This is a genomic window from Thauera sp. K11 (genome assembly GCF_002354895.1).
Lineage (GTDB): Bacteria > Pseudomonadota > Gammaproteobacteria > Burkholderiales > Rhodocyclaceae > Thauera > Thauera sinica.
The window spans coordinates 55,704-978,449 of record NZ_CP023439.1 but is presented as its reverse complement, the minus strand read 5'-3'; the positions used below and the strand labels follow the sequence as shown (position 1 = coordinate 978,449).

762 protein-coding genes, 17 tRNA genes, 3 rRNA genes, 3 other RNA genes, 16 pseudogenes and 2 riboswitches (2 of these 803 running past the window's edge) are annotated in these 922,746 nt (G+C 67.8%); of the genes and pseudogenes, 297 read left to right on the top strand and 504 right to left on the bottom strand.

The window, feature by feature from the left end; translation table 11 throughout:
- The 10 genes and pseudogenes from CCZ27_RS04245 to CCZ27_RS04195 all read right to left on the bottom strand — a co-directional run.
- On the bottom strand, positions 1-11,198 hold the 5' portion of the coding sequence (locus CCZ27_RS04245) for a non-ribosomal peptide synthetase (protein ID WP_096445872.1). It extends 2,929 nt beyond the left edge of the window; only the first 11,198 of its 14,127 coding nucleotides appear in the window; the start codon lies at positions 11,196-11,198; its stop codon lies off the left edge, out of view.
- Entirely contained in the window at positions 11,195-13,825 is a 2,631-nt protein-coding gene (locus CCZ27_RS24525; RefSeq protein ID WP_157748438.1) for a non-ribosomal peptide synthetase, read from the bottom strand. The genes CCZ27_RS04245 and CCZ27_RS24525 overlap by 4 nt, the downstream gene beginning before the upstream one ends.
- Positions 13,729-27,678: a non-ribosomal peptide synthetase gene (locus tag CCZ27_RS04235; RefSeq protein ID WP_096445868.1), complete on the bottom strand. Its 13,950-nt coding sequence runs from the start codon at positions 27,676-27,678 to the stop codon at positions 13,729-13,731. The genes CCZ27_RS24525 and CCZ27_RS04235 overlap by 97 nt, the downstream gene beginning before the upstream one ends.
- A 47-nt stretch (positions 27,679-27,725) precedes the next feature.
- Positions 27,726-50,783, bottom strand: a complete 23,058-nt coding sequence (locus CCZ27_RS04230) for a non-ribosomal peptide synthetase (RefSeq protein WP_096445866.1) — start codon at positions 50,781-50,783, stop codon at positions 27,726-27,728.
- Complete coding sequence (locus CCZ27_RS24610) at positions 50,780-51,760, bottom strand: non-ribosomal peptide synthetase (RefSeq protein ID WP_332460893.1); 981 nt, start codon at positions 51,758-51,760, stop codon at positions 50,780-50,782. The genes CCZ27_RS04230 and CCZ27_RS24610 overlap by 4 nt, the downstream gene beginning before the upstream one ends.
- 35 nt (positions 51,761-51,795) lie before the next feature.
- A pseudogene (locus tag CCZ27_RS04220) lies at positions 51,796-70,515 on the bottom strand (amino acid adenylation domain-containing protein); the annotation flags it as partial.
- Positions 70,516-70,527: 12 nt separating this feature from the next.
- Complete coding sequence (locus CCZ27_RS04215) at positions 70,528-71,937, bottom strand: MFS transporter (protein ID WP_157748436.1); 1,410 nt, start codon at positions 71,935-71,937, stop codon at positions 70,528-70,530.
- Between the two features lie 19 nt (positions 71,938-71,956).
- The gene (locus tag CCZ27_RS04210) at positions 71,957-73,516 is read right to left on the bottom strand and encodes a thioesterase domain-containing protein (protein WP_096445858.1); all 1,560 of its coding nucleotides are present in this window, start codon (positions 73,514-73,516) and stop codon (positions 71,957-71,959) included.
- Complete coding sequence (locus CCZ27_RS04205; RefSeq protein WP_096445856.1) at positions 73,513-74,853, bottom strand: diaminobutyrate--2-oxoglutarate transaminase family protein; 1,341 nt, start codon at positions 74,851-74,853, stop codon at positions 73,513-73,515. Before CCZ27_RS04205 ends, CCZ27_RS04210 begins: the two co-directional genes overlap by 4 nt.
- Positions 74,854-75,407: 554 nt before the next feature.
- Positions 75,408-75,665, bottom strand: a complete 258-nt coding sequence (locus CCZ27_RS04195) for an MbtH family protein (RefSeq protein ID WP_096445852.1) — start codon at positions 75,663-75,665, stop codon at positions 75,408-75,410.
- 699 nt (positions 75,666-76,364) lie between these two features.
- On the opposite strand from CCZ27_RS04195, the gene CCZ27_RS04190 reads away from it, so the two are divergent.
- Together CCZ27_RS04190 and CCZ27_RS04185 are read left to right on the top strand one after the other, a co-directional pair.
- Positions 76,365-76,889, top strand: a complete 525-nt coding sequence (locus tag CCZ27_RS04190) for a sigma-70 family RNA polymerase sigma factor (RefSeq protein ID WP_096445850.1) — start codon at positions 76,365-76,367, stop codon at positions 76,887-76,889.
- Positions 76,890-77,277: 388 nt separating this feature from the next.
- Entirely contained in the window at positions 77,278-77,523 is a 246-nt protein-coding gene (locus CCZ27_RS04185; RefSeq protein WP_096445848.1) for a FecR/PupR family sigma factor regulator, read from the top strand.
- A 214-nt stretch (positions 77,524-77,737) separates the two neighbouring features.
- Here the strand turns inward: CCZ27_RS04185 and CCZ27_RS04180 are convergent, their stop codons facing one another.
- The 14 genes from CCZ27_RS04180 to CCZ27_RS04115 all read right to left on the bottom strand — a co-directional run bounded on the left by CCZ27_RS04180 (position 77,738) and on the right by CCZ27_RS04115 (position 88,075).
- Positions 77,738-78,526, bottom strand: coding sequence for a 4'-phosphopantetheinyl transferase family protein (locus CCZ27_RS04180; RefSeq protein WP_157748435.1), 789 nt, complete (start codon positions 78,524-78,526; stop codon positions 77,738-77,740).
- 468 nt (positions 78,527-78,994) lie between these two features.
- Positions 78,995-79,071, bottom strand: a tRNA-Asp gene (locus CCZ27_RS04175).
- Positions 79,072-79,133: 62 nt separating this feature from the next.
- Positions 79,134-79,209, bottom strand: a tRNA-Glu gene (locus CCZ27_RS04170).
- 35 nt (positions 79,210-79,244) lie between these two features.
- Positions 79,245-79,320: transfer RNA gene (locus tag CCZ27_RS04165), tRNA-Ala, on the bottom strand.
- 88 nt (positions 79,321-79,408) lie between these two features.
- Positions 79,409-79,485: transfer RNA gene (locus CCZ27_RS04160), tRNA-Asp, on the bottom strand.
- A 62-nt stretch (positions 79,486-79,547) separates the two neighbouring features.
- Positions 79,548-79,623, bottom strand: a tRNA-Glu gene (locus CCZ27_RS04155).
- Positions 79,624-79,658: 35 nt separating this feature from the next.
- Positions 79,659-79,734 (bottom strand) — tRNA-Ala (locus CCZ27_RS04150).
- A 71-nt stretch (positions 79,735-79,805) separates the two neighbouring features.
- Positions 79,806-81,227 (bottom strand): FAD-binding oxidoreductase, encoded by a 1,422-nt coding sequence (locus tag CCZ27_RS04145; RefSeq protein ID WP_096445844.1) that lies wholly within the window; start codon positions 81,225-81,227, stop codon positions 79,806-79,808.
- Between the two features lie 46 nt (positions 81,228-81,273).
- Positions 81,274-82,239: a patatin-like phospholipase RssA gene (gene rssA / locus CCZ27_RS04140; RefSeq protein ID WP_096445842.1), complete on the bottom strand. Its 966-nt coding sequence runs from the start codon at positions 82,237-82,239 to the stop codon at positions 81,274-81,276.
- A gap of 48 nt (positions 82,240-82,287) precedes the next feature.
- On the bottom strand, positions 82,288-83,604 hold the full coding sequence (rimO, locus tag CCZ27_RS04135; RefSeq protein WP_096445839.1) for a 30S ribosomal protein S12 methylthiotransferase RimO: 1,317 nt from the start codon (positions 83,602-83,604) through the stop codon (positions 82,288-82,290).
- A gap of 164 nt (positions 83,605-83,768) precedes the next feature.
- Positions 83,769-84,374 carry a polyhydroxyalkanoate synthesis repressor PhaR gene (gene phaR, locus CCZ27_RS04130; RefSeq protein WP_096445836.1) on the bottom strand — a complete coding sequence of 202 codons (606 nt, stop codon included), beginning with the start codon at positions 84,372-84,374 and terminating at the stop codon, positions 83,769-83,771.
- A gap of 123 nt (positions 84,375-84,497) precedes the next feature.
- Positions 84,498-85,238, bottom strand: a complete 741-nt coding sequence (locus CCZ27_RS04125; protein WP_096445833.1) for a beta-ketoacyl-ACP reductase — start codon at positions 85,236-85,238, stop codon at positions 84,498-84,500.
- Between the two features lie 230 nt (positions 85,239-85,468).
- Entirely contained in the window at positions 85,469-86,209 is a 741-nt protein-coding gene (gene phbB / locus CCZ27_RS04120) for an acetoacetyl-CoA reductase (RefSeq protein ID WP_096445830.1), read from the bottom strand.
- A gap of 117 nt (positions 86,210-86,326) precedes the next feature.
- Positions 86,327-88,075: a PHA/PHB synthase family protein gene (locus CCZ27_RS04115; protein WP_232516559.1), complete on the bottom strand. Its 1,749-nt coding sequence runs from the start codon at positions 88,073-88,075 to the stop codon at positions 86,327-86,329.
- 108 nt (positions 88,076-88,183) lie between these two features.
- Between CCZ27_RS04115 and CCZ27_RS04110 the strand changes: the two genes are divergently transcribed.
- A complete protein-coding gene (locus tag CCZ27_RS04110) occupies positions 88,184-88,399 on the top strand; it encodes a hypothetical protein (protein WP_096445827.1) in 216 nt (71 codons plus the stop codon).
- Positions 88,400-88,429: 30 nt separating this feature from the next.
- On the opposite strand, the gene pgeF is transcribed toward CCZ27_RS04110, so the two are convergent.
- Both pgeF and rluD read right to left on the bottom strand, forming a co-directional pair.
- Positions 88,430-89,170 (bottom strand): peptidoglycan editing factor PgeF, encoded by a 741-nt coding sequence (gene pgeF, locus CCZ27_RS04105; RefSeq protein ID WP_385960951.1) that lies wholly within the window; start codon positions 89,168-89,170, stop codon positions 88,430-88,432.
- Positions 89,164-90,135 (bottom strand): 23S rRNA pseudouridine(1911/1915/1917) synthase RluD, encoded by a 972-nt coding sequence (gene rluD / locus CCZ27_RS04100; protein ID WP_385960953.1) that lies wholly within the window; start codon positions 90,133-90,135, stop codon positions 89,164-89,166. The genes pgeF and rluD overlap by 7 nt, the downstream gene beginning before the upstream one ends.
- A gap of 13 nt (positions 90,136-90,148) precedes the next feature.
- On the opposite strand from rluD, the gene CCZ27_RS04095 reads away from it, so the two are divergent.
- The 3 genes from CCZ27_RS04095 to CCZ27_RS23915 all read left to right on the top strand — a co-directional run bounded on the left by CCZ27_RS04095 (position 90,149) and on the right by CCZ27_RS23915 (position 92,584).
- Positions 90,149-90,958 (top strand): outer membrane protein assembly factor BamD, encoded by an 810-nt coding sequence (locus CCZ27_RS04095; protein WP_096445820.1) that lies wholly within the window; start codon positions 90,149-90,151, stop codon positions 90,956-90,958.
- Between the two features lie 16 nt (positions 90,959-90,974).
- A complete protein-coding gene (locus tag CCZ27_RS04090) occupies positions 90,975-91,688 on the top strand; it encodes a fumarylacetoacetate hydrolase family protein (RefSeq protein ID WP_096445818.1) in 714 nt (237 codons plus the stop codon).
- Between the two features lie 206 nt (positions 91,689-91,894).
- On the top strand, positions 91,895-92,584 hold the full coding sequence (locus CCZ27_RS23915) for a hypothetical protein (protein WP_198363384.1): 690 nt from the start codon (positions 91,895-91,897) through the stop codon (positions 92,582-92,584).
- Here the strand turns inward: CCZ27_RS23915 and aroQ are convergent.
- The 6 genes from aroQ to CCZ27_RS04050 form a co-directional block, all read right to left on the bottom strand.
- Positions 92,542-92,979 (bottom strand): type II 3-dehydroquinate dehydratase, encoded by a 438-nt coding sequence (gene aroQ, locus CCZ27_RS04075; RefSeq protein WP_096452147.1) that lies wholly within the window; start codon positions 92,977-92,979, stop codon positions 92,542-92,544. The genes CCZ27_RS23915 and aroQ overlap by 43 nt on opposite strands.
- A gap of 129 nt (positions 92,980-93,108) precedes the next feature.
- Positions 93,109-94,113 (bottom strand): AEC family transporter, encoded by a 1,005-nt coding sequence (locus CCZ27_RS04070; protein ID WP_232516557.1) that lies wholly within the window; start codon positions 94,111-94,113, stop codon positions 93,109-93,111.
- Positions 94,114-94,202: 89 nt separating this feature from the next.
- A complete protein-coding gene (locus CCZ27_RS04065; protein WP_096445814.1) occupies positions 94,203-94,976 on the bottom strand; it encodes an alpha/beta fold hydrolase in 774 nt (257 codons plus the stop codon).
- Between the two features lie 106 nt (positions 94,977-95,082).
- On the bottom strand, positions 95,083-96,123 hold the full coding sequence (locus tag CCZ27_RS04060; RefSeq protein WP_096445812.1) for a type II asparaginase: 1,041 nt from the start codon (positions 96,121-96,123) through the stop codon (positions 95,083-95,085).
- Between the two features lie 170 nt (positions 96,124-96,293).
- Positions 96,294-96,387: transfer RNA gene (locus CCZ27_RS04055), tRNA-Ser, on the bottom strand.
- A gap of 73 nt (positions 96,388-96,460) precedes the next feature.
- On the bottom strand, positions 96,461-97,687 hold the full coding sequence (locus tag CCZ27_RS04050) for an aspartate kinase (protein WP_096445809.1): 1,227 nt from the start codon (positions 97,685-97,687) through the stop codon (positions 96,461-96,463).
- A 337-nt stretch (positions 97,688-98,024) separates the two neighbouring features.
- Between CCZ27_RS04050 and CCZ27_RS04045 the strand changes: the two genes are divergently transcribed.
- Complete coding sequence (locus CCZ27_RS04045; RefSeq protein ID WP_096445806.1) at positions 98,025-98,318, top strand: helix-turn-helix domain-containing protein; 294 nt, start codon at positions 98,025-98,027, stop codon at positions 98,316-98,318.
- A 21-nt stretch (positions 98,319-98,339) separates the two neighbouring features.
- On the opposite strand, the gene CCZ27_RS04040 is transcribed toward CCZ27_RS04045, so the two are convergent.
- On the bottom strand, positions 98,340-99,221 hold the full coding sequence (locus tag CCZ27_RS04040; RefSeq protein ID WP_096445803.1) for a radical SAM protein: 882 nt from the start codon (positions 99,219-99,221) through the stop codon (positions 98,340-98,342).
- Between the two features lie 86 nt (positions 99,222-99,307).
- Between CCZ27_RS04040 and queD the strand changes: the two genes are divergently transcribed.
- Positions 99,308-99,751: a 6-carboxytetrahydropterin synthase QueD gene (gene queD / locus CCZ27_RS04035; RefSeq protein WP_096445800.1), complete on the top strand. Its 444-nt coding sequence runs from the start codon at positions 99,308-99,310 to the stop codon at positions 99,749-99,751.
- A gap of 68 nt (positions 99,752-99,819) precedes the next feature.
- On the opposite strand, the gene CCZ27_RS04030 is transcribed toward queD, so the two are convergent.
- The 7 genes from CCZ27_RS04030 to CCZ27_RS04000 form a co-directional block, all read right to left on the bottom strand.
- Positions 99,820-100,989 (bottom strand): DesA family fatty acid desaturase, encoded by a 1,170-nt coding sequence (locus CCZ27_RS04030; protein ID WP_096445797.1) that lies wholly within the window; start codon positions 100,987-100,989, stop codon positions 99,820-99,822.
- A gap of 84 nt (positions 100,990-101,073) precedes the next feature.
- Entirely contained in the window at positions 101,074-102,456 is a 1,383-nt protein-coding gene (locus CCZ27_RS04025; protein ID WP_232516556.1) for a mechanosensitive ion channel family protein, read from the bottom strand.
- A 2-nt stretch (positions 102,457-102,458) separates the two neighbouring features.
- Positions 102,459-103,025 (bottom strand): phospholipase D family nuclease, encoded by a 567-nt coding sequence (locus CCZ27_RS04020; protein WP_096445793.1) that lies wholly within the window; start codon positions 103,023-103,025, stop codon positions 102,459-102,461.
- Positions 103,018-104,361, bottom strand: a complete 1,344-nt coding sequence (locus CCZ27_RS04015) for an RsmB/NOP family class I SAM-dependent RNA methyltransferase (RefSeq protein ID WP_096445790.1) — start codon at positions 104,359-104,361, stop codon at positions 103,018-103,020. Before CCZ27_RS04015 ends, CCZ27_RS04020 begins: the two co-directional genes overlap by 8 nt.
- A 9-nt stretch (positions 104,362-104,370) precedes the next feature.
- The gene (locus CCZ27_RS04010) at positions 104,371-105,558 is read right to left on the bottom strand and encodes a DUF3108 domain-containing protein (protein ID WP_096445787.1); all 1,188 of its coding nucleotides are present in this window, start codon (positions 105,556-105,558) and stop codon (positions 104,371-104,373) included.
- 13 nt (positions 105,559-105,571) lie between these two features.
- Positions 105,572-106,216, bottom strand: coding sequence for a phosphoribosylglycinamide formyltransferase (gene purN / locus CCZ27_RS04005; RefSeq protein WP_096445784.1), 645 nt, complete (start codon positions 106,214-106,216; stop codon positions 105,572-105,574).
- A gap of 34 nt (positions 106,217-106,250) precedes the next feature.
- On the bottom strand, positions 106,251-107,000 hold the full coding sequence (locus CCZ27_RS04000; RefSeq protein WP_198363257.1) for a hypothetical protein: 750 nt from the start codon (positions 106,998-107,000) through the stop codon (positions 106,251-106,253).
- Positions 107,001-107,110: 110 nt separating this feature from the next.
- Here CCZ27_RS04000 and mutL point away from each other — a divergent pair, with 110 nt between their 5' ends.
- A complete protein-coding gene (mutL, locus tag CCZ27_RS03995; protein WP_096445781.1) occupies positions 107,111-108,973 on the top strand; it encodes a DNA mismatch repair endonuclease MutL in 1,863 nt (620 codons plus the stop codon).
- Between the two features lie 80 nt (positions 108,974-109,053).
- Here mutL and CCZ27_RS03990 read toward each other — a convergent pair whose 3' ends face one another.
- A complete protein-coding gene (locus tag CCZ27_RS03990; protein WP_198363256.1) occupies positions 109,054-109,698 on the bottom strand; it encodes a DUF4124 domain-containing protein in 645 nt (214 codons plus the stop codon).
- A 263-nt stretch (positions 109,699-109,961) separates the two neighbouring features.
- On the opposite strand from CCZ27_RS03990, the gene CCZ27_RS03985 reads away from it, so the two are divergent.
- Positions 109,962-111,611 (top strand): isovaleryl-CoA dehydrogenase, encoded by a 1,650-nt coding sequence (locus CCZ27_RS03985; protein WP_096445775.1) that lies wholly within the window; start codon positions 109,962-109,964, stop codon positions 111,609-111,611.
- Positions 111,612-111,744: 133 nt separating this feature from the next.
- Here CCZ27_RS03985 and CCZ27_RS03980 read toward each other — a convergent pair whose 3' ends face one another.
- Positions 111,745-112,662 carry a DNA ligase gene (locus tag CCZ27_RS03980; protein ID WP_096445773.1) on the bottom strand — a complete coding sequence of 306 codons (918 nt, stop codon included), beginning with the start codon at positions 112,660-112,662 and terminating at the stop codon, positions 111,745-111,747.
- A 129-nt stretch (positions 112,663-112,791) separates the two neighbouring features.
- Between CCZ27_RS03980 and miaA the strand changes: the two genes are divergently transcribed.
- The 3 genes from miaA (at position 112,792) to CCZ27_RS03965 (ending at position 114,697) form a co-directional block, all read left to right on the top strand.
- Entirely contained in the window at positions 112,792-113,784 is a 993-nt protein-coding gene (gene miaA, locus CCZ27_RS03975; protein ID WP_096452139.1) for a tRNA (adenosine(37)-N6)-dimethylallyltransferase MiaA, read from the top strand.
- A 40-nt stretch (positions 113,785-113,824) separates the two neighbouring features.
- Positions 113,825-114,370, top strand: a complete 546-nt coding sequence (locus CCZ27_RS03970) for a DUF1415 domain-containing protein (RefSeq protein ID WP_096445770.1) — start codon at positions 113,825-113,827, stop codon at positions 114,368-114,370.
- 102 nt (positions 114,371-114,472) lie between these two features.
- On the top strand, positions 114,473-114,697 hold the full coding sequence (locus CCZ27_RS03965) for an HP1242/YdcH family protein (protein WP_096445767.1): 225 nt from the start codon (positions 114,473-114,475) through the stop codon (positions 114,695-114,697).
- Between the two features lie 102 nt (positions 114,698-114,799).
- On the opposite strand, the gene CCZ27_RS03960 is transcribed toward CCZ27_RS03965, so the two are convergent.
- The 6 genes from CCZ27_RS03960 to CCZ27_RS03935 all read right to left on the bottom strand — a co-directional run bounded on the left by CCZ27_RS03960 (position 114,800) and on the right by CCZ27_RS03935 (position 121,353).
- Positions 114,800-117,871 carry an efflux RND transporter permease subunit gene (locus tag CCZ27_RS03960; protein ID WP_096445764.1) on the bottom strand — a complete coding sequence of 1,024 codons (3,072 nt, stop codon included), beginning with the start codon at positions 117,869-117,871 and terminating at the stop codon, positions 114,800-114,802.
- A 12-nt stretch (positions 117,872-117,883) separates the two neighbouring features.
- On the bottom strand, positions 117,884-119,062 hold the full coding sequence (locus CCZ27_RS03955) for an efflux RND transporter periplasmic adaptor subunit (RefSeq protein WP_096445761.1): 1,179 nt from the start codon (positions 119,060-119,062) through the stop codon (positions 117,884-117,886).
- 159 nt (positions 119,063-119,221) lie between these two features.
- Positions 119,222-119,683, bottom strand: a complete 462-nt coding sequence (locus tag CCZ27_RS03950) for a DUF1810 domain-containing protein (protein ID WP_096445758.1) — start codon at positions 119,681-119,683, stop codon at positions 119,222-119,224.
- 165 nt (positions 119,684-119,848) lie between these two features.
- Positions 119,849-120,190 carry a zinc ribbon domain-containing protein YjdM gene (locus tag CCZ27_RS03945; RefSeq protein ID WP_096445755.1) on the bottom strand — a complete coding sequence of 114 codons (342 nt, stop codon included), beginning with the start codon at positions 120,188-120,190 and terminating at the stop codon, positions 119,849-119,851.
- Positions 120,191-120,362: 172 nt separating this feature from the next.
- Positions 120,363-120,839, bottom strand: a complete 477-nt coding sequence (locus CCZ27_RS03940) for a hypothetical protein (protein ID WP_096445753.1) — start codon at positions 120,837-120,839, stop codon at positions 120,363-120,365.
- A gap of 67 nt (positions 120,840-120,906) precedes the next feature.
- A complete protein-coding gene (locus CCZ27_RS03935) occupies positions 120,907-121,353 on the bottom strand; it encodes an SRPBCC family protein (RefSeq protein ID WP_096445750.1) in 447 nt (148 codons plus the stop codon).
- Between the two features lie 169 nt (positions 121,354-121,522).
- Between CCZ27_RS03935 and CCZ27_RS03930 the strand changes: the two genes are divergently transcribed.
- The gene (locus CCZ27_RS03930) at positions 121,523-122,224 is read left to right on the top strand and encodes an aspartate/glutamate racemase family protein (RefSeq protein ID WP_096445747.1); all 702 of its coding nucleotides are present in this window, start codon (positions 121,523-121,525) and stop codon (positions 122,222-122,224) included.
- A 28-nt stretch (positions 122,225-122,252) separates the two neighbouring features.
- Here CCZ27_RS03930 and CCZ27_RS03925 read toward each other — a convergent pair whose 3' ends face one another.
- The 4 genes from CCZ27_RS03925 to purM form a co-directional block, all read right to left on the bottom strand.
- Positions 122,253-122,624, bottom strand: coding sequence for a DUF2784 domain-containing protein (locus CCZ27_RS03925; RefSeq protein ID WP_096445744.1), 372 nt, complete (start codon positions 122,622-122,624; stop codon positions 122,253-122,255).
- Between the two features lie 48 nt (positions 122,625-122,672).
- The gene (locus CCZ27_RS23910; RefSeq protein WP_198363255.1) at positions 122,673-122,834 is read right to left on the bottom strand and encodes a hypothetical protein; all 162 of its coding nucleotides are present in this window, start codon (positions 122,832-122,834) and stop codon (positions 122,673-122,675) included.
- A 169-nt stretch (positions 122,835-123,003) separates the two neighbouring features.
- On the bottom strand, positions 123,004-123,303 hold the full coding sequence (locus CCZ27_RS03915; RefSeq protein ID WP_198363254.1) for a nucleotidyltransferase domain-containing protein: 300 nt from the start codon (positions 123,301-123,303) through the stop codon (positions 123,004-123,006).
- 8 nt (positions 123,304-123,311) lie between these two features.
- Positions 123,312-124,370: a phosphoribosylformylglycinamidine cyclo-ligase gene (gene purM / locus CCZ27_RS03910; RefSeq protein WP_096445741.1), complete on the bottom strand. Its 1,059-nt coding sequence runs from the start codon at positions 124,368-124,370 to the stop codon at positions 123,312-123,314.
- Between the two features lie 137 nt (positions 124,371-124,507).
- Between purM and CCZ27_RS03905 the strand changes: the two genes are divergently transcribed.
- From CCZ27_RS03905 to CCZ27_RS03860, 10 genes are all read left to right on the top strand, one after another.
- Entirely contained in the window at positions 124,508-125,608 is a 1,101-nt protein-coding gene (locus tag CCZ27_RS03905; RefSeq protein ID WP_096445738.1) for an AI-2E family transporter, read from the top strand.
- Positions 125,605-126,297, top strand: a complete 693-nt coding sequence (hda, locus tag CCZ27_RS03900) for a DnaA regulatory inactivator Hda (protein WP_096445735.1) — start codon at positions 125,605-125,607, stop codon at positions 126,295-126,297. Before CCZ27_RS03905 ends, hda begins: the two co-directional genes overlap by 4 nt.
- A gap of 46 nt (positions 126,298-126,343) precedes the next feature.
- Positions 126,344-127,009 (top strand): histidinol-phosphatase, encoded by a 666-nt coding sequence (locus tag CCZ27_RS03895; RefSeq protein ID WP_096445732.1) that lies wholly within the window; start codon positions 126,344-126,346, stop codon positions 127,007-127,009.
- Positions 127,010-127,294: 285 nt separating this feature from the next.
- Positions 127,295-128,662, top strand: a complete 1,368-nt coding sequence (pcnB, locus tag CCZ27_RS03890; RefSeq protein WP_096445730.1) for a polynucleotide adenylyltransferase PcnB — start codon at positions 127,295-127,297, stop codon at positions 128,660-128,662.
- A gap of 10 nt (positions 128,663-128,672) precedes the next feature.
- Positions 128,673-129,167: a 2-amino-4-hydroxy-6-hydroxymethyldihydropteridine diphosphokinase gene (folK, locus tag CCZ27_RS03885; protein WP_096445727.1), complete on the top strand. Its 495-nt coding sequence runs from the start codon at positions 128,673-128,675 to the stop codon at positions 129,165-129,167.
- Positions 129,168-129,210: 43 nt separating this feature from the next.
- A complete protein-coding gene (locus tag CCZ27_RS03880; RefSeq protein WP_096445724.1) occupies positions 129,211-129,591 on the top strand; it encodes a DMT family protein in 381 nt (126 codons plus the stop codon).
- Positions 129,592-129,607: 16 nt separating this feature from the next.
- Positions 129,608-130,249 carry a deoxynucleoside kinase gene (locus CCZ27_RS03875; protein ID WP_096445721.1) on the top strand — a complete coding sequence of 214 codons (642 nt, stop codon included), beginning with the start codon at positions 129,608-129,610 and terminating at the stop codon, positions 130,247-130,249.
- A 93-nt stretch (positions 130,250-130,342) separates the two neighbouring features.
- A complete protein-coding gene (panB, locus tag CCZ27_RS03870; protein WP_096445718.1) occupies positions 130,343-131,158 on the top strand; it encodes a 3-methyl-2-oxobutanoate hydroxymethyltransferase in 816 nt (271 codons plus the stop codon).
- 51 nt (positions 131,159-131,209) lie between these two features.
- Positions 131,210-132,037: a pantoate--beta-alanine ligase gene (gene panC, locus CCZ27_RS03865; RefSeq protein WP_096445716.1), complete on the top strand. Its 828-nt coding sequence runs from the start codon at positions 131,210-131,212 to the stop codon at positions 132,035-132,037.
- Between the two features lie 130 nt (positions 132,038-132,167).
- Complete coding sequence (locus tag CCZ27_RS03860; RefSeq protein ID WP_096452135.1) at positions 132,168-132,614, top strand: CBS domain-containing protein; 447 nt, start codon at positions 132,168-132,170, stop codon at positions 132,612-132,614.
- Between the two features lie 227 nt (positions 132,615-132,841).
- Here the strand turns inward: CCZ27_RS03860 and CCZ27_RS03855 are convergent, their stop codons facing one another.
- Complete coding sequence (locus tag CCZ27_RS03855) at positions 132,842-133,147, bottom strand: hypothetical protein (protein ID WP_157748434.1); 306 nt, start codon at positions 133,145-133,147, stop codon at positions 132,842-132,844.
- A gap of 172 nt (positions 133,148-133,319) precedes the next feature.
- Positions 133,320-133,967 (bottom strand): outer membrane beta-barrel protein, encoded by a 648-nt coding sequence (locus tag CCZ27_RS03850; protein ID WP_157748433.1) that lies wholly within the window; start codon positions 133,965-133,967, stop codon positions 133,320-133,322.
- A gap of 81 nt (positions 133,968-134,048) precedes the next feature.
- On the opposite strand from CCZ27_RS03850, the gene CCZ27_RS03845 reads away from it, so the two are divergent.
- Positions 134,049-134,351 carry a helix-turn-helix domain-containing protein gene (locus CCZ27_RS03845; protein WP_096445707.1) on the top strand — a complete coding sequence of 101 codons (303 nt, stop codon included), beginning with the start codon at positions 134,049-134,051 and terminating at the stop codon, positions 134,349-134,351.
- A 71-nt stretch (positions 134,352-134,422) separates the two neighbouring features.
- Here the strand turns inward: CCZ27_RS03845 and pepN are convergent, their stop codons facing one another.
- The 4 genes from pepN to CCZ27_RS03825 form a co-directional block, all read right to left on the bottom strand.
- Positions 134,423-137,098, bottom strand: a complete 2,676-nt coding sequence (pepN, locus tag CCZ27_RS03840) for an aminopeptidase N (protein WP_096445704.1) — start codon at positions 137,096-137,098, stop codon at positions 134,423-134,425.
- On the bottom strand, positions 137,095-137,322 hold the full coding sequence (locus CCZ27_RS23905; protein ID WP_096445701.1) for a hypothetical protein: 228 nt from the start codon (positions 137,320-137,322) through the stop codon (positions 137,095-137,097). Before CCZ27_RS23905 ends, pepN begins: the two co-directional genes overlap by 4 nt.
- 30 nt (positions 137,323-137,352) lie before the next feature.
- On the bottom strand, positions 137,353-140,094 hold the full coding sequence (locus CCZ27_RS03830; protein WP_096445698.1) for a cation-transporting P-type ATPase: 2,742 nt from the start codon (positions 140,092-140,094) through the stop codon (positions 137,353-137,355).
- Positions 140,095-140,247: 153 nt separating this feature from the next.
- Positions 140,248-140,748 carry an RDD family protein gene (locus tag CCZ27_RS03825; protein ID WP_096445695.1) on the bottom strand — a complete coding sequence of 167 codons (501 nt, stop codon included), beginning with the start codon at positions 140,746-140,748 and terminating at the stop codon, positions 140,248-140,250.
- A gap of 163 nt (positions 140,749-140,911) precedes the next feature.
- On the opposite strand from CCZ27_RS03825, the gene CCZ27_RS03820 reads away from it, so the two are divergent.
- From CCZ27_RS03820 to CCZ27_RS03800, 5 genes are all read left to right on the top strand, one after another.
- Positions 140,912-142,624 (top strand): acetolactate synthase 3 catalytic subunit, encoded by a 1,713-nt coding sequence (locus CCZ27_RS03820; RefSeq protein ID WP_096445693.1) that lies wholly within the window; start codon positions 140,912-140,914, stop codon positions 142,622-142,624.
- A 47-nt stretch (positions 142,625-142,671) separates the two neighbouring features.
- Complete coding sequence (gene ilvN / locus CCZ27_RS03815) at positions 142,672-143,163, top strand: acetolactate synthase small subunit (RefSeq protein ID WP_096445690.1); 492 nt, start codon at positions 142,672-142,674, stop codon at positions 143,161-143,163.
- 77 nt (positions 143,164-143,240) lie between these two features.
- Positions 143,241-144,257, top strand: a complete 1,017-nt coding sequence (ilvC, locus tag CCZ27_RS03810) for a ketol-acid reductoisomerase (protein WP_096445688.1) — start codon at positions 143,241-143,243, stop codon at positions 144,255-144,257.
- 155 nt (positions 144,258-144,412) lie between these two features.
- Entirely contained in the window at positions 144,413-145,219 is an 807-nt protein-coding gene (gene pssA / locus CCZ27_RS03805) for a CDP-diacylglycerol--serine O-phosphatidyltransferase (protein ID WP_096445685.1), read from the top strand.
- 32 nt (positions 145,220-145,251) lie between these two features.
- The gene (locus tag CCZ27_RS03800) at positions 145,252-146,790 is read left to right on the top strand and encodes a 2-isopropylmalate synthase (RefSeq protein ID WP_096445682.1); all 1,539 of its coding nucleotides are present in this window, start codon (positions 145,252-145,254) and stop codon (positions 146,788-146,790) included.
- Positions 146,791-146,892: 102 nt separating this feature from the next.
- Here CCZ27_RS03800 and CCZ27_RS03795 read toward each other — a convergent pair whose 3' ends face one another.
- A complete protein-coding gene (locus CCZ27_RS03795) occupies positions 146,893-147,249 on the bottom strand; it encodes a DUF2069 domain-containing protein (RefSeq protein WP_096445679.1) in 357 nt (118 codons plus the stop codon).
- Positions 147,246-147,845, bottom strand: a complete 600-nt coding sequence (gene wrbA / locus CCZ27_RS03790) for an NAD(P)H:quinone oxidoreductase (protein ID WP_096445677.1) — start codon at positions 147,843-147,845, stop codon at positions 147,246-147,248. Before wrbA ends, CCZ27_RS03795 begins: the two co-directional genes overlap by 4 nt.
- A 109-nt stretch (positions 147,846-147,954) precedes the next feature.
- Between wrbA and CCZ27_RS03785 the strand changes: the two genes are divergently transcribed.
- Positions 147,955-149,190, top strand: a complete 1,236-nt coding sequence (locus CCZ27_RS03785) for a YihY family inner membrane protein (RefSeq protein WP_096445674.1) — start codon at positions 147,955-147,957, stop codon at positions 149,188-149,190.
- On the opposite strand, the gene CCZ27_RS03780 is transcribed toward CCZ27_RS03785, so the two are convergent.
- Positions 149,178-150,719, bottom strand: coding sequence for a cyclic-di-GMP receptor FimW-related protein (locus CCZ27_RS03780; RefSeq protein WP_096445672.1), 1,542 nt, complete (start codon positions 150,717-150,719; stop codon positions 149,178-149,180). The two genes, CCZ27_RS03785 and CCZ27_RS03780, sit on opposite strands and share 13 nt — an antisense overlap.
- A 204-nt stretch (positions 150,720-150,923) precedes the next feature.
- Between CCZ27_RS03780 and rpsP the strand changes: the two genes are divergently transcribed.
- The 4 genes from rpsP (at position 150,924) to rplS (ending at position 153,085) form a co-directional block, all read left to right on the top strand.
- On the top strand, positions 150,924-151,172 hold the full coding sequence (rpsP, locus tag CCZ27_RS03775) for a 30S ribosomal protein S16 (protein WP_096445669.1): 249 nt from the start codon (positions 150,924-150,926) through the stop codon (positions 151,170-151,172).
- A 35-nt stretch (positions 151,173-151,207) separates the two neighbouring features.
- Positions 151,208-151,726: a ribosome maturation factor RimM gene (gene rimM, locus CCZ27_RS03770; RefSeq protein WP_096445666.1), complete on the top strand. Its 519-nt coding sequence runs from the start codon at positions 151,208-151,210 to the stop codon at positions 151,724-151,726.
- A gap of 86 nt (positions 151,727-151,812) precedes the next feature.
- A complete protein-coding gene (trmD, locus tag CCZ27_RS03765) occupies positions 151,813-152,589 on the top strand; it encodes a tRNA (guanosine(37)-N1)-methyltransferase TrmD (RefSeq protein WP_096445663.1) in 777 nt (258 codons plus the stop codon).
- A 94-nt stretch (positions 152,590-152,683) separates the two neighbouring features.
- Positions 152,684-153,085: a 50S ribosomal protein L19 gene (gene rplS, locus CCZ27_RS03760; protein WP_096445660.1), complete on the top strand. Its 402-nt coding sequence runs from the start codon at positions 152,684-152,686 to the stop codon at positions 153,083-153,085.
- Between the two features lie 111 nt (positions 153,086-153,196).
- On the opposite strand, the gene lptG is transcribed toward rplS, so the two are convergent.
- Both lptG and lptF read right to left on the bottom strand, forming a co-directional pair.
- The gene (gene lptG, locus CCZ27_RS03755) at positions 153,197-154,273 is read right to left on the bottom strand and encodes an LPS export ABC transporter permease LptG (RefSeq protein WP_096445658.1); all 1,077 of its coding nucleotides are present in this window, start codon (positions 154,271-154,273) and stop codon (positions 153,197-153,199) included.
- On the bottom strand, positions 154,270-155,349 hold the full coding sequence (lptF, locus tag CCZ27_RS03750; RefSeq protein ID WP_096445655.1) for an LPS export ABC transporter permease LptF: 1,080 nt from the start codon (positions 155,347-155,349) through the stop codon (positions 154,270-154,272). Before lptF ends, lptG begins: the two co-directional genes overlap by 4 nt.
- A 162-nt stretch (positions 155,350-155,511) precedes the next feature.
- On the opposite strand from lptF, the gene CCZ27_RS03745 reads away from it, so the two are divergent.
- From CCZ27_RS03745 to CCZ27_RS03730, 4 genes and pseudogenes are all read left to right on the top strand, one after another.
- Positions 155,512-157,011, top strand: a complete 1,500-nt coding sequence (locus tag CCZ27_RS03745) for a leucyl aminopeptidase (RefSeq protein WP_096445652.1) — start codon at positions 155,512-155,514, stop codon at positions 157,009-157,011.
- Between the two features lie 5 nt (positions 157,012-157,016).
- On the top strand, positions 157,017-157,457 hold the full coding sequence (locus tag CCZ27_RS03740) for a DNA polymerase III subunit chi (RefSeq protein WP_096445649.1): 441 nt from the start codon (positions 157,017-157,019) through the stop codon (positions 157,455-157,457).
- 487 nt (positions 157,458-157,944) lie between these two features.
- Complete coding sequence (locus CCZ27_RS24190; RefSeq protein ID WP_232516554.1) at positions 157,945-158,292, top strand: hypothetical protein; 348 nt, start codon at positions 157,945-157,947, stop codon at positions 158,290-158,292.
- 91 nt (positions 158,293-158,383) lie between these two features.
- A pseudogene (locus tag CCZ27_RS03730) lies at positions 158,384-161,376 on the top strand (valine--tRNA ligase).
- A gap of 266 nt (positions 161,377-161,642) precedes the next feature.
- Here the strand turns inward: CCZ27_RS03730 and CCZ27_RS03725 are convergent.
- Both CCZ27_RS03725 and CCZ27_RS03720 read right to left on the bottom strand, forming a co-directional pair.
- Positions 161,643-161,873, bottom strand: coding sequence for a sulfurtransferase TusA family protein (locus CCZ27_RS03725; protein WP_096445647.1), 231 nt, complete (start codon positions 161,871-161,873; stop codon positions 161,643-161,645).
- A gap of 110 nt (positions 161,874-161,983) precedes the next feature.
- Positions 161,984-163,432, bottom strand: coding sequence for a M48 family metalloprotease (locus CCZ27_RS03720; RefSeq protein ID WP_096445644.1), 1,449 nt, complete (start codon positions 163,430-163,432; stop codon positions 161,984-161,986).
- Between the two features lie 113 nt (positions 163,433-163,545).
- Here CCZ27_RS03720 and moaC point away from each other — a divergent pair, with 113 nt between their 5' ends.
- Complete coding sequence (gene moaC, locus CCZ27_RS03715; protein WP_096445640.1) at positions 163,546-164,058, top strand: cyclic pyranopterin monophosphate synthase MoaC; 513 nt, start codon at positions 163,546-163,548, stop codon at positions 164,056-164,058.
- A 69-nt stretch (positions 164,059-164,127) separates the two neighbouring features.
- Here moaC and CCZ27_RS03710 read toward each other — a convergent pair whose 3' ends face one another.
- The 11 genes from CCZ27_RS03710 to CCZ27_RS03655 all read right to left on the bottom strand — a co-directional run bounded on the left by CCZ27_RS03710 (position 164,128) and on the right by CCZ27_RS03655 (position 176,937).
- A complete protein-coding gene (locus CCZ27_RS03710) occupies positions 164,128-164,862 on the bottom strand; it encodes a class II aldolase/adducin family protein (RefSeq protein WP_198363253.1) in 735 nt (244 codons plus the stop codon).
- Positions 164,863-165,086: 224 nt separating this feature from the next.
- Positions 165,087-166,244 carry an LLM class flavin-dependent oxidoreductase gene (locus CCZ27_RS03700; RefSeq protein WP_096445635.1) on the bottom strand — a complete coding sequence of 386 codons (1,158 nt, stop codon included), beginning with the start codon at positions 166,242-166,244 and terminating at the stop codon, positions 165,087-165,089.
- 29 nt (positions 166,245-166,273) lie between these two features.
- The gene (locus CCZ27_RS03695; RefSeq protein WP_096445632.1) at positions 166,274-167,350 is read right to left on the bottom strand and encodes an LLM class flavin-dependent oxidoreductase; all 1,077 of its coding nucleotides are present in this window, start codon (positions 167,348-167,350) and stop codon (positions 166,274-166,276) included.
- 348 nt (positions 167,351-167,698) lie between these two features.
- Positions 167,699-169,543 (bottom strand): ABC transporter ATP-binding protein, encoded by a 1,845-nt coding sequence (locus CCZ27_RS03690; protein WP_096445629.1) that lies wholly within the window; start codon positions 169,541-169,543, stop codon positions 167,699-167,701.
- Entirely contained in the window at positions 169,536-171,329 is a 1,794-nt protein-coding gene (locus CCZ27_RS03685) for an ABC transporter ATP-binding protein (protein ID WP_096445627.1), read from the bottom strand. Before CCZ27_RS03685 ends, CCZ27_RS03690 begins: the two co-directional genes overlap by 8 nt.
- Positions 171,330-171,722: 393 nt before the next feature.
- Positions 171,723-172,754, bottom strand: a complete 1,032-nt coding sequence (locus CCZ27_RS03680) for an ABC transporter substrate-binding protein (protein WP_096445623.1) — start codon at positions 172,752-172,754, stop codon at positions 171,723-171,725.
- Between the two features lie 58 nt (positions 172,755-172,812).
- A complete protein-coding gene (locus CCZ27_RS03675; protein WP_232516553.1) occupies positions 172,813-173,643 on the bottom strand; it encodes an ABC transporter ATP-binding protein in 831 nt (276 codons plus the stop codon).
- 42 nt (positions 173,644-173,685) lie between these two features.
- Positions 173,686-174,465, bottom strand: coding sequence for an ABC transporter permease (locus tag CCZ27_RS03670; protein WP_096445620.1), 780 nt, complete (start codon positions 174,463-174,465; stop codon positions 173,686-173,688).
- A gap of 10 nt (positions 174,466-174,475) precedes the next feature.
- Positions 174,476-175,252, bottom strand: a complete 777-nt coding sequence (locus CCZ27_RS03665; protein WP_096452129.1) for an ABC transporter permease — start codon at positions 175,250-175,252, stop codon at positions 174,476-174,478.
- A 7-nt stretch (positions 175,253-175,259) separates the two neighbouring features.
- Positions 175,260-176,354: an ABC transporter substrate-binding protein gene (locus CCZ27_RS03660; protein WP_096445618.1), complete on the bottom strand. Its 1,095-nt coding sequence runs from the start codon at positions 176,352-176,354 to the stop codon at positions 175,260-175,262.
- A gap of 22 nt (positions 176,355-176,376) precedes the next feature.
- On the bottom strand, positions 176,377-176,937 hold the full coding sequence (locus tag CCZ27_RS03655) for an NAD(P)H-dependent oxidoreductase (protein WP_096445615.1): 561 nt from the start codon (positions 176,935-176,937) through the stop codon (positions 176,377-176,379).
- Between CCZ27_RS03655 and CCZ27_RS23265 the strand changes: the two genes are divergently transcribed.
- The 3 genes from CCZ27_RS23265 to CCZ27_RS03645 all read left to right on the top strand — a co-directional run bounded on the left by CCZ27_RS23265 (position 176,936) and on the right by CCZ27_RS03645 (position 179,931).
- Positions 176,936-177,187: a hypothetical protein gene (locus CCZ27_RS23265; RefSeq protein WP_157748432.1), complete on the top strand. Its 252-nt coding sequence runs from the start codon at positions 176,936-176,938 to the stop codon at positions 177,185-177,187. The genes CCZ27_RS03655 and CCZ27_RS23265 overlap by 2 nt on opposite strands.
- Before the next feature lie 369 nt (positions 177,188-177,556).
- Positions 177,557-178,663 carry a sigma-54 interaction domain-containing protein gene (locus CCZ27_RS24520; protein WP_096445611.1) on the top strand — a complete coding sequence of 369 codons (1,107 nt, stop codon included), beginning with the start codon at positions 177,557-177,559 and terminating at the stop codon, positions 178,661-178,663.
- A gap of 221 nt (positions 178,664-178,884) precedes the next feature.
- Positions 178,885-179,931: an ABC transporter substrate-binding protein gene (locus tag CCZ27_RS03645; RefSeq protein ID WP_096445608.1), complete on the top strand. Its 1,047-nt coding sequence runs from the start codon at positions 178,885-178,887 to the stop codon at positions 179,929-179,931.
- A 119-nt stretch (positions 179,932-180,050) separates the two neighbouring features.
- On the opposite strand, the gene CCZ27_RS03640 is transcribed toward CCZ27_RS03645, so the two are convergent.
- The 3 genes from CCZ27_RS03640 to CCZ27_RS03630 form a co-directional block, all read right to left on the bottom strand.
- The gene (locus CCZ27_RS03640) at positions 180,051-181,871 is read right to left on the bottom strand and encodes an ABC transporter ATP-binding protein (protein WP_096445606.1); all 1,821 of its coding nucleotides are present in this window, start codon (positions 181,869-181,871) and stop codon (positions 180,051-180,053) included.
- Entirely contained in the window at positions 181,868-183,772 is a 1,905-nt protein-coding gene (locus tag CCZ27_RS03635; RefSeq protein ID WP_096445603.1) for an ABC transporter ATP-binding protein, read from the bottom strand. The genes CCZ27_RS03640 and CCZ27_RS03635 overlap by 4 nt, the downstream gene beginning before the upstream one ends.
- Before the next feature lie 286 nt (positions 183,773-184,058).
- A complete protein-coding gene (locus tag CCZ27_RS03630; protein WP_157748430.1) occupies positions 184,059-186,437 on the bottom strand; it encodes a TonB-dependent receptor in 2,379 nt (792 codons plus the stop codon).
- Between the two features lie 539 nt (positions 186,438-186,976).
- Between CCZ27_RS03630 and CCZ27_RS03625 the strand changes: the two genes are divergently transcribed.
- Complete coding sequence (locus tag CCZ27_RS03625) at positions 186,977-187,579, top strand: nitroreductase family protein (protein ID WP_096452127.1); 603 nt, start codon at positions 186,977-186,979, stop codon at positions 187,577-187,579.
- 49 nt (positions 187,580-187,628) lie between these two features.
- On the opposite strand, the gene CCZ27_RS03620 is transcribed toward CCZ27_RS03625, so the two are convergent.
- The 9 genes from CCZ27_RS03620 to CCZ27_RS03580 all read right to left on the bottom strand — a co-directional run bounded on the left by CCZ27_RS03620 (position 187,629) and on the right by CCZ27_RS03580 (position 203,996).
- Complete coding sequence (locus CCZ27_RS03620) at positions 187,629-189,062, bottom strand: efflux transporter outer membrane subunit (RefSeq protein ID WP_096445598.1); 1,434 nt, start codon at positions 189,060-189,062, stop codon at positions 187,629-187,631.
- On the bottom strand, positions 189,059-192,148 hold the full coding sequence (locus CCZ27_RS03615; protein WP_096452125.1) for an efflux RND transporter permease subunit: 3,090 nt from the start codon (positions 192,146-192,148) through the stop codon (positions 189,059-189,061). Before CCZ27_RS03615 ends, CCZ27_RS03620 begins: the two co-directional genes overlap by 4 nt.
- Positions 192,145-195,252: a multidrug efflux RND transporter permease subunit gene (locus CCZ27_RS03610; RefSeq protein ID WP_096445596.1), complete on the bottom strand. Its 3,108-nt coding sequence runs from the start codon at positions 195,250-195,252 to the stop codon at positions 192,145-192,147. The genes CCZ27_RS03615 and CCZ27_RS03610 overlap by 4 nt, the downstream gene beginning before the upstream one ends.
- A gap of 9 nt (positions 195,253-195,261) precedes the next feature.
- Entirely contained in the window at positions 195,262-196,542 is a 1,281-nt protein-coding gene (locus tag CCZ27_RS03605; RefSeq protein WP_157748429.1) for an MdtA/MuxA family multidrug efflux RND transporter periplasmic adaptor subunit, read from the bottom strand.
- Between the two features lie 61 nt (positions 196,543-196,603).
- Positions 196,604-198,370 carry an ABC transporter ATP-binding protein gene (locus CCZ27_RS03600; RefSeq protein ID WP_096445591.1) on the bottom strand — a complete coding sequence of 589 codons (1,767 nt, stop codon included), beginning with the start codon at positions 198,368-198,370 and terminating at the stop codon, positions 196,604-196,606.
- A 52-nt stretch (positions 198,371-198,422) separates the two neighbouring features.
- The gene (locus CCZ27_RS03595) at positions 198,423-200,252 is read right to left on the bottom strand and encodes an extracellular solute-binding protein (RefSeq protein ID WP_096445589.1); all 1,830 of its coding nucleotides are present in this window, start codon (positions 200,250-200,252) and stop codon (positions 198,423-198,425) included.
- Positions 200,253-200,255: 3 nt separating this feature from the next.
- The gene (locus CCZ27_RS03590; RefSeq protein ID WP_096445586.1) at positions 200,256-201,836 is read right to left on the bottom strand and encodes an ABC transporter ATP-binding protein; all 1,581 of its coding nucleotides are present in this window, start codon (positions 201,834-201,836) and stop codon (positions 200,256-200,258) included.
- A complete protein-coding gene (locus tag CCZ27_RS03585; protein WP_096445583.1) occupies positions 201,836-202,975 on the bottom strand; it encodes an ABC transporter permease in 1,140 nt (379 codons plus the stop codon). The genes CCZ27_RS03590 and CCZ27_RS03585 overlap by 1 nt, the downstream gene beginning before the upstream one ends.
- A gap of 1 nt (position 202,976) precedes the next feature.
- Complete coding sequence (locus CCZ27_RS03580) at positions 202,977-203,996, bottom strand: ABC transporter permease subunit (RefSeq protein WP_198363252.1); 1,020 nt, start codon at positions 203,994-203,996, stop codon at positions 202,977-202,979.
- A gap of 630 nt (positions 203,997-204,626) precedes the next feature.
- Between CCZ27_RS03580 and CCZ27_RS03575 the strand changes: the two genes are divergently transcribed.
- The 8 genes from CCZ27_RS03575 (at position 204,627) to CCZ27_RS03540 (ending at position 213,030) form a co-directional block, all read left to right on the top strand.
- Entirely contained in the window at positions 204,627-205,691 is a 1,065-nt protein-coding gene (locus tag CCZ27_RS03575) for an ABC transporter substrate-binding protein (RefSeq protein ID WP_096445578.1), read from the top strand.
- 42 nt (positions 205,692-205,733) lie between these two features.
- Complete coding sequence (locus tag CCZ27_RS03570) at positions 205,734-206,402, top strand: class II aldolase/adducin family protein (protein ID WP_096445576.1); 669 nt, start codon at positions 205,734-205,736, stop codon at positions 206,400-206,402.
- A gap of 48 nt (positions 206,403-206,450) precedes the next feature.
- Positions 206,451-207,848, top strand: a complete 1,398-nt coding sequence (locus tag CCZ27_RS03565) for an LLM class flavin-dependent oxidoreductase (protein WP_096445574.1) — start codon at positions 206,451-206,453, stop codon at positions 207,846-207,848.
- Positions 207,849-208,185: 337 nt separating this feature from the next.
- Positions 208,186-208,845, top strand: a complete 660-nt coding sequence (locus CCZ27_RS03560; RefSeq protein ID WP_096445571.1) for an energy transducer TonB — start codon at positions 208,186-208,188, stop codon at positions 208,843-208,845.
- A gap of 23 nt (positions 208,846-208,868) precedes the next feature.
- Positions 208,869-209,678 (top strand): MotA/TolQ/ExbB proton channel family protein, encoded by an 810-nt coding sequence (locus CCZ27_RS03555; protein ID WP_096445569.1) that lies wholly within the window; start codon positions 208,869-208,871, stop codon positions 209,676-209,678.
- A gap of 3 nt (positions 209,679-209,681) precedes the next feature.
- Complete coding sequence (locus CCZ27_RS03550) at positions 209,682-210,104, top strand: ExbD/TolR family protein (RefSeq protein WP_096445567.1); 423 nt, start codon at positions 209,682-209,684, stop codon at positions 210,102-210,104.
- 15 nt (positions 210,105-210,119) lie between these two features.
- Positions 210,120-210,548 (top strand): ExbD/TolR family protein, encoded by a 429-nt coding sequence (locus CCZ27_RS03545; protein WP_096445564.1) that lies wholly within the window; start codon positions 210,120-210,122, stop codon positions 210,546-210,548.
- Between the two features lie 304 nt (positions 210,549-210,852).
- A complete protein-coding gene (locus CCZ27_RS03540) occupies positions 210,853-213,030 on the top strand; it encodes a TonB-dependent receptor family protein (RefSeq protein WP_232516552.1) in 2,178 nt (725 codons plus the stop codon).
- A 39-nt stretch (positions 213,031-213,069) separates the two neighbouring features.
- Here CCZ27_RS03540 and CCZ27_RS03535 read toward each other — a convergent pair whose 3' ends face one another.
- From CCZ27_RS03535 to CCZ27_RS03520, 4 genes are all read right to left on the bottom strand, one after another.
- Positions 213,070-213,519: a hemerythrin domain-containing protein gene (locus CCZ27_RS03535; RefSeq protein ID WP_096445561.1), complete on the bottom strand. Its 450-nt coding sequence runs from the start codon at positions 213,517-213,519 to the stop codon at positions 213,070-213,072.
- A gap of 224 nt (positions 213,520-213,743) precedes the next feature.
- On the bottom strand, positions 213,744-214,073 hold the full coding sequence (locus CCZ27_RS24175; RefSeq protein ID WP_232516551.1) for a hypothetical protein: 330 nt from the start codon (positions 214,071-214,073) through the stop codon (positions 213,744-213,746).
- Between the two features lies 1 nt (position 214,074).
- Positions 214,075-214,470 (bottom strand): ferredoxin FdxA, encoded by a 396-nt coding sequence (fdxA, locus tag CCZ27_RS03525; RefSeq protein ID WP_096445556.1) that lies wholly within the window; start codon positions 214,468-214,470, stop codon positions 214,075-214,077.
- Complete coding sequence (locus CCZ27_RS03520) at positions 214,467-214,820, bottom strand: hemerythrin domain-containing protein (protein ID WP_096445553.1); 354 nt, start codon at positions 214,818-214,820, stop codon at positions 214,467-214,469. Before CCZ27_RS03520 ends, fdxA begins: the two co-directional genes overlap by 4 nt.
- 118 nt (positions 214,821-214,938) lie before the next feature.
- Between CCZ27_RS03520 and CCZ27_RS03515 the strand changes: the two genes are divergently transcribed.
- From CCZ27_RS03515 to CCZ27_RS03505, 3 genes are all read left to right on the top strand, one after another.
- A complete protein-coding gene (locus CCZ27_RS03515; RefSeq protein WP_096445551.1) occupies positions 214,939-215,388 on the top strand; it encodes an Rrf2 family transcriptional regulator in 450 nt (149 codons plus the stop codon).
- A 437-nt stretch (positions 215,389-215,825) separates the two neighbouring features.
- Positions 215,826-216,959: a carboxynorspermidine decarboxylase gene (locus tag CCZ27_RS03510; protein ID WP_232516550.1), complete on the top strand. Its 1,134-nt coding sequence runs from the start codon at positions 215,826-215,828 to the stop codon at positions 216,957-216,959.
- 36 nt (positions 216,960-216,995) lie between these two features.
- A complete protein-coding gene (locus CCZ27_RS03505) occupies positions 216,996-218,255 on the top strand; it encodes a saccharopine dehydrogenase family protein (RefSeq protein WP_096445548.1) in 1,260 nt (419 codons plus the stop codon).
- Here the strand turns inward: CCZ27_RS03505 and CCZ27_RS03500 are convergent.
- The 3 genes from CCZ27_RS03500 to CCZ27_RS03490 are packed head-to-tail and all read right to left on the bottom strand — an operon-like array spanning position 218,252 to position 220,859.
- Complete coding sequence (locus tag CCZ27_RS03500; RefSeq protein ID WP_096445546.1) at positions 218,252-218,422, bottom strand: DUF2474 domain-containing protein; 171 nt, start codon at positions 218,420-218,422, stop codon at positions 218,252-218,254. The genes CCZ27_RS03505 and CCZ27_RS03500 overlap by 4 nt on opposite strands.
- Complete coding sequence (gene cydB / locus CCZ27_RS03495) at positions 218,422-219,429, bottom strand: cytochrome d ubiquinol oxidase subunit II (RefSeq protein ID WP_096445543.1); 1,008 nt, start codon at positions 219,427-219,429, stop codon at positions 218,422-218,424. The genes CCZ27_RS03500 and cydB overlap by 1 nt, the downstream gene beginning before the upstream one ends.
- Before the next feature lie 5 nt (positions 219,430-219,434).
- On the bottom strand, positions 219,435-220,859 hold the full coding sequence (locus CCZ27_RS03490) for a cytochrome ubiquinol oxidase subunit I (RefSeq protein ID WP_096445541.1): 1,425 nt from the start codon (positions 220,857-220,859) through the stop codon (positions 219,435-219,437).
- 282 nt (positions 220,860-221,141) lie between these two features.
- Between CCZ27_RS03490 and CCZ27_RS03485 the strand changes: the two genes are divergently transcribed.
- Complete coding sequence (locus tag CCZ27_RS03485; protein ID WP_232516549.1) at positions 221,142-221,753, top strand: cytochrome c oxidase subunit 3 family protein; 612 nt, start codon at positions 221,142-221,144, stop codon at positions 221,751-221,753.
- Between the two features lie 2 nt (positions 221,754-221,755).
- A complete protein-coding gene (locus CCZ27_RS03480) occupies positions 221,756-222,064 on the top strand; it encodes a hypothetical protein (protein WP_096445536.1) in 309 nt (102 codons plus the stop codon).
- Here CCZ27_RS03480 and CCZ27_RS03475 read toward each other — a convergent pair.
- The 4 genes from CCZ27_RS03475 to CCZ27_RS03460 all read right to left on the bottom strand — a co-directional run bounded on the left by CCZ27_RS03475 (position 222,059) and on the right by CCZ27_RS03460 (position 226,265).
- Positions 222,059-223,471 (bottom strand): aminotransferase-like domain-containing protein, encoded by a 1,413-nt coding sequence (locus tag CCZ27_RS03475; RefSeq protein WP_096445533.1) that lies wholly within the window; start codon positions 223,469-223,471, stop codon positions 222,059-222,061. The genes CCZ27_RS03480 and CCZ27_RS03475 overlap by 6 nt on opposite strands.
- 246 nt (positions 223,472-223,717) lie before the next feature.
- Positions 223,718-223,794, bottom strand: a tRNA-Pro gene (locus tag CCZ27_RS03470).
- A gap of 36 nt (positions 223,795-223,830) precedes the next feature.
- On the bottom strand, positions 223,831-224,799 hold the full coding sequence (ispB, locus tag CCZ27_RS03465; RefSeq protein ID WP_096445530.1) for an octaprenyl diphosphate synthase: 969 nt from the start codon (positions 224,797-224,799) through the stop codon (positions 223,831-223,833).
- A 185-nt stretch (positions 224,800-224,984) separates the two neighbouring features.
- Positions 224,985-226,265 carry an extracellular solute-binding protein gene (locus CCZ27_RS03460; protein WP_096445527.1) on the bottom strand — a complete coding sequence of 427 codons (1,281 nt, stop codon included), beginning with the start codon at positions 226,263-226,265 and terminating at the stop codon, positions 224,985-224,987.
- 177 nt (positions 226,266-226,442) lie between these two features.
- Here CCZ27_RS03460 and CCZ27_RS03455 point away from each other — a divergent pair, with 177 nt between their 5' ends.
- Positions 226,443-226,778 carry a hypothetical protein gene (locus CCZ27_RS03455; protein ID WP_096445523.1) on the top strand — a complete coding sequence of 112 codons (336 nt, stop codon included), beginning with the start codon at positions 226,443-226,445 and terminating at the stop codon, positions 226,776-226,778.
- A 22-nt stretch (positions 226,779-226,800) separates the two neighbouring features.
- Here CCZ27_RS03455 and CCZ27_RS03450 read toward each other — a convergent pair whose 3' ends face one another.
- Positions 226,801-227,838: an aldo/keto reductase gene (locus CCZ27_RS03450; protein WP_096452119.1), complete on the bottom strand. Its 1,038-nt coding sequence runs from the start codon at positions 227,836-227,838 to the stop codon at positions 226,801-226,803.
- A 189-nt stretch (positions 227,839-228,027) separates the two neighbouring features.
- On the opposite strand from CCZ27_RS03450, the gene rlmM reads away from it, so the two are divergent.
- The 3 genes from rlmM to CCZ27_RS24170 all read left to right on the top strand — a co-directional run bounded on the left by rlmM (position 228,028) and on the right by CCZ27_RS24170 (position 232,936).
- Positions 228,028-229,122, top strand: a complete 1,095-nt coding sequence (rlmM, locus tag CCZ27_RS03445) for a 23S rRNA (cytidine(2498)-2'-O)-methyltransferase RlmM (RefSeq protein ID WP_096445521.1) — start codon at positions 228,028-228,030, stop codon at positions 229,120-229,122.
- 128 nt (positions 229,123-229,250) lie between these two features.
- The gene (locus tag CCZ27_RS03440; RefSeq protein WP_096445519.1) at positions 229,251-230,705 is read left to right on the top strand and encodes a DEAD/DEAH box helicase; all 1,455 of its coding nucleotides are present in this window, start codon (positions 229,251-229,253) and stop codon (positions 230,703-230,705) included.
- 107 nt (positions 230,706-230,812) lie between these two features.
- A complete protein-coding gene (locus CCZ27_RS24170) occupies positions 230,813-232,936 on the top strand; it encodes a putative bifunctional diguanylate cyclase/phosphodiesterase (RefSeq protein WP_232516548.1) in 2,124 nt (707 codons plus the stop codon).
- Between the two features lie 35 nt (positions 232,937-232,971).
- Here the strand turns inward: CCZ27_RS24170 and CCZ27_RS03425 are convergent, their stop codons facing one another.
- From CCZ27_RS03425 to CCZ27_RS03385, 9 genes are all read right to left on the bottom strand, one after another.
- Positions 232,972-233,439 carry a hypothetical protein gene (locus tag CCZ27_RS03425; RefSeq protein ID WP_232516547.1) on the bottom strand — a complete coding sequence of 156 codons (468 nt, stop codon included), beginning with the start codon at positions 233,437-233,439 and terminating at the stop codon, positions 232,972-232,974.
- Positions 233,439-234,818: an NAD(P)(+) transhydrogenase (Re/Si-specific) subunit beta gene (locus CCZ27_RS03420; RefSeq protein WP_096445516.1), complete on the bottom strand. Its 1,380-nt coding sequence runs from the start codon at positions 234,816-234,818 to the stop codon at positions 233,439-233,441. The genes CCZ27_RS03425 and CCZ27_RS03420 overlap by 1 nt, the downstream gene beginning before the upstream one ends.
- A complete protein-coding gene (locus CCZ27_RS03415; RefSeq protein WP_096445513.1) occupies positions 234,819-235,121 on the bottom strand; it encodes an NAD(P) transhydrogenase subunit alpha part 2 in 303 nt (100 codons plus the stop codon).
- A gap of 12 nt (positions 235,122-235,133) precedes the next feature.
- Complete coding sequence (locus CCZ27_RS03410) at positions 235,134-236,258, bottom strand: NAD(P) transhydrogenase subunit alpha (RefSeq protein ID WP_096445511.1); 1,125 nt, start codon at positions 236,256-236,258, stop codon at positions 235,134-235,136.
- Positions 236,259-236,476: 218 nt separating this feature from the next.
- Positions 236,477-237,241, bottom strand: a complete 765-nt coding sequence (locus CCZ27_RS03405) for a PP2C family protein-serine/threonine phosphatase (protein WP_096445507.1) — start codon at positions 237,239-237,241, stop codon at positions 236,477-236,479.
- Positions 237,242-237,391: 150 nt separating this feature from the next.
- Entirely contained in the window at positions 237,392-238,633 is a 1,242-nt protein-coding gene (gene glcF / locus CCZ27_RS03400) for a glycolate oxidase subunit GlcF (protein WP_096445504.1), read from the bottom strand.
- A gap of 2 nt (positions 238,634-238,635) precedes the next feature.
- Entirely contained in the window at positions 238,636-239,706 is a 1,071-nt protein-coding gene (glcE, locus tag CCZ27_RS03395) for a glycolate oxidase subunit GlcE (RefSeq protein WP_096445502.1), read from the bottom strand.
- Positions 239,703-239,897: a hypothetical protein gene (locus CCZ27_RS03390; protein ID WP_096445499.1), complete on the bottom strand. Its 195-nt coding sequence runs from the start codon at positions 239,895-239,897 to the stop codon at positions 239,703-239,705. The genes glcE and CCZ27_RS03390 overlap by 4 nt, the downstream gene beginning before the upstream one ends.
- 24 nt (positions 239,898-239,921) lie before the next feature.
- Positions 239,922-241,430 (bottom strand): FAD-linked oxidase C-terminal domain-containing protein, encoded by a 1,509-nt coding sequence (locus CCZ27_RS03385; RefSeq protein ID WP_096452113.1) that lies wholly within the window; start codon positions 241,428-241,430, stop codon positions 239,922-239,924.
- Between the two features lie 91 nt (positions 241,431-241,521).
- Between CCZ27_RS03385 and rplU the strand changes: the two genes are divergently transcribed.
- The 7 genes from rplU (at position 241,522) to CCZ27_RS03350 (ending at position 248,744) form a co-directional block, all read left to right on the top strand.
- Positions 241,522-241,833: a 50S ribosomal protein L21 gene (gene rplU / locus CCZ27_RS03380; protein WP_096445497.1), complete on the top strand. Its 312-nt coding sequence runs from the start codon at positions 241,522-241,524 to the stop codon at positions 241,831-241,833.
- A gap of 20 nt (positions 241,834-241,853) precedes the next feature.
- On the top strand, positions 241,854-242,117 hold the full coding sequence (gene rpmA, locus CCZ27_RS03375; RefSeq protein WP_096445495.1) for a 50S ribosomal protein L27: 264 nt from the start codon (positions 241,854-241,856) through the stop codon (positions 242,115-242,117).
- Positions 242,118-242,187: 70 nt separating this feature from the next.
- Positions 242,188-243,372, top strand: coding sequence for an Obg family GTPase CgtA (gene cgtA / locus CCZ27_RS03370; protein WP_096445492.1), 1,185 nt, complete (start codon positions 242,188-242,190; stop codon positions 243,370-243,372).
- A gap of 38 nt (positions 243,373-243,410) precedes the next feature.
- On the top strand, positions 243,411-244,526 hold the full coding sequence (gene proB / locus CCZ27_RS03365) for a glutamate 5-kinase (protein ID WP_096445489.1): 1,116 nt from the start codon (positions 243,411-243,413) through the stop codon (positions 244,524-244,526).
- Between the two features lie 114 nt (positions 244,527-244,640).
- A complete protein-coding gene (locus CCZ27_RS03360) occupies positions 244,641-245,714 on the top strand; it encodes an adenine nucleotide alpha hydrolase family protein (RefSeq protein WP_096445487.1) in 1,074 nt (357 codons plus the stop codon).
- A 1-nt stretch (position 245,715) separates the two neighbouring features.
- Positions 245,716-247,578, top strand: coding sequence for an AMP-dependent synthetase/ligase (locus CCZ27_RS03355; RefSeq protein ID WP_232516546.1), 1,863 nt, complete (start codon positions 245,716-245,718; stop codon positions 247,576-247,578).
- Positions 247,575-248,744 carry an SDR family oxidoreductase gene (locus CCZ27_RS03350; protein WP_096445481.1) on the top strand — a complete coding sequence of 390 codons (1,170 nt, stop codon included), beginning with the start codon at positions 247,575-247,577 and terminating at the stop codon, positions 248,742-248,744. The genes CCZ27_RS03355 and CCZ27_RS03350 overlap by 4 nt, the downstream gene beginning before the upstream one ends.
- A 90-nt stretch (positions 248,745-248,834) precedes the next feature.
- Here CCZ27_RS03350 and pepA read toward each other — a convergent pair whose 3' ends face one another.
- The 3 genes from pepA to CCZ27_RS03335 form a co-directional block, all read right to left on the bottom strand.
- A complete protein-coding gene (pepA, locus tag CCZ27_RS03345) occupies positions 248,835-249,662 on the bottom strand; it encodes a flocculation-associated PEP-CTERM protein PepA (RefSeq protein WP_096445479.1) in 828 nt (275 codons plus the stop codon).
- A 507-nt stretch (positions 249,663-250,169) separates the two neighbouring features.
- On the bottom strand, positions 250,170-251,252 hold the full coding sequence (locus CCZ27_RS03340) for a nitroreductase family protein (RefSeq protein WP_096445477.1): 1,083 nt from the start codon (positions 251,250-251,252) through the stop codon (positions 250,170-250,172).
- Positions 251,245-252,132, bottom strand: a complete 888-nt coding sequence (locus tag CCZ27_RS03335; protein WP_096445474.1) for a ThiF family adenylyltransferase — start codon at positions 252,130-252,132, stop codon at positions 251,245-251,247. The genes CCZ27_RS03340 and CCZ27_RS03335 overlap by 8 nt, the downstream gene beginning before the upstream one ends.
- A gap of 82 nt (positions 252,133-252,214) precedes the next feature.
- Here CCZ27_RS03335 and CCZ27_RS03330 point away from each other — a divergent pair, with 82 nt between their 5' ends.
- Genes CCZ27_RS03330 through CCZ27_RS03320 form a run of 3 tightly spaced genes read left to right on the top strand, consistent with a single transcriptional unit; the run spans position 252,215 to position 255,467 of the window.
- Positions 252,215-253,444 carry an ABC transporter permease gene (locus CCZ27_RS03330; RefSeq protein ID WP_096445471.1) on the top strand — a complete coding sequence of 410 codons (1,230 nt, stop codon included), beginning with the start codon at positions 252,215-252,217 and terminating at the stop codon, positions 253,442-253,444.
- A 4-nt stretch (positions 253,445-253,448) separates the two neighbouring features.
- Positions 253,449-254,660, top strand: a complete 1,212-nt coding sequence (locus tag CCZ27_RS03325; protein ID WP_096445468.1) for an ABC transporter permease — start codon at positions 253,449-253,451, stop codon at positions 254,658-254,660.
- A 21-nt stretch (positions 254,661-254,681) separates the two neighbouring features.
- Positions 254,682-255,467, top strand: a complete 786-nt coding sequence (locus CCZ27_RS03320; protein ID WP_096445466.1) for a PEP-CTERM/exosortase system-associated acyltransferase — start codon at positions 254,682-254,684, stop codon at positions 255,465-255,467.
- 114 nt (positions 255,468-255,581) lie between these two features.
- On the opposite strand, the gene CCZ27_RS03315 is transcribed toward CCZ27_RS03320, so the two are convergent.
- Genes CCZ27_RS03315 through CCZ27_RS03305 form a run of 3 tightly spaced genes read right to left on the bottom strand, consistent with a single transcriptional unit; the run spans position 255,582 to position 259,771 of the window.
- The gene (locus tag CCZ27_RS03315) at positions 255,582-257,504 is read right to left on the bottom strand and encodes a propionate--CoA ligase (RefSeq protein ID WP_385960836.1); all 1,923 of its coding nucleotides are present in this window, start codon (positions 257,502-257,504) and stop codon (positions 255,582-255,584) included.
- Between the two features lie 50 nt (positions 257,505-257,554).
- Positions 257,555-258,742 carry a GGDEF domain-containing response regulator gene (locus CCZ27_RS03310; protein WP_198363251.1) on the bottom strand — a complete coding sequence of 396 codons (1,188 nt, stop codon included), beginning with the start codon at positions 258,740-258,742 and terminating at the stop codon, positions 257,555-257,557.
- A 33-nt stretch (positions 258,743-258,775) separates the two neighbouring features.
- Entirely contained in the window at positions 258,776-259,771 is a 996-nt protein-coding gene (locus CCZ27_RS03305) for an oxidoreductase (RefSeq protein WP_096445460.1), read from the bottom strand.
- A 152-nt stretch (positions 259,772-259,923) separates the two neighbouring features.
- On the opposite strand from CCZ27_RS03305, the gene CCZ27_RS03300 reads away from it, so the two are divergent.
- From CCZ27_RS03300 to CCZ27_RS03290, 3 genes are all read left to right on the top strand, one after another.
- Complete coding sequence (locus CCZ27_RS03300) at positions 259,924-260,787, top strand: HDOD domain-containing protein (protein ID WP_096445457.1); 864 nt, start codon at positions 259,924-259,926, stop codon at positions 260,785-260,787.
- Between the two features lie 249 nt (positions 260,788-261,036).
- Positions 261,037-261,612: a LemA family protein gene (locus CCZ27_RS03295; protein ID WP_096445455.1), complete on the top strand. Its 576-nt coding sequence runs from the start codon at positions 261,037-261,039 to the stop codon at positions 261,610-261,612.
- Between the two features lie 34 nt (positions 261,613-261,646).
- Entirely contained in the window at positions 261,647-262,549 is a 903-nt protein-coding gene (locus tag CCZ27_RS03290; RefSeq protein WP_096445453.1) for a hypothetical protein, read from the top strand.
- An 18-nt stretch (positions 262,550-262,567) separates the two neighbouring features.
- On the opposite strand, the gene CCZ27_RS03285 is transcribed toward CCZ27_RS03290, so the two are convergent.
- Positions 262,568-264,487, bottom strand: a complete 1,920-nt coding sequence (locus tag CCZ27_RS03285; protein ID WP_096445451.1) for an ATP-binding cassette domain-containing protein — start codon at positions 264,485-264,487, stop codon at positions 262,568-262,570.
- 144 nt (positions 264,488-264,631) lie between these two features.
- On the opposite strand from CCZ27_RS03285, the gene CCZ27_RS03280 reads away from it, so the two are divergent.
- A complete protein-coding gene (locus CCZ27_RS03280; RefSeq protein ID WP_096445448.1) occupies positions 264,632-266,734 on the top strand; it encodes a site-specific recombinase in 2,103 nt (700 codons plus the stop codon).
- 138 nt (positions 266,735-266,872) lie between these two features.
- Here the strand turns inward: CCZ27_RS03280 and CCZ27_RS23255 are convergent, their stop codons facing one another.
- The 3 genes from CCZ27_RS23255 to CCZ27_RS03270 form a co-directional block, all read right to left on the bottom strand.
- Positions 266,873-267,871, bottom strand: coding sequence for an alginate O-acetyltransferase AlgX-related protein (locus tag CCZ27_RS23255; RefSeq protein WP_157748428.1), 999 nt, complete (start codon positions 267,869-267,871; stop codon positions 266,873-266,875).
- A 22-nt stretch (positions 267,872-267,893) separates the two neighbouring features.
- A complete protein-coding gene (locus tag CCZ27_RS03275; RefSeq protein WP_096445446.1) occupies positions 267,894-269,390 on the bottom strand; it encodes an MBOAT family O-acyltransferase in 1,497 nt (498 codons plus the stop codon).
- 488 nt (positions 269,391-269,878) lie between these two features.
- A complete protein-coding gene (locus tag CCZ27_RS03270) occupies positions 269,879-270,169 on the bottom strand; it encodes a hypothetical protein (protein ID WP_096445444.1) in 291 nt (96 codons plus the stop codon).
- A 330-nt stretch (positions 270,170-270,499) separates the two neighbouring features.
- Here CCZ27_RS03270 and CCZ27_RS03260 point away from each other — a divergent pair, with 330 nt between their 5' ends.
- From CCZ27_RS03260 to CCZ27_RS03250, 3 genes are all read left to right on the top strand, one after another.
- Entirely contained in the window at positions 270,500-271,000 is a 501-nt protein-coding gene (locus CCZ27_RS03260) for a transporter-like protein (protein ID WP_332460892.1), read from the top strand.
- A gap of 15 nt (positions 271,001-271,015) precedes the next feature.
- A tRNA-Arg gene (locus CCZ27_RS03255) sits at positions 271,016-271,090 on the top strand.
- A 190-nt stretch (positions 271,091-271,280) separates the two neighbouring features.
- Complete coding sequence (locus CCZ27_RS03250) at positions 271,281-272,525, top strand: tyrosine-type recombinase/integrase (RefSeq protein WP_096445438.1); 1,245 nt, start codon at positions 271,281-271,283, stop codon at positions 272,523-272,525.
- 429 nt (positions 272,526-272,954) lie between these two features.
- On the opposite strand, the gene CCZ27_RS03245 is transcribed toward CCZ27_RS03250, so the two are convergent.
- Together CCZ27_RS03245 and CCZ27_RS03240 are read right to left on the bottom strand one after the other, a co-directional pair.
- Positions 272,955-273,230 carry a helix-turn-helix domain-containing protein gene (locus CCZ27_RS03245; protein WP_232516544.1) on the bottom strand — a complete coding sequence of 92 codons (276 nt, stop codon included), beginning with the start codon at positions 273,228-273,230 and terminating at the stop codon, positions 272,955-272,957.
- A 7-nt stretch (positions 273,231-273,237) separates the two neighbouring features.
- Positions 273,238-273,552, bottom strand: coding sequence for a transcriptional regulator (locus CCZ27_RS03240; protein ID WP_096445434.1), 315 nt, complete (start codon positions 273,550-273,552; stop codon positions 273,238-273,240).
- A gap of 305 nt (positions 273,553-273,857) precedes the next feature.
- On the opposite strand from CCZ27_RS03240, the gene CCZ27_RS03235 reads away from it, so the two are divergent.
- The 3 genes from CCZ27_RS03235 (at position 273,858) to CCZ27_RS03225 (ending at position 275,907) form a co-directional block, all read left to right on the top strand.
- Entirely contained in the window at positions 273,858-274,193 is a 336-nt protein-coding gene (locus CCZ27_RS03235) for a hypothetical protein (RefSeq protein ID WP_096445432.1), read from the top strand.
- Between the two features lie 118 nt (positions 274,194-274,311).
- Positions 274,312-275,667: an IS5 family transposase gene (locus tag CCZ27_RS03230; protein ID WP_096445430.1), complete on the top strand. Its 1,356-nt coding sequence runs from the start codon at positions 274,312-274,314 to the stop codon at positions 275,665-275,667.
- Between the two features lie 21 nt (positions 275,668-275,688).
- Positions 275,689-275,907: a hypothetical protein gene (locus tag CCZ27_RS03225; protein WP_096445428.1), complete on the top strand. Its 219-nt coding sequence runs from the start codon at positions 275,689-275,691 to the stop codon at positions 275,905-275,907.
- Between the two features lie 175 nt (positions 275,908-276,082).
- On the opposite strand, the gene CCZ27_RS03220 is transcribed toward CCZ27_RS03225, so the two are convergent.
- The 12 genes from CCZ27_RS03220 to CCZ27_RS03165 all read right to left on the bottom strand — a co-directional run bounded on the left by CCZ27_RS03220 (position 276,083) and on the right by CCZ27_RS03165 (position 292,449).
- Positions 276,083-277,033 carry an AraC family transcriptional regulator gene (locus tag CCZ27_RS03220; RefSeq protein ID WP_198363249.1) on the bottom strand — a complete coding sequence of 317 codons (951 nt, stop codon included), beginning with the start codon at positions 277,031-277,033 and terminating at the stop codon, positions 276,083-276,085.
- Between the two features lie 306 nt (positions 277,034-277,339).
- Complete coding sequence (locus CCZ27_RS03215; protein WP_096445424.1) at positions 277,340-278,533, bottom strand: ABC transporter substrate-binding protein; 1,194 nt, start codon at positions 278,531-278,533, stop codon at positions 277,340-277,342.
- A gap of 44 nt (positions 278,534-278,577) precedes the next feature.
- Positions 278,578-279,360, bottom strand: coding sequence for a 1,6-dihydroxycyclohexa-2,4-diene-1-carboxylate dehydrogenase (locus tag CCZ27_RS03210; protein ID WP_096445422.1), 783 nt, complete (start codon positions 279,358-279,360; stop codon positions 278,578-278,580).
- Positions 279,361-279,401: 41 nt separating this feature from the next.
- On the bottom strand, positions 279,402-279,884 hold the full coding sequence (locus CCZ27_RS03205; protein WP_232516543.1) for an aromatic-ring-hydroxylating dioxygenase subunit beta: 483 nt from the start codon (positions 279,882-279,884) through the stop codon (positions 279,402-279,404).
- A gap of 2 nt (positions 279,885-279,886) precedes the next feature.
- Positions 279,887-281,242: an SRPBCC family protein gene (locus CCZ27_RS03200; protein ID WP_096452111.1), complete on the bottom strand. Its 1,356-nt coding sequence runs from the start codon at positions 281,240-281,242 to the stop codon at positions 279,887-279,889.
- A gap of 401 nt (positions 281,243-281,643) precedes the next feature.
- A complete protein-coding gene (locus CCZ27_RS03195; RefSeq protein ID WP_096445418.1) occupies positions 281,644-282,438 on the bottom strand; it encodes a S1 family peptidase in 795 nt (264 codons plus the stop codon).
- On the bottom strand, positions 282,435-283,379 hold the full coding sequence (locus CCZ27_RS03190; protein WP_096452109.1) for a transglycosylase SLT domain-containing protein: 945 nt from the start codon (positions 283,377-283,379) through the stop codon (positions 282,435-282,437). The genes CCZ27_RS03195 and CCZ27_RS03190 overlap by 4 nt, the downstream gene beginning before the upstream one ends.
- Before the next feature lie 46 nt (positions 283,380-283,425).
- Positions 283,426-284,706 (bottom strand): nucleotide sugar dehydrogenase, encoded by a 1,281-nt coding sequence (locus CCZ27_RS03185; protein ID WP_096445416.1) that lies wholly within the window; start codon positions 284,704-284,706, stop codon positions 283,426-283,428.
- Between the two features lie 23 nt (positions 284,707-284,729).
- Positions 284,730-287,531 carry an XrtA/PEP-CTERM system TPR-repeat protein PrsT gene (gene prsT / locus CCZ27_RS03180; protein ID WP_096445414.1) on the bottom strand — a complete coding sequence of 934 codons (2,802 nt, stop codon included), beginning with the start codon at positions 287,529-287,531 and terminating at the stop codon, positions 284,730-284,732.
- 2 nt (positions 287,532-287,533) lie between these two features.
- The gene (gene prsR / locus CCZ27_RS03175; protein WP_096445412.1) at positions 287,534-288,892 is read right to left on the bottom strand and encodes a PEP-CTERM-box response regulator transcription factor; all 1,359 of its coding nucleotides are present in this window, start codon (positions 288,890-288,892) and stop codon (positions 287,534-287,536) included.
- Positions 288,885-290,978: an XrtA/PEP-CTERM system histidine kinase PrsK gene (prsK, locus tag CCZ27_RS03170; protein ID WP_096445410.1), complete on the bottom strand. Its 2,094-nt coding sequence runs from the start codon at positions 290,976-290,978 to the stop codon at positions 288,885-288,887. The genes prsR and prsK overlap by 8 nt, the downstream gene beginning before the upstream one ends.
- Positions 290,979-291,066: 88 nt before the next feature.
- Positions 291,067-292,449: a TIGR03013 family XrtA/PEP-CTERM system glycosyltransferase gene (locus CCZ27_RS03165; protein WP_096452107.1), complete on the bottom strand. Its 1,383-nt coding sequence runs from the start codon at positions 292,447-292,449 to the stop codon at positions 291,067-291,069.
- Positions 292,450-292,817: 368 nt separating this feature from the next.
- On the opposite strand from CCZ27_RS03165, the gene CCZ27_RS03160 reads away from it, so the two are divergent.
- Complete coding sequence (locus CCZ27_RS03160; protein ID WP_096445408.1) at positions 292,818-293,267, top strand: MaoC family dehydratase; 450 nt, start codon at positions 292,818-292,820, stop codon at positions 293,265-293,267.
- Between the two features lie 182 nt (positions 293,268-293,449).
- Here CCZ27_RS03160 and rrf read toward each other — a convergent pair.
- The 5 genes from rrf to CCZ27_RS03135 all read right to left on the bottom strand — a co-directional run bounded on the left by rrf (position 293,450) and on the right by CCZ27_RS03135 (position 298,608).
- Positions 293,450-293,563, bottom strand: a 5S ribosomal RNA gene (rrf, locus tag CCZ27_RS03155).
- Positions 293,564-293,682: 119 nt separating this feature from the next.
- Positions 293,683-296,567, bottom strand: a 23S ribosomal RNA gene (locus tag CCZ27_RS03150).
- A gap of 254 nt (positions 296,568-296,821) precedes the next feature.
- A tRNA-Ala gene (locus CCZ27_RS03145) sits at positions 296,822-296,897 on the bottom strand.
- Between the two features lie 21 nt (positions 296,898-296,918).
- Positions 296,919-296,995, bottom strand: a tRNA-Ile gene (locus CCZ27_RS03140).
- 77 nt (positions 296,996-297,072) lie between these two features.
- Positions 297,073-298,608: ribosomal RNA gene (locus tag CCZ27_RS03135) — 16S ribosomal RNA — on the bottom strand.
- The 16S, 23S and 5S rRNA genes sit together here with 2 tRNA genes alongside, the layout of an rRNA operon.
- A 401-nt stretch (positions 298,609-299,009) precedes the next feature.
- Here CCZ27_RS03135 and CCZ27_RS03130 point away from each other — a divergent pair.
- Positions 299,010-299,804, top strand: a complete 795-nt coding sequence (locus CCZ27_RS03130; RefSeq protein ID WP_096445406.1) for a thymidylate synthase — start codon at positions 299,010-299,012, stop codon at positions 299,802-299,804.
- The gene (locus CCZ27_RS03125) at positions 299,801-300,307 is read left to right on the top strand and encodes a dihydrofolate reductase (protein ID WP_096445404.1); all 507 of its coding nucleotides are present in this window, start codon (positions 299,801-299,803) and stop codon (positions 300,305-300,307) included. The genes CCZ27_RS03130 and CCZ27_RS03125 overlap by 4 nt, the downstream gene beginning before the upstream one ends.
- A 101-nt stretch (positions 300,308-300,408) precedes the next feature.
- Here CCZ27_RS03125 and CCZ27_RS03120 read toward each other — a convergent pair whose 3' ends face one another.
- The 3 genes from CCZ27_RS03120 to apbC form a co-directional block, all read right to left on the bottom strand.
- Complete coding sequence (locus CCZ27_RS03120) at positions 300,409-302,655, bottom strand: arginine/lysine/ornithine decarboxylase (RefSeq protein WP_096445402.1); 2,247 nt, start codon at positions 302,653-302,655, stop codon at positions 300,409-300,411.
- A 142-nt stretch (positions 302,656-302,797) separates the two neighbouring features.
- The gene (gene dcd, locus CCZ27_RS03115; RefSeq protein WP_096445400.1) at positions 302,798-303,364 is read right to left on the bottom strand and encodes a dCTP deaminase; all 567 of its coding nucleotides are present in this window, start codon (positions 303,362-303,364) and stop codon (positions 302,798-302,800) included.
- A gap of 120 nt (positions 303,365-303,484) precedes the next feature.
- Entirely contained in the window at positions 303,485-304,576 is a 1,092-nt protein-coding gene (gene apbC / locus CCZ27_RS03110) for an iron-sulfur cluster carrier protein ApbC (protein ID WP_096445398.1), read from the bottom strand.
- A gap of 197 nt (positions 304,577-304,773) precedes the next feature.
- On the opposite strand from apbC, the gene CCZ27_RS03100 reads away from it, so the two are divergent.
- The 4 genes from CCZ27_RS03100 (at position 304,774) to CCZ27_RS03085 (ending at position 309,737) form a co-directional block, all read left to right on the top strand.
- On the top strand, positions 304,774-305,346 hold the full coding sequence (locus tag CCZ27_RS03100; RefSeq protein ID WP_096445394.1) for an OmpA family protein: 573 nt from the start codon (positions 304,774-304,776) through the stop codon (positions 305,344-305,346).
- Positions 305,347-305,436: 90 nt separating this feature from the next.
- Entirely contained in the window at positions 305,437-307,602 is a 2,166-nt protein-coding gene (metG, locus tag CCZ27_RS03095) for a methionine--tRNA ligase (RefSeq protein ID WP_096445392.1), read from the top strand.
- A 151-nt stretch (positions 307,603-307,753) separates the two neighbouring features.
- Positions 307,754-309,445 (top strand): SulP family inorganic anion transporter, encoded by a 1,692-nt coding sequence (locus CCZ27_RS03090; RefSeq protein WP_096445390.1) that lies wholly within the window; start codon positions 307,754-307,756, stop codon positions 309,443-309,445.
- The gene (locus CCZ27_RS03085) at positions 309,438-309,737 is read left to right on the top strand and encodes an acylphosphatase (RefSeq protein WP_096445388.1); all 300 of its coding nucleotides are present in this window, start codon (positions 309,438-309,440) and stop codon (positions 309,735-309,737) included. Before CCZ27_RS03090 ends, CCZ27_RS03085 begins: the two co-directional genes overlap by 8 nt.
- 115 nt (positions 309,738-309,852) lie before the next feature.
- Here the strand turns inward: CCZ27_RS03085 and dnaE are convergent, their stop codons facing one another.
- The 4 genes from dnaE to CCZ27_RS03065 form a co-directional block, all read right to left on the bottom strand.
- Positions 309,853-313,368 carry a DNA polymerase III subunit alpha gene (dnaE, locus tag CCZ27_RS03080; protein WP_096445386.1) on the bottom strand — a complete coding sequence of 1,172 codons (3,516 nt, stop codon included), beginning with the start codon at positions 313,366-313,368 and terminating at the stop codon, positions 309,853-309,855.
- Positions 313,369-313,453: 85 nt separating this feature from the next.
- Positions 313,454-314,428 carry a quinone oxidoreductase family protein gene (locus tag CCZ27_RS03075; RefSeq protein ID WP_096445384.1) on the bottom strand — a complete coding sequence of 325 codons (975 nt, stop codon included), beginning with the start codon at positions 314,426-314,428 and terminating at the stop codon, positions 313,454-313,456.
- 42 nt (positions 314,429-314,470) lie between these two features.
- Positions 314,471-315,652 carry a phospholipase A gene (locus CCZ27_RS03070; RefSeq protein WP_096445382.1) on the bottom strand — a complete coding sequence of 394 codons (1,182 nt, stop codon included), beginning with the start codon at positions 315,650-315,652 and terminating at the stop codon, positions 314,471-314,473.
- A 102-nt stretch (positions 315,653-315,754) separates the two neighbouring features.
- On the bottom strand, positions 315,755-318,052 hold the full coding sequence (locus CCZ27_RS03065) for an NADP-dependent malic enzyme (RefSeq protein ID WP_096445380.1): 2,298 nt from the start codon (positions 318,050-318,052) through the stop codon (positions 315,755-315,757).
- Positions 318,053-318,373: 321 nt separating this feature from the next.
- Here CCZ27_RS03065 and CCZ27_RS03060 point away from each other — a divergent pair, with 321 nt between their 5' ends.
- On the top strand, positions 318,374-319,153 hold the full coding sequence (locus CCZ27_RS03060) for a ParA family protein (RefSeq protein ID WP_096445377.1): 780 nt from the start codon (positions 318,374-318,376) through the stop codon (positions 319,151-319,153).
- A 611-nt stretch (positions 319,154-319,764) separates the two neighbouring features.
- Here CCZ27_RS03060 and CCZ27_RS03055 read toward each other — a convergent pair.
- Positions 319,765-321,978: a UvrD-helicase domain-containing protein gene (locus tag CCZ27_RS03055; protein ID WP_096445375.1), complete on the bottom strand. Its 2,214-nt coding sequence runs from the start codon at positions 321,976-321,978 to the stop codon at positions 319,765-319,767.
- A gap of 330 nt (positions 321,979-322,308) precedes the next feature.
- Here CCZ27_RS03055 and CCZ27_RS03050 point away from each other — a divergent pair, with 330 nt between their 5' ends.
- The 9 genes from CCZ27_RS03050 (at position 322,309) to CCZ27_RS03010 (ending at position 330,926) form a co-directional block, all read left to right on the top strand.
- Positions 322,309-322,635 (top strand): hypothetical protein, encoded by a 327-nt coding sequence (locus CCZ27_RS03050; RefSeq protein WP_096445373.1) that lies wholly within the window; start codon positions 322,309-322,311, stop codon positions 322,633-322,635.
- Positions 322,636-322,876: 241 nt separating this feature from the next.
- Complete coding sequence (gene leuS, locus CCZ27_RS03045; RefSeq protein ID WP_096445371.1) at positions 322,877-325,510, top strand: leucine--tRNA ligase; 2,634 nt, start codon at positions 322,877-322,879, stop codon at positions 325,508-325,510.
- Between the two features lie 10 nt (positions 325,511-325,520).
- Positions 325,521-326,039, top strand: a complete 519-nt coding sequence (locus CCZ27_RS03040; protein ID WP_096445369.1) for an LPS-assembly lipoprotein LptE — start codon at positions 325,521-325,523, stop codon at positions 326,037-326,039.
- Positions 326,040-326,067: 28 nt separating this feature from the next.
- On the top strand, positions 326,068-327,075 hold the full coding sequence (gene holA, locus CCZ27_RS03035) for a DNA polymerase III subunit delta (RefSeq protein WP_096445367.1): 1,008 nt from the start codon (positions 326,068-326,070) through the stop codon (positions 327,073-327,075).
- Between the two features lie 60 nt (positions 327,076-327,135).
- A complete protein-coding gene (locus tag CCZ27_RS03030; protein WP_096445365.1) occupies positions 327,136-328,413 on the top strand; it encodes a glutamate-5-semialdehyde dehydrogenase in 1,278 nt (425 codons plus the stop codon).
- Positions 328,377-328,895: a methylated-DNA--[protein]-cysteine S-methyltransferase gene (locus CCZ27_RS03025; RefSeq protein ID WP_096445363.1), complete on the top strand. Its 519-nt coding sequence runs from the start codon at positions 328,377-328,379 to the stop codon at positions 328,893-328,895. The genes CCZ27_RS03030 and CCZ27_RS03025 overlap by 37 nt, the downstream gene beginning before the upstream one ends.
- Complete coding sequence (gene xerD / locus CCZ27_RS03020; RefSeq protein WP_096445361.1) at positions 328,892-329,890, top strand: site-specific tyrosine recombinase XerD; 999 nt, start codon at positions 328,892-328,894, stop codon at positions 329,888-329,890. The genes CCZ27_RS03025 and xerD overlap by 4 nt, the downstream gene beginning before the upstream one ends.
- A gap of 31 nt (positions 329,891-329,921) precedes the next feature.
- Positions 329,922-330,410 (top strand): Cys-tRNA(Pro) deacylase, encoded by a 489-nt coding sequence (ybaK, locus tag CCZ27_RS03015; RefSeq protein WP_096452105.1) that lies wholly within the window; start codon positions 329,922-329,924, stop codon positions 330,408-330,410.
- Between the two features lie 147 nt (positions 330,411-330,557).
- Positions 330,558-330,926 (top strand): H-NS histone family protein, encoded by a 369-nt coding sequence (locus tag CCZ27_RS03010; protein WP_096445359.1) that lies wholly within the window; start codon positions 330,558-330,560, stop codon positions 330,924-330,926.
- Positions 330,927-331,065: 139 nt separating this feature from the next.
- Here the strand turns inward: CCZ27_RS03010 and CCZ27_RS03005 are convergent, their stop codons facing one another.
- The gene (locus tag CCZ27_RS03005; RefSeq protein ID WP_096445357.1) at positions 331,066-331,464 is read right to left on the bottom strand and encodes a dihydroneopterin aldolase; all 399 of its coding nucleotides are present in this window, start codon (positions 331,462-331,464) and stop codon (positions 331,066-331,068) included.
- A gap of 122 nt (positions 331,465-331,586) precedes the next feature.
- On the opposite strand from CCZ27_RS03005, the gene plsY reads away from it, so the two are divergent.
- Positions 331,587-332,183 (top strand): glycerol-3-phosphate 1-O-acyltransferase PlsY, encoded by a 597-nt coding sequence (gene plsY, locus CCZ27_RS03000; RefSeq protein WP_096445355.1) that lies wholly within the window; start codon positions 331,587-331,589, stop codon positions 332,181-332,183.
- A 51-nt stretch (positions 332,184-332,234) separates the two neighbouring features.
- On the opposite strand, the gene tsaD is transcribed toward plsY, so the two are convergent.
- Positions 332,235-333,278: a tRNA (adenosine(37)-N6)-threonylcarbamoyltransferase complex transferase subunit TsaD gene (tsaD, locus tag CCZ27_RS02995; RefSeq protein WP_096452103.1), complete on the bottom strand. Its 1,044-nt coding sequence runs from the start codon at positions 333,276-333,278 to the stop codon at positions 332,235-332,237.
- Positions 333,279-333,415: 137 nt separating this feature from the next.
- On the opposite strand from tsaD, the gene rpsU reads away from it, so the two are divergent.
- The 4 genes from rpsU (at position 333,416) to CCZ27_RS02975 (ending at position 337,750) form a co-directional block, all read left to right on the top strand.
- The gene (rpsU, locus tag CCZ27_RS02990) at positions 333,416-333,628 is read left to right on the top strand and encodes a 30S ribosomal protein S21 (protein ID WP_004260978.1); all 213 of its coding nucleotides are present in this window, start codon (positions 333,416-333,418) and stop codon (positions 333,626-333,628) included.
- Between the two features lie 148 nt (positions 333,629-333,776).
- Positions 333,777-335,594, top strand: a complete 1,818-nt coding sequence (gene dnaG / locus CCZ27_RS02985) for a DNA primase (protein WP_096445353.1) — start codon at positions 333,777-333,779, stop codon at positions 335,592-335,594.
- A 58-nt stretch (positions 335,595-335,652) separates the two neighbouring features.
- Positions 335,653-337,635, top strand: coding sequence for an RNA polymerase sigma factor RpoD (gene rpoD, locus CCZ27_RS02980; protein ID WP_096445351.1), 1,983 nt, complete (start codon positions 335,653-335,655; stop codon positions 337,633-337,635).
- 38 nt (positions 337,636-337,673) lie between these two features.
- A tRNA-Ile gene (locus tag CCZ27_RS02975) sits at positions 337,674-337,750 on the top strand.
- A gap of 420 nt (positions 337,751-338,170) precedes the next feature.
- On the opposite strand, the gene CCZ27_RS02965 is transcribed toward CCZ27_RS02975, so the two are convergent.
- The 7 genes from CCZ27_RS02965 to ffh all read right to left on the bottom strand — a co-directional run bounded on the left by CCZ27_RS02965 (position 338,171) and on the right by ffh (position 344,429).
- Positions 338,171-338,614, bottom strand: coding sequence for a DUF3617 domain-containing protein (locus CCZ27_RS02965; protein ID WP_157748427.1), 444 nt, complete (start codon positions 338,612-338,614; stop codon positions 338,171-338,173).
- On the bottom strand, positions 338,604-339,824 hold the full coding sequence (locus CCZ27_RS24160) for a CAP domain-containing protein (protein WP_269769092.1): 1,221 nt from the start codon (positions 339,822-339,824) through the stop codon (positions 338,604-338,606). Before CCZ27_RS24160 ends, CCZ27_RS02965 begins: the two co-directional genes overlap by 11 nt.
- Before the next feature lie 377 nt (positions 339,825-340,201).
- Positions 340,202-340,618: a VOC family protein gene (locus CCZ27_RS02955; RefSeq protein WP_096445345.1), complete on the bottom strand. Its 417-nt coding sequence runs from the start codon at positions 340,616-340,618 to the stop codon at positions 340,202-340,204.
- Between the two features lie 146 nt (positions 340,619-340,764).
- Positions 340,765-341,541, bottom strand: a complete 777-nt coding sequence (locus CCZ27_RS02950) for a M48 family metallopeptidase (protein WP_096445343.1) — start codon at positions 341,539-341,541, stop codon at positions 340,765-340,767.
- Positions 341,523-342,272 (bottom strand): competence/damage-inducible protein A, encoded by a 750-nt coding sequence (locus CCZ27_RS02945; RefSeq protein WP_096445340.1) that lies wholly within the window; start codon positions 342,270-342,272, stop codon positions 341,523-341,525. The genes CCZ27_RS02950 and CCZ27_RS02945 overlap by 19 nt, the downstream gene beginning before the upstream one ends.
- Positions 342,269-343,045, bottom strand: coding sequence for an EI24 domain-containing protein (locus tag CCZ27_RS02940; protein WP_096445338.1), 777 nt, complete (start codon positions 343,043-343,045; stop codon positions 342,269-342,271). Before CCZ27_RS02940 ends, CCZ27_RS02945 begins: the two co-directional genes overlap by 4 nt.
- A 13-nt stretch (positions 343,046-343,058) precedes the next feature.
- Positions 343,059-344,429, bottom strand: a complete 1,371-nt coding sequence (gene ffh, locus CCZ27_RS02935) for a signal recognition particle protein (protein WP_096445336.1) — start codon at positions 344,427-344,429, stop codon at positions 343,059-343,061.
- A gap of 50 nt (positions 344,430-344,479) precedes the next feature.
- Here ffh and CCZ27_RS02930 point away from each other — a divergent pair, with 50 nt between their 5' ends.
- Together CCZ27_RS02930 and CCZ27_RS02925 are read left to right on the top strand one after the other, a co-directional pair.
- Positions 344,480-345,307, top strand: coding sequence for a cytochrome C assembly family protein (locus CCZ27_RS02930; protein WP_096445334.1), 828 nt, complete (start codon positions 344,480-344,482; stop codon positions 345,305-345,307).
- 87 nt (positions 345,308-345,394) lie between these two features.
- Positions 345,395-346,699, top strand: a pseudogene (locus tag CCZ27_RS02925) (ATPase, T2SS/T4P/T4SS family); the annotation flags it as partial.
- A gap of 215 nt (positions 346,700-346,914) precedes the next feature.
- On the opposite strand, the gene CCZ27_RS02920 reads toward CCZ27_RS02925, so the two are convergent.
- Positions 346,915-348,000, bottom strand: coding sequence for an IS5 family transposase (locus CCZ27_RS02920; protein ID WP_096445332.1), 1,086 nt, complete (start codon positions 347,998-348,000; stop codon positions 346,915-346,917).
- Between the two features lie 88 nt (positions 348,001-348,088).
- Here CCZ27_RS02920 and CCZ27_RS02915 point away from each other — a divergent pair.
- The 10 genes and pseudogenes from CCZ27_RS02915 to CCZ27_RS02870 all read left to right on the top strand — a co-directional run.
- Positions 348,089-348,499 (top strand): annotated as a pseudogene (locus CCZ27_RS02915) (GspE/PulE family protein); the annotation flags it as partial.
- 22 nt (positions 348,500-348,521) lie between these two features.
- Complete coding sequence (locus tag CCZ27_RS02910; RefSeq protein ID WP_096445330.1) at positions 348,522-349,751, top strand: type II secretion system F family protein; 1,230 nt, start codon at positions 348,522-348,524, stop codon at positions 349,749-349,751.
- A gap of 73 nt (positions 349,752-349,824) precedes the next feature.
- Positions 349,825-350,679: a prepilin peptidase gene (locus CCZ27_RS02905; protein ID WP_096445328.1), complete on the top strand. Its 855-nt coding sequence runs from the start codon at positions 349,825-349,827 to the stop codon at positions 350,677-350,679.
- A 495-nt stretch (positions 350,680-351,174) separates the two neighbouring features.
- Entirely contained in the window at positions 351,175-351,444 is a 270-nt protein-coding gene (locus tag CCZ27_RS02900) for an FmdB family zinc ribbon protein (protein ID WP_096445326.1), read from the top strand.
- A gap of 22 nt (positions 351,445-351,466) precedes the next feature.
- Positions 351,467-352,090: a DUF502 domain-containing protein gene (locus tag CCZ27_RS02895; protein WP_096445324.1), complete on the top strand. Its 624-nt coding sequence runs from the start codon at positions 351,467-351,469 to the stop codon at positions 352,088-352,090.
- Between the two features lie 67 nt (positions 352,091-352,157).
- The gene (gene aspS / locus CCZ27_RS02890) at positions 352,158-353,969 is read left to right on the top strand and encodes an aspartate--tRNA ligase (protein ID WP_096445322.1); all 1,812 of its coding nucleotides are present in this window, start codon (positions 352,158-352,160) and stop codon (positions 353,967-353,969) included.
- 146 nt (positions 353,970-354,115) lie between these two features.
- Positions 354,116-355,762, top strand: coding sequence for a response regulator (locus CCZ27_RS02885; RefSeq protein ID WP_096445320.1), 1,647 nt, complete (start codon positions 354,116-354,118; stop codon positions 355,760-355,762).
- Between the two features lie 12 nt (positions 355,763-355,774).
- On the top strand, positions 355,775-356,170 hold the full coding sequence (locus tag CCZ27_RS02880) for a guanyl-specific ribonuclease (protein WP_096445318.1): 396 nt from the start codon (positions 355,775-355,777) through the stop codon (positions 356,168-356,170).
- Positions 356,167-356,514, top strand: coding sequence for a barstar family protein (locus CCZ27_RS02875; protein ID WP_096445316.1), 348 nt, complete (start codon positions 356,167-356,169; stop codon positions 356,512-356,514). The genes CCZ27_RS02880 and CCZ27_RS02875 overlap by 4 nt, the downstream gene beginning before the upstream one ends.
- A 233-nt stretch (positions 356,515-356,747) precedes the next feature.
- Positions 356,748-357,173: an Hsp20/alpha crystallin family protein gene (locus CCZ27_RS02870; protein WP_096445314.1), complete on the top strand. Its 426-nt coding sequence runs from the start codon at positions 356,748-356,750 to the stop codon at positions 357,171-357,173.
- Positions 357,174-357,233: 60 nt separating this feature from the next.
- On the opposite strand, the gene rsmA is transcribed toward CCZ27_RS02870, so the two are convergent.
- The 4 genes and pseudogenes from rsmA to CCZ27_RS02850 all read right to left on the bottom strand — a co-directional run bounded on the left by rsmA (position 357,234) and on the right by CCZ27_RS02850 (position 362,943).
- Positions 357,234-358,082, bottom strand: a complete 849-nt coding sequence (rsmA, locus tag CCZ27_RS02865) for a 16S rRNA (adenine(1518)-N(6)/adenine(1519)-N(6))-dimethyltransferase RsmA (RefSeq protein WP_096445312.1) — start codon at positions 358,080-358,082, stop codon at positions 357,234-357,236.
- 8 nt (positions 358,083-358,090) lie between these two features.
- A complete protein-coding gene (gene pdxA, locus CCZ27_RS02860) occupies positions 358,091-359,083 on the bottom strand; it encodes a 4-hydroxythreonine-4-phosphate dehydrogenase PdxA (protein WP_096445310.1) in 993 nt (330 codons plus the stop codon).
- 11 nt (positions 359,084-359,094) lie between these two features.
- Positions 359,095-360,410 (bottom strand): annotated as a pseudogene (locus tag CCZ27_RS02855) (peptidylprolyl isomerase).
- Between the two features lie 43 nt (positions 360,411-360,453).
- Positions 360,454-362,943, bottom strand: coding sequence for an LPS-assembly protein LptD (locus CCZ27_RS02850; protein ID WP_198363334.1), 2,490 nt, complete (start codon positions 362,941-362,943; stop codon positions 360,454-360,456).
- A gap of 151 nt (positions 362,944-363,094) precedes the next feature.
- Between CCZ27_RS02850 and CCZ27_RS02845 the strand changes: the two genes are divergently transcribed.
- Genes CCZ27_RS02845 through CCZ27_RS02830 form a run of 4 tightly spaced genes read left to right on the top strand, consistent with a single transcriptional unit; the run spans position 363,095 to position 367,384 of the window.
- Positions 363,095-364,132 carry an aminoglycoside phosphotransferase family protein gene (locus tag CCZ27_RS02845; RefSeq protein ID WP_096445308.1) on the top strand — a complete coding sequence of 346 codons (1,038 nt, stop codon included), beginning with the start codon at positions 363,095-363,097 and terminating at the stop codon, positions 364,130-364,132.
- An 11-nt stretch (positions 364,133-364,143) separates the two neighbouring features.
- On the top strand, positions 364,144-364,845 hold the full coding sequence (murU, locus tag CCZ27_RS02840) for an N-acetylmuramate alpha-1-phosphate uridylyltransferase MurU (protein ID WP_096452099.1): 702 nt from the start codon (positions 364,144-364,146) through the stop codon (positions 364,843-364,845).
- A 12-nt stretch (positions 364,846-364,857) separates the two neighbouring features.
- Positions 364,858-366,204: a Xaa-Pro aminopeptidase gene (gene pepP, locus CCZ27_RS02835; protein WP_096445306.1), complete on the top strand. Its 1,347-nt coding sequence runs from the start codon at positions 364,858-364,860 to the stop codon at positions 366,202-366,204.
- Positions 366,188-367,384, top strand: coding sequence for an FAD-dependent monooxygenase (locus CCZ27_RS02830; RefSeq protein ID WP_096445303.1), 1,197 nt, complete (start codon positions 366,188-366,190; stop codon positions 367,382-367,384). Before pepP ends, CCZ27_RS02830 begins: the two co-directional genes overlap by 17 nt.
- Positions 367,385-367,590: 206 nt before the next feature.
- Here CCZ27_RS02830 and CCZ27_RS02825 read toward each other — a convergent pair whose 3' ends face one another.
- The 3 genes from CCZ27_RS02825 to CCZ27_RS02815 are packed head-to-tail and all read right to left on the bottom strand — an operon-like array spanning position 367,591 to position 370,090.
- Positions 367,591-368,382: a MetQ/NlpA family ABC transporter substrate-binding protein gene (locus tag CCZ27_RS02825; RefSeq protein WP_096445301.1), complete on the bottom strand. Its 792-nt coding sequence runs from the start codon at positions 368,380-368,382 to the stop codon at positions 367,591-367,593.
- A gap of 20 nt (positions 368,383-368,402) precedes the next feature.
- Complete coding sequence (locus CCZ27_RS02820) at positions 368,403-369,062, bottom strand: methionine ABC transporter permease (protein ID WP_096445299.1); 660 nt, start codon at positions 369,060-369,062, stop codon at positions 368,403-368,405.
- Positions 369,062-370,090, bottom strand: a complete 1,029-nt coding sequence (locus CCZ27_RS02815; RefSeq protein ID WP_096445297.1) for a methionine ABC transporter ATP-binding protein — start codon at positions 370,088-370,090, stop codon at positions 369,062-369,064. The genes CCZ27_RS02820 and CCZ27_RS02815 overlap by 1 nt, the downstream gene beginning before the upstream one ends.
- Before the next feature lie 210 nt (positions 370,091-370,300).
- Here CCZ27_RS02815 and CCZ27_RS02810 point away from each other — a divergent pair, with 210 nt between their 5' ends.
- The 6 genes from CCZ27_RS02810 to hemF all read left to right on the top strand — a co-directional run bounded on the left by CCZ27_RS02810 (position 370,301) and on the right by hemF (position 376,807).
- The gene (locus CCZ27_RS02810) at positions 370,301-371,446 is read left to right on the top strand and encodes a trans-sulfuration enzyme family protein (protein ID WP_096445295.1); all 1,146 of its coding nucleotides are present in this window, start codon (positions 370,301-370,303) and stop codon (positions 371,444-371,446) included.
- A 104-nt stretch (positions 371,447-371,550) separates the two neighbouring features.
- Positions 371,551-372,573, top strand: coding sequence for a tRNA dihydrouridine synthase DusB (gene dusB / locus CCZ27_RS02805; protein ID WP_096445293.1), 1,023 nt, complete (start codon positions 371,551-371,553; stop codon positions 372,571-372,573).
- Complete coding sequence (locus tag CCZ27_RS02800) at positions 372,570-372,806, top strand: helix-turn-helix domain-containing protein (protein WP_096445291.1); 237 nt, start codon at positions 372,570-372,572, stop codon at positions 372,804-372,806. The genes dusB and CCZ27_RS02800 overlap by 4 nt, the downstream gene beginning before the upstream one ends.
- Positions 372,807-372,895: 89 nt before the next feature.
- A complete protein-coding gene (purH, locus tag CCZ27_RS02795; protein ID WP_096445289.1) occupies positions 372,896-374,491 on the top strand; it encodes a bifunctional phosphoribosylaminoimidazolecarboxamide formyltransferase/IMP cyclohydrolase in 1,596 nt (531 codons plus the stop codon).
- A gap of 23 nt (positions 374,492-374,514) precedes the next feature.
- Positions 374,515-375,792: a phosphoribosylamine--glycine ligase gene (purD, locus tag CCZ27_RS02790; RefSeq protein WP_096445287.1), complete on the top strand. Its 1,278-nt coding sequence runs from the start codon at positions 374,515-374,517 to the stop codon at positions 375,790-375,792.
- 100 nt (positions 375,793-375,892) lie between these two features.
- Positions 375,893-376,807, top strand: a complete 915-nt coding sequence (hemF, locus tag CCZ27_RS02785; protein ID WP_096445285.1) for an oxygen-dependent coproporphyrinogen oxidase — start codon at positions 375,893-375,895, stop codon at positions 376,805-376,807.
- A gap of 85 nt (positions 376,808-376,892) precedes the next feature.
- Here hemF and CCZ27_RS02780 read toward each other — a convergent pair whose 3' ends face one another.
- Genes CCZ27_RS02780 through hemC form a run of 4 tightly spaced genes read right to left on the bottom strand, consistent with a single transcriptional unit; the run spans position 376,893 to position 381,107 of the window.
- Complete coding sequence (locus CCZ27_RS02780) at positions 376,893-378,101, bottom strand: heme biosynthesis HemY N-terminal domain-containing protein (protein WP_096445283.1); 1,209 nt, start codon at positions 378,099-378,101, stop codon at positions 376,893-376,895.
- A 9-nt stretch (positions 378,102-378,110) separates the two neighbouring features.
- Positions 378,111-379,340: a uroporphyrinogen-III C-methyltransferase gene (locus CCZ27_RS02775; protein ID WP_096445281.1), complete on the bottom strand. Its 1,230-nt coding sequence runs from the start codon at positions 379,338-379,340 to the stop codon at positions 378,111-378,113.
- Between the two features lie 9 nt (positions 379,341-379,349).
- The gene (locus CCZ27_RS02770) at positions 379,350-380,156 is read right to left on the bottom strand and encodes a uroporphyrinogen-III synthase (protein WP_096452097.1); all 807 of its coding nucleotides are present in this window, start codon (positions 380,154-380,156) and stop codon (positions 379,350-379,352) included.
- Positions 380,157-380,174: 18 nt separating this feature from the next.
- Positions 380,175-381,107 (bottom strand): hydroxymethylbilane synthase, encoded by a 933-nt coding sequence (gene hemC / locus CCZ27_RS02765; protein WP_096445279.1) that lies wholly within the window; start codon positions 381,105-381,107, stop codon positions 380,175-380,177.
- Positions 381,108-381,318: 211 nt separating this feature from the next.
- Here hemC and ppc point away from each other — a divergent pair, with 211 nt between their 5' ends.
- Positions 381,319-384,075 carry a phosphoenolpyruvate carboxylase gene (ppc, locus tag CCZ27_RS02760; RefSeq protein WP_096445277.1) on the top strand — a complete coding sequence of 919 codons (2,757 nt, stop codon included), beginning with the start codon at positions 381,319-381,321 and terminating at the stop codon, positions 384,073-384,075.
- Positions 384,076-384,141: 66 nt separating this feature from the next.
- Here the strand turns inward: ppc and CCZ27_RS02755 are convergent, their stop codons facing one another.
- A complete protein-coding gene (locus CCZ27_RS02755) occupies positions 384,142-384,894 on the bottom strand; it encodes a LytR/AlgR family response regulator transcription factor (RefSeq protein WP_096445275.1) in 753 nt (250 codons plus the stop codon).
- Entirely contained in the window at positions 384,891-385,961 is a 1,071-nt protein-coding gene (locus CCZ27_RS02750; protein ID WP_096445273.1) for a sensor histidine kinase, read from the bottom strand. The genes CCZ27_RS02755 and CCZ27_RS02750 overlap by 4 nt, the downstream gene beginning before the upstream one ends.
- An 89-nt stretch (positions 385,962-386,050) precedes the next feature.
- Here CCZ27_RS02750 and argH point away from each other — a divergent pair, with 89 nt between their 5' ends.
- From argH to CCZ27_RS02720, 6 genes are all read left to right on the top strand, one after another.
- A complete protein-coding gene (gene argH / locus CCZ27_RS02745) occupies positions 386,051-387,472 on the top strand; it encodes an argininosuccinate lyase (RefSeq protein ID WP_096445271.1) in 1,422 nt (473 codons plus the stop codon).
- Positions 387,473-387,477: 5 nt separating this feature from the next.
- Complete coding sequence (locus tag CCZ27_RS02740) at positions 387,478-388,767, top strand: protein kinase domain-containing protein (protein ID WP_096445268.1); 1,290 nt, start codon at positions 387,478-387,480, stop codon at positions 388,765-388,767.
- 379 nt (positions 388,768-389,146) lie between these two features.
- Positions 389,147-389,851 carry a hypothetical protein gene (locus CCZ27_RS02735; protein ID WP_157748426.1) on the top strand — a complete coding sequence of 235 codons (705 nt, stop codon included), beginning with the start codon at positions 389,147-389,149 and terminating at the stop codon, positions 389,849-389,851.
- Entirely contained in the window at positions 389,848-390,150 is a 303-nt protein-coding gene (locus CCZ27_RS02730; RefSeq protein ID WP_198363248.1) for a hypothetical protein, read from the top strand. Before CCZ27_RS02735 ends, CCZ27_RS02730 begins: the two co-directional genes overlap by 4 nt.
- A 35-nt stretch (positions 390,151-390,185) precedes the next feature.
- Complete coding sequence (locus CCZ27_RS02725) at positions 390,186-391,046, top strand: HprK-related kinase A (RefSeq protein ID WP_096445262.1); 861 nt, start codon at positions 390,186-390,188, stop codon at positions 391,044-391,046.
- Positions 391,047-391,048: 2 nt separating this feature from the next.
- A complete protein-coding gene (locus CCZ27_RS02720; RefSeq protein WP_096445260.1) occupies positions 391,049-392,143 on the top strand; it encodes a nucleotidyltransferase domain-containing protein in 1,095 nt (364 codons plus the stop codon).
- Between the two features lie 34 nt (positions 392,144-392,177).
- Here CCZ27_RS02720 and grxD read toward each other — a convergent pair whose 3' ends face one another.
- The 4 genes from grxD to hemA form a co-directional block, all read right to left on the bottom strand.
- Positions 392,178-392,498: a Grx4 family monothiol glutaredoxin gene (grxD, locus tag CCZ27_RS02715; RefSeq protein WP_096445258.1), complete on the bottom strand. Its 321-nt coding sequence runs from the start codon at positions 392,496-392,498 to the stop codon at positions 392,178-392,180.
- 106 nt (positions 392,499-392,604) lie between these two features.
- Complete coding sequence (prmC, locus tag CCZ27_RS02710; protein ID WP_096445256.1) at positions 392,605-393,480, bottom strand: peptide chain release factor N(5)-glutamine methyltransferase; 876 nt, start codon at positions 393,478-393,480, stop codon at positions 392,605-392,607.
- On the bottom strand, positions 393,477-394,556 hold the full coding sequence (gene prfA / locus CCZ27_RS02705; protein ID WP_096452095.1) for a peptide chain release factor 1: 1,080 nt from the start codon (positions 394,554-394,556) through the stop codon (positions 393,477-393,479). The genes prmC and prfA overlap by 4 nt, the downstream gene beginning before the upstream one ends.
- Positions 394,557-394,635: 79 nt before the next feature.
- Entirely contained in the window at positions 394,636-395,889 is a 1,254-nt protein-coding gene (gene hemA / locus CCZ27_RS02700) for a glutamyl-tRNA reductase (protein ID WP_096445254.1), read from the bottom strand.
- 609 nt (positions 395,890-396,498) lie between these two features.
- Here hemA and CCZ27_RS02695 point away from each other — a divergent pair.
- Together CCZ27_RS02695 and CCZ27_RS02690 are read left to right on the top strand one after the other, a co-directional pair.
- The gene (locus tag CCZ27_RS02695; RefSeq protein ID WP_096452093.1) at positions 396,499-397,869 is read left to right on the top strand and encodes a tyrosine-type recombinase/integrase; all 1,371 of its coding nucleotides are present in this window, start codon (positions 396,499-396,501) and stop codon (positions 397,867-397,869) included.
- 35 nt (positions 397,870-397,904) lie between these two features.
- Entirely contained in the window at positions 397,905-398,429 is a 525-nt protein-coding gene (locus CCZ27_RS02690) for a helix-turn-helix domain-containing protein (protein ID WP_232516541.1), read from the top strand.
- A 116-nt stretch (positions 398,430-398,545) separates the two neighbouring features.
- On the opposite strand, the gene CCZ27_RS23250 is transcribed toward CCZ27_RS02690, so the two are convergent.
- The gene (locus tag CCZ27_RS23250; RefSeq protein ID WP_157748425.1) at positions 398,546-399,214 is read right to left on the bottom strand and encodes a caspase family protein; all 669 of its coding nucleotides are present in this window, start codon (positions 399,212-399,214) and stop codon (positions 398,546-398,548) included.
- Between the two features lie 96 nt (positions 399,215-399,310).
- Positions 399,311-401,161 (bottom strand): caspase family protein, encoded by a 1,851-nt coding sequence (locus CCZ27_RS02685; protein ID WP_096445252.1) that lies wholly within the window; start codon positions 401,159-401,161, stop codon positions 399,311-399,313.
- A gap of 317 nt (positions 401,162-401,478) precedes the next feature.
- On the opposite strand from CCZ27_RS02685, the gene CCZ27_RS02680 reads away from it, so the two are divergent.
- From CCZ27_RS02680 to CCZ27_RS02665, 4 genes are all read left to right on the top strand, one after another.
- A complete protein-coding gene (locus CCZ27_RS02680) occupies positions 401,479-402,141 on the top strand; it encodes a zinc metalloprotease (protein ID WP_157748424.1) in 663 nt (220 codons plus the stop codon).
- 118 nt (positions 402,142-402,259) lie between these two features.
- The gene (locus CCZ27_RS02675; protein ID WP_157748423.1) at positions 402,260-402,970 is read left to right on the top strand and encodes a hypothetical protein; all 711 of its coding nucleotides are present in this window, start codon (positions 402,260-402,262) and stop codon (positions 402,968-402,970) included.
- A 24-nt stretch (positions 402,971-402,994) separates the two neighbouring features.
- Positions 402,995-403,957, top strand: a complete 963-nt coding sequence (locus tag CCZ27_RS02670) for a hypothetical protein (protein ID WP_096445246.1) — start codon at positions 402,995-402,997, stop codon at positions 403,955-403,957.
- Between the two features lie 9 nt (positions 403,958-403,966).
- Positions 403,967-405,442: a CHAT domain-containing protein gene (locus CCZ27_RS02665; protein ID WP_096445244.1), complete on the top strand. Its 1,476-nt coding sequence runs from the start codon at positions 403,967-403,969 to the stop codon at positions 405,440-405,442.
- A gap of 99 nt (positions 405,443-405,541) precedes the next feature.
- On the opposite strand, the gene CCZ27_RS24515 is transcribed toward CCZ27_RS02665, so the two are convergent.
- The gene (locus CCZ27_RS24515; protein ID WP_269769091.1) at positions 405,542-405,673 is read right to left on the bottom strand and encodes a hypothetical protein; all 132 of its coding nucleotides are present in this window, start codon (positions 405,671-405,673) and stop codon (positions 405,542-405,544) included.
- 423 nt (positions 405,674-406,096) lie between these two features.
- On the opposite strand from CCZ27_RS24515, the gene CCZ27_RS02660 reads away from it, so the two are divergent.
- The 8 genes from CCZ27_RS02660 (at position 406,097) to CCZ27_RS02620 (ending at position 415,871) form a co-directional block, all read left to right on the top strand.
- Positions 406,097-407,017, top strand: a complete 921-nt coding sequence (locus tag CCZ27_RS02660; RefSeq protein WP_157748422.1) for a hypothetical protein — start codon at positions 406,097-406,099, stop codon at positions 407,015-407,017.
- Positions 407,018-407,583: 566 nt separating this feature from the next.
- Entirely contained in the window at positions 407,584-409,062 is a 1,479-nt protein-coding gene (locus CCZ27_RS02655; RefSeq protein ID WP_157748421.1) for a serine hydrolase domain-containing protein, read from the top strand.
- Between the two features lie 97 nt (positions 409,063-409,159).
- On the top strand, positions 409,160-410,116 hold the full coding sequence (locus CCZ27_RS02650; protein ID WP_443081555.1) for a tyrosine-type recombinase/integrase: 957 nt from the start codon (positions 409,160-409,162) through the stop codon (positions 410,114-410,116).
- A gap of 452 nt (positions 410,117-410,568) precedes the next feature.
- Positions 410,569-411,039 carry a hypothetical protein gene (locus tag CCZ27_RS02640; RefSeq protein WP_198363247.1) on the top strand — a complete coding sequence of 157 codons (471 nt, stop codon included), beginning with the start codon at positions 410,569-410,571 and terminating at the stop codon, positions 411,037-411,039.
- A 133-nt stretch (positions 411,040-411,172) separates the two neighbouring features.
- Complete coding sequence (locus CCZ27_RS02635; protein WP_385961128.1) at positions 411,173-412,771, top strand: recombinase family protein; 1,599 nt, start codon at positions 411,173-411,175, stop codon at positions 412,769-412,771.
- Complete coding sequence (locus CCZ27_RS02630) at positions 412,735-413,634, top strand: plasmid partitioning protein RepB C-terminal domain-containing protein (protein ID WP_096445235.1); 900 nt, start codon at positions 412,735-412,737, stop codon at positions 413,632-413,634. Before CCZ27_RS02635 ends, CCZ27_RS02630 begins: the two co-directional genes overlap by 37 nt.
- On the top strand, positions 413,631-414,512 hold the full coding sequence (locus CCZ27_RS02625) for a plasmid partitioning protein RepB C-terminal domain-containing protein (protein ID WP_096445234.1): 882 nt from the start codon (positions 413,631-413,633) through the stop codon (positions 414,510-414,512). Before CCZ27_RS02630 ends, CCZ27_RS02625 begins: the two co-directional genes overlap by 4 nt.
- Positions 414,513-415,871 carry a YfjI family protein gene (locus CCZ27_RS02620; RefSeq protein ID WP_198363245.1) on the top strand — a complete coding sequence of 453 codons (1,359 nt, stop codon included), beginning with the start codon at positions 414,513-414,515 and terminating at the stop codon, positions 415,869-415,871.
- A 336-nt stretch (positions 415,872-416,207) separates the two neighbouring features.
- Here the strand turns inward: CCZ27_RS02620 and CCZ27_RS24155 are convergent.
- The 8 genes and pseudogenes from CCZ27_RS24155 to CCZ27_RS23245 all read right to left on the bottom strand — a co-directional run.
- A pseudogene (locus CCZ27_RS24155) lies at positions 416,208-416,369 on the bottom strand (transposase); the annotation flags it as partial.
- Positions 416,293-416,502 (bottom strand): RHS repeat domain-containing protein, encoded by a 210-nt coding sequence (locus tag CCZ27_RS24695; protein WP_157748420.1) that lies wholly within the window; start codon positions 416,500-416,502, stop codon positions 416,293-416,295. The gene CCZ27_RS24695 and the pseudogene CCZ27_RS24155, both read right to left, overlap by 77 nt.
- A gap of 421 nt (positions 416,503-416,923) precedes the next feature.
- A complete protein-coding gene (locus tag CCZ27_RS02605) occupies positions 416,924-421,564 on the bottom strand; it encodes an RHS repeat-associated core domain-containing protein (protein WP_198363244.1) in 4,641 nt (1,546 codons plus the stop codon).
- A gap of 24 nt (positions 421,565-421,588) precedes the next feature.
- Positions 421,589-422,953: a hypothetical protein gene (locus CCZ27_RS02600; RefSeq protein WP_096445231.1), complete on the bottom strand. Its 1,365-nt coding sequence runs from the start codon at positions 422,951-422,953 to the stop codon at positions 421,589-421,591.
- A 146-nt stretch (positions 422,954-423,099) separates the two neighbouring features.
- Positions 423,100-424,674, bottom strand: a complete 1,575-nt coding sequence (locus CCZ27_RS02595; RefSeq protein ID WP_157748419.1) for a transglutaminase-like domain-containing protein — start codon at positions 424,672-424,674, stop codon at positions 423,100-423,102.
- A 26-nt stretch (positions 424,675-424,700) separates the two neighbouring features.
- On the bottom strand, positions 424,701-425,510 hold the full coding sequence (locus tag CCZ27_RS02590) for a hypothetical protein (protein WP_096445229.1): 810 nt from the start codon (positions 425,508-425,510) through the stop codon (positions 424,701-424,703).
- Positions 425,507-426,778 (bottom strand): MYXO-CTERM sorting domain-containing protein, encoded by a 1,272-nt coding sequence (locus CCZ27_RS02585; protein WP_096445228.1) that lies wholly within the window; start codon positions 426,776-426,778, stop codon positions 425,507-425,509. Before CCZ27_RS02585 ends, CCZ27_RS02590 begins: the two co-directional genes overlap by 4 nt.
- A gap of 604 nt (positions 426,779-427,382) precedes the next feature.
- Positions 427,383-427,604: a hypothetical protein gene (locus CCZ27_RS23245; RefSeq protein WP_157748418.1), complete on the bottom strand. Its 222-nt coding sequence runs from the start codon at positions 427,602-427,604 to the stop codon at positions 427,383-427,385.
- A gap of 107 nt (positions 427,605-427,711) precedes the next feature.
- On the opposite strand from CCZ27_RS23245, the gene CCZ27_RS02575 reads away from it, so the two are divergent.
- The 3 genes from CCZ27_RS02575 to CCZ27_RS02565 all read left to right on the top strand — a co-directional run bounded on the left by CCZ27_RS02575 (position 427,712) and on the right by CCZ27_RS02565 (position 430,640).
- Positions 427,712-428,668: a DUF932 domain-containing protein gene (locus tag CCZ27_RS02575; protein WP_096445226.1), complete on the top strand. Its 957-nt coding sequence runs from the start codon at positions 427,712-427,714 to the stop codon at positions 428,666-428,668.
- A gap of 74 nt (positions 428,669-428,742) precedes the next feature.
- On the top strand, positions 428,743-429,726 hold the full coding sequence (locus CCZ27_RS02570; RefSeq protein ID WP_096445225.1) for a YqaJ viral recombinase family nuclease: 984 nt from the start codon (positions 428,743-428,745) through the stop codon (positions 429,724-429,726).
- Complete coding sequence (locus tag CCZ27_RS02565; RefSeq protein ID WP_096445224.1) at positions 429,723-430,640, top strand: recombination directionality factor; 918 nt, start codon at positions 429,723-429,725, stop codon at positions 430,638-430,640. The genes CCZ27_RS02570 and CCZ27_RS02565 overlap by 4 nt, the downstream gene beginning before the upstream one ends.
- A 157-nt stretch (positions 430,641-430,797) precedes the next feature.
- Here the strand turns inward: CCZ27_RS02565 and CCZ27_RS02560 are convergent, their stop codons facing one another.
- A complete protein-coding gene (locus tag CCZ27_RS02560) occupies positions 430,798-431,202 on the bottom strand; it encodes a transcriptional regulator (protein WP_096445223.1) in 405 nt (134 codons plus the stop codon).
- A 110-nt stretch (positions 431,203-431,312) separates the two neighbouring features.
- On the opposite strand from CCZ27_RS02560, the gene CCZ27_RS02555 reads away from it, so the two are divergent.
- The 6 genes and pseudogenes from CCZ27_RS02555 to CCZ27_RS02530 all read left to right on the top strand — a co-directional run bounded on the left by CCZ27_RS02555 (position 431,313) and on the right by CCZ27_RS02530 (position 438,275).
- Positions 431,313-432,050 (top strand): DUF4339 domain-containing protein, encoded by a 738-nt coding sequence (locus CCZ27_RS02555; RefSeq protein ID WP_096445222.1) that lies wholly within the window; start codon positions 431,313-431,315, stop codon positions 432,048-432,050.
- Between the two features lie 89 nt (positions 432,051-432,139).
- Positions 432,140-433,126 (top strand): hypothetical protein, encoded by a 987-nt coding sequence (locus tag CCZ27_RS02550; protein WP_157748417.1) that lies wholly within the window; start codon positions 432,140-432,142, stop codon positions 433,124-433,126.
- A 199-nt stretch (positions 433,127-433,325) separates the two neighbouring features.
- Positions 433,326-433,853 (top strand): annotated as a pseudogene (locus CCZ27_RS02545) (transposase); the annotation flags it as partial.
- 214 nt (positions 433,854-434,067) lie between these two features.
- A complete protein-coding gene (locus CCZ27_RS02540) occupies positions 434,068-434,829 on the top strand; it encodes a hypothetical protein (protein WP_096445220.1) in 762 nt (253 codons plus the stop codon).
- Position 434,830: 1 nt separating this feature from the next.
- Entirely contained in the window at positions 434,831-436,570 is a 1,740-nt protein-coding gene (locus CCZ27_RS02535) for a hypothetical protein (protein ID WP_096445219.1), read from the top strand.
- Complete coding sequence (locus CCZ27_RS02530; RefSeq protein ID WP_096445218.1) at positions 436,542-438,275, top strand: LeoA/HP0731 family dynamin-like GTPase; 1,734 nt, start codon at positions 436,542-436,544, stop codon at positions 438,273-438,275. Before CCZ27_RS02535 ends, CCZ27_RS02530 begins: the two co-directional genes overlap by 29 nt.
- A gap of 66 nt (positions 438,276-438,341) precedes the next feature.
- On the opposite strand, the pseudogene CCZ27_RS24140 reads toward CCZ27_RS02530, so the two are convergent.
- The 7 genes and pseudogenes from CCZ27_RS24140 to CCZ27_RS23235 form a co-directional block, all read right to left on the bottom strand.
- Positions 438,342-439,069: pseudogene (locus CCZ27_RS24140) on the bottom strand (IS630 family transposase).
- Positions 439,070-439,164: 95 nt separating this feature from the next.
- Positions 439,165-439,392 carry a helix-turn-helix domain-containing protein gene (locus tag CCZ27_RS24135; RefSeq protein WP_232516539.1) on the bottom strand — a complete coding sequence of 76 codons (228 nt, stop codon included), beginning with the start codon at positions 439,390-439,392 and terminating at the stop codon, positions 439,165-439,167.
- Positions 439,393-440,111: 719 nt separating this feature from the next.
- Positions 440,112-440,723, bottom strand: a complete 612-nt coding sequence (locus tag CCZ27_RS02520) for an inovirus-type Gp2 protein (RefSeq protein WP_232516538.1) — start codon at positions 440,721-440,723, stop codon at positions 440,112-440,114.
- Between the two features lie 328 nt (positions 440,724-441,051).
- On the bottom strand, positions 441,052-442,491 hold the full coding sequence (locus tag CCZ27_RS02515; RefSeq protein ID WP_096445217.1) for a YfjI family protein: 1,440 nt from the start codon (positions 442,489-442,491) through the stop codon (positions 441,052-441,054).
- Positions 442,488-442,799, bottom strand: a complete 312-nt coding sequence (locus tag CCZ27_RS23240) for a hypothetical protein (protein ID WP_157748416.1) — start codon at positions 442,797-442,799, stop codon at positions 442,488-442,490. Before CCZ27_RS23240 ends, CCZ27_RS02515 begins: the two co-directional genes overlap by 4 nt.
- Positions 442,796-443,056 carry a hypothetical protein gene (locus CCZ27_RS02510; RefSeq protein ID WP_096445216.1) on the bottom strand — a complete coding sequence of 87 codons (261 nt, stop codon included), beginning with the start codon at positions 443,054-443,056 and terminating at the stop codon, positions 442,796-442,798. The genes CCZ27_RS23240 and CCZ27_RS02510 overlap by 4 nt, the downstream gene beginning before the upstream one ends.
- A gap of 154 nt (positions 443,057-443,210) precedes the next feature.
- Positions 443,211-444,176: a hypothetical protein gene (locus CCZ27_RS23235; RefSeq protein WP_157748415.1), complete on the bottom strand. Its 966-nt coding sequence runs from the start codon at positions 444,174-444,176 to the stop codon at positions 443,211-443,213.
- A gap of 195 nt (positions 444,177-444,371) precedes the next feature.
- On the opposite strand from CCZ27_RS23235, the pseudogene CCZ27_RS02505 reads away from it, so the two are divergent.
- Positions 444,372-445,303: pseudogene (locus CCZ27_RS02505) on the top strand (IS110 family transposase).
- A 176-nt stretch (positions 445,304-445,479) separates the two neighbouring features.
- Here the strand turns inward: CCZ27_RS02505 and CCZ27_RS02500 are convergent.
- The 8 genes from CCZ27_RS02500 to CCZ27_RS02465 all read right to left on the bottom strand — a co-directional run bounded on the left by CCZ27_RS02500 (position 445,480) and on the right by CCZ27_RS02465 (position 453,031).
- A tRNA-Phe gene (locus tag CCZ27_RS02500) sits at positions 445,480-445,555 on the bottom strand.
- A gap of 200 nt (positions 445,556-445,755) precedes the next feature.
- Complete coding sequence (locus CCZ27_RS02495) at positions 445,756-447,474, bottom strand: cation acetate symporter (RefSeq protein ID WP_096445215.1); 1,719 nt, start codon at positions 447,472-447,474, stop codon at positions 445,756-445,758.
- A complete protein-coding gene (locus tag CCZ27_RS02490; protein WP_096445214.1) occupies positions 447,471-447,779 on the bottom strand; it encodes a DUF485 domain-containing protein in 309 nt (102 codons plus the stop codon). The genes CCZ27_RS02495 and CCZ27_RS02490 overlap by 4 nt, the downstream gene beginning before the upstream one ends.
- A gap of 165 nt (positions 447,780-447,944) precedes the next feature.
- Positions 447,945-449,429: a sensor histidine kinase gene (locus CCZ27_RS02485; protein WP_096445213.1), complete on the bottom strand. Its 1,485-nt coding sequence runs from the start codon at positions 449,427-449,429 to the stop codon at positions 447,945-447,947.
- A complete protein-coding gene (locus tag CCZ27_RS02480) occupies positions 449,404-450,090 on the bottom strand; it encodes a response regulator transcription factor (protein ID WP_096445212.1) in 687 nt (228 codons plus the stop codon). Before CCZ27_RS02480 ends, CCZ27_RS02485 begins: the two co-directional genes overlap by 26 nt.
- Positions 450,091-450,390: 300 nt before the next feature.
- On the bottom strand, positions 450,391-452,034 hold the full coding sequence (gene groL / locus CCZ27_RS02475) for a chaperonin GroEL (protein WP_096445211.1): 1,644 nt from the start codon (positions 452,032-452,034) through the stop codon (positions 450,391-450,393).
- Between the two features lie 54 nt (positions 452,035-452,088).
- A complete protein-coding gene (gene groES / locus CCZ27_RS02470; RefSeq protein ID WP_004262792.1) occupies positions 452,089-452,379 on the bottom strand; it encodes a co-chaperone GroES in 291 nt (96 codons plus the stop codon).
- Positions 452,380-452,527: 148 nt separating this feature from the next.
- Positions 452,528-453,031 (bottom strand): hypothetical protein, encoded by a 504-nt coding sequence (locus CCZ27_RS02465; protein WP_096445210.1) that lies wholly within the window; start codon positions 453,029-453,031, stop codon positions 452,528-452,530.
- Between the two features lie 108 nt (positions 453,032-453,139).
- Here CCZ27_RS02465 and CCZ27_RS02460 point away from each other — a divergent pair, with 108 nt between their 5' ends.
- Positions 453,140-453,679: a CYTH domain-containing protein gene (locus CCZ27_RS02460; protein ID WP_096445209.1), complete on the top strand. Its 540-nt coding sequence runs from the start codon at positions 453,140-453,142 to the stop codon at positions 453,677-453,679.
- On the opposite strand, the gene CCZ27_RS02455 is transcribed toward CCZ27_RS02460, so the two are convergent.
- Positions 453,656-454,231 (bottom strand): hypothetical protein, encoded by a 576-nt coding sequence (locus CCZ27_RS02455; protein WP_157748414.1) that lies wholly within the window; start codon positions 454,229-454,231, stop codon positions 453,656-453,658. The two genes, CCZ27_RS02460 and CCZ27_RS02455, sit on opposite strands and share 24 nt — an antisense overlap.
- Before the next feature lie 298 nt (positions 454,232-454,529).
- Between CCZ27_RS02455 and CCZ27_RS02450 the strand changes: the two genes are divergently transcribed.
- A complete protein-coding gene (locus tag CCZ27_RS02450; RefSeq protein ID WP_096445207.1) occupies positions 454,530-456,983 on the top strand; it encodes a Lon protease family protein in 2,454 nt (817 codons plus the stop codon).
- A 50-nt stretch (positions 456,984-457,033) separates the two neighbouring features.
- On the opposite strand, the gene CCZ27_RS02445 is transcribed toward CCZ27_RS02450, so the two are convergent.
- From CCZ27_RS02445 to CCZ27_RS02435, 3 genes are all read right to left on the bottom strand, one after another.
- Entirely contained in the window at positions 457,034-457,339 is a 306-nt protein-coding gene (locus CCZ27_RS02445) for a DnaJ family domain-containing protein (protein WP_096445206.1), read from the bottom strand.
- Positions 457,340-457,384: 45 nt separating this feature from the next.
- Complete coding sequence (locus CCZ27_RS02440; protein WP_096445205.1) at positions 457,385-458,233, bottom strand: aldo/keto reductase; 849 nt, start codon at positions 458,231-458,233, stop codon at positions 457,385-457,387.
- A gap of 220 nt (positions 458,234-458,453) precedes the next feature.
- A complete protein-coding gene (locus CCZ27_RS02435; protein ID WP_096445204.1) occupies positions 458,454-459,014 on the bottom strand; it encodes a phosphoribosyltransferase family protein in 561 nt (186 codons plus the stop codon).
- 190 nt (positions 459,015-459,204) lie between these two features.
- Here CCZ27_RS02435 and CCZ27_RS02430 point away from each other — a divergent pair, with 190 nt between their 5' ends.
- Positions 459,205-459,837 carry an isochorismatase family protein gene (locus CCZ27_RS02430; protein ID WP_096445203.1) on the top strand — a complete coding sequence of 211 codons (633 nt, stop codon included), beginning with the start codon at positions 459,205-459,207 and terminating at the stop codon, positions 459,835-459,837.
- Between the two features lie 300 nt (positions 459,838-460,137).
- Positions 460,138-461,484, top strand: a complete 1,347-nt coding sequence (locus tag CCZ27_RS02425; RefSeq protein WP_096445202.1) for a nicotinate phosphoribosyltransferase — start codon at positions 460,138-460,140, stop codon at positions 461,482-461,484.
- Between the two features lie 41 nt (positions 461,485-461,525).
- Here CCZ27_RS02425 and CCZ27_RS02420 read toward each other — a convergent pair whose 3' ends face one another.
- Positions 461,526-463,214 carry an autotransporter assembly complex protein TamA gene (locus CCZ27_RS02420; RefSeq protein ID WP_096452083.1) on the bottom strand — a complete coding sequence of 563 codons (1,689 nt, stop codon included), beginning with the start codon at positions 463,212-463,214 and terminating at the stop codon, positions 461,526-461,528.
- Between the two features lie 102 nt (positions 463,215-463,316).
- Entirely contained in the window at positions 463,317-464,318 is a 1,002-nt protein-coding gene (locus CCZ27_RS02415) for a class 1 fructose-bisphosphatase (RefSeq protein ID WP_096445201.1), read from the bottom strand.
- 206 nt (positions 464,319-464,524) lie between these two features.
- On the opposite strand from CCZ27_RS02415, the gene CCZ27_RS02410 reads away from it, so the two are divergent.
- Positions 464,525-465,784, top strand: coding sequence for a D-amino acid dehydrogenase (locus CCZ27_RS02410; protein ID WP_096445200.1), 1,260 nt, complete (start codon positions 464,525-464,527; stop codon positions 465,782-465,784).
- A gap of 62 nt (positions 465,785-465,846) precedes the next feature.
- Here CCZ27_RS02410 and CCZ27_RS02405 read toward each other — a convergent pair whose 3' ends face one another.
- The 9 genes from CCZ27_RS02405 to dnaX all read right to left on the bottom strand — a co-directional run bounded on the left by CCZ27_RS02405 (position 465,847) and on the right by dnaX (position 473,395).
- Positions 465,847-466,353, bottom strand: a complete 507-nt coding sequence (locus tag CCZ27_RS02405) for a hemerythrin domain-containing protein (protein ID WP_096445199.1) — start codon at positions 466,351-466,353, stop codon at positions 465,847-465,849.
- A 13-nt stretch (positions 466,354-466,366) separates the two neighbouring features.
- Positions 466,367-466,813: a ClpXP protease specificity-enhancing factor gene (locus CCZ27_RS02400; RefSeq protein ID WP_096445198.1), complete on the bottom strand. Its 447-nt coding sequence runs from the start codon at positions 466,811-466,813 to the stop codon at positions 466,367-466,369.
- Positions 466,814-466,867: 54 nt separating this feature from the next.
- Positions 466,868-467,464, bottom strand: a complete 597-nt coding sequence (locus CCZ27_RS02395) for a glutathione S-transferase N-terminal domain-containing protein (RefSeq protein ID WP_096445197.1) — start codon at positions 467,462-467,464, stop codon at positions 466,868-466,870.
- A gap of 126 nt (positions 467,465-467,590) precedes the next feature.
- A complete protein-coding gene (locus CCZ27_RS02390) occupies positions 467,591-468,346 on the bottom strand; it encodes a cytochrome c1 (RefSeq protein ID WP_096445196.1) in 756 nt (251 codons plus the stop codon).
- A complete protein-coding gene (locus CCZ27_RS02385; protein WP_096445195.1) occupies positions 468,343-469,611 on the bottom strand; it encodes a cytochrome b in 1,269 nt (422 codons plus the stop codon). The genes CCZ27_RS02390 and CCZ27_RS02385 overlap by 4 nt, the downstream gene beginning before the upstream one ends.
- A gap of 3 nt (positions 469,612-469,614) precedes the next feature.
- On the bottom strand, positions 469,615-470,208 hold the full coding sequence (gene petA, locus CCZ27_RS02380; RefSeq protein WP_096445194.1) for a ubiquinol-cytochrome c reductase iron-sulfur subunit: 594 nt from the start codon (positions 470,206-470,208) through the stop codon (positions 469,615-469,617).
- A gap of 181 nt (positions 470,209-470,389) precedes the next feature.
- Positions 470,390-470,983 carry a recombination mediator RecR gene (recR, locus tag CCZ27_RS02375; RefSeq protein WP_096445193.1) on the bottom strand — a complete coding sequence of 198 codons (594 nt, stop codon included), beginning with the start codon at positions 470,981-470,983 and terminating at the stop codon, positions 470,390-470,392.
- A 13-nt stretch (positions 470,984-470,996) separates the two neighbouring features.
- Positions 470,997-471,320, bottom strand: coding sequence for a YbaB/EbfC family nucleoid-associated protein (locus CCZ27_RS02370; RefSeq protein ID WP_096445192.1), 324 nt, complete (start codon positions 471,318-471,320; stop codon positions 470,997-470,999).
- A gap of 53 nt (positions 471,321-471,373) precedes the next feature.
- Positions 471,374-473,395: a DNA polymerase III subunit gamma/tau gene (dnaX, locus tag CCZ27_RS02365; protein ID WP_096445191.1), complete on the bottom strand. Its 2,022-nt coding sequence runs from the start codon at positions 473,393-473,395 to the stop codon at positions 471,374-471,376.
- Between the two features lie 292 nt (positions 473,396-473,687).
- Between dnaX and katE2 the strand changes: the two genes are divergently transcribed.
- The 3 genes from katE2 (at position 473,688) to CCZ27_RS02350 (ending at position 477,520) form a co-directional block, all read left to right on the top strand.
- The gene (katE2, locus tag CCZ27_RS02360) at positions 473,688-475,124 is read left to right on the top strand and encodes a catalase KatE2 (RefSeq protein ID WP_096445190.1); all 1,437 of its coding nucleotides are present in this window, start codon (positions 473,688-473,690) and stop codon (positions 475,122-475,124) included.
- A gap of 180 nt (positions 475,125-475,304) precedes the next feature.
- Positions 475,305-476,504 (top strand): cyclopropane fatty acyl phospholipid synthase, encoded by a 1,200-nt coding sequence (gene cfa / locus CCZ27_RS02355; protein WP_096445189.1) that lies wholly within the window; start codon positions 475,305-475,307, stop codon positions 476,502-476,504.
- Between the two features lie 113 nt (positions 476,505-476,617).
- Complete coding sequence (locus CCZ27_RS02350; RefSeq protein ID WP_096445188.1) at positions 476,618-477,520, top strand: ZIP family metal transporter; 903 nt, start codon at positions 476,618-476,620, stop codon at positions 477,518-477,520.
- 75 nt (positions 477,521-477,595) lie between these two features.
- Here the strand turns inward: CCZ27_RS02350 and ffs are convergent.
- Positions 477,596-477,694, bottom strand: an RNA gene (ffs, locus tag CCZ27_RS02345) — signal recognition particle sRNA small type.
- Positions 477,695-477,956: 262 nt separating this feature from the next.
- On the opposite strand from ffs, the gene CCZ27_RS02340 reads away from it, so the two are divergent.
- The gene (locus CCZ27_RS02340; protein WP_096445187.1) at positions 477,957-478,784 is read left to right on the top strand and encodes a nitroreductase family protein; all 828 of its coding nucleotides are present in this window, start codon (positions 477,957-477,959) and stop codon (positions 478,782-478,784) included.
- Between the two features lie 351 nt (positions 478,785-479,135).
- On the opposite strand, the gene CCZ27_RS02335 is transcribed toward CCZ27_RS02340, so the two are convergent.
- The 10 genes from CCZ27_RS02335 to rnr all read right to left on the bottom strand — a co-directional run bounded on the left by CCZ27_RS02335 (position 479,136) and on the right by rnr (position 494,211).
- Positions 479,136-481,877 (bottom strand): nitrate reductase, encoded by a 2,742-nt coding sequence (locus tag CCZ27_RS02335; protein WP_096445186.1) that lies wholly within the window; start codon positions 481,875-481,877, stop codon positions 479,136-479,138.
- A gap of 12 nt (positions 481,878-481,889) precedes the next feature.
- Positions 481,890-483,629, bottom strand: a complete 1,740-nt coding sequence (locus CCZ27_RS02330) for a bifunctional protein-serine/threonine kinase/phosphatase (protein ID WP_096445185.1) — start codon at positions 483,627-483,629, stop codon at positions 481,890-481,892.
- 11 nt (positions 483,630-483,640) lie between these two features.
- Positions 483,641-484,855, bottom strand: a complete 1,215-nt coding sequence (locus CCZ27_RS02325; protein WP_096452081.1) for a nitrate/nitrite transporter — start codon at positions 484,853-484,855, stop codon at positions 483,641-483,643.
- A 241-nt stretch (positions 484,856-485,096) separates the two neighbouring features.
- A complete protein-coding gene (nirD, locus tag CCZ27_RS02320) occupies positions 485,097-485,408 on the bottom strand; it encodes a nitrite reductase small subunit NirD (protein WP_096445184.1) in 312 nt (103 codons plus the stop codon).
- A 35-nt stretch (positions 485,409-485,443) separates the two neighbouring features.
- Positions 485,444-487,903 carry a nitrite reductase large subunit NirB gene (nirB, locus tag CCZ27_RS02315; protein ID WP_096445183.1) on the bottom strand — a complete coding sequence of 820 codons (2,460 nt, stop codon included), beginning with the start codon at positions 487,901-487,903 and terminating at the stop codon, positions 485,444-485,446.
- A 14-nt stretch (positions 487,904-487,917) separates the two neighbouring features.
- On the bottom strand, positions 487,918-488,073 hold the full coding sequence (locus CCZ27_RS23230; protein WP_157748413.1) for a hypothetical protein: 156 nt from the start codon (positions 488,071-488,073) through the stop codon (positions 487,918-487,920).
- 221 nt (positions 488,074-488,294) lie between these two features.
- Positions 488,295-489,086, bottom strand: a complete 792-nt coding sequence (locus tag CCZ27_RS02310; RefSeq protein WP_096445182.1) for an ABC transporter ATP-binding protein — start codon at positions 489,084-489,086, stop codon at positions 488,295-488,297.
- Between the two features lie 387 nt (positions 489,087-489,473).
- Positions 489,474-490,760: a nitrate regulatory protein gene (locus tag CCZ27_RS02305; protein ID WP_096445181.1), complete on the bottom strand. Its 1,287-nt coding sequence runs from the start codon at positions 490,758-490,760 to the stop codon at positions 489,474-489,476.
- Positions 490,761-490,937: 177 nt separating this feature from the next.
- Positions 490,938-491,711: a 23S rRNA (guanosine(2251)-2'-O)-methyltransferase RlmB gene (gene rlmB / locus CCZ27_RS02300; protein WP_096445180.1), complete on the bottom strand. Its 774-nt coding sequence runs from the start codon at positions 491,709-491,711 to the stop codon at positions 490,938-490,940.
- On the bottom strand, positions 491,704-494,211 hold the full coding sequence (rnr, locus tag CCZ27_RS02295; RefSeq protein WP_096445179.1) for a ribonuclease R: 2,508 nt from the start codon (positions 494,209-494,211) through the stop codon (positions 491,704-491,706). Before rnr ends, rlmB begins: the two co-directional genes overlap by 8 nt.
- A 38-nt stretch (positions 494,212-494,249) precedes the next feature.
- Between rnr and CCZ27_RS02290 the strand changes: the two genes are divergently transcribed.
- A tRNA-Leu gene (locus tag CCZ27_RS02290) sits at positions 494,250-494,334 on the top strand.
- Positions 494,335-494,570: 236 nt separating this feature from the next.
- A tRNA-Leu gene (locus tag CCZ27_RS02285) sits at positions 494,571-494,655 on the top strand.
- A gap of 170 nt (positions 494,656-494,825) precedes the next feature.
- Here CCZ27_RS02285 and CCZ27_RS02280 read toward each other — a convergent pair.
- The 21 genes from CCZ27_RS02280 to CCZ27_RS02185 form a co-directional block, all read right to left on the bottom strand.
- Positions 494,826-496,136 (bottom strand): adenylosuccinate synthase, encoded by a 1,311-nt coding sequence (locus tag CCZ27_RS02280; RefSeq protein WP_096445178.1) that lies wholly within the window; start codon positions 496,134-496,136, stop codon positions 494,826-494,828.
- A gap of 4 nt (positions 496,137-496,140) precedes the next feature.
- Complete coding sequence (locus CCZ27_RS02275) at positions 496,141-497,295, bottom strand: ATP phosphoribosyltransferase regulatory subunit (protein WP_096445177.1); 1,155 nt, start codon at positions 497,293-497,295, stop codon at positions 496,141-496,143.
- A gap of 8 nt (positions 497,296-497,303) precedes the next feature.
- Positions 497,304-497,489 (bottom strand): DUF2065 domain-containing protein, encoded by a 186-nt coding sequence (locus CCZ27_RS02270; RefSeq protein WP_096445176.1) that lies wholly within the window; start codon positions 497,487-497,489, stop codon positions 497,304-497,306.
- 20 nt (positions 497,490-497,509) lie between these two features.
- On the bottom strand, positions 497,510-498,391 hold the full coding sequence (gene hflC / locus CCZ27_RS02265; RefSeq protein ID WP_096445175.1) for a protease modulator HflC: 882 nt from the start codon (positions 498,389-498,391) through the stop codon (positions 497,510-497,512).
- Positions 498,391-499,659: an FtsH protease activity modulator HflK gene (hflK, locus tag CCZ27_RS02260; RefSeq protein WP_096445174.1), complete on the bottom strand. Its 1,269-nt coding sequence runs from the start codon at positions 499,657-499,659 to the stop codon at positions 498,391-498,393. The genes hflC and hflK overlap by 1 nt, the downstream gene beginning before the upstream one ends.
- A 14-nt stretch (positions 499,660-499,673) precedes the next feature.
- Positions 499,674-500,822 carry a ribosome rescue GTPase HflX gene (gene hflX / locus CCZ27_RS02255; RefSeq protein WP_096445173.1) on the bottom strand — a complete coding sequence of 383 codons (1,149 nt, stop codon included), beginning with the start codon at positions 500,820-500,822 and terminating at the stop codon, positions 499,674-499,676.
- 48 nt (positions 500,823-500,870) lie between these two features.
- Positions 500,871-501,113 carry an RNA chaperone Hfq gene (hfq, locus tag CCZ27_RS02250; protein WP_096445172.1) on the bottom strand — a complete coding sequence of 81 codons (243 nt, stop codon included), beginning with the start codon at positions 501,111-501,113 and terminating at the stop codon, positions 500,871-500,873.
- A 114-nt stretch (positions 501,114-501,227) separates the two neighbouring features.
- A complete protein-coding gene (gene der / locus CCZ27_RS02245; RefSeq protein ID WP_096445171.1) occupies positions 501,228-502,556 on the bottom strand; it encodes a ribosome biogenesis GTPase Der in 1,329 nt (442 codons plus the stop codon).
- Positions 502,557-502,571: 15 nt separating this feature from the next.
- Positions 502,572-503,717, bottom strand: a complete 1,146-nt coding sequence (gene bamB / locus CCZ27_RS02240) for an outer membrane protein assembly factor BamB (RefSeq protein WP_096445170.1) — start codon at positions 503,715-503,717, stop codon at positions 502,572-502,574.
- Between the two features lie 3 nt (positions 503,718-503,720).
- The gene (locus CCZ27_RS02235) at positions 503,721-504,365 is read right to left on the bottom strand and encodes a YfgM family protein (protein ID WP_096452079.1); all 645 of its coding nucleotides are present in this window, start codon (positions 504,363-504,365) and stop codon (positions 503,721-503,723) included.
- Positions 504,352-505,677, bottom strand: coding sequence for a histidine--tRNA ligase (hisS, locus tag CCZ27_RS02230; RefSeq protein ID WP_096445169.1), 1,326 nt, complete (start codon positions 505,675-505,677; stop codon positions 504,352-504,354). The genes CCZ27_RS02235 and hisS overlap by 14 nt, the downstream gene beginning before the upstream one ends.
- A 44-nt stretch (positions 505,678-505,721) precedes the next feature.
- Positions 505,722-506,969, bottom strand: a complete 1,248-nt coding sequence (gene ispG / locus CCZ27_RS02225; protein ID WP_096452077.1) for a flavodoxin-dependent (E)-4-hydroxy-3-methylbut-2-enyl-diphosphate synthase — start codon at positions 506,967-506,969, stop codon at positions 505,722-505,724.
- An 11-nt stretch (positions 506,970-506,980) separates the two neighbouring features.
- Positions 506,981-507,862, bottom strand: coding sequence for a helix-turn-helix domain-containing protein (locus tag CCZ27_RS02220; RefSeq protein ID WP_198363331.1), 882 nt, complete (start codon positions 507,860-507,862; stop codon positions 506,981-506,983).
- A 5-nt stretch (positions 507,863-507,867) separates the two neighbouring features.
- Positions 507,868-508,179: a tetratricopeptide repeat protein gene (locus tag CCZ27_RS24130; protein WP_232516536.1), complete on the bottom strand. Its 312-nt coding sequence runs from the start codon at positions 508,177-508,179 to the stop codon at positions 507,868-507,870.
- Positions 508,170-508,673, bottom strand: coding sequence for a tetratricopeptide repeat protein (locus CCZ27_RS24125; protein WP_232516535.1), 504 nt, complete (start codon positions 508,671-508,673; stop codon positions 508,170-508,172). Before CCZ27_RS24125 ends, CCZ27_RS24130 begins: the two co-directional genes overlap by 10 nt.
- Positions 508,670-509,827: a dual-specificity RNA methyltransferase RlmN gene (gene rlmN, locus CCZ27_RS02210; RefSeq protein WP_096445167.1), complete on the bottom strand. Its 1,158-nt coding sequence runs from the start codon at positions 509,825-509,827 to the stop codon at positions 508,670-508,672. The genes CCZ27_RS24125 and rlmN overlap by 4 nt, the downstream gene beginning before the upstream one ends.
- A gap of 114 nt (positions 509,828-509,941) precedes the next feature.
- Entirely contained in the window at positions 509,942-510,367 is a 426-nt protein-coding gene (gene ndk, locus CCZ27_RS02205) for a nucleoside-diphosphate kinase (RefSeq protein ID WP_096445166.1), read from the bottom strand.
- A gap of 108 nt (positions 510,368-510,475) precedes the next feature.
- On the bottom strand, positions 510,476-511,129 hold the full coding sequence (locus CCZ27_RS02200) for a DedA family protein (protein ID WP_096445165.1): 654 nt from the start codon (positions 511,127-511,129) through the stop codon (positions 510,476-510,478).
- Positions 511,130-511,296: 167 nt separating this feature from the next.
- Entirely contained in the window at positions 511,297-512,580 is a 1,284-nt protein-coding gene (locus tag CCZ27_RS02195; protein WP_096445164.1) for a TRAP transporter large permease, read from the bottom strand.
- Complete coding sequence (locus CCZ27_RS02190) at positions 512,577-513,281, bottom strand: TRAP transporter small permease (protein ID WP_096445163.1); 705 nt, start codon at positions 513,279-513,281, stop codon at positions 512,577-512,579. Before CCZ27_RS02190 ends, CCZ27_RS02195 begins: the two co-directional genes overlap by 4 nt.
- Before the next feature lie 76 nt (positions 513,282-513,357).
- The gene (locus tag CCZ27_RS02185; protein WP_096445162.1) at positions 513,358-514,362 is read right to left on the bottom strand and encodes a TRAP transporter substrate-binding protein; all 1,005 of its coding nucleotides are present in this window, start codon (positions 514,360-514,362) and stop codon (positions 513,358-513,360) included.
- Between the two features lie 210 nt (positions 514,363-514,572).
- On the opposite strand from CCZ27_RS02185, the gene CCZ27_RS02180 reads away from it, so the two are divergent.
- Together CCZ27_RS02180 and CCZ27_RS02175 are read left to right on the top strand one after the other, a co-directional pair.
- On the top strand, positions 514,573-516,546 hold the full coding sequence (locus tag CCZ27_RS02180; RefSeq protein WP_096445161.1) for a sensor histidine kinase: 1,974 nt from the start codon (positions 514,573-514,575) through the stop codon (positions 516,544-516,546).
- Complete coding sequence (locus CCZ27_RS02175; RefSeq protein WP_096445160.1) at positions 516,543-517,145, top strand: response regulator transcription factor; 603 nt, start codon at positions 516,543-516,545, stop codon at positions 517,143-517,145. Before CCZ27_RS02180 ends, CCZ27_RS02175 begins: the two co-directional genes overlap by 4 nt.
- A gap of 55 nt (positions 517,146-517,200) precedes the next feature.
- Here the strand turns inward: CCZ27_RS02175 and tilS are convergent, their stop codons facing one another.
- Positions 517,201-518,514, bottom strand: a complete 1,314-nt coding sequence (gene tilS / locus CCZ27_RS02170) for a tRNA lysidine(34) synthetase TilS (RefSeq protein WP_232516534.1) — start codon at positions 518,512-518,514, stop codon at positions 517,201-517,203.
- A gap of 1 nt (position 518,515) precedes the next feature.
- Positions 518,516-519,481, bottom strand: coding sequence for an acetyl-CoA carboxylase carboxyltransferase subunit alpha (locus CCZ27_RS02165; RefSeq protein ID WP_096445158.1), 966 nt, complete (start codon positions 519,479-519,481; stop codon positions 518,516-518,518).
- A 192-nt stretch (positions 519,482-519,673) separates the two neighbouring features.
- On the opposite strand from CCZ27_RS02165, the gene CCZ27_RS02160 reads away from it, so the two are divergent.
- The 7 genes from CCZ27_RS02160 (at position 519,674) to mnhG (ending at position 527,498) form a co-directional block, all read left to right on the top strand.
- The gene (locus tag CCZ27_RS02160; protein ID WP_096445157.1) at positions 519,674-520,981 is read left to right on the top strand and encodes a hemolysin family protein; all 1,308 of its coding nucleotides are present in this window, start codon (positions 519,674-519,676) and stop codon (positions 520,979-520,981) included.
- Between the two features lie 423 nt (positions 520,982-521,404).
- Positions 521,405-524,320 (top strand): monovalent cation/H+ antiporter subunit A, encoded by a 2,916-nt coding sequence (locus tag CCZ27_RS02155; RefSeq protein ID WP_096445156.1) that lies wholly within the window; start codon positions 521,405-521,407, stop codon positions 524,318-524,320.
- On the top strand, positions 524,320-524,670 hold the full coding sequence (locus tag CCZ27_RS02150) for a Na+/H+ antiporter subunit C (protein ID WP_096445155.1): 351 nt from the start codon (positions 524,320-524,322) through the stop codon (positions 524,668-524,670). The genes CCZ27_RS02155 and CCZ27_RS02150 overlap by 1 nt, the downstream gene beginning before the upstream one ends.
- Positions 524,667-526,280, top strand: coding sequence for a monovalent cation/H+ antiporter subunit D (locus CCZ27_RS02145; protein ID WP_096445154.1), 1,614 nt, complete (start codon positions 524,667-524,669; stop codon positions 526,278-526,280). Before CCZ27_RS02150 ends, CCZ27_RS02145 begins: the two co-directional genes overlap by 4 nt.
- Positions 526,277-526,771 carry a Na+/H+ antiporter subunit E gene (locus CCZ27_RS02140; protein WP_096445153.1) on the top strand — a complete coding sequence of 165 codons (495 nt, stop codon included), beginning with the start codon at positions 526,277-526,279 and terminating at the stop codon, positions 526,769-526,771. Before CCZ27_RS02145 ends, CCZ27_RS02140 begins: the two co-directional genes overlap by 4 nt.
- A complete protein-coding gene (locus tag CCZ27_RS02135) occupies positions 526,768-527,052 on the top strand; it encodes a K+/H+ antiporter subunit F (protein ID WP_096445152.1) in 285 nt (94 codons plus the stop codon). Before CCZ27_RS02140 ends, CCZ27_RS02135 begins: the two co-directional genes overlap by 4 nt.
- On the top strand, positions 527,052-527,498 hold the full coding sequence (mnhG, locus tag CCZ27_RS02130) for a monovalent cation/H(+) antiporter subunit G (RefSeq protein WP_096445151.1): 447 nt from the start codon (positions 527,052-527,054) through the stop codon (positions 527,496-527,498). The genes CCZ27_RS02135 and mnhG overlap by 1 nt, the downstream gene beginning before the upstream one ends.
- 64 nt (positions 527,499-527,562) lie before the next feature.
- On the opposite strand, the gene CCZ27_RS02125 is transcribed toward mnhG, so the two are convergent.
- Complete coding sequence (locus CCZ27_RS02125) at positions 527,563-528,228, bottom strand: Bax inhibitor-1/YccA family protein (protein ID WP_096445150.1); 666 nt, start codon at positions 528,226-528,228, stop codon at positions 527,563-527,565.
- 90 nt (positions 528,229-528,318) lie between these two features.
- On the bottom strand, positions 528,319-528,666 hold the full coding sequence (locus tag CCZ27_RS02120; protein ID WP_096445149.1) for an HPF/RaiA family ribosome-associated protein: 348 nt from the start codon (positions 528,664-528,666) through the stop codon (positions 528,319-528,321).
- Positions 528,667-528,822: 156 nt separating this feature from the next.
- Between CCZ27_RS02120 and nhaR the strand changes: the two genes are divergently transcribed.
- Complete coding sequence (nhaR, locus tag CCZ27_RS02115; RefSeq protein ID WP_096445148.1) at positions 528,823-529,734, top strand: transcriptional activator NhaR; 912 nt, start codon at positions 528,823-528,825, stop codon at positions 529,732-529,734.
- Positions 529,735-529,849: 115 nt separating this feature from the next.
- Here nhaR and CCZ27_RS02110 read toward each other — a convergent pair.
- Positions 529,850-529,934: transfer RNA gene (locus tag CCZ27_RS02110), tRNA-Leu, on the bottom strand.
- 88 nt (positions 529,935-530,022) lie between these two features.
- Between CCZ27_RS02110 and queA the strand changes: the two genes are divergently transcribed.
- From queA to secF, 5 genes are all read left to right on the top strand, one after another.
- Positions 530,023-531,060, top strand: coding sequence for a tRNA preQ1(34) S-adenosylmethionine ribosyltransferase-isomerase QueA (gene queA, locus CCZ27_RS02105; protein ID WP_096452075.1), 1,038 nt, complete (start codon positions 530,023-530,025; stop codon positions 531,058-531,060).
- On the top strand, positions 531,050-532,159 hold the full coding sequence (tgt, locus tag CCZ27_RS02100) for a tRNA guanosine(34) transglycosylase Tgt (RefSeq protein WP_096445147.1): 1,110 nt from the start codon (positions 531,050-531,052) through the stop codon (positions 532,157-532,159). The genes queA and tgt overlap by 11 nt, the downstream gene beginning before the upstream one ends.
- A 69-nt stretch (positions 532,160-532,228) precedes the next feature.
- Complete coding sequence (yajC, locus tag CCZ27_RS02095; RefSeq protein WP_096445146.1) at positions 532,229-532,555, top strand: preprotein translocase subunit YajC; 327 nt, start codon at positions 532,229-532,231, stop codon at positions 532,553-532,555.
- 100 nt (positions 532,556-532,655) lie between these two features.
- Complete coding sequence (secD, locus tag CCZ27_RS02090; protein ID WP_096445145.1) at positions 532,656-534,545, top strand: protein translocase subunit SecD; 1,890 nt, start codon at positions 532,656-532,658, stop codon at positions 534,543-534,545.
- 24 nt (positions 534,546-534,569) lie between these two features.
- A complete protein-coding gene (gene secF, locus CCZ27_RS02085) occupies positions 534,570-535,502 on the top strand; it encodes a protein translocase subunit SecF (RefSeq protein WP_096445144.1) in 933 nt (310 codons plus the stop codon).
- 112 nt (positions 535,503-535,614) lie between these two features.
- Here secF and CCZ27_RS02080 read toward each other — a convergent pair whose 3' ends face one another.
- Both CCZ27_RS02080 and purB read right to left on the bottom strand, forming a co-directional pair.
- Entirely contained in the window at positions 535,615-535,932 is a 318-nt protein-coding gene (locus CCZ27_RS02080; RefSeq protein ID WP_096445143.1) for a DUF2322 family protein, read from the bottom strand.
- An 84-nt stretch (positions 535,933-536,016) separates the two neighbouring features.
- On the bottom strand, positions 536,017-537,393 hold the full coding sequence (purB, locus tag CCZ27_RS02075) for an adenylosuccinate lyase (RefSeq protein ID WP_096445142.1): 1,377 nt from the start codon (positions 537,391-537,393) through the stop codon (positions 536,017-536,019).
- 68 nt (positions 537,394-537,461) lie between these two features.
- Between purB and apaG the strand changes: the two genes are divergently transcribed.
- Positions 537,462-537,845 (top strand): Co2+/Mg2+ efflux facilitator ApaG/CorD, encoded by a 384-nt coding sequence (gene apaG, locus CCZ27_RS02070; protein WP_096445141.1) that lies wholly within the window; start codon positions 537,462-537,464, stop codon positions 537,843-537,845.
- A 145-nt stretch (positions 537,846-537,990) separates the two neighbouring features.
- Here the strand turns inward: apaG and argJ are convergent, their stop codons facing one another.
- Positions 537,991-539,229 (bottom strand): bifunctional glutamate N-acetyltransferase/amino-acid acetyltransferase ArgJ, encoded by a 1,239-nt coding sequence (gene argJ / locus CCZ27_RS02065; RefSeq protein WP_096452073.1) that lies wholly within the window; start codon positions 539,227-539,229, stop codon positions 537,991-537,993.
- Positions 539,230-539,642: 413 nt separating this feature from the next.
- Between argJ and CCZ27_RS02060 the strand changes: the two genes are divergently transcribed.
- The 5 genes from CCZ27_RS02060 to CCZ27_RS02040 all read left to right on the top strand — a co-directional run bounded on the left by CCZ27_RS02060 (position 539,643) and on the right by CCZ27_RS02040 (position 545,859).
- Positions 539,643-541,523 carry a hypothetical protein gene (locus CCZ27_RS02060; protein WP_096445140.1) on the top strand — a complete coding sequence of 627 codons (1,881 nt, stop codon included), beginning with the start codon at positions 539,643-539,645 and terminating at the stop codon, positions 541,521-541,523.
- 362 nt (positions 541,524-541,885) lie between these two features.
- A complete protein-coding gene (locus CCZ27_RS02055) occupies positions 541,886-543,763 on the top strand; it encodes a hypothetical protein (RefSeq protein ID WP_096445139.1) in 1,878 nt (625 codons plus the stop codon).
- Between the two features lie 76 nt (positions 543,764-543,839).
- The gene (locus tag CCZ27_RS02050; protein ID WP_232516533.1) at positions 543,840-544,205 is read left to right on the top strand and encodes a hypothetical protein; all 366 of its coding nucleotides are present in this window, start codon (positions 543,840-543,842) and stop codon (positions 544,203-544,205) included.
- Between the two features lie 13 nt (positions 544,206-544,218).
- Positions 544,219-544,923, top strand: coding sequence for a C39 family peptidase (locus tag CCZ27_RS02045; protein WP_096445137.1), 705 nt, complete (start codon positions 544,219-544,221; stop codon positions 544,921-544,923).
- Between the two features lie 12 nt (positions 544,924-544,935).
- Positions 544,936-545,859 carry a hypothetical protein gene (locus CCZ27_RS02040; RefSeq protein ID WP_096445136.1) on the top strand — a complete coding sequence of 308 codons (924 nt, stop codon included), beginning with the start codon at positions 544,936-544,938 and terminating at the stop codon, positions 545,857-545,859.
- 112 nt (positions 545,860-545,971) lie between these two features.
- On the opposite strand, the gene CCZ27_RS02035 is transcribed toward CCZ27_RS02040, so the two are convergent.
- The 3 genes from CCZ27_RS02035 to secA all read right to left on the bottom strand — a co-directional run bounded on the left by CCZ27_RS02035 (position 545,972) and on the right by secA (position 551,870).
- On the bottom strand, positions 545,972-547,264 hold the full coding sequence (locus CCZ27_RS02035; RefSeq protein ID WP_096445135.1) for an acetate kinase: 1,293 nt from the start codon (positions 547,262-547,264) through the stop codon (positions 545,972-545,974).
- A 38-nt stretch (positions 547,265-547,302) separates the two neighbouring features.
- A complete protein-coding gene (locus tag CCZ27_RS02030) occupies positions 547,303-548,634 on the bottom strand; it encodes a sigma-54 dependent transcriptional regulator (RefSeq protein WP_096445134.1) in 1,332 nt (443 codons plus the stop codon).
- Positions 548,635-549,131: 497 nt separating this feature from the next.
- Positions 549,132-551,870 (bottom strand): preprotein translocase subunit SecA, encoded by a 2,739-nt coding sequence (gene secA, locus CCZ27_RS02025; RefSeq protein ID WP_096445133.1) that lies wholly within the window; start codon positions 551,868-551,870, stop codon positions 549,132-549,134.
- A gap of 101 nt (positions 551,871-551,971) precedes the next feature.
- Between secA and CCZ27_RS02020 the strand changes: the two genes are divergently transcribed.
- Complete coding sequence (locus CCZ27_RS02020; protein ID WP_096445132.1) at positions 551,972-552,403, top strand: DciA family protein; 432 nt, start codon at positions 551,972-551,974, stop codon at positions 552,401-552,403.
- A 107-nt stretch (positions 552,404-552,510) separates the two neighbouring features.
- On the opposite strand, the gene CCZ27_RS02015 is transcribed toward CCZ27_RS02020, so the two are convergent.
- From CCZ27_RS02015 to rsmI, 21 genes are all read right to left on the bottom strand, one after another.
- Positions 552,511-552,699 (bottom strand): hypothetical protein, encoded by a 189-nt coding sequence (locus CCZ27_RS02015; protein WP_096445131.1) that lies wholly within the window; start codon positions 552,697-552,699, stop codon positions 552,511-552,513.
- A gap of 66 nt (positions 552,700-552,765) precedes the next feature.
- Positions 552,766-553,689 carry a UDP-3-O-acyl-N-acetylglucosamine deacetylase gene (lpxC, locus tag CCZ27_RS02010; RefSeq protein ID WP_096445130.1) on the bottom strand — a complete coding sequence of 308 codons (924 nt, stop codon included), beginning with the start codon at positions 553,687-553,689 and terminating at the stop codon, positions 552,766-552,768.
- Positions 553,690-553,886: 197 nt separating this feature from the next.
- A complete protein-coding gene (ftsZ, locus tag CCZ27_RS02005) occupies positions 553,887-555,029 on the bottom strand; it encodes a cell division protein FtsZ (protein ID WP_096445129.1) in 1,143 nt (380 codons plus the stop codon).
- Positions 555,030-555,170: 141 nt separating this feature from the next.
- Positions 555,171-556,400, bottom strand: a complete 1,230-nt coding sequence (ftsA, locus tag CCZ27_RS02000) for a cell division protein FtsA (RefSeq protein WP_096445128.1) — start codon at positions 556,398-556,400, stop codon at positions 555,171-555,173.
- Positions 556,397-557,116, bottom strand: a complete 720-nt coding sequence (locus tag CCZ27_RS01995) for a cell division protein FtsQ/DivIB (protein WP_096445127.1) — start codon at positions 557,114-557,116, stop codon at positions 556,397-556,399. Before CCZ27_RS01995 ends, ftsA begins: the two co-directional genes overlap by 4 nt.
- Positions 557,117-557,242: 126 nt before the next feature.
- Positions 557,243-558,154 (bottom strand): D-alanine--D-alanine ligase, encoded by a 912-nt coding sequence (locus CCZ27_RS01990; protein WP_096445126.1) that lies wholly within the window; start codon positions 558,152-558,154, stop codon positions 557,243-557,245.
- Entirely contained in the window at positions 558,151-559,566 is a 1,416-nt protein-coding gene (gene murC, locus CCZ27_RS01985; RefSeq protein WP_096445125.1) for a UDP-N-acetylmuramate--L-alanine ligase, read from the bottom strand. Before murC ends, CCZ27_RS01990 begins: the two co-directional genes overlap by 4 nt.
- Entirely contained in the window at positions 559,563-560,633 is a 1,071-nt protein-coding gene (murG, locus tag CCZ27_RS01980; RefSeq protein WP_096445124.1) for an undecaprenyldiphospho-muramoylpentapeptide beta-N-acetylglucosaminyltransferase, read from the bottom strand. The genes murC and murG overlap by 4 nt, the downstream gene beginning before the upstream one ends.
- Positions 560,630-561,889, bottom strand: a complete 1,260-nt coding sequence (gene ftsW / locus CCZ27_RS01975; protein WP_096445123.1) for a putative lipid II flippase FtsW — start codon at positions 561,887-561,889, stop codon at positions 560,630-560,632. Before ftsW ends, murG begins: the two co-directional genes overlap by 4 nt.
- Positions 561,886-563,286: a UDP-N-acetylmuramoyl-L-alanine--D-glutamate ligase gene (gene murD, locus CCZ27_RS01970; protein ID WP_096452071.1), complete on the bottom strand. Its 1,401-nt coding sequence runs from the start codon at positions 563,284-563,286 to the stop codon at positions 561,886-561,888. Before murD ends, ftsW begins: the two co-directional genes overlap by 4 nt.
- A 56-nt stretch (positions 563,287-563,342) precedes the next feature.
- Positions 563,343-564,431, bottom strand: a complete 1,089-nt coding sequence (gene mraY, locus CCZ27_RS01965) for a phospho-N-acetylmuramoyl-pentapeptide-transferase (protein WP_096445122.1) — start codon at positions 564,429-564,431, stop codon at positions 563,343-563,345.
- A gap of 1 nt (position 564,432) precedes the next feature.
- Complete coding sequence (locus tag CCZ27_RS01960) at positions 564,433-565,857, bottom strand: UDP-N-acetylmuramoyl-tripeptide--D-alanyl-D-alanine ligase (RefSeq protein WP_096445121.1); 1,425 nt, start codon at positions 565,855-565,857, stop codon at positions 564,433-564,435.
- Positions 565,854-567,356, bottom strand: coding sequence for a UDP-N-acetylmuramoyl-L-alanyl-D-glutamate--2,6-diaminopimelate ligase (locus CCZ27_RS01955; RefSeq protein ID WP_096445120.1), 1,503 nt, complete (start codon positions 567,354-567,356; stop codon positions 565,854-565,856). The genes CCZ27_RS01960 and CCZ27_RS01955 overlap by 4 nt, the downstream gene beginning before the upstream one ends.
- The gene (locus CCZ27_RS01950) at positions 567,353-569,113 is read right to left on the bottom strand and encodes a peptidoglycan D,D-transpeptidase FtsI family protein (RefSeq protein ID WP_096445119.1); all 1,761 of its coding nucleotides are present in this window, start codon (positions 569,111-569,113) and stop codon (positions 567,353-567,355) included. The genes CCZ27_RS01955 and CCZ27_RS01950 overlap by 4 nt, the downstream gene beginning before the upstream one ends.
- Complete coding sequence (gene ftsL, locus CCZ27_RS01945; RefSeq protein WP_096445118.1) at positions 569,110-569,376, bottom strand: cell division protein FtsL; 267 nt, start codon at positions 569,374-569,376, stop codon at positions 569,110-569,112. Before ftsL ends, CCZ27_RS01950 begins: the two co-directional genes overlap by 4 nt.
- Complete coding sequence (rsmH, locus tag CCZ27_RS01940) at positions 569,373-570,311, bottom strand: 16S rRNA (cytosine(1402)-N(4))-methyltransferase RsmH (RefSeq protein WP_096445117.1); 939 nt, start codon at positions 570,309-570,311, stop codon at positions 569,373-569,375. The genes ftsL and rsmH overlap by 4 nt, the downstream gene beginning before the upstream one ends.
- Positions 570,308-570,751, bottom strand: a complete 444-nt coding sequence (gene mraZ / locus CCZ27_RS01935; RefSeq protein ID WP_096445116.1) for a division/cell wall cluster transcriptional repressor MraZ — start codon at positions 570,749-570,751, stop codon at positions 570,308-570,310. The genes rsmH and mraZ overlap by 4 nt, the downstream gene beginning before the upstream one ends.
- 431 nt (positions 570,752-571,182) lie before the next feature.
- Positions 571,183-571,726, bottom strand: an RNA gene (gene rnpB / locus CCZ27_RS01930) — RNase P RNA component class A.
- A gap of 66 nt (positions 571,727-571,792) precedes the next feature.
- A complete protein-coding gene (locus tag CCZ27_RS01925; protein ID WP_096445115.1) occupies positions 571,793-572,230 on the bottom strand; it encodes a hypothetical protein in 438 nt (145 codons plus the stop codon).
- A gap of 34 nt (positions 572,231-572,264) precedes the next feature.
- Positions 572,265-573,299 (bottom strand): dihydroorotase, encoded by a 1,035-nt coding sequence (gene pyrC / locus CCZ27_RS01920; protein WP_096445114.1) that lies wholly within the window; start codon positions 573,297-573,299, stop codon positions 572,265-572,267.
- A 79-nt stretch (positions 573,300-573,378) separates the two neighbouring features.
- Positions 573,379-574,272 (bottom strand): 16S rRNA (cytidine(1402)-2'-O)-methyltransferase, encoded by an 894-nt coding sequence (gene rsmI / locus CCZ27_RS01915; RefSeq protein ID WP_096445113.1) that lies wholly within the window; start codon positions 574,270-574,272, stop codon positions 573,379-573,381.
- A 45-nt stretch (positions 574,273-574,317) separates the two neighbouring features.
- Between rsmI and CCZ27_RS01910 the strand changes: the two genes are divergently transcribed.
- The 3 genes from CCZ27_RS01910 to CCZ27_RS01900 are packed head-to-tail and all read left to right on the top strand — an operon-like array spanning position 574,318 to position 576,056.
- Positions 574,318-574,773: a YraN family protein gene (locus tag CCZ27_RS01910; protein WP_096445112.1), complete on the top strand. Its 456-nt coding sequence runs from the start codon at positions 574,318-574,320 to the stop codon at positions 574,771-574,773.
- Between the two features lie 45 nt (positions 574,774-574,818).
- Complete coding sequence (locus CCZ27_RS01905; protein WP_096445111.1) at positions 574,819-575,412, top strand: phosphoheptose isomerase; 594 nt, start codon at positions 574,819-574,821, stop codon at positions 575,410-575,412.
- Positions 575,409-576,056 (top strand): BON domain-containing protein, encoded by a 648-nt coding sequence (locus CCZ27_RS01900; protein ID WP_096445110.1) that lies wholly within the window; start codon positions 575,409-575,411, stop codon positions 576,054-576,056. Before CCZ27_RS01905 ends, CCZ27_RS01900 begins: the two co-directional genes overlap by 4 nt.
- A gap of 118 nt (positions 576,057-576,174) precedes the next feature.
- On the opposite strand, the gene mpl is transcribed toward CCZ27_RS01900, so the two are convergent.
- Positions 576,175-577,527 (bottom strand): UDP-N-acetylmuramate:L-alanyl-gamma-D-glutamyl-meso-diaminopimelate ligase, encoded by a 1,353-nt coding sequence (gene mpl / locus CCZ27_RS01895; RefSeq protein ID WP_096452069.1) that lies wholly within the window; start codon positions 577,525-577,527, stop codon positions 576,175-576,177.
- 144 nt (positions 577,528-577,671) lie between these two features.
- Between mpl and CCZ27_RS01890 the strand changes: the two genes are divergently transcribed.
- The 6 genes from CCZ27_RS01890 (at position 577,672) to CCZ27_RS01865 (ending at position 583,112) form a co-directional block, all read left to right on the top strand.
- Positions 577,672-578,292 (top strand): hypothetical protein, encoded by a 621-nt coding sequence (locus CCZ27_RS01890; RefSeq protein ID WP_096445109.1) that lies wholly within the window; start codon positions 577,672-577,674, stop codon positions 578,290-578,292.
- On the top strand, positions 578,289-578,834 hold the full coding sequence (locus tag CCZ27_RS01885) for a TlpA family protein disulfide reductase (protein WP_096445108.1): 546 nt from the start codon (positions 578,289-578,291) through the stop codon (positions 578,832-578,834). The genes CCZ27_RS01890 and CCZ27_RS01885 overlap by 4 nt, the downstream gene beginning before the upstream one ends.
- 330 nt (positions 578,835-579,164) lie before the next feature.
- On the top strand, positions 579,165-579,623 hold the full coding sequence (accB, locus tag CCZ27_RS01880; protein ID WP_096445107.1) for an acetyl-CoA carboxylase biotin carboxyl carrier protein: 459 nt from the start codon (positions 579,165-579,167) through the stop codon (positions 579,621-579,623).
- 7 nt (positions 579,624-579,630) lie between these two features.
- On the top strand, positions 579,631-580,989 hold the full coding sequence (accC, locus tag CCZ27_RS01875; RefSeq protein WP_096445106.1) for an acetyl-CoA carboxylase biotin carboxylase subunit: 1,359 nt from the start codon (positions 579,631-579,633) through the stop codon (positions 580,987-580,989).
- Between the two features lie 10 nt (positions 580,990-580,999).
- Complete coding sequence (prmA, locus tag CCZ27_RS01870) at positions 581,000-581,893, top strand: 50S ribosomal protein L11 methyltransferase (protein WP_096445105.1); 894 nt, start codon at positions 581,000-581,002, stop codon at positions 581,891-581,893.
- A 10-nt stretch (positions 581,894-581,903) separates the two neighbouring features.
- The gene (locus tag CCZ27_RS01865; protein ID WP_096445104.1) at positions 581,904-583,112 is read left to right on the top strand and encodes a DUF3426 domain-containing protein; all 1,209 of its coding nucleotides are present in this window, start codon (positions 581,904-581,906) and stop codon (positions 583,110-583,112) included.
- A gap of 59 nt (positions 583,113-583,171) precedes the next feature.
- Here CCZ27_RS01865 and CCZ27_RS01860 read toward each other — a convergent pair whose 3' ends face one another.
- The 3 genes from CCZ27_RS01860 to CCZ27_RS01850 all read right to left on the bottom strand — a co-directional run bounded on the left by CCZ27_RS01860 (position 583,172) and on the right by CCZ27_RS01850 (position 585,075).
- Entirely contained in the window at positions 583,172-583,630 is a 459-nt protein-coding gene (locus CCZ27_RS01860) for an outer membrane lipoprotein (protein ID WP_385962006.1), read from the bottom strand.
- Between the two features lie 8 nt (positions 583,631-583,638).
- Positions 583,639-584,574 (bottom strand): carbohydrate kinase family protein, encoded by a 936-nt coding sequence (locus tag CCZ27_RS01855; protein WP_096452067.1) that lies wholly within the window; start codon positions 584,572-584,574, stop codon positions 583,639-583,641.
- Between the two features lie 84 nt (positions 584,575-584,658).
- On the bottom strand, positions 584,659-585,075 hold the full coding sequence (locus tag CCZ27_RS01850) for an HIT family protein (RefSeq protein WP_096445102.1): 417 nt from the start codon (positions 585,073-585,075) through the stop codon (positions 584,659-584,661).
- Between the two features lie 119 nt (positions 585,076-585,194).
- Here CCZ27_RS01850 and CCZ27_RS01845 point away from each other — a divergent pair, with 119 nt between their 5' ends.
- The 3 genes from CCZ27_RS01845 to CCZ27_RS01835 are packed head-to-tail and all read left to right on the top strand — an operon-like array spanning position 585,195 to position 587,399.
- Positions 585,195-585,962: a GNAT family N-acetyltransferase gene (locus CCZ27_RS01845; RefSeq protein WP_096445101.1), complete on the top strand. Its 768-nt coding sequence runs from the start codon at positions 585,195-585,197 to the stop codon at positions 585,960-585,962.
- Positions 585,963-585,967: 5 nt separating this feature from the next.
- Positions 585,968-586,834, top strand: coding sequence for a lysophospholipid acyltransferase family protein (locus CCZ27_RS01840; protein WP_096445100.1), 867 nt, complete (start codon positions 585,968-585,970; stop codon positions 586,832-586,834).
- Positions 586,797-587,399: a Uma2 family endonuclease gene (locus CCZ27_RS01835; protein ID WP_096445099.1), complete on the top strand. Its 603-nt coding sequence runs from the start codon at positions 586,797-586,799 to the stop codon at positions 587,397-587,399. The genes CCZ27_RS01840 and CCZ27_RS01835 overlap by 38 nt, the downstream gene beginning before the upstream one ends.
- Here the strand turns inward: CCZ27_RS01835 and CCZ27_RS01830 are convergent.
- Complete coding sequence (locus CCZ27_RS01830) at positions 587,384-588,181, bottom strand: symmetrical bis(5'-nucleosyl)-tetraphosphatase (protein ID WP_096445098.1); 798 nt, start codon at positions 588,179-588,181, stop codon at positions 587,384-587,386. The genes CCZ27_RS01835 and CCZ27_RS01830 overlap by 16 nt on opposite strands.
- Before the next feature lie 213 nt (positions 588,182-588,394).
- Between CCZ27_RS01830 and CCZ27_RS01825 the strand changes: the two genes are divergently transcribed.
- Positions 588,395-588,814 carry a CBS domain-containing protein gene (locus CCZ27_RS01825; RefSeq protein WP_096445097.1) on the top strand — a complete coding sequence of 140 codons (420 nt, stop codon included), beginning with the start codon at positions 588,395-588,397 and terminating at the stop codon, positions 588,812-588,814.
- 138 nt (positions 588,815-588,952) lie between these two features.
- On the opposite strand, the gene CCZ27_RS01820 is transcribed toward CCZ27_RS01825, so the two are convergent.
- The 9 genes and pseudogenes from CCZ27_RS01820 to CCZ27_RS01785 all read right to left on the bottom strand — a co-directional run bounded on the left by CCZ27_RS01820 (position 588,953) and on the right by CCZ27_RS01785 (position 594,363).
- Complete coding sequence (locus CCZ27_RS01820; RefSeq protein ID WP_096445096.1) at positions 588,953-589,279, bottom strand: nucleotidyltransferase family protein; 327 nt, start codon at positions 589,277-589,279, stop codon at positions 588,953-588,955.
- A pseudogene (locus tag CCZ27_RS24690) lies at positions 589,276-589,799 on the bottom strand (nucleotidyltransferase substrate binding protein). The gene CCZ27_RS01820 and the pseudogene CCZ27_RS24690 overlap by 4 nt, the downstream one beginning before the upstream one ends.
- 154 nt (positions 589,800-589,953) lie before the next feature.
- Entirely contained in the window at positions 589,954-590,907 is a 954-nt protein-coding gene (locus CCZ27_RS01810) for an ABC transporter ATP-binding protein (RefSeq protein ID WP_096445095.1), read from the bottom strand.
- Positions 590,904-591,758 (bottom strand): hypothetical protein, encoded by an 855-nt coding sequence (locus CCZ27_RS01805; protein WP_198363239.1) that lies wholly within the window; start codon positions 591,756-591,758, stop codon positions 590,904-590,906. Before CCZ27_RS01805 ends, CCZ27_RS01810 begins: the two co-directional genes overlap by 4 nt.
- Positions 591,755-592,633 (bottom strand): hypothetical protein, encoded by an 879-nt coding sequence (locus tag CCZ27_RS01800; protein WP_232516531.1) that lies wholly within the window; start codon positions 592,631-592,633, stop codon positions 591,755-591,757. The genes CCZ27_RS01805 and CCZ27_RS01800 overlap by 4 nt, the downstream gene beginning before the upstream one ends.
- A 204-nt stretch (positions 592,634-592,837) precedes the next feature.
- Positions 592,838-593,275 carry a hypothetical protein gene (locus tag CCZ27_RS23225; RefSeq protein WP_157748412.1) on the bottom strand — a complete coding sequence of 146 codons (438 nt, stop codon included), beginning with the start codon at positions 593,273-593,275 and terminating at the stop codon, positions 592,838-592,840.
- Between the two features lie 11 nt (positions 593,276-593,286).
- Complete coding sequence (locus tag CCZ27_RS24605; protein WP_332460891.1) at positions 593,287-593,469, bottom strand: type IV pilin protein; 183 nt, start codon at positions 593,467-593,469, stop codon at positions 593,287-593,289.
- Between the two features lie 277 nt (positions 593,470-593,746).
- On the bottom strand, positions 593,747-594,133 hold the full coding sequence (locus CCZ27_RS01790) for a type II toxin-antitoxin system VapC family toxin (RefSeq protein ID WP_096445094.1): 387 nt from the start codon (positions 594,131-594,133) through the stop codon (positions 593,747-593,749).
- Entirely contained in the window at positions 594,133-594,363 is a 231-nt protein-coding gene (locus CCZ27_RS01785) for a type II toxin-antitoxin system Phd/YefM family antitoxin (RefSeq protein WP_096445093.1), read from the bottom strand. The genes CCZ27_RS01790 and CCZ27_RS01785 overlap by 1 nt, the downstream gene beginning before the upstream one ends.
- A 188-nt stretch (positions 594,364-594,551) precedes the next feature.
- Here CCZ27_RS01785 and CCZ27_RS01780 point away from each other — a divergent pair, with 188 nt between their 5' ends.
- On the top strand, positions 594,552-595,823 hold the full coding sequence (locus CCZ27_RS01780; protein WP_232516530.1) for an MFS transporter: 1,272 nt from the start codon (positions 594,552-594,554) through the stop codon (positions 595,821-595,823).
- Between the two features lie 108 nt (positions 595,824-595,931).
- On the opposite strand, the gene CCZ27_RS01775 is transcribed toward CCZ27_RS01780, so the two are convergent.
- The gene (locus tag CCZ27_RS01775) at positions 595,932-596,939 is read right to left on the bottom strand and encodes an NAD-dependent epimerase (RefSeq protein WP_096445091.1); all 1,008 of its coding nucleotides are present in this window, start codon (positions 596,937-596,939) and stop codon (positions 595,932-595,934) included.
- 143 nt (positions 596,940-597,082) lie between these two features.
- Between CCZ27_RS01775 and waaA the strand changes: the two genes are divergently transcribed.
- Positions 597,083-598,348, top strand: a complete 1,266-nt coding sequence (gene waaA, locus CCZ27_RS01770; RefSeq protein ID WP_096445090.1) for a lipid IV(A) 3-deoxy-D-manno-octulosonic acid transferase — start codon at positions 597,083-597,085, stop codon at positions 598,346-598,348.
- A 171-nt stretch (positions 598,349-598,519) separates the two neighbouring features.
- Here the strand turns inward: waaA and CCZ27_RS01765 are convergent, their stop codons facing one another.
- The 6 genes from CCZ27_RS01765 to CCZ27_RS01740 all read right to left on the bottom strand — a co-directional run bounded on the left by CCZ27_RS01765 (position 598,520) and on the right by CCZ27_RS01740 (position 606,981).
- Positions 598,520-599,821, bottom strand: coding sequence for a TolC family outer membrane protein (locus CCZ27_RS01765; protein WP_096445089.1), 1,302 nt, complete (start codon positions 599,819-599,821; stop codon positions 598,520-598,522).
- 32 nt (positions 599,822-599,853) lie between these two features.
- The gene (locus tag CCZ27_RS01760; protein WP_096445088.1) at positions 599,854-600,177 is read right to left on the bottom strand and encodes a rhodanese-like domain-containing protein; all 324 of its coding nucleotides are present in this window, start codon (positions 600,175-600,177) and stop codon (positions 599,854-599,856) included.
- A gap of 6 nt (positions 600,178-600,183) precedes the next feature.
- A complete protein-coding gene (locus CCZ27_RS01755) occupies positions 600,184-600,837 on the bottom strand; it encodes a protein-L-isoaspartate O-methyltransferase family protein (protein ID WP_096445087.1) in 654 nt (217 codons plus the stop codon).
- A gap of 67 nt (positions 600,838-600,904) precedes the next feature.
- The gene (locus CCZ27_RS01750; RefSeq protein WP_096445086.1) at positions 600,905-604,117 is read right to left on the bottom strand and encodes an efflux RND transporter permease subunit; all 3,213 of its coding nucleotides are present in this window, start codon (positions 604,115-604,117) and stop codon (positions 600,905-600,907) included.
- A complete protein-coding gene (locus tag CCZ27_RS01745) occupies positions 604,114-605,211 on the bottom strand; it encodes an efflux RND transporter periplasmic adaptor subunit (RefSeq protein WP_232516529.1) in 1,098 nt (365 codons plus the stop codon). The genes CCZ27_RS01750 and CCZ27_RS01745 overlap by 4 nt, the downstream gene beginning before the upstream one ends.
- Positions 605,212-605,328: 117 nt before the next feature.
- A complete protein-coding gene (locus tag CCZ27_RS01740) occupies positions 605,329-606,981 on the bottom strand; it encodes a surface-adhesin E family protein (RefSeq protein WP_096445085.1) in 1,653 nt (550 codons plus the stop codon).
- Positions 606,982-607,109: 128 nt separating this feature from the next.
- Positions 607,110-607,207, top strand: a riboswitch (TPP riboswitch).
- On the opposite strand from CCZ27_RS01740, the gene thiD reads away from it, so the two are divergent.
- The 4 genes from thiD to CCZ27_RS01720 all read left to right on the top strand — a co-directional run bounded on the left by thiD (position 607,200) and on the right by CCZ27_RS01720 (position 610,821).
- Positions 607,200-608,111 carry a bifunctional hydroxymethylpyrimidine kinase/phosphomethylpyrimidine kinase gene (gene thiD, locus CCZ27_RS01735; protein ID WP_096445084.1) on the top strand — a complete coding sequence of 304 codons (912 nt, stop codon included), beginning with the start codon at positions 607,200-607,202 and terminating at the stop codon, positions 608,109-608,111. (Overlaps the previous riboswitch by 8 nt.)
- Positions 608,112-608,192: 81 nt before the next feature.
- Positions 608,193-610,109 (top strand): phosphomethylpyrimidine synthase ThiC, encoded by a 1,917-nt coding sequence (gene thiC, locus CCZ27_RS01730; protein ID WP_096445083.1) that lies wholly within the window; start codon positions 608,193-608,195, stop codon positions 610,107-610,109.
- A 9-nt stretch (positions 610,110-610,118) separates the two neighbouring features.
- Positions 610,119-610,445 carry a nucleotidyltransferase domain-containing protein gene (locus CCZ27_RS01725; protein WP_096445082.1) on the top strand — a complete coding sequence of 109 codons (327 nt, stop codon included), beginning with the start codon at positions 610,119-610,121 and terminating at the stop codon, positions 610,443-610,445.
- 4 nt (positions 610,446-610,449) lie between these two features.
- Positions 610,450-610,821: a HEPN domain-containing protein gene (locus CCZ27_RS01720; protein ID WP_198363238.1), complete on the top strand. Its 372-nt coding sequence runs from the start codon at positions 610,450-610,452 to the stop codon at positions 610,819-610,821.
- Positions 610,822-610,899: 78 nt separating this feature from the next.
- On the opposite strand, the gene CCZ27_RS01715 is transcribed toward CCZ27_RS01720, so the two are convergent.
- The 5 genes from CCZ27_RS01715 to CCZ27_RS01695 form a co-directional block, all read right to left on the bottom strand.
- Entirely contained in the window at positions 610,900-612,894 is a 1,995-nt protein-coding gene (locus CCZ27_RS01715; protein ID WP_096445080.1) for a sigma-54-dependent Fis family transcriptional regulator, read from the bottom strand.
- A 691-nt stretch (positions 612,895-613,585) separates the two neighbouring features.
- Positions 613,586-615,562, bottom strand: coding sequence for an AMP-binding protein (locus CCZ27_RS01710; RefSeq protein WP_232516527.1), 1,977 nt, complete (start codon positions 615,560-615,562; stop codon positions 613,586-613,588).
- Positions 615,563-615,662: 100 nt separating this feature from the next.
- Entirely contained in the window at positions 615,663-616,169 is a 507-nt protein-coding gene (locus CCZ27_RS01705; protein ID WP_096445078.1) for an acetone carboxylase subunit gamma, read from the bottom strand.
- Between the two features lie 77 nt (positions 616,170-616,246).
- Positions 616,247-618,574 carry a hydantoinase B/oxoprolinase family protein gene (locus CCZ27_RS01700; protein WP_096445077.1) on the bottom strand — a complete coding sequence of 776 codons (2,328 nt, stop codon included), beginning with the start codon at positions 618,572-618,574 and terminating at the stop codon, positions 616,247-616,249.
- Between the two features lie 262 nt (positions 618,575-618,836).
- Complete coding sequence (locus tag CCZ27_RS01695; RefSeq protein ID WP_096445076.1) at positions 618,837-620,987, bottom strand: hydantoinase/oxoprolinase family protein; 2,151 nt, start codon at positions 620,985-620,987, stop codon at positions 618,837-618,839.
- A 326-nt stretch (positions 620,988-621,313) separates the two neighbouring features.
- On the opposite strand from CCZ27_RS01695, the gene CCZ27_RS01690 reads away from it, so the two are divergent.
- Positions 621,314-624,640: a DEAD/DEAH box helicase gene (locus tag CCZ27_RS01690; protein ID WP_332460890.1), complete on the top strand. Its 3,327-nt coding sequence runs from the start codon at positions 621,314-621,316 to the stop codon at positions 624,638-624,640.
- A gap of 103 nt (positions 624,641-624,743) precedes the next feature.
- Here the strand turns inward: CCZ27_RS01690 and CCZ27_RS01685 are convergent, their stop codons facing one another.
- Positions 624,744-625,415, bottom strand: a complete 672-nt coding sequence (locus CCZ27_RS01685) for a YiaD family glycine zipper/OmpA-like lipoprotein (RefSeq protein ID WP_096445074.1) — start codon at positions 625,413-625,415, stop codon at positions 624,744-624,746.
- Between the two features lie 281 nt (positions 625,416-625,696).
- On the opposite strand from CCZ27_RS01685, the gene CCZ27_RS01680 reads away from it, so the two are divergent.
- The 6 genes from CCZ27_RS01680 to CCZ27_RS01650 all read left to right on the top strand — a co-directional run bounded on the left by CCZ27_RS01680 (position 625,697) and on the right by CCZ27_RS01650 (position 632,408).
- Positions 625,697-627,430, top strand: coding sequence for a glutamine--tRNA ligase/YqeY domain fusion protein (locus CCZ27_RS01680; RefSeq protein WP_096445073.1), 1,734 nt, complete (start codon positions 625,697-625,699; stop codon positions 627,428-627,430).
- A gap of 22 nt (positions 627,431-627,452) precedes the next feature.
- Positions 627,453-628,598 carry an efflux RND transporter periplasmic adaptor subunit gene (locus CCZ27_RS01675; protein ID WP_096445072.1) on the top strand — a complete coding sequence of 382 codons (1,146 nt, stop codon included), beginning with the start codon at positions 627,453-627,455 and terminating at the stop codon, positions 628,596-628,598.
- A 16-nt stretch (positions 628,599-628,614) separates the two neighbouring features.
- On the top strand, positions 628,615-629,319 hold the full coding sequence (locus tag CCZ27_RS01670; RefSeq protein WP_096445071.1) for an ABC transporter ATP-binding protein: 705 nt from the start codon (positions 628,615-628,617) through the stop codon (positions 629,317-629,319).
- Between the two features lie 7 nt (positions 629,320-629,326).
- Positions 629,327-630,535 carry an ABC transporter permease gene (locus CCZ27_RS01665; RefSeq protein WP_096445070.1) on the top strand — a complete coding sequence of 403 codons (1,209 nt, stop codon included), beginning with the start codon at positions 629,327-629,329 and terminating at the stop codon, positions 630,533-630,535.
- Between the two features lie 6 nt (positions 630,536-630,541).
- Entirely contained in the window at positions 630,542-631,741 is a 1,200-nt protein-coding gene (locus CCZ27_RS01660) for an ABC transporter permease (RefSeq protein WP_096445069.1), read from the top strand.
- 418 nt (positions 631,742-632,159) lie between these two features.
- Entirely contained in the window at positions 632,160-632,408 is a 249-nt protein-coding gene (locus tag CCZ27_RS01650) for a hypothetical protein (protein ID WP_096445067.1), read from the top strand.
- A gap of 78 nt (positions 632,409-632,486) precedes the next feature.
- Here CCZ27_RS01650 and CCZ27_RS01645 read toward each other — a convergent pair whose 3' ends face one another.
- From CCZ27_RS01645 to mbhE, 7 genes and pseudogenes are all read right to left on the bottom strand, one after another.
- Positions 632,487-633,362 (bottom strand): pseudouridine synthase, encoded by an 876-nt coding sequence (locus CCZ27_RS01645; protein WP_232516526.1) that lies wholly within the window; start codon positions 633,360-633,362, stop codon positions 632,487-632,489.
- A 46-nt stretch (positions 633,363-633,408) separates the two neighbouring features.
- Complete coding sequence (locus tag CCZ27_RS01640) at positions 633,409-634,227, bottom strand: hypothetical protein (protein ID WP_096445065.1); 819 nt, start codon at positions 634,225-634,227, stop codon at positions 633,409-633,411.
- 41 nt (positions 634,228-634,268) lie between these two features.
- Positions 634,269-635,765, bottom strand: a complete 1,497-nt coding sequence (locus tag CCZ27_RS01635) for a TolB-like translocation protein (protein WP_157748411.1) — start codon at positions 635,763-635,765, stop codon at positions 634,269-634,271.
- Between the two features lie 101 nt (positions 635,766-635,866).
- A pseudogene (locus CCZ27_RS24115) lies at positions 635,867-636,139 on the bottom strand (IS5/IS1182 family transposase); the annotation flags it as partial.
- A gap of 107 nt (positions 636,140-636,246) precedes the next feature.
- Positions 636,247-637,806 (bottom strand): monovalent cation/H+ antiporter subunit D, encoded by a 1,560-nt coding sequence (locus CCZ27_RS01625; RefSeq protein ID WP_096445063.1) that lies wholly within the window; start codon positions 637,804-637,806, stop codon positions 636,247-636,249.
- Positions 637,803-638,162, bottom strand: a complete 360-nt coding sequence (locus tag CCZ27_RS01620) for a Na+/H+ antiporter subunit C (RefSeq protein WP_096445062.1) — start codon at positions 638,160-638,162, stop codon at positions 637,803-637,805. Before CCZ27_RS01620 ends, CCZ27_RS01625 begins: the two co-directional genes overlap by 4 nt.
- A gap of 190 nt (positions 638,163-638,352) precedes the next feature.
- The gene (gene mbhE, locus CCZ27_RS01615) at positions 638,353-641,148 is read right to left on the bottom strand and encodes a hydrogen gas-evolving membrane-bound hydrogenase subunit E (protein WP_096445061.1); all 2,796 of its coding nucleotides are present in this window, start codon (positions 641,146-641,148) and stop codon (positions 638,353-638,355) included.
- Between the two features lie 111 nt (positions 641,149-641,259).
- Between mbhE and CCZ27_RS01610 the strand changes: the two genes are divergently transcribed.
- Positions 641,260-642,060, top strand: coding sequence for an IclR family transcriptional regulator (locus CCZ27_RS01610; protein ID WP_096445060.1), 801 nt, complete (start codon positions 641,260-641,262; stop codon positions 642,058-642,060).
- Between the two features lie 15 nt (positions 642,061-642,075).
- Here the strand turns inward: CCZ27_RS01610 and CCZ27_RS01605 are convergent, their stop codons facing one another.
- The 3 genes from CCZ27_RS01605 to CCZ27_RS01595 form a co-directional block, all read right to left on the bottom strand.
- Positions 642,076-643,263, bottom strand: coding sequence for a serine hydrolase (locus CCZ27_RS01605; RefSeq protein WP_096445059.1), 1,188 nt, complete (start codon positions 643,261-643,263; stop codon positions 642,076-642,078).
- Between the two features lie 165 nt (positions 643,264-643,428).
- On the bottom strand, positions 643,429-644,562 hold the full coding sequence (locus CCZ27_RS01600; RefSeq protein ID WP_096445058.1) for a patatin-like phospholipase family protein: 1,134 nt from the start codon (positions 644,560-644,562) through the stop codon (positions 643,429-643,431).
- A 74-nt stretch (positions 644,563-644,636) separates the two neighbouring features.
- On the bottom strand, positions 644,637-646,910 hold the full coding sequence (locus CCZ27_RS01595; RefSeq protein WP_096445057.1) for an NADP-dependent malic enzyme: 2,274 nt from the start codon (positions 646,908-646,910) through the stop codon (positions 644,637-644,639).
- A gap of 402 nt (positions 646,911-647,312) precedes the next feature.
- On the opposite strand from CCZ27_RS01595, the gene CCZ27_RS01590 reads away from it, so the two are divergent.
- Entirely contained in the window at positions 647,313-649,160 is a 1,848-nt protein-coding gene (locus CCZ27_RS01590) for a phosphoenolpyruvate carboxykinase (GTP) (RefSeq protein ID WP_096445056.1), read from the top strand.
- A gap of 119 nt (positions 649,161-649,279) precedes the next feature.
- Entirely contained in the window at positions 649,280-649,795 is a 516-nt protein-coding gene (locus CCZ27_RS01585) for a DUF3016 domain-containing protein (protein ID WP_232516525.1), read from the top strand.
- Positions 649,796-649,966: 171 nt separating this feature from the next.
- On the opposite strand, the gene CCZ27_RS01580 is transcribed toward CCZ27_RS01585, so the two are convergent.
- The 5 genes from CCZ27_RS01580 to CCZ27_RS01560 are packed head-to-tail and all read right to left on the bottom strand — an operon-like array spanning position 649,967 to position 653,699.
- Positions 649,967-650,545 carry a DUF3299 domain-containing protein gene (locus tag CCZ27_RS01580; RefSeq protein WP_096445055.1) on the bottom strand — a complete coding sequence of 193 codons (579 nt, stop codon included), beginning with the start codon at positions 650,543-650,545 and terminating at the stop codon, positions 649,967-649,969.
- A 9-nt stretch (positions 650,546-650,554) separates the two neighbouring features.
- Positions 650,555-651,838, bottom strand: a complete 1,284-nt coding sequence (locus tag CCZ27_RS01575; RefSeq protein ID WP_096445054.1) for an ABC transporter permease — start codon at positions 651,836-651,838, stop codon at positions 650,555-650,557.
- Positions 651,835-652,503, bottom strand: a complete 669-nt coding sequence (locus tag CCZ27_RS01570; RefSeq protein WP_096445053.1) for an ATP-binding cassette domain-containing protein — start codon at positions 652,501-652,503, stop codon at positions 651,835-651,837. Before CCZ27_RS01570 ends, CCZ27_RS01575 begins: the two co-directional genes overlap by 4 nt.
- Position 652,504: 1 nt before the next feature.
- Positions 652,505-653,002, bottom strand: a complete 498-nt coding sequence (locus CCZ27_RS01565) for a DUF2796 domain-containing protein (RefSeq protein WP_198363237.1) — start codon at positions 653,000-653,002, stop codon at positions 652,505-652,507.
- Positions 653,003-653,021: 19 nt separating this feature from the next.
- Positions 653,022-653,699 (bottom strand): DUF1826 domain-containing protein, encoded by a 678-nt coding sequence (locus CCZ27_RS01560; RefSeq protein ID WP_096445051.1) that lies wholly within the window; start codon positions 653,697-653,699, stop codon positions 653,022-653,024.
- 99 nt (positions 653,700-653,798) lie between these two features.
- On the opposite strand from CCZ27_RS01560, the gene CCZ27_RS01555 reads away from it, so the two are divergent.
- Together CCZ27_RS01555 and CCZ27_RS01550 are read left to right on the top strand one after the other, a co-directional pair.
- Positions 653,799-654,284 carry a Fur family transcriptional regulator gene (locus CCZ27_RS01555; protein WP_096452055.1) on the top strand — a complete coding sequence of 162 codons (486 nt, stop codon included), beginning with the start codon at positions 653,799-653,801 and terminating at the stop codon, positions 654,282-654,284.
- 74 nt (positions 654,285-654,358) lie between these two features.
- Positions 654,359-655,531: a pyridoxal phosphate-dependent aminotransferase gene (locus CCZ27_RS01550; protein WP_096445050.1), complete on the top strand. Its 1,173-nt coding sequence runs from the start codon at positions 654,359-654,361 to the stop codon at positions 655,529-655,531.
- Positions 655,532-655,574: 43 nt separating this feature from the next.
- Here the strand turns inward: CCZ27_RS01550 and CCZ27_RS01545 are convergent, their stop codons facing one another.
- From CCZ27_RS01545 to CCZ27_RS01530, 4 genes are all read right to left on the bottom strand, one after another.
- Positions 655,575-656,333 (bottom strand): lytic transglycosylase domain-containing protein, encoded by a 759-nt coding sequence (locus CCZ27_RS01545; RefSeq protein WP_096445049.1) that lies wholly within the window; start codon positions 656,331-656,333, stop codon positions 655,575-655,577.
- Between the two features lie 333 nt (positions 656,334-656,666).
- The gene (gene ampD / locus CCZ27_RS01540; protein WP_096445048.1) at positions 656,667-657,221 is read right to left on the bottom strand and encodes a 1,6-anhydro-N-acetylmuramyl-L-alanine amidase AmpD; all 555 of its coding nucleotides are present in this window, start codon (positions 657,219-657,221) and stop codon (positions 656,667-656,669) included.
- A 67-nt stretch (positions 657,222-657,288) separates the two neighbouring features.
- Positions 657,289-658,107 (bottom strand): shikimate dehydrogenase, encoded by an 819-nt coding sequence (gene aroE / locus CCZ27_RS01535; RefSeq protein WP_096445047.1) that lies wholly within the window; start codon positions 658,105-658,107, stop codon positions 657,289-657,291.
- 172 nt (positions 658,108-658,279) lie between these two features.
- On the bottom strand, positions 658,280-659,374 hold the full coding sequence (locus CCZ27_RS01530; protein ID WP_096445046.1) for a porin: 1,095 nt from the start codon (positions 659,372-659,374) through the stop codon (positions 658,280-658,282).
- Between the two features lie 319 nt (positions 659,375-659,693).
- Between CCZ27_RS01530 and rpoH the strand changes: the two genes are divergently transcribed.
- Positions 659,694-660,545: an RNA polymerase sigma factor RpoH gene (gene rpoH, locus CCZ27_RS01525; RefSeq protein ID WP_096445045.1), complete on the top strand. Its 852-nt coding sequence runs from the start codon at positions 659,694-659,696 to the stop codon at positions 660,543-660,545.
- Between the two features lie 106 nt (positions 660,546-660,651).
- Here rpoH and CCZ27_RS01520 read toward each other — a convergent pair whose 3' ends face one another.
- From CCZ27_RS01520 to CCZ27_RS01500, 5 genes are all read right to left on the bottom strand, one after another.
- Complete coding sequence (locus CCZ27_RS01520) at positions 660,652-661,263, bottom strand: SCO family protein (RefSeq protein WP_096445044.1); 612 nt, start codon at positions 661,261-661,263, stop codon at positions 660,652-660,654.
- Between the two features lie 111 nt (positions 661,264-661,374).
- Positions 661,375-662,274, bottom strand: a complete 900-nt coding sequence (gene cyoE, locus CCZ27_RS01515; RefSeq protein WP_096445043.1) for a heme o synthase — start codon at positions 662,272-662,274, stop codon at positions 661,375-661,377.
- A gap of 13 nt (positions 662,275-662,287) precedes the next feature.
- Positions 662,288-663,331, bottom strand: coding sequence for a COX15/CtaA family protein (locus CCZ27_RS01510; RefSeq protein ID WP_198363236.1), 1,044 nt, complete (start codon positions 663,329-663,331; stop codon positions 662,288-662,290).
- A 7-nt stretch (positions 663,332-663,338) separates the two neighbouring features.
- Complete coding sequence (locus CCZ27_RS01505; protein ID WP_232516524.1) at positions 663,339-663,986, bottom strand: redox-active disulfide-containing membrane protein; 648 nt, start codon at positions 663,984-663,986, stop codon at positions 663,339-663,341.
- Complete coding sequence (locus CCZ27_RS01500; protein WP_232516523.1) at positions 663,976-664,803, bottom strand: SURF1 family protein; 828 nt, start codon at positions 664,801-664,803, stop codon at positions 663,976-663,978. The genes CCZ27_RS01505 and CCZ27_RS01500 overlap by 11 nt, the downstream gene beginning before the upstream one ends.
- Before the next feature lie 69 nt (positions 664,804-664,872).
- Here CCZ27_RS01500 and CCZ27_RS01495 point away from each other — a divergent pair, with 69 nt between their 5' ends.
- Positions 664,873-665,067: a twin transmembrane helix small protein gene (locus CCZ27_RS01495; protein WP_096445042.1), complete on the top strand. Its 195-nt coding sequence runs from the start codon at positions 664,873-664,875 to the stop codon at positions 665,065-665,067.
- Between the two features lie 6 nt (positions 665,068-665,073).
- On the opposite strand, the gene CCZ27_RS01490 is transcribed toward CCZ27_RS01495, so the two are convergent.
- The 6 genes from CCZ27_RS01490 to coxB form a co-directional block, all read right to left on the bottom strand.
- On the bottom strand, positions 665,074-665,940 hold the full coding sequence (locus CCZ27_RS01490) for a cytochrome c oxidase subunit 3 (RefSeq protein ID WP_096445041.1): 867 nt from the start codon (positions 665,938-665,940) through the stop codon (positions 665,074-665,076).
- 31 nt (positions 665,941-665,971) lie between these two features.
- Entirely contained in the window at positions 665,972-666,184 is a 213-nt protein-coding gene (locus CCZ27_RS01485; RefSeq protein ID WP_443081532.1) for a DUF2970 domain-containing protein, read from the bottom strand.
- A complete protein-coding gene (locus CCZ27_RS01480) occupies positions 666,181-666,768 on the bottom strand; it encodes a cytochrome c oxidase assembly protein (protein WP_096445040.1) in 588 nt (195 codons plus the stop codon). The genes CCZ27_RS01485 and CCZ27_RS01480 overlap by 4 nt, the downstream gene beginning before the upstream one ends.
- Positions 666,765-666,896 carry a cytochrome oxidase small assembly protein gene (locus tag CCZ27_RS24110; protein WP_232516522.1) on the bottom strand — a complete coding sequence of 44 codons (132 nt, stop codon included), beginning with the start codon at positions 666,894-666,896 and terminating at the stop codon, positions 666,765-666,767. Before CCZ27_RS24110 ends, CCZ27_RS01480 begins: the two co-directional genes overlap by 4 nt.
- 175 nt (positions 666,897-667,071) lie before the next feature.
- Entirely contained in the window at positions 667,072-668,646 is a 1,575-nt protein-coding gene (ctaD, locus tag CCZ27_RS01475; protein WP_096445039.1) for a cytochrome c oxidase subunit I, read from the bottom strand.
- Positions 668,647-668,699: 53 nt separating this feature from the next.
- On the bottom strand, positions 668,700-669,566 hold the full coding sequence (gene coxB / locus CCZ27_RS01470) for a cytochrome c oxidase subunit II (RefSeq protein WP_096445038.1): 867 nt from the start codon (positions 669,564-669,566) through the stop codon (positions 668,700-668,702).
- Between the two features lie 279 nt (positions 669,567-669,845).
- Between coxB and rfaE2 the strand changes: the two genes are divergently transcribed.
- Complete coding sequence (gene rfaE2, locus CCZ27_RS01465) at positions 669,846-670,334, top strand: D-glycero-beta-D-manno-heptose 1-phosphate adenylyltransferase (protein WP_096445037.1); 489 nt, start codon at positions 669,846-669,848, stop codon at positions 670,332-670,334.
- A 20-nt stretch (positions 670,335-670,354) separates the two neighbouring features.
- On the opposite strand, the gene CCZ27_RS01460 is transcribed toward rfaE2, so the two are convergent.
- On the bottom strand, positions 670,355-673,603 hold the full coding sequence (locus tag CCZ27_RS01460) for a hypothetical protein (RefSeq protein WP_096445036.1): 3,249 nt from the start codon (positions 673,601-673,603) through the stop codon (positions 670,355-670,357).
- Positions 673,604-673,651: 48 nt separating this feature from the next.
- Positions 673,652-675,115 carry a hypothetical protein gene (locus CCZ27_RS01455; protein WP_157748410.1) on the bottom strand — a complete coding sequence of 488 codons (1,464 nt, stop codon included), beginning with the start codon at positions 675,113-675,115 and terminating at the stop codon, positions 673,652-673,654.
- 159 nt (positions 675,116-675,274) lie between these two features.
- On the opposite strand from CCZ27_RS01455, the gene CCZ27_RS01450 reads away from it, so the two are divergent.
- Positions 675,275-676,405, top strand: coding sequence for a helix-turn-helix transcriptional regulator (locus CCZ27_RS01450; RefSeq protein WP_096445034.1), 1,131 nt, complete (start codon positions 675,275-675,277; stop codon positions 676,403-676,405).
- A gap of 74 nt (positions 676,406-676,479) precedes the next feature.
- On the top strand, positions 676,480-678,309 hold the full coding sequence (recQ, locus tag CCZ27_RS01445) for a DNA helicase RecQ (RefSeq protein WP_096445033.1): 1,830 nt from the start codon (positions 676,480-676,482) through the stop codon (positions 678,307-678,309).
- A 30-nt stretch (positions 678,310-678,339) separates the two neighbouring features.
- Here the strand turns inward: recQ and CCZ27_RS01440 are convergent, their stop codons facing one another.
- From CCZ27_RS01440 to CCZ27_RS01385, 12 genes are all read right to left on the bottom strand, one after another.
- On the bottom strand, positions 678,340-679,827 hold the full coding sequence (locus CCZ27_RS01440; protein WP_096445032.1) for an aldehyde dehydrogenase family protein: 1,488 nt from the start codon (positions 679,825-679,827) through the stop codon (positions 678,340-678,342).
- A 50-nt stretch (positions 679,828-679,877) separates the two neighbouring features.
- Positions 679,878-680,276, bottom strand: coding sequence for an SRPBCC family protein (locus CCZ27_RS01435; RefSeq protein WP_157748409.1), 399 nt, complete (start codon positions 680,274-680,276; stop codon positions 679,878-679,880).
- A gap of 26 nt (positions 680,277-680,302) precedes the next feature.
- Positions 680,303-681,595: a flavin-dependent oxidoreductase gene (locus CCZ27_RS01430; protein ID WP_096445030.1), complete on the bottom strand. Its 1,293-nt coding sequence runs from the start codon at positions 681,593-681,595 to the stop codon at positions 680,303-680,305.
- 63 nt (positions 681,596-681,658) lie between these two features.
- Entirely contained in the window at positions 681,659-682,717 is a 1,059-nt protein-coding gene (locus tag CCZ27_RS01425) for an acyl-CoA dehydrogenase family protein (RefSeq protein WP_157748408.1), read from the bottom strand.
- Entirely contained in the window at positions 682,627-683,415 is a 789-nt protein-coding gene (locus CCZ27_RS01420; protein WP_096445028.1) for an acyl-CoA dehydrogenase family protein, read from the bottom strand. The genes CCZ27_RS01425 and CCZ27_RS01420 overlap by 91 nt, the downstream gene beginning before the upstream one ends.
- Before the next feature lie 34 nt (positions 683,416-683,449).
- On the bottom strand, positions 683,450-685,063 hold the full coding sequence (locus tag CCZ27_RS01415) for a class I adenylate-forming enzyme family protein (RefSeq protein ID WP_096445027.1): 1,614 nt from the start codon (positions 685,061-685,063) through the stop codon (positions 683,450-683,452).
- Entirely contained in the window at positions 685,060-686,049 is a 990-nt protein-coding gene (locus CCZ27_RS01410; protein ID WP_096445026.1) for an alpha/beta fold hydrolase, read from the bottom strand. Before CCZ27_RS01410 ends, CCZ27_RS01415 begins: the two co-directional genes overlap by 4 nt.
- A complete protein-coding gene (locus CCZ27_RS01405; RefSeq protein ID WP_332460889.1) occupies positions 686,031-687,308 on the bottom strand; it encodes an ABC transporter substrate-binding protein in 1,278 nt (425 codons plus the stop codon). Before CCZ27_RS01405 ends, CCZ27_RS01410 begins: the two co-directional genes overlap by 19 nt.
- A gap of 221 nt (positions 687,309-687,529) precedes the next feature.
- Positions 687,530-688,486 carry a transcriptional regulator FeaR gene (gene feaR, locus CCZ27_RS01400; RefSeq protein ID WP_157748407.1) on the bottom strand — a complete coding sequence of 319 codons (957 nt, stop codon included), beginning with the start codon at positions 688,484-688,486 and terminating at the stop codon, positions 687,530-687,532.
- 298 nt (positions 688,487-688,784) lie between these two features.
- Positions 688,785-689,756 carry a FecR domain-containing protein gene (locus CCZ27_RS01395; protein ID WP_096445023.1) on the bottom strand — a complete coding sequence of 324 codons (972 nt, stop codon included), beginning with the start codon at positions 689,754-689,756 and terminating at the stop codon, positions 688,785-688,787.
- Positions 689,753-691,531, bottom strand: a complete 1,779-nt coding sequence (locus tag CCZ27_RS01390; RefSeq protein ID WP_198363235.1) for a CHASE2 domain-containing protein — start codon at positions 691,529-691,531, stop codon at positions 689,753-689,755. The genes CCZ27_RS01395 and CCZ27_RS01390 overlap by 4 nt, the downstream gene beginning before the upstream one ends.
- Before the next feature lie 204 nt (positions 691,532-691,735).
- Positions 691,736-692,722, bottom strand: a complete 987-nt coding sequence (locus tag CCZ27_RS01385; protein ID WP_096445021.1) for a transporter — start codon at positions 692,720-692,722, stop codon at positions 691,736-691,738.
- Positions 692,723-692,875: 153 nt separating this feature from the next.
- Here CCZ27_RS01385 and CCZ27_RS01380 point away from each other — a divergent pair, with 153 nt between their 5' ends.
- On the top strand, positions 692,876-693,358 hold the full coding sequence (locus CCZ27_RS01380; RefSeq protein WP_096445020.1) for a YbaK/EbsC family protein: 483 nt from the start codon (positions 692,876-692,878) through the stop codon (positions 693,356-693,358).
- A gap of 211 nt (positions 693,359-693,569) precedes the next feature.
- Positions 693,570-694,313, top strand: coding sequence for a hypothetical protein (locus tag CCZ27_RS23220; protein WP_157748405.1), 744 nt, complete (start codon positions 693,570-693,572; stop codon positions 694,311-694,313).
- 116 nt (positions 694,314-694,429) lie between these two features.
- On the opposite strand, the gene CCZ27_RS01375 is transcribed toward CCZ27_RS23220, so the two are convergent.
- From CCZ27_RS01375 to CCZ27_RS01365, 3 genes are all read right to left on the bottom strand, one after another.
- Positions 694,430-695,538, bottom strand: a protein-coding gene (locus CCZ27_RS01375; protein WP_096445019.1) for an IS3 family transposase whose coding sequence is annotated in 2 segments (ribosomal slippage) — positions 694,430-695,280 and positions 695,280-695,538 — 1,110 coding nt in all. Because the reading frame shifts where the segments join, the coding sequence is not laid out codon by codon here.
- A gap of 489 nt (positions 695,539-696,027) precedes the next feature.
- Positions 696,028-697,077 (bottom strand): Glu/Leu/Phe/Val dehydrogenase dimerization domain-containing protein, encoded by a 1,050-nt coding sequence (locus CCZ27_RS01370; protein ID WP_096445018.1) that lies wholly within the window; start codon positions 697,075-697,077, stop codon positions 696,028-696,030.
- A 144-nt stretch (positions 697,078-697,221) separates the two neighbouring features.
- Positions 697,222-700,809, bottom strand: a complete 3,588-nt coding sequence (locus CCZ27_RS01365; RefSeq protein ID WP_096445017.1) for an indolepyruvate ferredoxin oxidoreductase family protein — start codon at positions 700,807-700,809, stop codon at positions 697,222-697,224.
- 331 nt (positions 700,810-701,140) lie between these two features.
- Here CCZ27_RS01365 and ssrA point away from each other — a divergent pair.
- From ssrA to CCZ27_RS01335, 6 genes are all read left to right on the top strand, one after another.
- Positions 701,141-701,478: a transfer-messenger RNA gene (gene ssrA, locus CCZ27_RS01360) on the top strand.
- 389 nt (positions 701,479-701,867) lie between these two features.
- Complete coding sequence (locus CCZ27_RS01355) at positions 701,868-703,004, top strand: branched-chain amino acid ABC transporter substrate-binding protein (RefSeq protein WP_096445016.1); 1,137 nt, start codon at positions 701,868-701,870, stop codon at positions 703,002-703,004.
- 137 nt (positions 703,005-703,141) lie between these two features.
- Positions 703,142-704,074: a branched-chain amino acid ABC transporter permease gene (locus CCZ27_RS01350; protein ID WP_096445015.1), complete on the top strand. Its 933-nt coding sequence runs from the start codon at positions 703,142-703,144 to the stop codon at positions 704,072-704,074.
- A 19-nt stretch (positions 704,075-704,093) separates the two neighbouring features.
- Positions 704,094-705,182 carry an ABC transporter permease subunit gene (locus CCZ27_RS01345; protein WP_096445014.1) on the top strand — a complete coding sequence of 363 codons (1,089 nt, stop codon included), beginning with the start codon at positions 704,094-704,096 and terminating at the stop codon, positions 705,180-705,182.
- Positions 705,179-705,949 (top strand): ABC transporter ATP-binding protein, encoded by a 771-nt coding sequence (locus CCZ27_RS01340; protein ID WP_096445013.1) that lies wholly within the window; start codon positions 705,179-705,181, stop codon positions 705,947-705,949. The genes CCZ27_RS01345 and CCZ27_RS01340 overlap by 4 nt, the downstream gene beginning before the upstream one ends.
- On the top strand, positions 705,939-706,682 hold the full coding sequence (locus tag CCZ27_RS01335; protein WP_096445012.1) for an ABC transporter ATP-binding protein: 744 nt from the start codon (positions 705,939-705,941) through the stop codon (positions 706,680-706,682). Before CCZ27_RS01340 ends, CCZ27_RS01335 begins: the two co-directional genes overlap by 11 nt.
- Positions 706,683-706,715: 33 nt before the next feature.
- Here CCZ27_RS01335 and CCZ27_RS01330 read toward each other — a convergent pair whose 3' ends face one another.
- From CCZ27_RS01330 to CCZ27_RS01295, 9 genes are all read right to left on the bottom strand, one after another.
- Positions 706,716-707,231: an Lrp/AsnC family transcriptional regulator gene (locus CCZ27_RS01330; protein WP_232516521.1), complete on the bottom strand. Its 516-nt coding sequence runs from the start codon at positions 707,229-707,231 to the stop codon at positions 706,716-706,718.
- A gap of 62 nt (positions 707,232-707,293) precedes the next feature.
- Complete coding sequence (locus CCZ27_RS01325) at positions 707,294-707,638, bottom strand: FKBP-type peptidyl-prolyl cis-trans isomerase (protein ID WP_096445011.1); 345 nt, start codon at positions 707,636-707,638, stop codon at positions 707,294-707,296.
- Positions 707,639-707,690: 52 nt separating this feature from the next.
- Complete coding sequence (msrA, locus tag CCZ27_RS01320; RefSeq protein WP_096445010.1) at positions 707,691-708,281, bottom strand: peptide-methionine (S)-S-oxide reductase MsrA; 591 nt, start codon at positions 708,279-708,281, stop codon at positions 707,691-707,693.
- 420 nt (positions 708,282-708,701) lie between these two features.
- On the bottom strand, positions 708,702-708,851 hold the full coding sequence (locus CCZ27_RS24685) for a DUF6402 family protein (RefSeq protein WP_385962193.1): 150 nt from the start codon (positions 708,849-708,851) through the stop codon (positions 708,702-708,704).
- Between the two features lie 106 nt (positions 708,852-708,957).
- A complete protein-coding gene (locus CCZ27_RS01315; protein ID WP_096445009.1) occupies positions 708,958-713,118 on the bottom strand; it encodes a translocation/assembly module TamB domain-containing protein in 4,161 nt (1,386 codons plus the stop codon).
- Positions 713,119-713,121: 3 nt separating this feature from the next.
- Positions 713,122-713,919: an indole-3-glycerol phosphate synthase TrpC gene (gene trpC / locus CCZ27_RS01310; RefSeq protein WP_096445008.1), complete on the bottom strand. Its 798-nt coding sequence runs from the start codon at positions 713,917-713,919 to the stop codon at positions 713,122-713,124.
- A gap of 79 nt (positions 713,920-713,998) precedes the next feature.
- A complete protein-coding gene (trpD, locus tag CCZ27_RS01305) occupies positions 713,999-715,039 on the bottom strand; it encodes an anthranilate phosphoribosyltransferase (RefSeq protein WP_096445007.1) in 1,041 nt (346 codons plus the stop codon).
- A gap of 33 nt (positions 715,040-715,072) precedes the next feature.
- Positions 715,073-715,648: an aminodeoxychorismate/anthranilate synthase component II gene (locus CCZ27_RS01300; RefSeq protein ID WP_096445006.1), complete on the bottom strand. Its 576-nt coding sequence runs from the start codon at positions 715,646-715,648 to the stop codon at positions 715,073-715,075.
- 610 nt (positions 715,649-716,258) lie between these two features.
- Positions 716,259-716,909 carry a LysR family substrate-binding domain-containing protein gene (locus CCZ27_RS01295; protein WP_096452045.1) on the bottom strand — a complete coding sequence of 217 codons (651 nt, stop codon included), beginning with the start codon at positions 716,907-716,909 and terminating at the stop codon, positions 716,259-716,261.
- A 95-nt stretch (positions 716,910-717,004) separates the two neighbouring features.
- On the opposite strand from CCZ27_RS01295, the gene CCZ27_RS01290 reads away from it, so the two are divergent.
- Entirely contained in the window at positions 717,005-717,298 is a 294-nt protein-coding gene (locus CCZ27_RS01290; protein ID WP_096445005.1) for a helix-turn-helix domain-containing protein, read from the top strand.
- A gap of 25 nt (positions 717,299-717,323) precedes the next feature.
- On the opposite strand, the gene CCZ27_RS01285 is transcribed toward CCZ27_RS01290, so the two are convergent.
- The 25 genes and pseudogenes from CCZ27_RS01285 to CCZ27_RS01170 all read right to left on the bottom strand — a co-directional run bounded on the left by CCZ27_RS01285 (position 717,324) and on the right by CCZ27_RS01170 (position 741,034).
- Positions 717,324-718,214: a LysR family transcriptional regulator gene (locus CCZ27_RS01285; protein WP_096445004.1), complete on the bottom strand. Its 891-nt coding sequence runs from the start codon at positions 718,212-718,214 to the stop codon at positions 717,324-717,326.
- A gap of 263 nt (positions 718,215-718,477) precedes the next feature.
- Complete coding sequence (locus CCZ27_RS01280; protein ID WP_096445003.1) at positions 718,478-719,515, bottom strand: universal stress protein; 1,038 nt, start codon at positions 719,513-719,515, stop codon at positions 718,478-718,480.
- A 92-nt stretch (positions 719,516-719,607) separates the two neighbouring features.
- Entirely contained in the window at positions 719,608-720,264 is a 657-nt protein-coding gene (locus CCZ27_RS01275) for a TetR/AcrR family transcriptional regulator (protein ID WP_096445002.1), read from the bottom strand.
- Between the two features lie 4 nt (positions 720,265-720,268).
- The gene (locus CCZ27_RS01270; RefSeq protein WP_096445001.1) at positions 720,269-721,651 is read right to left on the bottom strand and encodes an NAD(P)(+) transhydrogenase (Re/Si-specific) subunit beta; all 1,383 of its coding nucleotides are present in this window, start codon (positions 721,649-721,651) and stop codon (positions 720,269-720,271) included.
- Positions 721,648-721,947, bottom strand: a complete 300-nt coding sequence (locus CCZ27_RS01265; protein ID WP_096445000.1) for an NAD(P) transhydrogenase subunit alpha part 2 — start codon at positions 721,945-721,947, stop codon at positions 721,648-721,650. Before CCZ27_RS01265 ends, CCZ27_RS01270 begins: the two co-directional genes overlap by 4 nt.
- A 2-nt stretch (positions 721,948-721,949) precedes the next feature.
- Entirely contained in the window at positions 721,950-723,080 is a 1,131-nt protein-coding gene (locus CCZ27_RS01260; RefSeq protein WP_096444999.1) for an NAD(P) transhydrogenase subunit alpha, read from the bottom strand.
- A gap of 145 nt (positions 723,081-723,225) precedes the next feature.
- Entirely contained in the window at positions 723,226-724,158 is a 933-nt protein-coding gene (locus tag CCZ27_RS01255; RefSeq protein ID WP_096444998.1) for an electron transfer flavoprotein subunit alpha/FixB family protein, read from the bottom strand.
- Positions 724,158-724,907 (bottom strand): electron transfer flavoprotein subunit beta/FixA family protein, encoded by a 750-nt coding sequence (locus CCZ27_RS01250; RefSeq protein WP_096444997.1) that lies wholly within the window; start codon positions 724,905-724,907, stop codon positions 724,158-724,160. Before CCZ27_RS01250 ends, CCZ27_RS01255 begins: the two co-directional genes overlap by 1 nt.
- A gap of 63 nt (positions 724,908-724,970) precedes the next feature.
- A complete protein-coding gene (locus tag CCZ27_RS01245) occupies positions 724,971-725,768 on the bottom strand; it encodes an enoyl-CoA hydratase/isomerase family protein (RefSeq protein WP_096444996.1) in 798 nt (265 codons plus the stop codon).
- Between the two features lie 33 nt (positions 725,769-725,801).
- Entirely contained in the window at positions 725,802-727,013 is a 1,212-nt protein-coding gene (locus CCZ27_RS01240) for a CaiB/BaiF CoA transferase family protein (protein WP_096444995.1), read from the bottom strand.
- A gap of 23 nt (positions 727,014-727,036) precedes the next feature.
- Positions 727,037-727,900, bottom strand: coding sequence for an enoyl-CoA hydratase/isomerase family protein (locus CCZ27_RS01235; RefSeq protein ID WP_096444994.1), 864 nt, complete (start codon positions 727,898-727,900; stop codon positions 727,037-727,039).
- A complete protein-coding gene (locus CCZ27_RS01230; protein ID WP_096444993.1) occupies positions 727,897-728,352 on the bottom strand; it encodes a MaoC family dehydratase in 456 nt (151 codons plus the stop codon). The genes CCZ27_RS01235 and CCZ27_RS01230 overlap by 4 nt, the downstream gene beginning before the upstream one ends.
- A gap of 3 nt (positions 728,353-728,355) precedes the next feature.
- Entirely contained in the window at positions 728,356-729,270 is a 915-nt protein-coding gene (locus CCZ27_RS01225) for an SDR family NAD(P)-dependent oxidoreductase (protein WP_096444992.1), read from the bottom strand.
- 50 nt (positions 729,271-729,320) lie between these two features.
- Positions 729,321-730,874, bottom strand: a complete 1,554-nt coding sequence (locus CCZ27_RS01220; protein ID WP_096452043.1) for a class I adenylate-forming enzyme family protein — start codon at positions 730,872-730,874, stop codon at positions 729,321-729,323.
- Between the two features lie 119 nt (positions 730,875-730,993).
- Positions 730,994-731,893, bottom strand: coding sequence for an MDR family oxidoreductase (locus CCZ27_RS01215; protein ID WP_232516520.1), 900 nt, complete (start codon positions 731,891-731,893; stop codon positions 730,994-730,996).
- A gap of 35 nt (positions 731,894-731,928) precedes the next feature.
- Positions 731,929-733,080 (bottom strand): thiolase family protein, encoded by a 1,152-nt coding sequence (locus tag CCZ27_RS01210; protein ID WP_096444991.1) that lies wholly within the window; start codon positions 733,078-733,080, stop codon positions 731,929-731,931.
- 12 nt (positions 733,081-733,092) lie between these two features.
- On the bottom strand, positions 733,093-733,482 hold the full coding sequence (locus tag CCZ27_RS01205; RefSeq protein ID WP_096444990.1) for a Zn-ribbon domain-containing OB-fold protein: 390 nt from the start codon (positions 733,480-733,482) through the stop codon (positions 733,093-733,095).
- Positions 733,483-733,508: 26 nt separating this feature from the next.
- Entirely contained in the window at positions 733,509-734,666 is a 1,158-nt protein-coding gene (locus CCZ27_RS01200; RefSeq protein ID WP_096444989.1) for a serine hydrolase domain-containing protein, read from the bottom strand.
- A 162-nt stretch (positions 734,667-734,828) separates the two neighbouring features.
- Complete coding sequence (locus CCZ27_RS01195; RefSeq protein WP_096444988.1) at positions 734,829-736,058, bottom strand: CaiB/BaiF CoA transferase family protein; 1,230 nt, start codon at positions 736,056-736,058, stop codon at positions 734,829-734,831.
- A 385-nt stretch (positions 736,059-736,443) separates the two neighbouring features.
- Positions 736,444-737,148 (bottom strand): methyl-accepting chemotaxis protein, encoded by a 705-nt coding sequence (locus tag CCZ27_RS01190; RefSeq protein WP_443081562.1) that lies wholly within the window; start codon positions 737,146-737,148, stop codon positions 736,444-736,446.
- Between the two features lie 198 nt (positions 737,149-737,346).
- A pseudogene (locus CCZ27_RS24680) lies at positions 737,347-737,433 on the bottom strand (hypothetical protein); the annotation flags it as partial.
- Between the two features lie 316 nt (positions 737,434-737,749).
- A pseudogene (locus CCZ27_RS24675) lies at positions 737,750-738,202 on the bottom strand (Tar ligand binding domain-containing protein); the annotation flags it as partial.
- A 449-nt stretch (positions 738,203-738,651) separates the two neighbouring features.
- Positions 738,652-739,017 (bottom strand): class I adenylate-forming enzyme family protein, encoded by a 366-nt coding sequence (locus CCZ27_RS01180; protein ID WP_232516517.1) that lies wholly within the window; start codon positions 739,015-739,017, stop codon positions 738,652-738,654.
- Positions 738,993-740,444 (bottom strand): ATP-binding protein, encoded by a 1,452-nt coding sequence (locus tag CCZ27_RS01175; RefSeq protein WP_096444985.1) that lies wholly within the window; start codon positions 740,442-740,444, stop codon positions 738,993-738,995. Before CCZ27_RS01175 ends, CCZ27_RS01180 begins: the two co-directional genes overlap by 25 nt.
- Positions 740,445-740,644: 200 nt before the next feature.
- Positions 740,645-741,034 carry an ATPase gene (locus CCZ27_RS01170; RefSeq protein WP_096444984.1) on the bottom strand — a complete coding sequence of 130 codons (390 nt, stop codon included), beginning with the start codon at positions 741,032-741,034 and terminating at the stop codon, positions 740,645-740,647.
- A 557-nt stretch (positions 741,035-741,591) separates the two neighbouring features.
- On the opposite strand from CCZ27_RS01170, the gene CCZ27_RS01165 reads away from it, so the two are divergent.
- Positions 741,592-742,236 (top strand): glutathione S-transferase family protein, encoded by a 645-nt coding sequence (locus CCZ27_RS01165; protein WP_096444983.1) that lies wholly within the window; start codon positions 741,592-741,594, stop codon positions 742,234-742,236.
- A gap of 236 nt (positions 742,237-742,472) precedes the next feature.
- On the opposite strand, the gene CCZ27_RS01160 is transcribed toward CCZ27_RS01165, so the two are convergent.
- Complete coding sequence (locus CCZ27_RS01160) at positions 742,473-742,892, bottom strand: H-NS histone family protein (protein WP_096444982.1); 420 nt, start codon at positions 742,890-742,892, stop codon at positions 742,473-742,475.
- 680 nt (positions 742,893-743,572) lie between these two features.
- Here CCZ27_RS01160 and CCZ27_RS01155 point away from each other — a divergent pair.
- The 9 genes and pseudogenes from CCZ27_RS01155 (at position 743,573) to CCZ27_RS01115 (ending at position 753,948) form a co-directional block, all read left to right on the top strand.
- Positions 743,573-746,062, top strand: coding sequence for a P-loop NTPase family protein (locus CCZ27_RS01155; protein WP_157748402.1), 2,490 nt, complete (start codon positions 743,573-743,575; stop codon positions 746,060-746,062).
- A gap of 184 nt (positions 746,063-746,246) precedes the next feature.
- Positions 746,247-747,269 (top strand): hypothetical protein, encoded by a 1,023-nt coding sequence (locus CCZ27_RS01150; protein ID WP_157748401.1) that lies wholly within the window; start codon positions 746,247-746,249, stop codon positions 747,267-747,269.
- Between the two features lie 707 nt (positions 747,270-747,976).
- Positions 747,977-748,378: pseudogene (gene pilL2 / locus CCZ27_RS01145) on the top strand (PFGI-1 class ICE element type IV pilus protein PilL2); the annotation flags it as partial.
- 163 nt (positions 748,379-748,541) lie between these two features.
- A complete protein-coding gene (locus CCZ27_RS01140) occupies positions 748,542-749,192 on the top strand; it encodes a hypothetical protein (protein ID WP_096444979.1) in 651 nt (216 codons plus the stop codon).
- Positions 749,193-749,201: 9 nt separating this feature from the next.
- On the top strand, positions 749,202-749,930 hold the full coding sequence (locus CCZ27_RS01135) for a TIGR03759 family integrating conjugative element protein (protein WP_096444978.1): 729 nt from the start codon (positions 749,202-749,204) through the stop codon (positions 749,928-749,930).
- The gene (locus CCZ27_RS01130) at positions 749,912-750,490 is read left to right on the top strand and encodes a transglycosylase SLT domain-containing protein (protein WP_096444977.1); all 579 of its coding nucleotides are present in this window, start codon (positions 749,912-749,914) and stop codon (positions 750,488-750,490) included. The genes CCZ27_RS01135 and CCZ27_RS01130 overlap by 19 nt, the downstream gene beginning before the upstream one ends.
- Positions 750,487-751,023, top strand: coding sequence for an integrating conjugative element protein (locus tag CCZ27_RS01125; protein ID WP_096444976.1), 537 nt, complete (start codon positions 750,487-750,489; stop codon positions 751,021-751,023). Before CCZ27_RS01130 ends, CCZ27_RS01125 begins: the two co-directional genes overlap by 4 nt.
- Positions 751,024-751,033: 10 nt before the next feature.
- On the top strand, positions 751,034-753,202 hold the full coding sequence (gene traD, locus CCZ27_RS01120; protein WP_096444975.1) for a type IV conjugative transfer system coupling protein TraD: 2,169 nt from the start codon (positions 751,034-751,036) through the stop codon (positions 753,200-753,202).
- Positions 753,199-753,948 (top strand): TIGR03747 family integrating conjugative element membrane protein, encoded by a 750-nt coding sequence (locus CCZ27_RS01115; RefSeq protein WP_096444974.1) that lies wholly within the window; start codon positions 753,199-753,201, stop codon positions 753,946-753,948. Before traD ends, CCZ27_RS01115 begins: the two co-directional genes overlap by 4 nt.
- Positions 753,949-754,003: 55 nt before the next feature.
- Here CCZ27_RS01115 and CCZ27_RS23890 read toward each other — a convergent pair whose 3' ends face one another.
- Complete coding sequence (locus CCZ27_RS23890; protein WP_198363234.1) at positions 754,004-755,617, bottom strand: alpha/beta fold hydrolase; 1,614 nt, start codon at positions 755,615-755,617, stop codon at positions 754,004-754,006.
- A gap of 89 nt (positions 755,618-755,706) precedes the next feature.
- On the opposite strand from CCZ27_RS23890, the gene CCZ27_RS01100 reads away from it, so the two are divergent.
- The 10 genes from CCZ27_RS01100 to CCZ27_RS01055 all read left to right on the top strand — a co-directional run bounded on the left by CCZ27_RS01100 (position 755,707) and on the right by CCZ27_RS01055 (position 763,995).
- Positions 755,707-756,102: a MerR family transcriptional regulator gene (locus tag CCZ27_RS01100; protein WP_096444973.1), complete on the top strand. Its 396-nt coding sequence runs from the start codon at positions 755,707-755,709 to the stop codon at positions 756,100-756,102.
- 275 nt (positions 756,103-756,377) lie between these two features.
- Entirely contained in the window at positions 756,378-756,743 is a 366-nt protein-coding gene (locus tag CCZ27_RS01095) for an integrative conjugative element protein, RAQPRD family (protein ID WP_443081530.1), read from the top strand.
- Positions 756,740-756,973 carry a TIGR03758 family integrating conjugative element protein gene (locus CCZ27_RS01090; protein WP_096444972.1) on the top strand — a complete coding sequence of 78 codons (234 nt, stop codon included), beginning with the start codon at positions 756,740-756,742 and terminating at the stop codon, positions 756,971-756,973. Before CCZ27_RS01095 ends, CCZ27_RS01090 begins: the two co-directional genes overlap by 4 nt.
- A gap of 11 nt (positions 756,974-756,984) precedes the next feature.
- Positions 756,985-757,350 (top strand): TIGR03745 family integrating conjugative element membrane protein, encoded by a 366-nt coding sequence (locus tag CCZ27_RS01085; protein WP_096444971.1) that lies wholly within the window; start codon positions 756,985-756,987, stop codon positions 757,348-757,350.
- Positions 757,351-757,363: 13 nt separating this feature from the next.
- The gene (locus tag CCZ27_RS01080; protein ID WP_096444970.1) at positions 757,364-757,762 is read left to right on the top strand and encodes a TIGR03750 family conjugal transfer protein; all 399 of its coding nucleotides are present in this window, start codon (positions 757,364-757,366) and stop codon (positions 757,760-757,762) included.
- Positions 757,759-758,421: a PFL_4703 family integrating conjugative element protein gene (locus tag CCZ27_RS01075; RefSeq protein WP_096452035.1), complete on the top strand. Its 663-nt coding sequence runs from the start codon at positions 757,759-757,761 to the stop codon at positions 758,419-758,421. The genes CCZ27_RS01080 and CCZ27_RS01075 overlap by 4 nt, the downstream gene beginning before the upstream one ends.
- On the top strand, positions 758,418-759,302 hold the full coding sequence (locus CCZ27_RS01070) for a TIGR03749 family integrating conjugative element protein (protein ID WP_096444969.1): 885 nt from the start codon (positions 758,418-758,420) through the stop codon (positions 759,300-759,302). Before CCZ27_RS01075 ends, CCZ27_RS01070 begins: the two co-directional genes overlap by 4 nt.
- Positions 759,292-760,695 (top strand): TIGR03752 family integrating conjugative element protein, encoded by a 1,404-nt coding sequence (locus CCZ27_RS01065; protein ID WP_096452037.1) that lies wholly within the window; start codon positions 759,292-759,294, stop codon positions 760,693-760,695. The genes CCZ27_RS01070 and CCZ27_RS01065 overlap by 11 nt, the downstream gene beginning before the upstream one ends.
- Positions 760,676-761,110, top strand: coding sequence for a TIGR03751 family conjugal transfer lipoprotein (locus tag CCZ27_RS01060; RefSeq protein WP_096444968.1), 435 nt, complete (start codon positions 760,676-760,678; stop codon positions 761,108-761,110). The genes CCZ27_RS01065 and CCZ27_RS01060 overlap by 20 nt, the downstream gene beginning before the upstream one ends.
- On the top strand, positions 761,110-763,995 hold the full coding sequence (locus CCZ27_RS01055; RefSeq protein ID WP_096444967.1) for a conjugative transfer ATPase: 2,886 nt from the start codon (positions 761,110-761,112) through the stop codon (positions 763,993-763,995). Before CCZ27_RS01060 ends, CCZ27_RS01055 begins: the two co-directional genes overlap by 1 nt.
- On the opposite strand, the gene CCZ27_RS01050 is transcribed toward CCZ27_RS01055, so the two are convergent.
- The gene (locus tag CCZ27_RS01050) at positions 763,979-764,998 is read right to left on the bottom strand and encodes a nucleotidyl transferase AbiEii/AbiGii toxin family protein (protein WP_096444966.1); all 1,020 of its coding nucleotides are present in this window, start codon (positions 764,996-764,998) and stop codon (positions 763,979-763,981) included. The two genes, CCZ27_RS01055 and CCZ27_RS01050, sit on opposite strands and share 17 nt — an antisense overlap.
- Positions 764,991-765,602, bottom strand: coding sequence for a DUF6088 family protein (locus CCZ27_RS01045; RefSeq protein ID WP_096452033.1), 612 nt, complete (start codon positions 765,600-765,602; stop codon positions 764,991-764,993). Before CCZ27_RS01045 ends, CCZ27_RS01050 begins: the two co-directional genes overlap by 8 nt.
- 177 nt (positions 765,603-765,779) lie before the next feature.
- Between CCZ27_RS01045 and CCZ27_RS23210 the strand changes: the two genes are divergently transcribed.
- The 6 genes from CCZ27_RS23210 to CCZ27_RS01020 all read left to right on the top strand — a co-directional run bounded on the left by CCZ27_RS23210 (position 765,780) and on the right by CCZ27_RS01020 (position 770,510).
- On the top strand, positions 765,780-765,998 hold the full coding sequence (locus tag CCZ27_RS23210; RefSeq protein WP_157748400.1) for a hypothetical protein: 219 nt from the start codon (positions 765,780-765,782) through the stop codon (positions 765,996-765,998).
- A 393-nt stretch (positions 765,999-766,391) separates the two neighbouring features.
- The gene (gene radC, locus CCZ27_RS01040) at positions 766,392-766,892 is read left to right on the top strand and encodes a RadC family protein (protein WP_096444965.1); all 501 of its coding nucleotides are present in this window, start codon (positions 766,392-766,394) and stop codon (positions 766,890-766,892) included.
- Positions 766,893-767,001: 109 nt separating this feature from the next.
- Positions 767,002-767,577 carry a hypothetical protein gene (locus CCZ27_RS01035; protein WP_096452031.1) on the top strand — a complete coding sequence of 192 codons (576 nt, stop codon included), beginning with the start codon at positions 767,002-767,004 and terminating at the stop codon, positions 767,575-767,577.
- 164 nt (positions 767,578-767,741) lie between these two features.
- Complete coding sequence (locus tag CCZ27_RS01030) at positions 767,742-768,173, top strand: TIGR03757 family integrating conjugative element protein (protein WP_096444964.1); 432 nt, start codon at positions 767,742-767,744, stop codon at positions 768,171-768,173.
- Positions 768,170-769,105, top strand: coding sequence for a TIGR03756 family integrating conjugative element protein (locus CCZ27_RS01025; RefSeq protein WP_096444963.1), 936 nt, complete (start codon positions 768,170-768,172; stop codon positions 769,103-769,105). Before CCZ27_RS01030 ends, CCZ27_RS01025 begins: the two co-directional genes overlap by 4 nt.
- A gap of 7 nt (positions 769,106-769,112) precedes the next feature.
- A complete protein-coding gene (locus CCZ27_RS01020; RefSeq protein ID WP_096444962.1) occupies positions 769,113-770,510 on the top strand; it encodes an integrating conjugative element protein in 1,398 nt (465 codons plus the stop codon).
- Positions 770,511-770,570: 60 nt separating this feature from the next.
- On the opposite strand, the gene CCZ27_RS01015 is transcribed toward CCZ27_RS01020, so the two are convergent.
- Complete coding sequence (locus tag CCZ27_RS01015) at positions 770,571-771,281, bottom strand: RES family NAD+ phosphorylase (protein ID WP_096444961.1); 711 nt, start codon at positions 771,279-771,281, stop codon at positions 770,571-770,573.
- Entirely contained in the window at positions 771,274-771,945 is a 672-nt protein-coding gene (locus CCZ27_RS01010; RefSeq protein ID WP_096444960.1) for a hypothetical protein, read from the bottom strand. The genes CCZ27_RS01015 and CCZ27_RS01010 overlap by 8 nt, the downstream gene beginning before the upstream one ends.
- 239 nt (positions 771,946-772,184) lie before the next feature.
- Between CCZ27_RS01010 and CCZ27_RS01005 the strand changes: the two genes are divergently transcribed.
- Together CCZ27_RS01005 and CCZ27_RS01000 are read left to right on the top strand one after the other, a co-directional pair.
- The gene (locus tag CCZ27_RS01005) at positions 772,185-772,526 is read left to right on the top strand and encodes a hypothetical protein (RefSeq protein ID WP_096444959.1); all 342 of its coding nucleotides are present in this window, start codon (positions 772,185-772,187) and stop codon (positions 772,524-772,526) included.
- A 3-nt stretch (positions 772,527-772,529) separates the two neighbouring features.
- Positions 772,530-774,089 (top strand): conjugal transfer protein TraG N-terminal domain-containing protein, encoded by a 1,560-nt coding sequence (locus tag CCZ27_RS01000; protein WP_157748399.1) that lies wholly within the window; start codon positions 772,530-772,532, stop codon positions 774,087-774,089.
- On the opposite strand, the gene CCZ27_RS00995 is transcribed toward CCZ27_RS01000, so the two are convergent.
- From CCZ27_RS00995 to CCZ27_RS00985, 3 genes are all read right to left on the bottom strand, one after another.
- Positions 774,083-774,457, bottom strand: a complete 375-nt coding sequence (locus CCZ27_RS00995; RefSeq protein WP_096444958.1) for a DUF3742 family protein — start codon at positions 774,455-774,457, stop codon at positions 774,083-774,085. The two genes, CCZ27_RS01000 and CCZ27_RS00995, sit on opposite strands and share 7 nt — an antisense overlap.
- 66 nt (positions 774,458-774,523) lie before the next feature.
- The gene (locus CCZ27_RS00990; protein ID WP_443081529.1) at positions 774,524-774,943 is read right to left on the bottom strand and encodes a type II toxin-antitoxin system YhaV family toxin; all 420 of its coding nucleotides are present in this window, start codon (positions 774,941-774,943) and stop codon (positions 774,524-774,526) included.
- Positions 774,943-775,263, bottom strand: coding sequence for a type II toxin-antitoxin system PrlF family antitoxin (locus CCZ27_RS00985; RefSeq protein ID WP_096444957.1), 321 nt, complete (start codon positions 775,261-775,263; stop codon positions 774,943-774,945). Before CCZ27_RS00985 ends, CCZ27_RS00990 begins: the two co-directional genes overlap by 1 nt.
- A gap of 316 nt (positions 775,264-775,579) precedes the next feature.
- On the opposite strand from CCZ27_RS00985, the gene mobH reads away from it, so the two are divergent.
- Positions 775,580-777,376 carry a MobH family relaxase gene (gene mobH, locus CCZ27_RS00980; RefSeq protein ID WP_096444956.1) on the top strand — a complete coding sequence of 599 codons (1,797 nt, stop codon included), beginning with the start codon at positions 775,580-775,582 and terminating at the stop codon, positions 777,374-777,376.
- A 476-nt stretch (positions 777,377-777,852) separates the two neighbouring features.
- Positions 777,853-779,571: an AIPR family protein gene (locus CCZ27_RS00975; protein WP_157748398.1), complete on the top strand. Its 1,719-nt coding sequence runs from the start codon at positions 777,853-777,855 to the stop codon at positions 779,569-779,571.
- A 719-nt stretch (positions 779,572-780,290) separates the two neighbouring features.
- Here CCZ27_RS00975 and CCZ27_RS00970 read toward each other — a convergent pair.
- The 15 genes from CCZ27_RS00970 to CCZ27_RS00900 form a co-directional block, all read right to left on the bottom strand.
- Entirely contained in the window at positions 780,291-781,256 is a 966-nt protein-coding gene (locus tag CCZ27_RS00970) for an MBL fold metallo-hydrolase (protein WP_157748397.1), read from the bottom strand.
- Between the two features lie 183 nt (positions 781,257-781,439).
- Entirely contained in the window at positions 781,440-782,867 is a 1,428-nt protein-coding gene (locus tag CCZ27_RS00965) for an alkaline phosphatase D family protein (protein WP_157748396.1), read from the bottom strand.
- A 373-nt stretch (positions 782,868-783,240) separates the two neighbouring features.
- Positions 783,241-784,512 (bottom strand): tyrosine-type recombinase/integrase, encoded by a 1,272-nt coding sequence (locus CCZ27_RS00960; RefSeq protein WP_096444952.1) that lies wholly within the window; start codon positions 784,510-784,512, stop codon positions 783,241-783,243.
- 451 nt (positions 784,513-784,963) lie between these two features.
- A complete protein-coding gene (locus tag CCZ27_RS00955; RefSeq protein WP_096444951.1) occupies positions 784,964-786,733 on the bottom strand; it encodes a DUF6880 family protein in 1,770 nt (589 codons plus the stop codon).
- 2 nt (positions 786,734-786,735) lie between these two features.
- Complete coding sequence (locus tag CCZ27_RS00950) at positions 786,736-788,355, bottom strand: RNA/DNA-binding domain-containing protein (protein ID WP_096444950.1); 1,620 nt, start codon at positions 788,353-788,355, stop codon at positions 786,736-786,738.
- Between the two features lie 68 nt (positions 788,356-788,423).
- On the bottom strand, positions 788,424-789,254 hold the full coding sequence (locus tag CCZ27_RS00945) for a restriction endonuclease (RefSeq protein WP_232516516.1): 831 nt from the start codon (positions 789,252-789,254) through the stop codon (positions 788,424-788,426).
- Positions 789,255-789,520: 266 nt separating this feature from the next.
- On the bottom strand, positions 789,521-790,996 hold the full coding sequence (gene trpE / locus CCZ27_RS00940; RefSeq protein WP_096444948.1) for an anthranilate synthase component I: 1,476 nt from the start codon (positions 790,994-790,996) through the stop codon (positions 789,521-789,523).
- Between the two features lie 288 nt (positions 790,997-791,284).
- The gene (locus CCZ27_RS00935) at positions 791,285-791,965 is read right to left on the bottom strand and encodes a phosphoglycolate phosphatase (RefSeq protein WP_096444947.1); all 681 of its coding nucleotides are present in this window, start codon (positions 791,963-791,965) and stop codon (positions 791,285-791,287) included.
- Entirely contained in the window at positions 791,962-792,657 is a 696-nt protein-coding gene (rpe, locus tag CCZ27_RS00930) for a ribulose-phosphate 3-epimerase (RefSeq protein WP_096444946.1), read from the bottom strand. Before rpe ends, CCZ27_RS00935 begins: the two co-directional genes overlap by 4 nt.
- Positions 792,658-792,709: 52 nt before the next feature.
- Complete coding sequence (locus CCZ27_RS00925) at positions 792,710-795,067, bottom strand: GspE/PulE family protein (protein ID WP_096444945.1); 2,358 nt, start codon at positions 795,065-795,067, stop codon at positions 792,710-792,712.
- A gap of 91 nt (positions 795,068-795,158) precedes the next feature.
- Positions 795,159-795,926: a 3',5'-cyclic-nucleotide phosphodiesterase gene (locus CCZ27_RS00920; RefSeq protein WP_096444944.1), complete on the bottom strand. Its 768-nt coding sequence runs from the start codon at positions 795,924-795,926 to the stop codon at positions 795,159-795,161.
- Between the two features lie 126 nt (positions 795,927-796,052).
- Positions 796,053-796,799, bottom strand: a complete 747-nt coding sequence (locus tag CCZ27_RS00915) for an FHA domain-containing protein (protein WP_096444943.1) — start codon at positions 796,797-796,799, stop codon at positions 796,053-796,055.
- Positions 796,800-796,967: 168 nt separating this feature from the next.
- Positions 796,968-797,861, bottom strand: a complete 894-nt coding sequence (gene sucD / locus CCZ27_RS00910; RefSeq protein WP_096444942.1) for a succinate--CoA ligase subunit alpha — start codon at positions 797,859-797,861, stop codon at positions 796,968-796,970.
- A 12-nt stretch (positions 797,862-797,873) separates the two neighbouring features.
- Positions 797,874-799,034, bottom strand: coding sequence for an ADP-forming succinate--CoA ligase subunit beta (gene sucC, locus CCZ27_RS00905; RefSeq protein WP_096444941.1), 1,161 nt, complete (start codon positions 799,032-799,034; stop codon positions 797,874-797,876).
- Between the two features lie 241 nt (positions 799,035-799,275).
- Positions 799,276-799,830 (bottom strand): DUF2889 domain-containing protein, encoded by a 555-nt coding sequence (locus CCZ27_RS00900; protein ID WP_096452029.1) that lies wholly within the window; start codon positions 799,828-799,830, stop codon positions 799,276-799,278.
- A gap of 209 nt (positions 799,831-800,039) precedes the next feature.
- Here CCZ27_RS00900 and CCZ27_RS00895 point away from each other — a divergent pair, with 209 nt between their 5' ends.
- Positions 800,040-801,953, top strand: coding sequence for a type IV pilus assembly protein FimV (locus tag CCZ27_RS00895; RefSeq protein WP_157748395.1), 1,914 nt, complete (start codon positions 800,040-800,042; stop codon positions 801,951-801,953).
- Here CCZ27_RS00895 and CCZ27_RS00890 read toward each other — a convergent pair.
- Positions 801,940-802,695, bottom strand: a complete 756-nt coding sequence (locus CCZ27_RS00890) for a Nif3-like dinuclear metal center hexameric protein (RefSeq protein ID WP_096444939.1) — start codon at positions 802,693-802,695, stop codon at positions 801,940-801,942. The genes CCZ27_RS00895 and CCZ27_RS00890 overlap by 14 nt on opposite strands.
- Before the next feature lie 73 nt (positions 802,696-802,768).
- Here CCZ27_RS00890 and CCZ27_RS00885 point away from each other — a divergent pair, with 73 nt between their 5' ends.
- Complete coding sequence (locus tag CCZ27_RS00885) at positions 802,769-803,932, top strand: Do family serine endopeptidase (protein ID WP_096444938.1); 1,164 nt, start codon at positions 802,769-802,771, stop codon at positions 803,930-803,932.
- 84 nt (positions 803,933-804,016) lie between these two features.
- Here CCZ27_RS00885 and tatC read toward each other — a convergent pair whose 3' ends face one another.
- The 10 genes from tatC to hisB all read right to left on the bottom strand — a co-directional run bounded on the left by tatC (position 804,017) and on the right by hisB (position 809,519).
- Positions 804,017-804,799 (bottom strand): twin-arginine translocase subunit TatC, encoded by a 783-nt coding sequence (tatC, locus tag CCZ27_RS00880; RefSeq protein WP_096444937.1) that lies wholly within the window; start codon positions 804,797-804,799, stop codon positions 804,017-804,019.
- Positions 804,796-805,239: a Sec-independent protein translocase protein TatB gene (tatB, locus tag CCZ27_RS00875; RefSeq protein ID WP_096452027.1), complete on the bottom strand. Its 444-nt coding sequence runs from the start codon at positions 805,237-805,239 to the stop codon at positions 804,796-804,798. The genes tatC and tatB overlap by 4 nt, the downstream gene beginning before the upstream one ends.
- 91 nt (positions 805,240-805,330) lie before the next feature.
- Positions 805,331-805,561 (bottom strand): Sec-independent protein translocase subunit TatA, encoded by a 231-nt coding sequence (tatA, locus tag CCZ27_RS00870; RefSeq protein WP_096444936.1) that lies wholly within the window; start codon positions 805,559-805,561, stop codon positions 805,331-805,333.
- A gap of 12 nt (positions 805,562-805,573) precedes the next feature.
- The gene (locus tag CCZ27_RS00865) at positions 805,574-805,921 is read right to left on the bottom strand and encodes a histidine triad nucleotide-binding protein (RefSeq protein WP_096444935.1); all 348 of its coding nucleotides are present in this window, start codon (positions 805,919-805,921) and stop codon (positions 805,574-805,576) included.
- An 11-nt stretch (positions 805,922-805,932) separates the two neighbouring features.
- Entirely contained in the window at positions 805,933-806,256 is a 324-nt protein-coding gene (locus CCZ27_RS00860; protein WP_096444934.1) for a phosphoribosyl-ATP diphosphatase, read from the bottom strand.
- Positions 806,253-806,648: a phosphoribosyl-AMP cyclohydrolase gene (gene hisI, locus CCZ27_RS00855; RefSeq protein WP_096444933.1), complete on the bottom strand. Its 396-nt coding sequence runs from the start codon at positions 806,646-806,648 to the stop codon at positions 806,253-806,255. Before hisI ends, CCZ27_RS00860 begins: the two co-directional genes overlap by 4 nt.
- Entirely contained in the window at positions 806,645-807,403 is a 759-nt protein-coding gene (gene hisF / locus CCZ27_RS00850) for an imidazole glycerol phosphate synthase subunit HisF (protein WP_096444932.1), read from the bottom strand. Before hisF ends, hisI begins: the two co-directional genes overlap by 4 nt.
- Positions 807,404-807,425: 22 nt before the next feature.
- Entirely contained in the window at positions 807,426-808,175 is a 750-nt protein-coding gene (gene hisA, locus CCZ27_RS00845) for a 1-(5-phosphoribosyl)-5-[(5-phosphoribosylamino)methylideneamino]imidazole-4-carboxamide isomerase (protein ID WP_096444931.1), read from the bottom strand.
- Between the two features lie 48 nt (positions 808,176-808,223).
- Complete coding sequence (hisH, locus tag CCZ27_RS00840; RefSeq protein WP_096444930.1) at positions 808,224-808,862, bottom strand: imidazole glycerol phosphate synthase subunit HisH; 639 nt, start codon at positions 808,860-808,862, stop codon at positions 808,224-808,226.
- A gap of 69 nt (positions 808,863-808,931) precedes the next feature.
- Positions 808,932-809,519: an imidazoleglycerol-phosphate dehydratase HisB gene (hisB, locus tag CCZ27_RS00835; protein ID WP_096444929.1), complete on the bottom strand. Its 588-nt coding sequence runs from the start codon at positions 809,517-809,519 to the stop codon at positions 808,932-808,934.
- 155 nt (positions 809,520-809,674) lie between these two features.
- Here hisB and hisC point away from each other — a divergent pair, with 155 nt between their 5' ends.
- Complete coding sequence (hisC, locus tag CCZ27_RS00830) at positions 809,675-810,748, top strand: histidinol-phosphate transaminase (RefSeq protein WP_096444928.1); 1,074 nt, start codon at positions 809,675-809,677, stop codon at positions 810,746-810,748.
- 578 nt (positions 810,749-811,326) lie between these two features.
- On the opposite strand, the gene hisD is transcribed toward hisC, so the two are convergent.
- Positions 811,327-812,634, bottom strand: a complete 1,308-nt coding sequence (hisD, locus tag CCZ27_RS00825) for a histidinol dehydrogenase (RefSeq protein WP_096444927.1) — start codon at positions 812,632-812,634, stop codon at positions 811,327-811,329.
- Between the two features lie 10 nt (positions 812,635-812,644).
- Positions 812,645-813,289 (bottom strand): ATP phosphoribosyltransferase, encoded by a 645-nt coding sequence (hisG, locus tag CCZ27_RS00820; RefSeq protein WP_096452025.1) that lies wholly within the window; start codon positions 813,287-813,289, stop codon positions 812,645-812,647.
- 142 nt (positions 813,290-813,431) lie between these two features.
- Here hisG and rnk point away from each other — a divergent pair, with 142 nt between their 5' ends.
- On the top strand, positions 813,432-813,839 hold the full coding sequence (gene rnk / locus CCZ27_RS00815) for a nucleoside diphosphate kinase regulator (protein ID WP_096444926.1): 408 nt from the start codon (positions 813,432-813,434) through the stop codon (positions 813,837-813,839).
- Between the two features lie 96 nt (positions 813,840-813,935).
- Here the strand turns inward: rnk and murA are convergent, their stop codons facing one another.
- The 10 genes from murA to CCZ27_RS00765 form a co-directional block, all read right to left on the bottom strand.
- Positions 813,936-815,186 carry a UDP-N-acetylglucosamine 1-carboxyvinyltransferase gene (murA, locus tag CCZ27_RS00810; RefSeq protein WP_096444925.1) on the bottom strand — a complete coding sequence of 417 codons (1,251 nt, stop codon included), beginning with the start codon at positions 815,184-815,186 and terminating at the stop codon, positions 813,936-813,938.
- A gap of 7 nt (positions 815,187-815,193) precedes the next feature.
- Positions 815,194-815,451, bottom strand: coding sequence for a BolA family protein (locus CCZ27_RS00805; protein ID WP_096444924.1), 258 nt, complete (start codon positions 815,449-815,451; stop codon positions 815,194-815,196).
- A 10-nt stretch (positions 815,452-815,461) separates the two neighbouring features.
- Entirely contained in the window at positions 815,462-816,235 is a 774-nt protein-coding gene (locus CCZ27_RS00800) for an ABC transporter permease (RefSeq protein WP_198363328.1), read from the bottom strand.
- Positions 816,236-816,275: 40 nt separating this feature from the next.
- On the bottom strand, positions 816,276-817,175 hold the full coding sequence (locus CCZ27_RS00795; RefSeq protein WP_096444922.1) for an ABC transporter ATP-binding protein: 900 nt from the start codon (positions 817,173-817,175) through the stop codon (positions 816,276-816,278).
- A complete protein-coding gene (locus tag CCZ27_RS00790) occupies positions 817,172-817,468 on the bottom strand; it encodes an STAS domain-containing protein (protein ID WP_096444921.1) in 297 nt (98 codons plus the stop codon). Before CCZ27_RS00790 ends, CCZ27_RS00795 begins: the two co-directional genes overlap by 4 nt.
- Positions 817,465-818,091, bottom strand: a complete 627-nt coding sequence (locus tag CCZ27_RS00785; RefSeq protein ID WP_096444920.1) for an MlaC/ttg2D family ABC transporter substrate-binding protein — start codon at positions 818,089-818,091, stop codon at positions 817,465-817,467. The genes CCZ27_RS00790 and CCZ27_RS00785 overlap by 4 nt, the downstream gene beginning before the upstream one ends.
- A 13-nt stretch (positions 818,092-818,104) precedes the next feature.
- Positions 818,105-818,896 (bottom strand): MlaA family lipoprotein, encoded by a 792-nt coding sequence (locus tag CCZ27_RS00780; RefSeq protein WP_232516693.1) that lies wholly within the window; start codon positions 818,894-818,896, stop codon positions 818,105-818,107.
- A gap of 107 nt (positions 818,897-819,003) precedes the next feature.
- Complete coding sequence (gene mlaD / locus CCZ27_RS00775) at positions 819,004-819,474, bottom strand: outer membrane lipid asymmetry maintenance protein MlaD (RefSeq protein ID WP_198363327.1); 471 nt, start codon at positions 819,472-819,474, stop codon at positions 819,004-819,006.
- Entirely contained in the window at positions 819,474-820,265 is a 792-nt protein-coding gene (gene mlaE / locus CCZ27_RS00770) for a lipid asymmetry maintenance ABC transporter permease subunit MlaE (RefSeq protein ID WP_096444918.1), read from the bottom strand. Before mlaE ends, mlaD begins: the two co-directional genes overlap by 1 nt.
- On the bottom strand, positions 820,262-821,083 hold the full coding sequence (locus tag CCZ27_RS00765) for an ABC transporter ATP-binding protein (protein WP_232516515.1): 822 nt from the start codon (positions 821,081-821,083) through the stop codon (positions 820,262-820,264). Before CCZ27_RS00765 ends, mlaE begins: the two co-directional genes overlap by 4 nt.
- A gap of 198 nt (positions 821,084-821,281) precedes the next feature.
- Between CCZ27_RS00765 and CCZ27_RS00760 the strand changes: the two genes are divergently transcribed.
- From CCZ27_RS00760 to CCZ27_RS00720, 9 genes are all read left to right on the top strand, one after another.
- Entirely contained in the window at positions 821,282-822,946 is a 1,665-nt protein-coding gene (locus tag CCZ27_RS00760) for a secretin GspD/PilQ domain-containing protein (RefSeq protein ID WP_232516514.1), read from the top strand.
- Positions 822,947-822,967: 21 nt separating this feature from the next.
- Positions 822,968-824,779, top strand: a complete 1,812-nt coding sequence (locus CCZ27_RS00755; protein ID WP_096444916.1) for a GspE/PulE family protein — start codon at positions 822,968-822,970, stop codon at positions 824,777-824,779.
- Positions 824,780-824,797: 18 nt separating this feature from the next.
- The gene (locus tag CCZ27_RS00750; protein ID WP_232516513.1) at positions 824,798-825,991 is read left to right on the top strand and encodes a type II secretion system F family protein; all 1,194 of its coding nucleotides are present in this window, start codon (positions 824,798-824,800) and stop codon (positions 825,989-825,991) included.
- 6 nt (positions 825,992-825,997) lie between these two features.
- The gene (locus CCZ27_RS00745; RefSeq protein WP_157748394.1) at positions 825,998-827,437 is read left to right on the top strand and encodes a hypothetical protein; all 1,440 of its coding nucleotides are present in this window, start codon (positions 825,998-826,000) and stop codon (positions 827,435-827,437) included.
- Positions 827,434-828,123, top strand: coding sequence for a hypothetical protein (locus CCZ27_RS00740; RefSeq protein ID WP_096444914.1), 690 nt, complete (start codon positions 827,434-827,436; stop codon positions 828,121-828,123). Before CCZ27_RS00745 ends, CCZ27_RS00740 begins: the two co-directional genes overlap by 4 nt.
- Positions 828,124-828,342: 219 nt before the next feature.
- On the top strand, positions 828,343-828,783 hold the full coding sequence (locus CCZ27_RS00735; protein ID WP_096444913.1) for a hypothetical protein: 441 nt from the start codon (positions 828,343-828,345) through the stop codon (positions 828,781-828,783).
- Complete coding sequence (locus CCZ27_RS00730; RefSeq protein ID WP_232516512.1) at positions 828,780-830,030, top strand: hypothetical protein; 1,251 nt, start codon at positions 828,780-828,782, stop codon at positions 830,028-830,030. Before CCZ27_RS00735 ends, CCZ27_RS00730 begins: the two co-directional genes overlap by 4 nt.
- A gap of 29 nt (positions 830,031-830,059) precedes the next feature.
- Entirely contained in the window at positions 830,060-830,725 is a 666-nt protein-coding gene (locus CCZ27_RS00725) for a type II secretion system protein (protein WP_096444912.1), read from the top strand.
- A 51-nt stretch (positions 830,726-830,776) separates the two neighbouring features.
- Positions 830,777-831,427 carry a prepilin-type N-terminal cleavage/methylation domain-containing protein gene (locus CCZ27_RS00720; protein WP_096444911.1) on the top strand — a complete coding sequence of 217 codons (651 nt, stop codon included), beginning with the start codon at positions 830,777-830,779 and terminating at the stop codon, positions 831,425-831,427.
- Positions 831,428-831,438: 11 nt separating this feature from the next.
- Here the strand turns inward: CCZ27_RS00720 and CCZ27_RS00715 are convergent, their stop codons facing one another.
- The gene (locus CCZ27_RS00715) at positions 831,439-833,409 is read right to left on the bottom strand and encodes a monovalent cation:proton antiporter family protein (protein WP_096444910.1); all 1,971 of its coding nucleotides are present in this window, start codon (positions 833,407-833,409) and stop codon (positions 831,439-831,441) included.
- Positions 833,410-833,546: 137 nt separating this feature from the next.
- On the opposite strand from CCZ27_RS00715, the gene CCZ27_RS00710 reads away from it, so the two are divergent.
- The 5 genes from CCZ27_RS00710 (at position 833,547) to CCZ27_RS00690 (ending at position 837,414) form a co-directional block, all read left to right on the top strand.
- A complete protein-coding gene (locus CCZ27_RS00710; protein ID WP_096444909.1) occupies positions 833,547-834,536 on the top strand; it encodes a KpsF/GutQ family sugar-phosphate isomerase in 990 nt (329 codons plus the stop codon).
- 64 nt (positions 834,537-834,600) lie between these two features.
- The gene (gene lptC / locus CCZ27_RS00705) at positions 834,601-835,179 is read left to right on the top strand and encodes an LPS export ABC transporter periplasmic protein LptC (protein ID WP_096444908.1); all 579 of its coding nucleotides are present in this window, start codon (positions 834,601-834,603) and stop codon (positions 835,177-835,179) included.
- The gene (gene lptA, locus CCZ27_RS00700; RefSeq protein ID WP_096444907.1) at positions 835,176-835,733 is read left to right on the top strand and encodes a lipopolysaccharide transport periplasmic protein LptA; all 558 of its coding nucleotides are present in this window, start codon (positions 835,176-835,178) and stop codon (positions 835,731-835,733) included. Before lptC ends, lptA begins: the two co-directional genes overlap by 4 nt.
- Before the next feature lie 44 nt (positions 835,734-835,777).
- A complete protein-coding gene (locus CCZ27_RS00695) occupies positions 835,778-836,554 on the top strand; it encodes an enoyl-CoA hydratase (RefSeq protein WP_096444906.1) in 777 nt (258 codons plus the stop codon).
- Positions 836,555-836,850: 296 nt separating this feature from the next.
- Positions 836,851-837,414 (top strand): phasin family protein, encoded by a 564-nt coding sequence (locus tag CCZ27_RS00690; RefSeq protein ID WP_096444905.1) that lies wholly within the window; start codon positions 836,851-836,853, stop codon positions 837,412-837,414.
- Between the two features lie 105 nt (positions 837,415-837,519).
- Here the strand turns inward: CCZ27_RS00690 and CCZ27_RS00685 are convergent, their stop codons facing one another.
- The 18 genes and pseudogenes from CCZ27_RS00685 to CCZ27_RS24100 all read right to left on the bottom strand — a co-directional run bounded on the left by CCZ27_RS00685 (position 837,520) and on the right by CCZ27_RS24100 (position 854,784).
- Entirely contained in the window at positions 837,520-838,290 is a 771-nt protein-coding gene (locus CCZ27_RS00685) for a lysophospholipid acyltransferase family protein (protein WP_096452015.1), read from the bottom strand.
- A gap of 50 nt (positions 838,291-838,340) precedes the next feature.
- Entirely contained in the window at positions 838,341-838,883 is a 543-nt protein-coding gene (gene gmhB / locus CCZ27_RS00680; protein WP_096444904.1) for a D-glycero-beta-D-manno-heptose 1,7-bisphosphate 7-phosphatase, read from the bottom strand.
- 31 nt (positions 838,884-838,914) lie between these two features.
- Positions 838,915-841,019: pseudogene (glyS, locus tag CCZ27_RS00675) on the bottom strand (glycine--tRNA ligase subunit beta).
- Positions 841,019-841,960 carry a glycine--tRNA ligase subunit alpha gene (glyQ, locus tag CCZ27_RS00670; protein ID WP_232516511.1) on the bottom strand — a complete coding sequence of 314 codons (942 nt, stop codon included), beginning with the start codon at positions 841,958-841,960 and terminating at the stop codon, positions 841,019-841,021. The pseudogene glyS and the gene glyQ overlap by 1 nt, the downstream one beginning before the upstream one ends.
- Before the next feature lie 76 nt (positions 841,961-842,036).
- On the bottom strand, positions 842,037-842,636 hold the full coding sequence (gene sufT, locus CCZ27_RS00665) for a putative Fe-S cluster assembly protein SufT (RefSeq protein WP_232516510.1): 600 nt from the start codon (positions 842,634-842,636) through the stop codon (positions 842,037-842,039).
- Positions 842,637-842,654: 18 nt separating this feature from the next.
- Positions 842,655-843,116 (bottom strand): Fe-S cluster assembly sulfur transfer protein SufU, encoded by a 462-nt coding sequence (gene sufU / locus CCZ27_RS00660; protein ID WP_096444903.1) that lies wholly within the window; start codon positions 843,114-843,116, stop codon positions 842,655-842,657.
- The gene (locus CCZ27_RS00655) at positions 843,113-844,381 is read right to left on the bottom strand and encodes an aminotransferase class V-fold PLP-dependent enzyme (RefSeq protein ID WP_096444902.1); all 1,269 of its coding nucleotides are present in this window, start codon (positions 844,379-844,381) and stop codon (positions 843,113-843,115) included. Before CCZ27_RS00655 ends, sufU begins: the two co-directional genes overlap by 4 nt.
- A complete protein-coding gene (sufD, locus tag CCZ27_RS00650) occupies positions 844,378-845,736 on the bottom strand; it encodes a Fe-S cluster assembly protein SufD (RefSeq protein WP_096444901.1) in 1,359 nt (452 codons plus the stop codon). Before sufD ends, CCZ27_RS00655 begins: the two co-directional genes overlap by 4 nt.
- Positions 845,733-846,509 (bottom strand): Fe-S cluster assembly ATPase SufC, encoded by a 777-nt coding sequence (sufC, locus tag CCZ27_RS00645; protein ID WP_096444900.1) that lies wholly within the window; start codon positions 846,507-846,509, stop codon positions 845,733-845,735. The genes sufD and sufC overlap by 4 nt, the downstream gene beginning before the upstream one ends.
- A 34-nt stretch (positions 846,510-846,543) precedes the next feature.
- Complete coding sequence (gene sufB, locus CCZ27_RS00640) at positions 846,544-847,992, bottom strand: Fe-S cluster assembly protein SufB (RefSeq protein ID WP_096452009.1); 1,449 nt, start codon at positions 847,990-847,992, stop codon at positions 846,544-846,546.
- A 15-nt stretch (positions 847,993-848,007) separates the two neighbouring features.
- A complete protein-coding gene (locus tag CCZ27_RS00635) occupies positions 848,008-848,481 on the bottom strand; it encodes an SUF system Fe-S cluster assembly regulator (protein ID WP_096444899.1) in 474 nt (157 codons plus the stop codon).
- Positions 848,482-848,483: 2 nt separating this feature from the next.
- Entirely contained in the window at positions 848,484-848,723 is a 240-nt protein-coding gene (locus tag CCZ27_RS00630; protein WP_096444898.1) for a hypothetical protein, read from the bottom strand.
- Between the two features lie 72 nt (positions 848,724-848,795).
- On the bottom strand, positions 848,796-850,289 hold the full coding sequence (gene lnt, locus CCZ27_RS00625) for an apolipoprotein N-acyltransferase (protein WP_096444897.1): 1,494 nt from the start codon (positions 850,287-850,289) through the stop codon (positions 848,796-848,798).
- Positions 850,290-850,291: 2 nt separating this feature from the next.
- On the bottom strand, positions 850,292-851,137 hold the full coding sequence (locus CCZ27_RS00620; protein ID WP_096452007.1) for a CorC family transporter: 846 nt from the start codon (positions 851,135-851,137) through the stop codon (positions 850,292-850,294).
- Between the two features lie 44 nt (positions 851,138-851,181).
- Complete coding sequence (gene ybeY, locus CCZ27_RS00615; RefSeq protein ID WP_096444896.1) at positions 851,182-851,976, bottom strand: rRNA maturation RNase YbeY; 795 nt, start codon at positions 851,974-851,976, stop codon at positions 851,182-851,184.
- A complete protein-coding gene (locus CCZ27_RS00610) occupies positions 851,969-852,970 on the bottom strand; it encodes a PhoH family protein (RefSeq protein ID WP_096444895.1) in 1,002 nt (333 codons plus the stop codon). Before CCZ27_RS00610 ends, ybeY begins: the two co-directional genes overlap by 8 nt.
- Positions 852,970-854,319 (bottom strand): tRNA (N6-isopentenyl adenosine(37)-C2)-methylthiotransferase MiaB, encoded by a 1,350-nt coding sequence (miaB, locus tag CCZ27_RS00605; RefSeq protein WP_096444894.1) that lies wholly within the window; start codon positions 854,317-854,319, stop codon positions 852,970-852,972. The genes CCZ27_RS00610 and miaB overlap by 1 nt, the downstream gene beginning before the upstream one ends.
- 21 nt (positions 854,320-854,340) lie before the next feature.
- On the bottom strand, positions 854,341-854,784 hold the full coding sequence (locus CCZ27_RS24100; RefSeq protein ID WP_232516509.1) for a hypothetical protein: 444 nt from the start codon (positions 854,782-854,784) through the stop codon (positions 854,341-854,343).
- Positions 854,785-854,881: 97 nt separating this feature from the next.
- Here CCZ27_RS24100 and CCZ27_RS00595 point away from each other — a divergent pair.
- Positions 854,882-854,958 (top strand) — tRNA-Met (locus tag CCZ27_RS00595).
- Between the two features lie 153 nt (positions 854,959-855,111).
- On the opposite strand, the gene CCZ27_RS00590 is transcribed toward CCZ27_RS00595, so the two are convergent.
- From CCZ27_RS00590 to crcB, 4 genes are all read right to left on the bottom strand, one after another.
- On the bottom strand, positions 855,112-855,624 hold the full coding sequence (locus CCZ27_RS00590) for a hypothetical protein (RefSeq protein WP_096444892.1): 513 nt from the start codon (positions 855,622-855,624) through the stop codon (positions 855,112-855,114).
- A 6-nt stretch (positions 855,625-855,630) separates the two neighbouring features.
- Entirely contained in the window at positions 855,631-856,536 is a 906-nt protein-coding gene (locus tag CCZ27_RS00585) for a hypothetical protein (RefSeq protein WP_157748393.1), read from the bottom strand.
- 232 nt (positions 856,537-856,768) lie between these two features.
- Positions 856,769-857,101 carry a DUF190 domain-containing protein gene (locus CCZ27_RS00580; protein ID WP_096444890.1) on the bottom strand — a complete coding sequence of 111 codons (333 nt, stop codon included), beginning with the start codon at positions 857,099-857,101 and terminating at the stop codon, positions 856,769-856,771.
- 13 nt (positions 857,102-857,114) lie between these two features.
- On the bottom strand, positions 857,115-857,498 hold the full coding sequence (crcB, locus tag CCZ27_RS00575; RefSeq protein WP_096444889.1) for a fluoride efflux transporter CrcB: 384 nt from the start codon (positions 857,496-857,498) through the stop codon (positions 857,115-857,117).
- Positions 857,499-857,568: 70 nt separating this feature from the next.
- Positions 857,569-857,636: riboswitch (Fluoride riboswitch) on the bottom strand.
- Positions 857,637-858,031: 395 nt separating this feature from the next.
- Between crcB and CCZ27_RS00570 the strand changes: the two genes are divergently transcribed.
- On the top strand, positions 858,032-860,233 hold the full coding sequence (locus CCZ27_RS00570) for a putative bifunctional diguanylate cyclase/phosphodiesterase (protein ID WP_096444888.1): 2,202 nt from the start codon (positions 858,032-858,034) through the stop codon (positions 860,231-860,233).
- A 181-nt stretch (positions 860,234-860,414) separates the two neighbouring features.
- On the opposite strand, the gene CCZ27_RS00565 is transcribed toward CCZ27_RS00570, so the two are convergent.
- Positions 860,415-861,248 (bottom strand): aldo/keto reductase, encoded by an 834-nt coding sequence (locus tag CCZ27_RS00565; protein ID WP_096452005.1) that lies wholly within the window; start codon positions 861,246-861,248, stop codon positions 860,415-860,417.
- A gap of 298 nt (positions 861,249-861,546) precedes the next feature.
- On the opposite strand from CCZ27_RS00565, the gene CCZ27_RS00560 reads away from it, so the two are divergent.
- Entirely contained in the window at positions 861,547-862,560 is a 1,014-nt protein-coding gene (locus CCZ27_RS00560; protein ID WP_096444887.1) for a nucleoid-associated protein, read from the top strand.
- Positions 862,561-862,656: 96 nt separating this feature from the next.
- Here the strand turns inward: CCZ27_RS00560 and ribBA are convergent, their stop codons facing one another.
- The 10 genes from ribBA to CCZ27_RS00515 all read right to left on the bottom strand — a co-directional run bounded on the left by ribBA (position 862,657) and on the right by CCZ27_RS00515 (position 874,568).
- A complete protein-coding gene (gene ribBA, locus CCZ27_RS00555; RefSeq protein WP_096452003.1) occupies positions 862,657-863,790 on the bottom strand; it encodes a bifunctional 3,4-dihydroxy-2-butanone-4-phosphate synthase/GTP cyclohydrolase II in 1,134 nt (377 codons plus the stop codon).
- Complete coding sequence (locus CCZ27_RS00550; RefSeq protein ID WP_096444886.1) at positions 863,778-866,249, bottom strand: efflux RND transporter permease subunit; 2,472 nt, start codon at positions 866,247-866,249, stop codon at positions 863,778-863,780. Before CCZ27_RS00550 ends, ribBA begins: the two co-directional genes overlap by 13 nt.
- Entirely contained in the window at positions 866,246-867,391 is a 1,146-nt protein-coding gene (locus tag CCZ27_RS00545; protein WP_232516508.1) for a WD40/YVTN/BNR-like repeat-containing protein, read from the bottom strand. Before CCZ27_RS00545 ends, CCZ27_RS00550 begins: the two co-directional genes overlap by 4 nt.
- Entirely contained in the window at positions 867,388-868,725 is a 1,338-nt protein-coding gene (locus CCZ27_RS00540) for a DUF1329 domain-containing protein (protein WP_096444885.1), read from the bottom strand. The genes CCZ27_RS00545 and CCZ27_RS00540 overlap by 4 nt, the downstream gene beginning before the upstream one ends.
- A gap of 17 nt (positions 868,726-868,742) precedes the next feature.
- Positions 868,743-869,999 carry a DUF1302 domain-containing protein gene (locus CCZ27_RS00535; RefSeq protein ID WP_269769090.1) on the bottom strand — a complete coding sequence of 419 codons (1,257 nt, stop codon included), beginning with the start codon at positions 869,997-869,999 and terminating at the stop codon, positions 868,743-868,745.
- Complete coding sequence (locus CCZ27_RS24510) at positions 869,903-870,439, bottom strand: DUF1302 domain-containing protein (protein WP_269769089.1); 537 nt, start codon at positions 870,437-870,439, stop codon at positions 869,903-869,905. The genes CCZ27_RS00535 and CCZ27_RS24510 overlap by 97 nt, the downstream gene beginning before the upstream one ends.
- Positions 870,440-870,536: 97 nt before the next feature.
- Positions 870,537-871,394 (bottom strand): 2-hydroxy-6-oxo-6-phenylhexa-2,4-dienoate hydrolase, encoded by an 858-nt coding sequence (bphD, locus tag CCZ27_RS00530; RefSeq protein WP_096444884.1) that lies wholly within the window; start codon positions 871,392-871,394, stop codon positions 870,537-870,539.
- 65 nt (positions 871,395-871,459) lie between these two features.
- Positions 871,460-872,929, bottom strand: coding sequence for a 4-hydroxyphenylacetate 3-hydroxylase N-terminal domain-containing protein (locus tag CCZ27_RS00525; RefSeq protein WP_096444883.1), 1,470 nt, complete (start codon positions 872,927-872,929; stop codon positions 871,460-871,462).
- A 78-nt stretch (positions 872,930-873,007) separates the two neighbouring features.
- Positions 873,008-873,568: a flavin reductase family protein gene (locus CCZ27_RS00520; RefSeq protein ID WP_096444882.1), complete on the bottom strand. Its 561-nt coding sequence runs from the start codon at positions 873,566-873,568 to the stop codon at positions 873,008-873,010.
- 103 nt (positions 873,569-873,671) lie between these two features.
- A complete protein-coding gene (locus CCZ27_RS00515; RefSeq protein WP_096444881.1) occupies positions 873,672-874,568 on the bottom strand; it encodes a VOC family protein in 897 nt (298 codons plus the stop codon).
- Positions 874,569-874,914: 346 nt separating this feature from the next.
- On the opposite strand from CCZ27_RS00515, the gene CCZ27_RS00510 reads away from it, so the two are divergent.
- Both CCZ27_RS00510 and CCZ27_RS23205 read left to right on the top strand, forming a co-directional pair.
- A complete protein-coding gene (locus CCZ27_RS00510) occupies positions 874,915-876,723 on the top strand; it encodes a sigma-54-dependent Fis family transcriptional regulator (RefSeq protein WP_096444880.1) in 1,809 nt (602 codons plus the stop codon).
- Between the two features lie 28 nt (positions 876,724-876,751).
- A complete protein-coding gene (locus CCZ27_RS23205; protein ID WP_157748392.1) occupies positions 876,752-876,907 on the top strand; it encodes a hypothetical protein in 156 nt (51 codons plus the stop codon).
- Positions 876,908-877,141: 234 nt separating this feature from the next.
- On the opposite strand, the gene CCZ27_RS00505 is transcribed toward CCZ27_RS23205, so the two are convergent.
- The 7 genes from CCZ27_RS00505 to CCZ27_RS00475 form a co-directional block, all read right to left on the bottom strand.
- Complete coding sequence (locus tag CCZ27_RS00505) at positions 877,142-878,191, bottom strand: NAD(P)H-dependent flavin oxidoreductase (protein ID WP_096444879.1); 1,050 nt, start codon at positions 878,189-878,191, stop codon at positions 877,142-877,144.
- Positions 878,192-878,237: 46 nt separating this feature from the next.
- Positions 878,238-878,663: a VOC family protein gene (locus CCZ27_RS00500; RefSeq protein ID WP_096444878.1), complete on the bottom strand. Its 426-nt coding sequence runs from the start codon at positions 878,661-878,663 to the stop codon at positions 878,238-878,240.
- Positions 878,664-878,951: 288 nt separating this feature from the next.
- Positions 878,952-879,503, bottom strand: a complete 552-nt coding sequence (locus CCZ27_RS00495) for a YgjP-like metallopeptidase domain-containing protein (RefSeq protein ID WP_096444877.1) — start codon at positions 879,501-879,503, stop codon at positions 878,952-878,954.
- Between the two features lie 101 nt (positions 879,504-879,604).
- Complete coding sequence (locus tag CCZ27_RS00490) at positions 879,605-880,447, bottom strand: fumarylacetoacetate hydrolase family protein (protein ID WP_096444876.1); 843 nt, start codon at positions 880,445-880,447, stop codon at positions 879,605-879,607.
- 27 nt (positions 880,448-880,474) lie between these two features.
- On the bottom strand, positions 880,475-881,218 hold the full coding sequence (locus CCZ27_RS00485) for an aspartate/glutamate racemase family protein (protein ID WP_096451999.1): 744 nt from the start codon (positions 881,216-881,218) through the stop codon (positions 880,475-880,477).
- A 20-nt stretch (positions 881,219-881,238) separates the two neighbouring features.
- The gene (locus CCZ27_RS00480) at positions 881,239-881,967 is read right to left on the bottom strand and encodes a maleate cis-trans isomerase family protein (protein ID WP_096444875.1); all 729 of its coding nucleotides are present in this window, start codon (positions 881,965-881,967) and stop codon (positions 881,239-881,241) included.
- A gap of 82 nt (positions 881,968-882,049) precedes the next feature.
- Positions 882,050-883,360: an MFS transporter gene (locus tag CCZ27_RS00475; RefSeq protein WP_096444874.1), complete on the bottom strand. Its 1,311-nt coding sequence runs from the start codon at positions 883,358-883,360 to the stop codon at positions 882,050-882,052.
- Positions 883,361-883,668: 308 nt separating this feature from the next.
- Between CCZ27_RS00475 and CCZ27_RS00470 the strand changes: the two genes are divergently transcribed.
- The gene (locus CCZ27_RS00470; RefSeq protein ID WP_096444873.1) at positions 883,669-884,439 is read left to right on the top strand and encodes a GntR family transcriptional regulator; all 771 of its coding nucleotides are present in this window, start codon (positions 883,669-883,671) and stop codon (positions 884,437-884,439) included.
- A gap of 12 nt (positions 884,440-884,451) precedes the next feature.
- Here CCZ27_RS00470 and CCZ27_RS00465 read toward each other — a convergent pair whose 3' ends face one another.
- Positions 884,452-885,192 (bottom strand): GntR family transcriptional regulator, encoded by a 741-nt coding sequence (locus CCZ27_RS00465; protein ID WP_096444872.1) that lies wholly within the window; start codon positions 885,190-885,192, stop codon positions 884,452-884,454.
- A 322-nt stretch (positions 885,193-885,514) separates the two neighbouring features.
- On the opposite strand from CCZ27_RS00465, the gene hydA reads away from it, so the two are divergent.
- The 3 genes from hydA to CCZ27_RS00450 all read left to right on the top strand — a co-directional run bounded on the left by hydA (position 885,515) and on the right by CCZ27_RS00450 (position 888,877).
- The gene (gene hydA / locus CCZ27_RS00460) at positions 885,515-886,957 is read left to right on the top strand and encodes a dihydropyrimidinase (protein WP_096444871.1); all 1,443 of its coding nucleotides are present in this window, start codon (positions 885,515-885,517) and stop codon (positions 886,955-886,957) included.
- A 149-nt stretch (positions 886,958-887,106) separates the two neighbouring features.
- Entirely contained in the window at positions 887,107-887,643 is a 537-nt protein-coding gene (def, locus tag CCZ27_RS00455; protein WP_096444870.1) for a peptide deformylase, read from the top strand.
- A gap of 34 nt (positions 887,644-887,677) precedes the next feature.
- Positions 887,678-888,877 carry a CaiB/BaiF CoA transferase family protein gene (locus CCZ27_RS00450; protein ID WP_096444869.1) on the top strand — a complete coding sequence of 400 codons (1,200 nt, stop codon included), beginning with the start codon at positions 887,678-887,680 and terminating at the stop codon, positions 888,875-888,877.
- A gap of 34 nt (positions 888,878-888,911) precedes the next feature.
- On the opposite strand, the gene CCZ27_RS00445 is transcribed toward CCZ27_RS00450, so the two are convergent.
- The 19 genes and pseudogenes from CCZ27_RS00445 to CCZ27_RS24505 form a co-directional block, all read right to left on the bottom strand.
- Positions 888,912-889,829, bottom strand: a complete 918-nt coding sequence (locus tag CCZ27_RS00445) for a toll/interleukin-1 receptor domain-containing protein (protein WP_096444868.1) — start codon at positions 889,827-889,829, stop codon at positions 888,912-888,914.
- Position 889,830: 1 nt separating this feature from the next.
- Entirely contained in the window at positions 889,831-890,826 is a 996-nt protein-coding gene (locus CCZ27_RS23885) for a hypothetical protein (RefSeq protein ID WP_198363233.1), read from the bottom strand.
- A gap of 252 nt (positions 890,827-891,078) precedes the next feature.
- Positions 891,079-891,884 (bottom strand): annotated as a pseudogene (locus CCZ27_RS00435) (IS5 family transposase).
- 134 nt (positions 891,885-892,018) lie between these two features.
- Positions 892,019-892,735, bottom strand: a complete 717-nt coding sequence (locus CCZ27_RS23200; RefSeq protein WP_157748391.1) for a hypothetical protein — start codon at positions 892,733-892,735, stop codon at positions 892,019-892,021.
- Positions 892,732-893,361 (bottom strand): hypothetical protein, encoded by a 630-nt coding sequence (locus tag CCZ27_RS00430; RefSeq protein WP_096444867.1) that lies wholly within the window; start codon positions 893,359-893,361, stop codon positions 892,732-892,734. The genes CCZ27_RS23200 and CCZ27_RS00430 overlap by 4 nt, the downstream gene beginning before the upstream one ends.
- A complete protein-coding gene (locus tag CCZ27_RS23195) occupies positions 893,358-893,630 on the bottom strand; it encodes a hypothetical protein (protein WP_157748390.1) in 273 nt (90 codons plus the stop codon). The genes CCZ27_RS00430 and CCZ27_RS23195 overlap by 4 nt, the downstream gene beginning before the upstream one ends.
- Before the next feature lie 732 nt (positions 893,631-894,362).
- Complete coding sequence (locus CCZ27_RS00420; RefSeq protein ID WP_096444866.1) at positions 894,363-895,052, bottom strand: histidine phosphatase family protein; 690 nt, start codon at positions 895,050-895,052, stop codon at positions 894,363-894,365.
- Between the two features lie 161 nt (positions 895,053-895,213).
- Positions 895,214-896,716, bottom strand: a complete 1,503-nt coding sequence (locus tag CCZ27_RS00415) for an aldehyde dehydrogenase family protein (RefSeq protein WP_096444865.1) — start codon at positions 896,714-896,716, stop codon at positions 895,214-895,216.
- A 37-nt stretch (positions 896,717-896,753) separates the two neighbouring features.
- On the bottom strand, positions 896,754-897,227 hold the full coding sequence (locus tag CCZ27_RS00410; protein WP_096444864.1) for a tellurite resistance TerB family protein: 474 nt from the start codon (positions 897,225-897,227) through the stop codon (positions 896,754-896,756).
- Between the two features lie 11 nt (positions 897,228-897,238).
- The gene (locus tag CCZ27_RS00405) at positions 897,239-898,186 is read right to left on the bottom strand and encodes a WD40/YVTN/BNR-like repeat-containing protein (protein ID WP_096444863.1); all 948 of its coding nucleotides are present in this window, start codon (positions 898,184-898,186) and stop codon (positions 897,239-897,241) included.
- Between the two features lie 14 nt (positions 898,187-898,200).
- A complete protein-coding gene (locus CCZ27_RS00400) occupies positions 898,201-900,564 on the bottom strand; it encodes an efflux RND transporter permease subunit (RefSeq protein ID WP_096444862.1) in 2,364 nt (787 codons plus the stop codon).
- A 52-nt stretch (positions 900,565-900,616) separates the two neighbouring features.
- Positions 900,617-902,413, bottom strand: a complete 1,797-nt coding sequence (locus tag CCZ27_RS00395; RefSeq protein ID WP_096444861.1) for a DUF1302 domain-containing protein — start codon at positions 902,411-902,413, stop codon at positions 900,617-900,619.
- Between the two features lie 32 nt (positions 902,414-902,445).
- Positions 902,446-903,825: a DUF1329 domain-containing protein gene (locus tag CCZ27_RS00390; protein WP_096444860.1), complete on the bottom strand. Its 1,380-nt coding sequence runs from the start codon at positions 903,823-903,825 to the stop codon at positions 902,446-902,448.
- A gap of 76 nt (positions 903,826-903,901) precedes the next feature.
- Positions 903,902-904,381: a c-type cytochrome gene (locus CCZ27_RS00385; RefSeq protein WP_096444859.1), complete on the bottom strand. Its 480-nt coding sequence runs from the start codon at positions 904,379-904,381 to the stop codon at positions 903,902-903,904.
- Positions 904,382-904,391: 10 nt separating this feature from the next.
- Positions 904,392-904,925, bottom strand: coding sequence for a methylamine dehydrogenase light chain (locus tag CCZ27_RS00380; protein WP_096444858.1), 534 nt, complete (start codon positions 904,923-904,925; stop codon positions 904,392-904,394).
- A gap of 22 nt (positions 904,926-904,947) precedes the next feature.
- A complete protein-coding gene (mauD, locus tag CCZ27_RS00375) occupies positions 904,948-905,550 on the bottom strand; it encodes a methylamine dehydrogenase accessory protein MauD (RefSeq protein WP_096444857.1) in 603 nt (200 codons plus the stop codon).
- A complete protein-coding gene (locus CCZ27_RS00370; RefSeq protein WP_096444856.1) occupies positions 905,547-906,098 on the bottom strand; it encodes a MauE/DoxX family redox-associated membrane protein in 552 nt (183 codons plus the stop codon). The genes mauD and CCZ27_RS00370 overlap by 4 nt, the downstream gene beginning before the upstream one ends.
- A complete protein-coding gene (locus tag CCZ27_RS23880) occupies positions 906,098-906,802 on the bottom strand; it encodes an amine dehydrogenase large subunit (protein ID WP_198363232.1) in 705 nt (234 codons plus the stop codon). Before CCZ27_RS23880 ends, CCZ27_RS00370 begins: the two co-directional genes overlap by 1 nt.
- Entirely contained in the window at positions 906,772-907,251 is a 480-nt protein-coding gene (locus tag CCZ27_RS24505; RefSeq protein WP_198363231.1) for an amine dehydrogenase large subunit, read from the bottom strand. The genes CCZ27_RS23880 and CCZ27_RS24505 overlap by 31 nt, the downstream gene beginning before the upstream one ends.
- A gap of 621 nt (positions 907,252-907,872) precedes the next feature.
- On the opposite strand from CCZ27_RS24505, the gene CCZ27_RS00360 reads away from it, so the two are divergent.
- The gene (locus CCZ27_RS00360; protein ID WP_096444855.1) at positions 907,873-908,862 is read left to right on the top strand and encodes a helix-turn-helix domain-containing protein; all 990 of its coding nucleotides are present in this window, start codon (positions 907,873-907,875) and stop codon (positions 908,860-908,862) included.
- Between the two features lie 369 nt (positions 908,863-909,231).
- Here the strand turns inward: CCZ27_RS00360 and CCZ27_RS00355 are convergent, their stop codons facing one another.
- The 8 genes from CCZ27_RS00355 to ftsY all read right to left on the bottom strand — a co-directional run bounded on the left by CCZ27_RS00355 (position 909,232) and on the right by ftsY (position 917,024).
- Positions 909,232-911,130: an ABC transporter ATP-binding protein gene (locus CCZ27_RS00355; protein WP_232516507.1), complete on the bottom strand. Its 1,899-nt coding sequence runs from the start codon at positions 911,128-911,130 to the stop codon at positions 909,232-909,234.
- A gap of 16 nt (positions 911,131-911,146) precedes the next feature.
- On the bottom strand, positions 911,147-911,662 hold the full coding sequence (locus CCZ27_RS00350; RefSeq protein WP_157748389.1) for a GGDEF domain-containing protein: 516 nt from the start codon (positions 911,660-911,662) through the stop codon (positions 911,147-911,149).
- Positions 911,659-911,820 (bottom strand): PAS domain S-box protein, encoded by a 162-nt coding sequence (locus CCZ27_RS23190; RefSeq protein ID WP_157748388.1) that lies wholly within the window; start codon positions 911,818-911,820, stop codon positions 911,659-911,661. The genes CCZ27_RS00350 and CCZ27_RS23190 overlap by 4 nt, the downstream gene beginning before the upstream one ends.
- Positions 911,821-911,870: 50 nt before the next feature.
- Positions 911,871-913,439, bottom strand: a complete 1,569-nt coding sequence (gene ahpF / locus CCZ27_RS00345; RefSeq protein ID WP_096444852.1) for an alkyl hydroperoxide reductase subunit F — start codon at positions 913,437-913,439, stop codon at positions 911,871-911,873.
- 133 nt (positions 913,440-913,572) lie between these two features.
- Positions 913,573-914,136: an alkyl hydroperoxide reductase subunit C gene (gene ahpC / locus CCZ27_RS00340; RefSeq protein WP_096444851.1), complete on the bottom strand. Its 564-nt coding sequence runs from the start codon at positions 914,134-914,136 to the stop codon at positions 913,573-913,575.
- 184 nt (positions 914,137-914,320) lie between these two features.
- Positions 914,321-915,217, bottom strand: coding sequence for a permease-like cell division protein FtsX (gene ftsX, locus CCZ27_RS00335; protein ID WP_096444850.1), 897 nt, complete (start codon positions 915,215-915,217; stop codon positions 914,321-914,323).
- The gene (locus CCZ27_RS00330) at positions 915,214-915,894 is read right to left on the bottom strand and encodes a cell division ATP-binding protein FtsE (RefSeq protein WP_096444849.1); all 681 of its coding nucleotides are present in this window, start codon (positions 915,892-915,894) and stop codon (positions 915,214-915,216) included. The genes ftsX and CCZ27_RS00330 overlap by 4 nt, the downstream gene beginning before the upstream one ends.
- Positions 915,891-917,024: a signal recognition particle-docking protein FtsY gene (ftsY, locus tag CCZ27_RS00325; RefSeq protein ID WP_096444848.1), complete on the bottom strand. Its 1,134-nt coding sequence runs from the start codon at positions 917,022-917,024 to the stop codon at positions 915,891-915,893. Before ftsY ends, CCZ27_RS00330 begins: the two co-directional genes overlap by 4 nt.
- Before the next feature lie 148 nt (positions 917,025-917,172).
- On the opposite strand from ftsY, the gene CCZ27_RS00320 reads away from it, so the two are divergent.
- From CCZ27_RS00320 to CCZ27_RS00300, 5 genes are read left to right on the top strand one after another with little or no spacing between them, the layout of a single operon-like run.
- Positions 917,173-918,564, top strand: coding sequence for a M16 family metallopeptidase (locus CCZ27_RS00320; protein WP_232516506.1), 1,392 nt, complete (start codon positions 917,173-917,175; stop codon positions 918,562-918,564).
- 42 nt (positions 918,565-918,606) lie between these two features.
- Complete coding sequence (locus CCZ27_RS00315; protein ID WP_096444847.1) at positions 918,607-920,013, top strand: M16 family metallopeptidase; 1,407 nt, start codon at positions 918,607-918,609, stop codon at positions 920,011-920,013.
- Positions 920,010-920,549 (top strand): 16S rRNA (guanine(966)-N(2))-methyltransferase RsmD, encoded by a 540-nt coding sequence (gene rsmD, locus CCZ27_RS00310; protein WP_096444846.1) that lies wholly within the window; start codon positions 920,010-920,012, stop codon positions 920,547-920,549. The genes CCZ27_RS00315 and rsmD overlap by 4 nt, the downstream gene beginning before the upstream one ends.
- Positions 920,546-921,037, top strand: coding sequence for a pantetheine-phosphate adenylyltransferase (coaD, locus tag CCZ27_RS00305; protein WP_096444845.1), 492 nt, complete (start codon positions 920,546-920,548; stop codon positions 921,035-921,037). The genes rsmD and coaD overlap by 4 nt, the downstream gene beginning before the upstream one ends.
- A 32-nt stretch (positions 921,038-921,069) precedes the next feature.
- Complete coding sequence (locus tag CCZ27_RS00300) at positions 921,070-921,321, top strand: YfhL family 4Fe-4S dicluster ferredoxin (protein ID WP_096444844.1); 252 nt, start codon at positions 921,070-921,072, stop codon at positions 921,319-921,321.
- A gap of 157 nt (positions 921,322-921,478) precedes the next feature.
- On the opposite strand, the gene CCZ27_RS00295 is transcribed toward CCZ27_RS00300, so the two are convergent.
- Positions 921,479-922,746, bottom strand: partial view of a dynamin family protein gene (locus CCZ27_RS00295; protein ID WP_385961475.1) — the 3' portion only. It continues 709 nt past the right edge of the window; only the last 1,268 of its 1,977 coding nucleotides appear in the window; the start codon falls outside the window, past its right edge — the gene reads right to left on this strand; its stop codon occupies positions 921,479-921,481.

The following is a 922,746-nucleotide window of genomic DNA, read 5'->3' as shown; positions in this document are numbered from 1 at the left end:
TCCCGCCCGGCGGGCGCGCTTCCTTCCTGCCCGGCGGCATCGTCGCCGCCCGTTGCCGCCTCGATCGGCGTATGCCGGAAGTTGAGCAGCGAGGTAAACAGCGGCATCTGGGCATCGACCCCGCTGCAGCGCTGCGCCAGTGCGAGCGGCGCATGTTCGTGGCGCAGCAGTTGCGCGAGCAGGCCATGCGTCTGCCTGAGGCAGTGCTCGACCCCCTGCGTCGTGACGCGGATGCGCACCGGCAGCGTATTGATGAACATGCCCAGCATGCGTTCGGCGTGGGCGCCCGCCTGCAGGCGTCCGAACAGCACCGTGCCGAACACCACGTCCCTGCGCCCGGTGGTCCGCGCCAGCACCAGCGCCCACGCCAGGTGCATCAGGCTCGCGAGGCTGACGCCCAGTGCGCGCGTACGCCGGCGCAAGCTGTCCGCGAGCGCGTCGTCGAGCACCAGGCGGGCCTCGGCGATGTCGCCCTGCCCTTGAACGTCCATCAGCCCGAACGGCGCCGTCGGCTCGTCGACGTCGCCCAGCATGCCGCGGAAGAAGGCTTCGTGCTCCTCCCTGCTCACCCCCAGCCGCGCCTGTGCCACGAAGTTGCGGAACGGCACCGGCTCCGGCAGCGCCGCCTCCTGGCCCGCCTCGATGGCTTGCGCCTCGTCCAGCAGCAGGTCGACCGTGGTGTGATCGATGATCAGGTGGTGCGCCAGCACGTGGAGCAGGAAACGGCCCGCGGCCGCGTCCTCGACGACGTGGCAGCGCAGCAGCGGCGCCTCGGCGAGGTCGATGCATGCATGCTGCGGATCGAAGCGCGCCTCCAGTTGCTGCTCGAGATCCCCGTCGGCCGGATCGAGCGCGATCCACTCGACCGGAAGCCGCGCGTCGCGCAGCACCACCTGCAGCGGCTGGGCAAGCCCCTCCCAGTAGATGCCCGTGCGCAGGATGTCGTGGCGGTCGATGACGCGCTGCAGCGCCTCCAGCACCGAATCCAGCCGTTCCCGCGTGGCAAAGCTGTACAGGCTGCGCAGCAGGTACGGATCGCCCTCCTCGGCCAGCAGGTGGTGGAACAGGATGCCTTCCTGCAGCGGCGCCAGCGGATAGATGTCCTGGATGTTCCCCACCCCGCCCGGCACCTGCGCCGCCAGGGCATCGAGTTCTTCCTGCGTCGGCTCGGCCAGCGTCACCATCTCCGGCGTGATGCGCACCGCGCTGCCGTCGGCCGGAATCAGGTTCGGCGGCACCGCCACCTCCCGGCTCACGGAACCGACGGCCTGCGCGAGATCGGCCAGCGTCGGTGCCGCGAACAGGGCGCGCACGTCGGCATGCAGGCCCTCCATGCGCATCCGCTCGATCAGGCTCACGGCCATCAGGGAATGGCCGCCCAGCTCGAAGTAGTTGTCGTTGCGGCCCACGCGCTCGAGGCCGAGCTGCTCCGCCCACAGGCGCGCCAGCACCTCCTCGATCGGCCCTTGCGGGGCGGCGTAGCCCCGGTGCAGGACGGCACCGCCCTCGGGCGCCGGCAATGCCGCGCGGTCGAGCTTGCCGTTGGGCGTCACCGGCATGGACTCGAGCCGCACGAAGGCCGCCGGCACCATGTACTGCGGCAGGCTTTCCGAGGCATGCCCACGCAGGGCTTCGATGTCCGCCTCGCCCACGTAGTAGGCCACCAGGCGCTTGTCGCCGGCCTGGTCCTCGCGTGCCAGCACGACCACGTCCTGCACGCCCGGGCAGCCGGCGAGGCTGGCCTCGACCTCGCCCAGTTCGATGCGCAGGCCGCGGATCTTGACCTGGAAGTCGTTGCGGCCCAGGTACTCGATCACGCCCTCGGCGGTCCAGCGCGCCAGGTCGCCGGTCTTGTACATGCGGGCCGCGGGATCGGGGTCGTACGGATCGCTAACGAAGCGCTCGGCCGTCAGTTCCTCGCGGTTCAGGTAGCCGCGCCCGACCTGGACGCCGGCGATGAAGAGTTCGCCGGCCACGCCCACCGGCGCCGGACGCAGGCTTTCGTCGAGGATGTAGATGCGCGTGTTCGCAACCGGGCGCCCGATGGGAATGCCCTGCCCCTCCGCGCCGGGTTCGCAGGCCCAATAGGTGACGTCCACGGCCGCCTCGGTGGGGCCGTAGAGGTTGTGCAGTTCGACCCCCGGCAGGCGCTCGTGGAAGCGCCGCACGAGGCTCGCGGGCAGGGCCTCGCCGCTGCACATGACGCGGCGCACGACGGCCGCGCACTCGCCCACGCCTTCGCTCTCGAGGAACAGTTGCAGCATCGAGGGAACGAAATGCAGGGTGGTGACGCCCGAGGCGCAGATCTCGCGGCGCAGGTAGGCCGGGTCGCGGTGGCCGTCCGGCCGCGCGACGACGATGGAGGCGCCGGTCATCAGCGGCCAGAAGAACTCCCAGACCGAGACGTCGAAGCTGAAGGGCGTCTTCTGCAGGACGGCGTCATCGGCCGTCAGGCCATACTCTTCCTGCATCCAGACGAGGCGGTTGACGATGCCCCGATGCTCGTTCATCGCCCCCTTGGGCTGCCCGGTGGAGCCCGAGGTGTAGATCACGTAGGCGAGATGGCGCGCATCCAGGCCGATCTCCTGCGGCGACAGGTTGTCCGCAGGTGCCGCGGCCCAGGCCGCGGCGTCCGCCCCCGGATCGATCACGATGCGGCCGGCCAGCCCGGCGCCGTCGAGGGCCTCGCGGCCCACCGCATCGGCCAGCACGACGGCCGGCGCCGAATCGCCCAGCATGTAGGCCAGCCGCTCGCCCGGATAGCCCGGGTCCAGCGGCACGTACGCCCCGCCCGCCTTGAGCACCGCCACCAGCGCCACCACCAGCTCCACGCTGCGCCCCAGGCACACCGCCACCCGCGCATCCGGCCCCACCCCCAGCGTGCGCAGGTGGTGTGCCAGGCGGTTCGCGCGGGCGTTCAGTTCGGCATACGTCAGCGACGCCCCGTCCTGCCTCACCGCGACCGCCTGCGGCGTGCGATCGGCCTGCGCCTCGATCAGTTCGTGCAGGCAGCGGCCCGCCGGATAGTCCCGCGCCGTCGCGTTCCAGCCCTCCAGCACCTGCGTCCGCTCGGACGCCGGCAGCACGTCCAGTGCCCGCAGCGCCTGCTGCGGATCCCGCTCCAGCGCCGCCGCCACGACCTCCAGCGCGCGCTGCATGAAGCCGCACACCCGCGCGGCCAGCGGCGCCTCCATCACCTGCGCGCCGAGCACGAAGTCTTCGCCCAGGTCATCGACCGTCAGCGTCAGCGCATAGGTCGTGCGTTCGCTCGCTCCCAGCGATTCGACATCGTTCCCGCCCTCGGCCGGCACGCCGTCCGCCGCCGCGTCGCCCACCGCCACCGCGCTGTGCCGGTAGTTGAGCAGCGAGGTGAACAGCGGCGCCGGCGTCTGCACCGCGCTGCAGCGCTGCGCCAGCGCCAGCGGCGCATGCTCGTGCCGCAGCAGTTGCGCCAGCCGTTCGTGCGTCTGCCGCAACGCCGCTTCCACGCCCGCCTCGCCCACGCCCAGGCGCACCGGCAGCGTGTTGATGAACATCCCCATCACCCGGTCCGCGCCTTCGCCGCCCTGCATGCGACCGAACAGCACCGTCCCGAACACCACGTCCTCGCGCCCCGTCGTGCGCGCCAGCACCAGCGACCACGCCAGGTGCATCAGGCTCGCCGCGCTCACCCCCAGCCGGCGCGCCTGCGCCCGTACCGCCTGCGCCAGCGTGCGCGGCAGCAGCACATGGTGTTCGTCCAGCCCGCCCAGGGCTTCCGTCAGCCCGAACGGCGCCGTCGGTTCGTCGATGTCGCCCAGCATCTGGGTGAAGAAGGCTTCGTGCTCTTCCTGGCTCACGCCCAGTCGCGCCTGTGCCACGAAGTGCCGGAACGGCACCGGCGCCGGCAGTTCCGCTTCGCGGCCCTGTTCGATCAGTTCGGCCTCTTCGACCAGCAGTTCCAGCGTCGTGTGGTCGATCGCCAGGTGGTGCGCCAGGATGTGCAGCAGCCAGCGTCCGTTCCGCGCGTCCTCCACCAGGTGCGCGCGCAGCAGCGGCGCGTGGCCCAGGTCCAGCCGCGTGTGCTGCGGGTCGAAGCGCGCTTCCAGCGCCGCGGCCAGGTCTGCCGTGCCGAAGTCGCTCGCGTCCAGTTCGACCAGCTCGAGCCGCGCTTCGCGCTGCACCACCTGCACCGGCTGCGACAGCCCTTCCCAGTACACCGCCGTGCGCAGGATGTCGTGCCGTCCGATCACCTGCTGCACCGTGTCCACGAAGCGCGACACCGCTTCGCGCTGCCTGAAGCCGTACACGCTGGGCAGCAGGTACGGGTCGCCGTCCTCGGCCATCAGGTGGTGGAACAGGATGCCTTCCTGCAGCGGCGCCAGCGGGTAGATGTCCTGGACGTTCCGCACGCCGCCGGGCACCTGCGCCACCAGCCGGTCCAGTTCGTCCTGCGTCAGCGCCGCCAGCGTCACCATCTCCGGCGTGATGCGTCCGGCGCTGCCGTCGGCCGGGATGCCGTTCGGCGGCACCTCGATCCGCGCCGGCCCCGCGCCCACGCTCGCGGCCAGTTCGGCCAGGCTCGTGCTGGTGAAGAGCGCGCGTACGTCGGCCTGCAGCCCGGCCTGGCGCATGCGCTCGATCAGGCTCACCGCCAGCAGCGAATGCCCGCCCAGTTCGAAGAAGTTGTCATGGCGGCCGACCTGCGCCACCCCCAGCAGTTCGCTCCACAGCCGCGCCAGGGTCTGTTCGACCTCGCCCTGCGGCGCTTCATAGCCGCGGCGCACGAAGGCGTCGCCTTCGGGGGCCGGCAGCGCCGCCCGGTCCAGTTTGCCGTTGGGGGTCAGCGGCAGGCGTGCCAGCCGCACGAAGGCCGACGGCACCATGTACGACGGCAGCCCGTCGCCCGCGTGCGTGCGCAGCGCGTCGGCCGCGGCTTCGCCCACGTAGTACGCCACCAGGTGCTGGGTGTCGTCGGCGCCGTCCGCACGGGCGATCACCACCACGTCGCTGACGTCCGCGGCCTGCGCCAGGTGCGCTTCGATCTCGCCCAGTTCGATGCGGAAGCCCCGCACCTTCACCTGGAAGTCGTTGCGGCCCAGGTACTCGATCGTCCCGTCCGACAGCCACCGGCCCAGGTCGCCCGTCTTGTACATGCGCGGGGCCGGGTTCCCGGCCGTGGCCGTGGCGAACGGGTCCGCGACGAAGCGCTCGGCCGTCAGCTCGGGCTGGTTCAGGTAGCCGCGCGCCACGCCGTCGCCGCCGATGTACAGCTCCCCCGCCACCCCGATCGGTACCGGCTGACCGTGGCCGTCCAGGATGTAGATCCGCGTGTTGCCGATCGGACGGCCGATGTGCAGCACGCCGTCCGCGCTCAGCGTCCCCGAGCTGGCCACCACCGTGTTCTCGGTCGGGCCGTAGTTGTTCACCAGCGCCTGCCCCGACGGCAGGCCCGACGGCCAGCGACGCAGCCGGTCGCCGCCGATCAGCAGGCTGCGCACCCCGCCGTTGGCCTGGCCGTGCGCGAGCGCGTGCTCGGCCAGCGGCGTCACCAGGAAGCTCACGTCCAGCGCCTGCGACTGCCACCATGCCAGCAGCGCCTGCGGGTCTCCTTCGCTCGCCGCCGGCGCCAGCAGCAGCGTGCCGCCCGCGGCCAGCACCGGCCAGGTCTCCCACGCGCAGGCGTCGAACGCCACCCCCGCCGTGCAACTGCTGCGGCTGCCCGCCTCCAGTCCGAAGCGCTCGATGTGCCAGCCGATCAGGTTGTTCAGGCTGCGCTGTTCGATCATCACCCCCTTGGGGCGGCCCGTCGAACCCGAGGTGTAGATCACGTAGGCCAGGTGATGCGGCCTCAGCCCGGCGACCGTCACCGCGCCCTCGGGCAGGCCGCGCCAGGCGCCGTCCTGGCGCAGGTCCAGCACCGGCAGCGCCGGTTCGTGGCGTGCCGCGGCGATCGCGATCAGCGTCTGCAGCTCCGCCTCCAGCCCCCCGTCGGTCAGGATCACGCCCGGTTCGCAGTCCTCGAGCATGTAGGCCAGCCGCTCGCCCGGGTAGGCCGGGTCCAGCGGTACGTAGGCGCCGCCGGCCTTGAGCACGGCCAGTTCCGCCACCACCAGTTCCACGCTGCGCCCCAGGCATACCGCCACCCGCACGTCCGGCCCCACGCCCAGCGTGCGCAGGTGGTGCGCCAGGCGGTTCGCGCGGGCGTCCAGTTCGGCGTACGTCAGCGACGTTTCGTCCTGCTGCAGCGCGACCGCCTGCGGCGTGCGCGCGGCCTGCGCTTCGATGAGCCGTGCCGTGCCCTGTTCCAGCGCGTACGGCCGGTGCGTGGCGTTCCAGCCGTCCACCACCTGCGCGCGCTCGGCCTCGGGCAGGATCGCCAGCCGGCTCACCGCCACCTCCGGCTGCGACAGCATCGCTTCGAGCAGCACCTGCCAGCCGCCCACCATCCGTTCCATCGTCGCCCGCGACCACAGCGCCGTCGCGTAGTTCAGACCCCCGCCCACGCCCCCTTCCAGCGGCATCAGGTTCAGCGTCAGGTCGAACTGCGCCGTCGCCTGCGGGCTCGCCAGCGGGCGCAGCGTCAGCCCCGGCAGGCTCAGTTCCCCTTCCGGCGTGTTCTGCCACGCCAGCACCGCCTGGAACAGCGGCGTGGTCGACAGGCTGCGCGGCGGCTGCACCAGGTCCACCACCTGTTCGAACGGCAGCGCCTGGTGCGCCTGCGCCCCCAGCACCTGCGCCTTCACCCGCGCCAGCAGGTCGCGCGTGTCCGGTCCTTCGCCCGCTCCTTCGTCCTGTCCTTCGCCCGCGCCCGCCGCGCGCAGGTCCACCGGCAGCGCCAGCGTGTTCACGAAGAACCCGATCAGCCCTTCCACTTCCTGGCGCGTGCGGCCGGCCACCGGCGTGCCGATCACCACTTCGTCCTGTCCCGCCAGCCGGCCCAGCAGCACGCCCCAGCTGGCCAGCAGCACCATGTACAGCGTCACCCCTTCGCGCTGCGCCAGCGCCTGCAGCCGCTGCGTCAGCGCCTCCGGCAGCCACACCGGCACCGTGTCGCCCCGGTAGTCCTGCTGCGCCGGACGCGCGTGGTCCAGCGGCAGGCTCAGCAGCCGCGGACGCTCTGAGAGCGTCGCCTGCCAGTACGCCTGCTGCGCCGCCAGCGCGCCCCCGCTCAGCCACTGCCGCTGCCACGCCGCGTAGTCCGCGTACTGCACCGCCAGCGCCGGCAGCGGGTCGTCTTCGCCCGCCACGCAGGCGCCGTACTGCGTGCTCAACTCATCGAGCAGCACCCCGATCGACCAGCCGTCCGAGATGATGTGGTGCATGCACAGCGACAGCACGTGATGCCCTTCGCCCAGGCGCATCAGCCGCGCCCGCAGCAGCGGGCCGCGTTCCAGGTCGAACGGCGCCGACGCTTCCGACCCCAGGCTCGCCTGCAGCGCCGCGTCCTGCGCTTCGCCCGCCAGCCCCGACAGGTCTTCCGTGTGCCATGCCAGCGCACTGTCGGGTCCGTCGATCACCTGCACCGGCTGGCCCTGTCCGTCCACCCCGAAGCGCGTGCGCAGCGCTTCGTGGCGCGCCCGCACCCGCCACAGCGCCTGCGCGAGCGCCGCGGCGTCCAGTTCGCCTTCGAGCGCGACCGCGCCGGCGATGTGGTACGCCTCGCTCGCCCCGCCCAGGCGGCCCAGGAACCACAGCCGCTGCTGCGCCAGCGACAGCGGCAGCGGCGCGGCGCGGTCGGCCCGGCCGATCGCCTCGAGCACCGCACCGGCTTCGCCCGCCGCGCGCCGCGCCTCGATCCGCGCCGCCAGTTCGGACAGGCTCGCCGTGTCGAACAGTTCGGACAGGCTCAGTTCGAGTGCGACTTCGCTGCGCAGCCGCGACACCAGTTGCACCGCCAGCAGCGAATGCCCGCCCAGTTCGAAGAAGTTGTCGTGGCGGCCGACTTGCGCCACCCCGAGCAACTCGCTCCACAGCCGCGCCAGGGTCTGTTCGACCTCGCCTTGCGGCGCTTCATAGCCGCGGCGCACGAAGGCGTCGCCTTCGGGGGCCGGCAGCGCCGCCCGGTCGAGCTTGCCGTTGGGCGTCAGCGGCAGGCGCGCCAGGCGCACGAAGGCCGACGGCACCATGTACGACGGCAGCCCGTCGCCCGCGTGCGCGCGCAGCGCCTCGGCCGCGGCCTCGCCCACGTAGTACGCCACCAGGTACTTGGTGTCGGTGTCGCCATCCGCCCGCGCGATCACCACCACGTCGCTCACGTCCGCGGCCTGCGCCAGATGCGCTTCGATCTCGCCCAGTTCGATGCGGAAGCCCCGCACCTTCACCTGGAAGTCGTTGCGGCCCAGGTATTCGATCGTTCCGTCCGCCAGCCACCGGCCCAGGTCGCCCGTCTTGTACATGCGCGCCGGGGCCTCGCCCTCGGCCACGGTGGCGAACGGGTCCGCGACGAAGCGCTCGGCCGTCAGCTCGGGCTGGTTCAGGTAGCCGCGTGCCACGCCGTCGCCGCCGATGTACAGCTCCCCCGCCACCCCGATCGGTACCGGCTGCCCGTGGCCGTCCAGGATGTAGATCCGCGTGTTGCCGATCGGGCGGCCCAGCGGCACGCTGGCCGCCTCTTCCGCCAGCGATTCGATCTCGTGCGTGATCGCGAACGTCGTGCTCTCGGTCGGGCCGTAGCCGTTGAGCAGGTGCTGCGGGCGGTGCTCGCGCAGCACCTTGCGCACCACCCGCGGGTCCAGCGCGTCACCGCCGATGATCAGGTAGCGCAGACCCGGCAGCACCGGGCCCAGCACCCGCTCGTACTGGTTGAACAGGCCCACCGTCAGCCACAGCACGCTCACCGCGCGATCGCCCAGCGCCCCCGCCAGACGCTGCGGATCGAGCAGCGTGTCCTGGTCGATCACCACTACCGCGCCGCCGTTGAGCAGCGCCGCCCACACTTCCAGCGTGCTCGCGTCGAACGCCGGGTTCGCCGCCAGCGCCACCCGGTCGCCCGCGCCGAACGCCGCGTAGCCGTTGTTGCGCACCAGCCGCACGATCCCGCGGTGCAGGATCTCCACCCCTTTCGGGCGGCCCGTCGAGCCCGAGGTGTACATGACGTAGGCCAGCGCGTCGCCGCCCGTGCGCACCTCCGGCGTGCCGGACGGCTGCGACGACAGCGCCTCGCCGTCCGCGTCGAGCCGCTGCAGGCCGGACAGTTCCGCGGCCGCCGCTTCGCCGGCGCGCCCGATCAGCAGGCGCACCCCCGCGTCCTGCGCCATCAGCGCCTGGCGCTCGCCCGGCAGCACCGTGTCCAGCGGCAGGTACGCCCCGCCCGCCTTGAGCACCGCCAGTTCCGCCACCACCAGTTCGGCCGAGCGCGGCAGGCTCAGCGCCACCGCCTCGCCTGCCTGCAGCCCTGCATCGAGCAGCGCGTGTGCCAGGCGGTTCGACCACGCGTCCAGTTCCGCGTAGCTCAGCGTCCGTTCGCCGTCGAGCACCGCCGGCGCGGACGGCGTGGACTGCGCCATCTGTGCGAACAGTTCGCCCACCCCGCTCTCCCGCGGGTAGGCGTAGGACGTCGCGTTCCAGCCCTGCACCACCTGCGCACGCTCGGAGGCCGGCAGTACGCCCACGCCGCTCAGCGGCGCCTGCGGATGCGACGACAGCGCCTCCACCAGGCCCGACAGCGCGCTCTGCATGAAGCTGCACACCCGCGCGGCCTCCAGCGGGCGGCTCACCTGCGCCGTCAGCAGGAAGCCTTCGCCCAGGTCGTCCACCGAGAACGTCAGCGGGTAGTTCGTGCGTTCGTGGCCGGAAAGCACTTCGAAGTCGCCGTCCCGGTCCTGCGCGGCATCGGCCGCCGCCGGCCCGGTGTCCGGCAGATCCGCCGCCGCACCGCCGGCATGGCGGAAATTCAGCAGCGTCGAGAACAAGGGAGCCGGCGGCTGCACGCCGCTGCAGCGCTGCGCCAGCGACAGCGGCGCGTGCTCGTGCCGCAGCAGGCGCGCGAGCAAGGCGTGCACGTCCTTGAGCCGTGTTTCCACGCTCTCCTGATCGACGCTGAGGCGGATCGGCAGCGTGTTGATGAACATGCCCAGGACCCGGTCCGCGCTTTCGCCGCCCTGCATGCGGCCGAACAGCACCGTCCCGAAGACGACATCCTGCCTGCCGGTGAGGCGCGCGAGCACCACGGCCCACGCCAGATGCATCATGCTCGCCGCGCTGACACCCAGCGTACGGGCGATCCGGCGGATCGCACGGGCGACATCCTCCGGCACGGCTTCGCTTGCCTCGTGGATATCCCCGCCGTTGCCCTGGATGTCGAGGATGTCGAAGGGCGCCGTCGGCTCGGTGATGTCCTCCAGCATCTGCCGGAAGAAGGTCTCATGCTCTTCCTGGCTCACGCCCAGGCGCGCCTGCGCCACGAAGTTGCGGAACGGCACCGGCACGGGCAGCTCGGATTCGCGGCCCTGTTCGATCAGTTCGGCCTCTTCGACCAGCAGTTCCAGCGTCGTGTGGTCGATCGCCAGGTGATGCGCCAGGATGTGCAGCAGCCACCGGCCATTGGCGGCATCCTCGGCGACGTGGCATGCCAGCATCGGAGCCTGCGTCAGGTCCAGGCGTGCATGGCGCGGGTCGAAGCGCGCCTCGATCTGCTGCACGGCGTCGCCGTCCGCGGGATCGATCTGCAGATGCTCGACCGGCAGCGCGGCCTTGCGCCGCACGACCTGCACCGGCTCGGGGAGCCCTTCCCACGCGAGGCCGGTGCGCAGGATGTCGTGGCGATCCACGACCCTCTGCAGGGCGGCCAGGAACCGCTCCAGGCGTTCGCGGCGCGGGAATGCGAGCAGGCTGGGGAGCAGGTAGGGGTCGCCCTCCTCGGTCACGAGGTGGTGGAACAGGATGCCTTCCTGCAAGGGCGCCAGCGGGTAGATGTCCTGCACGTTGCCCGCACCGCCGGGCACCGTGGCCACGACGCGGTCGATCTCGTCCTGCGTGAGGCTTACCAGGGTCAGCATTTCCGGCGTGATGCGGAACGGGCGCCTGCCGGCGGCGGCGCCGGTCTCCCGGGGAGCCTCCTTCAGGAACGCCAGCAGGTCGCCCTTGTGCGTCCTGAGCCGGGCCGCCAGCTCGGCGTCCATCGCGCCGCGCGGCGCGCGGATGACAAGCTCGTCGTTCTCCAGCAGGACCTGGATGTTCTTTTCATCCAGATCACGAAACAGGGTTTCCAGGGTCACAGCCTAAACTCCTCGAATTCGCCATCGGATACCGCCTCTTCGGGCAGCTCCGGAATCAGGTTCGCGGGCACCTCCACCTCGCTGCTCTCGAAGCTCACCGCCGCAGCCAGTTCGGCCAGCGTCGGCGCCGTGAACAGGATGCGTATGTCGGCAAACATCGACTGGCTCCGCATGCGTTCGACCAACCGCACCACCAGCAGCGAATGGCCGCCCAGATCAAAGAAGTTGTCGTGTCGGCCGACGCGCTCGAGCTTGAGCAGTTCGGCCCAGATCGCAGCCAGCTTTTCCTCGGTCTCGCCCTCGGGCGCCTCGTACGCGCGCTGGACGAAGGCACCGCCTTCGGGGGCCGGCAGCGCGCGGCGGTCCAGCTTGCCGTTCGGCGTGAGCGGGAAGCCGTCGAGCCGCACGTAGGCCACCGGCACCATGTACGGCGGCAGGTTCGCCGACGCGAGCGTCCGCAGTTCCTCCGCCGCGGCCGTGCCGATGTAATACGCCACGAGCCGCTTTTCGCCCGGCTGGTCCTCGCGCGCCAGCACGACCACTTCCTGCACCTCGGGGCAGTGCGCGAGCTTGGCCTCGATTTCGCCCAGCTCGATGCGGAACCCCCGGATCTTCACCTGGAAGTCGTTGCGACCCAGGTACTCGACTGTTCCATCCGGCAGCCAGCGCCCGAGGTCGCCGGATCTGTAGAGGCGTTCGCCATCCGCATAGGGGTTGGCGATGAAGCGTTCGCTCGTCAGTTCCGGGCGGTTCAGGTAGCCGCGCGCCACGCCCGCGCCGCCCACGTAGAGTTCGCCGATCGTGCCGACCGGCGCCGGCCGGCACTGCCCGTCCAGCACGTAGAGCCGCAGGTCGGGAATGGGCTCGCCGATGGGGCTGGGCCCCGGGCGGGCGGTATCGGCGGCCGCCAGCGGGCGGTACGTGACGTGGACCGTGGTCTCCGTGATGCCGTACATGTTGATCAGTACGGTGTCGTGGCCATTGCGCTCGTACCAGGGTTTCAGCGTGCGCAATTCCAGCGCCTCGCCGCCGAACACGACGTAGCGCAGGCTGTGGCGTCCCGCCTCCCCTTCATCCATCGCCTGCCCCTGCGCCGCGGAGAGCTGCAGGAAAGCGCTGGGAGTCTGGTTCAGCACGGTGACGCGCTGCTCGCACAGCAGCGCATGGAAGTCCCGCGGCGAGCGCGCGGTCTCGAGCGGCACGATCACGAGGCTGCCGCCGTGGAGCAGCGGCCCCCAGATCTCCCACACCGAGAAGTCGAACGAGAAGGAGTGGAACAGCGTCCATACGTCGGTCTCGTCGAAACGGAACCAATGCGCGGTCGCGTCGAACAGGCGCACCACGTTGCGGTGCTCCACCATCACCCCCTTCGGACGGCCCGTCGAGCCCGAGGTGTAGATCACGTAGGCCAGGTGCGCGGGCGCGGCGGCGCCGGGTCCCGCGGCGGGCAAGTTCCCGTCCGGCGCATCCGCCCATGCGGCTGCATCGGCCCCCAGGTCGACCACGCGGGCCGGCTGCGCGGCAAGGAAGTCCTCGCCCAGCGCCGCGCGGCCGACGGCATCGGCCAGGATCGCCACCGGCCGGCTGTCCTCGACCGTGAAATGCAGGCGCTCCGATGCGTAGGCCGGGTCGAGCGGCACGTACGCGCCGCCGGCCTTCAGCACGGCGAGCAGCGCGACGATCATGTCGAATCCGCGTTCCACGCAGATCGCCACCGGCGTATCCGGCCCCACGCCCAGCCCGCGCAGGTGGCGGGCCAGGCGGTTGGCCTGGCGGTTGAGCGCGTCGTAGCTCAGGCTGCCCTCGCCCAGGCGCACGGCCGTCGCCTGCGGATCGCGCTGCACGCAGGCTTCGAAGAGCGTATGCAGGCACTCGCCCACCGGCGCGGCGGGCGGCAGGGCGCCCTGTTGCGGAAGCACCCGCTCGCGCTCCGCAGCCGGCAGCACGTCCAGATCCGACAGGGCTTGCAGCGGCGCCGGCGCGGTCTGCTCCAGCGCTGCCAGCAAGGCGGTGACCGCCGTCTGCATGAAGTCGCACACGCGCTGCGGATCGACCGGGGCGCTCACCTGCGCGGTGAACACGAACTCGTCCCCGAGATCGTCGATCGAGAAGGTGAGCGGATAGTTCGTGCGATCCTCGCTGACGCGCAGTTCGATGCCGTCGTCCTCGCCGGCCTCCTCGTCCGCCGCCGCCGACGGCATGGCCTTGGCATGGCGATAGTTGAGCAGCGAGGTGAACAGCGGCACTTGCGCATCGACCGCGCTGCAGCGCTGCGCCAGCGCCAGCGGCGCATGCTCGTGCGCGATCAGTTCCCCGAGCAGTGCCTGGACCTGGCGCAGCGCGCCCGGAACGTCGCGCCGATCGATGCTGACGCGGAAAGGCAGGGTGTTGATGAAGAGACCCATGATCCGCCCGGCCTGCTCGCCCGCATGCATGCGGCCCAGCAGCACCGTCCCGAACACCACGTCCGCGCGGCCCGTCGTGCGCGCCAGCACCAGCGACCACGCCAGGTGCATCAGGCTCGCCGCGCTCACCCCCAGCCGGCGCGCCTGCGCCCGTATCGCCAGCGCCAGCGCCGGGTCCAGCCGCAGCCGCGCTTCCTCGATCCCGCTGCCGTCGCCCTGCACATCCAGCAGCCCGAACGGCGCCGTCGGTTCGTCGATGTCCCCAGCATGTCGCGGAAGAAGGCTTCGTGCTCGGCCTCGCTCACCCCCAGCCGCGCCTGCGCCACGAAGTTGCGGAACGGCACCGCCGCCGGCAGCGCCGATGCCCGGCCCGCCTCGATCAGCGCCGCCTCTTCGACCAGCAGGTCCTGCGTCGTGTGGTCCAGCACCAGGTGGTGCGACAGGATGCGCAACAGCCACCGCCCGTTCCGCACGTCCTCGGCCACCCAGGCGCGGATCAGCGGCGCCTGCGTCAGGTCGAAGCGCGTGTTGCGCGGGTCCAGCCGCGCTTCGAGCTGCGCCGCCGCCTCGCCCTGCGACGGGTCCAGCGCGATCTCCTCGATCACGAGCCGCGCCTGCCGGCTGACCACCTGCAGCGGTTCGGGTACGCCCTGCCACACGAGGCTCGTGCGCAGGATGTCGTGACGGTCGATCACGCGCTGGATCGCCGCCAGCAGGCTGTCCAGCCGCGCCCGGCTCGGGCTGCTGATCAGGCTCGCCTCGACGTAGGCGTCGTGCTCCGGGTCCACCAGATGGTGGAACAGCATGCCTTCCTGCAGCGGCGCCAGCGGGTAGATGTCCTGGATGTTCGGCGTGCCGCCCGCCACCTGCGCCACCAGCGCGTCGATCTCGTCCTGCGTCAGCGCCGCCAGCGTCACCATCTCCGGCGTGATGCGTTCGGCACTGCCGTCGGACGGGATGCCGTTCGGCGGCACCCGCACTTCACTGCCTTCCCGCCCCAGTTGCTGCGCCAGTTCGGCCAGGCTCGGCGCCGCGAACAGCGTGCGCACGTCCGCGTACAGCCCTTCGCGGCGCAGCCGCTCGATCAGGCTCACCGTCAGCAGCGAGTGACCGCCCAGTTCGAAGAAGTTGTCGTGGCGCCCGACCTGCTCCACCTTGAGCAGGTCGCTCCACAGCCGCGCCAGCGTCTGTTCCACCTCGCCTTGCGGCGCCTCGAACGCGCGGCTCGCCCCGCCGCCTTCGGGCGCCGGCAGCGCCGCCCGGTCCAGCTTGCCGTTCGGGGTCAGCGGGAAGCGCGCCAGCCGCACGAACGCCGACGGCACCATGTACGACGGCAGCGCGGCCACCGCGTGCGCGCGCAGCGCTTCCACCGGCGCCTCGCCCACGTGGTACGCCACCAGCCGCTTCTGGCCCGGCCCGTCCTCGCGCGCCAGCACCGCCACTTCCTGTACGCCAGCCACCGCCGCCAGGCTGCCTTCCACTTCCCCCAGTTCGATCCGGAAGCCCCGCACCTTCACCTGGAAGTCGTTGCGCCCGATGAATTCGACTTCGCCGTCCGGACGCCAGCGCGCCAGGTCCCCCGTCCGGTACATCCGCGGCGCCGGCTCCAGCGCCGTGGCCGCCGCGAACGGGTCCGCCACGAAGCGTTCCCGCGTCTGTTCTTCCAGGTTCAGGTAGCCGCGCGCCACCCCTACCCCGCCGATGTACAGTTCCCCCGCCACCCCCACCGGCACCGGCTGCCCCTGCCCGTCCAGCAGGTACAGCCGCATGTTGGCGAACGGACGGCCGATGCTCACCCGGCTCACCCCCGGCACGTGGCGCACGTAGGCCGCGCTGCACGAGATCGTGATCTCGGTCGGGCCGTAGGTGTTGATCAGCCGCGTCGGCGCCGCCCGACCGCCCTGCAGCGCCTCCCACTGCGCCAGCGCGTGCGCCGACAGCGCATCGCCCGTGACGTTGATCAGCCGCACGCCTTCCAGCCAGGCCAGACCCTGTTCCGGCGACACCTGCCATTCGCCCACCAGCGTGTGCCAGTGCGCCGCCGTCAGGTGCACCACGTCCGGACGCACCCGCTCCGGCGCCCCGGCCTCGCCCACGCCGAACAGGTCGTTGCCCGGCACCAGTGTCGCCCCGCCCAGCAGCGCCGGCAGCGTCTCTTCCAGCGAGAGGTCGAAGTTCAGCGAGTTCTGCTGCAGCACCCGCTCGCCCGCCTGCAGACCAAACCAGCCGATCGCCTCCAGCGTGTAGTTCACCAGCCCGCGGTGTTCGATCATCACCCCCTTGGGGCGGCCCGTCGAACCCGAGGTGTAGATCACGTAGGCCAGGTGCCGCGCGTCCAGTCCGAGATCATCCGGCACGCGGTTCGTCTCCGGCGCCCCGGCCCACGCTCCGGCGTCGGCCGCCAGGTCCAGCAGCGCCGGCACGCGCTGCCCGGCCGCGGCCAGCGCCGCCAGTTGCGCTTCGATCACCGGGCGCGCCGCGCCCTGGCTGAGCACCACCGCCGGTTCGCTGTCGGCCAGCATGTAGGCCAGCCGATCGCCCGGGTAGGCCGGGTCCAGCGGCACGTACGCGCCGCCCGCCTTGAGCACCGCCAGCAGGCCCGTCACCATGTGGAACCCGCGCTCCACGCACAGCGCCACCCGCACTTCCGGGCCCACCCCCAGGCTCGCCAGGTGGTGCGCCAGGCGGTTCGCCCGTGCATTCAGTTCGCCGTAGCCCAGCGATTCGCCCCCGAACCGTACCGCCGGCGCCTGCGGCGTGCGCGCCGCCTGCGATTCGAACAGTTCATGCACGCAGCGCGCCAGCGGGTACGGCTTCGCCGTCGCGTTCCACCCCGACACCACCTGCTCGCGCTCCGCGGCCGGCAGCACGTCCAGGGCGTTCAGCGAGGTCCCGCCTCCGCTCGACAGCGCCGACGACAGCGCATGCAGCGCTTGTGCCATGAAGGCGCACACCCGTTCCGCCTCCACCGTCCGGCTCACCTGCGCCGTCAGCAGGAAGTCCTCGCCAAGATCGTCTACGTCCAGGCACAGGGGGTAGTTGGTCTTTTCGCGCATCCCGGATTGCTCCACGGCCTGCAGAAAAGCCTGTGCAGCCTCCACGCCCGGTTCGATCGGGCTGTGCCGGTAGTTGAGCAGCGAGGTGAACAGCGGCGCCGGCGCGTCGACCGCGCTGCAGCGCTGCGCCAGCGTCAGCGGCGCATGCTCGTGGCGCAGCAGCCGTGCGAGCAGGGTGTGCGCATCCTTGAGGCGTGTCCCGGCACTTCCTTCATCCACACTGAGGCGCACCGGCAGCGTGTTGATGAACATCCCCATCATGCGGTCGCTCTGTCCGCCGCCCTGCATGCGCCCGAACAGAACGGTGCCGAATACGACATCCTTCCGCCCGGTTGCGCGCGCCAGCACCAGCGCCCACGCCAGGTGCATCAGGCTGGCTGCACTCACCCCCAGGGCGCGAGCCTGGGCCCGCAGCGCGCATGCGAGATCGTGAGGCAGCAGGGCGCGCGCCGTGCCGAGGCCCCGCCCGTCGCCCTGCACGTCCGTCAGCCCGAACGGCGCCGTCGGTTCGTCGATGTCACCCAGCATGTCGTGGAAGAAGGCTTCGTGCTCTGCCTGGCTCACCCCCAGCCGCGCCTGCGCCACGAAGTGCCGGAACGGCACCGGCGCCGGCAGTTCCGCTTCGCGGCCCTGTTCGATCAGCTCGGCTTCCTCGACCAGCAGGTCCAGCGTCGTGTGGTCGATCGCCAGGTGGTGCGCCAGGATGTGCAGCAGCCAGCGCCCGTTCCGCGCGTCCTCCACCAGGTGCGCGCGCAGCAGCGGCGCGCGGCCCAGGTCCAGCCGCGTGTGCTGCGGGTCGAAGCGCGCTTCCAGCGCCGCGGCCAGGTCTTCCGTGTCGAAGTCGGCCACGTCCAGTTCGACCAGCTCGAGCCGCGCTTCGCGCTGCACCACCTGCACCGGCTGCGACAGCCCTTCCCAGTACACCGCCGTGCGCAGGATGTCGTGCCGCCCGATCACCTGCTGCACCGTGTCCACGAAGCGCGACACCGCTTCGCGCTGCCTGAAGCCGTACACGCTGGGCAGCAGGTACGGGTCGCCGTCCTCGGCCATCAGGTGGTGGAACAGGATGCCTTCCTGCAGCGGCGCCAGCGGGTAGATGTCCTGGACGTTCCGCACGCCCCCGGGCACCTGCGCCACCAGCCGGTCCAGTTCGTCCTGCGTCAGCGCCGCCAGCGTCACCATCTCCGGCGTGATGCGCTCCGCACTGCCGTCGGCCGGGATGCCGTTCGGCGGCACTTCGATCCGCGCCGGTCCCGCGCCCACGCTCGCGGCCAGTTCGGCCAGGCTCGTGCTGGTGAAGAGCGCGCGTACGTCGGCCTGCAATCCGGCCTGGCGCATGCGCTCGATCAGGCTCACCGCCAGCAGCGAATGCCCGCCCAGTTCGAAGAAGTTGTCGTGGCGGCCGACCTGCGCCACCCCGAGCAGTTCGCTCCACAGCCGTGCCAGCGTCTGTTCGACCTCGCCTTGCGGCGCTTCATAGCCGCGGCGCACGAAGGCGTCGCCTTCGGGGGCCGGCAGCGCCGCCCGGTCGAGCTTGCCGTTGGGCGTCAGCGGCAGGCGCGCCAGGCGCACGAAGGCCGACGGCACCATGTACGACGGCAGCCCGTCGCCCGCGTGCGCGCGCAGCGCGTCGGCCGCGGCGTCACCCACGTAGTACGCCACCAGGTGCTGGGTGTCGTCGGCGCCGTCCGCACGGGCGATCACCACCACGTCGCTCACGCCTTCGCATTGCGCCAGGTGTGCCTCGATCTCGCCCAGTTCGATGCGGAAACCCCGCACCTTCACCTGGAAGTCGTTGCGGCCCAGGTACTCGATCGTCCCGTCCGCCAGCCACCGGCCCAGGTCGCCCGTCTTGTACATGCGCGGGGCCGGGTTCCCGGCCGTGGCCGTGGCGAACGGGTCCGCCACGAAGCGCTCGGCCGTCAGCTCCGGCTGGTTCAGGTAGCCGCGCGCCACGCCGTCGCCGCCGATGTACAGCTCCCCCGCCACCCCGATCGGTACCGGCTGGCCGTGGCCGTCCAGGATGTAGATCCGCGTGTTGCCGATCGGGCGGCCGATGTGCAGCACGCCGTCCGCGCTCAGTGTCCCCGAGCTGGCCACCACCGTGTTCTCGGTCGGGCCGTAGTTGTTCACCAGCGCCTGCCCCGACGGCAGGCCCGACGGCCAGCGCCGCAGCCGGTCGCCGCCGATCAGCAGGCTGCGCACCCCGCCGTTGGCCTGGCCGTGCGCGAGCGCGTGCTCGGCCAGCGGCGTCACCAGGAAGCTCACGTCCAGCGCCTGCGACTGCCACCATGCCAGCAGCGCCTGCGGGTCCCCTTCGCTCGCCGCCGGCGCCAGCAGCAGCGTGCCGCCCGCGGCCAGCACCGGCCAGGTCTCCCACGCGCAGGCGTCGAACGCCACCCCCGCCGTGCAACTGCTGCGGCTGCCCGCCTCCAGTCCGAAGCGCTCGATGTGCCAGCCGATCAGGTTGTTCAGGCTGCGCTGTTCGATCATCACCCCCTTGGGGCGGCCCGTCGAACCCGAGGTGTAGATCACGTAGGCCAGATGATGCGGCCTCAGCCCGGCGACCGTCACCGCGCCCTCGGGCAGGTCGCGCCAGGCGCCGTCCTGGCGCAGGTCCAGCACCGGCAGCGCCGGTTCGTGGCGTGCCGCGGCGATCGCGATCAGGGTCTGCAGCTCCGCCTCCAGCCCCCCGTCGGTCAGGATCACGCCCGGTTCGCAGTCTTCGAGCATGTAGGCCAGCCGCTCGCCCGGGTAGGCCGGGTCCAGCGGTACGTAGGCGCCGCCGGCCTTGAGCACGGCCAGTTCCGCCACCACCAGTTCCACGCTGCGGCCCAGGCATACCGCCACCCGCACGTCCGGCCCCACGCCCAGCGTGCGCAGGTGGTGCGCCAGGCGGTTCGCGCGGGCGTCCAGTTCGGCGTACGTCAGCGACGTTTCGTCCTGCTGCAGCGCGACCGCCTGCGGCGTGCGCGCGGCCTGCGCCTCGATGAGTCGTGCCGTGCCCTGTTCCAGGGCGTACGGCCGGTGCGTGGCGTTCCAGCCGTCCACCACCTGCGCGCGCTCGGCCTCGGGCAGGATCGCCAGCCGGCTCACCGCCACGTCCGGCTGCGACAGCATCGCTTCGAGCAGCACCTGCCAGCCGCCCATCATCCGTTCCATCGTCGCCCGCGACCACAGCGCCGTCGCGTAGTTCAGACCCCCGCCCACGCCCCCTTCCAGCGGCATCAGGTTCAGCGTCAGGTCGAACTGCGCCGTCGCCTGCGGGCTCGACAGCGGGCGCAGCGTCAAGCCCGGCAGGCTCAGTTCTCCTTCCGGCGTGTTCTGCCACGCCAGCACCGCCTGGAACAGCGGCGTGGTCGACAGGCTGCGCGGCGGCTGCACCAGGTCCACCACCTGCTCGAACGGCAGCGCCTGGTGCGCCTGCGCTCCCAGCACCTGCGCCTTCACCCGCGCCAGCAGGTCGCGCGTGTCCGGTCCTTCGCCCGCTCCTTCGTCCTGTCCTTCATCCGCGCCCGCCGCGCGCAGGTCCACCGGCAGCGCCAGCGTGTTCACGAAGAACCCGATCAGCCCTTCCACTTCCTGGCGCGTGCGGCCGGCCACCGGCGTGCCGATCACCACTTCGTCCTGTCCCGCCAGCCGGCCCAGCAGCACGCCCCAGCTGGCCAGCAGCACCATGTACAGCGTCACCCCTTCGCGCTGCGCCAGCGCCTGCAGCCGCTGCGTCAGCGCCTCCGGCAGCCACACCGGCACCGTGTCGCCCCGGTAGTCCTGCTGCGCCGGGCGCGCGTGGTCCAGCGGCAGGCTCAGCAGCCGCGGACGCGCCGCCAGCGTCGCCTGCCAGTACGCCTGCTGCGCCGCCAGCGCGCCCCCGCTCAGCCACTGCCGCTGCCACGCCGCGTAGTCCGCGTACTGCACCGCCAGCGCCGGCAGCGGGTCGTCTTCGCCCGCCACGCAGGCGCCGTACTGCGTGCTCAACTCGTCGAGCAGCACCCCGATCGACCAGCCGTCCGAGATGATGTGGTGCATGCACAGCGACAGCACGTGGTGCCCTTCTCCCAGGCGCATCAGCCGCGCCCGCAGCAGCGGGCCGCGTTCCAGGTCGAACGGCGCCGACGCTTCCGACCCCAGGCTCGCCTGCAGCGCCGCGTCCTGCGCTTCGCCCGCCAGCGCCGACAGGTCTTCCGTGTGCCACGCCAGCGCACTGTCGGGGCCGTCGATCACCTGCACCGGCTGGCCCTGTCCGTCCACTCCGAAGCGCGTGCGCAGCGCTTCGTGGCGCGCCTGCACCCGCCACAGCGCCTGCGCGAGCGCCGCGGCGTCCAGTTCGCCTTCGAGCGCGACCGCGCCGGCGATGTGGTACGCCTCGCTCGCCCCGCCCAGGCGGCCCAGGAACCACAGCCGCTGCTGCGCCAGCGACAGCGGCAGCGGCGCGGCGCGGTCGGCCCGCCCGATCGCCTCGAGCACCGCCCCGGCTTCGCCCGCCGCGCGCCGCGCCTCGATCCGCGCCGCCAGTTCGGACAGGCTCGCCGTGTCGAACAGTTCGGACAGGCTCAGCTCCAGTGCGACTTCGCTGCGCAGCCGCGACACCAGTTGCACCGCCAGCAGCGAATGCCCGCCCAGTTCGAAGAAGTTGTCGTGGCGGCCGACCTGCGCCACGCCGAGCAGTTCGCTCCACAGCCGCGCCAGGGTCTGTTCGACCTCGCCCTGCGGTGCTTCATAGCCGCGGCGCACGAAGGCGTCGCCTTCGGGGGCCGGCAGTGCGGCCCGGTCGAGCTTGCCGTTGGGCGTCAGCGGCAGGCGCGCCAGGCGCACGAAGGCCGACGGCACCATGTACGACGGCAGCCCGTCGCCCGCGTGCGTGCGCAGCGCCTCGGCCGCGGCCTCGCCCACGTAGTACGCCACCAAATGCTTGGCTTCGCCGTCGCCCGATTCGCGCGCGATCACCACCACGTCGCTCACGTCCGCGGCCTGCGCCAGGTGCGCTTCGATCTCGCCCAGTTCGATCCGGAAGCCCCGCACCTTCACCTGGAAGTCGTTGCGGCCCAGGTATTCGATCGTCCCGTCCGACAGCCACCGGCCCAGGTCGCCCGTCCGGTACATGCGCGCCGGGGCGTCGCCCTCGGCCACGGTGACAAACGGGTCCGCCATGAAGCGCTCGGCCGTCAGCTCCGGCTGGTTCAGGTAGCCGCGCGCCACGCCGTCGCCGCCGATGTACAGCTCCCCCGCCACCCCGATCGGCACCGGCTGGCCGTGGCCGTCCAGGATGTAGATCCGCGTGTTGCCGATCGGGCGGCCGATGTGGGAGACGAATCCCGTCTCCCGCGACATGGACACCCAGGTGGAATAGGTCGTGGTCTCGGTCGGGCCATACAGGTTGCACACGCGGTGCACCCCGGTGCGCTCGAAGATGCGCTCGACCAGCACGCGTTTGAGTGCTTCGCCGGCAAGGTTGACCACGCTCACCCGCGCAGGCACCGCACCATCGCCGACGAGTGCGGACATCGCGGAGGGCACGGTGTTGATCAGCGTGACGTCGCGCGGGCCATCGAGCAGCGCAAGCGCATTGTCCACCAGGTCGATGCTGCAACCTGTCGCCAGCGGGACGAAGCACTCGAACACCGCGAGGTCGAAGTTGATCGATGTCGCGAACAGGGTGCGCTGCAGGTCTTCGGCGCGAAATGCGTGCTGCGCCCAGGTGACGAAGTTCACCGCGTTGCGGTGCTCGATGGCCACCCCCTTCGGCCGGCCGGTCGAACCCGAGGTGTAGATCACATAGGACAGATGCGTGCTGGCGAGATCCGGTACCACGGGATTCGTCGCGGGGCAGGCCCCGCTCTCCAGCCACTTCGCCGAATCCTGCTCGACGTCCAGCAGATGCAGGGCAGCCGCCGCTTCCGGCGCATGGCATGCGAGCATCTCGCGCCCGACGGCGTCGACCAGCACCGCCGTGGGGGCGCTGTGATCGAGCATGTAGGCGAGCCGCTCGCCCGGGTAGGCCGGGTCCAGCGGCACGTAGGCGCCGCCGGCCTTGAGCACCGCCAGCATGCCGACCACCATGTCGGCCGTGCGCGAAAGACTCAGTGCGACGCGGCTGTCCGGCTTCACGCCGAGACTCAGCAGATGGTGTGCAAGCTGGTTGGCGCGCGCATTCAGTTCGGCATAGGTGAGACTGGATGAACCATGGCGCAACGCGCAGGCGTCCGGCGTGCGCCCGGCCTGGGCCTCGAAGAGCTGGTGCAGGCACAGCGTGCGCGGATAGGGCAGGACGGTATCGTTCCAGGCTTCCAGCACCTGGTGGCGCTCCGCCTCGGGGAGCACGCCGAGCGTGCCGATCGGCCGCTGCGGTGCATGCGCCAGCGCGTCGGCCACGCCTTCGATGGCGCGCCGCATGAACTCGCAGATACGTTGCGGCGCAAGCGGCGAAACGGACTGTACGGAGAGCAGGAAACCCTCGCCCAGATCATCCACGGAGATGATGAGCGGATAGTTGGTACGGTCGTGCGCATGCAGCAGCTCGGCATCGTTCGCCGACTCCTCGCCGCCCTGCTCGAGATGCACTTCCGCGCTGTGCCGGTAGTTGAGCAGCGACGTAAACAGCGGCGCCGGTGCTTCGACCGCGCTGCAGCGCTGCGCCAGCGACAGCGGGGCGTGTTCGTGACGCAGCAGTTGCGCCAGCCGCGCGTGCGTCTGCCGCAGCGCCGCTTCCACGCCTACTTCGCCCACGCCCAGGCGCACCGGCAGGGTGTTGATGAACATCCCCATCACCCGGTCCGCGCCTTCGCCGCCCTGCATGCGCCCGAACAGCACCGTCCCGAACACCACGTCCTCGCGCCCCGTCGTGCGCGCCAGCACCAGCGACCACGCCAGGTGCATCAGGCTCGCCGCGCTCACCCCCAGCCGGCGCGCCTGCGCGCGGACCGTCTGTGCCAGCGCCGGGTCCAGCCGCAGCCGTGCTTCTTCGATCCCGCTGCCGTCGCCCTGCACGTCCAGCAGCCCGAACGGCGCCGTCGGCTCGTCGATGTCGCCCAGCATGTCGTGGAAGAAGGCTTCGTGCTCTGCCTGGCTCACGCCCAGCCGCGCCTGCGCCACGAAGTGCCGGAACGGCACCGGTGCCGGCAGTTCCGCTTCGCGGCCCTGTTCGATCAGTTCGGCCTCTTCGACCAGCAGTTCCAGCGTCGTGTGGTCGATCGCCAGGTGGTGCGCCAGGATGTGCAGCAGCCAGCGTCCGTTCCGCGCGTCCTCCACCAGGTGCGCGCGCAGCAGCGGCGCGCGGCCCAGGTCCAGCCGCGTGTGCTGCGGGTCGAAGCGCGCTTCCAGCGCCGCGGCCAGGTCTGCCGTGCCGAATTCTTCCGCGTCCAGTTCGACCAGCTCGAGCCGCGCTTCGCGTTGCACCACCTGCACCGGCTGCGACAGCCCTTCCCAGTACACCGCCGTGCGCAGGATGTCGTGCCGCCCGATCACCTGCTGCACCGTGTCCACGAAGCGCGACACCGCTTCGCGCTGCTTGAAGCCGTACACGCTGGGCAGCAGGTACGGGTCGCCGTCCTCGGCCATCAGGTGGTGGAACAGGATGCCTTCCTGCAGCGGCGCCAGCGGGTAGATGTCCTGGACGTTCCGCACGCCCCCGGGCACCTGCGCCACCAGCCGGTCCAGTTCGTCCTGCGTCAGCGCCGCCAGCGTCACCATCTCCGGCGTGATGCGTTCGGCACTGCCGTCGGACGGGATGCCGTTCGGCGGTACCTCGATCCGCGCCGGCCCCGCGCCCACGCTCGCGGCCAGTTCGGCCAGGCTCGTGCTGGTGAAGAGCGCGCGCACGTCGGCCTGCAGCCCGGCCTGGCGCATGCGCTCGATCAGGCTCACCGCCAGCAGCGAATGCCCGCCCAGTTCGAAGAAGTTGTCATGACGGCCGACCTGCGCCACGCCGAGCAGTTCGCTCCACAGCCGCGCCAGCGTCTGTTCGACGTCGCCCTGCGGCGCTTCATAGCCGCGGCGCACGAAGGCGTCGCCTTCGGGGGCCGGCAGCGCGGCCCGGTCCAGCTTGCCGTTGGGCGTCAGCGGCAGGCGTGCCAGCCGCACGAAGGCCGACGGCACCATGTACGACGGCAGCCCGTCGCCTGCGTGCGCGCGCAGTGCTTCGGCTGCGGCCTCGCCCACGTAGTACGCCACCAGGTACTTGGTGTCGGTGTCGCCGTCCGCCCGCGCGATCACCACCACGTCGCTGACGTCCGCGGCCTGCGCCAGGTGGGCTTCGATCTCGCCCAGTTCGATGCGGAAGCCCCGCACCTTCACCTGGAAGTCGTTGCGGCCCAGGTATTCGATCGTTCCGTCCGCCAGCCACCGGCCCAGGTCCCCCGTCCGGTACATGCGCGCCGGGGCGTCGCCTTCGGCCACGGTGGCGAACGGGTCCGCCACGAAGCGCTCGGCCGTCAGCTCCGGCTGGTTCAGGTAGCCGCGTGCCACGCCGTCGCCGCCGATGTACAGCTCGCCCGCCACCCCGATCGGTACCGGCTGGCCGTGGCCGTCCAGGATGTAGATCCGCGTGTTGCCGATCGGGCGGCCCAGCGGCACGCTGGCCGCCTCTTCCGCCAGCGATTCGATCTCGTGCGTGATCGCGAACGTCGTGCTCTCGGTCGGGCCGTAGCCGTTGAGCAGGTGCTGCGGACGGTGCTCGCGCAGCACCTTGCGCACCACCCGCGGGTCCAGCGCGTCACCGCCGATGATCAGGTAGCGCAGACCCGGCAGCACCGGGCCCAGCACCCGCTCGTACTGGTTGAACAGGCCCACCGTCAGCCACAGCACGCTCACCGCGCGATCACCCAGCGCCCCCGCCAGACGCTGCGGATCGAGCAGCGTGTCCTGGTCGATCACCACCACCGCGCCGCCGTTGAGCAGCGCCGCCCACACTTCCAGCGTGCTCGCGTCGAACGCCGGGTTCGCCGCCAGCGCCACCCGGTCGCCCGCGCCGAACGCCGCGTAGCCGTTGTTGCGCACCAGCCGCACGATCCCCCGGTGCAGGATCTCCACCCCTTTCGGGCGGCCCGTCGAGCCCGAGGTGTACATGACGTAGGCCAGCGCGTCGCCGCCCGTGCGCACCTCCGGCGTGCCGGACGGTTGCGACGACAGCGCCTCGCCGTCCGCGTCGAGCCGCTGCAGGCCGGACAGTTCCGCGGCCGCCGCTTCGCCGGCGCGCCCGATCAGCAGGCGCACCCCCGCGTCCTGCGCCATCAGCGCCTGGCGCTCGCCCGGCAGCACCGTGTCCAGCGGCAGGTACGCTCCGCCCGCCTTGAGCACCGCCAGTTCCGCCGCCACCAGTTCGGCCGAGCGCGGCAGGCTCAGCGCCACCGCCTCGCCTGCCTGCAGCCCTGCATCGAGCAGCGCGTGTGCCAGGCGGTTCGACCACGCGTCCAGTTCCGCGTAGCTCAGCGTCCGCTCGCCGTCGAGCACCGCCGGCGCGGACGGCGTGGCCTGCACCATCTGTGCGAACAGCTCGCCCACCCCGCTCTCCCGCGGGTAGGCGTAGGACGTCGCGTTCCAGCCGTCCACCACCTGCGCGCGCTCGGCTTCGGGCAGGATCGCCAGCCGGCTCACCGCCACCTCCGGCTGCGACAGCATCGCTTCGAGCAGGCCCAGCAGATAGGTGGCGTAGCGTTCGATGCTCTCCCTGTCGAACAGGTCGGTGCGGTAGGTCAGGGCGCCGCCCAGCCGGTCGCCGCCGTCGGTGAGGTTGAGCATCAGATCGAAATGCGCCGTGGTCTGCCGCTGCTCGATCGCGGAAAGACGCAGTCCGGGCAGATCCTCGTTGCCGCCGTCCGGCGTGTTGTTGAACGCCAGCATGACCTGGAAGATCGGGTTGTAGGCCAGACTGCGCTCGGGTTTGACGGCCTCGACGATCTGCTCGAACTGCAGTTCCTGATGCGCGAAAGCCTGCGTCACCGAAGCCCGCACCTGTTCCATCAGGCCGATGGCCGTCGCCTCGGGATCGATCCGGATGCGAAGCACGAGCGTGTTGGCGAAGAAGCCGATCAGGGGCTCGAGTTCGGCGCGTTCCCGTCCGGCGACAGGCGTTCCGATCACGAGATCCTGCTGGCCGCTCAAGCGCGACAGCAGGGCGGCCCAGGCCGTCAGCAGCACCATGAACAGCGTGCCTTTGCCGCGTTGCGCGAAGACGCGCAGGCCCTGGGCCGTCTGCTCGGGGATCTCGAAGCGCAGCACGTCGCCATCGAAGGTCTGATCGTCCCTGCGCTGGCGATCGAAGGGCAGATCGAGCACGGCCGGCGCGCCTTCCAGGTAGCCGCGCCAGAAGCCGATCTGCTCGTCGAGGGCAGCCCCCGCCAGGCGCGTCCGCTGCCAGGCCGCGAAATCCGCGTACTGGACGGGAAGCGGCGGGAGCGGGTCGTCCCGGCCGGTCGCGAAGGCGGTGTATAGCTCCCTCATTTCCGAGGCGAACACCCCGATCGACCAGCCATCGGAAACGATGTGGTGCAGCGTGATCAGCAGCACGTGCTCGTCGTCGCCCAGGCGCAGCAGGCGGCCGCGGCACAGCGGTCCCGTCGCCAGATCGAAGGGGTCGCCGACTTCCCTGGCGGCGATCTCGTCCACGCGCGCCTGCCGGGCCGCCTCGGGCAGCGCGCCGAGATCCTCCTCGCTCAGGGCGAAGGTGGAGCCGGCCGGCGCAATCACGGCACGCGCTTCGCCGTCCTCCATGGCGAAGGTGGTGCGCAAGCTTTCGTGGCGGCCCACGATCGCATCCAGCGCGGCGATCAGTGCATCGCGCTGCAGGCGGCCTTCGAGGCGGAATGCCGTGGCAAGGTGATAAGCCTTGCTCCCCTCCGGATCCAGACGGTCGATGAACCACAGGCGCGCCTGCGCCAGGGACACCGGTATCGCCTGTGTGCGATCCGCATGCGGAATGACTGAAACGGCGGGCGATGCGGCCACCGCTCCCTTTTGCTTCAGTCGACGCAGCAGGAGTTCGAGTTGTCTGGCGTCGAGATTGCTGTTCGCAGGCTTGGTCATGAAAGACACATATTCAATGTTGGTTGATGACTGGGACGGTACGGCGCTCAGTCTTCGTTCTCGCTGGCGAGCAATGCCGCGATCTCTTCGGCCGACAATCCTTCCAGCTCGGCCATTGCCTGCGCCACGTCGTTCGGGTCGTAGTGGGATACCGTGGCGAGCAGCACGCTCTTGGCCAGCGCCTCGACGGTCGGCTCGGCGAGCACCTGGCTGAGGCTCAACTCGACGGAGAAGTCCTGCCTCAAGCGGACGAGCAGTTGCACCGCCAGCAGCGAGTGGCCGCCCAGTTCGAAGAAGTTGTCGTGGCGGCCGACCTGCTCCACCCCCAGCAACTCGCTCCACAGCCGCGCCAGCGTCTGTTCCACGTCGCCCTGCGGCGCCTCGAAGCTGCGCCGCACGAAGGCGTCGCCTTCGGGGGCCGGCAGCGCCGCCCGGTCCAGCTTGCCGTTCGGCGTCAGCGGCAGGCGGTCCAGCCGCACGAAGGCCGACGGCACCATGTACGACGGCAGCCCGTCGCCCGCGTGCGTGCGCAGCGCGTCGGCCGCGGCGTCACCCACGTAGTACGCCACCAGATGCTTGGCTTCGCCGTCACCCGATTCGCGCGCGATCACCACCACGTCGCTCACGCCTTCGCATTGCGCCAGGTGGGCTTCGATCTCGCCCAGTTCGATGCGGAAGCCCCGCACCTTCACCTGGAAGTCGTTGCGGCCCAGGTATTCGATCGTTCCGTCCGACAGCCACCGGCCCAGGTCGCCCGTCTTGTACATGCGCGCCGGGGCCTCGCCCTCGGCCACGGTGACGAACGGGTCCGCCATGAAGCGCTCGGCCGTCAGCTCCGGCTGGTTCAGGTAGCCCGCGCCCACGCACCGGCCCCCGATCCAGATCTCGCCCACCACCCCGATCGGCACCGGCGCCCGATGCTCGTCCAGCACGTACAGCCGCGTGTTGCGGACCGGACGGCCCAGCGGCACCCCCTGCGCGTACCCGCCCAGCTCCGCCTCCAGCCCGTGCCACACCACCACGTCGCTGCACTCGGTCGGGCCGTAGCTGTTGATGAACCGCGGCCGCGGCGATGGAATCTGCTGCAGCCTGCCCGCCTGGACCGCCTCCCCGCCCAGCACCACCGTCCCCAGCCGCTGCAGCCCCCCCGCACCCGCCTCGATCAGCGCATGGAACGCGCTCGGCGCCAGGTTGAGCCACGTGATGCCTTCGGCCTCGATCTGCGCGAGGATGCGCTGCGGATCGAACGGTTCCGCCCCCAGGTGCAGGCAGCCACCCACCACCAGCGGACCGAAGATGTTCTTCTGCGTCAGGTCGAAGCTGTGCGAACTCAGCAGCAGGACACGGTCCTCACCGCTCAGGCCCGCGTCCTCGACGTACCACCCCAGCAGGTTCTGCAGCCCCCGCCGCCAGACCTGCGCCGCCTTCGGACGGCCCGTCGAGCCCGAGGTGTAGATCACGTAGGCCAGGTGCGCCTCGTTGCCCGCGAACGGCTCGGGGTTGGCCGTGCTGGCATCCGCCCAGGCGGACGGCTGCGCCATGTCCAGCAGCACCGCACCGGGCCGCTCCGCGCCGATGCGCCCGGCCAGTTCGGCCGCGCTGATCACCACCGCCGGTTCGCAGTCCTCGAGCATGTAGGCCAGCCGCTCGCCCGGATAGCCCGGGTCCAGCGGCACGTACGCCCCGCCCGCCTTGAGCACCGCCACCAGCGCCACCACCAGCTCCACGCTGCGCCCCAGGCACACCGCCACCCGCGCATCCGGCCCCACCCCCAGCGTGCGCAGGTGGTGCGCCAGGCGGTTCGCGCGGGCGTTCAGTTCGGCGTACGTCAGCAACGCCCCGTCCTGCCTCACCGCGACCGCCTGCGGCGTGCGATCGACCTGCGCCTCGATCAGTTCGTGCAGGCAGCGGCCCGGCGGATAGTCCCGCGCCGTCGCGTTCCAGCCCTCCAGCACCTGCGTCCGCTCGGACGCCGGCAGCACGTCCAGCGCACGCAGCGCCTGCTGCGGGTCGCGCTCCAGCGCCGCCGCCACGACCTCCAGCGCGCGCTGCATGAAGCCGCACACCCGCGCGGCCAGCGGCGCCTCCATCACCTGCGCGCCGAGCACGAAGTCTTCGCCCAGGTCATCGACCGTCAGCGTCAGCGCATAGGTCGTGCGCTCGCTCGCTCCCAGCGATTCGACGTCGTTCCCGCCCTCGGCCGGCACGCCGTCCGCCGCCGCGTCGCCCACCGCCACCGCGCTGTGCCGGTAGTTGAGCAGCGAGGTGAACAGCGGCGCCGGCGTCTGCACCGCGCTGCAGCGCTGCGCCAGCGCCAGCGGCGCATGCTCGTGCCGCAGCAGTTGCGCCAGCCGTTCGTGCGTCTGCCGCAGCGCCGCTTCCACGCCCGCGTCGCCTATACCGAGGCGCACCGGCAGCGTGTTGATGAACATCCCCATCACCCGGTCCGCGCCTTCGCCGCCCTGCATGCGCCCGAACAGCACCGTCCCGAACACCACGTCCTCGCGACCCGTCGTGCGCGCCAGCACCAGCGACCACGCCAGGTGCATCAGGCTCGCCGCGCTCACCCCCAGCCGGCGCGCCTGCGCCCGCACCGACTGCGCCAGCGTGCGCGGCAGCAGCACATGGTGTTCGTCCAGCCCGCCCAGGGCTTCCGTCAGCCCGAACGGCGCCGTCGGTTCGTCGATGTCGCCCAGCATCTGGGTGAAGAAGGCTTCGTGCTCTTCCTGGCTCACCCCCAGCCGCGCCTGCGCCACGAAGTGGCGGAACGGCACTGGTGCCGGCAGTTCCGCTTCGCGGCCCTGTTCGATCAGCTCGGCTTCCTCGACCAGCAGCTCCAGCGTCGTGTGGTCGATCGCCAGGTGGTGCGCCAGGATGTGCAGCAGCCAGCGCCCGTTCCGCGCGTCCTCCACCAGGTGCGCGCGCAGCAGCGGCGCGCGGCCCAGGTCCAGCCGCGTGTGCTGCGGGTCGAAGCGCGCTTCCAGCGCCGCGGCCAGGTCTGCCGTGCCGAAGTCGCCCGCGTCCAGTTCGACCAGCTCGAGCCGCGCTTCGCGTTGCACCACCTGCACCGGCTGCGACAGCCCTTCCCAGTACACCGCCGTGCGCAGGATGTCGTGCCGCCCGATCACCTGCTGCACCGTGTCCACGAAGCGCGACACCGCTTCGCGCTGCTTGAAGCCATACACGCTGGGCAGCAGGTACGGGTCGCCGTCCTCGGCCATCAGGTGGTGGAACAGGATGCCTTCCTGCAGCGGCGCCAGCGGGTAGATGTCCTGGACGTTCCGCACGCCCCCGGGCACCTGCGCCACCAGCCGGTCCAGTTCGTCCTGCGTCAGCGCCGCCAGCGTCACCATCTCCGGCGTGATGCGTTCGGCGCTGCCGTCGGCCGGGATGCCGTTCGGCGGCACCTCGATCCGCGCCGGCCCCGCGCCCACGCTCGCGGCCAGTTCGGCCAGGCTCGTGCTGGTGAAGAGCGCGCGTACGTCGGCCTGCAGCCCGGCCTGGCGCATGCGCTCGATCAGGCTCACCGCCAGCAGCGAATGCCCGCCCAGTTCGAAGAAGTTGTCATGGCGGCCGACCTGCGCCACCCCCAGCAGTTCGCTCCACAGCCGCGCCAGGGTCTGTTCGACCTCGCCCTGCGGCGCTTCATAGCCGCGGCGCACGAAGGCGTCGCCTTCGGGGGCCGGCAGCGCCGCCCGGTCCAGTTTGCCGTTGGGGGTCAGCGGCAGGCGCGCCAGCCGCACGAAGGCCGACGGCACCATGTACGACGGCAGCCCGTCGCCCGCGTGCGCGCGCAGCGCCTCGGCTGCGGCCTCGCCCACGTAGTACGCCACCAGGTGCTGGGTGTCGTCGGCGCCGTCCGCACGGGCGATCACCACCACGTCGCTGACGTCCGCGGCCTGCGCCAGGTGCGCCTCGATCTCGCCCAGCTCGATGCGGAAGCCCCGCACCTTCACCTGGAAGTCGTTGCGGCCCAGGTATTCGATCGTCCCGTCCGACAGCCACCGGCCCAGGTCGCCCGTCTTGTACATGCGCGGGGCCGGGTTCCCGGCCGTGGCCGTGGCGAACGGGTCCGCGACGAAGCGCTCGGCCGTCAGCTCCGGCTGGTTCAGGTAGCCGCGTGCCACGCCGTCGCCGCCGATGTACAGCTCGCCCGCCACCCCGATCGGTACCGGCTGGCCGTGGCCGTCCAGGATGTAGATCCGCGTGTTGCCGATCGGGCGGCCGATGTGCAGCACGCCGTCCGCGCTCAGTGTCCCCGAGCTGGCCACCACCGTGTTCTCGGTCGGGCCGTAGTTGTTCACCAGCGCCTGCCCCGACGGCAGGCCCGACGGCCAGCGCCGCAGCCGGTCGCCGCCGATCAGCAGGCTGCGCACCCCGCCGTTGGACTGGCCGTGCGCGAGCGCGTGCTCGGCCAGCGGCGTCACCAGGAAGCTCACGTCCAGCGCCTGCGACTGCCACCATGCCAGCAGCGCCTGCGGGTCCCCTTCGCTCGCCGCCGGCGCCAGCAGCAGCGTGCCGCCCGCGGCCAGCACCGGCCAGGTCTCCCACGCGCAGGCGTCGAACGCCACCCCCGCCGTGCAGCTGCTGCGGCTGCCCGCCTCCAGTCCGAAGCGCTCGATGTGCCAGCCGATCAGGTTGTTCAGGCTGCGCTGTTCGATCATCACCCCCTTGGGGCGGCCCGTCGAACCCGAGGTGTAGATCACGTAGGCCAGGTGATGCGGCCTCAGCCCGGCGACCGTCACCGCGCCCTCGGGCAGGGCGCGCCAGGCGCCGTCCTGGCGCAGGTCCAGCACCGGCAGCGCCGGTTCGTGGCGTGCCGCGGCGATCGCGATCAGCGTCTGCAGCTCCGCCTCCAGCCCCCCGTCGGTCAGGATCACGCCCGGTTCGCAGTCTTCGAGCATGTAGGCCAGCCGCTCGCCCGGGTAGGCCGGGTCCAGCGGTACGTAGGCGCCGCCGGCCTTGAGCACCGCCAGTTCCGCCACCACCAGTTCCACGCTGCGCCCCAGGCATACCGCCACCCGCACGTCCGGTCCCACGCCCAGCGTGCGCAGGTGGTGTGCCAGGCGGTTCGCGCGGGCGTCCAGTTCGGCGTACGTCAGCGACGTTTCGTCCTGCTGCAGCGCGACCGCCTGCGGCGTGCGCGCGGCCTGCGCTTCGATGAGTCGTGCCGTGCCCTGTTCCAGGGCGTACGGCCGGTGCGTGGCGTTCCAGCCGTCCACCACCTGCGCGCGCTCGGCCTCGGGCAGGATCGCCAGCCGGCTCACCGCCACCTCCGGCTGCGACAGCATCGCTTCGAGCAGCACCTGCCAGCCGCCCACCATCCGTTCCATCGTCGCCCGCGACCACAGCGCCGTCGCGTAGTTCAGACCCCCGCCCACGCCCCCTTCCAGCGGCATCAGGTTCAGCGTCAGGTCGAACTGCGCCGTCGCCTGCGGGCTTGCCAGCGGGCGCAGCGTCAGACCCGGCAGGCTCAGTTCTCCTTCCGGCGTGTTCTGCCACGCCAGCACCGCCTGGAACAGCGGCGTGGTCGACAGGCTGCGCGGCGGCTGCACCAGGTCCACCACCTGTTCGAACGGCAGCGCCTGGTGCGCCTGCGCCCCCAGCACCTGCGCCTTCACCCGCGCCAGCAGGTCGCGCGTGTCCGGTCCTTCGCCCGCTCCTTCGTCCTGTCCTTCGCCCGCGCCCGCCGCGCGCAGGTCCACCGGCAGCGCCAGCGTGTTCACGAAGAACCCGATCAGCCCTTCCACTTCCTGGCGCGTGCGACCGGCCACCGGCGTGCCGATCACCACTTCGTCCTGCCCCGCCAGCCGGCCCAGCAGCACGCCCCAGCTGGCCAGCAGCACCATGTACAGCGTCACCCCTTCGCGCTGCGCCAGCGCCTGCAGCCGCTGCGTCAGCGCCTCCGGCAGCCACACCGGCACCGTGTCGCCCCGGTAGTCCTGCTGCGCCGGACGCGCGTGGTCCAGCGGCAGGCTCAGCAGCCGCGGACGCGCCGCCAGCGTCGCCTGCCAGTACGCCTGCTGCGCCGCCAGCGCGCCCCCGCTCAGCCACTGCCGCTGCCACGCCGCGTAGTCCGCGTACTGCACCGCCAGCGCCGGCAGCGGGTCGTCTTCGCCCGCCACGCAGGCGCCGTACTGCGTGCTCAACTCGTCGAGCAGCACCCCGATCGACCAGCCGTCCGAGATGATGTGGTGCATGCACAGCGACAGCACGTGATGCCCTTCGCCCAGGCGCATCAGCCGCGCCCGCAGCAGCGGGCCGCGTTCCAGGTCGAACGGCGCCGACGCTTCCGACCCCAGGCTCGCCTGCAGCGCCGCGTCCTGCGCTTCGCCCGCCAGCCCCGACAGGTCTTCCGTGTGCCATGCCAGCGCACTGTCGGGCCCGTCGATCACCTGTACCGGCTGGCCCTGTCCGTCCACCCCGAAGCGCGTGCGCAGCGCTTCGTGGCGCGCCTGCACCCGCCACAGCGCCTGCGCGAGCGCCGCGGCGTCCAGTTCGCCTTCGAGCGCGACCGCGCCGGCGATGTGGTACGCCTCGCTCGCCCCGCCCAGGCGGCCCAGGAACCACAGCCGCTGCTGCGCCAGCGACAGCGGCAGCGGCGCGGCGCGGTCGGCCCGCCCGATCGCCTCGAGCACCGCCCCGGCTTCGCCCGCCGCGCGCCGCGCCTCGATCCGCGCCGCCAGTTCGGACAGGCTCGCCGTGTCGAACAGTTCGGACAGGCTCAGCTCCAGTGCGACTTCGCTGCGCAGCCGCGACACCAGTTGCACCGCCAGCAGCGAATGCCCGCCCAGTTCGAAGAAGTTGTCGTGGCGGCCGACCTGCGCCACCCCGAGCAGTTCGCTCCACAGCCGCGCCAGCGTCTGTTCGACCTCGCCCTGCGGCGCTTCATAGCCGCGGCGCACGAAGGCGTCGCCTTCGGGGGCCGGCAGCGCCGCCCGGTCCAGCTTGCCATTCGGGGTCAGCGGCAGGCGCGCCAGGCGCACGAAGGCCGACGGCACCATGTACGACGGCAGCCCGTCGCCCGCGTGCGTGCGCAGCGCGTCGGCCGCGGCTTCGCCCACGTAGTACGCCACCAGGTGCTGGGTGTCGGTGTCGCCATCCGCACGGGCGATCACCACCACGTCGCTGACGTCCGCGGCCTGCGCCAGGTGCGCTTCGATCTCGCCCAGTTCGATGCGGAAGCCCCGCACCTTCACCTGGAAGTCGTTGCGGCCCAGGTACTCGATCGTCCCGTCCGCCAGCCACCGGCCCAGGTCGCCCGTCCGGTACATGCGCGGGGCCGGGTTCCCGGCCGTGGCCGCGGCGAACGGGTCCGCCACGAAGCGCTCGGCCGTCAGCTCGGGCTGGTTCAGGTAGCCGCGCGCCACGCCGTCGCCGCCGATGTACAGCTCCCCCGCCACCCCGATCGGTACCGGCTGGCCGTGGCCGTCCAGGATGTAGATCCGCGTGTTGCCGATCGGGCGGCCGATGTGCAGCACGCCGTCCGCGCTCAGCGTCCCCGAGCTGGCCACCACCGTGTTCTCGGTCGGGCCGTAGTTGTTCACCAGCGCCTGCCCCGACGGCAGGCCCGACGGCCAGCGCCGCAGCCGGTCGCCGCCGATCAGCAGGCTGCGCACCCCGTCGTTGGCCTGGCCGTGCGCGAGCGCGTGCTCGGCCAGCGGCGTCACCAGGAAGCTCACGTCCAGCGCCTGCGACTGCCACCATGCCAGCAGCGCCTGCGGGTCCCCTTCGCTCGCCGCCGGCGCCAGCAGCAGCGTGCCGCCCGCGGCCAGCACCGGCCAGGTCTCCCACGCGCAGGCGTCGAACGCCACCCCCGCCGTGCAACTGCTGCGGCTGCCCGCCTCCAGTCCGAAGCGCTCGATGTGCCAGCCGATCAGGTTGTTCAGGCTGCGCTGTTCGATCATCACCCCCTTGGGGCGGCCCGTCGAACCCGAGGTGTAGATCACGTAGGCCAGGTGATGCGGCCTCAGCCCGGCGACCGTCACCGCGTCCTCGGGCAGGGCGCGCCAGGCGCCGTCCTGGCGCAGGTCCAGCACCGGCAGCGCCGGTTCGTGGCGTGCCGCGGCGATCGCGATCAGCGTCTGCAGCTCCGCCTCCAGCCCCCCGTCGGTCAGGATCACCCCCGGTTCGCAGTCTTCGAGCATGTAGGCCAGCCGCTCGCCCGGGTAGGCCGGGTCCAGCGGTACGTAGGCGCCGCCGGCCTTGAGCACGGCCAGTTCCGCCACCACCAGTTCCACGCTGCGCCCCAGGCATACCGCCACCCGCACGTCCGGCCCCACGCCCAGCGTGCGCAGGTGGTGCGCCAGGCGGTTCGCGCGGGCGTCCAGTTCGGCGTACGTCAGCGACGTTTCGTCCTGCTGCAGCGCGACCGCCTGCGGCGTGCGCGCGGCCTGCGCTTCGATGAGTCGTGCCGTGCCCTGTTCCAGGGCGTACGGCCGGTGCGTGGCGTTCCAGCCGTCCACCACCTGCGCGCGCTCGGCCTCGGGCAGGATGCCCAGGCTGTTCAGCGCCCGCTGCGGATCGCGCGCCAGCGCGTCGGCCAGGCCCGCCAGCGCGCGCTGCATGAAGTGGCAGACACGCAGCGGGTCCAGCCCGGCGACGGCCTGGGCGGAGAGCAGGAAGTCCTGGCCCAGGTCGTCGACCGACAGGGTCAGCGGGTAGTTGGTGCGGTCATGCCCGCCCAGTTCCACGATCTCGTCGTCGCGCTCGGCCGTGCCGTCGAGCACGGCCTGCATGCCCGGGCTGTAGCGGTAGTTGAGCAGTGACGTAAACAGCGGCGCCGGCGCTTCGACCGCGCTGCAGCGCTGCGCCAGCGACAGCGGGGCGTGTTCGTGACGCAGCAACTGCGCCAGCCGCGCATGCGTCTGCCGCAGCGCCGCTTCCACGCCCGATCCGTCCACGGAAAAGCGTACCGGCAGGGTGTTGATGAACATCCCCATCACCCGGTCCGCGCCTTCGCCGCCCTGCATGCGACCGAACAGCACCGTCCCGAACACCACGTCCGCGCGCCCCGTCGTGCGCGCCAGCACCAGCGACCACGCCAGGTGCATCAGGCTCGCCGCGCTCACCCCCAGCCGGCGCGCCTGCGCGCGGACCGTCTGTGCCAGCGCCGGGTCCAGCCGCAGCCGTGCTTCCTCGATCCCGCTGCCGTCGCCCTGCACGTCCAGCAGCCCGAACGGCGCCGTCGGCTCGTCGATGTCGCCCAGCATCTGGGTGAAGAAGGCTTCGTGTTCTGCCTGGCTCACCCCCAGCCGCGCCTGCGCCACGAAGTGCCGGAACGGCACCGGCGCCGGCAGTTCCGACTCCCGGCCCTGTTCGATCAGTTCGGCCTCTTCGACCAGCAGGTCCAGCGTCGTGTGGTCGATCGCCAGGTGGTGCGCCAGGATGTGCAGCAGCCAGCGACCGTTCCGCGCGTCCTCCACCAGGTGTGCGCGCAGCAGCGGCGCGCGGCCCAGGTCCAGCCGCGTGTGCTGCGGGTCGAAGCGCGCTTCCAGCGCCGCGGCCAGCTCTGCCGTGCCGAATTCTTCCGCGTCCAGCTCGACCAGCTCGAGCCGCGCTTCGCGCTGCACCACCTGCACCGGCTGCGACAGCCCTTCCCAGTACACCGCCGTGCGCAGGATGTCGTGCCGCCCGATCACCTGCTGCACCGTGTCCACGAAGCGCGACACCGCTTCGCGCTGCCGGAAGCCGTACACGCTGGGCAGCAGGTACGGGTCGCCGTCCTCGGCCATCAGGTGGTGGAACAGGATGCCTTCCTGCAGCGGCGCCAGCGGGTAGATGTCCTGGACGTTCCGCACGCCCCCGGGCACCTGCGCCACCAGCCGGTCCAGTTCGTCCTGCGTCAGCGCCGCCAGCGTCACCATCTCCGGCGTGATGCGCTCGGCGCTGCCGTCGGCCGGGATGCCGTTCGGCGGTACCTCGATCCGCGCCGGCCCCGCGCCCACGCTCGCGGCCAGTTCGGCCAGGCTCGTGCTGGTGAAGAGCGCGCGCACGTCGGCCTGCAGCCCGGCCTGGCGCATGCGCTCGATCAGGCTCACCGCCAGCAGCGAGTGCCCGCCCAGTTCGAAGAAGTTGTCGTGGCGTCCGACTGGCTCCACGCCGAGCAACTCGCTCCACAGCCGCGCCAGGGTCTGTTCGACGTCGCCTTGCGGCGCTTCATAGCCGCGGCGCACGAAGGCGTCGCCTTCGGGGGCCGGCAGCGCGGCCCGGTCCAGCTTGCCGTTCGGCGTCAGCGGCAGGCGTGCCAGCCGCACGAAGGCCGACGGCACCATGTACGACGGCAGCCCGTCGCCTGCGTGCGCGCGCAGTGCTTCGGCTGCGGCCTCGCCCACGTAGTACGCCACCAGGTACTTGGTGTCGGTGTCGCCGTCCGCCCGCGCGATCACCACCACGTCGCTGACGTCCGCGGCCTGCGCCAGGTGGGCTTCGATCTCGCCCAGTTCGATGCGGAAGCCCCGCACCTTCACCTGGAAGTCGTTGCGGCCCAGGTATTCGATCGTTCCGTCCGCCAGCCACCGGCCCAGGTCCCCCGTCCGGTACATGCGCGCCGGGGCGTCGCCTTCGGCCACGGTGGCGAACGGGTCCGCCACGAAGCGCTCGGCCGTCAGCTCCGGCTGGTTCAGGTAGCCGCGTGCCACGCCGTCGCCGCCGATGTACAGCTCGCCCGCCACCCCGATCGGTACCGGCTGGCCGTGGCCGTCCAGGATGTAGATCCGCGTGTTGCCGATCGGACGGCCCAGCGGCACGCTGGCCGCCTCTTCCGCCAGCGATTCGATCTCGTGCGTGATCGCGAACGTCGTGCTCTCGGTCGGGCCGTAGCCGTTGAGCAGGTGCTGCGGACGGTGCTCGCGCAGCACCTTGCGCACCACCCGCGGGTCCAGCGCGTCACCGCCGATGATCAGGTAGCGCAGCCCCGGCAGCACCGGGCCCAGCACCCGCTCGTACTGGTTGAACAGGCCCACCGTCAGCCACAGCACGCTCACCGCGCGATCGCCCAGCGCCCCCGCCAGACGCTGCGGATCGAGCAGCGTGTCCTGGTCGATCACCACCACCGCACCACCGTTGAGCAGCGCCGCCCACACTTCCAGCGTGCTCGCGTCGAACGCCGGGTTCGCCGCCAGCGCCACCCGGTCATCCGCGCCGAACGCCGCGTAGCCGTTGTTGCGCACCAGCCGCACGATCCCCCGGTGCAGGATCTCCACCCCTTTCGGGCGGCCCGTCGAGCCCGAGGTGTACATGACGTAGGCCAGCGCGTCGCCGCCCGTGCGTACGTCCGGCGTGCCGGACGGCTGCGACGACAGCGCCTCGCCGTCCGCGTCGAGCCGCTGCAGGCCGGACAGTTCCGCGGCCGCCGCTTCGCCGGCGCGCCCGATCAGCAGGCGCACCCCCGCGTCCTGCGCCATCAGCGCCTGGCGCTCGCCCGGCAGCACCGTGTCCAGCGGCAGGTACGCTCCGCCCGCCTTGAGCACCGCCAGTTCCGCCGCCACCAGTTCGGCCGAGCGCGGCAGGCTCAGCGCCACCGCCTCGCCCGCCTGCAGCCCAGCATCGAGCAGCGCGTGTGCCAGGCGGTTCGACCACGCGTCCAGTTCCGCGTAGCTCAGCGTCCGCTCGCCGTCGAGCACCGCCGGCGCGGACGGCGTGGCCTGCACCATCTGTGCGAACAGCTCGCCCACCCCGCTCTCCCGCGGGTAGGCGTAGGACGTCGCGTTCCAGCCGTCCACCACCTGCGCGCGCTCGGCTTCGGGCAGGATCGCCAGCCGGCTCACCGCCACCTCCGGCTGCGACAGCATCGCTTCGAGCAGCACCTGCCAGCCGCCCATCATCCGTTCCATCGTCGCCCGCGACCACAGCGCCGTCGCGTAGTTCAGACCCCCGCCCACGCCCCCTTCCAGCGGCATCAGGTTCAGCGTCAGGTCGAACTGCGCCGTCGCCTGCGGGCTCGCCAGCGGGCGCAGCGTCAGCCCCGGCAGGCTCAGTTCTCCTTCCGGCGTGTTCTGCCACGCCAGCACCGCCTGGAACAGCGGCGTGGTCGACAGGCTGCGCGGCGGCTGCACCAGGTCCACCACCTGTTCGAACGGCAGCGCCTGGTGCGCCTGCGCCCCCAGCACCTGCGCCTTCACCCGCGCCAGCAGGTCGCGCGTGTCCGGTCCTTCGCCCTGTCCTTCATCCGCGCCCGCCGCGCGCAGGTCCACCGGCAGCGCCAGCGTGTTCACGAAGAACCCGATCAGCCCTTCCACTTCCTGGCGCGTGCGGCCGGCCACCGGCGTGCCGATCACCACTTCGTCCTGTCCCGCCAGCCGGCCCAGCAGCACGCCCCAGCTGGCCAGCAGCACCATGTACAGCGTCACCCCTTCGCGCTGCGCCAGTGCCTGCAGCCGCTGCGTCAGCGCCTCCGGCAGCCACACCGGCACCGTGTCGCCCCGGTAGTCCTGCTGCGCCGGGCGCGCGTGGTCCAGCGGCAGGCTCAGCAGCCGCGGACGCTCTGAGAGCGTCGCCTGCCAGTACGCCTGCTGCGCCGCCAGCGCGCCCCCGCTCAGCCACTGCCGCTGCCACGCCGCGTAGTCCGCGTACTGCACCGCCAGCGCCGGCAGCGGGTCGTCTTCGCCCGCCACGCAGGCGCCGTACTGCGTGCTCAACTCGTCGAGCAGCACCCCGATCGACCAGCCGTCCGAGATGATGTGGTGCATGCACAGCGACAGCACGTGATGCCCTTCTCCCAAACGCATCAGCCGCGCCCGCAGCAGCGGGCCGCGTTCCAGGTCGAACGGCGCCGACGCTTCCGACCCCAGGCTCGCCTGCAGCGCCGCGTCCTGCGCTTCGCCCGCCAGCCCCGACAGGTCTTCCGTGTGCCACGCCAGCGCACTGTCGGGCCCGTCGATCACCTGCACCGGCTGGCCCTGTCCGTCCACCCCGAAGCGCGTGCGCAGCGCTTCGTGGCGCGCCTGCACCCGCCACAGCGCCTGCGCGAGCGCCGCGGCGTCCAGTTCGCCTTCGAGCGCGACCGCGCCGGCGATGTGGTACGCCTCGCTCGCCCCGCCCAGGCGGCCCAGGAACCACAGCCGCTGCTGCGCCAGCGACAGCGGCAGCGGCGCGGCGCGGTCGGCCCGCCCGATCGCCTCGAGCACCGCACCGGCTTCGCCCGCCGCGCGCCGCGCCTCGATCCGCGCCGCCAGTTCGGACAGGCTCGCCGTGTCGAACAGTTCGGACAGGCTCAGTTCGAGTGCGACTTCGCTGCGCAGCCGCGATACCAGTTGCACCGCCAGCAGCGAATGCCCGCCCAGTTCGAAGAAGTTGTCGTGGCGGCCGACTTGCGCCACGCCCAGCAGTTCGCTCCACAGCCGCGCCAGCGTCTGTTCGACCTCGCCTTGCGGCGCTTCATAGCCGCGGCGCACGAAGGCGTCGCCTTCGGGGGCCGGCAGTGCGGCCCGGTCCAGCTTGCCGTTGGGGGTCAGCGGCAGGCGCGCCAGGCGCACGAAGGCCGACGGCACCATGTACGACGGCAGCCCGTCGCCTGCGTGCGCGCGCAGTGCTTCGGCCGCGGCCTCGCCCACGTAGTACGCCACCAGGTGCTTGGCTTCGCCTTCGCCCGATTCGCGCGCGATCACCACCACGTCGCTCACGTCCGCGGCCTGCGCCAGGTGCGCTTCGATCTCGCCCAACTCGATGCGGAAGCCCCGCACCTTCACCTGGAAGTCGTTGCGGCCCAGGTATTCGATCGTTCCGTCCGCCAGCCAGCGGCCCAGGTCGCCCGTCCGGTACATGCGCGCCGGGGCCTCGCCCTCGGCCACGGTGACGAACGGGTCCGCCATGAAGCGCTCGTCCGTCAGCTCCGGCTGGTTCAGGTAGCCCGCGCCCACGCACCGGCCCCCGATCCAGATCTCGCCCACCACCCCGATCGGCACCGGCGCCCGATGCTCGTCCAGCACATACAGCCGCGTGTTGCGGACCGGACGGCCCAGCGGCACCCCCTGCGCGTACCCGCCCAGCTCCGCCTCCAGCCCGTGCCACACCACCACGTCGCTGCACTCGGTCGGGCCATAGCTGTTGATGAACCGCGGCCGCGGCGATGGAATCTGCTGCAGCCTGCCCGCCTGGACCGCCTCCCCGCCCAGCACCACCGTCCCCAGCCGCTGCAGCACCCCCGCACCCGCCTCGATCAGCGCATGGAACGCGCTCGGCGCCAGGTTGAGCCACGTGATGCCTTCGGCCTCGATCTGCGCGAGGATGCGCTGCGGATCGAACGGTTCCGCCCCCAGGTGCAGGCAGCCCCCCACCACCAGCGGACCGAAGATGTTCTTCTGCGTCAGGTCGAAGCTGTGCGAACTCAGCAGCAGGACACGGTCCTCACCGCTCAGGCCCGCGTCCTCGACGTACCACCCCAGCAGGTTCTGCAGCCCCCGCCGCCAGACCTGCGCCGCCTTCGGACGGCCCGTCGAGCCCGAGGTGTAGATCACGTAGGCCAGGTGCGCCTCGTTGCCCGCGAACGGCTCGGGGTTGGCCGCACTGGCATCCGCCCAGGCGGACGGCTGCGCCATGTCCAGCAGCACCGCTCCGGGCCGCTCCGCGCCGATGCGCCCGGCCAGTTCGGCCGCGCTGATCACCACCGCCGGTTCGCAGTCCTCGAGCATGTAGGCCAGCCGCTCGCCCGGATAGCCCGGGTCCAGCGGCACGTACGCCCCGCCTGCCTTGAGCACCGCCACCAGCGCCACCACCAGTTCCACGCTGCGCCCCAGGCACACCGCCACCCGCGCATCCGGCCCCACCCCCAGCGTGCGCAGGTGGTGCGCCAGGCGGTTCGCGCGGGCGTTCAGTTCGGCGTACGTCAGCAACGCCCCGTCCTGCCGCACCGCGACCGCCTGCGGCGTGCGATCGGCCTGCGCCTCGATCAGTTCGTGCAGGCAGCGGCCCGGCGGATAGTCCCGCGCCGTCGCGTTCCAGCCGTCCACCACCTGCGCGCGCTCGGCCTCGGGCAGGATCGCCAGCCGGCTCACCGCCACCTCCGGCTGCGACAGCATCGCTTCGAGCAGCACCTGCCAGCCGCCCACCATCCGTTCCATCGTCGCCCGCGACCACAGCGCCGTCGCGTAGTTCAGACCCCCGCCCACGCCCCCTTCCAGCGGCATCAGGTTCAGCGTCAGGTCGAACTGCGCCGTCGCCTGCGGGCTTGCCAGCGGGCGCAGCGTCAGACCCGGCAGGCTCAGTTCTCCTTCCGGCGTGTTCTGCCACGCCAGCACCGCCTGGAACAGCGGCGTGGTCGACAGGCTGCGCGGCGGCTGCACCAGGTCCACCACCTGCTCGAACGGCAGCGCCTGGTGCGCCTGCGCTCCCAGCACCTGCGCCTTCACCCGCGCCAGCAGGTCGCGCGTGTCCGGTCCTTCGTCCGCTCCTTCGTCCTGTCCTTCGCCCGCGCCCGCCGCGCGCAGGTCCACCGGCAGCGCCAGCGTGTTCACGAAGAACCCGATCAGCCCTTCCACTTCCTGGCGCGTGCGGCCGGCCACCGGCGTGCCGATCACCACTTCGTCCTGTCCCGCCAGCCGGCCCAGCAGCACGCCCCAGCTGGCCAGCAGCACCATGTACAGCGTCACCCCTTCGCGCTGCGCCAGCGCCTGCAGCCGCTGCGTCAGCGCCTCCGGCAGCCACACCGGCACCGTGTCGCCCCGGTAGTCCTGCTGCGCCGGGCGCGCGTGGTCCAGCGGCAGGCTCAGCAGCCGCGGACGCGCCGCCAGCGTCGCCTGCCAGTACGCCTGCTGCGCCGCCAGCGCACCCCCGCTCAGCCACTGCCGCTGCCACGCCGCGTAGTCCGCGTACTGCACCGCCAGCGCCGGCAGCGGGTCGTCTTCGCCCGCCACGCAGGCGCCGTACTGCGTGCTCAACTCGTCGAGCAGCACCCCGATCGACCAGCCGTCCGAGATGATGTGGTGCATGCACAGCGACAGCACGTGATGCCCTTCGCCCAGGCGCATCAGCCGCGCCCGCAGCAGCGGGCCGCGTTCCAGGTCGAACGGCGCCGACGCTTCCGACCCCAGGCTCGCCTGCAGCGCCGCGTCCTGCGCTTCGCCCGCCAGCCCCGACAGGTCTTCCGTGTGCCATGCCAGCGCACTGTCGGGGCCGTCGATCACCTGTACCGGCTGGCCCTGTCCGTCCACCCCGAAGCGCGTGCGCAGCGCTTCGTGGCGCGCCTGCACCCGCCACAGCGCCTGCGCGAGCGCCGCGGCGTCCAGTTCGCCTTCGAGCGCGACCGCGCCGGCGATGTGGTACGCCTCGCTCGCCCCGCCCAGGCGGCCCAGGAACCACAGCCGCTGCTGCGCCAGCGACAGCGGCAGCGGCGCGGCGCGGTCGGCCCGGCCGATCGCCTCGAGCACCGCACCGGCTTCGCCCGCCGCGCGCCGCGCCTCGATCCGCGCCGCCAGTTCGGACAGGCTCGCCGTGTCGAACAGTTCGGACAGGCTCAGTTCGAGTGCGACTTCGCTGCGCAGCCGCGATACCAGTTGCACCGCCAGCAGCGAATGCCCGCCCAGTTCGAAGAAGTTGTCGTGGCGGCCGACCTGCGCCACGCCGAGCAACTCGCTCCACAGCCGCGCCAGCGTCTGTTCGACGTCGCCCTGCGGTGCTTCATAGCCGCGGCGCACGAAGGCGTCGCCTTCGGGGGCCGGCAGTGCGGCCCGGTCGAGCTTGCCGTTGGGGGTCAGCGGCAGGCGCGCCAGGCGCACGAAGGCCGACGGCACCATGTACGACGGCAGCCCGTCGCCCGCGTGCGTGCGCAGCGCCTCGGCCGCGGCCTCGCCCACGTAGTACGCCACCAAATGCTGGGTGTCGGTGTCGCCATCCGCACGGGCGATCACCACCACGTCGCTGACGTCCGCGGCCTGCGCCAGGTGCGCCTCGATCTCGCCCAGTTCGATGCGGAAGCCCCGCACCTTCACCTGGAAGTCGTTGCGGCCCAGGTATTCGATCGTTCCGTCCGACAGCCACCGGCCCAGGTCGCCCGTCTTGTACATGCGCGCCGGGGCGTCGCCCTCGGCTACGGTGACGAACGGGTCCGCGACGAAGCGCTCGGCCGTCAGCTCCGGCTGGTTCAGGTAGCCGCGCGCCACGCCGTCGCCGCCGATGTACAGCTCCCCCGCCACCCCGATCGGTACCGGCTGACCGTGGCCGTCCAGGATGTAGATCCGCGTGTTGCCGATCGGACGGCCGATGTGCAGCACGCCGTCCGCGCTCAGTGTCCCCGAGCTGGCCACCACCGTGTTCTCGGTCGGGCCGTAGTTGTTCACCAGCGCCTGCCCCGACGGCAGGCCCGACGGCCAGCGCCGCAGCCGGTCGCCGCCGATCAGCAGGCTGCGCACCCCGCCGTTGGCCTGGCCGTGCGCGAGCGCGTGCTCGGCCAGCGGCGTCACCAGGAAGCTCACGTCCAGCGCCTGCGACTGCCACCATGCCAGCAGCGCCTGCGGGTCCCCTTCGCTCGCCGCCGGCGCCAGCAGCAGCGTGCCGCCCGCGGCCAGCACCGGCCAGGTCTCCCACGCGCAGGCGTCGAACGCCACCCCCGCCGTGCAACTGCTGCGGCTGCCCGCCTCCAGTCCGAAGCGCTCGATGTGCCAGCCGATCAGGTTGTTCAGGCTGCGCTGTTCGATCATCACCCCCTTGGGGCGGCCCGTCGAACCCGAGGTGTAGATCACGTAGGCCAGGTGATGCGGCCTCAGCCCGGCGACCGTCACCGCGTCCTCGGGCAGGGCGCGCCAGGCGCCGTCCTGGCGCAGGTCCAGCACCGGCAGCGCCGGTTCGTGGCGTGCCGCGGCGATCGCGATCAGCGTCTGCAGCTCCGCCTCCAGCCCCCCGTCGGTCAGGATCACCCCCGGTTCGCAGTCTTCGAGCATGTAGGCCAGCCGCTCGCCCGGGTAGGCCGGGTCCAGCGGTACGTAGGCGCCGCCGGCCTTGAGCACGGCCAGTTCCGCCACCACCAGTTCCACGCTGCGCCCCAGGCATACCGCCACCCGCACGTCCGGCCCCACGCCCAGCGTGCGCAGGTGGTGCGCCAGGCGGTTCGCGCGGGCGTCCAGTTCGGCGTACGTCAGCGACGTTTCGTCCTGCTGCAGCGCGACCGCCTGCGGCGTGCGCGCGGCCTGCGCTTCGATGAGTCGTGCCGTGCCCTGTTCCAGGGCGTACGGCCGGTGCGTGGCGTTCCAGCCGTCCACCACCTGCGCGCGCTCGGCCTCGGGCAGGATGCCCAGGCTGTTCAGCGCCCGCTGCGGATCGCGCGCCAGCGCGTCGGCCAGGCCCGCCAGCGCGCGCTGCATGAAGTGGCAGACACGCAGCGGGTCCAGCCCGGCGACGGCCTGGGCGGAGAGCAGGAAGTCCTGGCCCAGGTCGTCGACCGACAGGGTCAGCGGGTAGTTGGTGCGGTCATGCCCGCCCAGTTCCACGATCTCGTCGTCGCGCTCGGCCGTGCCGTCGAGCACGGCCTGCATGCCCGGGCTGTAGCGGTAGTTGAGCAGCGACGTAAACAGCGGCGCCGGCGCGTCGACCGCGCTGCAGCGCTGCGCCAGCGACAGCGGGGCGTGTTCGTGACGCAGCAACTGCGCCAGCCGCGCGTGCGTCTGCCGCAGCGCCGCTTCCACGCCTACTTCGCCCACGCCCAGGCGCACCGGCAGCGTGTTGATGAACATCCCCATCACCCGGTCCGCGCCTTCGCCGCCCTGCATGCGCCCGAACAGCACCGTCCCGAACACCACGTCCTCGCGACCCGTCGTGCGCGCCAGCACCAGCGACCACGCCAGGTGCATCAGGCTCGCCGCGCTCACCCCCAGCCGGCGCGCCTGGGCACGGACCGTCTGCGCCAGCGCCGGGTCCAGCCGCAGCCGTGCTTCCTCGATCCCGCTGCCGTCGCCCTGCACGTCCAGCAGCCCGAACGGCGCCGTCGGTTCGTCGATGTCACCCAGCATGTCGTGGAAGAAGGCTTCGTGCTCTTCCTGGCTCACCCCCAGCCGCGCCTGCGCCACGAAGTGGCGGAACGGGACCGGCGCGGGCAGTTCCGCTTCGCGGCCCTGTTCGATCAGCTCGGCTTCCTCGACCAGCAGGTCCAGCGTCGTGTGGTCGATCGCCAGGTGGTGCGCCAGGATGTGCAGCAGCCAGCGACCGTTCCGCGCGTCCTCCACCAGGTGCGCGCGCAGCAGCGGCGCGTGGCCCAGGTCCAGCCGCGTGTGCTGCGGGTCGAAGCGCGCTTCCAGCGCCGCGGCCAGGTCTTCCGTGCCGAAGTCGCCCGCGTCCAGTTCGACCAGCTCGAGCCGCGCTTCGCGTTGCACCACCTGCACCGGCTGCGACAGCCCTTCCCAGTACACCGCCGTGCGCAGGATGTCGTGCCGCCCGATCACCTGCTGCACCGTGTCCACGAAGCGCGACACCGCTTCGCGCTGCTTGAAGCCATACACGCTGGGCAGCAGGTACGGGTCGCCGTCCTCGGCCATCAGGTGGTGGAACAGGATGCCTTCCTGCAGCGGCGCCAGCGGGTAGATGTCCTGGATGTTCCGCACCCCGCCGGGCACCTGCGCCACCAGCCGGTCCAGTTCGTCCTGCGTCAGCGTGGCCAGCGTCACCATCTCCGGCGTGATGCGTTCGGCGCTGCCGTCGGCCGGGATGCCGTTCGGCGGCACTTCGATCCGTGCCGGCCCCGCGCCCACGCTCGCGGCCAGTTCGGCCAGGCTCGTGCTGGTGAAGAGCGCGCGCACGTCGGCCTGCAGCCCGGCCTGGCGCATGCGCTCGATCAGGCTCACCGCCAGCAGCGAATGCCCGCCCAGTTCGAAGAAGTTGTCGTGGCGGCCGACCTGCGCCACCCCCAGCAGTTCGCTCCACAGCCGCGCCAGCGTCTGTTCGACGTCGCCTTGCGGTGCTTCATAGCCGCGGCGCACGAAGGCGTCGCCTTCGGGGGCCGGCAGTGCCGCCCGGTCGAGCTTGCCGTTGGGGGTCAGCGGCAGGCGCGCCAGGCGCACGAAGGCCGACGGCACCATGTACGACGGCAGCCCGTCGCCCGCGTGCGCGCGCAGCGCCTCGGCCGCGGCCTCGCCCACGTAGTACGCCACCAGGTACTTGGTGTCGGTGTCGCCGTCCGCCCGCGCGATCACCACCACGTCGCTCACGTCCGCGGCCTGCGCCAGGTGCGCCTCGATCTCGCCCAGTTCGATGCGGAAGCCCCGCACCTTCACCTGGAAGTCGTTGCGGCCCAGGTATTCGATCGTCCCGTCCGACAGCCACCGGCCCAGGTCGCCCGTCCGGTACATGCGCGCCGGGGCGTCGCCTTCGGCCACGGTGGCGAACGGGTCCGCGACGAAGCGCTCGGCCGTCAGCTCCGGCTGGTTCAGGTAGCCGCGTGCCACGCCATCGCCGCCGATGTACAGCTCGCCTGCCACCCCGATCGGCACCGGCTGGCCGTGGCCGTCCAGGATGTAGATCCGCGTGTTGCCGATCGGGCGGCCCAGCGGCACGCTGGCCGCCTCTTCCGCCAGCGATTCGATCTCGTGCGTGATCGCGAACGTCGTGCTCTCGGTCGGGCCGTAGCCGTTGAGCAGGTGCTGCGGACGGTGCTCGCGCAGCACCTTGCGCACCACCCGCGGGTCCAGCGCGTCACCGCCGATGATCAGGTAGCGCAGCCCCGGCAGCACCGGGCCCAGCACCCGCTCGTACTGGTTGAACAGGCCCACCGTCAGCCACAGCACGCTCACCGCGCGATCGCCCAGCGCCCCCGCCAGACGCTGCGGATCGAGCAGCGTGTCCTGGTCGATCACCACTACCGCGCCGCCGTTGAGCAGCGCCGCCCACACTTCCAGCGTGCTCGCGTCGAACGCCGGGTTCGCCGCCAGCGCCACCCGGTCATCCGCGCCGAACGCCGCGTAGCCGTTGTTGCGCACCAGCCGCACGATCCCCCGGTGCAGGATCTCCACCCCTTTCGGACGGCCCGTCGAGCCCGAGGTGTACATGACGTAGGCCAGCGCGTCGCCGCCCGTGCGCACGTCCGGCGTGCCGGACGGCTGCGACGACAGCGCTTCGCCGTCCGCGTCGAGCCGCTGCAGGCCGGACAGTTCCGCAGCCACCGCTTCGCCGGCGCGCCCGATCAGCAGGCGCACCCCCGCGTCCTGCGCCATCAGCGCCTGGCGCTCGCCCGGCAGCACCGTGTCCAGCGGCAGGTACGCTCCGCCCGCCTTGAGCACCGCCAGTTCCGCCACCACCAGTTCGGCCGAGCGCGGCAGGCTCAGCGCCACCGCCTCGCCCGCCTGCAGCCCTGCATCGAGCAGCGCGTGCGCCAGGCGGTTCGACCACGCGTCCAGTTCCGCGTAGTTCAGCGTCCGTTCGCCGTCGAGCACCGCCAGGGCGGACGGCGTGGCCTGCGCCATCTGTGCGAACAGTTCGCCCACCCCGCTCTCCCGCGGGTAGGCGTAGGACGTCGCGTTCCAGCCCTGCACCACCTGCCAGCGCTCGGAGGCCGGCAGCACGCCCACGCCGCTCAGCGGCGCCTGCGGATGCGACGACAGCGCCTCCACCAGGCCCGACAGCGCGCTCTGCATGAAGCCGCACACCCGCGCGGCCTCCAGCGGGCGGCTCACCTGCGCCGTCAGCAGGAAGCCTTCGCCCAGGTCGTCCACCGAGAACGTCAGCGGGTAGTTCGTGCGTTCGTGGCCGGCCACTGCCACCAGGTCGGCAAACGCGCGCTCCACGCCGTCGCCGCCCGCCTCGTCCGCTTCGGGGCTGTAGCGGTAGTTGAGCAGCGCGGTGAACAGCGGCGCCGGCGCTTCGACCGCGCTGCAGCGCTGTGCCAGCGACAGCGGGGCGTGTTCGTGACGCAGCAACTGCGCCAGGCGCGCATGCGTCTGCCGCAGCGCCGCTTCCACGCCCGATCCGTCCACGGAAAAGCGCACCGGCAGGGTGTTGATGAACATCCCCATCACCCGGTCCGCGCCTTCGCCGCCCTGCATGCGCCCGAACAGCACCGTCCCGAACACCACGTCCTCGCGACCCGTCGTGCGTGCCAGCACCAGCGACCACGCCAGGTGCATCAGGCTCGCCGCGCTCACCCCCAGCCGGCGGCAGTGGTGACGGATGGCGGCGGCCAGTTCGGGAGCAACCCGGTGTTCCGCCTCTTCGATTTCGCTGCCGTCGCCCTGCACGTCCAAGAGCCCGAACGGCGCCGTCGGTTCGTCGATGTCACCCAGCATCTGGGTGAAGAAGGCTTCGTGCTCGGCCTCGCTCACCCCCAGCCGCGCCTGCGCCACGAAGTTGCGGAACGGCACCGCCGCCGGCAGCTCCGATGCCCGGCCCGCCTCGATCAGCGCCGCCTCTTCGACCAGCAGGTCCTGCGTCGTGTGGTCCAGCACCAGGTGGTGCGACAGGATGCGCAGCAGCCACCGCCCGTTCCGGGCGTCCTCGGCCACCCAGGCGCGGATCAGCGGCGCCTGCGTCAGGTCGAAGCGCGTGTTGCGCGGGTCCAGCCGCGCTTCGAGCTGCGCCGCCGCCTCGCCCTGCGACGGGTCCAGCGCGATCTCCTCGATCGCGAGCCGCGCCTGCCGGCTGACCACCTGCAGCGGTTCGGGCACGCCCTGCCACACGAGGCTCGTGCGCAGGATGTCGTGACGGTCGATCACGCGCTGGATCGCCGCCAGCAGGCTGTCCAGGCGCTCGCGCGAGGGAGCCGCGATCAGGCCGGCCTCGACGTAGGCGTCGTGCTCCGGGTCCACCAGGTGGTGGAACAGCATGCCTTCCTGCAGCGGCGCCAGCGGGTAGATGTCCTGGATGTTCGGCGTGCCGCCCGCCACCTGTGCGACCAGGGCGTCGATCTCGTCCTGCGTCAGCGCCGCCAGCGTCACCATCTCCGGCGTGATGCGTTCGGCACTGCCGTCGGACGGGATGCCGTTCGGCGGCACGGCGACGCGTCCGCCCAGGCCGGTCGTCTGCCCGCCTTGCTGCAGGAACGCGATCAGTTCGGCCTTCTTCTGGCGCAGCAGATCGACGAGGCCCGCATCGGCCAGCGCTTTCTTGTCTCCGCGTACAGCGAGTTGATCTCCATTCAGCGCGAGAGAGATACCTTTGGCCTCGAGGAGGGACAGGAGGTCGACGACAGTCACAGCAATATCTCCTCGATTTCCGTCGTGGCCGCGGCAAAGTCGGCCAGAATCGGGCTCGAAAACAGTGTTCCGACATCCACGTGCAGCCCGGCTGCACGCATGCGTTCGATCAGGGTGATGGCCAGCAGCGAGTGCCCGCCCAATTCGAAGAAGTTGTCGTGGCGGCCGACCTGCTCCACCCCCAGCAACTCGCTCCACAGCCGCGCCAGCGTCTGTTCCACCTCGCCCTGCGGTGCTTCATAGCCGCGGCGCACGAAGGCGTCGCCTTCGGGGGCCGGCAGTGCGGCCCGGTCGAGCTTGCCGTTGGGGGTCAGCGGCAGGCGTTCCAGCCGCACGAAGGCCGACGGCACCATGTACGACGGCAGCCCGTCGCCCGCGTGCGCGCGCAGCGCGTCGGCCGCGGCTTCGCCCACGTAGTACGCCACCAGGTGCTTGGCTTCGCCGTCGCCCGATTCGCGCGCGATCACCACCACGTCGCTCACGCCTTCGCATTGCGCCAGGTGCGCCTCGATCTCGCCCAGTTCGATCCGGAAGCCCCGCACCTTCACCTGGAAGTCGTTGCGGCCCAGGTACTCGATCGTTCCGTCCGACAGCCAGCGGCCCAGGTCGCCCGTCCGGTACATGCGCGCCGGGGCCTCGCCCTCGGCCACGGTGGCGAACGGGTCCGCCATGAAGCGCTCGTCCGTCAGCTCCGGCTGGTTCAGGTAGCCCGCGCCCACGCACCGGCCCCCGATCCAGATCTCGCCCACCACCCCGATCGGCACCGGCGCCCGATGCTCGTCCAGCACATACAGCCGCGTGTTGCGGACCGGACGGCCCAGCGGCACCCCCTGCGCGTACCCGCCCAGCTCCGCCTCCAGCCCGTGCCACACCACCACGTCGCTGCACTCGGTCGGGCCGTAGCTGTTGATGAACCGCGGCCGCGGCGATGGAATCTGCTGCAGCCTGCCCGCCTGGACCGCCTCCCCGCCCAGCACCACCGTCCCCAGCCGCTGCAGCCCCCCGCACCCGCCTCGATCAGCGCATGGAACGCGCTCGGCGCCAGGTTGAGCCACGTGATGCCTTCGGCCTCGATCTGCGCGAGGATGCGCTGCGGATCGAACGGCTCCGCCCCCAGGTGCAGGCAGCCGCCCACCACCAGCGGACCGAAGATGTTCTTCTGCGTCAGGTCGAAGCTGTGCGAACTCAGCAGCAGGACACGGTCCTCACCGCTCAGGCCCGCGTCCTCGACGTACCACCCCAGCAGGTTCTGCAGCCCCCGCCGCCAGACCTGCGCCGCCTTCGGACGGCCCGTCGAGCCCGAGGTGTAGATCACGTAGGCCAGGTGCGCCTCGTTGCCCGCGAACGGCTCGGGGTTGGCCGCACTGGCACCCGCCCAGGCGGACGGCTGCGCCATGTCCAGCAGCACCGCTCCGGGCCGCTCGGCGCCGATGCGCCCGGCCAGTTCGGCCGCGCTGATCACCACCGCCGGTTCGCAGTCCTCGAGCATGTAGGCCAGCCGCTCGCCCGGATAGCCCGGGTCCAGCGGCACGTACGCCCCGCCCGCCTTGAGCACCGCCACCAGCGCCACCACCAGCTCCACGCTGCGCCCCAGGCACACCGCCACCCGCGCATCCGGCCCCACCCCCAGCGTGCGCAGGTGGTGCGCCAGGCGGTTCGCGCGGGCGTTCAGTTCGGCATACGTCAGCGACGCCCCGTCCTGCCTCACCGCGACCGCCTGCGGCGTGCGATTGGCCTGCGCCTCGATCAGTTCGTGCAGGCAGCGGCCCGCCGGATAGTCCCGCGCCGTCGCGTTCCAGCCCTCCAGCACCTGCGTCCGCTCGCCCGCCGGCAGCACGTCCAGCGCACGCAGCGCCTGCTGCGGATCCCGCTCCAGCGCCGCCGCCACGACCTCCAGCGCGCGCTGCATGAAGCCGCACACCCGCGCGGCCCCGATCGGGCGGCTCACCTGCATCGTCAGCAGGAAGCCTTCGCCCAGGTCGTCCACCGCGAGCGTCAGCGGATAGTTCGTGCGCTCCTGGCCGGCCACTGCCACCAGGTCGGCAAACGGACGCTCGGCGCCGTCGCCGCCCGCCTCGTCCGCTTCGGGGCTGTAGCGGTAGTTGAGCAGCGACGTAAACAGCGGCGCCGGTGCCTGCACCGCGCTGCAGCGCTGCGCCAGCGCCAGCGGCGCATGCTCGTGCCGCAGCAGCCGCGCGAGCAGGCCATGTACCGCCTTCAGACGGGTCTCGACGCTCTCCCCATCCACGCTCAGGCGCACCGGCAGGGTGTTGATGAACATCCCCATCACCCGGTCCGCGCCTTCGCCGCCCTGCATGCGACCGAACAGCACCGTCCCGAACACCACGTCCTCGCGACCCGTCGTGCGTGCCAGCACCAGCGACCACGCCAGGTGCATCAGGCTCGCCGCGCTCACCCCCAGCCGGCGGCAGTGGTGACGGATGGCGGCGGCCAGCTCGGGAGCAACCCGGTGTTCCGCCTCTTCGATTTCGCTGCCGTCACCCTGCACGTCCAAGAGCCCGAACGGCGCCGTCGGTTCGTCGATGTCCCCCAGCATGTCGCGGAAGAAGGCTTCGTGCTCGGCCTCGCTCACCCCCAGCCGCGCCTGCGCCACGAAGTTGCGGAACGGCACCGCCGCCGGCAGCTCCGATGCCCGGCCCGCCTCGATCAGCGCCGCCTCTTCGACCAGCAGGTCCTGCGTCGTGTGGTCCAGCACCAGGTGGTGCGACAGGATGCGCAGCAGCCACCGCCCGTTCCGCACGTCCTCGGCCACCCAGGCGCGGATCAGCGGCGCCTGCGTCAGGTCGAAGCGCGTGTTGCGCGGGTCCAGCCGCGCTTCGAGCTGCGCCGCCGCCTCGCCCTGCGACGGGTCCAGCGCGATCTCCTCGATCACGAGCCGCGCCTGCCGGCTGACCACCTGCAGCGGTTCGGGTACGCCCTGCCACACGAGGCTCGTGCGCAGGATGTCGTGACGGTCGATCACGCGCTGGATCGCCGCCAGCAGGCTGTCCAGCCGCGCCCGGCTCGGGCTGCTGATCAGGCTCGCCTCGACATAGGCGTCGTGCTCCGGGTCCACCAGGTGGTGGAACAGCATGCCTTCCTGCAGCGGCGCCAGCGGGTAGATGTCCTGGATGTTCGGCGTGCCGCCCGCCACCTGCGCCACCAGCGCGTCGATCTCGTCCTGCGTCAGCGCCGCCAGCGTCACCATCTCCGGCGTGATGCGTTCGGCACTGCCGTCGGACGGGATGCCGTTCGGCGGCACCCGCACTTCACTGCCTTCCCGCCCCAGTTGCTGCGCCAGTTCGGCCAGGCTCGGCGCCGCGAACAGCGTGCGCACGTCCGCGTACAGCCCTTCGCGGCGCAGCCGCTCGATCAGGCTCACCGTCAGCAGCGAGTGACCGCCCAGTTCGAAGAAGTTGTCGTGGCGCCCGACGGGCTCCACCTTGAGCAGGTCGCTCCACAGCCGCGCCAGCGTCTGTTCCACTTCGCCCTGCGGCGCCTCGAACGCGCGGCTCGCCCCGCCGCCTTCGGGCGCCGGCAGCGCCGCCCGGTCCAGCTTGCCGTTGGGCGTCAGCGGGAAGCGCGCCAGCCGCACGAACGCCGACGGCACCATGTACGACGGCAGCGCGGCCACCGCGTGCGCACGCAGCGCTTCCACCGGCGCCTCGCCCACGTGGTACGCCACCAGCCGCTTCTGGCCCGGCCCGTCCTCGCGCGCCAGCACCGCCACTTCCTGCACACCGGCCACCGCCGCCAGGCTGCCTTCCACTTCCCCCAGTTCGATCCGGAAGCCCCGCACCTTCACCTGGAAGTCGTTGCGCCCGATGAATTCGACTTCGCCGTCCGGACGCCAGCGCGCCAGATCCCCCGTCCGGTACATCCGCGGCGCCGGCTCCAGCGCCGTGGCCGCCGCGAACGGGTCCGCCACGAAGCGTTCCCGCGTCTGTTCTTCCAGGTTCAGGTAGCCGCGCGCCACCCCCACCCCGCCGATGTACAGTTCCCCCGCCACCCCCACCGGCACCGGCTGCCCCTGCCCGTCCAGCAGGTACAGCCGCATGTTGGCGAACGGACGGCCGATGCTCACCCGGCTCACCCCCGGCACGTGGCGCACGTAGGCCGCGCTGCACGAGATCGTGATCTCGGTCGGGCCGTAGGTGTTGATCAGCCGCGTCGGCGCCGCCCGACCGCCCTGCAGCGCCTCCCACTGCGCCAGCGCGTGCGCCGACAGCGCATCGCCCGTGACGTTGATCAGCCGCACGCCTTCCAGCCAGGCCAGACCCTGTTCCGGCGACACCTGCCATTCGCCCACCAGCGTGTGCCAGTGCGCCGCCGTCAGGTGCACCACGTCCGGGCGCACCCGCTCCGGCGCCCCGGCCTCGCCCACGCCGAACAGGTCGTTGCCCGGCACCAGCGTCGCCCCGCCCAGCAGCGCCGGCAGCGTCTCTTCCAGCGAGAGGTCGAAGTTCAGCGAGTTCTGCTGCAGCACCCGCTCGCCCGCCTGCAGACCAAACCAGCCGATCGCCTCCAGCGTGTAGTTCACCAGCCCGCGGTGTTCGATCATCACCCCCTTGGGGCGGCCGGTCGAACCCGAGGTGTAGATCACGTAGGCCAGGTGCCGCGCGTCCAGTCCGAGATCACCCGGGACGCGGTTCGTCTCCGGCGCCCCGGCCCACGCCCCGGCGTCGGCCGCCAGGTCCAGCAGCGCCGGCACGCGCTGCCCGGCCGCGGCCAGCGCCGCCAGTTGCGCTTCGATCACCGGGCGCGCCGCGCCCTGGCTGAGCACCACCGCCGGTTCGCTGTCGGCCAGCATGTACGCCAGCCGATCGCCCGGGTAGGCCGGGTCCAGCGGCACGTACGCCCCGCCCGCCTTGAGCACCGCCAGCAGGCCCGTCACCATGTGGAACCCGCGCTCCACGCACAGCGCCACCCGCACTTCCGGGCCCACCCCCAGGCTCGCCAGGTGGTGCGCCAGGCGGTTCGCCCGCGCGTTCAGTTCGCCGTAGCCCAGCGATTCGCCCCCGAACCGTACCGCCGGCGCCTGCGGCGTGCGCGCCGCCTGCGATTCGAACAGCTCATGCACGCAGCGCGCCAGCGGGTAGGGCTTCGCCGTCGCGTTCCACCCCGACACCACCTGCTCGCGCTCCGCCGACGGCAGCACGTCCAGGGCGTTCAGCGAGGTCCCCCCTCCGCTCGACAGCGCCGACGACAGCGCATGCAGCGCCTCCGCCATGAAGGCGCACACCCGTTCCGCCTCCACCGTCCGGCTCACCTGCGCCGTCAGCAGGAAGTCCTCGCCCAGATCGTCTACGTCCAGCGTCACCGGATAGTTGGTGCGCTCATAGACACCCAGCGCCTCGATGTCGTCGAAGGAACCTTGCCCGACGCCTTCCAGCCCGCTCTCCTGCTGCGGGCTGTAGCGGTAGTTGAGCAATGAAGTGAACAGCGGGGCCGGCGAGGCCACGCCGCTATAACGTTGCGCAACTGCGAGCGGTGCGTGCTCGTGGCGCAGCAGGCGCGCGAGCATGGTGTGCACATGCTTCGCCCCGCTCCTGGCGGTCTGCCCGCCGATGGTGACGCGAAGCGGCAGCGTATTGATGAAGATGCCGATGCTGCGGTCGGCCTGATGGCCGCCCTGCATGCGGCCGAACAGCACCGTCCCGAACACCACGTCCTCGCGACCCGTCGCGCGTGCGACGACCAGCGCCCACGCCAGGTGCATCAGGCTCGCCGTACTGACACCGAGCTGCCTGGCCTGCTGCCGCAGCGATCCGGACAGTTCCCTGGGCAGCAGGTGCTTCGCTTCGCCGATGTCGTGGCCGTCGCCCTGTACGTCCAGCAGCCCGAACGGCGCCGTCGGTTCGTCGATGTCGCCCAGCATGTCGCGGAAGAAGGTTTCGTGTTCTTCCTGGGAGACACCGTACAGGGCCTGCGCCACAAACTCGCGGAAAGCCGCCGGCGGCTGCAGTTCGTCCGCCCTGCCCTGTTCGATCAGCCGCGTCTCTTCGATGATCAGATCGGACGCCGTGTGGTCGATGGTGAGGTGATGAGCCAGCAGGTGCAGCAGCCAGCGGCCGTTGGCGGCATCCTCGGCGACATGCACTCGCAGCATCGGTGCCTTGTCCACGGCGATCCGTGTCCTGCGCGGATCGAAATACGCCTCGAGCTGTTGCAGGACGTTCCCGCCCGCGGGATCGAAATGCAGCTCTTCGACCATCAAGGGCGCATCCCTCAACACCACCTGCATGGGTTTTGCCAACCCTTCCCAGATGACGGCCGTGCGCAGGATGTCGTGCCGATCGATGACTTGTTGCGCACGCGCGAGGAAGGCATCCAGCATTTCGCGGCTCGAGAATCCGAACACGCTGGGCAGCAGGTACGGGTCGCCGTCCTCGGCCATCAGGTGGTGGAACAGGATGCCTTCCTGCAGCGGCGCCAGCGGGTAGATGTCCTGGACGTTCCGCACCCCGCCGGGCACCTGCGCCACCAGCCGGTCCAGTTCGTCCTGCGTCAGCGCCGCCAGCGTCACCATCTCCGGCGTGATGCGTTCGGCGCTGCCGTCGGCCGGGATGCCGTTCGGCGGTACCTCGATCCGCGCCGGCCCCGCGCCCACGCTCGCGGCCAGTTCGGCCAGGCTCGTGCTGGTGAAGAGCGCGCGCACGTCGGCCTGCAGCCCGGCCTGGCGCATGCGCTCGATCAGGCTCACCGCCAGCAGCGAATGCCCGCCCAGTTCGAAGAAGTTGTCGTGGCGGCCGACCTGCGCCACGCCGAGCAGTTCGCTCCACAGCCGCGCCAGGGTCTGTTCGACGTCGCCCTGCGGTGCTTCATAGCCGCGGCGCACGAAGGCGTCGCCTTCGGGGGCCGGCAGCGCCGCCCGGTCCAGTTTGCCGTTGGGGGTCAGCGGCAGGCGTGCCAGCCGCACGAAGGCCGACGGCACCATGTACGACGGCAGCCCGTCGCCCGCGTGCGCGCGCAGCGCCTCGGCCGCGGCCTCGCCCACGTAGTACGCCACCAGGTACTTGGTGTCGGTGTCGCCGTCCGCCCGCGCGATCACCACCACGTCGCTCACGTCCGCGGCCTGCGCCAGGTGCGCCTCGATCTCGCCCAGTTCGATGCGGAAGCCCCGCACCTTCACCTGGAAGTCGTTGCGGCCCAGGTATTCGATCGTTCCGTCCGCCAGCCAGCGGCCCAGGTCGCCCGTCTTGTACATGCGCGGGGCCGGGTTCTGCGGCGTGGCCGTGGCGAACGGGTCCGCGACGAAGCGCTCGGCCGTCAGCTCCGGCTGGTTCAGGTAGCCGCGCGCCACGCCGTCGCCGCCGATGTACAGCTCCCCCGCCACCCCGATCGGTACCGGCTGGCCGTGGCCGTCCAGGATGTAGATCCGCGTGTTGCCGATCGGGCGGCCCAGCGGCACGCTGGCCGCCTCTTCCGCCAGCGATTCGATCTCGTGCGTGATCGCGAACGTCGTGCTCTCGGTCGGGCCGTAGCCGTTGAGCAGGTGCTGCGGACGGTGCTCGCGCAGCACCTTGCGCACCACCCGCGGGTCCAGCGCGTCACCGCCGATGATCAGGTAGCGCAGCCCCGGCAGCACCGGGCCCAGCACCCGCTCGTACTGGTTGAACAGGCCCACCGTCAGCCACAGCACGCTCACCGCGCGATCGCCCAGCGCCCCCGCCAGACGCTGCGGATCGAGCAGCGTGTCCTGGTCGATCACCACCACCGCACCACCGTTGAGCAGCGCCGCCCACACTTCCAGCGTGCTCGCGTCGAACGCCGGGTTCGCCGCCAGCGCCACCCGGTCGCCCGCGCCGAACGCCGCGTAGCCGTTGTTGCGCACCAGCCGCACGATCCCCCGGTGCAGGATCTCCACCCCTTTCGGGCGGCCCGTCGAGCCCGAGGTGTACATGACGTAGGCCAGCGCGTCGCCGCCCGTGCGCACCTCCGGCGTGCCGGACGGTTGCGACGACAGCGCCTCGCCGTCCGCGTCGAGCCGCTGCAGGCCGGACAGTTCCGCGGCCACCGCTTCGCCGGCGCGCCCGATCAGCAGGCGCACCCCCGCGTCCTGCGCCATCAGCGCCTGGCGCTCGCCCGGCAGCACCGTGTCCAGCGGCAGGTACGCTCCGCCCGCCTTGAGCACCGCCAGTTCCGCCGCCACCAGTTCGGCCGAGCGCGGCAGGCTCAGCGCCACCGCCTCGCCCGCCTGCAGCCCCGCCGCCAGCAGCGCGTGCGCCAGGCGGTTCGACCACGCGTCCAGTTCCGCGTAGCTCAGCGTCCGTTCGCCGTCGAGCACCGCCAGGGCGGACGGCGTGGCCTGCGCCATCTGTGCGAACAGTTCGCCCACCCCGCTCTCCCGCGGGTAGGCGTAGGACGTCGCGTTCCAGCCCTGCACCACCTGCGCACGCTCGGAGGCCGGCAGTACGCCCACGCCGCTCAGCGGCGCCTGCGGATGCGACGACAGCGCCTCCACCAGGCCCGACAGCGCGCTCTGCATGAAGCTGCACACCCGAGCGGCCTCCAGCGGGCGGCTCACCTGCGCCGTCAGCAGGAAGCCTTCGCCCAGGTCGTCCACCGAGAACGTCAGCGGGTAGTTCGTGCGTTCGTGGCCGGCCACTTCCATCAAGTCGGCAAACGCGCGCTCCACGCCGTCGCCGCCCGCCTCGTCCGCTTCGGGGCTGTAGCGGTAGTTGAGCAGCGAGGTAAACAGCGGCGCCGGCGCTTCGACCGCGCTGCAGCGCTGCGCCAGCGACAGCGGCGCATGTTCGTGACGCAGCAGTTGCGCCAGCCGCGCGTGCGTCTGCCGCAGCGCCGCTTCCACGCCCACGTCGCCCACCCCCAGGCGCACCGGCAGGGTGTTGATGAACATCCCCATCACCCGGTCCGCGCCTTCGCCGCCTTGCATGCGCCCGAACAGCACCGTCCCGAACACCACGTCCTCGCGCCCCGTCGTGCGCGCCAGCACCAGCGACCACGCCAGGTGCATCAGGCTCGCCGCGCTCACCCCCAGCCGGCGCGCCTGCGCGCGGACCGTCTGTGCCAGCGCCGGGTCCAGCCGCAGCCGTGCTTCCTCGATCCCGCTGCCGTCGCCCTGCACGTCCAGCAGCCCGAACGGCGCCGTCGGTTCGTCGATGTCGCCCAGCATCTGGGTGAAGAAGGCTTCGTGTTCTGCCTGGCTCACCCCCAGCCGCGCCTGCGCCACGAAGTGGCGGAACGGCACCGGCGCGGGCAGTTCCGACTCCCGGCCCTGTTCGATCAGTTCGGCCTCTTCGACCAGCAGTTCCAGCGTCGTGTGGTCGATCGCCAGGTGGTGCGCCAGGATGTGCAGCAGCCAGCGCCCGTTCCGCGCGTCCTCCACCAGGTGCGCGCGCAGCAGCGGCGCGCGGCCCAGGTCCAGCCGCGTGTGCTGCGGGTCGAAACGCGCTTCCAGCGCCGCGGCCAGGTCTTCCGTGCCGAAGTCGCCCGCGTCCAGTTCGACCAGCTCGAGCCGCGCTTCGCGCTGCACCACCTGCACCGGCTGCGACAGCCCTTCCCAGTACACCGCCGTGCGCAGGATGTCGTGCCGCCCGATCACCTGCTGCACCGTGTCCACGAAGCGCGACACCGCTTCGCGCTGCTGGAAGCCGTACACGCTGGGCAGCAGGTACGGGTCGCCGTCCTCGGCCATCAGGTGGTGGAACAGGATGCCTTCCTGCAGCGGCGCCAGCGGGTAGATGTCCTGGACGTTCCGCACCCCGCCGGGCACCTGCGCCACCAGCCGGTCCAGTTCGTCCTGCGTCAGCGCCGCCAGCGTCACCATCTCCGGCGTGATGCGCTCCGCACTGCCGTCGGCCGGGATGCCGTTCGGCGGTACCTCGATCCGCGCCGGCCCCGCGCCCACGCTCGCGGCCAGTTCGGCCAGGCTCGTGCTGGTGAAGAGCACGCGTACGTCGGCCTGCAGCCCGGCCTGGCGCATGCGCTCGATCAGGCTCACCGCCAGCAGCGAATGCCCGCCCAGTTCGAAGAAGTTGTCGTGGCGGCCGACCTGCGCCACGCCGAGCAGTTCGCTCCACAGCCGTGCCAGCGTCTGTTCGACCTCGCCTTGCGGCGCTTCATAGCCGCGGCGTACGAAGGCATCGCCTTCGGGGGCCGGCAGCGCCGCCCGGTCCAGTTTGCCGTTGGGCGTCAGCGGCAGGCGTGCCAGCCGCACGAAGGCCGACGGCACCATGTACGACGGCAGCCCGTCGCCTGCGTGCGCGCGCAGTGCTTCGGCTGCGGCCTCGCCCACGTAGTACGCCACCAGGTACTTGGTGTCGGTGTCGCCGTCCGCCCGCGCGATCACCACCACGTCGCTGACGTCCGCGGCCTGCGCCAGGTGCGCCTCGATCTCGCCCAGCTCGATGCGGAAGCCCCGCACCTTCACCTGGAAGTCGTTGCGGCCCAGGTATTCGATCGTTCCGTCCGACAGCCACCGGCCCAGGTCGCCCGTCCGGTACATGCGCGCCGGGGCGTCGCCTTCAGCCACGGTGGCGAACGGGTCCGCCACGAAGCGCTCGGCCGTCAGCTCCGGCTGGTTCAGGTAGCCGCGCGCCACGCCGTCGCCGCCGATGTACAGCTCCCCCGCCACCCCGATCGGTACCGGCTGGCCGTGGCCGTCCAGGATGTAGATCCGCGTGTTGCCGATCGGACGGCCCAGCGGCACGCTGGCCGCCTCTTCCGCCAGCGATTCGATCTCGTGCGTGATCGCGAACGTCGTGCTCTCGGTCGGGCCGTAGCCGTTGAGCAGGTGCTGCGGACGGTGCTCGCGCAGCACCTTGCGCACCACCCGCGGGTCCAGCGCGTCACCGCCGATGATCAGGTAGCGCAGCCCCGGCAGCACCGGGCCCAGCACCCGCTCGTACTGGTTGAACAGGCCCACCGTCAGCCACAGCACGCTCACCGCGCGATCACCCAGCGCCCCCGCCAGACGCTGCGGATCGAGCAGCGTGTCCTGGTCGATCACCACCACCGCGCCGCCGTTGAGCAGCGCCGCCCACACTTCCAGCGTGCTCGCGTCGAACGCCGGGTTCGCCGCCAGCGCCACCCGGTCAGCCGCACCGAACGCCGCGTAGCCATTGTTGCGCACCAGCCGCACGATCCCCCGGTGCAGGATCTCCACCCCTTTCGGGCGGCCCGTCGAGCCCGAGGTGTACATGACGTAGGCCAGCGCGTCGCCGCCCGTGCGCACGTCCGGCGTGCCGGACGGCTGCGACGACAGCGCCTCGCCGTCCGCGTCGAGCCGCTGCAGGCCGGCCAGTTCCGCGGCCGCCGCTTCGCCGGCGCGCCCGATCAGCAGGCGCACCCCCGCGTCCTGCGCCATCAGCGCCTGGCGCTCGCCCGGCAGCACCGTGTCCAGCGGCAGGTACGCTCCGCCCGCCTTGAGCACCGCCAGTTCCGCCGCCACCAGTTCGGCCGAGCGCGGCAGGCTCAGCGCCACCGCCTCGCCCGCCTGCAGCCCTGCATCGAGCAGCGCGTGCGCCAGGCGGTTCGACCACGCGTCCAGTTCCGCGTAGCTCAGCGTCCGTTCGCCGTCGAGCACCGCCGGCGCGGACGGCGTGGACTGCGCCATCTGTGCGAACAGTTCGCCCACCCCGCTCTCCCGCGGGTAGGCGTAGGACGTCGCGTTCCAGCCCTGCACCACCTGCCAGCGCTCGGAGGCCGGCAGCACGCCCACGCCGCTCAGCGGCGCCTGCGGATGCGACGACAGCGCCTCCACCAGGCCCGACAGCGCGCTCTGCATGAAGCTGCACACCCGCGCGGCCTCCAGCGGGCGGCTCACCTGCGCCGTCAGCAGGAAGCCTTCGCCCAGGTCGTCCACCGAGAACGTCAGCGGGTAGTTCGTGCGTTCGTGGCCGGCCACTGCCACCAGGTCGGCAAACGCGCGCTCCACGCCGTCGCCGCCCGCCTCGTCCGCTTCGGGGCTGTAGCGGTAGTTGAGCAGCGCGGTGAACAGCGGCGCCGGCGCTTCGACCGCGCTGCAGCGCTGTGCCAGCGACAGCGGCGCGTGTTCGTGACGCAGCAACTGCGCCAGGCGCGCATGCGTCTGCCGCAGCGCCGCTTCCACGCCCGATCCGTCCACGGAAAAGCGTACCGGCAGGGTGTTGATGAACATCCCCATCACCCGGTCCGCGCCTTCGCCGCCCTGCATGCGACCGAACAGCACCGTCCCGAACACCACGTCCTCGCGCCCCGTCGTGCGCGCCAGCACCAGCGACCACGCCAGGTGCATCAGGCTCGCCGCGCTCACCCCCAGCCGGCGGCAGTGGTGACGGATGGCGGCGGCCAGTTCGGGAGCGACCCGGTGTTCCGCCTCTTCGATTTCGCTGCCGTCGCCCTGCACGTCCAAGAGCCCGAACGGCGCCGTCGGTTCGTCGATGTCCCCCAGCATGTCGCGGAAGAAGGCTTCGTGCTCGGCCTCGCTCACCCCCAGCCGCGCCTGCGCCACGAAGTTGCGGAACGGCACCGCCGCCGGCAGCTCCGATGCCCGGCCCGCCTCGATCAGCGCCGCCTCTTCGACCAGCAGGTCCTGCGTCGTGTGGTCCAGCACCAGGTGGTGCGACAGGATGCGCAGCAGCCACCGCCCGTTCCGGGCGTCCTCGGCCACCCAGGCGCGGATCAGCGGCGCCTGCGTCAGGTCGAAGCGCGTGTTGCGCGGGTCCAGCCGCGCTTCGAGCTGCGCCGCCGCCTCGCCCTGCGACGGGTCCAGCGCGATCTCCTCGATCACGAGCCGCGCCTGCCGGCTGACCACCTGCAGCGGTTCGGGCACGCCCTGCCACACGAGGCTCGTGCGCAGGATGTCGTGACGGTCGATCACCCGCTGGATCGCCGCCAGCAGGCTCTCCAGCCGCGCCCGGCTCGGGCTGCTGATCAGGCTCGCTTCGACGTAGGCGTCGTGCTCCGGGTCCACCAGATGGTGGAACAGCATGCCTTCCTGCAGCGGCGCCAGCGGGTAGATGTCCTGGATGTTCGGCGTGCCGCCCGCCACCTGCGCCACCAGCGCGTCGATCTCGTCCTGCGTCAGCGCCGCCAGCGTCACCATCTCCGGCGTGATGCGCTCCGCGCTGCCGTCGGACGGGATGCCGTTCGGCGGCACCCGCACTTCACTGCCTTCCCGCCCCAGTTGCTGCGCCAGTTCGGCCAGGCTCGGCGCCGCGAACAGCGTGCGCACGTCCGCGTACAGCCCTTCGCGGCGCAGCCGCTCGATCAGGCTCACCGTCAGCAGCGAGTGACCGCCCAGTTCGAAGAAGTTGTCGTGGCGCCCGACGGGCTCCACCTTGAGCAGGTCGCTCCACAGCCGCGCCAGCGTCTGTTCCACCTCGCCTTGCGGCGCCTCGAACGCGCGGCTCGCCCCGCCGCCTTCGGGCGCCGGCAGCGCCGCCCGGTCCAGCTTGCCGTTGGGCGTCAGCGGGAAGCGCGCCAGCCGCACGAACGCCGACGGCACCATGTACGACGGCAGCGCGGCCACCGCGTGCGCGCGCAGCGCTTCCACCGGCGCCTCGCCCACGTGGTACGCCACCAGCCGCTTCTGGCCCGGCCCGTCCTCGCGCGCCAGCACCGCCACTTCCTGCACACCGGCCACCGCCGCCAGGCTGCCTTCCACTTCCCCCAGTTCGATCCGGAAGCCCCGCACCTTCACCTGGAAGTCGTTGCGCCCGATGAATTCGACTTCGCCGTCCGGACGCCAGCGCGCCAGATCCCCCGTCCGGTACATCCGCGGCGCCGGCTCCAGCGCCGTGGCCGCCGCGAACGGGTCCGCCACGAAGCGTTCCCGCGTCTGTTCTTCCAGGTTCAGGTAGCCGCGCGCCACCCCCACCCCGCCGATGTACAGTTCCCCCGCCACCCCCACCGGCACCGGCTGCCCCTGCCCGTCCAGCAGGTACAGCCGCATGTTGGCGAACGGACGGCCGATGCTCACCCGGCTCACCCCCGGCACGTGGCGCACGTAGGCCGCGCTGCACGAGATCGTGATCTCGGTCGGGCCGTAGGTGTTGATCAGCCGCGTCGGCGCCGCCCGACCGCCCTGCAGCGCCTCCCACTGCGCCAGCGCGTGCGCCGACAGCGCATCGCCCGTGACGTTGATCAGCCGCACGCCTTCCAGCCAGGCCAGACCCTGTTCCGGCGACACCTGCCATTCGCCCACCAGCGTGTGCCAGTGCGCCGCCGTCAGGTGCACCACGTCCGGGCGCACCCGCTCCGGCGCCCCGGCCTCGCCCACGCCGAACAGGTCGTTGCCCGGCACCAGCGTCGCCCCGCCCAGCAGCGCCGGCAGCGTCTCTTCCAGCGAGAGGTCGAAGTTCAGCGAGTTCTGCTGCAGCACCCGCTCGCCCGCCTGCAGGCCGAACCAACCGATCGCCTCCAGCGTGTAGTTCACCAGCCCGCGGTGTTCGATCATCACCCCCTTGGGGCGACCCGTCGAACCCGAGGTGTAGATCACGTAGGCCAGGTGCCGCGCGTCCAGTCCGAGATCACCCGGGACGCGGTTCGTCTCCGGCGCCCCGGCCCACGCCCCGGCGTCGGCCGCCAGGTCCAGCAGCGCCGGCACGCGCTGCCCGGCCGCGGCCAGCGCCGCCAGTTGCGCTTCGATCACCGGGCGCGCCGCGCCCTGGCTGAGCACCACCGCCGGTTCGCTGTCGGCCAGCATGTAGGCCAACCGATCGCCCGGGTAGGCCGGGTCCAGCGGCACGTACGCGCCGCCCGCCTTGAGCACCGCCAGCAGGCCCGTCACCATGTGGAACCCGCGCTCCACGCACAGCGCCACCCGCACTTCCGGGCCCACCCCCAGGCTCGCCAGGTGGTGCGCCAGGCGGTTCGCCCGCGCATTCAGTTCGCCGTAGCCCAGCGATTCGCCCCCGAACCGTACCGCCGGCGCCTGCGGCGTGCGCGCCGCCTGCGATTCGAACAGCTCATGCACGCAGCGCGCCAGCGGGTAGGGCTTCGCCGTCGCGTTCCACCCCGACACCACCTGCTCGCGCTCCGCCGACGGCAGCACGTCCAGGGCGTTCAGCGAGGTCCCCCCTCCGCTCGACAGCGCCGACGACAGCGCATGCAGCGCCTCCGCCATGAAGGCGCCGAGACGCTGCGGATCGATCCTGCTCACGACCTGGAAGGTGAAGACGAAGTCGTCGCCGAGATCGTCTACGTCCACGCACACGGGCAGGTTGGTCCGCTCGCGGCTGCTCAGCAGCGAGATGCCCTCGCTGCCGCGGAACAAGCCTTCGGCGCCGGCGAGCGACTGCTCACTGTGGCGGTAGTTGAGGATGGTGGTGAACAGCGGCGCGGGCGCCTGCACCGCGCTGCAGCGCTGCGCCAGCGCCAGCGGCGCATGTTCGTGGCGCAGCAGTTGCGCGAGCAGGGCGTGCGTGTCCCTCAGGCTGACCATCGCCGCCAGTTCGCCGATGCGCAGCCTCACGGGCAGCGTGTTCATGAACATGCCGAGCGCGCGGTCGGCGCTCTCGCCGCCTTGCATGCGGCCGAGGAACACCGAGCCGAAAACCACGTCCTTCCGTCCGGTCAGCCGCGCCAGCACCAGCGCCCACGCCAGATGCATCACGGCGGCCGGACTCACGCCCTGTTTCCGCGTCTGGATGCGGAGTGCGGCGGACAGTGCCGAATCGAGCGTCCAGCGATGCTCGACGATCGAACTCGCATCGACCTGCACGTCGACGATGTCGAACGGTGCCGTCGGTTCGTCGATGTCACCCAGCATGTCGCGGAAGAAGGTTTCGTGCTCTTCCTCGCTCACCCCCAGCCGTGCCTGCGCCACGAAGTTGCGGAACGGTACCGGTGCCGGCAGTTCCGACTCCTCCCCGCGTTCGATCGCGAATGCTTCCTCGACCAGCATTTCGAGGGTCGGGTGATCGATCGCCAGATGGTGGCTCAGCAGGCGCAGCAGGCAGCGCTGGTTGGCCGGATCGTCGGCGATGACGCAACGCAGCATCGGCGGCTGCGTGATGTCCATCAGGAAGTGCTGCGGGTCGAAGCGCGTTTCGAGCTGCTCGGCGACGGTGTCGCCCGAGGCGGGGTCCGGTTCGAAGATGTCGATCGGGAGAAGCGCCCGCCGCAGGACGACCTGCATCGGTTGCGCCAGTCCCTTCCAGATGAACCCGGTGCGCAGGATGTCGTGACGGTCGATCACCCGCTGGATCGCCGCCAGCAGGCTATCCAGGCGCTCGCGCGAGGAGGCCGCGATCAGGCCGGCCTCGACGTAGGCGTCGTGTTCCGGATCCACCAGGTGGTGGAACAGCATGCCTTCCTGCAGCGGCGCCAGCGGGTAGATGTCCTGGATGTTCGGCGTGCCGCCCGCCACCTGCGCCACCAGCGCGTCGATCTCGTCCTGCGTCAGCGCCGCCAGCGTCACCATCTCCGGCGTGATGCGCTCCGCGCTGCCGTCGGACGGGATGCCGTTCGGCGGCACCCGCACTTCACTGCCTTCCCGCCCCAGTTGCTGCGCCAGCTCGGCCAGGCTCGGCGCCGCGAACAGCGTGCGCACGTCCGCGTACAGCCCTTCGCGGCGCAGCCGCTCGATCAGGCTCACCGTCAGCAGCGAGTGACCGCCCAGTTCGAAGAAGTTGTCGTGGCGCCCGACGGGCTCCACCTTGAGCAGGTCGCTCCACAGCCGCGCCAGCGTCTGTTCCACCTCGCCCTGCGGCGCCTCGAACGCGCGGCTCGCCCCGCCGCCTTCGGGCGCCGGCAGCGCCGCCCGGTCCAGCTTGCCGTTCGGGGTCAGCGGGAAGCGCGCCAGCCGCACGAACGCCGACGGCACCATGTACGACGGCAGCGCGGCCACCGCGTGCGCGCGCAGCGCTTCCACCGGCGCCTCGCCCACGTGGTACGCCACCAGCCGCTTCTGGCCCGGCCCGTCCTCGCGCGCCAGCACCGCCACTTCCTGCACGCCGGCCACCGCCGCCAGGCTGCCTTCCACTTCCCCCAGTTCGATCCGGAAGCCCCGCACCTTCACCTGGAAGTCGTTGCGCCCGATGAATTCGACTTCGCCGTCCGGACGCCAGCGCGCCAGATCCCCCGTCCGGTACATCCGCGGCGCCGGCTCCAGCGCCGTGGCCGCCGCGAACGGGTCCGCCACGAAGCGTTCCCGCGTCTGTTCTTCCAGGTTCAGGTAGCCGCGCGCCACCCCTACCCCGCCGATGTACAGTTCCCCCGCCACCCCCACCGGCACCGGCTGCCCCTGCCCGTCCAGCAGGTACAGCCGCATGTTGGCGAACGGACGGCCGATGCTCACCCGGCTCGTCCCCGGCACGTGGCGCACGTAGGCCGCGCTGCACGAGATCGTGATCTCGGTCGGGCCGTAGGTGTTGATCAGCCGCGTCGGCGCCGCCCGACCGCCCTGCAGCGCCTCCCACTGCGCCAGCGCGTGCGCCGACAGCGCATCGCCCGTGACGTTGATCAGCCGCACGCCTTCCAGCCAGGCCAGACCCTGTTCCGGCGACACCTGCCATTCGCCCACCAGCGTGTGCCAGTGCGCCGCCGTCAGGTGCACCACGTCCGGACGCACCCGCTCCGGCGCCCCGGCCTCGCCCACGCCGAACAGGTCGTTGCCCGGCACCAGCGTCGCCCCGCCCAGCAGCGCCGGCAGCGTCTCTTCCAGCGAGAGGTCGAAGTTCAGCGAGTTCTGCTGCAGCACCCGCTCGCCCGCCTGCAGGCCGAACCAGCCGATCGCTTCCAGCGTGTAGTTCACCAGCCCGCGGTGTTCGATCATCACCCCCTTGGGGCGACCCGTCGAACCCGAGGTGTAGATCACGTAGGCCAGGTGCCGCGCGTCCAGTCCGAGATCACCCGGGACGCGGTTCGTCTCCGGCGCCCCGGCCCACGCTCCGGCGTCGGCCGCCAGGTCCAGCAGCGCCGGCACGCGCTGCCCGGCCGCGGCCAGCGCCGCCAGTTGCGCTTCGATCACCGGGCGCGCCGCGCCCTGGCTGAGCACCACCGCCGGTTCGCTGTCGGCCAGCATGTACGCCAGCCGATCGCCCGGGTAGGCCGGGTCCAGCGGCACGTACGCGCCGCCCGCCTTGAGCACCGCCAGCAGGCCCGTCACCATGTGGAACCCGCGCTCCACGCACAGCGCCACCCGCACTTCCGGACCCACCCCCAGGCGCGCCAGGTGGTGCGCCAGGCGGTTCGCCCGCGCGTTCAGTTCGCCGTAGCCCAGCGATTCGCCCCCGAACCGTACCGCCGGCGCCTGCGGCGTGCGCGCCGCCTGCGATTCGAACAGCTCATGCACGCAGCGCGCCAGCGGGTAGGGCTTCGCCGTCGCGTTCCACCCCGACACCACCTGCTCGCGCTCCGCGGCCGGCAGCATCACGAGCTGCGATACCGGACGCGTGTCGTCATCCACCATGGAGCGGAGCAGTTCCTGCCAGTAGAGGAGGAACCGCTCGACCGTGGCGCGCTCGAACTTGCCCTTGTCGAAATCGAGCGGCGCGCACAGGCGCCCGCGGAATTCGGCCAGCTCGAAGACGAGGTCCATCCCCACGCCGCCGTTGTTCTGGATGTGGCCGTAGGCATGCAGATGAATGCCGCCCCAGGGAACCGCGCCCGTTTCCTCGCGGTGAGCCATCAAGCCCATCATGTCGGAGGCCGCACGCGCCTTCTGGAAGGTGAACAGGACCTTGAAGTACGGCTGCCCGACATCCGAGCGCGCCGGGTTCAGCGCGGTGACCAGGTCGGAAATCGGGTAATTCTGGTTCTTCAGGCCGCGCCACGCCGTCGAACCCACCTGCTTGAGCAGTTCGGCCACGCTGATCTGCGGATCGACGTCGGCAGCGAGGACGACCGGGTTCGTGAAGTTGCCGATCGTGCCCCCCCAAGCCTTGTTACGCCCCGGCATCGGTGATCCGACCGCGATCCGGCGCTCGCCGCTGAGGCGGCTGAGCAGGATGCAGTAGGACGCCAGCAAGGTCGAAAACATGTTGACGCCGTGCTTTTCCGACAGCTCGCCGATGCGTCCGGTCAGTTCCTCCGAAACGAAGAGGTTGACCGTTTCGCGCCCGTGCCGCTCATCGCTGCCGTCCGGGCGGTGATCCGCCTGGAGGTCGAACAGCGGGCCGGAGTCCGCCAGTTCGCCGCGCCAGTATTCGAGCTGGCGCGCACCTGCGTTGCCGGACAGCCACTCGCGCTGCTCGGTGACGAAGCGCGAGAAGTGCGGCGGTTCGACGAACTCCGGGGCCTCGTCCCCGGCCGCTTCGGCACGGAGCAACTGGTCCAGTTCGTCCAGCAGTTGCCACAGCGACCATCCGTCGCAGACCATGTGGTCGAACACCAGCACGATGACGCATTCGTCCTGCGGTGCCCGGTAGAGGCAGGCGCGCAGCAGCGGCGGCGCGCCCAGCTCGAACGGGCGCACGCGGTCGGCCTCGACGCGGGCCACGACGGCCGGGTCGTCGAGATCGTCCACCTCGAACACTTCGAGCGCCACCAGGGCGCCGTCGTCCACCCGCTGCATCGGTACGCCATCGCGCAGCGCGAGCGTTGCCCGCAGCATGGGATGACGGGCCACGATCACGTCCAGCGCCCATTGCAGCGTCCCGGCATCGATCGCCGGACGCGCCCGCGCCGCGAACGCGATGTTGAAGTAACCGCGCTGCTCGGGCTCCATCTCGTACAGAAACCACAGCGAGCGCTGGATCGCCGAGAGGGGAAACCAGCCTGAATCCGGCGTATCGGAACGGCTCGATGGGTCTTGTCCGGGAGAGGCGAGCGAAGCGACGGTCACAGCAAACTCCAGTCAGGGGCGCGAGGAAGCCTGCGCCGGTACCAGCGCGGGACTTGCGGATTCAGGGATGTCAGATGCCTCGTCGGCGTTCTGGTCGCCGTCCGGCTTGGCCTGATCGGGCACCAGTTCGTCCAGCCGGGTGAGCCGCGGGTGCAGCAGGGCCACCATCGAGACGACGGCGAAGATCGCCCCGGCCAGGACGAACAGGAGAGCCACTCCCCGCCCCTTGCCGACGCCGAGCCATTCGCCGACGGAATCGGCCAGCGCGCCGCCGGGCATCATCAGCGGCTCGAAGAACTGCTCGACGAGGGTGCTTCCGGTCAGCATGACGATGCACATGATGACCAGGTTGGCCGCGCCGACCGCGGCGAACACGCTGCCCTGCCTATCCTTGGGCACCTTGCGCATCCAGAGCGCGTTGGAGCAGCCTTCCGACACGCCACCGAAGGCGAACGCCCCGAATGCGCAGATGCACCACAGGGCCGGCTCGCGGACGATCCCTGCCAGCATCACGAAGAAGGCCAGCGCCACGTCGGCGATCAGCACCCAGCGCATGAGGCCGGCTTTCGGGTTCGTGGCCGCGAGCGTGAAGGCGCCGATCACGCCGCCGACGGCGCCCAGCGTCATGACGATGCCGAGCGTCTCGCTGCCGTGTCCGGTCAGGATGAGCGGCGTGAGCATCGTCGATGCGAGCACCAGCAGCGCTTCCTGGATCAGGATGTAGACTGCGAGGCCGATCATCAGGGAATGCTGCCGGAAGTACTGCGCCACGCTGGCGAAGCTCTCGTGGATGCCTTCGAACAGCCTGACGGGCTTGTCGTTCTGCACGCCCCGGATCGCATGCCTCGCGCTCGTGAGCGCCGCGAACACCGCGAGTGCCCCCGCCACGGACAGGAACAGTTCGATGATCATGATGCCCACCATGCCCCACGAGGCCAGCAGGAACCCGGCCACGAGCGGGGCTCCGATCTGGAGCACGCCCTGGGTGCCGCTGATCAGTCCGTTGGCCTGGGTCAGCCGGTCGTGCGGCACGATCTGCGCCACGGCCGCATGGTACGAGGGGTTTCGAATGGCACCGATGACGCCGCCGACCGCGCCGACGATGTAGAGGTGCTCGACCTCCAGCATCTGGTTGAACACCAGCAGCGCAACGATGACGACCATCAGCACCGCGAGGAAGTCGCAGCTTGCGATGACCCAGCGGCGGTCGAACCGATCCGCCATCATCCCGGCGAATGGAATGCTCAGCAGGGCGGGCACGGCCGAGGACAGGATCGCCCAGGAGAACTGCTGGACCGAACCGCTTTTCTCGAACACCCATACGCCGAGCGCGAAGCCCATCAGCGCGGAACCGATGTCGAAGGCGGTCTCGCTCAGCCACAGCAGGATGAAGGACTTGCCCAAAAGTTTCTTACTGGTCATTGAAGACATCCTCGTGGGGTTACGCCCGGATCAGGCAAGACGCCTCGTCCCGGGACGGGGCGGTCGTGGTGGTCTTCAGCCAGCGCACGGTCTCGCCGATGTGCGGCATCCGGAGCAAGGTGATGTGGTTTCCCGATTCGCGCCGCAGCTTCAGCCGGGGCGCCAGGCGGCGCCAGGCTTCGGCGGTCTCGTACTGCCGCATGGCCGCGGCTTCCACCGTCTCGCCGGTGCCGCGCACCAGCACGAGCCTCGTCTCGCCGTCGAATCGTCCGGAGGGCCGGTAACGGGTGCGCACGGCCGCCTCGAAGCAGCGCACGCTGCCGAGCAACTGGCCGGGGCTGGAGGCGCGCGGCAGGAGCCCGACGCCGACCAGCCGCCGGTGCAGCAGGCTCAGTTGCTCATCGCAGCACAGCCCCTCGAAGGCGTCGATGCTCAGATCCAGCGGGCGGTGCGCCGCCTGCTCGTAGAGCCCGACCAGCAGCATCAGCGCTTCCGGCCGGGTGTATTCGTGACCGGCGCGCTTGCTCGATCCAGGTGCCTCGCTGTCCAGCAGCGTCAGCGATCCCACCGTGCGTCCCGCCGCCTGCAGGCGTACCGCGGTCTCGAAGGCGAGCCAGCCGCCGAACGAATGCCCCACCACATGGACGACGCCGCGGGGCTGGCACTCCTGGATCGAGGCCACGAACCGGTTTGCCGCCGATTCCACGCTTCCCGCCGGCAACTGGGTGCCGCACATGCCGCGCGGCTGCAGCCCATAGACGGGATGCCTGCTTCCGATGACCGTGGAGAACGGGATGAAATCGATCACGCTCGCCCCGGCACCCGGCAGGCAGAAATAGGCTTCCGCGCCCGGAACACCCGACTGGATCGTCATGAGCGGCGCATGCTTGCCGGCCGTCACGGGGACATCCAGCGCACCTTCCACGGCCCTTGCGAGCTGTTCCGCGAGGGTGTCCGCATCGCCGGCCGCCACGGGCCACGAACGAAGCCGTTGGCGGGCGAATCCCTGCGTCCTCGTCGCCGGGCTCGACAGATGCCGCCCGGGCTGCCCGAACCAGTGCAGATCGAAGTGGTGGCCGAGGTGTTCTTCGTTGTGCGCGACCTCGGCGAGTTCCTCCAGCCAGCGATCCTCGGGGGCGAACGCCGAGGCGGCGTCGACGCAGGTGGCGTCGATCACGCCTACGAAGCTGAGCGGAATGTCCTCCATCAGGCACTGGATCGCCAGCGCATGCGCCATTCGCGCCGCCGGCTCCAGGGCGAGGACGCCGAGCGCGCCCTGCACGGGATATTCGGACCGGACCAGATCCAGCACGCGGGCTGCGGCGCCATGCAGGGTCCGCACGCCGTCGTTCGCGGCCTCGGCCAGCATGGGGCGCACCACGGGTACATCGCCGCAAAGCCGCTCGCGCAGGATCGGGGCGATCGACGCCCATGCGGTATCGCTCCCCAGCACCAGCAGGGGCAGGCGCCCCGGCTTGCCGGGCCGCACCTCGTGCATGCGCGGAGCGGACGAAAGGCGCTTGGCGCCGGCCACTGCGGCCCCGGCGCGCACCGAGGCGGCGATGCTCGCTTCGCTCATGCCGGGCTCCCTACGCGCTCCGACGCGGCGAATGCTTCCGCGACGGCGTCCTCGAACCTCTCGAGTACCTCGGCAACGTCGTTCGCGGTCACGATCAACGGCGGCAGCATGCGCAGCACGGCGCCATGGCGGCCGCCGGTCTCGAGCAGCAGCCCCCTTTCGAAGGCTGCGAGCTTGATGTCGCGCGCCATGTTTCCGTCCTGCGGCCCGGCGATCAGCTCGTCGCTCGGCTTGATCACCTCGACGCCGATCATGAGGCCGCGTCCGCGCACGTCACCGAGCACCGGAAAGCGGGCCGCGATGCTGCGCAGGCCGTTCATCAGGAGCGCGCCCATCTGCGCCGCGTTTTCCTGCAGGCGGTCGCGCACGATGATCTCCATCGCCTTGCGGCCCGACACCATGGCGATCTGATTGCCGCGGAAGGTCCCCGCATGCGTCCCGCGGGGCCAGACGTCGAGGTCGCGGCCGTAGACCACGGCCGCCAGCGGGAAGCCGCCACCCAGAGCCTTCGAAAGCACCAGTACGTCCGGCACGATGCCGGCACGCTCGAACGCGAACATCGTGCCGGTACGCCCGAAGCCGCTCTGCACCTCGTCGATGATCAGCCGCACGTCGTGTTCCTGCGTGATCGCACGCAGCGCGCGCAGCCATGCATCGGACACCGGGATGCACCCGCCCTCGCCCTGCACGACCTCGACGATGACCGCGGCCGGCTTCGTGATCCCGCTCTCCGGATCGCTGAGCATGGTTTCGAGGTAGTTGAGGGAAAGCTCTTCCGTCTGGCTGCCGTCGGTGCCGAAGGGGCAGCGATAGGTATAGGGGAAGGGCGCGAAATGAATGCCGATGGAGGCGTTGGGGCCGGCGTGGATCTTCGGCCCGAGGTTGCCCATCGCCGCCAGGGCGCCGCTCGTCATGCCGTGATAGGCGCCGTGGAAGGCGATGATCGGATGCCGCTGAGTGGCGTGACGGACCAGCTTCATCGCGGCCTCGACGGCGTCGGAACCGCTCGGGCCGCAGAACTGGATCTTTGCCTTGGAGGCGAAGTTCGGCGGCAGCAGGGAGAACAGCTTCTCGACGAACTCGTACTTCGCCGGCGTCGTCAGATCCAGCGCCTGGTGTACGTGCCCGGAATGCATGAACTCGATGATCGCGTCCCGTACCTCGGGATGGTTGTGTCCGAGCGGCAGGGCCCCGGCGCAAGCGAGACAATCGATGATCTCGCGCCCGGCGCTGTCTCGCAGGCGCATGCCGTGACCGTACTCGAATACCTGTTCGAACGTCGCTGCGTACGTACGGGCATTCGATTCCAGCGACCTCAGTGCTTCATAGCGGTGCATTTCTATCTCCTAAGAAGGACGTACGTGCCGCAAGCGGACCGCCGGTTCAGCGGCGCAGCCTCGGGCAGGTGCAATACAGGGTCATCGGCAGCCCCATGGACGTTGCCGAATCCATGGGACATGAAGGGGTCTGCGGCAGGCCGGCACGACGGACGACTTCCTCGAACGCCTTGGCGCCCTGCCGCCCGACCACGCCGCCCGCATCAACGGGCGGCAGTGAGCCGCGCGCGAATCGTCCCGCCGCCTCATATGAACTCCGGTCGATGGCGATTCCGGCCGGCCGGAGACCGGCCGTCGCCTGTGCGATCTGCTTGCCGTTCCGGCCGCGCGGGCGGGCATGCGCCTGCACGGCCCGGCCGAACCTCCCGCCGCCGTGCAGACTTGATGAAGGAAGCGCCCTGCCCGTCATTTGCGGCCTGCGCGCGACGTCGGCAGAACCGCATCCGGCCGGCCCTGCGCGTGGACGGCAAGGAGGCGGACGGATCGACGCGATGCGGTTTCACCCGCTGCCACGGACAGAAGGCGGGACGGTTCGGGGAATGCAGCCATGTGTCTCAAGCCTCGGCGGAGACGGGTAGCGCGCCGATGCCGCCGGCCTGCTCGTCCGCAGCCCCCCGCAGCGGACGCGGACGCATGTCGGTCCACGCCTTCACGACGTAATCCAGGACGGCCTTCTTGTCGCCCTTGACGTCTTCGACCGCCGTCCAGCCGCCGGGAAGCTGTTTCCAATGCGGCCAGATCGAGTACTGGCCGTCCTGGTTGACCAGAACGACGAAGGTCTCCTCGTCATCGTCGAAGCAGCTCGCGCTCATACGGCTTTTCCCTGGCTTGAACACAAAAAGAGAGCAGCCGCATCAAGCCAAACAACCTCGATGAGACTGCCCACGCCAGCTAGGACGTTTTTGGCTGCGATCTGTTTAGTCCACCGCCGCGCCGACCACCGCCTCGCACAGCGGAACGCGGCGGCTGACGGGAGGCACCGGCGCCAGCCACATGGCTCCGCCGCCGCCCTTTCCACTTTGCGTAACGGATTCCAGGTTGCGCCGGCCAGGTCCGGCCGATGTCGCGCCGGTGGGCGCGGAGCGGCGGATAGTGCGCACCGGACTCCCGTGCCGCGTCGTCATACGTCGTTCGGATGAGGCGGGAGCGAGAAGCTTCGCGGTCGACCGCCGGCATCAATCATTCTGTCATGTAGCGCGGGTATCTTTGTGCGTCGCAGCAAGTCCATTGCAACTGCACGCCAGATCCTCCGTCGGCCGCGCCTGTCGGGCGAAATCTTCCCGCAACTCATGCGTCGTCGATTTTTCCCGCCTGTCCTGCGCCGAGGGGTGGCCCCCGATCGGCAGGTGGGGTCGGAGTGCAGTGGATTTGCATAAGAATTTCATGAATCACTGCTCTTGCGCATGGCGCGAATGCGAACCTCCACGAGGGATGGTGCTGTTATGGCGAGTCTTCATGTGGCTGCAAGTGAGAGAGGCGGCGCTGTAGCCCCAACGTGGGAAGGGACTAAAATGCCTTATCCGCTAAATCATTCTCATTCGCTCGGCGAGATGTTCATCGCCCGCCGGGCCGATCTCCGGGCCGTTGCGGCCGGAATCGTTGGCCATTCCGAACTGGTCGACGACGTGCTGCAGGACGCCTATCTCAAGCTGGCCTATGGCGTCTGCGTCCGCGATGTGGAAAAGCCCTACAACTATTGTTGCCAGGTCGTGCGCAACATGGCCTTCGACTACTGCCGGCGCCGTGTCACCGAGTCTGCATGTATCGTGCAGAGCGAGGACGGCGAGCTTCCCGAAGTCGAGGGGGGACACGTACCGGAAGCGGGACTCGACGAAAGGCGCATCCTTTCGTGGATCGAGGCTGCGCTCGAGCAGTTGCCCGAACGGACGAGGCTGGTGTTCGAACTGTATCGGCTGCAAGGCAGGACCCAGCGCGAGATCGCCGGGATCATCGGCGTATCGGCCTCTCTGGTGAACATCCTGATCAAGGATGCCGTGGGTGCGCTGTCCAGGTGCCGCAAGGACTACGACGGCTGACGCCGTCGGTTCGGGCTTGGGCTCCCCCGACGGCATGATCCCTCGACATCACAACGCACCGAATGCTCGCGCGCCCCAGGCCGGCGCGAGCATGAGCGCAGCCGGAACCAGGAGGCCCCGCCACCCTTGAGCCCTGCGGCTCAAGCTTACGACTACCCGCAATTTCGGCATGAGCTGCAGCGAGGAAGGCTCGACACGCTGCAACGGTGTCAAAATGGGAGCGCCGCACTGATCTGCCGCCCCATGCCGTCTACGCTGGAGCGACCTCGGTCGATTCGTGAACTATGCCTGCGCGTGCCGGATAATGTCTTGATACGATCCAGCCATGAGTATCGATATGATAATATGCTACCTTCGGTTGTGATCGTAAGAAGTTGGACGGTGGTAGATGAGCAATAATTCACAATCCGATGATCCTTGCTGGGAAGCTGCTTGGCGCTGGGTTCAGCGGCAACATGAAGCGGGCGTTTCCGATGAGGCATTCAATGCCGAATTGATCCAATGGCTGCAAGCCGACCCCGCCAATCGCCGGGCTTATGAGGAAGCCTCGCGCATCTGGACCCTTTCCGGGCTGGTGCCTCCGGCGAATGATCTCCCCGACAGTACCGACCCCACTCGCTCCACCGATGATTAGGAATCATTTCGCCGGCTGAATACCGGGCGGCGTACCTGATCTATCTAATACCTCGAATCCATCGCAACCCGGGGCAACGTTCCCGATCCTTCCTTGGACCGGCGGTCGGAGACATCGAAGATATGCTCCCGCTTGAACCGGACCGCTTCCCCGTGATCGAATTGCGCTCGATCGCTTGACACCGCGGCTGGCACGTCCGCAGATCGCGCGCTTTCTATCCGCGTTCAATGCCCTCACGACGGCAGAAAGCCTCCGCATCGTCCTTGCTGCGCCAGGCGACCGCCGCGGCGTACCCGTCCGGAGCATCCAGCATTCGGGCTTGAACGCCGGCGCAGGCGTCGGTGCGGCTGTTCACGCCGATCTCGAATCCCGGCCGCAGTTCGATCGACACCGACTGGAGGTGATCAGGGATGCCCACGCCGACGGCCTTGAGCACCGCCTCCTTGGCGACCCAGATCGGATAGAGCACGTCGAGCGGGTTCGGGGCATCGCGCAAGCACCTCCTTTCCGCTTCGGTGCAACCCATTTCCGCGATGGGAAACGGGTCGAGTGCCGGATCGCGATGCTCGATATCGACCCCCAGGCAGGCCAGCCGGGCCGGATTGCCGATCGCGATCAGCGAGAATCCGCCGGAATGAGAAACGTTGAAGAGAGGCGCCGCGCAGAACGCACGCCCTGCGATGCCCACGACCCCCGGCTTGTTGTGCGGCCCGGGCGCAATGTCGATCGCCTGGGGAGCACAATCCAGCCACCTGGCCAGCAACACGCGCGTCGCCGCACGCGTGGCGGCAGACCGGACTCGATCGGCACGCTGCCGGTAGCGCCCCGCCATTTGCCGTTCGAGTTCGGTGAGCATGGAAAGGGCGTCGCCTGGCTCTTCATCCAGGCGCAGTTCCAGCCTGTGGATCTCGATCACCCCGGTCAACCGCTCAGGTAGCGGCACGAGACGCAGAGATCCTCCATCCCGCCATTCCCCCGAAAGCCGGCCGATGATTGCAGTCACGACGGTCTCCCCGTTGCGCCGTGCAAGAAAGCGCCGTCCATCCGGCTACCTGAGACCTTTTCCCGGTGCGGCCGGATCGAGTATCGACCTGTGTGGTGGCACGACGCAGCTCATCGCCATTCGGTATCTCCTCGGCTGGAAAGGAAGGGGCGCGCGTCCGGAATGTCGGGCAACCGCAAATGCCCCTCCTGCCCAACATGACGTGAACAGGAGCGTTTTGTTCAGGCAATGTAGACAGGACCGGACGATCGCCGCGACGCCAAAGACCTCGACGCTTCGGGCGTGGCACAGATCAGGCGCCAGATATCGACGCCTGCCGAAGCAGCCCGATGCCTGTTGGAGCCCCAGGAACGGGCATCGCCTTCACGACCCGGAAAAACAGAAAGGGCTTCAGAGTTCACGTTCCATTACGTGCGCTCTGAAGCCCATTTCTTCAACCTGTCGAGATTCCCGACAGACTTTCATGATTGGCGGAGTGGACGGGACTCGAACCCGCGACCCCCGGCGTGACAGGCCGGTATTCTAACCGACTGAACTACCACTCCGCACTGACCTGCACCGACATCGTCGGCTTCGTCGCGCAGCCACGGGCTGCGCGACATCCGACTGGCGTCCCCACGGGGATTCGAACCCCGGTTATCGCCGTGAAAGGGCGGTGTCCTAGGCCTCTAGACGATGGGGACTTCATACCGCACTGCTTGCTTTTGCCGCTTTCGGTTGGTGGAGGTAAGCGGGATCGAACCGCTGACCTCTTGCATGCCATGCAAGCGCTCTCCCAGCTGAGCTATACCCCCACAACGAGCCGGCGATTATAGCTTCTGTTCAAGCCTGCCGCAATGCCCGGTTTCGACCGGATTGCAGGAATCTGCTCCTGCGAAAAACTGGCGGAGTGGACGGGACTCGAACCCGCGACCCCCGGCGTGACAGGCCGGTATTCTAACCGACTGAACTACCACTCCGCACTGACCTGCACCGACATCGTCGGCTTCGTCGCGCAGCCATGGGCTACGCGACATCTGACTGGCGTCCCCACGGGGATTCGAACCCCGGTTATCGCCGTGAAAGGGCGGTGTCCTAGGCCTCTAGACGATGGGGACTGCATACCGCACTGCTTGCTTTTGCCGCTTTCGGTTGGTGGAGGTAAGCGGGATCGAACCGCTGACCTCTTGCATGCCATGCAAGCGCTCTCCCAGCTGAGCTATACCCCCGACATCGAAAGAGCGCGCATTATAGGGCCGGTATTGGGCTCTGTAAACCATTTCCTGCAGCTTCATCGACATCAATCCTTGTCGAAGCCGATGACCTTTCCCGGGTTCATCAGTCCGCGGGGATCGAAGGCACGCTTGACGGCCATCATCATGTCGAGTTCCACCGCCGACTTGTAGCGCCGGATCTCGTCCCGCTTGAGCTGCCCCAGGCCGTGCTCGGCGGAGATCGAGCCGCCCAGCCGGACGACCAGGTCATGCACGATCGCGTTCACCCGCGGGGTGGATGCGATGAACTCGGGATTGTCCTGTGCCGCGGATTTGGACAGGTTGTAGTGCAGGTTGCCATCGCCGATGTGTCCGAACGCGACGATGCGGACATCCGGCCATACCGCCCTCAGCGCGGCATCGGCCTGCTCGAGAAACGCCGGAATGCGGCTGACCGGCACGGAGATGTCGTGCTTGATGCTGATGCCCTCGATGCGCTGGGCCTCGGAGATGTTGTCGCGCAGCGACCACAGCGCCCGGGCCTGCGCCAGCGTGCCGGCCACGACGACGTCGCGGGCCACTCCGGCGGCCACGGCATCCGCGAGCGCGCCGTCGAAGGCGTCTTCCAGCGCGCCGCCGCGCAGCCTGTCTGCCGCTTCGATCAGGACCGCCCAAGGTCCGGAATCCGGCAGCGGCGGCCGCGCACCGGGAATATGGCGCAAGACGAGTTCGAGCGCCTCGCGGCCGATGATCTCGAAGGCGGTGATGCGGTCGCCGCAGTCCTCGCGCAGGCGGCCCAGCAGCGCCACCGCCGCCGCCGCGTCGGGCACCGCAGCCCAGGCGATGCGCGACTGGTCGGGCGCCGGAAACAGTTTCAGCACCGCGGCCGTGATGATGCCCAGCGTACCTTCGGCGCCGATGAACAGATGCTTGAGATCGTAGCCGGTGTTGTCCTTGCGCAGCGCGCGCAGACCGTCCCAGACCCGCCCGTCCGGCAGGACCACTTCCAGCCCCAGCGCCAGATCCCGCGCATTGCCGTAGCGCAGCACCTGCACGCCGCCGGCATTAGTCGACAGGTTGCCGCCGATCTGGCAGCTCCCCTCGGACGCCAGCGAGAGCGGAAAGAATCTGCCGACCGCTGACGCGGCCGCCTGCACCTCTGCCAGCGTGCAGCCCGCCTCGACGCACAGCGCGGCGTTGTCGGCATCGACCGATCTGATCCGGTTCATGCGCGACAGGCTGACGACCACCGAACGTCCGTCCGCCAGCGGTGTCGCGCCGCCGCACAGGCCGGTATTGCCGCCCTGCGGCACGATGGGTACGCCCTCTTCGGCGCAGATGCGCACCACCGCGGCCACCTCGTCGGTGCTGGCGGGCCTGACGACCGCGAGCGCGGCGCCGCGGTAGCGCCCGCGCCAGTCCTGGAGGTGGGGCGCCATGTCGGCGGGCGCGGTGACGACGGCTGCGCGGCCGACGGCGCCGACGAGGCGCTGCAGGAATGCGTTCATCGGATCTTCTCCGGACACGGCCGGCCCGGCGCACGGCCAGGGGATGTCATGCAGTACGGCCGTCCAGTTGGTCCAGCAGGTAGCGCAAGGCCGGCCGCGCCCGGGCCACGGCGGCCTCGCCTTCGGCGATGGCCTCGCTCGCGCGGTGGTAATCCATCAGCCCCAATTGACCGACGCGCGGCGAGATCAGCACGTCGGCCGGCTCGCCGGCGAGCCGGCTGCGTGCGATGCGCACCTGCATGATGTTGATGCTCGCGCTGATCACGGTCACGAGCGAAGGCAGATTCGCCGAAGCGTCCGGCATCGGGATCGTACCGTTGCCCGCGGCGAAACCGAAGCGGGCGAGCAGGCGATCGCTCCATCCGGCCTCGGTCTCTTCCGCGGGAACGGGCTTGCCCGCGGTGCGCCGCAACGCCCGGCCGGCGGTATCGGAGCCCAGATCCACCGCGATCACCACGTCCGCCCCCATGGCGCGGCACAGGGACACCGGCACCGGATTGACCAGCCCGCCGTCGACCAGGAGGCGCCCCTGGTGCATCACCGGGGTGAACAACCCCGGCAAGGCGATGGAGGCCCTCACGGCCGCCGACACGCTGCCCTCGTGCAGCCAGACCTCGCGGCCGGAATCCAGTTCGGTGGCCACGCAGGCGAAGCGCCGGTCGAGCGTGGAGAAGTCCCTGTCGACGAAGTTCTTCTCGAAGAACTGGATCAGGCGTTCGCCCTTGATCAGCCCGCCGCGCAGCGAGACGTCGAGCAGCGAGACGACGTCCTGCCACTTCAGGGACTCCGCCCACTGCGTCAGCTTGGCCAGATCGCCCACGGCCGCGGCCGCACCGACGAAGGAGCCGATGGAGCAGCCACCGATGATCTGCGGCACCACGCCTTCGGCCTCCAGGGCGCGGAGGACGCCGAGATGAGCCCATCCGCGTGCCGCGCCGCTGCCGAGAGCGAGCCCCACGCCGGGCGCGCCCGGGACCTTCGGAGTCCGGTCGAGCGGTGGAAACTCGGTCACGGGCGGCTCCGCCCGATGCCTGCGCGCGGCCGCGGGATGGCGGGGGTTTCAGCCCACGCGTTCGGCGTAGAGGTCGTGCACATCGCAGTCGGTAATGCGCACCTGAACGAAATCACCGGGCTGCAGGCCCTCCCCGTCCGGGATGATGACGAGGCCGTCGATCTCCGGCGCCTCGCCGCCGGAACGGGCGAGCGCTCCCTCTTCGTCCACCTCGTCCACCAGCACGGTCATCTCGCGCCCGATCTTCGCCTCCAGGCGCTGGGTGGAGATGTCCTCCTGGAAGTCCATCAGCCTCGCCCGACGCTCCTCGCGCACCTCGTCCGGCACCGGGTCCGCCAGTTCGTTCGCCGCCGCGCCCTCGACCGGCGAATAGGCGAACGCCCCCACGCGGTCGAGCTGGGCCTCCTCGAGGAAGCACAGCAGTTGCTCGAAATCCTCTTCCGTCTCGCCGGGGAAGCCGGTGATGAAGGTCGAGCGTATGGTCAGGTCCGGACAGATGCTGCGCCACTTGCGCACGCGCTCGAGAACGTTCTCGGCATTCGCCGGCCGCTTCATCGCCTTCAGGATCTTCGGGCTCGCATGCTGGAACGGCACGTCGAGGTAGGGCAGGATCTTGCCCTCGGCCATCAGCGGGATCAGATCGTCCACGCTCGGGTAGGGATACACATAGTGCAGCCGGATCCAGATGCCGAGTTCGCCCAGCGCCCGGGCCAGTTCGAGTAGCCGGGTCTTCATCGGCCGGCCGCCCCAGAAGCCGGTCCGGTACTTCACGTCCACGCCATAGGCGGACGTGTCCTGCGAGATGACGAGGATCTCCTTCACGCCCGCGTCGGCGAGCGCCTCGGCCTCGCGCATGACCTCGTGGACCGGCCGGCTGACCAGATCGCCGCGCATCGACGGGATGATGCAGAAAGTGCAGCGGTGGTTGCAGCCTTCGGAAATCTTCAGGTAGGCGTAGTGCTGGGGCGTCAGGCGGATGCCCTGCGGCGGCACGAGATCGGTGAAGGGGTCGTGCGGCTTGGGCAGATGCTTGTGCACCGCATGCATCACCTCATCGGTCGCGTGCGGGCCGGTGACCGCCAGCACCTGCGGATGTGCGGCGAGCACCACGTCGTCCTTCGCACCCAGGCAGCCGGTGACGATCACCCTGCCGTTCTCGGCGAGCGCCTCGCCGATCGCATCGAGCGACTCCTCGACGGCGGCATCGATGAAGCCGCAGGTGTTGACGACCACCAGATCGGCATCGTCATAGCTGCCGGAGATCAAATAGCCCTCGGCCCGCAGGCGGGTGAGGACGTGTTCCGAGTCGACCGTCGCCTTGGGGCAGCCGAGCGAGACCATCCCTATACGGGGCTGCCTGTTCATCCGGCGGCCCCCGTCGGGAACGTACAGGGCACCCCTTTCGGACAGCCGGGAGACACGCGGCCCACGCGCGGCAGGCCGGTCGATTTCTGGATGGTCATGCTTGCATGGGCCTGTCGTGATCGGCGGCCCGGGAAGCTTCCCTCCCCTGCGCCGGTGCCCTCACCTCATTTTTCGGCGCTGGCCTTGCCGCCTGCCGTCACCGAGTCGGAGGACTTGCCTTCCGCATCGGCCGGCGCGCCGTAGGACGGGAACTGGAAGCCGGAGAACATGTTGCGCGTCTGGCTCTCGAGCTGTTCCTGCATCTGCTGGAACATCTTCTTCGACTGCTCGACGTACGCACCCATCATGCTCTGCAGCGCCGGACCCTGGAAATTCAGGAACTGCGCCCACAGATCCTGCCCGATCGGGCTGTTGTCGCCGTAGATCGCGCGCGCCTGATCCTGCAGCTTGGCCTGCATGTCGGTGAACGCCTTGATGTTGCTCTCGAGGTACTTGCCCATCATCCCCTGCATGGCGTTGCCATAGAAACGGATCATGTGGGCCAGCAGGTCGCTGGTGAACATCGGGGCTCCGCCCGCCTCTTCCTCGAGGATGATCTGCAGCAGGATGCTGCGCGTCAGATCCTCGCCGGTCTTCGCATCCACGACCTGGAATTCGTCGTGGTTGAGCACCAGCTCCTTGACGTCGGTGAGCGTGATATAGGAACTCGTCCGCGTATCGTAGAGGCGGCGATTGGGATATTTCTTGATCAGGCGCGGCTGTTCGGCCATTTCTCCATCTCCTCGGCGGCGGTCGGTTCCGCTCTTGAATTTCGGTTTCATTATACCGCGCTGCGAAAACGAAACCCCGCCTTGCGACGGGGTCCGTGATCCAGCGCATGACGCACTGCTACATCAGCACATGTGCAGGCCACCGTTGATGTTGATGGTGGCACCGGTGATGTAGGCCGCCTTGTCGGAAGCGAGGTACGCGCACAGGTCGCCGATCTCGTCCGGACGGCCCAGGCGCTTCATCGGCACCGAGTCGACGATGCCCTGGCGGATGTCTTCGCGGATCGCCATGACCATGTCGGTACCGATGTAGCCCGGCGCGATCGCGTTCACCGTCACGCCCTTGGTGGCGAGTTCCGCCGCCAGCGCCTTGGTGAAGCCGAGCACGCCCGCCTTCGCGGTCGAGTAGTTGGTCTGGCCGGCCTGGCCCTTGACGCCATTGACCGACGAAATGTTGATGATGCGCCCCCAGCCGCGTTCGGCCATCTTCGCCGACACGTGGTGGGTGACGTTGAAAAGGCTGTTGAGATTGGTGTTGATCACCGCATCCCACTGCCCCTTCTCCATCTTGGGGAAGAATTTGTCGCGCGTGATGCCGGCATTGTTCACCAGCACGTCGATCTGACCGACTTCAGCTTCGATCTTGGCGACCATCGCCGCACACGATTCGTAGTTGGAGACGTCACCTTCGGCGGCAACGAAATTGAACCCGAGGTCGCGCTGGGCAGCCAGCCAGCCTTCCTTCTGCTCGAAACCCGGCAGGCAGTTGGCAACCACCGTGAAGCCGTCCTTTGCCAGCGACTGGCAAATTGCCGTGCCGAGGCCACCCATGGCGCCGGTGACGAGAGCAATCTTCTGCGACATTGTCTGATCCTTCTGGAACGGTTGTTAGCGCCGAAAAAACGCCCCGAAACACCCATACCCAAGGGGCCATTTCCGACCTTTTTGCGGCAGCGCGTCAGCTTCGCCGCCGCGGCATTATAAACGTTCCAGGCCGATGATGTTGCGTCGCAAAACAAAAGGCGGCGACTCCTGCAAAAACGGCGCGCCCCGCAGTGCGGGAGCGCGCCGTCCGCGTCCGGGCCGCCTGCGGATCAGAACATGTGCTGGCCGCCGTTGATCGAGATGTTGGCGCCGGTCACGAAGGCCGCCTCTTCCGACGACAGGTAGGCGACGAGGCCGGCGATCTCCTCCGGCTTGCCCAGGCGCGCGACGGGGATCTGCGGCAGGATCTTGGAGTCGAGGATCTCCTGCGGGATCGCCATGACCATCTTGGTACCGATGTAGCCCGGGGAGATCGTGTTGACCGTCACGCCGTTGCGCGCGACTTCCAGCGCCAGGGCCTTGGTGAAGCCGTGCATGCCCGCCTTCGCCGCGGAGTAGTTCGTCTGTCCGAAAGCGCCCTTCTGGCCGTTGACCGAGGACACGTTGATCACGCGGCCCCACTTGCGCTCGATCATGCCGTCGACGACCTGCTTGCACATGTTGAACGTGGAGTCGAGGTTGGTGCCGATCACGATGTCCCAGTCGGCCTTGGTCATGCGCTTGAAGGTCATGTCGCGCGTGATGCCGGCGTTGTTCACCAGCACGTCGACCGGGCCGACGTCCTTGGCCACCTGCTCGACGCACGCCTTGCACGAATCGAAGTCGGCCACGTCGCAGGCATAGGCTTTGAAACCGTAGCCCATGTTGTTCATGGTCTGCAGCCATTCCGCCGCCTTGGTGTTGCTCGGCGAATACGTGGTGACGACCTTGTAGCCAAGCGCGGCAAGCTTGATGCAGATTGCCTCTCCCAGACCACCCATACCACCGGTTACCAGTGCAACTCTGGACATTTTCTGCTCCTCTCCCCTAATGGGTTCTCACGGCGGGAATGATGCCTGCGGCAGCGCCCGCCATTTTCGCTGCCGCCGTCGATGACCGAAGACCCGAGCGCCTGGGGGCTGGAACGCTCAGGCCCGTTCCTTGACGTAGCGGCCCGGTGCCGGCTCGATCGGCTCGTACTTCGTGCTGCCGAGCCGGCCGCGCGCCGCGACGGCCTTGCCGCCGAACTTGCGAAGCCATTCGATCCAGTGCAGCCACCAACTGCCCTTCTGCTCGACCGCCGCCTCCAGCCATTCGTCCGGATCGGTCGGCCTCGCGTCGGAAACCCAGTAGCTGCGGCGATTCTTCGATGCCGGGTTGATGGCTCCGGCGATATGGCCGCTGGCGCCCAGCACGAAGGTCGCCTCGCCGCCCAGGAGATTGCAGGCCAGGTAGGCGCTGCCCCACGGGACGATGTGGTCTTCCCGCGCCGCCATCAGGTAGGCCGGCATGTCCACCTTGGAGAGGTCGATCTTCTGCCCCAGCATCTTGAGCTTGCCCGGCACCCGCAGGTTGTTCTCGAGATACATGTTGCGCAGATACCAGGTCAGGAAGGGGCCCGGAAGGTTGGTCGAATCCGCGTTCCAGTACAGCAGGTCGAAGGCCGCCGGCTTCTTGCCCTTCAGGTAGTTGCCCACCACGTACTGCCAGACGAGATCGTTCGCACGCAGGAAGGAAAAGACGTTGGCCAGTTCCTGCCCCTTCAGCACCCCGCCCTTGCCGATCGCCGCTTCCCTCGCGGTCACGCTCGCCTCGTCGACGAGGCAGCCCAGTTCACCGGCGTCGGCGAAATCGAGCAGCGTGGTCATCAGCGTCAGGCTGGAAACCGGCTCGACACCGCGCGCGCGCTCGACCGCCAGCGCAGACGTCAGCAGGGTGCCGCCCACGCAGAATCCGAGCACGTTGGGCTTCTTCACCCGGGTGATGGAGCGCACCACGTCGAGCGCGGCGAGTGGCCCCTTGTCCAGGTAGTCGTCCCAGGTAAGGTGGCCGCCCTCGTCCGTGCGCGGATTCCGCCACGAGACCAGGAAGACGGTGAACCCCTGCTCGACGATGAAGCGGATGAGGGAGTTCTCCGGCTGGAGATCCATGATGTAGAACTTGTTGATGCACGGCGGCACGATCAGCAGCGGCACCTGCGCAACCTTGTCGGTCAGCGGCGCGTACTGGATCAGTTGCATCACCTCGTTCTCATACACGACGGCACCCGGCGTCAGCGCCAGGTTGCGTCCGACTTCGAAGGCCGCATCGTCGGTCATCGAGATGCGGCCCTTCTCGAGGTCGGCCAGCAGGTTCTGCACGCCCTGGGTGATGCTCTCGCCCTTGGTCTCGATGGCGGCCTTGATGAACTCGGGGTTGGTGGCGGCGAAATTGCTCGGCGACATCGCATCGATGTACTGCCGGGTGAGGAACTGGATGCGCGACTTGGCGCGGCCGTCGGCCATCGGCAGTGCGTCGGCGACCTGCTTCAGAAAGCCCGAATTGAGCAGGTACGCCTGGCGGACATAGTCGAAGATCGGGCTTTCCTGCCATTCGGGCGACGCGAAGCGCCGGTCGCCCGGTTCGGGCTGCGCCACCGGTTCGGTCGGCTCGCCGGGCTTGCGCGCGAGCATCGACGACCACAAGGCCGTGTGCTGTTCGGCGAAGGTCTTCTGCATGTCGGCGAAGACTCCGGCCTCGGGCATCGGCACGCGCGGCGCGGCCACGCCGGTGGAATCCTGCATCGCGGCATGGTTGCGCGCGAGCATGTCGAAGAAATTCTGTGCCATGGCCTGGCCGGCCTGGAACATCGTCTGCAAGGCTTCCGTCGATTTGTTGTTGTCGTTCGAGGCGGACATTTCGTCTCCTGTGGCTGTTCGCCGGGGGCCTTCGATCGGGACCCCACGAGCTGGCACGATTATGCACCTGCCAACCGTCTCCGGAACACGGCGGCTACAATCCGGGCCATGTATCTGATCGCGATCGCCTGGCTGTACGTCGCCCTGCTCGCCGCCGTGGCGGAGGACACCGTAGTGGCCGGCGTGCTGACATTCGTCTTTTACGGCGCCGCCCCGCTCGCACTGGTGCTGTGGCTGCTCGGTTCGCCGGCGCGGCGGCAGCGCCGACGGGAGCGCGAGGAAGCTGGCCTGAAAGATAGAGCCGATTCCGGCGACAGGCAATAGCGCCGCGCGGGCAGCCCCGCCGGCGGGCGGTCAGCGGCCCAGCCAGACCATCGAGGCAAAGCGGCCGGTGACCCCGTCGCGGCGGTAGGAATAGAAGCGTGCCGCATCCGTATGCGTGCAGAGCCCGCCGCCATGGACGCGCAGCACGCCGATCCGCGCCAGCCGCCGGCGCGCCAGGGCGAACAGGTCGGCCATCCATTTGTCCCGACCGCGGCCAGGCGCGAACGCCGCCGCGGCGGCGGGGTCGTCCGCGAGAAACGCGGCCCTGACTTCGCCGCCGACCTCGAATGCGTGCGGACCGATGGCCGGCCCGAGCCAGGCCAGCACCGAGGCGGGCGGCACGCCCATGCGCGCCACCGTGGCCTCCAGCACGCCCGCCGCAAGGCCGCGCCAGCCCGCGTGCGCCGCCGCGACCACCGTACCCGCCTCGTCACAGAACAGGACGGGAAGGCAGTCGGCGGTCAGTACCGCGCACACCCGCTCCGCATGCCGCGCCACCGCCGCATCGGCCGTCGGCACGCCGCTGGCCGTATCCGCCTCGGCGACGGCGATGCCGTGCACCTGGTCCAGCCACACGGGTTCCGACGGCAGGACGGCCCGCAGCCTGGCCCGGTTTCCGGCGACCTCCGCCTCGCCGTCGCCGACGTGCGCTCCCAGATTCAGGCTGTCGTAGGGTGGCGGACTCATGCCTCCGGCGCGGGTCGTCACGCAGGCATGGACCTTGGCCGGCGCCGGCCAGTCGGGGCGGATCAGCGGCAAGGGATTCACCACGACGAACTCCCAAGCGCATGCAGCAGCGCCGCGAAGTCCGCCGCCATCGGCACCATCCATTCCATCGCCGTGCCGGCGGCGGGATGGATCAGGCCGAGGCGGAAAGCGTGCAGCGCCTGGCGCGGAAAGGCATCGAGACGGGCATCGCCGCAGCGGCGCATGCCATACACCGGGTCGCCGACGAGAGGATGGCCGAGATGGGCCATGTGCACGCGGATCTGATGCGTGCGCCCGGTCTCGAGCTGGCATTCGACGAGCGTGCAGCGGTCCAGGCGCTCGCATACCGCATAGCGGGTCACCGCCGGGCGGCCGCCCGGCACCACCGCCATGCGCGTGCGATGCTGCGGATGGCGGCCGATCGGCGCGCTCACCACGCCGGCCTGCCCGACCAGACCCTGCACCAGCGCGTGGTAATGGCGCTTGACGGTGCGCGCCTGCAACTGGCGCACGAGGTCGGTCTGCGCCTCCAGCGTCTTCGCCACCACCAGCAGGCCGCTGGTCTCCTTGTCCAGCCGATGCACGATGCCGGCGCGCGGCACGCCGGCCAGTGCCGGCGCATGGTGCAGCAGCGCGTTGAGCAGCGTGCCCGTCCAGTTGCCGCTGCCCGGATGCACCACCAGCCCGGCGGGTTTGTCGATCACGAGCAGCGTATCGTCCTCGAACACCACCTGGAGCGGGATGTCCTCCGGCAGTTCGGCGCTCGCCTCGGGCGGCGGGGCGGCCTCCACTTCCAGGCACTCGCCCCCCCAGACCTTGCGCTTGGCTTCGGGCGCGGCGCCATCCACGCGCACGCGCCCCTCCTTCAGCCAGGACTGCAGCCGGCTGCGCGAGTGCTCGGGGAAGAGCCGCGCCAGCGCCTGGTCCACGCGAAGGCCGGCGCAATCGGCCGGAACGGTCAGCAGGACGGACGACGGCTCGAAAGGGTCGTCGTCTTCGGCTGGGCTATAATCGCGCGGTTCATTCACGCGAGCGTTATCGATGGCTAGGTTCACCTTGGGAAGTTTAGCGGGAAATGTCGTACTGATCGGCGCCCTGCTGCTCGGCGGCTGCGGCATCCTGCCTGAAGAGATCGACGAAACTGCGGGCTGGAACGCGCAGAAGCTCTACTCCGAGGCCAAGGCATCGATGGGCGAAGGCGGCTACGACCGCGCGGTGAAGCTGTTCGAGAAGCTCGAGGCCCGCTACCCCTACGGCCGCTACGCCCAGCAGGCGCAGCTCGAATCGGCCTACGCCTACTACAAGCAGAACGAACCCGCCCTGGCGCTGGCCGCGGCCGACCGCTTCATCAAGCTGCACCCGAATCACCCCAACGTCGACTACGTCTATTACCTGAAGGGCCTGGTCAACTTCAACGAAGACCTCGGCCTCTTCGCCGGCCTGTCCAACCAGGACCTTTCCGAGCGCGACCCGAAGGGCGCACGGGAGGCTTTCGAGAGCTTCCGCGAACTGGTCACGCGCTTCCCGGAGAGCCGCTATGCCGACGATTCGAAAAAGCGCATGCAGTACCTGGTCAACTCGCTCGCCTCGCACGAAGTGCACGTGGCCCGCTACTACTACCGCCGCGGCGCCTATGTGGCTGCCATCAACCGCGCCAAGACCGCGCTGACGAGCTTTCCGCAGGCGCCGGCCAACGAGGAAGGACTGTTCCTGCTGGTCAAGAGCTACGACGCACTCGGCATGAACGACCTGCGCGACGACGCCGACCGCGTGATGCGCAAGAACTTCCCCGACAGCGTCTACTTTGCCGGCGGCCCTGCGGATACCCGTCCGTGGTGGCAGCTCTGGTAAGCCCGGAGACGGCTCCATGACCCATCCGACCTACCTGTGGCCCCCACCCTCTGTCGCGTCGCTGCCCGTCGTCGGCAGCTCGGCGCGCTACCCAGTAAACCGCATCTTCTGCGTCGGCCGCAACTACCAGGCACATGCCATCGAGATGGGCATGAAGGGCGTGGACAAGGAGGCCTCCCGCCCCTTCTACTTCACCAAGACGCCGGCGGCGCTGGTCGACAGCGGCGCGACCATCCCCTATCCGCCCGGCACGGCCGACTTCCATCATGAGATGGAACTGGTCGTCGCGCTCGGCGCGCCAGGTTTCCGCGTCGCGGAGGCCGATGCGCACCGGCTGATCCACGGCTATGCCGCGGGCCTCGACATGACGCGCCGCGACCTGCAGGCGATCGCGCGCGAAGCCGGCCGCCCCTGGGACCTCGCCAAGGACTTCGAGAACGCCGCGGTGTGCAGCGCCATCCTGCCCGCCGGCGATCTGGGCGTGCTCGACAGCGGCGCCATCACGCTCGCCGTCAATGGCGTGACCCGCCAGTCGGGCGACGTATCACAACTGATCTGGAACATCGGCGAGATCATCGCCGACCTGTCGCAGTTCTATCACCTGCAGGCTGGCGACCTGATCTACACCGGCACGCCTGAAGGCGTCGGCGCGGTCGGCCCGGGCGACCGCATCACCGGCCACATCGACCGCGTCGGCGACGTCGAGCTGACGATAGGCCCCGCCGAATAATCCGGACGCCACCGCGCGCCGGCGCTTTCCCATCGGCCCCGTCTCGTCTCCAAGGCGGGGCCGTTCCATTCGTCCGCGGCGCCTAGCAAATTCTTAGGATTCGTTGAGGCGAGATTTAGCCTCGGCCCTCCGCCCGTCCGGCCACACTGGCCTTCGCTCGCCGCGGCTCCCGCCCGGCGCGAAGCCAGGACGACAGGAGAGACGCCATGATGATCAGGAACACGCTCGCACACATCGCAACCGCCCTGCTGGCGGCCATGCCCGGCACCGCCGCCGCGGAGGCCGGCCCCGCGGCGGCGCAGACGGCGGCCGATGCCGGCACGATCGAACGCGGCCGCTACATGGTGCGGATCGCCGGCTGCAACGACTGCCACACGCCGACCTATGCGCAGACCGGCGGCCGCGTCGCCGCAGACCGGCGCGGCCTCACCATCCTGCTGTCGGCCGCCGCCTCGGCCGGGCTGATCGACGACGTGCGCCGCAACGGCGCGATCGCCGTCGTGTTCAGCCTGCCCACGGATCACCACACGCTGCAGTTCAAGGGCAGCGATGCCCGCGTCGTGCCGCTCGAACCCAGCGACGAGGCGCTGGCGGCGCGCTACGTCGGTGCCTTCGCGAGCGGACTGGAGCCGCTGGGCTACCCGGGGCGGATCATCCGGCGCCTCCTGGCCTGCCGCGTGCGCAACACGCCGCTCGCCGAAGGCATCATCGCCGGCACCGCGGCCGCAACCGCCCTGCACCCGGTCGAGCACGCCTTCGGCAGCCTGAAGGCCCCGGTGCGCCGCCTCGCCGGACCGGACGCCCCGCCGCCGGCGAGCTACCCGCTGGAGCAGGCTTTCGTGCCGGATGCCGTTCAGCGCAGTTTCGCGGCGATGAACTGCAGCGCGAGGCTGTAGCCCATCGTGCCGAAGCCGGCCATCACCGCCTCGGCGACGTCCGACAGGTAGGAGTGGTGGCGAAAGGCTTCGCGCTTATGCACGTTGGAGATGTGCACCTCGACGAAGGGGATCGCCACGCCGCCGAAGGCGTCGCGGATCGCCACGCTGGTATGGGTGTAGGCACCCGGGTTGATGAGCACGAACTTCACGCCCTCGAGCCGGGCCTGGTGGATGCGATCGACGATCGCCCCTTCGTGGTTGCTCTGGAAGCACTCCAGCTCCAGCCCCAGCTCCCGCGCCTGCGCGCGCAGGCCGTCTTCGACGTCGGCCAGCGTGGTCGAGCCGTAGATGTGCGGCTCGCGCGTGCCGAGCAGATTGAGGTTGGGGCCGTTGATGACGAGGACTTTGCTCATGTGCGACATGACTCCTGACGGGACGAAGGGCCGCGCCGGCGGCGGCCCGGCGGCGACACTTTAATGCACGCCGCCCGCCGGGCGCGCCTTCCGCTCGAACGCCACGCGCCGGATGCATGGCCTTCCGCCCTAGGCATGCATGCCGACGAGGCCGTGGGTCTTCATCACCCAGACCACCGCGCTGATGGTGAGGAAGGAAGCCACCGTGGTCGCCACCAGCGCCGCGGCCGCGATTCCCTGCTGGCCGTATTTCTGCGCCACGATCGGATAGATGCTCGCCATCGGCATGCACGCATTCAGGACCAGCGCCGCCTTGAGGGCGGGATCGAGCCCCGGCAGCGCGAGCAGCAGCAGGAACACCACGAGCGCATGCCCGCCCAGCTTGCCCGCCATGATCACGCCGATGCTGCCCGCCATGCCGCGCACGCTGAGGCTCGCCAGGGTGCCGCCGATGTAGAACAGCGCCACCGGCGCCGAGGCCGTCGCCAGCATGTCGACCGCCCGCGCCAGCGGCAGCGGAATCCGTACGGCGAGCGCCGCGCAGGCGACGCCGGCGACGATGGCCACGATCATCGGGTTGCGCACCAGATTGCCGATCACGTTGCGCAGCACCTGGCCCAGCCGCCCGCGCCCGCTGCCGCCGATCTCGGCCACCGTGAGCAGCAGCGGCAGCATGATCATGCTCTCCACCACCAGGTAGATCGCCAGGTTGGCGCTGGCCGCCGCGCCGAACAGCGGCTGCGCGATCGGCAGGCCGACGAAGGCGCTGTTCGACACCGCCATGCCCATCGCCAGCATGGCCCCCTCCTGCAGGCCGCGCCGCTTGACGAACACCGTCAGGCCGATGCCCAGCCCCGCCATCAGCAGGGAGGCGAGCGTATACGCGAACAGCGCATCGGGGTCGATCAGCGCGCCCAGCGGGCGTGGCGACAGCGCCTTGAACAGCAGTGCGGGCAGGGCGAAGCTGATGACGAACACGCCCAGCGCGCGCAGTTCGGCGGTGGCCAGCAGGCGCAGCCTCACCGCGCCGAAGCCGAGCGCGATGAGGATGTAGATCGGCCCGGTGATGGCCAGGATTTCGAACAGGCTCGCGAGCACGCCCGCCTCCATCGTGAAGGCCGCACCGGCCGGCACGGCGGAACTTCAGACGACAACGACTTGCCGAGGTGGCGCCCCGACCCGGAAACAATGGGAAAACCCGCGGAAGGCACCCGCCCGCGGCGTCAACCGCCCGCGACACGCTCCACGAAGCCGGCCACCGCGTCGATCACCGCCTGCTCCTGATCCTTGTGCGGCGAGTGCCGGCAGTCGGCCAGCTTCACCAGATCCACGTCGCGGGCCTGCGCGGCGATGCGATCGAGCTGTTCCATGGTGCCGTACTCGTCGTCCTCGCCCTGGATGGCCATGATCGGGCAGGCGATGCGCGGCAGGTATTCCTCGATGTTCCAGTCGCGGAAGGCGGGGCTGAGCCAGACGTCGTTCCACGCCCAGAAGACCGCGTCGACCTGCGCATGGTATTTGCCCAGCCGCTCCCGCAGGTCGGTGTCGAGATAGGCTTGCCGCGCCAGCCGGATGCCGTGGAGGGAGATGTCCTCCACCATGACGTGCGGCGCCATGATGGCGATGCCGGCAAGCGGCGTGCCGGTACCGCCGGCGCAGATCAGCGCGATCGAGCCGCCGTCCGAGTGCCCCAGGAGGATGGGACGCTCGATGCCCAGCTTCGCGAGCAGGGCCGGCAGCACGTCCAGCCCCTGTTCGTGCAGGTAGCGCGCGGTGCGGGGCCGCGGCTCGGGGCCCGAACGGCCGTAGCCGGCGCGTGAATACACGACCGCCTCGCAACCCGTCGCATCGGCGACCTTCTGCGGAAAGTCGCGCCACATCGAGATCGAACCGAGCCCTTCATGCAGGAACACGATGGGCGGCGCACCCTCCCGTGCATGCGCGGAACGCAGGCGCACGTATTCGAGTTCGACACCATTGATGCTGACGGTCTTCATCCGGCCTCCCCTGGCTGTTGGCGATGGGGCGCCATTATCGCCCACATGCCGCCGGCACGCTCCGCGGCGGCGCCGGACGCGTGCGCCGTGCGCCCGGCGGATGGGATCAGTAGCGGCGGAAACATTCGCGGATCGCATCCGTGTCCCGCGTGACGCACAAGGCCAGCATCAGCAGGAGCCTCGCCTTCTGCGGGTTGAGGGAGTTCGCGGCGATGGTGCCGAGCACCGCATCGTCGGCGGAATCGGTCACCACCCCCTGCCCCACCCGGCTCGCGCGCACGAAGGCCACGCCGTGGCGCTTCGCCTCCTCCGCCCCCTGCCGCGCCGACGGCGACAGGCTGCCGTTGCCGGTGGCCGCCAGCACGATGCCCCGCGCTCCGGCCGCGATCGCCGCGCGATACAGGTGCGTGCCCGCGCCCAGGTGGTCGAAGATGATGTCGACCTGCGGCAGTTCGCCGATGTCCGCCAGCGAGAACTCGCTGTGTACCGTGTGCCGCCGCGTCGGCGCATTGAAGAAATGCACCACGCCCCCCGCGATCTCGCCCAGGCTGCCCTGCTCCACGGAGAAGAAGGCGTCGGTGGCGGTGGTATGCATCTTGGTCACGTGGCGCGCCGCGCCGATGCGGTCGTTGAGCATCACCAGCACACCCTTGCCGGCCGCTTCCGCACAGGTCGCGAGGCGGAACGCATTGAGCAGGTTCAGCGGGCCGTCGGCGCTGAGCGCGCTCGCCGGACGCATCGCGCCGACGATCACCACCGGCTTGGCGCTGTCCAGCACCAGGTTGAGGAAATAGGCGGTCTCTTCCAGCGTATCGGTGCCGTGGGTGAGCACCACGCCATCGATCCCATCGTCGTCGAGCAGCGCCTGGACGCGGCGCGCGATCGCGAGCAGCCCGGCGTCGTCGATCTCGTGGCTCTCGACGTTCATCAACTGTTCGCAATGCACCTCGGCCAGTTCGCGGACCTGCGGCACCGCCGCCAGGATGGCGTCGACGCCCTCGGTGACCCGGTAGTCGTGCAGTTGGACCGCATCCCGCGCGGACGCGGCGATGGTGCCGCCGGTGCCAAGCAGCGCGATGCGGGGAAGCGCCGCGGGCAGCGGCGACGGGAAAGCGCCGCCCGCGGGCGGCAGCGAGTCCGGATGCATCGTGTCGTCTCCTCGAACGCTCGTACCGTCGCCGCCCTGGAAAGCCCTGCTCCGCCGGCTTGCGGCGTGGCGCTGGACCTTTCGCCGGACGGAGGTTCGGCGATCGGCGGCAGCCGGAGGCGCAAAAAGAAAACGCCCGGGCCGATCGACGGCCCGGGCGTATGTTCCGTTGGCGGAGACGGAGGGATTCGAACCCTCGATGCGAGTTTTAGCCCGCATGCTCCCTTAGCAGGGGAGTGCCTTCGACCTCTCGGCCACGTCTCCTCAAAGAAGGCGCGATGATAGCGAGTCGCCGCGCCCCGGTCAAACGCTAAGGCCGCGATCCGCGGCCGCCCGGTCAGGCGGCCAGATCCAGGCCGAAAGCCTTGTGCAGCACGCGTACCGCCAGTTCCAGGTATTTCTCGTCGATGACGACGGAAATCTTGATCTCGGAGGTGGAGATCATCTGGATGTTGATGCCTTCCTCGGCCAGCGTGCGGAACATCCTGGAGGCCACCCCCGGGTGCGAGCGCATGCCGACGCCCACCACCGAGACCTTGCAGTTGGTCTTGTCGGCCTCGACCGCGCGGGCGCCGATGTGGGTCTTCACGCCTTCGAGAACCTTCACGGCCCTCTCGAGATCGGCGCGGCCGACGGTGAACGAGAAGTCCGTCGTGCCGTCGTGGCCGACGTTCTGGATGATCATGTCCACGTCGATGTTGGCATCGGCGACCGGCCCGAGGATCTGGTAGGCGATGCCGGGCTTGTCGGGCACGCCGAGCACGGTGAGCTTGGCTTCGTCGCGGTTGAAGGCGATGCCGGAGATGACGGGCTGTTCCATGTTGTTGTCTTCCTCAACGGTGATGAGCGTGCCCTCGCCTCCCTCTTCGAAACTGGAGAGGACGCGCAGCTTGACCTTGTACTTGCCGGCGAATTCCACCGAGCGGATCTGCAGGACCTTCGAGCCGAGGCTGGCCATTTCCAGCATCTCCTCGAAGGTGATCGTGTCGAGCTTGCGGGCTTCGGCGACGATGCGCGGGTCGGTGGTATAGACGCCATCGACGTCGGTATAGATCTGGCACTCGTCGGCACCGAGCGCGGCGGCCAGCGCCACGCCGGTGGTGTCCGAGCCGCCGCGGCCGAGCGTGGTGATGCTGCCGTGCTCGTCCACGCCCTGGAAGCCGGCGACGACGACGACCTTGCCCTCGTCGAGATCCCGGCGTATCGGCGCTTCGTCGATGTTCAGGATGCGCGCCTTGGTGTGCATCGAGTCGGTCAGGATCTTGACCTGCGCGCCGGTGTAGCTCTTTGCATGCACGCCGATGTCCTCGAGGGCCATGCACAGCAGGCCGATCGTGACCTGCTCGCCCGTGGAGATGACGACGTCCAGCTCGCGCGGATTCGGATTCGCGGCCACGTCCTTCGTCAGCGCGATCAGGCGATTGGTCTCGCCACTCATCGCGGACACGACCACCACCACCTGATGCCCCTCGGCACGGAACTTCGCGACCTTGCGCGCGACGTTCTTGATGCGGTCGGGGCTGCCTACCGAGGTACCGCCGTACTTCTGAACTATCAGTGCCATCGCTGTATCCAAGTGCTTGTGGATAAAGCCTCGGATTCTAGCGAAAGGCGGAGTTTTTTGCAGGAATCCGGAAACTGAGGACGCCCGCCAGGCCCCGTGCGGCGGATGCGGTACGGAACCGTGCCGCCCGCACCCGACGATGGTCATATTTCACACCGGAACGCGAATATTGCCTGCGATTAACCCGCAACGCGGGCTAATGCACATTGAATTTATGCGAAAGGGTGATCTATACTTAGGCTGCAATACAACTTTAGTAGTATTAATCCCATTGACAGCGCTTACCGCCGGAGCATGCAAGAGCCGGCTGCGCAGGTCACATCGATAGGACGAAATCATGAAAGGCACCGACAAGATCGACGTTCGCGAAATCCGCCGCAAGCTCGGCCTGAACCAATCGCAGTTCTGGTCGAAGATCGGCGTGACGCAAAGCGGCGGCTCCCGCTACGAAAGCGGCCGCAATATCCCGCGCCCCGTGCAGGCCCTGCTGCGACTGGTGCATATCGAGCAGATCGACATCGACAAGGTCAAGAAGGACGACGTGGATGTCGCGGAATACCTGAAGGCGACCAATCCGGATCTGTACAAGTCGCTCAAAAAGGAAGCCCGCGCGAAGCGCAGGGAACGCTGACCCTCGCGCTTCGTCGAGCCATCAAGGGCTGACGCGGACCGTCAGCCCTTCTTTTTTGATGCGCTCGCCGATGGCTTCGAGATCTTCGGGCGCAAGCGGCGACAGCCGCACCGCCTCGGGCTGCATCGACGGCCGCGCGATGCCGTAGAGCAGCACGCCGCGCAGCCGGTGGATGCCGGCCTGCCGCAGCACCTCGAGATAAGCCTCCACGTCGTCGTCCGACGGCGCCGCGCCGTCCCAGCGGAACATGCAGGTCTGCACCCAGGTGGCGCACAGTCCGGCGCAGCGCGCGAGATGGCGCGCCAGCACATCCGGCGCGAGGTGGACGCCGTTGATCCGCTCGATCGCCGCCGTCGTGCCGGCGTCCACCTTGAACCAGACCTCGCCGCCCGCCTCGCCCAGCCGGCTCACGCCCTGCTGCACGCGGGCCTGCGCCATCAGGCTGCCGTTGGTGATCAGGCGCACGGGCACCGGCTCCGCGTCCGTCCGTGCGCCGAGGCCAAATTCGTCACGCAGCGCGAGCACGCGTTCCACCACCTGCGGAAACGCCTCCGCGCTCGTCGGCTCGCCGTTGCCGGAAAACGCGATGTCGCAGATCACGCGTGCGCCTTCGGGCGCAAGGCGCCGCAGCCCGTCGCCATGTACGAGATCGTGCAGGAAGCCGCGCAGTTCGGCTTCGAGCACTTCCAGATCGATGACGGGCGCCTTGCCGCGCACGAGGCCGGGCACCTGGCAGTAGGCGCAATGCCAGTTGCAGGCATTGTTCGGGTTGAGGTTGATGCCGACCGACACGCCGCCGGCACGCCGCGACAGCACCGGATAGACGTAGGTCAGGCCGGCGAGATCGCGGTCGTGATCGCGCACCGAAAGCGGCCGGGCAGCGCGGGAGGAGTCGGAAATCATCGTTTGCTCAATCACTTGCAGATGCGCCCCGGCGGTCCGGGGCGGCGGAAATGGTATAATCCGCGCCCCTTCAGCAGAGGTTCGCCATGCGCATCACCCGCCGTCTCGAATTCGATGCCGGACACCGGATCCCGGATCACGCCAGCCAGTGCCGCCATCTGCACGGCCACCGCTATGCGATCGAGGTCACGCTGTCGGGCGAGATCATCAAGGCCGACGGGCTGCCGGTCAATGGCATGGTGATGGACTTCGCCGACGTCAAGCGGATCGCGAACGAACTGGTGGTCAGCCAGTGGGACCACGCCTTCCTGGTCTATCGCGGCGACACCCTGGTCGCCGACTTCCTCGCCAGCGTGCCGGGCCACAAGACGGTGGTGCTCGACGTCGTGCCCACCGCCGAGAACCTCGCCGCCGAAGCCTTCCGCATCCTCGACCCGGCCTACCGCGACACCTACGGCAACCATCTGCGCCTGGAACGGGTGCGGCTGTACGAAACGCCCAACTGCTGGGCCGACGCGGTCCGCGGCTGAACCGCGGCGGCCGCGCGAAGCGGCACCGCCGCTGCAATCCGAGGGTCCGGCAGGCCCCGACCCACCGATCACGCCGCGTAGCGACGCAGCCGCAGCGAAAACTCCTGCAACTGCTGGATGCCGCTCTGCTCCGCCCGCGCCACCCAGTCGTGCAACTGCGCCAGCAGTTGCTCGCGGGTCGCGTTGGAGCGCGCCCACAGCGCAGTCAGTTCCTCGCGCATCGTGACCACGGTGGTCAGCGCCTGGCTGTGCGCGACCACGTCGCGCAACTGTTCCTTCTCGCCGTCCTTGAGGTGGCGCTCCTCGCCCGACAGCACCCAGCGCTTGAGCGCGGTGACGTCGAAGCGGCCGGCGTGGCTCGCCTTCAGGCGCTCGACCTCGTCGGCGCAGACGCGCCGCAGCGAGGCCATGTAGCGCGTCATGACGTCGTAGCGGTGCGTCACGATGGCCTGCAGCGTTTCGAAATCGGGCGTCAGCTTGAGTTCGCCGAAGCGGGGCGTCGGGATGATCTTCTTGGCCCTGGCCAGGCGCAGCATCTCGAGCAGGCGGATGTACATCCAGCCGATGTCGAACTCGTACCACTTCGCCGACAGCTTGGCCGAGGTGGCGAAGCTGTGGTGGTTGTTGTGCAGTTCCTCGCCGCCGATCAGCACGCCCCACGGCACCAGGTTGCGCGAGGCGTCGGCGCAGTCGAAGTTGCGGTAGCCCCAGAAATGGCCCACGCCGTTGATCACGCCGGCCGCCCAGAACGGAATCCACGCCATCTGCACCGCCCAGATCGTCAGGCCGACGGGGCCGAAGGCGACGAGGTCGATGATCATCATGATCGACACACCGGCCACCGAGTGGCGGTAGACCTTGCGTTCCAGCCAGTCGTCCGGAGTGCCGTGGCCATAGCGCTGCAGCGTCTCGGCGTTCTTCGCTTCGGCGCGGTAGAGTTCGGCGCCCTGCCACAGGACCTTGCGCAGGCCGCGCGTCTGCGGGCTGTGCGGATCGTCCTCGGTTTCGCACTTGGCGTGGTGCTTGCGATGGATGGCCGCCCATTCCCTGGTGACCATGCCGGTGGTGAGCCACAGCCAGAAGCGGAAGAAATGGCTGGCAACGGGATGCAGCTCGAGCGCACGGTGCGCCTGGTGGCGGTGCAGGAAGATGGTGACCGAGGCGATGGTGACGTGAGTCAGCGCCAGGGCCGCCAGGACGTAGCCCCACCAGGGGAGATCGAACAACCCGCTGTACATTCTTGAAAATATCCTTTCGATTGAAAAACTTGCCGCTTCGATTCTACTCGAAAGCGGCCACGGGACCGGCGCGCCGCATCCCGCTCAACTCGCCGGCCCGGCGGCGATCGCGGCCGGCGGCCCGTCCTCCGCCGTGCCGGCGCTCACCGCGACCGCCCCGAGCACGCGCACTTCGCGCTGCGGGAAAGGGATGCTGATCCCCTCGCGCTTGAAGCGCCGCCACACTTCCATGTTGATCGCCGACGTGATGCCCAGCGTGCCTTCCTCGGGATCGGCGATCCAGCACAGCAGCTTGAGGTTGATGCCGCTCTCGCCAAAGTCGGAGAGAAAACCCTTCGGCGCCGGCTGGTCGAGCACCCGCGAATGTGCTCCGGTCACTTCGACCATGATCTCCAGCGCCCGTTCGATGTCCACTTCGTAGCCCACCTGGATCGAGATCGGCAGCATGACCTTGGTGTCGTTCAAGGTCTCGTTGCGCACCACCGAACCGACCAGCGTTTCGTTCGGGATGATGGACTCGATGCCGTTCGCCGCCTTCACCACCGTGTAGCGGGTGGTGATCTCGCTCACGACGCCGCGCTCGCTGCCGACGGTGATCAGGTTGCCGATGCGGATCGAGCGGTCGAGCAGGATGATGAAGCCCGACACGTAGTTGGCGGCGATCTTCTGCAGGCCGAAACCGAGGCCCACGCCGAGCGCGCCGCCGAACACCGACAGCGTGGTCAGATCGATGCCCACCATCGGCAGCGCGATCAGCACCGCGACGACGATCAGCATGGCCCGTGTGATGCGCGTCAGCACGGTGCGCATGTTGAGGTCCATGCCGGCCGCGGCGACGATGCGCCGCTCCAGCAGGCCCGCCACCCACAGCGCGACGAGCACCGTCAGCAGGACCATCGCCATGCCCTGCAGGACGAGCCACAGCGACAGCTTCTGGCTGCCGATCGAGAAGGACACCGCGTCCAGCGCGTCGATCACCTCCGGCAGCCAGCCCACGATGTGCAGCGCGACCACCGACCAGACCAGGCCGGCGAAGGTCTTCTCGAAGCCGCCCAGCCAGCTCGACGCGCCCCCCGCCGCCTGCCGCACCGTATAGACGACGAAGCGGATCACCGCCATCGAGCCCAGCAGGGGCATCGCCAGATCGAGCAGATGCACGTTGTGATAGCGCGCCAGCACGGGGCGCACGATCACCACGAAGATGAGCGCCGACAGCGGGAACACCACCCGGCGCAGCCCGCTGCGGCCGAAGCGCCGTGCGGCGCTCACGTCCTCCCCGGCCCCCGCCGCGGTATGCTCGCGCACCATGCGCAGGACGAACCAGGCGCCCAGCAGGCACAGGAGCAGCGCGCCCACCTGCCACAGCACGAAGGGGTCGTGCAGGTCTTTCCAGATGTTCTTCAGTAGTGCGGCGAATTCGGCCACCATGGCATCGTCGGCCGGCGGAGTCGTTGCGGGTTCTGCCATCGTCATGGGCTCCAGGGTAGTCGGGTGATCGGGGTGGCCTCGGCGCGATGCCGCCGCCAGTTGTCGCGATAGGCGTCGGCCAGCGTGCAATGCCCGCGCAGCACGAGCAGGTTCTCGGCATTGCGGTTCTGCGCCGACCAGGTGAAGTTGTACGAACCGGTGACCACGGCGCAGCCCGGTCCGTCGGCATCGACGATCAGCAGCTTGTTGTGCGCCGCGTTGTATCCGGTTTCCAGCGCCACCGGAATGCCGGCCTCCAGCAGGCGCGGCAGCGCGTTTCCCGTGCCGCGGCGGTTCATCTGGGCGTCGGCCAGCACTTCGACCCGCACGCCGCGCCGGCTCGCCGCAACCAGCGCATCGGCGATCCTGCGGCTGGTGAACGCATAGGCTTGCACCAGCAGCGTACGCCGGGCCCCGCCGATGACGCCGATCAGCACCCCTTCGGCATCGTCGCGCGGCGAGAACGCCACTTCGACCTCGCCGCGCGCGGCGAAGCGCTGGCTGGCCGCGGCGGACCCGGCGACGGCGAACGCCAGCAGGCATGCTGCCAGCCGGCGCCGCTCAGGCATCGGCGCGCTCCAGCACCGCGGCGAAGAAGCCGTCGGTGTCGTGCATGGCCGGCGACAACCGCAGGCGCTCGCCGGTCGCCAGCGCCACGCCCTGCTTTTCCAGCACCGCCTGGGCGGACGACTGGTGGAATTCCGGGTGGGCGGCGAGGAAGGCGTCGACCACGCCATCGTTCTCCTCCGCCAGCAGGCTGCAGGTGGCATACACCAGGCGGCCGCCTGGCCGCACCAGCCGCGCCGCGGCCGCGAGTATGGCGCCCTGCTTCGCCACCATCTCGTCCACGGCGGCCGCGCTCTGGCGCCACTTCAGGTCGGGATTGCGGCGCAGCGTACCGAGCCCGCTGCAGGGGGCATCGACCAGCACGCGGTCGGCCTTGCCGGCCAGGCGTTTCGCCTTGGCATCGTTCTCGTGCGCGATCAGCACCGGATGCACGTTGCTCAGCCCGGCGCGCGCCATGCGCGGCTTGAGTTTCGCCAGGCGCTTGTCCGACACGTCGAAGGCATAGAGCCGGCCGGTGGAGCGCATCATCGCGCCCAGTTGCAGGGTCTTGCCGCCGGCGCCGGCGCAGAAGTCGACGACCAGTTCGCCGCGCTTGGGCTGCACCAGCAGGCCGAGCAACTGGCTGCCCTCGTCCTGCACTTCGAAGCTGCCGTCGAGGAACAGCGGGTGCTTCTGCAGCGCCGGCTTGCCGGCGAGGCGGATCGCCTGCGGCGACAGCGCGCCCGACCTGGCGGCGATGCCGTCCTCGTCCAGGCGGGCGAGCACCGCGTCGCGGTCGGCCTTCAGCAGATTCACCCGCAGGTCCAGCGGCGCCGGCCGGTTCAGGCTGCGGGCCAGCGCCAGCAGCGCGGCCTCGTCGTGGGTCGCCAGCAGGCGCGCGGCCAGCCAGTCCGGCAGGTCAGCGCGCTCGGCCAGCGTGCCTTCGCCCGGTTCCGCGGCCTTGATGCCGGCCAGCCAGTCGCGTTCGGTGGCCGATGCCAAGCCTTCGAAGGCCCGCATCGGCCAGCCCTCGCCGCGCGCGAACCAAGCGAGCAGCAGTTCGCGCGGCGTGGCGCGGTCGCCCGCCAGGCGGCGCAGCCAGCGCAGCCGGCGCAGCACGCCGTACACCGCCTCGGCGATGAAGGCGCGGTCGCGATGGCCGAGTTCGCGGTTGTCGCGGAAATGGCGCGACAGCACGGCGTCGGCCGGATGCTCGAAGCCCAGCACGGCACCCAGCGCCTGCGTCGCCTGGATGAAGAGCACGCGCGACACCGCGCCCTCGGCCCTGCCGGCGCCACCCGCCTTGTCCGCGGCAGCCGGCCTCGTCGCCGTACGCGCGCCCTTGTCGTGTTTTTCCATGTCGTCCCGTCAGTTGCGGTAGATGTCTTCCTGCAGGCCGGGGGCGGGCCTGGGCTCTTCCTTGAGTTCGATCATTTCCGGCTCGCCCGCGGCCGCCACGCTGGCCGCGGCGGCCGCGGCTTCCTCGCCCGGCGGCGCCAGCCGCAACTGGATCGCCTGCTGGTCCAGGGATTCGCCGTCGCCATCGACCAGGCGGATGCGTACCGGCAACATGCCGTAGTTCTTCGCCAGCCAGATGTCTATCGTCAGGCTGCCGTCGCTCGCCTGCGCCCTCAGGTGCAGGGTGTCGAGCCGGCCGATCGGCAGCCTGGCGTTTTCGCTGCCCACCGCCTCGAGCAGCGCGGGCTTGGCGCCCTTGTTGCTCACCACCGTGATCGTCTTCGGCAGCCCGGCCGCGCCGACGATGCCGATCTGGTGCCACAGGCTCAGCACGTCCTGGTCGCCGGGCCGGATGTCGGCCGAGCGCCGCTCGCGGCCGTCGCGGCGGATGCTGACGCGCCCGCCCGCCCAGTCGAATTCCGCACTCTCCGGCCGCTTGCCGCCCTGCTCCACGGTGAAGCGCAGCGGCTTGAGCCCCTGCGGCCCGAGTTCGCCCTCGCTGCGCTGCACGTAATGCAGGCTGCGCATCAGCCCGACCAGCCCGGTGGTCTGCAACAGGGTTTCCATGCGGTAGCTGTGCTCGTCGTGCGACCACTGGTGCCGGGCCTGCCCGACTTCGAATCCCTTGTCGCCCATGAACACGCGGAACACGATGCTGCCGCGGTCGGGCCAGCCTTCGGCATCCACGGCATCGGCGCGAACGCCCTCGTCGGCGGCCGCCATCTCCGCCGGGACGTCCGCCGCTTCCTCCGGCACGGGCGCGGAAGGCTCGGCAGCGCCGGATGGCGCATCGGGCATCGCGTCGCTCTGCGTGGCGGTCGGAGCCGCCAGGGCGACCGGGGCCGGCGCAGGCGGCGCCTTGGGCTTCGCCGGCGGCCGCGGCTTGGGCACGGGCCTGGCTTGCGGCGCCGCGGCAGCGGGGGCGGGCGGTACCGGCGCCGGCACGGCGACGGGCGGCGGCTCGATCAGCCGCGCCTGCATGACCGGCGGCAGTTCGGGCTCGACGCGCGGCGCGAACGCCAGGTCGCCGCCCGCCAGCAGCGCGCCGTGCAGCAGGACCGAGATCCCCAGAGCGGCGATGGCCGTGCGTCGCATCATCGGGCTGCGTCGCTCAGCATTCGAGCGCGGGCACCGTCCAGCCCGCGACGACCGGCAGTTCGCCGCGCAGCCGCACCCGCCCGTCGGCCCCCAGGCCCAGCCTGCCCTCGGCGAACCAGCGCACCGCCTGCGGGTAGATGCGGTGCTCCTGCGCGAGCACGCGCGCGGCCAGGGCCGCCTCGTCGTCGTCCGGCAGCACCGGCACCGCCGCCTGCACGACGATGGGGCCGCAATCGAGCGTCGGCGTCACGAAGTGCACCGTCGCGCCATGCACCCGCACGCCGGCCTCCAGCGCCCGCCGGTGCGTGTGCAGACCGGGGAAGGCCGGCAGCAGCGAGGGATGGATGTTCATCAGCCGGCCGGCGTAGCGGCGGACGAAGTCGTCGGTGAGCACGCGCATGAAGCCGGCGAGCACGACCAGGTCGGGCCGGTAGCCGTCTATGGTCTCGGCCAGCGCGGCATCGAACGCGGTGCGATCGGCGAACCCCTTGTGATCGACCACCGCGCAGGCGATGCCGTGCGCGGCGGCGAAGTCCAGCCCGGCCGCATCCGGCCGGTTGCTGACGACCGCGGCGATGCGCACGCCGGGAACGGCCGCGCGGACGATGGCCTGCATGTTGCTGCCACGGCCGGAGATCAGGATGACGATGGACTTCATTGGAAAACTGGCACGATGATGATTGCCGGCGGGCTCAATGCACCGGCAGGAATACGGCGGTCGCCAGGTTCTGGACCACGCGGGTGACCGTGCGTTCCGTCTGTTCCTCGACGACGTCGGCGAGCGTGTCGAGCGAGCCGATGATGCGGCCGAACTCGCGCTCGAAGCTCAGGTTGGCGGCGGAACCGGCTGCATCTCCCGTCTGGTTGGACAGCAGCAGCGCTCCGCCCCGCTCGTCGCGGGCGGCGGAGAGCTTCCACGCCGCGATCTCGATGTTGCGGGCCGCATTGTAGAGGTGCTGGGCCGCAAGAGCATCCAGGATGAAGAATTCTTCCCTGTCGCCGAAGGCCGTCTGCACCATGCTGCCCAGGCCGACGACGAAAGCCTGGACGCGGTCGCCGCGGAATTCCGGATGCAGCGCCACGCGCAGCGCCTCGAGGTCGCGGCGGTTGCCCAGCGCCTCGAAACGCCAGTGGTGCTGCTCGTCGAAGATGCGCGCCACCGCGGCCTCCAGGCTGTCCGCCCCCGACTTGCGCCACTCGCGCGGATTGCGCTTGTACAGCCTCACCGCGAGCCGGCGCAGGCTGGCGAAGATCTGCTGCTGATGCGCTTCCGCCACGCGATTGAGGTCGGTCTTGAGCAGATGCTGCGGCGCGTAGCTGGACAGCTTGCCGGCCTTCGGCGCCGAACCCGGCGACGAACAGCCCGTCAGCACGCCGGCCAGCACCCACACCGCGATCCGGCAGCCGGCCGGAACAGACCCCCTGCCTGCTGGACGGAACATCGGCTGGCACCCTCTGCGTGGTTTTGCCGGCATGATACCGGAGCCGCGGCGGCGGGTCTGCGCATCGCATACCCGTATAATTCCCGGCTTGCCCCACGGACGCCGCGCCGATGACCGTCATCCACCGCCTGTCAGACCTGCTGATCAACCAGATCGCCGCCGGCGAGGTCGTCGAGCGGCCCGCCTCGGTGCTCAAGGAGGTCCTGGAAAACGCGGTCGATGCCGGCGCTCGTGCGATCGAAGTCCAGCTCGAACAGGGCGGCGTGCGGCGCATCCGCGTCACCGACGACGGCTGCGGCATCGGCCGCGACGATCTCGCGCTCGCGCTCGAACGCCACGCCACCAGCAAGATCGCCAGCCTGGACGACCTCGAGCACGTGGGCACGATGGGCTTCCGCGGCGAGGCGCTGGCGGCGATCGCCGCGGTGGCGCGCACCACGATCACCAGCCGTGCCGACGGCGAGGCGCACGCATGGCGCATCGACGGCAGCGATCGCGCGCTGGCGCCGGCTGCGCTCGGCCAGGGCACCGTGGTCGACGTCGCCGATCTCTATTACAACACCCCGGCGCGGCGCAAGTTCCTGAAGTCCGAGGGCACCGAATACGCGCACTGCGACGAGATGTTCCGCCGCGTCGCACTGGCGCGGCCCGACATCGGCATGCAGTTGTCGCACAACGGCCGGGTGGCGCACCGCCTGCCGCCGGCAGCGCCGTTCGCGCGCATCGGCGCGCTGATGGGCGACGACTTCCTGCAGCACGCGCGCGAAGTGGCCGCCGACGCCGGCATCCTGCGCCTGGCCGGCTTCGCGTCGCTGCCCGCGTACTCGCGCGCCGGCCGCGACGCGCAGTATTTCTTCGTCAATGGCCGTTTCGTGCGCGACAAGCTGCTCGCCCACGCGGTGCGCGAAGCCTACGCCGACATCCTGCACGGCAGCCGCCATCCGGCCTACGTGCTGTTCCTCGAACTCGATCCGGCCGGTGTCGATGTGAACGTGCATCCGGCCAAGATCGAGGTGCGCTTTCGCGAATCGCGCGCGGTGCATCAGTTCGTGTTCCACGCGCTGAGGCGGGTGCTGGCCGAATCGGGCGCCGGCATGGCCGGCGAAGCCACGATGGCCGCGACCGGGCAGCCCGATGCAGCCGCAGCCGGCGACGCGACGCCCGCCCCTTCCGGCGCGCTGCCGGCGGCCCGCTTCAGCACCACGGAAGCGCCCCGCGGCGGCGGTCCGCGCGGCTGGCCGCAGGCCGCACCGCAGCAGGGCCGGCTGGCCATGGAATCGGCGAGCCGCTCGTATTTCGATTTCGCCGCCGGAGCACGCGGCGCGGCTTCCCCCGCCACGGCGGGCGCCGCCGCGCCGTTCGCACCGCAGCCGCTGCCGGCCGGCGACACCGCGCCGCCGCTGGGCTACGCGCTGGCGCAACTGCATGGCATCTACATCCTGGCGCAGAACGCCGCCGGGCTGATCCTGGTGGACATGCACGCCGCGCACGAACGCATCCTGTACGAAAAGCTGAAGACCGTGCTCGACGGCCGGCCGTCGGTGCAGCGGCTACTGATCCCGGCGGTGATCTCCGTCGGCGCGAAGGACATGGCCGCCGCCGAAGAGTGTGCGGACGTGCTCGCCAGCATGGGCTTCGACGTGTCGGCGGCGGGCCCGCAGGAACTGGCGGTGCGCAGCGTGCCGGCCCTGCTCGCCGGCGCGCCGGTGGCCGAACTGGTGCGCAAGCTGCTGGAGGAATTGCGCGAGTTTCCCGCGTCGGAAGTCGTCACCGCCCGGCGCAACGAACTGCTGGCGGCCATGGCCTGCCACGGCGCGGTGCGTGCCAACCGGCAATTGACGCTGCCCGAGATGAACGCGCTGCTGCGCGACATGGAAGCCACCGAGCGTGCGGACCAGTGCAACCACGGCCGGCCGACCTGGACCCAACTGACGATGGCCGACCTCGACCGCTTCTTCATGCGCGGCCAGTAGGCGCCCGCGCGGCCCCTCCCGACACCTCTTCCGCCACGCAGCGCCGCGAGGCATCCCGCGACGGCGCCCTCTGAGCGCGCCTATTCCTGCTGCCCGCGCCGGGGCCGCGAAGGCGGCTGCGGCGACCGCTCCGGGTTGATCGGCAGCACCGGCTTCGGCATGCCGTCTGGGGCCGGCACCCCCTGGCGGGGCGGCCGCGGCGGCGGCGCTTCGCCGTCCGGACGGTGTGGCCGGCCGCCGCGCGGGGGCACCGGAGGAAGGTAGGGCCGCGGCGGCACGACGATGTAGCGCGAGCCGAGGGGGCGGCCTTCCTCGTCGCACGGCTCGCGCAGGCGTTCCTCGCAGTCGGCGCGCGCCTTTTCGCGCGCGCGCCGCGCCTCATCTTCCGTTTCGCGCGCTTCCTCCGCGCGCTCCTCGGCCTCGCGCCGCAATCGCCTCTCGTTTTCCAGCTCCGTCTCCAGGCGCTCGATGCGGCGCGTCGTGCCGGCAGCATCGGGCGGCGGGGCCGCGGGCGCGGGCACCACCGTCAGGCCGCCGCCGTCGATCAGTTCCGCCTTCGTGCCGGGCGGCGGCAGATTGCCGTAGTTGACGCGGCCGTTGCGGTCGACCCAGCGGTAGATCGCATCGGCGGCGCGGGATTCGGCCGCCGCGGCCAGCGCGACCAGCGCGGCCGCCATCGCGGGAAGCACCCTGCCCAGCCCCCGCATCCCTTTCCTGCAACGCATGTCCCGCTCCGCACGAGTCCTTGGTCGAGCCGATGATACTGCCGCGCGCCGCGCGTACGGCGGCCGCGGTTTTTCCCCAGCGGCCGTGAACGAACACCCGGACAAGCTGTGCACAACTGCGGCAAGCCCCTGGGCGCAAAGGCGATTCCGGCGGTGCCTCGGAAATGGGCGGCGTGCTCGATCGGCCGTCGCCGCAGCGCGCATAATTCGCGGATTCCGGCGTTGCACGCCGCCGGCGCATCCGGCGATCAGGAGAGGGCGACATGACGACGACCGACCCCATGAATGCGGTCCTCAACCAGGCGCCGCCGCTCGAGAACTTCAACCGCTACCTCGGCAACCGCCCGCTGCGCGACGCCGTTCTCCGCGAAGGCGCCGGCTGGGCGCACGATGAACTCGCCGAACGCGGCGCCGAACTCGGCAGCGCCGAATGGGTCCGGCGCGGCGAACTCGCCAATGCCAGCCCCCCGCGCCTGCGCGGCCACGACCGCGACGGCCGGCCGGCGGACCGCTTCGAGTTCCACCCCGCATGGCACGAATGCCTCGGCTGGCTGAAGCAGCACGGCCTTGCCGGCGCGGCCTGGACACAGCCGCGGCCGGGCGCCCAGGTCCGGCGCGCGGCGCTGTTCCAGTTGTTCGCCGAGGTGGAAAGCGGCAGCCTGTGCCCGGCCACCATGACCCATGCCGCGGTGCCGGTGCTGGCGCGCGACTTCGGCCTCATCGAGCCCTGGGTCCGCCTGGCGCAGAGCACCCGCCACGACCCCCGCTTTCTGCCGGCGGCGAGCAAGCGCGGCGTGCTGATCGGCATGGGCGTCACCGAGCGCCAGGGCGGCTCCGACGTGCGGGCCAACATATCGCGCGCCGAACCGGCCGGCGATGGCTGGTACAGGCTGACCGGGCACAAGTGGTTCATGTCGGCGACGATGAGCGACGCCTTTCTCGTCACCGCGCAATCCGCCGGGGGCCTGGGCTGCTTCCTGCTGCCGCGCTTCGGGCCCGACGGCGGCCTCAATGCGCTGCACGTCCGCCGCGCCAAGGACAAGCTCGGCGACCGCTCCAACGCCACCGCCGAGGTCGTGTTCGACGGCGCGCTCGCCCGCCTGGTGGGCGAGGAAGGACGCGGCATCGCCACCGTGATGGAGGTAGCCGGCCTGACCCGGCTCGACTGCGCGAACGGCTCCGCCGGGCTGATGCGCGCGGCGCTGTCGCACGCCCTGCACCATGCGCGCCATCGCTCGGCCTTCGGCAAGCCGCTGGTCGCGCAGCCGCTGATGCGCAACGTGCTCGCCGACATGGCGGTGGAACTCGAAGGACATGTCGCCTTCTGCATGGCGGTGGCCGGCTGCATCGACCGGCGCGAGACCAGCGCCGAGGCCGGCACCCTGGCGCGGCTGCTGGTGCCGGCACTGAAGTACTGGGTGTGCGGGCGGACGCCGGCGCTGGTGGCGGAGGCGATGGAGGTGCTGGGCGGCAACGGCTACGTCGAGGACGGCCCCATGCCCCGCCTGTTCCGGCAGTCGCCGCTCAACTCGATCTGGGAAGGCGCCGGCAACATGATGTGCCTGGACGTGCTGCGCGCCTTGCAGCGCGAGCCCGCCTGCCGCGACCTGCTGCTCGACGTGCTGGGCCGCGTGCGCGGCATCCATGCCGGCTACGACCGCCATCTCGATGCGCTGGCCGGCGCGCTGGCGCCGCAGGCCGCCCAGGAAGGCGACGCACGCCGCCTCGCCGGCCGCATCGCCCTGGCCATGGAGGCCGCCCTGCTGCTGGCGGCCGGCAGCCCGGCCGGCGACGCACTGTGCTCGAGCCGGCTGGCGGGCGACGGCTGGCAGGGCTTCGGCACCCTCGCCCGCAACACCGATTTCGCCGCCATCCTCGCCCGCGCCGATCCGGAACGCTCCGATGGGGACTGATCTTTTTTCCCCAGCCGACGTGAACAGCCGCCGGGATAAGCTGTGGAAAAGTGCGGCAAGTCGATGAGCCGGAAGGGCAGCAGGGCGTCGCCTCAATTTTGTGCAATGCGCAACCCCGCGCTGCCGGCGCCCGTCACGGCACCGTGCGCTCGCGCAGGAAGCGGGGAAAGCGCGGCAGCCCCTGCCCGGTGAGTTCGCGGTAGCGGTAGGTGACCTCGGCGCCGATGCGCGGTGGATTGCGCCGGTCGGCGTCGGTGAGGCCCGAACCGATGCGAAAGCGCCGCCCGTCCGCACGCTCCACTTCCAGCGCGCCGACCATGCCGGCGAGCCGCCCCTTGCCCGGAACATGCGCGACGACGCGGGCCTCCGCATCGAGCCAGGGCGTGAGCTTGCGCAGCGCCTCGCCGCGCCCCGGCGCCCACGGCGCATCGGCGCGGTGCAGCATCAGGCCCTCGCCGCCGCCGGCGACGACCATCTCCAGGCGCTGCGCGAGTTCTACCCGGTCGCGGACGCGGAACTGGCGCACCGCCTGCAGCCAGGGCGCGCGGGACTGCGCGCCGGCCACGAGCGCGCCGATGCGCTGCACGCGCTCGGTGAAGGTACCCGGATCGCCGGGCAGGTCGAACACCATGTAGCGCACGCTGCGCCATTGCGCATCGACCGGGGACTCGCGGCGCACGATGCCCGACAGCGCCTCGAAGCGCCCGCGCCCCAGCCACAATTCGCCGTCGAGCGGCCGCGGCGGCAGGGCCGCGACGAACCAGTCCGGCGCCGGGATCGCGAGCCCGCTGCGAAAGCGCAGCCGCCTGCCGTCCCAGTGCGCGCGCACGCCGTCGAGCTTTTCGCTCACCCAGTAGTCCGCCGGGTCGAGCGCATCGTGCCAGCGCTGCGCGAGCATCAGCGCAGGCGGATCTTCCGCGGCAGGGGCGACGGGGACGGCATCGGCGGCCACGGCGGGCACTCCCGCGCCGGGCAGCAGGCCGAGCAGCAGCGCCACGGCAAACGCACACGGACGCAGACGGAGGCGAAGAAGGGATTCGGACTGGGACATCACCGATGGGCTCCGGAGGGAAAGAAAGAATGCAGAATAAATGCATTCATCATCATCCGGAAGTCCTGCCCGCGACCCGGGCCGCCCGCCGCCTTTGCCCCGCATGCCGCGCCGGCGGATAATGCCGCCCTGCCCGCCGCCTGCCCGCAAGACCGTGCCTTCCACCGCCGCCGATACCCGCCTGCCCCCGCCCTGCTGCTGCTCGGCCCCACCGCCAGCGGCAAGACCGCCTGTGCGCTGGCGCTGGCGCAGGAGCTGCCGCTGGAGATCGTCAGCGTCGATTCGGCGCTGGTGTATCGCGACATGGACATCGGCACCGCGAAGCCGACCGCCGGCGAGTTGGCGAGCTGTCCGCACCACCTCATCGACATCGTGTCGCCGGAGCACGCCTATTCCGCCGCCCGCTTTCGCGCCGACGCCATCCGGCTGATGGCCGGGATCACCGCGCGCGGCCGCATCCCGCTGCTGGCCGGCGGCACCATGCTGTACTTCAAGGCGCTGCGCGACGGCCTGTCCGATCTGCCGCCGGCCGATGCCGGGCTTCGCCGCACCATCGACGAGGACGCCGCGGCGCGCGGCTGGCCCGCACTGCACGCCGAACTGGCCGCCCTCGACCCCGCCGCCGCCGCCCGCCTGGAGCCGACGGACGCACAGCGTATCCAGCGCGCGCTCGAGATCGTGCGCGTGACCGGCCGGCCGCTGGCCGACGGCTACGCGCAGAAGGAAGACGATGCGCTGCCCTGCCGCCTGCTGCCGATCGCGCTGGCGCCGTCGGATCGCGGCGTGCTGCACGAGCGCATCGCGCGGCGCTTCGACGCGATGCTCGCCGCGGGCCTGATCGACGAACTGCGCCGGCTGCGGGCCGCCTACCGCCTGGCTCCGGGCCTGCCGTCGATGCGCTGCGTCGGCTACCGGCAAGCCTGGGAATTCCTGGACGGCGATATCGACCACGACACGCTGCGCTTCAAGGGCATCGCCGCCACGCGCCAGCTCGCCAAGCGCCAACTGACCTGGCAGCGCCAGTTCCGCGAAACCTGGCCGGATCTGGTCGAACTCGACTGCCTGCGCGCCGACCTGCCGGCGGCGGTGCGCGACTCGGCGCTGCGGCTGCTCGCGGCCTGACACGACACCTTTCCGACATCACGCCCGAGGAAACCACTCCATGGACGAACAGATCATCGACGACGTGCGCACCTGGCTGGACGAAGTCGTCATCGGCCTCGACCTGTGCCCCTTCGCCGCCCGGCCGCGCGCCGAAAACCGCGTGCGCATCGCAGTGAGCCATGCCAGGAGCGAGGAAGCGCTGCTCGACGACCTGCAGCGCGAACTCGAACGCCTCGCCGACACGCCGGCGGACGAACTCGAGACCACCCTGCTGGCCATCCCCGACATGCTGGAGGACTTCGCCGACTACAACGACTTCCTCGACGCGGTGGACATCTGGCTCGAACAGTTCGGCTGGGAAGGCGAACTGCAGGTGGCGAGCTTCCATCCGCACTACCAGTTCGCCGACACCGGACCCGACGACGCCGGCAACCTCACCAACCGCTCGCCGTGGCCGCTGCTGCACATCATCCGCGAGGAAAGCCTGGAGAAGGCGATCGAGCACTTTCCCGACGTCGACGGCATCCCGGAGCGCAACATCAGGCGCATGGAAGCGCTGAACGCCGACGAACGGCGCCGCCTGTTCCCCTACCTGTTCGGCTGAAAGCGGGCAGTCCGCGGCTGGCATGCGCGCACGGCGAGGAGTAGAGTCGGGGCAAAGGCTCCGGTTCCGGTTTGTCCATGACCCTGCCGCAGGAGTGTGCCTATGTTCCCTGAGTACCGCGACCTGATCACCCAGCTCAAGACCAGCGACCGCCATTTCGTGCAGTTGTTCGACAAGCACAACGATCTCGACCAGCGCATCAAGAACGTCGAGTCGCACATCGAGCATGCGACGCACGAGGAAGTCGAGATCATGAAGAAGGAAAAGCTGCTGCTGAAGGACCAGATCTACTCGATCCTGAGGAAATCGGACACGGCGGCGCAGTAAGGTCGAAAGCGACACGGCCGCACGGTCGGAACGAGGCCCCGCAGGCGGAACACTCCGGCCTGCGGGGCCTCGTTTCTCGTATGCCGGTGCCTGCCGCCGCGGTCAGGCCGAAGCCTGCGCGGGCGCCGCGGAAACCGCCTCGCGTTCGCGCCGCGCCAGCAGCGTATAGACCGTCGGCACCACGAACAGCGTGAAGAAGGTGCCCAGCAGCAGTCCGCCGACGATGACCCAGCCGATCTGCTGCCGGCTCTCGGCCCCCGCGCCGGTGGCCAGCGCGAGCGGGATCGCGCCCAGCACCATCGCGCCGGTAGTCATCAGGATGGGGCGCAGGCGCAGCACCGCGGCCTCCACCACCGATTCGCGCAGCGCGCCGCCGGCATCCCGCAGCTGGTTGGCGAATTCCACGATCAGGATGCCGTGCTTGGTGATCAGGCCCACCAGCGTCACCAGGCCGATCTGGCTATACACGTTGAGCGTGCCGCCGGCCAGCAGCAGCGCGAGCAGCGCGCCGGTGATCGACAGCGGCACCGTCAGCATGATGATGAACGGGTCGCGGAAGCTCTCGAACTGCGCCGCCAGCACCAGGTAGATGAAGGCCAGCGCCAGCACGAAGGCCAGCGCCAGGCTCGACGAACTGGTCTTGAACTCGCGCGACTGGCCGTCGTAGTCGGTGCCGTAGCCCGCCGGCAGGATGCGCGCCGAAGTGTCTTCCATCCACTTCAGCGCCTCGCCCATGGCGTAGCCCGGTGCCAGGTTGGCCGAGATCGTCACCGCGCGGCGCTGGCCGAAATGGTTCAGTTCGCGCGGGGCGACCGACTCGTGCACCTTCACCAGGCTGGCGAGCGGCACCATCTGGCCGCTCTTGGAGCGGACGAAGATGTCGCGGATGTCGCGCGGGCCGGCGCGGCTGTCGGCCGCCACCTGCACGATCACGTCGTACTGCTCGGCATCCTGCTTGTAGCGCGTCACCTGGCGGCCGCCGAGCATGGTCTCGAGCGTGCGCCCGATCACATCCACCGGCACGCCGAGGTCGGCCGCGCGGTCGCGGTCCACATCCACCGCCAGTTCGGGCAGCGTCAGCTTGAGATCGGTGTCGGGCGACAGGAAGCCGGGATTGCGCCGCATCTCGTCGAGCATCAGCTCGGTGTAGCGCTCGAGTTCGTCGTACGACTCCGAGGTGGTGACGACGAAGCCCACCGGCCGCGAGCGCGGGCTCTGGCCGAAGGATGCCGGCTGCACGGGATAGGCGTTCACCCCCGGGATCGCGCGCAGCTTGGGCTGCAGCTCGGCGGCGATCTCGCCGGCCTTGCGGTGGCGCGCCTTCCAGTCGGTGAAGCCGACGAACGAGACCCCCTGCGAGACCGTCGGATTGCCGGCGATCACCAGGTAGCGGTCGACCTCGGGCAGCGCGGCATAGATCTCCTCGATCTCCTTCGCGTAGCGCCCGAGGTAGTCGATCGTCGCCCCCTCCGGCCCGCTGAAGATGCCGATGACCCGGCCGCGGTCTTCCAGCGGCGCCAGTTCGGACTTGAGCTGGCCGAGCAGGATCACCGAACTGCCGGCCACCACGGCAAAAGCCAGCATCACCAGCCAGCGTGCGTTGAGCGAGCGCAGCAGCACACGGCGGTAACCCTCGGTCATCCACGTCAGGAAGCGCTCGATGCCGTTGTAGATGGGGCCGTGCCTGGGCTCGTGGCGCAGCAGCTTGGAGCACATCATCGGCGACAGCGTCAGCGCGACGAAGCCCGACACGATCACCGCCCCGGCCAGCGTCAGCGCGAACTCGGTGAACAGCTTGCCGGTGCGCCCGGTCATGAAGGCCACCGGCGCATACACCGCGGCCAGCGTGATCGTCATCGCCATCACCGCGAAGCCGATCTCCTTCGCCCCCTTGAACGCGGCCGCCAGCGGCGCCATGCCTTCCTCGACGTGGCGGTAGATGTTCTCCAGCACCACGATCGCGTCATCCACGACGAGGCCGATCGCCAGCACCAGCGCGAGCAGCGTCAGCGTGTTGATGGAAAAGCCGAACACCAGCATCAGCGTGAACGCGCCCACCAGCGACACCGGGATGGTCACCAGCGGCACCAGCATCGCGCGCCAGTTGCGCAGGAAGAACAGGCACACCACCGCGACGAGGATCACCGCTTCCCAGATCGTCGAGAACACCGCCGCGATCGAGCGGTCGATGAACACCGTGGTGTCGTTGGCGATCGCCATCGTCATGCCGTCGGGCAGTTCGGACTGCAGCCGCGGCATCATCTCGTCGAGCGCGCGCTTGACGTCGAGCGGGTTGGCGGTGGATTGCTTGATGAGGCCGATCGACACCGCCGGCCTGCCCATGAAGCGCGCCGCAGTGCGTTCGCTCTGCGCCGCCACCTCGACGCGGCCGATGTCGCGGATGCGCACCGGATAGCCGTCGGGCGTGGCCGGCTGGCGCACCACCACCGCCTCGAAGGCCGCCGGCTGGGCCAGGTCGGTGCGCGCCACCACCGCGAACTCGCGCTTCTCGCTCTCGATGCGGCCGGCGGGCAGTTCCACGTTCTGGCGCCGGATCGCATCCTCCACGTCCTGCGCGGTGAGGCCGAAGGCGGCGAGGCGGTCGCGGTCGAGCCAGATGCGCATCGAATAGCGCCGCTCGCCGTACAGCCGGGCGTCGGCGGCGCCCGGCAGCGTCTGCATGCGCGGCTTGACGATGCGGTTGGCGAAATCGCTGATCTCCAGCGGCGTATGGCGGTCGGACGAGAACGCCACCCAGATGATGGGGTTGGCGTCGGCCTCGACCTTGGCGATCACCGGCTCGTCGATGTCGTCGGGCAGGCGCCGGCGCACCCGCGACACGCGGTCGCGCACGTCGGCCGCCGCGCTGTCGGCGCTGCGCTCGATGCGAAAGCGCACGGTGATCTGGCTGCGCTCCTGCCGGCTGATCGACGACAGCACGTCCACGCCCTCGATGCCGGCAAGCGAATCCTCCAGCGGCTTGGTCACCTGCGATTCGACGATCTCGGCGCTGGCGCCGGTATAGGTCGTGTCCACCGTCACCACCGGCTCGTCGATGTTCGGATACTCGCGCACCGCCAGGCGCGAGAACGACATCAGGCCGACCAGCAGCACCAGCAGCGACAGCACGGTGGCGAACACCGGGCGCTTGATGCAGATTTCCGACAGCACCATGGCCGCACTCCTTCAGCGCGCAGACGTCGCGATCGCCGCCGCGGCAGGCGCGGCGCCGGCGACGGCCGCACCATCCGCCCCCTTCCCCGCCCCCCTCTGCGCCACCTCGACCGGCGCGCCGTCGCGCAGCTTGAGCTGGCCGGCCGTCACCACCAGGGCGCCCGGCGACAGGCCATCGACGATCTCGACCATCGCATCGCGCCGCACGCCGGTCTTCACCTCGGCCCGCTGCGCCTTGCCGTCGACCACCCGGTACACGAACTGCACGTTGCCCGGCGCCGGCACCAGGGCCTCTTCCGGCACCACCATCACGCTCGTCCGCTGCGCGAGGATCAGCCGCACGCGCACGAACACGCCCGGGCGCAACCGGCCCTTGGGATTGTCCAGGTGCGCGCGCAGGGCGATCGCGCGGCCCTGCGCATCCACCAGCGGGTTGATCGCATCGACGGTGGCGGCAAAGGTTTCTCCCGGCAGCACGTCGCTGGCCACCTCCAGCGTCTGGCCCGGGCGGATGCGCTCCAGGTAAAGCTCGGGCAGGCGGAAATCGACCTTCAGCGTCGCGATGTCTTCGATGTTCACCAGCGCGTCGCCATCCTTCACGAAGTCGCCCGGACTCACGTCGCGGATGCCGACCACGCCCGCGAACGGCGCGCGGATCTGGGTGCGCTCGAGGCGCGCCTGCGCCAGCGCGGAAGTCGCGCGTGCGACCTCGAGCTGCGAGCGCGCGGTATCGAGGCTGCTCTGGCTGACGAACTTGCGCGCGAACAGATCCTCGGCGCGGCGGCTGTTGGCCTCCGCCAGCTTCAGGTTGGCCTGCGCCTGCTGCAGCTCTGCGCGCTGCACCGCGGCATCGAGTTCCACCAGGACGTCGCCCTTCCTCACCGCGGCGCCCTCGCGAAAGCGGATCGCCGAGATGCGCCCCGCCACTTCCGGGCGCAGCACGACGGATTCGTTCGACACCAGCGAACCCACCGCGGTGACGTCGTCCGCCAGCGGCCGCAGCTCGACCGCGCGCACCTCGACCAGCACCGGCCCGCCCTGCACCGCCTGCCCTGCCGCCGGCGAGCCGCCGCCGGCTGCGTTCGGCGGCGGCTCGCCGGCGGGCGGCCGGTTCGCATACCAGGCATAGGCGCCCAGACCGGCCAGGCCGATCAGGCTGACGACGATGACGAAACGGCGACTCGAGAACATGAAAAGCTCAGTGGCTGCGGCGGGGTGGATGGGGATCGGGACCGTGCGGGGCTGCCCTGCGGCCGCCCGCGCGAAAAATGCTGCAGTGTAAGGACAAAGGCGCCCGCTGTCCGGTTCCGGCGCGCCGACGACCGGATCGGACGGCGTCCGGCCCGCGCCTCAACCGCCCGCCAGGCCGATGAGGCGCAGCGTCCTGTCGTCCCGGCCGCCGCCGTAGTAGCGCGCCAGCACCGCGGCGAAGACGGGGTCGGCATCGGGCAGCGCGGCGAACAGCGTCATCGACGACTTCAGCTTGAGCACGTCGGGGTAGCCGAGGATCTCTTCCGCCGAACGCCCCTGCACCTGCAGCAGGGCCTGCGCGCAGGCCACCAGGCGGGGACCCAGCAGCGGATGCCGCAGATACGCCTGCGCTTCGGCAAGGCTGCGGATCGCGTAGCGCATCGTCGTCGGGCTGATGCCCAGCCCCGCGACCTGCGGAAACACGAACCACATCCAGTGCGAGCGCTTGCGGCCGGCCTTCAGCTCGGCCAGAGCCTGTTCATGGACGCCCTGCTGCGCGTCGACGAAGCGGCGCAGCTCGAACCGGTCCTCGTCAGCGCCGGAGTCCGATGGATGCGTCATCGCCTTTCTCCCGCCCCTTGCGCCGGTTGCCCGGCGCCACCGCAGTCCGCCCGGCGTCGCGCAAGGAGAGCAGCGCACCGCGAACGCCTTTGCACCGCCCTCCCGCAGCACCCGGCCGGCCGAAGCGACATCCCGCGCCGGTCGGCGCGCCGGTGCCTGGGGACGTCAGTTCTTCTTCACGAACTCCGATTTCAGCTTCATCGCGCCGATGCCGTCGATCTTGCAGTCGATGTCGTGATCGCCATCGACCAGGCGGATGTTCTTCACCTTGGTGCCGACCTTCACCACCAGCGACGAACCCTTGACCTTCAGGTCCTTGATCACGGTGACGGTGTCGCCGTCCTGCAGCACGTTGCCGTTGGCGTCGCGGAACACCTTCGCCGCTTCGCCGGAATCCTCCGCCGCGGCGCGGGGCCACTCGTGCGCGCACTCGGGACAGACGTAGGACTCGCCGTCCTCGTAGGTGTATTCGGAATTGCATTGCGGACACTTGGGCAGACTGCTCATCGGACTTCCTTGTCGTTTTCGGAGTGGGATCGCGCACCGCCGGCGCGCTGCGCGCCCGCCGCGGTCGGCGGCGGGCAAAGATACAACGCCGGCGGCCGTTCTCCCAATCGCGCGCCTCGGGACATGGCGCGCCCCGGACCAGGCGCGGGAACCGCGGCCGCAGGCGCGCGCCTCATTCCCCGCTTCGCGCCACCGCCCACAGCGCCAGCGCGCCGAAGCCGATCAACAGCACCCATTTCGCCGCCGAACAGCCGGCCGACGCCAGATACACGTCCGGCACGCCGAAGCGCGGCATCCCGGTCAGCCACCAGTGGAACGCATTCTCCGCCGCATCGAAGAGCGCCGCCAGCGGCAGGCAGTATTGCGCGAACGCCCTGGCCGGCGCCGGCAACGGCGCGAACAGCCGCGTCCGCGTCGCCAGCAGCCAGCCGAAGGCACCGTACGCCAGCAGCAGGGCGCAATCGACCGGGAGATGCCAGCGGTACCGCGCCAGGCACGCCGACGGCCAGACGTGGATGATTTCGCCGAAGCGCCGGGGCGTCCAGGCGAACTGCAGCGCCAGCACACCGGGTTCGAGCGGCGCGAGAAGCCAGGCCGTGGCAGCGAACAGGGCCAGCGCGAGCAGGCCGCAGATCCACACCGCCCGCATGCGCGCGTCCGGCCGGAAGCGTCGGCGAGAAGGGACGACGGTGGCGACGGGACGATCCCTCGTGCCGCTACTCGCGGATCTCGGCCTCGACGAGCTTGGCGAGCAGCACGAGCGACTCCTGCCAGCCGAGATAGCACCCTTCCACCGGAATGACCTCGGGAATGCCCTCCTGGACCACGCCCAGCTCCGTGCCGCAGGACACCGCCCTCAGCGACACCGTGGTCCTCATCGTGCCGGGAAGGTTCGGATCGTCGAACGTGTCCGTGTAGCAGATCCGCTCGTCCGGGACGAGTTCGAGATACTCGCCGCCGAACGCATGGCTCTGCCCGGTGGTGAAATTGGTGAAAGACATCCTGAACGTGCCGCCGACCCGTACGTCCATGTGCTGGACGTTGCAGGTGAAGCCGTTCGGCGGCAGCCACTTGGCCGTCGCCTCCGCATTCAGGAAGGCGCGATAGACCCGTTCCGCAGGCGCCCGCAGAACACGATGAAGACGGACGGTACCTGTTGCCATGGTGCATCTCCTCCTTTTGCCCGCAGGGCTCGCGACCGGCGCGATCGTCCGGTCCGGCCCTCCATGTCCGCAATGTAGCCGGCAGTGGCCGCGGGCGCCAATCGCGGCATGTCACACATGGAGCGCATAATGCCCGCCGCGCCATTCTCCCGCGGGAGCATCGACAGACGTGAAGACCATCGGCCTCATCGGCGGCATGAGCTGGGAATCCACCGTGCCTTACTATCGCCAGATCAACGAGGCGGTCAAGGCGCGGCTCGGCGGCCTGCATTCGGCCCGTCTCGTGCTCTATAGCGTGGATTTCGCCGAGATCGAGCGCCTGCAGCATGCCGGCGACTGGGACGCGGCCGGTGCGCTGCTCGCCGGCGCCGCGCAGTCGCTGCAGCGCGCCGGAGCCGACTTCCTCGTGCTGTGCACCAACACCATGCACAAGGTGGCGCCCCACATCGAAGCCGCGACCGCGATCCCCCTGCTCCACATCGCCGATCCGACGGCCGCCGCCATCCGCGCCGCGGGCTTCGATCGCGTCGGCCTGCTCGGCACCCGCTTCACGATGGAACAGGATTTCTACCGCGGCCGGCTCGCCGGGCGGCACGGCATCGACGTGCTGATCCCGGACGCCGCCGACCGCGACCTCGTGCATCGCGTGATCTACGAGGAACTCTGCCTCGGCGTGCTGAACGAGGCTTCGCGCGAAGCCTACCGCGGCGTGATGGCCCGGCTGACCGAGCGCGGCGCGCAGGCCATCATCCTCGGCTGCACCGAGATCTCGCTGCTGGTCGGGCAGCAGGACGCGGGCGTGCCGCTGTTCGACACCACCGCACTGCACGCCGGCGCGGCGGCGGAAGCGGCGCTGGATTCCGCCGGGTAAGGAAGCGCGCCGCGGACCCGGACGATCACTACGGCCGCCTGCCCGCGGCACGGCGCAGCACCAGCGCATACACCGCCAGGTTGACGCCCACGACCACGGCGGCGAGCACGAACTGGATCTCGTGCGTCAGCCCCGCCGGATAGATCAGCGCCAGCAGGTAGTGCTCGACGAATCCGCCCTCGTAGCCGGCCTGCCCCGCCGCCGCGCGCAGGCGGTTCTCCAGCGGCGTGAGCGGGCAGATGCCGCCGCTGAGTTCGATGTAGATGCCCCATGCCGCCGCGGGCAGATGCACGAGCGGCGCCCGACGCCAGCGCAGCGCGAGCAGCCCGCCCAGCAGCACGAAGAGAATGAAGGCGAGATGCAGCAGCAGGACGGCATCGGCGGCGAGTCGGCAGGACAGGATGCGCCTCCCGGACGAATGGCGGCCAAGGGCGGTAGCGCCGGCGCCTCAGCGGGCATCCTCGCCGAGGCGGGCTTCCACCTCGGTCACGAGACGTTGCGCCGTAGTGACGAGTTGAGGCACGAAATCATGGCCGGCCTCGAGAGCATCCCTCAGCACGGCCGGCTCCTCGATGTATTCATGCACCATTTGGTTGCGCAGTTGCCGCATCGACAGCCACGCATCGGCCGATGGCAGCCAGCCCAGCCTCTCCGCACGGTCGAGATTGTCGATAACAGACGCCGGTCGGTCGTCTCGAGGTGGAAGATCTCCTTGCCCACCACCCGGAGCAGAAAGCGCAGCCGTTCGACCGCGGCGTCTCGCGGCGACAATGATTCGGTCAAAGCAGCACTCCTTCCTGCATGGCGATCCGATGGATCGGCTGCTCGGCCAGGTTCGGCGCGCGCAGCACCACATCCACCTTGCGGCCGGCAAACACGCGCATCGCCCGGGCCGCGATCATCGCGCCGAGCACCGCCGGCCGTTCCACCGGCAGCGGCACATCGACCAGCAAGTCGACGTCTCCACCCCGGGCTTCGTCGTCGAGGCGCGACCCGAACAGGCGCACGCTGCTGCCCGCCGGCGCAAGTTCCGCGACGAGCGCGCGGATCGCTGCGGCCTGCTCCGGGGCGATCCGCATCGCAAGCCTCAGCCGACGGTGGTCTGCGCCTCGCCGTCCTGGCGGGCGTCGATGCGGCCGATGCGATGGACCGTTTCGCCCGCGGCGGCGAGCCTGGCGGCGGCGGCTTCGGCATCCCCGGCCGACACCACCACGGCCATGCCGATGCCGCAGTTGAACACGCGGTACATCTCCTGCATATCGACGTTGCCTTCCCGCTGCAGCCACTGGAACAGCGGCGGCAGCGTCCAGGCGCCGGCGTCGATGCGGGCGGTGAGTTCGTCGCGCAGGATGCGCGGCACGTTTTCGGTGATGCCGCCGCCGGTGATGTGGGCCATGCCCTTCACCACGCCCGGCATCGCCTGCATCAGCCCGAGCATGGACTTGACGTAGATGCGGGTGGGCTCCATGACCACGTCGCGCAGCCTGCGGCCGTGGAAGTCGGCGTCGAGGTCGGGTCGGGCGACGTCGATGATCTTGCGGATCAGCGAGTAGCCGTTGGAATGCGCGCCGCTGGAGGCCAGGCCCAGCACCACGTCGCCCGGCACGATGCGGCTGCCGTCGATGATGTCGGCCTTTTCCACCGCGCCGACGGCGAAGCCGGCGAGGTCGTATTCGCCCGCCGGGTACATGCCGGGCATCTCGGCGGTCTCGCCGCCGATCAGCGCGCAGCCGGCCAGTTCGCAGCCCTGCGCGATGCCCTTGACCACGTCGGCGGCGGTATCGACGTCGAGCTTGCCGCAGGCGAAGTAGTCGAGGAAGAACAGCGGCTCGGCGCCCTGCACCAGGATGTCGTTGACGCTCATCGCGACGAGGTCCTGGCCGACGGTGTCGTGCGTGTCCAACTGGAAGGCGAGCTTGAGCTTGGTGCCGACGCCGTCGGTGCCCGACACCAGCACCGGCTCCCTGTACTTCTTCGACAGCGCGAACAGCGCGCCGAAGCCGCCGATGCCGCCCAGCACCTCGGGGCGCATGGTGCGCCTGGCGAACGGCTTGATGCGGTCGACCAGGGCATCGCCGGCGTCGATGTCCACACCGGCGTCACGGTACGACAGGGAGGCTTTGTTGGAAGGGGTGGATGCGCTCAAGATCGTTCCTCTGGGCTTGCGGGATGCGGGCGGGCCTCCAGGCGGCAGCGCGAGCTTGAGGCCGCAACGCCAAGTGGCTACATTTACGGGTCTTGCGGGCAGTCTGCGCCCGCACCAAGCCCGCGATTTTACTAGAAATGACCTCCCCCCGCGCCGACCGTCTGCAAACCTTCGCCTGGGCCGGCGCCGGCCTGGCGCTGGTCGCGCTGCTGTGGACGCTCGGTCCCATCCTCGCCCCTTTCGTGATCGCCTCGGTGTTCGCCTACATCTGCGACCCGGCGGTGAACTGGATGGTGGCGCGCCGCGTGCCGCGCGCCCTGGCGGTGCTGCTGGTCATCGTCGGGCTGGGCCTGCTGCTGGTGTCGCTGGCCCTGATCCTGGTGCCGATGGTGTATCGCGAGGGCGTGATGCTGGTGCGCCGCCTGCCCGACCTGGTCGAGATGTTCAACGCGCAGGTGTCGCCGCTGCTGCAGGCGCGGCTGGGCATCGACCTGCAGCTCGATGCCGCGCAGTTCCGCCAGTTGATCGCCGACAACTGGACCAATGCGCAGGACCTCGTGCCCATCGTGCTGGGCCACCTGAAGACCGGCGGCCTGGCCCTGATCGGCCTGGCCGCCAACCTGTTCCTGATCCCGCTGGTGATGTTCTACCTGCTGCAGGAATGGCCGCGCATCCTCGCCGAGCTGCAGCGCATCGTGCCGCGGCCGTGGCTGGATGGAACGATGCGCGTCATCAACGACATCGACCGCGTGATGTCGGAATTCCTGCGCGGGCAGTTGTCGGTGATGCTGCTGCTGGCGGTCTTCTACAGCGTCGGCCTGTGGATTGCCGGGCTCAACTTCGCTCTGCCGGTGGGCGTGCTGACCGGCCTCCTGGTGTTCATCCCCTATGTGGGCTTCGGCGGCGGGCTGATCCTCGCCATCCTCGCCGCGCTGCTGCAGGGCGGCGGCTGGCCGCCGCTCATCGGCGTCGCAGTCGTCTACAGCCTGGGCCAGTTGGTGGAGAGCTTCATGCTGACGCCCTACCTGGTGGGCGAGCGCATCGGCCTGCATCCGCTGGCGGTGATCTTCGCGCTGATGGCCTTCGGCCAGTTGTTCGGCTTCGTCGGCGTGCTGGTGGCGCTGCCGGTGAGCGCGGCGCTGCTGGTGGGCCTGCGCGAGGTGCGCGACGCCTGGTTCGCCAGCCCGGTCTACCGGGGCGAGAAACCGGTGATCGCGCATCCGTCGGACGAGGCATGAAGCAGCTCGTCCTCGACATCCGCCCCGACGCGCCGCCGACGCTGGACAACTTCGTGGCCGGCGCCAATGCGGAGCTGGTGGCCGCGCTCGCACTGCTGGCCGACCGCGCCACCGCGGCGCAACTGCCCGCCCGCCATCTCTACCTGTGGGGCGCGCCCGGCAGCGGCCGCAGCCACCTGCTGCGCGCCACCGTGGCGATGGCGCGCGACGGCGGCCGGCCGACGCAGGTGCTGTCCGCGGCCGACATCGACGACGCCCTGCCCGAGACCATGGATGCGCTGGTGGCGATCGACGACATCGACCGGCTCGGCACCGACGCCCAGGTCGCCCTCTTCAACGCCTTCAACCGCGCACGCGGCAACGGCCAGTCGCTGCTGCTTTCCGGCCCCTGCCCGCCGCTCGGCCTGACGGTGCGCGAGGATCTGCGCACCCGCATCGGCCAGAGCCTGATCTACGAGGTGCAGCCGCTGGACGATGGCTCGCGCGCCGCCATCCTCGCCGCGCTGGCCGAGCGCCGCGGCCTGCGGCTGGCCGACGAGGTGGTCGATTTCCTGCTGCGCCACGGCCGCCGCGACCTCTCCAGCCTGCTCGCGACGCTCGACGCGCTCGACGCCGCGTCGCTGGAACGCAAGCGCCCCGTCACCCTGCCGCTGCTGCGCGAGATGATGCAGCAGGGCCTGGCCATCTGAGCGCCCGCCCCATCGTTTCGATAGACCTTGCACGGAAACCCTCGACGTGAATCTCGTACTGTTCGACCTCGACAACACCCTGCTCGCCGGCGACTCCGACTTCGAGTGGGCGCAATTCCTGATCCGCAAGGGCGTACTCGACCGCGAACTGCAGGAAGCGAAGAACGTGCGGTTCTACGAACAGTACAAGGCCGGCACGCTCGACATCTTCGAATTCCTGGATTTCCAGCTCGCCCCGCTGGCACGCCACCCGCGCGCGCAGCTCGACGCCTGGCACCGCGAGTTCGTGCAGACCGCGATCCGCCCGATGATCACCGCCAAGGCGCGCACGCTGGTGCGCCAGCACCTGGACGGCGGCGCCCTGGTCGCGGTGGTGACCGCCACCAACAGCTTCGTGACCGGCCCCATCGTGCTGGGCGAACTCGGCATCCCGCACCTGGTGGCGACCATCCCCGCGCAGGAAGGCGGCGCCTTCACCGGCAAGCCGCGCGGCATGCCGGCCTTCAGGGCCGGCAAGATCGAGCGCGTGGACAACTGGCTGGAATCACTCGGCCTGCACTGGGGCAGCTTCGCGCGCACGTGGTTCTACTCCGATTCGCACAACGACCTGCCGCTGATGTCGCGCGTGTCCGACCCGGTCGCGGTCGACCCCGACGACACGCTGCGCACGCACGCCGAGCAAGCCGGCTGGCCGGTGATCTCGCTGCGCTGACAGAAGCAGTCGCAGGTTTTCCGGCCGCCGGAATCGCGCGACACGGCAGGTCTGGTGGCGGGGGATGCGTGGAGCGGGCGAGGACTGTCCGAGCCCCGAGCGCAGCGAGGGCGAGTTCCGCAGCCCGCGGAACGCATCCCCCGCCACCAGGCCGGATTCCACACACGCATGCGATCGACGCACGCAACGCATGCAATCGCCGTTGGCCGCGCCGACGCGGCAGCCCCGTGTCCGGCGGGCGATCGGTTATCATTCCCGGCTTACGCCAGAACGTCTTCTCTTCCGATGATCCGCAAGCTGCTGCGCAAGGTGTTCAACCGCCGTGCGCAACCCGTCCGCCACGAACCCGCCCTCATTCCCGTCGAACGCCATCACATCCGCCGCGAGCAACTGTCGCCCGCCGCGCGCAAGGTGTGTACGGCACTGCAGGAGAAAGGCCACAAGGCGTACGTCGTCGGCGGCGCGGTGCGCGACCTGCTGATCGGCCATCCGCCCAAGGACTACGACGTCGCCACCAGCGCCACGCCCGAAGAGGTGCGCGCGCTGTTCCGCCGCTCGCGCATCATCGGCCGCCGCTTCAAGATCGTGCATGTGCTGAGCGGACCGGAAACCATCGAGGTCTCCACCTTCCGCGCCAGCCAGGATGCCAACAACGCCGACACCGACGAACACGGCCGCGTGCTGCGCGACAACGTCTATGGCAGCCAGGAAGAAGACGCCACGCGGCGCGACTTCACCGTCAATGCGCTGTACTACGATCCGACCACCGAGACCATCGTCGACTACCACCACGGCGTCGCCGACGTCCGGCAGAAGACGCTGCGCATGATCGGCGACCCGCGCACGCGCTACCGCGAAGACCCGGTGCGCATGCTGCGCGCCGTCCGCCTGGCGGCCAAGCTCGGGCTGGAAATCGATCCGGCGGCGCGCCACCCCATCCGCGACATGGGCGTGCTGCTGGAAAACGTGCCGGCCGCGCGCCTGTTCGACGAAATGCTGAAGCTGCTGTTCTCGGGCTATTCGCTCAAATGCCTGCAGCAGTTGCGCGAAGAGGGCCTGCACCGCGGCCTGCTGCCGCTGCTCGACGTGATCCTCGAACAGCCGCTGGGCAAGCGCTTCGTCACGCTGGCACTGGAGAACACCGACGAGCGCGTGCGCCAGGACAAGCCGGTCTCGCCCGGCTTCCTGTTCGCCACGCTGCTGTGGCACGAAGTGCTGGCCGCCTGGGAAAGGAAGACGGCCGCCGGCGGGCACAGCCAGCCGGCGCTGTTCGAGGCGATGGACGAGGTGCTCGACATGCAGGCGGGCAAGCTCGCCATCACGCGGCGCATCGCCGGCGACATCAAGGACATCTGGGCGCTGCAGCCGCGCTTCGACAGGCGCACCGGCAGGATGCCCTACCGCCTCATCGAGCAGCCGCGCTTTCGCGCCGGGTGGGACTTCCTGCGCCTGCGCGCGCAGGCGGGCGAGATTCCGATGGAGATCCCCGACTGGTGGGACCGCTTCGCCCATGCCGGCCACGACGAACGCGACGAGCTGATCCGCCAGGCGCCGGCCGAAGCCGCACCGGCGAGGAAACGCCGGCGCAGGAAGCGCAAGCCGGCCGACGCCGGCATCGCACAGGGCGGCGAGGCCGGGGCCGAAGCAGCGTAAGGGCAGTCCGGTGAGCACGCAGGCGCGGGTCCGCGCCTACATCGCCTTCGGCGCCAACCTCGGCGACCCCGCCGCGGCGTTCCGCCTCGCCGTCGAGCGCCTCGCCGCGCTGCCCCGGACACGGATCGCCGCGCAGTCTTCGCTGTACCGCAGCGCACCGGTCGGCGTGGCGGGCGACCACCCGGACTACATCAACGCGGTGATCGCCCTGGACACCGGCCTGACGCCGCAGGCGCTGCTCGCGGCCCTGCTCGCCATCGAGCACGAAGGCGGCCGCACGCGCCCCGCCCGCCTCGCGCCGCGCACGATGGATCTCGACCTGCTGCTGCACGGCGACGCGGTCATCGACGAACCCGGGCTGGTGGTGCCGCATCCGCGCATGCACGAGCGCGCCTTCGTACTGCAGCCGCTCGCGGAGATCGCCGCCGATACGGTCATCCCCGGCCACGGCGCGGTGCTCGCGCTGCTCGCCGGCGTCGGCGACCAGAACGTCGTCCGGCTCTGAACACTTTCCGCAGACACCCGGCAATCCCTCCCCGAAGGACACCATGCCCGCCTGGCCGCAATCCGCCACCCCGCTGCTCGCCGCCCCCGCCTGGCTGCAGACCGCGCTGCTGCTGACCGCCTCGAACGTGTTCATGACCTTCGCCTGGTACGGCCACCTGAAGAACATGCAGGGCAGGGCCTGGTACGTCGCCGCCCTGGCGAGCTGGTCGATCGCCCTGTTCGAATACCTGCTGCAGGTGCCCGCCAACCGCATCGGCGCCACCGCGCTGAACCTCGGGCAACTGAAGATCATGCAGGAAGTCATCACCTTGCTGGTCTTCGTGCCCTTCGCCGTGCTGTACATGAAGCAGCCGCTCAAGCTTGACTATCTCTGGGCCGGCTTGTGTATGCTTGGCGCGGTCTATTTCATGTTCCGCAACTGAGGCAAGGGCGCCCGCAATGCTCGACAAAGCGCGGTACATCGTCGTCGAAGGCCCGATCGGAGCCGGCAAGACATCGCTCGCCAAGCGCCTCGCCGAACGCCTGTCCGCGGAAAGCCTGTTCGAGCAGGCCGAAAGCAACCCCTTCCTCGCCCGCTTCTACCAGAACCCCGAGCGCTGGGCGATGGCCACCGAGCTGTCGTTCTTCTTCCAGCGCATCGACCAGGTCGTCGCCCAGCTCGGCGAACTCACCGGCGAGCGGCGCGTGGTGTCGGACTTCATCCTGGAAAAGGACACGCTCTTCGCCGGCCTCAATCTCAGCGACGACGAGTTCGCGCTCTACCAGCGCATCTTCGACAGCCTGCGTCCGGCCGCGCCGCCCAGTCCCGACCTCGTGATCTACCTGCAGGCCAAACCCGACACGCTGATGGAGCGCATCCGGCGCCGCGGCAACGACGCCGAACGGCGCATCACCGAAACCTACCTCGAGCGCGTCGCCGAGCGCTACGCCCGCTTCTTCTACCAGTACGACGCCGCGCCGCTGTTCGTCGTCGATGCCGGGGTGCTCAATCCGGTCGACAAGGACGAAGACTTCGAACTGCTCGTCGAACGCCTGCGCGACATGCGCGGCTACCGCGAATTCTTCGGCTACGCCGGCTGATCCCCGGACCCGGGGCGGGCACCGGCGCGCCGGAACCCCTTGTGCAATGCAGTTCTTTGGTGAAAACTCCGGCCTCCCTATCAGGAGGACTCCATGAGCTACCTGCAGGATCAGAAACCGGTCACGCTTTTCGAGCTGGGCAAGATGCGCGCCGAAGGCCGCAAGATCGCCATGCTCACCGCCTATGACCGCAGTTTCGCCGCGCTGTGCGGACGGGCCGGCGTCGACGCGGTACTGGTCGGCGACTCGCTGGGCAACGTCTTGCAGGGGCAGAAATCCACCCTGCCCGTGACCCTGGAGCACATGGCCTACCACACAGAGTGCGTCGCCCGCGCCGACGGCCGCGCCTTCGTGATCACCGACATGCCCTTCGGCAGCTACCACGAGAACCGCGAGCAGGCCATGCGCAGCGCCGCGCGCCTGATGGCCGCGGGCGCCCAGATGGTGAAGCTGGAAGGCGGCGAATTCATGGCCGACACCATCCGCTTCCTGGTCGAGCGCGGCGTGCCGGTATGCGCCCACATCGGCCTGACGCCGCAGTCGGTGCACCAGCTGGGCGGCTACCGGGTGCAGGGTCGCGGTGAGGAAGGCGCCGCCCGCCTGCGGGCCGACGCGCTCGCGCTGGAACAGGCCGGCGCCGCGCTGATGGTCATGGAAATGGTTCCGGCCACGGTGGCGAAGGACGTCACCGCCAGCCTGGCGTCGATGGCCACGATAGGCATCGGCGCGGGCCCCGATTGCGACGGCCAGGTGCTGGTCCTGCACGACATGCTGGGCGTGTTCCCCGGCAGGACGGCGCGCTTCGTGCGCAACTTCATGGACGGCGCCGCCGGCGTCGAGGACGCGGTGTCGCGCTACGTCGCCGCGGTGAAGGACGGCAGCTTCCCCGCCGCCGAACACTGCTACTGAGCGGACGGCGCTCCCGCCACCCCGCTTTCGCCCGCCACGACCCGACCGACCATGCAGATCCACTCCACCATCGAAAGCCTGCGTGCCGCCCGTGCCGGCGCCGGCAAGGTCGCTTTCGTCCCCACCATGGGCAACCTGCACGAGGGCCATATCGCCCTGATGCGGCAGGCCCGCCAGCATGCCGGCACCGTGGTGGCGAGCATCTTCGTGAATCGCCTGCAGTTCGGCGCCGGCGAAGACTTCGACCACTATCCGCGCACGCTGCAGGCCGACTGCGAGAAGCTAGAGGCCGCGGGCGTGGCGCATCTCTTCGCGCCCGACGAGACGGTGATGTACCCGCAGCCGCAGCGCTACCTGGTGGAGCCGGCGCCGGCCCACGTCTCCATCCTCGAAGGCGAGTTCCGCCCCGGCCATTTCGGCGGCATGGCGACGGTGGTGCTGAAGCTGCTGAACATCGTGCAGCCCGACGTGGCGCTGTTCGGCAGGAAGGACTACCAGCAACTGATGATCATCGCCAACATGGCGCGCGAGTTCGCGCTGCCGGTCGAGATCGTCGCCGGCGACACGGTGCGCGCCGAGGACGGGCTGGCGCTGTCGTCGCGCAACGGCTACCTGAGCGCCGCGGAACGCGCCGAGGCGCCGCGCCTGTACCGGACGCTGGCGCGCGTGCGCGACGCGGTGCGCGCGGGCGACCACGACCTCTCGAAGCTCGAAACCGAGGCGATGGCCGAACTCGCCGCGCACGGCTGGGCGCCGGATTACGTCGCGGTGCGCCGCCGCGCCGACCTGCAGCCCGCGCTTCACCCGCACGACCCGCTGGTGGTGCTGGCCGCCGCGAAACTGGGCAGGACGCGGCTCATCGACAACCTCGAGATCTGAGCCCGGACGCATGCGTTCGCCGCGCTCCGCCCCTGCCGGCGTGGCATCGCGAGGCGTTCCAATCTATGCTGTAGGTACGTGCACAACGATGCGCGGCGCCAGCGACAACAAAGCGGAGGAAGTGGAAACAATGACGACCACGGTCAAACAGATTCTCGATCAGAAGGGCAACAAGACCATCTCGGTGCGTCCCGAGGACACGGTGTTCGCCGCGCTGTCTCTGATGGCGGAGTTCGACATCGGCTCGGTCATCGTGACCGAAAACGACCATCTGCTCGGCATCTTCACCGAGCGCGACTATGCCCGGAAGGTGGTCCTGAAGGGGCTGGTCTCCAAGGACGTGCGGATCGGGGAACTGATGACGCCGAACCCGTGCACCGTATCGCCCTCGAGCACGGTCGACGAAGTGATGCGCACGATGACCGAAAACCGCTTCCGCCACCTGCCGGTGGTGGACCACGGTCGCATCGTCGGCATCGTCACCATCGGCGACATGGTGAAGTCCATCGTGAGCCAGCAGGAAGCAACGATCCGCCAGCTCTCGAGCTACATTTCCGGGGATCTGGCGACGAACTGAACGCCGCGGGCCGCGTGGCCCGGAAGACGTGCCGGGATGCCGGCAATGCCGCTCAGCCAGGCTCTTCGCCGAGGGAACCGACGGCATGCGTTCTGGCAGAGGTAAGACGAAACGGGGGCGTTGCGCCCCCGTCTTTTTTCCATATCGGCAGAAGCCGTCTGCGCACGGGGTTGTCGAGTATCGACGCCGGGCTCGGCAACCCGAGCTCCGCCCCCGAGGCTACTTTTCTATGCCTGGCGATTCCAACGGGCGAAGAAACGCCCCAGCTCTTCATGATCCCGGACGAGCCTTTCGCAAATCTCGGGGTTCTCGTCGAGGAAGCGGTAGAGCGGGTATTCGTCCGGCTCGATCTCGAGCCCCTCTTTCCTCACGTCCACGACGGCATTGCGAAAGAACGGCGGCGGCCCGATCAGGATCACGTCGGGGTATGCCAGCGCGATCAGGGTGTTACCGATCCTCGTATTGGTGTCCTCGCGGAAGGCGGGATCGATGTGGGCGGCAAAAAAGGCGAGATAGCGGTCCATGATGTCCATGCCGAGAATGAAAACGTATTCGCACTCCGACATGGGCAAGACGGCATTTCATTGCATTCACCTCGAGTAATGTGCCCCCGCAAGGGGGGGACAGCCTGAATCCGCCAGCGCGTCGACCGATCCCGATCCGGGAAGACGGCAACGGCCGTCCCGACGGCCTTCTCCGTGCTGGTCAGAAGTCGTACTGAAGGCCGACCGACGCCATGCGCGCATTGGTGTCGGTGGCATTGTCGTTGGTCTTGGTGATCTTCGGATACCAGTTGATGTCGGCGACCAAGCTGAGCCTGTCGATCAGCTTGTACATGCCGCCAATGCCAAAGGTGGCATGAGTCTGCTTGTCCCTGCCCGTGTAGGCGCTGTCGGGATGAACGGACTGGCGATCCAGCGAGGTGCGGACGAAGATGGCTCCGATCCGGCCGGTGAGCGTGAAATTCTCACCGACGGGATAGAAACCGCGCACCGCCGTCACCAAGCCCCTGTTCTTCACGTACAGGACGCTGGTTTCGCCGGTGGTGCGGCGGGTCAGGTCGTAGTGCGGTTTGCCGAAATCCACATAGGACAGTTCCGCGCCGACGTGGCGGTTGAAACGATAACCCCCGCCGATTTCAAGACCGGGCTTGTTCACGGACTCGCCGGTGATGTAGGTGGCATGGACAGTATTGGAGGTGTCCAGCGTGGTGTGGGCCTGGCCGATGGCACCGCGGAGGTAGAAACCGCTGTCCTGGGCATGGGCGGCGCCGGCGGCAAGGATCAGGGCGGCAACAATGGATTGGATGGCTTTCATTCCGGATTTTCTTTGATTGAAGATTGTCGGGCTCATGCGGCGCATGCTCCCACGGCCTGCCTCATATGTGAAGCAAAATCCGTAGATGCAAAGTTATCACAAAGATAGCTTCGTGGCATGTCTGCCAAGCCCAAGCCCCCTACGGAGTTGCCTGCCCCTGACGATCTCCGTGGGGTGCTGGCCTTCAACGTGCGGCTGCTGAGAGTCCGGAAGGGCTGGTCGCAAGAGGCCCTGGCGCTGGAGTGCGGGCTGGACAGGACCTACGTGTCCGCCGTGGAGCGGTCGCGATGGAACGTCTCGTTGTCGAACATCGAGGCCATCGCCCGGGCTCTTGAAGTGCAGGCATGGACGCTGCTCAGGCCACCGGCAGCCGATGCGCTCCTTCCGGGCGAGGAAAATGAAAATGCCGTTCAGCGCTAGCTGAACGGCATTGTCGGAATCCCGGCGTTTTTCTTTTGCACAGCCCACGCGCCGGCGCGGACGCGGAGAGGTCAGGCGAGGGCCTTGCCCACGATCTCCTGCACGTCGGACGACAGGCCGGGCGCCGCGAGCACGCGTTCGAGCTGCGGGCGGATGCTGGACTGCAGGGCCGGCGCGTAGCGGCACCAGTTTTCCAGCGCGCGCGCCATGCGCGCCGCAACCTGCGGGTTCTTCGCATCGAGCGCGACGACCTGCTCCGCCCAGAACGCATGGCCGCTGCCGTCGGCGGCATGGAACTCGGCGGCGTTGGCGCGGAAGAAGGTGCCGAGCAGCGCATACACCTTGTTCGGATTCGACAGGCTGAAAGCGGCGTCCGCCATCAGCGCCCGCACCCGCTCCAGCGTCGGTGCCACCGCATCGTCCCAGCGCCAGGCGCCGGCCTGCAGCGCGAACCACTTGTCGAGCACCAGCGCATCGTCGCGATAGCGTTCATGGAAGGCGGCCAACGCCGCCTCGCGCGCCGGGCTGGTGCTCTGCACCAGGGCGGCGAGCGCGCCGAAGCGCTCGGTCATGTCGGTCGCCGACTCGAAGCGCGTGCTCGCCGCGGCCAGCCCGCGCGCATCGCCGGCGGCGGCGAGGTAGCGCAGGGCGAGGTTGCCGAGCGCACGCCGGCCGGCATCGCCGGGGTGATAGCGGTAGGCGCCGTCCACCCGCATCGCGTCGATCAGGGCCAGCCAGTCGTCGGCCAGTGCGCCGCCGAGCGTGCGCATCGTCGCGATCAGCGCGGCACGCAACGCGGCCGGGTCGGCCGGCGACATGCGCTCCAGCAGGTACGCCTCGGCGGGCAGCGCGGCCGCCTGGGCGCGGAACGCCGGATCGAGCGCGGCATCGTTCAGCAGCGCGCGGAAGGCGGCGACGAAAGCCTGCGGCACCGCGCTCGCCTGTCCGCCCGCGAGCGCGAGGATCACGCGCTCGGCATAGCGCTGCGCCGCGTCCCAGCGGTTGAACGGATCGGCGTCGTGCGCCATGCGGAAGGCGAGGCGCTCGTCGGTCTCGTCCAGTTCGAGGACGACCGGCGCCGAGAAGCCGCGCAGCAGCGAAGGCACGGGCTCGGCATCCAGGCCGACGAAGCGGAAGGTCTGTCCGGCCGCGGTCAGCGCCAGTACCCGCGTGGTGGCGCCGGGTTGGGATTCGCCTTCCAGCCTCAGCGGACGGTCGCGGCCGTCCGGCCCGATGAGGCCGACGGCCACCGGGATGACCAGCGGCTGCTTTTCCGGCTGCCCCGGCGTGGGCGGCGTGTGCTGCGCCAGCGTGAGCGCATAGGTGCCGGAAGCGGCATCCCACGCGCCGCTCGCCTTCACCCGCGGCGTGCCGGCCTGTTCGTACCAGCGCATGAACTGGTCGAGATCCACGCCGTTGGCCTCCGCCATCGCCTCGACGAAGTCGTCGCAGGTCACTGCTTGGCCGTCGTGGTAGCTGAAATACAGGTCCATGCCGTTGCGGAAACCCTCCGTCCCCAGCAGCGTGTGCAGCATGCGGATGACCTCGGCGCCCTTCTCGTACACCGTGGCGGTGTAGAAGTTGTTGATCTCCCGGTAGCTGTCCGGGCGGATGGGGTGCGCCATCGGCCCGGCGTCCTCGGCGAACTGCGCGGCGCGCAGCACGCGCACGTCGTCGATGCGCTTGACTGCCCGCGCCGAGACCGCGCCTTCGGGGCCGGCGGCGCGCGCCAGCATGTCGGCGGAAAACTGCTGGTCGCGGAAGACGGTGAGCCCTTCCTTCAGCGTGAGCTGGAACCAGTCGCGGCAGGTGACGCGGTTGCCGGTCCAGTTGTGGAAGTATTCGTGCGCGACCACGCTCTCGATGTTCTCGTAGTCGACGTCGGTGGCGGTGTCGGGCTTGGCGAGGACGAACTTGGTGTTGAAGATGTTGAGGCCCTTGTTCTCCATCGCTCCCATGTTGAAGTCGCCCACCGCGACGATCATGAAGCGGTCGAGGTCCAGTTCGAGGCCGAAGGTCTCCTCGTCCCAGCGCATCGAGTGGATCAGCGATTCCATCGCATGCTCGCTGCGGTCGAGGTTGCCTTCTTCCACCCAGACCTGCAGCAGCACCTCGCGGCCGGACGCGGTGGCCACCGTCCGTTCCAGCGCCACGAGCTTCGCCGCGACCAGCGCGAACAGGTAGGAGGGCTTGGGAAACGGATCTTCCCAGCGCGCGTAGTGCCGCCCGCCGGGCAGGTCGCCCTCTTCGAGCAGGTTGCCGTTCGACAGCAGCACCGGGCAGGCGGCACGGTCGGCCTCGAGCGTGACGGTGTAGCGCGCCATCACGTCCGGGCGGTCGGGGAAGTAGGTGATGCGGCGAAAGCCTTCGGCCTCGCATTGGGTGAAGAAGCCGCCGTTCGACAGGTAGAGGCCCGACAGCGTGGTGTTGGCGCGCGGATCGATGCGGGTGGTGACTTCCACCACCGCACGCTCGCCGCCGGCGTCGATCTCGAGCACGCCATCGGCCTCGCGCACCGTGCCGGCCGCCGGCCCGGCACCTTCCACGAGCAGCGAAAGCCGCTCCAGCGCCTCGCCCCACAGGCGGATCGGCCCTTCTTCCGCAGCGGGATTGCGCACGCAGACCATGCGGCTCTTCACCAGCGTGGCGTCGGGGTCGAGGCTGAAATGCAGGTCGATGCGCTCGACGGTCCAGGCCAGCGGCTGGTAGTCGGCGCGACGTATGGTCGGGGCGTGTTCGGTCTTCATTCTTTTCTCCATCGTCCGCCGTCGCGGGCGGGCAAGGGGCGAGTGTACGCCGCGGCGCCCGCTTCGCACAGCGCGGCCGGCGGCGGAACGGGCGAAGGGCGCGCGGCGCCGATGCGCGGCTCGGCCGGCCGCACGGTCGGCCACCAGCACGTCGCCGGCATGGCGGCATGGCGGGCGACGGCGGACAGATCGGTTGCCGCGGGAATGGTGCGCAGCCGGGTCATGGGCCCTCTGTCATCGGCCTGCCGGCGGGATCAGTGCGCGCGCGCCTCGCCCTGCGGGAAGATGCGCCGCAGGACCGCCTTTTCGATCTCGACGGCGAAGAGCAGCAGGATGCCGAAGGCGAGGATGCGCAGCCATTCGTCGGCACCCAGCGGCAGCGTGCCGAACAGCCGCTGCATGGCCGGAAGATAGGTGAACAGCGCCTGGCACACGGCCAGCAGCAGGATCGCCAGCAGCACGTAGCGGTTGCCGAGGAAGCCGTCGCGGCTGAGCACCGAGCCGAACAGGTTGCGCACGTTGAAGAGGTAGAAGACCTCGCCGATGAGCAACGCATTCACCGCCGCCGTGCGCGCGGCCTCGAGCGTCGCGCCGCGCGCGGACTCCCACAGGAACATGCCCATGCCGCCGGCGACCAGCAGGAAGCCGACGAACACGATGCGCCAGGCGAGCAGGCCGTTGAGCAACGGCTCGGCGGGGTCGCGCGGCGGGCGCGCCATGATGTCGGCCTCCGGCCGCTCGAAGGCGAGCGCCAGCGCCAGCGTCACCGCGGTCACCATGTTCACCCACAGGATCTGCGCCGGCGTGATCGGCATCGTCAGGCCGAACAGCACCGCGCAGAACACCATCGCCGCCTGGCCGATGTTGGTCGGCAGGATGTAGGCGATGGCCTTGCGCAGGTTGTCATAGACCGTGCGCCCCTCTTCGACGGCGGCGGCCACCGAGGCGAAGTTGTCGTCGGCCAGCACCATCTCGGCCGCTTCCTTCGCCGCCTCGGTGCCCTTCTGGCCCATCGCCACGCCGACGTCCGCCCGCTTGAGCGCCGGCGCGTCGTTGACGCCGTCGCCGGTCATCGCCACCACCTCGCCGCGCGCCTGGAGCGCCTCGACCAGGCGCAGTTTGTGCTCGGGGCTGGCCCTGGCGAAGATGTCGGTCTCCGCCACCGCTTCGGCCAGCCGCGCGTCTTCCATGCGCTCGATCTCGGCGCCCGTCAGCACCTTGACCTCGCGCGAGAGCCCCAGTTGCTCGCCGATCGCGCGCGCCGTGGCGGCATGGTCGCCGGTGATCATCTTCACCTGGATGCCCGCGGCCATGCAGTTGGCCACCGCCTTCACCGCCTCGGCGCGGGGCGGGTCGGTGATCCCCAGCACCGCGAGCAGCGTGAAGCCGCCCTCTTCCACCGCAGCAAAGCTCAGCGCGCGTCGCTGGCCCGCCTCGCGGCGCTCAGCGACCGCCAGCAGGCGCATGCCCTCGCCGGCAGCCTGCTCCGCGGCCCGCTGCCAGGACTCCGGCTCCAGCGGCGCCGGCGCGCCGTCCAGCCTGCGGCTGGCGGAACACAGCGACAGCACACGCTCGGGCGCGCCCTTCAGCATCACGCACGCATCGCCCGCCTCGTCGTGGTGCAGGGTGGCCATGAAGCGGTGTCCGGATTCGAACGGGATCACGTCGTCGCGCGGCAGGGCCTCGCGCAGCAGGCGCGGATCGGCGCCCGCCTTCAGCGCCAGGGCGGTCAGCGCGCCCTCGGTGGGATCGCCGACGATGCGCCATTCCTTGCCCTGCAGGCTCAGTTCGGCGTCGTTGCACAGCAGGCAGGCGCGGCCGATGTCGGCCAGCAGCGGCGCCTCGGCCGCGCTGATCGCATGCGAGCCGCACTCGAAACCGCCGTGCGGCGCATAGCCGGCGCCGGAGACGCGCAGTTGCGCGTCGGCGCAGATCACGCGCTGCACGGCCATCTCGTTGCGCGTCAGGGTGCCGGTCTTGTCCGAGCAGATCACGGTGACCGACCCCAGCGCCTCGACCGCCGGCAGCCGGCGGATGATCGCGTGCCGGCGCGCCATGCGCTGCACGCCGATGGCGAGCGTGATCGTCATGATCGCGGGCAGCCCCTCGGGAATCGCCGCCACCGCCAGCCCGACCGCGGCGAGGAACATGTCGCCGTGCGTGTAGCCCCTGAACTGCGTGCCGAAGACGAACGCGGCCGCGGCGATGCCCAGGATGACCCAGGTGAGGAGCCGGCTGAATCCGGCCACCTGGCGCAGCAGCGGCGTACTCATGCCTTCCACCGTCCCCAGCAGCGTGCTGATGCGGCCGATCTCGGTGGCCGAGCCCGTCGCCACCACGACCCCCATCCCCTGGCCGTAGCTGACCAGCGTGCCCGAATAGGCCATCGACGTGCGATCGCCCAGCGCCGCGTCGGCCGCCACCGGCGAGAGCGACTTGTCCGCGCCGAGCGATTCGCCGGTGAGCGCGGACTCGTCGATGCGCAGGCTGCGGACGTCGAGCAGCCGCAGGTCGGCCGGCACCCGGTCGCCGGAGGCGAGGAACACGATGTCGCCCGGCACCAGCGCATCGGCGGCGATCTCCTGGCGGCGGCCGTCGCGCAGCACGTGGGCATGCGGCGACAGCATGTCGCGGATCGCGTCGAGGGCGCGCTCGGCCTTGCCTTCCTGCAGGAAGCCGATGATCGCGTTGATCACGACCACGCCGAAGATCACCGCGGAGTCGACCGCATGGCCGAGCACGGAGGTGACCACGCCGGCGGCCAGCAGGACGTAGATCAGCACGTTGTGGAACTGCAGCAGGAAGCGTATCAGCGGACCGTTGCGCGGCGGCGGCGGCAGCGCGTTGGCGCCGCACAGGTCGAGGCGGCGCGCGGCCTCGACCGAGGCGATCCCGGCTTCATGCGAGGTCTGCAGGGCGAGCAGGACGGCGTCGGCGGGCTGCGCGTGGCAACCGGCCGGCGCGGCGAAAGGCGGGGGTGAAGCGTGTTCCGTCATTGGCGGTCTCGGTCATGGATCGCCCGCGGTCTGCGCGGGCGCCGGGCGGCGGCGCCCGGCAGGCGGCGCATCGCCGCGGTTTCCGACCGCTATCGTGAAGGCATCGTCATCAATGCTAACCGCGATCCGGCGCGAAAGTTCCCGCGCCGGGCGTCAGCCCTGCGGACGTCCCGGAAGCAGAACGACGTAGGTGCGCGCCAGGCGATCGTGCAGGAACTGGCGGTCGCGGTCGAGGATCGCCCACAGCAGGCCGATGCCGAAGAACAGCACCGACGGCCATGCCAGCACATAGCGCAGCCAGCTCTGCGCCGCGCCCGGGGCGCGGCCGTCGGCCGCGTTCACCACCTTGAGGCGCCAGGTCTGCATCGCCAGCGTCTGGCCGTGCCGCGTCCAGTACCACACGAAATAGCAGCCGAGCACGACGAAGATGTGCAGCCACGCGACCCAGCCCGACGGCGCGATGCCGGCGGCCATGCCGAGCAGCAGATAGGGCACGAGAAAGGTCAGCGCCAGCACGCCGAGCAGCAGCAGCGATTCGTACAGCATGCTCGCCAGCCTGCGGCGCAGGCCGGCGAGTTCCACCGCGGTCCGTGCGGCGGCGGCCGGCTCGGCCGGCGTCTGCCGGGATGCGGCTCGGGAAAGTTTGCTCTTCATGCCAGTGGGAGAACGGGGGCGCCCGCTCGTGCAGAAATTGACCGCCAAATCCTGTACATGCGCGGCGGCTGGGCGCGCCGGAGCATGGCTCGCGGCGTTGACCAAAATCGTGGGGGCCGGTAACGTTCGGCGTTTCTCTGAACGTTTGTAGAGCGAGTTTGCGATGGTGCTGACCGGGGCAGAAATTGTAATCAGGTGCCTGCAGGAAGAAAAGGTCGAGTATGTCTTCGGCTATCCCGGCGGTGCGGTGCTGTACCTGTATGACGCCCTGTTCCAGCAGGAAGAAGTACGCCACGTCCTGGTGCGCCACGAGCAGGCCGCGGTGCACGCCGCGGACGGCTTCGCCCGCAGCACCGAGAAGGTCGGCGTGGCGCTGGTCACCTCCGGCCCGGGCGCGACCAATGCCGTCACCGGCATCGCCACCGCCTACTGCGACTCCATCCCGATCGTCATCATCTCCGGCCAGGTACCCACCGCCGCCATCGGCCAGGACGCGTTCCAGGAGGTCGACACGGTGGGCATCACCCGCCCCTGTGTGAAGCACAACTTCCTCGTGCGCGACGTGCGCGACATCGCCATCACGCTCAAGAAGGCTTTCTACCTGGCGCGGACCGGCCGCCCCGGCCCGGTGCTGGTCGACATTCCGAAGGACATCACCATCGCCAGGTGCGAGTACGAGTATCCGAGGGAGATCTCGATGCGCTCGTACAACCCGGTGGTGCGCGGACACCAGGGCCAGATCAAGAAGGCGGTGCAACTGCTGCTCGAAGCCCGGCGGCCGATGATCTACACCGGCGGCGGCGTAGTGCTGGCGGACGCGGCCGAACAGCTCACCCGCCTCACCCGCCTGCTGGGCTACCCGGTCACCAACACGCTGATGGGCCTGGGCGGCTACCCGGCGAGCGACCGCCAGTTCCTGGGCATGCCCGGCATGCACGGCACCTACGAGGCCAACATGTCGATGCACTACTGCGACGTGCTGCTGGCGGTGGGCGCCCGCTTCGACGACCGCGTGATCGGCAATCCGGCGCACTTCGCCGAGGAACCGCGCAAGATCATCCACGTCGACATCGACCCGTCGTCGATCTCCAAGCGGGTGAAGGTGGACGTGCCCATCGTCGGCGACGTGCGCGAAGTGCTCGACGAGATGATCCGCCAGCTCGAGGCCGGCGCCGCGCGGCCCAATGCCGACCACCTCTCCGCCTGGTGGAAGCAGATCGAGGAATGGCGCAGCCGCGACTGCATGGCCTACAAGAACTCGGACGAGATCATCAAGCCGCAGTTCGTCGTGCAGAAGCTGTGGGAAGTGACCGGTGGCGAGGCCATCGTCACCTCCGACGTCGGCCAGCACCAGATGTGGGCGGCGCAGTACTACCGCTTCGACCGGCCGCGCCGCTGGCTCAATTCCGGCGGGCTGGGCACGATGGGCGTCGGCCTGCCCTACGCGATGGGCGCGCAGCTCGCGCATCCCGACGCCCGGGTGGCCTGCATCACCGGCGAGGCGTCGATCCAGATGAACATCCAGGAGCTGTCTACCTGCAAGCAGTTCCGCCTGCCGATCAAGATCTGCAACCTCAACAACCGCTACCTCGGCATGGTGCGCCAGTGGCAGCAGATCTTCCACGGCGCACGCTATTCCGAGTCGTACATGGATTCCCTGCCCGACTTCGCCAGGCTGGCGGCGGCCTACGGGCACGTCGGCATCCGCGTCGACCGCCCGTCCGACGTCGAGGACGCGCTGCGCGAGGCGTTCGTCAAACACAGGAACGATCTCGTGTTCCTCGACTTCCAGGTGGACCAGACCGAGAACGTCTACCCGATGGTGCAGGGCGGCAAGGGTCTCACCGAGATGATCCTGTCCGCCGAGGACCTGTAACCGACCGCCTGCCGCGCACACTCCCTGCATTCCGGATCGAATCAAACATGCGTCACGTCATCTCCCTCCTGATCGAAAACGAATCCGGCGCCCTGTCGCGCGTCTCCGGGCTGTTCTCGGCACGCGGCTACAACATCGAATCGCTGACCGTCGCGCCGACGGAGGATGCCTCGATGTCGCGCATGACCATCGTCACCACCGGCTCGGACGAGATCATCGAGCAGATCACCAAGCAGTTGAACAAGCTCGTCGAGGTCGTCAAGGTGGTCGACATATCTGAAGCCGCGCACATCGAGCGCGAGCTGATGCTCATCAAGGTCCGCGCCACCGGCAAGGACCGCGAGGAGATCAAGCGCACTGCGGACATCTTCCGCGCGCGCATCATCGACGTCACCGACGCGTCCTACGTCGTCGAGCTGACGGGCAACCAGTCCAAGCTCGACGCCTTCATCGGCGCCATCGACCCGGCGCTGATCCTCGAGACGGTGCGCTCGGGCGTCTGCGGCGTCGGCCGCGGCGACCGGGTCCTGAAACTCTAATCCGCCGTTTGCGGCCGCAGCCGGGGACCCCTGGCCGCCCGCTGCCCCTACCATCATGCAAGCTTGAAAGGAAAACCATGAAAGTTTATTACGACAAGGACGCCGACCTTTCCCTCATCAAGGGCAAGAAGGTCACCATCGTCGGCTACGGCTCCCAGGGCCACGCCCACTCGCAGAACCTGCGCGATTCCGGCGTCAACGTCACCGTCGGCCTGCGCAAGGGCGGCGGCTCGTGGGCGAAGGCCGAGCAGGCCGGCCTCGCCGTCAAGGAGATCGGCGAGGCGGTGAAGGACGCCGACGTCGTCATGATCCTGCTGCCGGACGAGACCGCACCCCAGGTCTACCGCGAGGACGTCGAGCCGAGCATCAAGAAGGGCGCGGTGCTCGCCTTCGCCCACGGCTTCAACGTGCACTACAACCAGATCGTGCCGCGCGACGACCTCGACGTGATCATGGTCGCCCCCAAGGGCCCGGGCCACACCGTGCGCTCCGAATACCTGCGCGGCGGCGGCGTGCCGACGCTGATCGCGGTGTACCAGGACCGCTCCGGCAAGGCCAGGGACATCGCCCTGTCCTACTCGGCGGCCAACGGCGGCACCAAGGGCGGCGTGATCGAGACCAACTTCCGCGAAGAGACCGAGACCGACCTCTTCGGCGAGCAGGCCGTGCTGTGCGGCGGCGCCGTCGAGCTGGTCAAGATGGGCTTCGAGACCCTGACCGAAGCCGGCTACGCTCCCGAGATGGCCTACTTCGAGTGCCTGCACGAACTCAAGCTGATCGTCGACCTGATGTACGAAGGCGGCATCGCCAACATGAACTACTCCATCTCCAACAACGCGGAGTATGGCGAGTACGTGACCGGCCCCGAAGTCATCAACGAGCATTCGCGCGCCGCCATGCGCAATGCGCTGAAGCGCATCCAGACCGGCGAATATGCCAAGCAGTTCATCCTCGAGGGCCGCACCAACTACCCGAGCATGACCGCCTACCGCCGCCTGAACGCCGACCACCAGATCGAGAAAGTCGGCGCCACGCTGCGCGACATGATGCCGTGGATCAAGGACAAGGCCCTGGTCGACAAGTCGAAGAACTGAGTTCTCCCGGCACGGTACCGAGGCCGGCCCCGTTCGCGGGGCCGGCCTTTTTCCGTTCCGGCCCCGTCCGCATCCAGCACCGGCGCGGCCCCCCCGATCGCCGCGGGCCATGCATGCGCTAGAATCGGTGTCCCGAACCCATCGGTCCCGACACTGTGGCGTATCCAGACCGCACCCCCCTGATTCCCCTCGACAAGCGCAGGCGCGGCATCTACATCCTGCCCAACCTGTTCACCACCGCTGCACTGTTCGCCGGTTTCTTCGCCATCGTGCAGGCGATGAACCTGCGCTTCGAGATGGCTGCCGTGGCGATCTTCGTGGCCATGGTGCTCGACGGCCTCGACGGCCGCATCGCACGTCTCACCCGTACGCAAAGCGAATTCGGCGCGCAGTACGACTCGCTGTCCGACATGGTGTCGTTCGGCGTCGCCCCGGCGCTGGTGGTCTACGAATGGGCGCTGAAGGACATGGGCAAGATCGGCTGGATCGCCGCCTTCATCTACTGCGCCGGCGCCGCGCTGCGCCTCGCGCGCTTCAACACCAACATCGAGATCATCGACAAGCGCTTCTTCCAGGGCCTGCCCAGCCCGGCGGCGGCGGCGCTGGTGGCGGGGCTCGTGTGGGTCGTCATCGACAACGGCGTCGCCGGCGACGACGTGCGCTGGTATGCCTGCGCGCTGACGGTGTTCGCGGGCCTGTCGATGATCAGCAACGTGATGTTCTGGAGCGGCAAGAACATCAACCTGCGCAAGAGCGTGCCCTTCATCGTCGTCATCGCGCTGGTGATGGCCTTCGCGCTGGTGTCGAGCTATCCGCCGGGCGTGCTGTTCGCGCTCTTCCTCGCCTATGCCGCCTCGGGCTACGTGCTGTGGATCTGGAATCTCAGGAAGAAGCCGGCGGCGAACGGGTCCGCGCCGGCGAATCCGCCCCCAGGCCCGGCCGACGAGCATCCTGGCGCGTAACCCTTCTCTGCATCCGACTCCGGGAGCCGCACATGAAAAAAGAACAGTTGATCATCTTCGACACGACCCTGCGCGACGGCGAGCAAAGCCCCGGTGCGTCGATGTCGCGCGACGACAAGCTGCGCATCGCCCGCCAGCTCGAACGCATGCGGGTCGACGTCATCGAGGCCGGCTTCGCCGCGGCCTCCAACGGCGACTTCGACGCGGTGCGCTCGATCGCCGAGACGATCAAGGAATCCACCGTCTGTTCGCTGGCGCGCGCCAACGAGAACGACATCCGCCGCGCGGGAGAGGCCGTGCGCCCGGCCGCGCGCGGGCGCATCCACACCTTCATCGCCACCAGCCCGATCCACATGGAGAAGAAGCTGCGCATGACGCCCGACGAGGTCGTCGCGCAGGCGGTGAAGGCGGTCGGCTGGGCGCGGGAATACACCGACGACGTCGAGTTCTCGGCCGAGGACGCGGGCCGCTCCGGGATCGACTTCCTGTGCCGCATCTTCGAGGAAGTCATCCGCGCCGGCGCGAAGACCATCAACGTGCCCGACACGGTCGGCTACAACGTCCCGGAACAATACGCCGCCACGCTGCGCACGCTGATCGAACGCGTGCCCAACTCCGACCGGGTGATCTGGTCGGTGCATTGCCACAACGACCTCGGCCTGGCCGTGTCGAACTCGCTCGCGGCGGTGATGGCCGGCGCGCGCCAGGTCGAATGCACCATCAACGGCCTGGGCGAGCGTGCCGGCAACGCCTCGCTCGAAGAGATCGTCATGGCGGTGCGCACGCGCGCCGACGTGTTCCCGGTCGAGACGCGCATCGACGCCACGCAGATCGTGCCCGCCTCCAAGCTGGTGTCCCAGGTCACCGGCTACCCGGTGCAGCCGAACAAGGCCATCGTGGGCGCCAACGCCTTCGCGCATGAATCGGGCATCCACCAGGATGGCGTGCTCAAGCACCGCGAGACCTACGAGATCATGCGCGCCGAGGACGTCGGCTGGGGCGCCAACAAGCTCGTGCTGGGCAAGCATTCCGGCCGCAACGCCTTCCGCTCGCGCCTGCAGGATCTGGGCATCGCGATCGGCTCCGAAGAGCAGTTGAACCACGCCTTCGCCCGCTTCAAGGAACTCGCGGACAAGAAGCACGAGATCTTCGACGAAGACCTCCACGCCCTGATGCGGGACGAATCCGTGACGCCGGAGGCCGAGCATTTCCGCCTGATCGCCAGCCGCTTCCACTCGGAAACCGGCGAGAAGCCGCAGGCCGAGATCACGCTGACGATGGACGGCAGCGAGAAGAGCACCTGTGCCGAAGGCTCGGGGCCGGTCGACGCCGCCTTCAAGGCGATCGAATCCATCGTCGACAGCGGTTGCCAGTTGCTGCTCTATTCGGTGAACGCGATCACCACCGGTACGGATGCGCAGGGCGAGGTCACCGTGCGCCTGGCGCGCGACGGCCGGGTGATGGACGGCCAGGGTGCGGACACCGACATCATCGTCGCCTCCGCCAAGGCTTACCTGAACGCGCTGAACAAGCTGCACGGCAGCGCGCGCAAGCTCAATCCGCAGGTCTAGAATCGGCGCGCCGCGCAGGAAGGGAAAAGCCGGCCGGGGCCGCTGCCGTCGCGCAGCGGCCCCGGCCGCAGTTGCGGCATCCTCCTCGCGACGGTTCCGCGCTCAGCCCTGTTGCCGCTGCCGCGACGGCGCGGTCGCGCGCGCGTACAGGATGACCGACACGCACAGCACGACGGCGAGCACCGCCTCGGCGATCGCCAGCGGGCCGGTCAGCCCGGCATCGCCGGCGCGCAGCACACCTTCGACGAGGTAGAGCAGCGACAGCATCGACATCCACTGGTAGGTGTAGCGCTTGCCGCGCAGGATGCCGAACACCCCCGGCAGCAGCGGCACCGCCTTCAGCATCATCCACGAGCCGCCCGGCCGCAGCGGCGCCAGCCACGCCTCCCACAGCACGCACAGGACGATCAGCGCGAGCAGGCTGGCGCTCGCGAGCAGGGACAGGGCGCGGGCGTTCATCGCGCCTCCGCCAGCCTGAGGGCCGCCTCGGCCAGGCGGCGGCCCTGCGCCCGCGCCAGCGCGGTCTCGTCCGCACTCAGCACGGGCATGCCATCGGCGCCCGCCACGTGGCTCGCGCCATAGGGCGTGCCGCCGCCGCGCGTGGCATTCAGGGCCGGCTCGGTATAGGGGATGCCCATCAGCAGCATGCCGTGGTGCAGCAGCGGCACCATCATCGACAACAGCGTGGTCTCCTGTCCGCCATGCTGCGAGGCCGTCGAGGTGAACACGCAGGCGGGCTTGCCGACCAGCGTGCCATTCACCCAGTCGCCGGCCAGGCCGTCGAGAAAGTACTTCATCGGTGCGGCCATGTTGCCGAAGCGCGTGGGGCTGCCCAGCGCCAGCCCCGCGCACTGCCGCAGGTCGGACGCCTCGACGTAGGGCGGGCCATCGGCCGGGATGCCGTCCTCCACCGCTTCGCACACCGTCGATACGCGGGGCACGGTCCGCACCCGCGCAGCGGCACCGGGAACCTGATGGATGCCGAGCGCGATCTGCTCCGCCAGCGCGCGCACGGACCCGCGGTGGCTGTAATACAGCACGAGGATTTCCTGCATGGGGATGGAAATGGAATCCGAAGGAAGATGGGGATCGACCCGCGAGCCGATAGAATGCGCGGCATTATACCCGCGCGCCCGCGCCCTTCCGGATGCCCGCACCGCTCCCATGAATTCCGCCGCCATGCGCGACTTCCTGCGCCTGTTCGCCGAACGCTTCACGGCCACGCGCTGCCCGCAGGTGGCGGGCAGCCTCGCCTTCACCACGCTGCTGTCCCTCGTGCCGCTGGTGGCGGTGACGCTGGGCGTATTCGGCAATCTGCCGGGCATGGACCAGCTCGGCACCTCACTGAAGACCTTCCTGCTGCAGAACCTGCTGCCCGAGCGCGCCGGCCGCATCATCACCACCTACGCCCTGCAGTTCTCGCAGAAGGCCGGACAGCTCACGCTCATCGGCACCGCCATGCTCGCCGTCACCGCGCTGCTGTTGCTGGGCACCATAGAAAAGGTCTTCAACCTCATCTGGGGGGTGCGCCGGCCCCGCCCGATGCTGATGCGGCTGACGGTGTCCTGGTTCGTGCTCACCCTGGGCCCGGTCGTGTTCGGCGCCAGCGTGATCGCCACCGGCTACTTGGTCACCACCTCGATGGAATGGGCCGACCACCTGCCGTGGATCGGCGAGATCGCCGCGAGGGTGCTGCCCCCGCTGCTGCTGGGCGCGCTGTTCAGCTTCCTCTACTACGCGGTGCCCAACCACCCGGTGCGCCCGCTGCATGCCGCCGCCGGCGGCCTTGCCGCGGCGCTGGTGTTCTTCCTGATGCAGCGCGCCTTCGGCATGTTCATCGCCAACTTTCCCACCTACACGCTGATCTACGGTACCTTCGCCGCGCTGCCGATCTTCCTCGTCTGGCTGTACCTGTCGTGGACCGTCATCCTGCTCGGCGCCCTGGTCGCGGCGACGCTGCCCGCCTTCCTCGAGCGCCAGCGCATCACCCGCCCCTTTCCCGGCGACCGCGCATGGGCGGCAATCGGCATGCTCGCCACCCTGGGCCACGCCCAGCAGTCCGGACGGCCGGCCCCGTTCGCGCTGCTGCGCGGCAGCGCCGGCCTTGCCGAACATGCCGCCGAATCGCTGCTCGACGGGCTGTGTGAAGCCGGCTGGGCGACGCGCACCGAAGCGGGCGACTGGGTGCTCACCCGCGCCGCGCGCAGCATCCGCATCCGCGCGGTGATAGAGCGCTTCGCCCTGGACCCGCGCGCCTGGCTGGCCGCAGCCGGCGAAGGCGCATCGGCCACCGTCGCCCATCGGCTGCAGGAAGGGCTCGCCGCGTCGGACATGACGCTGGACGAACTGCTGCGGGCGACGCCCGACGGCCCCGCCAGCCCCGCCGCTCAGAGCGCGTAGGGATCGGTCTCGTACTGGAACATCTCGACGTTCGCCGTCTGCATGTCGAGCCCCAGCGCCCGCCCCTGAGCCACGTAGAGCGGCGGCCCCTCGCGCACGAAGACGAAGCGCCGCGAGGTATAGGTGCCGGCCGGCGCCAGGATGACGGCGTTGCGGCGCACCGGCGGCATGGCGGGCAGCATCAGGCCGGGCGACGTGGTCCGGACCTCGCTGCCGCGAAACCCGAGCTGGATCGACGCAAAGCTCTGCGACATCGTCTGCAGGCCGAGTTCGATCTGGTCCGGATCGTCGCTGCGCACCCAGCGCACGATGCACACCGTCCACGGCTCGGCGACATCGCGCCGCAGCGCGACCACCATGCCGGCGGCGACCGTGCCCTGGACGCCGGACACGCTCATGATCGCGTACCCGCCCGGACTCTCGTTCAACACCATCCACTCGGCGATGCGCGCCGCCCCGATCGCGCCCCGCCCCAGTTCCCACACCGCGCGCAGCCCGACGCAGACCTGCACCGCGTACCGGTGGCGCCGCCTCGGCTGTTCCCGCAGCGGCGGCATCGCCCAGCGATCGCGCAACCGGCGCAGCAGCGACAGGATCTCCGCCGGCGCCAGCCCGAGCGGCAGGCCGGCCACGTCGGGCGCGAGCGGTTCGCCATCGATCTCCAGGCTGTTCACTTCGGCTTCGATCATGCGGGTCTCGAGCCACTCGATGTGCTCGCGCGTGCGCGGCGCCAGCGACGCCGGGCTGAAGTAGCACAAGGCGGCGCCGGCCGGCGGCGGGCGCCGGCCGGCGCCGGCCGGCGGCGGGCGCCGGCAGACCGCGACGGGCGGCGCATCGCCGGCCAGGTCGATCCAGTACCCGGCGGCCGACGGCTCGACGGGCTCGTGCGACAGTTGCGCCTGCATCGCGATGGAATCGAGATAGTCGAACATCCAGGATGATTCGCGCGGGGTCAGGCTCTCCGGCTGCGCCACCGCGGCCGCCAGCATGCGGCGATACAGGAACAGGCGCCGCACCGCGGCTTCGTCGACGTCGTGCCCGGCCTCCCTCGCCATGCCGCCGAGGGCGTGCGCGCTACGCCACAGCCCTTCCGGCGCCGAGGCTCCCGACATCGACACGATGATGTGGGCCTCGCTGATCAGCGCAAACGCCTGCTCGCCGCCGCGCTCGGCTTCCTCCCTGCCGAAGCGCAGCCACCGCGTTTCGCGCCGCGCCTCCAGGCGCTCGATGGCGGTTGCGATGTCCCGCAGCAATTCGACCAGCGCATCGGCCGCCACGTGCAGCTCGCGCGACAAGGGCAGCGCGGCATCGAGCAGGCGCGGGCGCAGTCGCCCGCACGCATCCAGCGCCCGCGCACCGAACTGCTGCAGCATCTCCAAGCCGCCCTGCACCCTGTCGGGGTCGCCGGAAATGGCTGCAAGGTGCGCCCGCAAGGCGCCGAGTTCGGCCACGAGGTCGGCGTCGGGCTCGGCTGCGAGCCATTGCAGGATGGCATCGGCCGGATCGGAGGTGCGCTCGGTTTCAGCCATGGGTACTGACGGGTCGGGTAAAGGCGGGGCGGGCATCGAAAGGAAGCCATTGTATTCAAGTTTGGCTTCCGGACATGCACCCGGGCGCCCCGGCAGACTCGCCCCGGTCCGCCCATGCGACTGACGGCAAAGAAAATTCTTGCCGAACAGGGTGCTTTGCCGTAAGATTTTGCGCTTTTCGCATCTACCGATCAGGGAAATCAGATGGTCGTCATTCGCCTTGCCCGTGGTGGCGCCAAGAAGCGCCCGTTCTTCAACATCGTAGCGGCCGATTCCCGCAATCGCCGCGACGGCCGCTTCATCGAGCGCGTGGGTTACTACAATCCGGTGGCTTCCGGCGCCGAGAAGAACCTCGTCGTGAACGCCGAGCGCCTGGCCTACTGGGAACAAAACGGCGCCCAGCTTTCGCCGACGGTCGCCCGCCTGGTCAAGCAGGCCGCCAAGGCCGCCTGAATCCGGGCCGGCGGCTCCGTCCGGGGCTCGCAAGCATGATCGTACTGGGGCGCATCGTCGCCCCTTTCGGCGTTCAGGGCTGGGTCAAGGTCCATCCCTTCGGCGACGATCCGGCGGCCTGGAAGACGATGCCGCACTGGTGGCTGGCCGAGCATGACGACGCCCCCGCGGCGCAGTGGAAGCCGCTCACGCTGAGCGGCTTCCGGCTGCACGGCAAGGGCGTGGTCGCCGCCTTTCGCGAAGTGCCCGACCGCAATGCCGCCGAGGCGCTGGACGGCTGCTACGTCGGCGCGCCGCGCGAAGCGTTGCCCAGGCCCGCCGAAGGCGAATACTACTGGGGCGACCTGGTCGGCCTGGCGGTGGAGAACGAAGCCGGCGAGGCGCTCGGCACCGTGTCCTCGCTGATCTCGACCGGCGCCCACGACGTGCTGCAGGTGCGCGACGGTGCAGGCGAGGATGCGGCGGAACGCCTGATTCCCTTCGTCGCGGCCTACGTGCTGGACGTGGACCTCGGCACCGGACGCATCCGGGTGGCGTGGGAAAAGGACTGGTGACGGCGGGACTGGTGACGGCTGAAGAGGCAACGGCGGGTACCGTCTCGCCGGAGAATGGACGGACGGCACGAGAACTGGCCGGCGGCATGCGCCGCTACGACGTCGTGACCCTGTTTCCGGAGATGTTCGCGGCGCTCACCGGCAGCGGCATCACGCGGCGGGCGAAGGATCGCGGCCTGTACGACATCGCGTTCCACAATCCGCGCGATTTCGCCACCGACGTGCATCGCACGGTGGACGACAGGCCCTACGGTGGCGGCCCCGGCATGGTGATGCTGGCCGAGCCGCTGCAGAAGTCGATCCGCCGGGCGCAGGAGGCGCAGGCCGCGGCCCTGGGCGAGAGCGGCAAGCTGATCTACCTGTCGCCGCAGGGGCGCAGGCTGGATCAGGCGATGGTGATGGAGCTTGCGCACCGGCCCGCACTGATCCTGCTGTGCGGCCGCTATGAAGGGGTCGATCAGCGCCTGATCGACCGCGAGGTGGATGAGGAAGTCTCGCTCGGCGACTTCGTGCTGTCGGGCGGCGAACTGCCGGCGATGGTGATGCTCGATGCGATCGTGCGCCAGTTGCCCGGCGCACTGAACACCGCCGACTCGGCGCAGGAGGATTCCTTCGCCGACGGCCTGCTGGACTGTCCGCACTACACGCGGCCGGAGATGTACGAGAACGAACGGGTGCCCGACGTGCTGCTGTCGGGCAACCACGCGGCGATCCGCCGCTGGCGGCTCAAGCAGGCACTGGGCCGCACATGGCAGCGCCGTCCCGACCTGCTGGCCGGACGACAGTTGAGCAAGACAGAATTGAACCTGCTTGAGGAATTCAGGCGGGAGCAAGCCGGAGCTGGGGGCGGCGGCATCGCCTGAAGGCTCGACGACAAACGGCACGCACCAGGTGGCGACCTGCTCTGCGGCCAGGCCGAGGCGACAGACCGAGGCCGACGACATTGGAGTGAATGCAATGAACCTGATCCAGCAACTCGAACAGGAAGAGATGGCCCGCATCCTGCAGGGCCGGACCATTCCCGAATTCGCACCCGGCGACACCGTGGTCGTCCAGGTGAAGGTGAAGGAAGGCACGCGCGAACGTCTGCAGGCGTACGAAGGCGTGGTGATCGCGAAGCGCAACCGGGGCCTGAACTCGTCCTTCATCGTCCGCAAGATCTCTTCGGGCGAAGGCGTGGAGCGGACGTTCCAGACCTACTCGCCGCTGCTCGCCTCGATCGACGTGAAGCGCCGCGGTGACGTGCGTCGCGCCAAGCTGTACTACCTGCGCCAGCGCTCGGGCAAGTCGGCACGCATCAAGGAAAAGCTGGACTACAAGGCCGCCGCTGCGAAGAAGGCGGCGCAGCAGCAGGGCTGATCGCAGCACCGCTGCCGGCAGCAACGGGAAGACGGGCCTCCGGGCCCGTTTTCTTTTTGGCGCGCCGGGCGGACGGCCTTCGCCGCCCTGCGGCGGCCGGCCGTGCCCGGCTCAGCGGCGATCCACCATGTGCAGCATCAGCGCCGCGGCACTCAGGAAGAGCAGGCTGGGCGTGACCGCGGCCAGCGCGGGATTCCAGGCGTTGATCACGCCCAGGTTCGAGAACAGGCCGTTCAGCAGGTGGAAGGTCACCCCCAGCATCACGCCGAGGAAGACCTTCATGCTGACGTTGCTCATGCGGTCGTGGGTCAGGGCGAAGGGGAGCGCCAGCGCCATCATGACCAGCACGGCGAGCGGATACACCACCTTCTTCCACAGCGCGATCTCGTAGCGGTCCGCGTTCTGCTGGTTCTCCTTCAGGTGCTGGGTGTAGGCCCACAGGTTGCCCACCGACATGCGCTCGGGCACCACCATCAGCACGCTGAGCACCTCGGGCGTCAGTTCGGAGTGCCAGATGAACTCGGGCACCCGCTCGACCTCGGTACGGCCGTCCAGGAACCGGGTGCGCACCACGTCCAGCAGGCGCCAGCGGCCGTCGCCGTCATAGACGCCCCGCTTCGCCTCGGCCAGCGAACTCAGCTTGTAGGCTTCGTCGAAGGTGTAGACGCGCGCCCGCTCCATGCTGCGGTCGGGCAGCAGCGTGCGCACGTTGATCACCATCGGGCCGTCCTTGACCCACAGGCCGGTGCGCAGTTGCTGCGACACGGCCGAATTGGTCGCCGTCAGCCGCCACTGCTGGGCGGCGCTCTCCGCCGGCGGCGCGAGATATTCGCCGAAGACGAAGGTCAGCACCACGAACAGGCTGCCGATCAGGCCGAGCATGCGCAGCATGGCCGCGGTCGACAGGCCCGACGCCCGCATCACGGTGATCTCGGACTGGCGGGCGAGCGCGGTCAGCGCGTACAGCGTGCCGATCAGTACCGCCACCGGCATCAGTTCATACACGCGGCCGGGCACCAGCATCGCCACGTAGGCCAGGGCGTGATGCACCTGGTAGCCGCCCTTGCCGACGTCCTCGAGTTCGTTGATGAAATCGAAGAAGGCGAACAGGCCGAGGAAGGCCACCAGCACGATCGCGGTGGCACCGTAGATCTCGCGCGCGAGATGGCCGAACAAGACCCTGTTCATGCGCGCGCGCGCCAGAAGGGAGAGACTGCCAGCCGGCGGTAGAACATCAGCGCCAGCAGCACCAGCACGACCAGGTGCGGCAGCAGCAGGCCGAGCGCGACCCCGAGCCGCCCCTGCGCGACCCAGGACTGGCACACGGAGATCGCATTGCTGTAGATCAGGTAGGTCAGCAGCGCGAACAGCATGTTGTTGGCGCGGCCGGCGCGCGGATTGACGAAGGACAGCGGGATCGCCATCAGGGCGAGCAGCACCGCCGCCAGCGGCATGCCGATGCGCCCGACGAGTTCGCCCAGGCTGCGCGCATCGCCCTCGCGCAGCAGTTCGACCGTCGGCATCGTGCGCGTGCGCGCCGGCCTCGCCGCGACCTGCGCCTGCTCGATCTGCACCTCGTAGCGCTCGAACTCCATCACGCGGTATTCCGGCGTGCCCGGCTCGCCGTCGTAGCGGCGCCCCTTCTCCAGCACCACGAAGCGGCGGCCGTCGGCGTCGGCGTGCAGATAGCCCTGCGACGAGGCGATCACGCTCAGCCGCCCGCCGCTCTCGTCGCTGACGAACACGTTGCGCACGCGCCCGTCCTCACCGGCGCCGGTCTCGACGAAGAACACCCGCCGCGCGCCGGCGGATTCGCGGAACACGCCCGGCGCCACGCGCTGCGTGTCGTCGCGGCTCTCCAGCCGCTCCTTGTAGTCGGCGCTCTTGTGCTGCGCCCACGGCGCCAGGAACAGCGTGCCCCCCGCGATCACCGCCACCAGCGGCAGGGCGAAGCGCAGCACCGGGCCGATCCAGGCGGTGAGCGGCACGCCGGAGGCGAACCACACCACCATCTCGGAATCCCGGTAGCTGCGCGACAGCGACACCAGCACCGCGATGAACAGGGTCAGCGTCAGCACGGTCGGCACCTCGGACAGCGCGCCGAAGCCGATCAGCGCCAGCACCGCGTCGGACGGCACGCGCCCGCCCGCGGCCTGGCCGAGCAGCCGGATCAGCACCGTGGTGATCAGGATGGCGAACAGCGCGACGAAGACCGCCGCCGCGATCTGGATGAATTCCCGTTGGAGGGCGCGGCGGAAGATCATCGCGCGGGAACTGCGGGAACTGGCAGCAACGTTGAAGAAGGCACGGTGGAGGGCGTGGCGGAAGGGAGGATGACCAGGGGCCGGGCTTTTTGACGGTTCCGTCGCGAACGCGCCATAATCGGCCGAAGCCCGAAACACGCGCCATTGCAAGGAAAAAAGCGGATGGAATTTACCATAAAGACAGCAGCCCCGGAGAAGTTCCGGGCCGGCATCCTGGTCGCCGGCGCCTTCGCCGACGGCACCCTCCCCGCCGCCACCGCGGCGCTCGACAAGGCCGCGGACGGCCGCATCGCCGCCCTGCTCAAGCGCGGCGACCTCGAAGAAAAGGCCGGCTCGACGCTGCTGCTGCCGGAACTGCCCGGCGTCGCCGCCGAGCGCGTGCTGCTCGTCGGCCTCGGCAAGCACGACGATTTCGGCGACAAAGCCTATCGCGACGCGCTCGCCGCCGCGGCCAAGGCGCTGTCCGGCGGCGCGGCCAGGGATGCCGGCGTGCTCCTCGCCGATGTCGACGTGCTCGCACGCGCGCCCGAATGGCGCCTTCAGCAGGCCGCGCGCATCCTCGCCGACGGCGCCTACCGCTTCGATGCGCTCAAGTCGGGCAAGGAGGCGAAGAAGGAACGCGGCGCGAAGAAGTTCACGCTGGTGATCGCCGGCAAGGTCAGCGCAACGCTGGAAACCGCGATGACGCGCGGCCAGGCCGTCGCCGAGGGCATGGCGCTGGCGAAGGATCTGGGCAACCTGCCGGGCAACGTGTGCACCCCGACCCATCTGGCGGAAACGGCCAGGGCGCTGGGCAAGCAGTTCAAGTTCGACGTCGACGTGCTCGACCGCGAAGACATCGAGAAGCTCGGCATGGGCTCCTTCCTGTCGGTGGCGCGCGGCACGCACGAGCCGCCCAAGTTCATCGTCATGCACTACAAGGGCGGCAAGGGCAAGACCAAGCCCGTCGTGCTGGTCGGCAAGGGCATCACCTTCGACACCGGCGGCATCTCGCTCAAGCCCGGCGCCGAGATGGACGAGATGAAGTTCGACATGTGCGGCGCGGCCAGCGTGCTGGGCACGTTCAAGGCCATCGCGCGCATGGGGCTGCCGATCAACGTCGTCGGCCTGATCGCCGCCACCGAGAACATGCCGGGCGGCCGCGCGACCAAGCCGGGCGACGTCGTCACGTCGATGTCGGGCCAGACGATCGAGGTGCTCAACACCGACGCCGAAGGCCGCCTGATCCTGTGCGACGCGCTGACCTACGCCGAGCGCTTCAAGCCGGCCTGCGTGGTGGACATCGCCACGCTGACCGGCGCCTGCGTGGTCGCGCTGGGCAAGATCCCCAGCGGCCTGCTCGCCAACGACGACGAACTCGCCGCCGAGCTGCTCGGGCGCGGCACCGACTCGGGCGACCGCGCGTGGCAGTTGCCGCTGTGGGACGAATACCAGGATCTGCTGAAGAGCAACTTCGCCGACATGGGCAACATCGGCGGCCGCTACGCCGGCACCATCACCGCCGCCTGCTTCCTCGCACGCTTCACCAAGGCGTACAAGTGGGCGCACCTCGACATCGCCGGCACCGCCTGGGTGTCCGGCGACGCCAAGGGAGCCACCGGCCGGCCGGTGCCGCTGCTGTCCGAATTCCTGATCGGTCGCGCCGACGCCAAGGGAAGCTGAAGGCGGTGGCACCGCGGGTGCAGTTCTACCACAACACGCCCGACCGGCTGGCGCTGGCGCGCGAGCTGATCGCGCGCGCGCATGCCGGCGGCCGCAAGGCCGTCGTACGCCTGCCCGATGCCGTCGGCGCGCGCCAGCTCGACCAGTTGCTGTGGACGCAGGAACCGCTCGCCTTCATCCCGCACGTGGGCATCGACTCCGCGCTGGCCGCCGAAACCCCGATCATCCTCGCCACCGCCGGCAGCACTGCCCGCTGGCCGCACGAGGACATGCTGTTCAATCTCGCCACCGACGTGCCGCAAGGCGTGGATGCCTTTCGCCTCGTCGTCGAGATCGTCGGCAGGAACGAAGCGGAGAAGCTGCCGGCGCGCGCGCGGTGGACCGCCTACAAGCAGATGGGGCTCGCCCTGAAGGCATTCGACGCCGAACGCAGGGAGGCGATTTGAAGGACTGGCCCACCCTGCCGGAAGACGACGACCTCGAACGCGCGGACGCCCTGCTCGACCAGGCCGACGCGCTGCTCCGCCGTCACCGCGCGCCGGCATTCCCCCGCCGGCGCAGCCCGCTCCTGCGTCCGCCGCGCCCGGGCCCGAAATCCACCCGCAGCCGCCGGCTCTCGAGGACGACGACGATCTGCCCATCCTGACCGACATCGTCGAGGACTTCGAGCTTGCCGGCCTCGGCGCGTCCGCGGCCAGCGAACCCGCCGAGGCTCCGCCCCCCGCCGCGGCGCCGACCGACCCGGCAAGCATCGCGGGCACGTCGGCGAACTACGCCGCCGCCGCGCCGGAGGACGAATTCGCACCGCCCCCTGCCATCGCGGAGCCGAGCGCCGCGGAAACCGCTGCGGCGGCAGCGGAGCCGGCCGAAGCGCTCCCCGCCGGCAATGCGCCTCCCGCCGCGCCGCCCCCGGCCGGACCGGCGATACCCGCCATGGCTGCGTTCCAGCCGGCCACGGCGTCGATTTCCGCCCCCGCGGACACGGCGCCCCCGCCGACGGCCCTGCCGCCATCGCCAGCCGCGCGGTGGACGGCGGCGGACGAGGACGCGCTGCTGGTTTCGGCGCGCGCGGCCCTGATCGAGGAACTGGTCGAACTCGACACCGAGATCGCCCGCGCCGTCGAAGCCTGGCTGGCCGACGAACTGCCGCAGATCGTCGCGCGCGAGATGGACAGCCTGGCCGAACGGATCCGCGTCGAGACGCTCGCCCAGTTGCGCGCGACCCTGCTGCCCGCCCTGTCCGGGCGCATCGCCCACCGCATCGACAAGCTCGTCGACTGAAGCCACCCCGGACACCGCCCGCGGCGTCCCCCGGGGAGAGCACGGGCCATCCGCTATAATCCGCGTTTTGCCTTCACGCGCTTACGACACCATGGAACTGGCCAAGAGCTTCGAGCCCGCCGACATCGAACGTCGCTGGTACCCGGAATGGGAATCCCGCGGCTATTTCGACGCCGGCCTCGACAAGTCGAACCCCGACGCTTTCTGCATCCTGCTGCCACCGCCCAACGTCACCGGCACGCTGCACATGGGGCACGGCTTCAACCAGACCATCATGGACGCGCTGACGCGCTACCACCGCATGCGCGGCGACAACACGCTGTGGCAGCCGGGCACCGACCATGCCGGCATCGCCACCCAGATCGTCGTCGAACGCCAGTTGGACGCCCAGGGCATCAGCCGCCACGACCTCGGCCGCGAGAAATTCCTCGAGAAGGTGTGGGAGTGGAAGGAATACTCGGGCGGCACCATCACCCGCCAGATGCGCCGGCTCGGCACCAGCCCGGACTGGAAGCGCGAGCGCTTCACCATGGACGAGGGGCTGTCGAAGACCGTCACCGAGACCTTCGTCCGCCTGTATGACGAAGGCCTGATCTACCGCGGCAAGCGCCTGGTGAACTGGGACCCGAAGCTCGGCACCGCGGTGTCCGACCTGGAAGTGGTGTCCGAGGAAGAGGACGGCAAGCTCTACCACATCCTCTACCCCTTCACCGACGGCCCCATCGACGGCCTGCCCGGCCTCACCGTGGCCACCACCCGCCCGAGACCCTGCTCGGCGACGTCGCCGTGATGGTGCATCCCGAGGACGAGCGCTACGCCCACCTGATCGGCAAGACCGTCGCGCTTCCGCTCACCGGACGCCACATCCCCGTCATCGCCGACGACTACGTCGACCGCGAGTTCGGCACCGGCTGCGTGAAGGTCACGCCCGCGCACGACTTCAACGACTACGCCGTCGGCCAGCGCCACAAGCTCGACATGATCGTCGTGCTCACGCTCGGCGGCAGCGTGCCGGCCGTGGCCGAACGCTACACCACCGACGGCATCGCGCTCGAAGGCGTGGCCATGCCCGCCGGCATCGCCGGGCTCGACCGCGTGCCGGCGCGCGAGAAGATCGTCGAAGAACTGGAGGCGCTGGGCCTGATGCTCGAGGCCAAGGCGCACAAGATGCAGGTGCCGCGCGGCGACCGCACCGGCGTGGTGATCGAGCCCATGCTCACCGACCAGTGGTTCGTCGCCATGAGCAGACCGGGGGCCGATGGCAAGAGCATCACCGCGAAAGCGCTGGAGGTCGTGGCCTCGGGCGAGATCCGCTTCTACCCCGAGAACTGGGTCAACACCTACAACCAGTGGCTCAACAACATCCAGGACTGGTGCATCTCGCGCCAGTTGTGGTGGGGCCACCGCATCCCCGCCTGGTACGACGAGGAAGGCCGCATCTACGTCGCCCAGAGCGAGGAAGCGGCCATCGCCCGCTGGAAGGCCGACCTCGAAGCCGAGATCGCCGGCCTGCAGGCCGAAGTCCAGGCGCGCCAGTCGCAGGGCCAGACCGCCGAGCAGTACCCCGAACTCGCCGAACGCCTGTCGGTGCTGCACGCCCGCTACGAGGAAGGCAGGCTGCGCCAGGAAGAGGACGTGCTCGACACCTGGTATTCGTCCGCGCTGTGGCCCTTCTCCACGCTGGACTGGACGCCCGAGTGGCCGGCGCAGAGCAACCCCGCGCTCGACCTCTACCTGCCCTCCACCGTGCTCGTCACCGGCTTCGACATCATCTTCTTCTGGGTCGCGCGCATGGTGATGATGACCAAGCACATCACCGGCAGGATTCCCTTCAGGCACGTCTATGTGCACGGCCTCATCCGCGACGCGGAAGGCCAGAAGATGAGCAAGTCCAAGGGCAACGTGCTCGACCCCATCGACCTCATCGACGGCATCGGCATCGAAGACCTGGTCAAGAAGCGCACCTTCGGCCTGATGAACCCCAAGCAGGCGCAGAGCATCGAGAAGAAGACGCGCAAGGAATTCCCCGAAGGCATCCCCGCCTTCGGCACCGACGCGCTGCGCTTCACCTTCGCCAGCCTCGCCAGCCCGGGCCGCGACATCAAGTTCGACCTTGCCCGCTGCGAGGGCTACCGCAACTTCTGCAACAAGCTGTGGAACGCCACCCGCTTCGTGCTGATGAACACCGAAGGCCAGGACTGCGGCCTCGGCGAACACGGCGCCGAAGCATGCGCGCCCGGCGGCGAACTCGACTTCTCCTTCGCCGACCGCTGGATCGTCTCGCGCCTGCAGCGCACCGAGGCCGAGGCGGCCGAGCAGTTCGAAGCCTACCGCTTCGACCTCGTCGCCCGCGCGGTGTACGAATTCGTGTGGGACGAATACTGCGACTGGTACCTCGAACTCGCCAAGGTCCAGATCCAGACCGGCACGCCCGGCCAGCAGCGCGCCACGCGCCGCACCCTGCTGCGCGTGCTGGAAACCGTGCTGCGCCTGGCCCACCCGCTGATCCCCTTCATCACCGAAGAACTGTGGCAGACGGTGGCGCCGCTCGCCGCACGCAAGGACACCGGCAGCCTGATGCTGGCCCGCTACCCGAAGGCCGACCCGGGCCGCATCGACGAGGCCGCCGAGGCCAAGGTCGCCGAACTGAAGGCGATGATCTACGCCTGCCGCAACCTGCGCGGCGAGATGAACATCTCCCCCGCCCAGCGCCTGCCGCTGGTCGCCGCCGGCGACGCCGCGACGCTGCAAGCCTGCGCGCCCTACCTCGCCGGGCTGGCCAAGCTGTCGGAGGTGCAGATCGTGGCCGAGATCGGCGCCGGCGAACTCGCACCGGTCGCGGTCGCCGGCGAAACCCGCCTGATGCTGAAGGTGGAAATCGACGTCGCCGCCGAGCGCGAACGCCTGCAGAAGGAGATCACCCGCCTCGAAGGCGAAATCACCAAGGCCGAAGGCAAGCTCGGCAACGCCAGCTTCGTCGACCGCGCCCCGGCCACCGTCGTGCAGCAAGAACGCGACCGGCTGGCGGGCTTCAAAGCCACGCTGGAAAAGCTCAAGCCGCAACTGGCCAGGCTGGGCGGCTGATCTCCGCAAACCGGCCTGCCCCGTTCCGGCAGTGCAGGTGGCACAGGCGTCAGCAGGCGCCGGTGGGGCCATTCGTGGCGCAGGCGAGGACTGTCCGAGCCCGCAGGGCGAGTTCCGCAGCCTGCAGAACGAATGGCCGCGCCGGCGCCTGCGATTGAACGCGATACCCTCGAACGCGCCCCATCCTGCCCGGAAAACAAGACAAGAACGGGCTGCCCCGCGATCCGGGGCAGCCCGTTTCATTTCCGCCGCGTAAGGCGCGGACCCTACTTCCGCTTCAGGAAGAACTCGAAGGCCCTGTCCACCGTCTCGCCCTGCTGCAGCAACTCGTTGCCGGTCTGGCGCGCGAACGCCTGGAAATCCTTCACCGAACCGGGGTCGGTCGCCAGCACCCGCAGCACGTCGCCCGTCTTCATCTCGCTCAGCGCCTTCTTGGCGCGCAGGATGGGCAGCGGGCAGTTCAGGCCGCGCGCATCCACTTCCTTGTCGAAATTCATCTATCGTCCCTCGTTCTCATCGCGCGGCACCACGCACGCCGGCGGTGGATTCTAGAGGATGCCCCCGGCAGCCGGTAGCGCACCCCTGCACGCGAAAGGCGTGCCGGCGCTCAGGACGGCTCGACTCCGCGTTCCTTGTCCAGCTTTTCCTCGCGATGGCGCTGCTTGAGTTCACGCAGCCGCGCATCGACGGCCGACAAGTCGTAGAAATCGCCATCGCCTTCCCTGCGTGCGATCTCGAGCTGCTCGATCGCCGCCGGCAAGCTGCCCTGCAGCACATAGACCTCGGCCTGCGCGCGATGCTGCGCCGTCCGCTTGCCCAGCGCCTGGTTGGCACGGGACAGCAACTGCCACAGGCGCACGTCGTCGCCGCGCGAATTCAGCATCTGGCGCAAGCTGCCCGCCGCCGCGGCCGGCATGCCGGACAGGATCTGCGCATCGGCCAGCGCATAGGTGACGCTGCGGCTGGCCGGGAAGCGCTTCTGCGCCGTACCCAGCAACCGCACCGCGCCGTCGCCGTCCTTGCGCGCGAGCAGGATCTCCGCCCCGAGCAACTCGAGGGCAGCCGAAGGCGCGGCATTGGCGCGCGTCTTGTCCAGCATCGCCTGCGCCTCGTCCAGCCGTCCGGCGCGCATCAGCGCCCGCGCAAGCCCGTAGCGCAGGGTCGCATCGGTCGGCTGCTGCGCGACGCGGCTTTCGAGATCCTTGACCGCATCGGCGGGCAGGCCGGCCTGGGCGCGCAGCTTGGCCTGCGCGTAGCCGAAGTCCGGCGAATCCAGCACCTGCCGGTAGCGCATAGAAGACACGCGGTTCTCCATGTCGGCGATGCGCTCGAAAGTCAGCGGGTGCGTGCGCAGGTAGGCGGGAGCGTTGTTCTCGTACAGGCGGGTGCCGCGCTGCAGGCGTTCGAAGAAACCCGGCATGCCGCGCACGTCGAAGCCGGCGGCCTCCAGGGTCTGCAGGCCGACGCGGTCGGCCTCGCGCTCGTAGTCGCGGGTGTAGCCGAGCTGCGCCTGCAGCGCGCCGGCGCTGCCGGCCGCGATCGCCGCCTCGCCGACCTGCGAGTTGCTGCGCGCCGCGAGCACGGCGATCAGCAGCGAGGCCAGCATCGCGATGCCCGCCTGGCTCTGCTTGCCGATGATCTGGGCGATGTGCCGCTGGGTGACGTGGGCGATTTCGTGGCCCAGCACCGAGGCGAGTTCGGATTCGCTCTGCGCGGCCAGGATCAGGCCGGTATGCACGCCGATGTAGCCGCCGGGCAGCGCGAAGGCGTTGAGCGTCGGGTCCTTCACGACGAAAAAGTCGAAGTCGTGCGAAGGCTGGTCGCTCGCGGCGACCAGCCGCCGGCCGAGCCGGCCCACGTATTCCTCGATCTCGGGATCGTCCAGGTAGGCCGCGTCGTGCCAGCGGATCTGGCGGATGATCTGCTCGCCGATGCGGCGCTCGGCCGCGGTGGAAAGCTCGGACGTGCCGACGTCGCCGAGATCGGGAAGATCCGCGGCGCGGACGGGAAAGGCCAGCGCGAGGCTGAGCATCAGGGCAAGCGGTCGACGCATCATCGGCTGCTATGATACCCGCCCGCAGCGGGCGTTCCCCGGGGGCGGTGTATCTTCCTGTAGCGCCGGGCGGCGCCTTCCGCCCGCGCCTTCGCCACGACCGACGCGACGCCGCCATGAGCCAGACCACGCCGACCACCCTCACCCACTTCGACGCCGCAGGCCAGGCCCACATGGTCGATGTCGGCGGCAAGGCCGAGACGCGGCGCGTCGCCGTGGCCACCGGCCGCATCCTGATGCAGCCGGGCACCTTCGACATGATCCGCACCGGCGGCGCGAAGAAGGGCGACGTCATCGGCATCGCCCGCATCGCCGCCATCCAGGGCTCCAAGCGCACGAGCGAACTGATCCCGCTCTGCCACCCCGTCGCGCTGACCCGCGTCGCCGCCGAGTTCGAACTGGACGCCGCCGCCTACGCGGTGCGCTGCACCGTCACCGCCGAAACGGTGGGCCGCACCGGCGTCGAGATGGAAGCCCTCACCGCCGTCGGCGTCGCGCTGCTCACCATCTACGACATGTGCAAGGCGGTCGATCGCGGCATGCGCATCGAGGGCGTGCAACTGCTCGAGAAGCAGGGCGGCAAGTCCGGGCACTGGGTAGCGGGCGCGGACGGCAGGCCGGCCGCCTGACGGCGCGGGCCGGAAAGCCCGCCGCCCCGCCCGGCCCGCCGGCGGCGCCGGAGCGCCGCGGCATCGCGGTCAAAGATCGGTCGGCGGCACCAGGCCGAGTTCCCGCCCCTTGTCGAACAGTCCGGTCATCTTCCAGTTCTGGCGCAGCACGCCGGCGCCGTAGTAGCGCGGCCCGCCCACCGCCTCGGCCAGCAACTGCAGTTGCGCCGCCTCTTCCAGCAGGATGATGGTGTCGGTCAGTTCGCGGATGCCACCCTTGCCCCACACCGTTCCGCCGCCGTTGGCCTCGACGATGGCCACGTTGTTCGGGTCCTCGCCGATCTTCTCGATGATGAAATCCACCTCCGGCTGGCGCCGGTCGATATAGACCGGGATCTCGCGCAGCAGGTGATGGCGCTGGAAGGCGACGTAGGTGATCGGCAGGGTGCGGTGCGTCTGCGCCCAGGCGGCGACATGGGTGGTATGGACGTGCGAGATGACGTTCACGTCCGGATGTGCCGCGAACAGCTTGGCGTAGCGGTTGCCGCCGCCGGCCTCGCCCGAGATGCTGCGGCCGTCGAGCCCGATCACTGCCGGCTCGATCGCCTCGCCGCGATGCCACGGCCCCGGATCGTTCGCCACCACCAGCTTGTCGTCGCCCGGCACGCGAACGACGAAACCCACCGTGCCGAAGGCGGTGGTCGTGCGCGTTTCGCGCAGTACGCGGAAAGCCTTCTCGGCGTCCCGTCCGACCTGTGCGACGAAGGTGCCGAGGTCGGGAGAAAGTTGCTTGTCGGTATGGCCCATGTTCGTTCCTTTGTTCATTGCCGGAAATGTCCGGCGCGTTCAGGCACCCCGTGCCCGCGCCGCCGGCGGGCCGTCTTTGCGGACCGGGGTGCCGGTCTCGTGGTCGTCGTGGTGGCGCGAAGGCGCCCGCGGCGCCTCCTGCGCGGTCGAAATGCGGATGCCGCGCGCGGGGAATTCCCCGGCGACCGGACAGCGGGTGAGCCGGATCTCCCGGAGCGGATGCCGGCCCATGCCCGCGCCCCTCAGCCGACCGCCCGCAGCGCCGGCGCGCCCGCCCTGCCGCGGACCAGCGGCAGCACTTCCTCGCCGACCCGGTAGGCTTCTTCCAGGTGCGGCGTGCCCGCCAGGATGAAGGCGTCGGCGCCGAGCCGGACCAGTTCGTCCAGCCGCTCGGCGACCTGCTCGTAGCTGCCGACGATGCCCTGGGTCTGGCCGCCGCGCAGCAGGTTGAAGCCGGACCACACGTTGGGCTCGATGATCAGGTCCTTGTAGCTGTTGATCGTGGTCGGCCGCAGCGCCTGCTGGCGGCGTGCCCCGACCGATTCGCTGCCCTCGTTGCGGCGCGCGTGGGCGGCGAGCACCGCCGGATCGATGTTCTCGAAGCCGCGCTCCACCTCGTTCCACGCTTCCTTCTCGGTCGGCCTGGCGACGATGTCCACCCGGATCGCGCACTTGATCTTGCGGCCGAGCGCGTCGGTGCGCTCCTTGACGCGGGCGAACTTGTCGCGCAACTGGGCGAAGGGTTCGAGCCAGGTCAGATAGTAGTCGGCGTGCTTGGACGCGGACGCGAGCGCCGCATCCGACGAGCCGGAGAAGTAGATCTCCGGGAATTCCTCGCGCGACAGCGGATCGGCCAGGCCGGCGTCCTCCACCTGGTAGAAGCGGCCGTGGTAGGAGAACGGGCCGCCGCGCCAGACGCCGCGCAGGATGTCGAGGAATTCGGTCGTGCGGCCGTAGCGGTCGTCGTGGCCCACCGGATCGCCCCACCACAACTGCTGCGGACCGCCGCCGCCGGTGATGATGTTGTAGAGCGCGCGGCCGCCGGTCGCCCGCTGCAGGCTGGCGGTGGCGCGCGCGGCCACCACCGGGTTCAGGAAACCCGGCTGGAACGGGATCATGAAGCGGAAGGTCCTGGTCTCGCGCGCCAGGACGGACGAGATGACCCAGGGCTCGTCGGTCATCGGGAAGGACGGGATGAGGCCGCCCTGGAAGCCGGCGATCTCGGCCGCACGGGCGATCTCGGCGAGGTAGTCGGCGTAGGTGAAGCCGTCGTCGCCGGAAAGGCCGGCCTGCCGGCGGCTGTCGTCGCCCGGGAACCAGTCGCCGCGGAAGGGCTTGCGGCTGCGGTGCGAACTCGGTTCGCCGTGAGTGGGAATGCGCCAGAAGATGTCGATGGTCATGCTGCTGCTCCGGAAAGGATGCGGCGCGATCAGGCCGCCAGGCGATTGGAAGAAGCCGTCAGGGCGCGGACCTGCGGCAGGAGGTATTCGCCGGCGCGGTAGGCTTCCTCGAAGTGCGGGGAAGCCGCCAGCACGAAGCTGCCGATGCCGGCCTCGGCGTATTCCGCCAGGCGCCGGGCGACCTGGGCGTAGTCGCCGACCAGGGCGGCGGCCGCGCCGGTGCGCTCGGTGGCAAAGCCCTCCCAGAAGTTCGGCGCGACGAGCGGATCGCGGAAGCGGGCGGGCAGGCGGGACTGTTCCCATTCCCGCTGGGCGTCGAAGAAGGCTTCCTTCTCGGTCTCGCGCGCCAGCACGTCGATGCGCAGGCCGAAGGACAGTTCGCGCCCCGCGGCACGCGCGGCTTCGCGCAGGGCGCCGATCTCGGCCGCGAGTTCCTCGAGCGGACGGGCATCGAACACATGCACGTCGGCGTGCTTCGCCGCAGCCTCGTAGGCTTCCGGATGGTTGCCCGACAGATAGACCTGCGGCACCGGCCGGTTGGCCAGCGGCCCCTGGAAACCGCCGTCCAGCACCTCGAAGAAGCGGCCCTTGAAGCTGTACGGATGCTGGGTCAGCACGCCGCGGGCGACGGTGATGAACTCTTCGATGCGCGGATAGACGTCGGCATCGGCGACGAAATCGCCGTAGCGCCTGCGCTCGCGCTCGCCGCCGCCGGCATGGAGCTGCCAGGCGAAGCGGCCGCCGGTGAAGCGCTGGTAGCTCACCGCGTTCTTGGCGGCATACACCGCCGAACCGCGCGAGGCGGCGAATTCGGTCAACAGCTTCAGGCGGCGGGTGCTGCGGGCGACGTAGCCGGCGACGATCCACGATTCGTCGCCGACCGGATCGTCGGGGATCTGGATGCCGTCGAAACCGGCCAGTTCGGCCGCGCGCGCCACCTGGTGGAGATAGTCGAAGTAGTTGAAGCGGTCGCCGCGCGGATCGCTGACCCCCGCCGTGAACGGCGACCGCGCGCCGGCGCTGCGCTCGCCGCGGCGCGTCCTTGCCGCGTTGCCGAACCGGCTGTCACCGCTCACCGGCAGGCGCCAGATAAACTCGATTGCCATGGATCGAACTCCTGTATGAATGGATGGGCCCGCAGTGCGGTCGTTGTCGTCGTGGTGCAGCCTCGGCCGTCGGGGCGGCGCCGGCCCCGCCGGGGCCGGTTGCCGTCCCGATTCACAGGGCATGTTCCGTGCCACCACGGCCGGGAGCCGGAAGGGTCACGAAAACGCTTATGAATCAATCGACTGGGAAAACAGCCCCGCCGCACCGGGCCGGCCGTCGCCGCCCCGGCTGGGGAAGGTTCAACAGGTCGCGGCCGACCTGTTGAGATATCAGCATGTGGCCGCGGGCCGGGATGTGCAGAGGTACGCGGGCCGGCACTGCACCGGGCAGGCCCGCCCGGCGATGCGTCAGGCCGGCACGGCGCCGGTGGAGGCTTCCTCGTAGGCGCGGTAGAGCGCCGCATAGGCGCCGCCGGCCTCGATCAGCCCGCGGTGGTGGCCGAGTTCCACCAGTTGGCCGTGGCGGATCACCGCGATCCGGTCGGCATCGCGGATGGTCGCCAGGCGGTGGGCGATGATGATGGCGGTCCGCCCCTCGCACAGCCGCCGCAGCGCGCGCTGGATGCGGCGCTCGGTATGGATGTCCACCGCCGAGGTGGCCTCGTCCAGCACCAGCACCGCCGGGTTGCCGAGATAGGCCCGCACCAGGCACACCAGTTGGCGCTGCCCCTGGCTCAGGTGGCTGCCCAGCGGCCCGACCTGGGTGTGGTAGCCGAGCGGCAGACCTTCCAGCACCTCGTCGGCGCCGAGTTCGCGCGCCGCGGCGACGAGCGCCTCGTCGGTGGCATCGGGCGCCGCCAGCCGCAGGTTCTCGAGGACGGAGCCGGAGAACAGCACGTTGTCCTGCAGCACGACGCCGATGTGGCGGCGCAGGTTGTCCTGGGCGATCGCGCGCACGTCGTGCCCGTCCAGGCTGACGTACCCGTCGCTGGCCTCGTAGAAGCGGGTCAGCAGTTGCACCAGCGTGCTCTTGCCGTGCCCGGTGGGGCCGACGATGGCCAGCACCTGCCCGGCGGGCACGTGCAGGCTGAGGCCGCGGATCACCGGTTGCAGCCCGTGCGGGTCGTAGGCGAAGCGGACGTTGCTGAACGCCACGTCGCCGCGCACCGCCTCCAGGCGGACCGCGGATTCGGCATCGCGGATCTCCGGTTCGGTATCGAGCAGCAGGAAGATGCGCTGGGCCGACGCCGCGCCGGTGGTGTAGCGCTCGAAGAGGTCGCTCAGCTCCTGCAGCGGACCGAGGAAGAGGAAGACGTAGAACAGGCTCTGCGCCAGTTGCCCGAAGCTGATCTCGCCCAGCGCGATGCCGCGCCCGCCCGAGATCAGCAGCACTGCCATGCCGGCCGTGCCGAGGACGGCGGTGAAGGGCAGGAACCAGGACGAGGTGATGTTGCCGCGGATCAGCGAGTGGTTGAAGTCGAACAGCAGCTCGCGGTAGCGCTGCCGGTTGGCCTCTTCCTGCACCGTCTGCTTGATGACCCGCACCCCGGCCACCGTTTCGACCAGGTGGGCGGTGAAGCGCGCCCGCGCCTCGGCCACCCGTGCCCAGTTGTGCTGGGAAATGCGCTTGAACAGCCAGGTCGCGGCGCCGAGGATGGGGACGATGGCGACCAGGCTGAGGAAGAGCGACGGCGAGATCCCCCACAGCAGCACGCCGGCCACCACGCAGCGCAGCAGCGCCGACAGCAGTTCGGGCGGCCCCTGGATGATGAGCGGCTCCAGCATGTCCACGTCGCGGTCGGCGCGGGAGATGATGCGGCCCGCCTTGGTCTGGTCGAAGTAGCGCACGCTGAGCGACTGCAGGTGGCTGAAGACCCGCATGCGCAGCGTGTTGAGGATGGTGATCGCCGCCGAGCCGGCGAGGTACTGCGACAGCCCGGACAGCAGGAAGCGCGCCGCCCAGGTGGCGATCAGCCCGCTCACCATCAGCAGCACGATGGCCTGGTCGACGACCCACCCCTGCCCTTCGCGCACCAGCCCGTGGTCGATCACCTGGGCGATGAACCACGGCCGCAGGAAGATCGCTGCCACCAGCAGGCATTCCAGCGCGATCACCAGCCCGATGCGCCCGCGCACCGGCTGCAGCAGCGGCAGCAGCCGCCCGAACATGCTGCGGTCGAGCGCCTTCTTCGCCAGCGCCTGCTCGAGTTCGATGTCGGAAAGCGGCCGCTGGCCGCGCGAGACGTCAGCCATGGTCCACCCCCAGCAGGTCGCGATAGGCCGGCAGCGCGGCCGCCAGTTCCTCGTGGCTGCCATCGGCGGCGATGCGTCCGCCGGCCAGCATCAGCACGCGGTCGGCCAGCAGCACGGTCGACAGCTTGGAGGCGATCAGCAGCACCGTCGGCCGCGCTTCGCCGCGCGCCTCGCCCAGCCTGCGCACATTGCCCAGCACCGTGCGCTCGGTCACCGCGTCGAGCGCGCTGGTGGCATCGTCCAGCACCAGCAGCCCCGGCCGGGCGAGCAGCGCCCGCGCCAGGCACAGGCGCTGGCGCTGGCCGCCCGACAGGGTGATGCCGCGGTCGCCGAGGCGGGCATCGAAACCTTCGCGCAGGCCGTCGACGACCTCCTCGGCGCAGGCCAGCCGCAGCGCGGCACGCAGTTCGTCCTCGCTCGCGTCCGGCGCCGCCTGGCGCAGGTTGGCGGCGACCGAATCGGAAAAGAGGAAGGATTCCTGCGGCACGACGTGCACCTGCCGCCGCAGCGCGCCCAGGTCGAGTTCGCGCACGTCGCGCCAGCCCCGGGCGTCCGTGCCGATCTCCACCGCGCCGCGGTCGGCGTCGAACAGGCGCGGCAGCAGGCCGGCCAGCGTGCTCTTGCCGGAGCCGGTGGCCCCGACCAATGCCACTACTTCTCCCGGACGGATCTGCAGCGAGCAGTCCTGGAGGATGCTGTTGCTGCCGCCCGGCGCCGCCACCTGCACGTCGCGCAGGCGCACGCCCAGCGCGCCCGCCGGCGGATGCGCGCCGCCACCGGCGATGCGCGGCCGCTCGTCCAGCAGTTCCCAGATGCGCTGGGCCGACGAGCGCGCGTCGGCGAACACCTGCATCACCCGGCCGATGCCCTCGACGCGGAACACCAGCGTGTTGGCGAGCAGCAGCGCCGCCACCAGTTCGCCGAGGTTGAGCCGCCCGGCCGCCACCAGTTGTGCGCCGAAGCCGAGGATCCAGACGTGGCCGAGCGCGATCACCATCTGGGGGATCGGGATGCTGCGGCAGGAATAGGCCAGCGCCGCCTTCGCCTGCCCGGCGAAATGCAGCACGTGCGTGTTGAAGCGTTCGATGCGCCGCGGTTCCAGCGCGAACGCCTTGATCACCCGCACGCCGTTCACCCCCTCCGAGAGGTCCTGGTTCACCGCGTCGTAGGCCGCGCCGGTGGCGCGGTCCAGGGCCACCAGGCGGTCGGTCTGGCGCACGAAGATCGCCAGGCCGGTGAGGGTGAGCAGCAGCGGCACCAGCCCCAGCCAGGGGTCGTACCACACCAGCAGCCCGACCGCGGCGATCACCACCAGCCCGGTTTCGAACACCTGGCGCCAGAAGTTGATGAGGGCGTCGCGCACCTTGTCGGCGTCGCGCGTGGTGCGGGTCACCAGTTCGCCGACGCCGTGTTGCCAGTGATAGGCCAGGTCCAGCCGCTGGACCTGGACGAGGATGCGCTCGCGCAGGTTGAAGAGCAGCGACTGCCCGATGATCAGTGCCGACACGCCCGCGAGGTACTGCACCACGCCGCGCCCCAGCGCCACGGCGACGAGGACCAGCAGCCAGTGCCACGCCACGCCGAAATCCAGCCCGCCATCGGGCAGGCGGACCACCGCCGCCCCGCGCTCGACGTCGTGCACCGCGCGGCCGATCAGCCACTGCTGGTACACCAGGCTGAGGTTGAGGATGACGAAAAGGAGCGAGGTCAGCAGGAAGCGCCAGGGCGTGGCGCGGTAGAGCGCGAGGCAGCGCAGCAGCGGAAAGGCGGAATTCCGGGCACTCATCGCCGGCCCCCGGACAGACCACGCGAACGGACATCAAGCTTCATCGGAGCTGTTTCCACACGTAGAAGGAAAGGAATCGGGCGGACCGCATGCGGAACATCCGCCGCCGCGCGACGCCCGCCTGCACGGCGCAGGCGCGGACACGAAGCGGCATGCACGGCCATCCGTCGCCCGGATGGGCGGGAGCGGGCCCGCACCGGCTGCGGCGCGTGCGCCGCACGCGGTCCGGCATGCGGGCCATCCCGGGCTCACTCGACAGCAGCAAGCGTGCCAGCCCGCGCGAGGGCCAAACCCCAATGCCGTCGGCCGGATACCGCGGCAACGGCGGCCGCGCTTGCTGACTATCCAGCAAGCGGGGAAACAGCTACTGATTAATCAACACGACCGCCCGCATCAAGCCTCGCAGGGCAGGACGAAGGTCCGGCACTGCTCCAGCGGCTGCGGGTCGATCCAGCCCCAGATGTCGAAGTCGCTCTTCAGGAAGCCCCATTCCAGCAGGAACTTCTTGTAGGCTTCGAGGCCGGCGATCGCGGCATCGTCCAGGTTGGTGTTGAGGCGGCGGAACACGTCGCAGCCGTAAGCCTGCCGCACCCAGAAGTCGTTGCTGCGCGTTTCGCGGGCGACGTAGGCCACCGCCTCGGCAGGATGCGCCCTGGCCCAGGCGCCGACCGCCACCACGCGTGCCAGGAAGCGCGCCGCGATGTCCGGGCGCTGGTCCAGCAGCGCCTGGTCCACCGTCAGCGGCCGCGGCGCGGCGTTGTTGCTCCGGACCAGCGGATCGGGATGGTCGCGCAGGTCGGCGATCACCCGCAGCCTGAGCTGGCGCGCAAGCTGCAGGCCGGCCGCCCCCTTCAGGTAGATCGCGTCCACCTCGCGCCGGATCAGGGCGTGGATCGAAGTGGCGAAACACTCGGCGGGCGCCTCCGGCCGCAGCGGCAGGGCCGCGCCGCCGCCCGGCGGCTCGGGCTGGACCTCCGGCAGGTCGATGAACTCCACGTCCTTGTACGTCAGCCCGCCCAGCTCCAGCGCGACGATGAAGGTGCGCAGGGCGCCGGCACGGGCCGAATCGATCATCTTGCCGCGGCTGGGCAGCGCCAGCCGCCGTCCGTTGAGTTCGCGCGGGTGGCGGATGCCGGAATCCGGCAGCGTCGCGACGAGTTGCGATTCGTCGATCCAGTTCAGCCCGATCACCCGCGTCCGGCTGCCCTGCGACCGCGCCCAGATCGCCGGCGCGTTGCCGCCCTGCCGGAAGGAATTGGGCACGTGGTGGTCGTAGTAGGAATCCCATTGCGATGGGTCGGCCCCATCTTCGAGGGCACGCACCGACAGCCCGTCGGCCTCGAATTCGTCGCGGATCCAGCCGAGCTGCACGGCAAGGCCGAGCGGCGTCGGTACATGGACCCGTCCGTACCAGATTGTCTCCATCGTTCTCACTCCGCGCGCACGGCCCTGGCAGGCCATGCCGGTCCAATACGTGGGTTCGTCAGTCGCGGCCGTCCGGGCCGGAAGGCGCGACGGTCAGTTCGTCCAGGATTTCGTCCTTCAAGGCATGCAGGACCCGGGACGCGCGGTCGCGCGGATGGGGCAGCGGCACCTGCACGCGGCGGCGGATGCGCCCCGGGCGGGCATCCATCACGATGACCTCGTCGCCGAGGTAGAGCGCTTCTTCCACGTCGTGCGTGACCATGATCATCGTACTCCGGTGCTGCATCCAGATCCGTTGCAGCTCCCGCTGCAGGCGCACCCGCGTCAGCGCGTCCAGCGCGCCGAGCGGCTCGTCGAGGAGCAGGATCTTGGGCTCGTTCACCAGTGCGCGGGCGATCGCGGCGCGCTGCGCCATGCCGCCGGAGAGCTGGTGCGGATACACCCGCGCGAAGCCGGTCAGGTTCACCAGCGCGATGTGCTCGGCCACGCGGCGCGCCTTCTCGTCCGGCGGCAGGTCGAGCGCGGCCAGCGCCAGCCCGATGTTCTCCTCCACCGTCAGCCACGGAAACAGGCGGTGGTCCTGGAAGACGATGCCGCGATCGAGCGAGGTCGAGGTGATCCGCCGGCCGTCGAGCACGATGTCGCCGGCGTAGCCGTCGTCCAGGCCCACGACCAGCCTGAGCAGGGTGGACTTCCCGCAGCCGCTCGGCCCGACGATGCTGACGAAGCGCCCCGGGGCGATATCGATGTCGATGCCGTCGAGCACCTTCACCGCCTGCCCGCCGATGCGGTAGCTCTTCGACAATCCGCGGATCTGCAGCGCCCCCGCGGGGACGGCATCCGCCATCGCGTCGAACATCCCGGCAGCGATCCCGGCCCTGGCATTCATTCCGATCCTTCCTCCCTCTCCGATTCAAACGATGCCGGCCGCTCAGCGCACGCTGCGCCAGCGCAGCAGGTAGCGGCCCAGCAGGGCGAAGCCCAGGTGCATCCCGTAGCCCACCACGCCGATGCCGGCCACGCAGATCACCACCACGTCCATGCGCGAGGCGGCCTGCGCGGTCTGCATCAGTCCGCCCAGCCCCGGGCCGGTGGCGAACAGCAGCTCGCTGCCGACCGTCGCGATCCAACTGAACGCCAGCCCGTGCATCACGCCGGTCAGCACCGACGGCAGCGCCCCCGGCAGCAGCACGTAGCGCAGGCGCTGCAGGCGGCCGAAACGCAGCACCGCGCCGACTTCGAGATAGCGCTGCTCGATGCTGCGCACGCCCTCGTAGGTGTTGAGCACCAGCGGATGGAAGGCGGCCAGGCAGACGATGAGCAGGCGCGGGAAGTCGCCGTTGCCGAACCACAGCCCGATCAGCGGCAGCCATCCCAGGATCGGCACCTGGCGCAGCGCATGGAACAGCGGCCCGATCAGGGCATCGGCCAGGCGCGAGGCGCCCATCAGGCCGCCGACGGCGATCCCGGCGAGGCCGCCGAGCAGCAGGCCGCTCGCCGCCGTCTGCAGCGTGGCGAGCAGGTTGAGCAGCAGAGTGCCGCTGGCCAGCAGTTCGAGCAGGCTGCCGAAGATCTCCCGCACCGGCACGAAGGCATAGGACTGCACCTTGCCCTGGCGCGACACCAGTTCCCACAACGCGATGCAGGCCAGCGGCAGGATCGCGCCCTGCAGGAAGCGCGAGCGCAAGAGCGGCTCCAGCCATGCCTTCATCCCGGCCTCCTCAACACCGGCGCCAGCGCACCAGCCGCGCCTCGAGCACCCTGAAACCGCGATCCAGCGCAAAGCCGATCACCCCGGTGAGCATGACGCCGACCATCACCACGTCGATCCGGAACATCTGCCTGCCCATCTCCATCATCTGGCCGATGCCGCTGTCGGCGGCCAGCAGTTCCGCCACCACCAGCACCATCCACGACCGCCCGAGCCCGAGCCGCAGGCCGGTGAGCACCGGCGGGACGGTCGCCGGCAGCACGATGCGGCGCAGCATCGCCGGCAAGGGCAGGCGATACACCTTCGCCACCTCGAGATGGCTGCGCGGAATGCCCCGCACCGCATCGTAGGCCGCCAGCGCGACGGGAAAGAACGCCGCCTTGGCGACGATGACGATCTTGAAGGTCTCCTCGATGCCGAACGCCAGGATCAGCATCGGGATGAACGCCACCGACGGCACCTGCCGCAGCACGTTGAAGAGCGGCGAGCAGATATTCTCCGCCGTCCGCGACAGGCCCATCAGCACGCCGAAGGCCAGCCCCAGCGCGGAACCCGCCAGGAAGCCGGCCAGCAGGCGATGGAGGCTGGCCTGCAGATGGGACTGCAGCTCGCCGTCGTCGACCAGTCCCATGAAGGCATCGGCCACGGTGCCCGGCGACACCAGCAACTGCTCCGGGAACAGCCCCGCGCGGCAGGCCCATTCCCAGGACAGCAGCAACAGCAGCGGCGAAACGCAGGTCAGTGCGCGTTCGCGCCAGCCGCGGAGGCGGGAATCGACGAAGCTCACGGCCACCTCAGCGGCCGGCCCGCGGGGCGGCCGGCGGCGCGCCCCAGTAGGACTCGAGCTGCAATTCCTTCAGCGCGGCGCGGACGAAGCGCGCATCGAACAGGCGGTCGGTGTCGGGCGCCTTGCGGATCAGCCGGGCGTCGAGCGCATAGCCGGCGACGTGGCGGTAATGGTCGGCCAGCGCGGCGTCGAAGGCCGGCTCCCAGCGCGCCTTCCAGCCCACGGAGTCGTCGGCGTACTCCTGGCGCAGCGTGCTTTCCGGATGCCCCGAGGCTGCCGACAGCCGGATGAACTCGGCGGCGTTCTCGTCGCGCGAGATCCAGTGCGCGGCCCGCACATAGGCATTCGCCACGACCTGCGCGATCTCCGGATGGCGTTCGACGAAATCCTTCGCCCCCCAGAGTTCAGCCCGCATCTTCCAGCCCTGGTCCGGCAGCTTGGTGGACCAGATGATCCTGCCCAGGCCGCGGTCCGCGAGCAGGAAGGCGTCCGACAGGGCCACGAAGGCATCGACGTTCCCCGCCGCCAGCGCGGCTGCGCCCGCCTGCGGATTGAGGTTGGCGATCTTGAAGTCGGACAGCTTGAGCCCGTTGGCCTCGAGCAGCCGGGTGAAGCTGAACTCCCACGGCCGCCCGCGGTGCAGCGCGATGCGCTTGCCCTTGAGGTCGCGGATGGAAGTCGCGGCCGAGCCCTCCGGCACCACCAGGTAGACGTTGTTGCCCTTGCCGCCGGGCACGATCAGGCGCGTCTCCACGCCGTTGCTGTTGAGGATGACGGAAGGCAGGTCGCCGTAGGCCGCGAAGTCGATGCTGCGGTTGGCGAACGCCTCGTTGACGCTGGCCCCCACCGACTGCACCGGCACCGGCACCCATTCGAGACGGATGCCGAGCTTCTGCAGGTCCTTTTCCAGCCAGCCGCGGCCGGCGATGACCGCCGCCGCGCCGTTGTACGCGGTCCTGCCCTCGTTCGGATAGGCCACGGTCGCGATCCTGACCACCTCCACCCGCTCGCCGGCGGCCTGCGCCGCCTTCAGCGGCAGCCACAGGGCCAGCACCGCGCCCGCCCAGGCCACGGCACGCCGCGGCAGCATACGATTCATCATCGGCAGACGGCTCCCCGCATCCTCAGCGCGCCGCCCCGAGGGCGCCCGCCAGTTGCAGCGCCTGCGCGGCGGCCAGCCCGATCGCCTCGGCCGCCTGGCCGCTCTCGAGCACGTAGCCGCTGCCGTCGGCGAGCTTGGAGAAGTCCGCATCCTTCAGGTAGATCCCTTCCGGCACCACGTGCAGGCCGAAGAAGGCCGCCAGCGGACGCAGTTCGTGTTCCACCGCCAGGGCGTGGCGCTCGCTGCCGCCGGTCGCGGCCAGCACCGCCACCTTGCCCTTGAGTTCCTTCGGATCGACCAGGTCGAGGAAGTGCTTCAGCAGGCCGGTGTAGGAAGCCTTGTAGACCGGGGTGGCGATGACGATCACGTCCGCCGCGAACAGGGTGCGATAGGCCGCCGCGACCGGCTCGGGCAACTTCCTGGGATCGAGCGCATGGCCGAGGTCGCCGGCGAGATCGGCGATGTTGATCAGGTGCGTGGCGCCGGCGCCCTGTCTGCGCGCCGCATCCAGGACGGCTTCGACCAGGGTCGTGGTGCGCGAGGGATGCGTCAGGCTGCCGGAAAGGCCAACGACAGTGCTCATGATGACTCCTGAAGTGGATGTGAATCGGAAAGGGACGGAAATCCGTCCGGGAGCGCATGTTGCCGATGCGACGCCATCGACGCCGATTGCGGCCGTGAATCGCGCCTGCCGTCATTTCGGCCCGCAATCCGTACGGCATCGGATCGGAATCATTGAGCACGACTCGTGCCATGGGGCCGCCATATTCAAAACAGGCACTTGCGGCACATCGCATCCGCCGCTGCTGTTTATTGAACAGATCGCCTGTTGATATACGAGCAGTTCAATTCTGCGCAAGACGTAATTGCAGCAAGAGAATCGGCACGCCCGGCGCCAAAGGCACGTCCGGCGCGGCAAGGGAATTGCGTCTTTCCGATTCCGGCGAATTCCCGCAATTGAAAGGGCACGGGAAACGGGCCGGAAACGGATAGGCCGGATACCCCGGCAATTCGGAAAATGCATTGCATCCACGCGGCCGGATCGAATTGCAGTGCTCCCGAATTCATATCCTTAGATCAACTTCTGCATGCAGCGGCCGGAATCGCCGACGTATAGTCGACCCACACTCGACCCTGGCGCCTTGCCCCAAAAGGGCGGTTTCACCGGGTCGGCGCATACAGCCAGCCCGGATGCCCTGCTCATGAGCCCACTACGCCACCCATCCCTGGTACTCACTTCCGCTCCCGACTCCACGGTTGCCGAGCAGGACGACGTCCTCACCTTTCGCGCCCCGGAATCCCTGGCACTGTCCATCCGGGCGAAGGCGCTGGTCTTCGAGGACCCCAAGTCGCGCATCCTGCTCGCACGCCTGGAGAAGCTCGCGCCCACCTCGGCCAGCATCCTGGTGAGGGGCGCCACCGGCACCGGCAAGGAACTGATCGCCCGCTTCATCCACAGCCGCAGTCCGCGCGCCGCCAGGCCCTTCCTGGCGGTGAATTGCGGCGCCTTCTCCGAGCACCTGATCGAAAGCGAGCTGTTCGGCCACGAACGCGGCGCCTTCACCGGCGCGGCCACCGCCAAGGCGGGCTGGTTCGAGGCGGCCAACGGCGGCACCCTCTTCCTCGACGAAATCGGCGACCTGCCGCTGGCGCAGCAGGTCAAGCTGCTGCGGGTGCTGCAGGAACGCGAAGTGGTGCGCCTGGGCGCGCGGCGCCCCATCCCGATCGACGTCCGCCTGGTCGCCGCGACCAACGTGGATCTGGAAGAAGCGGTCGCCGCCGGACGCTTCCGCGAAGACCTGTATTACCGCCTGAAGGTCGCCATGCTCTTCCTGCCGCCGCTGCGCGAGCGGCCGGCGGACATCCCCCGCCTGCTCGAACACTTCGTCGGCTACTACGCCCAGCGCCTCGGCGCGGGCCCTGCCGCCATCTCGCCGGCCGCGCGCGAACTGCTGATGCGCTACCCCTGGCCGGGCAACATCCGCGAACTGGAAAACGCGGTGCACCACGCGATGGTGGTCTGCCACGGCAACGTGCTGCAGCCGGACGATTTCGCCCTGTCGCCGCTGCAGCCGCCCAACCTGCCGAGCGACGGTGCGGGCAAGACCAGCCTGGAACTGGCCCTGCGCGACATCTTCGCCGGCAACCATCCTGAACACCTCAGCGCCGACGACTACATCGAAGAGACGATCATGCGGACCGCGTTCGCATGGTGCGACAGCAACCAGTCGGCCACCGCCCGGCTGCTGGGCATCACCCGCAACGTGGTGCGGACCCGCCTGCAGCGCTTCAGCCTCATCGACGACTGAGCGCGGCGATCGCGGCGGAATCAGCAACACGCTGCTGCAATGACAACAGGCCGTCCGGATCATGAAAACATCTTCAATGGAATCAATGCGATAGACCCTGGAACGGTTCCTGCTGGGAGATGACGGGGCGCGGGCACGGCATGCGGAAGGGTTCCGCAGCCGCCGGCGAGCCGGCCCCAACGGCGCATTCCCCGCGCCTTTTCCCGACAGGAGACCTTTCGATGAGCAAACCTTTGGACACCCTGTGGTACACCCGCTGCCCCGTTCCCACCGGCCTGGGCATCGCGGTGCAGAAGGGGTGGCTGGAAGAGAGTTTCACCTCGCAATGCACCCGCATCCAGTCGCTGCGCGAATCCAACGACCGCGCGGTGCGCGAGTCGCACTTCGACCACACCCTGACCAATTCGGTACGGCACGGCGGCAACATCCCGGCGATCTGGGCCCGCGCCTCCGGCCGGGAGACCCGCGTCATCGGCCTGTCGTGGGCCGACGAGACGCAGTTGATCCTGGCCCTGCCCGGCTCCGGCATCGAGACCGTCAAGGACCTCAAGGGCCGCAGGTTCGGCCTGCCGCGCTGGGACAACGTGCAGATCGACTTCAGCCGTGCCCAGGCCCTGCGCGGCCTCGAGAACGCACTCAAGCTCGAGGGCCTGCAGGTGTCGGACGTCGAACTGGTGGACTACGCCATCGGCGGCGGCCATAGCGACGCGCCGGCGCGCAGCGCAGGCGGCAGCTACGTGTTCGGCGGCCGCGGCGGCGGACGCAACGCCGAACTGGTCGGCCTGCTGCGGGGCGAGGTGGATGCGATCTTCCTCAAGGGCGCGAGCGCGGCCCACGCGGCAAACCAGTTCGGCCTGGCCAGGGTGATCGACGTCGGCGCCCATCCCGAGCCGCTGATCCGCGCCAACAACGGCACGCCGCGCACGCTGACGGTGGACCTCAACCTGCTGGAAAACCACTTCGACTCCGCGACGCGCATCGTCGAGCAGGTGCTGCGCGCCGAAGCCTGGGCGCATTCCCATCCGGAAGACACCCGCCGCTTCCTCGCCCGCGAGACCAACAGCAGCGAGTACTGGGTGTCGGTGGCCTACGGCGAGAACGCCCACGAGCGCCTGCGCACCGACCTGGCCGAAGGCTCGATCGCCGCCCTGCAGGACTTCACCGATTTCCTGCACCGCTGGGCCTTCATCCCCGCCACCTTCGACGTGCGGGAATGGATCGACGTCCGCCCCTACGAGAACGCGCTGCGCAGCCAGGCCGCCGCTTGAGTGCTCCCGCCCGCCCGGAGCGGGCGCGCGGCACCTTCTCCCCGGGGAGGGTGTCGCGCAGCGGCGGGAGGGTGGTCCGGTGCATGCCGCGGCATGCACCGGCCAGGCCATGCGCGCCCTCAGGCCGTGCCGGCCACGTCGTCGAAGGAGCCCTGCCCGCTGGCGTGCAGCCGATGGTAGAGGCCGCGGCGGGCGAGCAGCCGGGCATGGCTGCCCTGCTCCACGATGCGTCCCCGGTCGAGCACGACGATCAGGTCGGCGTCCCGTATGGTCGCCAGCCGGTGCGCGATCACCAGGCAGGTCCGCCCCGCGAGCAGCACCTTGAGCGCGCGCTGTATCGCCTGCTCGGTGAAGCTGTCGATGTTGGCGGTGGCTTCGTCGAGGATGAGGATGCGCGGCTGCGCCAGCAGCGCGCGGGCAAAGCTGATCAACTGGCGCTGCCCGACCGACAGGTTGCGCCCGCGCTGGCCCAGCATCGTGTCGTAGCCCTCGGGCAGGCCGAGGATGAAGTCGTGGGCGTGCACCGCCTTCGCCGCGGCGATCACCTCCTCCCGGCCGGCGTGGGGCACGGCATAGCGGATGTTGTCGAGGATGGAGCCGGAGAACAGGAAAGGCTCCTGCAGCACCATCGCGACGTTCGCGCCCAGCGTGTCCTGCGCCAGGTCGCGCACGTCGTGGCCGCCGACCCGCACGCTGCCGGACCACACGTCGTAGAAGCGGCGCACCAGCGCGGTGATGCTCGTCTTGCCCGAGCCGGTCGGGCCCACCAGCGCCACCGTGGTGTAGGGCGCCACCTCCAGGCAGAGATCGTGCAGCACCGGCAGGCCGGGCCGGTAGCCGAAATCGACGTGGTCGAAGACGATGGACGGCGGCTCGTCGCGCAGGCGGATCGCATCGGGCCGGTCGGAGATCGTCACCGGCAGGTCGAGCACCTCGAAGATGCGCTGCGCCGCGATCGCCGCGCGCTGCATGGTGGTGTATTGCATCGACAGGGTGCGGATCGGATCGAAGAAGCGCTGGGTATAGAAGATGTACGCCACCAGCACCCCCACGCCCAGGCCGCCCGCCACGACCTGGCTGCCGCCCGCCAGCACGACGATCGCCAGCGCCACCCCGGTCAGCAGGTCCACCACCGGCACCATGGCCTGCGACGCCCGCGCCGAGCCCACCTGCGCCTCGAGGTTGTCCCGCGCCCGCTCGGCGTAGCGCTCGAAGTTGTGCGCCTCGCGGCGACTCTCCTGCACCGTGCGGATGCCGCCGATGTTCTCCGCCAGCGCCGCATTCACGCTCGACGACGCCTCCCGCGCGCGCCGGAAGCGGCGCTCCGCCCACGGCATCCAGATCACCCGCAGCACGATCAGCGCCGGGATCACCGCCAGGGTCATCAGGCCCAGCCTGAGGTCGATGGACAGCAGCACGACGACGATGCCCGCCAGCAGCACCAGGTCGCCGAGCGCCGACACCGAGCTTTCGAGGAATTCCTGCAGGGTGCCGACGTCGCTCTGCAGCCGCGCCATCAGGCGGCCGACCTGGGTCTGGTCGAGCAGCGCCAGCGACACGTCCTGCAGATGGGCGTACATCGCTCGGCGCAGGTCGAAGATCACCCGCTGGGCAAGGCGCGAAGCCAGCCATTCGTGCAGGAACTGTAGCACCGCGTAGAGCGCCGCCAGCACGCCGAAGACCACCATCACCGCGCCGAAGTCGTGGGCCGAGCGGCCGAGCGCGCCGTCGACCGCATGCCGCACGGTGTAGGGCACCGCGACCTGCACCGCGGTGAACAGCAGCACCGAGGCCAGGGTCGCCGCGAGCATCGCCGCGTGGGGCCGCACGAAGCGCCACAGGCGGTGGGCGATGCGGCTGTCGAAGCGCTCGAAGATCTCCTCGCCGTGCTCGGCCGCGCCGGCGATGCGCGCCGGCGCCACGTCGTGCCGCGGCCTCATGGCGCCACCTCCTCGGGCTGCGGCCGGGCATGGCCGGCCGCGCCGCCGCCGTCGCGTTCGCCTTCGCACTGCAGGCGCCACAGCGCCGCGTAGCGCCCGCCCCGCGCCAGCAGGGCCGCATGGCTGCCTTCCTCGACGATGCGCCCGGCGTCGAGCACGATGATGCGGTCGGCATCGCGCAGCGCGCCCAGCCGATGGGCGACGATCAGCGTCGTGATGCCGCGCAGCGCTCCGCGCAGGGCCTCGTGCACCTGGCGCTCGGTACTGGCGTCGATCGCCGCGGTGGCGTCGTCGAGCACGATCAGCGCCGGCCGGGGGATCAGGCCGCGCGCGATCGACAGGCGCTGCCGCTGCCCGCCCGACAGCGACACCCCGCGTTCGCCTACGCGGGTGGCATAGCCCTCCGGCAGGCCGGCGACGTGGGCGTGGATCTGCGCCACCCCGGCAGCCGCATGCACCGCATCGTCGGCCACGCCGGGCTCGGCATAGGCGACGTTGTCGCGCACCGACGCGTCGAACAGGAAGCTCTCCTGCTGCACCAGCCGCACCGCGCGGCGCAGCGAGGCCAGGGTGACGGTCCGCAGGTCCTGCCCGTCCAGCGTGATGCGGCCTGCGTCGGGATCGTAGAAGCGCGCCACCAGGTTCACCAGGGTGGACTTGCCGCTGCCCGGCGGCCCGACGATGCCGAGCCGTTCGCCGGCGCGAACCTCGAAGCTGACGTCCGACAGCGCCTTGCGCCCGCCCGGCCGGTAGGCGAAATCGACGCGCTCGAAGCGCAGCACGCCCGCCCCGGGCTGCAGGTCGCGCGCCTCCGGCGCATCGGCGACGTCGTCGCGGGCATCGAGCACCTCGAACAGCCGTCCGCCGGCCGAGGTCGCACGCGCGCTGGCGTTGACGATCATCCCGACCTGGCGCACCGGCTGCTGCAGCACCGCCATGAACACCAGCAGTTCGGTCAGCATGCCCACCGTCAGCGTGCCGCCGGCGATGCGCCAGCCGCCGACGCCCAGCACCAGCCCCATCGCGACGTGGTAGGCCAGGGTCATCAGGCTCATCGATCGCATGCGCACCGTGAAGCGATGGTCGGACACGCGCAGCGCCGCATCGGCCACGCGGTCGAAGCGCGCGAGTTCGTGTTTTCGCGCCGCGAAGGCACGCACCACCCGCATGCCCTGCAGGTTCTCTTCCATGCTCAGGGTGAGGTCGGACATCAACTGCTGCAGGCGCGTCCAGGTCTGGCGCAGGACGTAGCCCATGCGCGCCGCGCGCACCACGACGAAGGGCACGAAGCTCAGCGACAGCGCCCCCAGCAGCAGGTCGGCCTGCAGCACCCGCCAGGCGCCGACCGACAGCAGCAGGGCGAGCGCGAGCACCCGCAGCACGGCCGATTCGATGAAGCCGCGCACGCCTTCGAGATCCAGCATGCCGCGCGCGATCAGGTCGCCGGAGTGATTGCGGTCATGGAAGCGGAAGCCGAGCTGCTGCAGCTTGTCGAAGAAGGCCAGGCGCAGGTCGTAGCCGACGCGCTGGGCGATGGATTCGCCCAGGTAGCCCTGCAGGCCGGTGAATATCCCGCGCAGCGTGCAGGTGCCGACGATCAGCAGCGCCGCCGACAGCAGCGCCGACTGCACCTCGTCGCCGCCGGGATCGGCGGCCAGCAGGCGGAAGACCTCGTCCACCGCCTGGCCGAGCAGGCGCGGCGTGATGAGGCTGAACACCGCCGCGCCGAGCGCGGCGCCGGCGGCGAGCGCGCAGCGCCAGCGGTACTTGAGCGCGAGCCGGACGAGGCGCGGCAGCACCCGCGGCATCGCACGCAGGTCGACCGCGGCGCTCGCCTGCGCGACGGGGTCGTCCGACGGCGCGGCCTGCGAGGCAGGGGGTACGGAAGAACGCTTGCTCATTGAAGAGAAGATGGCTGCACGGGGATTCGGTTCCTGTCCGGCATCGCGGAGCGCGACCGGCGGGCTATAGCAAATCCCGCGCCCGCCCCGCGTCTGTCCGTATCCCCTTGTTTTTTCGTGGCCCCGTGCGGCGGGCTGCTGAATCATGCACACATCGCCTGTTGCCGAAACAACAGGACGCGGCCGCCGCCTTGCGGTGCGGGCACGCAGCCCAAGGCGTCCGGACGCGAAATCGGGGCGTGCGGACAACGCGGCCGCACGCCCCGGCGAGAACGTCAGGCCCCGGTCAGAACTTCACCGTCGCCTGCAACCCCCAGGTCCGCGGCGCATCGAAGCTCGCCGGGTAGGAACGGGTGTTCGGGTTGTAGATCTGGCGCAGGAAGGCGTGGTCGACGTCGGTCACGTTGTTCACGAAGGCGGTGAGCTGCCATGCCCGGTTCGGCGCCTGCCAGGTCGCGCGGACGTTGCCCTTCCAGTAGCCCGGCAGTTCCTGCACCGGATCGTCCTGCACCGTGGCGTTGAAGTAGATCTTGCTGCGGTAGGTCCAGTCGGTGCCGAGGATCAGCCTGCCGCTGGCGAAGCGGAAGGTGTAGTCGGTGTCCAGGCGGAAGCTGGTGCGCGGCGTGCGGTAGAACTCGTTGCCGCTGGCGTCGAAGGGGCCGCCGCTGCCGATGTTGTACGTGAAGTTCTTGTACTCCGAGCGCAGCAGGCCGAGGCTGGCGGCGACGTGCCAGTCGCGCGTCGCCTGGGCATCGACGGAAAGCTCGAAGCCGGTCACCGTACCGTCGGACGAGCCGGCCGCGCTGGTCGTGTAGGTATTGGTGCTGGTGTTCAGGTACGCACGCTGGATGTTGAGCTGCAGGTCCTTGATGTCGTAGTGGTATAGCGCACCATTGGCGACGAGGCGCCCGTCCAGCCAGCTCGTCTTGAGGCCCAGTTCATAGTCGATGAGCCGTTCCGGGCTGGTCTCGATGATCTGGCCGTTGCTGATCGACTGGTTGAAGCCGCCCGAGCGGAAGCCGGTGGCGATCCGCGCGTAGCCCAGGACGTTGTCGGAGAAGCGGTACTGCGGCGTGACGTCCCAGGTGAACCTGTGGTTCTCCTGCTTGGCGGAAAGGCTGAGCGGCGCCACGCCGGCGACCCCGGAGCCGGTCACGCCGCCCGGCAGGAACCAGCCGTTCTGGTTGACGAAGTTGACGATGTTGGCATTGCCGGCGGTGTCGGTCGCCGTCAGCGAGGTCAGCGTGATCTCCTTGGTTTCCCGGGTGTATCGCGCGCCGACGCCGAGCGACACCTTGTCGGTGAACTTGTAGTTCACGTTGCCGAACAGCGCGGCGCTGGTCGAGAACTGGTCCAGCGAGGATTCGGAATACTGCTCGCGGGTGGTGCCGGACTGGAAGCGCGCGGAACGGCTGCCGGTATCGATCTGCAGGCGGTAGTAGTAGGCGCCCACCAGCCAGCTCAGGTCCCGGTCCTTCGGCGACGTCAGGCGCAGTTCCTGGGTGAATTGCCGCGACGAGCCGTCGCCCCTGGAACTGGTCCGGTTCAGCGTGGTGTCCAGCGGTACGCCGACGAGGCTCAGCGACTTGTCGTCGCTCAGGTTGAGCGCGGTGATCGAGGTCAGGGTGTAGTCGCCGAGCTGCCAGTTGATCCTCGCGCTCAGGCTGTCGCGCTTGCTGCGGTTGTAGTCCTCGCCGCCGAAGAAGTCGCTCTTGGGGCCGGGGTCGTCGCCATAGGGCGGGACGTAGGAACCGCCGCCCTGGGTCAGCGCGCCGCCCGGGGCGGTCAGCGTCACGTCGCTGCCGGGATTGGGCAGGCCGCCGACCGCGTAGCTGGGCACGTTGTTGGTCTCGACGTTGCGCGTGGTCCACGAGAACAGCGCATCGACGTTGTCGTTGAAGCGCGCGAGCACCTGGAAGCGCCCATTCACGTCGTCGAGCCGCGGGCCCTTCTCGTCGAGCAGGATGTTCTTCGCCCAGCCGTCGCGCTTTTCGACATACACCGACGCCCGCCCGGCCAGCACGTCCTCCCGGATCGCGCCGCCGAAGGCCGCCTCGGCGATCCGGCTGCCGTAGCTGCCGACGCCGAGCTTGGCATAGCCGTCGGTCCTGAAGCCCGGCTGCTTGGAAATGAAGTGGATCGCGCCGCCGGTATTGTTCTTGCCCCACAGCGTGCCTTGCGGCCCCTGGAGCACCTCGACGCGGTCCAGGTCGAACAGGGGAAAACTCTGCAGGCTCTGGTAGCCGACCACCACTTCGTCGACATAGATCGCGAGCGGACCTTCGTGGTTGGAATTGGGGTCGTTGGTGCCGATGCCGCGGAGGAACCACCGCGGCTTGCCGGTACGGCTGGTCGCCCCCTGCGCCGACAGGCCCGGCGCCAGGCGCTCGACGTCGGTCGAGGCGCTGATCTGCTTGTCGCGGATCGCGTCGCCGCCGACCACGTTGATCGGGATGGGCACGTCCTGGAGCAGCTCCTCGCGCTTCTGCGCGGTGACCTTCACCACGCTCAGCCCCACCTCCTCGTAATCGGACCCCGCGCCGGCTGCCGCAGCGGCACCGGGCGCGGCATCCTGGGCGACGGCGTGAGCGGCGGCCGAGCACAGCGCCAAAGCGGAAAATACGCGCTTCAGCTCCCCGGCCAGCGCTTTCTCCTTGAATTTCATACGGGACTCTCCTTTGCTTGTCATGAATCGGGATCTGGAATCGCGACGCTGCTGTCGGATAACCAGCAGGCACCGCGGAATTCGATGAAAAACGAGCCGGAAACAAGAATTCACCAATTCCGATTCAGCAAGCTCCATACCAACCCGATACGATCCTCCCCATTTTCTTTGCCGATTCCCGATTCGCGGGGAATTGCCACCCCGCTCCGCCGTTTTTTCCGGAATTGCCGATAAGCTTATCGGCGACATGAAAAAGCCGCGGATGCCACTGCTGTTTTCAATACATCGGATCGTGGATATTTCAACAACCGCGAGAAACGGCCGCCATCGCCGGCATGCTGTGGATTTCCGGACAGGCATGGCTCCAAATCACCAGCCTGCGCAATATCGCCCGCTTACGGCCGCGCCGGATCGGCGGGCAATCGCCCGCAGGCGCGGACGATACCGGCTGGCATGGGGCCTGCTACTTCCATCCGGCCGGGGAATCGCCGCAATCGCGCGGTTGCCCGCGCAATCGTCGAACAGCCATGGAACCCCTCATGACAAACAAGCACGAGCGACTTTCCTCCTTCGGAATCGATCCGATATTCACCGCGCGCTGGTCGCCGCGCGCCTTTACCGGCGAAACGATCGGGGAATCCGAATTGCTGGGATTGTTCGAAGCTGCGCGCTGGGCGCCGTCGAGCAATAATTCCCAACCCTGGCGATATGTCTATGCGCGCAGGGACTCGGCCGCCTGGCCGGGCTTTCTCGACCTGCTCGCGGAAAGAAACCGGCTGTGGGCGCAACAGGCCGCGGCACTGGTGGTGCTGGTCACGAAGACCACCCACCGGCGCCAGGCCAGGGACGACCCCAAGCCGCTGCGCACCCATGCGCTGGATGCCGGCGCCTCATGGGCCAGCCTCGCCTTCCAGGCGGTGCATGCCGGCTGGCGGACGCGCGCGATCGGCGGCTTCGACCGCGACCGGGCGCGCGAGGTGCTGGGCGTGCCGGCCGGTTTCGAGGTCCAGATCGCGATCGCCATCGGCCGCCAGGCCGAGGCCGCCACCCTGCCGGACGATTTCCGCGAACAGGAGCGCCCCAACCAGCGCCTGCCGCTGGAGCGCATCGTCGCCGAGGGCCGCTTCAGCTTCACCGAGTGAGCCGCGCGGGCCCGCCCGCCGGCGCAGGGCGGACCCGCGCTTCACGCCCTCATTCGCCGTCGGCGAGGCGGAGAGCGTCGTCGCCCGGCCAGCCACCGCCCAGCGCGCGGACGAGGTCCACGCTGGCGGCCAGCCTGCGGCCGAAGACGTCGAGCGCCTGGCGCTCGTTGCCGAGCGTGGTCGCCTGCACGGTGACCACGCTCAGGTAGTCCACCATTCCCGCCTTGTAGCGGTTGAGCGTCTGCTGCTCCGATTCGCGCGCGCTTCTCACCGCCGCGGCGACCGCCTCCGCTTCTTCCTCGAGCCCGCCGAGCGCGGCCAGCGCGTCCTCCACCTCCCGGAACGCGTCCAGCACCGCCTGCCGGTATCCGGCGGCGCTGGCGTCGTAGCGGGCCTGCGCTGCCGCCTCCAGCGCGCGCCGCTCGCCGCCGTCGAACAGGGTGAGGGCCAGCGCGGCACCGAGCGACCACACCCGCGCCGGCGTGTCGAGCAGCGCGCCATAGTGCGCCGCGGACTGGCCGCGCGAAGCGCTCAATGTGAGGCTGGGAAACCACGCCGCCCGCGCCACGCCGATCTCCGCGTTGGCCGCCGCCACCCGGCGCTCGGCCGCGGCCACGTCGGGGCGCCGCTCCAGCAGTTCCGAAGGCAGCCCGGCAGGCACCGGTGGCGGGCTGAAATCCGCCGGCCTCAACGGGTCGGGCGGCAGCGCGAAGTCCGCCGGCGGCCTCCCCAGCAGGGTCGCCAGCAGGTGCTCCAGTTGCGCCCGCGCCACGCGGTTGTCGGCCGCGAGCGCGCGCGTCGAATGCAACTGGGTCTGCGCCTGCGCCACGTCGGCCGGGGTGGCGATCCCCACCGCGAGGCGGTTGCGCGTCAGTTCGACGGCCCGGCCGTACGCGGCGACCGTGGCGTCGAGCAGTTCCTGCCGCGCATCCTGCACGCGCAGCAGGAAGTAGGCCTGCGCCAGGCTGGCCTGCACCGACAGGCGGACGGCGGCGAGATCGGCCGCCGCCGCGCGGCCGCCCTCCTCGCCCGCTTCGGCCTGCCGCCGCAGGCGGCCCCACAGGTCGGCCTCCCACGCCGCCTCCAGCCCCAGCCGGCGGCTGCGGCTCGTGCCGTCGGCGGCATTGCGGCCCAGGCTGTCGGACCAGCCCGCCGACAGCGACGGCCACAAGGCGGCGCGCGCCGCGCCCGCCTGCCCCAGCGCCTCGCGGTAGCGCGCGCCCGCCAGCGCGATGGCGGGCTGGTCGTCGCCGAGCCGCGCGATCAGCGCATCGAGCGCCGGGTCGCGGTAGCGCGCCCACCAGCCGTCGCGCGGCAGCGCGTCGGCCGGTGCCGCCGCCTTCCAGCCCGCCGGGCCGCTTTCCTTGAACGCCGCCGGCACGTCGACCGCCGGCCGGCGGTAGTCCGGGCCGCTGCTGCACCCCTGCAGCAGGATGGCCAGTGCCAGGATCAGGCGGGGTGCGTGCGTACGCCCAGTGCTCATGGCTGCCTCATGCTCGTCTGCCCGCGGCCGCGGCGCCAGCGGGCGACCGCCTGGTGCCGCAGGCGGTCGAGGTGGAGATACACCACCGGTGTCGTGTAGAGGGTCAGCAACTGGCTGAATACCAGGCCGCCGACGATGGAGATGCCCAGCGGCCGGCGCAGCTCGGCGCCGTCGCCCGCGCCCAGGGCCAGCGGCAGCGCCCCGAGGATGGCGGCGATGCTGGTCATGACGATGGGCCGGAAGCGCTGCCGGCAGGACTGCAGGATGGCCTGCTCCGGCGACAGGCCGAGCAGGCGTTCCCGCTGCAGCGCGGTATCGACCATCATGATCGCGTTCTTCATCACCAGCCCCACCAGCAGCGTCACGCCGATGAAGGCGATCAGGGTGAACGGGCTGCCGCAGGCCAGGAGCGCGAGCAGCGCGCCCACGCCGGCCGACGGCAGGGTGGACAGGATCACCAGCGGCAGCGCGGTGCTTTCGTACAGCATGCCGAGCACGATGTAGACCGCGAGGATGGCGGCGAGGATGAGCCAGGGCTGGCTCTCCATCGATTCCTGGAAGATCCTGGCGGTGCCGGCGAAGCGGCCGGACACGCCGTCCGGCGGCTGCAGCCGCTCGAAGGCCGCCTCGATCGCCGCCGTGGCGCGGTCGAGCGAGACACCGGGCGCGAGGTTGAAGGACACGGTGGCGGCGGCGAAGGTGCCCTGATGGTTGACCGCGAGCGGCGTGCGGTCCGCCTCCCAGCGCGCGATCGCCGACAGCGGCACCCGCGCCGGGCCGCTGCCGGCGAGGTGGATGTTCTCCAGCGCCTGCGGACCGGCGGCATGCATCGGCGCCACCGACAGCACCAGGTAGTACTGGTTGAGCGGCTCGAACAGGGTGGCGACCAGCCGCTGCCCGAAGGCGTCGTTCAGCGCGGAGTCGATCTGGCGCGCGGTGATGCCCAGCCGCGCCGCCGCCTCGCGGTCCACCTCCAGCCGGGTCAGCAGGCCGCCGTCCTGGAAGTCGCTGTTGACGTCGGTCAGTTCCGGCAGTTGCGCCAGCGCGTTGCGCAGGTGCGGGGCGAGCTGGCGCAGCGGGGCGAGTTCGTCGGCGAGCAGGGTGAACTGGTATTGCGCCCCGCCCTGGCGGGCGCCGATGTTGAGTTCCTGCTGCGCGTTGAGGAACAGGGTGGCGCCGGCCACCTGCGCCAGCTTCGGCCGCAGCCGGGCGACGACCTCGGCCGCGGTGGCGCTGCGCCCGGGCAGCGGCTTGAGGCGGGCGAACATCGACCCCGCATTGACCTGCCCGCCGCCCGAGCCGCCGGTGTATTCGTAGGAGGTCTCGACGTCGGGGTCGGCGGCGACGATGGCCATCAGTTCGCCGACCTTCTGCCGCATGTGCTGGAAGGAGACGCTCTGGTCGGCGCGGAAGAAGCCGTTCAGCCGGCCGGTGTCCTGCTCCGGGAAGAAGCCCTTGGGCACCGCGGCGTACAGGTAGACGTTGAAGGCGATCACGCCCGCCAGCAGCGCGAGCACGGCATGGCGGTGGCGCAGCGCGAAGGCCAGGCTGCGGGCGTAGGCGGCTTCCGGCGCCGCCAGCCAGTCCCGCCTCGCGCGGCGCGGGCCCGACGGCCGCAGCCAGCGCGAGCACAGCATCGGCGTCGCGACCAGCGACACGACGGTGGAGATGCCCACCGCCGCCACCAGGGTGATGGCGAATTCGCGGAACATCCGCCCGATCAGCCCGCCCATCAGCAGCAGCGGAATGAACACCGCCACCAGCGCCAGGCACATCGCCACCAGGGTGAAGCCGACTTCGCCGATGCCGCGCAGGGCCGCCTGCAGCGGCGCCAGCCCGGCCTCGATGTGGCGCCCGACGTATTCGACGACGACGATGGCATCGTCCACGACGAAGCAGGTCGCCACGATCAGGGCCATCAGCGACAGGTTGTTGAGGCTGTAGCCGAGCAGGTGGATCACCGCCAGCGTGCCCAGCAGGGTGACCGGGATCACGATGCAGGGGATCACCGTCGCCCGGCCGCTGCCGAGGAAGACGTAGGTGACCAGCACCACCAGCGCCACCGCGATCGCCAGGGTTTCGCCGATCTCGCGCAGCGACTTGCGTATCGTCGTGCTGCGGTCGATCACCACCTCCACGTCGATGCCGCTGGGGATGATCTCGCGCAGGCCGGGCAGCAGGGCCTTCACCGCGTCCACGGTATCGACGACGTTGGCGCCGGGCTGCTGGTTGACCGCGAGGATCACCGCCGGCCTGCCGCCCGAGGTGCCGCCGATGCGCAGGTCCTGCACCGAATCGCTGACGGTGGCGACGTCGGCCAGGCGCAGCACGCCGCCGGGGCCGGCGGCGATGACGAGATCGCGGAAATCGCGCGCCTGGCGGCCCGGCGCGTTCACCTCGATCTGCCAGCGCCGTCCGCCGTCTTCCAGCAGCCCGCGCGGCAGGTGGCTGTTGGCCGCGGCGATGGCCGTCCGCACCTGTTCCAGGCCGATGCCGTGGTGCCGCAGGGCGAGCGGATCGACTTCGATCCGGACCGCCCGCAACGCGCTGCCGTTCACGTTGACCTGGCCCACGCCGCGCACCTGGGCGATCTTCTGGCCGATCAGCGAGAAGGCCACGTCGTAGAGCTGGTCCTGGGTGTGGGTGCCGGAGGTGAGCGCGATCGCCAGCACCGGTGGGCCGACGGAGTTCGCCTTGCGGTAGGTGGGGTTGCCCGGCAGGCTGGACGGCAGCAGGGCGCGCGCCGCGTTGATCGCCGCCTGCACGTCGCGCGCCGCGCCGTCGATGTCGCGGCCGAGTTCGAACTGCAGGTTGATGCGGGTGCTGCCCTGGGTGCTGGTGGACGTCATCTCGGTGATGCCGGCGATCTGGCCGAAGGCGCGCTCCAGCGGCATCGCCACGGTGGCCGCCATCACCTCGGGGTTCGCACCCGGCAGCGAGGCGCTGACGCCGATGGTGGGCAGGTCCACCTGCGGCAGCGAGGCCACCGGCAGGCGCACCAGCGCGAGCACGCCGGCGAGCGCGACCGCCAGCAGCAGCAGCGAGGTCGCGACCGGACGGTGGATGAAGACCGGCAGGCCGCTCATCGGGACGCCGCGCCGGCGGTGGCGGCCGCCCCGCGCGCGCTGCGCACGAGGCGGGCGAGCCGGTCGAACCACAGGTAGATGACCGGGGTGGTGAACAGCGTCAGTACCTGGCTCAGCATCAGGCCGCCTATCATCGCGATCCCCAGCGGCTGCCGCAGCTCGGAGCCGGGTCCGCTGCCGAGCACCAGCGGCACCGCGCCGAACAGCGCCGCCAGCGTGGTCATCAGGATGGGCCGGAAGCGCAGCAGGCAAGCCTGGTGGATGGCCTCGCGCGGGCTGCAGCCGCGTTCGCGCTCCGCCTCGAGCGCGAAGTCGATGATCATGATGCCGTTCTTCTGCACGATCCCGATCAGCAGCACGATGCCGATGATGGCGATCACGTTCAGTTCGCCGCCGCACAGCAGCAGCGCCAGCAGCGCGCCGACCCCGGCCGAGGGCAGGGTGGACAGGATGGTCAGCGGGTGGATGTAGCTCTCGTAGAGCACGCCCAGCACGATGTACATGCACAGCACCGCCGCCAGCACCAGGACGAGTTCGTCGGCGAGCGCGCTGTTGAAGGCCATGGCCGCGCCCTGGAAGCGGGCATGGACGGCGGACGGCAGCGCGAGCGCGGCCAGTTCGGCCTCGATGGCGGCCACCGCCTGGCCGAGCGCCACGCCCTCGGCCGGATCGAAGCCCACGGTCGCGGCCGGGAACTGCTTCTCGCGGCCGATCAGGAGCGGCGCCGGCTGTTCCACCACGCGCGCCACGCTGTCCAGCGGCACCAGCCGGCCGGACGCCGCCGCCACGTAGAGCCGGCCGAGCGCAGCCGGGCCGGCGCCGCCGTCGTCGGGCGCCGCCTCCAGCACCACGCGGTACTGGTTGGTCTGGGTGAAGATGGTGGATACGAAGCGCTGGCCGTAGGCGCTGTAGAGCACGTCGTCGATCGCCGCCATGGTGATGCCGCGCCGCGCCGCGCTGTCGCGGTCCACCTCGATGCGGGCGACGAGGCCGCCGTCCTGCAGGCTGGACCGGACCGCGGCCAGTTGCGGCAGGCCGCGCAGGCGCTCGGCGATGCGCGGCACCCAGTCCGCCAGCAGCCCGGCGTCCGGGCTTTCCACCAGCAACTGGTAGCGGCTCCGGCTGATGCGGTCGTCCACCGTCAGGTCCTGCACCGGCTGCAGCGACAGCGCGATGCCATCGACCTGCGCCACCGCATCCTGCAGGCGGCGGGCGATGGCCGCCGCATCCTCGCCGCGCACCGCGTGGGGCTTGAGCGCGATCAGCATGCGCCCGCTGTTGAGCGTGGTGTTGATCCCGTCCACGCCGACGATGGACGACAGGCCCTCGACCGCCGGATCCTCGAGGATGACGCGCGCCAGCGCCTGCTGCCGCGCGGACATCGCGGCGAAGGAGATCGACTGCGGCGCTTCGCTGATGCCCTGGATGACGCCGGTGTCCTGCACCGGGAAGAAGCCCTTCGGCACCCACCAGGCGAGCAGCACGGTCAGCAGCAGCGTGCCGGCGGCGACGGCCAGCGCGGCGGGCTGGCGCGCCAGCACCCGGTCCAGCGCGCGGCCGTAGGCGGCCACCACGCGCTCGAAGAAGGCCGCCGAGGCGCGCTCGAAGCCGCCCGGCTGCGCCGGCGCCGGCCTGAGCAGGCGCGCGCACAGCATCGGCGTGAGCGTCAGCGACACCACCGCCGAGATCAGCACCGCCACCGCCAGCGTCACCGCGAACTCGCGGAACAGCCGCCCGACGAGATCGCCCATGAAGAGCAGCGGGATGAGCACGGCGATCAGCGAGAAGGTCAGCGACACGATGGTGAAGCCGATCTGCCGGGCGCCGTCCAGCGCGGCATCCAGCGCGTTCTTGCCCTCCTCCATGTGGCGCGCGATGTTCTCGATCATGACGATCGCGTCGTCCACCACGAAGCCGGTCGCGATGGTGAGCGCCATCAGCGTCAGGTTGTTGATGCTGAAGCCGAGCAGGTACATCGCGCCGAAGGTGCCGACCAGCGACAGCGGCACCGCCAGCGCCGGGATCAGCGTGCCGGCCAGCGTGCGCAGGAAGAGGAAGATCACCATCACCACCAGCGCGACCGCCAGCACCAGTTCGGCCTGCACGTCGCGCACCGAGCTGCGGATGGTGGTACTGCGGTCGGTGAGCACGCGCAGCTCGACCTCGGCCGGCAGCACCTGCGACAGGCCGGGCAGCAGGGCATGGACGCGGTCGACCAGTTCGATGACGTTGGCGCCGGGCTGGCGCTGGATGTTCACCAGGATCGCCTGCCGGGTGTCGACCCAGGCGGCGAGGCGGGCGTCCTCGGTGCCCTCGACCACCTCGGCGACGTCGCCCAGGCGCACCGGATTGCCGTTGCGCACGGCGATGATCGCGCGCCGGTATTCGCCGGCATCGCGCAACTGGCTGTTCGCGTCCAGCGCCGAGGACTGCAGCCGCCCGTCGAGAAAGCCCTTGGCCTGGTTGGAGTTGGCGCTGCCGATGGCGCCGCGGACCTGGTCGAAGCCCAGGCCGTAGGCGGCCAGCGCGCCCGGCATCGCGCGGATGCGCACCGCCGGACGCTGGCCGCCGGCGAGGCTGACGAGGCCGACCCCGGACACCTGCGCGATGCGCTGCGCGAGCTGGGTCTCGGCGATGTCGCGCACCCTGGACAGCGGCAGCGTGGGCGAACTCACCGCCAGCGTCAGCACCGGCGCCTCGGCCGGATTGACCTTGCTGTACACCGGCGGCGACGGCAGTTCGGCCGGCAGGAAGTTGGCCGCCGCGTTGATCGCCGCCTGCACCGACTGCACCGCGACGTCGAGGCTGACGTCGAGGGCGAACTGCAGGGTGATGACCGAGGACCCGGCCGAACTGGTCGAGGACATCTGGCTCAGCCCGGCGATGCTGCCGAACTGCCGTTCCAGCGGCGCCGTCACCACGTTGGCCATCATCTCGGGGCTCGCGCCCGGGTAGTGCGTCACCACCTGGATGGTCGGGTAATCCACCTGCGGCAGCGCGGCCTGCGGCAGCAGCCGGTAGGCCAGCGCCCCGGCGAGCAGGATGGCGACCATCAGCAGCGTGGTCGCGATCGGGCGCAGGACGAAGATGCGGGAGAGATCCATCGCCGCGCGTCAGGAGCGGCCGGGGGCCGGGCCGCGGCCGTTGCCGCCGGGACCGTCGCCATTGCCGGGCTTCGCGGCCTCCGCCAGTGCCACCCGCGCGCCGGCGCGCAGGCGGTCGACGCCGCTCACCACCACCAGTTCGCCCGGTTCGAGGCCCTGCTCCACCACCACGTCCTCGCCGTCCACCGGCCCGAGCGAGACCGGCCGCACCGCCACCGTGCGATCCTCGCCCACCACGTAGACGAAGGCGCCGCGGTTGCCGCGCTGCACCGCGGCGCCCGGCACCACCACCGCCGCATCGCGCGTCTCGACCAGCAGATGGACGTTGACGAACTGGTTGGGGAAGAGCCCGCCGTCGGGGTTGGCGAACACCGCCTTGAGCCTGACGGTGCCGGTGGCCTGGTCGATCTGGTTGTCGATGCTGCGCAGTTCGCCGCGGCCCAGCAGCCTGCGGCCGCCGCGGTCCCAGGCTTCCACCGGCAGCGGCCGCCCGGCCCTGCGGCCGACCTCGAAGCGCTGCGCGACCTGCGGCAGCAGGTTTTCCGGCAGCGCGAACACCACCGAGATCGGGTCACGCTCGGTGATCACCGCCAGGCCGCCGCTGTCCGACGGCGAGATGTTGTTGCCGGCGTCGACCTGCCGCAGGCCGATGCGGCCGCTGATCGGCGCGGTGATGCGGGTGAATTCGAGCTGCAGCCTCGCCTGGTCGACCAGGCCCTGGTCGGCGCGCACCGTGCCCTCGTACTGGCGCACCAGCGACGCCTGCGCATCGACCAGTTGCCGAGCGATAGACTGCTGATCGAGCAGGGTGCGGTAGCGTTCGAGGTCCAGCCGGGCGTTGTCGAGCAGCGCGCGGTTGCGCTGCGCCTGCCCTTCGACCTGGGCGAGCTGGGCGCGGTAGGGGCGCGGATCGATCTCCGCCAGCAAGGCGCCGGCGCGCACGTCCTGCCCTTCGTCGAACAGCACCCTCACCAGTTGGCCGTCGACGCGCGCCCGCACCGTCACCTGCCCGAGCGGCGCCACCGAGCCCGGCCCGGTCTGCACCACGCGCACCGACGCCTTGCGCACCGGCAGCGCCGCCACCGGCACCTCCCGCCCGGCGCCGCTCTGCCCGCCCGCGCCCGGGGGCGCATCCCGCCCGCCCACACCGTTCTGCCCGGCGCGGGCGGCCTCCGGCGCCGGGGCGGCCTGGGCCGGCGAGCCGCGCCCCTGCCACAGCCACCAGGCGCCGGCGGCGGCCAGCACGGCGAGCGGCCAAAGGATGAAGTGCTTTCGCTTGCGGATGGACATCGCGTTTCCTGCGTTCAAGACTGGATTCGGCCCGCCGCGGACGGGCGGCGGGCGCGCCGGATCAGATCGCCATCTCCGCCAGCCGCCCTTCGCTCTGCAGCCGGCACAGGCGCTTGTAGAGCCCGCCGGGGATGGCGGACAGCTCGGCATGGCGGCCATGCTCGACGACGCGGCCGTTCTGGATCACCAGGATCTGGTCGGCGCCCATCACCGTGCTCAGGCGGTGGGCGATGATCACCGAGCTGCGGCCGCGCAGCAGGCGCTCCAGGCCCTGCTGCACGACGTGCTCGGATTCGGAGTCGAGCGCGCTGGTCGCCTCGTCGAGGATGATGAGCTGCGGGTCCTTGAGGATGGCGCGGGCGATCGCCACCCGCTGCTTCTCGCCGCCCGAGAGCTTGATGCCGCGCTCGCCGACCAGGGTGTCGTAGGCATCGGACATGCGCTGGATGAAGGCGTCGGCATGGGCCGCGGCCGCGGCCGCCCTCACCTCCCCGGGTTCGGCGCCCGGCCGGGCGAAGGCGATGTTCTCGCCGATGCTGTCGTTGAACAGCGCCACGTCCTGCAGCACGACGCCCATGCGCGCGCGCACCGAGCGCTGGCGGTAGTCGCGCAGGTCGCGGCCGTTGATCAGGATGCGGCCCTCCGTGGGGTCGTAGAAGCGCATCAGCAGCTTGACGATGGTGGTCTTGCCGCTGCCGCTCGGCCCCACCAGCGCCACCGACTGGCCGGCGCGCAGCACGAAGGAGACGTCGTGCAGCGTCGGCGTGCTCTTGCCCGGATAGGTGAAGCCCACGTGCTCGAAGGCGATGGTTTCCAGGTCGCCCAGATCCACCGCATCCGGCGCGTCGGCCAGTTCGGCCTCGACGTCGAGCAGTTCGACCAGGCGCTCGGCCGAGCTTTCGATGTCACCGGCCTGGTTCACCAGCCGCGAGATGGGCTGGATGGTATTGACGAGGTTCTGCGTCAGGGTCAGCACCAGCAGGATGTCGCCGGTGGTGAAGTGCCCCTGCAGCGCGCCGTAGGCGGTCCAGGCGACCGCGGCGAACACGGCGAAGGTGTTCGCGACGTTGAGCGCCAGCCCGGAGCGCCATTCCAGCACGTGCAGCCGGCCGCGGGTGACGCGCCATTCGGCCTGGGTGTCGTCGTAGCGCTGCTTGACCGCCGGCTCGCCGCCGAAGCTGCGCACCGTGGCGATGTTGCCGATCATCTCCGCGAGCAGGCCGGTCATCCTTCCCGCCTGGGCCTGCCAGCCGCGCCGGTAGGGCCTGGTCCAGTGCACCGTGCGGTACGAGATGTAGAAGTTGAAGGCCAGCACGCCCAGCATCAGCAGGCCGACCACCGGCGCCTTGACCAGCAGCACGATGACGATGAAGCCCATCTGCAGGATGTTGCCCAGCGTGCCCTCGGTGAGCGAGGACAGCCACATGGTGATGGTGGTGATGGTGCCGAAGCGGTCCATGATCTCGCCGGCGCGGGTCTTCTCGAAATAGTCGATGGACAGCCGGGTCATGTTGTCGAACACGCGCTGGCGGAAGGTGCTGACGGTGTCGAGCCACAGGTCGTCGGCCTGCCTGTTCTGCACCGCGCTGAACACCACCACGCCGACGCGCAGCACGAAGAAGACGATGAGCAGCACGACCATGCTGCCGGTCGCCTCCTCCACCGTGATCCGGCCCGACAGCATGCGGGCGACCACGTCGACGATGATCTTGTAGAGATAGGGCGTGCCCGCCGCGATGAGGCCCATGACGGTGCCGACGAGGAGGACGCCGAGGACCCGGCTGCGGTACTCCGGGACGAACTGAATGACGCGCCAGATGTTTTTCATGGATGCTGGATTCGGTTGGGGGAAGGCGGAAACGGCACGGCGGCGGGACGCATCAGCGCCTTTCCCACCAGGTCGCCTGTATCCACTCGTAGGGCCCGTAGTAGTCGGGCAGGCGCTCGGGGCGCGCCAGGCGCCGGTGATGGACGACGTGGTGGCGGGCGATGTGGCGGAAGGGGATCACGTAGTGCCCGTGCATCAGCACGCGGTCGAGCGCGCGCGCCGCCGTCTCCAGTTCTTCCTGCGAACCGGCGTCGATCACCTTGCGGACCAGGGCGTCGACCGCCGGCGACTTCAGGCCGACGATGTTCTCCGAGCCCGGCTTGTCCGCGCCGGCGCTGCCCAGGTTGCGCAGCAGTTCCGCCCCCGGCATGCGCCCTTCGCGAAAGCTGATGGTGGCGAAGTCGAAGTCGAAGCGGTTCATCCGCTTGCGCTGCGTCGCGGCGTCGTTGATGACGCGCTTGAGCTGCACGCCGAGCTGGGAGAAGTTGCGGTATAGCGGGTCCATGTACGGGCTCTGCGAACGCGATGCCGGCACTTCCATGACGAAGGGCTCGCCCCCGGCGTTGCGCAGCACGCCGTCGCGGTACGTCCAGCCCGCCGCCTCCATCAGTTCGAGCGCCTTGCCGAGGTTTTCGCGGTAGCTGGACGGCGCGCGCGTGGTGGGCTGCGCCACCGGCGGGCCGAACACCGCCGGATCGAGCTGGCCGCGCCAGGGTTCGAGCAGTTCGAGTTCCGCCGCCGAAGGCAGGCCGGTGGCCTTGAGCGCGCTGTTCGGGAAATAGCTGTCGGTGCGCTCCCAGTCGTCGTGGAAGATGCGCTGGTTGACCCACTCGAAGTCGAACACCAGGTTCAGCGCCTGGCGCACCCGCAGGTCCTGGAACTGCTCGCGCCGCAGGTTGAAGGCGTAGCCGTTCATCGCCGGCGGGTTCTTGTGCGCGAAGTCCGACTTCAGCAGTTCGCCGCTGTCGAAGCGCTTGCCGATGAAGTGGCAGCACCACACCCGCGACTGCGGCATCACCAGGATGTCGAACTCGCCGCTGCGCAGGCCGGCGATCAGCGTTTCCTGGTCCTTGTAGAGCTTGTAGACGATGCGGTCGAAGTTGAACATGCCGCGCCGGCTGGGGACGTCGGCCGCCCAGTAGTCGGGGTTGCGGCGATAGACCACGCCCTGGCTGCCGTCGAGCCGTTCGATCACGTAGGGGCCGCTCGAGATCGGGGCATCCAGCTTCAGGGCGTCGAAGGCGGTGCGCGTGCCGTCCGGCTGCACGCCCCACTTCGGCGAGAACACGGGCAGGCTGCCGGCGACGAAGGCGAGGTCGCGGCCCGCGCGGCGGTAGTCGAAGCGCACCGTGCCGGCATCGACCACCACCACCTTCTCGATCTCGGCAAAGTAGTTGCGGAACTTGGGACTGGCCTTCTTGCTCGTGAGCGTGTCGAAGGAATGCTTGACGTCGTCGGCGGTGACCGGATCGCCGTTGGAGAAGCGGGCGCGGCGGTTCAGGCGGAAGGTCACCGAACGGAAGTCGGCCGCGACCTCGATGTCCTCGGCCAGCAGGCCGTACTGGGTGTTGCTTTCGTCCAGGCTATAGACCGCCAGCGTCTCGAACACCAGTTCCAGCAGGCCGGGGGCCGGCACCCCCTTCAGCGAGAAGGGGTTGAGCTTGTCGAAATTGCTGTTGAGCGCGATGTTGCCCTGGACCAGCGAACCGCCCTTGGGCGCCTGCGGATCGACGTAGTCGAAGTGGGTGAAACCGGCGGGATAGCGCGGCGCGCCGAAATAGGCGACGCCGTGCGCCGGCTGCGCGAGGCCCGCATGCAGGCAGAGGGCGAGGAAGGCGAAGGTCTGCAGGCGCCGGAATGGAAGAAGGCGGGAAAGACGCATGGATCAGAGCGAAGCCTGTATGAACTGACGGGTGTATTCGTGCACCGGGGCTTCGAGCACCGCTTCGGCGCGCCCGGCCTCGACGATCTCGCCGTCCTTGAGCACGACGATGTGGTGGGAAAGCGCGTTGATCACCGACAGGTCGTGGCTGATCAGCACGTAGCTCAGGCCGTACTTGTGCTGCAGGCCGGAGAGCAGTTGCAGCACCTGGCGCTGGATCGACACGTCCAGCGCCGAGGTCGGCTCGTCGAGCACCAGGATGCGGGGTTCGAGCACCAGCGCCCGGGCGATGGCGATGCGCTGGCGCTGGCCGCCGGAGAACTCGTGCGGATAGGCCGACAGCGCGCTCGCCGCCAGGCCGACCTCGGCCAGCACGGCGACGATGCGGGCGTGGCGCTGGTCGGGGCCCAGTTCCGGCCGGTGCAGCGCGAGGCCCTCGCCGACGATCTGCTCCACCGTCTGGCGCGGCGACAGCGAACCGAAGGGGTCCTGGAACACCACCTGCAGGCGGGCGCGCAGGGCGCGCTTCTCGCGCGCGCTCATCTCCCGGGTGTCGCGCCCTTCGATCTCGATCGCCCCCGCCGCCGGCCGGATCAGGCCGAGCAGGGCCTGGGCCAGGGTGGACTTGCCGGACCCGGATTCGCCCACCACGCCCAGCGTCTCGCCGGCGCGCAGGTTCAGCGCGATGCCGGACAGCGCGGTGAACACGTCGCTGCGGAACCAGCCGCGCAGGCCGGGCACCTTCTTCGGGTATTCCACCCGCAATCCCTGCGCCTTGAGCACGATGGGCGCATCGCCGCGCAGCGCCGGGACCTCGCGCACCGGCAGGCTGTCGAGCAACTTCACCGTGTAGGGGTGCTGCGGGCGGGCGAACAGGGTGGCGGTGTCGGCCACTTCCACCAGCTTGCCCGCCTCCATCACCGCCACCCGCTCGGCGAAGCGCCGCACCAGGTGGAGGTCGTGGGTGATGAGCAGCACCGCCATGCCGAAGTCGCGCTGCAGTTCGAGCAGCAGCTTGACGATGCGCATGCGCACGGTGACGTCGAGCGCGGTGGTCGGCTCGTCGGCGATCAGCAGCTTGGGGCTGCAGGCGAGCGCCATGGCGATCATCGCGCGCTGGCGCTGGCCGCCGGAGAGCTGGTGCGGATAGCTGTCGATGCGCCGTTCGGGCTCGCGCACGCCGGTCCGCGCCAGCAGGCCGATCGCCCGCTGGCGCGCCTCGCGCGCGCCCAGTCCCTCGTGCAGCACCAGCGTCTCCACGATCTGGTTGCCGATGGTGTAGAGCGGGTTGAGCGCGGTCATCGGCTCCTGGAAGATCATCGCGATGTCGCCGCCGCGGATCGCGCGCAGCCGCGCGTCGTCCAGGGTCAGCAGGTCCTCGCCGTTGAAGCGGATGCGGCCCTCCACGCGGGCGTCGTGCAGCAGGCGCAGGATGGACAGCGCGGTCACCGTCTTGCCGGAGCCGGATTCGCCGACCAGCGCCAGGCGCTCGCCCGGCCGCACGTCGAGGTTGAGCCCGCTCACCGCCTCCCGGCCGTCGAAGCGGATCGAGACGTCCTGCAGTTCGAGCAAGGGGCCGGCCATCACAGCCCTCCCGCGGCGAGCTGGCGGTCGCTGATGCGGTTGTCCAGCGAATTGCGCAGCGCATCGCCCATGAAGGTCAGCAGCAGGATGGTCGTGCTCAGGGTGGCGAAGGCCGCCGCGGTGATCCACCAGGCGTCGAGGTTGGCCTTGCCCTGCGACAGGAGCTGGCCGAGGCTGGGCGCCGGCGCGGTGACGCCAAGGCCGAGGAAGTCCAGGCTGGCGAGCGCCATGATGGCCGCGCTCATGCGGAAGGGCAGGAAGGTGATGACCGGCGTCAGGCTGTTCGGCAGCACGTGGCGGTGGATGATCTGCCAGTTCGACAGGCCCATCGCGCGCGCCGCCTTGACGTACTCCTGCTGGCGGTTGCGCAGGAATTCGGCGCGCACGTAGTCCGACAGCAGCGTCCAGCCGAAGAGCGTCAGCAGCGCGAAGAGCAGCAGGAAGCTGTGCTCGAAGATCGAGGCGAAGATGATCAGCAGGTAAAGCTCGGGCATCGACACCAGCACCTCGATCAAGCGCTGGGTGAAGAGGTCCACCTTGCCGGCGTAGAAGCCCTGCAGCGCCCCGACCAGGATGCCGATCAGGGTGCATGCGGCCGTCAGCGCGATGGCGAAGGTCACCGAACTGCGGAATCCGTACAGCACCCGCGACACGATGTCGTAGCCGGCGATGTCCGTTCCCAGCCAGTTCTCGGCCGACGGCGGCGCCGGGAAGTACGGCTCCTCGGCGTAGTAGTTGAGCGTGTCGTAGTAGTAGCGGTTGAGCGGATAGATCGCGAAGTTGCCCGGCCGCTCGAACTTCTCGCGCACGACCGGATCGAGGTAGTCGGCCTCGATCGGCAGGCTGCCGCCGAAGGTGGTCTCCGGATAGTCGTTGAACAGCGGGAAGTACCACTGCTGCTCGTAGCGGACCACCAGCGGCCTGTCGTTGGCGATGAACTCGCCGAACAGGCTGCCCACGTACAGGGCCAGGAAGAGCACCAGGCTGGCGTAGCCCAGGCGGTGCGACCGGAAGCGCAGCCAGATGCGCCGGCCGGGCGACAGGGATGCCCCGCGCCGCCCGGCGGCGGCGCCGGTCCTGGCACCGGGGGCGAGGGCCGCCAGATCGGCCGGCGACAGTTCTGCGACGTTTGCGCTCATTTCAATGCTCCTGGGCAGTGAATTTGATGCGGGGATCGACCAGCACGTAGCCGAGGTCGCCGATCAGCTTGGTCAGCAGGCCGATCAGGGTGAAGAGGTACAGGGTGCCGAGCACCACCGGGTAGTCGCGGGTATTGATCGACTCGAAGGACAGCAGGCCCAGCCCGTCGAGCGAGAACAGGGATTCGATCAGGATGCTGCCGGTGAAGAAGGCCGCGATGAAGGCCGCCGGGAAACCCGTCACCAGCGGGATCACCGCGTTGCGCAGCACGTGCTTCCACAGCACCTGGCGCTCCGACAGGCCCTTGGCGCGGGCGGTCAGCACGTACTGCCGGCGGATTTCCTCGAGGAAGCTGTTCTTGGTGAGCATGGTCTTGATCGCGAAGCTGCTCACCACCATGGCGACGACCGGCAGCGTCACGTGCCAGAGATAGTCGAGCACGCGGTCGAGCGGGCCGAGCCGGGCCCAGTCGTCGGACACCAGGCCGCGCAGCGGGAACAGGTCCCAGAACGAACCGCCGCCGAAGAGCACGATGAGCACCACGCCCAGCACGAAGCTCGGGATGGCATAGCCGATCAGCACGACGAGGCTGGTGATCAGGTCGAAGCGCGAGCCGGCGCGCACCGCCTTGGTGATACCGAGCGGCACCGACACGAGATAGGTCAGCAGGAAGGTCCAGAAGCCGAGCGAGATCGACACCGGCAGCTTGGAGAGGATCAGTTCCCACACGCCCTGCTGGCGGAAATAGCTGTAGCCGAGGTCGAAGCGGACCATCCGGCTCACGGTGTCGACATAGCGCTCGAACAGCGGCTTGTCGAAACCGTAGGACGCGGTCAATTGCCGGACCTGTTCGTCATCGACGCCCTTTCGTCCGACGTAATTGAAACTGCCGCTGGTGGTATCGGCATTGACGCGGCCGTCGTTGTCGAGCGCCATCACGATCTGCTCGACCGGTCCGCCGGGCACGAACTGGGTGACGACGAAGGTCAGCGTGATGACGCCGAACAGCGTCGGAACCATCAATAGCAATCTCTGGAATATATAGGCCCACATGGCTTTGCCGATTCACCGTTGAATGCCGCGGAATCGGCGTACCGAAAGGCACGCGGATTCGTCCCGCGGACGACACGGCATCAACAGCACGATTCGTACCAGAGAACATTGCGGCAATCCGCCAATCGTCCGGCGCGCCCGCATCGGATCGCGGAATGCCTTGCGGCGCCCGGGCTTGGCGCCATCCATGGATCCGCGCCGGCGGATGCGGCGGCGCCTTCGATAATGCTTTCGTCATCATTCGGACCGCCGTCGCCCGATTGCCGTTGATGAAAATCCAGCAATACGGCCTGCGGGCCTGTTGATTACGCCGCGACCGCGGCAAGGCGGCCGCCGGCGCGCGCCAGATAGTCCCCGGATGCGCCGCGCGGCGATGCCGATATCGCCCATTTCCGCATCCCGCACCACGCAAGGCAATTGGCCGGATTTCCCGTCCGGATCGGCCGGCGCGGCGAACGCAATCCGGTGCGCCGATTCCGGCAGTGGCACGAAGTCTGCTGACAGGAGGACCAGGGATGGATCGATCGGGCCATCCCGCTGCAATTCCTACACCGCCCGATCAAATCAACGATGAATCAATTTCGGGGACGAACGAAAATGACGGATATCATTTCCAGTGCCGGCGATTCCGCAGTCGATATCTGGTACACCCGCTGCGGAGCGGCGACGGCCTCGGCCCTCGCCATCCGCCAGCAATGGCTCCAGGCCGAATTCGCCCAGGGCGGCACCGTGCTGCATTCGCTCAAGGATTCGGACAACATCGACATCCGCAATGCGCACTACAACCACAAGCTGACCGGCCTGTTCCGCGAAGGCGGCAACATCCCGCCGATCTGGGCCCGCTCGCACGGCGCCGACACCGCGGTGATCGGCATCACCTGGCTGGACGAATACCAGGGCATCCTGACGCGGGCCGACGGCGGCATCCGCGAGATCGCCGACCTGCGCGGCAAGCGCCTGGCCCTGCCGGTGCACGACAACCTGATCGACTTCCAGCGCGGCGCGGCGCTGCACGGCTTCGTCACCGCCTTCGGCCTCGCCCGGCTGGACCCCGCCGAAGCGGTCTTCGTCGACGTGTCGGCCGGTGCCGCCGGCGGCCTGCGCACGCCGGGCGGCCTCGGCGCCGAAGCCGAAGCGCTGCTCGAAGGCAAGGTCGACGCGATCTTCCTGCGCTTCGCCCGCGGGCTGCGGATCGCGCGCGATCCGCGCTTCCATGAAGTGATCAACATCAACCGCCACAGCGACCCGCTGGTGCGGGTGAACAACGGCACGCCGCGCCCGGTGACGGTGGACCGCCCCTTCCTCGAACGCCATCCCGACCTCGTCGCGCGCTACCTCGCAGTGCTGATCCGCACCGCCAACTGGGCGGCCGAGCACCACCGGGAAGTCGTCGACCTGCTGGCGGCCGACAGCGCCGGCGCGACCGCCGCCGACGTGGTGGCCTCGCACGGCGCCAACGTGCATCGCACCTTCACGCCCAGCCTGAGCGCCGACTACGTCAAGGGCCTCGAAGTGCAGAAGAACTTCCTGCGCGACTGGAACTTCCTGAAGTCGGATTTCGACATCGGCGACTGGATCGTCCCCGGCCCGCTGGCCGAGGCGCAGGCCCTCGTCGACCGCGAACCCGGACTGCCGCACGCGGCCACGGCGCTTGCCGCCTGAGCGGTCCGCACCACACACCCTTTTCATCGAGAGGAAACCCAGATGTCCACGACCCCTTCCGCCAACGAGATCGCCCTCTACATCGACCAGGCCAGATCCGACGCCATCCACGCCTACAACTTCCTCAAGGAAACCGGCACGCTGTCGGCGAGCTGGACCTTCAACATCTCCCACCGCGTCCCCGACACCGACGTGCTGCTGTCGGTGCGCTTTCCGCAGCCCTGGGAGCGCGACCGCACGCCGACCATCAGCCTGGCGAGCTATTCGGAGCGCAAGGAACTGGTGCTGCACGAGCCGCGCCTGGAAGCTGACACCTACGTCCACATCCACACCCCCTACCTGGCGGCCTGGTCGCTGGCGCACCAGGACTTCCCGATCCGCTACGTCGCCGCGCAGCGCCACCTGCTGAGCCGCGTCATCCCCAACCACCTGGATCGCACCCGCAGCGTCATCGACGTCATCCGCGAGCGCCTCGACCGCCATCCGGAATGGGCGCCGCCGACCGGCATCCTGGAATCCAACGGCGGCGCCAACATCTGGGGCAAGGGCATCATCAAGACCGCCCAGCTCATCCTGTTCATCGAGGAAGCCGCCCGCTTCCAGTCGCTGGCCGAGCAGGTCGGCGGCGCCAAGGACTACCGGCCCGGCACGCTGGACCAGCAATGGAAGCGCACCGGCCTCCTGGAGAAGGCCAAAGCCTTCGTCGCCTGAACACGGAATCGGGCGGGCCCACCGGGTGGGTCCGCCCAGGAGAACGACATGAGTCAGAAACCGCGCCAACTGGTGCTCAACGCCTTCTTCCAGCGCTTCGGCCACCACGTCGCCGCGTGGCGCCACCCGAGTTCCACCGACAACGGCCGTCCCAGCCTGGACTGGTACGTCAACGCGATCAAGCTCGCCGAGGCGGCCAAGTTCGACGGCTTCTTCCTGGCCGACTTCATCGGCCGCTCCGGCGCCGTGACGCCCGACACCGGACGCAACGCGCTCAACTACCAGTTCGAGCCGCTCACGCTGCTGTCGGCGCTGGCCACCGCCACCCGGCACATCGGCCTGGTGGCGACCATCAATACCAACTTCGACACGCCCTACCAGGTCGCCCGCAAGCTGACCTCGCTGGATCACATCAGCGGCGGCCGCGCCGCGTGGAACGTGGTGTCGTCCTTCGGCGAGCACACCGCCGCCAACTTCGGCATCAAGGAGCCGCGCGAACATGCCGAGCGCTATGCGCGCGCGACCGAGTTCGTCGAACTGGCCAAGCGGCTGTGGGATTCCTACGACGACGACACCTTCGACAACCCGAACCGCCGGACCGGCCAGTTCTACGAGCCGAAGTCCGCCCATCCGCTCCGCGTCGAGGGCAAGTACTTCAGCTCGGAAGGTCTGCTCGACTTCCCGCGCCCGATCCAGGGCCACCCGGTGATCGTCACCGCCGGCAACTCCGACACCGGCCGCGACTTCGCCGCGCGCTTCGGCGAAGTGACCTATGCCTCGGCCACCTCGCTCGACGTCGCCAAGGCGTACTACGCCGACGTGAAGAGCCGCCTGGCGAAGTTCGGCCGCGCGGAAGACCAGCTCAAGATCACCCCGGGCCTGTCGGTGGTGGTGGCCGAATCCGACCAGGAAGCCCAGGACCTCTTCGGCGAGGTGCAGGCGCTGGTGGATTTCAACAACCTCAGCTTCGGCGGCTTCGACCTGTCCGGCTATCCGCTCGACGGCCCGCTGCCCGACCTGCCCTACCAGGAAGGCGAGAACGGCAGGGGCCGCTTCCGCCAGCAACTGGAACTCGCCCGGCGCGAGAACCTCACCATCCGCGAACTGGTACTGCGCTTCCGCGTCGCCCGCGGCCACGTCCAGGCCATCGGCTCGGTGAAGACGGTGGCGGACCTGATCGAGCAATGGTTCGTGGAACGCGGCGCCGACGGCTTCAACGTGGTCCCGCCCTACCTGCCCCGCGGCTTCGAGGACTTCACCCGGCTGGTGGTGCCCGAACTGCAGCGGCGCGGCATCTTCCGCAAGGAATACGAGGGCAGGACCTATCGCGAGAACCTCGGCCTGGACCGCCCGGCCGATCTCGCGCACCGCGCCGCCAACGAGCCCTTCCCGCAGGCCGCGCAGGGCAAGCCGCTGGCGGAGGACCTGCAACTGGCAAGCAGTTGAATGCAAAGGCTTTGCCTGCCGGCCGCTCCGGAATCGAATCCGCCTGTTCCGGGCAGCCGGAATTCCGGGCTGCGAATTAGCTTTCCGCAATTCCGCATAAGCAGGAAATCCTGAGCAGGGAATCTCGAATCGATATCTCGAATTCGTTTTTCCCTGCCCTGGACGGAGAAACTAACATGCAATTCGCGGCTATCCCGGCGAACGGTCCGATTCGATTCGCCGACCGGTCGCCAGGATGGAATCCGAATTGGCCCCGATTGCATTCGATTCCGGAAACGCCGGCACCACGAGAGATGGGATCTTCATCGGCCCGATCATCCAGCAAGACAGGTAAATAATGAGTTACGCCCTCCAGCAGCGCGATCCGCGCCGGCACCTGCCCGGTATCGCCTTCGTCGTCCTGTTCCACGTCCTGCTCGCCTACGCGCTCGCCAACGGCCTGGCCCGCGAGGTGGTCAAGGTCTTCAAGGAGCCGCTGGACGTGCGCCTGATCGAGGAGGTCAAGCCGGTCCCTCCGCCGCCGCCTCCACCGCCCGAGCCGGTGAAGAAGATCGTCGCCCGGCCGCGGCCGGCGCCGCCCCCGCCGGCCTACGTGCCGCCGCCCGAGGTGAAGGTCCAGGCCCCGGCCGAACCCGCCCCCACCATCTCCGTCGTCCAGGCCGAACCGCCCCCGCCCGCGCCGCCGGCTCCCCCGCCCGAACCGGCGGCACCGCCCGAACCGGTCGCCGCCCCCATCGGCGTCACCTGCCCCAACCACGTCAGCATCCGCAGCTCGGTGCCCTATCCGCCCCAGGCCCTGCGCCTGGGCAAGGACGGCCAGGTGGTGGTCGAGTTCGTCGTCGGCGCCGAAGGCGGCATCGGCAGCGTGCGGATCGTGAAATCCACCGACGCCGTCTTCAACAAGGTCGCCACCGACGCCGTCGCCCGCCTGAAGTGCGTGGGCCAGGGACGTCCGGTGCGCGTCACCGTCCCCTTCCAGTTCGCGCTGGACAACTGAACCCTTCCTCCGGAGAGCACATCATGAACATCACCATCCCGTCGCGGCTGCGCCGCCTCGCCCTCGCCGCGCTGGCGGCCCTGGCCGCGCTACCGTCCGCCTTCGCCCAGGCCAGTTCCCAGGCCGACGGCGAAACCGTCACCAACCCCTACGGCCTCGACGCCCTGTGGGCGCAGGGCGACTTCGTCGCCAAGGGCACCCTGGTCATCCTCGTCATCATGTCCGCCGCCAGTTGGTACGTCATCGTCACCAAGCTCTACGAGCAGCACAAGCTGCGCCGCCACGCCACGGAAGCCAAGCAGAACTTCTGGACCGCCGGCGGCGTGCAGCAGGCCACCGACACCCTGAACCCGCGCGGCGCCTTCCACTTCATCGCCCAGTCCGGCCTGGAGGCCAGGGAGCACCACACCGGCCTGCTCGAACACATCGACCTCAACACCTGGGTCGGCCAGTCCATCCAGCGCGCCATCGAGAACGTGCAGACCCGCCTGCAGGACGGGCTGGCGCTGCTGGCCACGGTCGGCTCCACCGCCCCCTTCATCGGCCTCTTCGGCACCGTGTGGGGCATCTACCATGCCCTCACCGCCATCGGCATCGCCGGCCAGGCTTCCATCGACAAGGTCGCCGGCCCGGTGGGCGAGGCGCTCATCATGACCGCCATCGGCCTGGCCGTCGCCGTCCCCGCGGTGCTCGGCTACAACTGGCTGGTCCGCCGCAACAAGGCCGCGCTCGACGAAGTGCGCGCCTTCGGCGTCGATCTGCACGCGGTGCTGCTCGGCGGCGGCAACGCCCGCACCGCTGCGGCCAAGCTCGTTTCCGTGGCGCGGAGCTGATCCATGGGCATCAACGTCGGACAGGCCGAGGAGGACGAAGGCGTCATCTCGGCCATCAACACCACGCCGCTGGTCGATGTGATGCTGGTGCTGCTCATCATCTTCCTCATCACCATCCCCGTGGCCACCCACACGGTGCCGGTGGCCCTGCCCAAGGAGATCAACCAGCCGCGCCAGACCAAGCCGGAGAACATCAACCTCGCCGTCACCCGCGACGGCAAGGTGTTCTGGAACCAGGAGGCCCTCGCGCAGGACGCGCTGGTCGAGCGCCTGAAGACCGTCGCCGTCGCCCAGCCCCAGCCCGAGGTGCAGATCCGCGGCGACGGCGGCGCGCCCTACGAGCATGTCGGCCGCGTGGTGCTCGCCTGCCAGCGCGCCGGCATCCAGAAGATCGGCTTCATCACCGAACCGCCGCCGCGCGGCTGAACCCAGGAGAGCCCCATGGCCATGAACGTCGGCAGCCCGTCCGCCTCGGGCGATCCCGAGGTGATGATCGACATCAACACCACCCCGCTCATCGACGTGATGCTGGTGCTGCTCATCATGCTCATCGTCACCATCCCCATCCAGTTGCACTCGGTCGAACTCAACCTGCCGCAGGGCAATCCCCCGCCGCCGCTGGTCGAACCCGAGGTGGTCCGCATCCACATCGAGGCCGACGGCACCATCCTGTGGAACGGCGAGACCGTCGCCGGCCTCGCCGCGCTCGAACCGCGCCTGGCCGCGGCCGCCGCGCAGGCCGTGCAGCCCGAGTTGCACGTGCGGCCCGACCGCGCCGTGCAGTACGACACCGTCGCCGCCGTCATGGCCGCGATACAGCGCAACCAGCTCACCAAGATCGGACTCGTCGGCGCCGAACAGTTCCTGTAGCCGGAAGGGAAAACGCCCGGACTCCGTCTTCCGCAAGAAGGCGGAGTCCGTCGGCGGGCGCGGCATCGGCGGAAACCGCCCGGGCCTGCGCCGGCGCGGCAACGTGTCCGCCCGCAGGACGCGACGGCGCGCGCCCCGCGAGAAAGACTTCCTCCGCCCACGACGTGCATCCAGCCCCGGACGGTCGGCTCCCCTCTCCATCCCGCGAAGCCGCGCGGAAGCATGCGCTTCCCGCCGGCCTGCTAGGATGCGGAAAAACACTCGATGTCCCTCAGAGACGAACGAGACCGAGGAGGAGATTCCGATGCACAAGCCCACCTGCGCGCAGGCCCGCCGCCGCGCGCCCGTCCTGCGCCCCGTCGCGCATGCGATGCTCGCCGCCACCGCCGTGCTTTCCAGCCCGCCCGCCGCCGCCCAGGCCGGCCGGGACGCGGCCGCTGCGGCGCCGCCGGTTTCGCAGGTGATGTCGCCGGTGGTGATCACCGGCAGCCGGGTCGAGGCATCGGCCTTCGACGTGCCGTATTCGGTCGAAGGCGTGGACGTGGGCAGCGCGAGCAGCGGGAACCTGCGGGTGAATGCCTCCGAGGTGCTGTCCGGCGTTCCGGGCGTGGTCGTGCAGAACCGCCAGAACTACGCGCAGGATCTGCAGATCTCGGTGCGCGGCTTCGGCTCCCGGGCCGCCTTCGGCGTGCGCGGCGTCAAGCTCATCGCCGACGGCATCCCGGCCACCAACCCCGACGGCCAGGGCCAGGCCGCCACCTTCAACCTCGACACCGCCGAGCGCATCGAAGTGCTGCGCGGCCCGTTCGCGACCATCTACGGCAACCATGCCGGCGGCGTCATCCAGCTCTTCTCGCGCGACGGCAAGGGCGAGCCGCGCCTGCGCGCCGGCCTGCTCGGCGGCCGCCACGGCACGCTGAAGGCCGACGTCGGCGCCGAGGGCGAGGCCGGCGGCATCGGCTACGTGCTCGACGCCTCGCACTTCGAGACCGACGGCGAGCGCGACTACAGCGCCGCCAGGCGCGACCAGGCTTTCGCCAAGATCACGCTGGCGCCGGATGCCGACAGCAAGCTCACGCTGCTGGCGAGCGGCCTGCGCCAGCCCTTCACCGACGATCCGCTGGGCATCGGCTGGCAGACCTACCGGCGCGACGCCACGGCGGTCGATCCGGTAGCGCTGCAGTTTCGCACGCGCAAGCGCATCGACCACCTGCAGGGCGGCGCCACCTACGAACGCCGCTTCGGCGGCGACCGGCTGCAACTGACCGCCTATGCCGGGCAGCGCAGCGTCACCCAGTACCAGTCGATCGCGCGGAACGCCCAGTCGTCGCCGAACCATCCCGGCGGCGTGGTGGATTTCGACCGCGACTTCTACGGCCTGGGCACACGCTGGATCGCCGAACGCGACTTCGGCAGCGGCCACCTGACGGTGACCGCCGGCCTGGACTACGACCGCTCGGAGGACGACCGCCAGGGCTACGAGAACTTCGTCGGCAGCCGGCTGGGCGTGAAGGGCGCGCTGCGGCGGAACGAGACCGACACCGTGACCAGCACCGACCCCTACGTGCAGGCCGTCTGGCGCCAGGGCGACTGGGACTGGACCGCCGGCGTGCGCCGCAGCGAGGTGAAGTTCGAGGTGGACGACCGCTACGTCGCCGGCAGCAACGGCGACGACAGCGGCGCGGTCACCTTCCGCAAGACCACGCCGGCGGTGGGCGTGCTGTGGCGCGCGACGCCGCTGCTGAACCTGTATGCGAGCTTCGGCACCGGCTTCGAGACGCCGACGCTCAACGAACTGTCGTACCCGGCGAACCGCGGCGGCTTCAACTTCGGCCTCAGGCCCTCGCAGAGCCGGCAGGCGGAGATCGGCGTGAAAGCCTACGTCGGCGAGGCGACGCGGGTGAACGCGGCGCTGTTCCAGATCCGCACCGACGACGAGATCGTCGTCGCGGGCAGCGAAGGCGGACGCACCTACTACGCCAACGCCGGCAAGACCCTGCGCCAGGGACTGGAGATCGCGGCCGAGAGCGATCTCACCCGCACGCTGACGGCCCGCGGCGCGGTGACGGCGATGCGCGCGGTCTATGACGAAGCCTTCGCGACGAACCCGGGCACCGGGGCGGTCGCCATCCCCAGGGGGCGCCGCATCCCGGGGGTGCCGGCCATCACCGCCTACGCAGAACTCGGTTGGAAGCCGGTCGACGGCATCGACGCCGCGGTCGAGGGCATCCACCGCGGCCGCGCGTTCGTGAACGACCTCAACGACGAACACGCCGCCCCGTCCTACACGCTGATCAACCTGCGGCTCGGCGCGGAACAGCGCTCCGGCCCGTGGACCGTCACCGAACTGCTGCGCCTGGACAACGTCTTCGACCGCAAGCACATCGGCTCGGTGATCGTCGGCGACCGCAACGGCCGCTTCTACGAACCCGGCCCCGGCCGCAACCTGTTCGGCGGCGTGCGCGTCACCTATCGCTATTGAGGCAGACGCCCCGCCCGGGCGCGGGCGGGTTGCGGCGGCTCAACCCTCGGAGGGTTGCGGCTTCTTGCGGCGCAGCACGAGCGGCGAACCGTCGTGCGCGCGCTTCACCATCCAGGTCGCCAGCGCCGAATCCAGGTAGTCGGCGTGGCCGGGGAACCAGTCCATCAGCGCATGGGCCAGGTCGCGGGCGACCTCGAAGTTGCCCGCGGCCACCAGTTCCCTCACCTCGAGACAGGACGCCATCACCTTGTCGTGCTCTTCGACGTGGCAGTCGCGCGCGGGGAATCCGTCGGCGCTCATCCATTCCTTTTCCTGGTCGAAGTGGCGCGTGGCGTGATCGATGAAAGCGTCCAGCGCCGCAAGCATCTCCGCGTCGCTCGCGGTCAGCAGGGCATCGACGCAGTCGACGAACTCCTTGTGCGTGTCGTCCATGGCCGCATAGCCGAGCAGGTAGCGGTCGTCCCATTCGAATTCGGGCGTCTGAGTCATGGCTTCGTCCTTTCGTTTCAAGCCCCCGGCGCGACACCCGGGGAGGCGGCGGGCACACACCGCACCCGCCGCAGGCCAGGATTGTGCCGCAGGACGGGACCACGACGCAGCGAAATCTCGAAAAAAGCCGCCTCTGTCGATGGCCCGCGTGCCGCGTGCCGGGGCGCTCCGGCACCGGGGCCTCGTGACGCCGCCGGCGCGGGGCAAGCATGCTTTCCCCGCGCTCAGCCCGCGACGTGGTTTCCGAGCGCGTGATGGGCGGCGAGGCGCACGACGTAGCCGAGCTTGAACACGCCCGCCGCCACCGGCAGGAGCAGGTGCGCGGCCACCTGGGCGGGCAGGCTGAAGTGCGGCGCATAGGGGTAGGCGACCAGCACCGTGGCGAGCATGCCGAGGGCGGCGGCGGCCATCATGCCGCATCCCAGGCGGAGCGTCCGGCGCGGCGTGCGGCTTTCCGCGCCGGGCCGGGCGGCGGCGTCGGGACCGGCGCGGGGGGCGGGGATGGGGTCGGGGGTGGGGTCGGGGGTGGGGTCGGGGGTGGGGTCGGGATGCATTTCACGGCTCCTCTCTGTCCGTTGCCAAGGTCGGGGTGGTCCGTTCGCCTGGCCGGGCTGCGCCGTCCGGCGGGCGGGTGTCGAGCCAGCCGCGCTTTCCGTCCGCCTGCGCCCATGCGTCGGCGTCCGGCAGCGGCGCATGGCTTTCGACGATGCGCGGCCACGCCTTCGCAAGTTCGGCATTGAGGTCCAGGTATTCGCGCTGGGCTTCGGTCAGGTCGTCTTCATGGACGATCGCATCCACCGGGCACTCCGGCACGCACAGGGTGCAGTCGATGCATTCCTCCGGGTCGATGACCAGGAAGTTCCTGCCCTCGCGGAAGGCATCGACCGGGCAGGCGTCCACGCAGTCGGTGAATTTGCAGCGTATGCACGCTTCGGTGACGACGTGGGTCATGGCGCGGCCTCGAGCAGGGTTTCGACGACGGGGAACAGTTCGCTCTCCTCGAACCGCACATGGTCGATCAGCGCCCGCCCCGCTTCACCCTCCCGGTCGCCCCGCATGGCCGCCGCGAACAGCGCGTCCAGCGCGGCGTGCTCCGCGCGCAGGCGCGCGGCCAGCGCATCGCGGCCGTGGGCGTGGAGCAAGGGCAGGAAGCGGCGCTCTTCCTCCGCGAAGTGGTCCGCGAGCGCACCCGCCTGATCGCGCAACGCAGCGCCCGCGCCGCCGGCCATCAGCCTGCGCCCCAGGCTCAGGGCGGTGTGATGTTCCTTCGAGAGGGCTACGAGGCGGTGGTCGCGTTTCATGGCAGGCATCCTGGTCGGGTCCACAAGATTCATATTAAGTGAATCTTTAAAAGAGTCAACTCGAATGCATCTTTATTGCTACCATGGGCCGGACCGCCCCTCCTCCCGAGGACCGACGATGAACATCACCCAGCACACGGACTACGCCCTGCGCCTGCTCATGTACCTGGGCGCCTGCCCGGAGCGGCGCGTCACCATCAAGGAAGTGGCCGAACGCTTCGGCATCTCCCGCAGCCACCTGATGAAGATCGTCACCCAGCTCGTGACCGACGGCTTCGTGGACGGTGCGCGCGGCAAGGGCGGCGGGCTGCGGCTCGCCCGCCCCGCGGAACGGATCGTGCTCGGCGACGTCGTGCGCCGGATGGAGCCGGGCTTCGAGCTGGTGGAATGCTTCGGCGCCCACTCCCGCTGCATCCTGAACAGCGGCTGCCGCCTGAAGAGCGCCCTGCAGGACGCCCTGCAAGCCTTCCTCGCCTCGCTCGATACCGTCACGCTCGCCGATCTGAGTACGCCCCACCCCCAGTTGCGCAGGACGCTGGGGCTCGTCGAGCTGGTCCCGTCGCACTGAACGCGCCGGCCGGGGCCGGTTCCGGAAGGAGCCGCCATCCGGCCGTCCCGCAGGCGGCGGACCGGCCGGCTTGAACCCGCGGGGGCCTTGACTTAGAATTCCCGCCAGCCCGGCCATCCGCCGGACCACCATCTGCTGGTTGGAGGGGACGCCATGTCATCAGACGCCCTGTTCCAATTGGGGATCGTCTCAGTTCGTCTGAACACCTCCCTAACGGAAAAACGATCGGGACAGCGATTGGAACTGCTGTCGGAACATCGATCGCGCCGCGCGCGAATCGCTTGCACTCGCGCACCGTTTGACTCCAGGCCGCACCGCAGGCCATGCCCTGCATCGCATCACGGCCGGAAACACTCCCTGAACCGGGCCTGCTGACAGGCCGGCATCCCTGCTGACGCGCCCGCTGCGTGGACTTCCCCGCGGCGGCCCGATCCTTTTTGCACCCGCTGCCGGGCATCGGCCATTTCGACATCGTGATCCAGACACCCTACTACCTCATCGACAAGTCCCGCCTGCAGGAAAACCTGCGGCGCATCGACCTCGTCCGGCGGCAGTCCGGAGCCAGGATCCTGCTGGCCCTCAAGTGCTTCGCGACATGGTCGGTATTCGACCTGATGCGCGAATACATGGACGGCACCACGTCCTCGTCGCTGTACGAGGTCCGCCTGGGGTGCGAGAAATTCGGCGGCGAGACTCATGCCTACAGCGTGGCCTATGCCGACCACGAGATCGACGAGGTGGTCTCCCACGCGGACAAGATCATCTTCAACAGCCTCGGCCAGTTCGAGCGCCACGCCGGCCGCGCGGCGGGCAAGCCCGTGGGACTGCGCCTGAATCCGGGCGTCAGCAGTTCGAACTACGACCTGGCCGATCCCGCCCGCCCCTTCAGCCGCCTGGGCGAGGCCGACCCCGCGCGCGTGGCGCCGATCATCGGGCGCCTGAACGGCTTCATGATCCACAACAACTGCGAGAACCGCGATTTCGCCCGTTTCGACGCCATGCTCGGCGAAATCGAAGCGCGCTTCGGCCCGCTGCTCTCCCGGGTCGAATGGGTCAGCCTGGGCGGCGGCATCCACTTCACCGCCGACGACTATCCGCTGGACGCGTTCTGCGCGCGCCTGCGCGACTTCGCCGCGCGCCACGGCCTGCAGGTCTACCTGGAACCGGGCGAGGCCGCCGTCACCGACTGCGCGAGCCTGGAAGTCACCGTCCTGGACACCCCGTTCAACGGCAAGCGCCTGGCCGTGGTGGACGCCTCGATCGAGGCGCACATGCTGGACCTCCTGATCTACCGGCTGCACGCGCGCGTCGAGCCCGGCTCCGGCCCGCACCGCTACCTGGTCTGCGGCAAGTCCTGCCTGGCCGGCGACGTCTTCGGCGAATTCGATTTCCCGCAGGCGCTGGAGGTGGGGCAGAGGCTGTCGATCCGCGACGCCGCCGGCTACACCATGGTCAAGAAGAACTGGTTCAACGGCCTGAACATGCCCGCCATCGTCGTGCGCGAGCACGACGGCGAGGAACGCGTGGTACGCCGGTTCGGCTACCGCGACTACGTAGACAGTCTGTCCTGAGCGCAAGCCGGGCATTCCATCGACGGGAGCAGCCAGATGAAATCCAACGTCCTCATCATCGGCGCCGGCGGCGTGGCGCACGTGGTCGCGCACAAGTGCGCGCAGAACAACGCCCTGCTGGGCGACATCCACATCGCGTCGCGCACGCCCGGCAAGTGCCAGGCGATCATCGAATCGGTGCACACCAGGGGCAGCCTGCAGCGCCCGGGCGTGCTGCGCGCCCACGCCCTGGACGCCATGGACGTGGCCGCCACCGAGGCGCTCATCCGCGCCACCGAGGCGCGCATCGTGATCAACGTGGGCTCGGCCTTCCTCAACATGTCGGTGCTGCAAGCCTGCCTGCGCACCGGCGCGGCCTACGTCGACACCGCCATCCACGAGGAGCCGGACAGGATCTGCGAGACCCCGCCCTGGTACGCCAACCATGAATGGAAGCGGCGCGAAGCCTGCGCGGCCGCGGGCGTGACGGCCATCCTCGGCGCGGGCTTCGATCCCGGCGTGGTCAACGCCTATGCCCGCCTCGCCTGCGACGACTATTTCGACCGCGTGGATTCCATCGACATCGTCGACATCAACGCCGGCCGCCACGACCGCTACTTCGCCACCAACTTCGACCCCGAGGTGAACTTCCGCGAGTTCACCGGCACGGTCTGGTCCTGGCAGGGGCGGCAGTGGACCGCCTCCCGGATGTTCGAGTACCGCAAGGAATGGGACCTGCCGGTCGTCGGCCGGCAGACCGCCTACCTCACCGGCCACGACGAACTGCACTCGCTGTCGCAGCACCTGGACGTGCCCGACATCCGCTTCTGGATGGGCTTCAGCGAGCACTACATCAACGTCTTCACCGTGCTCAGGAACCTCGGCATGCTGTCGGAGCAGCCGGTGCGCACCGCCGAAGGGCAGGAAGTCGTACCCCTGAAGGTGCTCAAGGCGGTATTGCCCGACCCCGCCTCGCTCGCCCCCGCCTACACCGGCAAGACCTGCATCGGCAACGTGGTGCGCGGCGAAAGGGACGGCAAGGAACGCAGGATCTTCATCTACAACATCTGCGATCATGAAAAGAGCTACCGGGAAATCGGCAGCCAGGCGATCTCCTACACGGCGGGCGTACCCGCCGCCGCCGCGGCGCTGCTGATCGCCCGGGGCATCTGGGACGTGCGGCGCATGGTCAACGTCGAGCAACTGCCGCCGCGCCCCTTCCTCGCGCTGATGGCCGGCATGGGCCTGAAGACCTGGGTGCGCGAGAACGGCCGCGACGTCCCGCTCGCCGCGCAGGCGGCGCCGGCGGATGCCTAGGGCGGCCGGGTCAGCGCCAGGCCGGCGAGCCCCATCAGCAGGCGGATCAGCCAGGCGACGGCGCCGAGGGCGAGCACGCTGGCGGCCCAGATCGCGAGCAGCCAGCCGAGCCGGCGCAGGCACGACGGCGGGGCCGCCGGGCGCGGCTCGCGCGCTGCGCCGCCCATCAGTGATAGCCCTCGCCGGGCTCGACCTTGCCCCGGAAGACGTAGTAGCCCCAGGCGGTGTACATCAGGATCAGCGGGATGATCAGCAGCGCGCCGACGAGGGCGAAGCCCATGCTCTGCGGCGGCGCCGCCGCCTCCCGGATCGAGATCGCCGGCGGAATGATGTTGGGCCAGATGCTGATGCCCAGCCCGCTGTAGCCGAGGAAGATGAGGAACAGCGTCAGCACGAAGGGCGCCGCGTGCGGTTCGCCGTCGAGCTGCCTCAGCAACTGCCGGACCGTCGCCAGCACCAGCAGCGGCACCGGCGCGAACCACGGCAGGTTGGACCAGTTGAACCAGCGTGCGGCGATCGCCTCCTGGGCGAGCGGCGTCCACAGGCTGATGACGCCGATGACCGCCGCCAGCGTCCAGGTGAGCGGGCGGGCGAGCGCGATCATGCGCGCCTGCAGTTCGCCGCCGGTCTTCATGATCAGCCAGGTGCAGCCGAGCAGCGCATAGGTTGCCACCAGCCCCAGGCCGGTGAACAGCGAGAACGGCGTCAGCCAGTCGAAGGCGCCGCCGGCATAGGCGCGGTCGACGACGCGGATGCCCTGGATGAAGCCGCCCAGGATGACGCCCTGGAAGAAGGTCGCCACCAGCGAGCCGCCGATGAATGCCTTGTCCCACCACGGGCGGTGCGCCTCGTCGGCCTTGAAGCGGAACTCGAAGGCGACGCCGCGGAAGATCAGGCCGAGCAGCATCAGCACCAGCGGCAGGTAGAACGCGGTCAGGATCACCGAATAGGCGAGCGGGAAGGCCGCCAGCAGGCCGGCGCCGCCCAGCACCAGCCAGGTCTCGTTGCCGTCCCACACCGGGGCGACCGTGTTCATCATGACGTCGCGGTCGGTCTTGTCGGGCAGGAAGGGGTAGAGCAGGCCGATGCCGAGGTCGAATCCGTCCATGACGACGTACATCATGACCCCGAACAGGATGATCACGGCCCAGATCAGCGGCAGGTCGATACCCATGACGTTCAGCTCCGTGTGGCAGTGAAGACGGTTTCGTCGTCGGCGGCCGACAGCGGCCGCGCCGGCGTGCGCGGCTGGCCGGGGCCGCCGGGCAGCGGATGCTCGCCTTCGTGCGGCACCGGCCCGTGGCCGATCAGGCGCAGCAGATAGCCGACGCCGGCACCGAAGATCGCGACATAGACGATGACGAAGAGGGCGAGGCTGACCGCGAGTTGCCCGGCCCCGACCGGCGACACCGCGTCGGCGGTGCGCTGCAGGCCGTACACGACCCACGGCTGGCGGCCGACCTCGGTGGTGAACCAGCCCGCGAGCAGCGCGACCAGGCCGCTCGGCCCCATCCACAGCGCAAGGCGCAGCAGCGGCCGCGAGCGGTACAGCGCCCCGCCCCGGCGCGCCCACCAGGCCCACAGGGCGAGCAGGATCATCAGCATGCCCAGCCCGACCATGACGCGGAAGGTCCAGAACACGATCGTGGCATTGGGCCGGTCCTCCGGCGGGTACGCCTTGAGGCCGGGAAACTGGCCGTCCCAGGAATGGGTCAGGATCAGGCTGCCCAGGCGCGGGACCTCGACCGCGAAGCGGGTCTCCTCGCGCGCCATGTCGGGCCAGCCGAACAGGATCAGTGGCACGCCGGCGCCCGGTTCGTTCTCCCAGTGGCCTTCCATCGCGGCGATCTTCGCCGGCTGATGCTCCAGCGTGTTGAGGCCGTGGAAATCGCCGACCACCGCCTGGATCGGCGCCGCCGCCAGCAGCATCCACATCGCCATCGACAGCATCGTGCGGATCGCCGCGTTGTCGCGGCCGCGCAGCAGATGCCAGGCCGCCGCCGCGGCCACCAGCAGCGCGGTCGAGATGAAGGCGGCCAGCACCATGTGGACGAGGCGGTAGGGGAAGGAGGGGTTGAAGATCACCGCCAGCCAATCCACCGGCACCACCCGCCCGTCGATGATCTCGAAGCCGGCCGGCGTCTGCATCCAGCTGTTGGAAGCGAGGATCCAGGTCGCCGACACCAGGGTGCCGAGCGCCACCATCACGGTGGCGAAGAAATGCAGGCCGGGGCCGACCCGCTTCCAGCCGAACAGCATCACGCCGAGAAAACCCGCCTCGAGGAAGAAGGCGGTCAGCACCTCGTAGGCCAGCAGCGGCCCGGTGATGCCGCCGGCGAAGTCGGAGAAGAAGCTCCAGTTGGTGCCGAACTGGTAGGCCATCACCAGCCCCGACACCACCCCCATGCCGAAGTTGACCGCGAAGATCTTCGACCAGAAGTGATAGAGGTCGAGGAAGACCTCGCGCCCGGTGCGCAGCCAGCACGCTTCGAGCACGGCGAGATAGCCCGCCAGGCCGATCGTGATCGCCGGGAACACGATGTGGAAGGAAATCGTGAATGCGAACTGGATCCGCGCCAGCAGCAGTGCGTCGAGGTTCTCCATGTCAGGCTTCTCCGGTGATCAAGACAGCATTGGAATCGCAGCTCCGGCCGGCTTGCCGCACCTTGCCGACGGCCTGCTTCATGCGTGTGCTCCGGGTCTGACGATGGCCGCCAGTACATCATCGGACAGCCGACAGGAGCAGATTCAGATCGTACGATTTGCGACAGGCACAGATCGAATGCGGACAGGGCGGGCTGTGCCTGATCACTATCGCACCTTCTGTTCCTGTCCGGTTGCAGCGAAGTGCGCACAATCGCACCATGGAACCAGGAGGTGAGGATCGTGACCGCCAACACAATGAGCCTGCCCGCTCCGCCTGCGCCGCCCTCCCCCGCGGCCACCGGCAGGGTGCCCGGCAACAAAGGCATCTGGGTGGGCATCTGCTGCGAGTTCGTCGAATTCATCGTGCTGTTCATCGTGTACTTCGTCGCCCGCGCGCACTTTCCGGAGGCGTTCCACGCCGGGGCAGAACGGCTGTCGCAGACGGCCGGCGTGGTGATCACCCTGCTGATGGTGAGCAGCAGCTTCTTCATCGCCTGTTCGGTGACCCGCCTGCGCAGCGGGCAGCGGCGCAGTTCGCTGCTGTGGCTGGTCGCGGGCCTGATCACCGCGCTGGGCTACCCGGTGGCGAAGTACGCCGAAGTCCAGTGGAACCTGGCCCATGGCATCGGCGGCGACTCCGGAATCTTCTTCACCGTTTATTACTACCTGACCATCAACCACATGGTGCATGCCTTCTGGGGCATCCTCGGCATCCTGTGGGTGCTGATGCGCCATTCGCTGGGGATCTACACCGCGGAGGAACACAGCGGCCTGGAAGCGCTGGCCAGCTACTGGCACGCCACCGACATCATCTGGCTGGTGATCTTCTCGTTCTTCTACGTTCTGGCCTGATCATGAACACCAACGAACGCAAGCCCGGCACCTCGCTCGTCCCGCTGGCATCGACCTGGCTCGTGCTGGTGGGCCTGACGCTCCTGAGCGTCCAGCTCGGGGACAGCCTGGGCAGGCAACAGGCCGTACAGTTGATCGTTGCCGCGATCGTCTGGGTGAAAGGCAGCCTGATCGCCCGTCATTTCATCGAGGCGGATCTGGCCCATCCCTTCATCCGCAACGTGCTGCGCTTCTTCGTCGCCTTCGCGCCGATCGCGATCGTGCTGACCGCCTTCTTCGGCGACGAGTTCGCCCGCTGGGCGAGCCTATAGCTGCCGCCGGATCAGCCCGCCGAGCGTGATCAGCGCTTCCCGCTGCCGGGGCGTGGCGGGATGGCCGAAATTCAGCCGCAGGCAGTTGGCGAATTCCCGCTTGGCCGAGAAGATCGGCCCCGGCGCGATGCTGATGCCGCTCGACAGCGCTTCCTCGTGCAGGCGCAGCGTGTCGACCTGCTGCGGCAGTTCCAGCCACAGGAAGTAGCCCCCATCGGGCCGGGCCAGCCGGGTGCCGGCCGGGAAGTGCTCCTCGATGCCGGCCACGAACTGCGCTTCCTGCACCGCGAGTTGCCGGCGCAACTGGCGCAGATGGTTGTCGAATCCGCCCTGCTTCAGATAGTCGGCCAGCGCGATCTGGATCGGAACCGCCGTGGCCAGGCTGGTGGCGAACTTCTGCCGCTGCACCGCCTTGGCGTAGCGCCCGGCCGCGACCCAGCCCACCCGGTAGCCCGGGGCGAGGCTCTTCGCGAACGACGACACGTGCAGCACCAGGCCATCCGTATCCATCGCCTTGCTGCACAGCGGTGCCTCGCGTCCAAAGTACAGCTCGGCGTATACGTCGTCCTCGATCAACGGGACCCGATGCTTGTTCAGCAGCGCCACCAGGGCGCGCTTGTTCCCGTCCGAAACCCGGCTGCCCGTGGGGTTGGAGAAGTTCAGCATGAACAGGCAAGCTTTGATCGGATGGCGGCGCAATGCATCGGCCAGCGCGCCGATGCTGACACCTTCGCGCGGATGGCTCGGAATCTCGATGACCTTGAGCCCGAGGCGCTCGCTGGCCTGCAGCCCCGCATAGAAGGTCGGGGATTCGATGGCGATCAGGTCGCCGGGATTCGTCAGCGCCTGCAGGCAGAGATTGAGCCCTTCCATCGCCCCCGAGGTGACGACGATCTCCTGCGGCGCAACCGACGCTCCGTGCGCCAGATAGCGCAGCGCAAGCTGCCGCCGCAGTTCCTCGTTGCCGGGCGGAAGGTCGGTCACGGTCGCGAGCGGGTCCAGTTTGCGTGCCGCGCCGGCGAGAAAGCGCCCGAGTTTGTCCAGGGGATAGAGCCTCGGGTCCGGAAAGCTCGAGCCGAACGGGACGATCGCCGGATCGCGCACGCTGTCGAGGATCTGGAAGATGAAATCGCTGACCGCGAGCGCCGTCGCCGCGCCGGCCGGATGGATCATGTTCGGCTCGGGCAGCTTGCGGCCGAGCCGCGCACGCACGAAATAGCCGGACTTCGGCCGCGCCTCGACCAGGCCGCGGCTCTCCAGCAGGTGATAAGCCTGGGTCACCGTGATCGGGCTGATCGTATGGGTCCTGCATGCCTGCCTGACGGAAAGCAGCCTGTCGCCGGGGCGCAGCACGCCGTCGGAGATCAGCTTTGCGGTGCGGTCGGCGAAATCGTGGTAGAGGCTCATGGGCGAATCCTACCAGCCGCTGGCGATCGTACCCGTCGACCGTCATCGCCGTGCCGTCATCTCGCAAAATGCTCGTAGCCGAAGGTCTGACGCCGCCGCGTCATGATGTCGGCAATGACGCGGGGCGGATCGTTGCGGACGATCCCGGGACACCGCGGAGCAAGAATCGCTTTGAGCCGGCATGGATGCCGCTTCAAAGCAAAACGCCCAAGCGATTGATTCACTTGGGCGTCTTTCGGGATTTCGTGGTCGGGGAAAGAGGATTCGAACCTCCGGCCCCTGCGTCCCGAACGCAGTGCTCTACCAGGCTGAGCTATTCCCCGACTTGCTTTGCTTGTTCTTTTCGAGCCGAAATCGATTCAGTGATTTCTCTCAACTGCAAAGTCTGACAATTGTAGCAGCGCTTCCTTGAATATGGAAGGGGGCAAGGCGGAAAGCGCCTCGATCGCCAGATCGGCCTCGGCGCGGGCCTGGCGCCGTGCTTCGTCGAGCGCACCGGTGGCTCCGATCGCGGCCAGCACTTCGGCGAAATCGTCGCGGCCGCCGGTCTCGATCGCATTGCGCACGACGGCGGCCTGCCCGTCGGTCCCGTGCAGCATGACGTGGATCAGCGGCAGCGTCGGCTTGCCCTCCGCGAGGTCGTCGCCCAGGTGCTTGCCGGTCTCGGCCTCGTCGGCGGAGTAGTCGAGCACGTCGTCGATGATCTGGAAGGCCGTGCCCAGGTGCATGCCGAAGGCGGCCAGGCGCGATTCCTGCGCTTCGTCGGCGCCGCCCAGGATGCCGCCCAGGCGGGAGGCGGCCTCGAACAGCTTGGCCGTCTTGTAGCGGATCACGCGCAGGTAGTCGTCGACGCCGACGTCGGCGTTGTGACAGTTCAGCAGTTGCAGCACCTCCCCCTCGGCAATGACGTTGGTGGCATCGGCGAGCACGCGCATGACGTGCATGCTGTCCACGCCGACCATCATCTGGAACGCGCGCGTATAGATGAAATCGCCCACCAGCACCGACGCGGCGTTGCCGAACATCGCGTTCGCGGTCTTGTTGCCGCGGCGCAGGTCCGACTCATCGACCACGTCGTCGTGCAGCAGGGTTGCGGTGTGGATGAACTCCACCACTGCGGCCAGTTCGTGGTGTTGCGTGCCCCGATACCCCATTGCGCCGGCGGTGAGCAGCACCAGGGCCGGGCGCAGACGCTTGCCGCCGCTGTGGATGATGTAATCCGCCACCTGACGGATCAGGACGACGTCGGAATAGAGGTGCTGGCGGATGACCGCATCCACCGCCTGCATGTCGGCGGCGATCGGCGCGAATAGCTGCTTGACGGACAAGGCGGGAACGCTCGCGAAAAAACGGGATGGTAGGTGGGGGCCGCAAGCGGCGTCAACCTGACCGCCGGCCGATGCCTCCCGGGGCCGGACCGCCGCAACCAGGCATGGCGGAAGGCAGCGGCAAGCCACTCATCCGGCTGCCGCCAAGCCCCCCGGCGCGGACCCGGCGGGCAGCCGGAAGCGCTTCAACGGCCCGAGGAGATGCGTGCGACGGCGTTGTCGAGGGCTTCCTTCGCGGCCTTGCGGTCGGCCCACACGCCGGCGAGTTCCTCGTCGATGATGCGGCGCACCTTCTCGCGCTCGACCACCGGCTGGGCCGACGAATCGGCCGTCGCCGGCTTGTTGGAGAGCTGCGCCACGGCGACCTTGATGTTCTCGAGATCGTGGCCGAGCAGTTCGCTCTGCGAGGCCAGCAGGCCGGCACGGTTGAGCGGGAGGTAGCCGGTCTGCCGCTGCCACGCGACCTGGTTCTCGGCCTGCAGCCAGAAGCTGACGAAGCGCGCCATCGCCTTGTATTCGGCCGGCTTCTTGCCGGCGGACGCCCATAGCGCCGGGCCGTCGGCGATGGTGTTCTGCGGCGCGCCGGGGAAGTCGTCGTAGTAAGGCAGGCGGGCCACCGCCACATCGACCTTGCCCTTGCTGCGGAAATCGACCCAACTGGCCGACGGCGCGGCGATCACCGCGCACTCGCCCGCAGCGAAGCGCTCCTCGGCCTCGACCTTGCCGCCGAACACGTGCAGGTAGCGGGCGCGCTGCCAGCTCGCCATCATCGCCACGTGCTTGACCTGGAACATGCCGTTGAACGACGGCGCCATGGTCTTGCCGCGCATCGTCGCCACCGGCTCGTTGTGCCAGGCGCTGAGGTTCTCGACCATCACGCGGCTCGGCTCGGCCACGGTGTAGGGGCACTGCTGCCCGGCATCGGCCATCTTGCCCAGGGTGTTCTGCAGATCGAACCAGGTGGCGACCTCGGGCTTGTCGGGGTTCACGCCGGCGCGGCGCAGCGCGTCGCGGTTCAGGAACAGCACCGGCGTGGACAGGCCGACCGGCAGCGCCAGCAGTTGCCCCTTCGCGTCGACCGGCGTGCGCGTCATCATCGCGGGCGGCCGCAGGGTCTGCAGGGGCACGCCGGCTTCCTTCATCAGCGCATGCAGGGGCTTGTAGCGCGGCTTGCCGGCGAGGAAGCCTTCTTCGTCCTCGCCTTCCAGAATCATCAGGTGCGGCGCGCTGGCTGCGTGCCAGTCGTTCTGCGACAGGACGATCTGCGCATCCTTGCTCTGCGCATTGAAGCGGTCGACCAGATCCTTCAGCGCTTCGGCCTTGCCGTCGGGCAACTGGTGGAAGAGTTCGATCTGCTGGACAGCCGCGGTTTTGGCATCCGCGGCCGCCCAGGCGGGCTGGAGGGCGGCGCCCAGACCGAAGCCGGCAAGCAGCACGGCGATGCGCGTGAAAGTCTTCTGATTCATGGATTCTACGGAGCGATGGAGAGCGGGTCGGAACGACTAAGGAATTATAGTTCGGCGCGCCGGCTTTCGGCGCCGGGCACGATGTAACGGCGCCCGGCGGCGCCCGCACGCCGGATTCAAGAACGCGGCGCGGATGACGATACTCTCAAGGCAAACCGACCGGAACGACCCGCCGCCATGCGCCCTGCCCTCCCGACCCTGCTCCTGCTTGCCCTGCTTCCGCTCGCCGCGGGCTGCGACCAGCTCAGCGACGCGCTCGACCTGCCCAATCCGAGAAAGGCGGAAGCCGAAGGCCGGGCCGTCGGCAGCGCCTGCCGCCACGCCGGACGCTCGCTGGAAGACTGCTACGCGCTGAACCCGGGAGCCGAGAAGGCGGCGGTGTTCGCCGGCTGGCGCGAGATGAACGACTACATGATGGAGCACAAGCTCGAGGTCGTCCCCTCGCAGATCCCGCCCGCGTCCGGACGGCAGGCCGCCGTGCCGGAGGCGCCCGGGCCCGCCGCCGGCCACTAGGCAGCGGTGGCCGCGCGCCCCCTCAGGGCGCCGGGTTGGTGTAGCGCAGGTGCAGGGCGTCGATCGCCTCCAGCACCGGCTCGTCGAGCGATACGTTCCACGACGCCAGGTTGTGCTCGAGCTGCTCCATCGTCGTGGCGCCGACGATGGTGCTGCCGACGAACCAGCGGGAATGGACGAAGGCCAGCGCCAGTTGCGCCGGCGTCAGGCCATGCGCGCGTGCCAGCTCGGCATAGCCCTGCACGGCGGGCATCAGGTTCGGCTTGGCGTAGCGCTGGCCGAAGTTCGGGAACAGGGTGATGCGTCCCTCCGCCGCGGGGTCCGCCAGATACTTGCCCGACAGATGGCCGAAGGCCAGCGGGGAGTACGCGAGCAGGCTGATGCGCTCGCGGTAGGCGATCTCGGCCAGGCCGGATTCGTAGCCGCGATTGACCAGGCTGTAGGCATTCTGGATCGACACCACCCGCGGCAGGCCCAGCTCCCGCGACAACCGCACGAATTCCATGACGCCCCACGGATGCTCGTTGGACAGGCCGACGTGGCGGATCTTGCCCTCCTCCACCAGTTCGGCGAGCGCCTCGAGCTGGGCGCGGACCGGCGTGCATTCGCGCTCCTTCTCCGGTTCGAACCGCCACTGGCCGAACATCGGCTGGTTGCGCTCGGGCCAGTGCAACTGGTAGAGGTCGATGTAGTCGGTCCGCAGGCGCTGCAGGCTGCCTTCGACGGCGGCCCGGATGTTGGCCCGGTCGAGGGCGGGCGGGCCGCCGCGTATCCACGGCAGGGACCGCGCAGGCCCGGCGACCTTGGTCGCGATCACCAGCCTGTCGCGCGCCTGGCGGGCGAGCCAGTTGCCGACGAAGCGCTCGGTGGCGCCCGCGGTCTCGGCACGCGTCGGCACCGGGTAGATCTCGGCGACGTCGATGAAGTTGACGCCCCGCTCGACGGCGTAGTCGAGCTGGGCGTGCGCCTCGGCCTCGGTGTTCTGCTGGCCGAAGGTCATCGTGCCGAGGCAGATCGCCGACACCCTGGGCCCGTTCTCGCCCAGCACCCGGTAGGTCATTTCACGTTCGATCATGTGTTCCTGCGCTCCTGTCGTGGATGCGAATATGCTCCGGCAGGCGGATGTGCGGGCTCGCCCGCGCCGCCCCGGCGACTTATCGCTTATCATATCGCGCTCTCGCGCCATGATACTTCAGCGCGCCGGGGCGCCCGACGGGGCGCCGTCATCCGCCCATCTTCCCTGCCCCCGATGTCCAACCCCATCCCTGGCTACAGCCTTCTCGTTTCCGGCCTGATCGGATATTGCCGCGCCGGCTTCGAAAAGGAACTCGCCGCCGAAATCGACGACATCGCCGCCGAAGCCGGTCTCATCGGCTACGTCCGCGCGCAGCCCGACACCGGTTACGCCGTCTATGAAACCTTCGAGCCCGTCGCGCTGTCCTCGCTCGCCGGGGCCGCGGACTGGCGCCGCCCGGTGTTCGCGCGCCAATTGCTGCCATGGTTCGCACGCGTGGAGGGCCTGCCCGAGCGGGACCGCGCGACGCCGATCGTGGCCGCGGTCAAGGCGTCCGGCCAGCGCTTTTCCGGTGTCGTGGCCGAGACACCCGACACCGACGTCGCCAAGCAGCAGTCGGGCTTTTGCCGCCGTTTCGCCGAGCCGCTGTCGCGCGAACTCGAGAAAGCCGGCGCACTGCGCACCAGCCGCACCGGCCTGCCGATACTGCACGTGTTGTTCACCGATGCCGCCACCGCCTGGCTCGCGGCCGGGATGCCGGGCCAGGCGGCGCCGTGGCCGATGGGCGTGCCGCGCCTGCGCATGCCGTCGAATGCGCCCAGCCGCTCGACGCTGAAGCTGGCCGAAGCCTTCACCACGCTGCTCTCCGACGAGGAACGCGATACCCTGGTGCGCGCCGGCCAGCGCGCGGTCGACCTCGGCGCGGCACCGGGCGGCTGGACCTGGCAGCTCGTGCATCGCGGCCTGCGCGTCACCGCGATCGACAACGGTCCGCTGCGCGACAGCGTGATGGCCACCGAGATGGTCGAGCACATCCGCGCCGACGGCTTCACCTGGCGTCCGCCGCGGCCGGTGGACTGGATGGTGTGCGACATGGTCGAGCAGCCCAGCCGCATCGCCTCGCTGATGGCCGAATGGATCGCCACCAGCAAGTGCCGGCACACGATCTTCAACCTGAAGCTGCCGATGAAGCGGCGCCTGGACGCCGTGGAGCAGTGCCGCACGCTGATCCGCAAGCGGCTCGCCAGCGTCGGCCCCTACGAATTGCGCATCAAGCATCTGTACCACGACCGCGAAGAAGTCACCGCCTACCTCACGCTGAAGAAATAGCGGCACCCGCTGCCCCGGGCCGGTGGAAACGCCGGAACCCCCTGTCAGAAAACGCTTTTCCGCTGCGTGTATAATTGCGCCTTTCCAATCCGGGCGGCCGCCGAAGGCTGCCGACAAGAAAGGCACCCATGAGCTTCGCCGAACTCGGACTCATCCCCGAGCTGCTGAAGGCCGTCGCCGACGCCGGCTACACCGAACCCACCCCGATCCAGCGGCAGGCCATCCCCACCGTGATCGCCGGCAAGGACGTCATGGGCGGCGCCCAGACCGGCACCGGCAAGACGGCCGGCTTCACGCTGCCCCTGCTGCACCGCATCTCCCGCCACGCCAACACCAGCACCTCGCCCGCACGCCACCAGACGCGCGCGCTGATCCTCGCGCCGACGCGCGAACTGGCGATGCAGGTGTACGAGTCGGTCTGCACCTACGGCAAGTACCTGCCGCTGCGCGCCACCTGCATCTACGGCGGCGTGGACATGAACGCGCAGATCCAGGAACTGCGCCGCGGCATCGAGATCGTCATCGCCACGCCGGGCCGCCTGCTCGACCACGTGCAGCAGAAGACGATCAACCTGAGCCAGGTCGAGGTGCTCGTGCTCGACGAGGCCGACCGCATGCTCGACATGGGCTTCATCCCGGACATCAAGCGCATCCTCGCCCTGCTGCCGGCGGCGCGCCAGAGCCTGCTGTTCTCGGCCACCTTCTCGGACGAGATCAAGAAGCTCGCCGACCAGATGCTGAAGGACCCGCAACTGATCGAGGTCGCGCGGCGCAACATGGTGTCGGAAACGATCACCCACGTGGTGCATCCGGTCTCCTCGGGCATGAAGCGCAACCTGCTCGCCCACCTGCTGCGGCACCAGCCCGACACGCAGGCGCTGGTCTTCGTCGACACCAAGCTCGTGTGCGGCCGGCTGGCCCACTACCTCGAGCGCAGCGGCATCTCGGCCGACGCCATCCACGGCGACAAGGGCCAGCAGCAGCGCACCGAGACGCTGGAGGCATTCAAGAGCGGCAAGCTGCGCGTGCTGGTCGCCACCGACGTCGCCGCGCGCGGCATCGACATCGACGAACTGCCCTACGTGATCAACTTCGAGCTGCCGCACACCGCCGAAGACTACGTGCACCGCATCGGCCGCACCGGCCGCGCCGGCCACAAGGGCAACGCGGTATCGCTGGTGTGCGCCGAGGAAAAGCACTGGCTGGCCGAGATCCAGAAGCTGATCAAGCTCGAGATCCCGCAGGAGATCGTGCCCGGCTTCGATCCAGAGCCGGAGTTCTTCGAAGCCGGTACGCGCAGCAGCCGCCACCGCAAGCCCGCCGCCCCGGAAACGGGCCGCGAGCGTGAAGCCGCCGCCGGTCCTGCGCCGCGCCAGCGCACAGCCAAGCGCCCGTCCAAGCCGATGATCGCGGCCGACGGTTTCGACTTCAGCAAACCCTACGAACCGGCCGCGGCGCCCACCGCCGGCACGGCGCCGGCCGACGCGCAGCCCGCCGGCCATGCGGATGCCTCCGTCCCGCCCCACCTGCGCCGCCCCCAGCGCCCGATCGCCTTCCTGCTCGGCGGACTCGGCCGGAAATGAGACCGCGGAATTAGGGGCGTCAAACCGGGTTATTCAAGGCTAGCAGCAACGCGGGCTCGCGTATCCTGACATCCGGATCCTCGCCGGATGTCCCTCCAGCCTTTTCGATGCCGCAGCCCGTGAACCCCGCCGGACGCCCCCAGGGCAAAGACGACCCTGCCGACCCCTTCGTGCCCGACCTGTCGGAGGGCGCGGAAACGGGCGTCTACCTGGCCCTGCTGGAACTGCTCGACGAAGGGCTCATCATCACCGGCGACGAGGTGATCCTCGATGCCAACGGCGCCGCCTGCCGGCTGCTCGAACGCGACTACCGCCATCTCGCCGGCCGGCCGCTCGCCGGCCTCTTTCCTTCCGAGCGCGCCTTCCTCGATGCACGCGCACGCCTGTTCATCCGCGGCGAGAGCCGCGGCAGCCTCTGCATGGCCCTGCCCGGCGGAGGCACGCGGGATTTCCGCTTCATCGCCGCGGCGCGGCTGCGCCCCGGCATCCACGCACTGATACTGGCTCCCGCGGCCGAATCCGGGCGGCCCCGGCAGCACGACGCCATCTGGCCCAAACTCGCCGCCGCGCTGGTGCAGCCGCTCATCGTCGTGGACGACGAAGGCAGGATCAACGCCGCCAACGGCGCCACGCTGAGTGCGCTCGGCATCGGGCGCGAGGCCCTCGTCGGGCAACCGCTCCGCGAGCGGCTCGACATCCGCTGGCCCGAGGCGGACGCACCGTCGTTCGCGCACGTGCGCCTGGGCGGCGCAGGCACCGATCTCCCGGCCCGCGTCCTGGCCGGGCCGCGCCCGGGCTGGCACCTGCTGCTGCTGCCGAACGCCGCGGCGCCCGACGACGCGGCGCCGGGCGACCGTTCCGCCGCGCTGGCGGCCATGGCACTGCCCGCCGACGCACAGTTGATCCGGAACAGCGAGCCGTGCGCCGACTCGCGCGCAATGTACCTCACCAGCCACGACCTCCTGACCGGCCTGCCCAACCGCGGGCTGTTCGAGGCGCGCTTCGCCGATGCCGCCGCGCGGGCCCGCCAGCGCCGTTGCAGCATCGCGGTGATGCGCGTCGACCTCGACGGCTTCAAGGCGGTGAACCGCGAGCTGGGCGACCACGTCGGCGACCTCGTGCTGCGGCAGGCGGCACAACGCCTGGCGGCGGCCGTCGGCGAAGGCGGGCTCGCCGCGCGCGAGCGCAGCGACAGCTTCCTCGTCCTGCTGCCCGACATCGATCTGGCCGGCGAGGCCGAACGCTGCGCCGAAGACCTGCGGCGCTCCCTCACCGAGCCGATCACGGCGTCCGACCATGCCATCCTGCTCACCGCCAGCATCGGCATCGCCCTGTTCCCGCAGGACGGCCAGACCCTCGAGGCCATCCTCGGCTGTGCCCGCGCGGCGCTCGATCGTGCGCGGCGGCTCGGCCGCAACCGTATCCGCATGTACCACCCCGAAGCCGACCGCGCCGACGTGGAACGCCACCACTTCGCCGCCGGCCTGCGCCACGCCATCGAACGCCAGCAGCTCGAGCTTCACTTCCAGCCGCTGGTCGATGCGCGCAGCGGCCAGCTCCGTGCCGGCGAGGCCCTGCTTCGATGGAACCATCCGCAGCTCGGGCAGATCCCCTACCGGCGCTTCATCGGCTCGGTGCGCGACGGCAGCCTGATCGCACGCCTCGGCGACTGGGTCCTGAAGGCGGCCTGCCACCATGCGCGCACGTGGCCGGAATCGCGCGGGCGGACGATGACGGTGACGGTGAATGTCGCCATCGAGCATGTCCTGCAGGGCGATCTCCTCGGCAGCGTGTCGGCGGCGCTTGCCGCCAGCGGCCTGGCGCCGGCCTGTCTGGAACTCGACCTGGACGAGCAGGTGCTGGAAGAGGAGTCGCCGCAACTGGCGCAGACGCTGCAGGCGCTGGCGGCGCGCGGCGTGCGGCTCGCGATCGACGACTTCGGCCGCGGCCTGTGTTCCATTCCGCGACTCAAGCGCCATCCCCTGCAGGCGCTCAAGCTTCATCCGGAACTCGTGCGGGGCGTCGGCCGGCAGGAGCAGGACGAGGCCGTCGTCGAGGCCATCGCCAGCATGGCGGCGCCGCTGGGACTGTCGGTCCTCGCCCGCGGGGTGGAGAACGACGCGCAACAAGCCTTCCTGCGCGCCCTCGACTGCCACCTGCAGCAAGGCCCCCTGTTCGGGCCGCCGATGACCGCGGCCGGATTCGGCGCCTTCCTGGCATCCCGCGGCTGATCCGGCTGCGGCAGATGCCGGCAACGGCCGGCCGGTCAGTACTCCAGCAGCGTCCGGCAGCTTTCCTCGCGCCCGGTGATGGCGCTGAAGCGCGCGAGGCGCTCGCGCACGAATCCGTCCTCGACGCGCGCATCGGCGCAGTAATCGCGCAGGCGCATGGCGTGGGCGGCGTTCTGCATGTCGGCGGTGGTCTTGCCGATCGCCGGGAAGCGGTAGCCGCCGGTGTCGCGCCATTCCGGCCGTGCGGGCGGCTTCGCCGCGGCGGCGGGTTTGCCGTCCTCGGGGGCGGCAGCGGAAGCCGCGGCCGCGGGAGGCACGCCGCCCGCTGGCTGCTGTGCATTCTGGGCCCGGGCCGCGGAGAGGCACATCAGGCAGGCGCACATCCCGCACAGCAGGAAACGAAACGGGCCGCGGGCCGGGCGAAGAGATCCGCCCGGCCCGCGGCCCAAAGACGACGCGACGCTGACGCAACCCGCCGGCAGGATCTGCGGCGGGCGGCGCATCACACCTCCAGCGCCTTGACGTGGGCGATGACCTCGCCGATCGCCTGCTGCGCGCTGCCGTAGAGCATGCGGCAGTTGTCCTTGTAGAACAGCGCGTTCTCGATGCCGGAATAACCGGCGCCCTTGCCGCGCTTGACCACGATGACGTTCTGCGCCATGTCCACGTTCAGGATCGGCATGCCGTAGATGGGGCTGGACTTGTCGGTGCGCGCGACCGGGTTCACCACGTCGTTCGCGCCGATCACCAGTGCCACGTCCGCCTGGGCGAAGTCGGCGTTGATCTCCTCGAGGTCGAAGATCTTGTCGTAGGGCACGCCCGCCTCGGCCAGCAGCACGTTCATGTGGCCCGGCATGCGGCCCGCGACCGGATGGATGGCGAACACCACCTCCACGCCGCCTTCCTCGAGCAATTGCGCCATCTCCCACACCTTGTGCTGCGCGCCCGCCACCGCCATGCCGTAGCCCGGCACGATGATGACCTTGGAGGCGTAGCGCATCACCGAGGCGGCATCGAGCGCCGAGAACTCCTTCATCGTGCCCTCGATCTCCTCGCCGCCACCGCCCGCCGCCGCGCCGGTGATCGGGGTGAAGATGACGTTGGTGATGGGGCGGTTCATCGCCTTCGCCATCAACTGGGTGAGCAGCGTGCCCGAGGCGCCGACCACGATGCCCGCCACGATCAGCGCCGGGTTGCCCAGCACGAAGCCCTCGAAGCCCACCGCCAGGCCGGTGAAGGCGTTCAGCAGCGAGATCACCACCGGCATGTCGGCGCCGCCGATCGGGCTGGTGAGGACGACGCCGAGCGCCAGCGAGACGATGAAGAACAGCACCACCAGGACGGACGCCGGCGAGTCGGACGCGATGATGCCCAGGCCCAGCAGCACCGCCAGCGCCGCCAGGCCGATGTTGACCTGGTTCTGCGCCGGCAGGCGGAAGGCGTTCTTCATGATGCCCTGCAGCTTGGCGAAGGCGATGCACGAACCGGAGAACGCCACCGAGCCGATCAGCGCGCCCAGTACCGCCAGCGTCGCCGCCACCGTGCCGTGCACCTCGCCGCGCGCGAACTCCAGCGCCGCGATCGCCGCCGCCGCACCGCCGCCCATGCCGTTGTAGATGGCGACCATCTGCGGCATGTCGGTCATCTTGACCGACTTGCCCGACCACCACGCGACCGCGCCGCCGGTGACGATCGCGACGATCATCAGGCCGTAGTTCTGCATGCCCGGGGTCTGCAGCGTCACCAGCGTGGCCGCGACCATCGCCCAGCCCGCCCAGATGATGCCCTTCCTCGCCGTCACCGGCGAACTCATCGCCTTGAGGCCGAGGATGAACACCACGGCAACGACGAAATAGGACGCTTGAATGAACCAGTTCAGCATTTAGGCGCCCCCTTCCTTCTTGTTGCCACCCTTGAACATCGCCAGCATGCGCTCGGTGACGACATAGCCGCCGGCCGCGTTGGCCGCGCCCAGGAACACCGCGACGAAACCGATCGCCAGTTGCACCGGGTCCTCCGGATCGGCATGGCCGAGCACGACCATGGCCCCCACCAGCACCACGCCATGCACGAAGTTCGAGCCCGACATCAGCGGCGTGTGCAGGATCACCGGCACGCGCGAGATGACCTCGTAGCCGGTGAATGCGGCCAGCATGAAGATGTAGATTGCAGCAAAGCCTTCCATGACGGCTTCTCCTTACAGACCCAGCGCCTGCTTCACCCCGGCGTGGCGCACTTCGCCCGCGTGGGTGAGGCAGGTTCCGGCCACCACTTCGTCTTCCCAGTCGAGCGCCAGCGCACCGTCCTGGATGAAGGGCGAAATGAAGTTGAACAGGTTCTTGGCGTACATCTCGGAGGCATGCACCGGCATGCGGCTCGGGATGTTGGTGGGGCCGATCACGAGCACGTCGTCGATCCACACCTTTTCGCCCGCCACCGTACCCTCGACGTTGCCGCCGCTCTCGGCCGCCATGTCTACGACGACCGCGCCCGGCTTCATCCTGGCGATCATGTCGGCAGTGATGATGCGCGGCGCCTTCTTGCCCGGAATCGCCGCGGTGGTGATGAGCGCATCGCACTGCGCGACGGCCTTCGCCAGGCGCTCGGCCTGCTTCGCCTTTTCCTCGTCGGTGAGTTCGCGCGCATAGCCGCCCGCGCCGGCGGCGGTCACCCCGGTGTCGACGAACTTGGCGCCGAGCGATTCGATCTGCTCCTTCGTTTCCGGGCGCACGTCGTAGGCTTCGACCATGGCGCCGATGCGGCGCGCGGTGGCGATGGCCTGCAGGCCGGCCACGCCGGCGCCGATGACCAGCACCTTGGCCGGGCGGATGGTGCCCGCGGCATAGGTCAGCATCGGGAAGAACTTGGGCGAATGGTCGGCGGCGATCAGCGCGCACTCGTAGCCCGCCACCGCACCCTGCGAGGACAGCGCATCCATGCTCTGCGCCCGCGAGATGCGCGGCAGCAGTTCGAGGGCGAAGGCGGTGATCTGCCTTTCCTGCAGCGACTGCGCGCGCGCCGCGCTGCTCCACGGCTGCAGCAGGCCGATCAGCACGCTGCCCGGTTTCAGCGCCGCAACCGCATCGTCCGCCGGCGGCTGGACGCAGAACACCACGTCGGCCTGGGCGCACACCTCGGCCGCGGTGTCGGCGAGGCTGACGTCGGCGAAGTCGCCATCCCGGAAATGCGCGGGCCCGCCCGCTCCCTTCTGCAACACCATCCGGGCACCCAGACCCAGATATCTCTTGACCACATCCGGTACGACGGACAGGCGCCGTTCGCCCGGAGCAGTCTCCGCTAGCACTCCGATGACCAGAGGCATGGGGGCACTCCTCCCTGTTGATTCAAAACAGAAATCCGATGAGACAAGAAAAGCGCCGCTCCCACGATCTTATTTTTTCTCCTGCCACGCACCCGATGGGTGCATGGCCGGCGCTCCGGGCATCTTACCGGCTATCCGTCGAGGCGCAATAAGGCATTTCCTTTATGGTGCATCGCAGCACCGCATGGCAGGTAGATCGCGGCGAGCGGCTCCGCTGGTCAGCGGAACAGGCGTTTCGGCGCAGGAACCAGCTTGACGATGGCGAGCGAGATGTTGTCGCCGCCGCCGGCGGCGCGCTCCCGCGCCCGCCCGATGAGGGTCTCGGCCGCAGCCCGCGCCGAGTGCTCGTGCACCGTCTGCGCCAGTTCGTCGTCGCTGAAATAGGCCCACAGGCCGTCGGAGCACAGCAGGAAACTGTTCCCCTCGGCCAGTTGGCGCGCATGCCCGTATTCGATGCGCGGCTCGCGGTCGCTGCCGAGGCAGGACAGCAGCACGTTGCGCTGCGGATGGCTGCGGGCCTGGTGCTCGTCGAGCCGTCCCTGGCGCTGCAGTTCGCCGACGAGCGAATGGTCTTCGGTGCGGGCGACGATCTCCGGGCCGCGGAAATGGTAGAGACGCGAATCGCCGCAGTGCGCCCAGGTCACCATGTCGCCTTGCAGCAGCAGCACGACGGCCGTGCTGTGGGGGTCCTGTTCGCTGGTGAAGCGCGTCAGGCGGATCACCGTGTGGGCATCGGCCAGCACGCTGCCAAGCAGTTGCTCGGCCGTCTCGTGGCGCGGAGCGAAGACGTCCAGATCCTGCCGCCCCTTGATGACGACCTGCTCGGCCGCCATCGCGCCGCCCGAATGCCCGCCCATGCCGTCCGCAAGAATCGCGAGCAGGATCTCGGGACGCGTCGGGTGAGTGAACAGCCCGACCCGGTCCTGTTGCTCGGCGCGGTCGCCGATGTGTTGGGCGACGCAGGTTTCGACGGTAAAGGACATGGGTGCTGATACGAAAGGGAGGTCGACGGCGGGCGGGGCGGAATGCCGGGAAACGGTCTCCGCGCCGCGGACGCTATCATCAATTTTCAACCGAATGCCCGGGACCTGCGTGTGACGGACGGCACGGACGCCCGCGCAACGCTCCACGGACTACGCGGCGCCGCTCAGGCGCGCGTCCAGCATCTCGATCCAGTGCCGCACCGGTGTCGCGGTGCCCGCCTGCAGATGGGCGATGCAGCCGATGTTGGCCGACGCGATCGCCGGTGCCCCGCCCTCCAGCAGGGCCTCGAGCTTGTTCTCGCGCAGGCGCGCGGACAACTCGGGCTGCAGCAGGGAATAGGTGCCGGCGGAACCGCAGCACAGGTGGGCATCGCGCACCGGAGTGAGCCGATAGCCCGCCGCTTCGAGCAGCGCCTCGACCGTGCCGCGGATGCGCAGCCCGTGCTGCAGCGAACACGGCGCATGCCAGGCCAGCGGGATGGCCTCGCCCGCGAACGCGCCCAGCCGCGACTTCAGCGCCGCGGCCTCGCCGGCGACGATCTCGCCGATGTCGCGTGCAAGCGCCGCCACCCGCAGCGCCTTGTCGGCGTAGGCCCGGTCGTGCCGCAGCAGGTGGCCGTAGTCCTTCACCTGGACGCCGCAGCCCGAGGCGGTCGTCACGATCGCCTCGACCTCGCCGCGCTCGACCTCCGGCCACCACGCGTCGATGTTGCGCCGCGCGTCGTCGCGCGCGGCCTCGGGGTCATCGAGATGCAGGCGTACCGCGCCGCAGCAGCCCGCGCCGGCCGCCTCGGTCATCGAAATGCCCAGCGCGTCGAGCACGCGTGCCGCCGCGGCATTGATGGCAGGCGCCATCGCCGGCTGCACGCAGCCGGCCAGCGCCAGCACGCGCCGTGCATGGCGCGGCGGCGGCCAGGTGCCGGATGCGCGCGCTTCGGGCACCTTGTCGCGCAGCGCCTGCGGCAGCACGCCGCGCACCGCCTGCCCCAGCTTCATCGCCGCGCCGAAGAGGCCGGGGCGCGGCACGAACTCGCGCAGCGCCCAGCGCACCGCACGATCGGCACCCCGCCGCGGCACGCGCTGCTCGACCACGTGGCGGCCGATGTCCGCGAGGCGGCCGTATTGCACGCCCGACGGGCAGGTGGTTTCGCAGGACCGGCAGGTCAGGCAGCGGTCGAGGTGCCCCCGCGTCTTCTCGGTGACCGGTTGCCCTTCCAGCACCTGCTTGATCAGGTAGATGCGCCCGCGCGGCCCGTCAAGCTCGTCGCCGAGCAATTGATAGGTCGGACAGGTGGCGGTGCAGAAACCGCAATGCACGCACTTGCGCAGGATCTCGTCGGCCTCGCGGCCCTCGGGGGTGTCGCGGATGAAATCGGCGAGCCGGGTCTGCATGCTCAGAGTTCCTCGTAGAGCCGGCCGGGATTGAAGATGCGCGCCGGATCGAACGCCTCCTTGAGGCGCTGGTGAATGATCATCAGCGGCCCCGCCGGCGGCGTGAACACCGCGCCATCGCGGTGGCCGCGCCGGAACTGCGTCGCGTGCCCGCCGAGCGCCCCGGCGCGCGCGCGGATGTCGGCCGCCGGCGCATCGGTCGCCAGCCAGCGCTGCGCCCCGCCCCACTCGATCAACTGATGGCCGGGCAGGCGCAGCAGCGCCGCCGAACTCGGCAGCGACAGGCGCCACAAGGGCAGGTCGGCATGGACGGCGAACCAGCCTGCGTCCTGCTCGCGCAGCCCTTCCCAGAAGGACCGCGCCGCGTCGCCGGCCACCGCCTCGCCACCCAGGCGCGCGGCCGCAGCCTGCACTGCCGCCGCCGCGCCGGACAGCCTCAGCATCAACTGCCCGTCGGCCCACGCGCAGGCCGAGATCGGCAGCGGCTGCCCGCCCCAGTCGTTGAGGCGCGCGACCGCGTCGGCCTCGCCCATCGCAAAGGACAGCGTCGCTTCGGCCACCGGCCGCGGCAGCACCTTCAGCGACACCTCCAGGATCACACCCAGCGTACCCATGCTGCCGGCGATCAGCCGCGACACGTCATAGCCCGCCACGTTCTTCATGACCCGGCCGCCGAAGGACATCACCTGGCCGCGGCCATCGAGCAGCCTGACGCCCAGCATGAAATCGCGCACCGCCCCGGCGCTGGCGCGGCGCGGCCCGGACAGGCCCGCGGCCACGCAGCCGGCCACCGTGGCCGCGGCGCCGAAGTGCGGCGGCTCGAAGGCGAAAAACTGGCTCTCGCCGGCCAGCAGCGCCTCCAGCTCGGCCAGCCGCGTGCCGCCCCGCACCGTCACCACCAGTTCGGTGGGCTCGTAGGCGATCACGCCGGTGTTGGCCGCCAGGTCGAAGGGCTCTCCCGCCGGCGTCCTGCCGAGGAAGTCCTTGGTGCCGCCGCCGCGCAGGCACAGCGGCATGCCCCTCGCGGCAGCCTCCCGCACCCGCGCGGCCCACTCCGAATAAAGTTCGTTCATCCCTTGCTCACCTCGTCCCCGGCGGCGCCCTTGCGCCCCTCATCTGCGCGCGGCCTCTTGCCGCGGCGGCGGTCCTGCCGGCCGCCGATCGCGCGCAGCGCCAGCCAGGAGCCGACGAGCGACAGCACCGGTACCGCCACCAGCAGGAACTGTACCCAGCCCTTGTCGCTCACGGCCAGCCCTTCCGCCATGCCGGCATCGTGCGTTCGCCCGCTTCAGAACCGCGGCAGGTCGGGGTGGGACGGCTGCCCGGCATGCACCACCATGCGTCCGTATTCGGCGCAGCGATGCAGCGTCGGGATCGCCTTGCCCGGGTTCAGCAGCCCGGCGGGGTCGAAGGCTTCCTTCACGCGGAAGAACTGCGTACGCTCGGCCGCGCCGAACTGGGAGCACATCTGGTCGATCTTCTCGATGCCCACGCCATGCTCGCCGGTGATGGTGCCTCCGAGCGCCACCGACAGCTCGAGGATCTCGGCGCCGAAGGCTTCCGCGCGTTCGAGTTCCCCCGGCAGGTTGGCATCGAACAGGATGAGCGGATGCAGGTTGCCGTCGCCGGCGTGGAACACGTTGATGCAGCGCAGCCCGTGGCGCGTCTCCATGTCCTGGATCGCCGCCAGCATCTCGCCCAGGCGCTTGCGCGGAATCGTGCCGTCCATGCAGTAGTAGTCGGGCGACAGGCGCCCCGCCGCGGGGAAGGCCGCCTTGCGGCCGGCCCAGAACTTCAGCCGCTCGGCCTCGTCGCGCGACACGCGGATCCCGGTGGCGCCGCTGCCGGCCAGCACGGCGCGCACGCGGCCGATCTCCTCCTCCACCTCTTCCGGCGTGCCGTCGGATTCGCACAGCAGGATGGCCTTCGCATCCAGCGGGTAGCCGGCATGCACGAACTCCTCCACCGCCGCGGTGGCCGGCTGGTCCATCATCTCCAGCCCGGCCGGGATGATGCCGGCGCCGATGATGCGCGCCACCGCCTCTCCGGCGCGCACCACGTCGTCGAAGGCCGCCAGCACGCACTGGGCGAACTGCGGCCTGGGAGTGAGCTTCACCGTGGCTTCGGTGATCACCGCCAGCATGCCCTCCGAGCCGGTGACCAGCGCCAGCAGGTCGTAGCCGGGCGCATCGAGCGCATGGCTGCCGAACTCGACGATGTCGCCCTCGATCGTCACGCCGCGCACGCGCAGCAGGTTATGCACCGTCAGCCCGTACTTGAGGCAATGCACGCCGCCGGAATTCTCGGCGACGTTGCCGCCTATGGTGCAGGCGATCTGCGACGAAGGATCGGGCGCGTAGTAGAGCCCGTGGGGCGCCGCCGCCTCGGAGATCGCGAGGTTGCGCACCCCCGGCTGCACCACCGCCGTGCGCGCATGCGGGTCGAGATGGAGGATGCGGTTGAAGCGCGCCAGCGACAGCAGCACGCCTTGCGCATGCGGCAGCGCGCCGCCCGACAGGCCGGTGCCCGCGCCGCGCGCCACCACCGGCACGCCGAGTTCGAAGCAGGTCTGCAGCACCGCCACCACCTGCTCCTCGGTGGTCGGCAGCGCCACCGCCAGCGGCAGCGCGCGGTAGGCCGACAGGCCGTCGCACTCGTAGGGGCGCAGATCCTCGGCCTCGTACATCAGCGCGCCGACGGGCAGCACCCGCGCCAGCGCCTCGACCACCCGCACCTTGTCGAGCGCGCCGAAATCGCGCTCGGCGCGGCCCGGCACGTCTTCTTCGACAACCGGCATCATGCGCTGAACCTCCTGATCAAATTGACTTTTCCCGCGTCGCCCAGTATAGTGCGCGATTCTTTGCAAACCCATCAACTGGAGCAACACCATGTACGCGGTGATAAAAACCGGTGGCAAGCAGTATCGCGTTGCCGCCGGCGAAAAGATCAAGGTAGAACAGATACCGGCCGACGTGGGTTCCGAAATCACCATCGACCAGGTCTTCATGGTCGGCGAAGGCGAGTCCGTGAAGATCGGCACGCCGGTGGTGACAGGAGCTTCCGTCAAGGCGACCGTGGTCTCGCACGGCCGTCACGACAAGGTCAAGATTTTTAAGATGCGCCGCCGCAAGCACTACCAGAAGCACCAGGGGCATCGTCAGAACTACACCGAGCTTCGCATCGAAGCGATCTCGGCCTGAGCGTCAGGAGGTAATCCGACATGGCACACAAGAAAGCTGGCGGCAGTTCCCGTAACGGCCGCGACTCGGAATCGAAACGCCTCGGCGTGAAGCGCTACGGCGGCCAGTTCGTCGTTGCCGGCAACATCCTCGTTCGCCAGCGCGGCACCGAATACCACCCGGGCGACAACGTCGGCATCGGCAAGGACCACACCCTGTTCGCGCTGAAGGACGGCGTGGTGCAGTTTTCGGTCAAGGGCGCGTCCCGCCGCCGTACCGTGACGATCGTGCCCGAAGCGGCCTGATCGCTCACCCGCGGTCCGAAAAGCCCTATCGTCTCGGTAGGGCTTTTTTCTTTTTCGAGGTTGTTCCGGAATGAAGTTTTTCGACGAAGCCCGCATCGACGTCATCGCCGGCGACGGCGGCAATGGCGTGGCCACCTTCCGCCGCGAGAAGTTCATTCCGAAGGGCGGCCCCAGCGGCGGCGACGGCGGCCGTGGCGGCAGCGTCTATGGCATGGCCGACCGCAACCTCAACACGCTGATCGACTACCGCTACACCCGCACCTTCCGTGCCCAGCGCGGCGAGAACGGCGGCAGCAAGGAATGCTACGGCCGCGGCGGCGAGGACATCGTGCTGCGCTTTCCGGTCGGCACGGTGATCACCGATCACGAGACCGGCGCACTGATCGCCGACCTCGACGAGGACGGCAAGAAGGTCCTGATCGCCCGCGGCGGCCGCGGCGGGCTCGGCAACATCCACTTCAAGTCGAGCACCAACCGCGCACCGCGGCAAAAGACCATGGGCCAGGAAGGCGAACGCTTCACGCTGCACCTGGAACTCAAGGTGCTTGCCGACGTCGGCCTGCTCGGCATGCCCAACGCCGGCAAGTCCACCTTCATCCGCTCGGTGTCGGCGGCCAAGCCCAAGGTGGCCGACTACCCCTTCACCACGCTGGCGCCCAACCTCGGCGTGGTACGCACCGCCGAGAACCGCAGCTTCGTGATCGCCGACATTCCGGGGCTGATCGAAGGCGCGGCCGAGGGCGCCGGCCTGGGCCACCAGTTCCTGCGCCATCTGCAGCGCACCCACGTGCTGCTGCACCTGGTCGACCTGGCGCCGTTCGACCCGGAAGCCGACCCCGTGCGTGACGCCAAGGCGATCGTCGAGGAACTGCGCAAGTACGACGAGGCGCTCTACGGCAAGCCGCGCTGGCTGGCGCTCAACAAGCTCGACCTGATTCCCGAGGAAGAGCGCGCGGCGCGCATCGCAGCCTTCCTCGATGCCTACGGCCCGGTGGAACGCCATTTCGAGATCTCCGCGCTGAAGGGCGAAGGCACCAGGGAACTGATCTTCGCCATCCAGGACTTCCTCGACGCCGAGCGCGCCCGCATCGAGGCCGAACGCGCCGGGCGCCAGGCGGCCGAAGCGGCCCGTCTCGCCGCCGCCGAGGCCGCCCGCGCCGCCGCCGACCGCGCCTACGAGGAGGAATCCCTCGCCGCGGACGCCGACGACCTGCCCGAAGACGAAGCCGGCGAGGACAGCCAGCCCGAGCGCTGACCCGCTCCGCCCCTCCACCAGCCGCCGCACGCCCCGCCATGAGAGAGAAGATCCGCACCGCCCGCCGCCTCATCGTCAAGGTGGGCAGCGCCCTCGTCACCAACAACGGCGCCGGCCTCGATCACGCCGCGCTGGACGGCTGGGGGCGCCAGATCGCGCAGTTGCGGGCCGGTGGCCGCGAGGTCGCGCTGGTGTCGTCCGGCGCCGTCGCCGCCGGCATGCAGCGGCTCGGCTGGACGAAGCGGCCGAGGGAAATGCACAAGCTGCAGGCCGCCGCCGCGGTGGGCCAGATGGGCCTGGTCGAAGCCTACGAGAAGGCGTTCTCCCGCCACGGCCTGCAGACCGCCCAGATCCTCCTGACGCACGAGGACCTCGCCGACCGCACGCGCTACCTCAACGCCCGCAGCACGCTCACCACCCTGCTCGAACTGGGCGTCGTGCCGATCATCAACGAGAACGACACCGTGGTCACCGACGAGATCAAGTTCGGCGACAACGACACGCTGGGCGCGCTGGTCGCCAACCTGATCGAGGCCGACGCGCTGATCATCCTCACCGACCAGCAGGGCCTCTACACCGCCGACCCGCGCACCGACCCCGCGGCGACGCTGATCGCCGAGGGCCGCGCCGAGGATCGGCAGTACGAGGCGATGGCCGGCGGCGCCGGCAGCGGCATCAGCAAGGGCGGCATGATCACCAAGATCCGCGCCGCCCAGCGCGCCGCCCGCAGCGGCGCCCACACCTGCATCGCCGGCGGCCGCATCCCCGATCCGCTGCTGCGCCTGGCCGCCGGCGAGCCGGTGGGCACCCTGCTCTACGCCTCGAGCACGCCGCTGCAGGCGCGCAAGCAGTGGCTCGCCGACCATCTGCAACTGGCCGGCGACCTGATCATCGACGACGGCGCCGTCGCCGCGCTGCAGAACGGCCGCAGCCTGCTGCCGGTCGGCGTGATCGAAGTGCGCGGCGACTTCGAGCGCGGCGCGGCAGTGGCCTGCCGCACCGCGGCCGGAGAAGAAGTCGCGCGCGGCCTGGCCAACTACAGCGCCACCGAATGCCGCCGCATCGCGCGGCGCCCCACCGCCGAGATCGAAAGCCTGCTCGGCTACATCGACGAGCCGGAACTGATCCATCGGGACAACATGATGGTGAGGTAGGCGCAGCGGCCGGAGCGCCGCGCCACGCCGTGCGGCGCAGGCTAGTCCGCTCGCATTTTTCCGGGGATGCCATCACAATCCGACATCGATCGTTACAAACCAGTGCCCAGCCCCATGAAAAAATGCAAGCGGTGCCTGCTGCCGGAGACAGTACCGGGCGCCAACCTCGATTCCGCGGAAGTCTGCGCGTTCTGCCGCGACAACAAACCGCACATTCCCACGGCGACCGCAGCCCAGCGCGCCGATCTCGAAGCGGCCCTGCACGCAGCCCGCAACACCGCCGATGCCCCCTACGACTGCATCGTGCCGCTGAGCGGCGGCAAGGACAGCCTCTACCTGCTGCACCGGCTGAAGGTCGACTACCGCCTGCGGGTACTCGCCTTCACCTGCGACATCGACCTGCCGCCGGTGGCCTGGAACAACATCCGCCGCGCCCTGCGCAAGCTGGACATCGACCACGTCGTATGGCGCCCGGCGCACGGCTTCCTGACGCGGCTCTTCCGCTACCTGCTGTGCAACCAGGAAGCGCGGGGAGCGGTCTATACGGTGTCCTACGTGTATGCCCCCCTCTTCGAAGGCGCCGCGCTCCGGCTGGCGATCGAAAAGAACGTGCCGCTCGTGCTCGCGGGCTACTCGCCGGGGCAGCCCGAGCCCGAACGCATGCTGTACGAATTCGCCCCGGCCCTGGTCCGCGGCGAGGACTGGACCCCTCCCCACCTGGCCGATTGCGGCGAGTTCTCGGCCGCCGACCTGGCGCACTTCTACAACCCGCACCTCCTGCCGGCCGGCACCCGCTTCCCGCGCTACCTCGCGCCCTACCACGTGTGGGACTACGACCAGGCCCAGGTCATCCGCCGCGTGACCGAACTGGGGCTCGTGCAGCGCAGCCACCACGCCAACCCCATCGTCAGCAACTACCCGATCAACTGGCTGATGATGTACTCGGACCTGCGCCACTTCGGCTACAACCCCTACACGCCCGAGTTCTCCGCGCTGATCCGCGAAGGCAAGGCCCGCCTGGGCTACTGGAAGGTGATGACGCCGCTGGTGAACTTCATGATCCGCCACAAGCTGGGCATGGGACGCGAGGTCGCGCGCAGCATGGCGTGGCTGGGGCTGGGCGAGGACGACCTGCGCATCAACCTCCCCAAGGGCGCCTACGATCCGCCACTGCTGCGCCGGAGCTGAAGTGAAACAGCCCCTACGCTCACTTCGTCCGCTACCCCCCGACGGGGCGCTCAGTGGCTTCGGGCGGCCGGGCGCCACCGCAATGGAGGCGGCACCCTGCACCGTTCCCGGACGGCTGCGCGACCGGGCGCTGCGGACGGGCGACACCGTCGCCTTCCTGCATCGCGCCGGCGAAGACGGATGGCAGTCCATCACCTGGCACGATCTGCTCGCGCAGGTCCGGCGGCTCGCAAGCCACTTTGCGCGTCTGGGCATCCGGCGCGGCGACCGGATCGTCATCATGCTGCCCACCGGCCCCGACTGGGAGCTGTGCCAGCAGGCGGCGCTCACCATCGGCGCAGTGGTGGTGGGCCTCGACAGCCACGATGCGCCGCAGAATCTCCAGCGCGCGCTCGCCTTGACCCAGCCTCGCCTGATCGTCACCTCCGACGAGGAACCGCTGGACCTGATTCGCGGCATCTGGCGCCTGCCCGAGATCGCCGTCGTCGCCACCGCCGGCGCGGCGCGCTCCGCCGCCGTCCATGCGCTCGACGGCCTGCTCGCCGCCGATCCCGGCAGCGGCGTCCCCGCCATCCCCGAACCGGGACCGGACGATCCCGCCACCATCGTCTTCACGTCGGGCAGCACCGGCCACCCCAAGGGCATCGCCTACTCGCATCGCCAGCTCTGTCTTGCGGTCGACGGCCTGATGGAACGCTTCCCATCGGTGCGCCAGGACGCACGCATGATCTGCTGGCTGCCGCTGTCGACCCTGTTCCAGCGCGTCATCAATCTGCTGGCGATCAGTTGCGGCGCAACCAGCTACTTCCTCGACGTCCCGGACGTGATGCGCTTCGCGCCCGAAATCCGGCCCACGCTCTTCGTCGGCGTGCCGCGCTTCTTCGAGAAACTGCACGGTGGCATCCAGGCAGGGCTCGAGAACCGTTCCACCGCGGAACGCACGATCGTGCACGCCGCCTGGGCAATCGGAAGCAGGCGGGCGGCAGCGCTGCGCGCGGGCAAACGGCCGCCGCTGTGGTGCCGGCTCCTCTTCCCCGCCGCCGATCGCGTCCTGGCTCGCGTCCGCGCACTGATGGGGCCGGACCTGCAGTTCATGGCGAGCGGTTCCGCGCCCATGCCGCGCTGGCTCCTCGAACGGCTGCACGGCCTTGGCTGGACCGTGCTCGAAGCCTACGGCACCAGCGAAAACGTGATGCCGATCGCGTTCAACACGCTGCGGCAGTTCCGCTTCGGCAGCGTCGGCAAGCCCTTGCCCGGCAACGAGCTGCGCTTTGCCGACGACGGCGAACTGCTGGTGCGCGGCCCCGGCGTCTTCGGCGGCTACTACGGCGAATCCGCCTCATCCGACACGATCGACGCCGAGGGTTTCCTGCACACGGGCGACTATGCGCACCTCGACCACGACGGTTTCCTGTGGCTGGACGGGCGCAAGAGCGAGGTCTTCAAGACCTCGACCGGGCGCCGCGTCCCGCCGGCGCCGATCGAGGCGGCACTGAAAACGCTGGACTACGTCGACCATGCCGTCGTCGTCGGCCGCGACCGCCCCTACCCCATCGCACTGCTGACGATCGCCCCGCAGCATCCGTTCGCAGCGAAGCTGTCGGACCCGGCCACCCACACCGCCGTCGCCGCCGACGCGCTCGATGCCTGCCGGGCCTTCCCCGAATTCCAGCGTCCGGGCGCGATCATCGTCTCGCCGCGCGCGCTCAGCGTATCGGGCGGCGAACTCACCCTCAACCAGAAGATCCGCCGCATTCCGATCGAGCAGCGCTTTCGCGCGCAGATCGACGAAGCCTACCGCCGCAGCACGCAGGCCCATCGCGGCCAGCCCTGCCCAACGCTCCCCGTCATCGAGGCTCCATGAGGCACTACTTTCTTACCGGCGCCTCCGGCGCCGTCGGCAGCGCCATCGTTCCACTGCTGCTGAGCGACCCCGATACCCGGGTGCGCATCCTGCTGCGGGCCGATTCCGATGAACACCTCGCCGCGAGGCTGGACGAACTGTGCCGGTTCTGGGAACTGGCGCCGGGCAGCGAACGGCGTTCCCGCATCCAGCCCCTGCGCGGCGATGCCTCGCTGCCGCGTTTCGGCCTGGCCGACGCCGACCATGCCGCCATCGCCGCGGACACCACGCACATCATCCATTGCGCCGCCAGCGTGCGCATGAACGACCCTCTCGACAAGGCACGCCGCTCCGCGGTCGGCTCGGCCGAGGCCATCCTCGCGCTGGCGCGCGAACTCGCGCGGCGCGGATCGCTGCAGAAGCTCGACTTCGTCAGCACCGTCGGCATCGCCGGCAAGCGCCCCGGGATTCTTCCCGAAACCTGGATCGACGAGCCCCGCGCCTTCCACAACACCTACGAGCAGACCAAGGCCGAGGCCGAAACGCTGGTGCGCGAGGCGATCGAACGCGAACGCCTGCCGATCACGGTGCATCGGCCGAGCATGGTGATCGGCGACTCGCGCGACGGCCGCATCATCCACTTCCAGATCTTCTACTACATATGCGAGATCCTGTCGGGACGCAGAACGCTGGGCCTGTACCCCTGCTTCGGCGACACCAGGCTCGACATCATCCCGGTGGACTGGGTCGCCGAAGCCATCGCCACCGCCAGCCGCAACCCGGACACCGCAGGCCGCATCTTTCATCTTTGCTCCGGTCCGGAGCGTTCGCCCGTGCTGCACGAGCTGAAAACCTACGTGCGCGATGCATTCCGCAGCCGGGGCCGGCGGATACCGGCCTCCATCACCGTCCCTCGCACCTGGTTCGCCGCGCTGCCGCGCATCGCCGCACCGTTCGTCCCCGAACGGCAACGCCGCAAACTGTCGGTGCTGCCCATCTACATGGACTACCTGGCCGACCGGCAGGGTTTCGACAATGCCGCCTACCTCGGCTGGCTGGAGGCACGGGGCCGGCACTTGCCGGGCGCGGAGGCCATCCTGCCGCCGGCGCTGGGGTACTACTTGCAGCAGCAGGCGGGAAGCCAGCCCGGAACGGACACCCGCTCCGATTCGGCTCCAGGGCGATGACCGCCCCTCCACCGGGGGCGGCTTTCCCGGGCATCGAAAAGCAAAAAGCCCGCGATTGCGGGCTTCTTGCTTTCAACGGTTGCCTTGACTTCAGGCAGCGGTACGGCGGCGGCGGATGCCGAACGCACCCATGAGGCCCGCACCGATCAGAGCCAGCGAACCCGGCTCCGGCACGCTCCAACGGTACTGGCCGTTGTTCGAGACATAGAAGTCTCCCGGAGGCGTGTTCGTGTTCGCGGGAGCGCCGAACGCATCATTGAAGAGCTCGCCCGCGATCTCGCTGCGGACGTTGGCCGTCGGATTGCCGGTGTAGGAGGCGTTGGTCGTCACGAAGCCGAAGAGCAGCTCGTCAGCAACCTTCGTCGAAAGATCGATACCGTTCTCGTCGAAGAAGTAACCGGCCAGGAGATCCGTCGCGAGGAACTTGAGGGTCAATTGACCATTCGGGATACCCGTGGCATTGACCTCGCCGAACCCGAGCACGAGCTTGAAGCTCCCGATCAGCGTACCGTTGTCGGCACCGAACGTTCCGTTCGTGCCACCGAAATCGAAGGCGGTGTCGGAGTACATGGAGAACGTCGACGTGGTGTCGAAGTTGATCGCCCCGCCCAGGGTGCCGGTGCCGGTGCCGGTAAAGATGGCGGTGATCTCGGCCGAGCTCGGCGCCGCGCTGGTGCCGTCCAGGCCGGCGACACGGAAGGCGCCGGCATCCTTGAACGTGAAGTTCGGGTACGGCGTGCCCGAGGTTTCGATGTAGCTCGCGCCGATCAGATCCATGAATTCGCTGACGACGACAGCGGCGCCCGCGCCAGCCGCGCCATCGGCGTCAAGCTTCCAATTCTGGAGGAACACTTCTGCGTTCGCAGCGGCCGAAGTCAGCACCATCGACGCCACGGCCAAGGCTTTAGTAAGTTTCATTTCAATCTCCTAGTCAATGCCAACAAGAACTTGATTGCTCCACAGGCGACTTTCGCTCAACGGACAGCTCTAGCACCTTCCCGCTCAACACTCGCCAAAAGTGTTGCGACATGCCACTAGCGGATCGAGCAATTTGCCTTAACCACCTTTCCAGCCGCCGCAGCATCCTAAGAGCAAAATCGATGCCAGGGCCTCGAAGAGAATCCTATCCCTTTGTTTATTTTAAGATTTCAAAGAAGGAACGCATGCATATCGGAAGCTCTCGGATGTCGACTGTAAAGAAAACCGACACGTTGCACACAGCGCCGGCGCGGCGCAGTACCGCTTGCTGCCGCCCATGCCGCAAGCCCGGGCATGGCGGTCCGTTGGCAATGGATTTCCGACACGCCGTCGCGTCGGCGATGGCGCACGGGCCATCGCCGGCCGGTACGGCTGCGTATCGGGAAATGGGCGCCGGCACCGCGTGCCGCGCAGAGCGCTTCGTCGTGGCCAGGAGGCCACGTCCGATCAGGACGGGGGGACTTCCATGAGTTTGTCGACGCTATGCCTCAGCGAGCGCGACGCAGGCTGCTTCGATTGCCCGACGCGGCAGAAGAACGTGAAACTCGTCTCCGGCTCCGCGCCGACCAGCCGCTCCATGTACGACGTGACCGCCGCCGCTTCGATGTCGATGGCCCGGAGCGCGGAGATGCTGCGCCCGGCACGCACGTACCATCGAAATATCAGCGGCGTCATCTCCGGCTGCAAGTGCAAACCGTGCGCCGTGGCGGTCAGCCAAAGCCGCTGCAGCGCCACGCCCGCATCGACGAAGTCGCCCATCTCCGCCAGGGGGCGCTCCGAGCGGACCAGTACGTGCGCGGCGCAAGAGACGGCGGGAATCACGTCCAGTTGAATCCGGGGTGCGACGGTACCGCCAAGGTATCTGTTGAAGAACGCGACCCGCTCCCAACTGTGCATCACCCAGCGCATCAGCCTTGCGGTCAGCGAATCCACCCCCACGGCCTGCTCCGGAATACGGTCGACGCTGTAACGCGCGCCCCACTCGATCACCTCCTTGTGCACCTCATAAGCCTCGGGGCAGGTCAGCCGGATGTGGGCGCTGTCCCAGAGCAGCCTGGCAATGCGCAACCGTGCGCCAAGAGGCTCGAAGAACTGCACGCTGAACCCGGCCCCGGGCGCATCGGCGATCGCCGCGCGTTGCGCCGCGGAGAGAGGCGTCGTACGCATCGGCCGCCGCTGCACGGTGCGGGTCTCGATGAACGGGAGCAGCGGGTCCGCTTCCGCTCCGGAGGCGGGCTCCAGTTTCACGTCGTAGATCGGCGCGGTGTCCGGCAGCCCGACCCGAATCGACCATGTCGCCTTCAGGCCGTGCCCGCTGGCGGCGATCCGGAGCGTTTCCAGCAGCGCGCCATGTGCGATGTGGCTGGCGTGCCCATCGAAGTCGTATACGCACCAATCCCGCGTATCGTGGCCGTGAACCGCGATGTGGTCGTCGGCCACGATCTCGAAGCGATAGGGCTGAGTGTTGTCCCCGCTGGGAGCCCAGCGGGCGAGGTCGAGAATCTTCAGCAGAACGTCCCTGCTAGCCATGTGCGCCTCCGGCCTGCTTCATGCGCCGCAACTGTCCTCTGGCAATCCACAGGCCGATGCGCTGCAACGGATTCCGGTTGCCGCCGGGACGCCATGTACGTACCAGGCGGTTGCGGTATGCGTCGAATTGATAACCCCTGGGCGCACTGATCACGCCACCGCGACCGAGCAGGATCTTGAGAACGTCGGTGGCGGTCACGCCGGCGCACAACTGGCAGGCGGCGACCGTGGAGGGTCCGCGATGCTCCTCCAGATTCACGCGCGACGGGTCGGCGAGGTACTGGCGCTGGAGCATCCCCGGCGACAGCCCGAGCAGGAAGCGGATTCCCATTTCCTCTTCGTCGCAGCCCTCGAGGCAAAAGTACTCCTCGAACGACATGCCGCCGGGAAGGAACACGAGCACGGCAGTCCCCATGCCAAGAGGCGCGGCGGTGATCGCAGGGATGCCGAGGCGGTGGCAAGCCGCGAAAGTGGCGCGGCGCACGTCGAAGGCGAAGAAGTCGAGGGCGTCGACGTAAAGGTCCACATCGCGCAGGAAATCATCGAGGTTGTCGTGCGACACGCCTGCCGGAAAACGACGGATGTCGAGTTCCGGATTGATCTGGAGCGCCATGTCCGCCAGAACGTCGACCTTCGGTTCGCCGATGGAAGATAAGGTCGCGCCGGCCTGCCGGTTGAAGTTGACGATATCGAACCGGTCGAAATCCGAGATGTTGAAGGCGCCGATGCCCAGGCGCGCGAGAGTCAGCAGGTGCCCTCCACCGACACCGCCCATCCCCGCGATTGCAATTCTCTTGCGGCGCAGGATTGCTTGCTCCGCGGCGGTAACCCATCCGATATTGCGCGAAAACGCGCCATCGTAGTCGAACTTTGCGCTCATACGCTGTATCTCTATGGTCCGAGCCTCACGCGAGGCTATCATGCGGTAGATTTTACAGAAGCGATACCTCGACTCGCGATCCATGCTCGACAACATCCTGCAAACCGTGATGCTTGCTGCCCGGAATCTTGCCCGGCAGCGCAGGCGTGGCCTGCTCGCGTTGCTCACCGTCTGCGGCGGCGTGGTTGCCTACCTGCTCGCGGGAGGTTTCATCGAGTGGATATTCCATGACATGCGGGAATCGACCATCCACTCGCAACTCGGCCACATCCAGATCACGCGCCCCGGCTACTTCAGCAACGGGGTGAGCGATCCGTATCGCTATCTCCTGCCGGGGGCGACGGACGAGGTCGCCCGTCTCGGTGGAGACAAAGTGCGGACGATCTCGCCGCGGCTTGCCTTCAACGGCCTGATCAGCAGGGAGGATGCGACCGTCTCGTTCGTCGGCGAGGGGATAGACCCTGCGCTGGAAAGGCCGATTTCGCGTGCGATCACGATCGTATCGGGCCGGGACCTTGCCGACGGCGATGCGAACGAGGTGCTGCTGGGGGAAGGTCTGGCCGCCAATCTGGGCGCGGCCGCGGGGGATTCCGTCGTCTTGCTGGCGACGACGGCGGAGGGGGGCATCAATGCAGTCGAACTCAAGGTGGCCGGCCTCTTCGCAACGATCACGAAGTCCTACGACGACAGCGTGCTGCGCGCACCGATCGGCGTCGCACGCCGGCTCATGCGTGTCGAGGGCGCCACCACCTGGGTCGTCCTGCTCGGCGACACGGCCGAGACTGCGGCGGCCACGGCGTCATTGCGGCGCAGCATGCCTGCCGCGAGCTTCGAGATCACGCCGTGGAACGAGCTCGCCGATTTCTACAACAAGACCGTCGAACTGTTTTCCCGCCAGGTAGGCGTGGTCCGGGCGCTGATCGCGCTGATCGTCGTGCTGAGCATTTCCAACACCCTGTCGATGGCAGTCATCGAGCGCACGAGCGAAATCGGCACATCGATGGCCCTCGGCGTGCGGCGCCGGGGCATTCTCGGATTGTTTCTTTGTGAAGGCGCCCTGCTCGGCATCGCCGGCGGCCTGCTCGGCGTTGCGCTGGGTCTCGTCCTGGCGGAGGCGATCTCGCTCGTCGGCATTCCGATGCCCCCTCCTCCCGGGATGGCGCGCGGCTATCTCGGCCAGATCGCAGTAACGCCCGCCCTCGCGCTCGACGCCTTGCTCCTCGCGTTCGTCACGACCCTGGTCGCCAGCCTCTTTCCGGCCTGGAAGGCATCGAGGATGCAGATCGTGGACGCGCTACGCCACCAGGGGTAATGCGATGCTCCTCAAACTTTCCTTGCGCAACGTCCTGCGCCAGAAAATCCGGTCGGGGATGACGCTCGCGGCCATCGTTTTCGGCGTGTGCGGCCTGATCCTCTCCGGCGGCTTCGTCGAGGACATCTTCGTCCAGTTGGGCGAAGCGATCGTCCATTCCCAAACCGGCCACATCCAGGTCTTCCGCAAGGATTTTCTCGAGAAGGGCACCCGTCAGCCGGAACACTATCTCATTGACAAACCAGAAGAACTCGCGCGCCGCATCTCGGAGCAACCGACTGTCGCCGAAGTTTCGGCCCGCCTGAACTTCGCCGGCCTGCTGAACAACGGCCGCCGTGATCTCGCCATCATCGGCGAGGGCGTGGAGCCGGCCAAGGAAGCGCGGCTCGGAACCTATCTGAAACTGATCAAGGGCCGCCAGCTCGCCGACGAAGACGCCTTCGGCATGCTCTTGGGAGAAGGGGTCGCCCACTCGCTCGGTCTGAAACCGGGAGACTCCGCCACCCTGGTCATGAACACCGCGGATGGCGCGCTCAACACGCTCGACTTCGAGATCGTCGGCGTATTTCAGAGCTTCTCCAAGGATTTCGACGCACGAGCCGTCCGCATCCCGCTGGCGGCCGCACGCGAACTGATGGCGAGCCCGGGGGCCAACCTCCTGGTGGTCAGTCTGTCGAGGACCGAGGACACGGATGCCGCAAAGCACGCAATCGAGACCCTTCTGCCCGCCGGTCTCGAGTCGCGCAACTGGCGCCAGCTATCGGACTTCTACGACAAGGCGGTACAGCTTTACGACCGGCAGTTCGGCGTGCTGAAACTCATCATACTCATGATGGTTCTGTTGTCCGTTGCCAACACTGTTAACATGAGTACATCCGAACGCATGGCGGAGTTCGGGACTATGCTGGCATTAGGCAACACGCCAGGCGACGTGTTTCGCCTGATCATCATCGAGAACGTGATTCTCGGCCTGATCGGCGCGGCCCTTGGCGCCGCAGCAGGAATCGTGCTTGCGCTGGTGATTTCGGCGTTCGGCATCCCGATGCCGCCGCCGCCGAACGCAAACATCGGCTACACGGCAATGATCCGGCTCGACATGGCCATGGTCGCTACAGCTTTCCTGATAGGTCTCGTGGCGACTGCGCTCGCCGCGATCCTTCCGGCCCGTCGCGTGTCCCGAACCCACGTGGTTGAAGCACTCAGGCAACGGGTCTGAAACTCTACGAGGTTCAAGTTCATGCAGCTCTTCGACCGTTTCAACCTCGGCCACGGCTTCAGCAAGTACTTCCGCATCGATGCCGCACTCGACGATGCCCTGAAGGACGAAGTCTATCGAGTACGTCATACCGTCTACTGCGAGGATCTCCATTTCGAGCCGGAGCGGCCCGACCAGCGCGAGATCGACGCCTATGATGCGCACAGTGTCCACTGCCTGCTGAGGACGGTCTCCGAGCCGTACCACCCGGTGGGGTGTGCACGCATCGTGCTGGCGAACCCGGCGGACCCGGAGGCGCCCTTGCCGTTCGAGCAGACGTGTGCCGCCGCGCTCGACCGCTCGATCATCGATCCGGCCGCGTTGCCGCGCGATCGCATCGCCGAGATCTCGCGGCTTGCGGTACATCGCCAGTTCCGGCGGCGGAAGGGGGAGGAGCGCTCCCGCGTTCCGGTCCGGGACGAGGACTTCTCGACCGGCGACCAGCCCCGCTTTCCGTTCATCCCGACGAGTCTGCTGCTCGGGTCGGTGGCGCTGGCCGAACGCAGCGGGATCGAGAACGTGTTCGTCCTGACGGAGCCGCGGCTTGCCGCGCATTTCGCCAAGCTGGGCGTGGAGGTCAGGCAGATCGGCAGCCCGATCGAACATCGCGGGCAGCGGATTCCCTCGGTGATGCAGATCGAAGAGATCATCCGCAACATGCGCAGCATCCTGCATCCGCTCTGGCATCTCGTGCGGGAACGGATCGGCAGCGAGTTCGACGAGATGGAAAGGCGCAAACAGGCTTCGGCCCAGGAACCGGCAGCCTGAGGCTTGTGGCCCGCCCTCGCCCGGCGTGACCGGCGGGCGCCGGATATGAAAGAGCGGCGTTGCCGCGATCCCGTCGGGTGATCGCGGCAACGCCGCTTCTGCAGGGTTCCCCGGTCAGCCCTTCAGCGCCGCCCTGATCTGCTCCAGCGTGCCCGGATCGTCGATCGTCGTCAGGTCGCCCGGATCGCGCCCTTCGGCCAGCGCCTGGATGGAGCGCCGCAGCATCTTGCCCGAACGCGTCTTCGGCAGGCCGCCGATGAAGTGGACGCGGGCCGGACGCGCGATGGCGCCGAGGCTCTCATCCACCTTCTTCATCACCTCCTTCTCCAGCGCGGCACGCTTCTCGGCCGTGTCGACGGTGGCGGCATCCTTCACCACCGCAAAGGCCATCGGCATCTGGCCCTTCAGTTCGTCATGCACGCCGACCACGGCGACTTCGGCGATCGCCGGATGGGTCTGCACCGCCTCTTCGATCTCGCGCGTGCCGAGGCGGTGGCCGGCGACGTTGATGACGTCGTCCATGCGGCCGAGGATGGTGTGGTAGCCCTTTTCGTCCTTGATGCCCCAGTCGGACGAGGAATACACCACCGGGTCGGTGAACAGGTTGAAGTAGGTGCTGACGAAACGCTCGTCCTGGCCCCAGACGGTGGACAGGCAGCCGGGCGGCAGCGGCGGCACGATACCGACGATGCCCTTCTCGTTGGCGCCGCACTCGGTGCCGTCCTCGCGGAAGATGCGCAGGTCGTAGCCGAAGACCGGGAAGGCGGGCGAGCCGAGCTTGATCGGGCTGTCCTCGACGCCGCGGCAGATGGCGAGCATCGGCCAGCCGGTCTCGGTCTGCCAGTAGTTGTCGATGACGGGGATGCCCAGCTCTTCCATGATCCACTGGTGAGAGGTCTCGTCCAGCGGCTCGCCGGCCAGGAACAGGTGCCTGAGCGAGGACAGGTCGTACTTCTTCAGGTAGGCCGGGTCCTGCTTCTTCAGCACGCGCACCGCGGTCGGCGCGGAGAACATCACGCTGACCTTGTGCTTCTCGACGATCTGCCACCAGATGCCGGCGTCCGGGCGCAGCGGGGTGCCTTCGTACATGACGGTGGCCATGCCGGCGATCAGCGGGCCGTAGATGATGTAGCTGTGGCCGACCACCCAGCCGATGTCCGAGGTCGAGAACATCGTCTCGCCCGCGTTGCCGGTGAAGATGTGCTTCATCGACGCGGCCAGCGCCACGGTGTAGCCGCCGGTGTCGCGCTGCACGCCCTTGGGCTTGCCGGTGGTGCCGGAGGTATAGAGGATGTAGCTCGGCTCGGACGATTCCATCCACTCGACCGGCACCTGGGCGTCCATATGCCTGGCGCGCAGTTCGGCGTAGTCGAAATCGCGCCCCTCGACCCTGGGAAAGCCCTTGTCCAGGCTGCGATCGACGATCAGCACCTTGGCGGGCGGGAATTCGGCCAGCTTGCAGGCTTCGTCGACCAGGTGCTTGTAGGGCACCGGCCTGCCGTTGCGCATGCCGGCGTCGGAACTGACCATCAGCACCGGCCTGGCATCGTCGATACGGGTGGCAAGCGAGTTGGCGGCGAAACCGCCGAACACCACCGAATGGATCGCGCCGATGCGTGCGCAGGCGAGCATCGCGAAGGCGGCCTCGGCGATCATCGGCATGTAGATCAGCACGCGGTCGCCGCGCCTGACGCCGAGTTCGCGGTACACCGCCGCCATGCGCTCGACTTCGCGCTGCAGTTCGGCGAACGAATAGACCTTTTCCTCGTTCGTCTCGGTGGAGATGTATACCAGCGCGCGGTCGTCCGGCCGCTCGGCGGCATGACGGTCCACCGCGTTGTAGCACAGGTTGGTTTCGCCGCCCTTGAACCACTTGACGAAGGGCGGCTGCGAGAAATCACAGATCTGCCCGGGCGGCTTGTTCCAATGCACGAGCTGCGCCTGTTCGGCCCAGAATTCATCGCGCTTCTCGATGGAACGGCGGTGGAACTCGTTGTACGTCGTCATTTGCATCCTCTCCCTCTTCGATTCCCTCAAAGCAATGACTGGCGGCCCGCAGGCGCAGCGCGCGCTGCCGCCCCGAGGATCTAGATGTGCGTCTGCGCCACGTCCAGATCGTCACCACGGCTTCCCGTCTTGTTCTGCATCTGCTTGAGCTGTGCGATCGGGAAGCCGCAATGAAGCCGCGATTCTAGCAATTCCAGCAGGGGCAGCAGCGTCGACACGAGTTCGGGGAGCTGGGCCGCCACTTCCTCCGGCTGGCCGAGGCGCAGATGGCGCAGCGCGGCATCGACGCTCAGCATGGGTGCCGCCTCGCGCTCCAGCGCGGCCTGACTCACCTCGCCCTTGCTGGCGATGACGCGGTTGCCGCCCGCGGCGACGCCCGCCTGGGCCCGGCGCGTCGCCATCTCCAGCAGATCGCCGACCGAACTCAGGCCGTCGGCGGCGGCGCTGGCCACGCCGATCGATACGCTGACGCGGATGCGCTCCTCGCGGTAGGTCATCACGAGGTTCTCGAGCCGCTGCTTCAGCCGCAGCGCGAACGCGCACCCGGCCACCAGGTCGGTGCCGGGTGCCAGCAGCGCGAACTGGCTGGCCGACCGCTGGGTCAGCGTGTCCTCGGCGCGGATGCGGCTGCCCAGCATCTTCGACAGCTTGCGCCCGATGAGCTGCACCACGTGGTCGCCGTAGCGCACCAGGAGCGGTGCGAGGTCGTCGAGTTCCATGACCAGCGCGACGATGTCCGACTGCGTGCGGCGCGCCCGCGCCAGTTCCTGCTTGGCGCGATGCTGCAGGTAGGCTTCGGTGGCGAGCCCGGTCGACGGTTCCATCGGGCTCTGGCGGGCAAGCGCGGCGCGGCTTTCCTCGAGTTCGTTCTGCGTATGCGCCAGTCTCGCCATGGAATGCAGCGTGGCGAGCAGTTCGGCGCCGCCGCTGCCCTTGGTGATGAATCCGTTGGCGCCGAGCCCGAGTGCGCGCCCGCGCGCCTTCTCGTCCTCGTCGCCGGAGAGGATGACCACCGGCAGCGTGCGCACCCGGCCGACGCGGGAGCCGCGGATGCGTTCGAGCAGGCCATAGCCGTCGAGCCGCGGCATGCCGATGTCGGTCAGCACCATGCTGATCGCGGGATCGACCAGCAGGGCCTCCCACGCCGCCTCGCCGTCGCCTTCCTCGCGCACATCGAAATGGCCGCGGATGTGCTTGACGATGGTCGCCCGCACCATACGGGAGTCGTCGACGACCAGCACCTTGGGCAGTTTCCGTTCATCCGTCATGAGCAGCCCCGCGCCCGCCGCCGTGCGCCCGGTTCAACCGCCGATGCGCACGACGGTCCGCCCCTTGACCCTGCCGGCGATGAAGTCGTCGAACGCGCCGGGTAGCGCATCGAAGCCGATGGTGCGCGTCACTGCGGCCAGATGCCCGGGCTTGAGGTCCGTCGCCAGGCGGTCCCACACGCGCTGGCGCGTCGGGAAGCCCATGTAGCCGGAATCGATGCCCAGCAGGCTCACCCCGCGCAGGATGAAGGGGAACACGGTGGTGTCGAGGTTGAAGCTCGCCGCATTGCCGATGCTCGCCACCGTGCCGGCCTGCTTCATCGTCGCCAGCACCCAGTGCAGGATCTGCCCGCCGACGTTGTCGACCGCGCCGGCCCACTGCGCCGCCTCCAGCGGACGCACCTTGTCGAAGTCGATCGACGAGCGCAGCTTGATCTCGGCCGCGCCCAGCATCTTCAGATAGTCGCCTTCCGCTTCCTTGCCGGTGAGCGCCACCACGTGATAACCCAGTTGGGCCAGCATTTCGATCGCCAGCCCGCCCACGCCGCCGGTGGCGCCGGTGACGACGACCGGACCGCCGGCCGGGTCGAGGCCGTTGTCTTCCATGCGCACGATGCCCAGCGCCGCGGTAAAGCCGGCGGTGCCCAGCGCCATCGCCTCGAACAGGTCGAGGCCCGCCGGCAGCGGCACCACCCAGCCGGCGGGCACGCGCGCGTACTCCGCATAACCGCCGTGGTGCGCCACGCCGATGTCGAAGCTGGTGGCGATGACCTTGTCGCCCGGCTTGAAGCGCGCATCCGCGCTGTCGACCACTTCGCCCGACAGGTCGATGCCGCCGACGCAGGGGAAGCGGCGGATGATCTTGCCGGCGCCGGTGGCGGCCAGGGCATCCTTGTAGTTGATGCTGGAATAGCTCACCCGGATCAGCACTTCTCCGGCATCGAGCTGATCCTGCTGCATCGTCGTCAGGCGGCTGACGACCTTCCTGTTTTCATCCTGATCGATCACGAAAGCCCTGAATGCGGTCATGCTGCGTGTCTCCCGATGGAAAGGTCGCTCCTGCAAGTGACCGGATTATAGCCACAAGGGTGTGAAATCCTTCACGAGGCGGCGGCGTCCGCTTCAGTTCCCGGGCATGGAACCGATAACGTGCACACGAACGTATCCCGCCCCTTCCCGACATGGCCCTGCTCTCCACGCCGCTGCGCTCGGTCGACGACTACGTCCGCCACTTCTCCGGCCAGGACCTTCCGGTGCTGCGCAGGACGCGCCGCGAACTCGAAGCCCTGCGCGCTTCGGCCGACACCGTGAACGGCAAGCGGATCGCCGCCGCGGTCCTGGGCGACCCGCTGATGACGATGCGCCTGCTCACGCACCTCGAGCAGCACCGCGGCAAGTCGCAGAACCACGACATCACGACGATCGACCGCGCCATCATGATGATGGGCGTGATGCCCTTCTTCGACACCTTCGCCGACCTGCACACGGTGGAAGACGTGCTGCAGTCCCATCCCAAGGCCCTGATCGGCGTCCTGAAGGTGATCGCCAATGCCCGGCGCGCCGCCGACTACGCACGCGACTGGGCAGTGGTGCGCCACGACATCGACCCCAACGAGATCACCGTGGCCGCGCTGCTGCGCGAGGCGACCGAGATCGTCTGCTGGGTGTTTGCGCCCGAACTCACGCTGCGCGTATACGAGATGCAGCACGCCGACCGCACGCTACGCAGCGCCGTCGCCCAGCAGGCGGTGTTCGGAACGACGGCCGACGAGATCCAGCTCGGCCTGATCCGCGCCTGGCGCCTGCCGGAACTGCTCGTCCATCTGCTGGACGAGACGGAGAACGGAAACCCCCGCGTACGCACGGTGAAGCTCGCTGCCGATTTCGCCCGCCACCTGGCGCACGGCTGGGACGATGCCGCGCTGCCGGAAGACATCGCCGAACTCGAAGACCTGCTGCGCCTGCCGCGCGAACCCCTGCTGCAGCGCCTCGGCATACCGGGCGAACAGCGCGGCCGTTTCCTGCAGGCGCCGGCCGCCGACTGATTCAGCCGCAGGACAGCAGGTTGCCCAGGTTCAGCAGCAGCGCCGGATGCTGATAGGCGGCGAAGATCGCACCGAGCCCGCCGAGCATGGCGGCAAGCAGCAGGGAAAGAATCAGGATTCGCTTGATCGTCGTTCTCCGCGATGCGGGGGTGGCTTCCGTCGGGCGCCGTAGCGTGCGCTACGGTCTGCCCGGCGGCGCTGGCATAGGATGCCGGCAGCGCAGATCTTCACATGCAAGGGGTTGGATTCATGAGCATTTCGGGCGCCATTCTGTCGGGCATCGCGGTCCTCGCGCTGCTCTATGCCATTGTGGCCTACAACGGCTTCGTCCGCCTGAAGCACGACGTCGCCCGCGCCTGGGCCAACATCGACGTGCTGCTCAAGCAGCGCCACGACGAACTGCCCAAGCTGGTGGAAGTATGCCGCCAGTACAAGCAGTTCGAAGAAAACACGCTGGCGCGCGTCACCGAGGCGCGGGCGCGGGTGGCCGCCGCGCGCGAGCAGCACGACGTGCCGGCACTGGGCGCGGCCGAGGGCTTGCTGCGCGCCGGCCTGGGCCGGATCTTCGCGGTGGCCGAAGCCTATCCGGAACTCAAGGCGAATGAGCACTTCATGCAGTTGCAGTCGCGCATCACCGCGCTCGAGAACGGCATCGCGGACCGGCGCGAACTCTACAACGCGGCGGTCAATGTGAATAACGTGCGTATCGAGCAGTTCCCCGACCTGATCGTCGCGCGTCTGTTCCAGTTCGGCAGCCAGCCGCTGCTCGAGTTCGCCGCCGCCGAAAAGGCCGATGTCGACCTGAAGACGCTGTTCGGCAACTGATCGCTCCGCCCCAGGCCGCCGCACGTCTTCCGCGATGCTCGTCCGCCTGCGCCGCGACGGCCTCAACGCCGCCCTGCCGCTGGCGCAGCTCGGGCTCGCCGCCTTCGCGCTGCACACCGGCGCCGGATGGCCGGCGCTGTTCGCCCTCGTGCTGTTGCTCGCCTCGGGCCTGTACGGCTGGATGCGCTCGCTGCAGCACGCCCGCCTGATCCTGGACACGCCGACCGCGCGCATCGCATCCGCAGCCCAAGGCTATGCCGAGTTGCGCGGCCGCGGCCAGCCGCTGCAGGGCACGCCGCTGCTATCGCCGCTCGACGGCCTGCCGGTGCTGTGGTACCGGCTGCTGACCGAGCGTCGCGACCGCGACGGCAATTGGCGCCACGAACGGTTGCAGCAGAGCGACGCGTCCTTCCTCGTCGTTGATGGCAGCGGCGAGTGCGCGGTGGATCCGGAAGGCGCCGAGATGCTGGTGCAGCGGCGCGACGTCACGGTGCGGGGCGATCTGCGGCACACGCAATGGTCGCTGCTGCGCCACGATCCCGTGTATGTGCTGGGCGAATTCCGCACGCTGGGCAGCGTCGAACCCGAGTTCGATGCGGCGGCGCAAGTGCGCGAGCTGCTGGCCGAATGGAAGAAGGACCGCCCCGCCCTGCTGGCGCGCTTCGACCTCGATGGCGACGGCCAGATCGACCTGCGCGAATGGGAACTCGCCCGTGCGCAGGCGCGGCGCGAGGTTCGGCAGCAACGCGACGCCGTGCTGACGGCCGCCGAGGCACACGTGATGCGCCGTCCCGCCGACGGGCGGCTGTACCTGATCTCGGATCTCGATCCGGCCCGCATCGCACGCCGCTACCGGCGCTGGTCGGCCTTTCACGTGGCGGTCGTCCTCGGCGCCGCGGCGGCCCTCGCGTGGCTTGGGCGGATGAACGGCGGATGAGCGACGAGGTGCGCCGGCTCAGCCGGCGGCGCGGCTCTCCAGTTCCTCCCAGCGCAGCATCGCCGCCTCGATCTCGCCGTCCAGCGCCGCCAGGCGCGCCTTGATCTGCGCGACCTCCTGCGGTGCCTCCTGGTACAGCGCCGGGTCGGCCATGCGCGCATGCAGCGCGGCCTGCTCCGCTTCGAGCGCGGCGATGCGGTCGGGCAGGGACTCCAGCTCGCGCTTTTCGTTGAACGACATCTTCGCCGGGCGGGCGGGCGGCGGCGTCCCCGCCACCGGCCTGGCCACCGCCTGGGCGGCACGCTTCGCTTCCTCGCGCCGGGATTCCTGCGCCGCGGCACGCGCGGCCTGCGTCCGCTGCCAGTCGCCGTAGCCGCCGGCGTACTCGCCCCAGCGCCCGTCGCCCTCGGCGGCGATCACCTGGGTGACGACGTTGTCGAGGAAGGCGCGGTCGTGGCTGACGAGGAACAGCGTGCCGTCATAGGCGGCCAGCAATTCCTCGAGCAGGTCCAGCGTCTCGATGTCGAGATCGTTGGTCGGTTCGTCCAGCACCAGCAGGTTCGCCGGCCGCGCGAACAGGCGCGCCAGCAGCAGGCGGTTGCGCTCGCCGCCGGACAGCGACTTCACCGGCGAACGCGCGCGCTGCGGCGCGAACAGGAAGTCGCCGAGATAGCCGATGACGTGCTTCTTCTCGCCGGCGATCTCGATGAAGTCCGACCCCGGGCTGATCACCTCGGTGAGCGGCAGCTCGGGGTCGAGCTGCGCCCGCAACTGGTCGAAATAGGCCACCATCTGGCGCGTACCGCGGCGCACCGTGCCTTCGTCCGGCGCGATCTCGCCCAGGATGAGCTTGAGCAGCGTGGTCTTGCCGGCGCCGTTGGGCCCGATGAAGCCGATGCGGTCGCCGCGCATGATGCGGGTGGAAAAGTCCCGTACCACGGTGCGATCGCCATAGCGCTTGGTGACATGGCCCAGTTCGGCCACCATCTGGCCGCTCTGCTCGCCGCGATCCACCGCCAGGTTGACGTTGCCCAGCCGATCGCGGCGCGCGGCGCGCGCAACGCGCAGCGCCTCCAGCCTGCGCACGCGCCCCTCGTTGCGGGTGCGGCGGGCCTCCACGCCCTTGCGGATCCACACTTCCTCCTGCGCGAGGAACTTGTCGAAGCGCGCGGCGGCCTTCGCCTCCGCCTCCAGTTCCTCCGCCTTGCGGCGCTGGTAGTCGGCGAACCGCCCCGGATAAGCGGCGAGCTTGCCGCGGTCCAGTTCGATGATGCGGGTGGCGATGTTGTCGAGGAACACCCGGTCGTGGGTGATGACGACCACCGCGCCGCGGAAATCGCGGATCAGTTCCTCCAGCCACAGGATGCCGTCGAGGTCGAGGTGGTTGGTGGGCTCGTCGAGCAGGAGCAGGTCAGGTTCGGCCACCAGCGCGCGGGCCAGCGCCACGCGCTTGACGCCGCCGCCCGACAGGCTGGAAACCTTCGCTTCCGCGGGCAGTCCGAGGCGGGCCAGCATGTGTTCCACGCGCTGGTTCAGGCGCCAGCCTTCGGCGGCCTCGACGGCATGCTGCAGGGCGGCAAGCCGTGCCAGCGCCTCCGGCGTGGCATGCTCGGCCACTGCCGCCATGGCGGCGTGGTACTCGACCAGCAGGCGCGCAGCGTCGCCCAGGCCATCGGCGACGGTGGCGAAAACGTCGCGCTCCAGGTCGAAATCCGCCTCCTGCGGCACGTAGGCGGTCACCAGGCCATCCTGGCGCCACACGGTACCGTCGTCGAGCGCCGCCTGCCCCGCCACCGCGCGCAGCAGGCTGGACTTGCCAGAACCGTTGCGCCCGATCAGCGCGACCCGCTCGCCGGGGTCCAACTGGAAGCTGACATGGTCGAGCAGATCGACGTGGCCGAAGGCGAGGCAGGCATTTTCTACCGAGAGCAGGGGCATGACGGAAACGGCGGCGGGGCCGGAGCGGAAAACGGATCGAAGCCGGGATTCTAGCCTCCGCACCGTCGCCGGGCCGGCTTCACGCATAATGATGCACCGCAACAATCGTTGCCGCACGAGCGGCAGCCCCTGGAGCCACGGCGAATGGAAGAAACACTCGAGCTTTTTGCCCTGCCCGATCAAGACCATGCCGCCCTGTGGGCGAAGCTGGTCGGCCACCTGCGGCCGCCGCGCGCCGCCCAGCCGCAGCAGGCGGAGGAATCCCTGCGCGTGCTGACGCACACGCTGGCACGCCGCACGGACCTGCGCGACGCCCTGCGCACCTCCTTCCTGAACCTCTTCGGCGAGCGCAAGCAGGTCTCGCTCTACGTATCGTCGGGCCTGCTGCCCTCCACCGGCTTCTTCTCGGAAACCTCGCGCCGGATCTCGGGACGCCTGCTGCCCGAAGCGATCGACACCGCCTACATGAAGGACGTGCTGTCGGTGGTGTTCCATCGCCACGACGACGACGTGTGGGTGAACGCCGTCGCCGACGAACAATGGCTGGACTTCCTGACCACCCTGCTCGACGAGGCCGAGCCCCATGCCGAAAACGACGCTGGCGATCTGCCCCCGGCCGTCGTCGAGATCCTCGAGGCGCTGCGTGTCCTCTCCTACCACGTCTCGGCGATCGGCCTGGACCCGGAACTGGTCCGCATCGATCCCGACCTGGAAGAATACGAGTCGCCCTTCCTCGCGCAGAATGCCGAACTGCTGGCCTACATCGAGCGCTACATCGGTTGGTGGAGCGCGCCCGGCCTCCTGAGCAGCGACGAGAAGCATCTGGTCGTGATGCTCGGCCAGTGCGACGAAGTGCTGCAGCGCGTGCGCAAGCGCGCCACCCGCATCGGCACCAGCCTGACGCTGACCTTCAAGCTGGAACGGCTGCGCCAGCACCTGGAACGCATCGCCGAACTGCTCGCGGTGCTCGACGGGCTGCGCGAGCGGCGTGTGGTGCACGACGTCGCACCGCGCCTGATCCGACTGTTCAAGACGCTGGTACGCGCCGAGTGCCGCAAGAATCACCTGTTCGACTACTGGGGCAAGAACGTCGAACTGCTGTCGCTGCGCATGACCGAAAGCGCCAGCCGCACCGGCGAACACTACATCACCAGCACCCGCGGCGAGTACTTCCGCATGCTGCGCTCGGCGGCGCTGGGCGGCTTCGTCATCGCGCTGATGTCGGCGCTCAAGATCGTGCTCGGCGGCCAGGGCCTGGCGCCGCTCAACGAGGCGCTCGCCTTCTGCCTGAACTACGGGCTCGGCTTTGCGCTGATCCACATCATCGGCGGCACCGTGGCAACCAAGCAGCCGGCGATGACCGCCAACGCCATCGCCGCCTCCATCGGCGAGGGCAGCGGCAAGACACGCGACCTCGAAGCCCTCGCCGACCTGATCGCACGCACCATACGCAGCCAGCTCGCCGCCATCCTGGGCAACGTCGGCATCGCCATCCCGGTGGCGATCGCGGTCGGGCTGGCGATCCACGCCCTCACCGGATCGCACTTCGTGAGCCCGGAAAAAGCCCACAAGCTGCTCGGCGAGATCGACCCGGCCAGCGGCGCGCCGTTCTTCGCCGCGATCGCGGGCGTCTGCCTCTTCCTGTCGGGCCTCATCGCCGGCTACTACGACAATCTGTCGGCCTACAACCGCATCCCGCAGCGGCTGCTGCAACTGCGCGGGCCGCGGCGCCTGCTGGGCGAAGCGCGCATGCAGCGGGTGGCCGCCTATGTCGAGGACAATCTGGGCGCACTGGCGGGCAACTTCTTCTTCGGCTTCCTGCTCGGCGGCGCGACCGCGCTCGGCGTGCTCTTCGGCCTGCCGCTGGACATCCGGCACATCGCGTTCTCCTCCGCCTACGTGGGCTATTCGGTCACCGCACTGGACTTCACCCTGCCCTGGCAGGCGGTGACGTTCGCGTTGGCCGGCGTGCTGCTGATCGGCCTGGTGAACCTGACGGTGAGCTTCTCGCTGACGCTGACCGTCGCCATGCGCGCACGCCGCATCAGCTTCGCCCAGGGACGCACCCTCGGCCACCTGCTGCTGCGACGCTTCCTGAAGCGCCCGCAGGATTTCCTCCTGCCGCCGCTGCGCGGAACCGCCCCGGAAGCCAGACCCGCGACGAGCGAGAGCAGCACCTCGCCCAGCCCACCCCCTCCCGCCCCCAATGCCTCCCAACCGCTTGGACCGGACGCGCCGAACGGCTAGTAATGTACCGCTTCGCATCGCCATAGTTCACGGCGAAGAATGATAGATTAAGATTTTGATTTATAAAGAAAATATAATCTTCTTCTATAGTAAATTTTAAGCAGCACCGACGACTACCGCGACACCGTACAGCAGGCTCTACAGCGCCGGTCGCAGCGCTTCTACCATCCGGCTCGTGTGCTCCACCGCATACTCACAATTCAGGTGGAAGTTTGTGTCGTAGAAAGCGTTTCTAGGGAAATAAAAGTCTCTGGCCTTCCCCGCAATTTCGATACCTGCCTCGCGCATAAGGCTCAATATGCCATCCAATGATGCCGAATAGTTTGCATCTAGTGATGCAGGATCTTCGATGGTGGGAGCGGGCATGAGTATCAGTCGTACCCCACGCTCTTTCAAAGTCTTATTTGTTCGAACAAGCAAATCCTTTTCACGGAGGTTCACCCTAGAAACAGTAATACTTCCGCCAACAGTTCGTGCGTTGCCACAAGCACCGCGCATGTCGCCGAATCGATTCAGATTCCTGAAATCGTACTGCATCGGATTTGGCGCCGCGTCCTGGGCGCCCTCCAGATCCGAGATCACCTTATCGTCATTCATCAATTTCCGCGCAGGGAATTGTCTATAAATGGCGTCACGGTCTTCCTTGGCAATAATATTTCGGAAAAATGCAGTCGGCTTGATCGCAGCGATATACCTTGTTTTTTGTGCCAGGCTTGATCCGTCAAAATACCCGTGATCCCATGCTACGATCTGGTCGACCATCCAATCCTCAGGCACTTTGTAGTCTCGCCAATAGTAGTACCAAGCCAGTGGCATCACTACGACATCTCCAGGTTTGGCATTCTTCTCAGCGAATGTTGTCAGCCAATCCAATGGCAAGCCACCATGCAACGACATATTCACGACTGGGCGCCCGAGTTCTTTCTCGGCAACTGAGCTGTCCATACCAAACAGGCTGCTAGAATCTCCAATTATCAGCACACGCCCACGAGTGGCGGCGCGCTCAGCAAGATACTCCTTCCATGTAATCCAGTAGGACACATCATAGGATGCCGGAATCGGCGCTCCAAATTGATACCTGAAGAGGGCATAATATAGGCCGCTCACCGCCACCATGGCTACAGCCGAAGCCGCCAAGAAAACTCTGCTGTATCGCATATCAGAATTGAAAATAGAGGAACGGGCTGTTTACGTTTGTTCCGAAGGTCGTCGCTAAGCTTGCTGCAAATAGAAAGACGCAGACTACTGCGCCAGATATGCACAACATTGCGCCGAGGTGTCTACCTCCAGCCCCCTCCAATTTTATCCGGTTCTCCACTAGATCCGCCAGTTCATAGGCGTTGGGGCACAGCCAGACGATCATTGCGGAGAGCATCAGGTAGGCTATGAACACAAGTGCACTCTGCTCATTGAGCACGTCAGGCCACTCTGCTGGCGTCGCAATACCAGCCATCGCCGCGACGATACTGTTGGCCGCGGCAAGATTCGGAGCCCTGAAATACACCCAGGCGATCACCACCATGAAGAAGGTCAGCAGCACGCCAAGTGGCGCAGTCAACCAGCCCGGCGCGCAACCGGCGATGCCGAGCTTGCGGCTCACCCACTGGAACGCATGGTTCGCACAGAGGAACGCCCCATGCAGGCCGCCCCATACGATGAACGTCCAGTTGGCGCCGTGCCACAGGCCGCCAAGCACCATCGTTGCCATCAGGTTGAAATAGCGCCAGATCTGACCGTGCTTGTTGCCACCGAGAGGAATGTAAAGATAGTCGCGCAGGAACTGTGACAGAGTCATATGCCAGCGGCGCCAGAAATCAATGATGTTGACGCTCTTGTATGGCGAATTGAAGTTGATCGGCAACTGCACGCCGAACAGCATCGACAAACCGACCGCCATGTCGGAGTAACCGGAGAAGTCGAAATAGATCTGGAAGGTGTACGCGAGCGCACCGACCCAGCCGCCTACAAACCCAACCGCATTGCCGGACGCAGCGGCAGTAAATATCGGATCGGCGTAGACACTGATCGGATCGGCAATGAGCAGCTTCTTGCTGATGCCGATGGTAAACAGCACTAGCCCGATGGCGAGATTGCGCGAGCGCACGCGGTAGACAGCCGGGTTGCGTAGCTGCGGCATCATCTGCCCATGATGCAGCACCGGGCCGGCGATCAGATGCGGGAACCACGTCACGAAGAGCAGGTAATGCACGAAGTTGTACTCGCGCGCCTTGCCCTTCCAGGCATCCACTAGAAAGGCGATCTGCGTGAAGGTGAAGAACGAGATCCCGATCGGCAGCACCACGTTCAACACCGGAGGATGGCCACCTAGCGGCGCCACGATCTCGGCCAGGAAGAAGTTCGCGTATTTGTAATAGGCCAGCAGCGCGAGGTTTGCGACGATGCTGCCGACAAGGAAGCGCTTTGCCCAGGGTGAGCGGTCCCGCAACCGCGCTATCACGTAGCCAGCCGTGTAGTTGAGAACGATCGAGCCCAGCAGCAGTGGGACGTACTGGACATCCCACCAGCCATAAAAGAAGACCGAGGCGCCGGCAAGCCATGCGGCGGCTGTGCCCCGGTGGATTCGCGCCAGTACGAAGAAACCGACGAAGACGACTGGTAGAAACGCAAAAATGAACGCGAATGAAGTGAACAGCACTTCAGCCCCTCTTTTTGGTATTTTTGATTGGGGCGGATTGTAAGCGATTCCTGAACTCAGGGGCTTGATCAGTCCGGAATAGTGGCGTTTGCCCCATGGTCTGGGTTGCGTGTGCCCATGCTACCCGCTTCCCTCGGAAGTATGCGCAGTCATCATCCCTGACGGCGCAAAACTCGGGACAGAGCATTTCCCCGTCCCGCCACGTCGGCACCGCAAAGCCGGACTGCCAGTTGGCATTGCGCCTGGACCGGAGCCCTTGACCACGTTGTTATACGCTGCGTGCATCCCGTTGGCGACGGCGTGAATGATTGCCGTGTCGGCGTTCATGTCGATGCGGTAGGAGTCATGCCACCCGGGAAGATGGCCGGCCAGCGCGAAGCCCTTGATTCACACATACTCTAGAACCTGCACGGCAAGACGTGCATCGAATCGCACATCATGATTTCTGGCCGTGCGCAGCAGCTTCAGCCCCTTCGCGCCCCTCTCGCTCAACCGCTCCTGCACCGCTTCAAGTTCATCCTTGACACTGTCCGTCTTCTGCTAGCAATGCGTGCCCCTTGCTGATCCTGGCTCGTCGCATCCACGCCCAGCGCCTCCCACGCCGCAAACTCCTCGGGCATCATGCCGGCCTGCTCGAGCGACGTGAACAACGACATCACGCTGCGCCACTGCTCGACAGGCTGGATCTGCTCGCCAGACGCCAGCATCCGGTCGAACACGCCACGTACGTCGTCGTTCAGTTCGACGTTGAGCGCTTTCAGTTCCTTGTAGATGTGCACGCTGGAATGGGCCCTGCACCTCGATGCTCGGCGCCCTACCCTCGAACAGGTACGACTCGAAGCCACGGACGAACTGTTCGTGATAGCTGCGCTTTTCCTCGAAGTCGAGATTGTTCCACTCGTCAAGATCGCGCAGGTCGAACCACTTCATCAGCGCGTTGGCATCCTCCCGCACAGCCTGTGGCGCATTCTCCCGGCTCGTCATGTCAGTCAGCACTTCGAGGAGTAGGTGGCCGCGCTCGTGCAGGAACGTACCTAAATCTGAGTTCTTCAGCAGCGCGATGATGTTCGTCTCCGGGTTGAAGGCGCCGCGCGCTGGACTCGGAGCCCTTGTCGAAGACGCCAGTCTGCGGCTCAGGCTTTGCGGATTTCAACCGGTCTACCTCTGGCAATTCGGCCGCCTTCTCGGCGACACGACTGCGCTCGGCATGCTTCTTCGGCCTGCCGCTGGACATCCGGCACATCGCGTTCTCCTCCGCCTACGTGGGCTATTCGGTCGCCGCACTGGACTTCACCCTGCCCTGGCAGACGGTGACGTTCGCGCTGGCCGGCGTGCTGCTGATCGGCCTAGTGAACCTGACGGTGAGCTTCTCGCTGACGCTGACCGTCGCCACGCGCGCACGCTGCATCAGCTTCGCCCAGGGACGCACCCTCGGCCACCTGCTGCCGCGACGCTTCCTGAAGCGCCCGCAGGATTTCCTCCTGCCGCCGCTGCGCGGAACCGCCCCGGAAGCCAGACCCGCGACGAGCGAGAGCAGCACCTCGCCCAGCCCACCCCCTCCCGCCCCCAATGCCTCCCAACCGCTTGGACCGGACGCGCCGAACGGCTAGAATGTGCGGCTTCGCCTCGCCATAGTTCAATGGATAGAACGGGCGCCTCCTAAGCGCCAGATCTGGGTTCGATTCCCGGTGGCGGGACCAGAACAAAGCACCGAGCAGCATCAGGACGACGCAGAAACCCGCGCAGCTACTGGCTCCGCGGGTTTTTTATTGCACCCGGTTGCACCATACGGCACCATACCAATACCCCATTTCTGGGGGTATCTCTGAGGGTAGATTGCTGAACATCGGCATACCCCCAGAAAAAATACCCCCACCGGACGTATTTGGCATGCCACTGACCGACACCGCGATCCGCCAGGCAAAGCCGGCCGACAAGCCGTTCAAGCTCACCGACGGTGGTGGGCTCTTCCTGCAAATCCAGCCCACCGGCGGCAAGCTGTGGCGCATGAAGTACCGCTTCGACGGCAAGGAAAAGCTGCTCGCGCTGGGCGCATACCCTGCGGTCGGGCTGGCGGCAGCACGCAAGGCGCATGCGGCAGCGCGCGAACAGCTCGCGGCCGGCATCGACCCCGGCGCGGCGAAGCAGGAAGCCAAGCGCGCCGCCAAGGTCGCCAGCGACAACACCTTCGAGGCGGTCGCCCGTGCGTGGTGGGCGATCTGGCGCAAGGACAAGGTCGAGGGCACCGCGCGCAACGCCATTCGCACACTGGAGCTTCACGTCTTCCCGCACATCGGCAAGAAGCCGATCGCCGGCATCAAGCCGGCCGACATCCTGCACCTGCTACGCCGGATCGAGGCGATCGGCACGACCGAGACCCTGAAGCGCGTGCGCGCCCGGATCGGCGAAATCTACATCCACGCCATCGCCACCGGCGTGGCCGAGAGCAACCCGGCCGAAGGCCTGCACAAGGCGCTGACCACGCACCAGGAGAAGCGCCGCCCTGCCCTGCGCGCCACCGACCTGCATGAGTTCTTCGTCCGCCTGGACGCGGTGCGCATCAGCACCATGGTCAAGGCCGCCATCCGCCTGCAGGTGCTCACCTTCGTCCGCCCGGGAGAACTGCGCTGCCCGCTGTGGGATGAATTCGACCTCGATGGCGCCACGTGGGTGATTCCCGCCGAGCGCGACCGTAGCCGGGGGCTCACCGGGATGAAGATGAAGGAAGAGCACATCGTTCCGCTGTCCCGCCAGGCCGTCGAGATCCTGCGCGAGCTGAAGGCGACCAGCGGCGGGCATGATCTGCTCTTCCCGAACCGCAACGGCCAGGGCCGACCCATCTCCGACGGCACGGTGAACCAGGCGCTGCGGGCGATGGGCTACGAGGCCGGGCAAGTCACTGGCGCCGGGTTCCGGGCGACTGCGACCGGAGCGCTACTCGAACTCGGCTACCGGCCCGACGTGATCGACAAGCAGCTCGCCCACCGCGAGCGCAATCAGGTCTTCGCCGCCTATTCCCACCACGCGCAGTTCATGGCCGAGCGCCGGGCGATGATGCAGGGGTGGGCGGATTACCTGGACGAGATGCGGAAGGGGGCGAGGATCATCCCGTTCCCGGAAGCAACGAGGGGATAACTCCACATGAGCTTCCCAGATTGAGCGCCGGCTGCTTTGGTGAGTCTGTAAATTGAACTGTGTAACTGCCCTTTGAGACGATACGGCGGTGACAGTGAGGAGCAGTCCGGGGCCTTCGACTTTCTGATGCCTTCTCAGGCCCGCTCACGCATTGTCGGAGGCGGGCCAGCATTCACATCGCCCTACAGGGGGGGGGACGTGAACGGAAAAACCCGCTCAGTGGCGGGCTTCAGAATCTCGGGGCGCAACTCGCCCCACGGGTGGAATGGTGACATCCTCGGCGAACTTCAACGCTGAGTGCGAACCAGACCAAAGTCGGATTTTCCGACATTGAGACCCAGAGCCTTGGCGAGCGCCGCCATGTAGCTTTGCGTACCAGGCACTGCCATGGTACCAGCAGGATGCCGCGCCGCTCCCGCAGGCGCGTTTCTACTCCACTGCCGCCAACACCGCCGCCGGGTTGCTCGCGGCGATGCGCAGCAGGGTCTTTGCGGCCCCTGAAGGTTCGCGCCGCCCCTGCTCCCAGTCCTGCAGGGTGCGGACAGAAACGCCGAGCAGGCGGGCAAATTCCGCCTGCGACAAGCCCACCTTCTGCCGCGCTTCGACGGCCGGCGACAAGGCCACACGGGTTTCACGCGCTGCCTGGCCGGCTTTCATCTGGCGAACCGAGGCCAGGAGCTTCTCGCCCAGTTCGGTGCCCGTCATGGAACGTTCATTCATCGTCAATCGCCTCCTTGATCGCTTTGAGCAAGTGCCCCGGGATGTTGCCGCGCACCGCCTTGGCGTAGATCACAAGCAGCCAGATCGTGCCGTTCTCCAGCCGATTGTAGTAGATCACCCGCGCACCGTCGCGCTTTCCCATGCCAGACCGTGACCAACGCACCTTGCGGCATCCCCCGGAGCCGGGAATCACGTCACCGGCCAGCGGGTTGCCGGCAATCCACGTGACGAACTCCAGACGTTCGGCCTCCGACCAGATCGATTTCGCATCGGCGGTGAAGATTTCTGTTTCGGCAACGGTGAACATGTGCCGATTATACGGCAACGCCGTATAGAATCAAACCGCTTGACAGCCCCACCAGCGCCCACCTACTCTGCAAACGTCCCGCAAACAACGGGGCACCGGTTTGGCGACCGGGTGAGATAAGGCGGACAACCGCCGCAGTGCGTTTTTTTTACGTCCGTTGCATGGTGCTGCCCTTATGGGCGGGCCGTGTTGGGAGACCGCAAGGTCTGCCGGTCCTTATCCCGGTTCGCCAACCCGACACGGTTCCGCCCACCTGTTTGGCGACGGGAAAGCGGAGAACTCGACCGCAGATAAGGAGTACCACCATGGCACACCCCGCCCTCGGCGCGCCCGCGCCCACCCCCTGCAACAATCTTCGCCGCCTACAGGCCGCCATCACCGACATGGACGGCTTCGCTCAAGGCGGCCTCTCGGAAATCTCGGCCATCGCCAAGCTCGCCTTGGCGGCAATGGAAACCCCGGACGGCTACCGCCACCCCGAAATGATCGCCCAGGCGCTGTCCGCCATCTGGGGAAAGGCTGAGAGCATCGAGAATTGCATCAACACCACCGCCGAGAAAGTCGGCTGCAACTACCGCGATCCCGACGCAGAACGCCGCTATGCTGCGTACAGGACCGCCTTCGAGGAGGTGCAGTCATGAGTCGGCCCTGAATAATTAATAACCGTTTGATTTATCGTCACAAAAGACGTGCCGTGGTCAGCTGGAATTGCAGAAAACGGTTAATATTCATTTGTTTCCTTGCAAATTTTGATCGCCGATGGGACCGAAGCCGAAGGGGCCGCAAACGGGAGAGTTGTTCCGCCAGCCGCTGGCGGAACTGATCAACGGGAGGCATCCGCTTGTGAAGCTGGCGGAGTTGATCGACTGGAGCGTTTTCGAGCGGGAATGGGCGCCGCTCTTTCCGTCAGGGCGGGGCCGGCCGGCGACACCGCCCCGTCTCGTGGCCGGGTTGCTCTATCTGCAGCACACCTTTGCCTGTTCCGATGAGGCGCTGATTTGGACTTGGGTGGAGAACCCGTACTGGCAGCACTTCTGCGGCGAGACCTACTTTCAGCACGAGCCCCCCATCGATCCCTCCTCCCTGTCACGCTGGCGCAAGCGCATCGGCGAAGCAGGCGTGGAGTGGCTGCTGACGGCGACCATCGAGGCCGCCCGGAAAGCGCAGGTGATCAAGGCGGCGAGCCTGGAGAAAGTGATTGTCGACACGACGGTCATGGAGAAGGCCATTGCCTATCCGACCGACAGCCGGTTGCTGGAGCGTGGCCGCCAACATCTGGTGAAGTTGGCTGGCCGGCTCGGGATCAAGCTGCGGCAGAACTACAACCGGCAAGCGCCCCGCTTGGCAGGACAGGTCGGCCGCTATGCCCATGCCAAGCAATACAAGCGGATGCGGGCGACGCTGAAGAAATTGCGTACCCTAGTGGGCCGGGTCTGGCGCGATATCGACCGACAGCGAACCGGCGTTGCCCCTGAGCAAGCAGCCAAGGTGGAATCGATTCTGGCCCGTGTCCGGCGTCTGCTTGATCAGAAGCCGAAGGACAAGAACAAGCTCTACAGCCTGCATGCCCCAGAAGTCGAGTGCATCGCCAAGGGCAAGGCCCGGCAGCCCTACGAGTTCGGGGTGAAGGTCACGGTTGCCACGACGCACCGGGAAGGACTGGTCGTCGGCATGCGCAGCCTGCCGGGCAATCCCTTTGACGGGCACACCTTGGCCGAAGCCCTTGAGCAGGTCGAAATCCTCACCGAGAAAAAACCGAAAGCGGTCTTTGTCGACAAGGGCTACCAGGGCGCCCAGGTGCCGGGGAGGGAGGTTTGGCGCAGCGGCATGCGACGCGGTGTCACCTGTCGGCTCAAACGGGATATCCGACGGCGAAGTGCCATCGAGCCGATGATCGGCCACATGAAGAATGAAGGATTGCTGCGACGGAACTGGCTGCGCGGCAGCCTGGGCGACGCGCTGCATGCCGTCCTCTGCGGCGCCGGCCATAACCTGCGGATGATTCTCCGGAAGCTGTGGCTTCTTCGCGCCCGGATTCTAGCCCTTCTCGAAGCGCTATCTGTCTTCCCCGCGGCTTCGAGAAACTCACCGGCGCTGACCGGAATCGCCGCGTAATGGATTATTCAGGACCGACTCATGAGCACGCACACCCTCACCCTCGATGTGGACACCATCAGCGCCAAGCTGGCTGCCGCCGCGGGCATCATCGACCTGATCGTCACCCTGGCCTGGACCGGCGATATGGAGTCGCTGTGTGAGCACTCCCTGTCCGAATCCATCAGCACCGCCATGGACATGATCGGCGAAGCGCGTCAGCTTCTCGCCGGCACTTCTCGAGAGGTACGGCTTCGTTGAAGGCGAGGACTGGGTTCTTCAGAAAATTATGGACAACCCTGCCGGCGGACCAGAACAAAGCAACAGGCAGCACCGGCAAGCACCTCGAACCCGCGCAGCTAATGGCTTCGCGGGTTTCTTTCTGCCTATCGGCACGATATGCAACCCGGCCCGTGCAGCACGAGGCCCAAAACCGTCAATTCCTGAGGGTTTCAGAAGGGAATTCGCCGAACAGCTTCCTGTAATCCGCGGCGAATCGGCCCAGGTGAGTGAATCCGTAGTCCATCGCGATATGCGTCACCATCTTCTTCGAACGGTTGCTGCTTTTCAGGACGTCGTATATCGCTTCGAGCCGTTTCCGCTTGATATAGGTGGCAGGCGACACGCCCCGATGCCGACTGAACACATTCTGTAAGGTGCGGGATGTGATATTGCAGTGGTCGGCGAGTTCGGCAACCGTGATCGGCCTGTGGATGTTCTCGGAAATGTAATCATCCACATGGCCGATCAGCCCTTCGTCTTCTCTGGTGGAATCCAGGCGATCGACATTGTGCGGAAACCATTCGAGCAGCTTGTAGCCAAGAAACTGCTTCAGCGGCTCGATTGATCGGTTCCCGCACACGCGCGCCTTTTCGGCCTCAAGGCATACCAATTCCAGCATATGCCGGAATGCGACGTCCTCGCCCAGTTTGCGCACCACCTTGTCGAAGTGGACGCCGCCCGATGGCAGGTATCCACAGCCCTCCCTGCAAGTCCGATCGAAGACACCCGACGGTATTTTCACGATCAGCTTCATGCAATCGGAGGAATAGAAGAACTTGACTTCCTCGTCGGGCGGAATCAGCGTGGCTGCGCCGACGTCCAGGCTGATTTCGTCGCGGCGATACCTGACGACGCACTCGCCGTTGATGACGAGTTGCAGATGGTAATTCCGGACAAGTTTCGGCGTGCTGACCGCAGCCGAGGAACCATAGCCGATGACCATCAGGCCGAGATCATCGAGCCTGGCATGGCGCAGCGAGGCGCACTCGATCCGCTTTTCCGTTTTCAGCGTGTGCAGGCCGATATGTCTATTTACATAGGCCGATACCTGATAGGGGTCCGCTATCGGAAATACCGTGCTTTTCTTGAGAAGACTGTCCAGCATTCCTCTCTCCCCCTCCATCCTCTTAATGGTCGCTATCGTTCAAGTATTGCGAGACACCTTTCGGCCATCGAGGCACTGCGTCCCATTCGATCCGCCGACGCTCCAAGCCTGATCACCAGCCGATTCTTCACTAGCGATATTGCCCGGTCAAGCCTGTCGCGACGTGTTCCCCGGGATCTCCGCCTCCAGCGCGAACAGGGTGACAAGCCCTTCTGTCACCCTGTCGCCCTCAAGAGCCGGGGCATGAAATCCGCTTGCATGTCTTGGCTGCGGAACGCGGCCCTCCACCCGGAATACGCGGTGGAATCAAACCATCCTGCAGCCGAGCGCCGGATCGGCGAGCGCCTTGTGGGCAATGCCGACCACCTTGTTCTCGTTGCCGACCACTCTGCGCAGATAGATGTCCTGAATGGGGTTGTGGGCCTTCGACATCGTCCATACCCCGCGCGGGCTGTCGATGACGGCGCTTTCCATCGCCGCGATGATGCCTTTCCTGTCGTCGACATCGCCTTTGACCGCTTCGATGCCGGCCGCGAAAAGCTGGGCCGTATCGTAGCCCTGGACAGCGAACACGTCGGCATTGCTCCCGAACGCCTTCGCGTAGGCCAGACGAAACTCGTCATTCTTCTTCATGTCTAGTGAATCGCCGTAGTGTGCCGTGGTTTCGATGCCTTCAGCGGCATTGCCCACGGCATCCAGGATGCCTTCGGTGAGAAAGGAACTGTACAGGGGGATCTTGTTTTTCAGCCCGGCCGCCGCGTAATCCTTGATGAACTTGGCCCCGGCAGCGCCGGCGAAGAAGCAGACGACGGCATCCGGCCTGATCGATGCGATTTCGGTCAGTAAGGGCTGGAACTCGACTTGCGGAAAGGGCAGGTGCAATTCCCGGAGTATTCTCCCGCCCGCCTTGACGAACCCTTCCTTGAAACCTTCGCCGGCCTCCTCGCCGGCACCGTATTTCCAGGTAATCCATACCGCGGTCTTCTGCCCCTTGCCGTAGACGTGCTTTCCAAGCGGATAAATCGCCTGCCAGTTGGTGAACGACGTGCGAAAGACATTGGGTGCGCACAAGGCGCCCGTTGCCGCGCCCGCTCCTGCATTGGGAATGATGTGCAGAGTCCCCGTTTCCCGCGACTGCTTGAGCATGGCCATCGCGACTCCGGTGTGGACGGTGCCGACCAGCAGATCCACTTTGTCGCGCTTGATAAGGCGGCTCGTGTTCTCGGGCGCCTTCGCCGGGTCGGATTCGTCGTCGACCTTGACGATCTCCACTTCGCGCCCCGCGAGCCTTCCTCCGCGTTCGAGCAGAAAGAGGCGGAACCCGTTCTCGATCGCATTGCCCAATTGAGCGTAGGTTCCCGAATAGGGCAGCATCAGCCCCACCTTCAGCTTGCCGCTCTGTGCCCGGGCAGACCTCGGCAGCACGCCGCCAATTGCCGCGGCACCGCCGAGGGCCGTGGCGCTCAAGATGAAATTGCGACGATTGATTCTCGAATCCATGGGAATGTCTCCTTCCGATATTATTTTCACTGCGCGGCTTCGTATTACCCCAGGTCGCCTCCCCCAACCGGAAGGGTCACGCCGGTGATATAGCCCGATTCATCGGATGCGAGGAACAGAATGGCATTGACCTGGTCATCGACGTCGCCAAAACGTTTCATGGCGGTCGAACCGACGGACTGCTCCACCATTTCCCGATACCAGGTTTCCTCCTGCGGGGACATTGGAGCGGGATTGCGCGGGATGCGGCGCGCCTCGGCGCGGGTGCCGCCGGGAGCGACGGCATTCACCCTGACTCCTCGTTCGCCGTTCTCGAAGGCCAGACAGGCCGTGATCGCATTGATGCCGCCTTTGGCCGCTGAGTAAGGAACCCGATGGATTCCACGGGTAGCGATCGACGATACATTCACGATCACGCCGCCACCCTGCGCGAGCATGACGGGTAAGGCCGCCCGGCAACACCACAGGGTCGGAAACAGGGAACGGCTGATTTCGGCCGATATCTCGTTCTCCCGATAGTGTTCGAAGGGCTTGACCCATATCGTTCCGCCGACATTGTTCACAAGGATGTCCAGCCTGCCGTGCATCGAAACGGCCTCGGCCATCACGCGTTCGCATTCCCCGAATTTCTCGAGGTCGCCGATGACCGTCGCCAGCCGGGTATCGGCCGGCCCGTTTTGCCCGCGCAATTCATGCACGAATTCGGATCGGTCCACCGCCACGACCTTCGCTCCCTCCCGCGCCATTGCCAGCGCTACCGCCCTACCGATACCCTGCGCCGCACCGGTAACGACGGCGACCTTTCCATCGAATCGTCCTCTATCCACGAAGAAACTCCGCCAGTCAGCCCTGCCAATCCACCGATTGCCTAGATGTGATAGATGTCGAGCACTTGGTGGATACAGTCGTTCTTGAGCACGACTTTTTTCTCCTTGACCAGGGGAACGCCGTGATCGACGACGATCCGGTAGGTGCTCGTGCCGAAGAATTGCGAGACGGTCTTGAAACGGTAGCTCATCGTCAGCCAGTTGAACCGCACCGCGCACGCCTCACCCCCAACCTCGATGAGTTGAATATTGCTGATGTTGTGAGCGGTTCTCGGCGGGGGCGTGCTTGCCGTGGAGCGTTCGGTGCGAATGCGGAATACCCGGTCTTCGAGGCCATCGCGGCGGGCGTAGTACATCAGCGAGATTTCTTTCTGCGGGTCCCGCGTCAATTCGCCATCGACGTCCCAGGCCGGCACCCAGAAGGTCACATCCTTCGCGTACATGTCCAGCCAGGCATCCCAGTCGTGCTCGTCGAGGCAGTTCGCCTCGCGGATGAGAAAATCCCTGACGTAGTCGTAATTCATGATCATTCGGCCTGCTCCTTTGCTTCGCGCTCGACGGCCTGCGTCATCGCCTCGAGCCAGTACCGGTGCTGCGCGACGAAAAGCCCTTCATCCTCGACGCGCACCCCGGACATCAAGGGCTTCATGCCGATGGAAGCCGCGTTCTCGTCGCCCCCCACGATCCAGTGCGTCGCGCCCCGGGACAGGTCGTTCCATTCCAAGTTGCGGCCCATGAAGCCTTCCTGGCAGGCGCGAAATTCTTCGAGATCATCGGGCGTGGCCATTCCGCTCGCATTGAAGAAATCTTCGTACTGGCGGATCCGGTGCGCCCTTGCATCCGGGCTCTCACCCTTGGGCGCAATGCAGAAGATCGTCACCTCGGTCTTGTTCACGCCGAGCGGGCGGAAGACGCGAATCTGCGAACTGAACTGATCCATCAGGAACACGTTCGGATACAGGCACAGATTGCGCAGGTAATTGACGGCCCAGGAGGCGCGCGCCTCACCGACGCGCTCCGCCAGTTCCTGCCTGCGCTCGGCAATCGGTCTGTCCTGACCGTTGGGCCAGCGCGACCACACCATGATGTGCCCGTTCTCGAAGGCGAAGAATCCACCGGGCTGCTTGCTGAACGTGCTGGCGTCCATCGCCTTGACGTCGTCGATGCTCTGGCCGGTCTTGCGCCGGTTGATCGTAACGACGTAGTTCCAGTGCGTGGACGTCAGGTGGTAGCCATCGGCGCCGTTCTCCGCCTGCAGTTTCCAGTTCCCATCGAAGACATAGGTCGACGCCCCCCGCAGCACCTCCAAGCCCTCGGGCGCCTGGTCGACCAGCATGTCGATCATGTGCCGCGCCTCGCCCAGATGCTCGGCCAGCGGTTTGACGTCGGCGCACAGACTCGCGAAAAGAAAGCCGCGGTACGACTCGAAACGGGGCAGTCTCTTGAGATCGTGGGAGCCGGCCCGGTTGAAACCGTCGGGATAGCCCGCCCCTTCCGCATCCTTGACCTTGATGAGCCTGCCCGCCGAATCGAAGGACCAGCCGTGGAACGGACAGGTATGGACGGCCTTGTTGCCTTTCGCGACGCGGCAGATCGTCGCGCCCCGATGGCTGCATGCATTCGTGAATGCCACCAGCTCCCCCGATCTGCTTCTGCTGATCACGATCGGCTGGCGGCCGACGTAGGTCGTGTAGAAGTCGTTGGGATTGGGGATCTGGCTTTCATGCGCGACGTAGACCCATCCTCCTTCGAACAGATGCTTCATCTCGAACTCGAAAAGATCCTCGTCGGTGAAAGCACTGCGTCGCACCCGATACAGCCCCTTTTCCGGGTCCTCCTGTACGGCGCCGGAAAGCTTTTCCCTGATCAAACCGATATCCATCTCCATCCTCCAGTATCCATCCGGCAAACCGGCTTCCATCGCCGGCCGATGTGCGTCTCCTCAAAGCACGGATCGATTCTGTGGTGGCAGGAAATGCGCGGCTAGCCGATAAAGGAAAACCGACATCCGTTTTGCGAACGGCCGTTTTTCACGATCCGGGCGAGAGCGCGGGAAAATGCCGCGGTGGGAAGACGCGCCTGCGCACCCACCCGCAGGACGAGCGCTCCTTGGCACGGCGCAGGAAAGACGCGGAGCGGCCAAGAGGCGCAAACTTAAAAAAAAGGTCCGTACGAGGCAGGGGCGTACGAAAGGATGCGGCGTCGTGCGGTACTACGATCGCGCACCCGTCCGGATACCACGATCGACGGATTCAGCCCGGCATCCGGACTTCATCCTTCACGTCACTGCACGTTGGCAAGCAGCTTGCGCAGGTGCTCGATCGGAATCGCGTAGCTGATGCCCGACGGGTCCGTCAGCACGCTCTCCTTGGTCGACTTCACGAACACCATGTTCATGACGCCGATCACGTCGCCGGTCTCGGGATCGAACAGCGGGCTGCCGCTGTTGCCGGGATAGGCGGTGGCGTCGAGCTGATAGACGCGGAAGACCTCGCTCGACAGGCGCCTCACGAGTACCGGATTCAGATCCCGCGAGTTGGCCTGGGGAATGCCGATCGGCGTGATGGCGGCGATGATGCCGCGATGGGTCACCGGCGTCATGCCCAGCACGTTGCCGATGGGAAAGCCAGTGAATGCGACGGCCTGCCCTTCCTGCACGCGTTCGGTCGCCGCCAGCGGCAACGGCGGCAGCGGCGGGCCGCCCTGCAGGCGCAGCAGCGCCAGATCGTGCCCGCGGTCGCTCGCCACGCGCACCACCTGGCGCGCCATGCCGGTCTGTTCGTCGCCGGGCGACATCACGACCAGCACTTCCATCTGCTCGTTCGCGGTGGTCTCGGGCACGACGTGCGCGTTGGTCGCGACCAGCCGGCCGTCCCCCACCGCGAAGCCGGTGCCGAGAAACCGGAAGGCGGGGCTGCGCGTCCGCTGGTAGGTCCCCACCGCGACGATGGACGGCTTGATCTGCGGCAGCAGGCGCACCAGATCGGCCGCCGCGCGCTGCGGCATCCACGCCGCCAGGGCCACGGCGGCGCCGGCCAGCAGGACGCGCCGGCGCGGCCATGCGGGCGTCGCCGTCATGATTCGCCGCCCGCCCGCCCGATCGCCCGCAGGCCCGAAACCGCGGTACTCGGCGCCACCACGCGCTCGTCGTAGGGGTGATGGCGGTTCCGGACGAACGCAAGGATGCGCTCGACGTATCCCTGCGTTTCGCGATAGGGTGGCACGCCCCGATAGCGGTCGACGGCCCCTTCTCCTGCGTTGTAGCCCGCCGCCGCGAGGGCGATGTCGCCGCGGAAATAGGCGAGCAGCCAGCGCAGGTAGGCGAGCCCGCCGCGGATGTTCTGCTCGGGATCGTAGGGGTTCTTGACGTTGAAGCGCTCCGCCGTCTCGGGGATCAACTGCATCACGCCCATCGCGCTCTTGGGTGATACGGCGCCCGGGTTGAGGTTGGACTCGGTGATCCCGATCGCCAGCGCGAACTGCGGCTGTATGCCGTACTGCGGCGCCAGCTTCAGCAGCAGTTGCGCGACTTCCCTGCGCGCGGGCGCCAGCGCGGCGAGCACGGTTTCGGCCGGCCAATGCTCGAGGACGGTCTCGGGCGGGGTGTGCATGCACTCGGGCACGGCACCGGTGTACTCGCCGGTGAAGCGCAGCATCCGCTGGGCGTGCTCGTTTCCGAGTTGCGCCGCCATTGCGAAGAGCGTTCCGGCATAGGCGTCGTTGCGCTCGACGCCCCGGCCGTTGGCATACATCCAGCCCAGGGCGTACATGCCTTCCGGGTCGCCGAGGCGGGCGGATTCGCAGTACAGCCGCGCCGCGTGCCCCTGGTCGCGCGGCACGCCCTCGCCGTGTTCGTAGCCCAGCGCCTCCTGGGCCAGGTAGCGGGCATGCTGCGCGAAGGCCGTCTTGACGGCCTCCTCTTCCTGCCCGCCCAGCGCCGCCGACGACAGCATGGCGAGACCCAGGCCCGCCGCAAGGCGGCGGACCCGCTTCGTTGCACGCTCGTTCGCTCGTCTCATGGCCATATGCTCCGCAGCAGACTGCGCCCGTCCGGCTCGATCCCGCCTACAGGCGCCAGACCCTGGCCCCTGCGGCTTTCAGCGCCGCCTTATCGTAGGCCGACTTCACGTCCGAAAACACGCCGCCCGGGGCCAGCTTTTCCAGCAGCGCTGCAACCGGCTCCCGCAGGTATTCCGCATGCGACACCGCCGCCACGATGGCGTCCGCAACCGGCAGTTCGTCCCACGGGGTGAGGCCGACACCGTATTCGTGCTCGGCCTCGGCGGACGAGGCCACCGGATCGTGCACATGCACGTGGCAGCCGTAGCTCTGCAGTTCGCGGATGACGTCGATGACCTTGCTGTTGCGCAGGTCGGGGCAGTTCTCCTTGAAGGTCAGCCCGAGCACGACGACCTTGGCGCCCTTGATGCTGCAGCCGTTGCCGATCATCTGCTTGACGGTCTGCTCGGCGACGTACTTGCCCATGCTGTCGTTGATGCGGCGCCCGGCGAGGATGACCTGCGGGTGGTAGCCCAGCATGTCGGCCTTGTGGGTGAGGTAGTACGGATCGACGCCGATGCAGTGGCCGCCGACGAGGCCTGGACGGAAGGGCAGGAAGTTCCACTTCGTGCCGGCCGCCTCGAGCACCTCCAGCGTGTCGATGCCGATTTTCTGGAACAGCACGGCGAGTTCGTTCATCAGAGCGATGTTGAGGTCGCGCTGGGTGTTCTCGATGACCTTCGCCGCTTCGGCCACCTTGATCGAACTGGCCGGATACACGCCGGCGGTGATGACGTCGCCGTAGATGCGCTTCACCGTCTCGAGCGTCCCGGGCGTGTCGCCGGACACCACCTTGACGATGCGGGTGACGGTGCGTTCCTTGTCGCCCGGGTTGATGCGTTCGGGCGAGTAGCCGACGAAGAAATCCTGCTTCCACTTCATGCCGGATTCGCGCTCGAGGATGGGAATGCAGATTTCCTCGGTCGCGCCGGGATACACGGTGGATTCGTACACGACGATGGCGCCGCGCTTCAAATGGCGGCCGGCGGTGGTCGAGGACTTCACCAGCGGCGTGAAATCGGGCTGGTGGGCGTCGTCGACCGGCGTCGGCACGGCGACGACCACGAAGTCCGCCTCGCGCAGCACGGACGGATCGGTATGGCAGGTGAGATGGACGGCCGCGCGCAGATCTTCCGGGGACACCTCGCCGGTGGGATCGTTGAACTCGCGATAGGCTTGGACCTTCTCCGCGGAGAGGTCGAAGCCGACGGTACGGTACTTCTTGCCGAACTCGACGGCGAGCGGCAGGCCGACGTAGCCCAGGCCGATGACGGCGATGGTGGTCATTGGGGCGTTTCCTTGACGGTGTTTCAGAGAGTCTTCAGCAATGCCGTCGCCTCGGAGTGGATCTGCGTCCCTTCCTTCAGCTTGGGCATCACGGCGTCGAGTTCCTTGCGCGCATCCGCAGCGCGGCCGAGTTTTGCATAAGCCTTGGCCAGGTTCAGGCGCAGCGACAGGGTATCGGGCGCGAGCGAGACGGCGCGCGTGAGATTGGCGAGCCCCTTTTCCGCCTGGCCTTCGTCGATCTGTATCACGCCGACCGTATCCAGCACCGCGGCGTTGTCCGGCGCCAGCTTGAGCGCATGCTCGCCGTATTCCAGCGCCTTGGGGTCCTTGATCTGGCTCGCGGTCCACGCGAGGTTGTTGAGCACCAGCGCATTGTCGGGAGCCAGTTCATTCAGCGTGCGGTAGAGCTGGACAGCGTCGGCGTAGCGCTTGTCGCCCAACGCCCGCTCGGCGAGGTAGCTGCGCACCGCCGTGTCCTTGGGCTGGTCGCGCAGCCAGTCGGCCGCCAGCCTGTCGGCCTCGCCCTTGCGCTCGGCGCGAAGCAGCGCGGCATGCAGCTTGGCGAAGTTCTGCGCATCGCGGCCCTTGTCGAACGCGCGGCGGTAGCTCGACACCGCGTCCCCCCATCTGCCGCCGGTGGCCTGGATGTCGCCTTCGAGCGCATGGCCGGCTGCCTCATCGGCACGCTGCTTCTGTACCGTGCGCGCGATCTGCAGCGCACCGTCGCGGTCGCCGCGCTCGACCAGGATGCCGGCCAGCCGCGCCTGCGCTTCCACCGCATCGCCCCTGATGACGAGCGCCTTGCGCAGCGACTGTTCGGCTGCGGTCAGGTCCTTGTTCGCACGATGGATGTCCGCAAGCTGCACGAGCGCACCGGTGGCCCGCGGCTGCAGCGTCAGCGCCTTGTTGAGCGACGAGATGGCCTGCTGCGTTTCACCCGCGGCAAGCTGGGCGCGCGCAGCCGTCTCCAGGGCGCGGAGATCGTTCGGATAGGCCGCCACCGCCTGCTGCGCGATGGAAAGCGCCGTCTTCGCATCCCGGTTGCGCAGGTAATGCTGGGCGAGTGCCAGCTTGGGGACGAGCGCCGAGGGCGACGCCTTCTCCGCGCGCTCCAGCGTGGCCAGCACGGCTGCCGGTTCGGCGCGGGTGGCGACTTGCACGTCGGCATAGGCGAGCTGCGCTTCGACGTTCTTCTGGTCGCGATCCGCGATGGCCTTGAGCCGGGCCACGCCGTCGTCAGCCTTGTTGTCGGCGATGTCCATGCGTGCGAGGTTCACCGCGGCGGAGAGGTAGTCGGGCTTCAGCGCCAGCGCCTTCTCGAAGGCAGCCCGCGCGGCGGCGGAGTCGCGCTTCGCCATCATCAGGCCACCCCGCAGGTTATGCACCAGCGGGTCGTCGGGCTGCTTGCGCTCGAGCTGCTCCTGAGCCTTCAGCGCCTTGTCGATTTCTCCCCGGCGCATGTGGCCGGCGACCAGGGCGAGGTCGGCACGGATGTCGCCCTCGTCCATCTGTGCGGCCGTCTCGAGTTCGCTGAACGCGCCCTGGGCATCGCCGCCCGCCATCTTGGCCACGCCGAGCTGCATGCGCGCCCGCGGATCTTCGGGGGCGGCCTTGGACGCACGCTCGAAATAGGACTCGGCCTTGCCGAAATCGTCGTTGGCCAGATAGACCTGCCCGGCGAGGCTCAGCACGCGGGCGTCGAGCGACGGCTGGTCCAGCAGCGGCTGCAGCACTTCCAGTGCCCTGGGCGCCTCGCCGAGGGCCAGGTGCGAGGTGGCGAGCATCGTCCGGGCCAGAGGCTGGCCCGGAACGCGCGACAGAACCTTGGTGAGGTGCGTCTGCGCCTGGGCATTTTCGTTCAGCCGCACCATTGCCGTGCCGGCGAGCAGATGCGCCGGGAGGAATTCCGGCGCGGACTTCAGCGCCGCCAGGGCACCGTCCCGCGCTTCGGCGAAGCGGTTGTTGCGGAAATCGATGAAAGCCTGCAGGTAGAGCGTGGTCGGCTCCTTGGGGGCGACCTTCTTCATCGCCTCGAGACGGGCCACCGCCTCTTCCTGGCGATCCTGCTGCAGCAGCAGCGAGACCAGTGCGTAGTGGCTGCCGACGTTGGACGGATTGAGCCGCACGACCTCTTCGAGCGCCTTGATGGCGTCGTCGGGGCGCCTTTGCGCCAGCGCCGCCTCGGCCAGCACGCTTTGAGCTTCCGCCAGTTCGGCGTACTGGGCGACGATGGCACGCAGGTCGCCCTCGGCCCCGGCCGGGTCCCCGCCGTAGAGCCGGGCGCGCGCCAGGCCGACGCGGGCGAGCACATCGTCGGCGCTGGCAAGCGACTTCTCGTAGCTGCTGCGCGCCTTGGGCAGATCGCCCTTGGCGAAATAGGCATCGCCGACGGCCGTCAGCACGGCGGCCTGCGCCTTCGGATCGTCCAGCGCGGCGTCGGCGAAGTCCTTGGTCACGCGGTCGAATTCCCCCGAGCGCACCAGCGAGCGCACCAGGAGCGGAAGGACTTCGCCCTTCGCGTATCCCAGGTCGAGCGCGCGCTGGAATTCCTTCACCGCACCCGGCACGTTGCCCTGCTCGAGGTTCACCCTGCCAAGCAGGAAACGCGCATCGACCAGGTTGGCGTTTTCCTGCAGTGCGTTCTTGAGCTGGATGCTCGCCGCGTCCAGGTCCTTCTTTTCGAGGTAGCTTTTTGCCGATGCCACCATCGCCTCGGGGCTATCGGTGCAGGCGGCAAGAAGCAGCGCGGACAGCACCGCGGCGGCCACGCCGCGGGTCCTGCCCGACCATGGCCTGCCCTGGGGATTCTTGTGCGGCTTGCTCACTGTCAGTTCTCCTTCTTCAAACCGAAACGATTGATCAGGTCATACAGCGACGGGCGGCTGATGCCGAGGATTTCGGCGGCCCGGGCGACGTTGCCGTTGGTACGCGCCATCACGCGCAGGACGGCGCGGCGTTCGGCCTCGTCGCGCACCTGCCTCAGATTGAGCATCTCGACCTCGTCCTCGACCGGGTTCAGGCCGAGATCGTCCGCGGTGATCCGGTTGCCATCGGCCATGATCACCGCGCGCTTCAGGCAGTTTTCCAGCTCGCGCACGTTTCCCGGCCACGCATGCGCCTCGATCGCGGAGACCGCATCGTCGCTGAGGGCAAGCCCCGCGCGGCCGTTCTCGCGGCTGAAGCGTTGCACGAAGGCGTGCGCCAGCAGCACGGCATCGCCCTGGCGCTGGCGCAGCGGCGGGATGTCGACGACGATCTCGGCAAGACGATAGTAGAGGTCCTCTCTGAACAGCCCTTCGCTGATCTGCGTCTTGAGATCGCGGTGGGTCGCGCAGACGATGCGCACATCGACCGGGATCTCTTCCCGGCCGCCGATGCGCTCGATGACCCTTTCCTGCAGGAACCGCAGCAGCTTGGCCTGCAGCGGCATCGGCAGATCGCCGATCTCGTCGAGGAACAGGGTGCCGCGGTTCGCGGTTTCGATCTTGCCCAGCGTCTGCTTGACGGCCCCGGTGAAGGCGCCCTTTTCGTAGCCGAACAGCTCGCTTTCCAGCAGCGCGTCGGGTATGGCCGCGCAGTTGATCGCGATGAAGCGCTCGGTCGCGCGCGGCGACAGCGCATGCAGCCCGCGCGCGAGAACCTCCTTGCCGGTCCCGCTTTCGCCCAGCAGGGCGACCGTCACCGAGGCGGACGCCAGCTTCTCGATGGTGCGGCAGATCTTGAGCATGCCCGGATCGCGCGTCAGCAATCCGGCGAGCGGGCTGGTCTGCATCGCGGCCAGCCGTACATTCTCCGCCTGCAGGTCGTACATGCGGAATGCACGCTCGATGGTGAGGGCCAGCATGTCCGGCTCGAAGGGCTTGGCGAAGAAATCGTACGCCCCCATGCCCACCGCCTTGACCGCATTCTCCCTGTCGTGCTGGCCGGTCAGCACGATCACCTTGGTATCCGGCGCAAGCGCGAGGACTTCGCCCAGCAGCCGGAAACCCTCGGTGATGTCGTCGGGCGCCGGCGGCAAACCGAGATCCATCGTGACCACGGCCGGCTCGTACCGCCGCAACTGGGTGATCGCGCTTTCGCGATCGCCCGCCACCACGGTCTCGAAACCGTCGAAAGCCCACCGCATCTGCTTCTGCAGCGCGGGGTCGTCTTCCACGATCAACAGCGTACGTTGCTTGTCAGCCATTCACGGGTTCCATTTCCGGCACCTGCCTGGCGTTTCCGCGGTTACCGCGGGGCAGATCGACCGTCACCAGTGTTCCCCGCCCCACCTCACTGTCGAAACGCAGCGCACCGCCGATTTCATTTACATACTGACGGGTCTCGAACACGCCGATGCCCATGCCGCTCGTCTTGGTCGTCTGGAAGGGGCGCGAGAGCCGTTCGCGCAGAAAGTCCGGCGCCATGCCGCAGCCGGTATCCTCGACGGTCAGCCTGACGCGGCCTGAATCGCCATCGGCAACCCGGATGGTCACGATACCATCGTCGTCCGTCGCATCCAGTGCATTTTGCACGACATGACCGATGATTCTCTCGAGCCGCTCGGGGTGCGCAAGCACTTCGACGGGCTGTTCGATCTCGTCGAGCAGCGTGATCTCGGGCCGCTGTCCCCGCTTGGAACGGCATACGCCGCGGGCGATCTCGACGAGGTCCACGAGCCGCGGCGGATCGATGGAGCGCTTTTCCTGCAACTGGCTCATCAGGCCGCGCATGCGGGCCTCGGCGTGGGCCACGGTCTCCAGCATGTCCTGCTGGAATTCCGGATTGTGCTTGTGGCGCTCGGCATTCTTCAGCATCAGCGACAACTGGGCGACGAGATTCTTCAGGTCATGGACGACGAACGCCGACATGCGGTTGAACGAGTCGAACTTGCGCGCCTCGAGCAACGCCTCCGCCGCCTGCATGCGCTCCAGGTAACCGGCCGCCTGCCGCTGGGCCGTCTTGAGGAGGTCGAGCACCTCCCAGTCGATCTCGAACGGAACCCTGGGCGCATTGAGCACGACGAAACCGATCAGGGCTCCGCTGCCCTTGAGCGGAACCACCAGCCACGCTCCCTGCAGCACCGACAGCCATTCGGGCAGGCGGAGGGTGCCGTACTGCGCGGGACTCAGGCGATATTCCTCGAGGTTGATGATCCACTCCTGCTCGTCGAGGAATCGACACAGAGGCGAGTCGGCCGGTTCGCTCACGTCGCTGGAGGGCTGGTTGAGGCGCGCATGCATCGAGAACCGCCCATCGGCGTTGCGCAGCCAGACACTGCCGGCCGGACTTTCCACCAGGTCGGCAAGGGCCTTGATCACCGACTGCCCGAGGTCCAAGCCGCCGCCGGCCGAAGCCAGCGCCTGCGTGAAGCGCAGCCATTCGTTGCGATAGTCGTAGCGGTAGGGAAACAGGTGCTTGTTGATGAAGACCCGCAGGCGCGCACGCTGCGAACCCGAGAACAGCAGCATGCCCAGCAGCACCAGCCCGGCGAACAGCAGCGTCAGTTGCAGCGCCCGCCCCCAGTCGCCGCCGAAGTAGCGGACGTAATACCCCACCGCAGAGATCACCAGGAGGTAGAGGCCGGAGACGGCAAGCGCCGTGGAATGGAAGACCATTTCCCGCGACATCGACATGCGCAGGGTCCACGAAGGATTGCGCGCGCCCGACATCGCAATCAACGGGAGCAACAGCGCATTCGCGACGCCGCGCATCGCCCACACGTCCTCGTCCACCTGCCCGAAGAGGGAACCGTCGGCGAAGAGGTAGAGGTCGAAGATGTAGCCGGCACCCAGCGCGATGCATAGCGGCTTGATCGCCCATCGCGAAGCGGCCGGCACGCCCCGATAGAGCTGCTCGACGAGCATCAACCCGAACACCGCTTGCGCCAGCCACGCGCCGAAAACCGGGCGTAGAGGTATCAGGTCGGACATCGGACTACCCGCGCCGACCGCCTCCAAGCCAAGGCTGACGAGCTGCGCGGCCACGATGAGCGCGGCCACCATCGCGGGCCATCGCGCCGGCCGGTCGGAAATCGTGCGCAGCAGTATGATCAGGAACGCATACCAGGCCCCCGTCCGCACCGCGTCGAGCAACGCGGACAGGCCGATGAGCATGGGGTCCGCCGTCCTGGCATACGCCGCGGCAGTCAGCGCCCACAGGCAGGAAGTGGCTATCGCGCCCAGCAGCGCGGCACCCGCCGCCCCACCACGCCAGGCAAGAAAGGCATAGACACCAAAAATCAGATACGCGACGGCCGCAAGACCGTAGCCCCAGTACGCCACTTCGAGCAAATCGCGCCCCTTGCGCTGAACGCCGCGCGGCTTCGTCCGGTGCCGGTCGGCCCGGGCGGCTCAGCCGCCCACTCCGTTGCGCCTCACCTCAGTGGGCCCCTTCCCCGGTCAGCACCACGCGAACCGTCTCGAACAGGACGAGCACGTCGAGCACCAACGTGTGATTCTTCACGTAGTACAAATCGTACTGGAGCTTCTGAACGGCATCGTCGACCGAAGAGCCGTACTGATACCTGACCTGAGCCCAGCCGGTCACGCCCGGTTTGACACAATGGCGCACCGCGTAGAACGGAACCTCCCGCGCCAGTTGATCGACGAAATACGGCCGCTCCGGCCTCGGCCCGACGAGGCTCATCTCCCCCGCGATGACGTTGAACAGTTGCGGCAGTTCGTCGATCCTGAGCTTGCGGATGATCCGCCCGACCCTCGTCACCCGATCGTCATTGGACGTCGCCCAGCGCGGCTTGCCATCCTTCTCGGCATCGCGCCGCATGCTGCGGAACTTGATCACCTTGAATACCCTGCCACCGCGGCCGACCCGCTCCTGCCGGTAGAAAACCGGCGCCCCATCCTCGATCAGGATGAACAGCGCGGTAAGGAGCATGACCGGGAGGGCGACGGTGAGCAGCAGGACTGCGGCACCCAGATCGAAGCAACGCTTCACCACCGTCCTCGCCCAGCCCTGCCGAAAGCCATCGCCATAGATGAGCCAGCTCGCACGCAGGGAATCGACGCGGACCTGCCCCTGCACCCGCTCGAAAAACGACGACAGGTCCAGCACGCGGACGCCCGCCAGCTTGCAGTCGAGCAGTTCCCGCAGGGGCAAGGCCCCGCCACGCCGCTCCCGCACCGCGACGACGATCTCGTTGACACGATGCTTGCGGACCAGTTGGACCAGATTGCCCGCCGGCAGGATGTCGCGCGCTTCGATCTGGATCTCTTCGTCCCTGTCGGACGGATAGAAACCGATCACATCCACGCTGCGCTGCAGGGGTTGAGTCAGATCGCGATAGACCGCCAGGGCGTCATGTCCCGTGCCGATGATCAGGACGCGAGGCGCAAACAGCACTGCGGCCTGCCGCTGGTTGACGACCCCCCGCCCGAGAAGGATCAACCCCAGCCCCAGGACCACCAGCCATTGCGTCGCCTCGTTCGTCTGTCCGCCCCAGGGCAGGACGCCGAACGCCAGATAAGCCACCGGTACGCTCACGACGACGGACAGGGCGACGCTGACGATGGCTTGGCGGTTCGAGCGGCGACGGACGGGCCGATACAGGCCCATCGCAGAATTCAGCCCCACCATCGCGACGGCGAAAGCCGAAGCCGAAGGCATGATGGCCGCCCAGAAGCCGGCCTCGGGCTGTGAATGAGACCAGATCGTCCCGACGACGAGCGCGAAGAGAAGCGCCGCATCAAACAATGCCTGCTGCAGCGTATGCAATGGGAAATAGTGGCTGAACACTTTCAGCATGATGGTCCTCAGCATTCCTGCGCCACTCGGAACCGGCGCGACTCGCGGCAAGGCAGCACGATGCCCGAACTGCTGTTACCTTAGCCGATGGAAAGCCGACAGGCCGTTAAACCGGTCACGCCTTCCCCCAATACGCGACCTCCAATAGGCGCAAGTATTTGTTTTTATGATGCTTTTTTGAAAACACACATGCGCGCGGCAAAATAGTAGCACATGCCTGACCGCCGTCACCGTCGTGCGCTAAACTTCGTTCTCCCCGACACCGGCGCCCTGCCGTCCAGGAAGGAGAGTCCGGCTTCGCAGCGCCGCGGACACGCGCCGTGCCTGTCGGGGTGTCCGTTCGAACCTTTGCCAATCAGGAAGCTACCATGACTCAATCCACGCGGGATTTCTCCGAACTGTACGGCTACCGCTTCGAGGATCTGCAGCTCGACATGAGCGCATCGCTGTCCAAGACAGTCAGTGAGGCCGACATCCTGATGTTCGCCGGTGTCTCCGGTGACAACAATCCGGTCCATCTGGACGCCGAATTCGCTGCCAGCACCATGTTCGGCGGTCGCATTGCGCATGGGATGCTGTCGGCGGCGCTGATTTCTGCGGTGTTCGGGACGCGCTTGCCGGGCCCGGGCTGCATCTACCTGAGCCAGACGCTGAAGTTCAAGGCGCCGGTGAAACTGGGCGACACGGTGGTGGCGCGTGTCCGGGTGAAGGAACTGAAGCCGGAGAAGCGTCGGGCGTTGTTCTCGACGGTGTGCACAGTGGGCGAGTCGGTGGTACTGGAGGGGGAGGCGGAGATTCTGGTGCCGTCGCGGGACTGAAGCGGGACTGAAGAAGCCGGTGCGCGGGCGCGCCTGGCCGCTGGTGCCTGGCGTGCTGCGCCGGGCGTTCCGGTCAGTCAGTCTTTCGCTGCTACGCGAGTGGGGGGCGCTTGCGTGGCGTAGACACGCCAACGCCCGATCCTCTGCGTAGAGGTATCGGGCGTTGTCGTTGGTGTAGGGTAGTCTGACGATGACCTACTTTCACGAGGGCGGACCTCACTATCATCGGCGCGGTCTTGTTTCACGGTCCTGTTCGGGATGGGCAGGGGTGGTTCCAAGACGCTATGGTCGTCAGACTGTGACTGTTGCTTTGCGCGGTGTGGCGCGAAGCCAAAGTGTCGAAGAAGCGTTGTGTGATTGGTGTGACACGTGTGGGTGTGACACGTGTGCGAGTATCGCGGTTGTCCAAGGTTATAGGATCAAGCCGCACGGGCAATTAGTATCGGTTAGCTTAACGTGTTGCCACGCTTCCACACCCGACCTATCAACGTGGTGGTCTTCCACGACCCTTCAGGGGGCTCTGGGCCCCGGGGAAGTCTCATCTTGAGGCGAGTTTCCCGCTTAGATGCTTTCAGCGGTTATCTCTTCCGCACATAGCTACCCGGCGATGCGACTGGCGTCACAACCGGTACACCAGGGGTGCGTCCACTCCGGTCCTCTCGTACTAGGAGCAGGCCCTCTCAAACTTCCAGCGCCCACGGCAGATAGGGACCAAACTGTCTCACGACGTTTTAAACCCAGCTCACGTACCACTTTAAATGGCGAACAGCCATACCCTTGGGACCGGCTACAGCCCCAGGATGTGATGAGCCGACATCGAGGTGCCAAACTCCGCCGTCGATGTGAACTCTTGGGCGGAATCAGCCTGTTATCCCCAGAGTACCTTTTATCCGTTGAGCGATGGCCCTTCCATACAGAACCACCGGATCACTATGACCTGCTTTCGCACCTGCTCGACGTGTGGGTCTCGCAGTCAAGCCACCTTTTGCCATTGCACTATCAGTACGATGTCCGACCGTACCTAGGTGACCTTCGTACTCCTCCGTTACCTTTTGGGAGGAGACCGCCCCAGTCAAACTGCCCACCATGCACGGTCCCCGACCCGGATTCACGGGTCTGGGTTAGAACCTCGACGACACCAGGGTGGTATTTCAAGGATGGCTCCACCGGAACTAGCGTTCCGGCTTCCTAGCCTCCCACCTATCCTACACAAGTCCCGTCAAAGTCCAATGCAAAGCTACAGTAAAGGTTCATGGGGTCTTTCCGTCTAGCCGCGGGGAGATTGCATCTTCACAAACATTTCAACTTCGCTGAGTCTCAGGAGGAGACAGTGTGGCCATCGTTACGCCATTCGTGCAGGTCGGAACTTACCCGACAAGGAATTTCGCTACCTTAGGACCGTTATAGTTACGGCCGCCGTTTACCGGGGCTTCGATCAAGAGCTTGCACCCCATCACTTAACCTTCCGGCACCGGGCAGGCGTCACACCCTATACGTCCACTTTCGTGTTTGCAGAGTGCTGTGTTTTTAATAAACAGTCGCAGCCACCGATTCTCTGCGGCCCCTTCGCCCTTCGGCTGTTCGCCTACAAGCTAACGGGGCATACCTTCTCCCGAAGTTACGGTATCAATTTGCCGAGTTCCTTCTCCTGAGTTCTCTCAAGCGCCTTGGTATGCTCTACCAGCCCACCTGTGTCGGTTTGCGGTACGGTCACTCTATGACTGAAGCTTAGAGGCTTTTCCTGGAAGCGGGGTATCCGTTGCTTCGGATCCGAGGATCCTCGTCATCATGCCTTGGCTCAGCCGCGCGGATTTGCCTACGCGGCACGCCTACACACTTAAACCGGGACGTCCAACACCCGGCCAACCTAACCTTCTCCGTCCCCCCATCGCATCATAGAGCGGTACAGGAATATTGACCTGTTTCCCATCGACTACGCATTTCTGCCTCGCCTTAGGGGCCGACTCACCCTGCGCCGATGAACGTTGCGCAGGAAACCTTGGGCTTACGGCGAGGGTGCTTTTCACACCCTTTATCGCTACTCATGTCAGCATTCGCACTTCCGATACCTCCAGCATCCCTTACGAGACACCTTCGCAGGCTTACGGAACGCTCCCCTACCACGTGTCAAAGACACATCCGCAGCTTCGGTTCATGGCTTGAGCCCCGTTACATCTTCCGCGCAGGACGACTCGACTAGTGAGCTATTACGCTTTCTTTAAAGGGTGGCTGCTTCTAAGCCAACCTCCTAGCTGTCTGGGCCTTCCCACCTCGTTTGCCACTTAGCCATGCATTTGGGACCTTAGCTGGCGGTCTGGGTTGTTTCCCTCTTGACACCGGACGTTAGCACCCGATGTCTGTCTGCCGTATATCACTTTGCGGTATTCGGAGTTTGCTATCGCGGGGTAGATCGCAATGACCCCCCCAACGATTACAGTGCTCTACCCCCGCAAGTGTCCGTACGACGCACTACCTAAATAGTTTTCGGGGAGAACCAGCTATTTCCGGATTTGTTTAGCCTTTCACCCCTATCCACAGCTCATCCCCTAACTTTTCAACGTTAGTGGGTTCGGACCTCCAGTACCTGTTACGGCACCTTCATCCTGGCCATGGATAGATCATCCGGTTTCGGGTCTACGCCCTGCAACTACGACGCCCTTATCAGACTCGCTTTCGCTACGCCTCCCCTACTCGGTTAAGCTCGCTACAGAACGTAAGTCGCTGACCCATTATACAAAAGGTACGCAGTCACCCCTTTCGAGGCTCCCACTGTTTGTATGCATGCGGTTTCAGGATCTATTTCACTCCCCTCCCGGGGTTCTTTTCGCCTTTCCCTCACGGTACTGGTTCACTATCGGTCGATCACGAGTATTTAGCCTTGGAGGATGGTCCCCCCATCTTCAGACAGGATTACACGTGTCCCGCCCTACTTGTCGCACGCTCAGACCCGCCACCGGCTTTTCGCATACGGGACTCTCACCCTGTATCGTCGGACTTTCCAGACCGTTTTGCTAAGCTGATGGTTTTGTCGTGCAGGCTCTTCCGTGTTCGCTCGCCACTACTTACGGAATCTCGGTTGATTTCTGTTCCTGCGGCTACTTAGATGTTTCAGTTCGCCGCGTTCGCCTCCTCAGACCTATGGATTCGGTCTGGGATACCCCTTGCGGGGTGGGTTTCCCCATTCGGACATCTCCGGATCAAAGCTCTATTGCCAGCTCCCCGAAGCTTTTCGCAGGCTTACACGTCCTTCATCGCCTGTGATCGCCAAGGCATCCACCACATGCACTTCGTCGCTTGATCCTATAACCTTGGCTCCTCCTCGCGCTCACGCGCTCGAAGAGCCGGCCATAGGCGAACTCGCTTGTGCGGTCCGGGCTGTGCTGACCACGCAGCCCGAACCGATGCAATCACACAACTTGCAGCGCGCACCGGCTCGATGCGCACTGCACTTCTTCCACTTTGTTAAAGAACGAACCTTCCGGCCGATATCGCTATCGTCCAAGAAGCCAGACATGACGACGGCACCCATCGCCAGGTCTGGCTTCTCGAAGCGCTGGTGGAGCTGGTCGGGATCGAACCGACGACCTACGGCTTGCAAAGCCGCCGCTCTCCCAGCTGAGCTACAGCCCCTCCCGACAGACCGCTTGAGTTTGGTGGGTCTGGTTGGATTCGAACCAACGACCCCCGCCTTATCAAGACGGTGCTCTAACCGACTGAGCTACAGACCCTCAAACGCCTTCGAGGCTCTTGGTCTGAACAACCGATAAGCTGTGGATGCCACGGCCGGTCGTGGCGTCTTCTCTTGAAAGGAGGTGATCCAGCCGCACCTTCCGATACGGCTACCTTGTTACGACTTCACCCCAGTCATGAATCTCACCGTGGTAAGCGCCCTCCCGAAGGTTAAGCTACCTACTTCTGGTGAAACCCACTCCCATGGTGTGACGGGCGGTGTGTACAAGACCCGGGAACGTATTCACCGCAGCATGCTGATCTGCGATTACTAGCGATTCCGACTTCACGCAGTCGAGTTGCAGACTACGATCCGGACTACGATCGGCTTTAAGGGATTGGCTCCACCTCGCGGCTTGGCAACCCTCTGTACCGACCATTGTATGACGTGTGAAGCCCTACCCATAAGGGCCATGAGGACTTGACGTCATCCCCACCTTCCTCCGGTTTGTCACCGGCAGTCTCACTAGAGTGCCCAACCAAATGATGGCAACTAGTGACAAGGGTTGCGCTCGTTGCGGGACTTAACCCAACATCTCACGACACGAGCTGACGACAGCCATGCAGCACCTGTGTCCAGGCTCCCGAAGGCACCCTCGGCTCTCACCAAGGTTCCTGGCATGTCAAGGGTAGGTAAGGTTTTTCGCGTTGCATCGAATTAATCCACATCATCCACCGCTTGTGCGGGTCCCCGTCAATTCCTTTGAGTTTTAACCTTGCGGCCGTACTCCCCAGGCGGTCGACTTCACGCGTTAGCTGCGTTACTCAGCGCATTGCTGCACCGAACAACTAGTCGACATCGTTTAGGGCGTGGACTACCAGGGTATCTAATCCTGTTTGCTCCCCACGCTTTCGTGCATGAGCGTCAGTACAGGCCCAGGGGGCTGCCTTCGCCATCGGTGTTCCTCCACATCTCTACGCATTTCACTGCTACACGTGGAATTCCACCCCCCTCTGCCGTACTCCAGCTTGGCAGTCACAAGCGCAGTTCCCAGGTTAAGCCCGGGGATTTCACACCTGTCTTACCAAACCGCCTGCGCACGCTTTACGCCCAGTAATTCCGATTAACGCTCGCACCCTACGTATTACCGCGGCTGCTGGCACGTAGTTAGCCGGTGCTTCTTAGTCCGGTACCGTCATCCGAACGCTATGTTAGAGCGTCCGATTTCTTCCCGGCCGAAAGAGCTTTACAACCCGAAGGCCTTCTTCACTCACGCGGCATGGCTGGATCAGGGTTGCCCCCATTGTCCAAAATTCCCCACTGCTGCCTCCCGTAGGAGTCTGGGCCGTGTCTCAGTCCCAGTGTGGCGGATCATCCTCTCAGACCCGCTACGGATCGTCGCCTTGGTGAGCCTTTACCTCACCAACAAGCTAATCCGACATCGGCCGCTCCAATCGCGCGAGGTCCGAAGATCCCCCGCTTTCCCCCTCAGGGCGTATGCGGTATTAGCGTACCTTTCGATACGTTATCCCCCACGAATGGGCACGTTCCGATGCATTACTCACCCGTTCGCCACTCGCCGGCGGGCCGAAGCCCCCGCTGCCGTTCGACTTGCATGTGTAAAGCATGCCGCCAGCGTTCAATCTGAGCCAGGATCAAACTCTTAAGTTCAATCCTACAAGGTACTCAAAATCATTACTGACTGTAATGCGAGTACCCAATCATTGCGAAACCAGGCAGCTCTCGCTGCCCGCCACAACGACCTGGCACCCACACTTATCGGTTGTTCGACTTTTTAAAGAACCGCTGCATCGCTGCAGCAGAGAAACGAAATTATGGCTAACTCCACACAACCCGTCAACCCCCAGCGCGACGGACGTTTCCGAGAAAACCGAAACCACCACGCCGCGCTTCCCGCTTCCCCCGCCCGCCTCAACGCGCCAACGCTCACGCAGGGAACCGCGCCGACGAAAGAGAGCCGCGCAGTATAAGCGCCCGGAAACGACTGTCAATGCCCCGCGCACCGGGGCAAGCCCGGGATGTAGAATCAGGCATTTCCCCGGATCGACGCCATGAAACAATATCTGGACCTGATGCGTCACGTGCTCGAGCATGGAGACCGGAAGACGGATCGCACCGGTACGGGCACGCTGTCCGTCTTCGGTTGGCAGATGCGATTCCGGCTCGAGGAAGGTTTTCCGCTGTTGACGACCAAGAAGCTGCACACCCGGTCGATCATCCATGAACTGCTGTGGTTTCTTCAGGGCGACACGAACATTCGCTATCTGAAGGAGAACAAGGTCTCCATCTGGGACGAGTGGGCGGACGAGAACGGCGACCTGGGTCCGGTGTATGGCAAGCAGTGGCGCCGCTGGGAAGGTGCGAACGGCGTCATGGTCGACCAGATCGCGAAACTGCTCGACGGACTGCGCAGGAACCCGGATTCGCGCCGGCACATCGTGTCCGCCTGGAACCCGGCTGAAGTCGACCACATGGCGCTTCCGCCCTGCCACGCGCTGTTCCAGTTCCATGTCGCCAATGGCCGGCTCTCCTGCCAGCTTTATCAGCGCAGCGCGGACATCTTCCTGGGCGTACCGTTCAACATCGCCTCTTATGCACTGCTCACGCTGATGATCGCCCAGGCTTGCGACTTCAGCCCCGGCGACTTCATCTGGACGGGCGGCGATTGCCACCTCTACCTGAACCATCTGGAGCAGGCACGCGAGCAGTTGCTGCGCGCTCCCAGGCCCTTGCCGAAAATGCATTTGAATCCCGAGGTCAAGGATCTGTTCGCCTTCCGCTTCGAGGATTTCACCCTCGAAGGCTACGACCCGCATCCGCACATCAAGGCGCCGGTGGCGGTATGAGCACGCGCCCCGACGTCGTCATCATCGCAGCCGTCGCGCGCAACGGCGTGATCGGCCGCGACAATGGACTCCCCTGGCGGCTGAAGGCGGACTTGCGGCGTTTCCGCGCGGTCACGCTGGGCCACCCCCTGCTGATGGGGCGCAGGACCTGGGAATCGCTGGGACGACCGCTGCCCGGTCGGCGCAACATGGTCGTCAGCCGTGATCCCGGCTTCCGTGCCGAGGGCGCGGAGGTCTTCGCGAGCGTTGACGCGGCGCTGGCTGCGGCAGGCGGCAACGAGAAAGTGTTCGTCATCGGCGGTGCCGAGATCTATCGGCAACTGATGCCCCGCGCCGACAGGCTGATGCTCACCGAAGTGTGGGCCGACGTCGATGGCGACGCGCATTTCCCACCCATCGACAGCATGCAGTTCATCGAGGAACGCCGCGAGCCGCACGAGGCCGACGCGGACAACGAGCACGATTTCGATTTCGTCCAGTACCGCAGGCGGCGGACCGAATAACGAGCCGAGTAACGGGCATCAAAGGGAAAGGGCCGCGCAATGCGGCCCTTTCCGATTCTCCCCGAGCTGCTTGCCGCCAGCGGGCGGCACGACGGTCCGGATCAGTCGTCGGCGACGCAATCGACGTGATAGCGACCGTCCTCGCTCTTCACCAGCCCATGGATGTCGGTCTCGAACCCCGGGAAGCGGGCGTTGAAATCGCGCGCGAAACACAGGTAGCGCACGATGGTGGCGTTGAAGCGTTCGCCCGGGATCAGCAGCGGGATGCCCGGCGGATAGGGCGTCACCAGCATGGCGGTGACACGCCCTTCCAGTTCGTCGATGCCGACGCGTTCGATCTCGCGGTGCGCCATCTTCGCGAAGGCGTCGGCCGGCTTCATGGCGGGCACCATGTCGGACAGGTACATCTCGGTGGTCAGGCGTGCGATGTCGTGCGCCTTGTAGAAGCTGTGGATCTGGTCGCACAGATCCTTCAGCCCGACCTTCTCGTAGCGTGGCTGCTTGGCGATGAATTCGGGCATCACCCGCCACAGCGGCTGGTTGCGGTCGTAGTCGTCCTTGAACTGCTGCAGTTCGGTCACCATCGTGTTCCACCGGCCCTTGGTGATGCCGATCGTGAACATGATGAAGAAGGAGTACAGGCCGGTCTTCTCGACGATGACGCCATGTTCGGCCAGGTAGCGGGTGACGATCGCGGCGGGAATCCCGTTGTGCTCGGCGAAATCGCCGTCCATGTTGAGGCCCGGCGTGATGATCGTGGCCTTGATCGGATCGAGGATGTTGAAGCCGTCGGCCAGGTTGCCGAATCCATGCCAGCGCTCGCCGGCCTTCAGAATCCAGTCCTCGCGCCCGCCGAGACCTTCCTCGGCGAGGTACTCCGGCCCCCAGACCTGGAACCACCAGTCCGCCTCGCCGAAATCGGCATCGACCTTGCGCATCGCGCGGCGGAACTCGACCGCCTCGGTGAGGGATTCATTCACCAGCGCGGTGCCTCCCGGCGCCTCCATCATCGCCGCGGCGACATCGCACGAGGCGATGATCGCGTACTGCGGCGAGGTCGAGGTATGCATCAGGTACGCCTCGTTGAAGATGTCGCGGTCCAGCTTGCGGGTCTGCGAATCCTGCACGAGGATCTGCGATGCCTGCGACAGGCCGGCCAGGAGCTTGTGCGTCGACTGGGTGGAAAAGACCATCGATTCGCGGCAACGCGGGCGGTCCTCGCCGATGGCGTGGTAGTCGCCATAGAAGTCGTGGAAGGCCGCATGCGGCAGCCACGCCTCGTCGAAATGCAGCGTGTCGATTTTTCCGTCGAGCATCTCCTTGATCGTCTCGACGTTGTACACCACGCCGTCGTAGGTCGACTGGGTGATCGTCAGGATGCGCGGCTTCTTGTTCTTCGCCTCGCGCGCGAAGGGATTCGCCTCGATCTTCTTGCGGATGTTCTCCATCGAGAACTCTTCCAGCGGGATCGGGCCGATGATGCCGTAGTGGTTGCGCGTCGGCGTCAGGAACACCGGGATCGCGCCGGTCATGATGATCGAATGGAGGATGGACTTGTGGCAGTTGCGGTCGACGACGACGATGTCGCCGGGCGCCACCGTCGTGTGCCACACCATCTTGTTCGACGTCGATGTGCCGTTGGTGACGAAATACAGATGGTCGCAGTTGAAGATGCGCGCCGCGTTGCGCTCGGAGGCGGCCACCGGCCCGGTGTGGTCGAGCAGTTGGCCGAGTTCCTCGACCGCGTTGCAGACGTCGGCGCGCAGCATGTTCTCGCCGAAGAACTGATGGAACATCTGCCCGACCGGGCTCTTCAGGAAGGCGACGCCGCCCGAGTGCCCCGGGCAGTGCCATGAATACGAACCGTCGGCCGCGTAATGCGTGAGGGCGCGGAAGAACGGCGGCGGCAGCGAGTCGAGGTAGTTCCTCGCCTCGCGCACGACGTAGCGTGCGATGAACTCCGGCGTATCCTCGAACATGTGGATGAAGCCGTGCATCTCGCGCAGCACGTCGTTCGGAATGTGGCGGGTGGTGCGCGTCTCGCCGTGCAGGAAGATCGGGATGTCGGCGTTGCGGAAGCGGATTTCCTGCACGAAGGCGCGCAGGTCGGCGATCGCCTTGTCGGCCGCCTCGGGCGAGGAGAACTCCTCGTCGTCGATCGACAGGATGAAGGCCGACCCACGGCTCTGCTGCTGCGCAAAGGAGGTCAGGTCGCCGTAGCTCGTCACGCCGAGGACCTCGATGCCCTCGTCCTCGATCGCCTTCGCGAGCGCGCGGATCCCCAGGCCGGATGCATTCTCCGAGCGAAAGTCCTCGTCGATGATGATGATGGGGAAATGGAATCGCATCCTGATGTTCTCCAGCGCCGCGCCAGGGTGGGACAAAGCGGGAATTCTACTCCACCGATTTTGCCCGGACGTTACCGGCTTCGATTCGAAAAAAGCGGGGGCCGCGCGCGGCCCCCGGGATTCGGCAGGACTTCGGGCGCGCTCAGATCTTCGGCAGCGTGACGCCGGTCTGGCCGAGATACTTGCCGCCGCGGTCGCGGTAGGACGTCTCGCAGATCTCGTCCGATTCGAAGAACAGCATCTGCGCCACGCCCTCGTTGGCATAGATCTTGGCCGGCAGCGGCGTGGTGTTCGAAAACTCCAGCGTCACATGCCCTTCCCACTCGGGCTCGAGCGGCGTCACGTTGACGATGATGCCGCAGCGCGCGTAGGTGCTCTTGCCCAGGCACACGGTGAGCACGCTGCGCGGAATGCGGAAGTATTCGACCGTGCGCGCGAGCGCGAAGGAGTTCGGCGGGATGATGCACACGTCGCCGGTGAAGTCGACGAAGTTGCGCGCATCGAAGTCCTTGGGGTCGACGATGGTCGAGTTGATGTTGGTGAAGATCTTGAATTCGTTGGCGACCCGGACGTCGTAGCCGTAGCTCGACGTGCCGTAGGACACGATGCGGCCGCCGTCGTTGCTGCGCACGAGTTCCGGCGCGAAAGGTTCGATCATGCCTTTCTGCTCCGCCATGCGGCGGATCCACTTGTCGGACTTGATGGACATCTGCGCGGGCTTCCTGTGCGGCCGGGCGGCCGAAGACGAAAAACGCGGTAGTTTAGGGCAAGCGCCGCCGTGCGGGAAGGCCGCAACCGGGCGCCGCGGCCGGTGCTACGGCCGCTGCGCTCAGGTGTTCTGGATCACGATGTTCGGGAACTTGTGCGTCATGTCCTTCGCCTTCTCGGCGATGCGCACCGCCACCTTGCGTGCGATCTGCTTGTACACCGCCGCGATGCGGCCATCCGGGTCCGACGCCACGGTGGGCGCGCCGCCATCGGCCTGTTCGCGGATCTGGATGTCGAGCGGCAGCGCGCCGAGGAAGGGGATCTTGTAGTCGGCGCACATCTTCTCGCCGCCGCCGTGGCCGAAGATGTGCTCCTCGTGCCCGCACTTCGAACAGATGTGGATGCTCATGTTCTCGACCACGCCGAGAATGGGCACGCCCACCTTCTCGAACATCTTGAGCCCCTTGCGCGCATCAAGCAGGGCGATGTCCTGCGGCGTGGTGACGATCACCGCGCCCGTCACCGGCACGGCCTGCGACAGCGTCAACTGGATGTCGCCGGTGCCCGGCGGCATGTCGATGACGAGGTAGTCCAGATCCTTCCAGGCGGTGTCCTTCAGCAACTGGTTCAGCGCCTGGGTGGCCATCGGGCCGCGCCAGACCATCGGCGTGTCCTGGTCGATGAGGAAACCGATGGACATGGCCTGCAGGCCGTGGGCTTCCAGCGGTTCCATCGTCTTGCCGTCGTGGGACTCCGGCCGCCGGTCGCCGATGCCGAGCATCTGCGGCTGCGACGGGCCATAGATGTCGGCATCCAGGATGCCGACGCGCGCGCCTTCGGCCGCCAGGGCGAGCGCCAGGTTGACCGCCGTGGTGCTCTTGCCGACGCCGCCCTTGCCGGACGCCACCGCGACGATGTTGCGCACGCCCGGCAGCAGCTTCACGCCATGCTGCACCGCATGCGCCACGACCTTGCTCGTCACCGAAATGTCGACCTTGCCGATGCCGGGCAGCTTCGCCAGCGCCTCGGCCAGCATGGCGCGCACCGGTTCGTGCTGGCTGCGGGCCGGGTAGCCGAGTTCGACATCGAAACGCACGTCGGCGCCGCTCACGACGAGGTTGCGGATGCAGCGCGACGACACGAAGTCTTTGCCGGTATTGGGGTCGACGACCGACTTGAGCGCCTCGGTTACGGATTCCAGGTTAAGACTCATCGCGTTTTCCTTGATAATCGGACCATCCGCGCATCGGCGGCGAACTGCACGATCATACCGAAGGCACGGACTTCGCTCATCCGCGCCGACATCATGGTTTCCCGCGCCAGCATCCGTGCGCGGCGCCCCGTGCAAACGCCCGCACCGCGCGTTGCGCCGCACATGCCGTGCCGGCAGTACATCCCGTTCCCGCCATCATGAAGATCCAGACCTCACTGCTCCCCGTCCTTCTCGCCGCCCTGCTCGCCGCCTGCGCCACCCCGCCGCGGCCAGGCGCCGGCACCGCCCCCATCCACGACGGCAACTCGGCGCGCATGCCCGCCCCAGACCCGGCACCCGACTGGACGTCGCTGCGCGCGAAGCTGGCCGGCGCGCTGCGCAGCGTGCCCGGCATCGAGATCGGCGACGCGAGCGCCGACGGCCTGAGGCTGCAGATCCCGGTCTCCGACGGTTTCGCCTCCGGCAGGACCGAGCTGCGCCCGCCGCTGATGCGCGCGCTCGACGCGCTCGCCCCCGCGCTCGCCGCCGAGCCCGACGTGGCGATACAGGTCGTCGGCCACACCGACAGCCAGGGCAGCGAGATGTACAACCTGCAGCTTTCGATCGCGCGCGCCGAAGCCGTCGCCGAATACCTGCGCAGCCGCGGCATCGGCCTCGCGCGGCTGAGCGCGGACGGACGCGGCGAGGCCGACCCGCTGACCAGCAACGCGCAGGAGTCGGGCCGCGCGCGGAACCGCCGCGTCGAGATCATCCTACGGCCGATGCCCTGAACGCCCGCCTGCCGCGCCGCGCACGACTTCCAGCGCGGCACCGCGCCGCGCTTTGATAAACTGTGCGTTTTAGATTCGCGCGCAGCCAACATGTCCCGCAAGATCCTCGTCACGAACGCACTCCCCTACGCCAACGGCGACATCCACCTTGGCCACCTCGTCGGCTACATCCAGGCCGACATCTGGGTGCGTTACCAGCGCATGCGGGGCCACGCGGTGCATTACGTCTGCGCGGACGACACCCACGGCACGCCCGTCATGCTGCGCGCCGAGAAAGAGGGCCTGACGCCCGAGCAACTGATCGACCGCGTGCATGGCGAGCATCTGCGCGACTTCACCGCCTTCGGCGTCGCCTTCGACAACTACCACTCGACCCACAGCCCGGAAAACCGCGCCTACGCCGAGGACATCTACGACAGGCTGAAGGCCGCCGGCTTCATCGACACACGCGCGATCGAGCAGTACTACGACCCGGTCAAGGAGATGTTCCTGCCCGACCGCTTCATCAAGGGCGAATGCCCGAAATGCGGCACGGCCGACCAGTACGGCGACAACTGCGAAGCCTGCGGCGCCGCCTACGCGCCCACCGATCTGAAGAACCCGTATTCCGCGGTCTCCGGCGCCAAACCGGTGCTGAAGACTTCCGAGCACTATTTCTTCCGGCTGTCGGACGAGCGCGCGGTGGAATTCCTGCGCGCCTGGACGCGCGGCACCAACGCCGCCGGCGAGCGCCGCCTGCAGACGGAGGCCGCCAACAAGATGAAGGAATGGCTGGGCGAGGAAGGCGAGAACAAGCTGTCCGACTGGGACATCTCCCGCGATGCGCCCTACTTCGGCTTCGAGATCCCCGGCGCGCCGGGCAAGTACTTCTACGTGTGGCTGGACGCACCGATCGGCTATCTCGCGAGCTTCCGCAACCTCGCCGCCAGGCGCGCCGCCGCGGACGAGGCGATCGCGGTCGAGGACTACACCGACGCCGCCCGCGCCGAGGCCGCCGGCACCGAGATGGTGCACTTCATCGGCAAGGACATCCTGTACTTCCACGCCCTGTTCTGGCCGGCGATGCTGAAGTTCGCCGGCTACGCCACGCCGAGCCGGCTGTGCGTGAATGGCTTCCTGACCGTGGACGGCGCCAAGATGAGCAAGAGCCGCGGCACCTTCATCACCGCGCACTCCTACATCGGCCAGCAGCTCAACCCCGAGTGGCTGCGCTACTACTTCGCCGGCAAGTCGAACGGCACGATGGAAGACGTCGACCTCAACCTCGACGACATGATCGCCAAGGTCAATTCCGATCTCGTCGGCAAGTTCGTGAACATCGCCAGCCGCTGCGCCGGCTTCGTCGGCAAGCGCTTCGACGGCCGGCTGGGCGGGACGGATGCCGCGGCCTGTGCCGAATTCGCCGCCGCCTGGGCCGACGGCCGCATCGCCGCCGCTTACGACGAGCGCGACTACAGCCGCGCGCTGCGCGAGATCATGCGCCTGGCCGACGTCGCCAACCAGTACGTCAACGACCACAAGCCGTGGGAGCTGGCCAGGCAGGAAGGCCAGGACGCCCTCCTGCACACGGTGTGCAGCACCGCGCTGACGATGTTCCGCGACCTCGCCCGCTACCTGAAGCCGGTACTGCCCGCGCTGGCCGGACAGGTCGAGTCCTTCCTGGCGATCCCCGCCATGGACTGGCAGGGCGGCTGGGCGCCGCTGGCCGCCGGCCACGCCATCCGCTCCTACAGCCACCTGATGACCCGCGTCGAGCGCAAGCAGATCGATGCCCTGCTCGAGGCCAACCGCGAATCGCTCGCTCCCGCCGCGCCGGCGAAGGACGCGAAGGCGGCCAGTTCCCAGCAGCGCCACGCCGAGAAGCAGCAGCACGCCGCGCAGGCGGCCGAGACGGCCCTGCCGCAGATCGGCATCGACGACTTCGCCAAGGTCGACCTTCGCATCGCCCGGATCGCCGGTGCCGAGCACGTCGAGGGCGCCGACAAGCTGATCCGCCTGCAGCTCGACATCGGCGAAACCGACGAGGCCGGCAACCCGAGGCCGCGCCAGGTGTTCGCCGGCATCAAGTCGGCCTACGACCCCGCCGCGCTGGTCGGCCGGCTGACGGTGATGGTCGCCAACCTCGCGCCGCGCAAGATGAAGTTCGGCATGAGCGAAGGCATGGTGCTCGCCGCCTCCGACGCCGAAGGCAAGGACGGTGGTCTTTACATCCTGTCGCCGGATGCCGGCGCGACACCGGGCATGCGCGTCAAGTGACGGACTGATCGGATGCCGCTGACGCCCTCCAAACGCTGGATTGTCCTGCAGCACGCGGGACGAGGGCGCCTGTCTCCGTAGCGCCGCCCGCCGGGGCGGCGCCGCATGAGCTTAAAAAACCAGACCGGTTCGAGTTCGCAGCGGAGTCCGCATGAAAATCCAGTTCCGTCCCAAGCTTTTCGACACCCTTGCGGGCTACGGCCACGGGGCGTTCATCAACGACCTTTCCGCCGGCATCACCGTCGGCGTGCTCGCCCTGCCGCTGGCCATGGCCTTCGCCATCGCCAGCGGCATGTCGCCCACCGCCGGCATCTGGACGGCCATCGTCGCCGGCCTCCTGATCTCCCTCCTCGGCGGCTCGCGCGTGCAGATCGGCGGCCCGACCGGCGCCTTCATCCCCATCATCTACGCCATCGTCGCCGACCACGGCGTGCAGAACCTGCTCATCGCCACGACGATGTCGGGCATCCTGCTGTTCGCGATGGGCGCGCTGCGGCTGGGCAACATGATCCGCTTCATCCCGCTGTCGGTGGTGATCGGCTTCACCAACGGCATCGCGGTGGTCATCTTCATCTCGCAGATCAAGGACTTCCTCGGGCTGAAGATCGACAACCTGCCCGGAGAGTTCTTCGCCAAGATGGCGACGCTGTGGGCGGCGCTGCCGACGATCGACCTGCCGACCGTGAGCGTGGCGATCGTCTCGCTGGGCGTGCTGCTCGGGTGGAACCGGCTGGCGGCGAGAATCGCCTGGATGCGCCGCCTGCCCGGCCCGCTGGCGGTGCTGATCATCATGACCGCGGTGAATGCCCTGGTCGCCCTCCCGGTCGACACGATCGGCAGCCGCTTCGGCGGCATCCCGCGCGAGATGCCGTCCATCGCACTGCCCGCCCTGAGCCTGGGCACCCTCGGCAAGCTGATCGTGCCGGCGATCACCATCGCCCTGCTGGGCGCGATCGAGTCGCTGCTGTCGGCACGCGTGGCCGACAGCCAGATCGACGACCGCCACGACCCCAACCAGGAACTGATGGCGCAGGGCGTCGCCAACGTCGTCGCGCCGCTGTTCGGCGGCTTCGCCGCCACCGGCGCGATCGCCCGCACCGCCACCAACATCCGCACTGGCGGACGCACCCCGGTCGCCGGCGTGATCCATGCGGCGGTGCTGCTGGCCATCGTGCTGGCGCTGGCGCCGCTGGCCAGCCACATCCCGCTCGCCACGCTGTCGGCCATCGTCGTCCTGGTGTCGATCAACATGGGCGAATGGCATGCGTTCGCACCGCAGGAACTGGCGCGCTACTCGCTCAACTACCGCACCATCCTGCTGGGCACCTTCTTCGTCACGGTGGTCTTCGACCTGACGCTGGCGGTGGAACTGGGCATGGTGCTGGCGAGCCTGTTCTTCATCTACCGCATGTCGGACCTGACCCGCATCGAGCGCATCCCGCTGGAAGACCACTACGGCGTCGAAGCCCTCTCCCGCGCGGACGGCACCCCGCGCATCCTGGCCTACGACATGTTCGGCAGCCTGTTCTTCGGCGCGGCCAACAAGCTCGAGAACCTGCTGCTGATGGAGCACGGCCATCCGGACGTGGTGATCCTGGAGATGGACAAGGTCATCAACATCGACACCACCGGGCTGGACATCCTGCAGACACTGCACCGCAACCTGCAAAAGCGCGGCGCCCACCTCGTCCTGTGCGGACTCAACCCGCAGCCGGATTCGATCGTCGCGCGCTCGGGCTTCGTCGACAAGCTCGGCGCCGGCAACGTCACCTCCAACCTCACCGATGCCCTGCTGCGGGCGCAGTGGCTCAGCGGCAAGGACCCGGAGGTCTCGTATGCCTGACGGAGATCCGTCCGCCTTCGCCGCCCGCCGCCTCGCCATCCACGGGCGCGTGCAGGGCGTGGGGTATCGCGCCGGCGCCCGGGCGGAGGCGATCCGGCTGGACCTGCGCGGCTGGGTGCGCAACCGGTTGGACGGCAGCGTGGAGGCGCTGGTGATCGGCGCGCCGGGCGCCATCGAGGCGTTCGTCGCGTGGGCGCACGAAGGTCCGCCCAGGGCGCAGGTCACGCGCATCGACGTCACACCGGCCGACGCGGAACCCGCCGCGGGTTTCGAGCAACGGCCGACTGCCTGATACCAGGCGGCTCCGCCTGCGCCATGGCCGCGCCGGGCGAGGTCCGGCGACACCGCAGGCCGGCCGGATGCCCGGCGCACGCGCGGCGGGACGCCCGGACCGGCTCTGCTCCGTATCAGGGATAGACCACTTCCACCGACTCCGGCGGCAGCCACTCGCGCAGGCTCTCGAGCAGTGCATCGTCCGGCCGCACGCGCCAGCCGTCGCCAAAGGGCAGTTCCGCCTCGGCCGCGGCGTTGCGGTAGCTGACGCGGATCGGGCAGCCGCCCTCGCGGAAGGGTTCGAGCAGCGTCTGCAGGCGGTTCGCGGCCGCCGCCGCACCGCCGCTGGCACCCACCTCGCCGTTGATGCGCAGTTGCAGCGCACGCGCGAAGCGGCAGCGCGCCTCGCCCAGCGTCAGCAGGCGGTCGGCAATGATGCGCAGCCCGCCGGAAAACTCGTCGTTGCTGACCTTGCCCTCGACCACCAGCACCTCGTCGGTGACGATCTTGCCGCGGCTGGCGTCCAGCACTTCGGAATACACCGCGACCTCGCGCGGCTGCGTGCCGTCGTCCAGCAGCACGAAGGCCATCTTGCCGCGGTTGCCCATCTTGGTCCGCGTCTCCATCACCACGCCGGCCAGCATCGAGATGTCGCGCGAGGGCTCGAGCTGGGCCAGCGTGCGGCGCACGAAGCGGCGCACCTCGGGCTTGAAGGCGTTGAACGGATGGCCGGACAGGAAGAAGCCGATCGCGAGCTTTTCCTCCTTCAGCCTTTCGCGCTCGGACCACGGGCGGATGCGAGCGAATTCGGGCGCGGCGCCCGCGGCCTCGGGCAGCATGTCGAAGAGGCCGCCCTGCATCGCATTGGCCGCAGCCTGCTCGGCCGCCTCCATCGCCAGCGCGACGGTGGCCATCAACTGCGCGCGGTCCAGGCCCTCGTGGCCTTCCAGCGTGTCCATCGCGCCGGCGCGGATCAGCGCCTCGACGACGCGGCGATTGACCATGCGCCGGTCCACCCGCTCGCAGAAATCGAAAAGGTCGCGGAACGCGCCGCCCTCCTTCCCGCCCTTCGCGCGCGCAGCCAGGATCGCGCGCACCGCCGGCTCGCCGACGCCCTTCACCGCGCCGAGGCCGTAGCGGATCGTCCTGCGGTCCACCGGCACGAAACGGTAGTCGGAGGTATTGACGTCCGGCGGCAGCACCACGATGCCGTTGGCGACCGTATCCTCGTAGAAGATCTTGACCGTGTCGGTGTTGTCCAGGTCGGACGACATCGTCGCCGCCATGAAGGCCGCGCAGTGATGCGCCTTCAGCCACGCGGTGTGATAGGTCACCACCGCGTAGGCCGCGGTGTGCGACTTGTTGAAGCCGTACTCCGCGAACTTGGTCATCAGGTCGAAGAGCTGCTCGGCGAGCGCCGGGTCGTAGCCCTTCTGCTTGGCGCCGTCGGCGATGGTGGCGCGGTGCTTGGCCATCTCCTCCGGCTTCTTCTTGCCCATCGCGCGACGCAGCATGTCGGCGCCGCCCAGGGTGTAGCCGCCGATGATCTGGCTGATCTGCATCACCTGTTCCTGGTACACGATGACGCCGTAGGTCGGCTCCAGGCAGGCTTTGAGGTCGGGATGGAAGTAGTCGATCTCCTGCTGGCCCTTCTTGCGCAGGATGAAGTCGTCCACCATGCCCGAGCCGAGCGGGCCCGGGCGATAGAGCGCAAGCACCGCGATGATGTCCTCGAAGCGGTCGGGCGCGAGCTTCTTCAGGAGCTTCTTCATCCCCTCCGATTCCACCTGGAAAATCGCCGTGGTGTTGGCGTCCTTCAGGATCTGGTAGGCGGCGGGGTCTTCGAAGCCCAGGCTCATCAGGTCGGGCCGGCTGCCCTCGAGGTGCTCGACGTATTCCAGCGCCAGTTCGATGATGGTGAGGTTGCGCAGGCCGAGGAAGTCGAACTTGACCAGGCCGACCGCTTCCACGTCGTCCTTGTCGAACTGCGACACCGGCGTGGCGTCGTCGCCGTCGGCGATGTACAGCGGGCAGAAATCGGTGAGCCTGCCCGGTGCGATCAGCACGCCGCCGGCGTGCATGCCGACGTTGCGCGACAGGCCCTCCAGCGGCTGGGCCAGGCCCCACAGCTCCTGCACCGACTCGCCGTCGTTGCCGTCGGCCATCATCTCGCCGATCTGCGGCTCCATCTCGTAGGCTTTGGCCAGGGCGACCGGCTTGGCGGTCTCGATCGGGATCAGCTTGGACAGGCGGTCGCACAGGCCGTAGGGCAGGTCGAGCACGCGGCCGACGTCGCGCACCACCGCCTTCGAGGCCATGGTGCCGAAGGTGGCGATCTGGCTCACCGCGTCCTTGCCGTAGCGCTCGCGCACGTACTCGATGACGCGGTAGCGGTTGTCCTGGCAGAAGTCGATGTCGAAGTCGGGCATCGACACCCGCTCCGGATTCAGGAAGCGCTCGAACAGCAGCGCATAGGCGAGCGGATCGAGGTCGGTGATCTTCAGCGCATAGGCCACCAGCGAGCCCGCGCCCGAGCCGCGGCCCGGCCCCACCGGCACGCCGTTGTTCTTCGCCCACTGGATGAAGTCGGCCACGATCAGGAAGTAGCCGGGAAAACCCATCTGGATGATGGTGTCGGTCTCGAACTTCAGCCGCTCCTCGTAGCGCGGCCGCTGCTTCCCGCGCTCGTCGGGATGCGGGTAGAGCTGCGCGAGGCGTTCTTCCAGGCCCTTCTTCGCTTCCTGCACCAGGAAGTCGTCCAGGCCCATGCCGTCCGGCGTGGGGAACAGCGGCAGGAAGTTCTTGCCCAGTTGCACGGTGAGCGAGCAGCGGCACGCGATCTCGACGGCATTCTCGAGCGCCTCGGGGACGTCGGCGAACAGCTCGCACATCTCGTCCTGGCTCTTGAGGTACTGCTCCTCGGTGAAGTCGCGCGGCCGGCGCTTGTCGGCCAGCACGTAGCCCTGCGCGATGCACACCCGCGCCTCGTGCGCCTTGAAGTCCTCGCGCTTGAGGAACTGCACCGGATGGGTGGCCACCACCGGCAGCCCCAGCCGGCCGGCGATGTCCAGCGCGTGGCGGATGTAGCTCTCGGTGCCGGGATGGCCGGCGCGCTGGATCTCGACGTAGAACGCGTCGGGGAAGAGCCGCGCCCAGTCGGCCGCGAGCCGGGACGCCAGCTCCGCGTTGCCCGCGGCGATCGCCATGCCGATGTCGCCGTGCATCGCCCCCGACAGGCACAGCAGCTCGCTCGCCGCGCCGTTCTCGAACCACTCGCGCCGCATCTCGGCGCGGCCGTGGTACTTGTTCTCCAGGTAGGCGCGCGTCAGCAGCTCGCACAACTGGCCGTAGCCCGCGCGGTTCTTGCAGATCAGCAGCACGCGCCAGGGCTTGTCGCGCTCGGCCTCGTTCTGGACCCATGCGTCCACGCCGACGACGGGCTTCACGCCGGTGCCGCGCGCGCCCTTGTAGAACTTGACCATGCCGAACAGGTTGGCCAGATCGGAGAGGCCGAGCGCCGGCATGCCGTCGGCCGCGGCGGCGGCGATGGCCTGGTCGATCTGGACGATGCCGTCGGTGATCGAGTATTCGGAATGGAGACGGAGATGGACGAAGCGCGGTTCGGCCGGGGAGCGGGCTGCAGGATTCATGGCGCCGATTTTACCCGAGCCTGCGCGCTCGCCCGCCCCGCATCTTCATCCCGCCGCCCCGCTGCAGGCGCCCGCCCGGGCCGGATCAGGGCAGCAGCACGGTGGAGCCCGTCGTGCGGCGCGCCTCGAGATCGACGTGCGCCTGCGCGGCGTCCCTCAGCGCGTAGCGCTGGCCGATCTCGATCTTCACCTCGTCCGAGGCGACGACCTCGAACAGTTCGGCCGCCATGGACAGGAGATCCTCGCGCTTCGCCGCGTAGGTGAACAGCGTCGGCCGCGTCAGGAACAGCGAGCCCATGCGCGCCAGCACGCCGATGTCCACCGGCGGCACCGGTCCCGAGGCGTTGCCGAAGCTCACCATCAGGCCGAGCGGCCGCAGGCAGGCGAGCGAGTCCATGAAGGTGTCCTTGCCGATGGAGTCGTACACCACCGGCACCCCCTCACCGCCGGTGATCGCACGCACCCGCTCGGCGAAGTTCTCCTGCGTGTAGATGATCGTGTGGTCGCAGCCGTGGGCGCGCGCGATGTCGGCCTTGTGCTCCGAGCTGACGGTGCCGATCACCGTGGCGCCCAGCGCCTTCGCCCACTGGCAGGCGATGGTCCCCACGCCGCCGGCGGCGGCATGGATCAGGATCGTGTCGCCCGGCTGCACGCGGTAGGTGCGGCGCAGCAGGTATTGCGCGGTGAGGCCCTGCATCAGCATCGCCGCGCCATGCTCGAAGGAGATGCCGGACGGCAGCGGCACCAGATGGCTGGCGGCGATGTTGCGCACTTCCGCGTAGGCACCCAGCGGCCCGCTCGCGTAGGCGACGCGGTCGCCCGGCGCCACCTCGGTCACGCCCTCGCCGACCGCCTCCACCACGCCGGCCGCCTCCTGGCCCAGGCCGGAAGGCAGCGGCACCGGATACAGCCCGCCGCGGTGATAGGTGTCGATGTAGTTGAGGCCGACCGCGTGATGGCGCACGCGTGCTTCGCCTGCGGCCGGCGGCGGGACGTCGACGCTTTCCCACTGCAGCACGTCGGGGCCGCCGGTGCGATGGAAACGAATGGCATGGGGCATGGTTTCTCCTTGTCGGCGAGAGCCGCATCGAGCGATGGAACGCTACCTGACGAGCGAAACCCCGAACCGCAGTTGCGAGGAACGCTGCGCCTTGTAGTCGATCAGGGTTTCGCCGTAACCGTTGAAGTATTGCAGATGGAGGAAGGCGCCGACACCCGAGAACACGCTCTGGCGCAGCGGATAGGACAGATCGAGCTGGGTGCTGTTCTTGTCCTCGGTGCCGCGGCGCAGCAGCGCGCTGAACATCACGCCGTCGTCGCGTCCCAGGCGCAGGCCGAGTTCGCCATAGCCGCGATAGCTGGCGATGTCCGGGTTGTCGTCCTTGTCCAGGTAGGTCCACACCTTGGGCGCGATGCCGACGTAGGTCCGGCCGTCGCCGAAATCGAAGTAGTGCCGGGCTTCGGCGCGCAGGAAAAGCGTGTCGATGCTGCGCGAATCGACACCGCCCTTGCCGTTCGACTCGTGCTCGTAGCCGCCGGACAGGGCCACCCAGCCGCCGTCCTCGGGGTCGGACAGCATCCAGCGGTAGAACAGCGAGGGGCGGAAGCTGGTGTCGCGGAAAGGCTTGGAATCCGAGGCGAGATCCCACAGCGAGGTCTGGGTGAAGCCGAGATACAGGCCGCGCACCACCGGAAAGCTCTCCGCGACCACCCCCTGGTCGTCGAAGAGACGGTAGCGGAAGCTGAACTGGAAGCGCGCCGAGCGCGGATCGTGGCCGCCGACCAGGAAGTACATCGGCTCGTGGAAGCCCAGCGCGCTGGGCTGTGCGGCCTCGGCCGACGGTGCCTGGCGGACGGGCGGCGCCATGGGATCGAGCGTTCCTGCCTGCGCGTTCGCCACCGGCGTGCGGCTCGCCGCGCCGGCATCGACCAGCATGCGCGCCGACGGCGCATCGGTCAGCGTGAGCGTGGCGACGCCGATCACCTCCCGCGGCCACTGGCCGGCGTAGCGACGCTGCCCGGATTCGGCCGGCGCGGCCGCGACGAGTTCCAGCGCGATGCGCGGCCCGCCGTCGGGCAGCTCGATCTGCGCCGGCAGACGTTCCGGCAACGGGGCCCCGCCCGGCAGGCCGACGACGATCACCGAGAACGCCTCTCCCGGCGCCACGCGCGGATCGGGAGAAGCGAGAAGCCAGCCGGCGGCCAGGGCCGGCAGCGGCAGCGTCAGCACGGCCGCCGCCAGTATCGACCGCACCGTACCGCACATGCCAGCGATTCGGATCATGCGCCGTCCTCCAGAAAAAACAGCCGCTATCGTAGCGGCTGTTCGGAGGGCAAGAAGTGAAAATTCCTCTCGCCGCGGGGTCCTGCGGCCCCGCGGCAGCTTTCAGCGCGCGGCCGGCCCGCGCCCCTCGCTGGCGTCGACCACCGCCAGCGCGGTGATATTGACCAGCCGGCGCACCGTCGCCGACGGGGTCAGGATGTGCACCGGCTGTGCGGCACCGAGCAGGATGGGGCCGATCGTGACGCCGTCGCCGTTGGCCACCTTCATCAGGTTGAAGGAGATGTTGGCCGCATCCAGGTTGGGCATCACCAGCAGGTTGGCTTCGCCGCTGAGCGTCGTTTCCGGATTGACGACCGAACGGATGTCCGGCGACAGCGCCGCGTCGCCATGCATCTCGCCATCGGACACCAGGTCCGGCGCAGTGCGGCGCAGGATGCCGCTCGCCTCGCGCATCTTGCGCGCCGAGGCCGCTCCCGAACTGCCGAAGTTCGAATGCGACAGCAAGGCGACGCGCGGCTCGATGCCGAAGCGGCGCAGTTCCTCGGCCGCCATGCGGGCGATCTCGGCGATGTCCTCGGCGCTCGGGTTCTCGTTCACGTAGGTGTCGGTGACGACCAGCATGCGCTTGGTCAGCAGCAGCATGTTCATCGCCGCGAACAGCTTGGCGCCCGGCTTCAGGCCGATGACGTTGCGCACCTGGCGGAGGTGGTATTCGTAGGTGCCGAAGGTGCCGCACACCAGTGCATCGGCATCGCCGCGGCGCAGCAGCATGGCACCGATCAGCGTGGTGTCGCGGCGCATCTTGGTCTTGGCCAGTTCGGGCGTGACGCCGTCGCGGCACATCATGTGGTGATACTCGCCCCACAGCTCGCGGTAGCGCGGATCGGACTCGGGATTGACGATGTCGAAGTCGCGCTCGGGCACCAGCGTGAGGCCGATCTTCTTGATGCGCATCTCGATGACGCTCGGCCGCCCGATCAGGATGGGGCGCGCCAGCCCTTCGTCGATCACCACGCGCGTGGCATGCAGCACGCGCTCGTCCTCGCCCTCGGCATAGATCACGCGCTTCTGCCCTTCGGGCACGCGCTTGGCGGCGGCGAACACCGGCTTCATGACGATGCCGGACTGGTAGACGAAGTTCGTCAGGCTGCCGACATAGGCGTCGAAGTCCTGGATCGGCTCGGTCGCCACGCCGGAATCCATCGCCGCCTTGGCCACCGCGGGGGCGATCTTGACGATCAGGCGCGGATCGAAGGGCTTGGGGATGATGTATTCGGGGCCGAAGCTGAGGTCCGCGCCGCCGTAGGCCGACGCCACGATGTCGCTCTGCTCGGCCTGCGCCAGCCCGGCGATCGCCTTCACGCAGGCGAGCTTCATCTCCTCGTTGATCGTCGTCGCGCCGACGTCGAGCGCGCCGCGGAAGATGAAGGGGAAGCACAGCACGTTGTTGACCTGGTTCGGGAAATCCGAGCGGCCGGTGGCGATGATGCAGTCCGGCCGCACCGCCTTCGCGTCGGCCGGCAGGATCTCCGGATTCGGGTTGGCCAGCGCGAAGATCAGCGGCTTGTCGGCCATCCCCGCCACCATCTCGGGCTTGAGCACGCCGGCGGTGGACAGCCCGAGGAAGACATCCGCCCCCACGATGACGTCGGCCAGCGTGCGCCCCTCGGTGCGCTGCGCGTAGCGCGCCTTGGTCGGCTCCATGTTCTCGTCGCGGCCTTCGTAGATCACGCCCTTGGAGTCGCAGACGAAGACGTTCTCGCGCCTGAGGCCGACGCTCACCATCATGTCGAGGCAGGCGATCGCCGCGGCGCCCGCGCCCGAACACACCAGCTTGACCTTGCCGATGTCCTTGCCGACGACCTTCAGGCCGTTGATGAGGCCGGCGGCGGAAATGATCGCGGTGCCGTGCTGGTCGTCATGGAAGACCGGGATCTTCATGCGTTCGCGCAGCTTCTTCTCGATGTAGAAGCACTCGGGCGCCTTGATGTCCTCGAGGTTGATGCCGCCGAGCGTGGGCTCGAGCGAGGCGATGATCTCGATCAGCTTGTCGGGGTCGTTCTCGGCGATCTCGATGTCGAACACATCGATGTTGGCGAACTTCTTGAACAGGCAGCCCTTGCCCTCCATCACCGGCTTGGCCGCCAGCGGGCCGATGTTGCCCAGGCCGAGCACCGCGGTGCCGTTGGTGACCACCGCGACGAGGTTGCCGCGGCTGGTGAACTCGCGCGCCTGCGTGGGCTCCTCGACGATCGCGTCGCAGGCGGCCGCCACACCGGGCGAATAGGCCAGCGCCAGGTCGTGCTGGTTGATCAGGCTCTTGGTCGGGACGACCGAAATCTTGCCGCGGGTGGGCGCGCGATGGTAATCCAGCGCTGCAGCAATGAAATCTTGATCCATGTGTTCTCCCCTCTCGGAACAGTGAGGTCCATTGATGGTTGTTGTCTGGCCTGGATACAGCAGGCGCGCTGGGGCGCGGCGACTGCTACGCCACGAGGAGCGGGTCGTCGCGGCGCTCTGCGGGCGGCTCGACGGACGGACTCCACTGCGGACGCTCGATCCGCGCAAGTGACGTTGCGGAAGTTTAGCGCAGCGCCCGAGCATTTGTCAGAGCGCACCGCTGATGCGCAAGAGCAGTCCCGCCTGCTTGCAAAGCCGGGAAAACCCCGATCGGGCCGGGATTTTGGCAGAATGCGGACGATGACGAAGGGAGGAAGGCGAATGCGGCGCGTGGTGTTCAACCAGAAGGGTGGAGTCGGCAAATCCACGATCACCTGCAACCTCGCGGCGATCAGCGCCCACCAGGGCAAGCGCACGCTGGTGGTGGACCTCGATCCGCAGGGCAATTCCACCCAGTATCTGCTCGGCGCAGGCAGCGACACGCTCGATGCGACGCTGGCCGACTTCTTCGACCAGACGCTGAACTTCCGCCTGAACCCGCGCGCCACCGGGGACTTCATCGTCGCCACGCCTTTCGAGGGGCTGTACGTGATGCCCTCGCATCCGCAGCTCGAGGAACTGCAGGGCAAGCTGGAGTCGCGCTACAAGATCTACAAGCTGCGCGATGCGCTGCGCGAGATCGGCGACGACTACGACTGCATCTTCATCGACACCCCGCCTGCGCTGAACTTCTACACCCGCTCGGCCCTCATCGCCGCCGACGCCTGCCTGATTCCCTTCGACTGCGACGAATTCTCGCGCCGCGCACTGTATTCGCTGCTCGAGAACGTGCAGGAGATCAAGGCCGACCACAACCGCGACCTGCAAGTGGAAGGCATCGTGGTGAACCAGTTCCAGCCGCGCGCCAGCCTGCCGGCGAAGGTCGTCCAGGAACTGATCGCCGAGGGCCTGCCGGTGCTGCAGCCCTATCTGTCGGCCTCGGTCAAGGTCAAGGAATCGCACGAGCAGGCCAAGCCGATGATCCACCTCGATCCCCGGCACAAGCTGTCGCAGGAATTCGTCGCGCTGCACGATACGCTGCAGCGCAGGTACGGGGCTTGAGCGGGACCTGCTCTTCGGGAGCGCTTCGGCGTTTGGGATGGATCGAGGGTTGAGGGAGCGAGTTGCGGGTCCGGGGAATCCCGGGCACGGGGTATTCGTTCCGGGGCTGCGGAACTCGCTCGCTGCGCTCGCTCGGACAGTCCTCGCCCCTCCACGACTACCCCGCACCCGGGATTTCGCGCCTGCGTGGGCCTCGTGGGGCGGCGGGTGGATGTCTTATGCGCGGCAGTTCGTGCGTCGTCGGGCCTGATTGACGGCGGCCCTGTCAGGAAACTGACGCCGCCATCGCGGGCAGCATCGCCTGACCGTCGGGGCTGCCATCGAATAGACGAACGTCACGAGCATCCCGGCATCGCAATCGCACCGCTGCGGCAGCACGGCAGCGACGTTCCAGTCACCTTCGACGACCTGCCCGACTACCGCATCGACGCCCCTCGATCAAACGGCGGCCCAGACCGCAACCACGCAGGCGCGGTGGATGCCGGGCATTCGTGGAGGGGGCGAGGACTGTCCGAGCCCGAAGGGCGAGTTCCGCAGCCCCCGGAACGAATGCCCGGCAGCCGCCGCGCCGGCCCCGCCGCTCAGCCCCAGGCGTCGAGCCGCAACCCGGATCACACTGGCTCAAGCTTGGCCACCGCCAGCAGCAGCCACTTGACGCCCGCCGGCCCGAAATTGATCTGCACCTTGGCATCCGTCCCGCTGCCCTCGGCCGCGACGATCACCCCCTGGCCGAACTTGGGGTGATTCACCGACTGGCCGATGCGCAGGCCGTTGGGCAGTTGCGCGAAGGTCGGCCGGGGCGTGCGCTGCACAGGCTTCGCCGACGACGGCTTGAAGTAGCCGCCGCCCATGCCGCCCAGGGCTCCCCCTGCGGCCGAACGCGGATTGGGCGGCGTGAGCCACTTCGTCAACGCCTCGGGGATCTCCTCGAGGAAACGCGAACGCAGGTTGTAGCGCGTCTGGCCATGCAGCATGCGGCTCTGCGCGAAGGACAGATAGAGCCGTTCGCGCGCCCGCGTCACCGCCACGTACATCAGCCGGCGCTCCTCCTCCAGGCCGTCGGTCTCGAGGATGCTGTTCTCGTGCGGGAACAATCCCTCCTCGAGCCCGGACAGGAACACCACGTTGAATTCCAGCCCCTTGGCGGAATGCACCGTCATCAACTGGACCGCGTCGGCGCCCTGGTCCGCCTGATGTTCGCCCGCCTCCAGCGAGGCATGCGCAAGGAAATCGGCCAGCAGCGCATGCGGCTGCGCCAGCGCGTCTTCGTCGACCTGGGCCTCGGCGACGAAGTTGGCGGCCGCATTGAGCAGTTCGTCGAGGTTCTCGAGCCGCTCGCGCCCCTCCTTTTCCGCCTTGTAATGCGCGCGCAGGCCACTGACGTCCAGCATGTGGTCGACCAGTTCGGGCAGCGGCAGCTTCGCCGTGTCGCGCCGCATGTCCTCCACCAGCCTCACGAACTGCCCCAGGGACGTGCCGGCCTTGCCGGTGAGATGCGGCACGGCGGAATACAGGCTGCCGTTCCAGGTGCGCGCCGCGTCGGCCAGCACCTCCAGCGAACGCGCGCCGATGCCGCGGGTGGGGAAATTCACCACGCGCGCGAAAGCCGTGTCGTCGTCCGGGTTGGCGATCAGGCGCAGATAGGCGAGCGCATGCTTGATCTCCTGCCGCTCGAAGAAGCGCAGCCCGCCATAGACCCGGTACGGAATGCCGGCGGAGAACAACTGGTGCTCGAGCACACGCGACTGCGCATTCGAGCGGTACAGCAACGCGATCTCGGCGCGCAGGCCGCCGTCCCGCACCAGCGACTGCACCTCTTCGACGATCCAGCGCGCCTCGTCGGCGTCCGAGAACGCCTCGAACACCCGGATGGGCTCGCCGGCGCCCTGGTCGGTCCACAAGTTCTTGCCCAGCCGGTTGGTGTTGTGGCGGATGATGGCGTTGGCGGCATCCAGGATGTTGCTGCGCGAGCGGTAGTTCTGCTCCAGCCGGATCACGTTCTGCACATGGAACTCGCGCTCGAAGTCGCGCATGTTGCCGACCTCGGCGCCGCGGAAGCGGTAGATGCTCTGGTCGTCGTCGCCGACACAGAACATCGCCGCGCCGCCCTCCCGCCCCTCGTCGGCGAACATGCGCAGCCAGCGGTACTGCAGCCGGTTGGTGTCTTGGAACTCGTCGACCAGGATGTGGCGGAAACGGCGCTGGTAATGCCGGCGCACCGGTTCGTTGCGCTCGAGCAGTTCGTAGCTGCGCAGCAGCAGCTCGGCAAAATCGACCACGCCCTCGCGCTGGCACTGGGCCTCGTATTCCTGGTAGAGCTGCACGCGCTGGCGGGTGTAGTCGTCCCAGGCTTCGACCGCGTGCGGCCGGTTGCCGGCTTCCTTCTGGCCGTTGATGAAGTGCTGCAGGTCGCGCGGAGGAAACTTCTCGTCATCGACGTTCAGCGTCTTCAACAGGCGCTTGATCGCGGCGAGTTGATCCCCGGAGTCCAGGATCTGGAACAGTTGCGGCAGGCCGGCATCGCGGTGATGCGTTCGCAGCAGCCGGTTGGCGAGGCCGTGGAAGGTTCCGATCCACATGCCGCGCGTGCTGACGGGCAGCATCGCCGACAGGCGCGCCAGCATTTCCCGCGCCGCCTTGTTGGTGAAGGTCACCGCCAGTATTCCGGAGGGGTCGACCTGGCCGGACTGGATCAGCCAGGCGATGCGGGTGGTCAGCACCCGCGTCTTGCCCGAGCCGGCACCGGCAAGGATCAGCGCGTGCTGCGGCGGCAGCGTGACGGCTTGGTGTTGTTGATCGTTCAGGTTGGCAAGCAGGTTCGACATCGTCCTTCCTCGTTTGCCCGCATTGTAAACCGGTCGCGCCGCCCGCCCGGGCCTGCGCAGATGGTAGAAATGTTGTACCAATGCTGCATTGCGGAAAACCATTATTGAATTTCTGCATTGCCTCGGCTAGTCTGCATCTTGTGCATCGCAACATTTTGAGCAAATCGAGGATGAACCAAGTCACGGCGGTGCGGACAAAATCTGCGTAAGATCAACGACGTGGACGTGTAGCGGCGGCATTTCAGGATTCGCTGCCCTGCACACGAGGCAAGGCCCAAAAGGCATTGCCGGCACCGAGGATCGTGACACTCACCCCGAGGAAATCCGAACATGAATACGCCGAAACTGCTTCCCTGGTACGCCCGCAAGGCGGGGGTTTCGATCGAACGCGCCGAGTCTCTCTGGCGCAAGGCCGTACGCGAGGCAACCGCGGAAACCGGCTGGGTAGGCACCGCCGAATACTGGGGCGCCACCATGAGCCACTTCCAGCGCCTGCTCGAAGAAGAGAAGGCCACGCTGTGCACGCCGTGCGTCACGCCTCTGGTGCAAAGCCAGCGCCGCATGCTGCGGCTGCCGCTGATCGCAATGGAGGACTTCGTCACCGCGACCCACACGTACTGGCAGCGCTCGGGTGGCTTTCCGCGCAAGGTGGCCTGAGGCCGCGACACGGACGATTGCCGACCGCGCAGAACTGACATGAACTTCACGCCCCGCCTCGCGGCGCGGGCATAACCGGCTCCCTCCCTCTCCTTAACGGAGATTCGGCATCCCTCCTCACGGCGGGGTGCCTTTTTTTTGCCCGGCACAGCCGTCGCCGACGCCGAGGCGCCGAACGCCCGTCCCCTGCTTCACGATATACTCTCGCGTTTTCAACGCTTTGAAGCAGCGCACCCCGCCCATGCAGGACAAATATCAGCCCACGGCCGTCGAGACGGCCGCCCAACAGCACTGGGACACCACCTCCGCCTTCCGCGTCACCGAGGATGCCGGCAAGCCCAAGTACTACTGCCTGTCGATGTTCCCCTACCCGTCGGGCAAGCTGCACATGGGCCATGTGCGCAACTACACCATCGGCGACGTGCTGGCGCGCTATCACCGCATGAAGGGCTGCAACGTGCTGCAGCCCATGGGCTGGGACGCCTTCGGCATGCCGGCGGAGAACGCCGCGATCCAGAACAACGTGCCGCCGGCGAAGTGGACCTACGCCAACATCGACTACATGAAGGGCCAGTTGAAGCGCCTGGGCTTCGCCATCGACTGGTCGCGCGAACTGGCCACCTGCGCGCCGGAATACTACCGCTGGGAACAATGGCTGTTCACCCGCCTGTTCGAGAAGGGGCTGATCTACAAGAGGCTCGGCACGGTGAACTGGGACCCGGTGGACGAGACCGTGCTCGCCAACGAGCAGGTCATCGACGGCCGCGGCTGGCGTTCGGGGGCGCTCGTCGAGAAGCGCGAGATCCCGATGTACTACATGAAGATCACCGCCTACGCCGACGAGCTGCTCGCCGCGCTCGATGATCTGCCCGGCTGGCCCGAGCAGGTGAAGCTGATGCAGAAGAACTGGATCGGCCGCTCCGAGGGGGTGGAGGTGCACTTCCCCTACGACCTGTCGACCGTCGGCCGCTCTGGCGTGCTGAAAGTCTTCACCACCCGCGCGGACACGCTGATGGGCGCCACCTACGTCGCGGTCGCCGCCGAACACCCGCTCGCCACCCAGGCCGCGGCAGGCAATGCCGCGCTCGCTGCCTTCGTCGACGAATGCAAGCACGGCGGCGTCGCCGAGGCCGACCTCGCGACGATGGAAAAGAAGGGCATGCCGACCGGCCTGCGCGTGGTGCACCCGCTGACCGGCGAATACCTCGACGTGTGGGTCGCCAACTACGTGCTGATGGGCTACGGCGAAGGCGCGGTGATGGCGGTGCCGGCGCACGACGAGCGCGACTTCGCCTTCGCCACCAGGTATTCGCTGCCGATCAGGATGGTGGTGCGCTCGACCCGCGACGCGTACGAAGACACCGTCGCACCGTGGATCGACGCCTACGCCGAACACGGCCGCCTGGTGAACTCCGGCCGCTACGACGGCCTGCACTTCCAGGATGCGGTCGATGCCATCGCCGCCGACCTCGAGGCCAAGGGCCTGGGCGCCAAGCGCGTGCAGTACCGCCTGCGCGACTGGGGCATCTCGCGCCAGCGCTACTGGGGCTGCCCGATCCCGATGATCCACTGCGCCGACTGCGGCGACGTACCGGTGCCCGACGAGCAGTTGCCGGTGGTGCTGCCCGAAAACGTCGAGATCACCGGCCGCGGCTCGCCGCTGGCCAGGATGCCCGGGTTCTACGAGTGCGACTGCCCCAGGTGCGGCAAGCCGGCCCGCCGCGAGACCGATACGATAGACACCTTCGTCGAATCGTCGTGGTACTTCCTGCGCTACGCCTGCGCCGACAGCGACACGGCGATGGTGGATGCGCGCGTCGGCTACTGGGCGCCGGTCGACCAGTACATCGGCGGCATCGAGCACGCCATCCTGCACCTGCTGTATTCGCGCTTCTTCACCCGCGCGATGCGCGACTGCGGCCTGGTGGACGTGTCCGAGCCCTTCACCAACCTGCTGACCCAGGGCATGGTGGTGGCCGAGACCTATTACCGCGAGGGCGAAGGCGGCAAGAAGCAGTGGATCAATCCCGCGGACGTCGGCATCGAGCGCGACGAGCGCGGCCGCATCGTCGCCGCGAGGCTCACGTCCGACGGGCAGCCGGTGGTGATCGGCGGCACCGAGAAGATGTCGAAGTCGAAGAACAACGGCGTCGATCCGCAGTCGCTGGTGGACCAGTACGGCGCCGACACGGCGCGGCTCTTCATCATCTTCGCCGCGCCGCCCGACCAGCAGCTCGAATGGTCCGACTCCGGCGTCGAGGGCGCCTCGCGCTTCCTGCGCCGGGTCTGGAACTACGGCCACACCTTCGTCACCGAGACGCGCCCGGCGCTGCCCGCCACGCGCCGGCTTGCCGCCGGCGGCATCCCGGCCGCGCTCGCCGACGTCCGGCGCGAAATCCACACCCACCTCAAGCAGGCGAGCTACGACTTCGGCAAGCACCAGTTCAACACCGTGGTGTCGGCCGCGATGAAAGTGCTCAACGCGCTGGAAAAGGCGCACAAGGAACTCGCCGCCGCCGAACCGGCGGCGCACGCCGAGGTGGCGGAGGAAGGCTTCTCCATCCTGCTGCGCCTCTTGTCGCCGATCACGCCGCACATCTGCCATGCGTTGTGGATCGATTGCGGCTTCGGCACCGACATCCTCGCCGCACGCTGGCCGGAGCCGCTCGAGGCGGCGCTGAAGCAGGACGAGATCGAACTGGTGGTACAGGTCAACGGCAAGCTGCGCGGCAGCATCAACGTGGCCGCCGACGCATCCAGGGGCCAGATCGAGGCGCTCGCCCTCGCCTCCGAGGCGGCGCAGAAGTTCATGGAAGGCAAGCCGCCCAGGAAAGTGGTGGTGGTGCCCGGCCGCCTCGTCAACATCGTCGTCTGAGGAAGCGACCATGCCCGCTGCTCCCGTCCTGCCCCGCCGCCGCCTGCTGCTCGCCTGCGCGGGGCTCCTCGGCCTGGCCCTCGGCGGCTGCGGCTTTCACCTGCGCGGTCCGCAGCGCATGGACTTCGCCACGATCCACGTCGGCGTGAGCGCCCAGACGGACTTCGGCGCCACGCTGCGCCGCCAGATCGCGACGACCGAGAGCACCACCGTGACCGAGGACCCCGCCCAGGCCGAAGCCCGCCTGCAGATCCTCGCCAACGACCGCGAACGCGAGATCCTCAGCCTGACCGGGCGCGGCAAGGTAGGCGAATACCAGCTCATCCAGCGCCTGCGCTTCCAGTTGCTGGACAAGGCCGGCGCCGCCATCATCCCGCCCACCGAGCTGACGGCGCGGCGCGAATACACCTTCGACGACGCGCAGATCCTCGGCAAGGCGCAGGAAGAGGCACTGCTGTACCGCGACATGCAGGACGATCTGGTGCAGCAGTTGATGCGCCGCCTCTCCGCGGCCAGGCGCAAGCCCTGAACGGCGCCCGGGTGCCCGCCACCGTGCCATGATCCTGCGCCCCGACCAGCTCGCCACCCTGCTCGCGAAGCCGCTCGCCCCGCTGTGGGTGCTGCACGGCAACGAGCCGCTGCTGGTGCTGGAGGCGGCCGACGCCATCCGCGCGGCCGCACGCGGGCAGGGTTACGAGGAGCGCGAAACCCTGGTCGTCGGGCAGGGCTTCAAGTGGGACGCCCTGACGCTGGCGGCGGGCAACCTGTCGCTGTTCGGCGGCGCCAAGCTGATCGATCTGCGCATCCCCGGCGGCAAGCCGGGGCGGGACGGCGGCGAGGCGCTGCAGCGCTACGCCGCCGCGCTGCCGGCGCAGACGCTGACCCTGGTGACGCTGCCCGAACTCGACTGGCAGGCGCGCAAGACGGGCTGGTTCAAGGCCCTGACCGAGGCCGGCAACGCGTTCGAACTCAACGCCCCCGAGCGCGAACGGCTGCCCGACTGGATCGCGCGCCGCCTCGCCGCGCAGGAGCAGACGGCGGCGCCCGAAGCGCTGGTCTTCATCGCCGACCACGTCGAAGGCAACCTGCTGGCGGCGCACCAGGAAATCCTCAAGCTCGGGCTGCTCCATCCCAAGGGCGCGCTGAGCCTGGAGCAGGTACAGGACGCGGTGCTCAACGTCGCACGCTACGACATCGACAAGCTCCGCCAGGCAGTGCTCGAGGGCGACCCCGCGCGCTGCGCACGCCTGCTCGACGGCCTGCGCGGCGAAGGTGCCGCCCCGCCGCTGGTGTTGTGGGCCCTGGCGAGCGAGGTGCGCAGCCTGGCGATGCTGCGCGCCGGCCAGGACGAGGGGCAGCCGCTCCCCGCGCTGCTGAAGGCGGAACGGGTGTTCGACGATCGCCGCCGGCAGGCGCTCAGCCGCGCGGTGCCGCGCCTCGGCTCGCCGGCGCTGCGGGCGGCGCTGCTGCACGCAGCGCGCATCGACCGCATGATCAAGGGCCTGGCCCAGGGCGACGTGTGGGACGAATTCCTGCAACTCAGCCTGCGGCTCGCCCGCCGATAGGCGCCGGCGCGCGCGTTCGGTGCTTTAATTCAGTATCAGCCCACGCTTTCCGACATTCGAATGGACATTCAGAACTACATGCAGACGCTGGGCCGCCAGGCCCGCGCCGCCTCGCGCGCGCTCGCCGCGGCCTCGACCGCGGCCAAGAACGACGCCCTCTTCGCCATGGCCGCCGAGATCCGCGCGCGGCGCGACGCCCTGCTCGCCGCCAATGCGCGCGACGTGGAGGAAGCGCGCGCCGCCGGCCTCGAACCCGCCCTGCTCGACCGCCTCATGCTGACCGGGAAGGGCATCGAGTCGATGGCGGCCGGCCTGGAGCAAGTTGCCGCACTGCCCGATCCGGTGGGCGAGATCACCGACGTCAAGCGCCGGCCATCGGGCATCCAGGTGGGCAAGATGCGGGTGCCGCTGGGCGTCATCGGCATCATCTACGAGGCACGCCCCAACGTCACCGCCGATGCCGCCGCGCTGTGCCTGAAATCCGGCAATGCGGCGATCCTGCGCGGCGGCCGGGAAGCGATCAACGCCAACCGCGCGATCGCCGCCTGCGTACGGGCGGGGCTGGCCGCCGCCGGGCTTCCCGAACACGCGGTACAGGTGGTGGAAACGACCGACCGCGAGGCCGTCGGCGCCCTCATCACCATGCCGGAGTTCGTGGACATCATCGTGCCGCGCGGCGGCAAGGGCCTGATCGAGCGCATCTCGAGGGACGCGAAGGTGCCGGTGATCAAGCACCTCGACGGCAACTGCCACGTCTATATCGACGACGAGGCCGATCCCGGCAAGATCGTGCCCATCGTCGAGAACGCCAAGACGCAGCGCTACGGTACCTGCAACACCGCCGAATCGCTGCTGGTGGCACGCGACATCGCCGATCTCTACCTGCCCGAGATCGCACGCATGCTCGCCGCCAAGGGCGTGGAGATGCGCTGCTGCGCCGAATCGCTGGCGCTGCTGCGCGAGGCGGCCATCGACGGCGCCACGCTCGTCGCCGCCACCGAGGCCGACTGGCGCGAGGAATACCTCGCGCCCATCATCGCGGTGAAGATCGTCGCCGACGCCGACGAGGCGATCGCCCACATCAACGCCTACAGTTCCGGCCACACCGAGGCCATCGTGACCGAGAACTACACGAAGGCGATGCGCTTCCTGCGCGAAGTCGACTCGGCCTCGGTGATGGTCAATGCGTCGACGCGCTTTGCCGATGGCTTCGAATATGGCCTCGGAGCCGAGATCGGCATCTCCACCGACAAGATCCACGCCCGCGGCCCCGTCGGCCTCGAGGGCCTGACCAGCCAGAAATGGATCGTCTTCGGCAATGGCGAGGTGCGCAAATAGACAAGGACAGCCTGAACGCCTCGTGCGGCACGGTGCTCGCACTGCCTTTCGGGCCCTTCGGCATCCGCATCGCGGACGGACTCGTCGAGGAACTCTGCTTCCTGCCCCCCGGCACGCCGCTGCGCGCGCCCGGGGACGAACTGGCCGAACGCGCCGCCGCGGCGATCCTCGCCTGGCTGGACGATCCCCGCGGCATGCCCGACCTGCCGTTCGCCCGGCGCGGCACGCCGTTCCGGCAGCGCGTCTGGCATGCGATCTCCGGCATTCCGCCCGGTGAGACGCGCAGTTACGGTGCGCTGGCCCAGGCCGTGGGCAGCGTGCCGCGCGCGGTGGGCCAAGCCTGCGGCGCCAATCCGTTTCCGCTCTTCGTACCGTGCCATCGCGTCACCGCCGCGGCGGACATCGGCGGATTTGCCAATGCCCGCGGCGGCTGGCTGATCGACGCCAAGCGCTGGCTGCTCGCCCACGAGGCCGGCAGATGAGCGTCTCCACCCGCCCGCCCGAAGGGGACGCGCTCCCGACCCCGGGGAGCGTGTCGCGCAGCGGCGGGAAAGCCAGTCCGGTGAGTGCGCTGCCCGCGGCCCCGGCCGAGGCGCTCGCCGAACTCGACGCCTTCATCGACGTCCTCTGGCTGGAGGACGGGCTCGCCCGCAACACGCTCGCGGGCTATCGCAGCGATCTCGCGCTGTTCTCGGCCTGGCTCGCGCAGCGCGGCGTCGCCCTGCCACGCGCGTGTGCGGCGGACCTCGCCGCCTATCTCGCCGAATTCAGCCTGCGTGCCAAACCCGCCAGCCAGCGCCGCCTGCTGGCCGCCTGGCGGCGATACTACCGGCACCTGGCCAACCGCGGCGCCATCGCGGAAGACCCGACGCTGCTGCTCGATCCACCGATGCCGACGCAGCGCTTTCCGCGCACCCTGAGCGAATCCCAGGTCGAAGCGCTCCTTGCAGCGCCCGATCCCGGGACCACTTTCGGCCTGCGCGACCGCTGCATGTTCGAGGTCCTGTATGCCACGGGATTGCGCGTATCGGAACTCGTCGGCCTGCGCCTGTTCGAAGTCAGCCTCAACGACGGCTTCGTCCGCGTCATGGGCAAGGGCAGCAAGGAGCGGCTCGTACCGCTGGGCCAGGTTGCCGCGGACTGGATCACGCGCTACGCCGGCGAGGCGCGCCCCCCGCTTCTGGCCGGAAAGAACAGCGATGCGCTGTTCGTCACGCGCCTGGGCGCATCCATGACAAGACAGATGTTCTGGCGCATCATCAAACAGCATGCCCTTGCGGCCGGCATTGCGGCGGACCGGATATCGCCGCATACGCTGCGCCATGCATTCGCGACCCATCTGCTCAATCACGGCGCCGATCTGCGCGTCGTGCAACTGCTGCTGGGTCACGCCGATATCTCGACGACCCAGGTCTATACGCACGTCGCCAGGGAAAGACTTAAACAACTGCATGCCGCGCATCACCCGCGCGCCTGAATCGACCCTACCCGCCCGCGGAATCGTGATCATGTCCAGGACCGAACTCCACGCACCGGAAACGCCGGCGACCCGGTTTCTCCGCCAGCACGGCATCGCCTATTCGAACCACCCCTATGTCTACGAAGAGCACGGCGGCACCGCCGTATCGGCGCGGGAATTGAACGTCAGCGAGCACGCGGTGATCAAGACCCTGATCATGGAGGACGAAAGCGCAGCGCCGCTGATCGTCCTCATGCATGGCGACCGCAAGGTTTCCACCAAGGAACTTGCGCGCCAGACTGGCCGCAAGCGCATCGAACCCTGCCGCCCCGAGGTTGCCAACCGTCATACCGGTTTTCTCGTCGGCGGCACGTCGCCATTCGGCACTCGAAAGAAGATGCCGGTATTCCTGGAGCGGACGATCCTGGAAATCCCGCTCATCTACATCAATGGCGGGCGCCGCGGCTATCTCGTGGGGATCCATCCACACGACATCCTGCGGGTATTGCAGCCCACCCTCGTCGACGCCGCCCTTTGATTTCTTCTCCCAATGGCTTGAAAACGATTTTAAACGGCCGAAATTGATGGCAGAATTGCGGCACGCAATTTCGTTTTCGTCTCGCCATTGTCGGCGAGGTCAATGTCCAGCCTGAACAGCAAAGCCAGGCAAGAATAGGGAAAAATCATGGACCTTTCATCCTTGTCGCTGACCGAACTGCGTCGTCTGCAGAGCCGCGTCGAAAGCGAACTCCGCCGCCGCACCGATACCACGCGGCGCAATCTGCTCAAGAAGATGCAGAAGATGGCAGCCGACGAAGGGCTGTCGCTCGACGATCTGCTCGAGACGCCGCCGCAACCGGTGGCGGCCAAGCCCGCCGCGCAGAAGCGCACCCGCCGCGCCGCGGCAGCGCCGGAAAAGAAGGCGGCACCCGTCATCAAGTACCGCCACCCGGAAGATTCGTCCAAGGGCTGGAGCGGTCGCGGGCGCAAACCGCAGTGGGCGATGGATTGGGTCGCCCAGGGCAAATCACTGGAAGAGCTTGCCGTTTCCTGATCGCCCTCTTCGCCGGACGCGGACCCGCCGGCGAAACTTCAATACGCTCTCGATATGCACGGATGATTGCCTCGCGGCAATCATCCGTTGCCGCCATTCAGCCGGTTCTTTCGGTGCGAGTTGCCAAACGGCGATCGGATCACGGGCAGGACCGGGGCACCTGAGCGCCCCCGGCAGCCGCCGAATCTGCATCCCGGCCGCGTTCGATGAATACGCCGACGCGGCGCACGCCTTTCGTCACGCCGATCTTCGCCAGCCTCACCTTCACCCACGGCGCGCGAAAGTCGTTCAATAGCAGATCGACGACGAACTCGCCCAGGGTTTCGATCAGGTTGAAATGCCGCTGCGCCAGTTCCAGCCGGATACGGTCGATTACCTCGGCATAGTCGATGGTGTCCGCGATATCGTCGCGTATCGCCGCCGCATCGGGTACGCCGAAGGTCAGATTGAGTTCGACGGTCTGCGGGGCGGCCTTCTCCCTGGCGTAGATGCCGATCCATGCCTGCACCCGCAATTCCTCGATGAAGATGAAATCCATGCTGGTTCCCGATTAGAATCGGCGCCATCTTATCGCGGAAGCGCCCGCGTCCCGAAACCGTTCCGGCCAGAGCCGGACCACGCCCGCCCGCCATCCCCCGCCAATCGGCGGCTGGAGAAACGATGTCCGTTTTGATTCTGCTCGTTGCCGCCTATCTGCTCGGCTCCATTCCCTTTGCCATCGTCAGCAGCAGGCTGTTCGGCCTCGAGGATCCGCGCCGCTACGGTTCGGGCAACCCCGGCGCGACGAACGTGCTGCGCAGCGGGAACAAGGCCGCAGCGGCACTCACGCTGATCGGCGACTGCCTCAAGGGCTGGCTGGCGGTGTGGGCGGCGGCGCGCCTGGGCTTCGGAGCATTCGAGGCGGCGCTGGCCGGCATCGCGGCCTTCCTCGGCCACGTCTTCACCATCTTCCTGCGTTTCAATGGCGGCAAGGGCGTTGCCACCGCGCTGGGCGTGCTCGCCGGCATCGACTGGCGCATCGCCCTCGCGAGCCTGGTCGTCTGGCTGCTGGTCGCCTTCGGCACCCGCTACTCGTCGGCGGGAGCGCTGGCGGCCGCAGTCGCGGCGCCGGTCGCGGGCGCCGTACTCCTCGGCCTCGGCCCTGTCGCCGGGGCCCTCGCGGCGATGTCGGCGGTCCTGATCTGGCGCCACTCCGCCAACATCAAGCGCCTGCTCGCCGGCACCGAGGGACGCATCGGCGGCAAGAAGAAGGTCTGAGGCGGAAAGACGTCACGCACCGCGGCCCGCCCATGATCCGATCGCGCAGGTTCAGGCCCGCGCCGCGCGCGGCGGACACAGCTCGGTGAGCGGCCAGCGCGGATGGATGCGCACGGCAGGCGGCGTTCCGCGCACTTCACCTGCGGCCAGCCGGAGCGCTCCGGCAAATGCGATCATCGCGCCGTTGTCGGTGCACAGCTCGGGCTCCGGGTAATACACCCGCCCACCGCGCCCGCCGACGGCCGCATCCAGCACTTCGCGCAGGCGACGGTTGGCGCCGACGCCACCGGCCACGACCAGCGTCTTCAGGCCGGCCTTCTTCAACGCGCCCAGCGCCTTTGCGCACAGGACGTCCACCACCGCTTCCTGGAACGCCGCGGCCAGATCGGCCGTCCATGCCGGCTGCCAGTCGGCGCCCGAAACGACGTTGAGCACCGCAGTCTTGAGTCCGCTGAAGCTGAAGTCGAGGTCGCCCGAATGCAGCATCGGCCGCGGCAGCCTGAACCGGCTTGCATCCCCCTGTTCGGCCAGGCGCGCGAGTTGCGGCCCGCCCGGATAGCCGAGCCCGAGCAGCTTGGCGGTCTTGTCGAAGGCTTCTCCCGCCGCGTCGTCCACCGATTCGCCCAGCAGCGCGTAGTCCCCCACGCCGCGCACCCGCATCAACTGCGTATGGCCGCCCGACACCAGCAAGGCGACGAAGGGAAAAACCGGAGGATCGGCCGCCAGCAAGGGCGACAGCAGATGCCCTTCGAGATGATGGACCGGGAGCACCGGCACGCCGCGCGCAAGGCCCAGCGATTCGGCCACGCTCGCGCCGACCAGCAGGGCGCCCGCGAGCCCCGGACCGGCGGTGTAGGCGATGGCGTCGATGTCGGTCATGCGCAGCGCGGTCGTCCGCAGCAGCCGCTCCAACAGCAGCGGAAGGCGGCGGATGTGGTCGCGCGAAGCGAGTTCGGGCACGACGCCGCCGTAGGCCGCATGGAGATCCACCTGCGAATGCAGGCAATGGCCCAAGAGCCGCCCCGCGCCCTCGCCCGTCTCGTAGATCGCCACCCCGGTCTCGTCGCACGAGGTCTCGATGCCCAGCACTTTCATCACGTCCATCCAGTTGATTCGATGCGGCATTCTAACCATCTGCCAGGCTATTTCGAACCCGGGCGGTGTTGCAAAGGGGAAGGTTGTCGTTTATAGTTCTGCGCTTTCCGCCCACACGACACCCAAGGAAGTACGCAATGCCCGGTATTCGCGTAAAAGAGAACGAGCCGTTTGAAGTTGCGATCCGCCGCTTCAAGCGCACGATCGAGAAGACCGGTGTGCTGACCGAACTGCGTTCGCGCGAGTTCTACGAGAAGCCCACCGCCGAGCGCAAGCGCAAGCTGGCCGCCGCAGTGAAGCGCAACCACAAGCGCCTGCGCAGCCAGATGCTGCCGCCGAAGCTGTACTGATCGCATCGCAGCCGGCGCGGTTCGACGCTCGTTCCGCTGAACTCCCGGATGCCCGCTCGCCGGGCGGACGCCTCGAGGCTTCCGCCCGGCGAGCCGTTTTCGCTTTCCAGCCCCTCGCGCAGTCTGCTGCCATGACGGCCCGCGCCGGATGATTCCCCAGTCCTTCGTCCAGGAACTGCTGTCGCGCGTCGACATCGTCGACGTCATCGAGCGCTACCTTCCGCTCAAGAAGAGCGGCGCGAACTATTTCGCCTGCTGCCCGTTCCACGGCGAAAAATCCGCGTCGTTCTCCGTCAGCCCGACCAAGCAGTTCTATCACTGCTTCGGCTGCGGCGTGCATGGCAGTGCGATCGGTTTTCTGATGGAGTACAGCGGCCTCGGCTTCGTCGAAGCGGTGAAGGAACTCGCCGCCCAGGTCGGCCTGCAGGTCCCGGACGACGGCCACCACACGGCGATCCCCGCCAACGACAGCGAGCCCCTCCGCGAGGCGATGGCGACCGCCGCCCGCTTCTATCGAGAGCAGCTCAAGCATGCACCCAACGCGATCGACTACCTGAAGCGGCGCGGCCTGTCCGGCGAGATCGCCGCCCGCTTCGGGCTCGGCTATGCGCGCGACGAATGGCAGGGCCTGCAGCGCGCGTTTCCCGATTACCAGGCGAAGACCCTCGCCGACGCCGGCCTCGTCATCGACAACGACCAGGGCCGCCGCTACGACCGCTTCCGCGATCGCATCATGTTCCCGATCCACGACCGCCGCGGACGCATCATCGCCTTCGGCGGACGCATCCTGGATCAGGGCGAGCCAAAGTACCTGAATTCCCCGGAAACCCCGCTGTTCGAGAAAGGGCGCGAACTCTACGGACTGTTTCTCGCGCAGAAGGCGATCCGCGAAGCCGGCTTCGCGGTCGTGGTCGAGGGCTATATGGACGTCGTCGCGCTGGCGCAGTACGGCATCGAAAACGCCGTCGCGACGCTCGGCACGGCGACGACGCCGCAGCACGTCCAGTCGCTGCTGCGCCAGACCGATCGCATCGTCTTCTGCTTCGACGGCGACGCCGCCGGCCGCCGCGCGGCGTGGCGGGCGCTGGAAAACTCGCTCGAGACGCTGCGCGACGATGCCACGCTCGCCTTCCTGTTCCTGTCCGCCGAGCACGACCCCGATTCCTTCGTGCGCGCCGAGGGCGCCGAAGCCTTCCGCAAGGCCGCGGCCGGCGCGACGCCGCTCGCCCGCTTCCTGCTGCAGGAGCTTTCCGCGCGCAACGACCTGGACACCGCCGAGGGGCGCGCCGCGCTGGTGCACGAAGCCCGTCCGCTGGTCACCAGGGTAGCGGCGCCGCTGCTGCGCCTGCAACTGCTCAAGTCGGTCGCCGAAGCCGGCGAGCTGACGCAGGCCGAGGTGGAGGACGCCTACGGACTCCGCTCGGCCGCCCGCGCCGCAGGCCGACCGGGCGCCGCCGCACCGCCGGCCGCAGGATTCCGGCGCACCGCCGCGACAACGCCCCCCATGCAGCGCGGCCCGATGCGGCGCAAGCCGCCGTCGGCCATCGGCGCCCTGCTGCGCCTGGTGATGCAGCACCCCGCCTGGGCTGCCCGCCTGCCGGTGGACCTCGTGCCGGCGGACAGTGCCGAGGGGCGGGCGCTGATCGCCATCATCGACATGCTCAGCCTGGGCGAACCCATCCCCGCCGGCGGGCTGGGCGCCCTGATCGAACGCTTTCGCGACACCCCGCATGCCGACACGCTGTCGCGCGTCGCCGGCGATCTGGTCGACGAAGAGTTCGACGATGCCGTGATCGAGACGCTGTTCGATGACGCACTGCGCAAACTGCACACGGATGCGATCGCCGCCGAGATCGCCGATTTGATGCGGCGCGACCGCGAAACCGGACTGAACGCGGCCGACCGGCATCGCCTCGCAGAACTTCTTCACGAGAAACGGAACCCTGGCAGCGCAGCAAAGCTCTGATTTCTGTGATATAGTTTAACGTTCCCTTATTCACTTCCGCCCTGACTTGAGGAGTGCCATGGCACGCGAAAAAGCCAAAGATTCGCGCAAGGACAGCCCGAAAGGACGAGTCTCAAAGGCCAAGGACAAGACCGCCCAGGTCGTCGAAAGCCCCGAAGTTGCACCGCTCGACGCCGAGGTACGACGCACCCGACTGAAGACCCTGATCACGCTCGGCAAGGAGCGCGGCTACCTCACGTACGCCGAGATCAGCGACCACCTGCCCGACGACGTGGCCGACGCCGAGCAGATCGAAGGCATCATCGCCACCTTCAACAACATGGGCATCCAGGTCTACGACGAGGCTCCGGCCGCCGAAGATCTGCTGATGTCCGACAGCGTCGCCACCACGGTCGACGAAGACGTCGCCGAGGAAGAAGCCGAACAGGCGCTGTCCTCCGTCGACTCGGAATTCGGCCGCACGACCGACCCGGTGCGCATGTACATGCGCGAGATGGGCACCGTCGAGCTGCTCACCCGCGAGGGCGAGATCGAAATTGCCAAGCGCATCGAGGATGGCCTCAAGCACATGGTGCAGGCCATCTCCGCCTGCCCGACGACGATCGCCGAAATGCTCGATATCGTCGACAAGGTCACGAGGGACGAGATGCGCATCGACGAACTCGTCGACGGCCTGATCGATCCCAACGCCTCAGCCGAGGAAGCCGAACTCGCCGAAGCCGACGAGGAAGCCGCCGCGACCGAGGAAGCCGGGGAAGAAGACGACAACGAGGACGAGGACGAAGAAGGCAGCAGCGCCGAGAGCGCCAACGCCGCCTCGCTGCTGCAACTGAAGACCGACGCGCTCGCCCGCTTCGACGTCATCCGCGGCCTGTACTCCAAGAAGATGGACGTGCTGGCGAGGAAGGGTTCGCAGGACACCAACTACCTGCTGCTGCAGCAGCAGATCTCGGACGAACTGCTGAACATCCGCTTCACCGCCAAGGCGATCGAGCGGCTATGCGACTCGGTGCGCCACATGGTCGAGCAGGTCCGCGCCCACGAGCGCCACATCCTGCATCTGTGCGTGGATCGCGCCGGCATGCCGCGCCAGCACTTCATCAAGGTCTTCCCGGGCCAGGAAACCAACCTCGACTGGCTGAAGGAAGAAATCGCCGCCGGCAAGAGCTACGCCGAGGGCCTGATGCGCGCCCATCCCGCAGTGCTCGAGGAGCAGCAAAAGCTCATCAACATGCAGGACAAGATCGGCATCCCGCTGAAGGAACTCAAGGACATCAACCGCCAGATGTCCACCGGCGAAGCCAAGATGCGCCGCGCCAAGCGCGAGATGACCGAGGCCAACCTGCGCCTCGTGATCTCGATCGCCAAGAAGTACACCAACCGCGGCCTGCAGTTCCTCGACCTGATCCAGGAAGGCAACATCGGCCTGATGAAGGCGGTCGATAAATTCGAATACCGCCGCGGCTACAAGTTCTCGACCTATGCGACCTGGTGGATCCGCCAGGCGATCACGCGCTCGATCGCCGACCAGGCGCGCACCATCCGCATCCCGGTGCACATGATCGAGACGATCAACAAGATGAACCGCATCAGCCGCCAGATCCTGCAGGAAACCGGCCAGGAACCGGACCCCGCCACGCTGGCCGAGAAGATGGAAATGCCCGAGGAGAAGATCCGCAAGATCATGAAGATCTCCAAAGAGCCCATCTCCATGGAAACGCCGATCGGCGACGACGACGATTCGCACCTGGGCGATTTCATCGAGGATACCGCCACGCTGGCACCGTCCGACGCCGCCATGTACTCCGGGCTGCGGGACGCCACGTCGGAAGTGCTCGACTCGCTCACGCCGCGCGAGGCAAAAGTCCTGCGCATGCGTTTCGGCATCGAGATGAACACCGACCACACGCTGGAAGAAGTCGGCAAGCAATTCGACGTCACCCGCGAGCGCATCCGCCAGATAGAAGCCAAGGCCCTGCGCAAGCTGCGCCATCCCAGCCGTTCCGAGAAGCTGCGCAGCTTCCTCGACAACGAAGCCTGATCATGTGCCCGGAGGCATCGCCTCCCGGGCAGACAGACGGGCCTTTAGCTCAATCGGTTAGAGCAGAGGACTCATAATCCTTTGGTTGCGGGTTCGAGTCCCGCAGGGCCCACCATTGAATCAGGCAGAACGCCAATCCTTTTCGGGGTTGGCGTTTTGCTTTTATTGTTCCAAGTCGTACGGACAACCAATAATCTGACTGCAAAGATCCGCCAGCAGGCGGGTACATTCAGACGGAAGAGGCCACGAAGAATGCCTTCGTGATGCATTCATCAATTTCGTGCTCGGGTACGACGTCTTCGATCAAACCGAGGTCATTTCCAAGTATGTGTGCAACGTTGGCACCAGGAAAGGAAAGAAGATCGACTACGCCATTCCGAAGAATGGCGACATTCGAATCTTCCCGTTGAATGCAAGAAGATCGGTCGACGACATTTACGGTTTCGCCGATCAACAGCGGAGCGGGTTCCGAAGATTCGCCAAGGAGCTTTGCGCGATCGGGATCGCGAATCGGCTGATGCCCGCCGCTTCTGCTTCAGTCGGAGCAGTCGCCCAGCCGCGCCCCGCGGAGGCGCTGATGGAGCGCAGCGTGTTCGCGGTCGCCGGCCACGTTCAGTTCTCCCCTCAGCCCGCCGTCATCCTCCCACGCCCAATGCGCATCGCCCCGCCTGTCCGTCCCGTTTCCGCACAGCAGCGTGTAGCTCGCGGCACGGTCCGTTCCGGTCCGGGGCACGAGCCGGCAGCCCCGCAGGGCACGGTCCGAGAGTATCGGGAACAGCGCGGCCGGGTCGCGCGGGTCGATGCAGCGCCGCTCCTGGCGCACCGCGTCGCCCAGCCCTTCCTCCCGCTGCGGCGCACCGGTCTGCCACGTCATTTCGTAGAGCCCCGGGCGGGGCTCGTCCGGGGCCGGCAGTGCGATGCGGGGCGCCAGCAGGGCAAGGAGAGCGAACAGGCAGCGGCCCATGCGCTCAGATGACATTGAAATCCGCGTTGGTCAGCGACAGGCCCCCCGTCAATTGGGCAAACTGCTGGGCAGCCTGCGGGCCGGTTCCGTCCGGATCGAAATACAGGGCTCCGCTTGCCTTGTCGTAGATCACGCGATCGGTCGCGTCATGCGCCTGGGTGCCGATGTGAAAGGCCGCCGCGTCCAACCGGCCTGTGCGCAGGCCGGTGAAGATGGCGTTTTCCAGGCGTATCGTGTCGTCGATCGGCGAAAAGTCGGTGATGCGGTCGACAGCACCGGCAAAGATCGCGTCGAACACGAAAATGTCCGCGCCTGCGCCGCCGGTCAGCACGTCGCTGCCGGCGCCACCCCACAGGGTGTCGTTGCCCGCGCCGCCGTCGAGCGTGTCGTTGCCGGCATTTCCGTACAACTTGTCCGCCCCGCCCAGACCGAGGATCACGTCGGCATCGGCCGTCCCTTTGAGCGTGTTCGCCGACGACGTGCCGGTGATCGTCTTGGGCTGCGGCACAGGCGACGGCGTGGGAGCGGGCGTTCCACCGCTCGCCACCGGGTCGACCAGATCGAGCTTCACGTTCGCCGTGCCGATCGTCGCCTGATACGTGGAGGTCGCAAAGCCGCCGCCGGAGAAGGTCACCGTGTAGCTGCCGGCGGCCAGTTGCAGGTCATAACCGCCGGCCGCCGAGGTGGTCGTGGCCAGTTGCGTGCCAGTCGCATCGTTCTTCGCGGTGACCGTCAGGTTGCCGAGCCCTTCGCCGATGTCGTAGCGCAGGTCGCCATCGCGATCGTCGAACGCCACGCCCGTCAGGAAGGAATTCGTTGCGGTCCGCGCAAAGTTCTGCGTGACGAAGGCGCCCTCGTAGCTGCCGTACTGGCCGACCTCGAAACCGACACCAACTTCGCGGAACGTCGCACTGAGCAGGTTGGCGCGATGCCCCGCCGAATTCATCAGGTTCGTGTGCAGCAGATCGATCTCGTCCTGCAGCCCGGCTGGCGCACGGGTGCTGACCCATGCGATGTTCTCGCCCCAGGCCCAGGACCCGCTGAAGGAATAACCTGCCGCCTTCATGCGGTCCGCCGCGGTCGACCCGCCCGCACCGGTGTGCGAGAACGTGTCGGTGGCGATCATCCACGTGCTGTGGGTCTCCGCCGATTCGTTGAGGTCTCCGTTGAAGGCCAGCGGTTGAACACCCGCCTTGGCGCGTTCGGCATTGATCAGTTCGAGCATGTACTGCTCGTAGGCATTGGCTTGTGACATGCGTGCCCCGGTATCTCCAGATCGCTCAGCTGGGAGGGAGCGGAAAACGCGATGCGGCCTGCCCCCGACGAATGCCGCGCCCGGGCGCCCCGCGGGGCGATGTTCCCGAACCGGTGCGCAGCATTAGACACGACCCGGACGGGCGTCACAAGCCATTGATCCGAAGCCGAAATGTAAGAAAACTTGGCGGACGCGGGCGGTGCCGGCGAACCCTCGCAACGAGGCGCTTTCAGTCGGTCAAGACATGCTGATGGGTTTTTTCCGCTCGTGCTGCGGGCCGGCGCGCGGATTGCCTGCGTGGCCTCCCCTGGCGCCGGCGCCCGCCTCGCCCGCGCCGGCCTGCCGCATCACCAGGCGCCGACGTTGGGCATGGAGACCCAGGGTTCCTGCGGCGGCAGGGGGCCACCCTTCTGTAGCAGTTCGATCGAGATCAGGTCCGGCGACCGGACGAAGGCCATGTAGCCGTCGCGGGGCGGGCGGTTGATGGTGACGCCCGCGTCCTGCAGGCGCTTGCAGGTGGCGTAGATGTCGTCCACCTGGTAGGCGATGTGGCCGAAGTTGCGTGCGCTGCCGTAATCCTCTGCGTCCCAGTTGTAGGTCAGTTCGACCTGCGAGCCTTCGTCTCCGGGCGCGGCGAGATACACCAGCGTGAAGCGGCCTTTCTCGTGTTCGGTACGCCGGACTTCGCGCAGGCCGAGCGTGTCGTAGAACTTGAGCGATGCGTCGAGATCGCGCACGCGCACCATGGTGTGCAGATATTTCATGAAGACGGACCTCCGGAAGAACAAGTCGGCATTCCATTCTAGCCGGCGGAAGTTGCAGTAGCCGCCGACGGCTCGCTCCCGCGATCACGCCGCCGAACGGCCGGGCCGACCGCGGCATCCGATGCGCCGCGCATGTGCAGGCGGGATCACGCCCCCATGTCCGCCGCCTCCGCATCACCGATGACCGGCAGGCGGGACGACGCCGCACGCAGCGCCAGGCGGGCACGTCGCCAATCGGGATAGATGCGTTCGACCACCGCCCAGAAGCGCGGGGAATGATTCATCTCGACGAGATGGGCCACCTCGTGCGCCACGACGTAGTCGATCAGCGCAGGCGGCAGGTGGATCAGGCGCCAGTGCAGACGGATGCCGCTTGCACTGCTGCAGCTTCCCCAGCGCGTGCGCGCGCCGGACAGACGCACGGCAGGCACCGGCAGGCCCAGGCGCAGGCAATACTCTTCGACGCGGTTGCGATGCCAGTCCAGCGCGCGCGCCTGCAGGGTGCGCAGCAGCGCGCGCCGCGGGTCGGCGGCGGCAGGCAGCAGGAGTTCGTCAACGCCGTCCTGGCCGCTGCACCAGCGTGCGCGGCGCCCGCTCTCAAAGCGCAATCGCAGCGGACGGCCGAGCAGCGGAAGGATCGCCCCCTCCTCCACCCTGAAGACGGGCGGCGCGGCCGCCGCGCGCATGCGCAGCCGGTCGAGCAGCCATTGGCCATGGTCGCGCACGAATCGATCGACGTCGGCCAGCGTGGCGCGGAAAGGCACCGCCACCCGGGCGCCGCGGTGATCCACCTGCAGCGCGAACGAACGCCGTGCCGAGCGCCGCAGCGTGAGCGCCACCCGCGTGCCGCCGATATCCACCGCGTGCGGCACCTCCGACGCCGCCGGGGCACCCGCGTGCGTGCTCAGGCCCTGTCTTCCCATTCGAGGCCGCGTTCCAACAATGCGGCGCGGATGCGGGCCATCGCGTCGGCCACGTCCGCCGCCGGCCCCTTCATGCCCAGTTCGAGCGAGCGCCGCTCGCCCTCGGCGGCAATCGTCGGCAGGCTGAACAGGGTTGCGCCGGGAAAGGCGAGCGTGATCTCCTGCATCAGCGAAATGAGCTGTCCTTCGTACGCATCCCAGACGGTGACGGCCGCCTCGACATAGTCCTCGGCGTGGAAGAGGTGCGGGTAGTGCGTGTCGAGCACCCACTCCATCATCGGCCAGGCCATCACCGGGAAGCCCGGCGCGAAATAGTGCTGCCGGATCGAAAAGCCCGGAATGCGGTTGAACGGATTGGGGATGATCTCGCTGCCCACCGGGAACACGCCCATCTGCAGGCGTTCGGGAGTGACATCGGCACCGAAGCGGGCACGGATCTCGGCCTCCGCCTGCGGATGCAGCGCCAGTTCCACGCCGAGCGCCGCCGCGGCCGACTGCCGCGTGCGGTCGTCCGGCGTCGCGCCGATGCCGCCGAAGCACAGCACGACGTCGCCGGTGGCGAAGGTCTGCTTCAGCGTCCCGGCCAGGCGTTCGCCGTCGTCGCCCGCATAGCGCGCCCACGACAGCTTGAGGCCGCGCGCGCCCAGCAGTTCGATGACCTTGGCCAGGTGTTTGTCGCTGCGGCGGCCGGAGAGGATCTCGTCGCCGATGATCAGGGCACCGAAGTTCATGCGTCCGTCCGAGGCAGTGATTTGGGAGCGGCGTCGAGCAGCGTGACGCCGTTGCGGACGCGCTCGCGCCGCAACGCCTCCAGCATGAAATGCACGAAGGCCAGGCCGGAATACGCGGGCGCGATCAGGTTGAGCACCGGCACGTAGGCCAGCAGCGCACATGCTCCGCCCAGCGCCAGCATCGGCAGGCGCTGCTCGGCCCGCAGGCGGCGCAGTTCGTCGGCATCGGCGTGCAGCATCAGCGCGTCGTAGCCGAAGGCGCGCTGGTTCAGCCAGCCGGTCAGCAGCACCGGCACGATGAGCCCGACGCCGGGGATCAGCCAGAAAGGCAGCGACACCAGCAGCGCCGCACCGAACATCAGTGTGGCGGCGACGGCATTGAACGCGCTGCCGGCGTTCGAGCCGCCGCGCCGCTGCTCGAGATCGGCATAGTCGCGCCGCCCCACGCGCTCGAGCATCAGCGGCAGCGCGATCACCGCCACCAGCACGGCCGCCGTCACGTAGATCAACGGCACGAAGACGAGCGCCAGCCCGATCTTGAGCAGCACCAGCACGATGGCCGCCACCGCCTCGCCCGTGGTCAGCCATTCGCCGACCAGCGGTACCGCCTGCACCCAGGCGAACAGCGTGGCGACCATCGGTTCCCACTGCAGGACGGCGATGGTGATCCACAATACGACGGCGACGAGCCCTGGCCACACGAGGTGCCAGAAGATGTCGCGGCGCCACAGGCTGCGGAAGGCGCGGCCGAAGGCGACGAGGATCTCCTTCAAGGAATCGCCTCCGTCAGCGCGGCAGGCCGGGCAGGCCGCCGGGCAGCATGCCCTTCATCGCGCGCATCATCTTCTGCATGCCGCCCTTGGAGAACTGCTTCATGACCTTCTGCGTCTGCTCGAACTGGTTCAGCAGGCGATTGACCTCCTGCACCGTCACCCCCGCACCGGCGGCGATGCGGCGCTTGCGGCTCGCCTTCAGGATCTCGGGCTTGGCGCGCTCGAGCGGAGTCATGGAGTTGATGATGCCCTCGATGCGGCCGATGGCCTTCTCCTCCACGCCGCCCTGCAGCTTGCCCGCCGCTTGCGCGAATTGCGCAGGCAGCTTGTCCATCATCGATGACAAGCCGCCCATCTTGCGCATCTGGCCGATCTGCTCCTTGAAGTCGTTGAGATCGAAGCCCTTGCCGCTCTTGAGCTTCTGCGCGAAATCGCGCGCCTTTTCCTCGTCGACGCCGCGGCGGGCCTCCTCGACCAGGCCGAGGATGTCGCCCATGCCGAGGATGCGGCTCGCCATGCGGTCGGGATGGAAAGGCTCGAGGCCGGACAGTTTCTCGCCCACGCCGGCGAACTTCAGCGGCTTGCCGGTGACGTGGCGCACCGACAGCGCCGCGCCGCCGCGCGCATCGCCGTCGAGCTTGGTCAGCACGATGCCGGTGAGCGGCAGCGCGTCGTTGAACGCGCGCGCAGTATTGACCGCGTCCTGGCCGAGCATGGCGTCGACCACGAACAGCGTCTCGATCGGCTTCACCGCGGCATGCAGCGCCTGGATCTCGGCCATCATCGCCTCGTCGATCGCCAGCCGGCCGGCGGTATCGACGAGCAGCACGTCGATGTGGTGCTTGCGCGCATGGTCGACCGCGGCGAGCGCGATGTCGACCGGGCGCTGTTCGGGCGAGGACGGAAAGAAGCCGACGCCGGCCTGGGCCGCGACCGTCTTCAACTGCTCGATGGCGGCCGGACGATAGACGTCGGTCGATACCACCAGCACTTTCTTCTTCTGCTGCTCGTGCAGCAGCTTGGCGAGCTTGCCGGTGGTGGTGGTCTTGCCGGCGCCCTGCAGGCCGGCCATCAGCACCACCGCGGGTGGCTGGGTGGCCAGGTTCAAGCCTTCGTGGGCGCCGCCCATCAGGGCCTTGAGTTCGTCATGCACGACACCCACCAGCGCCTGGCCCGGCGTCAGCGAGCCGATCACCTCCTGGCCGACCGCCTTCTCCTTCACGCGGGCGACGAACTCCTTCACCACCGGCAGCGCGACGTCGGCCTCCAGCAGCGCCAGGCGCACTTCGCGCATCGCCTCCTGGATGTTCTCTTCGGTCAGGCGCGCCTGGCCACGCAAGGTCTTGACGACTTTGGACAGGCGCTGGGTGAGATTGTCGAGCATGTTCGCGGAAACCTTGGAGCGGAGTGACTTGGAGTAAACTTCAACCAACCATGCGCACGATTCTACTTCATCTGATTCCCGCCTCGCTTTATGCGGCCCTGGGCATCAAGTTCTGGCACAACTGCCGCAAGGAAGGCAACCCGCTGGCACGCCCGTGCGTATCGACGACCGAACGGATCACGCTGCTGGTCGCCGTCGTCGCGCATGGCGCGGCCCTGCAGACGGACCTGTTTCCCGGCGAGCAGATGCGCTTCGGCTTCGGGGTCGCCATTTCGCTGATGGTCTGGCTGGCGATCTGCTTCTACTGGGTGGAGGCGCTCTACACCCGGCTCGACGGACTGCATGCCGTCGCCATGCCGGCGGGCGTGGCCGCCAGCCTGCTGCCGCTGTGGTTTCCAGGCGAGCACGTGCTGGCCAATGCGGCGTCGCCCGCCTTCCGCGCGCACTTCATCATCGCCATGCTGGCCTACAGCCTGTTCACGCTGGCCGCCCTGCACGCGCTGCTGATGTCGGTGGCGAGCAGGCAATTGCACAGCGCCCGCTTCAGCCGCATGCTGGGCAGCCTGCCCCCCTTGCTGACGATGGAGGCGCTGCTGTTCCGCCTGATCGGCATCGCCTTCGTGCTGCTGACGCTGACGCTCGCCACCGGCGTACTGTTCTCGGAGTCGCTGTTCGGACGCGCCTTCACCGTCGATCACAAGACGGTCTTCGCCTTCGTCTCCTGGCTGCTGTTCGGCGGGCTGCTGCTTGGCCGCCGGCTGCGCGGCTGGCGCGGACGGCTCGCCCTGCGCTGGACGCTGGCCGGCTTCGCCGCGCTCATGCTGGCCTACGTCGGCAGCCGTTTCGTGATCGAAGTCGTATTGCATCGCACGAGCTGACGTTTCGCACGCAGCCGCGGCATGCACGATATTTACAAGCCCCGACGCGCCATGCACCATCGGGCATCAGCCAGTCGATAAAGGGAAATGGCCGCAACCGCCAATGTCGCCCTGAGCGGACTCGCCAGGGCCCTCATCCAGCATGGACGCCTCTCCGAGGCCGACGCCGTCGCCTGCTCCCAGGGCAAGTCGGAGAGTGCCAACGCCTTCCTGCTCGAGCTTGCCGGCCGCGGCCTGCTCGGCATGCGCGACGTTGCGCGCTTCGCCGCCGAGACCTTCGGCTATCCGCTGTTCGACATCGGCGCCGTCGACAAGTCGATGCTTCCGCGCGACGTCGTCGACCGCAAGCTGATGTCCAAGCACCAGGTCGTGGGCCTCACCAAGCGCCAGAACCGCGTCACCCTGGCCGTCGCCGACCCGTCCAACATGCGGGCGCTCGACGAGATCCGCTTCCAGACCGGCCTGCAGCTCGACCTCGTGATCGTCGAGGCCGACAAGCTCTCGCGCCTGATCGAGGCGATGCTCGAGTCCGCCCAGCAGACGCTCAAGGAGATGACCGGCGACGAGTTCGACATGGACCTGCTGCAGCAGGAAGGGTCGAACGAGGAATCGGAGGCGGAGGCCAGCGAAGTCGACGATGCGCCGGTCGTGCGCTTCATCCAGAAGGTGCTCATCGATGCCATCAACGAAGGGGCGTCCGACGTCCACTTCGAGCCGTACGAGAAGTTCTATCGCATCCGCGTGCGCACCGACGGCATCCTGCGCGAGATCGCCCAGCCGCCGCTGGTGCTGAAGGAGAAGATCGCCGCGCGCATCAAGGTGATCTCGCGCCTGGACATCTCCGAGCGCCGCGTCCCCCAGGACGGGCGCATGAAGCTGGTTCTGTCCAAGAACAAGGCGATCGACTTCCGCGTGTCCACGCTGCCCACGCTGCACGGCGAGAAGATCGTGATGCGTATCCTGGACCCGAGTTCGGCCATGCTGGGCATCGACGCGCTGGGCTACGAGCCGGACCAGAAGCAGGCGCTGCTCGCCGCGGTCGAGCGCCCCTACGGCATGATCCTGGTGACCGGGCCGACCGGCTCGGGCAAGACCGTGTCGCTCTATACCTGCCTCAACCTGCTCAACAGGGCGGGCGTCAACATCTCCACCGCCGAGGACCCGGCCGAAATCAACCTGCCGGGCATCAACCAGGTCAACGTCAACGAGAAGGCGGGACTGACCTTCTCCGCCGCGCTGCGCGCCTTCCTGCGCCAGGACCCGGACGTCATCATGGTGGGCGAGATCCGCGACATCGAAACCGCCGAGATCTCGATCAAGGCGGCGCAGACCGGCCACCTCGTGCTGTCCACCCTGCACACCAACGACGCACCGACCACGCTGGAACGGCTAACAGGGTGTTGAAAATCTCACCGTCACCTTCGGTTTCCAGTTGCCTGGGAAAAAATCGACGCGGAAAAGATCCGACCCGAGCCGCCCTGATGACGATTCCAGCCGCTTTTTCAGCCGATTGTGCAACTGCAATTCGGCAGCGCTCCCGTCGCTGCAAAGCCAACGTATTCAACAATCAAATGCCGCAATGCAAATGGCGCGATGGCGCCATCGGATTACGGCGCCAGCAAATTACCCAGCCGGGTCAGGTTGTAGGCGGCGAAATTGAGCAGCGCATGCGCGCGAATCGTTTCCAGGCCGCGTGCCATCAGACGGCGCAGCGTGCCGATGTCCTTGGCCCAGCCAAACGCCTCTTCGATCATCTTTCGACGACGCAGGCTGACCGCATAGCCTTCAGTGGCCTTGACCGCCACCGGCACGGCGCTGCCCTTGGTCTTGGCGGCAACGTGTGGCAGCACGCCCAGCGGCGTGAGGGCAGCGATGAACTCGGCCGTGTCGTAACCCCGGTCGGCCGCCAACGTCGGCTTGCGCATCGAGTCGGCCGGCTTCACGGTGCGCTTGACCATCACCAGCGCGGCGTCGCGCTCGGCGGTGCCCGTGGCCTGCGTGGTCTGTACATCGACGATCAGCCCGTTCCGGTTCTCTGCCAGCGCATGGGTCGTGAAGCTCAGGTAGGCGCCTGCGCCGCCCTTGCTGGCGAGCAAGGCCTCCGGGTCGGTGCGCGAGACGTGCGTCGCGTTCGAGCGCTTCTTGCCCCGGAAATCGACCTCGGGGTTGCGTCCCTGATCCGGTCCGGGCGGCACGTCCGAGCCATCGCGTGCGGCCAGGCTCTTGTGCGAGGCCCACGCCCGCAGCAGCGAACCGTCGACGCTGAAGTGCTCGTCCGAGATCAAATCGGCCCACTCGGCAATCGCCACCACGCCACCGAAGAATTCGCGCATCACGCTCTCCTTGAGCAGCCGCTCGCGATTGGCCGAGAACGTCGAGTGATCCCACACCGCCTCGTCCAGCGTCAGGCCCACGAACCAGCGATACATCATGTTGAAGTCGATATGCTCGACCAGAGCGCGCTCCGAGCGAATCGAGAACAGGCATTGCAAGAGCGATGCGCGCAGCAACCGCTCCGGGGCAATCGAGGGACGACCGCCTTCGGCATAAAGCGAATCGAAAGTCGGCGACATCGTGCGCAAAACCAAATCCGCCAGCGTCTTGATCCGACGCAACGGATGATCCAGGGCAATTCGGTCTTCGATATTGACGTAGCTGAACAGGGCGTGCTGTTTGTGGTCGGTGCCGCGCATGGGAATAATTGGTGTCGTAATGCGAACGTAATTATATCAGCCGTAGAGTCCGCACGGATGCAGGAAGGTCAATTAAATCAACATCCTGCTAAAGAATATGGGCGTCGCGCCGTTCAATATCGCATCGTCGGTGATCCTGATCACGGCCCAGCGCCTGGCGCGCCGCCTATGCTCGTGCAAGAAGCCGGTGGACCTCCCCATCGAGGCCCTGCTGGAAGCCGGCTTCACCGAGGCGGATCTCGACGGAACATGGCAGCCGCAGGGGCCGGTCGGCTGCGACCGCTGCAAGGGCACCGGCTACAAGGGACGGGTGGGCATCTACCAGGTGATGCCGATCACCGAGGACATTGCGCACATCATCATGACCAACGGCAACTCCATGGACATCGCGGCCCAGGCCCAGCGCGAAGGCGTGCGCGACCTGCGCCAGTCCGGCCTGCTCAAGGTCAGGCAGGGCGTGACCTCCCTCGAAGAAGTGCTGGCCACCACCAACGAATAAGGCGACACGGGAACCCCAACACATGGCCACAGCTAGCCGCGCGGCGCGTGCCATCGCGCCCAAGGAAGACCTGTACAACTGGGAAGGCAAGGACAAGAGCGGCAAGGTGATACGCGGCGAGATGCGCGCGACCGGCGACAAGGTCGTGCAGGCAACGCTGCGCCGGCAGGGCATCCTCGTCACCAAGGTCAAGAAGCAGGCGCTGTCGCGCGGCGGGCGCATCGGCGAGAGGGACATCGCCCTGTTCACCCGCCAGCTCGCGACGATGATGAAATCCGGCGTGCCGCTGCTGCAAGCCTTCGACATCGGCATCAAGGGTTCGGGCAACCCGGCGCTGTCGCGCCTGCTCAACGAGATCCGCAACGACGTCGAGACCGGGTCCAGCCTGTCGCAGGCATTCGCCAAGCATCCGGTGCAATTCGACCGCCTGTTCGTGAACCTCGTCGCCGCGGGCGAGCAGGCCGGCATCCTCGACAACCTGCTCGACCGCCTCGCCACCTACAAGGAAAAGATCATCGCGATCAAGGGCAAGATCAAGTCGGCCCTGTTCTATCCGGCGGCGGTCGTGGTGGTGGCCGCGCTGGTGATATCGGTGATGATGCTGTTCGTGATCCCCGAGTTCAAGAACGTCTTCAGCAGCTTCGGCGCCGACCTCCCGGGCCCCACGCTGATCGTGATCGGGATGTCGGATTTCTTCGTCGAGTACTGGTACGTGCTGCTGGGCATCATCGTCGCCGCCATCGGCGGCATCATATTCACGTACAGGCGCTCGCCGTCGGTGCAGGTCGCGGTGGACCGCCTGATCCTCAAGCTGCCGGTAGTGGGCGACATCGTGCGCAAGGCCACGGTCGCGCGCTGGACGCGCACGCTGTCCACGATGTTCGCGGCCGGCGTGCCGCTGGTCGAGGCACTCGATTCGGTGGGCGGCGCCTCCGGCAACCACGTCTATGTCACCGCGACACGGGAGATCCAGAGCGAGGTGAGCACCGGCAGCAGCCTCACCGTGGCCATGCAGAATGCCCGCGTGTTCCCCAGCATGGTGGTGCAGATGGTGTCGATCGGCGAGGAATCCGGCCAGCTCGACTCGATGCTGGGCAAGGTCGCCGATTTCTTCGAGCAGGAGGTCGACGATGCGGTGGCCGGGCTGTCGCAACTGCTCGAACCGCTGATCATGGTCTTCCTGGGCACCGTCATCGGTGGCCTGGTGGTCGCCATGTACCTGCCGATCTTCAAGCTCGGCGCGGTGGTCTGACGCCGCCCCCTCCCCGCCCAACGGCCGTCCGCCCGCGCTCGCGGCGGCGGCCCTTCGACCTGCCCTGGCCCCGATGCTCGAACTCCTGCGCGACCCCGCCGCCTTCGTCCCCTTCGCGTCGCTGATCGGCCTCTTCGTGGGCAGCTTCCTCAACGTCGTGATCCATCGCCTGCCCCGCATGATGGAGCGCGACTGGCATGCCCAGGCCGCCGAACTGCGCGGCGAGCCGCCGCCGCAGGCCGAGCGCTTCAACCTCGCCGTGCCGCGCTCACGCTGCCCGCACTGCGGACACCTGATCACCGCGCTGGAGAACATCCCGGTCGTCAGCTACGTCGTGCTGCGCGGCCGCTGCAGCCATTGCGGCGCGCCGATCGGCAAGCGCTACCCGGTGGTCGAACTGCTGACCGCCGCCGTGTCGGGCTATGCCGCCTGGCACTTCGGCTTCGGCCTCGCCGCGCTCGGCGCGCTGCTGTTCCTGTGGGCGATGATCGCGCTCGCCTTCATCGACCTCGACACCCAGTTGCTGCCCGACGACCTGACCCAGCCCCTGCTGTGGCTGGGGCTGGCACTCAACCTCGGCGCCACCTACACGAGCCTGGGCAGCGCGGTGCTCGGCGCCATGGCGGGCTATCTCGCGCTGTGGTCGATCTACTGGCTGTTCAAGCTCGTCACCGGCAAGGAGGGCATGGGCTACGGCGACTTCAAGCTGCTCGCCGCCATCGGCGCCTGGCTGGGCTGGCAGACGCTGCCGCTCACCATCCTGCTGTCCTCGCTGGTCGGGGCGGCCGTGGGCATCGGGCTGATCCTCTTCGGCCGCCACGGCCGCGACACACCCATCCCCTTCGGCCCCTACCTGGCGGTGGCCGGGATCATCGCGCTGTTCTGGGGCGAGGCGATCACCCGCCGCTACCTCGGCGGCGCGTTCTGAACCCACCGCCGGGGTAGCGGCGGGGCCATTGGACGACGTCGTTCCAGGCGCCGAAATCCGCGACACGGCAGGTCTGAAGCCGGGGATGCGTGAAGTGGGCGAGGACTGTCCGAGCACCGAGCGCAGCGAGGGCGAGTTCCGCAGCCAACGGAACGCATCCCCGGCTCCAGACCGGATTCGGGAGACGCGCAGAGCGGGCGAGGACTATCCGAGCACCGAGCACAGCGAGGGCGGGTTCCGCAGCCCGACGGAACGCATCCCCGGCCCCAGACCGGATTCCGCGCAATTTGCGCCCCTGGGCAGGCGCGCCTTCCATTCCCCGTCCTGCGGCGCCGCACAACGGACAGCCATGGCGGCGGCACGGCCTGCATGCGGAGGATTGAAAAACACGGCCTCCGCCCTCATCTCGGCGTCGGTACCGGCATTGGCCGGAGTCCGCTTTTTCCTTATGCTGCATTGCGTTAGACTTGCAGACTTGCCTTCCGGGAGCTTGCCATGCCCATTTACGAATATCGCTGCGACGCCTGTGGATTCCAGAAGGAACACATGCAGAAGATGAGCGATGCGCCGCTCACCACCTGCCCGTCCTGCGGCAAGGAAAACTACACCAAGCTGCTGTCCGCCGCCGGCTTCCAGCTCAAGGGCACCGGCTGGTACGCCACCGACTTCAAGGGCGGAAGCAGCGCCAAGCCCGCCTCCGGCAGTGACAGTGGCGGCAACGGCACGCCGGCGCCCAGTTGCGGCAGCGGCTGCGCCTGCCACTGACCCGCCCTGCGAAGATCCCCAAGTGAAGAAATACCTCATCACCGGCCTGCTGATCTGGATTCCGCTGGCGATCACCTTCATGGTGCTCGCCTGGATCGTGGGCACGCTCGACCAGATCATCCTGCTGCTGCCCCGCGACCTGCATCCACGCGAGATCTTCGGTTTCAACATTCCCGGCCTCGGGGTGGTGATGAGCGTGCTCATCGTCTTCTCCACCGGCCTCGTCGCCGCCAACGTGCTCGGCCAGAAGCTGGTGCAGATCTGGGAAGCGATGCTGTCGCGCATCCCGGTGGTGAAGTCGATCTACTACAGCGTCAAGCAGGTCTCCGACACGCTGTTCTCCAGCAGCGGCCAGGCTTTCCGCAAGGCATTGCTGGTGCAGTACCCGCGCGAGGGCTCGTGGACCATCGCCTTCCTCACCGGCAAGCCGGGCGGGGACGCGGCGAACCACCTGCCGGGCGAATTCGTCAGCGTGTATGTCCCCACCACGCCGAACCCGACGTCGGGCTTCTTCCTGATGATGCCCAAGAAGGACGTCATCGAGCTCGACATGAGCGTCGACGAGGCGCTGAAGTACATCATCTCGATGGGCGTCGTCGCACCGCCGCTGCGCAAGCCGGCGCCGGTACCCGCGCTCCTAGACTGAAACCGAGCACCACCTTTCCGGCGCGCCGCCGCCGGCGCCCCAATACGAACCGTCACAAGCCCAAACCATGCGAACTCACTACTGCGGCAAAGTCACCGCCGCCGACCTCGACCAGATCGTCACCCTCTGCGGCTGGGTCCATCGCCGCCGCGATCACGGCGGCGTCATCTTCATCGACCTGCGCGACCGCGAGGGCCTGGTGCAGGTGGTGTGCGACCCGGACCGCGTCGAGACCTTCAGGATCGCCGAGTCGGTACGCAGCGAGTTCGTGCTGAAGCTGAGCGGCAAGGTCCGCCGCCGTCCGGCCGGCACCGAGAACGCCGGCCTCACCTCGGGCGAGATCGAGATCCTGTGCCACGACATCGAGGTGCTGAACGCCGCCGCCACGCCGCCGTTCCAGGTCGACGACGAGAACCTGTCCGAGACCGTGCGCCTGACCAACCGCGTCATCGACCTGCGCCGCCCGCAGATGCAGAAGAACCTGATGCTGCGCTACAAGGTCACGATGGCCTTCCGCCGCTTCCTCGACACCGCCGGCTTCGTCGACGTCGAGACGCCGATGCTCACCAAGAGCACGCCGGAAGGCGCGCGCGACTACCTCGTGCCCTCTCGCGTGCATCCGGGCCAGTTCTTCGCCCTGCCGCAGTCGCCGCAATTGTTCAAGCAGTTGCTGATGGTGGCCGGCTTCGACCGCTACTACCAGATCGTCAAGTGCTTCCGCGACGAGGACCTGCGCGCCGACCGCCAGCCCGAATTCACCCAGGTCGACCTCGAAACCTCGTTCATGAACGAATCCGAGATCACCGCCCTGGTGGAGGAGATGATCCGCTACGTCTTCAAGGAAGCGCTGGCGGTCGAACTGCCCTCCCCCTTCCCGCGCATGACCTACGCCGAGGCCATGCGCCGCTACGGCTCGGACAAGCCGGACCTGCGCGTCACGCTGGAACTCACCGACGTCACCGACACGGTGCAGGACGTCGCCTTCAAGGTGTTCAGCGGCCCCGCCACCACGGGCGGCCGCGTCGCCGCGATGCGCGTGCCCGGCGGCAACAGCCTGACCCGCGGCGAGATCGACGAATACACGAAGTTCGTCGGCATCTACGGCGCCAAGGGCCTCGCCTACATCAAGGTCAACGACGCCACCCAGCCCAACGAGCAGGGCCTGCAGTCGCCCATCGTCAAGAACCTGCACGAGACCGCCCTGCGCACCATCCTCGAGCGAACCGGCGCGCAGTCGGGCGACCTGATCTTCTTCGGCGCCGACAAGACCAAGATCGTCAACGACGCGATGGGCGCGCTGCGCCTCAAGATCGGCCACGAGAAGGGCTCTCAGTTGGGCTGCCTCACCGGCGAAGCCTGGCGCCCGCTGTGGGTGGTCGATTTCCCGATGTTCGAGTACGACGAGGACGACAAGCGCTGGGTCGCCTGCCACCACCCCTTCACCAGCCCGAAGGACGAACACATCGAACTGCTCGAGACCAGCCCCGGCGAATGCCTGGCCAAGGCCTACGACCTCGCGCTCAACGGCTGGGAGATCGGCGGCGGCTCGGTGCGCATCCACCGCGCCGACGTGCAGGCAAAGGTGTTCGATGCGCTCGACATCGGCCCCGAGGAACAGCAGCAGAAGTTCGGCTTCCTGCTCGACGCGCTGAAGTACGGCGCCCCGCCGCACGGCGGCCTGGCCTTCGGCCTGGACCGGATCGTGACGATGATGACCGGCGCCGAATCCATCCGCGACGTGATCGCCTTCCCGAAGACGCAGCGCGCCCAGTGCCTGCTGACCGACGCGCCGGGCGAGGTCGACGAGAAGCAGTTGCGCGAACTGCACATCCGCCTGCGGCAGAAGGTCGAGACCCAGGTCGAGGTCGGCAGGGCCTGAAGCGGCGGGAGAGCAATGATCGCGAAAGGCGGATGCGAAGGCATCCGCTTTTTTTCGCCCGCACATCCGGCGCTTCAGCAAGCGGCATACATGCCGTAATCTTGTCATCGGCCTTACCGCCGCATGAAGCCTACGCCTCCGCGCCCATGCCCGTTCCCGATCCGCTCAACGTCCTCGTCGTCGAAAGCCAGCCCACCATGCGCACCCAGTTGCGCACGATGCTGGCCTCGATCGGCCTGGAGGGCGCGCAGTTCGCCCCCTCCGCGAACATCGCCATGCGGCGGCTGCGCGAGCGGCGCTACGACCTGATCCTGTGCGAATACCACCTCGGCGACGGGCAGGATGGCCAGCATCTGCTGGAAGACCTGCGCCAGCACGAGATCATCCCCCTCGACACGCTGTTCGTGATGATCAGCGGCGAGATGAACTACGAACGCGTCGTCAGCACCTGCGAGCTGGCACCCAACGACTACATCCTCAAGCCGCTCACCGCCGAGACGCTGCGCGTCCGCCTGCAGCGTGCGTTCGACAAGCGCGACGCCTTCCTGCCCGCCTGGCAGGCCATCGGCATCGGCGACACGCTGGGGGCGATCGCCCTGTGCCGCGAGGCGCACGACCGCCATCCGCCGTACCAGATCGACTTCATGCGGCTGCAGGCGGAACTGCACCAGTCCATCGGGCAGTTCGACCAGGCGGAAACCCTGTACCGGCAGATCCTCGAACTCAAGCCGATCCCATGGGCGGAACTCGGCCTCGCCCGCACGCTGATGCTGCGCAAGCGCCACGGCGAGGCGGAAGACATCCTCGCCCGCCTCGTGGCCGCGAACGAGCGCTTCATCGAAGCCTACGACCTGCTGACCCGGCTGCGCGAAGAAACCGGCCGTACCGCGGCGGCACGCGACATGCTGCGCTCCGCCACCGAACGTTCGCCGTACCGCCTGAAGCGGCTGCGGCACCTGGGCGAACTGTCGCTGACGGTGGGCGACCCCGCCGCCGCCGAGACGGCCTTCGCCGAAGTCGTGCGCAAGGGCAAGTATTCCGATTTCGCGGACCCCGAGGATCACGTCCGCCTGGTGCAGGCCCAGCTCGCCCAGATGAAGCTCGACCAGGCCGCGACCAGCATCTCCGACCTCGATCGCTACCTGGGCAGGCAGCCCAAGGGCGAGTTGTGCAAGGCCCTGTGCACCGCCATGCTCAATGCCCGCGCGGGTGACCTGCAGCGTGCGCGGGACGCGCTGCAGGCGGCGTCGCGGGCGAGCCGCCGCGGCGCCCAGTTGTCGGTGGGCCTGCGCCAGGAACTGGTGAAGGCATGCTTCGACCATCAGATGGGCGACGAGGGCAGCGAACTGGTGGTCGACATCCTGCGCACCGCGGCCGACGAGCGCTCCATCGAAAGCACGCGCGAACTGCTGAAGGCCCGCGGCCTGGAGTCGCTGTCGCGGCAGATCGAGGCCCGCGTGCAGGAAGAGGTGAAATCCCTCATCACCGTGGGCGCAGAGAAGGCGCGCGCGGGAGACTTCGACGGCGCCGTCGCCGAAATGATGAATGCCGCGCGCAAGATGCCCGGCAACCCGCAGGTACTGTTCAACGCCGCGCTCGCGCTGATGCGCCACATCGAACACCGCGGCTGGAACGACGCCCTTGCGGCGCAGGCGCGCGGGCTGATCGACCGTGCGCGCAAGCTCTCGCCCGCCAGCCCGAGGCTTGCGGCGCTGACCGAGTTCATGCACCAGCAGATCAAGCGCTACGGCATCCGCCCGGGGCGCGTCATGGCGCGCCCCCGCCCCTTCTGACCGCCGCCCGCCATGATCCGCACCTTCCTCGTCCGCCTGCTGGGGCTTCTCTTCCTGCTCGGCGGCACCGCCGGCTGCGGGCCCGCCGCATCCGATGCCGGCGCCGGGCCGTCCGCACGCGCCGGCCAGTCGGCGCGGCACGGCCTGCCGCCCGAGGCACTCGACACGCTCGCCCAGATCCGGCGCGGCGGCCCCTTCCCCTACCGCAAGGACGGCAGCGTGTTCCAGAACCGCGAGCGCCTGCTGCCCGCCATGCCGCGCGGCTACTACCGCGAATACACGGTGCCCACGCCCGGCTCGCACGACCGGGGAGCGCGCCGCATCGTCAGCGGCGGCGACCCGCCCGAGGTGTATTACTACACGCAGGATCACTACCGCAGCTTCCGCCGCATCGAGCCGCAGCCATGAATACGCCCCACCCCGCCCCCGCGGCGACGCCCGGTGCCGCCGTCATCGCCATCGAGCTTGCCGGTTGCCGCACGAAGGCCGACCTGCTGGCCCGCATCGCCTCCGCCATGCGCTTTCCGGACTGGTTCGGACACAACTGGGATGCGCTGGCCGACTGCCTGACGGATCTCTCGTGGCTGCCGGCGCCGGCCTATGTGCTCGAACTGCGGCATTTCGGCGACCTGCGCAGCGCGGCCCCGGACGCCGCGGGCACGCTGCTGGAGATCCTCGCCGGCGCCGCGGCCTTCTGGACGGATCAGGGCATCGGTTTCGACGTCGTCGATATGGACGGCACGCGCGGGTAGCCCGCAACCCGCCCGCGGCCGTCCCGCGGGAACCCCTACGCCTGGCGCGGCTCCGCGCTCACCGCGGAGAACGGCCCGGCCGACTCCGTCTCCGCGCATGCCCGGGGCACATCGCCCGACTCCCTGCGCCAGATCAAGGGCCGGCGGCGCGGCCCTTGAAAACACGGGTTCCGCGCCTATATTCGTGGTGAAGCCGGACGACCGGCGCCATTCCGAACAAAGGAGAGCAAGACATGAGCAACATCATCCGTCGTGACCCCCTCGATGATTTCTTCCGCGGCTTTTTCGTGCGGCCGGTCGATTTCGGTGCAGGCACCGGTCTTTCCGCCGAAGCGCCGCAGATGCGTGTGGACGTGAAGGAAACCGCCGAGAGCTACGAAGTCCATGCCGAACTGCCCGGGATGAAGAAGGAAGACATCCACGTCCACATCGACGGCCCGGTGATCTCGATCAGCGCCGAGCGCAAGCAGGAGAAGGAAGTGAAGGAAGGCGAGCGCGTGCTGCGCACCGAGCGCTACTTCGGCAAGGTGTCGCGCAGCTTCCAGCTCGGCCAGGACGTCGACGAGGCAAAAGCCACGGCGAGGTTCGCCGACGGCGTGCTGGCCCTGACGCTGCCCAAGAAGGCCGAAGCCCAGGCGAAGCGCCTGACGATCGACTGAGGCGGTTCCCCGCCGCGATTCGCGCTGCAGCCCGCCCGTCGCCGTGACGGGCGGGCTTTTTCACGCGTCGGGACGCACCGGCAGCGCGGCCGGGCGGTGCCGCACCGCGCAATGGTTTGCGATGGCGACGAAATCGGCCATCGACAGGCGCTCGCCGCGCAGGCCGGAGTCCAGCCCCACGGCGACGAAATCCACGTCGTCCATGAACTCGCGCAGCGTGTTCTTCAAGGTCTTGCGGCGCTGGCCGAAGGCGGCGGTGACGATGCGGCCGAAGAGATCCTCGTCGGTGGCGCCGAGCTGCTCCGCCGGCAGCGGCACCATGCGCACGATGCTGGACATCACCTTGGGCGCCGGCCGGAAGGCGCCCGGCGGCACGTCGAACAGGCGCCCCATGCGAAAGCGGTACTGCAGCATCACCGACAGGCGCCCGTACTCCTCGGTGCCGGGCTCCGCCACCATGCGCATCACCACCTCCTTCTGCAGCATGAAGGTCATGTCCTTCACGCCGGCGGCGAACTCGGCGAGGTGGAACAGGATGGGCGTCGAAATGTTGTAGGGCAGGTTGCCGACGATGCGCAGCCTGCGCCCCTCTCCGCCGGGCGGGCCGTCCGCGAGGCTGCCGAAGTCGAACTTCAGCGCATCGCCCTCGTGGATCGTGATCCTGTCGGGCGTCCAGGTTTCGCGCAGGCGCGCGATCAGGTCGCGGTCGATCTCGACGACGTGCAGATGGCCGAGGCGCTCGATCAGCGGCGCGGTCATCGCTCCGAGGCCGGGGCCGATCTCGACCATTACGTCTCCCGGCTGCGGCCGGATGGCGTCGATGATGCGCCGGATGATGTTCGGGTCAGACAGGAAGTTCTGGCCGAAGCGCTTGCGCGCGCGATGGCCTCCGGTTTCGTGGTCCCGCATGCCCGCCTTCAGGCCGCGGCGGCGCCGTTGCGCACCGCCGCGATCATCGCCAACGCGACATCGACCGCCGCATACAGGCTGCCGGGGTCGGCGCGACCCGTTCCTGCGAGATCGAAAGCGGTACCGTGGTCGACCGAGGTGCGGATGACCGGCAGGCCGAGCGTCACGTTCACGCCGCCGCCGAAGCTGGCGTGCTTGAGCACCGGCAGGCCCTGGTCGTGATACATCGCCAGCACCGCATCCCCCTGCGACAGCGTGTGCGGCACGAACAGGGTGTCGGCGGGCAGCGGGCCGGCGAGGCGCATGCCCTCCGCGCGCAGGCGCTCGAGTACCGGAGCGATGACTTCGATCTCCTCGCGGCCCAGGTGCCCACCCTCGCCGGCGTGCGGATTCAGGCCGGCGACCAGGATGCGCGGCGCGGCGAGCCCGAAGCGGGTAGCGAGATCGCCGTGCAGGATCCGCAGCGTCCGCTCCACCGCATCCTGCGTGATCGCCGCCGGAACCGCGGACAGCGGCAGGTGGGTGGTGACGAGCGCGACGCGCAGGCCGCCGCCCACCAGCATCATCACCACGCGCGGGGTGCCGGTGCGTTCGGCGAGATATTCGGTGTGGCCCGAAAACGGCACGCCGGCATCGCAGATGACGCCCTTGTGCACCGGCGCCGTGACCATGCCGGCGAACTCGCCGCCGACGCAGCCGGCCAGCGCGCGGTCGAGCAGGCCGAGCACGTGGCACGCGTTGGCCGGATCGGGCACGCCGACGCGCGCGGGCACCGCCAGCGGAAGATGCAGGACTTCGAGGACGCCCGACTCCGCCCTCCCCGCCGGCTCGTAGGGCCGCACGGCGACGGGCCGGCCGGCCTGCGCCGCGCGCTCCCGGATCAGGTCGATGTCGCCGAGCACGACCAGGCGCGCCGGCCAGGACCGCTCCACCAGGCGGGCGCACAGTTCCGGACCGACGCCGGCGGGTTCGCCGCTGGTGATCGCCAGCCGCGGCGGCATGGCGACTGGACTCACTCGCGGCCCAGGCGGTTGTCGACGTAGGTGCTGTCGCGCAACTGGCGTACCCAGTCCTCGTAGGCTTGCTCGGCCTTGCGCTCGCGCAGCGCCGCGCGCGCGAAACTGCGCTTGCGCTCGTCGGTGACGTCCTGCATGCGGCGCTCCAGCACCTGGATCAGATGCCAGCCGAACGGCGAATGCACCGGCGGGCTGACTTCGCCCGGCTTCAGCGCGTTCATCGCGCGCTCGAATTCCGGCACGGTGTCGCCCGGGTTCACCCAGCCCAGGTCGCCGCCCTTCGCGGCGGAAAGGTCGGCCGAACTCGCCTTGGCCAGTTCGCCGAAATCGGCGCCGTTCACGATGCGCTCGCGCAGGCCCTGCAGCCGGGCTTCGGCTTCGGCATCGGACAGCACCTCGGAGGTCTTGATCAGGATGTGGCGCGCGCGCGTCTGCTCCAGCGTCTGCGCGGCCGCCACGTCGCCGCCGCGGCGGTCCATCAGCTTGACGATGTGGATGCCGGCCGCGCTGCGCATCGGCTGCGAAGTCTCGCCCGGCTTCAGGTCGCGCGCCGCATCCGCGAACAGGGCGGGCACGCGGTCCAGCCTGCGCCAGCCGAGGCTGCCGCCGTTGATGGCATCAGGCGCATCCGACGCCTCCGCGGCGACACGGCCGAAATCCTCGCCCCGCGCAGCCGGGCCATCACCGCCTCCGCGCGGCCGCGCAGGCGCTCGATCTGCTCCGGCGTGGGGCGCTCGGGCGCGCCGATCAGGATGTGCGACAGCAGGTATTCCTGGTTGCTGAAGGCGTCCGGATTGCTGGCGAGGAAGTTGTCGACCTCGGCATCGGTGACGACGATCTTGTTGTCCACCTCGCGTTCGCGCAGGCGCGTCAGCAGGATCTCGGTACGGATCTGGCCGCGGAACTGGTTCCACGACACGCCGTCCCTCTCCAGCGCCGCGCGCAACTGGTCGATGCCGAGCTTGTTGCTCTCGGCGATGCGCGCGATGGCGCGCTCGAGCGTGGCGTCGTCGACGCGCAGCGAGGTCTCGCGGGCCAGTTGCAACTGGGCGCGCTCGACGATCAGTCGCTCCAGCAACTGGCGCTCGAGCACGTCGTCGGGCGGCAGTTCCACGTTCTGCCGCTTCAACTGGCGCACGGTCTGGTCGATGCGCGAACGCAGTTCCTGCTGGGTGATCACCTCGTTGTTGACCACGGCGACGATGCGATCGACGTCCACCGGGCGCGTTGCGGCGCCGGCCGGCGAGGCGAGCACTGCGCAGGAAAGGCCGATGGCGAGGACGAGGCGGCTACGTGAGAAGAGTCGGTTCATGTTTGCTGGATGGGTTTCGGGGCGGCATACGCGGTCTGCCCGGTCAGTTGCCGAAGACGCGGTCGGCAGTGGGGTCGTTGATCTTGCCATAGCCCGGCACGCTGCGCTTGATCAGGTTGAGCGGGCTGGAGCCGATGCTGGCGAGGTCATTGAGTTCGAGCTGGACGAAGAAAGCCTTGTTGGATTCGTTGCTGTCGAGCGCGTAGCGGTGCATCGCGGCGCGGAACACCCAGCAGCCGCCATCGTATTCGAGCCCGCCGACGGCTTCGGTGACGCGATCCTCCTTGAGCGAATGCGTCACCCGGCCGACGCCATACCAGTTGCCCCACAGCGGCCACTGGCCCGACAGGTCGACGTCGCGCAGGCCGACGGTGCCGTCCGTGCTGCGCAGGTTGCGCGCGTAGCGGTAGCTCGCGTTCAGCGCCTTGCCGAACTCGGGCTGGTAGCGCAGCGCGACATTGAAACGCTCGGTCTGGCTGTCGTTCGGGTTGTACTGCAGCAGCGATTCGATCGAGGTATTGCGCGTCAGCCGCCCGCTCAGGCCGCCGAGGATGTCGGCGCGCCGGCTGGTACGCGGCTCCTCGCCCGCCGTCACCCGCTGGTCCTCGAAGTAGTAGCGCTGGCCAACGAGCGCGCGGATGCGCTCGGCGCCGGTCGCCGGATCGATCAGGCGCGTGGTGACCGCGGCGGTGAGGTCGTTCGCGTCGCCGATGCGGTCGCCGCCGGTGTAGCGGTTCTCGGAGAAGATCTGCGCGAAACCGAAGTCGTAGCGGCTGGTGTCGAACAGCGGGATGTCGGCCTGGCGGCGATACGGCACGTTGAGGTAGTAGAGGCGCGGTTCGAGCGTCTGGGTGAAATTCGTGCCGAAGAAGTTCGCGTCGCGCTCGAAGATCAGGCCGCTGTCGATGGAGAAGATCGGCAGCGTCCGGGTGATCGAATCGCGTTCGCCCGGCACCTCCTGCGGGCGCTGGAGATCGTAGCTGGTGTAGTGGATGCCGATCTTGGGCGTCAGGAAGTAGGCCGCACCGCGGATCGGCAGCGACAACTGGGGATAGGCCATCACCCGCGTGCCGTCGGGCTGGTAGTCCTGCGGCCCCTCGAAGCGCACGTACTCGCTGTCGAGGGCGAAGGTCAGGCCGCCGGCGAGGTCGGGGCGGAACGCATTGAGCATGAGCTGGGGCAGCCGCCGGTAGGGGGAGCCGTTCCTGACCTCGGGGTCGGGGCTCAGGGTCTGGTAGCTCTGCATCAATGCCGAGGCCGTCCACCATCCGCCGCCGGTATAGACGAGCTGGCCCTGGCGCAGCAGGTTCACCCTCGATGCCATCGCCACGCGGGACGACAGGTCCTCGAAGTAGCGGTCGTCGGACACCGCGTTGAGGTCCAGGGCGCCATACAGCGTGGGCGTCAGCCACTGCTGGTGCTGCAGCGAGCCCAACGCGCGCTCCTTGCCCAGCATCTTGTCTTCCGGCAGCCACTCGACGCGGCTCTCGCCGCGATAGCTGTCGCCCATGTAGCGGAACTCGCCGGCGATCTGCACGCCGCGCTTCGACATGAAGCGCGGCGCGATCGTCGCATCGTAGTTGGGCGCGATGTTCCAGTAGTAGGGCGCCGAGATGTCGACGCCCGTCTTGGTCGACACGCCGAAGGTCGGTGGCAGGAAGCCGGACTGGCGCCGGCCGACCAGCGGAAACTCCGCCCACGGCATCCAGAAGATCGGCGTGTCCATGAACACCACCGACGCGCCCCGCGCGCTGCCGACCTCGCGGTCGTAGTCGAGTTCGAGATCGCGCGCCTTGATGTACCAGTCGGGGTCCCGCGCCTGGCAGGTGCTCCAGGTGGCGTTCTGCAGCCGGTAGTGGTTCTCGCCTTCCAGGCTCATCACGTCCGCCTGGCCGCTGCCCGAGACCTCGCGCGGCGGATCGCCCGGCTCCAGCGGCGGGCGGGTGCGGGTCATCGAGTAGCTGGGCGAATCGAAGGTGCCCACCTGGTCGCCGACGACGAGTTCCGCATGCGGACCGGTCACCACCGAGGTGCCCTGCCGCAGCTTGACGTTGCCGTCGGCGATGGCCTGGTCGGTCACCTCGCGGTAGGTGACGGTGTCGGCGGTGAGCAGCACGTCGTCGCGCTGCAGCTCGGCATCGCCCTCCGCCACCAGCTCCACGGTACGCGTGCCGCGCAGGCGCAGCGCCGTGACCGCGGTGGCGCCGCGCGCAACCGCTTCGGTCGGCTGCGCGCGGGCGGCATCCGTGCCCGCGCCTGCGGGAACGGCCGCGGCCGGAGCGGGCTTCGCCGACGGAGGGGGCTCCTGCCGCTGCGGCGCCTGTTCCGCCGCCCGGGCAGCCGCGGCGCGCCGGCCATTCGCGCCGGCACCGGCGGCAGCCCCGCCACCGTCGGCCGCGCTCGCGGCGGGCTCCACCCGCTCCGGCGCCGGACTCGCCGGCGGCCTGGCCGCGCGCGCCGGCGCACCGCCGCGCACGAGGTCCGGCGACACCACGAGGGCCGGCATGTCCGCCGCGATGGCGGCGCCGGACATCCAGCACAACAGCAACGGTATGGCGCGCAGCCTGGTGTTCAAACCCTTCTCAGACACAGTGCTCCCCGACATTCACGGTGGCAGGCCGCCCACCGGAACGACCGTATTGATAAACTTGCGGATTGTACACGAACGCCTGCGGAGAACCCGTTTGCACCGCCTCGAACAACTGCACGCCTGGCTGGCCGATGTCATGCCCGGCCGCACCTGCCGGCTCGCGCCCGCCTCGGCCGACGCGAGCTTTCGCCGCTACTTCCGCGTCAGCTTCGACGACGGCGCCCCGTCGCGGATCGTCATGGACGCGCCGCCGTCGCACGAGGATTGCCGCCCCTGGCTGCACGTCGCCGACCTGTTCCGCAAGGCCGGCGCGCACGTGCCCGACGTGCTGGCGCACGATACCGGACACGGTTTCCTGCTGCTGTCCGACCTCGGCTCGACCACCTACCTCGCTGCGCTGAAGGAGGAAGGCACGCCGCACGACCCGCAGCGCGCCGCCCATCTCTATGCCGACGCGCTCGGCACGCTGGCGGCGATCCAGGCCGCGAGCCGGCCGGGGGAACTGCCCGAGTACGACCGCGCGCTGCTGCTGCGCGAGATGATGCTGTTCCCGGAGTGGTACGTCGCGCGCCACAAGGGCGTCGAACTGAGCGCCGCCGAGAACGCGATGCTGCAGGCCAGCTTCGAGCGCATCCTCGCGGCCAACCTCGCCGAGCCCCGCGTCTTCGTGCATCGCGACTTCCACTCCCGCAACCTGATGCTGATCGACCCCGCCGCCGGGCGCGGCGCCAACCCGGGCGTGATCGACTTCCAGGACGCGGTATATGGCCCCATCACCTACGATCTCGTCTCGCTGTTCAAGGATGCCTACATCCGCTGGGACGAGGAATTCGTTCTCGACCTGCTGGTGCGCTACTGGGAGGCGGCGAGAAAGCTCGGCCTGCCGGTGCGCGGGGACTTCGCCGATTTCCACCGCGACTACGAATGGATGGGCGTGCAGCGCCACCTCAAGGTGCTGGGCATCTTCGCGCGGCTGTATCACCGCGACGGCAAGGACGGCTACCTGGCCGACATGCCGCTGGTGATGGACTACCTGCGCCGCGCCTGCAAGCGCTACCGCGACCTCGGCCCGCTGCTGAAGCTGCTCGACCGGCTCGAGCCGGAAGAGGTGCAGGCCGGCTACACCTTCTGACGATGAAGGCGATGATCCTGGCCGCGGGCCGCGGCGAACGCATGCGCCCGCTCACCGACCACACGCCGAAACCGCTGCTCGAGGCAGGCGGCAAGCCGCTGATCGTGTGGCACGTCGAGCGGCTGCGCGAGGCCGGCTTCACCGAGCTGGTCATCAACCACGCCCACCTCGGCCATCTGCTCGAAGCCGCGCTCGGCGACGGCCGCCGCTACGGCGTGCGCATCGACTGGTCGCCCGAGCGCGAGGCGCTGGAGACGGCCGGCGGCATCCGCCAGGCCCTGCCGTTGCTCGGCGACGAACCCTTCCTGGTGGTCAATGGCGACGTGTTCTGCGATGCCGATTTCGCCGCGGTCAGTCTCCGGACGGACGATCTCGCGCAGTTGCTGCTGGTGCCCAACCCGGCGCATCACCCGGCGGGCGACTTCCTGCTGCGCGGCGGGCGCATCGTCCCCGGCGAGGATGTGCATGACGCGCACGATGCGCGCCTGACCTTCTCCGGCATCGGCATGTACCACCCCGCGCTCTTCGCCGGGCTTGCCGCCGGCAGCAAGGCCAGGCTCGCGCCGCTGCTGCGCGAGGCCGCCACCGCCGGCCGCGTCGGCGGCAGCCGGCACGACGGCCTCTGGGTGGACGTGGGCACGCCGGCCCGGCTGGCCGAACTGGACCGCAGCCTGCGCATCGAAGCTGAACGAAGCCCCGCCCGCGGCGAGTGACATAATCCGGACATGAACGCCCCTACCGAAGCCCCCACCCTCGACATCGCCCCCTTCCGCGCCCGCCGCGAGCGGCTGCTCGCACGCATGGACGCGGTCGGCGGCGGCGTCGCCATCCTGCCCACCGCGCCGGAGCGCACGCGCAACCGCGACACGCACTACCCCTACCGGCACGACAGCTACTTCCACTACCTCACCGGATTCCGCGAGCCCGAAGCGGTCGTCGTGCTGGTGGCCGGCGCCGAGCCCAAGCAGATCCTGTTCTGCCGCCAGAAGGACGAGGAGCGCGAGATCTGGGACGGCTTTCGCCACGGGCCGGACGCGGCCTGCGAACTCTTCGGCTTCGACGAAGCCTGGAGCGTCGGCGACCTCGAGCGCCGGCTGCCGGACTTTCTCGCCAACCAGCCGGTGCTGTGGTGCGGGCTGGGCTACGACAACGAATGGGACGGCAAGGTGATGGCCGCCCTCAACGCGGTGCGCGCCAGCGCCCGCACCGGCGTCACGCCGCCGCACTCGGTGCGCGACCTGCGCGCCGACCTCGACGAGATGCGCCTGATCAAGGACGCCAGCGAACTCGCCACGATGCGGAACGCCGGCCGGATCTCCGCCGCGGCGCATTGCCGCGCGATGCGCGCGGCGCGCCCGGGGCGCTTCGAATACGAGATCGAGGCCGAACTGCTGCACGCCTTCCGCGCCGCCGGCAGCCAGTACCCCGCCTACCCCTCCATCGTCGCCAGCGGCGCCAACGCCTGCGTGCTGCACTACGTCGAGAACGACCACCGCATGGAAGATGGCGACCTGCTGCTGATCGACGCCGGCTGCGAACTCGACGGCTACGCCTCCGACATCACCCGCAGCTTCCCGGTCAACGGCCGCTACACCGGCCCGCAGCGCGACATCTACCAGCTCGTGCTCGACGCGCAGCACGCCGCGCGCGCCGAGATCCGCCCCGGCGCGCACTGGAACCAACCGCACGAGGCGGCGGTGAAGGTGCTGGCGCAGGGCATGATCGATCTCGGCCTGCTGCAGGGACAGCTCGACGACGTGCTGGAAAAGGGCGACTACCGCCGCTTCTACATGCACCGCACCGGCCACTGGCTCGGCATGGACGTGCACGACGCCGGCGAATACAAGCTCGGCGGCGACTGGCGCCCGCTCGAGGCCGGCATGGTGCTGACGGTGGAGCCCGGCTGCTACATCCGCCCCGCGGCAGACGTGCCGCAGACCTTCTGGAACATCGGCGTGCGCATCGAGGACGACGCCGTGGTCACCGCCGACGGCTGCGAATACCTGACCGACGGCGTGCCGCGCGAAATCGCCGACATCGAAGCGCTGATGCGGGATGCGAACCGTGCCTGACCTGCTGATCGTCGGCGCCGGACCTGTCGGCCTGGCGCTCGCGCTGGCGCTGAGGGACGGCGGCCTCGACATCGTGCTGGCCGACGCCCGCCCGCGCGAGGCGGTCTCTTCCGACCCGCGCGACCTCGCGCTCGCCCACGGCAGCCGCCTCACGTTGCAGCGCCTGGGCGTGTGGGAGGCGATCCCGAAGACCCCCATCGAGCACATCCACGTCTCGCAGCAGGGCGGGCTGGGGCGCACGCTGATCGATGCCGCCGAGTACGACCTGCCGGCGCTGGGCTACGTCGCTCCGGCCGGCGCGCTGGCCGCCGCGCTGCGCGTCGCGGTCGACGCCGCCGGCATCCCCGTGCTGGACGCAACGGAAGTGACGAACCTCGCCTGCGGCGCCGATGACGTGGTCGCCAGCCTCGCCGGGGCGGACGGCGCCGCGTCGACCTTGCGCGCCCGGCTCGCCGCCTGCGCCGAGGGCGGCCTGCGCGCCGGCGATGCGGACGTGGTCGAGCACGACTACCGCCAGCACGCGCTCATCGCCCAGGTCGAGGTCGCCGGCGGCCATCGGCGCACCGCCTTCGAGCGCTTCACCCGCGAAGGCCCCATCGCGCTGCTGCCCCGCGGCGACGGCTACGCGCTGGTCCACGTTGCCCGGCCGGACACTGCCGACGCTTTGCTCGCCCTCGACGACGCGGCCTATCTCGCCCGCCTGCAGGGCCACATCGGCGGCCGTGCCCGCCTGACCGGCGTCGGCCCGCGCCTGCGCTATCCGCTGGTACTGCGCTACCGGCGCACCGCCGTCGGCGAGCGCACCGTGTGGCTCGGCAATGCCGCGCAGACGCTGCATCCGGTCGCGGGCCAGGGCTTCAACCTCGCCCTGCGCGACGTGTGGGCGCTCGCCGACACCCTGCAGCGCAAGCAGGCCGCCCACCCGCCCGGCGCCGCCAGCACGATGCAGGGCGGTTTCGACCCCGGCGCCCCGGCGGTGCTCGCCGCCTACGCGGCGAGCCGCGGGCTCGACCGCTTCGGCACCATCCGCTTCACCGACACCGTGGTGCGCACGTTCAGCAACGATTTCGCGCCGCTGCGCCATGCGCGCGGCGCGGCGCTGCTCGCACTCGACCTCCTTCCGCCGCTGCGCGGCTTCATCGCCCGCCGCATGATGTTCGGCGCGCGGGCCTGGCCCTGACCGCCGGCGCTCCCCGGCCCGGCACCAGACGCCCCCGGGCGGCACGCCGGCCGGCTGCAGGGCGACGTTCCCGCTACGCACACAAGGCCGCCCCGCGCAGGACGCAGGATTCATCGCACCTTCGCCGCGCAGGCTCCCCATGACGCAAAAGGCCCGCGCCCCTCGCGGGGCAACGGGCCTTCGCCGTGCGGCGGTGTCCTGCCGGATCAGAATGCCGGCACCACCGCGCCCTTGTACTTGTCGGCGATGAACTGCTTCACCTCGGGCGAATTCAGCGCCGCCGCCAGCTTCTTGATCGCCGGGCTGCTGGCGTTGTCCTCGCGCGCCACCAGCAGGTTGGCGTAGGGCGAGGTCGCATCCTCGATGAACAGCGAATCCTTCAACGGATCGAGGCCGGCCTCGATCGCGTAGTTGGTGTTGATCACCGCCAGATCAACCTGGTTCAGGATGCGCGGCAGCGTCGCCGCTTCCAGTTCGCGGATCTTCAGCTTCTTCGGGTTGGCGGCGATGTCCTTCTGCGTGGCCGAGATGTTGTTCGGGTCCTTCAGCGTGATCAAGCCCTTGCGCGCCATCAGCAGCAGCGCACGCCCGGAGTTCGACGGATCGTTCGGAATCGCCACCGTCGCGCCCTCGGGCAGCGCGGCCGCATCCTTGTACCTGGCCGAATACGCCCCCAGCGGCTCGACGTGGACCTTGGTGACGATGGTCTGGATGTCGTTCTTCTGCTTCTTCTTGAACTCGTCCAGATAGGGCTTGTGCAGGAAGAAGTTGCCATCGACCCGCTTCTCGTTGGTCTGCATGGACGGCTGCACGTAGTCGGTGAACACCTTCACCTCGAGCTGGACGCCTTCCTTGGCCAGCATCGGTTTGACGAATTCGAGGATCTCGGCGTGCGGCACCGGGGTGGCTGCGATGACGAGGCGGTCGGCCGCGTGGGCGGCGGCGACGGCGAGCGTGCCGAGTGCGGCGGCAAGCAGGTTGCGGAGGGTACGGGACATCTGAAGCTCCTTTGTAAGGATCACTTGCGGGTGAAATACAGCACCAGGCGGTCGCCCGAGTACTGGATGAACTGCACCAGCACCACCAGCAGGGCGACGGTGATGACCATCACCTCGGTCTGGAAGCGCTGATAGCCGAAACGGATGGCGAGGTCGCCGAGGCCGCCGCCGCCGATCACGCCCGACATCGCAGCATAGGACATCAGCGTGATCGCGGTCACGGTCACCGCGGCGATCAGCCCCGGCAGGGCCTCGGGCAGCAGGGCGCCGAAGATGATATGGCGGGTGCGGATGCCCATCGCCTGGCAAGCCTCGATCACGCCGCGGTCGACTTCGCGCAGCACGTTCTCGACCAGGCGCGCGAAGAACGGCGCGGTGCCCACCACCAGCGGCGGGATCGCGCCCTCCACCCCGAGCGAGGTGCCGATCAGGATCACGGTGACCGGGATCATCACGATCAGCAGGATCAGGAAGGGCACCGAGCGCAGCACGTTGACGACGAAGGACAGCACCGCGTACAGCGCGCGCTGCTCGAGCAACTGGCGCTTCGCGGTGACGAACAGCAGGATGCCCAGCGGCAGGCCGAGCAGCACGGTGAAGAACAGCGACACGCCGGTCATGACCAGGGTTTCCCAGGTCGCCAGCCAGATGTCGCTCCAGTCGATGGCGGACAGATCCATCACTGCAGCACCTCGTGGTGGATGCGATAGCGGTCGAGTTCGGCGAACACCTGGCGGACGTCGTCCTCGCTGCCTTCGAGTTCCAGCAGCAACTGGCCGAAAGGCACGTCCTTGATGCTCGACACCTCGCCCTGCAGGATCGTGATCTGGACCGGGGACGCGGCCATGATGCGGCTCAGGATGGGCTGGTAGGTGACGTCGCCGAGATAGGTCAGGCGCACCAGGGTGCCGCGCAGGCGCTCGCCCATGTAGGCGTGCGCGGGGTCCAGGCTGGCGGCGGCGAGCGGGTCGCTCTGCGCCACCATGCTGCGCGTGACCGGATGCCGCGGATGCAGGAAGACGTCCACGACCCTGCCGCTCTCGACGATGCGTCCGCCGTCGATCACCGCGACGCGGTCGCAGATCGTGCGGATGACCTGCATCTCGTGCGTGATCAGCACGATCGTGAGCCCGAGCTGGCGGTTGATGTCGAGCAGCAGCTTGAGGATGGACTGCGTGGTCTCGGGATCGAGCGCGGAGGTCGCCTCGTCGCACAGCAGCAGGCGCGGCCGGTTGGCGAGCGCGCGCGCGATGCCCACGCGCTGCTTCTGCCCGCCCGAGAGCTGCGCCGGATACCTGTGGCCGTGTTCGGACAGCCCCACCAGCGCCAGCAGTTCGGCCACCCGCGCGGTGCGCGCGGCGGCGTTGCCGTGGCCGGTCGCCTTCAGCGGCCAGTCGATGTTCTGCGCCACCGTCTTGGCGTCGAGCAGGTTGAAATGCTGGAAGATCATGCCGACGCGCCGGCGCAGCGCGTAGAGCGCCTCGCGGTCGAGGCGGGTGACGTCGTCGCCGTCGATCAGCACGCGGCCGGAAGTCGGCCGCTCGAGCAGGTTCAGCGTGCGGATGAGCGTGCTCTTGCCGGCCCCGGAGCGGCCGATGATGCCGAACACTTCGCCGGAGCCGATCTCGAGGTCGATGTCGGCGAGCGCCCGGACCTCGCGGCCGTCGGCGGCACGATAGGTCTTGTGCAGGTTCTCGATGCGGATCACGGCGAAAGTGCCCGGAATCTGGGGAAAAGCCGCGGATTTTACCCGTCCGCAGGATGCCGCACCACGCTTTCGGGACGCATCCATCACCGCGGACGGAACGCTGCGCTCCGCGGTGCGCGCCGGAACCGGCGCGTGGACAGCGCCGCCCCCCGCCGGTAGGCTCGCCGCTTCCGGGCCCTCGCCCGCCGCCACGCCGAAGGACACCGCACCATGCCGCAGGACGAAAACCTCTCCCCCGCCACCCTCGCCGCCCAGGGACTGGGCAGCGCGGCGATGCCGCATCGCGACATCGTCCCCCCCATCCACGTCGCCACCACCTTCGAGCGCGACCCGGACGGCAGCCTGCCCGGCGGACGGCTCTATGCGCGCGACGCCAGCCCGGCTTTCGATCCGGCCGAGGCCCTGCTGTGCCGGCTCGAAGGCGGCGCGGCGGCGGCGCTGTTCGCCTCGGGCATGGCGGCCGCGTCGGCGGTGCTGCTGGCGCTGAAGCCCGGCGCGCGCATCGTCGCGCCGCAGGACATGTACTGGGGGCTGCGCGGCTGGATGATCGAGTTCTGCGCCAACTGGCAACTGACGCTGGACTTCCATGCCGGCGAAGGCGAACTCGCCGCCCGGCTGCAAGTCCCGGCCGACCTCGTGTGGGTCGAGACGCCCGCCAACCCCACCTGGGAGATCACCGACATCGCCCGCGCCGCCGAACTCGCCCGTGCCGCGGGCGCGCGCCTGGTGGTCGACTCCACCGTCCCCACGCCGGTGTTCACCCGGCCGCTCGCGCTGGGCGCGGACATCGTCATGCATTCGGCCACCAAGTACCTCAACGGCCATTCGGACGTCGTCGCCGGCGTGCTGGTGACGCGCGAGGCGGACGCCTTCTGGGCGCGCGTCAAGACCGCGCGGGCCGCGGGCGGAGCGGTACTCGGCCCCTTCGAAGCCTGGCTGCTGAACCGCGGCCTGCGCACGCTCTTCCCCCGCGTGCGCACGGCCGCCGCCTCGGCCGCCCGCATCGCCGGCCATTTCGAGCACCATCCGGCGGTCCTGGCCGTGCTCTACCCCGGCCTGCCCTCGCATCCCGGCCACGACGTCGCCAGGCGGCAGATGGACGGCGGCTTCGGCGCCATGCTGTCGCTGCGCGTGCGCGGCGGCGAGGCGGCGGCGCGCGAGGTCGCGGCCCGCGTGCGGCTGTTCCGCCGTGCGACCTCGCTGGGTTCGGTGGAAAGCCTGATCGAACACCGCGCCGCCGTCGAAGGGCCGGGCAGCCGCTGCCCGGCCGACCTGCTGCGCATCTCGGTCGGCATCGAACACACCGACGACCTCATCGCCGATCTGGAGCAGGCGCTGGCGGCCGCGGCGGGCTGAACCCACGCCACGCCGCGCCGCCGGATCGGCCGGGAGAGCATCCGTGCGCCCAGGCGCTTGATCGATGGGGTAAAATGTTGGTTTTCCCGAACGTTCGACGTCCCATGCAGTTCGCCGGATTCACGCTGCGCAACAATCTCATCGTCGCCCCCATGGCCGGGGTCACCGATCGCCCGTTCCGCCAGTTGTGCAAGAAGATGGGGGCGGGCCTGGCCGTGTCCGAGATGGTCACCTCGAACTCGCTGCTCTACGGCAGCGAGAAGACGCAGCGCCGGGCCAACCACGACGGCGAGGTGGAGCCGATCTCGGTGCAGATCGCCGGCGCCGATCCGGCGATGATGGCCGAGGCCGCGCGCCACAACGCCGAGCGCGGCGCGCAGATCATCGACATCAACATGGGCTGTCCGGCGAAGAAGGTGTGCAACGTGATGGCCGGCTCGGCGCTGATGCAGGACGAACCGCTGGTCGCCCGCATCCTCGAGGCGGTGGTGGAGGCGGTGCCGTCCACGCCGGTGACGCTGAAGTTCCGCACCGGCTGGAACCGCGCCAACAAGAACGCGCCGCTGATCGCGCGCATCGCCGAGGAATCCGGCATCCGCGCCATCGCCATCCATGGCCGCACCCGTGCCGACCAGTACACGGGCGAAGCCGAGTACGACACCATCGCCCACGTGAAGTCGCGCGTGAAGATCCCGGTGATCGCCAACGGCGACATCGCCACGCCGCAGAAGGCCAGACAGGTGCTCGACCATACCGGCGCCGACGGCGTCATGATCGGCCGCGCGGCGCAGGGCCGGCCGTGGATCTTCCGCGAGATCGAACACTTCCTCGCCACCGGAGAGGAACTGCCGCCGCCGCTGGTGGGCGAGATCCACCAGGTCTGCCGCGAACATCTCGACGACCTGTACGCCTTCTACGGCGAGGACAAGGGCGTGAAGATCGCCCGCAAGCACATCTCCTGGTACACCAAGGGCCTGGTCGGCTCCGCCGCCTTCCGCCACGCGATGAACCAGATCCCCGACATTCCGGCGCAGCTCGCGGCCGTCGACGAGTTCTTCGGCAAGCTGGCCGAGACCGACGCGCGCCTGCGCTACGAAGCCGAACTGCCTCAGGAGCTCGCAGCATGAGCCGCAGCAACGAGATTGCCGAATCCGTCTTCCGCACGCTGGACCAGTATTTCCGCGACCTCGATGGCGAGAAGCCGGGCGCGATCTACGACATGGTGATCCGCAACGTCGAGCGCCCGATGCTCGAATTCGTGCTGCAGCGCGCCAAGGGCAACCAGACCATGGCGGCCGAGATGCTCGGCATCAACCGCAACACCCTGCGCCGCAAGCTGACCGACTACGACCTGCTCTGAGCCGGGCCAGGCCGGCGCGAGGCGCCCGTCCGCCGGCGGCGCGCCGCATCCCGTTTTTCCCGCCATCCGATCTCCGCATCCCGACCACGATGAACGTCACCCAAGCCCTGATCAGTGTTTCCGACAAACGCGGCGTGCTCGACTTCGCACGCGAACTCGCCGGCCTCGGCATCAAGCTGCTGTCGACCGGCGGCACCGCCAGCCTGCTGCGCGAAGCGGGGCTCGAGGTCAAGGACGTGTCCGAACACACCGGCTTTCCGGAGATGCTCGATGGCCGCGTCAAGACGCTGCATCCCAAGGTGCACGGCGGCATCCTCGCGCGCCGCGACCTCGCCGAGCACATGGACACGATCGCCGCCCACGGCATCGGCCGCATCGATCTCGTGGTCGTGAACCTCTACCCCTTCCAGCAGACGGTGGCGAAGCCCGACTGCATGCTGGACGACGCGATCGAGAACATCGACATCGGCGGCCCGGCCATGGTGCGTGCGGCGGCCAAGAACCACGGCAACGAGCAGGGCGGCGTCGGCATCGTCACCGACCCCGAGGACTACGCCGCCATCGTCGCCGAGCTGAAGTCCAACGCCGGCAGGCTCGGCTACAAGACCCGCTTCGCGCTGGCGGTGAAGGCTTTCACCCATACCGCGCGCTACGATTCGGCGATCTCCAACTACCTCACCGCGCTGGTCACCAACGAAGCCGGCGACGTGTCGCTGCAGACCTACCCCGAACGCCTGCAACTGGCCTTCGACAAGGTGCAGGACCTGCGCTACGGCGAGAATCCGCACCAGAGCGCGGCCTTCTACCGTCAGCCCGGCGCCGCCGAAGGCGGCATCGCCGGCTACGCCCAGTTGCAGGGCAAGGAACTGTCGTACAACAACATCGCCGACGCCGACGCGGCGTGGGAATGCGTGAAAGCCTTCGACGGCGAGGCGGCGAACTCGGCCTGCGTCATCGTCAAGCACGCCAATCCCTGCGGCGTGGCGCTCGGCGCCAGCCCGCTGGAAGCCTACCGCAAGGCATTCTCCACCGATCCCACCTCGGCCTTCGGCGGCATCATCGCGTTCAACGGCGAAGTCGACCGCGCCGCGGCCGAGGCCGTGTCGGCGCAGTTCCTCGAGGTGCTGATCGCGCCGTCCTACACCGCCGACGCGCTCGAACTGCTCGCCGGCAAGAAGAACGTGCGCGTGCTGACCTGCCCGCTGGGCAAGCCCGCCGGCACCTTCGACTACAAGCGCGTCGGCGGCGGCCTGCTGGTGCAGGGCGCCGACGAGGCGCGCATCCGGATCGCCGACCTCAAGGTCGTCACGAAGCGCGCCCCGACCGAGGCCGAGATGCGCGACATGCTGTTCGCCTGGCGCGTGGCCAAGTACGTGAAGTCCAACGCCATCGTCTATTGCAAGGACGGCATGACCGTCGGCGTCGGCGCCGGCCAGATGAGCCGCGTCGATTCCGCCCGCATCGCCAGGATCAAGGCCGAGAACGCCGGCCTCTCCATCGCCGGCTGCGTGGTCGCGTCGGACGCCTTCTTCCCGTTCCGCGACGGGCTCGACGTGCTGGCGCAGGCCGGCGCCACCGCGGTGATCCAGCCCGGCGGCTCGATGCGCGACGCCGAGGTGATCGCCGCGGCCGACGAGCAGGACATCGCGATGGTCTTCACCGGCTTCCGCCACTTCCGCCACTGAGCCGCCCTGATCCGGAGCAACCCATGAAAGTCCTCGTCATCGGTTCCGGCGGCCGCGAACATGCGCTGGCCTGGAAGCTCGCCCAGTCGCCCAAGGTCACCCGCGTACTGGTGGCGCCGGGCAACCCGGGCACGGCGCACGAACCCAAGATCCGCAACGTCGCTGCCACCGCGGTGCCGGACCTGCTCGAACTGGCGCGCAGGGAGCAGGTCGCCTTCACCGTCGTCGGCCCCGAGGCGCCGCTCGCCGCCGGCGTGGTCGATGCCTTCCGCGCCGGCGGCCTGCCTATCTTCGGCCCGACGAAGGCCGCCGCCCAGCTCGAAAGCTCGAAGGACTTCGCCAAGCAGTTCCTGGTGCGCCACAACATCCCGACGGCGAAGTACCGCAGCTTCTCGGACGCCGCCGCGGCGCACGCCTACATCGACGCCGAAGGCGCGCCCATCGTCATCAAGGCCGACGGGCTCGCCGCCGGCAAGGGCGTCGTCGTGGCCATGACCGCCGGCGAGGCGCACGCCGCGATCGACATGATGCTGCTCGACAACAAGATGGGCGACGCCGGCGCGCGCGTCGTCATCGAGGAGTTCATGGAGGGCGAGGAGGCCAGCTTCATCGTGATGGCCGACGGCAGGCACGCGCTCGCGCTCGCCACCAGCCAGGACCACAAGCGCCTGAAGGACGGCGACGAGGGGCCCAACACCGGCGGCATGGGGGCGTACTCGCCGGCGCCGGTCGTGACGCCGGAAGTGCATGCGCGCGTGATGCGCGAGATCATCCAGCCCACCCTCGCCGGCATGACCGCCGACGGGCTGCCCTACACCGGCTTCCTCTACGCCGGCCTGATGATCGACGACGCCGGCAAGGCCAGGGTGGTCGAGTTCAACTGCCGCATGGGCGACCCGGAGACGCAGCCCATCATGATGCGCCTGAAGACCGATCTTTCCGATCTCGTCGAGGCCGCCATCGCCGGGCGCCTGGACAAGGTCGAGGCCGAATGGGACCGCCGCTTCGCGCTCGGCGTCGTGCTGGCCGCCGACGGCTATCCCGACAGCCCGCGCAAGGGCGATCCCATCGACGGCCTGCCGGCCGCCAGCCCCGAGGACGCGCACGTCTTCCACGCCGGCACCGCCGAGCAGGATGGCAGGATCGTCACCGCCGGCGGCAGGGTGCTGTGCGTGACCGCCCTCGGCGACAACGTCAGGCTGGCGCAGAAGCGCGCCTACGAGGTGGCCGACGCCATCCACTTCGACGGCCGCCAGTACCGCCGCGACATCGGCCACCGCGCCCTGGCGCGCAAGGGCTGACACCACGCCGGCCCGCCGTTCCGACGGCGCTCGCCACCCGGAACGCCGCGCGCAGAACGCGGCCGTCCTCGACCCAACGCCAAGCATCACACCCGCACCGATGGATTCCAGCGCCGTCAAGACATACCTGCTCGAGCTTCAGCAAAGCATCGTCGCCCGCCTCGCCGCCTTCGACGGCGGTGATTTCCGCACCGACTCCTGGGAACGCCCGGCGGGCGGCGGCGGGGTCACGCGGGTGATCGAGGACGGCGGCTTCTTCGAGCGCGGCGGGGTCAACTTCTCGCACGTGACGGGCAGCGGCATGCCGGCCTCGGCCACCGCGCACCGGCCCGAACTGGCTGGACGCGGCTTCGAGGCGATGGGCGTGTCGCTGGTCCTCCACCCGCGCAATCCCTATTGCCCGACGGTGCACATGAACGTGCGCTTCTTCGTCGCGACGGCCGAGGGCAGGCAGCCGGTGTGGTGGTTCGGCGGCGGCATGGACCTCACGCCGTATTACGGCTTCGAAGAGGACGTACGCCACTTCCACGCCGCCTGCAAGGCGGCGGTACTGCCTTTCGGCGGCGAAGAGGAATACCGCCGGCTGAAGGACTGGTGCGACCGCTACTTCTTCCTGAAGCATCGCAACGAAGCACGCGGCGTCGGCGGCCTGTTCTTCGACGATCTCGGCGCGGACGGCGAGGGCCTCACCGGCTTCGACCGGGCATTCGGGCTCACCCGTTCGGTGGGAGACGCCTTCCTCGGCGCCTACCTGCCGATCGCCGAGCGCCGCCGCCAGACGCCCTACGGCGAGCGCGAGCGCGACTTCCAGGCTTACCGGCGCGGGCGCTACGTGGAGTTCAATCTGGTGTACGACCGCGGCACGCTGTTCGGCCTGCAGTCGGGCGGCCGCACCGAATCCATCCTGATGTCGATGCCGCCCGTCGTGAAGTGGCGCTACGACTGGAAGCCCGAAGCCGGCTCGGACGAAGCCCGGCTGTACGACGTCTTCCTGCAGCCCCGCGACTGGGCCTGAGCTCGAACGCCGGCCCGGCGGCGGCGACGCGCGGCGGATCGTTCCGCCGGCATCGCCGCCGCAGCGGGCCTCGTCTCCTCGATCCTCAGACCGGCACGACCGCGGACGGCGTACCGCCCGCCACCATCTCGGCCGCGGCCCGGTAGCGCCGCTGCGCCTCCTCCGGGCGGCCCAGCCTTTCGAGCAGATCGGCGAGCGCGAGTTGGGCATCGACGGTCGGCGCACGGCCGAGCGAGGCCTCCAGGTAGCTTTGCGCCTTGCCCCACAGTTGCGCGCCGATGCACAGCCGCCCCAGCGCGTAAAGTAGCCCGCCGTCGTTGGGCTGGCGCTGCAGCCAGCCCTCGGCCTTGGCGAGGCAGCCGACGGCATCGCCCGCACCATCTCCGCAATGAGCGTACAGGCGCGCCAGCGCGCTGTCCCATTCCTTGTCGAGCAGGCGTTCGAGCGTGCGGCGCGCGAGCGCGCCCTGACCCACGGCCGCCAGCAGCGGCACCGCGCGCTCGACCAGGCGCCGGTCCTGCAACTCGTCGGCCGGGATGTCGTTCCAGCAGGCCGCGAGCGCCGCGGGATCTTTACGCAGTTCGCGCATGCGCTCGAGGTGAGCACGGCGCAGCAGGGGTGCGGCCTGGTCCGCCGTCAGGGCCTTGTGCTTGAGCAGTTGCCGGGTCGTGCGCAGCAGGTCTTCCCACTGGCCGAGGGCGGAAGCCACCTTCAGCGACATGCGCAACGCCGCGATATGGCGATGGCCCGCCAGACGCAGGCTCTCCAGCCGCTCGGCCGCCTCGTCGAAGCGGCGCCCCTCGATGGCCAGTTCGGCTTCCGTCATCAGGCGTGCCACGCGCCCTTCATCACCCTGCTCTGCCGCATGCCCGAGCCAGATGCGATAGCGGGTCTCGTCGTGCATCGCGTGGGCCGCCCGGGCCGCGACCAGCGCCGCCATCGCCATGCTCTCGCCCGACGAGAAGGCGGACGAGGCGAACTTCAGCGCCTGCGCGAAACGGCCCTCGAACAAGGCGCGCAACGCCTCGCGCAGCGCCTGGCCCGCCTTTTCGCGCCGCCGGCGTTCGCGCCACTGCGCCACGCGGCCGGGCAGCGCGACCGTGCGCCGGATCAGCCTGACCACGATGTAGCCGACGCCAAAGCCCACCACGAGCAGCACGGCGAGCAGGTTCAAGGACAACTGGGCGCGCCACGGCGGCAGCACCACCAGCACGTATCCCTCGTTCAGCCCGGCGGTCATCGCCAGACCCGCCGCGAGCGCGAAAATGCCTATCAGCCAGATCAATGCACGCATGGCTCGTCCTCAGCGCTGCGGCGCGGGCGCTCCGCCCGCAGGCGCCGGGCTCGGCGCAGGCGCGGTGGCAGGAGCGAGTTCGCGCCCGCGCGACTGGAGCTGGCGCAGGGCGGCGAAGCTCTCGGTCAGGGCCGGCAGTTCGGTGCTCAGCGCAACCTGCTGCAGCTCCTGCAGTTCGGCGAGCGTCGCCTGCACCCGCTCGTCGTTCAGGTCGAAGAACCGCTCCACCCACAGGCGGGCCTGGGCGAGATCGGCCACGTAGGTGCGGCCGTCGCGCGCGAGCAGCGCGAGGCGGGCGGTGAGCAGGCGAATCTTCAGGTTCTCGCGCAGGAAAGTGTTCTGCGCCGGCGACAGCAGTACCGGATCGGGCTGGTCGAGGCGCTCGATGCGCACCAGGCCGCGCACCTCGTGCCATATGTCTGCCAGCAGCGCGCGGCCGAACTCCAGCGCCCGCGCGGCGATGTCGCCCTCCCCGGCAGGGGCCGGCGCCTCTGCTTCCGGCTGCTCGCCGGCGGGCAACTGTCCCTCGAAGGCGAGCGGCATCGCGTCCGCACGCTCGAGCAGCCGCTCCAGGCGCAGGCCCAGCCCCGGGATGTCGATCGCCGGCTGCAGCCTGAGTGCCTCGATGTCATTGGCCAGGGCCCTCCGCAGCGGGGCGAGCTGTCCCCTGTCCTGCAGAGCGAGACGCTGCTCGGCGGCCTGCAGGGCGACCAGCGCGGCCTGGACGTTGCCGGCGAGCTGCAGGTGTTGCGCCGCGGCGACGACGGTCTGTTCCACCTCGGCCACAACTTCGTCCTCCCGCGTGCGCGAGAAAGCCTGGTAGAGCGCCTCGAGGGCGGCGGCCTGCCCTTCGGTCGCTTCGACCTTGGCCTCGATCGCGCCCAGCTTGCCCTGCAGCGCGGCGATCGTCTCCTGCTGCTGCCGCGCGATGCCGCGCGCCTCCGCGGCGATCGTCTCGCCGTCGCTCAGGCGGCGCGCCAGCTCTTCCCTCAGCCCGGCCGCCTGGGAGCGCGTCTCCCACGCCTGCCAGCCCGCCCAGCCGGCGGCGGCCACCGCGGCGACGGCGAACAGCATCGACCAGCCGGCAAGAGCGGAACGCCCGGCCGGTGCGTTCGACGCGGCGGGACGGCCGTCGGTGGCCGTCCCGTACGAACCCGGCGCGGCGCTGGAAGGGGTATCCGCGGGCTCGCGATCGTTGCGGGGCGGCGGAGCGGTGAGGGCGGGCTTTTCTTCGTTCATGGCGGAAGTTTAACCAAAGTGGCTCAGAAGCGCCCGCAGCATGCCGCCGTCACCGGCGCCGGTCTCGATCACGGCATGGAAGCCCGCGTCTCGCGCACGCGCGGCGATGCGCGGATGCGGGGCGAAGACGGGCACGGCGTTCAGCACCGCCATGCCCTCGGCGCCGACCATGGCGACGAGGTTGTCCACCCCTTCGCTGCTGGTGAGCAGCAGCGCATCGAGGCGTCCCGAGCGCGCACGCGCGAGCAGCGGCGCCGGATCGAGGTCGGGGCGGAAGCGCCGGTAGACGGTCGCGAACTCCACCGCGGCGCCGCGCTCGCGCAGCGTGTCGGCAAGCAGGTCGCGCCCGCCGTCGCCGCGGAAGATCACCACCCGGCGCCCCGCCACGGCATCGGCCGCGAACTCCGGCAGCGCGATCACTGCTTCGCTGTCGAAGCCGTCCTGCGGCGCGATCACCTCTCGGAAGCCGTAGCGGGCCAGTTCGCATTCGCTGCCCTTGCCCACCGTCGCCACGCGCAGGCGGGCCGGCCACGCGCGGCGCGGCAGCAGGCTGTCGAGCGCATGGCGCACGGCATTGGGGCTGACGAAGAAGGCAAGGTCGAAATCGTCCAGCCGGTCGGCGATGGATCGCAGGCCGCTGTCGTCCGGCGCCGGGCCGATGGCGAGCACCGGAAACGGAAAGGCTTCGCCGCCCGCCTCGCGGATCGCCTGGCAGAGGCTCTCCGCCTGCTCCTGCGGCCGCGTCACCACGATGCAGCGCCCGGCGAGCCCCTTCTTCTCTCCGCCGGGCCCGCGAGGCTGCGTCGCCTGGGTCATGGGCCGGGCGCGGCGCACTCAGCCGAGTTCGGCGAGGATCGCGTCCGCGCCCTGCTCGCGCAGGTCCTCGGCCAGCGCGGCGCCCAGCGCCTCGGCGTCGGCCGGCGCGCCTTCGCGCTCGGCACGCACGATGCGGCTGCCGTCCGGGCGCGCGACGAAGCCGCGCAGCCACAGCCTGCCGCCGCGCATCTGCGCGTAGGCGCCGAGCGGCACCTCGCAACTGCCGGCAAGCGCGCGCGCCACCGCGCGCTCTGCGCGCACGCATGCGGCGGTGTCGTCGTCGTCGAGCGGCTGCAGCCAGCCGATCAGATCCTCGCGTCCCGCCAGGCATTCGATGCCGAGCGCCCCCTGCCCGGCCGCCGGCAGCGAAACCTCCGACGGCAGCACGCTGCGGATGCGTCCCTCGAGGCCGAGCCGCGTCAGCCCCGCCGCGGCGAGGATGATGGCGTCGTACTGCCCTTCGTCGAGCTTGCGCAGCCGGGTGTCGAGGTTGCCGCGCAGGCTGGTGACGCCGAGGAAGGGATACTGCGCATGCAACTGCGATTCGCGCCGCAGCGACGACGTGCCGACCACCGCGCCCGGCGGCATGTCGGCAAGCGATTCGTAGCGGTTGGAGACGAAGGCGTCGAGCGGCACTTCGCGCGCAGAGATGCAGGCGAGCGCGAATTCCTCGCCCATCTGCATCGGCACGTCCTTCATCGAGTGCACCGCGACGTCGGCCCGGCCGTCGAGCAGCGCGGTCTCGAGTTCCTTGACGAACAGCCCCTTGCCGCCGACCTTGGCGAGCGGCCGGTCGAGGATCTGGTCGCCGCGCGTCGTCATGCCCAGGAGTTCGACGCGGCAGCCGGGGTACAAGGACTCCAGCCTCGCCTTGACGTGCTCGGCCTGCCACAGGGCAAGGCGGCTTTCACGGGTGGCGATGACGATGCGCTCGGGGGTCGCTGGGCTCACGGTGGATCACTCGGACGATGGACTGGGACGGGCGGGCTTGCGCGGAGGATCGCCGCACTGCAGCATGAGGGTTCGCACCAATGGTACGCTTTCGGGCGCGGATTCTAGCATGCGGGGCTCATCCCCCCGCCGCCAGGGCTGCTCCACGCGCCGCCGCGAACCGCCGGGCGGCGCCACACGATCATTCTTCCCGATGCCGACACCCACGCCCATGACCCAGGACAAGGACGCGCCCCTGCGCGAAGACATCCGCCTGCTCGGCCGCCTTCTCGGCGACACCGTGCGCGACCAGCAAGGCGCCGCCGTTTTCGACCTGATCGAGCGCATCCGCCAGAATTCGGTGCGCTTTCGCCGCGACGACGACATCGCCGCGCGGCGCGAGCTGGACGACATGCTCGACGCCCTGTCGCGCGAGCAGACGATCCAGGTCGTCCGCGCCTTCAGCTACTTCTCGCACCTGGCGAACATCGCCGAGGACCAGCACCACATCCGCCGCAGCCGTGCGCACCTGATCGCCGGCTCCGCGCCGCGCGAAGGCAGCCTCGCCCATGCGCTGCAGCGTGCATTCGACAGCGGGTCGGCGAACGCGGTCAGCCTGCAGGCATTCTTCGAGACCGCGCTGGTGTCGCCGGTGCTGACCGCCCACCCGACCGAGGTGCAGCGCAAGAGCATCCTCAACTGCGAGACGGTGCTTGCCCGCCTGCTCGACGAGCGCGACCGCGTGCAGCTCACGCCCGAGGAATCCGAAGCCAACCTCGAGGCGCTGCGCCGCGCGGTGCTGACGCTGTGGCAGACGCGCATGCTGCGCTCCGCGCGGCTGTCGGTGATCGACGAGGTCAACAACGGGTTGTCGTATTTCGAGACCACCTTCCTGCGCGAGTTGCCGCGCCTCTACGCAAGCCTCGAAGACCACCTCGCGGGCGCCGCCGGCGCCGGCGCCATGCCGGCCGAACTGCCCGCCTTCCTGCAGGTCGGCAGCTGGATCGGCGGCGACCGCGACGGCAACCCCTACGTCACCGCCGAGGTGCTGGAATGCGCGCTCGCCATGCAGGCGGAAGTCGCGCTCAACTACTACCTCGACGAACTGCACTTCCTGGGCTCGCAGTTGTCGCTCGCGCTCGGCCTCGTCAGCGCCTCCGACGCGCTGCTGGCGCTGGCCGAACGCTCGCCGGACCAGTCGCCCCACCGCAGCGACGAGCCCTACCGGCGCGCGATTTCGGGCATCTATGCCCGCCTTGCGGCGACCTACCAGGCACTGCTGGGCCACGCCCCGGTACGCCACGCCATCGCCGAGGCCGAACCGTATCCGGGGGCCGGGGCGCTGAGCGAGGATCTGGACATCCTGCACCGCTCCCTGGTGGCCAACGGTTCGGCCGCGCTGGCCCGCGGCCGCCTGCGCCACCTGCGGCGCGCGGTGAAGGTGTTCGGCTTCCATCTGGCACCGGTCGACCTGCGCCAGAACTCCGACGTGCATGAACGCGTCGTCGCCGAACTGCTGGAAGTCGCCCGCCCCGGCACCGGCTATCGCGAACGGGACGAGGCCGGCCGCTGCGCGCTGCTGCTCGACGAACTCGCCACCGCACGCCCGCTCGCCTCGCCGCACGTCAAATACTCCGACGAGACCGAATCCGAACTCGCCATCTTCCACGCCGCCCGCCGCGCCCACCTGCGCTACGGCACGGCGGCCATCCGCCAGTGCATCATCTCCAAGACCGACGACGTCTCCGACCTGCTCGAACTCGCGGTGCTGCTGAAGGAGGCCGGCCTGCTGCGCCCGGTCGACAAGGCGCTGGACGTCAACCTCGTGCCGCTGTTCGAGACCATCGGCGACCTCGAGAACGCCGCCGGCGTGATGGACCGCCTGTTCTCGCTGCCGGGCTACCGCGAACTGCTCGCCAGCGCGTGCGACGACGCCCAGGAAGTGATGCTCGGCTACTCTGACAGCAACAAGGACGGCGGCTTCATGACCTCCGGCTGGGCGCTGTACAAGGCCGAGGGCGAACTGGTCGACGTCTTCGCCCGCCACGGCGTGCGCCTGCGGCTGTTCCACGGCCGCGGCGGCTCGGTGGGCCGCGGCGGCGGGCCGAGCTACCAGGCCATCCTGGCGCAGCCCGAAGGCGCGGTGCAGGGTCAGATCCGCCTCACCGAGCAGGGCGAGGTGATCGGCGCCAAGTACGGCAACCCGGAAGTCGGCCGCCGCAACCTGGAGGTGCTGGTCGCCGCCACGCTGGAAACCAGCCTGCGGCCGGCCGGCACCGGTCCCACGCCGCAAGCCTTCCTCGACGCGATGCAGACGCTGTCGGACGAAGCCTTCGCCGCCTACCGCGGCCTGGTCTACGAGACGCCGGGCTTCGAGCAGTACTTCTGGGAATCGACGGTGATCTCCGAGATCGCCGGCCTGAACATCGGCTCGCGCCCGGCGTCGCGCAAGAAGGGCACGCGCATCGAGGATCTGCGCGCGATCCCGTGGGTGTTCTCGTGGGCGCAGTGCCGGCTGATGCTGCCGGGCTGGTTCGGCTTCGGCCGCGCGGTGAAGCGCTTCCTCGCCGCGCGGCCGGACGACGGCCTGGCGCTACTGCAGCGCATGCACCGCGAGTGGTCGTTCTTCGCCACGCTGCTGTCGAACATGGACATGGTGCTCGCCAAGAGCGACCTTGCGATCGCCTCGCGCTACGCCGAACTGGTGAAGGACGTCGCCCTGCGCGAAAGCATCTTCGGCCGCATCCGCGGCGAGTGGCACGATACGGTGGAGGTGCTGCTGGCCATCACCGGCCAGCAGGAACTGCTCGACGACAACCCCCTGCTCAAGCGTTCGATCCGCAACCGCTTCCCCTATCTCGACCCGCTCAACCACGTGCAGGTCGAACTGCTGCGCCGCCACCGCGAGCAGGGCGAGGACGAACGCATCCGGCTCGGCATCCACATCTCCATCAACGGCATCGCCGCCGGGCTGCGCAACAGCGGCTGAGGCGGGAACGGCGCGGGCGGCGGCACGATCCGCACCGATGCACCCGCGCCGCCCGCCGCCGCGCGCTCACAGGCCGAGCGCCTGCTTCACCACCGGCCATTGCCGCCGGCTGACCGGCAGGCGTTCGTCGCAGCCGGCGAGCAGGATCTCCCAGTGCGCATCGCCCTCGTCCTCGCCGACCCGCTCCACGCCCTTCACCGCGGCGCGGGCGACCAGGCAACTGCGATGGACGCGCAGGAAAGCATGCTGGAACTCCTGCTCGAGATGCACCAGCGATTCGTCGAGCAGGTAGTCGCGCTCGGCGGTGCGCGCGGTCACGTACTTGAGTTCGGCCCGCAGGTACAGCACGTCGGCCACCGGCAGCAGCAGCGTCCGGTTGCGCTCGGTCACGCTCAGGTGCCGCCGCCCGCCGCCCGCCGCACCCGGCGGGGCATTGCGCCGGCGCGCCCTCACCTTGGCCAGCGCGGCGGCCAGGCGCGCGGCACGCACCGGCTTGAGCAGGTAGTCGGTCGCGGTGAGTTCGAACGCCTCCACCGCATAGGCATCGTAGGCGGTCACGAACACCACGTCGGGCGGCGACGGCAGGCACGCCACCCGGCGTGCGAACTCCACGCCATCCATGGCCGGCATGCGGATGTCGGCCAGCACCACGTCGGCGGCATCGGTCTCGAGCAGGCGCAGCGCCTCCACGCCGTTCGCCGCCATGCCGAGCAGGACCGTCGGCTGCGCGGCGTCGATGTCGCCCAGCAGGTCGCGCAGCCGGGTACGTGCGGGCGCCTCGTCGTCGACGATCAGCACGCGAAGCGGCACATCGATCATGTCCGGGCGCTCCTGTAGGGCAGCCGGATGCAGACCCGGTAGCGCTCGTTGCCGGCGTCGATGTCGAGCGCGGCCTCGAGGTCGAAGAACAGCATCAGCCGCTCGCGGATATTGTCCAGTGCCATGCGGTTGCCCGTCTGGTGGCGCACGCCGTCGCACACGGGATTGTCCACTTCGATGCGCAGCTCGCCGCCCCGGTGCGCGATGCGCACGACCACTTCGCCGGCTTCGCTGGCGGGCTCGATGCCGTGATACACCGCGTTCTCCAGAAGCGGCTGCAGCAGCAGCGGCGGCACCAGCGCGTGCATCAGCAGCGGCCGGGCGCTGCCGGCACCGGACCCGGCGGTGCCCTCGTCGGCGCCATCGTCAAGCTCCCAGCGTACCGTGAGGCGCTCGCCCAGGCGCAGGCGCTCGAGGTCCACGTAGCGCTCGCACAGCGCCACCTCGTCGCCGAGCGCCACCAGGTCGCGGTTGTCCTGCATGAGGGCGCGGAACAGGTCGGCCAGTTCCTCCAGTGCGCGCTCGGCGCGCCGGGGCTCGCTGCGGATCACGCCGAGCACGCCGTTGAGGCTGTTGAAGAGGAAGTGCGGCCGGATGCGGGCGGTCAGCGCCAGCAGCCGGGCCTCGGTCAGCGCGGGCGAGTAGCGGCGGTTGCGATAGTCGAAATAGAACAGGCATGCGGCCGTGGCGCCCATGGCCCAGGCCAGGCGCCGCGCCAGCGCGACGGCACCGACGTCCGACGCCCCTTCCAGCAGCGGAAAGCTGGCGACGACCGCCAGCGCGGCGATGACGAACACCGCGGCCCGCCCGCCCTGCGTGCCGAGGCGCGCGAGCCGGGGCGCGGCCAGGTACAGCACCAGCGCCGCGAGCAGCAGCGGCAGTTCGAGCCGGCCGCCGGTGAGCACGAGTTCGGGCACCACCAAGGCCGGATCGTCCACCCTCAGCAGCACGGTGACCAGAGCAAGCAGGTTCACCGCCAGCAGCAGGCGCAGCATCACGCCGAGATTGCGGAAATCCGGCAATCCCGGCGCGGAAAGGGGTACGGCCTTTTGCTTTATACTTTCCATCGTTCATCCGGGCACCGAACTGCCCGCAAGCCCCAGGCCGCCGGGCAGCGAAGGCCCGTCCGGCGGTACCATTCCTCGACGCAGACATTATGACAGACACCACTTCGCCCGGTGCCGACGCCCCGGCAAAGACCTGGTCCGGCCGCTTCACCGAACCCGTTTCCGACCTCGTCAAGCGCTACACCGCCTCGGTGTCCTTCGACCGGCGCATGGCGAAGCAGGACATCCGCGGCTCGCTCGCGCACGCGAAGATGCTGGCGAAGCAGGGCATCATCGGTGCGCAGGACCTCGCCGACATCGAGCGCGGCATGGCGCAGATCGCCGGCGAGATCGAGCGCGGCGAATTCGCCTGGAGTCTCGACGACGAGGACGTCCATCTCAACATCGAAAAGCGCCTCACCGCGCTGGTGGGCGACGCCGGCAAGCGCCTGCACACCGGCCGCAGCCGCAACGACCAGGTCGCCACCGACATCCGGCTGTGGCTGCGCGACGCCATCGACCGGATCCTGACGCTGATCGCCGAATTCCAGCACAACCTGCTCACCGTCGCCGAAGCCCACGCCGCCACGCCGATGCCCGGCTTCACCCACCTGCAGGTCGCCCAGCCGGTGACCTTCGGCCACCACCTGATGGCCTACTACGAGATGAGCCGGCGCGACGCCGAGCGGCTCGAAGATTGCCGCCGCCGCGTCAACCGCCTGCCGCTGGGCAGCGCCGCGCTGGCCGGCACCGGCTACCCGATCGACCGCGAATTCGTCGCCGCCGAACTGGGCTTCGACGAAGTCTGCCGCAATTCGCTGGACGCCGTCAGCGACCGCGATTTCGCCATCGAATTCTGCGCCGCCTCCGCACTGCTGATGACCCACCTGTCGCGCCTGTCCGAAGAGCTGATCCTGTGGATGAGCCCGCGCGTGGGCTTCATCGACCTCGCCGACCGCTTCTGCACCGGCAGTTCGATCATGCCGCAGAAGAAGAACCCGGACGTGCCCGAGCTGGTGCGCGGCAAGACCGGCCGCGTCAACGGCAGCCTGATCGCGCTGCTGACCCTGATGAAAGGCCAGCCGCTGGCCTACAACAAGGACAACCAGGAAGACAAGGAGCCGCTCTTCGACACCGCCGACACGGTGATCGACACGCTGCGCATCTACGCCGACATGATCACCGGCATCAAGGTCAAGCCCGAGGCCATGCGCGGCGCGCTGAGCCAGGGTTACGCCACCGCCACCGATCTGGCCGACTACCTGGTGAAGCAGGGCCTGCCCTTCCGCGACGCGCACGAGGCCGTCGCGCTGGCGGTGCGCGCGGCCGACGTCAAGGGCTGCGACCTGCCGCAGTTCTCGCTCGACGAGTTGCGCATCGCCATGGCGCACGTGCCCGGCGCCGCCGAGCGCGTGGGCGAGGACGTCTTCGCCGTGCTGACGGTGGAAGGTTCGCTGGCCTCGCGCAACCATGTCGGCGGTACGGCGCCCGCGCAGGTGCGCGCCGCCATCGCCCTCGCCCGCCGGGGTTGACACGCATGCCCCTGCCGGCACGCCTCGGCAAGTACGAGATTCGCCAGTTGATCGGCGAAGGGGCGACCAGTGCCGTGTATCTGGCGTGGGACCCTTTCAACCAGCGCGACGTCGCCATCAAGCAGCTCCACCCCGAGGCGCTGAGCAACTGCGAAAGCGGCCGCCTGTACCGCCATCTGCTGCAGAACGAGGCCGCCTTCGCCGGCAAGCTGGTCCACCCGCACATCGTGCAGATCCTCGATGCGGTGGTCGGCGAGGACATGGCGTACATCGTCATGGAATACGTACCCGGCGGCACGCTGGTGGAACTGGCGCGGCCCGGCAGGCTGCCCGCCTTCGACCGGCTGATCGAGATCATCTTCAAGTGCACCCGGGCGCTGGACTACGCCTTCCGCCAGGGCGTCACCCACCGCGACATCAAGCCGGCCAACATCCTGCTCGCCACGCCGGACGGCACCGACATCCGCATCACCGACTTCGGCGCCGCGCTGCACACCGCCAGCGACACCACGCAGGTCGCGGGCGTCGGCTCGCCGGCCTACATGTCGCCGCAGCAGGTGCGCGAGATGCCGCTCGACCACCGCACCGACATCTATTCGCTCGGCGTGGTGATGTTCCAGTTGCTGACCGGCCGGCTGCCTTTCGAATCCGACAACAACTACAGCCTGCTCTACCGCATCGCCAACGAGCCGGCTCCCCTGCCGTCCGCGCTGCGCGCCGACGTGCCGGAGCCGCTCGACGCCATCGTGCGCCGCGCGATGGAAAAGGATCTCGACCGCCGCTACCAGACCTGGGCCGAGTTCTCCCACGACCTCGCGCTGGCCTTTCGCAACCGCAGCATCGACGTCGGCCATCAGCGCATCCCCGACACCGAGAAGTTCGAGACCCTGCGCGGCATGCCCTTCTTCCGCGAATTCACCGACGCCGAGCTGTGGGAAGTCATCGCCCTGTCGCAGTGGAGCCACGCGCAACCCGGCACCGTGCTGATGAAGGAAGGCGAGGCCGGCAACCATGTCTGCTTCCTCGCCGCCGGCGAGGCACGCGTGAAAAAGCGCGGCCGCCTGCTGAACGTGCTGACGGCCGGCGAATGCTTCGGCGAAGTCGCCCTGTTCTCGGCCGCCAGCGGCGTGCGCTCCGCCTCGGTCGAGGCCGAAACCGACGTCGCCATCATCACCATCCGCGCCCGCGCCCTGCAGCGCGCGTCCAACACCTGCCGCATGCATTTCTACAAGGCGTTCCTCGAAGTGCTGGCGACCCGGCTGTCGCTGGCGAGCGCACGCATCGCCAACCTGTGATCCCCGCTGCACGGTCGCACATCCGTGCAATTTGCATCACAAGCCGAACGAAACCCGCCCTGACGGCTCCGCTTCGCTGCTAACCTGTGAGCAAGGGCGCAAGATGACGGCGGGCAGATTTCGACCGTCGGTTTTTTTTACACCGGCACTTCGGGAAAACCGGCAAAACACTGAAAATTCAAACAGATAAAAACAAGTATCCGCCTTGCACGAAACTTGCTTGAGAATACACGATTGCTCGCGCCACGGCGCCGGAACGCATAAATGATCCTGGAAGTCCATCATGCAAAATAACGCCGAAAACTCGCAGCCGAGCCGTTCCGAGGCGGAAGACGGGCAATTCGTCTCCCGGCCCCTCCCGAGCCGGACCCGTCGTCGAGTGGTAACGGGCGTCACCGGCGGCGTCGGTGTCCTCCTCGCCGTACAGGCGAAGACTGCCCTGGGCACGACGGTCTGCCAGAGCCCTTCGGCGATGGTGAGCGGCAATGCCAGCCCGAGCCCGAATCAGGCGCCTTGTTCGGGGGGGCGGTCGCCCGGTTTCTGGAAGGTGCCGCAGCACTTCGGCCACTGGCCGATCGCCGGCGCCCAGTACCCGACCTTCTCGGACAACATCGGCGTGTGCGGGTCCAGCGGCATGAAGGGGCTCAACAAGTACAGCGATGTCGTCTCCAAGATCCTGACCCCCGGCACGCTCATCCAGACGCTGTTCCCCGGCGCTCCCGTCCCGGCGGGTGCTGGCATCTGGGCAGTCCTCGCCTTTCCCGAGGACTCGGCGTTCAACAGTACCGGTTACGGCCAGTTCATGCGCCATCTGGCCTCCGCCTGGCTCAATGCCGGCTACTTCGCGGACTATCCGATCAGTCGCCAGCGGATCACCGAGATGTGGAACGCGATCTACCCGAGCAACGGCGTCTACTACCCGTCCGGAAACAACTCGGGCGGCATGGACAAGAATCAGTTGATCGCCTACATCAGCGGAATGTACGACATCAACGCCGACAACCTGGAAGAACCCCTGTGCTCCACGACGAGTTCGAGTTCGACCACGACCACCACGACGTCGACGACCACGACCACGCAGTGAGCAGCCAGCCCGGTTCGACCAGCGCCGCTGCGCACGGCATCAGGCCCCTGAGCGGCCGTTCCCTTTGCTTCTCGCCCGCCTGGACGCACGAGGGCGCGTCGGTCGTGTTCGACCGGAACTCGGGCGACTACTGGGTGCTGGATGAGGCCGCCCGGCGCCTCGCATCGGGAGTGGCGCATGGCGCCGCGAGCGCTACGATCCCCCCGGCATCGACCTTCCCTGCGGGCGACGATGCGTCGCCGGACAGGCTCGTGCAAAGCCTCTGCGATGCCGGTATCCTCGAACGGGATGACGCCTGACCCATTTCGCCGCCCGTCGCCGCGAACCCCGTCCCTTGCTTGACACCGTCCTTCGCATCCCGCCCTTCAACGTGCGGGTACGTTCTCCGTTCGCCGCCGTGGCACGGCATCTGCATGCGTTCTATGCCGATGCGGGCATCCCGGCCGACGGCGCCTTCGTCGACTTCGACCTGCGCATCCTGCCCGGCACCGGCCTGCGCCGCTGGTGGCATCCGCAGGCACGCCTCGAACTCGACGGCATCGAACCGTTCCTGCCCCTTCCGGCCGACCAGGCGGCCCCGCTGTTCGAATGGGGGCTGAACTGGAGCATCGCCAGCCGGGCGCTCGGCTACCTCGTCATGCATGCCGCGGTGCTCGCACGCAACGGCGAGGCGGTCGTGATGCCCGGCTTTCCCGGCGCGGGAAAAAGCACGCTGTGCGCTTCGCTCGCCTTCCTCGAACGCTGGCAGTTGCTGTCCGACGAACTCGCGATCCTGGACCCCGCCGCCGGCCATCTTGTCCCTCACCCGCGCCCGATCAGCCTGAAGAACGAGTCCATCGACATCGTCTCCCGCTTCGACGGCGCCTGGCTCGGCAGACAGTATCCGGACACGCGCAAGGGCACCGTCTCGCACGCCGCGGTGCCGGCGGCATCCCGCGCGTCGGCGGAATCGCCGGCGCGCTGCCGCTGGGTGGTGTTTCCCCGCTTCGAAGCCGGCTGCGAGCCGTTCGTCGAAGAGATCCCGCGGGCGGAAGCCTTCGCGCTGATCTCCGAACAGTCCTTCAACAAGGAGCGCATGGGTGAAACCGGCTTCGTCGCGCTGTGCGCCATGCTAGATGGCGCGCGCTGCTACCACATCGAGTACGGCTCGACGGCCGACGGCCTGCGCCTGATCGGCGACATCTGCGGAAGCTGACCATGCACGGCCCCAGCGCATGCCTGATCGCCGCCCTGCTGGAGCCGGAACGGACGCTCGGCTTCAGCCTGCGCGAGTGGTCGACGCTCATCTCCACCGCGCGTGCGGCAAACCTGCTCGGCCGGCTCGCAGAGCGCCTCCGGGACGCGGACATCGATGGCCCCGCCCCCGCCGCGCGGCACCTGGACGGCGCCCGGCAGCTCAGCGAACGCCAGCACCGTTCGGTGACCTGGGAGGCGCACTGCCTGCAGCGCGCGCTGGGCGGACTGGGCGTTCCGGTCGTGCTGCTGAAAGGCGCGGCCTATGTGATGGGCGGACTACCCGTCAGCCGCGGACGCCTGTTCGGCGACATCGACATCCTCGTTCCACGCGCCGCGCTGGGCGACGTCGAGATCCATCTGATGATCAACGGCTGGACCAGCGCCAAGACCGACCCCTACGATCAGATGTACTACCGACAGTGGATGCACGAGCTTCCGCCGATGGTGAACCTGAAACGCGGCACGGTGATCGATGTGCATCACACCATCTTGCCGCTCACCTCGACCTCCACGCCCGACGCGGAGCGCATCATCGCGCGCTCGGCCGCCCTGCCCGAACTTCCCGCCCTGCGCATTCCCTGCCCGGAAGATCTGGTGATACACAGCATCACCCACCTGATGCACGAAGGGGAACTGCACAACGGCCTGCGGGACCTGAGCGACATCGACGACCTGCTTCGCCGCTTCGATGGCATGCCCGGATTCTGGGACCGGCTGCCGGAATACGCCGTCCAGCATGGGCTCGCGTACCCCGTCGCCTTCGGCCTGCGGCTGGTGCAATCCTTCTTCGGAACCCCCGTCCCCGCCGCGGTTCTCCGGAGCCTGGACGGCGACCGCCCAGCGGGATTCCCGTCCAGCCTGCTCGAGTCCATCTACCGGCAGGCCATCCGGCCCGACGGCGAGGGCAGCGCATCGGTGCCGACGCGGATGGCGAACCTCGCCCTGTACGTGCGGGCGCACCACCTTCGCATGCCCTTCCCGCTGCTGCTGCGCCACCTGGCGCGCAAGGCGCTGATGCGGCGCAAGGCCGGCACCGGCCCCGCCGAAACCCGCTGAAGACGGGCCGCGGCAGGCCGCCGGCCGTCCCGAGTCAGACGACGCCCGCATCCTGCAGCATCTGCTGCAGTTCGCCGCTCTGGTACATCTCCCGCATGATGTCGCTGCCGCCGACGAATTCGCCCTTGACGTAGAGCTGGGGGATCGTCGGCCAGTTGGAGAACGCCTTGATGCCCTGGCGGATCTCGTCGTCGGCGAGGACGTTGACGGCGAGCACGTCCGGCACGCCACAGGCTTTCAGGATCTGCACGGCAGCGGACGAGAAGCCGCACTGGGGAAACTGCGGCGTGCCCTTCATGTAGAGGACCACGTCGTTCGAGGTGACCTGTTCGCGGATGACGTCCTGGATGCTCATTTGAAGCCTCTGAAAAGCTGAGTGAATTAGTCGGGAAATTCTAGGGAGCGGCGGGGACAGCGTCAATAGAGCAGAGCAGCGGCGGCCTTGCCGTGGCAGGACGGCGTCAGCCGCGGCCGAGCCAGCGCCCGCCGGACACGCGCTCGATGCCGGCGAGATCCTTCCACGACGCGATGGACGCGAAGCCGGCGTCGGCGAGCAGGCCGCGCACGGCGGGCGCCTGGTCGTAACCGTGCTCGAGGAACAGCCAGCCGCCCGGCTCGAGGTGCCGCGCCGCGCCGGCGGCGATCTCGGCGAGATCGTCGAGGCCGGCCGGACCGGCGGCCAATGCGGCGCGCGGCTCGAAGCGCAGGTCGCCCTCGTCGAGGTGCGGGTCGGCGGCGGCGACGTAGGGCGGGTTGGACACGATGAGTTCGAAGCGCTCCCCGCCCAGCGCGGAAAACCAGTCGCTCTGCACGAAGGACACGCTGGCCCCGAGCCGGGCGGCATTGGCCATCGCCACCCACAGCGCCTCACGCGAACGGTCCAGCGCGGTGACGTCGGCTTCGCCGAGTTCCAGCGCCAGCGTGATCGCCAATGCGCCGCTGCCGGTACCCATGTCGAGCACGCGCGCGTACCGCCAGTCGCCGACGTGGGCCAGCGTGAGTTCGACCAGCAGTTCGGTATCGGGCCGCGGAATGAGCACCGCGGGCGTGACCATGAAATTGCGCCCGTAGAACTCGCGCTCGCCGGTCAGGTAGGCCACCGGTTCGCCGGCCAGCCGGCGTTCGACCAGTTCGCGGTACCGGGCCCAGTCTTCCGCATCGAGGAGCTGCTCCGGCCAGGCGGCCAGCCGCGAGGCCGGGCATTGCAGCACGTGGCGCAGCAACACCCGCGCATCCATGGCGTCGATCCGCCCGCGCGCCCAGGCCAGCGCGCGGGCGATGGCGGGCAGGTCGTCCGGCAGGTCGTCGCGCCCCGCGCCGGTCGGCAGCCCGCTCATTCCTCGGCCAGCGCCGCCAGTTGATCGGCCTGGTGCTCCAGCGTCAATGCATCGATGAGTTCGTCCAGTTCGCCGGCCATGACCGCATCGAGCTTGTACAGCGTCAGGTTGATGCGGTGATCCGTCACCCTCCCCTGCGGGAAGTTGTAGGTGCGGATGCGCTCCGAGCGGTCGCCGCTGCCGACCAGGCTCTTGCGCGTGGCGGCTTCGGCGCTCTGCTGCGCGCGCACCTTGGCATCGTGGATACGCGCGGCCAGCACCGACATCGCCTGCGCCTTGTTGCGGTGCTGCGAACGGTCGTCCTGGCACTCGACGACGATGCCGGTCGGAATGTGGGTGATGCGCACCGCCGAATCGGTCTTGTTGATGTGCTGGCCGCCGGCGCCCGACGCGCGGAAGGTGTCGATGCGCAGGTCGGCCGGATTGATGTCGACCGCGGCGATCTCGTCCGCTTCCGGCATCACCGCCACCGTGCAGGCGGACGTATGGATGCGCCCCTGCGTCTCCGTGACCGGCACCCGCTGCACGCGATGGCCGCCGGATTCGAACTTCAGCTTCGAATACGCGCCGGCGCCCGTCACCCGGGCAACGACTTCCTTGTAGCCGCCGAGGTCGGATTCGCTGGCGGACACGATCTCCAGCTTCCAGCGCTGGCGCTCGGCGTAGCGCGCATACATGCGCAGCAGGTCGCCGGCGAACAGCGCCGCCTCGTCGCCGCCGGTACCGGCGCGGATCTCGAGGAAGAGGTTGCGCTCGTCGTTGGGGTCGCGCGGCAGCAGCGCACGCTGCAACTCGCCGTCGAGCGCCGCGAGGCGGTCCTGCCCCGCCTGCAGTTCGGCCTCGCCGAGTTCGCGCATGTCGGGATCGTCGAGCAGTTCGCGCGCGGTGTCGCAATCCGCCTCGGCCTGCCGGTAGGCGCGGTAGAGCTGCACCGCCGGCTCGATCTCCACCCGCTCCCGCGACAGGTCGCGAAAGGCATTCATGTCGTGTGCCGCGGTCTCCGCCGCGAGTGCCCGGTCGAGTTCTTCCAGGCGGCTGGCGAGGTGTTCGAGTTTGTCTCGGATGCTCTGCTTCATCGGATCGGATTCGGGGTCGGCATCGCGTCCGGGCACGGAGCCCGCGGCGCGACCAGGCGGATTCGGGGCAAGCTCGCGGCTAGCCGTTGCGCGGCAGATTGAACAACTGTTGCACCACGCGGCCGGCTTCGGCCTGCGCCTCGCCCTCGGCATGGTTCAGGAAGCGCGACGGCCCGTGCATCAGCTTGTTCGTGAGGCCGTGCGACAGCGCTTCCAGCACGCGCTGCGGGGCCTCGCCCTTGGCGAGCAGCCGCAGCGCGCGTTCCACCTCGTGCCGGCGCAGGGTCTCGGCATGGTCGCGCAGCGCACGGATGGTCGGCACCGCGTCGCGCGCCTCCATCCAGTGCAGGAAGCCGTCGACGCGGGTATCGATGATCTGCTCCGCCTCGACCACCGCCTGCTGGCGCGACTCCATGCCGGCATCCACGACCTGGGCGAGATCGTCGACGGTGTAGAGGAAGACGTCGTCGAGTCCGCCGATTTCCGGCTCGATGTCGCGCGGCACCGCGAGATCCACCATGACCATCGGCCGGTGGCGGCGCGCCTTCACCGCACGTTCGGCCATGCCCAGGCCGACGATGGGCAGGGGCGCGGCCGTACAGGACACCACCACGTCGAAGCGCGGCAGCATCTCGCCAATCTGGTCGATGCGCATGGTGTCTGCACCGAAGCGCGACGCCAGCACCGCCGCACGCTCGGCGGTGCGGTTTGCCACCGCCATCGATTTCGGCCTGGCCCCGGCGAAGTGCGCCGCACAGAGTTCGATCATCTCGCCCGCTCCGATGAACAGCACGCGCTGGTCGGAGACGCGCTCGAAGATGCGCTCGGTCAGGTGCACCGCGGCAGCAGCCATCGACACGGTACTGGCGCCGATCGCGGTGGTCGAGCGAACTTCCTTGGCTACCGCGAAGGTATTCTGGAACAGCTTGTGCAGCAGCGTGCCGACGGTGCCCGCCTCTTCGGCGCGGCGTGCGGCCTCCTTCACCTGGCCGAGGATCTGGGGTTCGCCCAGCACCATGGAATCCAGCCCGCTCGCGACGCGGAACACGTGCCGGATCGCATCGCGCTGCGGGTAGGCATAGAGGTAGGGCGAGACGTCGGTCAATGGCAACTGGTGAAAGCGCGCCAGCCAGTCGGCGGCGTGCTGCGGCTGCTCGGCGGCAAAATACAGTTCCGTGCGGTTGCAGGTCGACAGGATCGCCGCCTCCCGCACCGAATCGGCCCGTGCCAGATCGTGCAGGGCCTGACCCATGTGCTCGGGCTGAAACGCCACACGCTCGCGGATCGCAAGCGGCGCGGTGTGGTGATTCAGGCCAAGGGCATAGAGCTGCATGCGTGACACGAGGCTATCGATCGGGAGCGGATTATAACACTCTGAAAGCCGCACAAAACTTGAGCAAAATCAGCCACTTCTTGTTCCCATGGCGTCAAAAGCAAACGGGCCGACACCGGGTCGGCCCATTCCTCGACGCCATGGCCACACGCGAAGAGACATCGCGAAAAGCCCGAGATTCAATCGCGCCCGCGCAAGAAACGCTATGTTCTCGATGGCTGCGGGCGTGCGAAGTATAACAGCCGGCAGCCATGCACCACCGTTCGGCGCGCTGCGCCAGGACGCACTTTTCCGAGCAGGAAATCCGCCTGCGGCGTGGAAAGACGCCTTGCCTGGGTGGACGCAAAAACGCCGATCACTGGGATCGGCGTTTTTTCTCGAACCTTTTGGTGGCAGTCGCGGAATCGAACCACGGACACGCGGATTTTCAATCCGTACAACATTACATTGACCGGTGTTGATTGATAGCCATGTAGACACTTAAATTACTTAAATAACAATTACTTGTAAGATATGATGCGGATTCTTGATTGACCAAAGCTGATCTGTTTCTCTAAAATTTGCCTACATGGTGCCTACATGAATGTAGGCAGGCAATTCGGGGGGAGCATGGCTAAGCAAACGCTCACGGCTGCGCGTGTCGAAAATCTGCCGTGTGAACCGGGTAAAGCGCAGTCGATTCACTGGGATGCCAAGGCGCCAGGCTTGGGGCTGCGCGTCACAAAGGCCGGCGCCCGTTCTTTCATCTTTGAGTCTCGCCTGTTCGGCAAGACCATCCGTACCACCATTGGGGATGTCCGCACTTGGGATCTCGGGCGTGCGCGCACGGAAGCGGCTCGCCTCAAGACCTTGATCGACGGCGGCATCGACCCGCGAGAGCATCGCGCTGAACAGCAGGCTGCACACGAAGCTCGTCGTGCGGCCGCAAGACGTCAGGAGATCACTTTCAGCGAGGCATGGGATGCCTACCTTGAAGCTCGAAAACCGTTCTGGGGACAGCGCCACTACGACGACCACATCAAGAATTCCGATGTGGGGGGAAAGCCCAAGAAGCGCGGAAAGGGGCTGACCGAACCGGGGCCGCTCGCACCCCTGCGCCCCATCAAGTTACCGGAGGTGACCGGCGAGCACATCGCGCAGTGGCTGGCTGACGAAGCCGCGCGCCGCCCGACGATGGCTGCCTTGTCCTATCGCCAGTTGCGGGCATTCATCCGCTGGGCCGACGAATCAAGAGATTATGCCGGTCTTATCCCGTTTGATGCCTACAAAGCCCGCGAGGTGAAAGACAACGTACCCCGCGTTAAGGCCAAGGAGGGCGATGTCTTGCAGCGTGAGCAATTGCCCTCATGGTTTGCTGCGGTTCGTGCGCTTCCGAATATTGTGCAATCCGTGTACCTGCAAAGCCTGCTAATCACCGGGGCGCGTCGTGAAGAAATGGCCGCACTACGATGGGAAGATGTGGACTTGAAATGGCGCAGCATGACGCTGGACGACAAGGTTGAGGGAACGGGCGGACGCACCATCCCGCTGCCGCGATACTTGGCCAGTCTTTTCGAGGCATTGAAGATCAAGAATGAAACCCCGCCCACCAAGCGGCGTTTGGTGACTCTGGCAGCGCGTGGCGAAACTTGGAAGCCTTCGCCTTGGGTGTTCGAGAGCCCGACAGCGGAGGACGGGAAGATTGCTGAACCACGGTCGGCTCACGTCAAGGCGCTGGAAGCCGCACAGTTGCCTCACGTCAGCATCCACGGCCTGCGCCGTTCATTCGGCACGCTGTCGGAATGGGTAGAAGTGCCTGTAGGTGTGGTGGCGCAAATCCAAGGTCATAAACCGTCTGCTGTGGCCGAGAAGCACTACCGCCGTCGCCCCTTAGACCTGCTGCGTAAGTGGCACGATCAAATTGAAACCTGGATGCTGGAGCAGGCAGAAATTTCCCTCAGCCCGCCCGCAAGCGCGTCAAGAAAGATACCGAATTATTAACCCGGCAATCAAATAGATGACGTTATAATTCCGGCATGGAAAAGATCGACGCCAGAAAGCGCCCTCCGGATGCGCTCGAACACATCCGCCGGCAAGCGTTCGTGCTGCGCGAGCAGGGTTACACTTGGACGCATATCGCCGAGGCCTGTGGGGTCCATGTCGGCACGGTCCTCAAGTGGTCACGTCGGACCGCCGAGGGCGGTTTCGATGAAGCGATCAAGGGCGGTCAGCGCGGCCGTCGCCACGGCTCGGGGCGCACGCTGACGCTGGTCCAGGAGGAGCAACTTCGGCTGGCGATCATGGGATCGAACCCGGCGCAGTTGAAGCTGGAGTTCGTGCTGTGGAACCGCCGTGCGGTGATGATGGCGGTCAAGTCGATGTTCGGCATCGACATGCCGATCCGCACCGTCGGCGAGTACCTGCTGCGCTGGGGCTTCACACCGCAGCGGCCGGTCAAGCGCGCCCTTGAGCAGGACGCAGGGAAACTGCACCAGTGGCTTGAGATCGACTATCCCGCAATCGCCCTACGGGCCAAGGCCGAGGGCGCCGAGATCTGCTAGGGCCTATCGGCTACATCCCGCCTGATGAAGCCGACGCAAACTACTATCGCAAAGCGGCCGAGCAAGCCGTAAACGCCTGACCCAAACAAGACGGTCTCCGCGAAACCCAAGGCGATTCAGCCCGTACAAACGCGCGTCCGGCAGCCACCAAAAAAAACGAGATTGGTCGCCCGTGCTATACAGGCCGTGCGCAGCTGCGCGATCGACACGGCTCGGGCAGCGAGCAGACTTCCGGCATAGCCCTTGGCAAATGGATAGTCGGCGGGAAGCAGGTAAGTCTCGCCGCGACACTCGACGCCGTGGCCCGTCGAGTAAATCACTGCGCTTTCGCAATCGCGAGATCGGATCGCGAAAGCCCGCAGCGCAGTGAGTAGAGCGGTGCGCTCCGGCGCAATGCCACTGGTTACGACGAAGCCATACTTTTCGAAACAGGCGGAAACGCGGCGTTCATCCCACGCTGCGCCGAAGAGCGGCCAGCCTCCAGCTTCCGGGTAATCAGAAACGATCAGTACCAGCGCAACACACCGGCCGGTGGGCGCGCTTACAGCGGTACACAGCGACCAGCGCAGATCAGCAGGCAGGTCGAGCCACTCGGGCGACTGCCGGCCCGTGCTGCATAACTCCGTTCGTGAGCGCAACACCTGAGCGAACGCCCCAAGAGTGCTGTAGTCGCTACCGGCGAGCTCGATCAATGCGGTGGCAAATGGATTGCCACCCTTTGCGTCGCGGTCAAGCGTTACTCCGCCGGCACGAGTGGCGAAGATGACTGCGGCTGGTGTCTTCACCCATCCTCCTCCGTGGATTCCGCCGCCCATGAACGTCTCCCGGACGACTATCGCGCATCCGTGAAGTCGTTAAGCGTCTCTAGTGCCCGCCTACCCTCAGATGCTGAACGGCCCCTCTGCAGCGAGCACCCCCGGACTGCGGCCGATCAGTGTCAGGCGCGGCGTTTGCGTTTCTGGCATCTTGGCCACGATGCGCGTCACCAGCGAGTTCCAGTCGCCTTGGAAGCGGCCCTCGTCCCATACACGCAGCAGTTCCTGCGTGAAACGACCGTTGCCCACGCCATCTTGCGACTCCTGATTGTCCTGGCAGCCTGCCAGCAGCAATACCGGGCAGCGCAACGGCATGTCGAGTTCACGGATCAGCACGCGTTCATCGGGACCTCGGTGCTGACGACCGAGTTCCATGTAAAAGTCACGGTGACTGCGGAAGGCCCTAGCGGCAAGTGCCGGCGGCAGCAGGCGGGTACGCACCTCCGGCTTGCCCTCGTCCGCATCGGACTGAACCGGCCGAGCCGCGCGCGAGACGCTACCGGAGTGGCAACTGTCGGAGATCATCACGATGCGCACGTCGTCGGCGAACTTCGACCACAGTTCGTAAATCTCGTCGTCGATCAACATTCCGTCATATAGGCACAGCGTTTCGTCAGCGCCATCATCCTCGTCCGAGTTGAAGTCCGGCACCTGACTACCATGGCCGGCATAGGTGAGCATGAAGACGTCACCTGCCTTCAGTTCAGCGGCCGCATCCGCGACTGCGTTCTTGACGGCGTCGCGAGTAGCCTGCTCGTCGAGGAGCACCGTACGCTTGTCAAAACCCCGCTCGGCAGCGATGCGCTCCATGTCCTCGACGTCGAAGTGACAACCGAAAAGCTGGCCCTCTCCGCCGTAGTGAGCGGCGTCGATCCTGTTGAGGCCGACGTGCACCGACCAGCCCCGGCGCGTCGGGACTGCGGGTTCGGGGCGTTGCGCCCTGCCGCGTGCCCTCGATCTCGGTGCGTGTGCAACGACCGACTTGATCGCTTTCTCGAAGCGCTCGGCCACCCTGCCATAGCCTGGATTCTTCGGATGCAGTTCGTCGTACCAGACGTTGAGCGTGTCACCCACCGCGCCGCGCGCATCGACGTGCATCGCACGGTCGCCGAAACGGGCGACGACCTGGCGCAGGCGCTCGTTGAAGCGATCGATCATATGTGCGGCAATGCCACGCTGCACAGCGCCATCCTTGATGCCGCGCGAAATCATCGGCTTGCCCAGCCACTTGCCCGAGTTGGGAATCACGTAGTCGTAGCCGTGGCAGATGGTGACGACACCCGGCAACTTCTCCACGTCGCGCAGGACACGCTCGTACATGGACAGCGCGTGATCGAGCAATCGCTCGAAACTCGGCAGCAGGTGCGCAGCCGGCGACAGTGCGGGGTCGAAATTGCGCAGGTGCGCACTCAGGTTGCCGCCACCGAGGGCGTCGTTGCCACCCGCAGAGAGCAGGAATATGGAGGCCTTGGTCTCCCGGATGGCATCGACGTATTCCCGATCCTTGAGCATGTTCTCCAAGGTGTCCCCGGCTGCGTCGAGGCTCCGTACCGCGAAACCCTTCGTGTACAGGTGGTCGATCGTGTCCTCGAGCCGGATGGGGTACTGGAACCACGAGTCGCCCTCGGACACCAGCACCGGCCCCTTGTAGCCGTCGGCCAGCATGCTGTCAAAGCGCAACCGCCGGCGCATGCGCGCGATGCCGTTGGCGAAGTTCATCGCCGCCTCACTCCGTGTGTGCCTCTCATCCGGATCGGTCGGCAGGTCCACCGTCTCGGGATTGAGCTGCAACTTTGGATCGAAGAAGCCAGAGCTCTCCTCATCCGTGAGGAAGTACTGTGCGAGCTCACTCTCGGGGATGGAGAGATCAGTCAGCTTGCGATTGAGTTCAGCAGGGGTAATGCGTGTGTTTGCCATGGCGCTGCCTCCAGATTTCTTATCGGTTACCAACTACGCCCAATCCGGCGAGGCCCGCGCTCCGCCGGCAAATTCATTCACGCATTCGCAGGGAAATGCAATGTGAGTTCCGATTTTCACGTCCACACATTGCAAATGGGTTACCGGCAAACCCGTCATATGCCGCTCTCCCCCGCCATGCCTTTCAGTGAGAGTAGCACCCAATTGAAAGCCTGCTTATGCCGGCATTCATCTGCTATGTTGAGGTGTAGCTATCGATGATTTCGCGCGCCGACGACGCTGGCGCCCATTGCACCACGACAACAAGGGAGGCCACCATGTCGAACGGCGACACAGCGGAATGGATCTGCTCGGCCCTGCAGAAGCGGCCGGAGGCGGGCGAAACCCGGGGCCTTGCTGACGAGAGATTGCTGTGGGCACCAGATCAGGAGCTGCAAATCGGCTTCTTGCATGGCTCCACCAAACTGCAGGACCGCGTTTTCGAGACCGCCCAGCGCTGGACCGCCCCCGACGGCGGCGGTGCCAACCTTGTCTTCGCGCGTACCGACGACCCCGAGTCGGCTCACATCCGCATAAGCTTCAATGAGGCGGCCGGGTTCTGGTCGCACGTTGGCAAGGACGCGCTGGCCGTGCCGGAAAGTGCAGCAACGATGAACCTGGGCTGGGCCACCGAGACCACACCCGAGAAGGATTTCGCGAGTCTCGTGCTACACGAGTTCGGGCACGCGCTGGGCCTCCTGCACGAGCACAACCACCCCGATCTGAAGCTGCGCTGGAAAAAGGATGTCGTCTATGCCGACTTGGGTGGCCCGCCAAATCACTGGTCGAAGGACATCGTCGACTACAACGTCTTCGAGCAATATCCCGAGGAACGAGTAGCCACCAGGCCGACCTCGAAACGGCGCTGGCCACCACATGATGACCGCCCCCCGGCCGCAAGGCTGGGGGGCTTTTTCGGATGCGAGCTGGTGCCATGGTAGCCGCCGGCTGTCATTCCATTGAAATGATGACGTGCGAGCAGATGCGGATTGTCCCCACCTTGACAATGCACAGGTGTCCCAAGGAACATGCAGCCACTTACTTAGCGAGGAGACGAGCATGAGCGTGCCCGAAGAGAAGCCGACTTTTACCGCGCTCACTCCAGCAAATGGGGCATCCGACAAACCGACGGCCTCGAGCGACTCCTTGCAGTGGTTGCGCGAGTCCATGGCTGCCCTCATCAGTCTCGTGATTCTGGTCCTCACGGCGAGCATGATGTGGATGACCTTTGTGGCCGCGGACGCCACCAAAGAAGTCAAGGTTCCGGTTGCAACCACCGCCGTCCCTTCGGATGAGGCGGAAAAAAATGCGCGCACCTACCAGACCGAGTCATACAACCGTCAGAAAGACATCATGCTGTATGCGCTAGCGCTGCTTGGCACGGTAACCGGCTACTACCTAGGTCGGGTTCCGGCGGAGATCAATGCCAAGCGCGCAGAAAACGCAGCCGATACGGCGCAGCGGCAGCTGTCGCGTACCCAGGATCGCTTGGCTGATAGCGCGGCCACAGTGTCCGCCGCGCAGACCGAACTGGGCCAAGTCAAAGAGCAGAAGGCCAAGGTGGCGTCAGCTGCGAAGGGCGCGGCGCGTGCCCTGCACGATGTGCGCGATACTTTGGCGACTGCGCAGTACCCATCCTTCGGTCCTACGGGCCGTGGCAGCCTAGCAGGAGGTGCGGCAACGGCGCCTGCCTCGGATGCTGCCATGCAGCAGGCCATTGAACGCATCGACGCAGCGTTGCGCGACATCGAGTTAGAAACACTGGGTTGAGTTCACACGACCGGTGCTGCCAAGATGATCCGTCAACGCAGCAGGAACGAGGTGCTGGAGGCGCTGGCTCGCCATTGGACGCTCCGCCCCCGTGATCTCGCAGTGGCATTGATCGTATCGGCCGCAGCAGTCGGTGCATCTCTGGCCTTGCTGTCCGGGGCTGTTGCCGCCATGGCAGAGGTGCTGAGGCTCGCCGGGCATCCGTTGGGCAGCGCAGGCCATGCACTTGCGGCGGTATGGCGCTGGCTGCCCTTGCCGTTGGTGATGATTGAGGGCTTGGCGGTATTCCTACTCGGAGCAGCTGCGGGCTTCGCCTTCGCGCAAGGTTCCCATGGGACACGGGGGTCTGTCGACTACCGGCTTGCTCGCCTCTATGACGACCTTTCCGAGCGGGGCTGGCGCAATCTAGCGGCCCGCATTCCAATGACGGCCCGCGACACTGCGCAAGAGTTCGCGCGGTCACTGAGAGCGTTGCAGTTCCGGCATGCCGCAATGCAGAGTGGCCGGCGCGAAGCACTGGATGTCGCACGTCGCTTGCGTCAGCCAGTCGCATCGGGCGAGCCAACCGACCCTGCACAGTTGGAACTGGCGGATCGCATCGAGTCCGCGCTGGGGGTGCGGCGCCTGGTGGCCACGCTGCCGACGGTCGAGGCTGCACTTGCACCGGGGCGTCTCTATGCGCTGGAGTTGCATTTCGCCCCCATACCCGCACCGGAACAACGTGTCGACGTGTTGCCCCCCCGGAATCTGGAGGAGGCTGCGGAAGGACGCACGTTGCGCCTGAGCCTGTTCGGTACCGGCGTGCAGGCCGAACCGACGCAGCTGTCGGTGCTCTTGCCACGAGAGGGGCCCTCCACCGCGGCCACGGCCACCATCGTCGCAGCGCCCGGGCCACAGTGTGCACTGGACATCTACGTCATGGAGGCCGGTAGCACCGACGTGCTCCAGACGCTGCGCCTGCAATTGCCGGTGGTATTGCCAAGCTGAGCGTGTGCCATGCAGATCACTCCCGCTGTTATCGCCGACCGCACGCTTGGACTGCAGCCCACCGATGCGGTGCCGTTCGAGACACCCGCCTTCGAGGATGGCGTCACGCTTGCATTCCTGACGCCCGCAGATGGCAGAGGCACCCTACTGCGGGTCATTCCGGGCACGCGCCTCCAACACCTGTTGGGCGACCAAACGATCGAGGTACGCCTTCCCATCACGGTGGCGAAACTGGCGGGAGCAGTGAACGCATGCCAGCGTGCATGGTGGCGCGCCACGGTGGAGGGCAGCAGCTACCCGTATCTGAACCTACGTCACCGCTACCCGTTTGCGCAGGCATCGGAACAACCAATGCCATCGGCGTTGTTCAACCGCGTCGTGTTGCCGAAGCTGGCCGAGGCGGGAGCCGTGCTCTTCGTCGAGATATTCCAGCCGTCCGAGCAGCGATATCCCGAGGCCCACGCACTGGGCACGCGTCTGCGAGAGGCACTGCTGCACACGCAGGACCTGCGCGTGCTTGTACTCAGCGACGAGTGCATGGCGCCATGGAATTTTCTGTACCTCGGATCGCTAGATGACCCGAGCGCTGACGGCTTCCTGGGCCTGCGGCACCTAGTTGAGCACGCATTCCCCGAGGTGCCGGTGCCGGACCCGCGCCTTACAGTGCCGGCGGTGGCGCTGCACGCCAACCTGGACCTCGACCGCCAACAGGACACCGCAGACGTTGCTGCCGTAGCAGAGTTTTCGCGCCTGCTGCGGCAATTCGGCATCACGCCACGCGAGGAGCACCATCGCGCGCCGTTCCTCAAGGGGCTACGCCAAAGACCGGCGGAGAGCATTTTCTATTTCATCTGCCACGGCGGCCGCCTCGATGCCGAGGCTGGCCTTGCGCTCGACAGCGCAAGTCTCGCTCTCACGCCTACGCCGGAGGATAGCGACCCCGTCGTACCTGCCGACATCACCACTCACCTCAATGGGTTTGCGCTACCGGGCGAGCCGCTCGTGTTCATCAATGCCTGCCAGAGCGTGCGCAGTGGTTCCCTTTTCTTCAGCGGCTTCGCGGAGAGATTCCTCGACAAGCGCGCCCGAAGTCTGCTTGGTTCAGAAATTGAAATGCCCGCCGTGTTCGCGCGCGACTTCGCCGATCATTTCTTCCGGGAACTTTTCCGCGGTGGCAAGGAGAATGCAGTGGGCCGCGTGCTGCTGCGCCTTCGTCGATACTACTTCGAACTGCAGAACCCGCTCGGGCTCGCATATTCGCTGTATGGCGGCGGCAACGCCTACCTACCCGTTGGACTTATGCCAGCAGAGCCACCCAGCGGCGGCTTCCAGTACGCCGCGGGTGGGCTCGCTGATCGGCGACCTCATGCAGCCGGCGCTCCAGTACAGCGCCCCCTTCCTGCTCACACTCGGCGTACACATCCTCGACCCCAACGCCACCAAGTCGGTGGTGTGCCTCGGCGGCGAACAACACGCCCGTCGTGAACTCGTGATCGAAGCCCGCCATCGGCACCCCAACCGGGTAGACTCACTATGCATGGTCGGGTGTGCAGTTCGCGAATCAGCCTGCCCCCGATGCTCGCGTCACACGCCGTGGCGGAACACGAAAAGCTCGGCCCAAATCAGGCTGAACTCGACATCACCGCTCGGGCGGGGCGGAAGCGCCACCGCGATACGCCGGCGGGCTTCGACCCGAGAACCCTGTTCCTCATTCATGCTTCACCTTCGCAGTTGCTGCGGCGACGCACCGCCGGCCCCATCCAACAGGCCGCCCCCACCCCCTGACGATGACGAACCGGGGGCATTGGCCCCACGAGGCGCCGCCCGATGCATGGGGCGCCATGGACATCCCCATGGCGCCGGCACGCCGGCATTTGGGTGGAGCAGCGCCACCCCAGGGCAGCCCGCCCGTGCCAAGGTGATCGATACTGACCGAGCCTTCGGGTCGTCGTGACCCAACGCATGTCCAGTCGGACATCCCGATACGAGTCGGCGTCGCGGTCGATACCCGCCTAGCGAAACACGGCGGCCGGGCTGTCACCACGAAGCCTCCGTCCGATCCAATCCTTGCCTGACGCGCTTCGACGCCCAGGCTCAGCTCAGCGTAGCCACCTGCGCATCGCGGGCCCGGCCGGCGCCGTGTTCCGCGTCACCGACGGCGCGGCACGCTGCGTAGGCACCGGCATGTATCAGCTCGATCTCGACCTGCCGCAGGGCATCTATACTGATGTCATCCACAGCCTGCCCGATCATGGCGCCGTGCCCACGGGTCTGCAGGCGTATCTGCGCGATCTGCCACTGTGGCCCCCCTCCCCTCTGCCGGGCCCACGCCCAGCCGCCGCACCACGCACAGCAAGAACCCCGAAGAAAGCGGCGCGCGACGCTCTCGGCGCCCTTCCCGTCAAGGAATCGGCCTGCATCAACACCGGGAGCCTGTTGTCTTTCGTCGCAGGCGTGAGCGAAGAAGACAAGAATGACGTGCTCTACTCCGTGCAGCTTGCACAGCGCGCAGCCAGCGGCGTTTTCGATCGCTTCACGCAGACCCAATTCTGGTACCAAAAATACATCGAGGTACTGCAAGCCCTCGGATGGGCCAGCGAGCAATTCAGCTTCTCACTGTTCAAGCAGGACGAGGGCGAGTTCCGCATGGACCAGGCAGCACTGGGCATCATCACCGCCATCGCCACCCAGAATCAGCTTGGCGTGCTGAAGCAGGCGGTCGATGCTCTCTCTAAGCTGGCTGAGGACGACGGGCCGATTTCGCTGTTCGACTTTCATTCGTCGGTGCAATCCAGCGGCAACTTCCAGCTTGGCGCCGTCCGGCGCACCGAGAACGGAGCCGTGTCTATGGCAATCGGCGGGTTTTACTTCCATGCAGTTGACGACCGCCGACGCTTCCTTTTCCTGCGCTGGGGCTCACGCAATATCCACCTCTGGACCGCTGCGCAGCGCCTGACTCTGAATACAGATTTTTACGCGCGCCGCCGTGCCGATGTGATTGCCAGGCTCGACGCGGACGCGAAAGACTATATTGCGGATTTGAGAATTGCCAAACGCTGACGCGTTGCTTCGCAACAAGCAGACCAATGCTCACCTCAGCCGCTATACCTCGGCCAGCATGCCACATCGGGGCCTTGGCATCGCCGCGACATAAAGACATGGATATCCGCAAGAACCTACTGCACGATGGATTCCTGCAGCACACGACACGAGGCGCCTCCTGCTGCCTGCATCGAGACCACCGGCCGCCCCATCGACGTTGTGTGGCCAGCGGACAGGCTCAACCCAGTGTAGCTGCCCTTGGACACTTCAATCGCTAGGCAGCGGCCTTCGGGAATCAGGTGCCCACCTTTTTGGTCTTTATGGGAACCTTAAGAGATGACAAAATACACAATTTCCGGAGCAGGGGATAGCCGCTTCCTATCCCACGGTTGTGAACACCATTCCGGCGCGGCCAAGTCATGCAATTGAAGTCTCTTAGACATACGTCCGTATTCTGATCATCCGCCACACAGTTCGGGTTGACCGGATGACGAGGGGCGGCTATACCCAACACTGGTAAGCGTATGCCATTACAGCGCGATGGCCTGTGTCCAGCGTCTCCGGGAACGAGTAGAGCAACGAGCATGAAGCCGAAAGAGGGATTGGCAGGTGGGCTCCGCATCCTTACTTGGGACGCACATTCCGGCATTATCCGGGCGAAGAGAGTAACTGCCATTCTCGCCGCCGCAGTATTCGTGTCCGGGGGATGCGCGACCATCGATCTAGTCAGATCGCGTGAGGCAGCAATGGCCGCCAAGGTCGCTTGCTCAGGCGTCTACGTGGCGAATCGCCCCTACGAGCATGTGCTTGCAAACGATGTCCTGCCAATCGATCAGGCTGTTCCATTTCTGTCGGCGCTTTCGAACGCAACCTTCGTCCATGCCGCTGAGCGCAAATCGGTCAGTGTCCGCACGGGTTCGCCCCTGGCATCATCCGGCATCGCCGCCTATCGCGACAACTTGGGCTGTGCGCTGCTTGGAGCCAAGTGGCCTGAAACTGACCCCCCGCTCAATTGCATACCGGAGCACGCCGCACTGCCCGACGCAGAATGGCCGGCAGGCAATCGTAGAAGCCTCTATCCCAGACAGGGCTACGAGACGCTCTATCGAGCCGTACGTACGCACTTTGAGGATGGCGCAGGGGCTCGCGCTGTTGTGGTCGTCCACCATGGACGCCTTGTGGCGGAGCACTACGACTCATCGCTGGGACTAGACCAAGATAGTCCACTGCTGGGATGGTCCATGGCCAAGACCATTACCGGTATGTTGGTGGGTATCGAAATCGGGCATCAAGGCGTGGAGAGGAGCGCAAGCGATTGGATTGCGCGTTGGACCGCACCCGATCCGAGGGCGCAGATCAAGGTGAAGGACTTGCTCGAAATGCGGAGCGGATTGGAGTGGAGCGAAGGGTACGCCGCCCCCAACTCAAACGTTAACGTGATGCTTCTTGGCAAGGCGAACATGAGTGAGTACGCGACAGAGTCGACCCTCAAACATCCTCCCGGGAAATACTGGGAATACAGCAGCGGTACGACCAATATTCTCCAGCTCATTCTTCGGCACAAGATCGAATCGACCGGCTCATTTCAGGACTATTGCCAGTTCCCGTACCGCTCCCTTTTTCATCGAATCGGCGCATACAGCGCGCGTCTGGAGGCCGACGCTGCTGGAACCTACGTCGGAAGCAGTTATCTCTACGCGACCCCCCGCGACTGGGCGCGTCTCGGTATGCTGATGCTCCATCTCGGAAAGTGGCCTCCTTCCGGTGAGCAAATCCTGCCATCGCACTGGATCGACGAAAGTCTGCCCAAACACCGTGCTGGCGAGCACCGCTATGGTTGGCAGACGTGGGGATATCTCGATGATGTCGATGGTGCAGTTTATGGACAGGACCTCGGCCTCCCCGAAGATGCCTACCACATGCGGGGACATTGGGGGCAATCCGTCACGGTCGTTCCATCCCGCGACATGATCATCATCCGATTGGGGTGGAATGTGGGTACACCCTATGACGCGAAATCCTTTGTTAGGAGCGTATTGGCTGCGGTCGGAAACGAGCAGTGAACCTATGGTTGGCACACCTGCGTATTCGCATTCGACTCGATCCAACACCCTGCACACTACGACGGATTGACAGTTTGCTCGAGGCCGCGACCCCGCAATCTTCTCGTTACGTCTTCAAGCCGACCGGTCTCCCAGGCTGGAAACGTACGCGGTCGAACGGCATCCGCCTCAGAGTCCGTCACCAGCGCACGCCGACAAGATCATGCAGCGTTTCCAGAAAGACGTCTTCCCGTGGCTGGGAAAGACGCCGGTCGCCAGTATCAAGCCAATGGACGTGCTGACCTGCTGCCAGCGAATCGCGGACAGAGGTGCGGCAGATACCGCTTACCGGGCGAAGCAGAACATCGGGCAGGCCATGCGCTACGCGGTCGCAACCGGGCGCGCAGAGCGTGACCCGACAGCAGACCTTCGGGGGGTGCTTAAGAAGCCCAAGTCCAAACACTTCGCGGCGATCACTAGTGTGGCAGAGGTGGGGGCGCTGCTGAGGGCGATTGATGGGTTCAAGGGCACGCTCGTTGTTCAATCGGCGCTGTGCCTGGCACCGCTGGTTTTCGTTCGTCCCGGTGAGCTACGGGGGGCGCAGTGGGCGGAAATCGACTTCGAGCGGGCCGAATGGCGTATCCCTGCCGAGCGAATGAAGCGACGGCGCGAACACATCGTCCCGCTCTCGAGGCAGGCCGCGGCGATCCTACGCGATCTGCAGCCACTCACTGGCGAGCGGCAGCATGTGTTCGCCGGCCGAGATCCGAAGAAGCCCATGTCTGATGCCGCGGTCAATGCCGCGCTGCGCCGGATGGGCTACGACACCAAAACTGAAATCACTGGCCACGGTTTCCGGGCGATGGCGCGCACCATCCTCCACGAAGAACTCGGCGTCGACCGTGACGTGATTGAACACCAGCTCGCGCATCGCGTGCCGGATGCCCTCGGGGAAGCCTACAACCGCACCAAGTTCTTGAAGGAGCGCAGGGTGATGATGCAACGGTGGGCGGACTACCTGGACACGCTCAAAGCCGGTGCTGAAGTGGTAGCGCTGCCTTCGCGGGTGACGTGATCTGTGCTTGCCGAGCCTACTCCGAGGCTGATCCCTAACGAGGAAGACCGGGTTCCGATCACGCCGCCATCTGGGTCGACCTCGATTTCTGATTCACCGCAAAGGACGCCTGGCCCCTTGGGACGGCCACGCCTCGTCATCTCAGTTCGGCATCGCTTTCATCGTAAGTGCTCCTTTAGAACGTGGTTAGAAACTCAAGCTGCCGAACTACCGGTCGGCTTCACGGACGCGTTCGCGCACGATGTGTCGCGGCAGGCGTTGTGGCAATCGTTCGTCAAGAAGGATGAACTCGCTCCCGAACCGTTGGCCGCCATCGTGGGTCGGCCGCGGTTGGCCTTGAAACCAGCGTTGAACCGGGCTGCGCGATGACGGCCATCTCGTAGACGCAGCAACCTCGCGTCCATCACCGCGGGCGGTCGCGGCTTCCATGCGGATTTTGCATGGAGACCCCAATGATGACCCAGCGCTGCGCTTGTTGCGGCAAACCCTTCGCGCCACGCCCCCAAGTTCCGAACCAAGTCTTCTGCTCCGCGCCCGACTGCCAGCGCGCCCGTAAGCGCCAGTGGCAACGGGCCAAGCTCCAGTCCGACCCGGACTACCGGATCAACCAGCGCGCCGCCCAGCAGGCGTGGTCGCAGCGCAATCCCGACTACTGGCGCGACTACCGCGCCATCCGCCCCGAGTACGAACATCGCAACCGCGCGCAGCAGCGGTCGCGCGATCAGGACCGAAACGGCGATCTTGCAAAGATGGATGTGTGCGATCTGCCATCGGGCCTGTACCGCATCACGCGGCACCCGGCATTTTCGAGCGAAAACGGCGATTCGTTGATCGTCGAGATCACGCTCGTGCGCGTGACGTGTCCGCGCAAGATGGACGTGTCAAGAGAGGACTTGATCGAAGCCTCGTCGAGATGCCCGTAACTTCGCTTCCAAACGGGTTCTCGAACATCCTGCGCAACGATTCCAACCGTGTGCGCAACTGCCGTTCGGCGGCTGCGTGTTCATTGAAGGGAGCGGCAGACCCGAGAACGTCAACTACAAAGTGACCGGGTTTATGCAATCAAACGAATCGCCTCCAAGCCCGACAGGATCGGGGCCGGTGTCCCGCGCGGCGCAGTACGTGCGCATGTCTACCGAGCACCAGCAATACTCGATGGAGAATCAGGGCGACAAAATCCGCGAATATGCCGCCCGGCGCAACCTCGAGATCGTCCGCACCTATGCAGACGAAGGCAAGAGCGGCCTGCGCATCGACGGCAGGCAGGCGCTCCAGCAACTGATCGCCGACGTGCAGTCCGGCAAGGCCGATTTCCAGATCATCCTCGTCTACGATGTGAGCCGCTGGGGTCGGTTTCAGGATGCCGACGAGAGCGCCTATTACGAATACATTTGCCGCCGGGCCGGGATTCAGGTCGCCTACTGCGCCGAGCAGTTCGAGAACGACGGCTCGCCTATGTCCACAATCGTCAAGGGCGTCAAGCGGGCGATGGCGGGCGAATACAGCCGCGAGCTGTCGGCGAAGGTGTTCGCGGGCCAGTGCCGTTTGATCGAACTCGGCTTCCGTCAAGGAGGACCCGCGGGCTATGGATTGCGGCGGGTATTGATCGACCAATCCGGCTCTGTGAAGGGGCAGCTCTCGCGCGGCGAGCACAAGAGCCTGCAAACCGATCGCGTGATCCTACAACCCGGCCCTGGCGAGGAAGTTGCGATCGTGAACCAAATCTATCGCTGGTTCGTCGAGGACGGCTTGTTCGAGTCGGAAATCGCTGACCGGCTCAACGCCAAGGACATTCAGACCGACCTTGGACGCGACTGGACGCGGGCCACGGTGCGCGAGGTGTTGTCGAATGAGAAATACATCGGCAACAATGTCTACAATCGCCGTTCTTTCAAGCTCAAGAAGGTACGTATCGTAAACCGTCCAGAGATGTGGATCAAGAAGGAAGGCGCGTTCGAGGGCATCGTACCCCCCGATTTGTTCTACACGGCGCAGGGCATCCTGCGCGAACGCGCCCACCGTTTCAGTAACGAAGAACTGGTCGAAAAGCTGCGCCGCCTGTTCCAGCAGCATGGCTACCTGTCGGGCCTGATCATCGACGAGGCCGAAGGGATGCCCTCGGCGGCGGCCTACGCGCACCGCTTCGGCAGCCTGATCCGCGCCTACCAGACGGTCGGTTTCACGCCGGATCGGGACTACCAGTATCTGGAGGTCAACCGGTTCCTGCGCCGCCTGCACCCGGAGATCGTCGGCCAGGCTGAACGGATGATCGCCGAGGTCGGCGGCGCGGTCGTGCGCGATCCGGCCACCGACCTGCTCACGGTCAACCGCGAGTTCACGGTGTCGCTGGTGCTCTCGCGCTGCCAACTGCTCGACAACGACCGCCGCCGCTGGAAGGTGCGCTTCGACACCAGCCTAACGCCCGACATCACGATCGCTGTCCGACTTGACGAAACGAACCAATCGCCTCTGGACTACTACTTGCTGCCGCGTCTGGATTTTGGCCAGTCGGGTATCCATCTGGCCGATCACAACGGCCTCGAATTCGAGAGCTACCGCTTCGACAGCCTGAACTACCTATATGGCATGGCTGAGCGCAGCCGCATCCGGAGGGCCGCATGGCCAAGCCACACCACGCCACCGACCTGCAAATGATTCCGGTCGATCAGATCGCCGTGCTCAACCCGCGCGACCGCAATGGCCGCGTGTTCGAGGAGATCGTCGGCAACATCAAGAGCCTCGGCCTGAAAAAGCCGGTCACGGTCACGCCGCGAGACAATCTGGAGGGCGGCAAACGCTTCCTGCTGATCTGCGGCGAAGGCAGGCTTAAGGCGTTCAGGTCGCTCGGTGAGAAGGAGATCCCGGCGCTGGTGGTGAAGGTCAACGACGAAGACGCCTTCATCATGAGCCTGACCGAGAATATCGCGCGTCGGGCCTACCGTCCGCTGGAACTGCTCGCGGGCATTGAGCAGCTGAACCAGTTGGGCTACGACAAGCGCGTCATCGCCCAGAAGACCGGCCTCAGTCTTGACTACGTCAAGGGCATCCTGCTCCTGCTGGAGAAAGGCGAGGAGCGCCTGCTGATCGCGGTCGAAGGCGGTCGTGTGCCGCTCAACGTCGCCATCACCATCGCGGGCGCGAGCAATGAGAAAGCCGTGCAGACGGCGCTGCAAGACGCCTACGAATCCGGCAAGCTGCGCGGCGGGCAATTAATGCAGGTGCGCCGCATCCTCCAGCGCCGCAGCACCTTGGGCAAATCCATCGCCCACCGGCCCGCGCGCAAGGGCGTGCTCGTCACCACGTCCAGCCTTGTGCGCAACTACCAGCATGAGGTCGAGCGGCAGCGGTTGATGATCCGCAAGGCCGAGTTCACCCAGCAACGCCTGCTGTTCGTGATCGAGGCGTTGCGCCAGTTGCTGGCCGACGAGCACTTCTCCAACCTGTTGCGCGCCGAAGGGCTGGACACCTTGCCAAAGCAACTGGCCGAGCGTGTCTGGGCCGGAGGCCATGCGGAATGAGCCAGACTACGCTGGGGTTCGTTCCCGATCCACTGACGCTCCCGCTGGATCGCATCCTGCCGTCGCGCAAGTCGCCCGAAGGCATCCTAGCCTCGCGGAAGTTCAAGCAGATCGTGGCCTCGATTCAAGAGATCGGCCTGATCGAGCCCTTGAGCGTGGGCAAGGCCGACAAGGCCGGGCAACACATCCTGCTCGACGGCCACATGCGCCTGCTGGCGTTGCAGCAACTGGAATTCACCGACGCGCCATGCCTCGTCTCCACCGACGACGAAAGCTACACTTACAATAACCGGATCAATCGCATCCCGTCCATTCAGGAGCACCACATGCTCCGGCGCGCGGTAGAGAGTGGCGTCACACCCGAGCGGCTGGCCAAGGCGCTCAACGTGGACATCAGCCAGATCTACAAGAAGGTAAGCCTGCTCGACGGCATCTGCCCGGAGGTGGTCGAGATGCTGAAGGATCAGCACTTCGCCGCCAACCTCGGCTCGGTACTACGCAAGCTCAAACCCATCCGGCAGGTCGAGTGCGTGGAACTGATGCTGACGGCCAACAACATGACGGTCACCTACGCTACAGCCTTGCTCGCGGCCACGCCGCCGCACCTGCTGGTTGGCGAAACCAAGCCTCGGAAGATGCGGGGCATCACCGCCGAACAGATGGCAAGGATGGAGCGCGAAATGGGCAGCATCCAGGGGCAACTGAAACTGGTCGAGAAGTCCTACGGCCAAGATGTGCTGATCCTCGTGCTGGCCCGTGGCTATCTCGGCAAGCTAATCGACAACAAGACGGTGTTCCGCTTCCTGTCGCAGCGCCAGCCTGACGTGCTGGCCGAGTTCGAGAACACCATCCAGACCGTGGCGCTGGACGGTAAATGAATGCGCCGGACCGCCGATGCCACTGCGTCATCACACACCACATCGCCGCCCGACGATGACCGCGACGAGGCAGCGATGGTTGCGCACCGCAATGTGCCGCAGGCCGACCTCGCCTGCCTCCACGGCTTGATCGGCGGTGTGGCCCGCGTGGGCAGCGAAGGCACGGAGACCAACGCTGTCGCCATCGCAGCCAACTTCATGGCCTACTTATCCTGCGCAGTCGGGCGTGGCGCGTACCTGCCCATTGGCAACACCCGGCACCATGCGCGGCTGTTCTGCCTGCACATCGGGCGTTCGGGCCGTGGTCGCAAGGGCGATGCGGTTTCGCTGGTGCTGCGCATCAATCAGGCGCTGCGCGAGATGGACGAAGCCTTCGCGCCTCAGGTTCATCGTGGCGGTCTTTCCAGCCGCGAAGGACTGGTGGCGTTGATGCACGACGGCTACCGGCAAGGTCGGCAAGACGTGCCCGCCATTGAGGACAAGCGGCTGTGGGTAGTCGAATCCGAGTTCGCCAACGTATTGCACCAAGGGCGACGCGATGGCAATACCCTATCGGCGGCGCTGCGCGACTGTTGGGACGGCATCGATCTCAAGCCCGCCACCAAGTCGAACCGGCTCTACGCCAGCCAGCCGCATGTTTGCTTGAGCGGTGCGATCTCGCCCAGCGAATTGACGGGCCTGATGAGCGCCCGGGAACTTACCAACGGCTTCGCCAATCGCTTCCTGATGATCTGGGCCGAGCGGTCGCGGATGCTGCCGTTCCCGAAGGAAACGCCGCAAGTCGTGGTCGAGCATCTGGCGCGCAGGACGCTCGACGTCCTGGAGTTCGTCGGCGCCGACCAGCACGGTGAATGTGAGCACCTGCGGATGGAACTGTCGCCGCAGGCGCAGTGGCACTACGCCCAACTCTACCGGGGAGAGTTGAACGACGATCTCAGTGACGGCGTCGTCGGTGCCTTGCTGGAACGCCGCGCCCCGATGCTCCTCCGGCTGGCGATGCTGATGGCGGTGACTGACCTGCAAACCCGGATCGATGCTCAGCACATTGATGCGGCGATGGCATGGATTCGCCACGCGACGGCGTCCGTGCGGTTCGTGTTCGTCAGCGCCGCCGAGGAAGCCAAGCTCGCGCAGGTGCTGGAACTGTCGAACCGCGTGCTGGTTTTCCTGCGGAAACGCGGTCAGGCCACGCGCAGCCAGATCAGCACGGAATGCTTCAAGGGCAAGGTGCCGAAGGCGCGGATCGATGCCAGCTTGGATCATCTGCTGGCCAGCACGCCGCCCAAGATCAGCGTGCAGATGATCAAGCGGCCTGCCGATACGCCGGGCACGCCGACCCGGGTGTACCGGCCCGCATAGCAGCGCGCAAGCTCATTTCACTCGTTTCGCCGCGCCGGATCGCCCGTAAGTACCTGTCGAGCTTGTCATTTCGCTCCTTTCGCCACTCCCTTTGGAGAGGCAAGCAATCAGCGATTCCTCGTCCAGATCGGAATCGAATCGCTGCACTCATGGCGAGGGAGTCCTTAAATTATCATCATTTTGCAACAGTTAAGCAGGCAATCAATTAGGAAATATGGGCATACGAGACGGCCGGGTGCTTGAAGTAGGAAACGACTCGCCCCGGGGACGGCCTGCAACTGGCGCATGAAGCCGGTGGCAAGCTTGATCGGTTGTTCGGGCCACCGGCTCCTGCCGTAGGTTCGTCTTCAAGTCGCGGTTGAGGTATGCATCAGGATTGGCTTCGGGCGAGTATTCGGGCAGATAGACGAGTTCGATTCTGTCAGTGCGCTCGGCTACCCAAACCTTGACCGGCTTGCTGTGATGGACCTCGAGGTTGTCGACGATGAGAAACACCTTGCTTGGTCATCCGGCCGTTCTCATCGTAGTCGTACTGGCGCACGCCGCCGCGCGGATCGGTCACCCGCGTGCTGCGGCGGAAGAGGTCGTAGTCGAGGAACTCGCCTTCGCCCAAACCGTTGGTCTGACTCATCGCGTGGCCGTTCTCGGAGTAGGCGAATGCATCTGAGTACATGCGGCTTCCCAAGAAGGCGACCCTTCAAAATCCGCTCATCCGCTTCACTCGATCTGCATCAATCCAGTGCGTCCTGCGCATCAAGCTTGCCCACAAACTAACCCCGAATATGGCACCAGCCGGCACACCTGCTGCGCTCGCTGCAATCACCCAGAGAAAGTTTCCTTCTTCCTTCCTGTGCCATACAGCAGATAGCAAGTCCAACCCACCTACTAAGTAAAAAATCGTTATACCGACAAGAAAAGCACTTACCAAAGAAAATGATGACAACATCGCCCACCACAATACCCAAGCCGACGCAATTCGCATCCTCTCTGCCAGCGGAAGCGGGCAATTCTCTCTAGGATTTGTCATTCGATAAAATGCCTCTGAATGAAGCTCACTTACCAAATACCTTTTGTATGAAACTTGTATTAGAGTTGTTCGGATAAAGCAGATGGCCAAAGGTTGAGCTTCCCGGAGTATTCAATTGCTGAATACTTTGAACGGGCAAGCTGTTGCTCGCAGAACTTCCTCCGACAGGCACTGCCGGGAAGAACATGCTCTCAAGAGTTTGGCCACTGGCTTCAAAAACACCTCCAATGGTTCCTTCTGTCAGAGCTCGAAAGGTACTTCCAGTGTGTTGCACCGCAGGATTTGCGATGGTTAATGATCGAGACCCCCACGTCACGCTGGTGCCTACTGCAGTAGCGGCCATATTGCCTACAATACTTGCAGGTAAGACAGAGAACGGCGCAGCGACTGCCGAACCGCCTACCGCACCCCAGCTAAAATTAGTACCAATCGATTGTCCCGTGACGACATTACCAGAGAACTGACCTCCTGCACTGGATGCTCCGCCAATTACCATGGCAGCGCCAACAGTACCTACACTACGAGCAACACCCGCAGCAGCAGCCAACACGCCTGCCTCATGAGATAACCAAGGTGCAGCAGCCCCTGTCGCAGCACCAGCAAACAACCCAAGCCCCGCACCCATTGCAGCGTCAAGCGCGCTACCATTTGCGGCATATCCACTGATTCCACCACCCACTAAGCCCGCAATTCCGCCATAAATTGCTCCAACTATAACGTTGGCAGCGTGTCCGGAAGGATCGTTACGATTTGTGGGGTTGTTGCCCACGTAGGTATAGAAATTGACATCCCCCGCCGCGAATCCGAGCGGGTCTTCGGAGATGAACCGGTCGATGCCCAGACAATAGTACCGTGCGCGATAGTAGTAGCACCCATTGCCGTCATCCTCGCGCCCGCTGTATTTCAACCGGTTCGGACTGCTCCCTGAGTTCGTGAGCACGTTGCCGAAGGCCCCATAAGCGAGGTGCTGGATCGTGCCGCCGTTGTGCCCCGTCACCGCCGTGGTGTTGGTGAGCGCGTCGTGGTGAAAGAGATAGGGCTTCGTCTTGCCTTCGCCGTCCTTGAGGAAACCGGCCACCAGTTCGTCAGTGCCGGCGCCCCGGAAGTAGCGCTCGACCAGTTCGCCGCCGCGTTCGACCGATTCCAGGTGCTCGCCTTCGAGGAAATAGCTGCGGCTGCCGAGGCCCCCGCCGCTGCGCCCGATCCGATAGTCCATCGGATCGTAGGTGTAGGACTCCGCTCCTGCCGTCTTCAGCCGGCCCTTGGCATCCCACGTCAGCGCTTTCGCGCCGGCCCCGGTCTGACTCGTGAGCCGCCCTTCGTGGTCATGCACAAAGCTGGATTCGACGGTGCCGCTCGTGCCGCCGATGCGGATATCCAGCAGCCGGTTGGTGCCCGCCGTGTAGCCGTAGTAGCGCGTGTTTGCGTTCGGCGCGAGGCTGCCCCTGGTGTGCGTGAGCCGGTTGCCGACCGCGTCGTAGGTAAACGCCTCGTCGTTCGTCGCACCCGGGTAGTCAGCCGTTTTCAGGCGGTAGAGGGCATCGTAGGCGTAGGTCGTCGTGCCCGCGCCGTCGGTCCGGGTGAGGATATGGCCCACCCGGTCGCGCGTGTAGGTGGTGTCGGAGACCAGGGTGTTGGCCGCGTCGTATTGGGTCTCTCGCGTGAGCGTGCCGTTGGCCTCGTACTGGTAGGTGCTGCGCGCGCCGTTGGCGGTCACGCGCGAGAGCATCCGTCCGGCCGGATCGTACTGGTAGTCGACCTGGGTGTAGTCCGGGTTGCGGAGCATCACCAGCCGGTTGGCGGCGTTGTAGACGTAGTGCGTCGTGCTGCCCTGGTACGTCGTCTTGGTGAGGAGGTTGCCCGCCGCGTCGTAGGTGAAGCTCAGGCTGCGGCCGCGGCTGTCGAGCTTGGCGGTGGGCCGGTTGAGCACGTCGTACTGGAAAGTGTAGCTCACCGCGCCGTTGGCCGCGGCGCTGCGATTGCCCGCCGCATCATAGGCGAAGGTCTCCGCGCTGCCGTCCTTGAGGTAGTCCACTCGAGTGAGGCGGTTGCCCGTGTCGAAGCTGTAGCGGGTGACCTCGTTCAGGCGGTTGGTCTTCTCATAGACGTTGCCCGCTTCGTCCGCCTTGTAGGCAAGGCTCTTGCCGGCGTGATCCGTCTCCGCGGCGAGACGGCCCAGGTCATCGTAGGCGAAGGCCCAGGTCTTGTTCGCCGCGTCGGTCACCGTCAGACGATTGCCGGCGAGGTCATAGGTGAAGGCCGTCTCGCCGCCCAGCGCATCGACGATCCGGGTCACGCGGTTCAGTTCGTCGTACTGGCGGAATTCCGTGCAGCCGTGGCCGTTCCTCGGCTGCAGCCCGGCCTGGGCGTTGGCGTCAGTGGTGCAGACGAGGTTGCCCGCCGCGTCGTACTGGAACTCGCTGCGGTAGCCCCTGGCGTCCACTGCGGCGGTCTTGCGGCCCAGCGCGTCGAACTCGAAGACCACGGTCTCGGTGTTCGCGTTCGTGAGGACGATCGCGTCGCCGCGCTGGTTGTAGGTGGTCTCGGTGCGGTAGCCGGTGGCGTCCTCCACCGCGGCCTTCCGGTTCATCGCGTCGTATTCGACACGCGCGGTGTGGCCCTCGGCATCGGTCATCGCCACCACGTTGCCCGCCGCGTCGTAGGCGTAGGTGGTCGCATGCCCTGCGGCGTCGGTCTCGGTCTTGACCCGGTCGGCGGCATCGAACGTCCGGGTGGCCACGTCGCGCACGTCGAAACTGCCGTCAGGGCGCTTGTAGCGGTGCGTGATCTTCCAGAGCTGGCCGTTGGCGTCGAAGCTGTTGATGACTTCGTTGCCCAGCGGATCGGTCGCCTTGACGACGCGGTCGAGTGCGTCGTAGTCGTAGCGGGTGGTCAGGTCGAGTAGCGTCGCATTGGTCGGGCTCGTGCGGCGCTTGAGGGTCTCGGTTCTCTTGCGGCCCAGCGCATCGTAGGTGTAGGTGCGGGTGACCGTGGCGCCCGACGGCATGCCGACCGTCTGCTGCTGGCTCACGTTCAGCCCGTTGTCGGTGTAGCTGAGCCGCGTCTCGACGTAGCGCGTGCCGTCCAGGTATTGGCGGCGGTGGGCGAGCGTGGCATCGCCGTTCCAGCACTGGCTCGCGAGCAGCACATTGCTCGATCCCGCCAGGGTGCTGATGCGGGTCTCCTTCGGGCGTCCGGCATGGTCGCAGCCGCTGGTCGCCGTGCCGAAGGTCGTCGTCGTGACCGTGCCGCGCGGGTCCTTGACCGTGGCGACCTGGTCGAGCGGGCCGTAGCCGTAGTCGATGGTGCGCCCGAGCGCGTCCTGCTCGCGGGTGACGTTGCCGTAGGCATCGGACGTGCCGGTGAAGGCGCGATCCAGCCGGTAGCTGTAGCGGGTCGCGTAGCCCAGCGCATCGACCTTCGCGCTGCGAATGGCGTCGGCCTGGTTCTCGAAGTTGAGGATGGCGCCGTCGGCCTCGACGAGCTTGGTCATCCGGCCGTTCTCATCGTAGTCGTACTGGCGCACGCCGCCGCGCGGATCGGTCACCCGCGTGCTGCGGCGGAAGAGGTCGTAGTCGAGGAACTCGCCTTCGCCCAGCGCGTTGGTCTGGCTCATCGCGCGGCCGTTCTCGTAGTAGGTGAAACGCGTTTCGACGGCCTTGCCGTCACGCTGCAAGGGCTTGGTGATGCGGGTCAGCAGGTGCCTGGTGTCGTAGCCGTAGGTGAGCGTGTGCGAGAGCGGATGGGTGGTGCTCGCGAGGTTGCCCGAGCCGTCGTAGGCGAAACGCCATTGGCGACCGCTCCAGTCGGTGACGTCCTTCAGCCGGCCATTGGGGTCGTAGGTGAAGGTGAGGCCCGTACGGTTCGGGATGCCGAGGTTGTCGGTGATCGTCGAAAGCCGCCCGTTGGCGTCGTAGGCGAGCGTGAGGCGGTCGCCCCAGGCGTTGTCGATGTACTTCAGGCGCGCCGTGACGTTGGGCGTCGTCTTCAGGTTACCCGATGGCGTCTCGAAGACGTACTTCACGCCGTTGCGGAACGTCAGCGTGTGCTGGCCAGCGGCCGGGCTGTCCAGGGCGAGGGTGTCGTGAATCCCCTGGGGCGCGGTGATGGCGTAACTGGATTCGTTGACGAGGAAATTCTGTTCGCCGCCGCGCTCGTCGGTGTAGGTGACCGAACTGGTCTTGCCGTTGCCGTTCTCCGGCTTCTGGCTGGCCGCGCAGTTGGGGCATTCGCCGAAGTCGTTCGACTTCAGCCGCATCATGTAGCTATGCACCCAACCATACCCCAGGCCGCGATCCACCTTGGTGACGGGCAGGCTGTTGTAGGTGCGCGTAAAAACGATGTTCAGCCCGTTGCGGCCGCGGATCGTGAAATCGGTCTCGTCGTGATAGTTGTTGCCCGTCACCGTCGAGATGGGGTCCGAGGTCGAGGGCGTGCGCAACCAGTCGTTGTTCACCGCACTCACCAGGATCTTGTCGGTGAAGGACGCGTTGTTGTAGGCAACCACCGGCGGCGTGCCGGGATTGACCGGCGGCACCGACGGGATGATGGGCTTGGCGGCCGTCACGAAACCCCCCGCCATTGCGGGGGCCGCGGTCGTCAGCGTGAAGGCGGCGAGCGTCAGGCCGGCAACGATGCGGCGCACGCGTGGATGTCGAGTGGACATGATGGATCGTTCCTTCCGCAGACCTCAGTCCGCATCGCTCTGGTTGGAGATGGCGTAGCTGGACGACTTGTAGCTGCCATCCGAGTTGAACTCGTTCAGCAGATGCACGTTGAAGAGATAGCCGTCGCCTTGCGGCATCCGGCTCGGCAGCACGTATTCCACGAGGCCAGGTTCGGCGCCGTAGTAGGCGCCCTGCAGCGATTTGAGGAATCGCACCGGATACTCGTTGGCCGCCTTTGTCGCAGCGTCCCGGAACAGGTACAGCGAGGGATTGAAACCCTTGTTCCGGTCGAGGAAGTCAATCAGGTCGATCGCACCGGCGATGGCCGGCTCGAAGCACTGGGTCCTGAGGCTGGACAGCAACTGGGTCGGGGTACCGCTGAATGTCTGGCCGTTGCAGGCCTGGATGCTGATTGCGTCGGAGGTGTTCACCCCGTTCAGGGCAAAATCCATGAGGCCTTCGATCACCCGGTTTTCCCGCGCCCAGAATGCCTGGCCCCCAATGGCATTGTTGTTCACGATATACGGGGTGCCCGACTGGTTGTACGCCATGCCACTGGCGACGAGCTGAATCACCAGATTGTCGGTGTCCGATATGTAGGCGATTTTCTCGACTCGGGCTGTCGCTGCCGTGTTGTAGGGTATCTGGCTCGGATAGCTGACGACCCTGAAAGCCGGGTTGCTGGACGTCATGCCGGTCAATGTGAAGCTGTACCCCTGCGCAGGAATGGGAATGTCCCATGTCGTCTTATTGGACGTGGCCAGGTAGAGGCGAGTCAGGATGTTGTATGTGTTGTCAGGCAGCGGCGGGTTCTTCTCGTTGTACGTGAGACGATGGGTCGTCGAATCGAGGCGGCTCACGCCTACCGAGAAACCAGACGGCGGACTGGTCACATCGGCCCTGACGATGTCGTAGTTTTGCGTTCCCACGTCGGTCTGGATGTTGGTCTTGGGCTGTCCTTCACTCGGCTGCCGTTCAAGCAGGAAGTTTTCGACGTCGTCGTAGCTCTTGATGACGGACTGCACGTTGACGGATACCCAGAACTGGTCGGGTTCGGCATTGAGCACGCTGGCGGAGACGCCACTGGCGTTGGCGCGGATGATGTCCAGCCCGGCGGCAGCGGGATTCGATCCGGTGTATTCCCACGTGTAGATCCTGCGGCCGAACAGCGTGTATTCACGCGGCGTGTAGCCGGCCGGTGGCGTGCTCTTGAAACGCCAGGCATCGAGCGCCGCGGGAAGCGGATCGACCGACGTACTGCGTTTCAGCGTGAGCAGACTGTGCCCCTGGCTCAGGCTGGTCTGGAAACCGCGCAGGGTGGAGATGGCATCGAGCCCCGTGACCTTTTGCCAGACCTCGTGCTCGTGGGCGGACAGCGCATGGCCCACGAACAGAAAGGTGGACGACGGCGCCCGGCTGACCGTTTCGCGCTTGTAGGTCCCCCCGGTCTGGTAGGCCTGCAGGTCGATCAGCAGACCTTCGGGCGCGATTCCGAAGCTGGTCTCGCCCAGGTAGTGGGCGGCCTGCGCGGTACTCAGAATGCCCCCGAGGACTGCAGGAGGTCGATATGGTTGGTCAAGAGCGTATATCGATCCACGGAGTGCTTGAGGGACCTCACGTAGAGCCGCGAGGCCACGTCGAGCAGGCCGCCAACCAGGGCTTCGCGAGCCTGGGCGTGATTGCCCAGCAGCGTATCGCCCGTATCCACGGCGCCATTGCCGTTGCGATCGACGTACACCGCACCGCCCGAATCGACGACCAGCGGATACTGGTCATTCGCTTCGTTGAGCCGGGTGTAGGCACGCTTGACCTGATCCCAGTTCGAGACCTCGGCGCCGGTGGCAAGCACGAAGTACCCGCCAATCGTGAGGTTGTCGTACTTTGCGGAAACCGCGGCGGAATCCTGGTCGATATTGTCGAACGAGACCGTGGCCGTCACGCGGCTGCCCGCGCCGAGCGTCCGGGTGGAACCATCGGTGCAACTCACCTGCTGGCTGCCCAGGGTGACGGTGCTGCCCTGTTGTACGCCGTCGAGCTGGAAGCCGAAACGGGTCTGGCCGCCATCGGTCAGGGTGCCAAAGGTGAGCCGCGAGCTCGCGAGCACCGCGAGCGGCACCTGAGCCGACGGCAGCACATGGGCGGTGTCGCCGCAGTCGTCGACTTCGAGCGTGACCGAAGCCATCCGGCGCCATCGCGTGGAAATTGCGGCATCGTGGTCGTCGACCGAGGGGTAGCGGCCCGTTGTGGTCGCTGCAAAGGGGAGTGACGCCGGCAGCAGGCCACTGTCGTCGGCGACGATTTCGCCCACATCGGCCACGTCGTCCAGCGTGACGCCGGCGTGATTCGCCTTCAGGTAGGCTTGGGCCTTTTCCTCGAAGATGGTGATCGGGTTCTTGTTTTTCAGGCTCGCATCGTGGTTCGGGCTCGCCGGGTTGTCGGCGTTGTAATAGGCGGTGAAATCGAAGCCGACATCCCTCAGCAGCAGATGCTTGTCCGGATGGGCATAGCGCTTTTGCTTGAAGGAGGGGTCGAGTGCCACCCAGCGGCAGTCGACGCTCTCCGCGGCGCATGTAGCGGGCGCCGCGCCACGGTAGGCACGGTAGGGCACCAGGGCCTCGACCCAGGTACGCTCGATGGTCATCGTGGTATCGGTGTTCGCGGTGTAGATGACCCCCTGGGAACCGAGCACGGTGGGCAGAAGCGCGATGTTGTCCACGCGAAGCTGGTTGGCAAGCGGGTTCTTCTGAATGGTGGCCGAACCCAGTGCGTAACGCGCCTTGATGCCTTGCGAGCGCAGCATCGCGATGAGCGTGGAGGCGAGGTCTACGTCGTTGCCGACGAGCCCGCCGAAACTGTTGATCGAGTCACTGCGCGCGCCGTAATACGGGGTGTATTCCGCATGGTTGCGCAGGTAGGCGTAGATGTCCGCAGCGTTGCCCAAGGCGGCGGCCTTGTTGCGCAAGACCTGTGCCGCTTCGCCCCGGAAACGGATTTCGCGGGTTTCGCACAGCAGCGGGTCTTCTGCGGTGTCGAGGCAGAGTGCCTGCGCGCTGGCAGCACTCGCCGCAAGCAGGATCGACACGACACATCTGGGGAAGGAAATCTTCATGGCGGCACGCGCTTCCTGGTCCGGGCTCACTTGCGGGGGGCTGATTGGCGAACGTCCGGCCCGACATCCACTGGTACCTGCCGGATCGACGGGCTCGAAGGCTTGAGCGCCGGCGGTTCGGGCGCTTCAAGGGCGCGGCGCAGGCGGCGGACCTCGGCCAGGCGCTGGGCCGGCTCTTCGGGCAAGGCGTCGAGCCGCTCCAGCACCTGATCCCACTGGCGCTCCACTGCATCCGTGTCGGCAACGACTCGTTCTCGCCGCTGCAGCCCGCGCGCTGCGGCGATGCGCGAGCGCGCTTCGCTTTGCTTTTGCGCCAGGTGTTCCATGGCTGCCGCGTTGCGCCCTCCCGCCTTGCCCGTCAGCTCGGACCAGTTGAACACCTGTGGTGCGGGCTGCGGCATGGCGGGTGCCGCCAGCGGTCGCGCAGGACGGGAGGGGTCGAATCTGAAATCGACGGGAACGTCGGCCGGCACCAGCTTGAGATCGATGCGTGGCACCGGCTGGTCGCGCTTCTGGCTGCCGCCGGCCAGCAGGCGCGGATGCATGACCTCTTCGGTCAGGGACTGCTCCAGTTCCTTCAGCGCGTCCTTCACCGGCGCCAGGCGGGCGCGCTCCTCCGCGGCTTCCTGATCCGCGACCGCGCGTTCGGTCGCCATGGCCTGCAACACGCGGCTGCCAACCATCTGCAGCGTCTGGACCTGCCGGGGATTCAGTACCTCGGGCGGGATGGCACCACTGCGGCCGACGGCGGGCGGCTCGGCGCCCGCCGGGATAGCGAGCAGGGAAAGGCTGCCTGCCAGGAAGAGGCAGGTGAGGGCTGTGCGTAGCGGGGTCATGAACCTCTCCGGTTGCGCGAACGGCGCATGGCGCCCACAAAGGCCGCGCCCAATGCAGCCAGCGCCCAGGCCGGCAGCGGGGTTTCGCCCATGGGCATCGACGTGCCGCCCGCGCTGCACCCGGCGCAGGGATTGCCGGCCAGATCGGTGGTTGCGAGCTGGGTCAGGCCATTCAGGGGCGAGGTGTCCGTGATGCTGTTGTTGGCGGCATGGAGCGCGGTGAGATTGGTGGCGTACTCCAGCCCGGCCAGGCTCGTCACCCCGCTCCCCGAGATGTCGAGCGAGGTCAGCTTCGCCAATTCACCGCGATTGAGATGATCCAGCGCCCCCCGGTTGAGCGCCTTGTTGATGGCCGCCCGCAGGGCTTCGTCGGGGACTTCGACGCGCAGGCGCTGCGCAGCAAGATCACTGCCGGCCGCCACCGCGAGCGCCTGCAGGGCCGAGGCGGTGGCGTGGATGTCGCCGCCCCAGGCGCCGTCGCTTCCCTGCTGGGCGAGCACCCCGTTCAGCAGCGCGATGCCGCTGGAAGACGCCGGGTCGCGCGCCAGCAGGGCCTGGGCGGCCAGCGCGCGCATCTGCACCGGCGCCCCGGCGCCGACCTGGGCCGCGAGCGTCGCCGCCGCATTGGCCAGGGGCGTGGCCAGCGTGTTGTCCTGGGCCCGGTAGGGAACAAGCGCCAGGATGACCATGGCGTTGGTCGTGGCGTCGCTGGCGGTGTTCTGGCTGATGGACCAGCCCTTGTCGGTGCCGGTGAGCTGGGCCCCCTTGAGGTAGGAGATGGCGGCGGACGTATCGACGGTCTGGCCGCTGACGCCGATCGCCTGCAGCGCGAGCGCGGTATCGAGCGGCGAGCCGTTGTAGGCGGCGGTGAGTCCCCATCCGCGATTGAAAGGGGCGCCGGGGCGCTGTTCGCTCAGCAACGCCTGGAGGTCGTTCGAGACCACGGCGCCGCTCTCGGCCAGCGCCACCATCCGCCGCGCGCGGTAGTCGATGTTGCCGGTCTCGTGGTTCTTCAGCCAGGCGATACCCGCGTAGTAGGCGGCGTCGCGCCGGTTCATGGCGTGCAGCGCGCGCACGGCCAGGGCGGTATGCACGGGCTTCAGGCCGGGCGCGTTGCCCCAACTGCCGTCGCTCGCGTCCTGCCGGGAAATCAGCCAGTCGGCAGCCTGCTTGCCGGCCAGTCCGTAGTCGCCCGCCGCGAACGCCGGGACGGCGCAGGCGGCGAGCAAGGTGCCGGCAAGCGGCACGGCGATGAAACGACGAAGCACGGGCGCTCTCCCCAATCGATCGGCATTGGAGAGTACGCCTCCATCATGACCCGGAAATATATCCGGCATGATCCACACGAGCTAAGACTTAGGTGATAGACCCGGTTCGGGTAGCCTCTCATCACGTCATCCTCGCATCATTTCGATGGGCTGCCGGGACCCACCGGAGCGAGACGAGTTCGATCCTTGCGCGGCTTTGCGGCATGCGGTCCGACGTTGGCGGGTTGATGCAACAGCGCCGGATACCACGTCAGACGGGGCGTTCAGGTTGATTTCCACGGTGGCTTCGTTGCGAGAATTAGATTCTTAATCCTGCTGACATTTTCGAGGGATCTGCGAGTGGCGCCGCAGGGGTCAGTTCGTCGCCCTGCATCTAGATTTTTTCACCCGCATATATCTCCCATGAGCACGCTTCGGCGCGCTTAGGGCGGCGTGTGTGTCCGCCCCATCAACCATGAGGCGATATATGAACACCACAAATTCTTGTCCCCGCTGCAGGTCCGCCAACGTCATCACCCTGAACTATGGTCGCAAGGCAGGTGGCGCCGTGGGCGCGCTCAGTGGCGCCGCCGGTAGTGCCGCCGCCGCAATGAGGGGCGCTGAATCAGGCGCAGCGATTGGCCTGGCCGCTGGCCCCGTCGGTGCGTTCGTCGGCGGTTTGGCTGGCTTGCTGATGGGGGCGTTGTTGGGCGGCGCGGCTGGCGGCGTCACCGGCGCTGCCCTTGGTGAGCACATCGATGACAAGGTGCTCGACAACTTCGAGTGTCAAGACTGCGGCCACCGCTTCAGCAATCGCCAGATGTCCTCTGCCCGGTAGCCTGCGCATCCGTTCGCTTTCCTGCTGTTTCCATCACGACGCCTAGATGCCTGCCGCCCCTTAGGGCGGCAGGTATTTTTGTCATCGCAATCACAACCCCACTATCGGGAGCAACCATGCACCTCGTACAAACGATGGCCTATGTCGGCCAAGAACCTTGGCACGGCCTCGGCAATCAGCTCTCTCCGAATCAACCGCTGGAAGTTTGGGCGCGGCAGGCTGGGATGCACTGGCGCGTCGAAGCGGCGGACGTGCGCTACGTCATCAACGGTGATGACCTGGGCTCCATCCACGCCTTTCCCGAGCAGCGCGTACTGTTCCGTTCGGACACCAAAGCGCCGCTGTCGGTCGTCTCCCGACGCTTTCAGGTCGTGCAGCCCTGGGAAATTCTCGAGTTCTACCGCGACCTGACCGAAGTGGGTGGCTTCGAGCTGGAAACCGCGGGTGTGCTGAAAGAAGGCCGCAAGCTGTGGGCGCTGGCGAAAACCGGCCAAAGCGCCTGCCTCAAAGGCCGTGACCGCGTGAACGGCTACCTGCTGCTGGCGACGGCCTGCGATGGCACGATGGCGACCACCGCGCAGTTCACGTCCGTGCGAGTGGTATGCAACAACACCTTGGCGATTGCCCTGCGTGATGGTGATGGCGCGGTCAAGGTTCCCCACCGCAGCCAGTTCGACGCGCAAGCCGTCAAGCAGCAGTTGGGCGTGTCCGTCTCGTCGTGGGATGCCTTTATGGTTCGCATGAAGATGCTTTCCGAACGCAGGGTGAAATCCCACGAAGCCTTGAGCTACTTCCTACGCGTCTTCACCGATTCGGCCGCGCCAGCCGCGTCCGGTCTGACCAACGGGCGGGCAATCAAGGCGGTGCAGGCGCTCTACGACGGGCAAGGGCATGGTGCCGAACTCGCCTCGGCCAAGGGAACGGCGTGGGGACTGCTCAATTCCATCACCGAGTACGTCGACCACCAGCGCCGCGCCCGTAGCCAGGACTACCGGCTCGATTCGGCATGGTTCGGTCAGGGCGCCACGTTGAAGAAGAAAGCGCTCGACGAGGCGTTGAAGATGACCGCGTAGCCCCTCCCTGCCTGACAAACCCGCCGTGACCGGCCACGACCGGTCACGGCATTTTCTTTTCTGGAGAACTCATCATGAAACATGGCGACGCGATCCGGCTGGTATCCACGAAGGAACTGAGCCGGCAACAGTGGCTCACCATCCGCACCGGCGGCATAGGCTCGTCCGATGCTGCAGCAGCAGTTGGCCTTTCTCCCTACAAGAGCCCCCTGGCACTGTGGATGGAGAAAACCGGCCGTCAGGCACCCAATGACCTCGGTCAGTCCGAATCCGTGTTCTGGGGTACCACGCTGGAGCCGGTACTTGCACGCGTTTACTCGGAACGCACCGGCAACAAGGTGCGACGGGTGAATGCCATTCTGCAACACCCCGACCATCCCTTCATGCTGGCCAATCTGGACCGGGCCATTGGTGGTGAAGGCGTGTTGGAGATCAAGACCGCCGGCTACCACTCGGCTCCGTTCTGGGAGGAGGGTATCCCCGAGGCGTATCAATGCCAGGTGCTCCACCAGTTGGCCGTCACCGGCAAGTTGTGGGCCGATGTTGCGGTCCTGATTGCCGGACAGGACTTCCGCATCTACCGGGTTGAGCGCGACGACGACAAGGTCGACGCACTGATCGAATGCGAGGAAGCCTTTTGGGACAAGGTACGGCGTGATGAACCCCCTGCAGTCGATGGATCGGAATCCAGCGGCAAGGCGCTTGCCCGCCTCTATCCCCATGACTTCGGTGCAACGCTCGACTGCACGGGTTCGGAAACCCTGAACACCTTGTTTGCCGAACTCCTCAGCTTCAAGCGTCAGCGTATCCAACTGGAGTTTCTGGAGAGCACGCACCGGCAGACGATCCAGGCGGCGATGGGCGAAGCCTCCGAGGCCATCTTTGCAGGCGGACGGGTTACGTGGAAGAACGCGCGCGACAGCGCCGTCACTGACGTCAAGCGTCTGCTGCAGGAGCATCCGGAACTGGCTGCGCAGTACGCCACCACCATCCCGGGAAGCCGCCGGTTCCTCATGCAGGTCGACAAACCCGCCACCATTCAGAAGGAGGCATCGTGATAAAGGGTCTTGCCATCACACCGCCCGTAATCGGCCGGATCGCCATCGGGCACGTCGTCGAGAAGAACGGGAAGCGCCTGCCGGAGAAGGACGACTTCTTTACCATCACCACCCAGGTTCAGACCTGGGATGGGTGGATGCTCCACCCGCTGCAAACGCAGCTTGCTGAAGGCATACCCAACGGCAAGCTGCGGGCGATCCCGGTGAGGCTGCTCTTCAACGCGCCCGATCTGAACCTCCGGGCGCAGTACAGCCTTTTTGATCGCAACACCGGTCGCCCCGTGTGCGTGGGAGATGGGGAAACCGCGCGGCGGCGCACGCAGGAAGGACTGCAGGAACTCCCCTGCCTCGGTCCCGATGGGTGCGAGTTTGGCCGCACAGGCGGGTGCAAGCTCTTCGGACGGCTGAACGTACAGATCGACGGTCAGGATGACGATCTCGGCAGTTTCATCTTCCGCACGACGGGGTACAACTCGATTCGTACGCTGGCGGCACGGCTGGCGTACTTCGACGCCGTCAGCGGTGGATTGGCGAAATACATGCCGCTCCTGCTCCGGTTGCGGGGCAAGAGCACAACCCTTTCCTACCGGACGCCTGTGTATTACGTAGACCTGACTTTGCGTGAGGGCAAAACGCTCGCCGAGGTGGTCGGGGTGGCCCGACAGGCTGCCGAGCAACACGCCGAACAGGGCGTGGATGCCGTCAGACTCGAAGAGGCCGCGAGGGGAGCCATGGCAAACGGCTGTTTCGAGGAAAGCGACGACGAGGTGCCGGACGTGCTCGACGAGTTCTACCCCGAAAGGTCCGGGACTGATCTGGATGAGCCGAAGCCGCAAGCTCCTGCAGTTCCAACGACGCCGATTCGCCGGTCTAGCCTCACGCCCAGACTGCCCAAGAGCGCGGCAACCACGTGAGCAAGCGCCTCCATCAGAGCACGGAAGGCTTCGATCATCCCGCCACGAGGCGGGATGATCCATAGCCGTTCAGACAGGTCGATCTCCAGAACTTTCGTGTGATGCACTTTAGCACTACGTCACCAAGCCATCTGTGGTGGCGTATCCGTGGCGTGGCTCAAGTTCGGTCCTTCTCTCCGTATGCCGCAACGAAGGTCCGCATCAGTTCGCACAGCAGCTTGCGCTTGTCCATCGGCAGCCGTAGGTAAGCGTCGAGCAACTGCCGTTCCTCGGCGCTGAAGCCTTCCTCCCAGCGCGTCTTGCGCTCGCGTATCCGTCCGACTACCGCTTCGCCGAAGCGCAGGTATTGCGGTTCGACGCCCAGCCACTCGGCCAGTACCTGCAACTTGTCCTGACCAGGAACCGCCTCTCCTTTCAGCCAACGGGTCACGGCCTGATAGGTCACGGGCCGCCCCCAGTAGCGAGTGTTGAACTCCTTCTCAAGCACCGAGGGTCGAGGCTCATAGCCGGATGCCCGTAGTGCGTCGGCAAGTCTTTGAGAGAAAGCCATTTTTTCGTCCATGAACAGAAAGTTATGTTCATGAGCTGGAGGGAGTTTCTTATTTGTTGTATTATTAAGACAACAGCTTGTTGTTGACTGCACGATATGGCCAGGTGGCCAGGGAGGAAGAAATGACGGAAGCAGCAAAGGACTGGTATTACGCTTTAAAAGGAGAACAGGTTGGGCCGGTTGATCTCGAACAGATCAAGAGCCTGATCGCCGCAGGGACGATCACGTCTCAAACCCATGTCTGGAACGGCATAGGCGATTGGCAGGTAGCCCATGCGGTGGATGTTCTGGCATCCCTGTTCGTTCACGACAAGCCAAACTCTCCGCCGCCGCTGCACGGCACCGACATCGACAACAGATACGTCTGGGCAGTAGTAGCCGTACCCATCGTCGGTACCATCGTCGAAATCCTCGCGGGCATCGAACTGTGGTGGCTGTTCCTTGCCGCCAATATCGTTTGCTGCGTCCTCGACGAAAAGAAACTCAAAGCCGCTGGACACCAGGCACCGAATAGCTGGACGACATTCATCGTTCCCGTCTATCTGTGGAAACGAGCCGAACTGCTCAAGCATAAGAAGCACTATTTCTGGAGCTGGGTCGCCGCTTTCGTGGTGTCGATCTTGATGTCCGTTGGAAACAACCAAGGCATCATCGAAGAAAGTGCCTGCTCCTCCGTCACCGAACTTCTTGCGGAAAACCTGCCGTTTCGCGCTGCGACCTGCAAGGCGGTGACGATTACCGATGAAGTTTCCAGCGGTTTCTACAAGGCGACCGCGACGCTGGACAACGGCAAGGATCTGCGCATCACCATCGAGGAAAAAGGCCAGAACCAGATTTACGTGACGATTGTTGGTTGGTAGCACGCACTGAATGCCTGTGGCCGTCCGGGAGGAGTCAAACGATTCCCAGGCAGCCAGTCACCATGCTGATTGATTCAAGGAGAAGATGAATGAGAAAGGTGTTGATCCTGCTCGCCGCGGCGGTCACCTTGGGGGCTTGCTCCGAACCGCCCGGACAACTGCCTGAACAGCCATCCGGACAGAAGCAGCCAGAGCCACTGCAAGATTCCGTAAGCCGGATCGTGCAGCCGGAAATGATCGGTGCAAGTCTGCACTATCTGGAAAGCTTGACCGGCCCGCCGGTCAAATTGTCGCCGGATGGGGAACTGCGTACTTACAAAATGGGTGCTTGCACGGTGGAGGCCACGGTAGGAGGGGGTGAAGACAAATCGGTGAGCGCGTTGCGAATGCTGTTGGCCCCAGGATGCGACGTCGATGTCGGAAAGTTTCTGCATGAGGAGCCGGGCTCGAGAAGCCTGCACTTGAGCCAAATGTCTTTCGGGAGCTTTCAGGAGTCCGCGGGCCGGACACTGTTCTATGCCGATTGCCTGTCAGGCTGCGGGAATGCTAGCGACCCATCTGTTTATGCCCATTGGGAAGGCACGAGAGCACTGGATTTCCTTGAGGTGATGCTGGAGGTCAGGCTGGTCGGCGATGCTGCCATCGCTGCAGCGGACCAGTGGCAGAGTGCCATGGTGTCGGCTGAGAGTGAGGATTGGATCATGGAATCCGGTTTCAATTGCGATCCTGGTAAGTACGGCGAAGTCGCCCGCAAGGCATTTGCCGCCGTTCAGCCAGAAGCCATCACGATCGGGCGGGGTCTTGCCGTTCCTCGCTGTGCCATGCCGCAGGCACAGGGGGAGTCTGCGGGCGGAACGGGCCGGGTCCCGGTTCCGCAGCCAGCATCCGAATGTGACTACGGCTACGATGAAACGCTCAAGAAGAGCGGGCTGGTAGCCAAGGAGACGCCAGTCCATGGTCCCGATGACGAGGATTTTGGCGGATACGGCTGCCCGTATCGTATCTCACCCACACCGGGAACAACCGTGCCCAAAGGGAGTGTCGTGCAGTACAGAACGGCCTGGGAGGGTAGCTGATTAGCGGTTGAATGATGAGGAAATAGCCGCTTCAAACGGAAGCCGCGAACTGATTGTCGTTGCGGGTGAGGAGCAGCATCAGTTTGGGATGAATGAACGGCTTTGCCCGGCCGACCTGGCGCTCAGCAGAGGCCGTCCGAGCAGACCTTCAAGCGTTACGACACCACGCATTCCGAATGAGGAGGTCGTCATAAGGACAGCGGCGGGAGGACGAAATTGTTCTCGTACCATCGTCGATTCCTCGTCCATCCGTGCTGTGGGGGCCGGTCAAAGACAAGACCGAACCCCACCAATCGCGCTCGCCCAGGCTCCAAGCACCATCCCATCACCGAAGCGCAAGGTATCCCGCTCGCGGTGATCCTCACCGGCACCAACCGCAACGCTGTCACCCAACTTCTCCCCCTGGTCGAGGCGATCCCGCCGATCCGCGGCAAGCGCGGCCGACCGCTGTCGAAACCTCGGCTCGTGCGGGCCGATCGCGGCTACGACCACGACAAGTACCGCCAGCCGCTCCACGCTGCGGGCATCACCACCCAGATCGCCCGCCGCGGCGAGCCGCATGGCAGCGCTCTGGGCAAGCCCCTCTCGATTGTCGAGCGCACCTTGGGTTGGTTGCACAACTTTCGGCGACTGCGCATCCGTTTCGAGCAGCTTGGCCATCATCCATGAAGCCTTCCTCGAGATCGCCTGCTGCGTGATTTGCCGACGATACTTGCAAGAGGCATAAAATGCATTTTATTATAAAGACCCCTCACTTTCCGGTTCGTTCTCCAGGTTTTGCATCACATGGAAATGAAAGACTTCTTAACCCTAGGGCTCAGCTCAGTCGCACTCACCGTTTCAGTCATCTCACTGATCCTGACCTTTCGTCAACGCGCACAGGAGAACGAGCGCGGGGTAAGGAAGCCCTGCAGGACTAAATTTCATCACAAAGACGCGCAATGAACGCTCCCGAAGATCTCAACCGCCTGTATGCCGACGTATCAGACAGCATCGGCAGCGCCATGGCCGACATTCTCACGCTCAACGTCGAGCACAAGGATGGCAAGCGCGAAATCGGCAACATCACCGACAAGCTTCGTGACATCCAGACCCGTTTCGACAGCGAACTGCACCAGTTGAAGACCCATGCCGAGTGGGACACGTTCACCCTGGCGTTTTTCGGCGAGACCAACGCTGGTAAGAGCACGATCATCGAGTCACTACGCATCCTGTTCAAGGAAGAATCCCGCCAAGCACTACTGCGGCAGCATGCCGATGATTTGGAACAGTTCACGCAGGCCCTTACCGCTCACCTCGAACGCGTCCGCAAAGGCCTGCACGCCTTGTACAGCGAATACACGGGTGAACTAGCCGCCATCAGCCAAAGTACCGCCCGACTGGCGCAAATAGTTCAGCACGAAGCCCGAGAGCGAAACACAATTGCCCAAGCCGAAGCTGACGCCAGAACCCGGCTCGCCCAGCAAGAGGCCCAGGCACGCCTTGAGGCGCAGCAACAGGAAGCAGCGCATCGCCAGCAACTCGCCGAACAGGAGTCCCGCGCTCACCTGGCAGCGGAGCAGAAAGAGGCCTGGCAGCGCCTGCAAATCGAGCAAGCGCATGCGGTATCGCGTTCCAAAGTACGTCTGGCGCTGTTCGGTGTCGGCGGGATCCTGATCGGTGCCACGGCTACGGTGGCATTGCTGAAACTGGCAGGAGCCTGAGTTGAGCCGCCATGAACTCGATGAACTGTTCGATGAGGCAACGTCAACGCCCTCGCCAGTTGCCCCCACCGCCACGCCTGCCCTCCAGCACATCGAGGCGCACTCCCCTACCCTCGATGCACTGCTCAATCGCCAACTCACAACACTGCTCGACAAGCTGTTGGCCTATGAACGCAAGAAGGCCCAAGTACACCGGGTAGACGGCCTGATCATCGGTACCGGCGAAGCCGATTTCACCAAGGGCAATACGCTCTATCCCCTGAACTACAAGGGCAAGCGCTTTCAGTTGATCGACGTGCCTGGTATCGAGGGTGACGAAAGCAAGTACGCGCATATGGTCCGTGAAGCGGTGGCCAAGGCTCATCTGGTGTTCTATGTAAACGGCACCAACAAAAAGCCCGAGAAGGCCACCGCGCAGAAAATCCGCGCCTACCTGCGACTGGGCACTCAGGTCTACCCCTTGGTCAATGTGCGCGGCAATGCCGATGCCTACGAGTTCGAGGAAGACCGTAAGTCCCTGACAGGTCACGGCGGCTCCACCGTCGCCTTGCAGCAGACCGAGGAAGTGCTGCGTTCGGTATTGGGCAGCAAGGTCATGCAGCCCGGTCATTGCGTGCAGGGGCTGCTGGCGTTCTCGGCGCTGGCGAGCGATGCGCAGACCGGGCGTACCACGATCGATCCGTCCCGTAGCCCAGACTTGGTTATCCAGCAGCGCAATTACCAGAAGCACTTCGCCTCATCCAAGGCGATGTACGAGTTCAGCCAGATCAAGTCAGTCGCCAAGGTGCTGCATGGCAAACTCGAGACTTTCCGGGAAGACATGATCGAGAGTAACAAGACCAAGGTGCACGAACTGCTTGTCGAGAACGCCGCGACGCTGCAAGCGCTATACGCCACGCACGAAGCATTCGTCGCCAGGACCAAACCGGAGTTTGAGAAGTGCCGTGAAGCGGTCAAGGGGGCCCTGGAGAGTTTCGAGCCGCTGGTCATTGCTGGAAGGAAAAACCTTTGTGATAAGCTCTTTAATGAGCTCAAAGAAAAGGCCGACACGATCATCGAACAGCATTTCGGCGACAACGACGAGATCTCTCGCAAGGTAAATAGTGCATTCAAGGATCGGCAGAAATCGCTCAAAGACGAGTTGCAGAAGCAGTTTATAACGTATCTTACTGGCCTGCGTCAGGATCTGCAGCAGGCCATGCAGCGGCTCCTAGAGGACGTTGCGCGGGTCGAACTCGAGCAAATGCTCTGTGACGCCGATACCCTGAACATCAACTACAAGACACTTGAGTTGGGCTTTGGCCTGGAACTTGGCGACTATGGCTGGATGGCCTTCAACATAGGTTCCTACGCTTTGGCAGGGGCCGGTATCGGTACCGCGTTTCCGGTGATTGGCAACTTGATAGGTGCCATTGCCGGTGCCGTGGCGGGCATTCTGGTCAGCTTGCTGAACTCACTAACCAGCAAGGAAAAACGCATTCGCAAGGCACAAGGGCAAGTGCAGGAAAAGATCAATGAGGCTTGGTCCGAAGCCTGCAAAGCCTTGCAGGAGGAGCACAAGACGCTGTTCGCCCCCGTGCACAAGCAGATTGACGAAGCCGTTTTGTCTCGCGTGCAACAACTCGATGAGTCGCTCAAGCGTCCTCTGAAGATCATCGAGCAGCAGATGGCGCTGATGAACCGTACCAGAGAACAGTTGGAGAACATGCCATATGGAACAATTCAAGCAGTTCAATGTTGAGAAGCAGGCCGCGCTCGAAAGGTTGGAGCAATTGCGTGCGGTGCTCGACGAACTGGGCGAGATGGGTGCGGACGTCGGCAGTGAACTGCAGAAGATCGACTCGGCGGTACAGGCCATCGAGTCCGATGTCCTGCGCATCGCCCTGCTCGGGGCCTTCTCTGATGGCAAGACCAGCGTCATTGCCGCCTGGCTGGGCAAGGTCATGGCCGATATGAATATCGACATGGACGAATCCTCCGACCGTCTGGCCATCTATTCCCCGCAGGGGCTGCCAGAAAAGTGCGAGATCATCGACACCCCCGGCCTGTTCGGCGACAAGCAAAAGAGCGTCGACGGCGAGCCCGTGATGTATGAAGATCTGACCAAACGCTACATCTCTGAGGCGCATCTGATTCTGTATGTGGTGGATGCCACCAACCCACTCAAGGAAAGCCATAACGATATCGTCAAGTGGGTGCTACGGGACCTGAACAAGCTGTCCTCGACCGTTTTCGTGATCAACAAGATGGACGAGGTGACCGACCTCACCGAACAAGTGCTGTTCGATGCCCAGGCCGCGATCAAGGAGGGCAACCTCAAGGCCAAGCTGCAGCGTGCAGCCAACCTCAGCCCCGACGAAATGGCCCGACTGAATATCGTCTGCCTGGCATCCAACCCGAATGGGCGTGGCCTGGAGTTCTGGTTCGGCAAACCCGAACACTATGAAAGCCGTTCGCGGATCAACGACCTCAAAGCCATGACCACCCAGGTATTGCGGCACAATGTTCCGGCGGTGCTGATTGCCAAGACCGGCCTGGATGTCGTGCGCGATGTCGTCGGCCAGCATGTGGTGCGCGCTGAGGAGCAGTTGGAGCGGCTCAAGTTGTTTGCCGAGCAGAATGCCGAGGAGTCGGTACGTATCAGCCAGGACATTGCCAATGGCCGCCGCGAAGTCAAACGACTGGCCGGCGAACTGTCCCAGGAACTGCAAAACCTTGAGAAAGATTTGCTGGGCAAACTCCGCCCTATTTCCCTGGAAAAAATCCGTGAATTCCTTGAGGACGAACTCGGTTACACCGAGGAGAGCGTAGGCTTCAAACTGAACCTGAAGATTAAGAGCGCGATCGATCGCTCGTTTGATCAGTCCTCCAAAGTTACCAGCCGCATCTCTCAGGATATCGGCCGCCAACTCAACTCTAGCGAAAGCTTTCTCAATGCCATGGGCGAAAGTGCTCTCAAGTCGATGGGTGGGGCCGCCAAGGGGATAGCCAACCTGAGCCCAGACATCATCAAGGGCGCGGTATTCGCCGCCCGCGATGCGCTCAGCGCGGTAACGGGTGTTGCGATCAAGTTCAAGCCCTGGCAGGCGACCAAGATTGCGGGAGCCATTTGCAAATGGGCAGGCCCTGCGGGCGCAGTCTTCACCGTTACCTCGGATCTGTTAAACGCATACAAGGCTCATGAGCTGGAACAGGAACTGAAGGACGCCAAGGAGTCTATTACCGAGGTGATCACAAGTGCCTTCAAGGATATCTACGTCATCATCGGTGACAACGAAAAGCTGCTGGACTTCTTTGCCCCGCAGCTCAAGGCGTTTGAGAAAATCGTTGAAACCGTGGAGGAGCGTTCGACGTTCATCAGCACCAGTCAAGCCAAGCTCCAAAGCGTGAAAACAAAGCTGAATGCGCTGATGCCGGCGCCTGCGCGGTCTGAAGCAACGACCTGAACGAACAACAGGGGGGCGCCGCAGGCGCCCACCCCTATTTTTACTGCGTCACTATTAACCCGGCAATCAAATAGAGAATTTACCGAGCGCGGCGAACATGCTCATGGCTGAAATACGCCCGCACACGTGCCGGTATCGCCGCAATGCGCTCCATGCAGGCACGTACCTTCCCAAGCAGCGCAATGGCATTTTGGCTATCGGCCCGGAGCGTGTCGCCGTCTTGAGGTCACGATTCAGATACTCGTCGGGATTGAGTTCCGGCGCATAGGGCGGCAGGTAAAACAGCTCGATCTTTCCGACATGCTCAGCGACTCACTCACGAACACGGTTGGCACGATGCACACGCAGGTTATCGACGATCAGAAACACCTTACGCTGCGCGTCCTGGATCAGATCCTGCAAAAAGACGATGAAGCGCTCGACATCGATAGCCCCTCGAAGAACGAGAAACGCACCAGCCCCTGCTTGGTGATCGCCGAGATCATCGAGGTCGAGCCACAGCGAGCGGCCGGAAGGGGCAACTCGGGCGTCATCCCCGCCGGCGAGTAACCGCGCACCCAGTTCGAATCCTGGCGAATCGCCGTCTCGTCGCCCCAGTAAATCTCGGCGTCCTCAGCCTTGGCGCGCGTGACGATCTTCGGGTATTCGTCCTCGAGCCACGCCTTGAGCCGAGCTGGATCCTGTTCAAGTGCGCGCTTGGCTGGTCGCTGCGGCGTGAGACCCCAGCGTCGAAGGTACTCGTCAACCGCGCGAATGGGCATGTCGATACCGTACAATTGCTTGATCGCGAGCATGGCCGCACGACGGTTCCACAGCGCGAATTCGAGCTGCAACTGCGCGGGGTTCGAACCGATGATCCTCAAGCGCAACTGCTCTTCTTAAACCAGCGTCAGTGTTCGCCCCGAGCCATGACGGCGACCACGTTGCCCGCCTTTGATGACGGTATCGACGCTGTCCGCTTGAGCACGCCGCGCCATTTCAACACCGTGCCAACATGAACTCCGCAAACCTCAGCGATATGAACCCACGTGTAGCCCTGCTTGCGAAGCACAAACGCCTGGCGGCGAATATGTTCGAGAGTCTCAAGCGGCAGCTTTCTGGCATCGATCTTGTCCATGTCGGAATCTTAGCATAATCTATTTGATTGCCTGGTTAATATTTTACCAATTTGATGCTGTATAATTTAAAAATAGACTAACTTATTGGGGCTGAGAAAGGAATAACCAGTGACTCATAAATTCAACAGCGAGGGGGGGGTGACTGGGTTAGATTTATGGATCCTCAAACTACCCTGGAAATAGACCTTCACGTGGACAAGGACGACCTAGACTACAATCTCCCCTACTGGGAAAAAATGAGGCAAGTATGGGAGCGTTCTCTTGACGCACTTAAACGAGCACAAGCGGAAGGGAAGAAATTTGTCCTTTTTAAACATGGATGGTCGACATCGCGCATAGGCAAAACGACGTCGAGATCGCAAGTTCGCAAACTGATGCAGAGCAGAGAAGCGACGCCATTTATCATCAGACGAAACTCCATTAAGCACGACACCGTATTTCTAGCTTCGATCAGACCGATCAATCGGTCTTGAACTTTTCTTCTACATCTGCGCTGAAAGATACTTTCCGATCGGTAACTGACTTGTCCCGAACATGTAGCGATGGGGATTCATCTTTGTCGTAACATATTGATCATTTTTAGTTTTTTTGTCGCACGATGCTCGGCTAGCATTCAAGCCTATTAGTAATCAGCTGTAACCACAATCTTTTTTAAACAAGAACGCAGGGGATGCACGATGGGAAAACTGATCGACAGGGACGATAGCCGCTGGCTTCCCTAGGCCGGGAACTGGCTCGTTCCGAATGTCCTGTAGTGCGGGTTCATTCTGGTTGTGACATGCTGATCATTCTTGGCAAGGTATAGGAGGTTCTGTCGTAGCGCCTCGCGCCTGTCGTGATCGTGTCGGTCGATTTGCCCCGTGCCTATGCCATGACCGTAACGAGCGTGATGCTCTTTTTGCGCGTTGCTGTTCCAATACGCACCCTTGTCATGCGTGATGACATTCACCCAGTAATCACCGATGCTCCTGGCGATGTGAATGTCTGCTCGATGGTTGCCGTTGTAGAAGATGACGACGTGCAGATGCAAGCCACCCGCATCGTGCCCTTCTTCGATTTTCCACACGTAGCCGTTGATGCCTCGCAGTAACGCGTTGCCTCGCCTGTTGTTGAGCAATTGATCTCGATGCTGACGAATGATGTCTAGCGTGATCTCGTGCTGCCATTCGGGTTTGTAGGTGAGGGTCAGCACAAGGATGACGTGACGTGAGCGCCAGTCGAACATCGCTTGCTCAAGTCCCATCACTCGGTCTGCGTTGCGTACGGCTTTTCGTGCTGTGCTGCCCATGCTGTGCTCCGCCGGTTGTTGATTGAAGATGGAGAGCAACAACCCGCTTCTCATCGAAGGAGGCGACCAGTCGTCACTGCGCTTGCACTGTCTCTACCCGTACCCCGTATTATCCCGTATTGCATAAGAAGCACCGAGACGACCTTGCCGAAAGGTAGCTCGAAGCGAATGAAACTGATAGGACATTTCGAGAAAAGCGAGGGTATTGTTCTCTCCACCGTATACGGAGTTATGGACAGAGTCCGCTTCGGAAGCGTACAGAGGGCGGTTCAGTTTTAGCTGAGGTAGGGATAAAAAAAAACGATGCGCTCGTGCGACAAAATCGCACGAGCGCATCGAGCGCAACAAAACGGCTGTCAATTCCCGACGATTACATGAGACGGGGGACGTTGAAAAATGCCGGGTTCAGGTTGACGACGAGTGGTGCTTTTCGATGGGCTTGCGTAATCCAAATCCTGCCTTGCGACACCAGAACGTCGATGGCGGGAACGAAACGATCCAGCCCACGAACCGGGCCGATACGATGCATCTCGTTGCGATGGATCGTATCCCATCCGTTCATCCAAACATTGTGCAGCAGGTAGCGCTCGATTTTTTCAGCATCGATGACTGCCTGCGGGACTTCAAGCGATGGCGAGAACAGCAGTCGAAACTCTTCCGCATGGAACCACACAATCGAAAATGCGCGTTCAACGGTGTCGACAGTAATCTTGCCTTCCTGACACGAGAAGACATGAAGAATGGCTGCGACGCGAGCAACGTGTTCCATCAATTTCGCGCCAAAGTCGCGTACTTCGTACAAATAGTCGCCCTCGCGCAGCATCGTCTCGACTTTGTTCGCATGGGAGGCCCACTGACGACGCGCCTCATTGTCGAACTCCATGGTGCGACGGGGAACGTCTGCCACAAGTCGCAGATCACCTTCCTCAAGAATATTCCGGAGGCGAGCGTGAAAAACGTCCAAATGTTTCCATTGTGGAGGTTCGCTTAAAACGAAGCGATTGCCGATCATTGACATGGGGCGTGTAACCAAGCAACGCGCGAGAAATCCAGAGCTACGCAGCACGTCACCACGTTTCATCATGAACTTCTCGAGCACTTCGTGTTGCACCATCACCGACAACGTGCAACGCGGATTCGTAGCTGTACGACTATCGGTAGCACGGTCAGTCAGGATAGATTCACCACCCCAAGCCATGTTCAAAGTGGCGAAGTGTTGCTGCATTAAGTCGCTCTTGAGGGCAACATCACCTTCACTGGCATTGACGAACACAGCCTCACCGTCACCTTCAAGAGCAGACATTAACGCCGCGTTCGTCATGTCCTGCCGGACGAGCCGCCGCAAACGCGGTTCCATTGGTTTGATGGTGTCCAGTTCGACCAGCTTGTGCTCAATCATATCGGTCGGCTCCCCCTTTTCGGCGAGCTTCGACATACGCTTAATATGCGCGGTTCGAGTTGACTGCCAGCGGTCAATCGCCTTCACGAAATTATCGCGATGTTTGACGAACCGACGCTCTTCGGCCTCATCATGCTCCCTGATCGGCGACGCGATGAGTTCGTCGATTGCCGTCTTGCGCTCACCGCTTTCAGCAACGACGAGTGCAAAAATAGATGCAGGTTTCACCTGGCCCGTAGGAAGGCGAACATCTGCAACACGTTGAATGATCGCTGACATCGAACTCAAGAAGGACAAGGCCGTCATGGACATCGGCGCCTGAACGATGCCATTGACTTCGATAAGCGCGTCCTCGACGATGTGCGGGAAGGCGTCGATCGGATACTGTTGATTGAGGAAGGGAGCATTCATCGCGTCACCTCCAATTTCACCGCATCACCACGACGTACGGCCTCAGCTCTGAGCAACGCCGAAAACTGGGTATGATGCAGTTTTAGACCATGTTCTGCCAGCGTTGTGATGATTTCCTTACGGCCGACTTTTCTCTCCAACGCATCTGCGATGTCATCGTAGACCTCGGCAAACCGTTGTTGAAATACAGCGATACCAGTGGGCGGCAGGGATTTGATTGCCTCGCTCAAACTTGAAGCTGTGACCTGCTTCGGCACACAATGAATGTCACTGATAGGCTGGTTTCCATCCTTGCTGGGCGCATTCATCCTGCCACCCCACTTTCGCCAGCAATGGATTCATCATTCCCGACCTTCGCAATATCACGCGTCACGATGACAGCGGGCCACAAGAGGCGGCGATTCGCCAATTTGACGGGGCGGACGCCGAAATAGCTGCCAGTTTGACAGTATCGTTTGCGAACGGATTGCCCTTTGACGTGGTTGTTCGCCGCAAACGCGTCCGTCCCCAATCCAACTTCACTTTCAGCTTTCTCTCGGGCCAGCGCCATTTTGATGATATCCATTTTGACTCCTTACTCGATTGCGACACATCTCGCGTGGTCGCTTCCGCATCAACTCACTCTCGCCCTTACGGCACGATGTGAATCGACGAGGTGGAGTTTGAGCCAACCGGAATGCGGCTGATGAGTTATGGTCCCCTATGGTCTGCTATGCCTGCTATGATCTGCTATGGGGCTTTATTCTTTTCAGCGCGTGCTTTATTCGCTTTGTCAACATGCTTTTCTCAAAAAAATTTTCTTTCCCATTTCTATCTAAATAAGAAATTTTCCCGTTGGATGTTCCTTGAAGGGGGGGCGTCTTGTTTATCGCCAATTTGATTAGCTCTTCCCAGACCGCATGATGGTCAGTAGGATCTGATGCCGTTTTAATGGCTTTGGGAATCGTGGAAGACAAGTCTCCACGAAAGCTGAATGCCATCAACTGTGCGTGTAGTGCTGACCGATCGCTTGAACTTGAGCACTCCTTTACGCTGTCAGGGAGCGTGCTTACTGGGGCTCTATTTCCGTCAGCCATGCGCCCTTCTTCACGATTGGGCTGAGTCTCATCAGTTGATAACGCGTATGCCTGCCCTCCCTCGTCGTCTACTTCCAGCCCACACCTTTCGAGATATTGGCTAGCGCTTTTTTTTGAAATACACGTACCGTAAATGTGCTCAGGAATTGGAGTATGACTGCCATCTAAGAAGTGGATGTCCCCTTCTGCATGCATCTTATTAATATGCTTCATATGCCGGCCAGCGATTATTAACTGCTCTTCTTTTCTGGCTTTGGCGTCTTGGAGAACTGGCTCCCAATCTTGAGGGCGATCCGGATGGGTTCGATATGCCTCCATGAAAGCCTGAAGCTCCCCTTCGTCCATCGGAAGCCTCAGCGGCGGAAGAGTAGGCAGTAACCGCGAAAACATCTCCCTATCTTGCTCGGCAAGCCCGAACACCATTCCTACCAGCGCACTCTTCGTAGAAGTGCCGCCGACGCTGGGGCTCACGGCACGCTTTCCTACAATGCAATCCACCCCCGTTACATTCGTCGGGCAAATAGCCTCTGCAATCGCAAGTGTTAGATCAAGGATGCGAATCACCCCTCCTTTGGGCATCTTGACCCTTTCTTGGCTTGTATGTTTCATACCAGACCGCCGCGGTAGAGTTTGGGAGTCGTTGAGGCGACCAGACCGGCCCGTACAGCCTGGTTTTGGCTTGGGACTGTGAGCCCGTCTATGAGTAGATGGCGCACGACCGCCGCGCCGGTCTTCGTGAAGCCCGAACGGTTACGCGCCCCGGTTTTTCCGAGAGCGCTTGCACAAGCAACGAATCTGAAAATCATGTCTGTAATCTCAGTGGCGGTGGACATCGACGTGTCCAAGGCGCACGTCGATGTCGCAGTGCTGGGCGCCAAGCGCGATGCCCAGCGGTTTCGATAACGATACGGAGGACCACTCGGCGCTGGCGGCGACCCTGCAGCCGCTGGGCGTGGCCCTGGTCGTGATAGAAAGCCATCGGCGGCTATGAGGCCGCTCTTACCTGCGCGCTGCAGGCGGCCGGCCTTCCCGTGGCGGTGGTCAATCTGCGTCAGGCGCGCGACTTCGCCAAGTCGATGGGGCGTTTGGCGAAAACCGATGCAATCGATGCGCGCCTGCTCGCGCAGTTCGCCGCAGTGCTGGCGCGCCGCGAGGACCTGGCCTGCCCCATCCGCCCGCTCGCCGACACCCAGCACCAAGTCTTGGCCGCGATGGTCACTCGCCGCCGCCAACTGCAACCGCTGGCCGAGCGCCAGCGGTTGCAGTTGGCCATCCCCGTGGTGCGTCCAAGCATCAAGGCGATGATCGAGGCCATCCGCAAGCAACTCGACGAGGTCGAGGCGCAGATGGTCGGCCACGTGCGCGAACATTACGCTGCGCTCGACAAGCTGTCGTACTCGGCCAGCGGCATCGGCCCGACGGCCAGAGCCAGCCTGACTGCCGAGTTTCCCGAGCTGGGGCGACTGAACCGCCGCCAGATCGCCGCGTTCGTCGGCGTGGCACCGACGGCCAACGACTCGGGCACCAGCCACGGCCGACGGTACATACAAGGCGGGCGCTTCGAGATTCGCCGCGTTGTACATGCCCGCCTGACCATCGCTCGGCACAACCCCGCCATCAAGGTCTTCTACGAGCGCCTGATTGCTGTTGGCAAATTGCCCAAGGTCGCCCTGACCGCCTGCATGTGCAAGCCGCTGACCATGCTGAACGCCATGGTGCGAACCAACACCCCTTGAGACTATTCGCTTCATCTGGCTTGACTCGGCAGACGGTTACTCAATCGTAAATTACGCTATTGTACTTTATTGATTTATATGGATCGCCGTTGCTCTCAAATGCCTACATGGTGCCTACATGAACGCAAAAAGCACTTAGGCCAACCCCGAAGGGTTGGCCTAAGTGCTTGTTTTAATGGTGGCCAGTCGCGGAATCGAACCACGGACACGCGGATTTTCAATCCGCTGCTCTACCAACTGAGCTAACTGGCCAACAGAGGGCGCATTATAGCGGGCTTTCCCACCCTGTCAATCACATTCGGAATACACGCATATGGAATCCCTTGTGCGGGTGCCCACGGAAACGCATTGCGCGGACGGCCATGAAAAAACACGGCGGACGCCCGGCAAGGCGTCCGCCGTGTGCGGAACATCGCTGCCGGCCCATTGGGGAGGCCGGCAGCACCTGCGACTCAGTGGCCGGAAGCGGCGGCTGCGCCGATACCCGTTTCGGAACGGACGCGCTGGGCCAGGTAGCCGGCGCGGTCTTCCTTCGCACGCTGGCTGTTGTCGAGGATCGAGAACAGCCAGATGCCGATGAAGCCGGCAGCCATCGAGAACAGCGCGGGCGAGGTGTAGGGGAACAGCGCCGAACCCTTCGGATTGCCCAGCGTGGCTTCCCAGACCGAGGGCGACACCACGGTGAGCCCCACCGCCACGATCAGGCCGAGGAAACCGCCGATGGTCGCGCCGCGGGTCGTGCAGTCCTTCCACAGCACCGACATGAACAGCACCGGGAAGTTGGCCGAAGCGGCGATCGCGAAGGCCAGCGACACCATGAAGGCGATGTTCTGCTTCTCGAACGCGATGCCCAGGATCACCGCGATGACGCCGAGCGCCACGGTGGTGATGCGGGACACGCGCAGTTCCGAGGCAGAGTCGGCATTGCCGTGCTTGAACACCGTGGCGTACAGGTCATGCGACACCGCCGAGGCACCCGACAGCGTCAGGCCGGCGACCACCGCCAGGATCGTGGCGAACGCGACCGCGGAGATGAAGCCGAGGAAGACGTTGCCGCCGACCGCGTTGGCGAGGTGGATTGCCGCCATGTTGCCACCGCCGACCAGGCCGCCCTTGGCGTCGAGGAACTGCGGATTGGTGGAGACCAGCACGATGGCGCCGAAGCCGATGATGAAGGTCAGGATGTAGAAGTAGCCGATCCAGGTGGTGGCCCAGAACACCGACTTGCGGGCTTCCTTTGCATCCGGCACGGTAAAGAAGCGCATCAGGATGTGCGGCAGGCCGGCGGTACCGAACATGAGCGCCATGCCGAAGGAGATCGCGGAGATCGGGTCCTTGATGAAGGAGCCCGGACCCATGATCGCCTGACCGATGATGCCGGCCTCTTCCGGCGCCTTGCCGGCCGCGGTGGCCACGCCGACCTTGACGCGGACGGCGTCGGCAAACAGCGCCTCGGGCGAGAAGCCGTAGTTCAGCAGCACCATGAAGGCCATGAAGGACGCGCCGCCGAGCAGCAGGCAAGCCTTGATGATCTGCACCCAGGTGGTCGCCGTCATGCCGCCGAACAGCACGTAGACCATCATCAGCGCACCGACGATGACGACCGCCATCCAGTACTCGAGGCCGAACAGCAGCTTGATGAGCTGGCCGGCACCGACCATCTGCGCGATCAGGTAGAACGCCACCACGACCAGCGTGCCCGATGCCGCGAAGGCACGGATCGGCGTCTGCTGGAAGCGGTAGGCCGCCACGTCGGCAAAGGTGAACTTGCCGAGGTTGCGCAGCTTCTCGGCCATCAGGAAGGTGATCACCGGCCAGCCCACGAGGAAGCCGATCGAGTAGATCAGGCCGTCGTAGCCGCTGGTCATCACCGCCGCGGAGATACCGAGGAAGGAAGCCGCCGACATGTAGTCGCCGGCGATCGCGAGGCCGTTCTGGAAGCCGGTGATGCCGCCGCCGGCAGTGTAGAAGTCCGCCGCGGACTTGGTCTTGGCCGCCGCCCACTTGGTGATGAACAGGGTGCCGACGACAAACACCGCGAACATGGTGATCGCCGTCCAGTTGGTGGCCTGCTTCTCCACCTGGCCGAGGTCGCCACCCGCCGCCAGCGCCGCCGCCGACAGGGCGGCCAGCATCAGGCCCGCCGAAAAACGCACGAAACGCCCGCTCATTTGCCGCTCTCCTTGACGATGTCGTGGGTCAGCGCATCGAACTCGGAGTTCGCGCGGCGAACGTAGATGCCGGTGATGATGATGGTGAACAGGATGACGCCGAGGCCGACGGGAATGCCGACGGTCATCACGCCCTCGCCCAGACGCTTGCCCAGGAACTCCTTGTCGAAGGCGATCAGGGCGATGTAGCCGTAATAGACGATCAGCATGATGGCGGTCAGCACCCAGCCATAGGACGTACGGGTACTGACCAACTGCTGGTATTTCGGATTGTTGGTGATTTTCTTCACCAGATCTTCTTCCATATCTCCCTCCACTCGCAATTGGACGAACCGGGCTCTCGCCCGGACGACGACAAGTTAGCCCCGGAGACTTACGATCGGCTTACGAAATGCAACATTCGTTTATCAAGGAAGAAATTCCCTGAATGCCGCTCTTCGGCGCGCGGCAGACCTGCCGGCCTGGAAGGCTCACCCCAGCGGATAGAAGTCGCCGTGCACCGGCGGGGGAACCTGGCGCTGGCTGCGCGGAAAGACGACCTGAGCGAGCGTCCCCTTCCCTGCCGGATTGGGGCTCAGCGAAACGGTGGCGCGGTGCAGCTCGGCAATTTCGCGCACGATGGGCAGGCCCAGGCCCGAACCATCGACACCGCTGCCGAGCACGCGGTAGAAGCGTTCGAAGACCCGCTCGCGGTCGGCCTCCGGGATGCCGACGCCCGTATCCTCGATCTCGAAGATCGGTGCGCCGGCGTGCCGCGTGCGCGCGGTCACGCTGCCGCCGCGCGGGGTGTACTTGATGGCGTTGTCCATCAGGTTCTTGATCATCTCGCGCAGCAGCACCGGGTTGCCTTCGATCTGCAGGCGCTGCCCGGCATCTTCCACGCCGAGGTCGATCCCCTTGGCGAGCGCGCGCGGAAAGAGATCCTGCGCCACCTCGCGCACCACCGCCCCGAGATCGAGCGGCTCGACGGCGTAGAGCTTCTCGAAGCTGGCCTCGGCGCGGGCCAGCGACAGCAACTGGTTGATGAGGTGCGCCGCGCGGTCGGTGCTTTCGGCGATGTGCGCCAGCGAGCGACGCAGTTGCTCGGGGTCGGTCTCCTGCAGCGCGAGATCGGTCTGCATCTTGAGACCGGTCAGCGGCGTGCGCATCTGGTGCGCGGCATCGGCAATGAAGCGCTGCTGCGCCTGGAGGTTTTCCTCCAGGCGCACCATCATGCCGTTGTAGGCGACGATCAGCGGGCGCACCTCTTCGGGCACGCTTGCCGGCTCCACCGGCGACAGGTCGGTGGGGCGCCGCACGCGGATCAGGCTCTGCAGCCGGTTCAACGGCGCGATGCCGCGCGACAGGCCGACCCACACCAGCACCACCGCGAGCGGGATGATGGCGAACTGCGGCAGCAGCACGCCGGTGACCACGCGCGAGGCGAGGTCGGTGCGCTTGTTGCGCGTCTCGGCCAGTTGCACGATCACCATCGGCAAGCCGTTGCCGCCCGGCGGGCGCAGGAACTGGTAGGCGACGCGTACCTCCTCGCCCTGTATCACTTCGTCGCGGAACAGCACTTCGTCGATGATGGGCGTCGGCGGCCGCGGCGCAGGCGGGATGTCGGCGTCGCCGCTCAGCATCTCGCCGTATTCGTTCGTGACCTGGTAGTACAGCACGTCGTCCTGGTCGGCACGGAACAGCGCCCGCGGCGGCGCCGGGAAGCTCATCGTCAGTTGCCCGTTCTCGACGGCAACGAAGCGCGCCAGCGTGCGCGTCGCGTCGGCCAGCGCGCGATCGTAGGGCTGGCCGGCGATGTTGTCCGCCACGTTGTGCGTGACGATGATGGAGATCGGCCACAGGAACAGCAGCGGCGCGAGCATCCAGTCGAGAATCTCGCCGAACAGCGAGTTCGGCTGGGCCGACGCCCGCCCGCGTACGGAAGTCCTGTCAGATTTTCGCCGCCGGGGTCGCATCCGGGTTTTCCAGGCAGTAGCCGAGGCCGCGCACCGTCACGATGCGTACGCCGCTGTCTTCGAGCTTCTTGCGCAGGCGATGCACGTAGACCTCGATGGCATTGCTGGAGACCTCTTCGCCCCAGCCGCACAGGTGGTCGACCAGTTGGTCCTTGCTCACCAGCCTGCCCACCCGCAGCAGGAAGACCTCGAGCAGGCCGATCTCGCGCGCAGAGAAATCCACCACCTGGCCGGCGATCTTCACCACCCGGTCGGCCTGGTCGTAGCTGAGCCGCCCGACCTCGATGCAGCGCGCCTGCCCGGTGCCGCGCCGCGTCAGCGCACGCGCGCGCGCCTCGAGTTCGGGCAGGGCGAACGGCTTGGTGAGGTAGTCGTCGGCACCGGCGTCGAGCCCGCGCACACGGTCATCCACGCCGTCCTGGGCGGTGAGGATCAGGACCGGTACCGCGGACTTGCGCGCGCGCAGGCGCTTGAGCACCTCGATACCCGGCAGGCGCGGCAGTCCGAGGTCGAGGATCAGCAGATCGTAGGGTTGCGAAGCCAGGGCGGTATCCGCCTCCGCCCCGTCCGCCACATGGTCGACCGCATAGCCACCGCGTCGCAGCGCCCGCCCGATGCCGTCCGCAATGACCGGATCGTCTTCCGCCAGCAGAATGCGCATGAGATTCCGGATGTAAGTTGAATGTAAGCGGGTATCCGTAAAGTCGCCCCCGCTGTTCTCCTTTTGCTCGGTCTTCGGGAACGGGCGCCGCACGCGGCCCGTTCCGGGGAGCGGCCCGCAGCCGCTCCCCGCCGACTTTTCCCCGCAAGACGTTTGAATTATCACACGCCTCGCACCGGCAGGTGCGCGGCGATGCGCCGTTCGCAGGCGTGAACGGACGACGGCCCCGCACATGGCGGGGCCGTCGTCACATGGCTGCAGGACTGCAGCCCCGATGCACCGGGGCTGCGGGCGCGGCAATTACATGCCCATGCCCATGTCGCCCATGCCACCCATGCCGCCCATCGGGGGCAGGGCGGGCTTCTCTTCGGCCAGTTCGCCGACCATGCAGTCGGTGGTGAGCATCAGGCCGGCGACGGAAGCGGCGTTCTGCAGCGCGGTGCGGGTGACCTTGGTCGGGTCCAGCACGCCCATCTCGACCATGTCGCCGTACTCGCCGGAGGCGGCGTTGAAGCCGTAGTTGCCGGAACCCTCGACGACCTTGTTCACCACCACCGAGGCTTCGTCACCGGCGTTGGCGACGATCTCGCGCAGCGGCTGCTCCATCGCGCGCAGCACGATCTTGATGCCGGCGTCCTGGTCGTGGTTGTCGCCCTTCAGGCCGGCCAGGTTGGCGCGGGCACGCAGCAGCGCGACGCCGCCGCCCGGGACGATGCCCTCTTCCACCGCGGCGCGAGTGGCATGCAGCGCGTCTTCCACGCGGGCCTTCTTCTCCTTCATCTCGACTTCGGTCGCGGCGCCGACCTTGATCACGGCAACGCCGCCGGCGAGCTTGGCCACACGCTCCTGCAGCTTCTCGCGGTCGTAGTCGGACGTGGCTTCCTCGATCTGCACGCGGATCTGCTTGACGCGCGCCTCGATGCGCTCGGCTTCGCCGGCGCCGTCGATGATGATCGTGTTTTCCTTGCCCACTTCAATGCGCTTGGCCTGGCCGAGATCGTTCAGCGTGGCCTTTTCCAGCGTCAGGCCGACTTCTTCGGCGATGACCTGGCCGCCGGTCAGGATGGCGATGTCTTCCAGCATGGCCTTGCGGCGATCGCCGAAGCCCGGGGCCTTGACGGCGCAGGTCTTGAGGATGCCGCGGATGTTGTTCACCACCAGGGTGGCGAGCGCTTCGCCTTCGACGTCTTCGGCGATGATCAGCAGCGGACGGCCGGCCTTGGCGACTTGTTCCAGCACCGGCAGCAGGTCGCGGATGTTGGAGATCTTTTTGTCGAACAGCAGGACGAACGGGTTCTCCAGGATGGCGACCTGCTTGTCCGGGTTGTTGATGAAGTACGGCGACAGGTAGCCGCGGTCGAACTGCATGCCCTCGACGACGTCGAGTTCGTTCTGCAGCGACTTGCCGTCTTCGACGGTGATCACGCCTTCCTTGCCGACCTTGTCCATGGCGCGGGCGATGATGTCGCCGATGTCGCTGTCGGAGTTGGCCGAGATCGCGCCGACCTGGGCGATTTCCTTGTTGGTCGAGCAGGGCTTCGACAGCTTCTTCAGCTCTTCGACGGTGGCCACGACGGCCTTGTCGATGCCGCGCTTGAGGTCCATCGGGTTCATGCCGGCGGCGACGAACTTCATGCCTTCGCGCACGATCGACTGGGCCAGCACGGTCGCGGTGGTGGTGCCGTCACCGGCGATGTCCGAAGTCTTGGAAGCGACTTCCTTGACCATCTGCGCGCCCATGTTCTCGAACTTGTCCTTCAGTTCGATCTCCTTGGCGACGGAAACGCCGTCCTTGGTCACGGTCGGGGCGCCGAACGAGCGCTCGAGCACCACGTTGCGACCCTTCGGGCCCAGGGTCACCTTGACGGCGTTGGCGAGGATGTTGACGCCGGCGACCATGCGCTCGCGGGCGGAATCACCAAACTTGACTTCTTTAGCTGCCATTTATTCAGAACTCCGGAATTGTTTCGGTTAGCTGTCCAGGGCGTGCGGGAGGCTTCAAGCCTCGACCACACCCATGATGTCTTCCTCGCGCATGACGAGGAGTTCTTCGCCTTCGACCTTCACGGCCTGGCCGGCATACTTGCCGAACAGCACCTTGTCGCCCACCTTGACGGCCATCGGACGCACCTTGCCGTCGTCCAGGATCTTGCCGTTGCCGACGGCCAGCACTTCGCCCTGGTCGGGCTTCTCGCCAGCGCTGTCGGGGATCACGATGCCGCTGGCGGTCTTGCGTTCTGCCTCAAGGCGCTTGACGATCACGCGATCATGCAAGGGACGAATCTTCATCAGGTTCTCTCCTACCAGGTTTCGACTGTTGCGGGACGAGCCCGCCGGGGAATTCGCTTTTACCGTGCGGACATCGCACGGGGCTGTTAGCACTCACTGCCAACGAGTGCTAATAATAGGGACGAGGTAGCGCGATTTCAAGTCCTGCTCAATCCTGCGGGGCGGATCCGCCAGCGTCGGGGCCGGATGCATCGCGGGAGCGGTCATGCGCCTGGGCGCGCATCTGCGCGACGCGGCGCATGAAGGTGGCAGCCGGTCTGGCGCCCGCGGCGGCGGCCAGGGCGTGCAGTTCCTCCGGCATCAGCCGCAGCATTGCCGCCGGAATCGGCGCGACGCTGCGAAAACCGCGGCCCGCAGCATCGACGAGCCGGCCGGGAATGCCGCCGGCGATCGACAGGTCGCCGAACATCGCGAACTGTTCGAGGAAATCCTCGCCATCGGCCACCCGGAACACGCTGGCCCGCGCCAGCCGCGTCGGCTCACCGTCGTCGGCGCTCAGCAAGGCCCAGCCCCTGGGCAGCAGTGCGCACACCCCGGGCCCGCCGCGCGCAAGGAGACGGTCGATCAGCAGGGCGGGCGTCCAGTTCCGGCCTGTCTGCGCCGACAGCCACTGCGCCCCCGCACCGAGCGAAATCAGATCGGTCTCTTGCATGTTCCAGGCACCGCCCTTCTGCGCCCATAAGAAAGTCTTTTTGCACCGCAACAGCGCATCGGAATCAGTTTGCTACAATTCGATTCCCGCGTGTTTCCCCGGTGCCTCATGGCCACAGAAATCGAACGCAAGTTCCTCGTCTGCGAGACCCGTTTCCTCGACGGCCGCAAGGGCGAACGCATCGTGCAGGGCTATGTGGCAAAGGAACCCGGCGCCATGTCTACACGGGTACGCGTGCGCGCCGACCGCGCATTCCTGACCCTGAAGGGTCCGCGCGAGGGCCTGTCGCGCGACGAATTCGAATACCCCATCCCGGTCGCGGACGCGCAGCACATGCTGGCGCTCTACTGCGGCAACCGCGTCATCCAGAAGACCCGCTACGTCGTCGACTTCGCCAGTCAAGCCTTCGAGGTCGACGTGTTCGAAGGCCGGCATGCGGGCCTCGTCATCGCCGAGATCGAACTGCAGGACGAGCGGACGCCGCTCGTCCTGCCGCCCTGGATCGGGCAGGAAGTCACGCACGATCGCCGCTACGGCAATTACGTCCTGGCCCAGTTCGAAGGGCCGGTCCGGCCGCTCGAACCGGCCGACTTCGCCGCGCCCCCGGGCTTTTCCGCCGGGGTTTCAGGGATTATCGCCGCGCATTGAGCGAACGGCTCGGGGCGCGGCGGTCGCGCGCTTCCGGGTTCCTGCTTCCACCGGCCTGGCGCAGAGCAGCTCACTCTCGTCCTCCAGCCGCTTGACCACCATCACGCCGGCATCGGCCAGGTTTTCGGTGGCGCTTTCGGCAGCATCCAGCGCCAGGTCGAGTGCACTGACGGTCGTTTCGAGTTCACGCGGCGCCCATTTGTGCAACTCGCGTACGGCCGCGTGCGCACAGCGGTGCGATATGCCCCACTGCGCCTCGGCGACCTTTACCAGGTCGATCAGCCAGCCCGACGTCAGGTGCAGGGATTCGTGGAACAGGCCGCGCAACTCCTCGGCCATGCTGTGATCGCCGGCGCTCCCGGCCGGCGCCATGGCCCGCCGCAGCGACGTGTCCGCGCTCGCCTGCAGCGCATGCAGGGACAGGCCGCCGAGCCGGTGCAGCGTGTCGAAGGTGAGCATCGCCGCATCCCTGGCGTTGGCCAGCGACTGCGTCTGGTAGTTGGAGATGGTGGTTGGTGACAGCATTTTTTTCTCCCGCTTCATGTCGCGCACGGAACCTCCCGCTGCGCTGCGGCACGTGCGCCGCTCCGGCCCGCCGGTCCGACATCCGTTCCGGCACCGCCGCGGCGATCCTCCGCTTATCGACGTTGATTGTGCGACTGCAGCCGGCAAAGTCTCGCGCACTTGCTCACGAATCGTGTGAAGCCGTGCCGGGGCGACCCCGCCTGGCCGGGTCTCGCGCCAGGCAAACCCGCCGCGCCCGTCGCCGCCGGAATCCTGCACCTTGCGGCTTTGCCGCAACAAGGGGGCACGGTTATGCTTGGCACAAAAACCACACAAGGTGCGTCCGATGTCCTCGTCCACCTCGCTCCCGCCGCAGGCTCTCTACACCGCGTGCGATCCGGCGTCGCTGCAGTTCCGGGACACCGACGAGCTTCCGGAACTCGACGCCGCGCTGATCCACGCACGCGCCGTCGAAGCGCTGCGGCTCGGCCTCGACATCCGGCACACCGGTTACAACCTGTTCGTGCTCGGCGAGACGGGTAGCGGCCGCCACGCGATCGTCGACCAGTTGCTCGAGGACGAGCGGCGCAACGGGGATCGCCCGGCGGACTGGTGCCACGTCTACAACTTCGCCGACGCCGCCCGGCCCGACCTGCTGCGGCTGCCCTGCGGCCGCGGCGCCCGCCTGCGCGACGACATGCAGCACTTCGTCGAGGAACTGGCGCCGGCCATCACCGCGGTATTCCAAAGCGACGAATACCGCGGCCGCATCGAGGCGATGCAGGAGGAACAGAAACAGCGCGAGGAGGCTGCGCTGCATGCGCTCGGCCGCGAGTCCGCCGAACTCGGCGTGGCGCTGCTGCGCACGCCGCACGGATTCGCCTTCGTGCCGATGAAGGGTGAGGGAACCACGCTGTCGCAGGAGGAATTCGAACGGCTTCCCGAGGAACGGCAGCGGGAACTCGCGGCGCACATCAAGACGATGCACGAGCGCATGCACAAGCTGACGAACGAGTTCCCGCGCTGGCGCCGCGAATTGCAGAACCGCATCAAGCAGGCCGGCAGCGAAGCGCTGCGCATCACCGTGACCCACCTGATCGACGACCTCAAGCCGGCCTATGCCGACCTGCCCGAAGTCGTCGCCTATCTCGACGCGGTACTGCAGGACATCGTCGAGACCGGCGAATCGCTGCGCGAATCCTCGCAGAGCGAGGGCGACACCGAGACCACCACCTACTCCGGCAGCCTCTCGGTGCAGCGCTACCTGGTGAACCTGCTGGTCGAGAACCCGGCCGACGGCACCCGCCCTGTCGTGTCCGAAGACCATCCCACGCTGCAGAACCTCGTCGGCCGCATCGAGCACGTGGTGCACATGGGTACGCTGATGAGCAACTTCACGCTGATCCGCGCCGGTGCGCTGCAGCGGGCCAACGGCGGCTTCCTGGTGCTCGACGCGGTCAAGGTGCTGTCGCAGCCGTACGCCTGGGAAGGGCTCAAGCGCTGCCTGAAGGCCGGCCGCATCCGCATCGAGTCGCTGTCCGACATCATCGGCCTCACCAGCACGGTGCAGCTCGAACCCGAGCCGATGCCGCTGGACCTCAAGGTGGTGCTGGTCGGCGAGCGCCTGATCTACTACCTGCTGTGCCAGTACGACACCGAGTTCCCGCTGCTGTTCAAGATCAACGCCGACATGGAAAGCGAGATCGAGCGCAGCCCGGACAACACCGCCGCCTACGCCCGTCTGGTCGCCACGCTGGCGCGCCGCGACGGCCTGCGGCCGCTGTCGGCCGCCGCGGTGGGGCGCACCATCGAACATGCGGCCCGCCTCGCGAGCGATGCCCAGCGTCTGACCACCCAGACCCTGCCGCTGAGCGACCTGATGCGCGAGGCCGACCACTTCGCCGCCAAGGCCGAGGCCACACGCATCGAAGAGCGGCACGTCGAGGCCGCGCTCGACGCCCGCCGCCGGCGCAACGACCGCATCCGGGAGCGCTACGTCGACAGCATCCTGCGCGGCCAGTTGCTGGTCGCCACCGACGGCGGGCACGTGGGCCAGATCAACGGCCTGGCCGTCGTGCTGCTGGGCGAGAGCACCTTCGCCCATCCGGTGCGCATCACCGCCACGGTGCGCGTCGGCGAAGGCGAAGTCGTCGACATCGAGCGCGAAGTCAAGCTGGGCGGCCCCATCCATTCCAAGGGCGTGCTGATCCTGTCGTCCTTCGTCGCGTCGCGTTTCGGCCTGACGCTGCCGCTGTCGCTGAAGGCCAGCCTGGTATTCGAGCAGTCCTACGGCGGCGTCGAGGGCGACAGCGCCTCGCTGGCCGAGCTTGCCGCCCTGCTGTCGGCCCTGTCGGGCGTACCGCTGAAGCAGTCGCTGGCCGTCACCGGCTCGGTGAACCAGTTCGGCGTGGTGCAGCCGGTGGGCGGCATCAACGAGAAGATCGAAGGCTTCTTCGACATCTGCGCCGCCCGCGGCCTGACCGGAGAACAGGGCGTGCTGATCCCGCGCGCCAACGCCTGCCACCTGATGCTGCGCCCCGAGGTGGTGGCCGCGGTACGCGAGGGGCGCTTTCGCGTGTGGGCGGTGCAGGACGTCGACGAGGCGCTCGAACTGCTCACCGGCCTGCCCGCCGGCAAACCGGACGAAAAGGGCGAAATGGCCGAAGGCTCGATGAACGCCCGCATCGCGGAGGGGCTCCGCAAGCTCGCCGCAATGCACAGGAAGTTCTCGCGGCAACCGGAAGACGAAGAGAAGAAGGCCGCGTCCGCCACGGAAGGCCCGGGAAGCGCCGGCTCCTGATGCAACCGGGCCGGCGCGCAACGGCCGGCCCGATCACACGCCCATCCGCGTCATGCCCCATTCCCGAGCCGGAGCAGCAGCCACGCCAGCCTGTGCCGCGATACGCTGCGCCGCTCGCCCTGCGGCAAGGCGTCGATCTCCTTCCTCAGCGCGGCGATCTCCCGGCGCAACGTCACCTCGGCCGGGGTGAAGCCGGCATTCTTCAGGATGCGGATGACCATGCGCTGCTCGGGCGAAACGAGCGGCTCGTCATCGAACCGCAGCGGCTTTCCCGCCCCCGGCAGGCCGTCCAGCTCGCCGCGGCGGATGGCTTCCGCGATGCGCTGCTCGGCAAGGATCTCGAAGATCGAACTCATCGCACCGGCCGCCGCGCGCCGCCCGGGCGCGCATCCCGGCCCGGGTCAGTGGCCGAAGCTGTCGGCGTCGAACATCTGCGGATCGGGCCGGTCCAGCGCGGTCACCGCCGCCAGCTCGTCGTCGGCCAGGGCGAAGCCGAACACGTCGAGGTTCTGCGCGAGGCGCGCCGGGTCCGACGATTTCGGCGTGGGGATGAAGCCCTGCTGCACATGCCAGCGCAGCACCACCTGGGCCGGCGTGCGTCCATGGCGCTCGGCGATGCGGGTGATGACGGGATCGAGCAGCATCTGGTTGCCGCGCCCGAGCGGCCCCCAGGTTTCGGTCGCAATGCCGCGCTCGCGGTGGATCGCAACCAGGTCGTCGCGCCGGTGGTAGGGGTCGAGCTGGATCTGGTTGACGTGCGGCACCATGCCCTTGTCGAAGAGCCGCTGCAGGTGCGCCGGCTTGAAGTTCGAGGTGCCGATCGCGCGCACCAGGCCCGCCTCGAGCAGGCGCACCAGACCTTCGAAGGCTTCCACGTAGCGATCCTGGTCGGGATTGGGCCAATGCACCAGCAGCAGGTCTACATAGTCCAGCCCCAGCCGCGCCAGGCTTGCCTCGCACGCCTGGCGCGCACCCTCCACGCTGTGCCACTTGCGGTTGAACTTGGTGGTGACGAAGACATCCTCCCGGCTCACGCCGGAGTTGCGGATGCCCTCGCCGACGCCGCGCTCGTTCTCGTAGTTCTCGGCGGTGTCGATCAGGCGGTAGCCCATGCGCAGCGCGTCGGCCACGGTGACGGCCGCCTCGGCATCGTTCATCGGCCAGGTGCCGAGGCCGAGCCGGGGCATCTTCACGCCATTGGCGAGGGTGGCGAGGGGTGCGGGATCGATGGTCACGGTAGTCCTTTCCATGTTGCGTTGGTGAGCCTGTAGTTTCGCCCATCGGCGCCTGCCGCGCATCCTCTCGTGCGCGGCGACCCGGACCGCCCGCCCGGTCATCGTGGCGGCGCGCTCCCTCCGGCTGCACGCGCCGCCGCACGCTGGCGATGCTCGCGCAGGCAGGCGACCACCTCGTCGTCCTCGACCTGCCGGAACTGGAGCGGGGCGGATCGCCCCAGGGCCCGGCCATCCCTCATGCGCGCTGCGGCTGCAGCAGTTCGATGCGGAATTCCGGTTCGTAGGGCGGCACGCTGCATTCGATGATGTCGTGCGGCGCGATGTCGAGCCTCACGCCGACGACGTCGGCGCGCACCGGCAGGCGGGCCACGCCCCGGTCTACGAGGATGGCCGAGAGAATCCGCGCCGGCCGCCGCCGCGCCAGGTAGGCGACCACGCGCAGCAGCGAATGGCCGGTGTAGAGGACGTCGTCTACGATCGCCAGCGTACGGCCCTCCAGCACGGGCAGGGGCTGGCCTTCGTTCTCGCTCAGCCGGGTCTCCGGGTACAGCAGCGTGAGGTCGTCGGCGTAGCGCGTGACCTTCAGGTCCGCCCGCAGCGGTGGCGGCAGGCCATGGCGCTGCCGCATGCATTCGCCGATGCGGTCGGCCAGGGGCGCGCCACGGCGCAGGATACCGACGATCACCGCGGGCTCGCCGCCGAGCAATCCGGCGAGCCTGCGCGCCATGTCTTCGACGATCACGCACGACTGCGCGGTGTCGTACAGGCAGGTGCGAACGCCGGAAGGTCGGTCCATGCTGTCCTCGCGCCGGGGAAATGCCGCGGTTCGGGGTGCCGGCGGATGGCGCTACACTGGACGGCATCCCGCCGGCTGACATGGTTGCAATCTACTCCTGTTTGCCCGGCGTTGGCCATGCGGTACCGTATCCTGCGGCGGCCCGGCGTGCCCGGTCCTGCGGGCATGCGCCCACCCCGAGGAGGATGACATGCCGATACGCTCCGCCGCCCATTCCGGCCTCGACGACACCCGCCTCTCGCTGCGCCCGGGCGATGCCCTCGTCGTCGTCGACGTCCAGCGCGACTTCCTGCCCGGCGGCGCGCTCGGCGTGCCGGACGGCGATCGCGTGGTACCGGCGCTGAACCGCTGCATCGCGCTGTTCGGGCGCCTGAAGCTGCCCGTCGTCTTCACCCGCGACTGGCATCCGGCCGACCATTGCTCCTTCCGGGCGCAGGGCGGGCCGTGGCCGCCGCACTGCGTCGCCGGCAGCGACGGCGCCGCCTTCGCCGCGGGGCTGACCGTGCCGGACGACGCCAGCATCGTGTCAAAGGCGACGACCGCGCAGGCGGACGCCTATTCCGGCTTCCAGCGTACCGGCCTGGGCGAACTGCTGCGCGGCCTGGGCTGCAAGCGGCTGTTCATAGGCGGGCTGGCGACCGACTACTGCGTGCTCGCCACGGTACGCGATGCGATCGGCGAGGGTTTCGCCGCGGTGGTGCTGCGCGATGCGATACGCGCGGTGAACGTGCATCCCGGCGACGGCGAGCGCGCCGAACGCGACATGGCCGAAGCCGGCGCCGAACTGGTCGGGACCGATCTGCTCGCCGGAGACGCCGCATGAGACCTCCCGTACCGCCTCCCCGCGGCGCACTCGAGATTTCGAGCAGCGCGATAAAGATCGGAATCGCAGGCTTTCTGGTCGGTCCATGCACGCCGGATGGCGCACCGCCGGGCAGGGGCGGGGACGGCACGGCGGCCGGATGGCCGCACCCGCATGCCCCTGCCCGGCCGCCCGAAAAGGCGATCTCCCTCCCGCGCGGAGGATGGAAAACGGTGTCGCGGAGCGCCGCTCCGCCCCTGTGGAACAAATCGGCCGCGCAAGGCCGGCCCGCCGTCGCGTAGCGGCAGGAGAGCAAGACCAATGAACGATTCCGCCCTGCTGACCGACCTGTACGAACTGACCATGCTGCAGGCGTACTTCGACGAGGACATGCACGACACCGCGGTATTCGAGCTTTTCGTACGCGTGCTGCCGTCCCGGCGGCGGTTCCTGATGCTGTCCGGCATCGAGCAGGTGCTGGACTACCTCGAGAACCTGCACTTCACCGCCGGCGAACTCGACTGGCTGCACGGCACCGGCCGCTTCCGGCCGGCCTTCCTGGATTCGCTGCGCGCCTTCCGCTTCCGCGGCGACGTGCATGCGATGCGCGAGGGCACGGTGTTCTTCGGCAACGAGCCGGTGCTGCGCATCGAGGCACCGATCGGCGAGGCCCAGTTCGTCGAAAGCCGGCTGATCAACCTGGTGAACTTCTGTTCGCTGATCGCGACCAAGGCCGCGCGCTGCGTGCTCGCCGCGCCGGACAGCCTGCTGGTCGATTTCGGCCTGCGTCGCGCCCACGCCGGCGAGGCCGGCCTGCTGGCGGCCCGCGCCTGCTATCTCGCGGGCTTCGCCGGCAGCGCCACGGTGCTCGCCGGGCAACGCTTCGGCATACCGGTGTTCGGCACGATGGCGCATTCCTACATCGAGGCCCACGACCTGGAGAGCGAGGCATTCGAGCGCTTTTCCTCGTCGCAGCCGGACAACGTGACCCTGCTGATCGACACCTACGACACCGAGGCGGCCGCCGCCAAGGTGGTCGCGCTGGCGCCGGCGCTGAAGGCACGCGGGGTGAATCTGGCGTCGGTACGGCTGGACAGCGGCGACCTCGCCGAACACGCGCGCAAGGTGCGGGCGCTCCTCGATGCCGGCGGGTTGCCCGACGTGCGCATCTTCGCCAGCGGCAACCTCGACGAACACCGCATCGCCGTACTGCGGGCGGCGGGCGCGCCGATCGACGGCTTCGGCATCGGCACCCAGCTCACCACCTCGGCCGATGCGCCCGCGCTCGATTCCGCCTACAAGCTGCAGGCGTACGCGGGCCGCGCGCGGCGCAAGCGCTCGGAGGGCAAGGAGAGCTGGCCCGGCGCGAAGCAGGTGTGGCGCAGCGTGGATGCCGAAGGGCGGCCGCAGCGCGACCTCATCGCGCTCGCCGACGAGCCCGCGCCGCCGGGCGGCTTTCCGCTGCTGCAGCCGGTCATGCGCGGCGGCAGACGCCTCGCGCCGCCCGAACCGCTCGCCGGCCTGCGCGCGCACGCCGCCGCCGAACTCGCGCGGCTGCCGGCCCCGCTGCGCGAACCCGGTCCCGCGGCGGAAGCGCCCCCTTACCCGGTGGAGGTCTCGGACGGCCTGCGTACGCTGGCACGCGAACTCGACGCCCGGCCGTACTGAGCCGCCTGCCGGCACCGTTCCGCCGGCGCGGCACCGGCAGCTCAGAATGCGATCGCGACGCCGAAGTGCAGCCGCAGCTTCCGCTCGGCCTGGCCCCAGGCGAGGTCCACCGCCAGCGGGCCGGCCGGGCTGCGCCAGCGCGCGCCGATGCCATAGCCGGTACGCAGATCGAAATCACGGCGGTCGTCAGTGGCGTCGCCGGTATCGACGAACACCGCGCCGCCCCACTCCGGTCGGAACCAGCGCACGTACTCGGCACTCATCACGCCCAGGTAGCGTCCGCCCACCGTGGCATCGCCCTCGCGCACGCCCAGGCTCTGGTAGGCGTAGCCGCGCACCGTCTGCGCACCGCCGGTGCGGAACAGGAAATCCTGCGGGATGCCGTCGCGGCTCGGTGCCAGCGTGACGCCGCCCTCCGCACGCAGGATCAGCACGTCGCGCTCCGCGACCGGGCGGTAATGCACTACGCGGCCGTAGAGGCGGACGAAGTTCTGGTCCGACAGCGCGATGCTGCTGCCGCCGCCGACCTGGAACTCCAGCACGTTGCCGCTGCGCGGATCGAGCAGGTCATCCACCGCACGGCGGATCCATGTCCAGTTGGCGGTCAGCGTGTTGTGTTCGCTGGCCCGGGCACCGTCCGGCTTCACGCGTTCGCGCTGCAGGCGCAGGGCGAGCTGGGTCTCGATGTCGCCGCGCACCGTCTTGCGCGCCACGCCGACCGCCTCCGAGGCGATCTCCAGTCCTTCGACCTTGCTGCGGTCGATCAGCGCGCCGAAGCTGTCGCGATGCCGGCCTTCCGGCGGAAGAAAGACGTCGGCATAGAGCGACTGCCGCCGCTGCTCCAGGCGCAGCCCGGTGCCCAGTTCCCAGCCGCGGCGCAACAGGTTGACGTCGCGGTAGCTGGCCTCGACGCGGTAGCCGGTGTTGGTGGAGAAGCCGGCGCCGAAGCCCACCGTCTTCGGCTTTGCCTCCGCCACCTGCACCCGTACCGGCACGGCGGCCGCGAGCGCCGGGTCGCGCTCGATGTCGACGACGACCGACGCGAAGTGCGGCGTGTTCTGCAGCCCGCTCTGGAAGGCGAGCAGCGCATCGCGGTCGTACGGTTCGCCCGGCTTCAGCGTGCTGTAGCGGCGCACCAGATCCTCGGGCAGATCTTCCAGGCCGGTGACCTGCAGTTCGCCGAGGTAGAAGGCGGGGCCGCTGTCCAGCGTCAGCGACAGCCGTACCGTCGCCGCGTCGGGATCGACCTCGGCGCGGCTGCGCACGATGCGCGCGGCGGCGTAGCGGCGTGCGCCGACGGTGTCGAGCAGTTGCTGCTTGGCACCGTCCCAGGCCGACTGGCGGAAGGGTTCGCCCACCGGCAGCCGCCAGCCTTCGCGCAGGGACTGCACCGTGCTGCCGCCATCGTGGGCGGCACCGGCGATCGCGCCCTCGAACTCGAGCGCGACCTCGCCGATCCTGGCCCGGGCGCCCGGTTCCACTTCCACCCGCCAGGCGGCATCGTCGCTGCGGTCGAAACGGATCTGCGGATCGAAGTAGCCCTCGGTGGCAAGCAGGTCGGCGATCTCGCGCCGCGCGCGGCGCACCAGCGCCAGGCGGTCGGCACCCGCCTCGGGCAGCGCCACCGGCTCCGGTCCGAGCAGCCGCACGTGGCGCTCCAGCAGCGGCCGCACGTCGTCGGGCGCCTGCAGGCTGACGCTCACCGTGTCCTGCGCCGCGGCCGCCGCCATCCAGGCGAGCGATGCGGCGGCCAGCGCACTGCGCACGACCCTGCGTGCGCCGCTCACCCGCGGGCTGCCCGCCACCCGGCGTTCCCGGCCGCCATCCGCGGCTCAGGCCCCGGTGTGATACGCGACCACCCGCTCGACCTCGTCCTTCGAGCCGAGGATGACCGGCACGCGCTGGTGCAGCGCGACGGGAGCGACGTCGAGGATGCGTTCGCGGCCGGTGGAGGCCGCACCGCCGGCCTGCTCCACCAGCATCGCCATCGGGTTGGCCTCGTACATCAGGCGCAGCTTGCCGCCCTTGTCGCGGTTCTTCTCGTCGAGCGGGTACATGAAGATGCCGCCACGGGTCAGGACGCGATGCACGTCGGCCACCATCGATGCCACCCAGCGCATGTTGAAGTCCTTGCCGCGCGGGCCGCTCTTGCCCTGCTGCAGTTCGTCGACGTAGCGCTTGACCGGCGCCTCCCAGAAACGCGCGTTGGAGGCGTTGATCGCATACTCCTTGGTGTCTTCCGGGACCGTCATGTAGGGCTGGGTGTAGATGAAGCTGCCCATCTCGCGGTCGAGCGTGAAGGCATGCACGCCGTTGCCCACCGTCAGCACCAGTTGCGTGGCCGGGCCATACACCGCGTAGCCCGCCGCGACCTGCTGGTGGCCCGGCTGCAGGAAATCCTGCTCCTGCGGCTCGTCGTCGCCCGGCGGATTGCGCAGGACCGAGAAGATCGTGCCCACCGAGATGTTGACGTCGATGTTGGACGAACCATCGAGCGGATCGAACAGCAGCAGGTAGCCGCCCTTGGGATAGTCGAAGGGGATGCGGCAGACCGTCTCCACCTCCTCGGAGGCCATCGCCGCGAGGTGGCCGCCCCATTCGTTGGCCTGTACCAGGATCTCGTTGGCGATGACGTCGAGCTTCTTCTGCGCTTCGCCCTGCACGTTGTCGGTACCGGCCTCGCCGAGCACGCCGGCCAGCGCGCCCTTCGAGACATTGACCGCGATCGCCTTGACCGCACGGGCCACGACCTCGAGCAGCAGGCGCAGGTCGGCATTGATGCGGCCGGCGCGCTGCTGCTCGATCAGAAACTGGGTGAGTGTGACACGACGCATGAATTCGCTCCGTAACAGGCATGGGAAGTCCGGTGGCCGCGATTATCCCGCTTCCGTGCCCGCCACGCACGGAATTGCCGCGGCGCCGGTGCGCGCAACCTCGCCTTCGCGAGACCGTCTGCAGCGTATATGATCATGCATTGCGTTTCGCCGCGGGCCTTCGCCGGCCCGTGCCGTACGCCTCTCAAGGTTCCGTTTTCCCGTTTATGCACGTCATGGTCTTGGGCGCCGGCCTCGCCGGCGTCAGCACCGCCTGGTATCTGCATCAGGCCGGATTCGAAGTCAGCGTCGTCGACCGTCAGCCCGAGGCCGGGCGCGAAACGAGCTTCGCCAACGGCGGCCAGATCTCGATCAGCCATCCCGAACCCTGGTCCAATCCCGCCACGCCCTTCCTTGCCCTGCGCTGGCTGGGCAAACCCGATGCGCCGCTGCAGTTCCATCCGCGTGCCAGCGCCGAGCAGTGGAAATGGGCCCTGCAGTTCCTGCACGAATGCCTGCCCTGGCGCTCGCGCCGCAACACCGAGGCGATCGCGTCACTCGCCACCTTCAGCGGCGAGCGGTTGCGCGCCCTGCGCGCCGAGACCGGTATCGCCTACGACCAACGCGAGCGCGGCATCCTGCATCTGTTTTTCACCGAGGCGGAATTCCGCCATGCACCGAGGCGCGCCAGGCTGCTGGCGCGCTTCGGCATCGAGGCGCGGGTGTGCGATGCCGGCGAATGCATCGCCCTAGAGCCGGCGCTGGCCCCGCAGCGCGGACGGCTGGCGGGCGGGCTGTATGCGCCCGGCGACGAATCCGGCGATGCCTTCCGCTTCACCCAGGCGCTGGCCGACCGCCTGCGCGAGCACGGCGTGCGCTTCCACTACCGCACCAGGATCACCGGCCTGTCGGCCGGCGGGGGCCGCATCGACGGCGTCGAGGTGCAGGATGCCGACGGCCGCACCGGCACGCTGTCGGCACGGGCTTACGTCGTCTGCCTGGGCAGTTTCAGCCCGCGGATGGTGGCGCCGCTGGGAGAGCGCCTGCCGATCTATCCGGTGAAGGGGTATTCGGTGACCGCTCCCGTCCTCGACCCGGAGCGGGCACCGGAGGTCAGCCTGACCGACGAATCGCGCCGCATCGTCTGCTCGCGCCTCGGCGACCGGCTGCGCATTGCCGGCACCGCCGAGTTGGGCGGCTTCGACACCGACCTGCGCCCCGAGCGGGTGCGCAACATCCTCGACTGGGTACAGACGCGCTTCCCCGGCGCCATCGATGCGGATCGGGCCAGTCCGTGGGCGGGTCTCAGGCCCGCCACCCCGGGCAACCTGCCCATCATCGGCAAGGGGAACTGCGACAACCTGTGGTTCAACACCGGGCACGGCACGCTGGGGTGGACGCTCGCTTGCGGCTCGGCCGCCGCGCTCGCCGAACTGATGCTCGGCCACCGCCCCGCGCCACGGTTCCCGTTCCGCGCGGCCGCCTGAAAACGGACACCCGCGGCGCGGGCCGTGCCGGACGCTGCCCGGCACGGCCGCAAGGGCTGCGGTCAGCCGTGCGCGGCGGTTTCGGGCGTGGCCGACAACGTTGCGCAGGCGCAGCCGCCGGACTGCCCGCCGCAGTCCTCGCCTTCCGCCTTCGGCCTGAACTCGCCCGTCTCGACGTCGTAGCCCACGCTCTGCAGGTGGAAAGCCAGCGCCGCGTCCATGCCGTTGGTGTGGCCGTCGAACCACTGCGGCAGTTCTTCCACCAGGCGACGTGCCAGGAACATGTCACCGCCGGCCGCGCGCTTGCGGATGTCGCGCAGCACCGCCAGCACGCGCTCGTGCTCGCCGCGGTGGCAGGCGGGGAAGTTCACCGCCTCCATCCAGCGGTTCTCCTGCGCGAAATGCGCCTCAGTATGCTCGACGAAGGCGTCGTAGGCCGCCAGGAAGGCGCCGCGATCGCCCTTCAGCGCCTCGGCAACGGTGTTGTAGTGGTCGACGAACTCGCGGTGCGTCGCGTCCATCCGTTCCAGGCCGTTCTCGAGCTGCCTGGTCCACAGCAGGATCGCCATGATCCGCTCCTTCCTACTTGACGACTTTCAGGTGGCCGCCGCGCGGGCGACCGGGAGGCTCTCCGGGCGTGCCGGGGCCTTCCCCGTCCGCTTCGGCCACCGCTTCGAGGTCGGCTTCGTCCGCCGTCTCCGGCTGCGCATCCACCCCGCTCTCGGGCTCGAAGGCCATGCCTTCGCCGTTCTCGCGGGCGTAGATCGCGATGACGTTGGAAATCGGGATCACCAGCGAATGGGGCGTGCCGTTGAAGCGGGCCTGGAAGCTGATGAAGTCGTTCTCCATCTGCAACTGGTGGGTGGCATCCGGGCCGACGTTCAGTACGATCTGGCCGTCCTTGGCATAACCGGGCGGCACGCGGGTCTGCGCATCGACGAGCGTCGCCAGATAAGGTGTGTAGCCCTGGTCGACGCACCACTCCCAGATGGCGCGAATCAGGTAGGGCTTGGTCGAAACTGTGCTCATTGAGATCCTTTTGCGCGTGCAGGCGCGGCGGACCGCACCCGCGGCGATCCGCCCTTAGCGGCGCATCACCTTTTCGGACGGCGTCAGCGCATCGATGAAGCCCTGGCGGCTGAAGATGCGTTCGGCGTACTTCATCAGCGGCGCGGCAGCCTTGGGCAGTTCGATGCCGTAGTGCTCGAGACGCCACAGCAGCGGCGCGATCGCAACGTCGAGCATCGAGAATTCCTCGCCCAGCATGAACTTCTGCTTGTTGAAGATGGGCGCGAGTTGGGTCAGATGGTCGCGCACGTGGGCTCGGGTCTTGTCGACGCCCTTCTGGTTCGCCTCGAGAGCGGGAATGTGCGAGAACAGCTCCTGCTCGAAGGTGTGCAGCAACTGGCGGGCACGGGCGCGCATGATCGGGTCGGGCGGCATCAGTTGCGGATGCGGAAAACGCTCGTCGATGTACTCGTTGATGATGTTCGACTCGTACAGCACGAGATCGCGATCGACCAGCACCGGCACCTGGTTGTAGGGGTTGATGACGGCGATGTCTTCGGGCTTGTTGTAGAGATCGACGTCGATGACCTCGAAATCCATACCCTTCTCGTACAGGACGATCCGGCAGCGATGGCTGAAGGGATCGGTCGTGCCGGAATACAGATTCATCATGGTGTTGCCACTCCGGGATACAAAAAGCAAAAGCGCACCACGCGATGCCGCGTGGTGCGTCTGTCAGGAAAGTACTTCAGTGGGCCGTGCTGGCATCGCTGCCCGCACGGTTCGCTGCGCATTCGATCAATGAATGTCTTTCCAGTAGTTCTTCTTCAGCGCATACGACAGCACGAACAGGCCGGCGAGGAAGATCAGCACGACCGTGCCGATCGACTTGCGCTTCTCGGCCACCGGCTCGCCCATCCAGACGATGAAGGATACGAGATCGGCGACGGTCCTGTCGTACTCCTCGGCCGACAGCTTGCCGGGCTTGGCGAGTTGCAATTCGACATGCTTGGAGCCGTCCGGGTTCGCGGTGACGTGGGCCACCTGCTCGCCCTGCAGCTCATACAGCACGTGCGGCATGCCGACGTTCTCGAAGACGACGTTGTTCCAGCCCGTCGGGCGGGCCGGATCGCGGTAGAACTGGCGCAGGTAGGTGTAGAGCCAGTCCGCGCCGCTGCCGAACTCGGACGCGCGCGCACGCGCGATCACGCTCAGGTCGGGCGGCGGCGCACCGAACCACGTCTTCGCCTCGTCGCGATGCATGGCGATCTTCATCAGATCGCCCGTCTTCTCGGCGGTGAACAGCAGATTGTCGCGGATCGCCTGCTCGGAGAGGCCGATGTCCTGCAGACGGTTGTAGCGCACATAGGACGCGCCGTGACAGTTCAGACAGTAGTTCACGAACAGCTTGGCGCCATGCTGCAGGGCGGCCGGGTCATTGCTGACCGGTGCCTTGTCCAGGTGCAGCGCCGCCCCCGCGGCCATTGCCACCGCCGGCGCGAACAGCACGACGGCGGCAACGCGCTTGATGAAACTCATGAGACGCGATTTCATTTGAAATTCACCCTTTCCGGTTCCGGTTTGCACTTGTCGAGCTGGGTGTACCACGGCATCAGCAGGAAGAACGCGAAATACAGCACCGAGCAGATCTGCGACACCAGCGTACGGCCCGGCGTCGGCGGCAGCACACCCAGGTAACCCAGGATGAAGAAGCAGATGACGAAGACGAGCAGCGCGATCTTGAAGATCGGACCCTTGTAGCGGATCGACTTCACCGGGCTGCGGTCCAGCCAGGGTAGGAAGGCGATGATCACCACCGACGCGCCCATCGCCACCACGCCCCAGAACTTCGCATCGATGCCGAACAGCGGGTAGGTCACCGCGCGCAGAATCGAGTAGAAGGGCGTGAAGTACCACACCGGCGCGATGTGCGGCGGGGTCTTCAGCGGATCGGCCGGGATGAAGTTGTTGAACTCCAGGAAGTAGCCGCCGCCTTCAGGCGCGAAGAACACCACCGCGCTGAAGAAGAACAGGAAGGCCACGACGCCGACGATGTCCTTCACCGTGTAGTACGGATGGAAGGGGATGCCGTCGAGCGGCTTGCCGGTGGAATCCTTCTTCTTCTTGATCTCGACGCCGTCCGGGTTGTTGGAGCCGACTTCGTGCAGCGCAACGATGTGGGCGGCGACGAGGCCGATCAGCACCAGCGGCACGGCGATGACGTGGAACGAGAAGAAACGGTTCAGCGTGGCGTCGGACACGACGAAGTCGCCGCGGATCACCAGCGAGAGGTCCGGACCGATGACGGGGATCGCGGAGAACAGGTTCACGATCACCTGCGCGCCCCAGTACGACATCTGGCCCCACGGCAGCAGGTAGCCCATGAATGCCTCGGCCATCAGCGCGAGGAAGATCAGCGTGCCGAAGATCCAGATCAGTTCGCGCGGCTTGCGGTACGAGCCGTACAGCAGACCGCGGAACATGTGCAGGTACACGACGATGAAGAACGCCGAGGCGCCCGTCGAGTGCAGGTAGCGGATGATCCAGCCGCCGGGCACGTCGCGCATGATGTACTCGACACTGGCGAAGGCCACCGGCACGCCGGCCGCGTTCAGCGAGGCGTCGGGTTTGTAGTGCATGACCAGGAAGATGCCGGTCACGATCTGGATCACCAGCACGAGCAGCGCCAGCGAGCCGAAGAAGTACCAGAAATTGAAGTTCTTCGGCGCGTAGTACTCGGTCAGGTGACCCTTGATGGACGACGTCAGCGGGAAGCGCTCGTCGATCCAGTTCAGCACAGCCTGAGATTTGGTCGTCATCGCTTATGCCTTTCCGTCGTCACCGACAAGGATGGTGGTGTCCGCGAGGTACTGGTACGGAGGAACCTCGAGGTTGTCCGGCGCCGGCATGCTCTTGTAGACGCGGCCGGCGAGGTCGAACTGCGAGCCATGGCACGGGCACAGGAAGCCGCCCGGCCAGTCGGCGCCCATGCCGCTTTCGGCGCCGACCTTGAACTTGTCGGAAGGCGAACAGCCCAGGTGGGTGCAGATCCCGACCGTCACCAGGAACTCGGGCTTGATCGAGCGGTGCTTGTTCTTGGCATACTCGGGCTGCATCGGCTTGTCGGACGCCGGATCGCTGACCTTGTCGTCGGTCTTGTCCAGCGAGGCCAGCATCTCGGGCGTGCGGCGCAGGATCCAGACCGGCTTTCCGCGCCACTCCACCGTCATCATCTCGCCCGGCGCGAGCTTCCCGATATCCGCTTCGACCGGCGCGCCGGCCGCCTTGGCACGCTCCGAAGGCGTCAGGCTGGCAACGAACGGCACCGCCGTCGCCACGGCGGCGATGCCGCCGGCAGCCGACGTCGCCAGCAACAGAGTGCGGCGGCCGCTGTCCATTTCTTGATCAACGCTCATGACCCTCTTCCCTGAAAGGAAAACGAAAGACCCGGATACAAAAAACTGTCAAAGTATACCGGATTCGCTGCAGCAGAGAAAGGACGCGGGCCGAAGTTCCAGACAGGGCAAGGCTTTGCGCGAATTATTCGCAGTTGCCGGAGTCCTGCGGCATGGAGAATATGCTGCACCGCGTCACACGTCAGACCGACCGCCGTTCGACCAGCGCCTGCGCGATCGTGCCGGTGTCGGTGTGCTCGAGTTCGCCCCCGACCGGCACGCCGCGCGACAGGCGACTGACCTTCAGGCCCCGGGCCGACAGCAGGGTGGCGATGGTGTGGGCGGTCGCCTCGCCCTCGTTGGTGAAATTGGTCGCCAGGATGACCTCGGCGACGGCGGGATCGCCGGCGCGCGCGATGAGCTTGTCGAGCTTGAGTTCGCGCGGGCCGACGCCGTCGAGCGGCGACAGGCGGCCCATCAGCACGTAGTAGAGGCCGCTGTAGGACTGCGTCTGCTCGATCATCGCCAGATCGGCCGGCATCTCGACCACGCACAGCAGCGAGGCGTCGCGGCGCGGATTGGCGCAGCGTTCGCAGATCTCGCTCTCGGTGAAGGTGTTGCAGCGCTCGCAATGGCGCAGCACCTCCAGCGCGTGGGACAGCGCGCGGGCGAGCCGGCCGGCGCCGCGCTGGTCGCGCTGCAGCAGGTGGTAGGCCATGCGCTGCGCCGATTTGGGGCCGACGCCCGGCAGGCAGCGCAGTGCCTCGATGAGTTCGTCGAGGCTCGACGGCGTCATGCTGGAGCCGGGCTCAGAACGGCAGCTTCATGCCGGGCGGCAGGTTCAGGCCCGCGGTGAAGCCGGACATCTTCTCCTGCGTGGTGGTCTCGACCTTGCGCACCGCATCGTTTACCGCCGCGGCGACGAGATCCTCGAGCATTTCCTTGTCGTCCATCACCGAGTCGTCGATGGATACGCGGCGCACGTCGTACTTGCAGGTCATCAGGACCTTGACCATGCCCGCGCCGGACTGCCCCTCGACCTCGACGGTCGCGAGCTGGTCCTGCATCTTCTTCATGTTTTCCTGCATCTGCTGGGCCTGCTTCATCAGGCCGGCAATGCCGCCTTTCATCATGGTGACGCTCCTGGGATCGTGGTGGGTGGGCTGGGCCGCGCGCGGCGCGGCGGTCAGATCGGTCTTACCGAGGTTTCGACGAGGGTGGCGTCGAAACGCTCGATCAGTTCGCGCACGAAGGGATCACTCTCGAGCGCGGCAACGGCCTCGGCATGGCGCACCCGGCGCTCCGCTTCATCGAGCCGGGCCGGCGTTTCGCCGGCGATCTCGCCCAGCGCGATGGAAACCTTCAGCGGCCGGCCGAGCGCCGCGCCGAGCTGCTCCTGCATGCGCTCGACGGCGTTGCGGTTCATGTCCAGCAGGTGGCGGTGCGTGTGCGACAGGCGCAGCCGCAGGACGTCGCCCTCGAGCCCGAGCCACTCGCAGTGCTGCGCCAGCTCGCGGATCATCCCGCCCAGGCCGAGCGCACGGATCACGCCCCGCCAGTCGGCCGCCGCCATCAGCGCCACGACGTCGCCGGCGGACGGTTCAGGCGCCCCCCCGGACTGGATCGGCGCCGATGAAGCCGCGGTATCCGGCACCGATCCGGCACGGTGCGTCGGCACATCCTGCGCCGCCCGCCTGGGCGGGACGTCGTCGTCGGGCCACGGCGGCGGCTCCGCCGTACCGGCGTCGCCCGCCTGCCCGGCGAAGGCTTCCGGCGGCAGGTCTTCCCACGGCGGAACGTCGTGCGCCGGCGCAAGTCCGCCCGCGCTCGCGGCGCCGGCCTGCTCCGCCGCCGCCGTTTCCTGCGGCACGGAAACGGGCGCGGGGGCGGCCGATGCCGTTGCCGGGACAGGCGCCGGCGAAACCGGCGGAGCGGCAACGCCGGACGGCACCACCACCTCCCCCGCCGCCGGAACGGCGGGCGCCTCGCCGCGCGCCGCGGGGACGGCAGACCTGGACGGAACCGCCGCGGACGCGCCCGCCTTCGGCGCTCCGTCCGCCGGCAGTCCGGCCGCACGGCCAGCGCCGCCGCGATCGGCCGTGCCGGGGCCGCCCAGCGCCGGCGGCTGCTCGGGCCGGAAGGCATGCAGCCGCAGCAGCGTCATCGTGAAGCCGGTGTATTCGTCCGGGGCGAGCGGCAGTTCGTCGCGGCCGTGGATGGCGATCTGGTAGGCGAGCTGCAGGTACTCCGCATCGAACAGGCCCACATGGCGTTCGATGCGCGCCCGCTCGGCCTCGTCGGCGACCGCCGCCGGGGCGAACTGGGCCAGCGCGATGCGATGGAACAGTGTCGCCAGCGCCTGCAGCCCCGCATCGAAGGACAGGCTGCGCGCCTCCATGCCGTCGGCCACCGCCAGCATCGCCGGCACGTCGGCGGCGGCGAGCGCATCGAGCACCGCATGCAGGTGGTCGTCGCCCACCGTCCCCAGCATGTGGGTGACCTGCTCTTCCTCGACCTTGCCGGCGCCGTGCGCAATGGCCTGGTCGAGCAGCGACAGCGCATCCCGCATCGAGCCGGCCGCCGCCTTCGCCAGATGGCGCAGGGCTCCCGGCTCGAAGGGCACTTCCTCGGCCTGCAGGATGCGCGTCAGATGCTCGACGATGTGGCCCTGCGGCATCTGCTTGAGGTTGAACTGCAGGCAGCGCGACAGCACCGTCACCGGGATCTTCTGCGGATCGGTGGTGGCAAGGATGAACTTGACGTGCTCGGGCGGCTCTTCCAGCGTCTTCAGCATCGCGTTGAAGGCATGCCCGGTCAGCATATGCACTTCGTCGATCATGTAGACCTTGTAGCGGCCCTGCACCGGCGCATACACCGCCTTGTCGAGCAGCGCCGCCATGTCGTCGACGCCGCGGTTGGAGGCGGCATCCATCTCGACGTAGTCCGGAAAGCGGTCGGCATCGATCGCGCGGCAAGCCTCGCACACTCCGCAGGGCTCGGCGGTGACGCCTGTTTCGCAGTTCAGCGCCTTGGCCAGGATGCGGCTGATCGTGGTCTTGCCCACGCCGCGCGTGCCGGTGAACAGCCAAGCGTGGTGCAGCCGGCCGGTAGCCAGCGCGTGCGTGAGTGCGCGCACGACGTGCTCCTGACCGACCAGCGTGCCGAAGGATTTCGGACGCCACTTGCGCGCGAGGACCTGGTAGCTCATGGCGGGCGATTCTAGCAGAGCGGCGGAGATCGGCTGCGGCGATCGTGGTTCCCGGTTTCGATAGCTCAACGCAATTCCGGCGATACCTTCAATCCATTTGAGCTATCGTTTGCCGCACCCTATCCTTGATTCGTCGGCCGGGATCTTCCGGCCCACATGCGAGGAGCGGAAAATGGAACAGTCAGTATTCGACCCTGCACTGCTTTTCGATCTGTTTTGTGCGGTCTGCGCCGATTTCGCCCAGACCGTCTGAACCGAAACCTCGATCACCATCTGAAAGAAGGAGATAAGCATGAGCGGCAAGAAACTCACCACCGCAGCCGGCTGCCCGGTCGTCGACAACCAGAACATCATGACTGCCGGCCCGCGTGGCCCTGCCCTGCTGCAAGACGTTTGGCTGCTCGAGAAACTCGCCCACTTCGACCGCGAGGTGATTCCTGAGCGCCGCATGCACGCCAAGGGCTCGGGCGCCTACGGCACCTTCACGGTGACCCACGACATCACCAGGTACACCCGCGCCAAGATCTTCAGCCAGATCGGCAAGAAAACCGAACTGTTCGCCCGCTTCACCACGGTGGCCGGCGAGCGCGGCGCGGCCGACGCCGAGCGCGACATCCGCGGCTTCGCGTTGAAGTTCTACACCGAAGAAGGCAACTGGGACATGGTCGGCAACAACACGCCGGTGTTCTTCATGCGCGATCCGCTGAAGTTTCCCGACCTCAACCACGCGGTCAAGCGCGACCCGCGCACCAACATGCGCAGCGCGAAGAACAACTGGGACTTCTGGACCTCGCTGCCGGAAGCGCTGCACCAGATCACCATCGTCATGTCCGACCGCGGCATCCCGGCCAGCTACCGCACCATGCACGGCTTCGGCTCGCACACCTACAGCTTCATCAACGCACAGAACGAGCGCCACTGGGTGAAGTTCCACTTCAAGTGCCAGCAGGGCATCAAGAACCTGAGCGACGCCGAGGCCGAAGCGCTCATCGGCAAGGACCGCGAATCGCACCAGCGCGACCTGTTCGAAGCGATCGAGCGCGGCGACTTCCCGAAGTGGACGCTGTTCGTGCAGATCATGCCGGAGAAGGACGCCTCCAAGGTGCCGTACCACCCGTTCGACCTCACCAAGATCTGGCCGCACGGCGACTATCCGCTGATCGAAGTCGGCGTCATGGAACTGAACCGCAACCCGGAGAACTTCTTCGCAGAGGTCGAGCAGTCCGCCTTCAACCCGGCCAACGTGGTGCCCGGCATCAGCTTCTCGCCGGACAAGATGCTGCAGGCGCGGCTGTTCTCGTACGGCGACGCGCAGCGCTACCGGCTCGGCGTCAATCACCACCAGATCCCGGTGAATGCCCCGCGCTGTCCGGTGCACAGCTACCACCGCGACGGCCAGATGCGGATCGACGGCAACTTCGGCGGCACGCTCGGCTATGAGCCCAACAGCTACGGCGAATGGCAGGAGCAGCCGGACTTTCGCGAGCCGCCGCTGTCCATCGAGGGCGCGGCCGACCACTGGAACCACCGCGAGGACGACGACTACTACTCGCAGCCGGGGGCGCTGTTCCGCCTGATGACGCCGGAGCAGCAGCAGGTGCTGTTCGACAACACCGCCCGTGCGATGGGCGACGCGCCGGAAGAAATCAAGCGCCGCCACATCGCCAACTGCAGCAAGGCCGATCCGGCCTACGGCGCGGGCGTAGCGAAGGCGCTGGGCCTGGCCTGACGCCGGCGAACGCATCGGCCGTCCTCCGGCGGACCGATGCATGCCCTCCCCGCCCGGGGAGGGCATGCGGACGACGGGCTCGATTCGTCCCTCGACGCGATCGAGCCAAACCCGGGCGCCCGCCGCCCGGTTTCCAACCCAGCACTTCCACCGCTCACACGGAAAGAGAAGGAGGCCAGGATGGAACAGACGCACGACGGACCCACCCTCCCTCCCGCGACGGGCAGCACCCCGGCCCGGCGCCGGCGGAAAACGGACGATCCCGCCCGTCGGGCAGTCGCAGAACTGCTCGCCGGGGCCGACGTCGAGATCGACGGCGAACGTCCGTGGGACATGCGCATCCACCATCCTCAGACTGCCGAGCGCATCCTTGCCCGCGGCAGCCTGGGCGTGGGCGAGAGCTACATGGACGGCTGGTGGGACTGCGCGCAACTCGACGAATTCATCGCCCACGTGCTGGCCGCCCGCCTCGACGAGAAGGTCGGCGCCACCGCGCTGATGGTGCAGGGCCTGCGCGCAAGGCTGTTCAACCTGCAGAACCTGCGCCGCACCTGGAAGGTCGGCGAGGTGCATTACGACCTCGGCAACGATTTCTTCGAGGCCATGCTGGACCCCTGCATGGCCTACACCTGCGGCTACTGGGCCCGGGCCGACAACCTGGCCGACGCCCAGGTCGCGAAGCTGGACCTCATCTGCCGCAAGCTCGGCCTGAAGCCCGGCATGCGCCTGCTCGACATCGGCTGCGGCTGGGGCAGCCTGATGAAATTCGCCGCAGAGAACCACGGCGTCGAATGCGTGGGGCTCACCATCTCCCGCGAACAGGCCGAGTACGGCCAGGCCCGCTGCGAGGGGCTGCCGGTCGGCTTCCGCCTGCAGGACTACCGCCAGTTCAACCGCAGCGGCAGCGAACGCTTCGACCGCATCGCCTCGATCGGCATGTTCGAACACGTCGGCGCCAAGAACCACGCCGCCTTCTTCGAAATGGCGCGGCGCAGCCTGAAGGAGGACGGCCTCTTCCTGCTTCACACCATCGGCAAGAACCGGCGCCGCACCCCGACCGATCCGTGGATCGACCGCTACATCTTCCCCAACGGCGAGCTTCCCTCGCTCGGCCAGATCGCCGACGCCTCCGAAGACGGGTTCGTCATCGAGGACGTCCATAACTTCGGCGCCGACTACGACCGCACGCTGATGGCCTGGCATGCGCGCTTCGAGGCGGCGTGGCCGCGGTTCGCCGAGCGTTACGGCGAGCGCTTCTACCGCATGTGGCGCTATTACCTGCTCGCCTGCGCCGGCACCTTCCGCGCGCGCAGCAACCAGTTGTGGCAGATCGTGCTGTCGCCGCAGGGGGTGCCGGGCGGCTATCGCCGGCCCGGATAGAAAAGATTTAGCTATCGGAACTCTTGAATCATTCAATTGGAGCTATCGCTCCGGGGCAGGCATGATGGGCTCGTCGGGATGGTCTTCATCCCCGCCGCACGAGGAATCCGATCATGGCTGCAAAAATCGCCCGTCTGCATTTCCTGCCCGCCACGCCGGCCGGCGCGCTGCGCGCGATCAGTGGCTGGCTCATCGCCCTCACCGGCTTCGCCATCCTCGCCGCCGCAGCGGTGCGCAACAGCGACGGCTTTGCGCTGCCGGTATCCGGCGCCCTCTCCGGGGGCGCGATGGCGGCCGCGGCCACTGCGCTCGGTGCCGTCCCGCTGCTGGTGATGCGCCGCATCGGCGCCGGCACGCAAGGCATGCTGCTCGGCTTCGGCGCCGGCGTGATGCTCGCCGCCAGCATGTTCTCGCTGCTGCTCCCGGCCTTCGACGCCGCGCGCGCGCAGGGGCTGGACGAGGCCGGCGCGGCGCTGCTGGCGGCCGCCGGCCTGGGGTTGGGCGCAGCCGTCCTGCTGGCGATGGATCGTGCCCTGCCGCACAGCCATGCGCCGGAAGGCGGCCGCAGCGGCACCGCGGTATGGCTGTTCGTGTTCGCCATCGCCGTGCACAACATCCCCGAGGGCCTGGCCATCGGCGTGGCGGCCGGCCTCGACGGCATCGCCGCGTCCGGCGGCAAGGCGGTGGCGACCGGCATCTCGCTGCAGAACGTCCCCGAGGGCCTGATCGTCGCGATCGCCCTCGTCAGCGCCGGCTACAGCCGCCTGTTCGCCTTCGCGGTCGCTGCGGTTTCCGGGCTGATGGAACCGATCGCCGCAGTGGTCGGATCGATGGCGGTCTCGGTGTCCGCCGCCCTGCTGCCCTGGGGCCTGGCGGGGGCCGCCGGCGCGATGCTCTTCGTGGTGAGCCACGAGATCATCCCCGAGTCGCATCGCCGCGGCCACGAGACGCTGGCCACCGCCGGCCTGATCGCCGGCTTCGTCGCGATGATGACGATGGACCGCCTGCTCGCCTGAAACCGCGGCGCACGGGGACATCATGCGAAAAAGCCGAAGGGCGCTCCACGGGGCGCCCTTCGGCCTGTATCTGAGGGTGGCGAGCCCGACCCCCGGCACTTGCAGGGAACGGCTGTGGCTGCTGCCTTCCGGCCCTGACCAGGTTCACCGCGCTGCAATGCGGGGAGACCCGCCACGGCCGGAATTGTAGCCTCGATGCCATCCCCCTGCACGGAGAATATCGCGCTGCGGGAGAACCGCGGGGCATTCGCCGCCGCCCTTCGTCCCGCCGTTTCTCCTCCGCCGGCCGTTCCCGCCCCGCGCCGGGAATTCCCCCGCGACGATGCGGCACCGAAGCCGGTGCATGGGGCGCATCACGCCGCGGCCCCGTCCGATCCGCGCCGCCGGCGCGTATCCTTGCCTTCCTGTACCAACCCGACACATCGATGGAGCTTCCATGTCCCACGCCGCCCAGCAACTCTTCCGCGAACGTTACGGCGACGACAGCCTGCCCGCGCCGGGCGCCTGGTCGCCGATCATCGAGCACCTGCTCGCACACAGTTCGGACCGCGCCTTCCTGCCCGACCCCGTCACCGACGACCAGCTCACCGCCATCGTCGCCGCCGCCCAGTCGGCCTCCAGCTCCTCCAACCTGCAAGCCTGGAGCGTGATCGCGGTGCGCGATCCGGCGACGCGCGCCGCGCTCGCCGAATTCGCCGGCAACCAGATCCATGTGCGCGACGCCCCGCTGCAACTGGTGTGGCTCGCCGACCTCGCGCGCCTGGAGCACATCGCGCAACAAGCCAGCCGGCCCTCGGCCGCGCTCGACTACCTGGAGATGTTCGTCGTCGGCGTCATCGACGCCGCACTGGCGGCGCAGAACGCGGTCGCCGCGGCCGAATCGCTCGGCCTGGGCACGGTCTATATCGGCGGCATGCGCAACCGGCCGGAAGACGTCGCGGCCCTGCTCGACCTGCCGCCCAGGGTGGTGGCGGTATTCGGCATGTGCGTCGGCACGCCCGACCCCGCGCGGCCGTCGGCGGTCAAGCCGCGCCCGCCGCAATCCGTCGTGCTGCACCACGAACGCTACACGCCGCTCGCCGTCCAGGACGTCGGCATCGAAGCCTACAACCGTGCGATGGCGCACTTCTACGAGGCGCAGCGGATGAACGTCCACGGCACCTGGGCGGTGCATTCGGCCAAGCGCATCGCCGGCCCGGAAACGCTCTCCGGCCGCGACCGCCTCGTCGAGGCACTGCATGCGCGGGGTTTCGCCCTGAAGTGACGCTGGCACAGGCCAGGGCGGCCTGCGCCGGACCGGATTCAAGACAGGTGGCGAGCGGAGGGCACTGCTCGAAGCGATGACGCTCTGCGCGTTGCCTGCGCCCTCGACCGGTGTCCGGCGAACGGCCGGGCTCGTCGCGAACTCCCCGGCCGCAGCCGCGCCGGGCATTTGCGGAGGGGGCGAGGACTGTCCGAGCCCGAAGGGCGAGTTCCGCAGCCCCCGGAGCGAATGCCCGGCGCGGCCATGACCGTATCGCCCGCTCGACCATCCCCGCACCACCCGCTTGCACACACCGAGACGGTACGTCCAAGGATCGTCCTCCCCACCGTTGCACGCCCCACCGACAGCCCCTCAGGCCGCACTCGTCCCCGCCGCCACCAGCCGCCTGATCTCGGGCACGCACGACCCGCAGGACGTGCCGCACTTGAGCTTCGCCTGCAGCGCGTCGAAATCGTCGCCGCCGGCGATCGCCGCGGCGATGTCGTTTTCGGCCACGTTCAGGCAGTTGCAGATGACCCGCCCCCTGCCCTTCGCTGCCGCCGGCGGAGCCGACAGCGGCGCCAGCAGCCAGCGGCGCAGCTCCGCGGTGGATCGGCCCTCCACCATCACGTCGCGCAACCAGGCGCCTGCCACCGTCTCCCCCGCCAGGCGCAGGCCGACCAGGCGGTCGGCGGCGATCAGCGCACGCTTGCTGACCCCCCGCCGGCTGTCGACGTAGGACAACGCATCGTCGGTATCGAGGCCGAGCAGCGCATCGAGTTCCTCCAGCCACGCGGGCGGGATCGGCTGGTCGTGGGCGATGCGCATCACCACCGCGGCATTGTCGCGGCCGGCCAGCGCCAGCGACGCATAGGCGAAACGCTCCAGCCACGGCGCCAGTGCCTCGGCCTGCTCGGCCGCGGCGCGCCCGCCGTCCTCCGCGCGCATCAGCAGCATCTGGTGGGGCAGATCGATCCTGTCGATGCGGATCGCCGCATGCTTGAGCTCCGGCTGCTTCGAGTAGGGATCGAAATCGCCCGCCGTCAGCACATTCACCCCGCCCGAGTTCAACACGTTGCGCCCCCAGTGCATGGCGACGAAAGCCTGCCCGCGGCGCACCTCGCCGGACGCCACCGCGCGCAGCACGATCTCGCCGCGGCGGCTCGCCACCTTCACCAGATCGCCGCTGGCGACCCCGTTTTCCGCGAGATCGTCGGCATGCAGCTCGATGCGCGCCTCGTCCACATGGCTGTAGAGCCGCGCCACCTTGCCGGTGCGGCTCATGCCGTGCCACTGGTCGCGCAGACGGCCGCTGTTCAGGTGCAGCGGGTAGCGCGCATCGACCCGCTCCACCGTGGTCGCATGCACCGGCACGACGAAGCGTGCCCGGCCGTCGGCGGTGGCGAAGCGGCCGTCGGCGTAGAGGCGCGCGCGGCCGGCCGCGTCCGCGGCATCCGCCCCGGCCGGGAACGGCCACTGCTGCGGACCGGCGGCGTCGAGCAGCGCGTAGTCCAGGCCGGTGATGTCGAGGTCGCGGCCGGCGGTGCTGACGGCATGCTCGGCGAAGATCGCCTCGACACGCTCGTAGCCGAACATGCACTGCGCCTCGGGCCTGCCGATCAGCGGCCCGAGCGCACGCGCGAAGTCGCACACGATGCGCCAGTCGGGGCGCGCCTCGCCCGGCGGCGGCAGCGCGCGATTCACATGCGTGATGCGGCGCTCGGAATTGGTGACGGTGCCTTCTTTCTCGCCCCACGTCGCCGCCGGCAGCATCAGGTCGGCGAAGACTGCGGTCTCGGTGCTGCGATAGGCTTCCTGCAGCACGACGAACTCGCAGCGCTGCAACGCCTCGCGCACCACTTCGAGTTCGGGCAGCGACTGCGCGGGATTGGTGCAGGCGATCCAGATCGCCTTCACCTTGCCTTCCGCGGCCGCGCGGAAGAGTTCCACCGCCGTCAGGCCGGGCTTTTCCGGCACGCTGTCCACGACCCACAGGCGCGCGACCTCGGCGCGGTGCTCCGGATTCCCCAGGTCGCGGTGGGCCGGCAGCAGATTGGCCAGCCCGCCGACCTCGCGGCCGCCCATCGCATTGGGCTGGCCGGTGAGGGAGAACGGGCCGCAGCCGGGCCTGCCGATCTTGCCGGTGGCCAGCGACAGCGCGATCAGCGCGGTGCCGTTGTGGGTGCCGTGCGCCGACTGGTTGAGCCCCTGGCACCACAGCGACATGGCCGCCGGCGACCCTCCCCACCAGCGCGCGGCGGTGACGATGTCCGCGGCCGGCACGCCGCAGACCTGCGCGGCGGCCTCGGGCGTCACCGTGCGGACGTGCTCGCGCAGCGCATCGAACCCGGTGGTGTGCGCGGCAACGAAAGCGTGGTCGACGAGATCCTCGGCCAGCAACACGTGCAGCATCGCGTCGTACAGCCAGATGTCGGTGCCGGGCAGCACCGCCAGATGCAGGTCGGCGGCCGATGCCGTGTCGGTGCGGCGCGGATCGACGACGATGATCTTCATGCCGGGCCGCGCCTTCTTCGCATCCTCGATGCGGCGGAAGGCCACCGGATGCGCGTAGGCGGGATTGGCGCCGGCGATGAGCAGGCAGTCGGCGTGAGCGAAGTCCTCGTAGGCACAGGGCGGCGCATCGGCGCCCAGGGTCTGCTTGTAAGCGGCGACCGCGCTCGACATGCACAGGCGTGAGTTGGTATCGACGTTGTTGCTGCCGATCAGGCCCTTCATCGCCTTGTTGAAGACGTAGTAGTCCTCGGTCAGCAACTGGCCGGAGATGTAGAAGGCCACCGCATCCGGGCCGTGCCGCGCGATCACGTCGGCGAAGCGCTCCGCCGCCGAGCCGATCGCCTCGTCCCAGCCCACGCGCCGCCGCGGCTCGCCGCGCACGCTGCGCAATTCCGGGTACAGCAGGCGGGTCTCCGGCCGGGCGGTGAGGTGCAGCGTCGAGCCCTTGGTGCACAGGCGGCCGAAATTGGCCGGATGTTCCGGGTCGCCGCGCACGCTGTGGATGCGCCCGCCATCGTGTTCGATCAGCACGCCGCAGCCCACGCCGCAGTACGGGCAGGTCGCCCTGGTTTCCATCGTGGTGTGGGGGGTCGCGGTCATCGCGGGCGTTTCCTAGTGGCGGCTGAGCAGGAAGATCAGCACGAGGTTCAGCAGCAGCGAGGCGCCGGCGAGGATCTTCAGCGCCAGCCGCGGATTGCGCTCCACCAGCGGTGTGCGGCGGCGCGACGCGAGCGGCCGGTCGGCGCCGCGCTCAAGCGCGAGCAGGAACTCCTCGGCCGTCTCGAAACGGCCCTCCGGTTCGCGCGCGCAGGCTTTCAGCAGCACGTTCTCGAGCCATTCCGGGGTATCGGGGCGATAGCGGGTGGGCGGCACCGGCTCGCCGAAGTGCGGGTGCTGGAAGGGCTCGACCTCGCCGTAGGGGTACTTGCGCGTCAGCAGTTCGTACAGCGTGACGCCGCAGGCATAGAGGTCGGACGATTCGTCGGCGGCGCCGCCGGCGAACAGCTCGGGCGCCATGTAGGACGGCGTGCCGGGGTTGTTGATCTCGGCCAGGTCCTCGGCATCCGACGCGGCCACGCCGAGGTCGAGCAGGCGCAACTGGCCGCCGCGGTCGACATGTACGTTGTCGGGCTTCACGTCGCGATGCACGATGCCCAGCCGGTGCAGCATGCCGACTCGCCGCAGCAGCGCGCGGCCGATCGCCGCCAGTTCGTGCGGCTGGTAGCGGTGGCCGCGGACGAGGCTCGCCTTCAGCGTCTCGCCCTCGTGCCAGCTCATCAGGTAATACAGGTGCGCGCGCCCGGCATGATCGAACACCCGCGGAAAACCCTGGCCCGGCACGCGGCGGGCCAGCCATTCTTCGCGCACCAGCGCGCTCGCCGACTCCTCGTCGCCGGCCTCCGGACGCAGCGTCTTCAGCACCAGCGCCTCATTCGAGCCCAGGTGCGTGACGCGGTACAGCAGCGTGGCGCGCGATTCGTGCAGCAGTTCGTCCACCCGCAGGCCGTCCATCGTCTCGCCCACCTTCAGCCGCGGGGGGAGCGGCAGGCGGCGGCCGTCGGCCAGGCGGTCGCGCAAGTTGTCGGCCGGCAGCGCATCCACGTTGGCCACCAGCGCGGTGCCGTTGTCGGTGGCGCCGCGGCGCAGGGCCTCCAGCGTCAGCGCATCGGCCGCCCGCTGCGCGTCGGCGTGCGCGGCGAGCACCCCGGCGATGCCGGCATCGCCGAGCACGCTCCACACGCCGTCGGTCGCCAGCACGAAACTGTCGTCGGCGGCGAGTTCGCCATCGTCGTAATCGACCAGCAGGCGGGCTTCGAGGCCGATGGCGCGGCGCAGCACGTTGTTCAGCTCGGGGTGTTCCCAGGTGTGGTCCTCGGTCAGGCGCAGCAGTTCGCCGCCGCGCCAGCGATAGGCGCGCGAATCGCCGACGTGGGCGACGTAGTAGCGCCGCCCGCGCAGCACCAGCGCGGTGAGCGTGGTCGCCATGCCGGCGTAGTCGCGCGATTTCGCCGACTGCCCCAGCAGCCAGCGGTTGACCGCGCCGAGCACGGTGTCGATGGATTTCTCGACGCCCCAGGTCTGCGGCGTCGAGAAGTAGTCGGCAAGCAGGCTGCGCACCGTCTGCTCGGCGGCCTCGCGGCCGTGCGCATGGCCGCCGACGCCGTCGGCGACCGCCAGCAGCATGCCCTTGGCCGCCAGTTCCGCCCCTTCCGGGATGGCCGCGCCGACGAAGTCCTCGTTGCGCGGCCGCGGCCCCTGCCGGCTGGCGTGGCCGAGGCTGACCGCGAGTGCGCTCCCCGGCCTCCCGGGCTGCGGGGAGAGCCTGCGCGACGCCGCGTCGGGGGCGTTCATGGACGGCGGCCTCAGATCTTCGCCGAGGTCAGGTGCGCCGCACCCCAGGTGGTGCGCCAGCGCGTCTTCACCGCGGTGAGGCCGATCAGCGCCGACACCGCGAGCGCGGCGAAGATCAGGAAGCCGGCCTGGTAGCTGCCGGTCATCTGCTTGGAATAGCCCAGCGACGATGCGAGGTAGAAGCCGCCGACACCGCCCGCCATGCCGACCAGCCCGGTCATCACGCCGATCTCCCTGCGAAAGCGCTGCGGCACGAGCTGGAACACCGCACCGTTGCCCATGCCCAGCGCCAGCATGGCGCCGACGAAGACCGCCAGCGCCATCCACGCCTCGGGCAGACCGAAGCTGACGATGGCGAGAAACACCGCGGCAAGGACGTACATGACGGTGAGCGACTTCACGCCGCCGACGCGGTCGGCCACGTTGCCGCCGATCGGCCGCACCAGCGAGCCGGCGAACACGCAGCCGGCGGTGAAGAAGCCGGCCGTCTTGGGGTCGAGGCCGTACTGCGTATTGAAGTAGATGACCAGCGACGACGCCAGGCCGACGAAGCCGCCGAAGGTGACCGCGTAGAAGAACATGAACCACCAGGCGTCCTTGTCCCTGAGCACCTTCAGGTATTCGCCGAAGGTCTTGGGCGGCGGCGCGTCGGGCGCGTCCTTGGCCATCACGCAGTAGGCGACGAAGACGATGGCCAGCGGGATCAGCGCGAGGCCGAACACGTTGGTCCAGCCGAAGGCCATCGCCAGGCCCGGAGCGAACAGCGCGGCGAACGCGGTGCCGGAGTTGCCGGCACCGGCGATGCCCATCGCGGTGCCCTGGTGCTCGGGCGGATACCAGCGCGAGGCCAGCGGCAGCGCGGCGGCGAACGACGCCCCGGCGACGCCGAGGAAGCCGCCCAGCACCAGCACCTCGGCGAAGGAATGCACGCCGGCGAGCCATGCATAGCACAGCGCGGCGATGACGATGATCTGGCCGATGATGCCCGCCGTCTTCGGCGACAGGCGATCGACCAGTACGCCCATGACGATGCGCAGCACCGCCCCGGCCAGCACGGGCGTCGCCACCATCAGCCCCTTCTCGGCGTGGGACAGGCCGAGGTCGGCGGCGATGCCGACGGCCAGCGGGCCGAGCAGCACCCAGACCATGAAGGCCAGATCGAAATACAGGAAGGCGGCGATCAGCGTGGGCGTGTGGCCGGCCTGCAGAAAGGATTTCTTGTCCATGTTCAGCTCCAGGATCATGCGCACCGTCGGTGCAGGATGTTTCAGCGCATGACCCCGTTGCCAGATGGACCCGCCCTCGTTGGCGGACCCGACGCTGTTCCGTCTTTTCCTAAGCAACCGCCGTGCCACGGGGAAATGCCTGTTTTTCCGGCGGTTTTCCGCCCTTTTCGGGGCCGTCGCGCACCTTTCTTGTGCACTGCAACCCAAGTCGGTGCGGGACGCGGCGAACCGCGCGCGCCCCTCAGACGGCGAGGAAGACCCGGCCCTCCTCGACCTTCACCTCGAAGCGGCCGCAATGGCCGGCATCCGGCGCCACCGCCCGGCCGTCCTGCAGTCCGATGTTCCAGCCGTGCAGCGGGCAGGTGACCTTGCGGTCGTGCACGATGCCCTGCGACAGCGGGCCGCCCTTGTGCGGGCACTTGTCGTGCAGCGCGAAGACCTCGTCGTCGGCGTTGCGGAAGATGGCGATGTCACCGCCGGCGGCGCGCTGCACGACGCGCGCACCGAGCCGGGGGATGTCCTCGAGCAGGCACACCGGTTTCCAGTTGCTCATGTCTTCGTCCTCGTTGTCCGGGAATGCGGCCGCGCTCAGGCTTCGACCTTGAGCGGGATGAACTGCCTGGCCGCCTCGCCCTCGCGGCTGGCCGCCCACGGGTCGCGGGCGTTCTTCAGCGAATCGAGCAGGCGGGCGTGCAGCGCGCGGCGCATCTCGCCGTCCTCGACGATGCGCGCCTTCACGTGGTCGAGGCCCACGCGCTCGAGGTAGTGGCAGGTGCGCTCGAGGTACCAGCCTTCCTCGCGGTACAACTGCAGGAAGGCGCCGGCGTATTCCAAGACTTCCTCGTCGCTCGCCACCTTGCACAGGTACTGCGCCACCTCGGTCTTGATGCCGCCGTTGCCGCCGATGTAAAGCTCGTAGCCGGAATCGACGCCGATCACGCCCACGTCCTTGATGCCGGCTTCGGCGCAGTTGCGCGGACAGCCGGACACCGCGAGCTTGACCTTGTGCGGCGCGTACATGTCGAACAGCATCTTCTCGAGCTTGACGCCCATGTCCATCGCCAACTGGGTGCCGAAGCGGCAGTGCTCGGCGCCGACGCAGGTCTTCACGGTGCGGATCGACTTGCCGTAGGCATGGCCCGACACCATGCCGGCAGCGTTGAGGTCGGCCCAGATCTTCGGCAGGTCTTCCTTCTTCACGCCGAGCAGGTCGATGCGCTGGCCGCCCGTCACCTTGACGGTGGGCACCTCGTACTTCTCCGCCGCGTCGGCGATGGCGCGCAATTCGGCCGGCGTGGTGAGGCCGCCCCACATGCGCGGCACGACCGAATAGGTGCCGTCCTTCTGGATGTTGGCGTGCGCCCGTTCGTTGATGAAGCGCGACTGCGGATCGTCCGCGGCCTCGTGCGGCCAGCTCGAGATCAGGTAGTAGTTGATCGCCGGGCGGCATTTCTCGCAGCCGTCCGGCGTGCGCCAGTTCAGCATGCCGAACACCGCCTCCTTGGCCGTCAGGCGGTGCTTGACGATCGCCTCGCGCACGATCTTGTGCGAATGCTCGGTACAGCCGCACAGCGGCTTGTCGGCGGCGCTCACCGCCTGGTAGGCGCCGCCCACGGTGGAAGCGAGGATCTGTTCGACGAGGCCGGTGCACGACCCGCAGGAGGAAGCCGCCTTGGTGTGCTTCTTGACCTCGTCCAGCGTGAACAGGCCCTTTTCCTTGATCGCCTTGACGATCGTGCCCTTGCACACGCCGTTGCAGCCGCACACCTCGGCGGTGTCGGGCATGCCCGCGGCGCGGTTCTCGCCCTTGTGGCCGACGTCGCCGAGGTGGTTCTGGCCGAACATCAGGTGGTCGCGGATCTCGTGGATGTCCTGCTGGTCCTTCATCAACTGGAAGTACCAGGCGCCGTCGGCGGTATCGCCGTACAGCACCGAGCCGACGATGTGGTTGTCGCGGATGACCAGGCGCTTGTAGACGCCGCCCTGCCTGTCGTGCAGCACGATGTCCTCGGTGTCCTTGCCGCCGCCGAAGTCGCCCGCGGAGAACACGTCGATGCCGGTGACCTTGAGCTTGGTCGAGGTCACCGAGCCCTGGTAGCGGCCGATGCCGAAATGGGCCAGGTGGTTGGCGCACACCTTGCCCTGCTCGAACAGCGGCGCCACCAGGCCATACACGGTGCCGCGGTGCGCGACGCACTCGCCCACCGCGTAGATGCGCGGATCGGTCACCGTCTGCAGCGTGTCCGAGACGTGGATGCCGCGCACCCGGCCGCTGCCGCAGTACAGGCCGGCGGATTCGGCCAGCGCATAGTTGGGGCGGATGCCGGCGGCGACGACCACCAGTTCGGCCGGGATCTGCATGCCGTCCTTGAAGCGCACCGCGCACACCCGGCCCGACTCCCCCTGGATCAGCGCCTCGGTCTGGCGCGCGAGCAGGAACTTCATGCCCTTGGCCTCGAGCGAGGCCTGCAACATGTCGGCGGCGGCCTTGTCGAGCTGACGCTCCATGATCCAGTCGGCCAGATGCACCACGGTGACGTCCATGCCGCGCAGCATCAGGCCGTTGGCGGCCTCCAGGCCGAGCAGGCCGGCGCCGATCACCACCGCGTGCCGGTGGCGGGCCGCGGCCTCGATCATCGCCTCGGTGTCGGCGATGTCGCGGTAGCCGAGCACGCCGGGCAGCTCGTTGCCGGGAATCGGCGGGATGAAGGGCGTGGAGCCGGTGGCGAGCAGCAGGCGGTCGTACTCCGCCTCGGTGCCGTCCTCGGCGACCACCCGGCGGTTCACGCGGTCGATCTTCGTCACCTTGCTGCCGGAGTGCAGCATGACGCCGTTGTCGCGATACCAGTCCAGATCGTTGAGCATGATCTCGGGCAGCGTCATCTCGCCCGCCAGCACCGGCGACAGCAGGATGCGGTTGTAGTTGCCGTGCGGCTCCGCACCGAACACGGTGATGTCGTACAGGTCGGGGGCGAGCTTCAGCAGCTCTTCGATCGTGCGAACTCCGGCCATGCCGTTGCCGACGAGGACGAGTTTCTGTTTCTTCATGGCGGCTCCACTACTCAAGAGGCAATAAAAAACGGCGTCGCGCCATCGCCGGGATCGTCGAATCCCGAGCGATGGCGGACGCCGTTGTCCGCATGCTCTGCATCAAGCACTGCGCCGGGACACCGTTGCCCCGGCCGATGCCGGCTACCAAGCAGGATCGGTGCCAGCATCGACAATTCGATACAAGCCGTTGTTTCCATAAATGAAAAAACTCAACCTCACACCCTTTCCGCACCAATCGCAGGCACATCGGGGCACCGCGCTGGTGCATCCGCCGCCTTGCTGCACCACAACATCGCAGCCCGTGCCTGACGTGGCGGAATGCGGAAAGCAGGCCGGGCGGCGGACCGCCGTGGCGGCCGGCTGCCCGGCACGGCTGGGACGGCGGCGATCAGGCTGCGTGGCGCAGCGGCTGGTTTTCGAGGAAGGCCGACAGCTTCGCGCGCGCCTCGGAAAATGCCGCCTCCCGGGTGCGCGCGAGGCGATCGTGCGGACGCCCGCGCCCCGGTTCGAGGATGCCGCCGAGGGTGGCGCCCGGCCCCCTGGTCAGCATCGCCACGCGGTCCGACAGCAGCACCGCCTCGTCGACGTCGTGCGTCGCCATGACCACGGTGGTGCCGGTGGCGGCGAGGATCTTCAGCAGTTCATCCTGCAGGTCGACGCGTACCGGCGTGTCGAGGGCGGCAAACGGGTCGTCCAGCAGCAGGATGCGCGGCTGCATCGACAGCGCGCGCGCCAGGCCGACGCGCTGCTTCATGCCGGCCGGGATCTCGTGGGGAAACCGGGTCTCGGCATGGGCCAGGCCGACCCGGGCGAGCGCGTCGTGCGTGCGCTGCTTGAGCCCGGCCTTGCCCTCCCGGCCGCCGAACACGCGCTCGACCGCGAGATAGACGTTGTCGAAGCAGGTCAGCCACGGCAGCAGCGCATGGTTCTGGAACACCAGCGTGCGCTCGGGCGCGGGGCCGGCGACCGGGCGGCCGTTGCACAGGATCACGCCGGTGCTGGGCCGGGCGAGGCCGGCGATCAGGTTGAGCAGCGTGGACTTGCCGCAGCCGGCGGGGCCGACCAGGCCGATGCACTCGCCCTCGTGGATGTCGAGCGTGATGCCGCACAGTGCGGCCAGCCTGCCGTTCTTCGTGTCGAACGTCTGGCCGACGTCTTCGATGCGCACGATCTTTCTCATGTTGCCGTCTCCTCTCTCAACGCGTCTGTCCGTGCAGGCGGCGCGATGCGCGTGCGGCATCCGCCGGACCGCGGCGGCACGCGCAGGCCCTTCCGGTACGAGCGAAAGAGAAACGGCGTCCATTCCTGCCCGCGAACCGTGCCGGGCAGGAATGGACGCCGTTGTCCTGTGCAGCGATGCCGGGACTGCGCCCGCCTGCGCGGGCCGCCTTTGGCCCGTCTCGACGCGTTGTGATGCATCATCCGTGCCAGGTTTGCAGGAGCACACGGCTGCGGGCGACGAGGCGCAAGCGCGAGACTTTTCCCGATCCGCCGCACTGCGGCAGTGCGACGGATGGGCGGGACCGCACGGCACTGGTGCGGCGGGCTCTCCCGTGCCGGACCGCGCTCAGGCCCGCGGCGGCAGCAGGTCGGACATGTCCAGCAGCGTGCGGGCGACGTCGACGAGGCGGCGCCCCTGGTTCATCGCCGTCTGGCGCAGCAGGCGGTAGGCTTCGTCCTCGCCGACGCCGTGATGCGCCATCAGCAGCCCCTTGGCGCGCTCGACGAGTTTGCGTTCGTCGAGCGCGGCGCGCACCGCCGCGAGTTCATCGCTCATCTGCTGCAGGCGGCGCGACTGCGCCTGCATGGTCTCCACGATGGAACGGGTCAGGCGCGGCCCGAGCGGCTCGGCCGCGGCACCGGCGGGGTCGACCGCGGCTGGCTCGCCGGCCTCGGCGCCTGCTGCCGGCGCAGGCAGCCCTTCGCCGGGCATGGAAGCGGACAAGGTGGCGAGCAGGCTTTCCTGATCTCCCAGTTCGGCGCGGGTGGCGTCGATGCGCCGCGCGCACTCGTCCTTCAGCCCGCGGGCCAGATGTGCCTCCGCCTGATGGATCAGGTCCAGCCGCTGCGAGCAGCAGTCGAACCAGGTGTCCGCCAGTGCGCGGTCCAGCCCGCCGCCGGTGGGCGACGACATCAGCCTGCGCCGCAGGCGCTCGAGTTCCGGCAGCGGCATCAGCGCCTGCAGCGCCCGCCACTGCCGCAGGCTGTCCGCCGTGCCGAACGCCTCGAAACGCTGGAGGCACTGTTCCTGCGCCTCGATCAGGTGCGACAGCGTCTGGGCGCCATCGGCATCGAGGCGGCCGGCCGCGAAGGCCGCGGCGCCGGCCGCCCGCTCCTGCCCCGCGAATTCCTTGCCCTGCATCAGGTTGAACATCGACACCAGGAGCCTCGATACCGACGGGTCGACGGCGATGTCCGCGGCCTCGAACACCAGCGCGAGCAGGGCCGCGACGATGCGGCTGTAGCGCTGCGTGGCCTCCGCCGCGCGGCACTGGCGCGCCGCCACCTGCGCGCGCAGGGACGGCAGCGCGTCCAGCGCATGCAGCGCCATGGCGATGCGGGTGAACAGCCGGGCGCCTCCGGGCGCGGCCTCGCCGGCATCGGGCGCCAGGCCATCCAGCCAGGTGTGCACGCCGTCCTCCGCGCTGCGGGTGGCACCGACATGCTCCGCGCGCTGCGCGTCGAAGCGCGCATCGGCCGAGGCGAGATAGAGGTTCGAGGTTCCCCGCTCGCGCTGCAGCCGGTGGACGAGTCCGCTCACCGCCTGCACCAGATCGCAACTGAGCGCGAGCTGTTCGAGGTCGTGGATTTCGCAACGCCTGGCTGCGACGAGGAAGATGAGCGGCGATTGCATGCGGGCCCTGGTTGCGCTTGCCGATGGAGGCGGCCGGCTGGCCGCCGGCTTCATCCAAGCTCCAAGCAAGAGCCGTGCAAGGCCGTGGCGGCGGGCACGGCCGCCCGGGACGGCCGCCGCCGGGAGCCTTCTCGGCGGCGGCTCGCTGTCGATCGCGCCGCGGCGCCGGCCGCGCGCTCAGCCGCGCTGGCGCCGCGCCTCGAACAGGCAGATGCCGCTCGCCACCGACACGTTCAGGCTCTCGACACTGCCATGCATCGGGATCTGGGCGAGTTCGTCGCAGGTCTCCCGCGTGAGCCGCCGCAGGCCGTCGCCTTCGGCGCCGAGCACCCAGGCCAGCGCTACCTTCTGGTCGATGTCGTAGAGGGATTTTTCCGCCTCTCCGGCCGCGCCCACCACCCAGATGCCGGCATCCTGCATCTCGCGCAGCGCACGCGCGAGATTGGTGACGGTGATGTAGGGCACGGTGTCGGCGGCGCCGCTGGCGACCTTCACCGCGGTGGCGTTCAGCCCCACCGCGCGATCCTTGGGCGCGACCACCGCGTGCGCACCGGCGGCGTCGGCCACGCGCAGGCAGGCGCCGAGGTTGTGCGGGTCCTGCACGCCGTCCAGCACCAGGATCAGCGCATTCTCGTCCAGGCTGTCGAGCACGTCGGCGAGCTTCAGCTCGCGCCGCGTGGCATCGACGCGGGCGACCACGCCCTGGTGGCGCCGGGTGCCGACCATGGCGTCCAGCCGCTCGCCCTCGCTCGGGATCAACCTCACGCCGGCGGCTTCGGCCAGCGCGACGAACTTCTTCACCCTCGCGTCCTTGCGGTCGCCGGACAGATACACCTCGAACACCGACTCGGGCGCCTGGCGCAGCTTGGCCGACACGGCATGAAAGCCGTAGATGAGGCGGGAGCCGGCCGGCTGATGCGGGAGGCGGGCGTGTTCGGGTGCATTAGCCACGGCGGGAACCCTTTGCGGAAGTCTTCTTGCCGGCGGAACGCGCGGCCGGTTTCGAGGCGCGCGCTTCTACCGGCTCGGCTTCTGCCGCGGCGGCCTCGGCCTTGCGCCGCGCACGCGAGCGGGTCGCAGGCGCCGCCGCGGCCGGCGGCGGCGCGGCGGCGGCCTGCGCAACCGACGCTTTCTTCCTGCCCCTGCCCGCCGCCTTCGCGCCGGGCGCCGCTTCGCCCGGCGACGGCTCCGCGGATGCCGCCGGCGCGGCCGGCAGCGGTCCCTCGATCAGGCGGAAGTCGATCTTGTTGGTTTCCATGTCGACGCGCACGAGCTGCACCTTCAGCCGGTCGGCAAGGCGGAACTGCTTGCCGGTGCGCTCGCCCATGAGCGCGTGGCGGGTCTCGTCGTAGTGGAAATAGTCGCTGCCCAGATCGGAGATGTGCAGCAGGCCCTCGATGAAGATGTCGTCGAGCGCGACGAAGAGGCCGAAGGGCACCACACCCGACACGCTGCCGGTGAATTCCTCGCCGACGCGGTCCTGCATGAAGTAGCACTTCAGGAAGGCGACGACGTCGCGCGTGGCGTCGTCGGCGCGGCGCTCGGTCATCGAGCAGTGCAGGCCGATGTCCTCCCAGTTGCCCGGCCGGTATTGCTCGCCCGCCAGCACGGCCTTGATGCCGCGGTGCACGAGCAGGTCCGGGTAGCGGCGGATGGGCGAGGTGAAATGCGTGTAAGCCTCGTAGGCGAGCCCGAAGTGGCCGACGTTGTCGGGGCTGTACATCGCCTGCTTGAGCGAGCGCAGCATCACCGTCTGCAGCAGTTGGGCGTCGGGGCGATCCTTCACCTGCCCGAGCAACTTCGCATAGTCCGATGCGCGCGGCTCGTCGCCGCCGCCGAGCCCGAGGCCGAATTCCTTGAGGAAGTCGCGCAGCTTGGCCAGCTTCTCCTCGGCGGGCGATTCGTGGATGCGGTACAGCGCCGGGTGTTCGCGGCTGGCGAGGAAGTCGGACGCGCACACGTTGGCGGCGAGCATGCATTCCTCGATCAGGCGGTGCGCATCGTTGCGCACCTCGGGCACGATCTGCGCGATCTTGCCGTCGTCGTCGAAGATCATGCGCGTCTCGGTGGTCTCGAAATCGATCGCGCCGCGCTTGGCGCGCGCCTTCAGCAGCACGCGGAACAGCTTGTCGAGGTTCTCGAGATGCGGCAGCAGCCCGGCCAGTTCCTCGCGCACCACCGCGTCCTTGTCGTACAGCGCGGCGGCCACCCTCGTGTAGGTCAGGCGGGCGTGCGACCAGATCACCGCCGGATAGAAGCGGTAATCCTTGATGCTGCCGGTCGGCGAAATGCTCATGTCGGCGACCATCGCCAGGCGCTCGACCTCGGGGTTCAGCGAGCACAGGCCGTTCGACAGCTTCTCGGGCAGCATCGGGATCACGCGGCGCGGGAAGTACACCGAGTTGCCGCGGTCGAACGCATCCAGGTCCAGCGCGCTGCCCGCGGCCACGTAGTGCGACACGTCGGCGATCGCCACCACCAGCCGGTAGCCCCTGCCCTGGCGCTCGCAATACACCGCGTCGTCGAAGTCCTTGGCGGTTTCGCCGTCTATCGTCACCAGCGGCAGGCCGGTGAGATCCTCCCGGCCGGCCCAGTCCTTCTTGCGCACCTTCAGCGGCAGCTTGCGCGTCTCGGCCTTGGCCACCGTCGAGAACTCGAACGGAAGGTCGTGCTTGCGCAGCGCGATCTCGATCTCCATGCCGGGATCGGCATAGTTGCCGAGCACCTCGACGACGCGGCCGATCGGCTGCGCGTACTTGGTCGGCTGCTCGACCAGTTCCACCGTCACGACCTGCCCGGCCTGCGGTTTCTTGCCGCCGGGCGCGATCAGGATGTCCTGTGCCAGCCTGCGGTTCTCGGGCACGACGATCATCACGCCGTGTTCGTTCAGCACGCGGCCGACGACGCGCTTGTTGGCGCGCTCCAGTATCTCGACGATCCTGCCTTCCGGCCGTCCGCGGCGGTCGACGCCGGAGATGCGCACGATGGCGCGGTCGCCGTGCAGCACCTCGCGCATGTCGCGCGCGCCGATGAAGACGTCCGGTCCGCCGTCGTCGCGGCGCAGGAAGCCGTAGCCGTCGGGATGGCCCTCGATGCGGCCCTTGATCAGGTCGGCCTTGTCGGGCAGCAGATAGGCATCGCGCCGGTTGCGGATGAGCTGGCCGTCGCGCTCCATCGCGCGCAGACGGCGATCGAAGTGCTCGAGTTCATGCGGCTGGATGTCGAGCGCCTCGGCCAGCGCCGGCAAGGGCATCGGCACGCCGCGGTCGGCGAGGATCTGCACGACGTATTCGCGGCTCGGCAGCGGCTGCTCGTATTTCTGCGACTCGCGCTCGAAGTAAGGATCCGCGCTGCGGATGGCGCTCACCCGGGGCCCGGCCTTCGACGCGCCGCGTCGCGGCGCGCTCTTCGTGGCGGCAGGGGTTTCTTTCGTTCTTGTTTTGCGACTCATTGACATTCTTCTATGTGTGCTTATAATGCGCGGCTCTTGCCCAGATGGCGGAATTGGTAGACGCACTAGTTTCAGGTACTAGCGCCGCGAGGCGTGGAGGTTCGAGTCCTCTTCTGGGCACCAGTTTCAGGGAAAAGCCGGCCGTTGGCCGGCTTTCTTCGTTTACGTCCGTTTCGCTCGTTTCTACATGCCGGCCCCGTCCGCATGCCCGCCGGGTTCCCGGCACGATACACGTCGGCGACGCCGGACTCCGCGGCGAACAACACTCCACGATGATGGCCGCGTAGCCTGGAACAGGCCCCGGAACACTCCGCCGAACCTTTGCAAGTCCGGGATCCTTTGCTATCATGCGCCTCCTTGCCCAGATGGCGGAATTGGTAGACGCACTAGTTTCAGGTACTAGCGCTGCGAGGCGTGGAGGTTCGAGTCCTCTTCTGGGCACCAGTTTCAGGAAAAAGCCGGCCGTTGGCCGGCTTTTTCCGTTTACCGTCCCGCCGTGCGGCGCGACGGAGACGACATTCCTCGCAGCGCCGTTCGGCACGGCCGGCGGATGGCGGCGAAGCGCGCCTGCGCTGCCACCCGCCGAACCCGGACACATCCGGCCGACAATCCACTCAAACGCCGAACGGATGGCGGCGCAGGATGGTTTCGTCGCGTTCCGGCCCGGTCGAAATGACATCGATCGGAATCTCGCAGATCTCCTCGATGCGATGCAGGTAGGCGCGCGCTTCCGGCGGCAGCGCATCCCAGCTCTGCGCGCCGAAGGTCGTGCCGCTCCAGCCCGGCATCGTCTCGTAGATGGGCTCGCACGCGGTGACCTCTTCCGACCCCATCGGCAGCAGGTCGATGCGTTTGCCGTCGAGCACATAGCCGGTGCACAACTGCAGTTCCTCGATGCCGTCGAGCACGTCGAGCTTGGTGATGCACAGACCGGTGACACCGTTGATGATGATCGAGCGCTTGAGCGCAGCCAGGTCCAGCCAGCCGCAGCGGCGCTTGCGCCCGGTGACGGTGCCGAACTCGCGGCCCTTGGTGGACATCTGCTCGCCGGGCGTGCCCTTGGTCTCGATGTCGAGTTCGGTCGGAAAGGGGCCGCCGCCCACGCGCGTGCAGTACGCTTTGGTGATGCCCAGCACGTAGTGCAGACGGCCCGGCCCCACGCCCGAACCGGCCGCGGCCTGGCCGGCCACGCAGTTGCTGGACGTCACGAAGGGATAGGTGCCGTGGTCGATGTCGAGCAGCGTGCCCTGCGCGCCCTCGAACAGCAGCGAGCCGCCCGACTTGTTGATCGCGTAGAGTTCGGCCGACACGTCGGCGACCATCGGCAGCAGTTCCGCCGCGTCGGCCATCGCCTGGTCGAACACCGGCTGGAATTCCACCGGCTCGGCCCCCAGGTGCTGCGTCAACACGAAGTTGTGGTATGCGAGGTTGGCCTTCAGTTTCTCGGCGAAACGCTCGCGGTCGAACAGGTCATACACGCGCAGCGCGCGGCGCGCGACCTTGTCTTCGTAGGTGGGGCCGATGCCCTTTCCGGTGGTGCCGATCTTGTCGCACTCGGCTTTCGCGTCCTCGCGCGCACGGTCGAGCGCACTGTGGTAGCCGAGGATGAGCGGACAGCCGGGGCTGATGCGCAGGCGGTCGCGCACCTCGATGCCGCCGGCCTCCAGCGTGCGAATCTCGGCCAGCAGGTGATGCGCGTCGAGCACCACGCCATTGCCGATGAAGCAGGCCACGCCTTCGCGCACGATGCCCGACGGCACGAGGTTGAGCTTGTATTCGGTCTGACCGACGACCAGCGTATGGCCGGCGTTGTGCCCGCCCTGGAAGCGCACCACGCCCCTGGCGTGATCGGTCAGCCAATCGACGATCTTGCCTTTGCCCTCGTCGCCCCACTGCGTGCCGACGACCACGACGTTCTTTGACATAGCCTCAATCTCCCTGTAGCGGCTCGACCGTCCACCGGCCGTCCCGCCTCATGAGCCGCCGGTCGCAGCCCGCTTCGTTCCAAGTTCCCTCGTGCCCGGGCAGCGCCGTGACGACGACTTCGCCGCGCACGCGCAGGGCCGCCACCTCAATGGCAAGCGCGGCGTCGTCCGACGCCGGTGCGAGGATCGCGCCGGCCGACTGCATCTGCGGCAGGCGCCACACCAGTTCGCACAGGTCGAGGCTGAAACCGGTCGCCGGCCGGGCGCGCCCGAACGCCGCACCGACGCGGTCGTAGCGGCCGCCGAGCGCCAGCGCCGCGGGCGAGCCGCCGCCATAGGCGGCGAAGACGACGCCGCTGTGGTAGTGATAGCCGCGCAGGTCGGCCAGATCAAAGCTGATCGGCAGGTCCTTCAGGGCCTGCGCCAGCACCCGCAGTTCGCCGAGGGCTACGACGATCTCGGGGTCCGGCGGCAGACGCTGCGCCGCCTGCTCCAGCACTTCCGGCCCGCCATAGAGCGAGGGCAGCGCCAGCAGCGCGCCACGCACCGGCTCGGCGACGTCGGCGAGCCGCAACTGCAGTTCGGGCAGATCCTTCGCCTGCAGTAGGTCGAAGAGTTCCTCCTCGCGATCGGGCACCAGCCCGGCCTTGCCGGCCAGCGCATGGAAGATGCCGACATGGCCGATGTCGATGCGCGTCGCCGGCACGTCGGCCAGGCGCAGCACCTCGGCGAGCAGGCCGAGGATCTCGATGTCGGCCTCGATGCCGGCATGGCCGTAGAGTTCGGCGCCGAGCTGCAGCGGCTCGCGGGTCGCGGTCAGGGTGGACGGCAGGGTGTGCAGCACGCTGCCGCAATAGCACAGCCGCGACACGCCGCGGCGGTTCAGCAGGTGCGCATCGATGCGCGTGACCTGCGGCGTCATGTCCGCCCGCACGCCCATGGTGCGGCCCGACAACTGATCGACGAGCTTGAAGGTGCGCAGCGTCAGGTCCCGCCCCGCGCCGGTGGTCAGCGAGTCGAGATATTCGAGCAGCGGCGGCATGACGAGCTGGTAGCCGCGGACGCGGAAGGCGTCCAGCAGCCGGCGGCGCAGTGCTTCCAGTTGCTCGGCTTCGGACGGCAGGGCGTCCTGGATGTGATCGGGCAGTACCCAGCGCATGAGTGGCGTCAGTTGAAGATGAACAGGAGCACGATGCCGGTCAGCATCGAGGTCAGTCCGACGAAGCGGATCTGGCCGTCGGCCAGGGTGGCGAGGCGCAAAAAAGTTTCGCGCCAGGCGGCTGGCGCGACGAAGGGGAGGATGCCTTCGATGATCAGCATCAGCGCGAAGGCGGTCAGCAACGAGACGCCCATGCGGGCTCAATTCCGGCAGATCAATTCTTCCTCGCGCCTTGCGGCCCCTTCATGTAGCGGAAGAACTCCGAACCGGGATCGATCACCAGCACGTCTTCCTTGCCGGCGAAGCTGGCACGGTAGGCTTCGAGACTGCGATAGAAGGAGTAGAACTCGGGGCTCTGGCCGAAGGCTTCGGCATAGATCGCCGTTGCCTTGGCATCGCCCTCGCCCTTGACCTTTTGCGCCGAGCGGTAAGCCTCGGCGATGATGACCTCGCGCTGGCGGTCGGCATCGGCGCGGATGCGCTCGGCCTCGGCGGCGCCCTGCGAACGCAGTTCGTTGGCCACGCGCTTGCGCTCGGCCTCCATGCGGCGATACACCGATTCCGACACCTCGGTCGGCAGGTCGACGCGCTTCAGGCGCACGTCGATGATCTGCGCGCCGATCTTGCGCGCATCCAGGTCGGCCTTCACGCGCATGTCTTCCATGATCTGGTCGCGGGCGCCGGACACGACGTCATGCACCGTACGCTTGCCGAACTCCTCGCGCAGGCCGGCGTTGACCGTCTGCGTCAGGCGGGTTCGCGCCCGCGCCTCATCGCCCGCCACCGACTCGTAGTACAGGCGCGGGTCGACGATGCGCCACTTGACGAAGTGATCGACCAGCACGTTCTTCTTCTCGGAGGTGATGAAGCGCTCCGGCTCCGGCGTATCCATCGTCAGGATGCGCTTGTCGAAGTAGCGGACGTTCTGGATCATCGGCAGCTTGACGTTCAGGCCCGGCTGGTCGATGACCTCCTTGACCTCGCCGAGCTGGAACACGATCGCATGCTGGCGCTGGTCGACGGTGAACAGCGACATCGACGCCAGCGCGACCAGCAGCAGCAGGCCGCCGCCGATTATGGACATCTTGTCACGCATCAGCGCTCTCCCCTGTCACGGCCGCGCATCAGATCACGGTTGCGCGGATCGAACACCACCGACGGCGGATTGTTCTGCGCGGCCTGCGGCGCAGCCTCCCCACCCGATTGCGCACTGGACTGGCCGGCAGCGGCGGCCGACTTGATCAGCTTGTCGAGCGGCAGGAACAGCAGATTGCCATTGCTCTTGGCGTCGATCATGATCTTCGAGGTATTGGTCAGCACCTGCTGCATGGTCTCGATGTACATGCGCTCCTTCGTGACGTCCGGCGCGCGCCGGTACTCGGTCAGCACCTGGCTGAAGCGGCTGGCGTCGCCCTCCGCGTTGGCGACGACGCGGGCGCCGTAGGCATTGGCCTCCTCGATCAGGCGCGAGGCGGTGCCGCGGGCGCGCGGGATCACGTCGTTGGCATAGGCTTCGCCCTCGTTCTTCTGCCGCTCGCGATCCTGGCCGGCCTTCACCGCGTCGTCGAACGACGCCTGCACCTGCTCGGGCGGCTGCGCGTTCTGCATGGTCACGCGGCTGATCTGGATGCCAGTCTGGTAGCGGTCGAGAATCCGCTGCATGAGTTCCAGCGCGGTGCTCGCGATCTCTTCCCGGCCTTCATACAGCACGAAGTCCATCTTGCTCTTGCCGACGATCTCGCGCATGGCGGTCTCGGCGGCCTGCGCGACCGATTCGTCCGGGAAGCGGTTGTTGAAGACGTAGTTCTCGGGGCTGTTCAGCACGTACTGCACCGCGAACTGGATGTTGATGATGTTCTCGTCGTCCGTCAGCATCAGCGATTCGCGCAGCACCTTGTTGCGCTCCGAACCGCGATAGCCCACTTCGACGGTGCGCACGCCCGTCAGGTCGACGATCTCGTGCGACTCGAACGGGTACGGCAGGCGCCACCGCAGGCCCGGCTCGGTGGTCTCGATGAACTTGCCCAGGCGCAGCACCACGCCGCGCTGGTTCGCGTCCACCGTGTAGAAGCCGCTCGCCAGCCAGATCGCCACCACCAGCGCAGCCAGCGCGCTCAGGCCGCCGCCGAACTGCCGGAACGAGAAGTTGGGCAGTTGCGGGCCGCCGCCGCCGTTGCCGCCGCCCGAACCGCGCCCCTGGCGTTTGCCGAACATCCCGGACAGTCGCTGATTGAAATCGCGCCAGACTTCCTCGAGATCGGGCGGCCCCTGGTTGCCGCCGCGATTGCCGTCGCGGCGGTCTCCGTCGCCGCGATTGCCATTGCCGTCGCCCTGGCCCCCCCAGCGTGGATCGTTAAGTGACATGAAAACGCCTGTAATCACGTTTGAACTGAAATTCCATCGTCGTTCGGTGCGGGCATCCGCCCGGCATCTTCACTCCGTGCCCGATGTGCCACGTCTGCAAGCACCGAGCGCAGCAGATCAAGGCCCTCGCCCGTTCTGGCGCTCAAAAAAACGCGCCTGAGTTTATCACAGTCCCCCCGTTCGACCGCCGCTTGGGCATGGGTCAGGTCGATCTTGTTCCACACCAGGATCTGCGGCACGTCGGCTGCGCCGATCTCGGCCAGCACCTCGTTGACCGCCTGGATCTGCGCATCGCGGTCCTCGCTCGCGGAGTCGACGACGTGCAGCAGCAGGTCGGCCTCGGCCGTTTCCTCCAGGGTGGCCTCGAAGGCGGCCACCAGCGCGTGCGGAAGATCGCGGATGAAACCGACGGTGTCCGACAGCACGACGTTCTCGCCCTCGACGAACAGGCGGCGCGAAGTCGTGTCCAGCGTGGCGAAGAGCTGGTCGGCGGCATAGGCCCCCGCCTTCGTCAGCACGTTGAACAGGGTGGACTTGCCCGCATTGGTGTAGCCGACGAGAGAGACAGACAGCACATCGCGGCGTTCCCGCGCCCGGCGTCTGACCTTTCGCTGCTTCTCGATCTGGGCGAGGCGCGACTTCAGCATCTTGACGCGGTTGCCGAGCAGGCGCCGGTCGGTTTCGAGCTGCTTTTCGCCCGGGCCGCGCAGGCCGATGCCGCCCTTCTGGCGCTCGAGGTGGGTCCAGCCGCGCACCAGCCGGGTCGACAGGTGCTGGAGCTGGGCCAGTTCGACCTGCAGCTTGCCTTCGTGGCTGCGCGCGCGCTGCGCGAAGATGTCGAGGATGAGCGCGGTGCGGTCGATGACCATGCACTGCAGCTCGCGCTCGAGGTTGCGCTGCTGCGCCGGCGACAGCGCGTGGTTGAAGATCACGATGTCGGCGTCGTGCGCCCGCAGCGCCTCGCCGATCTCGTGCACCTTGCCGCTGCCGGCGAAGAGCTTGGGGTCGGGCGCGCCACGCCGCCCCTGTACCACGGCTTCGATGCTCGCGCCGGCACTGGCGGCGAGCAGCTTCAGCTCGGACAGGCGCTCCTCAATCGCATCCTGGCCGAGATCGAGCTGGACGAGGACTGCACGTTCGCCGCTGGCCGGGCGCTCAAACATCGCCGTCCCTCACGGCCGGCCGTCCGCGGCCGGCTGCTGCCACCGGGATCAGTTGCCGCCCTCGCCGCTGTCCTGCTGGATCACCACCGGGCGGGCGGGCACCACAGTCGAGATCGCATGCTTGTACACCATCTGCGTGACGGTGTTCTTCAGCAGCACGACGTACTGGTCGAAGGACTCGACCTGCCCCTGCAGCTTGATGCCGTTGACCAGGTAGATCGACACCGGGATGTGCTCCCGGCGCAGGGTGTTCAGGAACGGGTCTTGTAGAAGTTGCCCTTTGTTGCTCATCTTTGAACCTCTGTATTTATGTTTATAGAATCTATCGGAGCCATTGCTGCACCGCAACATCTGCAGTATGCAACGAAATCCGGGTGTGGATACTGCTTTTTTTCGCCCTCGCGATCACGGTCTGGCCGCGAACGGATTTTGCGTGGTCCGGAACTGAATCCGCAAGGGCGTGCCCTGCAGCTTGAACGCCTCCATGAAGCTGCGTTCCAGATAGCGCACGTACGCCGCAGGAATGTCGTCCAGCGCATTGCCGTGGATCACGATCACCGGCGGATTCATGCCGCCCTGGTGCGCGTAGCGCAGCTTCGGCCGCGCGAGCCCCGAGCGCGGCGGCGCCTGACGCGCGACGGCCACCTGCAGCGCACGCGTCAGGCGTGGCGTGGGCAGGTTCGCGGTGGCCGCCGCATAGGCCGCATCGACGGACTTCAGCAGAGCGCCGATGCCCGACGACTTCAGCGCGGAGATCTCGTGGAAGCGCGCGAACGACAGGAAGGCGAGCTTGCGCGAAACGTCGAGCTTGAGCCGCTCGCGCCGGTAGTCGTCGACCGCGTCCCATTTGTTGATCGCCACCACCAGCGCGCGCCCCGCTTCCAGCACGAAGCCGGCGATGTGCGCGTCCTGCTCCGAGATGTCCTGCGCCGCATCGAGCACCAGGACGACCACGTTCGCCTCCTGGATCGCCTGCAGGGTCTTGATCACCGAGAATTTCTCGATCGCCTCGAAGACCTTGCCGCGCCGGCGCAGGCCGGCGGTGTCGATCAGCGTATAGTGCTTGCCGCCGCGCTCGAACGGAATCGAGATGGCATCGCGCGTGGTCCCCGGCATGTCGAACGCGATCACGCGCTCCTCGCCCAGCAGCGTGTTCACCAGCGTGGACTTGCCCACGTTGGGACGGCCGACGATGGCCACCCTGGGCCCCTCGTCCTCCGCCGCCGCGGCTTCTTCGTCGCACGGGAACGGCGCCAGCACGAACTCGACGAGCTGTTTCACGCCATCGCCATGCGCGGCCGACACCGGCAGCGGATCGCCGAGGCCGAGCGCATGGAAGTCCGCCGCGACGGTGGCGCGATCCAGCCCTTCGGCCTTGTTGACGACCACGTGCACCGGACGCCCCGCCCGCCGCAGCCGCGCGGCGATCTGCTCGTCGTGCGGCGTGCGTCCGGCACGGCCATCGACGAGGAACAGCAGCACGTCGGCTTCGGCGATCGCCTGTTCGGCCTGGCGCGCCATCTCGTGCATGATTCCGTCCTTGGCGACCGGATCGAAGCCCGCGGTATCGACGACCAGGTATTCCCGCTCGCCCACGCGGCCGATGCCGTAGTGGCGGTCGCGGGTGAGCCCGGGCTGGTCGGCGACCAGCGCATCGCGCGTGCGGGTCAGCCGGTTGAACAGGGTCGACTTGCCGACATTGGGCCTGCCGACCAGGACGATGGTGGGTTTCACGACGGCTTCTTCGCCTCAGCGCAATTCATAGGCGGTGATCCGGCCGTCCAGGCTCTGCACCACGAAACCGGTGCCCTGCGCGCGCGGCGGCGCGACGATGGCGCTGCTGTCGGCGCGGTCGCGCGCCGCGAAGGCGCCGGTGTCGCGTGCCAGCACATGCACGAAGCCCTGCGCATCGCCCACCACGACGTTGTCCCCGACCAGCAGCGGCCGGGTCACGCCACGGCGCGCCAGCCCGTCCTGCTTCCATACGCTGGCGCCGCTGTAGACGTCGAGGGCGTTCACCGCGTCGCGGTCGTCGGTGATCACCGCGTAGCGGGTGTCGCGATCCATCCCCACGCTGCTCGAGAAGTCGCGAGCCCACAGCGCATTGCCGTTGCCAGCGTCGAAGCATGCCGCGCGGCCCTGGTAGCTCACCGCGCAGACCTCGCGGCGGGTGGTGACCGGCGTACCGGCGACGTCCGCCACCCGTTCGAGTTCGGTGGCGCCGCGCGGGGCCGAGACGGTCAGTTCGGTGATCGCGCCGCCGTTGGCGAGGTTGATCACGCCGAGCTTGCCGCCGGGAAAGCCGGCCAGCACCACCGCGCCCTCGATCACGACGCCGGCGTAGCTGCGCAGCGCGAGCGGCGGATTGCTGCGGGTATGGACCCAGCGCCGGCTGCCGTCACGCGCGTTGAGCGCGACCAGGCGGTGGTCGGACGTGCGCACGACGACGACGTCGCCGCCCACCGCCGGGGGAGCGAGCACCTCAGCGCCGATCGGGGTGCGCCAGCGCTCGGTGCCGGTCTGCGCGTCGTAGGCGACGACCTTGCCGTCCGTGGTCACGACCACCGCGAGCGCGCCGTCGGCCCCCACGCCCGCCGACAGGTCGACACCCGCGCGCGCGCGCCACGCGGCCTGGCCATTCTTCTCGAAGCGCGCCACCTCGCCAGCATGCCCGGCGGCATATACGCTGTCGCCCACGACCGCGGGCTGGAATACGTAGCCGCCGGCCTTGCCGATGCTCGCCTCCCATACCGGCACGATCTGCGTCGTAGGCTTGAAGTCCACGAGGGGCGCGGATTTCGGCGCGCTGCTGGCGAACGGGTTGAGGGACGAGCATCCGGTCGCCAGCATGATCGCGGCCATCATCGGAACTGCACGCAGCGAGAACGGTTTCATCGATCAGCCTTCCAGGGATTCGAGTTTGAGACGCACCACTTCGCGCAGCGTCGTGGCCTGGGCATCGGCCGCGGACAGCGCATCGATCGCCGCCTGGTACGCGGCACGCGCTTCGGCCGGCTTGCCCTGCGCCGCGAGCACGTCGCCGCGCAGGTCGGCGAAACGCGCCTGGTAGCCGGCGACCGGCGCCGCGGACAGCCTCGCCAGCGCGGCGTCGAATTCGCCCTTCTGCAGCAGCACCGCGGCCAGCCGCAGGCGTGCAAGGTCGCGCAGGGCCGGATCCTTGCCCTTGTCGGCCGCCCACTCGAGTTGCGCTTGCGCGTTGTCGAGTTCGCCCTTCTCGAACTGCAGGCCCGCCGCCAGCAGCGCCCCCAGTTGTGCGTAGGTGGTGCCGCCCTGCTGGCCGATCAACTGGCCGGCGACATCGCGCGCTTTCTGCGCATCCTGGCGCTCGGCTGCCTGCTCGACGGCGAAATACATCGCGCTGGCCTCGGTGGCGTTGCGGTTCTGGTACCAGCGCCAGCCCTGCCAGCCCACCACGGCCACCGCGGCGACGGTCGCCAGCGTCGTCACCAGCGTGCCGTACTGCGCCCACCAGCCCTTCAGCGCGGAAATCTGTTCCTGTTCCTCGAGGTCATACACTGCCATCGCGAGCCCCTTCTCCAAGTTCGTCTTCGTCGTCTTCTTCGCTGAACATCAGCATGGCCAGCGCCTCGGGCAGCGCCTCGAGCGCGACACGCTGCTGCGCACCCGGACCGCGCAGCGGCTTGATGCCGACCTCGCCCGCCGCAGCCTCGTCCTCGCCGATCACCAGCGCCACCGCGGCACCGCTGCCGTCGGCCTTCTTCATCTGCGACTTGAAGCTGCCGCCGCCGCAGTGCAGCACCGCGTCGAAGCCATGCTCGCGCAGCGACTCCGCGGCACGGAAGGCGAGCCGCTGCGCGGCGTCGCCCAGATGCACCACATAGACATCGGGGACGGCGCGATCGGCCTCGCCGCCGCTCTCCCGCCACAGTGCCAGCAAGCGCTCCACGCCCATCGCGAAACCCGCCGCCGGCTGCGGCTTGCCGCCCAGTTGGGCGACCAGCCCGTCATAGCGCCCGCCGGCGCAAACCGTGCCCTGCGCCCCCAGGCGCGTCGTCACCCACTCGAACACGGTGCGGTTGTAGTAGTCCAGCCCGCGCACCAGCCGATGGTTGATGCGGAACGGAATGCCGGCATCCTTGAGGAAGACCTGCACCGCCTCGAAGTGCGCGCGCGACTCGTCGCCGAGATGGTCCGACAGGCGCGGCGCGGCCTCGACGATGTCCTGCAGGTCGGGATTCTTCGTGTCGAGGATGCGCAGCGGGTTGGTGTACAGCCGGCGCCTGCCGTCCTCGTCCAGGCTGTCCCTGTACTGCTCGAGATAGGCGATCAGCGCCGCGCGATGGGCAGCACGCTCTTCCGCGGAACCCAGCGAGTTGAGTTCGAGCGACACGTCCTCCAGCCCGAGCACGTCCCACAGCCGTGCGCACATCAGGATGTGCTCGGCATCGATGTCCGGCCCGGCGAAGCCGAGCGCTTCCACGCCGATCTGGTGGAACTGGCGGTAGCGGCCCTTCTGCGGGCGCTCGTGGCGGAACATCGGCCCCTGGTAATAGAGGCGCTGCGGGCCGTGTCCGGCCACCAGGTTGTGCTGGATGGCGGCGCGCACGCAGGACGCGGTGCCCTCGGGGCGCAGCGTCAGATGTTCGCCGTTCAGCGCGTCTTCGAAGGAATACATCTCCTTCTCGACGATGTCGGTGACCTCGCCGATCGCGCGCCGGAACAGCGGCGTCGGCTCGACGATGGGCATACGGATCGGGCGGTAGCCGTAGCTGCGCAGCCAGTCGCGCACGATGTCCTCGAAGTGCTCCCAGATCTCGGCCTCGTCGGGCAGGATGTCGTTCATCCCACGCACGGCCTGCAATGTCTGACTCATCGGTGATACGTCTTGTGTGATCGCGTTCTTGTCGTGGGCGGTACTCAGCCCGCCTTCTTCACGTACCTGGTGGCCACGTAGTCGTCGACGATGGCGCGGAATTCGGCGGCGATGTTGTCGCCGCGCAGCGTCACCGTCTTGACCCCGTCGACGAACACCGGTGCCGCCGGCGTCTCGCCGGTGCCCGGCAGCGAGATGCCGATGTTGGCATGCTTGCTTTCGCCCGGGCCGTTGACGATGCAGCCCATCACCGCCAGCGTCATGTTCTCGACGCCGTCGTACTGCTCGCGCCACACCGGCATCTGCGCACGGACGTAGTCCTGGATGCCCGAGGCCAGTTCCTGGAAGTAGGTGCTGGTCGTGCGCCCGCAGCCCGGGCAGGCGGTGACCATGGGCGTGAAGGCGCGCAGCCCCATGGTCTGCAGGATCTCCTGCGCCACCACCACCTCCTGCGTGCGGCTGCCGCCCGGCTCCGGCGTGAGCGAAATGCGGATGGTGTCGCCGATGCCTTCCTGCAGCAGCACCGCCAGCGCGGCAGTGGAAGCGACGATGCCCTTGCTGCCCATGCCGGCCTCGGTGAGGCCGAGGTGCAGCGGATAATCGCTGCGCCTGGCCAGGTCGCGATACACGGCGATGAGGTCCTGCACGCTCGACACCTTGGCCGACAGGATGATGCGGTCGCCCCCCAGGCCGTATTCCTCGGCCTTGGCCGCGGACTCCAGCGCCGACACGACGAGCGCCTCGCGCATCACCGCGCCGGCATCGCGCGGCTCGGCGAGCCGGGCGTTCCCGTCCATGATGCGGGCCAGCACCGACTGGTCGAGGCTCCCCCAGTTGACGCCGATGCGGACCGGCTTGTCGTACTTGCACGCGATCTCCACGATGGCGGCGAACTGCGGATCGCGCTTGGTGCCGGCGCCGACGTTGCCCGGGTTGATGCGCAGCTTGGCCAGCGCCTCGGCGCAGGCGGGGTACTTGGTCAGCAGCGTATGGCCGTTGTAGTGGAAGTCGCCGACCAGCGGCACGTCCATGTTCAGCGCGAGCAGCCGGTCGCGGATGTGCGGCACCGCCTTCGCGGCCTCGTCGTTATTCACCGTGATGCGCACGATCTCCGAGCCGGCGCGGGCCAGCTCCGCGACCTGCATCGCCGTGCCGAGGACGTCGGCGGTATCGGTGTTGGTCATCGACTGCACCACCACCGGCGCGCCGCCGCCGACGCGGACGCGGCCGATCCGCGCCTGGCGCGTGACGCGGCGCGGTGCCGGGCCGGCGCTAAGACTGTCATTCGTCATCGAGCTGTCCATCATTGCAGTTTCAGGCGCGCCACCGTGCCCTTGGTGTGGGGAGCCAGGTTCACCGGCTGGCCGTCGCGTTCCAGGCTGACCTGGGCGGCATTGCCGATCACCAGCGCAAACGGCGCCCTGCCCTGCACGTTGCGCGTGCTTCCCGCCGCGCTCGTGCCGGAATAGACGATCGCGCCGGCCGCGTCGCGCACCTCGACCCAGGACGGGCCGGCGAAGCGGAAGGCGAGCTGGCTGGCACCCGGCCCCACGGCCTGCGCCGCGGCACCCTGCCCGGCAGGCGCCGGCGCTGCCGCAGGCGGCACGGGGGCCGGTGCGGCGCCCTGCACTTCCGCAACGGCTGCGGGCGCCGCAGCCGCCGAAGGGGCTTCGACGGACGCGGCATCCGCCGCCGATGCAGCCGGTGCCGGCTCGGCCTGCGGCGGCGCGGTGTCCTCGGCCGTCTCGTGCGGCGGCGCGGTATCGAACCAGTCGAAATACCAGCCGCCGATCACGATGGCGAGCAACACCGCGGCGACGATGCCCACCGGCCCGGCGCTGGAACGGCGCCGGCCGCCCACGGGCAGATCTCCTCCCGCATTGGAAACCGGCGACAGATCGACGTTCGTCTGGCCGAGCACGGCTTGCACCTCTTCCAGCAGCGGGGCGGGATCCAGGCTGAGGTAGCGCGCGTAGTTGCGCATGAAGCCGCGCACGAAGGCAAGCCCGGGCAGCGCCTCGTAGCGGCCGCTCTCGAGCGCCTCGACCTGGCGCGGCGCCAGCTTCAGCGCCTGCGACACTTCATTGATGGATTCGCCCCGCATCTCGCGCACCTGACGCAGGCGCGCACCGGCGGAGAGGCTGCCGCCCCCGGCGGCCGGAATGGGCGAGGAATCGGCCTGCATGCTGCTCACTCGTACTTCCCTTGCGACAACAGTTGGAACTCGGGCGAATCGCCGAAGCGTCCCCTCAGTTGCGATTCATAACTCGCCGCGGCATCGCGGTTGCCGAGCCGGCGCTCGGTACGCAGTCCCAGCCACACCGAAGCCGCCGTCGGTGTCATCTGCTGGTGCAGGCGCACCAGGCGCACGCGCGCCACTTCGTAGTCGCCCCGCCCGTAGGCGATCTCGGCGATCTGCAGCAGGGCCTGCGCATTCTGCGGATCGAGTTCGAGGGCGCGCAGGAACTGCTGTTCGGCGGCCTCCACCTCGTTCAGGCGCATGTGGCACAGGCCGGCGTTAGTGAGGGGCGGGAGGCGTAGCGGTAATAGGGGTTGCGTGCCGAGGACGACAGCCGGGCCAGGCCGTCCCGCTCCTGGCCCTGGGTGCACAGGAACCAGCCATAGCTGTTGTTGAAATCGGGATCGCCGGGCGCCGCGCGCAGGGCCTGCTCGAAGTTGCCGCGCGCGGCCGCCGCCTCGCCCAGCATCATGTATACGAGGCCCGTCAGGTGATGGGCCGGGGCGTAGCCGGCGACGTTGTCCATCGCGATGCGCGCCTCGTCGAGCGCGACGTCGAAGCGGCCAAGCTCGAAATAGGCCATGCCCAGGTCGACGTGGGTGCGGGCGCGCGCTTCGGCGTCCCCGACCGGCGACTGGTCGGAGAGCGGCCGGCTCATGTTGCCGGGCTCGGTCGCACCGGTTCCGGGCACGTTGGCGCAGCCCGCCGCAAGCGCGGCAGCGAGCAGTGCGCACAGCATCGCCGCCTTCTGCATCATCGACGAGTCTCCATTTCCTGTTTGAGGCGCACCGTCGTGCGCCGCGTCTTGTCCTGCACCTGGCCCGCGAGCTGGCCGCAGGCCGCGTCGACGTCGTCGCCGCGCGTCTTGCGCGTGGTGGTGACGATGCCGGCGTCAATGAGGATACCGGCAAAACGGCGGATGCGCTCCGCCGGCGAGCGCAGGAAACCCGAATTCGGGAAGGGATTGAACGGTATCAGGTTGAACTTGCACGGCACGTCGCGCACCAGTGCGACCAGTTCGCGCGCATGCGCGTCGCTGTCGTTGACGCCGTCGAGCATCACGTACTCGAAGGTCACGAAATCGCGCGGCGCGCGCTCGAGATAGCGCCGGCAGGCCGCCATCAGTTCGCGCAGCGGGTATTTCTGGTTGATCGGCACCAGCCGGTCGCGCAGCGCGTCGTTCGATGCGTGCAGCGATACCGCCAGCGCCACCGGACATTCGTCGCGCAGGCGGTCCATCGCCGGCACGATGCCCGAGGTCGACACCGTGACGCGGCGCCGCGACAGGCCGTAGGCGTGGTCGTCCAGCATCAGGCGCAGCGCGGTGACGACGTTGTCGAAATTGGCCAGCGGCTCGCCCATGCCCATCATCACCACGTTGCTGATGATGCGGCCGTTGTCCTTCTCGCCCGCTTCGAGGTCCGCCGCCGCCCCGCTCGCATCCCGCGCAGCGCCCAGCAGATTGTTGGCGAGCCAGAGCTGGCCGATGATCTCGGCCGCCGTCAGGTTGCGGTTGAAGCCTTGCTTGCCGGTCGAGCAGAACGCGCAGTCGAGCGCACAGCCGGCCTGCGACGACACGCACAGCGTGCCGCGGCTGGTTTCGGGAATGAACACGGTCTCGACCGCGTTGGCATTGCCGACGTCGAGCAGCCACTTGCGCGTGCCATCGGCCGAGATCGAATCGCGCACCGGCACCGGCGGGCGGATCACGGCGATTTCCTTGAGCCTGGCGCGCAGCGACTTGGCGACGTCGGTCATCGCGTCGAAATCGTCGCAGCCGTCGCGATGCATCCAGCGCATCACCTGGCGGGCGCGAAACGGCTTCTCGCCCAGCCCGGCGAACCAGGCGACGAGACCGTCGACGTCGAAATCGAGCAGATTGACCGGAGTGGCCGTGGCGGGGGGGCTCATGCCTGAAACTTCACTGACAACCAACTGGGATCCTGAATGCAAACGGCCCGTCCGCGCCGCCCGCGGTGCGCGGGCACCGCGAGACGCGCACGACGGGCCGCCGGAATCGACCGTTCAGCGCGAGTAAACGTTCAGCCCGGGGAAGAAGAACGCCACTTCGACGGCGGCCGTTTCCGCGGCGTCGGAGCCGTGCACCGCGTTGGCGTCGATGCTGTCGGCGAAATCGGCGCGGATGGTGCCCTTGTCGGCCTTCTTCGGGTCGGTCGCGCCCATCAGCTCGCGGTTCTTGGCGATGGCGTTCTCGCCTTCGAGTACCTGGATCATCACCGGGCCGGAGGTCATGAACGACACCAGGTCCTTGTAGAACGGACGCTCCTTGTGCACCGCATAGAACTGGCCTGCTTCCTGCTCGGACAGGTGCACCATCCTGGCGGCGGCGATCTTGAGGCCGGCGTCTTCGAAACGCTGGTAGATCTTGCCGATCACGTTCTTGGCGACGGCGTCGGGCTTGATGATGGACAGGGTGCGTTCGATGGCCATGGAAAAACTCCGGGCGGGTTTTGGAAAAGCGTTGGATTTTAACAGGTTTTTGCGCCCGCCCGATTACGGTACGAGAACCGCGGACGCGGACGCGGGCGGCGCCCGGTTTCAGGCCCGGACGCGCGAAGCCTCGCCGCGGTGGCGCAGCCAGCCGATGAAGAGCGGCATCAGCGACAGGGCGACGATGCCGAGGATCACCAGCGTGAGATTGTTCTTGATCACCGGCAGGTTGCCGAACCAGTAGCCCGCCAGCACCAGCGGCCCCACCCACAGCGCGGCGCCGGCCACGTTGAAGGCGAGGAAGCGGCGGTACTCCATCGTCGCCATCCCTGCGACGAAGGGCGCGAAGGTGCGGATGAGGGGCATGAAGCGCGCGATGACGATCGTCTTGCCGCCGTGCCGCTGGTAGAAGTCGTGGGTCTTGTCGAGCGCGCGCCGGTTGAAGAAGCGGCTGTCGGGCCACTGCGAGATGCGCCCGCCGAAGCGTCTGCCGATCGCGTAGTTCACCGAATCGCCGAGCGCCGCGGCGGCGAACAGCACGCCGATCAGGATGCCGGGGTCCATGCCGCCGCCGGCTGCGAGCGCGCCGGCGACGAAGAGCAGCGAGTCGCCGGGCAGGAAGGGCATGACCACCAGGCCGGTCTCGCAGAACACGATGAGAAAGAGGATCGCGTAGATCCAGTTGCCGTGCGCGGCCAGCAGTTCGGCGAGATGGCGATCGACGTGCAGGACGAGATCGACGAAAAAAGTCAGGTATTCCATGAAGCATCCGCTCTGAGAAGTCGCGCGATTCTACCCGAGCCCGGCCCGCCCCGCCGGCCGCGATACACCGGGAAACACCCACGGCCCTTTTCTCCCTCCCGCCGGCGGCAGAAGCGCGAAACCCGGCGCAAGGCCGGGTTTCGCGTGGTTTCAGCACCCCGCCGGCACTACATCATGTCCAGGGCACGCGGCAGCCACAGCGACATCGTCGGCCAGTAGGTGACGAGCACCAGGAACACCAGCATGGACAGCAGCCAGGGCCACACGGCGACGGTGAGTTCGGTGATGCCCATCTTGGTGATGCCGCTGGCCACGTACAGATTCAGGCCCACCGGCGGATGGCACATGCCCACCTCCATGTTCACCACCATGATGATGCCGAAATGCACCGGGTCGATACCCAGCTTGATCGCGATCGGGAACAGGATGGGTGCCAGGATCAGCACGATCGACGAGGGCTCCATGAAGTTGCCCGCGATCAGCATCAGGATGTTGGCCATGATCAGGAAGCCGATCACCCCCACGCCGGTGCCGATCATGAAGTCGGCCATCGCCTGCGGGATGTTCTCGTGCGTGAGCAGGAAGGAGAACAGCACCGCGTTGGTGATGATGTAGAGCAGCATCGCGCTCATGTTCGCCGAGTTCAGCAGCACCTTGGGCACGTCCTTCATGCTCAGGTCCCTGTACACGAACACCGCGACGAAGAACGCATACACCGCGCTCATCGCCGCCGCCTCGGTCGGCGTGAAGATGCCGGTGTAGATGCCGCCCATCACCACCACGATCAGGAACAGGCCCCAGGCCGAATCCCGGAACGCCTTGGCGCGCTGCTGCCAGCTCGCCCGGGGCTGGCGCGGATAGCCGAACTTGCGCGCGCGGTACCAGGTGGTGACGCCCAGGAACACCGCCAGCATCAGCCCGGGCACCACCCCGGCCATGAACAGCGCCCCCACCGAGGTGTTGGTCGACACCGCGTACATGACCATCACGATGGAGGGCGGGATCAGGATGCCGAGCGCCCCCGAGGTGGTGATCACCCCGGCGCCGAACTTGCTCGGGAAGCCCTGTTTGACCATGGCCGGCAGCAGGATCGAGCCGATCGCCACCACTGTCGCCGGACTCGAACCGGACACCGCGGCGAACAGCGCACACGCCATCACGCCGCCCAGGCCCAGCCCGCCGTACCAGTGCCCGACCATGGAGGTGGCGAAGTTGATCATGCGCCGCGCCACGCCGCCGTGGGTGAGGAAGTTGCCGGCCAGGATGAAGAACGGGATCGCCATGATCTCGAACTTCTCGATGCCGGTGAAGAGTTTCAGCGCCACCGACTCGATCGGCACCTGGGTCATCGTGAACAGGAAGGTCAGCACCGTGAGGCCGAGCGAGATCGAGATCGGCATGCCGGTGAGCATCAGCACCAGCAGCAGGACGAAGATGATGGCCGCGCTCATTGCTTGTCTCCTTGCCGCTCGTCTCCGTTCTCGCCCATCTGGCGATGCCGCAGGTCGTGCGGATGCAGGTTGTCACCCATGTCGTAGGGGTTGGCATCGACCGGCAGGTGCGCCTCGTCGATACCGTCGACATGGCCGTGGTCGTGGTGCGGCAACTCGCCGGTGCGGATGAAGCCGGCCATGACCTGCAGGAAGCGGAAGCACATCAGGTACGAACCGAGCGGGACCGCGGCATAGACCATCCAGGTGGGCCACTCCAGGTCGGGCGTGGTCGGGCCCTCGTAGAGATCGCCGGTGTCCATGCCCAGCCAGGTGAGGATCTGGTAGTGCGCACCGTTCTCGAACACGAAGGTCGCCCCCAGCGTGCCGACGATGCCGGTGAAGAGCGCGCCGGCGGCCAGCCCGATGATGATGAACCTGGCGCGGTTACGCTCCGACAGGCGGTTTATGAGCACGTCGACGCCCACGTGGATGCCGGTGCGCACGCCGTAGGCGGCGCCGAACTTGGCCATCCACACGAACATGATGATGGTCAGTTCCTGCGTCCAGCCCAGGTTCAGCCCCAGCAGCCAGTCCTGCACCAGCGGGATGTCCAGCCCCGAGCCGTAGCGGTGCACCACCGACACGAAGATGATCAGCGTCGCCGCCCCCATGAGGAAGGTGATCAGCCATTCCTCCAGGTGATCGAGAAGTCTCAGCATGAAAGCCTCCTGCAAGAAAAACGCCCGCGAGCGCGCAAGCAGCCGGCGGGCGTGTGCAGCGGAGAAGGAACGGGCCTCAGAACCTGGACGGATCGAAGCCGGTTTCCTTGTAGATGGACTGGATCAGGTCGGCGCCGATGCGCGACTCCATCTTCTTGTGCACCGGCACGAGGGCTTTCTTGAAGGCCAGGCGTTCGGCATCGGTCAGCTTCACCACCTGGGTCTTGCCCGAAGCCTGCACCGCCTCGAGCGCCTTGTCGTTCTCTTCCTTGGCGATCCTGTTGGCGTAGTCGGTGGATTCCTGCATCGCCTTCTCGAGCTGGGTACGCACGCCGGCGGGCAGGCCGTCCCAGAACTTCTTGTTGGTGATCACCGCATAACCGAGGTAGCCGTGATCGGTCAGCGCGAGATGCTTCTGCACCTCGTGCATCTTCTGCGTATACAGATTGGAGATCGGGTTCTCGGTGCCATCCACCACCCCGGTCTGCAGCGCCTGGTACACCTCCGAGAACGCCATCACCTGGGGCAGCGCCTTCAGCTCGCGCATCTGTTCCTCGAGCACCTTGGACGACTGGATGCGCATCTTCTTGCCCCTGAGATCCTCAGGCGTCTTGATCGGCGTATTGGCGGAGAAGGACTTGAAGCCGTTGTCCCAGTAGGCCAGGCCCTTGATGCCCTTGGATTCCAGCTTGGCGAACAACTGCCTGCCCACCGCACCCTTGGTCACCTTGTGCAGGTCGTCGTAGCCGTCGAAGATGTACGGCAGGTCGAACACCTCGAATTCCTTCACGCCGAGCGGACCGAACTTGGCCAGGGACGGTGCGAGCACCTGCACTGCGCCCAACTGCAGCGCCTCCATCTCTTCCTTGTCCTTGTACAGCGTGCTGTTGGGATAGACCTCGACCTTGACCGCACCGCCGGTGTATTTTTCCGCGAGTTCCTTGAACTTTTCGGCCGCCTTGCCCTTGGGCGTATCGTTGGCGACGACGTGGCTGAACTTGATCACGATGGGCTCGGCCGCCACCGCCGCCGCAGACAGCCCGACGGCGACCAGACCGATCAGTAGCGCGCGAATCTTCATGACTCCCTCTCCTTTGTGTGAAAACGTCTTTATCGGTAGCGTCCGGAACGGCTCGTCCGGATGGACGCCCGGGCGTTCGGCGGGCCGCGGCCCGCAGGCCACGGCCTGGGCGTGGCCGCAGTATCTGGCCGGAAATTCGCGCTTGCCTATTGTGGACATCCGCAAGTACGGCGGCCCGCACCGCCGCACGCATCGCTGAGCCCGACTGCGATGGAAGCCGTCCCCGCCGCCGATCAGCCCGCGCGTTCGCGCTGGCTCAGCCACCTGCCCTATCTCGCGCTCGCCCTGTTCCTCGGCGCGATCACCGCGCTGGTATGGCTGACGCGCCAGCGCGACGCCGACGAACAGCAGGCGGCGCTCATCAGCGACGTGTTGTGGATGGAGCAGAACCTGCGCTTCCAGCTCGACCGCAACGAGGCCAGCCTGCAGCAGCTCGGCCCCGGGCTGCTCGGCGACGGCCCGTTGTCGCCGCAGACGGAAGCGCAGTTGCGGCATCTGCTGAGCGCCGAGCGCGGGCTGGTCCGCGTCACCTGGCTGTCGCCCGACCAGCGCGTGGTCGGCGCGCTGCCGCCGCATGCCGGCGATGCCGGCACCTACGCGAAGCCGGCGGAAGCGGACGGAGCACTGACCTTCGCACTCGCGCGCGGCGGCGAGCAGCCGATATACGGGCCCGCGTACCGCGCCGCCGACGGCGAGGCGCGCTTCGAGGTCCACGTGCCGATATGGACGGATCAGGGCCTGCTGGGCGTGGTGGTGGGCGTCTATTCGCTGCCGAACCTCGTCGTCCGCGAATTGCCGTGGTGGTTCTCCGAGCGCTACCGGGTCGCGGTACACGATACGGACGGCGTCGAGATCGCCGCGCGCTCGAAGATCGCGCCGCTGGCCGCGCAGCGCAGCTACACCACGCCGCTCGAGCCCCCCGGCCACGGACTCACCCTGCAGGTCACCGCCTACAAGAGCGAGACGCGCTGGGTGACGCTGCTGCTCGGCGGCGCCATCGTGCTGTTCGGCGTGGTCATCGTCTGGAGCGTGTGGCAGTTGCGGCGCCAGCTCGCACGCCGCCAGGCGGCGGAAGCGGCATTGCGCGAAGAGTCCGCCTACCGCAAGGCGATGGAGAACTCGATGATCACCGGCATGCGGGCGCGCGACCGCGAAGGGCGGCTCACCTATGTGAACACGGCCTTCTGCCAGATGACCGGCTACAGCGCCGACGAGCTGCTCGGCCACAAGGCGCCGATGCCCTACTGGGACCCGGAGCACCTCGAGCAGACCTTCGAGCTGCACAAGCAGATCCTGACCAGCGGCTCGGCCCCCGGCGGCACCGAGGTCCAGTTGCGGCGCAAGAATGGCGACGTGCTCGACGTGCTCATTTTCGAGGCGCCGCTGATCGACGCGCAGGGGCGCCACACCGGCTGGATGGGCTCGGTGCTGGACATCACCGAACGCAAGCGCGCACGCGAACTCGCCCGCCAGCAGGAAGAACGCCTGCAGGCCACCTCGCGCCTGGTGACGATGGGCGAGATGGCGTCCACGCTGGCCCACGAACTGAACCAGCCGCTGGCCGCGATCGCCACCTACAACAGCGGCTGCATCAATCGCCTGAAGATGGCGGCGCCGGACGGCGACGAACTGCTCGGGATCCACGAGAAGATCGGCCGCCAGGCCCGGCGCGCGGGCGAGATCATCCGCCGGGTGCACGATTTCGTGCGCCGTGCCGAACCCAAGCGCGAACCGCTCGACCTGAATGCGGTGATCCGCGATGCGGTGGGCCTGCTCGAGGCCGACGTGCGCAAGCGCGGCATGCACATCGTCACCGACCTCGTTGCCGGCCTGCCGGCGGTGGAAGCCGATGCGGTGATGATCGAACAGGTGGCGGTCAACCTGGTGCGCAACGGCATGGATGCGATGCAGGCCAACCCCGCCGACCGCCGCCTGGTCCACATCGCCACCCGCCTGGAGGGCAGCCACGTGACGGTCCGCGTGGCCGACCGCGGCGCGGGCATCTCGCCCGAAGCCGCCGAGCGGCTGTTCCAGCCCTTCTACACGACCAAGGCCGAAGGCATGGGCATGGGGCTCAACATCTGCCGCTCGATCGCCGAACTGCACCACGGCCGCCTGGGCTTCGAACCCAATCCGGGTGGCGGCACCGTCTTCATCCTCACGCTTCCCGTGGAGCCCGCATGACCGCCATCGCCCACATCATCGACGACGACGAAGCCATTCGCGATGCGCTCGCCTGGTTGCTCAAGACGCGCAACGTCCCCTGCCGCGTGTGGCCGGGCGGCGAAGCCTTCCTCGCCGAATGGCAACCCGGCTGGCGCGGCTGCATCGTGCTCGACATCCGCATGGCCGGCATGAGCGGGCTGGAATGCTTCGACCTCCTCAACACGCGCGGCAGCATGCTCCCGGTGATCTTCATCACCGGCCACGGCGACGTGCCGATGGCCGTCGCGGCACTGAAGAAAGGCGCCTTCGACTTCATCGAGAAACCGTTCAACGACCTCGACCTCGCCGCCCTGGTCGAGAAAGCGATCGCCCACGACTGCGCGCAACAGCGCGCGGCCGCCGACCGCGACACGATCGAGGCGCGTCTGACCACACTCAGCACGCGCGAGCGCGAGGTGATGGAACTGATCCTCGACGGCCTCTACAACAAGGTCATCGCCGACCGGCTGTCGATCTCGATGCGCACCGTCGAGGCGCATCGCTCGCGCGTGTTCGAGAAGATGCGTGTGCGTTCCGCGGTCGAACTGGCGCAGATGCTCACCACCCTGCGCAGTTGATCCGCCGCGCATCCCGCGCGCGGGCGAACGGGTGGCGCAGACCACCCGCCGGCAATCAGGCGCGCGTCCGCCACACCGGTTCGATGCCCGCCTCGCCCGGCGCGCAGGCGAATCCGGCGGCGCAGCCGATGCCCCCCGCCCAGGCCGGAACGCCATCGACCTCCAGCACGGGCAGCCGCTCGCGCAGCCAGGCGGGAATCCCCGCCTCCTGGCACAGATTCTTGAAGCTGCGGCGAGGCCGGTCCGCCGCCATGCGCAGGCGCAGTCCCGACGCGCGCGGAACCAGCCGCAGCGCCGCACCACGCTCGAGCATCGCCCGCGACAGCCCCGCACCGACGGCGGGAGCGAACGCCACCCAGCCGCCCGCCCAGGGCAGGCGCGGCTCGCCGCACCACGGCTGCGGCGCCGGTGGGACGGGCGGTTCCGCGTCTTCGAGCCAGATCCGGCCGCGATAGGCGCAACATGCCAGCGCTCCGAGGGACAGGCGCAGGGGGTGCTGCGCCGCGGTTCCGCGCAACTGCCGCAGGGCCTCGGCCAGCCGGTTGCGCGAAGGCGCCGCGGCCCCATGCCGCCGCGCCTGCCAGCGCAGCAGGTTGGCGAGCCGGGCATCGTCCAGGCGCAGCAGGGCATCGCGTTCGAGCATCGTGCCGCCGCACGCGGCCTCGTCGAGCGCCGCGAGCTGGTCGAGCAGTTCGCCGGCTTCGCGGAAATGCCCGGCGGCGCGCGCCAGGACCGGCACCACCGCCGGAAAGGCCGGCTCGATGGCGGGAACGATGCGATGGCGGATGTCGTTGCGGGCGAAGCGGGGATCGGCGTTGCTCTCATCCTCGATCCAGGCCAGGCCGCGTTCCCGCGCCCAGGCCGCGATCCGCGCCCGGCGCAGGCCGAGCAGCGGACGCAGGCGCCCGGCGCGCCCATCGGCCGGCGGTTCCATCTCCGCCATCGCCGCCGCGCCCCGCACGCCGGTCCCGCGGAAGAGGCGGAACAGCAGGGTTTCGGCCTGGTCGTCCTGATGGTGGCCGAACGCCAGCCAGTCGCACGCGACCTGCGCCAGCGCGGCGTGGCGCGCCGCGCGCGCCGCCGCCTCGAGGCCCTGCGGATCGTCGCGCCGCACGGCGACGCGAAAGGAAAGGAAGGGAAGGCCCAGCCGCGCGCAGAGATCGCGGCAGAAGGCGAGCCAGTCGTCCGCGTGCGGGCTGAGTCCGTGGTGGACGTGGGCGGCGCTCAGCGTGAAGCCCAGGCCGTCCCGCGCCTCGCACAGCGCGTGCAGCAGCACGACCGAATCGACGCCGCCGGACAGGCAGCAGCACAACCGGCTGCCGGACGTGACGCCGGCCCGCGCCAGCACGCCGGCAACCGCGCCGGGCACGTCAGGCGGCCTGCTCCTTGAAGCGGCCATAGCCCATCAACTTGTCGATGCGCTGCTCGACCAGCGTGGCCGCGGACAGCGAATCGACCTGGCGCAGCGCCTCGACGAGCGCGCGCTTGAGCGACGCGGCCATCGCCCGGTAGTCCCGGTGCGCGCCGCCCACCGGTTCGTTGACGATCTTGTCGATGAGGCCCAGCGACTTCAGCCGCGCCGCCGTGATGCCCATGGTCTCGGCGGCTTCGGCCGCCTTGTCCGCGCTCTTCCACAGGATGGAAGCGCAGCCCTCGGGCGAGATCACCGAGTAGGTGGAGTACTGCAGCATCAGCACCTGGTCGCCCACCGCGATCGCCAGCGCGCCGCCGGAACCGCCCTCGCCGATGATGGTGCAGATCAGCGGCACCTTCAGTTCGGCCGTCAGGTACAGGCTGTGGCCGATGGCCTCCGACTGGCCGCGCTCCTCGGCGCCGATGCCGGGATAGGCGCCGGGCGTGTCGACGAAGGTGAACACCGGCAGGCCGAACTTCTCGGCCAGCTTCATCAGCCGCATCGCCTTGCGGTAGCCCTCGGGGCGCGGCATGCCGAAGTTGCGCGCGATCTTTTCCTTGGTGTCGCGGCCCTTCTGGTGGCCGATCACCACGCAGCTCTGGCCGTTGAAGCGCGCCAGCCCGCCGACGATCGCCTTGTCGTCGGCGTAGTTGCGGTCGCCGTGCAGTTCCTCGAAGTCGGTGAAGATGTGCTGGACGTAGTCCAGCGTGTAGGGACGCTGCGGATGGCGCGCCACCTGCGCGATCTGCCAGGGCGTGAGCTTGGCGTAGAGATCCTTGGTCAGCGCCTGGCTCTTGGCCTCCAGGCGCGCGATCTCCTCGGAAATGTCGACCGCGGAATCGTCCTGCACGAAGCGCAGTTGCTCGATCTTGGCATCGAGCTCGGCGATCGCCTGTTCGAAATCCAGAAAGGTGGTTTTCATCCAGCCATTCTCAGAAAAAAACGGCAGCCATTGTAACCCCTGCGGCCGGGAAGCCGCTCCACCCGCAGGCGCAGCATGCGGGCGGCGAACGGACCGTAATCAAATGAGGATGACAGAAACCCCTCAAATCGGGCATGATTTCTGCTGTCGAAACAAACAGAAGGAGTAGCGGGGCCGTGCGGGCGCCGCGCCATGGAAATATTCATCCTGATCGCGCTGATCATCCTGAACGGTGCATTCGCCATGTCCGAAATCGCCCTCGTCACCGCACGCAGGGCCCGTCTCGCACGCCTCGCCGAGGACGGCGACACCGCCGCCGCGGTAGCCATCAAGCTGGGCGAGGAGCCCACCCGCTTTCTCTCCACCATACAGATCGGCATCACCTCGATCGGCATCCTCAACGGCATCGTCGGCGAAGCCGCGCTCGCCGAGCCGTTCGCCCGCTGGCTGCAGCGCCTGGGCATGGACGGCGACGTCAGCGGCATCGTGGCCACGGTGCTGGTCGTGATGGTCATCACCTACGTCTCCATCGTCGTCGGCGAACTGGTGCCGAAGCGCATCGGACAGATCAACCCGGAAGGCATCGCCCGGCTCGTGGCGCGGCCGATGAACGCGCTCGCCATCGCGTCGCGGCCCTTCGTGCGGCTGCTGACCTGGTCGACGGCGCTGCTGCTGAAGGTGATGGGCAAGCGCGACGAGAGCGGGCCGAGCGTCACCGAGGAAGAAATCCACGCGCTGCTCGAAGAAGGCTCGGAAGCGGGCATCATCGAGAAGAGCGAGCACGAGATGGTGCGCAACGTGTTCCGCCTCGACGATCGCCAGATCGGCTCGCTGATGGTGCCGCGCTCGGACATCGTCTGGCTGGACATCACGCGCCCGCTCGACGAGAACCTCGCGCGCATGGCCGAATCGAACCACTCGCGCTTCCCGGTATGCCGCGGCGGCCTCGACGAGATCCTCGGCATCATCTCCTCGAAGCAGCTCTTCAACCAGACGCTCAAGGGCGGCAAGGCCGACCTCACGCACCAGTTGCAGATGCCGGTGTTCGTCCCGGAATCGCTGACCGGCATGGAACTGCTGGAGCAGTTCCGCGCCTCGAGCACGCACACCGTGTTCGTCATCGACGAATACGGCGAGGTGCAGGGCATGGTCACGCTGCAGGACGTGCTGGAAGCGGTGACGGGCGAGTTCCAGCCGCACAGCCTGGAAGAAGCCTGGGCGGTGCAGCGCGAGGACGGCTCCTGGCTGCTCGACGGACTGATCCCGGTCCCCGAACTCAAGGACCGGCTGGAACTGAAGACCGTGCCCGAGGAAGAGCGCGGCCGCTATCACACCCTGTCGGGCATGGTCATGTGGCTGCTGGGCCGGCTGCCGCATACCGGAGACATCACCGTTTGGGAGGACTGGCGGCTGGAAGTGGTCGATCTCGACGGCAAACGCATCGACAAGGTGCTCGCCAGCCGTGTTCCGCCCGCCCCGAGCCCGAGGCCGGCAACCTGACGACGGAACACCCCGACAACTGACACATGCCATGTCCGCGCCGGGATGGCTGCGGGCCGGATGCTGCCGCGGCGACGCGGCCATCGCCGGTGCGCGATGAAACTTTTGCGGACCCCGCGCCCTCTCTAAGCGGAGCCGATGCCGGCGGAAACGGACTCCGCCGCATGCGGTCTGCCGGGCGCGGACCGGACACGCGCGGATGGGGCCGTACGGCATCGCATGCGACCGGGCACGGCCACCTGTCCGTCCTTCCTCGCTGTGTATCTCTGCGGCCGGCTCGCCCGGCCGCCGACGGCTGCGTCCGTGCGGGCCCGCGCCTGGCGCAAGACAGCGGACACGGGCGGAAGACCGCACGGGAAGCGGAACAACATTTTTTGGCTTGAGAGGAAATTCGATGCGGCGTGACTTCGGAGTGACCGAAGCATGAAACTGATGCTGATCGTCCTGCTGCCCTTCGTCGGCAGCCTGGTCGCGTCCTTTCTGCCGGCACATGCACGCCGTGCCGGCGCTGCGCTGGCGGGAGCGGTGGCGCTGGCTTGCACGGCGCTGGTGGCCGGCCTGTACGCGGAAGTGGCCGAGGCCGGCGTCGTGCGGTTCGCTGTGCCGTGGGTGATGGGCCTGGACTTTTCGCTGCGCATCGACGGCCTCGCCTGGCTGTTCGCGGCGCTGGTGACGGTGATGGGCGCGCTCGTGGTGCTGTACGCGCACTACTACATGTCGCCGGCCGATCCGGTGCCCCGCTTCTTCTCCTTCTTCCTCGCCTTCATGGGATCGATGCTGGGCGTGGTGCTGTCCGGCAACCTGATCCAGCTGGTGTTCTTCTGGGAACTGACGAGCCTCGTCTCGTTCATGCTGATCGCGTACTGGAACCACCGCATCGACGCCCGCCGCGGCGCGCGCATGGCCTTGATCGTCACCGGCACGGGCGGACTGTGCATGCTGGCGGGGATCATCATGCTCGGCCAGATGGCCGGCGGCTACGAACTGGACGACGTGTTCGCCGCCGGCACGGCCATACGCCAGCATCCGTGGTATCCGGCCGCCCTCGCCCTGATCGCCCTGGGCGCCCTGACCAAGAGCGCCCAGTTTCCCTTCCACTTCTGGCTGCCGCATGCGATGGCTGCGCCGACGCCCGTATCGGCCTACCTGCACTCGGCCACCATGGTGAAGGCGGGCGTGTTCCTGCTGGCGCGGCTGTGGCCGGTGCTGGCCGGCAGCGAGGCATGGTTCTGGATCGTCGGCGGCGCGGGGCTGTGCTCGCTGGTGCTGGGCGCCTACGCGGCGACCTTCCAGCGCGACATGAAGGGCGTCCTCGCCTACTCGACCATCAGCCATCTCGGCCTGATCACCCTGCTGCTCGGCCTCAACAGCCCGCTGGCGCTGGTCGCGGCCGTGTTCCACGTCGTCAATCACGCCACCTTCAAGGCGTCGCTGTTCATGGCGACCGGCATCGTCGACCACGAAACCGGGACGCGTGACATGGGACGCCTGAGCGGGCTGCGCCATGCGATGCCCCTGACCGCCTCGCTCGCCCTCGTGTCGGCGGCGGCCATGGCCGGGGTGCCGCTGCTCAACGGCTTCCTGTCGAAGGAGATGTTCTTCGCCGAAACCGTGTTCATCGACCGCGCCGATCCCGCCCACGTACTGCTGCCGCTGGTCGCGGTGGCCTCGAGCACGTTCAGCGTGGCGTATTCCCTGCGCTTCATCCTGCAGGTCTTCTTCGGCCCCCGCGCCACCGACCTGCCGCGCAAGCCCCACGAACCGCCGCTGTGGATGCTGCTGCCGAGCGCGCTGCTGGTGCTGGCCTGCCTGGTGGTGGGCATCCTCCCCGACTGGGCGCTGGGCACGCCGCTGTCGATGGCGGTGGGCTCCGTGCTGGGCGCGAACACCCCCACGTACAGCCTCGCGGTCTGGCACGGCCTCAACCTGCCGCTCTTGATGAGCGCGATCGCGCTGGTCGGCGGCACGGTGCTGTACCTCGTGCTGCAGCGGCGGCAGGCGACGGGCGTGCTGCTCGTCTTCCGCCTCGACGGCAAACGCGCGTTCGAGTGGAGCATGGCGCGCTTGTCCGCCTATGCCGGCTGGTTCGCGGAGCGCGTCGCCTCGCGCCGCCTGCAGACGCAATTGCTGATACTGGTGCTCTTCGCGGTGGGCGCCGTCATGCTGCCGCTGTGGCGAACCGGCGTGCCCTGGGGCAGCCTGACGCGGCTCTCGGCCGACCCGGCATTCGCGCTGCTGTGGCTGATCGGCGGCCTTTGCGCGCTGGGCGCGGCCTACCAGGCCAAGTATCACCGCCTGGCGGCGCTGATCTTCGCCGGCGGGGCGGGCCTCGCCACGGTGCTGACCTTCGCCTGGTTTTCCGCCCCCGACCTGGCGCTGACCCAGGCCATGGTGGAGGTCGTGACCACGCTGCTGCTGCTGCTCGGGCTGCGCTGGCTGCCGCGGCGCATCCAGGCGCAGGAGGAAGGGCGCCCCGCCGAGCGTGCCAGCGTGCGCGTGCGCCTGCGCCGCCTGCGCGACCTGATGGTGGCGATCGCCGCTGGCGCGGGCATGGCGCTGCTGTCCTACGTGATGCTCACCCGCCCGGTGGCGGAGGGCCTGGCGCCCTTCTTCCTGACGCAGTCGCTGCCGCAGGGCGCCGGCCGGAACGTGGTGAACGTGATCCTGGTGGATTTCCGCGGCTTCGACACGCTGGGCGAGATCACCGTGGTCGGCATCGTCGCGCTCACCGTGTATGCCCTGCTGCGCCGCTTCCGCCCCGCGCCGGAAAGCGTGGCGCCGCCCCTGCAGCAGCGCGAGCAGGAAGTGCCCGAAGCGCCCGATCCGCAGCGCCTCCTGCCGGGCGACTACCTGATGCTGCCCGCGGTGCTGGCGAGGCTGATCCTGCCGATCGCCGTGCTCAGCTCGGTCTTCTTCCTGCTGCGCGGCCACAATGCGCCGGGCGGCGGCTTCGTCGGCGGCCTCATCCTCGCCACCGCCTTCCTGCTGCAGTACATCTTCAGCGGCGTCATCTGGACCGAGGCGCGGCTGCGCGTGCTGCCGCAGCAATGGATCGCCTTCGGCCTGCTCGCCGCGGGACTGACCGGCGCCGGAGCATGGCTGGCATCGCAGCCCTTCCTCTCCGCCCTGGCCTGGCACGGCACGCTTCCCCTCGTGGGGGATCTGCACCTGTCGACCGTGCTCGCGTTCGACCTCGGCGTGTACATGCTGGTGGTGGGCGCGACGGCGCTGATCCTCGTCGCACTCGCCCACCAGTCGCTGCGCAGCCAGCATCTCCAGTGGCGCCGGCCGTCGGACGAGACCGCCACGCGCCTCATGCAGCCGGGAGGAAAATCCTGATGGAGATCATCTATGCACTGGCGATCGGCATCCTGGCCGGTTCGGGCACCTGGCTGCTGCTGCGCCCGCGGACCTTCCAGGTCATCATCGGACTCACGCTGCTGTCCTACGCGGTGAATCTCTTCATCTTCAGCATGGGCAGCCTCAATCTGGACCGCGCGCCGATCATCGACCCCACGCAACCCATCGATCCCGCCCGCTATGCCGATCCCGTGCCGCAGGCCCTGGTCCTCACCGCGATCGTGATCGGCTTCGCCACCACCGCGCTGTTCCTGGTCGTGCTGCTGGCCTCGCGCGGCCTGACCGGCACCGACCACGTCGATGGCGTGGAAGACGGAGGCGAGTCGTGAGCGGCTGGCTGCAGCATTTCCCCATCCTGCCCATCGTGATCCCGCTGCTCGCCGGCGCGGGCCTGCTGCTGCTCGACGATGCCCACCGCCGCGGCCGCGCGGCCGTGGCCCTGACCGCCGGCGTGATGCAACTGGCCGTGGCCCTCACGCTGATGTACGCGGTGGCCGGCGCAGGCGGAGCGTCGCCGTCGGGCATCGAGGTCTATCGGCTCGGCGGCTGGAGCGCACCCTTCGGCATCGTGCTCGTCGTCGACCGCCTGTCGGCACTGATGCTGACCCTGTGCGCGGTGCTCGGCCTCGCCTCGCTGGTATATGCGCTGGCGCGCTGGGATCGCGCCGGCGTCCATTACCACCCCCTGTTCCAGTTCATCCTGATGGGGCTGAACGGCGCGTTCCTCACCGGCGACATCTTCAACCTGTTCGTCTTCTTCGAAGTGCTGCTGGCCGCCTCCTACGGCCTCGCGCTGCATGGTTCCGGCGCGGACCGGGTACGGGCCGGCCTCGCGTACATCGTCGTCAACCTGGCGGCGTCCCTGCTCTTCCTGATCGGGGCCGCGCTCATCTACGGCATCACCGGAACGCTCAACATGGCGGACCTGGCGTACCGCGTACCCGCCCTTTCAGCCGACGATCGCGCCCTGTTCTCGGCCGGCATCGCCTTGCTGGTGCTCGTGTTCCTCGTCAAGGCGGCGGCCTGGCCGCTCAACTTCTGGCTGCCGTCGACCTACAGCGCGGCCAGCGCGCCGGTCGCGGCGATGTTCTCCATCATGACCAAGGTAGGCGTGTACGCGCTGCTGCGCATCGGCTCGGTCCTCGAACCGATCGGCGGATTCGCTTCGCTCGGCGGCGGCGTCTTCGTCGTCGGCATCCTCACGCTCACCTACAGCGCCATCGGCGTACTGGGCGTGCAGAAGCTGGACCGCGTCGCCGGCTACAGCGTGATCGCCTCCTCGGGCACGCTGCTGGCGGCGTTCGGGCTGGGCATGAACGACGTGACGGCCCCCATGCTGTTCTACCTGACCAGTTCCGTCCTCGTGATGGGAGCGTTCTACCTCGTCATCGAGATGACCGAGCGCAGCAAGCCCTACGGCGCGGACCTGCTGGCGGTGACGATCGAGGCTTTCGGCATGGAAACACCGGAGGAAGCGGCGATGAGCGAGGACGTGGTGGGTTTCGCCATCCCCCGCGCCATGGCCTTCATCGGCATGGCGTTCTTCACGTGCACGGTGATCATTGCCGGACTGCCGCCGCTGTCGAGCTTCGTCGCCAAGTTCGCGCTGCTGGTCGCCGCATTCGGCGCCGCGGAGGGCACGGCGGTGCCCGTCACGGTCTGGCTGCTCATGGCGGCGATCCTGGTATCCGGCCTGACGGCGATGATCACCCTGTCGCGGCTCGGCATGCGCATCTTCTGGAGCAGCGAGGCACGGACGACGCCCCGCTTGCCGGTGACCGAGGCCGCGCCCGCCGCGGTGCTGATCTGCCTGTGCATCGCACTGGCGGTGGCCGCCAATCCCGCCATGGAATACATGCGCGCGACCGCCGGCGCCTTGCACGACCCGACGCTCTACATCGAAGCCGTGATGACGTCCGCGCGAGGGGCCGGCCAATGAAGCGCTCCACCTATCGCTCCCTGCTGCCGGCGGTACTGGTACTGCTGCTGGTCTGGCTGCTGCTCAACGAGAGCCTCACTCCGGGCAGCGTGCTGCTCGGGCTGCTGCTGGCGCTCGTGGTCGCCTCCATCCTGCCGTCGGCGCGCCCCCTGCAGGCGCGCGTGCGCCGTCCCCTGGTGGCGCTCCGGTTGCTGCTGCGGGTGCTGCACGACGTCATCCGGTCGAACATCGTGGTCACCGGCATCGTGCTGGGGCCGGAGCATCGGCGCCAGCGCCCCGGCTTCATCCACATTCCGCTCGACCTGCAGGACCCGCACGGCCTCGCCGTGCTGTCGATGATCGTGACCGCGACGCCGGGAACGGTGTGGGCCGAGATTTCGCCCGACTGCCGGATGCTGACCCTGCACATCCTCGAACTCGAGGACGAGGCGGCCTGGCACCACACGATCAAGCACCGCTATGAGCGGCCGTTGATGGAGATCTTCGAATGAGTGCGACGGTGATGAACATCGCCACGCTGTTCGCGTTCGCCTGCCTGGCCCTGGCCATGGGGTTCGCGACCATACGCCTGGTCATCGGTCCGGGGGCGCGGGACCGCGTGCTGGCCTTCGACACGATGTACATCATCGCCGTCATGATGGTGCTGCTGATGGCGGTGCGGTCCGGCACCTCGGTCTATTTCGACGTCGCGCTGCTCATGGCGCTGTTCGGCTTCGTCGGCAGCAGCGCGCTGGCGAAGTTCCTGCTGCGCGGAGAGGTGATCGAGCCGTGATGGATTCGCTTTCCCTGTGGGTCGCAATCCCGGTGGCGCTGCTGCTGTGCGTGGGCGGCGCGCTGACCGCCATCGGCGCACTGGGCCTGCTGCGCCTGCACAACTTCTATTCGCGCGTCCATGCGCCGACGCTCGGCACCACGCTGGGCCTGGGCTGCATCCTGATCGCATCGCTCGCTTCATCGTCCACGCTGGAGCACAAGCCGGTGCTCCACGAACTGTTGATCGGCCTCTTCATCGTCGTCACCGCGCCGATCACCACCATGATCCTGCTGCGCGCGGCCCTGGCCGAGGACCGCCGCAAGGGCCGGCTGCCCGGCCCTGTGCAGACGGAAGGGGAATCGCCGGACGACGCGCCCGAAGAAGAGGAAGAAGAAGGCGATGCAGCCGGGCACCCGCCTTCGTCCGGCGACGAGGGGGCCGGCGTGCGGCGGCACGATACATAGCAAAAAGGAGCGGAGCCCTCGCCGGGCATCCGCTCCTTCGATCCTGTCACCCGCGGGATCGGGATCAGTCGTCGTTCATGAAGCCCAGCAAATGCAGCAGGCTGGTGAAGAGGTTGTAGATCGACACGTACAGCGACACCGTGGCCATCACGTAATTCGTCTCGCCGCCGTGGATGATGTTGCTGGTCTCGTACAGGATGAGGCCGGACATCAGCAGCACGAAGGCGGCCGACACGGTGAGCGACAGCGCCGGGATCGAGAAGAACACCGCACCCAGGCCAGCCAGGAAGGCCACCAGCATGCCGACGAACAGGAAGCCGCCCATGAAGGAGAAATCCTTGCGGGAGGTCAGCGCGTAGGCGGACAGGCCGAGGAAGATCACCGCGGTGCCGGCCATCGCCTGCATCACGATCTGCGTGCCGTTGGGCATCGCGAGGTATTTCGACACGATCGGGCCGAGCGTGAAGCCCATGAAGCCCGTCAGCGCGAACACGAACAGCACGCCGAGGCTGCTGTTGCGGAACCTGGTCGTCAGGAACAGCAGGCCGAAGTAGCCGATCAGCGTGAGGATGATGCCGGGATGGGGCAGGCCGAGCGCCATCGACGCCCCCGCGGTGACCGCCGAGAACGCCAGCGTCATCGACAGCAGCATGTAGGTGTTGCGGATGACCTTGTTCGTCGAGAGGACGGATGCCTCCTGGCGGGTCATCGTGGTCAGGCGGTTTTCCATGTCGGGTCGAACTCCTTGGATGATGAACGTTGTGTTGGGCACGAAAGCCGCAGGCCCCGGACGCTCGCGCCCGGACCCCGCAGCCGATGCTCAGGCTGCCGCCGGCGCGCCGTGCGCAAGCGCGAGGCGGTCGGGTTTGCGCTGGCGGCGCAGGCGCTGGGCAAGCACGCGCGACACCCGGTCGGCGGCCTGGTCCACCGCGGCGCGGACGTCGAGCCGGGTGATCGCGAAAACTACATCGGGCAGGTTACGCAGGCGCAACTGCACGACGCAGCGCTTGTCGGTGCCGCCGCGCGGACCGTTGACGTCGGCCACCTTGACCCTCGCCCACTGGATGTGGTCCTGGAAACGGCCGATCGCGAAACGCATGCGTCGCGTCACGTAGTCGCGCAGGCCGGGCGCCGCTTCAACATTGTCACAGTGCAGATCGATTCGCATGCAGCTCTCCTTTCGAAATGGTACGCACCGCCGGCGCGGAAGCCCTCGTCGATGCTACCCCTCTGACTATTCGATAAAATATCGGTTCAACTGAATTTCTATCTGTTTTTTCCGATCCATTCGCGCCCTCGGCGCCCGGACGACGAGGCCCTGCCCATGCTGAACTACAAGCAGCTCCACCACTTCTGGTCGGTCGCCCGCGCCGGAGGCATCGTGCGCGCCAGCGAACGCTCCGGCCTTGCGCCGCAGACCCTGTCGGGCCAGATCGCCACGCTCGAGGCCAGCCTCGGCATCACACTGTTCCAGCGCCAGGGGCGCCGCCTCGTCCTCACCGAGACAGGCCGCATGGTACTCGATTATGCCGAAGAGATCTTCCGGCTCGGCAGCGAACTCGAAGAAGCGATCCAGAGCCGCGCCACCGGGCGCATGGCACCGTTCCGCGTCGGGGTCGCCGACGTCGTGCCGAAGGCGATCGCCTACGTGCTGCTGGCGCCCTCGATGACGTTGGCGGAACCGATGCGCATCATCTGCCGCGAAGGCAAGCTGGAACGCCTGCTGGGCGAACTGGCCATCCACAAGCTCGACGTGGTGCTCGCCGACAGTCCGCTGCCCTCCAACATGGACGTGCGCGGCTACAGCCACGTGCTCGGCGAATCGACGATCGGCTTCTATGCGTCGGCGGCGGTTGCCGACAGCCTGCGGGGCGATTTCCCCGCCTGCCTGAACGGCGCCCCCCTGCTGCTTCCCGGCCTGGAGGCCGCGGTGCGCGGCCCTTTGCTGCGCTGGCTGGAGGACGGCAAGCTGCGGCCGCGGGTGGTCGGCGAATTCGACGACAGCGCGTTGATGCGCGCCTTCGGCGAGGCCGGAGCCGGCGTGCTCCCCGCGGCCTCGCTGATCGGCGACGAATTGCTGGCGCAGGGCGGCATGCGCCGGCTGGGCGAGGCGCCGGGGGTCGTCGAAACCTATTACGCGATCTCGGTCGAGCGCCGGCTGACGCATCCGGCGGTGCGCGCGATCAGCGACGCCGCACCGATCTCCATCGCGCGCGGCCAGACGGCGCAAGGCTGAAGCGTGGTGAAAACTGCTAGAATCGCTGCTTTTGCGAGCCGGGGCTGCGCGCCCGGACCGGCGCCCGGCGACGCTCACGGGCAAGCCGCGGCCGCTTCCGGAGTCCGGGCTCCCCTGGTGCCGGGAAAGGGACTCGAACCCTTACACCTTGCGGCGGCGGATTTTGAATCCGCTGCGTCTACCGATTCCGCCATCCCGGCCGGGGAGGCGCATTATCTCCGAACACCCGCGCCGGCAGCAAGCCAGGCACTTCGATTGCATGGCCGCAAGACGCATTCCACCAAACCGATGTCACTCACTCTCGACGATTTCGACTACACGCTCCCGCCCGAACTGATCGCCCAGGCCCCGCTGCCCGAGCGCAGCGCCAGCCGCCTGCTGGTGGTGGACGACGGCCGGCTCGCCGACCGCCGCTTCGCCGACCTGCCCGAGTTCGTCCGCCCCGGCGACCTGCTGGTATTCAATGACACACGGGTCATCCATGCGCGCCTGCACGGCGTCAAGGAAAGCGGCGGCCAGATCGAGGTGCTGGTCGAACGTGCGATCGGCCCCCACGAGGCGCTCGCTCAGGTACGGGCCAGCAAGCCGCCCAAGGCAGGCAGCCGCTTGCGCCTGGCCGATGCGTTCGACGCCACCGTGCTGGGGCGCGTAGGCGAGTTCTATCACCTGCGCTTCCCCGACGGCGACGAGGTCCACGCGCTGCTCGAGCGCCACGGCAAGCTGCCGCTGCCGCCCTACATCCAGCGCGCCGCTGGCGACGACGACGAATCGCGCTACCAGACGGTCTTCGCGCGCGAGCCCGGCTCGGTCGCCGCCCCCACCGCGGGCCTGCATTTCGACGACGCCATCCTTGCGCGGCTGGCCGGGTGCGGCGCGCGCTGCGCCTGGCTCACGCTGCACGTGGGCGCCGGCACCTTCCAGCCGGTGCGCGTGGACGACCTCGGCGAGCACCGCATGCACCGCGAGCGCTACGTGATCCCGCAGGAGACCGCCGACGCCATCGCCGCTACCCGCGCCGCGGGCGGCCGCGTCATCGCGGTGGGCACCACCAGCCTGCGCGCGCTCGAGGCCGCCGCCCAGGACGGCCCGCTTGAAGCCGGCAGCGAAGAGACCGAGATCTTCATCCTGCCCGGTTTCCGCTTCCAGGTGGCGGACGCGCTGGTGACCAACTTCCACCTGCCCAGATCCACGCTGCTGATGCTCGTTTCCGCCTTCGCCGGTCTGGAAACCATCCGCCATGCCTATGCCCATGCCGTCGCCGGGCGCTACCGCTTCTTCAGCTACGGCGACGCCATGTTCCTGATCCGCAACGACGATGCAGTTTGAACTCCTCGCCACCAGCGGCGGCGCCCGCCGCGGCCGCATGACGCTCGCCCACGGTACGGTCGAAACGCCGGTCTTCATGCCCGTCGGCACCTACGGCACGGTGAAGGCGATGACGCCGGCCATGCTCGCCGACGTCGGCGCGCAAATCTGCCTCGGCAACACCTTCCACCTGTGGCTGCGCCCGGGGCTGGAGATCATCGGCGCGCACGCCGGCCTGCACCGCTTCATGGCCTGGGACAAGCCCATCCTCACCGACTCGGGCGGCTTCCAGGTGTTCAGCCTGGGCGCGCTGCGCAAGATCGGCGAGGAAGGGGTGAAGTTCGCCAGCCCGATCGACGGCGCAAAGCTGTTCCTCACCCCCGAGATCTCGATGGAGATCCAGACGGTTCTGGATTCCGACATCGTCATGATCTTCGACGAATGCACGCCCTACCCCGCCAGCCGCGACGAGGCAGCCGCATCGATGCGGCTGTCGCAGCGCTGGGCGCGGCGCTCGCGCGACGAGTTCGACCGCCGGGAGAACCCGAACGCACTGTTCGGCATCGTGCAGGGCGGCATGTACGAAGACCTGCGCGACGAGTCGCTCGGCGCACTCGCGGACATCGGCTTCCACGGCTTCGCCATCGGCGGCCTGTCGGTCGGCGAGCCCAAGGACGACATGCAGCGCATCCTCGCCCATACCGCCCCGCGCCTGCCGCAAGGCAAGCCGCGCTACCTGATGGGCGTGGGCACGCCGGAGGACATCGTCGCCGGCGTCGCGGCCGGCATCGACATGTTCGACTGCGTGATGCCGACCAGGAATGCGCGCAACGGCTGGCTGTTCACCCGCTACGGCGACATCAAGATCAAGAACGCGGTGCACAAGGCCGACACGCAGCCGCTCGACCCGTCCTGCGACTGCTACACCTGCCGCAATTTCAGCCGCGCCTACCTGCACCACCTGCACCGTGCCGGCGAGATCCTCGGCAGCATGCTCAACACCATCCACAACCTGCACTACTACCAGACCCTGACGGCGGAACTGCGCAGGTCCATCGAGGACCAAGCCTTTTCCGCTTATGTGCAGCGCTTCCGCGGCGAACGGGCCGCCGGTGCCTGAGCCCGCAAGAGGGCGTCATCCCGCTGCTGCTATAATCCATCGCTTTTCGCAACCTCTGGAGTTCCTACCGTGCTGATTTCAAACGCTTATGCGCAGGCCGCTGGCGGCGCCGACCCGACCGGCGGCTTCATGGGCCTGCTGCCGCTGATCCTGATGTTCATCGTGCTGTGGTTCCTGATGATCCGCCCGCAGATGAAGCGCGCGAAGGAACACAAGGCCATGGTCGAGACCCTGTCCAAGGGCGACGAAGTCGTGACCCAGGGCGGCATGGCAGGCCGCATCGCGGAAGTGGGCGAAAATTTCCTGCACATCGAGATCGCGCCCAACACGAACGTGCTGGTGCAAAAGCAGGCCATCGCCACCGTCCTTCCCAAGGGCACGCTGAAGGGCCTGTAATCTCCGGATGCGGCGCGTGCGGCCCGGCCGGCGCGCCCTTCCGTTCCGGGGACATGCCGCGGCATGACGCGCCCGTCCTCACATTCCGTCCGACCCGACCATGAATCGCTACCCTCTCTGGAAAAACCTGCTCATCGGCCTGGTGCTGTTCTGGGGCCTGATCTATACGCTGCCGAACTTCTACGGCGAGGTGCCGGCGGTCCAGGTCTCCAGCGCCAAGGCCACCCTGAAGCTCGAACCGGCGGCGGTGACCGACCGCGTGGCCGGCGCGCTGAAGGAGGCCGGCATCGAACACGCCGGCATCTTCTCCGACGCCACCAGCGTTCGCGCCCGCTTCGCCGACACCGACCTGCAACTGCGTGCCAAGGATGCGATCGAACGCGCCTTCAACCCCAACGCGCAGGACCCTTCCTACGTCGTCGCGCTGAACCTGCTGCCCGCCTCGCCCGCGTGGCTGACCGCCATCCACGCGCTGCCGATGTACCTCGGCCTCGACCTGCGCGGCGGTGTGCACTTCCTGCTGCAGGTGGACATGCCCGGCGCGCTCACGAAGCGCCTGGACTCCACCACCGGTGACCTGCGCACGCTGATGCGCGACAAGAACGTCCGCCATGCCGGCATCACGCGCGAGGGCGGCACGGTGGTCGTGCGCTTTCGCGACGCCGAGCAGCGCGAGGCCGCGCGCCGCGCCATCCAGAGTGCCACCGCCGACCTGCAGCTCACCGACCGCGACGACGGCGCCGACGACCTGAAGCTCGTCGCCACGCTGACCGCCCAGGCGCAGAAGACGATGCGCGACTTCGCCATCAAGCAGAACATCGGCACGCTGCACAACCGCATCAACGAGCTTGGCGTGGCCGAACCGGTGATCCAGCAGCAGGGCGTCGACCGCATCGTCGTCCAGTTGCCCGGCGTGCAGGACGTGGCCAAGGCCAAGGACATCCTCGGCCGCACGGCGACGCTGGAAGTGCGCATGGTCGACGACACCCCGGGCCTGCTGGAGCAGGCACTGGCCGGCAGCGTGCCCTTCGGCACCGAGCTGTACAACGAGCGCGGCGGTTCGCCGCTGCTGGTGAAGAAGCAGGTGGTGCTCACCGGCGACCGCCTGACCGACGCCCAGCCCGGCTTCGACGGCCAGACGCACGAACCGGCGGTGCACCTGACGCTGGACGCCGCCGGCTCGCGCATCTTCCGCGACGTCACGCGCGAGAGCATCGGTAAGCGCATGGCCATCCTGCTGATCGAGAAGGGCAAGGGCGAGGTCGTCACCGCGCCGGTGATCCGCAGTGAGATCGGCGGCGGCCGCGTGCAGATCTCGGGCCGCATGACCACCGCCGAAGCCAACGACGTCGCGCTGCTGCTGCGCGCCGGTTCGCTGGCGGCGCCGATGGAGATCGTCGAGGAACGCACCGTCGGCCCCAGCCTCGGCGCCGAGAACATCTCCAAGGGCTTCCACTCCACGCTGTGGGGCTTCGTCGCCATCGCGCTCTTCATGACGGCCTACTACGTGCTGTTCGGCCTCGTGTCGTCGATCGCGCTGGCGGCCAACCTGCTGCTGCTGGTGGCGCTGCTGTCGCTGCTGCAGGCCACGCTGACGCTGCCCGGCATCGCCGCCATGGCGCTGACGCTGGGCATGGCGATCGACGCCAACGTGCTGATCAACGAACGCATCCGCGAGGAACTGCGCAACGGCGCCACGCCGCAGGCGGCCATCGCCGCCGGCTACGACCGCGCCTTCGACACCATCCTCGACTCCAACATCACCACGCTGATCGCCGGCATCGCCCTGCTGGTGTTCGGCTCCGGCCCGGTGCGCGGCTTCGCGGTGGTGCACTGCCTGGGCATCCTGACCTCGATGTTCAGCGCCATCCTGGTGTCGCGCATGCTGATCAACTTCATCTACGGCCGCCGCCGCAAGGTCGAGTCGCTGGCGATCGGCCAGGTGTGGAAGCCCGGCAACCAGGCGGGCAGCCAGGCCGGCGGCAAGTAAGCGGAACGAAAGGAACGCACGATCATGGAATTCTTCCGCATCAAGAAAGACATCCCGTTCATGCGCCATGCGCTGGTGTTCAACGTCATCTCGTTCGTCACCTTCCTGCTGGCCGTGTTCTTCCTCGCTACCCGCGGGCTGCACCTGTCGGTGGAGTTCACCGGCGGCACGCTGGTCGAGGTCACCTACGCCGAGGCGCCGCAGCTCGAGCCGATCCGCGCGGCGCTGGGGGCGCAGGGCTACCCCGACGCCCAGGTGCAGAACTTCGGCAGCGCGCGCGACCTGCTGGTGCGCCTGCCCAACCGCGACGACCTCGACACCACCGGCGTCTCGGAAAAGGTGATGAGCACGCTGACGGCCTTGGGCGGGCCGGTGCCCGAACTGCGGCGCGTGGAGTTCGTCGGCCCGCAGGTGGGCAAGGAACTCGCCTCCGACGGCGCGATGGCGCTGCTGCTGGTGATCGTCGGCATCGTCGTGTATCTGGCGCTGCGCTTCGAGTGGCGCTTCGCGGTGTCGGCGATCATCGCCAACATGCACGACGTGATCATCATCCTGGGCTTCTTCGCCTTCTTCCAGTGGGAGTTCTCGCTGCCGGTGCTGGCCGCGGTGCTGGCGGTGCTGGGTTATTCGGTGAACGAATCGGTGGTGGTGTTCGACCGCGTGCGCGAAACCTTCAGGAAGAAGCGCAACCTGAGCACGCCGCAGGTACTGGACCACGCCATCACCAGCACGATCTCGCGCACCATGATCACCCACGGCAGCACGCAGGTCATGGTGCTGTCGATGCTGCTGTTCGGCGGCGAGACGCTGCATTACTTCTCTCTGGCGCTCACCATCGGCATCTGCTTCGGCATCTACTCGTCGGTGCTGGTCGCGAGCCCGCTGGTGATGTGGCTGGGCGCGTCGCGCGAGCAGTTCGTGAAGCCGAAGAAGGAAAAGGAAGAGGCGGTCGTGTAAGGCGCCCGGCCTTCTCTGGCCGGATCAAGAGACGAAGGCGCCCGCGGGCGCCTTCGTCCTTTTCAGCGGCGGCCGGACGCTCGCCCGGCGCAAGCCGCATCGGCATGCGGACTCAGCCAGCGAACACCTGCTTCACCCGCAAGGTCTCGCCGCGTTCCGCCAGCCCGATCAGGCGGTCGATGTTGGGATGCTTGCCGGGGTTCAGCCTCGCATCCTCGCCGTGCTCCGCGTAAAGCTCGATCCCCTTCTTCGCCGCCTCCGGCGTGATCGCGCCGTAGAGCTGGGCGAGGTGGTTGTACACCGCCAGAGAGCCGGCCTGGCCGGGCTTGTTCTCTATCGTGCCGACCACGGCATCGGTGGCATCGATCAGGTTCATCGCCGCAAGATGCGACACGCCGGGCAACTGCTTCAGATTGTCGGCAAACGCCATCTGGATCTCCTGGATTGCAGACGCCACCCGCAGGTAGCGTCGTGACGGGGCCGGCGCACGACGCACCGGCGGTGTTGATGCCGGTCAGATCCGCCGTGCCAGCTCGGTGGCCTTGCCGACGTAGCTCGCCGGCGTCATCTCCAGCAGACGCGCACGCTCGGCTTCGGGAATGCCCAGCGTGCGGATGAAATCCTGCAATGCCTCGCGGGTGATGCCCTTGCCGCGCGTCATCGCCTTGAGCTGCTCATAGGGGTTTTCGATGCCGAAGCGGCGCATCACCGTCTGCACCGGCTCGGCCAGCACTTCCCAGCAGTCGTCGAGGTCGGCCGCCAGGCGCACCGGGTCGGCCTCCAGCTTCCCCAGGCCGCGCAGGCAACTGTCGAGCGCCAGCACGGTGTGGCCGAAGCCCACGCCCATGTTGCGCAGCACGGTGGAATCGGTGAGGTCGCGCTGCATGCGCGAGATCGGCAGCTTCTCGGAGAAGTGGCGCAGCACCGCGTTGGCGATGCCGAAATTGCCTTCGGCGTTCTCGAAGTCGATCGGATTGACCTTGTGCGGCATCGTCGACGAACCCACTTCGCCCTCCTTCAGCTTCTGCCTGAAGTAGCCGAACGAGATGTACATCCAGATGTCGCGGCAGGCGTCGATCAGCATCGTGTTGGCGCGGGCGACGGCGTCGAAGAGTTCGGCCATCGCATCGTGCGGTTCGATCTGGATCGTGTAGGCGTTGAAGGCGAGGCCGAGCGACTCGATGAAGCGCCTGTTGAAACCTTCCCAGTCGAACGCCGGCCAGGCCGACAGGTGGGCGTTGTAGTTGCCGACCGCGCCGTTGAACTTGGCGGTGAGATCCACGCCGGCGATCGCCGCGCGTGCGCGCATCAGGCGCGCGGCGATGTTGGCCATCTCCTTGCCGAGCGTCGTCGGGCTGGCGGGCTGGCCGTGGGTGCGCGACAGCATCGGCAGGTCGGCGTGCTGATGGGCGAGTTCGCGCAGGCGGGCGATCACCGCGTCCAGCGCCGGCAGCAGCACGGCGTCGCGTCCTTCCTTCAGCATCAGCGCGTGCGAGGTGTTGTTGATGTCTTCGGACGTGCAGGCGAAGTGGATGAACTCGGACACCTTCATCACTTCCGGATTGTGGCCGAGGCGCTGCTTCAGCCAGTACTCCATCGCCTTGACGTCATGGTTGGTGGTGGCCTCGATCGCCTTCACCGCCTCGCCGTCGCCCGTCGAGAACGCCGCGACCACCGCGTCCAGCTCGGCGACCGTCGCCGCCGAAAAGGGGGCGATCTCGGCGAGCGCCGGCTCGGCGGCGAGCGCCTTGAGCCACTCGACCTCGACCTTCACGCGGTTGCGGATCAGGCCGTGCTCGGAAAAATGCCCGCGCAGGCCCTCGACCTTGCCGTGATAGCGGCCATCGAGCGGAGACAGGGCGGTGAGCGGAGAAGGTGCGGCGACGGACATGACAGGAATTCCGGACAAAATGTTATTTTACCGGCTTGCTTCCCAACCCGCAGGAGAGAGGCGCACCCGTGAGCTCACCGGACAGCTACCGCATCGAGGTCCAGGCCGTCGCCGAATTCGTTCCGGCGCAGTCCCGGCCCGAAGACGAACATTACGTCTTCGCCTACCACGTCACCATCCGCAATACCGGCAAGGTTTCCGCCCAGCTCGTCAGCCGCCACTGGGTGATCACGGACGGCACCGGCAAGGTGCAGGAAGTGCACGGCCAGGGCGTGATCGGCGAACAGCCGCTGCTCGCCCCCGGCGACAGCTACAGCTACACGAGCGGCTGCGTGCTCGAGACCCCCGTCGGCACCATGCACGGCAGCTACCAGATGGTGGCCGAGGACGGCCGCGCCTTCGAAGCCGAGATCCCGCCGTTCATGCTGGCGATGCCCAAGGTGCTGCACTGATCGACGCTCAAGTGCCGGACCGGAAGCGCCCCGTCGGCCCGGAGCCGTTTCGGGACCACCGCCGCCAGAGCCATGTCCTTACGCCAGGCCCGAGCGCCACTGCTTCGCGGCACGACGCCCGCAGCGCGCCGGCGAACCAGGCTCCTCAGCTACGATAGTCCGCGTTGATCTTCACGTAATCGTAGGAAAAATCGCAGGTCCACACGGTGGCCGCGGCGGACCCCCGGGCGAGGTCGATGCGCACCGTGAGTTCGGCGTGCTTCATGATGCGCGCACCGGCTTCCTCCTGGTAACTGGCGGCGCGGCCGCCATGCTCGGCGACCAGCACCGATTCGTCGGGGTTCCCCAGCCACACCCGCAGCCCGCCGACGTCCAGATCGTCGATGCCGGCATAGCCGACCGCCGCCAGGATGCGGCCGAGATTGGGGTCGGAGGCGAAGAAGGCCGTCTTCACCAGCGGCGAATGACCCACCGCGTAGGCCACCTTGCGGCATTCGTCGCGGTCCCGCCCGCCTTCGACGGCGATGCTCATGAACTTGGTCGCACCCTCGCCATCGCGCACGATGGCCTGCGCGAGGCGGATCGACACCTCCACCACCGCGTCGCGCAGCGTCCGGTAGTCACTGCTCGCACTGTCCGAAATCTCGTCGTTGCCGGCCTGGCCGGTGGCGATCAGGATGAAGGAATCGTTGGTCGAGGTGTCGCCGTCCACGGTGATGCTGTTGAACGACAGGTCGGCCGCCTCCTTCACCAGCGCATCGAGCAGCGGCTGGCTCACCGCCGCGTCGCAGGCGAGAAAGCCGAGCATCGTCGCCATGTCGGGGCGGATCATGCCGGCGCCCTTGCTGATGCCGGTCAGCGTCACCGTGCGCCCGCCGATGCGGACCTGCTTCGACACCGCCTTGGCCAGCGTGTCGGTGGTCATGATCGCGTGCGCGGCATCGAACCAGCCGTCGGCGCGCAGGTCGGCGACGGCGCGCGGCAACCCGGCGACAAGGCGGTCGACCGGCAGCGGTTCGAGAATCACGCCGGTGGAAAACGGCAGCACCTGCTCCGCACGCAGGCCGATCTGCCCGGCCAGCGCCTCGCAGGTGGCGCGCGCGTTCGCCAGCCCCGGCTCGCCCGTGCCGGCATTGGCCACACCGGTGTTGATGACCAGCGCACGGATGGCGCCGGTGGACAAATGCGCGCGGCACAGTTGCACGGGCGCCGCGCAGAAGCGGTTCCGGGTGAACACACCGGCGGCGCGGCTGCCTTCGGCCAGTTCGATCACCGTGAGGTCACGGCGGTTGGCCTTGCGGATGCCCGCTTCGGCAACGCCGAGGCGCACGCCGGCGACCGGCAGCAGATCGGCGGGGTTCGGGGTGTTCAGATTGACAGCCATGCGCATCTCCGAATGGGGCAGGCCGACCGGCAGGCGGGCGCAGATCGGCGTCGGGAGCGCGCATGATAGCGGATTCGCGGCCCCGCGGATTCGCCGCCGCCGGCGTCGGAACAGGCCCGCCGGGCGCGGGACCACTCGCTGCGACCGCGCCGCGTCCCGGCCAGCATCTCGTCCGCACCGGCCTCCCCTTCCCCGCCGGGGCACGCGTCCTCTCCCCGCCGCTGCCGCCTTACCCCTTGTAACGATTCTGTACACCTCCCGCGCGCAAGGTCCCGCCCTACCGCCGCCCGCGCCCTCCGTGGCCCGCGACCGCGCACCGTTGCGCGGTTCCATGTGGATGGCACAGGACTTGCGCTTCCCGGTTCGAGGCAGGGCGCGTCGCCATGTCTTGATACCCGTCAGTGGAGGAAGCCATGAAACAGAGTTTGCTTGCGAGTGCCATCGCGCTTGCTTTCGGTTTTGCCACACAAGCCTCGGCAAATCCGACCAACACGGTCACCGAGGCGACCACATCGGCAACGCAGAATGCCACCGCCACATCGAACCAGAGCGGCACCGGACCGCAGGCCAACGAGTATTCCACCGCGATCTCGTCCGCCGACACGGTGAAGAGCAACAACACCGACAGCAGCCAGAACCAGTACTCGCACACCGATACCGACACCGGCAACAACCGCGACAACAAGGGCCTGGCGGCGGCGAAGGACTTCGGCGTGGCGGCCAACAACGGCGGCACGGCCAGCACGAGCATCAACAACGCATTCAACCGCAGCGCGGCGGTGGCGCTGTCCAAGCTCGAAGGCACCGTATCGCGCATCAGCGTGCACGGACTGGGCAACCACGCGATCAACTCCGGTAGCGCCAACGGCGGCTACGGCGGCCAGGCTTGGGGTGGCGACGGCGGCAACGCGATCGGCGGCGACGCCAAGGGCGGCAACGGCGGCAACGGCGGCGGCGCTTCGGGCGGCAGCGGTGGCGATGGCGCCCGCGGCGGCTCCGCCGACGGCGGCCGCGCCTCGACCGACGGGGCGGTCGGCGTGGCCAAGTCCGGCAGCACGATCGGCGGCGATGCCGACTCCGGCTACGTCAGCGCCGGCAGCGGCGGCTCGGCCAGGAGCGGCAGCGCGGACAGCGGCTCGGCCAAGGGCGCCAACGGCGGCGACGGCGGCTCGGCAAGCCGCGCTTCGGCCTATGGCGGCGGCGACGCCAGCTCCCGCGTCAGCTCCTCGGCGGATTCCGGCAAGGCCAGCGGCGGCGACGCGCTGAGCTATACCGGCGGCACCAAGGCCAGCGGCGGTGACGGCAACGCCAAGAGCAGCGGTTACGGCGGTACCGGCGTGGGCAGCGGCGGCGATGCCGGCGCCTACACCAAGGCGGACGTGGGCAGCGCGAAGGCGGGCACCAGCGCCGGCGGCAGCGGCGCCAGCAGCGGCAACGCCGACGGCGGCCGCGGCTGGGGCGCCGCGTCGGACGCCAGGGCCAACGCACGCGGCCCGGGCAATGACACCGCCGGCGCCGCCAACACCGCAAGCGCCGCCGGCGGCACAGGCGGCACCTCCGGCAGCGCCGACTCCGCCGGCGGCACCGGCGGCAATGCGAGCGCGAACGGCGGCTCCAACACGCAGAACGCGTCGGCGACCGGGGCCGGCGGCACCGGCAGCGGCGCTGCGGGAAGCTCCACTGCCAGCTCGACGGGCGGCAACGCCAATGCGAGCGGCGGCACCAGCACCGCCAACGGCGCAGTGGCCAATTCCGGCACCGCGTCCGCGACTTCCGGCAACAGCGCCAGCAACGGCGGCAACGGAGGGAACGCGACCAACACCGCGGGCAATGGCGGCGGCGGCGGCCAGGCCAACACCGGCGTGGCGACCTCCGGCAGTGCCGATGGCGGCGCAGGCGGCCAGGCCACGAGCGGCGCGGCCACCGGCGGTGATGCCACCGGCGGCACCACCACGGCCTCCGCTGCCAGCGGCGCGGCGACCGGCGGTGCGGCGACCGGCGGCGCAGGCGGCGCGGGCGGCAACGGCCAGGGCGGCACCGGCGGCGACGGCGGCGCGGGCGGCCAGTTGACGGCCGGCGCTGCCAGCGGTGCAACCGGCCAGGGCGGCACTGGCGGCACCGGCGGCAACGGTGGCGCGGTGACGGTCGATGCGGGCACCTTCAGCATGGCCAACTCGATCAGCGGCAGCTTCACGAACGGCGCCGGCATCCTGATCAGTGCCCAGAACACTGCGATCGGTGCCCTGGTGCAGCAAAGCGCCAACGTGCAGGCCAACCTGAACTTCAACCGCTGAACCTGCCGTGTGCGCCGGACGGCCTCCGCCGCCCGGCGCAAACAGTGCCGCGAACGGGTGGCGGGCTGCATCAGTTGCGATACACCCCCGCCGGAAGCCGAAAGAAAGGAGCAAGCAATTGTTAACGCAAGGGTTTGTTCCCTCTTCGACGCCCCGGACCCCGTCCCCGACGGCACCGTATGTTGTATCGAAGCTGGACAGGTGCGGCCCGAAGGCCGCCGCACCTGCCCGACTGCAGTGGATCAATCCCGCCCAGGCCGCGCCGTTGCGCGCCGCGCAACGGCTGGCACGGGAGTTGCGATCGCTTCTGCCTGAGGCAGGGCAGATCGCCATGTCTTGACATCAAGTCAGTGGAGGAAACCATGAAACCAAGTCTGCTCGCGAGCGCCATCGCCCTCGCGTTCGGTTTTGCCTCGCAGGCATGGGCAAATCCGACCAACACGCTGGACTCAGCGGAAACGGCAAACCAGACGGCGACAGCCAACTCGACCCAGACCGGCGGCAGCGTGCAGGCCAACGAGTGGTCCAAGGCATCCTCGTCGCAGGACACGATCAAGAGCGGCAACACGGACAGCAGCGTCAACACCAAGACGGTCAGCGACTCCGACACCGGCGACAACCGCGACAACCGGGGCAAGGCCCTGGCGCGCGACCATGGCACCGCGGCCAACAACGGCGGCAACGCAACCTCGAGCATCGACAACGCCTTCAACACGAGCAAGGCGGTGGCCATCTCCAAGCTCGACGGCCAGGTGTCCGGCATCAAGGTCTTCGGCCTCGGCAACTCGGCGGTGAACTTCGGTAACGCCAACGGCGGCGCCGGCGGCAAGGCTTACGGCGGCGATGGCGGCAACGCCCACGGCGGCGACGCCAAGGGCGGCAGCGGCGGCGACGGCGGCAAGGCCTATGGCGGCGACGGCGGCAACGGCGCCAGCGGCGGCCGTGCCGAAGGCGGCAACGCCAGGAGCGGCTTCGCCGGCAGTGCGGCATCCAGCGACAAGGTGTCCGGCGGCGACGGCGACTCCGGCAGCGTGCGTGCCGGCGGCGGCGGCGACGCCCGCACCGGCTCGGCCGATTCCGGCAACGCCTGGGGTGCCACCGGCGGCGACGGCGGCAATGCGCGCAACGCCAGGGCCGGCGGCGGCGGCGATGCGGATGCCAAGGTCGGCTCTTCGGCGGACAGCGGCTATGCCGGCGGCGGCAATGCCGGCAGCGTGGTCGGCGGCACGAAGGCCGGCGCGGGGGACGCGACGGCCAGGAGCAGCGCCTCGGGCGGCAATGCCAAGGGCTACGGCGGCGACGGCGACGCCTCGGCGCGCGCGGGTGTCGGTGGCGCGTATTCCAGCAGCAAGGCCGGCGGCAGCGGTGCCGACACGGGCAGCGCGGACGGCGGCAATGCGGCAGCGAAGTCGATCGATGCCACCGCGCGGGCGCGCGGCAGGGGCGACGACACGGCGAGTGCCGGCAACGCGGCCACATCCACCGCGGGTACGGGCGGCACGAGCGGCACGGCCACTTCCGCCGGCGGCACGGGCGGTGCGGCCACCTCCACCGGCGGCAGCAACACGCAGACCGCGACTGCGACCGGCGGCGCGGGCTCGGGCACGGGCGGCACGGCGGATTCGAGCGGCACTGCGACCGGCGGTGCGGCGACTGCCACCGGCGGCCAGGGCAGCGCAACCGCGGGCGCCGGCACCTCGGGTGCAGCCACCGCAAGCTCGGGCGGCGCGACCTCGACCGGCGGCAACGGCGGCGTGGCGAGCAACAACGCCGGTAGCGGCGGCAGCGGCGGCACGGCCCAGAGCGGCGCGGCCAACAGCGGCACGGCTACCGCGGGCGCCGGCGGCACCGCCAACAGCGGCGCGGCCAGCGGCGGTGCGGCCAGCGGCGGCACGACGACCGCCAGCGCAGCGAGCGGCGCGGCCGGGGGCGGCGCGGCCGAGGGCGGCGCAGGCGGTGCCGGTGGCGCGGGCAACGGCGGCCAGGGCGGCGCCGGCGGCAACGGCGGCACGCTGGCGGCGGGCGATGCGACCGGCGGTGCCGGCAACGGCGGCCAGGGCGGTACCGGCGGCGGCGGCGGGCAGGTCAGCGTGAATGCCGGTACGTTCGACATGTCGAACACGATCAGCGGCAGCTTCACGAACGGTGCGGGCATCATCATCAATGCCCAGAACACCGGGATCGGCTCCCTCGTGCAGCAAAGCGCCAACGTGCAGGCCAACCTGAACTTCAACAGGTAAAGAGGCCCCTCGCGGGCGCCGGCCGTCATCTCCGTGGCCGGCGCCCGGGCACGAGCATCCAAGGAGGAGGCAAACCATGAGATCCGCCGCATCGATGATCGCATTGGGGATTGGATTGGCCGTGACCTGCACGACACCGGCGCCAGTGCATGCCGAAGACGCGAACACGCTGGCCCCGGACCCGGCCCCTTTCGTCCTGGGGCGCAGGGTGATCGATACCGAAACGCTCGCCGAGCAGCGCGGCGGGGCCGACACGCATCTCAGCGACATTCACGCCGTCGGCTCGGTCAGCGAGGTTCAAGCCTACGACCTGTCGACGGGACACAACTCGGTGACCGATGGCGCACTGGCCGGCACGTCGGGCATCCCGATGCTGATCCAGAATTCCGGCAACGGCGTGCTCATCCAGAACGCGGTCATCGTCAACGTCGAGGTACGCTAGCGCGGGGACGAGCATGAGAACGCCCAGCCTGCGAGTTCCGTTTGCCTGCGTCGTGGCGGTTGCTCTCGGCAGCGCCGCCACGGCGAGTCTTGCCGACAACCTCAGCCTGGTGGCGCCCCTGGGCGGCAACATGAACGTGCCGACGGTGAGCATGAAGCAGGCGCGCTTCATCTCCACGCTGCGCCAGCAATACGACTTCAGTTGCGGCTCGGCGGCGGTGGCGACGCTGCTGAGCCACCATTACGGCCAGAAGGTCGACGAGGCCACGGTGTTCCAGGCGATGTTCGAACGGGGCAATCGCGACAAGATCCGCCGCGAGGGCTTCTCGATGCTGGACATGAAGCTCTATCTCGACGGCAGGGGCTTCAACGCGACCGGCGTCGAAGCCTCCCTGGACGAACTGGGCAAGGCCAACGTACCGGCCATCGCGCTGATCAACGAGAGCGGCTACGCCCACTTCGTCGTCATCAAGGGACTGCGCCAGGGCGAGGTGCTGATCGGCGACCCCGCGGCGGGCACGCGCGTGGTTCCGCGCAAGGATTTCGAACGCTACTGGATGAACAACATCCTGCTGGTGGTCAGCAACCGCATCGAACTCGCGCGCTTCAACCAGGAGACCGACTGGCGCGTCCGGCCCAAGGCGCCGCTGCGCAGCGGCGTGGACGACGGCGGCTTCGACATGCAGTTGCTGCAGCAGCGCAGCCTGGTGGACTTCTGAGGGGAGACGCCCATGGAAATCCGCAAACCGCTGATGTGCGCGCTGCCGCTGCTTCTCGCCGGCCTGTTCCTGATCGGCGACGCGACCTCCGACGGACGGAACGGCAGCAGCCTGTCGGGCAACGGCTATGCACCGGGGGTGTGCGAGATCGAACCGCCGGCCGAACTCCTTGCGCTGGCCGACTGGCCGCTGGACAGCCGCAATCGCTGTCTGGGCGGCAGCAACGTGGCCGACGCCGGCACGGCGGCCGCCACGCTCGCGGAGGTCGTGGAAGCGCGCGTCCGGCCGGTGCGCGAGATCCTGGTCGCCGGCCTCGGGGAACAGCCGGCCGGCGACGCGCAGGCCGTGAGCCACGATGCCCCGGACCATGTCGCCGCCGTGGAGCCGCAGCACGGACAACCTTCTGCGCACAACGACGAAACGGCGTACGGCGAAGCGGAAGCCCTGTCGTCGCAACTGGAGAAGGCCGCCGCGGCGCATCGGCACAAGGCATCGAAGGCTGTGGAACTGCTCGCGCGCGCGGGGGTGGACGACGGCCGGCTCGACGATCTGCGCGGCGGCTTCCAGACCCCGGACGGCCTGAGCGTGAGCTTCGGCATCGAACGCGTGGTGTATGTGAATGGCGTGCTGCAGAGCACTACCGCCCTTCGCGTGGAGGATCTCGGCCAGTTGCAGGGCGGCGGCGCCGGCCCGGCCGTGGTGCTGCCACCCGGCGCGACCGTGGCGCTGGTCCAGAACGGCAGCGGCAACACGGCCGCAACCAACGCGCTGTCCGGTTCCGCCCTGGGCACGATCATCCAGAACTCGCTCGACAACCAGAAGATCCAGACGGTCACGACGATCAATGCGAACGTCAACAGCATCCAGGCGTTGCAGGGGATGCGCATGCAGCACTCGCTGCAGGAAGCACTGAACCGGGCCACGCTGATGCGCTGATGCGCCGGCTTTCCGGGCTGCCCCGGATGGACGAAAGCCTCGGAGCCCCTGCCAGGGGCGCCGAGGCTTTCGTCCATCTGCGCGCCCCTGCGGGGCGGCGAACGCGAAGCGGTCAGAACGAGATCGGCGTTCTCAACGTCAGTTGGACATCGGGCGTATCGCGCGTGACGCCGACCCCGAGCGACAGGTTCAGCGTTCGCTGCGAATTCAGCTTGTACGAATAGCCCAGCAGCAGGGAACCCAGTTGCACCCGCACCCCTTCCGACTTGGAGCCGTTGGCGAACGTCGCATCCGTCTTCCCCACCGACAGGTGGTCGTAGCCGATGCTGAACGAGGAGCGCTCGTTCAGCGCCAGCCCCATGCCGAAGTTGAAGCCGAGCACGCCGCCGGGCTGGATCTCGTCGTAGTTGGCACGTGCAGTCGCCGGCACGACGTTGGGCGTGACGTTGCTGCGCTTGAAGCTGTACTGGTAGCTGATGCCGCCGAAGAAAACCGCCGGATCGGACGGGATCAGCACCGTCAGGCCGGGGGTGAGCGAATAGAAGCCGGAGCCGGTGGGCAGCTCTTCCTGGATGCCGGACGTTCTGGCCCCGTCCGCCTGGAAGCTCGTCCTCACCTCGAACGGGTCCTTGCCGGTCCGCGTCTTGAGGCGCAGCGAGGCGATGTAGTAGGGCGAGTCGCCGCCGCCATCGTTGAGCTGGTAGCGTCCGATGAGTTCGATGTCGCCCAGGCCCCGGCCGGAACTGTCCACGAAGAACTCGTCACTGGGCTGGCCGGTGAATACCTCCCGGCCGCGGGTGTTGTCGAACCGATAGACGTAGGGGATGCGCGCCTCGAGTTCGAAGCGGTTGGTGATGCCGCGCCGCAGCGCGAGCGTCGCGGTGAAGCTGTTCGACTTGACGTTGCGCACGTCGATGAGGCCGATCAGGATCGCCGGGATCACCGTGTAGCCGACGAGCGCGATCCGGTCCGACGACGAGTAGGAATACTGCAGCGAAGGCTCGACGATCCATTTGCCGGGCGGGGTGAGCACGCCGGGCTGCTCGAAGATCGGCGCCACCTCGGGCGGGCGGTCGCGCGCCGCCGGCGCCTGGCCGACGGGCTGCGGAGACTCGGCAGCGGGTGCCTGCGCGACCACTGCCGGCGCCCCCGCCGGCGGCGGGGCGTCGCCGCGGCCGCGGCGGTTCAGGTCGAGTTCCCGGCGCAGTTCGGCCAGCGCCGCTTCCTGGCGCGCCAGTTCGCGCTTCATCAGTTCGATCTGCCGGCTCTGGGCGTCGAGCCGCTGCTGCACGCCGTCCACGCCCGGCGCCGGCTCATCGGCCGCCATCGCGCCGCTGCCGGAAGCAGCCAGCAGCAGGCCGGCGACGGGTGGCCCCAGCCTGCGCGTCGAAAACAAGCTCACCATGACAATCCCCCCAATGGATAGTCGCGCCGTCGCTGCGGCTAGAGAATGATTTTCAAGCGATCGATCATGCGGTACAGCGTGACGCGGGAAATGCCGAGCTGCCGGGCGGTCTCGGAAACGTTGTTGCGATACTTGCGCAGGCTCGTCTCGATGACCTCCCGCTCCACCGACGCGCGCAATTCTTCCAGCGTGGGCGCGACGACCTCGCCCTCGGCGGACGGCAGCCCGAGGTCGGCGGCGGTGATGAACTTGTGCTCGCTCATGATCATCGCCTGCTGGACGCGGTTGACCAATTCGCGCACGTTGCCGGGCCACGGGTAATCGACCATCGTCCTCACCGCCTCCGAACTGAAGCCCTTCACCTGCGAACTCTTCTGATGCCGGTTGTCGGCGAAGACGGCCTCGGCCAGCCGGGGGATGTCCTCCCTTCGCTCGCGAAGCGGCGGAACGTGCAGGTGCAGGACGTTCAGGCGGTAATAGAGATCCTGGCGGAACCTGCCGTCGGCGACGGCGCGCGCGAGGTCGACATGGGTCGCCGCGATCACGCGCACATTCACCTTCACGCGTTCGGTGGAGCCCACCCGCGTGATCATCTTCTCCTGCAGGAAGCGCAAGAGGCTCGCCTGCAGGTCGAGCGGCAGATCGCCGATCTCGTCGAGGAACAGGACGCCCCCGCTGGCCGCCTCGATGTTGCCCACCTTGCGCTGCGTCGCGCCGGTGAAGGCCCCGCGCTCGTAGCCGAACAGCTCGGAGTGGATCAGGCTGGGGGCGATCGCGCCGCAGTTCATCGCGATGAAAGGGCCGTGCGCCCGTGCCGAGTGCTGGTGGATGGCGTGCGCGACCAGTTCCTTCCCCGACCCCGACTCGCCGCCGATCAGCACCGGCGCGTCGACGGCGACGACCTTGTCCAGTTGCCGATAGAGCTGCAGCATCTTCGGGCTCGTGCCCGTCATGCCATAGCGCCCGCCCACCTGCGGCGGCTCGCTTTCGCGGCTGCAGAACTGCACCTTGCCGTAGGCGTGTCCGAGGGAGAACTGCAGCCGCTCGCGATCGAGCGGCATGGAGTGGAAGTCGTGGAACAGGCGCAGCGTGGATGCCGGAACGGCGCCGCTGCGCAGCAGCCCCTGGCCGAGCAGCGCAATCCACTCGATGTCATGGTGGGCGATGAGGGCTTCGATCTCGCGCTCCAGCCATGACGACACCGAATCGAACACGACCAGCCCCACCGAAGCCGAACCTGCGGCCAGCGTGCGGCGAGCCGCATCGAGCGACGGCACCACCTGAAAATCCCAATCCTGCAGTTCGAGCGCGTGCAGTTCGGCGCACAGCGCTCCCCCTCTGTCCACGACCAGACCTTTCCGGCTAGACATGGGCACGGCGATCCGGGTAGGCCATTGCGGTGGAGAGGCGCAAACGAGATGCCTCACGAGCGTGACTCATGACTCCTCCTGTTCTCCGGTCGCAAGCGCCCGTTTCACCACCGGACTCCGGGGCGATGTCGGTGCGACCCGCGCCGGCCATGCCGGCCTCCCTGCCCGCATCCGACCCGCCCCCGCTGCGACTTGAATCGCCAGCTCAGGAGCGGCGAATCGCAACGAACCGGAGGACGGCCTTCTGCGAAGCCTGCCCGACCAGCTCTGACAGCGGACAAGCATTTACCCTGCCAGATCCTCTTTCTTTTTTTAAATCAGCAACTTGTTTTCTTCAGTCCGACCATCCGCGAGAGCGAATGTAAGAATTGCCGACATCCGCGGGCGCCCATCCTGGGGCGTCGCGGAAAGCACACCGCCGCCGCGGCGGCGCCACGGGCACCTTGCGGAATGCCCTCCTCGCTGCCTGCGCGGCGAAGGCGCGGCCGGGTGCCGCGTCAGCTCAATTTGCCGTGGCAGTGCTTGTACTTCTTGCCCGATCCGCAGGGGCACGGATCGTTGCGGCCGACCTTGGGTGCGGAATTGACGTGCGGTCCGGCAGCGGCCGGCCCCTCCGGGTTCGCGGCCGCGAGCGCCTCGTCGTAGTCGGCATGCTGGTACTTGACGTTCTCCAGTTCGGGCGGCGCTTCCGCCGCCTCGAGCTGGGACTCGGTGCGGATCTGCACCGTCATCAGCAGCTTGGTGACGTCGACCCGTACGAGGTCGAGCAGGGATTCGAACAGTTCGAAAGCCTCGCGCTTGTATTCCTGCTTCGGATTCTTCTGCGCATAGCCGCGCAGATGGATGCCCTGGCGCAGATGGTCGAGGGCCGCCAGATGCTCGCGCCAATGGGAGTCCAGGCTTTGCAGCATCACGTTGCGCTCGAACTGGTGCCAGGCGCCGGCATCCACGAGCGCGACCTTGGCCGCATAGGCTTCTTCCGCGGCCTCGAGGATGCGCTGCAGGATGGCCTCGTCGTCCAGGCCCGGTTCGGCCTTGATCCATTCCGCCACCGGCAGCCGGAGCTGGAAATCCGCCGCCAGCGCCTGCTCGAGCGCACCGATCTCCCACTGCTCTTCCATGCTGTCGAGCGGCACGTAGCGGCGGAAGGCATCGTGCAGCACGCCCTGGCGCATCGCACGGATGGTGTCGGAGATGTCCTCGGTCTCGAGCAGTTCGTTGCGCTGCTGGTAGATCACCTTGCGCTGGTCGTTGGCGACGTCGTCGTACTCCAGCAACTGCTTGCGGATGTCGAAGTTGCGCTGCTCGACCTTGCGCTGCGCCGACTCCAGCGAGCGCGTCACCATGCCGTGCTCGATCGCCTCGCCCTCGGGCATCTTCAGCCGCACCATGATCGCGTTCAGGCGCTCGCCGGCGAAGATCTTCATCAGCGGGTCTTCCAGCGACAGGTAGAAGCGGCTGGAACCGGGGTCGCCCTGGCGACCGGAACGGCCGCGCAACTGGTTGTCGATGCGGCGCGACTCGTGGCGCTCGGTGCCGACGATGTGCAGGCCGCCGGCAGCGATCACCCGCTCGTGCAGCGTCTTCCACTCCTCGCGCATCGCCGCGATCTTCGCTTCCTTCTGCCCGGCGTCCAGGCCGTCGTCCTCGCGCACCGCGGCGATCTGCTTCTCGACGTTGCCGCCCAACACGATGTCGGTACCGCGGCCGGCCATGTTGGTGGCGATCGTCACCACGCCCGGCCGCCCGGCCTGGACGACGATCTGCGCCTCGCTCTCGTGCTGCTTGGCGTTCAGCACCTGGTGCGGGACCTTGGCCTTGTCCAGGACGTCGGACAGGAATTCGTTGGTCTCGATCGAGGTGGTGCCCACCAGCACCGGCTGGCCGCGCTCGACGCAGGAGCGGATGTCCTCGATCACCGCATCCCACTTCTCCTTGGCCGTGCGATAGACCTTGTCGTTCTCGTCCTTGCGCTGCATCGGCCGGTTGGTCGGGATGACCACCGTCTCGAGGCCGTAGATCTGGTGGAACTCGAAGGCTTCGGTGTCGGCGGTGCCGGTCATGCCGGCGAGCTTGCCGTACATGCGGAAGTAGTTCTGGAACGTGATCGAGGCGAGCGTCTGGTTCTCGGCCTGGATGCGCACGCCTTCCTTGGCCTCGACGGCCTGGTGCAGGCCGTCCGACCAGCGCCGGCCCGGCATCAGGCGGCCGGTAAATTCATCGACGATGATGACCTCGCCGTTCTGCACCACGTACTGCTGGTCCTTGTGGTACAGCGCATGGGCGCGCAGCGCGGCGTAGAGATGATGCACCAGCAGGATGTTGCCCGGCTCGTACAGGCCGCCACCCTCGGCCAGCAGGCCCATGCGCACCAGGATCTGCTCGGCGGTCTCGTGCCCCTGCTCGGTCAGCAGCACCTGGTGCGCCTTCAGGTCGACGGTGTAGTCGCCCGGCTCGATCACGTTGTCCTTGTCGTCGAGCCCGCCTTCCTGGCGCTTGAGCAGCGGCGCCACCTGGTTCATCTTCAGGTAAAGCTCGGTATGGTCCTCGGCCTGGCCGGAGATGATCAGCGGCGTGCGCGCCTCGTCGATGAGGATGGAATCCACCTCGTCGACGATGGCGAAGTTCAGGCCGTGCTGCACGCGCTCGCCCACCGCATAGACCATGTTGTCGCGCAGGTAGTCGAAGCCGAACTCGTTGTTGGTGCCGTAGGTGATGTCGGACGCGTAGGCGACCTGCTTGGCCTCGTGCCCCATGCGGGACAGGTTGCAGCCGGTGGTGAGGCCGAGGAAGCCGTAGATGCGGCCCATCCAGTCGGCGTCGCGGCTGGCGAGGTAGTCGTTGACCGTGATGACGTGCACGCCCTTGCCGGTCAGCGCGTTGAGGTAGGCCGGCAGCGTCGCGACCAGGGTCTTGCCCTCGCCGGTGCGCATTTCGGCGATCCTGCCGTCGTGCAGCACCATGCCGCCGATGAGCTGTACGTCGAAGTGGCGCATGCCATGCACCCGCTTGCCCGCTTCGCGCACCACCGCGAAAGCCTCGGGCAGGATGGCGTCCAGCGTCTCCCCGTTGGCAACGCGCTGCTTGAATTCGGCGGTCTTGCCGCGCAGCGCCTCGTCGGACAGGGCGGAGATCTCCGGCTCGAGCGCGTTGATCCTGCGCACGTTCTGGGAGTACTGGCGGACGAGACGGTCGTTTCGACTACCGAAGATTTTCTTGAGCAGGCCGGAGATCATGTTTTTGGGGTGATGTCGATACGGCAAAGCGCCGAGTTTATCATGTCGGGCAAGACCGACTCATGACCGATCCCCGGCCACCGCAACCGGTACGCACTTCCATGTCACAGCTTCTCAACCGCTTTCTCGGCAGCGGCGAGGCGCTCGCCCGCCTGCAGGATCACGCCGCGCGCCTGCGCAGGCTGCAGGTCGTGCTCGAACGCGGCCTGCCTCCGCTGCTCGGCGGCCTGTGCCGGGTCGCCAACTTCAAGGAGGGAACGCTGGTGCTGAGCGCCAGCGGCGGCGCGGCCGCCGCCCGCCTGCGGCAACTGACCCCCAGCCTGGTCGGGCACTTCGTGCAGGCCGGGCATGCGGTGCAGGCGATCAAGGTCAAGGTGGCGGCGCCCGAGACCGCGAGTTGGCGGCGGCCGCCGCCCGAGCGCCACATCTCGGCCGATGCGAGGGCCGGCCTGACGCAGTTCGCCGCCACGCTGCCGGCGGATTCACCGCTGCGCGCCTCGCTGGAACGGCTCGCGCAGCGAAGCCGGGAGTAAGGGGCCGCGCCCCGGAACGGGCGCCGCAGGAATCGTCCGTGCGGGGCCGGAGCGCGATACCGGCACGCCCGCCGCGGCCCGCCCGGGGCGCGTGCGCGCCGGCGGCTTCAGGCCACCGGCACCAGCACCCGCTCGAGCGCGAACAGCGCAAGCAGCAGGAACAGCGCGATGAGCGCGATGCGCAAGGCCCTCCACGCCCAGGCCCGATAGCGCGGATTGCCGGTCAGCAGCCACAACAGCACCGAACCGCCGATGCCGAGCACTGCGAGCAACACCATCAGGCGCATGATCAGCATGACGCGCCCGCCGCCGCAGAGGGGGACCCCGCCAGGGCCGGCGCCCGCGCGGGCATGAACATGGAATCAGACACCGGCGAGCGCCGGCGCGAACTGGCGCGCCACCGCGGCCGGCGTACTCGCATCGTGTTCGAAGGTAACGACCTCCCAGGCTTGCCGGTCTTCCAGCAGCACGCGCAGGATCTGGTTGTTCAGCGCGTGGCCGGCCTTGTGCGCCGAATATGCCGCCAGCAGCGGATAACCGCACAGGTAGAGATCACCGATCGCGTCGAGCACCTTGTGCTTGACGAACTCGTCCGCATAGCGCAGGCCGTCGGCGTTCAGCACGCGGTATTCGTCCATCACGATCGCGTTGTCCAGGCTGCCGCCCAGCGCGAGCCCCACCGCCCGCATCGACTCGACGTCCTGCATGAAGCCGAAGGTGCGCGCGCGGGCGACGTCGCGCACGTAGGACTGCTCGGCGAAATCGACGGTCACCGAGGTCGACGTGCTGTCGATCGCCGGGTGGTTGAAGACGATGGAAAAGGTCAGGCGGAAGCCGTCGTAGGGTTCTAGGCGCACCCACTTGTCGCCCTCGCGGTATTCGACGGGCTTTTTCACGCGCATGAACTTCTTCGGCGCGTTCTGCTCCTCGATGCCGGCCGACTGCAGCAGGAACACGAAGGGCCCGGAACTGCCGTCGAGGATGGGGATCTCTGGCGCATCGACGTCGACATGCAGGTTGTCGATGCCCAGGCCGGCGAGTGCCGACATCAGATGCTCGACGGTGCCGACCTTCTCGCCGCCCTTCTCGAGACCCGAGCACATGCGGGTGTCGCACACCGCATAGGGATCGGCCGGCAGGTCCAGCGGCGGATCGAGGTCGATGCGATGGAAGACGACGCCGGTGTCGGGCGCGGCCGGACGCAGCACCAGCGTGACCTTGCGGCCGCCATGCAGGCCGACGCCTGTCGCCTTGACGATGGACTTGAGGGTACGCTGCCTGATCATCCGAAAAATCCCCTTTCAGGCCAGCATTTTATCATGCGCTCTCCGGCGGGCCGCGGGATGACGCCGCCCGGCGCGGATCGATGCGCAAGCAGATGTTGCAAGGCGGCAACGATGAACCGCGCGAAAAAGCGAAGGGCGCCTCATCGGGACCGGAGGCGACGATCCCGATGAGGCGCCCTCGCGCCGCGAAGCTCGCGTCAGTCGGCCTGGCGGCGCAGGAAGGCCGGGATGTCGTAGGTGCCGACGCCGTTGGTGCTCATCGCCTCGACCGTGGTGCGGCGCCCGCTGCGGATGACCGCGGGTACGTCGAGGTTGTTCATGTCGACCGCGCCGCCGCTCATCGGGCCATAGGTACCGGTGCCGGCCACCACCTGCATCACCGGCTGGCGCACCGCGCGCGGCGTACCCAGGCCGGTGGCGACGACGGTGATGCGGATGCGGTCTTCCATCGTCTCGTCGAACACGGTGCCGTACTTGACGAAGGCTTCCGCCGCCGCGAAAGCCTGCACGGTCTTCACCGCGTCGCGCACTTCGGACATCTTCAGCGACTTGCTGGCAGTGATGTTGATCAGCACGCAGCGCGCGCCCGACAGCTCGGTGCCCTCGAGCAGCGGCGACACGGCCGCCTGCTCGGCGGCGATGCGCGCGCGGTCCATGCCGGCCGCTTCGGCCGAGCCCATCATCGCGCGGCCCATCTCGGCCATCGCGGTGCGCACGTCCTGGAAGTCGACGTTGACCAGGCCGGGCACGTTGATGATCTCGGCGATGCCGCCCACCGCGGAGCGCAGCACGTTGTCGGCCGAGCGGAAGCATTCCTCGAAGCCGGCGTCGTCGCCGAACACGTCGAGCAGCTTGTCGTTGAGGACGACGATGAGCGAGTCGACGTGGCGCGTCAGTTCTTCGACGCCGCTCTCGGCGACGCGGATGCGGTTCTCGAAGTCGAACGGCTTGGTGACCACGGCGACGGTGAGGATGCCCATCTCCTTGGCGATCTCGGCCACGACCGGCGCGGCACCGGTGCCGGTGCCGCCGCCCATGCCGCCGGTGATGAACACCATGTGCGCACCCTCGAGCGCCGCGGCGATCACGTCGCGCGACTCCTGCGCCGCCGCGCGCCCCGCCTCCGGCTTGGAACCGGCGCCCAGGCCCGTGGTGCCGAGCTGTACCTTGTACGACGCGAGGCAGCGGTTGAGCGCCTGCGCGTCGGTATTGGCGGTGATGAACTGCACGCCCTGGACGCCCTCGCGGATCATGTGATCCACCGCATTGCCGCCCGCGCCACCGACGCCGACCACCTTGATGATCGTTCCTGTCGGTTCCTTCTCGATGATTTCAAACATTTGCCTCGCCTCCAAGAATAACGATCCTGCTATCCGCCGAACGTCGACCGGGCCCTATTTAGTATTGGCTGGTGAGTCTACTACTAAATCTTGGCCCGGACGTAAGCCCATACTCAAAATGGCCGGAACTTTCCGGCCCGCTCAGAAATTCTTTTCGAACCACGACTTCATGCGGCCGAAGACCTGCCGCATGCTGCGCGTCTCCCTCGCCTGAATGCCCCTCCGCCGCTGGGCGACCCCTTCCATCACCAGGCCCATCGCCGTCGCGTAGCGGGGCTGGCACACGACATCGGCCAGCCCGCCGTCGTACTGCGGCGCCCCCACCCGCACCGGCATGTGGAACACGTCCTCGCCCAGCTCGACCATGCCGCGCATCACCGACGAGCCGCCGGTCAGCACGATGCCCGACGACAGCAGTTCCTCGTAGCCGCTGCGGCGCAGTTCCGCCTGCACCAGTTCGAACAGTTCCGACACCCGGGGCTCGATCACGTCGGCCAGCGCCTGGCGCGACAGCTTGCGCGGCGGACGATCGCCGACGCCGGGCACCTCGATCATGTCGTCGGGCTCGGCGAGCTGGTGCATGGCCACGCCCTGGTGGATCTTTATTTCCTCCGCCTCGGCCGTCGGCGTGCGCAGCGCCATCGCGATGTCGTTGGTGATCTGGTCGCCGGCGACCGGTATCACCGCCGTGTGGCGGATCGCGCCCTGGGTGAACACCGCGATGTCGGTGGTGCCGCCGCCGACGTCGACCAGGCACACGCCGAGTTCCTTTTCATCCTCGGTGAGCACCGCGTAGCTGGAGGCGAGCGGCTGCAGGATCAGGTCCATGACCTCGAGCCCGCAGCGGCGCACGCACTTGATGACGTTCTGCGCCGCCGACACCGCGCCGGTGACGATATGCACCTTCACTTCCAGGCGCACGCCGCTCATGCCGATCGGCTCGCGCACGCCGCCCTGGCCGTCGATGATGAATTCCTGGGTCAGGATGTGCAGGATCTGCTGTTCGGCCGGGATGGGCATCGCGCGCGCGACCTCGATCACGCGCTCGACGTCCAGCGGCGAGACTTCCTTTTCCTTGATCGCGACCGTGCCGCTGGAGTTGAAGCTCTTGATGTGGCTGCCGGCGATGCCGGTATAGACGTCGTGGATCTTGCAGTCGGCCATCAGCTCGACTTCCTGGATGACGCGCGAGATCGCATCGACGGTGGCCTCGATGTTCACCACCACGCCGCGCTTGAGGCCGCTGGTCGGCTGCGTGCCGAGGCCGATCACGTTCAGGCGGCCGTCGGGGCGGGCCTCGGCCACCATGCAGGTGACCTTGGATGTCCCGATATCCAGTCCGACGATCAGATCCTTGTAGTCCTTGCTCATTTCTTACCCTTGACTGCCGCGCCGGCCGCGGGCACCGCTCCCGCGACCGGCGTCAGCGCAAAACCGCTCGGGTAGCGGAGATCCGCCACCGCAACCTGTACCCCGACCTGCTCCCGCACCTTCGGCCACGCCGCGACGAAGCGCGCCAGACGCTCCTTCACCGGCGCCCGCTCCTGCTCGCGCCCGAGCACGATCACCAGCCCGTCGTCCAGCGTCAACCGCCACGCCTCGCGCGCCGACAGGGCCAGGCCCGCCAGCTTCACGCCGAGCGGCTTCAGCATCGCGGAGAACTCCTCGTGCCGCGCCAGCAGCCAGCCGGACGAGCCCTGCGGACCGTCGAACTGCGGCATCGTCGCATTGCTCGCCGCGGTGAATACTTCGCCGAAGCGATTCACCAGCCGGGCGTCCCCGCTTTCGGACACCGTCCAGTAGGCCACGGCCTGATGTTCCTCCAGCCGCAGTTCCACCGCGTCGGGCCAGCGCCGGCGCACCTGGGCGCGCCGCACCCAGGGCAGCTTCTCGAACGCGGTGCGGATCTCTTCCAGGTCCATCGTGAAGAAGTTGCCGCGGATCGCCGTGCGCGCGACGTATTCGAGCTGCGCCTCGGTGACCTGCGCCGGCGGCGTCTGCACGATGAGTTCGCGCACCGGGAACAGCGGGCGCGACACGAACCAGATGACCAGCGCCCAGCCCAGGCCGATGGCCGCGAACAGCATCAGCAGATCGGAAATCAGGTTGAGCAGTGCCGGCCGGTGCCACAGCCCGGTCTCCGCGGCCTGCGCACGCGCGTTCCCCCCGCCCGGGTGCGGGCGACGGCGGGACCTGCGGCGCGGGCGCGGAATTCAGCCAAGGCGGGCGCCCTCCAGGATCTTCAGGCACAGCTCCCCGAAACCGAGGCCGGCGACCCTGGCCGACATCGGCACCAGCGAATGCGCGGTCATGCCCGGCGCGGTGTTCATCTCCAGCAGGTAGGGGCGGCCGTCGTCGGTGAGGATCAGATCGGCACGGCCCCAGCCGCGGCAGCCCAGCACGCGCGCGCTCTGCATGGCCAGCGCCTGCAGCATCGCCTCCTGCGCCGCCGGCAGGCCGCAGGGGCAGTCGTAGCGGGTGTCGTCGGTGAAATACTTGTTCTGGTAGTCGTAGTTGCCGTCGGGGGCAACGATGCGCACCAGCGGCAGCGGCCGGTCTTCCAGGAACGGCGCCGTCAGCTCCTCGCCGGTGATGAACTCCTCGGCGATCACCAGGCTGTCGTAGCGCGCCGCCAGTTCCCAGGCGGCCCTGAGCCCGCCGGCCTCGGTCACCTTGGTCGCACCCATGCTCGAGCCTTCGTGCGCCGGCTTGACGAAGATCGGCAGGCCGAGATCGCGCACCACCGCGCCCCAGTCGCTGCCGGCATCGAGGATGGCGTAGCGCGGCGTCGGCAGCCCGGCGGCGAGCCACACCATCTTGGTGCGCCACTTGTCCATCGCCAGCGCCGACGCCATCACGCCGCTGCCGGTGTAGGGAATGCCCATCAGTTCGAGCGCGCCCTGCACCGTACCGTCTTCGCCGCCGCGGCCATGCAGGGCGATGAACACGCGGTCGTAGCCTTCTTCCTTGAGGGCGTACAGATCGCGCTCGGCCGGATCGAAGGCGTGCGCATCGACGCCCGCCTCCTGCAGCGCGGCCAGCACCGCGCGCCCGGACATCAGCGAAACCTCGCGCTCGGCGGAGCTGCCGCCGAACAGAACCGCAACCTTGCCGAACTGCTTCACACCTGCTCCTCGTGGCTGGCGAGCTTGCCCGGCACCGCGCCGATGCTGCCCGCACCCATCGTTATCACCACATCGCCGTCGCGCGCCGCCGACACGATGGCCGCCGGCATCTCGGCGATATCCTCGACGAACACCGGCTCGATCTTGCCGGCCACCCGCAGCGCCCGCGCCAGGGCGCGGCCGTCGGCGGCGACGATGGGCGATTCGCCGGCGGCATAGACTTCGGCCAGCAGCAAGGCATCGACCGTCGACAGCACCTTCACGAAGTCGTCGAAGCAGTCGCGCGTGCGCGTATAGCGATGCGGCTGGAAGGCCAGCACCAGCCGCCGGCCGGGAAACGCGCCGCACGCGGCCGCCAGCGTCGCCGCCATCTCGACCGGGTGGTGGCCGTAGTCGTCGATCAGCGTGAAGCTGCCCGCGGGCCGCCCCTCGCCGTCGGTCAGCGGCACTTCGCCATAGCGCTGGAAGCGCCGGCCGACGCCGCGGAATTCCGCCAGCGCCTTGACGATCGCCGCATCGGGCACCTGCACCTCGGTGGCCACCGCGATCGCCGCCAGCGCATTGAGCACGTTGTGCATGCCCGGCAGGTTGAGTTCGATCGGCAGGCGCGTGGTCGTGCCGTTGACCCGCACCGCGTCGAACAGCATGCGTCCGCCTTCGGCGCGAACGTTCTCGGCGCGGATGCTGGCCGTCTCCGACAGGCCGTAGCGCACGATCTGCTTGGACACCAGGGGCATGATCGAGCGCACGTGCGGATCGTCCTCGCACAGCACGGCAACGCCATAGAAGGGCAGGCGCTGCAGGAAATCGACGAATGCCTGCTTCAGCCGCGCGAAGTCGTGGCCGTAGGTGTCCATGTGGTCGGCGTCGATGTTGGTGACGACCGAGATCACCGGGCTCAGCATCAGGAAGGAGGCATCCGACTCGTCCGCCTCGGCGACGAGGAAGTCGCCCTTGCCCAGGCGCGCATTCGCCCCCGCGGCGTTGAGCCGTCCGCCGATCACGAAGGTCGGGTCGATGCCGCTCTCGGCGAGGATGCTGGCGACCAGCGAGGTGGTGGTGGTCTTGCCGTGGGTACCGGCGATCGCGACGCCGCTCTTGAGCCGCATCAGCTCGGCGAGCATCTGCGCACGCGGTACCACCGGGATGTGCCGGGCGCGCGCGGCGACCACCTCGGGGTTGTCGTTCTTCACCGCAGTGGACACCACCAGCGCATCGGCGCCGGCGATGTTGGCCGCGTCGTGGCCCTGCGTCACGCGCGCGCCCATCGCCCGCAGCCGGCGGATGGTGGCACTGTCGCCGAGATCGGAGCCGCTGATGGTATAGCCCTGGTTCCCCAGCACCTCGGCGATGCCGCTCATGCCCGAGCCGCCGATGCCGACGAAGTGGATGTGCTTGACCTTGTGTTTCATGGATTGCCTCCGCCGGCAAGCTCCTCGCAGACGCGCGCGACCGCCTCGGTGGCGCGCGGCCTGGCCTGCGCGCGGGCGTTCTCGGCCATCCGCAGCAGGCGCTGACGGTCCGCGCTGGCGAGGATGCCGGCCAGTCGTTCGGCTGTGAGTTCGTTCTGCGGCAACAGCCAGGCGGCATCCTTGTCGGCGAGGAAGCGCGCGTTGCCGGTCTGGTGGTCGTCCACCGCGTGCGGGAAGGGCACCAGCAGGCTGGCCGCACCGACCGCCGCCAGTTCGGCCACGGTGAGCGCGCCGGCGCGGCAGACCACGAGGTCGGCCTCGGCGTAGGCGCGCGCCATGTCGTCGATGAACGGACGCAGGTCGCCCTCGACGCCAGCCGCGGCATACGCCGCGCGCAGGGCCTCGAGCTGCTTCTCCCCGGCCTGATGCACCACCGTGGGCCGGGACTGCGCCGGCAGGCGCGCGAGCGCCTGCGGCACGGTTTCGTTGAGCACGGCCGCTCCCAGGCTCCCGCCCACCACCAGCAGGCGCAGCGGGCCGCTGCGCACCGAGAAGCGTTCGGCCGGCGGCGCCACCTCGGTGATCTCGTCGCGTACCGGATTGCCGACCCAGCTCGCCCCCTTCAGCACGTCGGGGAAACCGGACAGCACGCAATCGGCCACGCTGGCGAGAACGCGGTTGGCGAGGCCCGCCACCGAGTTCTGCTCGTGCAGCACCAGCGGCTGCCCCAGCAGGGCCGCCATCATGCCGCCGGGAAAGGTGATGTAGCCGCCCATGCCCAGCACCACGTCGGGGCGGGCGCGACGCAGTTCGCGCAGCGCCTGGACGAAGCCCGACAGCAGGTTGAGCGGCAGCATCAGCTTGCGCAGCAGGCCCTTGCCGCGCAGCGCGCCGAAGCGTACCCAGGCGGCGTCGTAGCCGCGCTGAGGCACGATGCGCGCCTCCATGCCGTCCGGATTGCCCATCCAGACGATGCGCCAGCCCTTGGCGCGCAACGTGTCGGCCACCGCGACGCCCGGGAAGATGTGGCCGCCGGTGCCGCCGGCCATGACCATCAGCGTCTTCATGGCGTCGCACCCCGCTTGAGCTGGCGCACTTCCCAGTCGACGCGCAGCAGGATGGCGAGCGCCACGCAGTTGGCGACGATGCCCGAACCGCCGAAGCTCATCAGCGGCAGCGTGAGGCCCTTGGTCGGCAGCAGACCCATGTTCACGCCCATGTTGATGAAGGACTGCACGCCGAACCACAGCCCGATGCCCTGCGCGACGAGGCCGGAGAAGTAGCGCTCGAGCTTGATCGCCTCGCGCCCGATCACGAAGGCGCGCTGCACCAGCAGCGCGAACAGCGCGACGACGACCAGCACGCCGGCCAGGCCCAGTTCCTCGGCGATCACCGCGAGCAGAAAGTCGGTGTGCGCTTCGGGCAGGTAGAAGAGCTTCTCCACGCTGGCACCGAGGCCGACGCCGAACCACTCGCCGCGGCCGAAGGCGATCAGCGCATGCGACAACTGGTAGCCCTTGCCGAAGGCGTCCTGCCACGGGTCCATGAAGCCGAACAGGCGGTCGCGGCGGTAGGGCGAGGTCCAGATCAGGATGATGAAGCCGATCACCGCCACCACCGCCAGCAGCGCGAACACGCGCACGTTCACGCCGCCGAGGAACAGCACGCCGAAGGCGATCGTCGTGATCACGACGAAGGCGCCGAAGTCGGGTTCGCGCAGCAGCAGGAAGCCCACGAACAGGATCACCGCCATCATCGGCAGGAAGCCGCGGCGGAAGCTGCCCATCACGTCGAGCTTGCGCACCGTGTAGTCGGCCGCGTAGAGGGCGGCGAAGATCTTCATCAGCTCGGACGGCTGCAGATTGATCGGGCCAAAGCCCAGCCAGCGCTGCGCGCCATTGACTTCCCGGCCCAGCCCGGGGATCAGCACGACCACCAGCAGCACCACGCCCGATACGAACAGGGCCGGCGCCAGCCGCTGCCACTGCGCCATCGACAACTGGAAGGCGGCAAGGCCGATGCCGACGCCTATGGCAAGGAAGACGGCGTGGCGCATCAGGAAATAATGCTGCTGATAGCCGGTGAAGCGGCTGCCCTCGGCCGTCGCGATCGATGCCGAATACACCATGACGAGGCCCAGCAGCAGCAGGCCGGCAGCCGACCAGATGAGGACCAGATCGAGTTCATGCGCGGGCCCGATCGGCCGCGCCAGGCGTCCGGCCGCGCGTGCGGCCTCCCCGCCCGCGCGGCGCCGGAACGGGTTCAGCGCACCGAGGAGGGAGCCGGGACGGAGCGGCGGGCGCGTCGAGGCACGCGTATTCATCGCGGGCTCACTCCCGGCAGACGGCGCACCGCGCCGACGAACATCTCGGCGCGATGGGCATAGTTGCGGAACATGTCGAGGCTGGCGCAGGCGGGCGACAGCAGCACCGCGTCGCCAGGCTGCGCCAGCGCATCGGCGCGCTCCACCGCGCGGTCGAGATCGGCGGCATGCTCCAGCGGCACGCCGCATCCGCCCACCGCGGCCTCGATCAGCGCGGCGTCGCGGCCGATGAGCACGACTGCGCGCGCGTGGCGCGCGAGCACGGCGGCGAGGGGCGAGAAATCCTGGCCCTTGCCATCCCCGCCCGCGATCAGCACGACCGGCCTGGACAGGCCGTCGAGCGCGGCGACCGTCGCGCCGACGTTGGTGCCCTTCGAGTCGTCGTAGTAGCGCACGCCGTCGGCACGCTCGGCGACCAGTTCGACCCGGTGCGGCAGACCACGGAACGCCCGCAGGCCGTCGAGCAGCGCCTGCGGCCCCATCCCGAGTCCGCCCTCGCACAGCGCCAGCGCCGCGAGCGCGTTGGCCGCGTTGTGGCGGCCGGCGAGCGGCAGTTCGTCGAGCGCCAGCAGGCGCTCCCGGCCACGTGCGAGCCAGGTGCGCCCGTCGGCCTCGAGCAGGCCGTAGTCGGTGTCGCCCCCGGCCGGGCCGGTGCCGAAGCGGATCGCGCGCCGCCCGGGCAGCGCCATCGCCTCGACCCGGGGATCGTCGCGATTCAGGACCTGAACGCCCCGCCCCTGGAAGATCGCCGCCTTGGTCGCGGCATACTCGCCGAGGCCGGCGTAGCGGTCGAGATGGTCGTCGGTGACGTTGAGCACGGCCGCGGCATCGGCATCGAGCCCGGTCAGGGTCTCGATCTGGAAGCTCGACAGCTCCAGCACCCAGCATTGCGGCATGTGCAGGCCCAGTTCGAGCCGTTCCATCAGCACGTCCAGCGCCGCCGGGCTGATGTTGCCCGCGGCGACCGCGTCGAGGCCGGCGGCACCCGCCAGCGCCGCCGTGAGCGCGGTGGTCGTGGTCTTGCCGTTGGTGCCGGTGATGGCGAGGATGCGCGTCTGGCCGCGCACGCCCAGCTCGTCGAGCGCCTGCGCGAACAGGCTCATCTCGCCGGTGACCGGCAGCCCGCGGCGGCGCGCCTCGGCGACGACGCCGACGCGCGGGTCCAGCCCGGGACTGACGGCGACGAGGTCGATGCCGTCGAGCACCTCGAAACCGAAGGCCCCGGCGATGATCTCGGCCAGTGGAGCGTCGTCGCGCAGCGTGTCGCCGCCCGGCGGCCGTGCGCGGCTGTCCGCCACGCGCACGCGCGCGCCGCGCAGCGCGCACCAGCGCGCCATCGCCAGGCCCGATTCGCCGAGCCCGAGGACCAGGACGTGCTTTCCGGTGAGCGTGCAGATGCCCCGCCCCGCCTCCCCGGCGGGCAGCGGTCGAAGCGGGTGCGCGGGTCCCTGGCTCATCTGAGTTTCAGCGTCGACAGACCGAACAGCACGAGCATGATGGTGATGATCCAGAAGCGGACCACCACCTGCGTTTCCTTCCAGCCGCCCAGTTCGTAATGGTGATGCAGCGGCGCCATGCGAAAAATGCGCTTGCCGCCGGTGGCCTTGAAATAGAGCACCTGCACCATCACCGACAGCGTCTCGGCGACGAACAGGCCACCCATGATGAAGAGCACGATCTCCTGCCGCACGACCACCGCGATCGTGCCCAGCGCCGCTCCCAGCGCCAGCGCGCCGACGTCGCCCATGAAGACCTCGGCCGGATAGGCGTTGAACCACAGGAAGCCGAGGCCGGCACCGCAGATCGCGCCGCAGAACACCGCGAGTTCGCCGGCCCCGGCGACGTAGGGCACCCCCAGGTATTTCGAGAAGCCGGCATGCCCCGCGACGTAGGCGAAGATGGCCAGCGCACCGGCGACCATCACGGTGGGCATGATCGCCAGGCCGTCGAGCCCGTCGGTCAGGTTGACCGCGTGGCTGGTGCCGTTGATGACGAAATAGGTCAGCGCGATGAAGCCGATCACGCCCAGCGGATAGGCCACCGCCTTGAAGAAGGGCACGATCAGTTCGGTCTGCGCCGGGGTGTCGGCGGTCAGGCCGAGGAAGATCGCCGCGGCGAGCGCGATCGCCGAGGTCCACAGATACTTCCAGCGGCTGGCGAGGCCCTTCGGGTCGCGATGCACGACCTTGCGCCAGTCGTCCACCCAGCCCACGGCGCCGAAGCCCAGGGTCACGAACAGCGTCACCCACACGTAGCTGTTCTTGAGATCGCCCCACAGCAGCACGGTGATGCCGATCGCGATCAGGATCAGCGCCCCGCCCATCGTCGGCGTGCCGGCCTTGGTCAGGTGCGACTTGGGGCCGTCGTCGCGCACCGCCTGGCCGATCTTCTTGGCGGCGAGCCAGCGGATCACGCCCGGCCCGGCCACGAGCGAGATCGCCAGCGCGGTGAGCGCGGCGAGCACGGTGCGCAGCGTGATGTAGCCGATGACGTTGAAACCGCGGATGTCCTGGCCGAGCCAGAGGGCGAGTTCGAGCAGCATTTTACGAGCCGGTAGTCTTCACGGGGGGCGAATTGTGCACTGCCGCAAGCGCGTCCGCCACCCTCTCCATCCGCATGAAACGCGAGCCTTTCACCAGCACCACGCTATCGGCATCCAGGTGCCCGGACAGCGCCGCCACCAGCGCCTCGACCGACGGGAAATGCTGGCCGCCCTCGCCGAAGTTGCGCGCCGCCACCGCGCTCATGTCGCCCAGCGCGTACAGGCCGTCGATGCCCTTGCTCTTGGCGTAGCCTCCGATCTCGTCGTGGAGCTGCGCGCTCGCATCGCCGATCTCGCCCATGTCGCCGAGTACTAGATAGGTGCGCCCCGGCATCGCGGCGAGTACGTCGATGCCGGCCCGCACCGAGTCGGGGTTGGCGTTGTAGCTGTCGTCCAGCACCACCGCACCGCTGGGCCCCGGCCGGCGTTGCAGCCGGCCGCGCGTGCCGGCGAAGCCGGCCAGCCCTTCGGCCACCGCATCGACCGTGACGCCGGCGGCCAGGCAGGCCGCGGCGGCGCCGACGGCGTTGCGCGCGTTGTGCATGCCCGGCACCTGCAGATCGAACGCGGTGCGGCCCTGCGGCGTATCGAGTTCGACGCGGGCACCGAAGCCGCGCAGGGTACACGCGGCATGCACGTCGGCGGCCTCGTCGATACCGAATGTCACAATCGTGCGGCCGGCATTGAGTGCCCGCCAGTAGTCGGCATAAGCCTCGTCGGCATTGACGACGGCGATACCGCCGGCACCCAGCCCCTCGTAGATCGAACCCTTCTCGCGCGCGACTTCCTCGAGCGAACCCATGCCCTGCAGGTGGGCGCGCTGGGCGTTGTTCACGATCGCCACGGTGGGACGCGACAGCCCGGTCAGGTAGGCGATCTCGCCCGGACGGTTCATGCCCATCTCGATCACGGCGGCGCGATGGAAATCGCGCAGCTTGAGCAGGGTCAGCGGCAGGCCGATGTCGTTGTTCAGGTTGCCCTGCGTCGCCAGCACCGCCTCCTCGCCGAAGCCGTCGCGGCGCGCCTGCGCCCGCAGGATGGCGGCGCACATTTCCTTGACCGTCGTCTTGCCGTTGCTGCCGGTGACGCCGATCAGCGGGACGGAGAAGCGCGCCCGCCAGGCCGCGGCCAGCGTACCGAGCGCGAGGCGCGTGTCGTCCACGACGATGAGCGGCAGCGGCGCGGCGACCGGCAGATCGGCCTGGACGTCCGCCCAGCGCGCATCGACCATCGCTGCCGCAGCGCCGCCAGCCGCCGCAGCGGCGACGAAATCGTGACCGTCGAAGCGCTCGCCGCGCAGCGCGACGAACAGTTGTCCCGGCGCCAGCGACCGGCTGTCGGTCCCCACCGTGTCGAAGCGCACGGCACCGAGCGCGCGCGCGCCATGGGCGCCCAGCACCCGCACGGCGTCGTCGAGCATCATCATCGGCCGGCCCTCCGTGCATGCCAGAGCTTCAGCGCTTCGCGCGCCTGCTCGAAATCGGAAAACGGCAGGCGTACGCCCAGGATCTCCTGGTAGGGTTCGTGCCCCTTGCCGGCGATGACGACGACGTCGTCGCTCCCCGCTCCGGTCACGCCGTGGCGGATGGCCTCGGCGCGGTCGACGATGCAGTCGGCCGCGGGCCCGGCACCGGCGGCGACGGCCTCGACGATGCGCAGCGGGTCCTCGGTGCGCGGGTTGTCGCTGGTGATGACGACGTGGTCGGCGAGCTGGCGGGCCACGTCGCCCATGATCGGACGCTTGCCGGGGTCGCGGTCGCCGCCGCAGCCGAACACGCACACCACGCGCCCGCGGCGCGTGTCCGCCGTGCCGCGGGCCGCCTCCAGCACCTTGGCCAGGGCGTCGGGCGTGTGCGCATAGTCGATGACGACGAGCGGTTCGCCTACGCCGCCGACGAGCTGCATGCGCCCTTCGGGCGGGGTGAGCTGCGGCACCAGCGGCAGGATGTCGTCGAGGGCGACACCGCGCGCCAGCAGCGCGCCGATCGCCGCGAGCACGTTCGACACGTTGAACGGTGCCACCATGCGCACGCCCACCTCGGCCCGCCGGCCCTCCCACGACAGGCCGAACTGCAGGCCGGTGGCGGTGATGCGCAGGCGGTCGGCGGCCAGCACGCGGATGCCGGAAAGTGCCGGGGCATCGCCGGCCGCCAGCGTGTAGCCGATCGGCTCCGCGCCGGCCGCGGCCAGCTTCCGCGCCTGCAGCAGGCCGAAGGCGTCGTCGAGATTGATCACGCCGCGGCGTACGCCCGGCAGGTCGAACAGCCTGGCCTTGGCCGCCGCGTAGGTCTCCATCGTGCCGTGGTAGTCGAGATGGTCGCGGCTGAGGTTGGTGAAGATCGCCACGTCCACCTGCGCGCCGTTGACCCGCCCCTGGTCCAGGCCGATGGACGAGACCTCCATCGCCGCCGCGCCGGCACCGGCGGCCACGAAGGAAGCCAACATGCCGTGCAGTTCGAGGGCATCGGGCGTGGTGTTCAGGCTGGCGGCCAGATGGCCGGGGAAGCCGCAGCCCAGCGTGCCGATCACGCCGCAGCGCGTGCCGAGCCGCTCCAGCATGCTCGCCAGCCACTGGCTGACGGTGGTCTTGCCGTTGGTGCCGGTGACGCCGGCGAGCCACAGCGCCTCGGACGGGCGGCCGTAGATCTCGTGGGCGAGAAAACCCGCCGCGTCGCGCAGACCTTCCACCGGCACGGACGGCACGGGCAGGGATTCGGCGCGGAAACCGTCGCCGCATTCCCACAGCACGGCGGCCGCACCGCGATCGATCGCGGCGCCGATGTAACGCCGGCCGTCGGTCTGGTAGCCAGGCCAGGCGGCGAAGACGTCACCCGCGCCGATCTTGCGCGAATCGGCGGCGATACCGCGCGGACGGACGCCCGCGGCAGCCAGCCGTTCGAGTATGGGGGCGGCCGGCGCGCTCACATGCTCTCCCGCACCGGCGCCGCGCCGGCGTCGCCCGGCTTGCGTGCGAGTTGCAGCGGGGTCAGCGGTGCATCCGGCGCCACCCCCATCGTACGCAGCGACCCCTCGACGATGCGCGCAAAGACCGGCGCCGCGACGGTGCCGCCGAAGTACTGCCCGGCGGACGGCTCATCGATCATCACGGCCACGACCAGGCGCGGATTCGAGGCAGGCGCGAAGCCGACGTAGGACGACACGTACTTGTTCGTGTAGCGGCCGCCGTCCAGCTTGTGCGCCGTTCCGGTCTTGCCCGCCACGCGGTAGCCGGCCACCTGCGCCTTGGGCGCGGTGCCGCCCGGGCCGGAAGCCATTTCCAGCATCGCGCGCATCTCGCGCGCCGTCTGCGGCGAGAAGATGCGGCGCCCCACGGCGGGCGGCGCATCGAGCCTGGTGAGCGACAGCGGCACGAGTTCGCCGTCGCGCGCGAAGGCGAGGTAGCCCCGTGCCATCTGGATGAGGCTCACCGAGATGCCGTGCCCGTAGGACATGGTTGCCTGCTCGATCGGCTTCCAGGTCCTCGGCGGACGCACACGGCCGCTCGCCTCGCCGGGAAATCCCATGTTCAGCGGCGTGCCGAAGCCGACCTGCTCGAACAGGTGCCCCATTTCGTCGGGGCTGAACTGCAGTGCCATCTTCACGGTGCCGATGTTCGACGACTTCTGGATGACTTCCGCCACCGTCAGCACGCCGTGCCGGTGCGAATCCGAGATCGTCGCCGAGCCGATGGTCAGGCGCCCGGGACTGGTGTCGATGGCGGTGTTCGGCTTGACCTTGCCCCGTTCGATCGCAAGCCCGACGATGAAGGGCTTCATCACCGAGCCCGGCTCGTAGGTGTCGGTGAACACCCGGTTGCGCAACTGCGCGCCGGTGAGATTGGCGCGGTTGTTCGGGTTGTAGGTCGGCGCGTTCACCAGGGCGAGCACCTCGCCGGTGCGCACGTCGAGCACGACCGCGGCGCCGGCCTTGGCCTTGTGCGTGGTCATCGCATCGCGCAGCGCCGTCCACGCGAGGTACTGGATCTTGCCGTCCATCGCCAGCGTGACGTCCTCGCCGTCCCGCGGCGCACGGATCGCCTCGACGTCCTCGACCACCTGGCCGCGCCGGTCCTTGATCACGCGGCGCGCGCCGGGCCTGCCGGCAAGCTGCCTCTCGAAGGTGAGCTCGATGCCTTCCTGCCCCTTGTCCTCGACGTTGGTGAAGCCGAGCATGTGGGCCATGACCTCGCCGCCGGGATAGTAGCGGCGGTATTCCTGCTGCTGGTGGACGCCCGGCAGCTTGAGATCGACGACCCGCTGTGCCGCCTCCGGCGCCACCTGGCGCTTCAGGTAGGCGAAGTCGCGCGCGCCGGCGAGCTTGTCGTTGAGTTCGCGCACGTCCATCTCGAGCAGCGCCGCGAGCTTGCGCGCCTCGGCCGGCTCCAGCTTGGCATCGGAAGGAATGGCCCAGATCGAGCGCACCGGCGTGCTCACCGCGAGGATGTCGCCGTTGCGGTCGGTGATGCGGCCGCGGGTCGCCGGCACCTCGAGGATGCGCGCATAGCGCGATTCGCCCTTTGCCTGCAGGAAGTCGTTGTTCACCCCCTGCAGGTAGAAGGCCCGCCCGCCCAGCGTGAGCGAACCCGCAAGCAGGGCCAGCAGCACGAAGCGCGGCCGCCACACCGGCAGGTCGCGCTTGAGCAGGGGATTGTGATTGAAGGTGACGGTACGCTGGTTCTTCATGATTGCGGCTCCACCACGACCACCTGCGCAGGGACCGGCGGACGCATGCCCAGCTTGTCGTGCGCGAGCTTCTCGACCCGTGCGTGAGATGCCCAGGTGCTCTGTTCGAGCTGCAACTGCCCCCATTCCACTTCGAGGCCGTGCGCCCGGTTCTGCTCGCGCTCGAGCTGCGCGAACAGCTTGCGCGCCTGGTGCTGCGAGGCGACCACGCCAAGCGCACTGGCGACCGCGAGGGCGACGAGAATGGCGTCGAGCCGGATCACGCCCCCACCCCGCTGCGTTCGGCGACGCGCATCACCGCGCTGCGCGCGCGCGGATTGGCCGCCACCTCACCGGCACCCGGGCGCCGTGCCCTGCCCACCAGGACGAGCCTCGGCGGCGGCAGATCGGCCGCACGCACGGGCAGGCGGGCCGGCAGCACCAGGGGGCGGGACTCGTCGCGCATGAAGCGCTTCACGATGCGGTCTTCGAGCGAATGGAAGCTGATCACCACCAGCCTGCCGCCCGCACGCAGGCGGGCGACGCAGGCGGGCAGCGCGCACGTCAGTTCTTCAAGCTCCTGATTGATGAAAATCCGTAGAGCCTGGAAGGAGCGTGTCGCCGGGTGCTGCCCCGGCTCGCGTGTACGGACCGCCTTTTCCACGATCGCGGCAAGTTGTCCAGTGGTTGCAACAGCCCCCCCTGTCCGAGCAGTTGCAATCGCCTTTGCAATCGCATGAGCAAACCGTTCTTCCCCATAGTCCCTGAGCACCTCCGTGATCTGGCCGACGGAAGCCTCCGCCAGCCATTGCGCCACGGTCTGCCCGCGGCTCGTGTCCATGCGCATGTCCAAAGGCGCATCGAATCTGAAACTCATGCCGCGCGCGGCATCGTCCAACTGGGGAGATGACACCCCCAGGTCCAGCAAGACACCATCCACCTGCCCCACGCCGAGCCGCTCCAGTTCGGCATCGAGCGTGCTGAACGGCTGGTGCACCAGCGTCAGCCGCCGATCGTCGATCGCCCGCCCCGCCGCAATCGCCGCCGGATCACGATCGAACGCGATCAGCCGGCCCTCGCCGCCGAGCCGGGCGAGCACCGCCCGGCTGTGGCCGCCGCGTCCGAAGGTGCCGTCCACATAGATGCCGTCGGACCGGATCGCCAGCGCCTCGATCGCCTCCGCGAGCAGCACGCTGACATGTTCGTGTGCGCCGCTCACAGGGCGAGGCTCTCGAATCCGGGCGGCAGCCCCTCGGTGGCCAGCGCCAGCATCTTTTCCTGCTGCTCCTGCCAGCGGGCATCCGACCACAGCTCGAAATGGCTGCCCTGCCCCACCAGCCACACCTGTTTCTCGAGCTGGGCGAACTGGCGCAGCGAAGGCGCGACCAGCACGCGGCCGGCCGCATCCAGCGCCTCATCCTGCGCATAACCCACGAGCAGGCGTTTGAGCATCGCCGCGTGCTCGTTGAAGCTGGGCGCGGCCAGCACCTGATCGCGAATGGGAATCCAGGCCGGAACGGGATAGACGAGCAGGCAGCGATGCGGATGCGCCGTGATCACCACCTGGCCATCCTGGACCGCGAGCGCATCCCGATGCCGCGCGGGGATCGCGAGGCGACCCTTGGCATCAAGACTGAGCGCAGCGGCTCCCTGGAACATCAAACCCCCTGGCGGCATTGGCGAAGCATCGAAATGACACTTCTACCCACTTTTTTCCACTTGTCTCCACTTTAGTGCATCACCCCATGCGGGTCAAGCGCACACCCGCGCGTTTTTCTTTGATACACAATGACTTATGGCCGCCCGCCGTATCCCGAGAAAACCTGAAAAATCAAGGCTGATGAAAGACGTTCATGAAAAAGCGCACGAACTGGAAGGCGTGCCGCGGAAAAAGTGGGGGGAAGTGGGGAATGGCGCGACGAAACGGCCCTGACGGACCGCGCCGGGAGGAGGAGAGCGCAGCCTTTCGTGCTGCGGCGGTCTGGGAAAAACGAGGGGGCCGGCAGCCGGCACGCACGTACGCTGCCTCCCGCGGCTCGCCCTGCGACCGGGGCGCGCGAAGAAGCGGGTAAGAGGCGGGGAAATTCGAGTGGGGAAGTTCGCCGATAAGCCGGGTTCTGTCGAACGACACCGGCGCGAGCCGGCATCATCGGGCAGTCATTCCTCTGGGCGGCACGTTACCGTGACGCTCTAGCAGCCTACCCGGGAGCGACGCGAGCCACGTCATTGCTCCCCTATTTGGCCTTGCCCCGGATGGGGTTTGCCGTGCCGTCCGTGTTGCCACGTCCGCGGTGGGCTCTTACCCGACGGCGCTGCTGCGCCGACCGGCATCGCGCCTGCGCGCGACACCGCACCGTTTCACCCTTGCCTGATCCGGCGGGCGCGGCATGCGCCGCGCCCGCTGCCGCCGCTTGCGCGGCAGCCCCCGATCGTGCCGAAGCACGACTCCCTCCTTTTCAGGAGAGAGACCCTGCCGCATTTCAGCGGCAGGGTCCGGACAGCCATCGGCGGTCTGCTCTCTGTTGCACTTTCCGTCGCCTCGCGACGCCCGGCCGTTAGCCGGCATCCTGCTCTACGGGGCCCGGACTTTCCTCCACGCACGACGAGGTGCGCAGCGACTGCCTGGCGAACTTCCCGACGATGATTATACGCTGGCGGGCGCCACCTTCGGCGCCGGCCGGCCGCGGAAAGCGGAAGCGTTCAGCGCGCAGGCTCCGCCTTGACGAAGGCGGCGACGCCGTCCTTGAGGCGGAAGCTGCCGACCAGGGGCCCAGGCGCCTGGCCGCCGGACGGATTCCAGTCCTGCACCAGGCAGCGCTCGGTGCCGGCAAGGTACCAGCGATCCCCCTGGTGCAGCGCCCACAGGCGGTCGCCGGCTTCGTAGACCTCCATTTCGACCAGCGTCGTCGAACCCGGATGAATGGCGACGCGGCGCTGGCAATGCGGCAGGCGCGACGCGACGATGTACTGCGCCAGCTCGCTGTTCCACACCCATGCCTGCTCGCGTACCAGGATCAGTGCATGGTCCTTGCCCTCGATCGAAAACGCGGTGGCGCTGTTCTCGCAGCCGGCGAGCAGCGGCAGGCAGGCGGCGGCAAGCAGCAGCCGCGCCGCGCGCGAAGCATTGCGGATCGACATCCTCACCTCCTCCCGCACGCCGATGGCCCGACGGTCAGGCGACCAGCTTCCACGCCACCGCTTCGCCGGCGCGCAGGGGAACCAGCGGATCGTCGCCAAGGTAGCCGTAGGACGCCGGCACCTCCCAGCTCTCGCGCCGCAGCGTGATCGTGTCGGCGTTCGGCGCTAGGCCGTAGAAGGCCGGGCCGTTCAGGCTGGCGAAGGCTTCCAGCTTTTCCAGCGCCCCGGCGGCATCGAAGACTTCCGCATACAGCTCGATGCCGGCATGCGCGGTGTAGCAGCCGGCACAGCCGCAGGCCGCTTCCTTGGTGCTGCGCGCATGCGGCGCCGAATCGGTGCCGAGGAAGAAGCGCGGATTGCCCGAAGTCACCGCCTCGACCAGCGCGCGGCGATGCGTCTCGCGCTTGAGCACGGGCAGGCAATAGTGATGCGGCCGGATGCCGCCCGCGAAGATGGCGTTGCGGTTGAGCAGCAGATGGTGCGCGGTCACCGTCGCCGCCACGTTGGCGCCGGCCGCGCGCACGAACTGCGCCGCCTCGGCGGTGGTGATGTGCTCGAAGACGACGCGCAGCCTGGGGAAGCGGCGCACCAGCGGCGACAGCACGCGCTCGATGAAGACGTGCTCGCGGTCGAACACGTCCACATCGTGGCCGGTCGCCTCGCCATGCACGCACAGCACCATGCCGAGCGCCTCCATGCGCTCGAGCACCGGATAGACCTTGTCGATCGCCGTGACGCCAGCATCGGAATTCGTCGTCGCGCCCGCCGGATAGAGCTTCACCGCGACGATCCTGCCGCTCGCCCTGGCACGGTCGATCTCGTCCGGCGGCAGGTTGTCGGTGAGGTACAGGCTCATCAGCGGCTCGAAACGACTGCCCGGCACCGCGGCGAGAATGCGCTCGCGATAGGCCAGTGCCTGCTCGGTGGTGGTCACCGGCGGTTTCAGGTTGGGCATGATCAGCGCACGGCCGAAGCGCGCAGCGGTATGCGGCACGACTGCTTCGAGCGCGTCGCCGTCACGCACGTGCAGATGCCAGTCGTCTGGGCGGATGAGGGTGATCGATTGCATGGAGCCTTTCCCGGTTCGGAGCGCACCGATTATACGGCGCCCGGCACTTGCCCCGGCGCGCCAATATTCCGCGGATGGCCTACGCCGGAGCCTGCCCGCCGCCCTTGGCCTTGAGCTGCAGCGCGCGTGCATACAGCGCATTGCGGGGCGCTCCCGAAATCTCGGCGGCAAGGCGCGACGCCGTCTTGACCGGCAGTTCCGCCAGCAACAACGACAGGACCTTCTCCGCCTCCGCGTCCAGCCCTTCCGCCGCGGGCGCGCCGCGCACCACCAGCACGAACTCGCCGCGACTGCGGTTCGGATCGGCGGCGAACCAGGCGGCCGTATCGGCGAGCATCAGGCAGGCGATCTCCTCGTGCAGCTTGGTCAGTTCGCGCGCGATCAGGACCTCGCGCATCCCGCCCAGCACCGCAGCCATGTCGGCCACGCATTCGGCCACCCGGTGCGGCGCCTCGTAGAACACCAGCACGTCGGGATCGCCGGCCAGTTTCTCGAGCGCGGCACGCCGCGCCGCGCTCTTCGGCGGCAGAAAACCGACGAAGCGGAAACCCGCCTCCGCAAAGCCCGACACCGACAAGGCCGCGACCGCGGCGCACGCGCCCGGCACCGGCACCACCGGATGGCCGGCGGCACGCACCCGCGCCACCGCCCGCGCGCCCGGATCGGACACCGCGGGCGTGCCGGCATCGGTGATGAGCGCGACATGCCGCCCCTGCGCCAGCAGCTCGATCAACTGGCTGGCGGCCACCTGCTCGTTGTGCTCGTGCAGCGCCAGCATGCGCGTGCGGATGCCGCAGGCATCGAACAGGCGCTGGCTGTGGCGCGTGTCCTCCGCCGCGACGACGTCGACCGCGCGCAGCACCGCGAGTGCGCGCAGGGTGACGTCCTGCAGGTTTCCGAGCGGCGTGGCCACCACATACAATGACGGCGTACTGGAAAGCGGAGAGCCGGCTGCGGTCGGAAGATCGTTCATGGGACGGGCGCGCCAGGCGCGGACAGGAAACTCAGGAAGGCGGCGATGACGAAACGCGACACCCGCGCACCGGCGGAAACGGACTCGGCAGGCCGGGAGGCGGCAACTGCGACGCCCCGCATTGTCGGCGTGCGGCCGACGCCGGCGCAAGCGCGCGGACGATTCGCCGAGGATCTCGCGGCACGGCATCTCGCCCGCCACGGGCTGCGCGTCATCGAACGCAACGTGCGCTGCCGCGGCGGCGAGGTCGATATCGTCTGCCTGGATCGCGGCACGGTGGTCTTCGTCGAGGTGCGGCTGCGCACCGGCAGCCGCTTCGGCGGCGCGGCCGAGAGCATCACCGCCGCCAAGCGCCGGCGCATCCTCCTTGCCGCGCAATGGTGGCTTGGCGCCGCCGGGCGCTGCCACCGCGCCGCGCCCTGCCGCTTCGACGCCGTGCTGCTCGACGGGCTCGACGAGACCGGCATCACCTGGTTACCGGGTGCCTTCGATGCCGGCTGAGAGCACATGCTAGACTTCGCTGCCTCAACGACAGCCCGCCGCGACATGGATCTCATCGACCGCGTATCCCGCCAGTTCGAGGACAGCGCCCGCACCAAGCTCGATGCCCTGGAACACCTGGCCGCCCCCATCGCCGGCGCCGTCGAGGTCATGACCACCTCGCTGCTCAACAACGGCAAGATCCTCTCCTGCGGCAACGGCGGCTCGGCCGCCGATGCGCAGCACTTCGCCGCCGAGCTGGTGAACCGTTTCGAACTGGAGCGCCCGCCGCTGGCCGCGGTCGCGCTCACCACCGACAGCTCGACGCTGACCTCGATCGCCAACGACTACGATTTCACCCAGGTCTTCTCCAAGCAGGTACGCGCCCTCGGCCAGCCCGGCGACATCCTGCTGGCGATCTCGACCAGCGGCAATTCACCCAACGTCGCCGAGGCGATCCTGGCCGCGCACGAGCGCGAAATGCGCGTCGTCGCCCTCACCGGCAAGGGCGGCGGCAGGATCGGCGAACTGCTCGCCGACGGCGACATCCATCTTTGCGTTCCGGCCGACCGCACCGCACGCATCCAGGAAGTCCATCTGCTCGTGCTGCATTGCCTGTGCGACGGCATCGATTGTCTCTTACTGGGAGTGGAAGAATGAAAACCATGCACCTGCCCGCCGGCGCGGCGCGGCGCAAGCTGCTGCTCGGCATCGCCGCCGCGGCCACGCTGCCCGTGCTGCAAGGCTGCTTCCCCGTGGTGGCGACCGGCGTGGGCGCCACCGCGGCCATGGTGGCCGACCGCCGCACCAGCGGCACCTACATCGAGGACGAAGCCATCGAGTGGAAGGCCAGCGGCCGCATCAGCGAGCATTTCGGCAGCAACACGCACGTCAATGTCACCTCCTACAACCGCAACGTGCTGCTCACCGGCGAAGTGCCGAACGAGAACACCCGCGCCGAGGTGGAGCGCCTGGTCGCGGGCGTCGAGCACGTGAAGGGCATCATCAACGAAGTGGTCGTCGGCCCGACCTCGTCGCTGACGACGCGCGGCAACGATACGCTGATCACCTCCAACGTGAAGGCGCGCATGGTCGACTCGCAAAACGTCCCCGCCCACAACGTGAAGGTGGTGACCGAGGTCAACGTCGTCTATCTGCTGGGCATGGTCACGCGCGCCGAGGCCGATGCCGCAGCCGAAGTGGCCCGCACCAGCAAGGGCGTGCGCAAGGTGGTGCGCGCATTCGAGTACATCAGCGACGAAGAGGCCCTCCGACTGGACAACCCGACCGGCGCCAAGCGATGACGCGGAGACGCGCGGTCACCGGCAAGCAGTGATGCGGGCCATCCCCGGCCTGCCTGGAACAGCCCCGATGCCCGATGGCAGGCGTCGCGCGGCACACCGAAGGCCCACCGCGCCGCCGTCAGGCCGTCGCGGCAAGCGCATCCAGCAGTTTCTGGTGCACTCCGCCGAAGCCGCCGTTGCTCATCACCAGGACGTGGTCACCCGCCCGCGCCATCGCCACCACGTCCGCGACCAGCGCATCGAGCGCTTCATAGGCCCGCGCCCTAGCGCCCAGCGGTGACAGCGCCGCCGCCGCATCCCAGCCCAGCCCGCCCGCATAGCAGAAGACCGCATCGGCCTGCTCGAGGCTGGCCGGCAGTTGCGCCTTCATCACGCCCAGTTTCATCGTGTTCGAGCGCGGTTCGAGTACGGCCAGGATGCGCCCCGAGGTCTCGCGCCGCCGCAGGCCGTCGACGGTGAGCGCGATGGCCGTCGGATGGTGCGCAAAATCGTCGTAGACCGTGACGCCGCGCACCGTGCCACGCACCTCCAGCCGCCGCTTGATGCCCTGGAAGCGCGCCAAGCTGGCGATCGCCTGCGCCGGCGCCACGCCCACGTGGCGCGCCGCCGCGATCGCCGCCAGCGCGTTCTCGCGGTTGTGCCGGCCGGCCAGCGGCATCGCGGCGCGGCCGAGTTCGGCGCTGCCCAGCCTGAACACCGCCTCGGCATCGGACGCGCCCGTGGAGGCCGACCACTGCTCATCGTCGTTGAACCACTCGAGTTCGGACCAGCAACCGCGCGCGATCACCCGCTTCAGGCTGTCTTCGTGCGCATTGGCGACGATGCGCCCGCTGCCGGGGATGGTGCGTACGAGATGGTGGAACTGCGTCTCGATCGCCGCCAGATCGGCAAAGATGTCCGCATGGTCGAACTCGAGGTTGTTCAGGATCGCGGTGCGCGGCCGGTAATGCACGAACTTGGAGCGCTTGTCGCAGAACGCCGTGTCGTACTCGTCCGCCTCGATGACGAAGAACGGCGACTCCGTCAGCCGTGCCGACACGCCGAAGTTCTGCGGCACGCCGCCCACCAGGAAGCCCGGATTCAGGCCGGCGTCCTCCAGCATCCACGCCAGCAGCGAGGTGGTGGTCGTCTTGCCGTGGGTCCCCGCCACCGCCAGCACCCAGCGTCCGGCGAGCACGTGCTCGGCCAGCCACTGCGGCCCCGATGCATACGGCAGCCCGCGGTCGAGGATGGCCTCGAGCAGCGGGTTGCCGCGCGATACGGCGTTGCCGATCACGAACATGTCCGGCGCGAGATCGATCTGCGACGCGTCGTAGCCCTCGGTGAGCGCAATGCCCTGCTCTTCGAGCTGGGTACTCATCGGCGGATAGACGTTCGCATCGCAGCCGGTGACCTCGTGGCCCGCCGCCCGGGCGAGCAGCGCGACGCCGCCCATGAAGGTGCCGCAGATGCCGAGAATGTGGATATGCATGAACTTTGTGCTCCGCGAGGCCGTCATCCGATTGCAACCGGCCCGTGTAAAATGGGTCGCATTCTAACCGACGGCAATCGGGCGCCCGCTTGTTCGCAGCGCCCCAGCCGCCGGACGATCCCGCTTCCACTCGAGCCTGTAGCCATGCCTTCCCATGCACACGCATTCCGAAGCGGTAACCTGCGGCGAGAGATCGCCGCGCTCGCGGCACGCATGATGGCCGAAGACGGCATCAGCGACTTCGGCTTCGCCAAGCGCAAGGCCGCGCGCCAGCTCGGCGCGGTCGACGCCGAGGTCCTCCCCAACAACGCCGAGATCGAAGCCGAACTGCGCGCCTGGCAAGCGCTGTACCAGGACGAGGAACAGCCGCAGCGGCTGCACGAGATGCGCAGCGCGGCGGTGGAGATCATGCGCCTGCTGGAGGATTTTCGCCCCTACCTGACCGGCGGCGCGCTCGACGGCACCGCCGGCCGCTACTCGGAACTGGAGATCGACCTCTACCCCGAGAGCACCAAGGAGGTCGAGATCTTCTTCCTGAACCAGGACGTGGCCTACGAGCACCGCGAGCCCCGGCGCCCGGCGCCCGACCTGCCGGAAGCCATCCTGAGCTTCGACTGGGACGACGTGCCGGTGCGTCTGTCGGTCTATCCGGCCAGCGCCGAGCGCCGCGGGCGCCGCGGACAGGATCGCGCGCGCCTCGCCCAGGTCGAGGTCCTGCTGCAGAACGCGCCCGCGACGCAGGGTGGCGAGGAAGCCCACGGATGACCCGCGGCGCCCGGATCGCCCTCCTGATCGCCGTTGCCGCCGTCGCCGGCGCGGCCGGCTTCCTTGCCAGCCGCCAGTTCGCCCCCTCGGCGCCCGCCCAGGTCGTGGCGCAGGAAACCGTGGATGCCCTCTTCGCCCTGCAACTGCCCGACACCGACGGCAACGAGCAGACGATGGCGCAGTGGCGCGGCAAGGTCGTCGTGGTCAACTTCTGGGCGACGTGGTGCCCCCCCTGCCGCAAGGAGATTCCCGATTTCTCCGACGCCAGCCGCGCGCTGGCCGGGGATCCCGTCCAGTTCGTCGGCCTCAGCATCGACGATGCCGACAAGGTGCGCGCATTCGACAAGGAACTGGACGTTCCCTATCCGCTGCTCATCGCCTCGCCACAGGTGCTCGGACTGGCCGCCGGCTTCGGCAACCAGGCGCAGGCCCTGCCCTTCACCGTGATTTTCGATCGCGACGGCAAGGTCCGCCACGTCAAGCTCGGCACCTTGAAGCGGGCCGAACTCGAAGGCAAAATCCGCGCACTGCTCGCATCCTGAAGCGAAGGCCGCAAACCCTCGAGCGTAGACAAGTTGTCGGGAATTGCGGCAAACTTGTTTGCATGATGCGTCCAAATTGCTGCCTGCAGTCCGGCGCCGGGCAGTCCGCGCCCGGCCTGCCAGCGGTCCTTGCGACCGCGCGCGGGCCATTCCCGGCCTCCGCGGGAGGCCCGGACGCCCCCTCATGCACCACCCGCGAGCCCGGTGCGCACGCACGCGCCCGCCGCCCCCTTTCCGCATCCGTATTCCGGCCTGCATCGAGGCAGGCATAGAACAACCATTCATCCCGGACAGCCGCAAACAGGCCGGCCGTCCGACACGGAGAACAGCATGGATCTGCGCAAGCTCAAGAAACTGATCGACCTCGTCCAAGAATCGGGCATTTCCGAACTGGAAGTCACCGAAGGCGAGGAAAAGGTCCGCATCGCCAAGCATGTCGGCGGCGCACCCGCCGCCTATGCCGCACCGATTCCAATCGCCGCGCCCGTGCCCGTGGCCGCCGCAGCGCCGGCAGCCGCCGCCCCCGCAGCCCCGGCGGAAGACGCCCTGCCCGCCGGCAACATCGTCAAGTCGCCCATGGTCGGCACCTTCTACCGCGCCACGGCGCCGGGCGCCAAGCCGCTGATCGAACTGAACCAGACGGTCGCCGAGGGAGATCGTCTGTGCATCATCGAAGCGATGAAGCTGATGAACGAGATCGAATCGGAATTCAGCGGCACGGTGAAAGCCATCCTGGTCGAGAACGGCCAGCCGGTCGAATACGGCCAGCCGCTGTTCGTGATCGGCTGATCGCACCATGTTCGAGAAGATCCTGATCGCAAACCGCGGCGAGATCGCGCTGCGCGTCCTGCGCGCCTGCCGCGAGCTGGGCATCAAGACCGTGGCGGTCCATTCCGAAGCCGATACCGAAGCGAAGTACGTCCGCCTCGCCGACGAATCGGTATGCATCGGCCCGGCGCCGTCGGCCATGAGCTATCTCAACGTGCCCGCCATCATCTCGGCGGCCGAGGTCACCGACGCCGAGGCGATCCACCCCGGCTACGGCTTCCTGTCCGAAAACGCCGACTTCGCCGAGCGCGTCGAGCAATCCGGCTTCGTCTTCATCGGCCCGCGCGCGGAAACCATCCGCATGATGGGTGACAAGGTGTCCGCCAAGGATGCGATGAGAGCCGCTGGCGTGCCCTGCGTGCCGGGTTCGGACGGCGCGCTGCCCGACGATCCGAAGGAAATCGTGCGCATCGCGCGCGCCGTCGGCTATCCGGTCATCATCAAGGCGGCCGGCGGCGGCGGCGGTCGCGGCATGCGCGTGGTGCATACCGAGGCTGCACTGCTGAACGCGGTGACCACCACGAAGGCGGAAGCCCAGGCGGCGTTCGGCAATCCGACCGTCTACATGGAGAAGTTCCTCGAGAACCCGCGCCATGTGGAAATCCAGGTGCTGGCCGACCAGCACGGCAACGCGGTGTATCTGGGCGAACGCGACTGCTCGATGCAGCGCCGCCACCAGAAGGTCATCGAGGAAGCGCCCGCCCCCGGCATCGACCGCAAGCTGATCGCCAAGATCGGCGAGCGCTGCGCCGAAGCCTGCCGCACCATCGGCTACCGCGGCGCCGGCACCTTCGAGTTCCTGTACGAGAACGGCGAGTTCTACTTCATCGAGATGAACACGCGGGTGCAGGTCGAGCACCCCGTCACCGAGATGATCACCGGCATCGACATCGTGCAGGCCCAGGTGCGCATCGCCGCCGGCGAGAAACTGTGGTTCCGGCAGCGCAGCATCGAGTTCCGCGGGCATGCCATCGAATGCCGGGTGAACGCCGAAGATCCCTTCAAGTTCACGCCGTCTCCCGGCCGCATCACCAACTGGCACACGCCGGGCGGCCCGGGCGTGCGTGTCGACTCGCACGTCTACAACGGCTACACCGTGCCGCCGCACTACGATTCGATGATCGGCAAGGTCATCACCTACGGCGACACCCGCGAGCAGGCCATCCGCCGCATGCGCATCGCGCTGTCGGAGATGATGGTCGAAGGCATCAAGACCAACATCCCGCTGCACCAGACGCTGATGCTGGACCCCGGCTTCAACAAGGGCGGCACCAGCATCCATTACCTGGAACACAAGCTCGCCAACCGCAACGAAGTCAAGACCTGAGCACGCCGCAATGTGGATCTCCGTGACCCTGCAGGCCGACGCCGCCAAGGCCGAGGACCTCTCCGACGCCCTGATGGAAGCCGGCGCACTGTCGGTTTCCATCGAGGATGCGGATGCAGGCACCGACGCCGAGAAACCGCAGTTCGGCGAGCCCGGACACCTGCCGACCTCGCTGTGGGACCACAGCCGCGTCATCGCGCTGTTCGACGGCAGCACCGCCGGCGGCGAACTCGCGGCGATGCTGGCCGAAGCCGCCGGCAACGCCGGGCTGCCGGCCGTGCCGCCCTTCACCACGGAAGAAATCGCCGAGCAGAACTGGGTGCAGCTCACCCAGAGCCAGTTCGACCCCATCCGCATCACTGACCGGCTGTGGATCGTGCCGTCGTGGCACGAGGCGCCCGACCCTGCGGCGATCAACATCGAACTCGACCCCGGCATGGCCTTCGGCACCGGTTCCCACCCCACCACCCGTTTGTGCCTGGAATGGCTGTGCGAGGCCGTCACTCCTGGGTGCAGCGTGCTCGACTATGGCTGCGGCTCTGGCATCCTCGGCATCGCCGCAGGGCTGCTGGGCGCCGGCGAGGTGCTAGGCATCGATATCGACGACAAGGCGGTCGAAGCGGCGCACGAGAACGCGGCCCGCAACCGGGTGACGATGCGCGTGCAGCATTCCGGCGTCCCCGTCGGCGAAACCTTCGATCTGGTGGTGGCCAACATCCTGACGAATCCGCTGTGCGTCCTCGCTCCGGCGATCGCGGCACGCGTCGCCCCCGGCGGCAGGGTCGCATTGTCGGGCGTGCTCGAGACGCAGTCGCAGCAGGTCATCGACGCCTGGGCGCCCTATCTTGCGCTCGAGGTCGGTGCCACGCTGGACGGCTGGGTCCGGCTGGAGGGTCGCCGCTGAGCGCCCGGCCATGATGCTGACCCGCTGCCCCGCCTGCCAGACGGTCTTCCGGCTGCATCCGGAGCAGATCCGCGCCCGCAACGGCGAGGTGCGCTGCGGGCATTGCTTCAATCCGTTCAACGCACTGCAGCATCTGGTCGCCCCGCCCGACGATGCGGCGGACGCGAAAGAGGCGGACCAGCGGCCCACCGGCTTCGACTCTGCCAACGGCGACGACAGGGAGCCGACTCCGGTCGCCGCCGCGCATCAGCCGGTGCCCCCGCCCCCTGCGGACGACGCACTGGACTTCGAGCTGCCGGAGTTCCCTCCCTTCGACGATGCCCCGACCGATGCCGGCCCGCCGCCGGGCGAAGCCGGGTTCGCCCGCTCGACGGCTTCCGGCCAGCCCGAAGCAGGCCACCCGCTTGCCCCGGCGACGGCCGACCGCGATGCGGTTCCCGGCGAAACCGCTCCGGACGAATCGGCCCCCGGCTCCGCCCTGCCTGAAGTGATCCGCAGCGCCCGGCGCAGCACGCCCGAAGCCGACGACGGCGACAGCACATCCGCGGCCATCGACACCGCTGCCGCCGAAGATGCGGCACAGCCCGAACCCGCGCCGGCCCTCGCCGGACAGTCACCCGATACGGCAACGGGCGACGGCTCGGCTGCCGCCGAAGCCGGCCCCGACCTGCCTCCGGCAGCGCGCCACGTCGATCTCGAGCATCTGGATGCCACCTACGGCCGCCCGCGCAGCAGACGCAGCGCCGTGATGCGCACGCTCGCCGGCATGGCAGCAGGACTGCTCGCCGGCATGCTGGCCGCCCAGGCCACCTATCTTTTCAGGACCGAGATCACCCGTGCGCTGCCCGGCATGCGGCCGCTGCTCGAAGCCGGCTGCGCGGCGCTCGGCTGCGAGGTTCCGTTGCCGCAGGACGTCGCACTGATCGGCATCGAAACATCCGACCTGCAGTCGGACCCCGGACATGCGGGGCGCTATGTGCTGTTCGCCACGGTGAAGAACCGGGCCGGCTACCCGCAGGGCTGGCCCCATCTTGAACTCACGCTGACCGACGCGACCGACACGCCAGTGGTGCGCCGGGTGCTCGCCCCCGCGGACTGGGCGCCCGCCAGCGAACCGAAAGCCGGCATGTCCGCCCGCGCCACGATCCCGGTGCGCCTGCCCTTCCGCCTGGAAGGCGCGTCGCCCACCGGGTATCGCGTCTACGTATTCTACCCCTGAACCGGGGCCAAGCTTCCGCCAGGAGTCAGGCGCACCCGAGGCGTCCGACCCCGGCGGGATCAGCGCGCAACGCGCGTCACGCCCGCATCGCGCAGCACGCGCACACGCTCGCCGACACGGAAGTTCTCGCCCTCGTCGGCCTGCACCACGGCGAGATACTGGCCGTTGTCGAGCTGTACCGTCACCTCGACGCCCACCTGGCGGGTCGCACCTTCCTCGACCGCAGCACCGGCCAGGCCGCCGACCACCGCACCCAGCACCGCGCCCACCGCGGAGCCCTTGCCGCTGCCGACGCTGCTCCCGGCGATGCCGCCGACCGCCGCGCCGGTGACGGTGCCGATCGGCGTCTTGGTGCCTTCGAGGTTCACCCCGCGCACACCGGCCACCGTGCCGAACTGCACCACCATCGTGCGGCGCGCATCGTCGCGGGAATAGTCGCGACCGCCCATCCCCGCCGCGCAGCCACCGAGCATCAACACCGCCACCAGCACGCCCAGCGCCGCCCGCATCCTTACCATCTGCCTGCTCACCACGGGCTCTCCCCGAAGGCCGCCACGTGACGCGCCGCAATCTCGTCGCGCGTCGGGCGGTGATTCTGCCCACCGCGGTGGGCAATCTTGATGGCGCCCATCACTGCCGCCAGGCGGCCGCTCCGCAACCAGTCCCAGCCGTTGGCCAGGCCGTACAGCAGGCCGGCCCGATAGGCGTCGCCGCAACCGGTGGGGTCCAGGATCTCGTCCGGCTTCGCCGCCGGGATCTCGATGCATTCGCCCCTGGCGTGGATGCGCGACCCCTCGGCCCCAAGCGTCACGACCAGCGCATCGACCCCGGCCACGATCTCCGCCTCCGAAAGGCCGGTCTTCTCGCTCATCAGCCGCATTTCGTAATCATTGACCGTGCACCACGTAGCCAGTTTCAGGCAATTCCGTAACTCTTCTCCGCTCAGGATCGGCAGCGCCTGGCCGGGATCGAAGATGAAGGGCACGCCCGCCTGCGCGAAACCCTGCGCATGGCGCAGCATGCCGTCGCGGCCGTCCGGCGCCACGATGCCGAGCTTCACTCCGGCCGCATCGCGCACGTCGTTGAGGTGCGAATGGAACATCGCTCCGGGATGGAAGGCGGTGATCTGGTTGTCGTCGAGGTCGGTGGTGATGAACGCCTGCGCGGTGAACTTGCCGCGCACCTCGCGCACGTGATCCTGCCGCAGTCCGAGGTGGTCGAGGCGGCGGCGGTACGGGTCGGAATCCTCGCCCACCGTCGCCATGATCAGCGGGTCGGCGCCGAGCAGCTTCAGGTTGTAGGCGATGTTGCCGGCGCAGCCGCCGAACTCGCGGCGCAGATCCGGCACCAGGAAGGACACGTTCAGGATGTGGATCTGCTCGGGCAGGATGTGATTCCTGAAGCGATCGTTGAACACCATGATCGAGTCATAGGCCATAGAGCCGCAGACGAGGATGGACATGTCGGTTCCCATACGGAAAAGTCTGGAAACCGCATTATAAGGCGGGCGCCGCACCCGGTTCTCCGGCGCCCCGCCGGCCGGCGGTCAGGGGCCGACGGCCGCCCGCAGCCGCGCCGCCATGTCCTCCAGCGCCTCTCGCGCCGGGTTCTTCACCGGCCAGGCCAGGCTCATGCCGTCGCCCTCCCAGCGGGGCAGCACATGGATGTGGAAGTGGAACACCGTCTGCGCGCCGGCCGGCTCGTTGGCCTGGAACAGGCTCACGCCCTGGCAGCCGGTCACCTGCTTCGCCGCCCGGGCCATGCGTGCCGCGGTGCGGAACGCGGCGCCGGCAAGTTCGTCGTCGAGCGCATAGATGTTGTCGCGGTGGGGCTTCACCAGCACCAGCATGTGGCCGGGATTCACCGACTGGATGTCCATGATCGCCAGCGTGCGCTCGTCCTCATACACCTTGGACGAAGGCAGTTCGCCCTTCACGATACGGCAGAAAACGCAGTTCTCCATGTCTTGCTTTCTCCTTTCCGTTGCGCCGGTCGTCACTCGATCGTAACCAGCATGTCACCTTGACGCAACGCAGTCTTTCGAGAATGCTCCCATCGTCATGAATGAAACGGGAGCGAACCATGCTCAAGGATACCCGGCCGGAACAGGCCGCGGCCAAGCCCAAGGGCCGCAATCTGCATGTGGGCCTGGCCACCTGCGAAACCGAAATCCTCGAGGCGCAGAAGCTGCGTTATCGCGTCTTTGCCGATGAACTCGGGGCCCGCCTCGCCACCCGCACGCCGGGCGTCGATCGCGACATCTACGATCCCTACTGCGAGCACCTGATCGTGCGCGACGAGGACGCCGGCCGCATCGTCGGCACCTATCGCATCCTGTCGCCGGCCGCCGCGCGCAAGGTCGGCGGCTACTATTCCGAGAACGAGTTCGACCTCACCCGGCTGCAGCACCTGCGCAGCCGGCTGGTGGAAATCGGCCGCTCGTGCATCGATGCCGAATACCGTAGCGGCGCGGTGATCGCGCTGCTGTGGTCGGGCCTGGCGCGCTACATGCAGGAAAACGGCTACGACTACCTCGTCGGCTGCGCCTCGATCAGCATGGCCGACGGCGGCCACGCTGCGGCCAACCTGTACAACCGCCTGCGCGAAGACTACCTGGCGCCGCTGGAGTACCGCGTCTTCCCGCGCTGTCCGCTGCCGCTCGACGCGCTGCGCAGCGACCTGCCCGCCGAGGCGCCGCCGCTCATCAAGGGTTACCTGCGCGCCGGCGCCTGGATCTGCGGCGAGCCCGCCTGGGATCCGGACTTCAACACCGCCGACCTGCCCATCCTGATGCCGATGAACAAGGTGGACGACCGCTACGCCAAGCACTTCATGGGCCGCAAGGACTGAAACCGATGACCGACGCCGCCTCCGCGGCCATCCAGACGGCCAGCCTCGACGCCGGCAGCCCCAAGCTGCTGCGCGGCTGGCGCTACTTCCGCCTGGCCGTGCACGTCGCCGAGGGGGCGCTGACGATCGCGCTGGTCTACCCGCTCAGCGCCGAGCCGGTGCATCGCCGCCTGCGCCAGCGCTGGTCGCACCGGCTGCTGCGCATCCTCGGCATCCGCCTGCAGGCCGACGGCGTGCCGATCGAACCCGGCTGCATGCTCGTCGCGAACCACGTTTCCTGGGTCGACATCTTCGTCGTCAATGCGCTCGCGCCCTCCTCCTTCGTGTCGAAGGCCGAGGTACGCAACTGGCCGGTCATCGGCTGGCTCGCCGCGAAGAACGGCACCATCTTCCTGCGCCGGGGCAGCCGCGGCCACGCCCGGATCATCAACGAAGAAACCGCCGCCCAGCTCGATGCCGGCCGCAACGTCGCGATCTTCCCCGAAGGCACCACCACCGACGGCAGCCACGTGCTGGACTTCCACGCCGCCCTGCTGCAGCCGGCCATCGCCGCCGGCCACGCGGTGCAGCCGGTGGCACTGTCCTACCATGCGCCGGGCGGAAGCCGCAGCCGCGCCCCCGCCTACGACGGCGACATCAGCCTCGGGCAGTGCATCGCCAATATCATCGCCGAGCGCGGCATCGTCGCGCGGGTGCAGGCCGCCGCACCGCTCGGCACGGGCGAAGGCACGGACCGGCGCACCCTGGCGAGGCAGGCGCGGGAGATCATTGCCGGGCTGACCGGCCAAGGCTATGCTCGACGGGACGAAACGCCGACCTGCAGCGAGAAAGCCGATGAGCCTGCCGCAAGCCAAGACCCCGTTCGGGCCTGAGGACTACCTGGCCTGGGAGGCCGACCAGCCGTCCAAGAACGAATACGTCGATGGCGAGGTGTTCGCCATGAGCGGTGCCTCGGATGCGCACGCGACCGCAGCCCTCAATCTGGCCTCATCACTGCGCATCGCATTACGTGGCAGCCCGTGCCGCGCTTTCGTCTCGGACATGAAACTCGGCGTGGCCGCCGCCAACAGCTTCTTCTACCCCGACATCCTCGTCACATGCGATCCGCGCGACCGCGCACCCGAGGCCAGCCTCGTCAAGCACCACCCCGTGCTCGTCATCGAAGTGCTGCCGCCTTCCACCGAAGCCTATGACCGCGGCAACAAGTTCGCCGCCTACCGCTTGCTCCCCTCGCTGCAGGAATACGCGCTGATCTCGACCGAACAGCGCAGCATCGACGTCTTCCGCCGCGACGCCACCGGCCATTGGGTGCTCTACCCTTTCGCCCCCGACGACGAACTCGAGCTGGCAAGCGTGGATTTCCGCTGCCTGGCGGCGGACGTCTTCGAAGGCGTCGAACCCGAGCCGCGCGAACGCCCGGCTCAGCCCGGCACCTGAATCACCTCGCCGTCCTCCAGCCGGACCGCCGTCAGCTTGCCGCCCCACACCACGCCGGAATCGAGCGCGATGAGGCCGGGCGCGCGATAGAAACCCAGCGCAGACCAGTGGCCGCAGACGATGGTGTGCGTGCGGTTGAAGCGGTCGGGCACCAGAAACCAGGGCATCGTCCCCGGCGGCGCGTTGTCGGGCGGCCCCTTGGCACGCAATGCCATGCGGCCGTCGGCGGTGCAGAAACGCATCCTGGTCATCGCGTTGACCACCACCCGCAGCCGCTCCCAGCCCTCCAGATCCTCCGACCAGCGATCCGGCTTGTTGCCGGCAAGATTCAGCAGGAATTCCTGCGCCTGCGGACCGGTCAGCGCCGCGCTCACCTCGCCCGCCAGTTCCTGCGCGCGCGCCACCGTCCAGCCCGGCAGCAGACCCGCATGGACGAGCACGTAGTCGCCATCCACATGCATCAAGGGCCGGTGCGCCAGCCACTGCAGCAGCGCATCGCGGTCGGGCGCCTCCATCACCTGGTAGAGCGTGTCGTCGTCCTCGCGCCGCTCGTAGCCGGCCGCCACCATCAGCAGGTAGAGGTCGTGATTGCCCAGCACCACCGTCGCCGCCGCACCGAAACCGCGCAGCAGGCGCAGCACCTGCAGGGACTGCGGACCACGATTGACCAGATCGCCCACCACCCACAGGCGGTCCTGCGCCGGGTCGAAAGCCACCCGCTCCAGCAGCCGTTGAAGCGCCGGGTAGCAGCCCTGGATGTCACCGATTGCATAAGTGGCCATGAAAGCCGCATCAAAAGGATGAAAGAACGGCCCCGGCAACGATGCCGGAGGCCGGAAACCTGCAACATTCTAAAGGGATTGCAGCCCCGGAACGCAGTCCGCGGCGGGTTTGCGGCCCGGGCCTGCGGCGGAAAAACCCTGATGCCGTCGTCTATATTGAAATAGGGCGAAAATCGAATTCATCCATTCATCGTCGTCCGGGAGACACCCATCATGACCAACCGCTGCCTCGCCTACATCGTCAAGCACCAGGACCCGCTGATGCTGCCGCCCGACGCCACCGTCCAGCGCGCCTGCCAATGCATGTGGGAACGCCGCGTCGGCGCGGTACTGGTGACCGAAGACGGCAGGCTCGCCGGCATCTTCACCGGCCGCGACGCGGTGCGCGCCCTCGCCGAAGGCCGGATACCCGCGGCAACGCCCCTCTCCGCCGTCATGACCGCCAGGCCCGACACGATCACCCCGGACGCAACGGCCATCGACGCCCTGCGCCGCATGTCCGACTGCGGCTACCGCCACCTCCCCATCGTCGATGGCGACGCAATCGTCGGCATCGTGTCACGCGGCGACTTCAAGGGGCTGGAACTCGACCAACTGGAAGACGAAAGCTGTCTGTGGGAACGGATCGCCTGACTACCCGCACCGTAGCTTCTTCGCCCATTCGGCCACGATCCGGCACACGCCATACCAGGACGATCCGCGCAGCGTGAAAACGCGCGCTTGGCGGAGCGTCCGATCCGGTCTTCCATTGCGACCGGGCAGCGGAGAGCCTCAGTTCCCGCCGTCGCCAAACGACACGCCAACGCGCCGGATGTGTTCGAGCAGCGCCGGGTTGTCGATCTTCTGCAGCAACGTGAGGTCGACCTTCCACGGCAACAGCAGTTCGTCGATCTCGGTCCCGATGGCCAGCAATTCGGCCAGACTCAACGCTGGCGCATCGAGGCACAGATCGATATCGGACCCGGTCCGGTAGTTCCCCAACGCCCGCAAGCCATAGAGCACGATCCGGACCACGCCCGGGTGCCGCGCCAAGACCTGACGAATCTCCGCAATCGCGTGCGCCGGCAAACCGTGGCGCAGCCCACCCTGCGCCTTCATCGGCGCTCACCGAGTGCGCGCATCCGCCCGGCAAACGCCACGAACAGCGGCTGATAAGTGCCGATGATGCGGCCCGCGATCTCGTTGGCCACTTCTTCGTTGTAGGTATGGGAAGTCTGCTTGCGGCTGCGGATCATCTCCATCCAGCCTTCGCCATCCTGTACGAGCCCCCGACTGAAGGACTCCCGCGTGGCATCCCGCGATCCGGTGATGTCCACCCCGTGCCCTGCCAGTCCAAGTAGTCTTTCATCACGTTCCATGCGAGTTCGTGCGTAAACTCGAACGCCTGGATCAACCCCTGCTTCTCAAGATCCGTCAAGGGACGCTGATGCGACAGTTCGACGGCCGCCGTCAGGCGACCAAGCGCGCGATCGTAATTTGCCAAACGTTGCTGCCAGCGGATGTCTTGTGTCGTCACGCGGCACCCTCTCTTCCTGCAGATTATGCAGCAGCACGAAGCAGGACCGCGGACGGCGCTGCATGCCCGTTCCGGGAAAAGCGTGGCGGCGGGACCTGCCATCGCAACCCTTCATCCCGATGTTGGGAAAAAGAAGAGAGGCAGCATCAGGCAATCGAACTATCCTGAGAAGAGCTTCTTGCCCGTGCCCATGTCCGAACATGAAGGCACGCGGAATTTTTCATGCACGTCCCGGCACATCCACCGGATCGCCGAATCACCCGCAATCCAAGCCGCTCGGCCTCAGGGTTCCAGCGGTTTCCGCAGGCCGTGGCAGCCCGCCCTCGGCCAATATCTTGAAGAACATCGTTTCGAGCGAGACTGCCGGTTTCAGCGTAACGATGCGCCCGCCCGAGGCGTTCAGCCCTGAAATGAAATCAGGCAGTTCCGTCTGTGCCAGTTCGTGCTCGAATTCGCCCGTCCGAATGGCCTCGCCCGCCGCCGCGAATCCCTCCCCTGCCTGGTAGCGCACGATGAACCGATCGGCCCGGTCTGCCACCAGATCGCGCGGCGAGCGGGTCGTGATGAGCTGCCCTTGATGGATGAAGCCGAATCGATCGGCGATACGTTCCACGTCGTGCAATACATGGGATGTAAAGAAAATCGCCCCCCCGTCGCGCTTGTACTCGGAAAGGATATCGACGACATCCTTGCGCCCAACCGGGTCCAGGCCGGATAGCGGCTCGTCGAGCACGAGCAGGCGCGGACTGACGACCAGGGCATGGGCCAGCGCGACCCGCTGCGCCGTGCCTTTCGACAACAGGCGCATACGACGGTCCGCGACATGGCCAACGGAGAAACGGTCCAACCATTGTCGACACCAGATATCGGCATCGATGCGACGGATACCGTACATGTCCAGTGCCATGCGCAGAATCTCAAGCGGGGTAAACTGTTCATACAGCGCCGGAGACTCCGGAACGTAGGCCACCCCTTTTCGCGATGCTGCCTCACGTGCCGAAAGCCCGTAAAGGCGCACCTCGCCCTGATAGTCGTCAATGACATCCAGCATGATCTTGATCGTGGTGGACTTGCCGGCACCGTTCGGGCCGACAAAGCCGAACACCTCGCCCTCGTCCACCTCGAAGCTGACGTCCTGCAACGCCTGCACGGAGCGCGCCCGCGAACGAAAAACTTTGCTCACCGCGCTGAACTCTAGCGCCAAACTCATTTTGCGTCTTCCATTCCCGGAATTTTCAGACTGCGCAAACGAAACTCACCATCAACAAACTCGTAGCCCAAACCAAGGGGGTCCTTTGGAAAATCGGAGAGAAAACCTTCTTCCACCAAGGTAACCGGAGCAGCAAGCCTGCGCCCCATTTTAGCTTCATAGCGAGCCTGGGCATCCCGCAAACCAATCAATCCCGCCAATCGCTGCACCCGACGATCCAGCATCTCCTTAAGCTTCTCATCGGCCGCTTGATCACGCTCATGTTCAAGAAACCGCAAAGCAGCACGCTCATCCCGATATGTCTCGGCTTCGATCATCACCGCCATTCGGCGAAAAATCGCCGCATTGGCTACTGTCCGTTCCGCAGCCAACTCCAGAGCCTTGCGTCCGCCCTCCACATCCCGACGAAAGAACCAGAGATTGAATCCATAAAAAAAAGCCGGGGTTTCGTCCCAGATGCGACATTCTGTCGCACGGCGTAGAATATAGATGGCATCGTCCGGCGCGCCCCCCCAGGAAAGCATTCCGTTTGCGAGATAGTAATTATCTTCGTGGCACGGATTAAGCTGGGCTACCACCCGATGCGCGCGGATGCGGAAGGAAACGTCATCCATCAACGCCGCCGTTTCGCCGCTCAATGTTGACGTCGCTCGAAACGCCTCGAAATTCGCTGCTAGAAAACGATCACCCCCCGCAAGCAGCAACTGTATGGGAGCCGACACAACCACACGATCTGTCAGAACCAGTTTCGCAGAATTATCACGCGGCGGCTGGTTTAACACCAATAACAAGAAAAGGGAAGCAGCCCCCAGTGCAGTTGCTAGCGATCTGACCCGGCCGTCACTGCTCATGAAAAACGCCTACGCTTCAACGCCCATACGGCGAATGCTACCAAGGCAACGCCATACGATAAAGCCGTAAAAAATTGCCATGGCCAATTCGCCGGCAACAGATCCATCTTCCCGTACAACGCAATCATTCGGACATCCAGGGAAGCCAAGTCCGGAACGACATAGGTCAAAAGGTCCAGCGATGACTGATATTGGTGAGCATTCTCCATCAGCCACGATTCTCGCTGCAGCAGGGTCACCATCGACGAGAAAGACCGCGCTATTATCATGAAACCCATCGCACCGATAAGCACGAAGTTAGGCGTAGACGCGACGACGGCCAGCAATACCCCCATTGCCAACACCACAAATACATCGACTGCCATGAAACACAGCGTGACGAGATAAGGCACTCCGAGCGCCACAGGAGTTGCCTGCACGTATTCCTTGCCAAGGAGAGCAACGGTACCGCCTAACGCTACGGCAAGCACAAGAAGCAAGAAACCTACTAGGGCAAGCGTGGCAAGCAGCCTATCGATCAAGAATCGGTAGCGCGGCCGAGGATAGGTAAGCGAGACCAAAAACAGTCGGCGATCGAACTCCCGTGAAATCAGCTCCTGCAGCAGCAGCACTCCCATCAATGGAAGCAACACGCGGATCACCGAGAGACCGACATCCAGAGCTACCGTCGCAGGTTGACGGGCACTGAATTGTGCCCCTAGCCATGCAGTTCCGATCACCGCAATGACCAGCCAGAAGGAAGTAAATAGAAAACGAGTGCGCAGAGCAAGGCGCACTGCAGTAGAGAAATCCGGGGATAGGATCATTCTCGCGTCGCTGCGAATTGAAGGAGTAAAGCCAGCATCGACATCATCAATTGATTGAGGGTGTATCACTCAATCTTCCAAATATGCCTCGCAAACACTTTCCCTGTTGCGTTGCGAGCAATCGGCGTCGAGAATCGATCCCGTCAATGGAGTTCAGAAAGAACGATTCAACGTTTCCACATGCTCAAAGCGGCAGAGCATTACGCTCCTGCCGCTTTGACTTCAATGAAAGCTTGCACTTTCTATAGTGCGTGCTTCATGAATGCCCCGGGATTACCAGAAGCCGCCAAGTCCGCTGAGACTGCTGTCCGTGCACGCCCCACCGAGTTGAGCCGTACCGACACCGCCGCCACGGCTATTGGCGGTAAATGCACGGTAATCACTGATCTCGACGCTCGCCACACCTGCCGCGCATCCCGCCGGAGTATAGGTGATATCCGGCTCAGAACCTTGCGCAACGCAGTTCACCGTCGTCGGCTTGCGACTTCCCGCTTCGTGACAAGTAGCAACCTTGATTGCATTGGTCGCCTCGTCGCAGTTGAAGGCGCCATGGACACCCTTCGACAGGTTCAGCGTAACCTGTTCCGACAGGACCGTGCATGCGGTGGTGGTAACCGGACCACCATTAGGCGGGAGAGCCGTTTGAGCGGAAGCACCGAACGAAGCCCCGACGCCAGCAATCATCATGAACAAGGGAATAAGCTTCTTCATCTTCGTTCTCCTTATTTCTGCGCAGCGGTGAGCACGGTAAGGCCATTCTTGACATCTGCCTGGGCCGACGAATCGTTTGCCTTGGCACGATACTCGTTGAATTGCGGGATCGCGATCGCCGCCAGGATGCCGATGATCGCCACGACGATCATCAGCTCGATCAGGGTGAAGCCTTTCTGCATTTTCTTCATCATTTGAAGTCTCCGACAGGATTGACCGGGCGCCGGCAATCAATCCCGACGCTTGACCAACAATAAGCAGAAGGCGTGCCAGGTCTCTCGACCCACCCGATCCGTGACAGATGTCACATTGAGCGGCGGCAGAACGCCGAACTTCTGGCAGATCGGGACAAGCGCCTGTCCACAATTGACATTCGATCCAGCCGATTGACAATCCTTGCCAGCCTCGACGACAGATGCGTCCCCGTGCATCGGTCCCGGGCCGTACCGGGCCCCGGACTCCACTCATCCCTCACCAGAAGGTGCGGGTTCCGAAGCATGCGAATGCGGGGTCCCGGGTCACCAGCGTGGCGGACTCGAGTTCGCTTTGCGCCGCCAGCATCCGGTCGAACGGATCCCGATGCGCAACCTCGTAGCTGCCCGCCCGGATGCAGTGGAAATGCGTCATCGGCAGATGGGTGAATCCGTCGGCGGCAACGAGTTCGCCGAAGCGGCTGACTGCCCCGGCGGCCTCGGCGAGCTTCCCGAGCCGGTGCTTGGTCGCGATTTCCCAGGCGCTGGCTGCGCTGACCAGGATGAGGTTGCGCTCGTCGGCAATCGCGTCCCGTGCGGAGCCGGGCAGCCGCGGATCGTCGGTGAACCACCACAGCAGGGCGTGGGTATCGAGCAGCAGCCGCATCACCGCTCCCAGGCGTCCAGCTCTTCGTCGGGAAGCGGTTCGAAGAACTCGTCGCCGATCCGCCCGGCGAGCCGTCCCGGCTGTCTTCGCGAAGCAGGCTGGGCAAGCGGCATCAAGCGCGCATACGGCTTGCCCGCCTTGGCGAGAATGATCTCCTGCCCAGCGTGCGCCTGCTCCAGCAGACGCGAGAACTGGGTCTTCGCTTCGTGGACATTGACGATGAGCGTCATCGCACCGCCTCATGGACTAAATCAATGGACTAAGTCTAGCAGACATCCATGTCTGGATATCCGGTCCGTGCCCACGCCCGAACCCACGCATGCGGCCCGATCCGGCAGAATCCCCCTCCAGGCGTCAGCCAGGGGCCGGCGGATACGGCCGGGCGGACGCGACAACTTGCGAGAGAACCGAATTGAGCATGCGGGAGCGGCTGGCGGTATTGCAGGAGCGGGATTTCCTGTTCTTCCTGAGCGCGAAGATCCTGGTCACGCTGGCAGCCGAGATGGTCAGCGTCGCGGTGGGGATGCAGGTTTATGAACTGACCGGCGACCTGCTCGCGCTCGGCCTGGTCGGGCTGGCGCAGTTCGCGCCCTTCGTGGTGTTGATCCTGCCGGCGGGGCAGGTCGCCGACCGCAAGGAGCGCAGCCGCATCATCACCTTCTGTTTTGCGCTGCAGGGCCTGGCCTCGGCCGCTCTCCTGGGCATCACGCTCGCCGGCCTGCACGAGGTGGGCCTGATCTACGCCGTGCTGGTCCTGCTCGGCTGTGCCCGGGCCTTCATGATGCCGGCAAGCCAGGCGGTGCTGATCAACCTGGTGTCGGCGCCGCGGTTCGCCCAGGCGCTGGCGCTACATTCGTCGTCCTTCCACGTCGCGGTGATCGCCGGTCCGGTGCTTGGCGGCGTGGTCTATCTGGGCGGGCCGCATGCGGTCTACGTTGCGTCGACGACCTTGTTCGCCAGCGCGGTGCTGTTGATGAGCCGGGTGCGCAGCGGCAGGCGCCATGCCGCCGGGCAGGCGGACGGACGCGATGCCGGCGCGGTGTTCGAGGGGCTGCGCTTCGTGTTCTCGCGCCCGATCGTGCTGGGGGCGATCTCGCTCGATCTGTTCGCGGTGCTGTTCGGCAGTGCGGTGGCCCTGATGCCGGCGATGGCGCGCGACGTGCTGCAGGTGGACGCCGCCGGGCTGGGCCTGCTGCGCGCGGCGCCGGCCGTGGGTGCGGCATTCGCCGCAGCGGCGCTGGTGTGGCGGCCGATCCGCCGCCACGTGGGGCGCTGGATGTTCGGTGGCGTGGCGGTGTTCGGCGCGTCGATGGCGCTCTTCGGCCTGTCGGCCAGCCTGCCGCTGTCGATCGCGCTGCTCGCCGTGGGTGGCGCGGGCGACATGGTCAGCGTCTATGTGCGCCAGATCCTGGTGCAGCACGAAACGCCGGACGAGATCCGGGGGCGGGTCAGCGCGGTGAATTCGGTGTTCATCGGCGCCTCGAACCAGCTCGGCGACTTCGAGTCGGGCGTGGCCGCCCGTCTGCTCGGGCTGGTGCCGGCGGTGATATTCGGCGGCGCGGCGACGCTGGCCGTGGGCGGCATCTGGATGAAGCTGTTTCCGCTGCTGGCGCGGACGGATGCGTTTCCGCACCTGCAGCCGGCGGCAGGGCAGGACGGCGGGAAGCAGGGCGAATCGCTGCCGGCATGACCGGCCGGTGCATCACCCTGCCTGCGCACGGCGAGGCGCCCGATCCGCGCCTGCCCCCGAAACCGCCCTTGCGCCATCCCGCCGCGCCACCGGCACGGCAGGCCGGCATCAGACCCCGTAATACCCCCGGTACCACGCCACGAACCGCCCCACGCCGTCCTCCACGCTGGTCGCCGGGGCGAAGCCGGTCCAGGCGTTGAGTTCGGCCGTGTCGGCGTAGGTGGCGGGCACGTCGCCGTCCTGCAGCGGCAGGAAGTTCTTCTCGGCGGTCTTGCCGAGGGATTTCTCGATGGCGGCGATGAACGCCATCAGTTCCACCGGGTCGTGGTTGCCGATGTTGAAGACGCGGAAGGGCACGTTGCTGCGGCCGGGGTCGGGCCGGTCGGCGTCGAAGCCGGGGTCGGGTTCGGCGACGCGGTCCATGGTGCGGATCACGCCTTCGACGATGTCGTCGATGAAGGTGAAGTCGCGCTTCATCCTGCCGTGGTTGAAGACGTCGATGGCGCGGCCTTCGAGGATGGCCTTGGTGAACAGGAACAGCGCCATGTCCGGCCGGCCCCACGGGCCATACACGGTGAAGAAGCGCAGGCCGGTGGTGGGCAGGCCGTAGAGGTGGCTGTAGGTGTGCGCCATCAGCTCGTTGGCCTTCTTGGTGGCGGCGTACAGGCTGACGGGGTGGTCGACGCTGTCGTGCTCCGAGAACGGCATCCTGGTGTTGCCGCCATACACGCTGGAACTCGATGCATACACGAGGTGCTGCACCTCGTTGTGGCGGCAGCCTTCGAGGATATTGGTGAAGCCGACGAGGTTGCTGTCGACGTAGGCGTGCGGATTCTGCAGCGAGTAGCGCACGCCGGCCTGGGCGGCGAGGTGGATCACGCGGTCGAACTTCTCCGCGGCGAACAGGCCCTCCATGCCGGCGCGGTCGGCGACGTCCATCCTGACGAAGCGGAAACCCCCGTTCGGCGTGAGGCGGGCGAGGCGCGCCTCTTTCAGCGTGGGATCGTAATAATCGTTGAGGTTGTCGAGTCCGACCACTTCGTCGCCGCGGGCGAGCAGACGTTCGGAGGTGTGCATGCCGATGAAGCCGGCAGCGCCGGTAACGAGAATCTTCATGGAAGTCCGGGGGTTGGTTGCTTTGCGCGATTATCGCATGCGTACCCGCAGCTTTTCGTGCAAGGCTGGGCACCGCGCCATCGGTAAACGACGTTCTCCGGCCGCCGCCCCTATAATCCGCTTGCCCGACTCCACCCCGCCCGATGCTGACCCGCCTGCCCTATTCGCTGCTCTGGCTCTTCGTACTGCCGCTCGCCCTGCTGCGCCTGGTGTGGCGCGCCCGGCGCCAGCCGGGCTACCTGAAGCACGTCGGCGAACGTCTCGGGCGCTACACCGTGCGGGCGCCGTGCCGGGTGATCTGGGTGCACGCGGTGTCGGTGGGCGAGACGCGCGCGGCCGAACCGCTGGTGCGCGCGCTGCTGCAACGCTGGCCGGAGCATTCGGTGGTGCTCACGCACATGACGCCCACCGGGCGCGAGACGTCGAAGGCGCTGTTCGGCGGCGAATCCCGCGTGCTGCGGGTGTATCTGCCATACGACCTCGGCTGCTTCGTGCACAGCTTCCTGCGCCATTTCCGCCCCGTGTTCGGCGTGATCATGGAGACCGAACTGTGGCCGAACCTGCTTGCGGCCTGCCGCAGGCGGCGCATCCCGGTGATGCTGGCCAACGCCCGCCTGTCGGAACGCTCCGCCCGCCGCTACGCCCGCCTGCCGGCGCTCACCGGCCTGACGATGAAGGCCCTGTCGGCGATCGGCGCGCAGACGGCGGCCGACGCCGCGCGGCTGTCCGGGCTGGGCGCGGAGCGCGTGACCATCACCGGCAACATCAAGTTCGACATCGCGCCGCCGCCCGGCATGCCTGAACTGGCGCGCGCCTTCCGCGAGCGCTTCGGCACGCGCCCGGTGCTGCTCGCCGCCAGCACGCGCGAAGGCGAGGAAGGCCCGCTGCTGGATGCCTTCGCCCGCCTCGCACCGCCCGACGTGCTGCTCGCCCTGGTGCCGCGCCATCCGCAGCGTTTCGACGCGGTCGCCGGGCTGGTCCACGCGCGCGGCCTGGCCCTGCAGCGGCGCTCGGACGAGGCGCCGGTGGCGGCGGACACCCGCGTCTGGCTGGGCGATTCGATGGGCGAGATGTTCGCCTACTACGCGGCCGCCGACGCCGCGCTGATCGGCGGTAGCTGGTTACCGCTGGGCGGGCAGAACCTGATAGAAGCCTGCGCGGTCGGCACGCCGGTCATCGCCGGCCCGCACACGTTCAACTTCCAGCTCGTGGCGGAACAGGCGGTCGCCGCCGGCGCCGCGCAGCGCGCGCACGACATCGGCGACGGCATGGCACAGGCGCTGGAACTGCTGCGCGACACCGGCGCGCGCGCAGCGATGGCCGCCGCGGGCCTGCGCTTCGCCGAGGCGCACCGCGGCGCCACGCAGCGGTCGATCGAGGTCATAGAGCGCTTGAAGCCGGCGGGCTGAGCAAGCGTGTCACCCGTCCAGCGGTCGGAGTCGCTGCGACGGCCGTTCGACGAATGCGCAGGATGGCGTTGAGTTGGTTCTCGCGCTTGCCGGCGCTCACCAGCCGCAGGCGGAACCGGCGGATCGCCGCGCTGCCCGTCCCCGGCCCGCGCCGGGAGGCAGTCCGCTCCCTTACTGCGTCAGCAGGGCATTGATCGCCTGCACGTCCGCCTCGCCCAGCGTGCCGGCGGCGGCCTTCAGGCGCAGTTGCGCGAGCAGCGTGTCGTAGCGCGCGCGGGCGAGCCGCTGCAGGGTGTCGGCAAGCTGGCTCTGGGCGTTCAGCACGTCGATGTTGATCCGCACCCCGACTTCGTAGCCGAGCTTGTTGGCTTCCAGCGCCGAGGTGGACGACACCCTGGCCGCCTCGAGCGCCGTCACCTGCGCCAGCCCGCTGGTGACGCCCAGCCACGACTGGCGGGCGGCGAGCGCGGCGCTGCGGCGTGCATCCTCGAGATCGGAGTCCGCCTTCATGCGCAGCGCGGCCGCCTCGCGGCTGACCGACGACGTGCGTCCGCCGGAATACAGCGGCAGGTTGAGCTGCAGGCCGATGGTGGTCGACTCGGAGCGGTCGGTGGTGATCGCCGGCCGGTTGTTGAGGCCATGCGTGGCGACGATGTCGACCGTGGGCAGGTGGCCCGCCTGCGCGCGCTCGACTTCGCGCGCCGCGATCTCGCGCACGAGCTGCTGCGCCTGCACGCTCAGGCTGCCGGCTTCGGCCGCGCTCACCCAGTCGGCGATGTCGTCGGGCTGCGGCCGCTGCAGCGCGACGCCGGGGCGTAGCGTGGCGAGGGGCTCGGGCTGCTTGCCGATGATCTGGGCCAGCGTCTGGCGCGCGACCTCGAGCTGGTTCTGCGCCGCGATCTCCTGCGCCACCGCCAGGTCGTAGCGCGACTGCGCCTCATGGACGTCGGTGATGGTGACGGTGCCGACCTCGAAGCTGGCATTGGCGAGCTGGCGCTGCTCGGCGGCGGCGGCGCGCAACTGCGTGACCGCCGCGAGCGCGTCCTGCGCGTTGAGCACGTTGAAGTAGGCATCCGCCACCCTCAGCACGAGGTCCTGCTGCGCGATGCCGAACTGGCTGTCGGCCAGCGCGGTCTGCAATCCGCCCTGCTTGTATTCCACCCAGTTCTGCCAGCGGAACAGCGGCTGGGTCAGTTGCACCGAATAGCCGTTACTGTTGTAGTCGCGGTCGATGCGGCCCTGGCCGGTGCGCGTCTCGGCTTGGTTCCAGGTGGTGCTGGCGGCGGCACCGATCTGCGGCAGCAGGCCCGACAGCCCCTGCACGACCTTTTCCTGCCCCGCTTCGCGCTGCGCGCGCGCGGCGGCGAACCTGGCGTCATTGGCGAGCGCGTCGCGATAGATCTGCATCAGGTCGGCGGCCGGTGCCCCTGAGGAAAACAGCCCTGCCAGGCAGATCGCCATCACTCGCTTCATTGCATGCTCTCCGCAAGACCCGCTTCGGGAACTCAGTACTGGGGCATGCGCGGATCGACCTGCGCAGCCCAGCCGGCGACGCCGCCGGCAAGGTTGATCACCCTGGCGTGGCCCTGCCGCGCCAGGAACATGCACACCTGCGCGCTGCGCCCGCCGTGGTGGCAGATCACAACGGTTTCACGCTCGGGATCGAGTTCGCCCAGGCGCGCGGGCACCGAGGCCATCGGCATCGGCACCGAGCCCTCGATGTGGCAGATGTCGAACTCCCACGGCTCGCGCACGTCGAGCAGCAGCGGCGCGGGCTGCCGGTCGTCGGCGAGCCGGGCGGCGAGCTGGGCGGGGCTGATCTGCTGCATGGGTCCTCAGAAGCGGAAAGTCTCGCGCCGCGGTGCGTGCTTGAGCATGGGCACGACGGTCTCGAAGATGTCTTCGGTGCGGAAGCGCCCTTCGGCCTCGCAGGTGACCAGGCGCGCCTTCATGACCGGCGCCTCGCCGACGAAGGCGAACAGGCGGCCGCCGACCTTGAGCTGTTCGAGCAGCGCCTGCGGCAGGAACGGCAGGCCGCCGGAGACGACGATCACGTCGTAGGGCGCGCGGCTGGCCCAGCCCTGGACGCCGTCGCCTTCCTCGACGATCACGTTGTCCACCTTGTTGCGCGACAGGTTGGCGCTGGCCAGGCGGACCAGTTCGGGCTCGATCTCGATCGAGCGCACCCACTCGGTCCGCGCCGCCAGCAGCGCGGCGAAGAAGCCCGAGCCGGTGCCGATCTCGAGCACCGAATCGGCGCGGTTGAGCTGCAGCGCCTGCAGGACCTTGCCCTCGATCACCGGCTTGAGCATCACCTGGCCACAGCCGATGGGGATCTCGACGTCGGCAAAGGCCAGGGCACGCGCATGCTCGGGCACGAACTCCTCGCGCTTCACCGTCATCAGGAGGTCGAGCACGTCCGGGTCCAGCACCTCCCAGGTGCGGATCTGCTGCTCGACCATGTTGAAACGCGCTTTTTCGAAGTTCATCGGGCACTCCCTGGCGAAATATTAGCACACGCTTATTTTCAAAGCGTCGTCCATCGGCAAAACCGCGTCATTCTAGCTCAGTTGCTGCACTGCGATCCTCGCCGGGCACGGCGCCGGGCGGCTTCACGCGGTACCACGCGGCGTAGAGCGCGGGCAGGAAGAGCATGGTCAGCACGGTGGCCACCGTCAGCCCGCCCATGATCGCCACCGCCATCGGCCCGAAGAAGGCGCTGCGCGACAGCGGAATCATCGCCAGGATGGCCGCCGCGGCGGTCAGCATGATGGGCCGGAAGCGGCGCACGGTGGATTCGACGATGGCGTCCCACGGCGTGCGCCCCGCCGTCAGGTCCTGCTCGATCTGGTCCACCAGGATCACCGAGTTGCGCATGATCATGCCCGACAGCGCGATGGTGCCGAGCATCGCCACGAAGCCGAAGGGCTTGTTGAACGCGAGCAGGAACAGGGTGACGCCTATCATGCCCAGCGGCGCCGTCAACACCACCATCAGCGTGCGCGAGAAACTTTGCAGTTGCACCAGCAGCACGCTCAGCACGACGAGCACGAACAGCGGCACGCCGGCCGCCACCGAGCTGCCGCCCTTGCCGCTTTCCTCCACCGCGCCGCCCACCTCGATGTGGTAGCCGAGCGGCAGCGCCCGGCCGATGGCGTCGATCTGCGGCGCGAGCCCGCCGACGATCTCCGCCGGCTGCGTCGCGCCGTACAGGGTGGCGCGCACGGTGACCGTCGGCAGGCGGTTGCGCCGCCAGATCACGCCCTCTTCGAAGCCGTATTCGGCGGTGGCGACCTGGGCCAGCGGCACGCTGCGCCCGCCCGCTACCGGCAGCGCGAGATCCGGCAGCAGGCCCAGATGCACGCGCTCCGGCTCGGCGCCGCGCAGCACCACCGCGATCGTCTCGGTCCCCTCGCGGAACTGCGTCACCGTCACGCCCTGCAGCGAGGTGGCCAGCAGGTTGGCGATGTCCTGGCTGGACACGCCGAGCAGCCGCGCCTTGTGCTGGTCTATCTTCAGGCGCACCACCTTGGAGGGCTCTTCCCAATCCAGGTGCACGTTCGACAGCCGCGCGTCGGCACGCAGTTCGTCGGCCAGCCGGTGGGCGATGCGGCGCAGTTCGGCGAAGTCCGGCCCGCTCACACGGTACTGCACCGGGAAGCCGACCGGCGGGCCGTTCTCCAGCCGCACCACCGTGCCCAGCAGCGGCCAGGGCTCGTCGGCGAACAGGCGGATCAGCTTCGCGCGCAGCGCCTCGCGCTCGGCCACGCCTTCGGTGAGGATGACGAACTGCCCGAAATTGGCCTGCGCCAGTTGCTGGTCCAGCGGCAGGTAGAAGCGCGGGCTGCCGGTCCCCAGCCAGGCGACGTAGTTGGCGATGCCGTCCTGCCCGTCGAGAAAGCGTTCCAGCCGCCGCACCGACGCCTCGGTGGCCTGGTGCGAGGTGCCCTCGGCAAGGCGCAGGTCGACGATCAGCTCGGGCCGGGTGGAATCCGGAAAGAACTGCTGCGGCACGAAGCGCCCGAACACCGCGAGCGATGCGACAAAGGCCGCCAGCGTCAGCCCGACGACGATCCAGCGGTGGAGCACGCACCAGTTCACCAGCGTGCGGAACCGGGTATAGAACCGCGTGTGGTAGATCGCGTATTCGTCGTGCGGGTCCTGCGCATGCACGGCACGCTCGGCCATGCGCCGGCCGAGTCCGGGGAAGACGCGCCCGACCAGCCGCGCCAGCAGGGACGGCTTGCCGGCGTTGGCGCGGAAGTCGGGCAGCAGGTAGTAGCCCAGGTAGGGCACGAACAGCACCGCCGCCACCCAGGACACCAGCAGCGCGATCACCGTCACCTGGAAGATCGAGCGGGTGTATTCGCCGGTGGACGAGGCGGCGGTGGCGATGGGCAGGAAGCCCGCCGCGGTGACCAGCGTGCCGGAGAGCATCGGCATCGCGGTCGACGTCCAGGCATGGCTCGCCGCACGCACGCGGCTCCAGCTCTCTTCCATCTTCGTCGCCATCATCTCGACGGCGATGATGGCGTCGTCCACGAGCAGGCCCAGCGCCAGGATCAGCGCACCGAGCGAGATCTTGTGCAGGCCGATGCCGAACAGATGCATGAACAGGAAGGTGATCGCCAGCACCACCGGGATCACGATCAGCACCACCACGCCGGTGCGGAACCCCAGCGACATCAGGCTGACCGCCATGACGATGATCACCGCCTCGGCCAGCACGCGCACGAACTCCGACACCGAACGGCTAACCGCATGCGGCTGGTCGGCGACGCGCTCGAAGCGGATGCCCGCCGGCAACTGGCTTTCGATCTTCGCCACCGCCGCATCGAGGTTGCCGCCCAGCGCCACGATGTCGCCGCCGGCGCGCATCGACACGCCGATGCCGAAGGCATCCTCGCCCATGAAGCGCATGCGCTCGGCCGGCGGGTCGGCGTAGCCGCGGCGCACCTGCGCGACGTCGCCGAGGCGGAACTCGCGTCCGCGCGCGCGGACGACCGTGTCGCGGATCGCGTCCAGGTCCTCGAACTGGCCGCTCGGACGCAGCCAGATGCGCTCGGCCGAGGTCTCGAAGAAGCCCGCTCCGGTCTCGGCGTTCTGCGCCGACAGCGCGGCGACGATGTCGGTGAGCTGCAGGCCGAAGGTGGCAAGCTTGGCGTTCGACAGCTCGATGTACACCCGCTGCGCCTGCTCGCCGAAGAAGCTGACCTTGGCGACGTCCTTCACCCGCAGCAGTTCGCTGCGGATCGCCTCGGCATGGCGCTTGAGTTCGGCATGCGACACGCCTTCGCCGACGAGCGCGAAGATATTGCCGTAGGTGTCGCCGAATTCGTCGTTGAAGAAGGGACCGCGCACGCCGGCGGGCAGCGTGTAGGTGATGTCGCCGATCTTCTTGCGCGCCTGGTACCACACCTCGGGCATCTCTTTGGACGGCGTCGAGTCGCGGGTGACCACGAAGACCATGGATTCACCCGGCCGCGAGAAGCTGCGCACCACGTCGATCTGGGGGATCTCCTGCAGCTTCTTCTCGATCTTGTCGGTCACCTGCAGTTCGATCTCGCGCGCCGACGCGCCCGGCCACTCGGCGCGCACCACCATGATCTTGAAGGTGAAGGGCGGGTCCTCCGACTGGCCGAGATGGGTGTACGCGACGAGCCCGATCAGCGTGGACACGAGCATCAGGTAGAGCACCAGCGAGCGGTGCGCGAGCCCCCATTCGGACAGGTTGAACCCGCCGCCGCCCGGCTGCTGGTCGGCGCTCATCGCTCGACGTCCAGCGCCACCGGCGCGCCCTCTTCCACCGGCCGCACCGGCGCGCCCTCCACGAGCCGATGCACGCCGGCCACCACCACCCGCGCATCTGCCGGCAGGCCGCCGCGCACGAGCACGCCGTCCTCGCGCCAGCCGCCGACCTCCACCGCCACCATGCGCGCCTTGTCGCCGGCGTCGACCACCCATGCCTGCGCGCGGTCGCCGACCCGCGTCACCGCCGGCAGCGGCAGCAGCACCCCTTCCTGATCCGCGGCTTCGAAGCTCACGCCGGCGGTCGCTCCGAGCGGAAGCGCGTCGTCGGCGCCCGGCACGCTGACGCGCAAGGCATAGGTCCGCGTCGCGCTGTCGGCCGCCGGCGCGACCTCGCGCACGCGCGCGGCATAGGAACGGTCGGCCGCCATCCACGGCCGCACGGTGGCCGCGCCGCCGGGTGCGAAGCCGCGCACGCGGTTCTCGGGCACGTGGATCAGCACCTCGCGCTCGCCCGGCTGCGCCACGCGCACCACCGGCTGCCCGGCCGCCACGACCTGGCCGGGCTCGGCGAGCACGCTCGTCACCACGCCGTCGGCATCGGCCAGCAGGCGGGTGTAGTCCGCCTGGTTGAGCGCGGTCGCGGCCTGCGCGCGCGCCTGGCGCAGCCTCGCCTGGGCCGCCTGCAGTGCGGTGCGGCGCGTATCCAGCGCCGAATCGCTGATGAAGTTGCGCGTGCGAAGTTCGCTCGCGCGCTTGAACTCGGCCTCGGCCAGCGCGAGGTCGGCCGCCGCGGCCGCCTCGGCAGCGGCGGCGGCACCCGCGGCAAGGCGGGCATCCTGCGGGTCCAGCAGGGCGAGGACCTCGCCGGCCCTGACCCGCGCGCCGACGTCTGCCCGGCGCTGCAGGATCTTGCCGCCGATGCGAAAGCCCAGATCCGTCTCGATGCGGGCGCGCACCTCGCCGGTGTAGACCTGCACACCCGCCGCGACCTGCGCCTTGTCCATGCTGCGCACCAGCACCGCCAGCGGCGGCGCGGCCTCCTCCGGCGGACGCGAGCAACCGCCGAACGCGGCGCCCGCGGCAACCACGATGATCCATCCACGCATGTTCATCCACCCACTCCGGTATCGGAAACCGGGGCGACGCCGGTCGCCCCTGCGCCGCTTCGGCGGCGACGGGGTGAGTTTACCCGCCCGCGGCGCCGGCGGGCACGCGGACGGAATGTTCCTTCAGCGGGATTCGAGCACGAGCCGGCCGTTGGACGGCTGGAAAGGGCGGCTGTTGGGCGGATACAGGCGGGCGAAGGCCGCGAGCTGATCGGCGGACATCGGCGCCGGCTGCTTCATCACCACCCACAGCACGCCTTCGGTGCAGGGCGGCTCCGGCAGCGAGCCGCTGTACAGATAGTGCGCCGGGCTGGCCGGCAGCAGCGCGGAAAGATCGATCGGCGCGGCCGGTGCATGGCTGCGCCCCTTGTCGAGCGGCAGGTTGTTCAACAGCATCTGCAGCACGGCATTGCCCTGTTCGCCCGCCGCCAGCGGCACCGCCAGCATGGCGGGATTGCCGTCGGCGTCGCGGTGCCGCAGATGCGCCACCATGTCCTGCGCCGGCGCGGCGCCGCGGTCCTGGGCGGGACGGTGCAGGGTCAGGTATTCCAGCAGGTAGCGCCGGCCGCGCACCTCCATGCTCATCGTCTCGTCCAGATCGACCCGGAGCATGGTGCCGGTGTCGGTGACGCGAAAGCGCGACGGACGATAGTCGAACTTCACCGGCTCGAGTTCGACGCCCACGCCGTCCCGCAGATCGATCGGCGACTGCCGCGTTCCCAGCGTGCACACCTGCCACTCGGGGCGCAGGCGGCCCCATTGGTCCGGCCCGGTCTCGCCCTGGTAGCTCCATTGCGCCGCGCCCGCAGCACGCGTGCCGTCCTGCGCCCGGACGGGCACCGGCCTGGATGCGGCGGCCGCGGTACGGTGCAGCGACAGCGCGGCGAAGGCGGCCTCGTCGAGCGCATGCCGTTCGCGCACCGGCGCGGCCGCCGGGCGGGGCCTGGCCGCGGCGGGCGGCACCGGCTTCGGCTCGCCGGCCGGCCGGCCGGCCGCGGCCACCGGCGGTTTCGGTTCCGGCCTGGCCGTGCCCGCGACGTCCGCCTTCGTGTCCGGCGCGCGCTCGGGCGGCGGCGCCAGGTCGAGCCTGGGCAGGGGCGGCGCGATGGCGGCCTGCGGCGGCTCCGCGCCGGCGGGCTTGATGTCGCCGCTGCGCAACTGCGCGGCCGCGGCGTCGCGGGCGGGGATCGGCGCCGGCCGCGCCGCCGGATCGGTGCGCGGAATCGGCTCGGGCCTGGCCTGCGCCATCGGCCCGGGCCTGGGCGCGGAGCCGGCCGCGGCCGCCTGCGGCGGCTTCGCCTCGGGCGGACGCGCAGTCTTCCCCGCCTCCAGCGCCCCGGCGGTGGCCTTGACCGCCTCGTCGGCGATCTTCTCGAGGTCCTTGGCCGTGGGCGGACGGCAGACCTCGCGCCACAGGCGCTCGTCGACCGAGTTGCGCGCCACCAGCATCGGCGCCTGCTCGGCGACCGCTTCCTCGCGCAGGATCTGCTCGCTGGCATCCAGATAGACGCGCTTGACCGTGAGGAAGCTGCGGTTCATGCAGTCGTAGCGGTTCAGCGCCTTGATCGTGGCATAGCCGGCGGTCGCCGCCTCCTCCGACGCCAGCACCACCCTCGCCCACGACACCTTGGTGCCGCGGTCGGAATTGAAGATGCTGGCACGGTCGATCTCGACCTGGCGGTTGCGGTCGCGGACCACCATCTGCCAGTCGGCGGCGCACAGCGGCAGCGCGGCGGGCAACAGCAGCAGGGCGGCAAACAGGCGGGCGGGTTTCATCGGGTCGCAAAGGCTCGGTGCGCTATCGGTCATTTTGACGGCAGGCACCGCCGAATCTTGAGCCGCCCGCCGCGCCGCCCGTGACTTCGGTCACCTTGCTAGGCCGGAACGCTTCCAGTATCGTTCCTCCTCGCCGTTAGGGGTGCCCGCCGCGTCTGCGGGCTGAGAGAAACCCTTGGAACCTGATCCGGCTCGCACCGGCGTAGGGAAACGTGTCCATGAGTCGTCCTGCCAGTCATCCGTCCGCTGCCGCTTCCGGCACGGCCTCAAGTGCCGTTTCCGGCATTCCGAACGTGGTTTCCATCGCCGGCGTCGATCCGTCCGGCGGTGCCGGCGTGCTCGCCGACCTGAAGACCTTCTCCGCGCTCGGCGCCTACGGCTGCGGCGTCGTCGCCGCGCTCACCGCGCAGAACACCCGCGCCGTCACCGGCGTGCACGTCCCGCCCACCGGCTTCCTGCGCCTGCAGATCGACACGCTGTTCGCCGACGTCGCGCTGCATGCGACCAAGATCGGCATGCTCGGCAACGCCGAGGTCACCGCCGCCGTCGCCGACCGCCTGGCGCACTGGAAGGCGGCCAACGTCGTGCTGGACCCGGTGATGGCCGCCAAGAGCGGCGACAGCCTGCTGGCCGGGAGCGCGATCGCGATGATGCGCGAGGCGCTGTTCCCGCAGACGTTCCTGATCACCCCGAACCTGCCCGAGGCCGGCGTGCTGCTCGAGCGGCGCGCGCCGGACACGGTCAAGGAGATGTACCGCGCCGCCGAGCGCCTGCGCGAACTGCTGCCGCTGTCCTCCGAGCGCTGGGTGCTGCTCAAGGGCGGCCACCTGCCCGGCGACGAAGTGGTCGACCTGCTGTTCGACGGCGACCGCATGGTCGAGCTGCCGGCACCGCGCATCGACACCCGCAACACCCACGGCACCGGCTGCTCGCTGAGTTCGGCCGTGGCCGCGCTGCTGCCGCGGACGGCCGGCGCGCACGTCCTGCGCCCGGTCGAGGCGGCGGTGCGCCAGGCCCGCCAGTGGCTGCTGGGCGCGATCGCGCATGCCGGCGAACTCGCCGTCGGCAGCGGCCATGGCCCGGTGCACCACTTCCACGCGCTGTGGCGCAGGCAGCCCGACCCGCAGTAGGGCCGGCCACCATCCCCTCACCACCCCACCGGCGGGCCGCGGCCCGCCCGACGACCATACCGCCCCACGGAGACACCGCCCATGAACGCCAACGACAAATTCATCGCTGCCAAGGCGCACGTCGATGAAGCCGCCATCGCGCCGCTGCCCAATTCGCGCAAGATCCACGTCGAGGGTTCGCGCCCCGACATCCGCGTACCGATGCGCGAGATCAGCCAGAGCGACACGCCGGCCTCGTTCGGCGCCGAGCCCAATCCGCCGATCTTCGTCTACGACTGTTCCGGCCCCTACACCGATCCGGCGGCCAGGATCGACATCCGCTCCGGCCTGCCGGCGCTGCGCCAGAAGTGGATCGAGGAACGCGGCGACACCGAGGTGCTGGCCGACCTCTCGTCCGAGTACGGCCGCATGCGCGCCGCCGACGAAAGGCTCGACGAGCTGCGTTTTCCCGGCCTGCACCGCAAGCCGCGCCGCGCCAGGGCCGGCGCCAATGTCACCCAGATGCACTACGCGCGCCGGGGCATCGTCACGCCCGAGATGGAGTTCATCGCCATCCGCGAGAACCTGCAGCGCCGGCAGTACATGGAGTCGCTGCAGGCGGCCGGCCCCACCGGCGCCAGGATGGCGGCGATGCTGCTGCGCCAGCATCCGGGGCAGAGCTTCGGCGCCGGCATCCCGGCCGAGATCACGCCCGAGTTCGTGCGCAGCGAGGTCGCCCGCGGCCGCGCCATCATCCCGAGCAACATCAACCACCCCGAGTCCGAGCCGATGATCATCGGCCGCAACTTCCTGGTGAAGATCAACGCCAACATCGGCAACTCGGCCGTCACCTCCTCCATCGCCGAAGAGGTCGACAAGATGACCTGGTCCATCCGCTGGGGCGGCGACACGGTGATGGACCTCTCCACCGGCAAGAACATCCACGAGACGCGCGAGTGGATCATCCGCAACAGCCCGGTGCCCATCGGCACGGTGCCGATCTACCAGGCGCTGGAGAAGGTCGACGGCAAGGCCGAGGAACTGACCTGGGAAATCTTCCGCGACACGCTGATCGAGCAGGCCGAGCAGGGCGTGGACTACTTCACCATCCACGCCGGCGTGCTGCTGCGCTACATCCCGCTGACCGCCAACCGCATGACCGGCATCGTCAGCCGCGGCGGCTCCATCATGGCCAAGTGGTGCCTGGCGCATCACGAGGAGAGCTTCCTCTACACCCGCTTCGAGGACATCTGCGAAATCATGAAGGCCTACGACGTGGCCTTCAGCCTGGGCGACGGCCTGCGCCCCGGCTCGATCTACGACGCCAACGACGAGGCGCAACTCGGCGAGCTGAAGACCCTGGGCGAACTCACCGACATCGCCTGGAAGCACGACGTGCAGGTGATGATCGAAGGCCCGGGCCACGTGCCGCTGCACATGATCAGGGAGAACATGGATCTCCAGCTCGAACAGTGCAAGGAAGCGCCCTTCTACACCCTGGGGCCGCTCACCACCGACATCGCGCCGGGCTACGACCACATCACCAGCGGCATCGGCGCCGCCACCATCGGCTGGTACGGCACCGCGATGCTGTGCTACGTGACGCCCAAGGAGCACCTCGGCCTGCCCAACAAGCAGGACGTCAAGGAAGGCATCATCACCTACAAGCTCGCCGCCCACGCCGCCGACCTCGCCAAGGGCCACCCGGGTGCGCAGATCCGCGACAACGCCTTGAGCAAGGCGCGCTTCGAGTTCCGCTGGGAAGACCAGTTCAATCTCGGCCTGGACCCGGACAAGGCGCGCGAATTCCACGACGAGACCCTGCCCAAGGATTCGGCCAAGGTCGCCCACTTCTGCTCGATGTGCGGCCCGCACTTCTGCTCGATGAAGATCACCCAGGACGTGCGCGACTTCGCCGCATCGCAGGGCATCGGCGAGCAGGAAGCCCTGAAGAAGGGCATGGAGGTGAAGGCGGTGGAGTTCGTGAAGAGCGGCGCCGAGGTGTACCGGCAGGTGTAAGCTTCGGCCATGGACAGCACAGGGCGCCTTTCGGACCAGACCATTGCCGCCGCCGTCAAGGCGCTGGCCGAAGGCGCCCGGCCGCAGAAAATCGTGCTGTTCGGCTCTTACGCACGCGGCGATGCCAAGGCCGATTCCGACCTCGACCTGCTCGTCATCGAGGAGCGGGTCACCGACCGCGCACGCGAAATGGTCCGCCTGCGCCGCCTGCTGCGCCCCTTGCGCATCCCGGCCGATGTGCTGGTGTACTCGGCCGACGAAGTGCAGCGCTGGGGCAACCAACCGGGGGCCGCACTGTATTGGGCGCTGCAGGAAGGCAAGGTCGTGTATGGCTAAATCGGTGGCGGAACTGCTGCTCGACGCGGCTCGCGAAGATGCGAAAGCACTGCGCGCCTTGAGCGGCCTGCCGGACATTGCCGACTCCATCCCCGGTTTTCACGCCCAGCAGGCCGTCGAAAAAGCGCTCAAGGCGGTGCTTTCCGCATATGGCATCCCGTTTCGCAGGACGCACGACATCGCCGAACTGCTCGATCTGATGCATGACCAGGGTTTGCCCCCGCCCCCGTTCGCGGATTCACTGGACGAGCTGAACCCGTTTGCCGTGGAAGCGCGCTACGGCCTGATCGATCCTGGCACGCTGGACCGTGCGCAGGCTTGCGCGTGGGTCGAGCGCGTGCTCGCATGGGCGGGGACGTACGTCGCGATTCGATAGCCGGGGCCGGACGCAGGCGATGCCGCGTCTTCGGCGGCGCCTCCCTGGCGTGCCACGCTCTTGGCGAAGAGCCGCGCCTCAACCCGAGCGCACCCGCGAGATGTCGGCCTCCAGCCCGTATTGCTTGACCTTCTGGTACAGCGTGCTCTTGGCGATGTCGAGTTCGCGCGCGGCCTTCGTCAGGTTGCCGCGGGTGGCGGCGATGGCGCAGCGGATCAGTTCCGCCTCGCCGGTGGCGATGCTGCGCACCGCCGGCGGGACCGGCTGCGGTGCGTGCGCCGCCGCGGCGTCGCCGTCGGCCAGTTCGGGCGGCAGGGCCTCCGGGCCGAGCAGTTCGCCTTCGCTCATCAGCACCATGCTCTCGATGACGTTGCGCAGTTCGCGCACGTTTCCCGGCCAGGCGTAAGCCTCCAGCGCCGCGAGCAGGGCCTCGCCGAGCCGGCGCGGCCCCAGGCCGTGGCGCTCGCGGAACAGATCGACGAAGTGGCGTGCGAGCAGGCGCACGTCGCCGCGGCGGTCGCGCAGCGACGGGATGCGGATCGACGTCACCGCGACGCGGTAGTAGAAGTCCATGCGGAAGCGCCCGGCGGCGACCTCCTGCCGCAGGTCGCGGTGGGTCGCGGCGATCAGGCGGAAATCGACCTTGCGCGGCACGTTCTCGCCCAGGCGGTAGATCTCGCCCTGTTCCAGCACGCGCAGCAGGTGGGGCTGCAGGTCGGGCGGCATCTCGCCGATCTCGTCGAGGAACAGCGTGCCGCCGTTGGCCGCTTCGATCTTGCCCACCAGCCCGCCCTTGCGCGCGCCGGTGAAGGCGCCATCCACATAGCCGAACAGTTCGCTCGCCAGCAGTTCGCGCGACAGCCCGCCGCAGTTCAGCGCCACGTAGGGGCCGTCGCGGAAGGGGCTGGCCTTGTGGATGCCCTGCGCGAACTCTTCCTTGCCGACGCCGGTCTCGCCCAGCAGCAGCACCGGCACGCGCGAACGCGCGAGCTGGTCGGCCTTGCGCAATGCATCGCCCAGGCCGGGATCCGCGGTGACGATGGAGGCAAAGCCGGGGGGAATGCCCGGCACGCCGGGATCACATGAAGGCGCATCGCCCGCCGCCAGTTCGCGCACCGGCTCGGCTGCCCGCGCGCGGCCGAGCCGCGGCAGGGGCACGATCAGCAAGGTGCCCAGCCGTTCGCCGCGGCTGGCCACCGGCACCAGCCATTCCGCGCGCAGCCAGGCTGGCAGCGGCTGGCCGTTGCCGTCGAGGGCAAGCGCGGCGATGCGCCGCGGCGCGGCCAGGTCGAGGTCGGCGCCGAAGGCCGCGATCGCCGCCTGCGCGTTCTCGTTCGCCTTGATCGGGTAGCCGCGGCGGTCGAACAGCACGATGCCGTCCGCACCGCCCGACCAGTACGGCAGGGCCGCTTCCAGCAGGCGGTAGCGCCGTTCCATCTCCATCATGGTGAGCCGGCTCTCGATGCGGCTCGCGGTCGTGACGACCAGCGCCAGGCTCTGCCGGCTGTAGGTCTCCGACAGTCCGGACACGTCCACCACGCCGAGTATCTCGCCGTCGTGCGGATGGCGGATCACGGTGGCCGAACAGGTCCAGCGCTTGATGCCGGCGCAGTAGTGCTCGGCGGAATGGATCTGCACCGGCTGGCCCACCGCGAGCGCCGTGCCGATCGCGTTGGTGCCGCAGACGCGCTCGCTCCAGGCCACGCCCGGCAGCAGATGGATGGACTCGGCCGAGCCTATCGTGGGGTTGTCGCCCTCCATCGTCAGGATGGTCGAGCTGGTGTCGGCGAGCGCCATCACCGTGCCGGTTTCGGCCAGGAAGTCGCGCGCACAGGCCATGACCGGCGCGCTTGCCTGCAGCAGTTCGTCGTGCCGCTGCCTGAGCGTCTCCAGGGCCGACTCCGCCACCGGCGGCGGGGCCTTGCGCTTGTCGGGGTCCACGTTGTGCTGCTGGCAGCGATGCCAGGAGCCGTCCACCAGGCTGCGCAGCGCATCGGACGGCGCGCCGCCACCGTCGAGAAAGCGCTCCCATGCCGCCATGACCGCGGCATCGTTGCCGGGGTCGGAAAACATCTGCCCATCGGGCGTGCGCAATGCGTTCAACTGTCTCCTCCTCGCGGAACGCGGCGCGGCGGGTCGCTGCATGCGACCGGAGGGGTAGGCCCCTTGTCTGTACTGCCGCCTCGGTTCCGGTGTCTTGCTGTCGATGTCGTCCGGCGACGACGCGATGAGGCGCATTGCCAACGGCCTGCACGCAATCTGCACCTCGTCATCAAGCATAGCAAAGGCGATGCCACCTCTCTGGATGCGGGTCATCGAACCGGGGGCGATCGCATGAGTGTCTGGAATCCGGTCTGCGTGGGATGCGTTCCGTCGGGCTGCGGAACGCGGTCTCGCTTTGTCGGGGGCTTGGGCAGTCCTCGCCTGTTCCGCGTGTTTCGTGTGTCTCTCGAATCCGGTCTGGCGGCGGGGGATGCGTTCCGCGGGCTGCGGAACTCGCCCTCGCTACGCTCGGGGCTCGGACAGTCCTCGCCCGCTCCACGCATCCCCCGCCACCAGACCTGCCGCGTCGAGTCATCCTGTTGCCGATGAAAAAGACGTCGTGAGATCGGCCGGATCGAATCGCGGGCAGAGGGGAGCACGCAAGGCCGGCGGCGCCCTCGGCGGAAAGGGCCGGAACGCCGGCAAGCGGGCGATCGGACGGACGCACGAGCGTCCGAAGACCGTCCGGTTTTCGGACGGATGCGTTCGAAAACGGGACGATTCATGCCGTTTCGGCGGCACCTCCGGCACAGGCGCGGATGCACGCGATCGCCGACGGATTCTCGAGCGCGCTGAGGTCGCCGGGCGGCTCGCCGAGGTAGGCGGCGCGCACCAGCCGGCGCAGGATCTTGCCGTTGCGCGTGCGCGGCAGGTCCGCCGTGCGATGCACCCTGGCCGGCGCCAGCGGCTTGCCCAGGCGCTCGGCGACGTGGGCGCGCAGCGCGTGCTCGCATGCCGCCCAGTCTTCCGCGGCCGGTGCCGCATCGGTCGCGGCCAGCGTCACGAAGCACACCGCCGTCTCGCCCTTCACCGGATCGGGCACGCCGATCGCCACCGCCTCCTCGACCAGCGGATGGCCGACCAGGGCCGATTCGTACTCGGCCGGGCCCACGCGCTTGCCGGCAATCTTCAGCGTATCGTCGCTGCGTCCCTGGATGAACCAGTGGCCGTCGGCATCGATCCGCGCCCAGTCGCCATGCACCCATGTGTCCGGGAAGCGCGACCAGTAGCTTGCCAGGTAGCGCTCCGGGTCGTTCCAGAAGCCGTTCGCCATCCCCGGCCACGGCGCCCGCAGCACCAGCTCGCCGACCTCGCCGCGCAGGCCGGGGATCGGCCGCCCGGCGCCGTCGACGACGTCCGCCCGCATGCCGGGCACCGGCCCGTTGAAGCCGCAGGGCTTCTGCGGCAGGCCGGGAAAGCAGGCGAGGATGCCGCCGCCGATCTCGGTACCGCCGCTGTAGTTGATGATCGGGCATCGCCCGCCGCCGACGCGTTCGAACAGCCAGCGCCATGGCTCTTCGTTCCAGGGCTCGCCGGTCGAGCCGAACACCCGCAGGCTGTCGAGTGCGCCCGGCGGCGGCAGGCCGGCATCGCCCCTGGCCATGAGCAGGCGGGCGAACGTCGGCGACAGGCCGAGGTGGGTCAGCCGGTGGCGCTCGACGAGCCGCCACACCCGGTCCGGCGCTGGATGGTCCGGCGTGCCTTCGAACAGCATCGCTGCCGCGCCGCGCAGCAGGCTGCCGAACACCAGCCACGGCCCCATCATCCAGCCCATGTCGGTGATCCAGCCGATGCGCTCGCGCGGCTTCAGGTCGAAGGCCATCAGCATGTCCTGCGCCGCCTTGAGCGGAAAGCCGCAGTGCGTATGCACGACACCCTTGGGCCTGCCGGTGGTGCCCGAAGTGTAGATCAGCATCAGCGGCGTATCGGCCGGAAACACCGCCGGGCCGGGCTGTCGCGCGGCAGCATCGAGGAGCCGGCGGTAGTCGGACTCGCGCCAGCGGCGGGCCACCGGCGCGTCGGACGCCGCACCGCGCAGCCGCGGCACGACGACGAGTTCGTTCAGTTGCGGGCAGAGCGCCGCGGCGGCGCGCGCCTCCCCGATCATGTCGACCTGCCTGCCGCGGCGCAGGCAGCCGTCGGCGCACACCAGCACCGTCGCCCCGCCGTCCCGCAGGCGGTTCGCCACGGCGTCGGCGCCGTAGCCGGAGAACAGCGGCATGGCGATCGCGCCGAGACGGGCGGCGGCGAGCAGCACGACGGCGGTTTCGGGAACCATGGGCAGATACATCGCGATGCGCCCGCCGCGCCCGACGCCCACCGCGGCGAAGCGGCGCACCTCGTCGTCCAGCGCCGCATAGGTCCGCTCGTCCGTCCTGCCGTCGTCGCCCTCCCAGATCAGCGCGATGCGATGCGGGTCCTCGCGCGCGATGCGGCCGACCAGGTTGTCGTGGAGATCGATCTCGCCATCGACGAACCAGCGCGGCCATTGCGGCCCCGCATCCGGATCGAGCAGCCGGGTGTACGGTCTGGCCCAGCGCAGCCCGGCCGCCTCGGCGACCTCGGCCCAGAAACGCGCCGGTTCCGCCGCGGCACGGGCATGCACGCCGGCGAGATCCGCATGGCCGTAGCGCCGCATGAAGCGGGCGAGTTCGGTGTCTTCCCAGCGGATGCCGCTGGCGAGAAAGCTGTCGGACACGGGCGCCTTCATCTTCCCGTTGCCTCCGGAAAAGGCCCCGGCATGGCCGGGGGTGAATGGCGGGCCGCGCGAACCGCGGCCCCGGGGGAGAAACGCGGTCTCAGTCGGCGCGGGCCGGTACCGGCAGGCCCACCCATTCTTCGTAGAACGCCTCGATGTCGGGCTCGAAGTCGTGGATGACCGGGTACCACGGCGTGGGCGCCTCGACGTCGTGCATCGTGCCGCAGGTGGGGCAGTAGTACTCGCGGTAGACCTGCCAGCCGGTGTCGGGCGCCATCAGCTTCGGATAGACCTCGGCCATCGCTTCCTCGGTGTCGCGCACATACACCGCCGCGTTGAGCTTCCAGTTCTCGCGGTAGTCGCCGAACTCGTGGCCGCAGTCGCACTTGGTGACCCACTTGCCGCTCTGCGCCGACTGCGCGACGTACAGATGCGGCCCCAGCGGCAGCACGATCCTGTCCTTCCACGCCACCTTCTTCTGCAGCGCTTCCAGGTACATCGCGAAGCGCTCGTTGTCCTTGGGCATGGACAGCATGCGCATCGTGGTGTCCCAGTCGAGCTTGCCGTCGATCAGCTTGCCGACCTGTTCCCTGGTGTAAGTCGTCATGATTCGTCTCCTGATTCCTTCGGTTGCCGCCGGCACGGGGCCGGCGGGTTTCGGTGCCCAGCCGGCGGCGCCGGACTTCATTCCTCGACCAGCACGACGGTGCGCACGTCGGGCATCTTCGACAGGTCCATGCGGAACTTCGAGCCGTAGGACGGCACGCCCAGGTCTTCCTCCAGCAGGTTCCAGTCGGCCGGGAGGTTCCAGAAGGCCCTGAATCCGGCGAGGAACTTCGGCGACAGGCCGAAGCTGGTGGCGAACATGTGCTTGACGGCCGGGCTGGCATGGCCGGTGAGGATGCGTTCGCGCTCTTCCTTCATCCAGTCGCGCACCGGCACCGCGCGCGCCAGGCGCTCCTTGCGCACCTCGGCGCGCCGCGCCGCGGTGGCTTCGGCATCCACGCTCCACACGCCCTTGCCGTCCTGCGCGATGACCGCGCCATACACCTTGCGGGCGTACTCCGGCAGCAGCCAGGCGTTGTTGAGGTCGCGCGCGATCGCCTCCGGCTCGCGGTCGAGCGGGTCGCCAAAGCCGGGGCCGCCACGCAGGTAGTTGAGGTAGAGGTCGTAGTTGTCGTAGCAGTCCTCGGTGGTCATGCACTGGTGGTCGCGCTTGACGCGGGCACCGGCATCGATGTGGCGCTCGTAGTCGGGCGCGTCCGGATTGGCGTCGGCGCCCAGCGGCAGGCTGTCGCCGATGGCGATGCGTTCCTTGAGGCCGGTGCCGTGCGCCTCGAAGCGGTAGCCGGTGGCCGCCGGATAGCCGCCCATCAGCCCCCAGTCGCTGTTCATGTAGCCGTTGCCCATGAAGAACATCGTCCAGTCCTGCGCCTTCCACACCATGCGCAGGGTCTCGAAGCCGCAGCCGCCGCGGTACTTGCCGTAGCCGCCGGAGTTGGCCTTGGCGTTGCGGCCGAGGTAGAGCAGCGGCTCGGCCATCTCCCAGATCTCGATGTCGCCCATGTCGCCTTCCGGGTTCCAGATCGCGGCGGCGTGGTTGAGGCCGTCCTTGATCGCGCCGGCGCCGGTGCCGCAGCTCGATGCCTCGAAGCTGTTGACCGCGTGGATCTCGCCGTCCTGGTTGATGCCGCCGCCCTGCAGCCAGTTGGAGGTGTTGGCGTTGCCGGCATTGACCTCCTCCAGGTAGCCGCGGCTGAAGTAAGCCTGCGACAGCCCGCGCCACATCGCGCTCCAGCCGGAGACGAGGAAGTGCCAGGCGTAGGCGTGGCCGGTGCGGCGATCGTCCGGGTTCATCCACGCGCCCTTGGGCAGGCGGAACTCGGTGCCGTAGTAGGCGCCGTCGTTGATGCGCTGGGTCGGCACCAGGGTCTGCGTCATCATCACCCAGATGCCGCTGGTGAAGGCGACCTGGTGGGCGTTGTAGCTGTGCCAGCCCCAGCGGCTCGCGCCCTCGAAGTCCAGCCGCCACGAGCCGTCCCTGCGGATCTCCATCTCCACCGGCGAGTGCATGATGGTGTCGAGCTTGGCGAAGGCGTTGGAGGTCTGCACGTCGGGGTGGGCGTAGGGCACGTCGACGAAGGCGACCTTGCGGTACTTGCCCGGCAGCGTCATCGCCTTCAGCCGCGTGGTGAGGCCGCGGCGGCCTTCCTCGATGACTTCGAAGGCGAACTTCTCGTAGGCTTCCAGGCCCTCTTCGGCGATCACCTCCTCGATCAGGCCGCGGATCATGTGGCAGCCGGCGATGCGCGTCTTCTCGTCGAGAATCCAGTACTTGGGCGTGCGCACCGAACGCTGGCTCTCGTGCAGCCAGTCCTTCAGCGGCTGGTCGTTCACCCCGGTCTTGCGGCAGGTGATCATGTAGCCGTCGCCGAAGCGCTGGGTCTGGCCGGTGGACATCGAGCCGGGCGTGACCGCGCCGGTGTCGATGACGTGGGTGACGCCGCCGACCCAGCCGACCAGCTTGCCGTGGGCGAAGATGGGCACGATGGTGGCGATGTCGCAGGGGTGGACGTTGCCGATCGAGCAGTCGTTGTTGGTGAACATGTCGCCCGGGTTGATGCCGGGGTTGGTCTCCCAGTCGTTCTCGATCATGTACTTGATCGCCGCGCCCATCGTGCCGACGTGGATGATGATGCCGGTGGAGGTGAGCACGCAGTCGCCCGCGGCGTTGTAGAGGGTGAAGCACAGTTCGCCTTCCTGCTCGACGATGGGGCTGGCGGCGATCTTCTTGGCCGTCTCGCGCGCATGCACCAGGCCGCCGCGCAGCTTGGAGAACATCTTCTCGTAGCGGATCGGGTCGCTCTCGCGCAGTTCCAGCCGCGCGAGGCCGTTGTAGTGGCCGCCGCTTTCCTTCGTGCGCTGCAGGATGCCGTCGCGGAACTGCTTCAACGTGAGGCCGTTGCCGAGCAGGTCGGCGAAGCCGGTTTCCTTGTTGCTCATCATGTTCATGCTTGTCTCCTCAATCACTTCAGAGTGGTGGACCCCCAAGACGCCTTCGGCGTCGGCCCCCCGAGGGGGCGCCCGGTCGCCTTGGGGCGGCCCGGCGGCTACCGGGTTGGTGTGCCCCCAAGACGCCTTCGGCGTCGGCCCCCCGAGGGGGCACCCGGTCGCCTTGGGGCGGCCCGGCGGCTACCGGGTTGGTGTGCCCCCAAGACGCCTTCGGCGTCGGCCCCCCGAGGGGGCACCCGGTCGCCTTGGGGCGGCCCGGCGGCTACCGGGTTTCCCGCAGGTGGAAAAGGCGGTGCTTGTCGAGCCGGGTCTCGAAGCCGTCGGGCACGACGAAGGTGGTGGCGTCGGATTCGATGATCGCGGGGCCGGCGATGCGGTTGCCGGGCTTGAGCGCTTCCATCTTCCAAAGCACCGCATCCACCCACTTCTTGTGGCGGTAGAAGGGCCGCGTCCCCAGGCGCGCGGCGGCCGGCGGCGTTTCGCCTTCTTCCGGGTCCTCGGGCAGCACCGGCTTCTGCGTCACGACCAGGCCGCGCATGATCGCGCCGGTGACCGAGAAGCCCAGTTCGGGCGAACGCGCCGAACTGGCATAGACGCGCGCATAGGTGTTCTCGTAGGCATCGACGATGCGGTCCCAGTCCGCGGCGGTGGCGGCCTGGGCGATTGGCGAGGTGATCTCGAGATCGTTCAACTGGCCCATGTACTGCATGCGGTAGCCGGGTCGCAGGATCACGTCCTCCGGCTTGAAGCCGTTGGTGACGAACTCGTCGATGACCTTCGCGGCCAGTTCCTCCCACGCCGCCTGGATGGTGGCGCTGGCGGCGGCCTTGTCGGCGTCGGCGGCGAGCTGCGGCACGGCGATGTCCACGCTCTTGTCGTAGCGGTACTCGAAGTCGGCGCAGGCGCAGCCGAAGGCCGAGAAGCCTGCCGCCCAGGCCGGCACCACCACGTCCTTGAAGCCGGCACCCTCGGTGTAGCCGTAGGTGTGCACCGGGCCGGCGCCGCCATAGGAGAAGCAGACGAAATCCGCCGGGTTGTAGCCCTTGGCGCTGATGTTGGCGCGCAGGTACTCGCGCAACTGCAGGTCGAGCAGTTCGATGACGCCGGCCGCGGCATCCTCCACCGACAGCCCGAGCGGATCGGCGATCTGCGCCTCGATGTGCCGGCGGGCGCGCTCCACGTCGAGCTTGATCGCGCCGCCGAGGAAGTTGTCCGGGTTGAGGTAGCCGAGCACCACGTGGCAGTCCGACACCGATACGGTGTCGAGCCCGCTGTCGGGCCAGCAGGTGCCGACGCGGTAGCCGGCCGAGTCCGGCCCGAGCTTGATCGCGCCGCTGTAGGGGTCCAGCCGCACGAAGCTGCCGGCGCCGGCGCCCACCGAATCCATCGCCACCAGCGGCAGCGACAGCACCAGGCGCGCCATGTCGGGGTCGGAGGCGATGGCGAAGCTGCCCTTGGTGATCAGCGCCATGTCGAAGGAGGTGCCGCCGATGTCGGAGCAGGCGATGTTCTCGTAGCCCAGCGCCTCGCCCAGCAGCTTCGAACCGATGACGCCGCCGATGGGGCCGGAGACGATGGTGCGCGCCAGTTCCCTCGCCTTCCAGCTTATGGTGCCGCCGTGGGTGGCCATCACCCGCAGGTCGAACTTCGCGCCGTGCTTCCTGAAGCGGTCGCTGACCTTCTGCAGCGTCTGCCGCGACGGCTCGGCGGCATAGGCTTCCAGCACCGTGGTGTTGATGCGGTGGCTTTCCTTGCGCGACGGGTAGTAGTCCACCGAGGCGAACACCGGGATGTCGACGCCGAGGCGGGCGAGTTCCTCGCGGCACAGGTCGCGGGCGCGCTTCTCGCTGGTCTCGTTCTTGTGCGACTGCAGCAGGCAGACGACGATGGCCTTCGCCCCGGCCTCCACCAGCTCGCGCGTGGCCTGCAGCACCTCGTGCTCGCGCAGCGGGATGGCGATCTCGCCCTGCACGTCGGTGCGCTCGGTCACGCCGCGGGTGCGCGACAGCGGCACCAGCGGCTCGTCGTAGCGGTGGGTGTTGAGGTGGATGCGGTCCTCCAGCGCGTAGCCGAGGTAGCTCTGGATCGCGCGGCCCATCGAATGCACCTGCTCGAAGCCCTTGTTGCAGATCAGGCCCACGTCCAGCCCCTTGCGCTGGACCACGCGGTTGAGCATCGCGGTGCCCGAATAGACGCAGGTGACCAGTTCCGGATAGACCTGGTCCACGTCGCGCCCCCAGTGGGCGAGCGCGTCCTGCGACGAATTGAAGATGGCGAGCGATTCGTCCGCCGGATTGCTCTGCGCCTTGCCGACGACGAAGCGGCCGTCGTCGCGCACGAAGAAGGTGTCGGTCATCGTGCCGCCGGCATCGATGCCCATCACCTGTACCCGTGATGCGGTCTGGACTTGCATGGTTGTCTCCGTTCCTTCCCAGTGGTTGGATGAACTTGTCGGTGTGCTTGGCACCGCCATCCCCATCGCAACCCGCATGCCATCGCCGCGCATGTGCGGCGCAGCATCCGCGCATGGCCCGGAACGAGGCCGCTGCGCCCGATCCGGCAATGCAGCGCAACATGCACCGCTGCGGCGGAGCACCGACCGGTTTCGATATCGGCGTACGGAATCCGGACGTTCGGCGGACGCCGGATGCGCCGTGGCGGCTTTCGTGCGAACATTCGGGCCCGCCGCCGTACGGCGGCGGGTGCGCCCGCGCGCCCGGCCGCACCCGCCCAGCCCGAATGCCGAACACACAGCCCCTCCCCGCCTGCATGTCCAGTCTCGACCGCATCACCCAGAAGACCCTCGTCGATTGGCTGGGCGCGCACGAAGTCGCGAAGGGTCTCGGCTACCTCAGCCGCGTCAGCCGTCTGTCGAGCAACGAGTTCAGCGTGACGGCGCATGTGAAGGGAACGAAACGCACGCCGTACAGCGTGTACGTCGAGGTCGCCGAAGGCCGCGACGGCATGTCGCACCTGATCTCGGACTGCACCTGTCCGGTCGGCAGCGACTGCAAGCACGTCGCGGCGATGATGCTGGCCTGGCTGCGCCAGCGCGGCAGCCCCGACCGGCCGCGCGAGGAAGTGCGGGTCTGGATCGAGGCCCTGCGCAGCGCGGTGGCCGCGGACGGCCGGGCGGAGGTCCGCCACGCCCCGGACCGGCGCACCCACGGGCTGGTCTACCTGCTCGGCGACGTGCCCGAGATCCAGCAGCACGCGGTGCGCTGCTACAAGGCGCGCTTCGACAAGCAAGGCCGGCTCCGGCATACCGAGCACTGGTTCAACTTCGAACGCGCCCTCGAGACGCCGCCGGCCTTCGTCGACGACCGCGACCTCGAGATCCTGCGCCTGCTGTGGGCGCAGCGTCCGCGCCAGCACGGGCTGCTGCTGCATGCCCTGCCGCTGGACGGCCGCCATGCCGGCGAACTGATGCCGCTGCTGGCCGAGAGCGGACGGGCCTACTACGACGACTTCAGCCGCCCGCCGCTGCATGCCGGCAGTCCGCGGCCGGGCCGGCCGGACTGGCTGACCACTCCCGACGGCCGCCGCGCGCCCACCGTGCGCAGCGATCCGGCAGCCGACGTGGTGCTGCCCCTGCTGCAGCCCTGGTATGTGGACACGGCGCACTCGGAAACCGGCCCGGTCACACTGGACGTCGCCCCCGATCTGGTGCACCGGCTGCTGCGGCTGCCGCCGCTGACGGCGGTGGAGGCGGAAATGGTGGCGCAGGCGATGGCCGAACTCACCCCCGCGCTCCCATCTCCCACGCAGGACGCCGAACCTGCCGTGCAACTGGAGGGGCCGCCGGTGCCGGTGCTGCAACTGGCGACGATACCGGTCATCGACGCCCAGTACCGCGGCTACGCCCCCTACGGCACCTGGGAGTTCGATTTCGCGACGCTGGCGTTCCGCTACGGCCCGCTCACCATCGCCGCCGACGACCCGGCGCTGTTCCATTGCCTGCCGGACGGCCGCAGCGCCCGCATCGCCCGCGACGGCCGCGCCGAGCATGCGGCGCAGGCCAGGCTGGGCAGGGCCGGCTTCGCGCCGGTGCCGGCGGGCAAGATACAGTCGGCCTACAAGCGGCTGCCCGACGGCGCGCTCGGCCTGGCCAGCGAGGACGACTGGCCGGCCTTCATGGCCGGGGTGCTGCCCGGCCTGCGCGCGGAAGGCTGGCACATCGACACGCCGGGCGATTTCCGCCACCACGCCACCGACGTCGATGCGCTGGTGCTGGACGTCGACGCAACCGACGGCGACTGGCTGGCGATCTCCCCCGGCATCGAGGTCGAGGGCAGACCGGTGGCGCTGGGGCCGCTGCTCGCCGGCCTGTTCGCCGAGGACGGGCGCTGGCTGTCCGGCCGCCTGGACGACATCGCCGACAGGGAGGCGGTCATCCTCCACCACGAAGAACTCGGCCGCCTGCGCCTCTCCGCCGGGCGGCTGAAGCCGCTGGTGCGCGCGCTGGTGGATCTGTTCGACCGCCCCGACGGCCGGTTCCAGGTTTCCCGTCTCGACGCCGCGCGGCTGGCCGATCTGGATCTGCCCGGCCGCGGGCGCGAGTTTGTCGCCGAACTGGCGGGCCGGCTGTGCGGCGCCGCCGGCATCGAACCGGTGCCCGCGCCCGCGGGCTTCCATGCCGAACTGCGCCCCTATCAGCTCGAGGGGCTGGCCTGGCTGCAGCATCTGACGAGGCACGACCTGGCCGGCATCCTCGCCGACGACATGGGCCTGGGCAAGACGGCGCAGGCGCTGGCCCATCTGCTCACCCTCAAGCGCGCCGGCCGGCTGGACGTGCCGGCGCTGGTGATCCTGCCGACCTCGCTGGTGTTCAACTGGCAGGCCGAGGCCGCGCGCTTCGCCCCCGGGCTGAAGGTGCTCAGCCTGCACGGCACCGACCGCCACGCCCGCTTCGCCGAACTGGAGGTGGACGGCGCGCCGGTCGATGTGGCGCTCACCACCTATCCCCTGCTGTGGCGCGACGCCGAGGCGCTGCAGGCGCGCGAATGGAGCCTGCTGATCCTCGACGAGGCGCAGACGGTGAAGAACGCCGCGAGCAAGGGCGCCCAGGTGATCCGCCAGTTGCGGGCGCGCCACCGCCTGGGCCTCACCGGCACGCCGCTGGAGAACCACCTCGGCGAACTGTGGGCGCAGTTCGACTTCCTGCTGCCCGGCTTCCTCGGCTCGCAGAAGCAGTTCAACGCGACCTGGCGCACGCCGATCGAGAAGCACGGCGACACGCTGCGCCGCGACCTGCTGGCCGCCCGGCTCAGGCCCTTCATCCTGCGCCGGCGCAAGGAGGACGTGGCCGCCGAACTGCCGCCCAAGACGGTGATCGTGCGCAGCGTCGGCCTCGAAGGCGGCCAGCGCGACCTGTACGAGACGGTGCGCGCGGCGATGGACGAGCGGGTGCGCCACGAGATCGCAGACAAGGGCTTCGCGCGCAGCCAGATCGTGATCCTCGACGCGCTGCTGAAGCTGCGCCAGGTGTGCTGCGACCCGCGCCTGCTGAAGAGCCCGGCCGCGGCGAAGGTGAAGGAGCGCGCCAAGCTCGGCCTGCTGATGGACATGCTGCCCGAGCTGATCGCCGAGGGCCGGCGCATCCTGATCTTCTCGCAATTCACGACGATGCTGGCGCTGATCGCCGCCGAACTCGACCGCGCGAAGATCGGCTGGGTGAGCCTCACCGGCGACACCCGCGACCGCCGCATCCCGGTGGAGGACTTCCAGAAGGGCCGCGCGCCGGTGTTCCTGATCAGCCTGAAGGCGGGCGGCGTCGGCCTCAACCTCACCACCGCCGACACGGTGATCCACTACGACCCGTGGTGGAATCCGGCGGCCGAGAACCAGGCCACCGACCGCGCCCACCGCATCGGCCAGGACAAGCCCGTGTTCGTGTTCAAGCTGATCTGCGCCGGCAGCATCGAGGAACGCATCCTCGCGCTGCAGGAGAGGAAGGCGGCGCTGGCCGCCGGCGTGCTGTCGGAGGACGCCGACGCGCTGGCGAAGTTCGGCGCGGCGGACATCGCCGCGCTGCTGGCGCCGCTGCCCTCCACCGTCCCGCGCTGACCCGCCGCGCCGGCGGGCGGCGGACGTGGCGAGGCCCGCCGGAATGCCTCCCGGCGGGCCCCGTTCGCGCCGGCCCGGAAGGGCCCGGCGCCCTGCCGTCGCCTCAGCGGGCCGGCGCGGCCTCGGCGACGAAGATCTCGACGCGGCGATTCATCGCGCGCCCGGATGCGGTGGTGTTGTCGGCCACCGGCTCGTACGAGCCGCGGCCATCGACCGCAATGCGCGAGGCCGACACGCCGCGCGCGGACAGGTAGTCGCGCACGGATGCGGCGCGGTTGATCGACAGCGGGTTGTTGATCGCATCGCTGCCGGTGCTGTCGGTATGGCCGACGATGGTCACGGAAGTCACCGGGTTCTGGTTCAGGGTGGTGGCGAAGCGGTCCAGGATCGGGCGCATGTTGGGCTTGATCTCATGCTTGCCGGTATCGAACGAGATGTCGCTCGGGATGTCGAGCTTGAGGCGGTTGTCGGCGGTCTGCGACACGCCGACGCCGGTGCCGGCGGTGGCCTGCTCCATCGCCGCCTTCTGCTCCTGCATGTGCTTGGACCACAGGTAGCCGCCGCCCGCGCCCAGCGCCGCGCCAATGGCCGCGCCGGTGGCGGCGCTCTTGCCCTTGCTCCCGCCCGCGGTGGCGGCGCCGATCAGGCCGCCGGCAACCGCGCCGATGGCGGCACCCGTGCCGGTGTCGCGCTGGGTCTCGCTCATGTTGGCGCAGCCGACGAGGCCGCTCGAAGCAAAGGTGACCGCGGTCAGGGCCAGGATGATCTTTTTCATTGTGAGCCTCCGGTAGGTAATGAGCCGATGGAATTATCCGGCCTCGCCGGAACACGCGTCCGCTCCAGTGTGCAACAAAGGATGAAGCGCATCCGCGAGGGGTCGCACCATCATCCGCGCAGCAAACCGAAAAGGAAATAGCCCGCCCGGGCCATCGGCACCGGACCGGCGCCGGGCGCCGCGCCCGGCCGCGGCGGTGCATCGGCTACAATCGGGGCATTCCAACCCGGCTCGCGGCCAGCCGCCGCCGCGAAGCGATCGCCTCCATCCGCCCCGAACCGATGAACCCGAACACCGCCAACGATACCGCCCCCGCCGCGCCGTCCAACTTCATCCGCAACATCATCGACGACGACAACCGCAGCGGGAAATGGAGCGGGCGCGTCGAAACGCGCTTCCCGCCGGAGCCCAACGGCTACCTGCACTACGGCCACGCCAAGTCGATCTGCCTGAACTTCGGCCTGGCCGAAGCCTACGGCGGCATCTGCCACATGCGCTTCGACGACACCAACCCCGAAAAGGAAGAGCAGGAATACGTCGATGCCATCCTCGAGGCGGTCCGGTGGCTGGGCTTCGACTGGAACAGGCACCTGTATTTCGCCTCGGACTACTTCGAGACCATGTATGCCTGCGCGGTGAGCCTCATCGAGGCCGGCAAAGCCTATGTGGACTCGCAGTCGGCCGAGGAAATGCGCGCCAGCCGCGGCACGCTGACCGAACCGGGCAGGGACGGCCCCTGGCGCAACCGCAGCGTCGAGGAAAACCTCGATCTCTTCGCCCGCATGCGCGCCGGCGAATTCGCCGAGGGCACGCACGTGCTGCGCGCGAAGATCGACATGGCCCACCCCAACATCAACCTGCGCGACCCGGCGATCTACCGCATCCGCCACGCCGCCCACCACCGCACCGGCGACGCCTGGCACATCTACCCGATGTACACCTTCGCCCATCCCATCGAGGACGCGATCGAGAACATCACGCACTCCATCTGCACGCTGGAGTTCGAGGACCAGCGCCCGTTCTATGACTGGCTGCTGGACGCGCTCGCCACCGCCGGCCACTTCGGCCGTCCGCTGCCGCAGCAGATCGAGTTCGCCCGCCTCAACCTGACCTATGTCGTGCTGTCCAAGCGCAAGCTGATCCAGCTCGTCACCGAAGGCCATGTCGATGGCTGGGACGATCCGCGCCTGCCGACGCTGATCGGCGCGCGCCGCCGCGGCTTCACCGCGTCGGGCTTTCGTCGCTTCGCCGAGCGCATCGGCGTATCCAAGTCCGACTCGTGGATCGACATGAGCGTGCTGGAAGAATGCATGCGCGACGACCTCAACGAGGCCGCCGAGCGCCGCGTCGCGGTGCTCGACCCGCTCAGGCTCGTCATCACCAACTACGCGGAAGGCCGCTCCGAGCTGTGCCAGGCGCCCAACCACCCGCTGAAGCCCGAGCTGGGCAAGCGCGACATGCCCTTCTCGCGCGAACTGTGGATCGAGCGCGAAGACTTCATGGAAGAGCCGGCGAAGGGCTTCCACCGCCTCTACCCCGGCAACATGGTGCGCCTGCGCTACGGCTTCGTCGTGAAATGCACCGGCTGCGAGAAGGACGCCGCCGGCAGGGTCACCGCGGTGCTGGCCGAATACATGCCCGATTCCAAGTCCGGCACGCCCGGCGCCGACAACTACAAGGTCAAGGGCAACCTGCACTGGGTGTCGGCGGCGCACGGCTACGAGGCCGAGGTGCGCCTGTACGACCGCCTGTTCGCCCATCCGCATCCCGGCCAGCGCCGCGAGGGCGACGCGCCGGACGTGGAACGCGACTTCCTGTCCGACCTCAACCCCGGCTCCAAGCGCTCCATCACCGCCTGGCTGGAGCCGGCGCTCAGGGAGGCGCAGGCCGAGGACCGCTTCCAGTTCGAACGCCACGGCTATTTCGTCGCCGACCGCGTCGACTCGAAGCCCGGCGCACCGGTGTTCAATCGCACGGTGACGCTGAAGGACTCCTGGGCGAAGGGCGGGAAGTGAGGCAAGGCGCGGGACGCGAGCCGTGAAAGCCCTGCGCCGCTTCCTCCCCATCCTCGCGATCGCCGCCGCCATCGCCGCCGCCGGCTGGTGGTTCACCCGCCCCAGGCCGGTTCAGGTGGTGGTACATGAGGTTGCGCGCGGCACGGTGGAAGCGACGCTGGCGAACACCCGCGCGGGCGAGATCGAAGCCTGCCAGCGCACCAGGATGGCGACCATCTCCGGCGGACGCATCGAATACCTCGGCGTGAAGGAAGGCGACCGCGTAGAGGCCGGGCAGGTGCTGATGCGGCTGTGGCACGGCGACCTGGATGCGCGCCTGGCGGTGAACCGGGCGCAGCTCGCCACCGCGCGGCAGCGCGTGCAAGAGGCGTGCACGGTGGCCGACAACGCCGAGCGCGAGGCCGAGCGCCAGGCGCAGCTCGTGAAGCGCGGCTTCGTGTCGGCCAGTGCCGAGGAAGCGGCGCGCACCGAAGCACGGGCGCGGCGCGCCGCCTGCCGCACCTCGCACGCCGACGTCGCCACCGCCGAGGCGCAGATCACCGCGACCACCACCGAGCGCCAGCGCCTCGTGCTGGTGGCCCCCTTTGCCGGCACGGTGGCGAAGATCACCGGCGAACTGGGCGAGATCTCCATCCCGTCTCCGCCGGGGGTACCGACGCCGCCGGCGATCGACCTCATCGACGACTCCTGCCTCTACGTGACGGCACCGATGGACGAGATCGACGCCCCCAGGATCCAGCCCGGCCAGCCGGTGCGGATCACGCTGGAAGCCCTGCCGGGCCGCGTCTTCGAGGGCCGCGTGAAGCGCATCGCGCCCTACATCACGGCGGTGGAGAAGCAGGCGCGGACGGTGGAGGTCGATGTCGATTTCATCCGCCCCGACGACGCGAAGGGCATGCTGGTGGGCTACAGCGCCGACATCGAGATCGTGCTCGCCACGCGGCCGGACACGCTGCGCATCCCGACCGCGGCGCTGCGCGACAGCAACAAGGTACTGGTGGTCGAGGATGGCCGCCTGGCCGAGCGCGCGCTGAAGACCGGCGTGTCCAACTGGGAATACACCGAGGTGCTGGAGGGCCTCGCCGCCAGGGAACGCATCGTCACCTCGCTCGAACGCGAGGGCGTGGCGGCGGGCGCGCGAGTGGCCGCCGAGACCGGCGGCCGCTGACGCGGACGGCACGGCGATGGCGCAGATCGAACTGAGCGGCATCGAACGCGTCTTCCGCCTCGGCGACAGCGAAGTGCGCGCGCTGCACGACCTGTCGGTGTCGATCGATGCCGGTGAATACGTCGCGGTGATGGGGCCTTCGGGCTCGGGCAAGTCCACGCTGCTGAACCTGCTGGGCCTGCTCGACCGGCCGAATGCCGGCCATTACCGGCTGGAAGGGCGCGACGTCACCACGCTGTCGGCCGACGAGCAGGCCGAGGTCAGGCGCGCGCGCATCGGCTTCGTGTTCCAGAGCTTCCACCTCGTGCCGCGCCTCACCGCGGCCGAGAACGTCGGCCTGCCGCTGATGCTGGCCGGCGTGCCGCCGGCCGAGCGCGCCGAGCGCGTCGCCCGCGCGCTGCGGGATTTCGGCCTCGAGGCGCGCGCCGGGCATCGGCCGGACGAGCTGTCGGGCGGCCAGCGTCAGCGGGTGGCGATCGCACGCGCCACCATCATGCGACCGGCGATGCTGCTCGCCGACGAACCCACCGGCAACCTCGACCGCGCCACCGGCCAGGAAGTCACCGCCCTGCTGGAGAGCCTGAATGCCGCCGGCACCACGCTGATCGTCGTGACGCACGACCCGGTGATGGGCGCACGCGCGCGCCGCCAGTTGCTGATGGAGGACGGCGAACTGCGGCAGGATCTGCGTCGCGCGGCGAGCGCGCCGGCGGACGGATGAGCCCGCGATGACGCCCGCCGACACCCTGCGCTTCGCCAGCCGCGCCACCCTCGGCTACCCGCTGCGCACCGCGCTGATGGTGCTGGCGATGGCGATCGGCGTGGCCGCGGTGGTGGTGCTCACCGCGCTCGGCGACGGCGCGCGGCGCTACGTCGTCGGCCAGTTCGCCGCGCTGGGCGCCAACCTGGTGATCGTGCTGCCCGGGCGCAACGAGACCGGCGGCGTCAATGCGGGCAGCTTCGTCACCAGCACCCCGCGCGACCTCACCGTGGCCGACGCCGCCGCGCTGCTGCGGGCGCCGCTCGTCACCCGCGTCGCCCCGCTGTCGCTGGGCAATTCCGAGATCTCGGTGGGCGACAGGCTGCGCGAGGTGCTGGTGCTGGGCACCACGGCGGACTACGTGGACATCCGCAACTATCGCGTCGCGCAGGGCCGCTTCCTGCCGCACGAGGGCCTGGGCCGCACCGCGGCGGTGGCGGTGATCGGCGACACGCTGCGGCGCGAGCTGTTCGGCAACGAACCGGTGATCGGCCGCATGGTGCGCATCGGCGACAACCGGCTGCGGGTGATCGGCGTCATGACGCCGTCCGGCCAGGGCCTGGGCATGAACACCGACGAACTCGTCATCGTGCCGGTGGCCACCGCGCAGGCGATGTTCGACACCAACACGCTGTTCCGCATCATGGTCGAGGTGCGCAGCCGCGAAGCCATCGCGCCGGCCCAGCGCGAGATGGAGAAGATCCTGCGCGCCCGCCGCGAGGGCGAACTCGACGTCACGCTGATCACGCAGGACGCGGTGCTCGGCACCTTCGACCGCATCCTCGGCGCGCTCACGCTGGCGGTGGCCGGCATCGCCGCGATCAGCCTGGCGGTAGCCGGCATCCTGGTGATGAACGTGATGCTGGTCGCGGTGACCCAGCGCACCGGCGAGATCGGCCTGCTGAAGGCGCTCGGCGCCAGCGGGCGCCACATCCGCCTCGCCTTCCTGACCGAGGCCGCCCTGCTGTCGCTGGCCGGCGCGCTGGTGGGCTTCGCGCTCGGCCACCTGGGCGCGTGGGGCATCCGGCTGACGTGGCCGGTGCTGCCGGCGTGGCCGCCGAACTGGGCGGTGATCGCCGCGCTCGGCACCGCACTCGCCACCGGCCTGCTGTTCGGCGTGATGCCGGCCCGCCGCGCCGCCCGGCTCGACCCAGTGCAGGCCCTCATGAAGCGCTAGCCGACGATGCGCTGGCAGGACTTCCTCCACCTCGCCCTGCGCGCGCTCACCGCGCACAGGCTGCGCAGCTTCCTGACGCTGCTGGGCATCGCGGTCGGCATCGCCGCGGTGATCCTGCTCACCTCCATCGGCGAGGGACTGCACCGGTTCGTGCTCAATGAATTCACGCAGTTCGGCACCAACATCGTGTCGGTGCAGCCCGGCCGCCGCGGAGCCAAGGGCGGGCCGCCCGGCCTGCCGTCCACCGCGCGCGAACTGACGCTGGACGACGCGGCCGCGCTGGCGCGCGCGCCCTACGTCACCGGCATGACGCCCTCGGTGTCGGGCAACTCCGAAGTGCGCGCCAACGGCCGCGTGCGCCGCACCTTCATCATCGGCGCCGGCCCCGACATGCAGCGCGCATTCGCGATGCAGGTGAAGGTGGGCAGCTTCCTGCCGCCCGACGACGCGGAAAACCCGCGCGCCTTCCTTGTGCTGGGCGCGACGCTCAGGCAGGAACTGTTCGGCAACGACAACCCGCTCGGGGAGCGGGTGCAGATCGGCAGCGAGCGCTTTCGCGTCATCGGCGTGATGGAGCGCAAGGGCCAGTTCCTCGGCTTCGACCTCGACGACGCCGCCTACATCCCCACCGCGCGCGCGATGGCGCTGTACAACCGCTCCGGGCTGATGGAAATCAGCGTCACCTACGCGGAAGGCGTGCCGGCCGCACGGGTGACCGGCGAAATCCGCAAGATCCTCGTGGCCCGCCACGGCCGCGAGGATTTCACCCTCGTCACCCAGGAAGACATGCTCGCCACGCTGTCGAACATCCTCGACATCCTGACCGCGGCCGTCGGCGCGCTGGGCGGCATCTCGCTGCTGGTGGGCGCGGTGGGCATCGCCACGATCATGACCATCGCCGTGGCCGAACGCACCAATGAGATCGGCCTGCTGGTAGCGCTCGGAGCGCGGCGGAGCACCGTCCTCGGCCTCTTCCTCGGCGAGGCGGTGGCGCTCGCCGCCATCGGCGGCCTCGTGGGGCTAGCCCTCGGCGCCGGCATCGCCCGGCTCGTCGGCCTGCTGGCGCCGGCCCTGCCGGTCACCACGCCGTGGCGCTTCGTGCTCGTGGCCGAGGCGGTAGCCGTCCTGATCGGCCTCGCCGCCGGCGTGCTTCCCGCACGCAAGGCCGCCCGGCTGGACGCCGTGGAGGCCCTGCGTGCCGAATAGATCCCGCCCTTCGACGGCCTTCGCGCCTCGCCGGCACCGCGCATCGGCCGCCGTGCGGGCGATGGCATGCGGCGCATCGCTCGCGCTGGCAATCGCCGCGACCGCCACCGCCCTCGCCGCGCCGGCGCCCTGGCACGTCTGGCGCAGCAAGCTCGACGGGCGCGAAATCTGCAAGCAGACGAGCGCCGGCCCCGGCTGGGAGTGGTCCCGCGGCCCGTTCCACGATAGCCGCTGCCGACGGCCGATAGATCGGACCGAACGCCGATTCAATTGGCAAAAATCAAGTATTGATCCAAGTCAACGAGCGCTCAGATTGCCGGGCAGGAAAGAGGCCGGAGAGTAAGATAAAGACAACAAATCTCGTGTGGTTTTTCACAAAAGCAGTTAAAAACCTGGAGCAAGAGAAGAGGAGGCTGAAATGTGCTTTTTTGATTCGCCGATCGGCCGCTGCGAAGCCGTCAGGGAATTGGTCCTGCTGGACGAAACCCAGAAGGAATGTGCATGCGAGCATGGCTGCCCGCCAGGGTTCGAATGCCCGCTGGAAGGGTGTTTCGCCACCGTCAGCGGCATCTCCGAGGAAACGGCCGAGGTGCTGGCCGCCAGGGAGACCGATGCAGCCGTCGTAAAGGCCGCGAGCCGGAGGATACAGGACGCGATCGCCGCCTGAGGCGGGAAGGCAGTCCCGCCAGCGGGCCAGGGACGAGAGGGAGGGGCAGTCCGGCATGGCCGGCTGCCCCTTCCGCTTTCAGAAGCCCTCGTCGTCCCGCAGGTAGCGCCACTGTCCGGGCGGCAGGTCGCCAAGCCGGACGCGGCCGATGCGCACGCGCTTGAGGCCGATCACCTTCAGCCCCACCAGTTCGCACATGCGGCGGATCTGCCGCTTGCGCCCTTCGCGCAGCACGAAGCGCAACTGGTCGTCGTTGATCCACTCGACCTGCGCCGGGCGCAGCTTGCGGCCGTCGAGTTCCAGCCCGTGGTTCAGCAGTTCGAGGCCGTTGCCGGCCAGCCTCCCCTCCACCCGGACGAGGTATTCCTTGTCGATCTTCGAATCCTCGCCGATCAACTGGCGCGCCACGCGGCCGTCCTGCGTGAGCACCAGCAGGCCGGTGGAATCGATGTCGAGCCGGCCGGCCGGCGCCAGGTTCTTCAGGTTCGACGGATGGAAGCGCTGCGCCGTGTCGCGGTCGAACTGATTGCCCGGCCCGATCAGGCCGACGGCGGGCTCGAAACCCGGTTCCGGCTGCCCCGACACGTAGCCGACCGGCTTATGCAGCAGGATGGTCACCCGCTGCGCCTGCTCGCGCCTGGCCTCGGGCGCCAGCGTGATGTTCGCGGACGGGTCGATACGCGTGCCCAGCTCCGACACCCGCCGGCCATCGACGAAGACCCAGCCGCGCTCGATCAGTTCGTCCGCCTCGCGGCGCGAGCAGATCCCGCGTTCGGCCATCACCTTGGAAAGCCGTACGCCGTCGGCCGCCGGCGCGGCAGCCGGCACCGCGCCACGCTCGTGCCCCGCTTCGGCCCTCGGGGTCGCGGGCTCATCGGCGGCCTTCTTGAGCTTGAGCGTGCCGGCGATGCGCGACGGCGCAGGCTGCGGGGGATTCTTGCGGACGGAAACCAAGACGGACCTCTGGGCGCCGGACGGCGCGATGCGGAAACAGGCGCGATTATGCGCCAGCCCGGGCGGCGCACGCGAGCCACACGGGAGAAGCGGCCTCAGTGCCGCGGGTCAGCCCCCGGGGCTGGGCCAGGTTGGTCAGGCGGGTGAAGAAACCCATTTCCTCCCGCGACAGGGGCAGCGTGGTCAGGTCTTCCAGGCCGGAGTTCTTCCAGTAGGTAGCGGTTAGGATCAGCCCGGCCTGGCCCAAGAGGCCGGAACGCTGGTATGTTGGATCGAGGACCTGGAGGCCGGACCAGTCCTGTTCCAGACGGGCCGCATAGTCCGTGCCGTAGCCCTGGATCTTGAAGATGAAGCCTTCGATGGCCGCCCGCCGGTAGTTCTGGTCGATCAGATTGGTGGGTTGCCATTGCAGGGCCAGCTTGATGAGGTTCAAGTCAGCCTCGTACAGCACGTCGTTGGCCATGCCCTCAATCTGCAGCAAGGTCTTGCCTGCGTACTGCCCGGTCGTCACAACCCCAGTCGTCAGCTCGTAGGAGCCCAACTGGTCCCAGCGCTTGCCGAAAACGGCTTCCGCCGCCCGGTCGCGCAGGTCGAAGGCGTACCAGTAGTAGACGTCGTGGTAGTTCGCCGCCTGCCCGAAGGCGGTGTTGGCGACGATGTTGCGGTCGGTTTCGAGCGGGTTCTGACTTTGCTGGAAGAGCACGTAGGTGCCCAAGGTCTGGGCATCCAGGTTGTAGCGACCGTCCTGCCGTACGAAGATGCTGTACGCCTTCCTCAGGTCGATCCCCACCATGTAGTCGGCACCCGCGCTGTTGTCCCAGCGGGGGACGATGTCGCGTTTCTTAGCATCCCTGGCCTGTCCCATGTCCGTCTCCCTTCTCGTTCAGTCTTCAGTCAATTCACGGCTCAATTCGATCTGGCCGCAGCGGCCGGCCGCTTCCAGGGTTGGAAGTCCCAGCCGTCGATATGGCGGACGCTGCCATCGCGCAGGTTCCTTAGATAGATTTCGCCGCCATCTTCCGGGTGGCGGATTCCACCATCGACTTGCACCAGCCAGTTCATCCGGTCGGAGAGGTGGGCATCCAGCGGGTAGGACCAAGGGCCGATTGATTCGCCTCCCCGCTCGCCCACTTCTGGGATGTCCTTGTCGTCCAGCTTGTAGTTACTACCCTCCCATAGCTTGCGCACCGTTCTGGCTTCGCGGCTGTCATAGAGGTAGAGGGAAGGCCTGCCATGGCGCTTTGCAGAAAGCCCGCTGAACAATACATACCGCCCGTCGCGGGATACGTCATGTGCCCACCACTGGCCGTACGTGCTCTGCGGTGAAATGAAAGGCGTCAGGTCTGCCGTCTCCAGCACCTTCCCCGGCACGGTGGCGAAGATATGAGTCTTGGCCTCGCGCACCACGGCCGGCGGCTGACCCAGGGGGTTGTAGAAGTCCGCCGAGAAGAGCAGCCGCCCATCGGCCAAGTAGACGGGGCCGCCTTCGGGAGAACCCATGTGGATGTTGTCCAGTTGCCGTTCCTTGCCGCTGGCGAGATCCATTTCGTAGAGGTGCCAGAAGCCTTCGAGGCCAGTGCGCAGGACCAAGCCGCGCAGGCTCTTCCAGTAGGCGAGCTTCCTGCCGTCCGGAGAGAACGCGGGGCGGTCGGTCTCAATGCCACGGGCGAGGGCAGCGGTGCCGGGCTTGGAGATGTTGAGGATCGCCCGCTGCTGCTCGGGGCCGATGAGTTCCCGCAGCTTGCGGCCGTCGCGGTCGATCAGCCAGAGGGCTGGGTCGAGCCTGACGCAACGGACGTTCTCGGGACCTTCGCAGCGCCAGGTGACGACGGCGATCTGCTTTCCGTCCGGCGACCAAGCCGGGCTGAAATAGCTGCGGCCCGGTTCCTGGCCAGGGAGTTCCTCCAGCCGGCCACTGGCGATGTCGTAGCGGCGCAGGCGGCAGCGGTTGGGTGCTCGGGCGTCGCTACAGGTGGTGGTCAGGAGGGTCGTCTCGTTGGGCTCGACGATGGCCCGGTGGAAGCGCCAGCGCAAAGGCCATTGCTCATAGGGAATTCCAACCACGTCGGCCTGCACGGGGTGCAGCCAGCGCGAGTAGCAGTCCGTTGCCTGGCATTGCCGCCAGGCCATCTCGTTGTCGTGGGCGAAGGGCGTGTCCTTCCATTGGGCTTCGATATCGCGCCACTGCTGGACATAGGCAGCCCGTTCCGCAGGGGTGAAGCTCTTTGCGCCAAAAGGCACCGGCTTGGCGGTTTCAGCACAGCCGGCCAGAGTCAGCGTAGAGGCGATGGCAAACCGGGCGAAGTATCCGTCCGGCCATGAACGATGTGGCCGGCCGGCGGTTCCCGTGTGTCCTTCTACCGGCGCCTCCTCTCGGACCCGGTCAGTGGATAGGTTCTTCATTGTTCCTCCTTGGCTTTTTAATGATGATGGCAAGCTCCGTTGGAATCTATGACCTCAACATGTATTGGTCATGACTCTAGAAATAGTCCGTTCGGCTAGGCTACGCGGGTGTGCAGCGTACGAACGGCCTTGTGCACGCGTTTGAACTGCCTGGCATGGGCGTAGCGGCCAACCGGGGGCGATGCGGTTGTAGCTCCGACGCAGGCCCAGGCCATGCTGCTGCGCTGCCTTGACCAGATGCTGGCGGCTCTTCTCCAGCAATGGGTGTCAGTTGGATGCGCGATCGCCTTGGGCATCACGGTGGTGTCCGCGATCACCTGCTGCACGGGGGCCTTCTTGATGACGCCGCGCCGGGCCGCCTCGATATCAGATGCAGGATCTGCATCCGGCGCCAAGAACCGACCAGGACATCACCGATGCCGGATACGGCAGAGCGCGACGACAAGCTGCACGCACGCCATTGGCAGCGAAGGCGCGGCCGTTACTCGTTGCCCGCGGCGGCGCCTAGCACCGCGTCGATGTACTGGGCCGGTTCATGCACCTGGGCCGCGGTGTCGTCCAGCCACTCGCTCACCGGGCCGGCGAACACCGTCAGCGCGACGACGCCTGCCAATAGCGCGGACATCGCCAGCAGCGGCAGCACGGGGACGGGTGGCGCGGCCGCTCCGCCCTGCCTGCCGCCTTCCGGCAGTTCTCCCCCGGCGCAGGCGCCCTGCGCGGCGGTGCTCTTCCAGAACACCAGGCTGCCGGCCCGGGAGAAGCCGATGATGCCGAGCAGCGACGTCCCCAGGATCAGCCCCCAGATCCACGACATGCTCACCGATTCGCGCGCGCTGTCGAGGATCAGCAGCGTGCCGATGAAACCCGACAGCGGCGGCATGCCGCACACCGCGATCGCGGCGGCGAAGAAGAGCCCGCCCAGCAGCGGCGCCTGCACGACCGGCGGCGCGAGATCGAGGCGATCTCCGATGCTGCCGCGCCGCAACGCGATCTGTTCGGCCAGCAGGAACAGCGCCGCGGTCGCAAGGGTGGAATGCGCCAGATAGTAGAGGCCGGCGCTGAGCGCCGGCGCGGTGAACAGTGCGACCGCCATCAGCAGCGTGCCCATGGAAGCCACCATCGCAAAGGCGGCGAGTTGCGCCAGCGACCGCGCGCCCAGCACGCCGCCCGTGCCTGCCAGCAGGGTCAGCATCGCCGCCGGCAGCAGCCAGGGCGTGGCAAGCCAGGACGAAGCGCCGGCGGCGTCGCCGAACGCCAGCGTGCAGAGCCGGATGATGGCGTAGGCGCCGACCTTGGTGGTGATCGCAAACAGCGCGGCGACCGGCGCCGGCGCAGTCATACAGGTGCCGGGCAGCCAGAAATGCACGGGCACCAGCGCCGCCTTCAACCCGAACGCCAGCAACAGCAGCAGCGCGCCGGTATGCAGCAGCGCGCGGTCGTCCGCCGCCGACTCGGGCACGCGGACGGCCAGGTCAGCCATGTTGAGCGTACCCGTCACGCCGTAGATGAGACCCGCGGCGAGCAGGAACAGCATGGAGCCGAACAGGTTGACCACGGCGTACTGCACACCCGCCTTCAGGCGCTCGCGCCCGCCGCCGTGGACCACCAGGCCGCAGGAAGCGATCAGCAGCACCTGGAAGAACACGAAGAGGTTGAAGAGGTCGCCGGTGAGGAAGGCGCCGTTGATGCCCATCAACTGGAACTGCCACAAGGCGTGGAAGTGCCACCCACCGCGGTCGGCACCGCCGATGGCATACAGCAGGGCGAGCAGCGCGAGCAGGTCGGCGAGCGCCAGCATCGACGCCGCCAGGCGGTCGAGCACCAGCACGATGCCATAGGGCGCCGGCCAGTCGCCTAGCGCATACACTTGCGGCCCCTCGGCGGAGACCGCCGCCAGCAGCGACAGCGCCAGCACGAGCAGCGCGGCGCACGAGGCCACCGACAGCACGCGTGCGACGAGCCAGTCGCGCCTGCCGACGAGCACCAGCACGGCGCCGACCAGCGCCGGCAGCAGGATGGGCAGCGCGATCCAGTGATTCAACGCCCGTCCTCCCCGGCGTCGGGCCCGGACGGCGGCGGAACGGCATCGACGTGATCGCCGCCGCCGGCGAACCGGCTGCGCAGCGCCATGGCCACGATCACCGCGGTCATGGCGAAGGAGATGACGATGGCGGTGAGCACCAGCGCCTGCGGCAGCGGGTCGGCGTAGCGCGCGGCGCGCCCGTCGATCAGCGGCGGCGCATCGACCACCAGCCGCCCCATCGCGAACAGGCACACGTTCACGGCATAGGACAGCAGCGTGAGTCCGAGCACCACCGGAAACGTGTGCGCGCGCAGCAGCAGATACACGCCCGTGGCGGTCAGCACCCCCACTGCGCTGGAGACGAGCCATTCCATGCCGGTTGCTCCGCCTCCCGTCACGCGCCGCGGGACGGATGAAACGGGCGCCGGGCACGCCCGCAGTGTGCGGCCCCGAGGTCGCCCCGACCCCGGTGCACCGGGCTCGCGTGCCGGCATGCGCCGGGCCGGCCCGGGCACGCCGGTGCGCCCCCGGGAGGCCGCGAACGCCTCGGGCGTGGGATTCGCCTCATCGCAGGGTTCCTTGCGGCAACGCGCCCGCGGCACCGTCCTGCCCGCGGATGCGCGCCAGGCTGGTGAGCGTGAGCAGGGTGGCGCCCGCCACCACGAGGAACACGCCGGTATCGAAGAACAGCGTCGAGGCGACCCGCACCGCCCCGAGCAGCGGGATGTCGGCGTGCCAGACCGCACTGGTCAGGAAAGGGTAGCCCGCGAACCAGGCGCCCAGCCCGGTGAGCGCCGCCGCCAGCACGCCCCAGCCGAGCGGCGTGTGATAGTCGATGTGCAGCCGGGCGCCGGCCCCGTCCATGCCGTGCGCCATGTGCTGCAGGATCAGCGCGGCCGCCACCGCCAGGCCGGCGACGAGGCCGCCGCCCGGCGCATCGCGGCCACGCAGGAAGACGAAGGCGCCGATGGCGAGCGCCAGGATCAGCATGGCGCGCATCGCCGCTGCCAGCGTCGGCGGATACGTCGGTGCGACGGGCACGGCCCTGCCGCCCGCGGCATCGGACGAGGCGCCGTCGAGCAGCGCGAAGACCGCCAGTGCGGCAGTGCCCAGCGCGGCGATCCCGCCGAAGGTGTCGAAAGCGCGGAAGTCCATCGCGATCACGTTCACCACGTTGCGCCCGCCGCCGCCGGGCACCGACTGCTCGAGGTAGTAGCCGGACAGCGTCTCGAAGTCGCGCGTCATCATCGCCCACGCCGCGCCGGCCGCGCCCAGCCCGGCCGCGGCGGCGAGGACGGCGTCGCGCAGCCGGCGCGGCAGCCCCCTCTCTCGCGGCGTCTCGCGCGGCAGGTGCGCGAGCGCGAGCAACAGCAGGATCATCGTGACGACCCCGGCCGCGATCTGGGCGAGCGCCAGTCCGGGCGCCGACAAGTGGGCGAAGCCCAGCGCGACGACGAGGCCGGCCACGCCGGCCATCGCCAGCGCCGGCAAGCGCCTGCGGTGCAGCGCGAGCACCGCGATGCAGGCGAAAACCAGCACCAGCCAGCCGGCCACGGCCACCGGCCCGGCCGCCAGCGGCACGCGCGCGCCGGGCGCATACGGCGTCGTCAGGAAGGTCGCGAAGCCGAGCACCAGCACCGCGCCCACGGCGAAGGCGAGCTGGCGCTGCAGCGAGCCGTCGTGCACGCCCTGCGTGATCGTGCGCGCGAGATCGACGAAGTAGGCGAGCACGGCGTCGAACATCGCCTTCGCCTGCGGATGCAGGCCGGCGGCCCACGATGCGCGCGCGCTGCGATACGCCTTCAGCAGCACCAGGCCCGCCAGCAGCGCCAGGGCACTCAGGCCGATGGCGGGGGTGAGGCCGTGCCAGAGGGCGAGTTCGTATTCCGGCAGCGGCGCGCCGGTGGCAGCCGACGCGGCCGCGTCGACCAGCGCGCCGGCCAGCGGCGCGGGCAGCACGCCGAGGCCGGCCGCGAGCACCGCCAGAATGGCCGGCGGCAGCCACATGCCGGCCGGCGGGTCGTGCGGCGCCTGCGGCAGCACCGCGCGTGCGCGGCCGAAGAACACATGGACGACGAGGCGTAAGGAGCAGGCCGCCGCCAGACAGGCGGCCAGCGTGGCCAGCACGGCCACGAGCCAGCCGTTGCCGCCCCACTCGGCCAGCGTCGCCTCGTGCAGCATCATCCCGTTGGACACGAAGCCGCTCAGCGGCGGCACCCCGGCCATCGCGGCCCCCGCCAGCAGCGCCGGCGCCGCGGTGAGCGGCATCGCCTGCGCGAGGCCGCCCAGCCGCGGGATGTCGCGCGTCCCCGCCTCGCGCCCGACGATGCCGGCGCTCATGAACAGGGCCGCCTTGGCCACCGCGTGGCTCAGGATGTGGAACACCCCCGCTACCATCGCCATCGGCGTGCCGAAGCCGAGCAGCATCGTCACCAGGCCGAGATGGCCGATCGTCGAATAGGCCAGCACCGCCTTCAGGTCGTCCTTGAACAGCGCAATGAAGGCGCCGGCGAGCATCGTCGCCAGCCCTGTGGTCGCCACCAGGTAGAACCAGGCGTCGGTACCGGCCAGCACCGGCCACATGCGCGCCAGCAGGAAGACGCCGGCCTTCGCCATCGTCGCCGAATGCAGATAGGCCAGCGCCGGCGTCGGCGCCGCCATCGCGTGCGGCAGCCAGAAGTGGAAAGGAAGCTGCGCGCTCGCGGTGAAACAGCCGGCCAGGATCAGCAGCAGCGCCGGCAGGTATTGCGGGGCGGCCCGGATCGCCTCGGCCTGCTCGAAGATGTCGGACAGGCGGTAGGACCCTGCGACGTCGCCGAGGATCAGCATGCCGGCGATCATCGCCAGGCCGCCGGCGCCGATCACGACGAGCGCCATGCGCGCGCCCTGCCGCCCCTCGGGCAGATGCCTCCGGTAGCCGATCAAGAGGAAGGACGACAGGCCGGCAAGCCACCAGAACACCAGCAGCAACAGCACGTTGTCCGCCAGCACGATGCCGAGCATCGCCCCCTGGAGCGACAACAGACGGGCCATGAAGCTGCCCGTCGGATCGCGCTCCGCCAGGTGGAAGCGCGCATAGGCAATGACCGGCAGTCCGATGCCCAGGATCAGCAGCGCAAACAGGAAGCCCAGCCCGTCGAGCCGGAACTCCGCATCCAGCCCGAGACCGGGGAGCCACTCCCAGCCGGCCTGCAGCACCTCGCCCTGCAGCACGCCGGGCAGGTGCGACAGGAGCAGCAGGAAGGCCGCGAGGCTTGCCGCGAACGCCGCCCCGGCGCAGGCATTGCGCCCGGCGCGGATCAGCAGCGCGGCCAGCGGCGCGCCGAGAAAGGGCAGGATCACGATCAGGGACAGGTTCATGGATGCGGGCAGCGGTCCATTGACTGACAATTCATTTCACTAGGCGCAATGAGGGCGGAAGGTTACCATTTATACCTCTACCGAAACCCGTACCGACGACCCAAGGCCGAAGTGTCCGCCCTCAAGACTGAAACCCCCTCCGCCACCGGCGAAGGCAAGAACCCCATCCAGGTCATCGAGCGCATGATGAAGCTGCTCGACGTCTTGGCACAGCACGCCGATCCGGTGCCGCTCAAGCAACTGTCGCTGGAGACCGGGCTCCATCCTTCGACCGCGCACCGCATCCTCGGCGCGATGTCGCAGAGCGGCTTCGTCGAGCGTTCGGAAGCGGGCGTCTATCGCCTGGGCATCCGCCTGCTCGAACTGGGCAGCCTGGTGAAGTCGCGCATCTCGCTGCGCGATACGGCGATGCCCTACATGGTGAAGCTGCACGCCGCCACCGGGGAAAGCGTCAACCTCGGCATCCGCGCCGGCGACGAGATCGTCTATGTCGAGCGCACCTCGAGCGGCCGCTCTTCGGTGCGCGTCGTGCACATCGTCGGCGCACGGGCGCCGCTGCATACCACCGCCACCGGCAAGCTGTTCCTGGTCGATGACGGTCTCGAGCAGATCCGCGACTACGCGCGGCGCACCGGCCTGCCCGCGTCGACACCGGCTTCCATCACCACGATGGCCGCGCTAGAGAAGGAACTCGACCGCGTGCGCCGCCACGGCGTCGCCTTCGACCTCGACGAAGTGGAATCGGGCGTACGCTGCATCGCCGCCGGGATCCGCGACAACAACGGCGCGCTGATCGCCGGCCTGTCGCTGTCGACCCCCTCGGAGCGCTTCAACCCGGACTGGGCGCCGGTCGTGCGCCAGACTGCGGACGAGATCTCGCGGGCGCTGGGCTACGCCGGCGCCCGCCACTGACCACCGCTGCGCCGGTCAGCCGGCGCGGCCCTTGTGGGCGGCGGCGAGGCGCTGCGCGCCTTCTGTCTCGAGCCACTTGCGCACGCGCTGCGCATCGGCGGTGCGGGTGTAGCGGCCGTTCGAATCCATCAGGACCATGACCACCGGCTGCTGGTGGATCCACGCCTGCATCACCAGGCAGCGCCCCGCCTCGCTGATGTAGCCGGTCTTTTGCACCGCGATCTGCCAGTCGGGGCTCTTCACCAGCGAGTTCGTGTTGCTGAAGCGCAACTGGCGCGCGCCGATCTCGACGTAGCGCTCGGGCGTGGTGGAGAACTCGCGGATCAGCGGATAGGCGGCCGCGGCCGCCACCATCTTGGCGAGGTCGCGCGGACTGGACACGTTCAGCGGCGTCAGGCCGGTGCTGTCGTGGAAGCGGGTGTCGGCCAGGCCGAGCATGCGCGCCTTGATGTTCATCGCCACCACGAAAGCCTGCTCGCCGCCCGGGTAGTGGCGAGCCAGCGCCGAGGCGGCGCGGTTCTCGGAGGACATCAGCGCCAGGTTCAGCATCTGCTCGCGGGTGAGGCGCGTCCCCAGCACGAGGCGCGAACCGGTACCCTTCAGCGTGTCGATGTCGCCTTCGGAGATGACGAGTTCCTCGGACAGGCCCTGTCCGCTGTCGAGCACGACCATCGCCGTCATCAGCTTGGTGATCGAGGCGATCGGCAGCACCGAGGACGCGTTGCGCTCGAGCAGCACTTCGCCGTTCGTCTGGTTGGCGACGTAGAAGGCCGCCGAACCGAGTTGCGGCAGGCCATGGGCATCGAGGGTGAGTTCGGGTTCGGCCGCGGCGGGAGCGATCAGCGCCGCCGCCGGCGCGGTCTTGCCCAGGACCGGTTGCTTGCGCAGCGATACCCGCAGCGGCGCGCCCTTGGCGGCCGTGCGTCCGCGCGCCTCGGCAACGCTGCGCGCCTTGGCGCGCCTGGCTTCCGCGCGGGCGGACGGTTTGGCGACGCGCACGGCGGCCTTGGCGCTGGTCCGGCCGGCGGTCTTGGCGGTGGATTTGGGAGCGGGTTTGGCGGCGGCGCGAGCCTGGCTGCCTGCGGCCTTGGTGGCCTTGCCCGCCTTGGAGGCGCCTGCCGAGGGTGCGGCGGCCGCCGCATTCAGGCCGGAGTGGACGACGGACAGGCCGAGAAGAAAAGCAAGAAGAAGTCGTGGCTTCATGGCAGCGGTAGATCCGGCGGGCGAGCTATGAGCTAATTTTCAGCCAAATTAAGCAGATAGCAAGATCTTTTCAAGGTGTTTCGTAAATCATTTCCGCCATTGTCCCATGAACGGAGCACCATGGCGGCATGTTTGCAGGACAAATATTGCGCCCGTTCGAGGCGCCTACAGGCGAAGGAAGTCGGCGACCTCTTCGCGGCGCGCCATCGCATCGCCGTAGCCGAGGTCCATCAGGGCGCGGATGAAGCCGGGCTCGAACAGCAGATAGGACAGCAGCGTGGAGCCGTCGCGGCGCATCGCGCCCACGCCGCGCAGCACCGCACCCAGCAGCGGCGGCACCTCCTTGCGATGCCGCGCGGCGATCGTGTCGATGCGCCGCGACGGCGAGATCACCAGCGTTTCGATCGGCCGCAGGCCGCTGGCCACCGCCTTGCGCTGCTCGGGGCCGAGACCGCCGACGATCCGGTTGATGCGCTCGAGGCGCTCCAGATCGACCGCCAGCGTGTCGAGGAAGATGCTGGACAGGGCATGGCCGGCGATCTGGGCCGGCGACGGATAGCCCTCGGCCCGCTGCCGGCCTTCCTCGGCGAGGCGCCCGGCGCCGATCACCAGGATGCGGTCCGCGCCCAGGTGAATGGCCGGGCTCACCGGCGCGAGCTGGCGCATCGAGCCGTCGCCGAAGAATTCGCGGTTGATGCGCACCGCCGGAAACACCAGCGGCAATGCGCTGGTCGCCATCAGATGATCGACCCCCAGCCGCGTGCGCACCCCCATGCGGTGCGCGCGGCGCCAGGGCTCGACGTCGATCGAGCCCTCGAAGAAGGCCAGGCTCTCGCCCGACGCGTAGCCCGATGCCGTCACGCAGATCGCGTGCAGGTAACCGGCCTTGATCGCGCGGTCGATGGCGGAATAGTCGAGCACCTGCGTCAGCAGCGTGCGCAGGGGATCGTTGTCGAGCAGGGAACGCGGCGTCTGGCGGATGAGCCAGCCGCCGAAGGTGGCCGACGCCCAGCGCAGGCCGCTGCCGAACAACGCGACCGGATCGACGCGGTACACCTGGTCGACGTGGAAGTTGCGCCAGATGCGCGCGAGGTGGCGCACCGCATGATTGAAGCTGGCCGAATGCACCGCCAGCGCCACGGCGTTGATGCCGCCTGCCGACGTACCGCAGAGGATGGGAAAGGGATTGCCCGGCCGGCGCCCGCGGATCTCGCGGATCGCCGACAGCACCCCGACCTGGTAGGCGGCGCGCGCACCGCCGCCCGTCAATACCAGTGCTGCCCGCCCCCCGTTGCCCATCCGCGCCTCCCCTGCGGGCATCATGGCACAGGGGAGGACAGACGGAAAACCGGCGGCCGCCGGGCGGGCGTGATTTACTGCTCCTGCCCCGCCTCGACCACCGTCAGCGCGGTCATGTTGACGATGCGGCGCACGGTGGCCGACGGCGTGAGGATATGCACCGGCTTGGACGCACCGAGCAGGATCGGACCCACCGTCATGCCCTCGCCCGCCGCGTTCTTGAGCAGGTTGAAGGCGATGTTGGCGGCGTCCAGCGTGGGGAAGATCAGCAGGTTGGCATCCTCGCGCATCTTCGCGTTGGGGAAGATCTGCAGCCGGTGCCGCGCATCCAGCGCCGAATCGCCGTGCATCTCGCCTTCCACCGGAAGGTCGGGATGCTGCTCGTGCAGCACGCGCAGCGCGGCTCGCATCTTCTCGGCGGTGGGCGAGTCGGCCGAGCCGAACGACGAATGCGACAGCAGGGCCACCCGCGGCTCGATGCCGAAGCGCTTCATCTCCTCGGCGGCGAGCAGCGTCATCTCCACGATCTGCGCCGGCGTCGGGTCGTAGTTCACATAGGTGTCGGCGAGGAACAGCGTACGGCCCGGCAGGTGGAGCAGGTTCACCGTGTAGAGGTTGTCGACGCCCTCGCGGCGGCCGAGCACCGTCTCGACGAACTCGCGATGCAGGCGATGCATGCCGTAGGTGCCGCAGATCAGGCCGTCGCCGTAGCCGAACTTCAGCAGCAGCGTGCCGATCAGCGTGGTGCGGCGGCGCACTTCCTTCTTGGCGTATTCGACCGACACGCCGTGGCGCTCCATCAGGCTGTGATAGTGCTGCCACAACTGGTTGAAGCGCGGGTCGGAATCGGGGTTGACCAGTTCGTAGTCGTGGTCGGCCGCCATGCGCAGGCCGAAGCGCTCGATGTTGCCCTTCACGACGTCGGGGCGGCCGATCAGGATCGGGCGCACCATCCCCTCGTCCACCACCTGCTGCACCGCGCGCAGCACCTTCTCCGATTCGCCCTCGGAGAAGATGATGCGCTTGGGGCTCTTGCGCGCGGCAGCGAACACCGGCTTCATGATCAGGCCGGAATGCCACACGAAGTTGTTGAGCTGGCCGCGGTAGGCGTCCCAGTCGGCGATCGGACGCGCCGCCACGCCGGACGCCATCGCCGCCTCGGCCACCGCCGGCGCGATCTTGACGATCAGGCGCGGATCGAAGGGGCGCGGAATGATGTATTCGGGCCCGAAGCCGCCGACCTTCTCGCCGTAGGCCGCGGCGACGATGTCGCTCTGCTCCACGCGCGCCAGTTCGGCGATCGCCCGCACCGCGGCGAGCTTCATGTCGTCGGTGATCGTGGTCGCGCCGGCGTCCAGCGCGCCGCGGAAGATGAACGGGAAGCACAGCACGTTGTTGACCTGGTTCGGATAGTCCGAACGGCCGGTGGCGATGATCGCGTCGTCGCGCACCCGCTTGACTTCCTCCGGCATGATCTCCGGCGTCGGGTTGGCAAGCGCCAGGATCAGCGGCCGGGCCGCCATCTTCGCCACCATCTCGCCCTTCACCACGCCGCCGGCCGACAGGCCGAGGAGGACGTCCGCGCCCTCGATGACCTCGCCGAGCTTGCGGGCGTCGGTCTTCTTCGCGTAGCGCGCCTTGATCGGGTCCATCAACGTGGTGCGCCCTTCATACACGACGCCCTCGATGTCGGTGACCCAGATGTTCTCGACCGGGATGCCCAGCATCACCAGCAGTTCGAGGCAGGCGAGCGCCGCCGCGCCGGCGCCGGACGTCACCACCTTGACCTGCCTGAGGTCCTTGCCCTGCAGGTGCAGGCCGTTGAGGACGGCCGCGCCGACCACGATCGCGGTGCCGTGCTGGTCGTCGTGGAAGACCGGGATCTTCATGCGCTCGCGCAGCTTGCTCTCGATGTAGAAGCATTCCGGCGCCTTGATGTCTTCGAGGTTGATGCCGCCGAAGGTGGGCTCGAGCGCGGCGATCATGTCGATCAGCTTGTCGGCGTCGGGCTCGTTGACCTCGAGGTCGAACACGTCGATGCCGGCGAACTTCTTGAACAGCACCCCCTTGCCTTCCATCACCGGCTTGGCGGCGAGCGCGCCGATGTTGCCCAGGCCGAGCACGGCGGTGCCGTTGGTGACGACGCCGATCAGGTTGGAGCGCGCCGTCAGGTTGGCCGCCTCGGCGGGGTCCTCGACGATCGCATCGCAGGCGGCGGCGACGCCGGGCGAATAGGCCAGCGACAGGTCGCGCTGGTTGGACAGCACCTTGGTCGGGGTGACCGAAATCTTGCCCGGTCGCGGGTAGCGGTGGTAGTCGAGCGCGGCTGCGCGAATCAATTCGTCCATGTCGGTCGTCCCTCCTGTCGATGACGCTGTTTTCGTTCGCGGCCCGCCGCCGGCAGGTCGGCTGCATAGACTAACCCCGCCGCGGCGGCAACGGGATGCAAAGCATACTCCTCTTTCGCGAATTTCTCACATAATGAAATCTTAATTTACTATGTGAAAGCATTTGATATTTGAATGAACGCAACGCGCGCGCGTTTCGGGCGTGGCATAATCCCGCGTCTTCGCCGACTGCGGTAAACCCCGACGGGCACCGGTCGGCGATCTGCGGACCGCCGGGTCGCGCACCATCCTCGCTCTCCGGCTTTCCGCCGCCCGCCGGCCCCAGGGCCTTCGAGACGCAACGGGCTCGACCGACGGGAAACGGTTTCGCTTCCGAACAGTGGAGAGAGGAGAGCATTTCCCATGAATCAACGCTTTGCCGAAGCGGCGATCGCCGCCGCACCGGAATATGTCCGCCACGAGGGCCTGAAGCAATGGGTGGCCGGGATCGCCGCCCTGACCGAGCCCGACCGCGTCGTGTGGTGCGACGGATCGCAGGATGAGTACGACCGCCTGTGCGCCGAGATGGTCGAATCCGGCATGCTCATCAAGCTGAACCCGGAAAAGCGCAAGGATTCCTACCTCGCCTGGTCCGACCCCTCGGACGTCGCGCGCGTGGAAGACCGCACCTTCATCTGCTCGAAGGACAAGAACGACGCCGGCCCCACCAACAACTGGGAAGACCCGGCGGTGATGCGCGAGACCCTGAACGGCCTGTTCAAGGGCTGCATGCACGGCCGCACGATGTACGTGGTCCCGTTCTCGATGGGTCCGCTGGGCAGCCCGATCGCTCACATCGGCATCGAGATCACCGACAGCCCCTACGTCGTCACCAACATGCGCGTCATGACGCGCATGGGCAAGGGCGCCATCGAGGTGCTGGGCAGCGGCGGCGACTACGTGCCGTGCGTGCACTCCGTCGGCGCCCCGCTCGCCCAGGGTGAAAAGGACAGCCGCTGGCCGTGCAATCCGACCACCAAGTACATCGTCCACTACCCTGAAACCCGCGAGATCTGGTCCTACGGCTCGGGCTACGGCGGCAACGCGCTGCTGGGCAAGAAGTGCTTCGCGCTGCGCATCGCGTCCACGATGGCGCGCGACGAAGGCTGGCTGGCCGAGCACATGCTGATCCTCGGCGTCGAATCGCCGCAGGGCGAGAAGACCTACGTCGCCGCCGCCTTCCCGTCGGCCTGCGGCAAGACCAACTTCGCCATGCTGATCCCGCCGAAATCCTTCAACGGCTGGAAGATCTACACCGTCGGCGACGACATCGCCTGGATCAAGCCCGGCAAGGACGGCAAGTTCTACGCCATCAACCCCGAATCGGGCTACTTCGGCGTCGCCCCGGGCACGTCGGAGAAGACCAACTACAACGCGATGGCGACGCTGAAGGAGAACATCATCTTCACCAACGTCGCGCTGACCGACGACGGCGACGTGTGGTGGGAAGGCATGAGCAAGGAAGCGCCCGCGCACCTGACCGACTGGCAGGGCAAGGACTGGACGCCCGAGATCGCGAAGGAAACCGGGCGCAAGGCCGCGCACCCGAATGCGCGCTTCACCGCGCCGGCCAGCCAGTGCCCGTCGATCGACCCGAACTGGGAAGACCCGGCCGGCGTGCCGATCTCGGCCTTCATCTTCGGCGGCCGCCGCGGCACCACCGTGCCGCTGGTGTACGAAGCCTTCAACTGGAACTACGGCGTCTACATGGCCTCGACGCTGGGTTCGGAAACCACCGCCGCCGCCTTCGGCGCGCAGGGCGTGGTGCGCCGCGACCCGTTCGCGATGCTGCCCTTCTGCGGCTACCACATGGGCGACTACTTCAACCACTGGCTGCGCATGGGCCACGTCGTCGAGGACACGCCGAAGATCTTCTGCGTCAACTGGTTCCGCATGAACGAGCAGGGCCAGTTCATGTGGCCGGGCTTCGGCGAGAACATGCGCGTGCTGAAGTGGATCGTCGACCGCGTGCGCGGCCGCATCGGCGCCAAGGAAACCGCCCTGGGCTGGATGCCGAACTACGACGACATCGACTGGACGGACTCCGACGTCGCCAAGGCCGAGTTCGACGCGCTGACCAAGGTCGACGCCGACGCCTGGCGCAGCGAACTCTCGCTGCACAAGGAATGGTTCGACAAGCTGCAGGATCGCCTGCCGCGCGAACTGACCCTGAAGCGCGAACTGTTCGAACTGGCGCTGAACGCCGACTGAGTAGGACCAGGAGCCCGGCCGGAACGCCCGGCCGGGCGCCTTCCCGCCTGCCGTGGTGCGGCGGGCATCTTCAGGCAGTTGCGCTGTCTACCCCGCATGTCCATCCCTGGAAGACGGCCATGCGCATCATGCCCATCGTCGCAGGTCTCGGCCTGCTCCTCCTGCCGGCGCCTTTCGCTTCGGCCCAGTCCGGCGGCCAGAAGGCCGCACGTGTAAAGGTCGAATTCGTCGATCCGCAGAACTACACCGACGTCGGCCAATACGGCACCGATTCCGACCGCAACCTCGCCGCGCTGGCGCGCCACCTCGAATCGGAAGGCCAGCGCTGCGTTGCCGAAGGCAATACGCTGTCCCTGCGCGTCCTCGACGTCGACCTCGCCGGCCGCAACGAATGGTGGAAGGCCGGCTATGACCTCAGGGTGATGCGCGAGATCGACTGGCCGCGGATCAAGCTGCACTACGTCCTGCGCGATGCCGGCGGAGCCATCGCCAGCGAAGGCGACGCGAGCGTCGACGACATGAACTATCTGTCGCGCAGCGCCTACGTGCGGGCCGACGCCATCCGGCAACTGCCCTACGAGCGCGCCATGCTGCGCGACTGGTTCGAGCGGCAATTCTGCCGGAAGGCGTACTGAACGCCGCCTTTCATCCAGCCGCGGCAACGGTTTCCGCCGCCTCCCTCCCCGTCCGCACCATCGGTCCGCGAGCCATCCGCGACCGGGCCATCGGCGTCGCGGGCGCGACCGGTACTCCGACGGGCCGGGCGGGATGACCGGGGCGGCAGCCGGGATGGGAAGGCTTTCTCGTCATTGCCCCTTCGGCCGATAGCGCTCCAGACCATCGGCCCGGAGCCGGTAGCCGAAGACCCCCATGCCGCTGTCCCCGCGGGCGACCTTGAGAACGCCGGTGACCCAGAAGGCATCCATCATGCGCACGTCGCCCGTCGGCTTGTTGAGGACAACGTGAATCGTCTGATTGGCCGGCGGCGGCGGCGTATGGATGCAGGCCCCGAAATACGGCACCAGCAATAATTCGGAAACGAGCTTGCCCTTGCGTTCGAGGGGGATGACGAAGCCGGCCAGGCGAATCGCCTTGCCGTCCAGAGCCGTTTCCACCGGTGCCGCATCCCAGGCTGCCCGCATTTTCTCCAGCGCCGCCTGCGCGCGCGGGTCGCCGTCGCGCAGGCTGCCCAGGTCCAGGCCCTTGAACTCCGCCATCGGGTCCCAGTCCTCCGGGACGAGGTTGTCCCACTGTATCTCGCGATAGGCCGGGCGGGCCGGCTCGGTGCCGGGCGCCAGGCGTTCGCCGATGCGATAGCCCTCTGCCCCGGCAGCGAACGACGCGGCAAGCAGGAGACAGACGATGCAGGCATGGAGCAGGCGCATGGATTCCTCTCAGAGGCGGGGTGTCAGGCCGTCGGCCAGCGCCAGGCGGCTGGCCCGCCAGGCCGGCAGCAGCCCGGCGAGCAGGCTGACGGCGACGATGGCGGCAAGCAGCGACCACTCATCGGCACCGGGCAGCAGCGAATGCAGCACGATACCCCAGTTCTGGGCCAGCCACGGGCCCGCGGCCATGCTGGCGGCGGTCAGCAGGACGCAACCGCCAAACGCCCCGGCAAGTCCGAGGATCAGGCTTTCCAGCAGCAGCAGGATGACGATGTGCGGCAGGCTGGCGCCGAGGGCGCGCAGGATGGCCAGTTCGCGCCGCCGTTCGCCCAGGCCGGCCAGCATGACCGCGAGCAGGCCGGCCAGGCCGAGGACCAGGATCAGCCAGGACAGGCCGCGCAGCAGCTTTTCGCCGAAAGCCAGGCTCTGCCAGAGCTGGTCGAGCACGACGCCAGGCAGCACGGCCTGCAGCGGCTCGTCCCTGAAGCCGGCGATCGTGCGCTGTACGCCGAAGACGGCGGTACGCTGGTGCAGGCCGACCAGGAAGGCGGTGACTTCCTTCGGCGTCAGATCGAACTTGCCGACCATCGCCGCCGGAATCTCCACCCCGGGCAGCGGCATGCCGCCCTGCCAGTCGAGATGGATGGCCTCGATGGCGGCGAGGCCGACATGCACGGTCCGGTCCACCGGCGTGCCGGTCGGCGCCAGGATGCCGACGACGGTAAACGGCTTTTCGGCATGATCCAGGCCCGGCAACGGGCCGCTGCCGTGACTGAGCACGATGCGCCGGCCGGGCCGGTAGCCGAGTTGCTGCGCCACCTCGGCGCCAAGGACGGCCTCGAAGATGCCGTCATGGCCATCCGCAAAGGCACGGCCTTCGGCGATCGCGAGCGGCGTCTTCAGGCCGTAGCGGAAGTGCGCGAAATAGTCGCCGTTGGTGCCGAGCACGGGGTAGCCGCGGTGCGAATCGCCGAGCGACAGCGGAATGGTCCACGCCACCGCCGGGTTGGCGGCGATCTTGCGGTAGCTGTCCCAGCCGATGTTGTTGCTGGCGTCGCCTAGCCGGAAGACCGAGTAGAGCACCAGTTGCAGCGGACTGCCCCGGGCGCCGACGATCAGGTCGGTGCCGGAGACGGATTCGGCAAAGCTCTCGCGGACGTCGTGGCGCAGGCGCTCGACCGCGAGCAACAGGCAACTTGCCAGCACGATGGCGATCAAGGTGAGACCGAGCGTCGCCCGCCGGTTCCACGCACTGGCCCAGGCCAGCGGCAGCAGGAATCTCCAGGCCCTCATGCGGCAAGCTCCAGGCTGGCGTCGAAATGGGTGGCGAGCGAAAGATCATGGCTGACGAAGACGACGGCGCTCCCGTTGGCGCCCGCTTCGGCCAGCAGCAGGTCGACGAAGGCGGCCTGGCGGGCGGCGTCGAGGGCCGAGGTCGGCTCGTCGGCGATGATGATCTCCGGCCGTCCGATCAGCGCCCTCGCGGCGGCGACGCGCTGCTGCTGGCCGACCGACAGCGCATGTGCCGGCCGGCCATGCAGTGCGGGCCCGATGTCCAGGCGTTCCAGCAAGGCGCGGGCGGCGGCGGCCGGATCGCCCGCCCTCGCGGCCCGGCGCGCGGAAAAGCGGCAGGGCAGCAATACGTTGTCGACAACGGCCAGGTAGGGAATGAGGTTGAACTGCTGGAAAATGAAACCGACGTGGTCGGCGCGAAAGGCGTCGCGCCGGCCGGCCGGCCATCGGGAAAACGGCTGGCCGAGCAATTCGACATGTCCGGCCTGCGGCGCCAGCACACCACCGATCAAGTTCAGCAGCGTGCTCTTGCCGCTGCCGCTCGGACCGTGCAGAAACAGGCTCGTTTCCCCGGGAACCTCGAGAAGCGGCAGGTTCAGGCAGAAGCCGTCGCCGCCCGGCCAACTGAATGCAAGGTCGCGGACGAGGAGTGCGGGCGCGCTCATCTCACCACGCAAAGCGGGGCCGGGCTGGCGTCAGGCGGCCGGATCTCTGTCCCGCCGGGCCGACGAATTCGACCTCGATCCGCTTCAGCCGCGGGAATTCGGCAAACAGGGTCGTGTCGATGCCGCGCAGCGCCGACGGCCGGGCGCACTGCCAGCGGTAGTCGGCATCGAGGTCGAGATGGCCGTCGCCGGCGCTGCCTTCGAAGATGGGCGACTCGAGCTGCGGCGCCTGCGCCTCGCATCCTGCCTCCGGCACGATCCGGAACAGGCGATCGGGTTGCTCCAGCGTCGTCCTCATCGCCGTGACCGCCTGCCGTTCGGCCGGGCTGCGCGGGGCACGCTCGAAACCCAGCAGGCCGTCGAGCGGCGTTTCGAGATGGATGGCGAGGGTATTGCCATCGACTGCGATCTCCAGCCGGGCCTCGCCATGGACATGGGCAGGCGCCGCCCATGCCGGGCTGGCCAGGGCGAGGGCAATGCAAGAAAGGGCAAAGCGCACGAGAGGCTCCTTCACGGTATTACCAGCCGGCATCGAGCGCGACCAGGACGCGCGGAGGACGAGGAACGGCTGGAGAACGATGGATGATGCCGCGGCCGCCGTTGCCCTGCCACAAACTGCCCTTGAGCAAGGCGACCGCGAAGGGCGGGACGGTTTCGATGCGGTATCCCGGCAGCAGCAGGCCGGAAGTCTCATCCGGCAGACCGCCGGAAGCGGCACCGAGAAAACGGCGGTCGGCCGAGGCATCTTCGACCCATTCGGTGCCCGGACCGCGATAGGTGCACAGCATCCGAATCCCGACACGGTCTACATGCAGGCGGGGACACATGGCCCGGTGGACGATTTCCATCCGCAGACCGATGGACGGCGCATCGAGCAGTTCACCGAGCATTTCGGCAAGCATCGCGAGGTCGGCAGCCAGTGCCTCGCGACCGGGCCCGGCGGGCAATCCACCGAGATCGGGCGTGTCGCCGGGCGCCAGCGTCTGGCGGAATCCGCTGCCGAGATCGCCGGCATTGGCTTCCAGCCAGCCGGCGATGACCGCGTCGATGGGACGGTGCCACTGGGCCAGTTGGATCTCCGGATCGAAGATGCGCGTCAGGGCCAGCGCGGTGCCGGACTCGGCGTCACGGGTGGCGGCTTGCCGAGCCAGGGCGCTCGGTGCCGCGCTGAGCGGAATGCTGGTGCCGGCAGACATCGTTTCAGGACGTTTGAACACAGGGCGAATGGGCTTGTGGATGCAATGTTATAACATTGCATTTGTGCGCTCCAAGCCCTCGCCTCTAGAATGTTCGCCATGCTCAGCTCGCGCCCCACCGTCTCCCCGAGCAGTGCCGAACTCCTCGATCGTGCCAGCGAGCGCTGCAAGGCGCATGGCGCGCTGCTGACACCGATTCGGCGCGATGTTCTCGGCTTGCTCTACGAAACCGAAAATGGCCTGAAAGCCTATGACCTGCTGGCGAAGGTCAAGGAATTGCGGAGCAATGCGACGCCGCCGACGGTGTATCGGGCGCTGGACTTCCTGATCGAACAGGGCCTGGTGCACAAGATCGAACGCATCAACCAGTTCGTCGCGTGCCGCCACGACTCTCACCGTTTCCCGGGTCTGTTCATGGTCTGCCGGCGCTGCGGCAAGGTCAGCGAGTTGCACGACCACGCCTTGATGGCGGCCTTGACGCAGAGCATTCTCCGCGCCGGACACGAACTCGATTGTCACGAACTCGAGATCTCGTCGATATGCCCGGACTGCCGCCAGGCCGGGCAGGGCACGCACGGGGTTTGATACCGCGCACCGGCAAGCGGCCGATGCCGGTTTCCGCGCTACGATTCCAGCCTTCGCCGCACAGGAACACCGCGATGCTCCACTTCTCCCGCCGCGCCGCCGACATCCAGCCCTTTCACGTCATGGAACTGCTGCGCCGCGCGCGCGAGCTCGAGGCCCGGGGGCGCGACATCATCCACATGGAAGTGGGCGAACCCGACTTCCCCACGCCGCAGCCGATGCTCGAAGCGGCCGCGCGCTTCATCGCCGGCGGCGACGTGCATTACACCTCGGGCCTCGGGTTGCCGGCGCTGCGCGAGGCGATCGCGGGTTTCTACCGCGACCGCTTCGGCGCGGACGTCGCGGCGGAACGCATCGTCGTCACCGCCGGCGCGTCGGGGGCCCTGATGCTGGCACTGGCAGCCACCACCGATCCGGGGGACGAGTGGCTGCTGCCCGATCCCGGCTACCCCTCGAACCGCCATCTCGTGCGCAGCTTCGAGGGGGTTGCGCGCGGCCTGCCGGTCGATGCCGCCAGCCGCTATCAGCCAACCGCCCGGCAGGTGGCCGACGCCTGGCATGCGCACACGCGCGGCCTGATGGTCGCCACGCCGTCGAACCCGACCGGCACCCTGCTCACCGGCGACGAGATCGAGGCCCTGCATCGCGTCACCCACGGCCGCGACGGCCTGCTGCTGGTCGACGAGATCTACCAGGGGCTGACCTATGGCGTGGAGGCGTCTTCCGCCCTGTCCCGCCCGGCGCTCAATGGCGCCGACGACCTCTTCGTGGTGAACAGCTTTTCCAAGTACTTCGGCATGACGGGCTGGCGCCTGGGCTGGCTGGTGGTGCCGCCCGCGTACGTACGCACCATCGAGAAACTGGCGCAGCACTTCTTCATCGCGCCGTCCACGCCGGCACAGCACGCGGCGCTGGCCGCCTTCGCACCGTCGACGCTCGAAATCCTCGAAGAGCGCCGGCATGCGTTCGCCGAGCGGCGGGACACCCTGCTGCCCGCGCTGCGCGACATCGGCTTCACCGTCGCCTCCGAACCCCAGGGCGCCTTCTACATCTATGCCGACGTGTCGCCGCTGGCGGACGACGCCGAAGCGCTGGCGCGCAGGATGATCGAAGAGGCCGGCGTCGCCGCCACACCCGGCATCGATTTCGGCCACCACCTGGCACGGCGCCACCTGCGCATCGCCTACACGACGCGGCGTGAACGCCTGCTCGAAGCAGCCGACCGCATCGCCCGGGTCCTGCGCTGAACGCACCCGGCCGGGCTCCTGCGGACGTCCGGAAACGGAAGGGTCAGCCGGCCGAAGCGAGCTGCAGGCGGCCAGCGGCAGCGGCGACGAGCCGCTTCTTGATCGCCATCACCTTGCGGGTGTAGCGCATCGACGTATCGCCCAGCGAACCGTTGTAGTACTGCAGCGCACGCTGCATGTCGCCGTAGCGGGCAAGGCCCTCGTGAAGCACCTGGGTACCCACGTGGATGTTGAATTCCGGATCGAACAACGCGTTCTTGCCCCGCTTCGAGCCGATCTTGTCCTTGTGGAAACGGGGGATGACCTGCATCAGGCCCTGCGCCCCCATGTTGCTCACCGCGCGCGGATTGAAGCTCGACTCCACCGCCATGATCGCGACGATCAGCAGCGGATCGATGCCGCGGTGGCGCCCTGCCTCCTCGGCCGCGGCAAGCGCCGGTTCGAGCGTTTCGTCGGACACGCCGTAGCGGTCGGATACCCAGTCGCGGACCCGCACCATCTCGGGCGAAAGGCCGTTGTCATCCTCGACCGCCTGTACGGCTTGCGGGCTCTTGCCGGCCGGGTGTGCCGCCTCGAGAGCCTCCGCCGCGAGACCGGCGTAGAAGGAACCCGGCTGGGTGGACACCGCGGCGCGGGTGTCCGCGTAATTGACGCTGACCGGATCGAGCCGATCGGAGGCGACCGTCGCCATTCCCATCAAGCCGCCAGCCAGCAAGGCACCGTGTGCGAGATTTAAAAGAACGCCGCCCGCCTGACGCGCGAGGCCCTGAGTTCGAGTTGCGTGTTTCATGGTGTCCTCCATGCTGTGGCCAGAGCTCGACGTTCCGCGCGCCCTCGTGGGGCCAACGGTTGCCCAGTGCCGGTGAGGCCCTGAACAAGCGCGAGGGCTGCGGTCAGCAGCCCTCGCGTGTCGAAATACTCGGTCGCCAGTAGGTGTTAAAGCCCGTCGACGCAACCAGACGATGGGCCCCGCGGTGCGTACGTCCATGAAACCGCGCCCTCCCGAGGGACGGCGCCGCACCGTTTTTCAAGGTTCAAGAAAAGGGTTTATTTATGTTGCAGAGCAACATTTCGCCGAAGTGTATTTCCTCCTTCCGGCTTTGTCAAACTTTGACAGCGCATATTAAACAAGCACTTAACGCCTTGCAACAGGAACCGGCAGTTCCAGCCCGGCCCAATCGAAGCAAGGGCCGGGGTCCGTCTTGCGTCCCGGCGCGATGTCGGAGTGGCCGACGACGGCCCCGATCGGATAGTGCGAGCGCAGGATTTCCAGCAATTCCGCCAGCCTGTGGTACTGCGCCGGCTCGAACGGCAGCGTGTCGCAGCCCTCGAGTTCGATGCCGATCGAAAAATCGTTGCAGCGCTCCCTGCCCTCCCAGCACGACACGCCGGCATGCCACGCCCGCTCGTCCGCGGACACGAACTGGACCAGTTCCCCATCGCGCCGGATGAAGAAATGCGCCGACACCCGCAGATGGCAGATGGCCGCGTAGTAGGGATGCTCGCCGGGGTCCAGGGTGTTGGTGAAGAGTTGTTCCACGCCCGGCCCGCCGAACCGGTCGGGCGGCAGGCTGATGGCGTGCACCACGACCAGGCTCGGGCGCTCGCCTTCCGGGCGGACGTCGAAATTCGGGGAAGCAACGCGGCGGGCACCGGCGAGCCAACCGCCGGCGAGCAGATCGGTCTTCATCGATTTCGCCCTCGATACCCGGGCAGGCTGCGCCGCGAACGAAAACCAGTGCGGCCTGCGGCAGAGGTCAGCATGCGCGCAGCATCGCGATCACCGGCGCGGTATCCGGCCGCACGCGGCGCCACAGGTAGAAGGACTCGGCCGCCTGGCCGACGAGCATGCCAAGCCCGTCGGACACCCGCGCCGCGCCCTGCTCGCGGGCCTGCAGCATGAAGGGTGTAGGACGGTCGCCATACACCATGTCGTAGGCCAGCGCACCCGCACCGTAGATGCCGGCCGGCAGCGCAATACCCTCCCCGCCCAGGCTGGCCGAGGTCGCATTGATCACGACGTCGAACCCCTGCCCGCCGAGTTCGTCGAATCGCGCCACGTCCACCTCGCCCCGGCCCGGGCACAGCGCCTTCAACTGCTCGGCCTTCTCCGGCGTGCGGTTGGCGATCACCAAGCCGGCCGGCCCCTCTTCCAGCAGCGGCAGCAGCACGCCGCGCGCCGCGCCGCCGGCCCCCAGCAGCAGGACCCGCCGCCCGGCGATCGGCACGCCCAGGACGTCCCGGATGTCGCGTACCATGCCCACGCCGTCGGTATTGTCGCCGAGGATGCTGCCATCAGCCTCGAATTTCAGCGTATTGACCGCCTGTGCGTGGCGCGCCCGCTCGGTCAGCCGGTCGGCCAGCTCGACGGCCTGGATCTTGAACGGCACCGTCACGTTCATGCCCTTGCCGCCGTCGCGCATGAACTGCCGCACGCACGCCACAAACCCGTCCAGCGGCCCGAGGATGGCCTCATAGGTCAGGTCCTGGCCAGTCTGGCGCGCGAAGGCGGCGTGGATGGCCGGAGACTTCGAATGCGCGATGGGATTGCCGATGACGGCGTAGCGGTCGGTCATGGTATCGATCCGGTGGAGGGCGAATCGGAGGACGAGGGACGAAGTCTGCCCGCGTTCGGCGCCGAAGGAAACCTGCCGCCCGGCGCCGGCACGAGCCGCGCCGGCATAGCCGCGGTAAACGCAGCGACGGGCGCCGCAGCGCCCGTCGTGTCCAGCCTCGCGGTAAACGAGATCAGAAGAAGTGGCGGATGCCCACGTTGAAGCCGCGCTGGTAGCCGCCGCCACCGCTGGTGGCATCGCCGACCGAGCCGATCAGGAACTCGTCGCCAGCATGCTCGGCCGCCTTGTTGTTGTTGATGTCGGCATACGTCGCGTACAGGCCCGTGCGCTTCGACAGCCAGTGCTCGTAGCCGATCGCCCACTGGCTGACCTTGGCGTCTTTGCTGCTGTTCGCGATGTCCGTCTTGCGGTGGGCATACGACGCCAGCACGTTGCCCGAAGCGCTGACCGGCACGGTCACGCCCACCAGCCACTGCTTGGAGTCCTCGCCCTCCTCGAACTGGCCGAAGTCGACGCCGTCGGCCTTGCGGATGCCGTAGATCGCACCCAGCTTCACCACGCCGAAGTTGTACGAACCGCCGAAATCATAAACGCGGACCTTGTCGCCGTCGGCGGCACCGGTGGACTTCATCTTGATCTCGTGGAAGTTCAGGCCCAGGGTCAGCGGGCCATTGACGTACTTCGGCGAGATCGCCCAGGCGCGGACGTCGCCGGCCACGCTTTCGTTGCCGAGGGATTCGTTGCCGTAGGCGCTCAGCGTGTAGCCGGCGCTGAAGGAGAAGCCGCTCCAGGTCGGCGACACGTAGGCCAGCAGGTTGTCGAGACGGACCTCACCGAGGTAGACGTTGTTCGACTGGCCGACGGTACCGGTCGAGAACGGATCGATCGAATCCAGCAGCAGGTAGCCGGGCGCGTACTGGCGGCCCAGCGCCACGGTGCCGAAGTTGCCGCCCAGGGAGACGAAGGACTGGCGGCCGAAAGTCCTGCCGCCCTGCGCCGAGGTACCGGTATCCGCCAGGATGCCCTGCTCCAGCACGAAGCCGGCCTTCAGGCCGTTGCCCAGGTCTTCCGTACCCTTGAAGCCGATGCGGCTGCCGTTGGCGACGCCCGAATCGATGCCGCTGCGGTTCTTGACGCCATCAACGACGTTGTCGCCGCGATAGACGTAGCCCATGTCGACGATACCGTAGATCGTCACGTTGGACTGCGCAAAGGCCGGAACCGAAACCAGGCCAGCGACGGCCAGTGCGATCAGTTTCTTCTGCATGTGTTTCTCCTCAAGTTGAAGTCCAGACTCCGGAAAGAGATAGATTCCTCGGTCCTGCTCACCTCTCTGGCGAGAAGTTGGGCCGATTGTGCTGAGCGGGCAAGGCGCATGGCAAGTGACTCGGCACAAAAACACCACAATCGGACCCTGCCTGTTGCAGACGTGCAACAGACCAGCATCGATATTTCTCCGCCTGGGCGCCATCGGGAAAAGGCCGGGATGTCCCTCCCGGCGGTGCCGCCGCCGAGGAACTCGGCCCCCGGTTAGCACTCTCATGCACCGAGTGCTAAGATTGTGCGAGCAAGGAGGATCAAAGCCCATGACCCACGCCCTGTCGTTCCCGGTTCCGTCGGCTGGCAGCATCGATCAGTACATACAGTCGGTCAATCGCATCCCGCTGCTCACCGAGCAGGAGGAAGTCGCATTGGCAAGAAGGCTGCGCGAGGAAGGCGACGTCGAGGCGGCGCGGCAACTGGTGATGTCGCACCTGCGGCTGGTGGTGGCGATCGCGCGCGGCTATCTGGGCTACGGCCTGCCGCACGCCGACCTGATCCAGGAAGGCAACATCGGCCTGATGAAGGCGGTGAAGCGTTTCGACCCGGCGCGCGGCGTGCGCCTCGTGTCCTTCGCGATGCACTGGATAAAGGCCGAGATCCACGAATACATCGTGAAGAACTGGCGTCTGGTGAAGATCGCCACGACCAAGGCGCAGCGCAAACTGTTCTTCAACCTGCGCGGCATGAAGCAGGACACCGCGACCCTGCAGCCGTCCGAAGTGCGTTCGATCGCCGCCCGCCTCGGCGTCAAGCCCGAGGAAGTGGTGGAGATGGAAACCCGCCTGTCGGGCCGCGACATTCCGCTCGAAGGCAGCAGCGACGACGAAGACGAACGCTTCGCCCCCGTCGCCTACCTGCCCGACCCGCATGCGGAGCCCTCGGAGGTGCTGGAGCAGACCCAACTCGCCCGCCTGCAGGACACCGGCCTGCGCGAGGCGCTTGCCAGCCTGGACGAGCGCAGCCGCCGCATCGTCGAACGCCGCTGGCTCGCCGAAGGCGACGCCGCCACGCTGCATGAGCTTGCCGCCGAATACGGCGTGTCGGCCGAACGCATCCGCCAGATCGAGGCGAAGGCGATGCAGAAGATGCGAGGGGTGCTGGCGGCGATGGTGTGAGCGGCAAGTCGCCGCTCATCCCGCTTGATTCCATTGCCTTGCCCCGACCGGCCGTCGCCCGGGCCGGCGGGCCGACACCCACGCATCGCCCGCCCGGGCGATACGCTCACTTCCCCGCCAGCAGCGCCTCGATGTCGCCGGCGATGAGCGCCGGGTCTTCGGCGTGCTTCACGTACAGCCGCAGTTTTCCGCTCGGATCGAAGACGTAGGTGCCGGCCGTGTGGTCGACAGTGTAGTGGCCGTTCAGGTCGCCGCTCTTGCGGTAGAAGACGCGGAAATCCTTCGCCACTTCGGAGATCTTGTCCGGCGTGCCGTAGAGGCCAAGGAAGCGCTTGTCGAACACCGGCACGTATTCCGACAGCAGGGCCTGCGTGTCGCGCTCCGGGTCCACCGTGACGAACAGCACCTGGACGCGGTCGGCATCGGTGCCGAGCCGGCGCATGACCTCGCCCATGCCCGACAGCGCGGTCGGGCACACGTCCGGGCACTGGGTGTAGCCGAAGAAGATCGTCACCACCTTGCCGCGGAAATCGGCCAGCGTGCGGGGCTGGCCGTTGTGGTCGGTGAGCGCGAGCGACTTGCCGTAATCGGCGCCGGTGATGTCGGTCGAGCGGAAGGCCGGTTCGGACGGCGCGCAGCCGGCCAGCAGCGCCGCACCGAACGCAAGCGCGGCGAAAGTACGACTCCACGCGAAAAGACTCCTGGGACGCAAACGCATGTTCCGGCTCCGGCCATGTTCATCAGCAGGGGCTGATGATAGTCGGCGCCCGGGGTGGGGGCTAATGCGCTGCGTCAATTCGCCGCGGCCGCCGGACCATCCGGCCCGCCTTCAGTACGGCAGGTAGTGATCGGCCAGCAGCGCGGCGAAGAGGCCGAACAGGTAGGCGATCGAGAAGCGGAAGGTGCGCCGCGCCAGCGCGTCGCTGTAGTCGCGGTAGAGGCGCCAGGCGTAGTGGATGAAGCGCGCGCCGAGCACGACCGCGGCGGCGAGATAGACCATCCCCGACATCCGCGTGGCGTAGGGCAGCAGGGTCACGCCGAAGAGGATAAGGGTATAGAGCAGCACGCTCAGCCGGGTGAACTCGGACCCGTGGGTGACCGGCAGCATGGGCAGGCCGGCGCGCGCGTAGTCGTCGGTGCGGTAGAGGGCCAGCGCCCAGAAGTGCGGCGGCGTCCACGCGAAGATGATCAGGAACAGCAGCAGCGCATCGGCCGACACCTCGCCGGTGATCGCCGCCCAGCCGAGCACCGGAGGCATCGCGCCGGAGGCTCCGCCGATGACGATGTTCTGCGGCGTGCGCGGCTTGAGGAAGATCGTATAGACGACGGCATAGCCGACGAAGGTGGCCAGCGTCAGCCACATCGTCAGCGGATTGACGGCGCGGTGCAGGATGGTGAGGCCGAAGCCGCCCAGCATGCCGGCGAAGGCGAGCACCTCGCCCGCGGCCAGTTCGCCGCGCGGCAGCGGGCGGCCGCGGGTGCGGGCCATGCGCGCATCGATGTGCTGCTCGACCAGGCAGTTCATGGCCGCGGCGGCGCCGGCGACGCAGGCGATGCCGAGCGTGGCGCAGAACACGGCGAACGGCTCAGGCAGGCCGTCGGGCACGGCGAGGAACATGCCGATCACGGCGCAGAACACGATCAGCGTGTTCACGCGCGGCTTGGTCAGCACGTAGAACGCGCGCGCGCGGCGCGCAAATCCGTCGTGTGCGGGGGCAAGGGTTCTCATCGCTCGTGCTCCTTCAGCCGACCAGTGCCACGAACCGCTGGCGCATGCGCGCCGGCATCGCGGCCAGCCGGTAGTTGATCGACACCATGAGGACCAGCAGCAGCGCGGCGCCGGCGTTGTGCGCGGCCGCCAGTCCCAGCGGCAGGGACAGCCTGACGTTGGCGATCCCCAGCGTTACCTGCAGCAGCAGCGCGCCCGTCAGCGCAAGGCCGAGCCGCTCGGTGCCCTGGCGCTTCGCCAGCGTCGCCCCCAGCACCAGCAGCACCACGCCGACCAGCAATGCGCCCACGCGGTGCGACCAGTGGATGGCAGTGAGCGCCGCGTTCGACAGCAGTTCGCCGTCGGCGGTCATGCCCAGCTCGCGCACCACGTGGAAGGCATTCGCATAGTCGGCCTGCGGCCAGAGGCTGCCGTGGCAAGTGGGGAAATCGGTGCAGGCGAGCGCGGCGTAGTTGGTGCTCGTCCAGCCGCCCAGGGCGATCTGCGCGATCAGCAGCACCAGGCCGAGGCGCGCCGCGAGGCACAGCCGCGGGGCGACCCCGCCGGTGCCGCCCGCCTGCAGCCGTTCCACGCCGAGTGCGCGCAACGCGAGCCATGCCAGCAGCGCAAGCGTGGTCAGCCCGCCGATCAGGTGGGCGGTCACGATGGCGGGCTTGAGCAGCAGCGTCACGGTCCATTTGCCCAGCATGCCCTGCAGCGCGACCACCCCGACCAGCAGCCAGGCCACGCGGCGCGACACCTTCGCATGGCCTCCCAGCCGGGATGCGAGGACGGCGATCGCGATGATCAGCAGGCCGAGGCCGGCGGCCGCATAGCGGTGGATCATCTCCTTCCACGCCTTGGGCATGCTGACCGGCCCGTGCGGATTCGCCTCGTGCGCATCGAGGATCTGCCCGGCGGCGTGCGCCGGGCTCAGCTTGCCGTAGCAGCCGGGCCAGTCGGGGCAGCCCAGGCCGGCATCAGACAGCCGCACGTAGGCGCCGAACACGACGACGAAGGCCGTCAGGCCGAACGCCAGCAGCACCAGGCGGCGATAGAGCGTCAGCGCGGGCGGCATGTCCGGCTCACTCCCGGCCGCCGCGGCCGAGCGCGGAATACTTCAGCAGGCGCTGCAGGTCCTTGGTGAGGCCGCGCGCCGTGCGGGTGGTATCGGTGTCGTCGTCGAAGCGCATCATCACGTTGCCGAGCGGATCGGCCAGGAACACCTGCCCCGCCGCCGCGCCGCCGAGCGCGGCCAGCCAGGCGGCATCGGCGCGCACGAGGCGCAGGCCGTCATGGCCGGAGAGGGCATGGGCGCCGGGCTCTCCACCGTCGGTGATGAGCCACACGCGGCCGACGCGCTCCATGTCCTGGGCCTGGGCCAGCCGCGCCTGCCGCGACACGTACAGCGCCCGGCCGCATGCCGCGTCGCAGGCGGCGGGCGCGGCGACGAGCAGCGTCCATTGGCGTTCCAGGTCGCTGCGTGCCAGCGCGGCCTGGCCGCCCGCGCCGTCGAGCACGGTCGCCGGCAGCGCGGCGGGCGGCAGCAGCGTGCCGTGATTGACCCGGCCCTGCGGCTGCCAGACGTAGAAGGCGAGGTAGGAGGCGGCCACCGGCAGCACGCAGACGAAGGCAAGCAACATCAGCGTGCGGCGCGCGCGGCGCCGTGCGGCGCGCGCCCCCGGCGGCGGCGGGGCGACGGAGGCGCGGGGCAGGATCAGGCTATCGCTCATCGGAGGGTTTCCGGGTGAAGAGGCGCCCGGCATGCCAGGCGGTCAGCGCAGCGGCGAGGCCGGCGAGCGCATACCACTGCAGCGCGTAGGCACGGTGGCGGTCGGCGCTCATGGCCGGCTGCGGCCAGTCGCGCGACAGGCCGTCGCCGGCGGATGCGGAGGTCTGCTGCACCGTCCAGCCGGCGAGCCGCGGCCCCGCCGCATCGAGGACGGCGCGGTAGCGGTCGAGATCGAGATGCTGCCAGCGACGGCCTTCCGCCACCTCGCCGCCGAGGAAGAAGGGCTTTGCCTCGACCGGCTGCATACGCCCTTCCACGCGCTGCAGCCCGGCCGGGGACGGCACGTCGGGCAGGCGGCTGCGGTCGGCATCCGCGGCCAGCCAGCCGCGATTGACGAGCACCGCGCCGGAACCGTCGGTCAGTTGCAGCGGAGTCAGCACGTGGTAGCCGGCGCGCCCGCCCTGCGTCCGGTTGTCGAGAAGAATGGTGTATTGCGCCAGCCAGCGGCCTTCGAGGCGCAGCGGCTGCCCGTCGACGGGCCGGTCGGTCGCACGCACCGCAACCGGCCCGCCGCGCGCGGACAGATCGAAACGCTGCTGCAGTTCCGCCTTCTCCTGCGCCCGGCGCATCTGCCAGTTGCCGAGCGACACCATCGAGGCGACCAGCAGCAGGCCGGCGGCGAGGGGCGCCCATGCATGCAGCGCGCGGCGCATCGGAGTGCGCGCCTGCCGATGCGCCGCACGGCCGGCATGCGGGGACACAGCCGCCCCGCCGCCCTGCGGCCCCGCTGCGGAACGGCCGGCGGCCTGCAGATTCATTGGCCCGCTCCCGCACGCGCATTACACTGCCGTGACACATCCTGCCGCGACACCGACCGGAGCCCGGCCATGCGCATCGTCGTCATCCTGTTCCTCGTCATGATCGTCGCCAGCCTGGGGTCGGCGCTGCTGTTCCTGCTGCGCGACCGCGGCGGCGGCACCCGGATGGCGCGCGCGCTGGCGATCCGCGTCGGCCTGTCGCTGGCGCTGTTCGCGACGCTGATGGCGGGGTTCGCAACCGGGCTCATCGACGGCAGGCTCTGACGGCCTTCACAGCCAATACACGACGACGAACAGCATCAGCCACACCACGTCGACGAAGTGCCAGTACCACGCGGCGGCCTCGAAGCCGAAGTGGTGATCCGGCCGGAAATGGCCAGCGAAGGCGCGGAACAGCATCACCGTGAGCATGATGGTCCCCACCGTGACGTGCATGCCGTGAAAGCCGGTGAGCAGGTAGAAGGTGGAACCGTAGATGCCGCTGTCCAGCCGCAGATTGAGTTCCGCATACGCATGGGCGTATTCGTACGCCTGCAGCGAGAGAAAGATGATGCCGAGCAGGATGGTGACCGCCAGACCGAGCTTGAGCCGGCCGCGCCTGCCGTTGAGCAGTCCGTAGTGCGCCCAGGTGAGGGTGACGCCCGAGGTGAGCAGGATCAGCGTGTTGATCGCCGGGATGCCCCATGCCTCCATCGGCGTGAACGGGTCGGACGCGTAGGGGCCGGCGGTCGGCCACGCGCCCGCGTACCCCTGCCAGAGCATGGACGCGTTGTCGCCCGACGACAGCCATGGCACGGACAGCACCCGCGCGTAGAACAGCGCGCCGAAGAAGGCGGCGAAGAACATCACTTCGGAGAAGATGAACCAGCCCATGGACCAGCGGAAGGACTTGTCCACCCGCCGGCCGTACTTGCCGCCCTCGGATTCGCGCACGACCTGGCCGAACCAGCCGAACATCATGAAGACGAGGATGGCGATGCCGAGGAAGAACACCCAGCGTCCGGCCGGCATGCCGTTCAGCCACAGCGCGGCCCCGCTGCCGAACAGCAGCAGGGCGACGGCGCCGATGATCGGATACTTCGATGGTTCGGGGACGAAGTAGTGGTCCGCCGCCTGCATGCCTGACGCCTGGTTCATGACTTTGCCTCCCGCTCGGGCCCTGTGCCCGCTATGCGCTCGCGCGCCCTACGATCCAATGCACGATCAACACCAGTACGATGACGAAGATCGCCCCCGCCAGCACGCCGGCCACGACGACGGCGAGCGGATTGAGCGAGCCGGCGTCGTCGATGTAGCTCTGGCGCTTGCGCACGCCGAAGAAGGACCACAGCACGGCACGCATCGTGGCCAGGAAGCCGGCGCGCCTGGGGGCGCCGGTCACGATGCATCCCCTGCGGCGTTCGCCATCGCGTTGCGCCCTTTCAGTTCGAAGAAGGTGTAGGAAAGCGTGATCGTGTTGACGTCGTCGGGGAGCCCCGGATCGACGACGAAGACGACCGGCATGATGCGTTTCTCGCCCGGTGCGAGCGTCTGCTGCGCGAAGCAGAAGCAGTCGAGCTTGCGGAAGTACTGGCCGGCGACCTGCGGGCCGTAGCTGGGCACCGCCTGGCCGGTGACGGATTCGGCGCGGGTGTTGGAGACTTCGTATTCGATGTGGACGAGTTCGCCCGGATGCACGCTGACCGAGCGCTGCACCGGCTGGAAGCGCCAGGGCAGGTCGTGCAGGTTGGCGTCGAACTGGACGAGGATGGTGCGGCTGGCATCGACCTGGGTGTTGGCGGCGGCGCGGGCGCCGGCTTCGGCCTCGGGGCGCAGGAAGTTGTTGATGCCGGTGGCCTCGCAGATCTTTTCGTAGAAGGGGACGAGCAGGAAGCCGAAGCCGAACATGGCGAGCGCGGACAGCGCCAGCCGCAGCAGCAGGCGGCGGTTTTCGGTGTCGAGGCTGCCGGCGGCGCGCGGGTTCATCGGCCGAAGACCTTGTACTTGATGATGACGAACAGGAAGAAGCCCAGCGCCACCGCGGCCAGCAGCAGGCCGGTACGAAGGTTGGCGGCGCGGCGGTCGGGTTTCGTCATCTCGGCGCGGGTGCTCATGCGCGGCTCCGGTTCGCGCCGGCCGGGGCGGGGCATTCGCAGAGCCGGCGAGGACTGTCCGAGCACCGAGCGCAGCGAGGGCGAGTTCCGCAGCCGGCGGCGTGAATGCCCCGCCCCGGCCGGCGCTGCGTCGTCGAATGCTGGTAGGCCATCGTTTTCCGGACTCCTGCCCCGGTCACCGGACGACCGGTGCCTCCTCGAAAGTGTGGTAGGGCGCGGGCGACGGCACCGTCCATTCCAGCCCCTCGGCCCCGTCCCACGAGCGCGCCGCGGCACGTTCGCCGCCACGGATGCATTTCACGACGACGACGATGAAGATCAGTTGCGACAGCCCGAAGCCGAAGGCGCCCACCGAGGCCATGGCGTTGAAATCGGCGAACTGCAGCGCGTAGTCGGGGATGCGCCGCGGCATGCCGGCGAGCCCCAGGAAGTGCATCGGGAAGAAGGTGATGTTGAAGAAGACCATGGAGCACCAGAAGTGCAGCTTGCCGAGGGCTTCGCTGGGCATGTGCCCGGTCCATTTCGGCAGCCAGTAGTAGGCGCCGGCGAAGAGGGAGAACAGCGAACCGGCGACGAGCACGTAGTGGAAGTGGGCGACGACGTAGTAGGTGTCCTGCACCTGGATGTCGATCGGAGCGATGGCGCAGATCAGGCCGGTGAAGCCGCCCATCGTGAACACGAAGATGAAGCCGGTGGCCCACAGCATCGGCGGTTCGAAGCTCAGCGCGCCGCGCCACATGGTGGCGACCCAGTTGAACACCTTCACCCCGGTGGGCACGGCGATCAGCATGGTGGCGTACATGAAGAAGAGCTGGCCGGCGGCCGGCATGCCGGTGGCGAACATGTGGTGCGCCCACACGGCGAAGGACAGGATGGCGATCGACGCCGTCGCATAGACCATCGACGCGTAGCCGAACAGCGGCTTGCGCGAGAAGGCCGGGATGATCTGGCTGACGATGCCGAAGGCCGGGAGGATCATGATGTAGACCTCCGGGTGGCCGAAGAACCAGAAGATGTGCTGGTACATCACCGGGTCGCCGCCGCCCGCGGCGTTGAAGAAGCTGGTGCCGAAATGGCGGTCGGCCAGGACCATCGTCACCGCACCGGCCAGCACCGGCATCACTGCGATCAGCAGGTAGGCGGTGATGAGCCAGGTCCAGCAGAACAGCGGCATCTTCATCATCGTCATGCCGGGCGCGCGCATGTTGAGCACGGTGACGATGATGTTGATCGCCCCCATGATGGAGCTGACGCCCATGATGTGGATGGCGAAGATGGCGAGGTCCATGCCCATGCCCATCTGCACCGACAGCGGCGCGTACAGCGTCCAGCCCGCGGCGGTGGCGCCGCCGGGGACGAAGAAGGAGCCGATCAGCAGGATCGCCGCCGGCGGCAGCAGCCAGAAGCTCCAGTTGTTCATGCGCGCGAAGGCCATGTCGGAGGCCCCGATCATCAGCGGGATCATCCAGTTCGCGAAGCCGACGAAGGCCGGCATGATCGCGCCGAACACCATCACCAGGCCGTGCATGGTGGTGAGCTGGTTGAAGAACTCGGGCTGGACCACCTGCAGGCCGGGCTGGAACAGCTCGGCACGGATCGTCAGCGCCATCACGCCCCCGGACAGGAACATGATGAAGCTGAAGACCATGTACATCGTGCCGATGTCCTTGTGGTTGGTCGTGGTGAGCCAGCGCATCACGCCGCCGGGGGCGTGATGTCCATGCAAGTGATCCGGGATGACGGCGGCCATGCGGGCTTCTCCTGGCGGATGGCGACGGATGCGGGCGCGGTGCGACGCGGGCCTCAGCCCTCGCCCGGCGCGGCGGCGATGCGGGCGGGTTCGGCTTCGGCCGCCGGAGCGGCCGCGGGCGTGCCGGCGGCCGCCCTGGCTTTCTGTTCCGCGACCCAGGCGGCGTACTTTTCTGCCGACACCACTTGCACGACGACCGGCATGAAGCCATGGTCGCGGCCGCACAGCTCGGCACAGTTGCCGCGGAAGGTGCCTTCCCGGTCGGCGCGGAACCAGGAGTCGCGGATGAAGCCCGGGATGGCGTCCTGCTTCACGCCGAAGGCCGGCACCCACCACGAGTGGATGACGTCGTTGGCGGTGAGCAGCACGCGGATCTTCTTGCCCACCGGCACCACCAGCGGGTTGTCCACTTCCAGCAGATACGCATCCCCCTTGGGCGCGCCGCCTTCGATCTGGTCGCGCGGCGTGGCCAGCGCGGACAGGAAGCGGATGCCTTCGCCCTCGCCCTGCAGGTAGTCGTAGCCCCATTTCCACTGGTAGCCGGTGGCCTTCACCGTGATGTCGGGGTTGGAGGTGTCCTTCATGGCGATGACGGTCTTGGTCGCCGGCCAGGCCATGCCGAGCAGGATCAACACCGGGATGACCGTCCACGCGATCTCGACCGCGGTGTTCTCGTGGAAGTGGGCGGCGACCGCCCCCTTGGACTTGCGGTGGTTGAACACCGCCCAGAACATCACGCCGAAAACGCCGACGAAGATGAGCAGGCAGATCACCAGCATCAGCGTGTGCATGTCGTTGATCTGCTCCGCGATCCCGGTCACCGGCTGCTGCAGGTTATAGCGGGCGTGCGGCTGCTCTGCCTGCGCGAGCGAAACAGACGATGCGAGGACCAACCCTGCGATGCGACCGGCACGACCCATGACTACCCCCAAGCGGATGCAGTATTAGCAGGCGCAAACGATGTTGCCATAGCAAATTTGGCAGTCGCAACATGGGTTTTTGACGAAAATCAATATACTGCGTCGCACAATCTGCTAGCGGGCAAGCCAGGCACGCCCTTCGAGCGGTCTTTCGGGGTTTTCCCGCAGCCTTTTTTGGTGCATTGCGCAAAATTGCGCATGCCTGCCGGCCGCCGCGCCGCTCCGGCGCCTGCCGGCCATGGCCTACAATCGGGCGCGACGCCATCCGCAACAGCCGCCATGCCCTATCCCCGCCCCGCCTTCGAGGCCAAGATCTGCCCGCCGGACGAACTCGCCGCCCGCGCCGCCGCGCTGCCGCGCCCGCTGGTGTTCACCAACGGCTGCTTCGACATCCTGCACCGCGGCCATGTGACCTACCTCGCGCAGGCGCGCGCGATGGGCGCGGCGCTGGTGGTGGCGCTCAACACCGACGCGTCGGTGAGGCGCCAGGGCAAGGGCGGGGACAGGCCGATGAACGCGCTGGAAGACAGGCTGGCGGTGATGGCGGCGCTGCAGAGCGTGGACCTCGTGACCTGGTTCGACGAGGACACGCCCATCGCCCGCATCCTCGAAGCGCGCCCCGACATCCTCGCGAAGGGCGGCGACTGGGCGCCGGAGAACATCGTCGGCGCACCGGAAGTGCGCGGCTGGGGCGGCGAGGTGCATTCGATCCCGTTCGCGGTGGAACGGTCGACGACCGCGCTCATCCGGCGGATACGCAGTTCGTAAGGCCACCCGCCAGCACCTGCTCAGTTCCCGGTCGCCAGAGCGTCCCCGCACTGCCGATCGGGGCGCGGTCGAACCCTATCGTCGGCGCGACATGCGGTGCTTCTGCAAATCTCGGCGTAGTGGCCATCGTCGGCGGCAACATTTTCCATGCCGCAGCGAGCACGCAAGGACAGGTACCAACCCAAGGGGTACATCACCTTTCCGTTCTCGAGATTGATGTTTACGACCGGCTCAACACTATCGCTCCCGAGTAGCTCCCGGCGGCCGTGGCTGCCAGCGGTACTTGGACGCAACGCGCTCACGGCTTTGGCCTGCAGGCTCTCGGCCAGACGCCCGTTCGCCCCGGTTCCAAGTACCTGGGACGCGGTCACGATCGGCCCGAGAAAATCTGCGAACAGCTTCCATTGCCCAGCACAGCGGGGCCGCGAGTTGTCACGCGCGTCACAGGGCTCATCCGCCCTGTCCCCGTCCCGCGCGGCGGGCGCGTCCACACCATTGCGCACCATGATGACCTGGGCGACGAGGTGCGCCCGCAGCCATTCCGGCTGCGTTCCATCCAATACGCCGATCGTGTGCATTTGCAGCACGCCCTGCAACACCCGCAAGATGTCGCCAGTGGTATGGCCGCCGCTGTTGTCGAAATAGCCTCCATCGGCCAGATGGCCGCAGATCACCTCGCCGCCCTGCTCTCGCAGCGACGGGCAGGACGCCGCCGCAATTCTGACGCTGCCTATCGCGTTAACGAACGGAAAGCGTGCAGCGTTGTGTGCTGCTGTACTGAGAGGCAGGCCCACGCCGAGATAGTCGATCTGGTCGCGCGCAGTAGGAAAATCCTTGGCGCAGACACGGACGTCGCTCGCGATCGCACGCTCCCCCGTTTCTACCCAGGTACTGTTCAGGAACAGGTGGGGAAGATGCGCCGCGCTAGACCCCGCCAACGACGCAAGCGGCATCCGCAGGTCCACCCCAGCCTGCGCCAACCCCTCCTCCAGCCCACGCTCGAACCATGCCCCACGGCTCAGGAAGCCACAGCCGGGCTGATTGCACCAACGTGTCGGGATGAAACGCGCCAACACGTCCTCGAACATCCAACTTCCCAACAGCGGTGTCAGCAGATCGCGCGCACCGAGGCGGCGGATGCAGGAGCGCAGTGCGTCCATGTCGCCGCTGCCCGGATGGCGCGCACGACACACACGATAGACGCTGACTCCGACCGCGCCACCGGACACCCCTGACATCGAGAATGTGCGCCGGTCGAAGTCGGGGATTCGGGCACTCAACTCGGCGAGCACGAGTGCCGGCCAATACGCAGCTCGGATGCCGCCGCCTTCGGCCGAGACGAAGTACACCGTCAGCGGCCCCTCGCCCTGGCAGCGCTGCGAATGTTTGTCGTCATCCCCGCACAAACGCTCCAGCCATGCGACGAGCGCCTTTTCGAGTTCAGGCCGGGGGGCCTCGGCATCCTTCCGCACCTGGCTCTGGTTGCCCGGAGGACTTTTCCGGGCGAAGTCCCAAGCCGTGGGTGCAGCGACGATCAGAAGCGCCGCGGCCCCCGCCACGTAAAGTCTCCACCCCGCATGGATACTGCAGATCAGCACAACCGCGGCCAACAGGGCGAAGGCAACGAGCGCCTGCGCCGTCCACATGCTGAACGTGTCCGGTGGCGAAATGGCCGACAACGATTCATTCCATACCATGTGATTGTCGGTAGCACCCCACCATCCGAGCAGCGCAACGAGCGCTAACAATCCACCAAGCACCGGAAGGCCACGCCGTAGAGAGAACTGCGCCAGCAGGCCGACCACACCAGTCCACAACGTCATCGCACAGCAAATGACGCCCAGTGTGACCGGTGGCTGATCCGATAGCAGCAGATTGAAGAGGCGCAAGGTAAGGAAGAAAAGCAGGGCAGCAACCGGCAGACTCAATGGCGCGACGGGCATCCAGAGAAAGTGGTAACGACTCGCATGCAGTTCGCCGCGTGCGCCGGAGGCATCGCCCCTGTACTCGTAATATTCATCTGCCTGGATGCTCCGGTTCGCGGCATCCACGCCGCGCCCCCACATGAAAATGATCGCGCCGAGCAAGGTCATCGCACCGAAGCCCAACAGGATGCAGGCGCTGGACAGTGCCTCGGCCCGCACGGCATCCCGTGCTGCAAGGCCGCACAGCCAGACGACCATCAACACCGGCGCCGCACCAAGCAAACGCGCCCACCACTTGGCGAACTGATGTGCTTCGAGAGGCCAGCCATCCACGGCGGCGGACTGCTCCATATTGACTTGCGGCGGAATCGCGTCCCCCGTTGCCCCGTGCTGCGCGCCAGTCTTCGCCTTCTCCCTGATCGAAGCTGGACGCCGCAACCGGCAGAGGATCCGCGTCCACATCCAGCACATGTAGGCCAGCGCCCACACCGAGATCGCACTTGTCAGCATCGCAAATGCCGCGCCACCGTATTGCCTGGACTGCCAGCCATGTGCAACGCCGGCCAGCACGTCGCGGCTCTGGTTCATTACCAGGACGAGGCCGGCGAAAAAGGCCAGCGAAGCGAGCACGTAGCGGCTGCGCCAGACGATATCCACCACGGCGAAACGAAGTCGTGCGCGCTGCAACACTTCGATTGCGTCTTCCTGTCGCCGACTGTTGTTTCCAAGAGCGAAGAACCACGACAGAAACGCCAGCAACAGCAGCCCGGCCGCAATCATCAAACAGAACCACTTCAGTTTCGTCGCCAACACCGGAACCCATGCGGGCACACCCGCGCCACTCAGCAGCAATCCCCCCAGGCCAAACAGATTCTCCGCCTCATCAGCCAGCATCGCCGCTAGCGCGAGAAATACGATCGCGCGTATGAGCACGGGACCCGACCAGTGCGGATTCAATGTTCCCGCCCTTGGTGCGAGCGCGATCAACAACGCGCCATACATCGGCACGAAGAGCACCGCGTCGATGGCGAGAAACGCCACCGCCAGCCACCACACCCCATGCTCAGCCCATTTGCGGGCGATGAATCGCTGATCCGCGCCCGCCTCGAGAAAACGCTCCATCCCCTGATCAGAACCCACCTCGAGGGCCAGGCCCATCACACCCAGCACGGTCAACGTCAGCCCGACCGCGATCGCAAGCGCAACAAGTCTGCCGGCAGTCAACCGTTCAACACACCGCAGGATTGCATTGCAGAGGCCGTTTCCGCGTGTGGCGCCATTGTTTTTGTCGATGCTCATGTTCATCACCTTCTGGTGTTTCTTGCACTGAAATTCGCGGCACATAGCGGCAGTACGCGTACATCCATCCTGCAATGCCCCAGGCACGCGGGATCAGGCAGTAGCCGTTCTTTCGACCGGCTTGCGCCCCACGCCGCGCAGGTTGACGAACTTCCCGAGGAGGTCGAACCAGAACGGCGCCCCAAGCCCCGCCATGATTGCTGTCGCCAACCAGCCGAGAAATGCGCGCAGCCAACGCCCACCGTCCCATCCCGTACTGACATCGCTTATCCAACCCACTTCCGGCAATCGGGCGAGGCTCGCGTCAACCCCGATTGCGAACTTCTTTGTTGCGTCATCAAGGGCCGCGAGATAGATCTTCAGCTCATCGAATTCGCGCGTGCTCTTCGGGTCGGCGAGGACCGCCCGTGCCAGCAGCCAGCCCAGGGTCGGATTGATCACGCGATCCGTCTGCTCCCAGAGGAATGCCGACTGGCGGAAGCCGGCAATAGCCTGCTTGCGACGTTCCGTGTCCGTCGCCATGCAGCGCAGGTATTGCATCCAGTCGGCGAACGTCGCGCCATCGCCGGGCGCCTGCGGCTGCTCGTTCCCACAGGGCGTCGCAGGTGGGCTGGCCAGTTCGGGAAGCGCGACGGCAAGTGCAGCGCTTTGCGCATCGGGTGTTCTTGCCGTCAGGAACTGCCATCCAGCGCGAGCCAGGACCGGGTTCCAGTGGTTGGTGTCGTGCATCATCCGCAGCGCGAGCATTGCTGCATCGTGATTCCCCGCAGCCGCAGCCTCCAGGTAGTTCCCCGATGCTTTCGAGGTGCCGCCGCGCAGGCCGCCGACCCAAGCGCCCACTGTCGCTGCAAACCGCTCCGGCGACTTCGCTTCCTCGCCCGACACCGCATCCACGCTCATCTGCAAGGTAGTCGCGCGCAAGGTTTCATCTTTCAGCAAGCGGCTGCCGATATAGAAGCTGTCGAGATTGAACGCGAGAGCAAGGCAAAACGCGAACAGCGTCAGCCAGATTTGCGTGCGCCGCTTGTACCAGCCGGAGGCCCGCTCCATGGCGGCATCGAAGCCCGCTTCCATCGACGTCCTGACCTGGTCCAGCGAGTCCGCGCCGTTGCTGAGGGCGGTCTCGATCCTCGAGCGGACACCCCCGGGCAGCATGTCGCCCTTTTCGCGGACGATCTCGCGCAACCGGGCAATGCTCAGCGGCTCACCGGGCGGCAGGTTCGCTATCTTGCGCACCATGTCGAGCAGGACACCGGCGTATTGCTCGCGCGGGATGTAGCTCGGACGCGAAGCTGCATCCGCCGCCCCCACGCGCGCCGTGCTCAGCGCGCGGATCAGTGGATGCTCGTAGAAGTTGGAGGCCCATCTGGCACTCTCGCCACCGGCGGCTTCCACACGATTCACCCCGCCGGCCACCAATTGCGCGATGCAGCCTTCCAGGCACCTTGCGCGCAGCTTCAGGTAGCTTGCGACGGCCTCGACGACGAAGGATGCGACAACCGACGTCAGCAGGTACAGCAATGCAAGACCAATCAATAGTTCCAGCAGGACGCTCACCGCATGCTCCCCAGAGTAAAGGTGCATGCAGCCTAGCAGTCGACCGGATCCGCTCCATCACCCGATCGGGTGAAACATCCGCTCCCTACCCTCCGCACCACCTATATTGCGTATGTCGGATGAGCACCGAGGCGCGGACCCATAGTGGAGACATGAACAATGAACACCCCCGATTTCTGCAGGCTCGACCCCGTGATCTCAGCACTCTACGAAGCCACGCTCCACCCGAAGCGCTGGTATGCCGCCCTCCAGGGGATGGCGCACCTGGGCGAGGCACAGGCGGCGGTCTTCATCGATATGGACTACGCGCTATCGGTACTTTGGCGCCATGTGCTGTACAACGTGGACGAGGAAGCGCACCACGTGTATCTGAAGCGCTATGCGCAGATCGACCCGCGGCTGCCGGTGATGATGAAGGCGCCCGAATTACGCTGGTTGTCGGACGTGGAAGCACTCTCCGAGGCCACACGCACCGATAATCCGGTTTACCGTGACTATCTCGTGCCCTCGGGTCTCAAGGAATGCCTGATGGCGAAAGCTGCGGTCGAAGGGGCACGCCACGGTCACGTCGTGCTGCTGAAGATCGGCGTGAGCGACCGCTTCAGCGCGGAGCAGCGTGCGACGCTGGAACTGCTGCTACCGCACGTGGATCGGGCGGTCCGCATCTCGCGGCGGCTCGCCGGCTTCGCCCGTGCACTGGCGTTCGGCAGCCGCGGCATAGACGAAAGCGACGAGCCGGTGGCCGCACTCACCAGCAACGGCTGCATCAGCGAGGCGAATCCCGCTTTCGAGCGGCTACTGGCGAACGGAGACATCTTCGTCGCTGACCATGGCCACAAATTGCGCTGCAAATCCGACGATGCGCAGGCCCGGCTCGGACGTTCGATCGCCGATGCGCTCGAACTCGCCAAGGGCAATACCCGCCACGACAGCCGCAACTCGCCAGTAGTAACCGTCGATCGCGCCGGCGCGCCGCCGCTGCTGGTCACAGTGACCCCCCTGATGCAGATGGGTGCGCAGCCCTGGTTCGAACAGGTGGGTGTGCTAATCAAAGTGTCCGACCCGCTCAGGCCGCCAAGCGAGGAGGTCTTGCAGCAAGGCTTCAGTTTCACTGCCGCCGAGGCACGGCTCGCCCGCGCCTTGCTCGGCGGTGGCACGCTGGCGGAGGTCGCCTTGCGCATCGGCGTTTCGGTGAACACGGTGAAGACCCAGCTCCAAGTAGTATTCCAGAAGACCCGAACGACCCGGCAACCCGAACTGGTTGCCTTGCTACACGCCGTCCGGCATTGACAAGACGATATCGGCAACGGCCATCGTGACAATGCCGCCCGATAACGGCACCGAACCCGCTAGAATTGCCGCCAATGCGCGTCATTTCCCCCACCCCCTCCGCCCTGCACGTCCTCGAGCACGTCTTCGGCTACTCCGCCTTCCGCGGCGAGCAGCAGGCCATCGTCGAGCACGTGGCGGCGGGCGGCGATGCGCTGGTGCTGATGCCCACCGGCGGCGGCAAGTCGCTGTGCTACCAGGTCCCGGCCCTGCTGCGCTCCGGCACCGCCATCGTGGTGTCGCCGCTGATCGCGCTGATGCACGACCAGGTCAGCGCGCTGGTGGAGGCGGGTGTGAAGGCCGCCTTCCTGAATTCCAGCCTGGACGCGGAGTCGGCGCGCGCGGTGGAGCGCGCGCTGTACGGCGGCGAACTCGACCTGCTCTACGTCGCGCCCGAGCGCCTGATGACGCCGCGCTTCCTCGACCAGCTCGACCACCTGCGCGACACGGGCCGGCTGGCGCTGTTCGCGATCGACGAGGCGCACTGCGTGTCGCAGTGGGGCCACGACTTCCGGCCGGAATACCTGCAGCTCTCCATCCTGCCGGAGCGCTACCCCGCCATCCCGCGCATCGCGCTCACCGCCACCGCCGACCGCCTCACGCGCGAGGAGATCGCCGGGCGCCTGAACCTGCAGGACGCGCGCCGCTTCATCGCCAGCTTCGACCGGCCCAACATCCGCTACACCATCGTCGAGAAGGACGATCCGCGCCGCCAGTTGCTGCACTTCATCCGCGAGGAATACCCATCCGAAGCGGGCATCGTGTATTGCCTGTCGCGCCGCAAGGTGGAGGAAACCGCCGCCTGGCTGCAGGAACAGGGGCTCAACGCCCTGCCCTACCATGCCGGCCTGGCGCAGGACGTGCGCGCCGCGCACCAGACCCGCTTCCTGCGCGAGGACGGACTCATCATGGTGGCGACGATCGCCTTCGGCATGGGCATTGACAAGCCGGACGTGCGCTTCGTCGCCCACCTCGACCTGCCGCGCTCGATCGAAGGCTACTACCAGGAGACCGGCCGCGCCGGCCGCGACGGACTGCCGGCGCAGGCATGGATGGCCTGGGGCGCGCAGGACGTGGTGCAGCAGCGGCGCATGATCGACGAATCCGAGGCGAGCGAGGAATTCAAGCGCCTCGCGCGCAACCGGCTCGACGTGCTGGTCGGGCTGGTGGAAGCCACCACCTGCCGCCGCCAGCACCTGCTCGCCTATTTCGGCGAAGAGGCGCCGCCCTGCGGCAACTGCGACAACTGCCTGCATCCGCCGCAGACCTGGGACGCCACCGAGGCGGCGCGCAAGGCCCTCTCGTGCGTGTATCGCACCGGCCAGCGCTACGGCGCCGGGCACCTGATCGACGTGCTGCGCGGCGAAACCACCGACAAGGTGCTGGAGCGCGGCCACGAGCGCATCTCCACCTTCGGCATCGGCAGCGAGCTCGACGAGAAGCGCTGGCGCACGGTGTTCCGCCAGTTGGTGGCGCGCGAACTGGTGGCGGTCGACCACGAGCGCTACAACGCGCTGCGCCTGACCGACGCCGCCCGCCCGCTGCTGCGCGGCGAGGCCGGCTTCCACCTGCGCCTCGAGCGCGAACGCAGCCGCGGGCGCGCAAAGCGGCGCAGCGCCGCGGTCACCGACATCCCCGGCGGCATCCCGACCACGCTGTTCGACCGCCTGCGCGCCTGGCGCGCCGCCCAGGCGAAGGAACGCAACGTGCCCGCCTACGTCATCTTCCACGACGCCACCCTGCGCGAGATCGCCATCGCCCGCCCGGCCAGCATCACCGAACTCGCCGGCATCAGCGGCATCGGCGACCGCAAGCTCGAAGCCTACGGCAGCGCCATCCTCGAAGTGATCGCCGAGACGGCCTGAGCCGCGCCGGCGAGCGGATGGCGGGGCTTCCTAGTAGCGCATGATCACCGACTTCAGTTCGGTATAGTCGTCGATGAATGCACTGCCGAACTCGCGCCCGATGCCCGAGCCCTTGCTGCCGCCGAAGGGCACCGACGGGTCCAGAAAAGTGTGCATGTTGATCCACACCGTACCCACCTGAATACGCGGGATCAGCCGGAACACGCGCGACAGGTCGTTCGACCACACACTTGCGGACAGGCCGTAGGGCGACGCGTTGATCCAGCCCACCAGTTCGTCCTCGTCGTCGAACGGCAGGAAGCTGATGATCGGGCCGAAAGTCTCCTCGCGCATCAGCACGTCGTCGGCGCTGCGGGCCCGCACGAGCGCGGGCTCGACGAAGTACCCCGGCCGCTCCAGGCGCCGCCCGCCATGGCAGATCTGCCCCAGCCTGCGCGCTTCGTCCAGATAGCCCAGCACCTTGTCGAATTGCGGCTTGTTGGCGATCGGACCGAACTGCACCGACTCGTCGAGCGGCGAGCCGATCTTCAATTGCGGCAGGCCGCCGCTCATCTTGTCCAGCACCTCGTCGATACGCGAACGATGCACGAACACCCGCTCCGGCGCCGCACACACCTGTCCCTGGTGCACGAAGCCGGTCTGCATCAACCCGGCAACTGCGCCATCCACGTTCACATCGGCCAGCAGCACCGCTGCGTTCTTGCCGCCGAGTTCCAGCGTGCAGCGCGTGAGGTTTGCCGCCATCGCCGCCTGACCCACCCTGGAGCCGGTTGCCGACGATCCGGTGAACGACACCTTGGCGATGTCCGGGTGTTCGATCAACGCCTGGCCGGCGTCGCCAAAACCATTGACCACGTTGAAGACGCCCGGCGGAATGCCGGCTTCGATAGCCAGCTCGGCCAGCCGCAGCAGCGTCAGCGGGGTGAATTCGCTCGGTTTGACTACCACGGTGCACCCGGTCGCGAGCGCGGCGGCGATCTTCCATGTGCCGATCATCATCGAGAAGTTCCACGGCACGATCGCGCCAATGACGCCAATGGGCTCGCGCCGGGTGAAAGCCGTGTATTGCTCGCCCTGCATCGACGGCATCGACGGCGTGATGGTTTCTCCGGTGATCTTCGTTGCCCAACCGGCGAAATAGCGCAGGAAGATCGCCGTCTGGCCCACGTCGATCATGCGCGACAGATGGATGGACTTGCCGGAACACAGCGTCTCCAGTTGCGCCAACTCCTCGGCATTGGCGTCAACGAGGTCAGCCAGGCGATTCAGCAATACGCCGCGCTGGTACGGCAGCGTCTGTGCCCAGGTACCGCGGAATGCACCGCGGGCAGATGCCACCGCGGCATCGACGTCCGCGCTGCCGGCCACGGACACGCCGGCGATGATCCGTTCGGTGGCGGGGTCTACCACGTCGATGGCGCGCGTGCCATCACCGGGACGCGCCGCGCCATCGATGAAATGACCGTGCTGCTTGTTCAGGAATGCGTGAACCGCGGGCAGGATGTTGATGTCAGCCATGAAAACTCCGGAATACGAATGGAATGAAGAGTGGACGTCGAGGTGCGCGCTCAGCCTTGGAGTACGGCCTTGAGCACCGCCAGCGCACGCCGGTAAAGGTCTCGTATGGTCTCGACCGCCTGAACGTCGCTGACGCCATTCGCACGAAAGCGCGCCTGCCACGTAACCCGCGTGCCATCGGTGCAGGCTTCGGCCCTCAGTGTGCTCAGGTAGTCATCGACGGGGAGGTCGCCGCGCACCATTGCATAGCTCAATTCGTGGCGCGCCGGCGATCGCTGCAACAGCCGTTCGACGACGCTGCCGCCATCAGGCGTCGCCATTTCGCGCTCATCCGCCTTGATCATCGCGATGGTGATCTGCGGGATCCAGAAGCGGCCGAAGTCGCCTATGGTCTCCCAGACGTTCTCGACCGGCGCATTCACGACGATCGTCTCCTCGACAGTCAACATGCAGCAATCTCCTCGATGGCCATGGATCATGCGGCGGGGTCGGACGCGGGGCCCGAGTCCTGGCCGACGTTGTAGGAACGGCGGTTGTTCAACGTGTGCAGCCCGAACCCGGCACGCTCCTTGAAGTCATCGATCACCTGCTGCAGTTCGGCCAGCGGTACGCAGTCGTGGATATTGGCCGCGCCCGGCGGGCAACGGCGCTTGACGATCTCGAGCACCTCGTCCGGACCATTCTGGCGGCTCGAGCGCACCACCGCGTTGGCACGCTCGAGGCGATCCGCTTCGTAGGCCCTCAGCCCGGCTTCCGGCGAACCCTCGCTGGCCAGCGCATAGGCCAGGGCACGTCCGTCGATGATGGCCTGCACCGCTCCGTTGGAACTGACCGGGATCAGGGGATGGGCCGCATCGCCGAGCAGCGTCACGCGGCCGAAGCTCCAGCGATCCAGCGGATCGCGGTCGTACAGCGGAAACTCGAGGATGCGCTCGCTCTCGCGCATCATCTTCGGCACATCTATCCAGTCGAACTGCCAGTCCTTGTACAAGGGCAACAGCCGCTGCTGCTCCGAGACCTTGTCCCAATCCTCGGTGGGTGCCTTGTTCTCGTCCATCGTAAGCGCCGCGATCCAGTTGACCAGGCTCTTGCCCTCGCCGGCATCCTGCAGCCGCTTCGAGATCGGGTAGGCCACGATCTTCAGCGCCTTGTCACCGATGATGACCATGGTCTTGCCGTCGAGGTACTGGTCCGTCTCGACCGCACAGCGGTACAGCACCATGCCCGAATACACCGGAGCCCCCTCATTGGGATAGAGGCTGCGCCGGGTAGCCGAATGCAGGCCGTCGGCGCCGACCAGCACATCGCCTTCGTCGAACAGCCTCGAGCCGCCATGGCGCTCGAATTCCACCCGCACGCGTCCGTTCACCGTCTCGGTGAAACCCACCAAGCGTGCATCACTGATCACCTTTTCCGCGCCCGCTCGCTCCCTGAAGGTGTCGAGCAGCAGCATCTGCATGTCGCCGCGCAACACCGACCATTGCGGCCAGCGATAGCCCGCATGCAACCCGCACGGCTGGCTGATGACGAGACGGCCTTCGCCGGTGTAGTAGTTCATCGCCGTCGTACGGATCGCAAACTTGTCGATCTCCTCCTCGAGACCCAGTTCGATGAATTCGCGCGCTGCGTGCGGCAGGATGTTCAGTCCCACCCCCAGCGGCTTTATCTGGGCCACCGATTCGTAGACCACGCAGTCGATGCCAGCCCTTTGCAGGCTCAGCGCCGCAGTCAGGCCGCCGATGCCGGCGCCCGCGATGATGACTTTCATTGCTTGCTCCTCTGTCTCCGTCTTTGCGTTTGAAGTGTGCGGCTGCGCGGCCGGCGGCTTGCCTCAGACCGGGACCGCCAGTGCATCGGCCAGCGCGCCGGCCAGGCCGGCGTCGCCCGCGCGGATTCTGCGTTCGAGGGTCTCGGCCTCCGGCAGGATGGCGTCGAAATAGAAGCGCGCCGTCGCCAGACGCACGTCGGTGCGCACCGTCCCCGGCTCCACGGCGGTGGCCAACCGGAAGGTGCTCCAGGCCCCGGCCAGCAGCCCGGCCCATTGCAGGTACCAGGCGGCGCACAGATCCAGGCGCTCCGATTCGGCCCGTATCAACTCCGCAGTGATCGCTTCGAAACGTTCGAGCGCCGACGCCAGAGCCGCGCGCAGCGGTACCGGCGTCGCATCGGCAAGCGGCATCTCGAGCGTTTCGCGCATGCGCGCCAACCACACCGCGTAGCCGCGCGCCCCCGCCCGAATCAGCTTGCGTCGCAGCAGGTCCTGCGCCTGGATGCCGTTGGTCCCCTCATAGATGGCCATCACCCGGCTGTCGCGCACGTACTGCTCCATGCCGCCATCGGCCACGTAGCCATAGCCGCCCATCACCTGTACGCCCAGGTTCGCAACCTGGAACGCGCTGTCCGACATCCACGCCTTGCAGATCGGAAGCATGAAATCCGCATAATCGGCCGCTGCCGTGCGCTCTGTTTCGGATGGGGCATGCCGCGCGAGGTCGAGCGCGCTGGCCACGTCCAGCACGAGTGCTCGCATCGCCCCGGTCATTGCCTGCATCTGCACCAGCATGCGGCGCACGTCACCATGCTGGACGATGGACAGGGACGGATTGCCGCCCTGCCGGCGCTCATGCGCGTAGCGCAATGCGCACTGGGTAGCGGCGCTGGCGATGCCCACGCTCTGCACCGCAACCTCCAGGCGCATCAGGTTCATCATCGTGAACATGCAGGCAAGGCCGCGCCCTTCGGCACCGATACGCACGCCGCGGGCATCGTCGAAGGCCACGGCGCAGGTAGGCGACGCCTTCAACCCCATTTTCTTCTCGAGCCCCAGCACCGACACGCCGTTGGTCGCCGAAGCCGGCAGCGCTGCGACATCCGCCGGGCGCTTGGGCACGACGAACAGCGAGAGCCCGGCACCGGTTTGCCGGCCTGCAGTCCGCGCCAGCACGAAGTGGTAGATCTGCCCCGTGTAGTCCTGGTCGGCGCAGGTAATGAAAACCTTGGATCCGGTAAGGCGATAGTCCGCCCCTCGCCGTCGCTCTCGGGTACCGCGCGTGTGCGGATCGCGGAGACGTCGGAACCGGCCTGCGGCTCGGTGATCACGATGGTCGCGCCAGCCTCGCCGTTGAGCAGTTCATGCGCGATACGCCGGGCCATGGCCGGTTCGCCATGCTCCAGGATCAGGTGGGCACCGGCACGCACCATGCAAGCCATCATGCCGAACGCGACGCAGGCGCCGTTGACCATCTCGGAAAAGGCAACCGCCAGCGTCGTCGGCAACGCCTGCCCTCCGACCTCCTCCGGCAGGTCAACCCCCGCCCATCCCCCTTTCACGAAAGCCGCGTACGCCTCGCGAAAGACTGCCGGCACCCGCACCTGCCCGTCGTCCAGCACGCAGCCCTGTTCATCACCTGGATGGTTGATCGGCGCCAGCACACCGGCGCAGAACCTGGCCCCCTCCTCCAGGATGGCGCTCACAAGCGCCTCATCGACATGGGCAAAGGCCGGCAGCGCGAGCACGCGGTGCCACGGCGCGGATGCGTCCAGGACAAAGCGCAGCTCGTCCACCGGCGGATCGTAGGTTTCTGCCATACGTGTCGTCTCCTCGTTGGTGATCTCTGGCGGATCAGAGCGGACGTGCCGCCGCCGGCTGCACGATGCCGCCGTACTGGTCGCGGAGGGCCTTGCGATTCACCTTGCCGGTATTGCCCTTGGGGAGTTCGGCGACGATCCGGTAGCGGCGCGGGCGCTGGAAGTTCGGCAGATCGGAGTCGCGCACGTAGGCTTCCAGCTCGTCGCCGCCGATCGGCCGGTCAACGACCACGAAGGCAACCACCAACTGGCCCCAGGCCGGGTCCGGCAAGCCCACGACCACGCATTCGCGCACCGCGGGATGGCGGCAGATCACCTCTTCCACGGCGTTGGGCAGCACGTTGATGCCACCGGTGACGATCATGTCGTCGGTGCGCCCTTTCAGATAGACGTAGCCATCGGCATCCACCGTCCCCAGGTCGCCCGAACGCCACCAGCCCTGCTCGAACTTCTGACGCGTCAGTTCCGGCTGGCGCCAGATCTCGCTCGCCACCGACGGCCCGCGCAGCACCACCTCGCCTTCCTCGCCGGCACCGAGCACCTCGTCGATACCTCCCCCCTGGCGCACGATGCGCAGTTCCACGCCGCGTGCCGGCCTGCCGATGCTGTCCAGGCGTGCCGCCGGGCCGTAGTCCTCCGGCAGCATCATCGTGCATCCGGCCCAGGTGCCGGTCTCGGTAGCGCCGTAGGAGTTCATGACCTGTGCGCAGATGCGCTGGCGAATGGCCTGGAAGGTGTCCGGGTCCATCTTCTCGCCGGCGAAGCCGACCCGCAGCAGCGAGCGCAAGTCATAGTCTTCCGGCGCCGAACGCAGCACCATGCGCCACATCGTCGGCACCAGGATGCACGAGGCCACGCGTTCGGTATGGACCCAGCGCAGGTACTGCACCGGATCCCATTCCGTCATCAGCACCAGGGTCGCCCCCACCATCAGGTAAGGCAGCGTGCAGTTGTACCAGCCGATGAAACCGGTGCTGAACACGTTGATGCCGCAGCGCCCCGGCTCGGCCAACAGGTAATGCGCGCCGTTGGCCGCCGAAGCGAGCAGGGTGCGATGCGTATGCACCACGCCCTTGGGCACGCTCGTGGTGCCGGACGACATCACGATCGCAGCCGCGTCGCCGGAGCTGGGAGCCCCCATGTCGGGCAAGCCGTCCATCCCGTCCGCCGCCAGATCACGCGGAACCAGCCATGGCAGCCCGGCTCCTGCGGTTGCGGCATCCCCCGGCGTCGCGGGCGTGATCGCGCCGATGGACACCTCGAGCGATGGCACCGCGGCCAGCATGCCGTCAGCCTGCGTGCGCAGCCCGAGGTCGAAGACGATCGCGCGCGGCGCCAGCCGGTTCCCGATCTCCGACAGCGTACGCGCCGACTCGCGGATGTGCAGCGAGCTTGGCACGGCACGCGCGCACATGCAGCCCAGCACTGCGACCGTGTGCATGATCGAGGTCGGCATCAACAGCGCCACCCGGTCGCCCGGACGGATGCCGGCCTCATGCAGAAGCCGCGCAAAACGGCACACCTGCCGGAACAGCTCCCTGTAAGTGCAACGTCCGCCGGCGTCGATCAGTGCCGTACGCTCCGCATGAGACTCAGCGGCTCGCGCCAGCATGGCGTTGATGGTGTCGCAGCCTGAATCGTTCGTCATGGATTCTCCCTTCGAGGCCGTACCGTCGCCAGCGCGTCGGCCTCTGCAGCGATCAGCGCCGCCGTGCGCTCTGGCGCCAGCATGGGAATCATGTGGCCCAGGCTTGGCAGCGGCACGTCCCGGCCCGCCTCGAACGCAGCGGCGAGAGCCGGCCACGTCGGCGAGTACGCGAAATCACGGTAATGCTCGGCGGCGGTCGGTTCCTTGGCGCGCAATACCGTGACCGGGACCCGGATGGAGCGCACCGCGTCGTGGATTTCGCGGTTGCTGGCGCCCGTCTCATAGACGCCGGCCTCGAATGCCGGCGCACAGCACAGCTCGAAGCCGGCACCGCCAGCGGCAGGCTTCAGGCCGTGGGCGCAATAGTCGTGCAGGGTGACGGCATCGAACTGCACATAGGGCGGCCGGGTGCGAAGGGCCTCGACCATTTCCTCGACCGAGGCGAAGTCGTTGCGCCGCCGAGCGACCGGATGCCGCTGTCCCGGCGGAGGCGCCATCGGATTCCAGCCTCGTGCGTACGCCTCCGGCGCAAAGATCACCGGGTCGATCAGTACCAACCGGGCGCACAGCGACGGCTCCAGCGCCGCGGCCACGGTAACGGCATGCCCGCCCGCCGAATGGCCGGCCCACAGCGCATCACGCACGCCGAGACGCTGCCCGGCGGCCGCCAGATCGGCCCCGAGTTCGCGCCAATGCGCCAAGGCACGCGACCCGCTGCGCCCGTGGCCGCGCAATTCGATGGCCAGCACATGCCTGCCAGGCAACAACCGTACGATCCGGTCCCAGCAGCGGGCATGGAAACCCGTGGCGTGCACCAGCACGATGCTGGGACCCTGGCCGCGGCACGAAACACGCCACTCGAAAACCGCAAGCGGCAGGCCGCCGGCATCGACCATGTGCAACTGCGGCTGTTCCGTTTCCGTCTCCGGCCGGTCGCGTGCCGAATCGACCTGATCGCCGGTGCGCTTCATTTCAACAGCGTCCATTCGCCGTTCTTGACGGTGATCAGCACACGGCCGCGTTCGTCGAAACCGCTGTGATCCGTCGGCGTCATGTTATAGACCCCCTGCGACGCCGGCAGCTCCCTGGTCTGCTCCAGCGCGTCGCGCAACGCGGTGCGGAACGCCACCGTACCCGGCTGCCCCTTCTCCAGGGCTTTCGGAATCGCCCGCTCCAGCAGCAGGCCGGCGTCGAACACATTGCCGCCGAAGGTCGCCGGGGTTGCGCCGTGGAGCTTCTGGTAGGCAGCGATGTAGTTCTTTGCAATCGTCTTCGACGGATGGCCATCGGACACTTCGTCGACCACCAGCATCAGGCTCGCCGCGATGATCGTGCCCTCGACCTTGCCGCCACCAAGCTTGAGGAACTCATTCAGGGCCGCGCCATGCGTCTGGTAGAACAGCCCCTTGTAGCCCCGGTCCTTCAACGTGATCTGCGGCAGCGCGGCCAGCGTCCCCGGCGCGGCGACCAGGATCGCGTCCGGCCGCGCCGACAGCAGCTTGATCGCCTGCCCCGCTACCGACGCATCCTGACGCTGGAATTTCTCGGTGGCGACGATGCGGATGCCGTTCGCTTCCGCACCCACGCGGAATACCTTTTCCCAGTTTTCGCCATAGGCATCTGCCGTGCCGATGAAGCCCACGCTCTTGATGCCGGTAGCCGCCATGTGCTCGATCAGCGCGCTGGCGATCAGGTCATCGTTCTGCGTGGTCTTGAAGACCCACTTCTTTTGTTCGTTCATCGGCAGCACGACCGCTGCGCTCCCGGTAGGCGCCAGCAGGGGCACCCTGGCTTCGGCAACGAAGGGAATCACGCCCAGCGTATTCGGCCCGCCAGTGGCACCGATGATCGCGTCTACCTTGCTCTCCTCGATCAGCTTCTTCACCGCCACCACGGCCGCCGTCGGATCGCTGCCATCGTCGAGGTACGTGTACTTGACGTCCTGCCCGCCAATCCTGGTCGGCAGCAGCGGAACCGTATTCTTCTGCGGAATGCCGACGTTGGCGATCGGCCCGGTGGAAGAACCGACGACGCCGATGTTGATCTCGGCACCGGCCACCCCTGCGAACAGCACCCCTGCCAGCAACGCGGACGTGCGGACGAGCTTCTTCATCTCTTGGTCTCCTTGGTAGTGGGATCCAGCCGCGATGCCCGCGGCCGGAATCCATTCATTTCGTGCCATTTGAGCAGTCCGCCGCGTTCCGGCCTTGTCGCTGGCTGCACAAGACTTGGATGTCGCTGCCACACCGCCATGGGCTCTGGCGGCGACGGATGAACGGCCGCACGAGACCTGCGGCGACAGGTGGATGCCGGCCGCCGGACCATCACGGGATTCATGGAATCGAAGATGGAACGCGATTCCTCGGCGGTCAGCCGGTCGACCGGATCCGCGCGTTCCAGGCGAAGCAGACGTGCTGCAAGGGTTCGTCGTCGCCCGCGGGCATCAGCTTCGCCGGGCCCGGCGCGTCACTGCAGAACACGTTCGCCGGGCGGCGGGACGGGTGCCGCCGCAGCCCCGCCACCATTGCGGTACTCGCTTGGCGACATGCCGTATTGGCGCCTGAATGCACGCGAGAAGTGGGCCGAATCGACAAACCCCCACTTGAATGCGACATCGGTGATCGTCCAGCCGTCCGCGCCCCGCCCCAGCAGATCCGCCGCGCTGCGCTCGAGGCGTTTGCGCATGATGTAGCGGAAGACGGTATCGCCATCGACACTGAAAATCCGGTAGAGCTGACGCTCGGAGATGCCCAATTGCCGCGCCAGCCCCCCTGGCGCAAGGTTGGGATCACAGAGTGAGCGGTCGATCAGCCGGTTGGCGAGCACACGCATCGGCACCCCATTCTCGGAGGCGGACCGTTCACCCAGTGCCGGCCGCATCAGATGGATCAACGCCATTTCCAGTGCATCGCCATCCGCATCGTCGGCCCACTGCATGGTGTCTCCCACGCCGACCTGCTGCAGGAGCCCGCGCAACAGCCACCCACTGGCACAGTGTTGCGACACCTTGGACATATGGCCGAGCCTGCCCGGCAAAGCGCGATCGATTACGCTTCGCGACAGATGCACCGAGAGCTGACCGATCAGGCCGTTCGGCCTCATCCGGAAATCACGCGCCGAATCGAGTAAAGCGACGTCCCCGGGCAACAGGCGGAATCCGCCGTTGGGACTGTCCGCGTCCTCCACGTCCATCACGCCGCTTTGCTGCAGGACCAGAAAACAGAATTCCGCATCGGTGCTGATCGAGCGCGTGTGATGGATGCTCGCGGCGTTGGTGCTGATGTGCGCGATGTCCAGCCCGCCGCACGTGGTCTTGGCGATACGGCCGACAAAGACGGGCAGTTCCCGCGCCGGCGCCGTGGCGAAACGGCCGCAGATGCTGCGCACCGCCGAGTTCCAGCGCTCGAGGCTCTCTTCGATCATGATTGGCACCCACTGTAGCGAGATACGGGCTGCAATGACGCGCCTTCCCATGAGCCGCCCGCCCACAAGCAAAGCCCTGATGCAGCGCCATGAATTATCATTTTTATCATTTGATAAATCAAATAAATGGCACCCTGCTCACGATGTTCGACACGTCCGGGAAGAAGCACCGCTTCGCATGCGGCACAGGTCGAGGGCTTAACTTGCCCACGGTCGCGGCAATCGCCCTGCTCCGCGATATGACAGGAAGGCGCATCGGGCGCTGCCCTGCCCGCCGCCGGGCGGCCCGATGAACCCCTTATTCCGGCGGCGGCAGTTGCAGCGGCCGCACCCGCTCGATGAGGCGCGGCGTATCCACCGGAGACGCGACGCGGCAGGCACGCCGGGCCTCCGCCGCATCGGCGTGGAAGCTCCCCTTGCCCGCCTCGCAGCGCGCCCGGGTGGTCGTGTCCACCCGGCCGCCGCTGCAGCAATAGCCCGTCTGCGCCTCGTCCGGCCGCGCACGCTCGCAGCGTGCGGCAGCCTCGCGCTCGGACGTGGAAAAGAATCCGCGGCAATCCTCCTGCCTGCCGCGGCGCAGCCGGCCGCTCTCGCAGCAGTAGCCGGTACGCACCGGCTCCGGCTGGCGAACGCCGAGCCCGCTGCTCCAGCGGCTCGCTTCCTCCCAGTCCTTGAGCGGAGCGCGCTGCACGCGGGGCGCGGTGCGGTCGGGATAGTCCGACACCAGCATCTCGCCGCGCTGCAGCCGGACCGGGCTCCAGCGCCCGGTCCGCGAACGGCACACGACAACGCCGTCCAGCACGACGATCTTCAACGCACCGCCGCGCGCCACCTGCAGCACGTACTCGGTGCCCTCGACGCCGGTCACCACGTTCTCGGTCTCGACTTCGAACAGCCCGCGCACGCGCGCGAGGATGCGGCCGAATTCGACGAACAGGGAGCCGGTGCGCACGCGGGTGTTGCGGTCGAGCATGATCTCGCCGCCGTCCGGATAGCGGATCACCGCGAAGGCGTCCGCCCCGGTCTGCACCACGTCGCCCGGCTGCAGCGCAGCCGGCAGGCGCGCCGCCAGCGGCCGACCGCCGCGCGACACCTGAACCGCGCCGGCCCACTCCGCCCCGCCGTACGGCAGGTAGCGGCCCGGCCGCTGCGGGTCCTCGCGCATCACGTCGACCAGCAGCGGGGCGCACCCCGCCAGCACCAGGCAGGCGAGCAGCACGGCGAAGGCGCGTGCGGCGGCGCCGATGGACGATGGGCGATGTACTTTCATTGGCCACCTCCGGGAACGGGAATGCCGGCCGCCTTGCGCTCGAGCCGGCCGAGCAGCCAGCAGGCGGCCAGGAATGCGCCGAGATCGTAGAGCGGATTGAGCAGCACGCCGGCGAACGCGAGCAGCGCCGCGCTCACGCCGAGGTAGGCGAGCGCCGCGGCCGCCAGCGCGACCAGTCCGACCACACGCGGGCGGGCGGCGAGGAAGAAGGCCGCCAACCCGCCCGCCGCGGCCAGCGCGAACATGGCGGCAAGCTGGGCCGGCCAGCCCGGCGGCCGCAGCACGGTCCCGCCCAGCAGGTTGCGCATCGCGTCGGCCTGCAGTTCGACGCCGAAGCGGTCTTCGGTACGCAGGCCGCGGCGCACCGTGTGCTCGTCGGGCGCGGACGAGGTCGCGAGGCCGACGATAACCAGCCTGCCGCGCAGATCCGCGGCAGGCGGCCCGGCCTCCAGCCACTGCGCGTAGGCATGGCGCCGGGCCGGCGCACGCCAGTCCGCCAGCGGCGACAGCGGCAGCAGGCGCGAGGCGACGACGTCGTCGTCCGCCAGCGCCGGGCAGCGCGAGCGGGCCTGCCGCTTGAGCATGGAAAAGCCGACCGGCGCCACCCCGGGGCCGGCGCCGCGCAGCGTGATCTCGCGCGGCCCGCGCCGGATGAGGTCGGGTTCGCCGCCGAACGCCGCGACGAGCGCCAGGGCCGGCGCCGCGGCCGGTTCGGCGTCCAGCATGCGGAAAGGATCGGCCGCGCGCTGCCTGTCCGCTGCGCGGGCAAGAGGCATGGAGAACAGGTAGCCTTCCTGCTCGCCCAGGCAGGCCACACCCCACTCCGCCCCGACGGCCAGCAGCGCCGGCGCGAGCCGCGGCCTGCCGTCGTCGATCTGCCGGACGGCGAGCACGACGCGGCTGCCGCGTTCGCGTGCACGGACCAGCGCAGCGGCGAGCATGCCGTCGGCGGGGCTCTCGCGCTCGAGGAAGAAATCCAGCACGATGACCGCCGCCCCCGCCTGCGACAGGCGGTCGATGAGCCGCGCATGCAGCTCGCGCCACGCCGGCGAACCGTCATAGGCGCGCCCCAGGCGCCGCTCGCTGTCATCGTCGAGCGCAACGACGAGCACCCGGTCGCCGCCCCCGCCCGCGATCCGTTCGCCCGCGAGCACCATGCTGTAGCTGGCGATGCGGGTGTCCAGCCCGAGCAGGCCGAACAGCCCCACCCAGGCGGCGAAAAAGGCGAGCAGCACGACCAGCGGCACCACGACGGCGCCGCGCATCGCGAAGCGCAGCAGCCGCTGCACGTCGTCCACCCGTCGCCGTGCGAAGCCGCGGGGGCGGCCGAGCACGGCATCGACCAGGCGTTCGAAATCCTCGCGGAAATGAGCGGCGTCCAGCGCCAGCGCCTCGCAGTCGGCCAGCGCGCGCAGCGCGGGCGGCAAGGCGCCGGGCGCGGGCATGGCGGCGCCCTCGACCAGCACCGGAATCACCCGCTTGCCCAGCGCCAACCCGGTCGCCACCTCGTGCGCAACGAAGTCGCCCGGCGTCCATAGCCGCGGCCGCCCCGCCGCATCGGCGATGCTCGCCCAGCGCGGGCCGATCACCACCACGAGCACGTCGCAGGCCGCAAGCCCCTCCTCCAGCAGCCGCGGGAAAGGCGCGCCGGGCGGGATGGACTCGCGGTCGAAGAAGACCCGTCCGGCCCCGAACTGCCGCTCGCACCAGTCGAACAACCGCCAGGTGCTGCCGCCGGCATCGTCACGGCGATAGCTGATGAAGATCCGCGTCATCGATCCGGCCCCGCCCGCGCGCATGGTGCCCGCATACACTGCATTCTATGTGCCGCTGCACGGAATTGCCCGCCGGAGAAACGCCGGCGGCGCAGGCCGCGGACGCCCCGCCGGGGCCGGCGGCGGAAGCCAACGGCCGGACCGGCTCCGCGGCTCCCCGGGCGGGGAACCCGCCACGGACGGCGCCGCGACGGCCGCGCGGAGCTAGAAGGACTTGCTGAGGCCCAGCAGCGCCGCCCAGTCCGCCGTGAGCTGCACGCCGTTCACATGCTGATGGACCGGCAACTGGACGAAGGCATAGACCTGGAAATCGCGCGCGATCGCGTAACCGAGGCCAGGGCCGAGGAACAGCTTGCGCGAGCCGCTGTCCTCCGGCTCGGCCTCGCTGCCGCGGTCGCGGCCGCGCCACTGGAAGTTCGCCTGCACGAAGGCCGCCCAGCGGGGCGCCAACTGCCGCTGCCAGCCGACATCCAGGCTGTACTGGTTGCCGGGGCAAAAGCCGTCGCTCTCTCCCATGGCCACCTGCGCCAGCGCCTGCGCGAACAGGGCCGAATCGCCTTCGTCGAGGGGCAGCCGATACCACGCGCCGACGATGGCATCCGTCGTACCGGTGCCGGGCTGCAGGCTCCGCTCCGCGCGCTCGCCGTCGCCGTTCTCGACCTTGCGGCTGCCGGTGGGCAGCTTCAGGCCGAAGTTGATGCCCGCACTCGGCGACGTGCCGTCGCCCATGAACTGGTAGCGGCCGACCACGCGCAGGTCGCCGATGCGGGTGAAGTTCCACGCCTGCGTCTCGTGCGACACGCCGCCGCCGTGCTCGTGATGATTGTGGACGTGCGAGTGGCTGCGGTTTGTGAGCGGCAGCGTGAACGACACACCCCAGCGCGGGTCGATGGCGTAGTCCAGGGTGCCCAGCCAGTTGCGGTTGATCGTGCGGATCTCGTCGTGGTGGCGGCTCACCTCCCCGGCGGACACGTCGCGCGTGCCGGCGCGCGGCTGGTCCTGGTCGATGAACTGGTACTGCAGGTCCAGCCGCATGCCCGGCTCCGTCCATACCCCCTGCGCATGCCAGTTGGTGTTGATGGAGCAAAACGCCTGCCCGCAGGACGCGACCGCGGCGGGCGAAACCGCGCCCGCGACGCACAGCAGGGACAGGCGCGCGAGGCGCTTCGGGTTCGAGTCGTCGGGCACCATGGCTCCTCGGTTCCACTTGGGGAGCGCCAATTTAGCAAGCAGGCCATGCCGCGCACATGCGGCGCGAAGTCGCACCCGCCCTGCCCGGCCGCCGCCGTGGCCTCCCCGCTTGCGGGGACGCTACCATTGCGGGTTTCGACCCCGAGCGCACCGATGAAACCCGCCCAGCATCCCACCGCCCTGCGCACCGCACAGCTTCTCGCCGACGCCGGCATCGACACCCGCGTCGTCGAGTTCGAACAACCCACCCGCACCAGCGCCGACGCCGCCGCGGCAATCGGCTGCTCGGTGGCCGAAATCGCCAAGTCCATCATCTTCCGCGGCGAACGCAGCGGCCAGGCGATCGTCGTCGTCGCCAGCGGCGACAACCGCGTCAGCGAGGCCAAGGTGGCGGCACTGGTAGCCGAACCCCTGGCCCGCGCCGACGCCGATTTCGTGCGCAGCGCAACCGGCTACGCCATCGGCGGCGTCGCCCCGCTCGGCCACGCGCAGCCGGTGAAGCTGCTGCTGGACGAAGACCTGCAGCGCTTCGACACCCTCTGGGCCGCCGCCGGCACACCGTTCTCGGTGTTCCCGCTGACACCGGCGCAACTCAGGCAGTTGACTGGCGCGGAGTGGCTGGACGTTCGGCAGTAGGCTTCTGCCTGGCGTTGGGAGCCGGCTGTGGCCGGGGTTATGCCGCATCCTTTTCTTATGGCTGTTGGCTGTGTTCTCAATGTCTGGGGTTCGGCCGAAGCGGACGGTCAGGCAGGGGGCCTACTGTCCTCCATAGTCGGTCGTTTGCCCTTACATTTCTCGCGTTCACGCAATTACAAACAATGGAGCTGTAGGATTTATGAGATGGGCGGTGGAAATTCAAAGAACAAGCCTTGAGTTGAGAAATCTGAAGGACTTACTGGGCGGCCTTGGATTCGACGTCATCGAGACGACCGATTATCCGGCAATCACCTCAGAGAAAATGGAAATGTGCTCGACTGCCGCTGACGCGTTCGAACTCGCGAAGGAAATTAGAACCGCTATGCAAGGACCCGCGGATATCGATTCGACGTTTCAGTTGGGCGCCGTCTTGGAGTTTTCATGCTATCCACCGAGGCGCCACGCTTTTCTCGAGGCTCAATCGGGAGTGATACGAATACAGGGAGGAACTTCTACTATGACGATTGGGCCTCCATGTGAACTAAGTGAGCACGCACTCGCAGTTTGGTGGGAGCAGCAGGCGGAGAAAGAGTATCAGACGGCACTTGAGCGTCAGAGAGCGAGGCTTGAACCTGCTTTTCGTAACGAAAACGCTGCGAAGGTACTTGATCTTCTCTCAAAGAAAAACCAGACTGGTTCTACGTTGTATAAAATATATGAACTCGCTGAGGGGCACCCTAAGAACAGGAAAGCCTTTCACACACAGTTCGGCATCTCAGCCGACGAGTTTCAAAGATTCGGGGACGCAGTTCACAATTCGGCTGTCTCAGGTGACTGGGCGCGCCACGCATATGACGATACCCCGAAAAGTGCCAAGCCAATGTCGAAAGCTGAGGCGGAGAGCTTTGTTCGCCGATTGGCAGCTAAGTGGTTGGAGAATTTGCGAGAAGTTTGATGAATCAAGATTTCATGCCATAAATTACTCCACGGCACCATTTTCTCTGCGCCAACCCCTGCAATGCACTGTGCCCTGATAGCGTGCTGACCTGCCCTGATTCTTCGGACCACGAATTACGTGAGAGGGATGGCTTGGTGGTGGTTGCCTGACTGATTCTGAACGAACTGCGCCGGGGTCAGGTAGCCCAGCGCCGAATGCGGTCGAACTTCATTGTAATGGCGGCGCCACTGCTCGATCAGCACGCGTGCTTCAAGGCGGTTACGAAAATACTCCATGGACAGGCATTCATCCCGTAGCTTGCCGTTGAAACTCTCGTCGGTGCCGTTCTGCCAGGGTTTGCCCGGCTGCGACAACGCCATCTGCAATCCCTGATCGCTCGCCCACTGAAGTAGCCGGGCCGAGACAAACTCCGGACCGTTGTCCGAACGCAGTGCCTTGGGCGCACCGCGCTCGCTGATCAAGCGGCTCAACACTTCGATGACGCGCTCGGAGCGGATGCTGCCGGCCACATCGATCGCCAGTGCCTCGCGCGTGTGCTCATCGATCACCGTCAGGCACTTGATGGGCTGTCCGTTGGCGCAGGTGTCGAAGACGAAGTCGTAGGCCCAGATCCCGTTCATCCGTGAAGCTCGCTGTACCTGATCGCGCTGACTGGCAACCCGACGCCGGGGACGCTTGCGCGGCACCTGCAGGCCGGCCTTGCGCCACAGCCGCCAGGTGCGGCCGGTGCTCAAGTGGTATCCGGCCCGGCGCAGAAAGATGCGAATGCGCCGATAGCCGTAGCGTGGGTACTGGGCCGCCAAGCGTCGCAACTGGCCGATCAGCGGACGATCGCGTTCGTCCAGGCACGACGCGTAGCCCAGCGTCGAGCGCGACACCGACATCAGCGCGCACGCCCGGCGCTGCGAGATACCTCGCCTGACCGCATAATGCACCTGCGCTCGGCGTGCCCAGGTGCTCACCATTTTTTTGCCGCGATCTCCTTCATGACGTCGATCTCCAGGTCCCGATCGGCCACCATCTTCTTGAGTCGCGCGTTCTCCGCTTCCAACTGCCGCAGCCGTTTGACCTCGTCCGCGTTCATCGCACCAAAGCGCTTGCGCCACGTGTAGATCGTCTGCTCGCTCACGCCGTGCTTCTTCGACACCTCCGCCACCGGCAAGCGATCTGCCTCCCGCAGAATCTTCACCATCTGCTCTTCTGAAAAACGACTCTTGCGCATGACTTCCCCTTCTTCATCGAAGCCATCCTCTCAGGTTTCAACTGGTCCGAAAAGTCGGGGGCAGGTCAGTGCGACAGGTGACAGCTTTGGCCGATATCGGTAATTCGGGAGTCGAGCGTTGAACGACCGCTCCGGCCGAGGAACCGCCACTCAAGTTTCCGCAGGCAAAATCAGCCAACTAACCGCCATCTCACTTCCCGACGACGCCAGCCTCAAGGCCGACACCATCCACAATGGCTGCTCGTCAAGTGAAGAGACCACGCAAAACAGTGCCCGGAACCTTTCCGAGCCCCGAAGGCACGTCCATCGGGCGTTCTTATTGGCGTGGCCATTGATCCTCCCGCGGCGATGACGGCACCGGCAAGGTAGGCGCGGAGCGTCATGCCCGTGAGCGCAGATGAGAAACTCAGGCAGTACCGCAGAACGACGTACACATAAAAAACGGGAGCCACACCGGCTCCCGTCCGCAACCGCGAATACCGCAGGCGATCAGCGCGTGAAGCGCTCCTCGGCGATGGTGTCGGCCACTTCGCCGGTCGGGCGCTCTTCTTCGCGGGCGCGCTCGAACACTTCCATCAGGTTGTCGTAGATGCCTTCGATGTGCCTGAGCAGCGCGGCGCGGTCGAAGCCGGTGCGCTCGTGGTACACGTCGATGATTCCGCCGGCGTTGATGACGTAGTCGGGCGCGTAGAGGATGCCGCGGCGGAACAGTTCGGCGCCGTGGCGGGCCTCGGCGAGCTGGTTGTTGGCGGCGCCGGCGACGATCTTCGCCTTGAGTTGCGGGATGGTGTCGTCGTTGATGACGGCGCCCAGCGCGCACGGCGCGAAGATGTCGACATCCAGCCCGAAGATGTCCTCCGGCGCGACGACGGTGGCACCGAGGTCGCGCGCCGCGGCGGTCAGCGACTCGCGGTGGATGTCGGTGACCCACAGCTCGGCGCCGGCGTCCTTCAACTGGCGGGCGAGGTCGAAACCGACGTTGCCCACGCCCTGCACCGCGATGCGCAGACCTTCGAGGGAATCGCGGCCGAGCCGCTCCCGGGCCGCCGCCTTGATGCCGACGAACACGCCGTACGCGGTGGCGGGCGACGGGTCGCCGCTGCGCATGCCGTCATCGGTGGGCTTGTCGACGATGCCGGCGACGTGGCGGGTGAATTGCGCCATGTACTTGATGTCGGCCACGCTGGTGCCCGAATCCTCGGCGGCGATGTAGCGGCCGCCGAGCTGCTCCAGCGCGCGGGCGAAGGCGGCCAGCAGTTCGGGGGTCTTCTGCGTGCGCGGGTTGCCGATGATGACCGACTTGCCGCCGCCCAGCTTCAGGTTGGCCATCGCCGACTTGTAGGTCATGCCGCGCGACAGGCGCAGCACGTCGCGGATCGCCTCGTCCTCGGTGGCATACGGCCACATGCGGCAGCCGCCGAGCGCGGGCCCGAGGTTGGAATTGTGGATGGTGATGATCGCCTTGAGTCCGCTCTTGTCGTCGCTGACGAAGACGACCTGCTCGTGGTCGGCGAAATCGATCTGGGAAAAAACGGCCATGCTTGTCTCCTTTCCTTGTGGGATGGCGTGGTGGATGCGGCGAAGGTGCGGAAGGGGATGCCCTTCGCCTGCGGGGGCTCCCCGGGCACGGCCCGCTCGTGGCGGCGCGCTCCGGGGAGTTCGGGCCGGTGCGCTCCGGCCCGGTCAGCCGGCGAACACCGGGATGATCTTGCGCGGCCGCGCCGGGGCCTCGCCGGCGGCGTGCGCCTTGCGGCGGAAGGCGTCGAGCAGCGCCGCCTCGCGCCTGCGGGCGTGCGCCAGGTAGCGCTCGCGCACGTGGCCGAAGCCGCGGATCTGCTCGGGGATGGAGGCGAGTTCCACCGCCGTCTCGTGGCTGGCGAGTTCCAGGCCGGCGAGGATTTCGTCGACCACCCGCTCGTAGCCGGCGATCAGTTCGCGATCGAGCTTGCGGTCGTGGCTGCGGGCGAAGGGGTCGAGCATGCTGCCGCGCAGGCGGCGGAACTTCGCCAGCACGCGCATCGCCTTCAGCATCCACGGGCCGTACGCCTTCTTCTGCAGTTCGCCGCTCTGCGGGTCCTTCGCCGCCAGCGTCGGCGGTGCGAGGTGGAAGACGAGCTTGTAGTCGCCCTCGAACTGTTCGTCGACGCGCTTCAGGAAATCGCTGTCGGTGTAGAGGCGGGCCACTTCGTACTCGTCCTTGTAGGCGAGCAGCTTATGGTAGCCGCGCGCCACTGCCTCGGTGAGCAGCGTGATGCCCGGCGCCACGCGCGCCTCGGCGGCACGCACGCGCTCGACCAGCCGCGCGTAGCGCTCGGCGTAGGCGGCGTCCTGGTAGTCGGCCAGATGCGCCATGCGCCGCGCGATCAGTTCGTCGAGGCTCTGCGACAGTTCGTGGTGCGCCGGCGTGCCGTGCTGCGGCCGCGCGGCCGCGCTCACCGCCCGCAGGTCCACCGCCGCGCGGCGGCCCCACAGGAAGGCGGCCTTGTTGGCTTCCACCGCGGCGCCGTTGATCTCGATGGCGCGCAGGATGGATTCGCCCGCCAGCGGCACCAGCCCCTTCTGCCAGGCGTAGCCGAGCATGAACAGGTTGGTGGCGATGGAGTCGCCCAGCAGCGCGGTGGCGAGCCGCGTGGCGTCGATGAATTCGGCATTGTCCGCGCCCACGGCATCGACGATCTGCGCCTCCATCGATCCGGCGGGGAACTGCGGATCGGGGTGCGCCGAGACGTCGCCGGTGCGGGCCTGGGCGGCAAAGCCGCGCACGAATTCGCTGGTCATGGTCTGGTCGGCGTTGATCACCACCCGGGTATGGCCGGCGCGCATCTTGGCGAGCGATTCGTCGCCGGCGGCCACCACCAGGTCGCAGCCGATCACCGCATTGGCCTCGCCGGCGGCGACGCGGGCGGCATGGAGCTGCCCGGGCCGGTCGGCGATGCGCACGTGCGACCACACCGCGCCGCCCTTCTGCGCCAGCCCCGCCATGTCGAGCACCGAGATGCCCTTGCCTTCCAGGTGCGCGGCCATGCCCAGCAGCGCGCCGATGGTCACCACGCCGGTGCCGCCGACGCCGGTGATGAGGATGCCCCACGGCGCCGCGGTCGAAGGCAGTTGCGGCAGCGGCAGTTCGGCGAAGGCCGCGGCGGCGGCGCCCACTGCCTTGCCCTTCCTGAGCTTGCCGCCCTCGATGGTGACGAAGCTCGGGCAAAAGCCCTTCACGCAGGAGAAATCCTTGTTGCAGGACGATTGGTCGATCGCGCGCTTGCGGCCGAACTCGGTCTCCACCGAGCCCACCGACATGCAGTTCGACTTTTCGCTGCAGTCGCCGCAGCCCTCGCACACGAGGTCGTTGATCACCACGCGCTGCGCCGGGTCGGGGAACTTGCCGCGCTTGCGCCGGCGGCGCTTCTCGGCGGCGCAGGTCTGGTCGTAGATGATGGCGGTGACGCCCGGCACTTCGCGCAGTTCGCGCTGTACGGCATCCAGCTCGTCGCGGTGGCGGACGGGGATGCCGTGCGGCAGGTCGGCCGGGCCGTAGGCGCGCGGCGTGCCGTCATTGACGACGACCACCGTGCCAACGCCCTCGGCCAGCAACTGGCGCGCGATGATGGGCACCGACAGCGTGCCGTCGTGCGGCTGGCCGCCGGTCATCGCCACCGCGTCGTTGTACAGGACCTTGTAGGTGATGTTCACCTTCGCCGCCACCGCCGCGCGGATGGCGAGGATGCCCGAGTGCATGTAGGTGCCGTCGCCGAGGTTGGCGAACACGTGTGGCGTGCGGGTGAACGGCGCCTGGCCGACCCAGGGCACGCCCTCGCCGCCCATCTGGCAGAAGGTCTGCGTGCTTTCCGGCGACAGCCAGGTCGCCATGTAGTGGCAGCCGATGCCGGCGATGGCGCGCGAACCCTCCGGCACCCTGGTCGAGGTGTTGTGCGGGCAGCCGGAGCAGTAGTGCGGCACGCGCGAGATCGACAACCGCGGCCTGGCGAGCGCGGCTTCCTTGGCTTCCAGGAACACCAGCCGCGCCTTGATGCGGTCCGAGGTGTAGAAGCGCGCGATGCGGGCGGCGATCGCACGCGCGACCATCGCCGGGGTCAGTTCGCCGGCGGCCGGCAGCAGCCAGTCAGAGTGCGGCAGGGCCCATTCGCCCTTCTCGTCGAACTTGCCGATCACGCGCGGGCGCACGTTTTCCTTCCAGTTGTACAGCTCTTCCTTCAACTGGTATTCGAGGAACTGGCGCTTCTCCTCGATGACGAGGATTTCGTCTAGGCCGTCGGCGAACCGGCGCACGCCCTCGGCTTCCAGCGGCCACACCATGCCGACCTTGTACACCCGCAGGCCGATCTCGGCGGCCACCGCTTCGTCGATGCCGAGGTCTTCCAGCGCCTGGCGCACGTCGAGGTAGCTCTTGCCGCTGGTGATGATGCCCAGCCTGGCGTTCGGGCTGTCGATGATGGTGCGGTTGAGCCGGTTGGCGCGGCAGTAGGCGAGCGCGGCGTACAGCTTGTGGTGCAGCAGGCGCTTTTCCTGCACCAGCGGCGGATCGGGCCAGCGCAGGTTGAGGCCGTCGGCGGGCAGCGGGAATTCCTCCGCCGAGGGGATCACCGTCTGCACCTTGAAGGGGTCGACATCCACCGACGAGGACGTTTCCACCGTATCGGTGAGCGCCTTGAATGCCACCCAGCAGCCCGAGTAGCGCGACAGCGCGAAGCCGTGCAGGCCGTATTCCAGGTATTCCTGGATGCCGGCCGGCGCCAGCACCGGCATCATCAGCGCCTTGAACACGTGCTCGGTCTGGTGCGGCAGGGTGGAAGACTTGGCCGCATGGTCGTCGCCGGCGATGACCAGCACGCCGCCGTGCTTCGAGGTGCCCGCCGCGTTGGCGTGGCGGAACACGTCGCCGGTGCGGTCCACGCCCGGGCCCTTGCCGTACCAGATCGAGAACACGCCGTCGTACGTGGCGTTGGGGTCGAGGTCGACCTGCTGCGTGCCCCACACCGCGGTGGCGGCCAGGTCTTCGTTGAGGCCGGGCTGGAAGCGGATGTCCATCGGTTCGAGGAACTTCTTCGCCTTCCAGAATTCCTGGTCGACGTTGCCCAGCGGCGAGCCGCGGTAGCCGGTGACGAAGCCGGCGGTGTTCAGCCCGGCGGCCTGGTCGCGCATCTTCTGCATCATCGGCAGGCGCACCAGGGCCTGGATGCCGGTCATCCAGGCGCGGCCGGATTGCAGGGTGTACTTGTCGTCGAGGGTGACGGGGGGCAGTGTGTTCGACATGGTGGCGTGAACCGTCGCGGAACCGGCGCGCCGCGCTGTTGGCACGGGCATCGGGCCTGCCGACGTTGTCTCCTGTGTGGTTGGTCTTGGCGCTCGTCCTCGGCATCGAACGGCGAGGTGGCATCGTACGGAGAAGCGGCGGCGGAAAATTTCCTCGATGCGGCGCAAATCCGTTTCCGGCGGAAAAATTTTTTCGCGCAGGCCCGCCGCCGCGAAACACGATGAAGCTACGCCGACGATGCAGTGCAACATCCGCCCCCGGAACCCGCGCTTTCCGCCGCGCCGTCGTCGCATCGGGTTACGGATTCCGGGGCGGCAAGAAGCCGGATGAGGACGCGAGGGCTTGAAAGCCGGCGGGTACGCCCCCACAATGCAGGCATGGTTGTAATTCCGGCAAACCGGAGACGTTCTGGACGGGGGTTCGATTCCCCCCAGCTCCACCAGAAGAAGGCACGGCGACAACGCTGCGTTTTCTTCTGAGGGGGCTGACCTGGTCTCGACAGGGCGGGCAAGGGTGAGCAGGCAACCCGAGAGGCGACGGACGTAATCCGCGCAAAACCACAAACGCCAACGATGAGCGTTTCGCACTGGCCGCCTAAGGCCGATGCCGAGGCCGCTTGAGCCTTGTTACCAAAGAAAAGCCGGCGGGGACTTCGGTCCCCGTCGTCACGTCTACGGTCGGCCTTTTTCGTCCAGCCGGCCACCTCGGCCCCACCCGCAAATCTGCCCGCAACGGCACGGCGAATCGCGTCGCCGCAGGCGCAATGTTGCGGCGCGCCAGCGGCATCCGGAACGATCTGGCGGGATTCCACCGCGAGCAGGCAAAATTTTTCTTCTGGCGCGATAAACACAGCCTTTCAACGAAAAACAATTCCGCGCGCTCCTCCTTACCATGCCTCACCTCGCAGACACCCCACGAGTGGCTGCGGGAAAAAATACAGGCAGGAGACAAACCATCGTGGATCCGGCGGCTGCCGCGCGTGCGGCCGCAGTCCATCCGTCTCCGCATGCCTGTCAGGCCCTAGCGCGCACCGCCGCCCACGAGGAGGAGACACACAATGCAATCGAACAAGCTGTTCATCGCGCTGGCCGCCGCCAGCTTCGCCACTGCCGGCGCCGCCCACGCCAAGGAAGTCATCGTGCGCATCGGCCACGCCGGCCCGCTCAGCGGCCCGGCCGCCGCGTTCGGCAAGGATGGCGAGAACGGAGCCCGCCTCGCGATCGAGGACGCCAACGCGAAGAAGCTGCAGATCGGCGGCGACACGGTGAAGTTCGAACTCGTCAGCGAGGACGACCAGGCCGATCCGCGCACCGCCACGACGGTCGCCCAGCGCCTGACCGACGCCGGCGTGAAGGGCGTCGTCGGCCATGTGACCTCCGGCGCCTCGGTGCCGGCCGCGCGCATCTACGAAAACGCCGGCATCCCGATGATCACGCCGTCCTCGACCAGCCCGAAGCTCACCCAGCAGGGCTACAAGATGACCTTCCGCGTCATCGCCAACGATCTGCAGCAGGGCAACGCGCTGGGCCGCTACGCGGTGGAGCAGTTGAAGGCGGCGAAGATCGCGGTGATCGACGACCGCACCGCCTACGGCCAGGGCCTGGCCGATGCCTTCGCCAACGCGGTGAAGGCCGCCGGCGGCCAGATCGTCGGGCGCGAATTCACCAACGACAAGGCGACCGACTTCATGGCCATCCTCACCAAGGTGCGGGCGACCAATCCGGACGTGGTGTTCTACGGCGGCATGGACTCGCAGTCCGCGCCGCTGACGCGGCAGATGAAGCAGCTCGGCCTCACCGCCAAGTTCCTCACCGGCGACGGCGGCTGCACCGGCGAGATGATCAAGATGGCGGGCGACGCGCTGTCGGCCGCGACCTACTGCACGCAGGCCGGCATCCCGCTCGACAAGATGCCGGGCGGCAGCGCCTTCCGCACCCAGTTCAAGCAGCGCTACGGCAACGACATCCACGTTTATGCGCCGTATTCGTACGACGCCACGATGGCGCTGATCGAAGCGATGAAGGCGGCTGGTTCGGTCGAGCCGGCGAAGTACCAGCCCGTCCTGAAGACCCTCGCCCTGCAGGGCGTGACCGGCCCGCTGGCCTTCGACCAGAGCGGCGACATCAAGGGCGGCGCCATCACCGTCTCCAACTTCAGCGCCGGCCGCTGGGCCCCGCTGCAGACCCTGCAGTAAGTCTCCGACGGGCCGGCGCCCTCCTCCCGCGCCGGCCGGCTCCCTGCATTGCGACTCCGGCACCCGCCCCGCGGCGGGCGCTGCGGGCGCACTCATCCATATCCACGACGGCGCCCGCCGTCCATCAGGGTGAAACGATGGAAACCTTCCTGCAGCAAATGCTCAACGGCCTGGTGGCGGGCAGCATCTACGCGCTCGTCGCCCTCGGCTACACGATGGTCTATGGCATCCTCGGACTGATCAACTTCGCCCACGGCGAAATCGTCATGGTCGGCGCGCTGGTGGCGCTGCAGACCATCCTCTTCCTGTCCTCGGCGGTGCCCGGGCTGCCGCCGCTGGTGCTGCTGCTCGCCGGCGTCGCGGTCGCGGTGCCGGCCTGCATGGCGCTGGGCTACCTGATCGAGCGCATCGGCTACCGGCGGCTGCGCAGCGCGCCGCGGCTGGCGCCGCTGATCACCGCGATCGGCGTGTCCTTCCTGCTGCAGACGCTGGCGATGATCATCTGGGGGCGCGAGTTCCACGTCTTCCCGCAACTGATCGACACCGCGCCGATGCAGCCGGTCGAAGGCGTCATCGTGTCGCCGATGCAGGTGTTCACCATCGTCGTCGCCTTCGCGCTGATGGGCGGCCTGATGCTGCTGGTGAACAAGAGCCGGCTGGGCCGCGCGATGCGGGCCACCGCCGAGAACCACCGCGTCGCCGGGCTGATGGGCATCAACGCCAACGGCGTGATCGCCGCCACCTTCATCATCGGCTCGGGGCTGGCGGCGCTGGCCGGCGTGCTGTTCGCCTCCAACTACGCCATCGCGCACTACAGCATGGGCTTCACCCCGGGGCTCAAAGCCTTCACCGCGGCGGTGCTCGGCGGCATCGGCAACCTGCCCGGCGCGATGGTCGGCGGCCTGGTGCTCGGACTGGTCGAGAGCTTCGGCGCCGGCTACATCGAGCACCTCTCGTTCGGCTTCCTCAACTCGAGCTACCAGGACATCTTCGCCTTCATGATCCTCGGCGCCGTGCTCGTCTTCCGCCCCTCGGGCCTGCTCGGCGAACGTGTCGCCGACCGCGCCTGACCCGACAGGAAACGCATCCATGACCTCGACTTCCACGACCCTGCCGCGCGCGGCCGGCTTTCCGCTCGACCTGCGCCTGCAGCAGCCGCTCCTGATCGTGCTGGCGCTGGCCGCACCGCTCGCCGCCCTGGCCTTTGGCGCAAGCTGGGTGCGCATACTCGACTTCGCGCTGCTCTACGTGCTGCTGGCGATCGGCCTCAACCTGGTGGTGGGCTTCGCCGGCCTGCTGGACCTGGGCTACATCGCCTTCTACGCGGTCGGCGCCTACACCTGGGCCTTTCTCGCCTCGCCGCACTTCGGCATCCACCTGCCGTTCTGGATCGTGCTGCCGCTGGGCGCGGCCTTCGCGGCGCTGGCCGGCATCGCGCTCGGCTTTCCGACGCTGCGCCTGCGCGGCGACTACCTGGCGATCGTGACGCTGGGCTTCGGCGAGATCATCCGCATCTTCATGAACAACCTGAACCAGCCGATCAACATCACCAACGGCCCGCAGGGCATCGACATGATCGACCCGCTGAGCGTCGCCGGCATCGACCTGTCGCGCAACCTGGACCTGTTCGGCATGCAGGTGCCGTCGCTGGTGCTGTACTACTACGCCTTCCTCGGCGCGGTGGCGATCGCGCTGGTGCTGGTGCGGCGGCTGCAGATCTCGCGCATCGGCCGGGCGTGGGCGGCGATCCGCGAGGACGAACTGGCGGCCAAGGCGATCGGCATCGACACGCGCATGATGAAGCTGCTCGCCTTCGCGCTGGGCGCCACCTTCGGCGGCGTGTCGGGCGGGCTGTTCGCCGCCTTCCAGGGCTTCGTCAGCCCGGAGAGCTTCAGCCTGATGGAATCGATCGTGGTGCTGACGATGGTCGTGCTCGGCGGCATGGGCAACCTCGCCGGCGTGGTGTTCGGCGCCGTCGTGCTCACCGCGCTGCCCGAGCTGCTGCGCCACTTCGCCATCCCGCTGCAGACCGCGCTCTTCGGCAAGACCCTGCTCGACCCCGAGATCCTGCGCATGCTGCTGCTGTCGCTGGCCATGATCCTGATGATGCTGTGGCGCCCGGCCGGCCTGCTGCCCGCACGCACCCGCTATGCCCACCGCGAAGGGAGGAAGGCATGATCACCCTGCTCGAATCGCGCGCCGTCAACAAGCGCTTCGGCGGCCTGCAGGCGCTCACCGACGTGTCGCTGAAGATCCACCGCGGCGAGGTGTACGGCCTCATCGGCCCCAACGGCGCCGGCAAGACGACCTTCTTCAACGTGCTCACCGGCGCCTACCCGATCGACGGCGGCGAGTTCGTCATGAACGGCACCGAACTGCCGGCCGGCAAGCCGCACCGCATCGTCGCCCACGGCGTTGCCCGCACCTTCCAGAACATCCGCCTGTTCCGCGACCTGACCGCGCTCGAGAACGTCATGGCCGGCCACCACATCCGCACCCGTGCCGGAGTGTGGGGCATCCTGACGCAGAGCCGCACCGCGCGCGAGGAGGAAAAGCTGGTGACCGAGCGCGCGCTCGAGATCCTCGACTACGTCGGCATCGGCCGCCACGCCGACACGGTGGCGCGCAACCTGTCCTACGGCGACCAGCGCCGGCTGGAGATCGCCCGCGCGCTCGCCACCGAGCCGCAACTGCTGGCGCTGGACGAGCCCGCCGCCGGCATGAACGCCACCGAGACCGCCGGCCTGCGCGCGCTGATCGAAACGCTGCGCGCCGACGGCATCACCGTGCTGCTGATCGAGCACGACGTAAAGCTCATCATGGGGCTGTGCGACCGCGTCGCCGTCCTCGACTTCGGCAAGAAGATCGCCGAAGGCACTCCGGCCGAGGTCCAGCGCGACCCCGGCGTGATCCGCGCCTACCTGGGAGACCACCGTGCCCACTGACAACGCCCGCCCCATCCTCGAAGTCCGCAACCTGCAGGTCGCCTACGGCGGCATCCAGGCGGTGAAGGGCATCGACCTTCACCTGTGCGAAGGCGAACTGGTGTCGCTGATCGGCGCCAACGGCGCCGGCAAGACGACCACGCTCAACACGCTGGCCGGCGTGGTACCGCACGGCGGCGGCGAGATCCTGCACCGCGGCGAAGAGATCGGCCGCCTGCCCTCCCACCTGCGGCTGCGCCGCGGCCTCGCGCTGGTACCCGAAGGACGCGGCATCTTCACCCGGCTGACGGTGGAGGAAAACCTGCTCACCGGCGCCTACACCCGCCGCGATCCGGAGGGCGTCGCGGCCGACATCGAGAAGGTGTTCGCGCTGCTGCCGCGCGTCAAGGAACGCCTGCACCAGACCGCCGGCACGCTGTCCGGCGGCGAGCAGCAGATGGTCGCGATCGGCCGCGCGCTGCTGTCGCGGCCGCAGGTGCTGCTGCTCGACGAGCCGTCGATGGGCCTCGCGCCGCTGGTGGTGGAAAAGATCTTCGAGGTGATCCATGCGATCACCCGTGACGGCATGGCGGTACTGCTGGTCGAGCAGAACGCCAACCTGGCGCTGGAAGTCAGCGAACGCGCCTACGTGATGGACGGCGGGCGCATCACGCTGACCGGCACCGGCCGCCAGTTGCTGAGCGACCCGAAGGTGCGCAGCGCCTATCTGGGCGAGGAACTGCTCGCCGCCTGAGCGCCCCGCCTGGCCGGGAGGTCCGGTGCCGCATCACGCGGCAGCGGACGGCTGGTCCGGTGGGCCGCGCCGCGGGACGGCACCGCCGCGCCTACAGCGGCAGCGCCGTCTCGTTCTTGATCTCGCGCAGCGCCACGCTGGAATGGGTGACGTCCACCTCGGGATCTTCAGCAGGAAGTTGTGCATGAAGGTCGACAGCGCCTCGAGGTTGGGCAGGTAGAGCTTGAGCAGGCAGTCGGTCTCGCCGAGCAGTTCGTAGCACTCCACCACTTCGTCGCAGTTCTTCACCGCCTGCTCGAAGCGTTCGAGCACGTCGGCGCTGTGCTTCCTGAGCTTGACCCGCACCCACACGCAGGTGTCCAGGCCGATCTTCCTGCGGTCAAGCAGCGCCACGTAGCCGCGGATCAGTCCCGCTTCCTCCAGCTCGCGCACCCGCCGCCAGCACGGCGATGCCGACAGGCCCACCTTGTCGGCCAGCGCCTGCGTGCTGATCGACGAGTCCTTCTGCAACTGGGCGAGGATGCGCCGCTGCACCGGATCGAGTTTCATGTCTCCCACCCTGTCGTTTTCCCGCGGCCGCCGCTGTCGCGGCAGCGGCCGGGCGCCTGCGCTCAGAGCACCTTCAGCAGTTCGACCTCGAACACCAGCGTGGCATTGGGTGGGATCACGCCGCCGGCGCCGCGAGAGCCGTAGCCCAGTTGCGGCGGGATCGTCAGCTTGCGCCTGCCGCCCACCTTCATGCCCTGCACGCCCTCGTCCCAGCCGCGGATCACGTGACCGGCGCCGAGCGGGAAATTGAACGGATCGTTGCGGTCCTTGCTGGAGTCGAACTTGGTACCGTCGGTCAGCCAGCCGGTGTAATGCACCGACACCATCTTGCCCTTCTCGGCAAGGTCGCCGCTGCCGGTTTCGATGTCGTCGATGACGAGGCCGCTGGCGGTGGTGGTCTGGGTCATGCGCGTCTCCTGCTCGGGGATGAAAGGACAGGCATTCTACCCGCCGCCGCGCTCAATCCGCCCGCCAGCGCGCGGCGAACTTCTGGCGGAACTTGGCCACCTTGGGCGCGACCACGTAGCGGCAGTAGGACTGCTCGGGATTGTCGGCGAAATAGTTACGGTGCTCTTCCTCCGCCGGCCAGAACAGGTCGGCATGCTTGATCTCGGTGACGATGGGCTCCGGCCACAGCCCGGCGTGGTCGAGTTCCTCGATCAGCGCCAGCGCGGTTTCGAGCTGGGCGTTGCCGGTGACGAAGATCACCGAGCGGTACTGCGGGCCGACGTCGTTGCCCTGGCGGTCCGGCGTGGTCGGATCGTGGATGGTGAAGAAGATCTCGAGGATCTCGCGGTAGCCGATGCGCGCCGGATCGAAGTCCACCTTCACCACTTCGGCGTGGCCGGTGGTGCCGGTGCACACCTGGCGGTAGGTCGGCGCTTCGGCGAGGCCGCCGCTGTAGCCGGACTCCACCGACAGCACCCCATCCACGCGCTGGAACACCGCCTCCAGGCACCAGAAGCATCCGCCGCCGAGGATCGCGGTTTCGTGCCCGGCAGCCGGCAGGGGTGGCAGTTCGCCGGCGGGCGCGGTCGTCGTGTTCGTCATGGTCGTTCTCTCCGTTGGATCGGGATGGACGGCGCGGCCGGAAACCGTCCGGCACACCCCGTGTGCATGCTGTGACCGCGGCGCGTTCAGCGGAAACCGCATGAAGACTGATCGATTTTAAGAGCAGGGACGAAGTCAAAGAGTTCCGTCAATTATCCAACGTCAAAAAATTAAAAATCAGAACTTTCTTTTTCCCGGCTTAATAGCGAGGAATGACGATCAGCCCTAAAGAAGAAAGCTCCGCCGAGAAAATCGAATATGAATTCGCATACCAACAATATTCAAAAGAAAAACTTTGCAAGCTGAAACTGGGTATCAAACAGGCTTCCTCCTCCCTTCAATACAACGGCTCCAGATTTTCAGATGGAATTAAAGAAAAAACCCCCACTGATTTTCATCAAAAAACACATAACTATTTTTTCAATACGACTCCCAAAGCACGTCAGAGAACACAAAGAAGTCACCGCCCTCATTGCGCTGGTGCTGCCAGCGCCTGAAATCGGTATTGCGGGCTGGAACAAAGCCCTGAAAGGCTTGGTTCGGTACAGGCAAGGAGGCCGGGCGCTTCATAGGCCGGCATTTCAGCCTTGGAAGCGCGGCGTCATGCCCGGCAAGCGCGGTCGTCACGCCCGTTCTGCCCGCGGGGTCGGGATTGAGAGACGGCGACGCTGCGCGTTCAGCGGAAGCTGAAGCTGTAGTGCAGGTCGAGTGAATTGTCGGTGCCGCCGCGTGCGATCAGCGCCAGCCGGCGCGACAACTGGTAGGTGAGCTTGACCAGGGTTTCTGCGCCGCCCAGGCTCTGCTCGAACGACAGGAAGAGGTCGCTGCCCAGGCGCTTGCCCACGCTCAGCACCTGGCCGGCGACGGTGGGGCCGCTGGCGATGCGCGCGCCGCCGCCCACCACGCGGCTGGTAGCGGTGCGGGAGGCGCTGTTGAGTTCGCCCTGGCCGATGGAGAAGCTGTCGAAGCCCAGGCTGCGCGACAGTTCGTCCGTCATGCCGCCGCCCGGCCCGCCGAGCAGCGCCTGCGCCGCCGGCAGCAGCAGGCCGAGGTCGGCCCCCGACGCGGCGTCCGGCGCGCGGCCGAGCACGATCCACGACAGTTTCTCCGGATCGGGCACCGACGGCTCGGACACCAGGCGCACCTTCGGCCGGCGTGCGCTGCCGAGGATCTCGACGCCCGCCTCCACTTCCAGCCCCTTGCGCAGCGCGACGACGTTGAGCCCGGGGTCGTCGAGCGCGCCCTGGAAATTCACCAGTCCGCGCTCGATGCTCAGCCGCTGGCCGTAGCCCCGGTAGCTGCCGCCCACCGTGGCCACCGTGCCGACCGCCGACAGCGGAAGGCCGGGCTGCTGGCGCAGCCGCAGTTCGCCGGACAGGCGGGTGTCGAGCCCCATCGCCGACAGGTACAGCGCATCGCCGAGCGCCACCCGGAGATCGGCGCGCACGCCGAAGCTGCCCGCCTTTTCCTCGCGGCCGAGCACGACCACGTCGTCGCCCAGGCTGGGCGGCGGCGCCTCGGCGAATTCCAGGTAGCCGGCGTCGGCGCGGAAGTCGGCCTGCAGGTCGAGCGAGGTCCATGTCGAGCGCCCGCTGCCGCTGCCCGACACGATGAGCCAGCGGTCCGCGCGCTGCAGCAGCGGCAGGCGGTCGGCGCGGAAGCTGAATTCCCCGGCGCCGGTGCCGAGCAGGATCTCGCCCGAGGCGGTCAGCGTGCCCGGCGTCGCGGTGAGCCGCTCGAACGGCACGCGGTCGTCGCGCGGGCGCACGCGGTTGGGCGACACGAAGGCGAGGCGGTCGAGCCGCAGGCGGTCGCGGTCGAAACTCATGTCGAGTTCGCCGCCGGACAGCACCAGGCCCTGGTCCACCAGCGCCAGTTGCAGGCCGCGCCCGTCGATGCGCCCGCTCGCGAGCGGTTCGGCCACCGTGCCGGCCAGGGTGAATTCGCCCTTCAGGCTGCCAGCCGTCTCCACGTTCTCGCGCATCAGCCGGCCGAGCCAGGTGATGGACGGCATGTCCAGCCGCGCGGCGCCCGTCAGCGGCGCCTGCGGCGCGATGCGCCAGGCGCCCTTGCCGCTGCGTTCGGCGCGCAGCGAGGCGGAGCCGACGACGCGCCCGAACTCGCTGCCGCTCGCTTCCCAGCTCAGCGCCAGACGATCGTCGCGCGCCGCCAGCCGCGCCTCGAGGGACTCGAGCCCGAGGCGGGTGCGGATCTCGCCTTCGACGCTGATGTCCCCCGACTCGCGGAACACGCGCGCCTCGCCCTCCAGCGTGTCGCCGGCGCGCAGGTTCCATTCGGCGCCCAGCGTCAGCAGGCCGGCGCCGCGCCGCGGCCGTTCGCCGCGGCCGGCGCGTGCAGCCGTGGTGCGCGCCGCATCCCGCGGCCGCAGGTCGACCACCAGGCCGGTGAGCGAACCGCGCGCGACGCTGGCGGAGGGCGTCCAGCGCGTTTCCTGCAGCCGGATGCGCCCCTGCTCGCCGACGGCCAGCTCCGCGGCGCCGAGGCCGATGCGCCCGGCGGAAAGCTCGAGGCTGGCAGGCGCGGCCAGCCGGGCGGAGACGCGGCCGCCGGTCTCCAGCGCGGCAAGCTCGCCCGCCCAGCCCAGGGTCTCGCCACCGCCGGCGGACGTCGCCGCAGCGCGTTTCACCGTCGTCAATCCGCCCTGCAGGCGCAGGTCCAGGCGGTCGCTCTCGAGGCCGGTCGCGCGCAGGAGCAGCGTATGCGCGGCCCGCGTGCCTTCCGCCGTGAGGTAGGCCGAATCCACCAGTACCTGCCTTTCGCCAGCCTTGCCGTCATCCTGCGGGGCCGTCGAGGCGAGCCCCGACAGCCCGACCGACAGCCGGAACGGGCCATCCACGCCGGCATCCAGGCGGGCCTCGCCATTGACGCCCGCCAGGCTCAGCGTCCCCGGCAAGCGCAGCGCGGAGCCGAAGAAAATCAGGTTTCCGGCGGGTTTCGCCAGGCTGCCCGCCAGCATCCCTTCCGCGCCCGCGCGGCCGCCGAGGCCGTAGCCGATCGCCGACAGCGCGGGCGCATCGAGCCGGAGCGCGAGCCGGTCGCCCTGCCCGCCCCAGTCGCCGCTCGCCTGCAGCCGGTTCCCCGCCAGTTCCAGCGCCAGCGCGACGTCGGCAACGCGGAACGCGCCGTCCGTCGCGGTGTAGCGGAATGCGCCGGTGCCACCCAGCGGGCGGCCCTCGAAGCGGCTGCCGGGCAGGCCGAACTTCGCCTGCAGCTCCGTCCGCGGCGCCAGCGTCCCATGCGCTTCCACGTCGAGGTTGAGCACGGCCGACGGTGCCGACGGCAGCAGCGCGCGCGGGTCCACCTTGCGCAGCCTGCCATCGAGGCTGAAGCTGCGCGGCGTCACGCCGGCCTCGTCGGGCGGCCCGGCCTGCAGTTCGGCGCGCGCGTCGATGCGCGCCACGCCGACGTCCAGCGCCACGAGGGCGTGCTGGCGCGTCGCATCGGCATCGAGTTCGATGCGGCCGGCCACGGTCTGCGACGGCAGCCGGCCGTCGATCGCCCGAGTATCGATGCCGGCCAGTTCGAGCACGGCGGCGACATGGCCGAAGGCCCCAGGCAGGTCCGCGGGCAGCCCGGCTGACGCGGCCGGGCTGCCCGCGCCCTCCCTGCCCTCGTCTTCCCCGCCCGCCGCGGCCGGCGGCGACCAGGACAGGCGGCCGCCGATGCGTCCTGCCGGCGCATGGGCGCGCGCGCCGGGCAAAAGCAGTTCGAGCTGCTCGATGTCCACCGCACCCTTGCGCCAGGCGAGCCGGCCGGTGGCCGCGGTGAGCGGCAGGCCGCCGGCGTCGATCGGCGCCGGGCTGCGATTGGTGATGCGCAGCGGGCCGCTCAGCAAGGCATCGCCGCCGGCGGGCATCGCCAGTTCGGCCTCCAGCCGCAGCGCCGCGCGCGGGGCGCCGGCGGCGAAGGCCGCGGGGTCGACGTCGCCGAGGGTGAGGCTGAGCGCGCGCAGCGGCAGCGGGTCGAAAGGCGCGGCGTACACCTCCGCGCGCCCCTGCAGGCCCTCGCCCTCGGCCTCGAGGTCGATGCGAGGGTGCAGCAGGGTTTCGCCGGCGGTGAACGCCAGCGCATAGGCCCGGCCGTCCTGCCGGCCCGAAAAGCTTCCGCTCGCGGACAATGCGAAGGGGGCGATGCCGTCGAGTTCGCCGGCCAGTTCCGCACGGCCTTGCGGCAAGGTCAGCGCCAGCGCGGCAAGGCGATGCCTGCGCCCGTCGCTGGAGAGCGCGGCCGCGAGGTCGGTGAAGGAAAAGACGGGGGCGTCGGCCCCGTCCGCCGCAGGCGCGTCCGGCGCGGCGGGCGCCGCGAGTTCGCTCAGCGCGAAGGCGCCGAGTTCCAGGCGCCGCAGTTCCACCGCCAAGGGCAGCGTCAGGCGCTGCGGCGGCGCCGGCGGTTCGTCCTGCACGGAGGGGCGCCGCGCCACCTGCAGGCTGCGCGCCGCGAGCCGGTCGACGGCGAGGCGGCCGGACAGCAGTTGCGAGGGCTGCCAGTCGAGGGCCAGATCGCGGATCTCAATGTACAGGTCGGCGCCGGAAAAGCGGACGAGGCCGGCGCGCAGGGGCCCCGACAGCCGGCCTTCGGGCGCCTCGACCACGAGGCGCCCGGCAAGCGCGCGCTGCGCAAGGCCGACGAGCCCGCGCAGGCCGGCTTCGGTGGCGGCGAACCAGGCGCCAAGCGCCGCCACTGCCAGCAGCAACAGCAGCAGCCCTCCCGCCAGCCGGCGGACGCGCCGGGCACGGCGCGGCGGCGGCGCGGCACCGTCGCCGGACGCGTGCGGGCCCGGTGCGGGCGAAACGCTCTCGTCCGGGCCGGCCACCATCCGTCAGCCGAACAGTGCGCGCAGTCCCTCGCCGGGTTCGGCCACGCGCATGAAAGCCTCGCCCACCAGGAAGGTCTGCACCGCGTTGCCGCGCATCAGCGCGACGTCTTCCGGCCGCAGGATGCCGGATTCGGTGACGACGATGCGGCCCGCCGGGATGCGCGGCAACAGGTCCAGCGTCGTCTGCAGCGATACGTCGAAGGTGCGCAGGTTGCGGTTGTTGATGCCGACCAGTGGCGTCTGCAGTTGCAGCGCCTGTTCCAGTTCGTCCGCGTCATGCACCTCGACCAGCGCCGCCATGCCCAGATCGCGCGCGATCGCCTCCATGTCGCGCATGCGGCCAAGGTCGAGGCTGGCGGCGATCAGCAGGATGGCGTCCGCGCCCATCGCGCGCGCCTCGTACACCTGGTAGGTGTCGACGAGGAAGTCCTTGCGCAGCACCGGCAGCGCACAGGCCGCGCGCGCGGCCCGCAGGTAGTCGGGCGAGCCCTGGAAGAACTGGCGATCCGTCAGCACCGACAGGCAGGCCGCCCCTGCCGCCTCGTAGGAGCGCGCGATGTCGGCGGGGCGGAAGTCCTCGCGGATCACGCCCTTGGACGGGCTGGCCTTCTTGATCTCGGCGATCACCGCCGGCCGGCCGGCGGCGTGCCGCGCGCGGATCGCGCCGACGAAATCGCGCGGCGGTGCATGCTGCAGCGTGGCTTCGGCCTCGGCGCGCAGCGCGGCGAGCGGCTTCGCAGCGGCGGCAGCGGCGACCTCGCCAGCCTTCACCGTGTTGATCCTGTCCAGGATGTCGCTCATCGGACGCCCCTCCCGCCGCTGCGCGACACCGTCCCCAAGAGAGGCAGAGCGCCCCTTCCGGGCTGCCAAGCGGTGGCGCTCATTGCGCCGCCCCGAAGCGCTGGGTGTACTGCACGAACTGGTCGAGCTTGGCCCGCGCCGCGCCGGATTCGATGACCTCGCGCGCACGCGCGATGCCTGCGCCGATCGAATCGACCAGGTTGGCGGCATACAGCGCCAGTCCGGCGTTGAGCAGCACGACGTCGAGCGCCGGGCCGGGTTCGTTGTCGAGCACGCCGAGCAGCACGCGGCGCGATTCGTGGACGTCGGCGACGCGCAGGTTGCGGGTGGCGGCCATCGCCAGGCCGAAATCCTCCGGATGGATCTCGTATTCGCGCACCTCGCCGTCCTTCAGTTCGCCGACCAGGGTGGCGGCACCGAGGCTGGCCTCGTCCATGCCGTCCATGCCGTGCACCACCAGCACATGGCCGGCGCCAAGGCGATGCATCACCCGCGCCAGGATGCCGACGAGGTCGGGGTGGAACACGCCGAGCAGCGTGTTCGGCGCGCCGGCCGGATTCGTCAGCGGCCCGAGGATGTTGAAGATGGTGCGCACGCCCATCTCGCGGCGCACCGGTGCGACATTCTTCATCGCGGCGTGGAAGTTGGGCGCGAACATGAAGCCGATGCCGGTGGCCTCGATGCACTCGGCGACCTGCTCGGGGGTCAGCATCAGGTGGGCGCCCAGCGCCTCGATCACGTCGGCGGCGCCGGACTTGGACGACACGCTGCGCCCGCCGTGCTTGGCGACGCGCGCGCCGGCCGCCGCGGCGACGAAGATCGTCGTCGTCGAGATGTTGAAGGTGTGCGAGGCATCGCCGCCGGTGCCGACGACGTCGAGGAAGTGCGGGCCGGGCGCGTCCACCACGACCTTGGTCGACATCTCGCGCATCACCGCGGCGGCGGCGGTGATCTCGTCGATGGTCTCTTTCTTAACACGCAGTCCGGTGAGGATGGCCGCGGTCATCACCGGCGAAATCTCGCCGGCCATGATCTGGCGCATCAGCGACAGCATCTCGTCGTAGAAGATCTCGCGGTGTTCGATGGTGCGCTGCAGCGCCTGTTGGGCAGTGATCGTCATGCGTGTGGTTCCTTCAGCCGGCCGGCGCGCCGCTCAGCGCGCGCGGTCGAGAAAGTTGCGCAGCAGGTCGTGGCCACGCTCGGTGAGGATGGATTCGGGGTGGAACTGCACGCCTTCCACGTCCAGTTCCTTGTGGCGCACGCCCATGATCTCGCCGTCGTCGGTCCAGGCGGTGATCTCGAGGCAGTCGGGTAGGGTCTCGCGTTCGATCGCCAGCGAATGATAGCGGGTGCAGGTGAGCGGATCGGGCAGGCCGCGGAACACGCCGACGCCCTTGTGATGCACCGGCGAGGTCTTGCCGTGCATCAGCTTCTGCGCATGCACGATGTGCCCGCCGAAGGCCGCGCCTATGCTCTGGTGGCCGAGGCAGACGCCGAGGATGGGCAGCCTGCCGGTGAATTCCCTGATCGCCGGCACCGAGATCCCGGCTTCGGCCGGCGAGCACGGCCCGGGCGAGATCACCAGTTGGCCGGGCTTCATCGCGGCGATCTGTTCGAGGGTGATCTCGTCGTTGCGATGTACCTTGACGTCGGCGCCCAGTTCGCCGAAGTACTGCACCAGGTTGTAGGTGAAGCTGTCGTAGTTGTCGATTATCAGCAATTTAGACATCTTAACACCTTGTTTTATATGAATAAATTTCTGAAATCTGCCGCTCATTACTCACACTGTTATACACATCTGCACCAGATTCCAGCGGAACAAGCGCCGAAACGCCACCCAGACGGTGGGTCGCGAGCACGGGGGAAGACGTCCTGGAGCGCCGACTGGACGCGCATGCTGCCACGCACCACTCGGACGGGGCGCGTAGCGCAGCACTAGCGTTAAGGGAAAGTTCTATGGGCATCGGGCAATCTCCTAAGTTCTTGGAGCCGCCGTGCCGGAGAGCCATCTGCTGAACCTTGCCTGCCGATACGGCGGCAAGGTGCGGTCGAGGCCGCAACGACGTGCCGCTTCCTATTCGAGGAAGCGCCACCACTGAGCAATGTTGATCGAAGCGGTACGGGTCATGGCAGACCTGAGTTCAGTTAACCGGAGGGCGCATGCGGGACTGCATACCCCAGCAGCTTTACGTTTTTTGATCATAACACGCCTTTGCGCTCATCCGTCTATAGCCCGCGCGGTCGCCAAGGCGATCGTATCAAACCGGTGGAAGGCCCACGAGTTCGGCCCGGGGCTGTCACTGGCACCGACGAGCAGGAGCCTGGTCTTGAGGCCGGTCTTATGTGAAAAGTCCACGCCCAGAACCATGCGCAGCGATCCGCCCCGCTCGTCTGGCGAAACGCTCGACGGTAGGTGTGGCTCCGCATGCCAGTCGAAACAGGTTCGTCCCGATCCAGTGCGGCCCCTCCGCCAGAGGGCGCATGACGACGCCCCATTGTCTGGCTTGGGCAACGCGCCCCCTGGGGGCAAGACCTATTCCGTAGCCCGCGGCCACCAGCACGGTCATCAACTCGAAGGTGGTGGCTGTAAACGCTGCATGCTGGTGGCCGATGAGGGCCTCGACCCGCAGGTTCAGTTCCTTGCAGGTCTGCGGACACCACTGAATCATGGGGTAGTGGAGCAGTTCTCCCAACGGAATCGACGGACAGGCGAGCAATGGCGACCGCACCGGCACGGCGGCGGCCAATTCGTCGCGCCAAAGCGGTTCAGCGCGCAGTGCGGGCAACACCGGGGTAGCCCACGCGATCCCCGCGTCGTAGCGCCCCGCCTCCAAGCCATGAAACAGCTCGGCTGGCGGCGCTTCCTTCAGCAGTATGGCCGTTTCAGGCTCTTCCACGCGCTGAAGGGCAAGCAAGGCGGCCAGTTGCGGCAGGAACATGCCGCAGGAAACGCCAAGCGTGATTGTGGAAGGCTGGCTGGAGGTGTTCATGGGCACCCTCCCGGAGGCGTCTTGAATCCCGAACATCATAGCAAGAGTTAAATTTAACGTGGTTTTACTTGCTGTGATGTTCGACGCTTTCACTGATGCGAAAGCGCACTGTCCAACGAGGCCGCCCTGCGGGCACGACCACCTACGAAGCTGAGCCGGCCAAAGCGTTTGGTTCGGCAGTTCGTGCGGCCCGGATGGAACAAGGTATCGCCCAGGAAGAACTCGCTGCCCTGGCTGGAATCGAACGCTCCCACATGGGGAAGGTCGAGCGCGGAGAGCACATGCCTACGCTGGCATTGATTCTCAGGATCGCAGTTGCCTTGAGCCTAAGCTCTGCCGACCTGATGGCAGCGACAGAAGCCAATCTGCGTTCGGGCCTCAAGGAGTAGCCGACGAGCGGCTTTTCCGTCCTGCCTACTCTGCAGGATGGGCATGCAGGCGGGCAATGAAGCGATCCAAGGACATTGAAGGATTCCCGTTGTCCGGTCGCAGCAGGTAAGTCGTCAGTACGGCATCGGCGATGGCCAGAGGGCGGACCACAACGCCGGGGTGATGACATATTGCCATCCTCGCTGCACCGGTGAATCCAATGCCGTAGCCTGCTCCAACAAGCGTCAACATCATGTCTGCCGAGGAGACGTGTTCTACGATGGTCGGCTCTCGCTCCAAGGTGCGGAGCAACCGTGCCAGTTCCCTGCAGTAGCCCTCGCACACGTGTGGATCGCACATGACTAACGGATAGCGAGCCAACTCTTCAAGCGGAACTTCCTTGAGAACAAGCAGAGGATGGTGCGTCGGTATGGCCAAGACGATCGGATCCCGCCAGACGGGTTCGCTAACGACCCCCTCACCGGCATCGGCCGCACGCGCAAGTCCGATATCGAAACCTCCCGTGCGCAATCCGCGCAGTTGTTCGGCGAGAGGAACTTCGGTCAGCCGAATTTCTACTTCAGGCTCTTCTTCGCGACAGCGCGCAAGAAAGGAAGATAGCCGGGGATCTACCGCGCCGTCGGATACAGCAATACGCAAGCTGCCGCGGTAGCCTGCGGAGATAGCTTTCACATTTTCGCGGGCCTGCTCCAAAGTTGTAAACAGCCGCCGCACATCCTCCAGGAACACGACTCCCGCCCTGGTGAGACGGGTTCCTCGACGGTTCCTCTCGAATAGCAAAGCGCCCAGATCATCCTCCAACTCCTTGATGGTGCGGGAAAGGGGCGATTGCTCAATGTGCAGGCGTTCGGCTGCGCGTGTGAAATGCAGTTCCTCGGCTACGGCAACGAAGCATCGTAGATGTCGCAATTCCATGCCCGCATGCCCATCAGGTGCTGAAGCATCCCTCAACGCGAACGTTCCGGACTCGCATTGCCTATTCCTCTATCCGGTTGGCGGGCCAGGCGCCACTGTGGATGGTATCGGAACGCTGGACGTCGATCCCGGTGATCCTGTCCGGCACTCGGAGCGAACCACTGCAGCCGGTCTCTTGCACCAAGGCGCCATCGGCACTGTGCAATTCCCCGTGTTTCTCACATACCTATTGCCGATTTCGACTGCCCAGGCGCTGGCAAGCGTCAAGCAGAGGCATCCGGCTTCAGTTGGCTGGTCATCCGTGCAAGCTTGGCAAAGAGCTTGCGGAACTCGGCATCCGGCTCTGCACCGAAGCGTGGATCACCGTTCTTGCCGAACGCATGTGCAATTTCCTGCCAGTCCTGGGCAAGCAGATGCACCTGCGCCGCCGGAAGGACAACCTGCTCCTCAAGGCTCATGTGTTGCCATTGCGCACCGATGAAGCGATCCAGCGCCGCCGCGAACGCGCCTTCCTGCGTGGAGCCTTCTGCCTGGTATTTCCGTAGTGCCGCGAACAGCTGGTCCAGCAGCGACTCGTCCGCATGCTCGGCTTCGAGCGCTGCCAACGTGTCATCGATCGCGTGGGTACGCTTGCGCAGCAGGGTGAAGAGGTATGCGTTCTCCTTCGGGTGATGCAACTTCTGTGGAAACTCGCGGATGTAGTACAGCAGTTGCTCGAACACTTGAAAGTCGAGCGGAGCGGACTGTTCAATGGCACGGTCCCGCAAATGCCGCATGGCGTGCAGCACAGCGGCAAGAGAGCGGTGCTCGTCCTGGATGATCGCCAACGCCTTGTTCATATCCGGCGTCAGCGAATTGCGCATGACTGACGACACCAGAACCGGTACCTTGGCATGCATCAGTACCTTCAGCGTCTCCGAGCCGAGCAGCAAGCCACCAATGCTCTTCGGTCCACGCGAGGCCATGAAAATGAGATCGCACCCCTGCTCCTCGGCCGCTTGGACGATTGCTTCGTGGGGACGGTCACTGACCTTGAACAGGGAAGCATGGGGCACACCTGCTGCACGGGCGGCAGCTTCGGCCTTCAGCAGGACAGGATGGGCATCGCCCGCAATGGTCTCCGACAGAAGAGTTGGCGCAATGCTGCGCAGGCCCGCGCCGTCACCGGTCGCCAGGATGTCCGGTGCCGCATAGAAGAAGGTGATGGCTGCACCGATCTCCCTTGCGAAGGCAATTGCACTGCCTATCGTCTGGTTGGACAACTGCGAGCCGTCGGTAGGAACAAGCAATTTCTTGTACATGGGATCCTCGCAATCAGGGACGCTGGATAGCGGTCAAATCGTCACTGAGGACGGGTGTCTGCAGATACTGTCTTTGTGGAAAACCCGAACTTTCATCCCGTCAGAACTTCATTTTCAGCAGCTTGCTCCGAAACATTCGATACGAGAATAAAGCGCAGAACCTGATAAAGAGATTGCCGAAGTTCGTTTTCGTCAACATGGCACCCCTTCACCGCACGCATGAGAAATCCGGATACCAAAGAGCTGAGGAGCTCAAACCGGATTTCGATTTCGGCGTCGCTCAATGGCACGGATCTCGATTCGTTGATGCATTTCAATATCTCGAGCATGCTCTTTCTCGTTCGTTGATCGCAGTCCTGAACGATACGGCCCAAACGAGCATTACGCGTGGCCTCCGACATTATCTCCAGTCTGAGCCTTGCATTTTCGAGGCGCGAGAACTCGATGGACACATCCGCGACATGTGAAATCAACCCATCTAGGATTTCCGTGCAATTAAGGATGGCGGAGTGCACTTCCAGAATTTCCTCCATGGCCTCTTCCGCGATTGCCTCGACAATGGCTTCCTTGTTCTGAAAATAATGGTAGATATGCCCAACGCTCATTCCGGACGATTTCGCCAGGACTGCGATACTCGTGCCGTGGAAGCCGTACTCGCTGAAACACGCCTTGGCCGCACACAAAATCTGATCCCGGCGCAATTCGGCACCACTTCTTCTTTCTCCTGGAGAATCGGTCCTGTTTTCCATCCGCCTACGCCTCCAACGCCTTCACATGGGTGATGGCCTCGGCAATCGCCTGCTGCGCGCTGCCGTACAGCATGCGGCAGTTGTCCTTGTAGAACAGCGCATTCTCGATCCCCGAGTAGCCCGCGCCCTTGCCGCGCTTCACCACGATCACGTTCTGCGCCATGTCCACGTTCAGGATCGGCATGCCGTAGATCGGGCTGGACTTGTCGGTACGCGCCACCGGATTGACCACGTCGTTGGCCCCGATCACCAGCGCGACGTCCGCCTGCGGGAAGTCGGCGTTGATCTCCTCCAGGTCGAAGATCTTGTCGTACGGCACCCCGGCTTCCGCCAGCAGCACGTTCATGTGCCCCGGCATGCGCCCGGCCACCGGATGGATCGCGAACACCACCTCGACCCCGCCTTCTTCGAGCAACTGCGCCATCTCCCACACCTTGTGCTGGGCCCCGGCCACCGCCATGCCGTAGCCCGGCACGATGATCACCTTGCTCGCGTAGCGCATCACCGAGGCCGCATCGAGCGCCGAGAACTCCTTCATCGTCCCTTCGATCGCCTGCCCGTCCCCGCCGGCAGCCGCGCCGCCGATCGGGGTGAACAGCACGTTGGAGATCGGCCGGTTCATCGCCTTGGCCATCAGCTGTGTGAGCAGCGTGCCCGAGGCGCCGACCACGATACCGGCCACGATCAGCGCCGGGTTGCCCAGCACATAGCCTTCGAAGCCCACCGCCAACCCCGTGAAAGCGTTCAGCAGCGAGATCACCACCGGCATGTCGGCGCCGCCGATCGGGCTGGTGAGGATCACGCCAAGCGCGAGCGCCAGTACGAAGAAGGCAATCACGAGATTCGGATCGACGGCAGACGCGATGACGATCGCGGCACCCAGCCCAAGCGTGGCCAACGCGAGGATCACGTTGACCGCGTTCTGCGCCGGTAGCCGCCACGCTTTCTGCATGATGCCCTGCAGTTTGGCGAAGGCGATGCACGAACCCGAGAAGGCGACCGCGCCGATCAACGCGCCGAGCACCGCGAGCGTGGTGACCACGAGGCCGTGGACTTCGCCTCGGGCGAATTCGAGCGCCGCAATCGCCGCGGCCGCACCGCCGCCCATGCCGTTGTAGATCGCCACCATCTGCGGCATGTCGGTCATCCTGACCACCTTGCCGCTCCACCAGGCCAAGGCGCCACCGGTGACGATGGCGACGATCATCAGGCCGAAGTTGGCCAGGCCGGGCGTGGCGAAGGTCACCAGCGTGGCCGCTACCATGGCGATGCCGCCCCAGACGATGCCGCGCCGCGCGGTGACGGGCGAACTCATCGCCTTGAGCGCGAGGATGAAGACGATGGCGACCCCGAAATAGGATGCGTCGATGAACCACTTGGCGGTCATTGCGCGCCCTCCTTCTTGCCGCCCTTGAACATGGCGAGCATGCGTTCGGTCACCACGTAGCCGCCGGCCGCGTTGGCCGCGCCCAGGAACACCGCGACGAAGCCGATCGCCAATTGCACCGGGTCTTCCGGGTCGGCATGGCCGAGCACCACCATCGCGCCCACCAGCACCACGCCGTGGACGAAGTTCGAGCCGCTCATCAGCGGCGTGTGCAGGATCACCGGCACCCGCGAGATCACCTCGTAGCCGGTGAAGGCGGCGAGCATGAAGATATACAGCGCTGCGATTCCATCCATGGTCAGGCTCCTTGCAGGCCGAGCGCCTGCGCCACGCCGGCGTGGCGCAGCTCGCCCGCGTGGGTCAGGCAGCAGCCGGCCATCACCTCGTCTTCCCAGTCGAGCGCGAGCGCGCCGTCCTTGATGAAGGGCGAGATGAAATTGAACAGGTTCTTGGCGTACATCTCGGACGCATGCACCGGCATGCGGCTGGCGATGTGGGTGGGGCCGATGACGAGCACGTCGTTGATCCAGGTCTTCTCGCCGGCCACCGTGCCCTCGACGTTGCCGCCGGTTTCGGCGGCCATGTCGACCACCACCGCGCCCGGCTTCATGCGCGCGATCATGTCGGCGGTGACGATGCGCGGCGCCCGCTTGCCCGGAATCGCGGCGGTGGTGATCAGCGCGTCGCACTGGCCGACCGCCTTGGCCAAGCGCTCGGCCTGCTTCGCCTTCTCTTCGTCGGTGAGTTCGCGCGCATAGCCGCCGGCGCCCGCGGCCGAGACGCCGGTATCGACGAACTTGGCGCCGAGCGATTCGACCTGCTCCTTGGTTTCCGGGCGCACGTCGTAGGCTTCGACCATCGCGCCGATGCGCCGCGCGGTGGCGATCGCCTGCAACCCGGCCACGCCGGCGCCGACCACCAGCACCTTGGCCGGGCGGATGGTGCCGGCGGCGTAGGTGAGCATCGGGAAGAACTTGGGCGAATGGTCGGCGGCGATCAGCGCGCATTCGTAGCCGGCCACCGCGGCCTGGCTCGACAGCGCGTCCATGCTCTGCGAGCGCGTGATGCGCGGCAGCAGCTCCAGCGCGAACGCGGTGATCTGCCGCTCCTGCAGGAGCTTCACCCGCTCCACGTCGGCCCACGGCTGCAGCATGCCCAGCAGCACGCTGCCCGGCTTCATCGCCGCCAGGCGCTCGGGCGCCGGCGGCTGCACACACAGCACGATGTCGGCTTGGGCGAAAACCTCGGCCGCAGCGCCCGGAGTCACCTCAGTGAAGGCGTCGTCGCGATAATGCGCAGGGTCGCCCGCCCCCCGCTCAAGTATCACCCGGGCGCCAAGGCCCAGATACTTCTTCACCACGTCAGGAACCACTGGCAAACGGCGCTCGCCGGGGGTGATCTCACGTGCAACACCAATCAGGATCGTCATCGATTGAATCCCGGTCTGCAGGCTGCTCAAAATAAAAAAAGAAGCGTCGCGCAAGGGGAGGAGGGAGAGGAGACTGCCCCGTAGAGCTGAATGCGACGCTCCCGGAAAATCGGGTCGTGGTTGCCTCACGTCCTGTGCGGCACACTCACGACAGGGCTGCGGTCAATTCGGGGACCGCAGTGAACAGGTCCGCCACCAGACCGTAGTCCGCGACCTGGAAGATGGGCGCTTCTTCATCCTTGTTGATTGCCACGATCACCTTGGAGTCCTTCATGCCCGCCAGATGCTGGATCGCACCCGAAATGCCGATCGCGAGGTAGAGTTGCGGCGCCACGATCTTGCCCGTCTGGCCCACCTGGTAGTCGTTGGGCACATAGCCCGCATCGACCGCCGCGCGGCTCGCGCCCAGCGCGGCCCCCAGTTTGTCGGCAAGCGGTTCGAGCAATCGGGTGTAGGTTTCGCCGCTACCCAGCCCACGGCCGCCGGAGACGATGATCTTCGCCGCGCCCAGTTCCGGCCGTGCGCTCTTGCTGATCTCGCGGCCAACCAGGCTGGACAGGCCGGTATCAGTACCGGCGGCAACGGCCTCGATGGCCGCACCGCTGCCCTCGCCCGCCGCTTCGAAAGCGGTGGTGCGCACCGTGATCACCTTGACCGGATCCGCACTCTTCACCGTCGCCAGCGCATTGCCGGCATAGATCGGCCGCACGAAGATGTCCGGGCTTTCCACCGCGACGATGTCGCTGATCTGCGCCACGTCGAGCAGCGCCGCCACGCGCGGCAGCACGTTCTTGCCCGCACTGGTGGCCGATGCCAGCACATGGCTGTAGCCGGCGGCCAGAGCCCGGAGCAGGTCGGCGACGTTCTCGGCAAGCTGCGCCTCCAGGTGCGGCGCATCGGCCACCAGCACCTTGGACACACCGGCCACCCTTGCGGCGGCTTCAGCCGCGGCACTCACATTGGCGCCGGCGACGAGCACATGGATGTCGCCGCCGATCCTGCTTGCGGCGGTGATGGTGTTGAGGGTGGCCGCCTTCAGGGTCAGGTTGTCGTGTTCGGCCAGGACGAGAATCGCCATCAGATCACCTTCGCTTCGTTCTTCAGTTTGTCGATGAGCTGGGCCACGTCGGCCACCCGCACGCCGGTGCTGCGCCTGGGCGGCTCGGCCACCTTCAGTATCGTGAGCCGTGGCGTCACATCCACGCCGAGGTCGGCAGGCTTCACCGTGTCGAGCGGCTTCTTCTTCGCCTTCATGATGTTGGGCAGGGTTGCGTAGCGCGGCTCGTTCAGGCGCAGGTCGGTCGTCACCACCGCCGGCAGCTTGATCGCCAGCGTCTCCAGTCCCCCATCGATCTCACGCGTGACGGTGGCCTTGCCACCGCCGATCGCGAGCTTGGAAGCGAAGGTCGCCTGCGGCCAGCCCAAGAGCGCTGCCAGCATCTGGCCGGTCTGGTTGGCGTCGTTGTCGATCGCCTGCTTGCCGCCGATCACCAGTGCTGGCTCTTCCCTGTCGCAAAGCGCCTTCAGCAGCTTGGCGACCGCCAGCGGCTGCAGCTCCACGTCGGTCTCGACCAGGATGGCACGGTCCGCGCCGATCGCCAGCGCCGCGCGTAGCGTCTCCTGGCAGGCCCCCACGCCGCAGCTCACCGCCACCACTTCGGCAGCCACGCCAGCCTCCTTCAGACGCACCGCCTCTTCCACGGCGATCTCGTCGAAGGGATTCATCGCCATCTTGACGTTGGACAGGTCCACCCCCGTCCCGTCGGCCTTCACCCGCGCTTTCACGTTGTAATCAAGCACACGCTTGACGGGCACGAGAATCTTCATCCTATGACCTTGCAGCAGAAAATAACGATTGCATGAACGGCACCGGCGATAGCACGCGGTGCCTCAATAGCCCTTGAACTGAGGCGTGCGGCGCTCGATGAACGCTTTCACGCCCTCGGTCGCGTCTTCGCTTCTCGAGTTGACTTCCTGTGCCATGGCTTCTTCGAGAAATGCGTTGCCGCGGTCGGTGTCTAGGGATTTGTTGATGAGGCGCTTGGCCAGCGAGATGGCGGTCGTGGGGCCAGTGGCGAGACGGGCGGCCAGGGCATCGACCGTGGCGGCCAGCTCGGCATCGGCCACCACCCGGTTGACGAGGCCGAGCGCATGCGCATCGCGCGCCGACACCTTGTCGCCGAAGAACACCAGTTCCTTGGCCTTCTGCACGCCGACCAGACGCGGCAGCAGGTAGGCCCCCCCGGCATCGACCGTGAGGCCCCGGCGCACGAAGATCTCGATGAAGCCCGCTTCCTCGGCGGCCACCACCAGGTCGCAGGCAAAGGCCAGATGGGCACCCAGCCCCGCGGCCGTCCCCTGCACCGCCGCGATCACCGGCTTGCCGCAGTCGAGCACCGCCGCGACCAGGCGCTGGGCGCCGTTCATGATGCGCTGCATCGCCTCGCCCGCGCGCAGGCCACCCTCGGCGATGGCCTCGATGTCAGCACCAGAGCAGAAATGCTTGCCGTTCGAGGCCAGCACCACCACACGCACCGCGGAGTCACGTCCGGCCTGTTCCAAGAGGCCGATGATGGCCTCGCGCTGTGCCGCGGCAATGGCGTTGGCGACCTCCGGGCGGTTAAGCACGATGCGGCAAATGCCGTTCTCGACCGAATGCAGGACCAGGGTTCCGATCACTTCGTTCATGGCGTTACCTGTAGTTTTGACATTGACATGGATTCAGCGGCCCGGCCGGGGCGATTGCGCGGCCCCCCCGGATTCGACGAGCGCATCGATCTCGGTATCGCTCAAGCCGGCTTCGCTCAGCACTTCCCTGCTGTGCTCGCCGAGCTGCGGCGCGTGCCGGCGGATGGACGGCTTCGAGCGCGACCACTTCGAGGGAATCGCCATTTCGTAGATTGCCCCTTCGCTCGGGTGCTCGATCCGGCGGAAAAACCCCGTTGCCTTCAGATGCGGGTCGTCCATGATCGAAGTGAGCGTATGCATGGGCGCAACCGGAATGTCCGCCGCCCTGAAGGCCGCCAGCCACTCAGCCGTCGTACGCTGCGGCATGGTCTCCGCGATCAGCGCATAGACCGCCGGGGCGTGCACCGTCCGCGCGGTGAGATCCTTGAACCGTGGGTCCTCGAGCAACCCTGGCCGGCCGATCATCTCGCCGAACCTCTCCCAGTGCTTGTCGGTGTAGATGATCACGCAGACATGGCCGTCCTTCGTCGGATAGGGACGACGCTCCCTGTTGAGCGTGCGCTGATAGCCGGGCGGCCCCAGCGGCGGCTCGAAGGTCAGCCCGCCGAGGTGGTCGCCCATGACGTTCTGCACCATGGTCTCGAACATCGGGACCTCGATGCACTGGCCAAGTCCGCTGCGCTCGCGCTCGAACAGCGCCGCCATGATCGCGATCGCCGCACTCTGCCCCACGGAGCGGTCGTTGTAGGCCACCGGCACGTAGTGCGGCTGTTCCGAACCCGCCGCGACGAGCAGCGAGGGCACCGTGGTCAGCGCCTGGATGAGGTCCTCGTAGGCGGGATCGGCGGCATAGGGACCATCCTGGCCGAAGCCGACCAGCGAAGCGACGACGAGTCGTGGATTGCGCCGGCTCAGCACCTCGCTGTCCAGTCCGAGGCGGGCCAGCGCCTTCGGCCGCACGTTGGAGACGAAGACGTCCGCCGTCTCCAGCAGCTTCAGCAGCGCATCGAGCGCACCTTCCCGCTTGAGGTCGAGCACCAGGCTGCGCTTGTTGCGGTTCAGGTGCAGGTAGATGGTGCCCATGTTCGGGCTGCGCATCGGCGGCACCTGCCGCGTGGTGTCGCCGGCGGGCGCCTCCACCTTGATCACGTCCGCGCCATAGTCGGCGAGGATCTGCGTGGCGTAAGGCCCCATCAGCACCGAGGTCATGTCGACGATGCGTACACCGTCCAGTAGAGCAGCCAAGCCGGTCTCCTCAAGTTTCGTTGTTATGCGTCGCTGCGCCTGGCCCTGGGTTCGAGCCAGGCCCCCTTGAACTGCAGGTCGCGCGCCTTCTTCATGCCCTCGATGCCCTCGGCGCGCAGAATGTCCTCGAAGGTCCGCCCATCCGGCGCCTGGGCAAACCTGCCCATGCCCTTGGTGGTCGTGTCGATCGCGCGCCCGACCAGACGGCCGGCGGTGCGGCCCATGACGTCGGTCATCGCATCGATGCAGGCCTTGTTCAGCGTCACGCCGCCGCGCGGCAGCCGGGCGATGCGCTCGGCCAGGTCAGCAGCACGCGCGTCGAGCCGGTCCGCCGGCACCACGGCCAGCGCCAGGCCGATCTCCCTCGCGGTCTCCGCATCGATCAGCTCACCGGTGAGGATCAGGAACTTCGCCCACTGCGCCCCGATGACCGGCACCAGCTCGCTGGCGCCCGGCTGGCCGATGCGCCCCTCGATCAGGCCGAAGCGCGCATCGTCGGCGGCAACCACGAGATCGCACTGCACCAGCATGCCCAGGCCGGCACCGAGGCACAGCCCGTTCACCGCAGCGACCACCGGCTTGTGCAGCGCGCGGAAGCCGGCGTAGAAGCGCAGGATGTCCTCGTTGAACAGATGCTCGTCGAGCGGCGTCTCGGTCGGTGGAACGCCGGTGAGATCGCCGCCCGCGCAGAAGGCGCGGCCCTCTGCGCGCAACAGCACGGTGCCGACCTCGTCATCGCGATCCGCCCGGCACAATGCCGCCGCGATCTCCTCACGGCTCGACCCCGGCCCCATGCCCAACGCATTGAGCCTGTCGGGCCGGCTGAGCGTGATGCGTGCCACGCCCGCGCGGACCTCGTACCGGATGTGCTGGTATTCGCTGCTCATGGAACGTGACGGAAGATCATCTGGGCCACGCAGGCAGGCTTGGCGCTGCCCTCGACTTCGACGGTCAGTTCCATGACCGTCTGGATGTTCCCGCCGCCGACTTCCTCGCACGACAGGACTTTGGCGGCCAGACGCAGGTTGGAATCGACCGGGACGGTCGCGGGGAAACGGATCTTCTCGTAGCCGTAGTTGATCCCCATCTTGAAGCCCTTGAACGTGAATACGTCCCGGGACAGCACCCCCAGCATCGACAGCGTCAGCAGGCCATGGGCGATGGTCTTGCCATAAGGGCCGGTCTTCGCCCGCTCGACATCGACGTGGATCCACTGGTGATCGCCGGTCGCCTCGGCGAACTGGTTGATGCGCTCCTGGGTGATGCGCACCCAGGGGCCGTGTCCCAGATCCTGGCCGACGCGGGCCAGAATGCCTTCCTTGCCTTCGAGCACGACCATGGCTCAGCCTCCGAGGCTGAGGCCGGCGGCACGCACGCCGAAGACCTCGGTACCGAAACGCTTGCCGAGTTCCTCGGCCTTCCAGGGCTTGTTGCCGTTGGAGATCGTCCTGGCCTCCGTCCAGCCATGCATCCAGTAGATCTTGTCGCGGATCGCGCGGATCACCTGCCCCGACACGTAGCCCGCCTCCTCGCTGGCCAGCCAGGCGACGAGCGGCGAGCTGACCTTGGGGCCGAGCGGCTCCCACTCGTCCTCGGCGTATTGGTCCGCTTCCTTGAGCGCCTTGTCGCCCGCCGACAAGCGTGTCAGGCCACCCGGGCCAACCGCATTGACGGTCACGCCGATCGAGGCCAGTTCGACGCTGAGCGTGAGCGTGAGCCCCACGGTCGCGGCCTTCGCGGTCGCGTAGTTGGACTGGCCGAAGTTGCCGAGCAGGCCCGCGCCCGACGTGGTGTTGATGATCCGGCCGTAGACCTTGCCGCCCTCGGCCTTGGCGCGCTCGCGCCAGTAGCGGGCCGCCGCGCGGCAGGTAAGCCAGGTGCCGCGCAGATGGACGCGCATCACCAGGTCGAAATCGTCCGCGCCCATGTTCCAGATGGCCTTGTCGCGCACGATGCCGGCGTTGTTCACCAGGATGTCGAGCCTGCCGAAGCTGTCGATGGCACGCTGCACCATCGCCTCGACCTGCGCCTCGTCGCCGACGTCGCCGAAATCGGGCACCGCCTCACCGCCGCGGGCGCGGATGATCTCGCACACCTCTTCGGCGACGCGGCCCGAGCCCTCGCCCTTGGCGGAACCGCCGAGATCGTTGACCACGACCTTGGCGCCCTGTTTGGCCAGTTCCAGCGCATGACCGCGGCCGATGCCGTGGCCCGCCCCCGTCACCAGCGCAACCTTACCTTGCAGAATTCCAGACATTGCTCACCTATCGATTAGTAGTCCCAAACTTCGATGCGGCCCGACGCCGGTCACTGCAGCGTCACTCCGCTTCCCGATTCGACCCCTACGACCGCACGCAGCGCCCGCTTGTCGATCTTCATCATCGCCGTGAGCGGCAGCGCCTCCACGATCTCCAGACGATCCGGCGTTTTGTAGTCGGCCAGCCTTTCCCTGCACCAGGCGCGCAATGCATCCAGCGAGGGCGGGCGCGAGCGGTCCGCCGGCACCACGAAAGCGACACCGATCTCGCCGATGACGGGCGCCGGCATGCCCACGATGACCACCTGCCCGACGTCCGGATGCTCGGCGAGCACGCGCTCGACCTCGGTCGGATACACGTTGTAGCCGCCACGGATGTACATGTCGTCGCGGCGTCCGACGAGCACGAGGTTGCCGTCGTCATCGAAACGCCCCAGATCCCCGCTGCTGAACCAGCCGTCGGGCGCCAACACCGCCCGGGTGGCCTCTTCGTCGCGCCAGTAGCCACGCATGACCACCGGCGAGCGGACCTGCACGACGCCGATATCCCCGTCGGCCACCGGCACGCCCCGGTCATCGACGATGCGCAGCTCGACGCCGAGCTGAGGCAGCCCCACCGTATGGAACAGCGTCTCCGGGTCGTCGCCCGGCACCGTTCCGGTCATGGACGGCGACTCGGTCGACGCATAGCGCACGATGAGCGGGCAGCCGAGCGTCCGGGTAACGCGCTCGGCAAGATCCGCCGGCATCGGCGCCGTGGCCGACGCGGCGATGCGCAGAGTGGAAAAATCCGCCTCCCTCACCTCGGGCAAGGCCATCAGCTTCGCCCACTGGGTCGGCACCGCGCCCACCCAGGTGATCTTCTCCTCGGCGATCAGCCGCAGCATGTCGCGCGCATTCCAGGACGCGGGCGAAATCACGTTGGTCATCACGAAGGCGAGCTGCTCCCACAGCTTGGTCATGTAACCGGCGTGGGCGAACGGCGTGGACACCAGACGCCGGTCGAAGGGCGCGGCCATCGGCCCCGCCGTGAAGATGGCCGCTTCGAGATTGCGATGGTCGAACCACGCCCCCTTGGGCTGGCCGGTGGTACCGCTGGTCCAGACGATGATGGCCGGATCGCTGCCCCGGACGCGGGGCCTGCGCCGCCCCAACGGGGGCTGCCGGCACAGTTCCGGCAGCGCCGCGCGACGGATCACCAGCGGAACGTCCGCCGGCACGGCTGCGCTGTCTTCTGCGATCAACGCCTTCGCCCCGCTGCCTGCGATGATCCCACCGATCTCCTGCGGCCCCAGGCGGGTATTCACGCCACTGGCCACGGCGCCCAGCAATAGTGCTCCGGCACACGCGGTAGCGAATTCGATCGAAGAATCGAGCGCGATCAGCACCACGTCGCCCTGCCTCACGCCGTGGGCCTGCAGTGCGCCCGCCAGGCCATCAGCGTCGCGGTACCAGTCACTGAAGGACAGTCGCCGCGCCCCCTGGACATATGCCTCGCACGCAGGGAAACGCGCAGCCGCAGCCTCCATCACATCGGCGAAGGTTTCGAAGACCCCGTCGAGCGGCAGATCGCGGGCCGGCAGGGAGAGTCGCGGCGGCGTCATCGCGCGCTTCCGGGGCATTTTCGTTCAGCGCGTGACGTCGATGACGACGCGACCGCGAATCCGGCCGGCAAGGATCTCCTCGGCCAGTTCGGGCAGACGCGACATGGGTTCGACCCGCGTCATCCTGTCCAGCTTGCCCAGGTCGAGGTCACGCGCCAGGCGTGCCCACGCCGCCTGGCGCTTCCCGGCGGGGCCATGACGGAGTCCACCCCGAGCAGCGCCACGCTGCGCAGGATGTGCGGCAGCACGGTCCCCGGCAGGTCGGCGCCGCCAGCCAATCCGCAGGCCGCCACCGCGCCGCCGTAGACCGTCTGGCTGAGCACGTTGACCAGCGTGGCGCTACCCACCGAATCCACGGCGCCCGCCCAGCGTTCCTTCTGCAGGGGCGCGCCCTTCTGCTGGAGTTCGGCCCGGTCGATGAACGCGCTCGCACCCAGGTCCCGCAGGTAATCATGCGTGTCGGGCCGCCCGGTGGAAGCGGTGACCTTGTACCCGGCCTGGGACAGCAGGGCGATCGCCACCGACCCCACTCCGCCGGCGGCGCCGGTCACCAGCACCTCGTCGGCGCCGGGCTGGATCGCGCCCCAGCGTTCCAGCGCATCCACGCACAGCGCGGCCGTATAGCCCGCCGTGCCGATCGCCATGGCCTGCTCGAAGCTCAGCTTTTCCGGCAGCGGTACCAGCCATTCCGCCTTGACGCGCTGATAGCGCGTATACCCGCCGTTGTGCAACTCAGACAGGCCCCAGCCGTTGACGACCACCCGGTCGCCCTTCTTCCAGGCCGGGTTGCGCGACTCGACCACCGTGCCGGCGAGGTCGATGCCGCCGGTCAGCGGGGGCTTGCGCGCGATCTTCTGTTTGCCCGAGACCGCCAGGCCGTCCTTGTAGTTCAGGGTCGAGAACGCAACCTCGACCAGCACGTCCAGGTCCGGCAGCTCTGCCAGGTTCTGCTGCTTGAAGACGGCCTTCGGTTTGCCATCGACATCCTCGATGACCAGTGCGGTGAATGTTTCGGACATGGATCGAACCTCTCGCGGATAGGAAAAAACGTGGATCAGAGCGTCGCTTCACTGCCGAGGATGACCGTCGCCTGGCTCGACAGCGAGCCGCCGTTGCCGTGGCACAGCGCCAGTTCGACATCCTTGATCTGCCGCTCGCCGCAGACGCCCGACATCTGGCGCACCGCCTCCACCAGGGTGAACAGGCTGTACATGCCGGGATGCACGCAGGACAGGCCACCGCCGTTGGTATTCACCGGCAGTTCGCCGCCCGGTGCGATGCGCCCGCCCTGCACGAAGGCGCCACCTTCGCCCTTGGGGCAAAAACCCAGGTCTTCAAGGAACAGGATGGTGTTGATCGAGAACGCGTCGTAGAGCTGGACGAGGTCGATGTCCTTGGCGCCGACGCCGGCCTGGGCATAGGCGCGGGCACCCGAGCGCGCGGCGCCGGTCACGGTCAGATCGGGCATCGAGGCAATGTCGCGGTGAGTGGTCTCGGCCGCCGCGCCCAGCACGTAGGCAGGACGCTTGGCGTGGTCCTTGGCACGGTCGGCGCGGGTCATGACCACGGCGGCGGCGCCGTCGGTGACCAGGCAGCAGTCGCGCACACCGAGCGGGCTCGAGACCATCCGGGCCGCCATCACGTCCTCGATGGACAGTGGCCCTTTCATGAAGGCTTCGGGGTTGAGATTGGCCCAGGCGCGCGCCGACACCGCCACCTCGGCGAGCTGCTCGCGGGTGGTGCCGAACTGGTGCATGTGCCGTGCGGCCGCCAGTGCATAACTGCTCACCGCGAAGGCCGGCTTGTAGGGCGCTTCCCACCGCGTGTGGGCCGCCGCCGCAACGAGCTTGCCGGTCCGGCTGCGCTGGTTGCTGCCATAGGTGATCAGCGCCACATCGCACTCTCCGGCCTCCAGCGCCAGCGCCGCCGCGGCGACGTAGGTCAGAAAGGCGGAACCGCCGGTGCGGTTGTTGTCGGTGATGCGGGGGTGGATGCCGTAGTACTCGGCGAGGCTCAGGCCCGAGATCATGTCGTCGGGCAGGCACACGAACAGGCCGTCCACCTCCTCCAGTCCGATGCCGGCATCATCCAGTGCCAACAGGCCGGCCTGGGCCGCGAGATCGATCGACTCCAGTCCAGGCGCTTCACCGATACCGTAAGTGGCCGAGCCGACGATCGCCGTCTTGCCGCGCGGAAATCCAGTCATGTCGTTCTCCCTTTATTCCGCTGGTTCGAAGAAAAGCACGCCCTGGCCATCGACCTGCTCGATCTTGGCCTTGACGGCCATGCCGATGCGCACCGCTGTGGGCTCGATGCCGATCACGCGCGACATCAGGCGGGGACCCTCTTCCAGATCGACCAGCACGACGTTGTGGTTCGGCGCCGGCGGCTTCTGCGAGACGATGGTCACCGAGTACACCGTGCCGCGCCCGCTGGCCGGCACCCACTCGAGATCGCGATCACCCGTCCTGGGCGCAGCCAAGCGCGGATAGAAGAACGGGGCGCCGCCCTTGCGCGGCTTGAGCAGCATGAACTTCCCTTCGTCGAGGAAGGCCTGGTAGTCCGCTGCGGGACGCAGCGGGGGAATGGCGATATCTGTGGCAGCCATGGTTCAGTGCAGTCTCTGGTGAAAAATCAGTCGATGCCGAGCTGGGCGCGAACCGCGTCGGCGATGATCAGCGCGGTGTCCTCTTCGCGCGTACGCGGCATGAACATCCGGTTGTGTGTGATGGCGACCGCGAGCCGGGTCTTGGGATCAGCGAATCCGATCGAGTTGCCGGCGCCCGGGTGGCAGATCGCCCGAGAGTGTTTCGCAGCCGCGACCGGCGGTTGCTCGCCGCCCAGCCAGAACCCCGCGATGCCCAGCGGAAGCGGCATCCCGAACATCACCGGATCGGGTTCGTCGCTGGCCCGCCGCGGCGTGCTGAAGGTTGCGACCAGTTCCTCGGACAGCAGCCTCACCCCATCGAGCTCGCCGCCCTGTGCCAACATCGCCCAGAAGCGCGCGTTACTGCGTGCAGTGAAGATGCCGCCGACCCCGGCGATCTCGGCGCGGCGCACGTCCGGCCGCTCGAAGACCTCCGGGATCAGATCGACCTGCGGCGGCATGGATGCGGTATACAGCGGCGGCAGGTATTCCGGCGGAATCGGCGGTGCGGCATTGACCAGTTTGGCGACGCGATGCACCTGCTCGTCGGGCAGACCGATCCACAGATCCGGCGCATTCAGCGGCCCGGCGATCTCCTCACGGACGAAACGCCCCAGCGAGCGATGCTGCGGATCGGCGCGGCGCACGATTTCGCCGACGATCCAGCCGAAGGTCATCGACAGGTAGAGCGCCTTCTCCCCCGGCGGCGCAAGCGGAACAAGCTCGGCGATGTGCGTGGTCATCCAGTCCCAGTCACACATCAGCTCGGGCGTGACGCCCGCCGGCATCTGCGGCACGCCGGCGCGATGGGTCAGCACGTCGCGCACCGTGGTGCGCTCCTTGCCCTTCTGGGCATATTCGGACCAGTACTCGGCGACCGGGGCGTCGTAACGCACACGCCCGCGATCGACCAGCATGTGCAGCGCCGTGGCGGCCAGCGGCTTGGTCACGGAGAACATGTTGAACAGCGTATCGCCATCCACCTTGCGGCCCGTGCCGGGGTCGGCAAGGCCGCCCCAGACATCGACCACCAGTTCGCCATCGAGATAGGCGGCGACCTGCACGCCGATTTCGCGGCCCTGCTCGATCAGGCTGTCGATCGTGTCCTGCACGAGGGATGATGATTTGGACTGGGTCGGGCACATTTCCCTGAATTCCTCAAAGGCTTGGGCTTTCGGCGCACGGCAACTGCAGCGGCGCGGAAGCGGAGATGGCGATGGATGCATGGTAGGACGCCGTCCTTGTGGCGGTCTGTCCCTGCCGTTTGGTACAGCTGGCCCGGACCGCCACCCATCCGTCGATGTCCGTCAGACGACGCCTTCGGCGCGCAGCTTCGCAAATGCTTCGTCGTCCACACCCAGGGCCGCGAGCACCTCGTGGGTGTGTTCGCCCAGCAGCGGGCCGACCCAGCGCGTACGGCCCGGCGTGGCCGAGAGCTTGGGCACGATGCCGGGGAGGTCCACCGGTGTGGCGTCGGGGAGCGGGTGACGCTCGATCATGCCGCGCGCCCGATAGTGCGGATCGGCAGCGATGTCTGCGGCGGAGTAGACGCGCCCGACCGGCACCTGGGCGGCGTCGAGCGCGTCGAGTACTTCGTTCAGTGGCCGCGCCGCGCACCATGCGCCGATCACCTCGTCGAGCATGTCGTTTTGCTGCACGCGGCCGTCGTTGCGCGCCAGCGCCGGATCCTCGGCCAGGTCGTCACGGCCGATGGCCTGCATCAGGCGCCTGAAGATCGCGTCGCCGTTGCCGGCGATCGCCACGTACTCGCCGTCCCGGCAACGATAGGTATTGGTGGGCGAGATGCCCGGCATGCTCGATCCGCTGCGCTCGCGGACGAAGCCCGTGGCGCCGTATTCCGGGATCAGGCTCTCCATTACGGCGAAGACGGATTCGTACAGGGCTACGTCGATGTACTGGCCCTGCCCGCCGTTCGCCTTGAGGTGGTGCATCGCCACGAGGGCGCCGATCGTGCCGTAGAGGGAGGCCAGCGTGTCGCCGAGGCTCACCCCCGTGCGCACTGGCGGACGGTCCGGGTAGCCCGTCACGTGGCGCAGCCCGCCCATGCACTCGGCCACCGCGGCGAATCCGGGGCGGTCGCGGTACGGCCCCGTCTGGCCATACCCGGAGACACGCACCATGATCAGCTTCGGGTTCAGGGCCGACAGATCGGACCAGCCCAGGCCCCACTTCTCCAGCGTGCCGGGGCGGAAGTTCTCGATGACGATGTCGGCCGAAGCCGCGAGGCGACGCACGATCTCGCGGCCCTCCTCGCGCCGCATGTCCAGCGTGACCGACTTCTTGTTGCGGCTCTGGCAGTACCACCACAGGGACGTACCGTCCTTGTGCAGCTTGCGCCACTTGCGCAGCGGGTCGCCGTCGCCGGGCGGCTCGATCTTGATCACTTCCGCGCCGAACTGCGCCAGCAGCGCGGCGGCGTAAGGGCCGGCGATCAGCGAACCCATCTCTATTACTCGCACCCCGGCCAGGGGCAGGGTCCCGGCAGGCGCGGGAAGCTCGGCGTTGATTGCGCCCATTCTGCATCTCCATGTATACGGCGGCGACCTGCTTCGCAGGACGCGCCACGGGGAGAATGTGGCCGGTGGACGGCCCCGGCGTCAGTCCCCGTCCACCGTGACAGGCCATGGGCGGCGCCTGCGGCATCCGGGAAGATGTCTCTTTCCGGGGGGGCCGCGGAGCTGGCTCTATCTGAATAGTGCCCGCGTTCCGAACACCCGATGGGGGCCGAAGGTAAAGATCGAGCAGGCGCTCAAGCGCGCCGGCGCGAGCGGTGTGGCTACCGGCGCGACGCCGCTAGAATCGCGGCCGTGAGGCGCTCTCCCCTCACGGGAGAGAGAAGGCTCTTTGCTCATCAAAGGGTTGCAGGAATACTCACGGGAAAGGTCTTGAAAGGGCCGGCCCTTAGACCGTGAAGCGCGCAACCGTCGCACGCAAGGCGTTCGCGGCCCTGTCGAGTTCCTCCGACACGGCCGCGGCCTGTGTGCTGGCGGCGCAGTTCTCCTCGCTCATGCGGGCGATGGCCTCGACCCGCCGGGCGATGTCCTGGGTGGCGCGATCCTGTTCGGTGAGCGCCGCCGAGACGTCGTTCACCGCGGTTGCGACGAGGCCGGCGTTGTCGCGGATCAGGTGGATGCGCCCAGCGGTTTCCTCCGACAGCGCGCGCGTCCCGTCCGCGCGCGCCACCACCGCACTCACGTTGCCCACCGCACTGCGCACGGAGTTCTGCATGGCGTCCACCATCACCCCGATTTCCTGGGCAGAAGCGGCGGTACGCTCGGCCAGCTTGCGCACCTCGTCGGCCACCACCGCGAAACCGCGGCCCTGCTCGCCGGCGCGGGCGGCCTCGATGGCCGCATTGAGCGCCAGCAGATTGGTCTGATCGGCAACATCCTTGATCACGCCCAGAATGGCCGAGATGTTCTCCGACTCGCGGCCCAGGGCATCCACCGAGTCGCCCGCCTGGGTGATCTCGCGTGCCACCAGGTCGATCTCCCTTGCGGTCCTGGCGACGCTGTCGGCCCCCGAATTGGCGGCGCTGCGCGCCTGTTCGGAACGCTCCAGCACCTCCCGCGTATTGGTTGCGACATGGCTGATACCGGCAGTCATCTGCTCGACGGCCGCAGCGACCGCAGCGGCCGCTTCGTTCTGCGTGCCCGACGCATCGGCGACCTGCTGTGACACGTCGAAGACCTGGCGCACCGCCCGGCCCACGGCCTGGGCGTTGTCCATGACCTCCCGCAGGGACTGCTGCACGTGGTCGAGGAGCTGGTTGAAGGCGGCGGCAGCCTGGGCTGCTTCGTCCTGGCCCGAGACCGCGGCGCGCACGGTGAAGTCGTTGCTTCGCGCAACCCGCTGGATCGCGTTGCGGATCTCGTTGAGCGTATCGATCACGTTTCGTGTAACGGTCAGCCCCAGTACGCTGAGCAGCAACACCGCCACGGCGACGATGGCGAGCGTCGTCCGAACGGCACCGGTGACCGCCGTCGCCCTCCTGCCGCATCCGGTCGGCGGCCTCCGCGTTCAGTTGGCGCAGTTCCGCCAGGATCGGCATCATCCGGCTCACGGTGTCGTTCCAGAACTGGGTGCCCGTGGCAAAGGACGCGAAATCGTTCAGCACCGCCCCCCAGCTCACTGCCTTCGCCACCGCCTCCATGCGCTGGAACTGTTCCGCATCAGCGGACTGGTATTCGGGCCAGCTTGCCTTGACCTGATTCCACAGTTCCGCCTCGCGCGGCGTCTTGGGAAGCAGATCGTAGCGCTCGTAGGCTTCTTCAGCGGCGGCGCTTGCGTTCCTCGCCTGCTCCAGAAAATACGTGAAGCTGCCGTTCGCCTCCTCCAGGAATTGATGGTCCCCGGGCGCCACGTCGTACTGTTCGGGGCGAAAGGCAACCCCGTCCTGCATCGCCCGCGAAACCTCGAAGCGGGCGGTATGCAGGGTCGCGAGCGCACTGATCGCCGGCACGCTCCGGTCGCTGATGCCGTGCAGCGCATCGGCGACACGCTGAACGCCCAGCCACCCGCATACGCCGACGAGGACAAGCAACACGACCGAGCACAGGCCAAGGAGGTAGAGTTTGAATCGAACCGAAAGGCGGCGCACGTGTTCTCCTTTGAAAGGTGTCGGGGCAAACTGCCGGAGATCGGTGCTACCTGCCGTCATCCGCAATACGCGACCCTCATTCTGTTTGAATCACATCGCCCGCGGCGGCACGCCCTGCCCGCACTCCCCGTGCTCTGCTGCGGTGACAGCCGCATCGGCGATCCGGCAAGGGCATCCAAGGCCGGCTCGCCAGGAGACGAGCGCCAGATGGTGCCCGGCAGCGAATGTTCAACGCGATCCGTGGGCCCCAAACACATCCCACGACATGGGCGGCACGGTGTAGGCCACCGCGAACGTCGATGCAGCCTGATCGCGGGAGACGCCGAATTCGAGCCCCACGGCGGTCAGCGCGGCGACAAAAACCACCACGATCACGATTCGAAGCGGCTTCATCTTCCTCTTCATCTTGGACACCTCTTCCTTGACGCTCGAAGAGTGATACGGGCCTGCGGAGCAGTCGTCGTCACCTATCGATAGGCGTATGGATATCCCCGGCGCAGCGCGCCGGGTCATCCCCCCTGAGGCCGTGCTTCCCGGGCATCGAGTTCGCGCAATGCGGTCTTCAGTACCTTGCCGTAGTTGTTCTTCGGCAGCTCATCGACGAAGCGGTAGTGCTTGGGCCGCTTGAAGCGGGCGATGTGCTGCAGGCAATGGGCATCGAGCTCCCTCTCATCCACCACGCCGCGGCGAACCACGTAGGCCACTACCACTTCGCCCCACTCCGCATCGGGCCGGCCGATGACCGATACCTCGTGCACTGCGGGGTGGGTCAGCAAGGCTTCTTCCACCTCGCGCGGGTAAATATTCGTGCCGCCGCTGACCACCAGGTCCTTGCTGCGATCCAGCAGCGTCAGAAAACCGTCGGCATCGAGCACACCGACGTCAAGGTCTGCGCGTCTTCGTCCTTGCGCTCCTCGCGGTAGCATTCGTCGAACACGTAGTCGCAGATGAGCCGCGTGGCGTCGTCGGCGTCGGCCGCTGGGGTCAGGTAGAGCGTGTCCCCCTTGCGTACGGCCACCACCGGATACGCGTCGCGCTCGCCTTCGAGGCTGACGCCGAGTGTTTCGACCAGAACCAGTTCGGCGAGGCGCTCGGCCAACTCGGGCCAGTCTTCGGTGTGGAGGATCGGGCCGTGCCGGACGCGCACCTGGTCCGGTGTGAGGGTCCTGGCCAGGTGCATGAGCCAGTGTGCGGCGTGGAGGCGAGGCTCTTCCAACAGGAAGGTCTGACGGGCTTGGAGATAGACCTCTGCGGTGGGCTCATCGTCCCGGTCGCTTTCGATGCACCAGACGCCGACTTCCTGTAGTGCGGCGCGGGTTGCGATTCCATCGAGCGGATACCACTCCCTGTATCGATAGTATCCGGGGGGATTGCCTTCCCAGTTGCGGAACCATTCGCACAGTGCGAACGGGATGTCGTTGAGCAGGTCGGCATTCGACGAAGACAGGCAGGTCTCCGCATACAACTCGACGAATTCGCGGCCGGACAGGCTTTCCTTGGCCTCGATCAGGGCTTGCCGGTAGGCGCCGTCGATGGCGGCCTGGATGCGCCGGTGGTCGTCCTCCTCGTTGAGCAGGTACTGGCGGTCTGGCAGCCGGGCGATGATGTCGTCACGCAGCAGGATCACCTGATACGCGGAAGGATCGAAAGTGGGTACGCGCCCGATGGGCAATCCCTGGAGAAAGCAGCGCCAGTGTTTCGGTGAGCTGGACAGATCGAGCAGGACCCGGCCCATGGGCGTGTCCCGCCAGGGCAGGGAAGCGTCCGCCAGCGGGCGGGCGAGCTCGGTACCGTTGAAGGACACGCGAACCGGGAAGGCTTCGCACAGTCGTTCCAATCGCTGCCCGATCCATTCCGACAGGCCGAGGCCCGCTTGCGGGGACTGCACGCCGTCGAGCCGGATCTCGGTGCCGGTGAGCGGCGGCGCGTGGCGCACCTCGATGTCGTCGCCGCGGATGATGGCCGCGGTCGATGCACGGAAGGACTGACTGCCCGAATGCACGGACAGGCGCTCGGCGAAGTACAGCGTGGACAGTACGCCCAGGCCGAAGGCGTTCTCGCGCGCCTGCAATGCCGGGTCCCAGCCGGACTCGGCGATGTGGATCAGCGATTGCAGGTCGGCAATGCCGATGCCGTCGTCGCTGACGATGAGGGTGTTGCCATCGGCGATGACGTGGATGTGGCTGGCCTTGGCCCGTCGGGCGTTCTGCAGCAGTTCGCCGAGCATGGAATGCGGGGTGAAGGCGTGCCGCAGGTTGGCGATCAGCCGATGCTGATTGGTCTTGAGACGGATGAGACTCATGAAAAGCTCCTTGGAAAAGTGTCGGCGCCGGCAAGGCGCAGGAACGCGGAAACCCGCCGCATGGCGAGCGGAAGCGAGGCCACCGCAGCGGGGCGGCGGCGGGGCAGGGGAGGAGGTCGGAGGCTCGGCGGCCGGAGCCATGCGTCGCCCCGCGGTTCGCGGGGACGGCGCATGGCGTATCGGACGGTTTCGCCGGGCGCTCAGTCCGGCGGCGGTGCCACCATCGCCTGCAGGTGTTCGATGACGCCGGGCTCGACGAAGACGCAGGGCTGATCGGCCGGGATCGATACGTTGAACACGGCGGCGAATGCCTCGCGTTTTAGATGGGCCACGCGACCCGTTCGGTACGCCTGTTCCGGCTTCAGCCGGTCACGCGGCAAGCCGCTGCGCTGCGGATCGCATTCGACCAGGGCGACGAAGCCGTCATCGGACAGCTTCTGATGCTCGGGGCACAGGCCCCAGCCTGTCGTCGTGCGGTGTGCCAGGCTTGCGCGCAGACGCTTGTCGAGCAGGATGTTGCCGGTATCGAAGGGAGTGCCGCAGACTAGGCAGACCCGTTGCTCCAATGAGACGTGCGACTTATCGGTCATGGTGATGACCTCCGGTCGCTCGGGCGGAATGGCCTGGAACCGGCGCCGGTACGGCGCATCGGGTGCAGTCGGAGGGCGCATCGGGGGTGCGCCGTTGGCTGGGATGGGTATCCATGAGGTACTCCTGCTGAGGCCAGGGGCGTACCCCACCCGCTCGGGATGAAGTGACATCCCGAGGCGTGGACGGAAGGAAATGGCATCGGCGCCCGGAGGCACTCATCCGCGGGGGCGATGCGGGCGGATTGGCGGGTCGCGCGGGAGGATCCGCGGCGGCTCCGAGACCCGAGCCGCTGGCATGGTGCTGACGGATCAGCAACGCATGAAGCCAGCATCGGATCGCGCTGGATGCGCGTCATGCGGGAATGGGATGCAAGACGTTCCCGGATTCGAGAATGTGTCGAATCGGGAGGCGGGTGGTCGGCGCAGCGATTGCGCCTGTTCCCGGCTTGGGCTGTGCGGTTGAAAAGGCTACTGTTAAATGGCTTGGACGCCTCGTCGCTAGATCCTGAGGTGGAGACAGCACCCGCCGGCGGCAAAACACCCACGGAGAGAAATCGATGAAGCTATACGCCCATCCCTTTTCGTCCTATTGCCAGAAGGTACTGATCGCCCTCTACGAGAACGCGACCCCCTTCGAGTACCGCAGCCTTCAAGACCCCTCGGCAAACGCCGAACTCGCCTCCCTCTGGCCGCTCAGGCGCTTTCCTGCGCTCGTGGATCAGGAGCGCACGATTCTCGAGAGCAGTACGATCATCGAGTATCTGCAGATTCACTACCCCGGCACGGTTCACCTGATTCCGGACGGCGACGCGGGCGTCGAGGTTCGGATGCTTGACCGCATCTTCGACAACTACGTCATGACGCCAATGCAGAAGATCGCCTTGGACCCGCTCCGTCCAGCGTCTGATCGAGATCCCTACGGAGTGAAAGAGGCGCGTGGCGTCCTGGACAGGATCTACGCCTGGCTCGACACCAGCCTCGCTGGTCGTGCCTGGGCTGCCGGTGAGGCGTTCACGCTGGCCGATTGCGCCGCCGCGCCGTCACTTTTCTATGCTGATTGGGCTCATGAAATTCCGCTCGGGTACGCCAAGCTCCGGGCCTACCGTGCCCGACTGCTGGCGCATCCGTCCATTGCTCGCGCCGTGGACGAAGCGCGGCCTTACCGGGGCAACTTCCCGCTCGGTGCGCCGGATCGCGACTGAAGCTATGGACAGTTCCAGAACACCGTGGGGCAGCGCCACGTTGCAGTCCCGTTTCTCGGTGCGGGTCAGGGAGACCTCGGCGTCCTCCTGGTACCGGTTTCCGGGGGGCGAATCCAATCCACCCAAGGTGTTTCATAACATCGGTAATTGTCGACAACTACCGATGAACAGGAACATTCGGTCGCGGCACGATCAGCCGCCTGCCGATCGCCTCGCGACCTGCACGCCGCTTCGGATCAGCTGGCGGTGGGGGTGACCGGCTTGACGGATTTCGGGGTTGGCTTGAACGACGATTTCCTGCCGGCCAGCTTTTGCGCGGCGACTTCCAGTGCGGATAGTGTGCCGCCGTTGGCGAGCCAGACATCGATCCAGCCGGGTTTGCGGCCCCGGCCCGACCATGCCAGATTCTTGTTGCTCGGGTGGACGTACTTAGCGGGCAGCGGTGCCTTTTGGGTCGCGACCGGAGCGCGTTCGATGAGAGCAGGTGTTGGTGCGGCACTGACCAGATCGTCCAGTGATACCCCGTGCTCCTTGGCCAGCTTCGACAGCTTTTTCAGCAGACCCGCGCGGGTACTGGCCGCACGCTTCTCGATTTCCTTCTCGATTCTGCCGGCGAGCTTGCGCAGATCGGACAGATTCAGGGTCGAAAGTTCCATGCTATTCAGGCACTCCTGGGTGGGGCGAATGCGGGGATGATAGGGGTGGGGGACGGAAAGTCAAATGGGCTATACTTATAATAATCAATATTATTCCACTCGCACGTTATCACTGGAACCGATCGGTGGTGGTTAGCATAGCTGCTTCGTCGTGACTATCGATTCAGCGACATGATCACATGCTGCTGCTCGGAACCGAGCGTATACAGCCTGTCGTCAAAGACGGTACGACTATCTGCTTCTCGGCCGGATCTGCCATTAGGTTACCATTCCGGTAACTGCCGCTGTGGCCAGGAGCAGCCGGTCAGCTTTTTTCTTGCTCGACCGCTCTAGGCTGAACTGCGACGAGAAGCTGCTTCAACTGGCGCGGCAAAAGTTCCGTCACCTTGGCGATGTGGTGAAGTTCTACCGCTTCTCTGTCATTGGCACGAATGGACCCAGGGTCGCGGAGATTCCAGCCTGACGAGTTGCCCGCATTGCAGCTCCTATTCTGGATTCGCCGTCGGCGAGAAGACGCCCTGTAGTTGGGCTAAAACGCGGGAGCGGCGCAACCATTCCATGAGCAGGGAGGGAAAATGTCATCAAAGGCGGGGTCCCACGCGGGAAGAGGTTTCAGATACCAGGACGTCGTCGCCGCTCATCTGGCGGTAATGGGATTCGTCGGCAGGTATACGTATGGGATGGTCATCCCTGAAGGCCGTGATGACCTGGAGTTGCGTGGGCCTCAGATCCGGGTGCTCTGTCAGGTCAAGTCGCGGCGCGACCACATGGGCCCGTTCCGCGCGAAGGTAGTCGCAGATTTCATCAAGAAAATGTGGGATAGCAAGACCCGCAATCCCACCGACCGCTTCTTACTCGTCCTCGAAAGCGACGTTGACGAGCGCAGCAGCTCGCAGAGCAGCCTCCGAGAACTCAATGGCTACCCCAATGTCATTGGCAAACTCAAGGGAAAGAAGGGTCTAGTGGCCGATGTGTCGAAGACACAAGTGCTCGTACTCCCAAACCCGCGCGCGGATGCGGTGGTTGATATAGCGAATGCTCTCGGCTGTACCCAACAGGAAGCCGACGTCTACTTTGCGGACCTACTCGGTATCGTCGGTACGGCGGCCGACGCAAACGGTATGCGCAAGCCTACTGACTACCTAGGAGTCGGCGTCTCTGATGTTCAGCAGCGCTTCGATGCGTTGCAGCCGCTACTGACTTCGGCTGTAGTCGAGGAGGCTCTGGCGACCGGGCTTTGCGCAACGGTCGATTTCCTTACTGCCAACGATGACCAGCTCTTTTACATGGGCGTGGACACACAACCTGCGCACGTAGCGGCTGGTTTGGTAGTTGAACGCCCTGAGCTGCGCGCCGCAGTCATGGACGGTTTGAACGACCGCAGGAACGTTTTGGTGCACGGTCCGTCTGGTTCAGGGAAGTCTGCGATCCTGTGGGACGCTGCGTACGCCAGCCGACATGCGGTCCGCTGGTTCCAAATACGCAGGCTCCCGCCTGATGCATTGGGCAATCTCATGCAGCTTGCGCGTTCCCGGTGCGCGACCCTCGACGCTCCGGTCGGATTTATCATCGACGACATTGGACGCGGCCTCGTTGAGGCGTGGACCGCACTCGCGGCCGAGGTCCGGAGAACGCCTGGACTGCTACTACTAGGTTCAGTGCGAGAGGAAGACAGGTATCCGCTTGTGGACAAGGGCCACGCTCGTCAGGTTAGAGTGGATAGCGATACCGCTTTGGCTGAACGAATCTGGAGCGAGCTTCGCCAGCGTGGTCAGACGAATTGGCAAGGGTGGAAGGAACCGTGGAGCAGGTCGAACGGACACCTGCTCGAGTACACCCACGTTCTGACGCGGGGCCGCCGCCTCAGAGAGACGCTGAGCGAACAGGTCGCCGCCAGACTGAACGACGTCGGGCGGCACGACGAATTGGACATTCTTCGCGTGGTGGCCTGCGCAAACGCCGCCGGCTGCAGTGCAGAGGTCGCGCGTCTCCCAGAAGTGCTCGGAAAGTCGAATTCAACGGTATCCATGGCGTTGAGTCGTCTCATGGATGAGCATCTGGTCAACGGCACCGGCGACGGCCGCATCGTCGGACTCCACGAACTGCGCTCCGCTGAAATCTTGAGGCTCACGCACGAGTTTCCACCCCCGGTGTTATCCGCTACAGCCGCAGCAGCGGTCCGCGTCGTGCCGGCAAGCGAACTTGCGCGGTTCTTGGAGAGGACCCTGTCGGCGCATGTGAGCTGTGATGACGCGGTGCTCGGCGTACTTGTTCAGCGCATTCAAGCCGAACCCAGTGCATCCGTGTTCGCTGCGGTCATGAAAGGCCTTGACCTCGCCCATGCACATCGCGTGGTGCGAGAGTGGCTTGCGACGCCTGAAGCTCAAGCCGTACCAAAGGCGCATCGCGGGCTGGCAGGGATGCTGGGATTGACGGGTGTCGAACTGCCCGAAATTGGACAAGAAGTCCAGTTTGGACCAGCGTGCCGACGCATCGGAGAGCTGAGAGCCGCGGCGGCTCCCAACAGTTTGGCTCAGAGGTGCATTGCCCTCCTCGGCCCTAGAGGGATGAGGAGGGTTGCTGATGCGGCTGGAGACCTGCGCGAGCTCACCCAAGTGCTGGCTTCGCTCAGCGGACAAGTGCTTCCGGGATCCATCATCTTGGATGAGTTCTCGCGGCTCAACCCTCCAATGCAGGACACTGACTTCGACGACCTCGTGGCGCTGCTTAGGGTGGCCCGCGCCCTCAGCCGCACAGTCGCCGTCGAGTGGGTCAGCAGGGCGGGGCAGGAAGCCCTATTTCAGAGGTTCGTTGACTGCGTGTCATGGGTGTCGACGCCAACACTGACGCCATGCGAGGAAGGCGTCGAGGTCCGCGCGAATGTCTGGTGTATTACCGCCGCGATGAGCGCGGATGCCAATAATGCGGTGGTGCGTGTCTGCGAAATACTCCTTGCCGTGGCACCCTCAGCGGACGTGGTCGCGAGCGATGCCTTGGGCGCGGATGGTCGTTCAGATGATGACTGTCGAGTACCCGCTTGTACAAAAGCGCATCCAGCGCGACAACTTGCCCGGACCAGCGGTCGTCAGCAGAAATCGAGGGTGGATGCTGGCTCTCAATACTCAGTTGACTACGGACAGCAGCACGGCCTACCTATCGCAGTGTCTTGAGCACTTACGAGTGGTCAACAAAAATTTGAAGGTTCTTTTGGATTCGGTACTTCGGGGCCCTCCAGATGGAGAAGCGCTCACGGCCTTGGGGAGAGTGAACGACGCATCGCGCGCGCTAGTACCGCCTCCAGAGGTTCAGTCTGATGGAGCGGAGTTGCGGCGGTCATCGAAACTGCAGTCGTTGTTGTTCGACTGCTCCGCAGACGTCGTCCGTCGGTTCATCCGGCTACCTGAAGGCGCCTCTGCATACATAGGCTGGGTAGACGACCTCTTGGGCCACGTCAAGAACGCGGAGATCGAGGAACCGTGGGAGTTGTTCACTTCGGAGCCACCGAAAGAACTCGGGGAGCTGTCTCGCATCCTTGAGGGGCTCCGAGCCCTGGCAGGCGAAGCATCGATCCGCCAGCAGTCGCCATTTACAACCCACCGAAATCCTAGAGCGAAGAAGGGCTGCGCGTTTGACACGGCGTGCCGAGCGGTTCGCCAGTTTCACGATGCTCAGCTCGCAGAGCTCGAGTCAAACCTGCGGGCGCAGTTCTGTTCCGACGAGAACGGCTGCAGCCTGTTCCTTCTACGCGATGCAGCGGTCCCTGTTATTTGGCCACCAGCCGACGTGTTGATGACAGTGCCCATCGAGAGCTCGGTGGATTTGGCGACGAGCTGGGCTACCTGGCGCGCTGTGGTTGAGGGCGGTCGGAGGATTTGCGTCCTGCCAGTTGTCGAGGGATACGGGTTGACCTCGTTCGCTGTCGCCGGACTAGACACACTGAATGTAGTCCGGAACGAGGCTGACAAGTGGTGCACCGTGGCGGGCGTGCAGCCGCTGCCCCTCATCAACGTCGCTGCGTTGACAGCCATCACCAATCCGTTGGTGGAACTCGATGGCATCCGAACCTATTGGGCTAGTAAGGGTGGCCGCACGCCCGTCGAACAGGCCACCTACGACCAGCTTCTCAGCGCGCTTGAGCAGAGCAGAGCCACCTTTCAGGCCCTCCAGGTTTCGGCTGAGGTGACGGGCGCTGTAAACCAGTTCGTCGATGCGGTATTGGCCGGTGAACTCAGCCTGGCCGCGGAAGCATCGCGGGTGTTGGTTGGCGAGACTGGCCCAGCTTGGCAGGTTCTAGGGCAATTATTACAAGCTATTACGGAAGTGGACATCTCGCTTGCAACGGCGAGGCTGGTTGAGCCTGCTGAGGCTCAGATCTAGAACTCGCTCCAGCGCAGCGCAGTCTCATGCACACAGTCCAGCTGTAAATTCACAGAACGTTCAATCCCGAACAGTTGTAAGAGATGTGCGCGACCAACTTTTGTTCGGCCCGCGAGATTCATTTCGTTGGGAGGCAGCACTTTGGTAGGACGAGATGCTCGACGGACGCCCGTATTGGGCCTGAAGAATACTTAGTGCAGTCAGCGTTAATTCGCTTGCCAACCGACACCGGTAGCAACCATTGCAAGGCAGACGCTGCTTACCGAAACTCGAAGGGCCGCTATCGGGTCGGTAGCGGTAGCGCGGGTGCCAAACATCGAACGGCAGCTCCGGCCGAACATCTGACTCCCATCCATCGATAGCTGCTCGCCTCGTTCTCCAATGAGCACGTGGAAACGGTTACTAAGGCCGCCGTTCTCACGAAGCGTCCAGTTCTCGACCCAGTTGAATTTAGTGGTCAGGAACACCTGTATCGAAGGAGTCACTCTCCCCCCCCCCCCCACATCACTTATCCACAAAATCTGTGGATGACCCTGTAGATAAGTCCGCCGTCCCCCGACGTTCAGGCCCCCGGTTGCCGTGACGCTTTTCTGACCAACAGGCTGCCCGGCCCTTCAGAAATCGGCAAGCCGCCGCTTCCCATTGTTTGCTGATGCGGCCTCGCAGGATGGCGATGGTATCGGCTCGACATCCCCGAGCGCCGATCCATGCCATTCGCCTTTCTCTACCGCTGCCGCGCGATCTGCAGCGTCCTGCTGCTGAGCACCCTGACGGCCGGCTGCGCGACGCCTCTGCCGCCCCCACCCCTACCTGTTGCAAACGAGACCCCAGCAGTACAAGCGCGGGAGTACGTTCCGGTCGTCCGCTACAGCCGCTACACGCTGGTCGAGCTCGCCCCGACGGCCGCCCAGCACGACCTGCTGTTGCAGGTGATCGACGTCTCCATCCCCGACACGCTGCACGCCAGCGTCGGCAACGCACTGCGCCACGTGCTGCGCCGCTCGGGCTACCGGCTCTGCGACGGGCCCGACACCGAGGCGCTGAACGCCCTTCCGCTGCCGGTGGCGCATTACCACCTCGGCCCGCTGTTGCTGCGCGACGCCCTGCTGACGCTGGTCGGCCCCGCCTGGGATCTGCACGTCGATGACGGCGCGCGCCGGGTGTGCTTCAGCCAGGCCGCGGATCCCCCGCCGAACCGGCGGCGCAGAATTTCCCCGTTCCACCTGCCGGCGTCCGGATCGAGCCCCTGCCGCACCTGCAGGAGGAACAACCATGAGCGACATTTCGGGCACCACCCAACACCGGCACGTCCCGCTGCTGCGCGTGGCGGCTGCCGCCTGGCTGCTGCTCATCAGTGCGGCCGCCGTCATCAACCACGTGGCCGTGTCGAATCTCGACCGGGACGCCGACAACGAGCGGGACATGCGGATTGCCGTGCTGGAAGGACGGCTGGCCGAACTCGCCCACCACGTCGAACAAGGTGAACGGCAGCCGGCCGCCCTACCCCTGGCGCGCTACGAGTCCGAACGCCAGGCGCTGGATCGGCGGCTGGACGCGCTCGAACAGGCGCTCGGCGAGCGTCCGACGGCGGAAAGCCTGCTGTCCCTGCGGGCCCGCATCGAGCAACTGGAAGCACGGCCCGACACTGGCCGTTCGGCGACACCAGCGGCTGTACGCCCACGCCCGCCCACTCCCCCCAAGCCCCAGGTGATCGAACCGCCGTTCCGGGTGATCGGTGCCGAACTGCGCGCCGACGAGCGCTTCCTGTCGATCCTGCCGGCCGATGCGGGCGCGCTTTCGCAGGTCCGGCTGCTGCGCCCCGGCGAAGCGGAAGCCGGCTGGCGCCTCGATGCCATCGAGGGGAACGCCGCCGTGTTCCGGCATAGCGACGCGGTCCGCCGCCTGGCCGTTCCTGCACGGTAGGAGCGGGTCATGCTCCGCCGCGACATCACGCGCCTGCTGATCTCCGCCCTGCTGACCGGCGGCCTCGCCCAGGCCGCGGACACCCGCACCTCAGCCACTGTTCCCGGCCGTGAACAGCCCATCGCCATCGAGCACAGCGACGCGCAGCAGGCTCGCGACTGGGGGCTGCGCGCCGAAGAATGGACCCGCTACCGGGAACTGATGCGCGGGCCGCTCGGCGTCTATTCGCCCAACCTCGACCCGCTCACGGCGCTCGGCATCGAGGCGCGCACCGACGAGGAGCGGCGCCGCTACGCCGAATTGCAGGTGCAGGCCGAAGCGGCCCGCGTCGAGAAGTTGCTCGCCTACCAACGCGCCTACGACGACGCCTGGCAGCGACTCCACCCCGGCCTGCAGCGTGTCACGCTGCCGGGAGCCGGCGCGGCCGCCACGCCCGCCATGAGTACGCCGCCCTCCCGGGCTGCCGTCTTCGTGAAGGACGACTGCCCTGCTTGCGACGCGCTCGTCCGCCGGCTCCAGGCGGACGGCGGCGCATTCGACCTCTACCTGGTCGGCAGCCGTGCCGACGATGCGCGCCTCCGCGCCTGGGCCCGGCGCATCGGCATCGACCCTGCCAGGGTGCAGGCCCGCACGATCACGCTCAACCACGATGCCGGGCGCTGGCTCTCGCTCGGCCTGCCCGGCGACCTGCCGGCCGTGGTGCGCGAGGTGAACGGCCAATGGCAGCGGCAGCCGTAGGCCGGCGCGGTGCCGCACTCCTGGTAGGCGGCTGGTTGGCCGGCGGCGCCCTGGCCCAGGAGATTCCGCCGCCGGCCTACCAGCTCGCCGCGCAGCGCGCCGGCATTCCCGCGACCGTACTCTATGCGGTCGCCCTGCAAGAAAGCGGCGTCCAGTTAAACGGCCGCCTGGTGCCCTGGCCTTGGTCGCTGAACGTGGCCGGCGCCAGCCGCCGCTACGCCACCCGCGCCGAAGCCTGCGCTGGCCTGCACCAGGCCCTGCGCGACGTGCCGCCCACCCGCATCGACGCCGGCCTCGGCCAGATCAACCTGGGCTACCAGAAGCAGCGCTACCGCCACTCCTGCGACCTGCTCGATCCCTACCGGAATCTGGCGATCGCCGCCGAGATCCTGCACGAGCAGCACACCCCCGGCGAAGACTGGCTGCTGGCGATCGGCCGCTACCACCGCCCCGCCGGCGGCGCTCCGGCCGCGCGCTATCGCCACCGCGTCGACCAGCACCTGGCACGCGTGCTCGGCATCCCCCGGCTGGACACCACCGCCCGGAGGGACCTGCCATGAAACACTTTTCCGTCATTGCTGCTGCACTTGCCGTCGCACCGTGGGTGCTGCCGCCGGTCTTTGCGCAGTCTGATCCGCTGATCGTGGTCGAGGACCGTGGCGGCGTGTCCGCCCTACCGTATTACGAGGCCCTGGATCTGCAGCCGCACAGGGGGCAGGCACCGCCTCGGCTCGACATTCCCCAGCCACCCGCTGGGCGCTTCAGCGAAGCCGACATGCTGCCGGTGCGCTCGGCACGCCTGTCGCCGGGCACCGTGCCACGCCGCGCGATCGAAGCCCCCGGGCTTACGCCCTTCTTTGTCGTCGGCGACGACAATCACTCCCACGCCTGGCTGCGCCTGCGCGCGCCGATCCTGCGTGATCTGGGCGCCGTGGGCCTGGTGGTGAACGTGGAGTCGGCCGAGGCGCTGGCCGCGCTGCGCACTCTAGCGCCCGGCCTGCCCCTGACGCCCGTGCCGGGCGACGACCTGGTCGGGCGCCTGGGCCTGCGGCACTACCCAGCGCTGGTGACCGCCACGGGCATCGAGCAGTGACGCCCCGGCGATGGCCCAGCCCCATACCATCGAGGTCCTGCTGCGTCCCGCGGTGGAGCTTTACACCGTGGCAACGTGCGCCGGCGCCGCGCTGCTGTGCATGGTGGCACCGTGGTCGCTCGCGCTGAACCCGCTGCTGGGCTTTGGCAGCGCGCTGGCCTTCCTCGCCTTCGGCGCGATCCGGCTGCGCGAAGCCTGGGTGATCCTGCGCTACCGGCGCAACCTGCGCCGGCTGCCGCGCTACGTCATGACCAGCCGCCAGGTGCCGGTCAGCCAGCAGCGGCTCTTCGTCGGCCGCGGCTTTCTGTGGGATCAGCGCCACACGCACCGGCTGGTGCAGACCTACCGGCCCGAGTTCCGCCGCTACGTCGAGCCCGCGCCGGCCTACCGGCTCGCCCGCCGGCTGGAAGAACGGCTGGAGTTCGCTCCCTTTCCGCTATCGAGGCTGGCGCGGCTCATCGCCTGGGACCACCCGCTCAATCCGGTGCGGCCCTTGCCGCCGCTCGGCGGCCTGCCGCGGCTGCACGGCATCGAGCCCCACGAGATCGACGTCACGCTGCCGCTTGCCGAGCGCGTCGGGCACAGCCTCGTCATGGGGACGACCCGCGTCGGCAAGACGCGCCTGGCCGAGTTGTTCATCACCCAGGACATCCGGCGCAAGAACGCAGCCGGCGAACACGAGGTGGTGATCGTCTTCGACCCGAAGGGCGACGCCGACCTCCTGAAGCGCATGTACGTCGAGGCCAAGCGCGCCGGGCGCGACGGCGAGTTCTACGTCTTCCACTTGGGCTGGCCGGACCTCAGTGCGCGCTACAACGCCGTGGGCCGGTTCGGGCGGATCAGCGAAGTCGCCACACGCATCGCCGGGCAGCTTTCCGGCGAAGGCAATTCGGCAGCCTTCCGCGAGTTCGCCTGGCGCTTCGTCAACATCATCGCCCGCGCTCTGGTGGAACTGGGACAGCGCCCGGACTACCTGCTGATCCAGCGCCACGTGGTCAACATCGACGCCCTCTTCATCGAGTACGCCGCGCATTTCTTCGCCCGTACCGAGCCGAAGGCGTGGGACATCATCGTCCAGCTCGAAGGGCGCCTGAACGACAGGACCATCCCCCGCCACATGGTCGGACGCGAGAAGCGCGTCGTGGCGATCGAGCAATACCTGTCCCAAACCCGGTTCTACGACCCGGTGCTGGACGGGCTCCGGTCTGCGGTGCGGTACGACCGCACCTACTTCGACAAGATCGTCGCCAGCCTCTTGCCCCTGCTCGAGAAGCTCACCACCGGCAAGATCGCCCAACTGCTGGCACCGGACTATGCCGATCTCGACGATGCGCGGCCGATCTTCGACTGGATGCAGATCGTCCGGAAGCGGGCGATCGTCTATGTCGGCCTCGATGCGCTGTCGGATGCAGAGGTCGCCGCAGCCGTGGGCAATTCCATGTTCGCGGACCTCGTGTCGGTCGCCGGGCATATCTACAAGTTCGGCATCGACGACGGCCTGCCAGGCGCATCACCCGGCCTCAAGGTGCCGATCAATGTGCACGCCGACGAATTCAACGAACTCATGGGCGACGAATTCATTCCGCTCGTGAACAAGGGCGGTGGCGCCGGGCTGCAAGTGACGGCCTACACGCAGACCCTCTCGGACATCGAGGCACGCATCGGCAGCCGGGCCAAGGCCGGCCAGGTCATCGGCAACTTCAATAATCTGATCATGCTGCGCGTGCGCGAGACGGCCACCGCCGAACTGCTGACGCGGCAACTGCCCAAGGTCGAGGTCTACACGACCACGCTGGTGAGCGGCGCCACCGACAGCTCCGACATCCATGGCCCGACCGATTTCACCAGCAATACACAGGATCGCGTCAGCACATCGAGCGTGCCGCTGATCGAGCCCGCGCACGTGGTCGGGCTGCCCAAGGGCCAGGCGTTCGCGCTGCTGCATGGCGGCCAGCTCTGGAAAGTCCGCATGCCGCTGCCCGCGCCCGATCCGGACGAAGTCATGCCCGAGGATCTGCGCCAGCTCGCCGGCTACATGCGCCAGCACTACACCGAGAGCGGCGACTGGTGGACAGGCCACAGCCCGCCCGACCTGCAGGACGCGCCGCTGCCGGACGATCTGCTCGAAGGCATCCACTTGGCCGACACGGAAACGGCCGGCGGCGAGATGCGCCAATGAAAGACCCGGCCACCACCGCCGAGCGCCAGCAGGTCCGCCGGCAAGGCCTGATTGCCGGCGCCGTCACCCTGCCGCTGCGCCTGGTCGGGGTGCTGGTCGGGTCGCTGCTGCTGTCCATCGTCATCGAGTGTATCGGCATGCATCTGTGGTGGCCCGAGCAGGGCTGGCGCCACGCCCAGGGCATGCTCCAGTACGAACTGGATCAGCTGTCACACCATTTCACGCGCAGTGCGGTGGTGCAGGAACCGGGCCGCACGGCGCACCGGCTGGTCGAAACCGCCTATGAATGGATCTTCGTAAACACCGGCCTGCTCGACTGGATGGGCAACACATCGGCACGCGCCCGTGCGCCTAGCCAGGGCGCTGCACGGGATTTCCGCCACTACCTGAGCCGGGCCTACCTGTGGAGCGAGAACTACCTGATCGCCGCGGCGTTCACGGTGCTGACCTTCATCGTCCGGCTGCTCGTGCTGGTGCTGACCTTACCGCTGTTCGCAATGGCGGCCTTCGTCGGTTTCATCGATGGCCTGGTGCGGCGCGATATCCGCAAATTCGGCGCGGGCCGCGAATCCGGCTTCATCTACCACCGCGCGAAAGCCGCGCTGATGCCGCTGGTGGTTCTGCCCTGGATCACCTACCTCATGCTGCCGGTTTCCGTGCATCCCATGTTGATCCTGCTGCCCAGCGCGGTGCTGCTCGGCGTGACGGTGTGCATCGCAGCGGCAACGTTCAAGAAGTACCTGTGATAGCGCGGCACGCCTTTAACGCCCAGGCAATTCAGCACAGCGCTCTGGCCTGCTGTCACGGTGCAACCAATGGCTCGGCCAAGTAGGCAGTGTGCAACAACTCCACGAAGGACGATGCCTCCGGCAATGTCACGGCATCAATCCGATGCACCGCCACGCCCGGCGTCCACGAATTCATGACCACGGCTCCGGCCAGTTCCGGCAGATCGGCCACCGTCACCTCCTGTTCCCGCTGCGGCACGCCCAAGCGTTCCAGTTGCCGGCGGAGGATGGTCATCGTGATGCCGGCCAGCATGTCAGCTCTGGGCCACACCACCGAGGTGCCGTCCCAGAATGCGAGGTTCCAGATCGTCGCCTCGCTGAGCCGGCCTCGCCGGTCCACGAAGACCGCATCGTCGAAACCCCGTTCGACGGCTCGACGCAGAAACCAGGTCTTGGCGATCTCACCGACATGCTTTACCTCGGCCAAGGTCCGTTCATGCTCGAAGGTCGCGAGGCCGAGCGGCCCTGCCGGGCCGGACGACGCCGGGCCTGTGCGAATCAGCAGTTCGGGCACGGCCTCCGGTCCGGCCACGATGAACTCGCCGGCAGGCGAATACACCGTGGCAACCAGTGAAAAGTCGGCAGGACCGGCCTGAACTGCGGCCTTCAGTGAAGCACGGATCTGCTCATCCGGCAGCGCCTGGCCGAACAGCTTCAAGGAGGCCTGCCGCAAGCGTGCCAAGTGGAGGTCGAGTCCGCGCACCCCGCCGTTGCGCACCTGCATCGCAGTGAAATGGGCGTAGCCTGCAAAGGCCAGGGGGCCAAGTTCCTCGGCCGTTGCCGGCCGTGCGTTGCGCAGCGTCATGAACGTGGGTGAAGCATCCGTCGTTGCCGCACTTCCCGTTTCGAGAAACCCCCTCACCAAGCGCACCAGTTCATCCGGCCGCTCCAGCGGCGCCAGGTGCCCGCTGTCCAGTTCCGCATAGCGCGCACCGGGAATCGCTGCCGCCAATGCGCGCGCATGGGCCGGCGGCACCATATGGTCGTACGTGCAGCCAATGACCAGCGTGGGTTTGGCGATGCGTTGGACCTGCTCGCGCACATCGAGCGTCAAGTCCAGTTCCACCTGCCGGACCATGCCTTCCCACTGGCTGCCGGTGACGATGGCCTCGATGTTCTCCTCGATCTGCTCCATACTCAGGCCGGCGAGGAAATCCGGGCTGAAGCCGGTCAACAGGAGCAAGCGGGCCAATGCGTGACGGTCATTCCGGATCAGATCGCGCCACAGGCCAAGTTCCAGTTTGAATCGGGTATCCTCGCCGGCAGCAAAGCCCGCCAGCAGCACCAGCGAGCGCACCTCGTCCGGATATTCGGCCGCGATGTACGCGGCCACCGATGCGCCCAGCGAAAAGCCGACCAGATCGAACGGCACCGCCCCTGCGGCACGGGCTGCCCCCACGACCTGTGCGGCGAGGCTGGCGACTGAAAGCGCACCACCCTGGTCCGCGGTTTCTCCCGAGCCCGCATAGTCGGGGCGGACCACCGTCCAGCGCGATGCGAACCGCTCGACCAGGTGTCCCCAGTTGCTCTGCGCATCTCCTCCGGTGCCATGCACCAGCACCAGGCCCGGGCCCTGCCCGTCCACCTGAAAGGAGACACGTGCACCATCGACTTCCACGACTGCCATGTTCGTCACCTCGTCTTGTTGAACCATGGCGCGAGGCTAAACTCTGACAACACTGTCAAGGTCAAGAGAAAAAGCAGGAGTCCTTCGTCATGCGGATCGGAGAGCTGGCACGCCGTACTGGCGTCAGCGAGCGAATGCTGCGCTACTACGAACAGGAGGGCCTGCTGCAGCCGGCCCGCACCGATTCAGGATATCGCGACTACGGTGAAGCCGAGGTCCAGGCCGCGCACCGCATCCGCCTGCTCAGTGCTTCCGGCCTGAAACTCGACACCATCCGGGTACTGCTGCCGTGCATGCGGGGCGATCAACCCGCATTCGAGCCCTGCCAGGAAGTCCGGGATGCGCTGCGGCAGGAGGTCGAGAAACTGGACGAGAAACTGCGCGACCTGACCGAAAGCAGGCGCATCGTGGCGAGCTACCTGGATGGACTGAAAACCGCAACGCCCCCTGATTTCCGCACTGGATCACGGAGCGAATCCCCATGACCTGGCGAAGTCGTCGCACGCTCTACGTCATCGGCAACGGATTCGATCTGCCGATCCGACAACGAGCGGCCAGTGAAACGCGCAAGGCTGATTGAACTCGGCGTAGATGCCGACCCGGCATTTCCTGTGCCCTGGAAAGGCTTGTAGGCGATCACCCTCCTCAATCGTTCCGGACGTACCGTCCAACAATCCGGTGATCTTGTCGTTCCCTTTGATTGAGGTATCGGTGACGACATTACCGCAGCATCTTGCCATTCGTCACAACGAGGATCGGCATGATGTTCCAGATCAGCTGTCACGCTTGTGGGCAGCGCCATTGGATGGCGCTGCTTGTGGTCGCGCTCTCGGTCTGGCAGCCTGCCACCGCAGCCGACGCCATCGAGCGTGAACAGCTTGCGGCCCTGGTTCGCCAACTCGATCTGATCGAGCGACTGACCGAGCACGCCGCTAGCATCGCCCCCCAACAACGTGCCCGCTACTACTTCGACTACGCACGCCTGCACGAGGACGTCCAGCGTGTCCGGTCCGGCATCCGCGACTACCTGACACCCGCACGCGCCCAGCCACGCGACCCCGCCGTGCTGCTCGGCGACTACCGCCAGCCCGTTACCCCGGTCGCCGCACCGGAGGACGCCCCATGAACGCCGCCCAGACCGTCGCCTTCCAGGCCAACGGCGGCTTCACCCCTGCCGCCGTGTCGGTCGTGCTGATCGGGGCCGTGTTCGCCGTCCTGCTGGTGTGGGGCGTGTGGGCGATGCGCACCGCCTATGTCGGCTGGGCGGAGCACCAGCTTTCCCAACGTCAGTTCCTCGGGGTCGTGGTGCGCTTCGCTGCCCTGTACCTGGTGCTGACTTTCTTCCTGCTCTCGTAGAGGTCGTCATCATGCATTGCGCTGCCCGCTTCTTCCGCCCTCCCCGCCCCGTGCATCTGGCCGCCCTGCCCACACTCGCCGCACTGGCGCCGCTCGCCCACGCCCAGGGGCTGCCCACCCTCGAGAACCCTTCCCGCGGCACCGGCAGCGGCATCATGGAAACGCTGCGCAACTACGGCTACGACATCGTGCTCCTGATCGCCCTGCTGGTGGTCGCCTCGATGTTCGTCGGCGTGTGCTACCACGCCTACACGCGCTATGCCGAGATCCACACCGGCCGTGCTACCTGGGGTCAGTTTGGATTGACCGTGGCCGTCGGCGCCGTCCTGCTGGTCGTGGGCATCTGGCTGCTCACCGAAGCCACTGGCATTCTCTGACGAGGCCGTCGGCATGGCTGACCAGGACATCCGCCCGGACGGGACGGTGGCGTTCCTGCCCCATCGCTTGAACCGGCACCCGGTAGTCGTGCTCGGGCTGACGGCCGATGAACTGTGGATCTGCGCCGGCCTGTCGGGCGCGCTCGGCTTGATGGTGGGCGTGCCCCTGGCGTTCGCGCTCGCCACCATCGCCATCGTCCCGACCGCCATCGTGTTGGCGATCGCCCTCGGCGTGTTCGCCGGCGGCAGTGCGCTGCGCCGGTTCAAGCGCGGCCGGCCGGACACCTGGCTGTACCGGCAGCTCCAGTGGCGGATGGCCCTGCGCCAGCCGCTGCTCGCCCCGTTCGTCGGCGGACACGGGCTGATCACCCGTTCCGGCTGGTGGAGCACGCGCAGGAGCACGGCACCGTGAGCCGGTTCAAGAACGAGGTCGAGCGCCTGCAAGCACACATCCGGAGCCTGCGCATGGGCGTCTGCATGTTGTTCATACTGGCGCTGGTGATGGGGGGCGGCTGGTGGAGCGCGCCGAAGAGCCTCACGATCCACGTACCGCCCGATCTGCGCACGGGCAGCACCCGGCCCTGGTGGGAAGTGCCGCCCGAGAATGTCTATGCGTTTGCCTTCTACGTCTGGCAACAGCTTCAGCGCTGGCCGACCAATGGCGACGAGGACTACCCGCGCAATCTCCACGCGCTCTCGCCCTACTTCACGCCGGCCTGCCAGGCCTTCCTGCAGCAGGACTACGAATACCGCCGCACTGCCGGTGAACTGCGCCGGCGCGTGCGCGGCATCTACGAGATTCCCGGCCGCAGCTACGGCGACGATCCCGCGTTGCGCGTGCGCACGGTTTCCCGCCGCGACTGGGTGGTCACGCTCGACGTCACCGCCGACGAGTACTACGCCAGCGAGCAGGTGAAACGCGCGTTCGTGCGCTATCCCCTCAAGGTCGCACGCATGGACGTCGATCCGGCGCGCAATCCGTTCGGCCTCGTGATCGACTGCTACGAGGGGGCGCCCCAGCGCATCGCTGCGCCTGCCGACCTTGCCCCTCCTCCGGGAGACACACCATGAACCGCCTGTTGCCACGCACCTGCGCGGTCCTTGCGCTGGCGCTGTCCGCCGCCGCGGCACACCCGCTCGAAATCCTGCGCTGGGAACGCTTGCCGCTGGCCGTGCCGCTCGTCGTCGGTGAGGAGCGGGTGATCTTCATCGACCGCAACGTGCGCGTCGGCGTGCCCGCCTCGGTCGGTGCGCGCCTGCGCGTGCAGAGCGCGGCGGGCGCGGTCTACCTGCGCGCCAGCGAACCGATCGAGCCGACCCGCCTACAATTGCAGGATGCCGACACCGGCACGGTGATCCTGATCGATATCGCCGCCGAGCCGGAGCAGGCAGGCCAGCCCCCACTGGAACCGGTGCGCATCGTCGAGGCCGGTGCAGCCCAGCAACGGAATGATGCCGCCGACGATGATGACGGGGCTGTCGCCCGCACGCCGGCGCGGCACGAGACGCCGGTGTCCGTCGTGCTGACCCGCTACGCCGCGCAAAGCCTGTACGCCCCCCTGCGCACCATCGACCCCGTACCCGGCATCACGCGGGCGAGCTTGCGCCGCGACCTGGCGCTGGACACCCTGCTGCCCACGCTGCCGGTCGAGGCCCGGGCACTGGCGGCCTGGCGGCTGGACGATCTGTGGGTCAGCGCCGTGCGCCTGCGCAACACGTCTGCGCACTGGCTCGACCTCGATCCGCGCACGCTGCAGGGCCGCTTCATGACCGCCACCTTCCAGCACGCCACGCTGGGGCCGGCCGGCACACCGGAGGACACCACCGTCGTCTACCTCGTCACCCGCGGGCACGGTCTGGCGCAGGCCCTGCTGCCAGCCATCGCCCCGGTCGACGCTCGCCTCAACCTGCCGGTGCCCGGCCTCGATGACGGAGGCCGCGATGCAAAGTAACGGCCTGCTCAAATGGCTGCTGATCCCGTTTGTGCTGCTGCTCGTCTTCGCCGCAGTCAAGCTGTTCTCGAACGACGGGCCGCCCCCCGGCACGGAGGCCGGCATTCGACTCACCCCCGAGGAGGCGCAACGGCTCGGTGTCGAAGGCGACACCCCGCGCGACACCGTGGCGACCCTGGTCGCCCAGGTGCGGCAACTGCGCACCGAATTGCAAAGCGCGCTCACCGAGAACAAGGCCCAGCGCGACGAGAACGAGCGCCTGCGCCAGCGCGAAGGCGCCATCGACCGGCGCATCGCCAGCGCGCTCGAAACCGAGCGCAGCCAGTTGCGCCAGGACCGCGAACAGGTCGCCGCCGAGCGCCAGCGCACCCAGGGGCTGCTGCAGGCGTTGCAGCAGCGGCTCGACGGCATCGGTCACAAGGATGCCGAGTTGCCCGTCGGCCTCGGGCTCGAACCGGGCGACGGTGCCGGCTTCGGCGGTGAGGCGGTACGCTGGGTGGAGCCGGACGACGTGCGCGACGACGGCAAGCGCCGCAGCCCCGGCACCGGCAGCTTCAGCTTTCCGACCCGTTTCGGGCCGGCGCAGAAGACGCTGGAGAGCGCCGCCGAATCCGCAGTCGAGACCGGCCGGCGCGCGGCGGGCGTGCCCGCCACGACCCCGGTCTACACCGTGCCGACCAATTCGACGCTGATGGGCTCGGTCGCCATGACCGCCTTGATCGGCCGGATTCCGATCGACGGCACGGTCAACGATCCGTTCCCGTTCAAGGTGCTGATCGGCCCGGACAACCTGACTGCCAACGGTATCGAGATTCCCGACGTGACCGGCATGGTCGTCAGCGGCACGGCCTCCGGCGACTGGACGCTGTCCTGCGTACGCGGACAGATCCGCAGCGTCACGTTTGTCTTCGACGACGGCACCATCCGCACCATCCCGGAAGACGGCGAACGCAGCGGCAGCGGTGGCAACAACCGCGAGGGCCTGGGCTGGATCAGCGACCCCTACGGCATTCCGTGCGTGTCCGGCGAGCGGCGCAGCAACGCCCAGCAGTACCTCGGCACCCAGGCACTCATTACCGCCGCCGGGGCCGGCGCCGCCTCGCTGATCGATTCCGACACCGGCCGCATGGCCTATGTCGGCGCCGACGGCGCCATCGGCACGGTCGGCATCACCGCCAACGAAGCCGTGGGCCGGATTCTCGCCGGCGGCGTGCAGGACATGTCGCAGTGGGTCAACAAACTCTACGGGCAGGCCTTCGCCGCGGTGTACGTGAAGCCCGGTGCCCAGGTGGCAGTCCATCTCGAACAACCGCTTGCCATCGACTACGACCCGGCCGGTCGCCGCGTCGATCGCCGCCTTGGAGGTACACCCCATGCGCAGGACCTGGACTGACGGCCTCGCGGTGCTGGCCCTCGCCCTCGTGCTGGGCGGCTGCGCCACCCGCAAGGAGGAACTGCTGCCCCACGACAATCGCAGCATGCTCGACATCTGGAACGTCGAGACCGGCGGCGGAGCCGGGGGCGGTCCGGCCGCCCGGCAACTGCTCGACGCCCGCCAGTCCCTGCGCCGGCCGCTGACCGAAGCCGACGTGCGGGCTGCACCCGGCGAGCAGGCCCGCTACACACGCACGGCGCAGAACGAGATTGACCGCCAGTTCCACCGCCTGCCGAATCCGGATCTGGTGATGTACGTCTTCCCGCATCTGGCCGGCACCGATCCGGTGCCCGTGCCCGGCTACAGCACCGTATTCCCGCTGTACCAGCGGGTGCAGTACGCCCTGCCCGGCGCGCGGACCGCAGACTACTGATGGCCTGGTCGTTACTCAAGCCCAGGGAGCGGCAAGCCGCGAACGGACCGGACCAGCCGGCCGACGCCTGGGCGCGCCACGTCGCCGCCCTGCGCGCCCACGGCATCCCCGAGCCCGGCACCGCGCGCGATGCCCGGCGCCGGCCGGCCACGCTGGCCGACGAAGAGGCGCTGTACGACGTGGCGCCGTCCTTCGTCGATCTGCTGCCGTGGGTCGAATACCTGCCCGACACGCAGTGCATGCTGCTCGAAGATGGCGCGTCCGTCGCGGCGTTCTACGAACTGACCCCGGTGGGCACCGAGGGACGCGAGCCCGAATGGCTGCTGCAGGTGCGCGACACCCTGGAAAACGCCTTGCAGGATGCGTGCGACGAACTGGACGACCACCCCTGGGTGATCCAGCTCTACGCACAGGACGAAACCGCCTGGGACCCCTACCTCGACACCCTGCGCCGCTACGTCCAGCCCCGCGCCCAGGGCAGCGCCTTCACCGAGTTCTACCTGCGCCACTTCGCGCACCACCTGCGCGCCATTTCGAAATCCGGTGGCCTGTTCGAGGACCACACCGTCTCCCGCCTGCCCTGGCGCGGCCAGACCCGGCGCACGCGCATGGTCGTCTACCGGCGCGTCGGCCAGACGCCGGTGCGCCGCGGGCAATCGCCGGAACACGCCCTGAACACCGTCTGCGAGCGCCTCACCGGCGGCCTCGCCAATGCCGGCGTGCACAGCCGGCGCCTGGGCGCAGCCGACGTATACGACTGGCTGCTGCGCTGGTTCAACCCGCACCCGACCCTGCTCGGCCCGAGCGAGGCCGACCGTGAGCGCTTCTACGCATTGACCCGTTATCCTGAGGAGACCGAGCCGGGCGAGATCGAGTTGGCCAGCGGCACCGACTTCGCGCAGCGCCTGTTCTTCGGCCAGCCCCGCTCGGACGTGGCTGAGGGACTGTGGTACTTCGACGACCTGCCGCACCGGGCCATCAGTGTCGACCGCCTGCGGATGCCGCCGTCCACGGGCCACGTCACCGGCGAGACCCGCAAGGGCGGCGATGCGATCAATGCGCTGTTCGATCAGCTTCCGGAAGGCACGATCCTGTGCCTGACGCTGGTGGCGACGCCCCAGGACGTGCTGGAGGCACACCTGAACCACTTGGCGCGCAAGGCGGTCGGCGAGACGATCGCCTCCGAGCAGACCCGCCACGATGTAGAGCAGGCACGGGGACTGATCGGCAGCGCACACAAGCTCTATCGCGGCGCGCTGACGTTCTACCTGCGGGGCCGCGACCTGGCTGAACTCGACGCGCGCGGGCTGCAGTTGGGCAACGTGCTCCTCAACGCCGGCCTGCAGCCGGTGCGCGAGGATGACGAGGTGGCGCCGCTCAATACCTACCTGCGCTGGCTGCCCTGCGTCTATGACCCGGCCAAGGACAAGCGCCAGTGGTACACGCAGTTGATGTTCGTGCAGCACGCCGTCAACCTGGCGCCGCTGTGGGGCCGCAGCCAGGGCACCGGGCACCCGGGCATCACGGTGTTCAATCGCGGCGGCGGCCTCGTCACCTTCGATCCGCTGAACCGCCTCGACCGGCAAATGAACGCGCATATGTTCTTTTTCGGGCCGACCGGCTCGGGCAAGAGCGCCACCCTCAACAACATCCTCAACCAGGTCGCGGCGATCTACCGCCCGCGCCTGTTTATCGTCGAAGCCGGCAACAGCTTCGGGCTGTTCGGCGAGCATGCCGCGCGGCTGGGCATGTCGGTGCATCGCGTGAAGCTCGCACCCGGAGCGGGCGTGAGCCTGGCGCCGTTTGCCGACGCCCGGCGCCTGGTGGACACGCCGAGCCAGGTGCACACCCTCGATGCCGATGCGCTGGACGATGTGGAAGACACGGCCGCGGGCGACGAGCAGCGCGACGTGCTCGGCGAGCTGGAAATCACCGCCCGCCTGATGATCACCGGCGGCGAGGAGCGCGAAGAAGCGCGCATGACCCGCGCCGACCGCAGCCTGATCCGCCAGTGCATCCTCGATGCCGCCCATCGCTGCCACGCAGAACAGCACACGGTGCTGACGCGCGACGTGCGCGACGCGCTGCGCGAACGCGGGGCCGACATGAGCCTGCCGGACATCCGCCGCACCCGGCTGCTGGAGATGGCCGATGCGATGAACCTCTTCACCCAGGGCGCGGACGGCGAGATGTTCGACCGCCCGGGCACGCCCTGGCCGGAAGCGGACATCACCATCGTCGATCTGGCGACCTATGCCAGGGAAGGCTACAACGCCCAGCTCTCGATCGCCTACATCAGCCTCATCAACACCATCAACAACATCGCCGAGCGCGACCAGTTCCTGGGACGGCCCATCCTCTCCGTCACCGACGAGGGCCACATCATTACCAGGAACCCGTTGCTGTCGCCCTACATCGTCAAGATCACGAAGATGTGGCGCAAGCTGGGCGCCTGGTTCTGGCTGGCGACGCAGAATCTGGACGATCTGCCACGTGAGGCGGAAGTGCTGCTCAACATGATCGAGTGGTGGGTCTGTCTCAGCATGCCGCCGGACGAAGTGGACAAGATCGCGCGGTTCCGCGAACTCACGCCGGCACAGAAGGCGCTGATGCGCTCGGCCAGGAAGGAATCGGGGAAGTTCTCGGAGGGGGTCATTCTCTCGCGTAGCATGGAACTGCTGTTCCGTGCAGTGCCGCCGAGCCTGTACCTCGCACTCGCGCAAACGGAACCCGAAGAGAAAGCCGAGCGCTACCGGCTGATGCAGCAATACGGCATCGGCGAACTGGACGCGGCACACAGGATCGCCGAAATGATCGACCGCACCCGCGGCATCGAGCCGCAAGCCCTGTACACCGACCCGGATGCGCTCACCACCCCTGGTTGATTTCCTGCTCGAGGTCGGCCAGGCGCTCGATGATGCGCTCGAACGACAAGGTGTCGCCATAGAACATCTGCGCGGAAATCATTGCCTGGTAGTCCTCCCGCAAGGCGTCGAGTTGCGCCCGCTCCGGGACCAGCCGCAGACCACCCGTCAGGCACAGGTCATAGCGGCTGTAGCTGCTGCGGTAGAACGTCTCCTTGATGCTCAACACGTCGCGCAGCAGTTCGACATCGGCAATGGCCTTGCGGCCGACCTCGTGGTCGGCCAGCCGCGCCAGGTCGTACCAGTGCCGCGACAGCCGCTCGGCCCCCGCCCGAAGATCCGGGCGATGGCATTCGACATGGATCAGCGTCGCCTTTTCCCAGAAGGTGCGCATGGGCGACAGCACCGCGACCTGCGCAACCGGAAATGTCAGCCCCGGCACATGCGCGGCCACATCGGGCACGATTTCCAGGGTGTCCTGCGGCAAGGTGGCATTGCGCCCGCCGAACTCGATCAGCACGTTCGGGCGCAGGTAGGCGTCCGCGTTCTCCACAGCGCTCGGATAGTAGAGCCAGAGCTTTTCCGCATCGTCGCTGATCTCGACGGCGATCTCCCGCCCCGGCAGGGCCTGCGCCAGAGCCTCGCGCAGCGCGGGCAGCAACTCGGCGGTCACATACTCTGCCAGCGCCGCCTTGAGCGCATCGGACAGCCTTTTTCGCTGGCTGTTGCTGGCGAGTGCCGCCAGATCGGGCGCGTCTTCGACCAGGCTGCGGTAATCGACCGTGACGTCGATGTCTTCGGAAAAGCGTTCGATGGCCTGATAGACCTTGGACAGCGATGTGCCGCCCTTGAACGCCATCGGCTTGCGGCCGGGCAGGCTGAACAGGATGCCCAACGCCAGGCACAGCCAGATGTCCTTTTCCAGGATTTCGGCGCGGCGCCCCAGCACCGGCGCCAGACCGTGCAGCAGTTCGGCCTGCTCCGCCGGGGCGAGATCGAAATAGCGCACGGGGGACTCAGCCATGCTTGAATTCCCCGTGCTCATAGCCGACCAGTGCTTCCACCATCCAGGCCGGCATCGAGGACTTGGCCTCGCGCAGGGCCTCGAACTCGGTTGCCGGCAGCTTCTCGGCGATGCGCCCGAACGTTGCGGGGGTGACCTGGCCGCGGCCCAGATACCACAGTGCGGACAGCGCCTGGCCCGCCGGCCGTCCCGCCAACACCAGCTTGCGCGGCGCCACGTGCTGCAGGCGCACCACCATCCTGCCCAGACGCACCGTGCGCGACGACCCCGAGGTGCAGAACACCGGCTGCGCCGGCACCTGCGTCGAAAAGCCGAAGCGCCGCGCGGCCTCGGCGCCATGCACCTCGATGGTCGCCCCCTCGCTCGCCGCCACCGTCCGCACCACCTTCTCGGGGGGCGGCATCGTCTTGACGCCGAAGCGCCCCGCTTTGGGCACGCTGTACAGGCCGTGCCCGATGCGCTCGATCCGGCCGGCTTGGGTGAGCCGCATCAGGGTCTGGTCGATGGCCGCACGCGACCCCAGCCCCGCGAACAGCGCGGGGGTGAAGGGCTCGCCGGCGGGGTGCGCCGCGATACGTTCGCGTATGGCTTGGGCGGTAGTCATGCGGGCCTCCATTTGTTAGATATTTTGCACATAAATCTAACAACCCACAAGCCACGCAAAACCGAGGCATCGCTTGGAAAACGCTGTTCAGAAGCCTGCCCGGGAGCATCGGATTGAACGACGCCAGCTTGCGCAGCCTTGAATGGTGTATAAAATTACAGCTCAAGGAGCACCATCATGAGCACGACGCACTTCAACTGCCCGAGCTGCCATACGCCGGTTGCCAGAGACCGGTTTGAACACGCATTCGGAGAGACAGACGGCTATTGGGTCTGTCCGGAATGCGACTTCACGTTCAACGTCCCCGCCAGTCTTTGGCTTCACGAACGGCGGCGGGTCGAGGCTCCTCCCGCTGGCGAGAGCAAGGTCAAGCAGGCATGTTCGACGTCCGTTTGATGCGTCGGGATGAGGGGCGTTTGTCGCGCGTAGAAACCGAATAACAACCGGGAGGGCACCTTGCCGGATTGTTGGCCCACACGGGTCTGCCGGCATGCTCGACTTGCGCATCAAGGTGCACCTGGAAACGTCCGCCGCTCACCCACCCGGTTCCACGGAATTCGTAGCCATGCCTGCCGACCCCGTCGGCGACATGCCCAGGTAGCCACGATCTTCAAGGCTACGGCACGGCTTCGCGCGTGCTGATCGACCCCGTTCGCATCGCATCCCTCGCCGCGAACAGCCGCCGTCCCGGTGGTGGATGTCCGCTCTTCACCCGCTGCATCTTCTTGCCATCCTTCGGAGGATTCGTCCTCCCTGGGGCGCCTCCGATTTCATCCATTGGAGGTTGCCATGTCCCCTGTGCTCACCGCCGAAGACTCCCGTGCGGAATCAAAGGCCCATCCCCTCCCCCCGAACGATGACTGGATCATCCAGCGGGCCATCGCCCTGCTGGAAGACCGGCTCTTCAAGGCCGGTCCCGTCCTGGGCAGTCCCGCCGAGGTGCGCGACTATCTGCGCCTGACGCTGATGGCCGAACCCAACGAGATCTTCGCCGTCGTCTTTCTCAACACCCACCACCGGGTCATTGCTTGCGAGCCCCTGTTCAAGGGGTCGGTCGACGGCACCGCGGTGTACCCCAGGGTGGTCGTCCAGCGCGCGCTGGCACTCAACGCCGCCTGCGTGATCCTTGCCCACAACCATCCCTCTGGGGTGATCGAGCCCAGCTCCGCCGACATTTCGATTACCGGCCGGATCAAGGACGCCCTGGCCACCGTCGATATCCGGGTGCTGGACCACTTCATCATCGGCCGGGGCACCCCGTATTCGTTTGTCGAAGCCGGGCTGCTGTAGCCGTACTCACGATCGTGCCGCACCCGGCGCTTCTCCTCCACCCGTGCGGGCCCCGTCAGGCCCGCACGGGTCTGCCGGCGTCCACGCACCCCTTCCCATGGAGTGCACCATGACCCCCACGCTCCCCCTCTTCCACTTCGACGGCGTTCCTTTCGTCGCCACGCCTTACCGCCCCGGCACCTACATCCGCGAAGACGTGTTCTGGCGTCAGTTCGCCATTACCTGCCAGGGTCGCTTCGAGTATCTGGAAGACGATCCCGCCTACGGCACCTTCTGGTTGCCCGGCACGCTGAACGTCGGGCAGTGCGGCCTGATCGAGGAGGCGATGACCTTGATCGCATCCCTGCTGTGGCAGGACCGAATCGATCCGGGCGGCGACACCGATGCCCTGGACTTCGTCCCCGAGTTGTTCATCGTCCGCGATCGCTTCGATCGCCTCATGCTTGCCGGAGAAGCCATGAGCGCCCACATCAAGTGGTGCCAACCGGTGGCCTCGGACCAAGAGGCCGAACGAGTCGCCAAGCTGACCTTCGAACTGTACGACGAGGCATCCCTTGAAGCCGGCTGGGACAACTTCAGCACTGCCGAGCGCCTGAGCCTGCGAGCGCGTGTGCTGGAGGGCCGACTGGTGGACCGGTCATGGCGTGCTCATACACGCGACGCGATTCGAAACGCAAGCGCTTGATCCCCCGCGGGAGCCTTTGGGCTCCCGTCATTCTTCCGGCGTCCATCAGGACCGATCACACGCCGAAAGCCATCAATCGGGCAGCACCGGTTTCCCTTTGTTTGTCGTTTCCTCGCCCCTGCTGGCGTGGACTACCGGCGTGATCGACTTCGCGGTGCCACGACATGCGCGCCTTCTTCCATTTCCTGCCTCGGCTGCACCTGCTCACCGCCGGGCTGTGCGCAGCGCTGCTCGGCTTGCCGGCCCGGGCCGACGACATCCTCGTCATCACCGACCGCCGTCATCCGGTACAGGCCCCCGCCGAGGCGCGGGTCATCGAGCTGGATCTACCCGCACGGATCGAGGCCGAACTGAGCGCCGATCTGCCGGATGACGCCCCCCGCGGTACCGCGCTCGTCCGGCAGCGCCTGGCGGAAGGCGGCACGGCATTGCAGCAGCGCATCGGCGCCGCCTATCAGGGCGTGGTCGATGCCTGGAGCATGGGCGTCACCACGATTCCCACTGTCGTCGTGGACCGGCGCTACGTCGTCTATGGCGAGCCGGATGCAGCCAAGGCCATCGCGCTGATCGAAGCGCACCGGAGGACGCTGCCGTGAAGCCCCCTCGCCGCGTGCGCACCGGCATCGCCACCGTCCTGCTGGCGGCGGCCTCGTCATCGTCCGCGCTCGACACCGCCACCATCGTGTCTTCGGCCCTCTCGCCGGACTGCCTCGACTACCGGGTCGTAGGGATCTGCTACTGGCTGTACTGCAGCTACGGCGGCTGCTCGGTGCGCACCTCGGTGAAGGTGCAGCACTACGTGCCCGATGCCGTCGTATCGAGCTACAGCAACACCGGCGAGAACCCCTGGACCGAGGTGCAGGCCATGAGCCGGCCCAATGCAACGGCCCGGGCCGGCGGCGACGGCACGACCAACGAGGACCACGAGAACAACCTCGCCAAGTTCAAGAACGCGGACGTCATCGGGCACCCCGCCGGCCTAGTGTTCAGCGAATTCGCCGCAGCCTTCGGCTATAGCTGTGAAGGTGCCGGCACCGCCTTCATGCCCTACCTGCTGAGCACCCTCGATACCGTGGCATGGCGCTACAACGTGCCCGAGATGGCTTACCCGGAGGCACTGATCCCCGGCCGACGCGAGATCGGCACGCGCTCGGGCCTCAACCTGTGGGGGAACGTCTACCCGCGCGGCGGCTTCCTGCACCAGACCGACGATTACATGAGCGGGGCCGTCGTGGCCCAACGTGCCGGCGACGTCGTCACCCGCGAGGATCAGCCCCACGTCTATCAGCCGCTGCTCGCCGACTCCCACGACGGCTACTGGCCGGCCGGCGCCTTGGTGGAAACCGATGCGTCGACCGGCAAGTGGCAGGGACTCACGCCCACGCTGTCGCGCTCATGCGCGGTCTTTCCGCACACGGACACCCGCGTGCAGGCCCAACGGGGCGATTACGCCTGGGCGCTGTGGCGCCCCTATGCCTGCTGCCGCCGGCGCGGCCAGGTGTTCCTGGGCAGCACGGATTTCGACTGAGGGCACCATGATGATCCATCCCGCCTCCTTGCCCCTTCGCTGCCTGCGCCCGGCCCTGCTGGCCGCGTGCCTGGCGCTGGCATACACAGGCGCTGGCGCCCAGACCCGCGTCAACGAATACGGTGTGCAGCACCAGGGTTCCGTCATCGGCGACGACGTGCTGTATTCGATCGGTGGCGGGCGCGCGGTGTCGATGGGCGGCGCGGCCGGCATGCGTTCGATCGGCGTCGGAGTCGGCTGGAATGCCAATCTGATCTGCGGCGACATGTCGATCACCACCACCCTCCAGAACCAGTTGAACGGCCTCACCAACGGCTTCCAGGCCATCATGTCGTCGGTGATCCAGAACGCTACCGCGGCGGTTGCTTCCCTGCCGGCGCTGATCATCCAGCGTGCCGATCCGGGCCTGTACAACCTGCTGACCAACGGGATCCTGCAGGCCCGGCTGGACTTCGACCGCTCGAAGCTCACCTGCCGTGCCATGGCCGAGCGGATGGCCGACATGGCCGGCGGCCAGTTCGGCTGGGATCAGCTCGCCGAAGGCATCGCGCTGCGGGATGCGGTCGGCAGCGCCGATGCCGTCTCGGCCGTCGACCAGGCCGAGGCGAACCGGGGCAACAACGGCGTGCCCTGGGTCGGCGGCGACAGCGCGGGCGGCGCCGGGCAGGCGCCGGTCCGCATCGTCGGCGACGTCACGCGGGCAGGCTACAACCTGCTGAACGGCCGCGACGTCGTGGATACCAGTGCCATCGACCCGGCCGGCTGCAGCGGCAACCTGGCGTGCCTGACCTGGCGCTCCCCCGGGGAGGCTGCGACGTGGGCCGTACGCGTGCTGGGGGAGCAGGAGCAACGCACCTGCGAGGCCTGCACCAAGACCGTGACCACGCCGGGCGTGGGCCTGACGCCGCTGATCCAGGAAGAATTCGAAACCAAGCTCGCAGTGTTGCAGGAACTGGTTGCGGGCAGCCGGCCGACCACCTTCGAGAACCTGCAGGAAGCCGGCAGCGCCTCGCTGCCGATCACCCGCGGCGTGATCGAGGCGCTGCGCGACGAACCCGACCAGGACATCCTGGCCCGCCGCCTGGCCTCGGAAGTGGCCCTGGCGAGCGTGCTGGAGAAAGCCCTGCTGTTGCGGCGGATGGTGTTGACCGGACGCAAGGAGCCCAACGTCGCCGCCAACGCGCTGGCCCAGACGGCGATCTCGCATGAAAGTGACATCCTCGATCGCGAGATCCACAACCTCAAGACCGAACTGGAACTGCGCCGGGTGCTGGCGGGCAATTCGCCGATGGCGATCATCGAGCGCCACAGTACGCGCGCTGCGGGCTCGCGCGGCATCTATCAAGGCGATCCAGTGCGCAACCGCCTTGACCGGTTGCAGCAGCCACCTGGTGGCAGCCCTTGAACCGGTACGAAAACATGCGGATGGCCGGGTTTCCGGCATCCGCATGATCCCCGCCGGCCTTTACCTGTTGCCCTTGCCGGACACGATATCGACGCCGATGACCTCGGCCAGGTCCAGCACCTCGCCATAGGCCGGCTCGCCCAGCAGGCTGCGCGAATCGCCCACCTGCTTCAGCACACCCTTGGGCACCCGATCGCCGAACAGCATCACCGCACGGGCGGAGTCGTCCTGGCGTGAGGTCCAGTACAGCCCCTGGACGTCGGGGTGCTGCGCGTGGATGGCCTGCGCCCACTCGCGCGTCTTCGGGTACTGATCCTTCTCTGTATCGATCAATTGCTTGCGTGTCACCCCCAGTTTGCGCAAAGGCTTGCTGGTGAGATCGGCGAGCTTCAGGTCCTGCGTGGCCTGGACCTCGGAATGCATCTGCCCTTGCAGCTTGCGCTTGTCGAACTGCTTGAAGCCGGGCGTATGAGGAACGTCGTGGAACACCGACTCCATCAGGGCCGCCTCGAAGGTGCCGGCCGCATAGAGGGTCGGGACCGGATCGCCCTTGGCATTGCGGATGGGGCTGAAACGCGCGTTGCCCTTGAGGCCGGGATTGAACTGGTCGCCCTTATATTCGTCCGAATGCACTCGGTGCAGCGTCTGCCCACGGGAAAGGGTGACGGGCGTGACGTGGAGCGTGGCCGGCGGCTTGGGCGTCAGAGGGTCATCAGTGGCCGCCGGTGGCGGATGGATCTGGGCCGGCGCGGGTTTCTTCTGCCTAGGCATGGGCCACTTCTTCGATCTCATCCCTGGCCGCGGCGAGGACCTGCTCGGGCTCACTCGCCAGTACATCCTGCGGCTTGCGTCCCCCCAGGAAGCTGTTGGCGGAGAGGAACCAGTACGCCAAGCCCCAGCCGTCCTTCTCGTCACCGAAGACTTCGAGGATGGGCTTGAGAGCCTTGCGTGGCCGGTAGCCAGTCTCGGGGTCCAGGCCGTAGCCGGGGAAGTAGTCGACGCCATTGTGGTGGATGGCGAAGATCTGCCGCTGACGCTTCCATTTGTTGGGCTGCGTGCTCGGGTTGCTCGCGCTCAGGCCCGCCACCTCGGCGACCTGGGCGGCGGTCAGCCAGTCCGCGCCCTCCAGCACGGCCTTGCGCGCCCGCGCCACCATCACCGCCTCCTTGACCAAGTTCGGCGAGGGCGGCGCCTTGGGCACCACGGCGTTGACCAAAGCCTTGAAAACCTGCTCGTCCTGCTCCCTCAGTTTCACGGTGATGAAAGCTGCAACAGAGTTCAGCGTCTGGACCAGCAGGTCGGCGTGTTTCGAGTCCGCCTCTTCCACCGGCAGCACGATCACTTGCCGGGCCTTGGACTTGTCGAGCCGGCTTCGCACTTCCCGGGGCGTTCCGACCAGCGCGGAGAAGGCGGGCGAATCATGTACGGCGCTCATGGCGATCTCCAGTTGATTATCAAGAATCTGATCAATCCAATATAACCATAATAATCCACACTGTCACGTCCACTCGTTCCCGCCTCCCGGAATCGGAAACGGCGACGTTCCCTTTCTTTGTTGCGGCCGCACGCCGCTAAGGCTGAACTGCAGACTTCGTCGATCACCGGAAACCTGAACATGACGGCTATCGAGGGCCACCCGACCGAACCACCGGGCTACACCGGGAGCGCACGGCCGTGAACCGCGCCGTGCTCCGCCGATGGGGGCAGCGTCTGGACCCAGCACTGCTGTGGACGATCCTGCTGCTGGTCGCAGCGATCGCCGCCAACCTCGTCGGTATCCGGCTGGCCGGCAGCATCGAAGGCTGGCAGCGGTGGATGGACGCACAGGCCGGCCATTTCCTCGCTTGGCGCCTATTGCTCTATGCCGGCACGGCCTGGGGCTGGCTGTGGATGCGCCGGCGCCTGCTGGCGCGCGAACCGGAGGCCGGCTCGCACCACCGCCTGCTGCGGGCGGAGCTCGGGGCGGTGCTGGCGATCGCCGCGCTGGAAATCAGCCGGTTCGTGCAGGCCGGATGAGCCATGACGCTCTACACCACCGATTACCTGGAGTACTACCTGACGCTGGTGAGCTGGATCGTCCACAACGGCATCTGGGCGGTGCTGGTCGCCAGCGGCGTCTTTGCCCTTCCTTTCCTGGCGATCATCATCCAGGAATGGCTCCGGGCACGCGCCGAAGGCGCCGACGAGGGCAACAAAGGCGTCCTGAGTTCTGCCCGCATCGAAAACCGCGCCTTCGTGGCCATCGTGGTGATCCTGTTCGCCGGCATTCCGTTCATCGACGTGGATTTCGGCACGCTCCGGTTCGATCGCACCCGTTCTGTCCAATGCCAGGTCAACGTGCCCGAGCCTACGGAGACGGGCTGGTCGCAGTCCTTCAGCACGCTCAACAATCAGTCCGCGAAGGTGCCGGTGTGGTGGTTCTTCATGCACGCGATCTCGCGCGCGATCACCGGTGCTTCGGTGGCGGCGATTCCCTGCGGGACCGACCTTCGGCAGATCCGGATGGAGATCGACGCCACCCGCATCGACGATCCGCTGCTGGCCCAGGAGGTCAGCGATTTCACCCACGACTGCTACGGACCGGCACGCGCCAAGCTGTTCATGACCCGCCCGAGCCTGAGCGAGGCGCAGATGCACGACGTGACCTGGATCGGCTCGAACCACTTCGTCGGCACGCCCGGTTTCTACGACAGCTACCGTTCCAGCACGCCACGCGACGCCTGGCCCTATAACGCCGCGCGCGACGCCGGGCTGGCCGAGGTGCCCAGCGGCGGTGGCTACCCGACTTGCCGGCAGTGGTGGTCCGATGGCAACAGCGGGCTACGGGCGCAGCTACTCGCCCAGATCGATCCCGGGCTGCTGACGCGGGTGGCAGGCTGGGCCGGCTTTCTGAGCCGCACCGAGGTCGACGACTCGGTCATCCGCGCGATCGCCATGCCGAGGCAACAGAAACTCAATCAGGGCGCGGTCTATACGGACTACGGCGGGAAAATCGAGATGACCTTGCCCAACGTCATTGCCCGCACGGCGGGCAACGTCGGATTGGCAATGGGGTCGCTGGCCTACTTTCCAGCGATGGACGTGGTGCGGCAGGCGCTGCCGATGGCGCTGGCGCTATTGAAAATGGCGCTGGTGATCTGCATCCCGATTGTGCTCGTGGTGGGCACCTATGATCTGAAGACCGTCGTAACGGTCAGCATGGTGCAATTCGCCCTGTTCTTCGTGGAGTTCTGGTTCCAGCTCGCGCGCTGGATCGATTCGACCATCCTCGATGCACTCTACGGGTCGGGCTGGGCATGGAGCCATCCGCACAGCACCCTCAATCCGTTGATGGGCCTGAATAATGGCTTCGGGGACATGCTGCTGAACTTCGTGATGGCGACGATGTTCCTGGTACTTCCAGCGTTCTGGATCACGGCGCTAGCTTGGGCAGGAGTCCGTGCAGGTAATGTACTTCAGGGGTTGGCCGATGGCACGCGGGGGCAGGACAAGCCGGGGGCAGCGGGCCAGGCACAATTGCCAGTTCGTGGAAAAACGCAGGCAAAGGAAAAAAGAAAGCTTAGGTTCTCGACTCAGTGATCATCGAATCGAGGATCGGGATCATCGTTGTAGTTAATGGGATCGTAGAACAGACTTTGCCGATGATCTTGTTGCTCGGTCTTGTACCTCAGGACGCCATATTCTTCCTTTTCAAGGACATGTTCCGCGGCCCAGGCAGCAGCAACAACGAACACCACCAGCAGTGCCAGCCAGAACGCGGCGTACGCCAGCATACCCAGCACGACCAGTTTCACCACCCATAGCAACGCCACCGCGGCACCTGCGGGCAAGCCTTGTACGACCAGCCAGTCCGACACCCGCCGCTCACCGCGCGCATAGGCGTACCAGCCGCGACCGAGCCAGCGGCCGAAGCGTTCTGCGTTGCTGATAGGGTTGTTCGTGGCCATCGTCGTCACCTGCTACCTGTCTGCCTGCCTACTCCCGTCTGCGCCAATCGGCCTGGCTCGCTGCCATCAGGGCGGCCCAGTCCTCGGGGGATTGCCACGTCCCAGCATCTTCTCGAATACCGCATACGGATCGGACTTGCTACCCGACGACCGCAGCGTCTGCTCGTCGTTGACCCAAGCGTAGATGATCACCTTCGCCTTCGAGTCGTAACGGAAGAACAGCCGGAACCGCCTTCCGATCTTCGCCCGCCGCCAGTGGCGATATTCCGGGCCCAAGGTGTTGCCCTGGCGATATTCGTCCCGTGACGGATCGCCCGGCACCATCTCCAGCATCAACTGGCTCAGCGCCCTGAAGAGCTTGACGTTCGCGTTCGACTCGAACCCCGCCGGATCATTTTGCTCCGCGCGCTGGGCGGCCCCGTGCAGCTTCTGCAACTGTTCGATCACGCAATCGTGGAACAGCAGCGTCCATCCGTGCCGCTGCATCAGATCACCACGTCGCCGTCGATCTCCTCATCCAAGCTGATGGCGTGGCCAGCATGCGCCAGCATGGCCCGCGCCAGATCGTCCGGCAGCCCCTGAACGTGGCGACCGGTTTCGATGTCCTTCGCCAGCAGATCCAGAAAGGCGCCGATGGCCGGGTCTTCATGCTCCGCCTCCGCACGGCTGACGACGATCTGGCCGTCCTCACGCAGCTCGAACACAACCTTGCCGCCGGCATCGACCCCCAGCGCCTGGCGGATCGGCTTCGGCAAGGTGATCTGGCCCTTGGAGGTCAGGGTCGCAATTTCGTGGATTTCGGGCATGGCAGGACCCCTTTCTGCAGCATCTGCATCGTAAGGAAAATTCCTTACCGCATCAAGGTGAGTTTGAGACAGAGGAAGCATCGCGTACGGTCCTTCGAGCTGTGCGGCTATCGTAGGTGAGACACACGAAGCCTTCCGCGATCAATCCGGCACCGGCCACTTCCGCTTTGATCGTCGCTGAACCACCGAGCTTGCCCTATATCCAGAAGGCTCCGAAAGGCGAAAGGGCCAAGGGGAAAGGGAACGGGGCCAAGGGGAAAGGCCCGACCCTGAAAAGGAAAAGGCTCCCCGCCTGCCACAGCTTCCGGTGCCACCGATGCTTGCATTGTTCCAACGAAAACGCACCGCAGCGGCAGCGCTGCCGGATGCCGCGGAAAACGGCAAAGGGCTGCTGCGCCCGGAATCGGCCGCCACCCTGCTGTCGACACCACGCCGACAGCACCTGCTGGAACACATCTGGCAGCGCACGTCGCTGTCGCGCCAGCAGTTCGCGGCACTCTACCTCACCCCGCTGGAACGCTACGCCGAGCTGGTCCAGCAGTTCCCCGCCTCCGAGAGCCACCACCATGCCTATCCGGGGGGCATGCTGGACCATGGACTGGAAATCGTCGCCTACGCCTTGAAGCTGCGCCAGTCGTATCTGCTGCCCACCGGCACCACGCCCGAGGATCAGGCTGCGCAGTCCGAAGCCTGGACTGCGGCCACGGCCTACGCCGCCCTGCTGCACGACCTCGGCAAGATCGCCGTCGACCTGCACGTCGAACTGGCCGACGGCAGCACCTGGCACCCCTGGCACGGCCCCTTGCGGCAGCACTACCGCTTCCGCTATCGCCCGGACCGCGCGTACCGCCTGCACAGCGCAGCTTCCGGCCTGCTTTACCATCGGCTGCTGGACCGCGAGATCCTCGACTGGCTCAGCGGCTACGCCGAAGCCTGGTCGGCCCTCCTCTATGTGCTCGCGGGCCAGTACGAGCACGCCGGCGTGCTCGGCGAACTGGTCGTTCAGGCCGACCGCGCGTCGGTCGCCCAGGCACTCGGTGGCGATCCGGCCAGGGCGATGGCCGCGCCGAAGCATGCCCTGCAGCGCAAGCTGCTCGAAGGCCTGCGCTACCTGCTCAAGGAAGAACTGAAGCTCAACCAGCCCCAAGCCTCGGACGGCTGGCTGACCCAGGATGCCCTGTGGCTGGTGAGCAAGACCGTCTCCGACAAGCTGCGCGCCCACCTGCTGGCCCAGGGCATCGACGGCATTCCGGCCAGCAACACGGCCGTGTTCAACGTGCTGCAGGACCACGGCATGCTCCAGCCCACGCCCGGCGGCAAGGCGATCTGGCGAGCCACCGTCACTAGCGAGACGGGCTGGTCCCATACCTTCACGCTGCTGCGCCTGGCCCCGGCACTGATCTGGGAAAGCGCCGAGCGGCCGGCGCCGTTTGCCGGCACGGTGACGGTAGAACCCGACAACGACACGCCCACCACATCGGTGCCGCAATCGGCTTTCGTGCCAGCACCACCGCAGATAACGCCGGCCGGTGACGGCGTCGATAGCTTGCTGGAACTGTTCGGCATGCCCGACGCCGCTCCGACCGCACCTGGCGTGGAGGTCCGGCTGACGACGCCGGCCATCGTCGCCACACCGCCGGTACTGTCTCCGGAAGACGCACCTCCCCCTCCATCTGCCGCCACGCGATTTCATGCCACGGACGACGAAGGCACGCCGGAGACGCCTTCCGGCGAGCATTTCGTCTCCTGGCTGCGACAGAGCATCATGAGCCGCAGGCTCATCATCAACGACGCCAAGGCACTGGTGCACAGCGTGGCCGATACGGCCTACCTGGTCAGTCCAGGGGTGTTCCAGCGCTACGCCCATGAACACCCGCAGACCGCCCGCCTCGCCAAGCAGGAGAATCTGACCGATTGGCAGTGGATACAGAAACGCTTCGAGAAACTGCAACTGCACCGCAGGAAGGGCGACGGCCGGAACATCTGGACCTGCGAAGTCACGGGTCCGCGCAAATCCAGGCGGCTACACGGCTATCTGCTCAACTCGCCAAGGGAGATTTTCGCAGAGCCCCCCGCCAACAACCCGTACTTGAAACTGCTGGGAGATGCATAGGTTTTAGACTGCATCAAACCATCACCGGCCTGACTCTCTTATATCGTCTTGCATATTCCGGTCATTCATGACCGGTCAGTCCATTTCTTCGTGAGCACCCAGTACGGCAACGTGACCAGCAGGAATCGACCCTTTGCGGCCATCCACGTCTCGGCGGACTCATTGGCAGAGTTTTGGGTCGAGCAGCCATTCGTAGCCGTCAATCCACGGACAGACCTTCGCTGGCATCCGAGTGTTAGTTGCACACACCCTTTCACAGGCCCGGCCTGAGCCTCGATCCGCCACCGTCACTTTCTCTCGTCGCCCCTACTGAATGAGACTTAGAGCGCTCCAAACACGAGTTCAGGACGCGGGCGGGTGCTCCGCCGGAGTCGGCATGCAGATGTTTTGCAGCTATACTCAGTGCATCTTTACTTCAAGAATCCGTAGCCCCCGTGTTACTTGGGCGGAGGCTCCTACCGTTCGCCGAGACCGAGATGAAAGACACCGTCCTAGAGTCCTATCTGCATAGTTTTGCCGAGCAATACGAGATATCCAGTCTTAAAGATGACGAGAAGTTCGAGCACTTTGTGAACTTCTGCATTGTCTCGAAGCAGTATCCGCGCAATTTCGATTTCGAAGATGCTTCTTTAGGTGGAGGCGATGACGCCGGATTGGATGGTGCTGCCGTGATCATCAATGGCATCTTCGTAACAACACCTGAACAGGTGCGCGAAGTGGCAAAGCGGAATGGCTATCTGGATGTTGACTTTTATTTGATACAGTCAAAATCCTCGTCCAAATTCAAGGGCGATCAAGTTGGAACGTTTCTATTCGGTGTCAAGAGTCTGTTTGATGAAGCTCCTTCGATGCCGGAGAACGACAGTATTCAGAAATTGCGGCGGATTAGGGAGGCGGTGTATGAGCTCTCTATTCAGTTTACCAAGTTGCCGTCACTAAATATGTACTTTGTAACAACCGGTGAATGGAAGGATCCGGATCCTATTCGAGGAAGAGCCGCACGCGAACTGAGAGAGCTTGGGCAGCGGAAGATGCTAAGCAATCAAGACTTGCACTTCATCGATGCAGACAAATTGAAATCCATTTTTCGAGAATTACAGCGGCGAGTGGTTAAGGAAATTCGTCTGGACTATCAGACAGCACTGCCTGAGATGGATGGGGTGACTCGTTCTTTTCTTGGCGCTCTTCGTGCCAAGGATTTTGTTTTGCTTCTAAGTGACGACGAAGGGAATCTGCAAAAGAGCCTCTTCTATGACAATGTTCGTGATTTTCAAGGCCACAATGCTGTCAATCGTGAGATTCATGAAACGCTCTCCAATCCGGTAAAGCAGACGAGACTTGCCCTTCTCAATAATGGCGTGACTATAATATCAAAACAAATCGAGCAAATTGGAAGCAAGCTGAAGTTATCTGACTTCCAGGTTGTTAATGGATGTCAAACTAGCAATATCGTTTTCGAGCAGCGTGCTATTCTGTCGGAGCAAACATATGTCCCAGTCAAGATAATTGAGACAAACGATCCTGATATTATTACTGAGGTTGTTGAGGCGACGAACAGCCAAACAGAGGTTAAGCGTGAAGCCTTTGAGTCACTGAGGCCGTTCCACAAAGAGCTGGAAGAATATTATAATTCTAGAACTAAGAAATCAGCATTTCCGATCTATTACGAGCGTAGATCGAAGCAATATCAGCATCTTCCGGCCATCAAGCCAAATCATGTGATTACGCTTGCCGCCCAGGTTAAGGCTTATGTTGCAACGTTTCTGCGGCAGCCACATAGCAATCATCGATACTACGGCGAACTTCTCGATAGCTATAGAGAGAAGCTTTTTGTCGCAGAGCATGATCCAATTGGTTATTACACCAGCTCTCTGCTATTTCAGCGCATTAGTCACCTATTCGAGAATAGGCGGATCGATCGGAAATATAAGGATTATAAGTTTCATCTGATGCTCTTGATTACGAGTGCTAACGTCCGTACTCAGGCGCTTAGCGGCAAAGAGTTCAATGCCCAGTGCGAGGCGTCATTGACGGCTTTTGATGATCGAAATCGCCTACTAGACTTTGTTACTGACGCGACCAAGCGGCTCGATTCCGTTTTAGCGAAGTCAAAATTGAGTAGTGAGGTTGCGGTTCGAAGCAAAGAATTCACTAATCTGCTGGTGCCGAACGCGAGCAAGGCTAGTGCCGTTTAGAGAATAGTTCTTCAGCATCAGCGCAACGATTCAGTGCTTCTGATTCGTTGTGTCGGGGGCGCCTGCGGATCCGCAAAACGCGCGCCGAGTTACATTCGCCGGGTGCCTGCAGCAAGCATATTTTTCAGTCAGAGTTGCTCGGAGACTGCACGAAGGTCCACAAGACTGAGGAGCCGGCGACCATAGCAGAGTCGTGAGCGGCCGGTATTTGACTGGAACAGTCCCCGGTACGACTGCTCCGCCCTTGGGGTGAGAAGCTGGTGTTGACCGATAGGAGCCGAATGCGTGAAGGAGGAACATCCTTTCGAGCGATCATATTGCTGGACTAGCTGGTCAGCATCATTGGAATACGCACACCTCATCGGAGTGGGCTAAGCCGTCGGCGCCGCAACCGCACGCTCCCCCTACACGGTGCTGCAGGCCATCGAAAACTTTCCGCTGCAGATCGTCGCCAGCGGCCAATATCGCAACCGCTTCGCACGCATCGACAACGCCTAGCACTTCACCCAGCGCGACTACCGCGACCTGGATTTCCTCGTCACTCTGGGTCGGCATCGAGCTGCCGGGACGTCGCGGCGAGCACGGCTTGCTGGGTGGTGGGCCTTGGAGTCCTTATGAAACCCTCCCCCACCATAGTCCGAGAGTCGCGAACTCACCCACAGCGCCACACCCTGTAGGTCCTGATCCAACGCTTCGGCTCCCGTCTACGGCACGGAGACCTAGGATCTGGGGCAGGCCGGCGCCGTGACCACCGGACGCAGCGCCACCGGCACAAATGGCGGCATCAGATAGATATTTCTCCCCTCCGCCGTCGCAAGCGCCTTGAGCCGCTCTATGGTCCGCTCCAAGTCATCGCCAAAATAGGGAAAGGCACGCAGCGGCTCATCCAGAGGACGGGTGAAATCGTCCCAATGAATCAGGATCACGGTTCTCGCACCGGTTGCGCCCACCGTCTCACGCCAGTATTCCTGCACGAATTCATTCCGTTGCTTGCCAAGCCCTCCGACACCAAGGAACACCACGTCGGCACACACGTTCGAGAAATTGCCACGCAAGAAATTCGCACTTGGAACGATAAGGACGTATCCGTCCGGATGGCGCAACCGATAAGCGTAGCTCTCCCCCGCCTTGAATTCCCAGGCGCGGGCGGGCATACGGAATTGCCCCTCTATCGGTCCCGACGGTGCCACCCCCGGCGAGTGTGGCGACTCGAAGAAATCGATCTCAAAGTGACCGAAGATCCGGCGTGCCCCCGCTTTGACTTCCTCTAATCGAACCCCATCGAGATCCTGCCCCTCGACGATCCTCTTCGTCGATGATGAGCCGAAGATAGTTGCATCGACGATTTGCGCCACTCGTGCCGAATCGAGCACATGGTCATGATGTGAATGCGCAACCAAGAGTGCATTCACTTTCTCGACATCTCCCAAATCGAGCGCACGGGCAATTCTATCGCCATCCGGTTTGATCCTCTGTATCGCCAACTCCAGCATGCTTGGACGGGAAAAGAAGCCATCAATCATGATCGATGTCTCGTCGTCACTAAATAGAATCGTCGAGACTCCGAAGAAACGCGCGTGTAGTTCCGCCGGTGCCGGCTCCGCCGCAGGGAGCATCAGTTCGTCGTAGGGTGCCAGCGAAGGCGATGCAAACATGTGCATCGCCCCCAGCAGGGCAATCAGCATCGCCATCTCCGCAGCCATGACCAAACCCTCTAGCCTTTATATCGTCAATATGGGGATGCACATTGATGACACCACTTGATTCTTAGGCGCCCTGCAGCCTGCTTCGCAGGTTAAATAATTGCATGAAAACCAACTGCGTTGTATATGGAGAAGTTCGCGAGCCATCGACCGCCCCTTACTTCCCTATTTGTTTTCAAGTCTTACCCTGGGAATTTCGAACGACCACGTTCCTGCCTGTTTTTTTGCATTGCCGCGAATGGTCCTCACCTTCAGACGGTCGGCGCTGACGCTTACATGAACGAAGTTGTTATAGAGCAGCGCCTCGGTTTCATTCGTCACGAAGTACGGCCCTTCGCGCTGTCGCGGGCGTAGCTTCAGTTCATCGATGGTGGAGGGCAATGGCCCGTCCTCGAGATGCCCTGTAAGATGTCCCAGTGGACCTCCACGCTCCTGAACGCCAAAAATGAACCAGTTCAGTGCGCTCGACATCACGCACGGCACGTACAGGCTTGGCATCTCCGTGCTTCGGATGGATACGACACGTGAGAGATGCAGATCTCCCGATAGGAAAACCGGAATGATCGGCGCCTTCTCTACAATGAAATCCAGCAGTTCTCGACGTTGTTCTGGGTAGGCTCGCCAAGTGTCGACATGCTTGAGGCTGCTGCTGCCCGTATCAGGCGCAATCGGCACTGGGGACACCACGAACTTGTAGCAACCGGTATCCTCACAGACGAACTCCTTGAGCGCTGCCATCTGCTCTTCGCCCAGAAGCACGGCATCTGGCGGACCGGGCTCGGTGCGGTCACTACGTGTATCGAGGACCATGAACTGTGCGCAACCCCAGTCGAACCGATACCACCAGCGATGCGAGGCAAGATCATCCTCGGATGCCAGCTCCGCAAGCCTTCGCTTGCTAAAAGGCGACACCACTGGCGAATGGCTTCCTTGATATGCGAGGTAACTGCGCAGCCCCCATTCGAGTGTATCTCTCGGCCATTTCTCGTGGGGACCGGAAGCGCCACGCGCACGGTACTTGTATCCCGCCCAGTTATCGCGGATCTCATGATCATCGAAAATCATATAAACGGGCAAGGTGCGCAGAACCTTACGAAAATTCGGCAAAGCAAAGTCATTTCGATACTTGCCAAAGTAGCCGCCGAGTGATTCAGGCGGTCTATTGGCATGAACCGCGGGGAGGACAGGCAGGAGATTGCCGATCGGATGGTCGCAATAGACCTGATCTCCGCACAGGATCAAGAAAGCGGAGTCGTTGCGCAGGTGCTCGTCGAGCATGGTCTGGAATACTTGATCACCGCTGCGCCAGGGGCCGAACCCGCGATGGCGGCAGGAACCGAGAAAGAAGGAGAACTCGCCTTCTGCGGCAGGCGTGCACTTGAGCCTCGCCCGGCAACCTTCGCCTAACGACGCCCAGTCGAGGCCGGCATACGTAGTCGAATCTGCCACCGCCGAAGGCAGGAGCCCGGCCTCGATGTGCAGGTAACGCGACGTCCCTTCAAATTCGATTTCGGTCACACCCACCCAGTCGAGTTCGGGGAGCAGGGCGAACCGTTCATAACGCCACCCCTCGTCGTGGTTCGGAGTTTCCAAGTCGTTTGTTTGCCAACGTAGCACTGCATCATGCTCCCTCGCACCTCTGAGCCAGACACGGGTTTTATCGGAAGTCGTATGGCCCAGGATCGGCCCGTGAGTTGGGGGAGCAAGCCGCATTGCCGTACCTCGCTAGGTCGTGAATCGTGCAACGGTCGGCGACGTGAAGCGCGCCGACATTTCCCATCCTGTTATGGCACAAGAATAGTTTACTTGCATCTGCAGTGATACTGCATCCGCCGTGAAGTTGACCGACTACCAGCGCCAAGGCATTGCGATGGCCTACCTGTTGCATCCCTGCATGTCCCTAACCGAGCTTCGGACGAGATTCGTTCAACGCATTTGCTCGATGTCCTGAGCGATGCTCGCCGCCTTATTCTCGCTCGATGACCTTCAGAAGGGCCGTGCGCCGCCTTGAAAGCGGCCCAAAGGTGTCCATGATCTTCTCCATCTCATCACCCCGGGCCAGCGCATCGAGGATATCCGCCCAGTCCTGCATGATGATCTTCCGAGACGAAAGAAACTTGGTGTGATCGTAGGGCGCGCGCGACGAGTCTTTCTTTCTCTTCGAGTGTGCCAGTTGCAGGTCCACTCGATTCTCGGGGTAGCTCAGCAAGCCAAGAAGCGTGGTCGCCGTCGAGCGAAAGCCATGCGATGAAAAGCGTCCGGCGTAGCCCATGCGCTCCAGCGCCTTGTTGAGCGTCGTGGCCGACATCACTTGTCCGGGCTTCCGGTAGCTCGGGAATAGGACGTCCCCACCGCCAGTCAGCTTGTGTAGTTCCCTCAACGCCGCGACGGCTTGCTTCGAGAGCGGAACGATGTGCGGCTGACGCATCTTCATTCGCTCGCTGGGGATGGTCCAGATCGCATTGTCGAGATCGAACTCGGACCAGTGAGCCTTACGCAGTTCGACGGTACGAACGTAGGTCAAGGCCATCAGCCGCAAGGCCAGGACAGTAGTCCTGTATCCGCCATCTTCATCCAAGCGATTCAGAAACGCCGGTACCTCGGACCACGACAGCGGCGGGTTGTGCCGCACCCTCGGACGCTTGACCGAACGCTTGAGCAGCGCAGTCGGGTCGTGTTCGCAGAACCCTTCCGCCGACGCATACGCGAAGATCTGGCCACACCACTGCCTGATCAAGATCGCCACGGTAGGAGCGCCGCGGTCCACCACGCCCTGAATGAGGGGCCGCAGGTGAGATGCCTTGATGGCACCAATCGGCAGCTTACCGACCTTGGGAAGCACATCCTTCTCCAGGAACGTCTTCACCTGATGGGCGTAGTAGTCGCTCCACTGCAGGTTGCTCGCCATCCATGCACGGGCAACTGTCTCAAAGGTGTGCTCATTCTGCTCGACCTGATTGGCGATCTTGACCCGCTTCTCCAAGATCGGGTCACGGCCTTCGCTGACCATGCTGCGCGCCCAATCGCGCTCGCGCCGTGCGGTCTCCAGGGGCACCTCGGGAAACATGCCGATCGAGTAAACCTGCGCAACGTTCCCGAGGCGATACCGATACCACCAGAGCTTGCTTCCGTTCGTCTGGACGCGCAGGAACAAGCTGCCGCCGTCCCTGAGCGTGTACGCCTTGGGCTTGGCCTGCGCCGTCTCGATCTTACGAACGGTGAGGAGATTGAGAGCCATGTGTATAACGCCCTCCAAGTGTGCCGTTACTCACACTGTTATACACATCTGCAGCGGCTCAGTCCAGCAATCAGCGGAACTCCTTATACACAACTCTTCAAATTATCAATAACTTAAGCTACAAACTTGGGCATCCAAGACTCTCGATGGACGCCATTCTTAGTTGTCGATCATCAGCAGCATATTCTATGTATCCTATTGACTTGATTGTGTGGTTGGTCACAATCCTTATTTCGATACCCGCTTTGATACCCGCTTTTTTGCTCACTGGGGCAATCCAGTGTCACACGCAGGTGGGGAGTCTCGCGCGCCCACACGAGCGCAATAGGCCGGTCAGGTAGCAGGCTTACGCTAGCGCTGACGATAGAGAGCCGCAGAGAATGAAGAAAAGGCGGACATAATATTTTATTATATCCAATCCTGCGCAAGACTACAGAATGCATTACCCGGCTCATTTCGCGGCTACCGTCGAGCGGGCAAGGTCGTCCACCAACTTGATGAAATTCCGCTTCGGTTTGAACTGCACCCGCAACTCGGCCAGATAGTCACCGAATTGCCGTGACTGATTCAGCGTTTTCATCAATCCGCCCACCTTGCGGATCAGTTGGATGCCCTCGTAGTAGGCGGAGTTATTGGTTTGGTCCACGATCCTCGGAACGACTTGCCGGTAAAGACTGATGGCATCCTCCGGCCGAACCGACTCCAGCTTGCCACCCAGAGTGACCAGTAGGTTGCGGTCGCAAATACCTTGGTGAGCGGCCGTCCACGCCGCGTCCAAGTCCTCTTCCCACAAGGCGATCGATACCCGCAGGGAATAGTTTGGCAGCGAAGACTTGGGTTTCCAGCCACCGGTCGTCGCAGCCTCGCGGGCAGTAAGGTCGGCGAGTTGGGCCAACGCCCGCTCGCGCTGCGCTGGCCAGAGGCCGAGTTTCCCGGCGACATCGTGCAGCTTCTTGAAGGTTTCCAGGCAGGGACGTTCCTCGAACTGGACCCAGGTTAGTTGCAGGGCTTCGTCCTTGCGCTCGCGCTTGAGGTAGATCGCCACTAGGAAATCGCGCAGATCGTTGTGCGGACTATCCGGGAAGGCCTTGAGGCCGCGTTCGGCCCACTCCAGCGCATCGTCTGCCCGACCTGCCTTGGCCAGGGTTTCGGCGATGCCGAGGTAGCGATAGCTGGACGAAAGATCCTTGGACTTGATCGCCACCAGTTCATCGATGTCGCCACTGGCTTCGGCCAGGCGTTCCATGATGCGGGTGATTACGGCCCGACGGGCGTCGTAGCCTTTGTCGTCAGTACGCGGTTTGATTTTGCTCCACTCCGCCTCGACCAGTTCGCGATAGCGTTGCAGGCCCTTTTTGCCGAGGGCACTCCGGTACGTCGCGGCATCAAAGCTGCACAAGCCGAAAGGCAAGATTGTTTCCAAGCGGAACAAGCGCTCGGCCAGTGCAATAGCATCCGGCTTGGCCATTGTGCAAGCCTGGAGGTGCATCTCGCCCAGGCGACAGACGATGCAGCCAATCTCGCCATTAGAGTCGTCGACCTGCTCCATCGCATGCTCGACGCACTCAATGGCGTACTCGGCGAGTTCCACCAGCACGGCTGCCGTGTCGGGCTTGAGCAGTTCCGCCAGCAAAGTTGCAATCTGGTCGATATTGCCGGCGAAGGTGCCAACTTCGCGGTAGTCGATAAATCCATGGATGCTCGACGCCTCATCGATTGCGCGCCGAAATACCTGAACCACATTGCCACCGCCAACAACCTGTTCGGCCTTGAGCAACAGCGACTGGTAGAGCCGGTCATCGCGCTGGGCGACATCCAGCAGAAGTTCAATCAAAGATTCCTGCGGCTGCGTACCCAAAAAATCCTTGATTTCCCGCCACGGGTCGCGCCGTTTGGTCTTGCCTTTGCTTTTGCCTGATTGTGCCGTGTGGTCTTCATCCGATGCGCGATCCGCGAGCCAGGCCAGCCCTACTGCGACACAGTGTTTGCAGAAATAGCCGTCCGCGGCGCGCGGGCAGGTACAGTCGTAGGCTAGGTCGCCGTCGTCATTCCACAACTCGACCTGGTAGGTCTCGGTGCCTTCAACCTTGGCAGTAATCTTGTCATCGGTGGCGCGCAAGCGACCGACTGCACGGACGGAAAAGTACTCCTCGCCACGCCGGAAGGCGGTACTGCCCGCGAGATGATCCAGCGTGGAACGGGTAATCAGCTTGCTGAGCACTGTTATGCTCCGCCCTTTCTGGACTGAACGCCCGTTCTGTTATCAGTCCCACGATATTTTTGCAGGCGACTATTGGGTTTTTCCGGCAAGGTATATTCGACCAGGCCCACTTCCATGAGGTCAGCGATGGCTTGCTTGGCTGCACCTGAAACCGATTTGTGGCCCAGGGACTGCGCAATTTCTGAGCGGCCCAAGGGGGTGTGAGCGATTGCCGCCATAATTCGGTGATGGATCGACTCGGGCCCCCACTCTGCCCGCCACTCAGGCCGGAAGCGCCATTCGGCCTCCGACTCTGGCCTCGACTCTGGCCTCGACTCTGGCCCGGCCGGTGACGTTGCTTCCCCTGCTGCAGACGCCGCCACTTCCAGCGCCGCCGGATGGATCGGCAGGCGCACCATGAAGTAACTATGATCTTCGTCGAACTCGAACTCGGCCGGCGGCGAGCCATTCTTCTCCATGGCTTCCAAAATCTTGGGGATGCCGGTGGCACGGCCTTCGGTGAATTCCAGTTCCTTCAGGAATTCACCGATGCGGCGATTGCGGTAGCGTCGTGGCCGGGCACGACCGGCACGCAATTGCTCCAGCCGCACTGAACGATCCGGCCCCGGATAGCTGATGACGAACAGTTCATTGCGCTCGATGCGGACCTCGATGGGTTCGCGCGTGTCGTATCCCCGATGATAGACCGCATTGACGACCGCTTCTTCGATGGCGTCGTAGGGGAAGTTTTCGACGCGGGTGGCTTCGGCTCGCCCGTGATGCTTGGTGACGGTTTCGGTAATCAGGTTGCGCTTGATGTAATCGAGCGCATCCCGGGTCATGCGGGGTATCGGACCTTTGAATATTTTTTCCGAAAATTTGTTGCCGCCCGGCCCTTCCTTGGGGAACCAGACAATGTCGATCTGCATGGCCGGAAAGAAACGCCAGGGCTCGGGGTTGAACATCATCAGGCCGACATTGAGCGGGAACGGCGCTTCGTCCGGCCCGCCGATAACCCCCATCTGCCGGCCGAGTTCGAGCAACGAAAGATTGGGCGCCTGCCTGGCCAAATCGCTGCCCACCTGTTGCAGATAGTCCTGCATCAACTCGCGGGAGAAACTTTCCACCCTGGCCTGCTGGTTGACGCGGTCGTCGTGGGGAACGGTGGCCGCCAACGACATCAGCTCGGCTTCATCCGCCCCCTTGGCGCGAATGGTGCTGGAACCCTTGCGGACGTAATAGGCATAGTCCCGGCTGTCCTTGCCCAGACTGGTTTTCGCCTTGTAGGGACGAGTCGGCCCGCCCAAAGCCCAGAGCACGAGAACATGCCGCCCCTCGATTTCAACCGGAACGGCGATGGGATGGTAGTACGGTGCAATTGCACTGAAGCCGAGGTTCAACAGTTCCTTCTGGATGGCGTCGATTTGCTCGGGATCGATCCCTGCCGGCGGCAGAACCGGACGCCCATTGCTCTCCGCAACGCCGATCAGGATGTAGCCGCCGCCCAGATTGTTGATGTCATTGGCAAAGGCACAGAGCGTGTGCAGAACCGCCTCAGGGTTCCATCCGGCCTTGAATTCGAGACGCTCCCATTCGACGGGCTTGCCGATAAGGAGGTCGTTGATGTTGATGGGGAGCGCCATGGCCTACTCCGGCTGCAGGACACAAGTACCGGGGATAGCCAACCCACCGCACGTTCGTCCGGAAAAAATCATCCTATTTGCCTCGTGCCGCGACACGCCGGATAAGCCGAACAGCCCCAAAACTCCTCGCCCGCGTTGGCTCCGCGCTTCGCCGTGCGCTTTACCATGGGCGTGCCACAGGCCGGGCAGCCGGGCACCGATGGCGTATCCGCCTGAGCCGCCGACAGTGGCGATGCTCCGCTCTGCTGTGCGGGTGCCTGCCCTCTCGAACTCCGAGCCTGACGAATCAGCCCGTGCAGCAACGGCCCGTCAATGAGTTTCAGATTGCGCCCGCTAGCGAAACCAACGGCGTCTTCAGTGAACCGCCCCGACGTCACTACGAAACCGCCGGCTGCGCCCTTCGCGGCCATGACACCATAGAGTTCGCGCACCACGTCCACGCCGACCTTGAAAGCCTTCCACTGCTTGCATTGAACAAGGTACTTCTCGGTGCCTTTGGAGAGCACCAGATCAACACCGCCATCGGCTCCACCTCCGCCCGTTTCTAGTACGCCGTAGCCCTGCAGCCGGAAGGCCTCGCTCACCAGCATCTCGAACTCGCGCCAATTCATGCCGTCGAGTGCGTCGGCTGCGTTGCTCTGGCCGACATCCGCGATGAGCTTGCGGCGCTCTCGCCGGCGCCACGCCGAGATGCCTGCACCCGCCACGCAAATCAGCGGCAGAAGGTATTGCCCGAACGTTGCCAAGGTCTTCCAGAGCGTCTGCGCGACCATGGTTCCCATCTCGCCCGACTTGACGGCCGCTACCACCTCTTGGCCAGCCATACGATGCAGGACGAGATACGAAATTGCAGCCAGCGCCACACCGGCCCACCAAGGCAGCATGGCCACGACGTCCATCAAGTCTTCGGCGGGGCTGGTTCTTCTTCTACGTGCCATGAATTTCCCCCATTGATCTTGTGTCCTCCTTCATCGAGCCTTCACTGCCTGAACACTTCGGCGCGATGGAAACCCATGTAGCGCTGGTGCTGCGAGGTCAAGTAATCGACACGAAGTGAGTATTGAAGGTTAAACAACACAAAATCCCAAGCCTGGCAAGGGCTTGCGGGACGGCGTGAGACCCCATGCCCCCATGGGCCTGGTCGATCATCAGTTCCCTCGGCCTCTCAATCCACCCGGGTGTCCAGCCCGCCTTCGGCCATCTCGGCCGCGCGCAGCGTCGCCTTCGCCTTGTTCTGCGTTTCCTGCCATTCCGAATCGGGATCGGAGTCGGCAACGATGCCCGCCCCCGCCTGCACGTGGATGATGCCGTCCTTGACCACCGCGGTGCGGATGGCGATAGCGACGTCCATGTCGCCGTGGAAGCCCAGGTAGCCCGCCGAGCCGGCATAGATGCCGCGCTTGACCGGTTCCAGTTCGTCGATGATCTCCATCGCGCGCACCTTGGGCGCGCCGGACACCGTACCGGCCGGGAAGGTGGCGCGCAGCACGGCCAGCGGGTCGAGCCCGTCCTTGAGCCTGCCCTCGACGTTGGAGACGATGTGCATCACGTGCGAGTAGCGCTCGATGGTGAATTGCTCCGTCACCTTCACCGTGCCGGTTTCCGACACGCGGCCGGCGTCGTTGCGGCCGAGGTCGAGCAGTTGCAGGTGCTCGGCGCGCTCCTTCTGGTCGGCGAGGAGGTCTTCCTCCAGCGCCGCATCTTCGGTCGCGGTCGCGCCGCGCTTGCGCGTGCCGGCGATGGGCCGCACCGTCACGGTATCGTCTTCGAGGCGCACGAGGATCTCGGGCGAGGCGCCGACCACGTGGAAGTCCTCGAAATTGAAATAGAACATGTAGGGCGAGGGGTTCAGCGAGCGCAGCGCCCGGTACAGCGCCATCGGGTGCGCGGCGAAGGGCTTGCTCATGCGCTGCGACAACACCACCTGCATGACGTCGCCATCGACGATGTACTGCTTGGCGCGACGTACCGCGTCCTTGAATGCGTCCTCGCCGAAGCTCGATACCGCGGGCTGCGGCTCGGCGCGGACCTCGTCCGGAATCCGCACCGGCTCGCGCAGCTTCGCCAGCAGTTCGCGCAGGCGCCGCTTTGCACGCTTGAAGGCGCCGGGCACCTCGGGTTCAGCATACACGACCAGCGTGAGCTTGCCGGTGAGGTTGTCGACGATGGCGATCTCTTCGGACAGCAGCAGCAGGATGTCGGGCGTGCCGATGGCGTCGGGCTTTTCCGTTTTCGCCAGGCGCGGTTCGATGTAGCGCACGGTGTCGTAGCCGAAGCAGCCCACCAGGCCGCCGGCGAAGCGCGGCAGGTGCTCGCGCGGCGGCACCTTGATGCGGTTCATGAATTCGGCGACGAAGTTCAGCGGATCGCCGTAGTCGCGGCGTTCGACCAGCCGGTTGCCGGTGAGCAGCAGCGCGGAGCGGCCATACACCTCGATGCGGGTCGGCGAGGCGAGGCCGATGAAGGAATAGCGGCCGAAGCGCTCACCGCCCTGGACGGATTCCAGCAGGTAGGTGTAGGGCTCGTTGGCGAGCTTCAGGTAGATGGAGAGCGGCGTGTCGAGATCGGCGAAGGTCTCGAGCGTGACCGGAATGCGGTTGTAGCCCGCGGCGGCGAGGGCGTTGAATTCCTGTTCGAGCATGGAAGCTCCACGAAAATCGGTTCGAATCGGGTCGGGGCAGCCTGCGGGCTGCTTCGGACGTGGCTGCAGCGGCAGGGGGCTGCAGGCGGCGGAATCGGATGGCGGACTGGCGATGCTGCATCTGTCGGCCGGCGACCCGCGGGGGAAGTCGCGTTCAGTGGCCCAAAGGCCAGCGCCAGCCGGCGCGCCAGCGGAGCTGGGCGGAACGGGCGGCGGCGAAGAGGCGATCCCGGAGTGCGAACGTCACGATGTCGATCTGGAGTGGAGGATGGCGAACAGGCGCGGCCGCTATGCGAAGGCGATATGGTCGAGCGCCTGAAGTGCGTTCGATAGTAGCCCATCGCATTCGATGGTGTCCACCGGCATGCCCTCGCTGTAGCCGTAGGTGACGAGCAGCACCGGCATGCCTGCGCCCTGCGCTGCCAGCGCGTCGTTGGCCGAATCCCCGATCATCAGCGCCTCGCCCGCGGCCACGCCCAATCTCGCGCAGGCCAGGTGCAGCACCGCCGGATCGGGCTTCTTCACCGGCAGCGTGTCGCCGCTGACGACGGTGTCGAAATGGCCGGCGATGCCCATGCGCTCGAGCAGCGGCAGCGTGAACGCCTCGGCCTTGTTGGTCACCACCGCCAGCTTGACGCTGTGCGCCCGCAGTTCGCCTATCGTCTCCAGCACGCCCGGGTAGATGCGGGTACTGGCGCCATTGACGACGTGGTAGTGGCGGCGGAAGACCAGCACCGCGGCTTCGATCTCGTCCTCGCCGGCGTGGGTGTTCTCGGTGAGGCAGCGCCGCACCAGGTTGGGGATGCCCTTGCCGACGAAGCCGTGGATCTCTTCCTGCGAGCGCAGCGGCCGGCCCAGTTCGGCGAGCATGCGGTTGGCCGCTTCGGCGAGGTCGCCGATGGTGTCGAGCAGGGTGCCGTCGAGATCGAACAGCACCGCACGCGGGCGGTAGCGGACGGGATTCCTCACGCGCCCACCCGCGCCAGTTCGGCACGCAGCGCGCCGATCACCGAATCGTAGCGGTTGGGGTCGCCGTCCCTGCCGGCGCCGAACACCGCCGAGCCGGCGACGAAGGTATCGGCACCCGCGCGCGCGATTTCGGCGATGTTGTCCACCTTCACGCCGCCGTCGATCTCGAGCAGGATGCGCCGCCCGCTCTTCGCCGCGTAGGCGTCGATCCTGTCGCGCGCGGCACGCAGCTTGCTGAGCGTCTCGGGGATGAATTTCTGCCCGCCGAAGCCGGGGTTCACGCTCATCAGCAGCACCACGTCGAGCTTGTCCATCACGTGGTCCATGTAGTGCAGCGGCGTCGCCGGGTTGAACACCAGTCCGGCCCGGCAGCCGGAGTCGCGGATCAGCCCCAGGCTGCGGTCGATGTGCTCCGACGCCTCGGGATGGAAGGTGATGACGTCGGCGCCCGCCCTGGCGAAGTCGGGGATGATGCGGTCCACCGGCTTCACCATGAGGTGCACGTCGATGGGCGCCTGCGTCACCGGCCTGATGGCTTCGCAGACCAGCGGGCCGATCGTCAGGTTCGGGACGTAATGGTTGTCCATCACGTCGAAATGGATCCAGTCCGCGCCCGAGGCGACGACCCGGGTGATCTCCTCGCCCAGCCTGGCGAAGTCGGCGGACAGGATGCTGGGGGCGATGCGGTACATGGGCGGGTTCCGGCGGGCTGTGGTTTCCCGCGATTCTAAGCGCCGCCCACGCTCAGCGCACGCACACCTTGCGCACCTGCCTGAGGTCGGTGATGCCCGCCAGCACCTTCTCGATGCCGTCCTGGCGCAGCGTGCACATGCCTTCGGCAAGCGCCTGGCCGAACAGGCGGGAGACCGGCGCGCGCTCCTGGATCAGGCGCTTGAGCGCATCCGAGCCCGGCATCAGTTCGTGCAGCCCGACCCGCCCGCGGTAGCCGTCGTTGCAGTCGGCGCAGCCCACCGGCCGGTAGAGGGTGAAATGCCCGTCGGTGCCGGCATGCGCCGCGCGCCAGCGCTCGAGCACCTTGCGCCGCTCGCCCTGCGGGTCGGCCTCGAAGGCCGGTGTCAGATGCATGTCCTCGCAGTATTCCTCGAGCAGGTGGCCGATCTCGTCCTCGTCGGCACGATAGGCCGCCTTGCACTTGCGGCACAGCCGCTTGGCCAGCCGCTGCGCCAGCACGCCCAGCAGCGCGTCGGCGAAGTTGAACGGGTCCATGCCCATGTCGAGCAGGCGCGCCACCGATTCCGGCGCGCTGTTGGTATGCAGCGTGGAGAACACGAGGTGGCCCGTGAGCGAGGCTTCGATGCCGACCGACACCGTCTCGTCGTCGCGCATCTCGCCCACCATGATGACGTCCGGATCGGCGCGCAGGAAGGCGCGCATCATGGTGGCGAAGTCGAGCCCCGCCTTGCGGTTGACCTGGACCTGGCGCAGGCCCTTCTGGGTGATCTCGACCGGGTCCTCGACCGTCCAGATCTTGGTGTCCGGCGTGTTGATGTGGTTCAGGATGGAATGCAGCGTGGTCGTCTTGCCCGAGCCGGTGGGGCCGCAGACGAAGAAGATGCCGTACGGCTTGGCGACGATCTGCTTGAGCCGCCCGAGGTTGTCGGGCAGCAGGCCGAGTTCGTCCATGGGGAGGGGCTCGCTGCCCACCAGCAGGCGCATCACCACGTCCTCGATGCCCCCCTGCGTCGGCAGCGTGGCCACCCGCAGCTCGACGTCGAGCGGCGCGTACTTGCGGAAGCGGATCTTGCCGTCCTGCGGCTTGCGGCGCTCGGAGATGTCGAGGTCGCACATGATCTTGATGCGCGTCACCAGCGCGTTGCGGTAGCTGGCGGGGACTTCGATGTAGGGGACGAGCGAGCCGTCCTTGCGGAAACGGATCAGCGTCTTCTCCTTGCCCGGCCGCGGTTCGACGTGGATGTCGGAGGCCCCCTGCCGGTAGGCGTCGATGATGATCTTGTTGACCAGCTTCACCAGTTCGTTGTCGGCCGCCGCGCTGACGTCGTCCGAGAGCGAGGTCTCGTCCTCGTAGTCGTCGAGCCCGGTCAGCAGGTCGCTGACCGAGCCCGTGTCCAGCCCCTGGTCGAAGAACTGTCCGACCGTGCGCTCGAAGTCGTGGCGGGTGGTGACGTGGAAGACGAGGCGCTTCTTCGGCAGCACGTTCTGCGCAACGCCCGAACTGCGGACTTGCTCGGGGTCGATGCAGAGGATGACGACGCCGTCGGCGTTCTCCTCCAGCGGCAGCCACATGCTCTGCAGCACGTAGTCGCGCTTGATGTTGCGCAGCAGGTCGAGAGGCTTGACGTGGTTGGGGTTGTAGGCCGTGTAGGGCACGCCGAAGAAGCGCGACGCCGCCTCGCCCAGTTCCCTGGGCGACAGTCCCAGGCGCTCGAGCAGCAGGGATTCGGGGCTCACTCCTTCCTCGCGCCCGGCGCGCGTGGCCTCGGCGAGTTCTTCCGCGGTGATGCGGCCGTCGGCCACCAGGGCATCGAAGCGCGAGCGCAGGCTGGCGGCCTTCTTCCGGTGGCGCGCGACGGCCACGCCGAGGGTCTGGGTCAGGCCGAGCAGGCCCTCTTCCACCACGCCCGAGAAGCGCGAGCCGGCGAGGCTGTTGATGAGTTGCACGACGCCGAGCACGCGCCCGTCGTCGGGATCGCAGATCGGCGCGGCCAGCATCTGCTGCGAGCGGAAGCCGGTGCTGGCGTCGATCTCGCGGCGCAGCGCGAGGTGCGGCGAGATCGCGTGCAGTTCGACCTCGTCATAGACGTCGCCGACGTTCACCGTGCGCCCGCTGAGCGCGACGAAACCCGCGATGCTGTTCTCGGAGATCGGCAGCCGGATGCTCTGCACCGCGTCGAGCCCGGTCTTGACCAGCGTGACGATGGTGGCCCCGCTGTCCTCGACCATGTAGATCGACAGACGCTCGGCTTCGAACAGCGCGCACAGCTCGCCGGACAGTTCGAGGACGATCTCGTCGCTGTCGCTGGCGGCATGGATGCGGGTGGTGATCGCCTGCAGCCCCTTGAAGAAAGCCAGTCGCCGTGCGACTTCGCTGCCGGAGAAGGTCTTGGCGGGCGTCGAATTCATGGATGCTGCGCGGGCGCGCTGGAAAAGGGGTTGCGGCGGATTCCGGGTCCGGGCGCCAGGCGCCGCGGGGCGGATATGCGAACAGGCACGGTCAGAACTCCAGTTCCTGCCCCTGCATCAGGCGCCGGGGCTGCAGCCGCGGTTCGTGCGCCGCGATCTGCTGCATGATGCGGTCGCCCTGCCCCGGCTTGAGATGGCTGATGTGCACCTCGGGCGTCACGGCGAGTTCGGCCAGCATCTCCACGACCATGCCGGGGCACAGGTGGCGCGAGGCCAGCGCCAGCCCGCGCTGCTCGTCGGAGAACGCGGTCTCGACGATCAGGTGGCGCAGGGCGGGCTGCGCATTGATGGCGGCGATCAGTTCGGGGCAATAGCCGGTATCGCCCGAATAGAACAGTTGCCCCGCACCGCTGTCGAGGCAGTACGACGCGGCGGGCACGGTGTGATGGGCGGGAAACGCGGTGATGCTGCGCCGGCCCAGCCGCACCGGTTCATCGATGCGGATCGGCTGGAAGCGGATGAAAGGGCGGAGGCGGTCCGGAATGGTGGAGAAGTCCGGCCAGATCAGCCAGTTGAAGATGTGCGAGCGCAGGATGCGTATCGTCTCGGCCGTCGCGTAGATGATGATGGGCGCTCCGCGCGCCTCCCCCACCGAGTCGATCAGCAGGGGCAGCGCGGCGATGTGGTCGAGATGCGCATGCGAGATGAAGATGTGGTCGATCCGCATCAGGGCATCGAGTTCGAGGTCGCCGACGCCGGTGCCGCAATCGACGAGGATGTCCTCGTCGACCAGAAAGGACGTCGTGCGCGCCTGCGCCCCGCCGATTCCGCCGCTGCATCCGAGTACTTTGAGCTTCATACACGATCACGGCCGGCGTGCTGTGCCGGGTACGGCCCCCTCGAATCCACATTGACCAACGTAGCCCCGGACCTTAGCACCGGCCCGGCGCGGCCGATGTGCCAAAAATCACGAGGCTTCCAGCCGTCACTGGCGCAGGAAGAACTCCATCTTCACGCCGGCGATGTCGATGATGTCATGATCATTGAGCAGGTGTGCCTGCGCGTCCAGCACGCGGCCGTTGACCGTCGGAAAGACCGACCCCTCGACGTGCGTAATGTAGTAGCCCTGCGGCCGGCGGGTGATGACCGCCACCTGGCGCCCCGGCTTGCCCAGCGTGGTGAGCGACTTGACCAGTTCGAGTTCGCGGCCGGCGTTCGCACCGCTCAGCACCTGCAGCATGCCGACCCGCTCCGGCCGGCGCGCCGCGGTCTGCTCGAAGCGCTCGAGCGCGTCGGCGGCCAGCACCTGGGTGCTCAGCCCTCCGCCGTCGCCGGCGGCCGGCCGTGCGCCGGGCGGCGCCACGTCGGTGGCAGTCGCCGGCATCTCGAAGGGCTTCAGCGCGGACGTCTCGACCATTTCCGACGGCGACAGCCCGGGCTGCGAGGTATCGACGAGATACTTCAGCCGGTACTTGCCAAGCTCGATCACGTCGTTGTTCTGCAGCACGTGCTTCTTGACCGGCTGGCCATTCACATAGGTGCCGTTGGTGCTGTTCTGGTCTTCCAGGAAGGCGTCGTTGAGGATGCAGGTGATGACCGCATGCTGCCCGCTGATCGCCAGATTGTCGATCTGGATGTCATTGTTCGGCTTGCGCCCGATGGAGGTCCGCTCCCTGTTGAGCACGATCTCCTTGAGAACGAGCCCGTCCATGCTGAGGATCAGCTTCGGCATTGCGTGTACCCGTCGATCCGCCCCCGCCGGGGGACGCGCTTGATTTCGTTGCCGGATGCACCGGGCCTCCGGTCCGTGCCGGGGATTCTAGCGCCCCGCGCACGCATCGCGGACAAAAAAAAGCGCCGGACGACCGGCGCTTTCGATACTGGACGGATGCCGCCGGGATCAGAGCAGCGACTTCAGCAGCTTGCCCATTTCCGACGGGTTGCGGGTCACCTTGAAGCCGCACTCTTCCATGATGGCGAGCTTGGCATCGGCGGTATCCGCACCGCCCGAGATCAGCGCGCCGGCATGGCCCATGCGCTTGCCCGCAGGCGCGGTGACGCCGGCGATGAAGCCGACGATCGGCTTCTTCATGTTGGCCTTGCACCATTGCGCGGCTTCGGCCTCGTCCGGGCCGCCGATCTCGCCGATCATGATCACCGCGTCGGTGTCCGGATCGTCGTTGAACATGCGCATCACGTCGATGTGCTTGAGGCCGTTGATCGGGTCGCCGCCGATGCCGACCGCCGACGACTGGCCCAGGCCGATCTCGGTGAGCTGCGCCACCGCTTCATAGGTCAGCGTGCCGGAACGCGACACCACGCCGATGCGGCCCTTCCTGTGGATGTGGCCGGGCATGATGCCAATCTTGATCTCGTCGGGCGTGATCAGGCCGGGGCAGTTGGGGCCGAGCAGCAGGGTTTCCTTGCCGCCGGCGGCGACCTTCTGCTTCATCTTGTTGCGCACGACCAGCATGTCGCGCACCGGGATGCCCTCGGTGATGCAGATCGCCAGGTCGAGGTCGGCCTCGCAGGCTTCCCAGATGGCGTCGGCCGCGCCCGCCGGCGGCACGTAGATCACCGACACGGTGGCGCCGGTCTCGGCGGCGGCTTCCTTCACCGAAGCGAAGATGGGGATGTCGAAGATCTTCTCGCCCGCCTTCTTCGGATTCACGCCGGCGACGAAGCAGTTCTTGCCGTTGGCGTATTCCTGGCACTTCTCGGTGTGGAACTGCCCGGTCTTGCCAGTGATGCCCTGGGTGATGACCTTGGTGTCTTTGTTGATCAGGATGGACATTCGGAACTCTCCTTACTGAACAGCGGCGACGATCTTGGTCGCAGCTTCCGCCATGGTGTCGGCGGAGATGATCGGCAGACCCGACTCGGCGAGGATCTTCTTGCCGAGGTCTTCGTTGGTGCCCTTCATGCGCACCACGAGCGGGACGGAGAGATGAACTTCCCTGGCGGCGGCGATCACGCCGGTAGCGATGGTGTCGCAGCGCATGATGCCGCCGAAGATATTGACCAGGATGCCCTTCACCTTGGGGTTCTTGAGCATGATCTTGAAGGCTTCGGTGACCTTCTCGGTGGTCGCGCCGCCGCCGACGTCGAGGAAGTTGGCCGGCTCGGCGCCGAACAGCTTGATCGTGTCCATGGTGGCCATCGCCAGGCCGGCGCCATTCACCAGGCAGCCGATGTTGCCGTCGAGGCTGATGTAGGCCAGGTCGAACTTGGAAGCCTCGATCTCGTCGGCGTCCTCTTCGTCGAAGTCGCGGAAATCGACGATCTCCGGATGGCGGAAGAGCGCGTTGGAGTCGAAGTTGAACTTGGCGTCGAGCGCCTTGATGTTGCCGTTGCCCTCGAGGATCAGCGGGTTGATCTCCGCCAGCGAGGCATCGGTTTCCATGTAGCAGGTGTAGAGCTTCTTGAAGGCGTCGACCGCCTTGTCGATCGAGCCTTCCGGCACGCCGATGCCCTTGGCCAGTTCGGTGGCCTGGCCGTCGGTCAGGCCGGCCAGCGGGTCGACGAAGACCTTGATGATCTTCTCGGGCGTGCTGTGCGCGACTTCCTCGATGTCCATGCCGCCTTCGGAGGAGGCCATCATCGCGACCTTCTGCGTGGCGCGGTCGGTCAGCGCGGCGACGTAGTATTCCTTCTTGATGTCGGCGCCTTCCTCGATCAGCAGGTTCCGCACCTTCTGGCCCTCGGGGCCGGTCTGGTGGGTCACGAGCTGCATGCCGAGGATGTCGCTGGCGTGCTGGCGCACTTCGTCGAGCGAACGGGCGAGCTTGACGCCGCCGCCCTTGCCACGGCCGCCCGCGTGGATCTGGGCCTTCACCACCCAGATCTTGCCGCCGAGTTCCTCGGCCGCCTTCACCGCCCCGTCGACGGAAACGCAGTGAAAGCCGCGCGGCGTGACGACGCCATACTTCCGCAACAGTTCTTTTGCCTGATACTCATGAATCTTCATGGTTGCCCTTCGATCAAAGCCGCGGCGGGCAAGTCCGCCGCGAACAGGTTGATGGCACGGTTCGGAGCATCGCTCCGCGGCAGGCGTCGTCTCCCTCCTCCGCCTTCCGCCGCCCCCGACCGGAACCAGCCGGCCTCGTATCCGGAAAAGCCACGCGCAATACGTGCTTACCCCAAGACTTTCGGATTATACATAATTACGGTGCGCCTGATGCAGCGCGCAGCCGGGCCGCCGCGCTGCATCAATCCTCGCGGTGCGGCGCGCGATACCACTTCGGATAGTAGCGGCGGACGGCCTCGGACGAGGTCTCGAGCGCATGGCAGCGGTCGAGCTGGAACGGCTTGCCCACCGTATCCTCGTCGTCGCGCCGGAAGCTGGCGAAGGTCTGGATCGCAGCGGTCGGCAGGGCCAGCAGCAACTCGCTCAGGTGCGTGCAGCCGCGCACGTCGGCGAACATCTCCCCCACCGTGCGCCGGAAGCCGCGCACCAGGTTCAGGCCGATGAGCGCCCGGTAGGCCGGCCCGATGGTGTCGCAGTGTCCCGGGTAGGGCACCCGGTCGGAACAGGCGACGGCATCCACGATGTTGAATTCGCCATCGAGCGTCAGCCGCACGCGCATCAGATGCACCGGATCGCCGGCGCGACGCAGCCCGGAGGAGATCGGGAAGTCCTGATCCTTGACGTCGCTCAGCGACGCCTCCAGGTCGTAGAGCCCGTCGTCGCGCAGGTACCCCTCGACTTCGATGCGGCGCGTGTGGACCCGGCGCCGGGATGGGTGGGGCGGCGGAAGAGGCATGGTGACGTACGACGGCGTATGGAAGTTGGCGATGTTATCCGATGCGGCGCCGGCGCGGCACTCCACCGCGGCCGGCGGGCGGCATCGAAAAATTTCACGTCCTGTCACAAATGGTCCCGGAGTGTGTGCGCCATCACTGGAAGCAGTCCGGATAGTCTGATAAAAGCTGCTGCATCAATCATCAATCACCACGGCCGCCCGGGCGGACAATGAAAACAAGACGGTTACCGATCGCCGCGACGCTTGCCGCCGCCATCTCGAGCATGCTGCCCGCCGCCTCGGTCGCCGCCGCCGCGCTGGGGGAAATCGTCTCGTTGTCGGCGATCGGCGAGCCGTTCCGGGCCGAGATCGGGATCGCCTCGGGCTCGGCCGAAGATCTCGCCGGCTGCCTGCGCGTCGTGGTCCCGGAGGATGCGGCGCGCGACCTTTCCTGGCTGAAGAACGGACGCATCGGCAGCAGCGGCCGGGGTGCCTCCGCCCGCATCGTCGTCAGCAGCAGCCAGCCGGTCAACGAACCAGCGATCCGGCTCGCGCTCGCCAACATCTGCGACGCCCGACTGCGCCGGGAATACACCCTGCTGCTGCCCGACCCGGCAAGCTCCCCGCTGCCGGCCGCCGCCCATGCCCGCGAAGCGCCAGCCGCGGCGCGGACCGGCACGCCGGCCGCCGCCGCGTCGAACCGCGCCACCTGGTCCACCGCCGCGGGCGAATCGCTCGCCAGCCTCGCCGGCGCCCTCTACCCCGACGATGTGGCGGCACGCCGGCGCTTCACCCAGGCAACCGCTGCGGCAAACCCGGAACTCTTTCCCAACCCGGCATCGCTGCGCGCCGAACTGCCCCCCGGCACCGCGGTGAAGATCCCGGACCTGCGCCGGCTGGCGTCGCCGCGCCAGGCGCTGTCCGGCGAAGCAGGAAAGAGGCCGCCCGTCCGCGCGCAGGCCGCGGCGCCGGCAACGCAGGCACGCGCCGCCGCCCCGGCACCACGGCCTTCGTCCCCCGCAACGCGCAACGATCGCGTGGTCGTCGCGCCCGGCGGACACGAGGCCGGCACGCCGGCCACCCTGGCCGCCGCCGGCCTCACGCCGACGCCGCGGGGAGTCCATCCGGACGCGAGCGCGCGCGAGCGGGAACTCGTCGCAGCCATCGATCGCAGCATCGTGGCCGAGATGGAGCTGCTCTCGCGCATCAAGAATCTGGAGCAGATCCATTCGCGACTGGAGGAACAGGCGCGCGCGCTCGCCGTCGCCGCGCCTCCGCTGCCCGTCGCGGTCCCGGATGCCGCACAGGCCGCCGAGCCCGCTCCGGCGGAAGCGCGGAGCAGGAGCTGGCACGACTGGACGCTGGGCGGCGGTCTGCTCCTTGCGACCCTGCTCGTCCTCGCCGCGCTGATGCGCCGTCGTACCGGTACCGCAAAGCTTCCTGCGGCGCAGCCGGCAGTAAGGCCGTCACACGCCGCGCCACCCCAGGCGGCCGGCCGTGCCGGTACCCATGCGGCAGCCCGCAGCGACAGGGGCGCGACCGATGAGACCGACTCGCGGATCGATTGGGCGCCGGTCGGCCAGAGACCGGCCACGTCGAAACCGTCCGCCGCCGGCGGCGAGCACGATCCCTCCGAGGACCACAAGTCCGCCGTCGAGCTGGCCGAAATCATGATGAGCTTCGGCCGGCTGCAGGGCGCCGCCGATACGCTGGCCGAGTTCATCCAAGGCAATCCGCGGCAGGCGATCACGCCGTGGCTGAAGCTGCTCGACGTCTATCGCGCAGCCGGCCTGCGCAGCGAGTTCGAGGAACTGTCGCGCCAGTTGAACAAGACCTTCAACGTCCGCAGGGTCAGTTGGGACAACTACGACAGCCTGCGCAGCACCTCACTTTCGCTCGAGAGCATGCCGCACATCGCCGCCCGGCTGGAGGCGCTGTGGGGCTCGCGCGAGTGCCAGAACTACGTCCAGCAACTGCTGCGCGACAATCGCGACGGCTCGCGGCAGGGCCTGACGTTCGCCATGATCGACGACTTGCTCACGCTCGAAGGGATTCTCGAGCAGGAACTCGGCTCGTATCGGACCTATGCGATGAAGGTCGCCGACACCGCGCAGCCGGAGGACGGCGCGGTCAGACCGGATTAGGAAGGTCAACGAACGCCGCGTCGATGCCGCAGACATCGCAAAGATGCTGCGCGAGGGCGCGGACGCCGTAGCGCTCGGTGGCATGATGCCCCGCCGCGGCGTAGGGCACGCCGGACTCCTGCGCCAGATGCACCGTCTGTTCCGATATCTCGCCCGAAACGTAGAGATCGGCACCCGTCGCGATCGCCTGCTCGAAATAGCCCTGCGCCGCCCCTGTGCACCACGCGATCCTGCGTACCGGCCGCCCGGCATCCCCGACCAGCATGGGTTCGCGGCCGAGCCGCGCGGCGATCGAACGGGCGATGCAGCCAGCGGTTTCGGCGCCCGGCTCCGCCGCCGGGCGGCCGATCCAGCCCAGATCCTGATCGGCGAAACGCCCTTCGCCCGTCCACCCCATGACCCGCGCGAACTGTGCGTTGTTGCCCAGTTCCGGATGCACGTCGAGCGGCAGGTGGTAGGCGATCAGGCTAATGTCGTGCGCCAGCAGGGCCTGCAGCCGCCGCTTGCGCACGCCGGTGATGCGGCCATCCTCGCCCCGCCAGAAATAGCCGTGATGGACCAGCACGGCGTCGTAGCCCTCATTCACCGCATGGTCGACCAGCGCCTGGCTGGCAGTCACGCCGCACAGTACGCGCCGCACCTCGGAGCGTCCTTCCACTTGCAGACCGTTTGGGCAATAATCCTTGAGCCTCGACGCCTCCAGCAGTGCATCCAGATGCTCGTGCAGCGCCCTGAGTTGCATGGCCTTTCCACTCCGTTCTTGCAGGCGAGGGCTTGAGTGCCCTGCCCCGCGTTTCCCCCGATCGACCGCCATTATGCGCCGTCTGTGGCTTATCTTCGCTCAGGCCGTGACCATCAGCGTCGCGGTGCTGTTCGTCCTCAACACCCTGAAGCCGGAATGGCTCCGCGAGGCGGCACCCGGTACCGTGGTGGCCGTGCGCGAAGCGCCGGCGGGCGACGGCTCGACGATGCCGGCCGCCGGCTCGTACGCGGTGGCCGCGCAGCGTTCGCTGCCGGCCGTGGTGCATATCGTCACCAGCAGAACGGCTGGCGGACCGCGCCATCCGCTGCTGGACGATCCGGTCTTCCGCCACTTCTTCGGCGACCGCTTCAACGGCGACCAGGGGCAGCGCGCCTCCGGCCTCGGCTCGGGCGTGATCGTAAGCGCCGACGGCTTCATCCTGACGAACAACCACGTCGTCGAATCCGCAGATGCGATGGAGATCGCCCTCAACGACGGGCGCAAGTTCGGCGCACGCCTCGTCGGCCGCGACCCCGAGACCGATCTGGCGGTTCTGAAGATCGTCGCCGACGCGGAGCTGCCGTCGATCACCTTTGCCGACGCCTCCGGGCTTCACGTGGGCGACGTCGTGCTTGCCATCGGCAACCCCTTCGGCGTCGGGCAGACAGTGACGATGGGCATCGTCTCGGCGCTCGGCCGCAGCCAGCTCGGCATCAACACCTTCGAGAACTACATCCAGACCGATGCCGCAATCAACCCCGGCAACTCCGGGGGCGCGCTGGTGGATAGCGAAGGCCACCTCGTGGGCATCAATACCGCGATCTACTCGCGCTCGGGCGGTTCGCTCGGCATCGGCTTCGCGATCCCGGTGTCGATCGTGCGCAATGTGCTCGAGCAGATCGTCGCCCGCGGCGAGGTCACGCGAGGCTGGGTCGGCGTGGAGATCCAGGACATCACGCCGGAACTGGCGGAATCCTTCGGCCTGCAGGACGCGACGGGCGCGCTGATCGCCGGCGTCCTGCGCAACAGCCCGGCCGATCGCGCCGGCATCCGGCCGGGCGACGTGCTGGTGGCGATCGGCGACAGGGAAATCACCGACCCGCGATCGATGCTGGACTTCGTCGCCGCGCTCGAACCGGGCCGCAAGGCGCGTTTCAGGATGCGCCGCGGAGCGGAAGCGGTGGAGGTCGATGTCGAGATCGGCCGCCGCCCGACGCCAGCCACCCCGGCACGCTGAGTCCGGCGCTGAGCGCCGACGACGACGTCTGCGGCGCCGGCCCCTGCGTTTCGGGCAAGTGGCCGGCCAGGTGGCGCAGCGGGCTCAGCGCCCGTCCGACTGCCCCGGGTCCGTATCGGGTACCGAGAGTGCGGTGCCCTCGCTCGCCCGGGCGGGGCGCGACACCACGTTCGCGAGCAGTATCCCGAGTTCGTAGAGCAGGCACATCGGGACCGCGAGCATGAACTGCGACACGACGTCGGGCGGCGTGATGATCGCTGCGACGATGAAGGCGCCGACGATCACGTACGGCCGGATCTCCCGGAGCTTGGCGACATCGACGACGCCCGCCTTGACCAGCAGGATCACCGCCACCGGAACCTCGAACGTGATGCCGAAGGCAATGAACATGGACATCACGAAGGAAAGGTACTGCTCGATGTCCGGCGCCGGAACGATGCTCTTGGGCGCGAATTCGGCGATGAACTTGAAAACCGTGCCGAACACGAAGAAGTAGCAGAACGCCATGCCCATCAGGAACAGCAGGCAACTGCCGATCACCAGCGGCACCGCGAGACGGCGTTCGTGCACGTAGAGGCCGGGGGCGATAAAGGCCCATGCCTGGTAGAGCACCACCGGCAGCGCGACGACGAACGCGACCAGCATGGTGACCTTCACCGGCACGAAGAAGGGCGTCACCACCCCGGTGGCGATCATATGCGTGCCGGCGGGCAGCGTCGCCATCATCGGCTTGGCAAGGAGATCGTAGATGTCGCCTGCCCACGGCATCAGGCAGGCGAACACGACGACCACTGCGACGATGGCGCGCAACAGCCGGTCGCGCAGCTCCATGAGATGCGCGATGAAGGTTTCCTGCTGCTCGCTCATGCCTTGTCCGCCTCGGCCGGTTTGCCGGGAGACGCGAGACCGAGTTCCAGCTGGGTGCTGGCCGGCGCATCCTCGACCGGTGCGGCCTCCTGGCCGGCTGCCGTCGCAGCATCGGCGACCGGAGCGGCACCGGTCGCGGCAATTTCCAGCGCACGCAATTCCTCATCGGCGCGGCCCAGTTCGGCTTCCACGCTCGCCGCCTGCTCGCGCACCGAACTCTCGATCGTATGCGCCTGCTGCTTGACCTGCTCCTGGAGCTTCTTCAGTTCCTCGAGCTGCATTTCCCGCTGGATGTCGGACTTCACGTCCGACACGTAACGCTGCAGCCGGCCGAGCAGATGGCCGACGGTGCGCGCCACCTTGGGCAGGCGCTCGGGGCCGACGACGATCAGCATCACCACCCCGATGACGACGAGTTCCGAAAAACCGAAATCGAACATGTTGTTCCCGAACCCGCGCACCCGCCAGGCGAGGCGCGAAAACGAAGGGGCGCTCCGCAGCGGGCGCCCCTGGACGTGTCGGACGTGGCGCTCAGGAGGTCTTGTCGACCTTTTCGCGCGCTTCACCCTCGATGGTCTGGCCGTCGCCGGCAATCTTCTGCTGGGAGGAACCGGCCGTGGCGTCGCCCTCCTTCATGCCTTCCTTGAAGCCCTTCACCGCACCACCCAGATCCGATCCGATGTTGCGCAGCTTCTTCGTTCCGAACACCAGCATGACGATGACCAGCACGATCAGCCAGTGCCAGATGCTGAATGAACCCATATACCGCTCTCCTTAGCGCTTCAACATGGGCGGCAGGGGATCTGCGCCGCCCAGAATGTGCAGATGCAGATGATACACCTCCTGCAAACCGACCCTTCCGGTATTGACGATAGTGCGGAAGCCGTCGGTGCAGCCTTGATCCCGCGCAATCCGCGCGGCAGCGACCAGCAGGCGGCCCATCGCGGCCTCGTGCCGGGGCTCGAGATGTGCCATCGAATCGACGTGCTCCTTCGGGATCACCAGGACATGCACCGGCGCGAGCGGCCTGATGTCGTGGAAGGCGAGGATGTGCTCATCCTCGTACACCTTGCGTGCGGGTATCTCGCCGCGCACGATGCGGCAGAACAGGCAGTCGCTCATGGCCAGCGTCCTCAGGTGGTGCGCGACTTCTTCTCGTCGATGCCCGAAACGCCCTCGCGGCGGCGGAACTCGGCGAGCACGTCATCGACCGACAGGCCGTGATGGGCGAGCAGCACCATCGAGTGGAACCAGAGATCGGTGACCTCCCACACGAGGTGCAGCATGTCCTTGTCCTTGGCCGCCATGATCGTCTCGGCGGCCTCTTCGGCCACCTTCTTGCAGATCGTGTCGGTACCCTTGGCATACAGGCTGGACACGTAGGAAGAATCCGGATCGGCCCGCTTGCGTTCGGCGAGCGTATCGGATACGCGGTGCAGCACTTCGATGTCGATCATTTGTAGATGTCCTGCGGGTCTTTCAAAACCGGTTCGACGGCCTCCCAGCGGCCATCGGCGAAGTACTTCTGGAAGAAGCAGCTATGACGCCCGGTGTGGCATGCGATGCCCCCCACCTGCTCGATCTTCAGCAGCACCACGTCGTTGTCGCAGTCGATGCGGATGTCGAGCACCCTCTGGACGTGGCCGGATTCCTCGCCCTTGTGCCACAGTTTGCGCCGCGAACGTGACCAGTAGATGGCTTCGCCGGTTTCCGCAGTGCGCTGCAGCGCCTCGCGGTTCATCCAGGCGAACATCAGCACGTCGCCGGACGACGCTTCCTGGGCGATCACCGGCACCAGGCCCTGGGCGTCCCATTTGACCTCGTTGAGCCACTTCGTGCCGACACTCACAACCGCACCTCGATGCCCCGCGCGCGCATCAGCTCCTTGGCCTCGCGCACTGTGTGCTGTCCGAAATGGAAGATGCTCGCCGCCAGCACCGCGTCGGCGCGCCCTTCGGTGACGCCGTCGGCAAGATGCTCCAGCGTGCCGACGCCGCCGCTGGCGATGACGGGGATGCGCACCGCGTCGGAGACGGCGCGGGTGAGCCCTAGGTCGAAGCCGATCTTGGTGCCGTCGCGATCCATGCTGGTGAGCAGGATCTCGCCCGCTCCGAGCGCCTCCACGCGGCGCGCCCAGTCGATCGCGTCGAGGCCGGTATTGTTGCGGCCGCCGTGGGTGAAGACCTCCCACTTGCCCGGCCCGGTCTGCTTGGCGTCGATCGCGACGACGATGCACTGGCTGCCGACCTTGCTCGCCGCGTCATGCACGAGTTGAGGATTGTTGACCGCGGCGGTGTTCATGCTGACCTTGTCCGCCCCGGCGTTGAGCAGCCGGCGCACGTCGTCCACGCTGCGTACGCCGCCGCCGACGGTCAGCGGAATGAAGACCTGCTCGGCGACCTTCTCGACCACGTGCAGGATGATGTCGCGCGCGTCGGAACTGGCGGTGATGTCGAGGAAGGTGATCTCGTCCGCACCCTGCTCGTCGTAGCGGCGGGCGATTTCCACCGGATCGCCGGCATCGCGCAGTTCGACGAAATTGACGCCCTTCACGACGCGCCCGGCATTGACGTCCAGGCAGGGGATGATGCGTTTGGCGAGCATCAGCGGCGCTCGGCGATGGAGTTCATTCGGTGACACCGTTCAGTTCGTCGGCCCGCGCCTGCGCGGCGGCGAAATCCAGCGTGCCCTCGTAGATCGCGCGGCCGGTGATTGCACCCATGATGCCCTCTTCCTCGACCGCGCACAGCGCATCGATGTCGCGCAGGTCGGTGATGCCGCCGCTGGCGATGACGGGGATGCGCAATGCGCGCGCCAGCCGCACGGTCGCCTCGATATTGACGCCCGACAGCATGCCGTCGCGGCCGATGTCGGTGTAGATGACCGACTCCACGCCATAGTCCTCGAACTTCTTCGCCAGATCGACCACGTCGTGTCCGGTGAGCTTGGACCAGCCATCGACCGCCACCTTGCCGTCCTTGGCATCGAGCCCGACGATGATGTGGCCGGGAAAGGCGCTGCACGCATCGTGCAGGAAGCCCGGGTTCTTCACCGCCGCGGTGCCGATGATCATGTAGGTGATGCCGTTGTCGAGGTAGTGCTCGATGGTGTCGAGATCCCGGATGCCGCCGCCGAGCTGGACCGGCACGTCATCGCCGACCTCGTCGGTGATCGCCCGGATCGCCGCGCCGTTCTTCGGCTTGCCGGCGAAAGCGCCGTTCAGGTCCACCAGATGCAGCCGGCGGGCGCCGGCATCGAGCCAGTGCCGGGCCATCGCGCCGGGATCTTCCGAGAACACCGTGGCGGCATCCATTTCGCCCTGTTTCAGGCGCACACAATGACCGTCCTTGAGGTCGATGGCGGGGATCAGCAACATACCGGATCAGATTTCTTGAGCAGGAAAGGAAAGCGGGCAAAGATCGAGTCAGGGCGCCCACTGGACGAAATTCGCGAGCAGGCGCAGACCGGCTGAGGCGCTTTTCTCGGGATGGAACTGGACCGCGAAGATATTAGCCCGCGCTACCGCACTGGTAAAGCGCACGCCATAGTCGGTATGCGCGGCCGCATCGGCAGAGTCCGCCGGCTCGACGTAGTAGCTATGCACGAAATAGAAACGCTCGCCGTCGGCGATGCCTTCCCACAGCGCATGCGGCGCGCTCCGCCAGACCTCGTTCCAGCCCATGTGCGGCACCTTCAGGCGCGCACCGTCGGCGGCGACCATGCGCTCGTCGGGAAAACGCAGCACCTCGCCGCGGAGGATGCCCAGCCCCGGCACGTCGCCTTCGGCACTGTGATCGAACAGCATCTGCTCGCCGATGCAGATGCCGAGGAAGGGTTTCGCCGCCGCCGCCTCGAGCACCGCCGGCCGCAGGCCGCGCAGATCCAGCTCGCGCATGCAGTCGGGCATCGCGCCCTGTCCCGGGAACACGACCCTGGACGCCGCGGCGACGCGCGCCGGGTCGGAAGTCACGAACACGTCGTGGCCGGGCGCGACATGCTCGATCGCCTTGGCGACGGAGCGCAGGTTGCCCATGCCGTAATCGATGATGGCCACTGAGGTCATCGGGAAACTCGCTGAAGAATGACGAAGGAGTCGTTGCGAAAAGGCTGTAGCGGCCGGAGCATCGGCCGTTCAGAGCGCGCCTTTGGTGGACGGAATCACGCCTGCCGCACGCTCGTCGCGCTCGGCGGCCATGCGCAGCGCGCGGGCGAACGCCTTGAACACCGTCTCGCACTGGTGATGTGCGTTGTCGCCGCGCAGGTTGTCGATGTGCAGCGTCACGCCGGCGTGATTGACGAACCCCTGGAAGAACTCGCGCACGAGATCCACGTCGAAGTTGCCGATGCGCGCACGCGTGTAATCCACGAAATAGTGCAGTCCGGGGCGGCCGGAAAAATCCACCACCACGCGCGACAGCGCCTCGTCGAGCGGCACGTAGGCATGGCCGTAGCGGCGCACGCCCTTCTTGTCGCCGAGCGCCCGGGCGAAAGCTTGGCCGATCGTGATGCCGACGTCTTCGACCGTATGGTGATCGTCGATGTGGGTGTCGCCCTCGCAATGGACCTCGAGATCGATCAGGCCGTGGCGCACGATCTGGTCGAGCATGTGGTCGAGGAAGGGAACGCCGGTGTTGAGCACGCCCTTGCCGGTGCCATCGAGATCGATGCGCACCGAGATCCGGGTTTCGAGGGTGTTGCGTGTGACGTCGGCTTGCCGCATGGCTGGTACGGGCGGGGAATGGGTCGGTCCGGGCCATGATACCATCGCCCGGCAAACTGGCTGCAATGCGCGGCCCATGCAACGGACCGGGCGGGCACGCCAGCGTTGCACGCGCCCCGCCGATCGCCCCGACCCCCACATCTGCCGACAACCGCATGAGCCGCTACTGGAGCGCCGTCGTCCACGGCCTGACCCCCTATGTGCCGGGCGAGCAGCCCAAGCTGGACAAGCTCGTCAAGCTCAACACCAACGAGCACCCCTGCGGCCCGTCGCCGAAGGCCCTGGAAGCCATCCGCGCCGCCACCGGCGATACCCTGCGCCTTTACCCGGACCCGAACGCGGACGCGCTGAAGGCGGCACTGGCGAAGCGCTACCGGCTGCAGCCGGAGCAGATCTTCGTCGGCAACGGCTCGGACGAGGTGCTCGCGCACGCCTTCATGGCGCTGCTCAAGCATGACCGCCCGCTGTGGTTCCCGGACATCACCTACAGCTTCTATCCGGTCTACTGCAGCCTGTATGACGTGGAGCACCGCACGATCCCGCTTGCGGAGGATTACTCGATCCGGGTGGAGGACTACCTGCCGCGGGGCGACGACCGCGCCGGGGCGCTCATCTTCCCCAACCCCAACGCGCCCACCGGCCGGCTGCTCGCGCTGGCGGACGTCGAACGCATCGTCGCCGCCAATCCGGAGGCGGTGGTGGTGATCGACGAGGCTTATGTGGATTTCGGCGGCGACAGCGCGATCGCCCTGGTCGACCGCCACCCCAACCTGCTGGTGACCCACACTTTCTCCAAGAGCCGCTCGCTCGCCGGCCTGCGCGTGGGCTTCGCCGCCGGCCATGCGTCGCTGATCGAGGCGCTCGAGCGAGTCAAGAACAGCTTCAACTCCTATCCCCTGGATCGGCTGGCGATCGCAGGAGCGGTCGCGTCAGTGGAAGACGAGGATTACTTCCAGGAAAGCTGCCGCAAGGTCATCGCTACCCGCGAGGTTCTGGTTTCGCGGATGGCCGCACTCGGCTTCGAGGTCCTGCCGTCGGCAGCCAACTTCATCTTCGCCCGCCATCCGCGGCGCGACGGTGCCGAACTGGCGGCGGAGTTGAGGAAGCGCGCGATCATCGTGCGCCACTTCCGGGCACCGAGGATCGACCAGTTCCTGCGCATCACGGTCGGGACGGACGAGCAGTGCGCAATCCTGGTGGATGCGCTGAAGGAAATCCTCGGTTGCTGAGAACACCGCATCCGGCCCCGCTTCTGCACGCCCGACGAAGCGACACCGAAGACACCCTTTACACGGGCAGAAACTGCCTAGGCAGGGCCGCTCCCGCTCCCTGGTCTCAAGTATCGGAACCGGCCAGCGCGCATTACTGACATCAGGCGGGCACCATCGCGAGCCGGTGATGTGCGGGGTGTTCGCGGCGCCGGCGAGGACTGTCCGAGCACCGAGCGCAGCGAGGGCGAGTTCCGCAGCCGGCAGAGCGAACACCCCGCGCAGCACCGGCGGATCGGCCGCAACGAACGCCTCTCACCAATGAAGCCGTCCTTCAGCACAGGAGGCCGGTATTGCGACTCCGTGAGCAAGCGCGTTCTATCCGTCAGGCGCGCCCGGGGTATTCATTCTGCGGGCTGCGGAACTCGCCCTTCGGGCTCGGACAGTCCTCGCCCGCGCCATGAATACCCCGGACACGCCTGACTCGCGTGGTCGCGACGAGACTCGCCATCAGTCCTTGATCGCCTCACGGCATTCCCGGGACATGTCGGCGCAACCGGTTCGTATGATCGTGAAACGAGGCGCGCGCCGGCAGGCGCTCAAACCTTCAGCCGCATCTCCGCCGAACGGGCATGCGCCTGCAGACCCTCGCCATGGGCCAGGATGGACGCGATCCTGCCCAGGTGCTGGGCGCCTGCCGCGGAAATATTGACGATGCTGGTGCGCTTCTGGAAATCGTAGGTGCCCAGCGGCGACGAGAACCGCGCGCTGCGCATCGTCGGCAGCACATGGTTGGGGCCGGCGCAATAGTCGCCAAGCGCTTCCACTGCCCAGTGGCCGACGAAGATCGCGCCGGCATGGCGGATGTGGTCGATCCACGCCTCGGCGTTTTCCAGCGACAGCTCCAGGTGCTCAGGCGCGATACGGTTGGCGAGCGCGCATGCTTGCTCGAGGCTGTCGACCCGGATCAGCGCACCGCGGTTGGCGAGCGACTTCGCGATGGTCTCGCGGCGCGGCATCGTCGGCAGCAGGCGGTCGATCGCATCGTGCACCGCATCGATGAAATTCGCGTCGGTGCACAGCAGGATGGACTGCGCCAGTTCGTCGTGCTCGGCCTGCGCGAAGAGATCCATCGCCACCCAGTCGGCGTGGCCGCTGCCGTCGGAAAGGATCAGCACCTCGGACGGACCGGCCACCATGTCGATGCCCACCGTGCCGAAGACGCGGCGCTTGGCCTCGGCGACGAAGGCGTTGCCCGGGCCGACGATCTTGTCGACCTGCGCAATGGTCTGCGTACCGTAGGCCAGTGCGGCCACCGCCTGTGCGCCGCCGATCGTGAACACGCGGTCCACCCCGGTGATCGCCGCCGCCGCCAGCACCAGCGGGTTGCGCTCGCCGCGCGGCGTGGGCACGACCATGATCAGTTCGCCGACGCCGGCCACCTTGGCCGGGATGGCGTTCATCAGCACCGAACTCGGGTACGATGCGCGCCCGCCCGGCACGTACAGGCCGACGCGGTCGAGCGGCGTGACCTTCTGGCCCAGGCGCGTGCCGTCTGCCTCGGCGTATTCCCAGGACTCGCTCCGCTGCCGCTCGTGATAGACCCGCACGCGGTCGGCGGCGGTGCGCAGCGCGTCGCGCTGTTCCACGCTCAGGCCGTCGAGGGCGGCGCGCAGGTCCGACTTCGGCAGTTCCAGCGACGCCATCGAATGCACGTCCAGCGCATCGAACCGGCGGGTGTATTCGACCACCGCGGCATCGCCCACGTTGCGCACCGCGCGCAGGATCTCGGTCACGGCGGCATCGATGCGCTCGTCGGCCTCGGCTTCGAAGGCGAGCAGGGCATCGAGGGTGGGCAGGAACTCGGGATCGCGGGCATCGAGCCGGCGGATCGGCGTCTGACTCATGGAGATGTCCTCAGGGTTTCGCCGCACCGGCAAAGGCGTCGAGCAACGGCTGCAGCAGTTCACGCTTGAGCTTCAGCGAAGCCTGGTTGACGATCAGGCGCGAACTGATCGGCATGATCTCCTCGACCTCCTCGAGGTTGTTGGCACGCAGCGTGCTGCCGGTGGAGACCAGGTCCACGATGGCATCGGCGAGACCGACCAGCGGCGCCAGTTCCATCGAGCCATAGAGCTTGATCAGGTCCACGTGCATGCCCTTGCCGGCGAAATGCGCCTTGGCGGCGCTGATGTACTTGGTCGCCACGCGGATGCGTCCGCCGGGGCGCGTCGCCGCGGCATAGTCGAAGCCCTTTTGCACCGCCACGCACAGCCGGCAGCGGGCGATGTTGAGGTCCAGCGGCTGATACAGCCCGGCGCCGCCGTGTTCGATCAGCACGTCCTTGCCGGCGATGCCGAGGTCGGCCGCGCCGTACTGCACGTAGGTCGGCGTGTCGGTTGCGCGCACGATGACGAGGCGCACGTCCGGCCGGTTGGTGCCGATGATGAGCTTGCGCGAGGATTCCGGGTTGTCGGTCGGGACGATGCCCGCCGCCGCCAGCAGCGGCAGCGTCTCTTCGAAGATGCGGCCCTTCGACAGGGCGAGGGTGATGCTGGACACGTGGAAAACCTTCGTCGATCGGGCCGCCATTGTAACCCGGCGGCGGTTCTGTTAGCCTCGCGGCAGGTTGGCTGGACCGCCCCGCGGCGGTTCGGCCATTTGTTTTTTGAGTGCCGCGCGCGCGGCAGCAGGAGCCGGCAAAGTGCAACCTTCGATCATCGTTTCATCCAGCGACCTCGAGCGCCTCGAGGGTCTTCTCTCCCTCCCCGCCTTCCGCAGCCGCGGCGATCTCGACGGCCTGCGCGACGAACTGGAACGCGCCAACGTGCGCGAGCCGGCCGACATGCCGCCGGACGTCATCACGATGAACAGCCGCGCGCGCTTCCTCGAAGAGAACACCGGGCGCGAATACGAACTGACGCTCGCCTATCCCAAGGACGCGCACGCCGCGGCCAACCGGGTGTCGATCTTCTCGCCGGCAGGCAGCGCGCTGCTGGGCCTGTCGGCGGGTCAGGTCATCGATTGGAAGACGCCGGACGGCAACAGCATCCGGCTGAAGGTGCTGGAGGTGACCTGGCAGCCCGAGGCGAACGGGCAGTTCGATCTGTGAGCGCCGCGGCGGGCGAACGCCCGGGGCGCCACGGGGGCGAAGCCGCCGGACACGCGCCGTAGCGCCCGCCCGGCATACCGGGCGGCACCGGCCGGGTCAGGCCAGCCGGCGCACCTTCGCACCGAGCGCGACGAGCTTGGACTCGAGCTTCTCGTAGCCGCGATCGAGGTGGTAGATGCGCTCGATCACCGTCTCGCCTTCCGCCACTAGGCCGGCCACCACGAGGCTGGCCGAGGCGCGCAGGTCGGTCGCCATCACCGTGGCGCCCTCGAGTCTCGCCACGCCCTGCACCATCGCGGTGTTGCCGTCGATGCGGATGTCGGCTCCCAGCCGCTGCAGCTCGACCGCGTGCATGAAGCGGTTCTCGAAAATCGTCTCGCGGATCATTGCCACGCCGTTGGCCACGCAGTTGATCGCCATGAACTGCGCCTGCATGTCGGTCGGAAAGGCCGGATAGGGCGCGGTGCGCAGGCTGACGGCATTGAGCCGGGCCGGCGCCTTGAGGTGGATCGCGTCGCGTTCGGACGCCACCTCGCAGCCGGCATCCATCAGCTTGTCGATCACCGCATCCAGGTAGCTCGTCGAGGTGCCGGTCAGCCGCACCTCGCCGCCGGTGGCCGCCGCTGCGCACAGGTAGGTTCCGGTCTCGATGCGGTCGGGCATGATGCGGTGGGTCGCGCCGTGCATGCGCTCCACGCCGCGGATGCGGATCACGTCGGAGCCGGCGCCGGAAATCTGCGCGCCCATCGCGACCAGGCAGTTCGCCAGGTCGACCACTTCGGGCTCGCGGGCGGCATTCTCGATCACCGTTTCGCCGTCCGCCAGGCAGGCCGCCATCATCAGGTTCTCGGTGCCGGTCACCGTCACCATGTCGGTGAAGAGGCGCGCGCCCTTCAGGCGCGGCACCGAAGCGTGTACGTAGCCGTGCTCGACGCGGACCTCGGCCCCCATGGCCTGCAGGCCCTTGATGTGCTGGTCCACCGGCCGCGCGCCGATCGCGCAGCCGCCCGGCAGCGACACCCTGGCCACGCCGCAGCGCGCCACCAGCGGCCCCAGCACGAGGATGGAAGCGCGCATGGTCTTGACCATCTCGTAGGGCGCGACCGGGTCGCCCAGTTCGGCCGCGTCCAGCGTGATGGTGCTGCCCTCGCGGGCGATCTTGACGCCCATCTGCCCCAGCAGCTTCAACAGCGTACCGATGTCGTTCAACTGCGGCACGTTGGTGAAGGTCACCGGTTCGCGCGTCAGCAGCGCAGCGCACAGGATGGGCAGCGCGGCGTTCTTGGCGCCGGAAATCGCGATCTCGCCGGACAGCCGGCTGCCGCCTTCTATCAGAAGCTTGTCCATGGACGGCTTACATCCCCAGTTCGCCGCGGCCTTCTTCCCACTGCGCCGGCGTGAAGGTCTGCAGTTGCAGCGCATGGATCTCGTTGCCCATCAGGCGGCCGAGGGTGGCATACACCGCCTGGTGCTGACGCACCCGCGGCTTGCCCTCGAAGGTCTGGCTGACGACGATGCCGGTGAAATGCACGCCGTCGTCGCCCTCGATGGCGACGAACTCGCAGGGCATGCCCTGCTCGATGAGACGCTTGATCTCATTAGGTTCAAACATGGAAATTCCTTTACGAACGCAGCTTGTAGCCGCGGCCGAGCATGGCCAGCGTCAGCGCGGCAAGCGATACGAAACAGGCGCCGACCACACCCAGCGAAAGCCACGGCGACGTGTCGGACTGGCCGAAGAAGCCATATCGGAAGCCGTCGATCATGAAGAAGAACGGGTTGAAGTGCGACACGTTCTGCCAGATCTGCGGCAGGGAATGGATGGAGTAGAAGACGCCGGACAGCATGGTCAGCGGCATGATGAGGAAGTTCTGGAAGGCGGCGAGCTGGTCGAACTTGTCGGCCCAGATGCCGGCGATCACCCCGAACGAGCCGAGGATGGCCCCGCCCATCAGCGCGAACGCCAGCACCCACAGCGGGTTGGCGAGCGGCAGATCGACGAAGGGCAGCGACACCAGCAGCACGCCCAGGCCGACGAACAGCCCCCGCAGGATGGAAGCGATCACGTAGGCGGCGTAGAACTCGCGGTAGGACAGCGGCGGCAGCAGCACGAAGATGATGTTGCCGGTGATCTTGCTCTGGATCAGCGACGACGAGCTGTTGGCGAAGGCGTTCTGCAGCACCGACATCATCACCAGGCCGGGCACCAGGAAGGTGGTGTAGGCCACGTCGCCGTAGACGGTGACGTGGCGGTCCAGCACGTGCGAGAAGATCAGCAGGTACAGGATCGCGGTCAGCACGGGAGCCGCCACCGTCTGGAAGGACACCTTCCAGAAGCGCAGCACTTCCTTGTAGAGCAGGGTGCGAAAGCCGGTGAACGACGACTCGACCGGCATCGGCCCGATACGCGGCGCGGGCATCGGCCGGGCTTGCGGATCACGCACGATGCATCACCTCCACGAACACGCGCTCCAGATCCGGCGCCCCCAACTGCATCTCGATCAGGCCGGCGCCGGCCTCGCGCAGATGCACCAGCAGCGGTTCGACGTCCCCGTAGCTGTCGAACGCGAACTCGATCCAGCCTCCCTCCCCGGTCGCGGTGCCGCCCAGCGCGATGCCCGCCGCCGGGCGCTGCAGCCGTACCTGCAGGCTGTGCGTGGCAAAGCGGCGCAGCAGGTTCCCGGTGGTATCGAGCGCGACGATGCGGCCGCCCTTCAGCATGGCGATGCGCCCGCAGAGGGTCTCGGCCTCTTCCAGGTAGTGCGTGGTCAGCACGATGGTGTGGCCGTCGCGGTTGAGCTTGCGAATGAACTGCCACAGGCCCTGGCGCAACTCCACGTCCACGCCGGCAGTCGGCTCGTCGAGCACGATCACCGGCGGCCGGTGTACCAGCGCCTGGGCCACCAGCACGCGCCGCTTCATGCCGCCGGAGAGGGCGCGCATGTTGGCCTCGGCCTTGCCGGCGAGGTCCAGGCTGGCGAGGATCTCGTCGATCCAGTCGTCGTTGTTGCGGATGCCGAAATAGCCCGACTGGATGCGCAGCAGCTCGCGCACGGAAAAGAACGGGTCGAACACCAGTTCCTGCGGCACCACGCCGAGGTTGCGCCGCGCGTTGCGATAGTCGCCGACGACGTCGTGCCCCATGACCTCCAGCGTGCCGCCGTCGGGCCGGACGATGCCGGCGAGCGAGGAGATCAGCGTCGTCTTGCCCGCGCCGTTCGGGCCGAGCAGCCCGAAGAACTCGCCCTGTCCGATCTCCAGATCGACGCCGCCGAGCGCCTGCAGGACGCCGTAGCGCTTCGTGACGCCGCAGATGCGGATGGCAGGCATGCTCACTGCGGCCGGGCGCCGGATGGCGGCAGCAGGGCATCCACACCGTACAGCGCCGCCAGGCTGGCGAGCCCTGCGGGCAGCGCCCGGACGGCAAGCTCATGGCCGGCGGCGCGCGCGGCGCGCAGCCAGTCGAGCAGCAGCGCCAGCGCGGCGGAATCGGCCTCGGTCACGGCGGCGAAATCGACCACCAGATCGCCTTCGGATGCGCGCCGGCGCCCACTTTCGAGCATTTCCGCCACGGTACGCATGGTGAGCGCGCCTTCGAGCCGCAGCACGTTGCCCGCGGGAGACGTCATTGGCGCGCCTGCTCCGCCTCGAGCGAACGGTTCTTGTCCTCGATCGAGCGGATCAGACCGTCGACGCCGCCGTTGCGGATCTCCTGCGCAAAATTGCTGCGGTAATTCGTCACCAGGCTGACGCCGGCCACGACCACGTCGAAGACCTTCCAGCCCTTGTCCGTCTTCTCGAGCATGTAGTCGATGCCGATCGGCTGGGCGCCGGCCTGCTTGACCTCAGTACGGATCTGCACGCGGGTGTCGGCGTCGGCGGCACGGCTCGGCTTGAAGTCGATGACCTGATCGCGGTACTGCGTGAGCGCGTTCGAATAGGTGCGCACCAGCAGCGTACGGAACGCCTCGGTCAGCTTCGCCTGCTGCGCCGGCGAGGCGTCGCGCCAGTCGCGGCCGACGGCCAGCATGGTCATGCGGCGGAAGTCGAAATGCGGCAGCACCTTGGCGTCGACGAGCTGGAGCACGCGATGCGTGTCGCCGGCCTGGATCGCCTTGTCGGCGCGCACGATGGCCAGCACTTCGTTGGTCACGTCGCGCACCAGGACGTCGGGCGCAACCATGTCGGCCGCCGTCGCGGCCGGGGCGACCAGGGCGAGATAGATACAAAACAGGGCGAGAATGCGTTTCATGGGCTTCAGCGGTTCAGTTCGGTTCGTCCACGCTGCGGCGCGGAGCAGCCCTTGGGCCGGCCGCACCCAGCAGTTCCAGGCTTTCGACCGCCGTGCTGGCGGCGACATCGACGCCGTTGCCGAGCGGTACCGACGAGGCGCCGTTGAAATCTTCGTACACCCGCGGCGGTGCGCCGTCGAAAACCTTGTAACGGCGTTGTTCGAGATAGAAGTCGCGGACGTAGGCGTACTTGTCGAGCGTACCTTCTTCCAGCGTCTTCTCGGTGCCGAGCCCGCGCCAGCGCTCGTGAGTGACCTTGACTGCGGTGACGGTGTTGCGCGTCGGGATGTGGCCGATGTCCCAGGTCGGATCGGCCATCAGGTCGGCGGGGAAGGCGGCGGCATCGCGGATCGTGCGCGGGCCGAAGAAAGGCAGCACGAAATAGGCGCCCTCGCCGACGCCCCAGCTCCCCAGCGTCTGGCCGAAGTCCTCGTCGTGCTTGGGCAGCCCCGCCTCGGAGGCGATGTCGAGCACGCCGAGGAAGCCGAGGGTGGAATTCACCAGGAAGCGCATCAGATCGCTCAGCCCGTCCGCGACCTTGCCCTGCAGCAGATTGTTGATCCCGATCCAGGGATCGGCGAGATTGCCCAGCACGTTGCCGATGGCGATGTGCAGCGGCGTCGGCAGAACCGTGTCGTACACTTCGGCGACCGGCTTCAGCACGATCTTGTCCACCTGCTCGTTGAACGCGAACATCGCGCGGTTGTAGCCCTCGAGCGGATCGCCGGCATTGTGCGGAGTGCTGGCGCAGGCGCCCAGCATCATGGCCGACGCCAGCAGCGGCAACAGGCGGCGGCCGACAGCGGGACAGCCAGATCCCGCGCCCTCGTTCTTCTTCATCACCCGGATCTCCCGCGACAATTGGATCGACATCACTTCGGCGCCGGCGCTTCCGCGGCGCGGTCGAACATGAACTGGCTGATCAGCTTTTCCAGCACGACGGCCGACTGCGTCATCGCGACGGTGTCGCCATTGGCCAGCATCTCTTCATCGCCGCCCGCCTCGAGCCCGACGTACTGCTCGCCGAGCAGGCCCGACGTGAGGATGGTGGCAATGGTATCGCGCGGGAACGGGTACTGGCGGTCGAGCTCGAGCCTGACCACTGCGCGGTAGCGCTGCGGATCGAAGCGGATGTCGGCGACGCGGCCGACGACGACGCCGGAGCTCTTGACCGGCGCACGTATCTTGAGGCCACCGATGTTGTCGAAAGGCGCCTCGACGGCATAGGTGGGCGCATTGTTGAACCCGGAAAAGTTGCCGACCTTCATCGCCAGGAAAACCAGCGCGGCAAAGCCCAGCGCGACGAAGAAGCCGACCCAAAGGTCGAGCGTGGTACGACTCATCATTGACCCCGGAACATGAAAGAGGTGAGGACGAAATCCAGCGCCAGGATCGCCAGCGCCGACGTCACCACGGTGCGCGTGATCGCGCGGGACACGCCTTCGGCCGTCGGGCTGCAATCGTAGCCCTCGAACACGGCGATCAGCGACACCGCCGCACCGAAGACAACGGACTTGATCACGCCGTTCATCACGTCGTAGCGGAAATCCACCGCTGCCTGCATCTGCGACCAGAACGCGCCGTCATCGACGCCGATCACGACGACGCCGATCAGCCAGCCGCCGAACACGCCCATCGCAGAGAAGATCGCGGCGAGCAGCGGCATCGACAGCACGCCGCCCCAGAATCTGGGCGCCACCACGCGTGCGATCGGGTTCACCGCCATCATGTCCATCGCCTTCAACTGCTCGGTCGCCTTCATCAGGCCGATCTCGGCCGTCACCGCCGAACCGGCGCGGCTGGCGAACAGCAGGCCGGCGACGACGGGCCCCAGCTCGCGCGTCAGCGACAGTGCCACCAGCACGCCCAGCGCCTCGGACGAACCGTAGCGCTGCAGCGTCTCGTAGCCCTGCAGGCCGAGCACCAGGCCGACGAAGAGGCCCGACACGACGATGATCAGCAGCGACAGCACGCCGCTGAAATAGAGCTCCCGCATCGTCAGTTGCATGCGGCGCAGCGACTGGCCGGAATACATCAGCACGGCGGCGAGGAAGCGCATCGCGAAACCGAGGCGCCACACGCCGTCGACCGTCATCGCGCCGATCCGGCGCAGCGCCGCGAGCAGGCCGTTCATGGACGGCGCCCCTGCAGCAGGCCGTCGATGGGCGGGGCCGGGTAGTGGAAGGCCACCGGCCCGTCGGCCTCGGCATGCACGAACTGGTGCACGAAGGGGTCGGTGGAGGCGCGGATCTCGTCCGGCGTGCCATGCGCGACGATGCGGCCCTCCGACACGAAATAGATGTAGTCGACGATCAGCAGCGACTCGTGCACGTCGTGCGTCACCATGATCGAGCTGGCGCCGAGCGCATCGTTCAGGCGCCGGATCAGTCTTCCGATGACGCCGAGCGAGATCGGGTCCAGGCCGGCGAACGGTTCGTCGTACATGATCAGCATCGGGTCGAGCGCGACCGCGCGGGCCAGCGCCACGCGCCGCGCCATGCCGCCCGACAGTTCCGCCGGCTTGAGCGCATGGGCGCCCCGCAGGCCGACCGCCTGCAACTTCATCATGACCAGATCGCGGACCATGCCGGACGGCAGGGTGGTGTGCTCGCGCAGCGGAAACGCGACGTTGTCGAACACCGTCATGTCGGTAAACAGCGCGCCGAACTGGAACAGCATGCCCATGCGCCGCCGCAGTGCGTAGAGATCGCTGCGCGGCATATGCGCGAGATCGCGCCCCTCGACCTCGACGGCGCCGGAACTCGCCCGCAACTGCCCGCCGATCAGGCGCAGCAGCGTGGTCTTGCCGCAGCCGCTGCCGCCCATGATGGCCACCACCTGGCCACGGTGCACGGTCAGATCGATGCCGCGCAGGACCTCCCGTTCGCCATAGGCGAAGCGGACGTCACGCAGCGAAACGAGAGGGGACTGATCGGCCTGGGAGATCGACACAAGAAAAAATTCAACCAATTCAGAACGGGCAATTTTAGCAGACGATGACGACGGGCTCGCGACAATGTTGCGCGACGACAACGCCTCGTCGCCGGACGGCAATGCTCGGGCAGGCGTGCCAGGAAATGGCAAAAACATATTTCCAAGTCGCGTGGACCGCTCTATGATGACATTGTTATCAATTCGGCCATACCCATTGTGACTCGCCGCCCCGCCCTGCCGATCATCGCCGCCCTGCTGGCCGGCTGCGCCCAGACGCCGGCCACGGTGCCGCACGACGGGCACCTCATGCCCGGCGCGCCGCTGCCGCCTTCGCGCCTGACACCCGGCGACGGCGCGCGCGAGGCCGCCACGATACCCGTACAGCCACCCGCCCCGCCGGCACCGGTTCCGGCACCCGAGCCGACCTACTCGGTGACGGTGCGCAACGTGCCGGTGGAGCAACTGCTGTTCGCCATCGGCCGCGACGCCAACCTCGACATCGACCTGCATCCGGGCCTCGACGGCAACGTCACGCTGAACGCAGTGGACCAGCCCCTGCCCGTCCTGCTGGAGCGGATCGCGCGCCAGGCCGGGCTGCGCATCGAACTCGACGGCCGCCACGTCGGCGTGCGGCCCGATACGCCCTTCCTGCGCAGCTACCAGCTCGACTATGTGAACCTGACCCGCACGATGAACGGCACGGTCGCCACCAGCACGCAGATCGCGACCAGCAGTTCGGCGATGGAGCGCCCGGCCGGCAGCGGCGGCGGCAACGCCTCGGTCACCCAGATCGAGACGCGCTCGGTGAACCAGTTCTGGGAGTCGGTCGCCGCCGACATCCGCGCCATCCTCGACGAGGATGGCGGCAGGAAGGCCGACGCGGCCGACGACCGCCGCCTGCTCGTCAACCGCGAGACGGGAGTGCTGATGGTGCGCGCCAGCGGCCGCCAGCACGACAGCATCCGCGCCTACCTCGACCAGGTGCAGCAGGCATCGCGCCGCCAGGTAATGATCGAAGCCACCATCGTCGAGGTCACCCTCGCCGACGGCTACCGCCAGGGCATCGACTGGAGGCGCCTCGGCGTCCCCGGCTGGAGCGTGCGTCCGCGCGGCAGCAACGATGCCGGCCGCGGGACGCCGACGCTGAGCTACCTGTCGGACCGGCTCGACATCGGACTCGAACTGCTGGAGACCTTCGGCACCGTCAAGGTGCTGTCGAGCCCGCGGCTGTCGGTGCTCAACAACCAGACCGCGATGCTGAAGGTCGTCGAGGAAGTCGTCTATTTCCTCGTCGACGCCTCGACCACGCAGTACGACGAGAGCAAGCGCGAGAAAACCACCGCCACCACCACGCCGCAGTCCGTGTCGGTGGGCATGGTGATGTCGGTCACGCCGCAGATCAGCGCGGCCGGCGACATCACGCTCAACGTGCGGCCGACCATCTCCGGCATTTCGGGGTTCCGCGACGACCCCAACCCCTCGCTCGGCAGCATTCCGAACCGGGTGCCGCAGATCCGCACGCGCGAGATCGAATCCGTGCTGCGGCTGCGCAGCGGCGAGATCGGCGTGCTCGGCGGGCTGATGGAAGACAAGGTCGATTACGACGGCGGGCGCATTCCGCTGCTGGGCGACATCCCGCTGCTGGGCGAGGCCGTCACGCGCCGCGACAACGCGGTGCGGCGCACCGAACTGCTGATCTTCCTGCGCCCCCTGCTGATCGAGGACCCAAGCATGGGCGGCGACTACGCCGCCTATCGCAAGCGGCTGCCGGCGGCCGGCTTCCTCGCCGCCGATCCCGCGCCGGGCGAACGCAATTTTCCGCACGCCCCGTTGCGGCCGCCGCTGCCGGCCGTCCCGCCCACCACGATCCGCATTCCCTGACACGCACTGCCGGGCACAGCCATGAACATCCCCCACCTGCCTCCCCTCGCCTTCGCCCCCGCCGAAGCACCCGCCATTACCGAACCGGCCGCTGCCGATCCCCGGCAGGATGCGCCCGCCGGCGACGCCGCGCCCAGGCCGGACGGAGGAATCGGCGAGCAGTTGCGCGCCGCGGGGCTGATCGGCAGCGACCAGTTGCGCATCGCCCTGCACGAGCAGCGCCGGCAGCACCGGCCGCTGGGCCGGCTGCTGGTCGAACTCGGATTCGTCCAGGAGTCCGCCCTGCGCGACGTACTGGCGGCCCGCGTCGGGCGGCCCTGCGTCGATCTCGCCACCACCCTGCCGGCCGCCGACGCGCTCGCCCTGCTGCCGCACGAGGCCGCGCGGCGGCACCGCCTGCTGCCGCTGCACTTCGATGCCGCCGGGCGCGTGCTGACGGTGGCCCTGGCCGACGCCGACGACATCGTCGCCATCGACCGCCTGCGCGGCCACCTCGCCGCCGACGTCCGCCTCGACCTGCGCGTCGCCGGCGAATCCGAACTCGTGCAGGCCATAGAGCACCACTACGGCCAGGCCGGCTCGGTCGACGACATCCTGCGCGAGATGGACGGCGAGCCGGGCCATGCCACGCCTCTCGCATCCACCCCGGCCGGCCGCGGCGTCCCGCCGGTGGTGCGGCTGGTCGACGCACTGATCGCGGACGCCGTCGCGCAGGGCGCATCCGACGTGCATTTCGAACCGGAAGCCGGCTTCCTTCGCATCCGCTACCGCATCGACGGCCTGCTGCACCAGGTCCGCGCCCTGCACCGTTCGCGCTGGCCCGAAATGGCCGTGCGGCTAAAGGTGATGGCGGGACTGGACATCGCCGAGACGCGCGCACCGCAGGACGGACGCATCACCCTGGGCGTGGGCGGACGGCCGATCGACCTGCGCATCGCCACCCAGCCCACGCTGCACGGCGAAAACATCGTGCTGCGCATCCTCGACCGCCAGAAGGGCATCGTGCCGCTGCACGCGCTCGGCCTCGCCGAGGACCAGCGCGCGACGCTGGAACGCATGATGGCGCGGCCGGAGGGCCTGATCCTGGTCACCGGCCCCACCGGCAGCGGCAAGACCACGACCCTCTATTCGGTGCTCAACCACCTCAACACCGAGGCGGTCAACATCATGACGCTGGAAGACCCCGTCGAATATCCGCTGCCGCTTATCCGCCAGACGGCGGTCGGAGAAGCGAGCCGGCTGAATTTCGCCGGCGGGGTCCGGGCGCTGCTGCGCCAGGACCCGGACATCATCCTCGTGGGCGAGATCCGCGACGCCGACACCGCGGAAATGGCCATCCGCGCCGCGCTCACCGGCCATCAGGTCTATGCGACGCTGCACGCCGGCTCGGCCGTGTCGGCGATCCCGCGCCTGATGGACATCGGCATCCGCCCCGAACTCCTCGCCGGCAACCTCATCGGCATCCTCGCCCAGCGCCTGGTCCGCCGCCTGTGCCCGCTCTGCCGCGAGGCGCACGCCGCCGGGCCCGACGAGCGGCGCAAGCTGGGCCTGCCCGTTGCCGGCCCCGAGGTCATGATCCACCGCCCGGCGGGCTGCGCGGCCTGCGACTTCCGCGGCTATCGCGGCCGCAGCGCGATCATGGAACTGCTGTGCATCGACCCCGCGCTCGACGAACTGGTGGCCCGGCGTGCCGGCCCGCAGGCCCTGCTGGCGCAGGCACGCGACGGCGGCTTCCTCACGCTCGCCGAGGACGGCGCGCGCCGCGTGCTCGATGGCACCACTTCGCTGCAGGAACTCGCCAGGGTGGTCGCGCTCGCCACGCCGGCGGCCTGACCGCAGGAGCACGCCGCCATGCGCTACCGCTACCGCGCCATGCAGCCCGACGGTCGGACCGTCCGCGGCGAACTGGACGCCGCCGGCCTCGACGAACTCGAACAAGGGCTGCGCGAACGTGGCCTCAGCTTCATCAACGGCGAGGCGGCGCGCCCGCCGCTGTGGCGGGCTCGCCTCCCGCGGCGCGAGCTGATGCACCTGTGCTTCCACCTCGAACAGTTGCTGGACGCGGGCGTACCCATCGTCGACAGCCTCGCCGAACTGCGCGAGACGACCCGGCACGCCCGCCTGCGCGACATCGTCGTCGCGATGCTGTCCGACATCTCCGCGGGCAAGCCGCTGTCGGAGGCCGCGGCCCGCCATCCGGCCGCCTTCGACGCGGTGTTCGTCAGCCTGCTGCGCGCCGGCGAGCATGCCGGCACCCTGCCCGAAACGATCCGCGACATCGGCAGCACGATCGAGCGCGACGACGAACTCGCCGCCCATGCCCGCCGCGTGGCCATCTACCCGGCCATCGTCGGCGGCCTGCTCGGCGTCGCCCTGCTTGTCGCACTGACGCACGTGGTGCCCGAGCTGGAAAAGCTCTTTCGCACCACCGGCCAGACCCTGCCGCTGCAGACGCGCGTGCTGCTGTGGCTGTCGCATGCCGTCGCGGCGTGGGGCTGGGCGCTCGCAATGATCGCCGCCGCAGCGGCGGCCGGCCTGCGCGTCGCGCTCGCGCGCTCGGCCGCCCTGCGCCTGCGCCGCGACTTCCTGCTGCTGCGTCTGCCGCTGATCGGCGAACTGCGGCGCAAGCTGGCGCTGGCCCGCTTCGCCGCGCTCTTCGCCACGCTCTACGCTGCGGGCATCAACGTCATCGACGCCCTCCGGACGAGCGAGGACATCACCGGCAATCTCGCGCTGCGCGAGGGGCTGCGCAGCGCGACGCTGGACATCGAACAGGGGCGGACCATCTCGCAAGCCTTCGCCTCGACCGGGCTGTTTCCGCCGCTGGTGACCCGGATGCTGCGCCTCGGCGAACAGACCGGCGGGCTCGACCGCGCGCTTGCCAACGTATCGAACCTCTACCGCCGCGACGTGAGCGAAGCGATCGCCCGCCTGCAGGCATCGCTGGAACCGGCACTGACCGTGACGATGGGCGCCCTGCTGCTGTGGATCGCCACCGCCGTGCTGGGCCCCATCTACGACATCCTCACCCACCTTCCCGTCTGACGAGCGATGAAACCAGCCCCCTATATCCTGCGGGTGGACGACCACGGCCTCCAGGCATGCCAGATAAATGACGCGGGCGGTTTGCCCGCCGCCGGTTTCGCACCCGGAGACACCACGGGCTTCGCCGCATGGCTGGCGCGCCAGCCGAAGGAACGGCGCTATCGGCTGGTATTCGACCTCGCCGACGAACACGTCCAGGTCGAATCCATGCCGCGGGTGCGCGGAGCCGACCGGCGCGCCTTGCTCGCCAGACGCTTCGCCACGCATTTCGGCGACTCGCCGGTCACCTGGATGCAGTCGCTGGGCCGCGGCACCGACGCCCCGCACCAGGAAAAGGTGGTCCTGCACGGCCTTGCACGGCCGGCAGCACTGGCCCCCTGGCTCGACGCGATCGGGCGCCGCGGCGCACGGCTCGAAGCCGCCGGCTCGGCCACGCTGCTGCTCGGCCACTTCGCGCCGCGCACCCTGCGCCTCGACGGCAGCCTGCTGCTCGTGGCCTTCACCCGCTGCGGCATGCGCCTGAGCCACGTCGAGCAGGGCACGGTGCGCTTCACCCGGCTGGTGGCCGGCATACGCCCCGCCGCCGAAGACTGGCTGCACGAACTCGAGCGCACATGCAGCTATCTTCTTGCCCAGCCCGATCTTTGCAGCGGCGGTCTTCGTACCATCGTGCTCGATCCCTCCCCCGCCGCGGGCGCCACGCCGCATGCCGGCGACGCGGCTGCCGACCGCGGCCCCCGGCACGTCGCCGCCGCCGCACTGCTGCCGGCGGGCAGCGTCCCCGCCGGGGACGACATGGGCGCAATCGAAGTGGCTCAATTGCACTGGCTCGCCGACATGCCGCGCGCCCTGCGCTGCCACATGCGCGAACGATCCGCGGGTGCCGGCGCGGCGCCTCTGCCGCGCATCGTCCCCTACGGCACGGCCGCCGCCGTCGCCGGCGCGCTGGTCCTCGCCGCCTTCCGCTGGGCGGACGCGGCAGCGCTCGACCGGGAAGCGGGCACGATCGAAGCACGCGCCGCCTCGCTGCGAAGCGAACTGGCCGGAATCGAATCAGCCCGCGGCCCGCTCCCGGCCGCCGCCGGCGACCTGCTCGCGGTGCTGGGCCGGTTCGAGCGCGAGCAAACCCGGCACCTGCCGGCGCCGGTGCTGTTCTCCCGCCTGGCTTCGGCACTGGATGCGGCCCCCGGCATCGAACTCGACCACCTGTCGTGGCAGCGCGAAGCCGATGCCGAAGGCGCGACGGACGTGAAGCTCGGACTGCGCCTGGACGACGCCGGTCCCGCACGCCTGGACGCACTCGTCGATGCGCTGGAACGCCAAGGCGGGCGGGCCTTCCAGCGCGACGTCGCGGAAGCGGCCGCCATGCTCACCGGGAGCGCGGCAGATTCGCCCCCGATGCACGCGGGCCTGCGCTTCCGCTTCGACGTGGACGGCCCGCAATGAAGCCCGCCGTCACGCAACCCACCGCCCTGGCCGACCGGATACGCGCCGCTGCCGGGCACGGCCCGATCCTTCCTCTCGCACTCTGCGCCCTGGCCCTCTGCGCCGCCGCCCTCGTCGTCCGGTTCGCCGGCGGCTCGGCCGAAGCCGCTACGCGGCGGCTCGATCAGGCGCGCACGCTGCAGCAGCGCACGGCGGCCGAACTCGATGCCGCCCGCGTGCTCGACGAGCACCTCGCCACGGCGCTCGCGCACTACCGGACCCTCGCCGAGCGCGGCGTCGTCGGCCGGGAACCCGACGACCAGTGGCCCGAAAGGGTCGCACGCGCCCTCGCCCACCCCGGCGTGCCGGCGAGCGAAGAGCGCCAGACGCCCCGTACCCGGTTTGCGCCCGCACAACCTCTCGTCACCCCCGACGCCGACGGCACCCTTGCGCCTGCCGCCGGCCAGGCTCCGGGCCTGCAACTGATGGTACGCCGCTTGCAGATCGAGGCAACGCTGCGCCACGAAGGCGAGTTGCTGGACATGCTGGCGCGGCTCGAGGCCGAACGCAGCAAGCTCGTGCTGACCAGGGCGTGCAGCATGGACCGGTTGCCGCAGACGCGGGCCGGTGGCCGCGCGCCGACGCTACGCGCCAGTTGCCAGGTCGACGGGCTGGCGATCGTACCCGCCGCGGAGGTGCGTCCGTGAGCGCCACCGCATGGCCGCCCGAAGGCAGCGCTCGCCCCACGGCTGGCTTTGCACAGCCAGTCCGCGCGGGCGGTGCGAAGCAGTACTCCGCGCAACCCGCCCTCGCCCTCCCTCGGGGACGGTTGAGCAGGGGCCTCGCAGGGCACTGCTCTGCGCCCACGGAACGAGTCGGCCGTGCAAGGCCGGCACTGCGTCGCGCATCGACAAGAAGGTAGTCCAGTGAGCCACTCGCCCCCCTACCGCCTCGCATGTGCCGCCGCCGTCGGCGTGCTCGCCCTGCAGTTCCCGCCGGCACAGGCGGCAACCTTCGGCCGCTTGTTCCATACGCCGGTGCAGCGCCATGCCCTCGAACAGGACACTCCGCCCGAGGCGGCCATCGTCCCTCCCCCACCGCCGCCAGCTCCCTCGCCGCCCACCGCTCCCCTGCGCATAGACGGCATCCTGCGCCGCAGCGACGGGCAGTACACGGTCTGGATCAACGGCGAAATGGCGCCGATGCCGCGCGGCCTGCACCTGCCTCCGGGGCGCCAGCGCGTCCTGATCCCGGAAACCGATCCGCACCGGCACCTGCGCGTGGGCGACCGCTGGCTGGAGGGCGACAGAAGCGCCGTGCCCGAGCCATCGCAGCGGCATTCCTCCGCCGCGGACGACGCGCCATGAAACACGGCGATGCCCGCATCGACGCCTGGCCGATCCAGCGCCATCGCCAGCACGGCAGCGGCGTGATGGCGGTGCTGCTCATCGTGGCGCTGATCGGCGCCGCCGGCCTGCTGGCGCAAGGCGACCTCGCCGCGATGGCGCGGACCCGAGCACAGACGCGCAGCATCGACGCCCTTGCCCGGGCCCGCGCCGCGCTGATCGGCTACGCGGTCAGCTACGCCGAGAGCCATCCCGGCGAAGCCTACGGCTACCTGCCCTGCCCGGACGCGAACAACACCGGCTCGACGCCGATCGGCGCCTGCGGTGCGCGCAACATCGGCAGCCTGGGCCGCCTTCCGTACCGTACGCTGGGCCTCGCCGATCTGCGCGACGGCTGGGGCAACTGCCTGTGGTATGCGGTAGCCGGCAGCGTCAAGCACAATCCCAAGCCGCTGGCCCTGAACTGGGACAGCCCCGGCCAGTTCCGCCCACTCGCGCAGGACGGCATGGAGCTTGCCGCCGACAGCCGGGTGGTGGCGGTCGTGTTCGCGCCGGGTCCGGCGCTGCCCCACCAGGCGCGCCCCGCGAGTGCCGGCCGGCACTGCCCCGGCAGCGACAGCGCGGCTGCGGATGCCTCGCACTTCCTCGACGGCGGCTATCCGGCAAGCTTCGGCGGATCGCTCGACGTCTTCCAGGGCACGGCCGACGGCCTGCCGCGCAACGACATCATCGCGTGGGTCAGCCTGGACGACATCTTCGGCGCGTTGCGCCGCCGTGCCGATTTCGCACCCTATGTCGACAAGGTGATTTCCACCGCTTCGGCTGCACTCGCGCCGCGGCTGGACGACGGCGATTTCATCGCCGCGCACACCGCGCCGGCGGGCGCGCTGCTCGTCGGCCGGCTGCCCGCCGCCGCCGCGCTCGGTCTGCCCGCGGACAGCGGCGATGCGCACGACAACTGGCGCGACCAGTTCCACCTCGCGGCCTGCGCCGACGGCAGCGCCTGCATCGGCCTCTCCCGCGACAACGTTCCGGGCACCACTTGGTGCCGCGCCGCGCTGCTGTTCGGCGGCGAACGCCTGCGCGACGGCCCGCAGCCTCAGCAACGCATCACGGCCGCGCAACGCGCCGATCCGGCGCAGTACTTCGAAGACGGCAACGCCGAGAACCTGCTCGCCGGCGTACCCGCCTTCTCCGGTGCCCACGATTTCTTGCCGTCTTCGGCCGCACAGGCCGCCACCCGGGACGTCGTCCGATGCCTGAACTGAACCTTCCGCGCCCACCGCTCCGGTCCCGCATGCCGTGCCGTGCGGCCGGCTTCACGCTGGCCGAACTCGCCGTCGTGCTGGTCATCCTCGCCCTGCTCACCGGCAGCATGCTGGTGCCATTGGGCGCACGCATGGAGGCGCGCGACCGGCAGCGCACCGCCGACATGCTGCGCGACATCGAGCAGGCGCTCACCGGCTTCGCCATCGTCCACGGCCGCCTGCCCTGCCCGAGCACCGAGCCGGACCCGGCCAGCCCCCGCTACGGGCTCGAGGATGCCGCCCCCTGCAGCACGGCCGTGGAGGGCCGCCTGCCCTGGCGCACGCTGGGCATGCCCGCCCACGATGCCTGGGGCACGCCACGCTCGCACGCCGGCGACGGCTGGGCCGGCCACTGGCGCTACCGGGTGGACGCAGCCTTCGCCACCGGCACGATCGGCGCCGACACCACGCCCGTTTCCAACCTGCAGATCCGCGCCGACGACGGCAGCGCCATCACCACGCTGAGCAACTCGCAGGCGGTCGCCATCGTGCTGTCCACCGGGCCGAACCGCCAGGCCGACGGCCGCAACGCCACCTACTCGGCCGCCGCGCCGATCTACGAGGCCGGCGACCCGTCGGCCGGCTTCGACGACCTGCTGGTCTGGATCGGCCGGCCGCTGCTCGTCGCGCGCCTGGCCCAGGCCGGCCGGCTGTGAAGCCAGGCCCGCATCCACCGCAACGCTTTTCCACCCGCTAGGAGTCGCCTCATGAAGCCCCGTCAGAATGGATTCACCCTGGTCGAGATCGCGGTCGTGCTCGTCATCGTCGGGCTGTTGCTCGGCGGCGTGCTGAAGGGCCAGGAGCTGATCGACAGCGCGAAGGTGAAGAACCTCGCGCAGGATTTCCGCACCACGCCGATGCTGATCCACGCCTACCAGGACAAATTCCGCGCGCTGCCCGGCGACGACCGCCGCGCGGTGGCGCATCTGTGCCCGGCCGGTGCGGCCAATTGCACCACCGACGGCAACGGCGACGGCGTGCTGGGCGGCAACTGGGACGACGACAGCGGCAGCGAGGCGGCTCTCTTCTGGCAGCAGGTGCGCCTGGCCAATCTCGCCAGCGGCCCGGTCGACACCGGCGATGCCGCCTACATCCCGCGCAACGCCGAAGGCGGGCGCATCGGCATCCAGCGCGGCGGCAACGGCGCGCCGCTCGGCCTGACCGGCAGCCACGTGATGTGCTCGGCCAGCATCAACGGCAAGCTGGTGCGGCAACTGGATCAGGCGCTCGACGACGGCAACCCGGCAAGCGGAGCCTTGCGTGCGGGCACCACCGGCGACGGCGGAACACTCACGGTGATCTCCAGCGCCAACCCGCTGGCCGACGGCAACAGCCACACCGTGTGCCTGAGCCTGTAGGTCCATCCCCTTCAGCCGCCCTGCAGCAACCGCTGCTCGGCGGCTTCCAGCCCCACCGGCAGGCCGAGCAGCACCAGCACGTCGCCCTCCTCGACGGCACTGTCCGGCCCCGGTGCCGGCATGCGCACGCCGTGGCGCAGGACGGCGGTGACGGCAACGCTGAGCTCGCCGAACTGCAGCTCTCCGATCACCTTGCCGATGGCGCGCGCGCCGGGCGGGACCGTCACCGAATGCAGCCGCTGCTGCGCCGAATCCGGACCGTCGGCGGCATCGGTGGCGCCGTGGAAGAAGCCGCGCATCAGCGCATAGCGCTGGTTGCGGATGTCGCGGATGCGGCGGACGACGCGGTTGAGCGGCACCCCCACCAGGGCCAGCGCATGCGAAGCGAGCATGATGCTGCTCTCGAACGCCTCCGGCACCACCTCCGCGGCGCCGGCGTCGAGCAGTCTCTCCATGTCGCGCTCGTCGCCCGCACGCGCGACGATGGGCACGCCGGGCCGCAGCGCGCGCGCGTGGTGGATCACCCGCAGCGCCGCCTCCACCTCGCCGAACGACACCACCAGCGCGCTGGCGCGCAGGATGCCCGCCGCAACCAGCGTCTCGCGCCGCGCGGCGTCGCCGAACACCACCGTGTCGCCGGCGGCACCCGCCTCGCGCACGCGCTCCGGATCGAGATCCAGCGCGACGTAGCTGACGTTTTCCTGCTCGAGGAAACGCGCCATGTACTGGCCGCTGCGGCCATAGCCGCAGATGATGATGTGCTTCTCGGTACCGAGCGACTTGGCCGCCACGCGCGTCAGTTCCATCGACCGCAGCAGCCACTCCGAGGCCACGAAGCGCATCACCAGCTTGTCGCTGATCTGCACGATCAGGGGCGCCAGCAGCATCGACAGCACCAGCGCCGCCACCGCCACCTGGGCTAGGCCGTGCGGCATCAGCTTCAGGCCCAGCACCTCGGACAGCAGCACGAAGCCGAACTCGCCGCCGGCGCACAGCCACAGGCCGGAGCGCATCGCGGTGCCCGGCGGCGATCCGAAGGCGCGCGAGGCCAGCATCACGATGACGAACTTGAGCACCAGAAGGGCGATCACCAGGCCGATCACCGCCGGCAGGTTGTGCAGGATCTCGGCGGCGTCGAGCAGCATTCCGACGGTGACGAAGAACAGCCCCAGCAGCACGTCGCGGAAGGGCTTGATGTCCTCCTCGACCTGGTAGCGATACTCGGTCTCCGAGATCAGCATGCCGGCGAGGAAGGCGCCCAGCGCCAGCGACAGGCCGAAGAACTCCGACATCCATGCCAGCCCGAGCGTCATCAGCAGCACGTTGAGCATGAACAGCTCGCTCGACTTGCGCTTGGCGACCAGCGTGAACCACCAGCGCATCCAGCGCGGGCCGAAACCGAGCACCAGCGACAGCAGCACCACCGCCTTCAGCGACGCCACGCCCAGTGTGAACAGCAGGTCCTCCGCCGGTTGGGACAATGCCGGCAGCAGGATCAGCAGCGGCACCACCGCCAGATCCTGGAACAGCAGCACGCCGATGATCTCGCGCCCATGCTTGCTGTCGAGTTCCATGCGGTCGGCGAGCAGCTTGGACAGGATCGCGGTGGACGACATCGCCAGCGTGCCGCCCAGCGCGAAGCTGGGCACCAGCCCCAGTCCGAACAGGCGCCCCAGCGGCATCGCCACCAGAATGGAGCCCAGCACCTGCGCCGAGCCGAGGCCGAACACGATGCGCTTCATCGCGACCAGGCGTGCGAGCGAGAACTCCAGGCCGATGGAGAACATCAGGAACACGACCCCGAATTCGGCCAGGTGGCTTGCGCCCTGCGAGGTCTGCATCAGGTTCAGCGCATGCGGGCCGCCGATCGCGCCGACGAGCAGATAACCCAGCACCGCCGGCAGGTTCAGGCTGCGGAACAGGGTCACGAGGACCACTGCAGCCGCCAGCAGGAGGAGCACGAATTCGAGCGTATTGAGCATCGGACGGGTCGGTGGGGCATATCCCGGGCTCCCCGGCCGGGGCCCCGACTGATATACAATCGCAGCCTCACGGCGGCGCCAGACAGAGGTCGGCGCCGATATGTCTGCGTCTTCGCCAGTGTAACCGCTTCGACCCGATGGCCCCAATCCAACCCGCCCAGGACAGCCGCGCGATCGAACTCGCGCGCCGCGTGCTCCACATCGAGGCTGCCGCGGTGTCGGCGCTGGCCGATCGCGTGGGCAGTGAATTCGCCCAGGCCGTCGACCTGATCCGCAAGCGCAACGGCCGCGTCATCGTCACCGGCATCGGCAAGTCCGGCCACATCGCACGCAAGCTCGCGGCAACGCTGGCCAGCACCGGCACACCGGCCTACTTCGTGCATGCCGCCGAGGCGGCGCATGGCGACCTCGGCATGATCACGCCGGAAGACGTGGTGATCGCGCTGTCGAACTCGGGGTCGAGCGAGGAAGTGCTCACCATCGTGCCGCTGGTCAAGCGCCAGGGCGCGCGCCTGATCTCGATGACGGGCAATCCGGACTCGCAACTCGCGCGCGAGGCCGACGTGCACCTGGATGCCGCCGTCAGCGAGGAAGCCTGTCCGCTCAACCTCGCGCCGACCGCCAGCACCACCGCCGCACTGGCGCTGGGGGACGCGCTGGCCGTCGCGCTGCTCGATGCGCGCGGATTCGGCACGGAGGATTTCGCCCGCTCGCATCCCGGCGGCGCCCTCGGCCGCCGGCTGCTGACCCATGTCGGCGACGTCATGCGCGACAAGGCGAGCGTCCCCGCCATCGCCCCCGACGCGCCGCTCACCCAGGCGCTGCTGGCGATGACCACCGGCGGCATGGGCATGACCGCGATCGTCGACGCCGCCGGGCACCCCGTCGGCATTTTCACTGACGGCGACCTGCGCCGCGCGCTGGAGAAGGGCTGCGACGTGCGCAGCACCAGGCTGTCCGCGGTGATGACCGCCTCTCCCCGCACCATCGGTCCCGACGCACTGGCGATCGACGCGGTGGAGATGATGGAGCGGCTGCGCATCAGCCAGTTGCTGGTGGTCGACACGGCCGGCGTGCTGGTCGGCGCGCTGACCACCCACGACCTCATGCTGGCCAAGGTGATCTGATGCGGGCCCGGCCCCGCACCGGCGCCCGGCGCCGGCCTGCCCGCCCCTGAACGGAGCCGCCCGCGTGCAGACCGCCTACCGGCTCTATCCGCTCGTCGCGCTGACCGTGATCGCCGGCGCCTCGCTGTGGCTCGACCGCATCACCCGCGTCGAGGAAGCGCCCGGCCAGATCGAACCTCAGACAGGTCCCGATTTCGCCGCGAGCAACACGCGCATCGTCGGCTACGCGCACGACGGCAGCCAGCGCTACGAACTGCTCGCCGAACGCCTCGAGCACTTCCCGGCGGACGACACCACCCGCCTCACCCAGCCGCGCCTGACCGTCTTCCGGCCCGGCACCGAATTCCACGTGACCGCCGCAAACGGCAAGGTCTCGCCCGGCGGCGAGCAGATCGACCTGTCGGGCGACGTGCGTGCCCGCCGCAGCCGCTCGGCGGACGCCCCCGAACTCGTGCTGGCGTCCGAGACCCTGACCGTGTGGCCCGACCCGCAGAGCGCCCGCACCGACCAGCCGGTCCGGCTCACCCAGGGCCAGACCATCGCCGACGCGCTCGGCCTCGAGGCCGACAACCTCTTTGGCACACTGAACCTGACGGGCCAGGTCAAGGTACACATGCCCCGTCGCCAGGATCGATCCTCATGAAATCCTCCCTCGCCTCGCGCCTCGCCGCCTCGAGCCTCGCACTGCTGGCGTTCGCCGCCGCCCCCGCCGTCGCCGAACGCGCCGACCGCAGCAAGCCGGTCGACATCGAAGCCGACCGCATGTCGGTCGACGACCGCAACAAGGTCCACGTATTCGAGGGTTCGGTGGTGCTGACCCAGGGCACGCTGATCATCAAGGGCGACAAGCTGGTCGTCACCCAGGGGGCGGACGGTTTCCAGAAGGGCGTCGCCACCACCTCGGGCAATCGGCTCGCCACCTTCAGGCAAAAGCGCGAGGCCAGCAACGAATACGTCGATGGCGAAGCCGAGCGCATCGAGTACGACAGCCGCACCGAGCAGGCGAAGCTGTTCCGGCGCGCGCGCGTCACCAGCGGCGGCGACGAGGTGCGGGGAAACTACATCGAATACGACGCGGCGAGCGAGAACTACCTCGCCACCAATGCGCCGGGTTCGGCGCCCGCGCCGGGCAGCGACGGACGCGTGCGCGCCGTCATCCAGCCCAAGGGCGACAACAAGCCCGAAGGCAGCCGATAGGCCCCGGGTTCCCGGGCATCCACCACGAAGAACGAGGAGCACGCATGACCTACGAACTCATCATCGCCGAAACCCGCGGCCGGGTCGGCCTCATCACGCTGAACCGGCCGAAGGCGCTCAACGCGCTCAACGACCAGGTCGTCAATGAGATCGGCACCGCGCTGGACGGCTTCGAGGCCGACGACGGCATCGGCGCGATCGTCATCACCGGCTCGGAGAAGGCTTTCGCCGCAGGCGCCGACATCGGCGCGATGGCCTCGTTCTCGTACATGGACGCCTACAAGAACGAGTACATCACGCGCAACTGGGAACGCGTGAAGACCTGCCGCAAGCCCGTCATCGCCGCGGTCGCCGGTTTCGCGCTGGGCGGCGGCAACGAACTGGCCATGATGTGCGACATCATCATCGCCGCCGACACGGCCAGGTTCGGCCAGCCCGAAGTCAAGCTCGGCACCCTGCCCGGCGCCGGCGGCACGCAGCGCCTGCCGCGCGCCGTCGGCAAGGCCAAGGCGATGGAACTGTGCCTCACCGGCCGCATGATGGACGCCGCCGAGGCCGAACGCGCCGGCCTGGTCGCGCGCGTGGTGCCGGCCGACACGCTGCTCGAGGAAGCGCTGGCCACCGCCGGGACGATCGCCGGCTACTCCCTGCCCATCGTCATGATGATCAAGGAATCGATCAACCGCGCCTTCGAGGGCGGCCTCAACGAAGGCTTGCTGTTCGAACGCCGCGTGTTCCACGCCTCGTTCGCGACCAACGACCAGAAGGAAGGCATGGCCGCCTTCGTCGAGAAGCGCAAGCCCGACTTCCGCCACGACTGAAACCTGCGCCCGCGGCGGCCGTCGTCGGGCCGCCGCTGCGCCTCGTCTCATCCCTCGCCGCACCCGTCAAGCGGCCGCAACATGAGCATGCGAGACTGCCTCTTGCAAGCATACCTTCGGCCGCGAGCGATTGACGCCGACAATCGGATTTGGCTTGTGCAATGCACAAAACCCGTATTGACACAGCGGACCCCACCCCTATAATTCAGTCCATGCTGCATTGCAACATCGCAGTTACGCTGTGATTCATCGCCTTGCCAAACCCATTTCAGCAAGTCATCAACGAGGAGATCCAGATGAGCAACTTCGCGACCCCCGAGCAATTCGCCGCCGCCAACAAGGCCAACATCGAAACCCTGCTGACCCTGGCCAACTCGGCCTTCGCCAGCGCCGAGCGCCTGGCCGCCCTGAACCTGAACACCGCCCGTTCGATCCTGGAAGACGGCGTGGCCAACACCAAGGCCCTGCTGGCCGCCAAGGACGTGCAGGAGCTGCTGAGCCTGCAAGCCTCGCTGGCCCAGCCGGTCGTCGAGAAGGCCGTCGCCTACGCCCGCAGCGTGTATGAGATCACCTCGCAGAGCCAGGAAGAGCTGTCGAAGCTGTTCGAAGCCCAGGTCGCCGAGCTGAACAAGGGTGTCGCCACCGCGCTGGACAAGGCTGCCAAGTCCGCCCCGGCCGGTTCCGACGTTGCCGTCGCCGCCGTCAAGTCGGCCATCGCCGCCGCCAACAGCGCCTACGACAGCATGAGCAAGGCCGCCAAGCAGGTCGCCGAGATCGCCGAAGCCAACGTGGCCGCCGCGACCAACGCCACCGTCAAGGCCGTCAGCACCGCTGCCAAGGCGCCGAAGAAGGCTGCGTAATCGGTTCCTCACGATTGCTGCGCAAAGCCCGCTCGATGAGCGGGCTTTTTTTCGTCCGCCGATCCCGTGCGCCCCGACGGCGGCATGGGGAAGGCGAAGCCCCGTTCAGTCCTCGCCGGGTTCGGCTTCTTCCTCCGCCGCCGCGCCGCCGGGCCCGTTCGTGTAATGGTGCGGGAACAGGCGGCGCATCTCGCCTTCGATCCAGGCTTCGGAACGGCGGTTGATCTCCTCCACCTTCAGCCCCTTCACCTGGATCACCGGGCCGATGCTGACGACGATCTCGCCCGGCCGCTTCAGGAACGCATTGCGGCGCCAGAATTCGCCCGCATTGTGCGCCACCGGCACCACCGGCACGCCGGCACGCTTGGCGAGGAAGGCGCCGCCCGGCTTGTAGCGCCGGGTCGTACCCGGCGCCACGCGCGTCCCTTCCGGGAACACCACCACCCACAGGCCCTCCTTCAGGCGCGCGCGCCCCTGCTCGACGACCTGCGCCAGCGCATCCTTGCCCGCGCTGCGGTCGATGGCGATCCCCGGGATCTGCGCCAGTGCCCAGCCGAAGAAGGGCACCCGCAACAGTTCGCGCTTGAGCACGTAGCACAGCGGCGGAAAGATCTGCTGCAGCGCGATCGTCTCCCACGCCGACTGGTGCTTGGACAGCACGACCGCCGGGCCGGCCGGAATGTTGCCGGCGCCGATCACGCGGTAGCGGATGCCCAGCACATGGCGGATCACCCACATCATGACCGGCACCCAGGAGGTGATGATGCGGTGGCGCATCATCGGCGGCAGCCAGAAGATCAGCACCGCCACTGCCGCGTAGGGCACGGTGATGCAGGCGAGGACCACGGCGAACAGGACGGAACGGATCAGGTGCACGGGCAGCACGTTGCGGAGAAGGATCGGGAAGGAGAGCCGGGCGCGCCGGCTCAGGCGGTGAGATCGGCCACCACCGCGGCGAGGTCGTCGTAGACGAGCGTGCCCTCGGGCAATTCCGGATCGTCGCGCGTCTTCGCGCCCTTGCCCGTCAGCACCAGGTAGGGTGTGCAGCCCGTCGCCATGCCGGCCTGCAGGTCGCGCAGGCTGTCGCCCACGCACGGCACGCCGGCCAGGTCGACGTTGAATCGCTCGGCGATCTGGCGCATCAGGCCCGGCTTGGGTTTGCGGCAATCGCAGGTCGAATCGGCCGCATGCGGGCAGAAGAAGATCGCATCGAGCCGGCCGCCGACCTGGGCCAGGCTCTTCACCATCTTCTCGTTGATCGCGTTCAGCATGTCCATGCCGAACAGGCCGCGGCCGACGCCGGACTGGTTGGACGCCACCACCACGCGCCAGCCCCACTGGTTGAGGCGCGCGATGGCCTCGAGCGAACCGGGGATCGGCTTCCATTCGTCCGGCGACTTGATGAACTGCTCGGAATCGACGTTGATCACACCGTCGCGGTCGAGAATGATGAGCTTCTTCGTCGGCATGATCGTTCCCCGCTGCGGTCGCCGGCGCGGCTCACGCCGACAGGCGCGAGATGTCGGCCACCTGGTTCATCAGGCCGGAGAGCTGCGCCAGCAGCGCGAGGCGGTTGTTCCGCGTCAGCGGCTCCTCGGCCATCACCATGACGTCCTCGAAGAACTGGTCCACCGCCGCGCGCAGGCCGGCCAGCACCCGCAGCGCATCGGTGTAGTCCTCGTTGGCGACATGCGAGCGCACCAGCGGCGCGATTTCGATCACCTGGCGGAACAGCGCCTTCTCCGCAGCCTCCTGCAGCAGCGCCACGTCGGGCTCGCCCGGCGTGCCCTCGGCCTTTTTCAGGATGTTGACGATGCGCTTGTTGGCGGCGGCCAGCGCCTCGGCCTCGGGCAGCGCGCGGAAGGCTTCGACTGCGGCGAGCTTGGCCGGCACCAGGTCGATGCGGGCGGGCTTGAGCGCCAGCACCGCGTCGATCACCGCAACGTCGCGGCCGGTTTCGCGCAGCAGGTTCTTCAGGCGTTCGAACATGAAATCCTGCAACTGCGCGGCGAAGCCCTCGGCGCTCAGGAGGCCGGGCTTGAAGCCGGCCGCGGCCAGTTCGATCAGCCGCGGCAGTTCGAGCGGCAGCGGCGTTTCCATCAGGATGCGCAGCGCGCCCAGCGCCGCGCGGCGCAGCGCGAACGGATCCTTGTCGCCGGTGGGCACCATGCCGATGCCGAAGAAGCCGACCAGCGCGTCGAGCTTGTCGGCCAGCGCCACCGCGGCGGCGACGTTGCCGGCCGGCAGCGCGTCGCCGGCGAAGCGCGGCTGGTAGTGGGCCTGGATCGCATCGGCCACGACCTGCCCTTCGCCATCGGCGAGCGCGTAGTAGCGGCCCATGATGCCCTGCAGTTCGGGGAATTCACCGACCATGTCGGTCACCAGGTCGGCCTTCGCCAGCCGTGCGGCGCGCTTCGCGGCGGCGGCGTCGCCGTGCAGTTGCGCGGCGATCGCGCCGGCCAGCGCTTCGAGGCGCTCGACGCGCTCGAGCTGGCTGCCAAGCCTGTTGTGATAGACCACCGGCGCCAGGCGCGGCAGGCGCGCCTCCAGCTTCTGCTTCTTGTCCTGCTCGAAGAAGAAGCGCGCGTCCGACAGGCGCGGACGCACCACGCGGGCATTGCCGGCGACGATGTTCGACGGGTCGGCGAGCCGCATGTTCGACACGATCAGGAAGCGGTTCAGCAGCTTGCCGGTGGCGTCGAACAGCGGGAAATACTTCTGGTTGGCGCGCATCGTCAGGATCAGGCATTCCTGCGGCACGGCGAGGAACTCGGCCTCGAACTCGCCGGCGTACACCGTCGGATGCTCGACCAGCGCGGCCACCTCGTCCAGCAGGTCGGCATAGTCGTCCTTGCTGGCGCCCAGGATGGCGCCCTGGCGCGCGGCCTCGGCCAGCAACTGGCGCTCGATGTCGGCGCGGCGCTCGGCGAAGGAGGCGATCACCTTGCCTTCGGCGCGCAGCGTTTCCTCGTATGCGTCCGCCGTCGCCACGTCGATGTCGCCGCGGCTCATGAAGCGGTGGCCGCGCGTCGTGCGGCCGGATTCCAGGTCCAGCACGCGGCCCGGCACCACCTCGGCGCCGTGCAGCATGGTGAGCTTGTGCACCGGGCGCACGAAGGTGGCGTCGCCGTCGCCCCAGCGCATCACCTTGGGGATGGGCAGCGCCTTCACCGCGTCGAGCACGACGTCCGACAGCACCTCGGCGAGCTTCGCGCCGGGCACCACCGCGGTATGGAACAGCGCCTCGGCCTTGCCGTCCATGCGGCGCTCGAAGGCGGAAACGGCGTCGGCGGGAATGCCCTTGGCCTCCATCTTCTTCAGCAGCGCCGGGGTCGGCCTGCCGTCGGCATCGAGCGCGACGGCGACCGGCATCAGCTTCTCGGTGGCTTCCTTCGCCGCCCCTCGGCCGCCACGTGCGCCACCGTCACCGCCAGGCGGCGCGGGCTGGCGAAGCTGCGCACGGCGGCGTCGGCCGCGGCCAGGCCCTTTGCCTTCAGGCCGTCGGCAATCTTCCCGGCGAAGGTCTCGCCCAGCCGTGGCAGCGCCTTCGGCGGCAGTTCTTCGGTCAGCAGCTCGACGAGCAGGGTCGCACCGGTCGCGGTCATCACGCGGCCTCCTTCTTGTTGTGCAGCATCGGGAAGCCGAGTGCTTCGCGGGATTCGAAATACGCCTGCGCCACCGCGCGCGACAGGTTGCGGATGCGGCCGATGTAGGCGGCGCGCTCGGTCACCGAGATCGCGCCGCGGGCATCGAGCATGTTGAAGCTGTGCGCGGCCTTCAGCACCATTTCGTAGGCCGGCAGCGCCAGGCCCGCTTCCATCAGACGCTTCGCTTCCGATTCGTAGTTGCCGAACAGCGAGAACAGGAAATCGACGTTGGAATGCTCGAAGTTGTACGTCGACTGTTCCACCTCGTTCTGATGGAAGACGTCGCCGTAGGTCACCTTCGAGCCGTCCGGGTACACCGCCCAGATGAGGTCATAGACGTTCTCCACGCCCTGCAGGTACATCGCCAGGCGCTCCAGGCCGTAGGTGATCTCGCCCAGCACCGGCTTGCAGTCCAGGCCGCCGACCTGCTGGAAGTAGGTGAACTGCGTCACCTCCATGCCGTCCAGCCACACTTCCCAGCCCAGGCCCCAGGCGCCGAGCGTGGGGTTTTCCCAGTCGTCCTCGACGAAGCGGATGTCGTGCGCGTTGGAGTCGATGCCCAGCGCGCGCAGCGAATCGAGGTAAAGCTCCTGGATGTTCAGCGGCGAGGGCTTCAGCACCACCTGGTACTGGTAGTAGTGCTGCAGCCGGTTCGGGTTCTCGCCGTAGCGGCCGTCCTTGGGCCGGCGCGAAGGCTGCACGTAGGCGGCGTTCCAGGGTTCCGGGCCGATCGCGCGCAGGAAGGTGGCGGTATGGCTGGTGCCGGCGCCGACTTCGAGGTCGTAGGGTTGCAGCAGCACGCAGCCGCGCTCGCCCCAGAACTGCTGGAGCGTCAGGATGACTTGCTGGAAGGTGGGCTTCGGGTGGGCTGAGGAATGGGCCATGGTGTCGGGCGGCATCGGCCGCGCTGCGAACGCAAAGAGCTGGATTTTACTGTCAATTCCCGCTCCGCGTACGCCCGGTGGCCGGGCGCCGCTACAGCAGGCCCATCTCCAGCCGCGCGCCCTCGCTCATCATCTCCCGGCTCCACGGCGGGTCCCACACCAGTTCCACGTTGACTTCCGCGACGCCCGGGATGTCCTCGAGCTTCTGCTTCGCCTCCTCGGCGATCATCATCCCCATGCCGCAGCCGGGCGCGGTCAGCGTCATGCGCACGTCGATGCGAAAGCGCCCGTCCGCCAGCGGCGTCAGCTCGCAGGCGTACACGAGGCCGAGATTGACGATGTCGATCGGGATCTCGGGGTCGTAGCAGGTGGCGAGCTGGTTCCACGCCGCGGCCTCGACGGCCTCCTTGCCGTAGCTGCCGTCGGCGGCCTGCGTGACGATGTCCTGCGCCGCATCGGCTTCCAGCCCGAGCGCGTCGGCCTCGCTGCCGGGGATGCGGTACAGGCTGCCGTTGATCATCACCGTGAAGGTGCCGCCCAGGCGCTGCGTGACCTGGGCGTAATCGCCCGCCTCCAGCGTCACCGGCGTGCCCCAGGGCACCAGCACCGCCGGGCAGTCGCGGGTGAGCCGCACCTCGAGCACGTCGCCATGGGGTTTGTTCATCGTCGCTTCCTCGCTGCGCGCGTTCATGCCGTTTTCATCCCGGGTTCATTCGGTCTTCGCCGTGCCGACGCCGGTCAGGGCGTTGTGCAGCGTGTGCCAGGCGAGCGTCGCGCACTTCACCCGCGCCGGAAACTCGCGCACCCCGGCCAGCACCTCGAGCTTGCCGAAGTCCCGCCCTTCGGGCGCCGCATCGGTGAGCAGCGCGTGGAAGTCGCGGAACAGCGCCTCGACCTCTTCCACCGGCCGACCCTTCACCGCCTCGGTCATCAGCGAAGCCGAGGCGGTGGAGATCGCGCAGCCGTGGCCGAGAAAGCTGACGTCCCGCACCACGCCGTCGACCACCTTCAGGTAGACGGTGAGCTGGTCGCCGCACAGCGGGTTGTGGCCTTGCGCGACATGGTCGGCGTCGTCCATGGCGTGGAAGTTCCGCGGCTGGCGGTTGTGATCGAAGATCACCTCCTGGTACAGCTCGCGCAGGTCGCCGAAGCCGCCCCGCCCGCCGCTCATGGCCGCCCTCCGAACATCGCCTGCGCCTTGCGGATGCCGGCCACCAGCGCCTCGACGTCCTCGTCGTCGTTGTACAGCGCGAAGGAGGCGCGCGCGGTGCCGGCGATGCCGTAGCGCGTCATGAGCGGCATCGCGCAATGGTGCCCGGCGCGGATGGCGACGCCATCGGCGTCGAGGATGGTGCCGAGATCGTGCGGATGGATGCCCTCCACCAGCAGCGACAGCACGCCGGCCTTCCGTGCCGCGTTGCCGATCACCCGCACGCCGGGCAGCGCCTGCACCGCCGCGGTGGCCTTCGCCAGCAGCGCATGCTCGTGCGCGCCGATGCGTTCCAGGCCGATCCCCAGCACATAGTCGATCGCCGCGGCCAGCGCCACGGTGCCGGCGATATTGGGCGTGCCGGCCTCGAAGCGCTGCGGCGACGGGGCGAAGGTGGAACGCTCGAAACTCACCGTCTCGATCATCGAGCCGCCGCCCTGCCACGGCGGCATCGCCTGCAGCAGTTCGCGGCGGCCGTACAGCACGCCGATGCCGGTCGGGCCGTACAGCTTGTGGCCGGAAAAGGCGTAGAAGTCGCAGCCCAGCGCCTGCACGTCCACCGGCATGTGCGCCACCGCCTGCGCGCCGTCGACCAGCACCCGCGCACCCGCCGCATGGGCACGGCGGACCAGGTCGGCAACCGGATTGACGGTGCCGAGCGCGTTCGACACCTCGGTGATCGCCACCAGCCGCGTGCGCGGGCCGAGCAGCGCGTCGAAGGCCGCTGGTTCCAGTTCGCCCGCGTCGTCGATCGGCGCCACTTTCAGCACCGCCCCGATCTGCCCGCAGACGAACTGCCAGGGCACGATGTTGGAGTGGTGCTCCATCGCCGTGATCAGGATCTCGTCGCCCGGCTGCAGCGTGCTGCGCGCCCAGCTCTGCGCCACCAGGTTGATGGACTCGGTGGTGCCGCGGGTGAACACGATCTCCTCCGCCCGCGCCGCGTTGAGGAAGCTGCGTACCCGTTCGCGCGCGTCCTCGTACAGATCGGTCGCATGCTGCGACAGGAAATGCACGCCACGGTGGATGTTGGCGTTGGATTCGCGGTAGAAGCGGCGCTCGGCCTCGATCACCGCCTCGGGCTTCTGCGTCGTGGCGGCGTTGTCGAGATAGACGAGGCGCCTGCCGCGGACCGGGCGCGACAGGATGGGAAAGTCGGCCGCATGCGCGGACAGGTCCTTTCCGCCGGCAGCCGCCGCAGCGGCCGGGACTTCGCTCAGATTCATCGCAGATCCTCCATCGGTTCGCCGCCCGGCAGCCGGGCACGGATCGCCGCCTGCGCGCGCTGCCGCAGCGGCGCCAGGCCGATGCGCGCCAGCGCTTCGGCGGCGAAGGCGTAGGTCAGCAGGTTGCGCGCATGCGCCTCGTCCAGGCCCCGCGTACGCAGGTAGAACAGGCTGTCTTCGTCGATCTGGCCGACGGTGGCGCCGTGCGCGCATTTCACGTCGTCGGCGTAGATCTCGAGTTCGGGCCGCGCATCCGCCTCGGCCTGCGGCGACAGCAGCAGGTTGTCGGCGCGCTGCATCGCGTCGGTGCGCACCGCCCCCGGCGCCACCAGGATGCGGCCGGCGAACACGCCGCGCCCGGCGCCGTCGAGCACGCCGCGGTAGAACTCGCGGCTGGTGCCGCGCGGCCGGGCGTGGTCGATGCGGGTGTGGTGGTCGACGTGGCGCCGCCCATCGACGTGGAACAGGCCGTTCAGCAGCACCTCGCAGCCCTCGCCGTCGAAGCGGGTGGCAATGTCGTTGCGCGCCAGTTGCGCGCCGAAGGACAGCGAGTGCGACGCGAAGCTCGAACCGCGCGCCTGCACGGCATCGATCGCCGCCAGATGCACGGTGTGGCGGTCCTCTTCCTGCAGCTTGAGGTGGGTGATGCGCGCATCCTGCTCCGCCGCGATGCGGGTGACGGCATTGGTCAGCCGCCCGTCCGCCTCGCCCGGCGCCGCATCCTCCGCTCCGTCCTGCGCGGCGCCCACGTAGTGCTCGACGATCGTGGCCTCGGCGTTCGCCTCGGCGATCACCAGGTTGCGCAGCAGGCTCGCGCCCTCGCGTACGCCGCCGATGAACACCAGATGGACCGGCGCTTCCAGCGCCACGCCGCGCGCCAGGCGGATGACGGCGCCGTCGGTGGCGAGCGCGGCGTTGAGCGCCGCCGGGCTGGCGCCGTCCCCGGCCGCGCCGAAGTGGCCCTCGACGCGCTCGGGATGCGCGGCGAGCACCTCGGACAAGGCGCGGATCTCCGCGCCCGCCGGCAGCGGGCCGATCCCGGACAGCGCCGGCGCATGGCGGCCATCGACGAACACCAGCCAGTGTCCGCGGCCCCCGGCGTTCGCGTCCGCGTCGCGCAGGCGCCGCAGCACGGCCGCGGGCTCGGCCGCCGCGGCAGCCGGCGCAAACGTCCGTTCCTCCAGCAGCGCCAGCGAGGTATGGCGCCAGTTTTCCAGCCGCGACGTCGGCCAGCCTTCGTCGGCGAAGCGGATGATCGCCTGCTCGCGCAATGCGTCGAGCCAGGGCACGCCAGCGCCGGGCAGTTCGCCGCGGCGGGTGTTGTAGCGCTCCAGCCAGTGGGAGATGGCACTCATGACGCCGCCCCTTGCGCCCCCTGGGCCGGCTGCGCCTCGTCGATCCAGCCATAGCCGCGCGCCTCCAGCTCGTGCGCCAGCTCGCGCCCGCCCGAGCGCACGATGCGCCCGCGCGACAGCACGTGCACCTTGTCGGGCACGATGTAGTCGAGCAGGCGCTGGTAGTGGGTGATGACGATCATCGAGCGCTCCGGCGAGCGCAGCCGGTTGACGCCGTCGGCCACCATGCGCAGCGCATCGATGTCGAGGCCGGAGTCGGTTTCGTCGAGTATCGCCAGCCGCGGCTCGAGCAGCGCCATCTGCAGCACCTCGTTGCGCTTCTTCTCGCCGCCGGAAAAGCCCTCGTTCACCGAGCGGTAGAGAAACTCCTCGCTCATGCCGACGGCCTTCATCTCCGCTTTCACCCGCTTCAGGAAATCCATCGCGTCGTACTCGGGCTCGCCGCGGTGGCGGCGCACCGCGTTGACCGCCGCCTTCAGGAAATAGGCATTGGAAACGCCGGGAATCTCGACCGGGTACTGGAAGGCGAGGAACAGGCCAGCGCGGGCGCGCTCCTCGGTGGGCAGCGCGAGCAGGTCGACGCCGTCCCAGGTGACGCTGCCGTCCTCGACGGTGAAGCTGTCGCGCCCGGCCAGCACTTGCGCCAGCGTGCTCTTGCCCGAGCCGTTGGGCCCCATGATGGCATGCACCTCGCCGGTGCCCACCTGGAGGTCGAAGCCGCGCAGGATGGGCTTGCCATCGACGGATACGTGAAGATTGCGGATATCGAGCATGACGTTCTCCCTGTCCTGTTTGCCCTGAACGGCCTCAGCCGACGCTGCCTTCCAGGCTGACGCCCAGGAGCTTCTGCGCCTCCACGGCGAACTCCATCGGCAGCTCCTTGAACACTTCCTTGCAGAAGCCGCTGACGATCATCGACACCGCGTCCTCGGCGGTGAGCCCGCGCTGCATGGCGTAGAACAACTGGTCCTCGCCGATGCGCGAGGTGGTGGCCTCGTGCTCCACGCGCGCCGACGGATGGCGCACCTCGATGGTCGGGAAGGTGTGCGCGGCGCAGCGCCCGCCGATCAGCAGCGAATCGCACTGGGTGTAGTTGCGCGCCCCCGCCGCCCTGGGCGCCACCCGCACCAGGCCGCGGAAGGTGTTGCTGCCGCGGCCGGCGGAGATGCCCTTGGAGATGATCGTGCTCTTGGTGTTGCGCCCCATGTGGATCATCTTCGAGCCGGTGTCGGCCTGCTGGCGGTGGTTGGTCAGCGCCACCGAGTAGAACTCGCCCACCGAATCGTCGCCGCGCAGCAGCACGCTGGGGTATTTCCAGGTGATGGCCGAACCCGTCTCCACCTGCGTCCAGGAAATGTGCGAGCGCGCGCCGCGGCAGTCGCCGCGCTTGGTGACGAAGTTGTAGATGCCGCCCTTGCCGTCCTTGTCGCCGGGGTACCAGTTCTGCACCGTCGAGTACTTGATGTGCGCGCCTTCCAGCGCAACGAGTTCCACCACCGCGGCGTGCAGTTGGTTCTCGTCGCGCATCGGCGCCGTACAGCCTTCGAGATAGCTCACCGTGGCGCCCTCGTCGGCGATGATCAGCGTGCGCTCGAACTGCCCGGTGTCGCGCGCGTTGATGCGGAAGTAGGTCGACAGCTCCATCGGGCAGCGCACGCCCTTCGGGATGTAGACGAAGGAACCGTCGGAGAACACCGCCGAATTCAGCGCGGCATAGAAGTTGTCGCCCTGCGGCACCACCGTGCCCAGGTACTGGCGTACCAGTTCGGGATGTTCCTTCACCGCCTCCGAGAACGAGCAGAAGACGATGCCGTGCTCGGACAACTGCTTCTTGAAGGTCGTGGCCACCGACACCGAGTCGAACACCGCATCCACCGCCACGCCCGCCAGCCGCGCCCGCTCGTGCAGCGGCACGCCGAGCTTTTCGTAGGTGCGCAGCAGTTCGGGATCGACCTCGTCCAGGCTCTTCGGGCCGTCGGTCTTACGCTTGGGCGCGGAATAATAGACGATGTCCTGGAAGTCCACCGGCGGAAAGCTGACCTGCGCCCACAGCGGCGGCGCCATCGTCAGCCAGCGGCGGTAGGACTCCAGCCGCCACGCCAGCAGCCAGTCGGGCTCGCCCTTCTTTTCCGAGATGCGGCGGATGACGTCTTCCGACAGGCCCTTGGGCAGGCTGTCGGCTTCGAGCGGGGTGACGAAGCCCGCCGGATACTCGCGTTCGAGAAAGGCTTCGATCGGTTTGGTCGGTGCATTCATCTGCATGGCTCCTCGTCACTGGGCGATGCGCCCCTTGATCGGCTGCGGGCCGGCGATCGGGTGCGCGTCGCCGCCGGCCACCGGCAGCGGGCCGGCCATGTCGGCCAGGCTCACATCCTCGAGCGCGCGCCTCACCACGCCATTGATGCGCTGCCAGTTGGCGCGGATCTGGCAGCCGTTCTCGAAATCGCACAACCCGGCACCGGCGCTGCACTCGGTGAGGCCGAAGGGTTGTTCCTCCAGCGCATCGACGATGTCGGCCACGCTGATCTGCTCCGCCGGCCGGCTCAGCGCATAGCCGCCGCGCAGGCCGCGGACGCTGCGCACCAGATCGTGGCGGCCGAGCGACTTCAGCACCTTGCTGACGGTCGGCGCGCCCAGCCCCAGCGTGGCGGCAAGATCGTTGGCGCTGAACAGGCGATCGGGGAAATTCGCCATGTGCGTCAGCACCAGCGTGCCGTAGTCGGTGAGCTTGCTGATGCGCAGCATGATCAGGCCGCCGCCCCGGACATGCGCGCCGGGCCGCCGCCTTTCATCCGCCCCTCTTGCGCAGCGCTCGGCGCGCAGCCGCCGGACTCGCCGCCGAGGCGGATGGCCGCGCACCGTGCGGTGCCCAGCCCGAGGTGGCGGGCGGTGGTTTCAAGCAAGCGCCGGATCGTCGTTGGCTCCATGGCCGTCTCCCGATGTTCGCCGGTGGGCGGGTCGGATATACAGTACTGTTTCAGTACCATTTAAGTCAACACATGGCTGGAAAGGTTCCAGCGGGATGCATTCTTGCCGCCGCTCCGGCGGAAACAGTGCCGTCAGGCGCCGCGGCGGCGCAGGACGGCTGCGGCGGCCAGCACGGCGAGGGCGAGTCCCAGCGCCGCGTGGTCGCCCCAGCGGGCGTAGGGCGTGAGCCCCTGGTGGCCGCGCACCTCGGCGTGCAGCACGCCGCGCTCGAATTCCGGCAGCACGCCGGTGACGCTGCCGTCGGGCTCGACCACCGCGGTCATGCCGGTATTGGTCGAGCGCAGCATCGGCCGGCCGGTCTCGAGCGCACGCACGCGGGCGATCTGCAGATGCTGCGGCTGGGCCAGCGAATCGCCGTACCAGGCGAGGTTGGAGAGGTTCAGCATCAGCGTGGCCTGCGGCAGCGCGCGGATCAGCTCGGCGCCGAAGAGATCCTCGTAGCAGATGTTGAGCGCGATGCGCTGGCCGCCCAGCGCCATCGGCGGCTGGTCGGGAGCGCCGCGCGTCTGGTCCGACATCGGGATGTCGACGAGGTGGTAGAACCAGTCGAACAGCGGCGGCGAATACTCGCCGAAGGGCACCAGGTGCTGCTTGGCATAGGTCTGCGGCGGCGCGACCCCCAGGCTGATCGCGGCGTTGTAGATGCGCCGCGCCTCGTCCCCGTCCGGCCCCGCTCCCGGCTCACTGCGGAACACGCCCAGCACCAGGTCGCCGCCATGCTCGCGCACGAAGCCGCGCAGCAGGTCGAGGTAACCCTCCGGCAGCCTGTCCTCCAGCGTCGGCAGCGTCGTCTCGGGCAGCACCACCAGTTGCGCCGCGGTATCGCGCACCAGTTCGGCGTTGCCGCGCAGCACGTCGACGAAATGCTCCGGGTTCCACTTCAGCGACTGCTCGAAGTTGGTCTGGACCAGCGCCACCGACAGCGGCGCGCCGGCCGGCACCGTCCACGCCACCGCGCGCAGGCCCGCGCCGCCGCCGACCAGCACCACCGCCAGCGCCGCCGGCAGCAGCAGGGCCCGCGGCCGTCGCCAGGGCGCCAGCGCCGCCAGCGCGGCGAGAAAGGCGACGAGACCGCCCGCGCCATACACGCCGATCACCGGCAGGAAGCCCGCCAGCGGGCTCGGCGGCGTCTGCGAATAACCGATGGCGAGCCACGGAAAGCCGGTGAACACCACGCCGCGCAGCCACTCGGCCAGCAGCCACAGCGCACCGAACAATGCCGCGCGCGCCAGTACGCCACCGGCGCGCAGGCGCACGAACAGCGCCCCGGCCAGCGCCGGGTACAGCGCCAGGTAGGCGCAGAACAGCGCGATGGCGAGCACCGCCAGCGGCATCGGCATGCCGCCGTAGCGGTTGAGCGCCACGTACAGCCAGGACACGCCGCCGGCGAAGGCGCCGAACCCCCAGGCCATGCCGAGCAGGAAGCCCTCGCGGACGCGCTCTGCACGCTGCAACTGCCACGCCAGCACCGCCAGCGCCGCCGGCGCCAGCGGAAACAGGCCGAAGGGCGCGAACGCGAACACCGACGTGCCGCCCGCGAGCAGCGCCAATATCCTGGAACGCATCGTCAGCCGCCGGCGGTGTCCAGCGGCGGCAAGGGTTCGACCACCAGGGTGAGGACACGCCGGCTGTCTGCGCGCAGCACGCGCACGCGCAGGTTTTCGATGTCGATCGACTCGCCGCGCTGCGGCACGCGGCCGAAGTGCTGGATGACGTAGCCGCCCATCGTCTCGACGTCCTCGCTCTGCAGGTGCGTGGCGAAGGCGGCGTTGAAGGCGGCCAGTTCGGTCGTCCCCTTCACGCGGTAGCGGCTGCCCTGCAGCAGGCGGATGTTGTCGTCCTCGCCGGTGCCGTCGTATTCGTCCTCGATGTCGCCGACGATCTGTTCGAGCACGTCCTCGATCGTCACCAGGCCGGCCACGCCGCCGTATTCGTCGACGACGATCGCCATGTGGTTGCGGCTGACGCGGAATTCCCTCAGCAGCACGTTCAGGCGCTTCGTCTCCGGGATGAACACCGCCGGCCGCAGTATCCCGCGCAGGTCGAAGGGGCGGCCGATGAAATGCGGCAGCAGGTCCTTGGCGAGGAAGATGCCCAGGACGTCGTCCTTGCTGTCGCCCACCACCGGAAAGCGCGAATGCCCGGTATCGATGACGAAATGCGCGATGCGGTCGATCGAGTCGTCGAGGCGCACCACGTCCATCTGCGCGCGCGGCACCATCACGTCGCGCACCTGCATGTCGGACACCTGCAGCGCGCCTTCGATGATGGACAGCGCATCGGAGTCGAACAGGTTGCGTTCGCACGCCGACTGTATCAGTGCGAGCAGGTCTTCACGATCCGCCGGCTCGCCCGAGATCATCGACGAGAGCCGGTCGAGCAGCGACGGTTTGCTTGTAGGGGAAGGTTCCATCGGGTCGTCGGGCACGCGCACGCCGTCAGCGTGCGCGCAAGTCTTCATGCATAGGGATCAGCATAGCCCAGTCCGCGCAGGATCTGCGTCTCGAGCGCCTCCATGCGCTCGGCCTCGGCGTCCTCGAGATGATCGTAGCCCTGCAGGTGCAGCATCCCATGCACGACGAGATGGGCGAAATGGGCCTCCAGCGTCTTGCCCTGCTCGGCCGCCTCGCGCACCACCACCGGCACGCACAGCACGAGGTCGCCGGTGAGCGGCGCGCCGGTTTCCGCCGCCGCCAGCATCTCGCCTTCGCCATAGCTGAAAGTCAGCACGTTGGTGGCATTGTCCTTGCCGCGGAATTCGCGGTTTAGCCGTCGCCCTTCCTCCTCGCCGACGAATCGCACGGTGATCTCCGCATCGCCCTGCAGCGCGGCCTGCGCCCAGCGGCGGATGTGGTTCTTCTTCGGCGCGTTGGCCTTGTCGTCGCCTTCCACCGCGCGCTGCACCGACAGCGACAGCACCGGCGGCAGCGCGCTGCGCACCGGGGCGGGCGCCCTCGCGTCCGCCGGCTCCGCATCGACGACCGGCAGCAGGTCGTGCAGCACATCCACGCGCAGCAGCAACAGGTTGCATGCGCCCGGTTGCAGGCTGATGACGGGTGTATCCGCCTCGTTCGCCGTCTCGGCCTCGATCTCGAGGTCACCCCAGGCGCGCTCCGGAAAGCACAGCGACAGGCGCCGGCCGTCGTCGAGTTCGATCTCCAGGCGCTCGGCCTTCACCCGCGTACTCTTGCCGTCGGCATCGACGGCGAAGATCTTCGGCCCGCCGTCGCGCGCGGCCTGCTCCCTAGGCATTTCCCTTTTCTCCCTGCACCTGGGCGGCCTCGGTCTTCGCCTCGCTCGCCGCCTTGTTGTCGTAAGCCTCGACGATGCGCGCCACCAGCGGATGGCGCACCACGTCTTCCTTCTGGAATTCGGAGAAGGCGATGCCGCGCACCTGCGCCAGCACCTCGCGCGCCTCGCGCAATCCGCTGCGCTGGCCGCGCGGCAGGTCGACCTGGGTGAGGTCGCCGGTGACCACCGCCTTGGCGCCGAAGCCGATGCGCGTGAGGAACATCTTCATCTGCTCCGGCGTCGTGTTCTGCGCCTCGTCGAGGATGATGAAGGCGTTGTTCAGCGTGCGTCCGCGCATGAAGGCGAGCGGCGCGATCTCGATCAGGCTGCGCTCGAACAGCTTGGCGACGCGGTCGAAGCCCATCAGGTCGTACAGCGCATCGTAGAGCGGGCGCAGGTAGGGGTCCACCTTCTGCGCCAGGTCGCCGGGCAGGAAGCCCAGGCGCTCGCCCGCCTCCACCGCCGGCCGCGTCAGGATGATGCGCTCGACCATGTCGCGCTCGAAGGCATCGACCGCGCTCGCCACCGCGAGATAGGTCTTGCCGGTGCCCGCCGGGCCGATGCCGAAGGTCACGTCGTGCTGCTGGATGTTGCACAGGTACTCGACCTGGCGCGGCGTGCGGCCGTGCAGTTCGGTGCGCCGCGTCAGCAGCACCGGCGCCGCCTGCGCGCCGGCCTCGCCGCCGCCGCCCCGGTTCGCGATCTCGATCAGCGCCAGTTGCACGTCGTCCGCCGACAGATCGCGGTCGGCCTGCTCATAGAAATGCTTGAGCGCCATCTCGCCGCGCAGCACCTGCGACGGATGGCCGTGCAGCGTGAAATGCTCTCCACGGCGGCCGATCGTGATGTCGAAGGCATTCTCGACCTGGCGCAGGTTCTCTTCCAGCGCACCGCACATGCGGGCCAGCCGCGGGTTGTCGACCGGCTCGAAGAAGACTTCCAGGGTTTTCGCCATCAGGATTCCCGGGTCACGATCTCGCCGCGCAGGCTGTGCGGCAGCGCGGCACGGATGTGCACGTCGATGAACCGGCCGATCAGGCGGTCGCGGCTGGGCGACGGCGCGGCGAAATTCACCACGCGGTTGTTGTCGGTGCGGCCCATCAGTTCGTTGGCATCCTTCCTGGCCGGGCCTTCGACCAGGATGCGCTGCACCGAGCCGACCATCGCCGCGCTGTTGGCCTGGTACTGCTCGTCGATGCGCTTCTGCAGCCGCGCCAGCCAGGCGAGCTTGGTTTCCTGCGCCACCGGGTCGGCCAGATCGGCGGCCGGCGTGCCGGGGCGGGCGCTATAGACGAAGCTGAACGAGCCATCGAAGCCGACCTCCTCGATCAGTTTCATCGTCTTCCCGAAATCGTCTTCGGTCTCGCCCGGGAAGCCCACGATGAAGTCGGAGGTGAGCGACAGGTCCGGCCGCGCGGCGCGCAGCTTGCGCACGACGGACTTGAACTCCAGCACCGAATAGCCGCGCTTCATCGCCGCCAGCACGCGGTCCGACCCGGACTGCACCGGCAGGTGCAGTTGCGACACCAGCTTGGGCAGCCTGGCGTAGCAGTCGATCAGGCGCTGCGTCATCTCGCGCGGATGCGAGGTGGTGTAGCGGATGCGCTCGATGCCGGGGATCTCGGCCACGCATTCGAGCAGGAAGGCGAAATCGCCCTCCTCCCCGCCCTCGCGCGTCAGCGCACCGCGCCAGGCGTTCACGTTCTGGCCCAGCAGCGTCACTTCCTTCACACCCTGCGCCGCCAGCCCGGCGATTTCGGCCAGCACATCCTCCAGCGGGCGCGACACCTCCTCGCCACGGGTATAAGGCACGACGCAGAAAGTGCAGTACTTGGAGCAGCCTTCCATGATGGACACGAAGGCGCTCGCCCCCTCCACGCGCGCCGGCGGCATGGCGTCGAACTTCTCGATCTCCGGGAACGAGATGTCCACCTGCGAGCGGCCCGTCTTCCTGCGCGCATCGATCAGGCTGGGCAGGCGGTGCAAAGTCTGCGGCCCGAACACCACGTCCACATAGGGCGCGCGCTTCACGATCGCCTCGCCCTCCTGGCTGGCCACGCAGCCACCCACGCCGATGATCAGCCCGGGCTTCGCCTGCTTCAGCAGCTTCACCCGCCCGAGGTCGTGGAACACCCGTTCCTGCGCCTTCTCGCGCACCGAACAGGTGTTGAACAGGATGACGTCCGCCTCTTCCGGGTCGTCGGTCTTGACCAGTTCTTCGCTGGCACCGAGCACGTCCGCCATCTTGTCGGAGTCGTACTCGTTCATCTGGCACCCGAAGGTGCGGATGTAGAGCTTCTTCATCAGGAGGGAATCACGGCTGGATTACTGCTTGGGCTCGGGCGCGGCGATCTCTTCGGGCGTGAGTATCCACACCCGGCCGACCTGCCCGTACATGTCCACGATCGCCCGCACCTGGTACTCGCCGCGCACCGCGCCTTGCAGCACCAGGCGGTTCTCGGCGTCACGGATCAGCGCGCCGGGGCTGAGCTTCATGGCCTTGTCGCCGACCGCGACCGCGCCGTTGCCGGCAAAGACCATCTTCATCTTCTTGGCCTCGGGCGGAAACATGCGCGGCACCCCTGCAAACGCGGCTCCCGCAAGCAAGGCGGACAGGGACGCAGCCACGGCGAAGGTGGCAAGAGGACGCACGAATCGCGAAAGAAAGCGGCGCAAGGCAAGCCCGGGAGAACCGGCGGACGACGTTGAAAGGGCCTGAATCATGGCCGATGGACACCCGAATGTCAATGCAAAATCCTTATAAATCAAGGCTGATCCAGCCCCCGCCGGCAGCGGCCAAAACTCTCCGCCACGCAGCCGCTGTTGACGTTCCCGCCGCGGACCCGCTATATTCGCGCGCTCTGTTGGTGATGTAGCTCAGACGGTTAGAGCGACGGATTCATAACCCGTAGGTCGGCGGTTCGATTCCGCCCATCACCACCAACCGGATCATGAGACGAAACAAGGGCTTGGGCAACCAGGCCCTTCGTCGTTCACGCATCCCCTGCGATGACCGATCGCCCCCCTGGTTGCAGGCTACGCCCACCTGAAACGCGACTCGTCATTCCTCCGCCGAACGCCCGCGAACCCGGAACGCTACGAGCCGGCGCCGCCCGGCCCCCTGTCCGGCGTGCCGGCCGGCGCCGTCGGCGGCTCATCGTAGAACGAACAGCTGAAAAAGAGGCCCAGCATGGCAGTGATGACCCCCTGCAACAGCAGCAGCCAGGGACGGGCCTCGGTGAGCAGGCTCCACGCATCCTTCTCGAACCCCGATGCATGGCTCAATCCGGGCGCGAACACCGTGATCATCAGCGCAAGGATGTAGGCCCCACAGCAGAACTGCGCGATCCGCAGGAGCACCTTGTCCACTACGCGCCTGTCGGTCCGCATCCCCGCATTGGCGACCAGGGCCCCGACGATCAGTGTCGAGGTGGGCCACACCAGGGCCCCGTACCATTCCATGACGTCCCGCTGATGCCCCTCGTAGACCGGTGAAAACAGCGTCTGGGCCATCAGCACGAAGAAGATGAAGAAGGCCGGCACGAACCACAGCAGCGCGAGCCCGTACTGGGCCCTGCGCAGCGGAACGGTTTCAAGCACGTCGTCCATCGCGCCTCACTCCACCTGAAGCCTGCCCGCCACGGACAGCGGTTCCGGCTCCGTCCCGGCCAGCTTCGACAGGCCCGGCCAGAGCCCCGCCTTCTCTAGATGCGCTTCGCACGTCAGCCTCCCCGGGGCGCGCACGGCCACCTTCTTCCCCCTCGCGGCCTCGAACTCATACACATGGACGCTCATGCGATGGCGCGCGGTCACCGGCCTTGCCGCCGTTTCCGGTGCCAGACCCGCGGTGCCCCGCAGAAACCAGGTCTGCGCATCGAGGAAGGTGGGCTCGACGCTGGTCGGCGCCCTGTCGTCGGTGCTCACGACGAAGATGAACATCCGGTAGTTGCCGGCGTTCGCCCCGGCCATCCCGCGCAGTACCTTCAGCAGGAACGGTTCGTCCCGGCCCGGTGCTTCCACGTTCCAGCGTTCGTCCCCGCCCTTCGCGGTGCCGTCCCGCTCGATCTGTTCCGGCCGCGTGACCACGACGAAGCCATCCGGCACGTCGAAGAAGCTGCGTTCCGTGTAGCCCGCGGCGGTCATCGCCGACAGCACCTGCGTGGAAACGCCCCCGATCGTCATCCCTCGCCGCTGGGCCCAGGCGCCCGTTTCCTTCGGCAAGACCAGGCGGGCCGACGGCGACGGCAAGGGCCAGCTCAAACCGGGCACCCCCTGTGTCCACCGCCCGGCCTCGGACTCCGGCCCCGTCACGCCTATCAGGGCGCCTGCCGCGGCCCCGTCGGCAGCCTTGCCTCCCATCAGTCCGGCGGATATGCCCCCCAGAAGCCCTCCGAACACGGCGCTCATTGCTCCGGCTGCCGCCCCGGGATCGGCGGGCGCTTCCCCTTGGGAGTCCCCGAAGACGAAGACCAGGCTCCGGTCGATCTTGCCCGCATGGATGACGCGGCCGGGCGCGGTCACGGCCGGTTCGGATGCCGCCTCGCGGGAAACACCCCCCGGCTCCGCCACGGAAGCGCACCCCGACAAGGACGCGAGCGCGCCCACGCCGGCTGCCCATACCCACAACGGCCTGAACTTCCGCACCCTCACTCGGCACCCCGCTCATCCAAAGCGCAAACCGGCGCTGCCGGTGATTATAGGGGCAGAGACGAAACGGCCTTCGAGGGATGCGAGAGCGGCCGGCATGCGCGGCTCAAGCGGCGGGGTCCGCCGCCCCGCCGATGCTGCCGAACTCCGCCGGCGTCTTCACGTAGAACAGATGCACACCCTCGGAACGAAGCCGCTCGAACAAACGTTCCGCCTCCTCGTCCGTCACCGCCATCAGCACCGCCAGCGGCTGGTCGGTCAGTTCGAAGAAATGCACCGAATGCAGGCGCCGGTCATGCCCCACGCCTTCGCTGGCCGGGATCAGCGTGGCCCCGCGCAGCCCCATCTCGGCGGCCAGATGGACCAGCCAGTCGGCCACGGGCTTGCCGGCGTGGCGCCGGTCCTGCCGGGTGAAGAAGGTGATCTGGTAACCGTTCATGGCGATCTTCTCCTCACGAGGACTTGAGCCACGCCACCGTGGCGATGCCTGCCAGCGTCATGAATACCGATCCGGCGACATGGACGGCGATGGCACCCAGGGCCCATGAATACAGGCCGCGCTGCAGCAGATCGACGACCTCGGCCGAGAACGTCGAAAAGGTGGAGAGCCCGCCGCAGAAGCCGGTGATGACCAGCAGGCGCCACTCGGGCGACAGGCCGGGCATCTGCGCGAAGAAGGCGATGGCAAGGCCGACGACGTAGCCGGCGATCAGGTTGGCAGCCAGCGTGCCGGGCGGCATGTCGGGCAGCAGGCTGTTGAGCCTGAGCCCCAGGCTCCATCGCAGGAGGCCGCCGAGCACTGAGCCCACGGCAATGGCGAGAATCGGTTTCCACACTGCGTCGTCCTCTCTTGAACGTTGCTCTCGAGGACAGGCGGCCAAAAAAATACCTACGCGGCCCGTCCGGCCAATCGTAGGCATCATCAGCCGCAGGCTGCGGCGGTTATACGGAGGAATGCCATCTCCGCTCACCAGTATATCGCCACGCCCGGAACGCGTCACCGCGCCGATCCCGAATTCCCGGCCGCCCGGCCGCGATCAACCATGAAGGCCATGCAGTTATCCTATCTCCATCGCGTGCTATATTGAACAATCATTCCCTTGCTACGAGCCCGACGCCACGCGGCTCATCGCAAGATCGGCCAGGAAATGCGCGCAAACGACAGGATCTTTCCGGAACGGCAGCCTTTCCCGGCCCGGACGGCCAGGCTCCCCGGCCTGCGGCCCGCCCGCCTTTATGACAGGCAGGCTCGCGGCCCGCTTTCCGGGAAAGCACCGGCCACCGAAGGCATGATGGCGCTCCCGGCGCCCCCGCTCCGCCGGCACGCGGAGCCACTGGCCACGTAGCGTGAACACCGGAGGAAACCTCCATGAAGTGTCCCCCCGCACTGACCACCGAGAAAGAGCGCCTCGAAGCCCTGTCCAGGTACGGCCTGGGCAGCGACCGGCCCCTGCCCGGCCTGGACCCGGTGGTCCAGATCGCCGCGCGGATGTTCGACATGCCCGTGGCGGCGGTGAACATGATCGGCAGCGATCACGTCTTTTTCGCCGCGAGCACCGGCATGAAGGGCTCCGAAGTCGACATGAGCCGCGACGTCTCCTTCTGCGCGCACGCCATCACCCAGGACGGCGTGATGGTGATCCCCGACGCCAGGCAGGACGAACGCTTCCACGACAACCCCCTCGTCACCGGATCGGCCAACCTGCGCTTCTACGCCGGCGTCCCGCTGCTCTCGCCCGAAGGGCATGCCCTCGGCGCCCTGTGCGTGATCGACGGCAAACCGCACCACGATTTCTCGCAAGAGGACTGCGCGCGCCTGCGCGAACTCGCCAGGATGGCCGCCGACCGGCTCGAACTGCGCCGCGTCGAGATCTCCACCGAACAGGCCGGGCGTCCTTTCGAAGACTTCGCCAGAAACTCCCCCACCGCCGTCGTCTGGTTCGACGAACAAGGGCGCATCGTCGCCTGGAACGACGCCGCGGCCGCCCTGCACGGCTACGGCATATCCGAAGGCGCGGGCCGCCCGGTCGAAACGCTGCTCTCCCGGCGCGACCGCCCCCTATACGGCGACCTCATCGCACGCGCCACCGCCGCAGGCTCCGTGGACGGGCTGGTCATGCCCGAACGGCTGCACGGCCTGCGCAAGGACGGCACGGAATTCCTGCTCGGCCTCTCCCTGTTCTGCTGGCGCGAAGACGGGCGCCTCACGTTCAACGCCCACCTGCAGGACCTGACCGCGCGCAACCGCAAGGAAGAAGAACTGCACCGCCTCGCGAACACCGACATCCTCACCGGCCTCGCCAACCGCGTGAGCTTCTACCGCCGCATGGAAGAAACGCTCACGCGCCCCTCGGCCGCGGCCGCCCTGATGATCGACCTCGACGGCTTCAAGGACGTGAACGACACGCTGGGCCACGCCGTGGGCGACAGCATCCTCTGCGAAGTCGCCCGCCGCCTCCAGCAGGCCATCGGGCCGGACGACACCGTCGCCAGGATCGGCGGGGACGAATTCGCGATCCTGCTGCCCGGCGTATCCACCCCCGAGCGCGCCTCGGAATTCGCCCGCGCCATCATCGGCCGGATCGCCGAACCGATCGTCATCGACGGGCACGAAGTACGCATCGCGGCCAGTTGCGGCGTGGCGGTCGCGCCCGTCCATGCACAGGAAGCCCTCGAACTGATCGGCGACGCGGACCTCGCCCTGTTCAAGGCCAAGAGCATCGGCGGGCGCGGACAGGCATTCGTCTTCGTCACCGCGCTGCGCATGGAAGCCGTGGCGCGCCGGCTCTACAACATCGAATTGCACCGGGCGGTCAACCAGGGCGAATTCGTACTCTTCTACCAACCCCAGATCCGCCTGTCGGACGGCACCCTCACCGGCGCGGAAGCCCTCATCCGCTGGCGGCACCCGCAGCGCGGACTGCTCTCCCCCGCCGCCTTCCTGCCCGCCCTGGAAGGCGGCCCGCTCGCCGCGGTGGTCGGCTTCTGGGTGCTCGACGAAGCCTGCGCCCAGGCAGCGCTATGGCGCAGGAACGGCGCCGCGGACTTCCGCATGGGCGTCAATCTGTTCGGCGCCCAGTTCCGCATCGGCGATCTCGTCGCCGAAGTCGTCTCGGCCCTGGAGCGGCACGGCCTGCCGCCGCAGGCACTCGAACTGGAAGTCACCGAAAACATCGTGCTCGACCAGGACGACCTCGCGGTGGACTCGCTGCAGCGCCTGCGGGCACTCGGCGTCGGCATCGCCTTCGACGACTTCGGCACCGGCTACGCATCGCTCAGCCTGCTCAAGCACTACCCCCTGAGCCGGCTCAAGATCGACCGCTCCTTCGTGCAAGGCATCCACGAATCCGAGCGGGACGCCTCCGTCGTCCGCGCCATCCTCGACATGGCGCGCAGCTTCGACCTGGAAACGATCGCCGAAGGCATCGAGAACGACCCCCAGCGCGACCGCCTGCACGGCTTCGGCTGCGAAGAAGGGCAAGGCTACCTCTTCAGCCGCCCGATCTCCGCACTGGAATTCTCCGACGTATTCGGCATCCCGGTGCCCGCGCGGACGGCCGTCCGCGCATAGCGGATGCCGCATGCACGGACCGCCGGCAAGGCGACATTGACGAGCCGGCCAGCGACTGGAAGCGGCGCGGCCGTAGCCAGGCGAGCGACGGGCCGAAGTGCTCGCCCTGGTGCGGTCGCTCAAGCTGCACGAGGTCTGATGACCTGCCGGGAGGCATGAGCAGGCGCCGCCGCCACGTCACCTACAGCATTTCCAGCGCCCGCGCTCCGCGCGGAGGCGGGAAGAGGCGGTCGAGTTTGGCCAGCGTGTCGGTGTCGAGCGTCAGTTCCAGCGCGCCGGCGTTCTCTTCCACGCGGCGGGGGTCGGATGACTTGGGAATCGCGATGACGTCGGGCCGGCGCAGCAGCCAGGCGAGTGCCACCTGCGCGGGCGTGGCCTGGAGGTGCCGGGCCAGTTCGGCCAGTTTCGGCTGCGGCAGCAGCCGCGCCTGTTCCAGCGGTGAATAAGCCATGAGGGGGACGTGCCGGGCGGCGCACCAAGGTTGCAGGTCCCATTCGATGCCGCGGCGGGTGAGGTTGTACAGGACCTGGTTGACGGCGAAGCGGCCGCCGCCGGGGACGGTGGATAGTTCCTGCATGTCCTGCACGTCGAGGTTGCTGATGCCCCAGCGGCGGATCTTGCCTTCCGCCTGCAGGCGCTCGAAGGCGGCGACCGTCTCGTCGAAGGGGATGTCGCCGCGCCAGTGCAGCAGGTAGAGGTCCAGGCAGTCCACGCCCAGGCGCTTCAGGCTGCGCTCGCAGGCGGCCGGCATGGAGCGGCGGCCAGCGTTGAACGGATAGACCTTGCTGACGAGGAAGACCTGTTCGCGCCGCCCGCGGATGGCTTCGCCGACCAGCTCTTCGGCGGCGCCGTCGCCGTACATTTCGGCGGTGTCGATGAGCGTCATGCCCAGGTCGATGCCGCGTTGCAGCGCGGCCAGTTCGGCGGCGCGGCGGCCGCGCGCTTCGCCCATCATCCAGGTACCCATGCCGAGCGCGGGGACTTGCGTGCCGTCGGGCAGCGCGACTGTCTTCATGGCTTTCTCCCGGTTTCCGTCCGGCCCGGCGAAGCTGCCGCCCATGCGGCGGCGCGAGAAGCCGGGCGCTGCCGATGTTGCCGCAGCGGGCCGCTGTGCGACAAGCGCGGCGCGCGACGCGGCCTGCGGGCCGTGAGTCGCGGATCATGGGACGCAGGTCACAAGTCGCGAAAGCAGGTCGCACGCTAGCCGAACGGCGGCAGGGCGCGGGGAGAGGCCGACACATCCGCACGACCGCACGCCGGTCCGCGCGCGCCGTGCGAAAATCCCGCGCCCCGTCCTCCCTCGAGCCTTGCGCATGTCCGCCGTCCATCACGCCGTCACCCACCTCGTCGTCCATAGGCTGATCAAGGAGGCGAACGCGCCTGCGACGGTGTCGCTGCGCCCGGCGCCCTGCCCGCTCGATGCCGCGGCGGTGCGGCTGGTGGAGCGGATGTGCCGCCAGTATGCGGAGCGTTCGGCGAAAGGCTTCGGGCGTTTCGAGGAGGACGGGGAGCAGTTTCCGCTGGCGCGCTGGCTGCGCGAGCACGTGGTGGAACAGTCGATGGATTTCATCGCGCTGTCGCACCGGATGGCGGAGCGCTTGCAGGCGATCGCCGACGAGGAGGAGCTGGATTCGGGCGGCTTCGTCGTGGTGGCGCGGGTGCGCGAGGGGGAGGCGGACTGCCTGTGGGCGGCGCTGATCGGCGAGGCGGCGGGCACTGGCGTGAGCGGTGCGCTGGACGTGCTCGATTGCGCGCACCTGGATTTTTCGGCGCTGCAGGCGGCCGGGCGCGTCGATCTGGGCGGCTGGCAGCGCGGCGACGAGCGCTACCTGGGTTTTCTGCGCGGGCGCGGCAGGGCGGGTGGATGGTTCAAGCGGTTCCTGGGCTGCAGCGACGTGGTGGTGGCGCTGCAGGAGACGAAGAAGCTGGTGATGACGCTCGGCCGCTTCGTGGAAGAGCAGCACCTGGAACCCGCCGCGCGCGACGCACTGCTCGAACGCGCGCACGGCTACCTGGATGCGCTGGGCGAGAGCGGCGAGGCGGTGGTGTTCGACGAACTGGCGCGCGAGGTGTTTCCCGAGCAGCCGGCGCGGCTGGACGCGATGCTGAACGCGGCGGAGGCGAAGCTGGCCGACGGCTTCGTGCCGAACCGGCGCGCGATCCGCCCGCTGGTGCGCTTCAGCGCGAGCGGCGAGCAGTGGAAGCTGGAGTTCGACCGTAGCGGCCTGCATTCCGGCGCGGTGCATTACGACCGTGCCACCGATACGCTGGTGCTGTCAGGCGTGCCGGAATACCTCAAGCGGATGCTGGCCGAAGAGGCGCCGTGAGCCACCGCGCGCGCTTTTCGATCTGCAGGCGCTGTGGCGACCTTCCGCCCGGTGCCACCGTCCAAACCCGATCGGCGCAGCCGGGGATTTTCCGGTTCACGGCCGATGGCCGGCGATCTCCTTGCGCGAGGACGCATTCGGGTCCTCGTAGCCGACGATCTCGAGCCCGAAGCCGCCGACGCTGGGAATCTTCTGCGGACTGCCGATGATGCGCATGCGCCCTACGCCCAGGTCCTTGAGGATCTGGGCACCGATGCCGAACAGGCGCGCGTTCCATCCGGCCGCCCGGGGCACGCCGCGCCGCGCGCAGTCGATGAGTTCGAGCATCTCGGCCTTGGTTTCCTTGCGGTGCAGGATGACGAGCACCCCGGCGCCGGCCTGCTCGATCAGGTCCGCCGCCTGCCCCAGGCTGAAGCTGTAGGGCTGTTCGGCAAAGTCGAAACCATCCAGGCTGCACAGCGGCTGGTGCACGCGCACCAGGGTCTGCGCGTCGGCACGTATCCGCCCCTTGACCAGGGCGAAGTGGATGACGTCATTCACCAGATCGTCGTAGGCATAGAGGCGGAACGCCCCGTGCGAACCGATGAAGTCGTGCTCCAGCAGGCGCCGCACCAGGCACTCGCCGACGCTGCGATGCTGGATCAGATCGCGGATGGCGCCGATCTTCAAACCGTGCGTGGCCGCGAACCCGGCCAGTTCGGGCAGGCGGGCCATGGTCCCGTCCTCGCACAGGATCTCGCAGATCACCGCGGCCGGCTCGAAGCCGGCCAGGCGGGCGAGATCGCAACCGGCCTCGGTATGGCCCGCACGCACCAGCACGCCGCCGTCCTGGGCCATCAGCGGAAACACGTGGCCGGGCTGCACAATGTCGCGCGCAGTGGCATTGCGTGCAACCACGACGCGTATCGTATGGGCACGGTCCGCGGCAGAGATGCCGGTGGTCACGCCTTCCGCGGCCTCGATCGACACGGTGAAGGCGGTCCCGTGCGGCGAGCCGTTCCGCCGGACCATCTGTGGCAGATCCAGTTGCCGGCAACGCTCCGCCGTGAGCGTCAGGCAGACCAGCCCGCGGCCGAACCGCGCCATGAAGTTGATGGCCTCGGGCGTGGCGGCTTCGGCCGCGATCACGAGATCGCCCTCGTTCTCGCGGTCCTCGTCGTCGACGATCACCACCATCCTGCCGGCACGGACGTCGGCGACGACGTCCTCGATGGGGCTCAGAGCCATGATGCGCGCCTCTCCCGGTTCGCGGGCAGGGAACGCAATTCGCCGGCGCCGCGCGCGGCCGGCGCCCTCCCCCCGCGCGGCGCAGCCGGCAGCAGGAAGCAGGCGAGCGCGGGCAGCAGCACCAGCGCCCCGACCATGTTCAGGACGAACATGAAGGCGAGCAGGATGCCCATGTCGGCCTGGAACTTGATCGGCGACCCACTCCAGGTGGCGACGGCCAGACCGAGCGTCACGCCGGTCAGCACGACGACCTTGCCGGTGAAAAGCAGTGCCCGGTAGTAGGCTTGCGACAGGCTCATGCCTTCGCGCAGGCGGGCCAGCGTCACCGTCAGCATGTAGAGCGCATAGTCCACGCCGATGCCGACGCCGAGGGCGATCACCGGCAGGGTCGCCACCTTGACGCCGATGCCCAGCATCACCATGAGCGCCTCGCACAGCACCGAGGTGAGCATCAGCGGCAGCACGGCGCAGACCACCGCGCGCCAGGAGCGGAAGGTGACGAAGGCGAGCGCGATCACCGCGGCATAGACCAGCAGCAGCATCTGGCCGTTGGCCTTGCGGACGACGATGTTCGTCGCCGCTTCGATGCCGGCGGTGCCGGCCGCCTGCAGGAACTTCACGTCGGCGGTATCTTCCTGGCGGGCGAAATCCTCCACCGCGCCGACCACCGCCTGCAGCGTGTCGGCCTTGTGGTCCTTCAGGTAGGCATAGACGGTGAGGAGGTCGCAGGTCTGGTTGAAGACCTCGCGCGGCGCCCGCATCACGATCGCGTTGATCATGGCCTGCGAGCGCGGAATCTCATACCACGCCAGGCTGCCCTCGTTCATGCCCGCGGCGGTGCGCCTGGCGACGGCTGCGAGCGAGTTGGTCGATTCCACCCCCGGCAGTTGCTGCAACGCCCACTCCAGCGCGTCCACCTTCATCAGCGTGGAATACGCGGAACACTCCCCCGGCGCGGTCTTCACCATCACCACGAAGATGTCGCTGCTCGCCGCATAGCTGGAAGTCATGAACGCGTTGTCGCGGTTGTAGCGGGAATCCTGGCGCAGCTCCGCCGCACCGGGATCGAGGTCGCCGATCTTCAGCCCCAGGCTCGCGGCGAAGCCCGCCCCTCCGGCAACGACCGCGGCTGCCACGGCGGCGAACGCCCACCTGCGTCCGGTGAAATGGTCGAGGAAGGCCCACAGGGGGTGCTTGCCGCCCTGCCCCGCCGCTTCGTCCGACGATTCGGCCGCCAGGCTGCGCCGTGCCGCGGCGGCGCTGACGCCGGTCAGGGACAACAGGATCGGCAGCAGCACCAGATTGGTGAATATCAGCGCGGCCATGCCGATGCTGGCGGTGACGGCCAGGTCCTGAATCACCGGGATGTCGATCACCATCAGCACCGCAAAGCCCACGCCGTCGGCCAGCAGGGCGGTCAGGCCGGCGAGGATGAGGCGGCGGAAGGTATACCGGGCGGCCACCAGCCTGTGGGTGCCGCGGCCGATGTCCTGCATGATGCCGTTCATCTTCTGCGCGCCGTGGCTGATGCCGATGGCGAACACCAGGAAAGGCACGAGGATGGAATACGGGTCCAGTTCGTAGCCTATCGTGGGCAATGCCCCCAGCAGCCAGATCACCGCCACCAGCGAGCACGTGACCACGAGCAGGGTGCTGCGCAGGCAGCGGGTGTAGCCGTACAGCACCGCCGCGCAGATGAGAACCGCCAGCGCGAAGAAGAACAGGACCTGCTGCAGGCCGCTGATCAGATCGCCGACGATCTTGGCAAAGCCGGTGATGTGGATGCGTATCCCGTCGCGCTCGTAGCGGGCGCGCAGCTCGTCCAGTTGCAGCGACAGCGCATGGTAGTCGAGCCGCGCCGCGGTGGCGCCGTCCTTCTCCATCAGCGGCGCGACGATCATGCTCGATCTGAAATCGGCCGCCACCAGGGTGCCGATCTCGCCGGAACGCTCCACGTTGGCGCGCAGCCGTTGCATCGCCCCGTCCGAACCGTCGTAGCCGTCGTCGATGACCGGACCGCCTTCCAGTCCTTCCTCGGTCACGCCCAGCCAGCGCGTCGACGGCGTCCACAAGGACTTCATGTAGGGCCGCTCGACGCCGGGCAGGAGAAAGATCTCGTCATTGAGCTTGCGCAGCGTCTCCAGGTAGGCCGCATCGAAGATCGTGCCGCCGGTATTCTCGACGGCGATGCGGACGACGTTGCCCAGGCCCGTCAGATCGGCCTTGTGGGCCAGGTAGTTGGCAATGTAGGGGTGGTTGCCGGGGATCATCTTGTCGAAGCTCGCCCCCAACTGCAGCCGGGTGGCCTGGAAGCCGAGCAGCACGGTGAGCAGCAGGCAGAAGAGGACGACGACGATCCGGTTGTTGAACAGCAGGCGCTCGGGCAGCGAGCCCGAGCTTGCGTCGAAGTGCCTGAGTTCCCGGATCACCGGATGTTCTGCCAGGGCATGGTCGGGCGTCACTTGCGCGCCTCCTCATCGTTGTCGTCGAATGCGACGCGGCCGACGCCGCGCATGCCGCTGCGAACCAGCGCGCCGTCGGCCGCCACCGCCAGCCCGGTGACCGGAACGCGACCGTCTGCCGGAACGGGCTGGAAGCTGCGGCCGTCATCGCGGCTGCGGAAGATCTGCCCGCTCTCGTTGCCGAGCACCAGCGCGCCGTCCGGCAGCCGCGCGCCGGCGGTGACGGAAGCGGCCGGCATGTCGATGCGGGTCCAGCGGCCACCGGCTTCGCCACGATGGACGCTGCCCTTGAGGCCATAGACGAGCACGCCCGACGATGCGGCGAGCATGCCGAAGGATGTCCCCTTGCCGGGGAAGGCGGCCCTGGAAAACGTCCTGCCGCCGTCATCCGAAACCAGCAGGACGCCCTGCTCGCCCGCGATGTAGAGCGCATCGCCGACGGCACCCGCGGCATACAGATGGCGCCCGTCGGCGGCCTGCAGCCTGCCCATCAGCGAGGACCACGTCCGCCCCCCGTCCTCGGTGGCGAACGCGAGGCCGTATGCGCCGACGACCAGGCCGCGGCGGGCATCGGCGAAGTAGAGCGACAGCAGCGGCTTGTCCGGCCCTTCGGCGACGAGCCGCTCGGCCTCGCGAAGCCGCCGCCGCGAGGCGTCGGAATCGCCCATCTCCGCAGTGGCGGCCGCCAGCTCCATGCGCGCGGCGGCAATACCGTCGAGCTGCCTGCTCCAGGTCTCGCCCCCGTCGCCGGTATGCAGCACGACACCGCCGTGGCCGACGGCCCAGCCGTTCTTCGCATCGGGAAACCTCACCCGGGTGAGGGTCACCGATACCGGAACGACTGCCTGCCGCCACGACATCCCCCTGTCATCGGACAGCAGGATCGCGCCCCGCTCGCCGACCGACACCAGCCGTTCGCCGGCATTCGTCACGTCCAGTTGCACCAGGGACGCCAGCCGCGCGGTGAGCGCCGCCGGCCGCTCCAGGACATCCAGGGCCGCGGCCGGCAGCGGGGAAACGAGCGCGCTGGCGGCAGCCAGCGCCGCCAGCGTGCCCCGGCCGCGCATGCGGCGCGGCGTATTGCACAAGGTCTCTGCCATGTCGATCACCGGAAAGACGCCCATCCATCCGCCGCCGCTCATCTGGCGCTGTCGCTGCTCATGGCATCGCCGCTGAAATAGCTGGTCTTGCGCGGCGGAATGACCTTCAGCGCATCAACGTACTGGATGGCCGACATCGTGCTGGCCTGCAGGTTGTAGACGACGGTGAAGTTGGTCGCCAGCATCTCGGCCTCGGGCACGATCATGTTGAAGACCTGGGAGGTGCGCCAGAGCTTGCCCTCGGCGTCGTAGCCGTCCGCCAGCAGCACCGCCCAACTGTCCTCGTCGATATAGAAGCGGCGCTTGGGGACGGCATGGCGCTTGCCCGCGGCAAGCGTGGCTTCCACCACCCAGACGCGATGCAGTTCCCAGCGAACGTGGTCGGGGTTGGTGTGGAAGGGGACGAAGGCGCTCTCGTCCCCGGCGGCGAAGAAGCGGTTGTTGTTGTATGGCACGTACATCTCCTGCTTGCCGACCAGCTTCCAGTCGTAGCGGTCGAGACGGCTGCGCAGGCCATACACCTCGTCGAAGTAGTTTGCCCCCGAGGCCATGAAATCGGGCGTGTCATAGCTGATCGTCGGGGCGCGGCGGACCCGCCGCTGCCCCACCAGGTATTGCCACGCCTGGGGTTCGACGGACATGTCCAGCGATTCATGCACGACCACCTGTTCGCCCGCCTTGAAGGTCGGCGCCGTGGTGTTGAACCGATAGAACTGGAATACCTGGTTGTACTTCCCGGCGCTGCCGTTCTCGAGGTAGTAGCTCGCCTGCTCGTTCATGACCCCCTTCGAGGCCATCGACCGCTTGCCGTCGGGCGTGCCGACGAAGACCCGGAAGTCGAGTTCGACCGAAGCCGGGTGCGGGTGGACCAGGTGGTTCCACATCACCTCGCTGCCGTTCTTCGGGATGGGGAACGGCACCGCGCCCCAGGCGCCCTCGAAACTGAGCCCGTCGGTGGTCAGCCTGGCCTGGGTTGCCGCCTTGAAGGTGTTGTCGTACACCCATTGCGGCGCGCCCGCGGTGCGGTGGGTGGGATAGACGTCGATGCGATAGCCGGGATACTTCGTCAGCATCGCCAGCACGCCTTCGGTGAGCCTGCCCGCGTGTTGCCCGGCATTCTGGGCGGTGATGCGGACGACCGGCTGTTCCGCGGCGAAGGGATCGGGATGCTTGCCGTCCCCGGCGCCCGGGATCGGCGTCTTGTGGCCGCCCTTCCAAGCCGGAATGGAACCGTCCTTGTTCCCGTCCCGTTCGGCGCCCAGCGGCGTCAGCGTGGTCTTCAACTGGGCGGCCTCGGCGGGCGTCACGGCCGCCGAGGCGGGGGCGGAAACCAGGACGGATACCAGCACGGCATGAATCAGCTTGTTCTTCGACATCGTCTCTCTCCCTGTGGTCAGAAGGTGCGTTGGATCGAGAAGGCAATGAAATCGCGATCCTTGTAGTACTGCTGGTAAGAGGCGTAGGGCCCGACCGACTTCACCGAGGTGGCGGCCCCCGCTTCACCGAAGTAGCGGGTGTAGTTGAGCCCGGCCTGCCAGGTGCGATCGATCGTCGCATTGATGCCGATGCTGAAATCCCCGCCCCGCTCCGGGCTCAGACTGACGACGGCGGACCGTCCGCCGAGCCCGTAGCCGAGCCCGATCGGAACCTGCAGGTCGACGCTGGGCACGACCTGGAAGAACTCCGGCTGGAACACCACGCGCATCGCGGAAGCGTCGCGGGTATGGGTGGCGTTGAGCGAACTGAAGAAGTCCTGCGCCGGCCGGTGCGTCACGCCGAGGACGCGATTGAACGCGAACTCGGCGACCACGCTCGCCGCATCCCACAGGCTGTTGCCGGGCAGCACGGAGATCGCCGACAGGTTGAGGTGCAGGGAGTTGCCGCGGGCATAGGGCGTGTTCCTGTCGTTGTCCGGGCTGGCCACCGAGGTGTTGAGGATCAGGTCTCCCGGCACGACGAGCGGCACGTTGCGCCGGGTGGACAGTTCGCCCGCGACATTGATGCCGCCGACCACGGTCGACGCGCTGACGCCGTACACGCTGATGTCCTTCGCATACATCAGGTTGTAGACGCCGCCGCCGAAGCGGCCGCTGCCGGTCGCGATGGACGGAACATTCACCACCGCGATGGGGGCCTTGTCATCGTAGTGCGCAGCGTAGATGCCATAGTCCACGTCGCCGGCCCGGACCTTGAGCTGCAGGCCCCACTGGCCGCCGTGGCTGCCCTTGTAGTCCCGCCCGCGGCTGGCGAACGGCGAGCCGCCGGGAGACATGGCGGCAAACGGATGGATCAGCAGATCCGCTCCGGGGCCGACGAAATCCGCACCGCTGAAGTAGCTGCCGGCGGCGGGAAGACGATGCTCCTTCCACTGGAACTGCAGATAACCGCCGATGCTGACGTTCTCGGACAGCGACAGGCTGCCCGATACCTGGTTGACCGGCCGCGCGACCTCCTTGAACTGGACGTTGGGCAGGGACAGCGCCTTGACGAGATCGACCGGCCCCTGGGCTGCGGCAATCGCGTTCGCCCCCAGGAACAGCGACTCGCCGTAGATCAGCGTGTGCCTGCCGGCACGCAGCGAAAGGGTCTGCTCGCCGAGTTCGAACTTGCCATACACGAAGGCGTCGCCGAACTCGGCATACCGCCCCATGACGTCCCTCGACGCCTCGGGCAAGCGATCGTTCGCGCCGCCCGCCATGGCGCCGGGAATCCCCCCTGGTAGTTGGGCAGGCCGCCCGCCGCCGAAGGATAGTCATTGCGGCCGCCGGCGTATTCGGCGTCGTACCAGCCCGCACCCGAGATCCGCAACCCGACGTTGCGGTATGCGAGATCGAACTCGGACAGGATATCCAGACGATTGTTGATGAGCCCCTTCTTGAAGCCGAGATCGCCGAAGTCGGTATTGGGCTGCCCGCCGTCCTGGTTGGCCACGAAGCCGTCGGCATTCTTCAGGCGCCACGCGGCGGTGTACTTGACGGTATTGTCGAAGCGCATCCTGACATCGTCGCCCCCTTCGATCTCGAACGCCTGCGCCTCGCCCGCCATGAACGGCATGCCGGCGACCACCGAAGCGACTGCCAGCGGCAGCATGCGCATCCCGGCGGGCGGGACGATGCGCCGCCGGACGTGAAAACTCTTGCACGACATAGGTCTCCTCCTTGTTGTTTCTTTTGCGTACGGATCGCGCTCAGTGCTCGAGAAAGTCGATCACCAGACGGTTGAAGTCCCCGGCGTGCTCCCACTGGGCCCAGTGGCCGCAGCGCGAGAACACGTGCAGCCGCGCATCGGGCATGGCGTTGATGAGCTTCAGCCCGTTGTCGAGCGGCACGAAGCGGTCGTCGCGCCCCCAGGTGACCAGCGTCTTGCTGGGGATGGTGTGCACACGGTCGGCCACGTCCCACGCGGTGACCGGCGTCATGCGGGCGCTAGCGACGAAGTTCCGCAGATGCTCGGGTCTGGCCTGGATGTTGTTCCAGCGCCCCTGGCGCAGTTCCTCGGTGATCGCCGACGGATCGAACACGAACACGTCGAGCATTTCGGCGAAATTGGCGTAGGTCGGCTCGTTGTAGAGGCGGAACATCCGCCTCACGCCTTCCTGCGGATTGGGCTGGATCAGGCTGTGGCCCATGCCGGCCGGCCCCATCAGCACCAGCCGGGCCAGCCTCTCGGGGAAGACGAGCGCGAAATTCAGCGCCGTGGCGCCACCCATCGAATTGCCGACGAGATGGGCCTTGTCGATGCCCAGGGCGTCCATCAGCCCCTTGACGGCGCGGGCGTTGACCAGGCCGCGCTGGACGTCGGTGACGATCTCGTCGGATTTGTTGAAGCCGGGGCAGTCGAGCAGGATCGCCCGGTAGCCGGCCTCGGCCAGCGCCTCCACGTTCTTGTAGTAGTTGCTCCAGCCGCTGGCGCCCGGGCCGCCGCCATGCAGCATGATCACGGCTTCGCCCCGGCCCGCGTCGTTGTAGTGGAGCCTGAAGTCGTTCAGGCCGGGTTCGTCGATGGTGACATACCTGCTGGTATCCGCTTCGGTGATGAGCGTCATGGTGCCCTTCCTGTGGGTGGTGTTGCCGGCCGCCCGGACGGCCCGGCGGGATTCGGATCGCGGGCTCAGGCGGCGAGCAGGCGCCCGACCATGTCCTCGCATTCGCTGGCGATCGGATGCCTGAACCACAGCATCGCGTTGCGCTCGGGATCGCCGGAGTAGAGGCGTTCGTAAAGGGCGGCACGCGAGCCGAACTCCGTGCCGGTCATGTCCCAGGCCATCTTCATCAGCCTCATGCGGCTCCTGGCATCGATACCCGGACCGATCAGCCAGCGGTCGAGCAGCGGACCGACGTCGGGGTTGTTGTAGTCGGCCTCCGTCATCGCCAGCGCGCCGGAGCCGGCCGCGAAGCGCAGCACCTCGGCGGCCTTGCCGGTCGCGTAGGGGTAGAAGAAGTTGAGCGCGGCCATGCCGGTTCCGCCCTGTACCCGGGGCTGGCCAAGGCCGTCGCCGCCTAGGGTCTGGCGCCCGGCGGCGAAAGCCTCGACCTTGGCGATGCCCTCGCCCACGACGCCGGCGCGGATGGCCTCGGCCACGTTGACCAGTGCGACGAGTTCGCCGATGGCGGTCTGGAAGCGCGGCGTCTTGTCGCGACCGTTGGCCCGCGCAATGGCGGTGGCGAGCCCGGTCAGGAAGCGCAGCTTCATCGTCGATCGGGTCGTGGCCTGGATCGTCGTGTAGCCGACGCCGGCCTGCATCATGCCGTTGTAGGCATCGATGTCGCCGTTGACGATGAGGCGGTCCGCGGGCACGAAGACCTTGTCGAAAACGAGGATCGCATCGCCTTCGTCGAAGCGGCTGGTGAGCGGCCGGTCGAAGCTGCCCTGGTGGCGGTCCTCGCCGCGGTCGAAGGACTCCCGTGCCAGGATGGACAGGCCCGGCGCGCTGAGCGGCAGCAGGAAGGCCAGGGCATAGTCCTCCTCCCCGGCCTTGCGCGGGAAAAAGGGGCCGATGTAGCACTCGTTGGCGACCGGGGCGAGCGTGGACAGCATGCGGCAACCGCTCACCACGATGCCGTCGGGGCACCGCTCGACGACATGCACCGACTCGCTCGATGCATCGTGCCTGGAGCGGTCCGACTGGGGGTCGATCAGCGCATGGGTGACCTGCAGGTCGTTCTCCCGGCAGTGTTCGACCAGGCTCCGGGCCTTCGCCGCCGCCTCGTGCTTGCCGATGGCGTCGAGGCCGCTGGCCTGGTCCATCAGAAAGCCCGACATGAAATCGGTCAGGCGCCCCATCAGGCCGAAGGTGGACAGGGTCCGCGCGTGGAAGCAGGCAGACAGTTCCGCGAACTCGGCCGCCGTCCTCGCCTCGAGATAGGTCTTGCTGACGCGCTCGCCGGAGGTCGGCGAAATGAAGGTGAGCAGTTCCCCGTATTGCGGATCGTGCTGCTGGTCGTACAGGCCGGCGATGGTCTTGATGACCCCCTTCATCGGCCCGTAGGCGGTCACGTCGCGGACGAGCCTGCCGTCGATGAACAGTTTTCGGTCGTCGCGCAGCGAGTCGATGAACTGCTGCCCGGTACGGATACCCATGTCGTTTTCTCCTCTTTCGATATGCCTGCGACTGCAAGGCTTCTGGTGCAACGGACGCGAACGGTTCGGTCCGGGGTTTCAGGCTTCCGCAGGCGGGAGCGAAGGCGCGAGGTGGCGGTAGCGGCCGTCGAAATACAACAGCCCCTCGTTCTCGGGCGGACTCAGGGCGGCCGAACACCCCAGCACGTCGCAGATGAAGATCGTGTGCGAGCCGGCATCGACCCGTTCGGCCACGCTGCAGACGAAGGCGGCGCACGCGGCGCCGAGCACGGGCACGCCGTGTGCTTCCTTCCAGTCGCCCTCGGCGAACTTCGCTTCGCCCTGGAACAGGGGGGTCGAGAAGCGGCTGGCGACGGCCTGCTGGGCACCGGACAGCACGTTCACGCTGAGGCGCCCCTCCAGATGGATCGCGCCATGCGCGGCGGCGGACTTGTTGATGCATGCCAGCAGGCGGGGCGGCTCCGAACTGACGGAACACACCGCCGTGGCCGTCAGCCCGGCGCGCCGTCCGGGCCGGCCGGTCGCGACGATGCATACGGCGCCGGCCATCAGCCGCATACCTTGCCGAAACGCGGCGGAATCCACCGCGCGCTCGTTGGCGGTCGTCGCCACGCATTCGCTGTTCAAGGCGAGAGACATGGATATCTCCTTGTTCTTACAGGCGAGAACACCCCTCGGGAGGCATGCTTCCCGATAGGTCTACTTTCAGATGGAAAATCCCGGCCGGCGGGCCGGGCGCGGGTCAGGCGACGGGGTGGCGGTGGCCCCAGTCGCTGAGTTGGCTGTAGCGCTTGACCTCCCACGTCGCGTCGTCGACGACGATTCCGCCAAAGCCGAATTCGAGCGCGAAGCCGGACGGGGTCTTGACGTAGAAGGAGAACATCTGGTCGTTGGGATGATGGCCCAGCCCCATCTCGATCGGCAGCCCCGCGGCGATGCACCGGTCGTAGGCAAGGCCGACGTCGTTCATATCGGTCGCCTCGACCATGATGTGGTGGATGCGCTTGGGAAATGGAAACGGAATCTGCGCGGTGGCGACCGAATGGTGGCGACCGGTGCCGGCATGGAAGAACGCCACCTCCATCGTCGCACCGGGCGCCACTTCACCCCGGATGTAGTCGCTGACGCGGACGCCGAGCACCTGCCTGTAGAACGCCTGCGCCTCGCCGCCGTCCTTGCCCACCGCGACGAAATGCCCGACGCCCAGCCGGCCGGTATTGAACGCCCCTTTCAGCACGCCGGATCGAAAGGCGTCGGACATGGCCGCCCGCCGCGCACCGAAGTAGAACTCGTGCCGCAGACCATCGCCGTCCACGCAGGCGAACAAGCGCTCGACGCGACGGGCCTCGGCCAGTTCCCCGGACCCGGCGGCGACATCGACGCCGCGCCCGCGCAGTTGCGCCACGTACTCGTCCAGCGCTTCCTCGGTATCGAATTCCCACCCCGCGGCGAGCATGTCGTCTTCACCGCTCGCCTCCAGCACCAGGCGCTGCTCGCGTTCGTCCATGCGCAGGGCCAGGAAGCGCCCCGGGATGCGCCGCCCCGCCTGCATGCCGATCACGTCGACGGCGAACCGTTCCCAGGCGTTCAGGTCGCGAACGCCGAGCACCATGTAGCCGAGGGTCGAAATCGATGCCATGCACGTGTCTCCTTGAGGTTGTCTGCCGCAGCGGATGGCGGCCTGTCCGTCATCCCATGATCGATGCGGCTTTTCGCGTTCCTCATAGCGAGTCCCGTGCCAGCAGTGCCCCCGCTTTGCAACGGACACGGAAGCGAACGAAAAACATCAATGAAATCAGTTCATTGATCGCATGGATGAAAAATCCCGAAGTCGAATCCATGCAGCCCCGGCCCGATTGCGCGCCGTGCCGCGACCCCGGTTTTCACAAAATAATGAAACCGGGGAAGGACACCCTCACCGCGATTCAGAAATTTGTTAAATTTGCGCATTCACTCATTGAATAAATGCGCCCCCCTCCCCGCCCATGCCATCCGCACACTCGATCGACACCCCGGATTCGCCGCTCGCGCCCGGCATCAGGAGCCCCGACGTCCTGATCGACCTTGCCTTTCCCGAAGTCCGCGCCCTCGCCGCCAGGCTTCGCTTCTCGCCGAACGAGGGGCGCATCTGGCTCGAAGAGCGCCGGTGCGTACTCATGCACACCGAAGCCTTCACCGCCCTTCGCACCGAATTGCTCGCCTCGTTCGGCGCCCGGTTGACGCGCGAGATCTTCACGCGCATCGGCTACGCCACCGGACAACGCGATGCCGAGATGGCCAAGAAGATCTCCACCTTCGACGCCTCGTCCCGAAACCTGGTCTACGCGGGCGGCGTCTTCCACGCGCTGCAGGGATTCGTGATGCCCCTGCGCGCCGGCTCGTCGGTGCTCACCTCCACCGACATGAACAGTCCCGACTACCACGCCGAAGGTTTCTGGAAGGACTCCATCGAAGCCGAGGCCCATGTCGCCGAACACGGCATCGGCCCTCACCCGGCATGCTGGTTCTCGGTGGGGTATTGCTCGGGCTACCTCAGCGCCTGCGCCGGCGTCCCCATCCTCGTGCGGGAGACGGAATGCCAGGCGATGGGCCACGCCCAGTGCCGCATCGTCGCAAGGCCGGCTGCGATGTGGGCCGACGTGGACAAGGACGCCCGGCCGTCCGATCCGGCCCGGCCTCCGCCCGGGGCGGCGGCATCCGGCGCGCACGACGGACCGCGCCGCCCCGCGGAAATCGTCGCGCCATACGCAGAGCAGCAGGAGGTGCCGGGCAACGAACAGGTGATCGGCTCCTCCACGACCTTCAAGGTGCTGCGCCACAAGCTGCAGCGCGTGGCGCAAACCCAGGCAACCGTGTTGCTGCTGGGCGAAAACGGAGTCGGCAAGAGCCTGATCGCCCGCGAGATCCATCGCCAGAGCCGGCGGGCGGACGCGCCTTTCGTCGAGGTCAACTGCGCCGCCATCCCCGAGCAGCTTGTCGAATCCGAACTTTTCGGCGTGGAACGCGGCGCATTTTCAGGCGCCACGGCGGCGCGGGCGGGACGCTTCGAGGCCGCCCACGGAGGCACCCTGTTTCTCGACGAGATCGCCACGCTCAGCATGACGGCCCAGGGCAAGCTGCTGCGCGTCCTGCAGAACGGCGAAATGGAGCGCCTCGGCAGCAACCGGACGATACAGGCCGACGTCCGCCTCATCGCCGCCACCAACGAGGATCTGAAATTCGCGGTCAGGAACGGCCTGTTCCGTCAGGATCTCTATTTCCGGCTGAACGTCTTTCCCATCCTGATTCCACCTCTGCGCGAACGCCGGGACGACATCCCCCTGCTGACCCAGGTGCTCCTGGATCGCTTCGCCAGGCGCCATGGACGCAACATCCCCGGAATCACGCCGGCCGCCATGCAGACGCTGATCCACCACGACTGGCCGGGCAACATCCGCGAACTGGAAAACGTCCTCGAGCGCGGCGTGATCATGATCCAGGACGACGAAGTCCTCGACACCCATCACCTGACCAGCGTGGATGATGCGCTGAATCCCCAAGGCTTTCTGGGCGTCGGCGACCACGGCGCGCTGACGCTGGGCAGCGAAACCGGACAGGCCGCCGTGGCCGATCACTCGATCGACGCGGTCGCGGAGAACATGCTCCTCCTGGGCACCGGCACGCTGCCGGAGATGGAGGACGCGCTCGTGCGGGCCGCAATCCGCCAGGCGGGGGGCAACATTTCCCGCGCGGCCAGGCTCCTGGGCGTGACCCGTTCGCAGCTCGACTATCGCGCGAAGAAAATCGGCCGCTGAGGAAGCAGGCTGCAACAAGGCGTCGTCGATGGCCGCCCCGCCCGTTCGACCCGGCCCCGTCCACGCCGGCGGCGCCGGGACCGACAGCGCGATGGGCGAACCCTTCGGCGGCTTCCTGCCGCGCTTCTACGCGGCCTACCGCGCAAGAGCGCAATCGACGACGGCTGTCCGCAGCAGGCGATGACGCTCATGCGCGCGGCACTGGCCGGCGTGGCGCAAGACCGGGCAGGACTCCGCCGCTGCCGGGCGGAATGGCTCCCGCGCCGGCCTGCCCGAAATCGGGCAGCGGCGGCGACCGTAGGCCAGGCAAGGGCGCGGCCCGCTTATCCACAGCCCGCCCACAGGGCTGTCCCCACCGCCTGGGGAAAATCGCGGTGCGGTGCAGCACGGCCTAGCGCGGTACGGCGGCGCGGCGCAGTCAGCGGGCCGCCGCGAGGCCGGCAGCGAGTTCGCGCGTCAGCACGGCGGCCGGCACTTCGCGGCAGCCGCTCGTGTTCTGCCCCGCCCACAGGGGCGAGAAGTCGCCGCTGCCCAGCGACTCGCCCCTGGCGCGCAGCGGGGCGACGGCCGCGGCAGCCAGCGGGAACGCGGGCACGGCGGCATCGAGCGGCCCCAGTTCGCGCATGATGCGATTGACGATGCCGCGCGCGGGCCGTCCGGTGAACAGGTTGGTGAGCGCGGTGACACGCGCCGCGCCGCTCTTCAGCGCGGCGCGGTGCACCGCGCCGGTGGTCGCTTCCGGGCACAGCAGGTAGGCGGTGCCGACCTGCACGCCGGCCGCGCCCAGTGCCATCGCCGCCGCGACACCCCGCGCATCGGCGATGCCGCCGGCGGCGATGACGGGGATCTTCACCGCCCGCACGATCTGCGGCAGCAGTGCGAAGGTGCCGGCCTGGGCGGCGAGGTCGTCGGACAGGAAGTGGCCGCGGTGGCCGCCGGCCTCCAGCCCCTGCGCGATGACGGCATCGGCGCCGTGCGCCTCGAGCCAGCACGCCTCGTCCACCGTGGTGGCCGACGACAGGATGCGGGCGCCCCAGCCGCGCACCCGCGCCAGCAGGTCGGACGCCGGCAGGCCGAAGTGGAAGCTCACCACGTCCGGCCGGAACGCCTCCAGCACCTCGGCCGCCCCGGCGCCGAATGGCAGGCGCGCGGGGCCGGGGGGAATCGCGCCGGCGTCGATCTGCAGTTCGGCGTAGTACGGCGCCAGCGCCGCCCGCCAGCCTGCCTCGCGCGCCGCATCGGGTTCGGGCGGGGTGTGGCAAAAGAAGTTCACGTTGAACGGCTTCGACGTCTGCGCGCGGATGGCGGCCAGTTCCCGGCGCATGGCGTCGGCGTCCAGCATGGCGCAGGGCAGCGAGCCCAGTCCGCCGGCTTCGCACACCGCCACCGCGAGCGCGCTGCCCTGCACGCCGGCCATGGGCGCCTGGATGATAGGGAGTTCGATGCCGAGGAGTTGCTGGAGGGTCATGGCCGGGATCTCGTTCGGGGGTTGCGGGCGGTAGCTCAGCGTTGCCTCAGCCGTCGCCGCCGGGCAGCCATTGCGGATTCCACGCCACCTCCCAGATGTGGCCGTCCGGGTCCTGGAAGTAGCCGGCATGGCCACCCCAGAAGGTCGCCCCGGCGGGCTTGACGATCCTGGCCCCGGCCGCTTCCGCCTGGGTCATGACGGCATCGACTTCGGCGCGCGACGCGACATTGTGCCCCAGCGTGAACGCCGCCGGCGGCACGCCCGGCGCGAGGCCGGTGTCGTGGGCGATGCTGCTGCGCGGCCACAGGGCCAGCTTCAGCCCCGCCTGCAGGTCGAAGAAGGCCACCGCGCCATGTTCGAACTCCTGGCCGACGATCCCTTCGGTCGCCAGGCCCAGGCCGTCGCGGTAGAAGGCCAGCGCCCGCTCGAGATCGTCGACGCCGAGGGTGATGAGGGTGATGCGTGGCTCCATGGGTTTCCTCCTTCCGGAATGGTCGGTTCCGGCGTACGGGCCACCGCACCGCACATTGCAGCAAAATCGGGCAGCGTCCGGCACCCCGTGCCGGCCAAGGCGGCCACCCGCTTATCCACAGGGCCGCACACAGGGCTGTCCCCACCGGCTGGGGACAAAGCGCAGCGGCGGCCCGCCCATCGTAGCGCACCGGATTACCGTTCCGGCGGCGCGGGGCAATGCGCCGCGAAACCTTGCTCCATCTTCCCCGACTGAGGGAAGCGCCCTTCGGACGGCCGGGCGGAGCGCTCAGGCATCTCCCCGCGGCGCGGGCTCCGCGGACACCGGCCACAGCCCCTGCCCGGTCGCGTCGCGCCAGGTCAGGTAGGCGCGCAGGTCGAATTCGTACTGGTGGTAGTGCGGCTCCATGTGCAGGCAGAGCTGGTAGAACGCCTTGTCGTGGTCGCGCTCGCGCAGGTGGGCGAGTTCGTGTACGACGATCATGCGCAGGAATTCGGGCGGCACGTCGCGGAACACGGATGCGATGCGAATCTCGCGCTTGGCCTGCAGCTTCGCCCCTTGCACGCGCGAGATGGCGGTGTGCGTGCCGAGCGCGTTGCGGATGACGTGGATGCGGCTGTCGAAGCAGACCTTGCCGAGCGGCGGGGCGTTGCGCAGATGGGCGGCCTTGAGTTCCTGCGCGTAGCCGTACAGCGCGGCGTCGCTGCGCACCGCGTGCGGCCGCGGGTAGCGCCGGCGCAGGAGGTCGGCGAGGCGGCCCTGTTCGATGAGGTCCTGCACCTGCTGCCGCAGCGCGGGCGGATAGCCGGCGAGGTAGTCGGGGGGCGGGGTCGGACGCATGGCGGATAGCGGCGCCGGACGGGCGTGGAAGTCGCGAAAACCGCATTATCCCCCACCCGGGTGGCGGCGGACCCGGCTGCGCGGCCGCGGCCGGCCGCCGTTCAGCCGGCGACCACCTCGTGGCGCTGCCGGCCGAGGCCATCGATCGATGCCTCGACGCGATCCCCCGCACGCAGGTAGCGCGGCGGCACGAGGCCCAGGCCGACGCCCGCCGGCGTGCCGGTGAAGATGAGGTCGCCCGGTAGCAGGCTCATGAAGCCGCTGACGTAGCTGACCAGCCGCGCGACGCCGAACGCCATGTCGCCGGTGTCGCCGTGCTGCATGCGCGCTCCGTTCACCGACAGCGACATGGGCAGCCCCCGCGGCGCGGGCAGTTCGTCGGCGGTGAGTATCCACGGCCCGATGGGCGCGAAGCTGTCGAAGCTCTTGCCCTTGGTCCATTGCCCGCCGCGTTCCAGTTGCCAGTAGCGTTCCGAGATGTCGAGGCCGATGCAGTAACCCGCCACGTGCCCCGGCGCATCGGCCTCGGATACGCGCCGCGCCACCGTACCGATGACCACCGCCAGTTCGACCTCCCAGTCGGTCTTCTGCGATCCGGGCGGCAGGACGACGGGGTCGTCGGGGCCGGTGATGGCGGAGGCGGCCTTGAGGAACACGGTGGGTTCGGCGGGCAGGTCCACGCCGGCCTCGCGGGCATGGTCGGCGTAGTTGAGGCCGATGCCGACGATCTTGCCGACGCCCGCCAGCGGCGGACCGAGCCGCGTCGCGGACGCGACCGCCGGCAATGTGGCGGGATCGAGCGCCCGCAGCCGGGCGAGGCTCGCCGGCGCGAGCGCGGCGCCGTCCAGTTCGGGCAGGAGGGCCGAGAGGTCGCGCACCACGCCGCCGGCATCGACCAGCCCCGGCCGCTCCCGTCCGGCCTCGCCGAAGCGCACGAGCTTCATGGGCGCTCCTCCACGGGGCGGGCGGTCTCATTCATGGCCGATCCACCGTGCGAGCGGCCCGGCGATGCCGGAGCAGGGCTTGGCGGCGGGGCGCGCATAGGTGCCCTTCTCCGCCTTGCGCGGGTTCAGCGCGACCAGCGTTTCCGCCTGCTTGACGGCGGCCTCGACGCAATCGACCACCGGCACCGGGATGCGCTCGCGCACCCGCCGCGCCAGGCCGGCCAGCGGCGCACCGGCGAGGACCACGACGTCGGCGCCGTCCTCGTCGATGGCCTGGTTGGCCAGTTCCACCAGCAGCGCCTCCTTTTCTTCCTGCACGTCGGAGATCGAGCGGAAGCTGCCGCCCAGCGCGCGCACGCCGGCGCAGCGTTCGCGCAGGCCGTGCCAGGCGACGCATTCGTGGTACCAGGGCTCGAGCGACTGCGAGAAGGTGACGATGGCAAAGCGCTTGCCGAGCATGCAGGCGGTCAGCATGCCGGCCTCGGCGAGCCCGATCACCGGGATCGGGAACAGCTCGCGCGCGCCGCCCAGGCCGGGGTCGCCGAAGGCGGCGATGATCGCCGCATCGGCGCCGGCGTGCATCTCGGCGAGCATCTCGAGCGCCACCGCGCCGCCGATCACCGCCTCCGCACGGGTGGCGATGTAAGGCACGCCGCGCGGCGCGGTCGCCGCGACCAGTTCGGTGCGCTCGCCGGCGACACCCCTCGCCGCGCCGGCGATGCGGTCGGTGACGCTTTGCGAGGTGTTGGGGTTCAGCAGCAGGATCTTCATGGTCTCGCTCCTCTCATCGCTCATTCGACTTCCTGGAACAGGCGGCCCCAGCCTTCGACCTGCCGCGTATCCACGCCAGCCATGCGCAGCTGCTTCCAGACCACGGTGGAGACGGTGTCGTAGAACGGGATGCCGGTTTCGCGTTCGAGCCCGGCCGCCAGTTGCGCTGCGCGCAGGTTGGTGCAGAAGGTGGTGATGGCCTCCGGCCGCGATGCCGCGAGTTCGCGCACCATCGCACGCAGCGTGTCCTCGTCCACCTTGGCGAAGTCGAAGTTCACCGAAATGCCCAGATGCCGCTCGGCGACGATCTGCACGCCCGCCGCGGCGTAGTTGGCGACGATGCGCGCCTGCACGTCGGGTACGTAGGGCGTGGCCAGGCCGAGCGCGCGGGTGCCAGTCTTGGCGAGGATTTCGTTGAGCGCCAGCACCGAGGTGGTCGCGGGGATGCCGGTGGCCTCGGTGATGCGGCGGCACAGTTGCACGTCGCGCTCGAAGCCGAGCCAGCCGGACGAGGTGCCGCTCCAGCCGATCGAATCGACGCGGGCGTCGGCGAGCAGCCTGGCGGCCTCGAGGATCTTGCTGTCGTCGAACTGGCCGAGGGCCTGGCCCTTCAGCGAGATCTCGGTGACGGTGAAGCGCGAGAAATGCGCCGACACGCCGGGCACGCCGCTGACGATGGCGCTGGTGAGCGGCTCGAGGGAGGTATTGGAGGAAGGCGTCAGTACGCCCAGTCGGATGCGTTTGTCCATGGGGTGGACCTCTGGAGTCGGTTTGCGGCCGGAAATGATGGGTGCCGCGGCGGCTGGCGCCGCGGGGCCCCCTTGGCGAGGATCAGACCGGCAGCTTCCGGTCGTAGTCGATCAGCATCGTGGAGCAGACGAAAAGGCCGGCGCCGGCGGCGGCGAAGAGCATCAGCGCCATGTAGTACGAGCCGGTCGCCTGCACGATCAGGCCGACGAGGATGGGCACGCCGATGCCCGCGCAGTTGCCGCCCAGGTTCATCACCCCGCCGAGGAAGCCCACCCGCGCACGCGTGCCGAGGATGGACGGCACGCACCAGAACAGGCCGCACCAGCGCAGGAAGAAGAGCGTCACCGACAGCATCACCACGACCATCACCGGGTCGGTGATCTTGGCGACGCTGTAGATCGACACGGTGGCGATGACCGAGGCGATGCCGAACAGCGTGCGCAGCACCTTGCCCTGCGAGGCGCCCGTCGCCTTCCACTTGTCGGCGAGCCAGCCGCCGAACAGTTCGCCGACGAAGCCCGAGAAGAACATGATGAACACCGCGCCGCCCATCTGCTTGATGTCGAAGCCGTGCTGCTTGGACAGGTAGTTGGGCATCCAGGTCAGCAGGCCGTAGAACAGCGCGTTGAAGCACATCCAGCCGAAGAACATGCCCCACACCGAGCGGTAGCGGAAGAAATCCATCACGCGGCCGCTGGTCACCGCTGGCGAGGCGGCCAGTTCCTGCGCGTGCGAAGCCTCGATGTAGCCGGCTTCGGCATCGTTGACGCCGGGATGCTCGCGCGGATGGTTGCGGATGTAGGACCATGCCCAGAAGCCGGCGATGACGGTGCCGACGCCGGCGATGACGAAGGCGGCGCGCCACGACCCCATCAGCGCGATCAGGGCCGAGATCAGCATCGCGCCCAGCGCCGCCCCCAGCGGCGCACCGCCGTCGAGCAGGGTGGCGCCGCGGCCGCGCTCGTTCTGCGTCATCCAGATCGCGTTGAGCTTGCCGCCGGCGGGGTAGATCGGCGCTTCCGCCGCCCCCAGGCCCAGGCGGGTGACCAGCAGGCTCACCCAGCCGGTGCACGCCGCGGCGATGGCCTGGAAGAAGCCCCAGCCGATCGTCGCGCCGGCGATGACGTGGCGCGGCCCGAAGCGGTCGGCCAGCATGCCGCCGGGAATCTGCATGAAGGCATAGGTCCAGAAGAAGGAACTCAGCAGCAGGCCCTGGGCGGCGGGCCCGATGTCGAATTCGGCGGCGATCATCGGCATCGCGACCGACAGCGAGGCGCGATCGATGTAGTTGATCGAGATGAGGAACAGCATCATCAGGAAGATCCGCCAGCGGACCTTCGTCTGCGCCTCCGGCACTGCCGCCGCCCGATCGAGGGCGATTTCAGCTTTCATGTCTTGTCTCCTTTCCACGGCTTGGTCGAGTCCTGCGGGCGGGCCTGCGGCACCGCGCCGGGTCTGCGCCCGCTCAGGACGGCTTGTTGCTGGCGTCGGGCGCTGCGGTTCCGGATCGCGGCCGCGCGCCTTTCTTCTTTACCGCCGACGACCGGCATCCGGACCTGCAACCGGGTAGATCGCAGGACGAAGCCTTCCCGGCATCGTCGTGCGACAGACTATAGTTTTGACGCCGACACTCCGTCAACAAATTGTCGACAAAAAATATTATATTTAGCCAACAACACCTTCGACCCGACAGCACGAGCATGACCACACTGCAACCCACCCGGCGCCGCGCGGACGACAGCGCCCCGCCTGCGCAGGACGGCAAGGTACTGCGGCTTGCCGCCGGGCGCCGGACGCGCGCCACGGCTGGCGCCGACGCGGAGGCGATCTATCGCCGCATCCTCAACGCCATCATCGAGCACCGCCTCGCACCCGGCCGCAAGCTGGTCGAGGAGCGCCTCGCCGCGGTGTTCGGCGCCAGCCGGGCGATGATCCGCCAGGTGCTGACGCGGCTTTCCCACGAAATGGTAGTGACGCTGGTGCCCAACCGCGGCGCCTTCGTCGCCGAGCCCACCGTCGGCGAGGCGCGCGAGGTGTTCGAGGCGCGGCGCCTGATCGAGCCGGCGCTGGCGCGCAAGCTGGCGCAGTCGGTCACGCCCGCCCAGTTGTCGCGCCTGCGCGGGCTGGTGGCGGAAGAGGAACGGGCGCGCGCGATGCGCGACCGGCAGACGGTCGTCAAGCTGTCGGGCGAGTTCCATCTCGAGATCGCGGAGATGGCCGGCAATGCGATCCTGGCGCGGCAGATGCGCGAACTGACGCTGCTCACCTGCCTCATCATCATCCTGTACGACTCGCCTGCCGGCCGGGCCTGCCCGGACGACGAGCATCGCCGGCTGCTGGAAGCCTTCGCCCGGCACGACGAGGAATGCGCGGCGGCCCTGATGCTGCATCACCTGGACCACGTCGAACAGTCGCTCGACATCAGCCTCGCCGCACAGGACGACGACGATCTGGAGCGGATCTTTTCCTGAGCCGCAGACCGTTCAGCCGGCCAGCGCAGCCTCGAGGTCGAGTTCCTGCGCCGCGCCGCGGCTGAGGTCGAGGCAGGCTTCGACGTGGTCGAGATGCTCGGTCATGAGGCGGATCGCCGTCGCCTCGTCGCCGTCCGCCAGCGCCTGCGTGATCTCGGCATGCTCCTGGTCGCGGCAGGCGGGCACCGACGGCGCATCGTAGAGGAAGATGATGAGGCAGGTCAGCGAGGCCAGTTCGTGCATCAGCCTGGCCGCCAGCGTACTGCCCGAAAGCTCGGCGAGCAGGACGTGGTATTCGCCCGACAGGCGGATGATGGCGCGGCGGTCGCGCGCCGCGCGCGCGGCTTCCTCCGCCGCGACGTGCTCGCGCAGGCGGGCGAGCAGGGCCGGATCGCGGCGCGCGACGATGCGGCGCACGACCAGGGCCTCCAGCGGCCGGCGCACCTCGAACACCTCGCGCGCCTCGTCGACGGTGGGCTCGGCGACGAAGGCGCCGCGGTTGGGCTGCAGCACGACGATGCGCTCCAGCGCCAGGCGCGCCAGCACCTGGCGCACCCGCGCCCTGCTGGCGCCGAAGATCCTGGCCAGCTTGTCCTCGCCGAGCTTGGTGCCGGGCGGCAGCCGGTGCTCCATGATCGAGGTCACGATGCGGTCGTAGATCTCCTGGTCGGAGACGGCCGCCGCGGTCCCGTCCGGTTGCTGCGGGGCGGCCGGAGCATCGTGCCCGCGCCGCCCGGCGGCCTTCTTTTCCATCCTCGTCGTCCTGCAGTGGGAAGCCCGCAACGGGCAGACAGGCGAAATTCTACTTTTGCGGCCGAAGCGGCGGCAACACATGCCATTCCTTGTCGGCAGCCATGGCAATCCCCGGCGGCACCGGAGCCCGTTTCCACCGGCAGCCGGTTCGGCGCCTCCATGGAGGCGAGCGACGGATGCCTGAGGATCGGCACGCTTGTATGTCGGAACCGTGGCCTATATATTGTCGACAATTTTAAAATTAAAAATCGACAATCATTCGCCCCCGGCCACCAGCCCATGCGCTGGAGCGGCGGGCGCCAACGGACGCAAGGAGACGACCATGGACAACTTCGACCTCGTGGTGCGCAACGCCCACGTCGTGACGGCCGCCGACGAATTCGACTGCGACATCGGCGTGCGCGGCGGCGTGATCGCCGCGCTGGGCCGGGGCCTGCCCGCCGGGCGGCAGGAGATCGACGCCGGCGGCCGCTACGTGATGCCGGGCGGCATCGACGGCCACTGCCACCTCGACCAGCCGATGAGCGACGGCACGAAGATGGCGGACGACTTCTACAGCGGCACGCTGTCGGCGGCCTGCGGCGGCACCACCACGGTGCTGCCCTTCGCCTGCCAGTTCAAGGGCCAGTCGCTGCGCGCGGCGGTGGACGACTACCACGCGCGCGCCGCGGGCAAGGCGGTGATCGACTACGCCTTCCACCTCATCGTCAGCGACCCGACGCCCGACGTGCTGCGGCGCGAATTGCCCGCCCTGATCGCCGAGGGCTACACCTCGTTCAAGATCTACATGACCTACGACGACCTCAAGCTCGACGACCGCCAGATCCTCGAAACGCTGGCCGTCGCCCGGCGCGAGGGCGCGATGGTGATGATCCACGCCGAGAACACCGACTGCATCGCCTGGCTCACCGAGCAGTTGCTCGCCGCCGGCCACACCGCCCCGCGCTTCCATGCCGCCTCGCGGCCGATGCTGGTCGAACGCGAGGCGACGCACCGCGCGATCGCGCTGTCCGAACTGGTCGATGTCCCCATCCTCATCGTGCATGTGTCCGGCCGCGAGGCGGTGGAGCAGATCCGCTGGGCGCAGGGCCGCGGCCTGCAGGTGTATGGCGAGACCTGCCCGCAGTACCTGTTCCTGACCGGCGAGCACCTGGAAGGCGAGCACGGCGCGAAATGCGTGTGCAGCCCGCCACCGCGCGACAAGGCGAACCAGAAGGTGGTGTGGGACGGCCTGGAGAACGGCGTGTTCCAGGTCTTTTCGTCCGACCACGCGCCGTTTCGCTTCGACGATCCGCAGGGCAAGAAGGCCGGCGGCGAGCATGCCTCCTTCGACCACATCCCGAACGGTATCCCCGGCCTGGAAACGCGTATGGCGCTGCTGTTCTCGGAAGGCGTGCTGACCGGGCGCATCGACCCGCAGACCTTCGTCGCGCTGACCTCGACCAACGCGGCGCGGCTGTACGGGCTGTATCCGCGCAAGGGCAGCATCGCGGTGGGCGCCGACGCCGACATCGTGATCTGGGACAGCAACCTCGACCTCACCGTGCGCAACGACCGCTTGCACCACAACGTCGACTACACCCCCTACGAGGGCATGAAGCTGCGCGCCTGGCCGCGGGTGACGATCTCGCGCGGCGAGGTGGTGTGGAACGGCCCGCGCCCGGCGCCGGCGGCCATCGCCGGCCGCGGGCGCTTCCTGGAATGCGCCAAGCCGCTGCCGGCACGCCCCAGGAGCGAGCGCACCGGGCCCGGCCGCGGATGCTGAACGGCAGCGGCCGCCGCCGGACAGGCCACGGCGGCGGCGCACTGCCGGCACTTCCGCGGCCGCGGCGGAAACGGGCATGGGCTGGCGCCGCGCGCCCTTGCTGCGATAATCGGAGCCTCCCCGACACCGCATCGCCGCTCCCGCCAGCCATGACCGTTCGCAGCATCCTCCGCATGGGCGACCCGCGCCTGCTGCAGCCCGCCGCGCCCGTCGCCGCCTTCGGCACGCCCGAACTCGCCGAACTCATCGCCGACATGTTCGACACCATGGCCGCGGCCGGCGGCGTGGGGCTGGCGGCGCCGCAGATCGGCGTCGGCCTGCAGGTGGTGATCTTCGGCTTCGAGCGCAGCGAGCGCTATCCGGATGCGCCGGCGGTGCCGCGCACCATCCTGCTGAACCCGCTGATCACGCCGCTCGACGACGAACTCGAGGACGGCTGGGAGGGCTGCCTGTCGGTGCCCGGCCTGCGCGGCCTGGTGCCGCGCCACCGCCGCATCCGCTACCAGGGCCGCGGCCCCGGTGGCGAGCCGATCGACCGTATCGCCGAAGACTTCCATGCGCGCGTGGTGCAGCATGAATGCGACCACCTGATCGGCATGCTGTACCCGATGCGGGTGCGCGACTTCCGCCGCTTCGGCTTCACCGACGTGCTGTTTCCCGAACTGGCCGGCGCCGCGGACGACTGATCCGCCGCCCCTCCTCCCGCAAGGACGACGCCCCATGACCGCAGCCGCCAAACCCCTCGCCGGCCTGAAGGTGATCGAACTCGGCACGCTGATCGCCGGCCCCTTCGCCACCCGCATCATGGCCGAGTTCGGCGCCGAGGTGATCAAGATCGAATCGCCCGACGGCGGCGACCCGCTGCGCAAGTGGCGCAAGGTCTACGAGGGCACGTCGCTGTGGTGGTACGTGCAGGCGCGCAACAAGAAGTCGGTGACGCTGAACCTGAAGCACCCCGAGGGCCTGGCGATGATGCGCCGCCTGGTGGCCGACGCCGACATCGTGGTCGAGAACTTCCGCCCCGGCGTGATGGAAAAGCTGGGCCTGGGCTGGGACGCGCTGTCGGCGCTGAACCCCGGACTGGTGATGCTGCGCCTGTCGGGCTTCGGCCAGACCGGGCCGATGGCGGCGCAGCCCGGCTTCGGCGCCATCGGCGAATCCATGGGCGGGCTGCGCTACGTCACCGGCTTTTCCGACCGGCCGCCGGTGAAGACGGGCATTTCGATCGGCGATTCGATCGCCGCGCTGTGGGGCGTGATCGGCACCCTGATGGCGCTGCGCCACCGGGAGATCAACGGCGGCAGGGGCCAGGTGGTGGACGTCGCGCTGTACGAAGCGGTGTTCGCGATGATGGAATCGCTGGTGCCGGAGTTCGACGTGTTCGGCTTCGTGCGCGAGCGCACCGGCAACATCATGCCGGGCATCACACCGTCGAACACCCACACCACGAAGGACGGCAGGCACGTGGCGATCGGCGCCAACGGCGACGCCATCTTCAAGCGCCTGATGCACGCCATGGGCCGCGCCGACCTCGCCGACGATCCGTCCCTGGCCGACAACGCCGGCCGCGACGCGCGGCGCGACGAACTGTACGCGGCGATCGACGCCTGGGTGGCGGCGCACGACGAGGCCGCGGTGCTGGCCGCGCTGGCGGCGGCCGAGGTGCCGGCCTCGCGCATCTACTCGGTGGCCGACATGTTCGCCGACCCGCAATTCCTCGCGCGCGGCATGCTGGAGACGGTGAAACTGCCCGACGGCCGCGACTGCCGCGTGCCCGGCATCGTGCCCAGGCTGTCGGACACGCCCGGCAGCACCGAATGGATCGGCCCGGCGCTGGGCGAGCACAACGACGCGGTGCTCGGCGGCCTGGGCTACACGCCGGAGCAGATCGCCGCGCTGCGCGCCGCCGGCGCGCTCTGAAGCGCACGGGTTTCGGCCGTGCCCGGGCCCATGTTCAGGCCGTGCCGGCCACGGCCTCCGCCTCCCTGTCCTCTTCGTTCCCGTCCTCGCCCAGCAGCGCCGCCACCAGCCGCCGCATGTCGGGCCTGAAGTCGGGATCGGGGCGCACCGGCAGCGCGGTGAGGAAGCTCAGCGGCCGCAGCGGGGGCGGCAGGTCGTTTTCGCCGGGCATCGCGGTGCCCTGTACCAGCACCGGGATCACGCGCAGACGGCGGGCGAGCGCGGTCTCGATCTCGATCCGCACCATGTCGCCCTCGTCGTCCAGGCGACGCCGGCCGTCACGGCCGGCGAGCGTCAGCCAGCGCGTGCCGATCACCACCAGCACCGCGTCGGCGTGTTCGAGCGCGCGGCCGATCACGACGCGGTAGTCCTCGCCCGCGGCCTGGCGGTCGACGTCGAGAAAGAGATTCTCGCCCTCGAAATCCCCGCGCAGATGGTCGTGGATGCGGCCCACCGTCTCGCGGCTGTCGTCGCGCCGGTACGAGATGAAGATGCGCAGGTCGGACTTCGGCTCGTCGCGCACCGCCGCCGGCCAGCGCACCAGGCGGTGCGTGGCGAACGCGGCGTAGCCGAGCAGCACCAGCGTCCAGGCGCCGAACGCGGCCGAGGATTCGGGCACCACGGCCGCCAGGAGGCCGAACAGCACGGCGGCGGCGAAGGCCGCGGCGACGACAGCGAAGCCCATCCGCCGCGCGCGCGGCTTGCGCAGGCTGATCATCACCCCGAAGGCGAAGGCCAAGGCGCCGACCAGCATGCCCGCCGCGACGACGATGCCCTGCCCCGCGCCCACCGCATGGGGCAGCCGCATCAACGCCACGGCCGTGGCCAGCAGGCTGGCGACCGCGAACAGGATGGACACCTGCGCCAGCCTGCGCAGCGCCGCGGCACCGGTGGGGGCGAGATCCGTGCTCATGTCAGCGCGCGGCGAGCGCCTGCCACAGGCCGGCCCGCTCGAGATGCGTCCTGCCGGGCGAATCGCTCGGCAGCCTGACGCTCGCCTCCGCCCGGTCGGCCCGCCGCTCGAACTCGTAGATCAGCGCGGAGGTGTAGTGGCGCTCGGAATACGGCAGTGCGCCGATCTCCGCCGGCAGGCGCAGGACGCCGCCGGACACCCAGCGGCGCGCTTCCTCCGAGGTCGGCGCCTGCTCGCGGGCGGCGAAATCCTGGTCGGTCACCGCGAACGCGATCACGCGGTAGAAGCCCGGCGGGGCGTTGAACAGCGCGCGGATGATGTCGATGAGCCCCTCGCGCAGCGGCGGCGCATCCACCGTCCAGCGCTGCGGCGGCGCGAAGGGCGTGGCGTCGGCGCGGATGTGCTCGACGCGCGACACCAGCGCGAACCCGCCCGGGATGCGGTAGTAGCTGCGCTCCACGTAGCCCGCGGCGTCGAACGCCTGCTCGATGCGGGCAGCCGCGGAGCCCAGCGTCGCGCCGGCGGCGGGCGCCACCCATTCGCGGGCGATGGTCGAGAACGCGGAATAGCGCGGTGGCGGCCAGGGAAAAGACGGAATCGCCGCCGCCGGCGGATGGCCGTTCGCGGCCGCCGGCGGCCTCGCCGCAGCCGGGGGCGGGGGCGGTGGGGGTGAGGGCGACTCGGGCTCTGGCGCCATGGCCGGCGGCTCGGGCAGCGCCGCCGCAGGCGGTTTCGGCCCCACCGTCGCGGGCGGCTCCGCGGGAGCCGGTGCTGGGGCGGGTGCGACGGCCGGCGGCTCCGGTGCCGCCGGTTCGGCCGGAGCAGGCTCCGCCGGTGCTGGTGCAGGCGGGGCGTATGCCGCCTCCTCCTGCTTGCTGCAGCCGCCCAGCAGCGCGATGCTCATGGACACGAACGCGAACACGAGCAGGCGGCGAGCCGCCCCCGCGGCGGACGCCCGCCTCGCGTGCCGCGATTCCTGCGTGGCATGGATGCACATGACACCTCCCTGGGTAAGGCCGGCGGGTACCGGCACGCGGGCTATCGGATCGATGCCGGCACGCGCCGGAGCTTCATGTCTCCATGCTAGATCAAACTTGCCCGCGGAGCCGCCTGACAGGGCAAGAAGCTGTGCCGGTGCGGTTAGTCGCTTGAAGTTTCTCCGCCCCGTTTTCCCCAATCCAACTAGGGGTGGGCACTGCGTCGGGGTAGTCCAGACATTCATCGCTTAGAAGCGCTAACAAAATGCCTGTTATGCCTTTCGCAATTGCCGCCAGCAGATGATGCAGCAGGCTATCTCGAGAAAGGCTTCGTGGATGATGGCCAGCCGCTCGAAACGGATGCGCAATCGCCGAAAGTTGTGCAGCCAACCCAAGGTGCGTTCCACAACCCAACGGGTCTTGCCCAGACCGCTGCCATGCGGCTGGCCCCGGCGGGCGATCTGGGTGGTGATGCCTGCAGCGTGGAGCGGTCGGCGGTACTTGTCGTGGTCGTAGCCGCGATCGGCCTGCACGAGTCGGGGTTTCGACAGCGGTCGGCCGCGCTTGCCACGGATCGGCGGGATCGCCTCGACCAAAGGGAGAAGCTGGGTGACGTCGTTGCGGTTGGCACCGGTGAGGATCACCGCCAGCGGGATGCCTTGCGCTTCGGTGATGAGATGGTGCTTGGAGCCTGGACGAGCGCGATCGGTGGGGTTCGGTCCTGTTTTTGACCGGCCCCCACAGCGCGTATGGACGAGGAATCGACGATGGCGCGAGACCAATCGAGGCGGCCGGCAGCGCGCAACCGTGCAAGCAGCACGTCGTGCAGGCGGTCCCACACGCCGGCCTCCTGCCACTTCCGTAGTCGTCGCCAGCAGCTCATCCCTGAGCCGCAGCCCATCTCCTTGGGGAGCATCTCCCAAGGAATGCCCGACTGCAGCACGAAGAGGATGCCGGTGAGCACCTTGCGGTCGTCCAGCGGCTTGCGTCCGGGATACCGTTCCCGGCGCGGCTTCGGTGGCGGCAACAGCGGCTCGATCAACGCCCACAATTCGTCATCCAGTATCGGTTTCGCCATCTCCTCTGCCTCGACAAACAAGGCAGAGGTTAACAAATGAAATCAAGGGTGAACAGCCCATTTCATCATTTTGTTAGAGCTTCTTAGATCTTGAAATTGAGAATATGACAAATAAAGCCGTCAAGTATGTTCATCTACTCTATTGAAAACTTAAACGGATTCCCAGCTTCGATAAACCGAAGTCGAGTTTCACGACTCAATGATCGGGGCACACCATTTTTTACCGAAAAGTATTTCATTGATAACCCGGTACTTTGTCCGGTTTTATCATCCAGAACGTAGCTGTTGCTCGGATAACTGATTGAGCCATCAGGCTCTTGCAGTACGGCCATACACGATGAATGCAGTCCAGGCAAATGAAGAAATTGGGTTTTATTCCTTGAACCAAGTGGATTAATGACCAAAAAGACTTCCGTATTTCTGAATCTTTCCGACCCCATGTAATACCCTTCAATGCAGATAATGTCCGGGCGGTTCTTATTCTTGCGGGCGATGTATGCGGAGACTCCGTAAAGCGGGGATTCTTCTGGGGGATTCTGTGCCCCGTCAAGAACTCGTGCATCTCGATAATAGAAACTTCGATCTTTGATCTGGAAGGCACCTTTGGTTTGGCTGACTGTGATCTTTATTTTTTTCGAGCCAAGATTCCCATTGTGATCTTTGCACATATCATCTTCGCCACATAGTCCATGCGCACTCTGAATGGAGTAGCCTTCGTTTGACTCTTTGAGCACTTTTCCAAGGAATATTCCATGCTGTTGCTGATAATAGTCTTCATAACTAGTAAACACCTTGCCAGCGTGTGCAGTTGATAACGAAAAAAAACCAAAGATAGCGAGCAGATATTTCACCGATACTCCTTTCCACCCGTAGCCTTCAGGTAATCTTCAGGGTGTTTCCAAAAAATGGTTTTTCCATGAGCAGACGTTGAAACCCAAACTGCGTCGTAACGACCGCGCTCTGCACCGTCCACATTTCTTCCTGTCTTCTTGTTCTTGATTATCCAGCGAACAATGATTTCGCTTCTTTTCTCTGGCACATCAAAGATATTGTGCGATGAATCTCCGTATTTAAAGCCGTCCCTTCGCTTAGGATGATTTACGTTATCGCTCCTGTTTTTATCGACTTTAAAGTCAAGACCATCCCAAAAAAGCGCACCATGTGATGGGTCACCCCCTTCGTTCTTTATTGCCTTTTCTGCCCAATTAACGGCCAGACTCATGCCGGCATCTTTTTTTATGTCGCTTTCTGATGCCTCGAATAATTCATTGAATCTGGCATTTTTCCCATTCCACGCATAGGCATAATTGGGGTCTGCAGCCTTTAATTCGGAAACGGTTTTCCCATTCCATGCACGGCATCGATTAGCTACGGCAAAAGCTATTCCACCAATTTCTTGTGAATCATTGTCCGTGGATGCTTCACCGTACGCTATTGAAGCGAGCAATCTAGTATCTGAATCGATAGTAGTGGTCATCGAACATCTCCGTCATGCCAAGCAATGAACGTCAGGTTTGGATGCTCCTTTAGTGAGAAAGACGATGTTTTCCCATTCGTTAACTTTTGACTTTCAGCAACAACACCATTTTCATTGACTAATTTATAGGCCATCCCGTTAATTGGCTGATTTGTCGTTGCATCGATAATTTCAAAGAAAATCTCATGTTCTCCACTCTCATGCCCTGCATAAGCCAGCCACTGCATGGCTCCAGCCATTCGAGCAATCTCATGTCCGTCAAAACCCATGCGGCTATTGTCAAATAATGCTTTCAGGCGTGGTGGCGTCGGGCATTTGCAGATGCACAAATCCCCATCTAAATTTGCCTGTCTGCCGTCGGGCGCAGTATGTGGGTGATAGGGCGGGACGCACTTGGTAACGCCCCAGCTCTTGCAGGCATTGCAATAAACGGGGTCGCCCTCGAAGCAACCGTGTTTCCCGTCATACGTTACAGGCCATTGCTGGGGTACGGGTTGAACTTTCCCGCCGGCGGGGGTTGTCGTATCCCCCTCGCGGATAAATGACCTCCAGTACATGATTACTCCCCTTGATGAACAGGCTTATGGAATCCTCGATCGATCCAGCCGATTGGCTTTCTTGGCACAAAGGGCTGACAGCATTTCGGTGAGCCAACCTTGACTTTATTCCAACGTCTTGAAATCGAGGTAGGAATAGTACGGCTCTTCATCGCTTTTATGCAATAACATTAATTACTGCGGGGACCTGAATATGCCTTTGAGTTGACGGCGTCGTGCTCCAGCTTGCGGGCATCAATCTCGTCTGCGGGCGGGAGCAGCAGGTCATTGACGGCTTCCAAGGAAGCCCGGCGATATCCGCCAACTGCTGACAATCCACACGCTGCAGCAGGCTCATCGGGAAGTCACTGTCACCCCTGAGAGCAATAGGGCTTTGAAGCAGGCTCCTTGGGGCTCTTGGTGAGCAAGGAGGTCCGCCGCTCCTTGCGTGGCCGGCCGCGGGCGCTAGCCTCCGTCCGGCGGAGCCGTTTCGGACAGGCCGCTGCGGCAGGCGTCGCGGTAGGCCGCCTTCAGCCCGTCTTCGTCGCGCCAGAAGAAGGCGCCTTCGAGATAGCGCGGCCACGGCTGCGGCCCTTGCGGCGGGCCAAGGAAGCGCGCGGCGGTGGCGGCCAGCAGGATGTCGTGGGTGACGAACACGTGCAGGCCCGGCACATCGACCGCGACCTGGAGCATGTGGCGCACCAGCTTGCGCGCGCCGGCGTCGGGGTGCTCGGTGCCCGGCAGCGGGTCGTCGCGGAAGGCGAGGTGTTCCATGATTCCGCGGCTGCCCATGGCCAGCCAGTTGCGGCCGGCGAGGCGGCGGTCGATGACGTAGGCGCCGGGGTCGCCCAGCATGCGGTCGGGCACGATCTGCAGCGCGGCGCCGGCGGCATCGCCGATCAGTCCGGCGGTCTGCACGCAGCGGCTGACCGGGCTGGTGCGCAGGGTGCGCACGCGCCCGTGCATCGCCGCGCCGAGGCTGCGCGCGAGCTGCACGCCGAGCGCGTTGAGCGGCAGTTCGTAGCCGACGTCGTCGCGCGGCAGTTCGTCGCGCACCGAGTGCCGCACCAGCAGCGCCACCGGCCGGTCGTCCGGCACGGCGGCGAGCCAGTGGAACATCGAGGGCGGGATGGCGTCCTGGACGGGGTCGTTCATTGCGCTGCGGCCTGCGGATCGACGAGGGCGAACGGTCGGCACGCCGTGCCGTCCGCCCGCAACGATACCGCAAGGCGCCCGCCGCCATCGACGGGGCAAGAGGCCCGGCGGCACGGGCTGCGCCGCCGGGGCCGGGCTTCGCGCGGAGGCGGCGCCGCGGATCAGAGCGCCATGATCACCGACTTGCTCTCGGTGTAGAGATCCAGCACCGCGCGCCCCATCTCGCGGCCGATGCCCGACTGCTTGTAGCCGCCGAAGGGCATGGCGTTGTCGAGGATGTTGTGGCAATTGACCCACACCGTGCCGGCCTTGATCCTGGGGATCAGCCGATGCACGCGCGACAGGTCGTTCGACCAGATGCTGGCCGCCAGCCCGTAGGGCGTGTCGTTGGCGCGGCGGGCGACCTCGTCCAGATCGTCGTACGGCATCGCCACCACCACCGGACCGAAGATCTCCTCGCGCACCACCTTCATGTCGTCGCGGGTATCGACCAGCACCGTGGGCTTGACGAAGTAGCCCGCCCCCTCGCCGGCTGCGCCGCCCGCCGCGGCGCGCGCGCCCTCGGCGAAGCCGCTCTGGATGTAGCCGAGCACGCGCTGCTGCTGCACTGCCGACACCAGCGGGCCGACCTGGGTATCCGGATCGATGCCCGGCCCCAGCTTCATCGCGGCGGCGATGCCCGACAGCCCTTCGACGACCTGCTCGAAGCGGCTCTTGTGCACGTAGAGGCGCGAGCCGGCGGTGCACACCTGGCCCTGGTTGAAGAAGATGGCCTGCGCCGCGCCGGCCGCGGCCATCGTGGGGTCGGCGTCGTCGAGCACGATCACCGGGCTCTTGCCGCCCAGTTCCAGCGACACGCGTGTCATGTTGTCGATGGCGGCCTTGCCGACGAGCTTGCCGATCTCGGTGGAGCCGGTGAAGGCGACCTTCTCGATGCCTTTGTGGCCGGCGAGCGCGGCGCCGGCGGTGTGGCCCAGGCCGGTGACGACGTTGAGCACGCCGGGCGGGTAGCCCGCCTGCAGCGCCAGTTCGGCGAAGCGCAGCGCGGTGAGCGGCGTTTCCTCGGCGGGCTTGAGCACCATGGTGCAGCCGCTCGCCAGCGCCGGGCCCACCTTCCACGCCGCCATCAGCAGCGGGAAGTTCCACGGGATGATGGCGCCGACCACGCCGACCGGCTCGCGGCGGGTGAAGCCGAACAGTTCGCGGTCGCGCATCAGCGGCACCGACACGTCCATCGTCGAGCCTTCGATCTTGGTCGCCCAGCCCGCCATGTAGCGCAGGAAGTCGACCACCAGCGCGACGTCGACGTGGCGCGCCATCATCACCGGCTTGCCGTTGTCGAGCGCTTCGATCTCGGCCAGTTCCTGGGCGTTGGCTTCGATGAGGTCGGCGAACTTGAGCAGCAGGCGTTCGCGGTCCACCGGCCGCATCCTGGGCCAGTCGCCCGATTCGAAGGCGCGCCGCGCGGCCTGCACGGCGCGGTCGATGTCGGCCGCGTCGCCCGCGGGCACGCTGGTGAAGGCGGTGCCGCTGGCCGGATCGACCACGGCGAGGGTTTCGCCGCTGACGGCGTCGGCCCATTCGGCGCCGATCAGCATGCGCCCGGGGCGGGCAAGGAATTCGCGCGTGGCCGCGCTGACGAGTTGGTCGGAATAGGGCGCCATGTGTGTCTCCTGTGGTGACTTCTTCGGTGAAAAAGGTTCAGCCGCCGTTGCCGATGAGGCCGGAGCGCGCCGCCGCCGCGGCCCGCGCGGCCTCGATCGCGGCGGCGTCGAGTTCGAGCTGGCCCGCCAGCCGCGCCAGCAGGCGGCTTTCCAGGCGCGCGAGGTCGCCGTCGGCATAGGCGACCTCCCACAGCATGGTGAGGATCTGCCGGCGCGCGCCGGCATCGAAGCCGACCCGCACCGCCTCGGTGAATTCCCAGTCGTCCAGCACTTCGGCATAGCGCTCCCCGGCGACGCGCACCAGTTCGAGCGCGAGCGCGTCGGGCAGGCCGAAGTGCTCGCGCAGCAGGCGCGTCACCGCGGCGTGTTCGTTCTCGGAGGCGCGGTGATCGACGTACATCGCTTCGAGCAGCAGCACGGCGACGGCGATCTGGCGGCGTTCGAAGGGGCCGCTCTCGCTCGCTTCGGCCTCGATGTCGCCGCGCAGCAGCGCGATCAGTCTTGTCAGCATGGGGGTCTCCGTCAGCGAGGGGGATCGAGGCGCTCGACGCCGAGCTGGCCGCCGACGACCACGCCGCCATCGGGCGCAAGCAGCACGGCGGCGAGGTTCTGGCGGTCGGCGCGGACTTCGGCGGCCAGCCGGTCGTGCCCGCCGCGCAGCACCGCGCCGCCGGCGCCGACCACCGTCAGACGGCCGTCGGCATCCGCCACCGCGCCGGTGAGCGACTGCCCGGTGCCGCTGTCGAGCGTGCGCCAGTGTCCGCCACCGTCGCGGCTGGCGAGCACGCGGCCGCTCATGCCCAGCAGCAGGATCTCGTCGCCCGCCGCCAGGCCGCTCCACAGCGAGCCCGAGGCGCCCGGCCTGAGCGTGGTCCAGGTATCGCCGCCATCGCCGGAGCGGAACGCGAGGCCGCTTTCGGCGGCGATGTAGAGCGCGCCGCCGGGCGCGGCGAAGAGGTGGTTGAGGTGCATGTCGGCATCCGCCCCGCTGCCCACCATCATCGGCGCCCAAGTGGCGCCGCCGTCGGCGGTGCGCCAGGCGCTGCCGTAGGCGCCGACGGCGTAGCCGCGCCCGGCGGATTCGAAGTACACCGACAGCAGCACCGGCTTGCCGTCCAGCACCTGCTGCAACGCCCAGGTGGCGCCGCCGTCGCGGCTGGCGAGCACGACGCCGCCGTGGCCCACCGCCCAGCCATTGCTGGCGTCGGCGAAATGCACCGCGGTGAGCAGCGTGCTCACCGGCACCGCCGCCTGCTGCCAGGTCCGCCCGCCGTCGGTGGAGCGGATCGCCGTGCCGTAGTCGCCCACCGCCACCAGGGCGTCGCCCGCCCGCGCCATGCCGGTCACCGGCACCCTGGCCGCCAGGCGCGCCGCCATCGCCGGCACCGGCGCGGTATCGGCCGCCTGCAGCGGCACGGCGGCGAGCGCGGCGGCGGCGAGGACCAGGCGCGGCATCGTTTTCTTCAGCATCGTCGCGCTCCCTGTCAGTGCGCCATCAGCGGCGCCCGCACCGGGCCGCGGCGCGGGATCAGCATGTCTATCGTCACCGCCAGCGCCGGCAGCAGGGTGATCGCCATGATCATGTTCATCATGAACATGAAGGTCAGCAGCATGCCCATGTCGGCCTGGAACTTGAGCGCGGAGAACGACCACGTCGCCACGCCGATCGACAGCGTCACCGCGGTGAACACCGTCGCCACGCCGACTTCGCGCAGCGCCTGCTTGAAGGCGGTGACGATGTCCTCGCCGTGCGCCATGTGCATCTGCAGGCGGTTGTAGATGTAGAAGGCATAGTCCACGCCGATGCCCACCGCCAGCACCATGACCGGCAGGGTCGCCACGGTGAGGCCGATGTCGAGCGACTTCATGAACCAGTAGCCGAGGAAGGTGGCCAGCGTCAGCGGCACGCAGCAGGCGATCATCGCGCGCCAGTCGCGGTACACCGCGAACACCAGCACGAGGATCGTGGCATAGACGTAGAGCATCATCGGCAGCTCGGAATGCTCGACCACCTCGTTGGTCGCCGCCTGCACGCCGGCGTTGCCGCTGGCCAGCCGCACGGTGACGCCGTCGAAGGGCCGGGTGTCGCGGAAATGCTTCGCCGCCGCCACCACGTCCTTGATCGTCGACGCCTTGTGGTCGGCGAGGTAGAGGTTCACCGGCAGCACGGTGCATTCGGCGTTGAACAGGCGCAGCCCCTCGGGGACCTGGCGCACCGCCTCGCCCAGCGTCAGTTCTTCCTGCGGCAGCGCGGCCCATTTCGGGTTGCCCTCGTTCACGCCCGAGGCGGCGAGCTTGGTGAGCGTGGGCAGCGACTGCGCCGACAGCACGCCGGGGACGTTGGCCAGATGCCAGGTGAGGCGGTCGACATGGCTCATGACGTCGTGGCGGAAGCAGCCCTCGGCCGGCGTCTCGGCCACCACGGTGAGCAGGTCCAGCCCCAGGCTGTAGCGCGCGACGACGGCCTCCACGTCCTGGTTGTAGCGCGAGTCGTCGTGCAGTTCGGGGGCGCCGGGCAGCACGTGGCCGACGTGGCGGCCCTGGCTCTGCCACACCGCCACCCCCAGCAGCACGACGCCGGCGAGCGTGCCGATGGCGGCGTTGCGCGGGTTGGCGATATGCACGCCGAGCCCGGCCATCAGGCGGTTGCGCATGCCCTCGACCTTGCTCGCGCGCAGCACGAACTTGTCGTCGAAGCGGAAGTAGCTCGCCAGCACCGGCAGCATGATGAGGTTGGTGACGATCTTGTAGGCCACCCCCACCGAGGCGGTGATCGCCAGCTCGCGGATCATCGGGATCGGCACCAGCACGAGGGTGGCGAAGCCGACGAAGGCGGTGATCAGCGCCAGCGTGCCCGGCACCAGCAGGCCGGTGAAGCTGCGGCTGGCAGCGGTGTAGCCGTCGGCGCCGTTGATGACCTCCTTGGCGATGTAGTTCACCTGCTGGATGCCGTGCGACACGCCGATCGCGAACACCAGGAAGGGCACCAGGATGGCGAGCGGGTCCAGGCCGAAGCCGAGCAGCGTGATGGTGCCGAACTGCCACACTACCGACACCAGCGAGCAGGCCAGCGGCAGGAAGGTGAGCACCCACGAGCGGGTGTACCAGTAGACGGCGGCGGCGGTCAGCAGGAAGGCGAGCGCGAAGAATTCGACGACGCCGGTGGCGCCTTCCGAGATGTCGCCCATCTGCTTGGCGAAGCCGATGATGCGGATGCGGATGTCGTCGTCGCCGAAGGCGGCGCGCACTTCCTTTTCGAGCCGCTGGCTGAATTCCGCGTAGTCGAGGCGCTCGCCGGTCTGCGGATCGGGGTCGGCCAGCTCCGCCACCACCATCGCCGAGGACGAATCGTTCGCCACCAGGCTGCCGATGAAGCCGCCGACGATGGTGCGCTCGCGGATCGCGGCGATGTTGTCCGGGGTGAGCGCCTTCACGGTGACGTCGCCGCCGATCACGTCCTCGGCCTTCATGCCCTCTTCGGTGATCTGCACCGCGCGGGTATTGGGCGTCCACAGCGAACTCACCGTGCGGCGGTCGATGCCCTTCATGAAGAACAGCGCCTGGGTGACGTCGTACAGCCGGGTGAGCGCCTTCTCGTTCCAGATGTCGCCGTGCGCCGCCTCGACGGTGACGATGATGCGGTTGGCGCCGAACAGCACATCGCGGTACTGGTTGAAGGTCTGGATGTATTCGTGGTCCTGCGGCAACTGCTTGTCGAAGCCGGCGCTCATGTGCAGGCGCGCGGCGAAGACCGCCATCGCCGCGGTGAAGGCCAGCAGCGCGAGCAGGATGGGCAGCCGGAACCGGAAGCAGACGCGCTGCAGGGCCAGCACGAGTTTCTCGATCATGTGGGGGATTCCAGGAGGCCGGGGCGGGCAGCGTCCGCCCCGGCAGGGCGCATCAGAACGAGTACGAAAGGCTGGCGGACACGAAGTCGCGGTCGCGCATCAGGTTGTTGGCGCCGCCGCCGGCGAACGTCACCCACTGCAGCGCGCCCTTCCAGCGGTCGCGGTAGTTGGCGAACAGCGACACCGTCAGCGCCTTGCGCCCTTCCACGAAGGGGATCGCGTTCGGGCTGGTGCCGGAGACGTCGTGGTACCAGTCGATCTGCGGCGTCAGCGTCACGCCGCTGCCGAAGGCGTTGGGGTAGTTCATGCCGATCTCGGCCACGTAGCCCCACGAGGTCTTGTCCGGCAGCGCATAGTTGGGCAGGAAGTATGGGATGCGGCCGCTGGTGTCGAGCCCCGGATAGTGGGTGACCGCCGCCTCGGCGAGGATGAAGCCGTCGCTGGCGCCGATCGCCTTGGCCAGCCCGCCGAGCGGATCGTTGTGCGAGAAGGTGTAGAAGCCGGTGAGGTGGAACTGGTACTTCTCTTCCTCGACGAAGCCCGGATGGCGGCCGACGTCGTAGACGCTGTTGCGGTCGAACGCGCCGGCGAGCGAACCGGAGGGCACCGTGGGATCGACGCCCACGCTGTCCTGCGGCCGGTACGACAGTTCGGCACCGACGGCGACGTTGGCGATCTTGGTGTTGGCCGAGATGGCGTACAGGTCCTTGTTCTCGCCGTAGGCGACGAAGTAGCCGGTGACCGCGCCGTCCGGCGAGCCGGTGAAGCCGAGGAAGGGCAGCTTGTCGTGGTAGCGCTGGTAGGTGAAGGCGAACTCGGTGTCGATGTCCTCGGCGTTGTAGCGCAGGTTCACCCCGTACTGGCCGGCCCGCCGCGGCTTTCTGGTGCCGAGGTAGGGCACGGCGATGCCGGCCGCTATCGCGTCGGCGTCCGACAACCCGGAGGCGTCGCCGCAGCGGCCGTTGGGCAGGCCGGCGCAGGCGCCGGGGCCGGCGACGTCCTCGATGATGCTGGTCGGCACGTAGGCCACCCGCCGCCCCTCGCCGAGCACGTCGGCGGTGGAGAAGAAGGTGCCCGCCGGGTCGAACTTGAAGCCGTTCCAGGCGAACTGGTAGTAGGCTTCGACGCCGAGGTTCTCGCTCAGGCCGAGCGAGCCGGACAGCATCGGCGCCGGGATGAAGATCTCCTTCAACTGCGTGCCGGGCACGTGGAACTTCTGCAGGTCGATGGCGTTGATCTGGTTCACGCCGCCGAGGATGAAGATGTCCTCGCCCCAGGAGATCACCTGGTTGCCGAGCTTGATCTTGCCGTTGCGCTCGCCGATGGAAAAGCTCTTCGCCACCCAGGCGTCGAGCAGCGTGACGTCGCCCGATGCCTCGTCGGCGACGCCGGTGCGGCGGGTGTCGTCGGCCTTGAAGTCGTGGAACCACGTCATGCGCACCAGCGAACTCCAGCCGCCGGGCAGCTTGAGCGAAAGGTCGTGCGTGCCCTTGAGCACCGCCGACACGATGTCGCCCTTCTTGTAGTTGAGGCTGCCGTCGTCGAAGTTGGTGAAGTTGAAGTCGGCGTTGGCGTAGCCGCCGGCGCCCTGCCTGGCCTGCAGCTCGTTGTTGGTGCCGTTGTTGCAGCCGCCGCTGTCGTTGCCGATGGACTGGCAGCCCGGCGACTGGGTACGGCCGATCAGGCCGAACGAGAGGGTGCTGTCGAAGCTGCCCGACAGCCCTTCTTCGGAGCCGAAGCGGAAGGCGTGGCTGGCCGGCGCCCACAGCGCGGCGGCGACGGCCAGGGCCAGCGCGGCAGGCGCCACGGCGCGCGCCGCCCGACGATGCGCGATCGTCTGAGTCTTCATGGGGAAATCTCCTGGATGCGGTCGGGTCGGGATCAGCGCTCGCCGCGGCGGCGCATCTCGTCCTGGCTGAAGGTGGCGGCGGTCACGCGGCCTTCCTTGGCGGCGGTGAGATCGATCACCTCGCCTTCGGCCGTCCAGTTGTCGGTCACGTAGCGGCGGGCGACGAGGTCGTACATCTGCGTCTCGTACGCCATGCAGGCGCCGACGTCGGGGGCGGCCCACAGGCTGCCCTCCTGCACGCGCCACAGGTTGCCCTTGGCGTCGTACATGTCGACCTGCAGCAGCGCCCAGGAGTCCTCGTCGAAGTGGAACACCCGCTTGGCGAAGGAATGGCGCTTGTCGCCCTTGACCGTGGCCTCCACCACCCACACGCGGTGCAGCTCGTAGCGCAGGTAGTCGCGGTTCACGTAGTCGGGGCCGAGCATGTCCTTGAACTTGTTGTTCTTGTCGATCAGCCTGTAGGAGTTGTAGGGGACGAACATCTCCTTCTTGCCGGCCAGCTTGTAGTCGTAGCGGTCGAGCGCGCCGGTGAACATGTTGATCTGGTCGACGAAGTAGAGGTTGTCGAAGCCGGCGATCGGGTTGTCGTAGGCGAAGGTGGGCGAGCGGCGCACGCGGCGCTGGCCGGGGAAGTAGATCCAGGCGTCCTGCGGCTTGTCGATGAAGGCGTGGATCAGGTAGCCCTCGCCGGCGCGCGAGGCGGGCGACAGCACGTCGAACAGCAGCTTGGATTCGACGCCGCCGACGTCCGCCGGCCCGGCGACCTTGGGATCGTTGAACGGATACAGCTCGTAGGCCCACTGCTTGTTCTCGACGTAGGAGCCGTCCTTGTCTGGCATCAGCGCCGAGATCTGCGCGCGCCGGCCCAGGCCGGTGTAGCGCAGCTTGTAGTTCCACATCGCCTCGGCGCCGCTCTTCGGGAAAGGGAAGGGAGTGCCGCCGCCCACCACCGCTTCGAGCTGCCAGCCGTCGGCGCCGAGCTTCGCGGCGGCGGCGTTCTTCTTCGTCTGCGCGGCGACGAAATCCGGCACCGGGCAACTGCGCCGGGTCGGATACACGTCCATGCGGTAGCCCTTGTAGGTCTTGAGCAGGGCGAGCTGGCCGGCCGACAGCTTGTCGGCGTACTTGTCGGCGTTGCCGGCATCGATGGCGAACAGCGGCTTGTCGTCCTTGTAGGGGTCGAGCCTGCCCGGCTTCCAGCCCGCGGGCACCTGGTTCAGCCCGCCGCTCCATGCCGGGATGCTGCCGTCGGCATTCTTGCCGGCCTCGGCGCCGATGGGGGTGAGCGTCTTGCCGAGGCCGGCGATCTCGGCCTCGGTCGCGGCGGCGCCCGCCGGCGGACTCGCCAGCAGGGCGGCGAGCGCCGTGCACAGCAGGCCGGGACGCAGGGATTTCGTTGTCGTTTTGCGCATCTGGGTGTCCTCGTCGGAAGAAAGGGATTGCTGCGGAATTGCGGGACCGGCCGCCTGGCGGCCGGGCGCCTCACGTTCAGTCGATGCGTATGCCCTGCGCGGCGAGTTGCTCGACGATGCCGCGGCGCACCGCGGACACGTTCGCCAGCTTCTTGCTGCGCAGTCCGGTGACTTCGGCCTCGGTGTAGGGGACGAAGCCGGCCGGCACGGTGTCGGCGGAGAAGGACGCCGCCATCCAGTTCAGCATCCGCGCGATGTCGCCGTTCGACAGCGGCGAATTCGAGGTGCCGGGCACCTGCACGAGGAATGCCCTGCCCTCGGGCAGCCTGAGGAAGTGGCCGAGCTGGCCGCGCATCGTCGGCACCCCGCCCGACCGGGCGCCGCTGCCGTCGGCCTGGTGGCAGCCGGCGCAGTTCAGGATGTACTGGTAGCGGGCCTTGCCGGCGTCGTCGGCGACGGCCGGCGCGCCCGCGCCGGCCGCGGCGAGGAAGGCCGCGGCGAGCGCGGCGGCCTTCCCGCCCCGCCCGATCCGGCCCGGCGTGCGCATGCCGTCCATCGCCGCCTCCTCAACCCTGCGGCTGCGCCAGGCCGACCACCGTGGCCATGGTGCAGTGGAACATCGTCGAGTCGTTGGCCATGCACCAGTTGATGTCGTTGTGCAGGCCCATGCGGTAGCCCGGCATCTCGCGCTCGTTGGTGTTGCAGAAGCAGCGCCCGCAGGCCGTCTTGCCGCAGCAGTCGTTGTAGCTGATGAGATAGTCCTTGCCGTCCTCCGGGTTGTGGCAGGTGCCGATCCACGACACCTTGGACGCCTCCGTGCCCGGCGGGCAGCTCGTCGCAGTGCCGCCGCAGCAGTTGCACAGGTAGCCGTCCTGCGCGCAGTAGCGCCAGTACTCGCAGTCCTGCTCGGTCGGGGCCTTGCCGCCGGCCTTCTTCATCGCCGCGCCGGCGGCCTGGGCGGTGCGGTCGAAGGGCAGCACCGGCAGCACGAAGGCCGAGCCCACCAGCAGCTTGCCGATGCCGATCAGCGCGCTGCGCCGCGACGCGCGCTGCGCCACCTTGCGCGTCCTGCGCTCGAAGAATTCATCCAGCCATTTCATCGTCGTTCTCCTGTGTTCCGGATCAGGCGCGGCCGGGCTGTTCGAGATAGTCCTGCACCGATGCCACGCCCAGCTCCTTGGCAGTGAAGAGGCTTTCGAGCTGCTCGCGGGAATTGACCAGCCCCTTGGCGGCGACCCGCCCCTGCTCGTCGATCAGCACCGCGTAGGGCAGCTTGGCCACGCGCCAGGCGATGCCCAGTTCGCGCGACAGCACGTAGGGGAAGCCGGAGAGGCCGGCCTTGTCGTAGAAGGCGAGGTGCTCGGGCTGCTCGCCGTCGGAGGTCAGCACGATGCGCAGCCAGTCGCGTTCGGACTGGTTGGCCGAGCGCAGGATGGGCAGCAGCTTCTTGCACACCGGGCAGGTGGGCGACAGGAAGAACAGCAGCGTGCTCTTTTGCGCCGGCAGGCCCAGCGAGACGCGATCGCGGCCGGCGACGAGCTGCGGCAGGTCGAACACCGGCGCCGCCTCGCCGACCTGCGGGCCGGTGTCGAGCATGAGGGCGCCCATCGGCGCGACGCGCTCGTACAGCACGCCGATCTGGCGCGCGAGGGCGAAGATTCCGGCCAGCGCGGCGAGCACCGCGATCCACAGCAGGACGTTGGAGACGATCAGGGCTTGGTTCATGATCCGTTCCTCATTTGGGCGAGATGGGGATGGTTGGCGAGCAACTGGTTGGCTGCCGCATGGAGGGCGAGCAGCATCAGCGTGCCGCCGGCCACCGAGAGGTAGTCGATCCAGACCAGGCTGCGCTCGGCGCCGGCCTGCGCACCGGCGCCGAGCAGCGCGAGCAGCACCGCGTTGCGCACGACGAGCGCCCACGACAGGCGGGTGTGGCCTTCGGCGCCGCCGCAGCCGCAGTCGATGCCGGTGCGGCCGCGGGCGACGTTGATCGCCACCGCCAGCGTCGCCGCGCCCAGCACCAGCGCGCCCACGGCGAGGCCGGCGGCGCGCGTGCCGTCGAACAGCAGGGCGGTGCCGGCAATGGCTTCGAGCACCGGGAACACGCGGGCGAACGCGGGCACCAGCGCTTCGGGCAGCAGCCGGTACAGCTCCACCGAGGCTTCGAACACCGCCACGTCGCGCAGCTTCTGCCACGCGCCCAGCAGCAGGATCACCGCCAGCGCCGCGCCGCAGGCGCGCGCCAGCACGGGGTCGAGTGCGAGGGCGTCCATCAGTGCAGCTCCATCAGCGAAGGCGTTTCGCCCACGCCGTCCATGCGTCCGGCGGGCTTGAGCGCGGCCGCCGCGTCGTACACGGCGAGGCCGCCCTTCACGCCGTCGTAGGCGAACAGGCGCGGCCTGTCGCCCTGGCTGACGGCCAGCGCGATGGCGTTGCTGCCCGGCGCACGGGCGATGCGCTTCCTGGTCTTGAGATCGAAGCTCCAGATCTCCTTGGCCGGGGACTTGTGGCTGCCGGCCTTCGCGCCGTCGTGCATGCCGACGAAGACGCGGCCGCTGGCCTTGTGCTGGGCGAGCAACTGGTAGCCGCCGGGACGCCAGCCGGCCTTGCGCTCGCGCTCGGTGAGCAGCGGCCACTTCGGCTCGAAGCTCGCCACCTCGCCGCCGACGTGGGCGGTGTAGAGGTCGCCGCCGTAGGACACGAAGCGGTAGGTGTCGCCGTCCTGCTCGCCGTGGATGAAGATGGGGTCGGCATCCGGGTCGAAGAACGCGGCGCTCTTGCGCTGCGCGACCTCCCGGCCCTCGCCGTCGTGGGTGACGGTGAGCATCGTGCCGTCGCCGCAGATGGTGGAGAAGCGGTCCGACGCGCTCTGCGGCGGCAGCAGGATCCAGCAGCCGGGGATGTCCACCTGCGAGGCGACCTTCCTCGCCTTCAGGTCGATCACCGTCACCGACACCGCGGGCGTGGCGTTGAGCACGTAGAGCCAGCGGCCGTCGGCCGAGGGCGGATGGTGCCCTTGTAGTGCAGCGCCTGGGCATGGATCGGCGGGATGATGATCTCGCCGGTCTTCACCAGCGTCTGCGCGTCGTGGATGTCCACCGTGTCGGTGCGCACCCCCGACGACAGGCGCGAGTAGTAGGTGGTGGCGACGTAGATCTCCCTGCGGTCCGGCGACAGGATCGCCTGCCCCGCGTAGCCGGTCGCCACCATGCCGAGGTAGCGCAGGCCGTCGCCGTCGATGACGTGCAGCCGGCCATCGACGATGTGGCCGATGGCGACGTCCGACAGGAAGATGCGATAGGGGTTGGGAGGCGGCATCTCGGCCACCTTGGGAATCTCGACCTGCAGCTCGGCCCGTGCCGACACCCCGGTGAGGGCGATCAGCAAGGCTGCGGCGCAGGTTCGCAGGGCGCGGTGTCGAACCACGGCAAACCTCCTTGTTGCCCGCCGCGCGGCCGTGGCGGTCTGCCCGGCCTCGCGGCGGAATCCTCGGAACCCGTCCGCCCGGCAGGGCGGCGGATGCACTCGTTGTCCGCGCCGGATTTGATGCACGTCAAAACGGCGGGTGGAACGGATTCTGGGATGGAGAATTCCGATGCCGTTATCCGAAATCGGCAACGGCGCGGCGCACGGCGAAACCGCGCCCGACTGCACCAAAGTGATACTGCGCCGCACCATTCCGATACAGGACCCGGCAGCGCGGACCGCTCCGCGGCATCTGCACGAAAGCCCTTGTCGCCGGGGCAAATTCAGGTTTAGCCTGAAAAAAAGAAACACTTACATAACGACAAGCAACCGATTTCCGGTCAGGAGACAGACGGAAATGAACAATCGAGCCACTGCGCTTCCCGGCTGCGGGAAAGCGCGGTTTTCGCGTGCGCGCGGCCAGGCCCCGCATGCCCTGCGCAACCGCCCGATCCACGCCCGGCGGAAACGGCCCGCCGCCCTTCCCCGCCGTGCCGCAAGGCTGCCCGCGCACCTCTGCCGCCGCGGGCACGGCATTTGCTGCCGCCTCTCCGACACGACCCGCTCCGGAGAAGCGCTGCCATGACCGCGACGACGGCATCCCACGACCAGGCTTACACCGCCGTTGCGCGCGACACCCGCGACGCGGACGACCATGCGTCCTGCCTGCAGCACTGGAAGCAGCGCTACGACCAGCTCACCGCCGGGGCCTTCTGCGGCAGCTTCGAGGAGTACTGGTTCGACAACGTGCAGGTCTTCCGCGAGCGCACGAACCAGTCGGTACGCGAAGTCGGCCAGGCATGGGAGGGGTCCCGCACCTTCGGCGTGCCGGTCGAGGTGGACGGCAAGGGCTGGTACTGCGGCGAGATCGTCGACGCCGACTCCGTCATCACCCTCAGGGGCGGGCAGGAACTCGATTTCCGCACGCCGCGCGTGCATGACGTCCTCGCGGTGACGGCCGACGCGCAGGCGCTCAACACCTATGCGCTGCAGGTGGAACACCGCGACCTGGAGGCCGAACTCGCCACCTGTCGGGTGACGCCTTCCACCCCGGCGCAGGCGGAGAACCTGCGCAGCTTCCTGGGCACGGTCATCGCCAGCCTGCGGGCGACGCCGGAGATGCTGCGCCATGCGCAGATGCGCAAGGCGCTGGAGCAGGCGATCTTCGGCAGCCTGATCGCCGTCGCCGGCAACCAGTCCGAGAACCGCCCCACCCCGTCGTGCAATGCGCGCCAACTGGTGGTGGAGCGCGCCCGCGAATACATGCAGGCCCACATCGAGGAACCGATCACCGTCGCCGACCTGTGCGCCGAACTGCGCGTGTCGCGGCGCACGCTGCAGTACAGCTTCCAGGACGTGCTCAATCTGAACCCGGTGAGCTTCCTGCGCGCGATGCGCCTGAACGGCGTGCGCCGCGCCCTCAAGCGCGCCGACCCGGCGGCCGGCACCGTCGCCGACATCGCCGCGCGCTGGGGCTTCTGGCATCTGTCGCACTTCGCCGCGGACTACAGGGCGATGTTCGGCGAACTGCCTTCCGAGACCCTGCGCAGCGCGATGCTGCATCGCTGCTAGGCGGAAAGGCGGCGGCGCGGTCTTGCCCGGCCGCACCACCGCGGGGCGGCCGGCCGGCGCCTGCCTTCATTGCGGACGCCGGCCGGCAGGCGGCCTATCCGAAATCGGCAAGCGCCTGCCCCTTGCAGGCCGGGCACGGGGCCTTGCCGCCGCCGCGGCGCGGCGAAAATCCTGGTCCGGAAGAGGAGTCCGTCGGTGGAAATCCAGCGGCGGGGAGATGCTTTCACATTGCAACAGTTTCTTATTGCAACTTAATTGACGCATCGCTATAGTTGCGCCTGTCTCCTCCTCTCGAACCCCTCGAGATGGTTCAAGCCTCGCCGCACGGCGGGGCTTCTTTTTGCCCGCACGGCGGCCGCGCCGCCCGCTTCAGGCCGATGCGGCGATGCGCCCGCCCGCCTCCGCCGCGTCGCCGCCGTCCTCGTCGTCCGCTTCCGCGCCGAGGAAGCCGCCGCTCTGGTGCGCCCACAGGCGCGCGTACAGGCCGCCCCTGGCGAGCAGGCTGCGGTGGTCGCCTTCCTCGACGATGCGCCCCCTGTCCATCACGACGAGCCGGTCCATGGCCGCGATCGTCGACAGCCGGTGCGCGATCGCCACCACCGTCTTGCCCTCCATCAGCCGGTACAGGCTGGCCTGGATCGCCACCTCGACCTCGGAGTCGAGCGCGCTGGTGGCCTCGTCGAGCAGCAGGATGGGCGCGTCCTTGAGCATCACGCGGGCGATGGCGATGCGCTGGCGCTGGCCGCCGGACAGCTTCACGCCGCGCTCGCCGACGTGGGCATCGTAGCCGTGTCGCCCCTTGGGGTCGGTCAGCGTGTGGATGAAGTCGTCCGCCTCGGCGCGCTTCGCGGCGGCGATCATCTCGGCGTCGGTCGCGCCGGGCCGGCCGTAGAGGATGTTGTCGCGCACCGAGCGGTGCAGCAGCGAGGTGTCCTGCGTCACCATGCCGACCTGCGCGCGCAGGCTGTCCTGGGTGACGTCGGCGATGTCCTGGCCGTCGACCAGGATGCGGCCTTCCTCGATGTCGTAGAAGCGCAGCAGCAGGTTCACCAGCGTCGACTTGCCGGCCCCCGAGCGCCCCACCACGCCGATCTTCTCGCCGGGACGGATGACGAGCGAGAAGCCGTCGATGACCTTGCGCGCCTGCGGCCCGCTGGCGCCGTAGGCGAAGCTCAGGTTCTCGAAGCGGATCTCGCCCTGGCGCACGGCCAGCGGCCTCGCATCGGGCCGGTCGCGGACGAGCTGGCGGCGCGACAGGGTGTTGATGCCGTCCTGCACGGTGCCGACGTGCTCGAACAGCGAGGCCATCTCCCACATCACCCAGTGCGACATGCCGTTGAGCCGCAAGGCCATCGCGGTGGCCGCCGCCACCGCGCCGACGCCCACCTCGCCGCGCGTCCACAGCCACAGGGAGACGCCCGCGGTCGACAGGATCAGCAGCATGCTGAGCGTGTGGTTGACCACCTCGATGCCGCTCACCAGCCGCATCTGGCCGTGCACCGTGGCCATGAACTCCTTCATCGCCGAGCGTGCGTAGGCGGCCTCGCGGCCGGCGTGGGAGAACAGCTTCACCGTGGCGATGTTGGTGTAGGCATCGGTAATGCGCCCGGTCATCAGCGAGCGCGCGTCGGCCTGCGCGCGCGACACGCGCGACAGGCGCGGCACGAACCAGCGCAGCGCGACCATGTACAGCCCCAGCCAGGCGAGGAAGGGGATCAGCATCCAGCCTGCGAAGCTGCCCACCACCACGGCGATGGTGACGAAGTAGATGACGACGAAGACCAGGATGTCGGTCAGGATCAGGACGGTGTCGCGCACCGCCAGCGCGGTCTGCATGACCTTGGCCGCGACGCGGCCGGCGAATTCGTCCTGGTAGAAGCTCATGCTCTGGCCGAGCATCACGCGATGGAAGTTCCAGCGCAGCCGCATCGGGAAGTTGCCCGCCAGCGTCTGGTGCTTGAGCATGGTCTGCAGCGCCACCAGCACGCCGCTGCCGAGGATGATGCCGCCCAGCAGCAACAGCCTGCCGCCCTCCTGCTCCCATAACTGCGCGGGTTCGACGCGCGCCAGCCAGTCGACGACGCGGCCCAGCATCGCGAACAGCAGGGCCTCGAACGCACCGATGGCGGCGGTGAGCAGGGTCATCCCCATGATGAAGGGCCGCATGCCGGCGGTGCCGCTCCACAGGAAGGCGAAAAAGCCGCGCGGCGGCAGCGCCGGCGGTGCGTCGGGATAGGGGTCGACCCGGTTTTCGAAGAATCTGAACACGTTCGGTGGCCTGGTTTTACTGGTTTTCGGGTTCTGCATCCGTTCTCGCCGCGGGCGGCGCATGGAGGCGGTAGCGGCCGCGGCCGGCCCGCTTCGCCTGGTAGAGCGCGCCGTCGGCATGGCGCAGCAGGGTTTCGGCGTCCTCGCCGTGCTCGGGATAGAGCGCGATGCCCGCCGAGGACGTGACCTGCGCCGGCCCGTCGGCCAGTTCGAAAGGCTGCTCCAGCATGGCGCACAGCCGCCGGGCGACCTCGTCGATCTCGTCGGTATCGCGCACTTCCTGCAGGATCAGCGCGAATTCGTCTCCACCCAGGCGCGCCACCGTGTCGGATGCACGCACGCAGCAGGCCATGCGGCAGCCGGCTTCCACCAGCAGCTCGCCGCCCGCTGCATGGCCGAGCGTATCATTGACCCGTTCGAAGTAGTCGAGATCCACGATCAGCGCGGCAAACCGCCGCCGGTGCCGGTCGGCGGGCGCCATCGCCTCGCGCAGGCGGTCATGCAGCAGTTCGCGATTGGGCAGGCCGGTCAACGGGTCGTGTGCTCCATCAGCGCCTCGGCCTCCTTGCGGCGCGTGATGTCCCTGAAGATGCCCACGTAGCCTCCGCCATCGGCCGCCATGCGGGTGATCGACAGCCATTGCGGATACACGCTGCCGTCCTTGCGCCGGTTCCACGGCTCGCCGTGCATGAAGCCCCGCGCGGGGCGGGGCTTTCCACGGGTGCGCGGCGGCGCCGCGATCAGGCCGGAGCCGAGGTACGGATCAGGTGGTCGAAGGCCGACAGCGACGCCTTCGCCCCTTCGCCCATGGCGATGATGATCTGCTTGTACGGCACCGTCGTGCAGTCGCCCGCCGCGAACACCCCCGGCACCGAGGTGTGGCCCTTGGCATCGACGATGATCTCGCCGAACTTCGTCAGCTCCACCGTGCCCTTCAGGAAGTCCGTGTTCGGCAGCAGGCCGATCTGCACGAAGATGCCTTCCAGTTCGAGCCAGTGCGTGTCGCCCGACGCCCGGTCCTTGTACATCAGCCCGGTGACCTTGTCGGCGCCGGTCACCTCGGTGGTCTGCGCGCTCTTGATCACCTTCACGTTGGGCAGGCTGTGGAGCTTGCTCTGCAGCACCGCGTCCGCGCGCAGTTCCTCGGCGAACTCGAGCAGCGTCACGTGCGACACCACCCCGGCCAGGTCGATCGCCGCTTCCACGCCCGAGTTGCCCCCGCCGATCACCGCCACCCGCTTGCCCTTGAACAGCGGGCCGTCGCAGTGCGGGCAGTACGCCACGCCCTTGCCGCGCAGCGCCTTCTCGCCCGGCACGTTCATCTCGCGCCAGCGCGCCCCGGTGGCCAGGATCACCGTCTTCGCCTGCAGCGTGCCGCCGTTCTCGAGCTGCACCCGGGCGAGCGTGCTGCCGTCCGCGCTGCCGGGCACCACCTTGGCCGCGCGCTGCAGGTTCATGATGTCGACCCCGTACTGGCGCACGTGCTCTTCGAGCGCCATCACCAGCTTGGGCCCCTCGGTCTCCTTCACCGAGATGAAGTTCTCGATGCCCATCGTGTCCATCACCTGCCCGCCGAAGCGCTCGGCCACGATGCCGGTGCGGATGCCCTTGCGCGCGGCGTAGATCGCCGCCGCCGCCCCCGCCGGACCGCCGCCGACCACGAGCACGTCGAACGCGTCCCTGGCCGACAGCTTCTGCGCCTCGCGCGCCGCCGCGCCGGTGTCGACCTTGGCGAGGATCTCGCCCAGCTCCATGCGGCCCTGCCCGAACGGCTCGCCGTTCAGGAAGATCGTCGGCACCGCCATGATCTTGCGCGCATCGACCTCGGCCTGGAACAGCGCGCCGTCGATCATCGTGTGGCGCACGTTCGGGTTGATCACCGCCATCAGGTTGAGCGCCTGCACCACCTCCGGGCAGTTGTGGCACGACAGCGAGATGTAGGTCTCGAAGTGGTATTCGCCCTCCAGCCCGCGGATCTGCTCGATCACCTCCGCCTCGGCCTTGGGCGGGTGCCCGCCCACCTGCAGCAGCGCCAGGATCAGCGAGGTGAATTCGTGGCCCATGGGCAGACCGGCGAAACGCACGCCCAGGTTGGCGCCCCGGCGGTTGAGCGAGAACGAGGGCTTGCGCTGCGCGTCGTCGCGCACCTCGCTCAGCGTGATCTTGTCGCTCAGGCCCGCGATGTCGGCCAGCAGGGCCTGCATCTCGCGCGACTTCTCGCCATCGTCCAGCGACGCGACGATCTCGATCGGCTGCGTGACCTTCTCGAGGTAGGCTTTCAGTTGGGTCTTGATGGTGGCGTCGAGCATGGTGGGTCCGTCCGTGAAATGTCCGGCCCGGCGCGCGGCACGCGCGGGGCGGCGCAGATAAGACACAGCCGGCACTCGGCCGGCTGTGGGAAAAGCGGCCCGGGCGTTTGCGCCCGGGAAAGACGCGGGCGGCTTAGATCTTGCCGACCAGGTCCAGCGACGGAGCCAGCGTGGCTTCGCCCGGGGTCCACTTGGCGGGGCAGACTTCGCCCGGATGCGAGGCGACGTACTGGGCGGCCTGCACCTTGCGCAGCAGTTCCCTGGCGTCGCGGCCGATGCCCAGGTCGTGGATCTCGGCGACCTTGATCTCGCCTTCCGGGTTGATCACGAAGGTACCGCGCAGCGCCAGGCCCTCTTCCTCGATCAGCACGTCGAAGTTGCTGCTGATGGCCTGGGTGGGGTCGCCGATCATCGGGTACTTGATCTTCTTGATCGTGTCCGACGCGTCGTGCCACGCCTTGTGGGTGAAATGGGTGTCGGTGGAGACGGAATACACCTCGACGCCCAGCTTCTGGAACTCGGGGTACAGGTCGGCCAGGTCGCCCAGTTCGGTCGGGCACACGAAGGTGAAGTCGGCCGGGTAGAAGAACACGACGGACCACTTGCCCTTCAGGTTCTCGTCGGACACCGGGACGAACTTGCCATTGTGGTAGGCGGTAGCCTTGAACGGCTTGATTTGGCTGTTGATCAGGGACATCGCATATCCTCCGGGTGGTTGATGGAACTGCTTCGTGAAACTCGATGGACGGAAGTCTAAGCCCGGCCGCTGGATTGCTCTAATTGATTATCGAGATGCCCTCGATTGAACAAAGCTATCAATCCACCCGCGGCTGCAGCCCGGCTCCGAAACTTCAAGATAGCTGGAGCCGGATTACAGAAATTCAAGCCCCGGCGAGATGGCGCCGTACCGACAGCGCGGCGCCCAGCCAGCCCAGGAAGGCGGCGAAGGCGACGATGGCGGCCGATTCCGGCAGGCCGGGTCCGCTCAGCGTGAATACCGCGCCATAAGTCTCGGCCAGTGCGGCGACCGGCGCCGCCAGGGCCTGCACGCCCAGCCACACGGTGCCGAGCGCCACCAGGCCGCCGAGCACGCCCTGCAGGCTGCCGAACCAGTAGAACGGCCGGCGGATGAAGGGATCGGTGGCGCCGAGCAGGCGGCTGACCTCGATCTCCTGGCGCTGGGTGAGGATCTGCAGGCGGATGGTGTTGAAGGTGACGATGACGAGCGCAAAACCGAGCAGCCCGGCCAGCATCGTCACCGCCGACCGCCCCAGGCCGAGCAGCGCGTGCAGGCGCTTGACCCAGACCGAGTCGAGCTGCACGTGCGCCACTTTCGGCCACTCCTTCATCGCCGCCGCCAGCCGCTCGAACACCACGGGGTCCTCGCCGCGCGGCGCCACGACGAAGGCATCGGGCAGCGGGTTGGAAGTGAGTTCGCCGAGCACGTCGCCCAGGCCGCCGCGCTGGAGCTGGCGCAGCGCCTCGTCGCGCGGCACGTAGCGGTAGCTCGCCAGCGCCGGTTCCGCCTTGAGCCGCTTCCCGATCAGTTCGACGTCGGCCGCCCCCGCGTCCTTGTCCAGGAACAGGCTGATCTCCGGCGTGCCCGACACGCCGCGGGCCAGCGAGGCGACGTTGTCGAGCAGCAGGTAGCCGCCGCCCGGCAGCGACAGCGCGATGCCCACCACCAGCGCCGACAGCAGCGTGCCCAGCGGCTGGCCGGCGAGGCGGCGCAGTGCGTGCAGGATCGCCCTGCCGTGCAGATAGAACCAGTTCATCATGCCGCTGCCCCCACTGCCGCGCCGTCGCCGACCAGCATGCCCTTCGCCAGCACGAGCCGCCGCGGACGGCTGGCGGCGAACAGGCCGGCGTCGTGGGTGGACACCAGCACGGTGACGCCGGCCTCGTTGAACGACCGGAACAGGTCCGCGATGTCGCGGGCGTAGTCCGGATCGAGGTGGGCGGTGGGCTCGTCGGCGATCAGGATCGAGGGCCGGTTGACGATGGCGCGCGCGATCGCGACGCGCTGCTGCTCGCCGCCGGACAGGCCCGCCGGCCGCTCCTTGCCGCGGCCGTCGAGGCCGACACGCTCGAGCGCGGCAGCCACCCGCCGGGCGGCATCGCGCGGCGGGTGGCCGGTGATGACGAGCGGCAGCATCACGTTGTCGAACACGCTGCGGTCGTACAGCAGGCGGCTTTCCTGCAGCACCAGGCCCAGGTTGCGGCGCAGGTAGGGGGTCGCGCGCCTGGGCAGGTGCGACACGTCCTGGCCGTTGATGCGCACGGTGCCGGTGGTCGGACGCTCGATCACCGGGATGAGCTTCATCAGCGTGCTCTTGCCGGCGCCGGAGTGGCCGGACAGCACCACCAGTTCGCCATGGCGGATCTCGAAACTGACGCCGGCCAGCGCGGTGTAGCCGCCGGGGTAATGCTTGACGACCTGCTCGAAGACGATCATGCGCGCCCGCCAGCCTCCGTTCCGGACCTGGCCGTGCCGGGGGCCGGCTCGAACAGCGCATCGACGAACTCGCGCGCCCTGAACGGCTGCAGGTCGTCGATGCCCTCGCCCACGCCGATGAAGCGCAGCGGCTTCGGGCACTGCCGCGCGATCGCCGCCAGCACGCCGCCCTTGGCCGTGCCGTCGAGCTTGGTGACCACCAGCCCGGTGACGCCGATCGCCTTGTCGAACGCCTGCACCTGGGCCAGCGCGTTCTGGCCGATGTTGGCATCGAGCACCAGCATGACCTCGTGCGGCCCGCCCGGTTCGGCCTTGGCGATGACGCGCTTCACCTTGGCGATCTCGTCCATCAGGTGCAACTGCGTCGGCAGGCGGCCGGCGGTGTCGGCGAGCACCACGTCCACCTTGCGCGCACGCGCGGCGTTGATCGCATCGAAGATCACCGCCGCCGCATCGCCGCCTTCCTGCGCGACCACGGTGACGTTGTTGCGCTCGCCCCAGGTCATCAACTGCTCGCGCGCCGCCGCGCGGAAGGTGTCGCCGGCTGCCAGCAGCACGCTCTTGCCCTGCGCCTGGAAGTACTTGGCGAGCTTGCCGATGGATGTCGTCTTGCCCGAGCCGTTCACGCCCGCGATCATGATGATGTAGGGCGAATGACCCGATACCTCGAGCGGCTGTTCGAGCGGCGCGATGATGGCGTGCAGCGCGTCGGCCAGCGTCTGCTGCAACTGGTCGGCGGTCTCCAGCCGGTCGCGCTTCCAGCGCGTACGCAGTTCGCCGAGCAGATGCTGGGTGGCCTCGACGCCGCAGTCGGCCATCAGCAGCGTGGCCTCGAGTTCTTCCAGCAGGTCTTCGTCTATCCTGCGCCGGCCGAACAGGCTGGCGAGACCGCCGCCGAGCTGCTGGCGGGTGCGCGCCAGGCCGGCCTTCAGGCGCTCGGACCAGGAACGCTTCGGCGCCGGGACGGGTTCGGCGGCCGCGGCGACGGGTTCCGCCGCGGGCTCGGCGGGGATTTCGGCAACCGGCTCCGCGGCCGCGACGTCGACATCGGCCGCGGCGGATTCGGGCGGCGGCGCGGCCGTCCCGGCCTCGTCCGCGGTGCCGCGCTTTTTCTTCAGGAAACCAAACATGAAAGGCTCGAGTCAGAGGGATCGGTCCGCCGGCGGCGCGGGACGCGCCGGGCCCGTGGGCACCCGCTCCCGATCACGTTAAGATGCGGCTCCGCATCGCGCCGGCGGTCACGCGCCGGCCCCTGCGAAGTGCCGCGGATTTTACCAGATGCAGGACATCTCCATGTTTCGCCACACCTTTCGCCCCCCCGTCGGCCGCGCGCTGCTGATCGCCGCCGCGCTGGCAGCCACATCCGCCCAGGCCAACCCCTTCGAGACGAGCCTGCCCAACGGCATGAAGGTGATCGTCAAGGAAGACCGCCGCGCGCCCTCCGCCGTACACATGGTGTGGTACCGCAGCGGCTCCATGGACGAAGCCGACGGCGTGTCGGGCATCGCCCACGTGCTGGAACACATGATGTTCAAGGGCACCAGGAAGGTCGGCCCGGGCGAATTCAACAAGCGCGTCGCCGCGGTCGGCGGGCGCGACAACGCCTTCACCAGCAAGGACTACACCGCCTACTTCCAGCAGGTGCCGCCGCAGCGGCTGGGCGAGATGATGGCGCTGGAAGCCGACCGCATGAAGAACCTCGTCATCACCGACGACGAGTTCCGGCGCGAACTCGAGGTGGTCAAGGAAGAACGGCGGCTGCGCACAGACGACCAGCCGCGCTCGCTGGTATACGAGCAGATCATGGCGACCGCCTTCCAGGCGCACCCCTACCGCCGCCCGGTGATCGGCTGGATGACCGATCTCGACACCATGCGCCCGCAGGACGCGCGCGACTGGTACCGGAGCTGGTACGCGCCGAACAACGCCTACCTCGTGGTGGTGGGCGACGTCGACCATCGCACGGTGTTCCGCCTCGCGGCCGAGCACTACGGCAGGCTCGCGGCGCACGAGCTGCCCGCGCGCCGCCCGTCTGCCGAGCCGGAGCAGCTCGGCCCGCGCCAGACCGTGGTGAAGGGCCCGGCCGAACTGCCCTACCTGGCCCTGGCCTGGCACGTGCCGGCGCTGCGCAACCCGGCCGCCGACCGCGAACCCTACGCGCTGCAGATGCTGGCGGCAGTCCTCGACGGCTACGACGGCGCGCGCCTGAACCGCCGCCTGGTGCGCGACGCGCGGCTGGCGGTGACGGCCGGCGCCAGCTACGACGGATCGGGCCGCGGGCCGTCGCTGTTCTATCTGGACGGCGTGCCCGCCCCCGGCAAGACGGTGGCCGATCTCGAAAGCGCCCTGCGCGCCGAACTGCAGCGCATCCGCGACGAAGGCGTGAGCGAGACCGAACTCGCCCGGGTCAAGGCGCAGGCCGTGGCCTCGCGGGTCTACAAGCGCGATTCGCTGATGGGGCAGGCGATGGAGATCGGCTACCTCGAATCGGCCGGCCTGTCCTGGCGCGACGAGGAACGCCTGCTCGAGGGCCTGCGCGCCGTCACCGCGGATGAAGTGCAGGCGGTGGCGAAGCGCTACTTCGGCGACGACAGCCTCACCATCGCCCGGCTCGAACCACAGCCGGCAACGGCCAGGCCCCCTCGCCCCGGCGTGCTTCCCAGACACTGACGGGCGGCTGCGCCGCCCACCCGAACCGGACACCGCTTCGACATGATCCCGACCCTGTCCTCCCCCTCCTCTCCCTTTTCCGGGCCGCTGCCGCGCCTGCTCCTGATCGCCGGGCTGTCCCTGCTCGCCTCGCTGGCGCAGGCCGGACCGCGCATCGAGCAATGGACCGCACCGACGGGCGCGCACGTCCATTTCGTCGCCAGCCACGCGCTGCCGATGGTCGACATCCAGATCGATTTCGCCGCCGGCGGCGCGCACGAGCCGGCCGACAGGGCCGGGCTCGCCGGCCTGACGCGCGGCCTGCTCGACGCTGGCGCGGACGGGCTCGACGAACAGGCCATCTCCGACCGCAGCGCCGACATCGGCGCGCAGATCGGCGGCGGCACCGACGACGACCGCACCAGCCTCACCATCCGCAGCCTGTCGTCCACGGCCGAACTCGACGCCGCGGTGGAACTGGCGGCCACCCTGCTCGCGCGGCCGGCCTTCCCCGCCGACATCCTCGAGCGCGAACGCGCACGGGCGATCGCCGGGCTCAAGGAGGCGCTGACCAAGCCGGCGACGCTGGCCGAGCGCAGCTTCACCGCGCTGAGCTACGCCGGCCATCCCTACGGCCGACTCACCACGCCGGAAAGCCTCGCCGCGATCAGCCGCGACGACCTCGTCGCCTTCCACCGCGGCCACTACGGCGCGGCACGGGCGTCGATCGCGATCGTCGGCGACGTGGATCGCGCCACCGCCGAGAAGATCGCCGTCCGCCTGACGGCCGACCTGCCGCAGGCCGAGCCCGCCACCCCGCTGCCGCAGCCGGAACTGCCCGCCGCCGAACGCACGCACGTGCCCAATCCGTCGGCACAGGCCCACATCGTGATCGGCCAGCCCGGCATGGCGCGCGAAGACGCCGACTACTTCCCGCTGCTGGTGGGCAACTACGTGCTGGGCGGCGGCGGCTTCGTGTCGCGCCTGACGCGCGAGGTGCGGGAAAAGCGCGGCTACGCCTACAGCGTCTACAGCTACTTCGCGCCGCAGCAGGTCGCCGGCCCCTTCCGCATCGGCCTGCAGACCAAGGGCAGCCAGGCCGACGATGCGCTGCGGGTGGTCAACGACACGCTGGCCGACTTCATCGCCCGCGGCCCGAGCGCGGCGGAACTGCAGGCCGCGAAGGACAACCTCGTCAATGGCTTCGGCCTGCGCCTCGATTCCAACCGCAAGGTGCTCGACTACGTCGCGATGATCGGCTTCTACCGGCTCCCGCTCGACTGGCTCGACACCTACCCGCGCCAGGTGGCCGCCGTCACCGCGGGGCAGGTGCGCGACGCCTTCGCGCGCCGGGTGCGGCCCGAGCACCTCGTCACGGTGATCGCGGGCGGCGACGGCGACCGCGGAGATGCGCCGCCCGCCGGCGCGGCGGCGGCACCGGCGACCGGCGGCACACCCGCCCGTCGATGAGCCGGGTCCGCATCGTCGGCGGCACCTGGCGCTCGCGCCTGCTCGACGTCGCCGACGCCGCCGGCCTGCGGCCGACGCCCGACCGCGTGCGCGAGACGCTGTTCAACTGGCTGGGGCAGGATCTCGACGGCCTGCGCTGCCTCGACCTCTTCGCCGGCAGCGGCATCCTCGGCTTCGAGGCGGCCTCGCGCGGCGCCTCCGAGGTAGTGCTGGTCGAACGCGACCCCCATGCCCTTGATGCGCTGCACAAGGCAGCAAAGACCCTACAGGCCGCGCAAGTAGAGATCGTGCGTGGCGATGCGGTAAAATTTCTGCAAAACGTCTGTCGCAAGTTCGATGTCGTCTTCCTCGATCCCCCCTACAGGCAGGGCTGGATCGAGCGCGTGAGCCCCCTGCTCGATCGGGTCCTCGAACCGGACGGCTGGCTCTACGCCGAATCGGAAGCGCCGCTGGCTCGCGTGGGCGACCGGCAGGTCGTCAGGCAGGGACACGCGGGACAGGTGCATTTCCATCTTCTGCGTGGGAGGCAGGAATGAAGGAAGAGCTGGCGATCTACCCCGGGACGTTCGATCCGTTCACCCGCGGCCACGAGGATCTCGTGCGCCGCGCGGCGCGGCTGTTCAACCGGGTGGTGGTGGGGGTGGCCCAGAGCAGCGGCAAGAATCCGATCTTCTCGATGGAAGAGCGGGTGGAAATCGCCCGCGAAGTGACCGCGCCGATCCCCAACGTGTCGGTGGTCGGCTTCGACGGGCTGCTGATGGACTTCCTGGCCTCGCAGAAGGCACGCCTAATCCTGCGCGGCCTGCGCGCGGTCTCGGACTTCGAGTACGAATTCCAGATGGCCGGGATGAACCGCAAGCTCTTTCCCGACGTCGAAACGGTGTTCCTGACGCCGGCCGACGAATACATGTTCATTTCCGCAACGATGGTGCGGGAAATCGCCCGCCTCGGCGGCGATGTCAGCAAGTTCGTGCATCCATCGGTGCTCGCGCGCCTGCACGACAAGGTTAACCACCGCAAGTAATTGCACTAGCGAAAGGCAAGGAAGCGAAAACCATGGCTCTGATGATTACCGACGAATGCATCAACTGCGACGTCTGCGAACCGGAGTGCCCCAACGGCGCCATCTCCCAGGGCGACGAAATCTACGAGATCGACCCGAACAAATGCACCGAGTGCGTCGGCCACTTCGACGAACCGCAGTGTCAGCAGGTGTGCCCGGTCGACTGTATTCCGCTCGACCCGGACCGCAAGGAAACCAAGGAACAGTTGATGGAGAAGTTCCTGAATCTGACGGGCAAGGGCTGAGCACGGCCCGACCGCCCGCGGCAGGACATGCGAAAGGCCGGCGCCAGCCGGCCTTTCGTCTTTCCGGAGCCAGACGCGCTCGCCGGACCGCCCCGTCGCTGCGCGACATCCTTTCGGGGGCGGAAGAGCGCCCTCCCGGGCGGCCGGGCGGAAGCGCTCAGGCCGCCTTGGCCTGCGGCGCCGCCCGGGCCGCACCGTCGACGCCCAGCGCGGCGCGCACGCCGTCCTCGAGCGCGTCGAGTTCGGCCAGCAGCGCCAGCACCGCGTCCTCGCCCTGCTTCAGTTCCTCGACGCGGTCTTCCAGCGTGTCGGTGGCCTGGTGGATGCGCTTGACGCTCTCGAGCCGGCGCTTGAGCTGGATCTGGTACTCGCGCACCTGGGTCTCGAGCGGCGACATGACGGCGCGCAGCCATTGCTCGATGTCGCGGTTGGCGACCTCGAAGGTGCGGCGGGCCTGCACCGCGACGGTCTCGAAGAAGCGCTGCGTCAGCGCGTGCTTCTCGGTGGTGACCAGGGTCAGCGTGGTATTGATCTGACGGTTGAAGGCCGTCTCCAGCCGGTCGATCTCCTTCTCGTAGCGCAGCGTGGAGAAACCCGCCGGCGACGCCAGCTTGAGCCCGTGCTCGACCGCGAAGCGCTTGTACATCGCATCCAGCATGCGGGAGATTTCGCCGATCTCGTCGGTGGAGCGGCGCAGGTTGCCGCGCACGTGGGTGAAGAAGCCCTCCATCGCCTCGCGCAACCCCTTGGTGAAGGACGATTCGAGCATCGCCTCGCGCGTGCGCCGCGTCTCGTCGCGCAGCGCGTCCATGCCGATGTGGGCGAACAGGCTGTTGGTGAGGTCGGAGAACACCGAGCGCACCGCGTAGTACTTCTGCAGGCCCTGCTCGAACTCGTCCTTCTCCGCGCGGATCTTGCGCATCATGTATTCGATGACGCTCTGGTTCTTGCCGCGCAGGTCGGTGATCTCCTGCAACTGCTCGCGCAGCCCCGACAGCCGCGCCTCCAGCAGCTCCCGCGTCTGGCGCGCCACGTCCCCGGTCTCGCCCAGCGTGTCGTCGCGCACGATGTCCTGCTTGGTCGGCAGCAGGTCTTCGGTCAGCGCGCGCTCGAGTTCGGGCAACCGGCTTCGTCCGAGCAGCGCCTCGTCGCCATTGACCCGCGCGACCAACCCCTTCTGCGCCGACACTGGGAACACCACCGCGGGATCGATCTCGAGCGTCTCGGCAACCATGCGCACCTGGCCGTCGATCTCCGCGCCGATCCGCGCCTCGTCGCGCAGGCCGTCCCACAGGCCGTCGATCTTGTTCAGCACCACCAGCCGCCCCTTGCGGCTGCCCTGGCCGGGATGCACGTAGTCGCGCCATACCGCGAGGTCGCTCTGCGTCACGCCGGTGTCGGCGGCGAGGATGAACAGCACCGCGT

Bases quoted from the DNA above. Each gene is read 5' to 3' on its own strand.
- CCZ27_RS02305 (WP_096445181.1), bottom strand. From the start codon at position 490,760: ATGCAATCGCCGCTCATCTTCCTCGTCGCAGCCAGGCGTTGCGAAATC.
- CCZ27_RS01530 (WP_096445046.1), bottom strand. From the start codon at position 659,374: ATGCAGAAGAAACTGATCGCACTGGCCGTCGCTGGCCTGGTTTCGGTT.
- CCZ27_RS01070 (WP_096444969.1), top strand. From the start codon at position 758,418: ATGAACCGCCTGTTGCCACGCACCTGCGCGGTCCTTGCGCTGGCGCTG.
- sucD (WP_096444942.1), bottom strand. From the start codon at position 797,861: ATGTCCATCCTGATCAACAAAGACACCAAGGTCATCACCCAGGGCATC.
- CCZ27_RS02675 (WP_157748423.1), top strand. From the start codon at position 402,260: ATGAGCGTGCCCGAAGAGAAGCCGACTTTTACCGCGCTCACTCCAGCA.
- CCZ27_RS03295 (WP_096445455.1), top strand. From the start codon at position 261,037: ATGAGCATTTCGGGCGCCATTCTGTCGGGCATCGCGGTCCTCGCGCTG.
- CCZ27_RS03855 (WP_157748434.1), bottom strand. From the start codon at position 133,147: ATGGACATCATGGACCGCTATCTCGCCTTTTTTGCCGCCCACATCGAT.
- CCZ27_RS00510 (WP_096444880.1), top strand. From the start codon at position 874,915: ATGCCATCCGCACACTCGATCGACACCCCGGATTCGCCGCTCGCGCCC.
- ndk (WP_096445166.1), bottom strand. From the start codon at position 510,367: ATGGCCATCGAACGCACCCTGTCCATCATCAAGCCCGACGCCGTCGCC.
- CCZ27_RS00395 (WP_096444861.1), bottom strand. From the start codon at position 902,413: ATGAAGACTCAGACGATCGCGCATCGTCGGGCGGCGCGCGCCGTGGCG.
- CCZ27_RS03040 (WP_096445369.1), top strand. From the start codon at position 325,521: ATGCCCGCTGCTCCCGTCCTGCCCCGCCGCCGCCTGCTGCTCGCCTGC.
- CCZ27_RS02165 (WP_096445158.1), bottom strand. From the start codon at position 519,481: ATGAAAACCACCTTTCTGGATTTCGAACAGGCGATCGCCGAGCTCGAT.
- CCZ27_RS03720 (WP_096445644.1), bottom strand. From the start codon at position 163,432: ATGATGCGTCGACCGCTTGCCCTGATGCTCAGCCTCGCGCTGGCCTTT.
- CCZ27_RS00400 (WP_096444862.1), bottom strand. From the start codon at position 900,564: ATGATCGAGAAACTCGTGCTGGCCCTGCAGCGCGTCTGCTTCCGGTTC.
- CCZ27_RS03230 (WP_096445430.1), top strand. From the start codon at position 274,312: ATGGGACCGAAGCCGAAGGGGCCGCAAACGGGAGAGTTGTTCCGCCAG.
- CCZ27_RS01435 (WP_157748409.1), bottom strand. From the start codon at position 680,276: ATGTTGACTGTCGAGGAGACGATCGTCGTGAATGCGCCGGTCGAGAAC.
- CCZ27_RS23235 (WP_157748415.1), bottom strand. From the start codon at position 444,176: ATGAAACATACAAGCCAAGAAAGGGTCAAGATGCCCAAAGGAGGGGTG.
- thiD (WP_096445084.1), top strand. From the start codon at position 607,200: ATGAGTCGTCCTGCCAGTCATCCGTCCGCTGCCGCTTCCGGCACGGCC.
- CCZ27_RS03680 (WP_096445623.1), bottom strand. From the start codon at position 172,754: ATGGAGACAATCTGGTACGGACGGGTCCATGTACCGACGCCGCTCGGC.
- CCZ27_RS02640 (WP_198363247.1), top strand. From the start codon at position 410,569: ATGATGACCCAGCGCTGCGCTTGTTGCGGCAAACCCTTCGCGCCACGC.
- CCZ27_RS02510 (WP_096445216.1), bottom strand. From the start codon at position 443,056: ATGGATATCATCAAAATGGCGCTGGCCCGAGAGAAAGCTGAAAGTGAA.
- CCZ27_RS01865 (WP_096445104.1), top strand. From the start codon at position 581,904: ATGATGCTGACCCGCTGCCCCGCCTGCCAGACGGTCTTCCGGCTGCAT.
- CCZ27_RS01285 (WP_096445004.1), bottom strand. From the start codon at position 718,214: ATGGAATTGCGACATCTACGATGCTTCGTTGCCGTAGCCGAGGAACTG.
- CCZ27_RS03490 (WP_096445541.1), bottom strand. From the start codon at position 220,859: ATGGAGAACCTCGACGCACTGCTGCTGGCGCGGATCCAGTTCGCATTC.
- groL (WP_096445211.1), bottom strand. From the start codon at position 452,034: ATGGCAGCTAAAGAAGTCAAGTTTGGTGATTCCGCCCGCGAGCGCATG.
- moaC (WP_096445640.1), top strand. From the start codon at position 163,546: ATGAGCCAGACCACGCCGACCACCCTCACCCACTTCGACGCCGCAGGC.
- CCZ27_RS03455 (WP_096445523.1), top strand. From the start codon at position 226,443: ATGCGCCCTGCCCTCCCGACCCTGCTCCTGCTTGCCCTGCTTCCGCTC.
- CCZ27_RS00380 (WP_096444858.1), bottom strand. From the start codon at position 904,925: ATGAAATGGCTGGATGAATTCTTCGAGCGCAGGACGCGCAAGGTGGCG.
- CCZ27_RS03405 (WP_096445507.1), bottom strand. From the start codon at position 237,241: ATGTCCTTTACCGTCGAAACCTGCGTCGCCCAACACATCGGCGACCGC.
- CCZ27_RS04195 (WP_096445852.1), bottom strand. From the start codon at position 75,665: ATGAGCGCGAGCTGCTTCGACGATGACGAGGAGACCTTCGTCGTTCTG.
- CCZ27_RS03215 (WP_096445424.1), bottom strand. From the start codon at position 278,533: ATGGATTCGAGAATCAATCGTCGCAATTTCATCTTGAGCGCCACGGCC.
- CCZ27_RS02125 (WP_096445150.1), bottom strand. From the start codon at position 528,228: ATGGAAAACCGCCTGACCACGATGACCCGCCAGGAGGCATCCGTCCTC.
- CCZ27_RS02680 (WP_157748424.1), top strand. From the start codon at position 401,479: ATGTCGAACGGCGACACAGCGGAATGGATCTGCTCGGCCCTGCAGAAG.
- CCZ27_RS03385 (WP_096452113.1), bottom strand. From the start codon at position 241,430: ATGCCGGTTGTCGAAGAAGACGTGCCGGGCCGCGCCGAGCGCGATTTC.
- CCZ27_RS01250 (WP_096444997.1), bottom strand. From the start codon at position 724,907: ATGAAGATTCTCGTGCCCGTCAAGCGTGTGCTTGATTACAACGTGAAA.
- CCZ27_RS03120 (WP_096445402.1), bottom strand. From the start codon at position 302,655: ATGCGATTCCATTTCCCCATCATCATCATCGACGAGGACTTTCGCTCG.
- CCZ27_RS00490 (WP_096444876.1), bottom strand. From the start codon at position 880,447: ATGAAGCTCGTGCGCTTCGGCGAGGCCGGACGGGAGCGGCCGGGGCTG.
- CCZ27_RS03050 (WP_096445373.1), top strand. From the start codon at position 322,309: ATGAATACGCCGAAACTGCTTCCCTGGTACGCCCGCAAGGCGGGGGTT.
- CCZ27_RS02390 (WP_096445196.1), bottom strand. From the start codon at position 468,346: ATGAAATCGCGTCTCATGAGTTTCATCAAGCGCGTTGCCGCCGTCGTG.
- CCZ27_RS02220 (WP_198363331.1), bottom strand. From the start codon at position 507,862: ATGCAGGCCGATTCCTCGCCCATTCCGGCCGCCGGGGGCGGCAGCCTC.
- proB (WP_096445489.1), top strand. From the start codon at position 243,411: ATGAGAGAGAAGATCCGCACCGCCCGCCGCCTCATCGTCAAGGTGGGC.
- CCZ27_RS00740 (WP_096444914.1), top strand. From the start codon at position 827,434: ATGAAGCCCGCCGTCACGCAACCCACCGCCCTGGCCGACCGGATACGC.
- CCZ27_RS02515 (WP_096445217.1), bottom strand. From the start codon at position 442,491: ATGAATGCTCCCTTCCTCAATCAACAGTATCCGATCGACGCCTTCCCG.
- CCZ27_RS01650 (WP_096445067.1), top strand. From the start codon at position 632,160: ATGTGCTTTTTTGATTCGCCGATCGGCCGCTGCGAAGCCGTCAGGGAA.
- dcd (WP_096445400.1), bottom strand. From the start codon at position 303,364: ATGTCCATCAAGTCCGACAAGTGGATCCGCCGCATGGCGGAGCAGAAA.
- CCZ27_RS01125 (WP_096444976.1), top strand. From the start codon at position 750,487: ATGAAACACTTTTCCGTCATTGCTGCTGCACTTGCCGTCGCACCGTGG.
- ftsA (WP_096445128.1), bottom strand. From the start codon at position 556,400: ATGAGCAAGGACTACAAGGATCTGATCGTCGGACTGGATATCGGGACA.
- CCZ27_RS01195 (WP_096444988.1), bottom strand. From the start codon at position 736,058: ATGGGCGCAATCAACGCCGAGCTTCCCGCGCCTGCCGGGACCCTGCCC.
- CCZ27_RS03610 (WP_096445596.1), bottom strand. From the start codon at position 195,252: ATGGATCTCTCCCGCATCTTCGTCCTGCGCCCGATCGCGACCACGCTG.
- rpoH (WP_096445045.1), top strand. From the start codon at position 659,694: ATGACCCACGCCCTGTCGTTCCCGGTTCCGTCGGCTGGCAGCATCGAT.
- CCZ27_RS00410 (WP_096444864.1), bottom strand. From the start codon at position 897,227: ATGCTGACAAGACTGATCGCGCTGCTGCGCGGCGACATCGAGGCCGAA.
- CCZ27_RS02060 (WP_096445140.1), top strand. From the start codon at position 539,643: ATGAAACAGAGTTTGCTTGCGAGTGCCATCGCGCTTGCTTTCGGTTTT.
- CCZ27_RS01505 (WP_232516524.1), bottom strand. From the start codon at position 663,986: ATGAGCGATAGCCTGATCCTGCCCCGCGCCTCCGTCGCCCCGCCGCCG.
- accB (WP_096445107.1), top strand. From the start codon at position 579,165: ATGGATCTGCGCAAGCTCAAGAAACTGATCGACCTCGTCCAAGAATCG.
- CCZ27_RS01160 (WP_096444982.1), bottom strand. From the start codon at position 742,892: ATGGAACTTTCGACCCTGAATCTGTCCGATCTGCGCAAGCTCGCCGGC.
- CCZ27_RS00995 (WP_096444958.1), bottom strand. From the start codon at position 774,457: ATGGCCACGAACAACCCTATCAGCAACGCAGAACGCTTCGGCCGCTGG.
- CCZ27_RS03205 (WP_232516543.1), bottom strand. From the start codon at position 279,884: ATGAATTACGACTACGTCAGGGATTTTCTCATCCGCGAGGCGAACTGC.
- CCZ27_RS01050 (WP_096444966.1), bottom strand. From the start codon at position 764,998: ATGGCTGAGTCCCCCGTGCGCTATTTCGATCTCGCCCCGGCGGAGCAG.
- CCZ27_RS03580 (WP_198363252.1), bottom strand. From the start codon at position 203,996: ATGGTTCCGACGCTGTTCGGCGTCATCACGCTGACCTTCGTCGTCACC.
- CCZ27_RS02335 (WP_096445186.1), bottom strand. From the start codon at position 481,877: ATGACCGCGACCCCCCACACCACGATGGAAACCAGGGCGACCTGCCCG.
- CCZ27_RS02160 (WP_096445157.1), top strand. From the start codon at position 519,674: ATGGAAATATTCATCCTGATCGCGCTGATCATCCTGAACGGTGCATTC.
- CCZ27_RS01030 (WP_096444964.1), top strand. From the start codon at position 767,742: ATGCGCGCCTTCTTCCATTTCCTGCCTCGGCTGCACCTGCTCACCGCC.
- CCZ27_RS00580 (WP_096444890.1), bottom strand. From the start codon at position 857,101: ATGAACGGTTACCAGATCACCTTCTTCACCCGGCAGGACCGGCGCCAC.
- CCZ27_RS04060 (WP_096445812.1), bottom strand. From the start codon at position 96,123: ATGCATCCGGACTCGCTGCCGCCCGCGGGCGGCGCTTTCCCGTCGCCG.
- CCZ27_RS03745 (WP_096445652.1), top strand. From the start codon at position 155,512: ATGGAATTTACCATAAAGACAGCAGCCCCGGAGAAGTTCCGGGCCGGC.
- CCZ27_RS02405 (WP_096445199.1), bottom strand. From the start codon at position 466,353: ATGGCGATCCTGCTGTGGACCAGGCAGCTCGAGAACGGCCTGGAACGG.
- rpe (WP_096444946.1), bottom strand. From the start codon at position 792,657: ATGTACCGCATCGCCCCCAGCATCCTGTCCGCCGACTTCGCCAGGCTG.
- CCZ27_RS01370 (WP_096445018.1), bottom strand. From the start codon at position 697,077: ATGGCCGTTTTTTCCCAGATCGATTTCGCCGACCACGAGCAGGTCGTC.
- purN (WP_096445784.1), bottom strand. From the start codon at position 106,216: ATGAAGTCCATCGTCATCCTGATCTCCGGCCGTGGCAGCAACATGCAG.
- CCZ27_RS03905 (WP_096445738.1), top strand. From the start codon at position 124,508: ATGACCTCCCCCCGCGCCGACCGTCTGCAAACCTTCGCCTGGGCCGGC.
- fdxA (WP_096445556.1), bottom strand. From the start codon at position 214,470: ATGACCCACGTCGTCACCGAAGCGTGCATACGCTGCAAATTCACCGAC.
- trpC (WP_096445008.1), bottom strand. From the start codon at position 713,919: ATGAGCGACATCCTGGACAGGATCAACACGGTGAAGGCTGGCGAGGTC.
- CCZ27_RS02775 (WP_096445281.1), bottom strand. From the start codon at position 379,340: ATGAACGAAGAAAAGCCCGCCCTCACCGCTCCGCCGCCCCGCAACGAT.
- CCZ27_RS03250 (WP_096445438.1), top strand. From the start codon at position 271,281: ATGCCACTGACCGACACCGCGATCCGCCAGGCAAAGCCGGCCGACAAG.
- rimO (WP_096445839.1), bottom strand. From the start codon at position 83,604: ATGAACAGGCAGCCCCGTATAGGGATGGTCTCGCTCGGCTGCCCCAAG.
- CCZ27_RS02415 (WP_096445201.1), bottom strand. From the start codon at position 464,318: ATGCGTCGTGTCACACTCACCCAGTTTCTGATCGAGCAGCAGCGCGCC.
- CCZ27_RS00465 (WP_096444872.1), bottom strand. From the start codon at position 885,192: ATGGAAAAGAAGGCCGCCGGGCGGCGCGGGCACGATGCTCCGGCCGCC.
- hisF (WP_096444932.1), bottom strand. From the start codon at position 807,403: ATGCTCGCCAAACGCATCATCCCCTGCCTGGACGTCAATGCCGGGCGC.
- CCZ27_RS01855 (WP_096452067.1), bottom strand. From the start codon at position 584,574: ATGTCCATCCTCGTCTGCGGCTCTATGGCCTATGACTCGATCATGGTG.
- CCZ27_RS00725 (WP_096444912.1), top strand. From the start codon at position 830,060: ATGCCGTGCCGTGCGGCCGGCTTCACGCTGGCCGAACTCGCCGTCGTG.
- CCZ27_RS00800 (WP_198363328.1), bottom strand. From the start codon at position 816,235: ATGCCGGTCGAGTCGTCGTTCACCGGCTTTCGCACCCTGCTCTACAAG.
- CCZ27_RS24160 (WP_269769092.1), bottom strand. From the start codon at position 339,824: ATGCTCGAACTGATCAATGCCGAACGCGCCAAGGCGGGTGTTCAACCG.
- murU (WP_096452099.1), top strand. From the start codon at position 364,144: ATGATCCTGGCCGCGGGCCGCGGCGAACGCATGCGCCCGCTCACCGAC.
- CCZ27_RS01995 (WP_096445127.1), bottom strand. From the start codon at position 557,116: ATGCTGTTCGCGGCCATCGGCCTGGGCTGGGCGCTGGTCATCTGGTTC.
- CCZ27_RS03415 (WP_096445513.1), bottom strand. From the start codon at position 235,121: ATGGAAGGCTTTGCTGCAATCTACATCTTCATGCTGGCCGCATTCACC.
- CCZ27_RS03615 (WP_096452125.1), bottom strand. From the start codon at position 192,148: ATGAGCGGCCTGCCGGTCTTCATCCACCGTCCGGTCGCGACCTCGCTG.
- CCZ27_RS01910 (WP_096445112.1), top strand. From the start codon at position 574,318: ATGACGAAACGCGACACCCGCGCACCGGCGGAAACGGACTCGGCAGGC.
- CCZ27_RS03350 (WP_096445481.1), top strand. From the start codon at position 247,575: ATGAGGCACTACTTTCTTACCGGCGCCTCCGGCGCCGTCGGCAGCGCC.
- CCZ27_RS03660 (WP_096445618.1), bottom strand. From the start codon at position 176,354: ATGATGAATCGTATGCTGCCGCGGCGTGCCGTGGCCTGGGCGGGCGCG.
- CCZ27_RS03200 (WP_096452111.1), bottom strand. From the start codon at position 281,242: ATGGATATCGGTTTGATCAGGGAAAAGCTTTCCGGCGCCGTACAGGAG.
- hda (WP_096445735.1), top strand. From the start codon at position 125,605: ATGAAGCAGCTCGTCCTCGACATCCGCCCCGACGCGCCGCCGACGCTG.
- CCZ27_RS03560 (WP_096445571.1), top strand. From the start codon at position 208,186: ATGAGTTACGCCCTCCAGCAGCGCGATCCGCGCCGGCACCTGCCCGGT.
- CCZ27_RS02450 (WP_096445207.1), top strand. From the start codon at position 454,530: ATGTCCTCGTCCACCTCGCTCCCGCCGCAGGCTCTCTACACCGCGTGC.
- CCZ27_RS04065 (WP_096445814.1), bottom strand. From the start codon at position 94,976: ATGAAGACCGTCAGCATCAATGGTGTCGAACTCGAATACGTGCGCCTG.
- CCZ27_RS01460 (WP_096445036.1), bottom strand. From the start codon at position 673,603: ATGTGCCGCGAATTTCAGTGCAAGAAACACCAGAAGGTGATGAACATG.
- CCZ27_RS02540 (WP_096445220.1), top strand. From the start codon at position 434,068: ATGAACGCTCCCGAAGATCTCAACCGCCTGTATGCCGACGTATCAGAC.
- CCZ27_RS03620 (WP_096445598.1), bottom strand. From the start codon at position 189,062: ATGAGCACTGGGCGTACGCACGCACCCCGCCTGATCCTGGCACTGGCC.
- CCZ27_RS00900 (WP_096452029.1), bottom strand. From the start codon at position 799,830: ATGCCTCTTCCGCCGCCCCACCCATCCCGGCGCCGGGTCCACACGCGC.
- bphD (WP_096444884.1), bottom strand. From the start codon at position 871,394: ATGACGCTCATCACCGAAGCGGATACCAGCAGGTATGTCACCATCGAC.
- coaD (WP_096444845.1), top strand. From the start codon at position 920,546: ATGAAGGAAGAGCTGGCGATCTACCCCGGGACGTTCGATCCGTTCACC.
- CCZ27_RS04185 (WP_096445848.1), top strand. From the start codon at position 77,278: ATGAGCAATAATTCACAATCCGATGATCCTTGCTGGGAAGCTGCTTGG.
- leuS (WP_096445371.1), top strand. From the start codon at position 322,877: ATGCAGGACAAATATCAGCCCACGGCCGTCGAGACGGCCGCCCAACAG.
- CCZ27_RS00390 (WP_096444860.1), bottom strand. From the start codon at position 903,825: ATGCGCAAAACGACAACGAAATCCCTGCGTCCCGGCCTGCTGTGCACG.
- CCZ27_RS00520 (WP_096444882.1), bottom strand. From the start codon at position 873,568: ATGTCTCTCGCCTTGAACAGCGAATGCGTGGCGACGACCGCCAACGAG.
- CCZ27_RS03030 (WP_096445365.1), top strand. From the start codon at position 327,136: ATGGACATTCAGAACTACATGCAGACGCTGGGCCGCCAGGCCCGCGCC.
- CCZ27_RS01115 (WP_096444974.1), top strand. From the start codon at position 753,199: ATGAAAGACCCGGCCACCACCGCCGAGCGCCAGCAGGTCCGCCGGCAA.
- CCZ27_RS23885 (WP_198363233.1), bottom strand. From the start codon at position 890,826: ATGTGCATCCATGCCACGCAGGAATCGCGGCACGCGAGGCGGGCGTCC.
- CCZ27_RS03600 (WP_096445591.1), bottom strand. From the start codon at position 198,370: ATGAAAAACATCTGGCGCGTCATTCAGTTCGTCCCGGAGTACCGCAGC.
- CCZ27_RS01100 (WP_096444973.1), top strand. From the start codon at position 755,707: ATGCGGATCGGAGAGCTGGCACGCCGTACTGGCGTCAGCGAGCGAATG.
- mpl (WP_096452069.1), bottom strand. From the start codon at position 577,527: ATGCATATCCACATTCTCGGCATCTGCGGCACCTTCATGGGCGGCGTC.
- CCZ27_RS03010 (WP_096445359.1), top strand. From the start codon at position 330,558: ATGGACCTTTCATCCTTGTCGCTGACCGAACTGCGTCGTCTGCAGAGC.
- msrA (WP_096445010.1), bottom strand. From the start codon at position 708,281: ATGACGAACACGACGACCGCGCCCGCCGGCGAACTGCCACCCCTGCCG.
- CCZ27_RS03310 (WP_198363251.1), bottom strand. From the start codon at position 258,742: ATGACGGATGAACGGAAACTGCCCAAGGTGCTGGTCGTCGACGACTCC.
- CCZ27_RS23195 (WP_157748390.1), bottom strand. From the start codon at position 893,630: ATGGGTTTTGACGGACATGAGATTGCTCGAATGGCTGGAGCCATGCAG.
- CCZ27_RS03360 (WP_096445487.1), top strand. From the start codon at position 244,641: ATGAAAAAATGCAAGCGGTGCCTGCTGCCGGAGACAGTACCGGGCGCC.
- lptA (WP_096444907.1), top strand. From the start codon at position 835,176: ATGAAATCCTCCCTCGCCTCGCGCCTCGCCGCCTCGAGCCTCGCACTG.
- CCZ27_RS01760 (WP_096445088.1), bottom strand. From the start codon at position 600,177: ATGCAGCAGATCAGCCCCGCCCAGCTCGCCGCCCGGCTCGCCGACGAC.
- CCZ27_RS01605 (WP_096445059.1), bottom strand. From the start codon at position 643,263: ATGAAGCCACGACTTCTTCTTGCTTTTCTTCTCGGCCTGTCCGTCGTC.
- CCZ27_RS03675 (WP_232516553.1), bottom strand. From the start codon at position 173,643: ATGAATGCCAGGGCCGGGATCGCTGCCGGGATGTTCGACGCGATGGCG.
- CCZ27_RS02140 (WP_096445153.1), top strand. From the start codon at position 526,277: ATGAAGCGCTCCACCTATCGCTCCCTGCTGCCGGCGGTACTGGTACTG.
- nirB (WP_096445183.1), bottom strand. From the start codon at position 487,903: ATGAAGAAACAGAAACTCGTCCTCGTCGGCAACGGCATGGCCGGAGTT.
- ftsX (WP_096444850.1), bottom strand. From the start codon at position 915,217: ATGATGAACTGGTTCTATCTGCACGGCAGGGCGATCCTGCACGCACTG.
- CCZ27_RS03575 (WP_096445578.1), top strand. From the start codon at position 204,627: ATGACGGATATCATTTCCAGTGCCGGCGATTCCGCAGTCGATATCTGG.
- mlaE (WP_096444918.1), bottom strand. From the start codon at position 820,265: ATGAACGGCCTGCTCGCGGCGCTGCGCCGGATCGGCGCGATGACGGTC.
- CCZ27_RS01755 (WP_096445087.1), bottom strand. From the start codon at position 600,837: ATGAACTTCGAAAAAGCGCGTTTCAACATGGTCGAGCAGCAGATCCGC.
- CCZ27_RS01440 (WP_096445032.1), bottom strand. From the start codon at position 679,827: ATGGCTGACATCAACATCCTGCCCGCGGTTCACGCATTCCTGAACAAG.
- CCZ27_RS02155 (WP_096445156.1), top strand. From the start codon at position 521,405: ATGAAACTGATGCTGATCGTCCTGCTGCCCTTCGTCGGCAGCCTGGTC.
- CCZ27_RS02750 (WP_096445273.1), bottom strand. From the start codon at position 385,961: ATGGAAAGTATAAAGCAAAAGGCCGTACCCCTTTCCGCGCCGGGATTG.
- CCZ27_RS00570 (WP_096444888.1), top strand. From the start codon at position 858,032: ATGAAGTGTCCCCCCGCACTGACCACCGAGAAAGAGCGCCTCGAAGCC.
- CCZ27_RS00315 (WP_096444847.1), top strand. From the start codon at position 918,607: ATGATCCCGACCCTGTCCTCCCCCTCCTCTCCCTTTTCCGGGCCGCTG.
- CCZ27_RS03785 (WP_096445674.1), top strand. From the start codon at position 147,955: ATGAATTCCGCCGCCATGCGCGACTTCCTGCGCCTGTTCGCCGAACGC.
- CCZ27_RS02670 (WP_096445246.1), top strand. From the start codon at position 402,995: ATGATCCGTCAACGCAGCAGGAACGAGGTGCTGGAGGCGCTGGCTCGC.
- ftsY (WP_096444848.1), bottom strand. From the start codon at position 917,024: ATGTTTGGTTTCCTGAAGAAAAAGCGCGGCACCGCGGACGAGGCCGGG.
- CCZ27_RS01020 (WP_096444962.1), top strand. From the start codon at position 769,113: ATGATGATCCATCCCGCCTCCTTGCCCCTTCGCTGCCTGCGCCCGGCC.
- CCZ27_RS02655 (WP_157748421.1), top strand. From the start codon at position 407,584: ATGAAGCCGAAAGAGGGATTGGCAGGTGGGCTCCGCATCCTTACTTGG.
- hflK (WP_096445174.1), bottom strand. From the start codon at position 499,659: ATGTCACTTAACGATCCACGCTGGGGGGGCCAGGGCGACGGCAATGGC.
- CCZ27_RS03640 (WP_096445606.1), bottom strand. From the start codon at position 181,871: ATGAGGCCGCGGCACGACGTGGCGCCGGCGCGCATCGCCGGCGCGGCC.
- hisC (WP_096444928.1), top strand. From the start codon at position 809,675: ATGAGCCGCTACTGGAGCGCCGTCGTCCACGGCCTGACCCCCTATGTG.
- CCZ27_RS00895 (WP_157748395.1), top strand. From the start codon at position 800,040: ATGAAAACAAGACGGTTACCGATCGCCGCGACGCTTGCCGCCGCCATC.
- hfq (WP_096445172.1), bottom strand. From the start codon at position 501,113: ATGAGCAACAAAGGGCAACTTCTACAAGACCCGTTCCTGAACACCCTG.
- CCZ27_RS04145 (WP_096445844.1), bottom strand. From the start codon at position 81,227: ATGAACGCATTCCTGCAGCGCCTCGTCGGCGCCGTCGGCCGCGCAGCC.
- CCZ27_RS00470 (WP_096444873.1), top strand. From the start codon at position 883,669: ATGACCACACTGCAACCCACCCGGCGCCGCGCGGACGACAGCGCCCCG.
- CCZ27_RS01395 (WP_096445023.1), bottom strand. From the start codon at position 689,756: ATGAAAGTACATCGCCCATCGTCCATCGGCGCCGCCGCACGCGCCTTC.
- mraZ (WP_096445116.1), bottom strand. From the start codon at position 570,751: ATGTTCCAGGGAGCCGCTGCGCTCAGTCTTGATGCCAAGGGTCGCCTC.
- CCZ27_RS01085 (WP_096444971.1), top strand. From the start codon at position 756,985: ATGCATTGCGCTGCCCGCTTCTTCCGCCCTCCCCGCCCCGTGCATCTG.
- CCZ27_RS02040 (WP_096445136.1), top strand. From the start codon at position 544,936: ATGGAAATCCGCAAACCGCTGATGTGCGCGCTGCCGCTGCTTCTCGCC.
- CCZ27_RS03420 (WP_096445516.1), bottom strand. From the start codon at position 234,818: ATGCTGAACTGGTTCATTCAAGCGTCCTATTTCGTCGTTGCCGTGGTG.
- purB (WP_096445142.1), bottom strand. From the start codon at position 537,393: ATGTCCGTCGCCGCACCTTCTCCGCTCACCGCCCTGTCTCCGCTCGAT.
- CCZ27_RS00405 (WP_096444863.1), bottom strand. From the start codon at position 898,186: ATGCTGAAGAAAACGATGCCGCGCCTGGTCCTCGCCGCCGCCGCGCTC.
- lptG (WP_096445658.1), bottom strand. From the start codon at position 154,273: ATGAACAGGGTCTTGTTCGGCCATCTCGCGCGCGAGATCTACGGTGCC.
- CCZ27_RS00730 (WP_232516512.1), top strand. From the start codon at position 828,780: ATGAAACACGGCGATGCCCGCATCGACGCCTGGCCGATCCAGCGCCAT.
- CCZ27_RS02690 (WP_232516541.1), top strand. From the start codon at position 397,905: ATGGAAAAGATCGACGCCAGAAAGCGCCCTCCGGATGCGCTCGAACAC.
- CCZ27_RS01550 (WP_096445050.1), top strand. From the start codon at position 654,359: ATGCTCCACTTCTCCCGCCGCGCCGCCGACATCCAGCCCTTTCACGTC.
- CCZ27_RS00610 (WP_096444895.1), bottom strand. From the start codon at position 852,970: ATGGCGAAAACCCTGGAAGTCTTCTTCGAGCCGGTCGACAACCCGCGG.
- CCZ27_RS00945 (WP_232516516.1), bottom strand. From the start codon at position 789,254: ATGGACGTCGTGGCCATGCTGCCTTGGTGGGCCGGTGTGGCGCTGGCT.
- CCZ27_RS01255 (WP_096444998.1), bottom strand. From the start codon at position 724,158: ATGGCGATTCTCGTCCTGGCCGAACACGACAACCTGACCCTGAAGGCG.
- CCZ27_RS01680 (WP_096445073.1), top strand. From the start codon at position 625,697: ATGAACCCGAACACCGCCAACGATACCGCCCCCGCCGCGCCGTCCAAC.
- CCZ27_RS03780 (WP_096445672.1), bottom strand. From the start codon at position 150,719: ATGGCTGAAACCGAGCGCACCTCCGATCCGGCCGATGCCATCCTGCAA.
- cfa (WP_096445189.1), top strand. From the start codon at position 475,305: ATGGAACAGACGCACGACGGACCCACCCTCCCTCCCGCGACGGGCAGC.
- CCZ27_RS00655 (WP_096444902.1), bottom strand. From the start codon at position 844,381: ATGAATCTGAGCGAAGTCCCGGCCGCTGCGGCGGCTGCCGGCGGAAAG.
- CCZ27_RS01885 (WP_096445108.1), top strand. From the start codon at position 578,289: ATGACCCGCGGCGCCCGGATCGCCCTCCTGATCGCCGTTGCCGCCGTC.
- CCZ27_RS01690 (WP_332460890.1), top strand. From the start codon at position 621,314: ATGCCGAACACACAGCCCCTCCCCGCCTGCATGTCCAGTCTCGACCGC.
- rimM (WP_096445666.1), top strand. From the start codon at position 151,208: ATGATCGTACTGGGGCGCATCGTCGCCCCTTTCGGCGTTCAGGGCTGG.
- CCZ27_RS02035 (WP_096445135.1), bottom strand. From the start codon at position 547,264: ATGGTGAGCTTGTTTTCGACGCGCAGGCTGGGGCCACCCGTCGCCGGC.
- CCZ27_RS04110 (WP_096445827.1), top strand. From the start codon at position 88,184: ATGTATCTGATCGCGATCGCCTGGCTGTACGTCGCCCTGCTCGCCGCC.
- queD (WP_096445800.1), top strand. From the start codon at position 99,308: ATGCGCATCACCCGCCGTCTCGAATTCGATGCCGGACACCGGATCCCG.
- sufB (WP_096452009.1), bottom strand. From the start codon at position 847,992: ATGAATGCACCGACCAAACCGATCGAAGCCTTTCTCGAACGCGAGTAT.
- CCZ27_RS02045 (WP_096445137.1), top strand. From the start codon at position 544,219: ATGAGAACGCCCAGCCTGCGAGTTCCGTTTGCCTGCGTCGTGGCGGTT.
- CCZ27_RS03685 (WP_096445627.1), bottom strand. From the start codon at position 171,329: ATGAGTGCCCGGAATTCCGCCTTTCCGCTGCTGCGCTGCCTCGCGCTC.
- CCZ27_RS02195 (WP_096445164.1), bottom strand. From the start codon at position 512,580: ATGAGCGCGGCCATCATCTTCGTCCTGCTGCTGGTGCTGATGCTCACC.
- CCZ27_RS01590 (WP_096445056.1), top strand. From the start codon at position 647,313: ATGAATCAACGCTTTGCCGAAGCGGCGATCGCCGCCGCACCGGAATAT.
- CCZ27_RS01825 (WP_096445097.1), top strand. From the start codon at position 588,395: ATGACCAACCGCTGCCTCGCCTACATCGTCAAGCACCAGGACCCGCTG.
- purH (WP_096445289.1), top strand. From the start codon at position 372,896: ATGAACGTCACCCAAGCCCTGATCAGTGTTTCCGACAAACGCGGCGTG.
- CCZ27_RS00630 (WP_096444898.1), bottom strand. From the start codon at position 848,723: ATGGTACTGAAACAGTACTGTATATCCGACCCGCCCACCGGCGAACAT.
- CCZ27_RS01410 (WP_096445026.1), bottom strand. From the start codon at position 686,049: ATGGACGCTGTTGAAATGAAGCGCACCGGCGATCAGGTCGATTCGGCA.
- rpoD (WP_096445351.1), top strand. From the start codon at position 335,653: ATGGCACGCGAAAAAGCCAAAGATTCGCGCAAGGACAGCCCGAAAGGA.
- CCZ27_RS02685 (WP_096445252.1), bottom strand. From the start codon at position 401,161: ATGGCAAACACACGCATTACCCCTGCTGAACTCAATCGCAAGCTGACT.
- CCZ27_RS00545 (WP_232516508.1), bottom strand. From the start codon at position 867,391: ATGAGCGGCGGCGGATGGATGGGCGTCTTTCCGGTGATCGACATGGCA.
- pdxA (WP_096445310.1), bottom strand. From the start codon at position 359,083: ATGCCGCCGCGGCTGGCGATCACCAGCGGCGAACCCGCCGGCGTCGGT.
- CCZ27_RS02800 (WP_096445291.1), top strand. From the start codon at position 372,570: ATGAGCCGCAGCAACGAGATTGCCGAATCCGTCTTCCGCACGCTGGAC.
- CCZ27_RS00540 (WP_096444885.1), bottom strand. From the start codon at position 868,725: ATGTCGAAGAACAAGCTGATTCATGCCGTGCTGGTATCCGTCCTGGTT.
- dnaE (WP_096445386.1), bottom strand. From the start codon at position 313,368: ATGAATCCTGCAGCCCGCTCCCCGGCCGAACCGCGCTTCGTCCATCTC.
- CCZ27_RS01575 (WP_096445054.1), bottom strand. From the start codon at position 651,838: ATGAGGGCCTGGAGATTCCTGCTGCCGCTGGCCTGGGCCAGTGCGTGG.
- CCZ27_RS01390 (WP_198363235.1), bottom strand. From the start codon at position 691,531: ATGACGCGGATCTTCATCAGCTATCGCCGTGACGATGCCGGCGGCAGC.
- CCZ27_RS04215 (WP_157748436.1), bottom strand. From the start codon at position 71,937: ATGACCAGTAAGAAACTTTTGGGCAAGTCCTTCATCCTGCTGTGGCTG.
- CCZ27_RS01830 (WP_096445098.1), bottom strand. From the start codon at position 588,181: ATGGCCACTTATGCAATCGGTGACATCCAGGGCTGCTACCCGGCGCTT.
- CCZ27_RS01810 (WP_096445095.1), bottom strand. From the start codon at position 590,907: ATGAGTTTGGCGCTAGAGTTCAGCGCGGTGAGCAAAGTTTTTCGTTCG.
- CCZ27_RS04095 (WP_096445820.1), top strand. From the start codon at position 90,149: ATGGCTAGGTTCACCTTGGGAAGTTTAGCGGGAAATGTCGTACTGATC.
- CCZ27_RS03800 (WP_096445682.1), top strand. From the start codon at position 145,252: ATGAAAAAAGAACAGTTGATCATCTTCGACACGACCCTGCGCGACGGC.
- CCZ27_RS00515 (WP_096444881.1), bottom strand. From the start codon at position 874,568: ATGGCATCGATTTCGACCCTCGGCTACATGGTGCTCGGCGTTCGCGAC.
- rplU (WP_096445497.1), top strand. From the start codon at position 241,522: ATGTACGCGGTGATAAAAACCGGTGGCAAGCAGTATCGCGTTGCCGCC.
- CCZ27_RS00360 (WP_096444855.1), top strand. From the start codon at position 907,873: ATGACCGCGACGACGGCATCCCACGACCAGGCTTACACCGCCGTTGCG.
- panB (WP_096445718.1), top strand. From the start codon at position 130,343: ATGAGCTACCTGCAGGATCAGAAACCGGTCACGCTTTTCGAGCTGGGC.
- CCZ27_RS01165 (WP_096444983.1), top strand. From the start codon at position 741,592: ATGAAGCTATACGCCCATCCCTTTTCGTCCTATTGCCAGAAGGTACTG.
- CCZ27_RS01635 (WP_157748411.1), bottom strand. From the start codon at position 635,765: ATGAAGAACCTATCCACTGACCGGGTCCGAGAGGAGGCGCCGGTAGAA.
- CCZ27_RS00450 (WP_096444869.1), top strand. From the start codon at position 887,678: ATGACCGCAGCCGCCAAACCCCTCGCCGGCCTGAAGGTGATCGAACTC.
- CCZ27_RS04115 (WP_232516559.1), bottom strand. From the start codon at position 88,075: ATGTCCGCCTCGAACGACAACAACAAATCGACGGAAGCCTTGCAGACG.
- CCZ27_RS00445 (WP_096444868.1), bottom strand. From the start codon at position 889,829: ATGAGCACGGATCTCGCCCCCACCGGTGCCGCGGCGCTGCGCAGGCTG.
- holA (WP_096445367.1), top strand. From the start codon at position 326,068: ATGATCCTGCGCCCCGACCAGCTCGCCACCCTGCTCGCGAAGCCGCTC.
- trpE (WP_096444948.1), bottom strand. From the start codon at position 790,996: ATGCTCGAACAGGAATTCAACGCCCTCGCCGCCGCGGGCTACAACCGC.
- waaA (WP_096445090.1), top strand. From the start codon at position 597,083: ATGCTGACCCGCCTGCCCTATTCGCTGCTCTGGCTCTTCGTACTGCCG.
- mauD (WP_096444857.1), bottom strand. From the start codon at position 905,550: ATGAACCAAGCCCTGATCGTCTCCAACGTCCTGCTGTGGATCGCGGTG.
- CCZ27_RS02530 (WP_096445218.1), top strand. From the start codon at position 436,542: ATGGAACAATTCAAGCAGTTCAATGTTGAGAAGCAGGCCGCGCTCGAA.
- CCZ27_RS00990 (WP_443081529.1), bottom strand. From the start codon at position 774,943: ATGCAGCGGCACGGATGGACGCTGCTGTTCCACGATTGCGTGATCGAA.
- CCZ27_RS04190 (WP_096445850.1), top strand. From the start codon at position 76,365: ATGCCTTATCCGCTAAATCATTCTCATTCGCTCGGCGAGATGTTCATC.
- prsR (WP_096445412.1), bottom strand. From the start codon at position 288,892: ATGGCTGACAAGCAACGTACGCTGTTGATCGTGGAAGACGACCCCGCG.
- glyQ (WP_232516511.1), bottom strand. From the start codon at position 841,960: ATGCCGCCCGACACCATGGCCCATTCCTCAGCCCACCCGAAGCCCACC.
- CCZ27_RS23190 (WP_157748388.1), bottom strand. From the start codon at position 911,820: ATGCACGGCGAGCCGTGGAACCGGCGCAAGGACGGCAGCGTGTATCCG.
- CCZ27_RS00790 (WP_096444921.1), bottom strand. From the start codon at position 817,468: ATGACGTCTCCCGCGGGCAACGTGCTGCGGCTCGAAGGCGCGCTCACC.
- CCZ27_RS02930 (WP_096445334.1), top strand. From the start codon at position 344,480: ATGCGCACGATTCTACTTCATCTGATTCCCGCCTCGCTTTATGCGGCC.
- CCZ27_RS01345 (WP_096445014.1), top strand. From the start codon at position 704,094: ATGACCTCGACTTCCACGACCCTGCCGCGCGCGGCCGGCTTTCCGCTC.
- ampD (WP_096445048.1), bottom strand. From the start codon at position 657,221: ATGAAGACCGATCTGCTCGCCGGCGGTTGGCTCGCCGGTGCCCGCCGC.
- CCZ27_RS03880 (WP_096445724.1), top strand. From the start codon at position 129,211: ATGCCCGCCTGGCCGCAATCCGCCACCCCGCTGCTCGCCGCCCCCGCC.
- CCZ27_RS02770 (WP_096452097.1), bottom strand. From the start codon at position 380,156: ATGACCCAGGCGACGCAGCCTCGCGGGCCCGGCGGAGAGAAGAAGGGG.
- CCZ27_RS00720 (WP_096444911.1), top strand. From the start codon at position 830,777: ATGAAGCCCCGTCAGAATGGATTCACCCTGGTCGAGATCGCGGTCGTG.
- CCZ27_RS03825 (WP_096445695.1), bottom strand. From the start codon at position 140,748: ATGAAGAGCAAACTTTCCCGAGCCGCATCCCGGCAGACGCCGGCCGAG.
- ilvN (WP_096445690.1), top strand. From the start codon at position 142,672: ATGCGTCACGTCATCTCCCTCCTGATCGAAAACGAATCCGGCGCCCTG.
- CCZ27_RS01350 (WP_096445015.1), top strand. From the start codon at position 703,142: ATGGAAACCTTCCTGCAGCAAATGCTCAACGGCCTGGTGGCGGGCAGC.
- accC (WP_096445106.1), top strand. From the start codon at position 579,631: ATGTTCGAGAAGATCCTGATCGCAAACCGCGGCGAGATCGCGCTGCGC.
- CCZ27_RS01045 (WP_096452033.1), bottom strand. From the start codon at position 765,602: ATGACTACCGCCCAAGCCATACGCGAACGTATCGCGGCGCACCCCGCC.
- CCZ27_RS01415 (WP_096445027.1), bottom strand. From the start codon at position 685,063: ATGACGAACGATTCAGGCTGCGACACCATCAACGCCATGCTGGCGCGA.
- glcF (WP_096445504.1), bottom strand. From the start codon at position 238,633: ATGCAGACCCGGCTCGCCGATTTCATCCGCGACACCCCCGAGGGCCGC.
- trmD (WP_096445663.1), top strand. From the start codon at position 151,813: ATGCGCCGCTACGACGTCGTGACCCTGTTTCCGGAGATGTTCGCGGCG.
- CCZ27_RS01805 (WP_198363239.1), bottom strand. From the start codon at position 591,758: ATGAGCAGTGACGGCCGGGTCAGATCGCTAGCAACTGCACTGGGGGCT.
- CCZ27_RS03300 (WP_096445457.1), top strand. From the start codon at position 259,924: ATGGCCCTGCTCTCCACGCCGCTGCGCTCGGTCGACGACTACGTCCGC.
- CCZ27_RS24695 (WP_157748420.1), bottom strand. From the start codon at position 416,502: ATGAGTCAGACCAACGGTTTGGGCGAAGGCGAGTTCCTCGACTACGAC.
- hisB (WP_096444929.1), bottom strand. From the start codon at position 809,519: ATGCGGCAAGCCGACGTCACACGCAACACCCTCGAAACCCGGATCTCG.
- tatB (WP_096452027.1), bottom strand. From the start codon at position 805,239: ATGTTCGATTTCGGTTTTTCGGAACTCGTCGTCATCGGGGTGGTGATG.
- CCZ27_RS01260 (WP_096444999.1), bottom strand. From the start codon at position 723,080: ATGACGATCCTGATTGGTGTTGCACGTGAGATCACCCCCGGCGAGCGC.
- CCZ27_RS02310 (WP_096445182.1), bottom strand. From the start codon at position 489,086: ATGAGAAAGATCGTGCGCATCGAAGACGTCGGCCAGACGTTCGACACG.
- wrbA (WP_096445677.1), bottom strand. From the start codon at position 147,845: ATGCAGGAAATCCTCGTGCTGTATTACAGCCACCGCGGGTCCGTGCGC.
- CCZ27_RS03055 (WP_096445375.1), bottom strand. From the start codon at position 321,978: ATGTCGAACCTGCTTGCCAACCTGAACGATCAACAACACCAAGCCGTC.
- CCZ27_RS03340 (WP_096445477.1), bottom strand. From the start codon at position 251,252: ATGGCTAGCAGGGACGTTCTGCTGAAGATTCTCGACCTCGCCCGCTGG.
- CCZ27_RS03830 (WP_096445698.1), bottom strand. From the start codon at position 140,094: ATGACGGAACACGCTTCACCCCCGCCTTTCGCCGCGCCGGCCGGTTGC.
- CCZ27_RS24605 (WP_332460891.1), bottom strand. From the start codon at position 593,469: ATGATGAAGAAAATGCAGAAAGGCTTCACCCTGATCGAGCTGATGATC.
- coxB (WP_096445038.1), bottom strand. From the start codon at position 669,566: ATGGGTCGTGCCGGTCGCATCGCAGGGTTGGTCCTCGCATCGTCTGTT.
- CCZ27_RS01790 (WP_096445094.1), bottom strand. From the start codon at position 594,133: ATGCGGCTGCTGCTCGATACCCACGCCCTGCTGTGGTGGTTCACCGAC.
- CCZ27_RS00485 (WP_096451999.1), bottom strand. From the start codon at position 881,218: ATGAAGATCCTGCTGCTGAACCCCAACACCTCGCAAAGCGTCACCGAC.
- CCZ27_RS00745 (WP_157748394.1), top strand. From the start codon at position 825,998: ATGAAACCAGCCCCCTATATCCTGCGGGTGGACGACCACGGCCTCCAG.
- CCZ27_RS03025 (WP_096445363.1), top strand. From the start codon at position 328,377: ATGGATCGTCTTCGGCAATGGCGAGGTGCGCAAATAGACAAGGACAGC.
- CCZ27_RS03875 (WP_096445721.1), top strand. From the start codon at position 129,608: ATGCTCGACAAAGCGCGGTACATCGTCGTCGAAGGCCCGATCGGAGCC.
- CCZ27_RS01490 (WP_096445041.1), bottom strand. From the start codon at position 665,940: ATGAACCAGGCGTCAGGCATGCAGGCGGCGGACCACTACTTCGTCCCC.
- queA (WP_096452075.1), top strand. From the start codon at position 530,023: ATGTCACTCACTCTCGACGATTTCGACTACACGCTCCCGCCCGAACTG.
- CCZ27_RS01580 (WP_096445055.1), bottom strand. From the start codon at position 650,545: ATGCGCCTGCTCCATGCCTGCATCGTCTGTCTCCTGCTTGCCGCGTCG.
- rpsP (WP_096445669.1), top strand. From the start codon at position 150,924: ATGGTCGTCATTCGCCTTGCCCGTGGTGGCGCCAAGAAGCGCCCGTTC.
- CCZ27_RS00885 (WP_096444938.1), top strand. From the start codon at position 802,769: ATGCGCCGTCTGTGGCTTATCTTCGCTCAGGCCGTGACCATCAGCGTC.
- CCZ27_RS01220 (WP_096452043.1), bottom strand. From the start codon at position 730,874: ATGACGCCGCCGCGACTCTCCCTGCCGGCCCGCGATCTGCCGCTCGAC.
- CCZ27_RS00565 (WP_096452005.1), bottom strand. From the start codon at position 861,248: ATGAAGACAGTCGCGCTGCCCGACGGCACGCAAGTCCCCGCGCTCGGC.
- CCZ27_RS00750 (WP_232516513.1), top strand. From the start codon at position 824,798: ATGCGCTACCGCTACCGCGCCATGCAGCCCGACGGTCGGACCGTCCGC.
- CCZ27_RS01155 (WP_157748402.1), top strand. From the start codon at position 743,573: ATGGTCATCCCTGAAGGCCGTGATGACCTGGAGTTGCGTGGGCCTCAG.
- CCZ27_RS01010 (WP_096444960.1), bottom strand. From the start codon at position 771,945: ATGAGCGCCGTACATGATTCGCCCGCCTTCTCCGCGCTGGTCGGAACG.
- argJ (WP_096452073.1), bottom strand. From the start codon at position 539,229: ATGGCTGTCAATCTGAACACCCCGAACCCCGCCGATCTGCTGCCGGTC.
- CCZ27_RS24175 (WP_232516551.1), bottom strand. From the start codon at position 214,073: ATGCATCCCGACCCCACCCCCGACCCCACCCCCGACCCCACCCCCGAC.
- CCZ27_RS03985 (WP_096445775.1), top strand. From the start codon at position 109,962: ATGACGACGACCGACCCCATGAATGCGGTCCTCAACCAGGCGCCGCCG.
- CCZ27_RS03605 (WP_157748429.1), bottom strand. From the start codon at position 196,542: ATGTCCATCCGCAAGCGAAAGCACTTCATCCTTTGGCCGCTCGCCGTG.
- CCZ27_RS01280 (WP_096445003.1), bottom strand. From the start codon at position 719,515: ATGTACAAGAAATTGCTTGTTCCTACCGACGGCTCGCAGTTGTCCAAC.
- CCZ27_RS01035 (WP_096452031.1), top strand. From the start codon at position 767,002: ATGACCCCCACGCTCCCCCTCTTCCACTTCGACGGCGTTCCTTTCGTC.
- petA (WP_096445194.1), bottom strand. From the start codon at position 470,208: ATGAGCGTTGATCAAGAAATGGACAGCGGCCGCCGCACTCTGTTGCTG.
- CCZ27_RS00385 (WP_096444859.1), bottom strand. From the start codon at position 904,381: ATGGACGGCATGCGCACGCCGGGCCGGATCGGGCGGGGCGGGAAGGCC.
- CCZ27_RS01740 (WP_096445085.1), bottom strand. From the start codon at position 606,981: ATGAAACCCGCCCGCCTGTTTGCCGCCCTGCTGCTGTTGCCCGCCGCG.
- CCZ27_RS00785 (WP_096444920.1), bottom strand. From the start codon at position 818,091: ATGAAACGCATTCTCGCCCTGTTTTGTATCTATCTCGCCCTGGTCGCC.
- CCZ27_RS04045 (WP_096445806.1), top strand. From the start codon at position 98,025: ATGAAAGGCACCGACAAGATCGACGTTCGCGAAATCCGCCGCAAGCTC.
- CCZ27_RS03940 (WP_096445753.1), bottom strand. From the start codon at position 120,839: ATGCGGGCGGTGTGGATCTGCGGCCTGCTCGCGCTGGCCCTGTTCGCT.
- CCZ27_RS02435 (WP_096445204.1), bottom strand. From the start codon at position 459,014: ATGGACCGACCTTCCGGCGTTCGCACCTGCCTGTACGACACCGCGCAG.
- CCZ27_RS03290 (WP_096445453.1), top strand. From the start codon at position 261,647: ATGCTCGTCCGCCTGCGCCGCGACGGCCTCAACGCCGCCCTGCCGCTG.
- secA (WP_096445133.1), bottom strand. From the start codon at position 551,870: ATGATCTCCGGCCTGCTCAAGAAAATCTTCGGTAGTCGAAACGACCGT.
- CCZ27_RS03570 (WP_096445576.1), top strand. From the start codon at position 205,734: ATGTCCACGACCCCTTCCGCCAACGAGATCGCCCTCTACATCGACCAG.
- CCZ27_RS23890 (WP_198363234.1), bottom strand. From the start codon at position 755,617: ATGGCAGTCGTGGAAGTCGATGGTGCACGTGTCTCCTTTCAGGTGGAC.
- CCZ27_RS03390 (WP_096445499.1), bottom strand. From the start codon at position 239,897: ATGGCGGAAGGGCTGGCCGTGAGCGACAAGGGCTGGGTACAGTTCCTG.
- CCZ27_RS04235 (WP_096445868.1), bottom strand. From the start codon at position 27,678: ATGACCAAGCCTGCGAACAGCAATCTCGACGCCAGACAACTCGAACTC.
- CCZ27_RS02190 (WP_096445163.1), bottom strand. From the start codon at position 513,281: ATGCTGAGACTTCTCGATCACCTGGAGGAATGGCTGATCACCTTCCTC.
- CCZ27_RS02325 (WP_096452081.1), bottom strand. From the start codon at position 484,855: ATGGACAAGAAATCCTTTCTGCAGGCCGGCCACACGCCCACGCTGATC.
- CCZ27_RS03955 (WP_096445761.1), bottom strand. From the start codon at position 119,062: ATGTTCTCGAGTCGCCGTTTCGTCATCGTCGTCAGCCTGATCGGCCTG.
- CCZ27_RS01510 (WP_198363236.1), bottom strand. From the start codon at position 663,331: ATGCCGCCCGCGCTGACGCTCTATCGCCGCCTGGTGCTGCTGGCGTTC.
- CCZ27_RS02330 (WP_096445185.1), bottom strand. From the start codon at position 483,629: ATGAACGCCCCCGACGCGGCGTCGCGCAGGCTCTCCCCGCAGCCCGGG.
- CCZ27_RS00535 (WP_269769090.1), bottom strand. From the start codon at position 869,999: ATGGGGCGGTATGCCGAGTTCGGCGACGCCTTCGTGTATGGCAAGTTC.
- CCZ27_RS03965 (WP_096445767.1), top strand. From the start codon at position 114,473: ATGTTCCCTGAGTACCGCGACCTGATCACCCAGCTCAAGACCAGCGAC.
- CCZ27_RS01700 (WP_096445077.1), bottom strand. From the start codon at position 618,574: ATGAACATGATGAGCAACAAGGAAACCGGCTTCGCCGACCTGCTCGGC.
- CCZ27_RS04000 (WP_198363257.1), bottom strand. From the start codon at position 107,000: ATGTTCCGTCCAGCAGGCAGGGGGTCTGTTCCGGCCGGCTGCCGGATC.
- CCZ27_RS23230 (WP_157748413.1), bottom strand. From the start codon at position 488,073: ATGCTGGCACCGATCCTGCTTGGTAGCCGGCATCGGCCGGGGCAACGG.
- CCZ27_RS00620 (WP_096452007.1), bottom strand. From the start codon at position 851,137: ATGGAACCTTCCCCTACAAGCAAACCGTCGCTGCTCGACCGGCTCTCG.
- CCZ27_RS01555 (WP_096452055.1), top strand. From the start codon at position 653,799: ATGCTCAGCTCGCGCCCCACCGTCTCCCCGAGCAGTGCCGAACTCCTC.
- phbB (WP_096445830.1), bottom strand. From the start codon at position 86,209: ATGTCCAGAGTTGCACTGGTAACCGGTGGTATGGGTGGTCTGGGAGAG.
- CCZ27_RS03795 (WP_096445679.1), bottom strand. From the start codon at position 147,249: ATGAACGCCCGCGCCCTGTCCCTGCTCGCGAGCGCCAGCCTGCTCGCG.
- CCZ27_RS04050 (WP_096445809.1), bottom strand. From the start codon at position 97,687: ATGGCACTGATAGTTCAGAAGTACGGCGGTACCTCGGTAGGCAGCCCC.
- dnaG (WP_096445353.1), top strand. From the start codon at position 333,777: ATGATTCCCCAGTCCTTCGTCCAGGAACTGCTGTCGCGCGTCGACATC.
- CCZ27_RS03060 (WP_096445377.1), top strand. From the start codon at position 318,374: ATGCGGCGCGTGGTGTTCAACCAGAAGGGTGGAGTCGGCAAATCCACG.
- CCZ27_RS02340 (WP_096445187.1), top strand. From the start codon at position 477,957: ATGTCCCACGCCGCCCAGCAACTCTTCCGCGAACGTTACGGCGACGAC.
- pepP (WP_096445306.1), top strand. From the start codon at position 364,858: ATGAACGCCCCTACCGAAGCCCCCACCCTCGACATCGCCCCCTTCCGC.
- CCZ27_RS01665 (WP_096445070.1), top strand. From the start codon at position 629,327: ATGACGCCCGCCGACACCCTGCGCTTCGCCAGCCGCGCCACCCTCGGC.
- CCZ27_RS02875 (WP_096445316.1), top strand. From the start codon at position 356,167: ATGAATACGCCCCACCCCGCCCCCGCGGCGACGCCCGGTGCCGCCGTC.
- CCZ27_RS01130 (WP_096444977.1), top strand. From the start codon at position 749,912: ATGGCAGCGGCAGCCGTAGGCCGGCGCGGTGCCGCACTCCTGGTAGGC.
- secF (WP_096445144.1), top strand. From the start codon at position 534,570: ATGGAATTCTTCCGCATCAAGAAAGACATCCCGTTCATGCGCCATGCG.
- CCZ27_RS01200 (WP_096444989.1), bottom strand. From the start codon at position 734,666: ATGTGCCCGACCCAGTCCAAATCATCATCCCTCGTGCAGGACACGATC.
- CCZ27_RS24510 (WP_269769089.1), bottom strand. From the start codon at position 870,439: ATGCTGCCGCTGGCAGTCGCTTCGGTGGTCGCCGGCATGCCGTTCATG.
- CCZ27_RS02830 (WP_096445303.1), top strand. From the start codon at position 366,188: ATGCGAACCGTGCCTGACCTGCTGATCGTCGGCGCCGGACCTGTCGGC.
- CCZ27_RS02630 (WP_096445235.1), top strand. From the start codon at position 412,735: ATGGCCAAGCCACACCACGCCACCGACCTGCAAATGATTCCGGTCGAT.
- lptF (WP_096445655.1), bottom strand. From the start codon at position 155,349: ATGATCTTCCGCCGCGCCCTCCAACGGGAATTCATCCAGATCGCGGCG.
- CCZ27_RS01060 (WP_096444968.1), top strand. From the start codon at position 760,676: ATGCGCAGGACCTGGACTGACGGCCTCGCGGTGCTGGCCCTCGCCCTC.
- sufD (WP_096444901.1), bottom strand. From the start codon at position 845,736: ATGAGTGCCATCTCCCACTGGCTGGAGCGCTACAACACCCGCCGCGGC.
- CCZ27_RS03505 (WP_096445548.1), top strand. From the start codon at position 216,996: ATGAAATCCAACGTCCTCATCATCGGCGCCGGCGGCGTGGCGCACGTG.
- groES (WP_004262792.1), bottom strand. From the start codon at position 452,379: ATGAAGATTCGTCCCTTGCATGATCGCGTGATCGTCAAGCGCCTTGAG.
- CCZ27_RS03970 (WP_096445770.1), top strand. From the start codon at position 113,825: ATGGACGAACAGATCATCGACGACGTGCGCACCTGGCTGGACGAAGTC.
- CCZ27_RS02490 (WP_096445214.1), bottom strand. From the start codon at position 447,779: ATGGAAGAAGATCTGGTGAAGAAAATCACCAACAATCCGAAATACCAG.
- panC (WP_096445716.1), top strand. From the start codon at position 131,210: ATGCAGATCCACTCCACCATCGAAAGCCTGCGTGCCGCCCGTGCCGGC.
- CCZ27_RS00950 (WP_096444950.1), bottom strand. From the start codon at position 788,355: ATGGCGCTCCCCATCAACATCAACGACCTCCTTATCGGCAAGCCCGTC.
- secD (WP_096445145.1), top strand. From the start codon at position 532,656: ATGAATCGCTACCCTCTCTGGAAAAACCTGCTCATCGGCCTGGTGCTG.
- CCZ27_RS03450 (WP_096452119.1), bottom strand. From the start codon at position 227,838: ATGACCTACCGGGTGCTGGGCGAGAACGGGCCCAGGGTGTCGGCGATC.
- CCZ27_RS02950 (WP_096445343.1), bottom strand. From the start codon at position 341,541: ATGGGAAGACAGGGCCTGAGCACGCACGCGGGTGCCCCGGCGGCGTCG.
- CCZ27_RS03195 (WP_096445418.1), bottom strand. From the start codon at position 282,438: ATGACGGCGACGCCCGCATGGCCGCGCCGGCGCGTCCTGCTGGCCGGC.
- CCZ27_RS01365 (WP_096445017.1), bottom strand. From the start codon at position 700,809: ATGTCGAACACACTGCCCCCCGTCACCCTCGACGACAAGTACACCCTG.
- rsmD (WP_096444846.1), top strand. From the start codon at position 920,010: ATGAGCCGGGTCCGCATCGTCGGCGGCACCTGGCGCTCGCGCCTGCTC.
- CCZ27_RS02425 (WP_096445202.1), top strand. From the start codon at position 460,138: ATGAACGATTCCGCCCTGCTGACCGACCTGTACGAACTGACCATGCTG.
- CCZ27_RS03425 (WP_232516547.1), bottom strand. From the start codon at position 233,439: ATGCGCCGCCCGCCGCAGATCCTGCCGGCGGGTTGCGTCAGCGTCGCG.
- CCZ27_RS04090 (WP_096445818.1), top strand. From the start codon at position 90,975: ATGACCCATCCGACCTACCTGTGGCCCCCACCCTCTGTCGCGTCGCTG.
- CCZ27_RS01135 (WP_096444978.1), top strand. From the start codon at position 749,202: ATGCTCCGCCGCGACATCACGCGCCTGCTGATCTCCGCCCTGCTGACC.
- CCZ27_RS03850 (WP_157748433.1), bottom strand. From the start codon at position 133,967: ATGAGCCCGACAATCTTCAATCAAAGAAAATCCGGAATGAAAGCCATC.
- aspS (WP_096445322.1), top strand. From the start codon at position 352,158: ATGCGAACTCACTACTGCGGCAAAGTCACCGCCGCCGACCTCGACCAG.
- CCZ27_RS00690 (WP_096444905.1), top strand. From the start codon at position 836,851: ATGAGCAACTTCGCGACCCCCGAGCAATTCGCCGCCGCCAACAAGGCC.
- CCZ27_RS02050 (WP_232516533.1), top strand. From the start codon at position 543,840: ATGAGATCCGCCGCATCGATGATCGCATTGGGGATTGGATTGGCCGTG.
- CCZ27_RS02430 (WP_096445203.1), top strand. From the start codon at position 459,205: ATGCCGATACGCTCCGCCGCCCATTCCGGCCTCGACGACACCCGCCTC.
- CCZ27_RS01775 (WP_096445091.1), bottom strand. From the start codon at position 596,939: ATGAAGATTCTCGTTACCGGCGCTGCCGGCTTCATCGGCATGCACACC.
- CCZ27_RS02560 (WP_096445223.1), bottom strand. From the start codon at position 431,202: ATGGACGAAAAAATGGCTTTCTCTCAAAGACTTGCCGACGCACTACGG.
- CCZ27_RS00715 (WP_096444910.1), bottom strand. From the start codon at position 833,409: ATGCTCAATACGCTCGAATTCGTGCTCCTCCTGCTGGCGGCTGCAGTG.
- CCZ27_RS02275 (WP_096445177.1), bottom strand. From the start codon at position 497,295: ATGCGCTGGGTACTGCCCGATCACATCCAGGACGCCCTGCCGTCCGAA.
- CCZ27_RS01750 (WP_096445086.1), bottom strand. From the start codon at position 604,117: ATGAGCGCCGACCAGCAGCCGGGCGGCGGCGGGTTCAACCTGTCCGAA.
- CCZ27_RS00525 (WP_096444883.1), bottom strand. From the start codon at position 872,929: ATGGGTATCCGTACCGGGCAGCAGTTCATCGACTCGCTGCGCGACGAC.
- CCZ27_RS03320 (WP_096445466.1), top strand. From the start codon at position 254,682: ATGCAGCTCTTCGACCGTTTCAACCTCGGCCACGGCTTCAGCAAGTAC.
- CCZ27_RS00495 (WP_096444877.1), bottom strand. From the start codon at position 879,503: ATGCGTCCGACCCCGCCCCCCGACTACCTCGCCGGCTATCCGCCCGCG.
- ftsW (WP_096445123.1), bottom strand. From the start codon at position 561,889: ATGAATACGCGTGCCTCGACGCGCCCGCCGCTCCGTCCCGGCTCCCTC.
- CCZ27_RS23205 (WP_157748392.1), top strand. From the start codon at position 876,752: ATGGCCGCCCCGCCCGTTCGACCCGGCCCCGTCCACGCCGGCGGCGCC.
- CCZ27_RS00475 (WP_096444874.1), bottom strand. From the start codon at position 883,360: ATGAAAGCTGAAATCGCCCTCGATCGGGCGGCGGCAGTGCCGGAGGCG.
- ffh (WP_096445336.1), bottom strand. From the start codon at position 344,429: ATGCTCGACAATCTCACCCAGCGCCTGTCCAAAGTCGTCAAGACCTTG.
- CCZ27_RS03515 (WP_096445551.1), top strand. From the start codon at position 214,939: ATGAACATCACCCAGCACACGGACTACGCCCTGCGCCTGCTCATGTAC.
- CCZ27_RS03655 (WP_096445615.1), bottom strand. From the start codon at position 176,937: ATGAGCACTGTCGTTGGCCTTTCCGGCAGCCTGACGCATCCCTCGCGC.
- lnt (WP_096444897.1), bottom strand. From the start codon at position 850,289: ATGCGTTCCAGGATATTGGCGCTGCTCGCGGGCGGCACGTCGGTGTTC.
- ppc (WP_096445277.1), top strand. From the start codon at position 381,319: ATGACCCAGGACAAGGACGCGCCCCTGCGCGAAGACATCCGCCTGCTC.
- hisD (WP_096444927.1), bottom strand. From the start codon at position 812,634: ATGAGTCAGACGCCGATCCGCCGGCTCGATGCCCGCGATCCCGAGTTC.
- CCZ27_RS01095 (WP_443081530.1), top strand. From the start codon at position 756,378: ATGATGTTCCAGATCAGCTGTCACGCTTGTGGGCAGCGCCATTGGATG.
- CCZ27_RS01600 (WP_096445058.1), bottom strand. From the start codon at position 644,562: ATGGGCAACGGGGGGCGGGCAGCACTGGTATTGACGGGCGGCGGTGCG.
- CCZ27_RS03085 (WP_096445388.1), top strand. From the start codon at position 309,438: ATGCCTGACGGAGATCCGTCCGCCTTCGCCGCCCGCCGCCTCGCCATC.
- CCZ27_RS02755 (WP_096445275.1), bottom strand. From the start codon at position 384,894: ATGATCGATGTGCCGCTTCGCGTGCTGATCGTCGACGACGAGGCGCCC.
- hflC (WP_096445175.1), bottom strand. From the start codon at position 498,391: ATGCGTGACAAGATGTCCATAATCGGCGGCGGCCTGCTGCTGCTGGTC.
- CCZ27_RS03535 (WP_096445561.1), bottom strand. From the start codon at position 213,519: ATGACTCAGACGCCCGAATTCGAATGGGACGACCGCTACCTGCTCGGC.
- CCZ27_RS02695 (WP_096452093.1), top strand. From the start codon at position 396,499: ATGGCTAAGCAAACGCTCACGGCTGCGCGTGTCGAAAATCTGCCGTGT.
- def (WP_096444870.1), top strand. From the start codon at position 887,107: ATGACCGTTCGCAGCATCCTCCGCATGGGCGACCCGCGCCTGCTGCAG.
- CCZ27_RS03225 (WP_096445428.1), top strand. From the start codon at position 275,689: ATGAGCACGCACACCCTCACCCTCGATGTGGACACCATCAGCGCCAAG.
- CCZ27_RS03695 (WP_096445632.1), bottom strand. From the start codon at position 167,350: ATGGCAATCGAGTTTATCTGGCGCCTGCCGGTGAGCGGTGACAGCCGG.
- CCZ27_RS00590 (WP_096444892.1), bottom strand. From the start codon at position 855,624: ATGGACGACGTGCTTGAAACCGTTCCGCTGCGCAGGGCCCAGTACGGG.
- ahpC (WP_096444851.1), bottom strand. From the start codon at position 914,136: ATGTCCCTGATCAACAGCCAAATCAAGCCGTTCAAGGCTACCGCCTAC.
- CCZ27_RS01585 (WP_232516525.1), top strand. From the start codon at position 649,280: ATGCGCATCATGCCCATCGTCGCAGGTCTCGGCCTGCTCCTCCTGCCG.
- CCZ27_RS02575 (WP_096445226.1), top strand. From the start codon at position 427,712: ATGCACCTCGTACAAACGATGGCCTATGTCGGCCAAGAACCTTGGCAC.
- CCZ27_RS01595 (WP_096445057.1), bottom strand. From the start codon at position 646,910: ATGGACGAATTGATTCGCGCAGCCGCGCTCGACTACCACCGCTACCCG.
- apbC (WP_096445398.1), bottom strand. From the start codon at position 304,576: ATGAGTCTTAACCTGGAATCCGTAACCGAGGCGCTCAAGTCGGTCGTC.
- CCZ27_RS00860 (WP_096444934.1), bottom strand. From the start codon at position 806,256: ATGATCGACATCGAAGTGCTGCACCGCGTATCCGATACGCTCGCCGAA.
- CCZ27_RS02420 (WP_096452083.1), bottom strand. From the start codon at position 463,214: ATGGCGGCGGCCGCGGCGCAGGACACGGTGAGCGTCAGCCTGCAGGCG.
- CCZ27_RS02015 (WP_096445131.1), bottom strand. From the start codon at position 552,699: ATGCTGATCATGCGCCTGATGGTGTTGCTCGCAGTGCTCGGCATCGGC.
- CCZ27_RS23265 (WP_157748432.1), top strand. From the start codon at position 176,936: ATGATGACTCCTGAAGTGGATGTGAATCGGAAAGGGACGGAAATCCGT.
- nirD (WP_096445184.1), bottom strand. From the start codon at position 485,408: ATGAGCAACTGGAAACCGGTGTGCCTGCTCGAGGACATCCCCCGGCTC.
- CCZ27_RS01660 (WP_096445069.1), top strand. From the start codon at position 630,542: ATGCGCTGGCAGGACTTCCTCCACCTCGCCCTGCGCGCGCTCACCGCG.
- CCZ27_RS01275 (WP_096445002.1), bottom strand. From the start codon at position 720,264: ATGGAAAACAGGACCGATTCTCCAGGAGAAAGAAGAAGTGGTGCCGAA.
- CCZ27_RS02555 (WP_096445222.1), top strand. From the start codon at position 431,313: ATGACGGAAGCAGCAAAGGACTGGTATTACGCTTTAAAAGGAGAACAG.
- CCZ27_RS03005 (WP_096445357.1), bottom strand. From the start codon at position 331,464: ATGGATTTCATCTTCATCGAGGAATTGCGGGTGCAGGCATGGATCGGC.
- prfA (WP_096452095.1), bottom strand. From the start codon at position 394,556: ATGAAGCAGAGCATCCGAGACAAACTCGAACACCTCGCCAGCCGCCTG.
- CCZ27_RS02780 (WP_096445283.1), bottom strand. From the start codon at position 378,101: ATGCGTGCATTGATCTGGCTGATAGGCATTTTCGCGCTCGCGGCGGGT.
- gmhB (WP_096444904.1), bottom strand. From the start codon at position 838,883: ATGCCGACGAAGAAGCTCATCATTCTCGACCGCGACGGTGTGATCAAC.
- CCZ27_RS00505 (WP_096444879.1), bottom strand. From the start codon at position 878,191: ATGACCCTCCAGCAACTCCTCGGCATCGAACTCCCTATCATCCAGGCG.
- CCZ27_RS00500 (WP_096444878.1), bottom strand. From the start codon at position 878,663: ATGGAGCCACGCATCACCCTCATCACCCTCGGCGTCGACGATCTCGAG.
- CCZ27_RS02030 (WP_096445134.1), bottom strand. From the start codon at position 548,634: ATGTCTAGCCGGAAAGGTCTGGTCGTGGACAGAGGGGGAGCGCTGTGC.
- rlmM (WP_096445521.1), top strand. From the start codon at position 228,028: ATGTCCAACCCCATCCCTGGCTACAGCCTTCTCGTTTCCGGCCTGATC.
- CCZ27_RS01685 (WP_096445074.1), bottom strand. From the start codon at position 625,415: ATGAAAAAGATCATCCTGGCCCTGACCGCGGTCACCTTTGCTTCGAGC.
- CCZ27_RS03245 (WP_232516544.1), bottom strand. From the start codon at position 273,230: ATGACGGGCACCGAACTGGGCGAGAAGCTCCTGGCCTCGGTTCGCCAG.
- CCZ27_RS02270 (WP_096445176.1), bottom strand. From the start codon at position 497,489: ATGGGCGTCTCGTTGCTGACCGCCTTCGCGCTGATGCTGATCATCGAA.
- CCZ27_RS01570 (WP_096445053.1), bottom strand. From the start codon at position 652,503: ATGAGCGCGCCCGCACTCCTCGTCCGCGACCTTGCATTCAGTTGGCCG.
- katE2 (WP_096445190.1), top strand. From the start codon at position 473,688: ATGAGCGGCAAGAAACTCACCACCGCAGCCGGCTGCCCGGTCGTCGAC.
- CCZ27_RS01850 (WP_096445102.1), bottom strand. From the start codon at position 585,075: ATGGAGAACTGCGTTTTCTGCCGTATCGTGAAGGGCGAACTGCCTTCG.
- ahpF (WP_096444852.1), bottom strand. From the start codon at position 913,439: ATGCTCGACGCCACCATCAAGACCCAACTGAAAGCCTACCTCGAGAAG.
- CCZ27_RS01065 (WP_096452037.1), top strand. From the start codon at position 759,292: ATGCAAAGTAACGGCCTGCTCAAATGGCTGCTGATCCCGTTTGTGCTG.
- pepA (WP_096445479.1), bottom strand. From the start codon at position 249,662: ATGAAACTTACTAAAGCCTTGGCCGTGGCGTCGATGGTGCTGACTTCG.
- CCZ27_RS04025 (WP_232516556.1), bottom strand. From the start codon at position 102,456: ATGGCAGAACCCGCAACGACTCCGCCGGCCGACGATGCCATGGTGGCC.
- plsY (WP_096445355.1), top strand. From the start codon at position 331,587: ATGTCCGTTTTGATTCTGCTCGTTGCCGCCTATCTGCTCGGCTCCATT.
- CCZ27_RS03820 (WP_096445693.1), top strand. From the start codon at position 140,912: ATGGTGCTGACCGGGGCAGAAATTGTAATCAGGTGCCTGCAGGAAGAA.
- CCZ27_RS24685 (WP_385962193.1), bottom strand. From the start codon at position 708,851: ATGAAGCGCCCGGCCTCCTTGCCTGTACCGAACCAAGCCTTTCAGGGC.
- CCZ27_RS00985 (WP_096444957.1), bottom strand. From the start codon at position 775,263: ATGCCCGAAATCCACGAAATTGCGACCCTGACCTCCAAGGGCCAGATC.
- CCZ27_RS02465 (WP_096445210.1), bottom strand. From the start codon at position 453,031: ATGCAAGAGACCGATCTGATTTCGCTCGGTGCGGGGGCGCAGTGGCTG.
- CCZ27_RS03240 (WP_096445434.1), bottom strand. From the start codon at position 273,552: ATGTTCACCGTTGCCGAAACAGAAATCTTCACCGCCGATGCGAAATCG.
- CCZ27_RS02955 (WP_096445345.1), bottom strand. From the start codon at position 340,618: ATGAAATATCTGCACACCATGGTGCGCGTGCGCGATCTCGACGCATCG.
- ftsZ (WP_096445129.1), bottom strand. From the start codon at position 555,029: ATGTTTGAAATCATCGAGAAGGAACCGACAGGAACGATCATCAAGGTG.
- recR (WP_096445193.1), bottom strand. From the start codon at position 470,983: ATGACGCCGTCGAGCCTCGACGAACTCATCGAGGCACTGCGCTGCCTG.
- CCZ27_RS01450 (WP_096445034.1), top strand. From the start codon at position 675,275: ATGAACACCCCCGATTTCTGCAGGCTCGACCCCGTGATCTCAGCACTC.
- CCZ27_RS02485 (WP_096445213.1), bottom strand. From the start codon at position 449,429: ATGCGACCCCGGCGGCGAAAATCTGACAGGACTTCCGTACGCGGGCGG.
- CCZ27_RS00920 (WP_096444944.1), bottom strand. From the start codon at position 795,926: ATGAAGCTCAAAGTACTCGGATGCAGCGGCGGAATCGGCGGGGCGCAG.
- CCZ27_RS02395 (WP_096445197.1), bottom strand. From the start codon at position 467,464: ATGATGAATCTGTATTCCGGCACGACCGATCCCTTCAGCCATCGCTGC.
- aroE (WP_096445047.1), bottom strand. From the start codon at position 658,107: ATGACCGACCGCTACGCCGTCATCGGCAATCCCATCGCGCATTCGAAG.
- hemF (WP_096445285.1), top strand. From the start codon at position 375,893: ATGGATTCCAGCGCCGTCAAGACATACCTGCTCGAGCTTCAGCAAAGC.
- CCZ27_RS01170 (WP_096444984.1), bottom strand. From the start codon at position 741,034: ATGACCGATAAGTCGCACGTCTCATTGGAGCAACGGGTCTGCCTAGTC.
- CCZ27_RS01225 (WP_096444992.1), bottom strand. From the start codon at position 729,270: ATGTCTGGAATTCTGCAAGGTAAGGTTGCGCTGGTGACGGGGGCGGGC.
- CCZ27_RS03960 (WP_096445764.1), bottom strand. From the start codon at position 117,871: ATGGTGCTGTCGGAAATCTGCATCAAGCGCCCGGTGTTCGCCACCGTG.
- CCZ27_RS02055 (WP_096445139.1), top strand. From the start codon at position 541,886: ATGAAACCAAGTCTGCTCGCGAGCGCCATCGCCCTCGCGTTCGGTTTT.
- CCZ27_RS03235 (WP_096445432.1), top strand. From the start codon at position 273,858: ATGGCACACCCCGCCCTCGGCGCGCCCGCGCCCACCCCCTGCAACAAT.
- CCZ27_RS01000 (WP_157748399.1), top strand. From the start codon at position 772,530: ATGACGCTCTACACCACCGATTACCTGGAGTACTACCTGACGCTGGTG.
- CCZ27_RS03160 (WP_096445408.1), top strand. From the start codon at position 292,818: ATGACTCAATCCACGCGGGATTTCTCCGAACTGTACGGCTACCGCTTC.
- CCZ27_RS04020 (WP_096445793.1), bottom strand. From the start codon at position 103,025: ATGCCTGAGCGGCGCCGGCTGGCAGCATGCCTGCTGGCGTTCGCCGTC.
- CCZ27_RS02920 (WP_096445332.1), bottom strand. From the start codon at position 348,000: ATGCGCGGCACCGACCACAAACAGCACGCCCTGTTCAGCTACGTCAAT.
- CCZ27_RS02820 (WP_096445299.1), bottom strand. From the start codon at position 369,062: ATGGATCTGTCCGCCATCGACTGGAGCGACATCTGGCTGGCGACCTGG.
- CCZ27_RS01695 (WP_096445076.1), bottom strand. From the start codon at position 620,987: ATGCAAGTCCAGACCGCATCACGGGTACAGGTGATGGGCATCGATGCC.
- CCZ27_RS00915 (WP_096444943.1), bottom strand. From the start codon at position 796,799: ATGCCGAAGCTGATCCTCAGCATGGACGGGCTCGTTCTCAAGGAGATC.
- CCZ27_RS03520 (WP_096445553.1), bottom strand. From the start codon at position 214,820: ATGAAACGCGACCACCGCCTCGTAGCCCTCTCGAAGGAACATCACACC.
- CCZ27_RS00430 (WP_096444867.1), bottom strand. From the start codon at position 893,361: ATGACCACTACTATCGATTCAGATACTAGATTGCTCGCTTCAATAGCG.
- CCZ27_RS02080 (WP_096445143.1), bottom strand. From the start codon at position 535,932: ATGGCGTTTGCCGACAATCTGAAGCAGTTGCCCGGCGTGTCGCATCTT.
- CCZ27_RS03990 (WP_198363256.1), bottom strand. From the start codon at position 109,698: ATGCGTTGCAGGAAAGGGATGCGGGGGCTGGGCAGGGTGCTTCCCGCG.
- nhaR (WP_096445148.1), top strand. From the start codon at position 528,823: ATGCTGAACTACAAGCAGCTCCACCACTTCTGGTCGGTCGCCCGCGCC.
- tsaD (WP_096452103.1), bottom strand. From the start codon at position 333,278: ATGAAAGTGCTGGGCATCGAGACCTCGTGCGACGAGACCGGGGTGGCG.
- CCZ27_RS23905 (WP_096445701.1), bottom strand. From the start codon at position 137,322: ATGACCCGGCTGCGCACCATTCCCGCGGCAACCGATCTGTCCGCCGTC.
- CCZ27_RS03065 (WP_096445380.1), bottom strand. From the start codon at position 318,052: ATGGATCAAGATTTCATTGCTGCAGCGCTGGATTACCATCGCGCGCCC.
- CCZ27_RS01925 (WP_096445115.1), bottom strand. From the start codon at position 572,230: ATGTCGATCCGCAATGCTTCGCGCGCGGCGCGGCTGCTGCTTGCCGCC.
- CCZ27_RS23910 (WP_198363255.1), bottom strand. From the start codon at position 122,834: ATGCGGCAACTGCGCAACCAAATGGTGCATGAATACATCGAGGAGCCG.
- CCZ27_RS00320 (WP_232516506.1), top strand. From the start codon at position 917,173: ATGCAGGACATCTCCATGTTTCGCCACACCTTTCGCCCCCCCGTCGGC.
- CCZ27_RS04205 (WP_096445856.1), bottom strand. From the start codon at position 74,853: ATGCACCGCTATGAAGCACTGAGGTCGCTGGAATCGAATGCCCGTACG.
- CCZ27_RS23225 (WP_157748412.1), bottom strand. From the start codon at position 593,275: ATGAAGAAGCTTATTCCCTTGTTCATGATGATTGCTGGCGTCGGGGCT.
- CCZ27_RS02965 (WP_157748427.1), bottom strand. From the start codon at position 338,614: ATGTCATCTGAGCGCATGGGCCGCTGCCTGTTCGCTCTCCTTGCCCTG.
- rpsU (WP_004260978.1), top strand. From the start codon at position 333,416: ATGCCCGGTATTCGCGTAAAAGAGAACGAGCCGTTTGAAGTTGCGATC.
- CCZ27_RS00805 (WP_096444924.1), bottom strand. From the start codon at position 815,451: ATGTTTGAACCTAATGAGATCAAGCGTCTCATCGAGCAGGGCATGCCC.
- CCZ27_RS24110 (WP_232516522.1), bottom strand. From the start codon at position 666,896: ATGAGCACCCGCGCCGAGATGACGAAACCCGACCGCCGCGCCGCCAAC.
- rlmN (WP_096445167.1), bottom strand. From the start codon at position 509,827: ATGAGCCCCCCCGCCACGGCCACTCCGGTCAATCTGCTCGATTTCGAC.
- hflX (WP_096445173.1), bottom strand. From the start codon at position 500,822: ATGTTTGAGCGCCCGGCCAGCGGCGAACGTGCAGTCCTCGTCCAGCTC.
- CCZ27_RS02180 (WP_096445161.1), top strand. From the start codon at position 514,573: ATGGAAGCCGTCCCCGCCGCCGATCAGCCCGCGCGTTCGCGCTGGCTC.
- thiC (WP_096445083.1), top strand. From the start codon at position 608,193: ATGAACGCCAACGACAAATTCATCGCTGCCAAGGCGCACGTCGATGAA.
- CCZ27_RS03125 (WP_096445404.1), top strand. From the start codon at position 299,801: ATGAGCACGCGCCCCGACGTCGTCATCATCGCAGCCGTCGCGCGCAAC.
- CCZ27_RS03475 (WP_096445533.1), bottom strand. From the start codon at position 223,471: ATGAGCCTCTACCACGATTTCGCCGACCGCACCGCAAAGCTGATCTCC.
- CCZ27_RS03645 (WP_096445608.1), top strand. From the start codon at position 178,885: ATGAGCAAACCTTTGGACACCCTGTGGTACACCCGCTGCCCCGTTCCC.
- CCZ27_RS02480 (WP_096445212.1), bottom strand. From the start codon at position 450,090: ATGCGCATTCTGCTGGCGGAAGACGATCCGGTCATTGCGGACGGCATC.
- CCZ27_RS01210 (WP_096444991.1), bottom strand. From the start codon at position 733,080: ATGACTGGATTTCCGCGCGGCAAGACGGCGATCGTCGGCTCGGCCACT.
- CCZ27_RS03100 (WP_096445394.1), top strand. From the start codon at position 304,774: ATGAAGATCCAGACCTCACTGCTCCCCGTCCTTCTCGCCGCCCTGCTC.
- CCZ27_RS00755 (WP_096444916.1), top strand. From the start codon at position 822,968: ATGAACATCCCCCACCTGCCTCCCCTCGCCTTCGCCCCCGCCGAAGCA.
- CCZ27_RS01835 (WP_096445099.1), top strand. From the start codon at position 586,797: ATGAGCCTGCCGCAAGCCAAGACCCCGTTCGGGCCTGAGGACTACCTG.
- cgtA (WP_096445492.1), top strand. From the start codon at position 242,188: ATGAAGTTTTTCGACGAAGCCCGCATCGACGTCATCGCCGGCGACGGC.
- CCZ27_RS03555 (WP_096445569.1), top strand. From the start codon at position 208,869: ATGAACATCACCATCCCGTCGCGGCTGCGCCGCCTCGCCCTCGCCGCG.
- CCZ27_RS01090 (WP_096444972.1), top strand. From the start codon at position 756,740: ATGAACGCCGCCCAGACCGTCGCCTTCCAGGCCAACGGCGGCTTCACC.
- murG (WP_096445124.1), bottom strand. From the start codon at position 560,633: ATGAAGACGCTGATGGTCATGGCCGGCGGCACCGGCGGCCACATCTTC.
- CCZ27_RS03460 (WP_096445527.1), bottom strand. From the start codon at position 226,265: ATGAATCAGAAGACTTTCACGCGCATCGCCGTGCTGCTTGCCGGCTTC.
- CCZ27_RS02445 (WP_096445206.1), bottom strand. From the start codon at position 457,339: ATGAGTTCGATCTTCGAGATCCTTGCCGAGCAGCGCATCGCGGAAGCC.
- CCZ27_RS01300 (WP_096445006.1), bottom strand. From the start codon at position 715,648: ATGTCTAAATTGCTGATAATCGACAACTACGACAGCTTCACCTACAAC.
- CCZ27_RS03410 (WP_096445511.1), bottom strand. From the start codon at position 236,258: ATGCCTCTGGTCATCGGAGTGCTAGCGGAGACTGCTCCGGGCGAACGG.
- CCZ27_RS02910 (WP_096445330.1), top strand. From the start codon at position 348,522: ATGGCCACAGCTAGCCGCGCGGCGCGTGCCATCGCGCCCAAGGAAGAC.
- CCZ27_RS03545 (WP_096445564.1), top strand. From the start codon at position 210,120: ATGGCCATGAACGTCGGCAGCCCGTCCGCCTCGGGCGATCCCGAGGTG.
- CCZ27_RS03630 (WP_157748430.1), bottom strand. From the start codon at position 186,437: ATGAAATTCAAGGAGAAAGCGCTGGCCGGGGAGCTGAAGCGCGTATTT.
- CCZ27_RS00635 (WP_096444899.1), bottom strand. From the start codon at position 848,481: ATGCTGCGCATCAGCAAGCTCACCGACTACGGCACGCTGGTGCTGACG.
- mraY (WP_096445122.1), bottom strand. From the start codon at position 564,431: ATGCTGCTCGAACTCGCCCTCTGGCTCGGCCAGGACATCCGCGGTTTC.
- CCZ27_RS23245 (WP_157748418.1), bottom strand. From the start codon at position 427,604: ATGCGCAGGCTACCGGGCAGAGGACATCTGGCGATTGCTGAAGCGGTG.
- xerD (WP_096445361.1), top strand. From the start codon at position 328,892: ATGAGCGTCTCCACCCGCCCGCCCGAAGGGGACGCGCTCCCGACCCCG.
- CCZ27_RS02200 (WP_096445165.1), bottom strand. From the start codon at position 511,129: ATGGAATACCTGACTTTTTTCGTCGATCTCGTCCTGCACGTCGATCGC.
- CCZ27_RS01055 (WP_096444967.1), top strand. From the start codon at position 761,110: ATGGCCTGGTCGTTACTCAAGCCCAGGGAGCGGCAAGCCGCGAACGGA.
- CCZ27_RS01715 (WP_096445080.1), bottom strand. From the start codon at position 612,894: ATGTTTTCCGACCCCGGCAACGATGCCGCGGTCATGGCGGCATGGGAG.
- mlaD (WP_198363327.1), bottom strand. From the start codon at position 819,474: ATGAGTCGTACCACGCTCGACCTTTGGGTCGGCTTCTTCGTCGCGCTG.
- CCZ27_RS04040 (WP_096445803.1), bottom strand. From the start codon at position 99,221: ATGATTTCCGACTCCTCCCGCGCTGCCCGGCCGCTTTCGGTGCGCGAT.
- CCZ27_RS03625 (WP_096452127.1), top strand. From the start codon at position 186,977: ATGACAAACAAGCACGAGCGACTTTCCTCCTTCGGAATCGATCCGATA.
- CCZ27_RS00420 (WP_096444866.1), bottom strand. From the start codon at position 895,052: ATGAACGACCCCGTCCAGGACGCCATCCCGCCCTCGATGTTCCACTGG.
- CCZ27_RS01330 (WP_232516521.1), bottom strand. From the start codon at position 707,231: ATGAAACTCGATCCGGTGCAGCGGCGCATCCTCGCCCAGTTGCAGAAG.
- tatA (WP_096444936.1), bottom strand. From the start codon at position 805,561: ATGGGTTCATTCAGCATCTGGCACTGGCTGATCGTGCTGGTCATCGTC.
- CCZ27_RS01265 (WP_096445000.1), bottom strand. From the start codon at position 721,947: ATGGATGGAATCGCAGCGCTGTATATCTTCATGCTCGCCGCCTTCACC.
- CCZ27_RS03220 (WP_198363249.1), bottom strand. From the start codon at position 277,033: ATGCTGGACAGTCTTCTCAAGAAAAGCACGGTATTTCCGATAGCGGAC.
- CCZ27_RS02440 (WP_096445205.1), bottom strand. From the start codon at position 458,233: ATGGAAAGGACTACCGTGACCATCGATCCCGCACCCCTCGCCACCCTC.
- CCZ27_RS01495 (WP_096445042.1), top strand. From the start codon at position 664,873: ATGCGCATCGTCGTCATCCTGTTCCTCGTCATGATCGTCGCCAGCCTG.
- CCZ27_RS02625 (WP_096445234.1), top strand. From the start codon at position 413,631: ATGAGCCAGACTACGCTGGGGTTCGTTCCCGATCCACTGACGCTCCCG.
- grxD (WP_096445258.1), bottom strand. From the start codon at position 392,498: ATGAGCATCCAGGACGTCATCCGCGAACAGGTCACCTCGAACGACGTG.
- CCZ27_RS00370 (WP_096444856.1), bottom strand. From the start codon at position 906,098: ATGGACGCCCTCGCACTCGACCCCGTGCTGGCGCGCGCCTGCGGCGCG.
- CCZ27_RS01765 (WP_096445089.1), bottom strand. From the start codon at position 599,821: ATGAAGCGAGTGATGGCGATCTGCCTGGCAGGGCTGTTTTCCTCAGGG.
- CCZ27_RS01215 (WP_232516520.1), bottom strand. From the start codon at position 731,893: ATGTCCGAAACATTCACCGCACTGGTCATCGAGGATGTCGATGGCAAA.
- mnhG (WP_096445151.1), top strand. From the start codon at position 527,052: ATGGATTCGCTTTCCCTGTGGGTCGCAATCCCGGTGGCGCTGCTGCTG.
- CCZ27_RS02350 (WP_096445188.1), top strand. From the start codon at position 476,618: ATGGCTGCAAAAATCGCCCGTCTGCATTTCCTGCCCGCCACGCCGGCC.
- mbhE (WP_096445061.1), bottom strand. From the start codon at position 641,148: ATGAACCTGTCCCTGATCGTGATCCTGCCCTTTCTCGGCGCGCCGCTG.
- recQ (WP_096445033.1), top strand. From the start codon at position 676,480: ATGCGCGTCATTTCCCCCACCCCCTCCGCCCTGCACGTCCTCGAGCAC.
- CCZ27_RS01290 (WP_096445005.1), top strand. From the start codon at position 717,005: ATGCGAAAGCGCACTGTCCAACGAGGCCGCCCTGCGGGCACGACCACC.
- CCZ27_RS03700 (WP_096445635.1), bottom strand. From the start codon at position 166,244: ATGACCATCGACATCTTCTGGCGCATTCCCACTCACGGCGAACCGAGT.
- CCZ27_RS23915 (WP_198363384.1), top strand. From the start codon at position 91,895: ATGATGATCAGGAACACGCTCGCACACATCGCAACCGCCCTGCTGGCG.
- CCZ27_RS01725 (WP_096445082.1), top strand. From the start codon at position 610,119: ATGGACAGCACAGGGCGCCTTTCGGACCAGACCATTGCCGCCGCCGTC.
- CCZ27_RS03725 (WP_096445647.1), bottom strand. From the start codon at position 161,873: ATGAATTTCGACAAGGAAGTGGATGCGCGCGGCCTGAACTGCCCGCTG.
- CCZ27_RS00695 (WP_096444906.1), top strand. From the start codon at position 835,778: ATGACCTACGAACTCATCATCGCCGAAACCCGCGGCCGGGTCGGCCTC.
- CCZ27_RS04030 (WP_096445797.1), bottom strand. From the start codon at position 100,989: ATGTACAGCGGGTTGTTCGATCTCCCCTGGTGGGGCTACGTCCTGGCG.
- CCZ27_RS02885 (WP_096445320.1), top strand. From the start codon at position 354,116: ATGCCCGTTCCCGATCCGCTCAACGTCCTCGTCGTCGAAAGCCAGCCC.
- hisA (WP_096444931.1), bottom strand. From the start codon at position 808,175: ATGTTGCTGATCCCCGCCATCGACCTCAAGGACGGTCATTGTGTGCGC.
- CCZ27_RS03190 (WP_096452109.1), bottom strand. From the start codon at position 283,379: ATGAGACGAGCGAACGAGCGTGCAACGAAGCGGGTCCGCCGCCTTGCG.
- CCZ27_RS00330 (WP_096444849.1), bottom strand. From the start codon at position 915,894: ATGATCGTCTTCGAGCAGGTCGTCAAGCATTACCCCGGCGGCTACACC.
- CCZ27_RS03540 (WP_232516552.1), top strand. From the start codon at position 210,853: ATGCACAAGCCCACCTGCGCGCAGGCCCGCCGCCGCGCGCCCGTCCTG.
- rsmI (WP_096445113.1), bottom strand. From the start codon at position 574,272: ATGAACGATCTTCCGACCGCAGCCGGCTCTCCGCTTTCCAGTACGCCG.
- hydA (WP_096444871.1), top strand. From the start codon at position 885,515: ATGGACAACTTCGACCTCGTGGTGCGCAACGCCCACGTCGTGACGGCC.
- CCZ27_RS02460 (WP_096445209.1), top strand. From the start codon at position 453,140: ATGGCCACAGAAATCGAACGCAAGTTCCTCGTCTGCGAGACCCGTTTC.
- CCZ27_RS01640 (WP_096445065.1), bottom strand. From the start codon at position 634,227: ATGGGACAGGCCAGGGATGCTAAGAAACGCGACATCGTCCCCCGCTGG.
- CCZ27_RS00925 (WP_096444945.1), bottom strand. From the start codon at position 795,067: ATGAATTCGACGCCCGCCAAGACCTTCTCCGGCAGCGAAGTCGCACGG.
- CCZ27_RS23210 (WP_157748400.1), top strand. From the start codon at position 765,780: ATGAGCACGACGCACTTCAACTGCCCGAGCTGCCATACGCCGGTTGCC.
- CCZ27_RS02495 (WP_096445215.1), bottom strand. From the start codon at position 447,474: ATGAGCGGGCGTTTCGTGCGTTTTTCGGCGGGCCTGATGCTGGCCGCC.
- dusB (WP_096445293.1), top strand. From the start codon at position 371,551: ATGCAGTTCGCCGGATTCACGCTGCGCAACAATCTCATCGTCGCCCCC.
- CCZ27_RS01205 (WP_096444990.1), bottom strand. From the start codon at position 733,482: ATGGCTGCCACAGATATCGCCATTCCCCCGCTGCGTCCCGCAGCGGAC.
- prmA (WP_096445105.1), top strand. From the start codon at position 581,000: ATGTGGATCTCCGTGACCCTGCAGGCCGACGCCGCCAAGGCCGAGGAC.
- CCZ27_RS01890 (WP_096445109.1), top strand. From the start codon at position 577,672: ATGCCTTCCCATGCACACGCATTCCGAAGCGGTAACCTGCGGCGAGAG.
- hisS (WP_096445169.1), bottom strand. From the start codon at position 505,677: ATGAGTCAGACATTGCAGGCCGTGCGTGGGATGAACGACATCCTGCCC.
- radC (WP_096444965.1), top strand. From the start codon at position 766,392: ATGTCCCCTGTGCTCACCGCCGAAGACTCCCGTGCGGAATCAAAGGCC.
- ispG (WP_096452077.1), bottom strand. From the start codon at position 506,969: ATGACGAATGACAGTCTTAGCGCCGGCCCGGCACCGCGCCGCGTCACG.
- CCZ27_RS03565 (WP_096445574.1), top strand. From the start codon at position 206,451: ATGAGTCAGAAACCGCGCCAACTGGTGCTCAACGCCTTCTTCCAGCGC.
- rnr (WP_096445179.1), bottom strand. From the start codon at position 494,211: ATGAGTCGCAAAACAAGAACGAAAGAAACCCCTGCCGCCACGAAGAGC.
- CCZ27_RS00560 (WP_096444887.1), top strand. From the start codon at position 861,547: ATGTCCGCCGTCCATCACGCCGTCACCCACCTCGTCGTCCATAGGCTG.
- CCZ27_RS01705 (WP_096445078.1), bottom strand. From the start codon at position 616,169: ATGACGACTTACACCAGGGAACAGGTCGGCAAGCTGATCGACGGCAAG.
- CCZ27_RS02810 (WP_096445295.1), top strand. From the start codon at position 370,301: ATGCCGCAGGACGAAAACCTCTCCCCCGCCACCCTCGCCGCCCAGGGA.
- CCZ27_RS00975 (WP_157748398.1), top strand. From the start codon at position 777,853: ATGAAAGACACCGTCCTAGAGTCCTATCTGCATAGTTTTGCCGAGCAA.
- CCZ27_RS00890 (WP_096444939.1), bottom strand. From the start codon at position 802,695: ATGCAACTCAGGGCGCTGCACGAGCATCTGGATGCACTGCTGGAGGCG.
- pyrC (WP_096445114.1), bottom strand. From the start codon at position 573,299: ATGCAATCGATCACCCTCATCCGCCCAGACGACTGGCATCTGCACGTG.
- bamB (WP_096445170.1), bottom strand. From the start codon at position 503,717: ATGAAACCGTTCTCGCTGCGTGCAGTTCCGATGATGGCCGCGATCATG.
- purD (WP_096445287.1), top strand. From the start codon at position 374,515: ATGAAAGTCCTCGTCATCGGTTCCGGCGGCCGCGAACATGCGCTGGCC.
- CCZ27_RS02400 (WP_096445198.1), bottom strand. From the start codon at position 466,813: ATGAGCACAGTTTCGACCAAGCCCTACCTGATTCGCGCCATCTGGGAG.
- CCZ27_RS00415 (WP_096444865.1), bottom strand. From the start codon at position 896,716: ATGGCGCCCTATTCCGACCAACTCGTCAGCGCGGCCACGCGCGAATTC.
- CCZ27_RS01545 (WP_096445049.1), bottom strand. From the start codon at position 656,333: ATGGAGGACACCATGAAACACGCAACTCGAACTCAGGGCCTCGCGCGT.
- CCZ27_RS02880 (WP_096445318.1), top strand. From the start codon at position 355,775: ATGATCCGCACCTTCCTCGTCCGCCTGCTGGGGCTTCTCTTCCTGCTC.
- sucC (WP_096444941.1), bottom strand. From the start codon at position 799,034: ATGAAGATTCATGAGTATCAGGCAAAAGAACTGTTGCGGAAGTATGGC.
- CCZ27_RS01845 (WP_096445101.1), top strand. From the start codon at position 585,195: ATGCTCAAGGATACCCGGCCGGAACAGGCCGCGGCCAAGCCCAAGGGC.
- CCZ27_RS24170 (WP_232516548.1), top strand. From the start codon at position 230,813: ATGCCGCAGCCCGTGAACCCCGCCGGACGCCCCCAGGGCAAAGACGAC.
- CCZ27_RS24515 (WP_269769091.1), bottom strand. From the start codon at position 405,673: ATGAATGAGGAACAGGGTTCTCGGGTCGAAGCCCGCCGGCGTATCGCG.
- CCZ27_RS02620 (WP_198363245.1), top strand. From the start codon at position 414,513: ATGCGCCGGACCGCCGATGCCACTGCGTCATCACACACCACATCGCCG.
- mobH (WP_096444956.1), top strand. From the start codon at position 775,580: ATGCTTGCATTGTTCCAACGAAAACGCACCGCAGCGGCAGCGCTGCCG.
- CCZ27_RS01960 (WP_096445121.1), bottom strand. From the start codon at position 565,857: ATGATGATGCTCGACGACGCCGTGCGGGTGCTGGGCGCCCATGGCGCG.
- CCZ27_RS03165 (WP_096452107.1), bottom strand. From the start codon at position 292,449: ATGCTGAAAGTGTTCAGCCACTATTTCCCATTGCATACGCTGCAGCAG.
- CCZ27_RS01900 (WP_096445110.1), top strand. From the start codon at position 575,409: ATGAAAACCATGCACCTGCCCGCCGGCGCGGCGCGGCGCAAGCTGCTG.
- CCZ27_RS02020 (WP_096445132.1), top strand. From the start codon at position 551,972: ATGTCACAGCTTCTCAACCGCTTTCTCGGCAGCGGCGAGGCGCTCGCC.
- CCZ27_RS24135 (WP_232516539.1), bottom strand. From the start codon at position 439,392: ATGGACAAGATCGATGCCAGAAAGCTGCCGCTTGAGACTCTCGAACAT.
- CCZ27_RS02850 (WP_198363334.1), bottom strand. From the start codon at position 362,943: ATGTCCGGCGCCGCCATCGCGGCGGACATGCCGGCCCTCGTGGTGTCG.
- rpmA (WP_096445495.1), top strand. From the start codon at position 241,854: ATGGCACACAAGAAAGCTGGCGGCAGTTCCCGTAACGGCCGCGACTCG.
- CCZ27_RS01140 (WP_096444979.1), top strand. From the start codon at position 748,542: ATGAGCGACATTTCGGGCACCACCCAACACCGGCACGTCCCGCTGCTG.
- ybaK (WP_096452105.1), top strand. From the start codon at position 329,922: ATGTCCAGGACCGAACTCCACGCACCGGAAACGCCGGCGACCCGGTTT.
- CCZ27_RS03335 (WP_096445474.1), bottom strand. From the start codon at position 252,132: ATGAGCGCAAAGTTCGACTACGATGGCGCGTTTTCGCGCAATATCGGA.
- CCZ27_RS01520 (WP_096445044.1), bottom strand. From the start codon at position 661,263: ATGCGTTTGCGTCCCAGGAGTCTTTTCGCGTGGAGTCGTACTTTCGCC.
- CCZ27_RS03130 (WP_096445406.1), top strand. From the start codon at position 299,010: ATGAAACAATATCTGGACCTGATGCGTCACGTGCTCGAGCATGGAGAC.
- sufT (WP_232516510.1), bottom strand. From the start codon at position 842,636: ATGAACGCGCGCAGCGAGGAAGCGACGATGAACAAACCCCATGGCGAC.
- CCZ27_RS02370 (WP_096445192.1), bottom strand. From the start codon at position 471,320: ATGATGAAAGGCGGCATTGCCGGCCTGATGAAGCAGGCCCAGCAGATG.
- dnaX (WP_096445191.1), bottom strand. From the start codon at position 473,395: ATGAGCTACCAGGTCCTCGCGCGCAAGTGGCGTCCGAAATCCTTCGGC.
- rplS (WP_096445660.1), top strand. From the start codon at position 152,684: ATGAACCTGATCCAGCAACTCGAACAGGAAGAGATGGCCCGCATCCTG.
- traD (WP_096444975.1), top strand. From the start codon at position 751,034: ATGGCCCAGCCCCATACCATCGAGGTCCTGCTGCGTCCCGCGGTGGAG.
- CCZ27_RS01230 (WP_096444993.1), bottom strand. From the start codon at position 728,352: ATGGTCGTGCTCGAAGGCAAGGAAGGCATTCTGGCCCGCGTCGGCCAG.
- CCZ27_RS01015 (WP_096444961.1), bottom strand. From the start codon at position 771,281: ATGCCTAGGCAGAAGAAACCCGCGCCGGCCCAGATCCATCCGCCACCG.
- ybeY (WP_096444896.1), bottom strand. From the start codon at position 851,976: ATGCCTAGGGAGCAGGCCGCGCGCGACGGCGGGCCGAAGATCTTCGCC.
- lpxC (WP_096445130.1), bottom strand. From the start codon at position 553,689: ATGATCAGGCAGCGTACCCTCAAGTCCATCGTCAAGGCGACAGGCGTC.
- CCZ27_RS01325 (WP_096445011.1), bottom strand. From the start codon at position 707,638: ATGACCCAGACCACCACCGCCAGCGGCCTCGTCATCGACGACATCGAA.
- sufU (WP_096444903.1), bottom strand. From the start codon at position 843,116: ATGAGCGGCGGGCGGGGCGGCTTCGGCGACCTGCGCGAGCTGTACCAG.
- CCZ27_RS24520 (WP_096445611.1), top strand. From the start codon at position 177,557: ATGAGCCCACTACGCCACCCATCCCTGGTACTCACTTCCGCTCCCGAC.
- tgt (WP_096445147.1), top strand. From the start codon at position 531,050: ATGCAGTTTGAACTCCTCGCCACCAGCGGCGGCGCCCGCCGCGGCCGC.
- CCZ27_RS04010 (WP_096445787.1), bottom strand. From the start codon at position 105,558: ATGATGCGACGCACGGCCATCGCCGCTCTGGGGATCTCGGTCCTGCTG.
- CCZ27_RS00865 (WP_096444935.1), bottom strand. From the start codon at position 805,921: ATGAGCGACTGCCTGTTCTGCCGCATCGTGCGCGGCGAGATACCCGCA.
- CCZ27_RS02150 (WP_096445155.1), top strand. From the start codon at position 524,320: ATGGAGATCATCTATGCACTGGCGATCGGCATCCTGGCCGGTTCGGGC.
- CCZ27_RS03845 (WP_096445707.1), top strand. From the start codon at position 134,049: ATGTCTGCCAAGCCCAAGCCCCCTACGGAGTTGCCTGCCCCTGACGAT.
- CCZ27_RS03635 (WP_096445603.1), bottom strand. From the start codon at position 183,772: ATGAGCAAGCGTTCTTCCGTACCCCCTGCCTCGCAGGCCGCGCCGTCG.
- CCZ27_RS04210 (WP_096445858.1), bottom strand. From the start codon at position 73,516: ATGAGCGAAGCGAGCATCGCCGCCTCGGTGCGCGCCGGGGCCGCAGTG.
- CCZ27_RS03440 (WP_096445519.1), top strand. From the start codon at position 229,251: ATGAGCTTCGCCGAACTCGGACTCATCCCCGAGCTGCTGAAGGCCGTC.
- CCZ27_RS03690 (WP_096445629.1), bottom strand. From the start codon at position 169,543: ATGGCTGACGTCTCGCGCGGCCAGCGGCCGCTTTCCGACATCGAACTC.
- CCZ27_RS02605 (WP_198363244.1), bottom strand. From the start codon at position 421,564: ATGTCCACTCGACATCCACGCGTGCGCCGCATCGTTGCCGGCCTGACG.
- CCZ27_RS01080 (WP_096444970.1), top strand. From the start codon at position 757,364: ATGGCTGACCAGGACATCCGCCCGGACGGGACGGTGGCGTTCCTGCCC.
- CCZ27_RS01315 (WP_096445009.1), bottom strand. From the start codon at position 713,118: ATGGTGGCCGGCCCGGACGAGAGCGTTTCGCCCGCACCGGGCCCGCAC.
- argH (WP_096445271.1), top strand. From the start codon at position 386,051: ATGACAGACACCACTTCGCCCGGTGCCGACGCCCCGGCAAAGACCTGG.
- CCZ27_RS01745 (WP_232516529.1), bottom strand. From the start codon at position 605,211: ATGAACATGCGTGGATGGATCATCGTGGTTGCCGCGGGCGCCGCGTTC.
- CCZ27_RS02595 (WP_157748419.1), bottom strand. From the start codon at position 424,674: ATGAAGATTTCCTTCCCCAGATGTGTCGTGTCGATCCTGCTTGCGGCG.
- CCZ27_RS01860 (WP_385962006.1), bottom strand. From the start codon at position 583,630: ATGGTAAGGATGCGGGCGGCGCTGGGCGTGCTGGTGGCGGTGTTGATG.
- CCZ27_RS00780 (WP_232516693.1), bottom strand. From the start codon at position 818,896: ATGATGCTGGGCGCCTGCGCCAGCACTCCGCACAATGCCGGCGATCCG.
- CCZ27_RS24190 (WP_232516554.1), top strand. From the start codon at position 157,945: ATGGCTGCGTTCCAGCCGGCCACGGCGTCGATTTCCGCCCCCGCGGAC.
- rsmA (WP_096445312.1), bottom strand. From the start codon at position 358,082: ATGCGGGACCACGAAACCGGAGGCCATCGCGCGCGCAAGCGCTTCGGC.
- CCZ27_RS01355 (WP_096445016.1), top strand. From the start codon at position 701,868: ATGCAATCGAACAAGCTGTTCATCGCGCTGGCCGCCGCCAGCTTCGCC.
- CCZ27_RS02945 (WP_096445340.1), bottom strand. From the start codon at position 342,272: ATGAACTTCGGTGCCCTGATCATCGGCGACGAGATCCTCTCCGGCCGC.
- CCZ27_RS02720 (WP_096445260.1), top strand. From the start codon at position 391,049: ATGCACGGCCCCAGCGCATGCCTGATCGCCGCCCTGCTGGAGCCGGAA.
- feaR (WP_157748407.1), bottom strand. From the start codon at position 688,486: ATGATCGAAGAGAGCCTCGAGCGCTGGAACTCGGCGGTGCGCAGCATC.
- ilvC (WP_096445688.1), top strand. From the start codon at position 143,241: ATGAAAGTTTATTACGACAAGGACGCCGACCTTTCCCTCATCAAGGGC.
- CCZ27_RS02740 (WP_096445268.1), top strand. From the start codon at position 387,478: ATGCCCCTGCCGGCACGCCTCGGCAAGTACGAGATTCGCCAGTTGATC.
- prmC (WP_096445256.1), bottom strand. From the start codon at position 393,480: ATGAGCGGGCTGCCGACCGGCGCGGGGCGCGACGACCTGCCGGACGAC.
- CCZ27_RS01235 (WP_096444994.1), bottom strand. From the start codon at position 727,900: ATGAGCAGCGAATACCAGCACATCCGGTACGAGGTCCGCGCGGGCGTG.
- CCZ27_RS01820 (WP_096445096.1), bottom strand. From the start codon at position 589,279: ATGAAGGCGCAGGGTGGGCTGCGCCACGGTTTGCCGGCGCACGCGATT.
- CCZ27_RS01380 (WP_096445020.1), top strand. From the start codon at position 692,876: ATGAAACCCGCCCAGCATCCCACCGCCCTGCGCACCGCACAGCTTCTC.
- CCZ27_RS02135 (WP_096445152.1), top strand. From the start codon at position 526,768: ATGAGTGCGACGGTGATGAACATCGCCACGCTGTTCGCGTTCGCCTGC.
- CCZ27_RS02175 (WP_096445160.1), top strand. From the start codon at position 516,543: ATGACCGCCATCGCCCACATCATCGACGACGACGAAGCCATTCGCGAT.
- miaB (WP_096444894.1), bottom strand. From the start codon at position 854,319: ATGAAGAAGCTCTACATCCGCACCTTCGGGTGCCAGATGAACGAGTAC.
- murA (WP_096444925.1), bottom strand. From the start codon at position 815,186: ATGGACAAGCTTCTGATAGAAGGCGGCAGCCGGCTGTCCGGCGAGATC.
- CCZ27_RS01950 (WP_096445119.1), bottom strand. From the start codon at position 569,113: ATGAAGAACCAGCGTACCGTCACCTTCAATCACAATCCCCTGCTCAAG.
- CCZ27_RS01780 (WP_232516530.1), top strand. From the start codon at position 594,552: ATGCGGGAGCGGCTGGCGGTATTGCAGGAGCGGGATTTCCTGTTCTTC.
- CCZ27_RS03980 (WP_096445773.1), bottom strand. From the start codon at position 112,662: ATGTCCCAGTCCGAATCCCTTCTTCGCCTCCGTCTGCGTCCGTGTGCG.
- CCZ27_RS01500 (WP_232516523.1), bottom strand. From the start codon at position 664,803: ATGAATCTGCAGGCCGCCGGCCGTTCCGCAGCGGGGCCGCAGGGCGGC.
- CCZ27_RS03285 (WP_096445451.1), bottom strand. From the start codon at position 264,487: ATGCCCCTGCTCTCGGTAGAAAATGCCTGCCTCGCCTTCGGCCACGTC.
- CCZ27_RS00480 (WP_096444875.1), bottom strand. From the start codon at position 881,967: ATGGACAAACGCATCCGACTGGGCGTACTGACGCCTTCCTCCAATACC.
- glcE (WP_096445502.1), bottom strand. From the start codon at position 239,706: ATGAACGAACTTTATTCGGAGTGGGCCGCGCGGGTGCGGGAGGCTGCC.
- CCZ27_RS03075 (WP_096445384.1), bottom strand. From the start codon at position 314,428: ATGCCCCATGCCATTCGTTTCCATCGCACCGGCGGCCCCGACGTGCTG.
- CCZ27_RS02570 (WP_096445225.1), top strand. From the start codon at position 428,743: ATGAAACATGGCGACGCGATCCGGCTGGTATCCACGAAGGAACTGAGC.
- CCZ27_RS00710 (WP_096444909.1), top strand. From the start codon at position 833,547: ATGGCCCCAATCCAACCCGCCCAGGACAGCCGCGCGATCGAACTCGCG.
- CCZ27_RS23240 (WP_157748416.1), bottom strand. From the start codon at position 442,799: ATGAATGCGCCCAGCAAGGATGGAAACCAGCCTATCAGTGACATTCAT.
- cydB (WP_096445543.1), bottom strand. From the start codon at position 219,429: ATGGGTATCGACCTGCCGCTGATCTGGGCCGTGATCATCCTGTTCGGG.
- CCZ27_RS24130 (WP_232516536.1), bottom strand. From the start codon at position 508,179: ATGCGCCTGAACGAGGTGGAGGCCGCCGAACAGCAGTTCCTGCGCGCC.
- CCZ27_RS01175 (WP_096444985.1), bottom strand. From the start codon at position 740,444: ATGAGTCTCATCCGTCTCAAGACCAATCAGCATCGGCTGATCGCCAAC.
- CCZ27_RS01560 (WP_096445051.1), bottom strand. From the start codon at position 653,699: ATGTCTGCCGGCACCAGCATTCCGCTCAGCGCGGCACCGAGCGCCCTG.
- CCZ27_RS03935 (WP_096445750.1), bottom strand. From the start codon at position 121,353: ATGGCAACAGGTACCGTCCGTCTTCATCGTGTTCTGCGGGCGCCTGCG.
- CCZ27_RS03070 (WP_096445382.1), bottom strand. From the start codon at position 315,652: ATGATCCGAATCGCTGGCATGTGCGGTACGGTGCGGTCGATACTGGCG.
- cyoE (WP_096445043.1), bottom strand. From the start codon at position 662,274: ATGAGAACCCTTGCCCCCGCACACGACGGATTTGCGCGCCGCGCGCGC.
- CCZ27_RS03090 (WP_096445390.1), top strand. From the start codon at position 307,754: ATGAAAATCCAGTTCCGTCCCAAGCTTTTCGACACCCTTGCGGGCTAC.
- CCZ27_RS01385 (WP_096445021.1), bottom strand. From the start codon at position 692,722: ATGGTGCCCGACGACTCGAACCCGAAGCGCCTCGCGCGCCTGTCCCTG.
- CCZ27_RS01190 (WP_443081562.1), bottom strand. From the start codon at position 737,148: ATGACTGCCGGTATCAGCCATGTCGCAACCAATACGCGGGAGGTGCTG.
- CCZ27_RS02550 (WP_157748417.1), top strand. From the start codon at position 432,140: ATGAGAAAGGTGTTGATCCTGCTCGCCGCGGCGGTCACCTTGGGGGCT.
- tatC (WP_096444937.1), bottom strand. From the start codon at position 804,799: ATGAGCGAGCAGCAGGAAACCTTCATCGCGCATCTCATGGAGCTGCGC.
- CCZ27_RS03670 (WP_096445620.1), bottom strand. From the start codon at position 174,465: ATGAAGGCATGGCTGGAGCCGCTCTTGCGCTCGCGCTTCCTGCAGGGC.
- CCZ27_RS02590 (WP_096445229.1), bottom strand. From the start codon at position 425,510: ATGACCCCGCTACGCACAGCCCTCACCTGCCTCTTCCTGGCAGGCAGC.
- CCZ27_RS02900 (WP_096445326.1), top strand. From the start codon at position 351,175: ATGCCCATTTACGAATATCGCTGCGACGCCTGTGGATTCCAGAAGGAA.
- CCZ27_RS03945 (WP_096445755.1), bottom strand. From the start codon at position 120,190: ATGAGCAGTCTGCCCAAGTGTCCGCAATGCAATTCCGAATACACCTAC.
- CCZ27_RS02185 (WP_096445162.1), bottom strand. From the start codon at position 514,362: ATGAAGATTCGCGCGCTACTGATCGGTCTGGTCGCCGTCGGGCTGTCT.
- CCZ27_RS01270 (WP_096445001.1), bottom strand. From the start codon at position 721,651: ATGACCGCCAAGTGGTTCATCGACGCATCCTATTTCGGGGTCGCCATC.
- CCZ27_RS03950 (WP_096445758.1), bottom strand. From the start codon at position 119,683: ATGACGCATCCATCGGACTCCGGCGCTGACGAGGACCGGTTCGAGCTG.
- trpD (WP_096445007.1), bottom strand. From the start codon at position 715,039: ATGACGATCACTGCCCAACAGGCGCTGCAGCGCACCATCGAACACCGC.
- CCZ27_RS24125 (WP_232516535.1), bottom strand. From the start codon at position 508,673: ATGATGCAGAAGGCGGCGATGCTGTGCGCACTGCTCGCTGCCGCGCTT.
- CCZ27_RS00970 (WP_157748397.1), bottom strand. From the start codon at position 781,256: ATGCTGATTGCCCTGCTGGGGGCGATGCACATGTTTGCATCGCCTTCG.
- CCZ27_RS02120 (WP_096445149.1), bottom strand. From the start codon at position 528,666: ATGCGAATCGATCTGCACTGTGACAATGTTGAAGCGGCGCCCGGCCTG.
- CCZ27_RS03585 (WP_096445583.1), bottom strand. From the start codon at position 202,975: ATGAGCGCAAACGTCGCAGAACTGTCGCCGGCCGATCTGGCGGCCCTC.
- pepN (WP_096445704.1), bottom strand. From the start codon at position 137,098: ATGAAGACCGAACACGCCCCGACCATACGTCGCGCCGACTACCAGCCG.
- CCZ27_RS03595 (WP_096445589.1), bottom strand. From the start codon at position 200,252: ATGCGTCTTTCCCGCCTTCTTCCATTCCGGCGCCTGCAGACCTTCGCC.
- CCZ27_RS01295 (WP_096452045.1), bottom strand. From the start codon at position 716,909: ATGAACACCTCCAGCCAGCCTTCCACAATCACGCTTGGCGTTTCCTGC.
- CCZ27_RS02410 (WP_096445200.1), top strand. From the start codon at position 464,525: ATGCACGTCATGGTCTTGGGCGCCGGCCTCGCCGGCGTCAGCACCGCC.
- CCZ27_RS01840 (WP_096445100.1), top strand. From the start codon at position 585,968: ATGACCGACGCCGCCTCCGCGGCCATCCAGACGGCCAGCCTCGACGCC.
- CCZ27_RS00960 (WP_096444952.1), bottom strand. From the start codon at position 784,512: ATGGCTCTCAATCTCCTCACCGTTCGTAAGATCGAGACGGCGCAGGCC.
- hemA (WP_096445254.1), bottom strand. From the start codon at position 395,889: ATGCAGCTCTATGCCCTTGGCCTGAATCACCACACCGCGCCGCTTGCG.
- CCZ27_RS02665 (WP_096445244.1), top strand. From the start codon at position 403,967: ATGCAGATCACTCCCGCTGTTATCGCCGACCGCACGCTTGGACTGCAG.
- aroQ (WP_096452147.1), bottom strand. From the start codon at position 92,979: ATGAGCAAAGTCCTCGTCATCAACGGCCCCAACCTCAATCTGCTCGGC.
- CCZ27_RS03185 (WP_096445416.1), bottom strand. From the start codon at position 284,706: ATGACCACCATCGCCGTCATCGGCCTGGGCTACGTCGGCCTGCCGCTC.
- CCZ27_RS01785 (WP_096445093.1), bottom strand. From the start codon at position 594,363: ATGACGCTCATCGTCAATGTCCACGAAGCGAAGACCCAGTTCTCGCGT.
- CCZ27_RS03710 (WP_198363253.1), bottom strand. From the start codon at position 164,862: ATGAACAAAGGAACGAACATGGGCCATACCGACAAGCAACTTTCTCCC.
- sufC (WP_096444900.1), bottom strand. From the start codon at position 846,509: ATGCTCGATATCCGCAATCTTCACGTATCCGTCGATGGCAAGCCCATC.
- CCZ27_RS01670 (WP_096445071.1), top strand. From the start codon at position 628,615: ATGGCGCAGATCGAACTGAGCGGCATCGAACGCGTCTTCCGCCTCGGC.
- mutL (WP_096445781.1), top strand. From the start codon at position 107,111: ATGACCGTCATCCACCGCCTGTCAGACCTGCTGATCAACCAGATCGCC.
- phaR (WP_096445836.1), bottom strand. From the start codon at position 84,374: ATGGCCGAACAGCCGCGCCTGATCAAGAAATATCCCAATCGCCGCCTC.
- CCZ27_RS02870 (WP_096445314.1), top strand. From the start codon at position 356,748: ATGAGCAACATCATCCGTCGTGACCCCCTCGATGATTTCTTCCGCGGC.
- rfaE2 (WP_096445037.1), top strand. From the start codon at position 669,846: ATGCCCTATCCCCGCCCCGCCTTCGAGGCCAAGATCTGCCCGCCGGAC.
- CCZ27_RS01420 (WP_096445028.1), bottom strand. From the start codon at position 683,415: ATGGCAGAAACCTACGATCCGCCGGTGGACGAGCTGCGCTTTGTCCTG.
- CCZ27_RS01340 (WP_096445013.1), top strand. From the start codon at position 705,179: ATGATCACCCTGCTCGAATCGCGCGCCGTCAACAAGCGCTTCGGCGGC.
- CCZ27_RS03860 (WP_096452135.1), top strand. From the start codon at position 132,168: ATGACGACCACGGTCAAACAGATTCTCGATCAGAAGGGCAACAAGACC.
- CCZ27_RS03280 (WP_096445448.1), top strand. From the start codon at position 264,632: ATGGAAGAAACACTCGAGCTTTTTGCCCTGCCCGATCAAGACCATGCC.
- CCZ27_RS01905 (WP_096445111.1), top strand. From the start codon at position 574,819: ATGGATCTCATCGACCGCGTATCCCGCCAGTTCGAGGACAGCGCCCGC.
- CCZ27_RS02385 (WP_096445195.1), bottom strand. From the start codon at position 469,611: ATGACGACCAAATCTCAGGCTGTGCTGAACTGGATCGACGAGCGCTTC.
- CCZ27_RS03330 (WP_096445471.1), top strand. From the start codon at position 252,215: ATGCTCGACAACATCCTGCAAACCGTGATGCTTGCTGCCCGGAATCTT.
- hisH (WP_096444930.1), bottom strand. From the start codon at position 808,862: ATGACCTCAGTGGCCATCATCGATTACGGCATGGGCAACCTGCGCTCC.
- CCZ27_RS03305 (WP_096445460.1), bottom strand. From the start codon at position 259,771: ATGACCGCATTCAGGGCTTTCGTGATCGATCAGGATGAAAACAGGAAG.
- CCZ27_RS02280 (WP_096445178.1), bottom strand. From the start codon at position 496,136: ATGTCAAAGAACGTCGTGGTCGTCGGCACGCAGTGGGGCGACGAGGGC.
- pcnB (WP_096445730.1), top strand. From the start codon at position 127,295: ATGATCCGCAAGCTGCTGCGCAAGGTGTTCAACCGCCGTGCGCAACCC.
- CCZ27_RS02235 (WP_096452079.1), bottom strand. From the start codon at position 504,365: ATGGCAGTGTATGACCTCGAGGAACAGGAACAGATTTCCGCGCTGAAG.
- CCZ27_RS01480 (WP_096445040.1), bottom strand. From the start codon at position 666,768: ATGAACCCGCGCGCCGCCGGCAGCCTCGACACCGAAAACCGCCGCCTG.
- ctaD (WP_096445039.1), bottom strand. From the start codon at position 668,646: ATGGCCGCCGTCATCCCGGATCACTTGCATGGACATCACGCCCCCGGC.
- CCZ27_RS01430 (WP_096445030.1), bottom strand. From the start codon at position 681,595: ATGAAAGTCATCATCGCGGGCGCCGGCATCGGCGGCCTGACTGCGGCG.
- CCZ27_RS03480 (WP_096445536.1), top strand. From the start codon at position 221,756: ATGAACACCAACGAACGCAAGCCCGGCACCTCGCTCGTCCCGCTGGCA.
- CCZ27_RS03325 (WP_096445468.1), top strand. From the start codon at position 253,449: ATGCTCCTCAAACTTTCCTTGCGCAACGTCCTGCGCCAGAAAATCCGG.
- CCZ27_RS04015 (WP_096445790.1), bottom strand. From the start codon at position 104,361: ATGGAAAAACACGACAAGGGCGCGCGTACGGCGACGAGGCCGGCTGCC.
- CCZ27_RS03590 (WP_096445586.1), bottom strand. From the start codon at position 201,836: ATGGCCGGCCCCTTGCTCGAACTGCAGGACGTCTCGATCCGCTTCGAC.
- CCZ27_RS03915 (WP_198363254.1), bottom strand. From the start codon at position 123,303: ATGCGGATCGCCCCGGAGCAGGCCGCAGCGATCCGCGCGCTCGTCGCG.
- murC (WP_096445125.1), bottom strand. From the start codon at position 559,566: ATGAAACACAAGGTCAAGCACATCCACTTCGTCGGCATCGGCGGCTCG.
- CCZ27_RS03550 (WP_096445567.1), top strand. From the start codon at position 209,682: ATGGGCATCAACGTCGGACAGGCCGAGGAGGACGAAGGCGTCATCTCG.
- CCZ27_RS04125 (WP_096445833.1), bottom strand. From the start codon at position 85,238: ATGTCGCAGAAGATTGCTCTCGTCACCGGCGCCATGGGTGGCCTCGGC.
- CCZ27_RS03500 (WP_096445546.1), bottom strand. From the start codon at position 218,422: ATGGGCGGCGCAGCGCGCGAGCCGCGCCCGGCGGCCCCGCCGTCGTGC.
- CCZ27_RS01245 (WP_096444996.1), bottom strand. From the start codon at position 725,768: ATGAACGAAGTGATCGGAACCCTGGTCCTGCATTCGGTCGAGAACGGC.
- metG (WP_096445392.1), top strand. From the start codon at position 305,437: ATGTCCCGCAAGATCCTCGTCACGAACGCACTCCCCTACGCCAACGGC.
- CCZ27_RS02825 (WP_096445301.1), bottom strand. From the start codon at position 368,382: ATGTCCCGTACCCTCCGCAACCTGCTTGCCGCCGCACTCGGCACGCTC.
- CCZ27_RS02905 (WP_096445328.1), top strand. From the start codon at position 349,825: ATGCTCGAACTCCTGCGCGACCCCGCCGCCTTCGTCCCCTTCGCGTCG.
- CCZ27_RS00300 (WP_096444844.1), top strand. From the start codon at position 921,070: ATGGCTCTGATGATTACCGACGAATGCATCAACTGCGACGTCTGCGAA.
- CCZ27_RS01620 (WP_096445062.1), bottom strand. From the start codon at position 638,162: ATGGAATGGCTCGTCTCCAGCGCAGTGGGGGTGCTGACCGCCACGGGC.
- CCZ27_RS02635 (WP_385961128.1), top strand. From the start codon at position 411,173: ATGCAATCAAACGAATCGCCTCCAAGCCCGACAGGATCGGGGCCGGTG.